General features: G+C 70.8%; 771 protein-coding genes, 1 tRNA gene, 3 rRNA genes, 16 pseudogenes and 1 riboswitch (2 of these 792 cut by a window edge). Of the genes and pseudogenes, 358 read left to right on the forward strand and 433 right to left on the reverse strand.

All coding sequences use genetic code 11. The features are described 5' to 3' along the window. Positions 1–258: the 5' end (the start) of an ABC transporter substrate-binding protein gene (locus tag OG866_RS08005; RefSeq protein WP_329332814.1), read on the reverse strand. The gene continues 726 nt to the left of window position 1, outside the view; the window shows 258 of its 984 coding nt (coding positions 1–258); it begins with the start codon at positions 256–258; its stop codon lies off the left edge, out of view. A gap of 119 nt (positions 259–377) precedes the next feature. After that, on the reverse strand, positions 378–518 hold the full coding sequence (locus OG866_RS08010; protein WP_329332816.1) for a hypothetical protein: 141 nt from the start codon (positions 516–518) through the stop codon (positions 378–380). Positions 519–650: 132 nt separating this feature from the next. Here OG866_RS08010 and OG866_RS08015 point away from each other — a divergent pair, with 132 nt between their 5' ends. The 4 genes from OG866_RS08015 (at position 651) to OG866_RS08030 (ending at position 4,333) form a co-directional block, all read left to right on the forward strand. Further along, positions 651–1,031, forward strand: coding sequence for a DUF2795 domain-containing protein (locus OG866_RS08015; RefSeq protein ID WP_329332818.1), 381 nt, complete (start codon positions 651–653; stop codon positions 1,029–1,031). Positions 1,032–1,098: 67 nt separating this feature from the next. After that, positions 1,099–1,572 (forward strand): CBS domain-containing protein, encoded by a 474-nt coding sequence (locus OG866_RS08020; protein ID WP_329332820.1) that lies wholly within the window; start codon positions 1,099–1,101, stop codon positions 1,570–1,572. Positions 1,573–1,694: 122 nt separating this feature from the next. Next, positions 1,695–2,237: a type 1 glutamine amidotransferase domain-containing protein gene (locus OG866_RS08025; RefSeq protein ID WP_329332822.1), complete on the forward strand. Its 543-nt coding sequence runs from the start codon at positions 1,695–1,697 to the stop codon at positions 2,235–2,237. Beyond that, positions 2,237–4,333 carry a catalase gene (locus OG866_RS08030; protein WP_329332824.1) on the forward strand — a complete coding sequence of 699 codons (2,097 nt, stop codon included), beginning with the start codon at positions 2,237–2,239 and terminating at the stop codon, positions 4,331–4,333. The genes OG866_RS08025 and OG866_RS08030 overlap by 1 nt, the downstream gene beginning before the upstream one ends. Before the next feature lie 24 nt (positions 4,334–4,357). Here OG866_RS08030 and OG866_RS08035 read toward each other — a convergent pair whose 3' ends face one another. Further along, a complete protein-coding gene (locus tag OG866_RS08035) occupies positions 4,358–4,636 on the reverse strand; it encodes a DUF6158 family protein (RefSeq protein WP_329332826.1) in 279 nt (92 codons plus the stop codon). 67 nt (positions 4,637–4,703) lie between these two features. On the opposite strand from OG866_RS08035, the gene OG866_RS08040 reads away from it, so the two are divergent. Next, positions 4,704–5,810, forward strand: coding sequence for a baeRF2 domain-containing protein (locus tag OG866_RS08040; protein WP_329332828.1), 1,107 nt, complete (start codon positions 4,704–4,706; stop codon positions 5,808–5,810). Positions 5,811–5,864: 54 nt separating this feature from the next. Here OG866_RS08040 and OG866_RS08045 read toward each other — a convergent pair whose 3' ends face one another. Beyond that, entirely contained in the window at positions 5,865–7,484 is a 1,620-nt protein-coding gene (locus OG866_RS08045; RefSeq protein ID WP_329332830.1) for an ABC-F family ATP-binding cassette domain-containing protein, read from the reverse strand. 73 nt (positions 7,485–7,557) lie between these two features. Continuing rightward, positions 7,558–8,223, reverse strand: coding sequence for a histidine phosphatase family protein (locus tag OG866_RS08050; protein ID WP_329332832.1), 666 nt, complete (start codon positions 8,221–8,223; stop codon positions 7,558–7,560). Positions 8,224–8,291: 68 nt separating this feature from the next. Between OG866_RS08050 and OG866_RS08055 the strand changes: the two genes are divergently transcribed. From OG866_RS08055 to OG866_RS08065, 3 genes are all read left to right on the forward strand, one after another. Further along, entirely contained in the window at positions 8,292–9,785 is a 1,494-nt protein-coding gene (locus tag OG866_RS08055; protein ID WP_329332833.1) for a bifunctional phosphatase PAP2/diacylglycerol kinase family protein, read from the forward strand. Between the two features lie 111 nt (positions 9,786–9,896). Then, positions 9,897–10,718, forward strand: a complete 822-nt coding sequence (locus tag OG866_RS08060) for a class I SAM-dependent methyltransferase (protein WP_329332834.1) — start codon at positions 9,897–9,899, stop codon at positions 10,716–10,718. Between the two features lie 42 nt (positions 10,719–10,760). Next, the gene (locus tag OG866_RS08065; RefSeq protein WP_329332836.1) at positions 10,761–10,931 is read left to right on the forward strand and encodes a hydrophobic protein; all 171 of its coding nucleotides are present in this window, start codon (positions 10,761–10,763) and stop codon (positions 10,929–10,931) included. Position 10,932: 1 nt separating this feature from the next. On the opposite strand, the gene OG866_RS08070 is transcribed toward OG866_RS08065, so the two are convergent. The 13 genes from OG866_RS08070 to OG866_RS08130 all read right to left on the reverse strand — a co-directional run bounded on the left by OG866_RS08070 (position 10,933) and on the right by OG866_RS08130 (position 21,038). Continuing rightward, positions 10,933–11,217 carry a gas vesicle protein K gene (locus OG866_RS08070; RefSeq protein ID WP_059195289.1) on the reverse strand — a complete coding sequence of 95 codons (285 nt, stop codon included), beginning with the start codon at positions 11,215–11,217 and terminating at the stop codon, positions 10,933–10,935. Beyond that, complete coding sequence (locus OG866_RS08075; protein ID WP_329332838.1) at positions 11,214–11,402, reverse strand: gas vesicle protein; 189 nt, start codon at positions 11,400–11,402, stop codon at positions 11,214–11,216. Before OG866_RS08075 ends, OG866_RS08070 begins: the two co-directional genes overlap by 4 nt. Further along, entirely contained in the window at positions 11,399–12,154 is a 756-nt protein-coding gene (locus OG866_RS08080; RefSeq protein ID WP_329332840.1) for a GvpL/GvpF family gas vesicle protein, read from the reverse strand. The genes OG866_RS08075 and OG866_RS08080 overlap by 4 nt, the downstream gene beginning before the upstream one ends. Beyond that, complete coding sequence (locus OG866_RS08085) at positions 12,154–12,483, reverse strand: gas vesicle protein (protein ID WP_329332842.1); 330 nt, start codon at positions 12,481–12,483, stop codon at positions 12,154–12,156. The genes OG866_RS08080 and OG866_RS08085 overlap by 1 nt, the downstream gene beginning before the upstream one ends. Then, a complete protein-coding gene (locus OG866_RS08090) occupies positions 12,480–13,586 on the reverse strand; it encodes an SRPBCC family protein (protein ID WP_329332844.1) in 1,107 nt (368 codons plus the stop codon). The genes OG866_RS08085 and OG866_RS08090 overlap by 4 nt, the downstream gene beginning before the upstream one ends. Further along, a complete protein-coding gene (locus tag OG866_RS08095) occupies positions 13,583–14,302 on the reverse strand; it encodes a DNA primase (RefSeq protein ID WP_329332846.1) in 720 nt (239 codons plus the stop codon). The genes OG866_RS08090 and OG866_RS08095 overlap by 4 nt, the downstream gene beginning before the upstream one ends. Next, positions 14,302–14,562: a gas vesicle protein GvpG gene (locus OG866_RS08100; protein WP_329332848.1), complete on the reverse strand. Its 261-nt coding sequence runs from the start codon at positions 14,560–14,562 to the stop codon at positions 14,302–14,304. The genes OG866_RS08095 and OG866_RS08100 overlap by 1 nt, the downstream gene beginning before the upstream one ends. A gap of 9 nt (positions 14,563–14,571) precedes the next feature. Next, entirely contained in the window at positions 14,572–15,342 is a 771-nt protein-coding gene (locus OG866_RS08105) for a GvpL/GvpF family gas vesicle protein (RefSeq protein WP_329332849.1), read from the reverse strand. Continuing rightward, positions 15,339–15,770 carry a gas vesicle structural protein GvpA gene (locus OG866_RS08110; protein WP_329332850.1) on the reverse strand — a complete coding sequence of 144 codons (432 nt, stop codon included), beginning with the start codon at positions 15,768–15,770 and terminating at the stop codon, positions 15,339–15,341. Before OG866_RS08110 ends, OG866_RS08105 begins: the two co-directional genes overlap by 4 nt. Before the next feature lie 52 nt (positions 15,771–15,822). Beyond that, positions 15,823–16,176 (reverse strand): gas vesicle protein GvpO, encoded by a 354-nt coding sequence (locus OG866_RS08115; protein WP_329332852.1) that lies wholly within the window; start codon positions 16,174–16,176, stop codon positions 15,823–15,825. Between the two features lie 106 nt (positions 16,177–16,282). Beyond that, a complete protein-coding gene (gene ligD, locus OG866_RS08120) occupies positions 16,283–17,206 on the reverse strand; it encodes a non-homologous end-joining DNA ligase (protein WP_329332854.1) in 924 nt (307 codons plus the stop codon). After that, positions 17,203–19,050, reverse strand: coding sequence for a transketolase (locus OG866_RS08125; protein WP_329332855.1), 1,848 nt, complete (start codon positions 19,048–19,050; stop codon positions 17,203–17,205). The genes ligD and OG866_RS08125 overlap by 4 nt, the downstream gene beginning before the upstream one ends. Further along, a complete protein-coding gene (locus OG866_RS08130; protein WP_329332856.1) occupies positions 19,047–21,038 on the reverse strand; it encodes an FAD-dependent oxidoreductase in 1,992 nt (663 codons plus the stop codon). Before OG866_RS08130 ends, OG866_RS08125 begins: the two co-directional genes overlap by 4 nt. Positions 21,039–21,177: 139 nt before the next feature. Between OG866_RS08130 and OG866_RS08135 the strand changes: the two genes are divergently transcribed. Both OG866_RS08135 and OG866_RS08140 read left to right on the forward strand, forming a co-directional pair. Next, a complete protein-coding gene (locus OG866_RS08135) occupies positions 21,178–22,137 on the forward strand; it encodes an LLM class F420-dependent oxidoreductase (protein ID WP_329332858.1) in 960 nt (319 codons plus the stop codon). Between the two features lie 2 nt (positions 22,138–22,139). Then, entirely contained in the window at positions 22,140–23,231 is a 1,092-nt protein-coding gene (locus OG866_RS08140; protein WP_329332860.1) for an enolase C-terminal domain-like protein, read from the forward strand. 40 nt (positions 23,232–23,271) lie between these two features. Here OG866_RS08140 and OG866_RS08145 read toward each other — a convergent pair whose 3' ends face one another. Both OG866_RS08145 and OG866_RS08150 read right to left on the reverse strand, forming a co-directional pair. After that, complete coding sequence (locus tag OG866_RS08145; protein WP_443063503.1) at positions 23,272–24,303, reverse strand: SDR family oxidoreductase; 1,032 nt, start codon at positions 24,301–24,303, stop codon at positions 23,272–23,274. Between the two features lie 6 nt (positions 24,304–24,309). After that, on the reverse strand, positions 24,310–24,849 hold the full coding sequence (locus OG866_RS08150; RefSeq protein WP_329332861.1) for a phage holin family protein: 540 nt from the start codon (positions 24,847–24,849) through the stop codon (positions 24,310–24,312). Positions 24,850–24,978: 129 nt separating this feature from the next. Between OG866_RS08150 and OG866_RS08155 the strand changes: the two genes are divergently transcribed. Continuing rightward, positions 24,979–25,326 carry a VOC family protein gene (locus OG866_RS08155; RefSeq protein ID WP_329332862.1) on the forward strand — a complete coding sequence of 116 codons (348 nt, stop codon included), beginning with the start codon at positions 24,979–24,981 and terminating at the stop codon, positions 25,324–25,326. Here OG866_RS08155 and OG866_RS08160 read toward each other — a convergent pair whose 3' ends face one another. The 9 genes from OG866_RS08160 to OG866_RS08200 all read right to left on the reverse strand — a co-directional run bounded on the left by OG866_RS08160 (position 25,327) and on the right by OG866_RS08200 (position 35,972). Continuing rightward, complete coding sequence (locus OG866_RS08160; protein WP_329332864.1) at positions 25,327–27,237, reverse strand: DUF5107 domain-containing protein; 1,911 nt, start codon at positions 27,235–27,237, stop codon at positions 25,327–25,329. It lies immediately after the preceding gene. A 40-nt stretch (positions 27,238–27,277) separates the two neighbouring features. After that, entirely contained in the window at positions 27,278–28,177 is a 900-nt protein-coding gene (locus tag OG866_RS08165; protein WP_329332866.1) for an arginase family protein, read from the reverse strand. Positions 28,178–28,185: 8 nt separating this feature from the next. Further along, on the reverse strand, positions 28,186–28,764 hold the full coding sequence (locus OG866_RS08170; protein WP_329332867.1) for a GNAT family N-acetyltransferase: 579 nt from the start codon (positions 28,762–28,764) through the stop codon (positions 28,186–28,188). A 19-nt stretch (positions 28,765–28,783) separates the two neighbouring features. Further along, the gene (locus OG866_RS08175) at positions 28,784–29,026 is read right to left on the reverse strand and encodes a LapA family protein (protein ID WP_329332869.1); all 243 of its coding nucleotides are present in this window, start codon (positions 29,024–29,026) and stop codon (positions 28,784–28,786) included. A gap of 69 nt (positions 29,027–29,095) precedes the next feature. Beyond that, entirely contained in the window at positions 29,096–30,895 is a 1,800-nt protein-coding gene (locus OG866_RS08180) for a CocE/NonD family hydrolase (protein WP_443063504.1), read from the reverse strand. A gap of 57 nt (positions 30,896–30,952) precedes the next feature. Next, entirely contained in the window at positions 30,953–31,876 is a 924-nt protein-coding gene (locus OG866_RS08185) for a S66 peptidase family protein (RefSeq protein ID WP_329332873.1), read from the reverse strand. After that, positions 31,873–33,837, reverse strand: a complete 1,965-nt coding sequence (locus OG866_RS08190) for a dipeptidyl-peptidase 5 (protein ID WP_329332875.1) — start codon at positions 33,835–33,837, stop codon at positions 31,873–31,875. The genes OG866_RS08185 and OG866_RS08190 overlap by 4 nt, the downstream gene beginning before the upstream one ends. A gap of 4 nt (positions 33,838–33,841) precedes the next feature. Next, complete coding sequence (locus OG866_RS08195) at positions 33,842–35,146, reverse strand: M20/M25/M40 family metallo-hydrolase (RefSeq protein WP_329332877.1); 1,305 nt, start codon at positions 35,144–35,146, stop codon at positions 33,842–33,844. Continuing rightward, the gene (locus tag OG866_RS08200) at positions 35,139–35,972 is read right to left on the reverse strand and encodes a M55 family metallopeptidase (RefSeq protein ID WP_329332879.1); all 834 of its coding nucleotides are present in this window, start codon (positions 35,970–35,972) and stop codon (positions 35,139–35,141) included. The genes OG866_RS08195 and OG866_RS08200 overlap by 8 nt, the downstream gene beginning before the upstream one ends. Before the next feature lie 144 nt (positions 35,973–36,116). Between OG866_RS08200 and lpdA the strand changes: the two genes are divergently transcribed. Beyond that, positions 36,117–37,529, forward strand: a complete 1,413-nt coding sequence (lpdA, locus tag OG866_RS08205; RefSeq protein ID WP_329343984.1) for a dihydrolipoyl dehydrogenase — start codon at positions 36,117–36,119, stop codon at positions 37,527–37,529. Between the two features lie 26 nt (positions 37,530–37,555). Here lpdA and OG866_RS08210 read toward each other — a convergent pair whose 3' ends face one another. From OG866_RS08210 to OG866_RS08225, 4 genes are all read right to left on the reverse strand, one after another. Further along, on the reverse strand, positions 37,556–38,281 hold the full coding sequence (locus OG866_RS08210) for a class I SAM-dependent methyltransferase (protein WP_329332881.1): 726 nt from the start codon (positions 38,279–38,281) through the stop codon (positions 37,556–37,558). Positions 38,282–38,436: 155 nt separating this feature from the next. Beyond that, positions 38,437–40,899 (reverse strand): ATP-binding SpoIIE family protein phosphatase, encoded by a 2,463-nt coding sequence (locus OG866_RS08215; RefSeq protein ID WP_329332883.1) that lies wholly within the window; start codon positions 40,897–40,899, stop codon positions 38,437–38,439. Between the two features lie 223 nt (positions 40,900–41,122). Beyond that, the gene (locus OG866_RS08220) at positions 41,123–43,513 is read right to left on the reverse strand and encodes an MFS transporter (RefSeq protein WP_329332885.1); all 2,391 of its coding nucleotides are present in this window, start codon (positions 43,511–43,513) and stop codon (positions 41,123–41,125) included. Between the two features lie 162 nt (positions 43,514–43,675). Further along, positions 43,676–44,119 carry an SRPBCC family protein gene (locus OG866_RS08225; RefSeq protein WP_329332887.1) on the reverse strand — a complete coding sequence of 148 codons (444 nt, stop codon included), beginning with the start codon at positions 44,117–44,119 and terminating at the stop codon, positions 43,676–43,678. A 135-nt stretch (positions 44,120–44,254) separates the two neighbouring features. Here OG866_RS08225 and OG866_RS08230 point away from each other — a divergent pair, with 135 nt between their 5' ends. Together OG866_RS08230 and OG866_RS08235 are read left to right on the forward strand one after the other, a co-directional pair. Next, positions 44,255–45,292: an Rv2578c family radical SAM protein gene (locus OG866_RS08230; protein ID WP_329332889.1), complete on the forward strand. Its 1,038-nt coding sequence runs from the start codon at positions 44,255–44,257 to the stop codon at positions 45,290–45,292. A 25-nt stretch (positions 45,293–45,317) separates the two neighbouring features. Further along, positions 45,318–45,992, forward strand: a complete 675-nt coding sequence (locus OG866_RS08235; RefSeq protein WP_329332891.1) for an HAD family hydrolase — start codon at positions 45,318–45,320, stop codon at positions 45,990–45,992. Between the two features lie 3 nt (positions 45,993–45,995). On the opposite strand, the gene OG866_RS08240 is transcribed toward OG866_RS08235, so the two are convergent. Next, complete coding sequence (locus tag OG866_RS08240) at positions 45,996–49,886, reverse strand: nSTAND1 domain-containing NTPase (RefSeq protein WP_329332892.1); 3,891 nt, start codon at positions 49,884–49,886, stop codon at positions 45,996–45,998. Between the two features lie 91 nt (positions 49,887–49,977). Here OG866_RS08240 and OG866_RS08245 point away from each other — a divergent pair, with 91 nt between their 5' ends. The 4 genes from OG866_RS08245 (at position 49,978) to OG866_RS08260 (ending at position 53,121) form a co-directional block, all read left to right on the forward strand. Continuing rightward, positions 49,978–50,445: an NUDIX hydrolase gene (locus OG866_RS08245; RefSeq protein WP_329332894.1), complete on the forward strand. Its 468-nt coding sequence runs from the start codon at positions 49,978–49,980 to the stop codon at positions 50,443–50,445. Positions 50,446–50,577: 132 nt separating this feature from the next. Then, entirely contained in the window at positions 50,578–52,149 is a 1,572-nt protein-coding gene (locus OG866_RS08250) for an alpha/beta hydrolase (protein ID WP_329332895.1), read from the forward strand. A gap of 55 nt (positions 52,150–52,204) precedes the next feature. After that, a complete protein-coding gene (locus tag OG866_RS08255; RefSeq protein WP_329332897.1) occupies positions 52,205–52,603 on the forward strand; it encodes a RidA family protein in 399 nt (132 codons plus the stop codon). 14 nt (positions 52,604–52,617) lie between these two features. Then, positions 52,618–53,121: a GNAT family N-acetyltransferase gene (locus tag OG866_RS08260; RefSeq protein ID WP_329343986.1), complete on the forward strand. Its 504-nt coding sequence runs from the start codon at positions 52,618–52,620 to the stop codon at positions 53,119–53,121. Here the strand turns inward: OG866_RS08260 and OG866_RS08265 are convergent. Then, positions 53,099–53,683 (reverse strand): adenylosuccinate lyase, encoded by a 585-nt coding sequence (locus OG866_RS08265; RefSeq protein ID WP_329332898.1) that lies wholly within the window; start codon positions 53,681–53,683, stop codon positions 53,099–53,101. The two genes, OG866_RS08260 and OG866_RS08265, sit on opposite strands and share 23 nt — an antisense overlap. Before the next feature lie 384 nt (positions 53,684–54,067). Between OG866_RS08265 and OG866_RS08270 the strand changes: the two genes are divergently transcribed. The 9 genes from OG866_RS08270 to pssA all read left to right on the forward strand — a co-directional run bounded on the left by OG866_RS08270 (position 54,068) and on the right by pssA (position 64,964). After that, on the forward strand, positions 54,068–55,873 hold the full coding sequence (locus OG866_RS08270) for a 3-hydroxyacyl-CoA dehydrogenase family protein (protein ID WP_329332900.1): 1,806 nt from the start codon (positions 54,068–54,070) through the stop codon (positions 55,871–55,873). A 136-nt stretch (positions 55,874–56,009) separates the two neighbouring features. Further along, on the forward strand, positions 56,010–56,819 hold the full coding sequence (locus OG866_RS08275; RefSeq protein ID WP_329332902.1) for a TetR family transcriptional regulator: 810 nt from the start codon (positions 56,010–56,012) through the stop codon (positions 56,817–56,819). 389 nt (positions 56,820–57,208) lie between these two features. Beyond that, entirely contained in the window at positions 57,209–58,552 is a 1,344-nt protein-coding gene (gene ccrA, locus OG866_RS08280; protein ID WP_329332903.1) for a crotonyl-CoA carboxylase/reductase, read from the forward strand. A gap of 17 nt (positions 58,553–58,569) precedes the next feature. Continuing rightward, entirely contained in the window at positions 58,570–60,618 is a 2,049-nt protein-coding gene (locus OG866_RS08285) for a protein meaA (protein ID WP_329332905.1), read from the forward strand. Then, entirely contained in the window at positions 60,615–61,574 is a 960-nt protein-coding gene (locus OG866_RS08290; protein WP_329332907.1) for an HpcH/HpaI aldolase/citrate lyase family protein, read from the forward strand. Before OG866_RS08285 ends, OG866_RS08290 begins: the two co-directional genes overlap by 4 nt. Positions 61,575–61,578: 4 nt before the next feature. Beyond that, the gene (locus OG866_RS08295; protein ID WP_329332909.1) at positions 61,579–62,085 is read left to right on the forward strand and encodes a MaoC family dehydratase; all 507 of its coding nucleotides are present in this window, start codon (positions 61,579–61,581) and stop codon (positions 62,083–62,085) included. 5 nt (positions 62,086–62,090) lie between these two features. Beyond that, positions 62,091–63,296: an acyl-CoA dehydrogenase family protein gene (locus OG866_RS08300; protein ID WP_329332911.1), complete on the forward strand. Its 1,206-nt coding sequence runs from the start codon at positions 62,091–62,093 to the stop codon at positions 63,294–63,296. 170 nt (positions 63,297–63,466) lie between these two features. After that, a complete protein-coding gene (locus OG866_RS08305) occupies positions 63,467–64,123 on the forward strand; it encodes a phosphatidylserine decarboxylase (RefSeq protein WP_329332912.1) in 657 nt (218 codons plus the stop codon). 22 nt (positions 64,124–64,145) lie between these two features. Beyond that, positions 64,146–64,964, forward strand: a complete 819-nt coding sequence (gene pssA, locus OG866_RS08310; protein ID WP_329332913.1) for a CDP-diacylglycerol--serine O-phosphatidyltransferase — start codon at positions 64,146–64,148, stop codon at positions 64,962–64,964. 66 nt (positions 64,965–65,030) lie between these two features. On the opposite strand, the gene OG866_RS08315 is transcribed toward pssA, so the two are convergent. The 6 genes from OG866_RS08315 to OG866_RS08340 are packed head-to-tail and all read right to left on the reverse strand — an operon-like array spanning position 65,031 to position 69,992. After that, positions 65,031–65,168, reverse strand: coding sequence for a hypothetical protein (locus OG866_RS08315; protein ID WP_329332914.1), 138 nt, complete (start codon positions 65,166–65,168; stop codon positions 65,031–65,033). 39 nt (positions 65,169–65,207) lie between these two features. Continuing rightward, on the reverse strand, positions 65,208–66,473 hold the full coding sequence (locus OG866_RS08320) for an ABC transporter substrate-binding protein (RefSeq protein WP_329332916.1): 1,266 nt from the start codon (positions 66,471–66,473) through the stop codon (positions 65,208–65,210). Then, a complete protein-coding gene (locus OG866_RS08325) occupies positions 66,470–67,549 on the reverse strand; it encodes a branched-chain amino acid ABC transporter permease (RefSeq protein ID WP_329332917.1) in 1,080 nt (359 codons plus the stop codon). The genes OG866_RS08320 and OG866_RS08325 overlap by 4 nt, the downstream gene beginning before the upstream one ends. Then, on the reverse strand, positions 67,542–68,432 hold the full coding sequence (locus OG866_RS08330) for a branched-chain amino acid ABC transporter permease (RefSeq protein ID WP_329332920.1): 891 nt from the start codon (positions 68,430–68,432) through the stop codon (positions 67,542–67,544). The genes OG866_RS08325 and OG866_RS08330 overlap by 8 nt, the downstream gene beginning before the upstream one ends. After that, a complete protein-coding gene (locus OG866_RS08335; RefSeq protein WP_329332923.1) occupies positions 68,429–69,193 on the reverse strand; it encodes an ABC transporter ATP-binding protein in 765 nt (254 codons plus the stop codon). Before OG866_RS08335 ends, OG866_RS08330 begins: the two co-directional genes overlap by 4 nt. A gap of 4 nt (positions 69,194–69,197) precedes the next feature. Continuing rightward, complete coding sequence (locus tag OG866_RS08340; protein WP_329332926.1) at positions 69,198–69,992, reverse strand: ABC transporter ATP-binding protein; 795 nt, start codon at positions 69,990–69,992, stop codon at positions 69,198–69,200. Between the two features lie 181 nt (positions 69,993–70,173). On the opposite strand from OG866_RS08340, the gene OG866_RS08345 reads away from it, so the two are divergent. Then, a complete protein-coding gene (locus OG866_RS08345; RefSeq protein ID WP_329332928.1) occupies positions 70,174–71,370 on the forward strand; it encodes a PucR family transcriptional regulator in 1,197 nt (398 codons plus the stop codon). Positions 71,371–71,431: 61 nt separating this feature from the next. Here the strand turns inward: OG866_RS08345 and OG866_RS08350 are convergent, their stop codons facing one another. After that, entirely contained in the window at positions 71,432–72,550 is a 1,119-nt protein-coding gene (locus OG866_RS08350; protein ID WP_329343988.1) for a glycerate kinase, read from the reverse strand. A gap of 191 nt (positions 72,551–72,741) precedes the next feature. Here OG866_RS08350 and OG866_RS08355 point away from each other — a divergent pair, with 191 nt between their 5' ends. From OG866_RS08355 to OG866_RS08375, 5 genes are all read left to right on the forward strand, one after another. Next, positions 72,742–73,812, forward strand: coding sequence for an ADP-ribosylglycohydrolase family protein (locus tag OG866_RS08355; RefSeq protein ID WP_329332930.1), 1,071 nt, complete (start codon positions 72,742–72,744; stop codon positions 73,810–73,812). Between the two features lie 28 nt (positions 73,813–73,840). Next, positions 73,841–74,335, forward strand: a complete 495-nt coding sequence (locus OG866_RS08360) for an NUDIX hydrolase (RefSeq protein ID WP_329332932.1) — start codon at positions 73,841–73,843, stop codon at positions 74,333–74,335. A gap of 199 nt (positions 74,336–74,534) precedes the next feature. Continuing rightward, positions 74,535–75,902, forward strand: a complete 1,368-nt coding sequence (locus OG866_RS08365) for a S8 family peptidase (RefSeq protein WP_329332935.1) — start codon at positions 74,535–74,537, stop codon at positions 75,900–75,902. Positions 75,903–75,909: 7 nt separating this feature from the next. Next, a complete protein-coding gene (locus OG866_RS08370) occupies positions 75,910–76,236 on the forward strand; it encodes a hypothetical protein (RefSeq protein ID WP_329332936.1) in 327 nt (108 codons plus the stop codon). Between the two features lie 46 nt (positions 76,237–76,282). Then, a complete protein-coding gene (locus tag OG866_RS08375; protein ID WP_329332937.1) occupies positions 76,283–77,008 on the forward strand; it encodes an SIR2 family NAD-dependent protein deacylase in 726 nt (241 codons plus the stop codon). A 7-nt stretch (positions 77,009–77,015) separates the two neighbouring features. Here the strand turns inward: OG866_RS08375 and OG866_RS08380 are convergent, their stop codons facing one another. From OG866_RS08380 to OG866_RS08390, 3 genes are read right to left on the reverse strand one after another with little or no spacing between them, the layout of a single operon-like run. Beyond that, positions 77,016–77,498: a methylated-DNA--[protein]-cysteine S-methyltransferase gene (locus tag OG866_RS08380; protein ID WP_329343990.1), complete on the reverse strand. Its 483-nt coding sequence runs from the start codon at positions 77,496–77,498 to the stop codon at positions 77,016–77,018. A 27-nt stretch (positions 77,499–77,525) separates the two neighbouring features. Beyond that, positions 77,526–79,010 carry an AlkA N-terminal domain-containing protein gene (locus tag OG866_RS08385; protein ID WP_329332938.1) on the reverse strand — a complete coding sequence of 495 codons (1,485 nt, stop codon included), beginning with the start codon at positions 79,008–79,010 and terminating at the stop codon, positions 77,526–77,528. A 49-nt stretch (positions 79,011–79,059) separates the two neighbouring features. After that, entirely contained in the window at positions 79,060–81,015 is a 1,956-nt protein-coding gene (locus tag OG866_RS08390) for a heavy metal translocating P-type ATPase (RefSeq protein ID WP_329332939.1), read from the reverse strand. A gap of 35 nt (positions 81,016–81,050) precedes the next feature. Between OG866_RS08390 and OG866_RS08395 the strand changes: the two genes are divergently transcribed. Both OG866_RS08395 and OG866_RS08400 read left to right on the forward strand, forming a co-directional pair. Continuing rightward, positions 81,051–81,407, forward strand: a complete 357-nt coding sequence (locus tag OG866_RS08395) for an ArsR/SmtB family transcription factor (RefSeq protein WP_329332940.1) — start codon at positions 81,051–81,053, stop codon at positions 81,405–81,407. Positions 81,408–81,432: 25 nt separating this feature from the next. Beyond that, positions 81,433–82,578 (forward strand): MFS transporter, encoded by a 1,146-nt coding sequence (locus tag OG866_RS08400; protein ID WP_329332942.1) that lies wholly within the window; start codon positions 81,433–81,435, stop codon positions 82,576–82,578. On the opposite strand, the gene OG866_RS08405 is transcribed toward OG866_RS08400, so the two are convergent. Both OG866_RS08405 and OG866_RS08410 read right to left on the reverse strand, forming a co-directional pair. Continuing rightward, on the reverse strand, positions 82,557–84,332 hold the full coding sequence (locus OG866_RS08405; protein ID WP_329332943.1) for a SpoIIE family protein phosphatase: 1,776 nt from the start codon (positions 84,330–84,332) through the stop codon (positions 82,557–82,559). The genes OG866_RS08400 and OG866_RS08405 overlap by 22 nt on opposite strands. A gap of 75 nt (positions 84,333–84,407) precedes the next feature. Continuing rightward, on the reverse strand, positions 84,408–84,563 hold the full coding sequence (locus tag OG866_RS08410) for a hypothetical protein (RefSeq protein WP_329332945.1): 156 nt from the start codon (positions 84,561–84,563) through the stop codon (positions 84,408–84,410). Positions 84,564–84,700: 137 nt separating this feature from the next. Here OG866_RS08410 and OG866_RS08415 point away from each other — a divergent pair, with 137 nt between their 5' ends. Continuing rightward, the gene (locus tag OG866_RS08415; protein ID WP_329332947.1) at positions 84,701–85,204 is read left to right on the forward strand and encodes a hypothetical protein; all 504 of its coding nucleotides are present in this window, start codon (positions 84,701–84,703) and stop codon (positions 85,202–85,204) included. Positions 85,205–85,447: 243 nt separating this feature from the next. Here OG866_RS08415 and OG866_RS08420 read toward each other — a convergent pair whose 3' ends face one another. From OG866_RS08420 to OG866_RS08450, 7 genes are all read right to left on the reverse strand, one after another. Continuing rightward, entirely contained in the window at positions 85,448–85,960 is a 513-nt protein-coding gene (locus tag OG866_RS08420) for an O-acetyl-ADP-ribose deacetylase (RefSeq protein ID WP_329332949.1), read from the reverse strand. Between the two features lie 345 nt (positions 85,961–86,305). After that, a complete protein-coding gene (locus OG866_RS08425) occupies positions 86,306–87,721 on the reverse strand; it encodes a phytoene desaturase family protein (protein WP_329332951.1) in 1,416 nt (471 codons plus the stop codon). Between the two features lie 275 nt (positions 87,722–87,996). Continuing rightward, entirely contained in the window at positions 87,997–88,842 is an 846-nt protein-coding gene (locus OG866_RS08430; RefSeq protein ID WP_329332953.1) for an inositol monophosphatase family protein, read from the reverse strand. Positions 88,843–88,936: 94 nt separating this feature from the next. Continuing rightward, positions 88,937–90,763, reverse strand: a complete 1,827-nt coding sequence (locus OG866_RS08435; RefSeq protein ID WP_329332955.1) for a gamma-glutamyltransferase family protein — start codon at positions 90,761–90,763, stop codon at positions 88,937–88,939. Between the two features lie 26 nt (positions 90,764–90,789). Next, positions 90,790–94,497: a DUF4062 domain-containing protein gene (locus OG866_RS08440; RefSeq protein ID WP_329343991.1), complete on the reverse strand. Its 3,708-nt coding sequence runs from the start codon at positions 94,495–94,497 to the stop codon at positions 90,790–90,792. 113 nt (positions 94,498–94,610) lie between these two features. Beyond that, the gene (locus tag OG866_RS08445; protein ID WP_329332957.1) at positions 94,611–95,273 is read right to left on the reverse strand and encodes a response regulator transcription factor; all 663 of its coding nucleotides are present in this window, start codon (positions 95,271–95,273) and stop codon (positions 94,611–94,613) included. Between the two features lie 52 nt (positions 95,274–95,325). Beyond that, positions 95,326–96,453, reverse strand: a complete 1,128-nt coding sequence (locus OG866_RS08450; protein ID WP_329343993.1) for a sensor histidine kinase — start codon at positions 96,451–96,453, stop codon at positions 95,326–95,328. A gap of 308 nt (positions 96,454–96,761) precedes the next feature. On the opposite strand from OG866_RS08450, the gene OG866_RS08455 reads away from it, so the two are divergent. Together OG866_RS08455 and OG866_RS08460 are read left to right on the forward strand one after the other, a co-directional pair. Beyond that, positions 96,762–97,769, forward strand: coding sequence for a carboxymuconolactone decarboxylase family protein (locus OG866_RS08455; RefSeq protein WP_329332959.1), 1,008 nt, complete (start codon positions 96,762–96,764; stop codon positions 97,767–97,769). Positions 97,770–98,036: 267 nt separating this feature from the next. Next, on the forward strand, positions 98,037–98,696 hold the full coding sequence (locus OG866_RS08460) for a hypothetical protein (RefSeq protein ID WP_329332961.1): 660 nt from the start codon (positions 98,037–98,039) through the stop codon (positions 98,694–98,696). Positions 98,697–98,724: 28 nt separating this feature from the next. Here OG866_RS08460 and OG866_RS08465 read toward each other — a convergent pair whose 3' ends face one another. From OG866_RS08465 to OG866_RS08505, 9 genes are all read right to left on the reverse strand, one after another. Next, the gene (locus OG866_RS08465) at positions 98,725–100,275 is read right to left on the reverse strand and encodes an NCS1 family nucleobase:cation symporter-1 (protein WP_329332963.1); all 1,551 of its coding nucleotides are present in this window, start codon (positions 100,273–100,275) and stop codon (positions 98,725–98,727) included. Positions 100,276–100,389: 114 nt separating this feature from the next. After that, positions 100,390–101,409 carry a TIGR03842 family LLM class F420-dependent oxidoreductase gene (locus tag OG866_RS08470; RefSeq protein WP_329332965.1) on the reverse strand — a complete coding sequence of 340 codons (1,020 nt, stop codon included), beginning with the start codon at positions 101,407–101,409 and terminating at the stop codon, positions 100,390–100,392. A gap of 11 nt (positions 101,410–101,420) precedes the next feature. Next, positions 101,421–102,824, reverse strand: coding sequence for a dihydropyrimidinase (hydA, locus tag OG866_RS08475; protein WP_329332967.1), 1,404 nt, complete (start codon positions 102,822–102,824; stop codon positions 101,421–101,423). A gap of 31 nt (positions 102,825–102,855) precedes the next feature. Next, entirely contained in the window at positions 102,856–103,698 is an 843-nt protein-coding gene (locus OG866_RS08480; protein ID WP_059195362.1) for a nitrilase-related carbon-nitrogen hydrolase, read from the reverse strand. Between the two features lie 155 nt (positions 103,699–103,853). Beyond that, positions 103,854–105,413: a PucR family transcriptional regulator gene (locus tag OG866_RS08485; protein ID WP_329332969.1), complete on the reverse strand. Its 1,560-nt coding sequence runs from the start codon at positions 105,411–105,413 to the stop codon at positions 103,854–103,856. Between the two features lie 32 nt (positions 105,414–105,445). After that, positions 105,446–106,729: an aspartate aminotransferase family protein gene (locus OG866_RS08490; protein ID WP_329332971.1), complete on the reverse strand. Its 1,284-nt coding sequence runs from the start codon at positions 106,727–106,729 to the stop codon at positions 105,446–105,448. Beyond that, a complete protein-coding gene (locus OG866_RS08495) occupies positions 106,726–107,568 on the reverse strand; it encodes a nitrilase-related carbon-nitrogen hydrolase (RefSeq protein WP_329332972.1) in 843 nt (280 codons plus the stop codon). The genes OG866_RS08490 and OG866_RS08495 overlap by 4 nt, the downstream gene beginning before the upstream one ends. A 170-nt stretch (positions 107,569–107,738) precedes the next feature. Continuing rightward, a complete protein-coding gene (locus OG866_RS08500; protein ID WP_329332974.1) occupies positions 107,739–109,289 on the reverse strand; it encodes a hypothetical protein in 1,551 nt (516 codons plus the stop codon). 132 nt (positions 109,290–109,421) lie between these two features. Beyond that, positions 109,422–109,673: a helix-turn-helix domain-containing protein gene (locus OG866_RS08505; protein WP_329332976.1), complete on the reverse strand. Its 252-nt coding sequence runs from the start codon at positions 109,671–109,673 to the stop codon at positions 109,422–109,424. Positions 109,674–109,705: 32 nt separating this feature from the next. On the opposite strand from OG866_RS08505, the gene map reads away from it, so the two are divergent. From map to OG866_RS08520, 3 genes are all read left to right on the forward strand, one after another. Then, complete coding sequence (gene map, locus OG866_RS08510; protein WP_329332978.1) at positions 109,706–110,479, forward strand: type I methionyl aminopeptidase; 774 nt, start codon at positions 109,706–109,708, stop codon at positions 110,477–110,479. A gap of 7 nt (positions 110,480–110,486) precedes the next feature. Beyond that, a complete protein-coding gene (locus OG866_RS08515) occupies positions 110,487–110,807 on the forward strand; it encodes a hypothetical protein (RefSeq protein ID WP_329332980.1) in 321 nt (106 codons plus the stop codon). A 134-nt stretch (positions 110,808–110,941) separates the two neighbouring features. Further along, positions 110,942–113,485 carry an ATP-dependent Clp protease ATP-binding subunit gene (locus OG866_RS08520; protein WP_329343995.1) on the forward strand — a complete coding sequence of 848 codons (2,544 nt, stop codon included), beginning with the start codon at positions 110,942–110,944 and terminating at the stop codon, positions 113,483–113,485. Here the strand turns inward: OG866_RS08520 and ggt are convergent. Further along, positions 113,480–115,267: a gamma-glutamyltransferase gene (gene ggt / locus OG866_RS08525; protein ID WP_329332982.1), complete on the reverse strand. Its 1,788-nt coding sequence runs from the start codon at positions 115,265–115,267 to the stop codon at positions 113,480–113,482. The two genes, OG866_RS08520 and ggt, sit on opposite strands and share 6 nt — an antisense overlap. A gap of 144 nt (positions 115,268–115,411) precedes the next feature. Here ggt and OG866_RS08530 point away from each other — a divergent pair, with 144 nt between their 5' ends. Both OG866_RS08530 and OG866_RS08535 read left to right on the forward strand, forming a co-directional pair. After that, positions 115,412–116,170: a hypothetical protein gene (locus OG866_RS08530; RefSeq protein ID WP_329332984.1), complete on the forward strand. Its 759-nt coding sequence runs from the start codon at positions 115,412–115,414 to the stop codon at positions 116,168–116,170. Between the two features lie 116 nt (positions 116,171–116,286). Next, positions 116,287–117,855, forward strand: coding sequence for an alpha/beta fold hydrolase (locus OG866_RS08535; RefSeq protein WP_329332986.1), 1,569 nt, complete (start codon positions 116,287–116,289; stop codon positions 117,853–117,855). A 167-nt stretch (positions 117,856–118,022) separates the two neighbouring features. Here OG866_RS08535 and OG866_RS08540 read toward each other — a convergent pair whose 3' ends face one another. Both OG866_RS08540 and OG866_RS08545 read right to left on the reverse strand, forming a co-directional pair. After that, the gene (locus tag OG866_RS08540) at positions 118,023–118,766 is read right to left on the reverse strand and encodes an amino acid ABC transporter ATP-binding protein (RefSeq protein WP_329332987.1); all 744 of its coding nucleotides are present in this window, start codon (positions 118,764–118,766) and stop codon (positions 118,023–118,025) included. Positions 118,767–118,898: 132 nt separating this feature from the next. Then, complete coding sequence (locus OG866_RS08545; RefSeq protein ID WP_329332989.1) at positions 118,899–119,306, reverse strand: DUF6278 family protein; 408 nt, start codon at positions 119,304–119,306, stop codon at positions 118,899–118,901. Positions 119,307–119,495: 189 nt separating this feature from the next. On the opposite strand from OG866_RS08545, the gene OG866_RS08550 reads away from it, so the two are divergent. Further along, a complete protein-coding gene (locus OG866_RS08550; RefSeq protein WP_329332991.1) occupies positions 119,496–121,241 on the forward strand; it encodes an SGNH/GDSL hydrolase family protein in 1,746 nt (581 codons plus the stop codon). A gap of 1 nt (position 121,242) precedes the next feature. Here OG866_RS08550 and OG866_RS08555 read toward each other — a convergent pair whose 3' ends face one another. From OG866_RS08555 to OG866_RS08570, 4 genes and pseudogenes are all read right to left on the reverse strand, one after another. After that, on the reverse strand, positions 121,243–122,025 hold the full coding sequence (locus OG866_RS08555) for an exodeoxyribonuclease III (protein WP_329332992.1): 783 nt from the start codon (positions 122,023–122,025) through the stop codon (positions 121,243–121,245). A gap of 30 nt (positions 122,026–122,055) precedes the next feature. Continuing rightward, entirely contained in the window at positions 122,056–122,691 is a 636-nt protein-coding gene (locus tag OG866_RS08560) for an MBL fold metallo-hydrolase (protein WP_329343996.1), read from the reverse strand. Positions 122,692–122,769: 78 nt separating this feature from the next. After that, the gene (gene pcaDC / locus OG866_RS08565) at positions 122,770–124,077 is read right to left on the reverse strand and encodes a bifunctional 3-oxoadipate enol-lactonase/4-carboxymuconolactone decarboxylase PcaDC (RefSeq protein WP_329332993.1); all 1,308 of its coding nucleotides are present in this window, start codon (positions 124,075–124,077) and stop codon (positions 122,770–122,772) included. Between the two features lie 316 nt (positions 124,078–124,393). Continuing rightward, positions 124,394–124,495, reverse strand: a pseudogene (locus OG866_RS08570) (PAQR family membrane homeostasis protein TrhA); the annotation flags it as partial. A gap of 238 nt (positions 124,496–124,733) precedes the next feature. Between OG866_RS08570 and OG866_RS08575 the strand changes: the two are divergent. Further along, on the forward strand, positions 124,734–125,294 hold the full coding sequence (locus OG866_RS08575) for a hypothetical protein (RefSeq protein WP_329332994.1): 561 nt from the start codon (positions 124,734–124,736) through the stop codon (positions 125,292–125,294). A gap of 199 nt (positions 125,295–125,493) precedes the next feature. Here OG866_RS08575 and OG866_RS08580 read toward each other — a convergent pair whose 3' ends face one another. Beyond that, the gene (locus OG866_RS08580) at positions 125,494–125,832 is read right to left on the reverse strand and encodes a MerR family transcriptional regulator (protein WP_329332995.1); all 339 of its coding nucleotides are present in this window, start codon (positions 125,830–125,832) and stop codon (positions 125,494–125,496) included. Positions 125,833–126,090: 258 nt separating this feature from the next. On the opposite strand from OG866_RS08580, the gene OG866_RS08585 reads away from it, so the two are divergent. Beyond that, positions 126,091–126,273 carry a hypothetical protein gene (locus OG866_RS08585; RefSeq protein ID WP_329332997.1) on the forward strand — a complete coding sequence of 61 codons (183 nt, stop codon included), beginning with the start codon at positions 126,091–126,093 and terminating at the stop codon, positions 126,271–126,273. Between the two features lie 312 nt (positions 126,274–126,585). Further along, complete coding sequence (locus OG866_RS08590) at positions 126,586–126,942, forward strand: hypothetical protein (protein ID WP_329332998.1); 357 nt, start codon at positions 126,586–126,588, stop codon at positions 126,940–126,942. 101 nt (positions 126,943–127,043) lie between these two features. Here the strand turns inward: OG866_RS08590 and OG866_RS08595 are convergent, their stop codons facing one another. From OG866_RS08595 to OG866_RS08610, 4 genes are all read right to left on the reverse strand, one after another. After that, complete coding sequence (locus OG866_RS08595; RefSeq protein ID WP_329332999.1) at positions 127,044–127,352, reverse strand: SCO5918 family protein; 309 nt, start codon at positions 127,350–127,352, stop codon at positions 127,044–127,046. 50 nt (positions 127,353–127,402) lie between these two features. After that, a complete protein-coding gene (locus tag OG866_RS08600; protein ID WP_329333001.1) occupies positions 127,403–127,807 on the reverse strand; it encodes a CBS domain-containing protein in 405 nt (134 codons plus the stop codon). A gap of 46 nt (positions 127,808–127,853) precedes the next feature. Next, positions 127,854–129,347 (reverse strand): DEAD/DEAH box helicase, encoded by a 1,494-nt coding sequence (locus tag OG866_RS08605; protein ID WP_329333003.1) that lies wholly within the window; start codon positions 129,345–129,347, stop codon positions 127,854–127,856. A gap of 341 nt (positions 129,348–129,688) precedes the next feature. Further along, positions 129,689–129,892, reverse strand: coding sequence for a cold-shock protein (locus OG866_RS08610; RefSeq protein ID WP_023586116.1), 204 nt, complete (start codon positions 129,890–129,892; stop codon positions 129,689–129,691). A gap of 535 nt (positions 129,893–130,427) precedes the next feature. Between OG866_RS08610 and OG866_RS08615 the strand changes: the two genes are divergently transcribed. Next, positions 130,428–132,113 (forward strand): ribonuclease J, encoded by a 1,686-nt coding sequence (locus OG866_RS08615; protein ID WP_329333005.1) that lies wholly within the window; start codon positions 130,428–130,430, stop codon positions 132,111–132,113. Here the strand turns inward: OG866_RS08615 and OG866_RS08620 are convergent. The 5 genes and pseudogenes from OG866_RS08620 to OG866_RS08635 all read right to left on the reverse strand — a co-directional run bounded on the left by OG866_RS08620 (position 132,100) and on the right by OG866_RS08635 (position 136,203). Further along, on the reverse strand, positions 132,100–132,342 hold the full coding sequence (locus OG866_RS08620; RefSeq protein ID WP_329333007.1) for a hypothetical protein: 243 nt from the start codon (positions 132,340–132,342) through the stop codon (positions 132,100–132,102). The genes OG866_RS08615 and OG866_RS08620 overlap by 14 nt on opposite strands. 63 nt (positions 132,343–132,405) lie before the next feature. Then, positions 132,406–132,654 (reverse strand): annotated as a pseudogene (locus OG866_RS45220) (DEAD/DEAH box helicase); the annotation flags it as partial. 88 nt (positions 132,655–132,742) lie between these two features. After that, on the reverse strand, positions 132,743–133,231 hold the full coding sequence (locus tag OG866_RS08625; RefSeq protein ID WP_329333009.1) for a GNAT family N-acetyltransferase: 489 nt from the start codon (positions 133,229–133,231) through the stop codon (positions 132,743–132,745). A 74-nt stretch (positions 133,232–133,305) separates the two neighbouring features. Further along, the gene (locus tag OG866_RS08630) at positions 133,306–134,337 is read right to left on the reverse strand and encodes a hypothetical protein (protein WP_329333010.1); all 1,032 of its coding nucleotides are present in this window, start codon (positions 134,335–134,337) and stop codon (positions 133,306–133,308) included. A 123-nt stretch (positions 134,338–134,460) separates the two neighbouring features. Next, positions 134,461–136,203 (reverse strand): SWIM zinc finger family protein, encoded by a 1,743-nt coding sequence (locus tag OG866_RS08635; RefSeq protein WP_443063505.1) that lies wholly within the window; start codon positions 136,201–136,203, stop codon positions 134,461–134,463. On the opposite strand from OG866_RS08635, the gene OG866_RS45225 reads away from it, so the two are divergent. After that, a complete protein-coding gene (locus tag OG866_RS45225) occupies positions 136,096–136,905 on the forward strand; it encodes a hypothetical protein (protein WP_443063686.1) in 810 nt (269 codons plus the stop codon). The two genes, OG866_RS08635 and OG866_RS45225, sit on opposite strands and share 108 nt — an antisense overlap. A 734-nt stretch (positions 136,906–137,639) precedes the next feature. Here OG866_RS45225 and OG866_RS08640 read toward each other — a convergent pair. From OG866_RS08640 to OG866_RS08655, 4 genes are all read right to left on the reverse strand, one after another. Continuing rightward, positions 137,640–140,468 carry a DEAD/DEAH box helicase gene (locus OG866_RS08640; RefSeq protein WP_329333012.1) on the reverse strand — a complete coding sequence of 943 codons (2,829 nt, stop codon included), beginning with the start codon at positions 140,466–140,468 and terminating at the stop codon, positions 137,640–137,642. A gap of 110 nt (positions 140,469–140,578) precedes the next feature. Beyond that, positions 140,579–141,163, reverse strand: a complete 585-nt coding sequence (locus OG866_RS08645) for a sugar kinase (protein ID WP_329333014.1) — start codon at positions 141,161–141,163, stop codon at positions 140,579–140,581. After that, positions 141,160–142,308, reverse strand: coding sequence for an ROK family glucokinase (locus OG866_RS08650; RefSeq protein ID WP_329333015.1), 1,149 nt, complete (start codon positions 142,306–142,308; stop codon positions 141,160–141,162). The genes OG866_RS08645 and OG866_RS08650 overlap by 4 nt, the downstream gene beginning before the upstream one ends. Before the next feature lie 150 nt (positions 142,309–142,458). Next, positions 142,459–143,196 (reverse strand): GntR family transcriptional regulator, encoded by a 738-nt coding sequence (locus tag OG866_RS08655; protein ID WP_329344000.1) that lies wholly within the window; start codon positions 143,194–143,196, stop codon positions 142,459–142,461. Positions 143,197–143,325: 129 nt separating this feature from the next. Between OG866_RS08655 and OG866_RS08660 the strand changes: the two genes are divergently transcribed. Next, positions 143,326–144,327, forward strand: coding sequence for a Gfo/Idh/MocA family protein (locus tag OG866_RS08660; RefSeq protein WP_329333016.1), 1,002 nt, complete (start codon positions 143,326–143,328; stop codon positions 144,325–144,327). Positions 144,328–144,380: 53 nt separating this feature from the next. On the opposite strand, the gene OG866_RS08665 is transcribed toward OG866_RS08660, so the two are convergent. The 3 genes from OG866_RS08665 to OG866_RS08675 all read right to left on the reverse strand — a co-directional run bounded on the left by OG866_RS08665 (position 144,381) and on the right by OG866_RS08675 (position 147,621). Then, complete coding sequence (locus tag OG866_RS08665; RefSeq protein ID WP_329333018.1) at positions 144,381–145,565, reverse strand: cytochrome P450 family protein; 1,185 nt, start codon at positions 145,563–145,565, stop codon at positions 144,381–144,383. 277 nt (positions 145,566–145,842) lie between these two features. Next, positions 145,843–146,523 carry a response regulator transcription factor gene (locus OG866_RS08670; protein ID WP_329333020.1) on the reverse strand — a complete coding sequence of 227 codons (681 nt, stop codon included), beginning with the start codon at positions 146,521–146,523 and terminating at the stop codon, positions 145,843–145,845. A gap of 45 nt (positions 146,524–146,568) precedes the next feature. Next, positions 146,569–147,621, reverse strand: a complete 1,053-nt coding sequence (locus OG866_RS08675) for a hypothetical protein (RefSeq protein WP_329333022.1) — start codon at positions 147,619–147,621, stop codon at positions 146,569–146,571. 170 nt (positions 147,622–147,791) lie between these two features. Between OG866_RS08675 and OG866_RS08680 the strand changes: the two genes are divergently transcribed. Next, positions 147,792–148,154 carry a caspase family protein gene (locus OG866_RS08680; RefSeq protein ID WP_329333024.1) on the forward strand — a complete coding sequence of 121 codons (363 nt, stop codon included), beginning with the start codon at positions 147,792–147,794 and terminating at the stop codon, positions 148,152–148,154. 552 nt (positions 148,155–148,706) lie between these two features. On the opposite strand, the gene OG866_RS08685 is transcribed toward OG866_RS08680, so the two are convergent. Continuing rightward, positions 148,707–149,966 (reverse strand): sensor histidine kinase, encoded by a 1,260-nt coding sequence (locus OG866_RS08685; protein ID WP_329333025.1) that lies wholly within the window; start codon positions 149,964–149,966, stop codon positions 148,707–148,709. A 170-nt stretch (positions 149,967–150,136) separates the two neighbouring features. On the opposite strand from OG866_RS08685, the gene OG866_RS08690 reads away from it, so the two are divergent. Then, positions 150,137–150,337, forward strand: coding sequence for a hypothetical protein (locus OG866_RS08690; RefSeq protein WP_329333027.1), 201 nt, complete (start codon positions 150,137–150,139; stop codon positions 150,335–150,337). Positions 150,338–150,412: 75 nt separating this feature from the next. Here the strand turns inward: OG866_RS08690 and OG866_RS08695 are convergent, their stop codons facing one another. From OG866_RS08695 to OG866_RS08710, 4 genes and pseudogenes are all read right to left on the reverse strand, one after another. Next, positions 150,413–150,799, reverse strand: a complete 387-nt coding sequence (locus tag OG866_RS08695; protein WP_329333029.1) for a ribonuclease domain-containing protein — start codon at positions 150,797–150,799, stop codon at positions 150,413–150,415. Between the two features lie 85 nt (positions 150,800–150,884). Next, positions 150,885–151,790 (reverse strand): DMT family transporter, encoded by a 906-nt coding sequence (locus OG866_RS08700; protein ID WP_329344002.1) that lies wholly within the window; start codon positions 151,788–151,790, stop codon positions 150,885–150,887. A gap of 91 nt (positions 151,791–151,881) precedes the next feature. Next, a complete protein-coding gene (locus tag OG866_RS08705; protein ID WP_329333031.1) occupies positions 151,882–152,508 on the reverse strand; it encodes a dihydrofolate reductase family protein in 627 nt (208 codons plus the stop codon). Positions 152,509–152,596: 88 nt separating this feature from the next. After that, a pseudogene (locus tag OG866_RS08710) lies at positions 152,597–153,412 on the reverse strand (AIM24 family protein). A 100-nt stretch (positions 153,413–153,512) separates the two neighbouring features. Here OG866_RS08710 and OG866_RS08715 point away from each other — a divergent pair. After that, entirely contained in the window at positions 153,513–154,259 is a 747-nt protein-coding gene (locus tag OG866_RS08715) for an SDR family oxidoreductase (RefSeq protein ID WP_329333033.1), read from the forward strand. A gap of 58 nt (positions 154,260–154,317) precedes the next feature. Here the strand turns inward: OG866_RS08715 and alc are convergent, their stop codons facing one another. Both alc and allB read right to left on the reverse strand, forming a co-directional pair. Further along, the gene (gene alc / locus OG866_RS08720) at positions 154,318–155,433 is read right to left on the reverse strand and encodes an allantoicase (RefSeq protein ID WP_329333035.1); all 1,116 of its coding nucleotides are present in this window, start codon (positions 155,431–155,433) and stop codon (positions 154,318–154,320) included. A gap of 48 nt (positions 155,434–155,481) precedes the next feature. Further along, complete coding sequence (gene allB / locus OG866_RS08725; protein WP_329333037.1) at positions 155,482–156,819, reverse strand: allantoinase AllB; 1,338 nt, start codon at positions 156,817–156,819, stop codon at positions 155,482–155,484. Between the two features lie 252 nt (positions 156,820–157,071). On the opposite strand from allB, the gene OG866_RS08730 reads away from it, so the two are divergent. Continuing rightward, positions 157,072–157,866: an IclR family transcriptional regulator gene (locus OG866_RS08730; RefSeq protein WP_329333038.1), complete on the forward strand. Its 795-nt coding sequence runs from the start codon at positions 157,072–157,074 to the stop codon at positions 157,864–157,866. Between the two features lie 288 nt (positions 157,867–158,154). Here OG866_RS08730 and OG866_RS08735 read toward each other — a convergent pair whose 3' ends face one another. Next, the gene (locus tag OG866_RS08735) at positions 158,155–158,469 is read right to left on the reverse strand and encodes a DUF5955 family protein (protein WP_329333039.1); all 315 of its coding nucleotides are present in this window, start codon (positions 158,467–158,469) and stop codon (positions 158,155–158,157) included. A 191-nt stretch (positions 158,470–158,660) separates the two neighbouring features. Between OG866_RS08735 and OG866_RS08740 the strand changes: the two genes are divergently transcribed. Together OG866_RS08740 and aceB are read left to right on the forward strand one after the other, a co-directional pair. Further along, a complete protein-coding gene (locus tag OG866_RS08740) occupies positions 158,661–159,260 on the forward strand; it encodes a nucleotidyltransferase family protein (RefSeq protein ID WP_329333041.1) in 600 nt (199 codons plus the stop codon). 187 nt (positions 159,261–159,447) lie between these two features. Beyond that, a complete protein-coding gene (gene aceB, locus OG866_RS08745) occupies positions 159,448–161,073 on the forward strand; it encodes a malate synthase A (RefSeq protein WP_329333044.1) in 1,626 nt (541 codons plus the stop codon). Position 161,074: 1 nt separating this feature from the next. On the opposite strand, the gene OG866_RS08750 is transcribed toward aceB, so the two are convergent. Genes OG866_RS08750 through OG866_RS08760 form a run of 3 tightly spaced genes read right to left on the reverse strand, consistent with a single transcriptional unit; the run spans position 161,075 to position 163,744 of the window. Next, complete coding sequence (locus tag OG866_RS08750) at positions 161,075–161,356, reverse strand: SelT/SelW/SelH family protein (protein WP_329333046.1); 282 nt, start codon at positions 161,354–161,356, stop codon at positions 161,075–161,077. Beyond that, positions 161,353–162,258: a HipA family kinase gene (locus OG866_RS08755; RefSeq protein ID WP_329333048.1), complete on the reverse strand. Its 906-nt coding sequence runs from the start codon at positions 162,256–162,258 to the stop codon at positions 161,353–161,355. The genes OG866_RS08750 and OG866_RS08755 overlap by 4 nt, the downstream gene beginning before the upstream one ends. 22 nt (positions 162,259–162,280) lie before the next feature. After that, positions 162,281–163,744: an IucA/IucC family protein gene (locus OG866_RS08760; protein ID WP_443063506.1), complete on the reverse strand. Its 1,464-nt coding sequence runs from the start codon at positions 163,742–163,744 to the stop codon at positions 162,281–162,283. 87 nt (positions 163,745–163,831) lie between these two features. Between OG866_RS08760 and OG866_RS08765 the strand changes: the two genes are divergently transcribed. From OG866_RS08765 to OG866_RS08775, 3 genes are read left to right on the forward strand one after another with little or no spacing between them, the layout of a single operon-like run. Beyond that, a complete protein-coding gene (locus OG866_RS08765; protein WP_329333051.1) occupies positions 163,832–165,328 on the forward strand; it encodes an IucA/IucC family protein in 1,497 nt (498 codons plus the stop codon). 25 nt (positions 165,329–165,353) lie between these two features. Beyond that, on the forward strand, positions 165,354–166,619 hold the full coding sequence (locus tag OG866_RS08770) for a VWA domain-containing protein (RefSeq protein ID WP_329333053.1): 1,266 nt from the start codon (positions 165,354–165,356) through the stop codon (positions 166,617–166,619). Further along, positions 166,619–167,428 carry a hypothetical protein gene (locus tag OG866_RS08775; RefSeq protein WP_329333054.1) on the forward strand — a complete coding sequence of 270 codons (810 nt, stop codon included), beginning with the start codon at positions 166,619–166,621 and terminating at the stop codon, positions 167,426–167,428. The genes OG866_RS08770 and OG866_RS08775 overlap by 1 nt, the downstream gene beginning before the upstream one ends. Before the next feature lie 94 nt (positions 167,429–167,522). Here OG866_RS08775 and OG866_RS08780 read toward each other — a convergent pair whose 3' ends face one another. Beyond that, positions 167,523–168,149 carry a winged helix-turn-helix transcriptional regulator gene (locus OG866_RS08780; protein ID WP_329333056.1) on the reverse strand — a complete coding sequence of 209 codons (627 nt, stop codon included), beginning with the start codon at positions 168,147–168,149 and terminating at the stop codon, positions 167,523–167,525. A gap of 87 nt (positions 168,150–168,236) precedes the next feature. Between OG866_RS08780 and OG866_RS08785 the strand changes: the two genes are divergently transcribed. From OG866_RS08785 to OG866_RS08805, 5 genes are all read left to right on the forward strand, one after another. Further along, complete coding sequence (locus OG866_RS08785) at positions 168,237–169,445, forward strand: pyridoxal phosphate-dependent aminotransferase (RefSeq protein ID WP_329333058.1); 1,209 nt, start codon at positions 168,237–168,239, stop codon at positions 169,443–169,445. 172 nt (positions 169,446–169,617) lie between these two features. Further along, positions 169,618–169,761: a hypothetical protein gene (locus tag OG866_RS08790; RefSeq protein WP_329333060.1), complete on the forward strand. Its 144-nt coding sequence runs from the start codon at positions 169,618–169,620 to the stop codon at positions 169,759–169,761. Between the two features lie 42 nt (positions 169,762–169,803). Further along, on the forward strand, positions 169,804–170,403 hold the full coding sequence (locus OG866_RS08795; protein WP_329333062.1) for a histidine phosphatase family protein: 600 nt from the start codon (positions 169,804–169,806) through the stop codon (positions 170,401–170,403). A 71-nt stretch (positions 170,404–170,474) separates the two neighbouring features. Then, positions 170,475–171,101: a hypothetical protein gene (locus OG866_RS08800; protein WP_329333064.1), complete on the forward strand. Its 627-nt coding sequence runs from the start codon at positions 170,475–170,477 to the stop codon at positions 171,099–171,101. A gap of 54 nt (positions 171,102–171,155) precedes the next feature. Continuing rightward, entirely contained in the window at positions 171,156–171,578 is a 423-nt protein-coding gene (locus OG866_RS08805) for an acyl-CoA thioesterase (RefSeq protein WP_329333066.1), read from the forward strand. 19 nt (positions 171,579–171,597) lie between these two features. On the opposite strand, the gene OG866_RS08810 is transcribed toward OG866_RS08805, so the two are convergent. Further along, positions 171,598–171,999 carry a winged helix-turn-helix transcriptional regulator gene (locus tag OG866_RS08810; protein ID WP_329333068.1) on the reverse strand — a complete coding sequence of 134 codons (402 nt, stop codon included), beginning with the start codon at positions 171,997–171,999 and terminating at the stop codon, positions 171,598–171,600. 82 nt (positions 172,000–172,081) lie between these two features. Between OG866_RS08810 and OG866_RS08815 the strand changes: the two genes are divergently transcribed. Further along, positions 172,082–173,524, forward strand: a complete 1,443-nt coding sequence (locus OG866_RS08815; RefSeq protein ID WP_329333070.1) for an MFS transporter — start codon at positions 172,082–172,084, stop codon at positions 173,522–173,524. Positions 173,525–173,597: 73 nt separating this feature from the next. Here OG866_RS08815 and OG866_RS08820 read toward each other — a convergent pair whose 3' ends face one another. Further along, positions 173,598–174,452, reverse strand: coding sequence for an NAD(P)H-binding protein (locus OG866_RS08820; protein ID WP_443063507.1), 855 nt, complete (start codon positions 174,450–174,452; stop codon positions 173,598–173,600). 96 nt (positions 174,453–174,548) lie between these two features. Between OG866_RS08820 and OG866_RS08825 the strand changes: the two genes are divergently transcribed. Both OG866_RS08825 and OG866_RS08830 read left to right on the forward strand, forming a co-directional pair. Further along, positions 174,549–175,355, forward strand: coding sequence for an AraC family transcriptional regulator (locus tag OG866_RS08825; protein WP_329333072.1), 807 nt, complete (start codon positions 174,549–174,551; stop codon positions 175,353–175,355). A gap of 84 nt (positions 175,356–175,439) precedes the next feature. Beyond that, positions 175,440–176,249, forward strand: a complete 810-nt coding sequence (locus tag OG866_RS08830) for a chitosanase (RefSeq protein ID WP_443063508.1) — start codon at positions 175,440–175,442, stop codon at positions 176,247–176,249. Here the strand turns inward: OG866_RS08830 and OG866_RS08835 are convergent. The 7 genes from OG866_RS08835 to OG866_RS08865 all read right to left on the reverse strand — a co-directional run bounded on the left by OG866_RS08835 (position 176,246) and on the right by OG866_RS08865 (position 181,961). Next, positions 176,246–177,631: a nucleobase:cation symporter-2 family protein gene (locus OG866_RS08835; RefSeq protein ID WP_329333074.1), complete on the reverse strand. Its 1,386-nt coding sequence runs from the start codon at positions 177,629–177,631 to the stop codon at positions 176,246–176,248. The genes OG866_RS08830 and OG866_RS08835 overlap by 4 nt on opposite strands. Before the next feature lie 251 nt (positions 177,632–177,882). Continuing rightward, the gene (locus tag OG866_RS08840) at positions 177,883–179,262 is read right to left on the reverse strand and encodes an 8-oxoguanine deaminase (protein ID WP_329333076.1); all 1,380 of its coding nucleotides are present in this window, start codon (positions 179,260–179,262) and stop codon (positions 177,883–177,885) included. Positions 179,263–179,385: 123 nt separating this feature from the next. Beyond that, complete coding sequence (pucL, locus tag OG866_RS08845; protein ID WP_329333078.1) at positions 179,386–180,309, reverse strand: factor-independent urate hydroxylase; 924 nt, start codon at positions 180,307–180,309, stop codon at positions 179,386–179,388. 5 nt (positions 180,310–180,314) lie between these two features. Next, a complete protein-coding gene (uraH, locus tag OG866_RS08850; protein ID WP_329333079.1) occupies positions 180,315–180,704 on the reverse strand; it encodes a hydroxyisourate hydrolase in 390 nt (129 codons plus the stop codon). 6 nt (positions 180,705–180,710) lie between these two features. Beyond that, positions 180,711–181,220 carry a 2-oxo-4-hydroxy-4-carboxy-5-ureidoimidazoline decarboxylase gene (gene uraD / locus OG866_RS08855; protein ID WP_329333080.1) on the reverse strand — a complete coding sequence of 170 codons (510 nt, stop codon included), beginning with the start codon at positions 181,218–181,220 and terminating at the stop codon, positions 180,711–180,713. A gap of 109 nt (positions 181,221–181,329) precedes the next feature. Further along, positions 181,330–181,698: a helix-turn-helix domain-containing protein gene (locus tag OG866_RS08860; RefSeq protein WP_329333082.1), complete on the reverse strand. Its 369-nt coding sequence runs from the start codon at positions 181,696–181,698 to the stop codon at positions 181,330–181,332. Beyond that, positions 181,695–181,961 (reverse strand): hypothetical protein, encoded by a 267-nt coding sequence (locus tag OG866_RS08865; protein ID WP_329333084.1) that lies wholly within the window; start codon positions 181,959–181,961, stop codon positions 181,695–181,697. Before OG866_RS08865 ends, OG866_RS08860 begins: the two co-directional genes overlap by 4 nt. A gap of 138 nt (positions 181,962–182,099) precedes the next feature. On the opposite strand from OG866_RS08865, the gene OG866_RS08870 reads away from it, so the two are divergent. The 4 genes from OG866_RS08870 (at position 182,100) to OG866_RS08885 (ending at position 186,033) form a co-directional block, all read left to right on the forward strand. Continuing rightward, positions 182,100–182,921 (forward strand): TIM barrel protein, encoded by an 822-nt coding sequence (locus tag OG866_RS08870; protein ID WP_329333086.1) that lies wholly within the window; start codon positions 182,100–182,102, stop codon positions 182,919–182,921. A gap of 28 nt (positions 182,922–182,949) precedes the next feature. After that, entirely contained in the window at positions 182,950–183,840 is an 891-nt protein-coding gene (locus tag OG866_RS08875) for a 2-hydroxy-3-oxopropionate reductase (protein WP_329333087.1), read from the forward strand. Between the two features lie 194 nt (positions 183,841–184,034). Further along, positions 184,035–185,492, forward strand: coding sequence for a catalase (locus OG866_RS08880; protein WP_329333089.1), 1,458 nt, complete (start codon positions 184,035–184,037; stop codon positions 185,490–185,492). Positions 185,493–185,796: 304 nt separating this feature from the next. After that, positions 185,797–186,033 carry a hypothetical protein gene (locus OG866_RS08885; protein ID WP_329333091.1) on the forward strand — a complete coding sequence of 79 codons (237 nt, stop codon included), beginning with the start codon at positions 185,797–185,799 and terminating at the stop codon, positions 186,031–186,033. A gap of 228 nt (positions 186,034–186,261) precedes the next feature. Here the strand turns inward: OG866_RS08885 and gcl are convergent, their stop codons facing one another. Continuing rightward, positions 186,262–188,049: a glyoxylate carboligase gene (gene gcl, locus OG866_RS08890; protein ID WP_329333093.1), complete on the reverse strand. Its 1,788-nt coding sequence runs from the start codon at positions 188,047–188,049 to the stop codon at positions 186,262–186,264. Positions 188,050–188,303: 254 nt separating this feature from the next. Between gcl and OG866_RS08895 the strand changes: the two genes are divergently transcribed. Further along, on the forward strand, positions 188,304–188,987 hold the full coding sequence (locus OG866_RS08895; RefSeq protein ID WP_329333095.1) for a hypothetical protein: 684 nt from the start codon (positions 188,304–188,306) through the stop codon (positions 188,985–188,987). 166 nt (positions 188,988–189,153) lie between these two features. Continuing rightward, positions 189,154–189,783: a GNAT family N-acetyltransferase gene (locus OG866_RS08900; protein WP_329333096.1), complete on the forward strand. Its 630-nt coding sequence runs from the start codon at positions 189,154–189,156 to the stop codon at positions 189,781–189,783. Here the strand turns inward: OG866_RS08900 and OG866_RS08905 are convergent. Both OG866_RS08905 and OG866_RS08910 read right to left on the reverse strand, forming a co-directional pair. Next, positions 189,780–191,363: an AMP-binding protein gene (locus tag OG866_RS08905; RefSeq protein WP_329333098.1), complete on the reverse strand. Its 1,584-nt coding sequence runs from the start codon at positions 191,361–191,363 to the stop codon at positions 189,780–189,782. The genes OG866_RS08900 and OG866_RS08905 overlap by 4 nt on opposite strands. Further along, positions 191,360–193,024: an AMP-binding protein gene (locus OG866_RS08910; RefSeq protein WP_329333100.1), complete on the reverse strand. Its 1,665-nt coding sequence runs from the start codon at positions 193,022–193,024 to the stop codon at positions 191,360–191,362. Before OG866_RS08910 ends, OG866_RS08905 begins: the two co-directional genes overlap by 4 nt. 114 nt (positions 193,025–193,138) lie before the next feature. Here OG866_RS08910 and OG866_RS08915 point away from each other — a divergent pair, with 114 nt between their 5' ends. The 3 genes from OG866_RS08915 to OG866_RS08925 all read left to right on the forward strand — a co-directional run bounded on the left by OG866_RS08915 (position 193,139) and on the right by OG866_RS08925 (position 197,917). Further along, entirely contained in the window at positions 193,139–193,951 is an 813-nt protein-coding gene (locus OG866_RS08915) for a helix-turn-helix transcriptional regulator (RefSeq protein WP_329333102.1), read from the forward strand. Positions 193,952–194,096: 145 nt separating this feature from the next. Then, complete coding sequence (locus tag OG866_RS08920) at positions 194,097–196,901, forward strand: ATP-binding protein (protein ID WP_329333104.1); 2,805 nt, start codon at positions 194,097–194,099, stop codon at positions 196,899–196,901. A gap of 224 nt (positions 196,902–197,125) precedes the next feature. Then, complete coding sequence (locus tag OG866_RS08925; protein ID WP_329333105.1) at positions 197,126–197,917, forward strand: S1 family peptidase; 792 nt, start codon at positions 197,126–197,128, stop codon at positions 197,915–197,917. 94 nt (positions 197,918–198,011) lie between these two features. On the opposite strand, the gene dmpI is transcribed toward OG866_RS08925, so the two are convergent. The 3 genes from dmpI to OG866_RS08940 form a co-directional block, all read right to left on the reverse strand. Further along, the gene (gene dmpI, locus OG866_RS08930; RefSeq protein WP_194083858.1) at positions 198,012–198,194 is read right to left on the reverse strand and encodes a 4-oxalocrotonate tautomerase DmpI; all 183 of its coding nucleotides are present in this window, start codon (positions 198,192–198,194) and stop codon (positions 198,012–198,014) included. 92 nt (positions 198,195–198,286) lie between these two features. Continuing rightward, positions 198,287–199,153, reverse strand: a complete 867-nt coding sequence (locus OG866_RS08935) for a LysR family transcriptional regulator (RefSeq protein ID WP_329333108.1) — start codon at positions 199,151–199,153, stop codon at positions 198,287–198,289. Positions 199,154–199,163: 10 nt separating this feature from the next. After that, entirely contained in the window at positions 199,164–200,294 is a 1,131-nt protein-coding gene (locus OG866_RS08940) for a winged helix DNA-binding domain-containing protein (RefSeq protein WP_329333110.1), read from the reverse strand. 145 nt (positions 200,295–200,439) lie between these two features. Between OG866_RS08940 and OG866_RS08945 the strand changes: the two genes are divergently transcribed. Continuing rightward, positions 200,440–201,603, forward strand: coding sequence for a magnesium and cobalt transport protein CorA (locus OG866_RS08945; RefSeq protein WP_329333111.1), 1,164 nt, complete (start codon positions 200,440–200,442; stop codon positions 201,601–201,603). Positions 201,604–201,662: 59 nt separating this feature from the next. On the opposite strand, the gene OG866_RS08950 is transcribed toward OG866_RS08945, so the two are convergent. Next, the gene (locus tag OG866_RS08950) at positions 201,663–202,403 is read right to left on the reverse strand and encodes a helix-turn-helix transcriptional regulator (RefSeq protein ID WP_329333113.1); all 741 of its coding nucleotides are present in this window, start codon (positions 202,401–202,403) and stop codon (positions 201,663–201,665) included. Positions 202,404–202,785: 382 nt separating this feature from the next. Between OG866_RS08950 and OG866_RS08955 the strand changes: the two genes are divergently transcribed. From OG866_RS08955 to OG866_RS08970, 4 genes are read left to right on the forward strand one after another with little or no spacing between them, the layout of a single operon-like run. Next, entirely contained in the window at positions 202,786–203,826 is a 1,041-nt protein-coding gene (locus tag OG866_RS08955; RefSeq protein ID WP_329333115.1) for a 3-oxoacyl-[acyl-carrier-protein] synthase III C-terminal domain-containing protein, read from the forward strand. A gap of 24 nt (positions 203,827–203,850) precedes the next feature. Next, positions 203,851–204,795: a hypothetical protein gene (locus OG866_RS08960; protein ID WP_329333116.1), complete on the forward strand. Its 945-nt coding sequence runs from the start codon at positions 203,851–203,853 to the stop codon at positions 204,793–204,795. Beyond that, complete coding sequence (locus tag OG866_RS08965; RefSeq protein WP_329333118.1) at positions 204,792–205,535, forward strand: hypothetical protein; 744 nt, start codon at positions 204,792–204,794, stop codon at positions 205,533–205,535. The genes OG866_RS08960 and OG866_RS08965 overlap by 4 nt, the downstream gene beginning before the upstream one ends. Further along, the gene (locus tag OG866_RS08970; RefSeq protein WP_329333120.1) at positions 205,532–206,710 is read left to right on the forward strand and encodes an acyl-CoA dehydrogenase family protein; all 1,179 of its coding nucleotides are present in this window, start codon (positions 205,532–205,534) and stop codon (positions 206,708–206,710) included. The genes OG866_RS08965 and OG866_RS08970 overlap by 4 nt, the downstream gene beginning before the upstream one ends. On the opposite strand, the gene OG866_RS08975 is transcribed toward OG866_RS08970, so the two are convergent. Genes OG866_RS08975 through OG866_RS09010 form a run of 8 tightly spaced genes read right to left on the reverse strand, consistent with a single transcriptional unit; the run spans position 206,702 to position 216,467 of the window. Continuing rightward, on the reverse strand, positions 206,702–207,736 hold the full coding sequence (locus OG866_RS08975) for an alcohol dehydrogenase catalytic domain-containing protein (protein ID WP_329333122.1): 1,035 nt from the start codon (positions 207,734–207,736) through the stop codon (positions 206,702–206,704). The two genes, OG866_RS08970 and OG866_RS08975, sit on opposite strands and share 9 nt — an antisense overlap. Further along, positions 207,733–209,565 (reverse strand): cellulase family glycosylhydrolase, encoded by a 1,833-nt coding sequence (locus tag OG866_RS08980; protein WP_329333124.1) that lies wholly within the window; start codon positions 209,563–209,565, stop codon positions 207,733–207,735. The genes OG866_RS08975 and OG866_RS08980 overlap by 4 nt, the downstream gene beginning before the upstream one ends. Before the next feature lie 5 nt (positions 209,566–209,570). Further along, the gene (locus OG866_RS08985; protein WP_329333125.1) at positions 209,571–210,761 is read right to left on the reverse strand and encodes a DegT/DnrJ/EryC1/StrS family aminotransferase; all 1,191 of its coding nucleotides are present in this window, start codon (positions 210,759–210,761) and stop codon (positions 209,571–209,573) included. Beyond that, on the reverse strand, positions 210,758–211,831 hold the full coding sequence (locus OG866_RS08990) for a glycosyltransferase family 4 protein (protein ID WP_329333127.1): 1,074 nt from the start codon (positions 211,829–211,831) through the stop codon (positions 210,758–210,760). The genes OG866_RS08985 and OG866_RS08990 overlap by 4 nt, the downstream gene beginning before the upstream one ends. Beyond that, positions 211,828–212,814 (reverse strand): NAD-dependent epimerase/dehydratase family protein, encoded by a 987-nt coding sequence (locus tag OG866_RS08995; RefSeq protein WP_329333129.1) that lies wholly within the window; start codon positions 212,812–212,814, stop codon positions 211,828–211,830. The genes OG866_RS08990 and OG866_RS08995 overlap by 4 nt, the downstream gene beginning before the upstream one ends. Beyond that, positions 212,807–214,138, reverse strand: coding sequence for a nucleotide sugar dehydrogenase (locus OG866_RS09000; protein WP_329333131.1), 1,332 nt, complete (start codon positions 214,136–214,138; stop codon positions 212,807–212,809). The genes OG866_RS08995 and OG866_RS09000 overlap by 8 nt, the downstream gene beginning before the upstream one ends. A gap of 2 nt (positions 214,139–214,140) precedes the next feature. Then, on the reverse strand, positions 214,141–215,709 hold the full coding sequence (locus tag OG866_RS09005) for a class I adenylate-forming enzyme family protein (protein ID WP_329333132.1): 1,569 nt from the start codon (positions 215,707–215,709) through the stop codon (positions 214,141–214,143). After that, complete coding sequence (locus OG866_RS09010) at positions 215,706–216,467, reverse strand: nucleotidyltransferase family protein (protein WP_329333135.1); 762 nt, start codon at positions 216,465–216,467, stop codon at positions 215,706–215,708. Before OG866_RS09010 ends, OG866_RS09005 begins: the two co-directional genes overlap by 4 nt. Before the next feature lie 209 nt (positions 216,468–216,676). Here OG866_RS09010 and OG866_RS09015 point away from each other — a divergent pair, with 209 nt between their 5' ends. Genes OG866_RS09015 through OG866_RS09030 form a run of 4 tightly spaced genes read left to right on the forward strand, consistent with a single transcriptional unit; the run spans position 216,677 to position 220,473 of the window. Next, complete coding sequence (locus OG866_RS09015) at positions 216,677–218,074, forward strand: hypothetical protein (protein WP_329333137.1); 1,398 nt, start codon at positions 216,677–216,679, stop codon at positions 218,072–218,074. Continuing rightward, positions 218,071–219,342, forward strand: a complete 1,272-nt coding sequence (gene lysA, locus OG866_RS09020; RefSeq protein ID WP_329333139.1) for a diaminopimelate decarboxylase — start codon at positions 218,071–218,073, stop codon at positions 219,340–219,342. The genes OG866_RS09015 and lysA overlap by 4 nt, the downstream gene beginning before the upstream one ends. Positions 219,343–219,363: 21 nt before the next feature. Next, positions 219,364–219,669 carry an acyl carrier protein gene (locus tag OG866_RS09025; RefSeq protein WP_329333140.1) on the forward strand — a complete coding sequence of 102 codons (306 nt, stop codon included), beginning with the start codon at positions 219,364–219,366 and terminating at the stop codon, positions 219,667–219,669. Positions 219,670–219,675: 6 nt separating this feature from the next. Further along, positions 219,676–220,473: a 4'-phosphopantetheinyl transferase family protein gene (locus OG866_RS09030; RefSeq protein WP_329333142.1), complete on the forward strand. Its 798-nt coding sequence runs from the start codon at positions 219,676–219,678 to the stop codon at positions 220,471–220,473. Here the strand turns inward: OG866_RS09030 and OG866_RS09035 are convergent. From OG866_RS09035 to OG866_RS09050, 4 genes are read right to left on the reverse strand one after another with little or no spacing between them, the layout of a single operon-like run. Beyond that, positions 220,411–221,871: an amidase family protein gene (locus OG866_RS09035; protein ID WP_329333144.1), complete on the reverse strand. Its 1,461-nt coding sequence runs from the start codon at positions 221,869–221,871 to the stop codon at positions 220,411–220,413. The two genes, OG866_RS09030 and OG866_RS09035, sit on opposite strands and share 63 nt — an antisense overlap. A gap of 8 nt (positions 221,872–221,879) precedes the next feature. Then, the gene (locus OG866_RS09040; RefSeq protein WP_329333146.1) at positions 221,880–222,149 is read right to left on the reverse strand and encodes a phosphopantetheine-binding protein; all 270 of its coding nucleotides are present in this window, start codon (positions 222,147–222,149) and stop codon (positions 221,880–221,882) included. Between the two features lie 59 nt (positions 222,150–222,208). Further along, complete coding sequence (locus OG866_RS09045; protein WP_329333148.1) at positions 222,209–223,582, reverse strand: condensation domain-containing protein; 1,374 nt, start codon at positions 223,580–223,582, stop codon at positions 222,209–222,211. Positions 223,583–223,601: 19 nt separating this feature from the next. Then, on the reverse strand, positions 223,602–224,504 hold the full coding sequence (locus OG866_RS09050; protein WP_329333150.1) for an SAM-dependent methyltransferase: 903 nt from the start codon (positions 224,502–224,504) through the stop codon (positions 223,602–223,604). A 75-nt stretch (positions 224,505–224,579) separates the two neighbouring features. On the opposite strand from OG866_RS09050, the gene OG866_RS09055 reads away from it, so the two are divergent. Both OG866_RS09055 and OG866_RS09060 read left to right on the forward strand, forming a co-directional pair. Continuing rightward, positions 224,580–226,421: an ABC transporter ATP-binding protein gene (locus OG866_RS09055; protein ID WP_329333152.1), complete on the forward strand. Its 1,842-nt coding sequence runs from the start codon at positions 224,580–224,582 to the stop codon at positions 226,419–226,421. Then, on the forward strand, positions 226,418–228,232 hold the full coding sequence (locus tag OG866_RS09060; RefSeq protein WP_329333153.1) for an ABC transporter ATP-binding protein: 1,815 nt from the start codon (positions 226,418–226,420) through the stop codon (positions 228,230–228,232). The genes OG866_RS09055 and OG866_RS09060 overlap by 4 nt, the downstream gene beginning before the upstream one ends. A gap of 11 nt (positions 228,233–228,243) precedes the next feature. Here OG866_RS09060 and OG866_RS09065 read toward each other — a convergent pair whose 3' ends face one another. Beyond that, the gene (locus tag OG866_RS09065) at positions 228,244–229,602 is read right to left on the reverse strand and encodes an MATE family efflux transporter (protein ID WP_329333155.1); all 1,359 of its coding nucleotides are present in this window, start codon (positions 229,600–229,602) and stop codon (positions 228,244–228,246) included. After that, positions 229,599–230,903, reverse strand: coding sequence for a condensation domain-containing protein (locus tag OG866_RS09070; RefSeq protein ID WP_329333157.1), 1,305 nt, complete (start codon positions 230,901–230,903; stop codon positions 229,599–229,601). The genes OG866_RS09065 and OG866_RS09070 overlap by 4 nt, the downstream gene beginning before the upstream one ends. Positions 230,904–231,175: 272 nt before the next feature. Here OG866_RS09070 and OG866_RS09075 point away from each other — a divergent pair, with 272 nt between their 5' ends. Continuing rightward, positions 231,176–232,762, forward strand: a complete 1,587-nt coding sequence (locus tag OG866_RS09075; protein ID WP_329333159.1) for an amino acid adenylation domain-containing protein — start codon at positions 231,176–231,178, stop codon at positions 232,760–232,762. Continuing rightward, positions 232,759–233,061 (forward strand): phosphopantetheine-binding protein, encoded by a 303-nt coding sequence (locus tag OG866_RS09080; protein ID WP_329333161.1) that lies wholly within the window; start codon positions 232,759–232,761, stop codon positions 233,059–233,061. Before OG866_RS09075 ends, OG866_RS09080 begins: the two co-directional genes overlap by 4 nt. Here OG866_RS09080 and OG866_RS09085 read toward each other — a convergent pair. Further along, positions 233,033–234,442, reverse strand: coding sequence for an aldehyde dehydrogenase family protein (locus OG866_RS09085; RefSeq protein ID WP_329333163.1), 1,410 nt, complete (start codon positions 234,440–234,442; stop codon positions 233,033–233,035). The genes OG866_RS09080 and OG866_RS09085 overlap by 29 nt on opposite strands. 169 nt (positions 234,443–234,611) lie before the next feature. On the opposite strand from OG866_RS09085, the gene OG866_RS09090 reads away from it, so the two are divergent. From OG866_RS09090 to OG866_RS09100, 3 genes are read left to right on the forward strand one after another with little or no spacing between them, the layout of a single operon-like run. Continuing rightward, positions 234,612–235,517: a hypothetical protein gene (locus OG866_RS09090; RefSeq protein ID WP_329333165.1), complete on the forward strand. Its 906-nt coding sequence runs from the start codon at positions 234,612–234,614 to the stop codon at positions 235,515–235,517. Positions 235,518–235,530: 13 nt separating this feature from the next. Continuing rightward, positions 235,531–235,758: an acyl carrier protein gene (locus OG866_RS09095; RefSeq protein ID WP_329333166.1), complete on the forward strand. Its 228-nt coding sequence runs from the start codon at positions 235,531–235,533 to the stop codon at positions 235,756–235,758. After that, positions 235,758–236,996 (forward strand): beta-ketoacyl-[acyl-carrier-protein] synthase family protein, encoded by a 1,239-nt coding sequence (locus OG866_RS09100; RefSeq protein WP_329333168.1) that lies wholly within the window; start codon positions 235,758–235,760, stop codon positions 236,994–236,996. The genes OG866_RS09095 and OG866_RS09100 overlap by 1 nt, the downstream gene beginning before the upstream one ends. A gap of 25 nt (positions 236,997–237,021) precedes the next feature. On the opposite strand, the gene OG866_RS09105 is transcribed toward OG866_RS09100, so the two are convergent. Together OG866_RS09105 and OG866_RS09110 are read right to left on the reverse strand one after the other, a co-directional pair. After that, entirely contained in the window at positions 237,022–238,050 is a 1,029-nt protein-coding gene (locus OG866_RS09105; RefSeq protein ID WP_329333170.1) for a hemolysin family protein, read from the reverse strand. Next, a complete protein-coding gene (locus tag OG866_RS09110; RefSeq protein WP_329333171.1) occupies positions 238,047–239,366 on the reverse strand; it encodes a hemolysin family protein in 1,320 nt (439 codons plus the stop codon). Before OG866_RS09110 ends, OG866_RS09105 begins: the two co-directional genes overlap by 4 nt. Before the next feature lie 229 nt (positions 239,367–239,595). On the opposite strand from OG866_RS09110, the gene OG866_RS09115 reads away from it, so the two are divergent. The 5 genes from OG866_RS09115 to meaB all read left to right on the forward strand — a co-directional run bounded on the left by OG866_RS09115 (position 239,596) and on the right by meaB (position 246,083). Further along, on the forward strand, positions 239,596–240,696 hold the full coding sequence (locus OG866_RS09115) for an acyltransferase family protein (RefSeq protein WP_329333173.1): 1,101 nt from the start codon (positions 239,596–239,598) through the stop codon (positions 240,694–240,696). 58 nt (positions 240,697–240,754) lie between these two features. Beyond that, positions 240,755–241,018, forward strand: coding sequence for a GlsB/YeaQ/YmgE family stress response membrane protein (locus OG866_RS09120; protein WP_329333174.1), 264 nt, complete (start codon positions 240,755–240,757; stop codon positions 241,016–241,018). 102 nt (positions 241,019–241,120) lie between these two features. Continuing rightward, complete coding sequence (locus tag OG866_RS09125) at positions 241,121–242,923, forward strand: methylmalonyl-CoA mutase family protein (protein WP_329333177.1); 1,803 nt, start codon at positions 241,121–241,123, stop codon at positions 242,921–242,923. After that, a complete protein-coding gene (gene scpA / locus OG866_RS09130; protein ID WP_329333178.1) occupies positions 242,920–245,094 on the forward strand; it encodes a methylmalonyl-CoA mutase in 2,175 nt (724 codons plus the stop codon). The genes OG866_RS09125 and scpA overlap by 4 nt, the downstream gene beginning before the upstream one ends. Continuing rightward, complete coding sequence (gene meaB, locus OG866_RS09135; protein WP_329333180.1) at positions 245,091–246,083, forward strand: methylmalonyl Co-A mutase-associated GTPase MeaB; 993 nt, start codon at positions 245,091–245,093, stop codon at positions 246,081–246,083. The genes scpA and meaB overlap by 4 nt, the downstream gene beginning before the upstream one ends. Before the next feature lie 167 nt (positions 246,084–246,250). Here meaB and OG866_RS09140 read toward each other — a convergent pair whose 3' ends face one another. Next, complete coding sequence (locus tag OG866_RS09140; protein ID WP_329333182.1) at positions 246,251–247,045, reverse strand: IclR family transcriptional regulator; 795 nt, start codon at positions 247,043–247,045, stop codon at positions 246,251–246,253. A gap of 54 nt (positions 247,046–247,099) precedes the next feature. On the opposite strand from OG866_RS09140, the gene OG866_RS09145 reads away from it, so the two are divergent. From OG866_RS09145 to OG866_RS09155, 3 genes are read left to right on the forward strand one after another with little or no spacing between them, the layout of a single operon-like run. Then, positions 247,100–247,870, forward strand: a complete 771-nt coding sequence (locus OG866_RS09145; RefSeq protein WP_329333184.1) for an SDR family oxidoreductase — start codon at positions 247,100–247,102, stop codon at positions 247,868–247,870. 17 nt (positions 247,871–247,887) lie between these two features. Beyond that, positions 247,888–248,916 carry an L-idonate 5-dehydrogenase gene (locus OG866_RS09150; RefSeq protein ID WP_329333186.1) on the forward strand — a complete coding sequence of 343 codons (1,029 nt, stop codon included), beginning with the start codon at positions 247,888–247,890 and terminating at the stop codon, positions 248,914–248,916. Between the two features lie 53 nt (positions 248,917–248,969). After that, positions 248,970–250,085 carry an FAD-dependent monooxygenase gene (locus OG866_RS09155; RefSeq protein ID WP_329333188.1) on the forward strand — a complete coding sequence of 372 codons (1,116 nt, stop codon included), beginning with the start codon at positions 248,970–248,972 and terminating at the stop codon, positions 250,083–250,085. Between the two features lie 13 nt (positions 250,086–250,098). On the opposite strand, the gene OG866_RS09160 is transcribed toward OG866_RS09155, so the two are convergent. Further along, positions 250,099–250,794 carry an alpha/beta fold hydrolase gene (locus OG866_RS09160; protein WP_329333190.1) on the reverse strand — a complete coding sequence of 232 codons (696 nt, stop codon included), beginning with the start codon at positions 250,792–250,794 and terminating at the stop codon, positions 250,099–250,101. A 133-nt stretch (positions 250,795–250,927) separates the two neighbouring features. Between OG866_RS09160 and OG866_RS09165 the strand changes: the two genes are divergently transcribed. Further along, entirely contained in the window at positions 250,928–251,158 is a 231-nt protein-coding gene (locus OG866_RS09165; RefSeq protein ID WP_329333193.1) for a hypothetical protein, read from the forward strand. A gap of 57 nt (positions 251,159–251,215) precedes the next feature. Here OG866_RS09165 and OG866_RS09170 read toward each other — a convergent pair whose 3' ends face one another. After that, positions 251,216–251,635, reverse strand: coding sequence for a (2Fe-2S) ferredoxin domain-containing protein (locus OG866_RS09170; RefSeq protein WP_329333195.1), 420 nt, complete (start codon positions 251,633–251,635; stop codon positions 251,216–251,218). A 161-nt stretch (positions 251,636–251,796) separates the two neighbouring features. Here OG866_RS09170 and OG866_RS09175 point away from each other — a divergent pair, with 161 nt between their 5' ends. From OG866_RS09175 to OG866_RS09185, 3 genes are all read left to right on the forward strand, one after another. Next, complete coding sequence (locus OG866_RS09175) at positions 251,797–253,296, forward strand: family 43 glycosylhydrolase (RefSeq protein WP_329333197.1); 1,500 nt, start codon at positions 251,797–251,799, stop codon at positions 253,294–253,296. A gap of 35 nt (positions 253,297–253,331) precedes the next feature. Next, positions 253,332–254,774, forward strand: a complete 1,443-nt coding sequence (locus tag OG866_RS09180) for a family 43 glycosylhydrolase (RefSeq protein ID WP_329333199.1) — start codon at positions 253,332–253,334, stop codon at positions 254,772–254,774. A gap of 76 nt (positions 254,775–254,850) precedes the next feature. Beyond that, positions 254,851–255,639, forward strand: coding sequence for a polysaccharide deacetylase family protein (locus OG866_RS09185; RefSeq protein WP_329333201.1), 789 nt, complete (start codon positions 254,851–254,853; stop codon positions 255,637–255,639). Between the two features lie 15 nt (positions 255,640–255,654). Here OG866_RS09185 and OG866_RS09190 read toward each other — a convergent pair. Together OG866_RS09190 and OG866_RS09195 are read right to left on the reverse strand one after the other, a co-directional pair. Next, positions 255,655–255,854: pseudogene (locus OG866_RS09190) on the reverse strand (cytochrome P450); the annotation flags it as partial. Positions 255,855–255,963: 109 nt separating this feature from the next. Next, entirely contained in the window at positions 255,964–256,977 is a 1,014-nt protein-coding gene (locus OG866_RS09195; protein WP_329333203.1) for a DUF2278 family protein, read from the reverse strand. Between the two features lie 185 nt (positions 256,978–257,162). Between OG866_RS09195 and OG866_RS09200 the strand changes: the two genes are divergently transcribed. Then, positions 257,163–257,603 carry an SRPBCC family protein gene (locus tag OG866_RS09200; protein WP_329333204.1) on the forward strand — a complete coding sequence of 147 codons (441 nt, stop codon included), beginning with the start codon at positions 257,163–257,165 and terminating at the stop codon, positions 257,601–257,603. A gap of 3 nt (positions 257,604–257,606) precedes the next feature. On the opposite strand, the gene OG866_RS09205 is transcribed toward OG866_RS09200, so the two are convergent. Then, the gene (locus tag OG866_RS09205) at positions 257,607–262,403 is read right to left on the reverse strand and encodes a DNA/RNA helicase domain-containing protein (RefSeq protein ID WP_329333206.1); all 4,797 of its coding nucleotides are present in this window, start codon (positions 262,401–262,403) and stop codon (positions 257,607–257,609) included. 118 nt (positions 262,404–262,521) lie between these two features. Here OG866_RS09205 and OG866_RS09210 point away from each other — a divergent pair, with 118 nt between their 5' ends. The 3 genes from OG866_RS09210 to OG866_RS09220 are packed head-to-tail and all read left to right on the forward strand — an operon-like array spanning position 262,522 to position 265,735. Continuing rightward, entirely contained in the window at positions 262,522–263,811 is a 1,290-nt protein-coding gene (locus OG866_RS09210) for a toll/interleukin-1 receptor domain-containing protein (protein ID WP_329333208.1), read from the forward strand. Then, on the forward strand, positions 263,808–264,764 hold the full coding sequence (locus OG866_RS09215; RefSeq protein ID WP_329333210.1) for an AAA family ATPase: 957 nt from the start codon (positions 263,808–263,810) through the stop codon (positions 264,762–264,764). The genes OG866_RS09210 and OG866_RS09215 overlap by 4 nt, the downstream gene beginning before the upstream one ends. A gap of 2 nt (positions 264,765–264,766) precedes the next feature. Next, positions 264,767–265,735, forward strand: coding sequence for a hypothetical protein (locus OG866_RS09220; RefSeq protein ID WP_329333213.1), 969 nt, complete (start codon positions 264,767–264,769; stop codon positions 265,733–265,735). A gap of 11 nt (positions 265,736–265,746) precedes the next feature. Here OG866_RS09220 and OG866_RS09225 read toward each other — a convergent pair whose 3' ends face one another. The 5 genes from OG866_RS09225 to OG866_RS09245 form a co-directional block, all read right to left on the reverse strand. After that, positions 265,747–266,904, reverse strand: a complete 1,158-nt coding sequence (locus tag OG866_RS09225; protein WP_329333214.1) for an XdhC/CoxI family protein — start codon at positions 266,902–266,904, stop codon at positions 265,747–265,749. A gap of 47 nt (positions 266,905–266,951) precedes the next feature. Next, positions 266,952–268,409, reverse strand: coding sequence for an NCS2 family permease (locus OG866_RS09230; RefSeq protein WP_329333215.1), 1,458 nt, complete (start codon positions 268,407–268,409; stop codon positions 266,952–266,954). A 228-nt stretch (positions 268,410–268,637) separates the two neighbouring features. Beyond that, on the reverse strand, positions 268,638–271,034 hold the full coding sequence (locus tag OG866_RS09235; protein WP_329333216.1) for a xanthine dehydrogenase family protein molybdopterin-binding subunit: 2,397 nt from the start codon (positions 271,032–271,034) through the stop codon (positions 268,638–268,640). Positions 271,035–271,036: 2 nt separating this feature from the next. Beyond that, positions 271,037–271,621, reverse strand: coding sequence for a (2Fe-2S)-binding protein (locus tag OG866_RS09240; RefSeq protein WP_329333217.1), 585 nt, complete (start codon positions 271,619–271,621; stop codon positions 271,037–271,039). After that, positions 271,621–272,511: an FAD binding domain-containing protein gene (locus OG866_RS09245; protein ID WP_329333218.1), complete on the reverse strand. Its 891-nt coding sequence runs from the start codon at positions 272,509–272,511 to the stop codon at positions 271,621–271,623. The genes OG866_RS09240 and OG866_RS09245 overlap by 1 nt, the downstream gene beginning before the upstream one ends. A gap of 367 nt (positions 272,512–272,878) precedes the next feature. Here OG866_RS09245 and OG866_RS09250 point away from each other — a divergent pair, with 367 nt between their 5' ends. Beyond that, entirely contained in the window at positions 272,879–274,552 is a 1,674-nt protein-coding gene (locus OG866_RS09250; RefSeq protein ID WP_329333219.1) for a PucR family transcriptional regulator, read from the forward strand. 127 nt (positions 274,553–274,679) lie between these two features. Beyond that, positions 274,680–275,465 (forward strand): hypothetical protein, encoded by a 786-nt coding sequence (locus OG866_RS09255; protein ID WP_329333221.1) that lies wholly within the window; start codon positions 274,680–274,682, stop codon positions 275,463–275,465. A 64-nt stretch (positions 275,466–275,529) separates the two neighbouring features. Here OG866_RS09255 and OG866_RS09260 read toward each other — a convergent pair whose 3' ends face one another. Next, on the reverse strand, positions 275,530–276,405 hold the full coding sequence (locus tag OG866_RS09260; RefSeq protein ID WP_329333223.1) for a GntR family transcriptional regulator: 876 nt from the start codon (positions 276,403–276,405) through the stop codon (positions 275,530–275,532). Between the two features lie 182 nt (positions 276,406–276,587). On the opposite strand from OG866_RS09260, the gene OG866_RS09265 reads away from it, so the two are divergent. Both OG866_RS09265 and OG866_RS09270 read left to right on the forward strand, forming a co-directional pair. Next, entirely contained in the window at positions 276,588–277,433 is an 846-nt protein-coding gene (locus OG866_RS09265) for a (2Fe-2S)-binding protein (RefSeq protein ID WP_329333224.1), read from the forward strand. Between the two features lie 314 nt (positions 277,434–277,747). After that, complete coding sequence (locus OG866_RS09270; RefSeq protein WP_329333226.1) at positions 277,748–278,791, forward strand: DUF2637 domain-containing protein; 1,044 nt, start codon at positions 277,748–277,750, stop codon at positions 278,789–278,791. 64 nt (positions 278,792–278,855) lie between these two features. Here OG866_RS09270 and OG866_RS09275 read toward each other — a convergent pair whose 3' ends face one another. Then, positions 278,856–279,338, reverse strand: coding sequence for an ATP-binding protein (locus OG866_RS09275; RefSeq protein ID WP_329333227.1), 483 nt, complete (start codon positions 279,336–279,338; stop codon positions 278,856–278,858). Positions 279,339–280,195: 857 nt separating this feature from the next. Beyond that, a complete protein-coding gene (locus tag OG866_RS09280; protein WP_329333228.1) occupies positions 280,196–280,810 on the reverse strand; it encodes a hypothetical protein in 615 nt (204 codons plus the stop codon). A gap of 238 nt (positions 280,811–281,048) precedes the next feature. Here OG866_RS09280 and OG866_RS09285 point away from each other — a divergent pair, with 238 nt between their 5' ends. Next, positions 281,049–282,356: a helix-turn-helix domain-containing protein gene (locus OG866_RS09285; protein ID WP_329333229.1), complete on the forward strand. Its 1,308-nt coding sequence runs from the start codon at positions 281,049–281,051 to the stop codon at positions 282,354–282,356. On the opposite strand, the gene OG866_RS09290 is transcribed toward OG866_RS09285, so the two are convergent. The 3 genes from OG866_RS09290 to OG866_RS09300 all read right to left on the reverse strand — a co-directional run bounded on the left by OG866_RS09290 (position 282,353) and on the right by OG866_RS09300 (position 289,701). Beyond that, entirely contained in the window at positions 282,353–284,095 is a 1,743-nt protein-coding gene (locus OG866_RS09290) for a pyruvate dehydrogenase (protein ID WP_329333231.1), read from the reverse strand. The genes OG866_RS09285 and OG866_RS09290 overlap by 4 nt on opposite strands. Before the next feature lie 27 nt (positions 284,096–284,122). After that, complete coding sequence (locus tag OG866_RS09295; protein WP_329333233.1) at positions 284,123–285,871, reverse strand: protein phosphatase 2C domain-containing protein; 1,749 nt, start codon at positions 285,869–285,871, stop codon at positions 284,123–284,125. Between the two features lie 152 nt (positions 285,872–286,023). After that, positions 286,024–289,701 (reverse strand): S8 family peptidase, encoded by a 3,678-nt coding sequence (locus tag OG866_RS09300; protein ID WP_329344007.1) that lies wholly within the window; start codon positions 289,699–289,701, stop codon positions 286,024–286,026. Between the two features lie 237 nt (positions 289,702–289,938). Between OG866_RS09300 and OG866_RS09305 the strand changes: the two genes are divergently transcribed. From OG866_RS09305 to OG866_RS09315, 3 genes are all read left to right on the forward strand, one after another. After that, positions 289,939–290,919, forward strand: a complete 981-nt coding sequence (locus OG866_RS09305) for a helix-turn-helix domain-containing protein (RefSeq protein ID WP_329333235.1) — start codon at positions 289,939–289,941, stop codon at positions 290,917–290,919. Positions 290,920–290,974: 55 nt separating this feature from the next. After that, positions 290,975–291,457, forward strand: coding sequence for a DUF456 domain-containing protein (locus OG866_RS09310; RefSeq protein ID WP_329333237.1), 483 nt, complete (start codon positions 290,975–290,977; stop codon positions 291,455–291,457). 119 nt (positions 291,458–291,576) lie between these two features. Continuing rightward, positions 291,577–291,957 carry a PPOX class F420-dependent oxidoreductase gene (locus OG866_RS09315; RefSeq protein ID WP_329333239.1) on the forward strand — a complete coding sequence of 127 codons (381 nt, stop codon included), beginning with the start codon at positions 291,577–291,579 and terminating at the stop codon, positions 291,955–291,957. Here OG866_RS09315 and OG866_RS09320 read toward each other — a convergent pair. The 7 genes from OG866_RS09320 to OG866_RS09350 form a co-directional block, all read right to left on the reverse strand. Beyond that, complete coding sequence (locus tag OG866_RS09320; protein ID WP_329333240.1) at positions 291,934–292,416, reverse strand: methylated-DNA--[protein]-cysteine S-methyltransferase; 483 nt, start codon at positions 292,414–292,416, stop codon at positions 291,934–291,936. The genes OG866_RS09315 and OG866_RS09320 overlap by 24 nt on opposite strands. After that, positions 292,413–293,765 (reverse strand): DNA-3-methyladenine glycosylase 2 family protein, encoded by a 1,353-nt coding sequence (locus OG866_RS09325; RefSeq protein ID WP_329344009.1) that lies wholly within the window; start codon positions 293,763–293,765, stop codon positions 292,413–292,415. Before OG866_RS09325 ends, OG866_RS09320 begins: the two co-directional genes overlap by 4 nt. Positions 293,766–293,915: 150 nt before the next feature. Next, on the reverse strand, positions 293,916–295,028 hold the full coding sequence (gene rsgA / locus OG866_RS09330; RefSeq protein ID WP_329333241.1) for a ribosome small subunit-dependent GTPase A: 1,113 nt from the start codon (positions 295,026–295,028) through the stop codon (positions 293,916–293,918). A gap of 225 nt (positions 295,029–295,253) precedes the next feature. Beyond that, complete coding sequence (locus tag OG866_RS09335; protein WP_329333242.1) at positions 295,254–296,738, reverse strand: cellulose binding domain-containing protein; 1,485 nt, start codon at positions 296,736–296,738, stop codon at positions 295,254–295,256. Positions 296,739–297,005: 267 nt separating this feature from the next. After that, positions 297,006–298,325, reverse strand: a complete 1,320-nt coding sequence (locus OG866_RS09340; protein WP_329333243.1) for a radical SAM protein — start codon at positions 298,323–298,325, stop codon at positions 297,006–297,008. 136 nt (positions 298,326–298,461) lie between these two features. Next, positions 298,462–298,905, reverse strand: coding sequence for a hypothetical protein (locus OG866_RS09345; protein ID WP_329333244.1), 444 nt, complete (start codon positions 298,903–298,905; stop codon positions 298,462–298,464). A gap of 139 nt (positions 298,906–299,044) precedes the next feature. Then, positions 299,045–300,052, reverse strand: coding sequence for a hydroxyacid dehydrogenase (locus OG866_RS09350; RefSeq protein ID WP_329333245.1), 1,008 nt, complete (start codon positions 300,050–300,052; stop codon positions 299,045–299,047). A gap of 105 nt (positions 300,053–300,157) precedes the next feature. Between OG866_RS09350 and OG866_RS09355 the strand changes: the two genes are divergently transcribed. From OG866_RS09355 to OG866_RS09395, 9 genes are all read left to right on the forward strand, one after another. Further along, entirely contained in the window at positions 300,158–301,402 is a 1,245-nt protein-coding gene (locus OG866_RS09355) for a D-arabinono-1,4-lactone oxidase (protein WP_329333247.1), read from the forward strand. A gap of 111 nt (positions 301,403–301,513) precedes the next feature. Beyond that, a complete protein-coding gene (locus OG866_RS09360) occupies positions 301,514–302,758 on the forward strand; it encodes an ROK family transcriptional regulator (RefSeq protein ID WP_329333248.1) in 1,245 nt (414 codons plus the stop codon). Positions 302,759–302,965: 207 nt separating this feature from the next. After that, on the forward strand, positions 302,966–304,228 hold the full coding sequence (locus OG866_RS09365; RefSeq protein WP_329333249.1) for an ABC transporter substrate-binding protein: 1,263 nt from the start codon (positions 302,966–302,968) through the stop codon (positions 304,226–304,228). Between the two features lie 20 nt (positions 304,229–304,248). Continuing rightward, a complete protein-coding gene (locus OG866_RS09370; RefSeq protein ID WP_329333250.1) occupies positions 304,249–305,214 on the forward strand; it encodes a carbohydrate ABC transporter permease in 966 nt (321 codons plus the stop codon). After that, a complete protein-coding gene (locus OG866_RS09375; protein WP_329333252.1) occupies positions 305,211–306,098 on the forward strand; it encodes a carbohydrate ABC transporter permease in 888 nt (295 codons plus the stop codon). The genes OG866_RS09370 and OG866_RS09375 overlap by 4 nt, the downstream gene beginning before the upstream one ends. 46 nt (positions 306,099–306,144) lie before the next feature. Next, positions 306,145–309,018 (forward strand): glycoside hydrolase family 2 TIM barrel-domain containing protein, encoded by a 2,874-nt coding sequence (locus tag OG866_RS09380; RefSeq protein WP_329344011.1) that lies wholly within the window; start codon positions 306,145–306,147, stop codon positions 309,016–309,018. Positions 309,019–309,155: 137 nt separating this feature from the next. After that, entirely contained in the window at positions 309,156–310,151 is a 996-nt protein-coding gene (locus OG866_RS09385; RefSeq protein ID WP_329333254.1) for an ABC transporter ATP-binding protein, read from the forward strand. After that, a complete protein-coding gene (locus OG866_RS09390) occupies positions 310,151–310,954 on the forward strand; it encodes an ABC transporter permease (RefSeq protein ID WP_329333255.1) in 804 nt (267 codons plus the stop codon). The genes OG866_RS09385 and OG866_RS09390 overlap by 1 nt, the downstream gene beginning before the upstream one ends. 23 nt (positions 310,955–310,977) lie before the next feature. Continuing rightward, entirely contained in the window at positions 310,978–311,760 is a 783-nt protein-coding gene (locus OG866_RS09395; protein ID WP_443063509.1) for an ABC transporter permease, read from the forward strand. 65 nt (positions 311,761–311,825) lie between these two features. Here the strand turns inward: OG866_RS09395 and OG866_RS09400 are convergent, their stop codons facing one another. Next, positions 311,826–313,850 carry a calcium-binding protein gene (locus OG866_RS09400; RefSeq protein ID WP_329333257.1) on the reverse strand — a complete coding sequence of 675 codons (2,025 nt, stop codon included), beginning with the start codon at positions 313,848–313,850 and terminating at the stop codon, positions 311,826–311,828. Between the two features lie 142 nt (positions 313,851–313,992). Between OG866_RS09400 and OG866_RS09405 the strand changes: the two genes are divergently transcribed. Both OG866_RS09405 and OG866_RS09410 read left to right on the forward strand, forming a co-directional pair. After that, complete coding sequence (locus OG866_RS09405) at positions 313,993–314,577, forward strand: hypothetical protein (protein ID WP_329333258.1); 585 nt, start codon at positions 313,993–313,995, stop codon at positions 314,575–314,577. A 32-nt stretch (positions 314,578–314,609) separates the two neighbouring features. After that, positions 314,610–315,677, forward strand: a complete 1,068-nt coding sequence (locus OG866_RS09410; RefSeq protein WP_329333259.1) for an endo-1,4-beta-xylanase — start codon at positions 314,610–314,612, stop codon at positions 315,675–315,677. Here the strand turns inward: OG866_RS09410 and OG866_RS09415 are convergent. The 4 genes and pseudogenes from OG866_RS09415 to OG866_RS09430 all read right to left on the reverse strand — a co-directional run bounded on the left by OG866_RS09415 (position 315,661) and on the right by OG866_RS09430 (position 319,232). Next, on the reverse strand, positions 315,661–316,569 hold the full coding sequence (locus OG866_RS09415; protein WP_329333260.1) for a helix-turn-helix domain-containing protein: 909 nt from the start codon (positions 316,567–316,569) through the stop codon (positions 315,661–315,663). The genes OG866_RS09410 and OG866_RS09415 overlap by 17 nt on opposite strands. A gap of 313 nt (positions 316,570–316,882) precedes the next feature. Next, positions 316,883–317,065 (reverse strand): annotated as a pseudogene (locus OG866_RS09420) (hydrolase); the annotation flags it as partial. Between the two features lie 272 nt (positions 317,066–317,337). Then, a complete protein-coding gene (locus OG866_RS09425; RefSeq protein WP_329333262.1) occupies positions 317,338–318,627 on the reverse strand; it encodes an MFS transporter in 1,290 nt (429 codons plus the stop codon). Then, on the reverse strand, positions 318,624–319,232 hold the full coding sequence (locus OG866_RS09430; protein ID WP_329333264.1) for an ArsR/SmtB family transcription factor: 609 nt from the start codon (positions 319,230–319,232) through the stop codon (positions 318,624–318,626). Before OG866_RS09430 ends, OG866_RS09425 begins: the two co-directional genes overlap by 4 nt. 116 nt (positions 319,233–319,348) lie before the next feature. Here OG866_RS09430 and OG866_RS09435 point away from each other — a divergent pair, with 116 nt between their 5' ends. The 3 genes from OG866_RS09435 (at position 319,349) to OG866_RS09445 (ending at position 322,977) form a co-directional block, all read left to right on the forward strand. After that, positions 319,349–320,668: a jacalin-like lectin gene (locus OG866_RS09435; protein WP_329333265.1), complete on the forward strand. Its 1,320-nt coding sequence runs from the start codon at positions 319,349–319,351 to the stop codon at positions 320,666–320,668. 82 nt (positions 320,669–320,750) lie between these two features. After that, a complete protein-coding gene (locus OG866_RS09440; RefSeq protein ID WP_329333266.1) occupies positions 320,751–322,292 on the forward strand; it encodes a hypothetical protein in 1,542 nt (513 codons plus the stop codon). A gap of 55 nt (positions 322,293–322,347) precedes the next feature. Further along, positions 322,348–322,977 (forward strand): TetR/AcrR family transcriptional regulator, encoded by a 630-nt coding sequence (locus OG866_RS09445; RefSeq protein WP_329333267.1) that lies wholly within the window; start codon positions 322,348–322,350, stop codon positions 322,975–322,977. On the opposite strand, the gene OG866_RS09450 is transcribed toward OG866_RS09445, so the two are convergent. Both OG866_RS09450 and OG866_RS09455 read right to left on the reverse strand, forming a co-directional pair. Further along, a complete protein-coding gene (locus OG866_RS09450; protein WP_329333268.1) occupies positions 322,921–323,688 on the reverse strand; it encodes an isocitrate lyase/PEP mutase family protein in 768 nt (255 codons plus the stop codon). The two genes, OG866_RS09445 and OG866_RS09450, sit on opposite strands and share 57 nt — an antisense overlap. Beyond that, positions 323,685–324,143 (reverse strand): hypothetical protein, encoded by a 459-nt coding sequence (locus OG866_RS09455; RefSeq protein WP_329333270.1) that lies wholly within the window; start codon positions 324,141–324,143, stop codon positions 323,685–323,687. The genes OG866_RS09450 and OG866_RS09455 overlap by 4 nt, the downstream gene beginning before the upstream one ends. 41 nt (positions 324,144–324,184) lie before the next feature. Between OG866_RS09455 and OG866_RS45230 the strand changes: the two are divergent. Beyond that, a pseudogene (locus OG866_RS45230) lies at positions 324,185–324,361 on the forward strand (acyl-CoA dehydrogenase family protein); the annotation flags it as partial. Between the two features lie 50 nt (positions 324,362–324,411). Here OG866_RS45230 and OG866_RS09460 read toward each other — a convergent pair. Continuing rightward, positions 324,412–324,570 (reverse strand): hypothetical protein, encoded by a 159-nt coding sequence (locus OG866_RS09460; RefSeq protein WP_329333272.1) that lies wholly within the window; start codon positions 324,568–324,570, stop codon positions 324,412–324,414. Beyond that, the gene (locus OG866_RS09465) at positions 324,548–324,916 is read right to left on the reverse strand and encodes a VOC family protein (protein WP_329333275.1); all 369 of its coding nucleotides are present in this window, start codon (positions 324,914–324,916) and stop codon (positions 324,548–324,550) included. Before OG866_RS09465 ends, OG866_RS09460 begins: the two co-directional genes overlap by 23 nt. 79 nt (positions 324,917–324,995) lie before the next feature. Between OG866_RS09465 and OG866_RS09470 the strand changes: the two genes are divergently transcribed. Further along, positions 324,996–326,387, forward strand: a complete 1,392-nt coding sequence (locus tag OG866_RS09470; RefSeq protein WP_329333276.1) for a hypothetical protein — start codon at positions 324,996–324,998, stop codon at positions 326,385–326,387. 91 nt (positions 326,388–326,478) lie between these two features. Here OG866_RS09470 and OG866_RS09475 read toward each other — a convergent pair whose 3' ends face one another. The 3 genes from OG866_RS09475 to OG866_RS09485 all read right to left on the reverse strand — a co-directional run bounded on the left by OG866_RS09475 (position 326,479) and on the right by OG866_RS09485 (position 331,386). Beyond that, positions 326,479–328,467 (reverse strand): PE-PGRS family protein, encoded by a 1,989-nt coding sequence (locus tag OG866_RS09475; protein WP_329333277.1) that lies wholly within the window; start codon positions 328,465–328,467, stop codon positions 326,479–326,481. 24 nt (positions 328,468–328,491) lie between these two features. After that, the gene (locus OG866_RS09480; RefSeq protein WP_329333279.1) at positions 328,492–330,183 is read right to left on the reverse strand and encodes a DUF2264 domain-containing protein; all 1,692 of its coding nucleotides are present in this window, start codon (positions 330,181–330,183) and stop codon (positions 328,492–328,494) included. A 156-nt stretch (positions 330,184–330,339) separates the two neighbouring features. Further along, positions 330,340–331,386: a rhamnogalacturonan acetylesterase gene (locus tag OG866_RS09485; RefSeq protein ID WP_329333281.1), complete on the reverse strand. Its 1,047-nt coding sequence runs from the start codon at positions 331,384–331,386 to the stop codon at positions 330,340–330,342. A 194-nt stretch (positions 331,387–331,580) separates the two neighbouring features. On the opposite strand from OG866_RS09485, the gene OG866_RS09490 reads away from it, so the two are divergent. Further along, the gene (locus tag OG866_RS09490) at positions 331,581–333,263 is read left to right on the forward strand and encodes a rhamnogalacturonan lyase B N-terminal domain-containing protein (protein ID WP_329333283.1); all 1,683 of its coding nucleotides are present in this window, start codon (positions 331,581–331,583) and stop codon (positions 333,261–333,263) included. Between the two features lie 7 nt (positions 333,264–333,270). On the opposite strand, the gene OG866_RS09495 is transcribed toward OG866_RS09490, so the two are convergent. Both OG866_RS09495 and OG866_RS09500 read right to left on the reverse strand, forming a co-directional pair. Next, entirely contained in the window at positions 333,271–334,683 is a 1,413-nt protein-coding gene (locus OG866_RS09495; protein WP_329333284.1) for an RICIN domain-containing protein, read from the reverse strand. After that, entirely contained in the window at positions 334,680–335,759 is a 1,080-nt protein-coding gene (locus tag OG866_RS09500; protein WP_329333285.1) for a glycoside hydrolase family 43 protein, read from the reverse strand. The genes OG866_RS09495 and OG866_RS09500 overlap by 4 nt, the downstream gene beginning before the upstream one ends. 216 nt (positions 335,760–335,975) lie before the next feature. Here OG866_RS09500 and OG866_RS09505 point away from each other — a divergent pair, with 216 nt between their 5' ends. The 4 genes and pseudogenes from OG866_RS09505 to OG866_RS09520 form a co-directional block, all read left to right on the forward strand. Continuing rightward, positions 335,976–338,072: an autotransporter gene (locus OG866_RS09505; protein ID WP_329333286.1), complete on the forward strand. Its 2,097-nt coding sequence runs from the start codon at positions 335,976–335,978 to the stop codon at positions 338,070–338,072. A gap of 748 nt (positions 338,073–338,820) precedes the next feature. Continuing rightward, positions 338,821–339,744, forward strand: coding sequence for a homocysteine S-methyltransferase (gene mmuM, locus OG866_RS09510; RefSeq protein ID WP_329333288.1), 924 nt, complete (start codon positions 338,821–338,823; stop codon positions 339,742–339,744). A gap of 84 nt (positions 339,745–339,828) precedes the next feature. Beyond that, positions 339,829–339,930, forward strand: a pseudogene (locus tag OG866_RS09515) (LacI family DNA-binding transcriptional regulator); the annotation flags it as partial. A 1-nt stretch (position 339,931) separates the two neighbouring features. After that, positions 339,932–340,960, forward strand: a pseudogene (locus tag OG866_RS09520) (glycoside hydrolase family 127 protein); the annotation flags it as partial. Here the strand turns inward: OG866_RS09520 and OG866_RS09525 are convergent. The 7 genes from OG866_RS09525 to OG866_RS09555 all read right to left on the reverse strand — a co-directional run bounded on the left by OG866_RS09525 (position 340,842) and on the right by OG866_RS09555 (position 352,260). Then, the gene (locus OG866_RS09525; protein ID WP_329333290.1) at positions 340,842–342,422 is read right to left on the reverse strand and encodes a carboxylesterase/lipase family protein; all 1,581 of its coding nucleotides are present in this window, start codon (positions 342,420–342,422) and stop codon (positions 340,842–340,844) included. The pseudogene OG866_RS09520 and the gene OG866_RS09525 overlap by 119 nt on opposite strands. Before the next feature lie 92 nt (positions 342,423–342,514). After that, on the reverse strand, positions 342,515–343,765 hold the full coding sequence (locus tag OG866_RS09530; protein WP_329333291.1) for an alginate lyase family protein: 1,251 nt from the start codon (positions 343,763–343,765) through the stop codon (positions 342,515–342,517). 38 nt (positions 343,766–343,803) lie between these two features. After that, positions 343,804–347,133 carry an alginate lyase family protein gene (locus OG866_RS09535; protein WP_443063510.1) on the reverse strand — a complete coding sequence of 1,110 codons (3,330 nt, stop codon included), beginning with the start codon at positions 347,131–347,133 and terminating at the stop codon, positions 343,804–343,806. 48 nt (positions 347,134–347,181) lie between these two features. Beyond that, on the reverse strand, positions 347,182–348,969 hold the full coding sequence (locus OG866_RS09540; protein WP_329333294.1) for a putative Ig domain-containing protein: 1,788 nt from the start codon (positions 348,967–348,969) through the stop codon (positions 347,182–347,184). A 44-nt stretch (positions 348,970–349,013) separates the two neighbouring features. Further along, complete coding sequence (locus OG866_RS09545) at positions 349,014–349,916, reverse strand: carbohydrate ABC transporter permease (protein ID WP_329333296.1); 903 nt, start codon at positions 349,914–349,916, stop codon at positions 349,014–349,016. Next, positions 349,913–350,905: a carbohydrate ABC transporter permease gene (locus OG866_RS09550; protein ID WP_329333298.1), complete on the reverse strand. Its 993-nt coding sequence runs from the start codon at positions 350,903–350,905 to the stop codon at positions 349,913–349,915. The genes OG866_RS09545 and OG866_RS09550 overlap by 4 nt, the downstream gene beginning before the upstream one ends. Further along, positions 350,902–352,260: an extracellular solute-binding protein gene (locus tag OG866_RS09555; RefSeq protein ID WP_329333300.1), complete on the reverse strand. Its 1,359-nt coding sequence runs from the start codon at positions 352,258–352,260 to the stop codon at positions 350,902–350,904. Before OG866_RS09555 ends, OG866_RS09550 begins: the two co-directional genes overlap by 4 nt. Positions 352,261–352,741: 481 nt before the next feature. On the opposite strand from OG866_RS09555, the gene OG866_RS09560 reads away from it, so the two are divergent. The 7 genes from OG866_RS09560 to OG866_RS09590 all read left to right on the forward strand — a co-directional run bounded on the left by OG866_RS09560 (position 352,742) and on the right by OG866_RS09590 (position 361,530). Beyond that, positions 352,742–353,755: a hydroxyacid dehydrogenase gene (locus tag OG866_RS09560; protein WP_329333302.1), complete on the forward strand. Its 1,014-nt coding sequence runs from the start codon at positions 352,742–352,744 to the stop codon at positions 353,753–353,755. Positions 353,756–354,075: 320 nt separating this feature from the next. Beyond that, positions 354,076–355,164, forward strand: coding sequence for a LacI family DNA-binding transcriptional regulator (locus OG866_RS09565; protein ID WP_329333304.1), 1,089 nt, complete (start codon positions 354,076–354,078; stop codon positions 355,162–355,164). A 382-nt stretch (positions 355,165–355,546) separates the two neighbouring features. Beyond that, the gene (locus tag OG866_RS09570) at positions 355,547–356,887 is read left to right on the forward strand and encodes an ABC transporter substrate-binding protein (RefSeq protein ID WP_329333306.1); all 1,341 of its coding nucleotides are present in this window, start codon (positions 355,547–355,549) and stop codon (positions 356,885–356,887) included. An 11-nt stretch (positions 356,888–356,898) separates the two neighbouring features. Next, on the forward strand, positions 356,899–357,783 hold the full coding sequence (locus tag OG866_RS09575) for a carbohydrate ABC transporter permease (protein WP_329333307.1): 885 nt from the start codon (positions 356,899–356,901) through the stop codon (positions 357,781–357,783). After that, the gene (locus tag OG866_RS09580; RefSeq protein ID WP_329333308.1) at positions 357,783–358,694 is read left to right on the forward strand and encodes a carbohydrate ABC transporter permease; all 912 of its coding nucleotides are present in this window, start codon (positions 357,783–357,785) and stop codon (positions 358,692–358,694) included. The genes OG866_RS09575 and OG866_RS09580 overlap by 1 nt, the downstream gene beginning before the upstream one ends. Next, the gene (locus OG866_RS09585) at positions 358,691–360,283 is read left to right on the forward strand and encodes a glycoside hydrolase family 43 protein (protein ID WP_329333310.1); all 1,593 of its coding nucleotides are present in this window, start codon (positions 358,691–358,693) and stop codon (positions 360,281–360,283) included. The genes OG866_RS09580 and OG866_RS09585 overlap by 4 nt, the downstream gene beginning before the upstream one ends. 179 nt (positions 360,284–360,462) lie before the next feature. Continuing rightward, positions 360,463–361,530 carry a LacI family DNA-binding transcriptional regulator gene (locus tag OG866_RS09590; RefSeq protein ID WP_329333311.1) on the forward strand — a complete coding sequence of 356 codons (1,068 nt, stop codon included), beginning with the start codon at positions 360,463–360,465 and terminating at the stop codon, positions 361,528–361,530. Here OG866_RS09590 and OG866_RS09595 read toward each other — a convergent pair. Next, the gene (locus OG866_RS09595) at positions 361,527–362,174 is read right to left on the reverse strand and encodes a ThuA domain-containing protein (RefSeq protein WP_329333312.1); all 648 of its coding nucleotides are present in this window, start codon (positions 362,172–362,174) and stop codon (positions 361,527–361,529) included. The two genes, OG866_RS09590 and OG866_RS09595, sit on opposite strands and share 4 nt — an antisense overlap. 117 nt (positions 362,175–362,291) lie before the next feature. Here OG866_RS09595 and OG866_RS09600 point away from each other — a divergent pair, with 117 nt between their 5' ends. After that, the gene (locus tag OG866_RS09600; RefSeq protein ID WP_329333313.1) at positions 362,292–362,924 is read left to right on the forward strand and encodes a VOC family protein; all 633 of its coding nucleotides are present in this window, start codon (positions 362,292–362,294) and stop codon (positions 362,922–362,924) included. A gap of 288 nt (positions 362,925–363,212) precedes the next feature. Here OG866_RS09600 and OG866_RS09605 read toward each other — a convergent pair whose 3' ends face one another. Beyond that, positions 363,213–363,794 carry an O-methyltransferase gene (locus OG866_RS09605; RefSeq protein WP_329333315.1) on the reverse strand — a complete coding sequence of 194 codons (582 nt, stop codon included), beginning with the start codon at positions 363,792–363,794 and terminating at the stop codon, positions 363,213–363,215. Between the two features lie 112 nt (positions 363,795–363,906). Here OG866_RS09605 and OG866_RS09610 point away from each other — a divergent pair, with 112 nt between their 5' ends. Then, on the forward strand, positions 363,907–364,311 hold the full coding sequence (locus OG866_RS09610; protein WP_329333317.1) for a VOC family protein: 405 nt from the start codon (positions 363,907–363,909) through the stop codon (positions 364,309–364,311). On the opposite strand, the gene OG866_RS09615 is transcribed toward OG866_RS09610, so the two are convergent. Together OG866_RS09615 and OG866_RS09620 are read right to left on the reverse strand one after the other, a co-directional pair. Continuing rightward, on the reverse strand, positions 364,294–364,980 hold the full coding sequence (locus tag OG866_RS09615) for a helix-turn-helix domain-containing protein (protein WP_329333320.1): 687 nt from the start codon (positions 364,978–364,980) through the stop codon (positions 364,294–364,296). The genes OG866_RS09610 and OG866_RS09615 overlap by 18 nt on opposite strands. A 141-nt stretch (positions 364,981–365,121) precedes the next feature. After that, positions 365,122–366,084, reverse strand: a pseudogene (locus tag OG866_RS09620) (AraC family transcriptional regulator); the annotation flags it as partial. Between the two features lie 81 nt (positions 366,085–366,165). Between OG866_RS09620 and OG866_RS09625 the strand changes: the two are divergent. Beyond that, positions 366,166–366,993, forward strand: coding sequence for an NmrA family NAD(P)-binding protein (locus OG866_RS09625; RefSeq protein WP_329333324.1), 828 nt, complete (start codon positions 366,166–366,168; stop codon positions 366,991–366,993). A 3-nt stretch (positions 366,994–366,996) separates the two neighbouring features. Here OG866_RS09625 and OG866_RS09630 read toward each other — a convergent pair whose 3' ends face one another. After that, positions 366,997–368,157 (reverse strand): YihY/virulence factor BrkB family protein, encoded by a 1,161-nt coding sequence (locus OG866_RS09630; protein WP_329333326.1) that lies wholly within the window; start codon positions 368,155–368,157, stop codon positions 366,997–366,999. Between the two features lie 270 nt (positions 368,158–368,427). On the opposite strand from OG866_RS09630, the gene OG866_RS09635 reads away from it, so the two are divergent. From OG866_RS09635 to OG866_RS09710, 16 genes are all read left to right on the forward strand, one after another. Beyond that, positions 368,428–369,738: an amino acid adenylation domain-containing protein gene (locus tag OG866_RS09635; protein ID WP_329333328.1), complete on the forward strand. Its 1,311-nt coding sequence runs from the start codon at positions 368,428–368,430 to the stop codon at positions 369,736–369,738. 94 nt (positions 369,739–369,832) lie between these two features. Then, the gene (locus OG866_RS09640; protein WP_329333330.1) at positions 369,833–371,467 is read left to right on the forward strand and encodes an acyl-CoA dehydrogenase family protein; all 1,635 of its coding nucleotides are present in this window, start codon (positions 369,833–369,835) and stop codon (positions 371,465–371,467) included. Between the two features lie 382 nt (positions 371,468–371,849). Beyond that, positions 371,850–373,136: a helix-turn-helix domain-containing protein gene (locus OG866_RS09645; RefSeq protein WP_329333332.1), complete on the forward strand. Its 1,287-nt coding sequence runs from the start codon at positions 371,850–371,852 to the stop codon at positions 373,134–373,136. Positions 373,137–373,320: 184 nt separating this feature from the next. Continuing rightward, the gene (locus OG866_RS09650; RefSeq protein WP_329344012.1) at positions 373,321–374,574 is read left to right on the forward strand and encodes a hypothetical protein; all 1,254 of its coding nucleotides are present in this window, start codon (positions 373,321–373,323) and stop codon (positions 374,572–374,574) included. Positions 374,575–374,591: 17 nt separating this feature from the next. Beyond that, on the forward strand, positions 374,592–375,164 hold the full coding sequence (locus tag OG866_RS09655; protein WP_329333333.1) for a GNAT family N-acetyltransferase: 573 nt from the start codon (positions 374,592–374,594) through the stop codon (positions 375,162–375,164). Positions 375,165–375,326: 162 nt separating this feature from the next. Then, positions 375,327–375,410, forward strand: a complete 84-nt coding sequence (locus OG866_RS09660; RefSeq protein WP_310591794.1) for a putative leader peptide — start codon at positions 375,327–375,329, stop codon at positions 375,408–375,410. A gap of 127 nt (positions 375,411–375,537) precedes the next feature. Beyond that, positions 375,538–377,235, forward strand: coding sequence for a nitrite/sulfite reductase (locus OG866_RS09665; protein WP_329333334.1), 1,698 nt, complete (start codon positions 375,538–375,540; stop codon positions 377,233–377,235). Positions 377,236–377,266: 31 nt separating this feature from the next. Further along, positions 377,267–377,446, forward strand: coding sequence for a hypothetical protein (locus OG866_RS09670; protein ID WP_314205404.1), 180 nt, complete (start codon positions 377,267–377,269; stop codon positions 377,444–377,446). Beyond that, positions 377,443–378,153, forward strand: coding sequence for a phosphoadenylyl-sulfate reductase (locus OG866_RS09675; protein ID WP_329333337.1), 711 nt, complete (start codon positions 377,443–377,445; stop codon positions 378,151–378,153). Before OG866_RS09670 ends, OG866_RS09675 begins: the two co-directional genes overlap by 4 nt. Beyond that, complete coding sequence (gene cysC, locus OG866_RS09680) at positions 378,150–378,713, forward strand: adenylyl-sulfate kinase (protein WP_329333339.1); 564 nt, start codon at positions 378,150–378,152, stop codon at positions 378,711–378,713. Before OG866_RS09675 ends, cysC (OG866_RS09680) begins: the two co-directional genes overlap by 4 nt. Then, positions 378,710–379,648 (forward strand): sulfate adenylyltransferase subunit CysD, encoded by a 939-nt coding sequence (cysD, locus tag OG866_RS09685; protein ID WP_329333341.1) that lies wholly within the window; start codon positions 378,710–378,712, stop codon positions 379,646–379,648. The genes cysC (OG866_RS09680) and cysD (OG866_RS09685) overlap by 4 nt, the downstream gene beginning before the upstream one ends. Positions 379,649–379,650: 2 nt before the next feature. Further along, on the forward strand, positions 379,651–380,985 hold the full coding sequence (locus tag OG866_RS09690) for a sulfate adenylyltransferase subunit 1 (protein ID WP_329333342.1): 1,335 nt from the start codon (positions 379,651–379,653) through the stop codon (positions 380,983–380,985). A 222-nt stretch (positions 380,986–381,207) separates the two neighbouring features. After that, positions 381,208–382,311, forward strand: coding sequence for an aliphatic sulfonate ABC transporter substrate-binding protein (locus OG866_RS09695; RefSeq protein WP_329333344.1), 1,104 nt, complete (start codon positions 381,208–381,210; stop codon positions 382,309–382,311). A gap of 35 nt (positions 382,312–382,346) precedes the next feature. After that, positions 382,347–383,132, forward strand: coding sequence for an ABC transporter ATP-binding protein (locus OG866_RS09700; RefSeq protein ID WP_329333346.1), 786 nt, complete (start codon positions 382,347–382,349; stop codon positions 383,130–383,132). After that, the gene (locus OG866_RS09705; RefSeq protein ID WP_329333348.1) at positions 383,119–384,039 is read left to right on the forward strand and encodes an ABC transporter permease; all 921 of its coding nucleotides are present in this window, start codon (positions 383,119–383,121) and stop codon (positions 384,037–384,039) included. Before OG866_RS09700 ends, OG866_RS09705 begins: the two co-directional genes overlap by 14 nt. 5 nt (positions 384,040–384,044) lie before the next feature. Beyond that, complete coding sequence (locus OG866_RS09710) at positions 384,045–384,785, forward strand: sirohydrochlorin chelatase (protein WP_329333350.1); 741 nt, start codon at positions 384,045–384,047, stop codon at positions 384,783–384,785. 54 nt (positions 384,786–384,839) lie between these two features. Here the strand turns inward: OG866_RS09710 and OG866_RS09715 are convergent, their stop codons facing one another. Next, positions 384,840–385,823: an ArsR family transcriptional regulator gene (locus OG866_RS09715; RefSeq protein ID WP_329333352.1), complete on the reverse strand. Its 984-nt coding sequence runs from the start codon at positions 385,821–385,823 to the stop codon at positions 384,840–384,842. 56 nt (positions 385,824–385,879) lie between these two features. Between OG866_RS09715 and OG866_RS09720 the strand changes: the two genes are divergently transcribed. Further along, on the forward strand, positions 385,880–387,157 hold the full coding sequence (locus OG866_RS09720) for an MFS transporter (RefSeq protein WP_329333354.1): 1,278 nt from the start codon (positions 385,880–385,882) through the stop codon (positions 387,155–387,157). Here OG866_RS09720 and OG866_RS09725 read toward each other — a convergent pair. The 3 genes from OG866_RS09725 to OG866_RS09735 form a co-directional block, all read right to left on the reverse strand. Further along, positions 387,154–387,771, reverse strand: coding sequence for a mycothiol-dependent nitroreductase Rv2466c family protein (locus OG866_RS09725; RefSeq protein WP_329333355.1), 618 nt, complete (start codon positions 387,769–387,771; stop codon positions 387,154–387,156). The genes OG866_RS09720 and OG866_RS09725 overlap by 4 nt on opposite strands. Before the next feature lie 55 nt (positions 387,772–387,826). Beyond that, positions 387,827–388,831 carry a ketopantoate reductase family protein gene (locus OG866_RS09730; protein ID WP_329333357.1) on the reverse strand — a complete coding sequence of 335 codons (1,005 nt, stop codon included), beginning with the start codon at positions 388,829–388,831 and terminating at the stop codon, positions 387,827–387,829. Between the two features lie 407 nt (positions 388,832–389,238). Further along, complete coding sequence (locus OG866_RS09735) at positions 389,239–389,790, reverse strand: DUF1697 domain-containing protein (RefSeq protein ID WP_329333359.1); 552 nt, start codon at positions 389,788–389,790, stop codon at positions 389,239–389,241. A gap of 199 nt (positions 389,791–389,989) precedes the next feature. Between OG866_RS09735 and OG866_RS09740 the strand changes: the two genes are divergently transcribed. Continuing rightward, positions 389,990–392,224, forward strand: a complete 2,235-nt coding sequence (locus OG866_RS09740; RefSeq protein ID WP_329333361.1) for an MMPL family transporter — start codon at positions 389,990–389,992, stop codon at positions 392,222–392,224. A gap of 30 nt (positions 392,225–392,254) precedes the next feature. Here OG866_RS09740 and OG866_RS09745 read toward each other — a convergent pair whose 3' ends face one another. The 5 genes from OG866_RS09745 to OG866_RS09765 all read right to left on the reverse strand — a co-directional run bounded on the left by OG866_RS09745 (position 392,255) and on the right by OG866_RS09765 (position 397,571). Beyond that, the gene (locus OG866_RS09745; RefSeq protein WP_329333363.1) at positions 392,255–393,142 is read right to left on the reverse strand and encodes a methyltransferase domain-containing protein; all 888 of its coding nucleotides are present in this window, start codon (positions 393,140–393,142) and stop codon (positions 392,255–392,257) included. Between the two features lie 47 nt (positions 393,143–393,189). Beyond that, positions 393,190–394,422, reverse strand: a complete 1,233-nt coding sequence (mgt, locus tag OG866_RS09750) for a macrolide-inactivating glycosyltransferase (RefSeq protein WP_443063511.1) — start codon at positions 394,420–394,422, stop codon at positions 393,190–393,192. Positions 394,423–394,525: 103 nt separating this feature from the next. Beyond that, positions 394,526–395,806, reverse strand: a complete 1,281-nt coding sequence (locus OG866_RS09755) for an ABC transporter substrate-binding protein (protein WP_329333365.1) — start codon at positions 395,804–395,806, stop codon at positions 394,526–394,528. Next, positions 395,806–396,639: a carbohydrate ABC transporter permease gene (locus OG866_RS09760; RefSeq protein ID WP_329333368.1), complete on the reverse strand. Its 834-nt coding sequence runs from the start codon at positions 396,637–396,639 to the stop codon at positions 395,806–395,808. Before OG866_RS09760 ends, OG866_RS09755 begins: the two co-directional genes overlap by 1 nt. Beyond that, positions 396,636–397,571, reverse strand: a complete 936-nt coding sequence (locus OG866_RS09765) for a carbohydrate ABC transporter permease (protein WP_329333370.1) — start codon at positions 397,569–397,571, stop codon at positions 396,636–396,638. The genes OG866_RS09760 and OG866_RS09765 overlap by 4 nt, the downstream gene beginning before the upstream one ends. A 203-nt stretch (positions 397,572–397,774) precedes the next feature. On the opposite strand from OG866_RS09765, the gene OG866_RS09770 reads away from it, so the two are divergent. Together OG866_RS09770 and OG866_RS09775 are read left to right on the forward strand one after the other, a co-directional pair. Continuing rightward, entirely contained in the window at positions 397,775–398,638 is an 864-nt protein-coding gene (locus OG866_RS09770; protein WP_329333372.1) for a phosphotransferase enzyme family protein, read from the forward strand. Between the two features lie 32 nt (positions 398,639–398,670). Continuing rightward, positions 398,671–399,882, forward strand: a complete 1,212-nt coding sequence (locus tag OG866_RS09775) for a toll/interleukin-1 receptor domain-containing protein (RefSeq protein ID WP_329333374.1) — start codon at positions 398,671–398,673, stop codon at positions 399,880–399,882. 22 nt (positions 399,883–399,904) lie between these two features. Here OG866_RS09775 and OG866_RS09780 read toward each other — a convergent pair whose 3' ends face one another. The 4 genes from OG866_RS09780 to OG866_RS09795 form a co-directional block, all read right to left on the reverse strand. After that, positions 399,905–400,633 carry a 3'-5' exonuclease gene (locus tag OG866_RS09780; protein ID WP_329333376.1) on the reverse strand — a complete coding sequence of 243 codons (729 nt, stop codon included), beginning with the start codon at positions 400,631–400,633 and terminating at the stop codon, positions 399,905–399,907. Positions 400,634–400,763: 130 nt separating this feature from the next. Continuing rightward, positions 400,764–402,005, reverse strand: coding sequence for an SAV2148 family HEPN domain-containing protein (locus tag OG866_RS09785; protein WP_329333379.1), 1,242 nt, complete (start codon positions 402,003–402,005; stop codon positions 400,764–400,766). A 103-nt stretch (positions 402,006–402,108) separates the two neighbouring features. Continuing rightward, the gene (locus tag OG866_RS09790) at positions 402,109–403,425 is read right to left on the reverse strand and encodes a copper amine oxidase (RefSeq protein ID WP_329333380.1); all 1,317 of its coding nucleotides are present in this window, start codon (positions 403,423–403,425) and stop codon (positions 402,109–402,111) included. 75 nt (positions 403,426–403,500) lie between these two features. Beyond that, a complete protein-coding gene (locus OG866_RS09795; RefSeq protein ID WP_329333382.1) occupies positions 403,501–404,313 on the reverse strand; it encodes a Tat pathway signal sequence domain protein in 813 nt (270 codons plus the stop codon). A 181-nt stretch (positions 404,314–404,494) separates the two neighbouring features. Here OG866_RS09795 and glgX point away from each other — a divergent pair, with 181 nt between their 5' ends. After that, positions 404,495–406,615 (forward strand): glycogen debranching protein GlgX, encoded by a 2,121-nt coding sequence (gene glgX / locus OG866_RS09800; RefSeq protein WP_329333384.1) that lies wholly within the window; start codon positions 404,495–404,497, stop codon positions 406,613–406,615. 222 nt (positions 406,616–406,837) lie between these two features. Here the strand turns inward: glgX and OG866_RS09805 are convergent. Next, positions 406,838–407,848: pseudogene (locus tag OG866_RS09805) on the reverse strand (MFS transporter); the annotation flags it as partial. Positions 407,849–407,929: 81 nt separating this feature from the next. Here OG866_RS09805 and treY point away from each other — a divergent pair. Continuing rightward, entirely contained in the window at positions 407,930–410,278 is a 2,349-nt protein-coding gene (gene treY / locus OG866_RS09810; protein ID WP_329333385.1) for a malto-oligosyltrehalose synthase, read from the forward strand. A gap of 379 nt (positions 410,279–410,657) precedes the next feature. Further along, a complete protein-coding gene (locus OG866_RS09815) occupies positions 410,658–411,908 on the forward strand; it encodes a M14 family zinc carboxypeptidase (protein ID WP_329333387.1) in 1,251 nt (416 codons plus the stop codon). Positions 411,909–411,940: 32 nt separating this feature from the next. On the opposite strand, the gene OG866_RS09820 is transcribed toward OG866_RS09815, so the two are convergent. From OG866_RS09820 to OG866_RS09830, 3 genes are all read right to left on the reverse strand, one after another. Further along, positions 411,941–412,360: an SSI family serine proteinase inhibitor gene (locus OG866_RS09820; protein ID WP_329333389.1), complete on the reverse strand. Its 420-nt coding sequence runs from the start codon at positions 412,358–412,360 to the stop codon at positions 411,941–411,943. Next, complete coding sequence (locus tag OG866_RS09825; RefSeq protein ID WP_329344014.1) at positions 412,357–413,715, reverse strand: M14 family zinc carboxypeptidase; 1,359 nt, start codon at positions 413,713–413,715, stop codon at positions 412,357–412,359. The genes OG866_RS09820 and OG866_RS09825 overlap by 4 nt, the downstream gene beginning before the upstream one ends. 179 nt (positions 413,716–413,894) lie before the next feature. Continuing rightward, positions 413,895–414,446: a DUF1707 and FHA domain-containing protein gene (locus tag OG866_RS09830; RefSeq protein WP_329333390.1), complete on the reverse strand. Its 552-nt coding sequence runs from the start codon at positions 414,444–414,446 to the stop codon at positions 413,895–413,897. A gap of 132 nt (positions 414,447–414,578) precedes the next feature. Between OG866_RS09830 and treZ the strand changes: the two genes are divergently transcribed. Next, positions 414,579–416,324 (forward strand): malto-oligosyltrehalose trehalohydrolase, encoded by a 1,746-nt coding sequence (gene treZ / locus OG866_RS09835; protein WP_329333392.1) that lies wholly within the window; start codon positions 414,579–414,581, stop codon positions 416,322–416,324. Between the two features lie 16 nt (positions 416,325–416,340). Here treZ and OG866_RS09840 read toward each other — a convergent pair whose 3' ends face one another. Beyond that, complete coding sequence (locus OG866_RS09840; RefSeq protein ID WP_329333393.1) at positions 416,341–417,279, reverse strand: aminoglycoside phosphotransferase family protein; 939 nt, start codon at positions 417,277–417,279, stop codon at positions 416,341–416,343. 43 nt (positions 417,280–417,322) lie between these two features. Then, on the reverse strand, positions 417,323–418,450 hold the full coding sequence (locus tag OG866_RS09845; protein WP_329333394.1) for an aminopeptidase P family protein: 1,128 nt from the start codon (positions 418,448–418,450) through the stop codon (positions 417,323–417,325). Between the two features lie 218 nt (positions 418,451–418,668). On the opposite strand from OG866_RS09845, the gene OG866_RS09850 reads away from it, so the two are divergent. After that, a complete protein-coding gene (locus tag OG866_RS09850; protein WP_329333396.1) occupies positions 418,669–419,412 on the forward strand; it encodes a metallophosphoesterase in 744 nt (247 codons plus the stop codon). Positions 419,413–419,437: 25 nt separating this feature from the next. Here OG866_RS09850 and OG866_RS09855 read toward each other — a convergent pair whose 3' ends face one another. Both OG866_RS09855 and OG866_RS09860 read right to left on the reverse strand, forming a co-directional pair. Then, positions 419,438–420,025, reverse strand: a complete 588-nt coding sequence (locus OG866_RS09855; RefSeq protein WP_329333398.1) for a PDZ domain-containing protein — start codon at positions 420,023–420,025, stop codon at positions 419,438–419,440. Between the two features lie 205 nt (positions 420,026–420,230). Further along, positions 420,231–421,091, reverse strand: a complete 861-nt coding sequence (locus OG866_RS09860) for a LysR family transcriptional regulator (protein ID WP_329333400.1) — start codon at positions 421,089–421,091, stop codon at positions 420,231–420,233. An 86-nt stretch (positions 421,092–421,177) separates the two neighbouring features. On the opposite strand from OG866_RS09860, the gene OG866_RS09865 reads away from it, so the two are divergent. Continuing rightward, positions 421,178–421,915, forward strand: coding sequence for a CTP synthase C-terminal region-related (seleno)protein (locus OG866_RS09865; RefSeq protein ID WP_329333402.1), 738 nt, complete (start codon positions 421,178–421,180; stop codon positions 421,913–421,915). Here OG866_RS09865 and phsA read toward each other — a convergent pair. Continuing rightward, positions 421,900–423,768: an O-aminophenol oxidase PhsA gene (gene phsA, locus OG866_RS09870; RefSeq protein ID WP_329333404.1), complete on the reverse strand. Its 1,869-nt coding sequence runs from the start codon at positions 423,766–423,768 to the stop codon at positions 421,900–421,902. The genes OG866_RS09865 and phsA overlap by 16 nt on opposite strands. A 164-nt stretch (positions 423,769–423,932) precedes the next feature. Here phsA and OG866_RS09875 point away from each other — a divergent pair, with 164 nt between their 5' ends. Continuing rightward, positions 423,933–425,405, forward strand: coding sequence for a hypothetical protein (locus OG866_RS09875; protein ID WP_329333405.1), 1,473 nt, complete (start codon positions 423,933–423,935; stop codon positions 425,403–425,405). On the opposite strand, the gene cyc2 is transcribed toward OG866_RS09875, so the two are convergent. From cyc2 to OG866_RS09900, 5 genes are all read right to left on the reverse strand, one after another. Then, positions 425,398–427,581, reverse strand: a complete 2,184-nt coding sequence (gene cyc2 / locus OG866_RS09880; RefSeq protein ID WP_329333406.1) for a germacradienol/geosmin synthase Cyc2 — start codon at positions 427,579–427,581, stop codon at positions 425,398–425,400. The two genes, OG866_RS09875 and cyc2, sit on opposite strands and share 8 nt — an antisense overlap. A gap of 170 nt (positions 427,582–427,751) precedes the next feature. Continuing rightward, positions 427,752–428,504, reverse strand: a complete 753-nt coding sequence (locus OG866_RS09885) for an ABC transporter ATP-binding protein (protein WP_329333407.1) — start codon at positions 428,502–428,504, stop codon at positions 427,752–427,754. Continuing rightward, positions 428,501–429,322, reverse strand: a complete 822-nt coding sequence (locus OG866_RS09890) for an ABC transporter permease (protein WP_329333409.1) — start codon at positions 429,320–429,322, stop codon at positions 428,501–428,503. Before OG866_RS09890 ends, OG866_RS09885 begins: the two co-directional genes overlap by 4 nt. Continuing rightward, on the reverse strand, positions 429,319–430,110 hold the full coding sequence (locus OG866_RS09895) for an ABC transporter permease (protein ID WP_329333411.1): 792 nt from the start codon (positions 430,108–430,110) through the stop codon (positions 429,319–429,321). The genes OG866_RS09890 and OG866_RS09895 overlap by 4 nt, the downstream gene beginning before the upstream one ends. 22 nt (positions 430,111–430,132) lie before the next feature. Next, positions 430,133–431,104 carry an ABC transporter substrate-binding protein gene (locus OG866_RS09900; protein ID WP_329333413.1) on the reverse strand — a complete coding sequence of 324 codons (972 nt, stop codon included), beginning with the start codon at positions 431,102–431,104 and terminating at the stop codon, positions 430,133–430,135. A 97-nt stretch (positions 431,105–431,201) separates the two neighbouring features. Between OG866_RS09900 and OG866_RS09905 the strand changes: the two genes are divergently transcribed. Beyond that, positions 431,202–432,470 carry a cytochrome P450 gene (locus OG866_RS09905; protein WP_329333415.1) on the forward strand — a complete coding sequence of 423 codons (1,269 nt, stop codon included), beginning with the start codon at positions 431,202–431,204 and terminating at the stop codon, positions 432,468–432,470. Between the two features lie 6 nt (positions 432,471–432,476). Here the strand turns inward: OG866_RS09905 and OG866_RS09910 are convergent, their stop codons facing one another. The 3 genes from OG866_RS09910 to OG866_RS09920 all read right to left on the reverse strand — a co-directional run bounded on the left by OG866_RS09910 (position 432,477) and on the right by OG866_RS09920 (position 436,410). Continuing rightward, entirely contained in the window at positions 432,477–433,646 is a 1,170-nt protein-coding gene (locus OG866_RS09910; protein WP_329333416.1) for a damage-control phosphatase ARMT1 family protein, read from the reverse strand. A gap of 22 nt (positions 433,647–433,668) precedes the next feature. Continuing rightward, positions 433,669–434,316, reverse strand: a complete 648-nt coding sequence (locus OG866_RS09915; protein ID WP_329333418.1) for a ScbR family autoregulator-binding transcription factor — start codon at positions 434,314–434,316, stop codon at positions 433,669–433,671. Positions 434,317–434,604: 288 nt separating this feature from the next. After that, on the reverse strand, positions 434,605–436,410 hold the full coding sequence (locus OG866_RS09920) for a S8 family peptidase (protein ID WP_329333420.1): 1,806 nt from the start codon (positions 436,408–436,410) through the stop codon (positions 434,605–434,607). Positions 436,411–436,781: 371 nt separating this feature from the next. On the opposite strand from OG866_RS09920, the gene OG866_RS09925 reads away from it, so the two are divergent. After that, positions 436,782–437,711 (forward strand): lytic polysaccharide monooxygenase, encoded by a 930-nt coding sequence (locus OG866_RS09925; RefSeq protein ID WP_329333422.1) that lies wholly within the window; start codon positions 436,782–436,784, stop codon positions 437,709–437,711. A 146-nt stretch (positions 437,712–437,857) separates the two neighbouring features. On the opposite strand, the gene OG866_RS09930 is transcribed toward OG866_RS09925, so the two are convergent. After that, entirely contained in the window at positions 437,858–438,511 is a 654-nt protein-coding gene (locus tag OG866_RS09930) for a Tat pathway signal sequence domain protein (protein ID WP_329333424.1), read from the reverse strand. A 709-nt stretch (positions 438,512–439,220) separates the two neighbouring features. Between OG866_RS09930 and OG866_RS09935 the strand changes: the two genes are divergently transcribed. The 3 genes from OG866_RS09935 (at position 439,221) to OG866_RS09945 (ending at position 442,568) form a co-directional block, all read left to right on the forward strand. Continuing rightward, a complete protein-coding gene (locus OG866_RS09935; RefSeq protein WP_329333426.1) occupies positions 439,221–439,892 on the forward strand; it encodes a DUF6230 family protein in 672 nt (223 codons plus the stop codon). Then, positions 439,892–440,374, forward strand: coding sequence for a DUF6114 domain-containing protein (locus tag OG866_RS09940; protein WP_329333428.1), 483 nt, complete (start codon positions 439,892–439,894; stop codon positions 440,372–440,374). Before OG866_RS09935 ends, OG866_RS09940 begins: the two co-directional genes overlap by 1 nt. 952 nt (positions 440,375–441,326) lie before the next feature. Further along, positions 441,327–442,568: a cytochrome P450 family protein gene (locus tag OG866_RS09945; protein WP_329333430.1), complete on the forward strand. Its 1,242-nt coding sequence runs from the start codon at positions 441,327–441,329 to the stop codon at positions 442,566–442,568. Positions 442,569–442,574: 6 nt separating this feature from the next. Here the strand turns inward: OG866_RS09945 and tatA are convergent, their stop codons facing one another. Then, positions 442,575–442,805, reverse strand: coding sequence for a Sec-independent protein translocase subunit TatA (gene tatA, locus OG866_RS09950; protein ID WP_329333432.1), 231 nt, complete (start codon positions 442,803–442,805; stop codon positions 442,575–442,577). Between the two features lie 158 nt (positions 442,806–442,963). Between tatA and OG866_RS09955 the strand changes: the two genes are divergently transcribed. From OG866_RS09955 to OG866_RS09985, 7 genes are all read left to right on the forward strand, one after another. After that, on the forward strand, positions 442,964–444,463 hold the full coding sequence (locus OG866_RS09955) for an LCP family protein (protein ID WP_329333434.1): 1,500 nt from the start codon (positions 442,964–442,966) through the stop codon (positions 444,461–444,463). A 224-nt stretch (positions 444,464–444,687) separates the two neighbouring features. Continuing rightward, positions 444,688–445,704 (forward strand): substrate-binding domain-containing protein, encoded by a 1,017-nt coding sequence (locus OG866_RS09960; protein WP_443063639.1) that lies wholly within the window; start codon positions 444,688–444,690, stop codon positions 445,702–445,704. 63 nt (positions 445,705–445,767) lie between these two features. Then, entirely contained in the window at positions 445,768–448,059 is a 2,292-nt protein-coding gene (locus tag OG866_RS09965; RefSeq protein ID WP_329333439.1) for a sensor histidine kinase, read from the forward strand. 11 nt (positions 448,060–448,070) lie between these two features. Beyond that, positions 448,071–448,493 (forward strand): roadblock/LC7 domain-containing protein, encoded by a 423-nt coding sequence (locus OG866_RS09970; RefSeq protein WP_329333441.1) that lies wholly within the window; start codon positions 448,071–448,073, stop codon positions 448,491–448,493. Position 448,494: 1 nt separating this feature from the next. Further along, a complete protein-coding gene (locus tag OG866_RS09975) occupies positions 448,495–448,857 on the forward strand; it encodes a DUF742 domain-containing protein (protein ID WP_329333443.1) in 363 nt (120 codons plus the stop codon). Then, positions 448,844–449,443, forward strand: coding sequence for a GTP-binding protein (locus OG866_RS09980; protein ID WP_329333444.1), 600 nt, complete (start codon positions 448,844–448,846; stop codon positions 449,441–449,443). The genes OG866_RS09975 and OG866_RS09980 overlap by 14 nt, the downstream gene beginning before the upstream one ends. A 116-nt stretch (positions 449,444–449,559) precedes the next feature. After that, on the forward strand, positions 449,560–450,975 hold the full coding sequence (locus OG866_RS09985; RefSeq protein ID WP_329333446.1) for a glycoside hydrolase family 43 protein: 1,416 nt from the start codon (positions 449,560–449,562) through the stop codon (positions 450,973–450,975). A gap of 98 nt (positions 450,976–451,073) precedes the next feature. Here OG866_RS09985 and OG866_RS09990 read toward each other — a convergent pair whose 3' ends face one another. Then, complete coding sequence (locus OG866_RS09990) at positions 451,074–452,039, reverse strand: ABC transporter substrate-binding protein (protein ID WP_329333448.1); 966 nt, start codon at positions 452,037–452,039, stop codon at positions 451,074–451,076. Between the two features lie 278 nt (positions 452,040–452,317). Here OG866_RS09990 and OG866_RS09995 point away from each other — a divergent pair, with 278 nt between their 5' ends. Genes OG866_RS09995 through OG866_RS10010 form a run of 4 tightly spaced genes read left to right on the forward strand, consistent with a single transcriptional unit; the run spans position 452,318 to position 456,193 of the window. Continuing rightward, on the forward strand, positions 452,318–454,696 hold the full coding sequence (locus tag OG866_RS09995) for a sensor histidine kinase (protein WP_329333450.1): 2,379 nt from the start codon (positions 452,318–452,320) through the stop codon (positions 454,694–454,696). Further along, complete coding sequence (locus OG866_RS10000; protein WP_329333452.1) at positions 454,693–455,142, forward strand: roadblock/LC7 domain-containing protein; 450 nt, start codon at positions 454,693–454,695, stop codon at positions 455,140–455,142. The genes OG866_RS09995 and OG866_RS10000 overlap by 4 nt, the downstream gene beginning before the upstream one ends. 21 nt (positions 455,143–455,163) lie before the next feature. Beyond that, positions 455,164–455,631, forward strand: a complete 468-nt coding sequence (locus OG866_RS10005) for a DUF742 domain-containing protein (protein WP_329333453.1) — start codon at positions 455,164–455,166, stop codon at positions 455,629–455,631. A 34-nt stretch (positions 455,632–455,665) separates the two neighbouring features. Beyond that, positions 455,666–456,193, forward strand: a complete 528-nt coding sequence (locus OG866_RS10010) for a GTP-binding protein (RefSeq protein WP_329344015.1) — start codon at positions 455,666–455,668, stop codon at positions 456,191–456,193. A gap of 6 nt (positions 456,194–456,199) precedes the next feature. On the opposite strand, the gene OG866_RS10015 is transcribed toward OG866_RS10010, so the two are convergent. Continuing rightward, entirely contained in the window at positions 456,200–457,072 is an 873-nt protein-coding gene (locus OG866_RS10015) for an RNA polymerase sigma-70 factor (RefSeq protein ID WP_329333455.1), read from the reverse strand. Between the two features lie 135 nt (positions 457,073–457,207). Between OG866_RS10015 and OG866_RS10020 the strand changes: the two genes are divergently transcribed. Then, positions 457,208–457,693, forward strand: a complete 486-nt coding sequence (locus tag OG866_RS10020) for a carboxymuconolactone decarboxylase family protein (RefSeq protein WP_329333457.1) — start codon at positions 457,208–457,210, stop codon at positions 457,691–457,693. Between the two features lie 18 nt (positions 457,694–457,711). On the opposite strand, the gene OG866_RS10025 is transcribed toward OG866_RS10020, so the two are convergent. From OG866_RS10025 to OG866_RS10035, 3 genes are read right to left on the reverse strand one after another with little or no spacing between them, the layout of a single operon-like run. Continuing rightward, positions 457,712–458,380 carry an ABC transporter permease gene (locus tag OG866_RS10025; protein ID WP_329333458.1) on the reverse strand — a complete coding sequence of 223 codons (669 nt, stop codon included), beginning with the start codon at positions 458,378–458,380 and terminating at the stop codon, positions 457,712–457,714. Continuing rightward, on the reverse strand, positions 458,377–459,078 hold the full coding sequence (locus tag OG866_RS10030; RefSeq protein ID WP_329333459.1) for an ABC transporter permease: 702 nt from the start codon (positions 459,076–459,078) through the stop codon (positions 458,377–458,379). Before OG866_RS10030 ends, OG866_RS10025 begins: the two co-directional genes overlap by 4 nt. Continuing rightward, a complete protein-coding gene (locus OG866_RS10035) occupies positions 459,075–460,184 on the reverse strand; it encodes an ABC transporter ATP-binding protein (RefSeq protein WP_329333461.1) in 1,110 nt (369 codons plus the stop codon). The genes OG866_RS10030 and OG866_RS10035 overlap by 4 nt, the downstream gene beginning before the upstream one ends. A gap of 205 nt (positions 460,185–460,389) precedes the next feature. Here OG866_RS10035 and OG866_RS10040 point away from each other — a divergent pair, with 205 nt between their 5' ends. The 3 genes from OG866_RS10040 (at position 460,390) to OG866_RS10050 (ending at position 466,907) form a co-directional block, all read left to right on the forward strand. Then, positions 460,390–462,447, forward strand: coding sequence for an ArnT family glycosyltransferase (locus tag OG866_RS10040; protein WP_329333462.1), 2,058 nt, complete (start codon positions 460,390–460,392; stop codon positions 462,445–462,447). 102 nt (positions 462,448–462,549) lie between these two features. Continuing rightward, positions 462,550–463,791 (forward strand): TIR-like protein FxsC, encoded by a 1,242-nt coding sequence (locus tag OG866_RS10045; RefSeq protein ID WP_329333464.1) that lies wholly within the window; start codon positions 462,550–462,552, stop codon positions 463,789–463,791. After that, positions 463,788–466,907, forward strand: a complete 3,120-nt coding sequence (locus tag OG866_RS10050; RefSeq protein ID WP_329333466.1) for a KGGVGR-motif variant AAA ATPase — start codon at positions 463,788–463,790, stop codon at positions 466,905–466,907. Before OG866_RS10045 ends, OG866_RS10050 begins: the two co-directional genes overlap by 4 nt. 5 nt (positions 466,908–466,912) lie before the next feature. On the opposite strand, the gene OG866_RS10055 is transcribed toward OG866_RS10050, so the two are convergent. Genes OG866_RS10055 through OG866_RS10065 form a run of 3 tightly spaced genes read right to left on the reverse strand, consistent with a single transcriptional unit; the run spans position 466,913 to position 469,715 of the window. After that, positions 466,913–467,650: an FAD:protein FMN transferase gene (locus tag OG866_RS10055; protein WP_329333468.1), complete on the reverse strand. Its 738-nt coding sequence runs from the start codon at positions 467,648–467,650 to the stop codon at positions 466,913–466,915. A gap of 3 nt (positions 467,651–467,653) precedes the next feature. Then, positions 467,654–468,364, reverse strand: coding sequence for an FMN-binding protein (locus OG866_RS10060; protein WP_329333470.1), 711 nt, complete (start codon positions 468,362–468,364; stop codon positions 467,654–467,656). A gap of 10 nt (positions 468,365–468,374) precedes the next feature. After that, the gene (locus OG866_RS10065; protein WP_329333472.1) at positions 468,375–469,715 is read right to left on the reverse strand and encodes a ferredoxin reductase family protein; all 1,341 of its coding nucleotides are present in this window, start codon (positions 469,713–469,715) and stop codon (positions 468,375–468,377) included. A gap of 174 nt (positions 469,716–469,889) precedes the next feature. On the opposite strand from OG866_RS10065, the gene OG866_RS10070 reads away from it, so the two are divergent. Next, positions 469,890–470,558, forward strand: a complete 669-nt coding sequence (locus tag OG866_RS10070) for a response regulator transcription factor (protein WP_329344016.1) — start codon at positions 469,890–469,892, stop codon at positions 470,556–470,558. Then, positions 470,555–472,009 (forward strand): sensor histidine kinase, encoded by a 1,455-nt coding sequence (locus tag OG866_RS10075; protein ID WP_329333474.1) that lies wholly within the window; start codon positions 470,555–470,557, stop codon positions 472,007–472,009. Before OG866_RS10070 ends, OG866_RS10075 begins: the two co-directional genes overlap by 4 nt. Positions 472,010–472,042: 33 nt before the next feature. Here OG866_RS10075 and OG866_RS10080 read toward each other — a convergent pair whose 3' ends face one another. From OG866_RS10080 to OG866_RS10100, 5 genes are all read right to left on the reverse strand, one after another. Then, positions 472,043–474,928 (reverse strand): SpoIIE family protein phosphatase, encoded by a 2,886-nt coding sequence (locus tag OG866_RS10080; RefSeq protein WP_329333476.1) that lies wholly within the window; start codon positions 474,926–474,928, stop codon positions 472,043–472,045. Between the two features lie 223 nt (positions 474,929–475,151). Then, a complete protein-coding gene (locus tag OG866_RS10085; protein ID WP_329333479.1) occupies positions 475,152–476,225 on the reverse strand; it encodes a LacI family DNA-binding transcriptional regulator in 1,074 nt (357 codons plus the stop codon). 114 nt (positions 476,226–476,339) lie between these two features. Then, a complete protein-coding gene (locus tag OG866_RS10090) occupies positions 476,340–478,652 on the reverse strand; it encodes a beta-galactosidase (RefSeq protein WP_329333481.1) in 2,313 nt (770 codons plus the stop codon). Continuing rightward, positions 478,652–480,415, reverse strand: coding sequence for a glycoside hydrolase family 35 protein (locus tag OG866_RS10095; RefSeq protein ID WP_329333483.1), 1,764 nt, complete (start codon positions 480,413–480,415; stop codon positions 478,652–478,654). Before OG866_RS10095 ends, OG866_RS10090 begins: the two co-directional genes overlap by 1 nt. A 13-nt stretch (positions 480,416–480,428) precedes the next feature. Further along, positions 480,429–481,625 (reverse strand): MFS transporter, encoded by a 1,197-nt coding sequence (locus OG866_RS10100; RefSeq protein ID WP_443063512.1) that lies wholly within the window; start codon positions 481,623–481,625, stop codon positions 480,429–480,431. A 97-nt stretch (positions 481,626–481,722) separates the two neighbouring features. Between OG866_RS10100 and OG866_RS10105 the strand changes: the two genes are divergently transcribed. After that, positions 481,723–484,779: a beta-N-acetylglucosaminidase domain-containing protein gene (locus OG866_RS10105; protein ID WP_329333486.1), complete on the forward strand. Its 3,057-nt coding sequence runs from the start codon at positions 481,723–481,725 to the stop codon at positions 484,777–484,779. Positions 484,780–484,857: 78 nt separating this feature from the next. On the opposite strand, the gene OG866_RS10110 is transcribed toward OG866_RS10105, so the two are convergent. Then, a complete protein-coding gene (locus tag OG866_RS10110; RefSeq protein WP_329333488.1) occupies positions 484,858–485,622 on the reverse strand; it encodes an SIS domain-containing protein in 765 nt (254 codons plus the stop codon). Between the two features lie 163 nt (positions 485,623–485,785). Here OG866_RS10110 and OG866_RS10115 point away from each other — a divergent pair, with 163 nt between their 5' ends. The 6 genes from OG866_RS10115 to OG866_RS10140 all read left to right on the forward strand — a co-directional run bounded on the left by OG866_RS10115 (position 485,786) and on the right by OG866_RS10140 (position 495,087). Then, positions 485,786–486,667 carry a MurR/RpiR family transcriptional regulator gene (locus OG866_RS10115; protein ID WP_329333491.1) on the forward strand — a complete coding sequence of 294 codons (882 nt, stop codon included), beginning with the start codon at positions 485,786–485,788 and terminating at the stop codon, positions 486,665–486,667. A 119-nt stretch (positions 486,668–486,786) separates the two neighbouring features. Further along, the gene (locus OG866_RS10120) at positions 486,787–491,001 is read left to right on the forward strand and encodes an NEW3 domain-containing protein (protein ID WP_329333493.1); all 4,215 of its coding nucleotides are present in this window, start codon (positions 486,787–486,789) and stop codon (positions 490,999–491,001) included. Beyond that, positions 490,998–491,708, forward strand: coding sequence for a peptidyl-prolyl cis-trans isomerase (locus tag OG866_RS10125; RefSeq protein ID WP_329333495.1), 711 nt, complete (start codon positions 490,998–491,000; stop codon positions 491,706–491,708). Before OG866_RS10120 ends, OG866_RS10125 begins: the two co-directional genes overlap by 4 nt. A 123-nt stretch (positions 491,709–491,831) precedes the next feature. After that, positions 491,832–493,208, forward strand: coding sequence for an extracellular solute-binding protein (locus OG866_RS10130; protein ID WP_329333496.1), 1,377 nt, complete (start codon positions 491,832–491,834; stop codon positions 493,206–493,208). Positions 493,209–493,210: 2 nt separating this feature from the next. Continuing rightward, positions 493,211–494,212: a carbohydrate ABC transporter permease gene (locus tag OG866_RS10135; RefSeq protein WP_443063513.1), complete on the forward strand. Its 1,002-nt coding sequence runs from the start codon at positions 493,211–493,213 to the stop codon at positions 494,210–494,212. Then, complete coding sequence (locus OG866_RS10140) at positions 494,209–495,087, forward strand: carbohydrate ABC transporter permease (protein ID WP_329333498.1); 879 nt, start codon at positions 494,209–494,211, stop codon at positions 495,085–495,087. The genes OG866_RS10135 and OG866_RS10140 overlap by 4 nt, the downstream gene beginning before the upstream one ends. Here OG866_RS10140 and OG866_RS10145 read toward each other — a convergent pair. Both OG866_RS10145 and OG866_RS10150 read right to left on the reverse strand, forming a co-directional pair. Then, positions 495,077–497,287: a glycoside hydrolase family 3 N-terminal domain-containing protein gene (locus tag OG866_RS10145; RefSeq protein ID WP_329333500.1), complete on the reverse strand. Its 2,211-nt coding sequence runs from the start codon at positions 497,285–497,287 to the stop codon at positions 495,077–495,079. The genes OG866_RS10140 and OG866_RS10145 overlap by 11 nt on opposite strands. After that, on the reverse strand, positions 497,284–498,288 hold the full coding sequence (locus OG866_RS10150) for an N-acetylglucosamine kinase (RefSeq protein WP_329333502.1): 1,005 nt from the start codon (positions 498,286–498,288) through the stop codon (positions 497,284–497,286). The genes OG866_RS10145 and OG866_RS10150 overlap by 4 nt, the downstream gene beginning before the upstream one ends. A 54-nt stretch (positions 498,289–498,342) precedes the next feature. On the opposite strand from OG866_RS10150, the gene OG866_RS10155 reads away from it, so the two are divergent. Next, positions 498,343–499,596 carry a glycoside hydrolase 5 family protein gene (locus tag OG866_RS10155; protein ID WP_329333504.1) on the forward strand — a complete coding sequence of 418 codons (1,254 nt, stop codon included), beginning with the start codon at positions 498,343–498,345 and terminating at the stop codon, positions 499,594–499,596. A gap of 4 nt (positions 499,597–499,600) precedes the next feature. On the opposite strand, the gene OG866_RS10160 is transcribed toward OG866_RS10155, so the two are convergent. Further along, on the reverse strand, positions 499,601–501,088 hold the full coding sequence (locus tag OG866_RS10160) for a glycoside hydrolase family 3 N-terminal domain-containing protein (protein ID WP_329333506.1): 1,488 nt from the start codon (positions 501,086–501,088) through the stop codon (positions 499,601–499,603). 221 nt (positions 501,089–501,309) lie between these two features. Here OG866_RS10160 and OG866_RS10165 point away from each other — a divergent pair, with 221 nt between their 5' ends. Next, on the forward strand, positions 501,310–502,293 hold the full coding sequence (locus OG866_RS10165; protein ID WP_329333507.1) for a lysylphosphatidylglycerol synthase transmembrane domain-containing protein: 984 nt from the start codon (positions 501,310–501,312) through the stop codon (positions 502,291–502,293). Positions 502,294–502,362: 69 nt separating this feature from the next. Here OG866_RS10165 and OG866_RS10170 read toward each other — a convergent pair whose 3' ends face one another. Further along, the gene (locus OG866_RS10170) at positions 502,363–503,607 is read right to left on the reverse strand and encodes a nitrate/nitrite transporter (RefSeq protein ID WP_329333510.1); all 1,245 of its coding nucleotides are present in this window, start codon (positions 503,605–503,607) and stop codon (positions 502,363–502,365) included. Positions 503,608–503,827: 220 nt separating this feature from the next. Here OG866_RS10170 and OG866_RS10175 point away from each other — a divergent pair, with 220 nt between their 5' ends. The 6 genes from OG866_RS10175 to OG866_RS10200 all read left to right on the forward strand — a co-directional run bounded on the left by OG866_RS10175 (position 503,828) and on the right by OG866_RS10200 (position 509,564). Beyond that, complete coding sequence (locus tag OG866_RS10175) at positions 503,828–504,991, forward strand: NAD(P)/FAD-dependent oxidoreductase (protein WP_329333511.1); 1,164 nt, start codon at positions 503,828–503,830, stop codon at positions 504,989–504,991. Then, a complete protein-coding gene (locus OG866_RS10180) occupies positions 504,988–505,287 on the forward strand; it encodes a (2Fe-2S)-binding protein (RefSeq protein WP_329333513.1) in 300 nt (99 codons plus the stop codon). The genes OG866_RS10175 and OG866_RS10180 overlap by 4 nt, the downstream gene beginning before the upstream one ends. After that, on the forward strand, positions 505,280–506,707 hold the full coding sequence (locus OG866_RS10185) for an NAD(P)/FAD-dependent oxidoreductase (protein WP_329333516.1): 1,428 nt from the start codon (positions 505,280–505,282) through the stop codon (positions 506,705–506,707). The genes OG866_RS10180 and OG866_RS10185 overlap by 8 nt, the downstream gene beginning before the upstream one ends. Positions 506,708–506,775: 68 nt before the next feature. Further along, positions 506,776–507,678, forward strand: a complete 903-nt coding sequence (locus OG866_RS10190) for a dihydrodipicolinate synthase family protein (protein ID WP_329333518.1) — start codon at positions 506,776–506,778, stop codon at positions 507,676–507,678. Positions 507,679–507,707: 29 nt separating this feature from the next. Then, a complete protein-coding gene (locus OG866_RS10195) occupies positions 507,708–508,709 on the forward strand; it encodes a proline racemase family protein (protein WP_329333520.1) in 1,002 nt (333 codons plus the stop codon). A gap of 111 nt (positions 508,710–508,820) precedes the next feature. Further along, complete coding sequence (locus tag OG866_RS10200) at positions 508,821–509,564, forward strand: GntR family transcriptional regulator (protein WP_329333522.1); 744 nt, start codon at positions 508,821–508,823, stop codon at positions 509,562–509,564. A gap of 77 nt (positions 509,565–509,641) precedes the next feature. Here OG866_RS10200 and OG866_RS10205 read toward each other — a convergent pair whose 3' ends face one another. The 5 genes from OG866_RS10205 to OG866_RS10225 all read right to left on the reverse strand — a co-directional run bounded on the left by OG866_RS10205 (position 509,642) and on the right by OG866_RS10225 (position 514,642). Continuing rightward, entirely contained in the window at positions 509,642–510,988 is a 1,347-nt protein-coding gene (locus OG866_RS10205; RefSeq protein ID WP_329344019.1) for an FAD-dependent oxidoreductase, read from the reverse strand. A 219-nt stretch (positions 510,989–511,207) separates the two neighbouring features. Then, positions 511,208–511,615: a peptide-methionine (R)-S-oxide reductase MsrB gene (gene msrB / locus OG866_RS10210; protein ID WP_329333523.1), complete on the reverse strand. Its 408-nt coding sequence runs from the start codon at positions 511,613–511,615 to the stop codon at positions 511,208–511,210. 13 nt (positions 511,616–511,628) lie between these two features. Beyond that, complete coding sequence (gene murC, locus OG866_RS10215; protein WP_329333525.1) at positions 511,629–513,020, reverse strand: UDP-N-acetylmuramate--L-alanine ligase; 1,392 nt, start codon at positions 513,018–513,020, stop codon at positions 511,629–511,631. A gap of 95 nt (positions 513,021–513,115) precedes the next feature. After that, positions 513,116–513,571 (reverse strand): indole-3-glycerol phosphate synthase, encoded by a 456-nt coding sequence (locus tag OG866_RS10220; RefSeq protein WP_329333526.1) that lies wholly within the window; start codon positions 513,569–513,571, stop codon positions 513,116–513,118. Positions 513,572–513,724: 153 nt separating this feature from the next. Next, positions 513,725–514,642 carry a pyrimidine reductase family protein gene (locus tag OG866_RS10225; protein WP_329333528.1) on the reverse strand — a complete coding sequence of 306 codons (918 nt, stop codon included), beginning with the start codon at positions 514,640–514,642 and terminating at the stop codon, positions 513,725–513,727. Between the two features lie 224 nt (positions 514,643–514,866). Here OG866_RS10225 and zapE point away from each other — a divergent pair, with 224 nt between their 5' ends. The 7 genes from zapE (at position 514,867) to OG866_RS10260 (ending at position 522,072) form a co-directional block, all read left to right on the forward strand. After that, entirely contained in the window at positions 514,867–515,982 is a 1,116-nt protein-coding gene (gene zapE, locus OG866_RS10230; RefSeq protein WP_329333530.1) for a cell division protein ZapE, read from the forward strand. Positions 515,983–516,489: 507 nt separating this feature from the next. Continuing rightward, complete coding sequence (locus OG866_RS10235; RefSeq protein ID WP_329333531.1) at positions 516,490–517,068, forward strand: carbonic anhydrase; 579 nt, start codon at positions 516,490–516,492, stop codon at positions 517,066–517,068. A gap of 5 nt (positions 517,069–517,073) precedes the next feature. After that, positions 517,074–518,531 (forward strand): SulP family inorganic anion transporter, encoded by a 1,458-nt coding sequence (locus OG866_RS10240; RefSeq protein ID WP_329333533.1) that lies wholly within the window; start codon positions 517,074–517,076, stop codon positions 518,529–518,531. 121 nt (positions 518,532–518,652) lie between these two features. Beyond that, positions 518,653–519,429: a slipin family protein gene (locus tag OG866_RS10245; RefSeq protein WP_329333535.1), complete on the forward strand. Its 777-nt coding sequence runs from the start codon at positions 518,653–518,655 to the stop codon at positions 519,427–519,429. A 91-nt stretch (positions 519,430–519,520) separates the two neighbouring features. After that, a complete protein-coding gene (locus tag OG866_RS10250) occupies positions 519,521–520,891 on the forward strand; it encodes a PhoX family protein (protein WP_329333537.1) in 1,371 nt (456 codons plus the stop codon). 149 nt (positions 520,892–521,040) lie between these two features. Next, positions 521,041–521,883 carry a polysaccharide deacetylase family protein gene (locus OG866_RS10255; RefSeq protein ID WP_329333539.1) on the forward strand — a complete coding sequence of 281 codons (843 nt, stop codon included), beginning with the start codon at positions 521,041–521,043 and terminating at the stop codon, positions 521,881–521,883. 9 nt (positions 521,884–521,892) lie between these two features. After that, positions 521,893–522,072 carry a hypothetical protein gene (locus OG866_RS10260; protein WP_329333541.1) on the forward strand — a complete coding sequence of 60 codons (180 nt, stop codon included), beginning with the start codon at positions 521,893–521,895 and terminating at the stop codon, positions 522,070–522,072. Here OG866_RS10260 and OG866_RS10265 read toward each other — a convergent pair. Together OG866_RS10265 and OG866_RS10270 are read right to left on the reverse strand one after the other, a co-directional pair. Beyond that, positions 522,064–522,735, reverse strand: a complete 672-nt coding sequence (locus OG866_RS10265; protein ID WP_329333543.1) for an ABC transporter — start codon at positions 522,733–522,735, stop codon at positions 522,064–522,066. The genes OG866_RS10260 and OG866_RS10265 overlap by 9 nt on opposite strands. Further along, entirely contained in the window at positions 522,732–523,601 is an 870-nt protein-coding gene (locus tag OG866_RS10270) for an ABC transporter ATP-binding protein (RefSeq protein WP_329333545.1), read from the reverse strand. Before OG866_RS10270 ends, OG866_RS10265 begins: the two co-directional genes overlap by 4 nt. Before the next feature lie 30 nt (positions 523,602–523,631). Between OG866_RS10270 and OG866_RS10275 the strand changes: the two genes are divergently transcribed. From OG866_RS10275 to OG866_RS10305, 7 genes are all read left to right on the forward strand, one after another. Then, a complete protein-coding gene (locus OG866_RS10275) occupies positions 523,632–524,327 on the forward strand; it encodes a peptidyl-tRNA hydrolase (RefSeq protein WP_329333547.1) in 696 nt (231 codons plus the stop codon). Next, positions 524,324–524,971, forward strand: a complete 648-nt coding sequence (locus OG866_RS10280; protein WP_329333549.1) for a TetR/AcrR family transcriptional regulator — start codon at positions 524,324–524,326, stop codon at positions 524,969–524,971. The genes OG866_RS10275 and OG866_RS10280 overlap by 4 nt, the downstream gene beginning before the upstream one ends. A 60-nt stretch (positions 524,972–525,031) precedes the next feature. Continuing rightward, complete coding sequence (locus tag OG866_RS10285) at positions 525,032–525,640, forward strand: TIGR03086 family metal-binding protein (protein ID WP_329333551.1); 609 nt, start codon at positions 525,032–525,034, stop codon at positions 525,638–525,640. Positions 525,641–525,772: 132 nt separating this feature from the next. Continuing rightward, positions 525,773–527,188, forward strand: a complete 1,416-nt coding sequence (locus tag OG866_RS10290) for a DUF692 domain-containing protein (protein WP_329333552.1) — start codon at positions 525,773–525,775, stop codon at positions 527,186–527,188. A 94-nt stretch (positions 527,189–527,282) separates the two neighbouring features. Next, positions 527,283–528,062 (forward strand): DUF4142 domain-containing protein, encoded by a 780-nt coding sequence (locus OG866_RS10295; RefSeq protein ID WP_329333553.1) that lies wholly within the window; start codon positions 527,283–527,285, stop codon positions 528,060–528,062. A 106-nt stretch (positions 528,063–528,168) separates the two neighbouring features. After that, positions 528,169–528,969: a TIGR04222 domain-containing membrane protein gene (locus OG866_RS10300; protein ID WP_329333554.1), complete on the forward strand. Its 801-nt coding sequence runs from the start codon at positions 528,169–528,171 to the stop codon at positions 528,967–528,969. Between the two features lie 98 nt (positions 528,970–529,067). Beyond that, positions 529,068–530,666, forward strand: a complete 1,599-nt coding sequence (locus OG866_RS10305) for an alpha/beta hydrolase (RefSeq protein WP_329333556.1) — start codon at positions 529,068–529,070, stop codon at positions 530,664–530,666. 96 nt (positions 530,667–530,762) lie between these two features. Here OG866_RS10305 and hemQ read toward each other — a convergent pair whose 3' ends face one another. Next, positions 530,763–531,494, reverse strand: coding sequence for a hydrogen peroxide-dependent heme synthase (hemQ, locus tag OG866_RS10310; protein ID WP_329333558.1), 732 nt, complete (start codon positions 531,492–531,494; stop codon positions 530,763–530,765). 5 nt (positions 531,495–531,499) lie between these two features. Next, entirely contained in the window at positions 531,500–532,951 is a 1,452-nt protein-coding gene (hemG, locus tag OG866_RS10315; RefSeq protein ID WP_329333560.1) for a protoporphyrinogen oxidase, read from the reverse strand. Between the two features lie 168 nt (positions 532,952–533,119). Between hemG and OG866_RS10320 the strand changes: the two genes are divergently transcribed. Continuing rightward, entirely contained in the window at positions 533,120–534,049 is a 930-nt protein-coding gene (locus tag OG866_RS10320; RefSeq protein ID WP_329333562.1) for a DUF4349 domain-containing protein, read from the forward strand. A 27-nt stretch (positions 534,050–534,076) separates the two neighbouring features. Next, complete coding sequence (locus OG866_RS10325; protein ID WP_329333564.1) at positions 534,077–535,465, forward strand: FAD-dependent oxidoreductase; 1,389 nt, start codon at positions 534,077–534,079, stop codon at positions 535,463–535,465. 68 nt (positions 535,466–535,533) lie between these two features. Here the strand turns inward: OG866_RS10325 and OG866_RS10330 are convergent, their stop codons facing one another. Next, complete coding sequence (locus OG866_RS10330; RefSeq protein WP_329333566.1) at positions 535,534–535,869, reverse strand: hypothetical protein; 336 nt, start codon at positions 535,867–535,869, stop codon at positions 535,534–535,536. A 92-nt stretch (positions 535,870–535,961) separates the two neighbouring features. Between OG866_RS10330 and OG866_RS10335 the strand changes: the two genes are divergently transcribed. Beyond that, entirely contained in the window at positions 535,962–536,780 is an 819-nt protein-coding gene (locus OG866_RS10335) for a rhomboid family intramembrane serine protease (protein WP_329333568.1), read from the forward strand. Position 536,781: 1 nt separating this feature from the next. On the opposite strand, the gene hemE is transcribed toward OG866_RS10335, so the two are convergent. After that, positions 536,782–537,837, reverse strand: a complete 1,056-nt coding sequence (gene hemE / locus OG866_RS10340) for a uroporphyrinogen decarboxylase (RefSeq protein WP_329333570.1) — start codon at positions 537,835–537,837, stop codon at positions 536,782–536,784. A gap of 171 nt (positions 537,838–538,008) precedes the next feature. Here hemE and OG866_RS10345 point away from each other — a divergent pair, with 171 nt between their 5' ends. From OG866_RS10345 to OG866_RS10355, 3 genes are all read left to right on the forward strand, one after another. Then, positions 538,009–538,635 (forward strand): DUF3000 domain-containing protein, encoded by a 627-nt coding sequence (locus OG866_RS10345; RefSeq protein WP_329344020.1) that lies wholly within the window; start codon positions 538,009–538,011, stop codon positions 538,633–538,635. Positions 538,636–538,874: 239 nt separating this feature from the next. After that, positions 538,875–539,537 carry a response regulator transcription factor gene (locus tag OG866_RS10350; RefSeq protein ID WP_059195623.1) on the forward strand — a complete coding sequence of 221 codons (663 nt, stop codon included), beginning with the start codon at positions 538,875–538,877 and terminating at the stop codon, positions 539,535–539,537. A gap of 144 nt (positions 539,538–539,681) precedes the next feature. Next, on the forward strand, positions 539,682–541,010 hold the full coding sequence (locus OG866_RS10355; RefSeq protein WP_329333574.1) for a ribonuclease D: 1,329 nt from the start codon (positions 539,682–539,684) through the stop codon (positions 541,008–541,010). A gap of 79 nt (positions 541,011–541,089) precedes the next feature. Here OG866_RS10355 and OG866_RS10360 read toward each other — a convergent pair whose 3' ends face one another. From OG866_RS10360 to OG866_RS10370, 3 genes are read right to left on the reverse strand one after another with little or no spacing between them, the layout of a single operon-like run. Continuing rightward, positions 541,090–541,935: a carbohydrate ABC transporter permease gene (locus OG866_RS10360; protein WP_329333577.1), complete on the reverse strand. Its 846-nt coding sequence runs from the start codon at positions 541,933–541,935 to the stop codon at positions 541,090–541,092. Beyond that, positions 541,932–542,879 (reverse strand): carbohydrate ABC transporter permease, encoded by a 948-nt coding sequence (locus tag OG866_RS10365; protein WP_329333579.1) that lies wholly within the window; start codon positions 542,877–542,879, stop codon positions 541,932–541,934. Before OG866_RS10365 ends, OG866_RS10360 begins: the two co-directional genes overlap by 4 nt. Further along, on the reverse strand, positions 542,879–544,192 hold the full coding sequence (locus OG866_RS10370) for an extracellular solute-binding protein (protein WP_443063514.1): 1,314 nt from the start codon (positions 544,190–544,192) through the stop codon (positions 542,879–542,881). Before OG866_RS10370 ends, OG866_RS10365 begins: the two co-directional genes overlap by 1 nt. Positions 544,193–544,377: 185 nt before the next feature. On the opposite strand from OG866_RS10370, the gene OG866_RS10375 reads away from it, so the two are divergent. The 4 genes from OG866_RS10375 to OG866_RS10390 all read left to right on the forward strand — a co-directional run bounded on the left by OG866_RS10375 (position 544,378) and on the right by OG866_RS10390 (position 551,352). After that, positions 544,378–546,747, forward strand: a complete 2,370-nt coding sequence (locus OG866_RS10375) for a glycoside hydrolase family 2 protein (RefSeq protein WP_329333583.1) — start codon at positions 544,378–544,380, stop codon at positions 546,745–546,747. Continuing rightward, positions 546,744–547,778: a LacI family DNA-binding transcriptional regulator gene (locus OG866_RS10380; protein ID WP_329333585.1), complete on the forward strand. Its 1,035-nt coding sequence runs from the start codon at positions 546,744–546,746 to the stop codon at positions 547,776–547,778. Before OG866_RS10375 ends, OG866_RS10380 begins: the two co-directional genes overlap by 4 nt. 221 nt (positions 547,779–547,999) lie before the next feature. Next, positions 548,000–549,226 (forward strand): thiolase family protein, encoded by a 1,227-nt coding sequence (locus OG866_RS10385; RefSeq protein WP_329333587.1) that lies wholly within the window; start codon positions 548,000–548,002, stop codon positions 549,224–549,226. Further along, the gene (locus OG866_RS10390) at positions 549,223–551,352 is read left to right on the forward strand and encodes a 3-hydroxyacyl-CoA dehydrogenase NAD-binding domain-containing protein (protein WP_329333588.1); all 2,130 of its coding nucleotides are present in this window, start codon (positions 549,223–549,225) and stop codon (positions 551,350–551,352) included. The genes OG866_RS10385 and OG866_RS10390 overlap by 4 nt, the downstream gene beginning before the upstream one ends. A 167-nt stretch (positions 551,353–551,519) precedes the next feature. Here OG866_RS10390 and OG866_RS10395 read toward each other — a convergent pair whose 3' ends face one another. Further along, positions 551,520–551,891: a hypothetical protein gene (locus OG866_RS10395; protein WP_329333589.1), complete on the reverse strand. Its 372-nt coding sequence runs from the start codon at positions 551,889–551,891 to the stop codon at positions 551,520–551,522. 51 nt (positions 551,892–551,942) lie between these two features. Continuing rightward, positions 551,943–552,962, reverse strand: a complete 1,020-nt coding sequence (locus OG866_RS10400) for a hypothetical protein (RefSeq protein WP_329333591.1) — start codon at positions 552,960–552,962, stop codon at positions 551,943–551,945. Between the two features lie 65 nt (positions 552,963–553,027). Between OG866_RS10400 and OG866_RS10405 the strand changes: the two genes are divergently transcribed. The 3 genes from OG866_RS10405 to OG866_RS10415 all read left to right on the forward strand — a co-directional run bounded on the left by OG866_RS10405 (position 553,028) and on the right by OG866_RS10415 (position 555,490). Further along, positions 553,028–553,924 (forward strand): NAD(P)-dependent oxidoreductase, encoded by an 897-nt coding sequence (locus tag OG866_RS10405; RefSeq protein ID WP_329333593.1) that lies wholly within the window; start codon positions 553,028–553,030, stop codon positions 553,922–553,924. 49 nt (positions 553,925–553,973) lie between these two features. Further along, positions 553,974–554,345, forward strand: a complete 372-nt coding sequence (locus OG866_RS10410) for an NTP pyrophosphohydrolase (RefSeq protein ID WP_329333595.1) — start codon at positions 553,974–553,976, stop codon at positions 554,343–554,345. Between the two features lie 245 nt (positions 554,346–554,590). Then, entirely contained in the window at positions 554,591–555,490 is a 900-nt protein-coding gene (locus OG866_RS10415; RefSeq protein ID WP_329333597.1) for an alpha/beta fold hydrolase, read from the forward strand. An 18-nt stretch (positions 555,491–555,508) separates the two neighbouring features. Here the strand turns inward: OG866_RS10415 and fxsT are convergent, their stop codons facing one another. The 15 genes from fxsT to ngcE all read right to left on the reverse strand — a co-directional run bounded on the left by fxsT (position 555,509) and on the right by ngcE (position 576,985). Then, on the reverse strand, positions 555,509–559,444 hold the full coding sequence (gene fxsT / locus OG866_RS10420; RefSeq protein WP_329333598.1) for an FxSxx-COOH system tetratricopeptide repeat protein: 3,936 nt from the start codon (positions 559,442–559,444) through the stop codon (positions 555,509–555,511). Continuing rightward, positions 559,441–560,703: an FxsC protein gene (gene fsxC, locus OG866_RS10425; RefSeq protein WP_329333600.1), complete on the reverse strand. Its 1,263-nt coding sequence runs from the start codon at positions 560,701–560,703 to the stop codon at positions 559,441–559,443. Before fsxC ends, fxsT begins: the two co-directional genes overlap by 4 nt. Continuing rightward, the gene (locus OG866_RS10430; protein WP_329333602.1) at positions 560,696–561,352 is read right to left on the reverse strand and encodes a TIR-like protein FxsC; all 657 of its coding nucleotides are present in this window, start codon (positions 561,350–561,352) and stop codon (positions 560,696–560,698) included. Before OG866_RS10430 ends, fsxC begins: the two co-directional genes overlap by 8 nt. After that, complete coding sequence (locus tag OG866_RS10435) at positions 561,345–562,202, reverse strand: aminoglycoside N(3)-acetyltransferase (protein ID WP_329333603.1); 858 nt, start codon at positions 562,200–562,202, stop codon at positions 561,345–561,347. The genes OG866_RS10430 and OG866_RS10435 overlap by 8 nt, the downstream gene beginning before the upstream one ends. Positions 562,203–562,208: 6 nt before the next feature. Continuing rightward, the gene (locus OG866_RS10440; protein ID WP_329333605.1) at positions 562,209–564,380 is read right to left on the reverse strand and encodes an FxsB family cyclophane-forming radical SAM/SPASM peptide maturase; all 2,172 of its coding nucleotides are present in this window, start codon (positions 564,378–564,380) and stop codon (positions 562,209–562,211) included. 22 nt (positions 564,381–564,402) lie between these two features. Further along, positions 564,403–564,594 carry a hypothetical protein gene (locus OG866_RS10445; protein WP_329333608.1) on the reverse strand — a complete coding sequence of 64 codons (192 nt, stop codon included), beginning with the start codon at positions 564,592–564,594 and terminating at the stop codon, positions 564,403–564,405. 264 nt (positions 564,595–564,858) lie between these two features. Further along, positions 564,859–566,388 (reverse strand): amino acid permease, encoded by a 1,530-nt coding sequence (locus tag OG866_RS10450; RefSeq protein WP_329333610.1) that lies wholly within the window; start codon positions 566,386–566,388, stop codon positions 564,859–564,861. Positions 566,389–566,526: 138 nt separating this feature from the next. Continuing rightward, positions 566,527–568,452, reverse strand: a complete 1,926-nt coding sequence (dxs, locus tag OG866_RS10455; protein WP_329333612.1) for a 1-deoxy-D-xylulose-5-phosphate synthase — start codon at positions 568,450–568,452, stop codon at positions 566,527–566,529. A gap of 180 nt (positions 568,453–568,632) precedes the next feature. Next, positions 568,633–569,955 (reverse strand): sugar ABC transporter permease, encoded by a 1,323-nt coding sequence (locus tag OG866_RS10460; RefSeq protein WP_329333614.1) that lies wholly within the window; start codon positions 569,953–569,955, stop codon positions 568,633–568,635. Beyond that, complete coding sequence (locus OG866_RS10465; protein WP_194080635.1) at positions 569,952–570,743, reverse strand: ATP-binding cassette domain-containing protein; 792 nt, start codon at positions 570,741–570,743, stop codon at positions 569,952–569,954. Before OG866_RS10465 ends, OG866_RS10460 begins: the two co-directional genes overlap by 4 nt. Positions 570,744–570,988: 245 nt before the next feature. Beyond that, a complete protein-coding gene (locus tag OG866_RS10470) occupies positions 570,989–572,080 on the reverse strand; it encodes a sugar ABC transporter substrate-binding protein (RefSeq protein WP_329344022.1) in 1,092 nt (363 codons plus the stop codon). 133 nt (positions 572,081–572,213) lie between these two features. After that, positions 572,214–573,413 carry an ROK family transcriptional regulator gene (locus OG866_RS10475; RefSeq protein ID WP_329344025.1) on the reverse strand — a complete coding sequence of 400 codons (1,200 nt, stop codon included), beginning with the start codon at positions 573,411–573,413 and terminating at the stop codon, positions 572,214–572,216. Positions 573,414–573,596: 183 nt separating this feature from the next. Continuing rightward, complete coding sequence (locus OG866_RS10480; protein ID WP_329333617.1) at positions 573,597–574,520, reverse strand: carbohydrate ABC transporter permease; 924 nt, start codon at positions 574,518–574,520, stop codon at positions 573,597–573,599. A gap of 17 nt (positions 574,521–574,537) precedes the next feature. After that, positions 574,538–575,473, reverse strand: a complete 936-nt coding sequence (locus OG866_RS10485) for a carbohydrate ABC transporter permease (RefSeq protein ID WP_329333619.1) — start codon at positions 575,471–575,473, stop codon at positions 574,538–574,540. A gap of 66 nt (positions 575,474–575,539) precedes the next feature. Continuing rightward, complete coding sequence (gene ngcE / locus OG866_RS10490) at positions 575,540–576,985, reverse strand: N-acetylglucosamine/diacetylchitobiose ABC transporter substrate-binding protein (protein ID WP_329333621.1); 1,446 nt, start codon at positions 576,983–576,985, stop codon at positions 575,540–575,542. Between the two features lie 367 nt (positions 576,986–577,352). On the opposite strand from ngcE, the gene OG866_RS10495 reads away from it, so the two are divergent. The 5 genes from OG866_RS10495 (at position 577,353) to OG866_RS10515 (ending at position 587,186) form a co-directional block, all read left to right on the forward strand. Next, the gene (locus tag OG866_RS10495) at positions 577,353–581,117 is read left to right on the forward strand and encodes a GH92 family glycosyl hydrolase (protein ID WP_329333622.1); all 3,765 of its coding nucleotides are present in this window, start codon (positions 577,353–577,355) and stop codon (positions 581,115–581,117) included. A gap of 22 nt (positions 581,118–581,139) precedes the next feature. Continuing rightward, on the forward strand, positions 581,140–583,077 hold the full coding sequence (locus OG866_RS10500) for an alpha-glucuronidase (RefSeq protein ID WP_329333624.1): 1,938 nt from the start codon (positions 581,140–581,142) through the stop codon (positions 583,075–583,077). An 89-nt stretch (positions 583,078–583,166) separates the two neighbouring features. Further along, the gene (locus OG866_RS10505) at positions 583,167–584,561 is read left to right on the forward strand and encodes a hypothetical protein (RefSeq protein ID WP_329333626.1); all 1,395 of its coding nucleotides are present in this window, start codon (positions 583,167–583,169) and stop codon (positions 584,559–584,561) included. A 61-nt stretch (positions 584,562–584,622) separates the two neighbouring features. After that, positions 584,623–585,858, forward strand: a complete 1,236-nt coding sequence (locus OG866_RS10510; protein ID WP_329333628.1) for a MoxR family ATPase — start codon at positions 584,623–584,625, stop codon at positions 585,856–585,858. Between the two features lie 122 nt (positions 585,859–585,980). After that, positions 585,981–587,186, forward strand: a complete 1,206-nt coding sequence (locus OG866_RS10515; protein WP_329344026.1) for a vWA domain-containing protein — start codon at positions 585,981–585,983, stop codon at positions 587,184–587,186. Here the strand turns inward: OG866_RS10515 and OG866_RS10520 are convergent. The 6 genes from OG866_RS10520 to OG866_RS10545 all read right to left on the reverse strand — a co-directional run bounded on the left by OG866_RS10520 (position 587,179) and on the right by OG866_RS10545 (position 594,989). Further along, on the reverse strand, positions 587,179–589,182 hold the full coding sequence (locus OG866_RS10520; RefSeq protein ID WP_329333629.1) for a beta-galactosidase: 2,004 nt from the start codon (positions 589,180–589,182) through the stop codon (positions 587,179–587,181). The two genes, OG866_RS10515 and OG866_RS10520, sit on opposite strands and share 8 nt — an antisense overlap. Further along, complete coding sequence (locus OG866_RS10525) at positions 589,179–589,859, reverse strand: hypothetical protein (RefSeq protein WP_329333630.1); 681 nt, start codon at positions 589,857–589,859, stop codon at positions 589,179–589,181. The genes OG866_RS10520 and OG866_RS10525 overlap by 4 nt, the downstream gene beginning before the upstream one ends. Before the next feature lie 79 nt (positions 589,860–589,938). Then, a complete protein-coding gene (locus OG866_RS10530) occupies positions 589,939–591,450 on the reverse strand; it encodes a GH39 family glycosyl hydrolase (RefSeq protein ID WP_329333631.1) in 1,512 nt (503 codons plus the stop codon). Further along, complete coding sequence (locus OG866_RS10535) at positions 591,447–593,102, reverse strand: ABC transporter substrate-binding protein (protein WP_329333632.1); 1,656 nt, start codon at positions 593,100–593,102, stop codon at positions 591,447–591,449. The genes OG866_RS10530 and OG866_RS10535 overlap by 4 nt, the downstream gene beginning before the upstream one ends. 37 nt (positions 593,103–593,139) lie before the next feature. Then, on the reverse strand, positions 593,140–594,012 hold the full coding sequence (locus OG866_RS10540; protein ID WP_329333633.1) for a carbohydrate ABC transporter permease: 873 nt from the start codon (positions 594,010–594,012) through the stop codon (positions 593,140–593,142). After that, positions 594,006–594,989, reverse strand: coding sequence for an ABC transporter permease (locus tag OG866_RS10545; protein WP_329333634.1), 984 nt, complete (start codon positions 594,987–594,989; stop codon positions 594,006–594,008). The genes OG866_RS10540 and OG866_RS10545 overlap by 7 nt, the downstream gene beginning before the upstream one ends. Positions 594,990–595,217: 228 nt before the next feature. On the opposite strand from OG866_RS10545, the gene OG866_RS10550 reads away from it, so the two are divergent. Further along, a complete protein-coding gene (locus OG866_RS10550) occupies positions 595,218–596,216 on the forward strand; it encodes an acetylxylan esterase (RefSeq protein WP_329333635.1) in 999 nt (332 codons plus the stop codon). Here the strand turns inward: OG866_RS10550 and OG866_RS10555 are convergent. The 3 genes from OG866_RS10555 to OG866_RS10565 form a co-directional block, all read right to left on the reverse strand. Further along, positions 596,197–599,442: a GH92 family glycosyl hydrolase gene (locus OG866_RS10555; protein WP_329344028.1), complete on the reverse strand. Its 3,246-nt coding sequence runs from the start codon at positions 599,440–599,442 to the stop codon at positions 596,197–596,199. The two genes, OG866_RS10550 and OG866_RS10555, sit on opposite strands and share 20 nt — an antisense overlap. 404 nt (positions 599,443–599,846) lie before the next feature. Further along, complete coding sequence (locus OG866_RS10560) at positions 599,847–600,359, reverse strand: hypothetical protein (RefSeq protein WP_329333637.1); 513 nt, start codon at positions 600,357–600,359, stop codon at positions 599,847–599,849. Positions 600,360–600,485: 126 nt separating this feature from the next. Beyond that, entirely contained in the window at positions 600,486–601,574 is a 1,089-nt protein-coding gene (locus OG866_RS10565) for a lytic polysaccharide monooxygenase auxiliary activity family 9 protein (protein ID WP_329333639.1), read from the reverse strand. A 269-nt stretch (positions 601,575–601,843) separates the two neighbouring features. Between OG866_RS10565 and OG866_RS10570 the strand changes: the two genes are divergently transcribed. Then, positions 601,844–602,458: a Uma2 family endonuclease gene (locus OG866_RS10570; protein ID WP_329333641.1), complete on the forward strand. Its 615-nt coding sequence runs from the start codon at positions 601,844–601,846 to the stop codon at positions 602,456–602,458. Between the two features lie 18 nt (positions 602,459–602,476). Here OG866_RS10570 and OG866_RS10575 read toward each other — a convergent pair whose 3' ends face one another. The 5 genes from OG866_RS10575 to acnA all read right to left on the reverse strand — a co-directional run bounded on the left by OG866_RS10575 (position 602,477) and on the right by acnA (position 609,035). Then, positions 602,477–603,067 (reverse strand): HD domain-containing protein, encoded by a 591-nt coding sequence (locus tag OG866_RS10575; RefSeq protein ID WP_329333642.1) that lies wholly within the window; start codon positions 603,065–603,067, stop codon positions 602,477–602,479. Between the two features lie 42 nt (positions 603,068–603,109). Further along, positions 603,110–603,484 carry a VOC family protein gene (locus OG866_RS10580; RefSeq protein ID WP_329333644.1) on the reverse strand — a complete coding sequence of 125 codons (375 nt, stop codon included), beginning with the start codon at positions 603,482–603,484 and terminating at the stop codon, positions 603,110–603,112. Positions 603,485–603,911: 427 nt separating this feature from the next. Next, positions 603,912–605,432, reverse strand: a complete 1,521-nt coding sequence (locus OG866_RS10585; protein ID WP_329333646.1) for a sensor histidine kinase — start codon at positions 605,430–605,432, stop codon at positions 603,912–603,914. Continuing rightward, the gene (locus OG866_RS10590) at positions 605,429–606,154 is read right to left on the reverse strand and encodes a response regulator transcription factor (RefSeq protein ID WP_329333648.1); all 726 of its coding nucleotides are present in this window, start codon (positions 606,152–606,154) and stop codon (positions 605,429–605,431) included. Before OG866_RS10590 ends, OG866_RS10585 begins: the two co-directional genes overlap by 4 nt. 151 nt (positions 606,155–606,305) lie before the next feature. Beyond that, positions 606,306–609,035 carry an aconitate hydratase AcnA gene (acnA, locus tag OG866_RS10595; protein WP_329333650.1) on the reverse strand — a complete coding sequence of 910 codons (2,730 nt, stop codon included), beginning with the start codon at positions 609,033–609,035 and terminating at the stop codon, positions 606,306–606,308. Positions 609,036–609,403: 368 nt separating this feature from the next. Between acnA and OG866_RS10600 the strand changes: the two genes are divergently transcribed. The 11 genes and pseudogenes from OG866_RS10600 to OG866_RS10650 form a co-directional block, all read left to right on the forward strand. Further along, positions 609,404–609,604, forward strand: a complete 201-nt coding sequence (locus OG866_RS10600) for a DUF4236 domain-containing protein (protein ID WP_329333652.1) — start codon at positions 609,404–609,406, stop codon at positions 609,602–609,604. Between the two features lie 73 nt (positions 609,605–609,677). Continuing rightward, entirely contained in the window at positions 609,678–611,207 is a 1,530-nt protein-coding gene (locus OG866_RS10605) for a helix-turn-helix domain-containing protein (protein WP_329333653.1), read from the forward strand. A gap of 177 nt (positions 611,208–611,384) precedes the next feature. After that, positions 611,385–613,133 (forward strand): CocE/NonD family hydrolase, encoded by a 1,749-nt coding sequence (locus OG866_RS10610; RefSeq protein WP_329333656.1) that lies wholly within the window; start codon positions 611,385–611,387, stop codon positions 613,131–613,133. After that, the gene (locus OG866_RS10615; protein ID WP_329333658.1) at positions 613,130–614,773 is read left to right on the forward strand and encodes an AMP-binding protein; all 1,644 of its coding nucleotides are present in this window, start codon (positions 613,130–613,132) and stop codon (positions 614,771–614,773) included. Before OG866_RS10610 ends, OG866_RS10615 begins: the two co-directional genes overlap by 4 nt. Further along, the gene (locus OG866_RS10620; RefSeq protein WP_329333660.1) at positions 614,770–615,558 is read left to right on the forward strand and encodes an enoyl-CoA hydratase/isomerase family protein; all 789 of its coding nucleotides are present in this window, start codon (positions 614,770–614,772) and stop codon (positions 615,556–615,558) included. Before OG866_RS10615 ends, OG866_RS10620 begins: the two co-directional genes overlap by 4 nt. Beyond that, a complete protein-coding gene (locus OG866_RS10625) occupies positions 615,555–616,313 on the forward strand; it encodes an SDR family oxidoreductase (protein ID WP_329333661.1) in 759 nt (252 codons plus the stop codon). Before OG866_RS10620 ends, OG866_RS10625 begins: the two co-directional genes overlap by 4 nt. 36 nt (positions 616,314–616,349) lie before the next feature. Then, positions 616,350–617,318, forward strand: a complete 969-nt coding sequence (locus OG866_RS10630; protein WP_329333662.1) for an NADPH:quinone oxidoreductase family protein — start codon at positions 616,350–616,352, stop codon at positions 617,316–617,318. Between the two features lie 147 nt (positions 617,319–617,465). Next, positions 617,466–618,155, forward strand: coding sequence for a TetR/AcrR family transcriptional regulator (locus OG866_RS10635; protein WP_329333663.1), 690 nt, complete (start codon positions 617,466–617,468; stop codon positions 618,153–618,155). A 222-nt stretch (positions 618,156–618,377) separates the two neighbouring features. Continuing rightward, positions 618,378–619,133, forward strand: a complete 756-nt coding sequence (locus OG866_RS10640) for an SDR family oxidoreductase (protein ID WP_329333665.1) — start codon at positions 618,378–618,380, stop codon at positions 619,131–619,133. Positions 619,134–619,175: 42 nt separating this feature from the next. After that, positions 619,176–619,871: a TetR/AcrR family transcriptional regulator gene (locus OG866_RS10645; RefSeq protein WP_329333666.1), complete on the forward strand. Its 696-nt coding sequence runs from the start codon at positions 619,176–619,178 to the stop codon at positions 619,869–619,871. 90 nt (positions 619,872–619,961) lie between these two features. After that, a pseudogene (locus tag OG866_RS10650) lies at positions 619,962–620,292 on the forward strand (XdhC family protein); the annotation flags it as partial. A 55-nt stretch (positions 620,293–620,347) separates the two neighbouring features. Here OG866_RS10650 and OG866_RS10655 read toward each other — a convergent pair. The 3 genes from OG866_RS10655 to OG866_RS10665 form a co-directional block, all read right to left on the reverse strand. Then, complete coding sequence (locus OG866_RS10655; RefSeq protein WP_329333668.1) at positions 620,348–621,376, reverse strand: alcohol dehydrogenase catalytic domain-containing protein; 1,029 nt, start codon at positions 621,374–621,376, stop codon at positions 620,348–620,350. 44 nt (positions 621,377–621,420) lie between these two features. Next, entirely contained in the window at positions 621,421–622,872 is a 1,452-nt protein-coding gene (locus OG866_RS10660; protein WP_329344030.1) for a carboxylesterase family protein, read from the reverse strand. Positions 622,873–623,184: 312 nt separating this feature from the next. Then, positions 623,185–624,027, reverse strand: a complete 843-nt coding sequence (locus OG866_RS10665; RefSeq protein ID WP_329333670.1) for a helix-turn-helix domain-containing protein — start codon at positions 624,025–624,027, stop codon at positions 623,185–623,187. 193 nt (positions 624,028–624,220) lie between these two features. Between OG866_RS10665 and OG866_RS10670 the strand changes: the two genes are divergently transcribed. From OG866_RS10670 to OG866_RS10680, 3 genes are all read left to right on the forward strand, one after another. Next, positions 624,221–624,616 carry an MmcQ/YjbR family DNA-binding protein gene (locus OG866_RS10670; protein WP_329333671.1) on the forward strand — a complete coding sequence of 132 codons (396 nt, stop codon included), beginning with the start codon at positions 624,221–624,223 and terminating at the stop codon, positions 624,614–624,616. Continuing rightward, complete coding sequence (locus OG866_RS10675; protein WP_329333673.1) at positions 624,613–624,981, forward strand: MmcQ/YjbR family DNA-binding protein; 369 nt, start codon at positions 624,613–624,615, stop codon at positions 624,979–624,981. The genes OG866_RS10670 and OG866_RS10675 overlap by 4 nt, the downstream gene beginning before the upstream one ends. 123 nt (positions 624,982–625,104) lie before the next feature. Then, complete coding sequence (locus tag OG866_RS10680) at positions 625,105–626,418, forward strand: replication-associated recombination protein A (protein ID WP_329333675.1); 1,314 nt, start codon at positions 625,105–625,107, stop codon at positions 626,416–626,418. Between the two features lie 11 nt (positions 626,419–626,429). Here OG866_RS10680 and OG866_RS10685 read toward each other — a convergent pair. Beyond that, a pseudogene (locus tag OG866_RS10685) lies at positions 626,430–626,705 on the reverse strand (TetR/AcrR family transcriptional regulator); the annotation flags it as partial. 131 nt (positions 626,706–626,836) lie between these two features. After that, the gene (locus OG866_RS10690; protein WP_329333676.1) at positions 626,837–629,035 is read right to left on the reverse strand and encodes an MMPL family transporter; all 2,199 of its coding nucleotides are present in this window, start codon (positions 629,033–629,035) and stop codon (positions 626,837–626,839) included. 99 nt (positions 629,036–629,134) lie between these two features. On the opposite strand from OG866_RS10690, the gene OG866_RS10695 reads away from it, so the two are divergent. Next, complete coding sequence (locus OG866_RS10695; protein WP_329333678.1) at positions 629,135–629,716, forward strand: TetR/AcrR family transcriptional regulator; 582 nt, start codon at positions 629,135–629,137, stop codon at positions 629,714–629,716. Positions 629,717–629,763: 47 nt separating this feature from the next. Here the strand turns inward: OG866_RS10695 and OG866_RS10700 are convergent. Further along, positions 629,764–629,908 (reverse strand): annotated as a pseudogene (locus OG866_RS10700) (FAD-binding protein); the annotation flags it as partial. Between the two features lie 448 nt (positions 629,909–630,356). Next, positions 630,357–630,785: a DUF6299 family protein gene (locus OG866_RS10705; RefSeq protein WP_329344032.1), complete on the reverse strand. Its 429-nt coding sequence runs from the start codon at positions 630,783–630,785 to the stop codon at positions 630,357–630,359. A 237-nt stretch (positions 630,786–631,022) separates the two neighbouring features. On the opposite strand from OG866_RS10705, the gene OG866_RS10710 reads away from it, so the two are divergent. Next, positions 631,023–631,205 carry a DUF5999 family protein gene (locus tag OG866_RS10710; RefSeq protein ID WP_329333682.1) on the forward strand — a complete coding sequence of 61 codons (183 nt, stop codon included), beginning with the start codon at positions 631,023–631,025 and terminating at the stop codon, positions 631,203–631,205. Between the two features lie 39 nt (positions 631,206–631,244). On the opposite strand, the gene OG866_RS10715 is transcribed toward OG866_RS10710, so the two are convergent. Beyond that, positions 631,245–631,643, reverse strand: a complete 399-nt coding sequence (locus OG866_RS10715; RefSeq protein ID WP_329333684.1) for a RidA family protein — start codon at positions 631,641–631,643, stop codon at positions 631,245–631,247. Continuing rightward, on the reverse strand, positions 631,640–632,782 hold the full coding sequence (locus OG866_RS10720) for an acyl-CoA dehydrogenase family protein (protein ID WP_329333686.1): 1,143 nt from the start codon (positions 632,780–632,782) through the stop codon (positions 631,640–631,642). Before OG866_RS10720 ends, OG866_RS10715 begins: the two co-directional genes overlap by 4 nt. Positions 632,783–632,919: 137 nt before the next feature. Between OG866_RS10720 and OG866_RS10725 the strand changes: the two genes are divergently transcribed. The 5 genes from OG866_RS10725 to OG866_RS10745 all read left to right on the forward strand — a co-directional run bounded on the left by OG866_RS10725 (position 632,920) and on the right by OG866_RS10745 (position 638,158). Further along, positions 632,920–634,512, forward strand: coding sequence for an AMP-binding protein (locus tag OG866_RS10725; protein ID WP_329333688.1), 1,593 nt, complete (start codon positions 632,920–632,922; stop codon positions 634,510–634,512). Positions 634,513–634,527: 15 nt separating this feature from the next. Continuing rightward, positions 634,528–635,340, forward strand: coding sequence for a PaaX family transcriptional regulator (locus OG866_RS10730; protein ID WP_329333690.1), 813 nt, complete (start codon positions 634,528–634,530; stop codon positions 635,338–635,340). A gap of 138 nt (positions 635,341–635,478) precedes the next feature. Next, positions 635,479–636,042, forward strand: coding sequence for an adenylyl-sulfate kinase (gene cysC, locus OG866_RS10735; RefSeq protein ID WP_329333691.1), 564 nt, complete (start codon positions 635,479–635,481; stop codon positions 636,040–636,042). Next, positions 636,039–636,941 carry a sulfate adenylyltransferase subunit CysD gene (gene cysD / locus OG866_RS10740; protein ID WP_329333693.1) on the forward strand — a complete coding sequence of 301 codons (903 nt, stop codon included), beginning with the start codon at positions 636,039–636,041 and terminating at the stop codon, positions 636,939–636,941. The genes cysC (OG866_RS10735) and cysD (OG866_RS10740) overlap by 4 nt, the downstream gene beginning before the upstream one ends. A gap of 2 nt (positions 636,942–636,943) precedes the next feature. Further along, positions 636,944–638,158, forward strand: coding sequence for a sulfate adenylyltransferase subunit 1 (locus OG866_RS10745; protein WP_329333695.1), 1,215 nt, complete (start codon positions 636,944–636,946; stop codon positions 638,156–638,158). 21 nt (positions 638,159–638,179) lie between these two features. Here the strand turns inward: OG866_RS10745 and OG866_RS10750 are convergent, their stop codons facing one another. Both OG866_RS10750 and OG866_RS10755 read right to left on the reverse strand, forming a co-directional pair. After that, positions 638,180–640,537, reverse strand: a complete 2,358-nt coding sequence (locus OG866_RS10750; RefSeq protein ID WP_329333697.1) for a bifunctional salicylyl-CoA 5-hydroxylase/oxidoreductase — start codon at positions 640,535–640,537, stop codon at positions 638,180–638,182. Continuing rightward, positions 640,522–641,349, reverse strand: a complete 828-nt coding sequence (locus OG866_RS10755; protein ID WP_329333699.1) for an enoyl-CoA hydratase family protein — start codon at positions 641,347–641,349, stop codon at positions 640,522–640,524. The genes OG866_RS10750 and OG866_RS10755 overlap by 16 nt, the downstream gene beginning before the upstream one ends. Positions 641,350–641,634: 285 nt before the next feature. Here OG866_RS10755 and OG866_RS10760 point away from each other — a divergent pair, with 285 nt between their 5' ends. After that, the gene (locus OG866_RS10760) at positions 641,635–642,087 is read left to right on the forward strand and encodes an ATP-binding protein (RefSeq protein ID WP_329333701.1); all 453 of its coding nucleotides are present in this window, start codon (positions 641,635–641,637) and stop codon (positions 642,085–642,087) included. A gap of 54 nt (positions 642,088–642,141) precedes the next feature. Then, a pseudogene (locus OG866_RS10765) lies at positions 642,142–642,285 on the forward strand (ATP-binding protein); the annotation flags it as partial. Between the two features lie 33 nt (positions 642,286–642,318). On the opposite strand, the gene argF reads toward OG866_RS10765, so the two are convergent. Both argF and OG866_RS10775 read right to left on the reverse strand, forming a co-directional pair. Then, positions 642,319–643,332, reverse strand: coding sequence for an ornithine carbamoyltransferase (argF, locus tag OG866_RS10770; protein WP_329333703.1), 1,014 nt, complete (start codon positions 643,330–643,332; stop codon positions 642,319–642,321). A gap of 97 nt (positions 643,333–643,429) precedes the next feature. After that, entirely contained in the window at positions 643,430–644,653 is a 1,224-nt protein-coding gene (locus OG866_RS10775) for an arginine deiminase (protein ID WP_329333705.1), read from the reverse strand. A 120-nt stretch (positions 644,654–644,773) separates the two neighbouring features. Here OG866_RS10775 and OG866_RS10780 point away from each other — a divergent pair, with 120 nt between their 5' ends. Both OG866_RS10780 and OG866_RS10785 read left to right on the forward strand, forming a co-directional pair. After that, positions 644,774–645,811 carry an SPFH domain-containing protein gene (locus OG866_RS10780; RefSeq protein ID WP_329333707.1) on the forward strand — a complete coding sequence of 346 codons (1,038 nt, stop codon included), beginning with the start codon at positions 644,774–644,776 and terminating at the stop codon, positions 645,809–645,811. After that, positions 645,808–646,698 (forward strand): hypothetical protein, encoded by an 891-nt coding sequence (locus OG866_RS10785; protein ID WP_329333709.1) that lies wholly within the window; start codon positions 645,808–645,810, stop codon positions 646,696–646,698. Before OG866_RS10780 ends, OG866_RS10785 begins: the two co-directional genes overlap by 4 nt. Before the next feature lie 26 nt (positions 646,699–646,724). Here the strand turns inward: OG866_RS10785 and OG866_RS10790 are convergent, their stop codons facing one another. Beyond that, positions 646,725–649,268 (reverse strand): polynucleotide kinase-phosphatase, encoded by a 2,544-nt coding sequence (locus OG866_RS10790; protein ID WP_329333712.1) that lies wholly within the window; start codon positions 649,266–649,268, stop codon positions 646,725–646,727. Then, the gene (locus tag OG866_RS10795) at positions 649,265–650,728 is read right to left on the reverse strand and encodes a 3' terminal RNA ribose 2'-O-methyltransferase Hen1 (protein ID WP_329333714.1); all 1,464 of its coding nucleotides are present in this window, start codon (positions 650,726–650,728) and stop codon (positions 649,265–649,267) included. Before OG866_RS10795 ends, OG866_RS10790 begins: the two co-directional genes overlap by 4 nt. 94 nt (positions 650,729–650,822) lie before the next feature. Between OG866_RS10795 and OG866_RS10800 the strand changes: the two genes are divergently transcribed. Beyond that, complete coding sequence (locus tag OG866_RS10800) at positions 650,823–651,623, forward strand: SAM-dependent methyltransferase (RefSeq protein WP_443063515.1); 801 nt, start codon at positions 650,823–650,825, stop codon at positions 651,621–651,623. Positions 651,624–651,674: 51 nt separating this feature from the next. Here the strand turns inward: OG866_RS10800 and OG866_RS10805 are convergent, their stop codons facing one another. Then, the gene (locus OG866_RS10805) at positions 651,675–652,598 is read right to left on the reverse strand and encodes an LLM class F420-dependent oxidoreductase (RefSeq protein WP_329333718.1); all 924 of its coding nucleotides are present in this window, start codon (positions 652,596–652,598) and stop codon (positions 651,675–651,677) included. A 237-nt stretch (positions 652,599–652,835) separates the two neighbouring features. Between OG866_RS10805 and OG866_RS10810 the strand changes: the two genes are divergently transcribed. Beyond that, positions 652,836–653,000, forward strand: coding sequence for a hypothetical protein (locus tag OG866_RS10810; RefSeq protein ID WP_329333720.1), 165 nt, complete (start codon positions 652,836–652,838; stop codon positions 652,998–653,000). Positions 653,001–653,019: 19 nt separating this feature from the next. On the opposite strand, the gene OG866_RS10815 is transcribed toward OG866_RS10810, so the two are convergent. From OG866_RS10815 to OG866_RS10830, 4 genes and pseudogenes are all read right to left on the reverse strand, one after another. Continuing rightward, entirely contained in the window at positions 653,020–653,490 is a 471-nt protein-coding gene (locus tag OG866_RS10815; protein ID WP_329333721.1) for a DUF6099 family protein, read from the reverse strand. A 186-nt stretch (positions 653,491–653,676) separates the two neighbouring features. Further along, positions 653,677–654,003 (reverse strand): nucleotide pyrophosphohydrolase, encoded by a 327-nt coding sequence (locus OG866_RS10820; RefSeq protein WP_329333723.1) that lies wholly within the window; start codon positions 654,001–654,003, stop codon positions 653,677–653,679. Beyond that, positions 654,000–655,231: pseudogene (locus tag OG866_RS10825) on the reverse strand (AAA family ATPase). Before OG866_RS10825 ends, OG866_RS10820 begins: the two are co-directional and overlap by 4 nt. A gap of 94 nt (positions 655,232–655,325) precedes the next feature. Continuing rightward, positions 655,326–655,718 carry a cell division protein SepF gene (locus tag OG866_RS10830; protein WP_329333724.1) on the reverse strand — a complete coding sequence of 131 codons (393 nt, stop codon included), beginning with the start codon at positions 655,716–655,718 and terminating at the stop codon, positions 655,326–655,328. A gap of 176 nt (positions 655,719–655,894) precedes the next feature. Here OG866_RS10830 and OG866_RS10835 point away from each other — a divergent pair, with 176 nt between their 5' ends. Continuing rightward, positions 655,895–659,965 (forward strand): molybdopterin-dependent oxidoreductase, encoded by a 4,071-nt coding sequence (locus tag OG866_RS10835; protein ID WP_443063516.1) that lies wholly within the window; start codon positions 655,895–655,897, stop codon positions 659,963–659,965. A gap of 96 nt (positions 659,966–660,061) precedes the next feature. Beyond that, positions 660,062–661,780, forward strand: a complete 1,719-nt coding sequence (locus OG866_RS10840) for a hypothetical protein (RefSeq protein WP_329344034.1) — start codon at positions 660,062–660,064, stop codon at positions 661,778–661,780. Here the strand turns inward: OG866_RS10840 and OG866_RS10845 are convergent. After that, the gene (locus OG866_RS10845; protein ID WP_329333728.1) at positions 661,761–662,276 is read right to left on the reverse strand and encodes a YceI family protein; all 516 of its coding nucleotides are present in this window, start codon (positions 662,274–662,276) and stop codon (positions 661,761–661,763) included. The genes OG866_RS10840 and OG866_RS10845 overlap by 20 nt on opposite strands. 99 nt (positions 662,277–662,375) lie before the next feature. Between OG866_RS10845 and OG866_RS10850 the strand changes: the two genes are divergently transcribed. The 6 genes from OG866_RS10850 (at position 662,376) to OG866_RS10875 (ending at position 670,997) form a co-directional block, all read left to right on the forward strand. Continuing rightward, positions 662,376–662,876, forward strand: coding sequence for a MarR family winged helix-turn-helix transcriptional regulator (locus OG866_RS10850; RefSeq protein WP_329333729.1), 501 nt, complete (start codon positions 662,376–662,378; stop codon positions 662,874–662,876). Between the two features lie 19 nt (positions 662,877–662,895). Then, positions 662,896–665,961 carry an FAD-binding and (Fe-S)-binding domain-containing protein gene (locus OG866_RS10855; protein ID WP_329333731.1) on the forward strand — a complete coding sequence of 1,022 codons (3,066 nt, stop codon included), beginning with the start codon at positions 662,896–662,898 and terminating at the stop codon, positions 665,959–665,961. Between the two features lie 117 nt (positions 665,962–666,078). Continuing rightward, positions 666,079–666,516 carry a Fur family transcriptional regulator gene (locus OG866_RS10860; RefSeq protein ID WP_329333732.1) on the forward strand — a complete coding sequence of 146 codons (438 nt, stop codon included), beginning with the start codon at positions 666,079–666,081 and terminating at the stop codon, positions 666,514–666,516. A 74-nt stretch (positions 666,517–666,590) separates the two neighbouring features. Next, positions 666,591–668,783, forward strand: a complete 2,193-nt coding sequence (gene katG, locus OG866_RS10865; protein ID WP_329333734.1) for a catalase/peroxidase HPI — start codon at positions 666,591–666,593, stop codon at positions 668,781–668,783. 107 nt (positions 668,784–668,890) lie between these two features. Beyond that, positions 668,891–669,346, forward strand: a complete 456-nt coding sequence (locus OG866_RS10870; protein WP_329333736.1) for a MarR family winged helix-turn-helix transcriptional regulator — start codon at positions 668,891–668,893, stop codon at positions 669,344–669,346. Between the two features lie 82 nt (positions 669,347–669,428). Next, the gene (locus tag OG866_RS10875) at positions 669,429–670,997 is read left to right on the forward strand and encodes an MFS transporter (RefSeq protein WP_329333737.1); all 1,569 of its coding nucleotides are present in this window, start codon (positions 669,429–669,431) and stop codon (positions 670,995–670,997) included. A 176-nt stretch (positions 670,998–671,173) separates the two neighbouring features. Here OG866_RS10875 and OG866_RS10880 read toward each other — a convergent pair whose 3' ends face one another. The 3 genes from OG866_RS10880 to OG866_RS10890 form a co-directional block, all read right to left on the reverse strand. Next, positions 671,174–672,133, reverse strand: a complete 960-nt coding sequence (locus tag OG866_RS10880; RefSeq protein WP_329333738.1) for a D-2-hydroxyacid dehydrogenase family protein — start codon at positions 672,131–672,133, stop codon at positions 671,174–671,176. A 43-nt stretch (positions 672,134–672,176) separates the two neighbouring features. Beyond that, complete coding sequence (locus OG866_RS10885; protein ID WP_329333739.1) at positions 672,177–673,994, reverse strand: TerD family protein; 1,818 nt, start codon at positions 673,992–673,994, stop codon at positions 672,177–672,179. Between the two features lie 155 nt (positions 673,995–674,149). After that, complete coding sequence (locus OG866_RS10890; protein ID WP_329333741.1) at positions 674,150–674,698, reverse strand: TerD family protein; 549 nt, start codon at positions 674,696–674,698, stop codon at positions 674,150–674,152. 126 nt (positions 674,699–674,824) lie between these two features. Between OG866_RS10890 and OG866_RS10895 the strand changes: the two genes are divergently transcribed. Together OG866_RS10895 and OG866_RS10900 are read left to right on the forward strand one after the other, a co-directional pair. Further along, positions 674,825–675,016, forward strand: a complete 192-nt coding sequence (locus OG866_RS10895; RefSeq protein ID WP_329333743.1) for a hypothetical protein — start codon at positions 674,825–674,827, stop codon at positions 675,014–675,016. Positions 675,017–675,409: 393 nt separating this feature from the next. After that, entirely contained in the window at positions 675,410–676,984 is a 1,575-nt protein-coding gene (locus OG866_RS10900; protein WP_329333744.1) for an ABC transporter substrate-binding protein, read from the forward strand. 131 nt (positions 676,985–677,115) lie between these two features. Here the strand turns inward: OG866_RS10900 and OG866_RS10905 are convergent, their stop codons facing one another. After that, complete coding sequence (locus tag OG866_RS10905) at positions 677,116–677,247, reverse strand: hypothetical protein (protein WP_329333746.1); 132 nt, start codon at positions 677,245–677,247, stop codon at positions 677,116–677,118. Between the two features lie 674 nt (positions 677,248–677,921). On the opposite strand from OG866_RS10905, the gene hisC reads away from it, so the two are divergent. Further along, positions 677,922–678,968 carry a histidinol-phosphate transaminase gene (gene hisC, locus OG866_RS10910; RefSeq protein WP_329333748.1) on the forward strand — a complete coding sequence of 349 codons (1,047 nt, stop codon included), beginning with the start codon at positions 677,922–677,924 and terminating at the stop codon, positions 678,966–678,968. Between the two features lie 5 nt (positions 678,969–678,973). Next, positions 678,974–680,722: an aldehyde dehydrogenase family protein gene (locus OG866_RS10915; protein WP_329333750.1), complete on the forward strand. Its 1,749-nt coding sequence runs from the start codon at positions 678,974–678,976 to the stop codon at positions 680,720–680,722. A 12-nt stretch (positions 680,723–680,734) separates the two neighbouring features. On the opposite strand, the gene OG866_RS10920 is transcribed toward OG866_RS10915, so the two are convergent. Then, positions 680,735–681,202 carry an Lrp/AsnC family transcriptional regulator gene (locus tag OG866_RS10920; RefSeq protein ID WP_329333752.1) on the reverse strand — a complete coding sequence of 156 codons (468 nt, stop codon included), beginning with the start codon at positions 681,200–681,202 and terminating at the stop codon, positions 680,735–680,737. Between the two features lie 153 nt (positions 681,203–681,355). On the opposite strand from OG866_RS10920, the gene pdhA reads away from it, so the two are divergent. From pdhA to paaE, 13 genes are all read left to right on the forward strand, one after another. Beyond that, positions 681,356–682,492 carry a pyruvate dehydrogenase (acetyl-transferring) E1 component subunit alpha gene (gene pdhA, locus OG866_RS10925; protein ID WP_329333754.1) on the forward strand — a complete coding sequence of 379 codons (1,137 nt, stop codon included), beginning with the start codon at positions 681,356–681,358 and terminating at the stop codon, positions 682,490–682,492. Between the two features lie 5 nt (positions 682,493–682,497). Continuing rightward, positions 682,498–683,517 (forward strand): alpha-ketoacid dehydrogenase subunit beta, encoded by a 1,020-nt coding sequence (locus tag OG866_RS10930; RefSeq protein WP_329333756.1) that lies wholly within the window; start codon positions 682,498–682,500, stop codon positions 683,515–683,517. Next, entirely contained in the window at positions 683,514–684,983 is a 1,470-nt protein-coding gene (locus tag OG866_RS10935; protein WP_329333758.1) for a dihydrolipoamide acetyltransferase family protein, read from the forward strand. Before OG866_RS10930 ends, OG866_RS10935 begins: the two co-directional genes overlap by 4 nt. A 78-nt stretch (positions 684,984–685,061) precedes the next feature. Continuing rightward, positions 685,062–686,774 (forward strand): phenylacetic acid degradation protein PaaN, encoded by a 1,713-nt coding sequence (paaN, locus tag OG866_RS10940; protein ID WP_329333760.1) that lies wholly within the window; start codon positions 685,062–685,064, stop codon positions 686,772–686,774. Further along, entirely contained in the window at positions 686,764–687,945 is a 1,182-nt protein-coding gene (locus OG866_RS10945; RefSeq protein WP_329333762.1) for a thiolase family protein, read from the forward strand. The genes paaN and OG866_RS10945 overlap by 11 nt, the downstream gene beginning before the upstream one ends. Further along, positions 687,942–688,703, forward strand: a complete 762-nt coding sequence (locus OG866_RS10950) for an enoyl-CoA hydratase/isomerase family protein (protein WP_329333764.1) — start codon at positions 687,942–687,944, stop codon at positions 688,701–688,703. The genes OG866_RS10945 and OG866_RS10950 overlap by 4 nt, the downstream gene beginning before the upstream one ends. Beyond that, positions 688,700–689,563 carry a 3-hydroxyacyl-CoA dehydrogenase family protein gene (locus tag OG866_RS10955; protein ID WP_329333766.1) on the forward strand — a complete coding sequence of 288 codons (864 nt, stop codon included), beginning with the start codon at positions 688,700–688,702 and terminating at the stop codon, positions 689,561–689,563. Before OG866_RS10950 ends, OG866_RS10955 begins: the two co-directional genes overlap by 4 nt. Beyond that, positions 689,557–690,387: an enoyl-CoA hydratase/isomerase family protein gene (locus OG866_RS10960; protein ID WP_329333767.1), complete on the forward strand. Its 831-nt coding sequence runs from the start codon at positions 689,557–689,559 to the stop codon at positions 690,385–690,387. The genes OG866_RS10955 and OG866_RS10960 overlap by 7 nt, the downstream gene beginning before the upstream one ends. Before the next feature lie 41 nt (positions 690,388–690,428). Beyond that, positions 690,429–691,403: a 1,2-phenylacetyl-CoA epoxidase subunit PaaA gene (gene paaA / locus OG866_RS10965; protein ID WP_329333769.1), complete on the forward strand. Its 975-nt coding sequence runs from the start codon at positions 690,429–690,431 to the stop codon at positions 691,401–691,403. Continuing rightward, positions 691,400–691,693, forward strand: coding sequence for a 1,2-phenylacetyl-CoA epoxidase subunit PaaB (paaB, locus tag OG866_RS10970; protein ID WP_329333771.1), 294 nt, complete (start codon positions 691,400–691,402; stop codon positions 691,691–691,693). Before paaA ends, paaB begins: the two co-directional genes overlap by 4 nt. A gap of 41 nt (positions 691,694–691,734) precedes the next feature. Next, entirely contained in the window at positions 691,735–692,601 is an 867-nt protein-coding gene (gene paaC / locus OG866_RS10975; RefSeq protein ID WP_329333773.1) for a 1,2-phenylacetyl-CoA epoxidase subunit PaaC, read from the forward strand. After that, positions 692,595–693,143: a 1,2-phenylacetyl-CoA epoxidase subunit PaaD gene (gene paaD / locus OG866_RS10980; RefSeq protein WP_329333774.1), complete on the forward strand. Its 549-nt coding sequence runs from the start codon at positions 692,595–692,597 to the stop codon at positions 693,141–693,143. The genes paaC and paaD overlap by 7 nt, the downstream gene beginning before the upstream one ends. After that, the gene (gene paaE / locus OG866_RS10985; protein WP_329333776.1) at positions 693,140–694,255 is read left to right on the forward strand and encodes a 1,2-phenylacetyl-CoA epoxidase subunit PaaE; all 1,116 of its coding nucleotides are present in this window, start codon (positions 693,140–693,142) and stop codon (positions 694,253–694,255) included. The genes paaD and paaE overlap by 4 nt, the downstream gene beginning before the upstream one ends. A gap of 183 nt (positions 694,256–694,438) precedes the next feature. On the opposite strand, the gene OG866_RS10990 is transcribed toward paaE, so the two are convergent. Together OG866_RS10990 and OG866_RS10995 are read right to left on the reverse strand one after the other, a co-directional pair. Continuing rightward, positions 694,439–695,767, reverse strand: coding sequence for a class I SAM-dependent RNA methyltransferase (locus OG866_RS10990; RefSeq protein WP_329333778.1), 1,329 nt, complete (start codon positions 695,765–695,767; stop codon positions 694,439–694,441). An 82-nt stretch (positions 695,768–695,849) separates the two neighbouring features. Further along, entirely contained in the window at positions 695,850–697,895 is a 2,046-nt protein-coding gene (locus OG866_RS10995) for an APC family permease (protein ID WP_329333780.1), read from the reverse strand. A 391-nt stretch (positions 697,896–698,286) separates the two neighbouring features. Here OG866_RS10995 and OG866_RS11000 point away from each other — a divergent pair, with 391 nt between their 5' ends. Beyond that, the gene (locus tag OG866_RS11000) at positions 698,287–698,958 is read left to right on the forward strand and encodes a potassium channel family protein (RefSeq protein WP_329333781.1); all 672 of its coding nucleotides are present in this window, start codon (positions 698,287–698,289) and stop codon (positions 698,956–698,958) included. After that, positions 698,958–699,632 carry a potassium channel family protein gene (locus OG866_RS11005; RefSeq protein ID WP_329333783.1) on the forward strand — a complete coding sequence of 225 codons (675 nt, stop codon included), beginning with the start codon at positions 698,958–698,960 and terminating at the stop codon, positions 699,630–699,632. Before OG866_RS11000 ends, OG866_RS11005 begins: the two co-directional genes overlap by 1 nt. A 63-nt stretch (positions 699,633–699,695) precedes the next feature. On the opposite strand, the gene OG866_RS11010 is transcribed toward OG866_RS11005, so the two are convergent. From OG866_RS11010 to OG866_RS11050, 9 genes are all read right to left on the reverse strand, one after another. Beyond that, positions 699,696–700,454, reverse strand: a complete 759-nt coding sequence (locus OG866_RS11010; protein ID WP_329333784.1) for a DUF3159 domain-containing protein — start codon at positions 700,452–700,454, stop codon at positions 699,696–699,698. A 3-nt stretch (positions 700,455–700,457) separates the two neighbouring features. After that, on the reverse strand, positions 700,458–700,856 hold the full coding sequence (locus OG866_RS11015; RefSeq protein WP_329333786.1) for an OB-fold nucleic acid binding domain-containing protein: 399 nt from the start codon (positions 700,854–700,856) through the stop codon (positions 700,458–700,460). A 45-nt stretch (positions 700,857–700,901) separates the two neighbouring features. Continuing rightward, positions 700,902–701,588, reverse strand: a complete 687-nt coding sequence (locus tag OG866_RS11020) for a response regulator (RefSeq protein ID WP_329333788.1) — start codon at positions 701,586–701,588, stop codon at positions 700,902–700,904. Next, the gene (locus OG866_RS11025) at positions 701,585–704,128 is read right to left on the reverse strand and encodes a sensor histidine kinase KdpD (RefSeq protein ID WP_329333789.1); all 2,544 of its coding nucleotides are present in this window, start codon (positions 704,126–704,128) and stop codon (positions 701,585–701,587) included. The genes OG866_RS11020 and OG866_RS11025 overlap by 4 nt, the downstream gene beginning before the upstream one ends. 149 nt (positions 704,129–704,277) lie before the next feature. After that, a complete protein-coding gene (locus OG866_RS11030; protein ID WP_329333791.1) occupies positions 704,278–704,970 on the reverse strand; it encodes an ABC transporter ATP-binding protein in 693 nt (230 codons plus the stop codon). A 65-nt stretch (positions 704,971–705,035) separates the two neighbouring features. Beyond that, the gene (locus tag OG866_RS11035; protein WP_329333793.1) at positions 705,036–706,208 is read right to left on the reverse strand and encodes an alginate lyase family protein; all 1,173 of its coding nucleotides are present in this window, start codon (positions 706,206–706,208) and stop codon (positions 705,036–705,038) included. A 171-nt stretch (positions 706,209–706,379) separates the two neighbouring features. Next, positions 706,380–707,147 carry a DUF3710 domain-containing protein gene (locus OG866_RS11040; protein ID WP_329333795.1) on the reverse strand — a complete coding sequence of 256 codons (768 nt, stop codon included), beginning with the start codon at positions 707,145–707,147 and terminating at the stop codon, positions 706,380–706,382. A gap of 1 nt (position 707,148) precedes the next feature. Further along, complete coding sequence (gene dut / locus OG866_RS11045) at positions 707,149–707,700, reverse strand: dUTP diphosphatase (protein WP_329333797.1); 552 nt, start codon at positions 707,698–707,700, stop codon at positions 707,149–707,151. After that, entirely contained in the window at positions 707,697–708,281 is a 585-nt protein-coding gene (locus OG866_RS11050; RefSeq protein WP_329333799.1) for a PaaI family thioesterase, read from the reverse strand. Before OG866_RS11050 ends, dut begins: the two co-directional genes overlap by 4 nt. A 58-nt stretch (positions 708,282–708,339) precedes the next feature. Between OG866_RS11050 and OG866_RS11055 the strand changes: the two genes are divergently transcribed. Beyond that, a complete protein-coding gene (locus OG866_RS11055; RefSeq protein WP_329333801.1) occupies positions 708,340–708,801 on the forward strand; it encodes a DUF3093 domain-containing protein in 462 nt (153 codons plus the stop codon). 65 nt (positions 708,802–708,866) lie between these two features. On the opposite strand, the gene OG866_RS11060 is transcribed toward OG866_RS11055, so the two are convergent. The 4 genes from OG866_RS11060 to OG866_RS11075 all read right to left on the reverse strand — a co-directional run bounded on the left by OG866_RS11060 (position 708,867) and on the right by OG866_RS11075 (position 712,437). Beyond that, positions 708,867–709,838 carry a hypothetical protein gene (locus OG866_RS11060; RefSeq protein WP_329333803.1) on the reverse strand — a complete coding sequence of 324 codons (972 nt, stop codon included), beginning with the start codon at positions 709,836–709,838 and terminating at the stop codon, positions 708,867–708,869. A 13-nt stretch (positions 709,839–709,851) separates the two neighbouring features. Continuing rightward, positions 709,852–710,148 carry a DUF4193 domain-containing protein gene (locus tag OG866_RS11065; RefSeq protein ID WP_005481602.1) on the reverse strand — a complete coding sequence of 99 codons (297 nt, stop codon included), beginning with the start codon at positions 710,146–710,148 and terminating at the stop codon, positions 709,852–709,854. A 393-nt stretch (positions 710,149–710,541) separates the two neighbouring features. Continuing rightward, on the reverse strand, positions 710,542–711,777 hold the full coding sequence (locus OG866_RS11070; RefSeq protein WP_329333805.1) for a sensor histidine kinase: 1,236 nt from the start codon (positions 711,775–711,777) through the stop codon (positions 710,542–710,544). 6 nt (positions 711,778–711,783) lie between these two features. Then, entirely contained in the window at positions 711,784–712,437 is a 654-nt protein-coding gene (locus OG866_RS11075) for a response regulator transcription factor (protein ID WP_329333807.1), read from the reverse strand. A 425-nt stretch (positions 712,438–712,862) separates the two neighbouring features. Here OG866_RS11075 and OG866_RS11080 point away from each other — a divergent pair, with 425 nt between their 5' ends. Further along, positions 712,863–713,027, forward strand: coding sequence for a hypothetical protein (locus OG866_RS11080; protein WP_165951272.1), 165 nt, complete (start codon positions 712,863–712,865; stop codon positions 713,025–713,027). 81 nt (positions 713,028–713,108) lie between these two features. Here the strand turns inward: OG866_RS11080 and OG866_RS11085 are convergent, their stop codons facing one another. Next, on the reverse strand, positions 713,109–713,927 hold the full coding sequence (locus OG866_RS11085; protein WP_329333808.1) for an inositol monophosphatase family protein: 819 nt from the start codon (positions 713,925–713,927) through the stop codon (positions 713,109–713,111). Between the two features lie 8 nt (positions 713,928–713,935). Next, complete coding sequence (locus OG866_RS11090; protein ID WP_329333810.1) at positions 713,936–715,063, reverse strand: ferrochelatase; 1,128 nt, start codon at positions 715,061–715,063, stop codon at positions 713,936–713,938. A 188-nt stretch (positions 715,064–715,251) separates the two neighbouring features. Between OG866_RS11090 and OG866_RS11095 the strand changes: the two genes are divergently transcribed. The 3 genes from OG866_RS11095 (at position 715,252) to sepH (ending at position 719,252) form a co-directional block, all read left to right on the forward strand. Next, on the forward strand, positions 715,252–716,493 hold the full coding sequence (locus OG866_RS11095; protein ID WP_329333812.1) for an MFS transporter: 1,242 nt from the start codon (positions 715,252–715,254) through the stop codon (positions 716,491–716,493). Next, on the forward strand, positions 716,453–717,772 hold the full coding sequence (locus tag OG866_RS11100; RefSeq protein WP_329333814.1) for a D-arabinono-1,4-lactone oxidase: 1,320 nt from the start codon (positions 716,453–716,455) through the stop codon (positions 717,770–717,772). Before OG866_RS11095 ends, OG866_RS11100 begins: the two co-directional genes overlap by 41 nt. Positions 717,773–718,205: 433 nt before the next feature. Further along, entirely contained in the window at positions 718,206–719,252 is a 1,047-nt protein-coding gene (gene sepH / locus OG866_RS11105; RefSeq protein ID WP_329333816.1) for a septation protein SepH, read from the forward strand. A 65-nt stretch (positions 719,253–719,317) separates the two neighbouring features. On the opposite strand, the gene OG866_RS11110 is transcribed toward sepH, so the two are convergent. Then, positions 719,318–720,169 carry a sulfurtransferase gene (locus OG866_RS11110; RefSeq protein ID WP_329333818.1) on the reverse strand — a complete coding sequence of 284 codons (852 nt, stop codon included), beginning with the start codon at positions 720,167–720,169 and terminating at the stop codon, positions 719,318–719,320. Positions 720,170–720,463: 294 nt separating this feature from the next. Between OG866_RS11110 and OG866_RS11115 the strand changes: the two genes are divergently transcribed. Beyond that, positions 720,464–721,240, forward strand: coding sequence for a VOC family protein (locus tag OG866_RS11115; RefSeq protein ID WP_329333820.1), 777 nt, complete (start codon positions 720,464–720,466; stop codon positions 721,238–721,240). 6 nt (positions 721,241–721,246) lie between these two features. On the opposite strand, the gene OG866_RS11120 is transcribed toward OG866_RS11115, so the two are convergent. From OG866_RS11120 to OG866_RS11135, 4 genes are all read right to left on the reverse strand, one after another. After that, complete coding sequence (locus OG866_RS11120) at positions 721,247–721,894, reverse strand: thymidine kinase (RefSeq protein ID WP_329333822.1); 648 nt, start codon at positions 721,892–721,894, stop codon at positions 721,247–721,249. A 62-nt stretch (positions 721,895–721,956) separates the two neighbouring features. After that, entirely contained in the window at positions 721,957–723,150 is a 1,194-nt protein-coding gene (locus OG866_RS11125) for an alkaline phosphatase family protein (RefSeq protein ID WP_329333824.1), read from the reverse strand. Beyond that, the gene (locus OG866_RS11130) at positions 723,150–723,737 is read right to left on the reverse strand and encodes a DUF5998 family protein (RefSeq protein WP_329333826.1); all 588 of its coding nucleotides are present in this window, start codon (positions 723,735–723,737) and stop codon (positions 723,150–723,152) included. The genes OG866_RS11125 and OG866_RS11130 overlap by 1 nt, the downstream gene beginning before the upstream one ends. A gap of 52 nt (positions 723,738–723,789) precedes the next feature. Further along, entirely contained in the window at positions 723,790–726,606 is a 2,817-nt protein-coding gene (locus tag OG866_RS11135) for a bifunctional acetate--CoA ligase family protein/GNAT family N-acetyltransferase (RefSeq protein ID WP_329333828.1), read from the reverse strand. Positions 726,607–726,804: 198 nt separating this feature from the next. Here OG866_RS11135 and OG866_RS11140 point away from each other — a divergent pair, with 198 nt between their 5' ends. Then, on the forward strand, positions 726,805–727,086 hold the full coding sequence (locus OG866_RS11140; RefSeq protein WP_059198592.1) for an HPr family phosphocarrier protein: 282 nt from the start codon (positions 726,805–726,807) through the stop codon (positions 727,084–727,086). Between the two features lie 136 nt (positions 727,087–727,222). On the opposite strand, the gene OG866_RS11145 is transcribed toward OG866_RS11140, so the two are convergent. The 4 genes from OG866_RS11145 to OG866_RS11160 form a co-directional block, all read right to left on the reverse strand. Next, complete coding sequence (locus OG866_RS11145; protein WP_329333832.1) at positions 727,223–727,918, reverse strand: GntR family transcriptional regulator; 696 nt, start codon at positions 727,916–727,918, stop codon at positions 727,223–727,225. A gap of 208 nt (positions 727,919–728,126) precedes the next feature. Further along, on the reverse strand, positions 728,127–728,891 hold the full coding sequence (locus OG866_RS11150; protein WP_329333834.1) for a M23 family metallopeptidase: 765 nt from the start codon (positions 728,889–728,891) through the stop codon (positions 728,127–728,129). Positions 728,892–728,903: 12 nt separating this feature from the next. Then, positions 728,904–729,066: riboswitch (cyclic di-AMP (ydaO/yuaA leader) on the reverse strand. A gap of 191 nt (positions 729,067–729,257) precedes the next feature. After that, the gene (locus OG866_RS11155) at positions 729,258–730,646 is read right to left on the reverse strand and encodes a M16 family metallopeptidase (RefSeq protein WP_329333835.1); all 1,389 of its coding nucleotides are present in this window, start codon (positions 730,644–730,646) and stop codon (positions 729,258–729,260) included. After that, complete coding sequence (locus OG866_RS11160) at positions 730,643–732,037, reverse strand: M16 family metallopeptidase (protein ID WP_329333836.1); 1,395 nt, start codon at positions 732,035–732,037, stop codon at positions 730,643–730,645. Before OG866_RS11160 ends, OG866_RS11155 begins: the two co-directional genes overlap by 4 nt. 317 nt (positions 732,038–732,354) lie before the next feature. On the opposite strand from OG866_RS11160, the gene OG866_RS11165 reads away from it, so the two are divergent. Then, positions 732,355–734,811: a DNA gyrase/topoisomerase IV subunit A gene (locus OG866_RS11165; RefSeq protein WP_329333838.1), complete on the forward strand. Its 2,457-nt coding sequence runs from the start codon at positions 732,355–732,357 to the stop codon at positions 734,809–734,811. Here the strand turns inward: OG866_RS11165 and OG866_RS11170 are convergent. Beyond that, the gene (locus OG866_RS11170) at positions 734,808–735,875 is read right to left on the reverse strand and encodes a CobW family GTP-binding protein (RefSeq protein WP_329333839.1); all 1,068 of its coding nucleotides are present in this window, start codon (positions 735,873–735,875) and stop codon (positions 734,808–734,810) included. The genes OG866_RS11165 and OG866_RS11170 overlap by 4 nt on opposite strands. A 373-nt stretch (positions 735,876–736,248) precedes the next feature. On the opposite strand from OG866_RS11170, the gene OG866_RS11175 reads away from it, so the two are divergent. Beyond that, on the forward strand, positions 736,249–736,746 hold the full coding sequence (locus OG866_RS11175) for a DUF6082 family protein (RefSeq protein WP_329333841.1): 498 nt from the start codon (positions 736,249–736,251) through the stop codon (positions 736,744–736,746). Between the two features lie 149 nt (positions 736,747–736,895). After that, entirely contained in the window at positions 736,896–737,132 is a 237-nt protein-coding gene (locus OG866_RS11180; protein ID WP_329333843.1) for a hypothetical protein, read from the forward strand. A gap of 168 nt (positions 737,133–737,300) precedes the next feature. Here OG866_RS11180 and OG866_RS11185 read toward each other — a convergent pair whose 3' ends face one another. Next, a complete protein-coding gene (locus OG866_RS11185; protein WP_329333844.1) occupies positions 737,301–738,476 on the reverse strand; it encodes a citrate synthase/methylcitrate synthase in 1,176 nt (391 codons plus the stop codon). Positions 738,477–738,574: 98 nt separating this feature from the next. Between OG866_RS11185 and OG866_RS11190 the strand changes: the two genes are divergently transcribed. From OG866_RS11190 to OG866_RS11205, 4 genes are all read left to right on the forward strand, one after another. Continuing rightward, a complete protein-coding gene (locus OG866_RS11190; RefSeq protein ID WP_329333846.1) occupies positions 738,575–739,834 on the forward strand; it encodes a citrate synthase in 1,260 nt (419 codons plus the stop codon). A 56-nt stretch (positions 739,835–739,890) separates the two neighbouring features. After that, positions 739,891–740,835: a sucrase ferredoxin gene (locus OG866_RS11195; protein WP_329333848.1), complete on the forward strand. Its 945-nt coding sequence runs from the start codon at positions 739,891–739,893 to the stop codon at positions 740,833–740,835. Between the two features lie 131 nt (positions 740,836–740,966). Next, positions 740,967–742,631 carry an ATP-binding protein gene (locus tag OG866_RS11200; RefSeq protein ID WP_443063517.1) on the forward strand — a complete coding sequence of 555 codons (1,665 nt, stop codon included), beginning with the start codon at positions 740,967–740,969 and terminating at the stop codon, positions 742,629–742,631. After that, complete coding sequence (locus OG866_RS11205; protein WP_329333851.1) at positions 742,631–743,311, forward strand: response regulator; 681 nt, start codon at positions 742,631–742,633, stop codon at positions 743,309–743,311. The genes OG866_RS11200 and OG866_RS11205 overlap by 1 nt, the downstream gene beginning before the upstream one ends. A 70-nt stretch (positions 743,312–743,381) precedes the next feature. On the opposite strand, the gene OG866_RS11210 is transcribed toward OG866_RS11205, so the two are convergent. From OG866_RS11210 to OG866_RS11220, 3 genes are all read right to left on the reverse strand, one after another. Continuing rightward, positions 743,382–744,437 carry an ABC transporter substrate-binding protein gene (locus OG866_RS11210; RefSeq protein WP_329333853.1) on the reverse strand — a complete coding sequence of 352 codons (1,056 nt, stop codon included), beginning with the start codon at positions 744,435–744,437 and terminating at the stop codon, positions 743,382–743,384. A 90-nt stretch (positions 744,438–744,527) separates the two neighbouring features. Continuing rightward, positions 744,528–745,394, reverse strand: a complete 867-nt coding sequence (locus OG866_RS11215; RefSeq protein WP_329333855.1) for an ABC transporter permease — start codon at positions 745,392–745,394, stop codon at positions 744,528–744,530. Beyond that, positions 745,384–746,199, reverse strand: a complete 816-nt coding sequence (locus OG866_RS11220) for an ABC transporter ATP-binding protein (protein WP_329333857.1) — start codon at positions 746,197–746,199, stop codon at positions 745,384–745,386. The genes OG866_RS11215 and OG866_RS11220 overlap by 11 nt, the downstream gene beginning before the upstream one ends. A 161-nt stretch (positions 746,200–746,360) precedes the next feature. Between OG866_RS11220 and OG866_RS11225 the strand changes: the two genes are divergently transcribed. Then, entirely contained in the window at positions 746,361–747,053 is a 693-nt protein-coding gene (locus tag OG866_RS11225; RefSeq protein ID WP_329333859.1) for a response regulator, read from the forward strand. A 132-nt stretch (positions 747,054–747,185) separates the two neighbouring features. On the opposite strand, the gene OG866_RS11230 is transcribed toward OG866_RS11225, so the two are convergent. The 6 genes from OG866_RS11230 to OG866_RS11255 form a co-directional block, all read right to left on the reverse strand. Beyond that, positions 747,186–748,778: a solute symporter family protein gene (locus OG866_RS11230; protein ID WP_329333861.1), complete on the reverse strand. Its 1,593-nt coding sequence runs from the start codon at positions 748,776–748,778 to the stop codon at positions 747,186–747,188. Then, complete coding sequence (locus tag OG866_RS11235; protein ID WP_329333862.1) at positions 748,775–749,332, reverse strand: DUF485 domain-containing protein; 558 nt, start codon at positions 749,330–749,332, stop codon at positions 748,775–748,777. Before OG866_RS11235 ends, OG866_RS11230 begins: the two co-directional genes overlap by 4 nt. A gap of 69 nt (positions 749,333–749,401) precedes the next feature. Next, positions 749,402–750,085, reverse strand: coding sequence for a response regulator transcription factor (locus OG866_RS11240; RefSeq protein WP_329333863.1), 684 nt, complete (start codon positions 750,083–750,085; stop codon positions 749,402–749,404). Continuing rightward, positions 750,082–751,233: a sensor histidine kinase gene (locus tag OG866_RS11245; RefSeq protein ID WP_329333865.1), complete on the reverse strand. Its 1,152-nt coding sequence runs from the start codon at positions 751,231–751,233 to the stop codon at positions 750,082–750,084. The genes OG866_RS11240 and OG866_RS11245 overlap by 4 nt, the downstream gene beginning before the upstream one ends. Then, a complete protein-coding gene (locus OG866_RS11250) occupies positions 751,230–751,760 on the reverse strand; it encodes a DUF1453 domain-containing protein (RefSeq protein ID WP_329333867.1) in 531 nt (176 codons plus the stop codon). Before OG866_RS11250 ends, OG866_RS11245 begins: the two co-directional genes overlap by 4 nt. A gap of 710 nt (positions 751,761–752,470) precedes the next feature. Further along, positions 752,471–754,594 carry a DNA gyrase/topoisomerase IV subunit B gene (locus OG866_RS11255; RefSeq protein WP_329333869.1) on the reverse strand — a complete coding sequence of 708 codons (2,124 nt, stop codon included), beginning with the start codon at positions 754,592–754,594 and terminating at the stop codon, positions 752,471–752,473. A 440-nt stretch (positions 754,595–755,034) separates the two neighbouring features. Here OG866_RS11255 and OG866_RS11260 point away from each other — a divergent pair, with 440 nt between their 5' ends. After that, complete coding sequence (locus OG866_RS11260; RefSeq protein ID WP_329333871.1) at positions 755,035–755,265, forward strand: DUF7455 domain-containing protein; 231 nt, start codon at positions 755,035–755,037, stop codon at positions 755,263–755,265. Positions 755,266–755,547: 282 nt separating this feature from the next. Here the strand turns inward: OG866_RS11260 and OG866_RS11265 are convergent, their stop codons facing one another. From OG866_RS11265 to OG866_RS11300, 8 genes are all read right to left on the reverse strand, one after another. Then, positions 755,548–756,408, reverse strand: a complete 861-nt coding sequence (locus OG866_RS11265) for a S1 family peptidase (protein ID WP_329333873.1) — start codon at positions 756,406–756,408, stop codon at positions 755,548–755,550. 168 nt (positions 756,409–756,576) lie between these two features. Further along, complete coding sequence (locus OG866_RS11270) at positions 756,577–758,112, reverse strand: RNA polymerase sigma factor (RefSeq protein WP_329333875.1); 1,536 nt, start codon at positions 758,110–758,112, stop codon at positions 756,577–756,579. 442 nt (positions 758,113–758,554) lie between these two features. Further along, complete coding sequence (locus OG866_RS11275) at positions 758,555–759,442, reverse strand: FadR/GntR family transcriptional regulator (RefSeq protein WP_329333877.1); 888 nt, start codon at positions 759,440–759,442, stop codon at positions 758,555–758,557. Positions 759,443–759,604: 162 nt separating this feature from the next. Then, entirely contained in the window at positions 759,605–761,749 is a 2,145-nt protein-coding gene (locus OG866_RS11280) for an ABC transporter ATP-binding protein (RefSeq protein WP_329333878.1), read from the reverse strand. Between the two features lie 161 nt (positions 761,750–761,910). After that, a complete protein-coding gene (locus OG866_RS11285) occupies positions 761,911–762,669 on the reverse strand; it encodes an NUDIX hydrolase (RefSeq protein WP_329333880.1) in 759 nt (252 codons plus the stop codon). Between the two features lie 128 nt (positions 762,670–762,797). After that, on the reverse strand, positions 762,798–764,714 hold the full coding sequence (locus OG866_RS11290) for a glycogen debranching N-terminal domain-containing protein (RefSeq protein ID WP_329344036.1): 1,917 nt from the start codon (positions 764,712–764,714) through the stop codon (positions 762,798–762,800). 958 nt (positions 764,715–765,672) lie between these two features. Continuing rightward, positions 765,673–767,514 carry a DUF4192 domain-containing protein gene (locus OG866_RS11295; protein ID WP_329333882.1) on the reverse strand — a complete coding sequence of 614 codons (1,842 nt, stop codon included), beginning with the start codon at positions 767,512–767,514 and terminating at the stop codon, positions 765,673–765,675. 138 nt (positions 767,515–767,652) lie between these two features. Further along, positions 767,653–769,812 carry a RecQ family ATP-dependent DNA helicase gene (locus OG866_RS11300; RefSeq protein WP_329344037.1) on the reverse strand — a complete coding sequence of 720 codons (2,160 nt, stop codon included), beginning with the start codon at positions 769,810–769,812 and terminating at the stop codon, positions 767,653–767,655. A 309-nt stretch (positions 769,813–770,121) separates the two neighbouring features. Here OG866_RS11300 and OG866_RS11305 point away from each other — a divergent pair, with 309 nt between their 5' ends. After that, complete coding sequence (locus OG866_RS11305) at positions 770,122–770,754, forward strand: hypothetical protein (protein ID WP_329333884.1); 633 nt, start codon at positions 770,122–770,124, stop codon at positions 770,752–770,754. 378 nt (positions 770,755–771,132) lie between these two features. Here OG866_RS11305 and OG866_RS11310 read toward each other — a convergent pair whose 3' ends face one another. The 3 genes from OG866_RS11310 to OG866_RS11320 form a co-directional block, all read right to left on the reverse strand. Next, positions 771,133–771,768, reverse strand: a complete 636-nt coding sequence (locus tag OG866_RS11310; RefSeq protein ID WP_329333885.1) for a hypothetical protein — start codon at positions 771,766–771,768, stop codon at positions 771,133–771,135. A 68-nt stretch (positions 771,769–771,836) separates the two neighbouring features. Continuing rightward, the gene (locus OG866_RS11315; protein ID WP_329333887.1) at positions 771,837–772,538 is read right to left on the reverse strand and encodes a ribonuclease HII; all 702 of its coding nucleotides are present in this window, start codon (positions 772,536–772,538) and stop codon (positions 771,837–771,839) included. A gap of 83 nt (positions 772,539–772,621) precedes the next feature. Next, positions 772,622–773,245, reverse strand: coding sequence for a TetR/AcrR family transcriptional regulator (locus OG866_RS11320; RefSeq protein WP_329333889.1), 624 nt, complete (start codon positions 773,243–773,245; stop codon positions 772,622–772,624). A 187-nt stretch (positions 773,246–773,432) separates the two neighbouring features. On the opposite strand from OG866_RS11320, the gene OG866_RS11325 reads away from it, so the two are divergent. Then, positions 773,433–774,980, forward strand: a complete 1,548-nt coding sequence (locus OG866_RS11325; RefSeq protein ID WP_329333892.1) for an MFS transporter — start codon at positions 773,433–773,435, stop codon at positions 774,978–774,980. Between the two features lie 367 nt (positions 774,981–775,347). Here the strand turns inward: OG866_RS11325 and OG866_RS11330 are convergent, their stop codons facing one another. The 3 genes from OG866_RS11330 to OG866_RS11340 all read right to left on the reverse strand — a co-directional run bounded on the left by OG866_RS11330 (position 775,348) and on the right by OG866_RS11340 (position 777,649). Next, a complete protein-coding gene (locus OG866_RS11330) occupies positions 775,348–776,253 on the reverse strand; it encodes an ADP-ribosylglycohydrolase family protein (RefSeq protein WP_329333894.1) in 906 nt (301 codons plus the stop codon). 12 nt (positions 776,254–776,265) lie between these two features. Continuing rightward, positions 776,266–776,925, reverse strand: a complete 660-nt coding sequence (locus tag OG866_RS11335; RefSeq protein WP_329333896.1) for a histidine phosphatase family protein — start codon at positions 776,923–776,925, stop codon at positions 776,266–776,268. Positions 776,926–777,043: 118 nt separating this feature from the next. Then, positions 777,044–777,649, reverse strand: a complete 606-nt coding sequence (locus OG866_RS11340; protein ID WP_329333898.1) for a YdbC family protein — start codon at positions 777,647–777,649, stop codon at positions 777,044–777,046. 148 nt (positions 777,650–777,797) lie between these two features. Between OG866_RS11340 and OG866_RS11345 the strand changes: the two genes are divergently transcribed. Continuing rightward, positions 777,798–778,331, forward strand: coding sequence for a TerD family protein (locus OG866_RS11345; RefSeq protein ID WP_329333900.1), 534 nt, complete (start codon positions 777,798–777,800; stop codon positions 778,329–778,331). 147 nt (positions 778,332–778,478) lie between these two features. Here the strand turns inward: OG866_RS11345 and OG866_RS11350 are convergent, their stop codons facing one another. Together OG866_RS11350 and nrdR are read right to left on the reverse strand one after the other, a co-directional pair. After that, positions 778,479–781,373, reverse strand: coding sequence for a vitamin B12-dependent ribonucleotide reductase (locus OG866_RS11350; protein ID WP_329333903.1), 2,895 nt, complete (start codon positions 781,371–781,373; stop codon positions 778,479–778,481). Between the two features lie 162 nt (positions 781,374–781,535). Continuing rightward, a complete protein-coding gene (nrdR, locus tag OG866_RS11355; protein WP_329333905.1) occupies positions 781,536–782,078 on the reverse strand; it encodes a transcriptional regulator NrdR in 543 nt (180 codons plus the stop codon). Between the two features lie 563 nt (positions 782,079–782,641). Between nrdR and lexA the strand changes: the two genes are divergently transcribed. Beyond that, the gene (gene lexA, locus OG866_RS11360) at positions 782,642–783,421 is read left to right on the forward strand and encodes a transcriptional repressor LexA (RefSeq protein ID WP_059198553.1); all 780 of its coding nucleotides are present in this window, start codon (positions 782,642–782,644) and stop codon (positions 783,419–783,421) included. Between the two features lie 151 nt (positions 783,422–783,572). On the opposite strand, the gene OG866_RS11365 is transcribed toward lexA, so the two are convergent. The 4 genes from OG866_RS11365 to OG866_RS11380 form a co-directional block, all read right to left on the reverse strand. Beyond that, entirely contained in the window at positions 783,573–785,546 is a 1,974-nt protein-coding gene (locus OG866_RS11365; RefSeq protein ID WP_329333907.1) for an ATP-dependent DNA helicase, read from the reverse strand. 387 nt (positions 785,547–785,933) lie between these two features. Continuing rightward, entirely contained in the window at positions 785,934–786,764 is an 831-nt protein-coding gene (locus OG866_RS11370; protein ID WP_329333909.1) for a GNAT family N-acetyltransferase, read from the reverse strand. 129 nt (positions 786,765–786,893) lie between these two features. After that, a complete protein-coding gene (locus OG866_RS11375; RefSeq protein ID WP_443063518.1) occupies positions 786,894–789,014 on the reverse strand; it encodes an IucA/IucC family protein in 2,121 nt (706 codons plus the stop codon). 252 nt (positions 789,015–789,266) lie between these two features. Continuing rightward, entirely contained in the window at positions 789,267–790,760 is a 1,494-nt protein-coding gene (locus OG866_RS11380) for an aminotransferase class III-fold pyridoxal phosphate-dependent enzyme (RefSeq protein WP_329333912.1), read from the reverse strand. A 509-nt stretch (positions 790,761–791,269) separates the two neighbouring features. Between OG866_RS11380 and OG866_RS11385 the strand changes: the two genes are divergently transcribed. After that, the gene (locus tag OG866_RS11385; RefSeq protein ID WP_329333914.1) at positions 791,270–791,608 is read left to right on the forward strand and encodes a hypothetical protein; all 339 of its coding nucleotides are present in this window, start codon (positions 791,270–791,272) and stop codon (positions 791,606–791,608) included. Positions 791,609–791,672: 64 nt separating this feature from the next. On the opposite strand, the gene OG866_RS11390 is transcribed toward OG866_RS11385, so the two are convergent. Both OG866_RS11390 and OG866_RS11395 read right to left on the reverse strand, forming a co-directional pair. Next, positions 791,673–792,014 carry a hypothetical protein gene (locus OG866_RS11390; protein WP_329344038.1) on the reverse strand — a complete coding sequence of 114 codons (342 nt, stop codon included), beginning with the start codon at positions 792,012–792,014 and terminating at the stop codon, positions 791,673–791,675. 799 nt (positions 792,015–792,813) lie between these two features. Beyond that, complete coding sequence (locus tag OG866_RS11395; protein WP_329333915.1) at positions 792,814–793,650, reverse strand: hypothetical protein; 837 nt, start codon at positions 793,648–793,650, stop codon at positions 792,814–792,816. A 200-nt stretch (positions 793,651–793,850) separates the two neighbouring features. Here OG866_RS11395 and OG866_RS11400 point away from each other — a divergent pair, with 200 nt between their 5' ends. Beyond that, the gene (locus OG866_RS11400) at positions 793,851–794,936 is read left to right on the forward strand and encodes a thiamine pyrophosphate-binding protein (RefSeq protein ID WP_329333916.1); all 1,086 of its coding nucleotides are present in this window, start codon (positions 793,851–793,853) and stop codon (positions 794,934–794,936) included. Between the two features lie 188 nt (positions 794,937–795,124). Here OG866_RS11400 and OG866_RS11405 read toward each other — a convergent pair whose 3' ends face one another. Beyond that, positions 795,125–796,048, reverse strand: coding sequence for a helix-turn-helix domain-containing protein (locus tag OG866_RS11405; protein ID WP_329333919.1), 924 nt, complete (start codon positions 796,046–796,048; stop codon positions 795,125–795,127). Positions 796,049–796,232: 184 nt separating this feature from the next. Between OG866_RS11405 and OG866_RS11410 the strand changes: the two genes are divergently transcribed. Then, on the forward strand, positions 796,233–797,015 hold the full coding sequence (locus OG866_RS11410; protein ID WP_329333921.1) for an MBL fold metallo-hydrolase: 783 nt from the start codon (positions 796,233–796,235) through the stop codon (positions 797,013–797,015). A 289-nt stretch (positions 797,016–797,304) separates the two neighbouring features. On the opposite strand, the gene OG866_RS11415 is transcribed toward OG866_RS11410, so the two are convergent. After that, positions 797,305–798,237, reverse strand: coding sequence for an NADP-dependent oxidoreductase (locus tag OG866_RS11415; protein ID WP_329344040.1), 933 nt, complete (start codon positions 798,235–798,237; stop codon positions 797,305–797,307). 153 nt (positions 798,238–798,390) lie between these two features. Between OG866_RS11415 and OG866_RS11420 the strand changes: the two genes are divergently transcribed. Then, on the forward strand, positions 798,391–799,338 hold the full coding sequence (locus tag OG866_RS11420; protein WP_329333923.1) for a GlxA family transcriptional regulator: 948 nt from the start codon (positions 798,391–798,393) through the stop codon (positions 799,336–799,338). Positions 799,339–799,512: 174 nt separating this feature from the next. Here the strand turns inward: OG866_RS11420 and OG866_RS11425 are convergent, their stop codons facing one another. Together OG866_RS11425 and OG866_RS11430 are read right to left on the reverse strand one after the other, a co-directional pair. Further along, on the reverse strand, positions 799,513–800,091 hold the full coding sequence (locus tag OG866_RS11425) for a TetR/AcrR family transcriptional regulator (protein WP_329333924.1): 579 nt from the start codon (positions 800,089–800,091) through the stop codon (positions 799,513–799,515). A 404-nt stretch (positions 800,092–800,495) separates the two neighbouring features. Further along, positions 800,496–800,846 carry a hypothetical protein gene (locus tag OG866_RS11430; RefSeq protein WP_329333926.1) on the reverse strand — a complete coding sequence of 117 codons (351 nt, stop codon included), beginning with the start codon at positions 800,844–800,846 and terminating at the stop codon, positions 800,496–800,498. Between the two features lie 167 nt (positions 800,847–801,013). Between OG866_RS11430 and OG866_RS11435 the strand changes: the two genes are divergently transcribed. After that, on the forward strand, positions 801,014–801,832 hold the full coding sequence (locus OG866_RS11435; protein ID WP_329333928.1) for an enoyl-CoA hydratase/isomerase family protein: 819 nt from the start codon (positions 801,014–801,016) through the stop codon (positions 801,830–801,832). 142 nt (positions 801,833–801,974) lie between these two features. On the opposite strand, the gene OG866_RS11440 is transcribed toward OG866_RS11435, so the two are convergent. The 9 genes from OG866_RS11440 to OG866_RS11480 form a co-directional block, all read right to left on the reverse strand. Next, positions 801,975–802,358, reverse strand: coding sequence for a hypothetical protein (locus OG866_RS11440; protein ID WP_329333930.1), 384 nt, complete (start codon positions 802,356–802,358; stop codon positions 801,975–801,977). Positions 802,359–803,164: 806 nt separating this feature from the next. Continuing rightward, positions 803,165–804,142, reverse strand: a complete 978-nt coding sequence (locus OG866_RS11445; RefSeq protein ID WP_329333932.1) for a hypothetical protein — start codon at positions 804,140–804,142, stop codon at positions 803,165–803,167. 165 nt (positions 804,143–804,307) lie between these two features. Continuing rightward, positions 804,308–804,448, reverse strand: a complete 141-nt coding sequence (locus tag OG866_RS11450; protein WP_329333934.1) for a hypothetical protein — start codon at positions 804,446–804,448, stop codon at positions 804,308–804,310. Continuing rightward, a complete protein-coding gene (locus OG866_RS11455; protein ID WP_329333936.1) occupies positions 804,445–805,356 on the reverse strand; it encodes an AMP-binding protein in 912 nt (303 codons plus the stop codon). Before OG866_RS11455 ends, OG866_RS11450 begins: the two co-directional genes overlap by 4 nt. A 249-nt stretch (positions 805,357–805,605) precedes the next feature. Further along, positions 805,606–806,616, reverse strand: a complete 1,011-nt coding sequence (locus OG866_RS11460) for an alpha/beta fold hydrolase (RefSeq protein ID WP_329333937.1) — start codon at positions 806,614–806,616, stop codon at positions 805,606–805,608. Between the two features lie 351 nt (positions 806,617–806,967). After that, entirely contained in the window at positions 806,968–807,618 is a 651-nt protein-coding gene (locus OG866_RS11465) for a response regulator transcription factor (protein ID WP_329344042.1), read from the reverse strand. 312 nt (positions 807,619–807,930) lie between these two features. Then, positions 807,931–809,109 (reverse strand): low temperature requirement protein A, encoded by a 1,179-nt coding sequence (locus OG866_RS11470; RefSeq protein WP_329333938.1) that lies wholly within the window; start codon positions 809,107–809,109, stop codon positions 807,931–807,933. Positions 809,110–809,170: 61 nt separating this feature from the next. Further along, positions 809,171–810,022, reverse strand: a complete 852-nt coding sequence (locus tag OG866_RS11475; RefSeq protein ID WP_329333940.1) for an alpha/beta fold hydrolase — start codon at positions 810,020–810,022, stop codon at positions 809,171–809,173. A 34-nt stretch (positions 810,023–810,056) separates the two neighbouring features. Continuing rightward, on the reverse strand, positions 810,057–810,875 hold the full coding sequence (locus OG866_RS11480) for an oxidoreductase (protein WP_329333942.1): 819 nt from the start codon (positions 810,873–810,875) through the stop codon (positions 810,057–810,059). 704 nt (positions 810,876–811,579) lie between these two features. On the opposite strand from OG866_RS11480, the gene OG866_RS11485 reads away from it, so the two are divergent. The 5 genes from OG866_RS11485 to OG866_RS11505 all read left to right on the forward strand — a co-directional run bounded on the left by OG866_RS11485 (position 811,580) and on the right by OG866_RS11505 (position 819,593). Further along, positions 811,580–811,984, forward strand: a complete 405-nt coding sequence (locus OG866_RS11485; RefSeq protein ID WP_329333944.1) for a hypothetical protein — start codon at positions 811,580–811,582, stop codon at positions 811,982–811,984. Next, the gene (locus OG866_RS11490; protein ID WP_329333946.1) at positions 811,957–814,668 is read left to right on the forward strand and encodes a hypothetical protein; all 2,712 of its coding nucleotides are present in this window, start codon (positions 811,957–811,959) and stop codon (positions 814,666–814,668) included. Before OG866_RS11485 ends, OG866_RS11490 begins: the two co-directional genes overlap by 28 nt. Before the next feature lie 596 nt (positions 814,669–815,264). Then, positions 815,265–815,825 (forward strand): hypothetical protein, encoded by a 561-nt coding sequence (locus tag OG866_RS11495; RefSeq protein ID WP_329333948.1) that lies wholly within the window; start codon positions 815,265–815,267, stop codon positions 815,823–815,825. Positions 815,826–816,987: 1,162 nt separating this feature from the next. Then, a complete protein-coding gene (locus OG866_RS11500; protein WP_329333949.1) occupies positions 816,988–818,211 on the forward strand; it encodes a trypsin-like serine peptidase in 1,224 nt (407 codons plus the stop codon). A gap of 179 nt (positions 818,212–818,390) precedes the next feature. Further along, the gene (locus tag OG866_RS11505; protein WP_329333950.1) at positions 818,391–819,593 is read left to right on the forward strand and encodes a trypsin-like serine peptidase; all 1,203 of its coding nucleotides are present in this window, start codon (positions 818,391–818,393) and stop codon (positions 819,591–819,593) included. Between the two features lie 81 nt (positions 819,594–819,674). On the opposite strand, the gene hflX is transcribed toward OG866_RS11505, so the two are convergent. Both hflX and OG866_RS11515 read right to left on the reverse strand, forming a co-directional pair. After that, on the reverse strand, positions 819,675–821,168 hold the full coding sequence (gene hflX, locus OG866_RS11510; RefSeq protein WP_329333952.1) for a GTPase HflX: 1,494 nt from the start codon (positions 821,166–821,168) through the stop codon (positions 819,675–819,677). A 168-nt stretch (positions 821,169–821,336) separates the two neighbouring features. After that, on the reverse strand, positions 821,337–822,806 hold the full coding sequence (locus tag OG866_RS11515; RefSeq protein WP_329333954.1) for a M1 family metallopeptidase: 1,470 nt from the start codon (positions 822,804–822,806) through the stop codon (positions 821,337–821,339). An 88-nt stretch (positions 822,807–822,894) separates the two neighbouring features. On the opposite strand from OG866_RS11515, the gene OG866_RS11520 reads away from it, so the two are divergent. Continuing rightward, complete coding sequence (locus OG866_RS11520; protein ID WP_329333955.1) at positions 822,895–823,392, forward strand: hypothetical protein; 498 nt, start codon at positions 822,895–822,897, stop codon at positions 823,390–823,392. Between the two features lie 32 nt (positions 823,393–823,424). Here the strand turns inward: OG866_RS11520 and OG866_RS11525 are convergent, their stop codons facing one another. The 4 genes from OG866_RS11525 to miaA all read right to left on the reverse strand — a co-directional run bounded on the left by OG866_RS11525 (position 823,425) and on the right by miaA (position 828,349). Beyond that, the gene (locus tag OG866_RS11525; RefSeq protein WP_329333957.1) at positions 823,425–825,551 is read right to left on the reverse strand and encodes a RelA/SpoT family protein; all 2,127 of its coding nucleotides are present in this window, start codon (positions 825,549–825,551) and stop codon (positions 823,425–823,427) included. A gap of 288 nt (positions 825,552–825,839) precedes the next feature. Continuing rightward, positions 825,840–826,709 (reverse strand): diaminopimelate epimerase, encoded by an 870-nt coding sequence (dapF, locus tag OG866_RS11530; RefSeq protein ID WP_329333958.1) that lies wholly within the window; start codon positions 826,707–826,709, stop codon positions 825,840–825,842. An 89-nt stretch (positions 826,710–826,798) separates the two neighbouring features. Beyond that, positions 826,799–827,302 carry a hypothetical protein gene (locus OG866_RS11535; RefSeq protein ID WP_329344044.1) on the reverse strand — a complete coding sequence of 168 codons (504 nt, stop codon included), beginning with the start codon at positions 827,300–827,302 and terminating at the stop codon, positions 826,799–826,801. A 108-nt stretch (positions 827,303–827,410) separates the two neighbouring features. After that, complete coding sequence (gene miaA / locus OG866_RS11540; protein WP_329333960.1) at positions 827,411–828,349, reverse strand: tRNA (adenosine(37)-N6)-dimethylallyltransferase MiaA; 939 nt, start codon at positions 828,347–828,349, stop codon at positions 827,411–827,413. Positions 828,350–828,531: 182 nt separating this feature from the next. On the opposite strand from miaA, the gene OG866_RS11545 reads away from it, so the two are divergent. Continuing rightward, positions 828,532–828,858 carry a hypothetical protein gene (locus tag OG866_RS11545; RefSeq protein ID WP_329333962.1) on the forward strand — a complete coding sequence of 109 codons (327 nt, stop codon included), beginning with the start codon at positions 828,532–828,534 and terminating at the stop codon, positions 828,856–828,858. A 25-nt stretch (positions 828,859–828,883) separates the two neighbouring features. Then, positions 828,884–829,150, forward strand: a complete 267-nt coding sequence (locus tag OG866_RS11550) for an antitoxin (RefSeq protein ID WP_329333964.1) — start codon at positions 828,884–828,886, stop codon at positions 829,148–829,150. A gap of 123 nt (positions 829,151–829,273) precedes the next feature. Here OG866_RS11550 and OG866_RS11555 read toward each other — a convergent pair whose 3' ends face one another. Continuing rightward, positions 829,274–829,987, reverse strand: a complete 714-nt coding sequence (locus OG866_RS11555; RefSeq protein WP_329333966.1) for a class III extradiol dioxygenase subunit B-like domain-containing protein — start codon at positions 829,985–829,987, stop codon at positions 829,274–829,276. 85 nt (positions 829,988–830,072) lie between these two features. Then, the gene (gene miaB / locus OG866_RS11560; RefSeq protein WP_329333968.1) at positions 830,073–831,599 is read right to left on the reverse strand and encodes a tRNA (N6-isopentenyl adenosine(37)-C2)-methylthiotransferase MiaB; all 1,527 of its coding nucleotides are present in this window, start codon (positions 831,597–831,599) and stop codon (positions 830,073–830,075) included. A gap of 100 nt (positions 831,600–831,699) precedes the next feature. On the opposite strand from miaB, the gene OG866_RS11565 reads away from it, so the two are divergent. Continuing rightward, the gene (locus OG866_RS11565) at positions 831,700–833,841 is read left to right on the forward strand and encodes a PI-PLC domain-containing protein (protein ID WP_329333970.1); all 2,142 of its coding nucleotides are present in this window, start codon (positions 831,700–831,702) and stop codon (positions 833,839–833,841) included. A 91-nt stretch (positions 833,842–833,932) separates the two neighbouring features. After that, a complete protein-coding gene (locus OG866_RS11570; protein WP_329333972.1) occupies positions 833,933–834,544 on the forward strand; it encodes a hypothetical protein in 612 nt (203 codons plus the stop codon). A 9-nt stretch (positions 834,545–834,553) separates the two neighbouring features. On the opposite strand, the gene OG866_RS11575 is transcribed toward OG866_RS11570, so the two are convergent. After that, positions 834,554–835,204, reverse strand: coding sequence for a response regulator transcription factor (locus OG866_RS11575; RefSeq protein WP_329333974.1), 651 nt, complete (start codon positions 835,202–835,204; stop codon positions 834,554–834,556). Further along, positions 835,201–836,139: a sensor histidine kinase gene (locus OG866_RS11580; RefSeq protein ID WP_329333976.1), complete on the reverse strand. Its 939-nt coding sequence runs from the start codon at positions 836,137–836,139 to the stop codon at positions 835,201–835,203. The genes OG866_RS11575 and OG866_RS11580 overlap by 4 nt, the downstream gene beginning before the upstream one ends. Positions 836,140–836,298: 159 nt before the next feature. On the opposite strand from OG866_RS11580, the gene OG866_RS11585 reads away from it, so the two are divergent. Together OG866_RS11585 and OG866_RS11590 are read left to right on the forward strand one after the other, a co-directional pair. After that, positions 836,299–836,784 carry a cation:proton antiporter regulatory subunit gene (locus tag OG866_RS11585; RefSeq protein ID WP_329333978.1) on the forward strand — a complete coding sequence of 162 codons (486 nt, stop codon included), beginning with the start codon at positions 836,299–836,301 and terminating at the stop codon, positions 836,782–836,784. Positions 836,785–836,792: 8 nt separating this feature from the next. After that, the gene (locus OG866_RS11590; protein ID WP_329344046.1) at positions 836,793–838,010 is read left to right on the forward strand and encodes a cation:proton antiporter; all 1,218 of its coding nucleotides are present in this window, start codon (positions 836,793–836,795) and stop codon (positions 838,008–838,010) included. A 199-nt stretch (positions 838,011–838,209) separates the two neighbouring features. Here OG866_RS11590 and OG866_RS11595 read toward each other — a convergent pair whose 3' ends face one another. Continuing rightward, positions 838,210–838,641, reverse strand: coding sequence for a MazG nucleotide pyrophosphohydrolase domain-containing protein (locus tag OG866_RS11595; RefSeq protein ID WP_329333980.1), 432 nt, complete (start codon positions 838,639–838,641; stop codon positions 838,210–838,212). A 186-nt stretch (positions 838,642–838,827) separates the two neighbouring features. Between OG866_RS11595 and OG866_RS11600 the strand changes: the two genes are divergently transcribed. After that, complete coding sequence (locus OG866_RS11600) at positions 838,828–839,817, forward strand: TAXI family TRAP transporter solute-binding subunit (protein WP_329333981.1); 990 nt, start codon at positions 838,828–838,830, stop codon at positions 839,815–839,817. 16 nt (positions 839,818–839,833) lie between these two features. Here OG866_RS11600 and OG866_RS11605 read toward each other — a convergent pair whose 3' ends face one another. Both OG866_RS11605 and OG866_RS11610 read right to left on the reverse strand, forming a co-directional pair. Further along, the gene (locus tag OG866_RS11605; RefSeq protein ID WP_329333983.1) at positions 839,834–841,210 is read right to left on the reverse strand and encodes a sensor histidine kinase; all 1,377 of its coding nucleotides are present in this window, start codon (positions 841,208–841,210) and stop codon (positions 839,834–839,836) included. Between the two features lie 9 nt (positions 841,211–841,219). Beyond that, entirely contained in the window at positions 841,220–841,906 is a 687-nt protein-coding gene (locus OG866_RS11610) for a response regulator transcription factor (protein ID WP_329333985.1), read from the reverse strand. A 286-nt stretch (positions 841,907–842,192) separates the two neighbouring features. Between OG866_RS11610 and OG866_RS11615 the strand changes: the two genes are divergently transcribed. The 8 genes from OG866_RS11615 (at position 842,193) to OG866_RS11650 (ending at position 848,622) form a co-directional block, all read left to right on the forward strand. Next, entirely contained in the window at positions 842,193–842,969 is a 777-nt protein-coding gene (locus OG866_RS11615) for an amino acid ABC transporter ATP-binding protein (RefSeq protein WP_329333987.1), read from the forward strand. A gap of 64 nt (positions 842,970–843,033) precedes the next feature. Then, complete coding sequence (locus OG866_RS11620; RefSeq protein ID WP_329333989.1) at positions 843,034–843,876, forward strand: glutamate ABC transporter substrate-binding protein; 843 nt, start codon at positions 843,034–843,036, stop codon at positions 843,874–843,876. Positions 843,877–843,975: 99 nt separating this feature from the next. After that, positions 843,976–844,650 (forward strand): amino acid ABC transporter permease, encoded by a 675-nt coding sequence (locus OG866_RS11625; RefSeq protein ID WP_329344048.1) that lies wholly within the window; start codon positions 843,976–843,978, stop codon positions 844,648–844,650. Beyond that, positions 844,647–845,549 (forward strand): amino acid ABC transporter permease, encoded by a 903-nt coding sequence (locus tag OG866_RS11630; RefSeq protein ID WP_329333991.1) that lies wholly within the window; start codon positions 844,647–844,649, stop codon positions 845,547–845,549. The genes OG866_RS11625 and OG866_RS11630 overlap by 4 nt, the downstream gene beginning before the upstream one ends. A 200-nt stretch (positions 845,550–845,749) precedes the next feature. Continuing rightward, positions 845,750–847,354, forward strand: a complete 1,605-nt coding sequence (locus OG866_RS11635) for an FAD-dependent monooxygenase (RefSeq protein WP_329333993.1) — start codon at positions 845,750–845,752, stop codon at positions 847,352–847,354. Between the two features lie 123 nt (positions 847,355–847,477). After that, positions 847,478–847,564, forward strand: a complete 87-nt coding sequence (locus OG866_RS11640; protein ID WP_313960178.1) for a putative leader peptide — start codon at positions 847,478–847,480, stop codon at positions 847,562–847,564. Positions 847,565–847,696: 132 nt separating this feature from the next. Then, complete coding sequence (locus OG866_RS11645; RefSeq protein ID WP_329344050.1) at positions 847,697–848,197, forward strand: cysteine dioxygenase; 501 nt, start codon at positions 847,697–847,699, stop codon at positions 848,195–848,197. After that, positions 848,194–848,622 carry a rhodanese-like domain-containing protein gene (locus tag OG866_RS11650; RefSeq protein ID WP_329333994.1) on the forward strand — a complete coding sequence of 143 codons (429 nt, stop codon included), beginning with the start codon at positions 848,194–848,196 and terminating at the stop codon, positions 848,620–848,622. Before OG866_RS11645 ends, OG866_RS11650 begins: the two co-directional genes overlap by 4 nt. A 63-nt stretch (positions 848,623–848,685) precedes the next feature. On the opposite strand, the gene OG866_RS11655 is transcribed toward OG866_RS11650, so the two are convergent. From OG866_RS11655 to OG866_RS11675, 5 genes are all read right to left on the reverse strand, one after another. Continuing rightward, a complete protein-coding gene (locus OG866_RS11655; RefSeq protein WP_329333996.1) occupies positions 848,686–849,669 on the reverse strand; it encodes a sugar ABC transporter substrate-binding protein in 984 nt (327 codons plus the stop codon). A gap of 539 nt (positions 849,670–850,208) precedes the next feature. Next, positions 850,209–851,120: a recombination regulator RecX gene (recX, locus tag OG866_RS11660; protein ID WP_329333998.1), complete on the reverse strand. Its 912-nt coding sequence runs from the start codon at positions 851,118–851,120 to the stop codon at positions 850,209–850,211. Positions 851,121–851,124: 4 nt separating this feature from the next. Beyond that, positions 851,125–852,252 (reverse strand): recombinase RecA, encoded by a 1,128-nt coding sequence (gene recA / locus OG866_RS11665; RefSeq protein WP_329333999.1) that lies wholly within the window; start codon positions 852,250–852,252, stop codon positions 851,125–851,127. 361 nt (positions 852,253–852,613) lie between these two features. After that, the gene (locus tag OG866_RS11670) at positions 852,614–853,867 is read right to left on the reverse strand and encodes an AI-2E family transporter (RefSeq protein ID WP_329334001.1); all 1,254 of its coding nucleotides are present in this window, start codon (positions 853,865–853,867) and stop codon (positions 852,614–852,616) included. A gap of 60 nt (positions 853,868–853,927) precedes the next feature. Further along, entirely contained in the window at positions 853,928–854,122 is a 195-nt protein-coding gene (locus OG866_RS11675; RefSeq protein ID WP_329334003.1) for a DUF3046 domain-containing protein, read from the reverse strand. 80 nt (positions 854,123–854,202) lie between these two features. On the opposite strand from OG866_RS11675, the gene OG866_RS11680 reads away from it, so the two are divergent. Continuing rightward, positions 854,203–855,147: a hypothetical protein gene (locus OG866_RS11680; RefSeq protein WP_329334004.1), complete on the forward strand. Its 945-nt coding sequence runs from the start codon at positions 854,203–854,205 to the stop codon at positions 855,145–855,147. A 4-nt stretch (positions 855,148–855,151) separates the two neighbouring features. Here the strand turns inward: OG866_RS11680 and OG866_RS11685 are convergent, their stop codons facing one another. From OG866_RS11685 to OG866_RS11695, 3 genes are read right to left on the reverse strand one after another with little or no spacing between them, the layout of a single operon-like run. Continuing rightward, positions 855,152–855,460, reverse strand: coding sequence for an AzlD domain-containing protein (locus OG866_RS11685; protein WP_329334005.1), 309 nt, complete (start codon positions 855,458–855,460; stop codon positions 855,152–855,154). Further along, positions 855,457–856,185, reverse strand: coding sequence for an AzlC family ABC transporter permease (locus OG866_RS11690; RefSeq protein ID WP_329334006.1), 729 nt, complete (start codon positions 856,183–856,185; stop codon positions 855,457–855,459). Before OG866_RS11690 ends, OG866_RS11685 begins: the two co-directional genes overlap by 4 nt. Beyond that, entirely contained in the window at positions 856,161–857,048 is an 888-nt protein-coding gene (locus OG866_RS11695) for an AraC family transcriptional regulator (protein WP_329334008.1), read from the reverse strand. The genes OG866_RS11690 and OG866_RS11695 overlap by 25 nt, the downstream gene beginning before the upstream one ends. 166 nt (positions 857,049–857,214) lie before the next feature. On the opposite strand from OG866_RS11695, the gene OG866_RS11700 reads away from it, so the two are divergent. The 3 genes from OG866_RS11700 (at position 857,215) to OG866_RS11710 (ending at position 863,869) form a co-directional block, all read left to right on the forward strand. Beyond that, entirely contained in the window at positions 857,215–862,083 is a 4,869-nt protein-coding gene (locus tag OG866_RS11700; protein ID WP_329334010.1) for an ATP-dependent helicase, read from the forward strand. Between the two features lie 155 nt (positions 862,084–862,238). Continuing rightward, positions 862,239–863,075 carry a DNA-formamidopyrimidine glycosylase family protein gene (locus OG866_RS11705; protein WP_329334011.1) on the forward strand — a complete coding sequence of 279 codons (837 nt, stop codon included), beginning with the start codon at positions 862,239–862,241 and terminating at the stop codon, positions 863,073–863,075. Between the two features lie 32 nt (positions 863,076–863,107). Next, the gene (locus OG866_RS11710; RefSeq protein ID WP_329334013.1) at positions 863,108–863,869 is read left to right on the forward strand and encodes an SDR family NAD(P)-dependent oxidoreductase; all 762 of its coding nucleotides are present in this window, start codon (positions 863,108–863,110) and stop codon (positions 863,867–863,869) included. Here the strand turns inward: OG866_RS11710 and OG866_RS11715 are convergent. The 10 genes from OG866_RS11715 to OG866_RS11760 form a co-directional block, all read right to left on the reverse strand. After that, positions 863,817–864,104, reverse strand: a complete 288-nt coding sequence (locus tag OG866_RS11715) for a hypothetical protein (protein ID WP_329334014.1) — start codon at positions 864,102–864,104, stop codon at positions 863,817–863,819. The two genes, OG866_RS11710 and OG866_RS11715, sit on opposite strands and share 53 nt — an antisense overlap. A gap of 133 nt (positions 864,105–864,237) precedes the next feature. Next, the gene (locus OG866_RS11720; RefSeq protein ID WP_329344052.1) at positions 864,238–864,708 is read right to left on the reverse strand and encodes a Dps family protein; all 471 of its coding nucleotides are present in this window, start codon (positions 864,706–864,708) and stop codon (positions 864,238–864,240) included. Between the two features lie 244 nt (positions 864,709–864,952). Next, positions 864,953–865,336 carry a helix-turn-helix domain-containing protein gene (locus OG866_RS11725; RefSeq protein WP_329334015.1) on the reverse strand — a complete coding sequence of 128 codons (384 nt, stop codon included), beginning with the start codon at positions 865,334–865,336 and terminating at the stop codon, positions 864,953–864,955. 109 nt (positions 865,337–865,445) lie between these two features. Further along, positions 865,446–865,982, reverse strand: coding sequence for a CinA family protein (locus tag OG866_RS11730; protein ID WP_329334017.1), 537 nt, complete (start codon positions 865,980–865,982; stop codon positions 865,446–865,448). Further along, positions 865,979–866,695, reverse strand: coding sequence for a CDP-diacylglycerol--glycerol-3-phosphate 3-phosphatidyltransferase (gene pgsA, locus OG866_RS11735; protein ID WP_329334019.1), 717 nt, complete (start codon positions 866,693–866,695; stop codon positions 865,979–865,981). The genes OG866_RS11730 and pgsA overlap by 4 nt, the downstream gene beginning before the upstream one ends. Beyond that, the gene (gene rimO, locus OG866_RS11740; protein WP_329334021.1) at positions 866,692–868,161 is read right to left on the reverse strand and encodes a 30S ribosomal protein S12 methylthiotransferase RimO; all 1,470 of its coding nucleotides are present in this window, start codon (positions 868,159–868,161) and stop codon (positions 866,692–866,694) included. Before rimO ends, pgsA begins: the two co-directional genes overlap by 4 nt. Before the next feature lie 85 nt (positions 868,162–868,246). After that, positions 868,247–869,083, reverse strand: coding sequence for a helix-turn-helix domain-containing protein (locus OG866_RS11745; RefSeq protein WP_329334023.1), 837 nt, complete (start codon positions 869,081–869,083; stop codon positions 868,247–868,249). A 280-nt stretch (positions 869,084–869,363) separates the two neighbouring features. Next, positions 869,364–872,078, reverse strand: coding sequence for a DNA translocase FtsK (locus tag OG866_RS11750; protein ID WP_329334025.1), 2,715 nt, complete (start codon positions 872,076–872,078; stop codon positions 869,364–869,366). 124 nt (positions 872,079–872,202) lie between these two features. Continuing rightward, positions 872,203–872,892: a response regulator gene (locus tag OG866_RS11755; protein ID WP_329334027.1), complete on the reverse strand. Its 690-nt coding sequence runs from the start codon at positions 872,890–872,892 to the stop codon at positions 872,203–872,205. A 404-nt stretch (positions 872,893–873,296) separates the two neighbouring features. After that, positions 873,297–878,759: a HAMP domain-containing protein gene (locus OG866_RS11760; RefSeq protein ID WP_329334028.1), complete on the reverse strand. Its 5,463-nt coding sequence runs from the start codon at positions 878,757–878,759 to the stop codon at positions 873,297–873,299. Between the two features lie 377 nt (positions 878,760–879,136). On the opposite strand from OG866_RS11760, the gene OG866_RS11765 reads away from it, so the two are divergent. Continuing rightward, positions 879,137–881,887, forward strand: coding sequence for a SpoIIE family protein phosphatase (locus tag OG866_RS11765; protein WP_329334030.1), 2,751 nt, complete (start codon positions 879,137–879,139; stop codon positions 881,885–881,887). A gap of 63 nt (positions 881,888–881,950) precedes the next feature. Here OG866_RS11765 and OG866_RS11770 read toward each other — a convergent pair. From OG866_RS11770 to thyX, 8 genes are all read right to left on the reverse strand, one after another. Further along, a tRNA-Thr gene (locus tag OG866_RS11770) sits at positions 881,951–882,026 on the reverse strand. Between the two features lie 76 nt (positions 882,027–882,102). Further along, positions 882,103–882,765: a DegT/DnrJ/EryC1/StrS family aminotransferase gene (locus OG866_RS11775; protein ID WP_329344054.1), complete on the reverse strand. Its 663-nt coding sequence runs from the start codon at positions 882,763–882,765 to the stop codon at positions 882,103–882,105. Positions 882,766–882,879: 114 nt separating this feature from the next. Further along, positions 882,880–882,996, reverse strand: a 5S ribosomal RNA gene (gene rrf / locus OG866_RS11780). A gap of 96 nt (positions 882,997–883,092) precedes the next feature. Then, positions 883,093–886,213 (reverse strand): 23S ribosomal RNA (locus tag OG866_RS11785). 301 nt (positions 886,214–886,514) lie between these two features. After that, a 16S ribosomal RNA gene (locus OG866_RS11790) occupies positions 886,515–888,040 on the reverse strand. The 16S, 23S and 5S rRNA genes sit together here, the layout of an rRNA operon. A gap of 515 nt (positions 888,041–888,555) precedes the next feature. After that, complete coding sequence (locus OG866_RS11795; RefSeq protein WP_329334032.1) at positions 888,556–890,241, reverse strand: ribonuclease J; 1,686 nt, start codon at positions 890,239–890,241, stop codon at positions 888,556–888,558. Positions 890,242–890,397: 156 nt separating this feature from the next. After that, positions 890,398–891,297 (reverse strand): 4-hydroxy-tetrahydrodipicolinate synthase, encoded by a 900-nt coding sequence (gene dapA, locus OG866_RS11800; protein WP_329334034.1) that lies wholly within the window; start codon positions 891,295–891,297, stop codon positions 890,398–890,400. 211 nt (positions 891,298–891,508) lie between these two features. After that, positions 891,509–892,249, reverse strand: coding sequence for an FAD-dependent thymidylate synthase (thyX, locus tag OG866_RS11805; RefSeq protein ID WP_329334035.1), 741 nt, complete (start codon positions 892,247–892,249; stop codon positions 891,509–891,511). Positions 892,250–892,448: 199 nt separating this feature from the next. Between thyX and OG866_RS11810 the strand changes: the two genes are divergently transcribed. Then, the gene (locus OG866_RS11810; protein ID WP_329334037.1) at positions 892,449–892,688 is read left to right on the forward strand and encodes a hypothetical protein; all 240 of its coding nucleotides are present in this window, start codon (positions 892,449–892,451) and stop codon (positions 892,686–892,688) included. A gap of 90 nt (positions 892,689–892,778) precedes the next feature. Further along, complete coding sequence (locus OG866_RS11815; RefSeq protein ID WP_329334038.1) at positions 892,779–893,333, forward strand: hypothetical protein; 555 nt, start codon at positions 892,779–892,781, stop codon at positions 893,331–893,333. Positions 893,334–893,407: 74 nt separating this feature from the next. Here the strand turns inward: OG866_RS11815 and OG866_RS11820 are convergent, their stop codons facing one another. The 5 genes from OG866_RS11820 to rpsO form a co-directional block, all read right to left on the reverse strand. Continuing rightward, positions 893,408–893,860 carry a hypothetical protein gene (locus OG866_RS11820; RefSeq protein ID WP_329334041.1) on the reverse strand — a complete coding sequence of 151 codons (453 nt, stop codon included), beginning with the start codon at positions 893,858–893,860 and terminating at the stop codon, positions 893,408–893,410. Positions 893,861–893,867: 7 nt separating this feature from the next. Beyond that, positions 893,868–894,620, reverse strand: coding sequence for a 4-hydroxy-tetrahydrodipicolinate reductase (dapB, locus tag OG866_RS11825; protein WP_329334043.1), 753 nt, complete (start codon positions 894,618–894,620; stop codon positions 893,868–893,870). A 26-nt stretch (positions 894,621–894,646) separates the two neighbouring features. Then, entirely contained in the window at positions 894,647–896,026 is a 1,380-nt protein-coding gene (locus tag OG866_RS11830; protein ID WP_329334045.1) for a M16 family metallopeptidase, read from the reverse strand. After that, the gene (locus OG866_RS11835; RefSeq protein WP_329334047.1) at positions 896,023–898,239 is read right to left on the reverse strand and encodes a polyribonucleotide nucleotidyltransferase; all 2,217 of its coding nucleotides are present in this window, start codon (positions 898,237–898,239) and stop codon (positions 896,023–896,025) included. Before OG866_RS11835 ends, OG866_RS11830 begins: the two co-directional genes overlap by 4 nt. 308 nt (positions 898,240–898,547) lie before the next feature. After that, a complete protein-coding gene (gene rpsO, locus OG866_RS11840) occupies positions 898,548–898,835 on the reverse strand; it encodes a 30S ribosomal protein S15 (protein WP_057579463.1) in 288 nt (95 codons plus the stop codon). 270 nt (positions 898,836–899,105) lie between these two features. Here rpsO and OG866_RS11845 point away from each other — a divergent pair, with 270 nt between their 5' ends. Then, the gene (locus OG866_RS11845) at positions 899,106–899,390 is read left to right on the forward strand and encodes a DUF397 domain-containing protein (RefSeq protein WP_329334050.1); all 285 of its coding nucleotides are present in this window, start codon (positions 899,106–899,108) and stop codon (positions 899,388–899,390) included. Positions 899,391–899,457: 67 nt separating this feature from the next. Here OG866_RS11845 and OG866_RS11850 read toward each other — a convergent pair whose 3' ends face one another. After that, positions 899,458–900,957 carry an outer membrane protein assembly factor BamB family protein gene (locus OG866_RS11850; RefSeq protein WP_329334052.1) on the reverse strand — a complete coding sequence of 500 codons (1,500 nt, stop codon included), beginning with the start codon at positions 900,955–900,957 and terminating at the stop codon, positions 899,458–899,460. Between the two features lie 462 nt (positions 900,958–901,419). Here OG866_RS11850 and OG866_RS11855 point away from each other — a divergent pair. Together OG866_RS11855 and OG866_RS11860 are read left to right on the forward strand one after the other, a co-directional pair. Beyond that, a pseudogene (locus OG866_RS11855) lies at positions 901,420–901,548 on the forward strand (SCO5717 family growth-regulating ATPase); the annotation flags it as partial. A 738-nt stretch (positions 901,549–902,286) separates the two neighbouring features. After that, positions 902,287–905,367 (forward strand): AAA family ATPase, encoded by a 3,081-nt coding sequence (locus OG866_RS11860; protein WP_329344057.1) that lies wholly within the window; start codon positions 902,287–902,289, stop codon positions 905,365–905,367. A gap of 102 nt (positions 905,368–905,469) precedes the next feature. On the opposite strand, the gene OG866_RS11865 is transcribed toward OG866_RS11860, so the two are convergent. From OG866_RS11865 to rimP, 9 genes are all read right to left on the reverse strand, one after another. Beyond that, positions 905,470–906,423 carry a bifunctional riboflavin kinase/FAD synthetase gene (locus tag OG866_RS11865; protein ID WP_329334054.1) on the reverse strand — a complete coding sequence of 318 codons (954 nt, stop codon included), beginning with the start codon at positions 906,421–906,423 and terminating at the stop codon, positions 905,470–905,472. Positions 906,424–906,547: 124 nt separating this feature from the next. Continuing rightward, positions 906,548–910,276, reverse strand: a complete 3,729-nt coding sequence (locus OG866_RS11870) for a trypsin-like peptidase domain-containing protein (RefSeq protein WP_329334056.1) — start codon at positions 910,274–910,276, stop codon at positions 906,548–906,550. A 311-nt stretch (positions 910,277–910,587) separates the two neighbouring features. Beyond that, a complete protein-coding gene (truB, locus tag OG866_RS11875; protein WP_329334058.1) occupies positions 910,588–911,493 on the reverse strand; it encodes a tRNA pseudouridine(55) synthase TruB in 906 nt (301 codons plus the stop codon). Beyond that, positions 911,490–911,936 (reverse strand): 30S ribosome-binding factor RbfA, encoded by a 447-nt coding sequence (rbfA, locus tag OG866_RS11880; RefSeq protein ID WP_329334059.1) that lies wholly within the window; start codon positions 911,934–911,936, stop codon positions 911,490–911,492. The genes truB and rbfA overlap by 4 nt, the downstream gene beginning before the upstream one ends. Before the next feature lie 38 nt (positions 911,937–911,974). Further along, entirely contained in the window at positions 911,975–912,268 is a 294-nt protein-coding gene (locus tag OG866_RS11885) for a DUF503 domain-containing protein (RefSeq protein WP_329334060.1), read from the reverse strand. Positions 912,269–912,403: 135 nt separating this feature from the next. Beyond that, positions 912,404–915,532 carry a translation initiation factor IF-2 gene (gene infB / locus OG866_RS11890; RefSeq protein WP_329334061.1) on the reverse strand — a complete coding sequence of 1,043 codons (3,129 nt, stop codon included), beginning with the start codon at positions 915,530–915,532 and terminating at the stop codon, positions 912,404–912,406. Positions 915,533–915,695: 163 nt separating this feature from the next. Beyond that, the gene (locus OG866_RS11895; protein WP_329334062.1) at positions 915,696–915,977 is read right to left on the reverse strand and encodes a YlxR family protein; all 282 of its coding nucleotides are present in this window, start codon (positions 915,975–915,977) and stop codon (positions 915,696–915,698) included. Between the two features lie 102 nt (positions 915,978–916,079). Then, positions 916,080–917,066: a transcription termination factor NusA gene (gene nusA / locus OG866_RS11900; RefSeq protein WP_329334064.1), complete on the reverse strand. Its 987-nt coding sequence runs from the start codon at positions 917,064–917,066 to the stop codon at positions 916,080–916,082. A gap of 2 nt (positions 917,067–917,068) precedes the next feature. Next, a complete protein-coding gene (gene rimP / locus OG866_RS11905; RefSeq protein ID WP_329334067.1) occupies positions 917,069–917,566 on the reverse strand; it encodes a ribosome maturation factor RimP in 498 nt (165 codons plus the stop codon). A gap of 216 nt (positions 917,567–917,782) precedes the next feature. Here rimP and OG866_RS11910 point away from each other — a divergent pair, with 216 nt between their 5' ends. The 3 genes from OG866_RS11910 to OG866_RS11920 are packed head-to-tail and all read left to right on the forward strand — an operon-like array spanning position 917,783 to position 919,749. After that, positions 917,783–918,334 (forward strand): hypothetical protein, encoded by a 552-nt coding sequence (locus OG866_RS11910; protein ID WP_329334068.1) that lies wholly within the window; start codon positions 917,783–917,785, stop codon positions 918,332–918,334. Next, a complete protein-coding gene (locus OG866_RS11915; protein WP_329334070.1) occupies positions 918,331–918,822 on the forward strand; it encodes a ferritin-like domain-containing protein in 492 nt (163 codons plus the stop codon). Before OG866_RS11910 ends, OG866_RS11915 begins: the two co-directional genes overlap by 4 nt. A 27-nt stretch (positions 918,823–918,849) precedes the next feature. Beyond that, on the forward strand, positions 918,850–919,749 hold the full coding sequence (locus tag OG866_RS11920) for an aminoglycoside phosphotransferase family protein (RefSeq protein WP_329334071.1): 900 nt from the start codon (positions 918,850–918,852) through the stop codon (positions 919,747–919,749). Positions 919,750–919,829: 80 nt separating this feature from the next. On the opposite strand, the gene OG866_RS11925 is transcribed toward OG866_RS11920, so the two are convergent. The 4 genes in view from OG866_RS11925 to OG866_RS11940 are tightly spaced (at most 1 nt apart) and all read right to left on the reverse strand, a layout consistent with a single transcriptional unit that may run on beyond the window. Further along, on the reverse strand, positions 919,830–920,039 hold the full coding sequence (locus OG866_RS11925) for a ferredoxin (protein ID WP_329334073.1): 210 nt from the start codon (positions 920,037–920,039) through the stop codon (positions 919,830–919,832). Position 920,040: 1 nt separating this feature from the next. Further along, positions 920,041–921,222, reverse strand: coding sequence for an NADH-ubiquinone oxidoreductase-F iron-sulfur binding region domain-containing protein (locus OG866_RS11930; RefSeq protein WP_329334075.1), 1,182 nt, complete (start codon positions 921,220–921,222; stop codon positions 920,041–920,043). Then, positions 921,219–921,755, reverse strand: coding sequence for a ferric reductase-like transmembrane domain-containing protein (locus tag OG866_RS11935; protein WP_329334076.1), 537 nt, complete (start codon positions 921,753–921,755; stop codon positions 921,219–921,221). Before OG866_RS11935 ends, OG866_RS11930 begins: the two co-directional genes overlap by 4 nt. Next, positions 921,752–922,746, reverse strand: partial view of an FAD:protein FMN transferase gene (locus OG866_RS11940; protein WP_329334078.1) — the 3' portion only. 16 nt of this gene lie beyond the right edge of the window; only the last 995 of its 1,011 coding nucleotides appear in the window; its start codon lies off the right edge, out of view; the stop codon is at positions 921,752–921,754. The genes OG866_RS11935 and OG866_RS11940 overlap by 4 nt, the downstream gene beginning before the upstream one ends.

The raw sequence follows: 922,746 nt of genomic DNA on the forward strand, positions 1-922,746 counted from the left end.
GGGGATGATCGCGGCGCCGCCCTGGGCGGTCACCATCTTCAGCTCGATGCCGCGGTCGGCGAAGAACCCCTTCTTCTGCCCGAGATACAGGGGGGCCACGTCGATGATCGGGATGATGCCCACCGTCACCTGCGTCGCCTTGCCCCCGCTCGCGGGCGATGCCGCGCCGCTGCCCGAGTCGGAGGAACCGCAGCCGGCGACGCCGGCGACGATCATCGCCGCTGCCGTGACCAGTCCGAGTGTGCGCCGCCGTTGCATGGGTCCCCCTGGAGACTCGGACGGTCGAACCACCAATGGTGCGCAGATTCTTGACGCCCGCAATCTACAGGCCCACCTTGGCCGTGTCAGTCCCCTGGACCGATGTGAACCGGCGGAGTTCAGCCTTTCCGTGGCTCGGTGAGCGGTACCAGCTCCGTCACCTCGCTCCGCTTCTCGGGCAGCAACAACTCCTCGTAACGGCCCAGCGCCAGCACCGCGCCGAGCATGAGGAGCGGGATGAGCACAGCGAGCATCGCCATGGCGGTTCCCTCCCCGGGATCGCGTGGGGGGCGTCCGCCGGGTCTCCCCGGATCCGGAAGGCAAACCCCCGTGTCGGCGGCCGGTCCCCGGGTACGCGGTGCCGTGCCCACCCCGAGGATCTGGAGAGAGCCATGCAGCGAGGCAGCGACCGGCTGAGCCGCCACCGCGACGACGAGATGAAGCACGAACTCCAGGGACTGCTCCGGTCCGGGCACCCCACCCGCACCGAGGAGTGGCACGACCCCGAGCCGACCGCCGACGACGACCCCCGCATCGCGGGCGGACCGGTGAGGCCGGGCGGCTCCGGGGCATCCCTGGACACGGTCCGTCACGAGCTGGCCCGGCATCTGACCCGCAGCGCGTTCCCCGCACCCCCACGCCACCTGGCCGGCACCCTGCGCCGCGCGTACGCGCCGGACACCCTGGTCGAGGCGGTGGAACAGCTCCCGCGCGAGCAGAGCTACGGAACCGTCCAGGAACTGGCCGAGGCGCTGGTACAGGAGCAGGAGTAGGGCATGACCGATCCGGTACGGAAGCAGGAGGAGCCATGACCGATCCGGTAAGGGAGCAGGAGTAGCCATGGCTGATCTGGTACGGGAGGTCATGACGCCGGGCGTGGTCGCGGTCCGCCCCGACGCCTCCCTCGTGGAGGCGGCGCAGCTGATGCGGGCGCAGGACATCGGCGATGTGGTGGTGGCCGACGGCCAGGAGGTCGTCGGGATGCTCACCGACCGTGACATCACCGTGCGGGCGGTCGCCGAGGGCGCCGATCCGCTGGCCACGAGCGCCGGCTCCGTGTGCAGTACGCATCCGGTGCTGGTCGCCCCGGACGACCCGGTGGCGGCTGCGGCGGCGCTGATGCGGGCCCATGCCGTACGCCGGCTGCCGGTCGTCGAGGACGGGCTGCCGGTCGGCATGGTGAGCCTGGGCGACCTGGCCGAGGCTCAGGACCCCGATTCGGTGCTGGCCGGCATCAGCCGTGCCGAGCCGGACAGCAGGCCGGGGCAGTCCGACGGGCCCGGCAGCGAGCCGCGCGGCCGGGGCGGCGTATGAGCCGCGACCGGGCCGCCCGGATCAGCGGGCGCGCGGCGCAACGGAACAAGAAGCGCGCGACGAGCGACGAGGCTCACCGGCGTGCCATGAAGTGCCCTTCCAGGAAAGGACGTTGAGGCATCATGCGCATCGCATTCCTGACCGCCCCCGAGGGCGTCGAGCAGATCGAGCTCACCGACCCGTGGAAGGCCGCCGTGGACGCGGGCCACGAACCCGTGCTGGTGTCGACCGAGCCAGGAAAGATCCAGGCGTTCGACCACCTCGACAAGGCGGACACTTTCCCCGTTCAGGAGGTCGTGGGCGAGACGTCCGCCGACTCCTTCGGCGGGCTGGTGCTGCCGGGCGGGGTCGCCAACCCGGACTTCCTGCGGACCGACGAGAAGGCGGTCGCCTTCGTACGGGACTTCTTCGACCAGGGAAGGCCGGTCGCGGCGATCTGCCACGCCCCGTGGACCCTGGTCGAGGCGGACGTGGTCCGCGGCCGGGTGCTGACCTCCTGGCCGAGTCTGCGCACCGACATCCGGAACGCGGGGGGCAGTTGGGTCGACGAGCAGGTCAAGGTCTGCGACCACGGCCCGAACAAGCTGGTCACCAGCCGTAAGCCGGACGACCTGAAGGCGTTCTGCGAGACCTTCCTGGACGTCTTCACGAGGGAGGCGGGCTGATGACGGACCGCAAGCAGCAGCAGCGCGACGGCTTCCGGGCGGACGACCCGACGGCCGGCCCGCTCACCACCGACCAGGGCGTGGAGGTCGACCACACGGACGACTCGCTCGCCGCCGGGGAGCGCGGCCCGACCCTGATGGAGGACTTCCACTTCCGGGAGAAGCTCACCCGCTTCGACCACGAGCGGATCCCGGAGCGGGTGGTGCACGCGCGCGGCGCGGGCGCGTACGGCTGGTTCGAACCGTACGAGTCCTGCGCGGAGTTCACCCGTGCGGCCTTCCTCCAGGACCCGGCCGTGCGGACGCCCGTCTTCGTACGGTTCTCGACCGTGCAGGGCCCGAGGGGCTCCGCGGACACCGTGCGGGACGTGCGCGGCTTCGCCACCAAGTTCTATACGTCCGAGGGCAATTACGACCTGGTCGGCAACAACTTCCCGGTCTTCTTCATCCAGGACGGCATCAAGTTCCCCGACTTCGTGCACGCGGTGAAGCCGGAGCCGCACAACGACATCCCCACGGGCGCGTCCGCGCACGACACCCTGTGGGACTTCGTGTCCCTCCAGCCGGAGACGCTGCACGCGATCATGTGGCTGATGTCGGACCGGGCGATCCCGCGCAGCTACCGCATGATGCAGGGCTTCGGCGTGCACACCTTCCGGTTCGTGAACGCGGAGGGGCGCGGCACGTTCGTGAAGTTCCACTGGACGCCGAAGCTCGGCGCGCACTCGCTGGTGTGGGACGAGGCGCAGGAGTGCCAGGGCCGCAACCCGGACTTCAACCGGGGTGACCTGTGGGACGCGATCGAGGCGGGCGAGTACCCGGAGTGGGAGCTGGGCGTCCAACTCGTGCCGGAGGACGACGAGTTCGCCTTCGACTTCGATCTGCTCGACGCCACGAAGCTGATTCCCGAGGAGCAGGTGCCGGTGCGGCCGATCGGCCGGATGGTGCTGGACCGCAATCCGGAGAATTTCTTCGCCGAGACCGAGCAGGTGGCCTTCCACACGGCCAACGTGGTCCCCGGCATCGACTTCACCAACGATCCGCTGCTCCAGGCCCGCAACTTCTCCTATCTGGACACCCAGTTGATCCGGCTCGGCGGTCCCAACTTCGCCCAGCTGCCGGTGAACCGGCCGGTGGCCCCGGTACGGACGAACCAGCGTGACGGATACGGGCAGAGCAGGATCCACAGCGGGACGAACTACTTCCCGAACTCCCTCGGCGGCGGCTGCCCGGCGCACGCGGGCGCCGACGGTCACGCGTACACGCACTACGCGGAACGTGTCGACGGTGCCAAGATCCGCCGCCGCAGCCCGAGTTTCCAGGACCACTACAGCCAGCCCGCCCTGTTCTGGCACAGCATGGCGCCCTGGGAGCGGCAGCACATCGTGGACGCCTTCCGCTTCGAGCTCGGCAAGGTCGACGCGATGAGCGTACGGGTCCGTACCGTCGAACAACTGGCCCATGTCGACGGCGAGTTGGCGGCAGCGGTGGCCCAGGGCATCGGAGTTCCGGAGCCGTCCCCGGCCGAGGCGGGCCCGAACAAGGCGCTCTCCCCCGCGCTGAGCCTGGAGTCGCTGCGCGGCGACGGCTCGATCCGCACCCGGCAGATCGCGGTCCTGGTGGCCGACGGGGTGGACGGCGAGCAGGTGACGTCGGTGAAGGAGGCGCTGACCGCCGAGGGCGCGATCGTCGAGGCGCTGGCACCGCGGGACGGCAAGGTCACCGGTGCCGACGGGGAGAGCTGCGCGGTCGACCGCGCGCTGCCGACCGTCGCCTCCGTGCTGTACGACGCGGTGCTGCTGCCCGGCGGTCCGGTGGGCACCCCGCCGACCGTCTCCGACCAGGACGCGATGCGCTTCGTGCGGGACGCCTACCGGCACGGCAAGCCGGTGGGGGCGCTCGGCTCGGGTGTCGGGGTGGTGACGGCTCTGGAGCCTGAGGGCGTACGGCTGTCCACCGAGTTCCATCAGGTGGTCGACGACCACGGCGTCGTCACGGACACCTCTCCGGGTCCGGCGAGCGAGGAGTTCCTGCGCGCCTTCGTCGCCGCCGTGGCGGCCCACCGCCACTGGGACCGGCCGCCGGCCCGACACTGATCCGGGCCACCACCGGTGACCAGGTCAGACGCGGGGCTGCTCCGTGGCCCCGTGTCCCCGCTCCCGGGCGCCTGCCCGGGTGCGGCCCGTGGCGACCGGGCGCTGGGGGTTGCGGCGCAGGTACTCGCCCTCCAGCGCGGCCATCCGGCCGTTGTGGGCGCGCAGCGCGCCGCTCGAGCCGTACAGCAGGGTGTCGTGGCGCGTGCGGTGGATGGTCTCCAGCTCTTTCATGAGCTGCTGGTCGTCCAGGCGGCTGGGGTCGACTCCGGTCATGGCGGTGTCCCACTCTTCGTGTTCGTTCATGGGGTTCGGGTACCCGCCCGGTGAGCACTACTGAGCACTGCTTCCGAGCGGAATCCGGGAGAGAACCATGGATCTCGCCTATCTGCACCCACTCTACGAACATCCGGGCCCCTGGGCCTCCGTATACGTCGACACGTCCCGGCACGCGGAGGACACCGCCCACGCGCTGCATCTGACGGCCACCGCGATGGCCCGCGAGCTGGCCGGGCAGGGCGCGGACGACGCCACCTGCCGGGCGGTGGAGAGCGCGATCGAGGATCTGCGCCACTCCCCCGACCGGTACGGCAGGGCCCTCTTCGCCCGGGCGGGCGCAGTGGTGCTGGATCCCGCGCTGACCCGGACCCCGCCGGGCGGCAGCCTGGCCCACTGGGCTCCGCTGCCGCGTACGACACCGCTGCTCGACCTGGCCGGGGAGAACCCGGTGTGTGTCGTCGCCTACGTCAACCGCAGGGGCGCCGACTTCGAGCTGCGCAGCGCGCTGGAGCGGCGGCCGGCCGGCGCCGTGGCGGGCCGGCAGTGGCCGGTGCACCGTACGAGCAGCGCCGACTGGTCCGAGCGGCACTTCCAGCTGAAGGTGGAGAACACCTGGGAGCACAACGCCGCGGAGATCGCCGACGCGCTCACCGTCTGCCAGGAGGAGACCGGCGCCGACCTGCTGGTTCTCGTCGGTGATCCGCGCGAGCGGCGTGAGGTGCACGAGCGGCTGCCGCAGCGGATCAAGGACCTGGTGGCGCAGACCGAGCACGGCACCGGCAGCCGGCTCCTGGACGACGACGTCGAGCAGGTCCGCACCGACCATGTACGACGGCGGGCCGAGGCCGAGCTGGAGCGCTTCCTCGCGGCCCGCACCCCGGACGACGAGGGCCGCGCCCGGGCCGTGGAGAGCCTTCCCGAGCTGCTGGAGGCGGCCCGTGAGCACCGCATCGCGGAGCTCCTGGTCCGCCCGGGAGGCCCCGATCTGCACCGCGACGTGTGGATCGGCGAGGACGCCGACCAGCTGGCCGTGCGCCGGACGGAGCTGACGATCCTCGGCGAGCAGAACTCGTGGGCGGCCCGCGCGGACGACGCCCTGATGCGGGCGGCGGTCACGACGGACGCCACGGCGCTCGCCCTCACCGAGCCGGGCGACGGGGTCCTGCCCGGCGGCCTGGGCGCACTGCTGCGCCGGCAGTGAACGGCCTGGGCCGGGCGCGCTGCGGCACCGACGTGAGTGCCTGCCCGCGCGGGATCAGCGCACCCGCTCCACCCGCCGCTCGTCCCACACCGGCTCCGGTGTCTCGCGGACCCTGCCGTCGCTGCCGAAGACCAGGTAGCGGTCGAAGGAGCGGGCGAACCAGCGGTCGTGGGTGACCGCGAGAACCGTGCCGTCGAAGGCCTCCAGGCCCTCCTGGAGGGCCTCGGCGGACTCCAGATCGAGGTTGTCCGTGGGCTCGTCCAGCAGCAGGGCCGTGACGCCCTGGAGCTCCAGCAGAAGGATCTGGAAGCGGGCCTGCTGGCCGCCGGAGAGGCGGTCGAACGTCTGCTCGGCCTGCTGGGTGAGCTCGTAGCGGCGCAGCCTCGACATCGCCGCGCCCCGGTCCTGGGAGTGCTCGGCCCACAGGATGTCGAGGAGGGTGCGGCCCATCAGCTCGGGGTGCGCGTGCGTCTGGGCGAAGTGCCCGGGCACGACCCGCGCCCCGAGCTTCCACGCGCCCGTGTGGGCCACGGTCTCGCCGGCCAGCAGCCGCAGGAAGTGCGACTTGCCGGAACCGTTGGAGCCGAGGACGGCGACCCGCTCGCCGTAGAAGACCTCCAGGTCGAAGGGTTTCATCAGCCCGGTCAGCTCAAGTCCCGCGCAGGTGACGGCCCGTACGCCGGTACGGCCGCCCTTGATCCGCATCCTGATGTCCTGCTCGCGCGGCGGCTCGGGCGGCGGTCCGGCCTCCTCGAACTTGCGCAGCCTGGTCTGGGCGGCCTGGTAGCGGGAGGACAACTCATGGCTGATGGAAGCCGCCTGACGGAGGTTCAGCACCAGCTTCTTCAGCTGGGCGTGCTTCTCGTCCCAGCGGCGGCGCAACTCCTCGAAGCGGGCGAAGCGTTCGCGCCGGGCCTCGTGGTAGGTGGCGAAGCCACCGCCGTGCACCCAGGCGTCGGCGCCCGCGGGCGACGGCTCGACCGACACGATCTTCTCGGCGGCGCGGGACAGCAGCTCCCGGTCGTGGGAGACGAAGAGGACCGTCTTGCGGGTCTCCCTCAGCCGCTCCTCCAGCCAGCGCTTGCCGGGCACGTCGAGGTAGTTGTCCGGCTCGTCGAGCAGGAGTACCTCGTCGGTGCCGCGGAGGAGCGCCTCCAGGACGAGCCGCTTCTGCTCGCCGCCGGAGAGGGTGCGCACCTCCCGGAACTGCGCCTTGTCGTAGGGGACGCCCAGCGCGGCCATGGTGCACATGTCCCACAGCGTCTCGGCCTCGTACCCGTGCGCCTCGGCCCAGTCGGAGAGGGCCTGCGCGTACTGCATCTGCGCGGCCTCGTCGTCGACGGTCATGATCGCGTGCTCGGCTCGGTCGACGGCCTTGGCGACTTCCTGGATCCGCGGCGAGGACACCGACACCAGCAGGTCCCGTACGGTCGTCTCGTCGCGTACGGAGCCCACGAACTGGCGCATCACGCCGAGGCCGCCGGTGACGGTGACGGTCCCGCCGTGCGGTTTCAGCTCGCCGGAGATCAGGCGGAGCAGGGTGGTCTTGCCGGCGCCGTTGGGCCCGACGAGGGCCATGGCGGCCCCTTCGCCCACCCGGAACGACACGTCGCCGAGCAACGCCCTCCCGTCAGGGAGGTAGTACTCGAGGTGTGCGGCTTCCAGATGTCCCATGAGGCCGCATTGTGCGGGTCGGGGCGTGCGCCGGGCAAACCGTTATCCGGCCTCGCCCAGGACCGCCGTCCGGCTATTCGACCTCGTCGAGGGGCCTGCCCGTGGGTCCGGCCTCGGTGCCGGGCCCGGTGGCCGCCACGACGGCGCCCGCCCACGACAGGGCCTTCCAGCCGTCGGAGGGGGAGCCCTCCAGGACGACCACGCCGGTGTTGTCCAGGGGGCGGGCGGCGGCGAAGCCGACGTCCACGTTGTCGGCGCGGGCCGAGGTCCACATGCGGATCGCGGCGCCGTGGCTGACCAGGGCGACGGTTCCGGCGCCGCTCGCGGCGGCCTCGGCGATCACGGCGTCGTACCGGGCGAGGGCCTCGGCGCCGCTCTCGCCGCCCGGCATGCGCCGCGCGACGTCCCCGGCCGACCAGGCGAAGATCGTCTCCATGTAGGTGTGACCGGCCCGCGAGTGGCCGTCCAGCATCTCCAGGTCTCCGGCGCCGATCTCCCGGATGCCGTCGCGGACGAGGACGTCGAGGCCGCGGGCGGTGGCCAGCGGGGCGGCGGTGAGCTGGGTACGGACGAGGGTGGAGGCGTAGAGGGCCTCGATGTCCTCGTCGGCGAGGGCCTCGGGCAGGGCCGCCGCCTGCCGTTCGCCGAGGGGGGTCAGTCCGGGTCCGGGTATCGCCGTGTCGAGCAGGAAGGCGACGTTGGACGGGGTCTGGCCGTGGCGGACGAGGAGCAGTCGCATGCGGTGAGCCTCCGTTGTGGTGACCGCCCCCGGACAAGAAACGGCCACTTCAGGGTACCCGGCACGGCATGACCCCTGACGTGGACCTCACCGCCCCGAAGCCCGGTCGGCACGCCGTGCGCGACGCGCTGCTGGCCCTCGACTGCCGGCTCTTCGAGTTCGCCGCCGACCGGAACTGGCCGCTGGCCGAACCGGTGCTGCCGCGGCTGAGCCGGAGCGCGAACCACGGTGTGCTGTGGTTCGCGGCGGCCGCCGCGATGGCGGCGAGCCGTACCCCGCGGGCCCGCCGGGCCGCCGCCCGCGGTCTCGCCTCGCTGAGCCTGGCCTCGCTGACGATCAACACCCTGGGCAAGCGGTCGGTACGGCGTCCGCGGCCCGTCCTCGACCCGGTGCCGCTGGTGCGGCAGCTGAAGCGGCAGCCCATCACCACGTCGTTCCCGTCCGGGCACTCCGCCTCGGCCGCCGCGTTCGCGACGGGCGTGGCCCTGGAGTCGCCGGCCTGGGGCGCGGCGGTGGGCCCCGTCGCCTGGTCGGTGGCGCTGTCCCGGGTCTACACCGGGGTGCACTTCCCGAGCGATGTGCTGGCGGGCGCCCTGCTGGGGGCGGGTGCCGCGTTCGCCGTACGGGGCATGGTGCCCACCCGGGCGCAGCTCGGCACACCGCCCCGGCCCCGCGCCGAGGTGCCGGCGCTGCCCCAGGGCGAGGGCCTGGTGGTCGTGGCGAACAGCGCCGCGGGGACCTCGGAGCGGGTGCGCGCGCTACAGAACGCACTGCCACGGACCGAGCTGATCGAGTGCCAACCGGCGGACATACGGACCGAGTTGGAGAAGGCGGCCACCCATGCGCGCGTGCTCGGCGTGTGCGGCGGCGACGGCACGGTGAACGCTGCCGCCGAGATCGCCCTGCGCCACGATCTGCCCCTCGCGGTGCTGCCCGGCGGCACCCTCAACCACTTCGCCTACGACCTGGGCGTGGAGGACGTCCGCGATGTGAGCCGGGCCGTCCAGCAGGGCGAGGCGGTACGGGTGGACGTGGGCCGCATCGAGTGCGGCGGGCCACGGGGCATCTTCCTCAACACGTGCAGTCTGGGCGTGTATCCGGAGCTGGTGCGGGTCCGGGACCACTGGTCGCGCCGGATCGGCGGCTGGCCGGCCGGGGTGCTCGCGGCGCTGCGGGTGCTGCGCACCGACGGGCATCCGCTGGAGGCCGAGTTCCGCGGCCGGGCCCGCCCGCTGTGGCTGCTGTTCGTCGGCAACGGCACCTACCACCGGGTGGGCCTGGCACCGGGCCGCCGGCTCGACCTCGCGGACGGACAGTTCGACGTACGGGTCGTGCACGGTGGCCGGCGTCCCGCGACCCGGCTGCTGGCCGCCGCCCTCGCCGGACCGCTGACCCGCTCCCCCGCCCACGCGGCCGTCCAGGTGGGCCGGCTGCGCCTTGCGGGCGTGGCTCCGGGCACGCTCCTCGCCTACGACGGTGAAGTCACCGAGGTGGCGGGCGAGGTGACGCTGGAGAAGCTGCCCGAGGCGCTCACGGTGTACCGCCCGCTGCCCGGGGCCTGATGAGCCGTCAGTCCATATAGTAAAACGTGGGTCTCATCATTCGACATGCGCGCGTACGGTGACGCATACCGAGGAAGCCTCGGGAGCAGGCCGGAACAGGGGAGTTCAGCCATGTCGAAACCGCAGGAGACCGCCGTCTACACGCACGGGCACCACGAGTCGGTGCTGCGCTCGCACACCTGGCGCACCGCCGCCAACTCCGCGGCGTATCTGCTCGGTTCGCTGAAGCCCCACATGAGGATCCTGGACATCGGCTGCGGTCCGGGCACGATCACCGCCGACCTGGCGGAGCTGGTCCCCGACGGCCAGGTCACCGGCGCCGACCACGCTTCCGGGATCCTGGACCAGGCCCGCGCCACGGCCGCCGGACGCGGCCTGACCAACGTGGACTTCGCGGTCGCCGACGTGCACGCCCTGGACTGGCCGGACGACACGTTCTGCGTGGTCCACGCCCACCAGGTGCTCCAGCACGTCGGGGACCCGGTGCAGGCGCTGCGCGAGATGCGTCGGGTGACCAGGCCGGGCGGGTTCATCGCGGTCCGTGACTCGGACTACGCGGCCATGACCTGGTATCCGGCGTCCCCGGGGATGGACGACTGGCAGGACCTGTACCAGCGGGTGGCCCGCGCCAACGGCGGTGAGCCGGACGCCGGGCGCCGGCTGAAGTCATGGGCGCTGCGGGCGGGTCTGACGGACATCACGGCGACCTCGGGCACCTGGACCTACGCGACCGCGGAGGAGCGGGCGTGGTGGAGCGGTCTGTGGGCCGACCGCACCGTGGCGTCGGCGTACGCGGACCGGGCCGTCGCCGGCGGCCACGCGACGCCGGAGCAGCTGCGGGCGATCGCGGACGCCTGGCGGGAGTGGGGCCGGCAGGAGGACGGTTGGTTCAGTGTGCTGCACGGAGAAATTCTGTGCCGAAAGGACGTCTGAATCTCCATTTCCGGGAAACCCGGAATACAGGAGGTTCACATTATGGTTGCCATCCTTCTGGTACTGCTTCTGGTACTGATTCTGTTCGGTGCCGGATTCGCGGTGAAGATTCTCTGGTGGATTGCGCTCGCGGTACTGGTTCTCTGGCTGCTGGGATTCCTGATGCGGGGCACAACCGCAGGCGGAGGCCGGGGTCGCTGGTACAGGTGGTGAGTTAGTCCCGGGGCAGCAACGGTCCCAGCGGCCCGAGGTCCAGATTCAGGTCCTCGGGCCGCAGTCCGTAGCGCTCACGCAGTTCGGTCATGCGCTCGTCCAGCAGCATCAGGGTGAGCCCGATGCGTTCCTCCTGCTCCTCGGTCAGACCGCCGTCGTCGAAGCGGCGCAGCGCCTGGCGTTCCATGAGCTGGCGCAGCAGCTCGACGACGGTCAGCACGAGTTTGACGAGGTCGCGTTCGACGGTGTCCGGTTCGAGGTCGAGCCGGTTGCGGGCACGGGTCACGTCAACTCTCCCCACGGTGCGGGAACGTTCTCGTTCACGGAGCTGATCAGGGCGTTGAGGTCGATGCGGACGAGGTCGACGTCCGCGATGCGCAGGGTGATGTCGCCCGTGATGACGACCCCGCCGGCCAATAGCCGGTCGAGGAGGTCCACCAGGGCGATCTCTCGGCGTTCGACGACGGTCAAGGTTTCTCCCCCGCAAAGGAATAGGCGGCCCATGGGCCGGTGAGTTCCACGCGGAAATCAGCTGTCTCGTCCTTCGTCCGGTCGACGAGTTCCACGAATTCCTCGGACCTGGACCGCGGCACCAGATAGGCGGCATTCAGTACGTTGCGGCCCGCCGTGCCGGAAAGGGTCGCGTTCTGCGGGGGATGCAGCCGGGAATCCTCGGCGACGGCGGAGAGGGTTTCGTGCAGTCGGTTCGCGAATTCCTCGGCCCGCTGCCACTGCTCCTCGTGCGCCCGCACCCCGGCCCGGCGCTGCCGCAGATAGTCGCGGCCCGTCGCCGCCTTGGCGGCCGGCGCTCCGGTGTCAGCGGACGGGGTGTCGGCGTACAGCTTGACGCCCCATTCGACGCGTCCCTCCAGTCGGTCGAGGGTGCGCCGGAAGTCGGCCTCCCTGGCCTGGAGCATCGTGCGGACGCCGCTGTCGTCGCGGAAGACGGTGGCGAGCCGGAGCGGCAGCGGGGTGGTGACGACGGTGAGGGCGTCGATCACGCCCTGGTGGGCCCGGGCCGTCGCGGTCAGCCAGTCCAGATCCTCCAGACGGGACCGGAGCGGCTCCTCCGCGAAGTCCCGCTCCGGCACATGGCTGACGACGGCGACGAGGCCGTGGTGGGCGAGCAGTCTGGGCGGGTCACCGGCCACGCCCGTCAACTGGGCCTGCAACGGGGTGCCGAAGGGGCGGCAGACGGCGTACACATACCGCAGTCCGGTCATCAGGCCTCCTTCTCCTCGGCCCGCCCGGGCTCGAGTTGCGCGATCCGCTCGCGCAACTCGGCGTTCTCCCGGGCGAGTTCCTTGCGGCGGGCGCCGGAGGACAACGCGGGGTCGTCCTCCCACCAGTCGATGCCCATCTCCTTCGCCTTGTCGACGGACGCCACGATGAGCCGCAGCTTGATGGTGAGGAGTTCGATGTCGAGCAGGTTGATCCGGATGTCGCCGGCGATGACGATGCCCTTGTCGAGCACCCGCTCCAGGATGTCGGCGAGGTTCGCGCCACCGCCGTCACGGCCGTAGGGCTCGGGCAGTCGGCCGGCGGTGGTCATCGACGGCTCCCGCCCTCGGCGTACTCGTACTCCTCGTCCTCCGCGGCTTCGGCCTCGTCATCGGCCTCGTCCTCGTAGCCGTCCTCCGGCTCTTCCTCCTCCGCTTCCTCCTCCTCGTACTCGTCCTCGGGCTCCTCCTTGCCTTCCTCCATCTCGGCGTCGGGGCCCTCCTCCTCAGCTTCCTCTTCCTCGCCCTCGTATGCCTCCTCGGGCTCCTGGTCCTCCTCCTCGGCCACCGCGTCCTCGTGGCTGCGGACGACCTCGCCGTCGCGGATCTCGCCGCGCCAGCCGTCCTCGGCCTCGCCCTTGATGGTGACGAAGCGGACGTAGTTCTTGAGGTCGAGGCGGGCCCGGCGGCCCTGGGCGCGCCAGATGTTGCCGGTCTTCTCGAACAGTCCCTTCGGGTAGTACTCGATCACCAGCAGGACGCGAGTCAGGCTGTCGGCGAGCTCGTGGAAGGAGATGACACCCTTCGTGGTGCCCTTGGCACCCTCCGACGTCCAGGCGATGCGGTCGTCGGGTATCTGCTCGGTGGTGTGCGCCTTCCAGCTGCGGTTGGACCAGAAGACCTTCAGCTGCCAGTCGGAGGTCGTGTCGTCGGCGCGGTTCGCGCTCTTCACACCCTTGGCGAAGGTGGAGAAGTCCTGGAACTGCGTCCACTGGTCGTAGGCCGTGCGCAGGGGGACGCCGACATCGACGTACTCCATGATCACGGTGGGCTTCTTGCCCGCCCCGCCCTTGCGCTTGCCCTTGCCGCCCCCCAGGTTCTTCAGTGCGCCCATGACGTTCTCCTTGGCGCGGGAGGCGCCCACCTCCAGGGCGGAGCGCAGCGGGCCCTTGCCTTCGGCCAGCTTGCGGCCGCCGTCCAGGGCGAGCTTGGTGAAGCCGGGGCTGTTGCCCTCGGCGATGTCGTTCAGTTTCACGGTGGTCTCGCCCAGCTTGCGCCCGGCGCCGATCAGCAGGCGCTGGGCCTGGGCGGCGAGGTACTCCTGCACCTCGGCCTTGAGCCGGTCGACGGCCTCGCTCTGGGCGACCCCGCCGAGCGGGCCCGCCTTCGTGGCGCCGCGCGCGGCGGAGGCCGCGGATCCGACGGTGTCGGTCATCGGTCACCGCCTCCCTTCGACACGCGCGAGCGGGCACCGCGGGCGGCGCCGCCCGCCGAGGTGGACTTCTTGGCCGCCGTCTTGCGCGCGGTTGTCTTCTTCGCCGCGGTCTTCTTCGCCGCGGTCTTCTTGGCGGGAGCCTTCTGGGCGCTCTTCTTCGCGGGCGCCGTCTTCTTCGCAGCCGACTTCTTCGCGGCCGTCTTCTTGGCCGCGGCCTTCTTCCCGGGCGGCCCGGACTCCTCCCGCTCGGCCTCGGGCTCGTCGTCGTTCCCGTCGTCGTCCCGGGCCTCGTCGTCGCCGTTCTCCTCGTCCCTGGCCTCGTCGTTCTCCCTGTCCTCGTCGTCGTACTCCTCGGACTCCTCGTCGCTGTCGAAGCCCAGGTCCGAGGTGTCCGGCACGACGCCCGCCAGCTGGTCGCGCACCTCGGCGGTGCGGCCGTGCAGCCGGCCCGCGAGGGCGTCGATCTGGCGCTCGACCATGGCACCGGAGGCCGCCTTGCCGACGCCGCGCAGGTCCTGCCGCAGCTGGTCGCCGATCTCCTTGAACTGCGGGTTGTTCCGCAGCTGCCCGGAGACCAGGTCGGCGATGGCCCGCGGGCTCAGCTGCATCCGCTTGCCCGCGACCAGGGTTCCGACGGCGACGGCCATCTTCAGCTTCTTGGTACGCCCGAGGACGTATCCGGCCCCTACGGCGAGGCCCAGTCCCACTCGGTTCATCAACTCGTCCAGTCGTCGGTTCCCGCGCCTGGGTTCAGGCCCGTCTCCAGCCGGTCGAGGAGCTCGTCCTCCTGCCGGTCGAACTCGTCCTCGTCGATCTCGCCCGCCTCCAGCCGCTCTTCCAGCCGGGCGAGTTCGGCCCGTACCGTGGCCGGGTCGTAGTAGATGCGCTCCGCCTCGCTCAGCACCTGTCTGACGACCCAGGCGCTGCCGCGCACGGGCGCGAACGGCAGCAGGAGCACCTCTCCGATGAGACCCACGTCCTCACCTCACTCCCCGGAACTCTCGGCGCCGGCCGTACTGCCGGCGGGCTCGGCGGGGCCGGGCTCGACGAAGCTGTACGGCGGCAGCGGACCGTTGACGCGCAGTTCGAGGTGGGGATGGCTCTTGCGCACCTGCTCGACCGAGGCGAGGAACGTCTCGGCCGCGTCGCGCTCCACCAGGAACGACACATTGGCGATCCAGCCGGTGGACTCGGGCCCGGCGCTGACCGCCGCGGCGCTCGTCTCCAGGCCCTGCTGCACCTCGGCGGCATCCTCGGCCTCGCGAGCCTTGACGGCGGCGACCACCATCTCGCCGAGCCGCAGCTTCTCCTCGTAACTGCCGCCGCCCGCCTGCCGGTTGGCCTCGGTCAGGGACCGCAGCTCGGGGTTCTCGGCCATCACGCGGTGCAGCACGGCCTCCTCGTCATGAGTGGCCTTGACGTTGTACTCGACCTTGCCGTCCAGCGCCCGCAGGCGTTCCCGGTAGTGCTCGGCCCGCTCGGCGAGCACGCCGGTGACGGTCTCGTCGTCGGGTGCCACACTGCCGAACCGCATGGGCAGCACACAGCCGCCCGCGCCGGCCTCGGCGAGCACGTTCTGGTGGGCGAGCAGGTCCTTGCGCTTGGGCCGCAGCCCCTCGGGCGCGTCGCTGACGACGGCCGCCAGGCCGCCCTCCTTCAGGATGCGCACGGGCCGCTGCGGGTCACCCACGCCGCCCATGTCCTCGGGCAGCGAGGGCCGGGAGCCGTCGATGATGCCGTACACATACGTGCTCACTCCTGCTCCTCCTTCCTGCGTGAGGCCGTCGACTTACGGGCGCGTGGCCGTTGCTGCGGTTCGCTCTCGCCCTCCTCGCGCGCCTGCTTGAAGGCGTCGGAGATGGTCTGTGCGGCGCCGGACAGTGCGCCCTTGGACTTGCCACGGGCGCCGGACTCGGTCATCTCGCCGACGAGGTCGGGGAGGCCGGGGTTCTTGCGCGGCCCGGCTTCGAGGTCGAGGCGGTTGCACGCCTCGGCGAAGCGCAGGTACGTGTCCACGCTGGCCACGACGACCCGGACGTCGATCTTGAGGATCTCGATACCGACCAGGGAGACCCGCACGAACGCGTCGATGACGAGACCCCTGTCGAGGACTAGTTCCAGAACGTCGTAGAGGCCACTCGAGCCACCTCCGCCGCCGCTCTGCTGTGCCGGGACAACGGTCATGCCGACCGCGCCTCCTTCTCTGCCGTTTCGGATTGAGGACCGGGACGGCGGCCTACCTGCCGCCCGGCCTGTGTGCGTCGGAGCGCCCGCGTTCGTAGCGGCGGACGCGCCGGTAGCCCGTGAGCTGCCCTTCCGGGTCGAGGTCGACCTGGTAGCTCGCCATCAGGCTCATCGTGTCGGGCACGCGGGCGAGTTCGAGGACCTCGATCTCCAGCGACCAGCCGTCCTCCGTCTGCTCGAAGGACGACACCGTCTCGGCGGCCATGCCGGTCAGCTCCGCGAGCTGGGTCCGCGCCTCGCGCAGCACCTGCATGGGGCTCGGCCGGTCGTCCGCCGTGTCGCTTTCCGCCCGCTTGGGGGATTGTTGTGAATTCTGGGTGTCTGATGTGTTTTTTGTGTTCGACATGGCCACCTCTCGCTCCGGGTGGCCTCCTGCCCGCGGACCAAACCTTTGAGGTGCGCGGATGTCGACCAAGGTGTGCGGATGTCGACGAGATCGCCCCGGGCGTACGTCAGCCACGCATCGCGTCGAGCCTGCGCCGGGCCGGTCCGAGGGCGCGGCCCCTGCCCAGCACGCCGGCCCAGGGATTGGTGCGGGCCTGGTCGACGGCGTCCTCGATGGTCCAGCGGCGGGCGTCGAGGCCCGGGTCGTCCAGCTGGGTCCAGGACAGCGGGGTGGCCACGGGGGCGCCGGGCCTGGCGCGGACCGTGTAGGGAGCGACCACGGTCTGGGCGTAGGCGTTGCGCTGGATGTCGAGGTAGAGGCGGTCGCCGCGGTCCTTCTTGCGGGCGGCCGTGGTGAACCGGTCGGGGTGCCCGGCGACGAGGAGGTCGGCGACGTCCCTCGCGAACGCGCGCACCTCGTCGAAGTCGTCGTGGCCGTCGACCGGGACGACGACGTGCAGTCCCCGCGAGCCGGTGGTCATCACCGCGGACGGCAGCTTCAGCTCGTCGAGCAGCTCCGCCAGCAGCCAGGCCGCCGTATGCACGGGGGCGAAGTCGTCGCCCGAGGGGTCGAGGTCGAAGACCATCCGGTCGGGCCGCGTCAGGCGTCCGACCCGGGACAGCCAGCGGTGCAGGGTCACACATGCCTGGTCGGCGAGGTGCAGGAGGGTGGCGGAGTCGTCGCACACGGTGTGGCGGACGGTGCCGCCCTCCTTGGGCACCTCGACGCGGGTGATCCAGTCCGGATAGCTCTCCGGGGTGTTCTTCTGCATGAACCGGGGGCCGTCGACACCGTCCGGGTGCCGTTCCAGCATCAGGGGGCGGCCGCGCAGGTGCGGCAGCATGAAGGGGGCGACGGCCCGGTAGTAGTCGGCGAGCTCGCCCTTGGTGTACTCCTTCGTCTCCCCGCTCCCCGGGAAGAGCACCTTGCCGGGCCGGTGCACCTCGACCGTGCGGCGTCCGGCCCGCACCTTCCGCACCTCGTCGGTCACCGCACGATCGCCTCTTCCACCAGCAGCTTTCCGGCCGCCGCGATGCCGGCGGCGTCGATACCGACGAGGTGGAGCTGCTCCTCGGGGGACGCCGAGCCGGGCATCGTCCGCACACCGAGACGCACGAGCCGCGGCACGGGCCGTCCGTCCAGGAACGCGTCCAGGACGGCGTCACCGAGGCCGCCCTCCTCGTGGTGGTCCTCGACCGTCATCAGACAGCCGGTCTCCTCGGCGGCCCGGCGCAGGGTGAGCCGGTCGACGGGCTTGACGGAGTACAGGTCGACGACCCGGATCCGGATGCCGTCCGCCGCGAGGGTGTCGGCGGCGGCCAGCGCCTCGTGCACGGTCACGCCCGCGGCGACGACCGTCAGCCGGTCCTGGTCCGAGGAGCGCAGCACCTTGCTGCCGCCGACCGGGAACTCCTCGTCGGAGTTGTAGATCACCGGGCTCTTCCCGCGCGAGGTGCGCAGATACCGGATGCCGTCGAGCCCGGCCATGGCCGCGACGAGCTGCGCGGTCTGGTTCGCGTCGCACGGGTACAGCACGGTCGAGCCGTGCACGGCCCGCATCATCGCCAGGTCCTCAAGGCCCATCTGCGAGGGCCCGTCCTGCCCGATGGCGACCCCGGCGTGCGACCCGACGAGGTTGATCCCGGCGCCGCTGATGGACGCCATGCGGACGAAGTCGTGGGCCCGGGTGAGGAAGGCGGCGAAGGTGGCGGCGTACGGCACGAAGCCGCGCGCGGCCAGTCCCACCGCGGCGGCGACCATCTGCTGTTCGGCGATGTAGCACTCGAAGTAGCGGTCGGGATGTTCCTTGGCGAAGAGCTCGGCGCGCGTGGAGTCACCGACCTCGCCGTCCAGCGCCACGACATCACCGCGGGCGGTGCCAAGGGCGGCGAGGGCGTGCCCGTAGGCGTCGCGCGTGGCGATCTCCTCCCCGAGGTCCCAGGTGGGCAGGTCGAGGTGTCCGGCGCGTACGGCGTGCAGCATGCGGGCGGCGGGCGGCTCGTGCACACGGACCCGCAGGTCGCGGGGGCCGCCGAGTTCGGCGATCGCCTCCTCGGCGTCGGGCAGCGGCTTGCCGTGGAGTCCCTCGCGGTCCTGGACGGCCTCGACGCCCTTGCCCTTGAGGGTGCGGGCGAGGATCACGGTGGGCTGTCCGGTGGTGGACAGGGCCTCGCCGTATGCCCGGTCGACGGCGTCCACGTCGTGGCCGTCCACCTCCACGGTGTGCCAGCCGAAGGCCTGGAAGCGGCGGGCGTAGGCGTCCAGGTCGTGGCCGTGCCGGGTGGGGCCGCGCTGGCCGAGCCGGTTGACGTCGACGATCGCGGTGAGGTTGTCGAGGTGTTCGTGGGCGGCGTGCTCGGCGGCCTCCCACACCGAGCCCTCGGCGAGTTCGCTGTCGCCGCACAGCACCCACACCCGGTATCCGGCGCGCTCCAGCCGCTTGCCGGCCAGCGCGATGCCGACGCCGACCGGCAGCCCCTGTCCGAGCGACCCGGTGGCGGTCTCCACCCACGGCAGCCGCCGCGGCGTGGGGTGTCCTTCCAGCCGGCTGCCCGACTCCCGGAAGGTGAGCAGCTCGTCGTCGTCGAGGGCGCCGACGGCCTTGTAGGCGGCGTACAGCAGCGGTGAGGCGTGTCCCTTGGAGAGGACGAAGCGGTCGTTGCCGGGGTGGGCGGGGCGGTCGAAGTCATAGCGGAGGTGATGGGCGAGGAGTACGGCCATCAGGTCGGCGGCGGACATCGACGACGTCGGATGCCCCGACCCCGCGGCATCGGCCGCGCGCACACTGTCGACGCGCAACTGCTGACCCAGGTCGGTGAGTTCGGCGGACTTCATGAGTCTCCTTCCGCGGGGGTTTCGGAACGACGGTCGGGCATGTCGGCGCGCTTGACCGGGCCGGGGGCCTCGGTGTGCGCGTCGCCGGCCCGGCTCTCGGCGGCTTCACCACCAGGCTGATTCGCGGCCGGCTCACCACCAGGCTGATTCGCGGCCGGCTCACCACCAGGCTGATTCGCGGCCGGCTCACCGCCAGGCTGATTCGCGGCCGGCTCGCCACCGGGCTGATTCGCGGCCGGCTCACCGCCAGGCTGGTTCTTGGCCGGCTCGCCACCGGGCTGGTTCTTGGCCGGTTCACCACCGGGCTGATTCGCGGCCGGCTCACCACCAGGCTGATTCGCAGCCGGCTCACCACCAGGCTGATTCCTGGCCGGCCCACCACCAGGCTGATTCCTGGCCGGCCCACCACCAGGCTGATTCCTGGCCGGCCCACCACCAGGCTGATTCCTGGCCGGCTCACCACCAGGCTGATTCCTGGCCGGCTCACCACCAGGCTGATTCCTGGCCGGCTCACCACCGGGCTGGTTCCTGGCCGGCTCGCCACCGGGCTGGTTCTGGGCGGGTTCACCGCCGGGCCGGGTCTTCTCCGGTTCGGCGGCGGCGCGGCCCTGTGCCGGTCCGCCGCCCGTCCGGCCCTTCATGGGCTCCGCTGCTGCGTTCACTGTCTCGCTCCTCTTCTCCGGTCCCCCCGGCACCCGCGCCAGCTCCGGCGACGCCGTGTCCAGCGGGACCGACCAGGAGCGGACGAGTCCCAACTGGACGGTCTGGCGCGGCAGTACGGAATCCAGCAGCCAGTCGGCGGCGACCCGGACCCGGTTGCCGGGCATCGCCGCGAGGTGGTAGCCGCGGGTGACGAGTCCCGCGAGCGGCCCGGGCAGGGGCACGCCCAGCGGATTGGCCGCGGCCTTCGCGCCACCCAGGTCGACGACGAAGCCCAGGTCGCGATGGCGATAGGCGCGCCGCGTGCCGATGCCGAGCGAGGCGGCGACATTGCGGGCCGCGACGTCCCCGTGCCGCCAGGCGTGCTGCGCGGTCATCGGCGTGAAGGAACCAGGTGTGTTCAGGTCGGGCACGGCGGCCGCGTCCCCGCACGCGAACACCTCGGGCCGACCCGGCACCTGGAGGTACGGATCCACGATCAGCCGCCCCCGCTCCAGGGGTTGCCCGACCCCTTCGACAAGCGGATCGGGCCGTACGCCGACGCACCACACCAGCGTCCGCGTGTCCACGAACTCCCCGTCGCTCAGCAGGACCCCGCCGTGCGTGGCCTCCTTCACGGAGGTGCCCGTCCGGACGTCGACGCCGCGCTCGCGCAGCACCCGGTCGGCGGTGCGGGAGAGCCGTTCGTCCATCTCGGGCAGGACCCGCGGCGCGATGTCCAGGAGTATCCAGCGCGGCCGTACGCCGTCGCGCGGCGGCTGCCTGCGGGCCTGGGCGTCGGTGTACATCTGCCCGTGCGCGGCGACCTCGGTACCGGTGTAGCCGGCGCCGACCACCACGAAGGTGCGGCGGGCGGCGCAGCTCTTCGGGTCGTCGGCCGCGGCGGCGAGCTCCATCTGCCGGGTGACGTGATCGCGCAGGTACAGCGCCTCGGGCAGCCCGCGGAATCCGTGCGCGTGCTCGGCGACGCCGGGGATCGGCAGCAGTTTGTTGACGCTGCCGACGGCGATGACCAGCCGGTCGTAGGGCAGGACGCCGCTGACGCCCTCGGGGTCCGTGTACCGCACGGCGCGTTCGTCGAGGTCGATCCCGTCGGCCTCGCCGAGCACCAGCCGGACCCGGGGCAGGGTGCCGGAGAGGGAGACGGTGACCCGGCGTGGTTCCAGGAGTCCGGCGGCGACCTGGGGCAGCAGGGGCAGGTACAGGAAGTAGTCGGTCGGGTTCAGCAGGGTGATCTCGGCCTGGTGCCGGGTGAGCCGGGACAGCGTGCGGGCCGTCCGGTACCCGGCGAAACCGGCGCCGACGATCACGATGCGGGGTCGACTCACAGCGCGCCTCCGGGGCTGTCGCGTACCTCGGGAGCCTTCCGCGTCCCCCTGGCCAGGGTGACCAAACGTGCGCCGGTTTCTGTCGTCGCCGCCGGGTACCCGGAGCGTGCCCTCGTACAGCTGTCGTTGGAGGTCCCCCATGCCCGAGTACGGCTACTTCCTGTCCTGCGAGGAGTTCGGTCCCGCGGATCTCGTCGAGCAGGCACGCATGGCCGAGCAGGCCGGTTTCCGCGCTCTGTGGATCTCCGACCACTACCACCCGTGGAACGACGCGCAGGGCCAGAGCCCGTTCGTCTGGTCGGTGCTCGGAGCGCTCTCGGAGGCGGTGTCGCTGCCGGTGGAGACGGCGGTGACCTGCCCGACCGTACGCACGCATCCCGCGGTGATCGCCCAGGCCGCGGCGACCACGGCGGTCATGACCGAGGGCCGTTTCCGGCTCGGCGTGGGCAGCGGCGAGGCCCTCAACGAGCACATCGTGGGCCATGTCTGGCCGCCGGCGAGCGTACGCCTGGAGATGCTGGAGGAGTCGATCCAGATCATGCGCCGGCTGTTCACCGGCGAGGAGGTCAGCCACCACGGCACCCACTACACGGTGGAGAACGCCCGCCTCTACACGGTCCCCGACGAGCCCGTGCCCATCGACATCTCGGGCTTCGGCCCGGCGGCGACCGCGCTGGCGGCCCGGGTGGGCGACGGCTACATCACGATGATGCCGGAGGAGTCGATGGTGGAGCAGTTCCGCAAGGGCGGCGGGGGCGCGAAGCTCGTGAGCGGCGGGACGAAGGTCTGCTACGGCACGGACCGCGACGAGGCGGTACGCACCGTGCACCGTCTGTGGGCCAACCAGTTCCTGCCGGGCGAGCTGGCCCAGGTGCTGCCCTCGCCGAGCCACTTCGAGCAGGCGCAGACGCTGGTCACCGAGGACATGGTGCGCGACAAGGCGGTGTGCGGCGACGACGTCGACGAGCATGTGGCGGCCCTGTCGGCCTTCGCCGACGCGGGCTTCGACCGGGTCTACGTCAACCAGATCGGCCCCGACCAGCGCGGCTTCTTCGACTTCTACCGTACGAAGGTGCTGCCGCAGCTCCAGCAGGACTGACGATGAGGCTGCATCGTCCGGCGGTCTCGGTCTACACCGTGCCGACCGACGCACCCGAGGCCGACGGCACGCTGAGCTGGGACTCGACCACGATCGTGATCACCGAGGTGACGGCGGGCGACGCGACGGGCACCGGCTGGACGTACGGCCCGCAGGCGGTCGGCGACTTCCTGCGCGAGCACCTCGCCCCGCTGGTCGAGGACCGCAGTGCGCTGGACATCCCAGCGACCCATGAGGTCATGTGCCGGTCGGTGCGCAACGCGGGCCGCCAGGGCATCGCCGCGTGCGCGATCTCGGCCCTCGACATCGCGCTGTGGGACCTGAAGGCCCGCCTCCTGGAACTCCCTCTCGCCCACCTCCTGGGCACCGTCCGCGAACGGGTCCCGGTGTACGGCAGCGGCGGCTTCACGACGTACGACGACCGGCACCTGGCGGCCCAGTTGGGCGGCTGGGTGCATGGGCAGCAGATCCCGCGCGTGAAGATCAAGATCGGCGAGAGCTGGGGCCGTTCGGTCCCCCGGGATCTCGCCCGCGTCCGCGCGGCCCGTCAGGTCATCGGCTCCCAGGCCGAGTTGTACGTCGACGCGAACGGCGCGTACACCCGTAAGCAGGCGGTCCGCGTCGGCGGAACGCTCGCCGAGCTGGGCGTGGGCTGGTTCGAGGAGCCGGTGTCCTCGGACGATCTGCCGGGTCTCAGGCTGGTCCGGGACGCGCTCGCGTGTGACGTGACGGCGGGCGAGTACGGCTACGACCTGCCCTACTTCGCCCGCATGATCTCCGCCGGCGCGGTCGACTGCCTCCAGATCGACGCGACCCGTTGCGGCGGCCTCACGGAGTTCCTCCGGGCGGCGTCCCTCGCCCAGGCCCACGGCCTGGACGTCTCCACCCACTGCGCCCCGCACGCCCACGCGGCGGCCGCCGCGTCCCTGCCCAACCTGCGCCACATGGAGTGGTTCCACGACCACGTCCGCATCGAGGACATGCTCTTCGACGGAGCCCTGGACCCGACGGGCGGCACGATCCGCCCCACGGCGGGCATCGGCCACGGCCTGACCCTACGGGCGGAGGACGCACGGGAGTTCAGGGTGGCGTGACGGTGAACTCAGCGACGCCGACGCCACCGTGACGACGTACTCACCGACGCCGACGCCACACGGACCGGGCCGTCAGTGCCCCCGCGCCCATCACGAGCGCGGCCCCCGCCCGCCCCCGGTTGCGCGAGAGCCACTCCTGCTTGCTGGCCGGCAGTGACTCCTCGTCGAACCGCCCGTGCGCCCCGAAGTCCTGTCCATGGGGCCCGTCGGCAGGGCTCCACAGGTTGCCCACCCCGCCCTGAGCCGAGCCGTCCTGCTGTGCCTCGAAGGCGTTGCGTGCCAGGTACCGGTCCAGCAGGCCCGGGGCCACCGCGTTGGCCAGCAGCGTCGCCACCGTCGAGCCCCCGACCCAGTACTCCCGCCGCCGCCCGTGGGACGCGGCGTGCACGATCGCTCGTGCCGCCACTTCCGGCTGGTACACCGGTGCGACGGGCCGGGCCCGTCCCGGCATCCGGCTCAACACCCAGTCGAACTGGGGGGTGTTGACGGCGGGGAGCTGCACCATCGTGGTACGGACGCCGCTGCCGGCGTGCAACAGCTCGCAGCGCAGCGACTCGTTGAACCCCTGGATGGCGTGCTTCGCCCCGCAGTACGCGGACTGCAACGGGATCCCGCGGTACGCGAGCGCCGAACCGACCTGCACCACCGTCCCCCGGTCGCGGGGCAGCATGTGCCGCAGCGCCGCCCGGGTGCCGAACACACAGCCCAGATACGTCACTTCGGTCACCCGCCGGAACTCGTCCGCGGTGACCTCGGTGAACGGGGCGAAGACCCCGGCGAAGGCGTTGTTGACCCAGACGTCCACGCCGCCGAACGTGTCGGCGACCTTCTGCGCCGCGTCGTCGACGGCCTTGGCGTCGGACATGTCGACGGGGACGACGAGCGCCTCACCGCCGGCCCGCTGCACCTCGTCCGCCGCCGCGGCGAGTCCTTCGCGGCCCCGGGCCAGCAGGGCGACCCGGTCGCCCCGGGCGGCGAAGGCCAGGGCCGTGGCCCGTCCCACGCCGCCGCTGGCGCCGGTCACCACCACGACCCTGCCGTGCCGGGAGAGCGCGCCCCAAGGCCGCACCACGCCGCATCACGCCCGGTGGTGCGGCTGCTCGGGGTCGATGTCGTCGGGCCGCGGTGCCGCGCCGGGTGCCCCGGCCGCCGGCGTACCCGCACCGGGTGCGCCGGTCGCCCCGCCGACGCCACCGGGCGCGACGGGCGGCATCGGCGGATACGGCATGCCGAGCCCGCTCGGCGGCGCGCCGGGGGCCGTACCGCCCACGACCCGGTCACGGCCCGTGGCGAGTTCGGCCTCATGCTCCGACGTGGGTCGGGCCGCTGACGGCCGGGCCATGCCTCGCAGCACGAACGCGACGACACCGAGGACGGCCGCGGTGATCAGCGCCGCGGACCAGTCGGGCAGGCCGAGGGCGAGGGCCAGCCCCAGCGTGAGGGCCAGGGCCGCGCCCGCGTACAGGGCGACCGCGCCGGACGCGGCGTACAGCATGGCCGTGCGGCGCTGCTTGCGAGTCTGTTCGCGCAGTTCGTCGCGCACGGTCTCGCGCGCCACCTGCGCCAGCTCGTCGACGAGATGCTTGTCCAGGTGTTCCAGATGATCCAAGCGGTCCATGGCCGCCGGGTACCCGCACACCCGTACGCATAACGCGACCCGCCCGGGCCGCCGGCTCCCCATGGCCGGGGCGAGGAGATCACGTGAAACGATCTCCTCGCCCCGGCCGCCCCAACTAGGCTCGTCCGCATGGACATTCTGGGAGCCACGCTGCGCGTCTGCGTCGACGACCTGGAGACCGCGGTCCCCTTCTACGAACGCCTGGCGGGCGGCACCGCCCTGCGCTTCGAGCGCGGCGGCGTCCAGGTCGCCGCCGTCGGCTGCTTCCTCCTGATGAGCGGCCCCGCGGCGGAACTGGACATCCTCCGCAAGGTCGCGGCCACCATCGCCGTCAAGGACGTCGACGAAGCCCACCGGGTCCTGACCGAGCTGGGCGCGCGCATCATCGCGGGCCCGGTCGGCACACCGGCGGGCCGCAACCTGATCGCGATGCATCCGGACGGGGCGGTGTACGAGTACGTGGACCGGGGCGCGTAGTCACCGCATGCGGAAGTCGTAGCGCGCCGGGATCGGCTCGTCGCTGATCCGTTCCCACAGGCGCCCCACCGCCTCCGCGCCCTCCCGCAGGTCCGCGACCTCGAACCCCTCGTCGTAGACGGCGCGCGCCTCGTCCCGCCGTCCCTCGGCGAGCAGCAGCCCGGCCTCGATCAGCCGGAACCGCCCGCGGGCCCGGGTCGCGGGGTGCAGCCGCTCCCACACGGCCCGCGCCGCAGCCGTGCGCCGCACCGCGAGCAGCGCCTCGATCGCCTCGCGCCCCAGCGCGGCCGTGGCGGCGGTCCACCGCTCCCCCGCGTCCCGCCGCTCCCGGCACAGGTCGTCGAAGGCCTCGGCGTACCGGTCGGCGGCCCGCTCATGGTCGCCGATCTCCCGGTCGGCGACCGCGAGACAGCGCAGCAAGGGCCAGACGGACGGGGCGAGTGCGAGGGCCCGCTCCCAACTGCGCACCGCCTGTGCCCGGTCCCCGGCGTGCCACTGGGCGATGCCGAGGTGGTACTCGGTGTGCGGGGTGGCGGGCGCGGTCTCCAGCATGTCCCGCCACTGCGGGGCGACCAGCGTCTCGCCGGGCGGCCGCACCCGTCGCGGCTCCGGCAGCGCGCCGACCCGCAGCAGCCGCGACCACGGCTCCTGCTCCTCGCCGAGGGTGGTCTCGTCGAAGGGGGTGCCGGGCAGCTTCCAGTCGGCGCGCAGCACTTCGAGCGCGCCCCAGCCGGAACCGCCGGCGAGGATCTCGCCGGGTTCGGTGTCGGCGCACGGCTTCCAGCGGGCGTACGCGGCCTCGACGTCGGCACGCGGCAGCACGGCCTCCAGCCGCGCCTCCACCTCGTCGACCACGGGCGTGCAGCTCAGCGGCCCGTACGCCTCCAGCCACGCCACCTCGCTCTCCCCGTCCAGCCGCACATGCTCCAACTGGGTACGGGCCAGCCCCGCCTGGATCTCGCAGTAGCCGCCGGTGCCGGGCTCGGTCAGCCACTCCTGCCAGCGCCGCCCGCCCCGCCCCGCGCCCCAGATGAACAGCTTGCGCCCGCGCAGCACGTCGGTGGACGTCTGCACCAGCCCGTTCCCGTCGTCGTCGAGGGCGGCGATCCAGCGGCGGCGCTCTTCGGGGAGTTCGTAGAAGTAGTCGGCGGCGTACGGGTGTTGTCGTATCTCCTCGTACGACGGGACGGGTACCCGGCGCAGCCGGCGTTCGTACCCGAAGTGCCACGCCTCCTCCGCGGGAGCGAGCACCCGGCGCTCTTCCGGCACCGCGATGTTGGACCACCAGTAGGTCGGCACCGGCCGCTCGTGCGGATTGCGGACGCGGACCCCGACGTACAGGAAGTCGGAGTCCTCCGGCAGCCAGAGGTCGACCTGGAAGGGCAGGTCGCGCAGCCGTTCCCACTCCCACAGCCGCAGCATCTCGCCGCCGTCGGGGGCGGCGACCCGGGCGGCGTGCAAGGGCGCGCAGGCGAGGGTGGTGTGGCCGGTGGCACCGATGTTCCACTCGATGCCACCGGAGAACCAGGCGCCGTTGAGGGCGAAGTCGGCGGGCTGGAACACCGGGTTGCGGTAAAGGAGTTCACGGCCGGTCGACTTGTGGACGAGGGAGGCGATCCGGCCGCCGAGACCGGGCAGCACGGTGGCCCGCAGCCGGTCGTTCTCGATGACGAGCGTGTCGATCGCGCGCGGCTCACGCGCCCGCTCGTAGCCGTCCCGGACGCGCACGGGCAGCAGGCTGCGCAGCGGCTCGTACCCGATCTGCCGGGCCATCTCCCGCGGCAGTCCGTCCCGGTCCTCGACCCGGTGCAGCTCGTCCAGGGGCCGCAGCGGAGGCAGCGGGTTGTCGGGCCCCAACTCCGCTGCGGGCAGCGTCAGTACGTCACGTCGGATCGTCGTCACGATCACCATGGAAGCCGCTCCCCCGGGAGCTGAACAGGGGCGCTACCGGTCAGGATTGGGCAAAGGCGGACACGACGATGTCGGCGAGGAGGGCGCCCGCCGTGCCGTCCGGGTCGAGATCGGGGTCGTAGATGGTGACGTTGAGGCCGACGCAGTGCGCGGAAGCCAGCAACGGCCGGAGCAGGGAGATGAGTTCGTCCGGCATCAGCCCCTCCGCGTCCGGACTGTCCACCGCCGGCATCACGGACGGATCGAGGACATCGGCGTCCAAGTGGACCCAGAACCCGTCCAGTTCGGGAATCCCGAAGGCCTCGACGGTGGCCCGCGCCAACGCCTGCGCACCCCACTCCCGGATGTCGCCGACGGTGACGACCGGGATCTTCAGGGCGGCGAGTTCGGCGCGGTCGTCCTCGAACGCGTCCCGGTTGCCGAAGAGCCGTACGTCCTCGTCCCGCAGATAAGGCCTGAGCCCCTCCAGGTTCGTGAGGTCGTCCTGTCCGCGCCCGGTGCCGAGGGCCACCTCCTCGCCGCCCGCCGCCCCGACGCGGTCGGAGTTGCCGGGGTGCCGGAAGTCGGCGGAGGCGTCCACCGCGACCAGCCCGTAGCGGCCCAGCCGGCGCAGCGCGAGGGAGGCACCGAGCTGGATCGAGCAGTCACCGCCGAGCACCACCGGGAACTCCCCGGCCCGCACATGCCGCTCGACCCGGTCGGCGAGCTTCACGGTGTAGGCCGCCAGAGCGGCCGCGTTGAACACCCCGTCACCCTCCTGCCAGTCACCCCGGTCGTAGCGCGGCGGCACCACCACACCGCCCTCCAGCGCGCCCAGCCTCTGTACGATCCGCTGCTCGCGCAGGGCCCCGGCAAGCTTGTAGCAGCCGGGGACGGCACCGGGGGCGGGCGGGCGCAGCCCGAGGTTGGAGGGGGCGTCCAGGACCACACGGGTACGCATCGGCGCCGTCACCCCGCTTTCCGGGTCATCTCGGTGGTGATGGCCCACCGCTCGTGGTCCCGCCAGGCCCCGTCGATGTAGAGCATGTGCGGCGAGTAGCCCTCAAGACGGAAGCCGCAGGAGCGGGCGAGGGCGATGGAGGCGGCGTTGGCGGGCTGCACGTTGATCTCCAGCCGGTGCAGCCGCATCCCGCCGAAGGCGTACCGCACGACGAGCCCGAGCCCCTCCCGCATCAGCCCGCGCCCGGCGGCATGGGCGAAGGCCCCGTACCCGAGCGCCCCGCTGAGGAAGGCGCCCTCGACGATGTTGTTGATGTTGATGTACCCGGCGATGGCCCCGTCGCCCTGCTCGTCGCCCTGCTCGCCGGCCTTCTCGCACACCAGGAACCCGACCTTGGTCGGGTCCTCGATCAGCCGCCGCGCGAAGGCCGCGAACCCGCTCGCGCTGTCCGGCGGGAACAGCCACGGCTGATGCAGCTCCTTGCTCTCCCGGGCCCGGGCCGTGAACTCGGCACCGTCCTCGTACGTGATGTGGCGTATCCCCACGCGAGGACCCTCGACAAGGAAACGGGATGAGGTGTGCGGCATCCCGTCACCCTACGACGGGCTAGCTTCGGCGCTTCATGAAATAGGCCCCGCACAGCGCCCCGATGACGCCCGTGGCCAGCAGGGCCGTCCACAGCGGCATGGTCACCTCGGGGATCAGCAGTCTGATCTTGGTCTGGCCGGTGTTCTCGAAGATGAAGATCAGGGCGAGGACGGCGAGCAGCAGGACGACGATCCTCGCGGGCGTCACCGCACTGCTCTTGCCGCCGGCGCCACTGCCGCTCGCGGAGGTCTTCGGGCTCATGCGACCAGGGTGGTCCCGGAGCCCGGCACACGCGCGCGGGGCGCCGCCCCTCGGGTGACCGGGGCGGGGCTAGCCGCCCACCACCGGCAGCTCCAGCGCCCCCGGCTGCCCCGGCCCGCTCACCACCGTCACCGGCTTGATCCCCCGGTTCCCGAAGTAGGCGTCGTCACTCGCCGCGACCACGAACCGCAGCCGGTGCCCCTTCTCGTACCGGTGGACGATCCCCGGCAGCGTCACGGTGAAGCTCCGGGTGACGTCCGGCACCCGGACCGGTGCGACCAGCCGGTGCACCAGCGTCTGGGTGCCGTCGGGCGCGACGTCGTAGAGCTTGGCGAACAGGACGAGCTTGTCGGCGGCGTTCCCGGAGTTCTGCGTCCGCTCGGCCTTGGGCGAGACGACCTTGAGCGTGGCCTTCGGCGCGCCCACGACGTCGGTGGTGCGGGCGAGCGGCTCGCTGGTCCAGCCGAGGTAGGTGCCCTGGGTGTCGTAGGGCGCCGGGTCGGGCAGTCCGACGATCCCGGCCAGCGAGCTCTCGGAGTGGCTGGTCGGGACGAGCCCGTTGGTGTACGTCCGGCTGCCGCGCGTCACCTTGCCGCGGTTGTCGACGAGCTTGCCGTCGCCGGACAGGTACAGCTTCTGGCTGAGCACGGGGAGGCTGCCGGCGGTGGCGTAGGTACCGTTCGGGTCGGTGATCCAGTCGCGGTAGTAGGCGAAGGCCGGGCCGGTGTCGGTGCCCTTCTGCTTGCGCAGATAGCGGTCGAACCAGGCGAGGACGCGCTTGCCGACGTAGCTGGACTCCAGGTTGCCCTGGCTCAGGTCGAGTTCACCGGCGGCCTGGCCCCCGCTGTGGCCCCAGGACTGCCAGATCATCTTGGTGGTCGTGCCCTGCGCCTTGAGTTTCTTGTACGTCGCGGTCGCCTCGTTGAGGTTGAAGAGGCTGTCGGCCTGGCCCTGGACGAGGAGCGTGGGCGCCGTCACGCGGTCGAGGTAGGTGACCGGGGAGACGCTGCGGGCGTAGGAGAGCAGGTCGGCGGTCTCGGCGGCGGGGTAGCTGTCGGAGTTGAGGGTGCGGACGGTGTCGCAGGCGTCGGTGACGAAGTGCAGACAGCCGAGGGAGTTGATGCGGGACGGGTCCAGGTTCACCGTGGTCAGGGGCTGGCTCTCGCCGATGAGGTAGAAGCCGTTGGTCCACTGCCACTTGAAGGCGCCGGGCACCTCGCGCGCGGCGTTGTTCGGGTCCAGGGCGTACGCCAGGTCGTTCCAGGTGATCATCGGCACGAGCGCGTCCACCCGGTGGTCGACGGCGGCCGTCGCCAGTTGGACGGCGCCGCCGTAGGAGCCGCCGATCATGCCGACGCGCGGGTCGCCCTTGCCGTCGAGGGTGACGAAGTCGGCCTTGGTGCCGTCGTCGGCGGCCCGTTTCCCGGCGAGGAAGTCGATGAGCCGGGAGGCGGCGCGGCCGTCGATGGCCGGGTCGTCGAGCGAGATCAGACAGCCGGAGTCGCCGAAGCCGAGGCCCGAGTAGACGAGTGAGACATAGCCGCGCTCCGCGAAGGCCTTGCCGATCATGTCGGTGGAGCCGTCGGACTTGCTGCCGCCGAAGCCGTTGGTGGCGAGCACGGCGGGCGCCCGGTCGACACCGGTGGGACGGTACAGATCGGCGTCGATCGTGCACGCGCGACCGCCCGTCTGGACGGTGAACTTCAGGGCGGTGACGGTGTATTGGCCTGTGGCGGGGGCGGCTGTGGCGAGTGTGGCACCGAGCAGGAGAGCGAGCGGAACGCTGTAGCCGAGCACACGACGGGACACGAGACCTCCACGCTGAGGACAACCCGACCTACCAACCGGTACGTACCGGCCGGTAGTCATGGTGTGACACGTGTCAGGCGCGGTCAATCACCGAGACGAGGGTTTCTTGACGGAGATTCAGTGGAGAGCGGGCTCCATCAGGGTCAACGTGCCGCTGTCCGCGTCGAGTTCGGCCGCCACTCCGAACGGGATCGTCAACGCCCCGTCACAGTGGCCGAACCCGAACTCCTCCACGACCGGCACGCCGAGCCCGCCGAGCCGGTCGACGAGCAGCGCCCGCACCCGCTCATAGGGGTCACAGTCCTGCCAGGACCCGAGCAGCACCCCCCGCACCCCGTCCAGCCAGCCCGCGCGCAGGAGTTGGGTGACATAGCGGTCGATGCGGTACGTCTCCTCCCCCACGTCCTCCAGACACAGCAGCCCGCCGCGCGCGGAGGGCCGGGCGTGCGGGGTGCCCAGGTCGGCGGCGAGCAGACAGAGACACCCGCCCAGCGTGACGCCCCGGGCCCGGCCGGACACCAGCGGTGTGCCGCCGGAGGCGATCGTGCGGACCGTCTCCGGGGCGAACAGGGTGGCCTTCAGATGGTCCTGGGCCCGGGCGTTCTTGATGAAGTCGACCCCGGCCGCCATCGGCCCGTACAGCGTGGCGAGGCCGAGCCGGGTGGCGAACGCCTCGTGCAGCACGGTGATGTCGCTGAAGCCGACGAACACCTTGGGCCCGGCCGCCCGCATGGCGTCCCAGTCGAGCAGGTCGATCATCCGCTGGACGCCGTAGCCGCCGCGGGCGCACAGCACCGCGTCCACGGCCGGGTCGCACCAGGCGGCCTGGAGGTCGGCGGCGCGGTCCGCGTCGGTGCCCGCGAGGTAGGTGAACTCGCCGTGCCGGTCCAGCACATGGGGTGCCACCACCGGGTCGAGGTCCCAGCCGCGCAGCACGTCGAGCCCGGCCTGCAACCGCTCCTCGGGCACCGGACCGCTGGGCGCGACGACGGCGACCCGAGCGCCGGGGGCGAGGCGGGACGGCCGGACGAGTTCTGTCACTTGCTGAGCTCCAGGGTCGGGATGCCGGGCGGGTTGAGCACGAAGACCTGTGCGTAGAGGGAGAGTTCAGCCTCCAGGGCCCTGATCATGGTGTCCGCGCGCCGGAAGCCGTGTCCCTCCCCCTCGAAGGCGAGGTAGGCGTGCGGCACCCGGCGCCCCTCCATCCGGGCCAGGAACCGCTCGCACTGGGCGGGCGGGCAGATCACGTCGTCCAGGCCCTGGAGCAGCAGGAAGGGCGCGGTGATCCGGTCGGCGTGCTCGGTGGGCGAGCGTTCCGCGTAGCGTGCGGGCGCCTCGGCGAGCGGTCCGACGAGCGTCTCCAGGTACTGCGACTCGAAGTCGTGGGTCTCCCCCTCGGCCCAGCCGGCCAGGTCGAGGATGGGGTAGACGATGGTGCCGCAGGCGTAGACGTCGGTCGCGGTGAGCGAGGCTGCCGCGGTCCAGCCGCCGGCGCTGCCGCCGCGGATCGCCAGCCGGTCCCGGTCGGCGGTGCCCTCGTCGGCGAGGGCGAGCGCGACGGCCGCGCAGTCCTCGACGTCGACGACGCCCCACTGCTCGCGCAGCCGGTTGCGGTACTCCCGGCCGTGCCCGGTCGAGCCGCCGTAGTTGACCTCGGCGACGCCGATGCCACGGGAGGTGAAGTAGGCGATGGACAGGTCGAGGACGAGGGGCGCCCTGCTGGTCGGACCGCCGTGCGCCCACACCACGTACGGCGGAAGCCGGTCGCCGGGGGCGACACAACCGGGGTGGTGGGGCGGGTAGATGTGGGCGTGGATCTCGCGTCCGGCGGGCCCGGTGAAGGTGCGGATCTGCGGCTCGGGGTAGTACGCGGGGTCCACGGAGTCGTCGTGGCAGGCGCCGATCACCCTCGCGCGGCCGGTGCGGGTGTCCAGCTCCACCACCTCGTGGGCGCTGCGCGGACTGGCCCCGACGGCGACCACCCGCTCGCCGTGCACCGCGAGGGTGGGCGCGAACTCGGTCCAGGGGCCCGCGGCGTCGACGACCTCGGCGGTCTCCGGGTCCAGTATCCCGAGCGCGGTGGCGCCCCGGCCGTGGACGACGGCGATCAGCCCGCTCTCCAGCGGCGCGAACCAGCGCTGCCCCAGTTTCCACAGCGGCCCGCCGAACTCCTCCTCCCGCGGGCACAGTGGCTGGCCGTCGCGGTAGAGGTTCCACCAGCCGGTGCGGTCGCTCGCGTACAGCAGGGCCCCGTCGTGGGACCAGTCGACCTGGGCGATGGATTCGTCGGGTCCGCCGGCGACCGTGCGGGCGGCTTGCAGGGTGCCGTCCTCCCGTGTCTGGGCCAGGATCAGCTCCGTGCCGTCCCAGGGCATCCGCGGATGGTCCCAGCCGAGCCAGGCCACGTGCCGCCCGTCGGGTGAGATCCGCGGTCCGGTGACGAACCGGTGCCGGGCGTCGGTCAGTTCCCGTACGGCGTCCCGGTCCTGGGCGGCCGAGCCGTCCAGCGGCACGGCGGCGAGGACTCGGCGGAGGTCGGTGGGCCCGTCGCCGGTGAACTCCTCCAGGACGCACCACACTTCGCCCCGGTCGGGGCGCAGCACCGGGTCCGCCCAGCGCAGTCCGCCGCCCACCGGGGAGACGGGGGTGAGCGGACGCGGGTCGCCGCCGGTCTCGTACCGGTACAGGCGCTGGTCGGCGAAGTTCACGAAGACGACGAGGGGTCGGCCGTCCTGAACGACACCGGCCCAGGGCTGACCGCCGTACTCGATGACCCGGCTGCGGACGTTCCACGGCGCCGGGAGCACCGACTCCTCGCCGCCGTCGGCGTGGCGTCGCACCAGCGTGCGTCGGCCGCCCTCGGTGGGCCGTGGCTCGGTCCACCACGCCTCGTCGCCGACGAAGCCCACCCACTCGGGGTGCCCGTCGTGCGCGGCGGCGAGGGCCGCGTCGATGGGCGAGGGCCACGATCCGAAGGGCAAGGTCTGCACGTCGTCCCCCATGTGCCTAGGCGGTGCGCAGGAACCGGTCGAGGACGCGGACGCCGAAGTGCAGCGCCTCGACCGGGACCCGCTCGTCCACGCCGTGGAAGAGAGCCTGGTAGTCGAAGCCCTCGGGGAGCTTCAGCGGCGCGAATCCGTAGCCGGTGATGCCGAGGCGCGAGAACTGCTTGGCGTCGGTGCCGCCGGACATGCAGTACGGCACCACATGTCCTTCCGGTGCGAACTCCTCGACGGCCGCCCGCATGAGGGCGTACGTGGGTGAGTCCAGCGGTGCCTGGAGCGCGACCTCGCGGTGGTGGAACTCCCACTCGACGTCCGGTCCGGTCAGTTGGTCGAGGGTCGTGCGGAACTCGTCCTCGCCGCCCGGCAGATACCGTCCGTCGACATACGCGACGGCCTCCCCGGGAATCACGTTGAGCTTGTAACCGGCGTCCAGCATGGTCGGGTTGGCGCTGTTGCGCACGGTCGGCTCGACCAGCTTGGCGGCCGGTCCCAGCTTGTCCAGCAGGGTGTCCACGTCGGTGAGGTCGGGCTCGATGCCGTACAGGACGGCGAGTTCGGTGAGGGCGGCCCGTACGGTCGGGGTGAGCCGCAGCGGCCACTCGTGCTCTCCGATGCGGGTGACCGCTGCGGCCAGCCGGGTGACCGCGTTCTCCCGGTTCACCTTGGAGCCGTGTCCGGCCCGGCCGCGCGCGGTGAGCTTCAGCCAGCCCGTGCCGCGCTCACCGGCCGCGATGGGGTAGATCTGGCGCCCGGCGCCGTCGTGGAAGGTGAACGCCCCCGACTCGCTGACGCCCTCGGTGCAGCCCTCGAACAGCCCGGGATGCCGGTCGGCGAGGAACCCGGAGCCGTCCTCGGCGCTGGCCTCCTCGTCGGCGGTGAACGCGATCACGACGTCCCGCCGGGGCCGTACGCCCGCACGGGCCCAGGACCGGACCACGGCGAGGATCATCGCGTCCATGTTCTTCATGTCGACGGCGCCCCGGCCCCACACCACCCCGTCGCGGATCTCCCCGGAGAACGGGTGCACGCTCCAGTCCCCGGCCTCGGCCGGCACCACGTCCAGATGACCGTGGACGAGCAGCGCGTCCGCCGACGGGTCGGTGCCCTCGATCCGGGCGACGACGTTCGTACGGCCCTTGGCGCGTTCCAGCAGCACCGGTTCCAGGCCCGCCCCGGCGAGCCGCTCCGCCGCGTACTCGGCGGCCGGGCGCTCCTGGCAGTCGCCTCCGCCCCGGTTGGTGGTGTCGATGCGGATCAGGTCGGACGTGAACGTCACGACCTCGTCCAGCGCCTGCCCGTCAGCCATACTGCTCCTCCACCGCGGCCGAGACGATCGTGGTGACCGCCTTGAAGGCACGAATTCCCTCGTACATGGTGGCGCTGGTGTACGCCACCTTCCGCTCGCCGATCCGCCCCACGCCCGGCACGACGGTCGCCGCCTGGGCCAGATGCTCGGCGTCGAACTCCAGCGCGATCGTGAACGGCCCCGCGTCGACCGGTTCATGACGCACCGCCAGGGCCGCCGCCTCCTTGGCCGCCGCGCGGATGTCGGCGGCGGTCCTGGCCGGCGTACGGCACACGGCGGCGTACCGCGACACATGGTCCTTGACCGCGACCTTCAGCGCCCCGGGCGCGTACCCGAGCGCGTCCTCGCAGGCCACGTCGTCACCGGTGACCAGGACCACGGGTACCCCGTACTCGGCGACCACGCGCGCGTTGAGCAGTCCTTCACTGGCCCGTTCGTCGTTCACCCACACACCGGTGATGGAGTTGGCGAGATAGGTGTGCGCGAGGACGCCCTCCATGCCGGCGCCCGCGTGGTAGCCGACGAAGGCGATGCCGTCCACGTCCCCGTGCTGCACGCCCTCGACCATGGACAGCGCCTTGTGCCGTCCGGTGAGCATCTCGGCGCGGTCGTCGAGGTGCTCCAGGAGCAGGTTGCGCATGGTCCAGTGCGCCTCGTTGATCAGCACCTCGTCGGCGCCGCCGTCGAAGAAGCCCAGCACGGCGGCGTTCACGTCCGAGGTGAACATCGCCCGGCACCGCTCCCACTGAGGTGTCCCCGGCAGCACGTCGGCCGGCCAGGTCACACCGGTGGCGCCCTCCATGTCGGCGCTGATGAGGATCTTCATGGTGCTTCACGTTACGCGCCGCCTGTGCCTCAGGTCACCGTCCACACCCGCCTGATCTCTGTGGCGGCGGACCGGGCGGGGACGCAGAATCGATCCCGGAACAGCAGTTGAACCAAGGCAGGACCGATGGAAGAGGGACGACCGATGGTCGAGCAGGACGAACACTACGACGTCGTGGTTCTCGGGGCGGGGCCCGGTGGTTATGTCGCCGCCGTCCGGGCCGCCCAGCTGGGCAAGCGGGTCGCGGTCGTCGAGGAGAAGTACTGGGGCGGCGTCTGTCTGAACGTGGGCTGCATCCCCACCAAGGCCCTGCTGCGCAACGCCGAGCTGGCGCACCTCTTCACCCATGAGGCGAAGACCTTCGGCATCAAGGTCGACGGCCAGGTCTCCTTCGACTACGGCGAGGCCTTCCGCCGCAGCCGCAAGGTCGCGGACGGCCGGGTCAAGGGCGTCCACTACCTGATGAAGAAGAACAAGATCACCGAGGTGGACGGCCGCGGCACTTTCCTCGACCCGCACACCCTCCAGGTCACCAACTACGAGGGCAACACGCGGACCATCGGCTTCGAGCACTGCATCATCGCCACCGGCGCCACCCCCAAGCTGCTGCCCGGCACCAAGCGCAGCGCGCGCGTGGTGACCTTCGAGGAGCAGATCCTGGCCGACGACCTCCCGCAGTCCATCGTCGTCGCGGGCGCCGGCGCCATCGGCATCGAGTTCGCCTACGTCCTGCACAACTACGGGGTGAAGGTCACGATCGTCGAGTTCCTCGACCGCATGGCACCTCTGGAGGACGCCGAGGTCTCCGCCGAGCTCGCCCGCCAGTACCGCAAGCTGGGCATCGACGTCCTCACCTCCACCCGCGTCGACGCCATCGACGAGTCCGGCCCCCAGGTGCGCGTCACCGTCACCGGCAAGGACGGCGCGCAGCAGGTCCTGGAGGCCGACAAGGTGCTCCAGGCCATCGGCTTCGCCCCGAACATCTCCGGCTACGGCCTGGAGAACACCGGCGTCGCCCTCACCGAGCGCGGCGCGATCGACGTCGACGGCCGCTGCCGCACCTCCGTGCCGCACCTGTACGCCATCGGTGACGTCACCGCCAAGCTGATGCTCGCGCACACCGCCGAGGCCATGGGCATCATCGCCGCCGAGACCCTCGCCGACGCGGAGACCATGGAGCTCGACTACGCCATGATCCCGCGGGCCACCTTCTGCCAGCCCCAGATCGCCAGCTTCGGCTACACCGAGGCCCAGGCCCGTGAACTGGGCTACGACGTCAAGGTCGCCAAGTTCCCGTTCACCGCGAACGGCAAATCCCACGGCCTCGGTGACACCACCGGCTTCGTCAAGCTCATCAGCGACGCCAAGTACGGCGAGCTGATCGGCGGCCATCTGATCGGCCCCGACGTCACCGAGTTGCTGCCCGAACTGACGCTGGCCCAGCAGTGGGACCTCACCGTCCACGAGGTCGCCCGCAATGTGCACGCGCATCCGACGCTGAGCGAGGCCGTCAAGGAGGCCGTGCACGGACTGGCCGGCCACATGATCAACATGTGAGCCGGCCGGCCCGTCAAGCGTCCTCGTCAGGCCGTCCGGCCCACCACCTGCCACGTCGAGGGCAGTTCGATCCGGGCTCCGTCGGCCGTGTACTCCGTTGTGGTGAGCGGCAGTTCGCCGCTCGCCAGGACGGTGAGGCCGGCCGCCCGCAGATACTCCGGGACCGCCGCGTCGGAGACCTCGCCGGGCGCGATGCCGTGGCGGAAGATCGGGGCCAGCTTGGGCGGCGGCCCCGAGGCGCTCTGGGCCAGGCCCATCAGCACCGGCTTGGCGGACTCGGAGAGCTCGACGAGGAAGGCCCGGCCGCGCTCGCCGAGGAGTGCGGCAAGGGCGTCGACGAAGGGCTGCCGGTCGTCGGGCTCGCACTGGTGCAGCACGCCCCGCACATAGACGTTGGCGTCGCCGAGTTCCGCGTGCAGCGACTCCGCCTCGCCCTTCTCGGCGGCGTCGAGCACCCGGTAGCCGGCCTGTCCCGCGGGGTCGGCGTGCCGGGCGTGCTCGACGGCGGCCTCGGACAGGTCGACGCCGAGGACATGCGGGAAGCGGTCGGCGAGGAAGCGGGTCTGGGTTCCGTTGCCGCAGCCCAGGTCGACCAGGGGCAGCCCGGGGTCGGTCAACTGGGGTTCGAACAGGGCGAGATGGAGGCCGACCGTGAGCGCGGGCTCCGCGTCCCAGAACACCGCCCCCGGTTCCTCGGGGGCTTCCCGCCAGAAGCCCTCCCAGGCCTCCCGGTACCGACTCGTCACGCTCATGCCCAACTCCCCAGGATGCGAAGGCGGCCCGCCGCGCCTGACGGGCCAGTACGGTTTATCGCGCCCTGGTCACGGCGACAAGCGCCGAGCGCATTCCTTCACCCCTCGTACGAGCTGTGTACGCCCCCGGGCGCCCCGCGCGCCCCGGAAGGTCGTCACCGTCGCGGCAACGTCAGTTCGAACCAGACGGTCTTGCCCGCGCTGGTCCGGCTCGTGCCCCACTCCCGTGCCAGGGTGCTGACGATCCGCAGCCCGCGCCCGAACTCGTCGCCGGGACCGGCGTTGAGCAGCGTCGGCAGCTCGTGGTCGTCGTCGTCCACCTCGCACAGCAGTGTCTCGCCGCGCACCAGACGCAGCACGAGGGGGCGGCTGTGCGAGTGCCGTACGGCGTTGGTGACGAGCTCGCTCACCATGAGTTCGGTGGTGTCGGCCAGCCGCCCGATTCCCCACTCGTGCAGTTGTTCCCGCACGGTGGCCCGCGCCCGGCGGACCTCGATCGGGTCGAGGGCGAGCCGCCACTCGGCGACGTCCTTCGGCTCGATGCCGTTGAGCCGGGCCATCAGGAGGGCGACGTCGTCCTTGCGGCCGCCGCGCGTGTTGAGGGCGCGGATGATGGTGTCGCAGGCGTCGTCCATCGACGCGGCCGGGTGGGCGGCGGACTCGCACAGCGTGGCCAGTCCCACGCCGATGTCCTCGCCGCGCACCTCGACCAGTCCGTCGGTGCACATCACGAGCCGGTCGCCGGGCCGCACCGGCACCCGTACCGCCTCGAAAGGCACTCCGCCGACGCCGATGGGCGCGCCCGTGGGCAGGTCGAGGAGCTCGCTGCGGCCGTCGTCGGCGTGCACGATCACCGGCGGGATGTGGCCCGCGTTGGCGATCTGCACCTCGCCGGCGATCGGGTCGTACACGGCGTACAGACAGGTCGCCAGGTAGGTGTCGCCGAGCCGCTGGGCGAGGTCGTCGAGGTTGCGCAGCAACTGGGCGGGCGGCAGGTCCATGGCGGCCATGGTCTGCACGGCCGTACGCAACTGGCCCATCATCGCGGCCGAGTTGAGGCCGTGCCCCATGACGTCGCCGACGACGAGGGCGGTCCGGGCACCCGGCAGCTTCACGGAGTCGAACCAGTCGCCGCCGACACGTCCGAGCAGGGTGCCGGGCAGATAGCGGGTGGCGATGTCGCAGCCCGCCATGCGCGGCGGGATGTGCGGCAGCATGCTGTCCTGGAGGGTCTCGGCCACGCTCTCCTGGTAGGTGTACATGCGGGCGTTGTCGAGCACGAGGCCCGCGCGGGCGGCGAGTTCGGCGCCGGTGACCCGGTCCATGTCGTTGAACTCGACGCGCTCCGGGTGCCGCAGCAGGATCATGAAGCCGAGGACCACATTGCGGGCCTTGAGGGGTACGACGAGCATGGAGCGGCCGGTGATCAGCGGCCGGATGTCGCGCTTCTCGAACTGCGAGGCGATCATGTGCCCCATCTGCTCGCTGATGCGCGGCACCAGGACGGGCTGGCCGCTGGTCATGCACTGGAAGAACGGCGTGTGCGCGGGGAACGGCATGGCCTCGCCGACCGGCACGACGTCGTCCCAGCGGCCGGGTTCGTCGGTGTGCTCCAGGGCGACCCGGTGCCACATGGTGGTGGTGTCCGGCACGCCCTCGGGGAACCCCTCGCCGGCGACGACCTGTTCCCGCAGATAGGTGCCGGCGACATCGGTGAAGCGGGGCACGACGGCGCGGCTGACCTCGACGATGGTGCGCGACAGGTCGAGGGATGTGCCGATGCGCCCGCTGACCTCGTTGAGGAACTCCAGGCGCTCGCGCACGGCCGCGTACTCGAGGTCCTCGCCGTCGTCCTCCTCGATGTCCCGCGGGAGGGCCGACCCGTCGGCCGCGGCGCGTGCGGCCCGCTCCCGGCGCGCCTTGCGCTCGGTGCGCCGCGGGACCCCCCAGTCGGGGGTGACGGGCACCCGGTCGTTCTGGCTGAACTCCAGGACGGGATAGCCCAGTTCCAGAATCTGGGCGACGATCCGGGCGCCTTCCTCGACGCTCATGCTGGGCAGGATCTCGGGGAGCCGGCGGGCCAGTTCCTCGGCGCCGGGGAAGTCGGTGTGCAGGGCGAAGGCCGGGGCGATGCGTTCGACGGCCATCAGGTCGTCGGGGTCGTCGGACTTCAGGGCGTCCGCGTCGGCGGCCAGCACCAGCAGCCGCTCGTCTCCGGGGCCGATCAGGGGGTACGCCCACCACAGCACGTCGACCCGGCCCTGCTCGGCGACCGTGAGCCGGGCGCGGCCAGCGGCCGGGTAGAAGAGCCTGCCGTCGAGGGAGGACTCCAGATCGGGTCCGAGCCCGTCGTAGTCGGCGTACGCCCCGTAGGGCACGGTGTCTTCCTCGTCGGGCAGGGCTCCGGAGACCGGCAGCAGGTCGACCGCGGGGCGGCCGAGCGCCTCCTCCTTGGCGGCGCCGAACAGCCGTCGGGCACCGCGGCTCCAGTGGGACACCAGGCCGCCGCGGTCCACCACGACCACGGCCAGCGGAATGCGACCGGCCGCGGCGGTCTCCACCGCTCCGATCCCAGCTCCGCGGCTGGGAGGCGTGTCCCTCTCACTGCCACGGTCCATGGCCCAGGCCCTCTCTCCCACGGCTCCGCAAAGATCTGTGCCGACCGTTCCACCGTACGGCTGCGGCAGGTGGTGATGTGCGGCAATACGGGAATTGCCCCCGGCGGACCGGACACCGCGCGCCCCCCGCGCGCCCGCCCCGGACGGAAAGCGCCGGTTGGGGGCGCCGTGGGGTTACTGACGGGTTATCAACCCTGGCGTCCGGCTTTGCCGCAGCCCCCGCTCAGTCCTCGTGCCCCAGTTGCAGATCCCGCTCCGTGCGGCCGCCGCCCGCCATCTGGAGGACGGTGGCGACCGGCGGATAGCCCGCGGCGATGACCGTGTACTCGCCGGAGGACAGGTCGACGAACCGGAACGTTCCGTCCGGGCCGGTGGTGAGGGTGTCCACGACGTTGCCCGCGGCGTCCAGCAGCGTCACGCGCGCGTCCTCGACGGGACGGCCGCCGCTCGCCCGTACCGTGCCGCGCAGCACGGCCCCGCCGGCGAGTTCGATGTCCTGCCGGGTCTCCCGGGCGGCCTGGACGGTGACGGGGAGCGCGGCCGGGCGGAAGGCGGGGGCGCTGGCGGCGAGGGTGTACTCGCCGGCGACGAGTTCGGTCATCACGTACCCGCCCTCGCGCCCGCTGCGGGTGCTGGCGACGACCTCGCCGTGCACATTGGTGAGGGTGACGGTGGCGTCCCGTACGGTCGTGCCGTCCGCGGTCACCACGCTCCCGGCGAGGCGCCCGGCGCCGCCGAGGACGACGTCGAGCTCGACGGGCCGCTCACCGACGGTCACGGAGACGGCCTGCGGCTGGTGCCCGCCCGCCGCGGCGATCAGGACGTACGCCCCCGAGCCCGGAGTCGACAGCGCGTACCGTCCGTCCTCGCCGCTCGCGCCCCGGCCGATCTGCTGCCCGGCGACGTCGATCAGCGTGAGCGCCGCGCGCGGGACGACGGTTCCGTCGGGGTGCTGCACCGTGCCGCACACGGGGATTCCGGCGGCGTACGACGAACGGGCGTGCGGGATCGGTGTGTTCAGGGGGGCGGGCTCGGTTTCGGCGGTGTGGTGGGACACCAGTGGTTTCTCCTTGAGGAAGAAGGCGATGAGCAGTCCGAGGACGAGGACCGGCACGAGATAGAGGAAGATCCGCGGCATGGCGTCGGCGTACGCACGGATGTACGCCTCGCGCAGCTGGGGCGGCAGCGCGTGGACGAGCTGCGGGGTGATGGACTCGGCGTCGGGCAGTCCCGCCGCCGGGGGCAGCCGCTTCGCCAGGGAGTCGGACAGCCGGTCGGCGAAGAGCGTGCCGAAGATCGCCGCTCCGACCGAACCGCCGATCTGCCGGAAGTAGTTGTTGGCGCTGGTCGCCGTGCCGAGGTCGGCGGGGCGCACGGAGTTCTGCACGGCGAGGACGAGGACCGGCATCACCATGCCGATGCCGGCGCCGAGGACGGCCATCCAGATGCTGTAGTGCAGCCGGGGCGTGTCGACCTCCAGCCGGGACAGCAGCCACATGCCGAGCACGGAGAGCGCGCCGCCGAGGACCGGCCAGAGCTTGTACCGGCCGGTGTGGCTGATCAGCTGCCCGGCGACGACGGAGGCGCCGACGATGCCGCCCATCATGGGCAGCATCAGCAGCCCCGACTCGGTGGCGCTCGCCCCGTCGACCATCTGAAGGAAGGTCGGCAGATAGCTCGCGGCCCCGAAGAGGGCGACACCGATCACCAGGCCGACCAGCGCGGTGACGTTGAAGACGGAGTCCCTGAACAGCCGCAGCGGGATGAGGGGTTCGGGCGCGAAGTGCTCGGCGACGAGGAAGAGCACGGTGGCCGCCGCCGCGCCCGCGGCGAGTCCCAGGATGACGCGGGAGTCCCAGGCGTACTCGGTGCCGCCCCAACTGGTCAGCAGCACCAGGCAGGTGGACGCCGCGGCGAGGAGCAGCGTCCCGAGGACGTCGAGCCGGGCCCTGGTCCGCCGCTTGGGCAGTTTGAGGACGACGGTGACGACGGCGAGGGTCACGAGGCCGAAGGGGATGTTGATGTAGAAGCACCACCGCCAGGAGAGGTGGTCGGTGAAATAGCCGCCCAACAGGGGCCCCGCGACGGAGGCGAGGCCGAACGCGGCGCCGATGAGGCCCATGAACCGGCCGCGCTCCCGGGGCGGCACGATGTCGGCGATGATCGCCTGCACACCGATCATGAGCCCGCCCGCGCCGACGCCCTGCACCGCGCGGAAGGCGATCAACTGGTCCATCGTCTGCGCCCGTCCGGCGAGCGCGGAGCCGATGACGAAGACGACGATCGCGAACTGGAAGACGCCCTTGCGGCCCAGGAGGTCGCCGAGCTTGCCGTAGACCGGCAGTCCGATCGTGGAGGTGAGCAGATAGGCGGTGATGGCCCAGGACATCTTGTCGAGGCCGTGCAGCTCGCCGACGATCTTGGGGAGCGCCGTGGCGACGATCATCTGCTCCAGCGCGGCGAGGAGCAGCGCGAGCATCAGCCCGACGAAGACCAACCGGACTTGGCGCGGGCCGAGTTCGGCGGCCGTGGCGGGATCGGGGGCGGCGGGCCGCGGGGATTCGGGGACCGGTTCGTCCCGGAGGTCCTCCTGCACCAGAGTGGTCCCGCCCACGTGTCCGCTCCCCTCGCCGCGCCCACACAATTGCTGCCTAAAGCGACAACTACGAGCAAGCGCGACGAGTTACGGCAGACCGGCACCCGGTCGGGAGATCCACTCGATCCGGTGAGCGCGTCAACGCCCTCCGGACACGGGGGACTTACCTGGACAGGCGACTTACTTCTCGACCTCGGTGGCCAGGTTGGCGAGCACCAGGTCGTAGATCCGGCCGAGGCCCTTGGGCGCGAAGGTCTTCTCGAAGAAGCCGCCGATGCCGCCGGCGCCGTTCCAGACGGTGGTCACGACGACGCGGGACTTGCCCTCGCCGGCCGGGGTGACCCGCCAGGTGGTGACCATGGAGGAGTTGCGGTCCTTCTCGACCAGCTCGCCGTCGGTGGGCTCGCTCACCTCCAGGAGGCAGTCGCGCACGCGCTTGCTGGTGGCCTGGAGCTTCCAGTGGACGAGGGTGCCCTCGCCGTCGCCGCCCTCGCGCACCTCGTACTCGCTGAAGTGCTCGGGCAGCAGCTTCTGCCGGGTGCCGCTGTAGTCGGCGAGGGCGTCGAACACCTTCTCCGCGTCCGCCGCGACGACCCGCTCGGTAGTGGCCTCGACCTGCGCCATTGGAATCCTCCAGGAACTGGAATTCGGGGGTGGGGCCAAGCCAACCACCCCGGTCCCCGGCCGCCCAAATCGGGGGTGGCACGATCAAGGGAACATGTGTTCTATTGTGGGGGCAGGCGCTACCGAGGAGGCCTCATGCGCTGGGAGAACCTCACAGAGTCCGATGAGCACGGCCGGGCCGACGCCGCCCTGTTCGGCGCGGACGCGGTCACGAGCCGGACCATCGACACGCCCGAGTTCGCCGGCATCACCTTCCACGAGATCAGGGCTCGATCGATCATCAACCGGGTACCCGCCGTCTCCCGAATGTCCTTCCAGTGGACGGTCAACCCGTACCGGGGTTGTTCACACGCGTGCGTCTACTGCTTCGCCCGCAAGACGCACAGCTATCTGGACCTCGACACCGGACTCGGCTTCGACTCGCAGATCGTGGTCAAGACGAACGCCCCGGAGCTGCTGCGCCGCCAGCTCGGCTCGCGCCGCTGGCAGGGCGAGCACATAGCGATGGGCACGAACGTCGACTGCTACCAGCGCGCGGAGGGCCGCTACCGGCTGATGCCGGGCATCATCGGCGCCCTCACCGAGCACGCGAACCCGTTCTCGATCCTGACCAAGGGCACGCTGATCCTGCGCGACCTCGACCTGCTGAAGCGGGCGCACGCGGTGACGGACGTCGGCATCTCCGTCTCGGTCGGCTTCACGGACCCGGACCTGTGGCGCACGGTGGAGCCGGGCACGCCCGCGCCGGACCGCCGCCTGGACGTCGTGCGCACCCTGTCCGAGCACGGCATCGGCTGCGGCGTCCTGATGGCACCCGTCATCCCCTTCCTGAGCGACGAACCGGCCCAACTCCGCGCCACCGTGCGGGCGATCGCGGCGGCCGGGGCGACCTCCGTGACCCCACTGGTGCTGCATCTGCGCCCCGGCGCCCGGGAGTGGTTCATGTCCTGGCTGGCCCAGCACCACCCCTACCTCGTGCGCCGCTACGAGCGCCTGTACGCCCACGGCTCCTACGCGCCGAAGTGGTACCAGCGCCGGATCACCCGCCAAGTGCACGAACTGGCCCGGGAGTACGGCATCGGCCCCGCGGACACGGGTATGCCCCGCCGGATCACGCCAGTCCCCGAGCCCGAGCCGGATGTCCAGGAGCCGACCCAGCTGACACTGATCTGACCCACCGGACGGGCAGAATGGGCCCGTGAACGATGCCCTGCGCGCGGTGGTGTTCGACTTCTCGGGAACCCTGTTCGGGCGGTTGCCGGGCCATGACTGGCTCTTCTCCCCGCAGGCCGCGCCGACCCCGGAGCTGCGGGCTCGCGTCGTCCACGCGCTGCGCCATCCGGCCGAGTTCGTCGACCGTATGACACCGGCACAACTCCGCGACTGGGCGGACCGCGACCTCTCCCCCGAGGCCAACCACCGCGCCTACGGCACCCTGTTCCGGCTGGCCGGCCTAGACGAGGCGGACTTCGCACGGATCTACGACCGCCTGGGATCAGCGGCGAACTGGCACGCGTACGAGGACACGCTCCCGGCGCTGGAACGGCTGGCCCTCGCGGGCGTGCGCGTCGGGGTGCTCAGCAACATCTCCTGGGACATCCGCGAGGCCTTCACCCGGCACGGCTCGGACCGGTACGTCGCGCAGTACGTCCTCTCGTACGAGGAGGGCCGCGCCAAGCCCGACCTGGAGCTCTTCCACGTGGCCGCCCGGCGGCTCGGCGTGGCCCCCGAGGAGTGCCTGATGGTGGGCGACGACCCGGTGTGCGACGGGGCGGCTCCCCGGGTCGGCATGGCGTTCGCGGAGGTGGCGACGGGGCCGGTGGGGGTGCGAGGGCCGGTGTTGCTGGAGGCGTTGGCGCGGTACGGGTGGTGAGGGTCAGCGGGAGCGGAGGCGGGCTTCGGTGATGAGGGGGGTGATGTCGCCCATGGGCCCGCATTGGGGGCGGGTCAGGGCGTCGGAGATGTCCCAGGAGGAGAACTCTCCGGTCTGCGTCCCGGTGAGGGCGACGCGCCAGCCATCCAGCCAGAACACTTGTCGCACCGCAGCGCCCGGGTGGTGCAGCACCGTCACCCGGCCTCCCGCTGTCACGTCCCACAACTGCGCGGTCTCATCCAGGGAACCCGACAGGAGCAGTGCTCCATCGGGCGACCAGGCAAGGGCGAGCACGTCTTGACGGTGGCCCACCAGGGGACGCCGTGCGACGAACCCGTCCTCTCCACGATCGAGCACGAGGACGGTGCCGTCCGTGCAGCCGACGGCGAGGGCCGTGCCCTCGGGGTGCCAGGCGAGGGCGGTGAAGACCTTGTCGCCTCGGTACTCGGCCACCGTGGCGTCGAGCGTGTTGACGGTGACGAGGTTGTCCTGTCCGGCAACGGCGAACTCCGCGCGTCGCGGGTGCCAGGCGACCGCGCTCAGGAAGCTCGCGTGCCGCGTCCATCCCGGCGGCGCCGGGCGGAGAGTGCCTTTGCGGTCGTAGACGCGCGGCAGCCACGTCCGGTCACGGGAGACCACGGCCAGCCACTCCCCGTCGGCGGACCAGCGGGCGTCGGTGACGGCGTCGTGGGCGTCAGTCAGTACGGCGGTCCTGTACAAGCGATTGGGCTGGCCCCAACCTTCCGGCGGCTCCCAGACCGACACACGGCTGCCGCCGCCTTCCACCACTGCGCAACGGGCCCCGTCCCCGGACCAGTCCACGGCATCCGGGTCGTCCAGGCCCTCGGCCTCGACCAGGCTCTTGCTTCGGCCGACGAGCCGTATGGCGTCACGGTTGTCCAACTCGATCTCGGGGCTGATCCGCCAGATCCGTACGGTGCCGTCGTCCGAAGCGCTGGCGAGCCGATCCCCCCGGTGCGACCAGGCCACGTCGCACACTCCTTGGGCATGTCCCTGAAAGACGTCCAGTTCCCTGCTGCCGCGCACGTACCACGTCCGCACCGTCGCGTCGGCTCCAGCGCTCGCCAGGCGGGTGCCGGAGGGAGACCAGGCCACCCTCCTGACCTGTTCCGTGTGTCCGTCGAGGCGGCGATCGGAGTACCCCCCGTGCGAGGGCGCCATGCCCACGTACACCTGGTTGTTCTGGTCTCCGGACGCCAGCTTGGAGCCGTCCACCGGGCTGAAGCGCACGGTCCTGACCGGCTTCCGCCGCATCGGGTCCCCCCAGTCCAGGTGTTCCACGCCCGCGTCCGGCGAGTGAACCTCGATCACCCCGTCCTCACGAGCCGTAGCCACCCGCCCGTCACCGGCGATGTCCGCATCCCACAACCGAACCGGACGCCCCTCCCCGTCCACGCTCACGCACGTCCTGACCGGCTCCCGCCCCCTCCCCCGCGCCTCCCACACCCGCGCCGTCCCGTCCGCGCACGCGACCAGCACGTACCGCCCGTCAGGAGAGAACCGCACCGACCACGGCCGGTCGTCGAGCGGCACCACCCGCAGCTCGTCGCCCCCGGGCCAGGACCACAGCCGCAGCGTCTCGTCCGTCGCGACGGACGCGATCAGTTCGCCGTCGGGAGACCAGTCCACGGAACGCACCCACCCCGGCCCGTCCCCGCGCGCTTCCCTGGCGTGCCGGAACGTCGCCCGCACCTGGCCGGTGTCGGCGTCGAGCACGCGTACGCCACCGTCCTTGGACGCCGTGACGAGCAGGGTGTCGTCCGGTGACCAGGCCACGCCCCACAGACCCGCCTCCTGAGCCCGGAAGCAGCGCAGTTGAGGGTGAGCCGCCATCGCGCGCCGCAGCAAGTGCCGCCAGCCGTCGAGGTCGGGCGCGTAGAGCAGCAGTCCCAGCAGCAGGTCACCCTGCGCCGAGCCATCCCCCGCCAACAAGCGCAAAACAGCGCGGGGATCGCTCTCGACCAGCAGTTCACCCCGTCTGACCTCGTCGTCCGCCGTGCGCTGAAGAGACTGCGCAACCAGGTCGAGCGCCGCGCCCGACAGGTGCAGGTCGGTCAGGGTGCCGTACAGCTCCGGCCACGCGGCGGCGAACGCGTCCTCCATGCGCCCGGACAGGACCGACACCAGGCGCATCAGCCGCGAGGCCGGTATGAGTTGGTCCGGCTGTCGCCCGTACCTGGCCCAGTCGACGGCCGTCTCCTCGATCTCCCGGCGTGCGCGCAGGGCGTCGTGGTCGCGTTCCAGGTTCTCGCGCAGGCGGGGCCAGTGCACGAAGAGGCTCTCGTGGGCGACTTCGAAGGCATCCTCGGTGAGGTGGTCCCAGCCGGCGTCACCGGGCCGCACGCGCTCCACCGGGTGCCGGACCGTGGTGAGCACCCGGCACTCCACGAACGGCCGCAGCAGCCGCAGTTCACGTTCGGGGAGGTCGCGCAGGGCGACGGGACGCCGGGTGTACTTGCCCGACTCGTCGACCGACACCAGGCGCCCCAGTGCTTTGAGGACCGCCCGCTCGGCGTCCCGTACGGTGCTGCGCTCCCCGTCGGTGAGGAAGTCCCGGGCGAGCCGGAACGCCTCCTCGGCCTGGTCCGTGAGCACTTTCTGCACGCGTCCCGAGGCCTCGTACTCACCGCGGGTGATCTCCCGGGGCGGGCGCTTCCCCTCCGGATTGACCTTCTGCCAGAGCTGCTGGAGCGCGAAGGCCAGCAGCGGCAGGGCCTCTCCGGCGGCGTCCTCCTGGATGAGCCCGAGGGCCTGGTCGTCGAGCCGCCAGCCCAGGGTGGCCAGGGGCGCGTTGACGATCCGGGGCAGTTCGCTGCGGGCGAGCGGTTTCACGAGGTGGTGGTCGCGCAGCAACGGTTCGAACGCCTCGAACCGCATCAGCGCGTCCAGGAAGTCGGCCCGCACGGTGTACACCAGCCAGGTGTTCCGGCGTACCGCCTCGGCCAGGGCGGCGACCAGGATCGCCGCGTCGGTGTCGGCCTCGGGCAGCAGCAGTTCCTCGGTCTGGTCGACGATGACGAGGAGGCGTGCGTCCGGCACGCGCGCGGTGATGCCGTCGAGGGTCTCGGCGAGGCCTTGGGGGCGTTCCCGTATCCGCTGGAGCACGAGCGGTCCGGTGTCGGTGTCGAGCCCGAGATCCCGGCGTATCTCGGCGATGGCGTGTGCGAGGGCGGCGAGGCCGCCGCGGGCGGGGGTCACCGGGCCGAGGACGATCCAGAAGGGGGCGCTTCCGTCGGAAGCGGCCGGGCGCTCGCGCAAGGCCGGTACCAGGCCCGCGCGCACCAGTGAGGACTTGCCCGCGCCGGAGGGCCCGATGACGGCCAGGGCGCCGTTGCGGCGGCGGCCCAGCAGCGGGCGGCTGAGTGCCTCGATGTCCTCGTCGCGGCCGAAGAAGACCCGGGCGTGCTCCTCCTGAAAGGGGTTCAGTCCCGGGAAGATGGCGGTCAGGGCGGCTCCGCGGGAGACGCCGCCCTCGTCGAGCCGCTTCAGGATCGAGCGTTCGGCGTCGGCCATGGACCGCGGGTCGCCCGGCTCGACGTTCAGCGCCTGAAGGGTGTCGATGAGGGCCCGGCCCGGGGCTCCGTCGACCCGGCACTCCACGACGGGCGCGGTGGGTTTGCGCTCGCGGAAGACGGAGACCTCCCAGACACACCACTCGGCGGCGGAGCCCTCCGTGGTGACGACCACGAGTGCCTCCGCGGCCAGCAGGTTGCGCCGCAGTTCGTCGCGCCAGGGGTAGGAGGCGGCGATGCCGTGGCCGGGCAGCGCGTAGGCGAAGCAGTCCTCGTACCCGGCCGTGCGCAGGGCCTCGACGAGGCGATGGGCCGTGTCGGCACCGTCGTCGGCGTGATAGCTGATGAAGACCCGGCCCATGACGCTCCCCCACGGCACACTCGGACTGGCGCATCATGCCCGGTGACGACCTGTCGGCAACCTCATTCCCCTGAACTGCCCAGGAGGCGGTGTGAAGCAGGACCACTTCGACGACCCCGACGCCCCGGCGGCCAACCGGCTGTGGCCGGTCGTCGGCGCCGTGGTGCGCGACGAGCCGGGCGATCTGCTGCTGATCGAACGGTCGGACGACGGGTACTGGGCGCTGCCGGGCGGCCTGGTCGACGTCGGTGAGTCGTTCACCCAGGCCGTGGTGCGGGAGGTGCGCGAGGAGACCGGCCTGGACATCGCCGTCACCGGGCTGGTGGGTCTGTACTCCGATCCCGGGCACGTCACCTCGTACGACGACGGAACGGTGAGCCAGGAGTGCTCGCTGGTCTTCCACGGAGTGGTCACCGGCGGCCGGTTGCGGACCAGCGAGGAGTCGCGCACGGTGCGTTTCGTCCCGCTGCGGGAGCTCGGCGCGCTGCGTATGCACGCGTCCACGCGGATGAGAATCACCCATGCTCTCGAACGGCGGGACGGTCCGTATCTCGGCTGAGGCCGCTCAGCCATTTCGGTGCCGAAACAGTGAATTACCCGATGAATCCGTTCCTCCGTGCGTCCTTTCCGGAACGATGCGGCGTGGACCGTGACATCCGCGGTCCGCCAACCTCCGTCCTGGGAGGACTCCATGAGAAAACGCGCAGCCGTGCTGTGCGGCGCCGCCGTCGTCATGGCCGGGAGCTTCACCGCCCTGCCCGCCGACGCGAGCACTCCGCGCACCGCGGACACCGCTGCGGCCGCGAAGCTCACCTGGAAGAGCTGCGGCACCACGAACTACCCGACGCTCCAGTGCGCGTCCCTCAAGGTCCCACTCGACCACGACGATCCGCACGGGCGGCAGATCACGCTCGCGCTGTCCCGCGTCCCGCACACCGCGAAGAAGTCCCAGGGCCCACTGCTGGTCAACCCCGGCGGCCCCGGCGGCAGCGGTCTGACGCTGGCCGGCTTCGTCGCCGGCTCACTGCCCAAGGCGGTCACGGCGCAGTACGACGTCATCGGCTTCGACCCGCGCGGGGTGGGCAAGAGCAAGCCGGCTCTCGACTGCGAGCCCGGCCACTTCGACCCCGTACGCCCCGACTCCGTACCGAGCACACCCGCGATCGAGAGGGCCAACCTCCAGCGGGCCAAGTCCTTCGCCGCCGCCTGCGGCAAGAAGCACGCCGATCTGCTGCCGTACATCAACACGGTCCAGGCCGTGCAAGACATGGACTCGATCCGTGCCGCCCTGGGCGCGAAGAAGATCAATTACTTCGGTTACTCGTACGGCACCTATCTGGGCGCGGTCTACGCCAAGCTCTTCCCGGAGCGCGTACGGCGCCTGGTCCTGGACTCGATCGTCGACCCGACCGGTGTCTGGTACGACGACAACCTCGGCCAGGACTACGCCTTCAACGACCGTCACCTCGCGTTCACGTCCTGGGTCGCCAAGTACGACGCGACGTACAAGCTCGGCACCGATCCGGCGAAGATCGAGGCCAAGTGGTACAAGATGCGGGCCCAGTTGGCGAAGAAGCCCGCGGGCGGGAAGGTCGGCGCCTCGGAGTTCGAGGACACCTTCATCCCGGGCGGCTACTACAACGGCTACTGGCCCTATCTGGCGGAGGCGTTCGCGGCGTACGTGAACGACAAGAACGCCGACCCGCTGGTCGAGGCGTACGAGAACTTCGCCGCCGTCGACGCCTCGGGCGACAACGGCTACAGCGTCTACACCTCGGTGCAGTGCCGTGACGCCGACTGGCCGCGCGACTGGAGCCAGTGGCGCGACGACAACTGGGCGGTGTACAAGAAGGCGCCGTTCATGACCTGGAACAACGCCTGGTACAACGCGCCGTGCGCGTTCTGGCCGACCGGCTCGCAGGAGCCGGTGGACATCGCCAACGGCGACCTGCCGCCGGTGCTGCTCTTCCAGGCGACGAACGACGCGGCCACCCCGTACGAGGGCGGCGTGATGGTCCACCGTCTGCTGCACGGCTCCAGCCTGGTGGTCGAGCAGGGCGGCGGGAACCACGGCATCACGCTGAGCGGGAACGCCTGCCTGGACAAGCATCTGGCGGCGTATCTGACGGACGGCACGGTGCCGCGCAGCGGCGGCGAGGTCGACGCGGTGTGCGACGCGCTGCCCGACCCCAAGCCGCTCGGCTCGACGTCGTCGGCGTCGCGCGGCTCGACGCTGCACGGCATGCTCGGCTTCCGCGGCTGAGAACGCCCCACCGCCCGTCGGGGGCGTTGTCAGACCGATGGTCCACCATGGACGCATGAGTGAGCTGACCAGGATTCCCGCCCCCGACGGGCTCGCGCCCGCCGCCCAGTACTCCCATGTCGTCCTGGGCACCGGCACGTTCGTCGCGATCTCCGGCCAGCTCGCCCTGGACGAGGACGGAAAGATCGTCGGCGAGGGCGACGCCGCCGCCCAGGCCCGCCAGGTCTTCGAGAACCTCCGCCGCTGTCTGGCCGCGGCGGGCGCGACCTTCGAGGACGTCGTCAAGCTGACGTACTTCGTCACGGACATGGCGCACATGCCGGCGATCCGGGCGGCCCGCGCCGCGCACCTGCCCGACGACCGGCTGCCGGCCGCGTCGGCGGTCCAGGTCGCCGCTCTGGTGCGGCCCGAGTTCCTGATGGAGGTCGAGGCGTTCGCGGTGATCGCCCCGTGATCGAGGTCCGGGAGATGAGGCTCGCCGACTGCGAGCGCGTCGCCGAGATCCGCGTCCGCGGCTGGCAGACCGCGTACCGGGGGCTGATGCCGCAGCCGTATCTGGACGCCCTGAGTGTGGCCGAGGACGCCGAGCGCCGTCGCGCGCGCCTGCGGCAGTCCGACCCCAGCGTGGTGAACCTCGTCGCCGAGCAGCACGGCGAACTGCTGGGCTGGGCCGCGCACGGTCCGTACCGGGACGGTGAAGTGCGCACGGCGGACGCCGAGTTGTACGCGATCTACGTCGACACCGGCCGGTTCGGCGGCGGCCTCGGCCACGCCCTGCTCCAGGAGTCGGTCCGCCGGTGCACGGCCGCCGGACACCCGCGCATACGCCTCTGGGTCCTCCGGGGCAACGCGCGCGCCCGTGCCTTCTACGAGCGGGCGGGGTTCCGCCCCGACGGCGCCGAGGAGCCGTTCGAGGTGGACGGGGTGCCAGTGCCCGAGGTGCGGTACGTCAAGGGCCTCGTCGCGGGCTAGGGATCCGCGCCAGCGCGTGCACCGCCGCCTCCGCGAGCGAGGGATGCGCGAGGGCCTGGTTCAGTACGGGTCTGGCCCGGGTGTCACCGAGGGTGCCGAGGCCCTCGACGCAGGCGAGCGCGACGCGCCGGTAGGGGTCGTGCGGGCGCAGTCGTCGCTCCAGGGTGGTGATGAGGGCCGGCACGGACTCGGGCGCGCGCAGTTCGGCGAGGAGCCTGACGGGGTGCAGGGCGTAGGCGACCCGCAGTTCGTTGGTGGCCAGGGCCGCCGCCGCGCGGGCGGTGCGGGGGTCGCCGAGGCGGGCCAGGGCGTGGGCGGCGGAGGCGCAGCGCTGCGGGTCGCGGTGGTTGAGCAGCAGGACGAGCGACTCGAAGGCCCGGGAGTCTCCGGCGAGCCCGAGGCGGAACGCGGCCAGCTCCCTGGCCCACAGCGGCTGACCGGGTTCGGTGAGCACGGCCGCCAGTTCGTCGAGGTCCTCGGCCTCCACCAGCCGCTCGTACGCCGCCGACGCCCCGGACTCCCGCCGTAAGCGCTCCGTGAGTGATCGCAACTCTTCGTCCATGCAAGGCAGCCTAGGCGGGGTGCCGGGGCGAGGGACGTACATCACAAAGACCGGGGGCTGGCGCGCTCGTTACCGGCGGGTTAAGCTCAATCGAGCGAGTTACCCACTCGCGGAACTCCTTGCGGTGGCCTGGTGACGCAGCCATCACAAGAGCAGTCGGTTCGGTACCTCAGGTACCTCAGTACGACGCGGCTTGGGACAGGGCCGGTCGGCTTCACCGTTCTCCGGGCGTGTGCACGCCCGCGACGACGGACATCGCACCACCGGGCGTGTGCGCTTGACAGCCCGGCAACACCCGCATCTGCATCTCTCCACGCACCCGGTGCGCCCTTCGGCGCACCGGGTCGCGCTCCCAGTCGTCACCCTCATTCCTGGAGTCCCGCGATGGCCGCTCCCCTGTCCGACACCCCTCTGTCCCCGATCCAGACCGTCGCCGTCGTCGGCCTCGGCACCATGGGCACCGGCATCGCCGAGGTCCTCGCCAAGGCCGGCCGCACGGTCATCGGCATCGACATCAGCGAGGCCGCGACCGCCCAGGCCGTCGCCGCCCTGGAGACCTCCACCGGCCGCGCCGTGACCCGCGGCCGGCTGACCGAGGAGCAGCGGACGGACATCCTCGCCCGGGTCCGCACCTCCACCGACCTGCGCACCGCGGCCGACGCGGACCTGGTCATCGAGGTGGTCCCGGAGTCGTACGAGATCAAGCACCAGATCTTCCGTGAACTCGACGGCATCGTGCGGCCGGAGACGATCCTGGCGACCGGCACCAACGCCCTGTCCGTCACCCGGCTCGCGGCCGACTCGGCCCGCCCGGAGCGCGTGCTGGGCCTGCACTTCTTCAACCCGGCGCCCGCGATGAAGCTGGTCGAGGTGGTCTCCTCGGTGCTGACCGCGCCGAGCGCGGTCACCGCGGTCACCGATCTCGCGCTGGACCTCGGCAAGGAGCCCGTCGCGGTCGGCGACCGGCCCGGATTCGTCGCCGACGGGCTGCTGTTCGGCTATCTCAACCAGGCCGCCGCGATGTACGAGGCGAAGTACGCCTCCCGCGAGGACATCGACGCCGCGATGCGGCTCGGCTGCGGACTGCCGATGGGCCCGCTGGCCCTGCTCGACCTGATCGGCATCGACACCGCGCGCACCGTCCTGGACGCCATGTACTCCGAGTCCCACGACCGGCTGCACGCGCCCGCCCCGATCCTCAAGCAGCTCAGCGAGGCGGGCCTGACGGGCCGTAAGTCGGGCCGCGGCTTCTACTCCTACGAGGCCCCGGGCAGCGCGACGGTCGTGCCGGACACCCTGACGCCGGCCGAGGGCGGCTCCCAGGTCCAGGGCCGCACGGTCCGCTCCGTCGGTGTCGCCGGCTCGGGCACCATGGCGTCCGGCATCGCCGAGGTCTTCGCCAAGGCCGGCTACCAGGTCGTCCTCGCCGCCCGCAGCGAGGAGAAGGCGCAGGCCGCCAAGGCCCGTATCGGCAAGTCTCTTTCGCGCTCTGTCGACAAGGGCCGGATGACCGCCGAGTCCGCCGCGCAGACCCTGGACCTGATCACCCCGGCGGGTTCCTACGACGCCTTCGCCGACGTCGATCTGGCGCTGGAGGCCGTCGCCGAGGACCTGGAGGTCAAGCAGCAGCTGTTCCAGACGCTGGACAAGGTCTGCAAGCCGGGCGCGGTCCTGGCCACCACCACCTCCTCGCTCCCGGTCGTCGCCTGCGCCCGTGCCACCTCGCGTCCGCAGGACGTGATCGGCATGCACTTCTTCAACCCGGCGCCCGCCATGAAGCTGGTCGAGGTCGTGCGGACGGTGCTGACCGCCGAGGACGTCCACGCCACGGTCCGCGAGGTCTGCGCCAAGATCCGCAAGCACGCGGTCGACTGCGGTGACCGGGCCGGCTTCATCGTGAACGCCCTGCTGTTCCCCTACCTCAACAACGCCATCAAGATGGTCGAGGAGCACTACGCCTCCCTCGACGACATCGACGCCGCGATGAAGCTGGGCGGCGGCTACCCGATGGGCCCCTTCGAGCTCCTTGACGTCGTCGGACTCGATGTCTCCCTGGCCATCGAGAAGGTCCTGCACCGCGAGTTCCGGGACCCGGGCCTGGCCCCGGCCCCGCTCCTGGAGCACCTGGTGGCCGCGGGCTGCCTCGGCCGCAAGACGGGCCGCGGCTTCCGCGAATATGCCCGCCGCTGACACGTCCGGCGACTGGTCCAGAGCGAACGAGGACTGGGGCGGGCTGCTCGACCCCCACGGAAACCCCCCGCCCGCGGTGGGCGGGGGCTCCCTGGGACATGAGCGCCAACCTGCGCACATGCAGTACGTTCGGGTCATGTCCCAGCCCGCCAGGTCCTCACGTACACCAGCTACGCCCGACGCGCCGGAAAGTGCCGCAGGCAGTCGCGCGGCCGCCCAGCGGCTCAAGATGCGCCGAGAACTGGCGGCCGCGGCGATGGAGCTGTTCTCCACCAAGGGGTACGAGGCGACCACCGTCGACGAGATCGCGGCCGCGGCCGGAGTCGCGCGCCGTACGTTCTTCCGCCACTTCCGCTCCAAGGAAGAGGCGATCTTCCCCGATCACGACGACACCCTGATCCGTGCCGAGGCCGTGCTCAACGCGGCTCCCCCGCACGAGCATCCGCTCGACACGGTGTGCAACGGCATCAAGGAAGTCATGCGGATGTACGCGGCCCGGCCGGAGATCTCGGTCGCCCGCTACAAGCTCACGCGCGAGGTGCCCACCCTGCGCGAGGCGGAGATCGCGTCGGTGGCCCGCTACGAGCGCCTGTTCACCCGCTATCTGCTCGGCCACTTCGACGAGCACGCGCACGACGACGACGCCAACGACGACCCGCTGCTCGCGGAGGTCGCCGCGTCCGCCGTGGTCACCGCCCACAACCATGTGCTGCGGCGCTGGCTCCGGGCCGGCGGCCAGGGCGACGTGGAGGCCCAGCTGGACCACGCCTTCGCGATCGTACGGAAGACGTTCGGGACGGGCATCGGCGCCGGGCGCACCGGCACGACCCAGCCGTCCGCCGCGACGGTCTCCACGCACGGCGAGGTCCTGGTGACGGTCGCCCGCACCGACGCCCCTCTCGACCAGGTGATGCGGACCATCGAAGAGGCGCTGAAGGACCGCTGAGCCCCTTCCCTCCGCTGTGATGACGGCCACCCTTCGGGGTGGCCGTTTTGGCATGTCAGAGGCCCTTTTCGAGCAGATTTCAAGGCGCGTTCGATCGATCATCGCTCATTTGTTACGTAAAGATTTCACCTGAGAGCAGTTGCTGGCACTCAGTGCCTTGCCAGGTGACACGCGGTGTCATACGTTGAAGGAGTCCGGGCGGCCGGCGTGCAGAGACCATGCGTACGCCGGCTGTCCCAGCAAGTCATCGACCTGCCCGCCCGGACGCCTGCGTCACAGGCAACCTCCGCGCCACAAAGCGCTGCCGCACCTCCATACCGCCGAACCGACGGCACCGACGTAACCCTCAGCGTCCCTCCCTCAGGACGCGTATCGCCGGAGGCAACACCGTGACCACGAAGGACATCCTGGACGCGATCCAGTCGCCGGACTCGACGCCGGCCGACTTCGCCGCCCTGCCGCTCCCCGAGTCGTACCGCGCGATCACCGTGCACAAGGACGAGACGGAGATGTTCGCGGGCCTGGAGACCCGCGACAAGGACCCGCGCAAGTCGATCCACCTCGACGACGTTCCCGTGCCCGAGCTCGGCCCGGGCGAGGCCCTGGTCGCCGTCATGGCATCGAGCGTCAACTACAACTCGGTGTGGACCTCGATCTTCGAGCCCCTGTCGACGTTCGGCTTCCTGGAGCGCTACGGCAAGCTCAGCGAGCTCACCAAGCGCCACGACCTGCCGTACCACATCATCGGCTCCGACCTCGCGGGCGTCGTCCTGCGCACCGGCCCCGGCGTCAACGCCTGGAAGCCCGGTGACGAGGTCGTCGCACACTGTCTGTCCGTCGAGATGGAGTCGTCCGACGGCCACAACGACACGATGCTCGACCCCGAGCAGCGCATCTGGGGCTTCGAGACCAACTTCGGCGGCCTCGCCGAGATCGCGCTCGTGAAGTCCAACCAGCTGATGCCCAAGCCGGGTCATCTGTCGTGGGAGGAGGCGGCGGCCCCGGGCCTCGTCAACTCCACCGCCTACCGCCAGCTGGTCTCCCGCAACGGCGCCGGTATGAAGCAGGGCGACAACGTCCTGATCTGGGGCGCGAGCGGCGGACTCGGCTCGTACGCCACGCAGTTCGCGCTGGCCGGCGGCGCCAACCCGATCTGTGTCGTCTCCAGCGACCAGAAGGCGGACATCTGCCGCTCGATGGGCGCCGAGGCGATCATCGACCGCAACGCCGAGGGCTACAAGTTCTGGAAGGACGAGCAGACCCAGGACCCGAAGGAGTGGAAGCGCTTCGGCAAGCGCATCCGCGAGCTCACCGGCGGCGAGGACATCGACATCGTCTTCGAGCACCCCGGCCGCGAGACCTTCGGCGCCTCGGTGTTCGTCACCCGCAAGGGCGGCACCATCACCACCTGCGCCTCCACCTCGGGCTACATGCACGAGTACGACAACCGCTACCTGTGGATGTCGCTGAAGCGGATCATCGGATCGCACTTCGCCAACTACCGCGAGGCCTGGGAGGCCAACCGGCTCATCGCGAAGGGCAAGATCCACCCGACGCTGTCGAAGACCTACTCCCTGGAGGAGACCGGTCAGGCCGCGTACGACGTGCACCGCAACCTCCACCAGGGCAAGGTCGGGGTGCTCTGCCTCGCCCCCGAGGAAGGCCTCGGCGTGCGCGACGAGGAGATGCGCGCCCAGCACATCGACGCCATCAACCGCTTCCGCAACATCTGAGACACCCGGGGTCATAGATGACTGAGCGTCAGCCCGCCGAAGGCACGCGGGAGAAGGACCGGCCGTGGCTCATGCGCACGTACGCCGGCCACTCCACGGCCGAGGCGTCCAACGAGCTGTACCGGCGCAACCTCGCCAAGGGCCAGACCGGCCTGTCGGTCGCGTTCGACCTTCCGACGCAGACCGGCTACGACTCCGACCACATCCTCGCCCGCGGCGAGGTCGGCCGGGTCGGTGTGCCGATCGCGCACCTCGGTGACATGCGCCGGCTGTTCCAGGACATCCCCCTGGAGCAGATGAACACCTCGATGACGATCAACGCCACCGCCATGTGGCTGCTGGCGCTCTACCAGGTCGTCGCCGAGGAGCAGGGCGCCGACATCACCAAGCTCCAGGGCACGACCCAGAACGACATCGTCAAGGAGTACCTGTCCCGGGGAACGCACGTCTTCCCGCCGGTGCCCTCGCTCCGGCTGACGACGGACATGATCTGCTACACGGTCAACCACATTCCCAAGTGGAACCCGATCAACATCTGTAGCTACCACCTCCAGGAAGCGGGAGCCACCCCCGTCCAGGAGATCGCGTACGCGATGTCGACGGCGATCGCGGTCCTGGACGCCGTCCGGGACTCCGGTCAGGTGCCGGCCGAGAAGTTCGGTGACGTGGTCGCCCGGATCTCCTTCTTCGTGAACGCCGGCGTCCGCTTCATCGAGGAGATGTGCAAGATGCGCGCCTTCGGCCGCATCTGGGACAAGGTCACCCGTGAGCGGTACGGCATCGAGAACGCCAAGCAGCGCCGCTTCCGGTACGGCGTCCAGGTCAACTCCCTCGGGCTGACCGAGGCGCAGCCGGAGAACAACGTCCAGCGGATCGTCCTGGAGATGCTGGCCGTGACCCTCTCCAAGGACGCACGCGCGCGTGCCGTGCAGCTGCCCGCCTGGAACGAGGCGCTGGGTCTCCCCCGGCCCTGGGACCAGCAGTGGTCGCTGCGTATCCAGCAGGTGCTGGCGCACGAGAGCGATCTGCTGGAGTACGAGGACATCTTCGAGGGCTCGCACGTCATCGAGGCGAAGGTCGAACAGCTCGTCGAGGAGTCCCTCGCCGAGATCGACCGGATCCAGGAGATGGGCGGCGCGATGGCCGCCGTCGAGTCCGGCTACCTCAAGTCGCAGCTGGTCTCCTCGCACGCCGAGCGCCGGGCCCGGATCGAGTCCGGCCAGGAGAAGATCATCGGCGTCAACATCTTCGAGACGACCGAGCCCAACCCGCTGACGGCCGACCTGGACACCGCGATCCAGACGGTCGACCCGGCGGTCGAGGCCCGGGTCATCGCCGGCCTCCAGCACTGGCGGGACACCCGCTACCAGCCGCCCTTCAACCACCCGCGTCCGTGCAAGGCGCTGGAGAAGCTGAAGGAGGCCGCGAAGGGCACCGGCAACCTCATGGAGGCCACCCTGGAGTGCGCCCGCGCCGGTGTCACGACCGGCGAGTGGTCCGGGGCGCTGCGCGAGGTGTTCGGCGAGTTCCGGGCGCCGACCGGGGTCTCGTCGGCGCCGGTCGCGGTGCCCGCGGAGGAGGGCTCGGCCATGGCGGACGTGCGCCGCAAGGTCGACCTGACGGCCAAGGACATGGGCGTCGGCAAACTCCGTTTCCTGGTCGGCAAGCCGGGCCTGGACGGGCACTCCAACGGTGCCGAGCAGATCGCGGTGCGTGCGCGTGACGCCGGCTTCGAGGTGGTCTACCAGGGCATCCGGCTCACCCCGGAGCAGATCGTGGACGCGGCCCTCGCCGAGGACGTGCACGCGGTCGGCCTGTCCATCCTGTCCGGCTCGCACGCCCAGCTCGTGCCGGACGTGCTGGAGCGGCTCCATGTGGCCGGTGCCACAGATATCCCGGTGATCGCCGGTGGCATCATCCCGAATGGAGACGCCGAGCAGCTCAGGGCCGCCGGAGTGGCTGCCGTCTTCACCCCGAAGGACTTCGACATCACCGGAATCATCGGCCGCATCGTCGACGAGATCCGGAAAGCGAACAAGCTCGACCCCCTGGAGGTCCCCGCATGACCGTCAACCGTCTGCGTCCCCGCCGCTCGTGTCTCGCGGTGCCGGGAAGCAACCCCCGCTTCCTGGAGAAGGCGCAGGGCCTCCCGGCGGACCAGGTCTTCCTGGACCTGGAGGACGCGTGCGCCCCGCTCGCCAAGCCCGAGGCGCGGCACACGATCGTCAAGTTCCTCAACGAGGGCGACTGGACCGGCAAGACGCGGGTCGTGCGGGTCAACGACTGGACGACCGAGTGGACGTACCGCGATGTCGTGACCGTCGTCGAGGGGGCCGGCCAGAACCTCGACTGCATCATGCTGCCGAAGGTGCAGACGGCCGAGCAGATCGTCGCGCTCGACCTGCTGCTGACGCAGATCGAGAAGACCATGGGCTTCGAGGTCGGCAAGATCGGCATCGAGGCGCAGATCGAGAACGCGCAGGGTCTGAACAACGTCAACGAGATCGCGACGGCGTCCCAGCGCGTCGAGACGATCATCTTCGGCCCGGCCGACTTCATGGCGTCGATCAACATGAAGTCGCTGGTCGTCGGTGAGCAGCCGCCCGGCTACCCGGCGGACGCCTACCACTACATCCTGATGAAGATCCTGATGGCCGCCCGCGCCAACAACCTCCAGGCGATCGACGGCCCCTACCTCCAGATCCGCAACGTCGACGGCTACCGCGAGGTCGCCCAGCGCGCCGCCGCGCTCGGCTTCGACGGCAAGTGGGTGCTCCACCCGGGGCAGGTCGAGGCGTCGAACGAGATCTTCTCGCCCTCCCAGGAGGACTACGACCACGCCGAGCTGATCCTGGACGCGTACGAGTACTTCACGTCCGAGGCGGGCGGCAAGAAGGGCTCGGCGATGATCGGCGACGAGATGATCGACGAGGCCAGCCGCAAGATGGCGCTGGTCATCTCCGGCAAGGGCCGGGCCGCCGGCATGCAGCGCACCAGCAAGTTCGAGATTCCGGAGGCGTAGGGCCATGCAGTTCGGGCGCACCTACGAGGAGTTCGAGGTCGGGGCGACGTACAAGCACTGGCCGGGAAAGACGGTCACGGAGTACGACGACCACCTGTTCTGTCTCCTCACCATGAACCACCACCCGCTCCACATGGACACCAACTATGCGGAGAAGACGACGGACTTCGGCAAGAACGTCGTCGTCGGGAACTACATCTACTCCCTGCTGCTCGGCATGTCCGTCCCGGACATCTCCGGCAAGGCGATCGCCAACCTGGAGATCGAGTCGCTGAAGCATGTGGCGCCGACCTTCCACGGCGACACGATCTACGGCCAGACGACCGTGCTGGACAAGTGGCCGTCGAAGTCGAAGAACGACCGCGGCATCGTCTACGTCGAGACCAAGGGCTACAAGCAGGACGGCACGATGGTCTGCGTGTTCCGCCGCAAGGTCATGGTGCCGACCGAGACGTACATCAAGGAGCGCGGCGGCGAGCAGCCCGGCCGCCCGGAACTTCAGGAGGGCTGAGCCCGATGGCACGCCTCGCCCAGACCGCCGGTCTGACGGACATCCAGCAGGAAATCCTCTCCACCGTCCGCGACTTCGTGGACAAGGAGATCATCCCGGTCGCGACCGAGCTGGAGCACCGCGACGAGTACCCGCAAGCGATCGTCGACGGGCTCAAGGAGTTGGGCCTCTTCGGGCTCATGATCCCGGAGGAGTACGGCGGTCTGGGCGAGTCGCTCCTGACGTACGCGCTGTGCGTCGAGGAGATCGCCCGTGGGTGGATGTCGGTGTCCGGCATCATCAACACCCACTTCATCGTGGCCTACATGCTCAAGCAGCACGGCACGCAGGAGCAGAAGGACCACTTCCTGCCGCGCATGGCGGCCGGTGACATCCGTGGCGCGTTCTCGATGTCGGAGCCGGCCCTGGGTTCCGATGTGTCGGCCATCACCTCCAAGGCGGTCAAGGACGGCGACGAGTACGTCCTCAACGGCCAGAAGATGTGGCTGACGAACGGCGGAACGTCAAGTCTGGTCGCCGTTCTCGTCCGAAGTGATGAAGGACACCCCGAGGGCACCGCGCCCCACAAGTCGATGACGACCTTCCTCGTCGAGAAGGAGCCCGGCTTCGGAGAGGTCCGCCCCGGCCTCACCATCCCCGGGAAGATCGACAAGATGGGGTACAAGGGCGTCGACACCACCGAGCTGATCATGGATGGCCTGCGGATTCCGGCCAACCGTGTGCTCGGCGGCGAGACCGGCCGAGGTTTTTACCAAATGATGGACGGCGTCGAGGTCGGCCGCGTCAACGTGGCGGCGCGTGGCTGCGGTGTCGCTCAGCGTGCCTTCGAGCTGGGCGTCTCGTATGCCCAGCAGCGTCACACTTTCGGCAAGCCGATCGCCCAGCACCAGGCGATCCAGTTCAAGCTGGCCGAGATGGCTACCAAGGTCGAGGCCGCGCATGCGATGATGGTCAACGCGGCACGCAAAAAGGACTCCGGGGAGCGAAACGACCTCGAAGCAGGGATGGCGAAGTACCTCGCCTCCGAATACTGCAAAGAGGTCGTCGAAGACGCCTTCCGGATCCACGGCGGTTACGGCTTCTCCAAGGAGTACGAGATCGAGCGCCTCTACCGAGAGGCACCGATGCTGCTCATCGGTGAAGGTACCGCCGAGATCCAGAAAATGATCATCGGTCGCAGGCTGCTCGAAGAGTATCGATTCCAGGGCTAGATGTCCGGATACGGGGTGTTTTCTTGGAGAAGAAGGTCACACCCCGTCAACACTCTTCGGCCGCCGACTCCGCTTCCTGGCTTGCCCAGTTGTGGTCACCGACCGGTACGATCCCCGGAAAGCCGCCGTCCCCCGTCACAGCGCGGCATCATCCGCTACGAAGGTCATCCATGCCCCACAGCCAAACCTCTGCACCTCGCGACAGCCTCGCCGGCGTACGCCTTGCGCGCGGAGCATCGCCGTGGCTTCTCCCGACCGTCGCCACCGCAGCCCTCAGCCTGGTGCGCGCGCGCAAGTCCGGCGCCGCCAAGGCCGTCGCCGTGCCCGCCACCGCGCTCGCGGCGGGCATGCTGTGGTTCTTCCGCGACCCCGAGCGCGAGATCGCCACGGGCCGGGTCATCTCGCCCGCCGACGGTGTGGTGCAGAGCATCATGCCGTGGAAGGACGGCCGCACCCGCGTCGCGATCTTCATGAGCCCGCTCAACGTCCACGTCAACCGCGCGCCCCTCTCGGGCACGGTGACGTCGGTCGAGCACATCCCGGGTGGGTTCGTTCCGGCGTTCAACAAGGAGAGCGAGAACAACGAGCGCGTAGTCTGGCATTTCGACACTGAACTCGGTGACATCGAGATGATCCAGATCGCCGGCGCGGTGGCCCGTCGCATCGTTCCCTACATCCCGCAGGGCACGAAGGTCGAGCAGGGTGAGCGCATCGGTCTGATCCGCTTCGGTTCGCGCGTCGACATCTACCTGCCCGAGGGCGTGGATGTCGCGGTCGAGGTCGGTCAGAAGACCGTGGCTGGGGTGACTCGCATTGACCGTGATTGATCCTGAGACACAGGCGGGTTGGGTGCCCGAGGCCGATGAGGTGGACGACGAGGAGGAGATGCCTCTTTCTCTCCGCCTCTCAATAGCGGACACCCTCACCCTCGGCAACGCCACGTGCGGCTTCATGGCGGTGTACTTCACCACCACCGGCATCCTGATCCCGCACCTCACCGGCAGCCAGGAATCCGGCATGGCCCGCCACAGCGCGGCCACCGCGGTCATCCTGATGCTCTGCGCGGCGGTCTTCGACCTGTTCGACGGCCTGGTGGCGCGCAAGCTGCGCTCCTCCCCGATGGGCGCGGAGCTGGACAACCTCTCGGACCTGATCAGCTTCGGTCTGGCGCCGGCGTACTTCGTCCTCGTGTACGGCATGGTCGCGGACGACGCGCATCAGCGGGTGGCGGCGGTCGGGGCGATCGTGGTGCTCCTGGCCGTCGTCCTGCGTCTCGCGCGCTTCTCGTGCGTGACGCCGCCGAACGGGATGTTCCAGGGCATGCCCTCGCCGTTCGGCGCGCTGACGGTGGTCTCGATCGTGCTCCTGGAGCTGCCCTTCGTGGCGACGCTCCTGGCGATCCTGGGCACCGCCTGGCTGATGGTGAGCCGGGTCGAGTACCCGAAGCCGCGGGGCCGTCTCGCGGTCGCGATGCTCGCCTGGATCGTCGCGGCGATGGGTCTGCTGGCCGGCTGGGCCTTCGACGCCCCGAGCGGCCAGCTGCTCCTCCAGACGGGCTGCGCACTCCAGCTGGTCATGGGCGCGGTCATCCCGCTGTTCGCCACGGCCCGCCGGGTGAACAACTTCCGCGACAACCGCCGCGAGGCCCGTGCGGCCCAGCTGCCGTAGCGCTCCGCCGTACAGCTCCCGAGGGGGCCCGAACCATTGCGGTTCGGGCCCCCTCGCGTTGTCGCCTCACGGCGAACGGCGTAGGACCGCGCCGCCGCGCGCGGTGACCGTCCCATCGACGCGGTTGGCGCCGAGCGCGCCGGGTTCGCCGCCCGCCATGCCGTACGCCGTTGTCCGGCGACGCCGGCCGTCGGGCGTCTTCACCCACACGGCCCGTCCGACAGGGTCCGGGCCCCCGTCGACTCAGCCCCCAGGCGTGTACGCCTCCGCAACCTCCGAAGCCTGCGCCTCCCGTACGACCTTCATGCCACCCGTGACGCTCTTGTCCGGCTGAAGGATCACGCTTTCCCGGGAGGACGGGGACTTGGGGTCGGTGAAGTCCTGGACGGGGCCGAAGCCTAGGTCGAAGGCGTTGATCGTGAGCAGGGCCCGGTCGACGCCCTCGCGGGTGAGGTCCTTGTTCTTGCAGGCCTTCTTCAGGGCCTCGCCGAAGGCGGACGCGGCGGTCCAGCCGGCGACGATGCCGTTGTCGAGGGCGTCCTTCGGGTAGGCGGCCCGGTAGTCGGCGACGAGCTTCTTCGCCTCCGGGGTGTCCGCGCCGATGGGGAGCGAGGGCGAGGCCACGTAGTAGTTCTTCATCAGGGCGGGGCCCGCCTGGGTGGCGAGGAGCTGGGGGGCGAAGGCGGAGTTGTTGCCGATGACCGGCACGTCGAAGCCGCCCGCGGCGGCGACGCCGACGAGCGAGGCGGCCTGGCGGGGACCGGCGCTGATGACGATCGCCTTGACGCCGGCCTGCTTGAGGGCGGCGACCTGGGCGGTCATGTCGTTGTCGGTCGGTTTGATCTTCTGCTCGACGATGGTCAGCCCGGCGTCCTTCGCCATGTACTTGGAGCCGACCAGGGCGCTCTCGCCGTAGTCGCCCTCGAAGTAGACATGGCCGATCTTGTCGCCCTTCTTGATCCCCTTCTCCTTGATCAGGAAGTCGACGGCGTTGATGGTCTCGATGTCGTACGTGGAGCCGATGACGCGGATGTACGGGCTGCCGAGCAGCGCCGCCGACCAGGCCTGCGGCAGCACCAGGCCCTTGTCCTGGCCGTCGACGCGCTGCTTGACGGCGGCGACGAACGGGGAGCCGATGAACTGTGCGAAGCCCAGCACCTTCGGCTCCAGCTCGGTGTAGCCGGAGACGGCCTTCTGCGGGTCGTAGCCGTGGTCGCGGATGGTGAGGGCCACCTTGTAGCCGCAGACGCCGCCGGCGGCGTTCAGCTGCTTCACGTACAGCTGCTGGGCCTGGGTGACGCTCTTGCCGAGGGTGGCGTAGACGCCGGTCATGTCGGTGAGGACGCCGAGGTTGATCGTCTTGCCGGAGATGCCTTCGCCGGTCTTGATCCCGCCGGCGGACTGCTTGTCCGCGTCGTCGTCCTTGGCCTTGGAGCTGCATCCGGCCAGCAGGAGCAGCGCGGCGAGGGCACCGGCGGCGGTCCTGGTGGCGTACGTCGTCGTGGTCATCGTTCCTCCGTGAGGGTTCTGGTGCGACGCCGGGCGGCCACGCCGACCAGGCCGCCGGGCAGGAACAGCACCACCAGCACGACGGCGGCGCCGTAGAGGTACCGGGCTGCCTCGCCCGGTGCGATCCCGCCCGTGCCCGGGGCGGAGACCAGGGGCAGCGCGTCGCTGTAGCGGGTCAGCAGCTGCGGGAGCAGGGTGACGAACACGGCCCCGGCGATCGCGCCGGAGACCGAGCCGAGCCCGCCGACGACGATCATGGCGAGGTATTCGAGGGACAGGGTGATGCCGAAGTAGTCCGGCACGGTCCGCTGGAAGACCAGGGCGAGGACGACGCCCGCCAGGCCCGCGTACATCGACGACAGCACGAAGACGGCGGCCCGGTGGCGGGCCACCGGCACCCCGATCACCCCGGCCGCGATGCGGTGGTCGCGCAGGGCGTTCATGGCCCGGCCCGGACGGCCGCGCAGGACACCCCGGGCGAAGAGCGCGCCGGCCAGCAGGGCGAGCAGACCGGCGTACCAGAGTTTCTCCGCCGACCCGAACGGCACGTCGGCGACGAGGAGTTCACGGTCGTCGAAGGTGAGGCCGAAGAGGTTCAGGGGCGGTACGTCACGGCCGTTGGCGCCGCCGGTCAGGTCGTGGGCGTTGAACATCACGTGCTGGCCGATGAAGACGAGGGCGAGGGTGGCGATGCCGAGGTAGGCGCCGCTGAGGCGGCCGGAGATGGGGCTGAACAGGCCGCCCGCGATCCCCGCGACCAGCACCGCGAGCACGGCCGCGAGCCAGGTCGGCAGGCCGAGACCGGTCAGCCCGTCGCCTCCGTCGGCGGCGAAGACGCAGTAGGCGTAGGCGCCGACGGCGAGGAAGAAGGCGTGGCCCATGGAGAGTTGGCCCGTGGCGCCGGTGAGGAGGTTGATGCCGATCGCGCCGATGGCGGCGGCCATGGCGAAGAGGCCGGCCTGGAGCCAGAAGCGGTCGAGGTAGAAGGGGAGGGCGAGGAGGAGGACGGTCGCGGCGGTCCACAGGTACGTCCGCACACCGAGGAGCCGGAGCGGTCTCACCAGGGCTTCAGACACGGGCGAGCTCCTTCGTGCCGAACAGCCCGGCGGGCCGGACGAGCAGGATCGCGACCATGACCAGGTATGGCGCGAGGTCGCCCAACCCCCGTCCCAGGAAGGTCAGATCGCTCTGGTAGCCGGTCGCCAGCGACTCCGTGACGCCGACGAGCAGCCCGCCGACCAGGGCGCCGGTCGTGGAGTCCAGGCCGCCGAGGATGGCCGCCGGGAACGCCTTCAGCGCGGTCAGCGACGTGGCCCGTTCCAGGCCCGGCGTCGGGAAGACGGTGAGGAACAGCGCCGCTACGGCGGCCAGGCCCCCGGCCACGGCCCACGCACCGAGCGACACCCGCCCCAGCCGTACGCCCATCAGCGCGGCCGTCTCCGCGCTCTCCGCCGCCGCACGCATCGCCACGCCCCACGAGGTGTACCGGAAGACCAGCAGGAACGCGGTGATGAGCAGCGCCGCGGCCACGAACGCGGCGATCCGGGTGTGGGCGAGGGAGATCGGCCCGACCTTGAGGACCGCGTCGCCCCAGGGGTCGCCGAGCGCCAGGACGTCCGTGCCGATACGGCGGGTCAGTTCGGTGGTGAGCAGGATGTCGACGCCGATGGTGACGATGGCGAGGACGCTGTGGTCGGAGCCCCGGTAGCGGCGCATGACCAGGAACTCCACGGCCGCCCCGACACACGCGGCGCCCGCGATCCCGACCAGCAGCGCGGGCCAGAAGCCGAGGTCGTCGTGGAGGGTGGCGGTGACATAACCGCCCGCCAACAGCAGGGACGCATGGGCGAAGTTGACGACCTCCGTGGCCCGGAAGATCACCACGAAACCGAGGGCGATCAGCGCGTACACCGACCCCAACGAGAGCCCGTTCAGCAGGATTTCGGCGAAGGTGCTCATGATCCGGCCCCCAGGTAGGCCTGTACGACGGCCGGGTCGTTCTGTACGTCGGCGGGGGCGCCGTCGGCGATCCGGCGCCCGAAGTCCAGTACGGTCACCGCGTCCGCGAGCCGCATCACCACCCCCATGTCGTGTTCCACCAGCACGATCGAGATGCCCAGGCCGTCGCGAACGCCCGCGATCACGGCGGCCGTTCGGCGGCGTTCGTCGGCGGTCATCCCGGCGACGGGTTCGTCCAGGAGCAGCAGGCGTGGCTCCATGCACAGCGCGCGGGCGAGTTCGGCGAGCTTCTGCCGCCCGTACGGCAGGGAGCCCGCGGGCCGTGACAGACAGTCGGCGATGCCGACGAACTCGGCGATCTCGCGGACGCGTTCACGGTGGACGCGTTCCTCGCGGGCGGCCGAGGGCAGGCGAAGTCCGGCCGCCACGAAGCCGGTTCGGGTCAGCCGGTGGCGGCCGAGGAGCAGGCTGTCCTCGACCGTGGCGCGGGGTGGCAGGGCGAGGTTCTGGAAGATGCGGGCGATCCCGAGACCGGCGATGCGGTGCGGAGGCATGCCGGTGAGTTCGTGGTCGCCGAAGCGGACGCTGCCCGAGGTGGCGCGGTAGACGCCGGACAGAACGTTGAAGCAGGTTGACTTTCCCGCCCCGTTGGGGCCGATGAGGGCGTGGACGGTGCCGGGGCGGACGGTGAAGGAGACGTCGTCGAGGGCGGTGAGGCCCGCGAAACGGACGGTCAGGCCGCGTACGTCGAGGGTGTCCATCGGCTCACCCCTTCCATCGGGTCAGCGTGCGTCGTACGACCTGGTCGGCGTCGGCCGCCGCGTCCTCGTCCACGACGCCCAGGTAGCGGCGGCGTACCTCGTCGGAGGCGGCCAGGTCGGCGGCCGGGCCCTCCAGGGTCACCTCGCCGACTTCGAGGACGTACGCGTGCGTGGCGAGGCGCAGGGCGAGGGCGGCGTTCTGCTCCACGAGAAGGACCGCGGTGCCCTGTTCGTTGATCTCGCGGACGGTGTCGGCGATCCGCTCGGCCATGAGCGGGGCGAGGCCCAGGGAGGGTTCGTCCAGGAGGAGGACCTTCGGGGCGGCCATCAGGGCGCGGGCGACGGCGAGCATCTGCTGTTCGCCGCCGGAGAGCAACCCGGCGCGCTGGTGGGCGCGTTGGGCCAGCACGGGGAAAAGTTCGTGGACGCGGGCCAGGGACCCGGCGCGGCCCGCCCGGGCGCCGCCGAGGGCGCCCGCGCGCAGATTGTCGGCGACCGTCATACGGGCGAACACCCGGCGCCCCTCGGGGACTTGGCTGACCCCGGCGGCGACCACCCGGTCCGGCGGAAGCCGGTCCAGCCGTCGGCCGCCCAGGCTCACGTCGCCCTCGGTGACCGCGCCGCCCTGGAACGACAGGGTGCGGCTGATGGCCCGGAGCAGCGTCGACTTGCCCGCGCCGTTGGAGCCGAGGACCGTCACCACGCTTGCCTCGGGCACCTCCAGGGACACCCGGCGCAGGGCGCGCACGGGGCCGTAACCGACCGACAGGTCCCGCACCACGAGTCCGGATCCGACCATGGACTTCCCTTCTGTCCTCACTCTGTGTGGCGCTCACCCCAGCACCGGTGCGAGCGTGCGTCCACGGCCCGCGGCAATGTCGCTGCGGGTGCCCAGCGGCCCGGCGCCCGGGTTGTGCGCGCGCACAACACCGCGTGTCAGGGGCCTGTGCGCGGGCCCGTCCCGATGGCATCCTCCGGTCATGGGTGGGCGAAGGCTGCGGACCGGGCACGACTGGAAGCTGCTCGCGGAGTCCTGCACGGCGCTGCTGGACCGGGTGCCCGAGCTGGTCGACGAGCACATACGGCAACTCACCGAGCACTCCCCCGTCTACGCGGGAGTCCTCGCACCCGACCTCCAGTGGCGGGAGGCGGAGGAGGCGATCCGGATCGGCATCGAGACCCTTTCGGCGCCTCGGGAGTCGCCCCGCCGCGACCTGGAGCACGCCGAGGGCCTGGGCCGGCACCGGGCGCAGCAGGGGCTGCCGCTGGACCTGCTGGTGCACGCCTACCGCAACGCCGGCTATCTGGTGTGGGACGCGCTGGTGGAGGGCGCCGCCGGGCGGGAACCGGAGCGGCTGGCGGCGCTGATGCGGTCGGCGACGGTGGTCTGGTCGGCGGTGGACGCGCAGACCCAGACGGCGTCGGAGGCGTACCGCGCGACCGAGGCGGAGCTGCGACGACGTACCGACGAGCAGTTGCAGGCGCTGCTCGACGCCCTGCTTGAGGGGCAGGCGACGCCGGGCCTCGCGGCGCGGGCGGCCGCGGGGCTGGATCTGCCGGAGCACGGCCCTTACGCGGTGGTGGTGCTGCGGGCGGTGCGGCGGGACGCGCACGGGCAGCCGTTACGGGGAGCCGGGTTCCGGTTCATCTGGCGGATGCGGGCGGACTGTGAGATCGGGGTCGTCGCGCTCACGCCCGGTCAGGGCCTGGACGGGGTGGCCCAGGCGCTGGACGGGCGGTGCTCGGGGCCCGGCGGGATCAGCCCGGTGGTGCCCGGCCTCGCCGAGTTGGGGCGGGCCCGGCGGCTGGCCGAGCTGGCGCTGCGGACCTGTCCGCCGGACGGTACCGCCGTCGTACGCCTTGATCAGCGCATGCCGACGGCGCTCGTGGTGAGTCAGCCGGAGCTGGCCGACCGGCTGGTGTCGGATGTGTTCGGCGGGCTGCTGGAGCTGGAGCCCGCCGACCGGGCCGTGCTGCTGGAGACCCTGGATGTGTGGCTGACCTGCGAGGGTTCGGCGGGCCGGGCCGCCGGGCGGCTGTACTGCCACCGCAACACGGTCTTCAATCGGCTGCGGCGCCTGGAACAGCTGACGTCACGGTCGCTGGCCCGGCCGCGGGACCTGATCGAGATGACGCTGGCGTTGGACGCGTACCGGTTGTCCGGGACCCGCCGATGAGCCTTCCGGCTCGGCTCAACGGGTGAGTCCGATGCGGCCCGGCCGGTGAGTCCGATGCGGCTCAGCTCAGGAAGTCCCGTGCGATCTGCTCCGCCACCCGCTCCAGGATCGGCCCGGCGTCGGCGATGCACTTCGCCACGTCCGGCTCGACCTCGGTGAGCGGGTACGCGCGCCGGATGCCGGCCCTGCCGAGCGCCTCCGGAGGCAGGGCGAGGCGCCCGCACACCGCGACGACCTCCTTGTTCGCGGCGCGGGCCGCGGCGGCGACGCCCGCGGGGGCCTTGCCGTGCAGGGTCTGCTCGTCGAGGGAGCCCTCGCCGGTGATGACCAGGGCCGCCTTCTCCAGCGCGGGTGCGAAGCCGAGGACGTCGAGCATGACCTCGATGCCGGCCCGGAACCGGGCGCCGATGAGGAGCGCGCCGTAGCCGATGCCGCCGGCCGCGCCCGCGCCCGGCGACGCGGCGTACTCGGCCGCCTTGGCGCCGACCGTGTCCTCCAGCACGCGCGCGTAGTGCGCGAGGGCGGCGTCCAGGGTCTCGACGTCGTCCGGGGAGGCGCCCTTCTGCGGGCCGTAGACCGCGGGTGCGCCCTTCGGGCCGGTGAGCGGGTTGTCGACGTCGCTGGCGAGGACCAGCTCCACGTCGGCGAAGCGCGGGTCGAGGCCCGACAGGTCGGCCGAGGCCAGTTCGGCGAGGCCGCCACCGCCCGGGGTGACCGGCTCGCCGTCCTTGTCGAGGAACCGGGCGCCGAGCGCGGTGAGCATGCCGGCGCCGCCGTCGGTGGTGGCGCTGCCGCCGACGCCGAAGACGATGGTGCGGGCGCCCGCGTCGAGGGCTGCCCGCAGCAGCTCGCCGGAGCCGTAGGTGGACGAGGTGAGGGGGGCGAAGACGCCCTTGGGGAGGCGCTGGAGACCGCTGGCCTCCGCCATCTCCACGACGGCGGTGTCGCCGCGCAGCGCGAAGGCGGCCGTGACCTCCTGGCCGAGGGGCCCGGCGACCTTGATCTCGTGCCGGTCGAAACCGGCCGCGACCGCCGCGTCCACGGTGCCGTCGCCGCCGTCGGCCACGGGCAGCGCGGCCACCTCGACGCCCGGCACGACCCGGCGCAGCCCGGCCGTCACCCGCTCGGCGACCTGCACGGCCGTCAGCGACCCCTTGAACTTGTCCGCGGCGATGAGCACCCCGTGGGCACCGTTGCCTACAGCGAAAGCCACCTTGCATTCCCCTTGCTCTCCGGGCCTCACGCATGTCAGGCCAGTCGCGCCGCTGCGACCATAACCGGAGGTGCCCCTCGCCGTCATGCCCCGCCCGGACCTTGAGAAGCCGCGGCGACCCCCCTGTGCGGGCCCCCGTAATCGGGTAAACCGGTCCTATGACCCCTGTGGGCAGTGAGCCAGAGCTCGCCGACCGCGTCCTCGGGGGCTGGCTGGGCCGGATCGCGGGCAACATGCTCGGCAAGCCGGTCGAGCAGGGCGACCTGTGGACGCGGGACCGGATCGACCGTTATCTGCGGCGGGCCGCCGCCCTGCCGCTGACCGACTATCTGCCGGAGCCGCCGAGCGAGAGCGACGGTTTCGAGCTGCGCCCCGAGTGGCGGAGCTGCGTGCGCGGCCGGATCCACGGCAGCTGTCGTGACGACGACGTGGACTACGCCATCCTCGGCCTGGACCTTCTGGAGACCCACGGCTTCGCCTTCAGCACCGAGCAGGTCGGTGATCTGTGGCTGCTGCGGCTGCCCTACCTCCAGACGTTCACCGCCGAGCGGGCCGCCTACCGCAATCTCGCCAACGGGCTGAAGCCGCCCCTGACAGCGACCTACGACAACCCGTACCAGGACTGGATCGGGGCGCTGATCCGCGCCGACATCTACGGCTGGACCTGCCCCGGCGCCCCACGCCGGGCGGCCTCGCTGGCCCGGCGGGACGCGGTGCTCTCGCACACCGGGAACGGGGTGTACGGGGCGATGTGGGCGGCGGCGCTGGTGTCGGCGGCGTTCACCGCGGCGACCGTGCGCCAGGCCCTGGACCAGGCGCTGGCCGTCGTACCGGCGAGCAGCCGGCTGGCCAGGACCGTGCGCCGGGTGATGTCCCTCCATGACACCCGGATGACCTGGGAGGACACGCTGACGACGGTGGCCGAGGAGACCGCCGGGCTCGGCTGGATCCACACCGTCCCGAACGCCGCGGTGCTCACCGCCGGGCTGCTGTACGGCGACGGCGACTTCACCCGGACCGTCACGCTGACGGTCCGGGGTGGTCTGGACACCGACTCCAACGGGGCCACGGCCGGCTCGGTGGCCGGGGTGCTGACCGGCGCGGAGGCGATTCCGGCGCAGTGGAAGGATCCGCTGGAGGACACGGTGCGCAGCGCGGTGTTCGGCTTCGACGGGGTACGGATCAGCGAGCTGGCGGAGCGGACGGTGCGGCTGATCGACGGTGAGTGATCGGGTCCGACGGCACTACCCTTCAGGGATGACCAGCGCTCAGGACTTCGCCACGTACCTCGCCGGCCTCCCCCGCATCATCGCCGGTGCCGCCGCCCTCTTCCGTGACAGCGACGGGCGGGTGCTGCTCGTCGAGCCCAACTACCGCGAGGGCTGGGCGCTTCCGGGCGGCACCATCGAGTCGGACGACGGCGAGACCCCCCGTCAGGGGGCGCGCCGCGAGACGCTGGAGGAGATCGGGCTCGACCGTGAACTCGGCCGGCTGCTCGCGGTGGACTGGGTGTACCGGCCGAGCATGCCGCCGCTGGTGGCCTACCTGTACGACGGCGGCGTCCTCGGCGAGGACGAGCTCAAGGCGATCCGGCTCCAGGAGGAGGAGTTGCTGTCGTGGCGGCTCGTGCCGCGCGAGGAGCTGGACGACTATCTGCTGGGCACCCTGGGGGGCCGGGTGCGGGCCGCGTTGGACGTTCTCGCGGAAGGCTCCGGGACAGCGGAGCTGGAGAACGGCCGACGGGTCTCCTGAACTCCCGCGGGATTCCTGACGCCTGTTGATTCAGGCGTCGGTTCCCGTCAATTCCCCCGTGAAATCCGGGCCTTGAAGCTACGCCCTTGCGCGTATGGACCCCCTGTATCCGCGCCAATAGCGTGCGAGTCCTCGCCTAGTGCGCAGGTACCGGTGGCGCGGGTATTCCCTGCCGCCGGATTCAATTACAGGGGGAACCATGCGGGTAATCGTTCAGATGCGCCCGGAACCCGATCTCGTCCAGGCGATCGTGGATCCGTCCGTCAGCACTCCGCCGGCCTCGGACGTCGCCGGCGCACTGCCCGGCCTCGCGCTGGACCCGGACTTCGTTCCGGTGCCGGTGCCGCAGCCCAAGCCGGTGTACGCCGACGGCGATCCGCTGTCGCTGGACCAGCCGCTCACCTTCTCGCTGGCACCCGAGGACGCGAGCGTCCTGGTGCGCGGCGAGATCCAGGACCGCGACGGCGCCGCGCGGCTGGCGATGCTGGGCGCCACGCGCCCCGACATCGTCGGGATCTCCGCCGACCCGGCCGTCGAGACAATGCCCACCTGCGGCAACACGCCCCCGGTCGGCGACTGGCACGACGTCCAGCGGTTCGTCACGGACGCGCTGAAGAGCGAGGGCCTTGACGGGACGGGCGTCCCGCTGGCGATCGTCGACACCGGCATCAACGTCGCGCACCTCGGCCAGATCCTCGGCTCGCCCGTCACGGTCGACGCGGCGCGCAGCTGGAAGCCGCCGGGGGTGGCCGGCACCTTCGGTCAGTTCCCGGTGAACCACGGCACGATGTGCGCGTTCGACTCGCTGATCGTGGCCCGCGAGGTGTCCCTCCTCGACATTCCCGTGCTGCTCTCGCAGCGGCAGGGCGCCACCGTGATGGAGGGCCTGCTCTCCGACGCGATCTCCGCGTACGCGCACCTGTGGGGGCTGCTGGAGCAGATGCCGCGCGAGCGGCGCCGGATGGTCATCAGCAACAGCTGGGGGTCGTTCAAGCCGACGTGGGACTTCCCGCCGGGGCACCCGGGCAACTACTCCGACAACCGGGCCCACCCGTTCAACCTCATCGTCGCCGCGCTGGAGGTGTCCGGCGCGGACATCCTGTTCGCCGCGGGCAACTGCGGTGTCGAGTGCCCCGACGGGCGCTGCGGCTTCCCGAGCCGGCCCATCAACGGGGCGAACTCGCACCCCAGCGTGCTGTCCGTGGCCGGGGTGGACACGCATGACGCCCGGGTCGGCTACTCGTCCCAGGGTCCGGGACGGCTCGCCGTGCGCAAGCCGGACATCGCCACGTACACGCACTTCAGCGGTTCGAAGGCGTTCGGCCAGAACAGCCCCGACTCGGGGACGTCGGCCGCCTGCCCGGTCGCGGCGGGTGTCGTCGCCGCGATACGCAGCAAGGTGTCGGTGAAGGACCTGTCGCCGTCCCGGATGCGTACGCTGATCCGCCGGTCCGCGCACGACGTGGGCGGTCACGGCTACGACTTCGACTACGGGTACGGCATCATCAACACCCCGTCGATCGTCGACGCGGTCCGCCGCCTCGGCAAGACCAACGCCCGTCTGTAGGAGACACATGGCTCCCGAGAGCCCCACCGTCCTCATCACCGTGACCCTGCCGCCGGGGTCGGCGCTGGAGGACGCCCGACGCCGTCTCGGCCTCACCGAGGACGAGGTCGACACGGCGTACGGCCTGGTCCCGGTGGACCCGGCGAACGGCACCTACGCACTGCTGGTGACCGCGGAGGCCGGCGCGCGGCTCCAGGGAGCACCCGAGGCGAGGGGGTCGTACCAGGGCCCCTTCGCCAACCCGAAGATCGAACCGTTCGGTCCGGTGCAGTCGAAGGACGACGGGGACGACGAGGGGGACGAGGACGGCGGGGGCGGCAAGGCCGACGGCTGACATAACCGTTGGCCCTCCCCGGCGCCGTCGATCTACCCTCGGCCGCATGAACAAGCCCCTCGTGGCCCTTCTCAGCGGCGCAGGAATTTCCACCGACTCCGGGATTCCGGACTATCGCGGCCCCAACGGTCTGTGGCGTCGGGATCCCGAGGCGGAAAAGCTCGTGACATACGACTACTACATGAACGATCCGGAGATCCGGCGGCGTTCATGGCTCATGCGGAAAGAGAACCAGGCGCTCACGGCACAGCCCAACGCCGCGCATTTCGCGGTGGCCGAGTTGGAGAAGTCCGGGGTGCCCGTGCGGGTGATCACACAGAATGTGGACGGGCTGCATCAGCTCGCCGGGATGCCGGCCCGCAAGGTGCTCGAACTGCACGGCACCGCACGGCAGGTGGTGTGCACGCAGTGTCATGCGCGCGGGCCAATGGAGGACGCGCTCGCGCGGATCGACGCCGGGGAGGACGACCCGGACTGTCCGGAGTGCGGCGGGATCCTGAAGTCCGCGACCGTGATGTTCGGCGAGCACCTCGACCCCGTGGTGCTCGGTGAGGCGGCCGCGATCACCAAGGCCTGCCAGGTGTTCGTCGCCGTCGGCAGCAGCCTCCAGGTACAGCCGGCCGCGGGCCTCGCCGGCGTCGCCGCCGACCACGGGGCCCGCCTGATCATCGTCAACGCCGAGCCGACCCCGTACGACGACCGCGCCGACGAGGTCATCCGAGAACCGATCGGCACCGCCCTGCCGGAACTGCTGCGCAGACTGCGGGACTAGTCACCGGTCAGAACAGCGCCGCCCCCTGCTCGAAGTCCAGCAGGCGCTGTTTGCGTTCCAGGCCGCCGCCGTAGCCGGTGAGGCTGCCGTCGGAGCCCACGACGCGGTGGCAGGGGACGATGATGCTGACCGGGTTCTTGCCGTTGGCCAGGCCGACCGCGCGGGAGGCGCCGGGGTTGCCGAGGGCTTCGGCGAGGTCGCCGTAGGAGCGGGTCTCGCCGTACGGGATGCGGAGGAGCTGTTCCCAGACGCTGCGCTGGAACGGGGTTCCGTGCAGGTTGAGTTCGAGGGTGAACTCCTTCAGCTCCGAGGCGAAATAGGCCTCCAGCTGGTCCACCACCTCGCCGAAGGGGCGGTCGTCGCGTGCGCCGAACGTCTCCTGGGCGGGGCGGTGGCGCTGGTCGGTCATGTAGAGGTTGCTCAGGGTGCCGTCCGTCGCGACCAGGGTCAGCGGGCCGTACGGGCTGTCGATCACGGTGTGTTGCTTCACAGCGGGAACAGAGGTCACGGAACGTCCTTATACCGGAAGGAAGTTGATCGGGTGGCTGTCGGTCGCCCACAGGTACTGGACCGCGTACGCCCGCCACGGCCGCCAGGCCGCCGCTCGCGCGGTCAGCGCCGCCGGGGTCGAGGGCAGGCCCAACTCCTGGGCGGCCTTGCGGATGCCGAGGTCGGTGGGGAGAAAGGCGTCGGGGTCGCCGAGGGCGCGCATCGCGATGACGTCGGCCGTCCAGGGGCCGAAGCCTGGCAGGGCGAGGAGACGGGCGCGGGTCTGCGTCCAGTCGCTCTCGACGCCCAGGTTCAGGGTTCCGTCCGCCAGTTGGCCCACCAGCCTGGTGAAGGTCGTGCGGCGGGTGCGGGGCATGGCGAGCGACTCGGGGTCCAGGGCCGCTAGTTGCTCCGGGGAGGGGAAGAGGTGGGTGAGGCCGCCCTCGGGGTCGTCCACCGGGTCGCCGTGGGCCGTCACCAGGCGGGCCGCGTGGGTGCGGGCGGCGGCGGTCGAGACCTGCTGGCCCAGGACCGCCCGGACCGCGAACTCCGCCTCGTCCACCGTGCGCGGCACCCGCCGCCCCGGCGCCTTGGCGACCAGCGGTGCCAGCACCGGGTCCGTGCGCAACTGGTCGTCGATCGCCACCGGATCGGCGTCCAGGTCGAGCATGCGGCGGCAGCGGCTGATGGCGACCGTCAGATCGCGCAGGTCGCTCAGGGTGAGGCGGCAGGCGATGTGGTCGGGGTTCGGGGTGAGCGCCACGATGCCGTGGCCGTACGGCAGTCGCAGTGTGCGGCGGTAGGCGCCGTCCCGCCACTCCTCCACCCCGGGCACGGCGGTCGCCGCGAGGTGGCCGAAGAGGTTGTCGGGGTTGAGGGGGGCGCGGAACGGCAGGCGGAGGGTGAGAACCCCGGGGGTCACCGCACCCACGTTCCTGCGCGGCACGCGCGACCGCAGCTCGCTCGGTGAGAGCGCGAAGACCTCGCGCACGGTGTCGTTGAAGGTGCGGATGGAGGAGAAGCCGGCGGCGAACGCGATCTCCGCCATCGGCAGGGCCGTGGTCTCGATCAACAGACGTGCCGTCTGGGCGCGTTGGGCGCGGGCCAGCGCGAGCGGGCCCGCGCCCAGTTCGGCGAGGAGCTGGCGTTCGACCTGCCGGGTGCTGTAGCCGAGCCGGACGGCCAGTCCCGGCACGCCCTCGCGGTCCACGACCCCGTCGGCGATCAGCCGCATCGCCCGGGCCACCAGGTCCGCGCGCTCGTTCCACTCGGGAGAGCCGGGGCTGGTGTCCGGACGGCACCGCTTGCAGGCCCGGAACCCGGCCTGCTGGCAGGCCGCCGCGCTCGCGTAGAACGTCATGTTCGCGGGCTTGGGCGGCACGGCCGGGCAACTGGGCCGGCAGTAGATCCGGGTCGTCAGGACCGCCGTGAAGAACCACCCGTCGAACCGGGCGTCCTTGGACTGGACGGCGCGCACGCAGCGCTCGGTGTCGGTGTGCATCCCCTTCTGCATACGCCCAGCATGGTGCAGCGGCGCAGGGTCGGCTGGCGGGAATCCGACATCAACGTCGCGCGGGCTGCGCCTGCCCGGATCGCCAGGCCGACTCCCGCAGCAGCCGCAGCCCGTTCAGGCCGACGAGGACGGTGGAGCCCTCGTGGCCCGCGACGCCGAGCGGCAGGGGCAGGTGTCCCACCAGGCCCCACACCACCAGGACGGTGATGAACGTCCCGGCGATGACGAGATTCTGCACGACCAGCGCGCGGGCGGCCTGGGACAGCCGTACGACCGCCGGTACGGCCGTCAGCTCGTCCCGCACCACGACGGCGTCGGCGGTCTCCAGCGCCAGGTCGGAGCCCACGCGGCCCATCGCGACCCCGGAGTGGGCGGCGGCGAGCGCGGGCGCGTCGTTGACGCCGTCCCCGACGAACAGCACCTTGCGGCCGGCGTCCTGCATCTCCCGTACGGCGTTCACCTTGCCCTCGGGGAGCAGGCCGGCACGGACGTCGGTGAGACCGGCGGCCTCGGCGACGCGGGCGGCGGCGCGGGCGTTGTCGCCGGTCAGGAGCGTGGGAGGAGTACCGGTCAGGGCGGTGAGGGCGGCGGTCGTGGCGGGGGCCGCGGGACGCAGGCGGTCGGTGAGGGTGAGGGTGCCGACGGGGACACCGTCACGGGTGACCTGGACGACGGTGGCGTCACTGTCGACGGACTCCGCCCGGCCGACGCTCACGGACCGCCCCTCGACGGTGGCGGAGACCCCCTGCCCCGGGACGGCGGTGAAGTCCTCGGCGCGTGCGATCCGCAGGTCCCTCGTCCGTGCCGCCGTCACGATCGCCCGGCCCAGCGGATGCTCACTGGGCAGTTCGGCCGCGGCGGCCAGCGCGAGCAGGGCGTCCGCATCGAGGCCGGAGTCCGGCGTCGGTCGTACCGCCGTCACCTCCGGCGCCCCCTCCGTCAGCGTCCCCGTCTTGTCGAGGGCCGCCACGTCGATCTCCCCCAACCGCTCCATCGCCACCGCCGACTTGACCAGCACTCCGTGCCGGCCGGCGTTGGCGATGGCGGACAGCAGGGGCGGCATCGTCGCGAGGACGACCGCGCACGGCGAGGCGACGATCATGAAGGTCATCGCGCGGAGCAGGGCACCGGTGAGGTCGGCGCCGAAGGCGAGCGGGACGGCGAAGACGGCGAGCGTGGCGGCCACGACCGCGACGGCGTACCGCTGCTCGATCCGCTCGATGAACAGCTGCGTCGGCGCCTTGGTGCGGGACGCCTCCTCGACCAGGGTCACGATGCGGGCGATGACGGAGTCGGCGGGGTCGCGCGCGACGCGGACGCGCAGCGCGCCGGTGCCGTTGAGGGTGCCGGCGAAGACCTCGTCGCCGGGGCGCTTGACCACGGGGAGGGGTTCACCGGTGATGGTCGCCTGGTCGGCCTCGCTGGCCCCGTCCAGGACGCGTCCGTCGGCGCCGATCCGCTCCCCCGGGCGGACCAACAGCACGTCGCCCACGGCGAGTTCGGCGGTCGGGACGACGGTCTCCGCGCCGGATTCGGACAGTCGGGTCGCGGTGGTGGGCGCGAGGTCGAGCAGGCCGCGCACGGAGTCGGCGGTGCGGGCGGTGGCCAGGGCCTCCAGGGCGCCGGAGGTGGCGAAGATGACGATCAGCAGCGCCCCGTCGAGGACCTGGCCGATGGCGGCGGCGCCGAGAGCCGCGACGATCATCAGCAGGTCGACGTCGAGCGTCTTCTCGCGCAGTGCCCGCAGCCCTTCGAGCGCGGGCTCCCAGCCGCCGGTGACATAGGCGATGGCGTACAGCGGCCCGTACGCCCAGGCGGGGGCGCCGGACAGGTCCAGGGCGAGGGCCACCAGGAACGCGGCCGTCGCGGCGAGCGCCCAGCGGGCCTCGGGGAGGGCGAGGACGCGGGTGCGGCGATGGGGCGCGGTGCGGGTGGGGGCAGGGGTGCGGGAGGGGGCAAGAGTCGCTGACACCCGGCCACCATACAGGAACACATGAAGACTCATTCATCTGTTCATGTACGGTGAGTAAGATACCCCGCATGGGTCATGGAGCCGTCACCAGCACCGCCGAGGAGCGCGTACGCCTCGACGCGGGCAATGTCGCGAAGGTCGCCACCACGCTCCAGGCCCTGTCGACGCCCTCCCGGCTGCTGATCCTGGCGCGGCTGCGCGAAGGACCGCTGCCCGCCACGGAGTTGGCGGCCGAGGTGGGGATGGAGCAGTCGGCGTGCTCGCACCAGCTGCGGCTGCTGCGCAACCTCGGTCTGGTGATCGGCGAGCGACGCGGCCGCTCGGTCGTCTACACGCTGCACGACCACCATGTCGCCGAACTCCTCGACCAGGCCGTCTACCACGTGGAGCACCTGCGGCTGGGCCTCAGTGACACCACCGACTGAGACGGCCGGGGCTCCTCGCCACCGCATGTGGCCGCTCTACGCGGCCGGTTTCACCACCGCCTTCGGCGCGCACGGCATCGCCGCGAACCTGGGCGCCGACACCGACGACGCCGTCACCTCCCTGCTCGTCCTGGGCGGGCTGCTGGCCCTGTACGACGGTGCCGAGGTTCTGCTGAAGCCGGTCTTCGGCACGATCGCCGACCGGATCGGGGCGCGGCCGGTGCTGCTGGGTGGGCTGGTGGCGTTCGCCGTGGCGTCCGCGCTGTACGCCCTCGCCGACAGCCCGGGGTGGCTGTGGGCCGCCCGGCTCGGTCAGGGCGCGGCCGCCTCCGCCTTCTCCCCCGCCGCGTCGGCGCTGGTGGCCCGGCTGAACCCGGCCGCCAAACACGGGCGGGCGTTCGGGAGTTACGGCTTCCACAAGTCCGTCGGCTACACGCTGGGCCCGCTGCTCGGCGGGGTGCTGGTGTGGGCGGGCGGGCTCCGCCTGCTGTTCACGGTGCTGGCGCTGCTGGGCGCGACGGTGGCGGTGTGGGCGCTGGTCGCCGTACCCGTCGTACCGCCGCTCCCCCGGGCCCGGCAGACGGTCCTCGACCTGGCGCGGCGGCTGGCCCTGCCCGCGTTCCTGGTGCCGACGGCCGCGCTGGCCGGGGCGACCGCCGCGCTGTCGGTGGGCGTCGGGTTCCTGCCGGTGTCGGGGGCGGTGGCCGGGTTGGGGACGGTGGCGACCGGGGCGGCGGTGTCGGTGCTGGCCGCGTGTGCGGCGGTCGTCCAGCCGCGGGCGGGGCGGGCGTTGGACGCGGGACGGATCACCGCTCGGGGCGGGCTGACCGTCGGGCTGCTGCTCGCGGCGGCGGGCCTGGCCTGCGCGACACTGCCGGGCCTCGCGGGCATTCTGCTCGCCGCCGCGCTCATCGGCGCGGGCACCGGTCTGATCACCCCGCTGGGCTTCGCCGCGCTCGCCTCGTCGACCCCGCGGGAACGGCTGGGGCAGACCATGGGCGCGGCCGAGCTGGGGCGTGAACTGGGCGACGCGGGCGGGCCGTTGCTGGTCGCGGGGGTGGCCGTGGCGGCGACGCTGACGTACGGGTACGCGGTGCTCGCGGTGCTGCTGGCCGCTCTGGGGCTGGGGCTGGGGCGGCGGGCGGCAGCTCAGCGGACCGGGACCTCCTGAACGCCCGCTCTCTGCACGTCGCGCGCCCGAGCCGCCAGCAGTGCGATGTCGTCGTGCACGGACCCCGTCGCCGCGTGCGCCAGGATGCCGTCGAGAATCTCGTCGAGGCCACCACCGGGCGGCAGGCGCAGGTCGGTCAGGCGCCTGAGGGACGTGTCGATGTCCTCGTCCCGGCGTTCCACCAGGCCGTCGGTGTAGAGGAGCAGGGTGCCGCCGGGCAGAGCGGGGCGGGTGACGGTCTCGTAGGCGCCCAGGCCCGTGCCGAGCGGGGGGCCCGCGGGGAGCGGGACCAGTTCCACCCGGCCCTCGGGGCTGATCCGCAGCGGGGGCAGATGGCCGGCGTTGGCGTAGCTGATGGTGTCGGTGGCCGGGTCGCCGAGGGCGAGCAGACAGGTGGCGACGCGGTCGAAGCCGGACGCCGCGATCATGCGGTCGGCGGCATAGAGCATCTCGTGGAGCGGCAGCCCTGAGGAGAAGGCGAGCGCTCTGAGCATGGACCGGTAGTGGCTCATCGCCACGGCGGCCTCCACACCGTGGCCCATCACATCGCCGATGACGAGCAGGTTCCGGCCCCGTGGGAGGGCCAGCGAGTCGTACCAGTCGCCGCCGACCACCGCGCTGTCGTCGGCGGGCAGATAGCGGGAGGCGGTCTCCAGGTCGGGATGCGGGAGGGTCGGCTCACTGAGCAGGGCCCGCTGGAGTTCCAGCGCCATCGTGTGCTCGCGGGCGTAGTGGCGGGCGCGTTCGAGGGCGCGGGAGGCGCGGCCGGCGAGTTCCTGGGCGACCACGCCGTCCTCCATGGTGAAGGCCGGCGAAGAGCCCGCCCGGACCATGGCGAGGACGCCCACGCTCCGGGAGTCGGTGGTCAGCGGCACGACCAGCCCGGAGTGGATGCCGGCGGCCCGGTACTCCACCAGCCGGTCGGCGTACGGCCCGCGCAGCCCCGGCGGCCGTCTGCCGGGCACGCTCGTCAGCAGCGGCCGGCCGCGTTCCAGGACGCGGCGCACAGGGGACGTGGGGCCGTGTTCGTTGACCTCGTCGAGGACGGGCGGGCGGCCGAGCCGCTCGGCCAGCTCCGGGCTTCTGCTGACGGCGGCGCGGCGCAGCCGGACGAAGCCGTGGGGCACGGGGTCGGCCGGGTCGTCCTCGGCCACCAGGTCGACGGAGGCCCCGTCCGCGAGGTCCAGCACCACGAAGTCGACGAGTTCCCGGCAGGTCGTCTCCAGGTCGAGCGTGGTGCCGATGCGCAGGGCGGCCGTGTGCAGCATGGCCATCCGGCCGTGAGCCCGCTCCAGCTCGGTGACGTAGCGGCGCGGCTCGGTGACCTCCACGGCGACGGCCACCAGGCCGACGACCTCACCCCGCGCGTCATGGCGCCGGTGGTAGGTGCAGTGCCACTCCCGGGGCGCGCGGCGGTCGCCGGTGCCCGTGCTGCCGGAGATGACGACGTCACGGGGGCGGCCGTCGCGCAGCACCGCCCACGGCACCTCGACGGGCCGCTCCGCGCCGGGCACGACCTCAGAGAGGGTGCGGCCCAGGTGCTCGCTCACCGGTACGCCGTTGATCCGGGCCATGTGAGGGTTGACGTACACGTAGCGCAGCCGGGTGTCGAGGACGGCGACGGCCGCCGACCCGCCCTCCACGACGTCCCGCAGCAACCGGTACTCCCGCCCCAGATCCGGGTCCGCGCCCGCCAGCAGCGCTTCGACGTCCGCGGACAGCAGGGTCCGCGGGAGCGGGGGGTCCGTCCCCAAGGGCACCTCCCGTTGTCCGGGACAGGGGGTTCCATGATCGGGCCGGTGCACACGGAGCGCATGTCGCGGGCCGCCTCACCGGAGGGATGTCCAGCCCTGGCGGTGGTGGACGACGCGGGTGTCGCCGGCGGTGAGGAGTTCGGCGAGGTACTCGACGAGGCTGCGGTGTACGGCTGCGCCCGCACCCTGACGGGCGAACGGACCGCCGGACCCGGATGGGCCTGCCTTCACGGCGAAACGGCCTGGTCAGGGTCGCCGCGCGGCGGGCGCGAGGGGAGATGTGGGCCACTTGATCGGTTTGCGGGGCACCTGCCCCGTTCTCACCGTGGGCGCAAGGACTGTAGTTCGAGCGCTTCGAAAGGATCTTCATGCGCGCCCTTGTCTCCCGCGGCCTTCTCGTGCCGCCCCTGGTCTGCGCCGCGCTGGTCTTCGGCCAGGCCGGCACCGCTGCCGCCGTCGGCGACGTGGGCCGGGATGTGCCGGGTCTGAGCGTCGCCGAGTCCGCCGCGCGGGCCGACGCCGAGACGGAAAGACTTCTGGATTCGCTGACAGCGGAGGGTACGAGGCTCGACCCGGCCGGGGCCACCTCGTACGCGGAGGAGCTCCGCGCCTGGAGCACCACCGTCCAGGAGCGTCTGCGGGCCGTGGAGGCCCCCGCGGACCGAGCGGTGTCGACCCAGGCCGCGGACCCCGTGGACGACCTCGTCGCCCAGGTCCAGTCCGCGGTCAGCGGCCTGCTCAGCTCGCTGACCTCGCTGGACCTCGGCGGAGTGCTGAGCACGGTGACGGGGCTTCTGTCACCGGTGCTCGACCTCGTCACGGGCCTGCTCGGCGGAGCGGTACCGACGCTGCCCGCCCCTCCGGCGGCGTGACCAGCCGCTGACCAGCTGGTCGGGCGGGTTGGTCCGGGCAGGCCGGGCGGTCCGGGCGGTCCGGGCGGTCCGGGCGGTCCGGGCGGTCCGGGCGGTCCGGGCAAGCTGAGCAGGCCGGGCAAGCCCGGTTGGTCCGGGCAGGCCGGGCGGGCCTCGCAGGCCGGTCGGGCCGGGCAGGCCCGGTTGGTCCGGGCAGGCCCGGTTGAGCCGAGCAGGCCGGGCGGTCGATCCGGACCGACCGGATCAGTCGTCGGTTCGCGCCGCGAACACCTCGTACGCCTGCTCGCCGAAGAGCACGAACCTGACCTCCGTCACCGAGGTCCGCGCGGCCCGCACCGTCTGTACGGCGATGCGGGCCGCGTCGTCCATCGGCCAGCCGTAGACGCCCGTGGAGATCGCCGGGAACGCGACCGTACGGGCGCCCAGTTCGTCGGCGACCTTCAGCGACTCCCGGTAGCAGGAGGCCAGCAGGTCGGAGCGGTCCTCGCTGCGGCTGAACACCGGGCCGACGGTGTGGATCACCCAGCGGGCGTCCAGCTCACCGGCCGTGGTGGCGACCGCCTGGCCGGTCGGCAGCCCCTTGCCGTACCGCGCGGCACGCAGCGCCCGGCACTCCTCCAGGATCGCCGGGCCGCCGCGCCGGTGGATGGCGCCGTCCACTCCTCCCCCGCCGAGGAGGGAGGAGTTCGCCGCGTTGACGATCGCGTCGACGCTCTCGCGCGTGATGTCGCCCTGGACGAGCGTGATCGTGGTCATGGGCCCACTCTGCCAGCCGGCCCGGCGTCTCGCGGGGCCTCACCAGGTCACGGGAAGCGCCCCCCAGCCCGGGACTGACCGACGCACTGGTGCAGGCCGTGCCCGAAGGCCAGCTGCCCGCTCGTGTCCCGACGCATGTCGAACCCGTCCGGGCCCCGTACACCGACGGGTCCCGGTCGGCCGCCTGAAGCGCCACGACCACACCCTCCCCCGCTCTGATCCGTACGCCGCCCAGCTCGACGTCCTCCGTCGCGCGAGGGGGGTGGACGACACCGAGAGCCGCGGCGGCGACCGGGGCGCCGGCCCGCAACGGAACGGTGTGCTTCCGCGTCCGCCGCATCGGGCTCACGCCTGCTGCTGCCGCAGCCGCCGCCAGACCGCCTTCGCCGCGTTGTGGCCGGACATGCCGTGCACACCGGGACCCGGCGGAGTGGCCGAGGAGCAGATGAAGACAGCCGGATGCGGGGTGCCGTACGGGGACAGGGAGAGCTTGGGGCGCAGCAGGATCTGGAGGCCGGTGACCGCGCCGGAGCCGATGTCGCCGCCGACGTAGTTGGCGTTGCGGGCGGCGAGTTCGGGCGGGCCGGCGGTGGCGCGGGCCAGCACGCGGTCGCGGAACCCCGGGGCGAAACGCTCCAGTTGGCGTTCGAGGGCATCGGTGAGGTCGCCGTCCCAGCCGCTGGGGACGTGGCCGTAGGCCCAGAACACCTGCTTGCCCTCGGGCGCCCGGGTCGGGTCGACCACACTCGGCTGCACGGTGATCATGAACGGCTTGTCGGGGGCCCGGCCCTCGCGGGACGCGGCCCGCAGGGCGGTGCCGATCTCCGCACTGCTCGCGCCGATCTGCACGGTCCCGGCGACACGGGCCTCCGGCGCGGTCCAGGGCACCGGGCCGTCGAGCGCGTAGTCGACCTTGAAGACGCCCGGGCCGTACCGGTAGCCGTCGTAGTAGCGGCCGAGGCCGGCGATCCGGGCCAGCGCGGTGGGCGAGGTGTCGAAGACGTACGCGCGCGCGGGCGGGAGGTCGTCGAGGCGCTTGACCTCGTAGTCCGTGTGGACGGCGCCGCCGAGGTCCTTGAGGTACGCGGCGAGCGCGTCGGAGATCGACTGGGAGCCGCCACGCGCGACGGGCCAGCCCCGGGCGTGCGCGGCGAGGGCGAAGACGAGGCCGATGGCGCCGGTGGCGAAGCCGGAGAGGGGTGCCATGACGTGGGCGACGAGGCCGGAGAACAGGGCCTTGGCCGGTTCGTCACGGAAGCGGCGCATCAGCCAGGTCGACGGCGGCAGCCCGACGAGCCCGAACCGGGCGAGGGTCACCGGGTCGCGGGGCAGGGCGGTCAGGGGCAGCGACATGAAGTCACGGGCCAGGGTGTCCCACTTGGGCAGGAACGGCTCGACCAGCCTGCGGTACGCCCCCGCGTCGCGTGCCCCGAACGAGGCGGCCGTCTCGGCGACCGACCGGGACAGCACGGCGGCGGTGCCGTCGGTGAAGGGATGGGCCATGGGCAGCTCGGGCTGGAGCCACTCCAGTCCGTACCGCTCCAGGGGCAGGGCGCGGAACGCCGGGGAGTTGATCCCCAGGGGGTGCGCCGCGCTGCACGGGTCGTGCCGGAAACCGGGGAGGGTGAGCTCCTCGGTGCGGGCTCCTCCGCCGACGGTGTCACGCGCCTCGAAAACGGCCACGGAGAAGCCGCGGCGCGCCAGCTCCACGGCAGCCGTCAGTCCGTTCGGCCCCGCACCCACCACGACCGCATCGAGCATCGACGGCACCTTCGGACCCCTTCGTCAGCCGATGGCCACTGGATCAGGATATGACGGGGCACTGACAGCGCCGGGCCGCGGGGGGAGGTCGACGGCCGCGGATGCCCACACGATCACCACCGGTCGACGGACGGGAGCCGGCCGCCGGTCCGTGACCTATGACCGATGACCGATGACCGACATCCGGCCAACGGCCAACGGCCACTGGTCGAATGTCCCCCGTCGTTGGCCGCTGGTCGACATCCGACCATGGGCCGCTGGTGCCCCGCTGGACTTCAGACGGTGCCGGCCAGCACCGCCGCTATGCGCCGCGCGGTCGCGGTGTCCCGGGCGGCGGTGAACGGCAGGGCGTTGCCGCCGGTGATGCGGAACGGCTCGCCGGAGCGGGTGAGGTGGGCGCCGCCCGCCTCCTCCACCAGGAGCAGACCCGCGGCGTGGTCCCAGGCGGCCTCCCAGGAGAAGGCGGTCGCGTCCAACTGTCCGCGGGCGACGGCCAGATACTCCAGTCCGGCCGAGCCGCAGGGACGCGGTGCGAGTCCGTCCGTCCACAGTCCGCGCAGGGCGCGCTTCTGCTCGTCCGTCGTGTAGTCCGGGTGGGAGGTGGCCACTTCGAGGTCGCGGCCGGGCTCGGGCGGCCCGGCGTACAGCCGCTCCCCGGCGAGGAAGGCGCCCTGGCCCCGTACCGCCGTGGCGAGTTGGTCGCGGGCGGCGGCGTATGTCCACGAGGCGCGCACGACGCCGCCCTGCGCCAGCGCGATCAGCGTGCAGAAGCCGGGGTCGCCGTGCACGAACTGCCGCGTCCCGTCGACGGGGTCGACGATCCACACCGGGGCGTCGCCCTGTATCGCCTCGTACGACGCCGGGTTGGCGTGCACCGCCTCCTCCCCGACCACCACTGATCCGGGCAGCAGCGCGCCCAGCGTCTCGGTCAGATACTGCTCGGCGAGCCGGTCGGCGTCGGTCACCAGGTCGTGCGGTCCGCTCTTCTCGTCGACCTCGTGGGCGGCGAGCCGGCGGAAGCGGGGCATGATCTCGGCCGCGGCGGCCTTGCGGACCGCCTCCTCCACGTCGGCCGAGTGGCGGGCGAGAAACTCCTCGATGGTTTCCGTGTCTTCGATCATGACCCCATGAGAGCACGCGCCACTGACAATCCCTACCCGGCGGGTGGATGCCGGGCGGAATCGGGATGAACTCGCGGAGGTGCGGCCCCGGGGCTCATCGGCCCACGGCGTACCCCTGCATCCCGCGCGGATTGGCGGCCGCCGACAGCACCCCGGTCCCCGGATCCCGGGCGACCGCGCACAGCCGCCCCTCGGACCAGGCATCACCGACGGTCACGTCATGCCCACGCTGCCGCAGCTCCTCCACCACGCCCGCGTCCATGCGCGCCTCGACCGTGACACTCCCCGGCCGCATCCCGCGCGGGTAGAAGGAGCCGGGAAAGCTGTCGTTGTGCCAGTTGGGAGCGTCGATGGCCCCTTGAAGATCAAGCCCGCCCCGCACCGCCGACCGCAGCGCGACGGCGAGGAAGAAGTGCAGCTGCCACTGATCCTGCTGATCGCCTCCAGGCGTACCGAAGGCCATCACAGGAACCCCGTCACGCAGCGCGACGGAGGGAGTGAGAGTGGTGCGAGGCCGCCGCCCCGGCGTGAGCGAGTTCGGGAGCCCCTCCTCCAGCCAGGTCATCTGGAGCCGGGTACCGAGCGGAAAGCCGAGCTCGGGCACGACGGGATTGGACTGGAGCCAGCCTCCACTGGGCGTGGCGGCGACCATGTTCCCCCACCGGTCGACGACGTCGAGATGACAGGTGTCGCCCCGAGTGGACCCATCGGCCCCGACGCCGGGCTCGCCCGGCACGGGTGACGTGGTCGGCTTCGCGACGGTCGGCTCGCCGACGCCCATGGGACCGACCCCGGGCTCGTCGGAGGCCACGACATACGCCTGCGCGCACAGTCGAGGAGCCCGCCCCCCAGGACTCCCGGGCCGCAGCTCGTATGACGCCTTCTCCCCCACGAGCCCCCGCCGCCCGGCGTTGTACCCGTCCGCCAGCAACTCCCCGAGCGGCACCTCATCGGCATCCCCGTACCAGGCCTCCCGATCGGCCATGGCGAGCTTGCACCCCTCGATGAGCAGATGCACGTACTCGGCGGACCCGTACACGGGCAGCTCGGCGGGCAACAGGGCCAGCTGCTGCAACAACACCGGTCCCTGACTCCAGGGCCCGGCCTTGCACAGCGTCCACCCGTTCCAGTCGTACGTCGCCGGCGCCTCGTAGGTGGCGGACCACTGGGCGAGATCGTCACCGGTGAGCGTCCCGGCATGCCGCTCCCCGCTGGTGTCCATGGTGGGCCGCTGCGCCTGCCGCACGAGCGCTTCGCCGATGAACCCGGTACGCCACACATCCCTCGCGGCCTCGATCTGCGCGCCCCGGTCCCCGGCGCCGTCGACCTCACCGAGGAGCCGCTTCCAGGTGGCGGCGAGAGCGGGGTTACGGAACAGCTCACCGACCCTCGGAGCCTTCCCACCCGGCAGATACACCTCCGCCGACGAGGTCCACTCCTTCTCGAACAACTCCCGCACGGTCTCGACGGTCGCCCCGACGTTCTCCACGGGCGCGTGCCCGTCTTCGGCGTACCCGATGGCGTACTTGAGCACGTCGGCGAGCGACTTGGTCCCGTAGTCCCGAAGCAGCACCATCCAGGCATCAAAGGCACCGGGAACGGCGGCGGCTAGGGGCCCGGTGCCGGGTACGAGGTCGAGCCCGAGCGACTTGTAATGCGCGACGGTGGCGCCGGCGGGAGCAACTCCCTGCCCGCACAACACGCGTACGTCCCCGTCAACGGGCGCCAACAGGATGGGCACCTCTCCCGCAGGCCCGTTGAGATGAGGCTCGACGACATGCAACACGAACGCCCCGGCCACGGCGGCGTCATAGGCGTTGCCACCGTCTTCCAGCACCGCCATCGCCGACTGCGAGGCCAGCCAGTGCGTGGAGGAGACCATTCCGAAGGTGCCCTGGAGGGTGGGGCGGGTGGTGAACACGGGGGTCCTCACTCAAGGGGAGTTGGTCAGCTCTGCGGTTCCGATGCTCTTCTGGCCGTACTGCTGTAACGGGCCAGCACCTTCAGGATTTTCGCAGCCAGCGACCTCAGCTCGGCGCTCGGGTCAGCGTTGGCCGCGTAGACGAACAGTCCGGCGGCACGCTCCAAGTAGGCGTCCTCGTCGTCGTCCGGCCAGTAGAGCCACTGAGCCGCATCATCGATATCATCGACAATCTCGTCTTCGCTCCGCTTGTCGTCCAACGAGAAGTAATCGGGATCCACACGGTAGCCGCCGCGATATACGCCGTAATATTCGAATGAGTCCTCGTTCAAAATATGAGCGAGGATCTTTCTCCTGGCACCCTCGTCCTCGACGGCGAATTGCTCCACCAGGAGCTTTCCCGACCAGGGAGAATCGCACACGGCAACGCGGAAGAGGATCTGCTGCCGTACCGAAGGATCATTTTCGCCGGAGAGGATTCGACGGGTCAGATCCTCTTGCTCCTGCGGCGGTGTCACATCGAAGAGCAGCATGAAAGCATGGGCACGGATTCGACCGTCCTCATCGTCGGCGACGCGCTCTTCCAGTACGGAGTCACGATTCCGAGTGTTTTTCGGTGTATTACTCCATGCGTTGATCAGTTCCACCCTGACATCGGCGTCGGGCTCCACGCGGAGACGCTGCTCGATCCATTCGAGCACGGCCGTGTCCCCGCCTGAAGCAGCCAGAGCCCTGACCATCCACCGCCGCACCCTGACGGCCAAGCCGACGTCCTCGATCTTGTCGAGCATCCAGGAAGCGGCCTCCGGGTCCGCGAGCAGGGAGGCGAACAGAGGAACGGCAAGCGCGTACGCGTCTCCAGGCCACGCGAACACCTCTTGCCAGGTGACGATCTCCCCGAGAATCCACTCCCTGGTGTCCGGGTCGTCCGACCAGCCGGCAGCGAGCGCTGCGAGAGCCGTCGCCACCGACTGCTTGACGTCGGTGCTGAGCCAGCGTGCTCGAAGGGTCGCGGCACAGTCGTCCCGTCCTCGCCATCCGTCGACCACGGCTCGCACGAAGGCATTTCGGACAGGGGCCGCGTCAATGTACGGATTCCGTACCCGTGCCTCCGCCCCGCAGAACGACAACAGAACGTTGAAAGCGCGCTCGTCCCCACCCCACCGCCGGGCCATATAGGAGACGAGGTCGATGATCACCGTGTACGCCGTCTCCGACTGCGCTCTGGCCCCGATCGCGTCCAGGATCTCCGGCGCGTGCGGCCAACTGCGGTCCAGCGCCTGCAAGGCGGACATCCGCACCCGGAATATCCGGTCGCTCCTGACCACGTCGGCCAGCGCCACCGCCACGTCCTGGCGCCCTGGCCACTCACGTTCGAGCGCCGCGATCGCGCCCCTGCGCACGGATTCCTGCGAATCGGTCAGGGACTCCAGAGCGAAGGCGCGACGCTCGTCCTTGGTACGCAAGGCCAGTTGAAGCTGGAAGCCGATCATCTTGCTGCGGATGGTTCTACCGACCGCGAGGCTGTCGATGACCTTGCGCGTCGTCTTCCGCAGGGTGACGGTCGAGGCCAGCACCGAGAAGGAACCGAGCGCGTCGTCGAGAAAGGCGTTGGCGGTGTGGGCGTCGGTCTGCTGTCGCGCCGTCGCACTGATCGCTTCCACGAGGTCGTGGACCAGTTGGCGGGACCACGCGTCATCGGTCGCCCCCACCTCGGCAAGGGCCCGTGCGGCGAAGCCCAGTTGCACCGGAAGCCCGGTCACCTCCTCGGCGCGCACATGCTCGATCACCTTGCGTACGGGGGAATCCTGCTCCTTCAGCATGGCGATCAACAGCAACAGCACCTCACGCCACTCACTCTTGCGCCAGTGCGCGCCGAAGAGTTCACGGGTGAGCCAGTCGTAGTCCGCCTCGCGACGGTTGAACTCCGCCTTGCAGTGCAGTGCCGCGAAGAACTCCATGAACGTGCGGTGGACGAAGCCGAAACGCTGCTCACCCACCTCCGCGATGACGTAGGTCCGCTCCCGGAGATGGTCCAGGATCTCGGAGGCCACCGCGCGCGCCTCACCTGGCGATTTGTGGTACTCGCTCTGTAGATAGGCGGCAATGATGCCGAGCAGCGGCTCCCGCGCGATGGCGTTCAGTTCACTCCCGACGCGCTGGTGTTCCAGCATGTACATGGAGACCTGCTGGAGCAGTTCCGCCTTCTGTTCCGCCACCATGGGGAAACCGAGCGGCAGTGACTCGTCCCGGGAGATCTTCTTGCGTTTGACCTCCCAGTCCTCCAACAGCACTTCGGTGCATCGCTTGTAGAGCTGGAGCCGCTTCTCCGGCAGGTCGTGGTGCTTGTAGATGACCGCCATCATGGTCAACAGGAGTGGGTTTCCCGCCAGTTCCAGCAGTCGGGGGCTCTCCGAGACGCGTCTGATCAGCCCTTGGGCGTCCCGCTCGTCCCCCTGCCAGGTGTAGTGCCTGTACCACTTGGGGACGAACTCCCGGACCTCCGGCATCCCGAAGCCGAGCACGGTGTAGTGGTGGAACTCGTCACGCTCGAGTTCCAGTGCCGAGTAGCCGGCGATACGGGACGTCACCACCAAACGGCATCCCGCGAAGGTGCGGGAGAACTGCCGGAACTCCTCGATCACTTGACTCTGGGTGTGCGGGTCGAACACCTCGTCCAGGCCGTCGAACATGACGACCACGCGGTCATGCTCGTTGAGCACCCCTCGCACATGCTCCGCGTCCACGTGCACGCCGTACCGGCGGCCGATGGTGGCGGCGATGTAGTCCACGAAGTTCGTCGCGGGATCGAGGACGTACTGCCGCAGTTCGATGAGGAAGGGAAGCGGGGCATGCCGGAGGTTGGCCGGCAACCGGTCCGGACCTCGTTCGGTGTCGCAGAGTTGCAGCAGGGCATCCAGCAGCAACGTGCTCTTGCCGCTTCCCGGCGCACCGAGGAAGACCTGCCGACGCTCACGTCCCAGCACGTCCCAGATCTGCTCGACAGGCGCGTCGCCCACTCCCGCGCCCACTCCGAGCGCGCCCTCGACGGCCTCGTCCGTCTCCGCCTCCTCAAGGCCGTCCCCCTGCGGGAACGTCACCTCGTACTCCGGCGAGCCGCCACGCACGGGCTGCGGTACGAACACGTCCGTGAGCGGGATTTCCGCGAACCGACGGTCCTGCTTCGCGCCGGCGATGACCGCCAGCTTCACCCAGCGGTGCGCCTCGAACATCGCGCGCCGATATGTCTCCCAGTCGGCGGACCCCTGGTGCCGTCCCTGTTGCCGCTCCCACCGGTGGATGGCCTCGCCGACCTTCTTGCTCAGGTCGACCTCGTCCATGAACTTGTCGCAGATCCTGTCGCGTTCCAACGTCGAGCGGAACTCGGCCAGCCTGCCCATGGCCTCGGGGCTGCGCTCGGCACGGTTCATGGGCCAAGGGGCCTCTTCGGACAACAGGAACAGCAACCTTGGTTTGTCCGAGGCGACGGCCCGCGCGTACTCGAGCTCGGTGATCGACCTGGTCTCGCCGTCGGGAACGAATCCGTAGCGCCAGGCAACCACGCAGATGTAGAGATCGCATGCGTCCACGTCGGCCAGGCACTTGTCGAGCGGACGTACGTCCTCGGCCCCGTAGTACTCCATGGCGACATCGGTGTGCTGCATCCGTCGGATGGTCTGGGACACCTGTCGGCGGGCTTCCTGGAGATCCTGGAAGGTCGAAGAGATGTACACGTTGGCCAAGGCGCCCCCTCGTTCGGCCCGGCCGGGCGCCCGCGCCAGCCGGGCATACATCGTCCCTGCCGCGCCACCGGACGGACAAGCCGTTCCGCCGGATCAAGCGGGGTTCAGTGCTGACGCGCAGTCACCAGCCCCGACTCGTACGCGAACACCACCAGTTGCGCCCGATCCCGCGCCCCCAACTTCGTCATCGCCCGGCTCACATGAGTCTTCGCCGTGAACGGGCTGATCACCATGTGCTCGGCGATCTCCTCGTTGCTGAGCCCGCGTGCGGCCAGTGCCGTGACCTCCAGTTCGCGGCGGGTGAGGCATTCCAGGCCGGGGGCGGTGGCGCGGTCGGGTGGGCGGGAGACGAACTCGCCGATGAGGGTGCGGGTGATGGACGGGGACAGCAGGGCTTCCCCCTTCGCCACCACCTCGATCGCCTGCAACAACTCCGCCGGTTCCGTGTCCTTGAGGAGGAAGCCGCTGGCCCCCGCCCGCAGCGCCTCGAAGACGTACTCGTCCACGCCGTAGTTGGTGAGGATCACGACCCGAACGGCCGCCAGCGACGGATCCGCCGCGATGCGGCGCGTCGCCTCGATGCCCGTCATCACCGGCATCTGTACGTCGATCAGCGCGATGTCCGGCACGTGCGTGCGGACCAGCTCCACGCCCCGCTCCCCGTCCGCCGCCTCCCCCACCACCTCGATGCCGTCCTCGGCGTCGAGCAGCGCCCGGAACCCGGCCCGCATCAGGGCCTGGTCGTCGACGAGGGCCACCCTGATCACGCGCTCACCTCCCACGGCAGCCCGGCAGACGGCGAGACACCGCGCACCTCCCTCACGCGGCCACCTCCACCGGCAGTTCAGCCCGCACGCGGAAGCCGCCCTCCGCGCGCGGGGCGGCGATCAGCGTGCCGCCCAGCGCCGTCACGCGTTCGTTCATGCCCCGCAGACCGATGCCGGGCGTGACGGGGCGCCTCGGGTCGGCGTTGCCGTCGTCCTCCACCGTGACCGTCACGCATCCCTCGCCGTACGCCAGCCGCACCCCCACCTTGGCCGGCCCCGCGTGTCGTGCCGCGTTCGTCAGGGCCTCCTGGACGATGCGGTAGACCGCCCGGTCGACCGTCGCCGCCAGCGGCTGTTCCTCGCCCGCCACCGTCAGCTCCACCGCGAGCCCCGCCGCCCGCGCCCGCTCCACCAGCAACGCCGGCGTGCCCGTGGGCTCGTCGGTGCGCAGTACCTCCAGCGTGGCCCGGAGTTCGCGCATGGCCTCACCGCTCGCCTCCTGGATGGCCAGCAGGGCGTCCGGCACCTCCTCGCCCCGTTTGCGGGCCAGGTGCACCGCCACGCCCGCCTGGAGCTTGACGATCGAGATGCTGTGGGTCAGGGAGTCGTGCAACTCCCTTGCTATACGCAGCCGTTCCTCGCCCGCCCGGCGCAACGCGACCTCCTCCCGGGTACGTTCCGCCTCCAGGGCGCGCTGTTCCGTCTGCCGGAGGTACGCCTGCCAGTTGCGGTCGGCGAGGCCGGTCACCACCGCGCACAGGAACCAGCCCATGAGCAGCGCGGCCTGCTCGACGATCTGCCGGGTCGTCGGGCCGGTCGCGAGATACGCCACCAGGAACACCCCGCCCGCCGCGGCCGCCCACGCGCGGTGCCCCACACGGGCCGCCACATGGCTCGCGGCGATGACGGGGAGAGCGGCCGGCGATCCCGGGTGGGCATGCAGGACGTACGCCGCACCGCTCGCCGTCGCCACGGCCAGCACCGCCCTGGGTGCCGTGCGGTACAGCGCCAGCACGGCCGACGCGACGGCGATCAGCGCGTAGTCGGCGACGGTCGTGTCCGTGTCGAAGGCCGCCGTGACCCCGACGAGAGCGCCGACGAGGACCGCGAGGACCACGTCGACGAGCCGCTCACGCGCGGCCACCCGCACACCCGCGCCCGACCCCGCCCCCGTCCCCATCCCCGTTGTCGCCCCTGCCCCCGCCCCCGAGGCCGTCCCGCCGACCGTCCCCACCCCCGCCCCCGTTGTCGCCCTCAACGCCGTCCCGTCGGCCGTCCCCGACGCCGTGCCTGCGGCCGTCCCGCCCTGGATCCCGCTCATGTCCGCACACTAGACCGCCGTACCGACCCCCGCGTCAGCCCTGTGGACAACTCCGCGGCTACTCCCGGCGTAGTAGTCCGGCACCCCCTCCCGCCCCGCCGGCGCAGGCCCAACTCCCTTCCGCCGTACGACGACCGAGGCCCCTCGCCCGGCGCACCCTGGCACCCATGTCCACTTCCTTCCGCTACACCGAGCCCCTGCCGCCCAAGGCGGCCACCGGACGCACCGCCGAGGTCTACCGGCAGCTGTCCCACGACTTCGGCATCGACGAGCCGCCCACCTTCGTGGTGCTCTCCGCCGCGCCGGAACTCCTCGCCGCCACCTGGGCGTTGATGCGCGAGTCCCTGATCGCCGGCCCCGGCGGCCGTACCGGCAAGGAACTCGCCGCACTCGGGGTGTCACTCGCCAACAAGTGCCCGTTCTGCGTGGACGCGCACACCGTGCTGCTGCACGCCACCGGCGACCACGCCCTGGCCGAGCGCGTCGCCCAAGGACACGAGCCGCGTGACGAGAAGGACGCGCGCGTGCTGGCCTGGGGCCGGCGCACCCGGGTGCCGGGCGCGGCCCTCGGCGACGGGCCGCTCCCCTTCCCGCGCGAGGACGCCCCGGGCTATCTCGGCACCGCGCTCGCCTTCCACTTCATCAACCGCGTCGTGTCCGCCCTGCTGACCGAGAAGATGCTGCCGTGCAACCTCCAGCGGTTCCGCGCGGTGCGCAGCATCGCGGGCCGTACCCTCGCGCGGGCCGTGCGCCGGGCCGCCGCGCCCGGTGAGAGCCTCACGCTGCTGGACCGTCCGGACGCCGGCGAGGCCCCCGCGTGGGCGGGCGGCACGGCCGTCGGTGACGCGTACGCGGCACTGCTCAGGGCGGCCATGGTGGGCGCCGACCTCCTCGACGCCGACGACCAGGACCTCGTGGAGGAGGTGTTGCAGGACTGGGACGGCGATCACCTCCCGCTCGGCCTCCCCGGCATCCCCGGCCGGGACGAGCAGCCGGGGGTACGGCTCGTGCTGCTGGCCGCGCTCGCGCCGTACCGCATCACGGACGAGGACGTGACCGCGTGGCGCGGCCCGCAGCACACCGACGGCGATCTGGTGCGACTCGTCTCCTACGGGGCGTTCCTCGCGGTCGACCGGATCGAATCGGCGTTCACCCGCGACCGAGTACAAACCTGAGGCGTCCACCCGCGACCCCGCGCGGACCTGACGGGAGGACGAACAGGGAGGACGAACAGGGAGGACATAACAGGGCACTCAACGCGTCAACCACGGGCCTCCGTCACCGCACATGCACGGAGCGAGTTGGCACTACCGCCCCACAGGGACTCGTGTGACACTGGCGTCCCGTCCACAGTGCGGACACCCTCCGCACCGACACCCCCGCGCCGTCCCCGTCCGCTGTGCGGACCACCTCCGCACCCATCCCCCACGAGAAGTGCGCCTGTGCGTTCCCTTCCCCTGTCGCTCGCCCTGACCGCGCGTCTGTCCCCGGTCGTCGTGCTCGCCGCCGCGGGCTGGACCCTGTCGTCCGGCCCCGCTCCGACCGTCGACCACGAGTCCGCGTCGAAGGGCGGCGGTGGCACCAAGTCCGCGTCGGCGCCCTCGACCGCGGCGGCCTCGAAGACGTACGCCTCCTCCCCCGCGCCCTGCGGCAGCGTCACCGTGAAGAACATCAAGTCGCTGGTTCCGGGCGCCAAGACGGCCGGCAAGGAGATTCCGTCCACGGACACGAAGCTCCGCCGCACCTGCTCCTGGAACGCGCTCAAGGGCTACGACTACCGCTGGCTCGACGTGTCCTTCGAGATCACGGACTCGGACGAATCAGCGCAGAAGACGTACAAGGAGCGCATCGGGGAGAAGAGCGGCGGAGGGGATGTTCCGGGCCTCGGGGACCAGGGCTACTCCGTCGTGAACCTCACCACGGAGGACAAGCAGCAGACGCGCGAGGGCACGGTGATCGTCCAGGCGTCCAACGCGCTGGTGGTCGTCACGTACAACGGCAGCGACTTCGAGTCGAAGAAGGCGCCCGACACCGACGTCATCAACAAGGGCGCCATCAAGGCCGCCAAGGACGCGGTGGCAGCGCTGGAGGGCGGCCGGTAATACCGGCCGCCCTCCAGCCGCATGACCGTCACACGCTCTCCTGCTCCCTCCCCAACGGCAGCATCAGCGCGACGTACAGCACCAGCGACGTTCCCAGGCCCACGGCCCAGCCGTAGTCCGCGAGAGGCTTGAGGAACGGGATCAGTCCGTCCGTCGGGAAGGGTCCCGTCTTGGACCCGTCGGCGCCGACGCCCGAGTACGAGCCGCCGACCGCGAGCAACCCGCCGACGACGAAGGCGAGGATCGCCCGCCAGTTCCAGCCGTTGGAGTACCAGTAGCGGCCACCGGGCGTGTAGAGGTCGGCCAGGTGCAGAACCGTACGGCGCACGATCCAGTAGTCGGCGATGAGGATGCCCGCGACCGTGCCGAGCAGACCGCCGACCACGCCGAGCCAGGTGAAGATGTAGAACTCGGGCGTCGAGATCAGCTTCCACGGGAAGATCAGGATGCCGACGACGCCCGTGATCAGCGCGCCCGTACGGAAGTTGATGAGCTTCGGGGCGAGGTTCGCGAGGTCGTACGCCGGTGAGACGACGTTCGCCGCGATGTTCACCGAGATGGTCGCGACCAGCACGATGATCAGCGCGAAGAGCAGCCCGAAGGTGTTGTCCGCCTTGGCGGCGAGGGTGACCGGGTCCCAGATCGCCTCGCCGTAGACGACCTCGGAACCGGAGGTGACCAGCACCGCGAGGACCGCGAAGAGCGTCATGGTCGTAGGCAGCCCAAGAGCCTGTCCCCAGGTCTGCGCCTTCTGGCTGGCGCCGAAGCGGGTGAAGTCGGGGATGTTCAGCGACAGGGTCGCCCAGAAGCCGATCATGCCCATCAGCGACGGGAAGAAGACCGGCCAGAAGTCAGGACCCCAGCCCAGCTTCGAGGGCTGGTCGAGCAGCGCGCCGAAACCGTCCGCCTTGACCGCGATCCACACCAGCAGCACGAGCGCGCCGACGATGACGAAGGGCGCGGCCCAGTTCTCGAAGTGCCGCAGGAAGTCCATGCCGCGGTAGATGATCGCGATCTGAAGCGCCCAGAAGAGCAGGAAGCACAGCCACAGCGGCCATGGGTTCCCGGCGATCTTCCCCGCGTTCTCCCAGTGCCCGCCGGTGAGTTTGGAGCCGAGGGCGAAGATTCCGCTGCCGCCGATCCAGGTCTGGATGCCGAACCAGCCACAGGCCACGGCCGCCCGGATCAGCGCCGGGATGTTGGCGCCGCGCAGTCCGAAGGAGGCGCGGGCCAGCACCGGGAAGGGGATGCCGTACTTGGGTCCGGCGTGCCCGGTCGCCAGCATCGGCAGCAGCACGATGATGTTGGCCAGGGCGATGGTGAAGACGGCCTGCTTCCAGTCCATCCCGAGCGCGACCAGGCCGGAGGCCAGGGTCCAGCTGGGAATGCAGTGGGCCATGGAGATCCACAGGGCCGCGAAGTTGTACGTCGTCCACTTGCGTTCGGAGACCGGTACGGGACGCAGGTCGTCGTTGGCGAAGGGACTGTCGGCGGGAAAGGCCTCGGGGCTGAGTTCGATGCGGCCGCCTGTGTCGGCGGACTGCGATATCGGCGACCCCGTGGGGACTGTGTCGGTCATGGGCAGGCCAATCAGTGAGCGGGACGGGAAAGGCCGTGCGGGGGCCTTGGGCCCTCCCTCCCCGGGACGGCGGGAAGGGAGGAGACAAGGTGTGGGGGGTCTCAGTGGTGCTGATCAGGCGTTGAGTGCGGGGATGACCTGCGCGCCGTACGCGTCGATGGTCGACTCCTGCGCGTCGTGCATGTCGTAGACGGCGAACTGGTCGACGCCCAGCTCGCGCAGGGCGTTGAGCTTCTCGATGTGCTTCTCGACGGGGCCGATGAGGCAGAACCGGTCGACGATCTCGTCCGGCACGAACGCGGTGTCCGGGTTGTCGGCCCGCCCGTGATGCGAATAGTCGTACCCCTCACGGGCCTTGATGTAGTCCGTGAGTTCGTCCGGTACGGCGGCCGAGTGCTCGCCGTACTTCGACACCAGGTCGGCCACGTGGTTGCCGACCATCCCGCCGAACCAGCGGCACTGTTCGCGCGCGTGGGCGAGCGCCTCGGGCGAGTCGTCCTCGGTGACGTAGGCGGGGGCGGCGACGCAGATCTTCACCTCGGAGGGGTCACGGCCGGCCGCGACCGCCGCGTCCTTCACCGCCTTGACCATGTACTCGGTCAGATACAGGTCGGCGAGCTGGAGGATGAACCCGTCGGCCTCCTCCCCCGTCATCTTCAGCGCCTTCGGGCCGTACGCCGCCATCCATACGGGGAGTTCGGCGTCCTCCTTGATCCAGGGGAACCTGATGACCGTGCCGCCGAGGTCGGCCTCCTGGCCGGAGCCGAGGGCGCGGATGACCTTCATCGCCTCGCTGATGCGGGCCAGCGTGTTCGGGGTGCGGCCCGCGACGCGCATCGCGGAGTCGCCGCGGCCGATGCCGCAGACGGTGCGGTTGCCGAACATGTCGTTGAGGGTGGCGAAGGTGGAGGCGGTGACCTCCCAGGTGCGGGTGCCCGGGTTGGTGACCATGGGACCGACCGTCAACTTCGTGGTGTTGGCGAGGATCTGACTGTAGATCACGAACGGTTCCTGCCACAGCACCGCGGAGTCGAAGGTCCAGCCGTAGGTGAAGCCGTTGCGCTCGGCGCGCTTCATCAGGCTGACGACCTTCGAGGCCGGCGGGTCGGTCTGCAGGACAAGTCCGAAGTCCATGGGCGCCACTCCTAGTTGAGGTACTGACAGGTGGAACGGGGGGTGTAGACGCCGTGCCCTGCGTGCCCGGTGTACTCCCGCTCGGTGATGACGAGTTCGCCGCGTGAGAGAACCGTCTCGACCCGGCCGGTGAGGCGCTTTCCTTCGTACGCCGAGTAGTCGACGTTCATGTGGTGCGTCTCGGCGGAGACGATCTGCTCGGCGTGCGGGTCGTAGATGACGACGTCGGCGTCGGCGCCGGGGGCGATGGTGCCCTTCTTCGGGTACATGCCGAACATCCGGGCCGGGGTGGCGCAGGCGATCTCGATCCAGCGGCGGCGGGTGATGTGCCCGTCGACGACGGCCTGGTGGAGCAGGTCCATGCGGTTCTCGACGCCGGGGAGACCGTTGGGGATCTTCGAGAAGTCGCCGCGGCCGAGTTCCTTCTGGCCGACGAAGCAGAAGGGGCAGTGGTCGGTGGAGACGACCTGGAGGTCGTTGGTCCTGAGGCCCTGCCAGAGCTTGGCCTGGTGCTCGCGCGGCCGGAGCGGTGTGCTGCACACGTACTTCGAGCCCTCGAAGTCCGGCTCGGCGAGATTGTCGGTCGACAGGAACAGGTACTGCGGGCAGGTCTCGCCGAAGACGTTGAGCCCCTCGTCGCGTGCCCGGGCCAGCTCGGCCACCGCCTCCATGGCCGAGACGTGCACGACGTACAGGGGCGCGCCGGCGACCTGTGCGAGCTTGATGGCGCGGTGGGTGGCCTCGGCCTCCAGCAGGGCCTTGCGCACCTCGCCGTGGTACCGGGGGTCGGTCTCGCCGCGGGCCAGCGCCTGCTCCACGAGGACGTCGATCGCGATGCCGTTCTCGGCGTGCATCATGATCAGGCCGCCGTTCTCGGCGGAGCGCTGCATGGCGCGCAGGATCTGGCCGTCGTCGGAGTAGAAGACGCCCGGGTAGGCCATGAACTGCTTGAAACTCGTCACCCCCTCCTCGACCAGCAGGTCCATCTCCTTGAGCGTCTCCTGGTTCACATCGGAGACGATCATGTGGAAGGCGTAGTCGATCGCGCAGTTGCCCTCCGCCTTCGCGTGCCAGGCGTCCAGGCCCTCGCGCAGGGAGTGGCCGACGCTCTGCACGGCGAAGTCGACGATCGTGGTCGTACCGCCCCAGGCGGCGGCCCGGGTGCCGGTCTCGAAGGTGTCGGAGGCGAAGGTGCCGCCGAAGGGCAGCTCCATGTGGGTGTGGGCGTCGACGCCACCGGGGATGACGTACTTCCCGGTGGCGTCGAGGGTCCGCTCGCCGGTGAACGCTTCGGCTGCGGACGTGCCCGAGGCGGCGAGGGCGGCGATGCGGCCGTCCTCGATCAGCACGTCGGCGTGGATCTCGTCGGACGCCGTGATGACGAGACCACCGCGGATGACGGTACGGCTGCTCATGGTCCCTCTCCTGCCGGGGTGGTGGGTTGGGTCAGGGTGCGGTCAGCGGCGGGTAGGCGTCCGGACGGCGGTCGCGGTAGAACTGCCAGCGGTCGCGGACCTCCCGCAGCTTGGCCAGGTCCAGGTCGCGGACGACGAGTTCGGTCTCCTTGTCGGAGGCGACCTCGCCCACGAACTGGGCCTCCGGGTCGACGAAGTAGGTCGTCCCGTAGAAGTCGTTGTCGCCCAGCTCCTCGACACCCACCCGGTTGATGGCGCCGACGAAGTACTCGTTGGCGACGGCGGCGGCCGGCTGCTCCAACTGCCAGAGGTAGGCGGAGAGTCCGCGCGAGGTGGCCGACGGGTTGAAGACGATCTCGGCACCCGCGAGGCCCAACGCCCGCCAGCCCTCCGGGAAGTGGCGGTCGTAGCAGATGTAGACGCCGATCTTCCCGACCTTGGTGTCGAAGATCGGCCAGCCGAGATTGCCGGGGCGGAAGTAGAACTTCTCCCAGAATCCAGGGACTTGGGGGATGTGGTGCTTGCGGTACTTGCCGAGGTAGGAGCCGTCGGCGTCGATCACGGCAGCCGTGTTGTAGAGGACGCCGGGCTGCTCCTCCTCGTACATCGGCAGGATCAGGACGATCCCCAACTCCTTGGCCAGCGCCTGGAATCGCTTGACGATCGGGCCGTCCGGGATCTGCTCGGCGTACTCGTAGAACGCCTTGTCCTGGACCTGGCAGAAGTACGGTCCGTAGAACAGCTCCTGGAAGCACAGGACCTGAGCACCCTGCGCGGCCGCGTCGCGGGCCGCCTGCTCGTGTACCTGGATCATCGATTCCTTGTCGCCCGTCCACGCGGTCTGGAAGAGGGCGGCACGGATCACTCTGCTCATCGGGACCTCCGGTCACTCGGTGTGCGAGCAATCTAGGAAGTCCGAAAGCGGGCTTTGAGTTGCAGCGTGTCACGTCTGCGGGCGTGCGGCGTGTCACGGTGTCACCCTTGCGCGATCCCATGTTTCACCGCCGTTTTCCCAGGTCATGGCATGTTTCAGCTCTGTTGCGCGTCATGCGCGAGGAGCGCGATGTGCACCGAGGCGGCCTGCTCGAAATCATCGAGGTCGACGCCGAGGCGGGTCTGTATCGCTTCGAGACGCCGGTACAGCGCGGGGCGCGAGACATGGTGGAGCTGGGCCGTGCGGGACTTGTTGCGGCCGGTGGCGAGATAGGTCCGCAGGACGGCGAGCAGCCCCTCCCCGACGCCCGATCCCGTGCCCGAGTCGCACAGCAGCCCGTCCAACTCCCGTTCCGCGAAGGACTGCACATGCGGGTCGTCCCGCAACAGCCGTATCAGCCCGCGCAGATGGACGTCCTTGAGCCGTACGACAGCCGGGAGGTCGAGTACCCCGGAGGCGACGGCGTCCGCCACATGCCGGGCCTCGCGCATCCCGGCGGGGACGTCGTCCCAGGATGTACGGGGGTCGGCCGCGGCCACGACCGTCTCCGTCAGCCGGGCCGCGAAGTTCGCCGTCAGGACCGCGGCGTCCTGGTCCCGGGCCAGGCTCAGCAGTACGGCGGTGACCCCGTCGGCGAGTTCGGCGACAAGGCCGGGCAACCCCAACAGGCGCAGCACCCGGTCGAGTTCGGCCGGATCACCGTCCCGTACGACCAGTGGCACGAACGTCCGCCGGTTGACGGGCAGCCCGGCGGCCCGCGCCCGCGGCAGCAGCTGCCGAGCCGGTACGACCCCGCTGACGAGGTCGGTGAGCAGGCTCTGCGCGGACTGCTCCTCCCAGGTGTGGGCCGAGGTGCCGCCGAGCATGCGGTGCAGGACGAGGGCCTCGGCGGCCCGGTCGGCCAGCAGCCGTCCGCTCGCGGTGTCCCCGCGGTAGCCGCAGAGCAGGATCTGCCCCCAGCGTTCCCCACGCCCGCCCAGTTCGGCGCGGATCCAGCCGTCGCCCTCGGTGCCGCCGGCCTGCCGGGAGATGCGCTCCCAGTCGCGCAGCACGTCGTCCACGGCCGGCCGCTCCCCCGCGGTGGCGAGGACGCGGTGGGCGAGGTTGGTGACGACGACCGGGCAGGCGCTGTGCTGGGCGACCTCGTCGAGCAGTCGCTGGAGCGGAGCGCCCGCGGTGATGAGGCCGGTGAGGGAGGTGCGGACGGCCTCGGAGAGGCTCACCGCCGCGAACTTCCGCCGGACCAGCCGGGACTGCACCTCCTCGGTCAACTCCGCGAAGGGGAAGGGCCGGTGGAGGACGACCATGGGCAGCCCGCACCGCTCGGCGGCCCGGCGCATCACGTCCGGCGGGGCCGGGAAGGCACGGCCGAGACCGAGGACCACGGCGGCGGCCTCGGCCCGGTGCAGCGACTGGATGTACTCGGCCTGCGCGCCCTCGTCCCCGGCCAGCAGCACCCCGGTGGTGAGGACCATCTCGCCGCCGGTGAGCATGACGCCGACGTCGGCGGCCTCGGCGACATGCACCCAGCGCACGGCCCGGTCGAGCTGGGCCGCGCCGGCCACCACCTCGGGCTCCCCGGCGAGCACCCGTTCCAGGGTGAGGACCTGGCGGACGGACAGGGCCGGTTCCAGATGGTCCAAGGCGGTGGTCATGGCGCGTGTTCCCTTGCTCTTCAAGCGTGTTGCTACTGGATGCTCCTCAGAGCCTTGTCGAGGATCGCGGCGCCCTCCTCGGCCTCCGCGACGGTGAGGGACAGCGGCGGGGCGACCCGCAGCGCGCTGGTGTTGTGGCCGCCGCCCTTGCCGATCAGCAGCCCGCCCGCGCGGCACGCCTCCAGCACGGCGCCCGCCGCGTCCGGGGCGGCCTGGTCGGTGCCGGGTTTGACCAGCTCGACGCCGAGCATCAGCCCGCGGCCTCGGACCTCGCGTACGCCGGGCACCTGGGCGGCGACGGCCCGGAGCCGTTCGACGAGGAGTCCGCCGACGCGCCGCGCGTTGCCCTGGAGGTCGTGTTCCAGCAGGTACGACAGGTTCGCGAGCCCCGCCGCCATGGTGATCTGGGTGCCGCCGAAGGTCGAGATGCTGTTGGCGTCCAGGCAGTTCATGATCTCGGCGCGGGCGACGACACCGCCGATGGACATGCCGTTGCCGATGCCCTTGGCGAAGGTGAGGAGGTCGGGCGGGCCGTTCTGCCCGTGTGCCTGCCAGCCCCAGAAGTTGTCGCCGGTGCGGCCCCAGCCGGTCTGGACCTCGTCGGCGATCCACAGGATGCCGTGCTCGCTGAGCACCTCGCGGAAGGCGGCGTACAGCCCGTCCGGCGGGGAGGTGAAGCCGCCGACGCCCTGGATCGGTTCGGCGATCAGCGCGGCGGGCGGCCGGGTGTGGCCGAGGAGATCCTTCAGGTCCTCGACGCAGGCCGCGATGAAGTCGTCGTCGCTCAAGGACGCGTAGGGGCCGCGGGTGCGGACGCCGCCATGGACGTACAGCGTCTGGAGCGGGGAGAGCGAGGTCGGGGACCAGCCGCGGTTGCCGGTGATGCCGACGGCGCTGAAGGAACGGCCGTGGTAGCTGTTGCGCATCGCGAGGATCGTGTTGCTGCGGCGGTACGTCGTCGCGAGCAGCAGGGCGGTGTCGTTGGCCTCGGTGCCGGAGGTGGTGAAGAAGACACGGGCGTCCGGGATGCCGGACAACTGGGCGATGCGCTCGGCGAGTTCGACCATGGGCCGGTTGAGGTAGAGCGTGGACGAGTGGATGATCCTCCCGGCCTGTTCGCTCACCGCCTTCGTCACCTCGGGCAGCGCATGCGCCGTCATCGTGGTGAGGATGCCGCCGAAGAAGTCCAGGTACTTGTTGCCCGCGGCGTCCCAGACGTACCGGCCCTCGCCGTGCGTGATCTCCAGCGGGTCGTCGTAGTAGAGGGCGAGCCAGTCGGGGAGGACGGAACGATGGCGTGCGAAGAGGTCGTTCACGGCTGCACCAGTCCCTCGTAGGCGTCGGGCCTGCGGTCCCGGTAGAAGGCCCACTGCTGCCGTACCTCTTCGATGAGGTCGAAGTCGAGGTCGCGGACGACGAGTTCCTCGGTCTTGTCACTGGCCGTGTCCCCGACGAACTGACCACGCGGGTCGACGAAGTACGACGTCCCGTAGAAGTCGTTGTCGCCGTACTCCTCGACGCCGACACGGTTGATCGCGGCGACGAAGTACTCGTTGGCGACGGCGGCGGCCGGCTGCTCAAGGCGCCAGAGGTGGCTGGAGAGGCCCCGGTGGGTGGCGGAGGGGTTGTAGACGAGCTGGGCGCCGTTGAGCCCGAGTTGGCGCCAGCCCTCCGGGAAGTGGCGGTCGTAGCAGATGTATACGCCGACCTTTCCCACGGCCGTGTCGAAGACGGGCCAGCCCACGTTGCCCGGCTTGAAGTAGTACTTCTCCCAGAAGCCCTTCACCTGCGGGATGTGGTGCTTGCGGTACTTGCCGAGGAAGGTGCCGTCGGCGTCGATCACGGCGGCGGTGTTGTAGTAGAAGCCGGACTGCTCCACCTCGAAGACGGGCACGACGATCACCATGCCGGTCTCGCGGGCGAGCTCCTGCATACGCCGCACGGTCGGCCCGTCGGGCACCGGCTCGGCCCACCGGTAGTGCTCCGGTTCCTGGACCTGGCAGAAATAGGGGGCGTTGAACACTTCCTGGAAGCCGATGATCCTCGCACCCTGGCGGGCCGCCTCGCGGGCGTGCTCCTCGTGCTTCGCCACCATGGACTCGGTGTCGCCGGTCCAGGTGGCCTGGACCAGTGCGGCACGAACGACGTTGGCCATGAGCTGCTCCTTCGACGGGACCTCAGAGCCTCTACGCCCGTAGATGAAGGCCGTAGAGGGTCGAAAGTAAGCCTCTCCAGCAGCCTTGCCAAGACCATCGTCGTTAACCCGCTGAGTCGATCACGTTTCACACTCACGTGGGTGAGCGGACGCGGGTCGGGCGGGCGCGCTCAGGTGGTGAAACCGGCGACGCGGAGCGCGTGCACGAGGTCCCAGTGGCGTTCCTCCGAGACCCCCTGGGCGGCCGCCAGCAGCAGCGGTACGAGGGTCTGCGGGCCGGGGGCGGCGCTCCGTGCGGCCTCTTCCGGGGTGCGGACGCGAACATACGCGTCGAGCAGCGCGCGCACCTCACGGCGGCGCCCTTCGCGGACGAGCCCGAGCACGGCCTCGCCGACCTCCTCGGCGGGCCGCACGACGCCCTGCCGCAGCACCTGCTCCCCGTCCGCACCACGCCCCGCCTCCACGAGCGCGTCCGCCGCGGCGACGAGCCGCTCCGCGGGCAGCGAGGCCGCTTCCCACAGCAGGGTCGCCCAGTCGGCGCCGAGCCCGGCGCGTTGCAGCTCGGCGGCGAGCAGCGGGAACCGGGCGGCGGGCCAGTACGCGGCGTCGACCAGCAGGGCGTGCGCCTCTCCGCTCCGCCCCTCCCCCCGCAGCCGTACGAGCTGCTCGACGGCCTGCGCCACCTCCCGCCGGGCCCCGCCGTCCAGCGGCTCGGCCTGCGCCCGCGCCGGCTCCACCGGTTCGGCGGCCCCGGCGAACCGGGCCCCTCGCGGGGTACGGCGACCGGTGGCGGCCGGGGTGGGCAGCGTCGGCACGGCGGCGGGAGGTACGACGACGGGTGCGGCGTCCTCCTCGACGATGCCGGCGAAGCGGGCGCTGCCTCGGCGCCGTTTGCGCTGCTTGGGGGTGGGGGCGGGGGTGCTTACGGGGCCCTCACCGCGGCCACCGGCCTCGGGCTCCTCGGGCCTTCCGGTGCCTCGAAGGTCATCGGGGCGTGCCGGGGAATCCTGGAGAGCGGACGGGGCGGCAGCGTCGACCTGGCCGGGGTCGGGCGTCCGGTCGCGATGCTGCCAGAGCTGACGGTCGGCGGAACCCTGGGCTCCGGCCGCGACACCACCGCCCCACCCCGTCCCACTCTCCTCCCCGACGGGGAAAACCCCACCGGCCGCCATCTGTCCGCCCCGCCGGATCGCCTGGGCCTGGCCGCCGGCCGAGCGGCGGTCCAAGTCGGCCATGCGGGCGCGGAGTTCGGCGCAGCGTGCGGTCGCGCGTTCGTGGTCGTCGCGGGCCCAGGCGAGGTCGAGGCGGATCGCGTCGGCGGCGTCGCGGGTGGTGGCGGTGGCGAGCAAATGACCCAGTTCCGCCTGGCGTTCGGCGGCGTATCGCTGCTCGCGGAGCATGACGTCGAGACGGTCGCCGAGGGCGTCACGGGCGCCCGGCCGGGCGTCGTACGCGGCGAGGGCCTCGGCGTGCAGGGCGCGGGCCCGCTCCACTTCGGGGGTGGCGACGGCGGGACCGTACTCGGTGGCGAGGTCCTGGAGGAGCGCCTCCACCACGTCCCAGGGCGGCACTTCACGCCCCTCGAGACAGGCCTGCATGCCCTCGGGGTCGCGCTGCCAGAACACCGCGCACCAGCCGCCGCTCTGATCCAGGCGAGCCAGCAGGCCGTCCAGGTGGTACACGAACTCCCGTATCTGCACCGGGAGTTGATCCACTGCCATCGCTCAACTCCCGCCAGACCGGAGCACTCCGGTCCGTAAGACAACACGAGCCGTGTTACGAACGCGCTACGGGGAGTTTTCGGACCGGCCGCAGAGTCCGCCGCACCTGCCGGAACGCGCCGTGCGGCAAGGTCACACGGGCGCGAGCGCGCACCTCTCCACGATCTCGTCCATCGACAGGCCGAGCGCCCGCGCCAGGGCCGCCACGGTGAAGAACGCCGGCGTGGGGGCCCGGCCGGTCTCGATCTTCCGCAGGGTCTCGGCCGACAGGCCCGCGCTCGCCGCGACGTCGGCCATGCTGCGGCCGCCGCGCGCCGCACGCAGCAGCCGGCCGAGCCGTTCGCCGCGTTCACGTTCTTCCGGGGTCAGTGGGGTGCGCACCATGCCCCCATACTAATACCGGTATAGTAATTGGAATGGTGGAGCTGAAGACAGACACATCGATCAACGCCATGTACGAGGCCGGCCAGGTCGTCGGGCGCGCTCTCACGGCCGTGCGCAAGGCCGCCGACGTGGGGGTTTCCCTGCTGGAGCTGGACGAGGTGGCGCATGAGGTGCTCCGGGAGGCGGGCGCGACCTCGCCCTTCCTCGGCTACCGGCCCTCCTTCGCGCCGACCCCGTTCCCGGCCGTCCTGTGCGCCTCGGTGAACGACGCGATCGTGCACGGCGTCCCGACCCGCTACCGGCTGCGCGACGGCGACCTCGTCTCGATGGACTTCGGCGCCGAACTCGGCGGCTGGGTCGGCGACTCGGCGATCAGCTTCACGGTCGGTACACCGCGCGAGGCGGACCTGCGTCTGGTCGAGGCGGCGGAGCGGGCCCTGGACGCCGGTATCGCGGCGGCCGTCGTCGGCAACCGCATCGGCGACATCGCGCACGCGATCGGCACGGTGTGCCGGTCGGCCGGTTACGGCATCCCGGACGGCTTCGGCGGGCACGGCATCGGCCGCCGTATGCACGAGGACCCGGGGGTCCCGAACGAGGGCCGCCCCGGCCGTGGCATGAAGCTGCGTCACGGCATGGTCCTGGCGATCGAGCCCATGGTGATCGGCGGCGGCACCGACGGCTACCACGCCGACGCCGACGGCTGGACGCTGCGCACGAACGACGGTTCGCGCGCGGCCCACGCCGAGCACACGGTGGCGATCACGGACACGGGCCCCCGCGTCCTCACCGCACGCACCGACTGACGTCGGTATGCGCGTCGGCTCGGGCGCCCCCGCCGACGCCGACCGGATCGCGACCCCGCACACGGCGAGCCGGCACAGGAGCAGCGGGAGAAGGGGCGGGCGCGGTCCCCGTCCGGACCGCGTGGGGACCGGCCCCGGCCGCCGCCTCCTGCGCGCCGGCCTCACCCGGGCGGCCACCCCGTGCCCTGGCCGGGGCGTCGTCCTGAAGGTGCTGCGGGGCAACGATCGTGCGATCGTGTTCTACGAGCGTGAAGGCGGCCTGCGCACGGCCGAGCGCCCGCTGCGGCGGGCCCCCGACCTCGTGGTGGGCGAGGTCGAGTACACCTGACCCGCCGCGCGGGTGGGTCGCCTGGCGAAGGAGTGGTCACAGGTGTAACGGGCCGCGGCCCGGGTTACCCGACTCCGGCACGTCGATCAGCGAGGGCGTCCCGGGCCCCGCAGGGACGCCGGATGGGAACGGCCATGACCAGCGGCTTCAGCGGACCGGAGGGCTACGACCCGTTCGGTGAGTTCCTCGCCCGTTTCTTCGGCGGGCCCCGCCCCGGCCCCCGGCAGATCAACATCGGCCAGCTCCTGAGCCAGCCCGCCCGGGAGTTGGTCCGGGGTGCCGCCCAGTACGCCGCCGAGCACGGCAGCCGGGATCTGGACACCCAGCATCTGCTGCGGGCGGCGCTCTCCGCCGAGCCGACCCGGAGTCTGCTGAGCCGGGCCGGCGCGGACCCCGACGAGCTGGCGACGGAGATCGACGAGCGGTCGGGCCCGGTGCTGCACCCGCCCGGTGAGGTCCCGCCGCCGACCTCGCTCTCCCTGACCCCGGCCGCCAAGCGCGCCCTGCTGGACGCGCACGACCTGGCCCGGTCCCGCGGCGCCGGTTACATCGGCCCCGAGCATGTCCTCAGCGCGCTGGCCGCCAACCCCGACTCGGCGGCGGGCCACATCCTCAACTCGGCCCACTTCGCGCCGACCGGCCTGCCGCCCGAGGCCGCCCCCGACGCCGGTACGGCCCGCACCGACGCGCCGCGCGACACCGGCACCCCGACCCTCGACAAGTACAGCCGCGATCTCACCGACCTGGCCCGCCGGGGCGGTATCGACCCGGTCATCGGGCGGGACGAGGAGATCGAGCAGACCATCGAGGTGCTGTCCCGGCGCGGGAAGAACAACCCGGTCCTCATCGGTGACGCGGGGGTCGGCAAGACCGCCATCGTGGAGGGCCTCGCCCAGCGGATCGCCGACGGTGACGTGCCGGACGTACTCACCGGGCGGCGGGTCGTCGCCCTCGATCTGACCGGCGTGGTCGCGGGCACCCGTTACCGGGGCGACTTCGAGGAGCGGCTCAACTCCATCGTCTCCGAGATCCGGGCCCACTCCGACCAGTTGATCGTCTTCATCGACGAACTGCACACCGTGGTCGGCGCGGGCGGGGGCGGCGAGGCCGCCTCCATGGACGCCGGCAACATCCTCAAGCCCGCCTTGGCGCGGGGCGAGTTGCACATCGTCGGCGCGACCACGCTGGAGGAGTTCCGGCGGATCGAGAAGGACGCGGCACTGGCCCGCCGCTTCCAGCCCATCCTGGTGCCCGAACCCTCCGTCGCGGACGCGCTGGAGATCCTGCGCGGGCTGCGCGACCGCTACGAGGCCCACCACCAGGTCCGCTACACCGACGAGGCGTTGACGGCGGCCGTCGAGCTGTCCGACCGTTACCTCCCCGACCGCCGGCTGCCCGACAAGGCGATCGACCTGATCGACCAGGCGGGCGCACGGGTACGGCTGCGGGCGCGCACCAAGGGCACGGACGTACGCGCTCTGGAGCGCGAGGTGGAGCAGCTCGTCCGGGACAAGGACCAGGCCGTCGCCGACGAGCAGTACGAGCAGGCCATGCAACTGCGCGACCGGATCACGGAGTTGAAGCAGCGGATCGCCGAGGCGTCCGGCGACGACACGGCCGACGAGGGCCAGCACCTGGAGGTGACGGCGGAGGCGATCGCCGAAGTGGTGTCCCGCCAGACGGGCATCCCGGTCGCCAGCCTCACCCAGGAGGAGAAGGACAGGCTGCTCGGCCTGGAGGAGCACCTGCACCAGCGGGTCGTGGGCCAGCAGGAGGCGGTCCGGGTCGTCGCCGACGCGGTACTGCGCTCCCGGGCCGGACTCGCCAGCCCCGACCGTCCGATCGGCAGCTTCCTGTTCCTCGGCCCGACCGGCGTCGGCAAGACCGAACTGGCCCGCGCCCTCGCCGAGGCCCTGTTCGGCAGCGAGGAACGCATGGTCCGCCTCGACATGAGCGAGTACCAGGAACGTCACACGGTCAGCCGCCTGATCGGCGCCCCGCCCGGATATGTCGGCCACGAGGAGGCGGGCCAGCTGACGGAGGTCGTCCGCAGGCACCCGTACTCCCTGCTCCTCCTCGACGAGGTGGAGAAGGCGCACCCGGACGTCTTCAACATCCTGCTCCAGGTCCTCGACGACGGACGGCTCACCGACTCCCAGGGCCGCACCGTCGACTTCACCAACACGGTCGTGGTGATGACCAGCAACCTCGGCTCCGAGGCGATCACCCGCCGCGGCGCCGGCATCGGCTTCGGCGCGGGCGGTGCGGAGGCCGACGAGGAGGCACGCCGGGAACAGATCCTGCGCCCGCTGCGCGAGCACTTCCGCCCCGAGTTCCTCAACCGCATCGACGAGATCGTCGTCTTCCGCCAGCTCACGGAGGAACAGCTCCGCCAGATCACCAACCTCCTCCTGGACCGCACCCGCCGCATGCTGCACGTCCAGGGCATCACGGTCACCTTCACGGAACCGGCCGTCGACTGGCTCTCCCGCCGCGGCTACCAGCCGGAGTACGGCGCCCGCCCGCTGCGCCGCACGATCCAGCGGGAGGTCGACAACCAGTTGTCGAGGCTGCTGCTGGACGGCCGGGTGAAGGAGGGCGGCAAGGTCACGGTGGACGTGCAGGGCGAGCAGCTCGCGTTCCGCACGGAGGACGAGCTGCCCGCCGCCGAGCTATGACGCCGGACGCACCACCATCGCCGAGCCACCGCCTCGCCGTACCTTCTCGGCGGCCGCCAGCCACCTGCCGTCCGGCAGCCGCTGCACGCCGGTCGCGGCACCGATCTCGGCATTGAGCCGGAAGCCGTGCCCGAGGGCCTCCAGCCTGGTCCTCAAGTCGCTGTTGTAGAGGGCTGGTTCGAGCTCGGTGGTGGTCTGGTTCCGCTGACTCGCCCGGGGCGCCGCGATGGCGTCGACCAGCGGCATCCGCTGGTCCAGGAACTGCGTCAGCGTCTGGAGCACGGTCGTGATGATCGTCGCCCCACCCGGTGAACCCAGCGCCACCACGGGCTTGTTGTGCTTGTCCAGCACGATCGTCGGCGAGATCGACGACCGCGGTCGCTTCCCCGGGCCCGGCAGGTTCGGGTCGTGCACAGCCGGGTTGGCGGGAGCGAAGGAGAAGTCCGTCAGCTCGTTGTTGAGGATGAACCCACGCCCCGGCACCGTGATCCCGCTGCCGCCGGTCTGCTCGATGGTGAGGGTGTAGGAGACGACGTTCCCCCACTTGTCGGCGACCGTGAGATGCGTCGTGTTCTCACCTTCGTACGTCGTCGGCGCCGCCGTCCCCGTCGACCCGGGGCTGTTCGGGTCGCCGGGCGCGACCGGGCTCGTGAGCACCGCGTCGTCCTTGATGAGCGCGGCCCGCTCATCGGCGTACCGCTGCGAGAGCAGCCCCTTCGTCGGTACGTCCTCGAAGGCGGGGTCGCCGACCCAGCGCCCGCGGTCCGCGAACGCGATCCGGCTCGCCTCGATGTAGCGGTGCAGGTACTGCACCTCGCTCGCCTTGGAGAGGTCGGTGTTCTCCAGGATGTTGAGGGCCTCGCCGACCGTGGTGCCGCCGGAGGAGGAGGGGGCGATGGAGTAGACGCCGAGGCCGCGGTAGGAGGTCCTGGTCGGCTTCTGGAGCTTGGCCTCGTACACGGCGAGGTCCTTCTCCGAGAGGTCGCCGGGGCGGGCGTTCCAGCCCGAAGCGGGGTCGACGGGAGGCTTGTTGACGGTGTCGAGGATGTCGTCGCCGAGGTCGCCGTGGTAGATGGCGCCGACGCCCTTCTTTGCCAACTCGGCGTAGGTGCGGGCGAGATCGGGGTTCTTGAAGGTGGAGCCGACGACCGGGAGGGCGCCGTTCGGCAGGAACAGCTTCGCCGTGTCCGGGAAGTAGCGGAAGCGGGTCTCGTTGAGGGCGGTCTGCGCACGGAAGGTGTCGTCGACGGTGAAGCCGTCGCGGGCGATCCTCTCGGCCGGCTTGAGAACCGTACCGAGTCCTCTGCTGCCCCATTCGTCGAGGGCGGTCGCCCAGGTGGCCGGGGTGCCGGGGGTGCCGACGCTCAGGCCGCTGGTCACCGCGTCGGCGAACGCGAGGGGCTGGCCGTTCTCCACGAAGAGATCGGAGCCGGCGGTGAGCGGGGCGGTCTCACGGCCGTCGATGGTGTGCACGGTACGGGACTTGGCGTCGTAGTAGACGAAGTAGCCGCCCCCGCCGATGCCGGAGGAGTAGGGCTCGGTGACACCGAGGGCTGCGGCCGTGGCGACGGCGGCGTCGACGGCGTTGCCGCCCTTCCTCAGCACCTCGATACCGGCCGCGGAGGCGTCCGCGTCGACGCTCGCCACGGCGCCGCCGTAGCCGACGGCGACGGGCACTTTCGGGGGTGTGGTCGTGGCCGTCGGCGGGGCCGCGGCCCCTACTGACACCACGGCGGCCGAGACCGCGAGCACCGACAGTTTCCGCGCGACAGGGCGACGCATGCGCACCTCCAGGCCAGGACCGTCCGCGCAGCGTAACCACAACACCGGGGGCTCGACAGCCCCATTCAGGGCAGCTGACATGAGATCGCCACACATCGAACACGGGTACGTACCAGCCATCCGGGCCCGCTAGCATGCGCGCCCATGAATGACGACGTGCGCAACATCGTCCTGGGCGTGCTGGCCGCCGGCATCAGTGCCACGCTCGGCTGGCTGGCCCGCACCTATCTGTGGAAGCGCAGACTCCGGCGCAAGCAGGCCTTCTTCGGGCTGCCCGACAACTCGGAGTCGGTGCTCGTCGTCAACCGGGACGCGGCCAGCCCCGACCTCGCGGTGCACCGCTACGACGTCTTCGCGCTCCTCGAACTCTCCGCGCTCATCAAGGACTGCGGCGCGCACGCCGATGTGATCACCCAGGACGCGGCGCGCCAGGGATTCGGGGAGCGGACGGAGTTCTGCGTGGGCGGGCCCGGGTCCAACCGCCGCATGGCGGCCCATATGCACGCCATGCTGCCCGGGGTCCGGGTCAACCTCGATCCGGAGCCGGGGCCCGACCGGCTGGCCTTCCAGATCGGCAGCGAGCGCTACCGGATGGAGAAGGGGCAGAGCGAACATGTGCTGCTGGCCCGGCTCACGGCCGGGCAGCCGGGCCAGAGCCGGCCGGTGTTCCTGTTCTGCGGCCAGACCGCCATCACCAACCAGGCCGCCACCCGCTATCTGGCCCGCAACCACGAGCGTCTGGCCCGCAGGCACGGGAACAACTCGTTCGTGCTGCTGCTGAAGGTGGTCAACTCACAGGCGTACGGCCCCGATGTCGCCGAGCTGGTCGCGGACGTGACCCGGGCGGCACAGGCGCCGCTGCCGACCCCTCCGGCTCCCCGCAACTCGCACCGCGCCTCCTGAATTCATTCACATGCCAACAATCGTTACTGCCACGTAACTTACCGACGGGTTACCTCGGGTAAACGGCCGAGGTTACCGTCTGGTCACTTTGCACTGACACGAGTGAGGAGTGACCCGTGGGACACCATCGCAAGGCCCTGCGCACGACCGCCGTGGGCGCCGTCTCCGCGACACTGATCGCCGGTAGCGCCCTCGGGTTCGCCCCGGCCGCCCAGGCCTCGACCGGCGGCGTACGGTTCGTCGACATCGCCGGTGACGGCGGCACCGTCCTCAAGGCGAACGTCATCACGCCGGCCGACGCGGACGGTTCGCGGCGCTATCCGCTGATCGTGTTCCCCACGAGCTGGGGCCTGCCCCAGGTCGAGTATCTCGCCCAGGCGCAGAAACTCGCGAACTCCGGCTACATCGTGGTCAGTTACAACGTGCGCGGCTTCTGGCAGTCGGGCGGACAGATAGAAGTGGCGGGCCCGCCCGACATAGCCGACGCCTCGAAGGTCATCGACTGGGCGCTCGCCAACACCCCCTCCGACGCGGCGCACATCGGCATGGGCGGCGTCTCCTACGGCGCCGGCATCAGCCTGCTCGCCGCCGCGCACGACAAGCGCGTCAAGGCGGTCGCCGCGCTCAGCGGCTGGGCCGATCTGATCGACTCGATCTACTCGGGCCGCACCCAACACGTCCAGGCGGCCGGGCTGCTGGACGGCGCGAGTGTCGTCACGGGCCGGCAGAGCGCCGAACTCCGGGAGATCTTCGACAACTTCTACGCCTCCAACCTGTCCAAGGAACAGGACATGCTCAACTGGGGGAAGAAACGTTCGGCCGCCACATATGTGGATCAGCTGAACAAGAACGGCGCGGCGGTCATGATGGCCAACGCCTGGGGCGACTCGGTCTTCCCGCCCAACCAGTACGCGGACTTCTACGAGCAGCTGACCGGCCCCAAGAGACTGGAGTTCCGCCCCGGCGACCACGCGACCGCCGAGCTGACGGGCCTGTTCGGGCTGCCCAACGACGTGTGGACCGACACCGAGCGCTGGTTCGACCGCTACCTCAAGGGCTCGGCGAACGGCATCGACAAAGAGCTGCCGGTCCAGCTCAAGACCCGTTCCACCGGCGGCTACGAGGGATACCCCGACTGGAAGTCGGTCGGCGCGACGACGAGGAAGCTCGCCCTGTCCGGCACGACCACGATCCACACGAACGTCGACTCCGGGGCCGACGGCGGAGTCGTCTTCCTCTCCAGCATCCTCGACCAGGTCGCCCAGCTCCCCCCGGTCGCCTCGATCCCCCTGCTCCCCCGGCGCTGGGCGGCCGTGTGGCAGTCGGAGAAGTACACGACGGCCCAACAGGTGCGCGGCACGGCCGAGTTGCACACGACGGTCACCCCGACGAAGGAGAGCGGCACCCTCGTCGCCTACCTCTACGACGTGGGGCCGCTCGGCCTCGGCAAGCTGGTCTCCCACGCGCCGTACACCTTCCACGGGCGGACGCCCGGCACGCCGTTCGGCCTCGACCTGGAGCTGTACTCCACGGCCTACGACGTCCCGGCGGGTCACCGTCTGGCGCTGGTCGTCGACACGGTCGACCCGCTCTACATCGAGCACAACCCGTCCGGCGCGCAGCTGACCTTCTCCTCGCCGGCGACCGACCCGTCGTACGTGTCGATCCCGCTGCGCGAGCAGTGATCTCCGGCCTACGCGCCGGGCGGGTATGGCTCTGGTGAGCTGCCACCCCCTACGGTCTCGGGGCCGTGGGGGGACCGGGGGGACCGCCCCCGGCTGGCAGCGAGACCGCCGTCATCAGCGATGAACGGCATATCGTAGTCGAGGTGCGAGGCGCGGCACTCCCCTGGTCAGTGCTTGAGGATCTTGGAGAGGAAGTCCTTGGCGCGGTCGCTCTCGGGGTGGGTGAAGAAGGCGTCGGGGGCACGGTCCTCGATGATGCGGCCGTCGGACATGAAGACGACGCGGTTGGCGGAGGCGCGGGCGAAGCCCATCTCATGGGTGACCACGACCATGGTCATGCCGTCGTGGGCGAGTTGCCGCATGACCTCCAGGACCTCGTTGATCATCTCCGGGTCGAGGGCCGAGGTCGGCTCGTCGAAGAGCAGGGCCTTCGGTTCCATGGCGAGGGCGCGGGCGATGGCCACGCGCTGCTGCTGGCCGCCGGAGAGCTGCGCCGGGTACTTGTCCGCCTGGTCGGCGAGGCCCACACGGTCCAGGAGTTGGCGCGAGCGCTTGTCGGCCTCGTCCTTCTTCCGTCTGCGGACCTTGACCTGGGCCAGCGAGATGTTCTGCAGGACCGTCTTGTGGGCGAAGAGGTTGAAGGACTGGAAGACCATGCCGACCTCGGCGCGGAGCTTGGCCAGGGCCTTGCCCTCCTCCGGCAGCGGCTGTCCCTCCAGCTGGATCTCGCCGGAGTGGATGGTCTCCAGCCGGTTGATCGTCCTGCACAGTGTCGACTTCCCCGACCCCGACGGGCCGATGACCACGACCACCTCCCCCTTGCCGACGGTGAGGTTGATGTCCTGTAGGACATGCAGCTCCCCGTAGTACTTGTTGACGTCACGCAGCTCGATCAACGGATCGACGGCCATGCCCAGCCCTACCCACTCTCAGCTGTGTCGCGATTGCCGAAAACTATCCAGGCGAGGCGGGCGCGAGTGCACGACACGCACTTTTCGGGCATTAGCCGTATTTACGCCCCGTTTATGTGCCCGCCGCATGCCCTACGCCTCCGCCACCTCGGCGTACAGCTGGGAGAGTTCGGGCACTCCGCTCGCCGCCCACTCATGACCGTCGGCGACGACGTCGAACTCCCGGCCGGAGGCGAGGCGGATCACGGGCTGACCGTCGGCGCGGATCCCCCACACGGCGCCCGGTACGGTCCGCACGATCACCGTCCCGAGATACAGCCCGGCGTCGTTGCCGAGCCACTCCAGCACCTCGGCGTCGTCCCGCCAGCGCGGCACCAGCTGATCGAGGGCCTCCAACGAGTCGGCACTGTCGTCGAGTTGGACTCCGGACCGGGCCGCCTGGCGGCGCAGCAGCTCGCACTCGGCGAGGAGTCCCGCGATGCCCTCGGCGTCGTGCGCCCCGGGTTCCTTGCGCCGGTTGCCCAGAAAAGGGATCTTCATATGCCCAGCGTGTCATTCGCACCCTCGTACGCACCACAGGCGCGCGGGCAGTCGATTCCGGGCGAGTTCACGCCGAGTTCGCGCATGGCGCGTTGACGGGTCACCCGGACCTCCTTAACTTCACCGTGCGTCACACGTCTCGTCCTGACCGGTCGTGAACGGGGGAACCAGGTGCGCCGAGGTGTCCGCATGTCCGTGCTCGCGCTCGCCCTGTCCACGGCGCTGACGCCGGCCGCTCCCGTAGAGGCCGCGCCGGTCCGGAGAGCCACGGAACCCCTGCCGCTGGAACGGCTCTTCGACAACACGGCGGTCAGTGACGACGCCCGCCCCGGTGAGGCGGACTTCGACGGCGCGGGCGCCTCCCTGTCGGCGCGGGACCTCACGGCGGCGGGCTGGACACCGGGCCGCACCCTGACCGTGCAGGGGGCACGGCTGACGTGGCCCCGCCGCGAGCCGGGCGAGCCGGACAACGTACGGGCCGCCGGGCAGTCGGTGCGCGTGACCGGCCACGGGGACGCGCTCGCCTTCCTGACCACGGCCACGGAGGGCACCGAGGTCACAGGCGCGGGGACGGTGTCGTACACGGACGGCACGGCCTCCTCGTACCGTCTGACCGCCCCCGACTGGCGGACCGGGCCGCTCGCCACCGAGGCCGTGGCGCTGCCGCACCTGAACTCGCCGGACGGTCAACTCGCCGAGAAGGCACGGCTGTACGTCGTGACCGTGCCGCTGGTGCGCGGTCGCCGGGTCGCGTCGGTGCGACTGCCCAACTCGCCGGGCCTGCATGTGTTCGCGGTGTCCGTGCGGGCCACCACGCCTGGCTGGACGGGGAGTTGGGCCGCCGCGACGGCCGGGTATCCGCAGGTGGGGCCGTGGAGCGACCGGACGCTGCGGCTCGTCGTGCACACCTCGGTGGGCGGGCCCCGGGTGCGGCTGCGGTTCGACAACACCTTCGCGGCGGCGCCGGTGCGGATCGGGAGCGTCACGGTGGCGGTCCAGGCGGCGGGCGCGGCGGCGCGCGACGTGCCGGTGGCGGTGGCCTTCCGGGGTGCAACGGGGGTCGAGGTGGCCGCCGGGGCGCAGGTGTTCAGCGATCCGCTCGACTTCGACGTGCCGGCGGACAGCAGTCTGCTGGTGAGCTTCCATCTGCCGGGAACGGTGACGGCGGCGCCGGTGCACCGGCTCGCGCGGCAGCGGTCGTACGTCAGCGAGGCGGGCGACCACACGTCGGACGTCCCGGCGACGGCGTACACCGCCGTTCTGACCAACTGGCCGCTGCTGACCGGGGTGGACGTCGGCGGCGGACCCGGATCGGTGGTGCTGCTCGGGGACTCGATCACCGACGGCGAGAAGTCCACGGCCGACGCCGACCGGCGCTGGCCGGACGTGCTCGCCGACCGACTGCTCGCCCAGGACGAGGTCCCGCACTACGGCGTGCTCAACCAGGGCATCTCCGCCAACCGCGTGGTCACCGACCGCTATCCCGGCGAGGGCGTCTCCACCGACACCGGCGGGGTGAGCGCCCTGCACCGCTTCGACCGGGACGTCCTCGCCCAGACCTCGGCCCGTACGGCGGTCGTCTTCCAGGGCGTCAACGACGTGCGGTGGGGCGCCACCGCCGGCGAGGTGATCGCCGGGCTGCGCGAGATCGCCGGCCGGGGGCATGAGCGGGGGCTGCGGATGCTGGCGGCGACGATCCTGCCCTGCGAGGGCGAGGCGCGCTGCACGGCCGCCGTCGACGCCGAGCGGGTCCGGGTCAACGCCTGGATCCGGGACGCCCGCGCGTTCGACGGCGTGCTTGATTTCGACGAGGTCGTACGCGACCCGGTCCACCCGGCGCGGATGCTGGCCGCCTACGACAGCGGGGACCATCTGCATCCGGGGGACGCGGGGCTGGCCGCCCTCGCGGGGGCGGTGGACCTGAAGCTGCTGTGACCTACGGGACGTCCAGGTCCACGACCACCGGCGCGTGGTCCGAGGCGCCCTTGCCCTTGCGCTCCTCGCGGTCCACGTAGGCGTCGGTGACGGCCTTGGCGAACGGCTCGTTGCCGTACACCAGGTCGATGCGCATGCCACGGTTCTTGGGGAAGCAGAGCTGGCGGTAGTCCCAGTACGTGAAGGGATGGTCGTACTTCAGGGGCCGCGGGACCACGTCCGACAGGCCGGCCTCGCGGAGGGCGGCGAGGGCCGCGCGCTCGGCCGGGGTGACATGGGTGAGGCCCTCGAAGGCGGCCACGTCGTAGACGTCGTCGTCCGTCGGCGCCACGTTGTAGTCGCCCAGGATCGCGAACGGCCTGCTGCCCGCCGCGTCACCGGCGACGGCCGCCTTGAGGGCCTCGAACCACTGGAGCTTGTAGGCGTAGTGCGGGTGGTCCACCTCGCGGCCGTTCGGCACGTACACCGACCAGACGCGGACGCCGCCGCAGGTCGCGGAGATCGCGCGGGGTTCGGGGGCGCCGTCGTAACCGGGGTCGCCGGGCAGGCCCTTGACGACGTCCTCCAGACCGACGCGGGAGATCACCGCCACGCCGTTCCACCTGCCGGTCGCGTGGACCGCCGCCTCGTAGCCCGCCTCGCGCAGCTGGTCGAACGGGAACTGCTCCTCGGCCAGCTTGGCCTCCTGGAGGCAGAGCACGTCCGTGCCGCTGCTCTCCAGCCAGGCCAGGAGCCTCGGCAGGCGGGCGGTGATCGAGTTCACGTTCCAGGTCGCGATGCGCATGCCTGACAACCTACCGGGCCCCACTGACACTCACAGAGACGCGCTCTCCCCGGGCGCCAGGCGCAGGTGCTCCGCGCCGCCGAGCGCACCGATCTGGTTGTCGTAGATCGGGCGGGCGAGGTCGGTGAGCAGGGCGTCATGGATGTCGTACGCCCGTTGCGGCTTGAGCTCACGGACGTAGTCGATCACCTCGGAGATCTTGCTCCAGGGCGCCATGACCGGCAGCATCAGCGTCTCCACCGCCTGGTCGGGGACGGTCAGGGCGTCGCCCGGGTGGAAGACACGGCCGCCGTCGATCAGGTAGCCGACGTTGGTGATGCGCGGGATGTCCGGGTGGATCACGGCGTGCAGCTCGCCGTGGACCTGGACGTCGAAGCCCGCGGCGGTGAACGTGTCACCCTGACCGACGGTGTGCACGCGGCCCGGGAAGGCGGCGGAGATCTTCTCGGCGACGGACCCCAGGGTCCAGATCTCGGTCGCCGGGTCGGCCTCCATGGCCGCGCGCAGCCGCTCCTCGCTGAAGTGGTCGGGGTGCTCGTGCGTGACGAGGATCGCCTCCGCGCCGAGCGCGGCGTCCTCCTCGCTGAACATGCCCGGGTCGAGGACGAGCGTGCGCCCGTCCTTCTCCAGGCGGACGCAGGCGTGCGACTTCTTCGTGAGCTTCATGGTCATGGCACCATCCTGCCCCCTGGAAGGGCGGCCGGGGCGGCTCAGCCTGGTGCTTCCACTGCCCGGCTGACACGCTCACTCCTCCGGCGTCGTCTCCTCGCGGATGACCTGCTGGGCCACCTTGAAGGCGCTGTTCGCCGCCGGTACACCGCAGTAGACGGCCGCCTGGAGCAGCACCTCCCTGATCTCGGCCGGGGTGAGGCCGTTGCGCAGGGCGGCCCGGACATGGAAGCCGAGCTCCTCCAGGTGGCCGCCCGCGACCAGCGCGGTGAGGGTGACACAGCTGCGGGAGCGGCGGTCGAGGCCGGGGCGGTCCCAGATCTCGCCCCAGGCGTAGCGGGTGATGAACTCCTGGAAGTCGCCGGAGAAGTCGTCGGCCTGCGCCAGCGCCCGGTTCACGTGCGCGTCGCCGAGCACCTCGCGGCGCACCTTGAGCCCGGCGTCGTACGGGTCGGGCCGGCCGCCCGTGACCAGGGGTGCCGGAGCGGCCGGGGCGATCTCGGCGATCGGCACGACCTGCGGCGGCGGCCCCGCGGCGGCCAGGACCGGCTTCACGGGGGCCGCGGGGATCGCCGTCTGGCCGGTCGTCGAGTCGTAGGCGGGCTGCCAGGCGGTGGAGAAGTGCCGGACCAGGAGGTCGGTGACGGCGGCGGGCTGTTCCACCGGTACGAGGTGCGAGGCGCCCGGTACGACGGCCAGGCGCGCGTCCGGGATCCCGGCGACCAGCGTGCGGGCCTCCGCGGGGCCGGTGACCTGGTCGTCGGAGCCGACGAGGACGAGGGTCGGCGCCCCGACACGGCCGAGGTCGGCCCGTACATCGAACGCGGCCAGGGCCTCGCAGGCCGCGATGTAGCAGCCGGGGTCGGTGGTGCGGACCATCTGCACGGCCCAGTCGGTGATCGCGGGCTGCGCGGCGGCGAACCCGCCGGTGAACCAGCGGTCGGGGGACGACCGGGCGATGGGGTCGAGCCCGTTGGTCCGCACGATCACGCCCCGCTGCCGGAACTCGTCCGGCGTCCCGAACCGGGGCGACGTCGCGATCAGCGCGAGGGACGCGATCCGCTCCGGGTGACGCAGCGCCAGCTCCATGCCGATCGCGCCGCCGAGCGCACAGCCCGCGTAGCCGAAGCGCTGCACACCGAGGCCGTCGAGGGTGGCGAGCAGCCGGGCGGTGATGTCGCCGACCGAGCCCGCGGGGTAGGCGGGTGCGCCGCCGTGGCCCGGCAGGTCGAACCGGAAGATGCGCCACTGCTTGGCCAGCTCGGGCACCTGCCGGTCCCACATGTGCCAGGTCGTGCCTAGGGACGGTCCCAGGATCAGCACGGGCGCCTGTTCTGGCCCGTCAAAGCGATATTGCAGGGTGTTCGTCGCACTCTCACTCACGTCCTGCACGCTCTCACATCTCACGACAGCCCCTATGAGCGGGGCGCTGGCTGTAGCTGTCTTACCAGGTGGAAGACCTCCCGGGCCGCGTCCTTAGGGACGGGGTGCTTGGCCGAGTGCCCGGCGCGGGCTGGGCGCGTGTGACCGGCGCGCCCGGAGGGGAACCCTGAGCACCAGCGAGCGGCAAGGAGTCACCGTGACCGTTTGCGGGCCCGACGGGACGGCGGGCCGGCCCATCGGACGCCGGAGAGCGGGGACGGCCGGGGCAGCGCGATGACCTTGGCGGGGACGCCGCGCGCATGCTCAAGGAGCATCTCGCCTCGCCCAACGGCCCCCAGGTTCCGCGGTGGTAGATGGCGCTCGTCGCGAACAGCAGCCAGGCGGTGACCGCGTACACGGCGCATGCCGGCACCCCTTGTCTTCACGGCGCCCTTCACGCGCTGCGACGACGTGACCGTATTCGACTTCAGCGGCGTCGCGGGCCACAGTTTCTCGTCCTGGCCCGGGCGTCTCCGGGCGGGGCTGGTTCGCCACCACGCGAACTCCTGCACGCTACCGCCAATTGGGCCTGCCGAAACCGAGTAGAACGGCTGGTCATGGGAACGATCAGGGCTTCCGAACGGGCATCTCCGCTCGCCTACCCGCAAGGATCGCCGATGCTTCCTGAGGTCCGCCCCCACGTATCCGCTGCCCTGGCCCACCAGTTGGAACATCAGCTGGCTCTGGCTTGGCGTCTCGAAGCCGGCCATCTCGATGTGGAGGGAGTCGCCGGCATCGCAGTCGTCGCGGCTGCCCACTCCGATGGCTATGCGGCCACCGGCCATCTCCTCGGGCTGCTGGCCTCGCTGCCCGCCCCCACCGAGGCAGGCGAACGCTTCTGGTCGGACCTGTGGAGGTCTTCGGGCACCGCGTACCTGCTCCCCGTCAACATCAAGGCCCTGGTGCTGCGTGCTCTGGAAGGAGAGGGAAGCGCCCTGGCCCGACAGATCCTCTCGGCCTTCGATGAGATGACCCCTCCCCAGCGCGTCGCGGCCGGGGAGGTGATCGGTCAAGTCCTCGCCGAGTCCGACCATTTGCCTGACCTCAAGACACAGGTCATCGGAGAGTTGTGGCTCCGAGATCTCGAACTCACCGCCTGGCGCGTTCTGCACGCAGACCGCAGATGGGACGATCCGGCCGGACGGCAGGCTTTCGTCGACGCCTGGACGGGCGCCTGACCGGCCCTGGGTGACGTCGAACGTCACGGTCCGGCCCTCCCGGAGCTCGCGGAGTTGATCGCGGAGTAGTGCGCGAAGACATCCGGGCCACCGCTGCACAGACGCCTCACGCCCACACACCGCGTCACCAGAGGAAAAGATCACGCCGCACACCGGGGCCGTGCGTGCGGTGCCCGTCGAGGCTGACGGGACGCTCGTCTCAAGCCGCTGCCGTCGGCTTCGCTGATTCGGCGGCGCGCCGGTATTCGGCGTTGATGCGCTGGGCTTCCGCGAGCTGGTCTTCGAGGATGACAATCCGGCAGGCGGCCTCGATGGGGGTGCCCCGGTCGACGAGTTCGCGAGCCCGGGCGGCGATGCGCAACTGGTAGCGGGAGTAGCGGCGGTGGCCGCCCGCGGAGCGGAGGGGGGTGATGAGGCGGGCCTCGCCGATGGCGCGGAGGAAGCCCTGTGTGGTGCCGAGCATCTCGGCGGCCCGGCCCATGGTGTAGGCGGGGTAATCGTCGTCGTCGAGACGGCCGAACGTGTCGTCTGCTGTCATTGCACCTCTCTGCGGAACGCGCGGAGGGGCCCTGGCACCGTACTGGCACCAGGGCCCCGAAGGAACTACTACACCATCTGCCGGCCCTGATACTGCACCGGCCCTGTGTGTCCGCGGACCCGACCGAGACGCTGTCGGGGACGCGGGGATCGCGGTTGCTTGACCGGAGACCACCTCACTATCGATGTCCTGCGGTACCCGGGTCCAAGACTTCCACCCGGGCGATCCTGATGGCGCTCGGCCCCTCCGTTCTCCCTCTTGATCAACTACTCACTCGAACTGCTGGTGGCCTCGAACAGCGCCACTCTTCTGCTCATGGCGGCCCCTGATCACTGCGGGCCACCCGGTCCGGTCGTCAGTCCCGTCGCCGTCCTGCAACCGCTCTGGCTTCGGAACTCCACCACCGCACCGTCCTGCGAACTGCAACTGCTGTACCACTGACCGGCAGTTCATGTCTGCCAGGTCTCGCTCGATCTCGACTACGAGAGAAACCTTAACTACACCGAAGGCCAATGTCTACTCTGGCCACTATAGATTTTCGCGCGCTCGAAGGCGAAGTAATTCGCCTCGACAGCGTGACGTCGCCGACCGCTCCGCGGCTACCGTCGGCGGGCACCGGCGTTGGGCAGGCACGGGCAGGGCGGGGACGGCCCAGAGACCGGGGGCTTCGGCCGGACCATGGTCAACCGCCTCGCCCAGACCACTACGGTCACCCGCCGGGCCTCGGGCCGGTCGGTGAATATAATCTGCGTCGTGTCGAAGCCTGACGAACTGCTGGTAGACCTCACCGCTCTGGTGGAGTCCGGCCAAAGCAATCAGATGTCCCTGACCGTGGTCACCGGTGGTGCTGTCATCACCGGTCGGCTGGCTCCGGAAGCAGTGTGGCGACAGAGGGTCTCGGAGGTACTGACGGATTCCGCCCACGTGGGCGAGTTCGCCGCTGTCTTCAACACCCCCGCGACGAACGGGCCGCCTACCCATCTGCACTTCCATGTCGCCCGGATCTTGCAGGGCGCTATGGGGATCCCGGAGACGGGCGGGATGTACCGGGTTGCCATCGAGGACGTCAGCGCCTGGACCGTGGGCGACTTCAGCTATTCCGACCACTGAGCGACGGCGAGGGGAACCCGCCGCACGCAGTGTGGGCCCGACCGGCGTACCGGTCGGGCCCACACTGCTGGTCAGATGTCGGCTTGTGCCTGTCTACCGGGTCAGACCGTGACGGGCGTGCCGAGCATCGCGGAGGCGTGCTGCATCGGGCTGAGAATGTCCAGGGGCGCTGTCTTCGGCAGGACGCGGCAGGTGAAGCCGAGCTGAGTCATGGCCCGGAGGACTTCGGCGGCGCTGAAGTCGCGGCGGTCCTGGCGGGTGACGACTTGGCCGACCTGCTTGACGGGGTAGTGGCGGCGGCCGATGATCACCGATTCTCCGGTGACCGGTTCGGGCTTGATGCCCTTCATCGATTCCAGCACTCCGCCCTTGGTGAGCTCGAAGGGGAAGCGGGCGATGACGCAGCGCATGTGGCCTCACAGGGAGAAGGGAAGAACGGTCCGACCAGGGGTGAGGCGGTTCAGCGGGAGAGGGCGAGGATGCCCGGGGTGCTGCCTTGCCCGCCTGCGAGCCGCAGGGCACCGAGCCGTCGGGAGCGCATCGCGCGCTCGGCTTCGCCCCTCGTGGTCACGGGGAAGGCGAACGGTGCGTGGTCGCCGAGGATGTCGCGCAGACGGACGCGGTCCGTGTGAACGCCGCTGTCGCGGACGGCGGTGAGGTCGGTTCGGGTCACCAGGCCGATGCGCTGGTCGTCCTGGTCGCAGACGACCAGTCGGCCCGTGCGTGCGGCGGCCATGACGGCCAGCGCCACCTCGACGCTCATGTCGTCACAGACCTGCGGTCCGGCCGCGTCCATGACCTCCTCCGCCGTCATGTCCATCGGGTCGGCGTCCGCCGGGCGGGGCTGTGTCTGAACCAGCGTCAAAAGGTGTCTCCTGGAGAGATGGGCCGGTTTCACGGTCACGAAGGTCCTAGGCCACCGCGCCGAGGACGGACTGGCGTACGGGGGTACACCGGGTGGCTGAGGAGGGGCGGCGCCGGCCTCGGGAGGAGGCGCTGCGCTTGGGGCGTTCGGCCACCGGGGCGGTGATGACGACCGGGGTGCCGGACGGGGTCTGGGCGCCGGTGATCTGCCTCAGGGCCTCGTCGCCCGAGCGGATCTGGGTGGTCGTCGGCCGGATTCCGGCGTCCGCCATGAGGCGGACCATGCCTCGGCGCTGGTTCGGTGTGACGAGGGTGACGACCCTGCCGGACTCGCCGGCGCGGGCGGTACGGCCGCCGCGGTGGAGGTAGTCCTTGTGGTCGGTCGGCGGATCGACGTTGACGACCAGGTCGAGGTTGTCGACGTGGATGCCGCGCGCCGCGACGTTGGTTGCCACCAGCACGGTGACGTGCCCCGTCTTGAACTGCGCCAGTGTGCGAGTGCGTTGCGGCTGCGACTTGCCGCCGTGCAGCGCCGCGGCGCGTACCCCGCAGTTGAGCAGGTCCTGGGTCAGCCGGTCGACGGCGTGCTTGGTGTCCAGGAACATGATCACGCGGCCGTCGCGGGCAGCGATCTCGGTCGTGGCGGCGTGCTTGTCGGCGCCGTGGACGTGCAGGACGTGGTGCTCCATCGTTGTGACCGCACCGGCCGACGGGTCGACCGAATGCACGACGGGGTCGGTCAGATAGCGGCGCACCAGCAGGTCGACGTTACGGTCCAAGGTGGCGGAGAAGAGCATGCGCTGCCCCTCCGGCTGCACCTGGTCGAGCAGCGAGGTGACCTGCGGCATGAAACCCATGTCAGCCATCTGGTCGGCCTCGTCCAGCACGGTGATGCCCACGTGGTTCAGCCTGCACTCGCCGCGGTCGATGAGGTCCTTGAGCCGTCCGGGCGTCGCGACGACGACCTCGGCCCCGCCGCGCAGTGCGCCGGCCTGCCGGCCGATCGACATCCCACCGACCACCGTGGCCAGCCGCAGCCTGACGGAGCGGGCGTACGGTGCGAGCGCGTCGGTCACCTGCTGCGCCAGCTCACGCGTCGGTACGAGAATCAACCCGAGCGGCTGGCGGGGCTCGGCACGCCGTCCAGCGGTGCGGGCGAGCAGGGCGAGGCCGAAGGCGAGGGTCTTGCCGGAACCGGTGCGCCCGCGGCCCAGTACGTCACGGCCCGCCAGGGAGTTCGGCAGCGTCGCTCCCTGGATGGGGAACGGTACGGTCACACCCTGCCTGCCGAGTTCGGCCAGGAGCTGTTCGGGCATGCCGAGCTCGGCGAACGCCTCGACGGCGGGCAGCGCGGGGGTGATCGTCCTGGGCAGCGCGAACTCGCCCTGCGCCGCGGCGGGCCGGCGGCCGTAACCGCCGGAACGGACAGGAGCGCCCGAACGGCGCGGTGCCGGTGAGCTGAAGCGACTGCCGCCCTTTCCGGCGTCGGCACGGCGGTCGCGGGAGCGGGCGGGGCGGTCGTTCGTGTACGTGCGGTTCATGCGGAACCTTCCTCGATGTGGCACATATCAAGGAATTCCCGCTGAATGAACGGCATGGAGAATTACAGGTATGGACCGGTGGAAATAGAAAGCAGATCTGGCTGGAGGAAACATCGGGCACAGATGCTGAAATGAGTGACGCGATGGGGACCTTGAGATCCGGGCGCCAGCTGCGATGCAACGCTTCAGAATGCGTCTGCGCCCTGAGGGAGGAACCGCTTGTGACGGTACTGCGGATTCCTCCGGGTCGCCCCGCGGGCGAAAGCCGCTGCGGGATACGCGTGCAGCTGGGGCCCGCACCCCGAGGGATGCGGGCCCCAGCTACGGATTGCGCGTGAGCGTCAGGCCGGAACGATGTTCTCGGCCGTCGGGCCCTTCTGGCCCTGCGCGATGTCGAAGGTGACCTTCTGGCCCTCGAGCAGCTCACGGAAGCCCTGCGCGGCGATGTTCGAGTAGTGGGCGAACACGTCAGCGCCGCCACCGTCCTGCTCGATGAAGCCGAAGCCCTTTTCCGCGTTGAACCACTTCACGGTACCAGCAGCCATGTCATATCTCCTTTGGGGCAGTGCGTCGGCGTCCGCACTGCGCGGACGCCGTGTCGCCGCGATGATTACCCCGCCCGGAAATGACCGGAAATACAAAAGTGCTCCCGACCGGCAGAAGCCTGGCGGGGGCACTTGGAGTTTTGGGAACCACAACTGCAACTGAGATGAACAGTAGCACGCCGGAACGGTCCGTGCACGTTGGATAATACCGCTCTGCTCTTCGCGACAAAAACTCCCGCTGCACGGCCGACCAAAAACTGATCCCGCGGGAACAGATATTGATTCACTCGGCGCTCAACGTCTCAGGAAGGGTGGTCGATCGGCACGCCGCGCGACGGCCGGGAAAGAGCCACTGCGCCATGGAAACGCAGCTGCGCCTCGCCTCGTGTCGCCTCGTGGCAGGGCCGCTGTCCCCCGGTCGCGGACGTGATCCGATCGTGCCGGGGCACCCGCTGCGGGTGCCCCGCTCCGCCGGGAAAGGGAGATCGCACAGGCAATGGATCACCCCGTCCCGCTCTCCGGGTACCGTCAGGGCATGAGTCATCCGCATCCCGAGCTGAAAGCCGCCCCGCCCCTTCCCGAAGGAGGGCTGCGGGTCATCGCCCTGGGCGGCCTGGGTGAGATCGGCCGCAACATGACCGTCTTCGAGCACGCGGGCAAGCTGCTCATCGTCGACTGCGGCGTGCTGTTCCCCGAGGAGACCCAGCCCGGCGTGGACGTGATCCTGCCGGACTTCACCTCGATCCGGGACCGGCTGGACGACATCGTGGCCGTCGTACTCACCCACGGCCACGAAGACCACATCGGCGGCGTGCCGTACCTGCTGCGCGAGCGGTCCGACATTCCCGTCGTCGGCTCCAAGCTGACGCTGGCGTTCCTGGAGGCCAAGCTCAAGGAACACGGCATCCGGCCGCGCACGGTGCGCGTGCGGGAGGGCGACCGGCGTGGCTTCGGGCCCTTCGACTGCGAGTTCGTGGCGGTCAACCACTCCATCCCCGACAGCCTCGCGGTCGCGATCCGCACCCGGGCCGGGATGGTGCTGCACACCGGCGACTTCAAGATGGACCAGTTCCCTCTCGACGACCGCATCACCGACCTGCGCGCCTTCGCGCGCCTCGGCGAGGAGGGCGTGGACCTGTTCCTCACCGACTCCACCAACGCCGAAGTACCCGGCTTCACCACCTCGGAGCGAGAGCTGAACCCGGCGATCGAGCAGGTGATGCGCACCGCGCCGCGCCGGGTCATCGTCTCCAGCTTCGCCAGCCACGTGCACCGCATCCAGCAGGTCCTGGACGCCGCCCACCAGCACGGCCGCAAGGTCGCCTTCGTCGGCCGGTCGATGGTCCGCAACATGGGCATCGCCCGCGACCTGGGCTATCTGAAGGTCCCCTCCGGTCTGGTCGTGAACACGAAGGAGCTGGAAAAGCTCCCGGACCACAAGATCACCCTGGTCTGCACCGGCTCCCAGGGCGAACCGATGGCCGCACTGTCACGGATGGCCAACCGCGACCACCTGATCCGCATCGGCAAGGGCGACACCGTCCTGCTCGCCAGCTCCCTCATCCCCGGCAACGAGAACGCCATCTACCGGGTGATCAACGGACTCACCCGGTGGGGCGCCCACGTGGTCCACAAGGGCAACGCCAAGGTGCACGTCTCCGGGCACGCCAGCGCCGGCGAACTCGTCTACTGCTACAACATCGTCAAACCCCGCAATGTCATGCCCGTGCACGGCGAATGGCGCCACCTGCGGGCCAACGCCGACCTCGCCATCCGCACCGGCGTCGACCCCGAACGCGTCGTCATCGCCGAAGACGGCGTCGTCGTCGACCTGGTCGACGGACGCGCGTCCATCACCGGCAAGGTCCCCGCCGGCAACGTCTACGTGGACGGCATGGAAGTCGGCGGCGCCACCGAAGCGTCCCTCAAGGACCGCCTCACCCTTGCCGCCGAAGGCGTGGTCACGGTGGTGGCGATCGTCGACGCGGACACCGGCGCCCTCACCGAGGCCCCCGACTTCCTGGCCCGGGGCTTCGTCCACGACGACGCCACCTTCGAACCGGTCATCCCCGTCATCGAGAAGACCCTGGCCACCGCAGCCGAGGAAGGCGTCGGGGACGCGCGCCAACTCGAACAACTCCTCGCCCGCGCCGTGGCGAACTGGGCCTTCCGCACCCACCGCCGCCGGCCCCTCGTCATCCCCGTCATCATCGACGCCTGAGCCACGGCCCGGCAGCACGGTCGCCGTTCCGGTCGCGGTCCCGCGAACATCGAGGTCGGGCCCGCCCGGACCGGACGATGGCGAAGCCGCCGGGCTCGACGAGGCGGATCGCCTCGCCGTGGTCGGCCGGCAGGTCCGCGAGGGAGTCGGTGCGGAGGGCGACCTCGCGGCTGAAGCCGCGGGAGGACCGGGTGACATGGCGGCGGTGCACCCCGCCCAGATGGTGCACCAGATCGGACAGCGTCCACTCGGGGCAGGTCGGGTCCGTGCACGCGTTGCGGGCGGGGCCTCAGGGAGCGTTGGTGTTCTTGGGTCGGGGACGCCGGGCCCGCCGTCGAGCGGGATCCCGGAGCGAGCCTTGGCGGCGGTGATCCGGTTCGGCTCCGCCTCGCCCGAGCACACCTTGGTGACGGTCGGCTCGAGGCCGGCCCCGGCCCGCCAGTACGAGCGTGACCACGCTGCCGGACCCACCGGCGCGGGCGGTGCGGCCCGCCCGGTACACATAGTCCCTGGCATCGGTGGGCGGGTCGACAGAGGAGACGGCACGCACGGAGTGCGCGGCGCACAGCGGCTCCTGCAAGCCGGCCACCATGCGGCGAAGCCGGTGCCCCGCCAACCGGCACGCAGCGTCATCCCGAAGTAATGCGAAACTCGAATTCGGGACGGTCCCACGGCACGGCGGGCGGGTTCGCGAACGCGGTCCCGGTCCGCACCGCACCGACGCGGTGGTAGAAGTCCTCGGCGGGAACGTGCGACACGACCTTGAGACGATCGATCCCGGCAGCACGGGCCTCGGACTGCATGTGCGCCACAAGCAGCCGTCCAATACCCCGCCCTTGCACATCGTCGGCGACGAACAGCAGGTCGAGCTCCGGCGGAGCAAGGACGAGCGAGTAGAACCCGAGGACCCGGCCTCCCTGCTCGTCGGCGCCGACGGCCACAAAGACGCGGTGGGCCTCGATGTAATCAGGACCGACCCGGTAGCCCGCGACTGCGGATGCGTACCTGCCCTCATAGGCGCCTGAGCCACGCACGAGCCGCGTGAGCCGTTTGGCATCCCGCGCGACCGCCCTCCGTATCGTGACCGGCTGGCTGATCGGGGAAGTGCGTGACCTCATCGGGAGAGTATTTCGCACCGGAAAGTACCTTCGTGCGGCGGGTCCGCCGCTCGCGCAGGCGCCCGCAGCTCGCTCTACTGGAGACTGGGCACCGGGGCGGGGGCCTGGCCGCGGACGGTCACGCCGAAGCGGGTCCGCATGCGGCGCAGTTCCCACAGGGCGACGGCGGTCACCGAGAGCGGGCCGCCCAGCAGGGAGCAGAGCTGAACGGCGGGCGGGCCCTGCTCCGGCATCCCGCTGTCGATCACGTTGAAGAGCGCGAGCACCCACACCAGGGCCATCGTCACCACGGGCGGCAGCATCGGATGGACGTGGGCGGTGTTGAAGGCGCTGCGCGCGGAGTAGAGCGACGCCAGGAAGAAGAACGGCAGGCCCCAGGCGAGCGCGGCCAGGCCCACGAGCCCGACCGCGAACCCCTGCCAGCCGTGCAGGTCGGTCTTGGCCAGCTGGGCGACTCCGAAGAGGACTCCGCCGAGAACGGCCACGGTCAGCATGTACCAGCCGACCGCCTTCAGCGGGGCGCGGAGCCGGGAGCGCAGATGTGGCCGCAGGTGCGGGGGCGCGTAGTAGATGAAGCCGAGGATGACCAGCGGACCGCCGACGATCAGCAGGACCGGGGCGATGATCGCGTTGGCGACGCCACCGGCCGCCGCGTCCTGCCAGCCGTCCTTCTCCGTGCCGTAGACGAGGAACAGGACGACGGTGGCGACGACGCCGATGATCGTGCGGACCACCTGGACGCGGTCCACGGTGCGGTCCTCGATCCGGCCGTCGCCTTCCGCCACGAAGAGCCGGGTGGCGACGCGGTGCGCGGAGCGGATGACGGCGGCGGTGAGGTAGGGCAGGGAGAGGAACCACAGCCGGCTGCGACGGCGCGGCACTCGGCCGGGCGTCGGGGCGGGGGGCACGTAGGGGTACGGGTTCTGCGGCGGGTACGGGTGAGGCGGCGCCGGTGGTCCGTAGGGGCCGCCCTGGGGCGGGAGCCCGTAGGGGTTGTTCGTCGGCGGGCCGGGCGGTGGGCCCCAGCCCTGGCCGCCGTTCGGGTTGCCGCCGGGGTGTCCTGCTTGTCCCGGGCCCGTGCCGGGGCCCCATCCGCCCGTTGCCATCTCTGCTCCCCCGAGGTGTTCCGCTGTCAGTTCGCTGTGTCGCGCGGCGACATCGCGGCAGTGTAGTGGCTGAAGTGCCTGCTGCCGTCACATGGTTTGTGGCGTGATGGTGCGGAAAAGAGGTCAACTCTCCGCCGAGGCGCCCAGACCCGTCAGTGCTCCGACCGGGTCGAGGTCGGGCGTGCCGCGGGGCCACCAGTCGTCGGCGCCGGGATCGGACTCGTACGCGTACCACAACCCGTCGCGGCCGAGGCGGAGTTGGACATGGCCGCGGGGGTGGGTGAGGTGGTTGCGCCAGGGGCGGAAGGCCGGGAGGTCGGCGGCGAGGAGGAGCGGGCGGGCCCGGTCGAAGCGGCCGGCCGGCGGGTCCCAGGGTTCCTCCAGTACGGCGAGTCCCTCGTACCCGCCCTGCCGCCAGGCGGCGACCGCTCGGGCCAGGTCGGAGGGGGTGCGGTCGGCGGCGGAGGCGAGCGAGGCGTACAGCGAGCGGGTGGTGGCGGTGAGTCCGGAGCCGGGGCGGGCCGCGGCGAGCCGTACCGCGTCCTGCCACAGGGTCAGTTCCGCGACGGGGTCACGGCCGGTGCCGAGCAGGGCGTGGGCGCGGGCGGCGGCGTCGGTCGCCAGCTGGTCCAGCGCGAAGGGGTCGGGGCCACCCGGGGCCGCCGGGTAGACCGGAGGCTGCTCGGGGTGCGGAGGCACGGGCAACGGGGCCGGGAGCTGCGGGAGTCGGCGGGGCGCGAGGGCTTCGGTGGCGCGTACGCCGGACAGCGGCGCCGGTCCCTTCTCCTGGGCGGCGCGGGCCGCGCGGGCGGCGCTCAGCCGGGAGAGGGTGTCGAGCAGCTCGCGCTCGCCCCGGCCGCGCAGCAGGAGCAGTACGAAGGGGTCGGCGTCGAGGAGGCGGGCGGTCTGGTAGCAGAGGGCGGCGGCGTGCTTGCAGGGGTGACCGCGGTCCGGGCAGCTGCAATGCGGGTCGAGCTCACCGGGCCCGGGGAGCAGCCGCACCCCGCCCTCGGCGAGCGAATGCGGCATCTCCTTGTCGAGCAGCGCGGCGATGTGGCCCGGGCGCTCGGCGGCGGCGTCCAGGAACCATCCCCACTCCGCGTCGTCGAGTGTCCGCAGCCGCACCTGGACGCGGTAGGGGCGAGGACGGCTCCCCTGCACATAGGCGAGAACGAGGCCGGGCGTCACGGTGATGGCGTCGACGTTCCCCTGCTCGGCGTACCCCCGCCCGCGCGCCAGCCGCTTCGCGTCCAGCGCCCCCTCCTCCAACGCCGTGACCCACGCATTGCCCCACCAGGTCTCGGCGAAGCCGTGCTCCCCGTCCGAGGCGCGGGGGCCGAACGCCGCGAAGGTACGGCGAAGTTCACCGTCCCTGCCCGGGGCGGCCATGGAGCGGGGGTGGCGGGGAGTCGGGGCGGACGAGTCGGAGGGGGTGAGGGAGGAGCGGGGGTCGCTGTGGCCGCGGGGCGGAGTATGGGTGGCGGACGTCAGTGGAGTGGGGGTGTGTGCCACGGCCGGGTTCGGGGGGGCTGTGGGGGCGGGTGCCCACGTCGAGGCGTCACCGTGGTTGACACTCGGACCAGCCGAATCTCCGTGGGCCGCCTGGGCGTTGGCGTCGCCGGGCTCGGTCGGATCGTCCCCGTCGTCGGGCATACGGAAGGCGTCGCCGATCAGCGTCCGGAGGTCACGCGCGCGCGGGCCGCCACCTCGCCCGCCGGGCGGGGAGCTGGGTGCGAGGGGGGTCGCCCGCTGCGACGGGTGCCGCCGGCTCGGAGCAGCGTCACCCACGCCCTCCGCCCGGCCGGCACGCCGCGCTTCCGCCCTGGCAGCCCGCAACGCCTCACGCGCACGGTCGGCGGGCCGCACGGGCCTGTCCTCGCCGACGGCGCCCTCAACCACCTCCACCACACCTGCGGAGCCCTCTCCCCCGCCGGACCCGCTGCGGGGCGCCGCGGTCTGGGCACCCCCTCCTGCGGGCACGCCCTGCGCCTCCGCCTGCCCGAGGGCGCCCCCACCGGAGGCAGCCTGACTCTCCACCTGCCCAGCGCGCGTCACACCGGAGACACCCTGAGACTCCGGCCGGTCGACGGCCCCCGCAGCGGCGGTGTCCTCGGGCGCCGACTGATCGGCGGCTCCTACGCCGGAAGCACCCTGAGACTCCGGCCGGTCGACGGCTCCCGCAGCGGCGGTGTCCTCGGGCCCCGACTGATCGGCGGCTCCTACGCCGGAAGCACCCTGAGGCTCCCGCCGATCGACGGCTCCCGCGGCGGCGGTGTCCTCGGGCGCCGGCTGGTCCACGGTTCCTGCGCCGGAAGCACCCTCGGCCCCGGACCCGCCCGCCACTCCCACGCCGAAAGCACCCTCGGCCCCGGACCCGCCCGCCACTCCCACGCCGAAAGCACCCTCGGCCCCGGACCCGCCCGCCACTCCCACGCCGGAAGCACCCTCAGGACCCGCCTGCCCGGTACTCCCCATGCCAGAGGCGCCCTGAGACGCCCACCGATCGACCGTTCCCGCGCCGGCAGCGCCTTCAGACCCCGGCTGGTCCGCGGTTCCTGCGTCGGCTGAGCCGCCGGACTCCTGGTGTCTCGGCACGCCCGCGTCAAGCGGGCGTTCAGGATCCGGCTGCTTCAGGGCGCCTGGGCGGGGTGTGCCCCGTCGATGCGCCGGGTCCCCAACTGCCTTGTCCAGGGCGTCAGCAGTCTTCAGACGGCCCGTGGCTTCCTTGCCTTCTGTCCGGTCCCCAGGCTCCTTGCCCAGGCCGCCATCCGCCCCTGGCCGGCCCTCAACTCCCTTACCCAGGGCGCCCCTGTGTTCTGCCCGGCCCCCAACTCCCTCGGCCACGGCACCCTCCGCGGCAGCCGTACCGGCCTCCTCCGGCAGGCTGCCATGGCCACCCGCTCCCCCGCCCCGCCGCTCCGACATCGCACGCCGCAGCGCCGCTCGGGCGACATCGCCAGGCCGAGCCTCCGACTGCGCCCCCGCACCCTCAGCCGAAGGCCCTGCCGGTACCCCTACCCCTGCTCCTGCCCCTGCTTCCGCTGTGTCCTCGATGTCCGTTGTCTCTTCGGGCGCTCGCCCGGCGCTCGCCGACTCCCCCTCCGCCGACTCGCCACCCCCGACCGCATCCCGCACCGGAACGTCCTGCTCCGTCCCCGCCCCACCGGCCGCCGAGCCGGAGCTTCGTCGCGGGACCGTGCCGCCGCCCTCGCGTTCCGCCGTCTCCTCCTCCGCGGCTCTCCGCTGTCGAGCCTCGCGCGCCTCCCGCAGGGCGCGGCGGGCCTCGTCGGCCGGGCGCGCGGTCATGGCGTCCTCCGCAGGGAGACGAGGTCGGTCAGTTCACGGTCCGTCAGTTCCGTCAGGGCCGATTCCCCGGAGCCCAGGATCGCGTCGGCGAGAGCCCGCTTCGCTTCGAGCATCTCGGCGATGCGGTCCTCCACCGTGCCCTCGGTGATGAGGCGGTGGACCTGGACCGGCTGGGTCTGGCCGATGCGGTAGGCGCGGTCGGTGGCCTGTTCCTCGACGGCCGGGTTCCACCAGCGGTCGAAGTGGACGACATGGCCCGCGCGGGTGAGGTTCAGGCCGGTGCCCGCCGCCTTGAGGGAAAGGACGAGGACCGGTGTCGCGCCGGCCTGGAAGCGGTCCACCATGCGTTCGCGTTCCGGCACCGGTGTGCCTCCGTGCAGCAGGTCCACCGGGACCGCGCGGGCGCTGAGGTGGGCGGTGATCAGACGGGCCATGCCTACGTACTGGGTGAAGACGAGCGCCGAGCCGTCCTCCGCCAGGACGGTGTCCAACAGCTCGTCCAGCAGGGCGAGTTTGCCGGAGCGGAGTGCCAGCCGTTCGGCGCCACCGGCCTCCTCCTTCAAATACAGCGCCGGGTGGTCGCAGATCTGCTTCAGCGCGCCCAGCAGCTTCAGCACCAGTCCCCTGCGGGCGATGCCGTTCGCCGTCTCGATGACATGGAGCGACTCGCGTACCACCGCCTCGTAGAGGGAGGCCTGTTCGCGGGTGAGCGGGACCGGGTGGTCCGTCTCCGTCTTGGGGGGCAGTTCGGGGACGATGCCGGGGTCGGACTTCTTGCGGCGCAGGAGGAAGGGGCGGACCAGACGGGCCAGCCGTTCCACCGCCTCCGCGTCCTCGCCGTTCTCGACTGCGCGCGCGTGGCGGGCGCGGAAGGATTTGAGCGGGCCGAGGAGCCCTGGTGTCGTCCAGTCGAGGAGGGCCCAGAGTTCGGAGAGGTTGTTCTCCACGGGCGTGCCGGTGAGGGCCACGCGCGCGGGCGACGGGATGGTGCGCAGGGCCTTCGCCGTCGCAGAGTAGGGGTTCTTGACGTGTTGGGCCTCGTCCGCGACGACCATGCCCCAGTGCTGCTCGGCCAGCCGCGCGGCCGTCGACCGCATGGTGCCGTAGGTGGTCAGGACGAAGCCGCCGTCGAGGTCGTCGAGGGTACGGTCGGGGCCGTGGAAGCGGCGGACGGGGACACCCGGCGCGAAACGGGCGATCTCCCGCTGCCAGTTGCCGAGGAGCGAGGCCGGGCAGACCACGAGGGTGGGTTCGGTGCGGGCGCGTCGCAGGTGCAGCGCGATCACCGTGATCGTCTTGCCGAGGCCCATGTCGTCGGCGAGGCAGCCGCCGAGGCCGAGCGTGGTCATGAGGTCCAGCCAGGCCAGGCCCCGGAGTTGGTAGTCGCGCAGAGTGGCGTGCAGGCCCGCCGGAGGCTCCGCGGGCCGGATCCCCGCCGTCAGCCGGTCGCGCAGCGCGGCGAGCGCGCCGACCGGCACCGCCTCGACCGTTTCCCCGTCGACCTCCGTAGTGCCGGTGAGGGCGACGGAGAGCGCGTCGACCGGGTCGAGCAGGCCCAGTTCGCGCTTGCGGGCCTTGCGGACGAGCGCCGGGTCGACCAGCACCCACTGGTCGCGCAGCCGGACGACGGGCCGGTGGGCCTCGGCGAGCGTGTCCATCTCGGCCTCGGTGAGCGGGTCGCCGCCGAGCGCCAACTGCCAGCGGAACTGGAGGAGTTCCTCGCTCTCGAAGAAGCCGGTCCCGTCGGTCGCCGAACCCGGGGCGGGCCGGACCACGGCGGCGGCGCTGAGGTCGTGCGCCAGGTCCCGGGGCCAGTGCACGGCGACCCCGGCCGCCGCGAGCCGGGTCGCGGCGACGCCGAGCAGATCCCCCAACTCGTGCTGGGACAGGGCCAGTACGTCGGGGACGTCCTGCTCGGCGAGCCGGTCCAGGGGCGGCCAGACCCGGGCCGCGCGCCGCACGGCGAGGGCGGCGTCGACGCGCGCGCGGGGCCCGAAGACGGCGTCGGCCTCGCCCGCCCACAGGGCCGCCGCGTCGGCGACGAGGGTGGGGTCGGCGAGGCTGTGCACCTGGACGATGGCGGCACCGGCGCTGCGGACCTCGTCGCCGGCGTCGAACAGTTCGTAGGCCGACAGGTCGAGGCGGAGCGAGATCCGTACGCCCGCGTCCATGCCGGCGGCGACCTCCGCCGCCCAGTCGTACGCACCGGGCAGATACTGCGGGCGGCGGTCGGCGAAGGGCCTGCCGGAGGCGAAGGGGGCGGCCGGGGTGCGCGGGAGGGTGTCCGCGACGGCGTCCAGGAAGGCGCGCATCAGCGCTTCCGGCTCGGGCAGCCGCAGCGGGCCCGGGCCGGGCAGTGGGACGGCATGGCCTTCGTACGGCAGGGCGGCGGCGATGGCGCGCAGGTGCGCGATGTCGTCCGGGTCGAGGGGGCCGGCCCGCCAGGCGTCATGGCCGGTCACGGTCAGGCCGGGCAGCAGCCGGCCCCGCGCGGTGAGCCGCAGCGCGTGCAGCGCGGCGGCGCCCCAGCAGGCGGTGGCGGGATGGGCTGCCGGGTCGCGCCGGGCGCGCACCAGGAGGGGCAGGGCCTCGGCGAGGGGGACGGTGAGCGCGGGGGCCGTACGACGACGGACACCGGCGCCGTGTCGTCGTACGACAGTGAGGTCCGTGAGACCGTCGGCACCGTCGGGCAGGGGGCCGTCCTCGGGGTCCCAGAAGGCCATCCGGCCCTCGCGCGGGAGCGGGGCGGGGAGGAAGACGGCGGCGAGGCGGGCGGAGAGCGGCTGCGTCGCCCCGTCGGCCACCGCCGTGACCGTGTCACTCATACGTCCTGCCACCTCCCCACCCGTGTGTCGGATCAGACGTCTACGACTCTACGGGCGGGGTCTGACAATCGGCTCCGGCGACGGGCTGCGCCCCCTCTGCGGGCCCGCGGCTACGGCACCGTGCGGGAGACGACGTACACCATCGGGTTGGCCGGGTCGGCGGTGTTCACGACGATGTCCTGGGTCGGCGCCGGGTTCTTCTGTTTGTGGACCAGGCCCGCCCAGGGGCCGGGGCCGGTGAAGGACCAGCCGGTGATCTTCTGGTCACGGGCGCTGATGGTGATGTCGCCCTGCTTCAGGTCGTCGCGGCCGACGCCGACGCCCGCGAGGAAGGTGTCCAGGCCCGCGTTGGAGGTGCGGAACTGGACGTAGAGGCGGCTGGTCTTCCAGTTGTTGGTCTCGTAGTACGCGATCCTGTCCGCGGGGTGCGGGACCGGCACCTGGTACAGCCGGCGCTGGACCTTCGACGGGTACCCGGCGGTGAGGCCGGTCGCCGAGTACTTCGCCTCCTTGTCCTTGCCGCTGTTGCGGCTCTGGTTGGCGGAGATCACCAGATAGCCGGCCGGGACGCCGATGAGCAGCACGATGATGAGCAGCGTGAGCGCACGGCGGCGGTTGCGGTGGCGGCGGTCCTCGGTCGGCCGGGGCGGCTCGTCCGGGGAGTGGGCCGCCTGGCGTGGCAGCGAAGCCGTCACAGGGACTCCCGGGTCGTGCGGCGGGCCTCCGTGTACCGCGCGTAGCGCTCGTACCGCTCGACGCGGCGCCGGTTGGCGCGCCGGAAGCGGCGGGCGACCAGCCGCGCCAAGTCCGCCGCGCCGACCATGCCGGCCTCGGGGCCGAGCTGGGCTCGGACTATGCGCGCCTCGGGGCGGTAGCCGCGCCCGGTGAGCTGGCGCTTGAAGGCGTCCCGCGCGGGGCCGATCAGCAGCTCGTCGGCGGCCGAGACACCGCCGCCGATCACGAAGCAGGAGGGGTCCAGGGCGGCCGCCAGGTTGGCGATGCCGACGCCGAGCCACTGGCCGATGTCCTGGAGCAGCTCGATGCACATCGCGTCGCCCTCGCGGGCCAGCTCCGTGATCATCGGGCCGGAGATGTCGCCGATCTGGCCCTTGACGTGCTCGATGATGCCGTACGCCACCGGCGAGTCGGCGGCGGCCAGTTCCTTGGCCTCGCGCACCAGCGCGTTGCCGGAGCTGTACTGCTCCCAGCAGCCGCGGTTGCCGCACGGGCAGCGGTGGCCGCCGGGAACGACCTGCATATGACCGAACTCGCCGGCGACGCCGTACTTGCCGCGCTTGACCTGGCCGTCCTCCAGGATCGCGCCGCCGATGCCGGTGCCCAGCGTGATCATGACGAGGTGGTCCTCGTCCCGGCCCGCGCCGAAGCGCCACTCGGCCCAGGCCGCGGCGTTGGCGTCGTTGTCGACCAGGACGGGCACGGCGAGGCGGTCCGCGAGGCGGTCGCGCAGCGGTTCGTTGCGCCAGGACAGGTGCGGGGCGAACAGGACGCGGTTGCGGTCGGCGTCGACCCAGCCGGCCGCGCCGATGCCGACCGCGTGCACGTCGTGCCGGTCGGAGAGGTCCAGGACCAGCTCGCAGATGGTGTCCTCGACGACCTTCGGGCTCTTGGACTTGTCCGGGGTCTCGGTCCGGAGCTTCTCCAGGATGTTGCCGTCGGCGTCGACGACTCCCGCCATCACCTTGGTGCCCCCGATGTCGATGCCCACGGTGGGCACACGGGGTGCGGTCAGGTGTGAGCGGCGCTCGCGGGTGCCGACCGTACGCAGGGCCGGGGCGCGGCGGGAGCCGATCGGGGCGCTGAAGTTGCCGTAGGTGCTCATCGGCCTCGATTCTGCCTCACCGTCGGTAGGGGTGCCGTACGGGGAAACATAGACGAGGTTCAGGTCGGCCACTTTGTCCGGACATTGCGACCAAGTCGACCCGGCTCAAGCGGGCCTGTGGCGCCGGGTGAGGCTCTCCCCGGCGCACCCCTAGGGGCGCACGAGCAGCTGGAACTCGAAGGAGTAGCGGGTCGGCCGGTACGTGTGCGTGCCGAACTCGACGGCGCGGCCGGTGTCGTCGAAGGTCACACGCTGCATGGTGAGCAGCGGGGCGCCCGTCTCCTCGGCGAGCCGCTCGGCCTCGGCGGGGGTGGCGGCGCGGGCGCCGATGGACTGGCGGGCGCTGTGCAGGGTGATCCCCGCGGAGCGCATCAGCCGGTACAGGCCGGTGGCCTCCAGCTGGGCGGTGTCCAGGTCGAGCAGGCCGGGCGGGATGAAGTTGCACAGGTATGCCATCGGCTCGCCGTGTGCCAGGCGCAGCCGCTCGATGCGGTGCACGTCGCCGTCCTCGGCCACCCCGAGGGCGGCCGCGACCTCGGCGGAGGCGGGGACGAGGGTGTTGACGACGACCTTGGTCGCCGGGCGCTGTCCGGCGGTCTCCAGGTCGTCGTAGAGGCTGCTGAGCTCCAGCGGGCGCTTGACCTGGCTGTGCACGACCTGCGTGCCGACCCCGCGGCGGCGTACGAGCAGGCCCTTGTCGACGAGCGACTGGATGGCCTGGCGGACGGTCGGCCGGGACAGGCCGAGGCGCGCGGCGAGCTCGATCTCGTTGCCGAGCAGGCTGCCGGGGGTGAGCGCTCCGTGCTCGATCGCGGCTTCCAGCTGCTGGGACAGCTGGAAGTACAACGGCACCGGGCTGCTGCGGTCCACGCTGAGGTCGAGTGTCACGGTCGGGTCCACATCTGGTTTCGGCACGGGCCGAGCGTAGCCGCGTGGCCGGTTGACGGGAAGTTGTGTAGTCCGATTGTCCGGACATATGCATTGACAGCGGGGGGTCCGCGACCACATTTTGTTCACATGCGCATCGGGGTCATCGGTACCGGCCGGATCGGCACCATTCACGCGAGGACGCTCAGTCGTCATCGCGACGTCGGGTCCTTGATCCTCACGGACGCGGACGGCACACGGGCACAGGAGCTGGCCCACCGCTTAGGCGAGACGGCCGCCCCCGGGGTCGACGAGATCTTCCAGTGGGGCGTGGACGCGGTGGTGATCACCACGGCGACGTCGGCGCACGCCGAACTGATCGGTCGGGCAGCGCGCTCGGGGCTCCCGGTCTTCTGCGAGAAGCCGATAGCCCTCGACCTGCCCGGCACGCTGCACGCCATCGACGAGGTCGAGACGGCCGGGACGGTCCTCCAGATGGGCTTCCAGCGCCGCTTCGACACGGGCTACGCCGGCGCACGCGACGCGGTGCGATCGGGACGGCTCGGGCGGCTGCACACCGTGCGGGCGCTCACCTCCGACCAGGAGCCGCCGCCGGCCGCCTGGCTGCCGCTGTCCGGCGGGCTGTACCGGGACACCCTGATCCACGACTTCGACATGCTGCGCTGGGTGACCGGGCGGGAGGTGGCGGACGTGTACGCGGCCGGATCGGACGCGGGGCCCGCGATGTTCCGCGCGGCGGGCGATGTCGACACGGCCGCGGCCGTCCTCACCCTCGACGACGGCACGCTCGCCACGGCGACGGCGACCCGGCTGAACGGGGCGGGCTACGACGTCCGCATGGAGCTGGCCGGGGAGCTCGACCAGATCGTGGTCGGCCTCGACGACCGCACCCCGATCGCCTCCACCGAGCCGACGGGCCCCCCGGCCGCCGACAAGCCGTGGGAGGGATTCCTGGAGCGGTTCGGACCGGCCTACGAGGCCGAACTCAACGCGTTCGTCGAGGTGGTACGAGGTGAGCGCGCCAACCCCTGCGACGGGCGCGAGGCGTTGCAGGCGCTACGGATCGCCGAGGCGTGCGAGCTGTCACGGCGGGAGCGGCGGCCGGTGCGGCTGGGAGAGGTACTGGGCTGACGGCGCGGCCGGTGCGGCTGGGAGAGGTACCGGGCTGACGGGGGCGCCCCGAGTCACCAGCGGACCGGCAGGCTCCGCATCCCCCGCATCAGCATCCCCGGCAGCCACTCGCCGGTGGGGCCGTCGAGGGCGAGGTCCGGTGCTCGCTCCAGCAGCGTCCGGATCGCCGTACGGGCCTCCAGGCGGGCCAGGGGTGCGCCCAGGCAGTAGTGGATGCCGTGGCCGAAGGCGAGGTGGCCCCGGGTGTCGCGGCGGATGTCGAAGCGGTCGGGGGCGGGGTAGCGCGCTCCGTCGCGGTCGGCGGCGGTGAGGCCGACCATCACCGCGTCGCCCCGCTCAATCCGCGCCCCGCCGATCTCCAGAGGCTCGGCGGCGAACCGGAACGTGGCGTTCTCCACCGGCCCCTCCCAGCGGAGCGTCTCCTCGATCGCGCCGTCGAGCAGGCTCAAGTCGGAGCGTAGCGCGGTGAGTTGGTCCGGGTGGGTGAGCAGGGCGTGCACCCCGCTGGTGATGAGGTTGACCGTGGTCTCATGGCCCGCGATCAGCAGGATGAAGGCCATGCCCCGCAGTTCCTCCGGGGAGAGGCGGTCGCCGTCCTCGGCGGTGGTGCGGATGAGGTCGCCGAGCAGGTCGCCGTCGGGGCCGGCGGACGTCTTGGCCGCGATGAGCTCGGTGAGGTACTCGGCGAGCCGGACGAACGCGTCGTACTCGCTCTCGGCGCTGGTGGGGGCGACGGCCTCGCTGGTGATCTTCCGGAATTCCGTGCGGTCCATCTCGGGGACGCCGAGGAGTTCGCAGATGACGGTGAGGGGCAGCGGGTGGGCGAGGGAGTCCACGAGGTCGGCGCGGCCCCGCGCGAGCATCTCGTCCAGCAGGTCGTCGGTGATCTCCTGGATTCTGGGCCGCAGTTCCTCCACGCGGCGCATGGTGAAGGCGCGGGAGACCAGGGAGCGCAGCCGGGTGTGCTGGGGCGGGTCGGCGACCAGGAGGTACTTGCCGATCAGCTCCTCGTCGAGGAACGTCACGCCGATCTTGCGACCGTCCTTGGACAGGCGCGGGTCGGCGAGGGCCGCGCGTGCCTCCTCGTACCCCACGATCAGCCAGGTCTCGTGGTGGGCGTCGGGTGCCGGCAGCCGGACCCGGTGCACCGGTCCACGGGCGCGCAGTCGCGCGTACACCGGATGCGGGTCCGTGCGGAACGCCGCGCCGTACTCCCCCAGGTCGATCACTTCGGTCATCTCGATCCCCTCCCCGTTGCCCCCTCAACGCTCGGCAGCGCCCGCGAGTGCCCGCCAGTGCCTGTCCGGCGGATCAGGTCGCAGGGCAGCCGCGGTGCTTGATGTGGTGCCGGGGAGCGGGGTGATGGGGCCCCTCCCGCTCGAGCGAAGCCGAGAGTGGGGGAGCGTCGAGCTGCAAGGCGGAGGAGGACGGCGATGCGGAGCATCGGCAACCGACGACAACGCGGCAGATCGGCGTGCCAAACCCCGCGTCTGCGGCATGATCCGCCGGACAGGCCTAGTGCCCGTCCTCCCCCGTTTCCTCCAGAAGTCCCGCGTCGTAGGCGAGGAGGGCGATCTGTACGCGGTTGTTGAGGTCGAGCTTGGCGAGGACGCGGGAGACATGGGTCTTGACGGTGGCGACGCTCATGAAGAGCTCCGCGGCGATCTCGGCGTTGGACAGGCCCCGGCCGACGGCCACCGCCACCTCGCGCTCGCGGTCGTTGAGGGCGGCGATGCGCTCCCGCGCGCGCGTGCGACGCGTGTCGGCGGCGGCGCCCGCCGCGTGCCGCATCAACTGCCGGGTGACGGTGGGCGACAGGACGGGGTCGCCGGCCGCGACCCGGCGCACCGCGTCGACGATCTCGGCGGGCGGCGTGTCCTTCAGGACGAACCCGGCGGCGCCCGCGCGCAGGGCGCGCAGCACCTGGTCGTCGGCGTGGAAGGTGGTCAGGAGCACGACCTGCGGGGCGTCGGGGCGGGCGCGCAGCCGCTCGGTGGCGGTCAGGCCGTCCATGGCAGGCATCCGGATGTCCATGAGGACGACGTCCGGACGGGTGCGGTCGACGAGCGCCTCGACATCGCTTCCGTCGGCGGCCTCCCCGACGATCTCGATGCCGTCGGCACCACCGATCATCAGGGACAGGCCGGCCCGCACCAGCGGATCGTCGTCGACGAGGAGCAGTCTGATCGCGGTCATGGGGCTTACGTAATCACGGTTTCGAGGGGCGTACTTGTCATGTCGTCAGCCGCGCAGCCGCACTCCGTGCCGGGTCTGCAACCGGTGGACCTCCCACCAGGCCACCGCGCACACCGAGGCCGGGCCGCCGACGAACGCCAGGACCGAGACGAGGGGTGGTCCGGGCGGCCGTCCGCCCGCGACCAGGCTGATGATCGCGAACTCCCACACCAGGACGCCGGTGAGCAGGGCGGGCAGTGCCGCGTGCACCCCGGCGGAGTTGAAACCGCTGCGCACGGCGGGGCCGGTGGCGAACCCCAGGAAGAACAGCAGCCAGTACAGGGGCACCATGAGCACGGCGGCGAGCCAGGGCACGTCGTCGCTCAGCGCGAAGATGCCCGTGATCAGGGGAATCGCCGTCACCGCGCCGACGTACCACAGGGCGGCCTTGCCCGCGGCGCGCATCCGCTGCCCCATGTGCGGCCTGGCGTGCGGCGGCGCCCAGCGGTAGAGCACGGCGATCACCACAGGGGCACTGAGGAGCAGCAGCGGCGGGGTGACCACGAGCCGCATCAGGTACTGCTGCTGCACCTCGCCGAAGTCCTCCGGCTTGCCGTAGGCGATGAGCAGGGCGAGGGTCATGGCGGCGGCGCTCAGGGCTCGCGCCTTCTGAAGGCGTGTCACCTGCGGGTCGTGGTAGAGGCGGTGGGCGCGCGGTGGGAAGAGGCGGTGCGCCCGGACGCGGGCCGAGCGGGCGAACACGTACCCCGCCATCAGGAAGGGCACCACGAACCAGGTGCACGGCAACAGCAGGAACAGCCAGACACAGCCGTGCATCCGCTGCCGTCCGGCGCGCAACAGGTCCCGCAGGGGCGGCCATTCGGCGCCGCGCAGACCGCCCAGCAGGCCTCCCTGCGGGACGTACGGGCGCGGCTGCGGGACGTACGGCGGGTAGGGGTTGGGGTACGGATACGGCTGGGGCGGGACGTAGGGCCCGGTGTTCGGGGGTGGTGGAGGCGGGCTGTAAGGACCGGGGTTCGGCGGTGGCGGCTGGTACGGGTTCGTCGGTGGTGGCTGATACGGCGGCTGGTACGGATTGTTGGGTCCCCCGAAGCTCACGCTGCTGTTCCTTCCGGCGTTAGCGGTGCCGCGGCCGCGCGAGGCCGGCCGATCGGTAGGCTCCAGTCAACTCGCCTCACGCCGCCGGGTCATGGGGTTGCGCGGATCCCACCGGCACGCGCCCCGTGAACGCCCCGTATGCGCCCTGTCATTGCTGGCAAGATCGCCGTATGCGCACCGTGTACGCCCTGTTCGTGGGCATCGACGACTATCCGGGACGCCATCGGCTGCGGGGCTGTGTCAACGACGTGCGAGAAGCGGAGAGTTGGCTGCGGCGGCAAACCCGGACGCTGACACCTGTGGTCAAGACCCTGCACGACGGGGAGGCCTCCAGGGCGGCCGTGCCGGCGGCCGTGGAGCGGCATCCCGGGCAGTGCGGGCCGGACGACACCGCGCTGTTCTGGTTCAGCGGGCACGGCAGCGAGTACCGCACCGACGATCCACGCGAGGCGACCGGCTGGGCGCAGGCGCTGGTGTGCCAGGACAGTCTGGGGCCGGGCGGCCAGCCGATGCTCCAGGACAGCGAGCTCTGATCGGGCGACATTCGCGCCAGGCCGGACTCCATCTCTGCGATCCGCAGGGCGAGTTCGGCCTCGTCCTCACGTCGGGTGGCTTGGTGGGAGCGGTACCCGGCCAGTGGTACGGCCATGGCCAGGCTCTGCTGTTCGTGGGGAGCGCCGAAAGGCTCGTCGACAGGGCATCACCAGGGCGTGGTCAGGGCGGAGTCGAGGCGGGTCCAGGGGCGCGTGGGGCAAGGTCGGTGAGGGGCGGAGACGGGGCGGGGTGAAGCGGGGTGTCAGCCGCGGCAGCGGGCGGCGGACACCCCGCCCCACCGCGTCAACCGCAACAGCCGGTGGCGAGCACACCGCCCCCACCCCCACTCCGAGGCACTTACGCCCGCACCCCGAAACCGCCCCCAGCACACGCGCCACCCCCCAGGCACCCCCGCCGATGCCCCCTCACGCCACGGCAGCCAGCTCCGCACCGGAAAACCCCCGCCCACTCGCGCCCCACTCCCCAGGCACCCCCAGCCGACGCCCCCCAACTCACGCGCCGCCCTCCAGGCCCCCAGCCAACGCCACCCCTCACCCCCAGGGCAGCCAGGCCCGTACCCCGAAGCCCCCGTCCTCCTCCGGTCCGTGTTCCAGTCGGCCCCCGGCCAGGGTCGCCCGCTCGGTCAGGCCGATCAGCCCCTGCCCTGAGCCGGGTACGGGCGTCACCTCGCCCTCGGGTGCCGGGTTGCGGACCGTGACGGTGAGGCCCTCGCCCGGTGTGCCCTCGACGGAGACGGCGACCTCGGCGCCGGGGGCGTGTTTGCGGGCGTTGGTGAGGCCCTCCTGGGCGATGCGGTAGGCGGTGCGGCCGACGGAGGCGGGGACGGTGGCGGGGTCGCTGACGCGAAGGTCGAGGGTGACCTTCATGCCGGCTTCGCGGGACTCGGCGACCAGCGCGTCCAGGGCGGCGAGCGTGGGCTGCGGGCGGCCCGTGTCGTCGTGGTCGCCCGCCCGCAGGACGCCGATGATTTCGCGCAGGTCCTGGAGGGCCTCGTGGGCGCTCTCCCGGATGACGCCGGCCGCCCGGGCGACCTCCTCCTGGGGTGCGTCGGGCCGGAACTCCAGCGCTCCGGCGTGGACGCTGAGCAGGGTGAGCCGGTGGGCGAGGACGTCGTGCATCTCGCGGGCGATGGCCTCGCGGGCCAGCCGCTGGGCCTGCTCGGCGCGGAGCCGGGCCTCGTTCTCGGCGCGCCGGGCGCGGTCCCTGAGGCTCAGCATGAGCTGCCGTTTGGAGCGGACGACCAGGCCGCAGGCGATGACCACGGCGGTCATCAGCACGATGATGACCACCGCGGCGAGGTAGGGCAGATCCGGGTCGGGGCGCAGCCAGAAGTAGAACGGGATGAGTGCCATGTTGGCGCCGCCCACCCAGGCCACGTACCGGAAGGGCCGGTGCACGGCGAGCGTGAACAGGGCGATCATGCAGGCGCCGCCCGCGGTGTCGGAGGCGACCCCCACGGGGACCGTCGCCACGGCGAGCCCCAGCGGCCAGCGGCGGCGCAGCCAGACCGCGCCGCAGGCGACCGCGCCGATCAGCTGGTCGACGTGGGCGAGGCTGTCCGCTACATGGGGGTTGTCGGCGACGGACTCCGCGCCGACCAGGCCGATGATCACGGCCACCGCGAAGCAGCTGAAGTCGACGAGCCAGTCGCGCGCGGTGCGCCGGGGCCGCCGCCCGGAGCGGTCGGCGTCGGGGTCGAGTTCGTTCAGGACCGCCGAGGGCAGCAGCCAGCGCCGGCCCGCGAAGAACTGGGGTACCGCCGTCTGCTTGTCACCGCTCACGGTCGACAAATTTACGCACGGAAGCCCGGCGTCACCTCCGCGCGGACGGGATCGGCTACCAAAGTCGCGGTGCCGGCGACTTTCGGCGCTTCGGCCCCGCCGGGACCGGGAACTTCCGTCGGACAGGCCTCGCCCCGCGGCCGATGACTGTGGGGGGACCGCGGGGCGAGGGTCGTGCCATGAAGCAATTGCTGGAGCTGTTCGGATTTCTCGCCCTGGTGCAGGGCGTGGCCGGCCTGGTGCACGAGTTCACCGACTGGCACTGGGGACTCGTGCAGAAGGTCGGCTTCCTCGACGGCTACGAGCTGTACGCGAGCGTCGCACTTCTCGTGCTGGCGATCGCGCTGTTCGCCGCCGCGGAGAGCCGGAGGTCCGGCTGAACGCGGACCGGGCCTCCGGCCTGCCGCACTGTTCCTCGACGCCTCGGTGGGGGTTTCGACCTTCGAACCAGCAGCTCAGCAGCCGTAGTTGATCAGGTCGAACGTGGCGTAGTGGTCCGCGGTGTAGTAGTCCTCCCGGTTCTCCTCGCCCGTCACGACGCGGCGCGCGCCGCGCGTGGACGAGCCGGGCGTCTTGACCGTGTACTCGTGGTAGTACCCGGTCGACTGGCTGGGCAGGACGCCTTCCCGGTTCTGGAAGACGCTCCCGTCCTGCGAGTACGGGAAGGGCCCGCCGGACTCGATCAGCTCCAGCGTGTCGTACGCCTGCGAGGGCAGGTCGCTGTAGCAGATGCTGCCGACCGCGGCGGCCGCCGGGGTGGCGGTGACGGCGCCTCCGACAAGGAGGGCGGACAGGACAGCCGCCGCGGCGCCGATGCGGGTGATTCGTGGGGGGAATCTCATGCCTTCATGATGACGCGCGTAGACAGTGGCATGTCAATGACAACTCCGGAGATTTTCCCGTCAAGTCCGATGAGTTTTCCGGGAGTTAACTTGCGGCCCTGCGCCCCCACGCGGTCCCCACAAGCACCAGCGCACCGCCCGCCAGACCGAGCGCGCCGAGCCGTTCCCCGCCGAGCGCGATGCCCGCGAGGGCGGCCCACAGGGGCTCGGTGCCAAGCAGCAGGCTGACCCGGGACGGGGAGGTGCGGCGGACGGCCCACATCTGCACGAAGAACGCGAACAGCGTGCAGCACACGGACAGGAACAGCAGCCCGGCCCACTCCCGTGCCCCGAAGTCCGCGGCGGTCTCCCACGGCGTGGTCTCGGCGCCGGTGGACAGCAGTGCGAACACCGCGACGGCGGCGCCGAGTTGGACGGTGGTCAGGGACAGTGCGTCGGCGTCCCGCACCGCCTTGATCCGGGACATGGCGAGGACGTGGACGGTACGGGCCAGGGCAGCCAGCAGCATGAGCAGGTCGCCGAGGGAGGGCCGGGTGAAGCCGCCGCCCTGCGTGAGCAGGACGACGCCGAGCACGGAGAGGGCGGCGGCGCCGAGGAAGGCCCTCGGGGGGCGCCTGCGGGTCACGGCGGCCTCGCCGAACGGCGTGAAGATCATGGTCAGGCTGATGATGAGGCCGGCGTTGGTGGCCGAGGTGTGGACGACGCCGTACGTCTCCAGCAGGAAGATCCCGCTGAGGATCAGCCCGAGCACCCCGGCCCCGCGCCACTGGGCGCCGCTCAGGGCGCGCAGCGCGCGCCATCCTGCGGTGACCAGGACCGGCAGCACGATCGCGAAGCGCAGCACCAGGACCGCGAGCACGGTGCGCGCGGTGGTGATGTCCTTGGCGGCGAGATAGCTCGCGCCCCACACGAGGGCCACGAGCAGGACGGGCAGGTCGGTCAGCCAGGTGCGGCGGGGTGCGAGGGCGCCCGGTACGGCGATCGAGGACATCGGTGCGGCTCTCCCGGTCTCCATCAGGGGTGTGGAGACGACGGTGGCTCGCACGTGGAGCGATCACCGTACCCGTGCGGCTGACCTGGGGCTAGGCGTTTTCCGGGAGGTCGAAGGAGCCGTATTCCGGGCGTCCCGCCTTGTCGTACGTCTGGATGGAGACGCCCTTGGAGGTGATGAGGCCGCCGCGGTGCTCGAAGGCGGTCGGCAGGCTGCCCTCGGCGAAGAGGCGGCGGCCGGCGCCCAGCACGACCGGGACGGTGATCATGTGGAAGGTGTCGATCAGATCGAGGTTCAGCAGGGACTGTACGAGGGCTCCGCTGCCGTGGATCTGGAGCTCGCCGTCGGTGCGCTCCTTGAGGGCGGTGACCTCCTTGGCGAGGTCGCCGCCGATCACGCTGGTGTTGTTCCACTCGGGGTCGGTCAGGGTGGACGAGGGGACGTACTTGGGCAGGGCGTTGAGCTGCGCGGCGATGAGGTTGTCGGGGTCGGTCACCTTCGGCCAGTACGCGGCGAAGATGTCGTACGTACGGCGGCCCAGGAGGAACGCGCCGACCCGGCCGAAGACCTCGGTGACGAAGCGGCCGAAGTCCTCGTCGTCGTACGGGGCGGTCCAGCCGCCCTGCTCGAAGCCGCCCCTGGGGTCCTCCTCGGGGCCGCCGGGGGCCTGGTAGACGCCGTCGAGGCTGACGAAGATCTGGGAGACGAGCTTGCCCATGACGGGTGCCTTCTCTCGGGAGTGGGGTCTGTTGTCATCACCTCAGACCCCACCGGCGCCCGCAACTCATCGGCGCCCGCGCCGCCGGTCAGCCGGCGTGCGTGGAGAACAGGCCTCCCGTCGGGCCCTGCTTGTCGCCGCCCTGCGCCTTCTTCAGGGCGTTGGCGAGGCTCTCGATGGTCAGGGACTGGAGGATGACGCGTCCGTTGCCCTCCAGGGTGGCCAGCGAGAGGCCCTCGCCGCCGAAGACGGCGTTCATCAGGCCCTGCCGGTTGAGGCCGCCGACGCGTTGGACGCCGTACTGGATGCCGTCCTCGAAGGCGACGACGCAGCCGGTGTCGACCTCGATGCGGCCGCCGAAGTCGGCCGGGTTGAGGTCGATGAAGTTGCCGGCCCCGGCGATGATCACGGTGCCGCGGCCGGTGAACTTCTCCAGGACGAAGCCCTCGCCGCCGCTGCGGCCGGTCCTGCCGCCCTGGAAGGCGATGCCGAAGTCGACGGTGGACTCGGCGGCGACGAACGCGTCCTTCTCCGCGAACCACGCGCGCGTGCCGTCGAGCTCCAGGGCGCGCATCTCGCCGGGCAGGACGCCCGCGAAGCCGACGGTGCCCTCGCCGCCGGTCGAGGTGAAGTACTGGAACGCCAGGGACTCGCCCGCGAGGGCGCGCTAGCCGACCTGCATGGCGGTGCCCATGGCCTGGCGGAGCATGCCGCCCATGCCTCCGGCGCCGCCCTGCGGCTGCTGTCCGCCCGCGTTCGACGGGCCGCCGAGGCGGGTCTCCATGGTCACGTTCGTGGTCTTGAACAGGAACTTCCCGGCCTCGCAGTACACGGTCTGACCGGGCTGGAGGCTGACGACCGCCATCTGCATGGCGTTGCCGACGATGTCTTGCTGAAGGGTCACGTGGGGAGAACGCGGGAGGCGGAGGGAAGAGTTCCGGGACGGTGACATCGGTGTCCGTTCGCCGCCAGCACGCGCGGGTGCGCGCCGCTGAGATGGAGGCATGACAACGACTTACGGAACTCTGTACGGCAAGGTCGCACTCGTCACCGGCGGCAGCCGCGGCATCGGTGCGGCGACGGTCCTGCGGCTCGCGCGGGAGGGCGCGGACGTGGCGCTGACCTACGCGCACGACAAGGAGGCGGCGGCGGACGTCGTAGAGGCCGTCGAGGCGCTGGGGCGACGTGCGGTGGCGCTGCGGGCGGACTCCGCGGACCCGGCGGAGGCGGCGGGGGCCGTGGAGCGTGCGGCGGCGGCGCTGGGCGGCCTGGACGTGCTGGTGAACAACGTGGGCGTGGGGGTGCTGGGCCCGCTGGAGGGTCTGTCGCTCACGGAGGTGGACCGGGTGCTGGCGGTGAACGTGCGCGGGGTGTTCCTGGCCTCACAGGCCGCCGCCGCACGGATGGCGGCCGGTGGGCGGATCATCACGATCGGTACGTGCATGACCCAGCGGGTGCCCGGGCCCGGTGGCACGCTCTACGCGATGAGCAAGGCGGCGCTGGTCGGGCTGACGAAGGCGCTGGCCAGGGAGCTGGGCGGGCGGGGGATCACGGCGAACATCGTGCACCCCGGCCCGACGGACACCGACATGAATCCGGCCGACGGACCGTATGCGGCGGGGCAGGCCGCGATGACGGCGCTCGGACGGTTCGGGACGGCGGAGGAGGTGGCGGCGACGGTCGGGTATCTGGCGGGGGCCGCCTATGTGACGGGGGCCGAGTTCGCGGTGGACGGGGGACACGCGGCGTGAAACACGCGTGGGGCGCACCGGTGCTGTCGATCCGGTGCGCCCCACACGCGCGTACGTGTCAGCCGCCGAGCTCCTGGTGCCGCGCCGCCAGAGCCGCCGCTCCGGCCTCCGTCAGGGAACCGAACAGCCGCAGTCGGGAGATGCCGCCGTCCGGGAAGATGTCCACGCGCGCGTGGGTACCGACGGCCGGGGTCGGCAGCACGAAGCGGTGGTTGGTGTCGGGCTGGAGACGGGTGCGCGGGAGGATCTCCCGCCAGTCACCGGTCTCGCCGTCCTTCACCGACACCGACGCCCAGCCCGCGCTGTTGCCCTTCAGATACGCGGTGTCGATCTCGATCGCGCGGATCTGGGACTGGGCCACCAGCCGGTAGCGGATCCAGTCGTTGCCCTGGTCGCGACGGCGGCGCGTCTCCCAGCCGTCGTCCATCTTGCGCGAGCGGCCCGGCTGGATGGTGTTGGAGGCCGGGGAGTAGAAGAGGTTGGAGGCGTCCTCGGCCCGGCCGCCGTTCTCCAGCGCGACCACGTCGAAGGTGCCGAGGACCGACAGCCACCGCGGGTCCGGTACGACCTCGCCGTACACGCGCAGGCGCGCGATGCCGCCGTCGGGGTGCTGGTTGACGCGCAGGTGCGTGAAGCGCTGCTCCACGGAGATCTCGAAGCCGTTGGCGGCGTGGCCGCCCACCGGCGTGCGCGGGACCAGCGTCGTCCACTTCACGTCGTCGCCGAGGAGTTCCTCGGGGGACGGGGAGCCCGCCACCGACGTGCCCTCGACCGAGACCGCCTGCGGGTAGTTGCCGCGGAAGTGGGCCGTGTCGACGACGATCCCGCGGATCACGCCGGGCGCGCCGAGGCGGACCAGGGCCCAGTCGTGGTCCTCGGCGGTCGGCCACGGGTGGTCGGCGGACGCGCCACGGCGGCGGCGGGTCTCCCAGCCGTCCATGATCTTGCCCTTGTGCCCGAAGTGCTCGGGGTCGAACTCGGCGCGCTCGGGCAGGAGCAGGTTCTCGCGCTGGGCGAAGAACTCGTCGTTGGCGGCGATGACTCCGGCGCCGAGCTGCCGGGCGGCGAGGTCGGCGTACTGGGTGAAGGGGAAGTCGGCGGTGCGGTAGTCGGCGTACGGGTCACCGCCGCCGTAGGGGTTCGCGTCGCCGGTGAAGCTCGGAATCGCCGTCACGAAGAATGCCTTTCTGAAGGTCGGCCGCTGCGGGTGCGGTGGTGAAGGTCAGGGGGTGCGCGTGAGGAGTCGGCCCTTCGGGTCCGTGAACTCGCCGTCCGTGACGATGCGTTGGCCGCGCAGCCAGGTCGACTTCACGACGCCGTACAGGGTCTTGCCCGCGTACGCCGTCACACGGTTGCGGTGCTGGAGCTCGGCCGGGTCGACGGTGAAGGTCTCGTCGGGGGCGAGGATCGCGAAGTCGGCGTCGCGGCCGGTCTCGATGGCGCCCTTCTGGTCGAGGCCGACCAGCTGCGAGGTGCGGGTGGACATCCAGCGGACGACGTCTTCGAGGGAGTGGCCGCGCCTGCGGGCCTCCGTCCAGACCGCCGCGAGGCTCAGCTGGAGGCCGGAGATGCCGCCCCACGCGGTCGCGAAGTCGTCCGTCTTGAGGTCGGCCGTGGACGGCGAGTGGTCGGTGACCACGCAGTCGATGGTGCCGTCGGCCAGCGCCTGCCACAGCAGGTCCTGGTTGGCGGACTCGCGGATGGGCGGGCAGCACTTGAACTCGCTGGCGCCGTCCGGGACTTCCTCGGCGGTGAGCGTGAGGTAGTGCGGGCAGGTCTCGACCGTGATGCGGACGCCCTCGGCCTTGGCGGCGGCGATCAGCGGCAGCGCGTCGGACGACGAGAGGTGCAGGACGTGCACGCGCGCGTCCAACCGCTTCGCCTGGGTGATGAGTTGGGCGATCGCGGTGTCTTCTGCGTCCCGGGGGCGGGAGGCCAGGAAGTCTGCGTACTTGGGGCCGCCCTGCTGCGGGGCCGCCTCCAGGTGGTGCGGGTCCTCGGCGTGCACGATGAGAAGCCCGCCGAAGGAGGCGATCTCGGCCAGGGACTGGGCGAGTTGGTCCTGTCCGAGGTGCGGGAACTCGTCCACGCCGGACGGGGACAGGAACGCCTTGAAGCCGAAGACGCCGGACTCGTGCAGGGGACGCAGGTCCTTGACGTTGTCGGGCAGGGCGCCGCCCCAGAAGCCGACGTCGATGTGGGCCTTGTCGACGGCGACGTCCTTCTTGGTACGGAGGTTGTCGACCGTGGTGGTCGGCGGGAGGGAGTTGAGGGGCATGTCGACGAGGGTCGTGATGCCGCCGGCCGCCGCCGCGCGCGTGGCGGTCCAGAAGCCCTCCCACTCGGTGCGGCCGGGGTCGTTGACGTGCACATGGGTGTCGACCAGGCCGGGCAGGACGACGTGGTCGCCGACGTCCTCAAGGCGGGCGCCGGACGGTACTTCGACGTCGTACGGCAGTACGGCCGTGATCTTGCCGGCGGCGACCGCGACCGAGGCGGCGCGCGTTCCTTCCGGAGTGATGACGCGCGTCGAGCGCAGCACCAGTTCAGCGTCGGACACCCGAACCCCTCTCTGACACCGGTTTACTTCCGCGTAACGGAATTCAACTTTCTGTTGAAGGAGTCTTCACTCCCGTTCTCGCGCCGTCAAGGGCACACTTCGCTACAGCGGCCCTTGCGCCCACACTCTGGACGTTTCCATAAAGCGGAATTAGAATTCCGACAGGCAGAACGTAGCTACGCACAACCGGGGAGTCAACCGACCGCCGGGTAGGCTTCTGCCCTTCCTGCCAGGTCCCGAAAGGAACGCGCCGTGCCGACGTCCAGCGCCAGCACCACCGACTCCGCCAAGTCCGCCGGTGGCGGGGTCCAGTCCCTTGAGCGCGCCTTCGATCTGCTGGAGCGGATGGCGGACGCGGGCGGTGAGGTCGGCCTCAGCGAGCTGTCCGCGACCAGCGGCCTGCCGCTGCCCACCATCCACCGCCTGATGCGCACCCTCGTGGCCTGCGGATACGTCCGCCAGCAGACCAACCGCCGGTATGCGCTGGGCCCGCGTCTGATCCGCCTCGGCGAGTCCGCGTCCCGGCTGCTCGGCACCTGGGCCCGCCCCTACCTCGCCCGCCTGGTCGAGGAGACCGGCGAGACGGCGAACATGGCCCTGCTCGACGGCGACGAGATCGTCTATGTCGCCCAGGTGCCGTCCAAGCACTCGATGCGCATGTTCACCGAGGTCGGCCGCCGCGTCCTGCCGCACTCGACGGGCGTGGGCAAGGCGCTGCTCGCGAACACCCCGGACCACGAGGTGCGCGCGCTGCTCGCCCGTACCGGCATGCCGGCCGCGACGGAGAAGACGATCACCACGCCGGACGGCTTCCTCGCGGCCCTGGCCGATGTACGGCAGCTCGGTTACGCGGTCGACGACAACGAGCAGGAGATCGGCGTCCGCTGCCTCGCGGTGTCGGTGCCCAACTCGCCGACCGCCGCGGCCATTTCGATCTCCGGCCCGGCGGGCCGCGTCACCGAGTCGGCGACGGACAAGATCGTGCCGGTGCTCCAGCAGGTGGCGACGGAACTCTCGGAGGCGCTGGCCAGCCAGACCCCGGCGTGACGTCCGCCGAGGACCGGCTCGCTCTCGCCGAGTACGGGCTGCCGGACGACGTCGTCATGACGCCGTCGTTCCAGACCGACTCCGAGCTGACGCTCGTAGCAAACCTGGCGGTGCCGCGGAAGCGTGAACTGGCTGGTGCGGACGACCGGTTCTACGACCTGGGGTCGCGGGGCGGCCACGATCTGACGCCGAGGATGGGGGCGGTACGCGGCGACGGCCGGGTCATGGCCGTGCGCTCGGCGCCGCTCACCGCGGCGGACGGGGTTGCTGGACCCCGGGGGGCACCGTTCAGCCCCGGCCCGGCTCCCCGAACAGGTCCACCGCGTGCCGTACGTCCGACAGCCCCCGCGACAGTGCGCTGACCGACCCGATCGCCCCCGCGATCAGCAGCAGTGAGCGGCGCAGCCGTGGAATCTCCGGCGCCCCGTCGACCGTCATCGCGGCCAGCGCGGCGAGCTCGTCCTCGGCGATGACGCGGTCGGGGAACTCGGCCGGGTGCGCGGCGAGTTCGCGGCGCAGCCGGGACACCGCGGTCCGCAGTTCCGCCACCCTCGGATCCTCGTCGCTGCCGGTCACTGGCCTCTGTCCCAAGCTCCGCAACACAGCTCTCCCCCCAGCGCACTCCGTTGTGCGCCGCACCTCGTGATTCCGCCCGAAACAGCCCCGTGGCGCTGGTCGGGCACCGGGGGACGCGGGTCAGTAAACGCCACCCCGGCCGCGCCGCGCCACTGCGCGGACCGAAATTCAGCCCTTCGCAACCGGCCACTCGCCCCGACGTCGGGTATGCAGGACGCATGACGGACAAGGAAGACCAGGTCGCCGGAGTTCTCCTCGCCGCGGGCGGCGGGCGGCGACTCGGCGGGCGGCCCAAGGCCCTTCTGGATCATCGTGGCAGGCCACTGGTGGAGCACGCGGTGAGCGTCCTGCGCACGGCCGGCTGCACGCGCGTCCACGTGGTCCTCGGGGCCGCCGCCGACGTCGTACGACAGAAGGCCGAACTCGACGGGTGTGTGCTCGTCGAGAACCCGGAGTGGGCCGACGGCATGGGCTCCTCGCTTCGAGCCGGTCTTGAGTCGCTCTCCGGTACGGACGCGCGGGCGGCGCTGGTGTCGCTCGTGGACCAGCCCGGTATCGGGGCGGCGGCGTTCGCGCGCGTGCGCGGTGCCTACAGGTCCCCCGACTCCCTGGTCGCCGCCGCCTACGACGGCGTACGCGGGCATCCCGTGCTGTTCGGGTCGGCGCACTGGGCGGGGATCGCCGCGACTGCCACCGGGGACCGAGGGGCACGCGCGTATCTGAAGGAGCACGCGGCACAGCTGGAGCTCATCGAGTGCGGTGACATCGCCCGGCCCTATGACATCGACACCGTCGAGGATCTGCACCACCTTGAGTGAACGGGGTGGCACCGAGCGCCACCTTCCCTCGACTCAGAGAATCTCGACATCAACAAACCATTGAACTTCCACGATGAGGAAACTAGTATCCACTGATCAGAAGCGCCCTACGGCTCCGGGGGCGTTCCTCGCCGTACCCGGTTCGACTGGCACCCGGTGCCACGCTCGCTGAAGGAAGTGACAGCTCATGTCCGCACCAGCGCCGTCCCCGCTGGCCATCGTCGACGCCGAGCCCCTGCCGCGGCAGGAGGAGGTCCTCACCGACGCGGCCCTCGCCTTCGTGGCCGAGCTGCACCGCCGGTTCACGCCCCGGCGTGCGGAACTCCTCGCCCGCCGCGCCGAGCGCCGCGCCGAGATCGCCCGCACCTCCACGCTCGACTTCCTCCCGGAGACGGCCGCGATCCGCGCCGACGACTCCTGGAGGGTCGCCCCCTCCCCCGCCGCCCTGAACGACCGCCGCGTCGAGATCACCGGCCCCACCGACCGCAAGATGACCATCAACGCCCTCAACTCGGGCGCCAAGGTCTGGCTCGCGGACTTCGAGGACGCCTCGGCGCCGACCTGGGAGAACGTCGTCCTCGGCCAGGTCAACCTCGCCGACGCGTACACCCGGAACATCGACTTCACCGACGAGAAGACCGGCAAGTCGTACGCCCTGCGCCCGAACGAGGAGCTGGCGACGGTCGTCATGCGCCCGCGCGGCTGGCACCTCGACGAGCGCCACCTCGTCGACGCCGACGGCAACGCCGTGCCCGGCGCCTTCGTCGACTTCGGGCTGTACTTCTTCCACAACGCCCAGCGTCTGCTCGACCTCGGCAAGGGCCCGTACTTCTACCTCCCGAAGACCGAGTCGCACCTCGAAGCCCGGCTGTGGAACGACGTGTTCGTCTTCGCGCAGGACTACGTCGGCATCCCGCAGGGCACCGTCCGCGCCACCGTCCTGATCGAGACGATCACGGCGGCGTACGAGATGGAGGAGATTCTCTACGAACTCCGCGACCACGCCTCGGGACTGAACGCCGGCCGCTGGGACTACCTGTTCTCCATCGTCAAGAACTTCCGTGACGGCGGCGCCAAGTTCGTCCTCCCGGACCGCAACCTGGTGACGATGACGGCCCCGTTCATGCGGGCCTACACCGAACTCCTCGTCCGCACCTGCCACAAGCGCGGTGCGCACGCGATCGGCGGCATGGCGGCGTTCATCCCGTCCCGCCGGGACGCCGAGGTCAACAAGGTCGCCTTCGAGAAGGTCCGCGCCGACAAGGACCGCGAGGCCGGCGACGGCTTCGACGGCTCCTGGGTCGCCCACCCCGACCTGGTCCCGATCGCCCTGGAGTCCTTCGACAAGGTCCTCGGCGACAAGCCGAACCAGAAGGACCGGCTGCGCGAGGACGTCCACGTCGAGGCCGCCGACCTGATCGCGATCGACTCGCTGGACGCCAAGCCGACGTACAACGGACTGGTCAACGCCGTCCAGGTGGGCATCCGTTACATCGAGGCCTGGCTGCGCGGGCTCGGCGCGGTCGCCATCTTCAACCTGATGGAGGACGCGGCCACCGCCGAGATCTCCCGCTCACAGATCTGGCAGTGGATCAACGCCGGTGTCGAGTTCGAGAACGGCGAGAAGGCCACCCCGGAGCTGGCCCGCAAGGTCGCCGCCGAGGAACTCACCAACATCCGCGCCGAGTTGGGCGAGGAGGCGTTCGCGGCCGGCCACTGGCAGCAGGCCCACGACCTGCTGCTCGAAGTGTCGCTGGACGACAACTACGCGGACTTCCTGACGCTGCCCGCGTACGAGCAGCTCAGGGGCTGACCTACTCCGGCACCGCGTTGTCCGAGTGGCCCAGGGACTTTCCCGGGGCCACTCGGTCGCGTACGGCCCGCTTGACGGCCGTGGGCTCCGGGAAGCCCTGTTCGCGCCGGTCCCAGACCACCTCGTCGTCGACCCGCACCACGAACACGCCGCCCTTGCCGGGCTTCAGCGCCAGCTCGGTCAGCTCCGCCTCGAAGGTCGTGAGAAGCTCCTGCGCCAGCCAGGACGCCCGCGGCAGCCAGCGGCACTGGGTGCAGTACTCGATCTCGACACGGCCACTCATCCGAGGTGCACCGACCAATCCTGTTCGGCGGCCGGCTTGCCGTGCAGGTCGGGGACCCGCTTCAGCCAGTTCGGCCGGCCCTGCTGTGTCTTCGCCGCGCGGAGGGCCTCCTCGGCGGCGAGTTCCTCCCGGGTGGGGAAGTCCGTGGGCAGCCAGTCCGCCGACGCCTGCACGCGCGCGTGGAGGTACGCCACGTACGCCTCGCGTGCCTCGTCGGGGGTGGCGTGGTCCGTGAGCCAGGCGTCGGGAACGGCCGCGGTGACCTCGCGCAGCAGGTCGAGCGTCACCTTGGGGGCCAGTTCCGTGTCGGCGGCCCGGACGTCGGGGGCGGAGTGGCCGAGGGCGTGGTGCCGGAAGTCGTAGCGCTTGGCGGGGTCGGAGCCGTCCCAGCGGTGGTGGAAGACGAGCGCGGCACCGTGGTCGATCAGCCACAGCCGCGGCGGAGCGACACCGAGCGTGGGCCACACCATGAGGTTCGAGCTGTGCACCGTGCGGTCCACGTTGACGGTCAGCGCGTCGAGCCAGACGATCCGGCCCGCCTCCAGCGGGTCGACCGGGAACGCCTGGGCGACCTCCGGGGTGAAGTCCCGGGCGCCCGGCAGATAGTCCATGCCGAGGTTGAGGCCCGCGCTGGCGCCGTGCAGCTCCCGCACCTCCTGGTGGGGCTCGCTGTCGGCGATCGCCGGGTCGAAGTGGACCAGGACCAGCTCGGGGAAGCGCAGCCCGAGCGCGCGGGCCAGCTCACCGACGATCACCTCGGCGACCAGCGCCTTGCGGCCCTGCGCGGAGCCGGTGAACTTCACGACGTACGTCCCCAGGTCGTCGGCCTCGACGACCCCGGGCACGGAGCCGCCGGACCGCAGCGGGGTCACATATCGAACAGCAGTCACTTCGCGCAGCACACCCGCCAGGGTATGCCAGCGCTCACGGTGCCAGTGGGTTGGGCAGCGGCAGGTAGCGGGCGTCCGCGCCGTCCGCCTCCGTCCAGCGCAGCAGCAGGTTGGTCTTGCCGGGGAGGGTGGGCGAGGCGAGCAGGGCCGCGGCCTCGGGCAGATCGTGCCGGGCGAACTCGCGGCGTACGGCGGGCCAGGGGTCGAGGCCGGGACGCCGCTCGGCGAGGGCCGCGGCGACCTCCGTCAGATGGTTCACGACCAGGCAGTACACCAGCCGCTCCCACCCGGCCGCCCGCTCCACGTCCGTCAGCAGCTTCACGCCCTCGGCGTCCCGGAACAGGGCCTGCACGGGCATCCCGTCGGCGTCCACGGCGACCAGGGTGTTCTGCAAATGCGCTTCGAGTACGACGCCGTGGTCGGCGAAGGCCGCGAGGGCGGGCGGCACGACGGCGCGCAGATACGCCTCCCACCAGGCCGTACCGCCGGACGGGGCGCCCTCGAAGCCCTCCACCAGCCCGGCGGCGAGCAGCGGGGTCGTGCCGGGGCGGAGGCGGCCGTGGAAGCCGTCGCGGACGAGGACGGCGAGTTCCTCGAAGGCGAAGTCGGCGGTGCGGTAGCCGCGGTCCGAGAGCCAGGCGGCGGGGCCGTCGGCGAGCGCCTTCACGGCCGCCCGGTCGGTCCGCCGGAGTCTGAGCAGGTCGTGGCGCCACAGACGGCGGATGTCGTTGGTGATGCGCACGTCCAGGCTGAACTTCAGGAACAGGTCGCGCTCGGGGACGTACAGGGTGCGGATCGCCGCCGTGGGCCAGGCGTCGAAGCCGGTCGTGCCGAGCCGGATCAGCCGGCCGTCGGCGAAGGCGTCCGTGAGGTCCACCAGGTCGAGCTGCCAGGGGTGGGCGGGCAGCAGACGGTAGCCGGGCGGCGCCTCGCCCAGGGAGTCGAGGGCCGCGGTGTCGCCCTCCTCGACCACCGTGTCCTCGCGCACGCCGAGCAGGGTCAGCGGGAAGCGGGCGTGGGCCTCGGGCGCGTAGGGCAGCCAGCGGGCGACCGGGCCGCCGCCGCGGGCCTTGGGGGCGGGGTGGTACGGGTGGCCGGTGAGCAGGGACTGCTCGGAGCGCAGATACGGGTCCGTGGGCGGCGTCGCACGCGCGCGTGCCGTCAGGATCGCCGCGACCGCGTCCCGGCTGTCGATCATCTCGGCGGGGAGGTCGTGAGGGGACAGACCGGTGTGGAGGGTCAGCTCCTCGGCGACGAGCTTGACGAGTTCGGTGTGGCCGATGCGGCGCCAGGGGCCGCCGTCGGTCACCTCGGGTTCCCCTGGCCGCCGCGCACCGCGCACCCGCAGCAGCCGTCCGCTCGGCAGCCGGTGCACGCGCACCTCGCCGGAGCCCGGGAGCGCCTCCGCGACCTCGCGCAGCAGGCAGTTGAGCAGCGGCGCGGCAGCATAGGTGTCGGCGTCGGCGTCGGCCGGGGAGATGAGGTCCACGCGTTTCACTCGTTCTCTACGTGCGGGCGGAGACGATCAGTATCTCTGTCGCCGGCTTCCCGCCGTGCCACCTATTCGTACCCGAGGAGCCCACCCGTGCACCGTTCCCCCACCGCCGAGGCCGAGGTCGCCGAGGAGCTGGCCGAGGCGCGCCCCGACCTGGTGTCGCGGTACGCGGCCGAGCTGCCGGGCGCCCGAGCCGCCGTACTGACCCGGCTGTGGCGGGCGCTGGCGTACGAGCCGCTGCCCTGGATCACCGGCCGGGAGGGCCTCGCCCCGCGTCTGAAGGACGGACGGCGGCTCGACGGCCCGCCGGCCGACCCGTACGCGACCGCCGCGTACGTCACCGCCGTACGGCTCGACGGCAGGGCGTACGACGATCCCGCCCGGCTCATGACCGATCTCGGGGTGCCGCACGGCAGCGGCCTGGCGGCCGAACTCGGCCACAGCGTGGCGTCGTTGGCGCTGTCACGGGCCGGGCAGCCGACGCTCCGCCCGAAAGAGTGGCCCGTGGCCGACTGGGAGTGGGAGCAGCGGGTGGTGGACGGGCATCCGTTCCACCCCAACTGCCGTTCCCGGCCCGGCTTCTCGGTGGTGGAGCAGCTGGCGTACGGACCCGAGCACCGGCCCCTCGTCGGGCTGCGGACGGTCCCGGTCCCGGCGGCCGAGTGTCTGGTGTCGGGCGGGTGGCCGGACGGGATGCGGGACGGCGGACGGCTGTTGATCCCGGTGCATCCCTGGCAGGCGGCCCATGTGCTGAAGCGGGCGGGCGACGAGGGTCCGGCCGCGCATCCGCTGATGTCCCTGCGCACGCTGGCCCTGACCGGCGAAGGCCCCCATGTGAAGACCGCGTTGAGCGCCCGGCTGACCTCGTCGGTGCGGGACATCTCGGTGTACTCGATCGGCATGTCGGCGGCCCTGTCGGCCTTCGCGGAGTCGCTGGCGGCCCGCACGGACGGTCTGCTGCACTTCACCCGCACGCTGGGCGCGGTCACCGCCGACTCCCCCGACCTGGCCGCCGTGCTGCGCGAGTCCCCGCGGGTGTACGCCGGGAGCGGCGAGCGGGTCGTGCCGGTGGCCGCCCTCGCCACCACCGACCTGCCGTCGAACGCGGCCTGGCTCGCGGAGTTCACCCGGCTGGCACTGACCGTCGGGCTGCGGCTGCTGGACCTCGGGGTGGCGTTGGAGGCGCACGGCCAGAACCTCCTCGTCGTGCTCTCCGCGACGGGCGCGCCCCTGCGGCTCGTCTACCGCGACCTCGCCGACATCCGCGTCAGCCCGGCCCGGCTGGCCCGGCACGGCATCCCCGTACCGGAGTTGAGCGGCCGGGTCGTCACCGATGACGAAACGGCCCTGCGGCGCAAGCTGTTCGGGGCGCTGGTGGCGGGAGCGCTGGCGGGGACGGCGGGGTCGGGGGCGGCGTTGCGGGGGGCGCTGGACGCCGTCGTAGCGGATCTTCCGCGCACCCCGGATCTCGGGGCGCTCCTCGAAGGCCCGCTGCCCACCAAGGCGTTGACGCTGATGCGGCTGTCGCCGGGGACGCCCGGGGACCAGTGGGCCGAGCTGCCGAACCCGGCTCGTTTTGGAGGGTGAGACCTCCGGTCAATAGGATCCGCCGATGATCACAAGACAACGGCTGGCGGCAGGAGTGTGCGCCCTGCTCGCCGCCTTGACGGCCGGGATCGTCGTCCCGGTCGCGGCGGTCGCCGGTGAACCCACGGGCGGGACCGCGCCCCAGGTCGACCTCGTCCTCGACGTGAGCGGCTCCATGCGGACGGCGGACATCGACGGCGGCACCCGGATGGCGGCGGCGAAGCAGGCCTTCAACGAGGTGCTGGACGCGACCCCGGAGGAGGTCCAGCTCGGCATCCGGACCCTCGGCGCCAACTACCCCGGCGACAACCAGAAGACGGGCTGCAAGGACACCGCGCAGCTCTATCCGGTCAGCACGCTGGACCGCACCGAGGCCAAGACGCAGGTGGCGACCCTCTCGCCCACCGGCTGGACGCCGATCGGCCCGGCGCTGCTGAAGGCCGCCGACGACTTCACCGACAGCGCCTCCTCCAAGCGGATCGTGCTGATCAGCGACGGCGAGGACACCTGCGCCCCGCTCGACCCGTGCGAGGTGGCCCGGGAGATCGCGGCCAAGGGCATCGGCCTGACCATCGACACGCTCGGCCTGGTCCCGAACACCAAGATGCGGCAGCAGCTGAGCTGCATCGCCGAGGCGACCGGCGGTACGTACACCTCGGTGGAGCACACCGAGGAACTCTCCGACAAGGTCAACCAGTTGGTGGACCGTGCGGCCGACCCGGTGGTGACGCCGGTGGCCACCGAGGGTGCCGCGCAGTGCGCGAAGGCGCCCACGCTGAAGCCGGGTCTGTTCACCGACCGCGAGGAGCTCGGGCGGCAGCGCTGGTACCGGGTGGACGTCGAGCCCGGCCAGGAACTGCGCGCCTCGGTGAGCGTGGCGGCCGACCGGGCCGTCAACCCCTCCTACGGGGTGCTGCTGCGGGCGGTCACCGTGCACGGCCGCGAGATCGTACGCGGCGAGGCCTCGGGCAACGGCCGTACGGACGTGGTCTCGACGGGGCTGCGCTACCCGAAGGCGGACAGCGACGAGGACGATCCGGCCGCCGAGACCGTGTGTCTCCAGGTCACCAACTCCTTCTCGGTGGCCTCCGGTGTGAAGACCACGCCGGGTCTGCCGCTGGAGCTGACGGTGGACGTCGTGGACGCGCCGTCGGCGTCGAGCGATGTCGCCTCGTTCGGTCTGGGGCGCGGCTGGTGGCTGCTGGGCGCGCTGATCCTCACCGGCTTCCTCGCCGGTCTCGTCTGGGGCTGGCTCTCGCGCTGGCGCCTCGCGGTCTGGAGGACCAACTGATGCGGTTCACACGAGTGTTGGGTGCGGCGCTGCTGACGCTGGGGCTCTCCGTGGCACCGGCGGCGGCCGACTCCTCGCCGTCCCCGTCGGCCTCTTCGGACGGGGACGCTCCCACGTCGGCCGGTACGTCGTTCCGTACGGCGACCGAGTTCGAGCAGGGGCAGCGGGCCACCGCGAGCGGCTCCACCGGTGACTTCCTGTACTGGTCGTTCCCGGCGGACGCCGGACAGCGCCCCACCGTCGAGGCGACGGTGAAGCTGCCCGGGACGCATGCCGCGCAGACCTGGCAGGTCGACGTGTACGACGGTCTGCGGCGCCGCCAGGCCTGCCAGTACGGCGCGCAGAGCCGCACCGCGGCGGCCGGCGCGACGTCCGTGGAGCTGGCGTGCGTGCTGCGCACGGTCCGCGCCTGGTCGGAGCCGTGGGCCAACGACCCGCTGCCCGGCACGTACTACGTCCGGCTGACGGGAGTCGACCTCGCGACCGCCGACCTCGGCCAGCCGGTCGAGGCCTCGGTCGAGGTGAACTCCAAGGACATCGGCGGCGCGGCGGCGGTGGACGGCTCGCTGGCGAAGCCGTTGGTGCCGGGCATCTCGATGAAGACGGAGACCGACGCCTCCGAGGAGGATTCGTCGGCCTCGGCCGTGCTGTCCAGCATCGAGCCGGAGGACGGCTGGGCCGGCGGCTGGTGGTCCGACCGCTGGGTGTGGACCGCGGTGGGCGGCGTGCTGGCCGCGCTCGCGGGTGTCGGCGGGTACACGCTGACGCGCGGGACGGGTCGCCCGGGGCGGGTGCCGCCGGGCGCCTGACGTCTCTTCAGAAGGCCTAGCGCTGAAGCCCCTACAGAAGGCTCACCGCTGACGCCGCTCCAGAAGGCCCACCGCCGGTGGGCCTTCTGTCGTTTCACACCTCTCGCAGCGCCTTCGCCAACGTCCCGTCGCCGCCCACCTCGATACGGCCGTCCCGCACCGCGTCCGCGACACTCAGCTCCCCCCGCCCGATGGCCGTACAGGTGTCGACGTCCATGGAGAGCCGGGCGTCGGGCTCGCCGGGTGCGCGCCCGTGGCCGTGGACCGGTCCGTCCTCGGCGCCGACGTAGAGGTGGAAGTCCCCCTCGTCCAGCCGGACTTCGACGAGCCCCTCCCCCTCCAGCGCGCGCAGCAGCGGCAGCGCGAACCAGTGGGCCCGTAGGGCGTCGGTGGGCCGCCGCTCCCCCAGCTCCGCCTCGCCCCACGCGCCGAGCGCCTGGATGACGGGCAGCAACTCGCGCCCCCGGCGGGTGAGTTCGTAGACGTTGGCGGCGCCGGGCGGGGGCAGTCTGCGCCGGGTCGCGAGGCCGTCCCGCTCCATGTCCTTCAGCCGGGAGGCGAGTACGTCCGTACTGACGCCCGGCAGGTCCGCGTGCAGGTCCGTGTAGCGGCGCGGGCCGGCGAGCAGCTCACGGACGATCAGCAGGGTCCAGCGGTCACCGACGGTGTCCAGCGCACGGGCGGCGGAGCAGTACTGGTCGTAGCTTCGGCGAGATGGCATGCGTCGCAGTGTAGACAAGTCATTGGACTTTCCAAGCCGCCACTTGGTAAAACCAAGCAACACACGAAACCGGAGAGGCAGCAGAGCATGGAGTTCCGGCAGTCCAGCAAGCTCAGCGACGTCTGTTACGAGATCCGCGGCCCCGTCATCGAGCACGCCAACGCGCTTGAGGAGGCAGGCCACAGCGTGCTGCGCCTGAACACCGGCAACCCGGCGCTCTTCGGTTTCGAGGCGCCGGAGGAGATCGTCCAGGACATGATCCGGATGCTCCCGCAGGCCCACGGCTACACGGACTCCAAGGGCATCCTCTCCGCCCGCCGCGCCGTCGCCCAGCGGTACCAGACGCTCGGCCTTGAGGTCGACGTCGACGACGTCTTCCTCGGCAACGGTGTCTCCGAGCTGATCTCGATGGCCGTACAGGCGCTGGTCGAGGACGGCGACGAGATCCTCATCCCCGCCCCGGACTTCCCGCTGTGGACGGCGGTGACCACGCTGGCCGGCGGCAAGGCCGTGCACTACATCTGCGACGAACAGGCCGACTGGAACCCGGACCTGGCCGACATGGAGTCGAAGATCACGGACCGCACCAAGGCCGTCGTGATCATCAACCCGAACAACCCCACCGGCGCCGTCTACTCCAAGGAGATCGTCGAGGGCATCCTCGACCTCGCCCGCCGGCACGGCCTGATGGTCCTCGCCGACGAGATCTACGACCAGATCCTGTACGACGACGCCGTCCACCACTCGGCCGCCGCGCTCGCGCCCGATCTGGTCGTCCTGACGTTCTGCGGCCTGTCGAAGACGTACCGGGTGGCCGGCTTCCGCTCGGGCTGGCTGGTCGTCACGGGCCCGAAGCAGCACGCCAAGGACTATCTGGAGGGCCTGACCATGCTGGCCTCCATGCGGCTGTGCGCCAACGCCCCCGCCCAGTACGCCATCCAGGCCGCGCTCGGCGGCCGCCAGTCCATCCGCGACCTCACCCTGCCGGGCGGCAGGCTGCACGAACAGCGCAACGTGGCCTGGGAGAAGCTCAACGAGATCCCCGGCGTCTCGTGTGTGAAGCCGAAGGGTTCGCTGTACGCGTTCCCGCGCCTCGACCCCAAGGTCTACAAGATCCACGACGACGAGAAGTTCGTCCTGGACCTGCTCCTGCGCGAGAAGATCCAGGTCGTCCAGGGCACCGGCTTCAACTGGCCCGCCCCCGACCACTTCCGCATCCTCACCCTCCCCTACGCGGACGACCTGGAGGCAGCGATCGGCCGAATCGGCCGGTTCCTGAGCGGGTACCGGCAGTAGGGAACGCCCCCCACGCCCCAAGTGGTCTTCTACTGGCCCGAGTTCGCGGACCAGGCAAGGGCCGGCTCACGCCGCGGGAGCTGCTTGAGCCCCGGTGGGGGGTCGTCGGCGGCTTCGGCTACGAGGAGTCGGCTGACAACCAGCGGATCGCGGCCGGGCGGCAGCCGACCCGGTGCGCTTCGGCAGCGCGCCCGCCGCCCACGAGGGACTGCTCGGCTCCCGCGACCCCGGGGAGCAGGGTGGCGTACTCCTGCACGCGGCGCCGGAGAGCGGCCGTCTGGCGCAGTCCGGACTGCGGGGGGTCGGGGTGGCGTGACACGGTGGCGTGAGGCAGGGGATGGCGTGGCAGGAGGACGGCGTGGGTGACCTGTTTCTCGTCCGGCACGGTGAGACCGAGTGGTCGCGTTCCGGGCGGCACACCGGATCCACGGACGTCCCGCTGACCGAGCACGGGCGTGAGGAGGCGCGGCGGCTGGTGCCGCTGATCCGTTCGCACCGGATCGGGGCCGCGTTCGTCAGCCCGCTGCAACGCGCGCGGGAGACGGCCGAGCTGATCGGCGTGACGGACGCCCGGGTCGACGTCGACCTGCGGGAGTGGGACTACGGCGGCTACGAGGGGATCACCACCGTCGAGATCCAGCGCACCCGGCCCGGCTGGTTCCTGTTCACCGACGGGGTCGCGCCCGGCCCGCCGGACCACCCCGGGGAGACCCCGGAGCAGGTGGGCGAGCGGGCCGACCGAGTCCTGGCCAAGGCCGACGCGGCCCTCGCCAACACCGAGGGCGTGGTGCTGCTGGTCGCTCACGGGCACTTCCTGCGGGTGCTGACGGCCCGGCGGCTGGGGCTGCCGGCGGCGCAGGGGGCGCTGTTCCAGCTGGCCACGGGGACGGTGTGCCGACTGGGGACCGAGCACGGCCGGCCGGTGATCTCCGGGTGGAATGTCAGACCCCCGGCTTAGCCTTCGAATGAGGTGACCGTCAAACCGACGGACACCCGTTCGCCAGGCATGTCCACGGGGAGGAGCACGCCATGACCCGTCCGCCCACCGCCGCACAGCGCCGCGTCATCGACGCCGCCGACCCCGTCACCGGGCGGCTGAAAGGCCCGGACACGCAGCTCGCGTCCCTGGTCAGACACGGTCTGGCGTTCCGGCATCCGCGGCCTCCACACGACCACTTCCTCACCCCGGCCGGGCATCGTCTGCGGGAGGCCGAGCCGGTGCCGCCCGCACCGGAGACGCCCTCGGTGTCCGGTGTCTTCGCCGCCCGCATCGGCGGCGAGGAGGATCCGCCCGCCGCGGGCCCGGCCCGGGTTCGGGAGGTGCACAGTGCGTGGGAGGGGCTCATGGAGCTGCGCCGGATGACGAACCCGGACGGGGCCACGGACCGGCCGTGCGGCTGGGAGCGCGCGCATCTGGTGCAGGCCGCCGCGCTCGCCCTGGAGGCGGCCGGGCACACTCCCGCGCAGGCCGATACCGAGGGCGGCTATCGGGTGCGCGCGACCCCGCAGCCCGACGCGGTCGCCGTGCGCGCACCGGACGCCGCCGCGCTCACGGCCTGCGCGGCCACGCTCCAGAGGGCGGGCTGGCAGGTCGGCGAGTACACCGAGCCACGCACCCGGGCCCGCTATCTGCTGGCCTCGCCGAGACGCGTGTAACGGCCACATGCCAGGATCGGTCCATCAACTTCCGTGGTACGAGAGGGGATTGAGATGACCGAGCCGTTCGCCGTTCCGGTGACAGTCCGCGGGTACGAGACGGATGTCCAGGGCCATCTGAACCAGAGCGTCTACATCAACTACGCGGAGCACGCCCGCTGGTCGCTGCTGCGGGCCGCCGGGATCACCCAGGCCGGACTCATCGGCAGCGGCGTGGGGCCGGTGGCGCTGGAGACCACGATCCGTTACCGGCGGGAGCTGCTGGCGGGCGACGAGGTGGAGGTGAGCTGCGGCTTCGAGTGGGGCGAGGGGAAGACCTTCCGCATAGCGCAGACCATCCGCAAGAAGGACGGCACCGTGGCGGCCGAGATCACGGCCGTGGGCGGGCTGATGGACCTCGCCGAGCGCAGGCTGGTCGCGGAGCCGCGGAAGTACTTCAAGGAACTGGCGGCGGATCCGGCGCTGTTCGGCCTGTGAGCCGCCCGCGAGGAGCCGGCTACACGTCGACCAGCTCCGGCCGGTGCTCGGTGTCGTAGGCCGCGCGCGACTCCGCGATGTAGACCCTGTTGCGCTCGGCCCAGTCGGTCAGGCGTTGCAGGGTCTCGTGCAACTCCCTGGCCGCCCGCGTCAGTTCGTACTCGACCTTGGGCGGGACCGTCGGATGGACCGTGCGCGTCACCAGGCCGTCGCGCTCCAGGTTGCGCAGGGTCAGGGTCAGCATCCGGCGGCTGATGCCCTCGATGCCGCGCTCCAACTCGGTGAAGCGGATGGGCCCCTGAGCGGCGGCGACCAGGATCTGGACGCTCCATTTCCCGGAGACCCTGTCAAGAACTTCCCGCACCGGGCACGCGTGCGCGTTCACTGCCTCGACGGTTACACCGGTGTTCCTCTGTGACATCGAACTGCCTCCTTACGTCTCGCCTCATGGTCACTGACGATGCACCCAGTTACAAGTCGTGCACCTAAGGAGAGCGAAGCTCATGTCGACCACGATCGAGTCACCGGCGAAGGCGAAGCCTGGGACACCGCCCCGAACGTACTCCCGCTGGGCGTCCCTGGTCGTCCTGTGCGCGGGGACGTTGATGACGATCCTGGACGGCAACATCGTCACGGTCGCCATGCCGGCCGTCCAGAGCGACCTCGGCTTCTCGGCGACGGGCCTGGCCTGGGTGGTCAACGCCTATCTCATCCCCTTCGGCGGGCTGCTCCTGCTCGCCGGCCGGCTCGGCGATCTGGTGGGCCGCAAGCGGATGTTCACGGCGGGGCTCGCCGTGTTCACCGCGGCCTCCGTGCTGTGCGGGCTTGCGACCGGCCAGGGCGTGCTGATCGCGGCGCGTGCCCTCCAGGGCGTGGGCGGGGCGATGACCTCGGCGGTCGTGCTCGGCATGCTGGTGGCGCTCTTCCCCGAGCCGCGCGAACAGGCCCGTGCCATCGCGGTGTTCAGCGCGGTCGGCGCGGCGGGCGGGGCGCTCGGCACGTTTCTCGGCGGGGCGCTGACCGAGGCGTTGAACTGGCACTGGATCTTCCTGATCAACCTGCCGATCGGGATCGTGGCATGGCTCGCCGCCGTACGGGTGCTGGAGACGGACACCGGGGACGGACTCGGCAAGGGCGCCGACTACCCCGGCTCGGCCCTGGTCACCGGCGCCCTGATGCTCACGGTCTACGTCATCGTCGGCGCCGGCGACCGCGACCTGACCCGCACCCTCCTCCTCGCGGCGCTCGCTCTCGCGCTCTTCACGGCGTTCACCCTCCGCCAGGCGCGGACCGCCCGCCCGCTGCTGCGGCTGCGCCTGTTCCGCTCCCGGCTGCTGAGCGGCGCGAACGCCGTGCAGATCCTGATGATCGGGACGATGTACGGCTTCCAGTTCATCGGCGCGCTCTATCTCCAACGCGTCCTCGGTTACGGCGAGTTGCTGACCGGCACCGCGTTCCTGCCGGCGCCGATCGCGATCGGGCTGCTGATGCTCGGCCTCTCGGCCCGCACGATCGGCCGCTTCGGCGCCTACCGGGTGCTGCTCGCCGGGCTCGTCCTCATCGTCGCCGGGATGGCCCTGCTGGGCCGCGCCCCGGCCGACGGCTCCTACGTCACCGACGTACTCCCGCCGCTGCTGCTGCTCTCCGCCGGGTTCGCGGCGGTGATGCCCGCGCTGACCGGGCTGGCCATGTCGGGGGCGCGGGAGGAGGACGCGGGACTGGCGTCCGGGCTGTTCAACACCACGCAGGTGGTGGGAGGTTCACTCGGGCTCGCGGCGCTGTCGGTCCTGGCGGCGAGCCGGACCGAGGGGCTGCTCGACGGCGGCGGTACGACCCTGGTGGCGGCCACCGCCGAGGGGTACCAGCTGGCGTTCCGGGTGGGCGCCGGGATCGCGCTCACCGCGCTGGCCCTGGCGGCGGTCGTCCTGCGACCCCGGACCAGGTGAGACGGCGGCGGGACTCGGACAGCGCAGGGCGCCGAGCCGGACCGCACTCGGCGCCCGCGCCCGCCGCCGTGCGTCACACCTCGACGAACACCTGCCCGTGGTCCTCGGCCCACTCCCGGTAGGACCGCGCGGGCCGCCCCAACGCCTCCCGCACATCGTCCGTGACGGTGGAGTTGCCGCCCCGGCGGGCCAGGTCCAGACCGCCGAGCACCCCGTCCACCGCCTGCTCGCTCAACCCGGAGGCGGCCAGTTGCTCCCGCGTCTGTTCCGTGGACGGAGTGACGGTCGCGACCGGGCGGCCGATCACCTCGGCGAGCACCGCGGCCTGGTCGGGGACGCTGATCGCCTCGGGCCCGGTCAAGGTGTACGTCCGCCCCGCGTGCCCGCTGCCGGTCAGAGCCGCCACCGCCGCCTCGGCCACGTCGCGCGGGTCGACGACGCCCTGCCGCCCCTCCCCCGTCAGGTTCGGCACGGGCTGCCCCGCCCGCAGTGCCTGCGCCCAGCCGAGGGTGTTCGAGGCGAAGGACGAGGGCCGCAGGATCGTCCACTCCACCTCGCTCGCCCGCAGGGCCTGTTCACCGGGCAGGTGCCAGGTGCCGAACCGGCCGAACCCGGGCTCACCGGTGCCGATGGAGGAGAGCTTCACGATCCGCCGCACGCCCGCGGCCCGCGTCAGCCCGACCAGCCGCGCGTCCCGCCCGCCGTCCTCCGGCCCGAGCACCCCCACGAGGAACGCGGCGTCGGCCCCCGCCAGCGCCGCCTCCAGAGAGGCCTGGTCGAGGAAGTCCCCGCGCACCACCTCCACCCCGTCGGGCACCACCGCCCGCCCGGGGTCACGGGTCAGGGCCCGTACCTTCTCGCCCCGCGCCGTGAGCTGTCGTACGACTTCGCTTCCGATGGTGCCCGTGGCACCCGTCACCAGGATCATGGCCTCCACGCTGGCGGACGCACCGGCGGCGACTCTTGGAAATTCCGGCACGATCGACCACCCCGCCCGGCCGCACCGCCCGCTTACCGTGGAGGCGTGACGACCACGACCGGCGAGCCCACCCCGCCCGTGCCCGACGCCCTGCGCCCCTGGATCGCCGGCATCAGCACGGTGACGGGCGGTGAGTCGGTCGCACACGTGCCCGACACGGCGACCAAGCTGGTCCTGCGCGTCGAGGAGGACGGCCGGCGGGACGCGCTGGTCGTCGGCCCGCGGACCCGCGCCTCGTACCACCGGGCCGAGGGGGAACGCCTCTCGTCCTGCCTACAGCTGCACCTGACGCCGGGGACGACGCGTCCGCTGCTGGGCGTGGCGGCGGCCGACCTCGTCGGCCGGGTCGTACCCCTGCGTGAGCTGCCCGCCCCCGCGGCGCGACAACTGGCGTACGGGATAGGCGATGCGGACATGGACGACGTGCTCGCCCGGCTGGTCTCCGTGCTGCCACCGTCGCCGTCCCCTCAGGCCCGGAGCCGACTGCTGCGGGCCGCCGTGGAGGCGCTGTCGATCGGGTCCGGGCGGGTGGCGGGGCAGGTGAAGGACGTGGCCCGGGAACTCGCCGTCAGCGAACGGCAGTTGCGGAACCTCTTCGCCGAGGGTGTCGGTCTCTCCCCCAAGCACTACGCCCGCATCGACCGGGTCCGCGCGGTGCTGGCGCAGGCCCCGACCGCGAGGTGGGCCGATCTCGCCGCCACCACCGGCTACTACGACCAGGCGCACATGACGACCGACTTCCGCACCCTGATGGGCGTCCCGCCGCGCTCCTTCTTCACCGGCCGCCTCCCCGAGGCCCGCCCCTGCCAGGCCTTCGACCGGCCCCGAACGCGGTACGCGAACTCACAGTGACCTGCTAACGGCACCTCACGGCTTTCCCAAGTTGGCGCGCGACGCTCGACTGCCCTTCACAGCGCCTGCCTTGGAGATGAAGACGTGCCCCTGTTGTCCCGGAAAGCCGCTCGCCGCACCCTGCTCGCCGCCTTCGGCACGGCCGTGCTGAGCACCCAGTGGCCGTCCGCCGAGGCCGCGGCCACCACCGGGCTCGACGCCCCGGAGAAGAAGGACATCGCCATGCGGCTGGTGTCGAGCGCGGAGAACTCCTCGCTGGACTGGAAGGCGCAGTACGGGTACATCGAGGACATCGGGGACGGCCGCGGGTACACGGCCGGGATCATCGGCTTCTGCTCGGGGACGAGCGACATGCTCGCGCTGGTCGCGCTGTACACGGAACGGGATGCCGACAATCCGCTCACCGGCTATCTGCCCGCCCTGCGCGCGGTCGACGGCACCGATTCCCACGAGGGCCTCGACCCGGGCTTCCCCACCGCCTGGCGCAGGGCGGCGAAGACGGCCGCGTTCCGCGCGGCCCAGCGCGACGAGCGGGACCGCGTCTACTTCGACCCGGCCGTGGCGCGCGCCAAGAAGGACGGTCTCGGCACACTCGGCCAGTTCGTCTACTACGACGCGATGGTGATGCACGGCCCCGGCACCGACGCCGTCAGCTTCGGCGGCATCCGCAGACGGGCCCTGAAGCACGCCGACACCCCGGCCGCCGGCGGCGACGAGACGACGTATCTGCACGCCTACCTCGACGCGCGGGTGTGGGCGATGCGGCAGGAGGCCGCCCACAGTGACGTGAGCCGGGTCGAGACCGCCCAACGGGTGTTCCTGAAGAAGGGCAATCTCGACCTGGACACGCCGCTCAAGTGGAAGGTGTACGGGGACAGTTACACCCTCGGCTAATGCGCCGCGGCGATCTCCTCGCCCGCCTCCATCGGGTGCGTCACATCCTGTGCGTCGCGCTGCCTGCCCAGGTGGTTGAAGACCAGATTGAGCGCCACCGCGGCCACACAGCCCGTGGAGATCCCCGAGTCGAGCACGATCTTCGCCGTCTCGGGGAAGGCGTGGTAGAACTCCGGCGCGGTGATCGGGATGATCCCGACGGCCAGCGAGACGGCGACGATCAGGACGTTGTTGTCCTTGTCCAGGCCGGCCCGGACCAGGGTCTGGATGCCGCTGGCCGCGACCGACCCGAACAGGACGACGCCCGCGCCGCCGAGCACCGGGCGCGGTACGACCGCGATGAGCGAGGCGGCCATCGGGCACAGGCCCATCAGGACCAGGAAGGCGCCGCCGGTCGCGACGACGTACCGGCTGCGGATCCGTGTCATGGCGACCAGGCCGATGTTCTGGGCGAAGGCGCTGCACATGAAGCCGTTGAAGAACGGGCTGAGCGCGGAGCCGAGGGTGTCGGCGCGCAGGCCCGCCGCGATGGTCCGCTCGTCGGCCGGGCGGTCGACGATCTCGCCCAACGCCAGCATGTCCGCGGTCGATTCGGTCATCGAGACCACCATCACCACGCACATGGACACGATCGCGGCGACCTGGAACTGCGGGGCGCCGAAGTGGAACGGCGTCGGGAAGCCGATCACGTCCGCGTCCCCGACCGGGCTGAAGTCGGTGACGCCGAAGGGGATCGCGAGGAGGGTGCCGAGCACCAGGCCGAGCAGCACGGCGATCTGCTTGACGAATCCGCTGGTGAAGCGGCGCAGCAGCAGCACGATCACGAGCGTGGCGCCCGCCAGGCCCAGATAGGTGGTCGAACCGTAGTCGTCCGCCGCGGGGTTGGGGCCCTGCGCCCAGCCGAAGGCCACCGGCAGCAGGGACACGCCGATGAGCGTGATGACCGTTCCGGTGACGACGGGCGGGAAGAAGCGCACCGCCTTGCTGAAGAAGGGGGCGGCCAGGAAGCCGAGAAGACCGGCGACGATGACCGCGCCGAAGATGATCGGCAGGGCGTCGGACTTGTCGTCGGTGGAGGCGACGACCGCGGTCATCGGGGCCACGCCCGCGAAGGTGACGCCGTTGACGAAGGGAAGCCGGGCGCCGATCTTCCAGACGCCGAGCGTCTGGAGGAAGGTGGCGAGGCCCGCGGTGAACAGACAGGCGCCGGTCAGGAAGGTGAGTTCGGTGCCGGAGAGGCCGACGGCCGCCCCGACTATCAGGGGCGGGGCGACGACCCCCGCGTACATGGCGGCCACGTGTTGCAGGCCCGTGGTGGCCATTTTGACTGCGGGGAGTTTTTCGTCGACGGGGTGTATGTCGTCGGCTCGTTGGGCGGTCACGGCGGTTCCTCCGGGTCAGCTAACACGTCGGCTCTGACGTGGGTTTCTTGGAGGTGGTGCGCGGTCGTGCGGGACCGGAGGACGGGGAGGGGCGAGGAGACCGTTCCGGGGCGCACACGTGTGGCATACGCCCCGGAGACGGCCGCCATGAACCCCGCTCGGGTTCACGGCTACCGGCCGGGAGCCGTCCCTCCTGGCCGGAGTCAGATGCCGTACGTCAGTACTTCAACCTCAGTACCGCGGTACGGGGTTCAGTGCCCGGCGATCTTCGCCAGCCGCTGTGCCTGCTCGCGCGTGGAGCGGGCGATCGCGTCCTCGTCGGCGTGCAGCAGGCGGTTGTCCTCGACGATCTGGCGGCCGTTGACGAAGGACGCCGTGACCGGGGCCGCGGCACCGAAGACCAGCGCGGTCACCGGGTCGGCGATGGAGGCGTGGGCGAGCGTGTCCAGCTTCCACAGCACCAGGTCGGCGAGCTTGCCGGCCTCCAGGGAGCCGATCTCGGCGCCGCGGCCGAGGACCTGGGCGCCACCGTAGGTGCCGAGGCGCAGTGCCTGGCGGGCGTTCAGGGCGGCCTCGCGGTGGGCGCCGAGCCGGTTGATGAGGAGGGCGTTGCGCAGTTCGGTGTGGAGTTCGCCGGACTCGTTGGAGGCGGTGCCGTCCACGCCGAGGCCGACCGGGACGCCGGCCTTCAGCATGTCCGGGACCCGTGCGATACCGGCGGCGAGGCGGGCGTTCGACGAAGGACAGTGGGCGACACCCGTCTTGGTGCGGGCGAACGCGGCGATGTCGGAGTCGTTCATGTGGACGCAGTGCGCCATCCACACGTCCTCGCCGAGCCAGCCGGTGGACTCGAAGTAGTCGGTGGGGCCCATGCCGAACAGTTCCTTGCAGAACTGCTCCTCCTCGACGGTCTCCGAGCCGTGGGTGTGCAGCCGCACGCCGAGCCGGCGGGCCAACTCGGCGCCCTCCCGCAGGAGTTCGGTGGAGACGGAGAAGGGCGAGCAGGGGGCGACGGCCACCTGGGTCATGGCGTCGAAGGAGGAGTCGTGGTGCTCCTTGACGGTCGCCTCGGTCGCGGCGAGGGCGCCTTCGAGAGTCTCGACGGCGAAGTCCGGGGGCAGGCCGCCGTCCTTCTCGCTGCGGTCCATGGAGCCGCGGGCGAGGGTGAAGCGGACGCCCATCTCGCGGGCGGCGCGGATGATCGAGCCGGACAGGTCGCCGGAGCCCTGCGGGAAGACGTAGTGGTGGTCCATCGCGGTGGTGACACCGCCGCGGGCCATCATGGCCAGCGAGCCCTGCGCGGCCGAGTAGGTCATCTGCTCGTCGATGCGCGCCCAGGTCGGGTACAGCGCGACGAGCCAGTTGAAGAGGTTGTGGTCGGTGGCCAGACCCCGGGTGATCCACTGGTAGAAGTGGTGGTGGGTGTTGACCAGGCCGGGGGTCACGAGATGGCCGGTGGCGTCGATACGGCGTACGACGTTCTCCAGGCCCTCGGGAGCCCTGCCCGCGCCGAGCGACTCGATGCGGTTGCCGGCGATGACGACGTGGCCGCTCGCGTACTCCGTGTCGTGGGCGTCGACCGTCGCGATCGAACAGTTCTCGATGACGATGCGCTGGGCTGCTGCTGCCATGGTTTCGTCCTTTGCGCTTCGGTGGAGAGGGCACGGCAGGACCCGGAAGATTTGAGTGCCGCGGCCGGTTCGGATATCTCAGGAGACCTCACCGGCCGCGGGTGCCGCAAAAACGTGCAGTTGTTACAGGTTGGTGAGGTCCACCGGGATCTTCGGCTCGCAGCCGTCCCGCAGGATCGTCGCCTCGATCAGGCCGTAGGGCCGGTCCGCGGCGAAGTAGACCTCGTTGTCGTTCTTGAGCCCGAACGGCTCCAGGTCGACCAGGAAGTGGTGCTTGTTCGGGAGGGAGAAGCGGACCTCGTCGATCTCGCTGCGGTTGTTGATGATCCGCGAACCCATCTGGTAGAGGGTCTGCTGGAGCGAGAGCGAGTAGGTCTCGGCGAAGGCCTGGAGCATGTGCTTCTTCGTCTGCTCGTAGGACTTCTCCCAGTTGGGCATCCGCTGCTCGTCGTCGGTCCAGTTGAACCGCCAGCGGGCCGAGACCTGGGTGGCCAGGATGCGGTCGTACGCCTCCTGGAGCGTCGTGTACTTGTCCTTGACGTAGCCCCAGAACTCGGAGTTGGTCGAGTTCATCACGACGAGGTCCTTGAGGCCGGAGACGACCTCCCACTTCTCACCGTCGTAGGTGATCTGGGTGACCCGGGTCTCCTGGCCCTTGCGCACGAACGAGTGCTTGACCTCGTCCGCGCCGATGAACCGGGAGTTCGCGTCGGAGGCGGCGATGCGCTCCCACGCGTACTCCTCGATCCGGATCCGGGCGACCTTGATCGGCTCCTGCGAGGTCACGAAGTGCCGGGCGAGGTGGATGCCGAACTGCTCGGCCGACTCGATGCCGTGCTCCTTGGCGAACGCGTACACCGTGTTCTTGGTGGTGTCGGTCGGCAGGACGTTGGCGTTGGAGCCGGAGTAGTGGACCTCGTCCATGTCGCCGCTCAGCGCGACGGACACGTTCAGGTCCTTGATGTGGTGGGTGGCGCCGTCCCGCGTGATCTTTACGACTCGGTTCTCGGCCTTGCCGTACTGGTTCTGTCCCAGGATCGTGGGCATGTCTGCTAGCTCCCTCGGTAAACGGAGTAGCCGAACGGGTTGAGCAGCAGCGGTACGTGGTAGTGCTCGCCGGGCTTGACGGCGAAGGTGATCGCTACCTCTGGAAAAAACGCACCGCTGTCCCGATTCGCGGGGGCGTCCTGCTGCGCATCGGCTTGCTTCTTCTCGAAGTACGGTTCGACGGCGAAGTCGAGCCGTACGTGTGTGGTGCCCTCCGGCAGGGCCGGCAGGTCCTTGCACCGCCCGTCCGCGTCGGTCGCGCTGCCGCCGAGCGCCTGCCAGTCCGCACCCGGACCCGGGCGGGCGGACAGCTGGACGGCGACTGCCTCGGCGGGGCGGCCGATGCTGGTGTCCAGGATGTGGGTGGACACCGAGGCGGTGGTGCTGGTGCTCATGCTGCGTCAGTCCTCTTCGACGAGTCGGGCGAGCCGGATACGGTTGATCTTGCCCAGCTCGGTGCGGACGATCTCGCGCTCCTGCTCCGGCGCGTTCCCGATCCGCTCCTTGACCGCGTCGCGCATCTGCTCGCCGGTCCGGCCGGTGGCGCAGATGAGGAAGACATGGCCGAACTTCTCCTGGTAGGCGAGGTTCAGCTCCAGCATCTCCGCCTTGAGCTCCTCCGTCGCGCCGGCCATGCCGCGCTGTTCGCGGGCGGAGGTCGGGTCGCCGGGCTCGGGGCGGCCGATGGGCGGGTGTCCGGCCATCGCCTCGGCGAGGTCCTCGGCGGTCAGCTCGGCCGTCGCGGCGTCGCTGACGGCGTAGAGGTCGTCGCTGGTGGAATAGGGGCGGGCGGCGAGCAGCCGCCGCGCCCATGCCGTGGAGGCACACACCTCGTGGAGGGCGGCGAAGGCCGCGTGCTCCTCCAGGGCGTTGAACCGGGTCAGGCCCGGCGGCGTGGAAGTCGAAGTCACGGGAGCCTCCGTGGCCATGTTGCTGAACGGGCTGCCGATAGCTAACGCCCTTCGAAACACCACGTCAACACTTTGTTGAAAACTCGGGGTTACAAACCCCCGCCGGGACTTACAAGCCCTTGTCGCGGTTCAGGTAGTTGTAGACCGTGAAGCGGCTGACCCCGAGCGCGCTCGCCACGGTCTCCACGCCGTGCCGTACGGAGAAGGCGCCACGCGCCTCCAGTATCCGCACCACCTCCTGCTTGGCCTTCCGGTCCAGGTCGGCCAGCGGCTTGCCCTTCTTGCGCTCCATGGCGGCCAGGATGTGATCGAGGGAGTCCGCGAGCTGCGGCAGGCGTACGGCGACCACGTCGGCGCCCTCCCAGGCCAGCACGACGTCGTCGGGGCCGGCCTCGTCGGGCGGGACCAGCTCCCCGCCCATGGCGTCGACCAGCGGCTTCACCGCCGTGATGAAGGGTTCGTCCCCCGTGCCGGTCACTTCCCGCCCTCCCCGACCACGTTCTCCCCGATCACATTGACCTGGAGCGAGACCCGGGTGGCGCCGGCCGCCAGGGACCTGCGCAGCAGCGCGTCGACAGCGGTGAGCACGGCGTCGGCCCCGCCCTCCACGGTGTTGCCGAAGGGGCCGACATCCACCGCGTCCAGCTCGGCGCTCTCGACGACCTCACGGGCCGCGACCGCGTGCGCGGGCGCCTCGTCCAGATCGAAGGGCTCGGTCGTGAACTCCACTCTCAATCGCACGCGCTCAACCTAACGCGCGGCGTCGACTTCCGCCGAGCCCTCTTGACAAGCGACGAGACCCGACGGCAATCTTCCATTAAGCAGAAACGAACTTCCGCAATACGGAATCACTCGACACGGAAGGGAGCGCAGCGGCCCATGGGATTCGCAGACCAGCGCTTCAACGTCAACCTGTCGATCCTCTTCACGGAACTCCCGCTCCTGGAGCGCCCCGCGGCCGCCGCCGCGGCGGGCTTCACCGCGGTCGAGCTGTGGTGGCCCTGGGTCGACTCCCCCACCCCCGAGCAGTCCGAGCTCGACGCCCTGAAGAAGGCGATCGAGGACGCGGGCGTCCAGCTCACGGGCCTGAACTTCTACGCCGGCCGGCTGCCCGGCCCGGACCGCGGCGCCCTGTCGATCCCGGGCGAGGAGTCGGAGCGGTTCCGCGCCAACATCGACGTGGCCGCGGACTTCGCCCGGTCGCTCGGCTGCAAGGCGCTCAACGCCCTGTACGGCAACCGCGTCGACGGCGTGGACCCGGCCGCGCAGGACGCGCTCGCGCTGGAGAACCTGGTCCTCGCGGCCCGCGCGGCCGACCGGATCGGCGCGATCCTGCTGATCGAGACGCTGAACAAGCCCGAGTCGCCGCTGTACCCGCTGGTGTCGGCGCCGGCCGGGATCGGGATCGTCGACAAGGTCAACGAGGCGACGGGACTCGGCAACGCCAAGTTCCTCATGGACCTGTACCACCTGTCCATGAACGGCGAGGACCTGCCGGCGGTGATCGAGGAGTACGGCGCGAAGACCGGCCATGTGCAGATCGCCGACAACCCGGGCCGTGGCGCCCCCGGTACGGGCTCGCTGCCCCTCGAAGACCTCCTCGACCAGCTGAAGAAGGCGGGTTACGACGGCTGGGTCGGCCTCGAGTACAAGCCGGGCGACCGCCCGAGCGCCGAGGCCTTCGACTGGCTGTCCCGCTGACCCCCTTTACGTGAAAGGCACCCCCATCATGAGCAACCTCCCCAAGATCGCGTGGATAGGCCTCGGCATCATGGGCTCCCCCATGTCCGAGAACCTGATCAAGGCGGGTTACGACGTCACCGGCTTCACGCTGGAGCAGGACAAGCTGGACCGGCTGACCGCCGCCGGCGGCACGGCCGCCGCCTCGATCGCCGAGGCCGTCAAGGACGCCGACGTGGTCGTCACGATGGTGCCGGCCTCCCCGCACGTCGAGGCCATCGCCTACGGCCCCGACGGCATCCTGGAGAACGCGAAGTCCGGCGCCCTGCTGATCGACATGTCCTCGATCACCCCGCAGACCTCCGTCGACCTCGCGAAGGCCGCCAAGGACAAGGGTATCCGCGTCCTGGACGCCCCGGTGTCCGGCGGCGAGGCCGGCGCCATCGAGGCCGTGCTGTCGATCATGGTCGGCGGTGAGCAGGCCGACTTCGACACCGCCAAGCCGATCCTGGAGGCGCTCGGCAAGACCATCGTGCTGTGCGGTCCGCACGGCTCGGGGCAGACCGTGAAGGCCGCCAACCAGCTGATCGTCGCCGTGAACATCCAGGCGTGCGCCGAGGCCGTGGTCTTCCTGGAGAAGTCCGGCGTGGACCTGAAGGCCGCGCTCGACGTCCTCAACGGCGGCCTCGCGGGCTCGACCGTGCTGACGCGCAAGAAGGACAACTTCCTGAACCGCGACTTCAAGCCGGGCTTCCGTATCGACCTGCACCACAAGGACATGGGCATCGTCACCGACGCCGCCCGCAACGTCGGCGCGGCCCTGCCCGTCGGCGCCGTGGTCGCCCAGCTGGTCGCGTCGCTGCGCACCCAGGGCGACGGCGGCCTGGACCACTCCGCACTGCTGCGGGCCGTGGAGCGCCTCTCCGGCGCCCAGGTCTGACGAAGACCCCGGGCGGCGCCGCCGCTGACACCTGTCCTGTCGCGCCCAAGCGGCGGCGCCGCCCGGCATCAACTTCACCGAGATGCCGAGCATATTCAACAAAGTGTTGACGTCCAGATCGCCCCAAACCTAGGCTCCACAAAGCGGAAGTTCCTTTCCGAAGCCTCCGCTGACTCTCGTACGGAAGGTCCCCGATGTCGAAGCGCGTGCTGACGACCGAGTCCGGCGCCCCGGTCGCCGACAACCAGAATTCCGCCTCCGCCGGTGTCGGCGGTCCGCTCCTCCTCCAGGACCAGCACCTGCTGGAGAAGCTCGCCCGCTTCAACCGCGAGCGCATCCCGGAGCGCGTGGTGCACGCCCGCGGCAGCGGCGCGTACGGCTACTTCGAGGTGACCGACGACGTCACCGGGTTCACGTACGCCGACTTCCTGAGCAGCGTCGGCAAGCGCACCGAGGTCTTCCTGCGCTTCTCCACCGTGGCGGACTCGCTCGGCGGTGCGGACGCGGTACGTGACCCGCGGGGCTTCGCCGTGAAGTTCTACACCGAGGAGGGCAACTACGACCTCGTCGGCAACAACACCCCGGTGTTCTTCATCAAGGACCCGATCAAGTTCCCCGACTTCATCCACTCGCAGAAGCGCGACCCGTTCACGGGCCGTCAGGAGGCGGACAACGTCTGGGACTTCTGGGCGCACTCCCCCGAGGCCACGCACCAGATCACCTGGCTGATGGGCGACCGCGGCATCCCGGCGTCGTACCGCCACATGAACGGCTACGGCTCGCACACCTACCAGTGGACGAACGCCGAGGGCGAGGCCTTCTTCGTCAAGTACCACTTCAAGACCAACCAGGGTGTCCGCTCCCTGTCCGCCGAACAGGGCGCCGAGCTCGCGGGCAAGGACCCGAACTCGCACCAGACGGACCTGCTCCAGGCCATCGAGCGCGGAGTGAACCCGTCCTGGACGCTCTACGTGCAGGTCATGCCGGCGGCCGAGGCGGCGGACTACCGCTTCAACCCGTTCGACCTCACCAAGGTGTGGCCGCACAAGGACTACCCGCTCCAGCGCGTGGGCCGGCTGGTCCTCGACCGCAACCCGGACAACGTGTTCGCCGAGGTCGAGCAGGCCGCGTTCTCGCCGAACAACTTCGTGCCGGGCATCGGCCCCTCGCCGGACAAGATGCTCCAGGGCCGGCTGTTCGCCTACGCGGACGCGCACCGCTACCGCCTGGGCGTCAACCACACCCTGCTCGCGGTGAACGCCCCCAGGGCGACGACCGCGCACAACTACGGGCGTGACGGCCTCATGGCGTCCAACTCCCAGGGCCGCGCGGCGAAGAACTACGAGCCGAACTCCTACGACGGCCCGGCGGAGACCGGCCGCCCGCTCGCCGCCCCGCTGGCGGTCAGCGGCTGGACGGGCACGCACGAGGCCCCGCAGCACACCAAGGACGACGACTTCTTCCAGGCCGGTGAGCTGTACCGGCTGATGTCGGAGGACGAGAAGTCGCGCCTGGTCGCGAACATCGCCGGCGGCCTGTCCCAGGTCTCCCGCGACGACGTGATCGAGAAGAACCTGGCCCACTTCCACGCCGCCGACCCGGAGTACGGCAAGCGCGTGGAGGAGGCGGTCCGCGCCCTGCGCGAGGACTGACCTTCCCGGGACATGAGCTCCCTGTTCGTGCCCGAAACGCCGAACGACCCGGATGAGGGGTGGTCCCTCGGTACGGGGCACGGACAGGGTGATGGACCGCGGCGGCGTGCGAGCCAGTGCGGTGGTGAAGGACCGGAGATCCTCTTCTCGACCTGAGGGAAGGGCGTTTCGGGCTCCGTCGCTGCCGCCGCGGTCCCAGCAGTACGGCAAGACCCGAAGAGCACCGGATACGGACGGTCCCGTATCCGGTGCTCTTCTCCGTGTCCGGGGTGCGGACAGGGCTTCCGGGCGGGAGGCTGAGGTCATGGCACACGCACCGCACCATCCGCACGTCGTGGTGCACTCGCCGGGCCTGGACGGCTCCCGGCGCGTCACCGCGGACGACCACAACCTCGGCGTCGCCTCCCACCTGGACGATGTCGTGGAGCTGCTGCGCCTCGCGGATCTCGACCGGATCGAGGTCGAGGACGAGGACATCGTGGAGTGGCAGGGCGGCGGCCCGGACGACTGGCCGGGACTGTCCGAACACCATCAGCCGTGAGCCCGTCTACGCCCGGCGGCGTAGACGGGCTACGGAACCCTCAAATCAACCTCTGAACCCGCCCCCGGAGGCTTCAACCGCCCCCGGGGACGGGCACATTGTGGTCACGCGATGCCCGCCGGCACGGGGGCGGCGGGCACCGCGCCCCTGTTTTTGTGCGCTGCGCGCAACAAAAACAGGGCGGCCCATCCCCTCCGGATGGGCCGCCCCTCTGGTCGCCGCGGTGCGTCAGGCCTTCAGCGTCCTGATCGCCGTCGGGGCGTGCCCCGGCTCCGTCGCGAGCTCCTCGAACTCGGTGACGTCGCTGATGTCGGCGGTCTTGCTCATCGCGATGTTGGTGACCCGCTCCAGGATCGCCTCGACGACGACCGGCACCCGGTACTCGGCGGCCAGCTTCTTGGCCTCCTCGAAGGCCGGCAGCAGCTGGTCGGGCTCGGTGACGCGGATGGCCTTGCAGCCGAGGCCCTCGACGACCTTGAGGTGGTCGACGCCGTAGACGCCCAGCTCCGGGGAGTTGATGTTCTCGAACTCCAGGTTGACCTGGAAGTTGATGTCGAGACCGATCTGCGCCTGCCGGATCAGGCCCAGGTAGGCGTTGTTGACCAGGACATGGACGTACGGGATCTTGTGCTGCGCGCCGACGGCCAGCTCCTCCAGCATGAACTGGAAGTCGTAGTCGCCGGAGAGGGCGACGACGGGCGTCTCCGGGTCGGCCGTGGCGACACCCAGCGCGGCCGGGATGGTCCAGCCGAGCGGGCCGGCCTGACCGCAGTTGATCCAGTGCCGCGGCTTGTACACGTGCAGCATCTGCGCGCCCGCGATCTGCGAGAGGCCGATCGTGGTGACGTACCGGGTCTCGGGGCCGAAGGCCTTGTTCATCTCCTCGTAGACGCGCTGCGGCTTCATGGGCACGTTGTCGAAGTGCGTACGGCGCTGGAGGGTGGCCTTGCGCTCCAGGTGGGAGGCGACCCAGGCGGAGCGGTCGGGCAGCTTGCCCGCGGCCTTCAGCTCGCGCGCGATCTCGACGAAGAGCTCCAGGGCGGCCCTGGCGTCGGAGGCGATGCCGTAGTCCGGGGCGAAGATCCTGCCGATCTGGGTGGGCTCGATGTCGACGTGGACGAACTTGCGCTCGCCGCGGTAGACATCGAGCTTGTAGCCGGTGTGCCGGTTGGCCCAGCGGTTGCCGATGCCGAGGACGAAGTCCGACTCCAGGAACGTGGCGTTGCCGTAGCGGTGCGAGGTCTGGACGCCGACCATACCGGCGTTCAGCTCGTGGTCGTCCGGGATGGTGCCCCAGCCCATCAGGGTGGGGATGACCGGGGTGTCGGTGAGTTCCGCGAACTCGACGAGCAGGTCGGAGGCGTCCGCGTTGATGATGCCGCCGCCGGCGACGATCAGCGGGCGCTCGGACTCCAGCAGGAACCGGATCGCCTTCTCGGCCTGGGCGCGGGTCGCGACCGGCTTGTAGACGGGCAGCGGCTCGTAGGTCTCCGGGTCGAACTCGATCTCGGTGAGCTGGACGTCGATCGGCAGGTCGATGAGGACGGGGCCGGGACGGCCGGAGCGCATCAGATGGAAGGCCTGCTGGAAGACGCCGGGGACCTGGGCGGCCTCCAGGACGGTGGTCGCGGCCTTGGTGACCGGTTTGGCGATCGAGGCGATGTCGACGGCCTGGAAGTCCTCGGTGTGCAGTTTGGCGACCGGCGCCTGGCCGGTGATGCACAGGATCGGGATCGAGTCGGCGATCGCCGAATACAGGCCGGTGATCATGTCGGTACCGGCCGGGCCCGAGGTGCCGATGCAGACGCCGATGTTGCCCGGCCGGGTGCGGGTGTAGCCCTCGGCCATGTGGGAGGCGCCCTCGACATGCCGGGCGAGCGTGTGGTCGATGCCGCCGCCCTCCTTGAGGGCGCGGTAGAAGGGGTTGATCGCCGCGCCGGGCACACCGAACGCGTTGGTGACGCCCTCGCGCTTGAGGATCTCAACTGCCGCGCGGGCAGCGGTCATACGTGCCATCGAGTACTCCCTGCTTCGGCTGCCGGATTCGCACTCCCGTCGCGCCCCGCGGTGAGCACTTCCGTACTGGCTCCGTCTGAGGTCTCCGTCGTGCGCAATCTCAAAGCTCGAAATTCCACATTACGGAAACTAACTTCTACTATCTGGAATCAATGTAAGTGGAGGGGTGAAGGGCGTCAAGAGAGGGACAAGCGGGGGTTCGCTGGAGGACGATGGGAGCGCTGTCCCGACCTGGGGTCGTTCTGGAGTGGGCCATGTCCGAGAACGTGTCGGTGCGCTGCCCGGTCTGCCGGCGCGAGCACTTCTATGCGGCACCGTCCTATCCGTGTGCCTGCGGGGCGCCGGTGACACCGCCGCTGGACCGGCGGGCGCGGGCGACGACGGTCACCCACCGCTCCTGGGAGGACGACTGGGTGACGGTCCTCTGCGCGCGCTGCGGGCGCACGGGCGAGTGGCCGCACCCCGAGGTGGGCTGCCCGTGCGGAGCGGTCCTGCGCGTTCCGGTCACCCCGGAGGCGGTCGGCATCACCACGACCCGGCGCGTCGAGCAGACCCGCCGCCGCGCCTTCCAGCCGGTCACGATCCGCACGGCGCGCGACGCGGTGACGGCCGCGGCGCTGTATCTGCGCTGGCTCGGCTACCAGGACATCCGTCGCGCCGACCAACGCCCCCCGAACGGCATCGGCCTCGCCGCCCGAGGCCTCCTGGCCCAGGTCGACCCCACCGTCCGCCCGGCCTCACTCCGAGACGTCGAATGCCTGTGGCTCACAGCCATGACAGAGTCCGCGGACTGCGTCTACTTCTCCCTGGCGGGCTACGCCACCGAAGCCCGCGTGGTGGCCGACTCCCTGGGGGTGCCACTGTTCGTCCTCGACCTGACGGGCACACCGCAGCCGGTGAACGGCCTGGCGGACGAACTGGATTCCACCGGAGCGTAGGCTTCCGGCGGTGGGGTGGGGTGGGGTGGGGGCGGCGGGTGGGTCGATGCTCAGCGACTGGTGGCGCTCGGGTAATCGCCGGGCCCGGCCGGGGGTGCGTCAGCGGCGGTGCGTGCCGTGCGGCAGGGCCGACGCCGGTAATGGTGGGCCCCAAGGAGGCGGGCCGATGAGGCTGGGGCTCGGTCGATCTCGGGGCGCCCGCTGTCGTTGGAGGCGTGGCACTCGCGGTGGTCCCCGCCGCGGCCGTCGGAAAGCCGGTGCGGTCGGCCCCGGAGCCCGCCATACTCGCCCGATGCGTATCCGCCCCGCCACCCCCGACGAACTCCCCGCGCTCCAGGACATCGAGCGGGCCGCCTGTGCCCCCTTCCGTACCGTCGGCATGGCGGCGATCGCCGAGGACGAGCCGTTCGGGGTGGACGTCCTGGAGGGGTACCGCCGGGCGGGGCGGGCCTGGGTCGCGGCCGACGGGGAGGATCGACCCGTCGCCTACCTGATCTGCGAGCCCGTCGACGGCGCCCTGCACATCGAGCAGGTCTCGGTCCACCCGGACTTCGCCCGTCGCCGCATCGGCGAGTCCCTCCTCGCTCGCGCCGCCGACCGCGCCCGCGAAGAGGGCCTCACCGCCCTCACCCTGACCACCTTCACCGAGGTGCCCTGGAACGCCCCGTACTACGAGCGCCTCGGCTTCCGCGTCCTGGACGCGACCGAACTCACGCCGGGCCTGCGAAAGATCCGCGCCCACGAGGCGGACCTCGGCCTCGACCGGTGGCCCCGGGTCTGTATGCGCCGCGACTAACCCGCCGCGTACGTCTCCCGCAGCTCCACCTTGCGCACCTTCCCCGACACCGTCATCGGGAACGACTGAAGTACCTGGAGCCGGCTCGGCACCTTGTAGTGGGCCAGCCGTCCCTCGCAGAAGGCGCGCACCTCGTCCAGGGTCGGCGGGTCGGCCGGGTCGCGGGGGATGACGCAGGCGAGGACCTCCTCGCCGTAGCGCTCGTGGGGCACGCCGACGACCTGGACGTCCGCGATCTTCGGGTGGGCGTAGAGGAACTCCTCGATCTCGCGCGGGTAGATGTTCTCGCCGCCCCGGATGATCATGTCCTTGATGCGGCCGACGATCTCGACGTAGCCGTCCTCGCGCATCACGGCCAGGTCGCCGGTGTGCATCCAGCGGCCCGCGTCGATCGACTCGGCGGTCTTCTCGGGCTCGTTCCAGTAGCCGAGCATCACGCTGTAGCCGCGGGTGCACAACTCCCCCGCCTCACCCCGGGGTTGACTGACGCCGGTCACCGGGTCGACGACCTTGACCTCGATGTGGGGCAGGACGCGGCCGACCGTTGCGGTGCGGTGTTCCAGGTCGTCGTCCCGCCGCGTCTGGAGCGACACCGGGGACGTCTCCGTCATGCCGTAGCAGATGGAGACCTCCGCCATGTGCATCTCGGCGACCACCCGCTTCATCACCTCCACCGGACACGGCGAGCCCGCCATGATGCCGGTGCGCAGGGAGGAGAGGTCGTACTCCGCGAAGTCGGGGAGGTTCAACTCCGCGATGAACATGGTCGGTACGCCGTAGAGGGAGGTGCAGCGCTCCCGCTGGACGGCCTCCAGGGTGGCCTTCGGGTCGAAGGACGGGGCCGGGATCACCATGCAGGCGCCGTGCGAGGTGGCCGCCAGGTTGCCCATCACCATGCCGAAGCAGTGGTAGAAGGGGACGGGGACACAGATCCGGTCCTGTTCGGTGTACGCGATCAACTCGCCCACGAAGTAACCGTTGTTGAGAATGTTGTGGTGGGAGAGCGTGGCCCCTTTCGGGAAGCCCGTCGTGCCCGAGGTGTACTGGATGTTGATCGGGTCGTCGCAGGACAGCTCCGGGTACGCCGCCGGAGTCGCGCGGGCGAGGAGCCTGCCCCAGCTCGGGTCACCGATGAACACGGTCTCGCGCAACTGCGGGCAGCTGCCCCGCACTTGGTCGACCATCGCCCGGTAGTCGCTCGTCTTGTGGCTGAGGGACGCGAACAGCACCGAGATCCCGGCCTGCTTGAGCACGTACTCGACCTCGTGGGTGCGGTACGCCGGATTGATGTTCACCATGATCGCGCCGATGCGGGCGGTGGCGTACTGGACGAGCACCCACTCGGGGCAGTTGACCGCCCAGATGCCCACCCGGTCACCCTTGGCGACCCCGCTCGCCATCAGCGCGTACGCCAACTCCTCGACATCGGCGGCGAATTGACCGTAGGTCCAGCGCCGTCCGGACGGCACGTCGACCAATGCCTCGCGGTCCGGCCAGTTCGCCACCGCCCGGTCCAGGTTCGCGCCGATCGTGTCCCCGAGCAGTGAAGTCCCGCTCGTCCCATGGGTGTAGGAGCTCATCGGAAGTCCTCCTCGCGGTACTCGGCGGCCGAGCCGGCGGCCGTGGCCTCGCGCAGCTCGATGCGGCGGATCTTGCCGGAGACGGTCTTGGGCAGAGGCGCGAACTCCAGGCGGCGGATGCGCTTGTACGGTGCCAGGACGCCCCGCGAGTGCTCGAAGAGGACCTTCGCGGTGTCCGGTCCCGGCTCCCAGCCCTCCGCCAGCACCACGTACGCCTTCGGCACCGCGAGCCGCAGCTCGTCCGGCGCGGGCACGACGGCCGCCTCGGCGACCGCCTCGTGCTCCAGCAGCGCGCTCTCCAGCTCGAAGGGGCTGATCTTGTAGTCGCTCGCCTTGAAGACGTCGTCGCCGCGCCCGATGTAGGTGAGGTATCCGTCCGCGTCCCGCGACGCGACGTCCCCGGTGCGGTAGTAGCCGCCGGCCATCGCCTCCGCCGTACGGTCCGCGTCGCCGTGGTAGCCGGTCATCAGGCCGACCGGGCGGGCCGACAGGTCGAGTGCGATCTCGCCCTCCCGCGCGCCGGGCGCCCCCGTCACCGGGTCGAGCAGCTCCACCCGGTAGCCGGGGCTGGGCCGTCCCATCGAGCCGGTCTTCAGGGGCTGGCCGGGGCTGTTGGAGACCTGCACCGCCGTCTCCGTCTGGCCGAAACCGTCCCGGATCGTCACCCCCCACGCCCGCCGCACCTGCTCGATGACCTCGGGGTTCAGCGGCTCCCCGGCCGCCACCACCTCCCTCGGCGGGGTCCGCAGCTGGGTGAGGTCGGCCTGGATGAGCATGCGCCACACGGTGGGCGGCGCGCAGAAGGTGGTGACCCCCGCGCGGTCCATCTCCGCCATCAGACGGGCCGCGTCGAAGCGCGTGTAGTTGTGGATGAAGACGGTCGCTTCCGCGTTCCAGGGCGCGAACAGGTTCGACCAGGCGTGCTTGGCCCAGCCGGGCGAGGAGATGTTCAGATGCACGTCGCCGGGCTTGAGGCCGATCCAGTACATGGTGGCCAGGTGCCCGACCGGGTACGAGGTGTGGGTGTGCTCGACGAGCTTGGGGCGGGCGGTGGTGCCCGAGGTGAAGTAGAGCATCAGCGGGTCGTCGGCCCCGGTCGGGCCGTCCGCGGTGAAGTCGGGCGAGGCGGCGTAGGCGTCCTCGTAGCGCCGCCAGCCCTCGGGGGCGCCGCCGACCGCGATCCGGGTGTAGTCGCCGGGCACGTCGTCGAACTTGCCGGTGTCCTCCGACCGTACGAGCACCTGCCGCACCCGGCCGCGCTCGACGCGGTCGCGCAGGTCGGCGGGGCCGAGCAGCGGGGTGGCCGGGATGACGACGGCACGCAGCTTCATCGCGGCGAGGGCGGTCTCCCACAGCTCGGTCTGGTTGCCGAGCATCACCAGGACGCGGTCCTCGGCGCGCACTCCCTGGGCGCGCAGCCAGTTCGCGACCCGGTCGGAGCGCTCGGACAGCTCGGCGAAGGACAGCCTGACCTCGGCGCCGTCCTCCTCGACGATGTGCAGGGCGGTCCGGTCGTTGCCTTCGGCGATGACGTCGAACCAGTCGAGCGCCCAGTTGAAGCGCTCGGGCCGGGGCCAGGTGAAACCCTCGTAGGCCGTCGCGTAGTCCTCGCGGTGGGCGAGCAGGAAGTCCCGCGCTCCGCGGAACGACTCCGTCGTCATCTGTCCTCCTCAGGGCCGGACCATTGCCGGGCGGCTCTCTGTCATCGTTTACTCCGTGATGCAGGTCTCACTACCCCCGAACGGGGGTGTGCGCCGCGGCGAAAGGACGAACGGGTGACCACGGAGGCGGCGGAGATCCGCAACGCGCTGGTGCGGCTGCGGCGGACGACCGGGCTGCCGGTCGCCTTCGGCGGGCTCGTGGAGGCCGGCCGCCCGCAGATGCGGATCAGCGAACTGAGCGGCACCTCGACACTCGCGCTGCGCGCCCTGGCGGTGACCTCGGGCAGCGGCCTCGGCGGCAGGGCGGTCGCCCTCGCCCGCCCGTGCGCGGTGACGGACTACTCCGCCTCCCGGCAGATCAGCCACGAGTACGACGCCCCGGTCGCCACCGAGGGCCTGCGCTCGATCGTGGCGGTGCCCGTCGTCGTACGGCGCCGGGTGCGCGGTGTGCTGTACGGCGCGCTGCGCACCGTACAGCCGCTGGGTGACCGGGTGCTGGGCGCGGCGATGGAGGCCGCGCGGGACGTGGAGCAGGCGCTGGTGGTGCGCGAGGAGGCGAGGGAACTGGTGGCGTCGGCCGAGCCGGCCGGGGTGGACCCCGTGTCGCGGGAACAGGTCCGGGAGGCGCACGCGGCGCTGCGGGCGCTGGCGCCGCGGATCACCGACCCGGCGCTGCGGGCCGAGCTCCTCGACGCGTGCGGGCTGCTCACCCCGCGGCAGCCACCAGTCCGGACGGCCCTCGCCCCGCGTGAGCTGGACGTCCTGGCCTGTGTGGCCGAGGGGGCGACGAACGCGGCTGCCGCCGAACGGCTGGGGCTGCGTGCGGAGACGGTCAAGGGATATCTGCGCTCGGCCATGCGCAGGCTGGGCGCGCACACCCGCGGGGAGGCGGTGGCGGCGGCGCGCCGGGCAGGGCTGCTGCCCTAGAACATCACCCAACCATTCATTCGGCTGTGCTTTGAATTTCCTCATGCTGTGAGGTTGTTATGTGCCTCACCACGTCTCCCCTCCGGATTTCAAAGAATCGTTGCCTAGAATTTGGCCCGGACACGACACGAGGGGAGCGGCGACCGTGCAACGGGACTTCCAGGAGCCTGCGAGATGCCGCCCTGACCTGGTCATCGGCCGGGAGGAGGTGTTCGCCCAGGCCCGGGAGCAGCTTGCCCGGGGCGGCAGCGTGCTGCTGCACGGCCCCGCCGGAATAGGAAAGTCCACCGTCCTGCGGGCATTGGCCGCGGATAACGGCGGCTCGGCCCGCACCGTGTTGCGCTGCTCGGCGACCGAGTCCGAATCCCATCTCCCCTTCCTCGCCCTCGCCGACCTGCTCGGTCTGGTCCTCGACGAGGTGTCCGGGAAGCTGCCCGCCGCGCAGCGCACCGCGCTGGAGTCGGCGCTCACCGGCCGCGGCGAGTCCACTCTCCAGCGCGACGGCCTCGCCCTGCGGCTGGCGGTGCTGTCGGCGCTGCGCGCGCTCGCCGCCGAGGGCCCGGTGCTGATCGTCGCCGACGACGTGCAGTGGCTGGACTCCGCCAGCGCCGAACTCCTCGGCTTCGCCGCCCGCCGCCTAGGCGACACCCCGGTACGGATGCTGTGCGCGGTACGGACCGAGGGCCAGGAGTACGACCGTCACCTACGCGCGTCACCTCCCGACACCCTCGCCCTGCGCGTCAACCCGCTCTCCCGCACACAGGTCTCCGAACTCCTCGGCCACCGCGGCTACACCGGCCTGCCCCGCTCCACGGTCCGGGACATCCACCGCACCAGCGGCGGCAACCCGCTCTTCGCCCTGGAACTCGGCCGCGCCCTCAGCGAGAACCCCACCCCGCCCCGCCCCGGCGAGCCGCTCCCGGTGCCCACCTCGCTGCGCACCCTCGTGCTGAACCGCCTGGAGATGCTCTCCGACGAGGCCCGCCGCACCCTCCTCGTGGCCAGCGCCGGCGCCCGCCCCACCCCCGCCCTGCTGCGCGCGGCCGGCCGGGAGAACGCCGAGGCGGAGACCGCCCAGGCCGCCGCCCTCGGCCTGCTGGCCACCGAGCCCGAGGGCCCCGCCGTACGGTTCGCGCATCCGCTGATCTCGGCGGCGCTGTACGCGGAGGCTCCCGCGCACGAGAGACGGGCCGCGCACGCCGCGCTGTCGAAGGCCGCCTCCGACCCCATCGAGCGGGCCCGGCACCTCGCCCTGGCCACCACCGGCACCGACCCGGACACCGCCGACAGCCTCGCCGAGGCGGCCTCCCTCGCCCGGGACCGCGGCGCCCCCTCGGTCGCCGCCTCCCTCGGACTGCTCGCCGCCCGGCACACCCCCGCCGAGGGCGACCCCGACGCGCGGCGTCTCCAGGCCGCCGAGGACGCCATCACCGCCGGTGAGCTGGACCTCGCCCGGGACATCGCCCGGGACGTGCTGACCCGGGCGACCGTGCCCGCGGACCGGGTGCGGGCCTGGATCATCGTGATCGACACCGCGGGCCACGCCATGACGGAGGTCGACTCGGTCTTCCCGCAGGCCCTGGCCGACGCGGGCGACGACCCCCAGCTGCTCGCCCTGATCCACTACCAGCTGACCTGGCGCGCCGTCCTGGTGGACGGCGACTTCGACCAGGCCCGGGAGGAGGCGGCCCACTCGGCGGCGCTCGCCGCCCGGGCCGGCGACCGCTACAACGAGCTGATGGCGCTGGCCTTCCAGGCTCAGATCGAGACCCTGATGGGCCATCCGAACGCCCCCGCGACCATCAAGCGCGCCCTGAAGGAACCCCAGGACCCGCGGGTGTCGTGCCATCACAACGGCGCCGGCTACTCCCGGTTCCGCTGGCTGATCATGAGCGACCAGCTGGCCGAGGCCCGCGCGACGGTCACCGCACTGCTGCGCGAGGTCCAGCGCACCGGGGCCGTCGAGAGCGAGGTGCACTTCCTGCGCGGGGTGGCCGAGACCGAGCTGCGCTCCGGGCACTGCGGCCGGGCCCTCGACCTCGCCCGGGAGAGCCTGATGATGGCCCGGGACACCGGCATCGGCGAGGTCGCCTCCGCGGTCCTCACCTCGCTCGGCGAGGCCTCGGGCGGCGATGTGGAGCGAGCCCTGGAGCTGGCCAGGGAAGCGGTCGACCACGCCGAGGAGGACGGCGACCAGATGTACGTCTCCCGCGCGCTGACCGCCCTCGGCTACGCCCAGCTGGTCGCCGGGGACGCCGAGGGAACCGTCCGCTCGCTGCGCCGGGTGCGCGAGCTGGAGCAGGGGCTCGGCATCACCGACCCGGCCCGGGGCCGCTGGCAGGGCGATCTCGCCGAGGCGCTCGTCAGGACCGGCGAGCTGCGCGAGGCCAAGGACGTCATCGACGTCACCCGGGAACAGGCGCTGCGGCTCGGCCGGGAGAGTGTGCTCGCGGTGCTGGACCGCGCCGAGGGCCTGCTGCGCGCCGCACGCGGTGAACACGAGGCCGCCCTCGCCCAGTTGACGTCGGTGCAGGACCGGCTCGCCAAACTCGGGTACGGCCTGGAGGAGGCCCGCACCGCCTTCGCGCTGGCCCAGCTGCGCACCCGGCGCCCGGGTCCGACGTCGTACGACGAGGCGGCCCGCCTCTTCCGGCGCTGCCGGGCGCTGCCCTGGCTGCGGCAGGTCGACGCGGCGACGGTCGTACCGGCGGCCGAACCGGAACCGCCGGCCGCGCCCGCGCCGGCGGCCGACGCCCTCGAAGGGCTCGCGGCGATGGAGCGTCAGGTCGCCGCGCTCGTCATGGAGGGCGCGACCAACCGGGAGATCGCCGCGCGGCTGTTCATCAGCGTCAAGACGGTCGAGGCGACCCTGACCCGGGTCTACCGCAAGCTGGGGATCCGCTCGCGGGTGGACATCGTCCGACTGGCGGCGGGGCGCCGTACGAAGTGAGACAGCGCGGGCTTTACTGACCCGCGTGGTGTTTGGCTGCGGCCGACCGAGGGTTTTCCCTGCCCAACTCCCCTAGGGGGTTCCCTCATTGGGAAGGGGAACTCCCCGGTTCTAGGTTATGAACGTGCCGCTCGCCCGGGCATACGGGGGTCGGTCCCGCGACCCCCGTGCTCACCCCCCACACCCGCGCGTCCCCCCACCGGCAACCCCCACTGAGGAGACTCATGTTCGGGCTCAACCGCGCCAAGAGAACCGCGGCCGTCGTGGCGGCCACCGCTGCGGCCGCAGCGACCGCACTGCTCGGCGCCCCCTCCGCCGTAGCCGCTCCCCAGCCCATCGTCGGCGGTTCCACGACCACGACGACCTCGTACCCGTTCATGATGCAGATCACGGACTCGTCCCAGAACCAGTTCTGCGGCGGCACCCTGGTCTCCTCGACCAAGGTGGTGACGGCGGCTCACTGCATGGTCGGCGAGACCACGAGCAGCGTCCGTGTCGTCGGTGGCCGGACCTACCTCAACGGCACCAACGGTACGGTCAGCCGGGTCAGCAAGATCTGGATCAACCCCAGCTACACGGACGCCACCAACGGCGACGACGTGGCCGTCCTGACCCTCTCGACGGCGATGTCGTACACCCCGGCGTCGTACGTCTCCTCGTCCCAGACCAGCGTGTACGCGGCCGGCACCACCGCCCGCATCCTCGGCTGGGGCACCACCTCGGAGAACGGCAGCTCCTCCAACCAGCTGCGGACCGCGACCGTCCCGATCGTGTCCGACACCAGCTGTGCGAGCTCCTACGGTTCGGACTTCGTCAAGTCCGACATGGTTTGCGCCGGATACACCTCCGGCGGCACAGACACCTGCCAGGGCGACAGCGGCGGTCCCCTGCTCATCGGGGGCGTCCTGGCAGGGATCACTTCTTGGGGCGAGGGCTGCGCGGAGGCCGGTTACCCGGGTGTCTACACCCGGCTGACCACCTTCTCCAGCCTGGTGACCGCACAGGTCAACTCGTAGGTCCCAGAAGTTCTCCTGAGCACCCCTCAGGTGAAGTACCAGGGGGCGTTGCGGGCCTCCACGAGCGGCCCGCAGCGCCCCCTATCCATGCGCCCTACCTGTCGGCGGTGAGCTTCCCCGCCGCGCCCCAGCTGTCCGTGGGCACCTCGTGGATCCAGACCTGGACGGTCTCGGCGGGGATCTTGTACGCGTCCACGAACGCGTCGGTGATCCGCTTGACGAGGTCCCGCTTGAGCTCGGTGTCGCGCGGACCCTGCTGGACGGTGACGATCGGCATGACTGGACTCCCTTGAGCGGTGTGCCTGTTCGGTGACTCCAGTCCATCGCCTCCGGCGTCCGTGACCAAGGGGCAGCCCGCGACCGCAGCGATCAGTTCTCGTGATCGCCGCAGGCCAGGAGCAGTTCCTCCAGATACGGCGGGGGCGTCGACGCCCGCACGGCCAGTCCTGTCGACAGGGCGAGCCCGGGCGCGCGGAACGGTACGAAGGCCACCCTCGGGGTGTGCAGCACGCGCGCGTGGGACGCGTAGACGACCGTCCACAGCGGGCGGGTGCCGATGGTGGCGAGGGTGTCCTGGAGGGAGCCGTTCACCGGTCCGGGCGGCGGCTCGAACCCGGCCTCGTGGCAGGCGCCGACGACGAGGTCGACGAGGGCGGGGTTGGTGCGCCGCTCGGTGAGGGCGAGTGGCAGCCCGGCGAGTTCCTCGACGCCGATCTCGGGGCGGGCGGCGAGCGGATGCCCTGCGGGGAGCGCGGCCACCAGCGGATCGGCCCACAACGGCACCACCTTGACGCCCGGCACGGGCTCGACGGCCCGTACGAACGCGGCGTCCAACTGCCCGCCCGCGACCCTCGCGAGCCGCTCGGCGGCGGGCAGGGACACCAGCTCGACCGGCACGTCCGGTGCCCGGCGGGCGAACGCGGCGAGCACCCGGTCCAGATGCTCACCGAGCCCGGTGCTGGTACCGATCCGGAGGCCGGGCGGCGGTGCGACGGCCGCCCGCGCCCGCTCGGCGGCGGCCAGTACGGCCCGCGCCTCGGGCAGCAGCCGCTCCCCGGCCGCCGTCAGCCGCACCCGCCGGGGCGAACGGTCGAACAGGTCGGCCCCCAGCTCCCGCTCCAGCCGCTGGATCTGCTGACTGACCGCCGACTGCACGATGTGCAGCCGCTCGGCGGCCCGCCCGAAGTGCAGTTCCTCGGCGACGGTCACGAAGTAGGCGAGCTGGCGCAGTTCCATGGGGTGGACTCTAGGACGGGCGTACGACGGTCCCGAACCGGATGTCGTACGAGGTCCCGGGGTGCATGGTGGCGAGCATGCGCGCCCCCTCCTGGGTGACCTCGTCCCGCTGGGCCTTGGTCAGCTTGCCGTAGGGCTCGATGACGAGGGCGTGGGTGTCGGGGGCGTGGGTGTCGGGGGCGTTCCCCTCCAGCTTCCACACGCCCGCGAGGAAGCCGTCGACGAGGAAGGTGGCGTACGCCGTGTTCCCCACCCAGCTGCGGCCCCAGTACGCGGCCGGGATCACCCGGGTGCGGTCGGCGTGGGAGAGGAGGAGGTTGTCGAACTCCGGGAGGAAGCGGGGCGGGGCCGGGGTGTCGGCGGCGGGGCGCGGGGCGTCGGGGAGGTCGAAGAGTTCGGCGCCGTGCTCGTCGCGGAAGGTCAGGAGCTGCGGGCGCAGGCGCTCGAAGGCTTCGCGCAGGCGGGTCAGGCCGGCCCAGGTCTGCATGTCCTTGACGGAGGCGGGGCCGAAGGCGGCGAGGTAGCGCAGGACGGTGGCGTCGGGCGCGGGGGCGGGTTCGGTGGGGCGGCCGAGCCAGTGCTCGGCCGTCGTGAGGGCCACCTGGCCGCTCTGTCCCCACAGTCCGCGCGGGGTGACCTGGACGAGAGGGAGCCGGCAGCGGGCGGCGATCGCCAGGGACTGCGGATCGGCGTCGGGCCACTGTTCGAGCAGCGCCTCGCGCAACTGCTTCATGGTGCGCGGCTCGGTCTCGACGAGGTCGCGGGCGAGGGCGGCGAGCCGGTCCAGGTCGACGCCGGCGAGTCCCTTGCGGAAGATGGTGAGTTCGCGGTCGCGGGCGGCCTGGACGAGCGGGCGCAGGGTGAGGGCGTCGGCGGCGGTGTGGGTGTGGATGGTCGAGCGCATGGTGACGATCCGGACGACCTCGCGGTCCGCCATGAGGCCGGACAGCTCCTCGGGGGCGAAGCCGTCCAGGCGGGCGGCGAGCGCGTAGTAGGGCGGTTTGACGTTCTGCGCCTGGAGGCCGAGCAGATGCTCCACCGCCGCCTTCGCCGTCAGCGGCGAACGGCCGAGCAGCAGCTGCCGGTCGAGGGTCGCTCGGTTGAGGGCGCGGGGGTCGAGCACGGGGGCCGTCTTCGTCATACCGCGCACGCTAACGGTCGTTGCGGACACCCTCTGTCCGCAACGCACATCGCTGCCCGCGCCGCCCGGACCCCGCGGTCGCCGTGCCGCGTATATCCTGCTCGCTGATCACGCAGCCGGTGACTCGACCCGAGAGGCAGCCGTGATGTCCGAGCGACGCGCCCGTCCGACCGCGAGGGGCCGAGGGAAGTCCGCCTGGCTCCGCGCCCTGGCCCCGGCCACCACTCCCCCTCCGTCGGAGAAGCTACCCGCCGACCGGTCCGACCCGGCGGCCCCCGAGGCGGAACCGCCGAGCATCGTCCAGGCTGCCCTGTACCGCGACGGCGTCCGGGTCGCCGCCCCGGCGACCCTCGCCGAGACGTTCCGTGAGCTGCGCGAGCAGCGGTCCGGCATGGCGTGGATCGGGCTCGCCCGTCCGACCGAGGCGGAACTCCTCTCCCTGGCGGCCGAGTTCGATCTGCATCCGCTCGCGGTCGAGGACGCGATGGAGGCCCATCAGCGGCCCAAGCTCGAACGCTACGGCGAGACCCTCTTCGTCGTCCTGCGGGCCGCCCGCTATCTGGACGCCCCGGAGGAGGTCGACTTCGGTGAGCTGCACGTCTTCGTGGGCCCCGACTTCGTGATCACGGTCCGGCACGGCGCGGCCCCCGACCTCTCGGCGGTCCGCAGCCGCATGGAGGCCTCGCCCGACCTGCTGAAGCTCGGCCCGGAGGCGGTGCTGTACGCGATCCTGGACGCGGTGGTCGACGGCTATGTCCCGGTCGTGGCCGGCGTCCAGAACGACATCGACGAGATCGAGACGGAGGTCTTCCGGGGCGACCCGGAGGTCTCCCGCCGGATCTACGAACTCTCCCGCGAGATGGTCGAGTTCCAGCGCGCCACCCGTCCCCTGGTCGGCATGCTGCACGGCCTGATGGCCGGCTTCTCCAAGTACGGCACCGACGACGAACTCCAGCGCTACCTCCGGGACGTCGCCGACCACGTCACCCACACCAGCGAACGCGTCGACGGCTTCCGCCAGGCCCTCACCGAGATCCTCACCGTGAACGCGACGCTGGTCACCCAGCAGCAGAACGCCGAGATGCGGGCGTTGGCGGAGGCGGGGTTCGAACAGAACGAGGAGATCAAGAAGATCTCCTCGTGGGCCGCCATCCTCTTCGCGCCCACCCTCGTCGGCACCATCTACGGAATGAACTTCGATCACATGCCGGAGTTGCACTGGGGGGCCGGATATCCCTTTGCGATCGGCCTGATGGCCGTCGTGTGCACCAGTCTGTACGTCATTTTCAAACGGCGGGACTGGCTCTGAGAATCGCCCGGGCGGCGCGGCGGCCGGTCTCCCCGCCGCCCGTGTCCGACTCTCGGGTCTCAGGCGCCGTCGGCGCCCACCAGTCCGGCGTTGATCGCGATGACCACAGCGGTCGTCCGGTTGGGGGCGCCCAGTTTCAGCAGGACGGCCCCCACCAGCCGCTTCGCACCATGGGTGGAGATCTTGAGGGCGCGGGCGATCTGCTTGTTGCTGAGTCCGTCGGCAAGCAGGGCGAGCGTCTCACTCTCCCGTTCGGTGAGCACGATGTGCTGCTTCTCGACACGGCTCGCCCTCGGGCGGCCCCCGGACAGTAACTGTCTGGCGAGGGACGCCGGCATCGGCATCTCACCGGCCGCGATCCGCCGGAACGTCTCCGCTAGCGACTGGGCGGAGAGGTCGGACAGCGCGAGGAAGCCGTCTGTGGGCAGGTCGTTGTAGCGGCTGATGTCCGCGTGCCGGATCTCGTCCCCGATGACGAGAATCCTGGGCAGTTCCTCCCGGTCCTCCCTGGACAGCTCGCTCCACTCCCCGAAGAGCGGCCACTGGTCGAACGCCACCACGACAATGCGGGAGCCCGCACTTGACGGGCGCGGGGGCCAGAACGTCGAGGTCAGCCGGTCCAGCAGCACCTCACGGGGCGTTGTCGGCCCGATGAATCTGGCGCAGTCGATCTGCTGGATGGTCGCTTCGAGCCCTCTGGACAGGACTTCGTTGCCCACGCACAGTGCGACGTCGACAAGGACATTGTCGGCAGGGACGCCGCACTCCTCCTCGAACATCACGAGACTCTGTTCCCACATGACGCCTCCTCCATCCCGTACAAGAGTCGTCCCCCCGCTGCTGAATCGATTCACCAGGCGACGTCACGGCACGGTGCCCAGCAATCCGGCACACGAACCCCTATGCGACACCCCCGTCGGCACCCCACCCGGCTCAGGGTTGGCGAAAAACCGCACATAACCCCGTCGAAGCGCTTCGACAAGTCTGGCTATGGCCCTCTGTAGTGTCAAGCGGATATACCCGTCGGTGCACATGGAAAAGATATAGGGAGAATGTCCAGTTTTATCATTCTTCCTCCACCGCCCCTGCATTCCAATTCCTTCGACTTTCGTCGATGCGCTTCGATATTTCGAAACTTTCGCTTTATGCTCCGCCCTGGCATACCCGAACGGGGGACTCTAGGTGCGCCCCTGTGCGGCTTGCCTGCCGCCGCACCTCGCTCCGACCCTGAGAGTTCAGGCCGGGTCGCACGCCGGAAGCGAGCCGCTGCACGATGCGGAGGAACAGGTGACCTCGCTCGAAGCCGTTTCGAGCTTCATTCCGTCGGATCGCGTACCCGTGTCCGAGTGCCTCGGCGCACAGGGAGTCAACGCGGCACGGATCAAGGTCTACGAGCACTACTTCGGCTTCCGTGACATCCGGATGGACCAGGGGCGAGGACCCGCCGAGCTGCTGCTGGCCGCCACCGCCGGCCTCGCGGAACTGCGCGGACGGGAACAGGACGTCCGCTATGTGGTCCACGCCCGGACCATGCCCCTGGTCGCGCCCTACCCCCGCAGTCCGGTGCGCGAGGTGAGCCGGGCGCTGGGGCTGGACCACGCCAACACGTTCTGCCTTTCCCAGCACGCCTGCGCCTCGGCGTTGCTCGCCGTGGAACTGATGGGGCGGACGCTGACCGCCGAGGGCGACGAGGACGGCCTCGCACTGGTACTCGCCGGCGAGAAGGCCTTCACCTCCTCCGCCCAGGTCATCACCGACACCGGAGTGATGGGAGAGGGTGCCGTCGCCGTGCTGGTGCGCGCGGGCGGTGCGCGCAACCGGCTGCTCGGGTACGCCACCCACACACTGGGCGAGTTCCACGGCGGTCCGTGGATGACGGCCGAGCGGGCCGCGGAGTTCCAGGAGGTTTATCCCCAGGCTCTCGCCGAGGTGATGAGGAATGCCGTGAAGGCGGCCGGCCTGGACCTCGACGACATCACTCTGATACTTCCGCACAATGTCAACAGGATGTCCTGGGCAAAGGTGCTGAAGAACTTGGCCGTCCGGGGGACGGAAAGACTTTTCCTGGAGAATCTGGCCGTTATGGGCCATTGTTTCGGGGCGGATGCGTTCATCAATTACCAGACAGCCGAGGAAATGGGGCGCCTGAAGCCGGGCGACCACTATCTGATGACAGCGGTGGGTCTGGGTGCAACCTTTTCCGCCATGGTGTTCCGGCGCTGACCGGGCAGACGACGAATCAGGCAGATGGTCACTTACACAGCGACAGGCCACGCGGAACCGCACCAGGCGAACGGGCCCACCGGTTCCCTTCCCCTTCAGGTCCCTCTCGCGTTCATCGACCACCATGAGTCGACGGGGGCCGAAGGCTCCCGCGGGTACATAGGCGACCTCAGTACGTACCACTCCGATCTGCTGACGTACTACTCCGATCTGATGGCCGCCGCCGGGCAGTCGTACGCGCCCGAGCGTTTCGCGGCACCCCGAGTCACCCACACCGACCTGTTGGAGGCCCTGCTGGCCCGCGCCGGGTCCCGGGCCGACCACTTCGATGTGGCGGTCCTCGCCAGTGCCGCGCCCGACTCCGAACCGGGGTTCCCCGGCGGGTACCTCAGCCAGGCGGTGCCCGGCGCCGGACTGGTGTTCGCCGTGTCCGACCAGGGCGTCAGTGCTCCCTTCACCGCGCTGCGCCTGATCGCCCGCACGATGCCCGAGGGTGGGGACGGCCGGGCCCTGTTGTTCCTGCTGGACCAGAGCTCCGTGCTGCACGACGGGCCGGTCCGGCCGCAGCTGAGAGTGGAGTACGACGCCGCGTCCGTGCTCGTGCTGGACCGGTCCGGGGGCCTCGGGCGGATCCGGCTCGACAGCGCCGTGACCATCGCCCCGGAGAACGTCGCGGAGCATCTGGAGAGCCGGTTGCGCACCGTACCGGCATCGGGGGCGCCGCCGGCCCTCCTCGGCGGGTACGCGCTGGACGGCCTGCTGCCCGACGCGCCCGGCCGCGACATCGAGTGCGCCGCCCCGGGCCGTCCCGCCTCCGGCCTGTGGCGGTTGCTGGGGACGCGGCTGCCGCAGTGGCTGCCGACCGGGCGGCAGGTCGTACTCGCCGACTACGACGAGGAGTCGGCCCGCCTCGACACCTGTGTGATCGACATACCGGCCCGCTCCTGTCAGGGAGGACCCTCCGCATGACCTCGTCCCTGGTTCCGCCGCAGGCGTCCGCCGCCGGGTCTCCCGCGCTGGTCCACGATCTCGCGCGCCGCCGGGAGCTCGGTCCCGCGCTGGCGGCATGGCACGACGTGCCCGGCCCCGGGACTCTGGTCTGCGGACCGCGCGGGCACGTGCTGGCACCCGAGCACACCCTGCGCGACGCCACCCGGGTCCGGTGGGCCGCAGGCTGGTCCGACCGTGCGTCGCTGACCGAGACGGAGTGCACCCCGGTGGCCGTCGCCGGAGCCGGTGTCCATGCCCTTCGGCTCACGGGGCCCATGCCCGAGGAACCACCGGGGGCGTCCGCCCGGGAGGATCACGCCGCCGTGGCGGAGGGACTGCTGTGGCTCCGGCTCGGCCTGTCCAGGGCCTTGCTGGACAGCTGCCTGACCTACCTGGAGGGCCGTACCACCGGCGGAGTCCCGCTGCTGCGCCAGCAGTTGGTGCGGGGCGCCGTCGCGGACGGGCTGATGGAGCAGCTGGAGATCGAGAGCGCCCTGCTGGCATGGGCACCGGAACCCGGCTGCCGGGAAACGGCCGAGGCCGCCCTGCACGACCAGCTCACCAGGGCCGACCGGGGCCTGGTGCGGCTGCTCGGAGCCGGCGGTTTCACCTGCGACGAGGCGGGGCGTACGGCGTACGTCTCGGAACTGCTCGCCGACGCCTACAGCGGCGCGACGGCGGAGCCCTTGGCGGCGGAACGGGGAGGAGACAGCGCATGACGGAACTCGACGACCGGCTCGCACTGCTCGCGGGCCAGGCCCATGAGTGGGCCGCCGAACTGCGTACGCACGCTCTGGAGGTCGACGCCGATCCCTCGGCCGTCCAGCGGCTGACGCACCTCGACACACTGCGGTGGGCCGGGTCCCTGCAAGTACCGCCCGAGTACAACCCGCACCCCCTCGTCATCCGCGGTCACCGCTTCCATGTGATGAGCGCGCTCGAACGCGTCGTCTTCGTGGAGGAGGGGGCATGGGGCGACGCCGGTCTGACACTGGGCGCGCCCGGCGCCCCGATGGCGGGAGTCCTGGTGAACACCCTGGGCTCCGCCGAGCAGAAGGAGTGGTTCTTCAGCCGGGTGCTGGAGCGGCCGACGTGGACGTTCTTCGCGCTCACCGAACCCGGCCACGGGTCCGACCCGGGGCGGATGGAGACCACGGTCACCGGAGCGTCGCAGGAGGGTCCGATGACGCTGACCGGCGCCAAACGGTTCGTGGGCAACGCCGCCCGCGGCGACATCGGGGTGGTCTTCGCCCGCACGGGTCCCGGTCCGCTCGGTCTGGCCGCGGTCCTCGCGGAATCGGGCACGGCCGGCTTCCGGGCCGAGCCCATCGAGACGACCGGTCTGCGTGGCGCGCAGCTGGGGGCCATCACGCTGGACTCCGTGGAGATCCCCGCGGACCGGATGCTCGGGCGGCATCTCAAGCCGGTGCAGCGGGGGATGCGCGGCTGGCTGCGCACCTTCAACGTCGTACGGCCCACGGTGGCCGCCATCGGGCTGGGCCTGTCGCGTGCCGCGGTGGAGTACGTCCGTACGCACCGGCGCTCGTTGCGCGCGACGGAACGCGATCGGCTGGACGCCATGGAGCGGCGGATCCGGGCCGTGCGCGCGCTGACCCACCGGGCGGCCGCCGCCGTGGACCACGACCCCGACCAGGGGCACCTCGCGTCCGCGGCGAAGGTGAGCTCGGGGCGGATGGCCGAGGAGGTGACGCTCGCGGCCCGTGAGTTCTTCCCCGCCGGAGCACGCCTCGACCACCCGCTGCTGGACAAGCTGATCAGGGATGCCCGGGGGCTGGAGTTCATGGAGGGCACCCGCGACATCCAGCGGCTCAACCTCTTCAACGCCATGTCCCGTGGCGCCTTCGGCCCGACCGGGGCCGCGGTGTCACGGTGACAGGACGACCTTGAGGGCGGCTCGCCCGTCGAAGAGCGCGTAGGCCTCGGCCGCCCGGGACAGCGGCAGCCGGTGCGTCACGACGGCCGACGGGTCGAGCAGCCCCTGCGTGATCAGGGGCAGCACGTCCTCGCGCAGGGCGATCGGGTCGCCGACCGTGAACCGGAGCGTGAGTTCACGGCCGAATGCGAGCCCGGTCGGGAAGGGCATGGCGGCGGAGTGGTGCGCTCCGGCGGCCACGACGGTGGACCGGGGGCCCGCCGCCTCCACGGCGGCGCGCAGTGCCGCGTCGGTGCCCACGGCCTCGATCACCGCCGCGGCTCCCCGCGTCCCGGCGGCTTCCCGCAGCACCGTGCCCAACTCCCCGGGCACGACGGCCTGGAGACCCAGGGACTCGGCGGCCGTCCGGCGCTCGGGAGCCGGGTCGCACACGATCACCCGGCCGGCCCCGGCGATCGCCGCGCAGCAGCCCGCCAGCAGGCCGACCGGCCCGGCTCCCACCACCCCCACCGTGTCGCCGGGTGTGAGCGCCGCCGCCCGCACCGCCGTGTACGCCGTCGTGAGCACGTCCGAGACGAACAGCGCCTGCTCGTCGGAGACGCCCTCCGGCACGCTTCTGAGCACGACATCGGCGAACGGCACCCGGACGTACTCCGCCTGGCCGCCGGACAACGGCTTGCCGACGACGTCCGCGTAGCCGAAGAGGGTCGCCTCGGGGCACTGGTAGTGCCAGCCGCGGGCGCACAGCGCGCACCGTCCGCAGGCGACCACATCGGAGGCGAACACCCGCTCCCCCACCGTCACATGGGCGTCGGGTCCGGCCTCCACGACCACCCCCGCGAACTCATGGCCGAGTACCGTGCCCGGTGCGAAGTCGGGCAACTCGCCCCGGAAAGGGTGCAGATCGGTCCCGCAGATCCCGGACCTGGTGACGCGGACGACGGCGTCGCGGCGCTCCTCGACCCGAGGCTCGGGAACGTTCGAGACGACGATGTCGCCCGGGCCCTGATAGACGACGGCCTTCATCGCGGCGCTCCTTCAGCTTCCCCTGGTGCGATCACTGTCCACTCCTTGGCCGCCAGCTCGGTCAACCGCCCCGGCTCGTCGCCGTGTTCGAGCCGTACCGGGTGCCGGCCGTGGTTGATCAGTACGGTCCGGGGGCCGCCCCGGCCCGTCCCGCTGACGATCTCGACGTCCGGCGGGAGGCCGTCGAGGAGCGGTGCCACGCCTGCCCTACGGGCGAGCCGCCGGTGGAACTCCTCCCACGGGGCGCCGGTCAGGGCGCCGGGGCGAGCGCTCTGCTGCTCCGTCGGCGCGTTGCTGAACAGCACCTTTCCGGCACCGACCCGGTGTTCCAGCAGGGCCGGGGAGTTGTCGGGATAGGTCGCGAGAACGCGGGCCGTGGTGGCCCGCAGCGTCGTGGGCCGTACCGTCGCCGTGGTCCAGTCGAGCGGCCAGGTCCCGCCGTCCCAGCGCAGTTCGGACTTGCCGACCGGGTCGAGCTCGTAGTCGACGAGTTCGGCGCCGACGAACTCCGGCCCGGGGAAGGCGTGCAGATGGTCGCCGAGCGAGAGGTAGACGGTGCCGCCGCGGTCCGCGAACGCCGTGAGGCGCTCGATGTCGGTCAGGGTGAGACGGGTCGGTGCGGGACAGACCAGATAGGCCCGCTCCGGCGGTTCCCCGGTGACCAGGTCGAAGTCCAGGTGTGCCCGCTTCAGCATGAGGTACGCCTGGAAGGTCGCGGGTACGCTGCCCGGCCCGTCCAGGTAGGAGTGTCCCCGGCCGCGGACCCGTTCGGGCAGGTACAGAAGGGTGGACGCGGGGGCTCGGCGCAGAGCGAGATCGTCGGCGGCCCGGACGACCTTCCGCAAGGTGTGCATCGCGGGCTTCGGAGTGCCGTCGAGGTGGTGCAGGCCGGCGTGGCGCTCCTGCGGTCGCTCCCGGTAGGGCTCGTCGCGCGAGGCCAGGTCCTGCCAGCACCAGACCAGGGCTCCGGCGGCTCCGCCCGCCAGGAGTGATGCCGCGGTCGCGCCCAGGTACGCGGCCGCTGTCCGCTCGTCCACTCCGTAGCTGCCGAGTTCGTCGACCATCGCCGTGCCGTGGGCCGACGCGAACCGGGCGAGGAAGGGCACCAGGTTCGTCGCCTCGTACGACATCGTCGACGGTATCGGTACGGGGGCCCAGGGCGGGAAGCCGTGCACGCCCACGAGGTCGAGCGCCGCGCCGTTGTCGCTGCCATAGGGTTCCGGGCCGAAGACACCGGAGGCGTCGTCGGCCTGTGTCACGAGGGTGCCGGGAGCCTCCTGGCGGATGGCGTCGGCGAGGCGGCGCTGCCAGACGGCGACGTCGTCGCGGCTCAGCCTCCGGGCCTCGGCCATGTCGATGTTCCACAGTTCGTCGCCGAGATCGAGGGCGAGGACGTTGTCGTGGGGACGCACGACACGGGCCACGGCACGGACGTACATCTCCTCGGCCCGCAGGAGTTCGGGGTCCCGCCACGGGCTGCGGTCGGCGCGCCAGGGCACCTCCAGCAGTTGCCCGTTCATCCAGATGGTCAGCAGCGACAGGACGCAGGCCAGGCCCGCCTCGTCGGCGGCCGCGACGGCCCACTCGAGTCGGGACAGCGCCTCCTCGTCGACGTCATCGGGGCGCGGCATGAAGTCACGCCAGAACAGGAAGAGCCGTACGGTGTTCAGACCGTCGGCCGCCATCCGGCGGAAGTCCTCCTTGACGACCTGCGGATTCCACTCCGACCACAGCCGGCAACCCGCCTGCGAGGGGTGGTAGTTCACGCCCAGCGCGGTGAACGGGGCCCCGTCCCGCAGGACGCGTCCTTGGTGCACGGTGAAGGCCACGGGGGTCAGCTCCGCTCCGCGGCGGGTGCCAGGGCCGCCGCCAGTTCCTCGGTCACCAGGTCCGCGTCCGTGTCGGACATGCGGCTGTGCAGCGGCAGGGTGAGCAGCCGTTTGGCCACGCTCTCCGTGACCGGCAGGTGTTCCCGGGGGGAGGCGTCGCGCCGCAGGCCGTCGGGATCGTCCCGGTAGTAGGAGAGCAGGTGGCTGGGCGGGTAGTGCACCGACGTCTGCACCCCGCGGTCCAACAGCGCGCCGCGCACCGCGGACCGGTCGCTGCCGGGCGGCAGCAGCACGGTCATGAGGTGGTGGGCCAAGTCCTCGGTGCGATCCGCGAAGGGCACGGTGACTCCGGGCAGAGCGGCGAGCCCTTCGCGGTACCGCCGCACGAGCCGGCCGCGGTGGGCACGGTCGGCCGCGAGACGGGACAGCTGGGCCTGTCCCAGCGCCGACGAGATCTCGGTGGGCCGGTAGTTGAGGCCCACGCCGAGCACGTCGTAGGGGGTGGTCCCGGGCTTCGTACCGTCCGAGGGGGTGGCTTCGACGCAGTGCGACCGCAGGCGGCGCACCCGGTCGAGCAGGGCGGGGTCGCGAGCGGTGACCATGCCGCCCTCGCCCGTGGTCATGTTCTTCGTGGCGTGGAAGCTGAAGCAGCCGATGTCCCCGAAGGTGCCGAGCATCCGCCCGTCCAGCGGGACGAGCGGCGCGTGCGCCACGTCCTCGACGACCGCGATGCCCGCGGCGCGCGCGATCCGCGTCGTGCGGCGGACCTGGGCCGGGTGGCCGCCGTAGTGCATCACCACGACGGCCTTGGTGCGCTCGCCGATGAGCCGCTCGACCTCCTCGGGCGCGAGGGTGAGGTCGGTCGGCGACCGTACGTCGGCGAAGACGGGCACACCTCCGTGCAGGGCGACGACCGCCGCGGACGCGACGAAGCTGAGCGACGGGACGATCACCTCGTCGCCCGCGCGCAGGCCCAGGGCGAGCATCGCGAGGTGGAGCGCGGCCGTGCCGCTGCTCACGGCGACGCATCCGGGTGCCCCGAGCCGCCGGCCGAACTCGTCCTCGAACTCCCGGGTGACCTCGCCCGCGGTGAGCCATCGGGAGTCGAGTACGTCCCTGACGGCCTCGATCTCCCGCCGGCCCACGGTGTTGTCCGCGAGCGCGACCCGGACCCGGCCCGAAACCGTATCCGTCATCGGGTTCCTCTCTTCATGTCGATCGCCCCGTCCCCGGCCGGCAGCCCCGCCTCCACGGCGGCTGCCACGGCATCCCAGGTCATGCCCCGGCGCACCCGGCCCCGGCCCGCGTCGCCGAGCGCCGTCCGTCTCGCGTCGTCGGTCAGCAGGCCCAGCAGGGCGTCGGCCACGTCGGCGGGGCGTACCGGGGTGACGAGGGCGTCGACTCCGTCGTGGACGACTTCGTGCACGCCGGGGAAGTCGCCGGTCACCACGGCCTTGCCGCACGCCCATGCCTCGGCGAAGACCAGCGGGAAGACGTCGGCGCTGCTCGGCAGACAGACGATGTCGCAGGCTGCCAGGGCGTCGTGCTTGGTCTGTTCGTCCAGCAGCCCCACGTCGCGCACCCGTGCGTCGGGGTGGGTACGGATCGCTTCGGCGACCGGGGCCTCGGTGTCGGGTCCGGCGAACAGGAACACGGTGTCCGGAGCCGTACGCCACACCAGGGGTGCGGCGTCCAGCAGGACACCGCACCCTTTGGTCCGGGTCTTGCGGCCGAGGAAGAGGACGACGCGGCCGCCCAGTCGGTGGCGCTGCCGGAAGGCCGCCGGCCTCGGGTCTCCCACGAGATCGGGGGCCTGTGGAAGGGGACGTATCCGCTCGGGGGCCGCTCCGAAGGAGCGGACCGCGTCCGCCTCCGCCGCCGTGAGGGTGTAGAGGGCCCGCGCCGCGCGACAGGCGCTGCGGCCCAGTCCGAGGTCGGGCCAGAGCCGCGGTTCGGAGGCCGGGGTGAGGACAAAGGGCGCCTCCCACTTGTCGGCGAGCCGCAACGCCGTCGCCACCTGCTCCGGTCGCGCCAGGTCGTAGGCGTGGACCACGTCCGGGCGCTCCCCCGCCCGGATCACCTCGTCCTCGGTGCGGAACAGGCGATACTCCCGGTGCAGGGTTTCTTCCGGGGCCTCGGCGTCGGTGAGTACCCGCACCTGGTGCCCGCGCAGGCGCAGTGCCTCGGTGGTGCGCCATCCCATCCGTTCCGCACCCGATGTGCCGCCCTTGCCGTATCCGCCGAACACCACGAGGAAGCGGCTCACCGCGAGGCCTCGGGGGACGGGGTGGCGAGGGGGACTCCGTACCAGTCGAGCATCGCCCGGAGCCCCGAGTCCAGGGCCATCGGCCGCCAGTCCGGCAACAGCCGGCGCAGGGTGGTGAGGTCGGGCAGTCGCCGCGCCGGTGAGTTCTCCGGCGCGTCCCGGACATCGAGTTCCGGAGGTGCCCCGGCCAGCGCCAGCAGACGCCGGGCGAGCTCGGTCATCGCCAGCTCCTCCTGGTCGTTGCCGATGTTCACCACGAGCGGCGCGTCCGTGGGCAGCCGCATGAGCCGGACCGTGGCGTCCACCGCGTCGTCCACGTAGCAGAAGGCCCGGGTCTGGTCGCCGCCGTAGACGGTGAAGGGGTGGACCCCCTTGACGACGCGCTCGATGAACTGGGGGATCACATGGGCGTTGCCCATGCGCGGGCCGTAGATGTTGTAGTACCGCCCGATGCGCACCCGTGTGCTGCTCGCGCGCTGGAGCAGCATCAGTTCGGCCACGGCCTTGCTGAGCGCGTACGAGGAGCGGGCGGAGTGCGGCCGGGTGAGGACGAACGGCGCGTTCTCCGGGGTCGGCAGAGGTGCGGCGCCCAGTTGGGCGGCACCGTCCGCGAACTCGCTCGTGGAGCTGAGGAACACGGCTCCGGGGCCTGTCCTGTCACACCAGTCGAGCAGATGTGTTGCGGCCAGGATGTTGGTCCGCAGGACGTGACCGGGATCCCGGGTGACCTGCTGCACCCCGACCGCCGCGGCCAGGTGGTACACCGCGTCGAAGTCCCCCGGCAGCAGCCCGTCCGGGATCTGCCGGGTGAGGTCGTGGCGGACGACCTCGACCTCGGCCTCGATGTCGCGCAGCGCGTCGTCCCTGCGTCCTCGGGAGAAGTCGTCGACCAGAGTGATCCGCGCGCCCTCGGCGAGCAGTCGGCGCGTCAGATGCAGCCCGATGAAGCCCGCACCTCCGGTGATCAGGACGCGCTCAGCCACGGCCCAGCCTCAGGTAGGTGAGGCCGGCGAGGTCCGCCAGCTCGTTCTGGAGGAGCCCCCACATGTCGAAGACCACCGGGTCGGGGCGCATCTGCTCCAGGAGGTTCTCCGCTCGCAGTGTTCCGTAGTCCGGGTGGTCGGTCAGCACGATCACCGCGTCGGCGTCCCGCAGCCCTTCCGTCAGGTTCACGGGCCGGAACCCGATCTCCGCGATCCGGTCACGGCCGACCGTGAAGTCGTGGCCCGCCAGCGTGCCCACCCGTGGGCCCAGTTCCTGGGCGAGCTGGACGGCCGCCGATCCGCGGGTGTCGTCCGTCGCGGGCCGGCCCTTGTACGCGATGCCGCACACCAGCACCTTGGTGTCGGCCGAGTCCTTGCCGGCTGCGGCGAGCGCCTTGGTGACCCGGTCGACGAGCCGGCCGGGCAGGCTCTCGTTGACGGCCCGGGCGGCGGCGACCATGGGCATCTGATGGCCGGTCTCGTGACCGCTGTGCATCAGCAGGTACGGGTCCTTGACCAGGCAGCTGCCGCCGACGAACCCGGGCCGGCTCAGGTCGGGCCGGGGGTAGCGGAGGTTGGCGGAGGCGATGAGTTCGTCCGCGTCGAGTCCGAGCCGTTCCGCGAGGAGCGCCACCTCGTTGCCGAAGCCGTAGATGAGGTCGGTGTGCGCGTTGCAGATCAGCTTGATCATCTCTGCGGCCTCGAGGGACGACACCACCACCTGGTCCGTGGCGCAGGTCGCCATGAGCCGCCCGGCGCTGAGCACCGACCGCTCGTCGAGTCCCCCGACGATCTGCGGCAGCGAGCGCAGTTCCTCCATGGCCCGGCCCTGGATGGTGCGCTCCGGGCAGAAGGCGAGAAGCGGTTCGCGGACCCGCTTGCGCAGCAGCGGCAGGACGGTGTTGCGGCAGGTGCCGACGGGCACGGTGCTGCGGACGACGACGAGCGTGCGGTCGGTGACGCGGTCGGCGACCTCCGTGACCGCCGCGACGAGGTGCCGCAGGTCGGGCCGCTGGTTGTCCGCGTGTACGGCGGTGCCCACACAGACGACGACGGCGTCCGGGGCCGCGTCGGGCAGGTGCTCCTCGACGGTGAGCGCTCCCGGGGGCAGTGCGCGCAGTTGCTCGGGCAGGCCCGGCTCGTGGAACCGGGGTGTGCCGGCTCGCACCGCGGCCCGTACGCCCGGGTCGGTGTCCACGCCCACCACCCGATGCCCGCCGGCCGCGAGCGACACGGCGAGGGGCAGGCCTATGTACCCGAGCCCGATCACCGCCACATAGCCGGTGGTGTCCGCGGGTTTCACCGTTGTTCTCGCCTGAGTCACTGTCAGTCCTCGACTTCGCTGATCGGAACATGCGGATGTGCGATGGGTTCATGGCCCGGCGGTGGCGCGGCGGGTGCCGTGCTCCGAGTGGCCAGGACACTCGCCCGCAGAGTCGGCAGATCGACCTTGCCCAGCGCCGTTCTCGGCAGCCGCGGCAGCAGATGCAGCCGGTGCGGTACCTCGTACGGCAGCAGCCGGGATCTGAGGTACGTGTGCAGCGCCGCCGTGGGCGCTCTGCCGGGCGTGCCCCGTGGTGCGAGCACGACGGCCGCGTGGACGGCCTCCTCCCCGCCGGCGTCCTCGGCGCCGAAGACGTGCACCTCGCGCACGGCGTCGTGGCCGGCGACGATCCGCTCGACGCGCCGGGGGTTCACCTTGCGTCCGCCGACGTTGATGAAGGTGTCCTTCCTGGCCAGCAGGGTGAACCTGCCGGAGCTGTCGACGCGGGCCACGTCACCCGTGTCGTACCAGGCGTCGGCGGGACGCGGCAGTGCGCCCGTGGGGCCGAGCCGGCCGGTGAACATCGTGGAGGTGCGCACGTGCAGCACTCCGCTGTCAGGCTCGGGCGACAGCCGTTCGTCGTGCTCCAGGCGCCACTCGACTCCCGGTGCCACGGCCCCCACCGAGTCCGGGGGTCCCGCGTCGGGGCCGCGCTGGCAGGCGATCAGACCCGTTTCGGTGCTCCCGTACACCTGGTGGACCGTCAGGCCCAGGTCCTTCGTGGCCAGTTGCCGGGTCTCTTCCGGCAGCGGTCCTCCCGAGGAGAGGGCGACGCGGACGGCCGCGACCGCCGCTCGCTCCGGGCGGGAGGAGGCGAGCAGCCGGTAGAAGAGCGGGCTGCCCAGGAGTACGGTCGCGCCGGCGCCGAGCGCGTCGTGACAGGCGCTGAGGGAGAACTTCGGCAGCAGCATCAGTTCGGCCCGCGCCATGATCGCGGCCGCCATGCCCCCGACCATGCCGAAGGAGTGCGCGAGCGGCAGGGGGAGGAACACCCGGTCGGCGGAGGTGTATTCGTGGATGTCGCGGTAGAGCGCGCCGCCGCGTCCGACGGTGGCCAGGGTCTGACGCACCGCCGTGGGCTCGCCGGTGGACCCCGAGGTCAGCTGGTGGACCGCCGGATCCTCGCGGGGCTCCGCCCAGGGGCCGCCGCCGTGTGCGGGGCCGGTGAGCAGCCGCTCGTACGTGAGTGCCGGACGCGGGGCGGACGGCAGGCCGTCGGGGACCTGCCGGGTGATCAGCCCGGACACCGGGACGCGGTACAGCACCGAGTGGGGATCGGTCAGTTGGGAGGTCTCGGGCTCCGTGCACAGGACGTCGACTCCGGCCAGGGCCAGGCCGAGGAGCACGGCGACGCCGTCCGTGCTGTTCTCCAGGGCCACCACCACGGGCCCCTGTCCGGCGGGCAGTCGGCCGGCGTTGTGGGCGACGGTCCGCACGCGGGACAGGAGTTGGGACCATGTCGTCGTGAGCCAGTCGGCCCCGGTGTGCTCACGGACGGCCACGGTGTCACCGAACTGCCGCGCGTGGTCGCGCAGCTGCCCGAGGAGCGACCGCTCCGGCGGAGCCGTCACCGGGGTGCGCCGTGCAGCGCGGTGCCGCGGTCCACGCCGGCGGTCGCCGACCGTGGGCCGAGGTAGTGGGAGGGGGACGCCAGGAAGGCCTTCTTGGCGTCCTCGTAGTTCTCCGGGGTTCCGATGTCGTACCAGGAATCCTCGAACTCATGCGCCCTCACCGGCTGTTCCTCGTCGATGAGCGCGGTGATCAGATCCGGCATGTCCATCGCCTGTCCCTCGGGGATGAACTTCCGTACGGCGGGATCGGCCACGTGGATGCCCGTCGAGACGTCGACGGTCAGCACCGGTTTCTCCCGGATCCCCAGGACGTCGCCGCCATCGGCCAGGTCCAGTACACCGAGTTGCAGCGGTATCTCCCGTTTCCGGCAGGCGACGGTCAGCACACCGCCCCCCTCCTGGTGGCGGCGGTAGAGGTCGGCGAAGTCGAGCGAGGTGAGGACATCGCAGTTCAGGACGACCGCCGGGGTCTCCCAGTCCGCCACGTCCAACAGCGGAGCCGCGGTGCCCAGCGGAGTCTCGTCCCAGGTGTAGTCGATGCTCAGGCCGTACCGCCGCCCCTCCGAGAAGCGCTCCTGGATCATCTCGCCCAGATGATGGAGGCACAGGGTCACCCGGGTGGCACCCGCGGTGCGCAGTTGACGGACGATGATCTCCAGAATCGAGTGGTCACCGAACTCCACGAGTGCCTTGGGACGATGGGCCGCATAGGGACGCAGACGACTGCCCTTTCCACCGGCAAGCACGATCGCGTGCATGATTCTCCCCGTTCTCGGAGCGCTGGCTCCAGGAAATTTCCCCCGTCCGCTCCCCGCAGGCAAACTGCCACCGTCCGCGCCATCGCCCTGGCTGAACTGCTATACCCGAAGCGGCCGATTGCTCTCTCCCGCCGACACCTCGTAGTTTTCCGTGCCAGACCGTCGAGGCGTCACGACGATTGTTTCCTTCGCGATCGGATACCGATTTCATGCGGGAAGAACAGCCCGGCTTCATCACGCGGCTCAAATCGGCCCTGTGTCTCGCCCCTGGAACGCCGCTCGTCTTTCTCGGGAATTTCGAGGTGGAAACCCGCTGGGGCCGGGACGTGATCGGGCTCCCGGTGTTCTCGCGCGCCGCCGCCGGCGCCATGGTCAACCGGATGGACGAGTTCGCCCTGCTGCTGGCGGGCCCCGACGACCTGGTCGTGCTCAAGGAGCCGCCCGACCCGGGCTATCTGGCCCAGCTGTCGGAGCTGGGCCTGCGGTTGCCCCGTGTCCTCGTACCGGAGCAGACCGACCCGGCGCGGACGGTCACGGAGGACGCCCTGCACGCACCCGCCCTGGTCGAGGAGCTGTCCCGGCTGGCCGGCTCCGGGGCCGCGCTGCTGCCGCACGGGGTGTCCGAGGCCGAGGAGGCGCTCGCCGTGGCCTCAGGACTGCCGTTGGCGGCGCCGCCCGCCGCCGTCTGCGAGGCCGTCAACAGCAAGGTGTACAGCCGCCGCCTCACGGAACGTCTGGACCTGCGACGACCGCGCGGCTGGGCCTGCGACTCGCTCGCCGACTGGTCGACAGCGCTCGGGCATGCCCGTGAACTGCTGCGCGAGGGCCGGACGATCGGGGTCAAGGACGCCTTCGGCGTCTCCGGCAAGGGCATCGTCCAGGTCGAGGACGAGCGGCGGCTGAACGCCCTGGACCGGATGGTCACCACCAGGGCACGGCGGGCGGGCACCGAGCGCATCGGGCTGGTGGTCGAGGAATGGGTGGCCAAATCCGCCGACCTCAACTACCAGTTCACGCTCGGCCGGGACGGAAGCCTCCACTTCGACTTCGTGAAGGAGGCCGTCACCGAGCGCGGGGTGCACAAGGGACATCGCATCCCGGCACGGCTCAACGCCGAGCAGCACTCGGAGCTCGTCTCGACCGCCCGGCTGCTGGGCCGGCAGCTGTCCGACGACGGCTACTTCGGTGTGGTGGGGGTGGACGCCATGGTCGACCCCGACGGCGGGCTGTACCCGGTGGTCGAGATCAACGCCCGCAACAACATGTCGACCTACCAGTTGCCCCTCCAGGAGGAGTTCGTGGCGGCCGGCCGCAGCGCGCTGGCCCGGCACTACACGCTGCACCTGGGGGGCGAGCTGGACTTCGCGACGGTCCGTCACGCGCTCGGGGAGCGACTGTTCAGCCGCGGGAGCGGCTCGGGGCTGCTGGTGAACAACTTCGCCACCGTCAACGCCGCACGCGCCACTCGGGAAGAGGGCGGAACGACCGAGGGCCGGCTCTACGGTCTGGTCGTCGGCGAGGACTTCGACGCCGTCTCCCGCATCGACGCCGAGGTGGAACGGGAGCTGGCCTCATACGCCACACATTCGGAAGGGGCGCGGCCTTGACCGCTGACCACCGCATACAAGGCATCTCGACGGCCGAGCTGGCCGCACAGCACGGAACGCCGCTGTACGTCTACGACGCCGACCTGTTGCGCGACCAGTACCGAACCCTGCGGGAGGTGCTCCACCCCGCGGTGGAGATCTTCTACTCCCTCAAGGCCAACCCGAACGTCGCGATCTGCGCGGAGCTGAGGAAGCTGGGCAGCGGGGCCGAGGTCTCGTCCCTGGTGGAACTGGCCACCGCCCGGCGGGCCGGCGTGGACGACGCGCGGATCATCTTCCTGGGGCCCGGGAAGAGCCGCGAGGAGCTGGCCGAGGCGCTGTCGGAGGACGGCTGCACCGTGGTCTGCGAGTCGTTCGGCGAACTCGATCTCTGCGAGGAGCTGGCCCGCGAACACGCCCTGTCCCCCCGGGTGATGCTCCGGGTGAACCCGGCGTTCGAGGTGCGCGGTGCGGGCCTGTCCATGGGCGGCAAGCCGCGGCAGTTCGGCATGGACGAGGAGCAGCTCCTCGCGGTGGACGAGCCGGCCGCCCGCTGGCCGAGTCTGCGGATCGTCGGCGTCCACGCCTATATGGGGACGCGCATCCTCAGCGAGGACACCGTCGTCAGGAACACCGAGGGCATCCTCGAACTCGCGGAGCGGATCTCGTCCCGCCTCGGTTTCCCGCTCGACGTCGTCGACATCGGTGGCGGCCTGGGCGTCGCCTACTTCGACAACGAGAGCGACCTGGACCCCAAGAGTCTGACCCAGCGGCTGAACCCTGTCGTCGAGACCTTCCACGCCAGACGGCCCGGGACCCGCGTCATCATGGAACTCGGCCGCTATCTGACCGCCCCGGCCGGCACCTACGTCATGCGCGTGCGGTACACGAAGACGTCCCGCGGCGAGCGGTTCGCGATCACGGACGGCGGCACGCACCACCACATGGCCGCCGTCGGTATCGGTTCGTTCGTCAAACGGAACTTCCCCGCCACGGCCCTCGGCCGTTCCGCGGACACCGAGACCGAGCCGTGGAACGTCTGCGGCCCGCTGTGCACACCGGGCGACACCCTGCTGAAAAAGGCGTCGTTGCCCGATCTGCGCCCAGGGGACCTCATCGCGATCGAGCGCTCGGGAGCATACGGCCCGTCCGCGTCCCCCGTGTTCTTCCTCAGCCACGGCCATCCGGCCGAGGTCCTGGTCGCCGATGGCCGGGCGCACCTCGTGCGGCGCCGGGACACCCTGGACGACCTGCTGGGGAAGCAGGTTCCTGTCGATCCCGAGAGCTGAGGAAAGGACACCGAGGACATCGTGGAGCAGTCAACCGGCGAACAGCTGTCCCCCGCGCGGGAGGAGACTCTTGAGGAGTTCCGCCGCGGAGTGGTGAAGGCCCTGGAGAACACACTGAAGAAGGAGCTCCCGAACGCCACCTGGGAGACCAGGCTCTTCGACGATCTGAGCCTGGACTCCACGGCGGTCCTGGAGGTGCTCATGGAGTTGGAGGAGCAGTTCGGGATCGTCTTCGACCCGGACGACCTCGAACTGGAGCATCTGTCGACCGTGCGAGCGCTGGCCGAGTTCGTCCGCGACGCGCAGGATGCGCCGGTGGACGGCTGACGACGCGTGACGATCACCCGCCGGGACGCTCCGCACGGGGCGCGCCCGGCCCTCACGCCGGACGACATCCATGTCTGGACCGTGGGGCTGGGCGCCTCGCGTGAAGCGCTCCCGGGTCTCGCCGGCGGGCTCGACGAGACGGAGCGCGCCCGGCTCGCCCGGCTCACCAGTGCGACGGACCGGCGCCGCTTCACCGTGGCGCATGCCGCCCTGCGGGCCGTCCTGTCGCGCTATGTGCCCACGGAGCCACGGGAGTTGCGCTTCGAGATCGGGCGCTGGGGGCGACCGGAGATCGCGGGGGACCACCGCCACGTCCGGTTCAGCCTCACCCACTGCGAGGACCTCGCCCTGGTCGCCGTCGCCGTCGGACGCGGGGTCGGGGTGGACGTGGAGCGGGCCCGCCCGGCGCTCGCGGCGGTGGCCGCCCGGTTCTTCCCCGCCGGGGACGCCGCGCATGTGGCGTCCGTCGCCGGGCACCGCCGGGCCCAGGCCGGCGCCCGTCTGCTGACGCGCAAGGAGGCCTGTGCCAAGGCGGTGGGGGAACGGCTGCTCCCGTTCGGGCTGGCCCTGCCCGTCTTCAGCCCCGGCGACCGCACGGTGGTCGCCCACCCGGTCGGGGGCCGGCCCGCCCACTGGTACGTGCGGGATCTGTCGGCCCCGCCGGGTTTCGCGGCCGCCGTGGCCCGCCCGGGCGCGCGTCCCCCTCGTCTGTGGTTCTTCCGCTGGGGTGGGCCGGAAGGCTCACCCGACGGCGGGCCGGACCGGATCGGGGCGGCCCAGCCCGGGCAGCAGCCCGCTCAGTGACCGGGCGACGGCCAGCGTCGTGCGGTCCTCCAGATACGGACCGCAGACCGCGACACCGATGGGCACCCCGCGAGAGTCACGGCTCACCGGTACGACGGTCGTGGGCAGATGGCAGATGCCGGTCAGCGAGGTCCAGACCAACTGGTCCCAGTACGGCCGCTCGACTCCGTCGACCGTGATGCGCCTTTGGTGGTAGGGCCGGTCGTCGTGTTCCGGGGCGAGGTTCGGTACGACCGGCAGGAGTATCGCGTCGTACCGTGTGAAGAACTGCTGCCACTTGATCCGCATCCGCTCGCGACGCACATGGGCGTCCATCCAGGTCCGGTAGCTCTGGGCGACGAATTCCGCTCCCAGCTCCGCCCCCACGGGCTGCGAACCGGCGGTGACGCGCTCGATCCGCTCGCGTGAGTAGTGCAGCATCCCCACCTCGGCCAGCAGGTGGCGGGCGGTCCGGTCGGCGGCCTGGAGGGTGATTCCGGCGGGTCTGGCGTGCTCCACCGGTGTCCCGGCCGCGGTCAGCGCTTCGGCCGCGCGACGCAGTGCGCCGCGTACCTCGTGGTCGACCGGGCAGTACGGGTCGTCGTCCCACAGCGCCACCCGGCGCGGCACCCGGGCCGACGGCAGCTGGAGCCGCCAGGCGACCCGGTCCGGCGCGGCGGGCGCCGTGATCACGTCGAGGAGGAGTTCCAGGTCGTCCACGTCTCTCGCGAAGGGGCCCGCCACCGCCATGTCCGGCCGGGTGGGCTGGTAGGGCGGGATGTGACCGGCCAGCGGAACGACTCCGTGGCTGGGGCGGTGTCCGAACACTCCGCAGTGGGACGCCGGTACGCGGATCGACCCCGCGATGTCCGAGCCGAGTTCGACGGGTGTGAAGCCCGCGGCCACAGCCCCGGCGGAGCCCCCGGACGAACCGCCTGTCGTGACCTCGGGGTTCCAGGGATTGCGGGACACCCCGAACACGCTGTTGGCCGACTGGAGGTCGGCGCAGTTCTCGGCGAGGTTCGTCTTGCCGAAGACGACCGCCCCGGCGTGTCTGAGCCGGGACACCGCGTCGGCGTCCGCCGTGGGGACATGGGAGGCCAGGTCCGCGGTGCCCGCGGTGGTGCGCAGTCCCCGGGTCGCGAAGCTGTCCTTCACGGTCATCGGTATGCCGTGCAGCGGGCCGCGCGACTCACCGCGCACCGTCGCCTCGTCCGCTCGGGCCGCATCGTCCGCGGCACGTTCGTCGAGGGTCACCACCAGCCCCAGAGCGGGGTTGTGGGTGTCGATACGCCGACGCAGCACGTCGAGGTACTCGCGGGCGGAGATCTCTCGGGCGGCGATGGCGCGGGCCGCCCGGCGTACGGACCACCAGGCCGCGTGGTCGTCGGAGCCCGCGCCTGTCGTCGGAGTCGTCATCGCCCGCGTCAGCGCCGATGGCGCTCGATGACCGCGGCGAGCGCCTGCGGGGTGGCGTCGTCGAAGATCGCCACGAGGAGTGCCGAGCCGAGCACGTTCTCCTCGCCCCCCTGCGCCGGCCGGTACCGGTCGGTGAGCCGGGTGATCAGCTCGACCGCCCGCAGGGAGTCGCCGCCGCTGATGAAGAAGTCGTCGGTGACGGCCACGGGTTCGCCCGCGAGGATGTCCGTCATCTCGCCGGCCACGGTCGCTGCGATGTCATTCGTTTCGACAAGCAAGGCCATTCCGTTCTCGCGTGGGTGAACTGGGTGGGGTGAACAGGTGCGGCCGGGCGCCGTCAGTCCTCCTCGACCGCTTCGACGACCGTCCGTTCGAAGTCGCGCAGCAGACCGGTCACCTGCTCGACGCGGTAGCGCGTGGAGTCCGCGATGAGGCTCATGGAGGCGTAGTCGCCCAGGCCCCAGACGGCGAACATGGCCTCGGCCGGGCGGCTTTCATGGCCTTCGAGCTGCCAGATCTTCGTATTCCGGGCCTGTTCGCGCAGGGGAACCGTCTCGCGCAGGGCTGCCGCGCGCCGTTTCGCCGTCTCCGTGCTCTCCCCGTCGAGGAGTCTGGCGCCGTCCGCGATGCGGAGGCTGACGGACCAGCCGAAGTCGGCGGACCGGCCGTTGGCCTTGGTGCTCTCCGCGATGGCGTCTCGCTGCTCGCGCGGGTCGAAGTACCCGTACTTGTAGGCGGCGAGGCTGACTTTCGCGGCCTGGTGGACGAGGTCGCGGAAGCCGCCGTCGCCGATCTTCAGACACAGCGGCGAGTCCTGGAAGACGTTGGCGACCATGCCGCGCATCTTGGGATGGAAACGGTTGGAGGAGGCGAGGGTCACCGCGCCGGTGTCGTGGCCGTCGAGGCGGGCCCGCACCAGGCACACGGTGGCCAGCAGGACCATCTCCTCGGTGACTCCGTAGCGCTGCGCCAGAATGCGGGTTCCGTTACTGATCGCCGTCGAGTCGCAGGCGACCTCGAAGAAGCGTGGTGTGAGCGGTTGGTGTCCGTGGCTTCCGGCAGCGGGACGGAGCGGAGCCTGTTCCAGCTGACGGCGCTGATAGGCGCCGGCCGCCCGGGCGTGCCGACGGCCCCGTTCGCTGTCCTGGAAGTCGAGCAGGTCCCGGGTCTGCCAGAGGTCCGGCAGCGGGACGTCCGGGTCCTGCGCGAGACGGCGCAGTTCCTCACCGAGGACGGCGGAGCCGATGCCGTCGACCGACATGTGCTGGATCCAGGCCACCAGGGCGTGCGCCTTGCCGTGTCGTACGAGCACGGCGAACCGGACCGGGGTGTCGGCGCGGCCCAGCGGACGCCGGCCGAGCACGTCCAGGGCGTCGCTCATGGCCTCTTCCAGCTGCTGCCTGCCGTCCGCCGCCGTCTCGACGAGGAGCACCTCGCACCGGACCGTGTCCCGGATCTCCTGCTCCGCCTCCCCGGCCTCCCCCGCCTCTCCCGTCGCGACCGGGTAGACGGTGCGCAGCGTGTCGTGGCGCAGGACGGCGGCCCGTACGGCATCCAGTGCGGCGTCGAGTGCCACGGGCCGGTCCAGGACGAGCCGGAGCGGTACGTTCAGCCGCGGCGCGGTGAACATGCGCTCGCCGAGGATCTCGTAGAGCCAGCGCTGTGACCAGGTGAGGCCGCAGCGGTACGCGCGGCCTCCTTCGACGGCCACGTTCATCTGTCGTTGTGGTTCAGTCACGTTCGGCTGCCACCAGATGGCTGCGCGGCAGGTCCGGCAGGTCGGGCACCGAGGCGTTCCGGGGCCACCTGCCGTAATTGGCGTCAGGGCGCCCCGCCTCGGTGACGACGAGAGGACGCCAGCCGGCCTCCGCCACGAAGGATCCCGGGTCGTCCGTGGCGGACTGCCAGGGGCTGCCGGCGCGTTCGAGCTTGTCCAGCCATTCCCGCATGTACGGGAAGCGGTAGATCCCGGTACCGATCAGGTCGACCGCGAGGCGGCTCCCCGGGGCCGACAACCCGGCCGCCACGTCGAGGGTGCGGCGGGCCAGGGACTCGGGCAGATAGAAGAGCACGCCCTCCGCGAACCACGCCGTCCGCGCCGACGGGTCGAAACCGGCGTCCAGAAGCTTCGCGCCCCAGTCGTCGCCGAGCTCGGTCCCCACGGCACGGCGTCCGCACCGCGGTTCGGCCCCGGCCTCGGCGAGAACCTTGTCCTTGTAGGTCAGCACCGGCTGCTGGTCGACTTCGAAGACGCGGGTGTCCTCGGGCCAGGAGAGCCGGAAGGAACGGGTGTCGAGACCGGCTCCGATGCCCACGATCTGCCGGACGCCGTCCGCCGTGCTCCGCGCCAGGAAGTCGTCGAACCATCGCGTGCGTATGGGAAGAAAGGGATTGCCCTCGTCCGATGCGCGTGCGGTGTGGAAATACTTGAGCAGCTGTTCCCCGTCTTCTCCGGCGAGCAACTCGGAGAGCGGATCGTCGAATAGCCGATCAGGTCTCCTGCTTTCCCTGGCGCGCGCCGCAGCGGTCCACCGAGCTGTCTGCGCAACACCCTCCAAAGTACCTTTGGAAATCCCATTCTTGGTCATGTTCAGGGAGCTTAGTGGAATCCCCGGAAAGCGGAACATAGCCATAGGAGTATGGCCGTTGAGGCGCCTCGATTGCGGTTTCTTGACATTCTCCGAAGAATCACTCGACGATGATGCGCCATGAGGGATCGACGACTGTTACTCGGCACCTTGCGTGCCGCTCCGCGGACCGTGGTGTCGGCGCTGGTGTGCCTGCGGCTGCTCGCCGGCGCGTTACCCGCCGCCGTGGCCTACACGGTCGCGGCCCTGGTCGACCGGATCGACGCCGCCCCGGCGGCGGATGCGCTGCGGGTCGCCGCCGCTCCCCTCACCGTCTTCGGCGCGGCACTGCTGCTGGGCCACGCCGCCGACTGCGCCATCGCTCCCCTGGAGTTCGTCACGAAGGGGTGGATCGACGGGGCGCACCGCGCCGAGGTGGCGCGGATCACCGCGAGCAGCCGCACGATCGGGGTGCTCGAACAGCCCCGCGCCCAGCAGTTGATACGCAATGCGCGCGCCGATCCCCGGTCGTGGACCGAGCGGACACCGGGGGACGGGGCGGTCGACCAGATCAAGCTGGTCTCCGTGCTGTTCGGGGTGGCGGCCGCCTGCGCGGTGCTCGTGCCGCACGGCTGGTGGCTCGCTCCGCTGCTGGCGGTGCCCGCCCTGCTGAATGCCGCCGTGCGCAGCCGACGGCAGGAGGCCTTCACCAGGTTCTGGGTCTCCCAGGCGGACCACGGGCTGCACGCACGCGTCTGGGAGGAGGCCACCGTCTCCGCCGGTGAGGCGAAGGACATACGGGTCTTCGGCCTCGGCGAGTGGGTGGTCCAGCGCATCTCGCTGCACGTCCGGGCCATGTTCGAGCCGGTCTGGGCGGCTCAGGCGAAGTACGCGCGTCGGCAGTGGCTGCCGTTGCTGCTCGTCGCCGTGCCCCTGACCGTGGCGTACCTCACGGTCACCCGGCAGACTCTGCGGGGCGAAACGGGAGCCGGTGCGCTGACGGCCGTACTCACCGCCGGCTGGGCGGTGTTCGAGGCGGCGAAGACGATCGATCCGCGCAACACCCATGGGGCGATCGAGGCCCTCAAGGCCCGTGAGGAACTACGGGAGTTGCTGGCCGCCGACGACGGGAGCCCCGGGGTCTCAGCGGCGGACCGCGCGCCGTCGGTCCGCCCGACGGCCCCGCCCCTGGTCCGTTTCGAGCAGGTGTCCTTCCGTTATCCGGGCACGGACCGTGCGGTCCTGGACTCGGTGGACCTGGAGATCCGGCCGGGCGAACTGCTGGCGGTGGTGGGACTCAACGGCGCCGGCAAGTCGACGCTCATCAAACTGCTCTGCGGCCTGTACGACCCGTCGGGGGGCCGTATCACCGCCGACGGCCGGGACATCGCCGCACTCGGTGTCCGGGAGTGGCGCGGCCAGGTCGCCGCGGTCTTCCAGGACTTCATCCGTTACCAGCTGAGCGCGGCCGACAACGTGGCACTGGACCGGGCGTCGGTGCCGCGCGACGAGCGGGCGCTGGCGGCCGCCGCGCGGGACGCCGGCCTCGCTCCTGTCGTGGAACGACTGCCGGACGGCTGGGACACCCCGCTCTCCCGCACGCTCACCGGAGGCGTGGACCTTTCCGGCGGCCAGTGGCAGCAGGTCGCCCTGGCCCGCGCCCTGTACGCGGTGCGGACCGGCGCCCGGGTGCTCGTCCTCGACGAGCCCACCGCGCACCTGGACGTACGGACCGAGTTCGACTTCTTCCGCAGGATCAGCGAACTGCGCGGGGATTTCAGCACCGTGCTCATCTCGCACCGGCTTGCCACGGTCAGGCAGGCGGACCGGATCGTCCTCCTCGCCGACGGCCGCGTCGCCGAGTCCGGCAGCCACGAGCAACTGCTGCGGCGCGGTGGGGCGTATGCGGACATGTTCAAGATCCAGGCCGACCGGTTCCGCCGCGGGTACGAGGACCGGTTCGAGGAGGGAGACGTACGGTGAGGCGTCATCTGAGCTTGTGGGCGGAACTGCTGGCACTGTCCTGGCGGCGGATACCGGGCCTGACGAGTGTGATGTTCGCCCTGTCCACGCTCCTGGTGGTCAGCGTCGCCACCCTCGCCCTCATCCTGAAGACGGTGGTCGACGCCGCCCAGAGCGGGCGGACCGGCGTCGCCCTCATGGCCGCGGCCGGTGCGGCGGCCGCGTACGCCGTCATGGCGGTGCTGCGTGAGGTCACCGACAGTCTCGCCATCCTCGCCGTCGAGCGCGTGGGGCTCACCGATCTCCATGAGCGGATCCACCGTGACATCGCCACGCTGGAGGGGACCGAGCATCTGGAGCGCACCGACTTCCTCGACCGGGTCACCGTGGTGCGGGGCTCCGCGTGGGGGCTGATGGCAGCCATGTGGACGACGCTCGCGGTGGTCTTCGCGGTGTTGCAGCTGGGGGTCTCACTCGTGCTGCTGGGTTCGGTCAGTCCCTGGATGTTGCTGCTGACCGGCTTCGCGGCCGCTCCCCTGTGGTGCGACCAGCGAGGTCAGCGGGCCGTGGCCGCGGCCGAGACCGGTACGGCCGAACAGTTCCGGCTCCAGCGGCACTTGTTCGACCTGTGCGTGGCGGCCGATCACGGCAAGGAGACCCGGGTGCTGGGCGCGGGGCCCGAGCTCGCCCGCCGTCAGGCCGCTGCCTGGCAGGAGGTGCTGCGCGGCAGGGCGCGGGCCCAGGCGGTGGCGACCGGGTGGCGGATGTGCGGGTGGACGCTGTTCACCGCCGGGTTCGTGGCCGCCCTCGTACTCGTCGTGCGGCTGCGCACCGAAGGGCGAACGACCCCCGGTGACCTGGTGCTCGCCGTCACGGTGACCACCACGCTGCGCCAGTCGCTGCAACTGACGGTCTCGCATGCCGCGCAGGCTTTCGAGGCCCGCAAACTCGTCGAGCCCTACCTGTGGCTGCGCGACTACGTGGCGCGCCATCGCCGGGAGCCGGACGGCCCGCCGCCGGTGCCGGTGCCGCGGCGGCTGACCTCCGGCATCGAGCTGGACGGCGTGTCCTACACCTATCCGGGCACGGACCGCAGGGCCCTGGACGACGTCAGCGTGCGCCTGCCGGCCGGGACCGTGGTGGCGGTCGTCGGCGAGTACGGCTCGGGGAAGACCACTCTGGTCAAGCTGCTCGCCAGGTTCCACCGGCCGACGGAGGGGGCGATACGGGTGGACGGCATCGACCTGGGACGGCTGTCCGCGGACGAGTGGAGAGGGCGCTCCAGCGCCGCGTTCCAGGACTTCGGCCGTTTCCGTACGCGCTTCTTCGAGACCGTGGGCATCGGTGACCTGCCGTATGTCGAGGACCGCCGAAGGATCGGGGAGGCCGTCCGTGCCGCGGAGGCACAGCAGTTGGTGGCCCGGTTGCCGCAGGGGATGGAGACCCAGCTGGGCCGCATGCTGAACGGTGCCGAACTCTCCGAGGGACAGTGGCAGAAGGCCGCGCTCGCCCGTGCGGTGATGCGTCGCGAGCCGCTGATGTTCGTCCTCGACGAACCCACGGCCTCACTCGACGCGCCCAGCGAGGAGGAGATCTTCCAGCGGCACATCGCCCACGCCCGCGCGACGGCCCGGCGCACCGGCGCGGTCACGGTGATCGTCTCCCATCGTTTCTCCACCGTCAGCGAGGCGGACCTGACGCTCGTCATGGACAAGGGACGGCTGGTCGAATCCGGCAGCCATGACGAACTGCTGGCCGCCGAAGGGCGCTACGCCGAGCTGTACAACCTCCAGGCCACCGCCTACACGGCGGCCGATGACAGCCGTCCGTGACACCTCAAGGGTCAGGGAGCCGAGGCGGCCCGGCGTACCCGGGCGGCGTAGCGGACGGCGACGACCACGACGCTCACGCCGAGGAAGTTGCAGACGGCGACGGTGTCGTAGAGGTCCTGGGGGGCTCCGCCCGCCTCGACCGCGAGCTTGCCCGCGACGACGATCAGCGTGAAATACACCGTGTTGAGCGCGATGGCGAGGTATCCGCCGCCGATCTGTTCCATGAGCGTGAGCGCGGTGAGCACGGGCCCCTGCACGGCGTAGGTCAGTGCCACGGTGCCCAGGTACCGGGACGCCTCGACGCCGATGTCCGGACTTCCCGTGATCCACTCGGCGACCGGTTCCCTGATCAGCCAGGTGAGGCCGCCCAGGACGACGTAGAGCCCGGCGGACATCCACAGTCCGGTGCGCACCACGGGTTCCAGGGTGTCCAGACTGCCGGCCCCGCGCCGTTGGTTGATGACGACGGCGGTCGCGGCTCCCAGGGCGAGGCCCGGCAGCATGACGAGGTTCTGTAGGGCGGAGGCGACCGAGTACCCGGCGACGACCTCCGGCCCGAATCCGCTCAGGGCCCAGAGCATGGCCGCCCCGTAGCCGGCGACGAGCAGCATCGTGGCGGTGACGGGGAGACCGACCCCGGTCAGCAGGCTCCGCACCTGGGGGTTCCAGGTGCGCAGGGCGTGCGGATGCCAGAGCTCGGTCCTGCGCACAAGGGCCAGCCCGAGGACGAGGCCGATCAGCCCCGCCGAGGCGGCGCCGACGGGGACGCTCCACATGCCGAGGCCGGTCCCCAGGCCGAGGCCGGCGACGCAGGAGATACGGACGACGGCCACCGTCAGGGTGATCGCGGTGGCCGACCTGATGCGGCCGTAGCCACGCAGCGACGAGGCGCACAGGAGCGAGGCGATGACGAGCAGTTCCGCGGCGAGGGTCCAGCGCAGGAACGCCACGAAACTGCCCCGGACCGGGCCGGGCACGCCGAAGAGGTCCGCCAGCTCGGGGGCGCTCACCGCCAGCGCGAGGATCACCACTCCGCCGGCCGCCGCCCACACCCGTGCCATTCCCGCGGCGACGGCCATGACGTCCTGCGGCCGGTTGCGCCCGCGGCTGATCGACGCCGCCACCTGGTTGCTGATGACGAATCCGGCGGTGACCGCGATGAGGGCACCGCCGACGGGCTGGTACAGCGATCTGACGTAGAGCGCGTCCCCCTCCATGCGCCCCATGAGAGCGACGACGCCCAGCAGCACCAGGAAGTCGACGACCTCGACCAGCGCCATGGGTCCCGCGAGGCGCCCGATGGCCGTCCACTCCGGGGGGCTCGACTCCCCCGGCCCCTGCTTGGACTCCTCGTGGGTGGCCTCGCTCACGGCGTCACCGCCCCGGTGACCGTGCGCTCCACTTCCCAGAGGCAGGACTCGATCTCGCTGATCGGGTAGTAGAGGGTGTCCGCGTACATGGCGATGCGGTCGGGTGCGAAGAAGTCGACGAACCGCAGGCGCTCCATGTCGGTGTCGGTCTTCCGCGTCCACACGAACGCACGCGTGGTGCCGCCGAGTTCGGCCCGTTCGTGGTCGTGCCACAGCGGCTCGATGGCGTTGAAGGTGGTGTGCACGTCCAGCGGACCCTTTCGCCGGCGAGCGGCCCCTGCTGTCAACTCCCGTGCCGCGGTGGGGTCGTACATGCCGAAGCGGTACGAGTTCAGCGCCGCCACGTGCGTCCTGCGGACCACTTCGTCGAAGGTTCCGCGGAGGTCCACGGCCACCAGGACGCGCTGGGGAAGGTTCATGACGGAGTCCTTGAGTTCCGCGGTGTGCCGATTGCTGCACATGGTGCCGACGGCATAGCGGTCGCGGCCCGCCCGTCGGCCGAGCACCACCGTGACGGCGGCCAGCAGCACCGAGTAGACGCTGGTTCCCGTCCGGCGTGCGATGACGGGGGCGGCCTCGGCCACCGCGTCGGACATGAGCATGCCCTGCCAGAAGCGGGGTTGTTCGGGCACGAGCGCGGGACGGTCGAAGAGGGGGAACTCCTCGAGTTGGCGTTGCCAGTGGTCGAGGGCTCGTCGAGCGCGCCGCTCCCCCTCCGAAGACCGCTCATGGGCGGCCTGGTCGAGCGGCTGACGGCAGGTGAGGTCGATGTCTGGCGCGTCCTGACCTCCGTCGAGCAGGCTCGTCAGGTGCCGCCTGAGGAGCCGTGCGCCCGAGGCATCGGTGGCCAGGTGGGAGACGGTCAGGACGAGCCAGCGAGGCCGCCCCGCGACGCAGAGCACTCCCGCCCGGATCGGCCACTCGTGAGCGTGGTCGAACCCGGCGCCTTGCAGGATCCGGCGTGCCTCCGCGGCGTCGGGCGGCCGCTCCCCGTCTGCTTCGACGATGTCGAGCGGAAGGACACCGTCCCCGGCGACACTCTGTTCCGGGAGCCCGGTGCCCGCGGGACACAGGGTCGTCCGCAGCGATTCGTGCGCCGCCAGCAGTCGCGCCAGAGCCGTGGTGACATCGGCGCGGTCCACGGGTTCGCTGAGCGGAAAGCTCATGACGAGGTTGTGCTGGTCCTCAAGTGCCAGACCCCTGATGGAATTCCAGATGTAGGCCTGTCCGTAGGTGAGCGGCCCCGTGCGCTCGCGGCAGCCGGACACCGTGATCGGCAGCTGTTCACTCCGGACGGTCAAGGAAGACCTCGCTGACGCTCTCCCACACGTCGTCCGTGTGGCGGCTCGATCTGAGCGGCCCCGACCGTACCGGGAGATTTCCGCCCCGATCAACGGAGCATTGTGGCTATGCCGACCGGGTCAGGGCGATGGCGCGGTCTTACGCGGTTGTCCCTGCGGCTCCGGACCCAGCACGTTGTTCCTTGCGCCGGCTCAGAGGCGAGCGGCGGTGCAGAGGAGACGAACGGGGGAGCGCCGGCATGCCGCAGCGGGGACGAGGAATCCATCAACTCGTGGGGGAACGCGCCCGTACGACGCCATCGGCCGCGGCGGTCACCGACGGGGACGGGACGACGTACACGTACGCGGAGCTGGACCTGCTGAGCGCGCGGCTCGCGCGGACCCTGCTGGCCCACGGGATCGCCCCCGACGACCGGGTCTGTCTGCTGCTGCCGAAGTCCGCGGTGGCCGTCTCGGCGATGCTGGCCGTGCTCAGGTGCGGTGCCGTGTACGTGCCGCTCGACCCGAGGAGTCCCACCGCCAGACTGCGCACCGTGCTGCGCCGCTGCGCACCCCGGTGGATCATCGCCGATCCCGTGTACGCCGCCGTGCTGGAGGAGTGCCGGGACCCGGACGGATCGGGCGGTCCGAGGGTGCTGTGGTCGAGGGCCGCCGACGAGCAGGGTCGCAGGCCCGGGGACGTGCCGTGGGAGGAGGCCGCGGGTGCCGATGACGGCCCGTGTCCCGAGCTGTCGGCGCCGAGCGGACTGGCGTACATCATGTTCACCTCCGGCTCCACCGGTGTCCCCAAAGGGGTGCCCATCACGCACGACAGCGTCGCGCACTTCGCCCGATGGCTCGCCGGACACTTCGACATCGGCGCCGGCGACCGGTTGTCCGGGCATCCCGCGTTCCATTTCGACCTGTCCGTGCTGGACGTGTACACGGCGCTGACCAGCGGGGCCGAACTCCGGCTCGTCCCGGACTCCGCGACCTTCATGCCGGAACGCCTGGCCGGCTTCATCCGGGACGCACGGCTCACGCAGTGGTGCTCGGTGCCCTCCGTGCTGGTGGCGATGCGCGCCCGGGACGTCGTCGGTCAGGACGACTTCCCCGAGCTGCGCCGGGTCATGTGGTGCGGAGACGAACTGCCCGCCGACACCCTCGGATACTGGATGCGGCGGCTGCCGCATGTGCGGTTCACCAACCTCTACGGTCCCACCGAGGCGACGGTGGCCAGCGCGTTCCACACCGTCACCGCCGTGCCGGACGACCGGGAGCAGATTCCGATCGGCAGGGCGATCCCGGGTGAGGGGCTGGCCGTCTTCACCTCTGAGGGGCGGTTGGCCGAGGCGGGAGTCACGGGTGACTTGTGCATCAGCGGCGCCGGCCTCACTCCCGGGTACTGGCGGGATCCGGACGGCACGGCCCGGTCGTTCTTCGAGTTCCCGGCCGGCTCCGGTACCCGGTGGTACCGCACGGGTGACCTCGCCCGCACCGACTCCTCAGGCCTCTTGTCCTTCCGGGGCCGCCAGGACCGGCAGATCAAGTCCCTCGGGTACCGGATCGAACTGGACGAGGTGGCGCTCGCCGTGAACTCGCTGGCGGGGGTCGACCAGGCCGCCGTCGTCGCCGTACCCACCCCGGGTTTCGAGGGCCGCCAGATCTGCGCCGCCTGTACGACGGACTCGGGCACCGAGCGGGACCCGGCCCTGCTGCGCGCGGAGCTGCTGCGGATCCTTCCCGCCTACATGGTGCCGACGCGCTGGCTGTGGCTGCCCCGGATCCCGGTGAACGCCAACGGGAAGACCGACCATCGCGCGCTGGAACGCCGGTTCGCGGCGTCCGAGATGACCACCGACGCGAGGAGCACGCTGTGAGTGAATCTGCCCTGTGGGACGAGCGGTTCGAGCAACTGCTCCGTTCCGGACTGCCGCTGCTGCCGCACGGCGCCACGATCCCCGCGGACCGCCCGCTCATCGATCTGGGCCTGGACTCGGTGGGTGTCGTGGCGCTCGTCACGGGGATCGAGGACACCTATGACGTGACGTTCGGGGACGAGATCCTGGACGTGGAACTGTTCTCCTCCGCCCTCTACCTCTGGCAGACGCTGCGGCGCCTGGCGGGTGACCGAACCGGTCCCGGTGATGTCAGCCCGTCACCGTGTGGAGCACCTTGATGCGGGTGTACTCCAGCAGGCCCCAGTACCCGTACTCGACACCGACGCCGGAGCTGCGGAAGCCTCCGAAGGGCACGTCGTGCCGCAGATCGCCGTGGGTGTTGATCCACACCGTTCCGCAGTCCAGGCCGGCCGCCACCTGCCGTGCCCGCTCCTCGTCGCCCCACACCGATCCGCCCAGCCCGAACTCGCTGGAGTTGGCTCGCAGCACGGCTTCGGCGGGCTCCCTGTACGACAGAACCGGCAGCACCGGCCCGAACTGCTCCACCAGCTCCAGCCGGGTGCCGGACGGCAGGTCGGTGACGACCGTGGGCGGGTAGAAGTGACCGGGTCGATCGAGCGGTGCGCCACCGGTGACGACCCGGGCCCCGCCCTGCCGTGCCTCGGTGACCAGGTCGTGCACCCGCTCCCGTTGGGACCGTGAGGCGAGCGGGCCGAGGTCGGTTGCCGGGTCCGTGCCGTCGCCGGTCCGGGTCGCCCGCGCCAGTGCGCCGAACGCCTCGGCGAGTTCGTGCTGCCGGGCGTGGTCGACGTAGACCCGTTTCACGGCGGCGCAGAACTGGCCGCTGTTGTCCATCGCCTTCTGGAAGATCTGACCGGCCACCACGTCGAGGTCGGCGTCCGGCAGCACGATGCAGGCGTCGTTTCCGCCGAGTTCGAGCACCAGGTGCTTGAAGTCCGCCGCGGCGGCTCCGGCGATGGCGCGGCCCGTCTCGACCGACCCGGTGAACGACACGAGGCGTGTCGCGGGATGACCGCTCAGCGCGGCGCCCAGCCGGGCACCCCCCACGACCACCTGGAGCACCCCGGAAGGCAGTACCCCGGACAGCAGCTCGACCATCCGTACGGTGGACAGTGGGGTGATCTCGGAGGGTTTGACCACCACCGTGTTCCCCGCCATGAGGGCGGGTGCGATCTTCGCGACCGAGAGGATGAGGGGAAAGTTCGACGGAGCGATCGCGGCCACGATTCCGTGGGGCACGCGCCGTGCCGTCACGGACCGTTCCGCCGTGTCGACCAACTTCTCGTCGGGAAGCGCGAGTTCAGCGGTGTGGCGGAACCAGTCGGCGGCCAGTCGTGCCTCCGTCAGCGCGCTCCGCAGCGGCTTTCCCTGTTCCCTGGTGAGTGTTTCGGCAAGCTCCTGGCTGTGTGCGGACAGCACCTCGGCGCACTCCAGCAGGCACGCCCGTCGCCGTTCCCACGGCCACCCGGACCAGGGCAGGTACGCGTCGGAGGCGGCGGCCAGCACCCGGTCGAGGTCGGCGGTGGAGCAGGCGGCGACCGAGGCGAACACCCTGCCCGTCGCCGGGTTCTCCACCGGCAGTTCACCCGGCTCCGCCGTGGTGGACGACCGCCCGGTGCCGCTCAGGACGTCAGCCATGCGTCTCCCTTTTCCCGATGTCTGCGATTCCCCGGCCTTTCGACGCCTCAGTGTGCCTCCCATGCGACGGGGCATCACCCTCCTCTTGCGACTATGCCTGTTCCGCCAGGTTCAGGGTGCGCCCAGGAGTATCTGGCGCCGTGCGGTGCGCCGGCGCACCCTTCGGACGGTGAAGGCTGTCTTCGATGAGGAAATAGCGCGGACCATAGGGTGTCTCGACCGAGTGCCGGCCAGATATCGGCGCTTCTCGGAGCATTCCGACAAGGCGCTGCGTTTCCACCGGATTCCCGAGTCGGTCCTGGAGCGCCTGCTGGACGGAGGAATGCCGCATGCGAAGAGCGCCGGCGCGATCATGTTCGATGTCAACGATCTGAAGACCGTCGTCCTGCGGCTCGGCATCGCCTCACCCCAGCACACGGCGCTCAAGGCCATGGCGGACGCCCTGAAGCGGGCGGCGCGGCAGAAGGAGACGCGTTGCACGGTCAACATCCTCGGCCGGTGCGTCGGTCCGACCCATGACGGACCGTGCGCGTACGGTCTCTCCGGCCGGGTCCGTGAGAGCCCGTACGTCCAGGAGTTGCGGGAACTGGCGCCGCAGCACTTCGAGGCGACCGTCCGGCTGCCGGCCGGCGACCCGTTCCACTTCGACCTCTCACCGGCCGGACGCCGGCTCGTCACGGAGGTCCTCAGTTTCGAGTTCCACCACATCCCCGACGCGCTGACCCGTGACCTGACTTTTCTCGCGGACGCCGGAATCAGTGACTGCCGCCTGGCGACGCACTTTTTGTACACCCGTGGAAAAGAATTGGGTCTTGACATCAGGAAGGCCGCTGGAATCTTCCTTTCCCGCCCTTTTTCCAATACGCACTGCTGGATCGAGTTCAAGGCGTCCGGGGAATGGCGCCCGGCCGATCCGTTCTTCCTCACCGCGCTCAGCCGCTGGGGAATTCTGGACCCGGCGGAATGGCCCGTGCACCGCTCCCCCGAGGGGGCCTACTGGAAACTGAGCACGGAGTTGGAAAGCTATGTCACGCATCAGGGCGTGGGGCAGCTTCCCTCTTTTCTGACCAGGTAGAAGGAGATGCGACATGGGGACCGTGTACGACTGGCTGGCCGCTTCGCTCGTGGAGCGATTGAAGGTCGATCCGGATCTCATCAGACCCGGGGAGTTGTTCCGCGACATCGGTCTGGATTCGCTGTCCCAGTTGGAGGTCCTCATCTGGGCGAGCGACGCGTACGACGTGGACCTGGATCCGAACGACCTGCCGGACACCGTCGGCGGGTTGGCCGAGAAGATCGAGGAGCTGCGCAGCTGATGCCGGCCTCGTATGCGTCCGGAGTCTCCGTCACGGGCATGGGTGTGATCAGCTCGGCCGGCGTCGGCCTGACGGACAACTGGAAAACCCTGTGCGAAGGGCGGTCCCGGGCCGCCGCCGACCCGCTCCTCGGGAACGCACCGTCCAGCATGTCGTGCCGCGTTCCGCCGTTCGACGAACGGGCCCTGCTCCCTGACGACGTGGTGTGGCGTACGGATCGCTTCATCCATCTCGCCCTCGTGGCGGCTCGGGAAGCCGTGGCGGACGCGGCGATCGACCGCGACGGCTGGGATCCGGCGCGCATCGCCGTGGTGATGGGTGTGGTCACATCCAGTACGGAGCACTTCGCCACGCACTACGCGGCCCTCGCCGCGGGCCGGGAACGCCGCATCTCCCCGCTCTCCATGCCGCGCAGTCTGCCGAACATGGCCGCCGCCGAGATCTCCCGGGATTTCGGGACCCACGGCCCCACCTTCTGCGTCTCCACCGCCTGCGCCTCGGGCTCCACCGCCATCTCGACAGCCGCCCTGCTGCTCGGCGCGGGACTGGCCGATGTGGTGATCGCGGGAGGTGCCGAGGCCGCCTCGGACCGTATGGTCCACGCGATGTTCGCGCAGATGCGCACGCTCTCCCAGCGCGGTGAGGACCCGGCGGCCGCGTCCCGCCCGTTCGACCGGGACCGTGACGGCTTCGTCCTGGGCGAGGGGGCCGCAGTGATGGTCCTGGAGCGCACGGAGGACGCCCGTCGGCGCGGGGCGAGAGTCCGTGCCCGTCTCACCGGACACGGGAGTTCCAGCGACGCCCATCACAGTACGGGCCCGCATCCCGACGGTGTCGGCGCGGAACTCGCGATCCGCAACGCCCTCGACATGGCGGGCAACGGCACTGCCGACATCGACCACATCAACGCTCACGGCACATCGACCAGGGCGAACGACCTCATGGAAGGCAGGGTCCTGGACCGTCTTTTCCCCCAGGCGCCGCCGGTGACCGCGAACAAGGGGGTGATCGGCCACTGTCTCGGAGCCGGCGGCGCGATCGAGGCCGTCTTCACCGTGCTCTCCCTGGAGCATCAGCTCATCCCGCCGACCGCCAACCACCTGGGGCAGGACCCCGGCCTTTCCCTCGACATGGTGACCGGATCACCGCGGACCGCCTCCCTGGAGCGGGCCCTCAGTACGTCCTTCGGTTTCGGCGGACAGAACTGTGCCCTGTTGTTCGAGAGGAACGCTCCGTAGCGCAGCCGAGAAAGGCGGATCACTCCTACGACGGCACGGCGGCCGGAGCCGGCCCGACCAGCTCGGTCAGTACGTCCTCCATCGTCACGAACCCGAGGACGGCCCCCTTCTCCCCGGTCACGGCGGCCAGATGGCTGCCGTCGGCGCGCAGGGCGGTGAGGGTGTCGTCCAGCGGGGTGTCGATGCGGACCCGGGTGACCGGGTGCAGGGCGGTGCGCGGGAAGGGACGGTCGCGGTCGGCGTTGCCGAGGGTGTCCTTGATGTGCAGGTAGCCGAGGAGGGTGCCCTGCGGGCCGGTGACCGGGAAGCGGGAGTAGCCCGCCTCGGCGGCCACCCGCTCCAGCCGGGCCGGGGTGACCGAGGCGTCGACGGTGCGCATCCGCTGAACCGGGACGAGGATCTCGCCGACCGGGCGGGTGCCCAGCTCCAGGGCGTCCCGCAGCCGTTCGCCGTCGGCCGGCGAGAGCAGTCCGGCCTCGCTCGCGTCGAGGACCATCCGGGCCAGCTGGTCGTCGGTGAAGACGGACTCCACCTCGTCCTTCGGTTCGACCCGCAGCAGCTTCAGCAGGGTGTTGGCGAAGGCGTTGATGCCGAACACGACCGGCCGCAGCAGCCGGGTGAGCGCCACCAGCGGCGGGCCGAGCACCAGCGCGGTCGCCACGGGGGCCGCCAGCGCGATGTTCTTCGGGACCATCTCGCCGATCAGCATGTGCAGATAGGTCGCCAGCGCCAGCGCGATCACGAACGCGATCGGGTGCACCAGGCCGTGCGGGATGTGGGCCGCCTCGAAGCCGGGCTCCAGCAGCTGGGCGATGGCGGGTTCGGCGACCGCGCCGAGCACCAGGGAGGAGACGGTGATGCCGAGCTGGGCGGTCGCCATCATCGCGGAGAGGTGCTCCAGGCCCCACAGGGTCATCCGGGCCCGCTTGTCGCCCTCCTTCGCGCGCGGCTCGATCTGGCTGCGGCGCACGGAGATCAGGGCGAACTCGCCGCCCACGAAGAACGCGTTGGTCAGCAGCGTCAGGGCGCCGATGAGAAGTTGCAGGACGGTCATCGGGACTCCTCCACCACCTGGACCGGCACCTGGACCGGTGCGGTGATGCGGACACGGTCGGCGCGATGGTGCTCGACGTCGAGGACGTCGAGCTCCCAGCCGTCGAGCGCGACGACGTCGCCCTTGACGGGGATACGGGCCAGTCGGGTGGCGACAAGGCCGGCGACGGTCTCGTACGGGCCGTCGGGCGCGGCGAGTCCTATCCCCTCCAGCTCGTCGAGCCGGACGGAGCCTTCCGCCTCCCAGGCGCCGGCGCCGACGGGCTGGAGGTCCGGCGCCTCGACGGGGTCGTGCTCGTCACGGACCTCGCCGACGACCTCCTCGACGATGTCCTCCACCGTCGCGACGCCCGCCGTACCGCCGTACTCGTCGATGACCACGGCCATGGTGCGGGTCGCGCGCAGCCGCTCGAGCAGCCGGTCCGCGGGCAGGCTGTCCGGCACCAGCAGGGGCTCGGTGGCCAGTTCGGTGACCGGGGTGACAGCCCGCTTCTCCGGCTCCAGGGCCAGCACGTCACGGATGTGGACGGTGCCGATCACCTCGTCGAGGCTGTCGCGGTAGACCGGGAAGCGGGACAGGCCGGTGGCGTACGTCAGGTTGGCCGCGTCGGCGGCCGTGGCGTGTGCCTCCAGGGCCTGGACGTCGACGCGCGGGGTCATCACGTTCTGCGCGGTCAGCTCGCCCAGGTGCAGGGTGCGCACGAACAGTTCGGCGGAGTCCGCCTCCAGGGCGCCCTCGGCCGCCGAGTGCTGGGCGAGCGCGACGAGTTCCTCGGGGCTGCGGGCGGAGGCCAGCTCCTCGGCGGGCTCCAGGCCGAGACGTCGTACGACCCGGTTCGCGGTGTTGTTGAGATGGCCGATGAACGGGCCGAACGCGGCCGTGAAGCCGCGCTGCGGTCCGGCCACCACCTTCGCGACCGCCAGCGGCCGGGAGATCGCCCAGTTCTTCGGCACCAGCTCGCCGATCACCATCAGCACGACCGTGGACAGCGCCACGCCCAGGACGGTCGCCACCGTCGGGGCGGCCCCGCCCAGACCGGCGGCCTCCAGCGGGCCCCGCAGCAGCGCGGCCAGCGACGGCTCGGCGAGCATGCCGATCACCAGCGAGGTGACGGTGATGCCGAGCTGGGCGCCGGAGAGCTGGACCGTCAGCCGGCGTACGGCCTTCAGGGCGCCCTCGGCTCCGCGCTCGCCGGCCTCGGCGGCGCGCTCCAGCTCACCGCGCTCGACGGTGGTCAGGGAGAACTCGGCCGCGACGAACACGGCGCAGGCCAGTGTGAGCAGGAGGGCCAGCAGGAGCAGCAGGACCTCGGTCACCGCGCCACCCCCGGTCCCTCGAACGGGCGGGAGTCGGCGCGGTCGGTACTGGGAGGCTCACCCATCGCGGGCTCTTGTCTCCTTCTCGGGTCGGTGGATCGGGATCGTCTGCGCACCCCCATGGTAAAGGACACGCAAAGCACGCTGGTCAAGTGCACAACGCTCGGGACTTCCCCGTTGTTCCGCCGATGGGTGGTTTACCTCGCCCGGTCTCGGCAAGGCGGACAGGATGCCGCGCTCTGCCACCACAGCCGTAACTCCGGTAAGACCCGTCACCCGCCCCACCGGTTCCCCAGGTTCCACAGCGGCGAGAGCGACGGCCGAGCGGCCGCGACAGCGGGACGCGTTCTTCGACAACGCCAAGTACCTGGCGATCGTGCTGGTGGCGATGGGGCACGCCTGGGAGCCACTGCGCTCCGACAGCCGCGCGGTCACCGCGCTCTACATGGTCGTCTACGCCTTCCACATGCCCGCGTTCATCGTGATCTCCGGCTACTTCTCGCGGAACTTCGACGCGAGCCCGGCGAAGATCAGGCGGCTCGTCACGGGGGTCGTGGTCCCCTATGTCGTCTTCGAGACGGCGTACACCTACTTCACCCGCTGGTCCGACGGCGAACCCGACCGTGCGGTCAGTCTGCTGGACCCGCTGTATCTGACCTGGTTCCTGGCTGCGCTGTTCATCTGGCGGCTGACCACACCGATCTGGCGGGCGGTGCGGTGGCCGATGCCGATCGCGCTCGCCGTCGCGGCGCTGGCCACGCTCACGCCGTCCATCGGCAAGGACCTCGACCTCCAGCGCACGCTTCAGTTCCTGCCGTACTTCGTGCTCGGTCTGTGTCTGCGGCCCGCGCACTTCAGTCTGGTCCGGCAGTGGCGGGTGCGGATCGCGGCGGTGCCGGTCATGGCGGCCACGCTCGTGTTCGCGTACTGGGCGGCGCCGCGCATGGACTACGCCTGGTTCTTCCACAAGGACGCCGCCGAGGACTTCGCCGTGCCCGACTGGTACGGACCCCTCATGACCCTGACCCTGTTCGGCTGTTCGCTGGTCCTGGTCGCCTGCTTCCTCTCCTGGGTGCCGGGGCGCCGGATGTGGTTCACCGCGCTGGGCGCGGGCACGCTCTACGGCTATCTGCTGCACGGGTTCGTCATCCAGGCCGCCAACCACTGGCACTGGTCCCACGTCGAGTGGTTCCATCAGCCGCTCGGCAAGGTCACCGTCTCCGTCGTCGCCGCCGCGGTGGTGACGGTGTTGTGCACGGCGCCGGTGCGGCGGGTGTTCCAGCGTGTGATGGAGCCGCGGATGAACTGGGCCTTCCGCAGGGAGGCCTGAGGTCGGCTCGAACGGGCACTCGTATTGTCACCAACGACTGAGGGGTGGCAGACCGCTCATGGAGATTTCCGGCGTCATCAGCGCCATCGTCATCGGCATCGTGATCGGTGTCCTCGGCCGGCTCGTCGTCCCCGGTCGGCAGCGCATCGGCATTCTGTGGACGATCGTGATCGGCATCGTCGCCGCGTTCATCGGAACCGGCATCGCCGCCGGCCTGGACGTGGCCGACACCAAGGGTGTCGACTGGGTCGAGTGGCTCATCCAGATCGCCCTCGCCGCCCTTGGCGTGGTCGCGATCAGCAAGGTCAAACTGCGTCGATGAGGGGTGCCGGCCGGCCCGTGCGCCAGGTCACATTCCGAGCGAGAACAAGGTCACAGGCCTGCACTCTGCTGGAACTTCAGTGATCTGCCCTAGCATCCGAGCATGACGGTCCTGCCTGACGACGGGCTCGCGCTGGCCGCCGAGTTCCCTGACGCGACACACGAACAATGGCGACACCTCGTAGCCGGGGTGCTGCGCAAGTCGGGCAAGGAGGTCTCGGACGGTGCGGCGGAGGATGCTCTGGCCACCGTGCTCGAGGACGGGCTCGGCGCCCGCCCCCTGTACACCGCGCGCGACGCCGCACCCGACCCCGGCCTCCCCGGCTTCGCCCCGTTCGTCCGTGGCGGCCGGGCCGCGGGCAACACCGCCGGCGGCTGGGACGTGCGCCAGCGGCACGCGGCGGCCGACGGCCAGGCGGTCCTGACCGACCTGGAGAACGGCGTCACCTCGGTGTGGCTGCCGCTCGGCGAGGGCAGCGGCATCCAGGTGTCCGAGCTGGGCCGGGTGCTCGACGGCGTCTACCTCGACCTCGCCCCCGTCGTCCTCGACGCGGGCGCCGAGACCGAGGCCGCCGCACAGGGGCTGCTGAAGCTGTACGAGGAGCGCGGCGTCGCCCCCGACGCGGCCCGCGGCAACCTGGGCGCCGACCCGCTGGGCTTCGAGGCGCGCACCGGGCGGTCGTACGACATCGCACCGGTGCTGAAGCTCGCCCAGCGCTACCCCGGACTGCGCGCCCTGACCGTGGACGCGCTGCCGTACCACGAGGCCGGCGGTTCGGCCGCGCAGGAGCTGGGTGCCTCACTGGCGACCGGCGTCGCGTATCTGCGCACGCTCACCGAGGCCGGACTGAGTGCCGAACAGGCCTGCGCCCAGCTGGAGTTCCGCTACGCGGCGACCGCCGACCAGTTCCTGACCATCGCCAAGCTACGCGCGGCGCGCCGGCTGTGGGCGCGGGTGGCCGAGGTGTGCGGGGTGCCGAAGGCGGGCGCCCAGGTGCAGCACGCGGTGACCTCGCCGGTGATGATGACGCGCCGCGACCCGTGGGTGAACATGCTGCGGGCCACGATCGCCACGCTGGCCGCCGGTGCCGGTGGCGCCGACGCCGTGACCGTGCTCCCCTTCGACCAGGAGCTCGGGCTGCCGGACGCGTTCGCCCGTCGTATCGCCCGCAACACCTCCACGATCCTCATCGAGGAGTCCCATCTGTCCCGGGTGATCGACCCGGCGGGCGGCTCCTGGTACGTGGAGCGGCTGACCGACGAACTCGCCCACGCGGGCTGGGAGTTCTTCCGGACGATCGAGCGGGACGGCGGCCAGGCGGCCGTCCTGCGCTCGGGCCGGCTGCGCACCGACCTCGCGACGACCTGGGCGGAACGCTCGAAGAAGCTCGCCAAGCGACGCGAACCCATCACCGGGGTCAGCGAGTTCCCGCACCTGGCCGAGAAGCCGGTGGTCCGCGAGCCCGCGCCCGAGCCGCTGACCGGCGGGCTGCCCCGGGTGCGCCGCGACGAGGCCTACGAGGAACTCCGCGCTCGCTCCGACGCCCACCTGTCCGCCACCGGCGCCCGCCCCCGCGTCTACCTCGCCGCCCTCGGCCCGGCCGCCGCGCACACCGCGCGGCTGACCTTCGCCGCCAACCTCTTCCAGGCGGGCGGCATCGAGGCCGTCACCGAGGGCACGTTCGCGCAGAGCGGTGCCACCGAGGTCTGCCTGTGCTCCAGTGACGCGCTGTACGCGGAGCAGGCCGAGGCCACGGCCCAGGAGCTGCGCGCGGCGGGTGCCACGCACATCTCCCTCGCCGGCCGACCGGCGGAGTACGCGGGTGTGGACTCCTACGTCTTCGCCGGCTGTGACGCCGTCTCCGTACTGACCGACGCTCTCGACCGCTTGGGGGTCTCCCGATGACCGTCCCCGACTTCTCCGGGATCGATCTCGGAACCCCGGACGCCACCGGCACCGCCGACGACTGGCAGGCGGCCGTCAAGAAGGCCGGTGACGGCGACGACCTGCTCTGGGAGACCCCGGAGGGCATCCCGGTCAAGCCGCTCTACACCGGACAGGACCTGGAGGGCCTGGACTTCCTGGACACGCGTCCGGGTGTGGCGCCGTATCTGCGCGGCCCGTACCCGACGATGTACGTCAACCAGCCCTGGACGATCCGCCAGTACGCGGGTTTCTCCACGGCCGAGGAGTCCAACGCCTTCTACCGCCGCAATCTCGCGGCCGGCCAGAAGGGTCTGTCGATCGCCTTCGACCTGCCCACCCACCGCGGTTACGACAGCGACCACCCGCGCGTGACGGGTGACGTCGGCATGGCGGGCGTGGCCATCGACTCCATCTACGACATGCGGCAGTTGTTCGACGGCATCCCGCTGGACAAGATGACCGTGTCGATGACGATGAACGGCGCCGTACTGCCGGTGCTCGCGCTCTACATCGTCGCCGCGGAGGAACAGGGCGTACCGCCCGAGAAGTTGGCCGGGACCATCCAGAACGACATCCTCAAGGAGTTCATGGTCCGCAACACCTACATCTATCCGCCGTCGCCGTCGATGCGGATCATCTCCGACATCTTCGCGTACACCTCGCAGCGGATGCCGCGCTACAACTCCATCTCCATCTCCGGCTATCACATCCAGGAGGCCGGTGCGACGGCCGACCTGGAGCTGGCGTACACCCTCGCCGACGGGGTCGAGTACATCCGCGCGGGACGTGAAGCGGGCCTGGACGTCGACGCGTTCGCGCCCCGGCTGTCGTTCTTCTGGGCGATCGGCATGAACTTCTTCATGGAGGTCGCCAAGCTGCGCGCGGCACGCCTGCTGTGGGCGAAGCTGGTGAAGCAGTTCGACCCGAAGAACACCAAGTCCCTTTCCCTGCGCACCCATTCGCAGACCTCGGGCTGGTCGCTGACCGCGCAGGACGTCTTCAACAACGTGACGCGCACCTGCGTGGAGGCGATGGCGGCGACGCAGGGCCACACCCAGTCGCTGCACACCAACGCCCTCGACGAGGCGCTCGCGCTGCCCACCGACTTCTCCGCGCGCATCGCCCGCAACACCCAGCTGCTGCTCCAGCAGGAGTCGGGCACGACCCGGGTCATCGACCCGTGGGGCGGCAGCGCGTATGTGGAGAAGCTGACGTACGACCTCGCGCGCAAGGCCTGGCAGCACATCCAGGAGGTCGAGGCGGCGGGCGGCATGGCCAAGGCCATCGACGCCGGTATCCCGAAGCTGCGCATCGAGGAGGCCGCGGCCCGCACCCAGGCCCGCATCGACTCCGGCCGGCAGCCGGTGATCGGCGTGAACAAGTACCGGGTGGCGAGCGACGAGGCGATCGACGTCCTCAAGGTCGACAACTCCTCCGTGCGCACCCAGCAGATCGAGAAGCTGCGCCGGCTGCGCGCCGAGCGTGACGAGCGGGCCTGCCAGGACGCTCTCGACGCGCTGACCCGGGCGGCGGGCGGCGAGGGCAACCTGCTGGAGCTGGCTGTGCACGCGGCCCGCGCCAAGGCGACCGTCGGCGAGATCTCGGATGCCCTGGAGAAGGTGTACGGCCGGCACGCGAGCCAGATCCGTACGATCTCCGGCGTGTACCGCAACGAAGCAGGGGAGTCCCCGTCCGTGGACCGCACCCGCGCCCTGGTCGACGCCTTCGAGGAGGCGGAGGGCCGGCGCCCGCGCATCCTGGTCGCCAAGATGGGCCAGGACGGCCATGACCGCGGCCAGAAGGTCATCGCCACCGCCTTCGCCGACCTCGGCTTCGACGTCGACGTCGGCCCGCTGTTCCAGACCCCGGCCGAGGTGGCCCGGCAGGCCGTCGAGGCGGACGTGCACATCGTCGGGGTGTCGTCGCTGGCGGCCGGTCACCTCACCCTCGTCCCGGCGCTCAAGGAGCAGCTGGCCGAGGAGGGGCGCGAGGACATCATGATCGTGGTCGGCGGGGTGATCCCGCCGCAGGATGTGCCGACCCTGCTGGAGATGGGCGCCGCGGCCGTGTTCCCGCCCGGGACGGTGATCCCGGACGCCGCCCACGACCTGGTGGAGCGGCTGTCGTCCGACCTCGGGCACGACCTGTGATCGATGTCGACGCGTATGTGAAGGGCGTGCTCGACGGGAAGCGGGCGATCATCGCGCGCGCCATCACGCTCGTCGAGTCCACCCGGCCCCAACACCGGGTGCTGGCACAGGAGTTGCTCACCGAGCTGCTCCCGCACAGCGGCCGGTCGCGGCGGATCGGGATCAGCGGGGTGCCCGGCGTCGGCAAGTCCACCTTCATCGACGCCTTCGGCACCCTGCTGACCTCGCTGGGGTACCGGGTCGCGGTCCTCGCGGTGGACCCGTCCTCCACCCGGACCGGCGGCTCGATCCTCGGCGACAAGACCCGCATGGAGCGCCTGGCCGTCGACCCGGCCGCCTTCGTGCGCCCCTCGCCCACCGCCGGCACGCTGGGCGGCGTGGCCAAGGCGACCCGTGAGTCGATCGTGGTGATGGAGGCCGCGGGCTACGACGTGATCCTGGTGGAGACCGTCGGCGTCGGCCAGTCCGAGACCACGGTCGCCAACATGGTCGACACCTTCCTGCTGCTGACCCTGGCCCGCACCGGCGACCAGCTCCAGGGCATCAAGAAGGGCGTCCTGGAGCTGGCCGACGTGATCGCCGTCAACAAGGCGGACGGCCCGCACGAACGCGACGCGCAAACGGCCGCACGTGAGCTGGCCGGCGCGCTGCGCCTCATGCACGGCAAGGACGCCTTCTGGGCGCCGCCGGTGCTCAGTTGCAGCGCCCGCGAGTCGACCGGCCTGGACACCGTCTGGGAGCGGATCGAACAGCACCGCACCCTGCTGGACTCCACCGGCCGCCTCACCGCCAAGCGCCGCGACCAGCAGATCGACTGGACCTGGAGCATGGTCCGCGACGAGCTCCTGGACCGGCTGACCGCCGACCCGGAGGTGCGCGCCCTCGCTCCCGGCCTCGAACAACAGGTCAGGGCAGGCGAGTTGACGGCGACACTGGCCGCCGAGCGCATCCTGAAGGCCTTCGGGAACGGCCCGGCCGCCGAGGACTGAGGGCCCGCTCCCGTGGCCGGCGCCCGCACCGGCGCCGTCGCGGAACCTCACCGGCGCCGTCGTGGGACCTGCGCCGGTCCGCGCAACGCGCGGGCGCGCGCTTCTTCTTCCGGCTGGTGAATCCGGAACGGACTGACGGGCCGGCCACGGTCCGTTGGGAGGCCAGGTCACCGCGCCGGCAGGCGTACCCCGAGTTCGTCGGCCGCCGAGCGCAGCACCGGCACCATCGCGATCATGTCGTCCATGCTGCGGCGGAAGGCCGGGGCGGCCGTGGAGAGGGCGGCGAAGACCGTGCCGTCGGGGCGCAGGACGGGGACGGCGACGGCGCGAAGGCCCGCGTGGTGTTCCTCGTCGGCCGTGGCGTAACCGCGTCCCGCGGCGCGGGCGACCTCCTCGCGCAGGACATCGCGATCGGTGATGCTCCGGGGGCCGTGCGGGGTGAGTTCGACGCGGTCGAGGAGGTCCTCGCGGACGTCGTCGGGCGCGAAGGCCATGAGGACCTTGCCCATGGAGGTGCAGTGCAGCGGGCCGTGACGGCCGGGGTCGCTGCGGACGCCGACCGGCAGGGGGCCGTCCACGTAGTGCACGTACAGATGGCGGGTGCCGTCGAGGACGGACATGAGGGTGGCTTCCTCGGTCTGCCGCGTCACCCGCTGCATCACGGGCAGTGCGGTGCCGGCGAATCCGTAGACCTGGCCCGCCCGCTGGCCGAGCTGGAACAGCCGGAGCCCCGGCTTGTAGCGCTTGCCCGCGGCCTCGAACTCCACCAGGCCCTCCCGGCACAGGGAGTTGACCAGCCGGTGCGCGGTGCTGACGGCGACGCCGCTGGCCCGGGACAGCTCGGAGAGCGTGATGCCGTGCGGATGCTCGCCGACCAGGACGAGCAGCCGGATCGCCCGGCCCACGACATCGGCGGGCACAGCGGAGGGCAGGGCGTCCGGCGCCTCACTGGTGGCACTCATACTCCGCAGATTACCATTGAGTGGATAAGTTTTCCACTGAATGGAAAAACAGCGATGAGTCATCCTCTCTTCGACGTCACCGGCAAGGTGGCCCTGGTCACCGGTTCCAGCCGTGGGATCGGCCGGGCCCTGGCCACGGGCCTGCTGGAGGCGGGCTGCACGGTCGTCCTGAACGGCCGTGACGCCGTGGCCCTGGAGGCCGCCCGCAAGGAGCTGGCCGGGTCGTTCGGCGACCGCGTCCGGACCGAGGCCTTCGACGTCACCGACTCCGCCGCGGTCGCGGACGCCGTCGCCCGCGTCGAGGACCGCGCCGGACCGATCGACATCCTGGTGAACAACACCGGCGCCCAACGCCGCGCCCCGTTCCTCGACTTCACCGACGAGGACTGGCACGGCCTGCTGGACACCAACCTCACCAGCGCCTTCCTCGTCGGCCGCGAGGTCGCCCGGCGCATGGTGCCGCGCGGCCACGGCAAGATCGTCAACATCTGCTCGCTCCAGAGCGAGGCGGTCCGCCCCGGTATCGCGCCGTACTCCGCCACCAAGGGCGGCCTGAAGATGCTCACCAAGGGCATGTGCGCCGACCTCGGCCCGCACGGCATCCAGGTCAACGGCATCGGCCCCGGCTACTTCGACACCGAGCTGACCTCCGCCCTGGTCGCCGACGAGGAGTTCAGCGCCTGGGTCCGCGGCCGGACCCCGGCCGGCCGCTGGGGCAAGGTCGAGGACCTCGTCGGCGCCCTGCTCTTCCTCTCCTCCCCCGCCTCCGACTTCGTCAACGGACAGCTCGTGTACGTCGACGGCGGCATGCTCTCCGTCCTGTAACCCCCGAAGGAGCACTCATGCACGCCTGTGTCGTCCACGGAGCCGGTGATCTCCGGGTCGAGGAACGGCCGTACGACGGTCCCGGCGCCGGTGAGATCGCGGTCACCGTCGCCCTCGGCGGGATCTGCGGCAGCGACCTGCACTACTACCACCAGGGCCGGGTGGGGGACTTCGCCCTGCGCGAGCCCATGGTGCTGGGCCACGAGGTGGTCGGCCATGTCGCCGCCCTCGGTCCCGGCACCGACGGCCCGGCGCCCGGCACGCCCGTCGCGGTCCACCCGGCCACACCCTGCGGCAGCTGCGCCGAGTGCACCGGCGGCCGGCGCAACATCTGCGCCCGCACCCGCTACCTCGGCAGCGCCGCCCATTCCCCGCACGTCCAGGGCGGGTTCGCCCAGACCATCACCGTGCCCGCCGAGCAGATCCGGGCGCTGCCGCCGGGCCTGGCCCTGCGGCGGGCCGTCCTCGCCGAGCCGCTGTCGGTGGCGCTGCACGCCGTCAACCGGGCGGGCGAGGTGCGCGGCAGGCGGGTCCTCGTGACCGGCGCCGGGCCGATCGGCTGTCTGGTCGTGGCCGCGCTGCGGCGACGGGGCGCCGCCGAAGTGGTCGTCAGCGACCTGTTCGACGAGCCGCTGCGCCTCGCGACCGCCGTGGGCGCCACGGCGACGGCTCGGGCGGACCGGCCCGAAGACCCGGCCTGGGCGGGCGACTTCGACCTCGCGATCGAGGCGTCCGGTGCCCCGGCGGGGCTGCGGACCTGCGTGGAGCGCGTCCACCGCGGCGGCACGGTCGTCCTGCTCGGGCTGCTCCCGCCTGGCGAGATCGGCCTGTTGGGCAATGTCGCGGTCACCCGCGAACTCGAACTGCGGGGCGCCTTCCGCTTCGACACCGAGTTCGACGAGGCGCTCGCCCTGCTGGCCGAGGGCCTGCCCGTGGACCCGGTCGTGACGCACACCTTCCCGCTGGCCGAGTCCGTCACCGCGTTCGCCACCGCGCAGGACCGGACGGTCGCCTCCAAGGTGCTGCTCGACCTGTCGGGGGCCTGACCGTCCGAAGAGCCGCTCACTGTCGAGCAGTTGGGGCGGGTACGTTCGCTCACATGCGCATACGGACGATGGTCATAGGCGGCGGAATCGGCGGTACGGCGACGGCGTTGGCCCTGCACAAGGCGGGCGCCGACGTCGTCGTGCACGAGGCGCATCCCGACTCGGCAGAAGACCTGGGCGCGTTCCTCACCCTGGCGAGCAACGGCATGCGGGCGCTGGCCCAGTTGGACGCCGGTGCCGCCGTCCGCGCGGTCGGGTTCCCGCTGCGGTCGATGCGGGTGCTCGACGCGACGGGCGCGGAGGTGGGACGGGGGCCGCTGGGCGAGGCCGACGATCCGCTGCTGCGGTTTAGGTGCGTGCGCCGCGGCGACCTCAACGCGGCGCTCCAGACGGAGGCGGCGCGCCGGGGCATCGACGTGCGGCACGGGGTGCGGCTGACCTCCGTCGAGGAGGGCCCCGACGGTGTCACCGCCCGCTTCTCGGACGGCGGCAGCACGACGGCCGACCTGCTCGTCGGCGCCGACGGCCTCCACTCCACCGTCCGGGAGGCGATCGCCCCGGGCGTGCGTCCGCGCTACGCCGGGCAGCGCGTCTTCTACGGCTATACCGGCGCCGCCCGCCCGTCCGGCGCCGCCGAGCAGATCACGATGGTGCGCGGCGGCCGGGCCGCGTTCGGGTACGCGGTGTCGCCCGACGGGGAGACGTACTGGTTCGCGCGCGTGGCGGACGTACCGCCGAAGGTGCCCGGCGGCTGGCGGGAGCCGCTCGTGGAGCTGCTGCGCGCGGACACCGGCCCGGCCGCGGACATCGTCGCGGCCACCCACGACGACGTCCTCGTCACCGACGCCGCCGAGATCCCCGTCGGCACCCCGTGGCGCTCCGCCCGGACGCTGCTCGTCGGCGACGCGGCCCACGCGGCGTCCCCCGCGACCGGCCAGGGGGCGTCGATGGCGCTGGAGGACGCGGTCGTGCTCGCCAAGTCCCTGCGGGACACCCCGGATCTCGACGTCGCGCTCGCCCGCTACGAGGCGCTCCGCCGCCCGCGTGTGGAACACAACATCGCGGTCAGCGGCGCCCTCTCCCGCGGCGACCGCCCCACCGGGGCGCCCCGCCCCGGCGAGGACGACCTCGTACAACTGCTGGACTGGAACAGTGAGTTGGCGGCCTGAGCCATGGTGTCGATCAGATCCAGCCGTCCAGGGACTTCATGAACCCCTCGAAGTCGTCCCGGTGGATGGTGTGGCCCGCCCCGGCGACCGTACGCACCTCGAAGCCGCTCGCCCGCAGCCGCGTCACGTCCTCCGCCCCCACGAGGAAGCTGGGCTCGGCGAGTTGGACCAGGGAGGGCACGGCCGGGCGGTCGGGGACGAAGCCGGTGAGCGGGCGGCCGTCGAGGAAGTACGAGGTGTCCGCGTCCCAGTCGGCCAGCGTGGCCACCTCGACGTCCACGTCCTCGGGGGCCCAGCGCGGGTTCGACCGGGCTATGTGCTCCCGTGTGACGTTCTTGCCGGACGCGAAGGTCTCGGGGTCCAGGGGCTGTTCGGGGTCGGGTGAGGACCAGGCCGGATCGGAGTAGACGGCGCGCAGCGGGCGCAGCCGCTCCACCGCGAGGGAGAGGGCGAGTCCGCCGAGGGAGTGGCCGATGATCACGTCGGCGGACGGCGGCAGGGTGTCCACGAGGTCGTCGGCGAAGTCCCGCGGGGTGTACTCGCCGCGCGGCGAACGGCCGTGGCCGCGCAGGTCGACCGCGAGCACCCGGTAGCCCCGTTCCGCGAGGGCCGGTCCGACGCGGCGCCAGGTGCGGGAGTCGGACATGATGCCGTGGACGAGCAGGGCCGTCCGGTCGCCGGTGCCCCATTCACGGGTGTGGAGTTGCACGGAATGCCTTTCGCTCCGGTGAGTGTGCCGCAGTCAGTGTGCGGCCTCACCCGGACGGCCCTCCCTGCGGGCAGGCCGAGCGGGGGCTTCTTAGCGTGGCGGGTATGTTCCGGCCGCCGGTACCGAGGTGACCATGCGCAAGTCCTCCGACCCTCCGCCCGCCTCCTCGCCCTCCGCTCAACCGCCGCTGTGCAAGGGACAGTTCGCCGGTTCCGACGAAGGGCGGACGTGCACCGCGCGGGCCCGTTTCGAGATCGGCCGGTATGTCGACTTCCCGCTGCCAGTGTGCCCGGAACATCTCGGGCCGTCCCTGCTGCGGGCGCGCAACGTGCTGTGGCCGCCGGAGATCAGACTGATCGGCTGACCGTCCGCAGCGCCATGGCCAGAGGCCGGCGAGCACACCGGCCCGAGCGTCGCGCGCTCAGCGGCGGGCGCGGCGGAGTTCCGGGCGGGGCGGGTCGATGAACTGGAGGGTGAGGGTGGCCGGGGGTTCGGCCAGGCCGGGGCCGCCGGCCGCCACCCAGTCCAGTACGTCGTCCGTGCAGGCGTCGTCGCCGGACCAGCCGATCCAGGTCGCCCGGCCGCCCCGGCGCCGCCCCTCGCCGGAGGGCTGTACGACGAGGACGTTCGCCTGGTCGCAGGGGCCGAGACAGTCGGTCGTACGGACCGCGAGCCGGCCGCCGGACTCCGCGGCGGCGGCCCGCAACCGGTCGAGCTGCCACTGATGGTCGACACCGGGGTGCTTGCGCGCGTCGCCGCAGCAGCACCCCCGGCAGAGCACGAGGGTGCACGGCCTGGCACCGGCGGCCCCGAACACGGCCCGGCTTCTCGGCACGCTCACGCCATCCCCTCCCGGTGACCCATCGACTTCCAAGATCGTACGTACTTGTACGGCGCACCCAGACCGCGGCCGACCAAACCGTTGACGGAGACATGCCTCATCCCTATCTTCTGATCGGAATCACGAACTACGTTCGAAATTACGGACAGGGACGGTCTCGTATGCCTCGGACTCACCTCGGCAGGCACCGCGGAGCGCTGCTCGCCTGTGTGCTCGGCCTGCTCCTCGCGCTCGTGGCGGCGACCCCGCCGGCACAGGCCGCGGAGGGCCGCCCGTACACCAATCCGCTCAAGTCCTACAAGGGCGCCGACCCCTGGCTGGAGTACTACGACGGCAACTACTACCTGATCACCACGACGTTCACCGGCATCCTCGGCATCCGGAAGTCGCCGACGCTGGCGGGCCTCGCCACCGCGCCCAACGTGCAGGTGTGGTCGGACACCACGTCGACCCGCAACACCAACATCTGGGCGCCGGAGATGCACTTCTTCGACGGGCACTGGTACGTCTACTACTCCGCCGGACAGAGCGGGGTGGCCTGCTGCGACTCGCAGCGCACGCATGTCCTGGAGAGCGCCGGGACCGACCCGATGGGCCCGTACACCTACAAGAACACGCTCACCGGGTCCAACCTCAGCCCGAACGGCTGGCTGATCGACGCGAGCGTGCTGGAGCACGGCGGCAGCCTCTACCTCGTCGGCAGCGGCTTCGTCAACGGCAGTGCACAGAGCCTGGTCATCGCGCCGATGAGCAATCCGTACACGCTGGCCGGCGGTACCTTCACCGTCATCTCCAGCCCGACGGCGAGTTGGGAGACCTCCGGCTCCCCCGTCAACGAAGGCCCCGAGCCGCTCTATCACAACGGCCGCACGTTCCTGACCTTCTCGGCGAGCTCCTGTCAGACGGCCGACTACAAGCTCGGCATGCTGGAGCTGACCGGCTCCGATCCGCTCAAGGCGGCCTCCTGGACGAAGAGTCCGTCGCCCGTGTTCCAGCGCAGTGACGCCAACGGCGTGTACGCGCCCGGCCACAACGGCTTCTTCTCCTCGCCCGACGGCACCGAGAACTGGATCGTCTACCACGCCAACTCGTCCTCCTCCGGCGGCTGCGGCAACGGACGGACCACCCGTGCCCAGAAGTTCACCTGGAACGCCGACGGCACCCCAAACTTCGGCACCCCCGTCGCCCTCGGCACCTCCCTGCCCGGCCCCTCCGGCGAGAGTGCGGCGACCCCGACGTCGTACACCCTCGTCAACCGCAACAGCGGCAAGTGCCTGGACGTGAACGGCGGCAACACCGCCGACGGCACCAACATCTTCCAGTGGACCTGCAACGGCGGGACCAACCAGAAGTGGAGGATCGAGGACCTCGGCGACGACACCAACCGGCTGGTGAACGTGGCGACCGGCAAGGTGGCCGACATCGCGGACTGCTCCGCCTCGGACGGCGCCGACATCCGCCAGTGGTCCTGGCTCAACAACAAGTGCCAGCGCTTCCGTCTGGTGTTCACCGCCACCGGCGACTACGTCCGGATCGTCAACGAGTCCACCGGCAAGGTCGCCGACGTCGCCGACTGCGGCACCACGAACGGCTCCGACGTACGGCAGTGGACCTGGCTGAACAACAACTGCCAGCAGTGGCGCCTCGTTCCGACGACCTGACCCTCCCCCTCTGCTCGCGCATCTGGAGAACTCCCTTGAGACGCAACGCCGTTCGTCTGCTACTGGCTCTGCTGGTGGCACTCACCGCATGCCTGGGCACCGCCCCGGCCCAGGCCGCCGTACCCGACTCCCCCGCCGTGACCTACACCAACCCGATCGCCGAGAAGCGGGCCGACCCGCACATCTTCAAACACACCGACGGCTACTACTACTTCACCGCGACCGTCCCCGAGTACGACCGCATCGTGCTGCGCCGGGCCACCACCATCCAGGGCCTCAACACGGCCTCGGAGGTGACCATCTGGACCAAGCACAGCAGCGGTGCGATGGGCGCGCACATCTGGGCGCCGGAGATCCACTACATCGACGGCAAGTGGTACGTGTACTTCGCCGCCGGCTCGACCAGTGACGTGTGGGCGATCCGCATGTACGTCCTGGAGGGCACCGGCGCCAACCCGCTGACCGCGACCTGGACCGAGAAGGGCCAGATCACCACCACGTGGGAGAGCTTCTCGCTGGACGCGACGACGTTCGTCGTGAACGGTGTGCGGTATCTGGCGTGGGCGCAGCGCAACCCGTCGGAGAACAACAACACCAGCCTGTTCCTGGCGAAGATGGCCAACCCCTGGACGATCAGCGGGACTCCGGTCGAGCTGTCGCAGCCGACACTGTCGTGGGAGACGGTCGGCTACAAGGTCAACGAGGGGCCGGCCGTGATCCAGCACGGCGGCAAGGTCTTCATGACGTACTCGGCCTCGGCCACCGACGCCAACTACTGCCTGGGGATGCTGACCGCGTCGGCGACGGCCGACCTGACCAACGCGGCGTCCTGGACGAAGAGTTCGACGCCGGTGTTCCAGACCAACGCCGCGACCTCGCAGTACGGGCCGGGCCACAACTCCTTCACCACCTCCGAGGACGGCAAGTCGGACATCCTCGTCTACCACGACCGCAGCTACAAGGACATCAGCGGCGACCCGCTGAACGACCCCAACCGCCGCACCCGGGTGCAGAAGGTCTACTGGAAGGCGGACGGCACCCCGGACTTCGGCATCCCGGTCGCCGACGGTGTCACCCCGAAGCGCTTCTCCTCGTACAACTTCGCGGACCGGTTCATCCGCCACTGGGAGTACCGGGCGAAGATCGAGGCGAACGTCTCGCCGCTCGCCGACTCTCAGTTCCGGGTGGTCACCGGCCTCGCGGGCACCGGCACGGTCTCGCTGGAGTCGGCGAACCTCCCCGGCTACTACCTGCGGCACAAGAACTTCGAGGTGTGGCTGGAGAAGAACGACGGCACGTCCGGCTTCGCCTCCGACGCGAGCTTCTACCAGCGGTCCGGGCTGGCCGACTCGGCGGGGGTCTCGTACGAGTCGTACAACTACGCGGGCCGGTACATACGGCACTACAACTACCTGCTGTATGTGCAGACGCCCGCCACGGCGACGGACCGGGGGGATGCCACGTTCTACGCGCAATAGCCGGTCCGGAAGCCGCTTGAAGGCATGATCAAACAGACTATAAACCGCGTGTATAATCGCTGTGTATAGTCTGGACATGCCATCTCTGACCAACCAGATGCACAAAACGGGGACCAGGTTCCGAGCGGCGCTGATGTCGGCGGCGGCAGCGTGTCTCGCGCTGTCGCTGACCGGCTGCGCGAAGGTCGACACGACCGCGCCCAGCGCCGCCCGGGCCGAGGCCGCGCCGGCCACCGCGCAGGCCCGGTTCGGAACCGTCGACTGCCGTCACACCAAGTGCATCGCGCTCACCTTCGACGCCGGACCGAGCGAGCACTCCGCGCAGCTCCTCGACATCCTCAAGGAGAAACAGGTCCCGGCGACCTTCTTCCTCCTCGGCAAGCGGCACATCGAGAAGTACCCGGAGCTCGTCAAGCGCATGGCGGACGAGGGCCACGAGGTGGCCAGCCACACCTGGGACCACAAGATCCTGACCCGGCTGAAGCCGGACGGGATACGCGAGGAGCTGGAGCGCCCGAACCGGGAGATAGAGCGCCTCACCGGGAAGCGTCCCACCCTCATGCGCCCGCCACAGGGCCGTACGGACACCGACGTCCACGACATCTGCAAGGAACTGGGCATGTCGGAGGTGCTGTGGACGGTCACCGCCAAGGACTACACGACGACCGACTCGGCGCTGATCCAGGAACGGGTCCTCGCGCAGGCGTCCCGCGACGGGATCATCCTGCTGCACGACCTCTACGACGGGACGGTGCCGGCCGTGCCCGGCATCATCGACGCGCTCAAGGCGCGCGGGTATGTGTTCGTGACCGTGCCGCAGTTGCTGGCACCGGGGAAGGCGGAGCCGGGGAAGGTGTACCGCTGACCCGGCTGACGCCGGTCACCAGGCGAGGTGAGGGCGGTACGGCGAGCGATGGATCATCGTCGGCCGCATCTCGACGGCTGCACCCTCCGCAAGCCGCAGCCGGCGGCACCGAATGCCACGAACACCGCTGCCCCGGCCGGAAGTTCCGTCCCCGCCAGGGTGACGGGCCGGGTGGTGACCCTTCGGAACCCCTGTAGCGCGCTGTCGTAACGGGTCGACGAGTTCGGCGACGCGCTGAGCGACGTACGGCACCGGTCAGGCGTCCAGTTCCGCGAGATGGGTCAGCCCGTCGTCGCGCCGTGCCCGCTCGTGGAGCGGAAGGGCTCAGAAGACGACGGACCAGCCCTCCCGGGCGGCCTGTTCCTTGGTGTAGGAGACGCCGTGGACCTTCAGCGTCCGGGCGTCGAAGAGAGTGATCTCCCCGCCATGGTTGCCGAGTTGGGCCCCGTCTCCGGCGAGCGGTACGGCGAGACAGGCACCGGCGGCGAGCGTCCCGGCGGGCACCGCGGACTTCTGCCCCAGACGGTCGCCGATGCGCCAGCCGGTGAGGTCGACGGGGTCGGGCGAGGCGTTGAGCAGCGTGACCGTCTCCGCCTCGGGCGCCGGGCCGGGCGGGTTGACCAGCGCGGCGACGATGCGCACGGGGACGGTGTCCGGAGCGGGCAGGTCACCGTCGACATCGTCCAGGGCGTGCCCGGTGACATCGTCGGTGTGCCAGGCCTGGCTCTGGAAGGCGAGGAAGATCCCCACCCACCGCTCCTGGCCCGGGAAGTGAATCAGCATCCCCCCGTCCTGCCACACCCCGTCGTCACCGCGGAAGCGGCGGCTGTTGCCCTGGTTCATGTGGAGGTCGTGGATCCCGTTGCCCGGCAGAAAGCCGAACACCTTGTCCTTGACGCCGGGTTCGGGACCGAAGCGCTCGCCGAAGAGATACAGCCGGGCGTCGGGATCGGCGACGGCCCGTCGTACCCAGTGGTCGAGGATGTCGGCGAGGTCGTTGCCGTCGCCGGGGAGGTCCGGGGGCAGGGTGCGCATCGTCGCCGGGTCGAAGAGGTTGCCGCGCACGAAGTCGAGGTTGGGCCCGCCGGGCCCGGGCGGCAGTGTGTTCCACCCGCCGGCCAGCCCCGCCAGCCGGGCGGTGACCGGGTGCCGGAAGTCCTCGTCGACGAGGTAGAGCAGCTCGGAGGGCCGCTCCTGGGACAGCACGTTGACGGCGGCGCGGTAGTGGACGCCCTGGTCGTCGGTGAGATGGACCTGATAGTGCGGGGTGTCGACGGCGCCCTCGCGGCGGGTGTCGACGGCCCGGGTGATCAGTACGCCGTAGGCCTTCAGTGGCATGGCGATCAACTCCCCCTGTCGATGGGCGGAATGCCCATCAGTGAGGGAAATCGTAGAGCGCGCGTGCGGTGCGGGGAGGCGCGATCCGCCCGGCGTACGCCCGTCGGCCGACAGGTGTCTGCACCAACTCTGTGAGCCGGCTATGAATATGCCGCTGAGCTGCCCGGACTCCCTAAGATCGTTACGTGGTCACCTTCTTCCTCGAACGCACGGCCCCCCTGCCGCGGGCCGAAACCTGGCGCCGCCTGACGGAGTGGCCCCGCCACGGTGAGGTCGTCCCACTGACCCGCGTGAAGGTCGAGACGGCCGGCCCTACCGGCGTGGGCACGGTGTTCGTGGCCCGGACCGGCGTGGGGCCGGTGGCCTTCGACGACCGCATGGAGGTCACGGTGTGGCACCCACCGACGGATTCCGACCCCGGGTTGTGCCGGCTGGAGAAGCGGGGGCGGGTCGTCACCGGGTGGGCGGAGATCGAGGTGGGGCCGGGACCGGGGGGACGGAGCCGGGTGGTGTGGCGGGAGGAGCTGGGGTTTTGGTTTCTGCCGGGGGTGGTGGATCCAGTGACGCGGAGGGTGGCTCGGTATGTGTTCGGGCGGGCGGTCAATCGGTTGTTGAGGATGGGGTGAGGGTCATCGGTGGTCGGAGACACGGCCCGGTACGAGTCGCCGTAGAGCCTCCTGAGTCTCCGGGTCGGTGGAGAAGAGGACGACGCCTGTTCTGCTGCGGGTGAGGAGGACGCGGTAGGCGTTTCTGATCACCGGGTCGGCGCTCTCGTCGCTCATCGGGATCGCCCGGAGGCGGGGGTCGGCGTTCGCCTCCCGCACAGTGATCCACCGCCCGTCGCGGTAGAGCAGGTCCGGCCCCAGGATCACTCCGCACCAGTCGTACTCGTAGCCCTGGACGGTCTGCGGGGTGCCGATCCGGTCGAGACGCGCCGTGGGGTGCGTCGGCTTCTGCCAGAGACGGTGCCACTCCCCCACGCGTACACCTGAACCCTCGGCCCCGGCCGATGTCCAGCACGCTCCCGCCGCCAGCCGTACCGTGGAGCCCTCCTCCTGGCGCGCTTTCAGGAAGGTCTCCATCTCTTCCGGACCGTCGGCCGTGAGTACGACATGACGGTCGTCCGGGATCCAGGGTGCGGCGTCCTCTTCGGGGGCGAGCAGCTTCGAGACCCAGAGCGGGTAGACGCCGCTTCCGCCGAAGCGCAGGGGATCGTCGAGGGTCAGGACATCGACGGGCAGGCCACGCTCCTGCGCGGTGGCGAGGATCACGTCGGCGCTCGCTTCTCCTTCGGGCCGCAGGGTGGCGCCCTCGTCCAGGAGGAAGACGCACACGTCCGCGGAGTCGAGCAGTTCGCCGATCCGCCGGTCCGGGGACCATGGAGTGCCCCAGGTGTTCAACGCGGACCGCCCGATCTGCCCGCAGTCGAATACCAGCAGGTCGAATTCATGACGCCCGGACGGCCCGCTCGTCACGCCGCCGGGGATGCCGTCGGCGGGCTCGCCCGCTCGGCCGGTCTCACGTCGGACGACCTCGTCGACCGCGTGCCCCACGCTCTCCCCGAAGGGGGTCCAGCCGGTGACGTAGACCGCTGTGGCCCCGAGCTGCCGCACCTCCAGGAATAGCCTCACCGCCGCTGCCGTCTTTCCCGTACCCGCTGCCCCTCTCACCAGCAGGACCCGCTTCTCCCGCCGACTCACCGCGGCCATGGCCAGGCCCACCACGAGTGTCTGCGCACGCAGCGGGTGGAAGGGCAGGGGCGACTCGTGGTTTCCGAGGGCGGTCAGCACTCCTGGCAAGGGGACGTGCGCGCCCGCCAGCAGCAGGTCCGCCGCGTCCGTCCCGGAACCGGCGGCGATACGGTTGCGCAGCCAGTCCGTGAACAGTGCCCGGTCGTCGGCGAGGAAGAGCCGATCGGAGCCTGCCGTGCTCCGGCCGGTCGTGTTGTACAGAAAGGCCGCCACGTCGACCGTCCGGGAGCGACGCCTCAACGGCGCGTTCGTGTCGTACAGGTGGGCCCTGCGGGCACGCGCGCGCTCCAAGGGATTGACTCCGTTGCCGTGGTCGCCGAACCGGACGAGACGAGGTTCGTCAGGGTCCACGCCCAGCACCGGCCAGGGTCTCAACTCGACGCACACGTAGGCGGGTTCGCCGGTCGCGGGGTCCCAGCCCGCCAGCGTGACGTCCGCCGGTCCGTCGGCCGGCCCGCCGAGTTCGCCCAGCAACACCGTGACCGCTTCGAGGCCGGCATCGAGCAGGACCGCCGCCAGCGCGGCGAAGTCACCGCGCAACTCGTCCAGCCTGCTGGGGTCGGCCGACGTTCGCGGATGTTTGCGGACTTCCGCCTGCCACACGTCCGTCGCGACCTCGGAGACGGTCGCGGCCAGCGCTCCGGCGGACGTACGCAGGAGGAACGAGCCGTTGCGCGGATGCCGCTGCCGAAGTGCTCCCGGCTCCGGTTCACCCGGCTCTGCCGCCCCATCGAGCGCACCGGCACCGTCCGCCTCCGCCCCGGCCGCCGGCCCCACCTCGTAGACGTCCCCCCGCGGCGTCCGCAGCCGAACCGGCCCGCCCCCCACAGGAACGGACCGGGTCTCCCCGGGCGGAACCGTCACCGTGCGCGGGACGGCCCCGTCGCTCAGCACTTCGACGACCCGGGGATACGTGTCCGGCACGACAATCGCCGTGTCCTGGGAGGTGGCCCGTTCGGCGCCCAGCGTCAGCGAGAAGCCGGACCGGGACACCGTCAGCAGGGCGTCACCGACCGCGTCCCCGATGACGGCCACGTCGTCGGCGGTCACCCCGGGCGGGGCCGGCCGGTGCTCCAGGGCGACGTCGGGCACCCGATACACGGCGGCCGTCACCAGCTGCCAGGCTGCCGTGCTCGCGCGTACCGACTCGGGCAGCCGGGGCCAGGCACCGGCCAGCCAGTCGGCGATGCCCTCACGGTGTTCCTCGACGAGCGCGCGGAGCGCGGGGAGCAGCAGGGCGTCGACGGTCGCCGAACCGTCCTCGACGGTCAGCCCTCCGCTCACATCGAGCCAATTGAGCCGCTCCTCGACGCGCAGCGCGGGTGAGATGTGGACGTGGACCTGCTCCAGGACGTTGCCGAGCTGCCAGAGGGGGTCGTCCGGGGCGCTTGCCGCGAGCAGTTCCGCCAGTTCGGCCCGCAGGGCCGGCAACAGCTCCGTGCGAAGCGCCATCGCTTGTGGTGTCTGGGCCGCCGTCCAGGGGCTGAACCAGAGGTCCGCCTCGTCGCCCGCGTCCAGGAGGGGGAACACGCGCAGGCGGACGGCCCGGATCAGCTCCGGTTCGATGCGGGTCGCGACGCTGAGGGCCACGGCCAGCCGACGGGCGCCGGGCGGGGGTTCGGGAAGGCCGGCGGGTATCGCCAGGAGGGCGGGCCGGCGGGGCGGTGGTGCAAAGCGGCGGGCGAGCGCTTCGGCTTCCGGGCCCGGGATCCGCTCAAGCAGTTCCAGGAAGGCGTCGGTCTCGTCCTGAGGGACCTGGGCCGGGTGCGGGAGCACTTCGAGGACCGTCGCGCCGAGCAGGGCGAACGCGGCTGTCTCGGTGGCGGTTCGGGGTGGGAGGTGGCCGGCGACGCGGTCCCTCACGGCTTGGGCCACACGCGGTTCGAGTTCGGGCGCCTCGGCGAGCCCGGCCGCGACCAGCAGATGGATGCGCACGGCGTCGGACCGCTCCGGTGCCGCATCTCCGCGTTCGAGGGCGAGTTGGAGCAGCATCGAGCGTTCGCGGGGCCTCGCCAGCCCTACGGCGCAGAGGAAGATGTCCCGCCAGCGGTCGTCGTGGGCGTGCTCGGCCAGCAGCCCGAAGTCACCGTTCTCGACCAGCGAGTAGGCCGTCAGATAGTCCATGAACGGGCGGTGGACGAAGTCGATGTCTCCGTCGGGCAGCGACCGCAGCACGCCCGAGCGGTTGAGGAGAAAGGCCAGCGCCTCCTCCGGAGTGGGCACCTGGGTCAACCGTGCTCTGCTGTCGTCGATCACCAGGCATGCCCGGTTGTACGACACCGCGTTCTGCCAGTTGCGGACCATCCAGTACGCGAGGTCGCCGAGCAGCCTCACCTGCACTGCCTGCGTAAGCGTCCCTCGGACGTCCAGGGCGACACCCCGCTCGGCGTCCCTCCTGCCGAGCATCATCTCCAGAAGGCCGGCGTACAGGGCGGCACGTGTCCCCGGCAGCTGTCCGTCACGCTCGTCGTGAACCGCGCACAGGACCGCGCACATCAAGGGAGTGGTGGCGATCTCCGCCAGGTCGGCCCGCTCCCGCAGCAGCGACAGCAGTGCTTCCGCCCGTGCGGCGGCCACCGCACTCCCGTAACGCGCCCGGTACCAGCGCCGTACGGCGCGTCGCACGTCCGCAGCCGAGAAGGGGAGGAGCTGCACATCAACGAAATGGAGGTCGCCGAGCCAGCTCTCGCCGACGGCCTTGGTGCGGCAGCTGACGACCCATCGGTTCAGTGGGTAGGCGGCGCACAGCTCTCCCACCCAATGGCGCACATGGGCACGTTCGGCTTCCGGGAGTTCGTCCACGCCGTCGACGAGGAGAAGGCCGCGTCCCTGTGCCAGGACCCGCCGCGCCCAGGCCGGGGGCGCGGACAGCGGACAGCCCCCGGTCGACAGGAGGCCCGACGGCCCCGGCAGGAGGCCTTCTCGGATCAAGCCGCGTACCGGCAGGAAGAACGGTACGAGGGCGGGCTGGTCGTACGGTTGCGACCCGAGGTCTGCTGCGGCCCGTACCGCGAGCCACTGCAAGGCCGTCGTCTTGCCCGCCCCCGCCGTGCCGCGCAGCACGAGCCGGGGGTTCTCGAGAGAGACCTCCTCGAACGACCGCGGCTGCGCGTCGAAGTCCGAAGCGCGGCGGATCACGACCGGCGGCACATAGGTCGGGGCGAGCTCGGTCACGGGGCCGACGCCGGAGGGCGCACCGAAGAGGCGTGTGCTGCCGTACTTCGCTGTGACGTACTCCCGGTACCTGCGTTCGAACTCGATGTCGCTCGTATCGGGGGTCCGTACGAAGTCGAGCACCAGACGGCAGACGGCCGTCACCAGGCGCCGCGCCTCCTGTTGCTGCCGCGCCGACAGTCCTTGGCGCTGAATCTCGTCCAACAGCCGTTCGGCCAGGCGGACATGTGTCGCATCCCAGTTCCGGAGGTCCGCCGGCGCCCAGCGGACCAGCAGCCGTACCGCCCCGCGCACCACTTTGAGGACGTCGGACAACTCCTCCTCGGACAGGTCGACGACAGCGGCGTACCCGACCGTTCGCCGTACCACCGCCGGCACGAACTCTGCGATGACAGGCTCCAGTTCAGCCCTGTCGGCAGACGTCGGCTCGTGCCCGAACAGCTGCCCGAGCATGGGCAGCACGGCCTCGGACAACCCGGGTTCGACGAAATCCCCCTCCACAGTGCCGAGTATCTCCGACTCCTTTGCCCCCGACCACGCCCCTCCGTCAGAATCGGCCTGTGAACACGCTCGGGGGAAGCACACTGATACGCCGTCACATGGGCGCCACGGAAGTGCAATGCCCATGATCAACGTGTTCGTCAGCCACAGCTTCGGAGGCGATCCGCTGGCCGAGCGGATCACCCTGCGTGTCTTCGAAGGGCTCAGGACCGCGGCGCGGAACTACGACGTGAAGCTGGACAAGGTCCGGCTGCGGCCCGGCAGCGAGTGGTATCCGCAACTGATGTCATGGATAGCGGAGTGCGACGTCGCCGTGGTCTTTCTGAACGCGGCCGCCCTGGAGTCCACTTGGGTGCGTCGCGAGGTCAACATCCTGATGTGGCGGCGATCCCTGTGTCCGTCGCTGCGGGTCCTGCCGGTACTGATCGGTGAGGTGACGGCCGAACAGCTGCGGCAGAGCGGCTTCGAAGAACTTCTGCCCCTGCAGTACGACAAGGTCCCTTACAGCGCGGCCGACCGCTCGTACGCGGACCGGCTCGTCGAGGAGGTGCTCGGCCAGTTCGCCGAGCTGCCCGACGTACGGCACGAGACCGACCACATGCGGTGCTGGATCGAGGACGTGGCGAGACTGCTGAACACGATCCACGACCAGAGGGCTCTGACGGCCACCGGCCGCGCCCTCGGCATCAGGGAAGAAGACCTGCCTCAGATAGCGGCGTTCGCGGGTGGCGCCGAGTTCCTCGCGCACCACATGCTCGCCGCGGCGACGGTCGCGGGGCTCCGGGACGCCGTCCACGAGATCGCGCGGAGCATGAGCGGCAGCCCGCTGACGGACCTCATCGCTCTTCTCACACCCACCTGGATCGATGCGGCGGCGGCCCGTCGGCTGCTCCCTCCGAAGGGGCTCGCGTCGAAACGCCTCGTGGCTCTCAACGCCCGGGAGACCGAGACCGCAGGACAGTACGTGGACCGTGCCATGTGCCGGCGGATCAAGTTCTACCGGTACCAGACCGCGGGCGGCATCCCAGTGGGCGAGGACGCGCTCGACGACTTCGTGACGCAATGCGTCGAGGCCGTGCGCCGAGTGCTCTACCTCTCCGCCAGAAAGAAGCCCCAGGACTTCCGTCCGCGCAAGGACTATCTGCACTGTCTCATCCTCGACGTCCACGAGGTCCGGCCCCGGCTCGTCGAGCGGATCGTGGCCCGTGTGCACGACCTGTTCCCCTGGCTGGTCATCGTGTTGCTCGCCGACGCGTCCGATCCGGCCCGTACACGACTGTCGCCCCGGCTGGCGGATCTCGTGATCCTGCCGGCGCTCGCCGAGGAGGACGAGGATCTCGGGTACCAGCTCACCCAGGAACTCATGGACCTGCCCAATCGCCGCCACGGCCAGGAGGTAAGCGCATGACCGGTGAAGGCCTCCCTCAGCCCGTCACGCCCCACTGGGACGCTCCGGACCGCCACGACGGCCGCGTCTACCTCATGCACCAGCGGATCAAGCTGGCCGTCGACGTCGCCCTGGCCACCGGCCGACCACTGCTGCTGCGCGGGGAACCGGGTTCGGGCAAGTCGTCGCTCGCCGCGCACATCGCCTTCACCAGGCGGTGGCGGTACTACGAGCAGGTGGTCACCTCGCGGACCCAGGGCCGGGACCTGCTGTGGACGTACGACCATGTGCGCCGCCTCGGTGACGCGCAGATCCGCCGTCCGGGAACCGAACTCGACGACGCGGCGTACGTGACACCGGGCCCGTTGTGGTGGGCGTTCAACCCGCTCTCAGCGGGCGGCGACCGGGAGACCAAGCGCGTCGACCCCCGGGAGGAGGTCAACCGGGGGCGCGAGCAGCACAGCGCCGTCGTCCTCATCGACGAGATCGACAAGGCCGACCCCGACATGCCCAACAGCCTGCTCGTGCCGCTCGGTTCACATCGGTTCACAGTGCAGGAGACAGGCGAGGAAGTCGGCAAACACGTCCCGTCCGAGGGCGAGGAGCCCGGTCGTCACTTGGTGATCATCACGACCAACGAGGAAAGGGAGCTGCCCCAGGCCTTCCTGCGCCGCTGTGTCGTCCTCATGCTTGAGGAACCGGACCAAACCCGTCTGGTGAAGATCGCCGAGAAGCACTTCCAGACCGCCGTCGGCGCCTTCACCGCCGCCGACCGGGCACTCGCCGAGGAACTCGCCGACGCGCTGGTGGAGACGCGGACGTATGCCAAGCAGCAGGGACTGCGGCCGCCCAGCACCGCGGAGTTCCTCGACGCGCTGCGTGCCTGCAAGGAGTTGATGATCGACACCGAGCACCCCGACTGGGGCGAGCTGAAGAAGCTCACCCTGCTCAAACCGCAGCAGCCGGAAGCCTGACCATGACGTCGTCGGGCATCTGGCTGGGTGATGTGGCCCGTGCCATGGCCGCCCTGGGGGGCGGGGACCCGGAGACCGTGCGGGCCGTGCGCGAGTTGCTCGGTGTCGAGACGAGCGCCGACGCCGAGGCCGTACGTCCTCTCCCGGTACCGGACGGCGACCCACTACCCCAAGTTCCGGACGCCGCACCCGAGTTCCGTGCCCCCACCGCCGCTCCGGGACCGGCACTGCCGCCACCGGCTCCCGCCAAGGTCTCCGTCCCCGCACCCGGTGACGGACCGACGCTGCTCACCCCCCTGGTGCGGGCGGGCCGACCGCGCGTCGCCTGGACCACGCCCGCCCTGGCCACCGCCTCGCGCACCGGGCGTCCACCGGTGCGCGAGCCGCTGCTCGCGCCCAAGTCGACGTCCGCCATCATCCAGGCCGCCGTCTCCCGCCGGGAGCCCGACGGCGAAGTGGACATCCACCGCGCGGTGGGAAGGCTGGCCAAGGGGCTGCCCTTGAGTACGCTGCCACGTCGCCCGGCCCCGACGCTGCGGTTCGGCGTCCAGGTGCTGGTCGACCGGGGAACCGGCATGCAGCCGTTCCACCGGGATCAGGACGAGTTGATCGCGCACATCCGCAAGACGGTCGGCCAGGACACCACCGACATCCTCCATTTCGAGGATTCTCCCGGCAACGGGGCCGGTCCGGCGGACCGTTGGCCGTGGCAACCGTACGATCCGCCCGCCTCCGGCACCCGGGTCCTCGTTCTCACCGACTTGGGCCTCGGCGGCCCTCCCCGCCATCGGCGAGCGGGGCAGGCCGACTGGGAACGCTTCCTCGACCGGCTCGGCCGAGCAGGCTGTACGCCCGTCGTCTTCCTCCCCTACCCCCGCCACCGCTGGCCCTCCTGGGCCACCGACCGCGTTCGCATGGTCCCCTGGGACCGCAGGACCACGGTCGGCTGGGTCCGTATGCACGACGGCTGAAACAGCGGCTCTCAGGCCACCGACCCGATCCGCCCCGCCGGCGCGGACAGCGACGTCACGTCATGGTGGATCGGCGTGTGCGCCCCCGTGAGCGAGACCCCGCTCCCCCCACGCCTGTTGGCGACAATCTCCGCCCCGATCGACAACGCCGTCTCCTCCGGCGTACGTGCCCCGAGGTCCAGCCCGATCGGCGACCTCAGGCGCGCCAGCTCCAGCTCGGTCACGCCGACTTCGCGCAGGCGCTCGTTCCGGTCCAGGTGGGTCCGGCGGGAGCCCATCGCGCCCACGTACGCCACCGGAAGCCGCAACGCCAGCCGCAGCAGCGGTATGTCGAACTTCGCGTCGTGGGTCAGGACGCACAGGACCGTACGGGCGTCGACCTCCGTCCGCTCCAGGTACTTGTGCGGCCACTCCACCACGATCTCGTCCGCCTCGGGGAAGCGGGCCTTCGTGGCGAAGACGGGCCGGGCGTCGCACACCGTGACGTGGTAGCCGAGGAACTTGCCCACCCGCACCAGCGCCGACGCGAAGTCGATCGCACCGAAGACGATCATCCGGGGGGCCGGGACCGAGGACTCCACCAACACAGAGAGCGGTGCTCCGCAACGCGAGCCCTGCTCTCCGATCTCCAGGGTGCCCGTGCGGCCGGCGTCCAGGAACGCGCCCGCTTCCGCCGCGACCGTGCGGTCCAGTTCGGGGTGGGCGCCGAAGCCGCCGTCGTAGGCGCCGTCGGGGCGGACCAGCAGCGCCCGGCCCATCAGCTCCGCCGGGCCCGAGACCACCCGAGCCACCGCCGCCGCCTCGCCCGTCGCCGCGGCGGCGAGGCCCGCGGTGATCACCTCGCGGACCGGGTCTCCCACCCGTACCGGCGTCACCAGGATGTCGATGATGCCGCCGCAGGTCAGGCCTACCGCGAAGGCGTCGTCGTCGCTGTAGCCGAAGCGTTCCAGGACCGTCTCGCCGTCCTGCAACGCCTGTTGGCACAGCTCGTACACCGCGCCCTCCACACAGCCGCCGGAGACCGAGCCGATCGCCGTGCCGTCGGCGTCGACCGCGAGGGCGGCGCCGGGCTGGCGAGGGGCGCTGCCGCCGACCGCCACCACGGTGGCCACGGCGAAGTCGCGTCCCTGCTCGACCCACCGGTGCAGCTCTTCGGCGATGTCCAGCATCTCTCGGTCTCCTAACGGAAGTTGTGTGCAGCGACTACAGCAGGGCGCTAGTGCACGCCCATCCAGCTCTCAAGGGGATTGAGGGCGAAATAGACGAAGAAGATCACTGTCAGGGCCCACATGAACGCCCCGATCTCCCGCGCCTTGCCCTGGGCGACCTTGATGGCGACGTACGAGATGACACCCGCGGCGACGCCCGCCGTGATCGAGTACGTGAACGGCATGATGACGACGGTCAGGAAGACCGGGATCGCCGTCGCGCGGTCCGCCCAGTCCACGTGCCGGGCGTTCATCATCATCATGGCGCCGATCACGACCAGGGCCGCCGCCGCCACCTCGCCCGGCACTATCGCCGTCAGCGGGGTGAAGAAGAGGCACGCCGCGAAGAACAGGCCCGTCACCACCGACGACAGACCCGTGCGGGCGCCCTCGCCGACACCCGTCGCCGACTCCACGAACACCGTCTGGCCGGACGCTCCGGCCACGCCGCCGATCGCGCCGCCCGCACCGTCGATGAAGAGGGCCTTCGAGAGGCCCGGCATGCGGCCCTGCTCGTCGGCCAGCTTGGCCTCCGTGCCGACGCCGATGATCGTCGCCATCGCGTCGAAGAAGCCCGCCAGGACCAGAGTGAAGACGATCATGCCGACCGTCATCGCTCCCACCTCGCCCCAGCCGCCGAACTCGACGTCGCCGAAGATCGAGAAGTCCGGCATCGAGACCGCGCTGCCGTGGAGTTCGGGGGCGCCGCTCGCCCACTGCCCGGGGTCGATCACGTCGAGGGCGTTGAGGATCACCGCCAGGACCGTGCCGCCGACGATGCCGATCAGGATCGCGCCGGGGACGCCGCGGGCCTGGAGCATGAAGATGGCGAGCAGGGTGGCGGCGAAGAGCAGGACCGGCCAGCCCGCGAGTTCACCCGTGGGACCCAGGGTCACCGGGGTCGCCTTGCCCTGATGGACGAAGCCGGCCTTGTAGAAGCCGATCAGGGCGACGAACAGGCCGATGCCCATGGTGATCGCGTGCTTGAGGGCCAGCGGGATGGCGTTCATGATCATCTCGCGCAGGCCGGTGACGACCAGCAGCATGATGATGACGCCGTACATCACGCACATGCCCATGGCCTGCGGCCAGGTCATCTGCGGGGCGACCTGTGAGGACAGGACGCCGGAGACGGAGAGGCCGGCGGCGAGGGCGAGCGGCACCTTGCCGAAGAAGCCCATCAGCAGTGTGGTGAAGGCCGCCGCGAACGCGGTCGCGGTGATGAGGGCATTCTGGCCGAGGGTGTCCCCCGCCGCGTCCTTGCCGGACAGGATCAGGGGGTTGAGCAGGAGGATGTACGCCATCGCCATGAAGGTCGTGACGCCGCCGCGCACCTCGCGCGCGACCGTGGATCCTCTCCTGGATATGTGAAAGTACCGGTCGAGCCAGGACCGTCCGGCCGGGACGCGGGTGCCTTCTCCCGCGTCGTCGGCAACGGTCTCCGGCTCCAGTGACTGCTGGGTCATGTGGGCCTACTCCCAAGGTTCACAGGGGCCCCCGTCAACCGCCTGTGCGGCTGCGGGATTTGGGAAGGTGCTTCGGCCGCACGACCCGGGGGACGGCCCGAGACGAACGAACAGATGTGGTACAGGGACATGCTCAAGTACCGCGAGCGGTGCGGGACTTGGTGCTCCGGGCGGCGCGATGGAGGTTGTGACGTTCCCTGCGCCGCCCGGAGAGCTTCAACTGGGCGGTTACGCCGTGCCCGTGAGGTGTTCGGGCCTGACCGGCGTCCTGTTGAGTTCCAGCCCGGTCGCGTTCCGGATCGCCGCGAGGACGGCCGGGGTGGACGACAGGGTGGGGGCCTCGCCGATGCCACGGAGCCCGTACGGGGCGTGGTCGTCGGCGAGTTCGAGCACATCGACGGGGATGGTCGGCGTGTCGAGGATGGTGGGGATCAGGTAGTCCGTGAAGGAGGGGTTCCTGACCTTGGCCGTCTTGGGGTCGACGATGATCTCTTCCATCACCGCGACACCGAGGCCCTGGGTGGTGCCGCCCTGGATCTGGCCGATGACGGACAGCGGGTTGAGCGCCTTGCCGACGTCCTGGGCGCAGGCCAGCTCGATGACCTTGACCAGGCCGAGTTCGGTGTCCACCTCGACGACCGCGCGGTGCGCGGCGAAGGAGTACTGGACGTGGCCGAAGCCCTGGCCGGTCCGGAGGTCGAAGGCCTCGGTCGGGCGGTGCCGCCACTCGGCCTCCACCTCGACGCTCTCGCCCTCCAGCACCTCGGCCAGGTCCGCGAGGACCTCGCCGCCGTCGGTGACGACCTTGCCGCCCTCCAGGAGGAGTTCGGCGGTGGCCCACGCCGGGTGGTACGAGCCGAACTTGCGGCGGCCGAGCTCCAGGACCTTCTCGCGGACCAGCTCGCAGGAGTTCTTGACCGCGCCGCCGGTGACGTACGTCTGCCGGGAGGCCGAGGTCGAACCGGCGCTGCCCACCTGTGTGTCGGCCGGGTGGATGGTCACCTGCGTGACGCCCAGCTCGGTGCGGGCGATCTGCGCGTGGACGGTGACGCCGCCCTGGCCGACCTCTGCCATCGCCGTGTGGACGGTGGCCACCGGCTCGCCGCCGACGACCTCCATACGGACCTTGGCGGTGGAGTAGTCGTCGAAGCCCTCGGAGAAGCCGACATTCTTGATGCCGACCGCGTAGCCGACACCGCGGACGACACCCTCGCCGTGCGTGGTGTTGGACAGACCGCCGGGCAGCTGTCGTACGTCGGCCTCCTCGCCGGCCGCGAGCCACTGCTGCTCCGGCGGGAGCGGCATCGCCTTGACGCGGCGCAGGAGTTCGGCGACCGGGGCCGGCGAGTCGACCGGCTGGCCGGTCGGCATGATCGTGCCCTGCTCCATCGCGTTGAGCTGACGGAAGGCGACCCGGTCCATGCCCACCTGGTCGGCGAGCTTGTCCATCTGCGCCTCGTAGGCGAAGCACGCCTGCACCGCGCCGAAGCCGCGCATGGCGCCGCAGGGCGGGTTGTTGGTGTAGAGGGCGATGGCCTCGATGTCGACGTCGTCGACCACGTACGGGCCGATCGAGAGGGAGGAGGCGTTGCCGACGACCGCGGGGGACGCGGAGGCGTACGCGCCGCCGTCCAGGACGATCCGGCACTTGACGTGCGTGAGCTTGCCGTCCTTGGTCGCGCCGTGCTCGTAGTAGAGCTTCGCCGGGTGGCGGTGCACGTGGCCGAAGAAGGACTCGAAGCGGTTGTAGACGATCTTGACCGGCTTGCCGGTGCGCAGCGCCAGCAGACAGGCGTGGATCTGCATCGAGATGTCCTCGCGGCCGCCGAAGGCACCGCCGACGCCGGACAGCGTCATACGGACCTTGCTCTCGGGCAGTCCGAGGACCGGGGCGATCTGCTTGAGGTCGCTGTGCAGCCACTGGGTGGCGATGTAGAGGTGGACGCCGCCGTCCTCGTCCGGCACCGCGAGACCCGACTCGGGACCGAGGAAGGCCTGGTCCTGCATGCCGAAGGTGTACTCGCCCTTGACGACGAAGTCGGCGCGCCGGGCGGCCTCTTCGGCGTCGCCGCGGATGATCGGCTGACGGTGCACGATGTTGGGGTGCGGGACATGACCGATGTGGTGGTCATCGCGGCCCTCGTGGACCAGGATCGCGTCCGGCGCCGTCGCGGAGGCCTCGTCGGTGATGACGGGCAGCTCGCGGTAGTCGACCTTGATCTTGGCGGCCGCGCGGCGCGCGGTCTCCGGGTGGTCGGCGGCGACGATCGCGACCGGCTCGCCGTGGTGGCGTACCTTGCCGTGCGCGAGGACCGGGGTGTCCTGGATCTCCAGGCCGTAGTTCTTCACGTCCGTGGGCAGGTCGTCGTACGTCATGACGGCGTAGACGCCCGGCAGGGCGAGGGCCTCGCTGGTGTCGATGGACACGATCTCGGCGTGCGCGACCGTGGAGCGCAGGATCTGGCCCCAGAGCATGTCCTCGTGCCACATGTCGGACGAGTACGCGAACTCGCCGGTGACCTTGAGGGTGCCGTCCGGGCGGAGCGTGGACTCGCCGATGCCGCCCTTGGTCTGCGAACCCTGGGTGATCTTGGTGGGCGCGCCGCTGGTGGGTTTCGTGGGCATGGTCAGACCGCCTCTCCCTGCCGGGCGGCCGCGAGGCGGACCGCGTCCATGATCTTCTCGTAGCCGGTGCAGCGGCACAGGTTGCCCGACAGCGCCTCGCGGATGTCCGCGTCGGTGGGGTTCGGGTTGCGCTCCAGCATCTCGTCGGCGGCGACCAGCAGACCCGGGGTGCAGAAGCCGCACTGGACGGCGCCGGCGTCGATGAACGCCTGCTGGATCGGGGAGAGTTCGGTGCCCTCGCCGGTCTGCGAGTCCTGGCCCTTGGCCGCCCACTGCTGGGCGTCCTGCATGGACGTACCGCAGGCACCGCTCGCACAACCGCCGTGCTCGGCGCGCTGCTTGGCGAAGTCCGCGAGGCCCTCGACCGTGACGACGTCACGGCCCTCGACCTGACCGGCCGCGACCAGACACGAACAGACCGGCACACCGTCCAGGCGGACCGTGCAGGAACCGCACTCGCCCTGCTCGCAGGCGTTCTTGGAGCCGGGCAGGCCCATGCGCTCACGCAGGACGTAGAGCAGGCTCTCGCCCTCCCAGACGTCGTCGGCCTCCTGCGGACGGCCGTTGACCGTGAAATTGACGCGCATTACGCGACTCCCTCCGTGCGAGCGGCGGTGCCGCGGTACGACTCCCAGGTCCAGGTCAGCGTGCGGCGGGCCATGATGCCGACCGCGTGGCGGCGGTAGCTCGCCGTGCCCCGGACGTCGTCGATCGGGTTGCAGGCGGCGGAGCACAGGTCCGCGAACTGCTTGGCGACCGACGGGGTGATGATCTTTCCGTTGTCCCAGAAGCCGCCCTCTTCGAGCGCGGCGTTCAGGAACTCCTCCGCGGCCTTCGCCCGGACCGGGGTGGGGGCCGCCGAACCGATGCCGGTGCGGACCGTGCGGGTCTCGGGGTGCAGGGCCAGACCGAAGGCGCAGACCGCGATGACCATCGCGTTGCGGGTGCCGACCTTGGAGTACTGCTGCGGGCCGTCGGCCTTCTTGATGTGGACCGCGCGGATCAGCTCGTCGGGCGCGAGCGCGTTGCGCTTGACTCCGGTGTAGAAGTCGTCGATCGGGATCAGGCGCGAGCCGCGCACCGACTCGACCTCGACCTCGGCGCCGGCCGCGAGGAGCGCGGGGTGGGCGTCGCCGGCCGGGGAGGCGGTGCCGAGGTTGCCGCCGACGCCGCCGCGGTTGCGGATCTGCGGGGAGGCGACCGTGTGCGAGGCCAGGGCGAGGCCCGGCAGCTCGGCACGGAGGTTCTCCATGATGCCGGTGTACGGGACGGAGGCGCCGAGCCGCACCGAGTCCTGGCCGACCTCCCACTCGGTGAGGTCGGTGACCCGGTTCAGGTCGAGCAGGTACTCGGGCCGCCGGTGGTCGAAGTTGATCTCGACCATCACATCGGTGCCGCCCGCAATGGGCACAGCGGTGGGGTGCTCAGCCTTGGCGGCGAGCGCCTCCTCCCAGCTGGCGGGGCGAAGGAAGTCCATGACCGGCTCTCTTCTGCGTCTCGTGGGTGGTACGGATCGAGCCAGATCGTGTGCGGCGGGCCCGGCTCGTTCATGAGTTGTTCACGCGGAGTGGGGCCAGTACACAGCGACGTGCTCCGACGGGGTCAGTCACGGAAACTCTGAAGGAGTTGGCTGGTCGGGGCGGGCATCTTGTAGATTCGTATGAACGGAGGGCCTCAGTAACCTCCATGTTTTCCTGTGGAAACGCGCGACACACTGGGCGTGACCTGGGACACAGCCCGAGGGGCGGTGCGCGGAGCACACCGGCCCCACCGGACAGGCGCCTCCCGCACAGGGGCCTCACTGTTCATCGTAGATTTCGAGACAAAGATCGGCGGCGACGAGAATGCGGCTGCGCGCACTGCTGGACACCGACGCGCTGGGCCTGCGGCTGCTCGGCGGCGAGGACGAGCTGGACCGCACCGTACGCGGTGTGATGACCACGGACCTGCGGGATCCGAGCCGCTATCTGTCGGGCGGCGAGCTGGTGCTCACGGGGCTGGCGTGGCGAAGGGACGCCGCCGACTCCGACGCGTTCGTGCGGATCCTGGTGCAGGCCGGGGTGGCGGCGCTGGCGGCGGGCGAGGCGGAGCTCGGCGATGTGCCGGACGACCTGGTGCAGGCCTGTACGCGCAACCGGCTGCCGCTGTTCGCGGTGCACGAGTCGGTGGCGTTCGCGACGATCACCGAGCATGTCGTACGGCAGGTCAGCGGCGAGCGGGCCGGTGACCTGGCGGCCGTGGTGGACCGGCACCGCCGGATGATGACCTCGGGCCCGGCGGGCGGCGGCCCGGACGTCGTCCTGGACCTGCTCGGCTCCGACCTGGATCTGCGGGCCTGGGTGCTGTCGCCGACCGGGCGGCTGATCGCGGGCTCCAAGACCACGGGCCCGGCGCTGCCCGCCGACATCTGCGCGAAGCTCGCGGCGGAGCATCTCGCGGCCGCCCGCACAGGCCGGCGCGGCCCGCACCGGCTGACGCTCGGCTCGACGACGTACTCGCTGTTCCCGGTCCGCAGCAGCGGACGCTCCCCGCAGGCCTCGCGGGACGTGCGCGAGACGGTGCTGTCGGACTGGCTGCTGGCCGTCGAGGCGGACGCCGGGGACTGGCCGGAGGAGCGGCTCGACCTGCTCCAGGGCGTCACCCAGCTGATCGCGGTCGAGCGGGACCGCAGGGACGCCGCCCGCACGGTGCGGCGGCGGCTCGCCCAGGAGATCCTGGAGCTGGTCCAGACGGGCGCGGCGCCCGCCGAGATCGCCGCGCGTCTGCGCGTCGCCGCGCCGGTCCTGCTGCCCGGTCTGGGGGCGGCACCGCACTGGCAGGTCGTCGTGGCCCGCGTCGAGTGGGACGGCGGGGACATCGAGGGCGGTGTGGTCGCCCAGTCGCTGCTGGAGGAGATCCTGGTGGACCCGCTGGCCGGCGGCACCGAGCCGTCCGACCGGATCGCGGTCGCCCACACCGGCGACGAGGCCATCGCGCTGGTCCCGCTGCCCGCGATGTCGACCGAGCACGACGGCTCCGAGACGGGCATCCTCGCCGACGTCCTGCTGGAGTCCGTACGGGACCCGCTCGCCGCCGGGCTCGACGACGACGGCCGGGTCACGCTGGGCGTCAGCGCGGCCGTGCACTCGGCGGAGGGGCTGCGCGGCGCGCTGGAGGAGGCCCGGCACGCCCGCCGGGTGGCGGCGGCCCGGCCCGGCCGGGTGTGCGCGGCGGGCCACCAGGAGCTGGCCTCGCACGTCCTGCTGCTGCCCTTCGTCCCGGACGACGTCCGCCGGGCGTTCACGGCCCGTCTTCTGGACCCCCTGCGGGACTACGACCGTCGGCACCGCGCGGAGCTGATCCCGACCCTGGAGGCGTTCCTCGACTGCGACGGCTCCTGGACCCGCTGCGCGACCCGGCTCCACCTGCACGTCAACACACTGCGCTACCGGGTGGGGCGAATCGAGCAGTTGACGAGTCGTGACCTTTCCCGGCTGGAGGACAAGCTGGATTTCTTCCTGGCGTTGAGGATGAGCTGACATCCGGCGCCGCCGGGGATCCCACGACTTTGTGAAATCCTTCACCCACCCTCTTGGCCGGGCCCCGGAATTCGTGCTGAGATGCGGCCACCACTCAACAGCTCAATGGTGTGCCGGGGAGGGCGAGGTGGCGTATACCGCCATGTCTGGTAACGGAACGACCCCTGACGATCCACTCCAGACCGCGGTATGGCGGCTGCGCTCACGCGCCTGCTGGGCCGACGCGGCAGCCCTGCTCCAGCCGGTGGGCGCGGACGCGGCGTTGCAGCGGGCCGCGCTGCTGGTCGAACGGTGTCTCTACACCGAGCAGGGCTGGGAGGAGGCCGAGGACGCGCTGCGCACGGCCGAGGCGCTGGCCCACACCGACGACGAGCGGGGCGCCGCCGCTTGTGAAAGAGGGCAACTTGCGTACGCGGCCACGCTGCACCAGGTCCGCGACCGGGCCGACGAGGCGCGGGCCGCGCTCGGGCGGGCGGCGGCGCTGATCGCTCCGGGGGCGCCGGGGCGGGCCCTGCTGGACTTCCGGCGCGGGCTCCTCGCCGAGAACCTCACCCGCTCGCCGCAGGCCGCGCGGGCGGCGTACCGGCGGGCGCACGCGGGAGCGGTGGCCCACGCCGATCCCCTTCTGCTGTCCTTCACTTGGCGCCATCTCGCCGGACTCGCCCTGCGGGACGGGGAGTTGGCGGAGGCGCGGCACGGCTTCAGCGAATCGCTGCGGATCCGGGAGGAGTTGGGCTACCTGGTCGGCACCGCTCCGGCGCTGGCCTCGCTGGCCGACGCGGAGGTGGAGCCGGAGGCGTCCCGCCTCCGGGAGGAGGCACGGCGGCTGTTCCGCCTGCTGGGCGGCGTACCGACGTGGCTGTCACGCCAGTTGGCACCACTGCCACCGGCAGCGGGGGCGGCAACGGCCTGAGCGGTGCGGGCGGGATGCGCCACTCGGCTCAGCCCGCCACCCGCGAAGTGCTCCCCCGCTCGACTCAGCCCACCCCCGTGAAGTGCTCCCCCACCAGCGCTCGCACCACGTCGGGAATTCCGGCGATCAACGCGTCCAGCAGGGCGGTGTGTTCCGCCGCGTCCGCGACCAGTTCGGCTCGGCCGCGTGCGGCCGGGCCGCCGGTCAGGGGCCACTGGGCGCGGCGGTGGAGGTCGTCGGCGATCTGGACCAGCTGTTCGTTGCCGGCGAGGGCGAGGACCGCGCGGTGGAAGGCGCGGTCCGACTCGGCGTACGTCGCCCGGCAGCCGGTCGACGCGGCCCGCACCGTGGCCTCGGCGACCGGTCGCAGTTCCGCCCAGCGCTCGGCCGGCACCGTACGCGCCAGCCGCAGTACGACCGGCACCTCGATCAGGGCGCGGACCTCGGCCAGTTCCGCCAGCTCCCGGGCGCCCCGCTCGACGACCCTGAAGCCGCGGTTGGGGACGACCTCGACGGCGCCCTCCAGCGCGAGCTGCTGCATGGCCTCACGGACGGGCGTCGCGGAGACGCCGAAGCGCTCGCCGAGGACGGGCGCCGAGTAGACCTCGCCGGGGATCAGCTCGCCGGTCACCAGCGCGGTGCGCAGGGCGTCGACGATCTGTCCGCGCACGGAGGCCCGCTGGACGAGGGGCCGGGCGCGGTGTTCGGCGGACACGGAGGGCGGCGACACCGGCGGCTGCTCTGCGGGGACCACGGAGGACGGCGTCGGCAAGGGGTGCTCGGCGGGCGGGCGCCCGCCCCGGGCCTTCGGTACGGCGTCGGCGGCGCGGGTGCGTTCGACCTGGGGCTCCGGCAGCGCGCCGTGGGCACGCGCCTGCGACGGCACCCGTACCGGCCCGGTGATCTCCGTCCCGGTGGAGCCCTGTGTGCCCTGCTTCACAAGGAGCCTCCTCCGGACGTGTCGGTACTTGGGGTCATTACGACGGGTTGCTACTCACCCGTCAAGCACCTTAGGCGCAGAAGCCGATGGTTCAAAGCGTGATGATCTTGGGTAAGGTTAGCCTTACCTTTAGAACGTCTGTGCAACGCGGTCGCACAACTGTCCTGGATTGGTGGCCCCACATGCCCGCTCCCGGCTCGGCCCTCACAGACGCCTACAACCGTCTGACCGAGGTCTTTCCGGGCATGACGGTGCGCGAGCTGGGGCCGGCGGAGCCGGCACCCCGGGGCGGGGGATGGGTCGGAGCCCACGCGCTCGCGGCGGGCGGGGACGGCCTCGACGCCTTCCTGGTGTGGGACGACGCACAGGTCCGGCGCGATCACGGACGCCCCGGCCGGCCGGACGTCATCGCGAGCTTCGGACTGCACCGGTACGCCTGGCCCGCGTGTCTGCTGATCACCCTGCCCTGGTTCCTGCACCGCCGGGTGCCGCGCTTCCCCGTGACGCGGGTGTCGTACGACCGGACCCGGGGCCCGATGGACTTCGCCGTACGGGCCGGCGCCTTCGCCTGTCTGCCGGGTGATCCGGCCGCGGCGCTGCCCGGTGCCCGGGTGATCCCGGACGAGGAGGCGCTGCGTGCCGAGGTGCGGGACGCCGTCGCCGAGCACATGGAGCCGCTGCTCGCCGGGTTCGGACCGCGGATGCGGCGACGCGGGCGGGCCCTGTGGGGCATGGTGACCGACGAGGTGGTCGAGGGACTCTGGTACGTCGCCGGACTGCTCGGCGAGCACGAGCGGCGGCGGGCGGAGCGCGAGCTGGAGCTGCTCCTGCCGGGCACGACCAAGCCGTACGTCGGCTCGGCGGCCTTCCGTGAGCTGAGCGGACCGGCCGGCGAGCCGCTGCCCACCCGGGACCGGATCAGCTGCTGCATGTACTACACCCTCGAACCGCAGGACACGTGCGCCACCTGCCCGCGCACCTGCGACGCCGACCGGGTCGTCAAACTGCTGGCGGCGGCAGCCAGTTGAGGGACCCCGCGGAACGGTCGCATCCACCGGTCCCGTAAGATCATCCGTGAACAGGACTCCCGTACGACTCCCGGCCGGTTACAGGGGATTCACAATTTCCTCACCTGCCGCAGGAACTTTCCGTGGAACCACCCGTACGGGTAGTCTTATTCGAACTCAACTCCCGCCCCTCACGCGGCAGTTCGAGCAGAACGCCGCCCTGGGCAATCCCTTGCACCTCCTTGGCGGCCTCTTGCCCCGAAACCCCCTGAGGGCCGGTGGGATTGGGCCACTATGGCGGGCGTTACGCCCTATCCCAATGCAAGGGACCCCAGATGAGACTGACCGACATATCGCTGAACTGGCTGCTTCCGGGCGCCGTACTGCTCCTGGGCATGTTGGCGGCGATGGCGGTGCTGGCGCGGAGCAAGCGGTCCAGCGGGGAGCACGCTAAGGACGACTCGTGGGAGCGCAGCGAGGAGCGCCGCAGGCGCAAGGAAGCCATATACGGCACCGCCTCCTATGTCCTCCTCTTCTGCTGTGCGGCGGTCGCCGCCGCCCTCTCCTTCCATGGCCTGGTCGGCTTCGGCCAGCAGAACCTGAACCTGTCCGGCGGCTGGGAGTACCTGGTCCCCTTCGGCCTGGACGGCGCGGCGATGTTCTGCTCGGTGCTCGCGGTGCGTGAGGCCAGCCACGGTGACGCGGCGCTCGGCTCCCGGATACTGGTGTGGACGTTCGCGGGTGCCGCGGCCTGGTTCAACTGGGTGCACGCGCCCAGGGGCCTGGGCCACGACGGCGCGCCGCAGTTCTTCTCCGGCATGTCCCTTTCCGCGGCCGTCCTGTTCGACCGCGCGCTGAAGCAGACCCGCCGGGCGGCGCTGCGCGAGCAGGGCCTGGTGCCCCGTCCGCTGCCGCAGATCCGCGTGGTCCGCTGGCTGCGGGCGCCGCGTGAGACGTACAAGGCCTGGTCGCTCATGCTCCTGGAGAACGTGCGCAGCCTCGATGAGGCGGTCGACGAGGTCCGCGAGGACCAGCGCCAGAAGGAGACGAACCGGCTGCGCCGCCGCGAGGCGGACCGTCTGGAGCGGGCCCAGCTCAAGGCCATCAGCCGGGGGCACCGCGGATTCATCGGCCGCGGCGGCGGCCGGCAGGTCGAGACCCAGGCCCTGGAGCGGGGCGGCGACCGAGCCACCGCGGAGCCTGCCATATCTACGACGCCGGAACAGCTGCCCGTGCGCTCGCGTCCGTCCCTTCAGCCGGTCCGTCAAGGCACTGAGCCGATCACCGTCGACCTCACCGCGGAGGACGACACCATGGCCCTGCCGCGGCTCGACTCCCTGGAGCGCAAGCTCAAGGACCTTGAGCAGCAGTTCGGTTAAGGCCTTCGGGAACCACGCGAGGGGGGTACGGCCGGGTGGCCGTACCCCCCTCGCGTCGTGTCGGTCACGCGGCGCCCGCGTCGAGTTCGAACCACACCGCCTTCCCCACCCCGTGCGCCCGTACGCCCCACGCGTCGGCGAGGGACTGGACGAGGAACAGGCCCCGGCCGTGCGTACCGTCGTCGGCGTTCGGTACGCGCAGTCTGGGCCTGCGAGCCACGAAGTCCCGTACCTCCACCCGTAGTCCACGGGGTCCGACGGTGGCCGTCAGGACCGCGTCGTGGTCGGTGTGGACGAGTGCGTTGGTGACGAGTTCACTCGTGAGCAGCTCCGCTATCTCCGATCGTCCGGGCCTCCCCCATGGCCCCAGCAACTCGCGCAGTGCGCGGCGTACTTCAGGTACCGCCCGCAGATCCGCCCGCCCGAGTCTGCGCCGTAGCGATACGGCCGGCGCCGGTTCTCCGACGCTCACGGCCCTGTCCTCCACCGTCTCCACCGAGAAGGCCCCGATCGCCGTGGGACCGCCTCCTCGTGCCTGCCTCTTCATGACCCCCGCCCGCGTGCCGATGTCGGTTCCCCTCCTGCTCGAACACGTTCACGGGGATCCATGCCCCCGTCGTTCACGCCGCAGTCATGTCGAATCGTCAACGACCAGGTGTTCGGCCACGGTTCACGGCTTCGACACCCACCGCTCAGCACCCGCTGCACCGCCTTTCGATCCGGCTTCGAGGGGCCGTGCGGCACGTCCGGACCGCGGTGGCGACGGGGCCGGGGCGGGTGCCGGGAGGGGCCGTGCACGGGGGCCGGCGCGGGGCGGGCGTGCCGGTGGTTCCCCCGGTTGGCATGTGCCGCGCGGGCCGCGGGCCGGGGCGAGGGCCTGCGCGGGCGGCGGGTGGCGGGGAAAGGGCTGGTCGACGGGGCCGTTCCGGTTGGCGCCGGCACAGAGTCCGGTGCCTGCCGCGGGACGGACGGGACACCGGGGCCGGCCCGGGTTCCCGGTACGGACATCGTTCTACGACACGGTAGGCGTCCGGCTCGACGACGTACCGTGCGGAACCGGCGCCCGACGGTGAGCGCGGCCGGGGCCGTGCATCCGGCCTTGGTCGCGGCCGGCCGACCCGGCGGTCCGGCGGGGCTTCGGGCCTACGCACGCGGGAGACACCCTGACCGGCGGGCCTCGGACGAACTGCCCATGCGCGTCTGCCCGGGCGGCCGTACCCGGCCGGGGACACGCACCCGCGGACAGAACCCGTCAGGCCGCTCCGGCTGCTGTTTTACCCGGCGTTGAAACTGGCCTGAATTCGCCCGCCCCGCACCGGGCTTGCCGCGGAGGCCGCCCTCCCGACCCCCGTGGCGAGAGGGCGGCTCCGCTTCTTTCGGTTGGCCTCGGTGAAGCGGTCGGCCTCAGTAGAGCTTGTCGACGGCCTTGGTCGTCGTCTTGCGGAACGCCTTCACCGGTGCGTCGGCGAAGTCGCCCAGCTGTGCCCACTCCACGACGGTGACGGTTCCGCCGTCCCGGCCGACGGAGAGCAGATGGATGTCGGAGGAGCCCCAGGAGCCCTCGATGTGCAGACCGTGCACGCGGGCGCCCTCCTCGACCGGCAGCGCGCCGTAGTTCCGGTGTGTGGCCTCGATCTCCGGGTCGGCCTGCTCCAACTGCGTGGCGCAGGTCCTGATGTCCTTGTTCAGGCGGGTGGCGAGGGCCTTGGCCTTGCCGTTGTCGCCGACGACGATCGTCAGTTGCAGGGCACCGGTGTCGAGGTCGGTGCGGAAGGCGCGGTACCGGGAGTCGTAGCCGGGCAGCGTCTCCCGGAGGCAGGACAACAGGTTGTCCGGGACGCCGTCGGTGACCTTGCCGGCCGTCCAGGAGGACGAGGGGTGCGGCGGCAGCTCGGACGCCGCCAGGAACTTCGGAGCGGGCTTCGGAGCGGCGTCCGCGGGTGAGGCGAGCGTCGCGCCGAGGGCGAGTCCGGTGGCGGCGACGGCGAGGAGCGCGCCGGCTCGGGTGCGCATGGGCATGGGTGTCCCCCGTGTACGAGTGAGTGCGAGAAGCATGTGGACATGCGTGCGAGTAAGTAGCGTGTCGCTCCGGGGTGGTTGGTCGGTCCGTCCCGCTCGGTGCGACACCAAGAGCATCAGCGGTCACAGGCGTCCGGCGCAACAGCTGACGGCCGTTGTGTGCCGGTGGAACCATCCCAGGCCATGTGACGTGCAGGTATGTGAGTGCCTGGGACAAGCGACGGGGGGCGGGACAACGGTGTCGGAACAGGAGGACGCAGCCTCGGTGGCGGCGTTCGCGGCGCTGCTCACGCGGCTGAAGGAACGCACGGACCGCAGCTACGGGCAGTTGGCCCGCCGGCTGGCCATGAACACCTCGACGCTGCACCGCTACTGCGCCGGGGAGACGGTCCCGCTGGACTTCGCCCCCGTGGAGCGGTTCGCGGCGCTGTGCGGGGCGACGCCGGAGGAACGGCACGAACTCCACCGGCGCTGGCTGCTCGCGGTGGCGGCACGGCAGCGAACGCGTCCGCAGGAGCCCACGCCGACGCCGACGGCGCCCCCGGTCGAACCGGCCGTCGAGGCGAACGAGGCCGATCCGGTCACCGTCGTCCGGGCCCCCGAGCCGCCCCGCCCCTGGTACCGCCGACGGCGGGTCCTCGTGGCGTCGGCCGTGGCGGTCGCGCTGATCGCCACGCTCGGCAGTCTGTCCGCCCTGTCGGACGACCGCTCCTCCGCGGCCGACTCCGTGCGCCCCACCGATCCGGCCCTGTCCACCTCGGCCGCCCCCGCGTCACCCGGCCCCACCTCGTCCAGGAAGAAGCCGAGTGCGTCCGCCTCCCCGAGCCGGGGGACCCCGTCGCCGTCCGGCTCCGGCACGGGCCGGCCGCGTCCCGGCACGTCCGCCAAGGGCGGCGGCAGCCCCACCGGCGGCGCCGCCCCGGGGGCCGCGGTGCCGCTGTCCTGGACCGTCAACTCCCATGTCTGGAACGCGGGCTGCGGCCATCACTACGTCATCGACAAGCCGTCGGCGCAGGTGCCACCGCCGCCGGTCGCGCAGGACGCCGCGACCTGGGCGGCGGCACAGGGCGCGCTGCACGGCGGCGAGACGATGGTGCAGGTCTCCGTGCAGGGGCGGAGTTCCACGGCCGTGGTCCTGGAGGCGCTCCGCGTGCGGGTGGTCGGACGTTCGGCCCCGGCCCAGGGCAACTCGTACGCCATGGACAACGGCTGCGGCGGCGCGCTCACGCCGCGACAGTTCTCCGTCGACCTCGACGCGGACCGGCCGATCGCCCGCTCGGAGGCCGGCAACGACGGCGAGAACGAGATCCCGGCGATCCGGATGCCCTACCGCGTCTCCGCCGAGGACCCCGAGATCCTGCTGGTCACCGCGCGGACCGTCACCTGCGACTGCGGCTGGTACCTCGAACTGGACTGGTCCTCCCAGGGCCGCACCGGCACCGCCCGCATCGACGACCACGGCACCCCGTTCCGCACGACGGGCTACAAGAAGCTGCCGCAGTACTCGTACGACTACTCGAACCGGAAGTGGGTCTCGGAAGACTAGGGCCGGGGCACGTTGCGCAGGTTGGAGCGGGCCATCTGGAGCATGCGGCCCACGCCGCCGTCGAGCACGATCTTCGAGGCGGAGAGGGCGAAGCCGGTGACCATCTCGGTGCTGACCTTCGGTGGGATGGAGAGGGCGTTGGGGTCGGTGACGACGTCGACGAGGGCCGGGCCCTTGTGTTTGAAGGCGTCCTTCAACGCCCCGGCGAGCTGCTTGGGCTTCTCGACGCGGACACCGTAGGCACCGCAGGCGCGGGCGACGGCGGCGAAGTCGGGGTTCGTGTTCGTGGTGCCGTACGACGGGAGTCCGGCGACCAGCATCTCCAACTCGACCATGGACAGGGAGGAGTTGTTGAAGAGTACGACCTTCACGGGAAGGTCGTACTGCACCAGGGTCAGGAAGTCGCCCATCAGCATGGAGAACCCGCCGTCGCCGGACATCGACACGACCTGGCGCTTGCGGTCGGTGAACTGGGCGCCGATCGCCATCGGCAGCGCGTTGGCCATGGAGCCGTGCGAGAAGGAGCCGATGATGCGGCGGCGGCCGTTCGGTGAGATGTAGCGGGCGGCCCAGACATTGCACATGCCGGTGTCGACCGTGAACACGGCGTCGTCGTCGGCGAGTTCATCGAGGACGGAGGCCACGTACTCGGGGTGGATCGGGACGTGCTTCTCGACCTTGCGGGTGTAGGCCTTGACCACGCCTTCCAGAGCGTCGGCGTGCTTCTTGAGCATCTTGTCGAGGAAGCGTCGGTTCTGCTTCTCCTTCACCCGCGGGGTCAGACACCGCAGGGTCTCCTTCACATCGCCCCACACCGCGAGGTCGAGCTTGGAGCGGCGGCCCAGGTGCTCGGGGCGGACATCGACCTGGGCGATCTTGACGTCGTCGGGCAGGAACGCGTTGTACGGGAAGTCGGTGCCGAGCAGGATCAGCAGATCGCACTCGTGGGTGGCCTCGTAGGCGGCGCCGTAGCCGAGCAGACCGCTCATGCCGACGTCGTACGGATTGTCGTACTGGATCCACTCCTTGCCCCGCAGGGCGTGTCCCACCGGGGACTTGATCTTCCCGGCGAACTCCATGACCTCGGCGTGCGCGCCGGCCGTGCCGCTGCCGCAGAAGAGGGTGACCCGGCCGGCCTTGTCGATCATCTCGACGAGCTTGTCGATCTCGGTGTCGCCGGGACGGACCGTGGGCCGGGTGGTGACGAGAGCCGTCTCCAGCGGCTTGTCCGGGGCGGGGTCGTCGGCGATGTCACCCGGGAGGGACACCACGCTGACGCCGCTGCGGCCGACCGCGTGCTGGATCGCCGTCTGCAACAGCCTCGGCATCTGCTTCGGGCTGGAGATCAGCTCGCTGTAGTGGCTGCACTCACGGAACAGCTGGTCGGGGTGGGTCTCCTGGAAGTAGCCCAGGCCGATCTCGCTGGACGGGATCTGGGACGCGAGGGCGAGGACGGGCGCCATGGAGCGGTGGGCGTCGTAGAGACCGTTGATGAGGTGCAGGTTCCCCGGGCCGCAGGAACCGGCACAGGCGGTGAGTCGGCCGGTGATCTGGGCCTCGGCGCCCGCGGCGAAGGCGGCGGTCTCCTCGTGCCGAACGTGCACCCAGTCGATGCCCGCGTTGCGGCGCACGGCGTCGACGACCGGGTTCAGGCTGTCGCCGACGACGCCGTAGAGGCGCTTCACACCGGCGCGGACGAGGATGTCTACGAACTGTTCGGCGACGTTCTGCTTGGCCATGAGTCCATGTATCCACACCCCCCGCGGTTACGCCTCCCACACGGCGGCGGCCGTACGGTCGTCGGCGTAGCCCTTCACCCGGACCTGGGTGTCGGCGAGGAACGCGGCGAGGCCCGGCGGGGTGGGTCCTGCCCAGCGTCCCGTGAGGTACTCGCACAGCTCCGGCTCACCGCGCAGGGGCTCCGCGAGGCCGCCGCTGCACATCAGCAGCGTGTCACCCGGGCGGGCTACCGAGGCGCGGAAGCGGAACGGTTCACGGGGTGGCTCGGGGGCGGGCTCGTAGGGGCTCGGCGGGGTGGGGATGCCGAGGTCCATGGTGAGGCGGTCGCCCTCGGGGGTCTCGGAGGGCAGCGAGCCGAAGCCGATCACCGGTTCGCCGGTCACGTCCACGACGCGCGGTTCGATGTCCTGCCACTCGCCGTCCCTCAGCCGGAACAGGCCACCCGCGCCCACGCCGAAGAAGACACGGGTACGGCAGTCGGTGTCGGCGGGCAGGAGCAGACAGCGCAGGGTCGCGGAGTACTCCTCCGGGTCGATGCCCTGCTCGGCGGCGCTGGCGCGGAGTTTGCCGAGGCTGCGGTCGGTGAGCCGGTGCAGCCCTGATTTGAGGTCGCCGCGGCGGGCGGCCCTGAGGTCCTCCGCGAGACGGGCGTGACTGCGGCCGACCGCACGGCCGATCCAGTGGCAGGCCTCGGCGGCGGCTCGGTGGGCGCCGGGGGTGGCGCGGGCGCCGGTCGCCATCGCGACGAGGACCAGAGCGTGGTCGCCGGTGCCGAAGCGGGCGGTGAGGAGGGAGTCACGGCGGGGTTCGCCGCGGAAGCGGGCGGAGTCGCCGCGGACGGAGGCGGCGCGGAGGGTGCAGGAGCCGTAGTGGGCACCGTCGAGGACGGTGTCGGCGACGAGGTCGTCCAGGTCGTCGGGGTCCGCGGGTGGGAGGGCGGTGGGTTCGGCTTCGTAGGTGGGCGGGCCTGAGCCCAGGTAGGTGACGGGGGGTGGGGGGAGGGTGGGGAGGTCCAGGCGGGTTGCGGTGCGGACGGGGGTTTCGGTGGGCGGGGCTCCTGGGTCGTCCGGCGTCGGTGCCGGGGGGTGGGTCTCGCTCGCCCGCGCCGGCGGGGTGCCGCCGCGCCCACCCGTGCCGCCCTGCGGCACGACTGCCCGCAACGGCGGCGGCGCTTGGGGTGACGGCGGCGCTTGCGGCGGCGCCTGCGATTGCTGCGGCGCTTGCGGTGGCAGTGGCGGTGGCGATTGCGGCGGCGCCTCCGGTGACAGTGGCGACGGCGGCGGCGATTGCTGCGGCGGCGGTGGCGATTGCGGCGGCGCTGGCGAAGACGGCGGCGTCTCCGGTGACAGTGGCGATGGCTGCGGCGCTGGCGAAGACGGCGGCGCTTGCGGTGGCAGTGGCGACGGCCCCGGCGATTGCGGCGGCGGCGGTGGCGATCCGGGGTCGGCTGCCGGGGTGGGCTCCGCCCCGACAGCGCGACTGTCCGTGGGCTGTGGTTCCGCCCCGACAGCGCGACTGTCCGTGGGCTGCGGCTCCGCCCCGGCAGCGCGACTGTCCGTGGGCTGTGGCTCCGCCCCGGCGGCGCGGCTGCCTGTGGGCTGCGCGGGGATGTCGGGTCCCTCCGCGTCCCCGTTCACCGTGCCCGCCGCCGACTCGAATCTGTCGTCCAGCGAGTCGGGGGCCGACGTGGGCCCCGCGTCCGGTGTCTTGTCGTCGTACAGCTGTGCCCACCAGTCGTCCTCGTGGCCGGTGGGCCTTCCCCCCTGATGGCTCATGCCCCTAATTGTCCACCGCTCGGGCCGGATGAAAACGGGGCAACCGGAAAATCAGCAGGTCGTGCGAAACAAGGTCGCCGGGCGGTCCCACCCCCCACGGGAGAACCGCCCGGCGACGTCCGGGTGACCTGCGCCCTTGACCCCCTGACGCGCTAGCGCACGTCGTAGGCCCGGGTCACGATCTGGGCGACCGAGTTGCCGTTGGCGTCGGTCAGGTCGGCCCTGAGTGTGACCTGCTTGCCTGTCGCGGAGCTGTGGTCGACCAGCGCCGACCACACGCCGTCCCGCCGCTCGGTCCGCGCCTGCGTCCAGGTCTCGCCGCCGTCGTAGGAGTAGGCGAGCTTCACCGCGGTCAACACGCCCGGGTGGTAGCCGGCGTGGCCGGTCGCCGTGAGGGTGATGCGCTGCCCGTCCTTCGCGGGGAGCGTCTTGAGGCCGTCCTCGGGAAGGGCGTAGTGCGGGAACAGGAGCGGGATGCCCTGAGAAGCGGCGCTCTCGTCGAGTGCCGAGCGGAAGGACCACGTGGTGGTCGTCTGCGTCGTCCTGTTCCAGACGCGGGCCGGCTGGCCGAACTTGGCCGTGTTCAGGGTGAGTTCGTACGACGACTCCCCCTCCGGCACCGTGAACACCCCGAACGGGTAAGGGCTGTCGCCGATGGTCTCGCCGTTCCGCTTGAGCGACATGCCGCCCAGGTCACCGAAGCTGCCCTGGACGCCCACGTGTTGGCCATCGCCGTAGAACGCGGGGGCGACGCCGATGAGGTTGCCCTGGCGTTCCGCGGCCAGCGCCTCGCCGCCGGTGTCGTCGACGGGGCCGGTCGGCGCGAGGACACCGCCGTACCACTCCTCCTGACGACGCTCGCCCTTCTCGTACGTCCGCACCGGGTCGATCATGAACTCACCCCACGGGAAGCTGCTGGACAGCTGGTGCCCCCAGCCGGTCGTGCCTGGGGTGAGGTACTCGGTGCGGGTGAAGGGCGCGGGGACGGTCTCGATGTCGCCGAAGAAGCCGGACAGCCCGTTCGGGCGGGTCATCGTCTGGAGGTCGATGTGGTCGGTGGCACCGCCCGACATCGACTTGTACGTCGCCCTCGTCGCCGCCAAGTCCTTGTCACGGGCGCGGTAGACGCGCTCGCTCCGGATCTGTCCCGTCTCCGGGTGGGCGAGGTTGTAGAGGTACGGGCTCCTCGCCGTGGCCGTCCAGCGCAGGGTCGCGTCGCTCCCGGCCGCGAGGAGCGCCTGTGCCTCCTCCGTCGGGATGCCGAGGATCGGCAGCGTCCCGCCGGTGAAACCGGCCGACGGGTACCAGCGGCCCGGTGCCTCGCGGTAGCCGAGGACGGCGACCGCGCCGGCCGCCTTCGCGCGGTTGGCGATCTGATACGCGTTGCCGCTGTCCGGCAGCCTGACGAGTGCGATGCTGCCCTTCGCGCCCGAAAGCTCTTCCTCCGTACCGGACTTGGCGTCGTAGAGCGGTGCCCGGCCCTTGCCGTCGAGGTTGACGGAGCTGCTGGAGGCGGTCACCGGGTGGAGCTTCAGCCCGCCCACGACGGCGAGTTCGGTGATCTGCGGGGCCGCCGCGCGCCAGAAGCTGTCGAACTCGAAGGTGCCGTCGGTGGCCTTGCCGCTGACGGAGGCGTAGTAGCCGCGCAGGGAACGGCCGCCCGCCGCGGTGCCGCCGTGCAGCCAGGTGTCGTCCCACGAGCGGGCGAAACCGAGCGTGGCGCCCCGGAGTTCGGTCGGCTGGTCCGTCCGGACGCTGAGGCGGTGGGCCTTGCGGGCATCCAGGACGACCGTGGTGTCCCCGCGGATCTCCAGCTGCGGACGGGCCAGGTAGGAGAGGGAGTTGTAGAGCGTGCCCTCGGTCTCGGGGGTGGTGATGAAGCTGGAGATGAAGTAGCCGCCGGGGCGGATCGCGTACGTCTGGTCGCCGGCGCCGTCGTTGAACCGGCGTTCGCCGGTGGCGTCGTCGGTGCCGATGACGTCGACGGAGGAGGCGCCGGTGGCGGGGTTGCCGAGGCGGTCGATGAGCTTGACGCGCAGGGTGACGGTCTCGGGCTGGACGTAGAGGGAGAAGGGGGTGGAGACGGTGACGCCGTCGGCCTTCGCGAGAACGCGGCCGGTGATGTCGCCGTACTGGGCGCGCCTGAGCGTGGCCGTCGGGTCGATGCGCAGCGGGACCTCGACCGTCTTTCCGGCGGGGACGGTGACCGACGCGGCGCCCAGGTGGGCCACGGGTGAGCGGACGGTGGAGCCGTCGTTGCCGGTGACCCCCGCCACCGACAGCTTCAACTCCACCGCCCTGTCTGTGGTGTTGGTGTACGGCACGGAGACCGTCGCGCGGTCGGTCGCGTCCTGCGGCCAGTTGTAGGTGCCGGCCTGGACGGCGGGCGCGCCGAGGACCGTCTGGTCGACGGCCGCCTTGACGTCGAGGCGGCCGCCGCCGGTCTCCCGCACGTCGCCGGGGATGCCGGCGTCGGCCGAGGAGACCAGGGCCGCCTTGATCCGGGCGGCGCTCCAGTCGGGGTGGGCCTGCTTGACGAGGGCGGCGGCGCCCGCGACATGCGGGGTCGCCATCGACGTACCGCTCATGGACTGGTAGGCGTACACACCCCGCCCGCCCGCGTTGGCAGCGGAGATGGCGACGCCCGGGGCGGTGATCTCGGGCTTGAGGGAGTGGGAGCCGTACGCCGGGCCGCGGCTGGAGAAGTTCGCCGTGGAGTCGTCGCGGTCGACGGCGCCGACGGTGAGGACGCTCGGGGCACAACCGGGCGAGGAGACCGTGTTGTTGCCGGGGCCGGAGTTGCCGGCCGCGATGACGAAGAGGGTGTTCGTGCTGGAGCGGGCCAGTTCCTCGGTGGCCTGGGCCATGGGGTCGGTGCAGTCGGTCCGCTCCGGGTTGCCGAGGCTCATGGAGACCACGTCGGCGCCCTGGTCGACGGCCCACTGCATACCGGCGATGATCCACGAAGTCTCGCCGTAGCCGCCGTCGTTGAGGACCTTGCCGTTGAGGAGTTCGGCGCCGGGGGCCACGCCCTTCTTCCTGCCGTCGCTCGCGGCGCCCGTGCCGCCGACGGTGGAGGTGGTGTGGGTGCCGTGGCCCTGGTGGTCGTCGGCGTCGGCGGAGTCGGTGAAGTTCTTCGCCGCGCTGATCCGGCCCTTCAGGTCGGGGTGGTCGGCGTCGGCCCCGGTGTCCAGGACGGCGACCTTGGTGCCCTTGCCGTCGTAGCCGGCGGCCCAGGCCTCCGGGGCGTGGACCTGCCTGGTCGACCGGTCGAGGGTGGCCGACACCTTGGCGTCCAGCCACAGCTTCTTGAGCGAACCCTGGTTGACGTCGTCCCAGAAGGCGTCGGCCTTCTCCTTGTCCGCGTCCAGCGCCACCCCGTCGATCGAAGCGAGCACACGGTCGCGGGCGGCGCCGCGCGGGGTCTTCGGGACGCTGCGGGCGGTGACGGCGCGGTCGTACGTCGCGATCAGCGGCAGCGTGTCGGTGTGGGCGTCGTCGTAGCCCTGCCGGACCAGGCCGGTGACGTTGAACAGCTCCTCGTCCACGCGTCCGGCGGCCAGCGCCTCGGTCGCGCCCTCGGGGTAGACGTACAGGTCGTCGCCGTCCTGGCGGGTCTGGGTGAAGGGGGTCGTGCCGTCCTCGCCGGGCAGGGCGAGCGCCCCGTCCTCGGTGACGAGGACCCGGTCGCCGGTGACGAGGGTGACGACGGCGCCGGAGCCGGGGGTGGCCCGGCTGCCGGTCAGTGTGCTCGACGGGCCCGGGTCCCCGGCCGCGTGCGTGGGCGCGGCGGTCGTGACGGCCAGCACGACGGCGGTCGCCGCCCCCATGGCCGTACGGCGTATCGCTCTCGCCAAGATCGCTCTCCTGCCGTGTCGCCGCATGCCCGCGTACGCGAAACGCGCAGGCCGAAGAGGCCCAAGTCGGGCATTGCGGACGGTGGTTGATGCTGCGGTGGCGCCACGATGGCAGAGGGGCGGGTGGTGCGGCGATGATGTGCCGAGGCGGGTTTGCGCCGTGGCCGGTTCCCGCCACGGCGCCCTTGAGGCCGCTCGGGAGGGGCGTTGATGCTGGGTGTGCTGGGGCTGGACGAGACACACGAGTCGGCGTACCGGGCGCTGGTGTCCGTGGGCGCGGCCGACGTGCCCGATCTCGCGCGGCGGCTGACGCTCGCGGAGCACGACACCGAGCGGGCCCTGCGCCGCCTGGAACGGCACGGACTCGCGGCCCAGTCCTCCGCCCGGCCCGGCCGCTGGGTCGCCGCTCCCCCGGGCGTGGCGCTGGGCGCGCTGCTCACCCAGCAGCGGCACGAGCTGGACAAGGCGGAGCTTGCGGCGGCGCTGCTCGCGGAGGAGTACCGGGCGGCGGCGGCCGAACCGGCCGTGCACGATCTGGTCGAGGTGGTGATCGGCGCGGGGGCGGTGGCGCAGAGGTTCCTCCAGTTGCAGCTGGCGGCGACCGAGGAGGTGTGCGCCCTGGTCACCGGCGACCCGGCCGTGGTCTCCGGCGGGGACAACGACGCCGAGGAGCAGGCGGCCGGGCGCGGGGTGCGCTACCGGGTGGTCGTCGAGCGGTCGGTCCTGGATCTGCCGGACGGCATCGGCGAGCTGTCCGCAGCGCTGGGCCGGGACGAGGAGGTACGGGTGGTGGACCGGGTGCCGACGAAGCTGGTGGTCGCCGACCGCTGCCAGGCCCTTGTACCGCTGACCTCGCACTCGGCGGAACCGGCCGCGCTGGTGGTGCACGCGAGCGGGCTGCTGGAGCTGCTGTCGGGACTGTTCGAGTCGGTGTGGCGGGAGGCGCTGCCGCTGCGCCTGGGCGCCGCCGGGGTGACGGAGGAGGAGGCCGACGCCCCCGACGGGACGGACCTGGAGGTGCTGTCCCTCCTGCTCGCCGGGATGACCGACGCGAGCGTGGCCAAACAGCTGGACCTGGGGCTGCGGACCGTGCAGCGCCGGGTGAAGCGGCTGATGGAACTGGCGGGGGTGACGACCCGGCTACAGCTGGGCTGGCATGCGTACGAGAGGGGCTGGGTGGCCCGGAAGTGAGCTGAGGGCACCTCCCTGACCTGCGGCGTCTCCCGTTGTCCGGCACCCTGGACAGATGGGAGTGTGGGACCTCGTGCTGGTCGGCCTGGTTCTGCTGCTCGGCCTGTGCGGAGTACTGGTGCCCGGGGTGCCGGGGTCGTGGCTGGTGTGGGCCGCGGTCCTGTGGTGGGCGCTGAAGGATCCCCGGCCGCTCGCCTGGGGCGTGCTGCTGGGGGCCACCGTCGTGCTGTTCCTGTCCCAGGTGGTGCGCTGGACGCTGCCCCCGCGCCGGCTGCGCACGAGCGGCGCGACCCCCCGGATGGCGGTGTACGCCGGGGTGGGCGCGTTGCTCGGCTTCGTCCTGGTCCCGGTCGTGGGCGCGATCCCCGGCTTCATGGGCGGCATCTACCTGTACGAACGGCTCCGCCTCGGCCGCCACAAAGAGGCGCGGGCGGCGCTGCGCACGGTGATGCGGCAGGGCGGTTCCAGCGTGCTGGCGGAGCTGTTCACCTGCCTGCTGATCGCGGGCGCGTGGCTGGGGGCGGTGATCTGGGGCTGAGGGGCGGACTCGGGTGCCCGGCCTCATCGACTGGGGTCGCGCCTAGGGCCGCGGCCCTAGGTCGCGTCTGGGCCGAGGAACCGATGCGCCGCGCGGGATCGGCGTGTTTGGCTGGCGGCATGACCGAATTCAGCGAGGCCGAGCGGGCGTATCTGAAGTCGCAGCGGCTGGGGCGGCTCGCCACCGTCGATCCCCAGGGGCAGCCGCAGGCGAACCCGGTCGGCTTCTTCCCGCAGGACGACGGCACGATCCTGATCGGCGGCTACCAGATGGGCCGCAGCAAGAAGTGGCGCAACCTCCAGCGGAACCCGAAGGTCGCCCTCGTCGTGGACGACATCGTGAGCCTGCGCCCCTGGAAGGTGCGCGGGGTCGACATCCGCGGCGAGGCCGAACTCCTGGTCGGCCGACATGAGTTGGGTCCGCATTTCAGCGAGGAGGTGATCCGGGTCCATCCGCGGCGGATCCACAGCTGGGGTCTAGAGGACGCCCTCGACGGTTAGCAGCGCGGTCTTGCACTCCAGCCCGCCGGCGTAACCCGTCATCGACCCGTTCGCGCCGATCACCCGATGGCAGGGCCGGACAATGAGCAGCGGGTTGGCGCCGACCGCCCCGCCGACGGCCCGTACGGCGGCCCTTGAGGCCCCGGCACGGGCCGCGATCTCGCCGTAGGTGACCGTCGCACCGTAAGGAACGTCGTCGAGGGCGGCCCAGACCCGCTCCCGGAACTCGGTGCCCTGGGCGTGGAACTCCAGCCGGAACTCCTTGAGTTCCCCGGCGAAGTAGGCGGCGAGCTGCTCCTCGGCGTCCCGGAAGGGCCCGGGGTCGCGCCGCCAACTCTCCTGCACGACCCGTCCGTTCTTCTGCCCGGGAACGGACAGGGAGGTCAGCGCGCCGCCCGGGTCGGCGGTGAGGAGGAGCGGACCGACGGGGCTTTCGAAGGTCGTCCAGCGGATGGTCATCGGGACTCCAACTCCCCTGCGGTGCGCAGGTGTTGCAGGGCGTACGAGCGCCAGGGGCGCCAGCTGTCGGGGAGGTCGAGGCCGGCCGGGGCCACGTCCGGGTCGCCCAGGGCGCGGGTGCGGATGACGGCGACCGTACGGGCGTCGATGCCGGGCAGGGCGAGCAGCGCGGCCTGCGCGTCCTCGCGGTCGGCGCCCGGGTCGAGGCGCAGGGCGCCGTCGGCGAGGGCGGCGGCGAGGGTCGCGACGGGGCCGTCGGCCTGGGCGAGGGCGGCGGCCTCCGGGAAGAGATGGGTGAGGCTGCCGCAGGGGGCGTCGAGGGCCTTGCCGTACCGGCGTACGAGCCGCTCGGCCTCCTCCGTCCCCACGAGCGCCCGCACCGCGAGCTCCTCGGGATCGGCCGTCCCGGGTGACCGCAGCCCGGGCCGGGCGGCGACGAGCGGGGCGAGCCTCGGATCGGCGCCGAGCCGCTCGTCGACGGCGTAGGGATCGGCGTCGAGGTCGAGGAGCCGCCGCAGCCGGCCGACGGCGGTGGTCAGATCGCGCAGGTCGGTGAGGTGCAGCCGGGCGTCGAGCCAGCCCCGGGGCCGCTCGTCGACGGCGACGATCCCGGTGCCGTACGGCAGCCGGAGGGTCCGCCGGTAGATCCGCCTCCCGGGAGTCCCGCTGACCTCCTCGACACCGGGCACGGCCTCGGCGGCCAGCACGTCGAAGACGGCGGAGGACTGGTAGACGCCCCGGTAGGCGAGCCGCAGGGGAACGCCGGCCGCCGGGGTGGCCGTGCGCCGCGATCCGGGGGCGGCGGCCCGCAGCTCGCTCGGGGTGGAGGCGTACACGGTCCGGATCGTGTCGTTGAACTGCCGCACACTGGCGAATCCGGCGGCGAACGCGATCTGGGTGACCGGCAGCTCGGTGGTCTGGAGCAGGACCCGTGCGGTGTGCGAGCGCTGGGCCCGGGCGAGGGCGACGGGCCCGGCGCCGAGCTCGGCGGTGAGCTGCCGCTGGACCTGCCGGGCGCTGTACCCCAGCCGCCCGGCGAGCCCCGCGACGCCCTCCCGGTCGACGACTCCGTCGCCGATCAGCCGCATCGCCCGCCCCACCACGTCGGCCCGCACGTTCCACTCCGCCGACCCCGGCACCGCGTCCGGCCGGCACCGCCGACAGGCCCGGAAGCCCGAGCCCTGAGCGGCGGCGGCGGTCGCGAAGAACCGCACGTTCCGCCGCCTCGGGGTGACGGCCGGGCAGCTGGGCCGGCAGTAGATGCCGGTGGTGGAGACGGCGAAGAAGAACTCCCCGTCGAACCGCCCGTCCCGGCTCCGCACAGCTTCGTACCTGGTGTCTTCGTCCATCACACGGTCCAGTGTGCGTCCTGGACGAAACGGAGGCTGGCGGATTTCGGACACGGCGCTGGAGACGCCCCCAGGGGCGCGGGGAACTGCGCGGTCAACCACAGCCCACCCGCACCCGCCGCTCAGCACATCCCGGCACCCCCTTGGGCGCTACGCCCACCGCCCCCGCTTCACCTCCATCGCGGCCTTCCCCTCGGCCCCCCGCTTCTTCCACTCCCGCCGAAGCTCCGCACGGACCCGCGCATCGGTCTTGGCGACGATCCGCTGGTTCTCCCGCATCAGCTTTCGATAGCTGTCCAGCCGCCGCTCCCCCAGCTCACCGGAGTCGATCGCGGCCAGCACCGCGCACCCCGGCTCACTCTCGTGCGCACAGTCATGGAACCGGCACGCACCGGCGAGCTCCTCGATCTCGGAGAACACCTGCCCGACCCCGATCTCGGCGTCGAAGAGCCCGACGCCCCGAAGCCCGGGCGTGTCGATGAGGACACCCCCGCCCGGCAGCGCGAGCAGGTTGCGGGTGGTGGTCGTGTGCCGCCCCTTCCCGTCGACGTCACGAGCCGCCTGGACGGTCATGACCTCGGTCCCGACCAGCGCGTTCGCGAGGGTCGACTTGCCGGCGCCGGACTGCCCGAGCAGTACGGACGTACCGCCGGAGGCGACCGCCGCGAGGACGTCGAGCCCGTCCCCGTCGAGCGCGCTGACGGTCAGCACCGGCACGCCCGGCGCCGTCGCCTCCACGTCCTCGACGAGATGCGCGAGCGTCACGGCGTCCGGGACGAGGTCGGCCTTGGTGAGGACGACGACGGGCTGCGCCCCACTCTCCCAGGCGAGGGCGAGGAACCGCTCGATGCGGCCGAGGTCGAGTTCGACGGCCAGCGACACGGCGACGATGGCGTGGTCGACGTTGGCGGCGAGGATCTGCCCCTCGGACCGCTTGGAGGAGGTGGAGCGCACGAAGGCGGTACGGCGCGGCAGATACGTCCGTACGTAACGCGGGTTGCCGCCGGGTTCGACGGCGACCCAGTCGCCGGTGCACACGACCCGCATCGGGTCGTGCGGGGTGACGAAGGCGGTGTCGGCGCGCAGCGTCCCGTCGGCGGTGATGACGTCGCACTGCCCGCGGTCGACACGGACGACCCGCCCGGCGAGCAGTCCTTCGGTCTCGTAGGGGGCGAACGCGTCCGCCCATGCGTCGTCCCAGCCGTAGGGGGCGAGCGCGGAGAAAACAGGGGAGGTGGAGCGGGACGAGCTGGAGGAAGTCAAGGGTGACCCTTCACAGGGCGGCCCCGGCAAGGAAGTTGAGTGAGGTCAGCCGGCGGCCACGGAGGTGGACGTGATGATCTGGATGCGGGTGGCGCTCATCGCAATGACAGCCATCGGTCGACACCTCCTTGGAAAAACTCACTCGGCCAGCCCGTCCGGCTGGAACGTCCACACCGTATCCGGGACCCCCGCGGGCCCGTCAACCGAATTAATCAGGCGCGTCCATCAGGACTTGGTGCAGGGCCGCCCGTTCAGCGTGACGTCGTACCCCGGCGCGTTCGTCCCCTGCCAGGAGGCGAGGAAGCCGAAGGCGAGGCTGTCGCCCGCCGCGACGGTCTTGTTGTAGTCGGCGGCGGTGGCGGAGACGCGGGAGCCGCTCTGGCTGAAGTTCGCGTCCCACATCTGGCCGACCTTCTGGCCGTCCTTGAAGGTCCAGGCGACCCGCCAGTCGTCGAGGGCCTGGCCGGTGGTGACGGTGATGGTGGCCTGGAAGCCGTCGGGCCACTGGTTGACGAGGGTGTACGCGTAGGTGCAGGCGGCCGGTCCGGTCGGGGCGGGGGCCGGTTTGCCGTCGTCGTGGGCGGCGGAGGACGTGGTGCCCTGGGGTTCGGGGTCGGGGTTCTCCCGGGTGGGCGAGCCCTGGGTGTCGCTCGCGGTGGGGGTCGGCGAGCCCGACGGGCTCGTGGTGGCGGAGGGCGGCGTGGTGCCGGGGTCGGCCGCGACCGGCTGGCGGTCGGCGGAGTCGCCGGGGCTCGCGGAGCCGTCGTCCATGCCGCCGTTGCCGAACGGCATCATCGAGACGCCGAGCGCCAGCAGCGACACCAGTACGGCGGTGACGAGGAGGCCGTTGCGCACCACGCGCGCCTTGTGCGCGCCCGGGTTCGGCGGCCCGGCGTCGGCCGACTCCGGGCGTCCGGCGCCCAGCCGCACCTCGGCGGCCCGGCGGCGGCGCTCCAGATAGGCGAGGCCGCCCCAGCCGATCACCCCGCCCGCGAGCGCCGCGGGCAGCCCGCCTCCGTGCAGCCGCAGACAGGCCGCGGCCTCCGCGCACTGGACGCAGGTGGCGAGGTGACGGGAGAGGTCCTCGGGGGTGCCGGCGCCGGAGGAGCGGGTGACCGCGTCGAGGAGGCGGGCGTAGCTGCGGCACTGCGCCGCCATCGGGGTGTCGAGGTGGTTGCGGTGGCTGCGGTCCCTGAACAGGCCGCGCACCTGGGCGAGTTCCTCGGACACGTTGGCCGGGTCGAGGCCGAGCCGACGGGCCACCACGGGCAGCGGCAGCGCCTCCACCTCGGCCAGCCAGAGCAGGTCCGCGTCGTGTTCCTGCATGTCGCGCAGGCCGCGCAGGGCGAGCGGGCGCTGCAACGGCGGGCCGGTGTAGCGTTCGGCCTTGTCCGAGTTGAGCCACAGCCGCAGATCGGGGTCGAGTTTGTGGCCCTGGCCGTCGGACTCCCAGCCGGCCGCGGTGGTCCGTACGGCGGTCAGCAGCAGCGGGATCACGGGCAGCCGGGGCGCTCGCCGGCCGGCGCCGCGGCCCGGGCCGGTGTCGGCGGACCTGGCCTCGCGCATGCCGAGCGCGAAGGCCTCCGCGGCCAGCTGGTTCGCCGCGGCGGACCCGGACGTGCACAGGTCGGCATAGGAGAGGACCGCGTCCCAGCACTCCGAGAACAGCGCGGCCTCGGTGGCGTCTTGGGGGGTCGGCAGGTCGGGCATCGGTCTCCTGCATCCAGAGCGAGGTCAACTCACCTTATTGGCAACGGAGTTGTGGGGAACCTCGCGACAGTGCACGAGCTTTTCACGGGCTCCACACAACTGACAAGCGGGCTATTCATATCTGGTTACCGGGAGTTGGAGGGCGCCCACGCCGCGTTGCCCTTGTTGTGCCTGTTGCGCCTGTTCCTTCTGGTGTCGCTTCTGGATACATACGCAGAGAAGGCCCGGACGTCTCGATCCGGGCCTTCTCGATGTCTCTGGAGCCGATTACGCCTCGACGGGCTCCTGCGCCGGCAGACTGTCCATGAAGGAGCTCACGGAGAAGACCGCGCGGCCGGCGCCGGGCTCGCCGTAGCCGGGGGGCGAGGAGAGGCCGAACTCCTCCATCGTCTGGCGATAGGCCTGGAGCAGCCGGATGTGGTACTCCAGCGGCGCACCCTGCGGGTTGGCCTTGCCGAGGGGGGTCGTCGGCTCGGGGCACCAGGTGGTGAAGCGGGGCGTGATGCCCTGCGACATGAAGAAGCGCAGGCCCTCCGTGGTCGACGCGATCGCCTCGTCGACCGTCTTGAAGCCGAAGGGCTCGGCCATCTCCACACCGGCGACGAAGTTGGGGATCACGTTGCGCGCGCCGAAGATCTCCGCCGAGTCGAGGATGCGCTTGTGCCACTCGTCGCGGCCGACGTAGCGCTCCTTGCCCGGGCAGTACATCTTGAACAGGTACTCGTCCCACACCTCGTAATTGGGGTGGTAGATCTGCACGCCGTAGTCCTTGAACCGCTGCACGTCGTCCCTGGGCAGCGCCTGGGCGACGACCTTGCCGATCCAGCGGCCCGGGAAGCGCTCCTCGATGGCCTTGGCGTAGTGGCCGTAGAAGTCGGCCTCGTCGCGCCCGGAGACGGTCTTGGTGATCGCGCCGCCGGTGAGGGTGTAGGCGGTGGACGCCTTCTGGGTGTCGTACCGGTCGATGATCTCCAGGGCTTCGAGGACCTCCTCGACGTCCTTCACGCCCGTGTACGGCCGGCCCGCCGCCTTGTGCTGGCGCCAGTTGTGGTTGATGTCGCAGTACTGGCACTCCTCCTTGGCGCCGAAGTACTGGCACACCCGGAAGACCGTGAGATAGATGAGGTAGCCCCACTGGATGGTCGGGGCGACCTCCATCACGGACTTCCCGTTGGCGAGCTTGTGCTTGTAGTACTCCGGCATCGGGGGCACGCCGACGTCGGCGATCCGCTTGCCGTCGAGGTAGAGGCCGAGCACGCCCTCGTCGTCGGCGGCGACGCGGTACGGCGAGGCCGGGTTCACCCGCACGGAGACGACGGTGCGGCGCAGGTCGTACGGCCCGCCGGTGAGGATGATCTCCTCCGGCGGGCGGCGCAGCGCGGCCTCGCCGAGTTCGGGGAGGGTGCCGTGGTCGAAGGAGAAGATGAAGTACGACTTCGGCTTGACCTCACCGCCCTCGTTGTCGCTGAGGGCGGAAGGGTCGAAGGCCACCCCGCCCCGGAGCAGATCCTCCTTGAAGACGGCCTCCCGCGGTACATGCGGGAACCTCTCCATCAGATCTTCGACCAGCGCGGTACGGCTGCCCATCCGTCATCTCCTCCCGGGTCAGGCGTTCAACTCCTCACGGTATGCCCCCGCCCGCCCGTCACGCGTACCGGGTCCCCTCGCGCCGAGCGATATGTTCTGATACGGGGGTTTCGGCGGCCGACACGGGGCCGGTCTCCTAGTCGATCGGCACCTCGACGGCCCACCTGGTGCCGCTGAACGGGGGCTGGACGCCGGGCGCGAGGCCCACCGTTCCGTCCTGGGTGTGACCGTCGAGGAACCTGTTGCCCTCGATGTCTCCCAGGCACTTGATGGTGGTGATGTTGTCGCTGCTCTTGGTGGCCTTCCACCTGGTGCCCGTGAACGGCGCGCTGGTGTCGGGCGCGAGGCCCACGGTTCCGTCCTGGGTGTGACCGTCGAGGAACCTGTTGCCCTCCACGTCTCCCAGGCAGCGGAAGACGAACTCGTCCTGTGTTCCCTGGATCTTCCGCATGTCCCACCGGGTGCCGCTGAAGGGGGCCCCGGTGTTGGGCGCGAGGCCCACGGTTCCGTCCTGCGTGTGTCCGTCGAGGAAACGGTTGCCCGGAAGCTCCCCTCGACACCTGAGAAAGACAGTGGTCATAGCAGGCTTCCTTCTCGTTCAGCGGGCGAAGTGCTCGGCACGTCCCCCGCATGCCCCGCCCACCGGTCTTCCCCCTCCGTCCAGCCTGCGCCTGTCGGCAACGGGTCGCCACTTGCGCCACTCAAGCCACTTGCACGACTCAGGCCTCGTGCTCCAACGCCGCCCACTCCACCGGATACGCCGCCCCCTCACCCCGCCCCAGCCGCGCCGCCTCCTGAGCCACCGTCGCGCCCAGGCGGGCCAGCTCGTTGCCCTGGGAGCCGGCGAGGTGCGGGGTGACGAACGCGTTGGGGAGGTCGTAGAGCGGGGAGTCGGCGGGGAGCGGCTCGGGGTCGGTGACGTCGAGGATCGCGTGGAGGCGGCCGGTGCGCAGTTCGGCGATCAGCGCGTCGTGGTCGACGAGGCCGCCGCGCGCGGTGTTGATCAGGGTGGCCCCGTCGGGCATCAGGGCCAGCTCGCGGCGGCCGACGAGGTGATGCGTCTCCGGGGTCTCGGGGGCGTGGATCGTGACGATGTCCGAGGTGCGCAGGAGGTCGTCCAGCTCCAGCAGGGGTACGCCCAGTTCGGCCGCCCGGGCCGCGTCGACGTACGGGTCGGCGAGGGCGGGACGCAGCTCGAAGGGGCGCAGCAGTTCCAGGACCCGGCGGCCGATGCGGGAGGCGCCGATGACGCCGACGCGGCGGCCCAGGTTGCCGATGCCGGGGACGACTCCCCAGCCGGGGTGGGCGCGGGTGCCGCGCAGGCGTTCCCGGGCGGTGAGGAGATCCTTCCCGGCGAGGAGGATCATGGCGAGGGTGTACTCGGCGACCGGCAACGCGTTGGCGACGGCCGCCGAGGAGACGGTGAGGCCGCGCCGCCAGACCTCGGGGGTCGCGAAGCCCTTCACCGAGCCCGCCGAGTGCAGGACGGCCCGGAGTTCGGGGGCCGCGTCCAGGACGGCCGCGTCCAGGCGGGGGCAGCCCCAGCCGGTGACGAGGATCTCGGTGCGGGCCAGCACCCGCCGGACGCCGGGGTCGGTGAAGTCCTCGGCGATCAGCTCCGCGTCGATGTCCACCGACTCCCGCAGCCGCGCCAGCACGTCGGGCGGGAAGACGAGCGGGAGGTTGGCGGCGGTCATGGCGAACAGGGCCTGGGGGCGCTCGGACAACGAAGGGCCTTCCCGCTGGGCGTCTTGGATAGCAAACGGTTTCCAACGTAGGCGGCGGCGAATGAGAGGGTCAATGCACACGCACTCATGTGGAGGACGGCAGGTATGACGGAGACGGTCACCAACTGGGCGGGCAACATCACCTACACCGCGAAGGAGCTGCACCGGCCGTACTCGCTCGACGCGCTCGCGGCACTGGTGGCCGGGAGCGGGCGGGTGCGGGTGCTGGGCAGCGGGCACTCCTTCAACGAGATCGCCGAGCCGGGCGCCGAGGGGGTGCTGCTGTCGATCGCCGGGTTCCCGCCGGTGATCGACGTGGACTCGGCGGCGCGGACCGTGCGGGTGGGAGGCGGCGTGCGGTACGCGGAACTGGCCCGCATCGTCTACGCGCACGGGCTCGCGCTGCCCAACATGGCGTCCCTGCCGCACATTTCGGTCGCCGGGTCGGTCGCGACCGGGACGCACGGCTCGGGTGTGGGCAACGGTCCGCTGGCGAGCGCGGTGCGTGAGGTGGAGCTGGTCGTGGCCGACGGGTCGACGGTCACGATCGGTCGGGGCGACGCTCGGTTCGCCGGTGCGGTGACCTCGCTGGGCGCGCTCGGGGTCGTGACCGCGCTCACCCTGGACCTGGAGCCGTCGTACGACGTCGAGCAGCATCTGTTCACCGAACTCCCGTTGGAGAACCTGGATTTCGAGACGGTGATGGCGGCGGCGTACAGCGTCAGCCTCTTCACCGACTGGCGCGAGCCCGGCTTCCGGCAGGTGTGGCTCAAGCGGCGCACGGACCAGCCGCTCGCCGCCTTCCCCTGGGCCGCGCCCGCCACCGAGAAGCTGCACCCGGTGCCGGGGATGCCCGCGGTCAACTGCACCGAGCAGTTCGGGGTGCCGGGCCCCTGGCACGAGCGACTGCCGCACTTCCGGGCCGAGTTCACCCCGAGCAGCGGGGCGGAGCTCCAGTCGGAGTACCTGCTGCCGCGCCGGTACGCCGTCGAGGCGCTGCGCGCGGTGGACGGTGTCCGGGAGACGGTCGCCGGGGTGCTCCAGACCTGTGAGGTGCGCACGGTCGCCGCCGACGAGCAGTGGCTGAGCCCGGCGTACGGGCGGGACACCGTGGCCCTGCACTTCACCTGGATCGAGGACACCGCCGCCGTCCTGCCCGTCGCACGGCGGCTGGAGGAGGCGCTCGACGGATTCGAGGCGCGACCGCACTGGGGGAAGGTGTTCACCACGCCGGGCGCGGCCCTGCGCGAGCGCTATCCGCGGCTCGACGACTTCCGGGCGCTTGCGCGCGACCTCGATCCGAGCGGTAAATTCGCCAATGGCTTCGTGCGGGACGTACTCGCCGACTGACTTTATAAAGCCCCTTTCCTAACCCCTTGTCGAAAGCCCTCGACGGTCATAGCCTTGCGGCGCGCCGGAGCCGTCGTCGTCCCGGCACGAGCCGAAAGGACAGGCCGCCCGGTGAAGCGCACCTCACGTGACATCCGCACCGCGAACCGCTACGAGGTACTGCGCCAGATCATCGCCGAGTCGCCCACCTCCCGGCAGGAGCTGGCGGCCGCCACCGGGCTCAGCCTCGCCACGGTCGCCACGCTCGTCGGTGAGCTGCTGGACCTCCGCATGATCACGGAGGTCGGGTTCGAGGACTCGGCGGGCGGCCGCCCCCGGGGTCTCGTCGCGGTCAACGCGTCGGGGGGCGCGTTGATCGGCGTCGACATCGCGGAGACATACGTCCATGTCGAGCTGTTCGACCTCGGGCTGAACGTGCTGGCCCGGGCCGAGGAGGACGTCCGGCCGAGCGAGAGCCGGCCCGAGCAGGTGGTCGGGCATGTGGCCGCGGTCGTCGGCTCGGTGGTCGCGCAGGCCGGGATCGAGGGGGCGCGGGTCCTGGGTGTCGGGGTGAGCGTGCCGGGCCAGGTGGACCGGGCCACCGGCATCTCGGAGTACGCGCCCAACTGGGACTGGCACGACGTGCCCTTGCTCGACCTGCTGACCGAGCACATCGCCTACCCCCTCTATCTGGACAACCCGCTGCGCGCCTCGGCGGTGGCCGAGCTGTGGTTCGGGGCGGCGCGTGGGCGCGGGGACGCCGTGGTGATCAACCTCGGGACCGGTGTGGGCTCCGGGCTGATCCTCGGCGGCGGACTGCACCGGGGCGTCAGCAACAGCGCCGGCGAGTGGGGCCACACGACGATCGTGCTGGACGGCCGGCTGTGCCGCTGCGGCAAGAACGGGTGCGTGGAGGCGTATGTCGGCGCGTCCGGGATCATGCTGACCCTGCGCGAGTCCAGCGCCGGCAGTGCGCTGCTGCACCCGGAGGACCAGACGGCGACGATCGCCGCGCTGGCCCGGGGGCTGGCCGAGCGGGACCCGGTGGCGGTCAAGGTGGTCCGCGACACGGTCCGTTATCTCGGCGCCGGCATCGCCGACCTGGTCAATCTGTTCAACCCCGAGGTGGTCGTGCTCAGCAGCTGGGTCGCGGCCGCCCTGGGCGAGCCCCTGGTCGCGGAGGTGCGCGAGGCCGTCGCCCGGCACGCGCTGCCGCGGCCGAACGCCGCCACCGAGATCGTCCTCTCCCCGATCCCCACCGACCCGGTGTGCCTGGGCGCGGCGACGTTCGCGCTCGAAGGGGCACTTCAGTCGGTCGGGCAGAGGCAGCCCAAACGCTCCGCTCCGGCGCGAGCCAAAGCACAGCACCGACAGTAACTCCGCACCCCGGAAAGGGGACCGCGGGCCGCCGGGACGGCGGTCCGCACCCAGTGACGTCCGGTATCCCGAACGTCACGCAACGCTTCGAACAGGCTTCGTCCAACCCCTTGCCGAAGCCTTAGCCGAAGGTTAACGTCCCGCACCGCAACTCCTTTTGAGCCATTGGCGCTGAGCCGCAGCCGTACTCGAGACAAGGACGTCAGCATGTCGGCATTGAGCAACAACAACTGGTCCCGCCGGTCCCTCTTCCGGGCCGCGGCGGGCATGGCCGCCGCCGGCACGCTGGCGGCCTGCGGCAGCAACAACGGCCGTAGCGGCGGGGGTTCGGGCGACAGCCTCACGCAGTACTTCCACGCGTACGGCGAGGCGGGCACCGAGCAGGCCATCAAGCGCTACGCCAAGGCCTACAAGGACGCCAACGTCACGACCCAGTGGATCACCGGCAGCAACTTCGAGAACAAGCTGTTCCCGGCCCTGCTCACCAAGAACGCGCCCGACGTCTTCGAGTTCCACCCGCAGCTTCAGCTGGTGACGAGCGGCCAGGTCGCCGACCTGTCCGACATCATCAATCCGGTCAAGGACGACTTCAACCCGGCCGACATCGCCTCCCACACGGTCGACGGGAAGATATACGGCGTCCGGATGATCGACGACCCGCAGTTCTTCTACTACCGCCCCTCGCTGTTCGAGAAGGCCAAGGTCGAGGTCCCCCAGACGCTGGAGGAGCTGATCGAGGCCGTCAACAAGCTGACGACCGACAAGGTCAAGGGCGCCTTCCTCGGCAACGACATCACGCCCGTCCAGAACCCGCTGATCTGGTCGGCCGGCGCGGACACCCTGAACGCCAAGAACGAGATCGCCTATCACACGGACGCGGTGGCGGAGGGCCTCGGCCAGCTGCGCAAGCTGTTCACCAGCGGCAACCTGCTGCTCGACGCCCCCGCCGACTGGTGGGACCCGTCCGCCTTCACGCAGGGCCTGACCGCGATCCAGTGGTGCGGCATGTGGGCCATGCCGGTCATCCAGAAGGCGCTCGGCGACGACGTCGGCATCTTCCCGTTCCCGAAGGTCGGCTCCGCCGGCAAGTTCTCGGTCACCAACGGCGGCTGGTCGATGTTCGTCAACGCCAAGGGCGACAACGTCGACGCGGCCAAGGAGTACGTCAAGTGGCTGTGGATCGACCAGAAGGAGTACCAGGAGGACTGGGCGCTCTCCTACGGCTTCCACATCCCGCCGCGCACCTCCATCGCGCAGTCGGCCTCCAAGCTCAAGTCGGGTCTGCCGGCCGAGGGCGTCAAGCTCTTCAGCGAGTACGGCCACTTCGACAACATCGGCTGGACGCAGGCCATGATCGCCTCGGTGAACGACGTGATCGCCAACTCGGTGCGCAAGGGCGGCAGTCCGGAGGCCGCGCTGGACGCCTGTGACAAGAAGGTCAACGCCGAGCTCAAGAAGCTCTTCGGATAGACCGGCGGACGGACCCCGACATGTCGACCACCACCGAGATCGACCTCGCGAACCCCGCCCCGGCCAAGCCTGAGAAGGCGCGGCCGCGGCGGGGCCTGCGGGCCAACGCCACACTCAACTTCTGGCTCTTCACCAGTCCCTTCCTCATCGGCCTGATCGTCTTCGTGTTCGTGCCGATGGGCTGGAGCATCTACCTCAGCTTCTTCGAGGCCCGCTTCACCGTCTCGCCGAGCAGCTTCATCGGCTTCGACAACTACCGGGCGATCCTCGACAACCCCGACTTCACCGGGGCCCTGGTCACCTTCACCGTCTTCGCCGCGTTCATCGTGCCCACCACCTGGGCACTCTCGCTGGGCCTGGCGCTGCTGGTGCACCGCATCCGGTTCATGAAGGCGTTCTTCCGGTCGGTGTTCTTCCTGCCGACCGCCGTGTCCTACGTGGCCGCCGCGCTGATCTGGAAGATGTCCATCTTCAACGGCGTCCGCTTCGGTATGGCGAACACCGTCATCGGCTGGTTCGGCTTCGAGAACGTCGCCTGGCTCGCCAACCCCGACCCGCCCTGGTACTGGCTGGTCATCGTGACGCTGCGGCTGTGGTTGCAGGCCGGCTTCTACATGATCCTGTTCCTGGCCGCGCTTCAGAACATCCCGGCCGAGCTGTACGAGGCCGCGGCCATCGACGGCGCCAAGCCCGGCTGGCAGACCTTCCGCTACATCACGCTGCCCCAGCTGCGCGCCACCTCCACCGCGGTGATCCTGCTGCTGCTGATCGCCGCCTACCAGGCCTTCGACGAGTTCTGGAACCTGCTGAGCAAGGCGACCTGGGGCCAGCCGCCGCTCGTCGAGCTGTACAAGACGGCACTGGGCGAGAACCAGGACTACGGCCAGGGCAGCGCGGGCGCGGTCATCCTGACCCTGCTCATCCTGGTCATCACACTGTTCCAGGGCAAGATCATGGGCTTCGGAAGGGGTGAGGAGGCCAAGTGACCACCACCGCACCTGACATCACGAAGACTCCCGCGAAGAACGCGAAGAAGAAGCGCGGCGGAGGGGTCCTCGGCAACACCGGCCTCTACATCGCCACCGGCGTCGCCGCCCTGCTCTTCCTGATCCCCTTCTATCTGATCGTCCGCAACGCGCTGATGACGGACCCGGAGATCACCGGCGAGAACTGGAAGTGGTTCCCCACCGACATCCAGTGGGGCAACCTCACCGAGCCGTTCAAGGACGAGACCGTCGACTTCAGCCGCGCGCTGTGGAACTCGTGGGTCGTCGCGATCCTGCACACCAGCGGCATCCTGCTGATCTGCTCGCTGGCGGGCTACGGTCTGGCCCGGATCCCGTACAAGCACGCCAACAAGGTCTTCTACGGCGTCCTGGTCACCCTGATGATCCCGACCGCCGTGACCTTCGTGCCCAGCTTCGTGCTGGTCTCGTCACTCGGCTGGGTGGACACCTACCGCGGTCTGATCATCCCGGGCCTGTTCAGTGGTTTCACCTGCTTCCTCTTCCGGCAGTACTTCCTGGGGTTCCCCAAGGAGCTGGAGGAGGCGGCGCGCGTGGACGGACTCTCGTACTGGGGGGCGTACTGGCGGGTCGTCGTGCCCAACTCGCTGAACTTCTTCGCGGCGATGGCCACGATCACGTTCATCAGCGGCTGGAACTCCTTCCTGTGGCCCCTGGTCATCGGCCAGGACCCCAGCGCCTGGACCATCCAGGTCGCGCTGTCCGCGTACATGACCAACCAGACCGTGAACTACCACCTGATCTTCATGTCCACGGCCATCTCCATCCTGCCCCTGGTCCTGGTGTTCCTCTTCCTCCAGCGCTGGCTGGTGCAGGGAATCGCGCAGACCGGCATCAAGGGCTGACGCCCCCGACACCCCCGTCACCCCGCTATACATGACCTGGAGACCGATGTCCTTCCGCACCATCGACGTCGACTACGTAGAGGACGTATCACCCGGCAGCGGGGCCCTCCCGCCCCGCGCCTGGTACGCGTCCTCGGACGCCACGTCCCTTTCCCTGAACGGCAGCTGGCGGCTGAGGGTGTCGCCGACCGCCGACGCCGAGGACGACTCGTTCGCCGAGGACGGTTACGACGCCGGGGACTGGGCCGAGGTCACGGTCCCCGGGCACTGGGCCCTCCAGGGCGACGGGGCCTTCGGGAAGCCCATCTACACCAACCACCTGTATCCCTTCCCGGTGGACCCGCCGCATGTGCCGACGGAGAACCCGACCGGCGACCACCTGCGGTACTTCGATCTGCCGCAGGAGTGGCCCGCCCTTGACGAGGGCGGTGCCGTCCTGCGCTTCGACGGCGTCGAGTCCTGCGCCCGGGTCTGGCTCAACGGCACGGACATCGGCGAGTTCAAGGGCTCGCGCCTCGCGCACGAGTTCGCGGTCGGACATCTGCTGAAGCCCCGCGGGAACGTCCTCGCGGTCCGCGTCCACCAGTGGTCGGCCGGCTCCTACCTGGAGGACCAGGACCAGTGGTGGCTGCCCGGCATCTTCCGGGACGTCACCCTGCTGCACCGCCCGGCCGGCGGCGTCCTCGACTTCTTCGTGCACGCCGACTACGACCACCGCACCGGCGAGGGCACCCTGCGCGTCGACTCCGACGTCGACGGGCGGGTGCTCGTGCCCGCCCTGGACATCGATGTCGCGACCGGAGAGCCGGTGACGGTGCACGTCGAGCCGTGGAGCGCCGAGACGCCGAGGCTGTACGACGGTGAGCTGGTCACCGAGGGCGAGCGGGTGCCCCTGCGGATCGGCTTCCGCACGGTCGTCCTGGAGGACGGCCTCATCAAGGTCAACGGGCAGGCGATCCTCTTCAAGGGCGTCAACCGGCACGAGTGGCACCCGGAGACGGGCCGCGCCCTCGACCTCGCGACCATGCGCGAGGACGTGCTGCTGATGAAGCGGCACAACCTCAACGCGGTCCGCACCTCGCACTACCCGCCGCACCCGGCCTTCCTGGACCTGTGCGACGAGTACGGCCTGTGGGTCATCGACGAGTGCGACCTGGAGACCCACGGTTTCACCGAGCAGGACTGGCGGGACAACCCCGTCGACGACGACCGCTGGACCCCCGCCCTCCTGGACCGCGCCGCCCGCATGGTCGAGCGCGACAAGAACCACCCCTCGATCGTGTTCTGGTCGCTGGGCAACGAGGCCGGCACCGGACGCGGCCTCACCGCCATGGCCGAGTGGATCCACGGCCGGGACACCTCGCGTCTCGTGCACTACGAGGGCGACTGGAACTGCCGTGACACGGACGTCTATTCACGGATGTACGCCGACCACGCCGAGGTCGAGTCGATCGGCAAGGAGCTGGACGGCGGCACCCTCAAGCGGCGGCGACTCCCCTTCATCCAGTGCGAGTACGGGCACGCCATGGGCAACGGCCCGGGCGGCATCGCCGACTACCAGGAGCTGTTCGAGAAGTACGACCGGATCCAGGGCGGCTTCATCTGGGAGTGGATCGACCACGGCATCACCCACGCCGAGCTGGGCTACGCCTACGGCGGCGACTTCGGTGAGGAGCTGCACGACGGCAACTTCGTCTGCGACGGCCTGATCTTCCCCGACCGCACCCCTTCCCCCGGGCTCGCCGAGTACAAGAAGGTCATCGAGCCGGTCCGCATCGAGGGCGACGGCGCCGACGGCACCGTACGGGTGACGAACAAGTACGACTTCGCCGATCTGTCGGCGCTCGCCTTCACCTGGTCGTACGAGGTCGAGGGCGAGACGGTGGAGTCCGGCTCACTGTCGGTGCCCGCGCTGAGGCCGGGCGAGTCCGCCGAGGTGAAGCTGCCGGAGCCGCCCGCTCACACCGGCTCCTCGGAGACCGGGTGGACCGTGCGGGCGACGCTCGCCGCCGACACGGCGTGGGGCGAGCGCGGGCACGAGGTGGCGTGGGGTCAGTTCCCGGGCGCCGCACGGGCGTTGCCGTCCGTGGCCGCCACCGACGGGCCCGTGCGCGACGGGCGGCGGATCACGCTCGGTCCGGCCGCCTTCGACGCCCGCACCGGCGCGCTGCGGTCGATCGGCGGGGTGTCCGTCGAGGGGCTGCGGCTTGATGTGTGGCGGGCGCCCACGGACAACGACGAGGGCACCGAGTGGAAGTCGGGCATCCAGTACTCGTCGCTGTGGCGGACGCTGGGCCTGCACCGGATGCAGCACCGCCTCGACGCGGTCGAGCTCACCGACGACGCGCTGACGGTGCGGACCCGGGTGGCCCCGGCCGCCCGTGAGGTGGGCCTGGCCACCGTGTACCGGTGGACCTGTGACGGCAGCCGGCTGAAGCTGACGGTATCGGTGGCGCCCGAGGGCGACTGGCAGGTGCCGCTGCCGCGCCTCGGTGTCCGGCTCGGGCTCGCCGAGGCCGACGCGGTGACGTGGTTCGGCGGCGGACCCGGCGAGGCGTACCCCGACACCCGGGCGGCGTCGAGGGTCGGCCGGTGGACATCGACCGTGGACGGCCTCCAGACGCCGTACCTGCGTCCGCAGGAGAACGGCGCCCGGGGCGACGTCCGTTGGGCGGAGCTCGGCGGCCTGCGGATCGAGGGCGACCCGGAGTTCGCGTTCAGCGCCCGCCGCTGGACGAACGAGCAGCTGGAGGCGGCCTCGCACCTGACCGACCTCAAGGCCGGGGACACCGTGTGGGTCAACCTCGACCACGGTCAGCAGGGCGTCGGTACGCAGTCGTGCGGTCCCGGCCCGCTGCCGCGGTATCAACTGACTGCCGCGCCCGCGGAGTTCTCGTTCGTGTTCTCGACCACCCAGTGAGACCGGCGAGTAAGAAGGTCATTAATCGATTGACTGATTGATCGACTTTCCGACACCGTCGGAGTGTAGTCCGCGGCCGATCGGCGCTTCTGCCGGTCGGCCGCAACTTCGTTGTGCCCCAGAGGAGTTGATGCCACTTGGATGCCAGCATCGAGGTCCGCGGGCTGTCCCGCACCTTCCACACCGCCGTCCGCCGCCCGGGCTTCACGGGAGCGGTCCGTTCCCTGGTCAACCCGGAGCGGGTCGCCAAGCACGCCGTCACCGACATCAGCTTCGACGTCGCCCCCGGCGAACTCCTGGCCCTGCTCGGCCCGAACGGCGCCGGCAAGTCCACCACCATCAAGATGCTCACCGGCATCCTCACCCCCACGTCCGGCCGGGCCCGGGTCGCGGGCGTGGTCCCGTACGAGGAACGGGAGCGCAACGCCCGTAACATCGGCGCGGTGTTCGGGCAGCGCACCCAGCTGTGGTGGGACCTTCCGGTGCGCGAGTCGTTCGCGATCCTGCGGGACATCTACGACGTGCCGAAGGCCGAACACGCCGCCCGGCTCAAGGAGTTCGACGAACTTCTCGATCTGTCCTCCTTCTGGGACACCCGGGTGCGCCACCTCTCCCTGGGCCAGCGGGTACGCAGCGATCTGGCCGCCGCCCTGCTGCACGATCCGCCGGTCGTCTTCCTCGACGAGCCCACCATCGGCATGGACGTGGTCGTGAAGGAGCAGGTGCGGGAGTTCCTGCGCCACCAGGTGACCGAGCGCGGCCGTACGGTCCTGCTCACCACCCATGACATGACCGAGGTCGAGCGGCTGGCCGAGCGGGTCGTCCTGGTCAACCACGGGCGGCTCGTCCTCGACGGCACCCTCGACGAGATCCGCCGCAGGTTCGGCTCGACCTGGCAGGTGCGGGCGACGCTCGCCGACGCGCACACCGACGTCCGGGCGCTGCCGGGCATCGAGGTGCTGCGGCACCACGGCCCCGAGGTGGTCTTCGGGCCCTCGGGCCCCGACTCCCCGACCGTGCACCAGGCGTTGAAGGCGGTCATCGAGCGGTACGAGGTGACGGGCGTCGCCATCGACGAGGCCGACCTCGAGGACGTGATGCGGGCCGCGTACATCGACGCCGAGGTGGCCTGATGGCCGTGCTCCACGCCTGGCGCGCCGCCCGCGTCACCCCGCTCGGCGAGCTGCACACCCCGCCCCGGATGACCGCCGTCCTGCTCCGCCTCACCGTGCAGGTGGTGCTGGTGGCATCGCTGTGGCACGGCCTGTACGCGAACACCGGCACCACCGCCGGGATCAGCCGCGACCAGGCGGTGACGTATGCCGTGCTGGCCGTACTCGCCTCCCGTATGCGGGAGTTGGACCAGTTCGCGGGCCGGGACACCGTGCTCCAGCACATGCACTTCGGCACGATCGTCTACTGGTACCTGCGCCCGTTGCCGCCGCAGCGCTACCACGCCCTGCGCGCGTGCGGCGAGAAGCTGTACGGGTTCGCCTGGGCGCTGGCCGGATACGTGGTGTGTCTCGCGGCGGGGGTGGTCGATCCGCCCAGGTCGGCGGCGACGGCCGGGGTGTTCGTGCTCAGCCTGCTGCTCGGCCAGCTGGTGCTGTACTACGTCCTGCTCGTTCTCGACCAGCTGTGTTTCTGGACGGTCCGCAACAACGCGGCGATGCTGATCCTGATCTTCGCGCAGAACCTGCTGTCCGGGGTGTACGCGCCCCTGTGGTTCTTCCCCGACTGGTTCGTGACGCTGAGCGCGTTCCTGCCCTTCCAGGCGACGCTCAACGTGCCGCTGTCGCTGTACATCGGCCGTATCCCCCTGGCGGACGCGGGCTTCCAACTCGCCGTGCAGGCCGCGTGGGTGGTGGCGCTGCATCTGTTCACCCGGTTCCTGTGGCGGCGAGCCGCCCTGCGCGTCATGTCCCAGGGAGGCTGAGGACGGTGCATTCCCTACGGATCATGTGGCGGATCACGCTGCTCAACTTCCGTGCCCAGCTGGAGTACCGCACCGAGTTCCTGCTGATGGTCGCGATCGGCGCGATCTGGCAGGTGTCGGTGATCGTGTTCGCGACCGTGCTGCTGGCCCGGTTCACCGGGATGGGCGGCTGGGACAGCTCGGAGGTCCTGCTGATCCCGGCGACCCGGATGCTGGCGCACGGCCTGTTCGTCCTCTTCCTGGGCCGGATCCACGGCGCCGGACGGCAGATCCAGGAAGGCAGGATCGACACCTATCTGCTGCGCCCGATGCCGGTGCACCGCCAGCTCCAGCTGGCCTTCTTCCCCACCAACGCGATCGGCGACCTGACGGTGGCGGTGGGCCTGATGATCGGCGCCCTCAGCCGCAGCGAGCTGGACTGGACGCCGGGCCGGATCGGCTATCTGATCGCCGCGGTCATCGGCGGCCTGTTCCTGGAGGCCGCCCTCTTCACGGCGGTGGCGAGCGCGTCGCTGCGTTTCCCGGCCGCCGACTACTGGAGCTACTGGCTGGAGGAGCTCCTCGGCACGTTCGGCAGCTATCCGCTCAACGTCCTCCCCCAGGCGGTGGGCGGCTTCCTGACGTACGGTCTGCCGCTCGCGTTCGTCGCGTACTTCCCGGTCGCCGTTCTGACCGGCCACGGCCATGACACCGGCGCCCCTTACTGGCTGGCGGCGGCGTCCCCGTTGCTGGGGGTGCTGGCGTATCTGGGGGCGCGGTGGCTGTGGCGGTGGAGCCTCAGGCACTACTCCGGGGTCAACGGCTGATGTCGGGGCCGGGCGGCCACCGCGAGGCGGCCGCCCGGCCAGGGGCGTGGTGATCCCTGAGCTCCCTAGGGACAGCTGAGGCGGGTGTCGCCGGTGTCCGTCGTGCAGGTGTCGGTGCCGTAGCCGCCGTTGGCGGTGTCGTTGCCGGAGACGCTGTCGACGGTGTTGAGGCGGTCGTTGCCGTAGTTGCCGATCAGGTTGTCGTTGCCGGGGCCGCCGTTGAGGGTGTCGTCGTTGAAGCCGCCGTCCACCCGGTCGTTGCCGAAGTTGCCGTACGCGGTGTCGGTGCCGTAGCTCGCGTTGATGGTGTCGTCGCCGCCGAGGCCGCAGATCACGTCGGTGCCGTAGGTCCCGGTGATCGTGTCGTTGCCGCTGGTGCCGATGCGGGTGCAGCCGCGGGCGTTGTTGACGGTGGTGGTCACCGTGGCGGTGTTGTTCGCGATCGCCGGGTCGGTCTGGGTCGCGGTGACCATGGCCTTCTCGGTGAGCGTGCCGGTGGCCCGGGGCTCGGCGACGACGGTCACGGTGGCCTTGGCGCCCGGGGCGAGGGTGCCGAGGGCGCAGGAGACGGCGGTCGTGCAGGTGCCCTGGGAGGGCGTGGCCGAGATGACGGTGTCGGCGGGGCCGGTGAGGGTGTCGGTGAGAGTCACGCCGGTGGCGCTGGTGGTGGTGCTGGTGTTGGTGACGGTCACGGTGTAGGTGGCGCGGTCACCGATGCTCACCGTGGTGGTGCCGGTCTTGGTGACCGACAGGTCGACGCCGGGCGGGGGCGGGGTGGCGGTGCCGCCGAGATAGCGGGCGAGGGCGCCGGCGTCGCCCCAGTTGCCGTACGCGACGATCTTGCCGTCGGGCTGGAGGGCGACGGCGTGGGCCTCGTCGAAGTAGCCGAAGCCCATGTCGGTGGTGGTCTTCCCGCCGGTGCCGAAGCCGGTGTCCAGGGCGCCGCCGGTGGTGTAGCGGGCGAGCGCGAAGTCGGCGTTGGCCTGGCCGACGGCGACGATCCTGCCGTCGCTCTGGAGGGCGAGGTCGAAGGCGCCGTCCGCGCCGCCGTTGAAGTCGGTGGTCACGATGCCGTCGGTGTCGAAGGCCGGATCGAGGCCGCCGCCCGCGGTGTAGCGGACGAGGGCGAAGTCGTAGGCGCTGTACCCGGCGGCGACGATCTTGCCGTCGGGCTGTACGGCCACGCCGCGGGCGGAGTCGTCGCCGGCGAAGCCGGACGCGGAGCTGAGGACGGTCGTGACCGTGCCGCCGGTGCCGAACGTGCCGTCGAGGGTGCCGTTGCTGTTGTAGCGGGCCAGCGCGAAGTCGTTGGGGCCCGAGGGTCCGCCCGTGTCGCCGGCCACGACGATCCTGCCGTCGGACTGGAGCGCGAGGTCGTAGCCGGAGCCGCCGCCCGGGAAGGGCGTGAGGACGGATCCGCCGGTGCCGAACGTGGTGTCCGGGCTGCCGTCGCTGTTGTACCGGACGACCGCGAACCGGAGGTCGCCCGTCCCCGCGGCGCCCTGTCCGGCGGCGACGATCTTGCCGTCGGGCTGGACGGCGATCGCCCGGGCGACGCCCCCGTTGCCGGGGAGGCCGAAGTCGGTGACGACCCGGCCGCCGGTGCCGAACGTGGTGTCGAGGGCGCCTGCTGCGGTGTAGCGGGCGACCGTGAACGAGCAGCAGCCGCCCTCCGACAGGCCGGACTCCCCCGCCACCACGATCTTGCCGTCGGGCTGGAGCGCGACGCCGTGCGCCCGGTCCTCACCGCCGGCGAAGTCGGTGAGCGTGGTGCCGCCGTCGCCGAAGGCCGTGTCGAGGCTGCCGTCGGCCTTGTGCCGCATCAGGGAGAAGTCGGTGGACAGGTACTCGGCCTGGCGGCTGGAGCCGACGGTGATGATCCCGCCGTCGGGCTGGAGGGCGAGGTCCTGCCCCTCCGCCCAGTAGCCGGAGTCGGCGGGGACCCGGCCGCCGGTGCCGAACGTGGTGTCCAGGTCACCGGGTGCGGCGAGAGCGCTGCCGGGCAGGGCCACGACGAGCGCGAGCGCCGCGGCGCCCCGCAGGAGCGCCGTGCGCAGAGATCCCCGTAGGGAGGAGACAAGGGTGGACATGCGCCCAGCTTCCGGACGTCCGTACGACATGGTGGTGTGGCTGGCCGGTGCCTGGTCCCACTGGGCCGCACACTTCCACTCCCCGGGGTGACCGGACCGACAATCGTCCCGCGCGGCACGGGGCGGCATAAGGTCGGGCTCGATGAGCGAACGACGGGAACGGGAACGGGCCTACGCCGCCGAGGGGGTCGTGTGGTCGCGGCTGGCCGGGCTGCTGCCGGGCGCCGAGGACGTGGCCGAGATCCAGGGGTGCTGGGACATCGGTGAGCAGGAGGCCGGTCTGTTCCGGCTGGTGGACCGGCTGTTCGAACTGGGGCTGTCCGTGGACGACCGGACGCGGGCCGAACTCGCGGTGATGGCCCAGCAGTGGGGGGTGTGGGACCAACTGGCCACGGACATCGTCGATCTGCCCGGATTCGAGCGGAAGCTGCGGGTGGTCGAGGGCCTGGAGCCGGTCGACCGGGCCGGCGGGCTGGCTCTGGTGCCGTGGATGAGATGCGAGCCGTGCGGTCGCATCCTCGCCCTGGAGCACCGGCACGAGTCGTGGGGCGCCCTGTCGTTCTCGCCGGTGTCGTACGTCGTGTCCGTCCCGGACGGCTCGGGCACCCAGATCGTGCTCGACGCCGAGGGAACCGGCGCGGTGTGGCGGGCGCTCGACAGGCTGACGGAATCCTGCCGGGAGGCGGCGAAGATCGACGGCAACCTGTGGGGAGTCGGCGGCGACTGAAGAGGGACCCACCCGCAGCCCCAGGAGCAGCCGTGCACCGTCGCCGACGACGTCTCTTCCGTCCCCTCCCGCTCGCGACCGCGGCCGCCCTGGTCGCCGTCGCGGCCGTCGCCGTCCCCCAGCTCACCCCCGGCGCCTCGGCCGCGACCACTCTGCGCGGTTACGCCGACGGGCGCGGCGTGCGGATCGGCGCGGCCGTCGGGGACACCCCGCTCACCTCGGACTCGTCGTATGTCTCCGTCCTGGACCGGGAGTTCAACTCGGTGACGGCGGAGAACGCGATGAAGTGGGACGCGCTGGAGCCGAGCCGGGGCACCTACAACTGGGCCGCGGCGGACCGGCTGGTCAACCACGCCGTCGCGCACGACCAGGGGGTACGGGGGCACACGCTCGTCTGGTACTCACAGTTGCCGTCCTGGCTGAAGAACGGGAACTTCTCCGCGTCCCAGCTGAACACGCTGCTGAAGAAGCACATCGACACGACCGTCGGCCGCTACCGGGGCAAGGTCTACGCGTGGGACGTGGTCAACGAGGCGTTCAACGAGGACGGTTCGATGCGCGGTTCGCTGTGGCAGACCGAGCTGGGCACCGGTTACATCGCCAACGCCCTGAGGTGGGCCCACGCGGCCGATCCCGCCGCCAAGCTGTACATCAACGACTACAACATCGAGGCGGACAACGCCAAGAGCGACGCCCTGTACGCGCTCGCCAGGCAACTCCTCGCCCAGGGCGTGCCGTTGCACGGCATCGGCTTCCAGTCGCACTTCGTGGTGGGCCAGGTACCGGCGTCGATGAAGGCCAACCTCAAGCGGTTCTCCGACCTCGGTCTGGAGGTCTCCGTCACCGAGCTCGACATCCGCGTCCCGCTGCCCGCCTCCGCCGCCGAACTCGCCCGGCAGTCCGCCGACTACAAGCTGGCGAGCGAGAACTGCCTCGGGGTGAAGCGCTGCGCGGGCGTGACCGTGTGGGGCGTCAGCGACACGTACTCGTGGGTGCCGGGGACGTTCGCCGGATACGGGGCGGCCCTCCCGTACACCGAACATTACGCGGCGAAGCCCGCCTACACCGGGCTGTCGAACGGGGTCAATCCGAAGGCCTGAGCCGGCGCCGCAGGTCGCGCGCGGTCAGCCCGTACTGCTCCTTGAGCCCACGCCCGATGTGGCGCGGGTCGTGGATGCCCCAGCGGGCGGCCACCGAGGCGATGGTGCGGCCGTCGTGGGCGGGGTCCCGCAGATCGCGGTGGATGCGGGCGAGCCGTTCATGGCGGAGCCAGGCCCAGAAGGGGATGCCGGCGCGCTGGAACAGCCGGTGCAGCTGGCGGTCGGAGATGCCGTGGGCGGCGGCGACCGAGGCGACGCACAGGGCGGGATCAGAAATGTTGGCCAGGGCGTAGACCCGGATGCGGTCGACGAGTTCGGTGGCGGTGTCCATGCGGCCCGGGGCGCGTTCGGTGAACGCCGCGATCAGCAGGGACACCAGCGCGTCCGCCATGTAGGCGTCGGCGGGTCCCGTCAGTTCGTGGAGATGGCGGCCGAGGCCGTCCAGGAACGCGGCGAGGACCGCCTGGGCGCCGGTGTCCGCGGACAGTCGGCGGGCCGCCTGCCGGACGACGGTGTCGGCGTGGCGGCCCAGTTCCCCGCGGGGAATGCCGACCGCCAGCACGTCACAGCCGTCGACGACCTCGAGCCGGTAGGGCCGGCTCATGTCGAACACCACGAAGTCGCCGCTCTCCGCGCGGCTCTGGTGGCCGCCCTGGTCCGCGAGCGCGGGCCGGGACCGGTGCAGCGTCAGCTTGAGCAGCTCCGGGTCGGTGGAGGTGATCGCCCGCGCCGTGCGGGTGACGAGGTGTCCGGAGCCGCGGACCCGCGCCAGCGCGAGACGCCCCAGCACCGCCGCGTCGATGGACGCCTGGAAGGCGCCCGCTCCGGGCGCGGTCACGGCGAGCGGCGCGAGGACCGTGGAGGCCGCGAGTTGCAGCTCCCCGACACCCACCCCATGAGCGTGGACCACCCCTGACGCCCCGTCACCCACCCCGCGGCCCGCCAACTCGCCACCGCCCGCCCCGCGGCCCGGTAACTCGCCCTCACCCGCCCCGCGGCCGGATAACTTGCCGCCACCCACCCCGCGGCCCGATGACGCAGGCTCGCCGAGCCGGCGTTCCGGTAACGCACCTTCGCCGACTCCACCGTCCTGTAACGCACCCTCGCTCACGAATCCGTCCCCCTCACCGGCCGGGCGCCGTCACCCCTGCGTCTGCCCTGACGTAACGAGGAACCACCCCTTCCGGCAGCCGGCGGACCACCGGTCAGTCGTACAGCGCCGAGCGGACGAAGGCGGCGAGCGCGTCGTCGACGGCATGGGGCTGGGGCCGGCCCGAGGAGTCGAGCCTGTTCCACCGCTGCAAGTTCACCGCGACCGTCATCCGGCGGCGGCCGGCGGCCCGGATCATGGCCGTCGTGCCGCCGCCCCAGACCGTGCCGCCGTGGCCCACGTCGCCCGTGACGTCCGCCCGTTCGGAACGGACCGCCGTGCGGTGTTCGAAGAACTCCTCGCCATCCAGCTCGCGCATGTCGAGTCCTCGATCCGCCCGAGCGGCCCCGGCCCGGCCGCCGGGTGACTTCGTCGGCGATCGGCGACGCCCCGGGCGGGATTCGGTGACTCGTCCGGTCGTCCGGTGTCTACCGTGGTTCCACGGGGGAGCAACGCCGACCGGGACCTTCACCACAGTTCCGGTCGGCTGCCCCGAACAGCCGGCCGGGGTCACGCGGGTACGGGTTCCGGCAGGTGCTCCGGCTCCAGTGAGCGGATGCCCGGTATCGGCGAAGGCAACAGCCACAGCAGCGCCAGCATCCCGCCGACGGCCGCCACGACGAAGGTCGGCCGGAGTCCGACGCCGGTGGCGAGGGCCCCTCCGGTGAGGGCGCCGAGGGGGCGGACCCCGTAGTTGACGGTGCTGTAGGCGCCGGTGACGAGGCTGCGGACGCCGTCCGGGACGACCGCGGTCATCAGCGAGTTGAGGTTGACGTCGAAGAGCATGACGCCGAGGCCGATGAGGAACTGGGCCACGCCCAGCACCCCGGCCCGCGCCCAGGTCGGGCCGTCGGCGACGACCGTGAGGGCGAAGGGCGCCGGGAACAGGACCGTCCCGACGGCGACGGCACGGCCGAGGCCGATCCGCCGGGACACCCAGGGGGCGACCAGCGCACCGACGAGCGAGCCGGTCGCGCCGATGCCGAGGGTCAACCCGATGACGCCGGGCGGGAGTTGGAGCTCCCGGTCGGCGAACAGCACGACCATGCCGCTGCCGGTGAGGAAGGTGAAGAAGTTGATGGTCGTCGTACAGCCGAGGCTCGCCCGCAGCACCGGATGACGCAGGACGAACACCAGCCCCTCCCGGGCACCGTGCCACACCCCCTGCCGGTCCCGGCGTTCCGGCACCGGCTCGGTCACCCGCACCGGGCGCAGCAGCAGCGCCGACGCCAGGAACGACACCGCGTCCACGGCGACCGCGACGGGCGCGGTGAGCGCCTGCACGATCCCGCCGCCCAGCGCGGGCCCCGCGATGAAGGACGCCGAACGGGCCGCGCTGAACTTGCTGTTGGCGTCGACGTACGACGACCGCGGCACGAGCAGGGCGAACAGCGGTGTGAACGCGCAGTCGGCGAGCACACCCGCGACGCCGCACAGCAGGACGGCGGCGTAGAGGTGTGCCGTCGTCAGCGTGCCCCACAGGTAGACAGCCGGCAGGGTCAGCAGCACGACCGCCCGGAACAGGTCACACCCGATGATCAGCCGCCGCTTCCCCGGCCGGCCGTCGACCCACGCCCCCAGCAGCACCCCGAGCAGGTTCGGCGCCCAGGCCAGCGCGGTCAGCCAGGCGACCTGCCCGGCGGAGGCGTCCAGCACCGTGACCGCGATCAGCGGCACGGCCACCTCGGAGACCCGGTCGCCCACCTGCGAGATCGCGCTGCTGCTCCAGGTGAGCAGGAAGGGCCGGTCACGCCAGAGGGACTGCCGGTCACGCCATCGGGACCACCGGCGGGGGGTCACTCGCCCTCGCCCGCCTCCGGCAGGGCGTACCGCAGCAGTCGTACGCCCCGGGTGCCCGGCGGGCGGTCCGCCGCGTCCCGGGTGACATAGGGCGCGAGTACGGCCTCCACGGCGTCCTCGATCACGGCGAGTTCCTCGGCGGACACCACGACCCGGGTGTTGGCCAGCCGGGCGACGCGACGCCACGCGGGCTCGAGGTCGGGCTCGGTCTCGGCTGCCCAGCGCTCGATCTGCTCCGCGCCCCGGGCGAACATCTCCATGCCCAGCGCCCGCGCCGCCGAGACCCCGTCCTCGTCGTCGGGCATCTCGAAGCGGAACCCGCGGGCCACCGCCGCCCACCGCCGCTCCCGCCGGTCGGCGCTCCCCTCGGCGTCCCGCACCAGCCCGAAGCCGGCGAGGTGGCGCAGGTGCCAGCTGGTCACGGAGGGGGTCGCGCCGACGTGCGGGGACAACTGCGTGGCGGTGGCGGGCCCGTGGCGCTGGAGCCGCTCCAGGACGGCCAGCCGTACGGGATGCGCGAGCGCCCGCATGGCCTTCGGGTCGGTGATCTCGATGTCGCCGAGTCGGTTGCCGGACGTGCCGTGAGGACGATCGTCGGAAGCCATGACGTGAGAGTCTCCTCTCACAAAGTATGAGAGTCAACTCTCACGTCACCTATGAATGTTGAACAGTTTTCTCAACTACTCTTTTTAATCCCTTCCGTTGACATGAACATGGGCCCATGAGACGACTCCTCGGCACCCTCGCAGCCGCCGCCCTGGCCCTCACCGGTCTCGCCGCCACCGGGTCGACGCCCGCCGCGGCGGCCACCACCGGCACCTTCAACGTGCTGACGTACAACGTCGCCGGGCTCCCCGAGGGCCTGAGTTCGGGCCACCCGGAGACCAATACCCCGTTGATCTCACCGCGGTTGGCGCCGTACGACATCGTCAACGTCCAGGAGGACTTCAACTACCACGCGGCCCTGTACGCCGGCGACAACCACCCGTACCGCACCGCGACCAGCGGCGGCGTGCCCTTCGGGGACGGTCTCAACACCCTCTCGGACCACGCCTTCGACGACTTCGAGCGGGTGAAGTGGAACGACTGCACCGGCACCAACTGCCTGACCCCGAAGGGCTTCTCGCTGGCGCGGGTGCGACTCGCCGAGGGCGTCTTCGTGGACCTGTACAACGTCCACACCAACGCGGACGACACCGACGACGCGCTCGCCGCCCGGCGGGCCAACATCGAGCAGCTCTCCGACTTCATCCAGGCGAACTCCGCGGGCAACGCCGTGATCGTCATGGGTGACACGAACACCCGGTACACGCGCTCCGGCGACAACATCCGCACGCTGGCCGACGAGAACGGACTCACGGACGCGTGGGTGCAGCTGGTGAAGGGCGGGGTGCGGCCGACGCAGGGCGCGGACGCGCTGCTGTGCCCGACGACGGCACCCACCAACGGCTGCGAGGTCGTGGACAAGGTCCTGTACCGGGGCAGCAAGCTCTTCTCGCTGACGGCCACCCGCTACAACGACGAGTGGGCGGCGTTCCTCGACTCCTCGGGCGGCAACCTCTCCGACCACTTCCCGCACACGGTCGACTTCTCCTACACCCTCAACTCGTCCCTGAAGGCGAGTGACTTCTTCGGCGGTCCGCACGGCACGGCCTTCAACGACGCCGACGACCTCCCGTCCGCCGTCTCCCCGCGCACCCTCACCCTGCGCGGCGGCACCCGCCTGGACGCGCTCTCGCTGACCCACGACGGCGGTACGACGCTCACCCACGGCGGTACGGGCGGCACGGCGACCTCGCTGACCCTGGCGTCCGGCGAGCACCTCACGTCCGTGAAGCTGACCGAGGGACAGAAGGACGGCCGGACCAGGATCTTCTCGGCGGCGTTCACGACGGACAAGGGCCGCTCCCTGGCGTCCGGTACGGCCACCTCGGACACGAAGACCTTCACGGCACCCTCGGGTTGGCAGATCGCCGGCTTCACGGGCCGCGCGGGCGACGAGATCGACAAGCTGGGCGTGGTGTACACGCCGATCGGCTGACGGTCGCGGCACCGCCCGAGTTGATGTTCCCGGGGTCCGGCCTGTACCTAAGGAGTGATCAGGACACGCTGGAGGGGGACCGGTGACACCGGAGGCTCTTGGACCGTTCAACCGCCGGGTTCGCCTGGTCGTCGAGGTCCGCGACGACCAGGACGAACGGGAGCTGGCCGAGGGCCTGTTCAGGGCCCAGGGATGGGGGGTGCGGCCGGTCCGGGACGGTGACGCGGTCACCCCCGACGACGGGTACGCGGCGTTCGTCGTCGAGATACCCGTGCACGGCTCGCGCTGGACGGCCCGCGGGGCCGCCGTCGAGCGGCTGACCTCGCTCGCGGACCGGCGGAAGGTCGACGTGTGGGTGCGGGAGACCAAGCTGGTCCCGCTCAAGTCGGCGACTCCGCACACGACTTACCACGTCCATCACAAGGTGCCCGAGGGCGCGGGCCCGGTCCTGCGCCGGCTCGCCGAGCAGTGGATCGCCGTGGGCGGCTGGGACGTACGGCACACGCTGCATCTGCGCGGGGAGCAGACCGAGGACCAACGCGAGCGGGCGCTGGCCGAGTTGGAGGCGCGCAACATCGGCGGCCGGCCGTTCGACCGCGAGCTGCACGACGTCCGGGTGGCGATGGGGCCCGCGGGCGGCGACGGTTCGGCGGATCCGCGACGGCAGGCGATCACGACCGCGGCGATGATCGCCGTCATCCTGCTCTGCCTGGCCTGCGGCTTCACGCTCGGCGCCGTCACCAGCCCGTGGCGCTGGACGGCCCTCCTGCCTCCCGCCGGGCTCGCCTGGCCGGTAGGCGCCTGGCTGACCTCCAACGCGCCCCGGCCGTGGCCGGTCAGGCTGGGCTTCGGTGTCGTGTTCATCGGGGCGCTGACCTGCGCCGGATACTTCTGGGCGGGCTCCCAGGAGACAAGCCTGTCCCAGCAGTTCGCCTGGCTCCTCGTCACCCTGGGCATCGGTTTCGTCGCCTTCGGCCTCTGGTACGCGCTCAGCGCCTCGTGGTTCAGCCGCAACGTGCAGTGGTTCCTGCCGGTGCTGGCCGCGCCGCTGCCGTTCGTCATCCCATGGGTCGGGGCGTTCCTGCACGCGGTCTACCTGGAGGACATGTTCGGCATCCCGGCGGACGCCGTGCACGTCGGCTTCTACTGGCAGTACGCCGTCGCGCTGAAGCCGCTGGGGGTGGCGGTGGTGTGCGTCCTCACCGCGCTCGCGGTGGGCGGCTGGGCGCGGCACTTCAACGTGGCCGCGTCCGTCGGCGGCTTCTTCCGTCTGATGCTGGTGCTGGCCGGGCTCGTCGCGGTGCTGACGACGGTGACCCTCTCCCTGGACGCGACCGAGAAGGCCGCAGACCGGGCGATGGACGCGGCAGCCGAGGGCCGCCGTCCCCCCGCCTACTACGGCCTCCAGGGCGACCTGGTCTGCGTCCGCCCCCTCTCCGGCCGGATCCCGGTCATCAACGGCCCCCTCCCCACGACCCGCCCCCTGATCTCCTTCCAGCCGAACGGCGACACGCTCTGGCTCTGGGACCCCTCCCGCTCCCGCGGCGAGGACACCACCCGGCACGCACTGCGCGTGCGAGCGGAGGACGTGTCCCTGAGCGCGGCACACGGCACACACTGCTGACGCCTTTATGCACTAGCATGAAACCTAGACACCCTAGGTTATCGGAGACAGCCCCATGGCCCGCGCAGGAATCACCGCCGAACGGCTCACCGAGGCCGCCGCGGATCTCGCCGACGAGGTCGGGTTCGACAAGGTCACCGTGTCCGCGCTGGCCCGGCACTTCGGCGTCAAGGACGCGAGTCTGTACTCGCACGTCAAGAACCTCCAGGAGCTGCGCACCCGCGTCGCGCTGCTCGCCGGCGCGGAGATGATCGACCGGATCGCCGTGGCCGTGGCGGGCCGGGCCGGCAAGGACGCGCTGGCCGCGTTCGCCGGCGCCTATCGGGAGTACGCCCTGGAGCGGCCCGGCCGCTACGCCGCCACCCAGATCCGTATCGACCAGGCACTCATCGCCGACTCCCCCGGCTTCCACCGCACCGCCGAGATCACCTACGGCATGCTCCGCGCCTACGGCCTGGAGGAACCCGACCTCACCGACGCCGTCCGCCTGCTGCGCAGCACCTTCCACGGCTACTGCGCCCTGGAGTCCACGGGAGGCTTCGGCGCCTCCCGTGACGTACAGAAGTCCTGGGACCGCGCGATCGACGCCCTGCACGTCCTGCTGGAGAACTGGCCCCGTGAGGAGCGTTCAGGGTCGTCCGAGGGCCGCGATCTCGTCGTACGAGGGGGCAGCGCCCCGCGGTGAACGGCCTTCCGCGATCTCCGTGACCGTCTCCAGCATCGCCCCCAACGCCCGCCGGTACAGCAGCGAGCCGAGGCTGACGCGGCGGACGCCGAGGTCGGCCAGGTGGTGGACGGTGGGGCCGGTGGGCGCGTACAGGATGTTGAGGGGGGCGTCGAGCCGGTCGACGAGGGCGCCGATGGCCGCCGGGTCACTGAGGCCCGGCACGAACACGCCGTCGGCGCCCGCCTGTTGGTAGGCGTCGAGACGGCGGAGGGTGTCCTCACCATCGCGTTCGCCTTCGCCTTCGCCGAGCCAGTACGTGTCCGTGCGGGCGTTCACGAAGAGGTCCGGTGCCGCCGACTTGACCGCGGCGATCTTCGCGGCGTGCAGGTCGGCCGGACCGAGTCCGTCCTCCAGGTTGATACCGACGGCACCGACCGCCGCCAACTCCCGTGCGAACTCCCCCACTTCGTCCGGGTCGTCACTGAAGCCGCCCTCCGCGTCCACCGACAGCAGGAAGGGCGCGGAGCCCAGCGTCAGCGCCAGCCGCAGGGTCTCGTCCCGGGTCGCCGCCGCCCCGTCGGGCAGCCCGGCCGCCGCCGCGACACCGAGACTCGTGGTGCCGACGGCCGGGAAACCCCGGGCTGCGAGTGCCGCGGCCGAGGCGTGGTCCCAGGCGTTGGGCAGCAGGAGGGGGGTGTCGCCGTGGTGGAGGGCGGCGAAGGCGGTCACGACAGCTCACCCACCGCGTCGGCGTAGTACGTCGATCCCTTGAGGTGACGGGCGAGTTCACGGAAGCTCCAGCCCTCGCCGGGAGAGGCGTCGAGCTGGTCGTCGGAGAGTGCCTCCAGACGGTTGGCCCAGATCCGGGCGAGCCGGGTGAGCCGGCTGCGGGCCTCGTCGAGGTCCTTCTGGGTGAAGGGCGCGAGGTCCGCCTCGGTGGTCACGGCGGACGCGTGCCAGTGATCCGCCTGCGGCGCCTCGCCCGCCAACCGCGCCTCCAGCTCGGCCAGATGATCGACCAGGTGATCGGCGACGCGCCGGATCGCCTTGTGCGGGGTGTAGACCCGGTCGTCGATCTCGAAGGGCTTGCCGTCCCAGCGGGTCCAGGTCGCGGCCAGGGCGAGAACGTGATCGACCATGCCGGTGACGGCCGGGGCCGGGTTTTCGTGCGGGTGCTCGGTCATGGACGGCACGCTAGAGCCGTAACCGTTCGGTGCCCGCCGAAGTGTCGTCGGCGGGCGCATGGGGGATTGGTCGACGGGACCCGGAGAGTCGCCGACGGGCGGCCGCCGCGGGCCTGTACGGCCTCGCGTTCCCGGCCGACGTCGGTGGCGCCGGGCTGGCGCACCTCGCGACCGCCACCGCGGCCGCGATCGAGGAGCTGGCCTACTTCTCCAGCAGCGTCGCGGCCGTCTTCGACGTCCACTGCATCCTCGCCGGTAACGCCCTCAATCAGAGGTCGTCGCATACCTGCCGGGGGAATCCGTCGGTGCGCTCGTCGCCGTTGGCGATCGCCGCGGCGTGCGGGGCGACGGCCTTCTCGGCGAGCGCCCGTACGCGCCGCGGTGCGCCACTCCCGCTGCTCGCGCTACTCCCCTCGCTCCCCCGCACTGCGCTCCACACAGAACTCGTTCCCCTCCGGATCGGCCATCACGACCCACCCGGTGCCGTCCGGCCGGCGCTGGTCGGAGAAGACGGTCGCGCCGAGGGCGAGGAGGCGTTCGACCTCCTCGTCGCGGGTGCGGTCCTGGGGCTGGAGGTCGAGGTGGATGCGGTTCTTGACCGCCTTGGTGTCGGGGACGGTCACGAAGAGCACGCCCGCGGCCTCGATCAGGGCCATGGGGTCGCCGGGCTGGTCCTCCTCGTGCAGGGGCTGGTCGAGGACCTGGGACCAGAACGTCGCGAGAGCGTAGGCGTCGGCGCAGTCGATCGTCACATGGCGGATCAAGGAGGTCATGTGAGCGATCTTTGTGCACTGCTGTGAAATGAGGCAACCAAAGTGGCAACCTTCCTGCCCTCGGCGGCCACATGAAGGCATGACATCGGCTCAACTCCCCACCTCCCACCGCCGCGTCCGTGGCGCCCGCAAGCCCCTGATCGCGGGGCTCGCCGCCACCGCCGCCCTTGTCGGGGCCTGGTACGCGACGGCGGGGGCCAGCACCACCGCCGCGTCCGGTCTCACCGTGTCCGCCACCTCGGTGACCCTGCCGGCCAAGTTCCCGTACGTGTCCGCCGGTTACAACAACTCCCGCGAATGGACGCGCACGGCGACGGCGGCCGCCCCGAACGGCACTCTGCGGGTGGCCTGGCCCGCCTCGGACGGCGTCCATGTCACGCCGCTGACCGCCGCCGGCAAGCGCTCGGGTGCCGACACGATCGTCAAGGGTGCCAAGGAGGTCGGCGGGCTGGTCGCGCACAACGACGGCTTCGCGCTGCTCACCCGGGTCTTTGACACCAACAAGTGGAAGGAGACGGCGGCCGCGATCGTCCGCTACACCAACGGCGAGAAGACCTTCCAGACCAAGCTCACCGGCACCGCCACCAACGACACCTCGCCGACGCTGGACGGCCAGTTGGTCTGGAACGGCACCAAGTACGGCGCGTACTTCGTGGTGCACGGCGCGGGCGGGTTCGCCGACGGGCACTTCGGCGACAAGATGCAGTACGTCACCGCGAAGGGCAAGAAGGCGAGCGGCGGCTGGAGTTGGGGGTGCAGCCACAACGAGGGCATCGCCCTGCACGCCGAGACCTCCGGCGCGTTCACCTCGCTCTGCTTCGACGACTGGCGCTCCGGTCTGTTCGTGTCGACCGGCATCGGCGCCCCCGACACGGCCCCGGTGGTGCAGCGCGAGCAGTGCTGGGCGGGCTACTGCGGCGGTACGTTCGCCGGTCGTACCGGTGATCTCGTGAAGTCCGCCTCCGGCCGCTACGCCACCGCCTTCGCCTCCCGCGGCGCCGCGTCGGCCAAGAAGAACCCCGACGACTCCAGCGGGCGCGGCTGGACGGTCACCCCGAAGACCAGTACCCACCAGGTCGCCGTCGCGTTCCTCAAGAACCGCAGCACCCCCGCCGCGACCAAGGCGATCCGCCTGTCCACCACCACGGGCACCGAACACGTCAACGTCCGTCTCGCCCCGTACGGCAAGGACAAGCTCCTGCTCTCCTGGGAGTCGCTGAAGGACGCCAAGTGCAAGGACGGCACATGCACCGGCACCTTCGCGGGCACGCATCTGCGGCTCATCGACTGGAACGGCGCCTTCCAGAGCGCGGACAAGGTGATCGCGACCCGGATCACCGGTGACATAGCGGTCGCCACGAACGGCACCCTGACCTGGGCCTCCGTCCCCGTCACCCCGTCGTACGCGACCGCCCTCACCGGTGCGTCGCCGACCACGAAGACCCTGAAGATCACCCAGCTGACCCCCTGACGCCTCAGGTCAGCCCTGTACCACCACCTCCCCTGTCCTGCGCGACGCGGACGGGGGAGGTGGGCCAGGCCCGCACCCGGGTGTCACTCCCTCAGTGGGCCGCCGTCTCGCCGTCCACCACCGCGTCGACCATCCGCCGCACGACGTGGACCGGCAGCCCCGGGTTCCGTGCCGCCGTCTCCACCCCACCCCCGCGCAACAGTCCGGCCAGCAGCCGGGCCGGCATCCTCGGGTGCAGTGCCGCGGCCTGACGTACGTGGTCGTACGGGTCCTCCAGCAACCGCGCCGCGGCGGTCGCCGACAGCCGTGGGTCGGTCGCGGCGCGGTACCGCACCTCCTCACTGACGTCCCGGCTGAGCCGATCGACCAGTTCGGGTGCCGACTCGGGGTCGTCCAGGGCGAGTTGACGCATCCGCGGGTTCGGGTCGTCGGCGTACCGGACGAGGTCGTGGCGGGGGAAGTTCGGGTGGCCGCGGGGGCGGTCGGGGGTGGTGAGGCTGCCGTCCCACCACTGCCACACCCGCAGCAGCATGTCGGCGGGCGCGTCGTCGCAGGACTCGGCGAGGAAGAGCTGGACGATCCGGTCCTCGTCCTGGGCGAGGCGTTCGACGACGTCCGGGGGCAGGCGCCGGGCCCTGGCCACGCATCGGCGCACCAGGAAGTGGGAGGAGGCGGCCAGGCGGCGCATGGCGTCCTCGTCCGTGTGCAGGGCCTTGACCCAGTCCAGCTCGAAGTAGCGGGTGACCGGGTCGAGTTCGACCGGGATGGCGGCCCGCTGCTCCTCGGTGAGGTCGGGCCGCGTGGACACCCGGAAACGGACCCCGTCGTCGGGGTCCTCGGCGAGGAGGGCGACCAGGTCCGGGTCCAGGCGCGGGTTGGCGGCGAGCGCCCAGCGCTGCGACCGTTCCCCGTGGCGAACCAGGTGCTCGGCGAGGTCGCGTTCCAGGAAGCAGGTCTCCAGCGCCAGCACGTCGGCGCCCTCGACGTCCTCGGCGTCGAAGACCGACCGGGGCATCGGGTGGTCCTGGTGGTACAGCACGCGCACTCTGGCCCGCACGATGGCGTGCGGGTCGGTGAGGAGCGCCTCCCGGCCCGCCGCGTCGAGATGGGGCCAGGCGGTCCGGCAGGCCACGGCACGCACCCCGTCGTCCGGATCGGCGGCCAGCGCGACGGCCACGGAGGCGGGCAGCCCCTTGAGGCGAGCGGCTTCGGACCGCACCCGCGCGGACGGATCCTTGGCGAGGACCCGGCAGGCGTCCTCGGCGACGAGGGCCTGGTATTCCCCCGCCGTCATGGCAAGAAGCCACCGCTGTCGCTCGTCCCGCTCGGCGAGAATCACCCGGCCCCACTGCTCGGGGGTGATGCCCGGCTGGGCGCCGGCCGCCCTGAACCGGACCTCCCACTCAGGGTCGGTCAGCAGCGCGTCCACGACCTCGGTCGGCATGACGCCGTACAGGGCGTAGGAGGGCCGTTTCAGCAGCAGCGGCCGCAGCTCGGCGGGCGTGGCCGGGTTGAGCGAGAGCCCGCTCGCCCAGGAATCCAGCACCCCCTCCGGGCACTTGGGCCCCTGGAACAACGTCTCCCAGGCAGCCGCCCGCTCCTCCGGGGTCTCCCGCCCCGCCACCCGGGCGGCCTCCTCCCGCCGCTCCCGGACCCGGTCGACGGCGACGAGCCGCACCGCCTGCTCCTCGGTCGTGGCCCCCACCAGGGCGTCCCCGTCCAGCGCCATGGTGATGAACTCCGGCTGCCCGGGCCGTTCGCCGAGCACACCGGCGAGGTCCCACTCGTCGCGCAGCCGCACCCTCACCCAGCCGTCGGTGAGCCTGCCGGGGAAGTCGACCAGGAACACCCCGTCCGCGCCGAGGATCCCGGTCTCGGACGCCAACCGATGCCACTCGGCGTTGAGTTGACCGACGAGGTCAGGGCGGTCCGAGGCGACGGCCACCGTCGGCTCGGCCTCCCGCCCCGCCACATACCGCCAGGCGAACGGAAACGGCAGCACCTCCTCGACCCGCCGCTCCCCGACGGCTTCGAGCCCGGCCCGTTCCAGCATTTCTACGAGTTCGTCTCCCCCACGCATGATCCCCATACTGCCCGAGCCGGCTCAGCGCACGACGGCGACCGCCACCCCGGTGCCGTCCACCCGCGCCTCGATCTCCCGCCCGTCGCTCCGACGCACGTGCACCACCCCGGAGTTGTCGATCCACACGGTCACCGCATCCTCCAGGGGCACGGTCTCCGCCTCGCCGCTGAGCCGGGCCACGGCGACGAACAGGGTGTCCCCGTCCCCGGTCGCACCGGACAGCTCGGGGTCCAACCCGGCAACAGGCAGGATCTGAGCCCGCACCCCCTCGCCACCGGCCCAGCCCGTGACCCGCACCGGTGTCCCCGGTTCCGCCCCCGCCACCAGATGGGCCCGCACCTCCACGGCCCCGTCCGCGAGCACCAGGCTCGTCACCCGCGCACCCCCGCCCGCCAGATGCCGTGAGGCCACCCAGCCGTCCCCCACACCCAGCGGCTCGATCGAGGTACGGCTCGGATCGCCCCCGACGATCACGCTGTTGTCGTACGAGAGTGAAGGCGCCGTCACCGTGGAGTAGGCGAGGCGTGTGTAGTACGGGTCGTAGCGGACGTCCTCGCTGCCGTGGTTGTGGAGCCGGACGAGCCCGTCCGAACGCGTGGCCTGGATGAGCCAGTTGGGGGCACTGATCGGCCGCACCACGTCCGCACGCTCCGCGGGGCCGGGTTCCTCGACGGCCGTCCACACCTCGTGCTCCGGCGGCAGGAGCAGCCCGAGGAAGGCTTTGCTGGCCCAGTACGGGGAGGCCGGGCCGGAGTACCCCTGGAGCACGGCCTCATCAGGCCCGTGCCAGCCCAGCGTCAACAGCCCTTCGGAGTTCACCGCACCCCGGTCCAGGAAGTACTTCAGCGCCCCCGAGGCGAGCCGCCGCGTCTCCCCCGGCGCCAGCGGCGTACGACCGGTCAGGGCACCGAGCCACAGCGGGGCGGTGGTCGCGAAGCGGTAGGTGAGGGAGCGGCCCTGGTGCAGGGGGGCGCCGTCGCCGCCGAAGAGGTGGGCGTAGTCGGCGAGATGGGCTTCGAGACGGTCGCCGTACAGGCTCAGCAGCCGGCTGTCGTCGGCCAGCCAGGCGTGCAGCACCGGGTAGAGGTGCATCGCCCAGCCGTTGTAGTAGTCGTACTTGCGGCCGTCGCCGTCGGTGTACCAGCCGCCGCCGACGTACCACTCCTCGATGCGTTCCAGACCGCGGTCGATCGCCTTGCCGGACGCCTCGGTCTCGTACCCGATCTCCTTCAGGAAGCCGCCGACGGTGACGGGGAACAGCTCCCAGTTGCAGGGCCATGCCTCGGCACTGAGCGCGTCACCGAGCCAGGCGCTCGCCCGCTGCCGCACCCCGTCGTCCAGCCGGTCCCACAACAGCGGCCGGGTCAGCCGCAGAGCGAGAGCGATCGACGCGGCCTCAACGAGCGGCTGACTACGGTCCTCAATACGCGGCCACACCCCAAAGACCCCGGCCGCCAACCCGTCGGCGTACCGCTCAAGCGCGGTCTCATCACGCCGGAAGGCGGCCAGCAGCAACGTCCGGGCATACCCTTCCAGCCCATCGGAAAGCCGCCCGGACCAGCTCGTGTGCGTACCCGGGAACTGGTAGAGAGCCCCACCTTCGACGGCGTACGACTCGGTGGCGGCGAGCAGCGCATCGGCAGCGGCTTCCCAGTGGGCGCGGGTGTAGCCGGTGAACGGGCTCAGGATGCGGTCTTCGGAGGGAAGGTGCATGGTCTCTCTTTCAAACGTGCCGAGGTACAACCCACCCAGGGGCGCGGGGAACTGCGCGCTCAGCCCCCACCGGCCCGCAGCCAGAACAACGACCCCACCCCACAAACGCGCCGCAGGCCTGAGGCGCCCCGGTTCCGGTCGGGGCGCCCCAGGGGCTCATTCCGCCCGCACCCGGCCTTCCGGCACCAGATGCTGGGCAAGCAGTTCGTCGCGGACGAGCCCGGCGTACACCGTGGCCCCATGCACGGATGTGTGCGTGTTGTCGCGCTTCTCGTTGTAGAGGTACAGCGCCTTGGACCCCTCCGTACCGAGGGACTCCACGAGCGCCTTGGTCCTCGCGGTCAGGTCGATCAGCGGGACGCCGTTGTCTGCCGCGACCGAGCGGATGACGGCGGGGTGGTCGACGCCGAGGCCGTTGACCAGGAGTGCGGTGTTGTTGTTCAGGGTGCCGTCGGAGTTGAACCAGCGTCGCACGATCGGCGTCACGAGGACAGGCTCCCCGCCCTTTTCGCGGATCCCGGCGACCAGAGTCTCCAGGTTCGCCCGGTACGTCGCCTCGTCGGTCGTCTTGTCGTTGTGGGCGAGCTGGACCAGGACGAGGTCGCCGGGGCGGATCAGCGGCTGGACGGTGCCCCAGAGCTGGGCGCTCGCGAGGTAGCTGACCGTGCTCTCGCCGGAGTCGGCGTAGTTGGCGACGGAGACGCCCTTGCGCAGGTACTGGGGCAGCTGCTGGCCCCAGCCGGAGTAGGGGTCGCCGGGCTGGTCGCAGACCGTGGAGTCGCCGACCAGGAAGATCTGGCGGGCATGGCGGGCCGGGGTGACCTTGATGTCGGCGAGCGCGGGGGCGGTGCCGCCGATGACGAGGTCGAGGCCGGGGGTGCCGTCCACGCCGGTGGGCTCGCCCTCGGGGGTGCGGACGTTCACGGTGAAGCTGCGGGCGACCCGTTCACCGGCGGGCGCGGCGGTCTCCGGCAGCAGGGAGCGCCGGGTCTCGCCGCTGATCGCGGTGGCGGACTCGGTGTCGCCGCCGAGGAGGACCTTCACGTCGTACGTGCCCGCCGGGACGTCGAAGTGACAGGCGCCGGCGGCGCAGTTCTCGATGCCGAGCGGTGCCCGCCCTCCGTGCGCTTGGGCGGCCGGTACGGCGGTCAGTCCGGCGCCCAGGGTGAGCGCCGCCAGCACGGCGAGGTTGAAACGTCTCATTCGCTGCTCCTCCGACACATGGCAAGACCTGGCGGCTGGACCGTACCGCCATCGGCAAGCGCTTTCTAGACCTCGGGTCGATTTCACAAGATTGCCAACCTCCTGCAAGCGAAAGCCCTTTCGCGAAATCGATTCAACTGTCACTCTGCGAGACACCCGCACTCCCCCACATGTCTCTCGAAGGAGGCACCCCCATGTCCGGAGCCGCATCCAGCAGAGCGCTCGGCCGCCGTACCTTCGTGCTCGGCAGCGCCGCCGCGGCCGGTTCCGCCGCGCTCGCCGGGCCGCTCGCCCAGTCGGCGTCCGCCGCTGCCTTCGGCTACACCGACGACGGCTCGAACTACGTCGTCGACACCGGCGCCAGCCTCGTCTTCAAGGTCAGCAAGACCAACGGCGACCTGACCTCGCTGGTCTACAAGGGCACCGAGTACCAGGGCTACGGCGGCAAGAACTCGCACATCGAGTCGGGCCTCGGCACCTCGACCGTCACGATCAAGCAGTCCGGGACGACGATCCTGATCTCGGTCGCCCACGGCACGCTCAGGCACTACTACGCGGCCCGCAGCGGCGAGAACAACGTCTACCTGTGGACCAACCGCGCCGACACCTCGGTGGCGTCGACCCGCTTCATCCTGCGTGTCAAGGCGGGCCTGTTCCTCAACGACGAGCCCGATTCCTACACTTACGCGCCCACCACCATCGAGGCCTCGGACGTCTTCGCGAAGTCCGACGGCCAGACCCGCTCGAAGCACTACTCGAAGCTGCGGGTGATGGACTACAACTACATCGGCTGGAAGACGGGCAGCGTCGGCCTGTGGATCGTCCGCTCCAACCACGAGAAGGCCTCCGGCGGCCCCTTCTACCGCTCCCTCCTGCGCCACCAGAGCGCGGACGGCGGCGGTCTGTACGAGATCCTGCACTACGCCCAGAACCAGACCGAGGACGAGCGCTTCGGCCTCCAGGGCCCCTACGTCATCGCCCTCACCGACGGCGGCGCCCCCTCCTCCTCGCTCTACCCGGGCACCCTGACCACCTCGTGGGCGGACTCGCTCGGCATCTCCGGGTACGTGGCCTCGGGCGGTCGGGGCCGGGTCGCGGGCGTCGGGATCACCGGCCGCGACACGGCGTACGCGTACACGGTCGGGCTCGCCAACTCAGCCGCCCAGTACTGGGGTTCGGCCCGCTCCTCGGACGGCTACTTCTCGATCGGCGGAGTGCTGCCGGGGACGTACACGCTCACCGTCTTCAAGGGCGAACTCGCCGTGTACACCACCTCGGTGACGGTGACCGCGGGCGGCACGACCACCCTCAACTCCCTCGCGATCCCGTCCTCGAACGACCCGAGCAACGCGAGCGCGATCTGGCGCATCAACGACTGGAACGGCACGCCCAGCGGCTTCAAGAACGCCGACCTGATGACGTACGCCCACCCGTCCGACGTCCGGGCCTCGGCCTGGACCGGCAACGTGGTCATCGGCAGCGGCACCGAGACCTCGGCCTTCCCCTGCTACCTCTGGAAGGACGTCAACAGCGGTCTGCTGGTGTACTTCAAGCTGACCGCGGCCCAGGCCGCCGCCGCGCACACCCTGCGCATCGGCGTGACGACGGCCTACGCCAACGGACGGCCGCAGGTCGTCGTCAACGACACCTGGACGTCGGCGATCCCCTCCCCGCCCACCCAGCCGAGCACCCGGTCACTGACCAACGGCTCCTACCGGGGCAACAACTACACGTTCACCTACAGCGTTCCGGCGAGCGCCTGGCTCACGGACACCAGCCAGTACAACATCCTGAAGATCAACGTGGTGAGCGGTTCGGGGACAACGGCCTATCTCAGCGCCGGCACGTCGATCGACGCGATCGACCTGCTGGCCTGATCCGACGTCAGGTTCCGCGCGTCCACTGCTGATTGGTCGCTCCGTTGCAGGTGTAGGTGATGATCGCGGCGGAGTTGGCGGTGGACGCGCCGTTCACGTCGAGGCACTCGCCGGTGGCGCGGGCCTTGATGCTGACGTAGGAGCCCGAGGTGACCACCGACCACTGCTGGCTGGTCGTACCGGAGTTGCAGTTCTCCTGGGTGACGTTGGTGGAGTTCTCCTGGAGACACAGGGAGCTGCCGCGGCCGACCAGCTGGTAGTAACCGGTGCCCAGGTCCTTGAACCACCACTTCTGGTTGCCGCCGCTGTTGCAGGTGTACTGGTTGACGGCGACGCCCTGCCACAGCGACTGGCTGGGCACGTCCGCGCACTTGGAACTGTGGCGGGCGATCAGCGTGTTGTACGTGGCGCTCGTCCCGCTGACCGTGCCGGCCGCCGTGTCCACCCTGACCTCGGGGTACCAGGACATGGACATCGTGGTGGAGCTCGGGAAGGTCAGCGGCAGCCACACGTACCGGGAGTCGTTGACGGTCCCGCCGAAGGAGTTGCCCCAGCGGTCGCCCATGTAGAGGTACGAGGTGCCGGAGCTCCCGGTGACCGGAAGGACGTACGCGGTCTGGGAGTTGTACGTCGTGGAGTCGCCGACGTTCGCCATCGAGGACCACGGTCCGGCGAGGGAGGTGGCGGTGGCGTACTGCTGCTGGTTGGCGTTCCAGCCGGTGGCGGCCGAGGTCAGCATGAAGTACACGCCGCCCCGCTTGAACAGCGCCGGGGCCTCGCGGTGGCCACCCGGCCAGGGGTTGGCGACCAGGCTGTCGATGCCGGTGTAGGAGGCGTTGAGCTTGTAGATGTGCAGGTCGTAGTTCTCGTTGGCGGCCGAGACCATGTAGCCGGTGCCGTCGGTGTCGACGTACGTCGTGATGTCCCGGGACATGTGCTGGCCGAGCGGGCGGAAGCTGCCCTGGTAGGTGTAGCTGCCGTCGACGGTGTCGGAGACGGCGACGGCCGCGCGGGCCTCGCTGTAGTCGGTGCCGTTCTCCTTGTGCATCCACATCACGAACTTGCCGGTGGACGCGTTGTACATGACCTTGGGCCGCTCGATGTAGGCGGTGCCCAGCTCGGCGGCGGAGGACTGGGTCAGGACGTGGTTCCTGAACTCCCAGTTCTTGAGGTCCGTGGAGCGGTAGGCGTCCACGTACCGGAAGGTGTTGTCGGCGTTGCGGTCCTCGCCGAACCAGTAGTAGTACGAGCCGACCTTGATGACGCCGCCGCCGTGGGCGTGCAGGGCGTTGCCCGAAGTGTCCGTGAACTGGACGCCGTTGGGGATGCTGAGGGCCGCCGCCTGGGCGGGGCCCGCGGTGACGAGGGCGCCGGCGAGCGCCAGGCAGAGGGCGAGCAGTACCGCGTACGCACGTCTCATGACGCGACCTCCATGTCCGTGACGGTGGTGTCCGCCACCGGGATGCCGAAATCGGGGGTGCCGTCCGCATGCCAGCCGAGCCGCTGGATGCGGGTGTGCCGGTTGGGGTCGTTCAGCGGGTCGCCGACGATGTCCTTGTACTGGCGTGCGTGGTAGACGAGGACGTCACTGCGGCCGTCCTCCGCGACGGTGAAGCAGTTGTGGCCCGGGCCGTACTGCCGGGTGGTGTCGTTGGTGGTGAAGACCGGCGTCGGCGACTTGGACCAGTTCGCGGGGTCCATGAGGTCGGCGTCCGCGTCGACGGTCAGCAGGCCCATGCAGTAGTTGAAGTCGGTGGCGCCGGCCGAGTACGACATGAAGAGCCGGCCGTTGCGGGCGATGACGGACGGGCCCTCGTTGACCTTGTAGCCGATGCACTCCCAGTCGTACTCAGGTGTGGACAGCCGCACTTGAGGACCCGTCAGCGTCCACGGGTTCGCCATCTTCGAGAGCCACAGGGCGGTGTTGTTGCCCATGTCGGGCTCGTGCTGGGCCCAGGCGAGGTAGCGGGTGCCGCGGTGGGTGAAGGTGGTGGCGTCGAGGGAGAAGGTCTCCCAGGCGGTCCTGATCTGGCCGCGCTCGGTCCAAGTGCCCGTGAACGGGTCGTGGTTGGCGTTCTCCAGGACCCATATCCGGATGTCCCAGACGCTCTCGGCGGGCGCGGAGGCGAAGTAGATGTACCACTTGCCGCCGATGCGGTGGATCTCCGGCGCCCAGATGTGCGCGCCCATGGGGCCGGTGGCGTGCTTGGTCCAGATGATCGACTCGGCGGCGCTCGCGAGGCCGTTCAGGGTGCGGGAGCGGCGCAGGATGATCCGGTCGTACTCGGGGGCGGTGGCCGTGAAGTAGTAGGTGCCGTCGGAGTGCCGGTGGATGTGCGGGTCGGCGCGGTTGCGGACGAGCGGGTTCACGAGCGGTGCGGCCTTCTTCGGGGCGGGGGCGGCTGCGGCGACGGTGGGGGTCGCGGCCAGGGCGCCCGCGGCCAGCGCGCCCTTCAGCAGCAGTCGTCGGTCGGGGACGGGGGGAACGCGGCTCATACGGGCTGCCTCTCGGGTGGGGGTGTCCTGAGAGTGATGTTCGATATTGAGAACATCTGTTGTTTTTGCGAACAGCCGAAAGGTACGGCGGGCAACAGGGGAGGTCAACGGGTTGGACGCGATAAGAGAAGGCGCTTTCTGCGAGCGCTTTCTCCTCGCCCGCTCCTGGGCCGATTTTTTTGTTATCGCCCGCCGCCCCGCCGCGTCTCCTCTTCCGTGCGCAGCCATACCCACAAGACAGCAGCGGCCGCCGGCGCCCTCGCGGCGGTCGCCGCCCTCCTCGCCACCGCTCCCCCGGCCCTGGCCGCAGGCGCCCGGGACGTCACCGCCGACGTGCTCGCGGGCCGGGACGTCACGCTCAGCGGCGACACCGTCGTCACCGTGCCGTCCGGGACGACGACGTACGACGGGGTGTTCCGCGGCGAGGGCACGCTGACCGTGCGCGGCAGCGGGACGTTGATCCTGACCAAGGACAGCGACTTCACGCTCCCGAAGGCACGGCAGCGGCAGAAGGTGTCGGTCCAGGGCGGCAACCACCCCTACGTCACCACCGCCACCCCCGACCCGCCCGCGATCACGGTCGAGCGCGGCGCCACCCTCCAGTACGGGGACGGCGGCTCGACCGGGGTCATCGGGCACTACCCGTACAACACCCCGGCCTTCCGCCTCAACCAGGACAACATCCGGGTCGACGGCACCCTGCGTCTCTCACTCAAGAACGTCGGCTACAACCTGGGCACCATCAGCGGCTCCGGCCTGATCACCCAGCCGCGCTTCCTGTGGGCCACCTGGGACGTGACGTCCGGCCCGTTCTCCGGGGTCATCGACAACGGCACACAGGCGAACGCCGGACGGCCGGAGTACGCGACCTCGCTCCCGGGGATGCGCAAGGTCCTCAACCAGGGCACCTGGACCGTGGACACCCCGCTCGGCCAGACGGTGACCATGGGCATGGACTTCTACCAGCGCGAGTACGGCAGCGACATCAACATCCAGTCCCGGCCCGGCAGCAAGGTGATCCTCAGGGGCCAGTACAGCTGGTCGGACCAGGGCGGCGACACCGACCCCTCGCTCAGCGACCCGGCCCTGAACTGGACGCCCGCCCGCAAGAACGTCAACAAGCGCGGCACCAACATCAAGGGCGCGAACGTCCAGTGGGGCGACGGCACGACACACCGGATCTTCATGCCGGGCACGGCGGAGACCGTCTACATCAACCTCCTCGCCGCCCGCTCCCGCTCCCTCCTCACCTTCGACTACAACGGCCCGGTGACCCTGGGCGCGCCCATCGGTGGCGGCAAGTTCCACGACACGCTGGCGGCGCCCGGCGCCGGGGACATCGTCATCGCGGGGACGCGCGGCAACGACGTCACCTTCGCGGCCGTCCAGTACTACGACGGCTCGACGACCGTCGAGAAGGGGGCGGTGCTGCGCCTGGGCAGCGGCAAGTCCGGCGGCGACGGCGGGCTGTACACCAAGGGCGGCCTCTACAAGGTCGTCGACAACGGCTCGCTGGTCCTGAACAACGTGCGCAAGCCCCTGACCCTGCCCCGGATCAGCGGCAGCGGCTCCCTCACCCAGGCGGGCGCCGCGACGACGACACTGACCGGGAGCGCGGTGACGTACACCGGGACGACGACCGTCAAGAAGGGCACGCTCGCCCTGCGGAACGGGGCAACTCTCCGCAACAGCAAGGCGATCCGGCTCTCGTCGGCGGGCGCGCGCCTCGACGCCGGTACGGCGGGACTGCGGGTGGCGACCTCGCTGAGCGGCAAGGGCACGGTGAAGGGGGCGGTGACGAACGACGGTGTGGTGAAGGGCGGCCTCACGGTCTCCGGCGCTTACACGCAGAGCGCGAAGGGCGAACTCGTCCTGGGTACCAAGCCGTTGAAGGTGACCGGCGCGGTCCGGCTGGCCGGTGACCTCGACCTCGCCGCGGCCGGGTCCGACCCCGCGAAGAAGATCACCGTGCTCGACCACAAGGGGGCCGCGAAGACCAAGGGCGCCTTCACGGGCCTGAAGGAGGGCACGAAGATCAAGCTCGCCGACACCACCTACCGGATCACCTACAAGGGCGGCGACGGCAACGACGTCGTCCTCACGGCCGCCACCCCGAAGGCGACCAAGTCCCCGACAACTGACGAGGGTTCGACCGCCGCAGCCGACGTGACCCGCACCGCGGGCGCCGCACAGGACGACAGTCTCGGCTGGTGGCCGTACGCCCTCGCCCTCGGCCTCCTCGGCGGCCTCGCGGTCCCGGCGGCCAGACACCGACGCGGACGCCGAGGGGGCGGCCGGCACGCCGCGCACTGAGAGGCGGGGCAACGGCCGCCAGGCGTCTCCGGAAACCCCGGCCGCGGCGCCGGCACCCGCGCGCCCGGGCAGCCGCTCGGGAGGCGGACCATGTCCCCGCACAGCCCCTCGGGGAAGCGGTCCGGGACGAGCCGCCGACGCCAGGCCTCGTCGTCGAGGAGCTCCTCGACGAGCGCGTCGCCGGTGACGTACTGGCGGAGGAAGCGGTGCGGCACCTCGGGTACGTCGGCTGCGTGCGGGATTCCTGGCGCGGCGCTCGGCATGCACGACACGGGTGTCACCATCCACTCCCCAAGGCCAAACCCCCAGAGGCCCGGGGAACTGCACGCCCAGCCACCCCCACCACCCGCACCCCACGGGCGTCACCCTCCACTCCCCCAGGCCAAACCCCCAAAGGCGCGAGGAACTGCACGCCCAGCCACCCCCACCACCCGCACCCCACAGGCGTCACCCTCCACTCCCCCAGGCCAAACCCCCAAAGGCGCGGGAAACTGCACGCCCAGCCACCCCCACCACCCGCACCCCACAGGCGTCACCCTCCACTCCCCAAGGGCCAAACCCCCAAAGGCGCGGGAAACTGCACGCCCAGCCACCCCCACCACCCGCACCCCACGGGCGTCACCCTCCACTCCCCAAGGGCCAAACCCCCAGGGGCGCGGGGAACTGCGCGCCCAGCCACCCCACCACCCGCACCCGGCCCCCGACATCACGAGGCACCCCCCTGGCCGCAACGACTACTGTCGACCCCATGACCAGCACCTCCACCCTCGCCCAGGCGCTAGCCACCCGCACCGTCGTCCTGGACGGCGGCATGTCCAACCAGCTCGAGTCCGCCGGACACGACCTGAGCGACGAGCTGTGGTCGGCCCGTCTCCTCGCCGAGCGCCCCGAGGCGATCACCGAGGCTCACCTCGCCTATTTCGAGGCGGGTGCGGACGTCGCGATCACCTCCAGCTACCAGGCCACCTTCGAAGGCTTCGAAAAGCGCGGCATCAGCCCCGACCGCGCCACCGAGCTGCTGTCCCTCAGCGTGGAGCTGGCCCGCGAGGCGGCCCGGCAGGCGCAGGCGAAGGGCGTCACCCGCCCGCTGTACGTCGCCGCCTCCGTCGGCCCCTACGGGGCGATGCTCGCGGACGGTTCCGAGTACCGCGGCCGCTACGGGCTGAGCGTGGCCGAGCTGGAGGCCTTCCACCGCCCCCGCCTGGAGGTGCTCGCCGCGGCCGGACCTGACGTGCTGGCCCTCGAAACCGTGCCGGACGCCGACGAGGCGGAGGCGCTGCTGCGGGCGCTGCGCAGACTGGAGACGCCCGCCTGGCTGTCGTACTCGATCGCGGGCGAGCGCACCCGGGCCGGCCAGCCCCTGGAGGACGCCTTCGCCCTGGCCGCCGACGCGGACGAGGTGATCGCGGTCGGGGTGAACTGCTGCGCGCCTCAGGACGTGGACGCGGCGGTCGAGATCGCGGCCCGGGTGACCGGGAAGCCGGTCGTGGTCTACCCGAACAGCGGCGAGGCCTGGGACGCCGAGGCCCGTGCCTGGAACGGCCGCTCCAGCTTCGCGCCGGATCAGGTGCTGGCCTGGGAGGGCTCCGGGGCGCGGCTGATCGGCGGCTGCTGCCGGGTGGGGCCGGCGGCGATCGCGTCCATCGCGGGCACGCTGTCGCCGGACGCGTAGTCCACACAGGTCCTTTCCAAGGCCCTCCCCCTCCCCCTCCTCCCCACCCGTACCAGGAAGAGCGAGGACACCAGCCGGAGCACGATCCGGGACGTGGCGGCCCGTGCGGGGGTGTCCGCGTCGACCGTGTCGCGGGTGCTCGGCGGGGTCTGCCCGGTGAGCGCGACGACCCGGACGCGCGTGCTAGGACCACATACCGGTGCGCGAGGCCACGTCCGTCGCCGGGCACGCCGTACGGCAGCTGTATCTGCCGGCGGCCGTGACGGACCTGGCCATCGAGAACGGCGACGATGAACTGCGGGCGGTGGCCGAGCGGTTGTGGGACGCCATGGTCTCGGCGAAGACGTATCTGACGGGCGGGCTCGGGGCCCGGCACGAGGGCGAGGCGTTCGGGGAGCCGTACGAACTGCCGCCGGACCGCGCCTACGCCAAGACCTGTGCGGCGATCGCGTCGATCCAGTGGTCGTGGCGGATGGCGCTGCTGACCGGCGACGCGAAGTACTCCGACCTCGTGGAGCGCACCCTCTGCAACGGTTTCCTGGCCGGTGCCGGTCTCGACGGCGACAGCTGGCTGTACGTCAACCCGCTCCAGGTCCGGGAGGAGTACGAGGGCGGCTTCGAGCCGGACAAGACGGCCCGCCGCACCCCGTGGTTCCGCTGCACCTGCTGCCCGCCGAACGTCATGCGGCTGCTGGCCTCACTGCCCCACTACATGGCCGGCGGGGATGCCGAGGGGCTTCAGCTGCACCAGTACGCGACGGGGGTGTGCGAGGCCGGCGGCGGCCGGGTCCGGGTGGAGACCGCCTATCCGTGGCAGGGGCGGATCACGGTCACCGTCGAGGAGGCGCCCGCCGAAACCCACCCGGGCTGGCTGCGGCTGCGCCGCCGCTGGTCCCCCGGCGACACCCTCACCCTCGACCTGGCGTGGGAGACCCGGCTGACCCGTCCCGACCCCTACGTGGACGCCGTACGGGGCTGTGCGGCCATCGAGCGCGGACCGCTGGTGCACTGTCTGAAGGCCGTTGACCAGCCGCCCGGCCTCCGCTTCGAGGACCTCACCCTCCCGCACGGCACCCGCGTCACCGGGGTCACGGTGGTCACGGCCGACGGACGGACCCGGGGAGCCGAAGACGTCGTACCACTGACCGCAGTTCCGTACTACGCGTGGGCCAACCGGCGGCCGGGAGCGATGCGGGTGTGGATTCCTCGGGAGTGACGTCGGCGGCCCACAGGGCCAGCTCGGCGTCGAGCGGGCCGTGCGCGGTGTGCGGCTCGCCGTCCCCGAAGATCCGCACCGGGTGCGTGGCGTCCCACGCCGGCCACCCAGGGTTCCCGTCCACCGCGAACCGCACCCACGCCCCGTGCATGGCGTCGCTCAGCTCCTGCGGAGCGCCGTCGCCCGCCAGCTTCGCCGACTCGGGGCTCTCCCCGGTGTCGAAGACGAAGCCGAGCTCCAGGGCGTGGCAGGAGCCGAGGTCGGGGAGGCCCGAGGGCCAGGCGAACTCGTAGACGTACGACGTGCCGGGGCGGGCGTCGGCCAGACGGTGCAGCGGCAGGCGCAGCAGGTGGTCGGTGACCATCTGGCCGACGATCTCGGCGGTCCCGGCGTCCGGGTGCAGGGCGCGGTAGCCGCGCGGCACCTCGTGACCGGCGTGGCAGCGGGCCATGGCGCCGGCCAGGGCGACCGCGCCGAGGCGGTCGACGCGTTCCAGCAGACCGCCGGGGACCAGCCAGAGCCGGTACTCGTCCCGGGTCCAGCCGGTCATCAGCTCGACGTCACGGGCCGCGTCGCCCTCGACCAGGGCGTCCAGGGGGTCGCGCGGGACGAGGTCGCCGTCGACGACGATGCCGAAGGCGGGCCCGCCGAGCACCGGGCTGCTGAGCCTGCCCACCTCGGCCTGGGTGCGCAGCAGCAGCTCACGGTCGACCTCGGCGAAGGCCGCGGCGGTGGCGGGGATCTTCAGCCGGGTCGCCATCCGGCGCACCATGCGCCGCACCTTGTCCCGGTCGGACGCCTCGGGCGGCCCGCTCTGCAGCACGGCGCGCCGGACCAGGCCCTGGGCCTGCGGCGCGGCGAGCAGGGCGCCGGTGCTGATCGCGCCGGCCGACTGGCCGGCCAGGGTGATGCGGTCGGGGTCGCCGCCGAAGGCCTCGATCGACCGGTGCACCCACTGGAGGGCGGCGAGCTGGTCGCGCAGGCCCGCGTTGGCGGGGGCGTCCGGGAAGAGGCCGTAGCCCTCGACGCCCAGCCGGTAGTTGGCGGAGACGAACACGACGCCGTCCCGGGCGAAGGCATGCCCGTCGTAGACCGGTACGGCCGAGGATCCCCTGGTCAGGGCGCCGCCGTGCAGCCACACCAGAACCGGGAGCCGGGCCCCGCGGCCCGGCTCCGGTGTCCATACGTTGAGGTTGAGACAGTCGTCGCCGGGCACGACCGGGTCGGACAGGTACTGCGCGAAGGCCTCGGAGTACGGCGGTTTCGGCGCCGTCGGCCCGAAGGCGACGGCGTCCCGCACCCCGTCCCAGGGCTCGGGCGGCAGGGGCGGCCGGAACCGGCGGGGGCCGAAGGGCGGAGCCCCGTAGGGGATGCCCCGGAACACCGCCACACCCCGCTCGTACCGGCCGCGGACGGCCCCGTAGTCCGTCCTGACCACGGGGTTCGCCTGGTCTGCCGTCATGCGCCCACCAGCCCTTCGCCGCGCTCGTGCACCAGTAATACAAGAGCATCACAGCCTCTGCTCGTATTCCGGTGCACAAGCGCTGACCTGAGCTATTTGGCGTACATCAGGGTGCCGAAGCCGAGCTGGTCGAAGCCTCCGCTGGTGGTGCCGTAGTCACCGCCGCCGCCCTCGGGGGCGACGAGGTCGTAGTACATCTGCGAGATGTACTTGTCGTCCAGGGACAGGCGACGGTTGTAGTGGAAGTGGAGTTGTGCCCAGACGGGACGGATCTGGCCGCGGCTGCCGGAGCCGATCACGGTCTGCGACTGCTGGGAGCAGTTCGTGCCGCTGCCCCAGGTGTAGGTGGTGTAGGGGACGTCGCTGCCCAGGTTGTACTTCGCCACGTACTGGGCGGCCTTCATGAAGCGCCGGCTGTCGTAGGAGTAGAGGTCGTCGCCCTGGTTCCAGGCCATCTCGCAGAGGGCGCCCATCTGGCCCATGCCCATGACGGCGTGCCCCTGGTCGCGGCCGGACTCCTGCCACTGGCCGAGCGCGTAGCCGTCGGAGTCGGTGTACAGATACGGCACCGCGTGGGCGATCGAGCCGTTTCCGGCACCGGACTTGAAGTAGGTGACGGCCTGGTCGTACTTGACGGAGTCCTCGTTGAGGATGCCGATGGCCATGACGGAGGCCATGTTGCACAGGTCCCAGTTGGCCCAGTAGTTGGTGATGCAGGCCCCGTTGTGCTGGGTGAGGAACTGGTTGTTGAGCGGGTAGAAGACCGTGGCCAGCATCTCCTGGGCGGCGGCGAGGTCGAATCCGCTGTAGCCGCGCATGAGTTCGCAGGCGTTGGCGAACTGCCAGCCGTAGATTCCGGCGGCGAGGAACCGGTCCGCGTTGCCGGTGACCGTGGTGAGCGTCCGCGACCAGGCGTTGAGGATGTTCGCCGCGCAGACGGCGTTCGCCTCGGTGCCGCCCACCTTCCAGCGCAGGGCGTTCTGGTAGGCGGCGGCGATGTCGTTGTAGAGGAGGGTGTAGTTCTCGCCGGTGCCGCCGCGGACGACGGTGGCGGTGGCCCGGTTCGTCCAGGTGGACCGGGAGTGGGAGTTGGCGGTCAGCCGGTTCCAGCCGGACAGCCAGGGGTCCGTGCCCGCGGCGACCCTGACCTTGGCCCGGTTGATGTCCCCGGCGTTGTGCAGCATGCCGGGGTGGGTCCAGGTCGACGGGGCGGCGTCCGCGGTGCCGATCGCGGCCGTGCCCGCGATGGCGAGTCCGGCGGCGAGACCGCCGGCGGTCCTGAGCAGACCGCGGCGGCTCAACTCGCTTTCGTGGAGGAGATGGTGGGGGGAGGTGCGGCTCATGCGGCTCATGAGAGCGGGTCTCCAATCCGTGGGGGGATCTAGAACGAGGTGACGATCACCTCTTCGAACTGTGTGGTGCAGCGGACCAGCGGGCTGCGGGAGCAGACCACGAGGCCCACGTGGAAGGGGGCGTCACCGAAGCCAGGGATCTCGCCGGCGGCGAGGTCCGTCCAGGTGGCGCCGTCATCGGTGGACACTGCTGCGGCGAAGGCGGTCCCGGTGCGCTTCAGCCGCAGCAGCAGGGGCAGTTGGATCGTGGCCGTGCCGGAGAAGGCGGAGGCTCCGGCGACGGTCCTGCGCAGCATCAGCTGTGCGGTGGTGCCGCCGCTGACGATCGCCCCGGCCGCCTGGTCGAACGGCGACAGGGACTTGGCCATCAGCAGTCCGACCCGGTCGGCGGTGGCGCCGCCGCGGGAGACGAGCCGGGCGGTGACCTCGCAGTCGCCGGTGACGGGCCTCCGTACGAACTGGCCGGTCATGCCTTGGTTGTTGACGGTGAGGTCGGTGCCCGCGCCTCGCACGGTGAAGGTCCCCAAGGCGTGTGAGGTGCTGCCGGGGGTCACGACCGCCGCCACACCGAGGGTGCCGAAGGTGCGGTCGTCGAGGACCGGGTCGCCCAGGTCGCCGTAGGTCCAGGGGGCGGGCGGGGGTGTGCCGACGGTCAGGGCGAGGGTGCCGGTGCCGACGCCCGAGGCGTTGCCGGCGGTGGTGGTGACCGTGAACTCGCCCGTCTCCGTGGGGGTTCCGTGGATCAGGCCGGTGCGCTTGTCCAGGCGCAGGCCGTCCGGGAGGCCGTCGGCGGTGAACCGTACGGGATCGTGCGAGCCGCGCAGGAGGTGTCGGAAGGCGTCCCCCTTGTTGGCGAAGGCGGTGTCGGCTGAGGTGAGTTGAGGGACGGACGGGGTGGGCATCGACGCGGCGGCGGACTCCGACAGGGGGCCGCGGCCCGCGCTGTTGGTCTTCGCGACGACGTAGTGGTACGTCGTCCCCGGGGTGCCGGTGGCGTCCGTGTGGCGCAGGCGGGCACCGAAGCCGACCGGGGCGACACAGGTGGCGATCGTCTCGAAGGGGCCGTCGGCCGCGGTGGCGCGGAGCACCTTGTAGCGGGCCGAGAGATCCGGGTCGGTCCAGGTCAGCAGGACGGCGTCGGCACCGGTGGCGGCCCGCAGATCGGCGGCGGTACGCCCGGGGCGGGGCGCGGACCACACCTCTCCAGCCGTCCGGGAGACGACGGTGACGTGGTCGAAGGCGCCGGTGCCGGTCTCGGCGTACTCCGCGTCGACGCCGAGACAGGAGGTGAGGGCGAGGCCCGCGTACGCGGTGCGGCCCAACTCGACCTCGGTGGAACCGACGTCGGTCCAGCGGATGCCGTCCGGGGAGATCGACCCGGTGCAGCTGCGGCCCTTGCGGGTCACCCGCACCCAGTAGGGGGCCCGCAGCCGGTAGCCGTCGCCCGCGCCCTCGACGTACGGCGCCTCCAGGGGGGTCGCCGACTCGGGCAGGGTGCCAAGGCTGGAGATCGGGAAGGACGCGTTGACGGTGAGGGCGTCCTGCTGGGAGGGCGGCACGGGGGTGCTGCCGGTCGCCGAGATCGGCGCTCCCGCCCGGGGCCGTACGCTCCACACCCCGCTCCAGGTGTGCAGCGGCAGCCCCTGGATGAGCATCGAGGCGTGCGCGGCGCCCGCGTCGAGGGAGGCGCGCAGGGTGACGCCGATCTTGGAGTACTGGGAGCTGAGCGGGAACACGACCCGCGCGGTGACCGTGCCGTCCCCCGGCAGCGGGAGGTGGGCGAGCCGGTAGGTGTCGGCGGTGCCGGACGCCTCCAGCAGGAACCGTTCGCCGTCGAAGGCGGCGGCGCCGGGGATCCTCACCTCGCCGACGTCCCGCGTGGACCAGGGCTCGGGCAGTCCGGCGGAAGCCGCGGTGAGAGGCGAATCGGGGCTGGCACCCTGGGAGTTGGCGGCGATGACGGTGTAGTAGTAGACCCGTCCGCCGTGCGCGTCGTCGTCCTTGTAGGTCGTCCCCTCGACGGCCGCCGCGATCTCCTCGTACGGTCCTTCGGGGCGGCTCGCCCGGCGAACGCTGTACGCCGTCGCCCACGCGGACGGCAGCCAGGAGACGGTGACGCTCTTGCCGTCGCCCAGCGCCGTGACGCCCGCCGGTGCCGTCGGCACGGTCGGGGACGGGGCCTCGGTGCCCGCGTAGGCGAAGGTCCCGAAGCTCGGCAGGTCGTCGTTGCTGCCCTCGACGACGCGGGCGCCACCCGTGCCGCGGAAGACGGCCGCCTCGGTGTACGGGGCGTCCAGGCCGCGGACGCCGGCGTAGTGGGCGTAGTACATATCGTAGATCGGCGGCAGCGTGCCGCGGACCTTGTCGGAGACGGTCGTCTTGATGTACTTGCCGGTGCGGTCGAGGTCGGGGGTGAAGGGGATATCGCCGCCGAGGTTGTACCGCGCGGCGTACTCGGCGTTGGCGAGGAGGCGATGGCCGGCGAAGCCCCACAGGTCGACGCCCTGGTTCCAGGCGACCTGGGCGGCGTCGCCCATCAGGCCGACGGCGAGCTGCTCGTGGCCCTGGTCGCGGCCGGACTCCTGCCCCTGCCCCGCGTCGGTGACGACCCGGTTGCGGACACTGCCGTTGCCTGCACCGGCCGCGACGAACCGCAGGGCGTCCTCGAAGAGGGTGGGTTCCTCGCAGAACACACCGATGGCCAGGATGGACTGAATGGACGTCAGATCCCAGTTGCCGTTGGCGTAGAGCATGTAGCCGGAGATCGCCGGATACCAGACGTCGAGGAAGGACGCCTCGCAGCGCGCGATGTCCGCCGCGCTCCAGCCGTCGTAGCCGGTGTGGCGCAGCAGTTCGGCCGCGTTGACGAACTTGAAGGCCTGAAGTCCCGCGCCGAGCGGGCCGTCGGCGCCGGTGACCATGGTCAGGGAGGCCGACCAGGCGTTGAGGATGTCCCGGGCCTTGTCCGCGTTGGCCCGGTTTCCGGTGACGGCCCACATGAGGGCGTTCTGGTAGGCGGCGGCCGAGTCGGCGACGGCCTGGTTCTGGAAGTTGGTGGGACCACGGCCCCAGGAGGTGATCTGGCCGGTGTTCTGGACCGTGTACGTCGACTTCGAGCGGGCGTGCGCGGAGAACACCAGGTAGCCGTCGTGGATCGGGGTTTCCTGGGCGGCGATCGCGGCCTTCATCCGGGCGAGGTCGGCGGCGCTGTGCAGCAGTCCGGGGTGGGTGAAGGCGCGGGACGTGAGGTCGGTGTCCTGGGCCCAGGCCGCCGCGGCGGAGGCGGACAGCAGTCCGCCGCCGGCCGCGGCCACGAGGCCCGCCGCACCGAGGAAGTTCCGTCGGCTGAGAGGAAGCACGGGTGACTCCATGGTTCTACGGGTACTGGGGGTGCCGGCGGTGCCGGGTCACGCGTGCTCGACGGTGAACGTGACGGTCTGCGTGGCGGTGCCCACGCTGTTGGTCGCGGAGACGGTGGCGGAGCAACTGCCCACGTTGTCCTGGGCCTTGCCGGAGATCAGACCGGTGGCCGTGTCGATCGACAGGCCCTTCGGCAGCCCCTCCGCGGCGAAGGAGGTGGGCAGGTTGTCGGCCGTGATCAGGTAGGTGAAGACCTGGTTCTTGGTCGCGGTGGCCTTCTCGGGGCTGGTGATCGCGGGCTTGTCGGTGGAGGTGGCCTCGTTGGAGTTCAGGAACCGGGTGTTCACCACGTGCTCGTTGGCGTACGCCGGCATCATGTCCTCGAACCGGTACCAGCCCGGCTTCTTCATCCCGTTGGCGATGGCCTTGCCGTTGATGACCAGGTTCTGGAAGGTCACGTTCTTGATCGCGTGGTCCGCGTCGTAGCCGACCATGATCGACGGGTTGGCGTGGGTGCCGTTGTACGACAGGTTCTTGATGAACACCCCGTCGATACCGCGGCCGATCGAGGTGTTGTACTTGGTGTTGTACATGACCCGCATGTTGATCAGCTGGCCCCAGCGGAAGTCCTCCACCCGGATGTCCTGGAAGCGGGCGTTCCTGAGCAGGTTGCTGTCGCCGGGGTTGAGGGCGATGCAGCCCTGGTAGTCCATCTGCGGTTCACGGTGGTCGAGGATGTCGATGTTGCTGAAGACCAGGTTCTCGATGGTCTCGGGGGCGTCGGTGTTGCCGTGCGTGCCGACGTTGACCGGGTGGGCGACGTCCGCCCAGAGGGTGGAGTTGCGGACGGTGATGTTGCGGACGTCGCCGTAGTAGTCCCAGCGGTGGGTGTAGATCGCGATGCAGTCGTCGGAGTTGCGCATCCACACGCCGTCGATGAGGACGTCCTCGCTGGAGAAGATGTCGATGCCGTCGCCCCACTGCCCGGCGCTGTAGGAGTGCAGGTCGCGGATGGTGACCTGCTTCGACTGGCCGACCGTGACCGAGTAACCGCTGCTCGGGTTGAGGACGAGGATGCCGTCGATCTCGATGTTCTTCGAGTACTCCACCAGCACACCGCTGGGCGAGTTGTAGAGCACGCCGCGCCCGATCAGCCGCGAGTTCTCCGCGTTGACGAACTCCACCCGGGAGGTCAGCACCGCGCCTCCGGCCAGGTAGACCGTCTTGCCGCTGGGCACCTTCAGCACGTTGTCCGTGGTGGTGTGCAGACCGGGGCCGAAGTAGATGACGTCGGGGTCGTCCGCGTCGGGGACATGCGTCTCGATCGGGTTGGCGTGCAGCTGGAGGTTGTCGAAGATCTCGCCGTTGATCTCGATGGAGAGGTTGCGCGGCGCGGTGAGGGTGAAGGTCACCGTGTCGCCGGACACCGTGTACTGGGTGTCGTACGACAGTGGGCGCACCTTCGCCGAGGCGATGGTGCCCTTGGACGAGGTGACCGCGACCTCGACGGTGCCCTTGAAGTCGAAGGTGGCGACGGAGGAGTTGTAGACCGGGCCGCTGCCGGTGTCCGCGTTGATCCACTTCGCGCGGGCGCGGTAGACCGGGATCGTCTGCCAGTCGCCGCCCGCCGTACGGGCCTTGACGCTGAAGCCGGCGTTGGTCGGGACCCCGCTCGGGATGGGATACGTCACGATCTTGTCGGCGGAGGCGGGCGTCGCCTCGTCCGCTCTCGCCGTGCCGGCCGTGGCGCCGATCAGGGAGTACGCGGCGGCGGTGGCGCCGGCGGCCTGGAGGACGGTGCGTCGGGACAGACCGGTGCTCTGGGTGTCGTTCATGGAGAAGTTCCTTCAGTAAGCGGGGAGATGAGGGATACGGAAGGTCACTTGAGGCCGCTGGTGGACATGCCGGAGACGAAGCCGCGCTGGGCGACGAGGAAGATCAGCAGGATCGGCACGACGTACATCACCGAGGCGGCGGCCTGGAGTTCGGGCACGGGCGTGCCGCCCTCGTTGACATAGGCGGTCATCACGGCGACGGCGAGCGTGGTGCGGTCGGTCGACAGCAGCAGCTGCGGCGCGATGTAGTCGCCCCAGGTCCAGGTGAAGGCGATGATGAAGCTCGCGGAGAGCACGGGCCACGACTGCGGCAGGAAGATCCGCCAGAAGATCGAGGTGTAGCCGCAGCCGTCGACGATGGCCGCCTCCTCCAGTTCGCGCGGCATGCCCGCGAAGAACTGCCGGAAGAGGAAGACCAGATACGGTGCCGCGGACAGTCCCCACAGCACCCACGGCCAGTAGGTGTCGACCATGCCGAGCTTGGCGAAGATCAGGTAGGTGGGCAGCAGGGTGACCATCTGAGGCAGCATCATCGAGCCGAGCAGCACCCCGAACAGCACCTTCTTGCCGGGCGCGTCGAGGCGGGCGAAGCCGAAGCCGACCCAGGCGGAGCTGAGGGTGACGAGGGTGGCGTAGAGGAGGGCGATGACCAGGGAGTTGCGGGCGTAGCCGAGGAAGTCGATCTGGTCGAAGGCGTCGGCGAAGTTGTGCCACTGGAACGCGTCGGGGAGCCAGTGCACCGGTGAGGCCGCCAACTCCCCCTGTGTCTTCAGGCCGGAGAGGATCAGCCAGCCGAACGGGCCGAGGAACAGCCCGGTGACGGAGACCAGGACCGTGTAGAGGGCCAGGCGCTTGGCCCGCACCCGGACCCGCGCACCGGACGGGGTGGACGCGGCCGAAGGGGAGGACGTGGACTCGGACGTGGGCGGCAGGGTGGTGGCGGTCACTTCTTCTTCGCCTCCGGGTCGACGGTGTAGAACACGGCGCCGGACGTGAACTTGAAGATGAGTCCGGTCACGACGAGGATCAGGACGAAGAGCACCCACAGCAGCGCGGAGGCGTAGCCGTAGCGGCCGAGCGCGAAGTACTGCGCGAACACATGCATCATGTAGAGGTAGTTGGACTGCGGGACCGTGGTGATGCCGCTCGTGTCACCCAGCGGCGCCAGCAGCAGCGGCATGATGGTCTGCACCGAGGCGATCATCCCGGTCACCGTCTGGAACAGCAGGACCGGCGACAGCAGCGGCACGGTGACGCTGCGGAAGGTCCGCCAGGAACTCGCCCCGTCGATCCGGGCCGCCTCGTGGAGTTCCCTGGGTACGTCCTGGAGCCCGGCGAGCGAGATGATCATGACGTTTCCGGCGGCCCACAGCACCGTCATCAGCAGCACGTACCGGGCGTACGGGTCGGCGAGCCAGGGCACGGCGTCGGTGCCGAAGAAGGTCAACACCCCGTTGGAGGCACCGGAGTTCTGGTCGAAGAGCAGCTTGAAGGCGAGACCCGCGCCGACCGGCGGCACCACGGCGGGCAGATAGAGCAGCGTGCGGAACAGCCCGCGCGCCTTGAGGGGCCGGTTGACCAGGACGGCGAGACCGAGGCCCGCGAGGATCGACAGCGGCACCGACGTCACCGCGAACAGCCCGGCGCGGCCCAGCGAGTCCCAGGTGACCGGATCGTTCAGCAGCTCGCGGTAGTTGCCGAGTCCGACGTACTTCCAGTTGGGCGAGATGCCGTCGAACGTGGTGAAGCTCAGCCACAGCGCGTACGCCATCGGCGTCACGGTCAGCAGCAGGAAGCCGATGATCCAGGGCGAGGTGAACAGATAGAACGCGCGGTGCCGGCGCGTCGTCATGGAGGTGCGGGGGCGGGCGCCAGTGGCACGAGCACGTCCGGCCGCGGGCCGGTCCGTACGGGAGGGGAGTTGGTCGACCGTCATCCCACCTGCTCCTTACCGCGCTTGAGCTGCTCGTTGATGGCCGAGTTCAGGCGCCCGGCGAGGGTGTCGACGGACATCTGGCCGTTCATCGCGGCGGGGGCGATCTGGTTGAAGAGGGCGTCGATCGCGTCCGCCCGGGAGAAGGGGGTGAACGAGACCACCGAGAAATGCTTCAGCTCCTCCTCCTGCGCCCTCAACACACGTTTCTGATAGGACTCCTGAGCGGGCATCAGGGGACGCAGAGACTTCAGCGTCGGGATGCCCCAGCCGCCGGAGGCGCGCGCCTTGGCCGGTTCCTCGCCGAAGAACCACTCGAAGACACGCCAGGCGGCGTCCTTGTTCTTCGCGCCGCGCGGCATCCACAGACCGGTGCCGCCCTGGCAGGCGCTGATCCGCCGGCCGCCCGCGAAGAGCGGGGCGGGCGCCAGCCGGGACACCTGCGCCAGCTTCTTGTCGGGGTAGATCATGCCGCCCATCCAGTAGCCGGAGTTCGACATGGCCATCCGGCCGGCCTGGTAGGTGGGACCGTCCCAGCCGTTGGGGTCGGGCTGGATGAGGCTCGGCCCCACCTTGGTCTTGGCGTACTCCACGTACCAGGTCAGAGCCTTGCGGGCCTCGGGGGTGGTGAAGTCGACCCGGGAGAAGTCGTCGTTGAAGAGGCTGCCGCCGGCGGACGCGGTCATGGTCGCCAGGAGCGTGGCCCGGGTCAGGCCGTTGAAACTGCCACCGAACACGGTGGTCTGGCCGCTCTTGCGCTGCACGAGGCGTCTGGCGTCGTCCAGCCACTCCTCGTACGTGACCGGCTCGGTCTCCGACGGGTAGTCGACACCGCCCTTGTCGAGGGCCGCGGTGTTGTACCAGTACATGGAGTCCTGCGAGAAGTCCTTCGCCATGCCGTAGCGCGGGCCCTTGCCCTGGGTACGGCCGTCGTACCGCCACAGGTCGTTGACGGGGTCGAGGTCGTCGAGCTTGAGGACACTGCTGCGGGCGAAGTACGGGTCCAGGTTCTCGGCCACGTCGCGCGCCGCGAAGAACGGCAGGTCCACGGCGCCCACACCGCGCACCAGGTCCGGTGGGTTGCCGCTGGTCAGCATCGCGATCAGCTTGGTGATGTCGTACTTCACCAGGACGATCCTGATACCGAGGGCCTTCTTCGCCAGCTGGAGCTGCTCCGGGAGGATGTCGCCGGAGTTGACCATCACCGTGACGGTCTCCCCCGCGCCGCTGACACCGCTCGACACCTGCATCGCGCAGCCGCTCAACGCCGCCGCACCGGCCATGGCACCGCCCGCCGACAGGGCGAGGAAGCGGCGACGATCCAACGGAACACCGGCCCGGGTGGCATCGGTGTGCATGAACTACCCACTCTCTTCTTCGAGGGGACGAGGAGGTGCGCACGCTCCGGGGAGGGGTGAGGCGCGGCGTGCGAAGTTTCGGCAACCGGTTTCTATGGCGGTGCTGGGAGCTTCGACCCGGACGCACGGCACGTCAAGGGGCATGACGAACTTTCGAAAACAGTGAGGGCGGGGGGCGAGGCGGGCCGGCGGGCCTACGATCCGAGACGGCCGAGGCAACCGGTTGTCGTGGCGCTGACGGGCACGGGCTTCCCCACCAGGGGTTTCTTCGACAGAGGCCGACAGGAGCGGGAAGGCACGGAAACCGACTTCGACGGGGCGCGGTGTCTGAGGGTGCATCGAGGGCGACTGACGCTCCAGGTCAGCGCGGATCAAGTCAGGGACCAGCGACTCCACCCCAACGATTGACCACCGCTTCTCGGCAGATCTACGGTAGAAGGCGCTTTCTGAAACTGTTTCCACTCAGCGTGTCAGGAGACTCATGCCCAGCCCCCAGCTGCCGCGGGCCGTGTTCGCGATGGATCCGGTACACCTCCCCCTGCTGTTCCCCCCGCCGCTCATGCACCGGCTCCACCGGGCCGCCGACCTCGACCCCGCCCTCGTCGTCCAGGACTTCACCGACCCGGTGGCCGTCGACGCGCTGGCCCGGGCCGAGGTCCTTATCACCGGCTGGGGCTGCCCGCCCCTCGACGCCGACGTCCTCGCCGCCGCCCCCCGGCTGCGCACCGTCCTGCACGCCGCCGGCTCCGTGCGCTCACTCGTCGGCGACGCCGTATGGGAACGCGGGATCACCGTTTCCAGCGCCGTCACCGGCAACGCCCTCCCCGTCGCCGAGTACACCCTCGCGATGATCCTGCTCGCCGGGAAGGACACCTTCACCCACCGCGAGCGGTTCAGAACCACCCACGCGTACCCGACCCCGACCGAGACCGCCCACACCGGGAACGTGGGTCGCCGGATCGGAGTCATCGGGGCCTCCCGGGTGGGGCGGCGACTGCTGGAGTTGCTACGGCCGTTCGACTTCACGGTGCTGCTGCACGACCCGTATGTCAGCGCCGGGGACGCCGCGGCGCTCGGCGCTCAACTCGTGTCGCTGGAAGACCTGTTGAGGCACAGCGACATCGTGAGCCTGCACGCGCCGGACATTCCGGAGACATATCGGATGCTGGACGGGGAGCGGCTGGCGCTGATCCGGGACGGCGGGGTGCTCATCAACACCTCCCGGGGGGCGCTGGTGGATCCGGACGCGCTGGCGGACGAGCTGGTCTCGGGGCGGCTGCACGCGGTGCTCGACGTGACCGAACCCGAGCCACTGCCTGCGGGGTCGCCGCTGTACCGGCTGCCGAACGTCTTCCTCACCCCGCACATCGCCGGGTCGCTCGGGAACGAACTGGAGCGGCTCGGGCGGATCGTGGTGGAGGAGCTGGAGCGGCTGGGGGCGGGGGTGGCGGTGGCGCATGAGGTGCGGCGGGCGGATCTGGCTCGGGTGGCTTGAACGGAGGGCAGGGGCGGGGCGTGGGCGGGGGCGCCTGGCCAGGCACAACGCTCATGTCACGGCGTTTGCCGGTTTTACCCCACAGCCGGCGTGCTGAATATCTGGCCCTTTCGCCTACGGGGCGCTTTCTGCCGGTGGCCCGCAGACAGGGGACGTGGGTGGGCCCGTGCCGCGAGTCCGGGGGGGGGCCGTGCCGTGGGTTTTTGGGGCCTGGCACACCGTTGGGAAACAAGTGGAAACCATGGGATACGGTTTTCCGTACCGGTGCTCGACAGGGGCCGGCCAGGCAGGCTTTACGGGAACGACGAAGGAGCCGCAGGGTGAGTCAGCGCAAGGCGTCCGGGGACGCCGGACGGGCCACCATCCGTGACGTCGCGGAGCGCGCGGGTGTTTCCGTGGCCAGCGTGTCGCGTGTGCTGTCGGGCAACTATCCGGTGTCGGAGGATCTGCGGCGCCGGGTGATGAAGGTGGTCCAGGACCTGGACTACGTCACCAACGCTCATGCGCGGTCCCTGGCGGGCGGGGGCACCCCGACCGTGGCGATCCTCATCAACAACATCACCGGTGCCGCCTTCGCCCATGTGGCCAAGGGAGTTGAGGGCGCCGCCACGTTGCGGGGCTGGCTGTCGCTGGTGGGGACCACCGGGGACGATCCCGAGCGGGAGCTCGCGCTGGTCAACCTCATGCGCCAGCAGGGGGTGGCGGCTGTGGTGCTGCTCGGTGGCGCTTATGACTACGACGAGTACCAGCTGCGGATGGCCCGGTTCGCCCGGTCGCTGGACGCGGCCGGGTCGCATCTGGTGCTGGTGGGGCGGCCTCCGCTGGAGGGGGACGTCCCGGCCACCACGGTCGACTACGACAACGAGGGTGGCGCCTATGCCATGGCCAGCCATCTGTTGTCCGCCGGGCACCGGAGGGTGCTCGTGCTGCCGGGACATGCCGAACTGACCACCGCTCAGGGGCGGTTGGAGGGTGCGCGGCGGGCGTTCGAGGCGTACGGGGTCGAGTTCGATCCGGGGCTCGTTCGGCATGGGCCGTACGACTACGAGCACGGGTACGAGGCCGTCGAGACCGCGCTGCACGAGACGCCGGACTTCACCGCCGTTCTCGCGGGCACGGACGTGGTCGCCGCCGGCGCCATGCAGGCGTTGCGTGCTGCGGGGCTGCGGGTGCCGGAGGACGTGTCGATCGTGGGGTACGACGACATTCCGCTGGCCTCCCAGCTGACCCCTCAACTCACCACCGTGCATGTGCCGTACGAGGAGATGGGGCGGGTCGCGCTGCGGGCCGTCGCCGATCGGCGGGAGGGTGGTTCGGGGCGCCGCAAGGGCAGCGACGGCGATCATCTGGTGCTGGGCACCCATGTCGTCGTACGGAACTCGGTTCGGCCGCCCTCGCCTCGCACCTGACAGAGGTGACAGAAGAAGCATTCGTTTCGTAAGCGTTTTCTCAAGGTTTTTTCGTGGCAGGGTCAGGCCGTCCCAAGGGGCGGCCTGATGTCGTTCAGCGACCTAGCCTCACTGTCTGACCTGGTCGTTTGGCCGTCCCAGGCGCTCCGAGGTCACCTTGGGTCCGGCTAACGCAACAGACAGACCGGCGTAACAAATTTCCGCGCACCTCTTGCTATGGACAGACGCCTCGTCCTACCGTCCCAGCAACCGCTTACTACATCTTCCGCTTGGCCGACCCCCCGCAACCGCGAGCCGACGGATTTCCGGCCGCCGTTCCCGGCCCGCACCGAGCCGCCGTCCTCGTTCCGAGACGCCCTACTTTCCGAAGGAACACGGTCAGATGAACTTCACCAGCCCCCGGAGAAGGTTCGCCCACGTCGCTGTCGCGGGTGTCGCCCTGACAGGTCTGCTCGCCGCGTGTGGCGGGTCGGACTCCGGAGACGACGGGTCCTCAGGGGCGTCGGGTCCGGTCACCCTCCCCTTCTGGGGATGGGCCAACGGCCAGGACGCGGTCGTCAAGGCGTTCAACGCCTCGCACAAGGACATCAAGCTCAAGTACACGAAGGTCACCGACCAGCTGACCATGCAGAAGCAGCTGACGAACGCGGTGAAGGCCGGGAACGCGCCGTGCCTGGTGCAGAACACCGCCGAGTACGTGACCAGCTGGGTCTCGCAGGACGCGCTCGCGGACATCTCGCAGTACGTCGACTCCGAGAAGGGGAAGTTCAACGCCGGGGCCTGGGCCAGTGCGCAGGTGCAGGGCAAGTCGTACGGGGTGCCGACCAGCTCCGCGCCGAACTTCACGGTCTACCGGACCGACGTCTTCGACAAGTACGGGCTGAAGGCACCGACGACATGGGACGAGTTCATCGCCGCGGGCAAGGTGCTCAAGAAGCACGGCGTGAAGATCACCAACTATGCGGGGGAAGACCCCAGCACGCTTGAGGTGCTGGCCATGCAGGCCGGTGCGCACTGGTACGCCATCGACGGGAACTCCTGGAAGGTGGACTTCCAGGACGCGGGGACGCTGAAGGCCGCGAAGGTCATTCAGGAGATCATCGACAACGATCTGAACTCCAAGCTGTCGTTCGCGGACTACGCCGCCGTGCAGCGCAACTACGACAACGGCGGTACCGCCACTCGGCAGATCTCCACCTGGCAGCAGGCGGGCATGGTGCAGAACTTCACCAAGTCCTTCGGGAAGTGGGCGCTCGCGCCGTGGCCGACGTTCGCCGGTGAGGCCGCCAAGACGCCCGCCGGCACCAATCTGACCGGCAGCGTGACGCTGGTGACCAAGAGTTGCGAGAACCAGAAGCAGGCCGCCGAGGCCGCGCTGTGGATGTCCACCGATCCCGGTGCCGTGAAGACCATGGCCAGTCCTGAAACCGGTAACGGGGTGTTCCCGGCGCTCAAGGACAGTGACTCCTATGTCGCCGAGGCGACCTCCGAGAAACTGCTCGGGAAGAACTACGACGCCGCGCAGACCGTCGTGAAGGACAGCCTCTCCACCATCACCACCGACTGGACCTTCGGGCCGAACTGGACCGCCATGTTCACGGAGATGCAGGCCGGCTGGGCCAAGGTGGTCAGCAAGGAGCAGACGGTGACCGACCTCCTCGCCCACATGCAGGAGTGGACGGTCAAGGACCTGAAGTCCCGCGGTATCAGCGTCAAGGGCTGAGGCACCGATCCATGATTCGCTCACAGCGCTGGAAGGGTGCCGCGTTCACGGTGCCCTTCCAGCTCGGCTTCGTGTTTCTGTATCTGCTCCCCATCGGGTACGCCGTCTATCAGTCGCTCTATCACGAGCAGCAGTCGGGGCTGGGGCTCGGCGGCGCCACCGAGAAGTTCGTCGGTCTCGACAACTACAAGGAGGGGCTGACCGATTCGGCGTTCATGGGGTCCGTGCTGCGGGTGGTGCTCTTCGCCTGCGTGCAGATTCCCGTGATGCTGCTCATCAGCCTGGTGCTGGCACTGCTCCTGGACGCGGTCACCGCCAAGGTCGCCGGCCGGTTCCGGATTCTGCTGCTGGTGCCGTACATGATCCCGGGTGTGGTCGCCGCGCTCGTGTGGATCAACCTGTACAGCCCGGACGTCGGTCCGTTGACGCCGCTCGGTGACTTCTTCGGGTTCCACTGGAACTTCTTCTCGCCGTCCATGGTGTGGCCGTCCATCGGCAACCTGCTGACCTGGCACGGCATCGGCTACAACATGGTGATCATCTACTCCGCGCTGCAAGGCGTGCCGCGTGAGCTCTTCGAGGCGGCGCGGCTGGACGGCGCCTCGGAGTGGCGGATCGCGCGCAGTATCAAGGTGCCGTTCGTGCGGGGCGCGTTGGTGCTGACCGGCATGCTGTCGATCATCCAGATGCTACAGATCTTCAACGAGCCGGCGCTGTTCCGGAACATCACTCCGCAGACCGTCGACGACAGCTTCACCCCGATCATGATCATCTACAACCAGGCGTTCAACGCCGGCAATTACCACTACGCCGCGACCCTGTCGGTGCTGCTCGCACTGATCCTCGGTGTCGGCTCCTTCCTCTTCTACCGGCTCACTTCGAGGGAGGTCGACTGATGACCATGACCGAAGAGCGCGCTGCGACGACCGGCAAGGTGCGCCGGCTCAACCGGCCCGATCCCGCCGCTCGTTCACGGGGCGGGCAGCGGTTCCTGCTGGTCGGGCTGGCGCTCGCGAGCATGTACAGCCTGTTCCCGGTGTGGTGGCTGATCGTCGCCTCGACCAAGGACCGTACCGGGCTCTATCAGAGCAACGGGCTGTGGTTCTCGGATGGTTGGCATCTGTGGGACAACCTGCGTCAGCTGTTCACGTACAACGACGGCATCTTCCTGCGCTGGACCGCCAACTCCCTTCTGTACGCGGGGGTCGGCTCGCTGGGCGGGACGCTGCTGGCGCTGGCGACGGGGTACGGGCTGGCCCGGTTCCAGTTCCCGGGCCGGAATCTGGTGTTCGCGTGCGTGGTCGGGTCGTTCCTGATCCCGATCGCGCTGCTCACGCTGCCGCTGTATCTGCTGTTCTCGGAGATCGGGCTGGTCGACACGCCCTGGGCGATGCTCATCCCCTGTCTGATCAATCCGTTCAGCGTCTATCTGGCGAAGGTCTACACCGAGGCGACCATCCCGTACGAGCTGCTGGAGGCGGCCCGGATCGACGGCGCCGGCGAGCTGCGGATCTTCTTCAGCATCGTGCTGCGGATGATGACGACCGGCGGGGCGACCGTGTTCCTGCTGGCCTTCGTCAACACCTGGAACGCCTTCTTCCTGCCGCTGACCGTGCTGCGCGGCGAGGAGAACTGGACCCTGAACCTGGGCCTGTACAACTGGTCCGGCAAACGCCTGGAGTCCGGCGTCGACCTGACGAGTCTGGTGCTGACCGGCGCGCTGCTGTCCATCGTGCCGATGGCGATCATGATGGTCGCGATGCGCCGCTACTGGCGGTCCGGCGTGACCCTGGGGGCCCTGAAGTGACCGTGCTGCGCAACCCGGTCATCCGGGGGTTCGCCCCCGATCCCTCGCTGGTACGAGTCGGTGACTGGCACTACGTGGCGACCAGTTCCTTCGAGTGGTTCCCGACCTTGCCGATCCACCGTTCCCGCGATCTCGCGCACTGGGAGTACGCCGGGCACGTCCGGGGCGCGGTCCCGGGCGGCTCGCTCGCCGGGGTGCCCGACTCCGGTGGCGTCTGGGCGCCCTCGCTGAGCTGGGACGGCGAGCGGTTCTGGGTCGTGTACTCGGTGGTGCGTTCGGTCGGGACGCCGTACTTCGATCTGGACACCTATGTGAGTACGGCGCCGGCGGCGGACGGGCCCTGGACCGCTCCCCGCCGGGTCGCGAGCCATGGCTTCGACCCGGCGCTCTTCCATGGCGAGGACGGCCGGCTGTGGCTGCTGAACATGCAGAGCGACCATCGGCCGGGCGGGCGGCGGTTCGCCGGGATCGTGCTGACCGAGCTGGACCGCGAGACGCTGGTCCCGGTGGGTGAGACGCGGCTGCTGCTCCAGCACGAGCGGCTCGTGGAGGGGCCGAAGCTGCTGAAGCGCGGGGACTGGTACTACCTCGTCCTCGCGGAGGGCGGCACCGGTTTCGAGCACGGGGTGCTCGTCGCCCGCAGCCGCGCCCTGACCGGGCCGTACGAACTCGACGGCCGGCCCCTGCTGACGACGCGCGACGACCCGGCCGTGCCGCTACAGAAGGCCGGGCACGCCGAGCTGGTGGAGACGCCGGACGGCGAGTGGTTCCTCAGTCATCTGGCGGCGCGTCCGCTGCGCACGCCCGCCGGACCGCGCTGCCCGCTGGGGCGGGAGACGGCCGTCCAGGCGGTCGTATGGGACGAGGACGGATGGCCCAGGCTGCGGCACGGCGGGCATCATCCGGCGGTCGAGGTCGACGTACCGACAAAAGAACATGTCGTCCAAGGCGAGCCTGTCGAAGGGAGCTTGGGCTGGCCGTGGAGTGCTCTGCGCGAGGCCGTCGACCCGTCGTGGGCGGACGCCGAGGCCCGGCCGGGGTGGATCCGGCTGCGTGGGCGGCACGGTCCGGAGTCCCGTTGGGCGCACAGTCTGCTCGGCCGGCGGATCACCGAGCACCGCGCGGAGGCCGAGGTCACCGTCGAGGCCCGGCCGCGCAGCTTCACCGAGGCGGCGGGGCTGGTCCTCTGGTACAACACCGAGGCCTACCTGGCGCTGGACCTGACCTGGGCCGAGCCCGAGGGTGAGGGGCAGCGTGGGCAGCAGTGGCGAGGGGCGGGGCGTACGGTGCTCAGCCTCGTGGAGCGGGACGAGGACGGCATCCGGCAGGTGGCCCTGGCCGAGGTCGACGCCGACCGGCCCATCACGCTGGGGGTGAGCGTCGAGGACGGGGCCGCGCGCTTCTGGTACGTCACGGAGACGGAGCGGACACGGATCGGACCGCCGCTCGACTTCACCAAGCTCTCCGACGACCACGGATCGAGACTGCGCTTCACCGGCGCGATGGCCGGCATCCATGCGGTGGACCTGGTGCACGGGGCGTTCACGGCCGACTTCGGCGGGTTCCGGCTCAGCTGCCACGGACAGTAAGCGCGTTCGGTCTTTCGAAAGTCACGGATCACACAGGGATGCCGGCACTGGCCAACTCTGACCTCAGCCCGACCTCTTTCGGACTCCGCGGGGTCAACTTAGGGTAGGAAGCGCTTACTGTTTTCCGCGCTGGTCGAAACTTTCCAGGGCCCTCGGGCGGGCCGGAGAGGTGGTTCCCGATGGTCCGTACGGGAGGTACGAGCGTGGCGGCCGGGCCGACCCTCGCGGTCGTGGCCCGGGAGGCGGGGGTGTCCGTGCCCACCGCCTCCAAGGTCGTCAACGGTCGTGAGGACGTCGCGCCCGAGACACGGCGCCGGGTCACGGAGGCCCTGGACCGGCTGGGATACGTCCGCCGGCCCCGGTTCGACGCGGCGAAGCCGCCGGGCCTGGTCGACCTCGTCGTGCACTCGCTGGAGACCTCCTGGTCGGGTGCGGTGCTGCACGGGGTGGAGGAGGCGGCCCACGACGCGGGTCTTGAGGTGGTCGTCTCGGCGGGGCTCACCCGCAGCCGGGGCGACCGCCCGGAGCGGGGCTGGCTGGACAAGCTCATCGCCCGTGGCTCCTCGGGGGTGTTGTTCAACCTGGCGGAGCTGACACCGTCGCAGTACGCGTGGCTGGAGCAGCACCGCATCCCGTTCGTGATGATCGACCCGGTGCTCGAACCGCCGCCGGGCGTGGTGTCGGTGGGTGCGGCGAACTGGCAGGGCGGGGTGACCGCGACCGAGCATCTGCTGGCGCTCGGCCATGAGCGGATCGCGATCGTCGCCGGACACCGGCGCAGGATGTGCAGCACCGCCCGGATGGCCGGCTACCGCTCGGCACTCGCCACCGCCGGGGTCCGCCAGCGCCCCGAGTATGTGCGGTACGCCGGTTTCGACGAGGCCGAGGCCCGCCACCGCATGCTGGAGCTCCTCGACCTGCCGGAGCCGCCGACGGCCGTCTTCGTCTGCTCGGACCGGATGGCGCTCGGGGTCTACGAGGCGCTCGCCGCCCGGGGTCTGCGGGTGCCGGACGACATGAGCGTCGTCGGCTTCGACGACCTCCCCGAGTCCCGCTGGCTCGCCCCGGCCCTGACCACGATCCGCCAGCCCCTGTCGGAGATGTCGGCGACGGCCCTGCGGCTCCTGGTCCGCATGATGGACGGCAAACGCCCCGAGGGCACGCGCACGGAGCTGTCGACGCGCCTGGTGGAACGCACGAGCACGGGGCGCCCGCGCGACCAGGGGAACGCGGGGAGCGGCGGCTAGTCGAGCCCGGCCGCCCAGGTGATGCCGCCCAGCAGATGGGCGCGGAAGTCCGGGTCCTCGTAGGCCTCGGGGGCGTGGCCGAGGGCCGTGTAGAAGACCCGGCCCGCGCCCTGCTCGCGGCACCACACCAGCGGGTGGTCGGCGCCCATGCCGCCGCCGTCGTACGAGGACTCGTCGGCGGACGCCAACACCCGTACCGCGTCACGCGGGTTGGTGCGGAAGTCGTACCACTCGTCGGTGAACTCCCAGACGGCGGGCAGCTGCCGGGTGGCGGGGTGGGTACGGTCCTCGATCAGCACCTTGCCGGGCTGGTGGGCGGGGTGACGGTCGAACCGGGCGCCCAGCATCTCGCCGTAGTAGGGCCAGTCGTACTCGGTGCAGGCCGCCGCGTGGATGCCGACGAAGCCGCCGCCCGACTCCAGATAGGCGGCGAGGCGCGCGCGGCCGGGGGCGGTGAGGACCTCGCCGCTGGTGGAGAGGAAGACGACGGCGGCGTACCCGTCCAGGGGCGTTTCCAGGGCGGCGGGGTCCTCGGTCGCGTCCACCGCGAAGTCGCCGAGGGCGCGTACGGCGGCGATGCCGGCCGGGATGGAGTCGTGCCGGTAGTCGGTGGTGCGGGTGTAGAGGAGGAGCCGGGGAGCCATGTGATCAAGCCTAGGTGAGGGTGGGGCGGTGTCCCAGGGCGCCAGGAGCTGCGAAATTTTCGGGGTGACCGCACAGGTGTTCCCCTGCTCGCGCGGCGTTGCGTAGCCTCGGCGGGGATGAACACAATTCCTGCACGACTGGACCACCTGGTTCTGGCGACCCCCGATCTCATGGCGACGGTCGCCGACTTCACCCGGCGCACCGGGGTGGCCCCGGCGCCCGGCGGGGTGCATGTCGGGCTCGGTACCCGCAACTTCCTGGTGGCGCTCGGCGGTTCGGGCTATCTGGAGATCATCGGCCCCGATCCCGAGCAGCCGGCGCCCGAGGGGCCGCGCCCCTTCAGCGTGGACGCGCTGAGCGTGCCGCGCACGGTGACCTGGGCGATCAGCCCGCCCGACCTGGACGCGGCGGTGGCGACCGCCCGGACCCGGGGCTATGACCCCGGCGACATCCACCCCATGAGCCGCCGTACCCCTGACGGCACCCTGCTGGAGTGGCGGCTGACGGACGGCGACACCCAACACCCCTCCGGCCTGGTGCCGTTCCTCATCGACTGGGGCACCGCACGCCACCCGTCCGCCTCCGGCCTGCCCGCCACTCCCCTGCTCGCGCTCTCGGCGACGGCCCCCGACCCCGACGAGATCCGCCACCTGCTCGCGGCCCTCGACACCGAACTCCCGGTCACCGAGGGCCCGTTGGGGCTGACCTTCACGGTGGACACGCCACGGGGCCCGGTCACCTTCACCTGACCGGGGCCGGTCACCTTCACCTGACCGGGCCGCCCGGTCGGTCGGCCTCACACGACCGCACGCACCGCCATCAACAGCCCGCTCGCCCAGTCCAGCCGCACGGTACGGAACTCCTCGCGTGCCTCCAGATCGGCCAACAGCCGTACGACGGAGGCCGCGTGACCCTCGGGCCAGCCGGGCTGCGGGTCGAGGTCGTCGATCAGATAGGTGCCGCCGGGGGCGACGGGTCACCTTCACCCGACCGCGGCCGATCACCTTCACCTGACCGGGCCGCCCGGTCGGTCGGCCTCACACGACCGCACGCACCGCCATCAACAGCCCGCTCGCCCAGTCCAGCCGCACGGTACGGAACTCCTCGCGTGCCTCCAGATCGGCCAACAGCCGTACCACGGAGGCCGCGTGACCCTCGGGCCAGCCGGGCTGCGGGTCGAGGTCGTCGATCAGATAGGTGCCGCCGGGGGCGACGAGTTCCAGAGCCCGGTCCAGGTGGGTGAACTTGCCCGGCCAGGTGTCCGCGAAGACGAGGTCGAAGGGCGCGCCGTCGTAGCCCTCCAGCCATGTCCCGCCGTCGCCGCCGACGAAGGTGACACGCGGATCGTCCCCCAACTCGGCCTGGGCGACGGCCTGGTACCCGGCGTCGAGTTCGACGCTGACCAGCCGGGCGTCCGGGTCCATCCCGCTCAGCAGCCAGGCGGTGCCCTCCCCCACCCCGGTGCCGAGTTCGAGGATGCGGCCACCGGGGCGGCTCGCCGCGAGCACGGCGAGGAGGCTTCCCGTGCGCTCCTCGCAGGACATGGTGAAGCCCGCGTCACGGGCGCGGGCGCGGAGGGCGGCCAGGGCGGCGGGCAGGTGGCGGGGAGTGTCGTCCATCGGCCCATGATGGGAGGGGTACGGGGGCGCGGGCAACGAAGATTTGCGGCTCCCCCGAGCGGTGTCCGATTCCTTCAAGACCACGGGCGCAGGACCTGCCTACGGTGGCCGCATGACTCCACGATTCGACGCCATCGGCCTCGTAGTCTCCGACATGGCCGCCTCGGTCGCCTTCTACCGCAGGCTCGGTCTCACCTTCCCCGAGAACGCGGCGGACGAGCCGCATGTAGAGGCCCAACTCCCGGGCGGTCTGCGCCTGTTGCTGGACACCGAGGCGACCGTCCGCTCCTTCCACGCGGACTGGCGGCCACCGACCGGGGGCGGCAGCCGCACCGGCCTCGCCCTGCGCTGCGACAGCCCCGCCGAGGTGGACACGGTGTACGCGGAGATGGTCGACGCCGGTCACCATGGCGAGCTCAAGCCCTGGGACGCCTTCTGGGGCCAGCGGTACGCGACCCTGCACGACCCGGACGGCAACGGCGTCGACCTGTTCGCCCCGCTACCGACGGCCCAGTAGCTCACCGAGCGGCAGCCCCGCCAACTCCCTTACGTCCCGGGCGAGATGGGCCTGATCGGCGTACCCGGCACAGGCCGCCGTCTCTGCGTACGGCATCCCGCGCCGAGCGAGCCGCAGCGCCCGCTGGAGCCGCAGCACCCGGCCCAGCGTCTTGGGCCCGTACCCGAACGCACCGAGGCACCGCCGGTGCAGTTGGCGGGCGCCGAGCTCCAGCCGGTCGGCGGTGGCGGCGACGGTGCGCCCCGCGTCGAGGGCGTCCACGACCTCCCCGAGCAAGGGATCGGGGGCGCCGGCATCGGCCGCGAGACCGAGCGCCACCTCTTCGAGCCCGCGCGCAGGATCGGCGGCGGCGTTCACGCGTGCGGTGAGCCGGCGGACCCGGCCGGCGGACCAGAGATCGGCAAGTTCGACCCGCCGGTCAAGCACTTCGCGGGCGGGGACCCCGAGGAACGTGGGCGCGGTGCCGGGAAAGAACCGAATACCGGCCCAACCACTCCGCTCACCCCCGGTGACGAACGCGCGCGTATCGGGCCCGGCAACAAGCAACCGCCCGTCGTGCCAGAGCAGATCCATGCACCCGTCGGGAAGGACACGGCCGGGCTGGAACAGGGGCGGGGTGCTGGTCCACACAACGGACCCGGGAAGCCGCCCAGCTCTCTCCGCGTACATACGAACAAGGCTACGGGTCACCCCCTAGGGGCGCGGGGCTGTGTCGATCCGCGGCTCCGCCGCGTGGGCGCGACCAGCCCCCACACACCCGCACCCGCACCCGCACCCGCACCCGCACCCGCCAGCGACCCCTACACCCCCCCTCCCCCGATGCTCCTGAGGACTCACCCCGTACACCCTCTTGAACGCACTCGACAGGGCGAACGCACTCCCGTACCCCACCTCCCGGGCGATCGCCTCCAACGTCGCGTCCCCCTCCCGCAGCCGGTCCGCCGCGAGCGCCAGCCGCCACCCCGTCAGATATGTCATCGGCGGCTCCCCCACCAGCTCGGTGAACCGTCGCCCCAGCGCCGCCCGGGAAACCCCCGCCTTCGCCGCGAGCGACGCCACCGTCCACGGATGTGCGGGATCGTCCTGGACGAGCCGCAGCACCCGGCCCACCACCGGGTCGGCGAGCGCCCGGTACCAGCCGGGTGCCTCCCCCTCGGGGCGGGCGAACCAGGCGCGCAGGGCGGCGATGACGAGCAGGTCGAGGAGGCGGTCGAGGACCACTTCCTGTCCGGGTTCGTCGCGGACGATCTCCTCCATGAGGAGCGGCGTGAGCGGGCAGTCCCACACCTCGGGGGTGAGCGTCAGCAGTGGCGGCAGCGCGTCCAGCAGGCGCCCGCTGACCTCGCCCTGCCACAGATATGTGCCGATCAGCATCACGGCCGACCCGTCGACCCGGTCGCCCCACGTCCGTACGCCGAGGTCCATGACGCCGTTGAGGGAGCGCCCGTCGGGGTAGCGGCACTCCCCGCCCGGCAGTATCAGTGCCTGCGGCTCGGTGCCAGGGTCGTCGGCGCAGGTGTAGGGGTCGGGGCCGCGGGCGATGGCGAGGTCGCCGGCGCGCAGTCGTACGCTCCCCCAGCCTTCGGCCGGGACTCCCATCTCGCTTCGCTCGCCCGCGTCCGGCATGATCCATGCCTCGCCGCGGACCATGAGCATGACGGTGAGCGGGGCGCGGTCCTCGACGCGCACGCTCCAGGGCGGATCGAAGCACGCCCGGATCATGAAGGCGCCCCGCGCGCGGGGCCCTTCGAGAAGGCCTGCGAGAGCGTCCATGGCGTCAGCGTAGACGCCCGCGCATGGGAATGAGCCGTTCAGCGATGGGGTCTTGGGGTGCGTGGGCGTTGACTCGGGGGCATGACGGAGAACACGCAGCGGAACATGACGGTGGTGGTGACCGGCGCCTCGGGTCGTACGGGCAGCCGGGTGGCGGAGTCGGTGCGGGCGGCCGGGTTCGAGGTGCGGGCCGCGTCCCGGGCGCGGGGCTTCGACTGGGAGGACCCGACGACCTGGGCGGAAACCCTGCGGGACGCGGACGCCGCGTACCTCGTGTACCCCTCCGACGTGGGCGCCCCGGCGGCGACCGAGGGGGTGGGGGCGCTCGCCCGGGAGGCCGTGGGGCTCGGGGTGCGGCGGCTGGTGCTGCTGTCCGCGCGGGGTGAGGAGCAGGCGCGGGCGACCGAGGAGGCGCTCAAGACGTCGGGGGCGGACTGGACCCTCGTACAGGCGTCGTGGTTCTCGCAGAACTTCAGCGAGGGTCCGCTGGTGGAGGAGGTGCGGCACGGCGGGCTGACGTTCCCGGCGGGTGAGGTGCGGGAGCCGTTCATCGATGTGCGGGACATCGCGGACGTGGTGGCGGCGGTGCTGTCGTCCGGGGAGCGGTACACGGGGCGGACCGTGGAGGTGACCGGGCCGCGGTTGCTGTCGTTCCGGGAGGCGGTCGGGGAGATCTCCGAGGCGACCGGGAAGAAGCTGACGTACACGCCGGTTCCCCCGCGCGCCTACGGGGAGGCGCTCACCAGGTTCGGGGTGCCCGCGGAGGAGGCGGAGTTCCTGGTGGAGGTGTTCGAGGGGCTGCTCGACGGGCGGAACGCGCGGGTGACGGACGGCGTACGTCAGGTGCTGGGACGGGAGCCCCGGGACTTCGCGGAGTTCGTCCGCGAGTCCACGGCGGCCTGGACGTAGCGGCTAGGAGCCGTCGTTCGACTTGTGCGGGGGATGCGGGCTCTTCACATGGGTGCGCAGTCTCGACGTCACGTCCTCCGGCGGGAGGAAGCGCGACCAGCGCTCCGGGAACTCGGACGGCATGTCCGGGTCGTCCGGGTCGTCGGGGTCGTCGGGGGCGATCTCCCGGTGGGCGGCGGCGCGGGCGACGTACTCGGCGACCTGCGCCTCCCGGATCCGCTCGTTCGCGGCGCGGGCCGCGGCCGTGGCGGCGGCCGGCCAGACGCGGTCGATGGCGGCGTTGACGGCGGCGCCGACGAGGACGGCGAAGGCGGAGACGCCGATCCAGAGCATGACCGCGACGGCGGCGGCGAGCGAGCCGTAGATCGAGGCGCCCTCGATGGTGTTGGTGAGGTAGATGCGCAGCAGGAAGCTGCCCAGCACCCACATGGCGAGGGCGACGAGGGAGCCGGGGACGTCCTCGATCCAGGGGGACCGGACGGGGACCGAGACGTGGTAGAGCGTGGTCAGGAAGGCGATGGACAGCACGATCACCACGGGCCAGTACAGGACCTGGACGACCGTCTCCGACCACGGCACGATCCGGACGACGGCGTCGGGGCCCGCGACCATCAGGGGCAGTGCGATCGAGCCGATGACCAGGGCGGCGAGGAAGAGCAGGAACGCCACCACGCGGGTCTTGACGATGCCGCGGACGCCGTCGAGGCCGTACATGACGGTGATGGTGTCGATGAAGACGTTCACCGCGCGGGAGCCGGACCACAGGGCGAAGAGGAAGCCTATGGAGATGACGTCGGGGCGGCCGCCCTTCATGACGTCGTCGAGGATCGGCTGGGCGATCTGCCGGACGCCCTTGTCGGACAGGATGGTGCGGGAGGCCTCCAGGAGGTTGGCCTCCAGGCTGCTGATGGAGTCGGTGCCGGTCCAGTCGTCGACGTAGCCGAGCAGGCCGATCATGCTGAGCAGCAGCGGCGGCACGGACAGGAGGGTGAAGAAGGCGGCCTCGGCGGCGAGGCCGAGGATGCGGTACTCCATGCAGGAATTGACGGTGTCCTTGAGCAGCAGCCAGGCGGTCCTGCGCTTGGAGACGTTCCGGTAGAGGGCACGCGCCCGGTGGAGACGGCCGGAGGGGGGCCGCTGGGGGGATTCACTTGCTGGCTGCACGACCTAAAGGTATCCGCCGTACGAGGCGGCACTCATCCCCCACGGGGCCGCGCCCGGGACGATTCGGGCCATTTTGCTGTCATGTCCGCGATGGCCGATTGATTCGGTCACACATGTGAACAGCCTGTTCGGGAATTCGGCGGCGCCCGGAAATCGCCAATGCCCGAAATTGCCTTGAATGAGTCATGAATCCCCGGAATCGTTCGGGATCGCATACGTTGCCTGGGCCAGCCTCCCCCCCCTGCCCACCCGAAGTGGAGAGGTGAGGCCATGAGCACGATCCCCAGCGGGACCCGCGACCCCGGGCCCGGCACCGCGGAGTACGAGGTGCCGGCCGCCCCGGTCCGGCACAGCCGGCGGTCCGAGGCCCAACTCCGACACCGGCCGGCCGAGTTGGCGGGCCCGTACCGGGAGCTGCCCGACCGGCGGGTGCACGAGCTGTTCGAGGAGCGGGCGGCCCGGCACCCGGATGCCGTGGCCGTGGTCTCGGCGGACGGGCAGCGGACGTACGGCGAGATCAACTCCCGGGCCAACCGCATCGGGCGGGCGCTGCTGGCCCACGGGCTGCGGCCCGAGGGGGTGGTCGCCGTGCTCCTGGATCGGAACCTCGACTGGCCGGCCGCTGTCCTCGGCATCCTCAAGGCGGGCGGGGCGTGTCTGCCGATCGGGCCGCATCTTCCGGTGGGGCAGGTGCGGATGATGCTCAACCGCGCGGACTACAGCCTCCTCCTCGGCCCGGACTCCGTGGCCGCCGCCTACGCCGAGGACCACGCGGACACCGACCTGGGCGTCCCGGTGGCCGCCGGCCGGCCGGCCGCCCTTCACTTCACGTCCGGCTCCAGCGGCGAGTCCAAGGGCACGGTGGGTGAGCACGCCGGCTTCGCCAACCACGTCCTCGCCAAGGTCGACGACCTGGGCCTCGGCGCCGCCGACGTGGTCGCGCAGACCGCGCCCCCGTGCCGCGCCGGCTCCCTCTGGCAGCTGATGTCCCCCCTCCTGGCGGGTGGACAGACGCTGCTGGTCGGACCGGAGACGGTCCGGGACGTGCCGCGGTTCGTGGACACGATCGAGCACGGGCGGGTCTCCGTGATGCAGGTGAGTCCGTCGTATCTGGAGTCGATGCTCACCGAGTTGGCGCGGCGCCCCCGTGAACTCCCGCACCTGCGCCGGGTGATGGTGAGCGGCGAGCCCCTGCGGACGGACCTGGTACGGCGCTGGTTCGCGGCCCTGCCGTCCGTCCCGTTGGTCAACTCCTTCGGCCTGCCGGAGACTTCGGGCGACACCCATCACGAGATCCTGTACGACGTACCGGCCGGCCACTGGGTACCGCTCGGGCGGCCGATCGCCAACGTACGGGTGTACGTCGTCGACGAGCGGCTGGCGCCCGTGCCGCTCGGCGCTCCGGGCGAGCTCGTGTTCTCGGGCGTCTGTGTGGGCCGCGGCTATGTCAACGACCCCGAGCGGACGCGAGCGGCGTTCACCGAGGACCCGTACCGGCCGGGCGAGCGGCTGTACCGCGGCGGCGACCGGGGACGCCGGCTGCCCGACGGGAAGCTGGAACTCCTCGGGACTGCGCGATGACCCGGCCGCCCGGGGTCCCGGCCGGCCGCACGGCCTGGGAGGAACCGCCCTGACACCGCTCTCCACGCGCCCGGGGCTGTATTAAGTTCGCACCATGGCAGGCAGCACGCACAAGGTGACCAACCAGCCCCCGCCCTTGACCGGCCACGACGTCTTCACCACGGACAGAGCCCTGGTCGCGGCCGTGGAACGGCATGTGACACCGGAGTGCCGCGACGAGGTCGTGGACGAACTCGCGGCCCTCGGGCGCACCTCCGGCTCCGCCCAGGTCCAGGAATGGGGCGTGCAGGCGAACGAGAACCCGCCCCGTCTCAGGACCCACGACCGCTACGGCCACCGCGCCGACGAGGTCGACTTCCACCCCGCCTGGCACCGCCTCCTCGGCAAGGGCGTCTCCGCCGGCCTCACCGCCGCCTGGAACCGCCCGGCCGGCCATGTGCGCCGCGCGGCCGCGTTCCTGGTGTGGACGCAGGTCGACGCAGGCAACCTCTGCCCGCTGTCGATGACGCACGCGGCCGTACCCGCCCTCCGCACGGAGCCCGCATTGGCGCAGGAGTGGGAACCCCGGCTCACGTCGATGATCTACGACCGTGAACCGCGCCCCGCGCACCGGAAGGCCGGCGCCCTGTTCGGGATGGCCATGACGGAGAAGCAGGGCGGCAGCGACGTACGGGCGAACACGACGTCCGCGACGCCGCTCGCGGACGAGGGAGCGTACGCGCTGACCGGGCACAAGTGGTTCTGCTCGGCGCCCATGTCCGACGGCTTCCTGGTCCTGGCCCAGGCCCCGGAGGGCCTCACGTGCTTCCTCCTCCCCCGCGTCCTGGAGGACGGCACCCGCAACACGTTCCGCATCCAGCGGCTCAAGGACAAGCTGGGCAACCGCTCCAACGCCTCGGCGGAGGTGGAGTTCGACGGGACGTGGGCACGCCGGGTCGGCGAGGAGGGGCGCGGGGTACGGACCATCATCGAGATGGTCACGGCGACCCGGCTCGACTGTGTCCTCGGTTCGGCGGGCCTGATGCGGCAGGCGGTGGCCCAGGCGATCCACCACTGCACGCACCGGGAGGCGTTCGGCGGAAAGCTGGTCGACAAGCCACTGATGCGCGCTGTGCTGGCCGACCTCGCGGTGGAGTCGGAGGCGGCGACCACGCTCGCGCTCCGGCTGGCCGCCGCCTACGACGACGGTGGTGAACAGGAGCGGGCGTTCCTGCGGATCGCGGTCCCGGCCGCCAAGTACTGGGTGACGAAACGCTGCGCCCCGCTGGTCGTGGAGGCCGCCGAGTGCCTGGGCGGCAACGGCTACGTGGAGGACTCAGGCCTGCCCCGCCTGGTCCGCGAGTCCCCGCTGAACTCCATCTGGGAGGGCGCGGGCAACGTCCAGGCCCTGGACGTCCTGCGCGCCCTGCAACGCGAGCCGATGGCCTTCAACGCCTACCTCCAGGAGGTGGGCAAGGCCCGAGGTGCCGACCACCGCCTGGACGCGGCGATCAAGAACCTGCTGACGGACCTGGCGGACCTGGACGGCATCGAGGCGAGGGCGAGGCGCCTGACGGAGAGGCTGGCCCTGGTACTCCAGGGCTCCCTGTTGGTCCGTTTCGCACCACCGGAGGTGGCGGACGCGTTCTGCGCTTCCAGGCTGGGCCAGGACGCCGGCGCAACCTTCGGAACCTTGCCGTCGACACTGGACCTGACGTCAGTGGTGAACCGGGCCCGGCCTCTCAACTGACCCAGGGCCGACGTACCCGGGGGCGCGGGGAACTGCGCGACCGGCCACAACGAGACCCGCGCACGCCGACGCACCTCAAGAGGCACCCCAGATGGCGAAAAGCCGCCGGACGGCAGGGGTGGTGCTGCGCCGACACGGCACCACCCCGCCTTGGCCCGTTCGAGGCCGCGAACGCCGCTCGGGACGGCGTCGCTCAAGTTTCAACCAGCCACGCCCGGGTCCACCAGGGTTGCAGGGGGTTGCAACTTGCTGCTGTCTGTGGCCGGACTGTGTCCCTCCGCGAGGGACGGACGGCACCATGAGACGAACAGTCAGGACGGACACCGGCCCATGGCCGAAAGCCGACGGAAACCGGTTGTCCACAGCCCCTCCGGGAGGACCAGTGGCGCTCTCTCCGACGGACGTCGCCCAACTGGCCGCCGTGGACACGGCGCGTGCGGCGCGGGTGCTGAGCGACGTCCGCTCCGCCACGCTCTCCGGCCGGCGGGCGCCGGTCGCCCCGCGGCCGGTGATCGAGCAGTCGTGGGACCGGATGCTGCGCGGCGGTGTCGATCCCGACCACGACTTCCGTACGGGGCTGCTGCCCCGCGAGGAGGTGCAGCGGCGCCGGGAGTCCTCGGAGCTGAGGCATGTCCTGCCGGTGCTGCGCGAGGGGCTGCTGTCGGTCGCGGACATCGCCCACCACATCATGGTGGTCGCCGACGAGGACGGCCGGGTGCTGTGGCGGGAGGGCAGCTCGCCGGTGCTGCGCAAGGCCGACGGGACCGGGTTCGAACTGGGGGCCGACTGGCGGGAGGGCGTGATCGGCACCAACGGCATCGGCACCCCGGTGGTGGCGCGGCGGCCGGTGCAGGTCTTCGCCTCGGAGCACTTCGTCCGCTCGCAGACCTCCTGGACCTGTACCGGGGCGCCGATCATCGACCCGCGGGACGGCCGGCTGATCGGCGTGGTGGACGTGAGCGGTCCGCTGGAGACGATGCATCCGGCGACGCTCTCCTGGGTCGACTCGGTGGCCAAACTGGCCGAGGCCCGGCTGCGCGAACTGCACCAGTCCACGCTGGAGCAGCTGCGCGCGACGGCGGCGCCGGTGCTGGCGCGGCTCGGCGGGCGGGCGGTGGCGGTGGACCGGGACGGCTGGACGGCGGCGGTGACCGGGATGCCGTACCAGAGCCGGGTCGGGCTGCCCAAGTCGCTGTCGGCGGGGCAGCGGTGGCTGCCGGCGCTGGGGCTGTGCACGGTGGAGCCGCTGGCGGGGGGCTGGTTGATCCGGGCGGCGGAGCCGGGGCCGCGGGGTGCGACGCGGATCGTGCTGGATCTGTCGCAGCCGCGCCGCTGGTCGATGACGGTGTCCGGGGGTGCCGGCACCTGGAGTCACGAACTGAGCCCGCGGCATGCCGAGTTGCTGTACCTGCTGGCCCTGCACCGCAGCGGGCGCAGCGCGGCGGAGCTGGCCGACGACCTGTTCGGCGATCTGGGCCGCACGGTGACGGTGCGGGCCGAGATGTCGCGGGTACGGCGCTATCTCGGGGGGTTTCTGGAGCATCGGCCGTATCGTTTCTGCGAGGACGCGGAGGTCGAGGTGCTGCTCCCCGACGACCCGCGCGACCTGCTGCCGCACTCCACGGCCCCGGCAGTGGCCGGGAAACGACTGTCCCGCCAGGCACCTTGAGGCCCCCCGGACCCACGAAATCGCCCGCCGGAACACCCAAGAAGCGGCATCTTCCGCATATTTGCAGGGTCTTCGTCCCCGGCACGCCCGGACTGCCGTAGCATCCCTCTACGGGCCACCCCACCTGCTCCTTGGTCAACGCACGGATCACCAGGTGCAGTTGGCCCGCCTCGGGAGGTACGAGATGATGCAGCGCGGCAGACACCGCAGGCGGAAGCGGGGCAAAGCGCTGCGCGCGTTCCTGGCCGGAACCGCCCTCGCGCTCACCGCCGCGGCCACCATGATCAGCGCCTCACAGGCCACCGTCGCGGCAGATCCCGGGGCCCTGAAGCCGCTGGCCACCGCCGCCGAGACCGACGCGCTGCGGCTGCACGAGCAGCTGGAACCGCGGTCCACCCTCGACACGCTCGCCGCCGCGATGGGCAAGCCGGAGGGCGTGAGCGCCGTCCTCGCCGACGCCGACCACTCCCTGCGCGGCTCGGCCGACTGCACGGCGGCCGAGCGCAGGGCGCTGCCCGTCGAACCGGCGGCCACCCGCGCCTACTGCTGGGACGCCGCCGACACCCGCTCCTGGCGCCCCGGCGCGGTCACCACCTCGGGCGACGCCGACGACGACGGCCTGTGGGGGCAGAACCGGGTGATCCTCTCCGCCTGGAGCCAGGGCGCCCATGATCTGGCCCGGGTCGCGTTCATCGACGCGAACGACCTCGACCGCCTCACCTACTCCTGGGTGCTGCTCGCCGTCCCGGTCGACGAGGGCCGCGACTACCGCGCGCTCGACTCCCAGGTCTCCGGCATGGTCTGGTACCAGGACAAGCTGCTGGTCACCGCCGCCGACGGGCTGTACGTGTACGACATGAACCGCGTCCAGCGCGCCACCACGGACGCCCCCGCGGTCGGCCGTGTGAACGGCGGCTGGGCGGCGCACGGCAACCGTTGGGTGCTGCCCGCCGTCGGCATCTACCGCGCCGGCACCACGCACCCCGACTATCTCTCCCTCGACCGCAGCACCTCCCCCGACAGCCTGGTCGCGAGCAACTGGGTGTCCAAGGACAGCGACCGGAACGTACGGCTGTGGCGCTACGACCTCAGCGCGTCCTCCGACCGCGCCGGGCTGCTCACCACCGACGCGGCCGGGTTCACGCCCGTGGACGAGGCGTACGAGACCCGGGCACCCGGCACCGGGGCCGTCCTCTCGTACCGCTCCGAGTGGTATCTGGGCCGCACCACCCAGGACCAGGACGGCCGCGGCACGCTGTGGCGGCAGAACGCGACCGGCGCCCACGCCACCCGCTGCGGCACCGACGAGACGAACCGCTGCTGGAGCGGCCAGGCGGAGTCCCTGTCGTACTGGGAGGCGACCGGCGAGGTCTGGTCCCAGTCGGGACAGACGCTGTTTTCGCTCCCACTGAACACGATCGACAGATCCCTGACCTAGATGGTTGCCTGGGGGGCATGCCCAACATCCCCGTGACCACCTGGTCCCTCGAGCAGACCGCCCCGACCGACCTCCTCCCGGCCGCCGCGCCGGAGGGCGACGTGCGGATCGTCCGCTCCGAGGTCCCCTCCCCCGAGTTCAGCCGTTTCCTCTACGCCTCCGTCGGCGGCGACATCCGCTGGATCGACCGGCTCGGCTGGACGTACGCCCAGTGGGAGGAGCACCTGAACCGGCCGGGCGTGGAGACATGGGTGGCGTACGACCGGGGCACACCCGCGGGGTACGTGGAGCTGGAGCCGCAGGACGACGGGGTCGTGGAGATCGTCTACTTCGGACTGATCCCGGGCTTCCGCGGCCGGCGCATCGGCGGCTGGCTGCTGTCGTACGGCGCCGCGCGCGCCTGGGACCTCGCGGACCGCTGGCCGGGGCTGACGGACACCAAGCGGGTGTGGCTGCACACGTGCAGCCTGGACGGCGAACACGCGATGACGAACTACCAACGCCGGGGCTTCACCCTCTTCGACACCAAGGTCGAGGAGCAGCCGGAGGTGGCCGCGACCGGCCCCTGGACGGGGGCGCACCCCGCCTGACCTCGGACGTCCGGCCTCGGGCATAGCGCGGCCGACCTGCGCCGACAAGACCTCCCGCGACGCATGTGATCGACGCCACCCTTGTCTCGGCCTTCGAGACAAGGGTGTCCGCATGATGGACGAAGCTGGACTGTGTCCAGATCGCCGTGACACGCTTCCGTCATGTCTGGAACTGGAATTGCCTTGGTGAGTCGGCGGCACGTCGACCTCGGCCGCATGTCCAGCGCCATCTGTCCGGCGCGCTAGCGAGCCGCAGCCGCCCGACATCTTTTGACTCCCCGCTTTCCCCTGCGCAAAGACGCGCACGTCTACCCATGCGCCCGCGCGCGCAGGTCAGAGCCGCTTTCCGCCTGTCCCGAAGGACGTAACAACCATGGCCGCCACCCCGCAGAACCCTGCTGCCGCGACTCCCCGCCGCAAGGTGAGCCGTCACCGCGGTGAGGGTCAGTGGGCCGCGGGGCACCACACCCCGCTGAACGGCAACGAGCAGTTCAAGAAGGACGACGACGGTCTCAATGTGCGGACACGCATTGAGACGATCTACTCCAAGCGCGGGTTCGACTCGATCGACCCCAACGATCTGCGTGGACGCATGCGCTGGTGGGGCCTCTACACCCAGCGCAAGCCCGGGATCGACGGCGGCAAGACCGCGATCCTGGAGCCCGAGGAGCTGGACGACAAGTACTTCATGCTGCGCGTCCGTATCGACGGCGGCCGACTCAGCACGCAGCAGCTGCGCGTGATCGGTGAGATCTCGCAGGAGTTCGCGCGGGGCAGCGCGGACATCACCGACCGGCAGAACATCCAGCTGCACTGGATCCGCATCGAGGACGTCCCGGAGATCTGGAACCGCCTGGAGGCGGTCGGTCTGTCGACGACCGAGGCCTGCGGTGACTGCCCCCGTGTCGTCATCGGCTCGCCGGTCGCCGGTATCGCCGAGGACGAGATCATCGACGGCACCTGGGCGATCGACGAGATCCACGAGCGCTACATCGGCAGCCACGAGTTCTCCAACCTGCCGCGCAAGTTCAAGACGGCGATCTCCGGCTCCCCGCTGCTGGACGTGGTCCACGAGATCAACGACATCGCCTTCGTCGGTGTCGAGCACCCCGAGCACGGCCCCGGCTTCGACCTCTGGGTCGGCGGCGGCCTCTCCACCAACCCCAAGCTCGGCGTCCGGCTCGGCGCGTGGGTGCCGTTGGAGGAGGTCCCGGAGGTGTGGGCCGGTGTGGCCGGCATCTTCCGCGACTGGGGCTACCGCCGGCTGCGCACCCGCGCCCGGCTGAAGTTCCTCGTCGCCGACTGGGGCCCGGAGAAGTTCCGCCAGGTCCTGGAGGACGACTACCTCAAGCGCAAGCTGGTCGACGGTCCGGCGCCCGCCGAGCCCTCGGGCCGCTGGCGTGACCACGTCGGTGTGCACAGGCAGAACGACGGCCGCTACTACGTCGGTTTCGCGCCGCGCGTCGGCCGGGTCGACGGCGCCACCCTCACGAAGATCGCCGAGGTCGCCGAGGCCCACGGTTCGGGCCGGGTGCGGACCACCGTCGAGCAGAAGATGATCATCCTCGATGTCGAGGAGGCGCAGGTCGAGGCGCTGGTCGAGGCGCTCGGGGCGCTGGATCTGACGGCCAAGCCGTCCCCGTTCCGGCGCGGCACCATGGCCTGCACCGGCATCGAGTACTGCAAGCTCGCCATCGTCGAGACCAAGGCGCGCGGCTCCCAGCTGATCGACGAGCTGGAGCGCCGGATCCCGGACTTCGACGAGCCGCTCACCATCAACCTCAACGGCTGCCCCAACGCCTGCGCCCGTATCCAGGTGGCGGACATCGGTCTCAAGGGCCAGCTGGTCCTCAACGACCAGGGCGAGCAGGTCGAGGGCTACCAGGTGCACCTCGGCGGCGCGCTGGGCCTGGAGGCCGGTTTCGGCCGCAAGGTCCGTGGCCTGAAGGTCACCTCCGAGGAGCTGCCCGACTACGTCGAGCGGGTCCTGAAGCGGTTCCAGGCCGAGCGCGAGGAGGGCGAGCGCTTCGCCGCCTGGGCCACGCGCGCCTCGGAGGAGGCACTGTCGTGAGCGTCAGCGAACGGCAGCGAAAGGAGGGGCCATGAGCGAGCGGGCCGCCCCCTTCTACTGCCCCTACTGCGGCGACGAGGACCTGCGTCCGAGCGAGCAGGGTCACGGCGCGTGGGAATGCGCGGCGTGCAACCGCGCATTCCAGTTGAAGTTCCTCGGGCTGCTCGCCCGGGGCCTTCAGCACAACGACGCAGGGGGAGAAGAGATATGACCGCAGTTCAGGACGAACGCACGACCGACGACCTCAAGGCCCTCGCCGAGCAGGCGGGCCGTGACCTGGAGGACGCCTCCGCCCTGGAGATCCTCCAGTGGGCGGTCGACACCTTCGGCAAGCGCTTCTGCGTGACCTCCTCGATGGAGGACGCGGTCGTCGCCCATCTCGCGTCCCGCGCGATGAAGGGCGTGGACGTCGTGTTCCTCGACACCGGCTACCACTTCGAGGAGACGATCGGCACCCGGGACGCGGTCGAGGCCGTGATGGACGTCAACGTCATCACGCTGTCACCGACGCGGACGGTCGCCGAGCAGGACGCTGAGTTCGGCCCGAAGCTGCACGACCGCGACCCCGACCTGTGCTGCAAGATGCGCAAGGTCGAGCCGCTGGAGCGGGGCCTGACGAACTACCTGGCCTGGGCGACCGGCCTGCGCCGCGACGAGTCCCCGACCCGGGCGAACACCCCGGTCGTCGGCTGGGACGAGAAGCGGCGAAAGGTCAAGATCTCCCCGATCGCCCGCTGGACCCAGGACGACGTGGACGCGTACGTCGCCGAGCACGGCGTCCTCACCAACCCGCTGCTGATGGACGGTTACGCCTCCGTCGGCTGCGCCCCCTGCACCCGCCGGGTGCTGGAGGGCGAGGACGCGCGCGCCGGCCGCTGGGCGGGCCGCGGCAAGACCGAATGCGGGCTGCACGAATGACCACCACCGACAAGGAGTTGCACGTGACGACCGGAGCCACCGTCTGGCTCACGGGTCTGCCGAGTGCCGGCAAGACCACCATCGCGTACGAGCTGGCCGGCCGGCTGCGCGAGGAGGGCCACCTCGTCGAGGTGCTCGACGGCGACGAGATCCGCGAGTTCATCTCCGCGGGCCTCGGCTTCAGCCGCGAGGACCGGCACACCAACGTGCAGCGCATCGGCTTCCTCGCCGAGTTGCTCGCCCGCAACGGCGTCAAGGCACTCGTCCCGGTGATCGCGCCGTACGCGGACAGCCGTGAGGCGGTGCGCAAGCGCCACCAGGAGGGCGGCGCCGCGTATGTCGAGGTGCATGTGGCGACTCCGGTCGAGGTGTGCTCCGTACGCGATGTGAAGGGTCTGTACGCCAAGCAGGCCGCGGGCGAGCTGACCGGGCTGACCGGGGTCGACGACCCGTACGAGGCGCCCGAGTCGCCCGATCTGCGCATCGAGTCGCAGAACCAGACCGTCCAGGAGTCCGCGGCCGCGGTACACGCGCTGCTCACCGAGAGGGGACTGGCATGACGACGACCGTCGCGGCGGTGACGGAGGGCACGCAAGCTCCGTACGCCCTCTCGCACTTGGACTCGCTGGAGTCCGAGGCCGTGCACATCTTCCGTGAGGTGGCGGGTGAGTTCGAGCGGCCGGTGATTCTCTTCTCCGGCGGCAAGGACTCCATCGTCATGCTGCATCTGGCGCTGAAGGCGTTCGCCCCGGCGGCGGTCCCCTTCACGCTGCTGCACGTGGACACCGGGCACAACTTCCCCGAGGTCCTTGAGTACCGGGACCGTACGGTCGCCGAGCACGGGCTGCGGCTGCATGTCGCGTCCGTACAGGACTACATCGACCGCGGTGTGCTCAAGGAGCGTCCGGACGGGACCCGTAACCCGCTCCAGACCCTGCCGCTGACGGAGAAGATCCAGGCGGAGAAGTTCGACGCGGTCTTCGGCGGTGGCCGGCGCGACGAGGAGAAGGCCCGGGCCAAGGAGCGGGTGTTCTCGCTGCGGGACGAGTTCTCGCAGTGGGACCCGCGCCGCCAGCGGCCCGAGCTGTGGAACCTCTACAACGGACGGCACGCTCCCGGCGAGCACGTCCGCGTGTTCCCGCTCAGCAACTGGACCGAGCTGGACGTGTGGCAGTACATCGCCCGCGAGGGCATCGAGCTGCCGGAGATCTACTTCGCGCACGAGCGTGAGGTGTTCCAGCGGGCCGGCATGTGGCTGACGGCCGGCGAGTGGGGCGGCCCGAAGGAGAGCGAGACCGTCGAGAAGCGCCTCGTGCGCTACCGCACCGTCGGCGACATGTCCTGCACCGGTGCCGTGGACTCCGACGCCGTGACGCTGGAGCAGGTCATCACGGAGATCGCCGCGTCCCGGCTCACCGAGCGCGGCGCGACCCGCGCCGACGACAAGATGTCCGAGGCCGCGATGGAAGACCGCAAGCGCGAGGGGTACTTCTAAGCATGAGCACGACTACTTCCGAGGCGCTCTCGGAGACGACCCTGCTGCGGTTCGCGACCGCGGGCTCCGTCGACGACGGCAAGTCCACCCTCGTCGGCCGACTGCTGCACGACTCCAAGTCGGTCCTCACCGACCAGCTGGAGGCCGTGGAGCGTGCCTCCGCGTCACGCGGCCAGGAAGGCCCGGACCTCGCACTCCTCACGGACGGCCTGCGCGCCGAGCGCGAGCAGGGCATCACCATCGACGTGGCCTACCGCTACTTCGCCACCGCCAAGCGCCGGTTCATCCTCGCGGACACCCCGGGGCACGTGCAGTACACCCGCAACATGGTGACGGGTGCCTCCACAGCCGAGCTGACGGTGATCCTCATCGACGCCCGCAACGGCGTCGTCGAGCAGACCCGGCGCCACGCCGCCCTCGCGGCGCTGCTGCGCGTGCCGCACGTGGTGCTCGCGGTCAACAAGATGGACCTCGTCGACTACAAGGAGTCCGTGTTCGCCGCGATCGCCGAGGAGTTCACGGCGTACGCGCTCGAACTGGGCGTCCCGGAGGTCACCGCGATCCCGATCTCGGCGCTCGCCGGTGACAACGTCGTGGAGCCGTCCGCCAATATGGACTGGTACGGCGGCCCGACCGTCCTCGAACACCTGGAGACGGTCCCGGTCACCCACGACCTGAGCCACTGCCACGCGCGCCTGCCCGTGCAGTTCGTGATCCGCCCGCAGACCGCCGAGCACCCCGACTACCGGGGATACGCCGGTCAGATCGCCGCCGGTTCCTTCCGCGTCGGTGAGGCGGTCACCGTGCTCCCCTCGGGCCACGCCTCCAAGATCGCCGCCATCGACCTGCTCGGCGAGCCCGTCGACATCGCCTGGACCACCCAGTCGGTGACCGTCCTGCTGGAGGACGACATCGACATCTCGCGCGGCGACCTGATCGTGCCCAGCAAGGACGCGCCGCCGACCACCCAGGACATCGAGGCGACCGTCTGCCACGTCGCCGATGCCCCGCTGACCGTCGGCCACCGGGTGCTGCTCAAGCACGGCACCCGCACGGTCAAGGCGATCGTCAAGGACATCCCCTCCCGTCTCACGCTCGACGACCTGTCCCTGCACCCGCACCCGGGACAGCTCGTCGCCAACGACATCGGCCGCGTGAAGATCCGCACCGCGGAGCCGCTGCCGGTGGACTCCTACGCCGACTCCCGTCGCACCGGCTCGTTCATCCTGATCGACCCGAACGACGGCACCACGCTCACCGCGGGCATGGTCGGCGAGTCGTTCGCGTCCCCCGAGCCCGTCAAGGACGCGGCCGAGGACGACGGGTGGGACTTCTGACATGACCTTCCCCGACTACTTCTCGACGTTCGCGAAGGAGGGCGGCCGCGTAGGCAGCGGTGCGCTCGGCAGCGGGCAGGGCGGAGTGGCGCGATGTGTGCGCTGACGTACGCGCACCGCTTGCGCGCCCTCACCCCCCACCGCCGTAAACGCAGACCTGCCGACCTCCCGGCCACGACCTGAGAGACCGTGACCGCCGGGCCTCCGAGAGGAACACCTCCCGTGCCTGCTCCATCTGCTCTTCGCCGCACCTTCGCGGTCATAGCCGCGCTGCCGCTGCTCACCCTCGCCGCCTGCGGCTACGGCTCCGAGGCCAACGACGAAGGCACCGCCAAGGTCGCCGCCGGAGCGAAGAAGATCGACGGACTGGACTCCGTCAAGATCGGCTACTTCGGCAACCTCACCCACGCCACCGCGCTGGTCGCCAACCAGAAGGGCTTCTTCCAGAAGGAGCTCGGTGCCACGAAGGCCTCGTACGCGACCTTCAACGCCGGTCCGTCCGAGATCGAGGCGCTCAACTCCGGCTCCATCGACATCGGCTGGATCGGCCCGTCCCCGGCGATCAACGGCTACACCAAGTCCAAGGGCACCAACCTGCGCATCATCGGCGGTTCGGCGTCCGGCGGCGTGAAGCTCGTCGTCAACCCCAAGAAGATCAAGTCCCTGAAGGACGTCAAGGGCAAGAAGATCGCCACCCCGCAGCTCGGCAACACCCAGGACGTGGCGTTCCTCAACTGGATCTCGGAGCAGGGCTGGAAGGTCGACGCCGAGAGCGGCGCGGGTGACGTGTCGGTCGTCCGCACCGACAACAAGGTGACCCCGGACGCCTACAAGTCCGGCTCCATCGACGGCGCCTGGGTGCCGGAGCCGACCGCGTCGAAGCTGGTCGCCGAAGGCGGCAAGGTACTGCTCGACGAGGCCGACCTGTGGCCCGACAAGAAGTTCGTGATCACGAACATCATCGTGTCGCAGAAGTTCCTCAAGGAGCACCCGAAGGCCGTCGAGGCGGTCCTGAAGGCCTCGGTCGAGTCCAACAAGTGGATCAACGCGAACCCGGACGAGGCCAAGGCCGCGGCGAACAAGCAGCTGGAGGCCGACTCGGGCAAGGCGCTCCCTGCGGACGTCCTGGATCCGGCGTGGAAGTCCATCCAGTTCACCAACGACCCGCTGGCCGCCACCCTCAACACCGAGGCCAAGCACGCGGTCAAGGCCGGTCTGCTGGAGGACCCGCTGCTGGACGGCATCTATGACCTGACGCTCCTGAACAAGGTCCTGAAGGCCGACGGCGAGAGCACGGTCGACGACGCCGGACTCGGCGTCAAGTAAGCCCTGATCCCGAGAGTCTCCAGGAGGTGACGACCATGGCCACCGCGGTTGCCAAGGCCGAGCAGGCCGAGTCAGTCGAGTACGCCGCCCGCATCGAGCACGTCTCGAAGTCCTTCGGCGGGCCCGCCGGGCAGCAGCTCGTCCTCGACGACATCACCCTCGATGTCGCGCCGGGCGAGTTCGTCACCCTCCTGGGGGCCTCGGGCTGTGGCAAGTCCACGCTGCTCAACCTGGTCGCGGGTCTCGACGACCCGAGCGCCGGCAGCATCAAGACCGACGGGCGCCCCGCTCTGATGTTCCAGGAGCACGCCCTGTTCCCGTGGCTGACCGCGGGCAAGAACATCGAACTCGCCCTGAAGCTCGGCGGAGTCGCGAAGAACGACCGGCGCGACCGCGCCGAGGAACTGCTCGAACTGGTCCGGCTGAAGGGCTCGTACGGCAAGCGGGTGCACGAGCTGTCCGGCGGTATGCGCCAGCGTGTGGCGCTCGCCCGGGCGCTGGCCCAGGAGAGCCGGCTGCTACTCATGGACGAGCCGTTCGCGGCGCTCGACGCGATCACACGTGACGTCCTGCACGACGAACTGACCAGGATCTGGGCGGAGACGGGACTGTCCGTCCTGTTCGTCACACACAACGTGCGCGAGGCGGTGCGGCTGGCCGAGCGGGTCGTCCTGCTGTCGTCGCGGCCGGGCCGGATCGCGCGCGAGTGGACGGTGGACATCCCGCAGCCGCGCCGTATCGAGGACGCCCCCGTGGCCGAACTGTCCCTTGAGATCACCGAAGAACTGCGTGGGGAGATCCGCCGCCATGGCCAGCAGTGACACCAGGTCGGGCCTGACCGACACACGCCAGGCGCGGGCCGACGGCAACCACCAGATCGCCGGCCTGGAGGCCGGCCTGGACGCGCTGGAGATCGTCGCCACCGCGCGGACGCCGTTCACGGTGACCGCCCGCACCAAGATCCTCCCGCCGCTCGTCGCGACCGCCGTGGTGCTGGTGATCTGGCAGGCGCTGATCACCTTCGACATCGTCACCGACCCGACCAAGCTGCCCTCCCCCGGCGACGTGGCGACCGAGTTCAAGGACGCCTGGCTGGAGGGCAAGCTCCTCGGCTACATCTGGACCAGCGTCGAGCGCGGTCTGCTCGGCTTCCTGCTGGCCCTGGCGATCGGCACCCCGCTGGGGCTGATCGTGGCCCGGGTGAAGTTCGTCCGCGCGGCCATCGGCCCGGTCCTGTCGGGTCTCCAGTCGCTGCCGTCGGTGGCGTGGGTGCCGCCGGCCGTGCTGTGGCTGGGCCTGAACAACTCGATGATGTACGCGGTGATCCTGCTCGGCGCGGTCCCGTCCATCGCCAACGGTCTCGTCTCCGGCATCGACCAGGTGCCGCCGCTGTTCCTGCGGGCGGGCCGCACGATGGGCGCGACCGGCTGGCGGGGTGCCCTGCACATCGTGCTGCCGGCCGCGCTGCCCGGCTATCTCGCCGGTCTGAAGCAGGGCTGGGCGTTCTCCTGGCGCTCCCTGATGGCGGCGGAGATCATCGCCTCCTCGCCCGACCTGGGCATCGGTCTCGGCGCGCTCCTGGAGAACGGCCGCAACGCCAGCTCCATGCCGATGATCTTCGAGGCGATCTTCCTGATCCTGTTCGTCGGCATCGCCGTCGACCTGCTGGTCTTCAGCCCGCTGGAGCGGCGGGTGCTGCGCAGCCGCGGCCTGCTGGTGAAGGGGTAAGTCCTTTGCTGAGGAAGCCTGTTCTTCTCGTCATCGCCCACGGCAGCCGCGATCCGCGGCACGCCGCGACGGTGCACGCCCTCGTCCGCCGGGTGCGCTCGCTGCGCCCGGACGTACGGGTGGAGACGGGCTTCCTCGACTTCAACATCCCGTCCGTGCAGGGGGTGTTGGAGTCGTTGGCCGCGGAGGGCGTACGTGACGTGGTGGCCCTGCCGCTGCTCCTGACCCGCGCGTTCCACGCCAAGGCGGACATCCCGGCGGTCCTGCGGGACGCGCCGCCGCAGCTGCGGATCCGGCAGGCCGAGGTGCTCGGCCCGTCACCGCTGCTGCTGTCCGCACTCGAACGGCGGCTGTACGAGGCCGGGTTGACGCCCGCCGACAAGTCCTCGACCGGGGTCGTACTGGCCTCGGCGGGGTCCACGGACCCGGAGGCGATCGCAGTGATCGCAGAAATCGCGCGGGAGTGGCGGCACACCGGTTGGTGCGCCGTGCGGCCTGCGTTCGCCTCCGCCGCACTGCCCCGCACGGAGAACGCGGTGCGGGAGCTGAGGGCGTTGGGGTGTTCCCGGGTGGCCGTCGCGCCGTATGTCCTCGCGCCGGGGTTTCTGCCGGACCGGATTGCGCGGGGCGCGGCGGAGGCGGATGTGCTGGGGGACGTGCTCGGGGCTTCGGCTGAGGTGGCCCGGGTTTTGTTGGAGCGGTACGACGAAGCGCGGGTGCCTTTGCCGGCGGTCGTGGGCGCGTAGTCGTCCGTGAGGCGGTGGGGGCTGGTCGCGCGGTTCCCCTCGCCCCTTGGGTCTCTAACGGCAGAGTTCGTTTCCGAGTGCCGTCCGTCCGTACCTCACGACCCTTCCGTTGCGCGTCTTGCTGAGCAGTCCCGCGTCGTAGAGCACCGCCAGGTGCTGGCTCACCGCGCCCGGCGTCACGTTCAGGCGGTGGGCCAGTTCTGTTGTCGAGGCGGGTTCTGCCAGGAGCAGCAGGAGTCTGGCTCTGGGGCGGCCCAGGAGGCGGACCAGGGCGTCGCCGGTGACCGGGGGTGGTTCCTCCGAGAGGGTGGCCCTGCCGCGGGCCGGATAGATGATCGTGGGCGGCCGGGTGGGGTCGATCAGCGGCTGGGCGCCACGGGCGAACAGCGAGGGCAGCAGGACCAGTCCGCGGCCGGCGATGCTCATGTCGGTCCACGGCGCCTGGAGCATGAAGTCGTCGGTGGACAGGCGCAGATGGCCGTCCACCCAGCTGAGCCGCCGGTCGAGCCCCGCGAACATCGCACCGGCGCCCTGCTCGGCGAGCACCCGCGCCTGATGGGCGAGGTCGGCCGCCATGATGCTCTGCACGCGCGGCCACCAGTCCGGGGCCAGACAGACGTGCCAGTAGGCGTCGAGGGCCTCGACGATCCGCTGGAGGAACGCGGCGGGCTCGGCCAGGCCCCGGGCGACGACGGGTGGCAGCGCGTCCCGCGTGCGGTAGGCGGCCCGGAAGTCGGCGTCGAGGAGGTCCGGCGGGGTGGCGCCGAGCCGCACCAGTTCCTCGGTGAAGACGGGACGGGCCCGTTCGGGACGAGGCGTCAGACAGTCCGGCACCCACAGCCAGGGGGTGGTCAGCGCGCTGAGCAGCTCGTGGTCGAGGGCCTCCAGACGGGGGCGGATGCGCCGCAGCCACGGCCGGTGATGGGGGTGGCGGGCCGGGTCGTGCAGACAGCGCAGCGAGAACACGGCCTCCTGGAGTGGGGAGTACGCGAAGGAGGTGGTGGCCAGGTCGCCGACGTCGAAGCGGAACTCGATCATTGAGTGCCACGCTAAATCATTGTCGGCGCGGCACCGCCGCCGGGTGAGATGTCCGCATGACCACGACACCCGTCACCACGCCTGTCGATCCCGGGCTGCGCCCCTCCCGGCTCCCCACCGACCCCACCCTGCGCCGCGCCACCCTGCTGACCGCCGCGAACTCCCTGGGCAACGGTCTCTACTTCCCGCTCGGCGTCCTGTACTTCACCCGCATCGTCGGCCTCGACGCGACCTCGGTCGGCCTCGGTATGACGGGCGCGGGGCTGGTCGGCGTGGCGGCCGGGGTACCGGCGGGCCGGGCCGCCGACCGGTGGGGCGCCCGGCGCGTGGGCGCGCTGCTGTGGGCCGGGACGGGCGTGGCGACGGCGGCGTACGTGTTCGTGCACTCCTACGTCGGTTTCCTCGTCGCGGTGGTCTGTGCGACCGGGCTCCAGATGGCGAGCCGGGGGGTACAGGGCGCGATCTACGCCGATGTGCTGCCGGCCGCGACGCGGGTGGAGGCGCGGGCGTATCTGCGGATGGTCACCAACGTCTTCATGGGGGTGGGCGGCCTCTTCGGTGCGATCGCCCTCCAACTCGACACGCGGGGCGCGTATGTGACGGTCATTCTGGTCAACGCGGTGTCGTTCGCGGGCCCCGCGCTGCTGCTCCCCCGGCTGCCGCTCGCGCCCCACGCCCTGGAACGCGGGGCGCCCGAGGCCGGCGCCCCGGCGGCCGACCGCTGGCGTGCGGTGCGTGATCTGCCGTTCCTCGCGGTGACCGTGCTGAACGCGATCCTCGTCGTGCAGTACACGCTGTCGGAGGTCGGCCTGCCGCTGTGGATCGTGGAGCGCACGGAGGCGCCGCGCTGGACGGCGGCCCTGCTGATGATCCTCAACTGTGTGCTGGTGGCGCTGCTCCAGGTGCGGGTGGCCCGGCGCGCCTCCCAAGTGCCCAGCGCGGTAAGGGCGATGGGCTGGTCGGGGCTGCTCCTCGCGGCGGCCTGCGCGGTGTACGCCGTGTCGGCGGGCCTGTCGCCGGTGTGGGCGGTGCTGGCGCTGGCGGTCGGCGCGATCGTGCAGGTCTTCTCGGAGGTGCTGTCGGCCGCGGGCGGCTGGACCCTCGGCTACGAACTCGCCGACGCCCGCGCCCACGGCGTGTACCAGGGCGTGTTCGGCGCGGGCATGTCGGCCGGCATGATGGCGGGCCCCGCCCTGGTCACGGTCACCGCGATCCAGCACGGCACGGCGGGCTGGGCGGTCCTCGGCGTGGTGTTCGCCGGCGCGGGCCTCGCGGTGAGCCCGGCGGTGCGCTGGGCTCTGCGGAACGGGGAGTGGCGGGGGGACAAGGTCTAGTCGAAGCTCAGTCCGCCGGTGCGGGTGCGCTTCAGCTCGAAGAAGTCCGGGTCGGTGGCCAACACCCGGAAACTGTCGAAGAGTTGCGCCGCCCTCGCTCCTCGCGGGATGGCCCGCAGCACCGGCCCGAACCACACTGTCCCGTCGACATGGATCGTGGGCGTGCCCACATAGCCGCCCGAGTCGGGTTCGGCGCCGGACGTGTGACTGCGGCGGACGGCCTCGTCGTACGACGTGTCGTGCGCGGCGGCGGCGAGGTCCGCCGGGAGGCCGAGTTCCGCCAGGGACTCGGCGATCACCGCGTCGAAGTCCTCGGCCTTCCGTTCGTGGATACGACTGCCGAAGGCGGTGTAGAGGTCACGCAGGACCTTCTCGCCGTGCGCCTCGGCCGCGGCCACGGCGACGCGCACCGGGCCGATGGACTTGTCGACCAACTCCCGGTACCACTGCGGCAGTTCGTTTCCTGCATTGTGCAGGTACAGGCTCATCGCGTGGAAGCGGAGGTCGAGCGGGCGGTGCCGTTCGACCTCCAGCAGCCAGCGGGAGGTGATCCAGGCGAAGGGGCAGGCGGGGTCGAACCAGAAGTCGACGCGGGTGGGTTCTGCGGTGGTCATGACGTCGACGGTAATCCCTCATTGGCCCAGCATTGTGGTCCAATCAGGCACTGATTCAATGGTCCATTCCGGTCAACCGCACCAGCTCCCCCACCGCCATCGACCCCGGGGCCCTGCGCTCCCGTGCGAAGGCGTTGGCCAGGCGCTGCAAGAGGTCGTTGAGCGGGGTCGGTACGCCGTGCAGCCTGCCCAGCAGTGCGATCTCCCCGTTGAGGTAGTCGGCCTCGATGGTGCCGGTGCCGCGGTTCAGGGACTGCCAGGAGGAGCCGCCGCCGCGCGGGGTGCCGTGCAGAGGGGCGAGGAAGACCTTGTCGCCGCGTACGGCCCGCTGCTCCTCGGCGCCCGTGTACGGGATGCCGGCGGCGGCGAGGACGGCGGCGCCCTCGGCCTTCAGCCGTTCGAAGAGCGCCACGGCCTCCTCGCTCTCCATCGGCCCCGTCACGGCCTCCAGCGCGTTGCCGAGGTTGGCGAGCAGCTTGGCGTACTGCCAGCGGGTCACGTCCGGTACGACCGGTGCCTCGAAGCGGGACTTCTCCAGGTCGGCGGCGATCAGCCGGGCGGTCTCGTCGGTGCCGTACGGGTAGCGGCCGAGATGGAGGATGCCGGTGAGCGGGGCGCCTGCGGCGCTGACGACGCCGGGTTCGACGAGCGTGCAGGGCAGCCACACGCACACGCCGTACACGGTGCGGAACGTGCGCAGGGCCAGTCGCTGGCTCTCCACGCCGTTCTGCGCACAGACCAGCGGCAGCCGCTCGGCCGCCGTGCCCCCGCCCGCGACCGGCGCCGGTCCCCAGGTCCGCAGCGCTGTCACGCTGTCCTGGGTCTTGACCGCGAGGACGAGGACGTCGTCGGCGCGCAGCTCGCCGAGCTCGGCCGGGTCCTCGACGACGGGCAGCCGATGGACGAACTCGCCGTCGGGAACGCGGAGTCGAAGCCCGTGCTCGCGCAGCGCCGCCCGGTGCGTGCCCCGTGCGACGAGGACGACCTCGCTCCCCGCCTCCGCGAGCCGCCCGCCGACGACGCCTCCGACCGCCCCTGCCCCGATGATGATGTAGCGCATGGACCGAGCCTCGCACAGTTGACCTTGCCCCTGGGCAAAGGACGAGGGTCGCCGGCATGGTGGACCATCTGCGGCACGAGGACGCCGAGGCGCGGTACGTCACCGAGATCCTGCGCGATCGCCGGGCGGCGCCGCTCACCGAGTACCGGCTGCCGGACGGGAGTTGGCGGCTGGTCGACCCACAGGTACTGCATCCTTCGTACAAGGTGCCGTTCGATCCGCTGGACGTGCCGCGGGACCGGTTCCTGGTGGCGGCGGACGTCTGGCGGGCCTGCCGGGAGGGGCGGACAACGCGAGTCTCACCGCCGGGGACCTGGCCCGCACGGACGCGCCGGCGCGGGACGGCGGGCCGGTGTCCGTGCCGGACACGATCATCTCGTACACCACCTGCACCGGCGTACGGCAGATCACTCCGCGGCGGTCATCTCCACCAGCTTGACCACGGTGTTCCAGTTCCGGCTCGTGGCGATCAGTCCCTTGTTCACGCGCGGCTTGGCGAGCTGTTCGGCGAGCTTGGAGCGGCCCAGGCCGTCGGGGACGTACAGGTACAGGGCACGGTCGCCGAGGCGGAACTCCTCGGGGAGGAAGGCGGGTTGGTCGATGGCGGCGAAGCGGTCCGCGTCGACGGCGGCGGAGAAGTAGGTGACGTGCAGCTGCTTGCCCTCCAGTTCGGCGGCCGGGAAGGGGCAGTCGTCGACGATCGCGGCGAGGTAGGCGTGGTCGCGGACGATGACGTCGACCGCGAAGCCGAAGTGTTTCTCGATCGCGGCGGTGAGCTCGGCCGCGAGGGTTTCCTCGTCGCCGTGGTCAGTGGTGAACACCGCCTGGCCGCTCTGGAGGTAGGTGCGCACCCCTGAGTGGCCGAGCCCCTCCATCAGGGTCCGCAGTTCGGCCATCGGGACCTTCTTGGCACCGCCCACGTTGATCCCGCGCAGCAGCGCCGCATACGTCGTCGTCATGCGCTCACCATAGGACGACAGCGTGTTGTTGTAGGGGGCACACTCCTCCCCAGTGCGGAGACGGTCCTGGTCCGCGAGGACTAGTCGCTCACCCGCACTTCACCGGGCAGCACGACGTGACGGGTTTATCCGGCCCATACCTTCGAAACGAAAGGTGGCGGCAGGGGGCCGCGACCGCAGTCAAGGGGGCAAGCCCGTCATGGCGAACGGAGAAACAAGGGTGCGGGGCCTGGCGGCCCGGGCCGGCGGCTGGAGTGCCCGGCACCGCTGGGCCGCGGTCGGCATCTGGGTGCTGTTCGTGGTCCTGGCCATGGGACTCGGTTCGGCGGCGGGCCGGGTCGACGTCGACGAGAGCGAGGGCCTGAAGGGGGAGACCCATACCGCCGCGCGGATCGTCAAGGACGCCGGCATCGAGGAGCCCGCCGGTGAGACGGTCCTGGTACAGGCGAAGGACGGCCGGCTCAAGGCGACGGACGCGCAGTTCCGCGCCGCGGTCAACGCCGTCGTCCAGGCGGTCGACGCCACCGGCAAGGTCACGGACGTCACCTCGCCGTACGACACGGACACCGTCTCCAAGGACGGCCGCAGCGCGCTGGTGCAGTTCGACATGAAGGGCGACGCGGAGACGGCCGGTGAGCGGGTCGAGCCCGTGCTGGACGCCGTGGCGAAGGTCCAGAAGGACCATGCGGACCTGCGGATCGAGGAGATCGGCGGCGCCAGCATGCAGAAGACGTTCGACGACGCGTTCGGCGACGACTTCCAGAAGGCCGAGTACTCGGCCGTGCCCGTGGCCCTCGGCATCCTGCTGATCGCGTTCGGCGCGCTGGTCGCGGCGCTGCTGCCGGTGGCCCTGGCGCTCACCGCGATCATGGCGACGATGGGCCTGATGGGCGTCATCAGCCATGTCATGCCGATGGGCGATGTCGCCAACTCCGTGATGCTGCTGGTCGGTCTGGCCGTCGGCGTCGACTACTGCCTGTTCTATCTGCGCCGGGAGCGCGAGGAGCGCGAGGCCGGCAGGGACGCCCAGACCGCGCTGCGGATCGCCGCCGCCACCAGTGGCCGCGCGATCATCGTCTCCGGTGTCACGGTGTGTGTGGCGATGGCGGGCATGCTGTTCACCGGGATCGCCGACTTCGAGGCGATGGGCCTGGCGTCGCTGATCGTCGTGGCCGTCGCCATGATCGGCTCCATCACCGTGCTGCCCGCGCTGCTCTCCCTGCTGGGCGAGCGGGTCGAGAAGGGCCGTATCCCGTTCCTGCGGCGCCGCAAGCGCAACGGCAACGGTGAGAGCCGGCTCTGGACGGCCATCCTGGGCGCGGTGCTGAAGAAGCCGATGGTCTCCGTCGTCGTGGCGGCCGGTGCGCTGCTCGCGATCGCGGCGCCGGCGGTCGGCATGAAGACCCAGAACCTCACGCTGGACCAGGAGTTCGGCGACTCGCTGCCCATCGTGCAGACCTACGACCGCGTCAACACGGCCTTCCCCGGCGGCTCCGAGCCGGCCGAGGTGATCGTCAAGGCGGACAACATCGACTCCGCGGAGGTGCAGAACGCGCTCGCCGACTTCAAGGAGCAGGCGGTCGCCTCGGGTGCCTCACGCGGCCCGGTCGAGATCAAGCTGCACCAGAAGCAGAACCTCGCCTTCGTGTACGTCCCGCTGGTCGGCGGCTCCGACCTCGACAAGGCGGGCGCGAGCCTGGAGAAGCTGCGCGACGAGGTGCGGCCCGCGACGCTCGGCAAGGTCGACGGCCTTGAGGCGCCGATCAGCGGTCAGGTCGCCGGTTCGAAGGACTTCAACGACCAGCTGACCGGCGCGGTCGTCCCGGTCTTCGCCTTCGTCGTGGTCTTCGCCTTCCTGCTGATGCTGCTCTCCTTCCGCTCGCTGACGATCGCGATCACCTCGATCGTGCTGAACCTGCTGTCGGTGGGGGCGGCGTACGGCATCCTCGTCGCCGTCTTCCAGCACGGCTGGGGCGCGTCCCTGGTCGGCGCGGAGGGCGTCGGCGCGATCATCTCCTGGCTGCCGCTGTTCCTCTTCGTGATCCTGTTCGGCCTGTCGATGGACTACCACGTGTTCGTGGTCTCGCGGATCCGTGAGGCGCGGCTGAAGGGCCGTACGACCAAGGACGCGATCCAGCACGGTGTGGTCACCACGGCCGGTGTCGTCACCAGCGCCGCGGTCATCATGGTCGCCGTGTTCGCGATCTTCGGGACGCTGTCGATGCAGTCCATGAAGCAGATGGGCGTGGGCCTGGCGACGGCGGTGCTCGTCGACGCGACGATCATCCGGGGTGTGCTGCTCCCGGCGGTCATGGCGCTGCTCGGTGAGCGCAACTGGTATCTGCCGAAGTGGCTGAACCGCCTGCCCGACCTCACGCACGACGAGGCGGCGGAGGTCGTGGCCCACGAGGTGGAGGAACCTGCCCGGGTGTAACCGCTCACGGCACGGCGCAGGGCCCGTTGGTCACCGGGGAGCCAACGGGCCCTGCGTGTTGTGCGGTCGCCGAGGCCGGTAGGCGGTGGCCAGCACGGAGACGGTGACCCGTTCGGGCAGGAGGCCGTCATCGTTCAGCGCCGCCGCGCTCATGTGGCGTGCGCTCGGCGTCATCGCCACCAGGTCCAGCACATCCGCCCTGGTCAAGGTCGCCGGATACTCCACCTGTTCGGTGACGGTGGCCTCGAAGAAGGGCGCGAGCGCCCGGTGCAGGCGCTGTTCCTTGGCCGGGTCGACCGTGACCATCCCGGGGAGTCGGCGGCGCAGCTCGGCCAGGTGCCGCCCGGTGGGCCGGACCACGATCAGCCGGCCGGTCGGGCGCAGCACGCGGTGGAACTCGGCCGGGTTGCGCGGGGCGAACACGTCCAGCACGACATCCGCCACCCCGTCGTCGAGCGGGAAGGGCCGGAAGACGTCCCAGGCGACGGCGGCGGCTCGGTCATGGGCACGGGCGGCCGAGCGCAGCGCACGCACCGAGGAGTCCAGCCCCAGACCACGGGCGCCGGGCAACCGGTCGAGTACGCCGGCCAGGTAGTAGCCCGTGCCACACCCCACATCCACCACCGTGGCCCGCTCGGGCACGGCGCCCACCGCGAGGCGGGCCCCGGCCTCACGAATCGGCGCGTAGGCACCGGTGGCCAGGAACCGGTCCCTGGCCCGGACCATGTCCGCGTCGTCACCGCTGGTGGCCCGAGCGCCCGTCAGCAGGCCGGCGTAGCCGTGACGGGCGATGTCGAAGGCGTGCCCCACCGGGCACCGGAGCGCGCCGCGGTCGAGATGCAGGTGCCCCACCCGGCAGGTCGGACAGCGCAACAGGTCGACACAGCCTCCGAGGGCAGGGGACAACGACACGCTCACTGGGCACTCCTGGCGGGGTTGGGGGGCATAAACCGAACGGCCCCTGATCACGCCTCCCGGCGTGCGGTGTTCCGTCGCGTCGGCCGGGGCGTGGGCAGTTCCCTCTCGATGAGGTCCGCCGCTCGTCGGGTGCCGCCTTCCTGGGCCATCTCGGCCTGGAGGGCCTTCAGCCGGCGGGCGGTCTCGGGGTCGTCGACAAGGGCGAGGGCGGTGGCCCGCAGGGTCTCGGCGGTGGCCTCCTCCATGGGGACGTGCCGGGCGACGCCGAGGCCCTGGAGCATGTCCGCGTTGCCGAACTGGTCCACGGCCTGCGGTACGGCGATCATCGGCGTGCCCGTGGCCAGCCCCTCCTGGCTGCCGCCGGCGCCGGCGTGGGTGACGAACAGGTCGGCCTGGTGCAGCACCGCCAACTGCGGTACCCACGACCGCACTTCGACACCGGCCGGGATGTCCCCCAGCTCGGCCGGGTCCACGTTCTCGCCGATCTGGAGCACCAGATGCCAGCCCGGCAGCTCGCCGAAGGCCCGTACGCACTCCCGGTAGAAGCCGGGCTGCTTGGTGAAGGTCGACCCGAGCGACACGAGGACGACCTTCTCCGCACCGGCGGGCCGCTGCCACTGCCCTTCGGCGCCGCGGTCGCCCTGGCAGGCGCCGACGAAGGAGTACACCTTCTCGTCGACCCGGTCGGCGTTGGGCTGTAGCGCCCTGGGGATCAGGACGATCGACCGGGCGGGCCGGCCGGCGAAGTCATCGGGGTGCAGGGTGATCCCGTTCTCCTCCAGCCAGCCCCGGAAGCGGGCGTAGTACGCCTGCCCCCGCTCGGTCTTCCTCGGCTCCGCCCACATCGGCTCGGCGATCTCCTCCTCGTAGCCCTCCCAGGCCACGAGGTTGGGTGAGAGCGAGACCGCCGGGACGCGCCAGCGATGGGCGAGGACCCGGGCCGGGTAGGAGGTGATGTCGTGCAGGACGAGATCCGGTTCGTCCCCCTCGTACGCCTCGATCAGCTGGGGCAGCGCTTGGATCGCGTCGGCGAGGAAGGGTTCGACGTTGTCGAGCAGGGTGCTGCCCCATGCCTCCGGGTCGGCGCCGGGCCCGGGCAGGGTGGAGTTCCAGAGCTTGGGCTCGGCGCCGGTCGCGGCGACCTTCTCCGCGAACACCGGCGGGATCGCGTACGTCACCCGGTGACCACGTGCGACGAGCTCGCGGATGACTTCCAGGCTCGGGTTCACATGGCCGTGGGCGGCGACGGAGAACATGGCGATGTGTGCGGGAGTGGTCATGCCGTCGAGGCTAGACGAGACGATACGTCTCGTACAACTTATTGAGAGTGCCTCGCTTCAGCCGTCGGGGCTCGCTCGCTTCAGCCGCTGAGGCTCCCTCTCTTCAGCGCTGGTAGCGGGCCAGGACCAGGTTGCCGTCCTTCTCCAGGCGTGCGCGCAGTTCGTCGAGGCCGATCGCCCCGCTGTAGTACTCCTGGAACGCCGGGGTCGCGACCTTGTCCTTCCACTCGGGGTAGCCGCGCACGGACTGGGCGGGCGCCGAGCGGAGGTGGGCGGCGAGGGCGGTGCCGGTGGCCCAGCCGTTCTCGGTGGTGTGCAGGGCGGGGGCCTTCAGCGCCTGCGTGCCGGTGGGCAGCATCCAGTCGCCGAGCGCGAGGCGCACCATGTTCTTCGGCTGGAGCAGGTAGTCGATGAACTCGACGGCCTCCTTCTTGTGGGGGCTGTCCTCGGCGACGGACAGCGTCTGCGGGCTGACGCCCTGGCTGAGCCCGTCGGCACCGGCCGGGGCGGGCAGCACCTGCCAGTCGAAGCCCTTCGGGGCCTGCTGCACGATCTGCTGGCGGTAGGAGAAGCCGAGCGGCACCATCGCGTACTTGCCGCCGAAGAAGCCGGGCAGGGTGTCGGAGCCGCTGCTGCCCAGGGTGGTGGGCGAGGCGCTGTGGTCGGTGTTCGCCTGGTCGTGGACGGTGCGCGGGACGACCTCGTCGCCCTTCTCGAAGCGGATGGTCACCTTGCCGTCGGCGCTCCGGTGGAAGAGCTGTCCGCCCGCGGACAGGGACAGGTTGAGCGTGGCCGAGACGGGCTCCTTGAGGGGCCAGGCGATGCCGTACGTCCCGTCGCCGCCGAGTTCCCCGGTGATCCGCCGGAATTCGGTCCAGCTCCAGGGCTTGTCGGGCGTCGGAATGCGCACTCCCGACTCCTTCAGCCACGTGGCGTTGGCGATGAGGACCCTCGGCTCCTGGAGGAAGGGCACGCCGTAGATGCCGTCCCCGAAGGTCGCCGTCTCCCAACTGCGCTGCGGGATGTCCGACTTGAGCCGCGCGGGCAGCAGGTCGGTCAGGTCGGCGAGATAGCCGCCGTAGGCGAAGTCCGCGAGGTCGTCGGAGGCGTCGTGGATGATGTCGGGCGCCTCGCCGCCCTCGAAGGAGGTGAGGAGCTGGTCGTGGACGCTGTCCCAACTGCCCTGGACGTATTCGACCTTGACGTCCGGGTGGGTCGCGTTCCACTCCTTCACCAGCTGCTGGTTGGCGGCGACGGACTCCTCCTGCCAGGCCAGGGACTGGAAGCGGAGGGTGACAGAGCCGTCGTTCTTCCCGCTGTCACTGCCGGTGCAGCCCGTGAGGAGCAGGGCCAGCACCAGCCCGATGAGCCATTTCGTCCGCATCAGCTCTTCACCGCCCCGGCCAGCATGCCGCTCGTGATCCGCCGTTGGATGAGGGCGAAGACGACCAGTGAGGGCAGCGTCGCGAGGAACGCCGCCGCGGCCAGCGGTCCCAGGTCGGCGACGCCCTCCGCGCCGATGAAGTGGGTGAGGACGACCGGCAGTGTCTGTTTCTCCGGGGTCTTCAGCAGGACCAGCGCGAAGAAGAACTCGTTCCACGCGGTGATGAACGCGAACAGCGCCGTCGCCACGATCCCCGGCGCCAGCAGCGGCGCGGTCACCGACACCAGCGTCCGCAGCCGCCCGGCACCGTCGACGGCCGCCGCCTCCTCCAACTCCTCGGGCACCGCCCGCACATAGCCGACCAGCATCCACAGCGCGAACGGCAGCGCCCACACCACGTACACCAGCACCAGCCCGAACAGCGAGTTGATCAGCCGCAGGTTCTTCAGCACCAGGAACAGCGGGATGATCACCAGCACCAGCGGGAACGCCTGGCTGACCACCACCCATCCCGTCGCCGCCCGCGCGAGCAGGGTGCGGCGCCGGGCCATCACATACGCGAGCGGTGTCGCGATCAGTACGGCGATCACGGCGGCGCCGAGCGCGGCCAGCAGGGAGTTGCCCGCGGCGCGCAGGAGCGGCTGTTCGTCGAAGGCCTGCCGGAAGTTGTCGAGGGTGGGGTCCCGTGGGATCCAGGTGGGGTGCAGACTGCCCAGTTCCCGGGGCGACTTGAACGCGATGGAGATCAGCCACAGGAACGGGAAGGCGAGGAAGACGAGATACGCGAGCAGGGCGACGTACTGTCCGACGCGGCCCGTGGTGCTGGTCCTCATGCCTCGTCACCTCCCCTCAGCCGGCCGACGAGGAAGACGGCGAGCAGCACCGAGATCACGGCGACCATCACACAGCCCATGGCCGCCGCGTAGCCGAACTGGCCGTAACGGAAGGCCTCTTCGTAGGCGAAGAGCATCGGCAGGCGGGTACGGCCGCCGGGTCCGCCGCTGGTCAGGACGTAGACCAGGGCGAAGGAGTTGAAGTTCCAGATGAAGTTGAGCGCGGTGATCGACAGGGCGACCGGCCGCAGGGCGGGCCAGGTGACCGTCAGGAAGCGGCGCCAGGCGCCCGCGCCGTCCATCGCCGCCGCCTCGTGCAGTTCGCGCGGGGTGTTCTGGAGGCCGGCGAGCAGGGCGACCGTGGTCTGCGGCATCCCGGCCCACACGCCGACGACGATGACGGCGGGCAGGGCGGTGGACAGCCCCGCGAGCCAGTCTCGGCCGTCACCGAGGCCGAGGTCGCGCAGGGTCTCGTTGAGGACGCCCGCGTCGGGGTTGTAGACGAGCCGCCACATGACACCGACGACGACCTCGGGCATGGCCCACGGGATGATCGCCAGGGCGCGGGCCAGCCAGCGCAGTCTGAGGTCCTGGTTGAGCAGCAGGGCGAGGCCGAGCCCCAGCAGGAACTGCGGCACGGTCACCCCGACGGCCCACACCAGGCCGATCCGGAACGACTCCCAGAACAGCGTGTCGTGCAGCAGGTCCTGGAAGTTGAGGCCGCCGATCCACTGGGTGGACCGGGTGCGCCCCGACTGGGCGTCGGTGAACGCCAGGAGGATGCCGTAGAGCAGCGGTCCGACGCTCAGCACGAGGATCGGGATCAGCGCGGGCAGCACCAGGAACCAGGCGCCGCGGTCCACTGCCCTGCGGCCCCCGTCGGCGCGTGGCGCACCCCGCGTCGACCGCTTCGTCGCGGTCAGCGATGTCACGTGATCGGCTCCTCACCACGGCTCGGGACACTCCGGACCGGCGGGCCCCGGTCATGGTCGTGAAGGGGGTATGCGCCGTCAAGGCATCGCGCACACCGTCCGACCTGTACGAATGCGAGACTGGGCGCCGGATGGCGGGAACTCGACGCCCTGTGCGCGCTGTGCGCACGCGCGGCGGCAGGAACGGGACACGGAGGCGGACGATGGACGAGGCACGGGCGCGGGAGGTACTGGCCGAGGCGGGGGTGCTCCCCGGGGCGGCCGGGGAGGCGCGGCTGCTCGCGCTCGGTGAGAACGCCGTGTTCGCCGCCGGTGACCTGGTCGTCAAGGTGGGCCGGGACGCCGAACTCCTGGACCGGGCGCGCCGGGAGCTGGACATCGCGCTGTGGCTCGCCGAGGCCGAGGTGCCCGCGGTGCGGGCCGCCGAGCCCAAGCCGCTGCTCGTCGCGGGGCACCCGGTGACGGTGTGGCACCGGATGCCCGATGCCGTACGGCCCGCAGAGCCCCGGGATTTGGCCGAACTGCTACGGGTGGTCCACGCGCTGCCCCTCCCCTCCTTCGAGCTGCCGCCCCGCGAGCTGCTGGGCGGTGTGGAACGCTGGCTGCGGCTGGCCGGCGAGGCGATCGACCCCGCGGACGCGGCGTATCTGCGCGAGCGCCGCGACGGCTTCGCTGCGGCCGCCGCAGCGCTCACCCCGCACCTTCCCCGCGGCCCCATCCACGGAGACGCCCTCCCCCGCAATGTGCACGTGGGCCCGGGCGGCCCGGTCCTGGTCGACCTGGAGACCTTCTCCGCGGACCTGCGTGAACACGACCTGGTGGTGATGGCGCTGTCGCACGACCGGTACGGACTGCCGACGCCGGCCTACGACAACTTCACCCGGGCGTACGGCTGGGACGTCCGGGAGTGGGAGGGTTGCTCGGTACTCCGGGGCGCCCGGGAGACGGCAAGCTGCGCCTGGGTGGCCCAGCACGCACCGAGCAATCCACAGGCGCTGGCGGAGTTCGAGCGACGGGTGAAGTCCTTGCGGGACGGGGATGAGACGGTGCGGTGGTATCCGTTCTGAGAGGGTGACCGGTGGCCGACTTCTTATGCCCCATGCGCGGCGCGGGCCCACGCGTCTTCGTCTCATACAGCTACGCCGACCAGACCGCCGCACAGCAGGTCGCGGATCACCTCGCTGACTGCGGCATGCAGGTCCGCAAGGAGGATGAGTCCAGCCTCCTCGGGCAGCCCCTGGAGGAGGTACTGCCCGCCCGTATCGCCGACTGCGAGGTCTTCGTCCAGTTGGTGACCAGGACGTCCGCCGTATCGGCCTGGGTGCGGAGGGAATTCGAGTGGGCGACCAGGGCACGGGCGAAGCGGCCGGTCGTCCTGCCTCTCGTCTTCGGCGACACCGTGCCACCGGATCAGGTCTCCGCGTGGGGCTATCTTCCGGTGCGTGATCCTCTCGATCCCTCCACCCTTTCGGTGATCCGGAAGACGGCCATGCAGGCCGTGGCGACGCTACAGGTGAACCCGCTCGCGCCCTACGAGTTGGAGCAGAGTCCCGTACGGGTGGTTGCTACGGGCGAGCCACTGTCGCGGCGACTTCTGATCGATCCCGAGAACGTGATCCTGGGTGCCGCCGAGGCGACCGTGCACTACGCGGCCGGAACGGATGCGGAATATCGCGACCAGATGATGGCGCAGCAGCAGCGCACGGTGGGACGTCTGGCCGAGAGCATCGCCAAGCACGATGTCTTCCTGCCGCTTTTCATCGACCGGGCACGCCCTCTCGTCCAGCAGCACTGGAGCCCCGAAGACGCTCTCGAGCATCTTGTCGAGATCGTGCAGCGGCTCTTCCGGCTCACTCTGGGATCGGAACTGCTGAAACTCACACGTGACTGGCGTACGGCCGTGAGCCCCGCGCTGGGTGACGGGGCGTCGGCGTGTGCCGAAGCCGGCGAGATGGCAGACCGGCTGCAAGCCACCGCTCCGGGAATCCACGAACGTGGATTCAGACTGTGGGCACTGCGTTCGACGACCGCATCAACGTGGCTCGAACTCGGTTTTGACGCCCCCGGATCGAAGGACAGCACGGTCGCGCTGTTCCCGGCCGACAGATTCAGCGACTCCTCCAAGCAGTTGCTGCGCTACGGACTGGCCACTCCGCAGGTGGAGATCGGGGAGACGGACTGGCTGCTGTACGGCCTTCCGCAATTGGCGGCACGGATCGTATGGAACACTCGCACGCCCGACGAGATCGTCGCCTCGGTGGAGTACGCGGGCTGGAGCCTGGCCGACTACCGCAACGTCGGTCACCACTGACAGAGCGGCGCCGCCCAGGGCGTCAGACCGTCTCGTCGGCCGCCGTCAGCTCGCGCAGGGGCCAGGTGCCGTCCACCACCGCGTCCGTCTCGCCCTTGCCGCGCAGGAACTTCTGGAAGTCCGCCGCCCAGTCCGCGTACCACTCGATCTGGCGGCGGTGCAGTTCCGCCGGGCCGAGGGCCGCGATCTTGGGGTGGCGGTCGGCTATCGCGCCGGCGAGGCGGGCCGCGGCGAGGGCGTCGGCCGAGGCGTCGTGGGCGGAGTCGAGCGGGACTCCGTACTCCCCGCAGACCGCTTCGAGGTTGCGCTTGCCGCGGCGGTAGCGGTCGACGGCGCGGTCGATGGTGTACGGGTCGACGACCGGGGCCGGGTCGAGGCCGCCCAGGCGGTCCCGGAGGGAGGGGAGGTCGTGGCGGTGGAGTTCCGCGGAGAGCAGGGTCAGGTCGAAGGCCGCGTTGTAGGCGACGACCGGGACGCCCGTCTTCCAGTACGACACCAGTACGTCCGCGATGGCGTCGGCGACCTGGTCGGCCGGCCTGCCCTCGGCGGTCGCGCGTTCGTTGCTGATCCCGTGGACCGCGACCGCGTCCGCCGGGATCTCCACGCCCGGGTCCGCGAGCCACTCGCGGTGTCCCATGACCTGCCCGGCCCTCACCTCGATCACGGCTCCCGTGACGATGCGCGCCTCGCGCGGATCGGTGCCGGTCGTCTCCAGGTCGAAGCCGATCAGCAGCTCCCGGTGCCAGCCCATGGGCGGTCCCCCTTCTTGGTGGTGCTTTCCCCCAGTGGTCTCCACGATCCCATGCGCCACTGACAATCAGAGGACCGCGTTCCGCTTGGCGCCCCGCCGGCGACTTTCTTCACCGCCCCGCCGGGGACTTTCACGACACCGGTCGCGAATCCACCCAAGCCGTCTCGAACTCCTCGCGATACGTCGGGAAGAGACCGCTCTCGTCCATTTCGCCCGGCTTGACGACCTTGTTCCCGTGGCGCAGCACCAGCACCGGCGCCTCCATGCCTCGCGAGCGCCGCAGATAGGACTGCACGACGGCGATCCCGTCCGTGCCGTCGCCGTCCACGAGGTAGGCGGCGTGGCGCGGGGTCTCGTCGTAGACCTGGATCTCGAAGGCGCCCGGGTCGCGGAGCTTGGACCGCACCCGGCGCATGTGCAGGATGTTCATCTCGACGGCCCGGCTCAACTCGCCCCGCCTCATACCGAGTTCCCGCTCGCGCCGCTTGACCGCGCTGGAGGCGGGGTTGAGGAAGAGCAGCCGCACCCGGCAGCCCGCCTCGGCGAGCCGGACCAGGCGCCGGCCGGAGAAGTTCTGGACGAGGAGGTTGAGGCCGATGCCGACCGCGTCGAGGCGGCGGGCGCCGCCGAAGATGTCCTCGGCGGGGAACTGCCGCAGCAGCCGCACCCGGTCGGGGTGCACGGCGACCACGTCCGCGTACCGGTCGCCGACGAGGTCCTCGACCGCGTCCACCGGCAGCCGGCGCGCGGAGGGCACGTCACCGCCCGCGCCGAGTATCTCAAGCAGCCGCGCCGAGGCCCGTTCGGCCTGGCCGAGGACGGCCTCGGACAGGGCCCGGTTGCGGGAGACGACGTTGCGGGTCACTTCCAGTTCGTCCAGGGCGAGTTCGACGTCCCGGCGCTCGTCGAAGTAGGGCTCGAAGCACGGCCAGTGCTGCACCATCAGCTCGCGCAGCTGCGGCAGGGTGAGGAAGCTGAGGACGTTGTCGTCGGCCGGGTCGAGCAAGTAGCCCTTGCGGCGGCTGACTTCACGTACGGCGACCGCGCGCTGCACCCATTCCTGGCCGGCCGGTCCGGCGGCGGCCACGACCCAGTCGTCGCCGTGGACGGGTTCGTAGATGGGACGCAGAACAGCGGCCACGACCGCGCGCAACCGCTGTTCGACGAGGTTCAGCCAGATGTAGGCCCGGCCGGCTCGCTGGGCGCGCGTACGCACCTCGCGCCAGGCGTCGGCGTCCCAGTCCAGCTCCGGCCCGATGGAACCGGCGGCGTCCATGGGCCGGGCCAGCGACACCGTGCCGGGCGGGACGTCTGCGGAGTTCCCCTCGTGACCCTCGTCACCAGGGGGCAACTCCAGCCCTCCCGAGCCCACCCGCGCACCGCCTTCCGCTCCCCCGAGCTCTCCCCGTCCCAACGATCAAGGAAGGGTACTCCGGGACCGGTCGGCGGTGCAGCCGGATGGACAGGGTCGTTTCTCAACTACCGCCCAAGTAGTTGCCGTTCTGCCCGGCGAGCTCCGCCGGAGTGAGCGGATTCATAGCGGTGACGTCACGCGGGGCGATCGAGAAGCCCTGCCAGTGGACCGGCATCGGCTGCTGGTCCTCGTCCCGGGCGATGTGGTGGAAGCCGACGTTGACCCAGGCCACGGGGTGCGTGAGGGTCTGGCCGTTGACCCACTTGTCGACCGACTTGGGGTGAGCGCTGTCGCAGCGCGGGTTGTTGCTGGAGAACAGTTCGCACTTGTTGTACTGGGTGAAGTAGATGTCGTGCTTGGTGTAACTGCGGCCCGGGTAGCGGGTGGTGGGGCCGGGGACGAACTCGTACGAGCGCGCGTGGTTGTCCTTGTTCTTGCCGGTCGCACTGACCACCCGCCACCAGCGGTACGTCTTGGCGTCGCCCGCGAGTTCCTTGGTGACCTTGGTGCGGGTGGTCTTGGTGGTCGGGGTGTCCGCGCCGCGCGGGGTGACCGTCGAGTCGTACTGCTCGACCCGGTTCTTGGTGGAGCCGTCGAGGGCGAAGTCCAGGCGCCAGAAGACGTTGTGGCTGTGGCTGGTGGCCTTGTCCTTGGCGGCGCCCTTGCCGATGGGCCAGCCCTTGCCGTCACCCGCGTCGTAGTCGAACGGCGAGAGGGTGCCGGTCGCGCCGACGTTCATGTTGATGGTGCCGTCGTCCTGGAAGCGCCACTCGGTCATGTACTCGTACCAGCCGACCTGGTTGACCGTGTAGACGAGGAGGTCCTTGCCCTGGGCCTGGAAGACCTTGTTCGCGGTGTCGCCCTGCATACGGTAGGCGTGGCCGCGGGAGCGGGTGGTGGTGCACAGACCCTTGACGTTGGGGTTCTGCTCCGGGTAGGGGTCCGGGATCTTGACGGTCTTGATGGTGCCGCCCGGGCACTCGGCGGGCGCCAGGTTCATCAGGTCCTTGGCGAAGTCCTGGCCCGTCAGGTCGTCGTACTCGTTGCCGCCGTCGTCGTAGGGGACGTGGATCTGGCCGAGGCGGGCGCTGTTGAGGACCTTGATCGGAGCGGCCTCTCCCTTGGGCTGGTAGGAGATGTCGTCCAGGACGAGGCCGGCCTTGCTGTCGTAGCGCCAGCACATCCGCCAGGTGGTGCCGCTGGAGAGCTTCTGCTCGATGCGGAAGGCGGCGCTACAGTCGGGCGCCGCCGCGGCGGCGCTCTGCGGCTGGGCGGTGGCCGGTCCGGCCCCGGTCGTCAGACCGGCGGCCAGCGCGGCGACGGCGAGGCCGAGGGCCGCCGTCCGGCCGCGGGCAGGGCTGATTCTGGTGACGCGCATGAAGAAGTGACTCCCTTGCAGGAGGTGCGAGTTCGAAAACTGGACGGAGTTGGGCTCAGCAGCCGAGTGGTCAGCTCAGCGCTTGAGCTCGCCCACCTTGTGGGCGCTCAGGTCGATCACCAGGGACGTGGTGTCGATCCACGGCCCGTTCTTGACCTTCGTGAACAGCCGCACGCAGCGGTGCTCGCCGCACTGGTCGAGTACGGCGGACTGAGCGCCGGGCGTGGCCCGGTAGACGCCACCGCTCAGCCGCAGCTGGTCCGCAGAGGTGAGCTCCTTGCCCATGGCGTCCTTGTAGTCGGCCTTGAGGCCGGCCCCGAGCGGGTCGGCGATCAGCAGGGCCGCCGCCTCACTGCTCTCGGCGCGGCTCAGCGGCGGCTGGACGCCCTGCTGCTCGGCGGAGTCCACGACCTTGCCGGTGTCCAGGTCGACGGTCTTGGTGACGAGGGTGTCGTCCCGGTAGTCGTAGTACGACACGTCGGCGCGCCGGGACGTGTCCGTGCCGCCGGCCTCCTGTTCGGCGAGGTCGACGGTCAGCTGCTGCGGACCGCGCTCACCCGCCGCGTTCTCGCTCGCGGCGAACGTCTGCCGGTTCACGGCGAGTTTCTGGGCCCGCGCGATCTCGTCGTCGGTCAGCGGGTCGCCGCCCTTGCCCTTGTCCCCTTCGTCCGGGGCCGCCTGGACGACGCCCGGCGCGACGGGCGCGCCCTGCTCGTCCTGCCCCAGCTGCTGGGCTGCGGCCGCTGTGCCGTCGCCCTTGGTCCCGCCCGTTTCGTCGGCACCCGCCGTCCCCGGCAGCGTGATGCCGACCATCACGGCGGTCGAGGCCACCGCAATGGCCGCACCGGCCACCACCTTGCCCAGGTGGCGGCGCACTATCTCGCGCACATCTTCCCCCTACTCCCCCTTCGATCCCGGGAGTACGTGTTTGCCCCACACTTTTCGGCATACCTCGTATGCACTGGTCGATCGGTAAGAGGGACGTAAGTCATAGGAGGTTCCATCACTTTCGGGGAGACTCGTGGTCAAGGAGCCCCGGCGGCGGCGACGAGCTGAAAGAGTCGTGTCCATGCAGGTCTGGCCTGGAGAGGCATATCCACTCGGTGCCACGTACGACGGCGCCGGCACGAACTTCGCGGTCTTCACCGAGGCCGCGAACCGAGTTGAGCTGTGTCTGCTGCACGACGACGGCTCGGAGACGGCGGTGGAACTGCGCGAGTCCGACGCGTTCGTACGGCACGCGTATCTGCCCGGCGTGATGCCGGGACAGCGTTATGGATTCCGGGTGCACGGGCCGTACGCCCCGGAGCGCGGACTGCGCTGCAACTCGGCGAAGCTGCTGCTCGATCCGTACGCGCGCGCGATCAGCGGTTCGATCCAGTGGGGCGAGGAGGTCTACGGCTACCACTTCGACGCGCCCGAGAAACGCAATGACCTGGACTCCGCCCCGCACACCATGAGCTCGGTCGTGGTCAACCCGTACTTCGACTGGGGCGACGACCGCCGTCCGCGCACCGACTACCACCACACGGTGATCTACGAGGCCCATGTGAAGGGCCTCACCATGCGCCACCCGGGTCTGCCCGAGGAGCTGCGCGGCACCTACGCCGCCCTCGCGCATCCGGCGATCCTGGAGCATCTGACGGAGCTGGGCGTGACGGCGCTGGAGCTGATGCCGGTCCATCAGTTCGTCAACGACCACCGGCTGGTCGACATGGGGCTGAACAACTACTGGGGCTACAACACGATCGGTTTCTTCGCCCCGCACAACGCGTACGCCTCCTGGGGCGACCGCGGCCAGCAGGTCCTGGAGTTCAAGTCGGCGGTCCGGGCACTGCACGAGGCCGGGATCGAGGTCATTCTCGACGTGGTCTACAACCACACCGCCGAGGGCAACCACCTGGGTCCGACGCTGTCCTTCCGGGGCCTGGACAACCCGTCGTACTACCGCCTCACCGACGATCCCCGCTACTACATGGACACCACGGGCACCGGCAACTCCCTGCTGATGCGCTCCCCGCACGTCCTCCAGCTGATCATGGACTCGCTCAGGTACTGGGTCACCGAGATGCATGTCGACGGCTTCCGCTTCGACCTCGCGGCGACCCTGGCCCGGCAGTTCCACGAGGTGGACCGGCTGTCGTCGTTCTTCGACCTGGTGCAGCAGGACCCGGTGGTCTCCCAGGTGAAGCTGATCGCCGAGCCGTGGGACGTCGGCGAGGGCGGCTACCAGGTGGGCAACTTCCCGCCGTTGTGGACCGAGTGGAACGGCAAGTACCGGGATACCGTGCGCGACCTGTGGCGCGGTGAGCGGCGCGCGGTCGCGGAGTTCGCGTCCCGGCTGACCGGCTCCTCGGATCTCTACCAGGACGACGGCCGGCGCCCGCTCGCCTCCATCAACTTCGTGACCTGTCACGACGGTTTCACGCTGCACGACCTCGTCGCGTACAACGACAAGCACAACATGGCCAACGGCGAGGAGAACCGGGACGGCGAGAGCCACAACCGGTCCTGGAACTGCGGGGCCGAGGGCGCCACCGACGACCCGCACGTCCTGGAGCTGCGCGCCCGCCAGATGCGCAACTTCGTGGCGACGCTGATGCTGTCCCAGGGCGTGCCGATGCTCAGTCACGGCGACGAGTTCGCCCGCACCCAGCGCGGCAACAACAACGCCTACTGCCAGGACAGCGAGCTGGCGTGGGTGGACTGGCCGGAGGAGGGCGGCGAGGTCTTCGGCGATCTGCTGGCCTTCACGCGCGCGATGGTGTGGCTGCGCCGGGACCATCCGGTCTTCCGCAGGCGGCGCTTCTTCCACGGCCGGCCCGTGGAGGGGACCCACGACGAGCTGTCGGACATCGCCTGGTTCACCCATGAGGGCGAGGAGATGACCCAGCGGGACTGGGACCGGGCCAAGGCGTCGGCCATCTCGGTGTTCCTCAACGGCAACGCGATCTCCGAGCCCGGCCCGCGCGGGGAGCGCATCGGCGACGACTCGTTCCTGCTGATGTTCAACGCCTCGCACAAGACGCTGGACTTCGTGGTGCCGGTCAACCACGGCCGCCAGTGGCAGGTCGTGGTCGACACCGCCCGCGCGGACGGCATCCCACCCGAGGCGGGCCCGAAGGTACGGGCCGGGGACCGGCTGACGCTGGTGGACCGGAGCATGACGGTGTTGCAGCGGCCGGTCTAACGACGGCTGGTGGGTGCGCGCGTGGCGGGTGCCCTCGCCGTCGTACGGCGTCGGCCGCGCCGTCAGTGCGGTCGCGCAGGCGAGTGCGGCCGCCAGGCTCGCCGTACCGAAGGCCGCGACGGGGCCGTACGTCTCGGCGAGGCGGCCGGTGCCGGCCAGCGCGAGGGCCTGGCCGGCGACGAGGGCGCTGGTCGCGGACGCCATCGACTCGGCGAGCCGTGGGGGCGGCACCGCGCGCTCGGTGAGCCCGAACACCGTGATGAGGTGCGGGGCGTAGGCGACGCCGAGGACGGTGACGGCCGCGTACAGGGCGCCCAGGCCGTCGGTCCACAGGAGCGGCAGGGAGAGCGCGAAGGCGGCCGCGGTGGCCGCCCGCCAGCGCGTCCCGAGCCCCACGCGCGCGGGGACGGCCGCCATGGACAGGCCCGCGACGGCGCTCATCACTCCCATGGCGGCGTAGACGAGCCCCGCCTGGTCGGGCTGCCCGAGCCGCTCGGTGAGCGCGGTGATGCCGGCCTGGCAGGCGCCGAACATGGCGCCCTGGAGGGCGAGGGCGGCGCGGAGGGCGTGCACGGAACGGGGCATGCGGGGGCGGGCGGTGCGGCCGGTGTGCGGCTTCGCGGCGCGGCCCGTCGCCGTCGGGTGCAGGGCGAAGGCGCTGCCGCATCCGGCGACCAGTACGGCGGCTCCGGCGAGGGCGTAGGCGGGGTGGGCCAGGACCGCGGCGACGCCGACCAGGGCCGGGCCGAGGACGAAGGAGATCTCGTCGAGGGTGCTCTCGAAGGAGAGGGCGGTCGACACGGTGCTGTCGGGGGCGTGCGCGCGGCGGGCCAGAGCCACCAGGCGGGCGCGGCCGAGCGGGCCGATCAGCGGTACGGTCGCGCCGGTCGCCGCGCCGAGGAGGGCGAGGGCGGGCACAGGCAGCCGGGTGAGCGCGCCGGCCACGAGGGCGACCAGGGCGAGCGCGTTGCCGAGGGAGAAGGCGAGGACGACCGTGCGCTGGCCGTGCCGGTCGGCGAGCCGGCCGACCAGCGGGCCGCAGGCCACCTGGCCGAGTGCGAGCGCGCCGCCGGTCAGCCCGGCGGCGGTCAGGGAGCCGCTGGTGCGGGCGACGAGCAGGACGCTGCCGAACTGGACGGTGGCCGTGGGCAGTCGGGCCAGGAAGGACACCACCGGCAGCAGGGGCCCGGTCAGGCCGATGACCTCGCGGTAGGTGCGTCCCATGGTCGTCATCGCTCGAAACTAGCCACGCGTGCGTGGGGACGTGCAGGGGCCGATGACACGAAAGGCGGTGGGGCGGGTACGTAGGTTTGCATGACATCTGCGCGACCCGACCCGGCGGTGCCGACGGCCACCTACCGGCTTCAGCTACAGCCCGAGTTCCCCTTCGACGCCGCCGCGGCGGCCGTACCGTACCTCGCCTCGCTCGGCGTCTCGCACCTGCACCTGTCCCCCGTACTGGAGGCCGTCCCGGGCTCCCCGCACGGCTACGACGTCGTCGACCACGCGCGCGTGCGCGGCGAACTTGGCGGCGAGGAGGGACTGCGCGCGCTCGCGCGGACCGCGCGGGAGCATGGTCTGGGGCTGGTGGTGGACATCGTGCCGAACCACATGGCCATGGCGCCGCGCCACAACCGGGCCCTGTGGGAGGTGCTGCGGGAGGGCCCCAAGTCCCCGTACGCGCGCTGGTTCGACATCGACTGGGAGGCGCAGGGCGGTCAGGTGCTGCTGCCGGTCCTCGGCGGGCCGCTGGGCGCGCAGCTGGAGCAGCTGGTCGTCGAGGGCGACGTCCTGCGCTACTACGACCATGTCTTCCCGCTCCGCGAGGGCACGCGGGACCTGCCGCTGCCGCAGCTGCTCGACGCGCAGTGGTATCGCCTGGCCTGGTGGCGGCTGGCCCGTACTGAGCTCAACTACCGGCGTTTCTTCAGCATCTCGGAGCTGATCGGGGTGCGGGTGGAGGAGCCGGAGGTGTTCGAGGCGACCCACGCCAAGATCCTCCAGCTGCTGCACGAGGGGGTGGTCGACGGGCTGCGGATCGACCATCCCGACGGTCTCGCCGACCCGGACGCGTACCTGCTGCGGCTGCACGAGGCGACCGGCGGGCGCTGGACGGTCGTGGAGAAGATCCTCGCGGACGGCGAGCCGTTGCCGGCCGCCTGGCCCGTCGCGGGGACCACCGGCTATGACGCGCTGCGGCACGTGGACGGGGTGTTCACGGACCCGGCGGGGTTCGGGGAACTCCTCGGCCAGTACCGGCGGTTCGCGGCGCCGCAGACCGATCGGGGCGGGCACTGGGAGGCGACGGTGCGGCGGGCTGCGTACAAGGTGCTCACGCACGAGCTGGCCGCCGAGACCGAGCGGCTCACGCGGGTGGCGGTCCGGCTGTGCGCCACCTCCCCGGAGCCCGCGCTGCGCGACCGTGCGCCCTGGGCGCTGCGTACCGCGCTCCAGGAGCTGCTGGTGCGGCTGGAGGTCTACCGTCCGTACGCCTCGGTCGACGCCGCGTCCGTCGTGACCGAGGAGGCCGCCGAGGAGGCCCGGCAGGCGTTCGTGGTCCCGGAGGAGGCGGGCGCGGTGGACGTCGTACGGGATCTGGTGCTCGGGCGGGTGGGAGAGGGGCCGGAGCACACGGAGTTCCGGGCCCGGTTCGCGCAGACGTCGTCGGCGCTGCGCGCCAAGTCCGTGGAGGACACGGCGTTCTACCGCTATGTGCCGCTGCTGTCGGCGACCGAGGTGGGCGGGAACCCCGGCGCTCCCGCGGTGTCCCCGGAGGAGTTCCACGCCTACTGCGCGCGCGTGCAGCGGGACTGGCCGGCGACCGGGACCGTGGTGTCCACCCATGACACCAAGCGCAGCGCGGACGTGCGGGCCGCGCTGGCGGTGCTCACGGAGTGTCCGGAGCGCTGGGCCGACGTCCTGGCCGAGGTGACCCGTACCGGTGAAGGCGTCCCGGACGCCCAGCTGGCGTGGGCGGCCTGGCAGACGGTGTTCGGGCTGGGGCCGGCGAGCGTGGAGCGGGTGCGGGGGGCGCTGCTGAAGCATGTGCGCGAGGCCGGGCTCTACACCAGCTGGACCGAGCAGGAACCGCCCTACGAGGAGGCGGTGGCGGCCTTCGTGGCGGCGGGACCGTGCGGGGCGCCGGGCGAGCGGGTGGCGGCCTTCCGCGACGCCCTGGAGCCGTCGGTGCGGGCGAACGTGCTCGGCACGGCGCTGGTCCAGCTGACGATGCCGGGGGTGCCCGACGTCTACCAGGGCACGGAGGCCGAGTACCGGGCGCTGGTCGACCCGGACAACCGTCGGCCCGTTGCGTTCCCGCCGGAAGAGCCCGGTGAGAAGGGGGCGTTGACCGCGGCGGCCCTGCGGCTGCGCGCCCGGCGGCCGGCCGTCTTCGGTGAATCGGCGACGTACGCGCCACTGGCCGCCGAGGGTGTGGCGGCGGCCCACTGTCTGGCGTTCGCCCGCTCCAAGGAGGTCGTCACCGCGGTCACCCGGCTGTCGCTGCGGCTGGCGGAGGCGGGCGGCTGGGGCGAGACCCGGTTGCCGCTGCCGCCCGGGCGGTGGGCCGATGTGCTCGCTCCGGAGCGGGAGTTCACGGGGCACGCACGCGTGGCGGAGCTCTTCGAGGGGCTGCCGGTGGCTCTGTTGGAGAGGGTCGGCTGAGAGCGGCAGGGCGTGCGCGCTTTCAGCGTGCGCCCTGGTCTCGTCCCGGCGACCGGCTCGCGCCCGCGCGTGCTCCCGGGGCCTGTTCCGGACGACCGGCGCGTGGTGACGATCGGCAGCACACGGCTCACGCCCGGGTCGGCGGCGTCCGTACCGGTGCGCGACGACGCGGTACGCGCGCGTATACGCGCGTCGTGTCGAGCGCCGGGGCCCGCGACCCCGCTCCACCGGGATCCGGGGCTCCCGTCGGCACTCACGGGCCTTCCTGTCGGCGCTCAATGCATCTGGGCGCCCCCAGGAGCCTCCCCCGGTGCGTCCTTGACAGTCCACGGAGACCGTGGGGTACTGCGGATTGCGAAGCCGGGCGGATGTTTCGGGGGTGAGTCTCCTGCCGGAGCTGCGCTACCCCACAGAGACCGAAGTCGTCGCGTCGGCACGGGCGTTGACCGCTCATCGGCCCGCCCTGTGCACCCTGCGGCAGGTCGGCCGGTCACGGGCGGGCAGGCCCCTGCTGCTGCTGTCCGTGGGCCGGGCGGAACGTGCCGTGCTCGTCGTCGCCGGCGCCCACGCCAACGAACCCACCGGCGGCGCCACCCTTCTCGACGTCGCCGAACGGGTCATCCGGGAGCGGGAGTTGCGGGCGGACACGTCCTGGCATTTCCTGCTGTGCGCGGACCCCGACGGAGCCAGCCTGCATGTGACGCCGGCGCCGCGCAGTCTGTTCGACTACCACCGCGGCTTCTTCCGGCCCGCGGGGCAGGAGCAGCCGGAGTGGTCGCCCGCGGTGCTGCCGCCCGACCGGCTGCCGCCCGAGACGCGTGCGCTGACCGGGGTCATCGACGAGCTGCGCCCCTACCTCCAGGTGACGCTGCACGGCACCGACCTGGGCGGCAGCTGGGTGCAGCTGACCAAGGACATACCGGGGCTCGCCGAGCCGTTCGCGAAGTCCGCGGCGGAGCTCAACATCCCGGTGGAGACAGGCGCGTCGGACGCCGCGGGCTGGCCCGCGTCCGGGCCCGGCGTGCATGTGATGCCCTCGCCGGGTGCCGGGGCGGCGTACCCGAGCATGCCGGACGACGCCCGCAACAGCACCTGGTACCACGCTCATCGGTACGGCGGTCTGACGGCGATCGTCGAGGTGCCGATGTGGGCGAGCGACTTGGTCGACGACCCGGTGCCGCATCCGGCTCCGGCGGTGGCGCTGCGCCGGCTGGCGGGGCGGCTGTTGCAGGACACGCTCCAGGTGGAGCGGGTGCTGGCCGACGCGCTGCCCCGGCTGCCCGGCGTCGACGGACCGCTGCTGCGGGCCGCGAAGTGGGGGCTGGAGCTGGTGCCGGGACTGGCCGCGGACTGGATGCACACGGCTCCGGCCGACAACACGCGCGCGTACGTGGGCAGTGTGGACGCGTTCGCTCGGCGGCTGCCACTGCGGGCGGCGTCGATGCTGCTGCGGGTGCTGACGGAGCACGACGACCGTGCGGCGCCGCGGCTGGAGCGGCTCGTGGCGATGTGGAGCGAGGCCTTCGCGGAGCGGTTCCGGGCCCGCTGGGTGCCGTTGGAGCACCAGATCGAGCACCAGTCCCGCACGGTGGTGGCGGCGGCGCGGCACGCGCGCGACCGGGCCGCGTGAGCGCCGCCCGCCGCGTCACCTCGCGCGCGGGGTCAGCTGTCGAGGGCGAACACCGATCCCGTGCGCCCTGCCATCACACATCCGTTGGAGAAGGTCTCGGTGTACTCGACGGGCCGTCCGTTCCACTCCCCACGCGCGTGTGCGGTCACCGGGGCGTAGATCATCGAGCAGTAGCCGTCCTTCGGCGGGAGGGCCGCGATGTCGCCGTCGACCGCCGCCAGGTCCGCGCAGGCCTCGGCGGCGTGTCCGTGCCCCTGGGGCGGGTCGCACAGCAGGAGGGTGCCGCGGGTGTCGCTGGAGCGGGCGTCGCCCTTGGTGACCGTGAGGTAGAGCCAGTCGCCGGCGCGGGTGTCCCGCGCGGTCGCCTGGGCGGGGGCCGTGCCGGTGACGAGGAGGGCGGCCGCGGCGAGCAGAGCGCCCCGGGCCGCCTTCGATGCAGTGCAGTTCTTCATTCCAGATGCATCGGCACGGCCGTCTGGGAACCCCACCCCGACTCACCCGAACGAGAGCCCACGCGCGCGTGCCGCCCGGCCGCCAGTTCGAACGCGGCCTGCACCACGCGCGCCTGGTACTCCACCTGACGGGCGACGGGGATCCAGCGCGCCCCACAGCCGTCGAGGTAGTCGGCGCACCACATGTCGATGAGCCGGTCCAGTTCGGGCAGGACGCCGGCCGGGTCGGTGCCCGCGGCCGTGACGAGCTGGTGCAGCAGTCCCGCCGTGCGCAGTGCGAGGCGCCGGCCGGAGATGCGCAGGGTGGCCAGATGGGCGGTGCTCAGCGGCGGCAGCGGGTGGCCGCCGTCGGCGCCGGCGACATCGGGGTCCCAGGCGTCCGCGAGACCGGGGCAGACCAGTAAATAGTCGTCCACCGGGGCGAGCAGCCGTTCCGCGTCCGGTACGGCGGCGATGTGCGGGCGGATGCGGGCGAGGAGGCGCTCCAGGAGCCCGGTGTCGTGCCGCAGCGTACGGCTGACGAGGCGCAGGACGGCGTCGACGTCGACGGGCGGGGTGCCGTCCTCGACGGCGGTCACGCCCCACATGGGGGCCTCGACGACCGCGGTCACGGTGCCGTGCCGGTAGGGGTGGAACCAGGTGGACTCGACGGCTGCCTCGGTGATGGCCGCGGCCAGGTCGCCGCGGCGCGGGGGCGGGATGCGGTAGACGGCGGGGCCGAGACCGGGCCAGTACAGGGTGTCGTACGGGCCGAGTTCGCGCGGGATGCCGAGGCGGCCCGCGATGCGGGCGACGCGCCCGGCGAGGCCGGGCAGGTCGTGGGTGAGCTCGACGAAGCCGCCGCCGACGTCGACGCCGTGCAGGGAGCACTGGAGGAAGGGCCGCAGCTCGTCCTGGAGGTCGAGCAGGGCGCGGGTCTCGGGCAGGGTGACCGCGGCGGCGCCGTCGGGCAGCCACTCGGGCTGTTCCAGGAAGCCGGGCCTGAAGAAGTGCCGGAAGTAGCGGCCGAGGGTGTACGGGCCGTGCAGCCAGCGCTCGTTGCGGCGCAGTCCGTCGGGGTCGAGGCAGAGGAGCAGGTTCCAGGTGGCGTCGGCTGCCTCGGTGAGCGTGGGGTCGGCGAGGGCGCTCTCGGCCAGGTGCAGGACGGTGGCGCCGCCCACGGGTTCGTTGGCGTGCGGGCCCGCGACGACGAGGGCCTGCCGGGCGCCGTGGCCCACGGAGAGCAGCCACAGGGGTGTGCCCGCGCGGGAGGTGCCGACGGGGCGGAGCCTGGCGTCGCGTGGATGGCGGGCGACGAGTGCGACGGCACGGGCGCCGAGTTCGTCGACGGACGGGTAGCGGAGGAGGGGCGTCAGGGCACACCTCCACGATGTGGTGCCGTCGGTTCACCTGATGTGCATGGTGGACGTACAGTCAGTCACGACTTATGAGGTACGTCAACACCGCGGCAGGCAAAGGGAATTGAGCGTTCTACAGCGAGCAAATCCCAGGCCAGAGCTAAGGTTCGCCTCAATCGGCACCGTCGGGATGCGGCTCAGTCCGCGGCGAGCCGGAACCACATCCGCCCGAAGCCGACCTGGTCGCCCTCGCGGACGACGGCCGCCCCGATGACGCGCCGTCCGTTCACCGTCGTGCCGTTGGTGGAGCCGAGGTCGCGCAGCACCCACATGCCGCCCTGGCGGCTCAGTTCGGCGTGCACGCGCGAGACCGTCTCGTGGCTCAGGCGGAGGCCGTTGGCGGGGTCGCGGCCGATGCGCAGCGGGTGACCGCCCACGGGGTGGGGCAGCAGCAGCTTGGGCAGCCGCTCGGCCTGCCAGGCGCGGCGCAGTCGCTGGGTGAAGCCGGAGACCGCCTCGACGGAGCCGAAGACCACACGGGAGAGGCGGCTCTCCGAGGGCAGGTCCGCGGTGAGCGCGGCGAGCTCGTCCGAGCGGCGGGCGGAGAGCGCGAGTTCCATCCGCCGGATGAAGGTGTCGTGCGACAGCCGTCCCATGGCGACGCCGTCGCGGAGCACCTTCAGCGCCTTGTCGCGCTCCGCGTCGGAGAGCCGCGCGGGGTACGTGTTGAACTCGAAGGACGACGTCACGCTCGTGATTGTCGGGCAGTGGACGCCGGGTGTCCAGAAAACGCGGGATCGGCCGCCACGCGCGCGAACTGATCGCGTTTGAAGCACCATGGACGGGCTACATCACGGTGAGCAGACGAAGGGGAACCGTCCGTGCAGTTCGAGGTGTGGGCACCGCAGGCAGACCGTGTGACGCTCCAGTGCGACGGCGCCACGCGCGCGTTGGAGCGCGATCCCGAACGCGCGGGGTGGTGGCGCGGCGAGGCCGAGGCGGCGGACGGCAGTCGCTACGGCTTCGCGCTCGACGACGGCCCCGTGCTGCCGGACCCGCGCTCGCGGCGCCAGCCGAACGGCCCGGACGGGCTGAGCGCGGTCGTCGACCATGGGCGTCACGTGTGGCGTACGGAGTGGGCGGGGCGCCCCCTGCCGGGCGCGGTCCTGTACGAGCTGCACGTGGGCACGTACACCCGCGAGGGCACCCTGGACGCGGCTGCGGACCGTCTTGAGCACCTGGTGGAACTGGGCGTCACCCATGTCGAGTTGATGCCGCTGTGCCCCTTCCCCGGGCGGCACGGCTGGGGTTACGAGGGCGTGTCGCTGTGGGCCGTGCACGAGCCGTACGGCGGCCCCGAGGCGCTGAAGCGGTTCGTGGACCGGGCGCACGAACTCGGGCTCGGCGTCGTCCTGGACGTCGTGCACAACCACCTGGGCCCGTCCGGCAATTACCTGCCCGCGTTCGGCCCGTACTTCACCGACACCCACCACACGCCGTGGGGTTCCGCGGTGAACCTGGACGCGCCGGGTTCCGACGAGGTGCGCGCGTATCTGACGGGCAGTGCGCTGGCGTGGCTGCGGGACTACCGGCTGGACGGGCTGCGCCTGGACGCGGTGCACGCGCTGGCGGACACGCGCGCGTGTCACTTCCTGGAGGAGCTGTCGACGGCGGTGGACGCCCTCGCCGCCGACCTGGGCCGGCCGCTCTTCCTGATCGCCGAGTCCGATCTGAACGACCCACGGCTGGTCACGTCCCGCGCGGAGGGCGGCCTCGGGCTGCACGCCCAGTGGAACGACGACTTCCATCACTGTCTGCACACCGCGCTGACCGGCGAGTCCCAGGGCTACTACGCCGACTTCGGCAAGGCACCCCTCGCGGCGCTGGCCAAGACACTGGCCGACGGGTACTTCCACGACGGCACCTACTCCAGCTTCCGCGGGCGGCACCACGGACGCCCGCTGGACCGCAACCGCGTGGCCGCGCACCGGCTGCTCGGCTACAGCCAGACCCACGACCAGGTCGGCAACCGCGCCCAGGGCGACCGGCTTTCGGCCTCCCTCTCCCCCGGCCTGCTGGCCTGCGCCGCCGCCCTGACGCTCACCGCGCCCTTCACGCCGATGCTGTTCATGGGCGAGGAGTGGGCGGCGGGGACGCCCTGGCAGTTCTTCACCGACCACACCGACCCGGAGCTCGCCGAGGCCGTACGGCGGGGCAGGCGGCGGGAGTTCGCGGCGCACGGCTGGGCCGAGGAGGACGTGCCCGACCCGCAGGACCCGGCGACCCGCGAGCGCTCCTGCCTGGACTGGTCCGAGCCGCAGGACGAGCCCCACGCGCGCGTGCTCGCCTGGTACCGCCTGCTCATCGCGTTGCGCCACGAACAGCCCGACCTCACCGACCCGGACCTGGCCGACACCAAGGTGGCCTACGACGAGCGGCGGCGCTGGCTGGCCTTCCGGCGCGGTGACGTACGGGTGGCGGTGAATCTGGCCAAGGAGACCGCCGCGATCCCTCTGGGGCCCCGTCAGGCGCGTGTGCTGGCGGCGTGGGAGCCGGTGGCGGCGCCTGGGGCGGACGGCGTGCTGGAGGTGCCCGGGGAGTCGTGCGTGGTGCTGCTCCAGGAGTGAGCATCCCCGAGCGCCCTCAGAGATCCTCCCCCTCGCCCTCCCGCAGCTCCGTCACCCGTTCCAGCAGGATCGCCTCCCAGGCGTGGCTGAGCCGGAGGCGCAGTTCGGGCAGTGGGGTGGCGTCGCGGCCCTGGAGGCGGGTGGCGAGGCCGACGACCGCGTCGCAGCGGGCGAGCCACAGGCCGCGCAGGCAGGGTCGGGCGCCGTAGCCCGCGAGGGTGGCGGCGCGCACGGCGGCGGGCGCACCGACGGTGAGCGCGAGCCCGGCGATGTCCTCCGCGGGGTCACCGAGCACCGCGTCGGCCCAGCCGAGCACGCCACGCACCCTGCCGTCGGCGCTGACGACGAGGTGGTCGCCGGTGAGGCCGTGGTGGACGAGGACGGCGGTGCCGGGCTGCGCGGCGAGCTGCACGGCGGCCGGCTGGGTCAGCTGATGGAGGCGCACGGGGTCGAACTCGTCGGCGGCGGCGAGGAGTTCGGCGGCGCGTTCGGCACCGCGGCGCAGCGCCTCCAGGGAGCGCGGGGCGATGCGTGGCACGCCCAGGGTCTCGGCCTGCCGGGCGGGCACCTCGCGCAGCCCGGTGAGCAACGCGGCCAGGTCGGCCTCGCCGACGGCGGACACGTCGTGCTCGCGCGCGGAGCCGCCGGGCAGCTTGCTGTCGAGCGTGTACGTCAGGCCCGGCGCCCACTCGCCGTGGGCGATCCCGGTCGGGACGGAGACCGGGACATGGGCGCGGACCAGGTCACGCAGGCGCAGTTCGCGGCGCTGGCGCACGGTGGCCTCGCGGTCGGGGGCCAGGCGCAGCACATGCCGGTCGCCGACCCACCAGGTGGCGGGCTCGGCGCTCTCGGTGACCGGCCGGACGTCCGGCCCGGCCGTGTCGGAGGCGTCCTTGAGGAGGGAACGGACCAGCCGGCGGACGGTGTCCGCGGTGGGTGTCGGTGCCTGGGTCATGGTCGCGCCGTTGTCACTCGGGGTCGGGGCTCCTGAACACTGCTCAGTCCACTATGACCATCTCGCGGCTGGTGTCGTTGAGGCGACGGCCGCCGTCCTCGGTGACCGTGACGATGTCCTCGATGCGGACGCCGAAGCGGCCGGGCAGATAGACGCCGGGTTCCACGGAGAAGCACATGCCGGGCACGAGGGGCTGCTCCTCGCCCTCGATCATGTACGGCGGTTCGTGCGTGGTGACGCCGATGCCGTGGCCGGTGCGGTGGATGAAGTACTCGCCGTAGCCGGCGTCGGTGATGACCTTGCGGGCGGCCCGGTCGACCTCCTGGCAGGCGACCCCGGGGCGCACGGCTCGGAAGCCCGCCTCCTGGGCCTCGCGGACGAGGTCGTGCACACGCCGCTCCTCGTCGGTGGGCTCGCCCACGTGGACGGTGCGGGAGGTGTCGGAGCCGTAGCCGTCCTTGAGGCCGCCGAAGTCGAGGACGACCATGTCGCCGCGTTCGATGACGCGGTCGCCGACCTCGTGGTGCGGGTTGGCGCCGTTGGGGCCCGAGGCGACGATGGTGAAGTCGACCTGGGAGTGCCCGAACCGGCGCAGCAGGTCGGCGAGGTCGGCGCCGACCTCGGACTCGCGGCGACCGCCGAAGGGAACCTTCCGGATCTCCTCGAACGTTGCGTCGGCAGCCGCGCCCGCGGCTGCCAGGAGCTCCAGTTCGGCCGCGTCCTTGACGGCCCGGAGCATCGGCAGGGCGTCGGTGAGGGCGGCGTAGGAGGTGTTCGGCAGGGTCTTCTGGAGACCGAGCAGGTGCATCGCCCAGGCGTTGTCGCTGATGCCGAACCGGCCGCCGGAGTCGAGAAGGGTCGCCGTGGCGGCGTAGGGGTCCTTGCCGTCGGTCCAGTCGCGCAGGGTCAGCGCGGGCGCGCCCACGGCGTGGGCGGCGTCGGGGGCCTCCAGGGTGGGGACGACGAGGACGGGGTCCTGGCCGGGGGCGAGGACCAGCAGGGTGAGCCGTTCGGTGATCGCGGTGGGGGCGTAGCCGGTGAGCCAGACCAGGTCGGGCCCTGGGGCCACGAGCAGTCCGGCGAGTCCGGCGTCGGCGGCGGCCCGGGCGGCGCGCTCCATGCGGGCCCGGTAGTCGTCGGCGGTGAAGGGCGCGGGCGTGCTCCCGGTCATCCGGGCCTCCCTGGGCTGACAGAGGGACAACAGGTACTACGGGCAGCATCCTGCCCGGTCGGCGGGGGCGGCGCGAGCCGGTTCACGGGGCCCGCCGCACCGCGGCTCCGCAGCGACCAGACCTTTTCCCTCACTTAATGGTTATGGATTGCTCAAGCATTAGAGCTAATGCTTGAATCGCCGTACACCATTAAGGCCATCAGGGGAGGCGTACGACCGTGCTCGTACTCGCGCACATCAGCGATCCGCATCTGGACGGAAGCGAACGGGCCACCACGCGCGCGAGGCGGGTGCGCGACCACTTGTGGGGGCTTCCGGGGCGGGTGGACGCGCTGCTGGTGACCGGCGACATCGCGGACCACGGCGCGGAGGCGGAGTACGAGGAGGCCGCGCGCCTGCTGAGCGACGCGCCGTTCCCCGTGCTGACCTGCCCGGGCAACCACGACTGCCGCGCCCCGTACCGCAAGGCGCTGCTCGGGCTGCCGGCGGCCGACGGGCCGGTCAACAGCGTGCGCGTCTTCGACGACGCGGCGGTGCTGATGTGCGACTCCAGCATTCCGGGCAGCGACGAAGGCGCCCTGGACGAGGAGACGTACGACTGGATCGAGGCGACGCTCGACGGGCTCGGCGGGAACCGGCGTGCGCTGCTCGCCTTCCATCACCCGCCGGTGGCGCTGCATCACCCGTTGCCGGACGCCTACCAGTTGCGGGACGCCGACCGGCTGGCCGCGCTGCTCGACCGCCGCCCCGAGATCGCGGGCCTGATCACGGGGCACGCCCACACCCCGGCGGCGAGCGTCTTCGCCGGGCGGCCGCTGGTCGTCGGGCCGGGGGTGACCTGGACGCTGCGGCTGCCGTGGGAGGGCGAACAGGTGGCCGACCGGGACGCGCCCGTGGGGCTGGCGTTCCACGTCCTGGACGACGCGGGGCGGCTCACGAGCCACTTCCGGGTGGTGACGTGACGATGCCGGGTGCGACGGCAGGCCGTCATGTGACGATGCCCGGTACGGCCGTCAACTGCTGGTATCCGCCGCTCTGATGACGGACCGTCAAGATGACCGCCTTGCCGGGGCGGGCGGAGGCGACGGCGCGCGCGAGGTCGGCCGCCGAGTCGACCCGCGCCTTGCCGACCTGTAGGAGCACATCGCCCCGGACCAGGCCCGCCGTGTAGCCGGGCCCCGGCACATGGACGCCGACGAGCAGTGCGCCCACCTTCTCCGCGTCCACCGCCTCCACACCGAGCGTCGCGGCGATCCGAGTCGATACGGACGGGCTGGGCGTCAGGGACGGCGAGGGGGCCGGGCGAGCGGGGGCCGCCGGGCCGGGCCGGGCCGAGCCGCCCAGCTCCCGCTGCATCTGCGCGAGTTTGCTCATGCCGATCACCGTGGCCCCCACGGTGCCGAGGCCGACGCCGGACAGGACCAGTACCGTGCCGACGAACAGCGCGAGGAGCACGGTGCGCAGCCGTCGGCCGCGCCTGCGGGCGGCGTGCGGGCGCCGGGCGGGGCCCGGCCTGGAGCCGCCGCCGGGCTCCTGGCCGGGCATCGGCTTGGGGCGCAACGCGGTCTGTTCCATGGCTCGCCTCCGGCGGACGCGGGTCGCCTCCGGCGGATACGGAGCGGTCCCGGCTGGTGCTCTACCCGTCACACCGGCGCCCGACGTGCCACGAACGAGTGAGACTGACCGGCGGTCAACAGAGGGAAGCCATAGGCGTCGTGGTCCTTCGCGGTGCGGGTTCGCTCATCCCGTCAGCAGGTCCCTCACCCCGTCAGTACGTCCCTCATCCCGTCAGGATGTCCACCAGCCTCGCCGCCGCGCCGCGCGGTGCCCCCGTGTGCACCAGTTCCGTCCGGTGCACGACCCGGGGTGCGGTGAGCGGGACGGCGGTCGCGTTCGGGACGCCGGTGGCGACCGAGCGGGGCAGCAGCGTCAGGCCACGGCCCGCCGCGGCGAGGGAGGTGAGGGTGTGGAGGTCGGTGCCGTCGTAGCGCAGGGCGGTGCGGAAGCCCTGGCCACCGTTGGCCGCGCGGAGGTGGGCCAGCGGCAGTCCGGCGTCGGGGGCGTCCAGCCAGCGGGCGTCGGCCAGATCACCGAGGCGCAGCCCGGGGCGCCGGGCCAGCGGATGGCCGGCGGGCAGCAGTACGCACACGGGCTCCTCGCCCGCGCCGCGTGTGGTCAGCGGTGCGACGTCGGGCAGCCGCAGCGGGTCGCTGGGGGCGGCGAGGCCGTCGACCAGACCGAGGTCGGCGGTGCCGGTCGCGACGGCCACGGCGATGGCGTCGCGGGCCAGCACCCGCAAGGTCACCCCGGCGGCCGGAAGCGCCGCGAGGACCCGGGCGGCGAGCGCGGTCGGCGCGGCGGCGAGCGTGAGTCCGTGTTCCGGCGCGGACGCCATGCGGACGACGTCCGCGCGCGCCGCGTCCAGCCGCAGCAGCAGCGGGCCCGCGTGCTCCAGGAGCCGCTCGCCGGCCGCCGTGGGCGCGACGGGGCGGCGGGTCAGCAGCGGTGCGCCGAGGTCCAGTTCGAGGGCCTGGATGTGCTGGGACACCGCGGACTGGGTGTAGCCCAGCTCGCGCGCGGCCTCGGAGAAGGAGGCCAGCCGGGCGACGGTGACGTACGTGCGCAGGAGGTGCGGGTCCATACCGACAGCGTCTCATCAGCATCGCTTATCGAGCATGCAGAAATCATCGTTGGACGCGATCCAGCGGGCGCGCCCAGGATGAGGGCATGACGAACGCAGCAGAGCGCACCGCGCGGATCGCCCTGGTCGGCGACCGCTCCCCCGACGTCGCCTCCCACGCCCGCATCCCGCTCCTCCTCGACGCCCTCGCCGAACGCGACCGGCTCGTCCTGGACGCCTACTGGATCCCCTCCGAGGAGGCCGCGGCCGAGGACGCCGTGTCCGGCTTCGACGCGGTGTGGGTGCTGCCGGGCAGCCCCTACCGCAGCGAGGAGGGGGTGCTCGCGGCGATCCGCACCGCGCGCGTGACGGGCATTCCGTTCCTGGGCACATGCGGCGGGTTCCAGCACGCGCTCCTGGAGTACGCCCGCGACGTGTGCGGCCTCGCGCGCGTGGCGCACGCCGAGAACGACCCCGACGCCGACGACTTCCTCATCGAGCCGCTGGCGTGTTCGCTGGTCGGCCACGAGGGCGTGGTCACGATCGAGCCGGGCTCGCTCGCCCAGTCCGTGATCGGTTCGGAGCGCACGGTCGAGCGCTACTTCTGCGCGTACGGCCCCTCCCGCCATCTCGACACCCTGCGCGCGCACGGTCTGCGCTTCTCCGGGTACGACGAGGACGGCCACGTCCGTATCGTCGAGCTGCCGGAGCATCCGTTCTTCCTGGCCTCGCTGTTCCAGCCCGAGCTGTCCGGCGACGGCTCGCGCCCGCACCCGATGGTCCGGGCGCTGGCGCGGGCCGCCGTGGCACAGGCGGCGCGGCGGGAGCCTCAGCCCGCCGGGTGACCTCCGTGGTGGCCGCCGCCGTGGTCGAACTTCAGCGCCTCGGCGGGCATCACCACGAAGGGCCGCATCATGCCCATGTCCTCGTGCTCCAGGAAGTGGCAGTGGTACATGAACCGGCCGTACGCGCCGTCGAACTTCCCCATGATGCGCAGCATCTGGCCGCCGGGCACCCGGTAGACGTCCTTGTACCCGAGCTCGTTGGGCGCGAGCGGGACGGTGACGTCCGGGTTGAACGCGATCGGTGTGCGGGTCCCGCCGACCGCCTGGTCGAAGCCGCTCACGACGTACGGGTCGCGTCCGAGCGCCTGGAAGTCGGCCAGGTGGATGTGCATCGGGTGGGTGATCGGCGCGAGGTTGAGGAAGCTCCACTGTTCGTGGCTGCCCTCGGCGATGGTGAAGCCCAGGCCGTCGTTGAAGGTCCGTGCCGTGCGCCGGTAGGTCCTGGTGGTGCCGTCGGGACCGGTCACCTGGATGATCCCCTCCGCCGGGAACACGATGCCGCTCGGGTCCTCGACCTCGGCCATCTCCCAGATCTCGGGGTGCCCGCCGGCGCCCTTGGTGCCGGGCGGGGTGAGCACGATCAGCCGGTGGCCGTGCGCCACGTCGTGGGTGATCCTGCGGAAGGACCCGGAGAGCACCTCGGGCAGTTCGAAGGTGTCGTCGTCGCACCCCTCGCGGACGCGGAACTCCATGACCGCCGGGTAGCGCACGCCGCCCACCGGGTCGGGCACGCCCGCGGGCTGTCCAGGACCCTTGTTGACCAGGCGGAGCCTGCGGCCCGCGAGGCCGCGGAAGTCGACCAGCAGGTCGAAGCGTTCGGCCGGGGCGGCGGTCAGGGTGGGCAGCGCGCCGTCGAAGTCGATCGCCACCGGGCGTGGCAGCAGGCCGCCGTCGCTGCCGATCTGGTGCACGATGCCGGACACCGGTTGGTCGTCCTCGTCGAGGAGGACCAGTTCGTAGATCCGCGCGTTGGACGCGTTCACCAGGCGGAAGCGGTACCAGCCGTCCTCCACGTCGGCGTACGGCCAGATGCGGCCGTTGACGGTGGTGTACGGGCCCGCGAAGGGCAGGGTCACCGGCTTGCCCGTCTCCGGGTTCGCGGGGTCCACCACGATCGTCTTGTGCAGCAGCCGTCCGTTGAGCCGGCCGTCCTCGTCGGTGTCGAGGTTGCGGTCGGCGAGGAGCAGCGGGATCTCCCGCTCCCCGTAAGGGAGATGGAGCGCTTCCTCCTCCTCGTCGCGGACGAGGTAGGTGCCGTAGAGGCCCGCCATCACGTTCCACCGGGTGATGTTCATGGCGTGGTCGTGGTACCACCACTGGACCGCCTGGTGGTCGTTCGGGTACTCGGAGAGCTGGGCGTCGCCGGAGCCGACCGCGTTGTCCGCCCAGCCGTCGTTGCCGCCGCCCGTCTGCGCTCCGTGCAGATGGGTCACCGACCAGGCGGGCAGCGCGGCCACGTCCTCGTTGGGCTTGACGCCGCCCCGGCCCGGTTCGGTGGTGGCGGGCGGGACGCCGGGCGGCCGGGCCGGCACCTCCACCGCGGTGACCGGGTACTCGCTGCCTTTGGGAATGCGGTTGGTCCAGGCGATGCGGATGCGCTGCCCGCGCCGCACCTCGATGGTCGGACCGGGCACCAGTCCCTCGTAACCCCACATCAGCGTCGGCGGCAGCTGCGGGTGCATCCGCACCCAGGTCGGGTGCAGGACGATCTCCGTCTCGCGCAGTACGTTGCCCGAGTCCGGGCGCAGGACCGGCGGGACGGGTAACGACGCCACGTACGGCGTCAGTTCACCCGGGGCCGGCGTCCGCTCCTTCGGGTCCCCTTCGGTGATCCTCTCGATGATCTCGGTCAAGGCCGAACACCCCCGTGCGTTCTGTCGTCTGTTCCCCTCACCTCACAAGACCCCGGGTTCATCGGCGAAGTTGCCTGAACGCCTGGCTCCGTGCGAAAACTTTCGGGAAACATAATCGGAATCATCAAATCCTGTTGTCGGCGGCGGCTGTTACGTTCTGCGGCATGAACGATCACGCCCTGCGGCTCCTCCTCCAGGACGCCCGCCTCGCCGAACTCGCCGCGTACCCCTTCGACTTCGACGTCGAGCGGGCCGGGTACGGCCATGTGGAGCCGGTCCGCCTCGCCTCGGGCGGCCCGCTGCGGATCGTCGCGGGCGACGCCGGGGGCGGTACGTACTTCGTGTGCGAGGACGGCTCGGTGCTGTACGCCGACTCCGAGGGCTCGGCCGGGATCGTCGGCGCCAGTGTCGACGAGGCGCTGGAGATCATGATCGGCCTGGCGGACGAGGAGGACTACGCGGACGCGGACGACGAGGAGGACGTCAGTCTGGAGCGGGCGCGGACCGAGTTGCGCACCGCGCTGGGCTTCCCGGAGCGCCCCCGCGCTGAGCTGGAGGCCCTGCTGGACGCCGCGCTGGCCCGCACCGAACCCGACTTCCTGCTGCTCAACGCGGAGGAGGGCCGCGCCTATGACCTCATCGGCCCGCCCCCGCCGCCGCTCTGGGAGCCCGTCCTCGCCGCCGGCCGCGCCGATCTGGCCGCGCTGCGGGCGACGGACCGCGCGGTGTGGGACGCGGTGGCCGAGGATCCCGTACGACGCCGACTCGCGCTGCGGGCCGCACAGTTCGACCGCGCGGAGGGCGACCTCGGCCTGCTGAGGCATCTGCTGCGGCATGAGGCGGGGTCGTCGATGACGGACGAACTCCGGCTCGCCGCCGTGCTGGTGGGGCTGTACGGCGGTGCCGAGGACCTGCCGCTGCTGGACAAGGTGCGGCGGACGGACTTCGACACGGCGTGCGGACTGAGCGAGCTTCCCGGCCCCGACGCCGACCCGGCCGAACTGCCCCGGTGGGCCCGGGAGATGGACGACCTGCTGTTCGGCACGGACCCCGCCGACGAGCCGCTGTACACCTGGACCGACCTGGCCGTGGACCAGGGCATGACGCACCACGCCCGGTGCGCGCTGATCCGCCGGTTCGACGCGATCGAGCTGGACCAGGGCCTGCTGCGCCGCCCCGACGACCCCACCCGCCTCGACACCGCCGAACTGTCCTCCTTGGTCGACGACTTCGAGCGGATCGGTGAGCCGGGCCAGGCGCTGCGCGTCCAGCGCCTGCACACGGCGCTCCAGGAGACGGCGTGCGACCGGGTCTCGGCCCGGCTGACCCAGGCCCGCCTGGAGCGGGAGGCGGGGCTGCTCCCCTCGGCCGACCGCACGCTGGCCGCGCTCCGGGACACCCTGGCGAAACCGGGCGACGACTCGCTGGGCTTCTGGCGGGGCACAAGTCTTGGCCGGTACCTCGCCGAGGAGCACTTCGAGCTCACCCTCGCCCTGGCCGACGCCGGCTCCGCCGAGGAGGCCCGCGCGGTGCTGGGCGCCGCCGAGGCGATACGCGGCGAGCTCTCGGAGTCCGCCGCGCGGGGCGTCCGGGAGCTCGCCGAGCGGGCCGCCGGACGGGTGCGCGGGCTCAGCTGACCAGGGGCAGCGACAGGGGTAGCGGCGGCTGCGGTGCCGGGGACCGGTCCGGGAGGAAACCGTGGGCGCGCCGGGCCAGGAAGTCGGGCTTGTAGCGGTCGACCGTCCGATGCCAGTGCAGGATGCCCGCCATCCAGTGCTGGAGATCGACGACGTAGTTCCGCATCACCTCGCGCGCCTCCTCCGACAGCTTGAAGTCGTCGTACACGACCGGTAATTCGTGGGCGGCGACATGCTGGAACTGCCGCATGCGTTGGGTGGTGAGGTCGTGGACGACCTTGAGGGCGGCCGGGTAGTCGATGCCGAAGAAGTTCTGCACGACGAGGATCGCGTTGTGGATCTCGCCCTCGTACTCGATCTCCTTCTGGTACGAGAAGATGTCGTTGAGCAGGCACGCGTAGTCGATGGCGGCGTTCTCCAGCGAGCGGACGGGACCGCTGCGCTGGACCTCCGGCGGAACGGCGGGGCCGTGGCCGTTCCGGCACAGGTTCAGGGTGAGGTCGGAGCCGAAGGTGGCGCGGCGCATCTCCAGGTAGTCGACCGGGTCGGGGATGCGGTTCTGGATCTGGTTGGAGAGCTCCCAGACCCAGCTCTCGGTCATCACGTTCACGGCGTCCTTCAGCGTGCGCCGCGCGTCGGGGGTCATCCCTGCCGTGGTGCGGGCCCACAGGTCGACGAGGCCGCGCTCCAGGCCGTTGACCGGGGCGGGGATCTGCTCGCCGTCGACGGGCATGCAGTCCGCCAGGCGCCGGGTGGCGGTCCGGGCGCCGGCCAGGTCGCGGCGGTGGCCGAAGACGAGCGGGTAGTAGTCGTCGGCGTACGTCCCCCAGGCCAGCCACCGCGCGCTGAGGTCGAGGTCCTCGGGTGTCGCGTCCGGGTCGAGGCCCGCCGAGCAGAGCGCGAGGTCGGCGGCGACGAGCCGGTCCTCGTCCCAGACGCCCTCCTGGAGCATGCCCATGCGGTGCATCCACGCGGTGAGGCGGGGGCGGGCGGCGTCCAGATGGGGGCTCAGCTCGACCTGGAAGGGCATGTGGAAGTCGGGCAGCAGGGACGGGCCGACCTTCTGGTACGGCACGTGCGTGTACGCGCGCAGGCGTTCCGCGCCGGCCGAGGCGAGCAGGGCGCCGACGTCGGCGGCGGAGGTGCCGGGGCCGGTGAGGCCGTGCCAGGGCGAGGTGGAGCGGGCGCCCTCGTTCATGTAGCGGCTGGAGCGCAGATGCCATTCGTGGCCGCCGGACTGCCAGTCCTGAAGTCCCTTGGCGTAGGCGGCGACCGCGGCGGTCTCGGGCGCGGTGAGGCCCTTCTCCAGGGCGAGTGCGGGCACTTCGGTCAGGGCGGTGTGCTCGAACTGGTGGAGGCGGGAGGTCAGGACGTCGTTGACGGTGTCGGCGGCCTCCTGTGTCGTACAGCCGAAGAAGGTCTCCAGGACCAGCACGCCGTTGCTGTTCTCGCCCTCGTCCTCGACCTCGCGCTGGTAGGAGAACAGGTCGTTGCGCAGGTGCACCGCGTCGGAGAACGTCTCCATGAGGACCCTCAGCGGCCTCGACTCCGCGACGGGCGCGGGGACTTCGGCGGTCGCGTACTCCACGAGCCCCGCCGACCAGGGGGCGCCGCCCACCTTGCGGCGCATCTCGATGTACTCGACGGGGTTGGCGACCCGGCCCTCGTCGATGTTGGACAGCTCCCACAGCGACTCGTTGAGCAGGTGCTCGGTGGCCACCGCGAAGCGGCTCCGCCAGTCCGCCGACATGGCGGGCACGGTCCGCGTCCACAGGTCGGCGAGCCCCGCCTCGACCGGGTTGCGCGGCTCGGGCACCGGGGTCTGGGGGTCCATCGGCATGAACAGCGGCAGCCGGTCCAGGTGCGCCTTGCCGGCGGCGCGGTCCGGGGTGCGTTTGAACATGTCCAGGAAGTGGTCGTCGAAGAAGAAGACCCACACGTACCAGTCGGTGATCAGGGAGAGGGCGGGGCCGTCGCAGTCGGGGTGGGTGTAGGCGCAGAGCAGTCCGTAGTCGTGCGCGTCGAGGTCGGACTGCTCCCAGATCCCGGACCCTTCCAGCATGCCCATCTCGCGCGCCCACGCCGTCGAGTGGGCACGGGCCTCGTCGAGGTGCGGGTTCAGCCGAGCGGGATACGGCATGTAGAAGTGCGGGAGTTCGAAGGGCTGCTGCGTCATGGCCCGGGCTCTACCCATGCCCTTCGGGGGACATCCGCGGCGCGGCACATGATCACACCATCGCGTGAATCCGGGCTGAACTGGGCGAACTCGGCCGGGACTTGTGGAGACTGACGGGACCTGTGGAGACCACGGACCGTCCACCCCGACAAAAGCTGCGGAGACCCGGGTCAGCCGCCCCGCACCGCCCGGCCCACCTCCGCCCGTAGCGCCACGAACTCCGGCAGCCCGCGGGTGGCGATCTGTTCCCGCTTGCCCGGGAGTTGGACCGGCAGGTCGAGGACGATGCGGGAGCCGGGGCCCGGGGACAGGACGACGACGCGGTCGCCGACGTAGACGCTCTCGTCGATGTCGTGGGTGACGAACACGATGGTCGTGCCGTCGGTGCGGTGGACCTCCAGGAGGAGGTCCTCCAGGTCCTCGCGGGTCTGGGCGTCCAGGGAGCCGAAGGGTTCGTCCATGAGCAGCAGCTGGGGGCGGCAGACCAGGGCGCGGGCGATGGCGACGCGCTGCTGCATACCGCCGGAGAGCTGCCAGGGGTGGCGGCGGGCGGTGCCGTCGAGGCCGACGCGGTCCAGGATGCGCTCGGCCTCCGTACGGCGCTCGGCGCGGCCGAGGCCCTGGCGGCGCAGCGGGAGGGCGACGTTGTCGCGGACCGTGAGCCAGGGGTAGAGGGAGCGGCCGTAGTCCTGGAAGACGACCGCGAGGCGGTCGGGGACGCCGGTGACGGGGGTGTCGTCGAGGGTGACCTCGCCCTCGCGGGCGGGCAGCAGTCCGGCGACGGTCCGCAGGAGGGTGGACTTGCCGCAGCCGGACGGGCCGACCACGCACAGGAGTTGGCCGTCGGGAACGGTGAGGGTGAGGTCGTGGAGGACCGGGTGGTCGCCGTAGTACTGGCCGACCGCGTCGAGGTGGAGCGTCATACGGTCGCCCTTCCCTTGCCGACGAGGCGCTTCTCGACCGCCAGCAGACCGGTGTTGAGCAGATGTCCGAGGGTGCCGAGCAGAACGAGGGCCGCCCAGACGGTCAGCAGGTCGGAGCGGGTCTGGGCGTCGGTGAGGGTGAAGCCGATGCCGTTGGCGGTGCCCGGCAGCAGTTCGGAGAACACCATGAGGACGAGGGAGAGGGAAAGGCTCAGCCGCAGGCCCGCGAAGATGCGGGGCAGGGCGGACGGGAGGATCAGCAACAGGAGTCTCTCGACGGGACCCAGGCGGAGCACGGCGGCCACGTCGAGGCGCAGTGGGTCGGTGGCTCGGGCGCCCTCCGCGGTGTTGATCAGCACCGGCCAGACGGCGCTGAACACGATCGACGCGATCTGCATGGGCGTACCGAAGTCGAGGACCACGACGAACACCGGGACCAGGGCGGGCGGCGGGACGGCCCGCGCGAACTGTAGGACGGGGTTGCAGACGGCGTACGCGCGCCGCGAGCGGCCGACGGCGACGCCGAGCGCGATCCCGGCGACGGCGGCGAGCGCGAACCCCGCGGCCATCCGCCCGAGGCTCGGCAGGATGTCGGCGACGGCGGCCCGGGTGAGGAACATGGTCCGGACGGGTCCCGAGAACCACAGGTCGTACATGTGGCGTGCGATGCGTACGGGTGGCGGGAAGTAGACGCTCCTGTGCGCGCGGGCGGCTGTCTCCCAGACGGCCACGGCCAGGGCGAGGACGACCCAGCGGAGGAGGGCGTGCCGGAGGCCGGCGGGGAGGCGTGCCCCCGGCCGCTTCCCCTGGCCGCTCACCTGCCCACCCCGGCCTCTTGCTCCTGCTCCCCCGCCGTCCACGGGAACAGCAGCCGCTCGCCCCGGACCAGCACCCCGTTGATGACCAGCCCCAGCACCCCCGCCCACACCACTCCCGCGAGGACGTCCCGGGTGCCGTCCGTGGCCAGGCCCGACTGGGCGATGAAGATGCCGAGACCCTCGCCGAAGCCGGAGAGGATCTCGGTGGCGACGGCCAGGATGAGGGCGACGGCGGCGGAGATGCGGATGCCTGCGGCGATGAAGGGGGCGGTGTGGGGCAGTTCGACGCGGAGCAGGACCGACAGACGGCCGAAGCCGAAGGCGCGGAGGGTGTCCTTGGCGAGGGGGTCGGTCTCGCCGAGGCCGTAGACGGTGTTGAAGAGGATCGGCCACACGGACGCGTAGGTGACGAGCGCGACCTTCGTCTCCGTGCCCGAGCCGAGCAGCAGGGAGACCAGCGGGATCAGCGCCACGGACGGAAGGGGCCGCAGGAACTCCACGACGGCGCGAGCGGCGGCGTCGACGACCGGGACGCTGCCCAGCAGCAGGCCGAGCGGAACGGCGAGGACGACGGCCAGCAGGAGACCGAGCGCCCAGGCGAGCAGGGTGGCGCCGACTCCGTCGAGGAACGCGCTGTCGCCCGCCAACTCCACCGCGCGGGCCAGGACTTCGGAGGCCGGGGGGAGGTAGCTGCGACGGACGATCCCGGCCCGGCTCACCGCCTCACACACCCCGAAGGCGAGCAGCACGCCGAGCGCCCCGAGCCCCAGCTCCTGCCGCCGCCTCACCGCACGCCTCCCGGGACCTCTCTCACTTCACCAGCAGCGTCGCCGGATCTATCGGCTTGTCCAGCATCCCCTGTTTCTTCATCAGGTCGGTGAGCCGGGCGAGTTGGGTGGCGTCCATGGTCGGCGGGAAGACCGGCAGGTCGATCTTCTTCGCCTGCCGCGCGGTCACCTTGGTGTAGGTCGGCAGGATGTCCCGTACGGCGTCCGGGTCCGCGGCGGCGATCGCGACGGCGCCCCTGATGGCCCGCTGGAAGGCGGCGAGCGCCTTGGCGTGCCCGGTCGCGTAGCGTTCCGTCGTGAGGTAGCCGCTGAGCGGGATGGACTGCACCGGCGCGGACGCCCCGTCGACCAGTACCCGCGCCCCCAACTCGTCCTGGATGGCGCTGTCGAAGGGCTCGACCGCGTGCACGGCGTCGACCTGCCCCTTGTCGAGGGCGGCACCCATCTGCGGGAACGGGATCTGCCGGTAGACGGGCTTGCCTGCGCCCTGTTCCGCGACGATCTCGTTGAAGGTCAGCGACTGGACGTTGTTGAGGACGTTGACGGCAAGTTCGCGGCCCGTGAGGTCGGCCACGGACTTGATGTCCGAGTCCTTGGGGACCAGCACGTCCATCATGTGCGGCGCGGCCCGGATCGCCTCGGCGACGATGCGGAGGTCGAGGGTGCCCTTCTCCTGGGCCTGGAAGTAGGTGACGTAGTTGGCGCTCGCCACCATGTCGATCTGCCCCTTGGAGAGCGCGGGGAGCGCCTGGAGGCTCTGCTGGATCTGCTGGATGCGGACGTCCAGCCCTTCCTTCTCGAACAGGCCGCGGTCCTGGGCGATGTAGAGCATGGCGCAGTCGACCAGGGGCAGCGCGGCCACGGTGACCTTCGTCCGGCCGCCGTCCGCCGCGCCTGAGTCATCGTCGTCGCCGCAGGCCGTCAGCGTCAGCGCGAGAGCCACCGCCAGCGCCGCCGCCGTTCCTCTTCCCGCACACCACCGACGTAACGCCATGGCCGCATGATGACCCTCCGCTTGGCATGATCACTACATACATGCCAGCCGAATCGACGTTCTTGGAAAAACACGAGACGTCGGTCACCGTGGTCACATGACCCCTACGGCGCCCATGGCCCCGCCGGTCCCCGATGTGTTCGATCCTCGCCGGTACGCGGCCGGAGTGCCGTACGACGACTACCGCGTCCTGCGCGACCACCATCCGGTGGCCCGGCAGGAGGAGCCCGAGGTGCTGGGCTGGCCCGCCGGTCCCGGGTTCTGGGCGGTGACCCGGCACGCGGACGTGGTGCGCGTGCTCAGGGACGCGGCGACCTACTCGTCGCATCTCGGCGCGACCCAGATCCGCGATCCCGACCCGGCCGATCTGCCGTTCATCCGGCGCATGATGCTCAATCAGGATCCGCCCGGACACGGGAGGTTGAGACGGCTGGTCAGCCGGGCGTTCACCCCGGGACGTATCGCCCGCTTCACCGAGGCCGTCGAGGAGCGGGCCCGCACACTGTTCGCCGACGCCCTGGCGACGGCCCGCGCCGCGGACGGCACCGTCGACCTGGTCACCGCGGTCACCGACGACTACGCCCTGCTCAACCTGGCCGACCTGCTCGGTGTCCCGGAGCGGGACCGCGGCCTGCTGCTGCACTGGACGCGGCGGGTCATCGGCTACCAGGACCCCGACGAGGCCGGCACCCCGGCGCTGGACGAGGCGGGCAAGCCGGTCGACCCACGCTCCCCCGCGATGCTCCAGGACATGTTCGCGTACGCCCGCCAACTGGCCGCGCACAAGCGCCGCCACCCCGCCGACGACGTCATGACCAGCCTGGCCCACGACCCCGAACTCGCCGACGCGGAACTGGAGATGTTCTTCTTCCTGCTCACCGTCGCGGGCAACGACACCGTGCGCAGCGCTGCCCCGGGCGGACTGCTGGCACTGGCGGAGCACCCGCGGTCGTACGAGCGACTTCGCACCGGCGGCGTCGAACTCACCGCCGCCGTCAACGAGTTGCTGCGGTGGCACCCGCCGGTCCTCACCTTCCGCCGGACCGCCGTGCGCGACACCGAGCTGGCGGGGCGGCGGATCGGGGCCGGGGACAAGGTGGTCGTCTTCCACGCCTCCGCCAACCGGGACGAGCGGGTCTTCGACGCCCCGGACCGGCTGGATCTGTCCCGTGCGCCGAACCCGCACGTGTCCTTCGGCGACGGCCCGCACATCTGCCTGGGCGCTCACTTCGCCCGGCTTCAGCTGCGGGCGCTGTACGCGGAGGCGTTGCGCGCGCTGCCGGTGCTGCGGCCGGCGGGACCGGCCCGGCGGCTGGTGTCGAACTTCATCAACGGGCTCAAGTCGCTTCCGGCACAGGTTGTTTGAGAGCCTTCACCGCTGCCGCACCTGGATGAGCGCGTGTGTCCCCCCGGTGCGCCAGCGCTGTCCCTCCGCCGCCACCAGGGCGGCCTCCGTGGCGGGCGTGAGGCCCGTGATCACGTCGGACTTCAGGGTGCGCAGCGCCGCCACCGGGCCGGGGAAGTAAGCGGTGACATCGGCGAAGGGGGTGGTCGGCGGCCAGCGCCGGTCGCCCACCAGACGACGGTAGTTGAGGTCCCCCTTGAGGACGGTCAGCGTGCCGTCGGCGAGTTCGGCGCGCAGGTCGTCGGGCATGTCCTCGTACGGCAGCGGGGCGCAGGAGAAGGGGTGGGCGCGGACGGTGAGGCGGCCGTCGGCCATCGCCGACCACAGCGTGTGTCCGTGGTCGGCGGCGGCGCCCTGGGAGCGGGTCAGTCGGCGCAGGGCGTCGACCACGTCGGCGGTCGTGGCGTCGGAGACGTAGTACGGGTACGGCTTGACGTGCAGGACGGCCCGGCGGATCCGGCCGTGGGTGAGGAGATGGGCGATCAGGAGCAGGTCGGGGACGAGTTCACGGCCCGCGTTGTCGGCGACGAGGCACAGGGTGTCCGCGCCGTCGAGGAGCGACCGGAGTGCGGCGCTGTCGTCGGCGACCAGGCCGGGGACGGCGGCGCGGGCCTCGGCGTGCTCGTCCGACAGCCGGAAGCCGAGGTCGGCACGGTTGCCCCACAGGGAGCCGTGCAGCAGGGCCGCGGCCTGTTCGTCGGCCGGCCGGTCCGCGAGGTCGTCGAGGGCGGCCAGTTCCTCGTCGGTCTCCGGGGCGTCGAGTTCGGCGAGCTTGAAGGGGCGGAAGGGGTCCACGCCCTGCCAGGGGCCGGGGCCGAAGTAGCCGACCGCGTCGAGGAGTCGGCGGTAGAACCAGCTCTCGGACCAGAGCCAGGGGAGGTCGAACCAGGACCGCCCGATGTACTCGTCCGCTCCCCAGGCCGCCCAGCGGTCACGGTCCGGCGCGTCGGCGGGCAGCGGCTCGATGACACCCTTGGTGCAGTTCTCCACCAGGGCGTCGAGGGCGCGGTGCTGGTCCGGGCCGTAGGGGAAGGCCTCGCGCACCTGCCGCACGATCGCGGGGTGCCGTTCGGCGAGCACGCTGTACGGGAACGAGCCGGGTTCGTCGCTGTGGAGCACGGGCGGGGTGTGGGGCATGCGCGCCACCGTACCGCCCGGGTCAGGGGATTCTGATCTCCCGCTCCAGCTGGGTGGCGAGGCTCAGATAGCGGGCGCGGCGGGGTACCGGCACCAGGCCGCGGATCAGGATGTGCCACATCTCGGCCAGCCGGCGCGGCTGTCGGGTGACGGGTTCCAGGGAGCGGCCCACGACACGGGTGCCGACGAGGGAACAGACAAGGGAGTGAGCTGCGGCTTCGACATCGATGTCCGGGTGGAGGTCGGCGTCCGTGACCGCGCCGAAGAGTTTGCCGGTGGTGATGTCCAGCCATTCCTCGAAGGGATGGGACAGCGGCGGCGGCACTGGGAGACCCTCGGTGGCAAGGCGGAGGCCGGCCCTGGGGACGGGGCCCTCGACGGCGAGCCGGGCGATCCCGAACGTGGTGCGGATCAGGGCCTCCAGATGGGAGAGGCCGCGGTCGTCCATGTCGGCGGCCAGCCGGCGCAGGGTTCTGGACTGGAGTTCCATGATGGCGTGCGCGAGATCCTGCTTCGCCGCGAAGTGGAAGTAGAGGGCGCCCTTGGTGACTTGGGCGTGATCGACGATGTCACTCAGGCTGGTCGACTCGTAACCGTGCCGGTCGAACAGGTCCGCGGCGGCCGCGATGATCGCCGCTCGGGTCTGCTCGGCGCGTAACTGCCTAGCCATCGATGGGACTCTCCTGGGGGCGAGAGAGCAGGACCCGAAAAGAACAGGCCATGCCGTTTGTTTCTTACTCCCCGTACACGATATCTCACGGTGCGACGGCTATCCGAGGGCACCCCAACTCCCTTCAGTCTTCAGACCTCCCACAACTTATTCACCACTCGCGTGTAAGGCGCAATGGGTCTTGAAGAAAACCGGTCGCTCAGTACAGAAATGTGCAACAAAAAAGCGGGCCGACCGGTGCTCCATCCGCACCGGTCGGCCCGCTTGTCCAACGGGATCAGCTATGACTCAGAAAGTCAGCTTCCAGCTGTTGAGCGTGCCCGTGTCCTGCGCCGCGGTGTCCTGGACGCGCAGCTTCCAGGTGCCGTTGGCCGTCTCGCTCGAAGCGTCCACGGTGTAGGTGGTGTTGACGTTGTCCGCGGAGTCCGAGGAGCTGGCGGACTTCAGGGTGTAGACCGTGCCGTCCGGGGCGACGAGGCTGATCACCAGGTCACCGCGGTAGGTGTGGGTGATGTCGACGGCGACCTTGAGGGCCGAAGGGGCGTTGCCGGTACGGCCGCTGACCGCGATGGAGGACTCGATCGCCGAGCTGTTGTCCGGGATGGCGACCGCGGAGGTGCTGGAGTACGTCGTCCCCGTCGTCGTACCGCCACCGCTGACGGCGGCCACGGTCTTCGCGGCGTCCGCGAGACCGGCGCCGCAGCCGCCCGAGCAAGCGCCGGGCAGGGCACGGGCGTTGGCCTTGATGGCCGACTCGATCTGGGCCGGGGTCAGCGAGGAGTTGGCCGACTTCAGCAGCGCGACGAGGCCCGCGATGTGCGGGGTGGCCATGCTGGTGCCCTGGTAGTAGGCGTAGTTCTCGGTCGACGCCGTCTTGGTGCCGGAGTTCAGCGTGGACAGGATGCCGTTGGCGGTGCCGGTGCTGGTCTGGCCGCCGGGGGCCGAGATATCCACCAGGGAGCCGTAGTTGGAGTACGAGGCCTTGGCGCCGGTGCGGTTGGTGGCGGCCACGGATATGACGTTGTTGCAGTTGCCCGGCGAGTGGTTCGCGACGTTGTCGTTGTCGTTGCCCGCGGCGACGGCGATCGTGGTGCCGCGGTTCACGGCGGCGGTGATGGCGCTCTGGGTCGCGCTGGTGCAGGCACCGTCGCCGCCCAGGCTCATGTTGATGACCTTGGCGACGTTGGTGTTGGCGGGCACGCCGGAGACGGTGCCGCCGGACGCCCAGGTGATGGCGTCGATGATGTCGGAGTCGTAGCCGCCGCACTTGCCGAGCACGCGCAGCGGGGAGATCTTCGCGCCGTAGGCGATGCCCGCGATGCCCTTGCTGTTGTTGGTGACCGCGGCGATGGTGCCGGCCACGTGGGTGCCGTGCCAGGAGGAGTTGGACGCCGGGATACCGGAACCGCACTCGTTGGCGGCGTAGTAGTCGCCCGGGTCCGCCGGGTTGCTGTCGCGGCCGTCGCCGTCCACCGAGACGGCGGTGTCGGAGATGAAGTCGTAGCCGCCGACGATGTTCGCGGCGAGGTCGGTGTGGGCGACATAGCCGGTGTCGATGACGGCGACGGTCACGCCGGAGCCGGTCGCGGTGGACCAGGCGCCGGGGACGTTCATGCCGGCCGTGGCCTCGAACAGGTCCCACTGCTTGGCGTACTCGGTGTCGTTCGGGTCGGCCTGCGGCTTGTTCAGGCGGTCCGGTACGACGTAGGCGACCTGCGGGTCGGCCTTGTACTCGGCGACGACATCGGCGACGTCCGCACGGGAGGCGTCGGCGCCCAGGTCGACGAGGGCGGCACCGGTGCCGAGGCGGCGCTGGAAGTCGACGTCCTCACCGGCCCCCTTGCCCTTGGCGACGGCGTCCGCCTCGGCGGCCGAGTTCGACTTCGCCTCGGTCGCGCCGGACTTGTAGCCGACGATGAGCCGCTCGGCGGTGACGCCGGGGGCGGCCTCGGTCTGCGCGGCGGGCACGGCGGCTGCCTTAGGGGCGGCGGCTTCCTGGGCCGTGGCCACCGTGGCGGTGGCCGCCGTGAACAGCGCGGCCGAGACCGCGGCGACGGAGACCATCTTCCGTCGGAGGGAGGGCGAAGTACGCAAGGGCTTTGCCTTTCGTGGCCGTACTCCGGGCAGCGCGGAGCAGCGGTGGGTTCGCTTCGTCGGTGAAGCGGCGGGGGGTGGGTCGAAAAGCGGCGCGAGACCGGCCGAGCGCCAGCGACCAGGGAGGGGGTTACCTGTGGGTCAGCTGTGGCCTGAACGATAGGCAAAGGGAAGGTCATGTGAATACAGGGGAAACCCTCGATCCGGCCGGAAACCCACCCTCGCTGTCCGGGAGTTGGGGGGCCGATGCACCCTTTTACGGCTGATGTCCCCCGCCTTTGCGGCCGATGTCCGGCGGTGAACGCGCCGGGCCCGGTTTCCGTACTGCACGGGAGCAAACCGTTCCCGCGCCGGCCGAGGAGACGTTCCGGATGTCCCGGATGACCGCATACCGCACCGCCGCCCTGGCGGTCGTAGCACCGCTCCTGACCACCGTCTGGGCGGCCGCCCCGGCACAGGCGCACGGCGCGCCGACCGATCCGGTGAGCCGGGTGTACGCCTGCTCACCCGAGGGTGGCGACCGGGCGCGGTCCGCGGCCTGCCGGGCGGCCGTCGCCGCCAATGGCACGCCCTTCACCGCCTGGGACAACCTGCGGATCGCGAACGTGAACGGACGCGACCGCCAGACCGTCCGCGACGGCGAGCTGTGCAGCGGCGGTCTGCCCGCCTACAAGGGCCTCGACCTGGCCCGCGCCGACTGGCCGTCGACGCATCTGACGCCGGGCGCGACGCTGACGATGAAGTACGCCTCGACGATCCCCCACACGGGAAGCTTCAAGCTCTATCTCACCAAGCCCGGCTACGACCCGACGAAGCCGCTCACCTGGTCCGACCTTCCCGAGCAGCCGTTCGCCACGGTCAAGGACCCGGCGCTGACGGACGGCGCGTACCGCATCCGCGCGACGCTCCCCTCGGACCGTACGGGCCGCCATGTCCTGTACACGATCTGGCAGAACACCAGCACGCCGGACACCTACTACTCCTGCTCGGACGTGGTGTTCCCGGCGGCGAAGGGCAAGGCCGAGCAGACCGCCGAGCCGACATCCCCGCCCTCGTCCTCACCTCCGGCCTCGGCTTCCGTTTCGGCCTCGGCCTCGGGCGCCGCGAAGGCCCGTACAGCCCCGAGCACGACGCCGAGCGCCGAGCCCCGTACGACGGCCCCGCGCACCGACACCACGCCGGTGGCGGCCACCGACACCACCGGCTCGGGCCCCTCGGCCCCTCTGGTGGCGGGCGGCGCCGCCGCGGTGCTGGTCCTCACCGGGGGTGCCGCTCTGGCGCTGCGCCTGCGGCGGAGGTGAGCGGAATCTCGGGGCCGGCGGGAGGCACGTACGCCGACGACCGGCAGGAACACACCGGTCGTCGGCGAACTCAGGCGGCCTCAGGCGGCCTCAGGCGGCCTCTGGCGGCTTCAAGCGGCCTCAGGCGAACTCGGCCTGTGGTCGCGTCAGTTGGTGTAGACCGCCGCGCCGTCGGAGGTGGCGACCGGGGCGTACTTCGCGGTCCAGTAGCCGCTGCTCGGGCAGAGCGAGGAGCCGGAGCTCCTGGTGAACTGCTGGTTGGTGAACTGGATGCTGTTGTCGGCGTTGGCGGCCGTGCCCGCGAGGCTGCCGTTCGTCGCCTGGTAGACACAGGTGACGCTGCCCAGCAGGGTCTTGAGCACGACGGTGGTCTGGATGGCCCCGGCGCTCCCCGGGGTCACGGCGACGGTGCCGTCGGAGGCCACGGTGGTGGTGTACGCCAGGTTGTTGACCGTGACGCTGGTGACACCGGTGACGCCCACGTTGTTCGAGGTGCAGTTGCTGAAGGTGTGCCCGGTGAGCGTCTCGGAGGCGGTGCCGGGAGCGGACGGGTTGCTGTCGACCGTCGCGTTGAACTGCGAGGTGGTGCAGGTGATGCCCGTGGTGCCGGTCGCGCTCGAGTAGAGGGTCGCGGTGGTGCCGCCGGCCAGGGACGCGGAGACCGCGGTGCCGGTGGCGACGGCGTCGCCGCCCGCGGAACCGGTGGTGAGGACGTTGTCGGCGGCCGACGCGGGGCTGACGGCAGACAGGGCGAAGCCGGCGACGGCGGCGGTGAGGGTGAGCAGGGAACGCGTACGCATGCGGGATGCCTCTTTCCGAGGTGAGGGGGGTTGAGGGGGGTAGGGGGCCCCGGGGGTCCCGGTGGGGGGCGGGGAGTGAGGGGTGGAGGTGAGGGGGTGGGGGGTGAAGGGGGTGAGGGTGGACGCGGCGCGGTGTCCGTCGGCGCCGGTCCGTGACGCCTTCTCCGTACGTCACGGACCGACGACGGCAGCCGTCCGGGCACCGGCCGGGGATCGTGGGGTGATCCCCGGCCGGGCCGGGCGGGAAGCGGCGACCCGGCACGGACCAGGGGGGAAGTGACCGTGCGGGTGCCAGAGGGGAGGAGACGGGCACAGATGTGCCCGGTGACGGACAGGACGTCCGGGAGGCGCGGGCAGTGCCGCGCAGCGGATCCGGCGCCACGGATCCGGGTCGAGCCAGGGCAAGTTGTAGACCTGATGGTCAGTCAACGTCAAGGCACCGAAAGGCAGTTGACGCACAGTCAAATAGCTTTGCCGGGTCCCGGCCCAGGCTTGACCCACAGGCAGGGCACAACCGACACCCTTTTTTCACAACTCCCTTGACCCTTAAATGTAACCACCGGTAACTTCCTCGGCGGCTACTGCGGAGTACGAGAAAGCCCTTGCGTCCGCCGGGAGTTGCGAGGAGTCGCACGCCGCATGCGCTGTCCGCGCCAGGACAACGTGCCATTTGATGCCAGACCGCACTGTCTATGCCCTGGGAGCACACATGGCCTCGTCTTCGGACGCCACTTCGGCCGCCGACAACACAACGGAGAACCCGGAAAGCGGTTCCTCGCCGGACCCCGCCAGACGCGGGCGGGTCCGGGCACGCCGGGCCGCCGTGATGGCCGTGCCGGCCACGCTGGTCGCCGCCACGCTGGCGGTGCTGACCGCGGAGGGCGCGCTGGGCGTGCAGTTCGCGATCTCCGGCATGCCGTTCACGGTCACCGCGAAGGAGCTGAACGGCACCGGCTTCGAGCAGTTCGGCGGCCTCGACAACATGGCGGACAACAGCCCGAACGCGGGTGACACCGGGGGCCAGGTGCTGGTGGTCACCTCCGCGATCAAGAACGCGACGCTGGACAGCCTCTGCCAGAGCGTCGACCTCGGCGGGACCAACCTGCTCATCAAGGCGGGCAGCGGGTCGCAGAAAGTGTCGGCGACCAACCTCACCACCGACTCCACCGAGCTGACAGGCGACGCCGACTTCAACAACATCGAGATCGGCAACGACGCCAGCACACTCACCAAGGCCGGGGTCAAGGGTCCGATCGGTGTCTTCAGCCAGCAGGCCGACACCGTGCACATCGCGAACCTGCGGCAGACCAACTACGCGACCACGGCCGCGGTGTTCAAGCTGCCGGGGCTCAAGCTCAGCTTCAGCGACTCGGGTTGCTGATGTCGGACACGAACACCCCGCGTCGGGGAGTGCGGTCGGCCTTCCGTGAGTGGCGGGCCGACCGTCCGTTCTGGGGCGGGCTGCTGCTCACGCTGGGCGGGGCGGAGATCCTGCTCACCGAGAAGGCGTCGCTCAAGGTCGTCCTGCACATCGGGATGCAGGGCCTGGCCGGCTATCTCCTGCCGGGACTGATGGTGATCCTGGGGCTGCTGATCCTGTTCAACCCCACCCAGCGGCTCTTCTACTCGATCACCGGCGTCCTGCTCGCCCTGGGCACCTGGCTGACCTCGAACCTCGGCGGCTTCTTCATCGGCCTCCTCCTCGGCGTCGTGGGCAGTTGCCTGGCCTTCGGCTGGCTCCCGGACCAGGAACCGAGAATCAGCCGCAGAAAGCGCCGCAGGGCGGCTCGCGCCGCGAAGACGGCAGCGGCGGGCCTGGGCCCGGTCGCCACGATGGGCCCGGAGGCCGGGAAACCGGCGTGACGGCGGAGGTCGGCAGCCGGCCGACGTCCGGTGAGCCTTCCGGCAGACCCCCGGCGGGCCTGCCTGCCGGTGAGCCTCGGGCAGACCCTGGTGAGCCTACCGGCGAGCCTCCGACCGACCTCTGATGGGCCTGCCGGTGAGCCTCCCGCCGACCTCAGGTGAACCTTCCGGCAAACCTCCGGTGAGCCGTCGGCCGACCTCCTCTGGGTGAGCCTTGCGGCCGACCCTCCAGCAGACCTCCGGCGGGCCTCGACCAGACCACCTCAGGTGAGCTGCCGGTGAGCCGCCGGCCGCCCCTCTGGGTGAGCCTTCCGGCCGACCTTCCGGCAGACCTCCAGTGGGCCTGCCGGTGAGCCTCCCGCCGACCTCAGGTGAACCTTGCGGCCGACCTTCCGGCAAACCTCCGGTGAGCCGTCGGCCGACCTCTGGGTGAGCCTTCCGGCCGACCCTCCAGCAGACCCCCGGTGGGCCTTGACCAGACCTCAGGTGAGCTGCCGGTGAGCCGCCGGCCGCCCATCTGGGTGAGCCTTCCGGCCGACCTCCCGGCAGACCTCCAGTGGGCCTGCCAGCGAGCCTCGGCCCAGACCCTGGTGAGCCTCCCACCGACCCCAGATGAGCCTCCCGGCAGATCTCCGGTGGGCCTGCCGTTGAGCCTCCGGCCGGCCTGCTGGTGAGCCCTGAGGCGGGGATCGCGCGAACCGGCCCAGTAGGCGGGACCGCGCGAGTCGGCCCCGTCGCGGGTAGCAGGTGGGGGCCGCCGCCCGCCTCGGCCCTCCTCCTTCCCCCTCTCCTTCTCCCCCCTCTTCCCCCACACCCCCCACCACCCCCCCACCACCACCCCCACCCACCCGTTTCCGGCCAGAGCCCCCGTGCGCTCTCGCGCGGCCCGGGTTCGGGCACCTAGCGTGAGCGTGTTGTGTTGCCCGGGAGGCCGTGGGACAGGGGGAGTTCGATGGAGTTCAAGGATCCGGTAGTGATCGATCCGACCGGGCGGGACATCCACGGTGAAGCCGCGCGGATCAGGGAGCGTGGTCCCGTCGCGCCCGTCGAGTTGCCGCACGGCGTCCCCGCCTGGGCGGTCAGCAGCCCCGCGCTGCTGCGGCGGCTGCTCGCCGATCCGAGGGTGTCGAAGGATGCCCGGCGGCACTGGCCGCGCTGGATCGAGGGTGAGGTCTCCCCGGACTGGCCGCTGTTCACCTGGGTCGCCGTGCAGAACATGTTCACGGCCTACGGCGACGACCACAAACGGCTGCGCGGCCTCGTGGCGAAGGCGTTCACCGCACGCCGCACCGCCGCGATGCGACCCCGCGTGGAGGCCATCACCGGGGCGCTGCTGGACCGTGTCGCCGAGGCCGGCGCAGACGGCCAAGTCGTCGATCTGCGGGAGGAGTTCTGCTATCCGCTGCCCATCCAGGTCATCGGTGAGCTGCTCGGACTCCCGGAGGAACAGGGGCCGGAGCTACGGGCCGTCGTGGACGGCGTCTTCCACACCTCGGCCGATCCCGCGGAAGTCGCCGACACCTACGCCCGTTTCTACGCGGCCATGCATCAACTCGTCGCCACGAAGCGGGCGTCGCCCGGCGACGATCTCACCTCCGCGCTGATCGGCGCCCACGAGGACGACGGCTCCCACCTCAGCGAGCAGGAGCTGCTCGACACGCTCGTGCTGATGATCAGCGCCGGTCACGAGACCACCGTCAACCTGCTCGACAACGCGGTCCACGCCCTGCTGACCCACCCCGACCAGCTCGCCCTGGTCCGCGCCGGGCAGGCCTCCTGGGACGACGTGATCGAGGAGACCCTGCGCGTCGAGGCACCGGTGGCGAGCCTGCCGCTGCGCTATGCCGTGACGGACCTGGAGCTGGGTGAGCTGGGCGGTCCCGAGGGCGCCGTGATCCACGCGGGCGAGGCGATCCTCGCGGCGTACGCAGCCGCCGGACGCGACCCGGAGCACCACGGGGCCGACGCGGACGTCTTCGACGTCACCCGGCCCGGCATGGACCATCTCGCCTTCGGATACGGCGCCCATCACTGCCTGGGCGCCCCGCTGGGACGGCTGGAGGCCCGCGTCGCGCTGCCCGCGCTCTTCGACCGCTTCCCGGGACTCGCGCTCGCCGCGGCGCCGGGAGATCTGGAGCCCGTGGACTCGTTCATCTCCCACGGGCACGTCTCCCTGCCGGTCCGCCTGGGCTGACCCGTCTCAGCCCGCGGCGGCGGGCGGCTCCACAGGTGCCGTCGTCGGCGGCGGTGTCTGCCGTACCGGCTCCGGCACCGCCGGGTCGTCCTTCATCGCCTGCGCCTCGCTCTTGAGGATGCGCATGGACCTGCCGAGCGCCCGCGCGGTGTCGGGCAGCTTCTTCGAGCCGAACAGCACGATCACGACGATCGCCACTATCAGCAGGTGCCAGGGTTCCAGTCCGTTACGGAGCACAGCCCCGCCCTCCCTCTCGCCAGGGTTCTCAACTCGCTCTTACGTCGGTCGCGCACACTTGCCGCGGCGACCGCCCGTCGGATGACGGTTGCTGTCGTGCGCAACTGTACAACCGGGACTTAGGCGACAAATCCCAGCAATTTGCAAAAAGGGCGCGGATGACGATCACCAGTGCAGGGAGGCCGGCACCGCCGCGGCACCGGCAGGAGCGGCCGGGCGGGCGTCGCCGGGCGGGACGCCGCCGGGGGCACCGGATACGTGTCGCGCTGGTCGTCTGCCTCTCGGTACTGGTCCTCGCGACCGCGGGCGCGGGCTGGCTGTATCTGAAGCTGGACGGAAACATCAGCACCTTCGACTCGGGTGGCGTCTCCGACGACCGGCCCCGGGCGGGCTCCTCGAAGGGCGAGAACGTCCTGCTCATCGGCTCCGACGCGCGCACCGACGGCAACGCGGCGCTCGGCGGCGGGAACAAGGACGACATAGGACGCTCGGACACCACGCTCCTGCTGCACGTCTACGCCGACCACCGGCACGCGCTCGCGGTCTCCATCCCCCGCGACACCCTGGTCACGATCCCGCCCTGCAAGCTGCCCGACGGCAGCTGGACGAAGACGCTGACCGCGACCATGTTCAACGCGGCCTACTCGGTGGGCGAGACCGCCAAGGGCAATCCGGCCTGCACCCAGAACACCGTCGAGCACCTCACCGGTCTGCGCGTGGACCACACGGTCGTAGTCGACTTCAAGGGCTTCGCCCGGCTCACCGAGGTGGTGGGCGGGGTGAAGGTGTGTCTGCCGCAGGACGTCTACGAGAACGACCTCAACCCGCACCGGACCACCCCGGGCAAGCTGCTGTTCAGGAAGGGGGTGCAGACCGTCGCCGGGCAGCGGGCCCTGGACTACGTCCGCATCCGGCACGGCATCGGCGACGGCTCCGACATCGGCCGCATCAAGCGTCAACAGGCCTTCGTGGCCAGCCTGTTGAAGGAGGTGAAGAGCAAGGGCCTCACCCCGTCCCACCTCCTGCCGCTGGCCGACGCGGCCACGAAGTCCCTCACCGTCGACACCGGACTGGGCTCCGCCGACAAGCTCATCTCCTTCGCGATGTCGCTGAAGGATGTAGACCTGCACAACACCAAGTTCGTCACCCTCCCTTGGCGGTACGACGGTTCACGCGTCGCGATCGTCGAGCCGGACGCCGACGCCCTGTGGGCGGCCCTGAAGGCCGACCGCACGATGGACGGCAAGAGCGCCACGGGCAAGCGGAAGACACCCACGGCCTCCCCCACCCCCGTGTCCGGCACCGGCATCGACGTCGGCGTCTACAACGGCACCGCGGTCACCGGTCTCGCCGCCCGTGCCGCCGCCACGCTCACCTCCGACGGCTTCAGGGTCACCGGCACGGCGACCGCGAGCAGCCAGGACCACACCACGACCCTCGTCGAGTACGGCCCCGGCGAGGAGTCCGGGGCCCGCACGGTCGCCGCGGCCTTCCCGGGCGCCACGCTGGAGTCCGTCACGGGCGCCGGGATCAGCGTCGTACTGGGGCAGTCGTACGCGAGCACACCCACCGCGTCCCCGACGGCCGTTCCCCGCACGGTCGCGGACGGCGCGCGGTCGGCCGACGAGAACCCGTGCGCGAACCTGACCTACGGCTGAGAACGCCACCGGCCACCACCACCAGCCACTACCACCGGTCGTCACCGACCATCACGATGCGGCACCGAGAAGTCACTACAAGCGGCTGATCACTTGACTACCGGCGGTCACACACGGTTGGCTCCGGACCAGTGAAAGTTCAACAGGTCGATGCACACCCGCGTTTCGGCCTCGCTTTCGCGTTCCACCTGCTCGGCCGCACAGTGAGGTGCCGCACCCTCATGATCACCACTCCCCCACCTCAGGCCTCCTCCGGATCCGCCGTGTCCGTGCGCGTCGCCCTCGCGACCGCGGGCGTCCTCCTGCTGCTCACCGGCTGTTCCGGCTCCTCAGCCCCGGGGGACGCGCGGCTCGACACGGGGGCCGGCGCGGCGAAGGCGTCGATGAAGGTCGCGCTGATCACCCATGGCGGGGAGGGCGACGCCTTCTGGGAGCTGGTGCGCAAGGGGGCGCAGGACGCCGCCGCGAAGGACGGGGTCGAGCTGACGTACGCGAACGACTCCGACCCGGTCCGGCAGGCGCAGTTGGTGCGGGACGCGATCGAGGACCGGGTCGACGGGATCGCGGTGACGCTGGCCAAGCCGAACGCGATGAAGGCGCCGGTCGCCGAGGCCAGAGCGGCGGGCATTCCCGTCGTCGGGCTCAACTCCGGTATCGACGCCTGGAAGGCGCAGGGGCTGCTCCAGTACTTCGGCCAGGACGAGAGCGTCGCGGGCGCCGCCGTCGGGGACCGGCTCGACGGGCTCAAGGCCAAGCACGCGCTGTGTGTCATCCACGAGCGGGGCAATGTCGCCCTGGAGGCACGCTGTGCCGGGCTGAAGAAGACGTTCGGCGGCGAGACCGAGAACCTGTACGTGGAGGGCACCGACACCAAGGCCGTGGACGCCGTCCTGACGGCCCGGCTGCGACAGGACCCCGGCATCGACGAAGTCGTCACGATGGGCGCCCAGTTCGCGCTGGACGCGGTCGACTCGGTGAAGTCGGCGGGCAGCCGGGCCCGGGTCGCCACGTTCGACCTCAGCAAGGAGCTGACCCGGGCCGTACAACGCGGTGACGTGCAGTTCGCGGTCGATCAGCAGCCCTATCTCCAGGGCTATCTCGCGGTCGACTCGCTGTGGCTCTACCGGACCAACGGCAATGTCAGCGGCGGCGGGGTGGCACCCGTACTGACCGGCCCCGCCTTCGTGACCCGGAGCAATGTCGCGGCCGTGGCCGGGTTCGCCGCCGCCGGAACCCGCTGAGCGCCCCCCGCCTCCGCTCGAACTCCCCACCTCCCCCTCCCTGCTGATCGCCCAAGGACGACCATGTCTGAACGGACAGGCCCCCGGCGCCGGCGCCGTCTCGGCTCCATACGTCTCTCCCTGATCCTGCTGGCGCTGGTGCCCAGCGTCACCCTCGCCGCCATGTGGGGTGTGACGACGACCCAGATGTTCTCCGAGGGACTCACGCTGCGCTCGCAGACGGAGCTGAGCCGGTCGACCGGTGCGATGGGCACCGAGGCCACCCTGGCCCTCCAGGGCGAACGCGCCCTGTCCGCGGCCTGGCTGGCGAGGGTGCCCGGTTCGCGGGCGGCCCTGGAACGGCAGCGCGCCGAGACGGACCGGGCGGTCGCGAAGCTGGTCGGCCGGTCGGCGGAGATCCAGCGGGCGCCCGACCGGGTCGCGGAGCGGCTGTACTCGGTGGTCGCCTCGCTGGGCAGCCTGGAGTACTACCGCGACCAGGTGGACGACCCCGCCGACATCCCCGCCGAGCAGGTGCTCGACCAGTACACCTCGATCGTCGACGGCCAGATCCACGCATTCCAGGAGCTCTCCCAGGTCGACGACGGCGACCTCACCTCGCAGGCCGGCCCCCTCGTCGCCCTCGAACACGCGGCGGAGCTGACCTCCCAGGAGGACGCGCAGCTCACCCTGGCCTGGCCGGACGGCCATCTGGACGAGAAGACCTGGCCGAAGTTCGTGCAGCTGGTCAACGCCCGCCGCTGGCTGGTCGAGGACCAGATCGTGCCCGCGCTGACCGGCGAGGCGAAGGCGGAGACCGAGCGGATCCTGGCGAGCAAGGAGTGGCAGACCCTGCTCTCCGTCGAGGACCAGGTGCTCGCCGCCCGCCCCACCGACGGCACCGGCCGGGTCGCGCTGCCCGACGCGCGCAAGCGGTGGACGGCCGCGATGGACAAGGTGTCCGCCCGCTACTCGGTCCTCATCCAGCAGCAGACCTCGGGCCTGCTCACCCGCAGCGCCGACGAGGCCGACGACCTGCTGCTGACCGCCGCCTCGCTCAGCGCCGGCGGCCTGGTCGCGCTGCTGGTGTGCGTGGGCATGTCCTGGCGGATCACCCGTTCCCTGTCCCGGCGGCTGCGCGGTCTCAGGGTCGCGACCCTCAGCCTCGCCCACGAGCGGCTGCCCGACGTGGTCGCCCGCCTCGACCGGGGCGAGAAGGTCGACGTGGACCGGGCCGCGCCCGAGCTGGACTACGGCGCCGACGAACTCGGCGCGGTGGCAAGGGCGTTCAACACCGCGCAGCGGACGGCCGTGGAGACCGCCGTGGAACTCGCCGACACCCGGCGCGGGTTCCAGAAGGTCATCCTCGGCATCGCACGGCAGAGCCAGAACCTGGTCAACCTCCAGCTGAGCCGCCTCGACACCCTCGAACGCCAGCACCAGGACCCCGACATCCTCGCCGGTCTGTACGAACTCGACTCCACGGCCAGCCAGTTGCGGCGGTACGAGGAGAATCTCGTCATCATCAGCGGCGGCCGGCCCCGGCGCAGCTGGACCGAGCCCGTCGCACTGATCGACATCCTGCGCAGCGCGGTCGGGGAGGTCGCCGAGTACCAGCGGGTGGAGGTGCACACCGACGAGGAGCTGTCGCTGGCGCCGCCCGCCGTCGCCGACGTGATCCATCTGCTGGCCGAACTCATCGAGAACGCCACGCTGTACTCCCCGGCGCCGAGTCCGGTCGGGGTGCGGGCGGCGGTCGTCGCCAAGGGTCTGGCCGTCGAGATCGAGGACCGCGGCCTCGGTCTGTCGGAGGAGGACTACGCCTCGTTCAACGCCCAGTTGGCCGAGGCCCCCAAGTTCGACGTGGTGGCCCTCGCCGACGACCTGAGGCTCGGCATGTTCGTGATCGCCCAGCTCGCCGACCGGCACGGCATCACGGTGACGCTGCGCCCGTCACCGTACGGCGGGACGACGGCGATCGTGCTGATCCCGCACGAGGTGCTGGTGCGGGAGGAGGACGAGGGTGGTGTCGTGGCGGCGGAACCCGACCGTGCGGCGGAGGCCCCCGAGCCCCCCTCCGAGCCCTCCCGAACTGCCGCGCCCTCACCCGCTCCCTCGCCCGCGCCCGCGCCCGCGCCCGCGCCCGTCGCAGCCTCCGGGTCCGCCGCCCCCGCCCCCCTCCCCCGGCGGGTCCCGCAGACCAGTCTGGCCGTGGAGCTGCGCGAGGAGGCGACGCGCGTCGTCGACGACGACCCCGACGGCTTCACCGCGGAGCACGCCGCTTCCTCGCTCGCCGGGTTCCAGCGCGGCACCCTCCAGGCCCGGGACGCGGTCGACTCCGCCCCCGCCCCCACTCCCCACACCGATCGCTCATGAAGGACATCGCCATGACACGCCCCACCCCCGCCACGCACACCGCGCTGGACCAGTTGCTGACCGGACTCGTAGACCGGGTCGCGGACGTGACCCAGGCCGTGGTGCTCTCCGAGGACGGGCTGGTGGTCAGCAAGTCCACCGGGTTCCTGCGCGACGACGCCGAGCGGCTGGCGGCGACCGCGTCCGGGCTGATGAGCCTCAGCAAGGGCGTCAGCATGGACTTCCGGGGCGGCCCGGTACGGCAGGCTCTCATCGAGATGGCCAACAGCTTCCTGATCCTGACCTCGGCCGGGCCCGGCGCCCATCTCGTGGTGCTGACCGGGCCGAACGCCGACGTCGGCGTGGTGGCGTACCAGATGAACATGCTGGTGAAGAAGATCGGCGAGCACCTCAGCGCGGCACCGCGGACCGGCCTCGGGCCGACCGGCGAGTGAGGTGAGCGAAAGCGACGCGGCGGCGGGCCGGCTGGTCCGGCCCTTCGCGCTGACCGGCGGACGGACCCGGCCCAGCCGCGCCTGCTTCACCCTCATCGCCATGGTGACGGCGGTGGACCCGCCGCCGGAGCGAGCGCCCCGGCCGCAGCCCGAACAGGCGCGCATCCTGCGCCGGTGCCCCCGCCCGGTCGCGGTCGCGGAGCTGGCGGCGCTGCTCGACCTGCCGGTGAGCGTGGTCGTCATCATGCTCTGCGATCTGCTGGAGGCGGGCCTGATCACCGTCCATCCGCCGACCCCCGTCTCACCCCGCACCCTGGACCTGGACCTGTTGCAGAAAGTGAGGGACGGCCTTGGCCGGCTCTGAAGCGCATGGCGCCGAGACCCCCGTGGCGCCGGACGCCGTCAAGATCCTGATCGCCGGGGGGTTCGGCGTCGGCAAGACCACGATGGTCGGGTCGGTGAGCGAGATCGTGCCGCTGCGCACGGAGGAGCCGCTGACGGTGGCCGGGCTCGGGATCGACGATCTCGTCGGCATCGAGCGGAAGAAGGCCACCACCGTGGCCCTGGACTTCGGCCGGATCACCGTCAACGACCGGCTGGTGCTGTATCTGTTCGGCACCCCGGGGCAGCAGCGGTTCTGGTTCATGTGGAACGACCTGGCCGTGGGCGCGCTCGGCGCGGTGGTCCTGATCGACGTGCGGCGGCCGGAGTCGAGCTTCGCCGCCGTCGACTTCTTCGAGCGCCGCGGGATCCCGTTCGTGGTGGGCGTCAACGGCTTCGACGGCCACCATCCGTACCCGCCCGAGGAGATCCGGGACGCCCTCGCCCTGCCGGTGGGGGTGCCGGTGCTGCTGTGCGACGCGCGGGAGCGGGAGTCGTCGCGGGATGTGCTGATCGCCCTGCTCGATCTGCTGATCGCATCGGCCGCCCGGGGCACAGCTTCCTCATAGGCCGTCGGCGGAAATCCGCCATCCGTGCCGGAATGATTGACGGGTCACTCCCGTCCCTCTACTTTCCATTCGCCTCATCGAACCAAGTTCGATATTTCGACCATCTGGAGAGCTCCATGCCCGCAGAGCCGCCCCCCGCTCCCCTCCCCTCCAGCCCCCACCTCTCCCGTCGCCGCCTCCTCGGCATGGCGGCAGCCGCGCCGCTCGCCGCGACCGGTGCGCTGGCGCTCGGCGCCGGGACCGCGCACGCCGCCGACTCGGCGTACGTCATGGGGTACTTCACCGAGTCCCCGGACATGCTGGCCGCCAACTACGGCCTGCACCTGGCCGTCAGCACCGACGGTCTGCAATGGACCCCGCTCAACCAGAACGCCCCCGTCGCCACCCCGACCGCCGGCTCCAAGGGACTGCGCGACCCCTTCATCCTGCGCAAGCAGGACGGCACCTTCGTCGTCCTCGCCACCGACCTGTACGGCACCGACTGGACGTACGTCAGCCAGTACATCCACGTCTGGGACTCCACCGACCTGCGCAGCTTCACCGGCTACCGGCGGATCAAGCTGCACGACATGAACACCCACAGCTGGGCGCCGGAGGCGTTCTGGGACGCGGGGCGGGGGCAGTACGCGGTCATCTACTCGGCCGTCAACTCCAGTGGCCACAACGTCATCATGGTGAACTACACCAGCGACTTCGTGACCGCGGGCAGCCCCCAGGTCTTCTTCGACCCCGGCTACGACGTCATCGACGGCGACATGGCGGTCGGCGTGGGCGGCTACAACTACCTGTACTTCAAGAAGAACTCCACGCTGGTGGGCGCCCGTTCGACCTCACTGAACCCGGGCAGCTTCACCGAGTTCAGCACGGCGGTCTCGCACGGCGGCACCGAGGCGCCGACGCTGGTCAAGTCCCTGACGTCCAGCTCGACTTGGTACCTCTGGGGCGACACCTGGTCCCCGAACGGCGTCTTCTACGCCTGGCAGACCAGCAGTCTGGCCGCCGGCACCTGGACCGCCCTCGACCAGAAGCTCTACACCCAGCCGCTCAACTCCAAGCACCTGACGATCCACCCGATCACCTCGACCGAGTACTCCAACCTGGTCGCCAAGTGGGGCACGCCGGCCTGGAACCGGCTCAAGTCCTACAACCACCCGGACCGTTACGTCCGGCACTCCAACTACGTCGGCCGGATCGACGCGTACGCCTTCGACCCGTACCCGGACTCCCAGTGGAAGCTGGTGCCGGGCCTCGCCGACTCGTCCGGGGTGTCCTTCCAGTCGGTGAACTACCCGAGCCGGTATCTGCGCCACTACAACTACGCGTTGCAGCTGGACGCCAACGACGGCACGTCCACGTTCGCCGGCGACGCGACGTTCTACCGGACCGCGGGCCTCGCCAACTCCTCCTGGTCGTCGTTCCGTTCGTACAACAACCCGACCCGCTACCTCCGGCACTCCAACTACCTGCTGCGCATCGACCCGATCTCCACCAGCACCGACCAGCAGGACGCGACGTTCTACGTCGGCTACTGAGCATCCCCCCACGGCATCCCCCCACAGCAACGGTCCGGCCGCTGACGCGAAGTGCGCGTCAGCGGCCGGGTGTCGATCGGTGCGTGTCGATCGGTGCGTCAGGAGGCCAGTCCGGCCGTCTTCAGCCAGGCCTTCGCGACGTCCAGCGGGTCCTTGTTGTCCAGCTGGACCTGGGAGTCCAGGTCGAGGAGCGTCTTGGTGTCCAGCTTCGCCGAGACCGCGTTGAGCGCGTCCACGCCCTCCTGGGAGAGCCCGCTCTTGTAGACCAGCGGGGTCACGTTAGCGAACCCGAAGAGGTTCTCCGGGTCCTGGAGGGCCACGAACTTCTCCTTGGTGATGTTCGGGTCCGTGGTGAAGATGTCCGCTGCCTGCACGGTGTTCTTCTTGAGCGCCGCCACGGTCAGCGGGCCGCCCGCGTCGAGCGCCTTGAAGGACTTGAACTTCAGGCCGTACACCGACTCCAGGCCCTTGAGGCCCTGCTGCCGGGTCTGGAACTCGGGCGAGCCGCCGATCACCAGGTCCGGGGCGGCGTCCTTGAGGTCCGCGAGGGTGGACTCGCCGGTGAGGCTGTACTTCTTGGCGGTCTCCGCGTTGATGCTGACGGAGTCCTTGTCCTCGGCGGGCGACGACTCCAGCAGCGTCAGCTTGCTGTCGAGCTTGGTCTTGACGGTCGCGTTGACCCCGTCGGCCGACTTCTGCTCCGCCTTGGCGTCCAGGTACGCCAGCAGCGAGCCGTTGTACTCGGGCAGGACCGTGATGGAGCCGTTCTTCAGCAGCCCGTAGGTCACCTCCCGGGAGCCGACGTTGGGCTTGTAGGTGACCTTGATGCCCTTGGCCTTCAGGGCCTCGCCGTAGATGTCGGCGAGCAGGATGCTCTCGGCGAAGTTGTTGGAGCCGACGACGACGGTGTCGCCGCTCGCCGCCTTGCCGGTGTCCTCGGCCAGAGGGTCTGAACCGTCGTCGGAGCCACATCCGGCCAGCAGGGCCGCCGAGGCGGCGAGCGCGATGGCCATCGCGCCGGGATGCTTCCGGAGGGACCTGCTGCGTGGGGCGTTGGAAGTCACGATTGCCGTTCCGGGCTGTGTGGGCTGATGGGCACAGGCAGTTGGTGCGGGACAAATACGTGTACTGATCCAATCCAGCCAGTTCTTGATCAGTCAAGAGCAGCCTGGTCACCAATTGGCGTCGATGCATTGCCCGTTGTGAACACCGAGTAAATCAATCCGCAAGGCGGCACGCCCGGCTTGTAATGGATTCTTGACTTACGGTTACATGATCCACATCCCCAAGAGGCGATAGTCTCCGCCCGGAAGCGATCAGAATCGGACATGAAGGAGGCCTGTTGTCCATACGGGATGCCGCCGACCGCTGGACGTTCAGGCGCAAGCTCAACCTCCTCGTCGGTGTGCCGCTGACCGTGGTCGCGATCCTGCTCGCCTACCTGATCAGCGACCAGGTCGGCCGGTCCTCCGAAGCGGCGGACGCCGCCCGGCTCGTCCGCGACAGCACCGAGGTCGCGACCCTGGTGGACCGCCTGGAGGCCGAGCACCAACAGGCCATCCTGCTCTCGGTGCGGCACGAGTCCACCAATGACGGCGGCACGCCCTCGCAGGACGCCTACCGCGACGCCCAGCTCGCGGTGGACCAGCAGGTCGAGAAGGTCGGCAGAACCTTCGGCGGCCGGCTGCCGGCCGAAGAGGCCCAGGCACTCAAGGAGATCAACGGCCTGGAGAGCCTGCGCGACACCGTCGAGCAGGCCTATCTGCCCGCCGACAACATCGACCCGGCCTACACCAGCGCCGCCAAGGGTGTCATCGACGGCCTCGGCCTGGACCGCAACTCCGCGCTCTCGGCCACCTTCACCGGCAACCTCCTCGACTCGCTGCTGCGCGCCGACGCCGCCCACAGCGCCTTCGAGACCGGCGTCTTCTCCGCGACCACCGGCGACTCCAACGCGCTGATCGAGTTCATCGGCGCCGTCGGCTCCCACGACGAGTACACCCACCAGACCGACCGCTTCGCCCGGTTCGCCACCGAGGAGCAGACCGAGCAGCTCGCGGGGATCGCGCACAACAGCGCCCAGGGCGTCATCGACCGGCAGTACGCCGAGCTCCAGATCGACCCGAGCTCCTTGCAGGCCGACTCGCCCGCCGCGGTGCGCGAGGCCTTCCAGAAGGCGCTCGACTCCTACCCGTCGTACCGCAAGCAGGCGAGCATCCGGCTCGGCATCACCGCGAGCCTCATCGACCAGATCGCCGACCGCGCCGACCGCGCCTCCGACGAGGCCCTGCGCAACGCGGTCCTGCTGCTGGGCCTCGCGCTGCTCGGGTTCGTGCTGTGGTTCGCCTTCTCGGTGGCCGTACGGCGCTCCGTGGTCCGCCCGGTGCAGGCGCTGACCGGCGCCGCCCAGCAGGTCGCCCACGTCGCCGAGCGCGAGCTGGCCCGGGTGGCGGACGACGACACCGAGGACGACGCGCCGCCGCGCCTCGGTGCGATACCGGTCACCGCGCGCGACGAGATCGGCGAGCTCGCCGAGGCCTTCAACCATGTGCAGACCACCGCGGTCGCCCTGCTTCAGCGCCAGGTGCTCAGCCGCCGCAACGTCGCCGAGATGTTCGGCAACGTCGGCCGCCGGGTCAGCAACCTGACCTCCCGGCAGCTGGCGCTGATCGACGCCGTGGAGCGCGGCGAGACCGACCCCGAGCTGCTCGAACGCCTCTACAGCATCGACCACATCGCGGTCCGCCTGCGCCGCAACGCCGACAGCCTGATGCTGCTCGCCGGCATCCGCGAGACCGGCCTCGGCTCGGGGCCGGCCGCGCTCACCAACGTCGTACGGGCCGCGCTGGGGCAGATCGAGGGCTTCCGGCGGGTGCAGTTGCAGGCCCGCAGCGAGGTCCTGGTCGAGCCGGACGTCATCGGCGACCTGACCCTGATGGTGGCCGAACTCGTCGAGAACGCGGTGTCGTTCTCGCCCGAGGGCAGCCCGGTCGAGGTGACCGTGCAGAACGCGGCCGACGGCGCGGTGATCGTGGTCGCCGACCACGGCCTGGGCATGAGCGCCGACCGGCTCGCCGAGGAGAACACCCGTCTGGTGCGCCGCGAACGCCTCGACCTCGTGCCGACGAAGGTGCTCGGTCTGTTCGTGGTCGGCACGCTGGCCCGGCGCTGGGAGATCTCCGTCGCCCTGACCCGCACCGCGGGCGGCGGTGTCACCGCCGAGGTGACCCTGCCGTCGTCGCTGCTGCTGCCGGCGGCCGTCGTGGAGGCTCCGACGCCGACGACACCGGCCGCCGAGCACACCGACGCCGGTCCGCGGCCCGCGGCCGACGACCCCACGGGGCCGCTGCCCCGCCGGATCCCCCGCCGGGAGGCCACCGAGCAGGCCGTCCTCATCCCCAAGGCCCGCAGCGGCGAACCGATCGCCGCGCAGACCCCCGACTCGCCCGACTCCCCCGACTCCCCCGGCACCTCCCGTCCCCTGCGCCGCCGCGTCCGCGGTGCCACCCTCCACGCCACCACCACCGGCCCGGCCGCCCAGCCGGTCGTACGCCAGGAGGCCCGTCCCGCCGACGCGGAGGCCGTCCGCTCCGCCCTCGACGAGTTCGAGGCGGCCGTGGAACGCGCCCACCGCGACACCAGCGACGACACGGGATCCACCCCCTACCCGACCCCCCGCAAGCAAGACCAGAACCACCTCCCGGAAGGAGCGGAGCAGTGAGTGAGCCGACCCCGGCCGAACTGCAGGCCGCCGCAGCCGACTTCACCTGGCTGTTGAATCGTTTCGCCACCGAGACCGCGGGTGTCGTCGACGCCATCGCCGTCTCCTCGGACGGGCTGCTCATCGCGGTCTCCCAACTGCGTGAGCACGCCGACTCCGAGCGCCTCGCCGCGATCGTCTCCGGCATCACCAGCCTGGCGGCGGGTGCCTCCGGCAACTACGGTCTCGGCGGCCTCAACAAGGTCATCATCGACCTGGAGGGCGGCCATGTCCTGGTCTCCGCGATCGGCAGCGGCGCCGTCCTCGGCGTGGTCACCGACAAGGAGGCCAAGCTCGGCAACATCGCCTACGAGATGACGGTGTTCGCCAACCGGGCGGGGACCGCGCTCAGCCCTCAGCTGGTGCTCGCGCTGAAGAACAGCGTCGGCTCCCCGTCGGCCCTGTAGCCCCGGACGGACGGACACCCCATGGCGGACGGCTCACCAGCCCCGGGCACCCCGGCCGCGGGCTCCCCGGCCCCGGGCTCCCCGGCCCCGGGCGACCCGGTCGGTCCCGCCCCCGCCGTGCGGCCGTTCCTGGTCACCGCGGGCCGGGTGGCCGCCGGTCCGACCGGGCGGGCGATGCCCGTCGAGACCCAGGTGGTGGCCACCGTCGAAGGGCTCGGCGCGCTCGACGGGCTCTCCTTCGAGCAGCACGACATCGTCGCCGCCTGCCGCCGGCCGCAGTCCATCGCGGAACTCGCGGCCCGGCTGCGGCTGCATCTCAACGTGGTCCGGGTCCTCGCCGAGGACCTGCGCGAAGAGGGGCGGCTGACGGTGCACGTGCCCGACTCCGACGCCACGCACGACGCTTCCGTCCTGCGCAGACTGATCGATGGCCTGCGCGCCATCCCCGACTCCGGGAAGGTACTCCGTGACAACGGCGACAACGGCTGAACCGGTCGGCGTACGACCGCCGCTGCCGGTCAAGATGGTGATCGCGGGCGGCTTCGGCGTCGGCAAGACCACCGCCGTCGGCTCGATCTCCGAGATCGAGCCGCTGACCACCGAGGCCGCCATCACCGAGGTCGCGGCGGGGGTGGACGATCTCTCGCTCACCCCGCACAAGACCACGACCACGGTCGCGATGGACTTCGGCTGCATCACCATCGACCCGACCCTGAAGCTGTATCTGTTCGGTACTCCCGGGCAGGAGCGGTTCGGGTTCATGTGGGACGACATCGTCGAGGGCGCGGTCGGCGGTCTGGTCATCGTCGACACCCGCCGCCTGGACGACTGCTACGCCGCCGTCGACTACTTCGAGCACAGGCGGATCCCGTTCGCGGTCGCCGCCAACGCCTTCGACGGAAAGGTCGAGCACACCCTCGACGAGGTCCGCTGGGCGCTCGACGTCGCCGACCATGTGCCCGTCGTCGTCTTCGACGCGCGGGAGACCGGCTCGGTGCGGGACGCGCTGCTCGTCGTACTGGAACTGGCGCTGGCCCGCAGCGAGGGCTGAGCGGGCTCAGCGGCTCACCGTCGTCTCCCGGTCCAGGCGGGACAGCTTCTCGGGGTTGCGCACGGCGTAGAGGCCGGTGATCAGGCCGTCGTCGACACGCACCGCCAGAACGCTGTGGAGGGCGCCGTCCTGGCGGAGGGTGAGCGCGGGGTAGCCGTTGATCCGGGTCGGCGCGAGCGACAGCAGGCCCTTGACCCGGCCCAGTACCTCGGCCACCCGCTCGGCACCGACGATGGGTGCCGGCGCGGCCTGGACAACTCCGCCGCCGTCGGCGAGCAGGACGACGTCCGGCGCGATCAGGTCGAGGAGCCCTTGGAGGTCGCCCGTCTCGACGGCCCCGCGGAACGCGTCCAGGACGCCCCGGGTCTCGGCCGGGGAGACGACCTCGCGGGGCCGGCGGGCGGCGACGCGGGCGCGGGCCCGGTGCGCGATCTGCCGGACGGCGGCGGGGTTCTTCTCGACGGCCTCGGCGATGTCGTCGTATCCCAGGTCGAACACCTCGCGCAGGACGAACACCGCCCGCTCGGTCGGTGTCAGGGTCTCCAGGACCAGCAGCATCGCCATCGAGACGCTGTCGGCCAGCTCGACGTCCTCGGCGACATCGGGCGCGGTGAGCAGGGGTTCGGGCAGCCAGGGGCCGACGTAGGTCTCCTTGCGGCGGCGCAGGGTGCGCAGCCGGGTCAGGGCCTGGCGGGTGGTCGTACGGACCAGGTAGGCGCGCGGCTCACGGACCGCCGTGTGGTCCACGTCCGCCCAGCGCAGCCACGTCTCCTGGAGGACGTCCTCGGCGTCGGCGGCGGAGCCGAGCATCTCGTAGGCGACGGTGAAGAGCAGGTTCCGATGGGCGACGAAGGCATCGGTGGCGTCCTGGGTGTCCATACGCACAAGACGCCGCTCTCGGCGCACCTGTGACATCCGCTGCCAGTGGCCTGCGTCACAACTCTCCGCTGTCACAAGGTCCGTGCGGCCGGCATCTCGTGGTCGTCAAACGCATCCGACCGTGAGGACGACGTCATGGAACCCCGCTTCAACCTGTTCGACAGCCCGACCGCCGCGAAGATCGCCAAGCGCTTCTACAACGTCTCCCTGGCCCTGGAGGAGTCCACGCTGCCCAAGAGCCTGCGGGAGCTGGTGGAACTGCGGGTCGGCCAGATCAACGGCTGCGGCTTCTGCGTGGACATCCACATGAAGGAGGCGGCCGCGGCGGGCGAGAGCGTGCTGCGCCTCGGTCTCGTCTCCGCCTGGCGGCACAGCACCGTGTTCACGGAGGCCGAACGGGCCGCGCTGGCGCTCGCCGAGGAGGGCACGCGGCTGGCCGACTCGGCCCAGGGCGTCACGGACGAGACCTGGGCCGAGGTGCGCGAGCACTTCGACGACGACGAGGTGGGCGCGCTGGTCTGCGTCATCTCCCTGATCAACGCGGCCACCCGGATGAACGTGATCGTGCACAAGCAGGGCGGGGACTACGAGCCCGGAATGTTCACGTCCTTGTCGAACTGACCGACGGCGGCGCGGCGTTCAGCCGCTGCGCCGCACCCCCGCCGACACCGCGAACCGGCCGACCGCCCAGAACAGGGCGAGCGTGGCCAGCGCCATCCCGGCGACAAGCGTTGCGCCGCCCACGACCTTCTCGTAGTCGCGCTGGTAGAGCCCGTCGATGATGAACCGCCCGAGCCCACCGAGACCGACGTACGCGGCGATCGTGGCCGTCGAGACGATCTGGATGGCCCCCGACCGGATCCCGCTGAGCACCAGCGGGAGCGCGGCGGGCAGTTCGACCTGGAACAGCACCCCGGCCTCGCTCATACCCATGCCCCGCGCCGCGTCCACCGGCGAGGGATCGACGGAGCGCATCGCCTCGTACGTCGTGACGAGGATGGGCGGCACGGCGAGGACGACGAGCGGCACCATGACGTTCACCAGCCCGAACCCGTACAGCAGGGTCAGCAGCACCAGCAGACCGAAGGTGGGCAGCGCCCGCCACGCGGTGGCGACGAGGGACAGGGCGTTGCCGCCGCGGCCGTAGTGGCCGGTGACCAGCCCGACCGGCAGACCGATCAGGACGGCGAGGCCCAGCGCCTCCAGGGTGTAGCCGAGGTGTTCGGCGAGGCGGGTGGGGATGCCGTCGTAGCCGTGCCAGTGCGCGCCGTCGCTGAAGAACGCGTCGATGAAGTGGAACAAGTTCACCAGACTTCCTTCGTCATCGTCCTCGAACTCGTCTTCGTCTTCGCACGCGTCACCCGGCGCGGCATCCATGGCGTCAGCACCAGTCGTACGACGACCAGGGCGCCGTCGGCGAGGAGTGCGAGCAGCGCCATGCTGAGCACGGCGTTCACGGCGAGCTCGGGCCGGTTGTAGATGTTGGCGTCGTTGATGAGATTGCCGAGGGCGCCCTGGTTGCCGATGATGCTGCCGATGCTGACCAGGCTGATGCTGGACACGGTGGCGACCCGAAGCCCCGCGATGATGGCGGGCACCGCGATCGGCAACTGAACCTGGACGTAACGGCGTACGGGTCCCAGGCCCATGGCGGTCGCGGCGGCGAGGGTCTCCTGCGGGACCGAGCGGACTCCGTCGACGATCGCCGGGACCAGCACGACGAGGCTGTAGACGGTGAGCGGGATCATCACGGTCAGCTCGGTCTGGCCGGTGTAGTCGATGAGCAGGACGAAGAAGGCCAGCGAGGGGATGGCGTAGAGGATGGTGGTCACCCACAGCACCGGCGGGTACAACCAGCGGAAGCGCACGCAGAGTTGGGCGAGCGGGAGCGAGATCAGCAGCCCGGCGAGCACGGGCAGGAGGGCCTCGCGCAGATGCAGGCCGACCAGGCCCAGCCAGCTGTGCTGGAGGTCGCTGGGGATGTCGAAGAGGCGGTCCCAGTTCATCCGGTGACCTTCGCGTCCGTTCGGCCCTCGGCGTGGGCGCCCCTGATCGCCCGGGCGATCGTCTGCTGGGACACCACGCCGGTCACCTTGCCGTCCGCGTCCACGGCCACGGCCCATCCGGTGGGCGAGAGCACCGCGCAGTCCAGCGCGGCCCGCAGCGAGTCGCTGCCGGCGACGAACGGGCGTCCGTAGGACAGCAGTTGGCCGTCCGCGGCAGCGAGGTCCTTCGGCCTGGTCCAGCCGAGCGGCCTGCCCTCGGCGTCCGTCACCAGGAGGAACTCGGCGCCGGTGTCCGCCCCCTCGGTGCCGCCGCCCGCGGTGACGACGGGTGCCATGGTCAGTTCCAGCTCTGTGGACGGGAAGAAGGAGAGCCGCCGGACGCCCCGGTCCGCGCCCAGGAAGTCCTCCACGAACTCGTCCGCCGGGTGCGACAGCAGCTCCGCGGGCGGTGCGAACTGGGCGAGCTTGCCGCCGGTGCGCAGCACGGCGACCATCGTGCCGAGCTTGACGGCCTCGTCGATGTCGTGGGTGACGAAGACGATGGTCTTGCCCAACTCACCCTGGATCCGCAGGAGTTCGTCCTGAAGCCCCTTGCGCACCACGGGGTCGACGGCGGAGAACGGCTCGTCCATGAGGAGGACGGGCGGGTCGGCGGCGAGCGCCCGGGCGACGCCGACGCGCTGCTGCTGACCGCCGGAGAGTTGGTACGGGTACCGCTTGGCGAGCGAGCCGTCGAGCCCGACCCGGTCCATGAGCTCCCGGGCGCGCTCGCGGGCCTTGTCCTTCTTCCAGCCGAGCAGCCGGGGCACGGTCGCGATGTTGTCGATGATGGTGCGGTGCTGGAAGAGGCCGGCGTTCTGGATGACGTACCCCATGGACCGGCGCAGGGTGTTGACCGGCTGCTGCCGGCTGTCCTGGCCGTCGATGAGGATCGTGCCCTCGCTGGGCTCGATCATCCGGTTGATCATGCGCAGGGTGGTGGTCTTGCCGCAGCCCGAGGGTCCGACGAGGACGGTGATGGCGCGGTCGGGTATCTCCAACGAGAGCCGGTCGACCGCCACCGTGCCGTCCGGGTACCGCTTGGTGACTGAATCTATCCGTATCAAAACGCCGAATACCCTTCGGGTCTGGCAGGAGTTGCCCGCTTTCGGCCCCGTCGGGACCGGCCGTTCCGGTGAGTCTAGACCCGTCGTGTTTCGGACCTGCGAAGACGCCGTGCTCGCTGTGCGTGATCTGTGAGTCCGCTGATTCTCACCCTTCCCTCAGGACCGGCTCAGCGTTCCCCCAGAGACGGCCCGGATCGTCACCGCCATGACGACCCTCGCCCCACCGTCGGCCCGAGAGCGCGGACACCGCGCCGCTCCCCCGGCCCGCAGCGACCGCCTGCGCCGTGTGTTCACCGGCGCGCCCGACGACCCCCGCTGGGCCCGCCCCGCCCTCTGGGCGGTCCTGGTCCTGGCGACGGCCCTGTACGCCTGGAACCTGTCCTCCGTCACCGGCAACTCCTTCTACGACGCGGCCGTCTACTCCGGCACGAAGAGCTGGAAGGCGTTCTTCTTCGGGGCGTTGGACGCGGGCAGTTTCATCACGGTGGACAAACCCCCGTTCGCGCTGTGGGTGATGGGCCTGTCGGCTCGCGTACTCGGTTACGGCACCTGGCAGTTGGCGCTGCCGATGGTGGCCGTGGGGGTGGGCTCGGTGGCGCTGCTGTACCGCATGGTCAAGCGGGACTTCGGCGTGGTGGCGGCGACGATCGCCGCGCTGGCGCTCACCCTGACCCCCATCACGGTGGCCATCAACCGCGACACCAACCCCGACCCGATCCTCGTCTTCCTGATGCTCCTGGGCGCGGCGGCCCTGCTGAAGGCCGTGCGCACGGGCCGGCTGATGCCGCTGGTCTGGTCCGGTGTGGCGATCGGGTTCGCGTTCAACACGAAGATGATGCAGGCGTACGTGGTGCTGCCGGCGTTCTTCCTGGTGTACCTGTGGGCGGCGCGCGGCTCGCTCGGCCGGCGTATCCGCAACCTGGCGGTCGGCACGGTGGCGTTGGTGGTGTCGAGCGCGTGGTGGATGGTCGTCGTGGACCTCATCCCGGCCTCCTCCCGCCCCTACATCGGCGGCTCGACCGACAACACGGTGTGGGACCTGGTCATCGGCTACAACGGCTTCGGCCGGATCTTCGGGGCGAGTTCGTCGGTGGGCTCGCAGGGCAACGGGGCGAGCTTCGGCGGCGAGGCGGGCCTGTACCGGCTGTTCAACAGCATCATGGGCGGCCAGATCTCATGGCTGATCCCGTTCGCGCTGGTGGCGCTGGTGGCCGGCCTGGTACTGCGCGGCCGGGCCCCGCGCACGGACGCCAGGCGGGCGGCGCTGCTGCTGTGGGGCGGCTGGTTCGTCCTCCACTACGTGACCTTCGCACTGGCCGAGGGCACCTTCCACCCGTACTACGTCACGGCGATGGCACCGGGCATCGCGGCGCTGGCCGGGATCGGGAGCGTGATGCTCTACCGGGCGTTCGTTGAGGGTTCGGCGGCGAAGTGGGGCTGGGTGCTGCCGGGGGCGATCGCGGTCAGCGCGGTCTGGGCGGTCGTCCTGCTCCAGCGGGTGTCGGGCTCCGGGACGCTGTACACGGTGGCGGAGGTCGTCGCCGGGGTCTCGGGTGCGGCGGCGGTGTTGGGCCTGCTCCTTGGCCGCTTCATGAGGCGGCAGCGGTTGATGGGCTTCGCGGCGCTGGCCGCGGTCGTCGCCCTGCTGGCGGGTCCCGCCGCGTACTCGGTGTCGGCGGCGACGACCGCGAGCGCGAACGGCACGAATCCGACGGCGGGTCCGAACACGGGCGGTGGGATGGGTGGCGGGGGCGGTATGGGTGGCGACGGCGGTGAACGGCCGAGCGGAGAGGCTCCGACCGGTACGACCGGCTCCGACGGCCAGCCTCCGTCGGGCAGCGCCTCGTCGTCCTCCTCCTCGTCCACCGAGTCCGATGCGCAGGGCGAGCGGAGTGGCAACGCCGGTGGCGGCATGGGCGGCGGAGGCACCCAGGTCTCGTCGGCGATGATCACGTACCTGAAGAAGAACCAGGACGGAGCGACGTGGCTGGTCGCGGTCGCCACCGACCAGACGGCGTCCTCGATCATCCTGGAGTCCGGCCAGCCGGTCATCTCCATGGGCGGCTGGTCCGGCAGCGACGACGCGATGACTCTCGCGAAGCTGAAGAGCCTGGTGAAGGCCGGCAAGCTCCACTACATCGTGATCAGCGACAGCGGCCAGGGTTCGTCGAACTCCGAGATCTCGACGTGGGTGAAGAAGAACGGGACGGCGGTGTCGGACTACAGCGGGCTGTATCGGCTGGACGCTTCGGACGTCGGCTGACTTGCCTCGCACACCGAGGGCGGGCTGCGATTCGCAGCCCGCCCTCGGTGTTTTCCAGTAGTGTCACGCCACCGGACGGGCATCGACGGCAAGTGAGGTCAGGTGCGGTTCTTCTTCAGCTACGCGCGTGCCGATCTAGTGGACCCGTTCCTCGACCGCTTCTACGAGGATCTGTGCCTCGATGTGTCCACCAAGGGCGGCGTGCCTCTCGACTCGGTGGGTTTCATCGACCGGGAGCAGCCGAGCGGGGGGCCGTGGGCCGGCATGCTGAGTGAGGCCCTTGCGCAGTGCGAGGTCTTCGTGCCGGTCTACTCACCGCACTACTTCATCAGCGAGGTGAGCGGCAAGGAGTGGTCCGCCTTCGCCGCCCGCGTGGCAGCGCACGAACAGGCGACCGGCGTCCGCACGAAGAGCATCGTTCCGGTGTGGTGGCTGCCCTCTCGTGCCGAACTTCCGCCCGTGGCCGGTGGTTTGCATGACCCCCGGGACGCGTTCGGCGCGGACTACAAGAAGTACGGGCTCAGGACCCTGGTCCGGCGACCCAAGTACAAGGACCAGTATCTCGAATTCCGCGATCGCTACACCGACATGATCCTCAAGGCGGCGGAGACGCCCCCGGCGCCGCACCAGGTCCCCGACCTCCTCGCCCTGCCCAACGCGTTCGCCATGGCCGAGCGACCTGCCCCGGCTGCCGGGCAGATCCCCGCCGCGCGCGCCGGAGGAGGCGCCAGAAAGGTGGTGTTCGTCGTGGCGGTCGGCCGACGGGACGACATGCTGAATGTCGAGCATGCCGAACTCGACCTGTACGGCGAGGAGTTGGTGGACTGGCGGCCGTATCATCCGGCCTTCTCCGGCAGCATCGTCGTACGGGCCCAGGGCGTGGCCTTCACCCGGGACATGGAATCTCAGGTACTGCCCGCCGACGACTCCCTGTTCACACTCCTCGAAGGACCCGCGGAACGCAGCTGTCTGGTCGTGCTCATCGTCGATTCCCGGGCGGTCGAACTGAACGCGTACCAGGAGCTGTTCGCCAGACTGGACCGGACCCGGTCCCGCAACTCGATCGTGCTGGTGCCCTCGGACCTGGACGAGCTGAGCAAGGGGCCGCGGGGCAGTGACCTCTACAACCGGCTCTATGCCAGTCTGGGCAACTGGATGGACGCGGGGGGCGGCGCCTTCCGCGGCGACATGCCGTCGATGCAGGACTTCGAGCGGGTCCTCGGCCAGGTGCTCATCGAGATCCAGGGGCGCATCATGCGCATGGCCGACGTCGTACGCCGCGTCAACGAGACCGGGCCGCAGTTCCGTCCGGTCCTCACCGGACCGGGAGGCCTGGGACGTTGAGGGCCGGGGCATCGAGGGCGCGGATCATCACGTTCTACTCCTACAAGGGCGGCACCGGGCGCACCATGGCCCTGGCCAACGCCGCCTGGATCCTGGCTTCACGGGGCAAGCGGGTCCTGATCGTGGACTGGGACCTCGAAGCGCCGGGTCTGCACCGCTACTTCCATCCGTTCCTCCCGGACAAGGAGCTGCTCTCCTCACCCGGAGTCATGGACCTGGTGTGGGAGTTCGCGACGGCCGCAACGGACCCGGCCACCCCGGACGAGCCCGACTGGCACGAAACACTCGCCGAGATCGAGCCGTACGCCTTGTCCGTGGAGCACGACTTCCCCGAGCGAGGGGCCATCGATCTGATCCCGGCGGGCCGCCAGGACCATCTGTACTCGTCGCTCGTCACCACCTTCGACTGGAACAACTTCTACGAACGCCTCGGCGGCGGCGGCTTCATCGAGGCCCTCAAGCGCACCATGCGGGAGCACTACGACTTCATCCTGATCGACAGCCGCACGGGCCTCAGTGACACCGCGGGCATCTGTACCGTCCAGTTCCCCGACATCCTGGTCAACTGTTTCACCCTGAGCAACCAGGCGATCGACGGCGCGGAGGCCGTTGCCGCGTCGGTGGACCGGCAGCGCGCGGGCGATCAGCTGCGCATGTTCCCGGTGCCGATGCGGGTCGAGAACGGCGAGGCCGACCGACTGGAGCACGGCCGCCGTTATGCGCAGTCGACGTTCGGCCGCTATCTGAGCCATGTCGACGACCCCGAGCGCTACTGGGGTGACGTCGAGGTGCCCTACCGCCCCATCTACGCGTACGAGGAGGTCCTCGCGGCCGTCAGGGACCAGCCGGGGCACCCCGGCAGCCTGCTGGCGGCCTCGGAGCGCCTCGTCTCGTATCTCACGGACGGGGATGTCCCCGAGAGCGAGCCGCTGGAGGAGTCCGTACGACAGGATCTCCTGCGCCAGTTCACCCGCAACATGCCCCTGGAGCCGGCGGCGCTGACGGGGCTGAGGTACTCCGATGAACGCGGCAAACGGGTGTTCATCACCTACGCCTTCGACTCCCCCGCCCACTTTGAGGCCGTACGGGAACTGTGGTACCTCCTGCGCGACCGAGGCATCGACGCCCGGCTGGATCTGCCGCCCGGCCAGCGTCAGGAGGACTGGCCGCAGTGGCAGCGGGAGCAACTCCTGAGAGCGGAGCTGGTGTTGCCCGTAGCGTCGGCCGAGTACGGTCGTCTGCCGGACGACGAGGTCATCCAGCTCCGGGACGTGTACTACACGTATCCGGCCCGCTTCCTGCCCGTCGTCCTGCCGAACGGCTCGACCGACGGCCTGCCCGGGTTCCTGGTGCCGTCGACCCGTAAGGCGCAGGTCACCGGAGTGACGGCGGAGGGCGTGGCACCCGTGGCCGAGCTGATCAGCAGGCGCGCGCCTGCCGAGGCGGCCACACAGCATGATCTGGGCGACTCGGGGCGGGGCTGGGACCCGCTGTTCCTCGAATCGGAATTCGCCGAGGCGAGGGACATGCTGGCCGAGGAGGTGTACTGGCAACTGAACGAGGAACTGAACCTCCGCAGGGCCGACGGCCCCGATCTCCTCCCGCTCCGCTGGACCCTCAGCCGCAGGCTGGTGTCCAGGGCCGACCCCGGACGCATGGCCATGGCCTCCGGCGATCTTTTGACCGATCCCGGCGGCCTCTTCGCGTCCGTGCCGAACGGGCGCCTCGTGCTGCTCGGGGCGGCGGGATCGGGCAAGACGACAGCCGCGTACCGGCTCGCACTCGCCCTGCTGGTGATGAGAAGGAAGAACCACCACCTCCCGGTACCGGTCATGCTGCCGATGGCTTCATGGGACCCCAATGTCCTGACACTCACCGACTGGATCGTCGACTGTCTGCGGCGCGATCACCCGGGGCTCCTCCGCACGCTCGAACGAGATGGCTTGGAACGCCTGGTGGCGGGGGGCGGGGTCCTGCCGTTCCTGGACGGGCTCGACGAACTGCCCCGCAATAGCCACACCATGGCGATCAAAGCTCTGAACCGCTCCATGGCAGGCACCTATGTCCTGACCTCACGCACCGCCGCGTACGAGTCCGCCGTCCGTCAGATCGGCCTCCGACTGGGACAGGCCACGGTCGTGGAACTCGAACCGCTGGAGGCAGACGACGCGCTCCGCTACCTCTCGCAAGGCCTTCTGGAGGGCGACGGCCGGTGGGGGCCGGTCTTCAGCTCTCTCCGTACTCAGTCTTCCCGCCCCCTGGCACAGGTCCTGAAGACACCCTTCATGCTCCAGCTGGCAGCGGAGGTCTATCGGGAGCCTTCGACCGATCCCGCGGAGCTCCTGGTGTTCCCGGACTCCGGACAGATCGAGACGCACCTGCTCGACGCCCTCATCTCCACCGCCTACCGCGGCGACCATCCTTTCGACGCCCCACCGGAGAAGGGACGGCGTTGGCTGTCGTACCTCGCGGCGCATATGGACCGTCTGGGGACGGTCGACTTCGCCTGGTGGGAACTACACCGAGCGCTCAGCCCCTGGGGCATGAGACTGCTGCTCTGGTACGCGAGTCTGCTGTTCGCGATCCCCCTCGTGGCGCTGGACTACTTCGCTCGCGGCGGGATCCACATCGATGTCATCGCAACCCTCTGTCTGACCACCGTCCTGATGCTCAGTGCCCCGCAGTCGCCGTTGCCGGGCAGCGTTTTTTTCGCGCCGTCCCGACTTGCTCCGAAGTCGGCCAGTCCGCGGGCAAGCCTGCGGTCGGATCGGCGGAGGGCGCTGTTCGCTCTGCTCGGGGCCGGAACGAGCGGCACCGCCATCTCGCTCGCCTTGTCACTGGCAACCTCGTTCTCGCTCATCTCAAGCGTGGTCGTCCCCCTGTTCCTGACCCTCCTGCTGGGGACGACTTTCGTGTTGCACAGCAGCGCGGCGGCAAGATACGCCGTGACCGTCTACTGGCTGGCGGCCTGCCGACGAACGCCCTTGAGACTGATGAGGTTTCTCGAAGACGCTCATGTACGCGGAGTGCTACGACGCAGCGGAGCCGTCTACCGATTCCCCCACGTACGCCTTCAACGGGAACTGGCCAAGGAAGCCGGCCAACCCAACCCCTGAAGCCACTACGCGCCCCTCTCTGCCCCCGCCGTCGGAAACCCCGCCGTCCGCACCACCTTCCGCTCCGCGTCCACCGCGAACACCTCGACGCCCGGCAGAGAGGCCGCCCAGTCGACGCCCTCCGCCCCCATCGCGAACGCCGCCGTAGCCACCGCGTCCGCCTCCGTCAGGGAGGCGGCGACGACCGTCAGGCTCAGCAACCCCGTCGCCGGACGCCCGGTGCGCCCGTCGATGATGTGGTCCCCCCGCTCGTAGCGCGCGGACGTCGCCACCGCCCCGTCCGTCAGCGACAGCACCGTGCACAGCTTGTCGGCGTGTTCGGGGTGCCGTACGCCCACGCGCCACGGCCCGCCAGCGGCGACCACGTCGCCACCGGCGTTGAGGACGAAGCGGCGCGCGCCCGCCGATGCGAGCAGCTCCGCCGCACGCTGCACCGACCAGCCCTTGACCACCGCACAGGGGTCGAGGTCCCGGCCCGGCAGACGGACATCGAACGCGCCGCCCGTCGCCGTCCGGTAGTGCTCGCACAGGTCGAGGACCAGACGGAGGTCGTCGCTCACGTCCGGCTCCGCCAGCTCGCCTCGGCCCAGCCGGGACACCTCGCTGTCCGGCTTGAACGGGCTGAAGCGGGCGTCGACCTCGCGCAGCCAGGCGAAGACGGCGTCGCCGGCCTGCTCGAAGTCGCCCTCGTCGTCGACGCGCAGCGACACCGGGAAGCCCATGACGTGCTCGACCCTGTGCATGAATCAGCCCTTCGCGTCGATCGCGGCCTGGAGGGACTCCTTGTAGGCCTCGCTCGTGATCGTCGCACCGGACACCGTGTCGATGTCCGCGCTCTGCGCCTCCAGCGTCTCGGCCACCAGCTTCGGCACCGCCGCCGTGGTCTGCGGATGGTTCGGCTGCTGGAGCATCTTCACGGCGGTGATCTTCTCGCCCTCGAAGGTCACCTGGACCTGGACGGGGCCCTTCTCCGTGTTCAGCGCGGAGCCGTCGATCGTCTGGAAGGCGGAAGCTTCAGAGGCCGTGGGGGACGGGGACGCTGCCGACGCCGACTTCGCGTTCTTGTCGATCGCCGCCTGCAACGACTCCTTGTACGCCTCGCTCGTGATCGTCGCCCCGGACACCGTGTCGATGTCCGCGCTCTGCGCCTCCAGCGTCTGCGCGACCAGCTTCGGCACCGCGGCCGTGGTCTGCGGATGGTTCGGCTGCTGGAGCAGTTTGACGGCCGTGATCTTCTCGCCGGCGAAGGTCACCTGGACCTCCACCGGGCCCTTCTCGGTGTTCACGGTCGTGCCCTTGACGACCGTGCCCGACGAGGAGCCTCCGGAGGACGAGGACGACGCGGAGGGGGTCGGGGCCGCCTCCGTCGTCGTACCGCCGCCCAGGGACGGTTCGTAGCGCCAGACCGGGACCAGGCCCGCGATGCTGAGGACGACTACAGGTATGGCTCGCTTCACGATCTCTTCCTCATCCCGCCAGGCTGAAGCGCTCGAAATGGGTCTGCGCCTTGGGCACGTTCAGCTCGCGCAGACTGCGCAGCACCGCGTTCATCATGGGCGGCGGCCCGCACAGGAAGACGTCGCGGTCGGCGATGTCCGGGACCAGGCGCAGCAGCTCGCTCGGCGCCAGCTTGTCGGGGGTCACCGGGCCGCTCACCAGGTACAGCTCGGCCCCCTTGGCGGCCGCCAGCTCGCGCAGCTCGTCGTAGAGGACCGCGTCGCGGTCGTTCGCGACGCGGTAGATGACGACCGCGTGGCCGTGCAGCTCCTCCAGCAGCGCGCGGATGGGGGTGACGCCGACGCCGCCGGCGATCAGGACCGACTCCGGGCGGGTGCGGTGCAGCGCGGTGAAGGCGCCGTAGGGGCCCTCGGCGAAGACCCGGGTGCCGGGCTTGAGGTGGCGCAGGGCGGCGCTGCCGGCGCCGGCGGCCTTCGCGGTGAGGCGGAGGGTGCGGCCGTCGGGGGCGGCCGACAGGGAGAAGGGGTTCGCCTGCCACCAGCGGTCCTTGGTCAGGAACCGCCAGAGGAAGAACTGGCCGGCGCGAGCGGGCAGTTTGTCCAGGTCACGGCCGGTGATGTAGATCGAGACGACGGTGTCGGACTCGGGGACGACCGCCTCGACCCGGAACTGGTGGCGCAGGTTCCGCCACAGCGGCAGCACCGCGCGGCCCAGGACGACCGCGCCGAGGGCGACGGTCCACACGCCGTACCAGTAGGTCCTCGCGACGGAGGACGAGGTGAACGTCGTACCGGCCGCGATCTGGTGGGTGATGGCGAGCACCACGGCCACGTATGTGTAGAAGTGGATGAAGTGCCACGTCTCGTACGCGAGCCGGCGCCGGGCCCAGCGGCCCGAGACCGCGCCGACGACGATGATGATCCCCAGCGCGACGATCGCCCGGAGCACGCCCTCGGTGGTCTCGGCGAGGTCGACGACCGTGCCGATCGGGCCCATGGCGGTGCCCTCGGCGTAGCCGAAGGCGATGAAGACGGCGTGCGCGAGGAGCGTCCACAGGATGCTGAAGCCGGTCCAGCGGTGCCAGGACGTGAGCCGGTCCATGCCGATCCGGCGGTCGAGCCAGGGCAGCCGGGCCACCAGCAGCAGCTGGAAGGCCATGAAGAGGGCGCCGTAGAGGCCGAAGAGGCGGCCGAGCACGATCAGCGCGTTGGAGGCGAAGCCGGCTTGGGCGAAGAAGACGGCCACCACGGCCACGTTCGCGGCGATCAGGCCGTACAGGCCCGTGCGGGCCACCACTTTGGGCCGTATCGCCGTGGGGGGCGCGGTGGGCGGTTTGACGGTCGTCGTCACGGAACGGAGCTCCTTGATCGGGGCCTGGGACTCGAGCTTCGCTTGAGCGACCTGTCGATCAGCTGTCGTACAACTTTCAAGTGGTTATCGATGTGGCCTCGGGGAGGATACGGCTCTGGTCTGTGGGGCCGCGTGCCGCACTATGAACGGGTGGAAAAAGTACGCCTCCTCGTCGTGGACGACGACCCGCCGATCGCCGACCTCGTGGCGACGGTCGCCCGCTACGAGGGCTGGGAGGCGGTCACCGCGAACTCCGGCGAGGAGGCGCTGAGCCGTGCCGCGGAGTTCCACCCGGACATCGTGGTGCTCGACCTGATGCTGCCCGACCTCGACGGGTTCGGGGTCCTGGACCGGCTGCGCCGCTCGGGCACGATGGTGCCGGTGGTGTTCCTCACCGCCCGGGACGCGGTCGCCGACCGGGTCGCGGGGCTGACCCGGGGCGGGGACGACTACCTGGTCAAGCCGTTCGCGGTGGAGGAGCTGATGGCCCGGCTGCGGACGGTGCTGCGGCGCGCCGCGGGCCCCGGCTTCCAGCGCTCGGTGCTGCGGGTCGCGGATCTGACGATGGACGAGGACACCCGCGAGGTGCGGCGCGGCGGAAAGCTGCTCACGCTCACCCCGACCGAGTACGAGGTGCTGCGCTACCTCATGCGCAAGTCGCCGACCGTGCTGACCAAGGCGCAGATCCTCGACCATGTGTGGGAGTACGGCTTCGGGGGCCGCTCGAACGTCGTCGAGCTGGTCGTCAGCCGGCTGCGCCGCAAGCTGGACGAGACCGGTGACGATCCGCTGATCCAGACCGTACGGGGCTTCGGGTACGTCATCCGGCAGGCCGCGGAGTGATCGGGCGGCTGCGCTCGGCGTACCGGCGGATGCGGCTCGGGACCCGGCTCGCGCTGGGTCTCGGCGCGCTGGCCCTGGTCGTGTTCGGTGTCGTGGGCACGGTCCTGACGACGTACATGCGCGACTACCTGTCGAACCAGCTGAACGAACAGCTGTCGATCGCCCAGGTCGCCCAGTCCAAGAGCATCGCGGAGTCCGGCAGTCTCGCGGGCAAGAAGTACTGGCGCTGGTACTACGCGGTGTACGACGTGAAGGACGGGGCCCCGGTGCTGCGCACGCCCGAGGACCCGACCGACCTGCCGAAGGACGTCGACGAGTTCACGGCGGTCGCCGAGGTCAAGACCACCGCCGCCGGCGGCAGGGACGTGACCCGCACCGAGCATCTGGCGGGCGCGGGCGAGTACCGGCTGCGCGCCTGCGAGGTCGAACCCGGGGTGATCCTGGTCAGCGCGGCGCCCATGGACGACATCGACGACACCGTGGGCCAGCTGATCACGGTCCAGGTCATCGCCTTCGGCCTTGCCCTGCTGGCCCTCGTGTTGTTCGGCCGGAAGGTGCTGCGGCGCGGACTGAAGCCGCTGAGCGACATGGCGTCCACCGCCCACGGCATCGCCTCGCACGATCTGACCGAGTCGGCGGCCCGGCTGCCGCTGCGCGCCGACCGCAAGGGCGGTGGCCCGGAGGTCGAGGAGCTGCGCACCGCGTTCAACTCGATGCTGGAGCACATCGACCGCTCGCTCGCGGTGCGTTCGGAGGCCGAGCAGCGGCTCCGCCGGTTCGTCGCCGACGCCTCGCACGAACTGCGCACGCCGTTGATGTCGGTACGGGGCTACGCGGACCTCTTCCAGTACGCCGCCGCCAACGCCCCCGAGGAACGGGACAAGCACCTGGCCCGGCTGCGGGCCGAGGCGGCCCGCATGGGTGTCCTCCTCGACGACCTGCTGCTGCTCGCGCGTCTGGACGCGGCGGAGGTGGAGACCCCGCTGCGGCCGGCCGACACGGATCTGGTGACGCTGGTCCACGACGCGGCGGACGCGTTCCGCGCGGCCCACCCGGACCGGCCGCTGACGGTGGCGGACGGCCCGGAGTCGGTGGCGCTACGGGTGGACCCGCACCGCATCCGCCAGGTCCTGGACAACCTCCTCACCAACGCGGCCATCCACACCCCGGCCGCGACCCCGGTGTGCCTGACGGTGTCCGAGGCCGGCGGGCAGGCGCGGGTCGAGGTCATGGACGCGGGTCCGGGCATCCCGCCCGCCGACCGCGAGCGCGTCTTCGACCGCTTCTACCGTGTCGACAAGGCCCGCAGCCGGGACCGCGGCGGCAGCGGCCTGGGCCTGGCCGTGGCCCGCTCACTGGTACGGGCGCACGGCGGCACCGTGGAGGTCAGCAGCGAACCGGGCAGGACCGTCTTCACGGTGACACTGCCGCGGGGCGGGGCGGGCCGGTGACCCTGACGCTGTGCGGGGCGACGGCGAAATGAGTCACCGCCGTCTCGGCAACGGCATCTCCGTCCAGATGGTCTTGCCCTCCGGGGTGTAGCGGGTCCCCCAGCGTTCGGTGAGCTGGGCGACCAGGAAGAGGCCGCGACCGCCCTCGTCCTCGTTCCTCGCGCGCCGCAGTCGGGGGGAGGTGCTGCTGCCGTCGAAGACCTCGCAGATCAGGGCGCGGTCGCGGAGCAGGCGGAGTTGGACCGGGCCGGTCGCGTGGCGGATGGCGTTGGTGACCAGTTCGCTGGCGACGAGTTCGGCGGTGAAGGAGAGGTCCTCCAGGCCCCAGGCGGCGAGTTGCTCCGTGACGGCGGCGCGGTAGCGGGAGACGGCCGACGGGTCGCTGGGCACGTCCCACTGGGCGACCCGGTCGGAGTCCAGGGCGTGGGTGCGGGCGACCAGCAGGGCCACGTCGTCGCTGGGCCGGGCCGGCAACAGCGCGTCCAGGACCGCCTCGCAGGTCTCCTCCGGCGGGCGCCCGGCGCGGCCGAGGACGGTGCGGAGCTGCTCCAGGCCGGTGTCGATGTCACGGTGCCGGTCCTCGACCAATCCGTCGGTGTAGAGGACGAGTTGGCTGCCCTCGGCCAGCTCCAGCTCGACCGTCTCGAAGGGCATCCCGCCGAGTCCGAGGGGCGGCGCGGACGGCAGGTCGACGAAGGTCACCGTGCCGTCGGGGGCGACGACCGCGGGCAGCGGGTGCCCGGCGCGGGTGAGGGTGCAGCGCCGGGACACCGGGTCGTAGACGGCGTACAGACAGGTCGCGCCGACGATCCCGGAGTCGGGGCTGTTCTCCGCCGCCCAGCCCTCGCCGCGGTCGAGCCGGCCGACGAGGTCGTCGAGGTGGGTGAGGAGGTCGTCGGGCGGCAGGTCGAGGGAGCAGAAGTTGTGGACGGCGGTGCGCAGCCGCCCCATGGTCGCGGCGGCGTGCAGCCCGTGTCCGACGACGTCCCCGACGACCAGCGCGACGCGGGCCCCGGACAGCGGGATGACGTCGAACCAGTCGCCGCCGACCCCGGCCTGCGCGGGCAGATAGCGGCAGGCGACCTCGACGGCGCTCTGCTCGGAGCGCCCGCGTGGCAGCAGGCTCCGCTGGAGGGCGAGCGCGGTGTTGTGCTCGCGGGTGTAGCGGCGGGCGTTGTCGATGCAGATGGCGGCCCGGCCGGCGAGTTCCTGGGCGAGGGCGAGGTCGTCGTCCTCGAAGGGCGCGGTCTGGTCGGCGCGGTGGAAGCCGACGACGCCGAGCGTGGCGCCGCGGGCCCGCAGCGGCACGGTGATCAGCGAGTGCACGCCGGCCCCGAGGATCCGCTCACCGCGCGCCGGGTCCTGGGCGAACCACCCGCTGCCCGCGACCGGCACGGCCTCCAGCATGGACTGCCGGGCGTCCAGACTCCGGGCCTGCGGGGTCGCCGCGGCGTACCGCACGGTGTCCCCTACGGCATGCAGATGCGATTCCTCGTGTACGGCGCCCAGGGCGACCCGCCGCAGCGGGGTGTCCGCGCCGAGCGGCCCCGGCTCCTCGCCCCGCAGCACCGCGTCCGGCAGATCGACGGCGACGAAGTCGGCGAACCGCAGGACGGTGACCTCGGTGAGTTCTTCGGCGGTGCGGGTGACGTCGAGGGTGGTGCCGATCCGCACCCCGGCGTCATGCAGCAACTCAAGCCGCCGCCGCGCCAACACGGCGAGCCGCCCGACGCCGGGTTCGCCGACGAGGAGGAGACGGGCGTCGGCGCGTGGTTCGGCGAGCGAAGGCGCCGGACCGGCTGACGGGGCCGCAGCGCCGGTCGCCCGCACGCCGTCCCCGCCCGGCGGCCGTACGACCGTACGCAGCGTGCCGCCGCGCGGAGCGGCCTGTGCCGGTGCGGATGCCTGGGCCGGCGTCGGCGAGGGGGCCGGCGTCGGCATGGGTGCGACCGCGACCGGTAGCGCCTGCACGGACACCGGCCGGGTGGTGACGGTGACCTGGCGCAGCCGGGGGCTGCCGAGGATGCGGGCCTCGACGACGACGCCCGTCTCGCCCGCCGCGCCCTGAACCTGACGGCGCAGCAGGGTGGCGGTACGGCCGCCGGACAGGGTGACCTCTTCGAGGGTGCGGTGCGGCGAGGCGAGGAGTTCCTCGGCCTTCTCGCGCAGCACGGCCCGGTCGACGCGGCCCAGTTCGTCGCCGTCGGTGTCGGTGCCCCACGCGGGCTGCCGCCACTGCGTCGAGGGCCCGGCCGCCCGCCGGTACGCGGCGAGCAGCGCCCGTTCGCGTTCGGTGGCCTGGTCCAGCAGCCGGGCCTCGATGGCGTGCGCGGCCTCGCGGACCAGCCGCAGCATGGCCGGGTCGCCCTCGTCGCGCAGACAGGTCAGGTCGAGGACGGCCTCGATGCGTCCGCTGAGCGGGTTGCGGACGGGAGCGCCGGCGCAGGCGAAGGGCTGGAGGCAGTCGGCGAAGTGCTCCCGGCCGACGACGTAGACGGGGCCGCGTTCGGCGAGGGCGGTGCCGACGCCGTTGGTGCCGACGACCTGTTCGGAGGCGTCGAACCCAGGGGCGAACCGCACTTCGTCGAGCCGGTCGCACAGCCGCCGCCCGCCGCCGAGCCGCTGGATCATCCGGCCCAGTCCGTCACACAAGGCGATGGTCGTGCCGGCGTCGGTGAGCGAGACGGCCAGGTCGGCGAGGACCGGGTCGGCGGCGTGCAGGAAGGCGTCGTCGAGGGTGAGGTCGGGGGCGTAGGGCACCAGCAGCCGGTCCGGTTCGAGCCCCGCGGAGCGGCACCGCTTCCAGGAGTCCAGGACCGAGTCCCGGACGTCCGCGTCGACCCGCGCACCGGCCAGGAACCGTTCGTGGGCGTCGACGAGCCCACCGATGTCGTCCCAGGAGACGGACAACAGAATCACTTCCCTCACCCGGAGGTGGGCCAGGTGGCGTGCCTCCGTTCGGCTCGCCCCCGGCGGAGTCCTCCCAGCCATTTCACGGTAGCCCTTTTGTGACGCCGATCACAACAAAGTCCTGAGACGCCCCGGGGGTATCTTCCGCCCCCGCGTGCGGCACCTCACACCCGCGTTCGACCGAGACCCTTTTCCCACCCTCGAACGGGTGGTCGCCGTGACGGACCGACCGTCAGCCGCGCCCCGGCCGCCCGGTGCTGCGCCGCACGACGAGCTCGACGGGGATCATCGACTCGCCCCCTGTGTCGGCCTCGGCCCGCCCGTCGATCCGGTCGAGCAGCAGCCGCAGCAGCCGGGTCCCGATCTCGGCGAAGTCCGTCCGCACGGTGGTCAGCGGGGGCAGGAAGTGGGCGGCCTCGGGGATGTCGTCGTAGCCGACGACGCTGATGTCGTCGGGGACCCGGCGGCCCGCCTCATGGAGGGCGTGCAGCAGCCCGAGGGCCATCTGGTCGTTGGAGGCGAACACGGCGGTGACATCCGTGCGCCGGGCCAGCTCCCGGCCCAGTTCGTACCCGGAGCCGGCGCTCCAGTCGCCGGGGAGCGGCGGGGGGATCTCGGCGCCGGCCGCCTTGAGGGTGTCCTGCCAGCTGGCCACCCGCTGGTCGGCGGAGGTCCAGCCGGCCGGCCCCGCGATGTGCCACACGGTGGCGTGCCCGAGGGTCAGCAGATGCTCGGTGGCCTTGTGGGCGCCGCCCCGGGAGTCGGCGGTGGCGAGCGGGGTGCCGCCCCTGATCTCGTTCTCCATGACCACCAGCGGGGTGCCGAGCCGGGTGTCGGCGAGCGCCTGCCCCACCTGGTACTGCGGGGCGATGGCGATCACCCCGTCGGCGCCCTCGGCGGACAGCCGCTGCACGGCCTCGGCGACGGTGGCGTGGTCGGCGGTGTCGTCGAGGGCGATGGAGCTGAGCAGATAACCGGCGTCCTGGGCGGCGGTGTTGATGGCGGTGAGGATGCTGGCGGGCCCGTAGCGGGCGGCGTCGAAGGAGATCACCCCGACCATCCGGGTCCGCCCGCTGGCCAGCGACCGGGCACTGGCACTGGGCCGGTACCCGAGCACCCGCATCGCCTCCCGCACCGCCTCCCGGGTCTCGTCCCGCACCGCGGGATGATCATTGAGCACCCGGGAAACGGTCTGCTTCGACACCCCGGCCATCCGGGCCACGTCATCCATGACGGGCCGGGCCCCCGCGAAGTTACGTCGACTGCGGCCCTTGGGCGCGGGAGAGTCGGCGGAACGAGGGCTCATCGGAGTACTTCCTCTGGAGAGGGCCGGGGGAGCCCTCAGCATACGGCCGTACAACGCCGCTCCAGGGGCGCGGGGAACTGCGCGACCAGCCACATCGCACCCGCACCCGCCACCTCACCCCACAGCCCAACGGCGAATGGTCACGAGTTCCACCCGCTCGATGAACGCCGCACTCCGACCCCCCTCCGCCACATACACACCACCGTCCCCCCCAACCCCCGGCAGGATCCGCACCCGCAGCTCCCCCACCGGCACCCGATCCAGCCCGATGTCCCACACCCGCCCGGAAAAGAACTGGTCAGCGACAAGGACGTCCCCCACATACGCCCGCCCCACATCCCCGGCCCAGTGAATCCGCAACAAGGTCCCGCTCGGCACCTCGTCCGGCAGCGACACGACATACTCGGCCGCCACCGTCTCGAACCACTTGTCCTCCGGTGCACTCGCCCGCCCCATGACGCCGGTCACCGGCTCAGGCGCGGGCCCGGCGGCCCTGACAAGACGGACGGACGCCTCCCCGGCCGCACGCCGCTCTCCCAGCACGAACCGCGTGAACACCCCGTCCCGCACCCCACCGGACTTCGGCGAAGGAAACACGGCGTACGACGGCCGCTCGACGGCACTGTGCACCCGCATCTCGTCCTGGTCGAAGACGACCCCGCCGTCGGCCAGCACCAGCCGCTCGGCGCCCCACAGCACACCCCGGTAGGCGGTACGGGCCGTAGCAGCGTCCAGCACCAGCAGCCCCACCCGCTCTCCACCCACGGTCTGCGCCTCGACGAGTGCGTCCGTCCCGGCCCGCACCCCGGTGACCAGCACCCGCCCGTCCCCGTGCGAGACCTCCCCGGACGGAGCCGAGACGGAAGCCGCGCCACTCAGGGCAAGTTCAGGAGCGATACCGTCAACGGCGGCCAGCACCAGCACGGTTCGGCCGTCGTCCTCCACCGTGCAGACCGGCTGAGCCGTCGCCCACTCCACCCGCACCCCGCCCACGTCAAGGCGCAGCGGCCAGCAGAACGAGGCACCGGACGGCACGGTCACCGGCACGGACGGGAAGCTCAACTCCCCCTCCTCAAAGGCAACACTGAACGACGTCCCCGGATGGTCCGGCAACGGCTCGTGCGGCTGGTGGTTGTTGACGAACAGGAACCCCGACGAACCATCCCCGCGCACCGCCCACCGCAAGGTCTCCCGGTCGTCCTGCCCCCGCGGCCGCTCGGCCGGCAGCACGCTCGCCATCGGCGCGATCAGCCGCCCGAAGTCCGCCAACATCAGGTGCTGGAGCCGGAGTTCGTCGTACACCGGCCGGTACTGCCCGTACTCGCCGAGCGGGGCCTGGAAGTCGTACGTCAGCACGGGCAGGTCATTGGGATAGCCCGTGGCGTGGGACTCCTGAAGGGTCGTCAGCTCGCCCAGCGGGTTCGTGCCGCCGTGGAACATGTAGTAGCCCTGCCACACCGAACCGCACCCGATCTTGGTGAGCCCGAGCGCGGCGACGTCGGCGGCGTCCACCCGCGGGCGCCGGTGGTAGGAGCCCGCCATGCCGCCGCCCAACTCGCAGGTGGCCCAGGGGAATCGGTCCGCGAAGGCGTCCGGGGCGCTGCCGCGGACGGCGGTCACCGGCCGCAGGTCCGCACCGATGCCCTCGTCGTCGCGCTGGTGGGTGAAGAAGAAGTGCTTGCGGCAGGTGTCGGGCCAGCCGCCGTCGGCCTCGGTCCAGAAGGTCTCGGTGTAACCGCCGTACAGGGGCAGCAGTTCGTCGGGCGGGAGCTGGACGCCGCCCCAGGCGGTCGACGTCCACAGGGGGGCGCTGAGGCCCGCCTCCTGGGCCATGCGTTTCAGGGTGAGCAGATGGCCGGGCTGGTCGTAGAGCTCGTTCTCGATCTGGATCGCCACGATCGGGCCGCCGTGGGCGCGGTCGAGGCCGCGGAGTTGTTCGGCGATCGCCGCGTACCAGGGGCGTACGGCGTCCAGGTAGGCCGGGTCGTCGGTGCGTGGGACGCAGTCGCGGGCCAGGACCCAGTCGGGCAGGCCGCCGTTGCGGACCTCGGCGTGCACCCAGGGCCCGATCCTCGGGATGAAGTCCAGGCCGTGGCGGGCGCAGAGTTCGGCGAAGCGGCGCAGGTCGCGGTCGCCGTCGAAGCGGATACGGCCCTCGGTCTCCTCGTGGTGGATCCAGATGAGGTAACTGGCGACGACCGTCACGCCGGCCGCCTTCATCTTCAGCAGTTCCTCCTCCCACTCGGCGGCCGGGTAGCGGGTGTAGTGGAACTCGCCGGAGACCGGGAACCAGGGGTGGCCGCCGCGGGTGAGATAGCGGCTGGTGACCTCGATCGGGTCGGGTACGCCGGGTGCGTCGGTGAAGGGCAGATGGCCGGTGAGCGGGGGTGCGGGCGCCGCGGGGACGCGCAGGCGGTGGTGGGGCATCAGGGGTTCACCGGTCCAAGGTCGGGGGTGTCGGTCAGCTGGGCGCGGGTGGCGGTGGTGGCGTGCAGTTCGAGCAGGATCAGCTCGTTGCCGCCGGCGCGCAGGACCGGGCCGGGGACGTACAAGGTGTGCTGGGGGCCGCGGTTCCAGTAGCGGCCGAGGTGGAAGCCGTTGATCCAGGCCTGGCCCTTGGTCCAGCCGGGCAGGGACAGGAAGGTGTCGGCGGGGTCGGTGACCTCGAAGGTGCCCCGGTGGAAGGCCGGTTCGAAGGCGGTGGCCGCGTCGGACGGCGCGAACGGCACGGCGGCGAGGTCGTCGAGGGCCAGCGGGTGGCAGTCCCAGCCGTGCAGGGCGGCGCCGTTGAGGGTGACGGGGCCGAGCAGTCCCTTGGGGGTGCCGATGCGGGGGCCGTAGTTGACGCCGCCCATGTTCTCGACGAGCACCTCCAGGGTGGCACCGGTGCGGGGCACACGGACCGCGAGGGTCTCGTCGTGGCGTTCGCGTTCGAGGACGCCGACGGGTGCGCCGTCCACGAAGACCTGGGCGCGGTCGCCGACGCCGCCCGCGAAGTGCAGCAGGCCGGGACCGGCCGTGGGAAGGACGGCACGGTAGAGGGCGTAGCCGGAGGCGAGGCCGAGTTCGTCCATCATCGCCGGGGACTCGGTGCGCAGGGGCGCGGCGAGGGTGGCGGCGTGCGGGAGCAGCGGGGCGCGCTGGTCCAACTCGACGGTGAGCGGGGCGAGTTTGACGGACGGCGCCGGGACCGGCTCGTCCGGTACGGGGACATGGCGGGCGATGACCTCGCGGAAGGCGTGGTACTTGGGGCCGGGGTCGCCGGACTCGGTGAGCGGGGCGTCGTAGTCGTAGGACGTGACGGTGGGCTCGTAGGTGTGGTGGTGGTTGGCGCCGTTGTGGAAGCCGAAGTTGGTGCCGCCGTGGAACATGTAGATGTTGACGGAGGCGCCCGCGGACAGCAGCCGGTCCAGGTCGGCGGCGGCGTCGGCGGCGCTGCGGGTGTGGTGCGGGCCGCCCCAGTGGTCGAACCAGCCGACCCAGAACTCCGCGCACATCAGGGGGCCTTCGGGCCGGTGGGTGCGCAGCTCCGCGAGGGCGGAGTCGATCTTGCCGCCGAAGGTGCCGGTGGTGAGGACGCCGGGCAGGCTGCCGGCGGTGAGGTGTTCCTGGTTGACCTGGTCGCAGGTGAAGAGGAGTTCCTCGACGCCCCGGTCCCGGAAGCCCTGTTCGAGGTGCTTGAGGTAGGCGGTGTCGTCGCCGTAGGCGCCGTACTCGTTCTCCACCTGGACGGCGATGACGGCGCCGCCGTTCGCGGCCATGTGCGGGAGCAGCGGGGGCAGCAGCTGGTCGAGGTAGCGGTCGATGGCGGCGGTGAAGCGGGGGTCGGAGCTGCGCAGCGCGATGTCGGTGTCCGAGGTGAGCCAGCCGGGCAGGCCGCCGCCGTCCCACTCGGCGCAGATGAACGGGCCGGGCCGGAGCAGGACGTTGAGGCCCTCCTCGCGGGCGAGGGCCAGATAGCGGGGCAGATCGAGGATGCCGTCGAGGACCAACTCGCCCTCGGGGTCCGGCTGGTGGGCGTTCCACGGAACGTACGTCTCCACCGTGTTCAGGCCCATCAGGCGGGCCTTGCGCAGCCGGTCGGCCCACTGGTCGGGGTGGACGCGGAAGTAGTGCATGGCGCCGGAGACGATGCGGAACGGCTCGCCGTGCAGCAGGAATCCGTCGGACGTGGTGGTGAGTGCGGACATGCGGGGCTTCCCTTCAGTGCGCGGAGGTTCGGGTACTGCGGATGAGCCAGAGGGTCGCGGCCAGGCACAGCGCCGAGACACCCCCGAGAAGCAGCGGTACGGCCTCGACGCCGGACCACTCGATGGCCTTGCCGAGCGCCGGTCCGGCCACCACTCCGCCGGCCATGGAGGCGGCGATGACCAGAGCACCGGCACGCCGGGCGCGCGGGGCGGCCCGATGCAGCCAGGGCAGGCCGGTGGGGAAGATCGGCGCGATGAAGAGACCGACACCGGCATAGGCGTAAGGCGCCAACTCACTTACGGATGCAAGGATCAGACAGACCGTCATCCCGGCGCAGGAGACGGTGATGATGGCCTGGGGCGAGTAGCGCAGGGCGATCGGGGCGACCAGGAACCGGCCCACGGTCATCATCAGCCAGTACACGGAGGTGGCGGTGGCGGCGACCCCGGCGCCGTAGCCGACGGTCTCCAGATGGGTGGGCTCCCAGCCGCCGACGCCCGCCTCGATACCGACGTGCAGGACGTAGAGGGCGACGAACACGCCGAGCACGGAGGCGAGGCTCCGGCCGAGGGCGCCGCCGGAGTCGTACGCCCCCTCGGACGGCTGCGGCGCCCGGTCCCGTACGCCCTTCAGGCACCACAGCAGGGGCAGGTTGGCCAGCGCGAAGCCGGCGAACACCGCCGGGTAGTGCTCGGCGCCGACCGTGCCGATGAGGGCCGGGCCGAGGATCGCGCCGATGCCGAAGTGGGCGTTGAGGATGTTCAGCATGGCGGTGGAGCGGTGGCCGAAGCCGATGGCGAACAGCTGGTTGAGGCCGTAGTCGATGCCGCCGAAGCCGAGCCCGGCGAGCAGGGCGGCGGCGAGGGCGACGGGCCAGTTCGGCGCGAGGGCGAAGAGTGCGGCGCCGGCCGCCATGAGGAGGTACGCGCCGCCGAGGATCCGCCGGTTGCCGATCCGCCCGTAGAGCCGGTCGCACAGCAGCACCCCGCCCACCCCACCGACGAAGTGCGCGCTCAGCCCGAGCCCCGCACCGGACGGGGACAGCCCGAACTCCGCGCGCAACGCGGGGATCGCCGGGCCGTACAGCGCCTGCAACGCCCCGATGAGGACGAAGCCGACACAGGAGGCGACGACGGCGGCCGGGCTGAACACGGGGGCTTGGACAACGCGGGTCTCTCTCAGCACGACAGGAAATGTTACCGGTAACATTCCGCCCGTCAAGATTGCGGACGACCCCACCATTGAATGATGCAATCAACATTCATAGACTCACTCGGTGGATGAATTCACCTTTCGTAGACGCTCGATGAGATCAGCGAGGGTGGCCGCCGTGCTGCTGATGGCCGCCGGTCTCACCACCACTCCGTCCCTGACCGCCACCGCGTCCGCCGCCCCGCCCCAGCCCGTGGTGTGGCCACAGCCTCAGACCATGCAGACCGGACCCGGCCGGTTCACGGTCCCCGACCGGGTCGTGGAGGTCGTCGGCCCGGACACGGACCCCGCGGCCCGCAAGGTCGTCGACTCCGCCCTGCGCGCCGCCGGCGCCGACCACATCGTGCCGGTCGGCGAACCGCCCACGTCGGCCGCCTTCACGGTCTACCTGGACGGCCCCGGCACCACCGAGGCCCTGAAACACCTGGGCGCCCGCTCCCCGAACGGCCTCCCCTCCGGCGGCTACACCCTCGCCTCCGGCCGCACCCACGGCCGCACTCTCCTCGCCCTGGCCGGCTCCGACGCCACGGGCACCTTCTACGCGGCCCAGACCCTGCGCCAACTCCTCGCCGGGCAGGGCAAGTTGCCGCAGGTCGTGATTCGCGACTGGCCCACCGCCGCCCTGCGCGGCGTCATCGAGGGCTTCTACGGCACCCCGTGGACCCACGCCGAGCGCCTCCGCCAACTCGACTTCTACGGCCGCACCAAGCAGAACGTGTACGTCTACTCCCCCAAGGACGACCCGTATCTGCGCGCCCAGTGGCGCGACGAATACCCGGCGGCTGAACTCGCCCAGCTGAAGGAACTGGTCGACCGCGCCGCCGCCAACCACGTCCGCTTCACCTACGCCCTCTCCCCCGGCCTGTCGGTCTGCTACTCCTCCGCCGCCGACATCAGCGCCCTCACCCGCAAGTTCGACTCGCTGTACGCCATCGGGGTGCGCTCCTTCGCGGTCCCGCTGGACGACATCAGCTACACCAAGTGGAACTGCCCCGAGGACGAGGCGAAGTTCGGCACAGGCGGCGACGCGGCAGGCACAGCCCAGGCCCACCTTCTCAACACCGCGTGGGACAGCTTCTCGGCCGGCCATCCAGGCCTTGAGCCCCTGGAGATGGTCCCCACCGAGTACTCCGACCTCGCCGACTCCCCCTACAAGACGGCCCTGCGCGAGAAGCTCGACCCGTCCGTGGTCGTGGAGTGGACCGGCGCAGGCGTGATCGCGCCGACCATCACCACCGCCCAAGTCACCGAGGCCCGCGAGGTGTTCGGCCACCCGATCCTGATCTGGGACAACTATCCGGTCAACGATTACGTGACCAGCCGTCTCCTCCTCGGCCCCTACACCGGCCGCGAACCGGGCGTGGCGAGCACAGCCACCGGCGTGACCGCCAATCCGATGGTCCAGGGCGAGGCGAGCAAGCTGGCCCTGTTCACGTCGGCGGCGTATCTGTGGAATCCGGAGTCCTACGACCCCCGGGCAGCCTTCCTCGCCTCGGTACAGGATCTGGCGGGCCCCGGCGGTGCGGCGAAATGGCTGCGGATCTTCGCCGAGAACAACTACTCCTCCCTGTTGGACGCGACCGAGTCCCCCACCCTGAGCAGGCTCATCGCCGCGTTCCGTAAGGCGTACGACGAGGACAGCGGTCTCGACCGGGCCGCCGCCGCGCTCCGCGCATACTTCACCGACATGGCGGCAACCCCAGCGCAACTGCGCGTCCGCCTCGCCAACCCCGGTTTCCTGACCGAGACTTCGGCCTGGCTGGACAAGCTGGGCAGGTACGGCACGGCGGGGCAGACCGCGGTTGATCTGCTGCTGGCCCACAAGGCGGGCGACAGCGACGCGGTGTCGACGTACTGGAATCAACTGCGCGCCCAGCGAAAGGAGTTGGACGCGATACCGGAGCAGGTCTCGCCGAGCGTGATGGATCAGTTCCTCTACATCACGATGCTGGAGAACGCGCCCGACCCCGGTGTGGACGCCGCCTTCTCCCCCGCCTCCCTCTCCCTGAAGCCGGGCGCCTCCGAGACGGTCACGCTGCGGTTCTCGGACACGTCCGCGAAGACGGTGAGCTGGAAGCTCGACGTCCCGGACGGCGTCACCGCGTCTCCGACCGAGGGCACGGCGACGGTCCCGGCCTGGGGCAGCACCTCGGCGACTGTCACCCTGACCGGAGTGAGCGAGGGCGTGCACTCGGTGGTCGTGTCGGGGACGGGCATACTCGACCGGGCCATCCCGGTCCAGGTCACCGACGGTGAGGGCTCACTCAGGGCGCTGACCGCCAACTTCAGTGGCGCGTCGGTCAGTTCGATCGACCTGGACTCCGGTACGACGAAGAACATCGCCGTCGGCGCCAACCCGGGTGAGGTCGTGGTCAGCACGGACGGACGGACCGCCTATGCCGCCAACCAGGGTTCCAACACCGTCAGCGTGATCGACGTGGCGAGCGGCACCGTCACCGCCACGGTCGCCGTGGGGCGGATCCCCGCCGGGCTGGCGCTGACGCCGGACGGCCGGACGCTGTGGGTCGCCAACTACACGGACGGCACGGTGCAGCCGGTGAACACCGGCACGCTCACGGCGGGGTCGCCTGTCGCGGTGGGCGACGGTCCGGAGAACATGGCGATCACACCGGACGGCGGGACCCTGTACGTGGCCAACATCCACGACAACACGGTCAGCCCGGTGAATCTCGCCACCAAGAAGGCCGGCACCGCGATTCCGGTCGGCCCTCGGCCCTTCAACGTGGTCGCCGCGCCGGACGGGAGAAGGGTGTACGTGTCCAACTCGGGCGGCTCGACGGTGACTCCGATCGACACGGCGACCAACGACACCGAGCCGACCCTCCTCGTCACCGGCCAGGCGTACGGGCTCGGTCTGTCGCCGGACGGCCGAACGCTGTGGGTGAGCCCCAGCACCGGGGACTACGTCACGCCGGTGGACACGGTGACGGGCGCGCCGGGGGCGAAGGTGACGGTGGGGAGGTCGGCGTTCGACGTCGGCCTGGACTGGAGCGGCGACACGGCGTACGTGACGACGGCCGACGGCAACGCGGTGGTGCCGGTCGACACCGGAACAGGCGACACCGGTGCACCCTTCACCACCGGCGCCTATCCGCTTGCGGTTGCCCTGACGCCAGTGCCGGTGAAGTGACGCCGGGGCAATTCCTTTAGGGGCGCGGGGAACTGCGCGACCAGCCCCCACCAACTCGCGGACAATCCACGACGCCCCCTAACTGGCGGTACGCCGAACCCGCCCGGCGTACCGCTTCTCCAACTCCAGGTTCCCCTCAAAGCCACCCGGCACATTGGCGGACACATACACCGGCGGCCGCTCCCCCGCAGCCAGCATCAACGCAGACGCCTCCGCCACCGCCATCTGCACCAGCATCACCCCGGTCAGCGTCGACAACGCGCACACCGCACCCCCGCCCGGCAACTCCAACAACGCATCCCCGCGCGGCGCCGCGTTGTCGAGGACCACGTCCGCGAGGTCGACCAGCTTCTTACCGCTCGCGTGACCGGCCGGGACCGCGTGGGTGTGGGTGAGGGAGGTGATCGCCAGGATCTTGTGGCCCCGCTCCTTGGCGTGGAGGGCCATCTCGACGATGACGTTGTTGACGCCGGAGTTGGAGACGATGACGAAGAGGTCCTCGGGGCGGGGCGCCGCGAGGTCGTAGAGGCGGGCGGCGACACCGGGGCTGCGCTCCAGGAGGGGGTCGTCGAGGACGCCGGGGGCGTCACCGCCGAAAAGGACGAGGTCGGCGATCTGGATACGGTTGGTGGGGACCAACCCGCCCGCCCGGCCCGCGACTTCGAGGACCATGGCCTGGGAGTGGCCGGTGCCGAAGGCCTGGATCACGCCGTCCGAGCGGACGCAGTCGGCGATCAGCCGCGCGGCCCGCGCCACGTCGGCACGGCCGGACTCGGTGATCTGCTGGAGGACGGCAAGGCTCTGCTGGGCGAAGCCCTGGGCGCTGACGGACTCGACGGACACGTGACACTCACTCCCCACTGATGGATTGAACCACCCTATACATCTCCATCGGTGAATCAATAAATCATGGAACGGTGGCCCCGTTCAATGGCCGTTCAGTGGCCCCCTGATCCGGTCCTGGTATTCAAGGTGGGGTTCAGGCGGTGGCTGGTACCTTCTCCCCATGCCCCCGACGGACGTCACCACACTGATCCGCACCGAGCTGCCCCGGCTGGCCGGTTCCCTGCGCAAGGTCGGCGAGCTGATCCTGGAGGATCCGGCCGCCGTGACCCACTGTTCGGCCGCCGAGCTGGGACGCCGCACCGGCACCTCCCAGGCCACCGTGACCCGCTTCTGCCGGGCCATCGGGCTCGACTCCTACCAGCATCTGCTGATCGAACTGGCCCAGGAGCGCGGCCGGGGCCAGGCCTCGGACTGGGGCACCGCCGAGATCGGCCCGGACATCTCCCCCGACGACTCGCTGGAGCGGGTCGTGCAGGTCGTGGGCAACGCGGACCTGCGCGCGGTGCAGCAGACCATCGACCGGATCGACCTCGACGCGATCGAGCGCGCCGCGCAGGCGGTGGCGCGCGCCCGGCGCATCGACGTGTACGGGGTCGGCGGCAGCGGGGCCGTGGCGCAGGAGACGGAGACGCGGCTGTTCCGGATCGGCTGCGCGGTGCGCGGCTGGACCGAGGTGCACGGGGCCACCACCTCCGCCGCGCTGCTCACCCCGGCGGACGTGGCCGTCGGCATCTCGCACTCCGGGGCGACCCGGGAGACGGTCGAGCCGTTCGAGCTGGCCAAGGAGCGGGGCGCGACGACCGTGGCGATCACGTCGGACCCGCGCTCGTCACTCGCCAAGTCCGCCGACATCCGGCTGATCTCGTCCGCCTCGGAGACCAACTTCCTCACCGGCATCGGCGGCCGGCACTCGGTCCTGGTACTGCTGGACTGCCTCTACGTCCGGGTCGCCCAGCTCTCCTACCAGCGGGCGAGCACCTCGCTGGCGCTGACCGACCACATCATTCCGCAGCACGCGGTGAAGGGGCGGCGGGGCCGCTGACCCCGTCGAACCAAGCCGGTTTTGCATGGATGAACCACCAGAGATAACTGAAGATGGTTGTTTGAATCATCCTCGCGATGCCAGGATGGGGCTCCGCCGAGCATCCTCGTAGGAGACCCATGCGCGTCACCTCTGTCGAGCCGACCGAGCTTTTCGTCGGCACCGCCGAGCAGCCGTACCAGGTGGTGGTCGCCGAGATCGAGCACGTCCCGGGCCGCCAGGTCCGCCTCACGGCCGAGGGCCCGGGCGTGCGGGGTGTCGGGGAGATCCTGGCCACCGTCGGCGAGGACGGCACCGCACGCGCCGAGATACCCGTGACCGGCGACGGCGAGCACGTCACGGTGACCGCGACCGACGGCACGGACATCGCCCGGCGCACCGCCCCCTTCACCGCCGCCGAACCCGGCTGGACCATGTTCATGGTCAGCCACTTCCACTACGACCCCGTCTGGTGGAACACCCAGGCCGCCTACACCGAGACCTGGGACGTCGCCGACGACCCGGCCTCGACCGGTCTTCCGGCCCGTACCTTCGACTCGCGCGGCCAGTCGGGCATGAGCCTGGTGCGGGCGCACTGCGATCTCGCCCGGCGCGACCCGGCGTACACCTTCGTGCTCGCGGAGGTCGACTACCTCAAGCCGTACTGGGACTCCTTCCCCGAGGAGCGCGCCTTCCTGCGTGAGCTGATCCGCACCGGCCGCGTCGAGATCATGGGCGGCACCTACAACGAGCCGAACACCAATCTCACCGGCGCCGAGGCGACCGTACGCAACGCGCTGTACGGCGACGGATACCAGCGCGGGATCATGGGGTCGTCCCCCGAGACCGCCTGGCAGTTGGACGCGTTCGGGCACGATCCGCAGTTCCCGGGGCTGATGGCGGACGCCGGGATCACGTCGAGCTCGTGGGCGCGCGGGCCGTTCCACCAGTGGGGTCCGACCCTCTCCGTCTTCGGCGAGGAGCCGCGCGATCCCCGACGCATGCAGTTCCCGGCGGAGTTCGACTGGATCGCCCCCTCGGGGCGCGGGATCCTCACCGCCTACATGGTCAACCACTACGGCGCTGGTTGGGCCATCGACAACGCTCCCACCCTGCCGGAAGCAGAACAGGCCGCCTTCAAGCTGTTCCGGGGTCTGAAGAAGGTCGCGCTCACGCGCAATGTGCTGCTTCCGGTGGGTGGGGACTACGCGCCGCCGTGCCGGTGGGTGATGGGCATCCACCGGGACTGGAACGAGCGGTACGTCTGGCCGCGGTTCGTCAGCGCGATCCCGCGCGACTTCTTCGCCGCGGTGCGGGCCGAGTTGGAGACGGAGGGGCGCAGGGCCTCGCCGCAGACCCGGGACATGAACCCGGTCTACACCGGCAAGGACGTCTCCTACATCGACACCAAGCAGGCCCAGCGGTACGGCGAGACGCTCCTCGCCGACGCGGAGGCCTGGGCCACCCTCGCCTCCCTCGTCGCCGGGCACCCCTACCCGGACGCGGCGCTGGACAAGGCGTGGCGGCAGCTGATCTACGGTGCCCATCACGACGCGATCACCGGCTCCGAGTCGGACCAGGTGTACATCGACCTGCTCACCGGCTGGCGGGAGTTGTACGACCTGGCGCGGGCGGTGCACGCCGACGCGACGGACGCGTTGGCCCGGCGGGTCGCTCAACTCCCGGGTTCCGCCGCCGACTTGGTGGTCTTCAACGCGGCCACCCGCGAGCGCCGGGACGTACTCGCCGTCCCCGACCCCGGGTTGGTCCCGCTCGACGACACCGGTCTGCCGCTGCCCGCCGTGCGGGAGGAGGACGGCGAACTCCGGGTCGTCGTACCGGAGGTGCCGGGCCTCGGCCTCAAAGCCCTGCCGCTCGCCGAGGGTTCGGTGGCCGGGTGGGCGCCCGGGGAGGGGACGACGATCCGCAACGAGTTCTACGAGGTGACCGTCGACCCATCGCGCGGCGGCGGCGTCAGCAGTCTGCGCCAGGACGGCCGCGAGCTGCTGCGCCCCGGTGACCTCGGTAACGAACTCGTCGTCCAGGAGGAGTACTCCAGGCATCCGCGCTTCGGCGAGGGCCCCTGGCACCTCACCCCGACCGGCGTCACCGCCGCGCGGAGCAGGGACGTCACGGCTGACATCGATGTCGAGCACTCGGCGGCGGGACAGCGCATCACCGTCCGCGCCGACCTCGGCCTCTTCCGCTACACCCAGCAACTGACCCTGTGGAAGGGCGTCGACCGGCTCGACGTCTCCACCACCGTCGACGGCTACGACGGCGCCGACCGGCTGATCCGGGTGCGCTGGCCGTCCGACGTGCGCGGCGGGCTGCCGGTGCACGAGGTGGCAGACGCGGTGATCGGGCGCGGGTTCGGGTTCGTGGAGGTCGACAGCGAACAGTTCCCGTGGACGCTCGACAACCCGGCCAACACCTGGTTCGGCCTGGGCTCGACCGCGAGGGTTGCCGTGCACGACGACTCGGGCAGGCTGCTCGGTCAACGGTCGGTGGGCGTGGCGGAGTTGGTGTACGTCGACTGGGACGCGGCCGGCGAGCTGGGCGCGCCCCTCGCGGCGGCCCTCGTGCGCGCCGGGGTGACCGCGACCTCGACCATCGCCGGCGGTCCCCGCTACGGCGACCTGGAGGTCGACTCCAACCTCCCCGACCTCCGCATCGCCGTCGGTGGCCCCGACCACAACTCGGTGGTCGCCGAGGCCCTCGCCATGGACCCGGCCGCCGGACGTGAACTCCGGCGCCAGCTCGCCGAGTCGGGGGTGGCGGCCGTATGGGTCGCGCCGCGTGCCTCGCTGCGCGAGGAATGGATACCGGGCGCCGATCTGCGGGACCTGGAACGGCTGCCGCTGCTGGTGGTCGCGGACACCGGGGACGGCGCCAAGGCGGTCGACGCGCTGATCGCCGACCTCGACGACTTCACGGTGACGGCCACGGCGGCGGGCGGCGGCGAGGCCCTTCCGCCGGGCGACGCCTGGGACGGCCGAAGCTTCGCCGTGCTCAACCGGGGCACGCCCGGATGCGTCGTCACCACCTCCGGCGACCTCTACATGTCCCTCATGCGCTCCTGCACCGGCTGGCCCTCCGGCATCTGGGTCGACCCGCCCCGGCGCACGACCCCCGACGGCTCGGGGTTCCAGCTCCAACGCTGGTCCCACACCTTCGAGTACGCCGTCGTGGCGGGCGAGGGCGACTGGCGCGACGGCGAACTCCCGGCCCGGGGGCATGAGTTCAACCACCCCCTGACCGCGCGTCTGCGCACTGCCGCCGAGGCCCCCGTACTGCCCCGCAGGGGCGCGCTGCTGGAACTGGAGCCCGCGGGCGAGGTCCTCCTCGACGCCCTCAAGCCGGCCGGTTCACCGCTCGCCCGGGGCAGCGTGCAGCGGGCGGACCCCGGACGCGGGATCGTGATCCGGATGCACGAGGTGAACGGACGGGAGGTGCGGGCACGCGTGCGCGGGCCCCTCGGCTGGACCGAGGGCGCCCGGACCGACGTACTGGAGACACCCGGGGAACCGCTGGCGCCGGACGCGAACGGCGTCCTGGACGTCGCCCTCAACGGCTTCGAAGTGGCGACGGTCCTGGCCACGCCCACCGAAGCGGCACCCGCGTCACCGGATCAGGGCATCGCCGCCCACGAGCCCGCCCAGCCGATCCACACCCGCTACTGGCTCCACAACTCAGGTCCCGCGCCGCGCGGCAACATGCCGGTGACCGTGTACGCCTCCCCCACCGCCCTCACCGTCTCCGGGCCCGTCACGGCAACGGTCCGCATCGCCTCGGAACTCACCGACGCCCCCGTGTCGGGCACGGTGACCTTCGAGGTCCCGCCCGGCTGGCTGGCCGAACCCGCGGAACTCCCGTACGCGCTGGGCCCCGGCGGCTTCTCCCTCGCCGAGGTCACGGTGACCCCGCCCCCGGACGCCGAGCCCGGCAGACACCGGCTCGCGGCCCGGCTGACGTATGGCGGGCAGACGTACGAGGACGTCGTGGCCCTGGATGTGCCGGGCGGGCCTCCGGCGGGGCCGACGCTGGTGTGTGACTTGGGAGTTGAGCGGGTTTCCGTGAGGCGGGGCGAGCGCGTCCTCGTACCGGTGAGACTGCGCAACACCACGCTCGGCGCGATCAGCGGCCAGCTGTGGGCGGTGTCTTCGTGGGGCACCTGGGCGGGGGTCCGACCCGGCCTCCAGGGGTTCACCGTGGCGGCGGGGCAGGAGCTGGAGTGCGTGATCGAGGTGGACGGCTCGGCGGTGCCACCGGGTTCGTACTGGCTGATGGCAAAGGTCGGATGGGACGGCTGTGTCGCCTATACGGAGGCGGTGGAGCTGGAGGTGACGCGGTGACGGAGCATGATGCCGCTGTAGTACATGGCGAGCCGATCCCAGAGGCACGCATAGAGGCCTTCCTGAAAAGCGCCGGCTGGGCCACGTCCGTAAGGGGCGCGGGGCTGTATCAATGTGCGGCTCCGCCGCGGGGCGCGACCGGCCACGACGAAGTCGCACACACCCACCGGCACACCGCGGCACCTCCCTCCGACCGCCGAGCCCGCGACGAAAGACAACGCCGCCGCTGGGCCACCCAGGTGGTCGTCACCGACGAACTCGCCCGCAGGGCCTGCGCCGCCCGAGGCCTCGAACCCCCACCCGAGGCCTCACCAACCCTCGTCGCCGAGTCCGACGTGGCCGACCTGGGCAGCATCGTCGCCACGGCCCTCGCTCACTCCCCCGCCGCCCGCACCCTCCTGGCCGAGCTGGAGCGCGAGCAACCCGTCCCCGAGGAGGCGGCCTGGGAGTACTACACCCGCAACCGGGACCGCTACCTCACCCCGGACGCCCTCAGGCGCGGTGTGAACCCCTTCCACGGGGCCACGGACGCGGACTTCGTACCGTACGAGCGCGCCCGCGACGGCATCACCGCGGAGCTGCGCCGCGCCGCAGGCCAACGCGCCTTCTTCGACTGGCTCGACCGGGCCCGGGCCAAAGTGACGTACGCGCCGGGACACGAGCACCCGGGCGACCCGTCCCACCCCGATCACGAGCACCGGCACTGAGCCGGCCTCGAGAACGGCATCCAAACGCAACACGGCAAACCATTGACCTCCGATGAATTCTGGTCCACCTTTTCATCAATCAGAGTCCAAGTTGGTGATTTGAACCAGCCGAGAGGACAGTTCATGCGTGCGAAGAGACTGACCGGATCCCTTGCCTGTCTCGCGGTCCTGACGCTGACGGCCGCCGGGTGCGGCCTGTCGGGCGGGGGTTCCGGGGACGGGGACGCCACGGCGGGCGGTTGCAAGGTCGACAAGGGCAACGTCGGGTCGGGGAAGCTGACCGGGGACGTCAAGGGCACGATCACCTTCCAGACCACCAACTTGAAGAAAGACTTCGGGGACTTCTTCAACGGAGTGATCGCCGACTTCGAGAAGGCCCACGCCGACACCAAGGTCAAGTGGATCGACGACCCCGGCGACAACACCTTCACCAGCCGCACGGTCGCCGACGCCCAGGCCTGCACGCTGGCGGACGTCATCAACGTCAACGCGCCGACGGCGACGGCCCTCACCAAGGCCGGCTACCTGCTCGACGTCGGCACCAAGGACCCGGACGCGTCCAAGCCCTTCGTCCCGTCGTTCTGGAAGTCCGGCACCTTCAAGAACGCCGACGGCAAGGCCATCCACACCACGCTGCCCTGGTACACCGGCGGCGTCGTCCTGACGTACAACAAGGACCTGCTGGAGAAGGCCGGCGTCGACCCGGCGAAGCCGCCGACCACGCTGTTCGGGCTGTTCGCCGACTACGAGAAGGTCGCCAAGGCGGGCGACGGCAAGTTCTACGCCACCATGGCCAACCCGATCTGGCGCATCCCGTCCGACTTCGACCAGATGGGCATCAAGGTCCTGTCCAGCGACGGCAAGTCCGCCGTGTTCGGGGACGATCCGCGCACCACCCAGTGGGTCGCGTGGATGGCGAAGCTGTACAAGGCGGGCGCGATGCCGAAGGACTCGCTGTCCTCCAGCAACGACCCGTCCACGCTCTACAGCCAGGGCAAGGTGGCCTACGGTTCGACGAACCCGAGCTTCGTGCGGTTCGTGAAGCAGAACAGCCCGTCGGTGTACGACAAGACGGCCGTCGGCCAGCAGCCCTACGACGCGCTCGGCCGTGCCTCCGCCGGCGCCCCGCAGTACATATCGGTCGCCGCGACCAGCAAGAACGCGCCCACGGCACTGTCGTTCGCGGAGTTCCTCACCAACGCCGAGAACCAGACGGCCTGGTGCAAGGACCCGGCCGTGGTGATCTTCCCGACCACCACCGAGTCGCTCAACGACCCGTTCTTCCAGAACGTCACCGGCAGCGACCCGTTCTCCCAGGCCCGCAAGCTCGTCGCCGACCAGCTCAAGACGGCCAGCACCAACCAGACCAACCTCTCCCCGGCCGTGCAGAACGCGATCGTGTCGCAGGTGCAGCTGGCCATGCAGGGCAAGAAGAGCGCGGCCGACGCCGTCAAGGACGCCCAGGAGAAGGCCAACGAGCTGCTGAAGCAGGCGGGTTGACGGTGACGGTTCAGATCACGAAGCCGGTTCCGGTGCCCGGTACAAAGCCATCTGTGCCGGGCCCGGCCCCCTCCCGCCTCCGGGCGTTGCTGCCCGGCCCGGCCGCCGGGGCCAACGGGGCGGCGATGTACCGGCGTTGGTGGCTGCCCTGGCTGTGGACGGCACCCGCGATCGGGTGCGCGGTGGTCTTCGGGGTCTTCCCGTTCCTCAACACCGTGCTGCTGTCGTTCACGGACGCCAAGCCGCTGGGCGGCGCCGCGAGCTTCGTCGGACTCGACAACTACACACGGATGCTGGACGACTCCGACTTCTGGCTGGCGACCCGCAACAGCGTCCTGTACGCCGTCATCGTCGTCCCGCTGATGGTACTGCTGCCGCTGCTGCTCGCCGTGCTGGTGGAGAAGAACCTCCCCGGCATCGGCTTCTTCCGCTCCGCCTTCTACACGCCGGTGCTCGCCTCCAGCGTGGTCGTGGGCCTGAGCTGGCAGTGGCTGCTGGCGGACGACGGGCTGGTGAACACCTGGCTCGAGAAAGCCCACTTGATCAGGTCGGCCATCCCGTTCCTGTCCGACTCCTGGCTGATCCTGCTGTCCGCCATGGGCCTGACCCTGTGGAAGGGCCTCGGCTGGTACATGGTCTTCTACCTGGCCGCCCTCGGCAACGTGCCCAAGGAACTGCACGAGGCGGCCCAGATGGACGGCGCCGGCGCGGTCCGCCGCTTCTGGCACATCACGATCCCCGGTGTACGCCAGGCCATGATGCTCGTCGGCACCCTCACCGGCATCGGCTCGCTCCGCGTCTTCACCGAGATCTACATGCTCGGCAGCTCCACCGGAGGCCCCGGCGGCGCCGACCGCACCCTGCCGTTCTACATCCGGGACGTCGGCCTGGACCCCATCACGGGCAACGCCGGTTACGGCTCGGCCGTCAGCGTGGCCCTGTTCGCGCTGACGCTGGGGCTCACCCTGCTGGCGCAGCGCCTGACGAAGGAGGACGAGTCGTGACGACGGCCGTGGAGAAGCGCCGCCGGCTGCTGCCCCGCTGGGGCGACTACGGCAGACCGCGCGAACTCGTCGTCCGCTACCTGCTGTTGTTCCTCGTCCTCGGCCTCACGGTCGGCCCGCTGGTCTGGCAGCTGCTGGCCTCCCTGAAGAGCACGAGCGAGGACGTCTTCGGCGCGGACGCCACCCTGCTCCCGCACCACCCGACCCTGCGCGCCTACCGCACGGTCTTCGACCAGGTGCCGGTGTGGTCGTACATCAGGAACAGCCTGATCGTGGTCGCCCTGTCGATCACCAGTCAGCTGGTCTTCTCCACCACGGCCGGCTACATGCTCTCCAAGCCCGGCTGGAAGGGCCGCAAGGCGGTCTGGGTGGTCCTCATCGCCTCGATGATGTTCCCCTTCGAGTCGATCATGGTGTCGCTGTTCCTGAGCATCCGCGACCTGGGCCTGGTCGACAGCCTGGCGGGCGTGTGGCTGCCCGGTTTCGTGGGCGCCATCAACGTCCTCCTCATGCGCGGCGCGTTCCTCGCGGTCCCGCGCGAGATCGAGGACTCGGCGATGCTCGACGGCGCCAACGAATGGCAGCGCTTCCGCCACCTCTATCTGCCCTCCGCCTGGGGCGCGATCATGGTGGTCGTCATCAACACCTTCATCAGCGCCTGGGACGACTTCCTGTGGCCACTGATCGTGCTGCGCTCGGAAGGCAACATGACGCTGACACTGGGCCTTTCACGACTCCAGTCGTCGTCGTTCGGCTACGACCAGCGGATGGTGATGGCCGGTTCGGTGATCTCCGTGATCCCGGTGCTGGTGCTGTTCGTGATCACGCAGCGGTGGTTCTACAAGGGTGTCTCGTCGGGAGCCGTCAAGATCTGAGGTCGACTCGGACGGGCACGGCGGTGAGCGCCGCCCGCGCCGACTCGGCGACGCGGACCTCGACCAGGCCGGTCAGTTCACCGTCGAGCGTCAGCGTGACCGTACGACGCTCACCCGCCTCCAGGCCGACACCCTCGAACGCACACAGTTCGAGGGTGCGCGGCCAGGTGGCGGCGATCAGGCGCCGCAGATAGACCTGAACGACCGAACGCCCGTACCGCTCCCCGGTGTTGGTGACGTCCAGGGTGACGGTACGGCCGGACACACTCGGCACCCCGTACGCGAAGCTCGTGTACGACAGCCCGTGCCCGAAGGAGTACCGCGGCTCGGCGTCGACGTCCACGTAGCCGCCGTACTCGGTGTCCTTGTGGTTGTAGTAGACGGGGAGTTGGGCCGCCGAGCGCGGGACGGAGACAGGGAGCCGGCCGCCGGGTTCCGCGAGTCCGAGGAGCACCTCGGCGATCGCCTCGCCGCCCCAGGGGCCCGGATACCAGGCGGTGAGGAGCGCGCCGGCCGTGTCGGGTACGACATGCGGGCGGCCCTGGACCAGCACGACCGCCGTGGGGGTGCCCGTCGCGACGACGGCGTCCAGCAGCGCGTACTGAGCAGCACCCAGCCGCAGCTCCGCGAGGTCGACGCCCTCGCCGCAGGTCATCTCCGAAACGGCGTTCAGGGCCGCCCCGTTGGCGGCGAAGTCGGTCTCCGGTGTACGGGCGCTGCTGCCGCCCAGCACGAGCACGGCCAGGTCGGAGGCGGCGGCCGCGGCGACCGCCTCGGGGATGCCGGAGCGGTCGTCGCCGGTGAGGGCGCAGCCACGGGCGTGCCGGATGTCGACGCCGGGCGGGGCGAGGCGGTGCAGGGCGTCGAGGACGCTGCTTCCGGTGCCGGGGCGTTGGGGGGCGGTGTAGTCACCCGACTGGTGGGCTGTGGTGGCCGACTGGGGGCCGAGGACCGCGATACGGGAGACGTGGGTGCCGACGGGGAGGGTGCCGTCGTTGGCCAGGAGGGTGACGGCGGCGCGGGCGAGGTGGGCGCTGAGGGTCCTGCCGCCGGTGGGCGGCGGGGGCGTCGGCCGCTGCCGATCGAACAGTCCCAGGCGGAACTTGAGGCGCAGGACGCGGGCGACGGCGGCATCGAGGGTCGCTTCCTTGACCAGCCCCCGCTCCACGGCCTCCTCCAGATGCGTGAACCCCTCGTCCCAAAGGCTGAGATCCACACCGGAGTTGAGCGCGAGCGCACCCGCGGAGACCTTGTCGCCGGTGATGCGGGCGAGCCGGTCGACGGCCAGTCCGTCCGCCATGACCAGCCCCTCGAACCCCCACTTCGCCCGGAGGAGTTCGGTGAGCAGGGCGTGGTTGCCGGAGCAGGGCATGCCGTCGACCTCGTTGTAGGCGGCCATGACCGCGGCCGCTCCGGCACGGACGCCTGCGCGGGCGGCGGGGAGGTGGATCTCGTGGAGTTCACGGAGCCCGAGTTCGGACTCGGCGGAGTTGCGACCGCCGACGGTGGCGCCCTGTCCGGCGAAGTGCTTGAGGACGACGGGGGCCTTGTCCGGAGCGAAGAGTCCGCCTTCGCCCTGTCCCTTCCCCTGCATCCCGTGCACCAGCGCCTCTGTCAGGCGGGCGGCCAGGTAGGGGTCCTCGCCGAAGCACTCCTCGGTACGGCCCCAGCGGGGGTCACGGGCGATGTCCAGAGCGGAGACGAGGGCGACATGGCCGCCACGGGCGCGCAGTTCGGCGGCGGCGTGGGCGGCGGCGCGCTCGTACAGCGCCGGGTCCCAGGTGGCGCCGACGGCCAGGTTGACGGGGAGGACCGTGCCGTCCAGGGCCATGAGGCCGTGCGGGACCTCCTCGACGAACAGCGCGGGAATGCCGAGGCGGCTGCTCTCGACGACGTGGCGCTGGACGAGGTCGGCGAGGGCGGCGGCGTCCTCGGCGCCGGGTCCGTTGCCGTGGTCGACGCCGGACCAGGCGTCGGCGCGCTGGAGGCCGTACAGGGCGCCGAGGCCCGCGAAGCGGTCGGTCTCGGCGCGGAGGGCGTCGGTGAGTTCGAAGCGGCCGTCGGGGGTGCGGCGGTAGGCGTCCCAGCCGTACATGCGCTGGTTGAGCTGGCCGACCTTCTCGCGCGGGGTCATGCGGGCGAGAAGGTCGTGGACACGGGCGTCGAGGGGGGCGGCGGGGTCGCGGTACGTGGTGGTCACAGGTGATGTCCGTGGTCGAGCCGGGCGAGGGCCACGGCTCCCTGGCAGCCGTCCGGGACCCAGTCGAGGGTGGGTACGAGGGTGTTCAGGCGGGAGGTCAGGGGGCCGGCGGGGCCGAGGAGACCGCCGGTGGCGACGATCCGTTCGTCCGGTTGGGGTTTCAACGCCCGTACAGCGTCGGCGAGATGGGCCGCGGCCTCGTCGAGGATCGTCAGCGCGACGACGTCCTTCTCCCGTGCCGCCTCGGCCACCAGCGGGGCGAACCGGGCCAGCCGGATGGGGGGTTCGGCCATGACGGCGGGCAGGAGGTGCATGCGGTAGGCCTCGCGCTCTTCCCGGCTCCAGGCGTCGTACGGCAGACACGCACCCGGCAGCCCCAGCGCCCGCCCGACGCTGTGCGCGAGCAGCGTCGCCGGGCCCCGGCCGTCCGCCATGCGCAACGCGGCCCGTACCGCGCCGCGTCCGATCCAGAAGCCGCTGCCCTCGTCGCCGAGGAGCCAGCCGTCGCCGTCGACGGTGGTCGTGGCGCGGCGGCCGGTGACCCGCATCGCGACCGCGCCGGTGCCGCCGACCAGGGCGAGGCCGTCGGCGGGGGTGCCGGGGGCGGAGGCGAAGGCCGCCTCGATGTCGCTCCAGATGCCGAGGTGCCCGGCCGGGATGCCGAGGCGGTCCAGTGCGGCGGTGAGGGCGGTGCGGGCGCGGACGGAACCGGGGTCGTCGGGTGAGGCGGAGGTGGCGCCCGCGAAGCCTCCGGCGACCGCGACGACCCTGTCGCGCGCGGACGCGGGCACAGCGGCGGCGAGCGCCTCGGCGAGGTGCTCGACGAGCCGCGCCGGCGGCACGGTCAGGGCGTTGCCCGGCCCGCCCGCGCCCTCGCCCAGCACGCGCCCGCCCTCGGCGCCGGGGGCACGTGCGGGGGCGAGCAGCGCGCGGGTACGGGTGCCGCCGGCGTCGAGGCCGACGACCAGCTCCTCGTCCCGCACCGGTCCCTGCTCCCGCACCGATTCCCCTTTCGATTCCTGGTTCAAATCATTACCCATCGACGACTATGGTGATTGATACATTCGCGCAGGACAAGGCCCCGGCCCGAGGAGGATCCCATCCGTACGCTCCGCTTCGGCGTCAACTACACGCCCCGCCACGGCTGGTTCCACGCGTGGTACGACTTCGATCCGGGCCGCGCCCGCGAGGACCTGGCACAGATAGCCAGCCTCGGGCTCGACCACGTCCGGGTCTTCCATCTGTGGCCGCTGCTCCAGCCCAACCGCACCCACATCCGCACCTCGGCCGTCGACCAGCTCGTACGCCTCGTCGACCTGGCCGGCGAGGCCGGGCTCGACGTCCTGGTGGACGGCGTGCAGGGCCATCTGTCGAGCTTCGACTTCTACCCGGAGTGGACCCGCAGCTGGCACCACCGCAACGTCTTCACCGACCCGGACGCCATCACGGCCCAGGCGGACCTGCTGCGCACCCTCGGCCGCGCCCTCACCGGCCGCCCCCACCTCATCGGCCTCCAGCTCGGCAACGAGCTGAACAACCTGGTCGAGCACAACCCGGTGACAGCGGCCGAGGTCAACCACTACCTGGACACGCTCCTGGCCGCCGCCCGCGACGGACTCGGCCCGCACGGACTGGTCACCCACTCCGCCTACGACGCCGCCTGGTACGGCGACGACCACCCCTTCACCCCCGAGGCCTCGGCCCGCAAGGGCGATCTGACCACCGTCCACCCCTGGGTGTTCTCCGGCGACTGCGCCCGCCGCTACGGGCCGCGCTCCCCTCAGGTGCACCATCTCGCCGAGTACGGAACGGAGTTGGCGAAGGCGTACGCCACCGATCCGGCCCGCCCGGTGTGGGTCCAGGAGACGGGCGCGCCCGAACCGCACATCCCGGCGTCCGACGCCCCGGAGTTCGCGCGGGCGACCGTGCGCAACGCGGCCGAGTGCGCGGGGCTGTGGGGCGTGACCTGGTGGTGCTCCCACGACGTGGACCGCTCGCTCGCGGACTTCCCCGAACTCGAGTACACGCTGGGCCTGTTCGACGCGGCTGGCCGCCCGAAGCCGATCGCCGAGGCCCTCGCGGAGGCCGTCACCGAGCCCCACACCGCCCAACCCCGTGACACCGCCCTGGTGTTGGACTGCACGCCGGGGACCCGGTCGGTGTCCGGGCCGGGTGGGGAGTACTTCGAGGCGTGGATGCGGATGCGGGCGGAGGACGGGGTGCGTCCGGCGGTGGTACTGGCCGAACGAGCCGAGGACGAGGGGTATTTGGCCGCGCGGGGCATCAAGGAAGTCGTACGACTGTCCTGATCGGTCAGGAGCCGGTGAGCGCCTCCGCGACCGCCCTCAGGTTCACCCGTCCCCGGCCGTACGAGCAGAGGTCGCCGCCCTCCGGCAGCCCGGTGTCGATGCGGATCGCGTCGGGGCGCCGGGCCAGGAGGGCGTCGCGGAGCCGGGCCTGCCAGGGGTGCAGGCCGGCGTCGCAGGTGGCGAGGACGAGGGGCCGGTCGCCGCTCAGGATGCCGTCCACCAGGGCGGCGGGGTCGGCCGGTTCGCCGGTGACGGCCGTACCGGCGGCCGTGGGGTCGAGGGCGAGGACCGGGGTCAACAGGTCCTCGCCGCCCCAGTTGAGAGCGGGGTGCGGCGGCGGGAACAGGTCGACGACATGGGCGCCGCGGACCGCGGACGGCACATCCCGGCCGCTCACGCAGCGCCGTACGGCGCGGCGTGCGGCGTCCAGGCCCGCCTCCGCGTCCCAGGCGGCGACCGCACCCGCCGGGGTGGCGTACCGCTCGGCGAGCCGCCGCACCCGTTCCGCCGCCTCCCGCACCCGGTCCTCGGGCAGCACCCCGGAGCCCAGCGCGTCGAGGACCGCGTCCCGGCACGCGAGCGTCACCTCCAGATCCGGTACGGCGACGATGACCTGGTCCGCTCCGGCGGCGAGCGCGATCCGCGCCCCGGCCGCCTCGCCGTACTGATCGGCGATCGCCTTCATCTCCAACGCGTCGCTGACCAGGACGCCGTCGAAGCCGAGGTCGTGCCGGAGCAGGTCGCCGAGGATGCGGCGGCTGAGGGTGGCGGGGCGGTTGGCGTCCAGGGCGGGGTAGACGACGTGCGCGCTCATCAGCATCGGCACGCCCGCGGCGACGGCGGCGCGGAACGGTTCGAGGTCGACGAGGAGTTCGTCGTACGGCCGCGGGTCGACGGCCATGCCGTGGTGGCTGTCGGTCTCGGTGCCGCCGTGGCCGGGGAAGTGCTTGGCGCAGGAGGCGATGCCGCGCCCCTCGGTGGCGGTGATCCAGGCGCGCAGATGACGGCCGGCGGCCTCGGGGCCGGCGCCGAAGGAGCGGGTGCGCACGATCGGGTTGTCCGGCCGGTGCTGGAGGTCGGCGACGGGGGCGTACGAGGCGGTGATGCCGAGGGTGGCCAGATGACCGGCGAGGGCGTCGGCGCAGCGGGCGGTGAGGTTGGGGTCGTCGGCGACACCGAGGGCGTAGGAGCCGGGGACCTCGGGCGCGCCCGCCGCCACCAGGTGTCCGATGCCGCCGCCCTCGTTGTCGATGGCGACCAGCAGATCCGGCCGGATCGCCCGCAGCGCGTCGGTGAGCTCACGGACCTGCTCGGCGTCGCGCACGTTGCGGGTGAACAGGATGACCCCGCCGAGACCCCGGTCGATCAGCCGTTTGAGGGTGTCGGGGAAGGTCGTGGTGCCGTCGAACCCGGCGACGAGACAGCGGTGGGCCGCCTCGTCCAGGTCGGACGGGAGGAGGGGGCCTTCGGGCGTGTGCGCTGCGTGGGTCACCTTCGCGATTCTTCTGGTTGGTTCAGCCGGAAGTCAACATGGGTATGGATTGTTTGATTCATCCCCGGTCATTCGGCTCTCGGACACCCGGGGGTCACGCGGTCGGGGCACGTTTCGCTCGTCCCCGTACCGCACCTGTGTGTCTCCGTACTCCGCTCCACCCCCGCTCCCCTCCCCCGCCCGTTCCCCCGCGGGCGCGACGCGGAAGGACGACGTGTGCCGTGACCCTGCTCCCGCTCGAAGAGCTGCCCCGCCCGCTGCCCACCGCCGCCCCCAGACCCGTTCCCGCCCGCCTCCTGCGAACTGCGCTCAGCCTGCTGCCACTGCTGCTGATCGCCGCGTGGGCCGCTGTCGACTGGCGTTCCCTGTCCGACGGCACCGCCCGGCTGGCCTCGGCCGACCCCTGGTGGCTGCTGGCCGGGGTCGCCTTCACCCTCCTCACCTGGGTGTCCGCCGCCTGTGTACGGCAGGGCGCCCTGCCGGAGCGGCTGCCGCCCGGGCTGCTGCTGGCGTCCCAGTTCGCCGCCGGCGCCGCCAACCACGTCCTCCCGGCGAGCATCGGCGCCCACGCGGTCACCCTGCGCTTTCTGCAACGCCAGGGCGTCCCGCTGCCCCGCGCGACCGCTTCGCTCGCCCTGTACTCGCTGGTCAGACCGGTGGCCAAGACCCTGGTGCTCATCGCCTTCGTCGTCCTGTCCCCGGGTCTGCTGCGGCTGGGCGACCTGGTCCCCGACCGGCGAACGCTGCTGGTGCCGGTGGCGGCCGTGGGTCTCGTACTGCTCGCGGCAGGCACGCTGCTGGTCTTCGTCCGTCCGGTGCGCGGTCTCGTCCGCACCGCCCTGACCGACGTACGGCAGCTGCACACCCGCCCGTCCCGGGCCCTCGCCCTGTGGGGCGGCGCGGCGGCGGCCCCGCTGCTCCAGGCCGGGGTGATCTTCTCGGTCGGCGCGGCGCTCGGCCTGCCCCTGTCCTGGACGCAGGTGGCCTTCGCCTTCCTCGCGGCGAGCACGGCGGTCGGTGCGGTGCCCGCGCCGGGCGGCATCGGGCCGGTGGACGCGGCGCTGGTGTTCGCGCTGGTGGGGTTCGGCGCGCCCACGGGGCTGGCGACGGCGACGGTCGTGGGCTACCGGGTGCTGACGGTGTGGGCGCCCTTGCTGCCGGGGGCGCTGGTGTTGTCGGCGTTGGTGCAGCGGAAGGTGTTGTAGGCGAGGTCACACGGTGCGGTGCGGTGCGTGCGGCCGGTGGGGTACGACGGCTGATCGACCGCCGTCGCCTCACGCCACCCGCTCCTTCTCCCGCCCGGCGTCCCGCATCCGCCCGTACGCGTACACGCACCCGGCGAGCGCCAGGTCGGACAGCAGCATGAACCCGATCGAGTAGGAGTCCTTGGCGCTGTAGACGGCGCCCATGACCAGCGGCGGCACGAATCCGCCCAGGCCGCCGACCGCGCCGACGATGCCGGTCACGCTGCCGACCTGCGGTTGCGGGGTGACCCGGGCGACCAGGGCGAACACCGCGCCGCTGGTCGCGCCGAGAGCGGCGGCCATCACCAGCAGGCAGATCGTGGCGGTCGGCACCAGTTTCGGGTCGAAGGCCTGGACGACGGCGAGGAGGGCCACCACGCCCAGGGAGACGGACGTGACGACGGCCGGGTGGATCCGGTCCGAGAGCCAGCCGCCGATGGGCCGGAACACCACCGCGACCAGGGCGAACCCGGCGGCCCTGGTGCCCGCGTCGGTGGCGTCGAGGTCGTACCAGGTCTTGAGGTAGGTCGGCAGATAGACGCCGAACGCGACGATGCCGCCGAACCCGATGGCGTACAGGGCGGACAGCTCCCAGGTCACCCGGAGCCGGCCGGCCTGGCGGAGCCGGGTGGTGAGCGGGGTGCTGGGGACGGGGCGCCCGGGCCGGTCGTTGATGAACAGATAGGCCAGGACCGCGTACACGGCGAGGGCGATGGCGAGCACGAGGAAGGGCAGGTTCTCGCTGTGCTTGTACATCCGGGGCGTGAAGTACCCGGACAGCGCGACACCGCCCATGCCCATGCCGAAGATGCCGAGGGCCGCGCCCCGCTGCTTGGGCGGGAACCACGAGTTGACCAGCGGGACGCCGATGGCGAAGGTGGTGCCGCCGAGGCCGAGGACGAAGCCCACCAGTACCAGCGCCAGATAGGACGTGTGGGCCGGGATGAGCAGCAGCACCGGAATGATCGTCAGTGCGCTGACCAGCGGGAACATCAGCCGGGCGCCGTAGCGGTCGGTGAGCGCGCCGACCGGGACGCGGCCCAGCGAGCCGACCAGCACGGGAACGGCGACCAGCTCCGACTGCGCGAAGGACGACATGTGCAGGTCGTCGTCGAACTGGCTGGCCAGCGGTGCGATCAGGTTCCAGGCCCAGAAGGTGAGCGTGAACCCGAGCGTGGCCACGACCAGGTTCCGCCAGGCCGCGGCGGAGGGCCGCTCACCGTCGCCCGGGTCGGGGGCCACCTTTTCCTTGCCGGCCGTCGACACACTGCCCATGAACTCGCTCCCGGACTCCGCACACGGATATTCACGGATGTTCGCCGAGGGCTCCGGGCGCTCAGGATCAGCGGAGCCGACGCCTCTCCATGAGGTCATGGGGTCGGCGGACCGGCAACTCAGGCACCGGCGACCGGGTGCGGGGTGTGCTTGTTCTTGTTTTGTCGGTCGTCGCGCGCGGGGTATTCCTCGACACGGCGCTATGTGACATATTACTGCTGTGAGCATGCGACTGACCTGCGATGTCGTGGTCGTCGGGGCAGGGATGGTGGGCGCGGCCTGTGCCCTGTACGCGTCCCGGGCGGGCCTGGACGTCACGGTGGTCGACCGTGGCCCGGTGGCCGGCGGGACGACCGGGGCCGGGGAGGGCAATCTGCTGGTCTCCGACAAGGAGCCGGGCCCCGAGCTCGAACTCGCCCTGCTGTCAGGCCGGTTGTGGGCCGAGCTGGCGGCCGGGGCGGGGCTCGGGGCGGCGTTCGAGTACGAGCCCAAGGGCGGCCTCGTCGTCGCCTCCACCCCCGAAGGGCTCGCCGCACTGGAGGAGTTCGCGGCCGGACAGCGGGCCGCCGGGGTGGACGCGCTGAGCGTGCCCGCAGACCAACTCCACTCCTACGAACCGTACTTGGCCCCCGCCATGGCCGGCGGCGTGTACTACCCCCAGGACGCCCAGGTCATGCCCACCCTGGCCGCCGCCCATCTCGTACGGGCCTCGGGCGCCCGTCTGTTGACCGGCCGGACGGTGACCGAGGTGCTGCGCGGCGCCGACGGTGCCGTACGCGGTGTCCGTACCGACCACGGCGACCTGCACGCCCCGGCCGTCGTCAGCGCGGCCGGCACCTGGGGCGGCGAACTGGCCGCGCTCGCGGGCGTCCACCTCCCCGTCCTCCCCCGGCGCGGCTTCGTACTGGTCACCGAGCCGCTGCCGCGCAGGGTGCGGCACAAGGTGTACGCCGCCGACTATGTGGCCGACGTGGCCAGCGACTCGGCCGCGTTGCAGACCTCACCGGTGGTGGAGGGCACGGCCGCGGGTCCGGTCCTGATCGGCGCGAGCCGGGAGCGGGTCGGCTTCGACCGGTCCTTCTCGCTGCCCGCCGTACGGGCCTTGGCGGCGGGCGCGACGAGGCTGTTCCCGTTCCTGGCGGACGTCCGGGCGATGCGCACCTACCTGGGCTTCCGCCCGTACATGCCCGATCACCTGCCCGCGATCGGCCCCGACCCCCGGGTCCCCGGCCTCTTCCACGCCTGCGGGCACGAGGGCGCGGGCATCGGACTCGCCACCGGTACCGGGCAGTTGATCGCGCAGGCGTTGACCGCGAAGACACCCGACCTGGATCTGACGCCGTTCCGTCCCGACCGTTTTCCCCGCGCCGAGGAGGCGTCGTGAATCCGCTGGAGCTCACGCGGGCCCGCCCCGGCCCCGCGTTCACGATCACGCTCGACGGGCGCGAAGTCGAGGCGCTGCCCGGCCAGACGGTCGCCGCCGCACTGTGGGCGGCCGGGGTCACCTCCTGGCGTACCACCCGGGGAGAGGGGCGACCGCGAGGCGTGTTCTGCGGGATCGGGGTCTGCTTCGACTGCCTGGTCACCGTCAACGACCGCCCCAATCAACGGGCTTGCCTGGTCGCGCTGCGGCCGGGCGACACCGTCCGCACGCAGGAGGGGACCGGTCACGATGGCTGACGCGGGCCGAGAGACTTCACAGCGACCGCATCTGGCCGTGATCGGCGCCGGTCCCGCGGGCCTCACCGCCGCGCTGACCGCCGCCCGGCACGGTGTGCGGGTCACCCTCGTCGACGCGGCGCCCGAGGCGGGCGGCCAGTTCTACCGGCAGCCCGCGCGCGAACTCGGGGCCCGGCACCCCGAGGCGCTGCATCACCAGTGGCGCACCTGGGAGCGGCTGCGCGAGGGACTGCGCGGGCAGGAACAGGCGGGCTCGCTACGGCACTTGCCGGAGCATCATGTCTGGCTGGTGGAGCGGCGCACCGACGGCTTCTCCGTGCACGCCCTGCTCGGTCCGGAGCAGGAACGGCCCGCCGAGGTACGGGCGGACGCCGTCCTCCTCGCCACCGGCGGCTACGAGAAGGTGCTGCCCTTCCCCGGCTGGACGCTCCCCGGAGTCGTCACGGCGGGCGGCGCGCAGGCCATGCTCAAAGGCACCCTCGCCGTGCCCGGACACACCGCCGTCGTCGCCGGGACCGGACCGCTGCTCCTGCCCGTCGCGACCGGGCTCGCGGCGGCGGGCGTCCGGGTGGCGGCGCTGGTGGAGTCCGCCGATCCCGGAGGATTCGTACGGCGGTCCCGCGCACTGTCCGCCCAGCCCGCCAAGCTGGCCGAGGCCGCCGAGTACGCGGCCCGATTGCTGCGGCACCGGGTGCGCACCCTGGTCCATCACACCGTGGTCGAGGCGCACGGCACCGGCCGGCTGGAGGCGGTCACGGTCGCCGCCCTCGACGGGGACGGGCGGGTCAGGCCCGGCACCGGGCGCCGTATCGCCTGCGACACGCTCGCCGTCGGCCACGGCATGGTGCCGCACACCGATCTCGCCCAGGGCCTGGGCTGCCGGATCGACGGGGTCGCGGTGCACGTGGACGACGAGCAGCGCACGGACGTGCCGGGCGTGTGGGCTGCGGGCGAGGCCACCGGGATCGGCGGCGCGACGCTGTCCCTCGCCGAGGGCCACATCGCCGGACGCTCGGCCGCGGCCCGCCTGACCGGGGCGGTACCGGACCCGCGCGACTGGGCGGGGGCCGCCCGGGCCCGTGCGGCGCTGCGGAGGTTCTTCGCCGCGCTGGACGACGTGTACGCGCCGCCCGCCCACTGGGCCGAGCAGGTCGGCGACGACACGGTGGTGTGCCGCTGCGAGGAGGTCACCGGCGGGGCGATCCGTGAGGCCGTCGCGGGGCTGGGGGCCGGGGATCTACGGACGGTGAAGCTGCTGACGCGGGCCGGGATGGGCTGGTGCCAGGGGCGGATGTGCGAGTCCGGGGTCGCGGGGGTCGCCGGCTGCCCGGACACGCCCGCCCGCCGGCTGCTCGCCCGGCCGGTACCGCTCGGCGTGCTCGCGCGGGCCGGGGAGACGGACGCCCCGCACGGCACATAGAACCCCTCATCGATCTCAACATCCAGTGCTATGTCACACACCATCTCGACCCGTACGGAGGAACCCCGATGACCACCACCCCCCAGTCGCCCCGCCCCTGGCGCGGCGTCCTCGTCGCCACCGCGCTCCCCCTCCACGACGACCTGTCCGTCGACTACGACACCTACGCCGCCCACTGCGCCTGGCTGGTCGAGAACGGCTGTGACGGCGTCGTACCGAACGGCTCGCTCGGCGAGTACCAGGTGCTCACCCCCGAGGAGCGGGCCAGGGTCGTCGAGACGGCCGTGGCCGCCATCGGGGGCGAGCGGGTGATGCCCGGTGTCGCCGCCTACGGCTCGACGGAGGCCCGCCGCTGGGCCGAGCAGGCGCGCGACGCCGGCTGCGCCTCGGTGATGCTGCTGCCGCCCAACGCCTACCGCGCCGACGAGCGTTCGGTGCTCGCGCACTACGCCGAGGTCGCGAAGGCGGGCGTGCCGGTGGTGGCGTACAACAACCCCATCGACACCAAGGTCGACCTGGTGCCCGAACTCCTCGCCGAACTCCACGCCGAGGGGTACATCCACGCGGTGAAGGAGTTCTCCGGCGATGTGCGCCGCGCCTACCGGATCGCCGAACTCGCCCCGGAACTGGACCTGTTGATCGGAGCCGACGACGTCCTGCTGGAGCTGGCGATCGCGGGCGCCAAGGGCTGGGTGGCCGGCTACCCGAACGCGCTGCCGCGCGCGACCGTCGAGCTGTACCGGGCGGCCGTCGCCGGTGATCTCGGCACCGCCAAGAAGCTGTACGAGCAGCTGCACCCGTTGCTGCGCTGGGACTCGAAGGTCGAGTTCGTGCAGGCCATCAAGTTGTCCATGGACATCGTCGGTCGGCCCGGTGGCGCCTGCCGTCCGCCGCGACAGCCCCTGCTGCCGGAGCAGGAGGCCGCGGTCCGCGACGCCACCGAGAAGGCCGTCGCCGCTGGACTCGCGTAACCCCCGCGTCTCACTGAGGAGTTCGGACCATGCGCAGCAAACTCGTCCTGCACGCCGTCGACTCGCACACCGAGGGCATGCCCACCCGGGTGATCACCGGCGGCATCGGCACCATCCCCGGCGCGACGATGAACGAGCGGCGGCTGTACTTCCGTGAACACCGCGACGACATCAAGCAGTTGCTGATGAACGAGCCGCGCGGACACTCAGCGATGAGCGGCGCGATCCTCCAGCCGCCGACCCGCCCCGACTGCGACTGGGGTGTGGTCTACATCGAGGTCTCCGGATACCTCCCCATGTGCGGGCACGGCACGATCGGTGTGGCGACGGTGCTCGTGGAGACCGGCATGGTCGAGGTCGTCGAGCCGGTCACCACCATCCGGCTCGACACCCCGGCGGGTCTCGTCGTCGCCGAGGTCGAGGTGGCCAACGGGGCGGCGAAGTCGGTCACCTTGCAGAACGTGCCGTCCTTCTCCGTCGCCCTCGACCGCAAGGCCACGCTCTCCGACGGGCGGACGGTGACCTACGACCTGGCGTACGGCGGAAACTTCTACGCCATCCTGCCGCTGGACCAGTTCGGACTGCCCTTCGACCGTGCCCGCAAGGACGACATCCTCGCCGCCGGGCTGTCGCTCATGGAGGCGATCAACGCCGAGGAGGAGCCCGTCCACCCCGAGGACCCGTCCATCCGCGGCTGCCATCACGTCCATCTGATCGCGCCGGGTGCCACCGCCCGCCACTCCCGGCACGCGATGGCCATCCACCCCGGCTGGTTCGACCGCTCCCCCTGCGGCACCGGCACCAGTGCCCGCATGGCCCAGCTGCACGCGCGCGGTGAACTCCCGCTGCACACCGAGTTCGTGAACGAGTCCTTCATCGGGACGAGCTTCACCGGCCGTCTCCTCGGCACCACCGAGGTCGCCGGCCGCCCGGCCGTCCTGCCCAGCTTCACCGGCCGCGCGTGGATCACGGGCACGGCCCAGTACCTGCTCGACCCGAGCGATCCGTTCCCGGCCGGGTTCGTCCTCTAGAGCACCACTCCCCTGGCCGCGTAGATACTGGTGGCGCGTGACATTGCACCCGCTCTACGGGGCTGCCACCGCCGCGCGACGTACCCCAGCCCGCACGAGGAGACCCCGACCATGCCCACCGCCCGGCCCAGCAGCTCCCCCGCATCGGCAACCGCAACGGCATCCGCATCCGCCCCCGCCCTGCCCTCGCTCGGCGGCAAGCGGAGCAGCTACCGCGAGCGGGTCGCCGACGCCCTGCGGGCCGCGCTGATCGCCGGTGAGCTGCTGCCCGGCGCGGTGTACTCCGCGCCGGCCCTCGCCGCCCGCTTCGGCGTCTCGGCGACCCCGGTGCGCGAGGCCATGCTGGACCTGGCCAAGGAGGGCCTGGTCGACACCGTCCCCAACAAGGGGTTCCGGGTCACCGAGGTGTCCGAGCAGCAGCTCGACGAGTACACCCACATCCGCGCCCTCGTCGAGATCCCCACGGTGGTGGAGCTGGCCGCCACCGCCGCGCCGGTCTCCCTGGAGGCGCTGCGCCCGGCCGCCCGCGAGATCGTCCAGGCCGCCGCGGCCGGCGACCTCGTCGCCTACGTCGAGGCGGACACCCGCTTCCATCTCGGCCTGCTCGCCCTGGCCGGCAACGCCCACCTCGTCGAGGTCGTCGGCGACCTGCGCAAGCGATCCCGCCTCTACGGCCTGACCGCCCTCGTCGAGGCGGGCCGCCTGCTGGCCTCCGCCGAGGAGCACCTGGAACTCCTCGACGCGCTCATCGCCCGCGACGACAAGGCCGTGCGCGAGGTCATGACCCGCCACATCGGCCACGTCCGGGGCCTGTGGGCGGCGCGTCGGCCGGGCGGACCGCACGAGACCGTCTGACGATCGCCGCCTCCCTCCCCTGGCGGCCCTACTCCCGTTCCGAGGCGACCGTCGTCGACCGACGACGCACCGACGGTCTACGGCATCTCCGGGGCCGCCGGAGCATCCGCCGGGGTCGGGGCGGGCCGCTGGAAAAGAACGGCGCGGGCCACAGGCGGGGCGAACAGGGCGGTGACGGGCGCGGCGAGGTGGAGCACGGCGCGGAACGCGTCCCCCACGACCGGGTCGCCCGGCGACCTCTCCTGGACCCGGCGCAGATACCAGTCGGTGACGCCGTCGGTGGGCCGGCCGCCGAGCGCGTTACCGACCGCGCCCGGCATCTTGCGGTCGGCCCCGGCGGAGATGTCCCAGGCCAACCGGGACGCCCCGAGCAGCGCCCGCTGCACGCGCCGTGTCGTGGGCGTCCGGCGCCGGTCGGCCAGCGCGTCGCGCAGGGCTACGGCGCTCATCGCGGCGACGGCCATGCCCTGCCCGTAGATCGGGTTGAAGGTGCACAGGGCGTCGCCGGTGGCGAGGAACCCGGCGGGGTGGCCGGGCAGGTCGTAGCGGCGTCGGATGTTGGCGGTGCGCCGGTAGCCGAAGGCCGGGGAGAGCGGCTCGGCGTCCTCCAGCCAGCGGTCCAGGAGCGGATGCGCCAGCCGCTTGGTGTACGCCGTGAACTCGTCGTCGTCCGTGGGCGGTTCGTCGCCGCGCAGACCGGAGACGATCACCAGATGGGTGCCGTCCTCCAGCGGCAGCGCGCCTCCGCCGTGGAGCTGTTCGGTACCGGGATAGACGTAGTAGCCGACGGTGTCGCCGTCGAGGACGCCCGCCTTGCCGCGGTAGACGCGGGAGGCGTAGGCGAGGCCGGTGTCGATGGTCTCCTCGTACGGGCGCGTGGCGCCGATCCCGGCGAGCCACCGCGCGGCCTTGGTGCCGCCGCCTGAGGCGTCGACGACCAGGTCGGCCGCCACGGTCCGGGGTTCGGCGCGGGCCTCACCGGAACGCTCCCGCACCAGCACCCCGCGCACCCGAGAGGCGTCACCGACCAGCCCGACAGCCTCGGCCCCCTCCACCACGCTGATCGCCGGATTGGCGAGAACCCGCCGCCGTACCAGCGCTTCGAGCTGAGCGCGGGAGCCGGTGTAGATGTGCACGGACGCGGCCAGCCGGCGGAACCAGCGGCCGCTCTGCCACAGCACCATGTCCGACGGCATGCCCACCAGGGGCGCCCCCGCCTCCCGCAACTCCGCGAGAAAGCCCGGCAGCAGCGACTCCATGGCGGTCTGCCCGCCCTGGAGCAGCACATGCGGATGCCGTCCCTGCGGTACGCCGGGACGTGCCGCGCCGTCGTCCGGGAACCGGTCCCGCTCGACGACGGTCACCCGGTCGACATGCCCGGCGAGGACATGCGCCGCGAGCAGCCCCGCGAGGCTCCCACCCACAACGACCGCATGCCGCCCACCCAACCCGCCACCCGCGCCCCGACGGCCCGTCTCCCCGGCAGAGTTCACCGCTGCGCTCCCCTGGTCGCCCATGTCTGGAAAGACACAAGTATCCCGTCCCGAACGGCGGGCCGGCCGAGTTCCGGTCAGGCAGGGCCGCCGTCGGAGGACAGGGTGCGCTCGGGTGCGACGAGGACGGTGCCCGGGGCTGGGCGGGGATCAGCCCTCGTCCGCAGTCAGCCGCAACGAGATGCTGTTGATGCAGTACCGCTGATCGGTCGGCGTCCCATACCCCTCGCCCTCGAACACATGCCCGAGATGCGAGCCGCATCGCGCACACCGCACCTCCGTCCGCACCATCCCGTGCGACCGGTCCTCGATCAGTTCGACCGCGTCGGTGTCCTTCGGGTCGTAGAAGGAGGGCCAGCCGCAGTGGGACTCGAACTTCGTGGTGGAGGTGAAGAGTTCGGCGCCGCAGGCGCGGCAGGAGTAGACACCCTGCGTCTTGGTGTCGGTGTACTCGCCGGTGAAGGCGGGCTCCGTGCCGGCCTGGCGCAGGACGGCGTACTCGGCCGGAGTCAGCTCCGTGCGCCACTGCTCTTCCGGCTTTTCGACGTCGTACGACATGAAACTCAGCCCCTCACTTCGACAGGCGGTCCAGGATCTGCGGGCCGAGGTCCGTCACGTCACCCGCGCCCATGGTGAGAACGAGATCACCCGGCTTCGCCATTCCCGCGACGACCGAGGGGACGTCCGCCTTGTCGTGCACCGGCGTCACGTCCGCGTCCGCCGCGCGGGCCGCCTTGATGATCAGCTCGCTGGTGATGCCCGGGATCGGGTCCTCGCGGGCCGGGTAGATGTCCAGGACCAGCGAGGCGTCCGCGAGGGACAGGGACTGGCCCATCTCCTTGCCCAGCTCCTGGGTGCGGGAGAAGAGGTGGGGCTGGAACACGACCAGGATGCGCGCGTCGCCCGCCGCCGACCGCATCGCCTCAAGGTCCGCCGTCATCTCGGTCGGGTGGTGGGCGTAGGAGTCGATGACCTGGACGCCCGCCGCCTCGCCCTTCAGCTGGAGGCGGCGCTTGACGCCGGTGTACGCCGCGAGCGCGGGCGCGAGGTCCGTGGCCGGGATGCCGAGCGCCACGCCCGCCGCGAGGGCGGCGACCGCGTTGTGCGCGTAGTGGCGGCCGGGGACAGAGACCGTGAAGACCAGTTCACGGCCGTCCAGGACGACCGTGACCTCGCTCTTCAGGCCCTGCGGTACGACCGCCAGGACCCGTACGTCGGCGTCCTCCGCCTCGCCGTACGTCACCGTCCTCACCGAGCCCGCCAGGCGCCGGGTCAGCTCCCGCGCGCCCTCGTGGTCGGCGTTGATCACCAGCGTGCCGCCGGGGACGATCTTCCCGGCGAAGGTCTCGAAGGACTCGTAGATCTCGTCCATCGACGCGTAGTTCGCGTGGTGGTCGAGCTCCACGTTGAGGACGATCGCGACCTCGGGGTCGTACTTGTGGAAGCTGCGGTCCGATTCATCCGCCTCGGCGACGAAGATCTCGCCCTCGCCGTGCAGCGCGTTCGAGCCGGGGGCGTCGAGGTCGCCGCCGATGGCGTACGACGGGTTCAGGCCCAGCTCGGTCAGGGAGACCGCCAGCATCGACGTCGTGGTCGTCTTGCCGTGCGTGCCCGCGACCGCGATCGGGCGCAGGCCCTCCATCAGGGCCGCGAGGGCGTCCGAACGGTGCACCACCGGGATGCCCAGCTGGGCCGCGCGGGCCAGCTCGGGGTTGTCCTGGCGGATCGCCGACGACACGACCACACAGCTCGCGTCGTCGGCGAGGTGCTCCGCCGCGTGCCCGATGTGCACGGTCGCGCCCAGGGCCCGCAGCGCCTCGGCGGTCGCGGACTCCTTGGCGTCGCTGCCCGCCACCTTCGCCCCGCGCTGCGCGAGGATCTTCGCGATCCCCGACATCCCGGCGCCGCCGATGCCGATGAAGTGCGGTCGGTCCATGGCGGTGGGAAGGGTGCCGGGTGCCACGTGATGTCTCCCTGTGCGTACAGATACGGCGGACGTTCAGGCGCCCCAGCCTATCCACTGCCTCGCGATGCCCTACGCGGCACAGTGGACGGCGCTCACGCCTTGCTGTGCGAGAACAGCTTCAGCACCGGCACCCCCACCTTGTGCCGCGCCCGCGACGCCCAGTCCCGGTGGAAGAACTCCTCCACGTAGTGCGGATCGGTCAGCACGATCACCTCGTCGGCCTTGATCTCGTCCACCACGACCTTCAGCGCGTCCAGCGGGTGGTCCTCGATCAACCGCCCCTCCGCCGGGCTCCCGGAGCCCCGCAGCGCCTGGAGGGAGACCTCCAGCGCCCGCTCCCCGAAGTCCTTCGCCGCGGCGCCTTCGGGAACCTCCCGTTCCCGCGCCGCCTCGTCCAGTTCGCCCAGCGCCACGTCATCGATGGCCCTCAGCAGCCGGTCGGCCTGATCGCCTCGCGGCTGGAGAAGCACGTGGAAGGAGACCTGCTCGTCCCCGTGCAAGGTGGTGACGAACTCCACGTCGGCGGAGGTCAGGGCCTTCTCGATCATCAAAACGCTTGTGAACACCGCGCGCGCCCCTTCTGCGGAAACCATCCTGCCCCGCGATCTCACGGGGACTGCGAGATTCAGTGTGCCCGCCGGAAGCTAAACGGAACGGTTGATTCCGCCGTTTTCGGGACCAGCGGTACCACTGATCGATTTTCAAGTCCGCTGGTAGCGGCCGAAGAGAAACCCCTCCTCCTCCAGTAGGGACACCAGTGCGAACCGTTGCGGAACCGCGACGGAAGGACCGCCCGCGATCCGCTGGGCGTCGCCCACGGTGAGCATCGGGGCGACGGTCAGACAGAGCTCGTCCAGTACCCCGGCGGCCACGAACTGTCCCAAGAGGCGTGGACCGCCCTCGGTCAGCAGCCGGGTGAAGCCGAGGTCGGCCAGCGCCTGCACGGCCCGGTCGGGCTCCACCCCCATCCCGTCACCGGCGATGACCACCCGGGCACCGGCCTTCTCGGCGGCGGCCTTCCGGTCGGGCGCGGCGGCCGCGCCGGTCAGGATCAGGGTGGGGACGAGAGGGGAGGTGAAGAGCGGAAGCGAGAAGTCGAGGTCGAGGCTCGCGCTGACGATCGCGATCGCCGGTGCCGCCGCCTGCCCGGCCGCCTCCCTGGCCTCCGCGAACTCCGCACGCGCGCGTGCGGGCCGGTATCCCTCCTGGCGTACCGTTTCCGCACCTACGACGACCACGTCGGCCAGCCCCCGCAGGGTGCCGAAGATCCGCATGTCGGCAGCGGTGGAGATGGGCTGTGACTTCCCGTCGTGCTGGGCGGCCCCGTCGAGCGTGGACACCATGTTGCCGCGCAGCCAGGGCACCCGGGGGCCCGTGGCGGGGGCGGCGACGGAGTCGGGGTAGGCATAGGCGGCGGCCAGCTGCGCGAGGCTCCACTCACCGCCGACGGGCTCGCCGCCCGGAGCGGCCTCACCACCGGCCCCCGCCTCAGAAACCCCAGAAGCCCCCGGAGCCCCAGAAGCCCCAGAAGTATCGGCACCCCCCGCCCCCACCTCCCCGGCCCCACCGCCGGAGGCCGTCGTCGCTGTCTGGTCGGTCACAGGGAACAGGCGTCGCATGTCGTGCAGTCTGGCACGCGGCCGGGGCCTGTCCGAGGGACCGGACCGGCAGGTCGCCGGGTCCGGTGCGCCCACCTGCGGCGTTGCCGTCGAGCCCCGGCGCTCCGCGTCGGCTCCCTCCTCCGCCCCGCCCCCGGACGCACCGGACCCCGCCGGTCGGCATCAAGGAGCACCGCGGGCCCGGACCGGCCTGGTCCGCCGGACAGGCCCTAGCATGGGGAACCGTGTCGTCCTCCACCACCGCCTCCGGGATCAGCCCGATAGCAGACGCGGCCCCCGTGTCCCTGTGCGCCCGCGAGCCGCACGTCCCCGCCGACCGTCTGGTCGCCGAGATGGTGCCGCCGCCGCGCTTCGACTCGGTCCGCTTCAGCACGTACCTGCCGGACCCGAACCAGCCCAGCCAGTTCGAGGCCGTCAAGGTGCTCGAGGGCTTCGCGGGCGGGCTCGGCGGGGCGCACGCCGTCACCGGCGGCAAGCGCGGCTTCTTCGGATTCGGCAAGGGCAAGGACAAGGCGAAGGCCAAGACACCCGCCGGCCCGCGCGGCGTCTACCTCGACGGCGGCTACGGCGTCGGCAAGACCCACCTCCTGGCCTCCCTGTGGCACGCCACCCCGGCGGAGCCCTCCCTCAAGGCCTTCGGCACGTTCGTCGAGCTGACCAATCTCGTGGGCGCCCTCGGTTTCCCGCAGACGGTCCAGACGCTCTCGAACCACCGACTGCTCTGCATCGACGAGTTCGAGCTGGACGACCCGGGCGACACCGTCCTGATCTCCTCCCTCCTCGCCCGGCTGGTCGAGGCGGGTGTCGCCCTCGCCGCCACCTCCAACACCCTGCCCGGCAAGCTCGGCGAGGGCCGCTTCGCGGCGGTCGACTTCCTGCGCGAGATCCAGGGCCTGAGCTCCCACTTCCGCACCCTGCGCATCGACGGCGAGGACTACCGCCACCGCGGCCTGCCCGAGGCACCGGCGCCCTTCTCGGAAGAGCAGGTCACGAAGACGGCGTACGCCACGCCGGGCGCCGCGCTCGACGACTTCCCACAGCTCCTCGACCACCTCGCCCGGGTCCACCCCAGCCGTTACGGCGCGTTGACCGATGGCCTGAAGGCGGTGTGTCTGACCGATGTGCAGCCGGTCCCGGACCAGTCCACCGCGCTGCGGCTCGTCGTCCTCGCGGACCGGCTCTACGACCGTGAGGTCCCGGTCCTGGCCTCCGGGCTGCCGTTCGACAAGCTGTTCAGCGAGGACATGCTCAAGGGCGGTTACCGCAAGAAGTACTTCCGGGCGATCTCCCGGCTCACCGCGCTGGCCCGCGACGGCAAGCGGCTCGTCGAGTCCGCCTAGCCTCGCGAAACCCCCCAGGTCAAGGGCCAGTTCGCGCCACGCCACCCGCGCTTTTCAGGCTCTCTTCAGCTCGAAACGCTAAGTTAACCCTGCAAACAACTTTGCAGGGTTACCGTGTTTCTTGACCAGCCATTGACCAAGGCTTGGTCTGCGCGTGAGCTATGAACCGTCGGAAGGGGGGCGCATGTTTCGAGGCACGAGAGCACCGACCGTGCTTCCGCCTCGCACCACCGCCCAGGTCACCCCTCCGCCGTTCACTCCCACGGATCCGTTCGCAACCGCGCACACGATCCGTGATGCTCAACCCAAAGCCCATCCCGAAGCTCGGCCCGAATCTCATCGCGGGTCGAGAGCCTAGGCGGCCCGTTCCCGGCGACCTTTCAGAGCTTCCGCTCACCCGTCGCCGCGCAACCAGGAACCGGCCGCCCTGCCCCACACCCGGAACAAACCCCCACATCTGTCATGTACGTCCGACGCGCCGCCGTGCGCGCCAGGAGGAGTCACCACATGCAGCCCCTCATCGACAACGCCCGCCTGTTCGGACAGCGCCCTGAGGAGTTCGCCAAGCTCGCAGAAGGCCAATCCCCGCAGGTCCTGTTCATCACCTGCTCCGACTCCAGGGTCGTGCCGGCCCTGATCACGGGCGCCCGTCCCGGCGAGCTCTTCGAGCTGCGCACCGCGGGCAACATCGTTCCCCCGTACGCCTCCGAGCACCCCACCAGCGAGGCGGCCACCATCGAGTACGCCGTCGAGGTCCTCGGCGTCAGCGACATCGTGGTCTGCGGCCACTCGCACTGCGGCGCCGTCGGCGCCCTGGTGCGCGGCGACGACCTCGACGCCGTACCCGCCGTACGCGACTGGCTCACCCGCGCCGAGCCGCGCCCGGCGGGTGCGGCCGAGGACCCCGCGGTCGCCGAGGGCGTGCAGAGCCATGTCCTGGCCCAGGTCCTGCGACTGCGCTCCTACCCGTGCATCGAGCAGAAGCTGACGTCCCGTCAACTCACCCTGCGGGCCTGGTACTACGAGGTTCACACCGGCGCCGTCCGTGAACACCGCGCGGACACCGACGCGTTCGAGGCACTGTGACCGGCATGATGACCAAATACCCTCACCTGCGGCGTGACTTCACCGCCTCCCTGGTCGTCTTCCTGGTCGCGCTGCCGCTGTGCGTGGGCGTGGCCGTCGCCTCCGGTGTCCCGGCCGAGATCGGCCTGGTCACCGGCATCGTGGGCGGCATCGCCACCGGTCTCATGCGCGGCAGCAGCCTTCAGGTCTCCGGCCCCGCGGCCGGTCTGACCGTGCTGGTCTTCGAGGCGGTGCAGGAGTTCGGACTGCCCGTCCTCGGCGTGATCGTGCTGGCCACCGGTGTCCTCCAGATCCTCATGGGCACCCTGAAGCTGGGCCGTTGGTTCCGGGCCATCTCGGTCTCCGTCGTCGAGGGCATGCTGGCCGGCATCGGGCTCGTCCTGATCGCCGGGCAGCTGTACGCGATGGCGGACGCCAAGGCGCCCGCCTCGGGCGTGGGCAAGATAGCCGGGCTGCCCGGCGCGCTCGTGGACGCCGTCGGGAACACCGCGGCGCTGGCCTCGCTCGGCCTCGGCGCCGGCACCGTCGCCGTCCTGGTGCTGTGGAAGCGGATGCCGGCGGCGGTGCGTACCGTGCCCGGCCCGCTCGCCGCGGTCGGTCTGGCCACGCTGGCGGCCCTGGCGTTCTCGATGCCGGTGGCCACCGTCGAGGTGCAGGGGCTGCTGGGGTCCATCCAGCCGCCGTCCTTCAGCGCCTTCGGCGAACTGGCGAACATCGGCGTCCTCGCCACGATCCTCGCGTTCACCCTCATCGCGTCCGCCGAGTCGCTGTTCAGCGCGGCGGCCGTGGACCGGCTGCACAGCGGGCCGCGCACCGAGTACGACAAGGAGCTCGTCGCGCAGGGCGCGGGCAACGCGCTGTGCGGTGTGCTCGGCGCGCTGCCGATGACCGCGGTGATCGTGCGCAGCGCGGCCAACGTGCAGGCGGGCGCCCGCACGAAGGCGTCCCGCGTGATGCACGGCGTATGGCTGCTGCTGTTCGCGGCGCTGCTGCCGGGCGTTCTCGCCTACATCCCGATCCCGGCGCTGGCGGGCATCCTCGTCTACTCCGGCGCCAAGCTGATCCCCGTACGGGAGATCGTGTCGCTGTGGCGCGAGCATCGCGGTGAGGCACTGATCCTCATGGTCACGGCCGTGTCGATCGTCGCGGTCAGCATGTTCGAGGGCGTGCTCATCGGTCTCGCCCTGGCGGTCGCCAAGACCGCCTGGGAGGCCTCGCACCTGAAGTTGGAGGTGGTGGACAAGGGCGCGGGCCCGGTCCAGGCGTATCTGTCGGGCAACGCGACCTTCCTGCGGCTGCCGAAGATCCTCGACAGCCTGGAGGCGCTGCCCCAGGACCGCCCGGTGGAGCTGGACCTCTCCGGTCTGCACCACCTCGACCACGCCTGCCGCACCGCCCTGGAGAACTGGGCAGAGCGGCACAGCGCGGTCGGCACCGAGCCGGTGCGGGTGACCGCGCCCTAGCGTGAACCCCGGGTGACCGCGCCCTGGCGTGAACCCCGGTGCCTGGTCCGTAGCCTCGGGCCAGGCACCGGGCATATCGTTGCAGGAGCAGACAAAAGCCCTCCGGAAGAGGGGGTGGATCATGCTCCAGGAGCTGCTCACCTTGGCCGCGGCGGCCGGTGCCGCCGGGGTGGTCTACGTCGCTGCCGGGGCCCGGGTCGTCAAGCAGTACGAGCGCGGGGTGGTCTTCCGGCTCGGGCGGCTGCTGAGCGAGGTACGGGATCCCGGGTTCGCGATGGTGGTCCCGATGGTGGATCGGATGCACAAGGTCAACATGCAGATCGTCACGCTGCCGGTCCCCGCCCAGGAGGGCATCACCCGGGACAACGTGACGGTGCGCGTGGACGCGGTCGTCTACTTCCGGGTGATCGACGCGGCGAGCGCGCTGGTGAAGGTCGAGGACTACAGGTTCGCGGTCTCCCAGATGGCGCAGACCTCACTGAGGTCGATCATCGGCAAGAGCGAGCTGGACGATCTGCTGTCCAACCGCGAGAAGCTCAACGAGGGCCTGGAACTGATGATCGACAGTCCGGCCGTCGGCTGGGGTGTGCAGGTCGACCGGGTCGAGATCAAGGACGTGTCGCTGCCGGACGCGATGAAGCGTTCCATGGCACGGCAGGCGGAGGCGGACCGCGAGCGCCGCGCCCGCATCATCAACGCCGACGCCGAGCTCCAGGCGTCGAGGAAGCTCGCCGAGGCCGCCAAGGAGATGTCCGAGCAGCCCGCCGCACTCCAGCTGCGGCTGCTCCAGACGGTGGTGGCGGTGGCCGCGGAGAAGAACTCCACCCTTGTCCTGCCCTTCCCGGTGGAGCTGCTGCGCTTCCTGGAGAGGGCGCAGCAGGGGCCGGCCGACAAGTGACACGTGCTACGCGCGTGGTTCCCGCGGCCGGACCCAGGTGATAGACACAGCGGCGTCACATCCTGTCCGCCAGCAGGAAGGTTGCTGCTCGATGTCCGCAACACGACGTCAGATCCTTGCCCGCTCCGGTGCCTTGGGGGCGGGCATCGCCTTCACCGGCGCCCTCTCCGAGCTCTTCGCCGGCACCGCCGCCGCGAGCCAGAACCTCGGCCACACGGGCTACGGTCCGCTCGTCCCCGATCCGGACGGCCTGCTCGATCTGCCGGAAGGTTTCCGCTACCGGGTCCTCTCCCGCGAGGGCGACCAGCTCCGTTCCGGCGAGGGGAAGGTCCCCTCCAACCACGACGGCATGTCGGCCTTCTCCGGCAGACACGGCCGTACCCACCTGGTCCGCAACCACGAGAACCGGGTCACCGCGGCCCTCGCGGTCCCGACGATCGACGGTCTCACCTACGACCCGATGGGCAAGGGCGGCTGTACGGCGCTGACACTCGACGCCCATGGCGACGTCCTGTCGGAGCGCGTCGCCATCGCCGGTACGGCCGTCAACTGCGCGGGCGGGCCCACCCCTTGGGGCACCTGGCTGACCTGCGAGGAGACCGAGGACAGGGCCGGCACCAACGGCTACACCAAGGACCACGGCTTCATCTTCGAGGTCGACGGCGCCGACCCGCGCCGCTCGGGCGCGGTCCCGCTGACCGCGATGGGCCGCTTCCAGCACGAGGCGATCGCCGTCGACCCCAAGCGCGGCATCGTCTACGAGACCGAGGACGCCTTCCTCAAGCCCTTCGGCCTCTTCTACCGCTTCCTCCCGGAGAAGCCGCTGGGCGGCCTCGGTTCCCTGCGCGCGGGCGGCCGGCTCCAGGCGATGCGTGTGCCCGGCGTACCCGACCTGTCCTCCATCCAGGAGACGGGCGCCTGCTTCGAGGGCATCGAGTGGGTCGACGTACCGGACCCGCTGGCCGCCCAGACCCCCGTCCGCCTCCAGGACTTCGGCCCGAAGGGCATCACGCACGCGCAGAAGCTGGAGGGCTGCTACTGGGGCGGCCGGTGCGTGTACTTCGTCTCCTCCTTCGCGCACAGCGCGGAGGGCTCGGCGGCCGACCACTACGGGCAGATCTGGCGGTACGACCCCTCGGCCCGCCGTCTCACCCTGGTGATCGTGTTCGGCCCGGACACCGACGTCCAGCTGCCCGGCGAGTCCCCGGACAACATCTGCCTCGCCCCCAGCGGCGGGCTCATGGTCTGCGAGGACGGCAACGGCGCCCAGCATGTGTTCGGCGTGACGCGCCGCGGCGAGGTGTATGCGATGGCCCGCAACGCCCAGAACATCGGAACGCCGCAAGCGCCCGAGTGGGGCGAGTTCGCGGGGGTCACCTTCTCCCCGGACGGCGAGACGATGTTCGTCAACTGCTACACGCCGGGGACCACGTTCGCCGTGCGGGGACCCTGGCGGAGGTAGGGCGACGGTTCGCCGGGCGTCCGGGGAAGCGGTCCTCCGCGTTCCCCGGACGCTCCGGCCGCCGCCAGTGGGCGCCTGATCGGGGCATCGGCGGGGCCCTTTGTGCAGCGGTCCGATAATCGCCCGATTCACCCCGTTATGTTCGTACGGTGATCATTCGAGTACGACAAGTCGCCGCCGTCTGCGCACTCGGCGCCGCCCTCACCGCCTGCGCCACCACCCCCGAGCCGCCCCGCACCAGGGCCGCCCGTCCGGCCCCCTCCGCCGCCCCCTCACGGCCCCCGACCCTCGCCCCCGGCCCCTCCGGTCTCACCCCCGTCTTCAAGCACGGCCCCCGCACCCCGGACAAGGCCGTCGCCCTCACCTTCGACGCCGACATGACCGCCGACCAGGGGGCGCGGGCGGCGGCGGGCGAGCACTTCGACAACCCGTCGCTGATCGCCGCGCTGCGGACGCTGAAGGTGCCGGCGACCGTGTTCATGACCGGCCGATGGGCCGAGGAGTACCCGGCCGAGGCCCGCTCGATCGGGCGGGACCCCCTCTTCGAGGTCGCGAACCACTCGTACAGCCACTACGCCTTCACCGGCGACTGCTACGGCCTGCCGCGCGTGTCCGAGGACCGGATGCGCTCCGACGTCGAGCGCGCCTACACCGCCTTCCGCGAGGTCGGGGTGCCGGACGCGATGCCGTACTTCCGCTTCCCCGGCGGCTGCTACGACCGCACGGCCCTCAAGGCGCTCACCCCCGCAGGAGTCACCGCCGTGCAGTGGGACGTGGTGAGCGGGGACGCCTTCGCGACCGACGCCGACGCCGTGGCCCGGCAGGTCCTCGACGGCGTGCGGCCGGGTTCCGTCGTCGTCATGCACTGCACGCGCAGCGCGGCGCCGACGACCGAGCGGGCGGTGCGGCGGATCGTGCCGGAGCTGCGGGCCCAGGGGTACCGGTTCGTGAAGGTGTCCGAGCTGATCGGGGCGAAGGGCGGACCGTCCTAGGCTGGAGGCATGAGCGAGGACTACTGCACGATCCGCGAGGTCCCGAAGCCGCCGCTCGCGGAGGGGCCGCCGTACGCCGAGTGCGTGCTGTGCCGGAAGCCGACGGAGTACCCGGAGTCGTACAAGGGGATCACGCTGTGCCCCGTGTGTGAGTGGCAGGAGGCACAGCGGACCGCCTGTTCAGGGTGACCGGCGGGAGGCCCGCACGCAGGCGACGGCCAGCGCCACGGCCGTGACCGCGGCCGCCGCCATGAGGGGCAGCAGCGGCAGCGGGACCGTCCCCTTCTGCGAGCCCGTGACCAGACCGCTGACCGCCGCCTGGGCCGGGGAGCCGGTCACCACGACCGACAGCAGGGCCGCGAGCAGCATCGTCGGCACCGCCCGGCCCGGCGAGCGCAGCAGCGGCCAGGCGGTCAGCGCCCCGACGGCCGTGCCGAGCAGGGCGCAGGCCAGCACCGCGAGCAGCCCGGACCCACCGGCCGGGAACCTCGGCACCCGGATCTGATGGTCGGAACTGACCGGATCACTGATCAGCGTCACGAGCACGGTGGCGACCGTACCGACCGCCGCCGCGGCACCCAACGCCACGAGCAGCGAGGCGAGATGCGCGCGGGCGGGCCCGACCGCGGCGGCGACACACGCCCGGGCGGCGGGCGGCTCGCCGGAGACACAGATCCGCACCAGCCAGGCGGCGACCGGCAGCAGCGCGGCGGCGGCATAGCCCAGCGAGTCGAGGATCGGCTGCCCGCTCTGCACACCGACGCCGAGGAACACGGCGTACAGGATGAACGGCGGCAGCCAGCGCTGCGAGCGCACGAGCAGGGCGGTCTGATAGCGGAGCAGCGCGGTCATCGGCCGCCTTCCTGGGTCGCGTGGCGCACGCTCACCACATGCCATGGCGGGCGGGCCGTCAGCAGGGTGCGCAGCAGCACGTCCGAGTGGGACGCGGGGACGGTGAGCCGGTAGGCGCCGGGTTCCGTCTCCGCGGCGGCGACCGTCGTGCGGTACGCCTCCTCGGGCAGCCGTCCGCCGGCCGGGCCCTGGACCTCGACGACGACCTGCGGGCCGGTGGGCGGTGCGGTGGCCGCCGTACGGGCCGTACGGGCTTCCAGAGCACCTTCCCGTACGACGTACGCGGCGTCGGCCGCCTCCGCCAGGCGCCGCGGGTCGTGGTCGACGAACACCACCGCTCCCCCGGCCGCAGTGCGCTCGGCGACGGCCCGCTCCAGCTCGGCCCGGGCGCCGGTGTCGAGGCCGGTCCACGCCTCGTCCAGGACGAGCAGCTCCGGTTCGGCGAGCAGGGCCTGCGCCACGGCGACCTTCTGGCTGCTGCCCTTGGAGAGCTGGGCCATGGGGGTGCGGGCGTGGGCGGCGGCGCCGAAGCGGTCCAGCCAGTCGCCTGCGGCGCGCTTGGCGGACGGTTCGGCCAGGCCGTGGATCTTGCCGAGGTGGGTGAGATAGCCGTGCGGGGTGAAGGGGAGGGCGGCGGGGAAGCGTTCGGGGACGTAGGCGGTGCGGGGTCGGCCCCTGACCTTGCCCTCGGAGGGGGTGTCGAGGCGGGCGAGGAGGCGCAGGAGGGTCGATTTGCCGGTGCCGTTCTCTCCTTCCACGCGGGTCAGGGTGCCCGGGGCGAGGGTGAGGTGGATGCCCCGTAAGACCCAGGGGCCGCGCAGGCCGTAGCGGCGGCCCACGTTGTCCAGCTGCAGAGCGCGTTCCATGGGCAAATGATGTCCCCTTAGGGTGGCCGGGTGAACGCCAGTCCTTTCCAGTCAGAAGTCAATGTGCGCGACCAGGCTCCTCAGTTCGTGCTGCCTCTGGTCGTACGCATCGAGCGTGCCGCTCCTCCCGCCCGTACCGATGCCCTGGAGACCGCCGCGCGGGCCGTTCTCCTCATCCTCAGTGATGAGCGGGCCCTCGGGGACGGGGAGTGGGCTGAGGTCATGCGGGACTGGCAGGACGCCCGGATTCGGAAGGTCGTGCGGCGGGCGCGTGGGGCGGAGTGGCGGAAGGCCGAGGCGCTGCCCGGGATCACCGCCACGGGAAAGTCGGCCGAGGTGCGGGTGTTTCCGCCGGTGCCGCTCGACGGGTGGCCGAAGGAGCTGGCCAAGCTTCAGGTGTCCGGGACCGATCTCGACGACCCGGAGACCCCGGTGGACGCCGATCCGGGGGCGCCGGTGCTGTGGCTGAGCCCGGATCTGGACATGTCGGCCGGCAAGGCGATGGCGCAGGCCGGGCACGGGGCCCAACTCGCCTGGTGGGAACTGTCGGACGAGCAGCGCGACGCCTGGCGCGAGGCCGGGTTCCCGCTGGCCGTGCGGACCGCGCCGCCCGAGCGGTGGCGTGAACTGACGTCCAGCGGGCTGCCGTTGGTGCGGGACGCGGGGTTCACGGAGATCGCGCCCGGTTCCTGCACCGTCGTCGCCGACCATCCGGCGCTGCGGTGACCCGGCTCGACGGTCGGGTCGAACGGGGCAACCGCACCCGGGAGTCGGTGCTGCGCCGTACCGTCGAGATCGCTTCCGTCGAGGGCCTTGAAGCACTGTCGGTGGGGCGGCTCGCGACGGAGCTGGGGTTGAGCAAGAGCGGGGTGTTCGCGCTGTTCGGCTCCAAGCAGGAGCTGCAACTGGCGACCGTACGAGAGGCCTCGCGGGTGTTCGTCGGCGAGGTCGTGGAGCCCGCCGCGGCGGTTCCGGCGGGGATCGGGCGGCTGTGGCGGCTGTGTGAGGCGTGGCTGGACTATTCGGAACGGCGGGTCTTTCCCGGCGGCTGCTTCTTCTACGGCGTGCTCGCGGAGTTCGACGCCCGGGAAGGCGCCGTGCACGATGCGCTCGTCGAGACCCAGCGCTACTGGACCGGGCATGTCGAGGAGCGGATCGCGGAGGCGCGGACGGCCGGTGAGCTGCGGGCGGACACGGATGCCGGGCAGCTGGCCTTCGAGTTGATCGCCCTGATGGAGTCGGCGAACGCCCTGTCCGTGCTGCACGGGGAGACGGCCGTCTATCGCCGGGCCCGGGTGGGGATCGCGGCGCGGTTGCGGGCGGTGGCGGTGGACGGGGAGTCGGTTCCGCGGGGGTTCGGCGAAAACTAATAGCACGACCGTTCGCTTACTTTTAGGGTGAGGGTCTGCCCCGATCGCCGAGGAGTGCGCATGGACGTCGTGAGGCTCGACCGGATCGCCGTGGAGGAAGCCGTGCGGGTGGTGGGACTCGCGCGGGACGAGGACGAGGCCGGCGCCGGGGACTGGGAGCGGGACAGCCCTTGTGCCGGGTGGTCGTTGCGACGGCTCGTGGCGCACATGGCCGCGCAGCATCGCGGGTTCGCGGCGGCGGCGCGGGGCGTGGGCGGTGAACCGGCGCACTGGAGGGAGCCGGAGGACCTGGGCGCGCCCGCCGAGGTGCATCGGGCAGCCGCGGCGGATGTGCTCGACGCCTTCGCCGAACCGGGCGTCGAGGGGCGGGAGTTCACGCTCCCGGAGCTCGGGCTGACCGTTCCGGGGCGGCCGGCGATCGGCTTCCACCTCGTGGACTACGTCGTGCACGCCTGGGACGTGGCCGCCACCCTCGGCGTACGTCTGGAACTGCCGGACGACGTCCTCGCCGCGGCCCTGGCCGTGGCCCGGCGTGTTCCGGCGGACCCGGGCAGCCGTGGGGACGGGTTCGCGTTCGCGCCCGCGTCGCTGGTACCGGAGGGGGCCGGGGCCCTGGAGGAGACACTGCGGCTGCTGGGGCGGAAGCCCGAACCTCAAATGTTGCTCTGAAGACGCCCCGGAGGTGATTCGGCTCCCGGCGCCGGGGCCATACCCCCGTCACACAGGAACAGCGGGGCGTCGAAGGAGACGACACGGCGAGCACGTGAGCAAGCCACTCGACGGGGAAACGGGGACGGGGACATGGAGCGACTGGGCACGGGGATCGGCTGGCGGCCGGAGATCGCGGACGCCGTGGAGCGCATGCCGGGCATCGACTGGGTCGAGGTCGTGGCCGAGAACACGTGCCCCGGCCATCTGCCCGAATCGCTGCGGCGGCTGCGGGAGCGCGGGGTGACCGTGGTCCCGCACGGCGTCTCGCTCGGCCTCGGCGGCGCCGACCGCCCCGACGAGGGGCGACTGACGGCCCTCGCCGAGCGCGCCGAGGCGCTGGGCTCGCCCCTGGTCACCGAGCACATCGCGTTCGTGCGGGCGGGCGGCCCCCTGACGGCCTCCCCGCGCCTGGAGGCCGGCCATCTGCTGCCCGTGCCGCGCACCCGTGACGCCCTCGACGTGCTCTGCGAGAACATCCGCGTCGCCCAGGCCGCGCTGCCCGTGCCGCTCGCCGTCGAGAACATCGCCGCGCTGATCTCCTGGCCGGGCGAGGAGCTGACCGAGGGGCAGTTCCTGTACGAGCTGGCCGACCGCACCGGCGTACGGCTGCTCATCGACGTCGCCAACCTCCACACCAACCACGTCAATCGCGGCGAGGACCCGGCCGAGGCCCTCACCGACCTCCCGCTGGAGGCGATCGCCTACGTCCATGTCGCGGGCGGCTTCGAGCGGGACGGCGTCTGGCACGACAGCCACGCCCACCCGGTCCCGCGCCCGGTCCTCGACATCCTGACCGACCTGGCCTCCCGGGTGACCCCGCCGGGGGTCCTGCTGGAGCGCGACGAGAACTTCCCCGAACCGGCCGAGCTGGAGGGGGAGTTGACGGCGATCCGGGGGGCGCTGGAGAAGGGACGGGAGCAGAGCCAGGGCGAGGGGCAGGGCCAGGGGCAGGGGCATGCTCCGGTCACGGAAGCCACCCGCGCCGCCACACCCGCTCCCGCCTCCGACCCCGCCGCCACACCCGCTCCCGCCTCCGACCCCGCCCCCACTCCCACTCCAACTCCCGCTCCCGCTCCCGCTCCCGCTCCCGCTCCCGCCCGTCAGCGTCTCGCCCTCGCGCAGACCGCGCTGCTGTCCGCCCTCGTCGCCGGGACGCCCGTGCCCGAGGGGTTCGACCGGGTGCGGCTCGGGGTGCAGGCGCGGGCCCTCGCCGGGAAGCGGGCGGATGCCGTGGCGAAGGTCGCGCCCGAGCTGCCGGGGATCCTGGGCGCGGGGTACCGGACCGCGTTCCTCGGGTACGCCCACGGGCACCCGATGACCGGCGGGTACCGCAGGGACGCGCTGGACTTCGCCGGGTATCTGCTGGCGGCGGGGGCGGTCCGGGACGAGCGGACACTGGGTGAGCTGCGGGAGTGGTGGCTGGAGCGGTCGGGGTCACGGCCCCGCTCGCACCGGCCGGGCGTGCGCCTCGCGCGGGCGACGCGGCGGGTGCTGCTGCGCCGCTGAGCGGGCGGTCGGCAGTGGGGCGCGGACCGCGCAGTAACATGCCAACTGCGCACCCGAAACGCACTGGCGTGCGGTGCCGCAAGCAGGAGGCACCATGCGACCCCGACCCCCCGTCCAAGGCCGAGGCATCTTCAGTGGCACCGGGCTCATCATCACCGGCCTGGCGGCGACCCTGGCGGCCCTGGTGTTCCCGGTCTGGTCGTACGCCGACCGGTCCGGCACCGGGGTCGACGTACTGAACGCCCAGACCGTGTCGACGAGGTACGGTCCGCTGTCGGCGCTCGACCGGGAGTTCGTCACCAAGGTCCGCCTCGCCGGGCTGTGGGAGCTGCCCGCCGGGCAGCAGGCCCTCCAGAAGGGCACGACGCAGGCCGTCCGCACGGCGGGCCAGCATCTGGTCGAGGGGCACACGTTCCTGGACGAGCGGGTGCGCGAGGTCGCCTCACAGCTCGGCCTCGAACTCCCCAACGAGCCCAACGACCAGCAGAAGCAGTGGCTGGCCACCCTGAGTTCGGCCCAAGGCACGGAGTACGACCGCCAGTTCGCCAACATCCTGCGCCTCGCGCACGGCAGGGTCTTCTCGGTCGTCGCCCAGGTGCGGGCCACCACCCGCAACTCCCTGGTCCGCGCCCTCGCCGACGACGCGAACACCACCGTCCTCGACCACATCAAGATCCTGGAGGCCACCGGGTACGTCGACTGGGACGCCCTGGCCCAGGACATGGCCTCCGGCAACACTCCCCCGATCACCCGCACCCCCGGCCCGCCCGGTCCGACGACCGACCCGAGCCCGGCCGTCCCGGTGACCCCGTCGGCGTCCCCGACGTACACGCTGCCGCCCCCGGCCAGCAGTCCGCCGCCGGACAACCAGTGATCGAGCCCTGAGCGGCCCCAAAAGGAACATCACGTACCGGCAACGCTCCGTCCGGATTGTGAACAAGGCATGGCGCCCTCACGACCGATTCGCATAGAACAGCGTCATGTTCTGGGTCCTTCTCCTCCTGCTGGCCTGGGCCGCCGCCGGTACCGCGTGTACCCGGCTGTGCCTGGCCGCCGTACGTGCTGCGGCCGTGGACACGGAAGAAGTGGCCGCGGGCCGTGGGCACGATCTGACGCTGTACGAGGCGGCGTTCCTGTCCGGCGGTCCCCGACGGGTCGCCGACCTCACCATGGTCTCGATGGCGCGCCAGCGCCGACTGCTCCTCGCGCACACCGGCTGGGCGACCGTCGTCGACCCGCGCGGCCGGGACGAGATCGAACGCTCCGTCATCGGGGCCATAGGTCCGGAGGGTCAGTCCCGCATCACCCCGGCGCGGGACGCCGCGGCCGGCGCGGCCCCGGTGCGCGGCCTCGCCGACCGTCTCGTCCGCGCGGGTCTCGCCGTGCCGGACGGGGCCCGTACGACGGTGGCGGCGGCGGTCCGCCAGGTGCAGTTCGCCGCGCTCGTGGTCCTCGCGCTGGGCGCGACCGCGCTGTTGACGCCCGCCCCGTCGGAGATGCCGCGCCAGCTCATCGCCCTGTGGTTCGCGCTGCCGCTCGCCCTCACGCTGAGCTGCCTGGCCATCGCCCGGGTCGAGGTCCACCCGTACTCGCGCTGGGCCTCCCCCGCCGGCCAGCGCCTGCTCGGCGCCCTGGCCCGCCGTACCGGAGGCGGTGACGACCGCACCTACCTCACCTCGGTCGCCGTACGGGGTATCCGCGCGGTCGGTGAACCGGACCTGCGCGCGGCCTTCGCCGAGCGCGAGCAGCACTGGCGCGACGGGCACACCAGGGGCGCATAGGGGGCATTGGCGCCGACACCGGCCGGACGGTGCTTGCCTTCACCAACAACCGAACGAAACATCCCTTTTGTTGCTGCCGTGCACCGAAGGGATACGCCATGAGAGCCCCCGCCCTCTACTCGGCCGCCGGGACCTTGATCCTGACCACACTCGCGGCCGCCCCGGCCGGCAGCACCTCGCCCGGAGTCCCGGGCGGCCTGCCGGGCGCGGTCGAGCTGCGGGGCACCGCGACGGCCGCCGCACGGGCCCAGGCGGCCGGGATCGCCTTCGGCAGGTGTCCCGACGCGGAGGACCTGCCGGCCGCGATGCGGTGCGGCACGGTGACCGTCCCGCTCGACTACGCGCACCCCGACGGCAAACAGATCAAACTCACCGTCAGCCGGGTCCGGGCCACCCACAAGGACCCCCACAACAGCAAGCACAAGGTCCCCGGGCAGGGTTCCCTGGTCTACAACCCGGGCGGACCCGGCGCCTCCGGCATGTACTTCCCGCTCATCGGCTACCTGCCCGAGTGGAAGCCGCTCGCGGCGGCGTACGACCTCGTCGGCTACGCCCCGCGCGGCGTCGGCCGCTCCGCGCCGCTGTCCTGCGAGGACCCCAAGCACTTCCTCAAGGCGCCCTCACCGGCGCCGGTGCACCCCTCGGAGTCGTACAAGCGGGAGCGCATCGCCGAGGCGAAGGCGTACGCGCGCGGCTGCGCCAAGCGGGCGGGCAGCGCGCTGCGGCACTACACCTCGCTCAACAACGCCCGTGACCTGGACGTCCTGCGCGCCGCGCTCGGCGAGGACCGGCTGACGTTCATGGGGGCGTCGTACGGCACCTACTTCGGGGCGCTGTACGCGACGCTGTTCCCCTCGCATGTGCGGCGGATGGTGTTCGACGCGGCGGTGAACCCGGACCCGGAGCAGATCTGGTACCGCAACAACCTCGACCAGTCGGCCGCGTTCGAGGGCCGCTGGGCGGACTTCCGCGAGTGGGTCGCCAAGCACGACAAGGTGTACGGGCTCGGTGACACGGCCGAGAAGGTGCAGCGCAGCTACGACAAGGCGGCGGCGCAGCTGGCGGCGGAACCGGCCGGCGGGAAGGTCGGGCCCGGGCAGTTGCAGGGGGCGTTCCTGACCGCCGGGTACTACGACGACTTCTGGCCGCACCGGGCGCAGGCGCTGTCCGCCTATCTCAAGGGCGATCCCAAGCCACTGATCCAGCAGGCGGGGCCGCATCCGGAGGCGGCGAAGGAGGCCGAGAACTCCAGCGCGGTGTACACGGCCGTCGAGTGCAACGACGCGGCCTGGCCCACGGAGTGGGCGGTGTGGGACCGGGACAACACACGGCTGGCGCGGGTGGCGCCGTTCGAGACATGGGACAACGTGTGGATGAACCTGCCGTGCGCGTACTGGCAGGCGCCGCGTCAGCAGGTCGTCGATGTGCGGACGGGGCCTGGGGAGTTGCCGCCCGTCCTGATTCTGGCCGCTGAGCGGGATGCTGCCGCGCCTTATCAGGGGGCGTTGGAGATGCATCGGCGGTTGTCGGGGTCGGTGCTGGTGACCGAGCGGGATGCCGGGACGCACGGGATCGGGGGTGGGCCGAATCGGTGCGTGAACGGGTATCTGGACGCGTATTTGTTGGAGGGGCGGCTTCCGGTGCGGCGCGCTGCGTGTGCGCCGCATCCGGAGCCGAAACCGCGGGCTGCCAAGTAAGGCCTTCGGGATGCTGCGGGCCGGTTGTGGCTGGTCGCGCCCGCGCGGCGGTAGCCGCAGATTGATACAGCCCCGCGCCCCTACAAGCAAAAAGCCTCAGGCCAGGCCTGCCACCAGTTCCGCGACCGACTTCCTGCGGCCCGTGTAGAACGGGACCTCTTCGCGGACGTGCATGCGGGCCTCCGAGGCGCGCAGGTGGCGCATGAGGTCGACGATGCGGTAGAGCTCGTCGGCCTCGAAGGCCAGGAGCCACTCGTAGTCGCCGAGGGAGAAGGAGGCGACCGTGTTGGCGCGGACGTCCGGGTAGCCGCGGGCCATCTTGCCGTGGTCGGCGAGCATGCGGCGGCGGTCCTCGTCGGGCAGGAGGTACCAGTCGTAGGACCGCACGAAGGGGTAGACGCTGACGTAGTTGCGGGGCGTCTCGTCGGCGAGGAACGCCGGGATGTGCGAGCGGTTGAACTCGGCGGGGCGGTGCAGCGCCATGTTCGACCAGACCGGCTCCAGCGCGCGGCCCAGCCTGGTGCGGCGGAAGAGGTTGTACGCCTCCTGGAGCTGGTCGGCGGTCTCGGCGTGCCACCAGATCATGAGGTCGGCGTCGGCGCGCAGTCCGGACACGTCGTAGGTGCCGCGGATCGTGACGTCCTTGGCGGCGAGCTGGTCGAACAGCTCCTGGACCTCGTCGGCGTAGCCCGCGCGGTCCTCGGGGAGGACGTCCTTCAGTTTGAAGACGGACCAGAGCGTGTATCGGATGACCTCGTTGAGGTCCTTGGCCAGCTTGCCCTTGTTCGGGATCCGGCCGGCCTCGGGGGTGGTGGCATCGTTGGTCATGGTCCTTATTCTCCTGCTCCTCCGTGCAGACTCTGCACCGGGTGGGCGGTGAGCTCCTGCACACCGCGCTCGTCTCCGTGGATCTCGTCGACCGCCGCGTACGCGCTCGCGACGCAGGCCGGGATGCCGACTCCGTCGTACTGGGCACCGCAGACGGCCAGGCCCGGGAGCTTCGCGAGGTGCTCGCGGACGCGGGCCACGCGCGCGTGGTGGCCGACGGGGTACTGGGGCAGACCGTCGGTCCAGCGGGTGACGCGGGTTTCGAGGGGGCTCGCGTCGAGGCCGGTGGCCTCGCGCAGATCGTGGCGGGAGACGTCGACGAGGTCTGCGTCGTCGCGGTCCAGGATCGCCGTCTCGCCGTAGCGGCCGACCGAGGTGCGCAGGACCACGACGTCCGGGTTCTCGTCGGCGATCCAGCCCCACTTCTGGGAGGCGAACGTGGCCGCCTTGATCGTGCGGCCGTCGACGGGCGGGACGAGGAAGCCGCTGCCCGCCGGGAGATCGGTGTCCGCGCGGCGGTAGGCGAGGGTGACCAGGGCCATGGAGGCGTACTCGACGGCGGCCAGTTCGGCGGCGGCCTCGGGGGCTTCCGGCCGCAGCAGGCGGGCGGCGGCGGGGGCGGGTACGGCGACGACCACGGAATCGGCGTGCAGGACGCGGTCCCCGGCCGCGACCCGCCAGCCCTCCGCGCCCTCGCGCCGCAGTTCGGTCACGGGCGCGCCGGTGATGATCTCGCCGCCTCGCGCGCGGACCGAGTCGGCGACGGCGAGCGGGAGGCTGCCGACGCCGCCCGCGAGGCCCATGAAGACCGGGCCGGTCTGCTGGTTGGCCGCCGCCTTGGCCTGGATCTCGCGGACCGCCTCCGTCAGGGAGGTGTGGGTCCGCGCGGCCTGGAAGAGCTGCGGGACCGCCGAGCGCATCGACAGGCGGTAGGCGTCGCCCGCGTACACGCCGCCGAGCAGGGGCTCGATCAGCCGGTCGACGACCTCGCGGCCGAGCCGCGCGGCGACGTACTCACCGACCGCCACGTCGTCGCCGACCTCGGTGCGCGGCAGGTCGGCGTCGCGCTCGATGCGGGCCAGGCCCTCGTCGGAGAGGACGCCTTCGAGAGCGGACGCGGTGCCGGGGACGCCCATGACATGGCCCTTGGGCATCGGGCGCAGGGCGCCGCGGGTCCAGATCGAGGCGGTGGCGGTGACGGGGGGCTGAAGGCGGTCGGTCAGGCCCACCTCGCGGGCCAGGGCGACGGCCTCCGGTCTGCGCGCCAGCATCGACTCCGCGCCGAGGTCCACCCGCGCGCCGGCGATCTCGCCGGGCAGCAGCTTGCCGCCGACGCGGCCGGACGCCTCCAGCACGGTCACCCGCGCCCCGCGCCCCAGCAGCCGGTGAGCCGCGGCCAGTCCCGCGATCCCGGCCCCGATGACGACGACGTGCCCCGTCGTACCTGATCCGCTCATGGCTCCACCTTCTCAGACGCCACCGACAGTGACGCCAGGGACCTTTGTCCCTTCGTACGTCCCTTCCGAGTCCCGACCGTGACCCCTTCGGAACCGCCCCGCCCCAACGTTGCGGGGCGCCCGCGCGTCGAAGGAGCGTCAGTCGTCACGACCCTCGGGGGCACGCCCATGCGCACACAACGTTCCGTACGACCCGTCCAGGCCCTGGCGGGCATCCTGCTGGCCGCCGCACTGGCTCTGTCCGGCTGCTCCGGCTCCGGATCCTCCGACAGCGGCTCCGGCAGCGACAGCGCCGCGCTGTCGGACGGGAAGGAGGCCGGCCCGGGCGGCGCCGCCGACAGCGGCGGCAGGCAGGCGAGCACCGCTCCCAAGCTCCCCACCAGCCACATCATCCGTACCGCCGAACTCACCGTGCAGGTCAAGGACGTACCGAAGGCGCTGGAGGCGGCCCGCACCACCACCGAGAACGCCGGCGGCTACATCGGCAAGGAGTCCACCTCCCGCGACGAGGAGGGCGCGGAGGAGACGCGGGTGACGCTGCGGGTGCCCGTCGACGCGTACGAGGAGGTGCTGACCGAGCTGGAGGGCTCGGGCAGGCTCATCGAGCGCACCGCGAAGGCGCAGGACGTCACCGACCAGGTCGTCGACGTGGAGAGCCGCATCACGTCGCAGCGCGCGAGCGTGGCCCGCATCCGCGAGCTGATGGACCGGGCCACCAAGCTGAGCGACGTCGTGACCCTGGAGGGCGAACTGAGCAGCCGTCAGGCCGACCTGGAAGCACTGCTCGCCCGGCAGGCCTCCCTGAAGGACCGCACGAGCCTGGCCACCATCACCCTGTCCCTGTCCGAGAAGCCGGCCGTGAAGGCCGCCGAGGACGACGATCCGGGGATCGTGGACGCGCTGGCGGGCGGCTGGGACGCGTTCGTGACGATGCTGCGCTGGATCGTGGTGGCGCTGGCGGCTGTCCTGCCGTTCGCCGCGGTCCTGGCCCTGCTCGTGCTGGCGTGGCTGCGCCTGCTCCGGCCCCGGCGCTCGCGCCGCCCGGTCCCGGAGCCCCTCCCGGTGACCGTCGAGGAGCGGGGCGGCGGGCAGCACTGAAATGCCCGCCCCACGTAGCGTGTTCGCATGAACATGAACGCTGCGAGGGAACGACTGGTCGTGATCGGCGGCGACGCCGCGGGGATGTCCGCGGCGTCGCAGGCCCGCCGGCTGAAGGGGCCCGAGGAACTGGAGATCGTGGCGTTCGAGCGGGGCCACTTCACGTCCTACTCGGCCTGCGGCATCCCGTACTGGGTGGGCGGTGACGTCGAGGAGCGGGACGAACTGATCGCCCGCACGCCCGAGGAGCACCGGGCCCGTGACATCGACCTGCGCATGCGCACGGAGGTCACGGAGATCGACGTCGAAGGGCGGCGGGTACGCGCGCGTGACCTCGATTCCGGGGCGGAGTCCTGGACGTCGTACGACAAACTCGTGATCGCGACCGGCGCCCGCCCCGTCCGCCCGGACATGCCGGGCGTCGACGCGCCGGGCGTCCACGGGGTGCAGACCCTCGACGACGGGCAGGCGCTGATCGACACGCTGGCACGCACGCGTGGGCGGCGGGCGGTGGTGGTCGGCGCGGGGTACATCGGCGTCGAGATGGCCGAGGCGCTCATCAACCGCGGCTACGAGGTGACGGTCGTCAACCGCGGCAGCGAGCCCATGTCGACGCTCGACCCGGACATGGGGCGGCTGGTGCACGAGGCGTTGGAGGGCCTGGGCATCACCATGGTCGACGACGCCGTGGTCACCAAGGTCCTGACCGGCGAGGACGGGCGGGTGCGGGCGGTGGCCACGGAGGACGCCGAGTACCCGGCGGACGTCGTGGTGCTGGGTATCGGGGTGCGCCCGGAGACCTCGCTGGCCAAGGCGGCGGGGTTGCCCGTGGGCCGTCATGACGGGCTGCTGACCGATCTCGGCATGCGGGTGCGCGGGCACGAGAACATCTGGGCGGGCGGCGACTGCGTGGAGGTCCTCGACCTGGTCTCCGGCCAGGAACGCCACATCGCGCTCGGCACCCACGCCAACAAGCACGGCCAGGTCATCGGCGCCAATGTCGGCGGCGGTTACGCGACCTTCCCGGGTGTGGTCGGTACGGCGGTCAGCAAGGTCTGCGACCTGGAGATCGCACGCACGGGACTGCGCGAGAAGGACGCGCACAGGGTGGGCCTGCGGTTCGTGTCCGTCACCATCGAGTCGACGTCCCGCGCGGGCTACTACCCCGGCGCCTCCCCCATGACGGTCAAGATGCTCGCCGAGCGCCGCACAGGGCGGCTGCTCGGCGTGCAGATCGTCGGGAGGGAGGGCGCCGGGAAGCGCGTGGACATCGCGGCGGTGGCGCTGACGGCCGGGATGACGGTGGAGCAGATGACGGCCCTGGACCTGGGCTACGCACCGCCGTTCAGCCCGGTGTGGGACCCGGTGCTGGTGGCCGCCCGCAAGGCTGCAAAGGCGGTAGGTCAGCCGACCTAGAGGTGCGGGGAACTGCGCGACCAGCCCCGACGAGCCCGCACTCGCCGTGTTGCAGCACCCGATGACGGCTAGGCGGTTGTCCCGTTGATCCGCTCGATCGCCTGCCGTGCCTGCTCCGCCGGAGGCCTGGGCAGCGATGACACGGACGCGCTCGCGGGGACGGCGGCCGGCATGGCGGCGGGCTGCTCGCCCGCGGGCTTGGCGTGGGCGGCGGAGGCCCGGGACGACCGCAGCCGGTGGCTCACCGCCTCGTCCAGCGTCACCGGCCGCTGCATCTGCGAGGCCAGCCGCCCCGCCTCCTGGCCCAGTCGGGCGACGTCCTCCCAGGGCAGTCGCAGCACGACGGCGAGCTCGGCCTCACCGTCGGGCAGCGCGTGGATGGGAGGAGTAACTCGGTCGTTCATCGCCTGTTCCTCACGTCGGTTGAGAACACATACGCACGCGCGCGTGCGGCTGTTCACCGGTTCACGCCCCGTATTGCGGGCACATTTCCCTTGTGGTCATCCCCGTCCATGACGTGAACCCGGTGCGCCGCACCCCTGTGGTGACGTACGCGCTCATCGCCGCGAACGTGCTGGTCTTCCTGTACACGCCCGGCCTCGCCGGCTCCGTGGCGGGCGACAGCAGCCTGTCCCAGCTGTGTCATCTACAGGCGTTCCTGGACCACTACTCGGCCGTGCCGCAGGAGCTGATCCACCATCAGCTGCCGCGGCTGGTCCCCACCGGTGAGGTGGGTCCGGGCGGCCGGGGCTGTGTGGTCGGCCCGCCGACCTACGACAAGTCCCCCGCGCTGTCCGTGTTCTCCGCGATGTTCCTGCACGGCGGCTGGCTGCATCTGCTGGGCAACATGCTGTTCCTGCTGATCTTCGGCAACAACGTCGAGGACCGCATGGGCCATGTGCGCTTCGCGCTGTTCTACGTCGTCTGCGGCTACGCGGCGTCGTACGGCTTCGCGCTCCTCAACGACGACTCCGGCGACCCGCTGATCGGCGCGTCCGGGGCCATCGCGGGGGTGCTGGGCGCCTATCTGGTGCTGTATCCGAAGGCCAGGGTGTGGGTCCTGGTCCCGTTCCTGGTCTTCCTGCCGCTCAGACTGCCGGCCTGGCTGGTGCTGGGGTTCTGGTTCGTGCTCCAGGCCTTCTACTCGTCCGGCGAGGGTGTCTCCGACGCGGGCACGGTGGCGTACGCGGCGCATGTCGTGGGCTTCCTCGTCGGCATGCTGCTGGCCTGGCCGCTCAAGGCGGGCACGACCCCGCCGCCGGAACCGCGCGGCCTGCTGTTCGGCAGGAGGGCGCGGCCCCGGCACACCTGGTAGGTCAGCGGGCGGTCCGCGTGTGGACGTACTCCACGAGCCGGGTCAGCGCGTCCGGGTCGGTGGAGGGCATGACGCCGTGGCCGAGGTTGAAGACGTGGCCCTCCAGGTCCTTCGCCGTCTCCAGCACCTCGCGGGTCTTGGCCTCGACGGCCTCGGTGCCGGCGAACAGGACGGTCGGGTCGAGGTTGCCCTGGAGCGCCTTGCCGGGGCCGACGCGGCGGGCGGCCTCGTCGAGCGACACCCGGTAGTCGACGCCGACGACATCCGCGCCGGCCTCGCCCATGAGGCCCAGCAACTCGCCGGTGCCGACGCCGAAGTGGATGCGCGGGACGCCGTATCCGGCGACGGCGTCGAGCACCTTGGCGGAGGCGGCCATCACCGAGCGGCGGTAGTCGACGGGGGCGAGCGCGCCGGCCCAGGAGTCGAAGAGCTGGACGGCGGAGGCGCCGGCCTCGATCTGTACCTTCAGGAACGCGGCCGTGATGTCGGCGAGGCGGTCCAGCAGGTCGGCCCAGAGCTCCGGGTCGCCGTACATCATCGCCTTGGCGTTCTCGTACGTGCGCGACGGACCGCCCTCGACGAGGTAACTCGCGAGGGTGAAAGGCGCGCCGGCGAAACCGATGAGCGGGGTGGCGCCGAGTTCGGCGGTCAGCAGGCCGATGGCCTCGGTGACGTAGGAGACGTCCCCGGGGGTGAGGTCGCGCAGCTGGGCCAGGTCGGCGCGGGTGCGGATCGGCTTCTCGACGACCGGGCCGACGCCGGGCTTGATGTCGAGGTCGATGCCGATGGCCTTGAGCGGGACGACGATGTCGCTGAAGTAGATCGCCGCGTCCACGTGGTGCCGGCGCACCGGCTGGAGGGTGATCTCGGTGACCAGCTCGGGCCGCATGCAGGACTCGAGCATGGGGACGCCCTCGCGGACCTTGCGGTACTCCGGCAGTGAGCGCCCGGCCTGCCGCATGAACCACACCGGGGTGTGCGGCACGGGCTCGCGCCGGCAGGCCTTGAGGAAGGCGGAGTCGTACGTGGCGGACGGCGGCGTCTGATTAGCACTCACGTCGGCAAGTCTCGCACGGCGTCCCGAGTGCCAGGTGCCCGGCGTCGGTGTCGCGTCGCCGGTGACCTGGCGCCCGTTGTCCGGGTGTCTAGGGCGGCACCGGGCCCCGCTTCCCTTTAATCTTCCGGCATGGCTGCGGCTCAAGGACGACTGTCGGACGGCACTGGCGGAATGGACGACGCGAAGGAGGGGGACCGGGATACGAGCAGCGACGCTCCGTTGCCCTTCCGGGCCGCCGTCGACGCGCTGAGGGCCACGCGGCTCAGGCCGCAGATCGAGGTGGAGCCGACGCGCGCCCCGCAGCGGCTGGCGCCGTTCGCGTACGCGCTGGAGGCGACGGTCGTCGACGGCGACCAGGACCTGGCCGACGGCCGGCTGGTGCTGCTGCACGACCCGGACGGGCATGACGCCTGGCGGGGTTCGTTCCGGCTGGTGACGCTGGTGCGCGCGGAGCTGGAGGCGGAGATGGCGGCCGATCCGCTGCTGCCCGACGTGTGCTGGTCGTGGCTGACCGGTGCGCTCCAGGCCCGTGGTCTGGCGTGCGGGGAGCCCAGCGGCACGGTCACCCGGGCCAGCTCCCACTACTTCGGCGGTCTCGCCGAGCGTCCGTCGGCCTCGCAGATCGAGATCCGTGCCTCCTGGACGCCTCGCGAGGGGCTGGGCGGGGCGCCGGACACGGCAGGTCATCTGGCGGCCTGGTGCGATCTGCTGGCGCAGGTCGCGGGGCTGCCGCCGGCCGGTCCTGGCGACGCGTCCGTGGTGACGCTGCCGCAGCGGCGCGGTCCGCAGTCACGCTGACGTCACCCTCGGGGTCACCTTTTCGGGCGCGGGAATTTTGTCGTCACTTTGTCGATACGGCCACTTTCAGTCGAGAGTGATACCTCGAACGAACTGAATCGTTCACCGAACGATCGACCACACGTCCGAATTGCACTAATTGTTACTCACTAGATCGTGATCATTTCCTAAAGGACTCGTGGTTCGGTGCCGAAGACGTCTGTGACCTTCCAAGTCGTCCCCGCACCCCAGGAGGCCTGGTGTCCGTTCTCCTCGAGCAGCCCGCAAGCCTGGTCGCCTACCGCCCGAACAAGCCCACCGCGATGGTGGTCGTGGCCGACCCGCGCGTCCGCTCCACCGTCACCCGCCACTTGTGGGCGCTCGGTGTACGCGACGTCATCGAGGCCTCGTCCGTCGCGGAGGCTCGTCCCCGCATCGGCAACCCCCGCGACATCTGCGTCGCCGACGTCCACCTGCCCGACGGCTCCGGCCTGACCCTTCTGTCGGAGACCCGAGCGGCAGGCTGGCCCAACGGCCTCGCCCTCTCCGCCGCCGACGACATCGGCGCCGTTCGCAACGCCCTCGCGGGCGGAGTGAAGGGCTACGTCGTCACCGGCACCCGCACCAACGTCGGGCTCCCCACCCGACCGGGCGCCGCCCCCATCGGCTCCCGCGCCGCCGGAATGCACCGTCGCCCCCCGGGTGCCCCGAGCCACCCGGGCGGCTACCGCGAACTGTCCGGCCGTGAGGTCGAGGTACTGCGGCTGGTGGCGGAGGGCCAGTCGAACAAGGCCATCGGCGTCTCGATGGGCCTGTCCGCACTGACCGTCAAGAGCCACCTCGCCCGTATCGCCCGCAAGCTCGGCACGGGCGACCGTGCCGGAATGGTGGCGGTGGCACTGCGCACCGGCATCATCCACTGAGATTCCCGCCGAGGGTTCCCCGCCCTCATCGTTCACGGACGTGAACCAGACCTTTCGCGGTACTGACTGGTTTACGACCCTCAGGCGCCCGTCGACGGAACGTTCCGTCGGCGGGCGCTGTCCATACACAGATACCCTTGACAGGTGACCGACGCCCAAGACACCGCAGCAGACAGCTCACTGCGAACCACCGGAGGCGCCCCTCCGGACGACGGCGGATCTTCTGTTACGGGGGCGCCGAACCCTGAACCGGGACCCGAAGCCGGTCCCGAACCCGGTCCTGAGCCGATTCCGCTCCTGGAACCGCGCGAGGGCATCCCGCCGGTCGTCGCCGACGAGACCGCGCTCGCCGAGGTCATCGCCGCGTTCGCCGCCGGGACCGGCCCCGTCGCCGTCGACGCCGAACGCGCGTCCGGCTACCGCTACGGACAGCGCGCCTACCTCGTCCAGCTGCGCCGCGAAGGCGCCGGGACCGCGCTGATCGACCCCGTGGGCTGCCCCGATCTGTCAGGACTCGGCGAGGCCCTCTCCGGTGTGGAGTGGGTGCTGCACGCCGCCACCCAGGACCTCCCCTGCCTCCGCGAGATAGGTATGGTGCCGACCTCGCTGTTCGACACCGAGCTGGCCGGACGGCTCGCCGGGTTCCCCCGGGTCGGGCTCGGCGCGATGGTCGAGGGCGTCCTGGGCTTCGTACTGGAAAAGGGCCACTCCGCCGTCGACTGGTCGACCCGGCCGCTGCCCGAGCCGTGGCTGCGCTACGCCGCGCTGGACGTGGAACTCCTGGTCGATCTGCGGGACGCCCTGGAGAAGGAGCTGGACCGGCAGGGGAAGCTGGAGTGGGCGCGGCAGGAGTTCGACGCGATCGCGGCGGCGCCGCCCGCCGAGCCGCGCAAGGATCCCTGGCGGCGGACGTCCGGGATGCACAAGGTGCGGCGGCGTCGGCAGCTGGCCGTCGTACGGGAGCTGTGGCAGACGCGGGACCGGATCGCGCAGCGGCGGGACGTGTCGCCGGGCAAGGTGCTGTCCGACGCGGCGATCGTGGAGGCCGCGCTGTCCCTGCCGACCTCCGTGCAGGTGCTGGCCGGGCTCAACGGGTTCGGGCAGCGGATGGGGCGACGGCAGCTGGAGCAGTGGCAGGCGGCCGTGGATCGGGCCAAGGCGCTGCCCGAGGCGCAGTTGCCTGCGCCTGGGCAGCCGGTGACGGGGCCGCCGCCGCCGCGCGCGTGGGCCGACAAGGATCCGGCGGCCGCGGCTCGCTTGTCGGCGGCTCGGGCGGGCGTGTCCGCCTTGGCCGAGCGGCTCAATATGCCTCAGGAGAACCTGATCACTCCGGATACCGTTCGGCGGGTCTGCTGGGAGCCGCCGAAGGTGGTGGACCTGGGGTCCGTCGGGGATGCGTTGGGCGGGCACGGGGCTCGGCCGTGGCAGGTTGAGCTTGTGGCGCCGGTTCTGGTGAGTGCGTTGTCCGCCTAGACGCCGTAGGGGAACTGTTGCGTTGCGAGTGACGGTTCGTTGTGGCTTGTCGCGCAGTTCCCCGCGCCCCTGAAAGCCTCTATCTGGTCGCGCCCCTCGTGAAGCCGTTGTAGATGTAGCGCTGTAGCGCCAGGAAGACGATCAACGTGGGCAGGATGACGACTATCGCTCCTGCCGAGATCGTCTCCCAGTGGGCGCCGTACGGGCCCTTGAAGCGGAACAGGGACGTCGAGATCACGCCAAGATCCTGGGACGGCATGTAGAGGAACGGGATGTAGAAGTCGTTGTAGACGGTGATCCCCTTCACGATCACGACCGTGGCGATGGCCGGTTTCAGGAGGGGGAAGATGATCTTTCGGTAGATCGTGAAGGCGTTGGCGCCGTCCAGGCGGGCGGACTCGTCCAGGGAGACCGGGATCGAGCGCACGAACTGCAAGAAGATGTAGATCGAGACGATGTCGGTGCCCATGTAGAGGGCGATGGGCGCCCAGAGCGTGTCGAACATGCCGAAGCCGTTGACGATCTGGAAGGTCGCGACCTGGGTCGTGACGCCGGGGACCAGGGCCGCCAGCAGGAACAGCGCCACGACCAGTTTCTTGAAGCGGAACGTGAAGCGGTCGATCGCGTACGCCGTCATCGAACCGATCAGGACCGTGCCGGCGATGGCGAACACCAGGATGAAGGCCGTGTGGCCGAAGGCCGAGAGCATCCGGCCGTCCTGGAACGCGGTCACGTAGTTGTGGAAGTTCAACGGGTCGTCGGGGAAGGTCAGAGCCCCGCTGCCGCCCGTCATCTCCTTGTCCGTCTTCAGGGACGTCAGGAAGACCACGCCCAGCGGGAGCAGGACGATGATCGTTGCCAGGATCAGCGAGGTGTAGACGCCGGTGCGGGCCAGGGCTCGGCGGGTCGTACCTCGGCTGGTCATACGAGGTCCACCTTGTCGTCGGGGACGAGCCTGCGCTGGAGCCAGGTCACCAGCAGGATGATCAGCAGCAGGACCAGGGCGGCGGCCGAGGCCAGGCCCGTCTTGTTGAACTGGAAGGCCAGCTTCACCGTCTGGATCACGAAGGTCTCCGTGCCGGTCGCGCCGCCCGTCATGATGTACGGGATCTCGAAGGCGGACAGCGAGCCCGAGACCGAGAGGATGACGGTCAGGGTCAGGACCGGCTTGATGCCCGGCGCGATGATGTGGCGGAACTGGTGCCAGCGGTTCGCCCCGTCCAGCTCGGACGCCTCGTACAACTCCCCGGGGATCGACTGGATCGCGCCGAGGAACAGGACGAAGTTCAGGCCCAGATAGCGCCAGATGGAGACCGCGGCCAGCGAGGAGTTGGCGGAGAACGGGGTGCCCAGCCAGGCGTGGTCGGAGTGGTAGCCGAACAGCGCGAGGACCGAGTCGAGGGTGCCGCCGTCCTGGAAGAAGTAGAGGAAGACGAAGCCGATCGCCACCCCGTTGATCAGGTACGGGAAGAAGAGCACGCCCTTGAAGAAGTTCCGGAAGCGGACGTTGAAGCTCAGGACCGTCGCGAAGTACAGGGCCGCGACGATCTGGATCGCCGAGGCGACCAGGTAGTAGCCGCTGACGAAGAAGACCTCGAACAGCTCGGAGCGGGTGAACAGTTCGGTGTAGTTCTCCAGCCCCGTGTAGTGCAGCTCGGGGCTCACACCGTCCCAGTCGGTGAAGCTGTACGCGATCATGTTGACGATCGGCGCGTAGGTGAAGGTGATCAGGAGGGCGAGCGGGGCGATCAGGAAGATCCAGGGGGTCAGACGGCGCCAGACGCGGGCCCGGCGGGGGGCCGGAGCCGGTACCGGGGTGTCCCGTGCCGGCTCCTTCGTGACGGACACCCTCGCGGTGGTGTCCGTCATCAGGACCCCATGTTCTTCTGGGTCTCGGTCCATTTCTGGCCCAGGCTCTTCAGATAGTCGTCGAGCGTGCCCTTCTTCGCGCCGCGCGCCAGGTCGACCAACTCCTGCCGGTAGTCCGGGGTGTTGATGCCGACCTCGGACTCGGTGTCGATCGCCTTGACCTCGGCGCCCTTGCTGTCGTCCAGCTCGATGAGCTTGACGCCCTGCTCCTCGTACGGCTTCAGGACGGTCGGCATGGGCGCGTCCTTGAGCGGCGAGATGGCCAGGTTGTCGTCGGCGTAGCCGGACTTGTCGGTGAACCAGTCGAGCCAGGCGCGGGCGGCTTCCTTGTGCTCGGAGTGGACGTTGATGCCCTGGTTGTAGTCCGGGCCCACGGTGGCGCAGAACTTGCCGTCGGTCTGGGCCGGGAAGGGCATGAAGCCGATGTCGTCCGGGTTCACACCGGCCTTCTTCGCGGCGTCCTGGAACTGGATGATCGCCCAGGTGCCCAGCCACTGCGTGGCGATCTGCCCCTTGGCCAACTGCCCCTTGGACGCTTCCCAGTTGGAGGTGGTCGGGTCCTTCTCGACGAGGCCCTCGTGGACGATGTCGTACAGGAGCGTGTCGCCCACGCGCAGGTCGGAGCCCTCGGCCCAGGGGTTGCCCTCGGCGATCTTGGTGGTGGCCTGGGGATCGCAGTGGACCGTGCCGTTGACGAAGGTCCAGGAGGTCAGGGTCCAGCCGGCCGCGAAGTTGGTGTAGTACGGAGTCGCGTCGGTCTTGGACTTGATGGCCTTGAGGGCGGTCACGAACTCGTCCGGGGTGGTGGGCCAGTCGGTGACGCCGGCCTCCTGCCAGACCCGCTTGTTGTAGACGAAGCCCGGCATCACGCCGTCGGCGGTCTGGCCGTAGACCTTGCCGTCGACCGCGGTGTAGTCGGTGAACCGGTACTTCTTGCTGCGCTCCGCGACCGTGCCGAGCGAGGCGAAGAACTTGGGGTAGTCGCTCTTCTTGATCACCCCGGGGATCATCAGGACGTCGCCGTAGTTCTCCGTGTTCATCCGGATCTTGACCTCGGCCTCGTAGTTCGTGAGGGCCTCGAACTTGACCTTGACCTTCGGGTAGATCTTGTTGAACTCGGCGGCGTACTTGTCCATCGTGCCGTCCTGCACCAGGTCGGTGCGCACGGTGAGGACCTTGATGGTGCCGGTGACCTTGGCGGGGTCGTCGGGCGCCTTGGCGTCGGCGCCTTTCGAGGTGCCTCCGGTACCGGTGCAGCCGGCGGCCAGGACGGCGGATCCCACGGCCAGGGCCAGGATGTGACGGCGGTTCATGTGCATCAGCTCCGTTCTCGGGCGTTCACGGGACGGACGAGCACGTGCGTGTGGCGCTGCATGGTCTTGCGGTTGGCTGGTTCGGTACTCTGACAACGTTTTCTTAACCGGTAAAGTCCGTATCTCGCCAACGATGCCAAAAAGTGTTCCCAGTACTGGACTTGATCGGTTTAGGGAGTGCGTACATGCTTCAGGCCACACCGCTCACCGAGGGATGGATCCTGCGGACCTTCGACGGCACGGCGGACGCGCTCCCCGCCTCCGTGCCGGGCTGCGTCCACACCGATCTGCTGGCGGCCGGGGTGATCCCGGACCCCTTTCTCGGGCGGAACGAGGCTGAAGTGGCGTGGGTGGGGCGGCGGGACTGGACCTATGAGACCGACCTGCGCGCCGGATCGGGCCACGAGCAGACCGACCTCGTCTTCGAGGGGCTCGACACGGTCGCCGAAGTCCTCCTGGACGGGCGGCTGTTGGGCCGCACCAGGAACATGCACCGCTCCTACCGCTTCGACGTGACCGGCCTGTCGGGGCGGCTGTCGGTGCGGTTCCTGTCGGCGTACGCCGAGGCCGAGGCGGTGCGCGGCAAGCTCGGTGAGCGGCCCGCCGCCTATGACGAACCCTTCCAGTACGTCCGCAAGATGGCCTGCTCCTTCGGCTGGGACTGGGGGCCGACCCTGGTGACGGCCGGGATGTGGCGGCCGGTGCGCCTCGAGCAGTGGTCGACGGCCCGGATCTCCCGGGTGCGACCGCTGGTGACGGTCGAACAGGGTCTGGGTGTCGTGGAGTTGGCGGTCGATGTCGAGCGGACCCGGGTCGAGGCTCCGCTGACCGTCGAGGCGACGGTCGCCGGGGAGCGGGTGCGCGCCTCGGTCGACGGCACACGGGGGGTCGTACGGCTCGAAGTGCCCTCCCCGCGGCTGTGGTGGCCTCGCGGCTACGGCGAACAGCCGCTGTATGACGTGGAGTTGACGCTGCTGCACGGCAACTCGCCGTTGGACGTGTGGCGGCGGCGCATCGGGTTCCGCAGTGTCGAGCTGGACCGGTCGGCGGACGAGCACGGCACCGGGTTCACGTTCGTCGTGAACGGGGAGCGGCTCTTCGCGCGCGGTGTCAACTGGATCCCGGACGACGTCTTCCCGTCCCGGATCACCCGCGCGCGGTACCGGGAGCGGCTCGGGCAGGCCGCCGACGCGGGCGTGGACCTCGTGCGGATCTGGGGCGGCGGCATCTACGAGAGCGCCGACTTCTACGACGCCTGCGACGAATTGGGGCTGCTGGTCTGGCAGGACTTTCCGTTCGCGTGCGCGGCCTATCCGGAGGAACAGCCGCTGCGGGGCGAGGTGGAGGCCGAGGCGCGGGAGAACGTCGTACGGCTGATGCCGCATCCCTCGCTCGTGCTGTGGAACGGCAACAACGAGAACCTGTGGGGGTTCCGGGACTGGCAGTGGGAGGAGCGGCTGGCCGGGGAGTCGTGGGGCGAGGGGTACTACCTGGGCGTACTGCCGCGTGTGGTGGCCGAGTTGGATCCCACGCGGCCTTATACGGCGGGCAGCCCCTGGTCCGGTTCGTGGGATCACCATCCGAACGATCCGGCGCACGGGACGCACCACTCGTGGGAGGTGTGGAACCGGGAGGACTACGCGGAGTACCGGCGTGAAGTGCCCCGGTTCATGGCCGAGTTCGGCTGGCAGGCGCCGCCCGCCTACGCGACGCTGCGACGGGCGCTTCCTGGGGAGGAACTGGCGGCGGACTCCCCCGGGATGCTGCACCACCAGAAGGCGGAGGACGGGAACGGAAAGCTGCGGCGGGGGCTTGAGCGCCATTTCGATTGTCCCGAAGGGGACTTCGACCGGTGGCACTACCTCACCCAGGTCAACCAGGCGCGGGCCGTGGCCACCGGGATCGAGCACTGGCGGTCGAACTGGCCGGTGTGTGCGGGCACGGTCGTCTGGCAGCTCAACGACTGCTGGCCGGTGACGAGTTGGGCCGCGATCGACGGGGACGGGCGGGAGAAGCCGCTCTACCACGAGCTGCGGCGGCTCTACGCCGATCGGCTGCTGACGGTCCAGGGCCGGGTGCTGGCCGTGGTCAACCAGGCGGCGGAGGCGTGGGCGGGGGCGGTGTGGCTGCGGCGGATGTCCGTGGCGGGGGCGCTGATCGGCGAGGCGGAGGTGGAGTTCGCCGCCGGGGCGCGGGCGGTGGCGCGGGTCGACGTACCGGAGGAGCTGGTGCCTGGCGGGCCCAAGGAGTTCCTCGTCGCGGACGCGGAGGGGTTGCGGGCGGTTCACTTCCCTGTCGCTGATCGCGACATCCCTTATCCGAGGCCCGAGTTCGAGGTGTCCGTCACGTCGGAGGGCTCGGTGACGGTCGCGGCTCGTAGTCTCGTACGGGATCTGCTGCTGCAAGCCGACCGACTCGACCCGGACGCGCGGGCCGACCGCGGGCTCGTGACGCTGCTGCCCGGCGAACGGGTGACCATCGGGGTCAGCGGCTGGAAGACTCCCGACGCGGACGCCGCCCGCTCCGCCCTGTACTGCATGGAGCCCTCACGATGACAGCCCAGCCGGCCGCCCGCGTCACCATCAAGGACGTCGCCGCGCGCGCCGGGGTGTCCAAGGGTGCCGTGTCACTCGCCTTCAACCACAAGCCGGGGCTGTCGGAGGCGACCCGGGACCGGATCTTCCGGGCCGCGCGGGAGCTGGGCTGGGCACCGAACCTCACCGCGCGCACCCTCGCCGGGTCACGGGTGGATGTGGTGGGCCTCGCCATCTGCCGGCCGGCGCGGCTGCTGGGGCTGGAGCCTTTCTACATGGAGTTCATCTCCGGGGTGGAGAGCGTGCTGACCGAGCACTCGTGCTCGCTGCTGCTGCGGCTCGTGCGGAACGTGGAGGAAGAGGTCGGGCTACAGGAGACCTGGTGGCGGGGGCGGCAGATCGGCGGAGCGATCCTCGTCGACTTCCGGCCCGACGATCCCCGGGTGGCGGCGGCCGAGCGGCTCGGGATGCCGGTGGTCGCCGTAGGGCATCCCTCGCTCACGGGGGGACTGACGTCCGTGTGGACCGATGACGCGACGGCTGTCACGGAGGCGGTGCGGTATCTCGCGGCGCTCGGGCATCGGCGGATCGCGCGGGTGGGCGGGGCGGCGGCGCTCGGGCACACGGCGGCGCGGGGCACCGCGTTCGCTGAGGCGGCGAGGGTGTTGGAGTTGGCCGGAGCGTGGCAGGTGACCACGGACTACTCCGGGGAGGCCGGGGCTCGGGCGACCCGGTCGCTGCTGACGGCTGCGGCGGCTGATCGGCCCACGGCGATCGTGTACGACAACGACATCATGGCGGTGGCGGGGCTTTCGGTGGCCGCGGAGATGGGGTTGCGGGTGCCGGACGAGGTGTCGTTGCTGGCGTGGGACGACTCCCAGTTGTGTCGGCTGACGCATCCGACCTTGTCCGCGATGAGTCATGACGTGCATGGGTTCGGGGTCGAAGCGGCTCGGACCTTGTTCGGGGTGATCATGGGGGAAGGGCCTGGGTCGCATCCCGTGCCTACTCCGGTGCTGACTCCTCGGGGGTCCACCGCGCCGCCTCGGTGACGGTTGTACGGGGACCGCGGGTCGCCTTGGGTTGCTCGCGCAGTTCCCCGCGCCCCTTGAGGGGCGCTCCCCCTACCCCCTCCAGCAATGTGACCTTCGCCGCTCCCGCCTCCAGGACTGTGCAGCTACGTTACCCATAAGTAGCATGGGGCTGAGCGCGCGCTCAGTGGTTGTGCTTGGGCCGTGCAGCAGTGCCATCCCGCATCTGGAGGAGAGCCATCGTGCCTCGTACCGTCAGGGACGTCGTCTTCGTCGACGGCGTCCGCACCCCGTTCGGCAAGGCGGGCCCGAAGGGCATCTACCACGAGACCCGCGCCGACGACCTGGTCGTGAAGGCGATCCGGGAGCTGCTGCGCCGCAACCCGGGTCTGGACCCGAAGAAGATCGACGAGGTCGCCATCGCCGCGACCACGCAGATCGGTGACCAGGGTCTGACCATCGGCCGTACCGCGGGCATCCTCGCCGGTCTGCCGCAGTCCGTTCCCGGCTACTCCATCGACCGCATGTGCGCCGGCGCGCTGACCGCCGTCACCTCGGTCGCCGGTTCGGTCGCCTTCGGGGCGTACGACATCGCCATCGCCGGCGGTGTCGAGCACATGGGCCGCCACCCCATGGGTGAGGGCGTGGACCCGAACCCGCGGTTCGTGAGCGAGAAGCTCGTCGACGAGTCGGCGCTGTTCATGGGCATGACCGCCGAGAACCTGCACGACCGCTACCCGACGATCACCAAGCAGCGCGCCGACGAGTACGCCGTGCGTTCGCAGGAGAAGGCCGCCAAGGCGTACGCCAACGGCAAGATCCAGCAGGACCTGGTGCCGATCTCGGTGCGCCGCACCACCCCGGAGGCCGGTGAGACCGGCTGGGGTCTGGTCACCGCCGACGAGCCGATGCGCCCGGGCACCACCATCGAGAACCTGACCGGTCTGAAGACGCCGTTCCGCGTCCACGGCCGGGTCACCGCCGGTAACGCGGCCGGTCTGAACGACGGCGCCACCGCCTCCCTCATCGCCTCCGAGGACTTCGCCCGGGAGAACAACCTCCCGGTGAAGATGCGCCTCGTCTCCTACTCCTTCGCGGGTGTGGAGCCGGAGGTCATGGGCTACGGCCCGATCCCGGCCACCGAGAAGGCGCTCGCCCAGGCGGGGCTGTCCATCGACGACATCGGCCTGTTCGAGATCAACGAGGCCTTCGCCGTCCAGGTCCTGGCCTTCCTTGAGCACTACGGCATCGCCGACGACGACGCGCGCGTCAACCAGTACGGCGGCGCCATCGCCTTCGGTCACCCGCTGGCCTCCTCGGGCGTGCGTCTGATGACGCAGCTCGCCCGTCAGTTCGAGGAGCAGCCGGAGGTCCGCTACGGCCTGACCACCATGTGCGTCGGCTTCGGCATGGGCGCGACGGTCATCTGGGAGAACCCGCACCACAAGGACGCCGGAGGCGACAAGTGAGCACCACCGCTGAGCTTCTGAAGGGCGCGGCCGAGCTGTTCCCCGACGAGGTCGTGACGTCCGCGCACGTACGCCACCTCGACCTGCCGTTCGGTGCCGGGCGCTTCGCGCTCATCACCCTCGACAACGGCTTCGACCACACCAAGCCGACCACCTTCGGCCCGCAGTCGCTGGCGAACCTGGACGCCGCCATCGACCAGGTCGAGGCGGAGGCCGCGGCCGGCGACATCGTCGGCGTCGGCATCACCGGCAAGCCGTTCATCTTCGCGGTCGGCGCCGACCTCAAGGGTGTCGAGCTCCTCAAGGAGCACAAGGACGCGCTCGCCATCGGCAAGGGCGGCCACGAGGTCTTCAAGCGCCTCGCCGGTATCGCGGTCCCGACCTTCGCGTACTACAACGGTGCCGCGATGGGCGGTGGCGTCGAGGTCGGTCTGCACTGCGAGTACCGGACCGTTTCGAAGGCGCTCCCGGCGTTCTCGCTCCCCGAGGTCTTCCTGGGCCTGGTCCCGGGCTGGGGCGGCTGCACGATCCTGCCGAACCTGATCGGTGCCGACAAGGCCGTCTCGGTGATCATCGAGAACAGCCTGAACCAGAACAAGCAGCTCAAGGGCCAGCAGGTCTTCGACCTGGGCATCGCCGACGCTCTCTTCGAGGGCGCGGACTTCCTGGAGCAGTCGCTGATCTGGACGGCGAACGTCCTCAAGGGTGACGTCAAGGTCGAGCGTCCGGTCATCGACCGCGGCGAGGCCTGGGACCAGGCCGTCGCGCGCGGCCGGTTCATCGCCGACTCCAAGGTGCACGGTGCGGCCCCGGCCGCCTACCGCGCCCTGGACATCATCGCCGCCGCCAAGAACGGCGACCTCCAGCAGGGCTACGACGCCGAGGATGTCGCCCTCGCCGACCTGATCATGGGTGGCGAACTGCGCTCCGGCATCTACGCCTTCAACCTGGTGCAGAAGCGCGGCAAGCGTCCCGCCGGTGCGCCGGACAAGTCGCTGGCCCGCCCGGTCACCAAGGTCGGTGTCGTCGGCGCCGGTCTGATGGCCTCCCAGCTCGCGCTGCTCTTCCTGCGCCGCCTGGAGGTCCCGGTCGTCCTCACGGACATCGACCAGGAGCGCGTCGACAAGGGTGTGGGCTATGTCCACGCCGAGATCGAGAAGCTGCTCGGCAAGGGCCGTATCAACCAGGACAAGGCCAACCGCCTCAAGGCCCTGGTCACCGGTGTGCTGGACAAGGCCGAGGGCTTCTCCGACGCCGACTTCATCATCGAGGCCGTCTTCGAGGAGATCGGCGTCAAGCAGACGGTGTTCGCGGAGGTCGAGGCGGTCGCCCCGGCGCACGCGATCCTCGCGACGAACACGTCCTCGCTGTCGGTGACCGAGATGGCGTCGAAGCTCAAGAACCCCGAGCGGGTCGTGGGCTTCCACTTCTTCAACCCGGTCGCGATCCTGCCGCTCCTGGAGATCGTGCGCGGCGAGCAGACCGACGACGCCTCGCTGGCGACCGCCTTCGCGGTGGCCAAGAAGCTGAAGAAGACCGCGGTGCTGGTGAAGGACGCCCCGGCGTTCGTCGTGAACCGCATCCTCACCCGCTTCATGGGCGAGATCCAGAACGTCATCGACGAGGGCACGCCGGTCGAGGTCGCGGAGAAGGCGGTCGAGCCGCTGGGTCTGCCGATGTCGCCGCTGGTGCTCCTTGAGCTGGTCGGCCCCGCGATCGGTCTGCATGTCTCGGAGACCCTCAACCGGGCCTTCCCGGACCGCTTCACCGTCTCCCCGAACCTCGCGGCCGTCGTCAAGGCCGGCAAGCGCGGCTTCTACGTCTACGACTCCGGCAAGCCGGAGCTGGACCCCGAGGTCGCCGCGCTCCTCAAGCAGGGCGATGTCGTCCTGACCGAGGAGCAGGTGCGGGACCGGGTCCTCGACGCCGTCGCCCAGGAGATCGGGCTCATGCTCGACGAGGGTGTCGTCGCCGAGGCGCAGGACATCGACCTCTGCCTGATCACGGGCGCGGGCTGGCCCTTCCACCTGGGCGGCATCACGCCGTACCTGGACCGCGAGGGTGTCTCCGAGCGCGTGAACGGCAAGAAGTTCCTGGCGCCGGGCGTGGCGAGCGTCCCGGCGTAACCGCTCCGCTGTGAACGGCGGTGCCCCGCAGGCCGGTTGGCTTGCGGGGCACCGGTGTTTTCGGGGGTGGGCCCGCTGACCGGGTCGTTTCAGCGGGCGGGGCCTGTGGATTGCCTCAGCGGGCCTGCCCTCGGGATTGCCTCAGCGCGCGGGCCCTCGGGATTTCCTCAGCGGGCGTCCTCGACATGTACGACCTGGAGGTCCGTGCCGTCGCGGTGGCGCTTGCTGCGGCCGTGGAGGCCGACGGTGAGGTTCGAGGCGTCGGCGGGCTCGTCGGAGCCGACGTAGGTGACGACGTCCGGGTGATGGCCGGTGACCAGCCAGCCGGTACCGTCCTTGAGCGCCTGAGTACCGAAGTCACCGGCGGGGCCACCGGCGCGCACCGGGCCGTACTGCCGGAGGATCTCCAGGGCCAGCCCGGCGAGTTCGCCGTCGGGCTCCTTGAGCATCACGCACGTGCCGTTCTCGAACAGCACCCAGGAGACCCCGGACGGCTCCAGGATGCGCTGCCAGACCTCGACGAGGTGTTCGGTGTCCATGCGGTCATGTTGACGCAGCCGCACTCGAACGGTCGCGTCAATTACGCCGGTTCAGCACTCCCGCCAGGCCTCCAGCGCGAGCCCCGGTTCGTCCTTGCGCCGGGTGAGCAGGAGTTGGCCGGTCGAGGGGGACAACGTTGCCGCCACGACCCGCCCGTCCTCGTCGGTCGCGAGTGACACCCGGGCGTCCGCCGGGAGTTGAGGTCCCGACTCCGTCCACCACGCCCCCGCGGCCTCCTGTTCCGTCGGGTACGCGGCGAAGGCGACCCGGCCGCTCGACGAACGCTGGGCGAACAACGTGCAGTCGTGGCCGTCGAGTTCGCAGCGGACCGCGGAGACCGGGCCGGGGCCGGACGAGGCGAGGAGGGCGACGGGTTTGCCTCCCGCGCGCCAGGCGCACAGATCGCCGGCGTCGTCGGTGTAGAACAGGGTGGTGCGGTCGGCAGAGGTGGCCAGGGCGTGGAGGGTGCCCGGGCGTACGGGAGTCTCGACCGCCTCCTCCAGGACCGGCTGGGCGCCGGGATCCCGCTGGCGCCAGTGCAGGAGGCCGTCGGGGACGGCCGCGTACAGCTCGACACAGCCCGACTCGCCGGTCACCGCCGCCAAGTCCTCGTGTACGTCACTGCCCTTGAGGTCCCGCCACGGCTCCCAGCCGCCCTTCTCCTTCTGCGCGACCATGCTCACGCCGCCGCTCCTGTTGCGGACGAAGACATGGGCACGCCCCTGGGCATCGACGGCGACGGCCGGGGTGCCGGTGCGGTCGCCGGTCTTGTCGGGGTGGCCGATCGGGGCCCAGTCGAGGGCGGCGAGCCGGGGGCGGAAGTGCGTGGAGTGCACGAGCCCGGCCTCGCCGGGTTTGGTGGGCCGCCAGGAGACCAGATGGGCGTAGCGGTCGGCGCCCTGACCGAGCGCGATCCCCGGGCGGAGCTTCTGGTCGCCGCCCACCTTGCGCGGGGCCGCTTCCCAGGGGCCGTCGGGCCCCTGCTCGGCCCGGCAGAGGACGTCCTCACCGGACGGCAGATAGACACTGAGCCGGCCGTCACGGCCGCGGAGGAGCCAGTCGCCGTTCACCGGTTCACTCTATGCGGCGTCTTTCGAGGCCCGTTCGGTCGCCCCCCGCGTCTACCGTGGACGGTATGACCGACAAGCTCACCGTCACCGTCCTGGGCACCGGCATCATGGGCGCCGCCATGGCCCGCAACATCGCCGGCGCCGGGCACACCGTCCGCGCCTGGAACCGTACCCGTGCCAAGGCCGAGCCCCTCACCGCCGACGGCATCCGGGTCACCGACTCCCCCGCCGAGGCGGTGGAGGACACCGACGTCGTCCTGACCATGCTGTACGACGGTCCCGCCGCCCTGGGGGTGATGGAGGAGGCGCTGCCGGCGCTGCGGCCGGGCGTGGTGTGGGCGCAGTCGACGACGGCCGGCCTGGAGGGGCTCGCCGAACTCGCCGCCTTCGCCGCGGCGCACGGCCTGGTCTTCTACGACGCCCCGGTACTCGGCACCCGGCAGCCCGCGGAGGCCGGTCAGCTCACCGTGCTGGCGGGCGGCCCCGAGGCCCACCGCTACTCCATTGCCCCCGTCTTCGACGCGGTGGGGGCGCGCACGGTGTGGACCGGGGAAGCGGGCAGCGCGACCCGGCTGAAGCTGGTCGCCAACAGCTGGGTGCTGGCCGCGACCGCGGCGGCCGGGGAGGTGCTGGCGCTGTCCGAGGCGCTCGGCGTGGACCCGCGGGACTTCTTCGCCCTGATCGAGGGTGGTCCGCTGGACATGGGCTATCTGCGCGCCAAGGCGGGGCTGGTGCTCGACGGCAAGCTGTCCCCCGCCCAGTTCGCTGTCGAGACCGCCGCGAAGGACGCCCGCCTGATCGTGCAGGCGGGCGAGGAGAACGGCGTACGTCTGGACGTGGCCGCGGCGAGCGCGGCGCGGCTGGAACGGGCCGCGGCGCAGGGGCATGGGGACGAGGACATGGCTGCGGCGTACTACGCGAGTTTCGAGGCGGAGGAGAGGGAGGAGAGGGACGGGGGCTGACGCCGGAGTGCGTGAGGCCCGGAACCCCGGGAGCTGACACCCTGAGCTCATGAACGCCGTAGCCCCCCTTCTCGTAATAGTCGATGCCGCCAACGTCGTCGGGTCGGTGCCCGACGGCTGGTGGCGTGACCGGCGCGGGGCCGCGGAGCGGCTGCGGGACCGGTTGGCGGCGGACGGCTTGCCGGGGCACGAGGGTCCCGTGGAGCTCGTCCTCGTCGTGGAGGGCGCGGCCCGGGGCGTGGAGTCCGTGCCGGAGGTCAGGGTCGAGGCGGCGAGAGGGAGCGGGGACGATCGGATGGTGGAGCTGGTGGCCGGGGCGGTCGGGCGTGATGTCCTGGTCATCACGGCGGATCGGGAACTGCGCCGGCGGGTGACGGAGCTGGGCGCGGACGTCGCGGGGCCGCGGACGGTGCGTGGCTAGAAGGCGTCTGGAGGCAGCCTGGAGACCGGAGCGCAATGACCCGCTTGTCCCGATATAGGGGCCGTCCAACCTCGGCCGAATCAGCAAAATAGGCATAAGCTAGCCGGGTTCGGTCATGATTTCGACATTCTGGTCACTTTCCAGTGACGGAATGACGCCGACGCGAGACGCTGGCTCGGTGGTGCCCGTCGTTCTGATCTGAGAGGATTCCGGCACCCTTGACGGCCGGTGGACGGGAGGCAGGAGTGGCGCGTGCCGCTCACAGCAGAGACGGGCGCGAGCTCGTTTTCGATACGTGGGGTGATCCTCAAGGGCATCCCGTCTTTCTGCTGCACGGAACTCCCGGCAGTCATCAGGGGCCACGCCCGCGGTCGATGGTGCTCTATCAGCTCGGCATCCATCTGATCGCCTATGACCGTCCCGGGTACGGCGGTTCGACCCGCAAACTGGGCCGCACGGTGGTCGACGCCGCCGAGGACGTCGAGGACATCGCCGACGAACTCGGACTCGACGAGTTCTCCGTCGTCGGCCGGTCCGGCGGCGGTCCGCACGCGCTCGCCTGCGCCGCGAAGCTGCCGAAGCGGGTGCAGGGCGCGGCCGTGCTGGTGAGTCTCGCCCCGTGGGACGCGGAAGGGCTGGACTGGTTCGAGGGGATGACGGACTCCAACGTCCGCGAGTACCGCAACGCCCGCGAGAACCAGCAGGTGTTGCAGAGCACCCTCGTGCAGAACGCGGACGCCATGCGGGACAACCCGATGGCCGTACTGAACGACCTCGACGACGAGATGCCCGAGGTGGACCGGCAGATCGTGGCCGACGCCGGCATCCGCCGGATGCTGCACAAGAACTTCGAGGCCGCGATCGCGAATACCGCGTACGGCTGGATCGACGACGCCCTCGCCTTCAGCAGGGGCTGGGGCTTCGATCCGAACGAGATCACCGTGCCCACCCTGCTCTGGCACGGCGAGAAGGACGTGTTCTCCCCCGTCGAGCACTTCAACTGGCTCGCTCGCAGGATCAAGGACGCCACCGTGGTGCTCCAGCCCTCGGCGGCGCACTTCGCGGCCGTCCCGGTGCTGCCCCAGGTGCTCGGCTGGCTGCGGGACCAGACGGAGGCCGACGCCGCCGCGACCACGACGGCGTGACCTGCGGTCCCGCCTCCGTCAGATCGGGTGCGGGTCGAGCTCCAGTCCCACCCGCCGGCCGTTGCGGAGCCTGACCACCTTCGAGTGCTTCGCGCCGAGCTTGGCGCCTAGCACGTCCAGGGAGTCCCGGGCCAGCTGCTCGGCCTCGGCCGTGCGGCCGATCTCCTTCAGCAGGACCGAGAGATTGCCCCGGCAGGTGAGGGCGGTCGGATGGTCGGAGCCGAGCCGGTCGCACAACTCCCGGTACGCCTGGCGGTAGTTGCGCTCTGCCTGCGTCGCCTCACCGAGGGCCGCCTCCGCGTTCGCCAGGTTCATCTGGCAGTTCATGCTGAACGGGTGTTCCGGGCCGAGGGTGGTCCGCAGCGCGGACCGGGCCTGCTCGCACACCTCGCGGGCCTCGGCGAACCTGTCCGTCGACAGGAGGTTGATGCCGTGGTTGACCGCGCACGCCAGCGTGTTCGGATGGCTCTCCCCGAGCGCGGTGCGGAACCGCTCCAGCAGGTCGGCGGTCTCCTCGCAAGCCTCCTCGTGGCGCTCGGCGGCCGCGAGATGACCGGCGTGGCCGAGCCGCACCACCAGCGTCTCCGGCGAGTCCTCGCCCAGCCGCCGACGGCAGATGTCCAGCACCTGCCGGCTGATGTCCATGGCCTCGTCCAGCCGGTCGAGCCGACGCAGAGTGATGGCGAGGGCCTTGGCCGCCTCCAGCGCGGGCGGCTGCTCCGGGCCGAGCTCCACGGCCGTCTCGTAGACACCGCGCAGCGTCGCCTCCGAGGCCTCGTACTCACCGCACGAGCGCTGGTCGCGGCCGAGGTTGATCTGGGAGAACAGGGTGTAGGGGTGACTTGGTCCCAGGGTCAGCGCGCGCTGCTCGCAGTTCTCCTTGTCGACGCTCTGAGCCTCGTAACAGTCGCCGGCCATCCTCATCGACACGGCCAGGTTGTTCGCCGCGAACAGGGTCCGGGCGTGGTCCTCGCCGAGGAGGTCGACGGACCGTTCGTAGGTCTCCCGGTCGATCTCCAGGGCTCTGCCGACCTGTCCGACGGCCCGCAGGTCCGCGGTCAGGCCACCCGCCGTCATCAGCGCGTGGTCGTCGTCGTCCCCCAGGGCCTCGCGCTGCCGCTCGTACACGTCCTGGTCGATCTCCAGCGCTCTGCTGTACCAGCCCTGGAAACGCAGCACGTTGGCCATCTCGAAGCGCAGATGCAGGGTCCAGCGGTCGTTGGGTCCCGCCTCCTTCTGCCAGATGACCAGCAGCTCCTCGGCGAGCGACATGGCCTCCGCGTACTCGCCGCGGGCCCGCAGATACCGCAGCCACTCCGTCATCAGCTTGCGGATCCGGTCGTCCAGCGAGTATCTGGTCCACGGGGTCTTCAGGTGGGGCCAGATGGTGTTGTACCGCTCCCAGTTCTCCGGCCGTTCCACGTCGCCCTCGGAGGGGCGGGCGCCGGAGAGCACATTGCGGACGGCGCGCAGGGCCGCCTCCTGCTCGTCGGTGGACATCGACGAACGCACCGCGGCCTGCACGAGTCGGTGCACCTGGAGGCTCTTGGTCTTGCGGTCGACCTTGGCCAGGGAGTAGCGGTGCAGCTGCTGGATGGCCCGGGAGACCAGGGCCGTGCCACCGCTGTTCGGGTGGACCTCGCGCAGGGCCTCGCCCATCTCCTTGCCGTGCACCAGGTCGAAGGAGATCGGGTCGGCCCCGAAGTGGGCGCACAGCTCCAACAGCCGCCGGGCGACCGGTGAGTTGAGTTGCTGGATGGAGATGTTCCAGGTCGCGCCGACCTGGGGCGGGTACGCCGGGGCGTCGGAGACGGGCTCCAGCGTCGCCAGCTGCGTTTCCAGCAGCTCCAGGTAGTCGGAGGCGTCCTGGCCCGTCTCGTTGAGCCAGGCGGCGGCGTGGTCGACGGCGAGCGGCAGGTCGCCGAGGGCGTCCGCGACCCGGTCGGCGTCCTCCGTGCTGATGGCGGAGACCCGGCGCAGCAGGTGTTCGACGCTCTCGTTACGGTCGAACACGTCGACCTCGACCCGCTCTCCGACCTGGGACCAGCCCTCGTTGCGGGTGGTGATCAGGACGTGGCCGGTGGGGCTGTTGACCAGCAGCCGCTCGATGGACTCCGGGGTGGTGGCGTTGTCGAAGACCAGCAGCCACCGGTCGTACTGGGTGCCGCGGCGCAGCGCGTCCCGGACCCCTTCGGCCGTGGCGGTGATGCTGTCCCGCTCCTCCACGCCCAGGTGCGGGGCGAGTTCGGAGTACTGGCGCAGGGCGAGGTCGCCGAACTCCGCCTCGATCCACCAGACGACGTCGTAGTTGCCCCGGTACCGGTGCGCGTACTCGGTCGCCAGCTGGGTCTTGCCGACGCCGCCCATGCCGTGCAGCAGCGTGGCGGTGCCGGTGTCCGTGAGCCGCTCCCGCAGGTCCTCCAGCAGTTCGGAGCGTCCGGTGAAGGCCGCGTTGCGTCCGGGCACGGACCACACGGGAGGCTCCGCGCCGGGGAAGCGGGGCCCGCCGGTCCCGGCGTCCGCGGGATGTTCGCCCTGGACCGGCTGGGCGTCCAGGGCCCGCAGGAGGGCGCTCTTGGCCTGGCTCTCGTTCATGCCGCTCAGATGGACGGGCATCCGGTCCGAGAAGGGGTGGGCCAGCCGTGCGTCACTGACCCGTACCGGAACGAGGGTGCGGCGCGAGCCCATCGGGTCGGCGGCGGCCACGGCCTCCCAGACCGCCCTGGCCTCCGGGGACTTCTGGTAGTCGGCGGAGAGCACGGCCACGGTGCGGGCGGCGCCGCGCACCTTGCTGTCGGTGTCGTCACGCAGCGGGACGCCGGCCGCGGAGCCGTCCTCGGAGCGGGCGTCGGCCACGGTGAAGCCGGCCTCGCCGAGGACCCGTCCGATCCACTCGGCCCACATCCGGTCCTGGTGGACATAGCTGAGGAACACATGGGTGGGGTCCGGTGGCCTGCGACGGACGACGGCCTTGAGGTAGTTCTGGCGTTCCTCGTCGGTCATCGGGACGAGGGACCTCACCTCACCCTCGGTGATGAACGACGTCAGCCGTTCACAGGCGGCGAGCAGCGAGGCGGGGGTCTCCGGCTCGTCGCGGAAGGTCGCCAGCATCTCCTCGTACGCGTAGGGGGACTTGAACGGCACTTCCACGCTGCCCCAGTAGCTGCGCGGATCGATGTTGCGGGTGCGGACCAGCAACTGGTCGAAGGAGAGCCGGACCTTGGCGCGCGCCGCCTCCAGCCGGTCCGCCTCGGAGTCCACGACCCGCATGGGCACCGGCAGGATGCGGATGCGCCGCTGGCCCCTGGTGTCCTGCACCCGGCGGGCGACGGCCGCCGCGCCCTCGATGCTCTGGTCGTTGTGGGTGAAGCAGTTCACCAGCACATCGGGGAAGTGCAGGGTGCAGATGTCGGAGATGTCGCTGAGGCCGGTGCGGCTGTCGACGAGGACGTAGTCGTAGCCCTGCCGGAACTGGTCGCACAGGGCGTCCAGGAACTGGCCGCCGTACTGCTCGTCGTAGAAGCGGTTCCAGTTGAACTGGGAGAAGATCGAGGAGTAGTTGCGGTCCTGGCGGCCCGCGGAGATGTAGTCCAGCCGGCCGTCGCCGCGGAAGTTCCACTGCAACGGGTTCACCGCCCGGCCGATGTCGGCCTGTTCGACGATCCAGTCGGTCTTGATCTTGGTGTCGTGCAGGTGGTCGACCTTGAGCACGTAGTCGTTGATGAGTTCCAGCACTCCGGGGAGGTCCCGTAGGGCGCTGGGCTCCAGGAACGGGTGGAGGAAGCGGTCGAGGCCGGGTGCTTCCAGGTCCCAGTCGACCACCAGGACCCGACGGCCCTGGGAGGCCATGATCCAGGCGGTGTTGGCCAGCGCCATGGTGCGCCCGCTGCCGCCCTTGTAGCTGTAGAACGTGACGATCTTGCCGCCGTCGGGGCGGGGGTGCACGCCGGTCACGGTTGGGCCTCCTGGTCACCCTGCGAATCGGCCGACGCCGAGGGGCTGGTCGAGGATCGTAGCGGACGGTTGAGATACTGCTGGGCCGCGCTGTCGGCCAGTTCGACGAACCGGGAGTTGAACGCCTCGGAGTGGTCGAGACCGGTACCGGCGACCGCCCAGCGCTGGATGGCCCGGCCGCGGCTGAGCCTGCGGGGCAGCGCCGACTCGAGCAGCTCACCGAGCCGCTCGCGGGCCCGCAGGGTCTGCGGATCATCGGCGAACGCGGTCAGCACCGTCACCCACGGCAGGTCCAGTGCGTCGAAGTTCCGCAGCCGCTCCACGGCACCGCGGTCGTGCAGGATCCAGGGGTCGATGATGAGGACCCAGGGGCTGTCGGCGTCGCTCCGGCCGAGGAAGACGGCCTCGGCCTCGTCGTAGGTGCGGATCTCGGGGGCGAAGCCGAGATTGCGGGCGAGTTCGGCGGTGCGTTCGACCAGCGGAATGCTCAGGCCGTCACTGAAAGGCTGCCAGTCCCGGGGCTCATGACCGTACTTGGTGTCGCTGCGGCCCGGTGGCAGGTGGTTCATGTCCGGGGCGAGCACGGCGATGCCCAGCCGATGCCAGGAGGCGGTGGCGAACGCGTCCGGCACGTTGAGATCGGCGAACTCGGCCTCGCCAGGGGCGGGTTCGGGTGTTCGATGGGCGGCCTGGACGATGCACTGGGCGATCCTGCGGACGCACTGGTCGTAGTAGTCCGAGCCCCCGGGGTACTGCCGCAGGCCGTACAGACCACCCTCGGTGTAGCGGCGCAGCGCCTCGGCCTCGACCTGCATCGGTGCCACCGGTCGGCCGGGCTCCGGCAGGTCCAGGTCGACGGGGAGCGGGAGCGCGGTGGTGGGGACGGGTGCCCACAACACCGGGATGCTGGTGCCGCGGCGGGAGCGGGTCTCGAAGGCAGTCCACTGGCGGCCGCAGTATCCGTCGGTGAAGTAGCGGGGGGTGATCAGCGGTACGAAGCAGTGGCTGCGCTGGAGGGCCCGGGCCATGTCGGGGCCGCCACGGTCGGTGGCGTCGAGATAGCCGAGGGAGGAGGGCACGAGGGAACCGCTCAGCCCCGCGACCGCCCTGATCAGATCGGAGTGGAACTCCTCCACGTCCTTGTCCGGCTCAAGGTCCTCGGCCTCCGCGTCACCGCTTGTCACGGGCGCGGGGGCATAACTCACAAAGAAGTAGAACGCCTTGCTGCGCACGCGACGTGCGGAACGGCCGTCATGCATCGTGTTCCTCCCCAGCCGAGCCGTTCATGGAGTCGAAGAGGTCGTCGAAGAGGCCAGGGTCGCAGGGTTCCAGACGGGCCATGACCGCCACGCGGGCTATTGTCTGCGCCAGTTGGAAGGCGATCCCGTTGGCGGTCGTGTGCCGTCCGAGGCTGTACAGGCCGAGCAGCCCCAACCGCTGGTAGTCGGCGTGGAAGTCCCGGTGGGTGTACTGCACCTCGGAGTAGGGCGGGGGGATCTCGTCGGGTCGCAGCGGAGCCCACAGCACGGGGACGATGGCGTCGCGGATGAACGTCCCCCGGTCACGCTGGAGTTGCTGTCTGCGTTCGAAGCACTCCCATTCCAGGGCGCACCACTTGCTGCTGAACAACCGTGGGGACAGGGCCGGTACGAGGACCTGGCAGCGGGCGAGCCGGTCCTTCAGCACGTCCTTCCACGCGGAGCCGACCGGGATCTCCTTGTCGAGGTAGACCGCGTCGATCCCCGCGCGCAGGTCGGTGAGCTCCCTCAGATGTCTGGACAGTCTGCCGCGGAAGCGCACCAGCAGCTCGTCCGGCGGCTCGTGGCTCTCCGGTGACTCGGGGTTGCGGCCATAGCTCAGGAAGCCGTAGGGCTCCTGGACCATGGCGCGGGGCTGGTGATCAGGCACGGTCGGCCTCCGCGGGGAGGTTCCCGGACCGGGTGTGGCCCTCGGACCGGGTATGGCCCTCGGACCGGGTGCGGTTCTCGGCCAGCCAGTCCCTGGCCGCGTCCACCGCCCACCGCAGCGGAAACAGCCTGCTGTCCGCGGTGCCGATCCGCCCGCGGGCGATCGGGGCGTCCGTGGAGGTCTCCAGGCACCGGCCGAGCGTGCCGAAGTCGCTGTCGTCCAGGTCGACGTCGACGTAGCACCGCCAGCGCGGGCCGTCGTCCGTCAGCACCCGGCAGTCGTAGCGCCGGCGGGGCGGACGGGGTCGGCGGTACTCGGCGAGATGGAAGGCCGAGCAGGTCTCGTAGCCGACGCCCAGCAGCAGGACGTACGCCTCCTCCTCGTACAGCCTGCCCAGCGGGGAGCGCTCGCCGAGCAGACAGTCCAGGGCGTGGCCGCTCGTGATCCGGGCGGACCCGGGTCCGAGCGCGGCGAAGGACGCCTGCGGGTGTGTGCTGCGCATGGCTCCCGGAGTGACCCGCACCTGCTCCGCCAGCCGTCCCATGCCCTGCGAGGGCGTAGAAGCCGCGCAGAAGGGCTCCATGTGTTCACGGTAGGACAGAAGTTGATGTCGCGTCAGGTCTCGCGTCATGTGGAGATAAGCCCGTGATGTCAGCGAATTTCCCTCGGTGAACGTGGGCACCACCAGCGTGCCTTCGGGGCCGAGCGTGTCGAGGAGGGCGCGCAGTACCGTCCGGCCGCCGCCGCGCACCGGCCCGACGGACCGCAAGGAGGCGTGCAGCAGCAGCGTCATGCCCTTCTCGACGCCGAGTTCACGGAGTTCGGCACTGAGCAGTGAGGCAGTTCTCATCCGCCGTCAGCCGCGCAGCCTGTCGGCCATCCGGCGGCCGGCCGCGGTGAGGCCGTCGTGCGGGATCGCCCGGGCCGGGAGGCGGTCCAGGTACGCGGACCGCAGCCCCTCCTTGGTCTCGTCGTCGCCGGCGAGGTCGAAGAGGTCCGCCAGGGCGTTGAACTTCATCTGCTGCACTCCCTCCACGATGAGGCCGGCCAGCGCCACGGCGGTGTCCGGCAGCGCCACTCCCAGGGCGCCGAAGGCGTGCGGGTCGGCGGCGACCTGCCCGTGGGGGCCGGTGCTCCGTAACGGGGTGCACGCGGTGAACAGGGCGCGCACTCCGGGGCCCCGGCCCGCGTTGCGGGCGCGCAGGTGCACGGCGGCCTCGGTGAACTGACGGAGCCAGCGCGTGTGTTCGGCCTCGTCGAGCGCGGGTGCGGGGGTGGGAGAGGCGGGCAGGGGGTCACCGCCCAGGCCGCCGGAGAATCCGTCGCGGTAGCGGTCGGTGTCTTCCACGAGGACGCTGAACTCCCGTGTGGCCAGGCGTCGTACGGCGCGCCAGGCGAAGCCGGAGTCGGCCGCGTCGGTGAGGGGGCGGGGCGGTTCGTCCGGGCGGGCGGCGACCAGGAGGCCACCGGCACGCGCGAGCAGGGCGACCGGTCCGTGGCCTGCCGGAAAGGCCAGGTGTCCGATCCCCGGCAGGTGGGCCTGGTCGGCCTCCTCCGGCAGGTCGACGCTCAGTTCGATGCCGGTTTTGAGCGCCGCCGCCAGCGCGATCTCGCCGAGCCGCTGCCGTACGGCGGCCGCCGGCAGCCGCCCTTCGATGCCGCGCACCGCCCAGGTGCCGAGATACGGGTGGCGTACGGTCCGCGCGGTCTGCCCGGGCCACTGCCGGTCGAGGTGGGCCAGGGCGCTCGCCTCTGGGCCGGGGTAGCGGGCGCACAGGGCGGTGAGGAGCATCCGGCGGACGCTGGCCTCGGCGTCGGTGAGGGCGCGCAGGGCGGCGGTGTCGCCGTCGCCCGCCGCGAGGGAGTCGAAGCCGTGGGCGGTCAGCGTGTGCGTCCGGCGCGCCGGACGGGGGCGGGGGGCACGCAGCACATGGCCGATCAGCCGGAAGAGGTCCTCGCAGTAGACGGAGGGGTTGTCGAAGCCGTTGGCGGCGCGGTGGCGGTGACCGTACAGTCCGCCTCCGCAGATCCGGACCACGGAGCACTCCCGGCACTGGCGGCTCAGCGTCTCCGCTCCCCCGCCCTGGGCCAGGAAGCCGGGGTGTGCGGCGGCCTCGTCGAAGGAGTTCCGCAGCACATGGAACCCGGTGGCGGGCGCTCCGGGCCCCGCGGTCTTGAGCCAGTCGGCCTGTTCGATCTCGCCGTCGGTCTCGACGACGACCAGGTCCGGGCTGCCGAGCCCGAGCGCCTCGGTGAAGGACTCCCGACCGTCCCGGCCGGCCTCGATCGAGTCGAAGAGGCGGACCGGGAAGGGCCTGCCGTCGGCAGTCCAGCGGTCATGGACGGTGATCAGCCAGCGGGCGTGGGCGGCGGGGCGGGCGGGGTCCGCCGGCGGTGGCCGGTCCCAGGTGGCGTGCGGAAGCAGGAAGTCCACCCGCGGCGGATCGAGCGCGGCGAGGGCCTCGTACACGGCGACCGGGTCGTTCTGTACGTCGATGGTGCACAGCAGCCCGGCGAAGGCGCCGCGGTGCTCGGGCGAGCCGAGGAGGCGTACGGCCCTGACGACGGCGTCGTAGGACCCGGCGCCGTTCGCCCGCTTGCGGTGGCGGTCGTTGGAGGCGCGGTCGCCGTCGAGGGAGATGCCGGTGCTGATCCGCTCGCGGACCAGCATGCGGCATGTCGCCTCGTCCAGGAGCAGGCCGTTGGTCTGCATGCGCAGGTCCAGGTCGCACACGCCGTCCAGTGCGGCGCGCAGGTCCTGTGCCGTGCGGGCCAGTCGGTCGGGTCCGGCGAGCAGGGGTTCGCCGCCGTGCAGGATGACGTGCACGCGCGGGAGTTCGGGGTGGGCCCTGGCGTGTTCGGCGATGCGTGACACCATCGCCGCCGCCACCTCGTCCGGGACGACCTGCGGCCGGCGCCGCCAGCTCTGGTCGGCGTGGCGGTAGACGTAGCAGTGATCGCAGGCCAGGTCGCATCTGCTGTGCATCTTCAGGACGAACTGGCGGAATGCTCTTGTCCCTGCGGTCATCGGCCCTTGGCGTCCGTGACGGTCAGATGCTGGAGTTGAAACCGGAGTCGGACTGCCCGCCGGACGGCAGCAGCCTGTTCAGCAGGTGCCGGTCGATCTCACCGGAGTCGTCCAGGGCTACGTCGCCCCAGTCGGGGACCTCCGTGGCCAGCGGCGGGGTCACCGCTCCTAACTCGTCCAGAAGTGCGCCGGACGCCTCTCCGCCGTTCGTCATTGCGGTCTCCTTCGCCGGTCCGCGCATCGCGCCGGTCGGATCGTCACCGAGTGGAATTCGCACTGAGCAGTCGCGAGGTGGCTCGTCGTCACCACTCCCCCATCATCGTGGCCGCTTCCGGTCGGACACAAGGGCGGTAAAGGTACCTTACGAGCCAGCTTCTCCAAGGCAAGAGTCAATTCCGGTCAGCATGAGGCAGGTTGCGAACATGACGCGGCCCCGTACGGGGCGCCGGGGCGCTTCGCACGGGGCCGGGACGGGCGGTTACTCCGCGCTGCCGTTCGGCGGTTTCGGCTTCACCACCTGCCCCACCGGCGTCTCCTTCCCCTTCGCCAGCCGGCTGTGCGAGCGGCCGTACAGGAAGTACACGACGAAGCCGAGGACCATCCAGATCGCGAACCGCAGCCACGTCTCCGTCGGCAGATTCAGCATCAGCCACAGGGAGGCGAGGACGGAGAGGATGGGGAGGACCGGGACCCACGGGGTGCGGAAGGAGCGGTGCAGGTCGGGGCGGGTGCGGCGGAGGATGATGACGCCGATCGCGACGACCACGAACGCGAACAGGGTGCCGATGTTGACCAGTTCGGCGAGTTCGCTGAGCGGGGTGAAGCCGGCGACGATCGCGATGATCACGCCGAGCAGGATGGTCGGGCGGTGCGGTGTCTTGAACCGGGGGTGGACCTGGGAGAAGAAGCGGGGCAGCAGACCGTCGCGGCTCATGGCGAAGAAGACGCGGGTCTGGCCGAGGAGGAGGATCATGCAGACCGTCGTCAGGCCCACCGCCGCGCCGAAGCTGATGAAGCCCGCGTACCAGGGGTGTCCGATGGCCTTGAAGGCGTCGGCGAGCGGGGCGGTCACGGACAGCTCGGTGTAGTGCTGCATACCGGTCACGACGATCGACACGGCCACGTACAGGGTGGTGCAGATGATCAGCGAGCCGAGGATGCCTCTGGGCATGTCCCGCTGCGGGTTCTTCGTCTCCTCGGCCGCCGTCGCCACGACGTCGAAGCCGATGAAGGCGAAGAACACCACGGACGCCGCCGTGAAGATGCCCATGACGCCGAAGTTGGAGGGCGCCCAGCCGAACATCAGCTGGATGAGGGGCGCCTGGAGGTCACCGCCCGCATCCACCGGCTGGGACTTGGGGATGAACGGGTCGTAGTTGTCGCCCTTGATGAAGAAGGCGCCCGCGATGATGACGACGAGGACCACCGTCACCTTGATGGCCACGACGATCGACGTCACGCGCGCGGACAGCTTCGTGCCCAGGACCAGGATGCCGGTCAACACGAGGACGAGCGCCGCCGCGAGGATGTCGAAGCCGAAGCCGTCGGCGCCGTCCCGGCCGCTGAGCGCCTCCGGCAGATGCCAGCCCGCGTTGTCGAGGAGCGAGGCGATGTAGCCGGACCAGCCGACGGCGACCACCGCCGTGCCGAGCGCGAACTCCAGGACCAGGTCCCAGCCGATGATCCAGGCGGGCAGTTCGCCGAGGGAGGCGTAACTGAAGGTGTAGGCCGAGCCGGCCACCGGGACGGTGGAGGCGAACTCGGCGTAGCAGAGCGCGGCCAGCGCGCAGACGACGCCGGCGACGACGAAGGCCAGGGCGACCGCCGGTCCCGCGTTGTTCTTGGCGACCGTGCCGGTCAGGACGAAGATGCCGGTGCCGATGATGACACCGACGCCGAAGACGGTCAGATCCAGCGCGGAGAGGGATTTCTTCAGCGCGTGCTCTGGTTCCTCGGTGTCGAGAATGGACTGCTCGACTCTCTTCGTCCGGAAGAGTGTGCTGCTCACGGGCGTACCTCCCACGCTGTGTCGTCCTCGACATGATCGAGAGGGGGCGTACTGCGTATGCCCCGGCGCGTGGGGATTCACGCAAATGGGCCGGTCCTACCACCCTTCGCGGTGGTACGACCGGCCCATTCAGGCGTGTCAGTCGCGTGCGGGCTCCGGCTCCTCGGCCGCCGCCGCGCTGCTGTACCTGCCGTCCAGCTTCGAGACCAGGCCGGTGACCTGCCGGGCGATGTCCGGCGCGGTCAGCCCGATCTCCGCCATCACCTCGGCGCGCGAGGCGTGGTCGAGGAAGCGGGGCGGGATGCCGAAGTCGCGCAGGGGTACGTCGACGCCGGCGTCGCGCAGGGCCTGGGCGATCGCGGAGCCGACGCCGCCGACGCGGGAGTTGTCCTCGACGGTGACGACCACGCGGTGCCGCTCGGCCAGCGGGGCCATCGCCTCGTCCACCGGCTTGACCCAGCGCGGGTCGACGACGGTGGTGGTGATGCCCTGCTTGTCGAGGAGCGAGGCGATCTCCAGGCACATGGGGGCGAGGGCGCCCACGGAGACCAGGAGCACGTCCGGGGTGTCCGTGCCGGGCTCGCGCAGTACGTCCATGCCGCCGACGCGTCCCACGGCGGGGACGGCGGGGCCCACGGCGCCCTTCGAGAACCGTACGACCGTCGGCGCGTCGTCGACCTGGACGGCCTCGCGGAGCTGCGCGCGGACCTGGTCGGCGTCGCGCGGGGCGGCGAGTCTGAGGCCCGGGACGACCTGGAGGATCGACATGTCCCACATGCCGTTGTGGGAGGCGCCGTCGGTGCCGGTGACACCGGCGCGGTCGAGCACGAAGGTCACGCCGCACTTGTGCAGGGCGACGTCCATGAGGACCTGGTCGAAGGCGCGGTTGAGGAACGTGGCGTAGACGGCGAAGACCGGGTGCAGTCCGCCGGTGGCCAGGCCCGCGGCCGACACCGCGCCGTGCTGCTCGGCGATACCGACGTCGTAGATCCGGTCCGGGAAGGTGTCGGCGAACTTCTTCAGGCCGACCGGCTGGAGCATCGCGGCCGTGATGGCGACGATGTCCTGGCGCTCCTTGCCGAGCCGCACCATCTCGTCGCCGAAGACGGAGGTCCAGTCGGCGCCCGAGGCCTTGACCGGCAGGCCGGTGTCGGGGTGGATGGGGCCGATGCCGTGGAAGCGGTCGGCCTCGTCCTGGAGGGCGGGCTGGTAGCCGCGGCCCTTCTCGGTGAGGACGTGGACGATCACCGGGCCGCCGAAGCGCTTGGCGCGGGCGAGCGCGGACTCCATGGCCTCGATGTCGTGGCCGTCGATGGGGCCGACGTACTTCAGGCCGAGGTCCTCGAACATGCCCTGCGGGGCGATGAAGTCCTTGAGGCCCTTCTTGGCGCCGTGGAGGGTCTCGTAGAGCGGCTTGCCGACGACCGGGGTGCGCTCCAGGAGGTCCTTGCCGCGGGCCAGGAAGCGCTCGTAGCCGTCGGTGGTGCGCAGGGTCGCGAGGTGGTTGGCGAGGCCGCCGATGGTCGGCGCGTAGGAGCGCTCGTTGTCGTTGACGACGATGACCAGCGGGCGGTCCTTGGCGTCGGCGATGTTGTTCAGCGCCTCCCAGGCCATACCGCCGGTGAGGGCGCCGTCACCGATCACGGCGACCACGTGGTCGTCACGTTTCTGGATCTGGTTGGCCTTCGCGAGGCCGTCGGCCCAGCCGAGGACCGTGGACGCGTGGCTGTTCTCGATGACGTCGTGCTCGGACTCCGCCTGCGAGGGGTAGCCGGACAGGCCGCCCTTCATCTTCAGCCTGGAGAAGTCCTGGCGGCCGGTGAGCAGCTTGTGGACGTAGGACTGGTGTCCGGTGTCCCAGAGCACCTTGTCCTTCGGTGAGTCGAAGACACGGTGCAGGGCGATGGTGAGCTCGACCACGCCGAGGTTCGGGCCGAGGTGGCCGCCGGTCTTGGAGACGGCGTCGACGAGGAAGGTCCGGATCTCCTCTGCCAGCTGGTCCAGCTGCTCCAGGCTGAGCCGGTCCAGATCGCGCGGTCCCCTGATGCGGGTCAGCAGCGGCACCCGTGCCTCCTTGCAGTAGAGCTGTTGCCGGGCTTGTCGAGTCTAATGTTCCGCCTTTGCGGACGGCGCCCGGGAGGTGCGTCATACATCACGCGATCGGCTGTACCCACGATCCATCGTTCGTACGACATGAGAACGGCCCGGCGCTGTGTTTCCAGCGCCGGGCCGTTCTCGGGCGAGCTAGCCGCGTCCCGCTGCCTTCTGGGACTTACGCGAGACCGAGTCGATGACCACGGCGCCGAGGAGGACGCCACCGGTGATCATGTACTGGATCGACGTGTTCATGTTCAGCAGGTCGAGGCCGGTCTGGATGGACTGGATGACCAGCATGCCCAGCAGGGCCGACCACACGTTGCCGCGACCGCCGAACAGCGACGTACCACCGATGACGGCCGCCGCGATGGCGAGCATCAGCGTGTTGCCGCCACCGGCGTTCAGCGTCGCCGACGCCGTCTGACCGGCGAAGAACATACCGCCGATCGCCGCGAAGCCACCGGAGATCGCGAAGACGCTGATCCGGACCATCGGCACGTTGATGCCCGCACGACGGGCCGCCTCGATGCCGCCGCCGACCGCGAAGACCTTGCGGCCGTACGTCGTACGACGCAGCACGAAGTCCACGATCACCAGCGAGGCGAGGAAGATCACCAGCGCGTTGGAGACACCGGCGGAGTTGTTCAGCACGACCGCGGCGGCGAAGGCCGCGACCGCGAGCGCCCCGACGCGGATCAGGATCTCGCTGGTCGCCCGGAAGGGCACACCCGCGGCCTTGCGGCGGCGCTGGTCCATCAGGGAGCCGATCAGCATGGACGCGACGGCGAGGCCGGCCAGGAGGTAGGCGCCGACGATGGCCTGGTCCATGAAGAACGAGCTCTGGCCGAGCAGCTGGATCGGGCCGCTGTCGGACGGGATGTTGATCGTGCCGCTGTCGCCGAGCAGCCACAGCATCAGACCGTTCCAGCCGAGGAAGCCGGCCAGCGTCACGACGAACGCCGGAACGCCGATCTTGGCGAAGAACCAGCCGTGCAGGGCGCCGATGGCGACACCGGTCACGACGGCCAGGATCAGGGCGAGCCACTGGCCCATGCCGTGGTTGACCACGAACACCGCGAAGATCGTGGACGCCAGACCGCTGACCGAGCCGACCGACAGGTCGATCTCACCGAGCAGCAGCACGAACACCAGGCCGATGGAGAGCATGCCGGTGGCGGCCATGAAGTAGCTGATGTTGGACAGGTTGTCCGCGCTCAGGAACAGGTCGTTCTTCAGCTGGAAGATCGTCCAGATGACGATCAGGCCGACCACGACCGGCAGCGAGCCCAGCTCGCCGCCCTTGACCTTGCGCTTGAACTCGGTCAGGTAGCCCTTGAGACCCTCTTCACGGATCAGCAGGCGCGGGTCGACGACCGTGACCGGGGCGGCCGTGGGGTCGTCGGCGGGGGCCACGGTGGACTGGTCCGCCACGACTCCGTCCGTCTTCTCTACCTTCGACGTGTCGCTCACTTTGCCGCCTCCGTGCTGCGACGCCCCGCACGACGGGTCACGGCGTTGTCCGTGGCACCCGTGATGGCGGCGATGATCTCTTCGTGGGTGGTGTCCTTCACGGAGAAGGAACCGTTGTTCTTACCCAGGCGCAGCACGGCGACGGTGTCGGCGACAGCCTTCACGTCGGCCATGTTGTGGCTGATGAGGATGACGCCGAGGTTGCGCTCGCGCAGCCGCTCGACGAGGTCGAGGACCTGCGCGGTCTGCTCGACGCCGAGGGCGGCGGTGGGCTCGTCCAGGATGACGACCTTGGGGTCACCGATCAGGGCGCGCGCGATGGCGACGACCTGACGCTGACCACCGGAGAGGCTCGCGATCGGGATGCGGACGCTCGGGATGCGGATGGAGAGCGTCGACAGCAGCTCGCGGGCCTTCTGCTCCATCGTGACCTCGTCGATGACGCCGCGGTGCAGCAGCTCGCGTCCGAGGTAGAGGTTGCCGACGACATCGAGGTTGTCGCACAGCGCGAGGTCCTGGTAGACCGTCGCGACGCCGAGTCCCTGGGCGTCGTGCGGCTTGTTGATGCTGACCGGCTTGCCGTCCCACTCGATGACGCCCTCATCGATGGGGTGGACACCGGCGATCGTCTTGACCAGCGTGGACTTTCCTGCGCCGTTGTCGCCGACCAGGGCGACCACTTCTCCGGCGTGGACCTCCAACTCGACGTCGGTGAGTGCCTGCACCGCACCGAATCGCTTGGAGACTCCGCGCAACGCCAGCACGGGCGTAGCGGACACGTGAACCATCTCCTTCGCCGCCTGACCGGCGGGGATGCCGCGCTTGGGGTAGGCGCGGAGAGTTGTGCTCGAAGCACGATTTACCAGATGAACTTGCGCGCAGCCCGGCCGAGTTGGCAACGGGCGCGTACGCGATGCTTCCGTCCGGCGCCCGCCCCGCAGCGGGGTATGTGGGCGGGGCGGGCGCCGGAGGGGCTTTGAGTACCTGCCGACGGGGCGTGCCGTGGCTCAGGCACGCCCCCGAAGGCGGGTGGTTACTGGAGGCCGGCCTTCTTGCACGCGGCGGCGTAGGCCGAGGTGCAGATCTGGTCGACGGTGTACAGCTTGTCCTTGATCACCGTGTCCTTGATGTTGTCGACGGTGACGGAGACCGGGGTCAGCAGCTGCGACGGGACCTTGTTGCCGGAGCCGTTGGTCATGGTCGTGGTGGCGAGGTCGTCGATGCTCTTGCCCTCGACCAGGTTGACCGCGAGCTGGGCGGCGGCGTCGGCCTCCGGCTTGAAGGCCTTGTAGACCGTGCTGGACTGGGTGCCGGCGACGATGCGCTGGATACCGGCGAGCTCGGCGTCCTGGCCCGTCAGCGGGATACCGGAGATGCCGGAGCCCTTGAGGGTGTTGGCGATACCGCCGGCCATGCCGTCGTTGGCGGCGTAGACGCCCGCGATGTTCTTGGCGCCCAGCTGGGTGATGGCCGCCTTCATCTTCTGCGCGGCGACCGAGTCCTTCCAGAGGCCGGACTGCTCGTAGGCGATCTTGACCTTGCCGTCGAGGACGCTGTGGGCGCCCTTCTTGAACAGCGCGGCGTTCGGGTCGGCGTCGTCACCGTTGATCATGACGACGTTGGCCTTGGGGGTCGCCTTGGAGCCGAGCGAGTCGAGCAGGGCCTGGCCCTGGAGCTGGCCGACCTTCTCGTTGTCGAAGGAGACGTACGCGGAGACCGGGCCCTGGGCCAGACGGTCGTACGCGATGACCTTGACGCCCTTCTTGACCGCGGCCTCGATCGAGGACTTGATGGCGGCCGAGTCCTGGGCGGAGACCGCGATGACCTTGACGCCCTTGGTCACCATGGTGCTGACCTGCTGGGCCTGCTTGGCGGCGTCGGCTCCGGCGTTGGCGTAGGAGACGGTGCAGTCGTCGCACAGCTCCTTGACCTTGGCCTCGAACAGCGGCTTGTCGAACTGCTCGTAGCGCGTGGTGACGCTGTCGGGCAGGAGCAGACCGATCGACTTGTTGCCCGAGCCGGCGCTGCTGCCGCTGTCGGAGTCGTTGTCGTCGCCGGCCTTGCCGCACGCGGCGGCCGTGAGGGCGAGGGCCGAGACCAGAACGGGTACAGCCGCACGACGCATAAGCGTGTTCACTTCAGAAACCTCCCTGACGAGGCCGCGTCGTTGCGGCCGAGGTGGCTGGAAGTCAACTCGGCCACACGTGCGACGTCAAGAAGTAAATACTTAACGGGTTGGCAACGGCGGGTTTCGTTCTCTAAGTGAAGGCAGGAGCCGCTGCGTGCAGCGTGCCGTCCAAAAGGGTCGAATCGCCCATCTCGCTGAGTGCGAGAGCAAGCGCTCCGAGCACCTCCGCACGGCCTCCAAGTGCCCCGGGGAGAACGGTGAGTTGACGTGCCGCGCTGGGAATGGCGTAGCGGCTGACGGACTCCCTTATGGGCCCGAGGACCAGCTCGCCGGCCTCCGCGAGATCACCGCCGAGGACCACCCTGCTCGGGTTCAGGAGATTGCAGAGATTGGCGACTCCACTGCCGATGTGTCGGCCGACGTCGGCGATCACCCGACGGCAGCCAGGATCTCCGTCCCTGGCCAGCCGCACGACGCCTTCCATCGTCAGGTCCGTGCCGTGACTGGACTGGAGGAGCGGCAGCACATAGCGCGCGGCCGCGAAGGTCTCCAGGCAGCCGCGGTTTCCACAGCGGCAGACCGGGCCGGATTCATCAAGAGTAATATGCCCGATTTCTCCCGCTGTGCCACCCGGGCCCCGGTAGATCTTGCCGTCGATGACCAGACCGGCGCCGACACCGCTGGCGACCTTGATGTACGCCAGGTCCCTGACGCCCCTGCCGCTGCCCCAGACCATCTCGCCGAGGGCACCCAGGTTGGCGTCGTTGTCGACGTGCACAGGGACGCCCAGACGGCCGCGCAGCTCCTCCGCGGGCTTGGTGCCGATCCAGCCCGGCAGGATCGCCGAGGAGCCCAGGGAGCCGGATTCCACGTCGATCGGGCCCGGGACGCCGAGGCCCACTCCGGCGATCTTCGAGCGGTCGACGCCGGTTGCCGCGATCAGGCGGTTGACCAGCTCTTCCGCCCGGTCGAAGCCCTGTGTGGAGGAGGCGTCCACGTCCAGTGGCTCGGACTCCTCGGCCAGCACCTGGTGGGCCAGATTGCCGACCGCCACCCTCAGGTGCGTATGGCCGAAGTCGACACCGATCACGATGCCGGCGTCGCCGCTGAGCGAGACGCTGCGGGCCCGCCTGCCGCCCGCGGACGTGGGCGTGACCTCGACGGTCCCGCCGTCCTTCAGCTCCCGGACGATGTTGGAGACGGTGGCCGCGGACAGACCCGTGGTCCGTGCGATCTCCGCCTGGGTGAGCGACCCGGCCAGCCGGACGGCCCGGACGACCCGTTCCAGGTTGGCTCGGTGCAGCGACGACTGCGACCCCGGAGTCTCCACGACGACCTCCTGCGCGCGGGACCGCATCGACGAGGCCCCGTTCATGTCCAACTAGTGAACTCTAAGCTGAGCCGTTCGGGTCGCCTCCCGTCAAGAGGTTGAACAGTATCCGGGACTCCGCGCACGCCTCGGCGCACCGTCACCTGGGGCGGGGACGGTGCGCTCACGGGCGCTCTCGGAGCGCTACTTCAAGGTCGCGGACGTAAGGCCCGCCTGCACCTGGCGCTGGAAGGACAGATAGACGACCAGCATCGGGATCATCGCGATGGTCACGCCCGCGAAGAGCACCGGAAGGTCGGAGGCGTACCCCTGTTGCTGCTGGAGCTGGATGAGCCCCTGGGTGAGGACGTAGCGCTCGGGATCGTCACCGCTCTGCGGCTGCATGAGGACCGTCGGCAGGATGAACTGGTTCCACTGGCCGAGGGTGTTGAAGATGCCGACGCTGACCAGTCCGGGCTTCGCCATCGGCAGCATCACCTGGAAGAAGGTGCGGCTGTGCGAGGCCCCGTCGAGGATCGCCGCCTCGAAGACCGCCGTGGGCAGGGTCCGGAAGAAGGCGTGCATGAAGAAGACGGTGAACGGCATCGAGTAGGCGACGTACACCAGGATCAGCCCCTGGTAGGTGTTCAGCATGTCCAGCCGTTTGACCATGAAGAACAGCGGGACCAGGGCCAGGAACACCGGGAACATCGCGCCGGCCACGAAGAAGTAGTACAGGAAACGGTTGCCCCAGAACTCGTAGCGGGCCAGCACGTACGCCGCCATCGAGCCGAACAGCATCGTCAGCGGCACGGAGAAGACCAGCACGATGACGGTGTTCAGGAAGTAGTCGCCGATGCCCTTGTCCCAGGCCCGGCCGAAGACGTCCAGCGACCAGTTCTGCGGCCAGCCGAACGCCGAGCCGCCGATCTGGCCGTCGGTCTTGAAGGAGCTCAGGACCAGCCAGAGCAGAGGCAGGATGATCAGCAGGGCCCACAGGGCGAGGAAGCCGTGCGAGAAGACGTTCAGCACGACGCCTTCGCTGCGGTCGTCGCCGGGGCGGACCGGGGTCTTGGCCACGGGGCGCCGCACGGGGGCGTCCGCGGTCTCCTTGATGGGGGCGCTCATCGTCGTATCTCTCCCGCTCAGAACTCGACGCGGTCGCGGCGGGTGGCACGCAGCATGACCACGGACAGGACCAGGGTGAGCAGCAGCATGACGACGCCCATCGCGCAGGCGTATCCGCTCTTGCCGAAGTACTGGAAGTTGCGCATCATCACGGTCGACATCACGTCGCTCTTGTGATCGGGACCGCCGCCGTAGGCGCCCATGTTCTGGGTCATCGAGGAGACGAGGACGAACATGTCCATCGCGACGATGCCCAGGTACACCCAGGCGGTCTGCACGCTCTCCCAGAGCAGCGGCAGGGTGATGCGGAAGAAGGACTGGTTGCGGCCGGCGCCGTCGATCAGGGCTGCCTCGTAGATGTCCCTGGGGATGGACTGCATCGCGGCCGAGAACAGCACCAGATAGAAGCCGACGCCGTGCCAGACGACGGCGATCATCAGCATCCACAGCACCAGGTTCGGCTCGTTCAGCCATTCCATCGGATTCTGGGCGTCGACCAGTCCGAGTTTGATCAGGAAGCCGTTGAGGAGACCGCCGCCGTCACTGCGGTACACCGCGTTGAAGAGGACGGCCACGATCGCCAGTGACAGTACCTGCGGAAAGAAGTAGACGATTTTGTAGAACGCCGATCCGGCGACGCCCGAGACCCCGCCGGCCCGGCTGCGTCCGCCCGCGTTCAGCATGAACGCGAAGAACAGGGCGAGCAGGATCGTGATGGCCGGGATGAAGATCAGGAACAGGATGTTGTGCCAGATGGCCTGTATGAAGACGTCGTCGTCGAAGAGCGCCTTGTAGTTGTCCAGGCCGACGAACTTGAAGGTCTGCGACTGTCCCTTCCAGTCGGTCAGCGAATAGCCGAACGTCTGGATGTACGGCCAGATCACGAAGATCAGATAGAGCGCCACGGGAACGAACAGAAATCCCGCGACGAACCTGTACTGCCCTTTGCGCATTGGCGTTTCCTGCCCCTGGTGTCCTCCCCCGGGCCGGAGCGGTTCCGGCCCGGGAAACGGCGTCGGTCAGTCCCGGTGGTTCTTCTTGGAGTTCGGGTCCTTGGCCTGCTTGTCGACCGCGGCCTGGGCGCGCTTCAGCCATTCCTTGGGCTGGATGCGCTTGGCCATCAGCTCGTTGGACGCGGCCTCGATGGCCGCCCCCATCTCGCTGTACCAGTCGACGTACAGGTAGCGGAAGGTGTTGTCACCCGCCGCCTTGGACGCCTCCACCGTGGACTGGGTCCCCGGGCGCAGCTGGACGCCGCTGTCCACACCGTCCTTGAGGATGGTCAGCGAGTTCGCCTCCTTGGCGAACTGCGTGGACCACTCCTTGGAGAGCATGCGCCGCATGAACTCCTTGGCCCCGGCGAGGTTCTTCGCCTTCACCGGGATGATGAAGGGCTCGCCGGCGCCGGCCCGGATCGCCTCGAAGGGCAGCTTGCTGTCGGGCAGCAGCGGCATCGGCAGGAACTTCATGTCGAAGTCCGCCGGCGTCGTCTTGAGCTGCTCGTTCTCCAGCCAGGAGCCGCTGGTGATGAACGCGGCCTTGTACTGGTTCCAGCGGGTCTGCGACTCGGTGTGGGTCAGGCCGTTGGTGCCGGGCATCAACAGGCCCTTCTCCACGACCTCGTAGATCGCCTCGACGCCCGCCTGGGCCGCGTCGGAGCCGACGAACGCCTTGGGGTCGAGGTTGTCGATCGCCTTCATGGCGTCCAGGCCGCCGGTCTTGGCGATCAGGTCCATGATGGCGACGTTGATGTAGTACGGGTACTTGCCCTGGTGGGCCAGGCCCCCGATGCCCTGCTTCTTGGCGTCCGTGCAGACGGCGACGAAGTCGTCCCAGGTCTTGGGCTCCTCCCAGCCCTTCTCCTTGAAGAGCTTGCCCGAGTACCACAGGCCCCAGACCGTGTAGATGTAGTTGAGGGCGACGACCTTGCCCTCGAAGGTGCCCGGGTCGAGGGTGCCGGTGATGAGGGTGTCGCGGACCTTCTTGGAGGGGTCGTCGACCGACGGGGCGTCCAGCACCTCGGCGAGATCGAGGAGCTGGCCGTTCTTGTTGAGGACGTCGACCTTGATCTGCTGGGCGCCGGAGTCGTCCACGATGTCCGGCGGGTTGCCCGCGTTGAAGCGGGGCTGGAGCTTGCCGGTGATCTCCTGCGTGCCGGTGTGGGTGGAGGTGATGCCGAGCTTCTTCTGGAAGTCGGCCTCCCACACCTTCGCGTAGTTGTCGCCGTAGCCGCCCTTGAAGATGACGACGTCGAGCTTGCTGCCCTTCTCGGCGCCGAAGGGGTTCTCCTTGGTCGTCTTGCCCTTGGGGGTGTCGTTGCCGGAGTCGTCGTCCCCGCCACCACTGGCACACGCGGACAGAAAACTCATCGTGGGTACGGTGATCAGACCGAGTGCGGCGGACCGCTTGATCACATCACGGCGGCCGACGGAGCCTTTGTCGTTCTCGGCGGAAGTGGATCCCATGCTCAAGTCCTCGCCTTCTCCAGGACTCAGGCGGTGAACCGGATCCTCGCCGGCACCGCGATCGGGTCACGCTGGGTCGTGCAGGAAGTGCGAACGTGCGGTTGAACGGATCGGTGAATCGCCGACAGGTATAGTCCACTTCCCGCCAGCGGAGCAAGATCGAATGCAAGGTTGGCCATGGGTCTTTTCCGAGTTGAGACCTCCCGGAAATATGTGCGGCCTGTGTACCGGCGGACGGAAATATGCCCGCCATTACGCCCGAATGCCACACCCAACACCCTTGACATCACTGTGCACTTGGGCCCCTACTGATCCTTGCGCATCGAAGCTGACAACGTTGTCCGCGATGGCAGGGAGGCACTGCTGCATGTGGCTCAGGACTCGGCACAGACATGGTCCGGCGGTCGTCCTGACGGCCGCCTTCGCATGGGTGGTGGCCTCCCAGGGGGCCGCGGTCGCCCTGCCGGAGGCGCCCGCCGCCGACCGGGAGTTCACGTCCTCCTTCGAGACGGACGACCCCGCACCCGACTGGCTGAGCACCCCCGAGCGCGCCTCGGGCGTCGACGGCGGCTACAGCAGCGGCATCCCCGGCAATGTCACCGACCATGTCACGGACGTCCGCGCGAGCGCCGAGAACACGGCCGGCGGCGAGGTGAAGGAGAACCTCGCGGACGGCGAGGCCGGCACCAAGTGGCTGGCCTTCGCGACCTCCGGCTGGGCCGAGTTCGACCTGGACAAGCCCTACCGAATCGCCACATATGCCCTCACCTCGGCCAATGACCACGCCGAACGCGACCCCAAGGACTGGACGCTCCAGGGCTCGGCCGACGGCAAGGACTGGAAGACCCTCGACACCCGCTCCGGCGAGACGTTCACCGAACGGTTCCGGACAAAGTCGTACGACATCGCGGAGCCGGCCGACTACCAGCACTTCCGTCTCGACGTGACCGCCAACAACGGCGCCGAGGGCATCCTCCAGCTCGCCGACCTACAGCTCTCCACGGGCGGCGGCGGTGGCCCGGTCCCCGCGGACATGCTGACGCTGGTCGACCGCGGGCCGAGCGGCTCGCCGACCGCCAAGGCGCGCGCCGGGTTCACCGGCGAGCGGGCACTGCGGTACGCCGGACGGCACACGGCGGACGGGCGGGCGTACTCGTACAACAAGGTCTACGACGTGGATCTCGCCGTCGGCCGGAACACACGGCTGTCCTACCGCGTCTTCCCGGCGATGGCGGACGGCGACCGGGACTACGACGCCACGAACGTGGCGGTCGACCTGGCCTTCACCGACGGCACCTATCTGAGCGGCCTCGGGGCGCGGGACCAGCACGGGTTCGGGCTGTCGCCGCGGGCCCAGGGGGCCGCGAAGGTGCTGTACGTCAACCAGTGGAACAGCGTGGCCTCGCGGATCGGCACCGTGGCGGCCGGGAAGACGGTCGACCGGATCCTGGTGGCGTACGACTCCCCGCGCGGCCCGGCGCGATTCCGTGGCTGGCTCGACGATCTGCGCATCGAGACCGTGGCGCCGGAGAAGCCGAGGGCGCATCTGTCGGACTACGCGCTGACGACCCGCGGCACCCAGTCCAGCGGTGGCTTCTCGCGCGGCAACAACTTCCCGGCGACGGCCGTGCCCCATGGCTTCAACTTCTGGACGCCGGTCACCAACGCGGGCTCGCTGAGCTGGCTGTACGACTACGCGCGGGGCAACAACGACGACAACCTGCCGACGATCCAGGCGTTCAGCGCGAGCCATGAGCCGAGCCCCTGGATGGGCGACCGGCAGACCTTCCAGGTGATGCCGTCGGCGGCCTCCGACGTCCCGGACACCGGTCGTGAGGCGCGGGAGCTGGCCTTCCGGCACGAGAACGAGACCGCGCGGCCCTCCTACTACGGGGTCAGGTTCGAGAACGGCGTGAAGGCGGAGATGGCGCCGACCGACCACGCGGCGATGCTCCGCTTCAGCTACCCGGGCGACGACGCGAGCGTCCTCTTCGACAACGTCACCGATCAGGCGGGGCTGACTCTCGACAAGGCGGCAGGGGTCGTCACCGGCTACTCGGACGTGAAGTCCGGGCTGTCGACCGGCGCGACGCGGCTCTTCGTCTACGGCGTCTTCGACCAGCCGGTGACGGACGGCGGCTCGGAGGGGGTGAAGGGATATCTGCGCTTCGACGCCCCGACCGTCACCCTGCGGCTCGCCACCTCGCTGATCAGCCTGGACCAAGCGAAGGACAACCTGCGGCAGGAGATCCCGGACGGCACCGGCTTCGACACCGTACGGAACCGCGCCCAGCGCCAGTGGGACCGGCTGCTCGGCAAGGTTGAGGTCGAGGGCGCGACACCGGACCAGCTGACGACCCTGTACTCCAGCCTGTACCGGCTGTATCTGTACCCCAACTCCGGTTTCGAGAAGGTGGGTTCTCAGTACAAGTACGCGTCCCCCTTCTCCCCCATGCCCGGACCCGACACCCCGACGCACACCGGCGCGAAGATCGTCGACGGCAAGGTGTACGTCAACAACGGCTTCTGGGACACCTATCGGACCACCTGGCCGGCGTACTCATTGCTGACGCCAAGTCAGGCGGGCGAGCTGGTCGACGGGTTCGTGCAGCAGTACAAGGACGGCGGCTGGACCTCGCGCTGGTCCTCCCCCGGCTACGCCGACCTGATGACCGGCACCTCCTCGGACGTCGCGTTCGCCGACGCCTATGTCAAGGGCGTCGACTTCGACGCCGGGGCGGCGTACGACGCGGCCGTGAAGAACGCGACGGTCGTACCGCCGATGTCGGGCGTGGGCCGCAAGGGCATGGAGACCTCCCCCTTCCTCGGCTACACGAGCACCGAGACCCACGAGGGCCTGTCCTGGGCGCTGGAGGGCTACCTCAACGACTACGGCATCGCGCGGATGGGGCGGGCGCTGTACGAGCGGACGGGTGAGAAACGGTACGCGGAGGAGTCCGAGTACTTCCTCAACCGGGCCCGGGAGTACGTGAACCTGTTCGACGCGAAGGCGGGCTTCTTCCAGGGGCGGAACCTGGCCGGTGACTGGCGGGTGGAGTCCTCGACGTACGACCCGCGGGTCTGGGGGTACGACTACACCGAGACCAACGGCTGGGGGTACGCGTTCACCGCCCCGCAGGATTCGCGCGGCCTCGCCAACCTGTACGGCGGACGGGCCGGCCTCGCGGAGAAGCTCGACACCTACTTCGCCACGCCGGAGACCGCCTCCCCCGACCTGGTCGGCTCCTACGGCGGGGTCATCCACGAGATGACCGAGGCACGGGACGTGCGGATGGGCATGTACGGGCACTCCAACCAGGTCGCCCACCATGTGAACTACATGTACGACGCGGCCGGTCAGCCGTGGAAGACCCAGCGGGGCGTCCGCGAGGTGCTGTCCCGGCTGTACGTCGGCAGCGACATCGGGCAGGGCTACCACGGCGACGAGGACAACGGCGAGCAGTCGGCCTGGTACCTGTTCTCCGCACTGGGCTTCTATCCGCTGGTCATGGGGAGCGGCGAGTACGCCGTCGGCTCACCCCTGTTCACCAAGGCGACCGTCCATCTGGAGAACGGCGAGGACCTGGTCGTCCGGGCGCCGAAGAACAGTTCCCGCAATGTGTACGTCCAAGGGCTCAAGGTCAACGGGCGTTCCTGGAACTCGACTTCACTCCCCCACTCGCTGCTCGCGAAGGGCGCGGTGCTGGACTTCGACATGGGTCCGCGGCCGTCGGCCTGGGGCAAGGATTCGGCACCCACGTCGATCACTCGGGACGACGAGGTGCCGACGCCACGGGCGGACGTGCTGAAGGGGGACGGGACGCTGTTCGACGACACCTCGGCGACGGAGGCGCCCGTGGCCTCGGTGGACCTTCCGGTGCCGGGGCCGGTCAAGGGCGTTCAGTACACGGTGACTTCGGGCGGGGACCACACGAAGGCGCCGACCGGCTGGACGCTCCAGGGCTCGGCCGACGGGACCACTTGGCAGACCCTCGACCGGCGCTCCGGGGAGTCCTTCGCCTGGGACCGGCAGACACGGGCGTTCACCGTGGGGTCTCCGGGTACGTACGGGAGGTACCGCCTGGTGATCGACGGCGAGGCGGTGGTCTCGGAACTCGAACTGCTCGGCTGAGCAGGGGTGATGGAGGGGTCTCATGCGAGGTGTCGATCCGGCCTGGCTGGCGGACGAGGTGTTCCGGCCGATCGGCACCCGGCGGACACTGATCCGCGGCTCGGGTCCCCTGGTGGACACGGTGTACGGGGAGGTGGCGGCGGCCTGCGCACGGTACGGGGGCGATGTCACGCGTGAACCCGAGGCGTACGACCTCCTGTTGGAGCTCGACGGCACCGGCGACTCCGAGGGGTTCACCTACGAGCGCGGTGCCGGACGCACCACCGTCACCGCGTCCGGCGCGCGCGGGCTGCTGTACGGCTTCTTCCATGTCGTCCGGCTCGGGGAGGACGCGTTCCTCCCCGAGCCGACGCGGGAGACGCATGAGCCGGCTGTGGGACGGCGCATGCTGGACCACTGGGACAACGTGGCCGTGCACCCGGTCATGGGCCAGGTGGAACGGGGTTACGCGGGCGGCTCGCTGTTCTGGGAGGACGGGCGGGCGCGCGGGGATCTGGAGCGGGTGGCGGCGTACGCCAGGCTGCTGGCGTCCTGCGGGATCAACGCGATCGCCCTGAACAACGTCAACGTGCACACGGAAGAGGCCCGGCTGCTGACCGACCGGATCGGTGAAGTCGCCGAACTGGCGGGGGTGTTCAGGGCCTACGGCGTCCGGACGCATCTGTCCGTCACCTTCGCGGCGCCGGTGGTGCTCGGCGGACTGTCCACGGCCGACCCGCTCGACCCGGCCGTGCGGGCATGGTGGGCGGCGGCGACCGCGCGGGTCTACGAGGCGATACCGGACTTCGGCGGCTATGTGGTGAAGGCCGACTCGGAGGGGCAGCCCGGCCCGTTCGCGTACGGCCGCAGTCACGCCGACGGGGCGAACCTGCTGGCCGCCGCGCTGGAGCCGTACGGCGGCACGGTCCACTGGCGGGCCTTCGTCTACAACCACCACCAGGACTGGCGGGACCGTACGACCGACCGGGCGCGTGCCGCGTACGACCACTTCACGCCGCTGGACGGGGAGTTCGCGGCGAACGCCGTGCTCCAGGTGAAGCACGGGCCGATGGACTTCCAGGTACGGGAACCGGTCTCGCCGCTGATCGGCGCGATGCCGGGGACCCGGCTCGCGGTGGAGCTCCAGGCCACGCAGGAGTACACCGGGCAGCAGCGGCATGTGTGCTGGCTCGGGCCGATGTGGAGCGAGGTGCTGCGCTTCGGGCAGGAAGAGGGGCTGACCGTGGGCGAGTTGGCGCGCGGCGGGCTCGTCGCCGTGTCGAACGTCGGCGACGACCCCTTCTGGACCGGGCATCCGCTCGCCCAGGCCAACCTCTACACCTTCGGGCGGCTGGCCTGGCGGCCGGACGCGGACGCGCCGGAGATCCTCGACGAGTGGATCCGGCTCACCTTCGGGACCGCTCCGGCGGCGGGGGTGCGCGCGGTGCTGGCGGGGTCGTGGCGGACGTACGAGAAGTACACCGCGCCGCTCGGGGTCGGTTTCATGGTGCAGCCGGGGCATCACTACGGGCCGAGCGTGGACGGGTACGAGTACAGCCCGTGGGGGACCTATCACTTCGCCGACCGGGACGGGGTGGGCGTGGACCGCAGTGTGGCGTCCGGTACCGGGTTCGCGGGGCAGTACGGCAAGCGGTGGGCCGAGGTGTACGAGACGGTCGCGTCCTGTCCCGACGAGCTGCTGCTGTTCTTCCATCATGTGCCGTACGGGCAGGAGTTGAAGAGCGGCAAGACCGTGATCCAGCACATCTACGACACGCACTTCGAGGGCGTGGACGAGGTGGCGCAGGCGCGGCGGGTGTGGGACTCGCTGGCCGGGCTCGTCGATCCGGTGCGGCATGCGCGGGTGGCCGAGTTGTTCGAGGAGCAGCTGCGCGGTGCAGGTGAGTGGCGGGACCAGATCAACAGCTACTTCTTCCGGAAGTCGGGGGTCCCGGACGAGCGCGGGCGGATTATTCACTGACAGATCGTGTCCGGGGTGCTTATGATGCCGCCGATGAAGAACTTCTCCTCGTTTGGATTGGGGGACTCGTTCGCTACAGGTGAGTGCTGATGGCAGCCCACCTCGCGAACGGGATTCCGACCCGCCTGTTGATGTGGCAGCGCGTACGTGAGTACGCCGTGCCACTGTCCATGATCGAGACCTCGACGGCACGGCGTACCGCCGGTGACTGGGCGGGCGCCTGCGCCGCCGCCCGGGTCGACGTCGATCTCGATCTGCGCGCCGTACGTGATCGTCACGGCACTGAAGTCACTGCCCGGCTCCGGGCTGATCTGCGCCGGCTGGCGCCGGATCTGCTGCGCTGGCACATGCCCAGGATCGCCCCCGACGGGCGGCTCCGGCCGGGCATGACGCTCTCCCTGGCCCGTTACCGGGGTGACGCTCCGCTGCATCTGGTGGTGCGGACGCCGCCGGCCTGGGCGGACGCCGGGCAGCGGATGGCGCTCGCGCTGTGGGAGGAGTCCGGGGACAGCGACCCCGGGCACCATCCGCACCCGCACCCCGACCGGCGTTTCCGGCTCGATCTGCATCGGCACCTGTGGGACGTGGAGCGCAGTGGCGAGCTCGCCCGGCGCTGCGCCGACGACCCCGACTCGTCGTGGGCCAGGGCGCGTTGGGCCGCCGAGGCGGAGGTGATGTTCCGGGCCGACGGCCGGTCCCGGGGCGCCTTCACCGTGCGGCTCGATGCGCGCAGTCGTGCCGTGCTGGAACTCGTGGCGCCCGACGACAGTCACGCGCCGACGTTCCGGCCGGTGCGGGAGGAGCCGCCACCGCAGGAGGTCGCGGCGCTTCCGGTGCTGCCGGAGGCGGCGGCCCGGGTGCTTGTGGACCTGGAGCTGCTGCGGGCCGGGCTGGTCTCGGTCGAGGGGCTGCATCCGCTGGTCGGCGCCGCGTTGACGGCCCACGGCTCGGCGTCGCCGGCGACGGCACGTCCGGTCGCCGAAGTACGCGATCCGCACCGCGTGGAGTGCCGGGGCGAGGTCCATCGGATCGCGCTGCGGGACGGGGTGCTGACGGCGATCGACCACGAACCCGCCCAACTGCGCCGCGAGGACCTGCTGGTGGCGCTCGGCGGGCCACCGCTGCCCTGTCTGCGCGCGATCGACGCCGTGCACCGCAATCCGGAGGAGCTGCCCGCGGTCCGGGAGCGGCTCCGGCACGGTGACGTCGTCGGGGCGCTGACCGTGGTCGAGGGGCTGCTCGGCCCCGGTGCCGTGCTGCGGGACGGGCCGCTCCGGGAGGAGCTGGAGTCGGCCGCGGCCCGCCGCCTCGACCACGGCCTCTACCGGTCGGGCCTGGTCCCCGAGCACCCCGCCGCCGGTGCGGTGGGGAGTCCGGCGCGGCCCGAGGCGGGTCACCGCCCGCGGCTCGACCGCCGGACGCCTCATGAGATGCGCCGCAAACGGAACGGTCGGGCCCGCCCGCGCACCGGTCTGACCGTCTGACCCCGACTTCCCCTTTCCGGGCTCCCGTTCGGGACCCCCTCACACCCCTCAGGTGATGCCCATGACGTCCCATGCCCTGCTGCCCACGAACCCCCAGCTCGCCCTCGCCGACGACCTCCTGACGCTGCTCCGGACCACCGACACCGAGCCCCGCCCCGACGACCAGCTCGAAGCGCTCACCCTGGCCGTCGCGGCGGACCTGCCCGTGCTGCTGTGGGGCGAGCCGGGCATCGGCAAGACCGCGGCGCTGACGCAGCTCGCCGACTCGCTCGACCTGCCGCTGACGACCGTGATCGCCAGCGTCCACGAGCCGACCGACTTCTCCGGACTGCCCATCGTGGGCGAGGACCCCGCGGTGCAGGGGGTGCCGATGGCACCGCCGCAGTGGGCCGTCGAGCTGGTACGCGCCGGGCGGGGACTGCTCTTCCTCGACGAACTCTCCACCGCCACCCCGGCCGTGCAGGCCGCACTGCTGCGGGTCGTGCTGGAGCGCAGGGTCGGCGCGCTCCAACTGCCGCCGGGGGTAAGGATCGTGGCCGCCGCCAACCCGCGGGCGTCGGCGGCGGACGGGTGGGAGCTGAGCCCGCCGCTGGCCAACCGGTTCGTGCACCTGTACTGGGTGCACGACCGGGACGTGGTGGTGCGGGGGCTCGGCGGGGTGTGGCCCCGGGCCGAGCTGCCCCGGCTGGAGCCCGAGCGGCTGGCGGATGCGGTGGCGTTCGCCCGGCGCGCGGTCTGCGGCTTCCTGCACGCCCGGCCGACGCTGATCCACCGGCTGCCGAGCACGGAGACGCGGCGCGGCGGAGCCTGGCCCTCCCCGCGCAGCTGGGAGACGGCCCTGACGCTGCTCGCCTTCGCCACGGCGGCCTCCGTCTCCCAGGAGGTGCTGGCGCTCCTCGTGCGGGGCGCGGTGGGCGACGGGCCGGGCCTGGAACTGCTCGCCCATCTCGACCGGATGGACCTCCCGGACCCGGAGTCGCTGCTGGCCGACCCGCCCACCGCCGAGCTGCCGGAGCGCGGCGATCTGCGGCAGGCGGCGCTGGAGGCGGTGGTCGCGGCTGTCGGGGCACGGCCGGAACGGGACCGGTGGGAGGCGGGCTGGGCGGTGCTGGTGCGGGCGATGGAGACCGGAGCCCCGGATCTGCTGGTCGCCCCGGCCAAGGCGCTGGCCGCGCTGCGGCGCGACGACTGGGAGGTTCCGGCGACGGTGGAACGGCTGGCCAAGGTCGTCGGCATCGCCGCCCGGGCGGAACGGTCGGTGGAGCGGGCGGCGGCCGGGATCGGGGTGAGCCGATGACAAGGTCCGCGCCGCGCCCCGTACCGCGCCCCATGCCCCCGTCTCCCCCACCGCGCCCGGTGCGGGCCGCGCTGCCGCAACCGCCCAGCAGCCCGGACGCGGATGGCCAACTCCCCCTGGACATGGAGAAGTTGCTGGCCGCCCGGCTGCACGCCGTCAAGGTCCGCCCGTATCTCGCCGTGGCCCTCTTCGCGCTGCACATCGTCGAGGACCGGTCGGTGCCGACGATGGCGGTCGACGCGCACTGGCGCTGCTATGTCTCACCCGCCTTCGTGGCGCGCATGCCGGTGGAGGAGCTGGCGGGTGTCTGGGTGCACGAGGTGTCCCATCTCCTTAGGGACCACCACGGACGGGGCGAGCGCTATGCGCGGGAGAACGAGGAGTACGGCCCCGGGGAGCGGCTGCGGCGGAACATCGCGGCCGACTTCGAGATCAACGACGACATCTACGGTGACGGTCTGCCCCGGCCCACCGGGGCCGTTCTGCCCTCTCTGCTGGGGCTGAGCGACGGCCGGCTGATGGAGGAGTACCTGCGGACGTCGTCCATGTCCGGGCTCGCCGCCGACCTGGCCTGGGTGGACTGCGGCAGCGGCGCCGACGGACAGGCGCGGCCCTGGGAGCTGGGCGCCGAGGGGGCGAACGGGCTGACCCGGCAGCAGCGGGACGCGGTGCGCTTCCGGGTCGCCGAGGGGATCAAGGGCAAGCCGGGTGACACCCCGGACGGCTGGCGGCGCTGGGCGGACGAGACGTTCCATCCGCCGCAGCCGTGGCGGCAGTTGCTGGGCGCGGCGATCCGCGCGGCGGCCGGTGCGCCAGGGGTGGGCGAGAACCACACCTACCGGCGTCCCTCCCGGCGCTCGGCCGCCGTTCCCGGGGTGCTGCTGCCGAGTCTGCGCCGGACCCCGCCCCGGGTGTGCGTGGTGATCGACACCTCCGGGTCGGTGAGCGACGCCGAGCTGGGCAGTGCGCTGCTGGAGGTGGCGGCGATCGCGCGGGCCGTGGGCGGGCGGCGCGATCTGGTGTCGGTGATCTCCTGCGACGCGGCGGCGGGGCTCGCCGCCCCGCTCTGCCGCGCCGAGGACATCGAACTGATCGGCGGTGGCGGAACGGACCTGCGTTCCGGCTTCGCCCGGGCGCTGCGCTCCCGGCCTCGCCCGGACGTGGTCGTCGCCCTCACGGACGGCCAGACGCCCTGGCCGTCGGAGCCGCCGCCCTGCCGGACCGTCGTCGGGCTCTTCCCGCGTCCCACCCGTAACGGGAAGGAACGCGATCCGGACTACGTCCCCGACACGCCGCCGTCGTGGGCCCGTGTCGTCACCATCAACTGAGCGGACGCAGTACGGCGACGCCGAGCGGGTCGAGGGACAGGGGTTCGCCCTGCTCGATCCGCTTTCCGGTGAGGAGGTCGGTGGCGGTGGTGAGGGCGGTCAAGTGGGCCGGTTCCGGGGCGTGGTTGAGGACGAAGAGGAGGCGGGTGCCGTCGGGGGCGACGCGGGTGGCGGTCTCGACGGCGGGGTGGTCGGCGTACGGGCCGAGCAGGTCGTGGCGGGCGAGGATGCGGCGGATCACCTGGTCTACGCCGGGCTGGTCGAGGGCGGTGGCGACGTACCAGCCCTCGCCTTTCCCGAAGGCGTTGCGGGTCACCGCCGGGGTGCCCGCGTAGAAGTCGCTGCCGTACGTGGCGACCGGCTCGGCGCCGCGCGGCTGGACGATCTCGAAGACCAGGCGGGCCTCGGTCCCCAACTCCGGTATCGGCTGGGTCACTTCCGGTGGCCGGGCGTCCCACTCGTCGACGCGGACGCCCATGAGCGGGGCGAGCGGGCCGGGGACGTCGGCGAGGAAGGCCCGGTCGTGTGCGTCGGCGCGGCCGGAGAGGAAGGTCGTCAGGACGGTGCCGCCGCGTGCGGCGACGGCTTCGAGGCGGCCGGCGAGGTCGCCCTTGACCAGGTGGAGGACGGGGGCGAGGACCACGTCGTACGCGGTGAGGTCGGCGCTCTGCGGTACGACGTCCACGTCGGCGCCGGCCTCGCGGGCGGCCCGGTAGTAGGCGTGCACGACCTCCTGGTACTTCACCAGCCGGGAGGGGCCGTCGGAGATCTCCAGGGCCCACCAGCTGTCCCAGTCGAAGAGGAGGGCGGTGCGGGCGGGGGTGCGGGCGCCCAGGGTCGCGTCGCCGAGGAGATGCAACTCCCGCCCCAGGTCGGCCACTTCGCGGAAGACGCGGGTGTCGTCGCGTCCGGCGTGGCCGATGACCGCCCCGTGGTACTTCTCGCAGGCCCCGCGGGAGGCGCGCAGCTGGAAGTAGAGGGCGGCGTCGGCGCCGTGGGCGAGGGCCTGGAAGGTGGCGAGGCGAAGCTCCCCCGGCCTGCGCAGGGGGTTCACGTCCCGGCAGGCCGTGGTCGACGGGGTCTGTTCCATCACCCAGAAGGGGGCGCCGTCCTTGAGGCCGCGCATCAGGTCGTGGGCCAGGGCGGGCCAGGTCGGCGGGGCGTCGAGGGGCGGGTAGCTGTCCCAGGACGCGAAGTCGAGGTGGGGTGCCCAGCGGTGGTAGTCGAGGGGGCGAAACATGCCCATGAAGTTGGTGGTGACGGGGGTCTCGGGGTCGTGGCTGCGGATCGCCTCCTTCTCGGCGAGGAAGCAGCCGAGCAGCGCGTCGGTGGTGAAGCGGAAGTAGTCGAGGGTGATGCCCTGGAAGGCGGTGTGGTCGGGGCCCCGCCAGTGCTCGGTGAGGGCGCTCGGCGGCTCGCTCTCGGCCCAGTCGGTGTAGCGGTGGGACCAGAAGGTCGTCCACCAGGCGTCGTTGAGGGCGTCGAGGGTGCCGTACTGGTCGCGGAGCCAGTTGCGGAAGGCGTCCGCGCACAGCCCGCAGTAACAGACGCCGCCGTACTCGTTGTTGATGTGCCAGGCGAGCAACGCCGGGTGGTCGGCGTAGCGTTCGGCGAGGTGTCCGGACATCGCGGTGGAGAGCCTGCGGTACGCCGGTGAGCTGGGGCAGAAGTTGTGCCGCTGGCCGTAGCGGTGCCGGCGGCCCTCGAAGTCGGTGCGGTTGACCTCGGGGTACTTCCTGGCGAGCCAGGGCGGGAGGGCGGCGGTGCCGGTGGCCAGGCAGACCTGGCGGCCCTCGGCGGCGGCACGGTCGAGGATACGGTCGAGGACCGTGAAGTCGTAGGTCTCCTCGGCGGGTTGGGTGAGGGACCAGGAGAAGACGCCGACGGTGAGGGTGTCGATGCCGGCCTGGCCGAAGAGGCGGTGGTCCTCGTCCCAGACGTCCTGCGGCCACTGTTCGGGGTTGTAGTCGCCGCCGTACGGAATCCTGCCGGTCATGCGGTGAAGTCCCTCTCGGTCTCGGCGATCACCGCACGGCTGCCGTGCAACAGGGACAGCAGCAGCGGGGCTGCCAGCAGGGCGGGCAGGGCCTCGGTCAGCAGGGCGGTCCCCGCGGCGGTCAGGACGAGCAGCGAGGCGGCCGCGAGGGTGGCACGGCCGTGCCGGAACAGGAAGTACGCGGCGAGCCGGGCGGTGTCGCGGGTGCGGAAGCTGAACAGGGAGGTCAGGACGAGTGCGTGGGCGCCCCACAGGAGGGAGCCGAGGCCGACCGCCCCGAGCAGTACCGCCCACCAGCCGGGCAGCCCGGTTGCGGAGAAGTGGGTGAGCGTGAAGGCGATGACCGTGAGCCAGGCCAGCAGCGGCGCCCACAGCCGCAGCGCCGGAAGCGCGTTGAGACGCCAGCCGCGCCGGTAGGCGCGGGCCGGGTGGAGGTCGGTGAGGTCGCGGTCGCGGTGGTGGAGGGCGTAGAGGGCGGCGGAGGCGGCGGGGCCGAGCGGGAGGAGGCATACGGCGGCCAGAGGGAGGTTCGACGGGTCGGCGCCCAGCAGGAGGAGGCCGGCGAGACCCGGGCTCGCGGCGGCCAGCAGGAGGGCGCCGACCGTGAGGAGGGTGTGGATGAGGGCGACGGCGCGGGAGAGGGAACCGCCGCCGAAGGAGACGGCGGGTGCGCTCATCGTGGGTCCCTTCGTGGGTCCCGTCCTGGATCCCTGCGCGGTTCCCTGCGTGGATCCCTTCCTGGATCCCTTCGTGGGGTCATCGTGGCTCCCTGCCGAGCAGTCGGCGTTCGTCCGTCCAGGGCGGTGCCTCCTCCACGACCCCGCTGACCTCGACGAGTGTCACCTCATGGCGGCTCAGCGTCAGATCCAGCTCCACCCGGCCGTCCGCCACCGGCAGCCGCAGATGCCGTCGCGCGGGTTCGGCCGCCTCATGGAGTACGCCGAGCTGGGCCGGCCGGGGTGAGCGGGGGCTGCCCATCCGCTGCCAGGCCGTGCGGGCGTTGCCGTACTCCTCGTCCACACTGGACCGTCGTACGAACGCCTCCCCCGCGGCCTCCAGCGGCACGGACAGGCGCACCCGGTGCTGGGACGGCCCCGGCGTCTCCCCGCTCGCGTCGACCGGCGCCCAAGCGAGGACGGTGACCCGGCCATCGGGGTGCCGGGTGACCAGGTGGTCGTCGCCGCGCCCCAGCAGCTGCTCCCCCATCCGCGCCATGAACGCGTACAGGTGGTACGTCGGCTTCTTCACCTGTCGGTGGGTGAGCAGTCCGAAGCCGCCGTGGAAGAGGGCGGTCGGCGGACCGGCCTCCTCGAACATGTCGCTGAAGGTCCAGTAGGAGAAGGAGTCGACGTGGTCGCCGCCGTGCGCGAGGACGGGTGCGAGGTAGGCGGCGTTGAAGGCGGTGTCGTGGACGGGGTTGTCGGGGCAGTAGGAGGAGTTGAACTCCGTGATGTGGACAGGGAGTTCGGCCAGCGCGGTGCCCTTCAGGAGGTCCCGAGGGGTGGCGAACTGGTCGAGGAGGTGCTGGGCCGGTTCCAGCGTCTGGTAGGAGCCGAAGGGCACGTGCTGGGCCGGGCCCGAGGTGTAGGCGTGCTTCGACACGAAGTCGACGGGCACGTCACGGCGTGCGACGAACTCGGCGAACCGGCCCAGCCATTCGTCCGAGCCGGGCGAGATCGCCGGGCCGCCGACCTGGAGGGAGGCATCCACCTCCTTCACCGCGGACGCCGTCACCTCGTACAGCTTGTGATACTCCTGTTCGTCCGCGTTCTCCCAGAAGTCCGCCAGGTTGGGCTCGTTCCACACCTCGATGGGCCAGGTGCGCACCTCGTCCAGGCCGTAGCGGTCGACGAGGTGGGCGACGGTCGCGCGGACCAGGTCCGCCCACTCCTGGTACGACCGGGGCGGGGTGACATGGCCCCGCCACCAGAAGACCGTCTGCTTCCCGGACGCCAACTCCTCGGGCATGAAGCCGAGTTCGACGAAGGGCCGGATACCGAGGTCGAGGTAGGCGTCGACGATCTGGTCGAGGTAGGTGAAGGAGTGGTGGACGCGCCGGGTGCCCTCCCATTCGTACGGGCGGTGGACCGCCATGCCGTCGCTCAGCAGGCCGTGCCCTCGGATGTACCGGAAGCCGATGTCGTCCTGGAGGAGCTTCAGGGAGTCCTGGTAGTCGCGGCGCAGGGCGAGTTCGATACGGCCGGTGCCGACACAGTGGCGCCAGGCCTCGGAGAGCCGTCCGATCGGCTCGGCGGGGACGCGGATCACCCGTTCTCCTTCTTGAACCGGTCGTACGCCTTGTTGTGCAGGTCGAGGAGCTGCTGCATGTTCTTCGCCTTCAACTCGGTGATGTAGTCGTCCCATTCGGACATCGGGCGCTTGCCGAGGACGAACTTGAGGGTGTTCTGGATGGCGTGGTCCTTGAGGGGCGTGTCGAGGAGCGTCGCCTGTTCCTGCTCCACGGACTGGAGGGGGTGGGCGGGGTCGATGGGCGTCTGTTCGCGCTGGGACATCGCGTCCTGGAACTTCTTCTCGTCCGGGCTGAAGTTGGAGGAGACCAGCTCCCAGCTGCCGCCGTAGGTGAAGACACCGTTGAAGAAGCCGAAGTCCTTCTGGAGGTCCTTCGGGGCGTCCGGGTCGGAGCCCATCAGGGTGATGCCGGGCTCCAGCTTGTAGGCGCCGCCGGACTCGGTGTAAGTGACGCCCTTGACTCCCCATTTGCACAGTTTCTGGCCCTCGTCCGAGTACCAGAGCCAGTCCACGAACTGCATCATCGCGACGAAGCTGTCACTCTTGAGCGCCTTGCTGGAGACCATGATCCCGTTCTCCAGCCGGACCCCGCCGAGGACGATCGGCCCGGCCGGTCCGAGCGGCACCGGGACCATCTCGATCTTCGCGCCCCTGACCTGATTCTCCAGGTTGTAGCGGTAGTTCTGGACCAGCTCCTGCGGGTTGGCGCTGATGACGTACGACTTCTCGGCCAGCAGCTTCTGTATCGCCTGGTCGTCCTGCTGGGTGAAGCTCTCCGGGTCGAGCAGCTTCTCGGCGACGATCTTTCTCAAGTACTCGATCATCGCCCGGTAGTTGTCCTGGGCGGCGGTGAACACGAACTTCTGGGACGTGGTGTCGAAGCTGATGTTGTCGTACGTCCAGCCCGCCTTCACCCCGTAGGCCTGGCCGAGGTAGCTGAACAACGCCCCGCAGGGGAACGGGGTGTTGATGCTCCAGCGGTCGGTCCACGGGTACTTGTCGGGGTACTCGGACCTGAGCGCCTTCAGGACGGTGTACACCTCGTCCCAGCTGGTGGGCAGGGTCAGGCCGAGCTTGTCGAGGACGTCCGTGCGGAAGGAGAGGGAGTAGCCGGCCTTGGGCTTCTCGTGCAGGCCGGGCAGCAGGTAGTACTTGCCGTCGGACTGGCGTATGGAGTCGAGCTCGGGTTCGAGCTTCCACCGCTTCACCTTGTCCCGGTAGTTGGGCATCAGGTGCACGTACTCGCTGACCGGGAGGATCGCCCCCGAGGAGACGAAGGCGACCTCGCCCGGGTGGTACGTCTTGGGGATCAGGAAGGGGGCGTCGCCCGCGCCGATGAGGACGCTGCGCTTCTTCTCGTAGTCGGCGAGCGGGATGTCGACGGGCTTCAGGGTGATGCCGGTGCGCTTGGTGACCTCCTTCCAGAACAGCCAGCTGCTCTTGTAGGGGTAGACCGGGTTGTTGTTGTGCAGCATCGAGAAGGACAGCGGCTTGGCGGCCTTGAACTGCTGTCCGGCGCGGTACTCCTTCATCGCGCCGTTCTGCTTCTTGGAGAGGTCCTTGCCGTCGCCGCCGTCGTCGCCGCTGCCGCAGCCGGTGAGGGTGGCGAGACCGATGAAGCCGGCGGCGGCCAGGATCTGACGCCGCGACAGCTCTCCTGCGTTCTTCACGGGAACTCCCTTGTTCCGTAAGCCGATGGGTGGGCTGTCAGCCCTTGACCGCGCCGAGCATCACGCCCGAGACGAAGTAGCGCTGGACGAACGGGTACACGCAGAGGATCGGCAGCGAGGTGAGCACGATGGTCACCGCCTGGATGTTCGCGCCGACCTGGCTGAGCTGCTCGGTGCCGGCGCCCGCGTTGGAGCCGCCGGTGGCGCCCAGGATCATGTTCCGCAGATAGACGGTGACCGGCATCAGGTCCGAGCTGTCCATGTAGAGGAACGCGCTGAACCAGGAGTTCCAGAAGGACACCGAGTAGAAGAGGACCATCGTCGCGACGACCGCCTTGGACAGCGGCAGCACGATCCTGAGCAGGGTGCCGTAGGTGCTCAGCCCGTCGATCTGCGCGGCCTCCTCCAGCTCGACCGGCAGACTCTCGAAGAAGGCCTTCATCACCAGCAGGTTGAAGACGCTGATCGCGTTGGGCAGGGCGATCGCCCACACGCTGTTCTTCAGGCCGAGGGTGGTGATCAGCACGTAGTTGGGGATCAGACCGCCGGTGAAGAACATGGTGAACACCGCGATACCGATGAGCGCGGTACGGCCCTTGAGGTGCCTCTTCGACAGGACGTACGCGTAACAGGTCGTCAGGATCATGGCGACGGCGGTGGAGACGACCGTGTAGAACACGGTGTTGCCGTAGTTGCGCCAGAACATCGAGTCCTGGAACACGATCTTGTACGTGGTGAGGTTGAACCCCTTGGGCCACAGCGTCACGTCACCGGCGCGGATCTGGCGCTCCCCGCTGAAGGACCGGGCGATGATGTTGACGAAGGGGTAGAGGGTCACGACCACGACGAGGCTGAGGATCACCCCGTTGACGCCCTGGAACACCCGGTAGGAACGGCTCGGCTTCACCACAGGCTGGTCCCCACTGTGCGGCGCGAGAGCTGGTTGGCGGACGTGATCAGGACCAGGCCGATGACCGCCTCGAACAGGCCGATGGCGGCGGCGTAGCTGAAGCTGTTGGACTCGACGCCGGTCCGGTAGACGTACGTGGAGATCACGTCGGAGGTCTGGTAGGTCAGCGGGTTGTAGAGCAGCAGGACCTTCTCGAAGCCGACCGCCATGAACGTGCCGATGTTGAGGATCAGCAGCGTGACCATGGTGGGGCGGATGCCGGGCAGGGTGACGTGCCAGGTCTGCCGCCAGCGGCCGGCGCCGTCGATGCGGGCGGCCTCGTACAGGTCCTCGTCGATGGTGGTGAGCGCGGCGAGGTAGAGGATCGTGCCCCAGCCGGCGGTCTGCCAGATCTCGGAGCCGACGTAGATCGTGCGGAACCACTCGGGTTCCTGGATGAACCGGATCTCGTCGTGGCCGAGCCAGCCCAGGACGTGGTTGACCGGGCCGTCGGTGGCCAGGATCTGCATGGTGATGCCCGCGACGATCACGATCGACAGGAAGTGCGGCAGATACGACACCGACTGCACGAACCGCTTCAGGGCCCGTCTGCGCACCTCGTTCAGCAGCAGGGCCAGCACGATCGGGATCGGGAAGCAGAAGACGAGGGTCAGTCCGCCGAGCCACAGCGTGTTCCGGAAGACCTGCCAGAAGGTCGGGTCGCTGAGGAACATCTCGACATAGCGCAGTCCGACCCACTGCTCGCCGAACATCGAGCCGCCCGGTTCGAAGCGCCGGAAGGCGATCACATTGCCGAGCATCGGCAGATAGCGGAAGACCACGAAGAACAGCAGCGGCAGCAGTGCCAGCGAGTACAGCTGCCAGTCGCGGCGCAGCGCCCGCCGCCAGGTGACGCGGACGGAGGGCTTCGGCGGTGGAGCGGGTGCGGGTGGGTCCTGGACGCCGGGCGGAGAGGCCGACTTGGTGGACGTGCTCATGCTCGGTCCTCTCAGGAGGGGCGGAGCTGAACCGAAAGTTTCGAGGTCTTACCGGTAACTTCGCGGCAACTTAAGGGCAGTCAGAAAGCGCTGTCAATGGGTGTAGCAGCGGCCTTTTGAGGTGTGGGTGGAGAGTTGAAGTCGCTTGCGCCCGGGGTAGAACGGGGATGCCAGACGCAGTGAACTCCGCAAGTTTCCCTCTGTCGTCCGACTCCTGCGAGGTGCCCCGTGCCCGCGTTCGACCTGCCGCTGACGGAACTCGTGCACCACCGTCCGCTGCCCGAAGAGCCCGCCGACTTCGACGAGTTCTGGCGCGCCACCCTCAAGGACGCCGCCCAGACGGACCCGTTGGTGAGCGTGCGTCCGGTGGAGACCGGGCTACGGCTGACGGAGACCTGGGACGTGACCTTCCGGGGCTTCGCGGGCGACCCGGTACGCGCCTGGTTCTCCCGCCCCGCCGGGGTGTCGCGACCGCTCCCCGCGGTCGTCGAGTACGCGGGCTACGGCCGTGGCCGCGGCCTCCCGCACGAGCGCCTGACCTGGGTGAACGCCGGTTATGCCGTGCTGCTCATGGACAACCGCGGCCAGGGCGACCAGTACGGCTGCGGCGGCGACACCCCCGACCCGCACGCCCAGGCGCCCGGCGGCCCCGGCCCCATGACCCGCGGTCTGCTCGACCCCCGTGACTATCACTACCGCCGCCTCATCACCGACGCCGTCCGCGCGGTCACCGCGGTCCGCGCCCTCCCCGGCGTAGACGGCTCCCGCACGGTCGCGGCCGGCAACAGCCAGGGCGGCGGCCTCGCCCTGGCTGTTGCCGGACTCGTCCCCGACCTGGCCGCGGCCCTGGTCACCGCCCCGCTCCTGTGCGGCGTCCGCCGCGCCCTCGACCTCACCGACGCCCACCCCTACGGCGAGATCGGCACCTACCTCTCCGTGCACCGGGGCGCGGCGGAGGCCGCCTACCGCACCCTGTCCTACGTCGAGGGCATCTCCTTCGCCCGCCGCGCCCACGCCCCCGCCCACTTCGGCGTCGGCCTGCGCGACACCGTCTGCCCGCCGAGCGGCGCGTACGCCGCCTTCAACCGCTACGCCGAACTGTCCGGCACCGCCCCGCGCACGGAGATCCACGCCTACCCGTACAACGGTCACGAGGGCGGCGACGCGGTCCAGGTGCGCCGCCAACTCGACTGGCTGGCCGGACTGTTCAGCGGGTCGCCAGCGTGAACAGACGCAGGTCCGGGTTGCGGGGCAGCCGCACACCCACGATGCCCTTCCCCTCCGGCGCACTGAACGGCTCGGTGGCGAACACGTACGTGGCGACCGGATCCCGGCCCCCGCCCGCGATGTTCCGGTACGCGGTCCTCGCGACGACCTCATTGCCGTACTGGACGCTGCCGCCGCCCCCGCCGAGCGTCCAGTCGGTGAAGGAGAGGTCCAGGGTGCCGGTGCTACCGTCCGTGTAGGTCACGGTCGCGCGGTCCTGTCGCCCCCCGTTGACCGCACTGCCGACGAAGGCCAACTGACGTACGGGTTCGGCGAGTTCAATCGTCTGCCCTGCTGCGGAGGCGTTGTCCGGCCGCCCGTCCGGCGAGGCGGGCCAGCTGAAGGCGAGCCCGCCCCGCACCTCCCCGTCACCGCCCGGGCTCAGCCCCGCCGCGGCAAGGGCCTGCCGTGAGTAGCTCCAGCCGCCTCCGTCGAAGTCGGCCTCGTCATGCTCGCCGGCGTCGTCCGAGATCCCGACGGAGTCATAGGCGGCGAGGAGGCTGCCGTGCGCGGCGACGGTGAGGAACACGGGCTGCTCGTACGAGTCCACGCTGATCCTCACGTCGTAGAAGCCCTGGGTGGCACCGTCGCCGGCCCTCAGGGTGATCTCTCCGGCCCCCTCAACAACACGTCCCTCCACGGGGGTTGCCGTGATGCCGTCCGGGGTCTCGACACGGAAGCGGACCTCGGGACCCGCCCCGCCGCTCAGCGCGAGCGCGCGGACGCCGACCTTCACGCTGCCGCCCGGGGCGAGCGTCGCGGCGGTGGGGCCGATGCCGACCTGGTACGGCTGCTCGCCGGCCCGGAAGGACGGCGGGGCGGCGTCGGCGGCGGCACCCCACGCGGGGTCGGGCGTGCCGGAGAGCTTGTAGCTGAGGCTGCCACCGTCCCGCACGAAGGAGGCGGGCAGCCAAGGCCGGTCACCGGCCCGCCCGTCGACCCGCAGGGAGCGGATGTACGGCGTGTCCGCGGCCGCACCCTCCGCGTTGATGGAGATGTCGTTGCCGCCCGGCCTGCTGATCTCGATGCGCGGGAACAGCGGTGAGGCGAGGACGAGTTCGGCCCGGGAGGGAACCTGCGGATACATGCCGAGCGCGGCGAAGACGTACCAGGAGGACATCGCCCCGAGGTCGTCGTTGCCCGGGATGCCACCCGGCCGGGTCGACCACAGCTGCCGCAGGGCGGCCCGGACGGTCTCCTGCGTCTTGTAGGGGGCGCCCGCGTAGTCGTACAGATAAGGCACGTTGATCGACGGCTCGTTGTCCAGCTCGGACTTCTCGCCGCCGCTCCCGGTGAAGGCCCAACTCCCGTCACTCTTGTGGAAGAAGGAGTCGAGCCGCTCAAGGGCCTTGTCCTTCCCGCCCATCGCGGCGAAGAGGCCGGCCGGATTGTGCGGGACCATCCAGGTGTACTGCGCCGCCGTCCCCTCCACGAAGCCGTTGCCGGTGGCCGGGGTGAACCCGGTGACCCAACTGCCGTCTGCCTTGCGGTTGGCGATGTGGCCGCCGATCGGATCGGCGGCGATGTCGAAGTTGTTCTGCCACCACTGCGCGCGCCGGGTGAAGTCGGCGGCGATGCCCTTCTCCCCCGCCGCCGAGGCGAGCCGCGAGAGGGCGAAGTCGGCGCCTGACATCTCCAGCGTCTCGGCGGCACCGCCCCAGGCGTGGGAGACGGACGGCATGTAGTGATGCTTCAAGTACAGGTCCAGCGACGGCCGTTGACCGACCGAGAGGACGGGCCGCCCGGCGGCGGACAGGTCCTTCGCGGTCGGTACGGTCGCCGCCCGGACCAGCGAGCGCAGCGCCCCGGGCAGGTCGAAGTCGGTGCCGCCGAAGGCGTGGATGCCGGCCAGGGCGACGGCCGAGGGGTCGCCGTTCATGACGTGCGTCCCGCTCGCCCCGTGCAGCCAGCGGTCCCAGATCCCGCCGTTCTGCTCGGCGAGTTCGTACAGCGACTGGGCGATGTCCGAGCCGGTGCGCGGCTGGAGGAGCGTGAGCAACTGGACCTGGTCGCGGTAGACGTCCCAGCCGGAGAAGGTGCCGTACTGGGCCCGCCGACCGGTCCTGTGCACCTCGCCGTCAGGGCCGCGGTACCTGCCGTCGGCGTCGCTGATGACGTTCGGGTGGAGGAGGCAGTGGTACAACGCCGTGTAGAAGGTGGTGCGTTCGGCGTCCGTGCCGCCGCCCACCCGGATGGCGGAGAGGTCGTCGCGCCAGGCGCCGCGCGCCGCCTCCCGCACCTCGTCGAAGGTGCGGTACGGCGGGTTCTCCGCCGCCAGGTTCGCCTCGGCGCCGGCCCGGCTGACGTACGAGATGCCGACCTTGACGTTCACCGGCCCGGCTCCCGGCGCGAACTCCACGTATCCGCCGGCGCCCTTGCCGGTCACCGGCCGCCCCCTGTCGGCGAAGCCGCCGGTGCCGCCGCTCGCCCGCAGGGACCCGGGGTCGAGCCGGTCGTCCTGCCAGGTACCGGTGGCCTGGAAGGCGCGGTCGAAGCGGGCGGTGAAGTGCAGGGTGTAGTAGGCGCGTCGGCCCTCGGGGTCGAGGTGGCCGCAGAAGTTGCCGGAGGTGACGGAGCCGGAGACGGTACGGGAGCCGGGGTCGATCTCGACCGTCGAATCGGTGGAGCCGACCTCGGAGTTGGCGGTACGGATCAGCAACGAGGCGGGCCGGTCGGCCGGGTAGGTGAAGCGGGCCGAGCCGGTGCGGGTGGTGGCCGCGAGGTCTGCGGTGACGCCGGACGCGAGGGCGACCTTGTAGTGGCCGGGCTCGGCGGTCTCGTCGGCGTGCCGGAAGTCGGCGGCGTACACCGTGTCCCCGGTGTCGCTCGCGGGCGAGGAGGTGACCTGTCCGGCGTACGGGAAGAAGGGAATGTCGCCGCTGCCGCCTGCACACCCCGTGCCGGACATGTGGGTGAGGCTGAAGCCCCGGATGCGGGGGGCGTCGTAGTGGTAGCCGCCGGGAGCCGCCGCGAGGGTGGCGTCGCCCCGGGTGTTCTCGGGACTCCAGGAGAGCATGCCGAACGGGGTGACCGCGCCGGGAAAGACATTGCCGCCGTTCCTGGTGCCGATCAGGGGATCCACGTAGGGGGTGGGGTCGTCGACGAGATCGGGGGGTGCGGGGGGCGCGGCGGGCGCGAGGCCGGCACCGGCGAACACCAGGGCCAGGGCCAGAGCGGCGGCGAGCATCAGGGACTTCACACGCGCCAGCCGTACCACGGGCTGTCCCGGACACGTGTCCGGCGGCACCGAGGAGCCACTCGGACGGGTCAACCCAACTCGCTTGACGTCGCGGTTCATTGACGAGGTAGAGTGAGGTTTAGACCACTCGACAACGTTGTCCGACCCACACGCTGTCGCCGTCTTCAGCCACTCCACACCCGGGCAGGGACTCCCCCTCACCTGCCCGGCTCGCGGACCCGGTGGGGGTGTCCACCGGGTCCGCCCTGGAGCAACGCCAGGCTGATGCCGGACGCCCGGAGTTCCTCTGGGCTCAAGGCCCTCACCCCTGTGCGGCGACGACCTCCGCGACCACCCGCTCCGCCCGCTCCACCGGCACGCCGATCCGCCCCCCTCTGCATCGCACCCGCGCGTCAGCGGCGGCGCCTGCGTGACAGTGGCTCTCTCGGGTCGGGGAGCGGCTCCTCCCGGCCGCCTGCCAGGCGGCGGCGCCACCACAGGTCGCTCTGCCACTGGCCTTCGGCGGCGAAGGGGTCGGGGAGGGTGCGGCGCAGGTACGTGGCGTCCAAGTCGGCTACCAGGCGCGCGAGTTCGGCGCGTGGACGGGGCGGCAGCCGGGCCAGGGTCTCGTCCAGTACGTCGCGGGCGTGCCGGACGTCGTCGAAGGAGCAGCCGCGGCACGCACACTCCGCGTCCTGCGGATAGCGGGGGCGCCGGCCCTCGGGTTGCAGGAACTGCCGATAGCGTCGGAGGGCTCGGTCGGTGGCGCCAAGGTAGACGTGATAGTCGTCCGGGAGCCCTTCAACGCGGGCTATGGCCAGGCTGGTTCGGGCGGAGAGGCCCTGGATGCGGGCCGGGGGAAGATCCCATCGGGCAGCGCGAGGGAGTCGAGCGGCGCGCAGCGCGCCGGGGCGCCTACGCGGCATCGTCCTTTCGGGACGCGGCCAGGAAGGTGTTGCGGGTCAGGAGCGTCATGCACGTCATCATGTCATCGCCGACGGGCCCGGTGAACGGCGTTTCGTCGTCCACCGGGCCCGCCCATCAGCCGGGTGTCAACCGACCCGGCAGGGCAACGTGGTCGCCGTATCACCGCCGGAGCCGGTCACGACGTACCCGAACGTCGCGCTCTGTCCTGGGCTCAACGACCCGTTCCAGTCGGCGTTGTGGACCATCACGTTCTGGCCGGTGTAGGTCGCGTTGCCGTTCCATAGGCTGTCGACCTTCTGGCCGCTCGGGAGGGTCCAGTCGACCATCCAGCCGAGCATCGGGACGTCGCCGGAGTTGGTGACGGTCACCTCGGACTGGTAGCCGCCGGACCAACTGCCGGTCGTCTTGCGGGTGGCGCTGCACGTGCCGGGGACCGGGTCGGTCGGGTTGCCCGGGTCGTGGATGCCGGTCACCTCGCCGTTGCCGCCGTCGAAGACGACGTCGGAGCAGGAGTAGAAGGTCTCCGAGCTGTCCGAGCGCTGCCAGACCATGTAAATGATGTGGCGGCCCGACTTGTTCGCCGGAAGCTGCCCGGTCCAGGAGTAGTTGGCCTCGACCGTGCCCGGGGAACCGTTGAGCGGCGGGTGGTCGACGGAGAGGAAGGGCCGGTCCTCCATGTCGTTCCAGGTGAGGGTCTTGGTCGGGTCGAAGCCGTCCTTGGTGACGTAGACGTAGAACCAACCCGGGTGCGCGGCCCAGGCGTTGTAGGAGAAGTCGACGGTCGCGCCCGAGGTGAGGTGGGTCAACGGCCAGTCGCTGCGGGCGGCGTTGAAGCCGGTGAAGTTGGTGTTGCCGCCGCTGCACAGCTCGCCGTCCGGGACGAAGCCGCGGGTGCGGCCCGCGCCGTCCGAGCGGAGCACCGAGAACCAGTTGTAGAACGGCGTGGTGCCGCTGACCGCCTGGGCGTTCTTGCAGGCCGGGTTGACCGGCTTGATCTCGCCGGTGTCGGTCAGACCGTCCTGCCAGCACAGGAAGGTGCGGCTGGCGGGCTTCATCGGGGTGCCGTGGGCCTCCGCCGGTCCGCCGGTCGTCATGACCAGGGCGACGGCGGGGACGGTGGCGAGCAGGGAGACCAGGACGAGGAAGAGGGCTCTGGTGCGGGTGGCGAGCGCTAATCGGCGACCTGGGGACGCCGCTGATTTTGTCAGGATCATGACAGTCCAGTCCGTTCCTTGAGGTACGGGCCGTGCGGATGCGTGTGCGGATGAGCGGGGTGGGGTGGCTCCCTTCGGGCAGGTTCCGGTCCACCCGCATGGGAGCGCTCCCACCCCGCCTGTGGCGGAAGGTAGCGCGAACGGGGGCGGGTGTAAACGGTTGGCGCGCGAGGGTTGGCCGCCAACGGCGCGCCATGGCCTCGTCAGTTCGGGTGGCGGTACCGTCGTACGTACGATCACGCCGCGCATCGGCGTCCACACTGGCGTCCATGGGAGCAGTGATGACGACACCCCAGCGGGGACAGGCCACCGAGGACACCTGGATGTTCCCGCCGACCGACGGCTGGACCTTCGACCAGGTCAAAGACTTGGAGCTGCCCTTCGACTGGGAACTCGTGGACGGACGGATCGTAGTTCGAGGACAGACCAAGTTCTGGCACAACCAGGTACGGGACGGCGTGCTTGGCGCCTTGAGGACCGCGCACACCGAGCCGTACAAGGTCGTGGCCGAGCAGTGCGTGATGGTCGACGCCCAGAACACGCCCAAGCCCGATGTGATCGTCTTCGACCCCCGAGAGCTGGACTTCTTCGAGCTCGAATGTGTCCCGGTGGGAAAGGTCGCCCTCGTCGTGGAGGTCGTCTCTCCCGGCTCCCGCCAGGACGACCGCGTACGCAAACCCGCGCTCTTCGCCACCCACAAGGTCCCGTACTACTGGCGCGTGGAACTGGACCGCGATCAGAAGCTCGCGGTCCACGAGTACTGGCTCAACGCGGACACCCTCACGTACTTCCCCGCGCCGTCGCACCCCGTGCACCACGACAAGCTCGTCACTGAACTTCCGTTCCCCGTCGAGATCGACCTCGACGGGCTCCTCGGCTTCTGATCCGCGTGGGCGACCCGCTCACACCGGATACGCCCCCTGAAAGGCGAGCCGCTCCTCCGCCCCCTCCCCCACGTCCGTCAGCAGGTCGTCGAGGTCGAGGAACTCCTCCCACGCCGTCCGTCCGCTCGCCTCGGCCAGCGCGCCGACCACCAGGTCCTCCAGCTCCGGTACCCGTTTGTTCTTCCATGCCTTGTCGGCCAGGCTGACCAGCAGATCCTCGATGGTCACGGCCGGCGCGGTCCAGCTCGCGTGGGTGGCGGCGAACCGGGCCAGATGCGGGGCGACGCCGTGGGCCAGCAGCAGTTCCCGCCCGGCCGCCTCGTGCGCCGAACCGGGGCCGGACAGTTCGGCGGTGTGCACGGACTTGCCTATGTCGTGCGTGGCCGCGCCGAACAGCACGGCCTCGCGGTCCAGCGGGAGTTGAGGGTGCTGTCGCGCCAGCCACTCCACGAGCCCGTACGCCACGTCGTGCACCGCCCTCAGGTGCGCGGCCAGCCGGGGCGGCGCGTCCAGCGCGCGCAGGAGCTCCGCCGCCCGGTCCGGCAGCGGGCGCAGGGGTGGGTCGCCGGGGTCGTGCAGGGCGCGGTGGAGGGGGTCGCGGGAGGTCACGCGGAAAGGGTACGGCTATGGCGGGGGCCGCCAGCTCCGGTCTCAGGGCCAGGTGTTGGCGTGTGCCGCGAAGGTCTCGGGGTCGCTGTGCACCGGGATCACGCAGACCAGGTGTCCGCCGGGTGCGCGCAGCACATGGCACTCCAGCCACTGGGACACCTCGACCGCGCCGAGGGACAACAGACGGGCGGTCTCGGCCGCTACGTCGTCCGTCTCGATGTCGATGTGGAGCCGCGGCGCGTCATCGACGGCCTGAACCGCGGTGACCAGACCCGGCAGAGCGCCGTGCAGGACCGTGAACTGCGGTTCGGCGACATCCTGTTGTGCCGGGACACCGAGCGCGGCGGACCAGAAGGCGGAGGCGGCCTCGGGCTCGGGGGTGTCGATGATGGCGGCGTAGACGCGGCTGCGATGCATGAGCGGCACGGTAGCCGAGGTAACCGGGTCGGCGATCTCAACGGCCGGGTGGATGCCCGGGGTTCCGCGCCGCACACCGCCTACCGGCGCCAACTCCCTGCCCCCGTCAAGCCCGGGGCTCCCCACGCCACGCAGCCCTCCCGCCCCACCGAGGCCAACTCCCCTCCCTGCCAAGCCAACCCCCTGGCCCTCCGAAGCCGACCAGCCGCACCAAGCCCACTCCCCGACCCACCGAGCCGACCACCCAACCCGTCGAGGCCGACTCCCCGCCCCGCCCCCAAGCCGACCACCCAACCCGCCAGACTGCCCCCACCCATCAAGCCCACCACCCAACCCCGACCCGCCGAGGCCCCCCCGGCGCCGTCACCCCGGAGTTCCCCGTCCCCCTCCCCTCCCCGCCCCCGCGCCACCACCAGCGCCCGCTCCCTCACACCACCTGCCCCGCCCGTGCCCCCTCCCCCGAGCGCGTCGCCGGTGTCGGTGTCGGTGTCGGTGTCGGGGCTTCCTGTGTCAGGGGCAGTCGTACCGTGAACTCTGTTCGTCCCGGCATGCTCTCCACGTCGATGCGGCCGGCGTGCGCTGTTGTGATCGCCGCGACGATGGCGAGGCCCAGGCCCGAGCCTCCGGATCTGGGGTCCACGCGGGTGCGGGAGGCGTCGGCGCGGGTGAAGCGTTCGAAGACCGTCGGGAGGAGGGCGGGCGGGATGCCGGGGCCGTTGTCGTGGATGCGTACCAGGCAGTGGGCGGCCCTCGTCTCCACGACCGCGACGACCCTCGTGCCCGGGGGCGTGTGCACGCGCGCGTTGGCCAGCAGGTTGGCCACCACCTGGTGCAGGCGGGCCTCGTCGCCGATGACCAACGGGGCCGCGTCGAGGCGGAGTTCGAGCTGCCAGTCATGGCTGTCCCCGGCGGCCCGCGCGTCCCACACCGCCTCGGCGACCAGCGCGGCGACATCGACCTCGGTGGAGTGCAGCGGGCGGCCCTCGTCGAGCCGGGCCAGCAGGAGCAGGTCCTCGACGAGGCCGGTCATGCGCGCCGACTCGGCCGAGACACGGCGCCAGGCCGTGCCCGGTTCGATGCGGTCGGTGCCGCGGTTCATGAGTTCCGCGTAGCCCGCGATCGAGGCGAGCGGGGTGCGGAGTTCATGGCTGGCGTCGGACAGGAAGCGGCGCATCCGTTCCTCCGTGCGCTGGCGTTCCGTGAGCGACGACTCCACGTGGTCGATCATGCGGTTCAGCGCCGCGCCGACCTGACCGGCCTCGCTGTCGGGGTCGGTGTCGCGTTCGGGGACACGGGTCAGCCCGCCCACCTCGCCACTGCCGAGCGGGGCGCGGGAGACCTCGACGGCGGTGCCGGCGACCCGGCCGAGGGGTCGCAGCTGGCGTCGGATGACGACCGCGCACACACAGCCGGCGGCGGTGAGCCCGACGCCCGCGATGGCCACCTCGGCGATGAGCATGCCGCGGATCATCCGCTGCACGTCGTCCATCGGGATGCCTACGAGGACCCGTACGCCGTCCTTGTCGACCGCGGTGATCCGGTACGTGCCGAGCCCGGGGAGGGTCCGGGTGTGCATCGATCCGTCGGCCTCGATGCCCGCGAGGGCGGCGCGCTGGTCGGCGGTGAGCTGCTGGGTCGTGTACGCGCGGGCCACGACCGCGGCGCTGAGGATGTCGCCGTCGTCGTCGAGCCTGGCGGCGATCATGCCGGTCGGGTGGCCCTGTTCGTGCAGGAAGCCGAGGTCGGCCTGGAGTTGGGGCTGCAACGCGGCACCGCCCAGACAGCGCGCGACGGAGTTCTCGACGTGGTCGTCCAAGTTGCCGTACAGATAGGCACGTTGGACGAACACGGTGGTGAGTGCCATGGCCGCGCAGACGGCGACCAGGGCGAGAGAGATGAACAGGAGCAGGCGCGAGCGCATCGAGCGCAGTCGCCGTCGGGCGGTCATCTCCCGTCCTCCACCGGCCGGATGGCATAGCCGAGACCGCGCACGGTGTGGATCATCGGCGCCCGGCCGCGGTCGATCTTGCGGCGCAGGCTGGAGATGTAGACCTCGACGAGATTGCCGCCGCCGTCGAAGGAGGTGCTCCAGACGTGGTCGACGATCTGTGCCTTGCTCAGTACCTGGCGCGGGTGGTCCATCATCAGGCTGAGCAGGTCGAACTCCTTGGCGGTGAGCTGGATGAGGTGGCCCGCGCGGTGCACCTCGCGGGTCTCCTCGGTGAGGACCAGGTCGCCGAGGACGCGTACGGATTCGTCGGACCGCGCGTGTTCGGCTCCCGCCCGGCGCAGCAGCCCGCGCAGCCGCAGCACGACCTCCTCCAGGGAGAAGGGCTTGGTGACGTAGTCGTCGGCGCCGGCGCCGAGTCCGTCGAGCCGGTGTTCCAGGGCGTCGCGCGCGGTGAGCATGAGGACGGGCAGCTTCGGGTTCTCGTACCGCAGGCGCCGCAGGACCTGGAGGCCGTCGAGGTCGGGCAGCATCCCGTCGAGGACGACGGCGTGCGGGGCGCAGCCGCGGGCGACCTTCAGCGCGCTCTGGCCGTCCAGCGCCGGATAGGCCCGCCAGCCCGCCTCCTCGACGGCCACGGAGAGCACGTCGGTGAGCGCGGGCTCGTCGTCGACGATGAGCACGCGGACGCGGCCGTTTCGGTAGCGAGCACTGCCAGTCATGTCCCGATCGTGTCCCGGTCCGCTGAGGGAATCCTGTGTTCCACCTGAGGATGCGTGATGACCTGGGATTTCCGCGGGCGGAGACGCTTCGGGTACGGGGAAGGGCCATGCCCCCGTCACCGGGAACACGGCCCTCACAAGCCCCTGGGGACTAGCCGCGGATCAGGCTGCGCAGCACGTACTGCATGATGCCGCCGTTGCGGTAGTAGTCGGCCTCACCGGGGGTGTCGATGCGGACGACCGCGTCGAACTCGACGCCCGTGTCGGTGGTGACCTTGACCGTGCTCGGGGTGGTGCCGTCGTTCAGCTCGGTCACGCCGGTGATGGAGAAGGTCTCCTCGCCGGTCAGGCCGAGCGTGTCGGCGGACTGGCCGGCCGGGAACTGCAACGGGAGGACGCCCATGCCGATGAGGTTCGAGCGGTGGATGCGCTCGTACGACTCGGTGATGACGGCCTTGACGCCGAGGAGCGCGGTGCCCTTGGCGGCCCAGTCGCGGGACGAGCCGGAGCCGTACTCCTTGCCGCCCAGGATGACCAGCGGGGTGCCGGCGGCCTGGTAGTTCTGCGAGGCGTCGTAGATGAATGACACCGGGGCGTCGGCCTGGGTGAAGTCGCGGGTGTAGCCGCCCTCGGTGCCCGGCGCGATCTGGTTGCGCAGGCGGATGTTGGCGAACGTACCGCGGATCATGACCTCGTGGTTGCCTCGGCGGGAGCCGTAGGAGTTGAAGTCACGACGCTCCACACCGTGCTCGGTGAGGTACTTGCCGGCCGGGGTGTCGGCCTTGATGGCGCCGGCGGGCGAGATGTGGTCGGTGGTGACCGAGTCGCCGAGCTTGGCCAGGACGCGGGCGCCCGTGATGTCGGAGACCGGGGTGGTCTCCATCTTCATGCCGTCGAAGTACGGGGGCTTGCGGACGTACGTCGACTCGGCGTCCCACTCGAAGGTGTCGCCGGTCGGGATCGACAGGGCCTGCCACTGGGCGTCGCCCGCGAAGACGTCCTGGTAGGACTTGGAGAACATGTCCTCGCCGATGGCGTTGGCGACGACGTCGTTGACCTCGGCCTCGGACGGCCAGATGTCGGCCAGGTAGACCGGCTTGCCGTCCTGGTCGACGCCGAGGGCGTCCTTGGTGATGTCCACCTTCATGGAGCCCGCGAGGGCGTACGCGACGACCAGCGGCGGGGAGGCCAGGTAGTTCATCTTGACGTCGGGGTTGATCCGGCCCTCGAAGTTGCGGTTGCCCGAGAGGACCGAGGTCACGGCCAGGTCATGGTCGTTGACGGCCTTGGAGACCTCCTCCGGCAGCGGGCCGGAGTTGCCGATGCAGGTGGTGCAGCCGTAGCCGACGAGGTTGAAGCCGACCTTGTCCAGGTACGGGGTCAGACCGGCCTTGTCGAAGTAGTCGGTGACGACCTTCGAACCCGGGGCGAGGGTGGTCTTGACCCACGGCTTGCGGGTGAGGCCCTTCTCCACGGCCTTCTTCGCGACGAGCGCGGCGGCGACCATGACGTACGGGTTCGAGGTGTTGGTGCAGGAGGTGATGGCCGCGACCGTCACCGCACCGTGGTCGATCTCGTAGGTCGAGCCGTCGGGGGCCTGGACGGTGACCGGGTTGGACGGGACGCCGTTGGTGGTGGCCGGGGCGTCGGAGGCCGGGAAGGACTCCTTGCCCGCCTCGTCGGCGGTGTCCACGTAGTTGCGGACGTCCTGCTTGAACTGCTCGGCGGCGTTGGCGAGAACGATCCGGTCCTGCGGACGCTTCGGGCCGGCGATGGACGGGACGACCGTGGAGAGGTCCAGCTCCAGCTTCTCGGAGAAGTCGGGCTCGGCGGCCGGGTCCAGCCAGAGGCCCTGCTCCTTGGCGTACGCCTCGACGAGCGCGACCTGCTGGGCGTCACGGCCGGTCAGGCGCAGGTAGTTCAGGGTCTCGTCGTCGATCGGGAAGATCGCGGCGGTGGAACCGAACTCCGGCGACATGTTGCCGATGGTGGCGCGGTTGGCCAGCGAGGTGGCGGCGACGCCCTCGCCGTAGAACTCGACGAACTTGCCGACGACGCCGTGCTTGCGCAGCATCTCGGTGATGGTGAGGACGAGGTCCGTGGCGGTGGTGCCCGGGGTCAGCTCACCGGTCAGCTTGAAGCCGACGACGCGCGGGATGAGCATCGAGACCGGCTGGCCGAGCATCGCGGCCTCGGCCTCGATGCCGCCGACGCCCCAGCCAAGCACACCGAGGCCGTTGACCATGGTGGTGTGCGAGTCGGTGCCGACGAGGGTGTCGGGGTACGCCTGCCCGTTGCGGGTCATGACGGTGCGGGCCAGGTGCTCGATGTTGACCTGGTGGACGATGCCGGTGCCCGGGGGGACGACCTTGAAGTCGTCGAAGGCGGTCTGGCCCCAGCGCAGGAACTGGTAGCGCTCCTTGTTGCGGCCGTACTCCAGGTCGACGTTCTGCTTGAAGGCGTCGTTGGTGCCGAACTTGTCGGCGATGACGGAGTGGTCGATGACCATCTCGGCCGGGGAGAGCGGGTTGACCTTGGCCGGGTCGCCGCCGAGGGCCTTGACGGCCTCACGCATGGTGGCGAGGTCGACGACACAGGGCACGCCGGTGAAGTCCTGCATGATCACGCGGGCGGGCGTGAACTGGATCTCCTGGGACGGCTGGGCCTGGGAGTCCCAGTTGCCGAGGGCACGGATGTGGTCGGCGGTGATGTTCGCGCCGTCCTCGGTGCGCAGGAGGTTCTCCAGCAGCACCTTCAGGCTGTACGGAAGGCGAGCCGAGCCTTCCACCTTGTCCAGCCGGAAGATCTCGTACGACGCGTCGCCCACGTTCAGCGTGGCACGGGCGTCGAAGCTGTTCGCCGACACGACAGTCTCCTTCATTGATGTGCGCGTACTCACCGCGATCCTGCCGCCACGCCATCTTGGCCAATCCGCTAAGGTAAGGCTAAGTTAGGTAACCCTTACTGCCGAAGAGGCAATACGGGCGGCTGCGGTGCGCCTGGGCAGATATCTCGATGTCGAGATAACTCTAGTACACGGGGGCTGGATGGTCATGCCCCGCCTCCGTTTGTGACGTCCCACACGGCCAGGGTCACCCGGCGATTATCAGACGGAACGGGACCATCGGCGCGGGAAGCGGCCGAGCCCCCTCGGCGCCGGTCATCCACGAAGCGTGCGTCGCGTCGGCCATCAGTACGCCAAGTCGGGGTAACCGACAGGTACGTTCCGCGACTCCGACGGGAGGCAAGATGCCCCTCACGTTCCGCAAGAGTTTCCGGATCCTTCCCGGCGTACGGCTGAACATCAACCGGCGCTCCTGGTCCATCACCACCGGTGGCGGCAGCCACGGACCGAAGCACACCCACAGCAGCACCGGACGTCGTACGACATCGGTGGATTTGCCCGGACCCTTCGGCTGGCGCCGCACCCGTAATGCCAGGCGGCATTGACGCACCATCAGGTCCGTCACCCGAACGGCCCCCACGGAATGCGCCATCTCATATCTGAGATAGCCTCAACCCCATGGCAGACGATTACCTCGTACGCATCGGCAAGCTCATCCGTGACGCCCGGCAACACCGTGGCTGGACACAGTCGCAACTCGCGGAGGCTCTCGGCACCAGCCAGAGCGCCGTGAACCGCATCGAGCGGGGCAACCAGAACATCAGCCTTGAGATGATCGCTCGAATCGGTGAAGCCCTGGAGAGCGAGATCGTCTCTCTGGGCTACGCGGGCCCGATGCATCTGCGAGTCGTCGGCGGGCGCCGGCTCTCCGGCGCCATCGACGTCAAGACCAGCAAGAACGCGTGCGTGGCCCTGCTGTGCGCCTCACTGCTCAACAAGGGGCGCACGGTGCTGCGCCGGGTCGCCCGCATCGAGGAGGTCTACCGCCTTCTGGAGGTGCTCAACTCCATCGGCGTACGCACCCGCTGGATCAACGAGGGCGTCGACCTGGAGATCGTGCCGCCGGCCGCGCTGGACATGGACGCGATCGACGCGGACGCGGCCCGCCGCACCCGCTCGATCATCATGTTCCTCGGCCCGCTGCTGCACCGCATGGACGGCTTCAAACTGCCGTACGCCGGCGGCTGCGACCTCGGTACGAGGACCATCGAGCCGCACATGATCGCGCTGCGCCGGTTCGGCCTGGACATCGCGGCGACCGAGGGCCTCTACCACGCACGGGTGGACCGCTCGATCTCCCCCGACCGCCCGATCGTCCTGACCGAGCGCGGCGACACGGTGACCGAGAACGCGCTCCTGGCCGCCGCCCGGCACGACGGCGTGACCCTCATCCGCAACGCGTCCTCCAACTACATGGTCCAGGACCTCTGTTTCTTCCTGGAGGCGCTCGGCGTCAAGGTGGAGGGCATCGGCACCACGACCCTCACCGTGCACGGGGTGCCGACCATCGACGTCGACGTCGACTACTCCCCCTCCGAGGACCCGGTCGAGGCGATGAGCCTGCTGGCCGCCGCGGTGGTCACGGAGTCGGAGCTGACGGTCCGCCGGGTGCCCATCGAGTTCCTGGAGATCGAGCTGGCGGTCCTGGAGGAGATGGGCCTCGACCACGACCGCACGCCGGAGTACTTCGCCGACAACGGCCGCACCCGCCTGGTGGACCTCACCGTCCGCCCGAGCAAGCTCGAAGCCCCGATCGACAAGATCCACCCGATGCCGTTCCCGGGCCTCAACATCGACAACGTCCCGTTCTTCGCGGCCATCGCGGCCTCCGCGCAGGGCCAGACGCTGATCCACGACTGGGTCTACGACAACCGCGCGATCTACCTCACGGACCTCAACCGCCTCGGCGGCCGGCTCCAACTCCTCGACCCGCACCGGGTACTGGTCGAGGGCCCGACCCGCTGGCGCGCCGCCGAGATGATGTGCCCGCCGGCGCTGCGCCCCGCGGTGGTCGTCCTGCTGGCGATGATGGCGGCGGAGGGCACGTCGGTGCTGCGCAACGTCTACGTCATCAACCGCGGTTACGAGGACCTCGCCGAGCGCCTCAACACCATCGGAGCGCAGATCGAGATCTTCCGGGACATCTGACAAACCTCCCAAGAAGCGCCGTCGCACCCCGCTTGACCTGCACTGATGCAGGTCAGGAAGGGGTGCGGCGGCGTTTCTGCGCCCTGCCCCTTCTTTGGTAATTGACAGGGTACGAACGTACCTCTTAACGTACCCAAAGATGACGGGGCAACGCCGCCAGCTCAACGAGGAGCGCCGATGCAGCACGTTTACGACATAGACGTCCGGATTCCGATGCGTGACCGTGTGGCCCTGGCGGCCAACGTGTGGCATCCGGCGGAGGGGCAGGCTCCGACGCTGCTCGTGCGCCTGCCGTACGGCAAGGACGCGGGCCTCGCCACCGCGGGCGGGGTCATGCCCGACCTCCTGGCTTTGCTGGAGGCCGGTTACGCGCTGGTGGTGCAGGACTGCCGGGGCACCCACCGCTCGGAAGGCGAGTTCGTTCCGCATATGGCCGACCGGGCCGACGGCGAGGACACCGTCGCCTGGATCACTGACCAGCCGTGGTCGGACGGCACGGTGGGCATGTACGGGCCGTCCTACCTCGGCATGGTTCAGTGGGAAACCGCCGTGACCGGCGCCCCCGGCCTCAAGGCGATCGCGCCGGCCTTCACCTCGATCGACAACTACGAGGCGCCCTGGTACGGCCCGGGCGGCGCGCTCTCACTGAGCCTGGTCACGCTGTGGAACGCCATGATGTACGCGGCCGACGCCCAGCGGTCCCTGGCGGCCGGCGAGGGCTCCGTGGACCAGCTGCAACAGCTCGGCCAGGCGCTGCTGTCCGCCGAGGCCCTCAACGAGGTGCTGCCGACGGCCGAGGTCCCGGTCCTGGCGGCGTACGGGAAGTGGTGGGACGACTGGATGGCCCACCCCGCCCACGACGAGTACTGGGACGCCATGGAGCTCACGCCCGAGCTCAAGAACGTCACCGCCCCGGCGCTCAACATCGGCGGCTGGTACGACCTGTACATCGGGCAGACCGTGCGCACCTACACCACCGCCCGCCAGCAGGCAGGCAGTGCGCAGGCACGTGACGGCCAGCGGCTGATCATCGGCCCGTGGGACCACGCCTCCTCGACCGGCGTCTATCCCGACCGCTCCTTCGGCCCGCTGGCCAGTGCGCAGATGATGGGCATGACCGGCCTGCATGTGAAGTTCTTCGACCGCTGGCTGCGGGGCGACACCAGTGCTCTGGACGACGTGGCACCCGTGAAGATCTTCGTGATGGGCATCGACCAGTGGCGCGACGAGCAGGAGTGGCCGCTGCCCGACACGCGGTGGACCGACTACCACCTCACCAGCGCCGGCCACGCCAACACAGCGGACGGCGACGGCGCGTTGACGACCGAGCCGCCGACCAGCGTCGAGCACGACACCTACCTCTACGACCCACGCCGCCCGGTCCCCACGGCCGGCGGGGCGTCCATGCCGGTGACGCTGGAACTCTGCGGCCCGGTCGACCAGCGGACCGTCGCCGCCCGCGAGGACGTCCTGTGTTTCGCCAGCCCGGTGCTGGAGGAGGCTGTCGAGGTCACCGGTCCGGTCAGCCTGACCCTGTTCGTGTCCTCGTCGGCGGTGGACACCGACTTCACCGCCAAGCTCGTCGACGTCTTCCCCGACGGCAAGGCCATCAACCTGTGCGACGGGATCCTGCGCGCCCGCTACCGGGGCGGTCTCGCCACGGAAGAACTCATGGACCCCGGCACGGTCTACGAGATCACCATCGACATGACCGCCACGTCCAACGTGTTCCTGCCCGGTCACCGCATCCGCGTGGACGTCTCCAGCAGCAACTTCCCCCGCTACGACCGCAACACCAACACCGGCGGCGTCATCGCCCGGGAGACCGAGGAGCAGATGATTCCCGCGGTCAACCACATCCACCACGGACCGAACCACCCCAGCCGTCTGGTCCTGCCGATCATCGACCGCAAGGACCAGCGATGAGCGCCGCCGACCGGGTCGCCGAACTGACCGCGACGTTCGCGGGTCCCTCCCTCGACGTGGCCTGGCTGCTGTGCGACCGACACCCCGCCGACCGTGTGGCATTCACTGTTGTCGACGGCACTGGTGGAGCTTCCACGCTCACCTACGGCGAGCTCGCCGCGGACTCGCACCGCTACGCCCAGGCGCTGCAAGGGCTCGGTGTCGGTTCGGGTGACCGAGTGGCGACCCTGATGGGCAAGGGCACCGATCTGGTCACCGTCGTCCTGGCGATCTGGCGGCTGGGTGCGGTCCACGTCCCGCTGTTCACCGCGTTCGCGCCGCAGGCCATCGCCCTGCGCCTGGAAGGCTCGGGTGCGCACGTGGTGGTCGTCGACCCGGACCAGCGTCACAAACTCGACCCGGGCCCGGACATGCCGGACGATCCTCAGCGCCGTGTCGTGGTCACCGGAACCGGCACGTCGGGCGGTGACGTGTCGCTGGCCGACCTCGTCGCGGCCGCGTCGCCGGAACCGGTGCCCGCCGTCACCACCACCGGGGACGGGCCGCTGGTGCACATGTTCACCTCCGGCACCACCGGCAAGCCCAAGGGCGTCATCCACCCCGTCTCCTACATCGCCGGATGGCAGGTCTACCTGGAGTACGGCCTGGGTGTCACCCGGGACAGTAGCTACTGGTGCGCGGCCGACCCCGGCTGGGCCTACGGGCTGTACGCGGCCATCGTCGCCCCGATGGCCGCCGGCATCCCCAGCCTCCTGCTGTCCGGCGGGTTCTCGGCCGAGACGACCTGGCGCACCCTCGTCGACCACCAGGTCACCGACTTCACCGCCGCCCCCACCGTCTACCGGGGGCTGCGCTCCTCGACGGCGCCGGTACCGCAAGGGCTGCGGCTGCAACGGGCGTCCAGCGCGGGCGAGCCCCTGACTCCTGAGGTCAACGAGTGGGCCGGCGCCGCGCTGGGCCTGGCCGTGCACGACCACTTCGGCCAGACCGAGGTCGGCATGCCCCTGGCCAACCCCCACCATCGCGACCTCGCCCGCCCTCTCAAGCCCGGATCGATGGGCCGACCGCTGCCCGGCTGGAGCCTCACCGTCCTGGCCAACGACAAGGACGAGCCCGCCGGACCAGACGTGCTCGGCCGGGTCGCGATCGACGTCGCAGCGAGCCCGCTGATGACCTTCCGCGACTACCAGATCCCAGGCCAGAGCGACGCCAAGTTCACCGCCGGCGGCCGCTATTACCTCACCGGCGACGCCGGGCGCCTCGACGCCGACGGCGACTTCTTCTTCTCCTCCCGCGACGACGACGTCATCATCATGGCCGGCTACCGGATCGGGCCGTTCGAGATCGAGAGCGTCCTCGCCCAGCACCCCGCGGTCGCCGAGTGCAGCGTCATCGGCGCACCCGACGCCGTCCGCGGCGAGGTCATCGAGGCGTACGTCGTCCTGCGCGACGGCAACGAAGCCTCACCGGAACTGGCCGCCGAACTCCAGCAGTTGGTCAAGACCCGCTACGCCGCCCACGCCTACCCGCGCACGATCCACTTCATCGACACCCTGCCCAAGACCCCCAGCGGCAAGACCCAGCGCTACCTGCTGCGCAGCCGCCGACGCACCGAACTCGCCACCCGAGAGACACAGTGACCGACACCGACCCCCTCCTCGTCGAGCAACGCGGCCCCGTCAGGTGGCTGCGGCTCAACCGACCCGAGCGGCGCAACGCCCTCGACATCACCCTCGTCGAGGCCCTGGACAAGCAGATCACCAGCGCCGAGGCCGACCCCGGCACCGCGGTCATCGCCGTGGCGGGCAACGGGCCGAGCTTCTGCGCCGGCGGGGACTTCCACCAGTTCCTGAAGCTGCACGAGCGCGGTCAGAACCCGGTCGACTTCCTGGCCGACGTGTCCGCCTGCTTCAGCCGTATCGCGGCCAGCCCGAAACCCTGGGTCGCCGTCCTGCACGGCCACGCCGTCGCCGGCGGCCTCGAACTCGCGCTGGCCTGCGATGTCGTCGTCGCCGCCGACACCACCCTCATCGGCGACGGCCACCTACAGCGGCGGCTGGTACCGGCCGGCGGGTCAAGCGTCCGCCTCCCCGGCGCGGTCGGACGCGGACTGTCCCGCTGGCTCCTGCTCACCGGCGAACTGCTGCCCGCCACCGAGTTCGAGCACACCGGCTGGATCCGGGCGATCGTGCCCGAGACCGACCTCGACGCCACCGCCACCCGCGTCTGCCGTCAACTGGCCGACCGCCACAGCCCCGCCCAGCAACGTCTCAAGACGCTGCTGCACCGCATCGACGGCATCGCCCCCGAGCCTGCCCTGCGCGAGGAACTGGCCACCTTCGCCGACAACTGGCAGGCCAGCTCGGTGGCCGACGCCCTACGGGACTTCCTCGCCCCCCGAACCACGAAAGCAGACACTCCGTGAACCGCTACCCAGGACGCGTCGTCGCCATCACCGGCGCCGCACAAGGTCTCGGCCTCGCCATGGCGACCCGGTTCGCCGCCGAGGGCGCCACCGTCGCGCTGGCCGACGTCAACGAACAGGCCCTCACCGAAGCCGCCGGGACCATCACCGACGCCCATGACGCCACTCTCCGCACCGACGTCGTGGACGTGACCGACTCCGCCCAGGTCAACGACTGGATCACCGGCGTCACCGCCGATCTCGGCCGCCTCGACGTGCTCGTCAACAACGCCGGCATCATCCGCGACAACCGCGTCGAGGACATCACCGACGACGACTGGCACGCGGTCATCGGCGTCAGCCTCACCGGCGGCTTCCACTGCGCCCGCGCCGCCTTCGGCCCCATGAAACGCCAGGGCTACGGACGTATCGTCAGCTTCTCCTCCATGTCCTGGCGCGGGAACTTCGGCCAGACCAACTACGTGGCCGCCAAGGCCGGCATCGTCGGCATGACCCGCACCCTCGCACTCGAAGGCGCCCGCCACGGCATCACCGCCAACGCCATCGCCCCCGGCCTCATCGAGACTCCGATGCTCGCCTCCATGAACGGCCCGGCACGGGAGAAGCTCACGAACAAGGTCCCGATGCGCCACACCGGCAAGCCCGAGGACATCGCGGAAGCCGCGGCCTTCCTCGCCAGCGAAGCCGCCGGCTACATCACCGGCATCGTCCTCGACGTGGACGGCGGCATCTCCATCGGATCCTCCATCCGCTGACCGTCGGTCGATGGTCCCTGGGACTTGGAGGTACTGATGCAGGGTGCGCTCGTCACCGCGTTCGAGGGTCCTGATGCCCTGGTCATAGGAGAGCTTCCGGAGCCGGAGGCCCAAGAGGGTCAGGTCCTCATCGACGTCGAATGGGCCGGCGTGGTCTTCCCGGACGTCCTACAGACTCGCGGGGAGTACCAGACACGTCCCGAACTGCCGTTCGTCCCCGGCTGGGAGTTGTCCGGAACGGTCCGCACGGACGCTGCCGGATTCCGTGCCGGTGACCGCGTGGCAGCCCTGCCGGTCACCGGTGGCTTCGCCCAGACGGCCGCTGTCGACGCATCGATGGTCTTTCCTCTCCCGGACAACATCGACACCCGCCGTGGTGCGGCCCTGCCGCTGAACTACCTGACCGCGCATTTCGCGCTCGCCCACCGGGGTGCTCTCCGCCCCGGCGAGGTCGTCCTCGTCCACGGAGCCGCGGGCGGAGTGGGGAGCGCGGCCTGCCAGCTGGCCGCGGCACACGGCGCGCGCGTCATCGCGGTCGTATCCACCAAGGAGAAGGCCGATCTGGCCAGGTCCGTAGGGGCACATGAGGTCGTAGGTGTCGGCGGCTTCCTTGAGGAGGTCAAGGCCCTCACCGACGGCCGGGGCGTCGACCTCGTGGTCGACCCGGTCGGCGGGGATCGCTTCCCGGACTCGCTTCGCGCGCTGCGGCACGGAGGAGGGCGGCTCCTCGTCCTGGGCTTCGCGGGCCGGGGCATTCCCACGGTCAAGGTGAATCGTCTGCTGCTGACCAACACCTCCGTGCTCGGAGTGGGGATGGACGAGTACTGGCGGCAGGATCCGGGCGCCGCTCGTGCCTATTGGCGCGAACTGTGGCCCTTGCTGCGGTCGGGCCGGCTGGACCCGCCGATCTCGTCCGTCTTCCCCCTGGAACAGGCGTCGGCCGCGCTGAAGCACCTGGACCAGCGAAGGGGCCTCGGCCGCACCCTGCTTCGGATCGGCGCCTGACGACGCCCCCTTGTCCGAGCGTCGCTCACGGGGAACTCCCCATGGGTACGTTAAGAGGTACGCTGGTACCCATGAGCAAGGGCCGATCTTCCGGCCCGGATGACCACTCGCCGCTTCGGGCGGAGATCCTCATGGGAGACTGCTGCGGTGACGGCCCAAACTGACTCGCGTGACCGACGCCCGCGCCGAACGGCCCGCAGACGGGTCGTCGACACTGGTCGGCGGGAGGAACTGCTGCGCCAGGCCGAGGCGATCATCCTGGCCGAGGGCTTCACCGCGGTGACCATGGACGAGCTGGCCCAACGGCTCGAGTGCTCCAAGGCGACGCTGTACAGCCTCGCCTCCACCAAGGAACAGCTGGTGCTTGCGGTCACCCGCGCCTTCTTCCGGGATGCGACAGCCCAGATCGAACAGGCCGTCCAGGCCGAGCCCAACCCCCGGCAGCGCATCCGCGTGTACCTCACCGGCGTCGGCACGGCCATGCGCCGGCACTCCCACGCCTTCTACGACGACATGGTCGGCTACGAACCGACCGCACAGATCTACCGCAAGAACTCCGCCGCCGCGGCGCACCGAGTCCACGAGCTGATCGAGGAGGGCGTCCAGGCCGGCGTTTTCCGCGCGCTCAACGGGCACTTCGCCGCCCAGGTCGTGGCAGTCACCATCGACGCGGTCCAGTCGGGAGTCCTCCTGGAGAGGACCGGCCTGACCGCCGGCGACGCCTTCTCCGAGCTCGGCGACCTCCTGCTGAACGGGCTCAGCTCAGGGCAGGACACAGTCGAGCCCGGTGCCGCGGCTGTCAGCTCGCCCGAGGACCAGGTCTCGGCACCCAGGTAGAGGCCAACGGAGGGGTCACACCTCCCGGATCCCTGCCAGGGCGCGCCCTCACACGCACAACGACGTCCATTGTCATGGCGTCCGATCCGATGCAGCCCAGTCACGCGTTGATCAGCCGCCAAGAAAGGTAAGTGGATCGACTTGCCTCTCGGGTGGCGGGTGGGTTACGTTTCCAGAGGTGAGTCCATCGACTTACCTCACCTCTCGGCAAGGAACAGGCACATGAATCGTCTTGCGGGCAAGCGCGCCCTCATCACCGGCGGCACGAGCGGGATCGGTCTGGAGACCGCGAAGCGATTCGTCGCGGAAGGGGCTCAGGTGCTGGTCACGGGGGTCACCCCGGCCAGCATCGAGAAGGCGCGGCAGATCCTCGGGGACGAGGTGCCGGTGGTGCAGGCCGATGCGCGCGATCTCGATGCGCAGCGTGACCTGGCGGAGCGGGTGCGTCAGCATTTCGGCGGGCTGGACGTGGCGTTCCTGAACGCCGGCGTCTCGGACTGGCGGCCCTTCGAGGACCACACGGAGGACAGCTACGACCGGCTCTTCGACATCAACGTCAAGAGCGTCTTCTTCCTCACCCAGGCCCTGGTGCCCCTGCTCACCAACCCGTCCTCGGTCATTCTCAACGCGTCCAACAGCGCGCACGGCGGCTACGCGCACTCGAACGCCTACGCCGCGACCAAGGCGGCCGTCGGCTCCCTGATGCGGTCGTGGAACGCGGACCTGCTCACCTCGCACGGCATCCGGTTCAACGCGATCAGCCCCGGCCCGGTGGACACCCCGCTGTACCGCAAGCTGGGCATCGAGGACCCCGAGCAGCAGGCGGCGGTTCTGGAGGCGATCAGCTCCGGCATCCCGCTGGGTCGTATGGGCAAGCCCGAGGAGATCACGGAGGCCGTCGTGTACCTGGCTTCCGATGCCTCCGCCTTCACGGTCGGCCAGGACCTTATCCTGGACGGCGGCCAGACCATCTTCTGACAGGTGAGGGTGCGGCCGAGAGACGGGAAGAGGGGCGTGGCCATGACGGCGGTGGACCGTGACCGAGCGGCAACCGGTGACGACGCGTGCCAGGCCGGGTATCACGCGCAGATCAAGGCGGAGAACCGCGCCCGCATCATCCGCGCCGCCCGTGACCTCTTCCTCGCCCGGGGATACGACAAGACCTCTCTGGCCCAGATCGCCAGGGAGGCCCATGTCTCCACCGGCACCCTGTTCAAGCGCTACCCCTCCAAGGCTGCGTTGTTCGCAGCCGTCACCTCCGAGCAGTGGCAGCTGGATGTGCAGTACGTCGAACCGCCCCCGCCCGGCGATCCCGGATACGGCCTGACCCACATCGGCCGCGACTACGCCTGCCTGGTCTCGCGGCCCGGTACGGCGGCGCTGTGCCGCCTCGTCATCACCGAACTTCCGCAGATGCCGGAACTCGCCGAGATCGTCGGCACCGGCTTCGCCATCGATCGCGGACCGTTCTTCGACCGGCTCCGCAACTACCTGGAGGCCGAGGAGGAGGCCGGCACCCTCGCCTTCCCTTCGACCGACGGACAGGTACAGCCGGCATCCGCGGTGGCCGAACAGTTCCTCGGCATGATCTGCGGTCAGCTCCTGTGGCCCCAACTCGTACGGACCGACTTCGTCCCGCCCGTCGACCCCGTCGACAGCACGGTCGTGGACGAAGCCGTCGCCCTCATGCTCACCCGCTATCGCGCCGGATCCTGACACCCGCACTGCGAGTTCACGCTCCCTGTACCACCGACGTCGCGGCCGGTGCCGCGACCACCGACAGGTGATCGCCGAAACCTCCAGCGCGTACCGCGGCCGCGCATGCTCGTGTTCGGCGCCATCGACTTCGCCACAGCGCTGGTACGCGTCGGCAAGTTCCTCGGCTACCACGGCACCGGGCGCGATGGGGTCCCGCCGCACCCACGAGGACCGCGACCGCAGACTTCGCGAGACCGGCCTCACCGAAGCCGAACTGGCACGCCTCCACTCACCCATCGGCCTCGACCTCGGCGCCCGCACCCCCGAGGAGACCGCCCTGTCCATCGCCGCCGAGATCGTCGCGGCTCGGCAGGGTGGAACGGGTCTGCCGCTGAGCGGTTCGCACACACCGATCCACCGTGACACGGTACGGCGGTGAAGGCCCACGACCGGGTCGGCGGCTTCCAGGCCTTGTCGCGTCCCGCGGTCAGTTCTCAGTCGTTCAGGACGACGACGTGCTTGCCCGGCGTGGTGCCGGATTCGAGGTCGGCCTGGGCGTCCCGGACCTGTTCCAGGCCGTGGTACGCCTTGGCGACCGGGACATTGAGGCGTCCTTCGGCGATGGCCTGGAGCTGGTGGGCCAGGACGTCGGCCGGGAGGTCGGCGGCCTGACCGTCGTAGGAGGTCAGGCGTACTCCGCCCGGGATCATGAACGGGCTGAAGTCGGGGATCGTCCACTGGCCCGCGAGGGCTCCGGTGAAGCAGACCGTGCCGTGCCGGCGGACGGTGCGCAGGGTGTCGGGGAGGGCCGAGCAGCCCACCAGTTCCAGGGCGGCGTCGACGCCGTCCGGGAACAGCTCGCGTACCTGGTCGGCGAGGGTGCCGTTGTCGACGAGGGGGTGATCGACGCCCGCCGCCCGTAGTTCCCCGGACCGGTCCAGGCTGCGGGTGGTGGAGATGACGGTGGCGCCGAGGTCCTTCGCGATCGCCGCCGCGCTCAGCCCGACGGTGGAGGTGCCACCGCGGATGAGCAGCGTCTGCCCGGCTTTGAGGTCCAGGCCGCGGGTCAGGGATCCGTAGGCGGTCTGGAACATCTCCGGCAGCGCACCGACCACGTCCCACGGCAGGGTGGTCTCGAAGGGGATGACCTGCCCGGCGGGGACGGTGACGTACTGGGCGTACGCGCCGTCGTACGAGCGGCCCATGCCGCCCATCATGGTGGCCACCTGCTGGCCCGGCCGCAGCCCGCTGTCCTCGTCGGCGTCATCGACGATCCCGACGCCCTCGATGCCGGGCACCCGCGGGTAGGTGACCTCGGAGTCCGACTCGCCTTTGCGGGTGGTGACTTCGGACTCGTTGACGCCGAACGCCTTCACCGTGATCCGCACCCAGCCGGGTTTGCGGACCGGCACCGGGACGTCCTTGATCTCCAGTGCGTCCAGGCCGCCGGGCCGGGTGACGACGACGGCCCTCATCGTCGCCGGTGCGGCGTCACCGCCGGTTGCTGCTGTCGGTTGGCTCATGCCGAGTTCCTCACTCTGTTCGCCCCCTTGGTGTGCTGTTCCCGTCAGGGGCGGTCGATGCCTTCCCACAGGTCGAGGGCGGCCTGGTAGTGGGCGGTGCCCTCGAAGGGAGAATTGCCGACGGTTTCCGAGGTGGGCTTGTCCGTGACGGCGGGCCACAGGCAGGTGTGCTCGCCGGTGGCGAAGTCGAGGACGATGTCGCGGATCCGCGCGTCACGCTCGGCCTGCTCGGCGCTGCGGCCCGGCTGTTCCTGGCCGACCAGGGCGTACATCTCGGTGCCGTGCACGGCGGGCGCGCCCTCGGCGGGGCCGATCACCAGGAGGTGGGCGTTGCCGCCGGCGGCGGCGTGGGCCAGGGCGCCGCGGGCGGCGGGGATCGCGAAGAGGTAGTCCGCCATGACCGCGGCACGGACCTCGGCCGGGGTACGGCCGTCCCGGTCGTAGGCGTCGACGATCTTCTGCGCACGGGAGCGGGAGATACGCCACCCCGCGACCTCGTCGACAACGCGGTCGACGGTGCCCGGGTCGAACCGGTCCAGGTCGTTCGCCACCCACCAGCCCATGTCGTCACTGGCCATGCTCAGCAGGATGTCGACATCCCGGTGCGCGCCCGAGGCGAGGACGTCCATGGGGTGGGCGTGCACCACCGCGCCGGGCTGCCCGATGTCCAGGACGACACCGGTGGCCTTGTTGTCCACCCCGCCGCGGACTCCGAGGTCCGTCGGGAGGACCTTGCGCAGGGCGTCCCGCAGGGAGAGCGGGTCGAGGTCGAGCAGCTTCTCCGGGTTGTCCGCGACGCCGAGTTCGGTGACGAACCGGTGCGCGAGCTCCTCGGCCCACCAGGCCGGGACGGAGCGGGCGGGCCCGCCGGAGAACCCGGCCAGCCTCCGGTACAGGCCGTCGGCGGAGGAGGCGCCGAGCAGCCCGAAGGTGGAGTAGGCGCCGCCGCTGTGGCCGTAGACGGTGACGTTGTCGGGGTCTCCGCCGAAGTGGGCGATGTTCCGCCGGATCCAGGTGAGCGCGGCGATGATGTCCTGGAGGAAGAGGTTGCTGGCCTCGGCGAGCTTCCCGCCGTACTGCGAGAGCGAGAGCGGGCCCAGGGCGCCGAGCCGGTAGTTGAGGGACACGCCCACCACGCGCCCCGTCGCGGCGAGAGGGGCGGCGTTCGAGGTGATCTGCGTGTTCGCGCCGTACTCGAATCCGCCGCCGTGGATGTACACGGTCACCGGCAGCGCTTTGCCGGCCGGCTGCTCGGGGGCCCACACGTTCAGGTTCAGGCAGTCCTCGCCCATCCCGCTGTCCGCCTCCAGCCAGTCACCGCTGTCGGGCTGGATCGAGACCACGCCCTTGCGGTCGTAGGGGAGGCCTGGATCGAAGTCCGCGACCACGGGGCGGCGGTACCGCTCGGCCGTGGCGTACGGGATCCCCCACCAGGACCGCACCCCGGGTGCGGTCGGGGCCTTGGGAGTGGAGGCAGTCATGACGTGTCCTTCCAGCGCGGTCCGGATGCTTCGCGCAGTGCTTTGGTTGCTGACTTCTGGTTGCTGGTTGCTCGCGGTGACGTCTCCCCATCGTTGCCCGGGATCCGACGAAACGCCTGGCGGGCAGCGGTCACCTGGTGGTCAGCAGGTGACACTTCCGGAAGCCGGCCGAGCAGGCACCGCGTGGCGCGGCGGCTCCGGCGAGCCGCCGTCGAGGTCGGGCCTCAGTGGTGCGGCAAACGGCTTACGGGCCGGACTCGGTGGGCCGGGCTGGAGGGCAGAGGGACGTGCGCGGTCAGGGGCGCTCGGGCCGCCGCCGTGCTCCGCTCACGGCTGGGGCGTGGCCTCGCCGGCCGCGAAGGCGGCCGGGGTGAGGCCAGTGCGTTCGCGGAAGAAGCGGCCGAAGTTCGCGGGGTCGCTGAAACCGAGGTGGACGGCCACGGCCCGCGCGTCCCACCCGGCACCTCCCAGCAGGCGCCGGGCTTCGAGGAGGCGCCGCTCGTCGATGAGTTCACGCACCCCCTTGCCGGTGGCGTCCCGGGCGGCACGGCTCAGGGTGCGGACCGAGCAGCCGAGCAGTTCGGCGTAGTCCGCGGCTTGATGCAGCTCACGGAAGTGCAGTTCCAGGGCGTCCAGGAAGCGCCCGTACCTGTCGGCGCGGCCCGTGCCGGCGGTGACGGCCGTCTCGGCCGTGACGGCGGGGGCGATGCCCGGGGAGTTGGCCAGGCGCAGCAGCAGCGATTCGAGCAGGCTGCGGCGCAGGGCGTGATGGATGTCGAGGGGGCGGCGTCCCAGTGCGCGGTGTTCGTCCAGGAGCTGGAGTGCCGTCTGGTGGAGCCAGGCGGTGTCGTCGGGGTGGGGGCTCAGTACGGCCGGGGCCTCGTGCGCGGTGAGCGGGGCCAGGAGGCGGGCGATGTCGGGCCGCAGCACATCCGGTTCGAACAGGATGAACGGGCCGCGGGCGGTGCCGGGCGGGTGCCAGCACTGCGCGTGCCCGGGACGCACCCACAGCCACTGGCCGGGGGTGACGGTCCGGGTGACGTGGTCGACGTCGTGGCGCAGCTCGCCCTCGGTGACCGCGATGAGGTAGTGGAAGGTGGCCCGGGCGGGGCGGGGCGGGTTCCACGGCCAGTCGTCGTGCTGGGCGAAGAAGCCCTCGACGGTACTCACCTCAAGGCCGTAGGGGGTACCGACGGGGGGCTGGAAACCGTACAGCGGAACCGCAGTCGGTCCCGCCTGCCCGCTCGGCCCGGGCTGTCGCTTGTCGACCATCACGTGTCCGCAGCCTACCGTCCTCTTTGTCGGCTTCGGGGGAAGGATGGGATGTGCCGTCACGACCACCCCCTGAGGAGCGCCACCGCCCATGAACGGACTGGCCCTGCACAAGACCGCCGCCGACTGCGCGGAAGAACTCCCCGGAACTCAGCTGGTGCATCCCTTCGGCCCCGACTGGGAGGTCTTCAAGGTGCGCGGCAAGGTGTTCATGCTGATGACCGAGGTCCCGGGGCGTCCCGTCGTGATCCTCAAGGCGGAGCCCGGCGAGGCGCACGCCCTGCGGGAGCAGTACAGCCACATCACCCCCGGCTACCACATGAACAAGAAGCACTGGATCACCCTGGAGAGCGGAGAAGGCGTCGAGCAGGAGCTCGTCAGGGAGCTCGTCACCGACTCCTACCGGCTCGTCGTCGCCCGCCTGCCCAGGGCCGAGCGGCCCGTCGACCCGCACACCTACGGCACCGGCACACGGGAAACCCGATGAGCGCGGCCGGCGACCGGCTCCAGGACACCGCCCGCCGGGCGGCTCTCGCCCTCCCCGACGTCAGCCACGGATACCCCTTCACCCCGGGACTCGACGTGTACAAGGTCGCGGGCAAGGTGTTCCTCATCGTCACCGACGACCCGGACGAACAGATCATCACGGTCAAGTGCGAACCCGAACACGCCCGCGCGTACGTGCACGACCATGCCTCGATCACACCGGGCCGCTACCTCGACAAACGCCACTGGATCTCCCTCGGGGCAGGTCCCGGCATCACCGAGCGGCTGGTCACCGACGCGGTCGAGGACTCCTACGACCTGGCCGTCGAGCGACTGCCGCGACGCGACCGCCCCCGGGCTCGATGAGCACCGCGAACTTCCCCGCGAGCGGCTGAGCCGACGCCTGTCAGTGCCGCGTGCAAGGCTCGTCATGTCCGCACACGTCCGCCCTCCGCCCCCGCACCCGCCCGCCCGCGATCCGAGAGACCGATGGAACCGACCGAAGCGACCCTGCCGCTCTTCGGCGAGGAGCCCGCCCGGCCCCTCGCCGACCGCCTGCGCCCCACCCGGCTGGAAGACGTCGTCGGACAGGACCACCTCCTGGCCCCGGACGCCCCGCTGGGCCGCATGGTCGCCCAGCAGCGCCTCAGCTCCGCCGTCCTGTGGGGCCCGCCCGGAGTCGGCAAGACGACCATCGCGCGACTCCTCGCGGACGCCGGCGACCTGGCCTTCGAACCGGTGTCGGCCACCTTCTCCGGCGTGGCCGAGCTGCGCAAGGTGTTCGCCGCCGCACGAAGCCGACGCGGCATCGGCCAGGGCACCCTGCTGTTCGTGGACGAGATCCACCGCTTCAACCGCGCCCAGCAGGACAGTTTCCTGCCCTACGTCGAGGACGGCACCGTCACCCTGATCGGCGCCACCACGGAGAACCCGAGCTTCGAACTCAACGGCGCCCTCCTCTCCCGCACCCAGGTCCTCGTCCTCAAACGCCTGGACGAAGCCGCGCTGTCCACGCTCCTCGACCGCGCCGAACAGCTCACCGGCCACCACCTGCCCCTGGACGACGACGCCCGCCGCGCCCTGATCGCCATGGCGGACGGCGACGGCCGCTACCTCCTCAACATGGCCGAACAGCTCCAGGACCTCCCGGACGCCGGGACCCCCCTGGACACCGCCGGGCTCGCCCATCACATCCAGCAGCGCGCCCCGCTGTACGACAAGGCGCAGGAGGGTCACTACAACCTGATCTCCGCCCTCCACAAGTCGATGCGCGGCTCCGATGCGGACGCGGCCCTGTACTGGCTCGCCCGCATGCTGGACGGCGGCGAGGACCCGCTGTTCGTGGCCCGCCGCCTGGTCCGCTTCGCGAACGAGGACATCGGCATGGCCGACCCGCACGCCGTCCAGCAGGCGCTCGCCGCCTGGGACGTGTACGAGCGGCTCGGCTCCCCCGAGGGCGAGTTGGCGATCGCCCAGGCCGTCGTCTACCTCGCCACCGCCCCCAAGTCCATCGCCGTCTACCGCGGCCTCAACGCCGCCCGGCGATCCGCCCGGCAGACCGGCTCACTCATGCCACCCGCCCACATCCTCAACGCCCCGACCCGGCTGATGAAGAACCTCGGCTACGGCAAGGACTACCAGTACGACCCGGACACGGCCGACGGCTTCTCCGGCGCCGACTACTTCCCCGACGACATGGACCGCGAGACGTACTACCAGCCCACCCGCAACGGCTACGAGTCCCAGATCACCGAACGCCTACGCCACTGGTCCGCTCTGCGTGCCCGCAGGCAACGCGACTGACCGGCCGACGCAACCTCTTCCAGCAGGGCTACGGTCATGGCCTCCGGGGCGGCGCTCAGGATGGCGGGCGGCAGATGGGCGTGGAAGACACCGTCCCGCTCCCCCCGCTCCACGATGACCGTGACCTCGACGCGGGCGGGTTCGAGGAGGGCCGCGACCCGCTCCGTACCGAGGTTCCGCAGGGCGAGGAGCATCCGGTAGCGGTCACCCACCGGCCAGATCGCCAACGAGAAGTGCGCGAGCGCCCCTTCGGCCGGCCTCGCTCCGGCCGCCACGGCCGCCCGCAAGAACCTGCCTCGCCCGGACCCACCCGGCGCGAACCTGCCCCGCGCAGACCCACCCTGCCCCGGCCCACCTCGCACGGACCCCCTTTGGCACGTGCCCCCTCCCCGCGCCCGGCCCTTCGCCGGGCCGGGTCTCAGCGGGCCGCCACCTCGTGCTCGGCCTGCTGCTCCGTCTCGGAGGCCACCCGCCCGGGCAGCTTCGCCCCCTCGATGTCGACGTCCGGGGTGACGCGGTCCAGCCAGGCCGGCAACCCCCAGGCGCGGCGGCCGAGGAGGGCCATGACCGCCGGTACGAGGGTCATGCGGACCACGAACGCGTCGACGAACACACCGAAGGCCAGGGCGAAGCCGATGGACTTGATGATCGGGTCGTGGTTGAAGACGAACCCGCCGAAGACCGCGACCATGATGAGCGCGGCGGCGCTGACGACCCGCCCGCTGCGGGCGAACCCCTGGGTGACGGCCTCGGCGGCGTCGCCCGTGTGCTCGTAGTGCTCGCGCATCCGGCTGACGAGGAACACCTCGTAGTCCATGGCCAGTCCGAACAGGACGCCGATGAGCAGCACCGGAAGGAAGCTGGTGACCGGGCCCGCGGAGGGGATGTCGAGGACGCCGTTCAGGTGGCCGTTCTGGAAGACCCAGACCGTGGCGCCGAGCGAGGCGGCGACGGACAGCAGGAAGCCGAGGGCCGCCTTGACCGGGACGAGCAGGGACCGGAAGGCGATGGTGAGCAGGATCAGGGCCAGGATCACGATGATCGCGATGAACAGCGGCAGCGCGTCGGACAGTTTCCCGGCCACGTCGATCGCCGCGGCGGTCTGTCCGGCGATGTAGAGGGTGCCGCCCGCCTTCTCGACGCTGGTCGCGTTGGCCCGCAGCCGGTGCACGAGGTCGGTGGTGGCCTGGGCGTCGGGGCCGGTCTTCGGGATGACGGCGAGGACGGCGAGGGTGGAGTCGGCGTTGGCGACCGGCGCGGCGGCGACGGCCACGCCGCGGTCGCCCGCGAGGGCGGTCCGCAGGTCGGTCACGGTCGCCGTACGGTCGGCGGCGGGGACGCCGTCGAGGTCGACCACGGCGGTCAGGGTGGCGTTGAAGCCGGGGCCGAAGCCGTCCGTCAGCAGGTCGTAGCTCTTGTGCTGGGTGCTGTCGACCGGCTGTGAGGCGTTGCTGGGCAGGCCGAGCCGCAGGTCGCGGGCCGGGAGGGCCAGCGCGAGCAGCCCGATGACACCGGCGAGGAGGACGAGCAGGGGCTTGCGGGTCACCGCCCGCGCCCAGGCCAACCCCCAGGCGCCGGGCGCGCGTTCGGTCGTACGGCTGTTTCGGCCGCGTGGGCGCAGCCGCTCTCCGAAGAAGCCCAGGGCGGCCGGTACGAGGGTGACGGCGATCAGCACCGCGACCGCGACGGTGGCCGCGGCGGCCAGGCCCATCACGGTCAGGAAGGGGATGCCGGTGACCGCGAGCGCGGCGAGCGCGATGATGACGGTCGCCCCGGCGAAGACGACCGCGCTTCCGGCGGTGGCGACCGCGCGGGCGATCGAGTCCTCCACGTCCTGTTCGGGGTCGGCGAGTTGCTCGCGGTGGCGGGAGATGATGAAGAGGGCGTAGTCGATGCCCACGGCCAGCCCGATCATCAGGGCGAGCACGGTGGCGGTGGAGGTCATCTCGACGTACCGGCTGACGAACTCGACGCCCAGGACGCCGATCGCGACGCCGACGAGGGCGGTGAGCAGCGGCAGTCCGGCGGCCACGAGGGAGCCGAGGGCGAGGGCCAGGACGGCGAAGGCGACGACCACGCCGACGATCTCGGCGGGTCCGCCGACCTCGGTCTTGGGCTCCATCGCGGAGCCGCCGAACTCGACCTCCAGACCGGCGTCGCGGGCCTGGTCCATCGCCTTCGAGAGGGCGTCCTTGGCCTCCTGCGAGACGTCACTGGCCTGCTGTCCGAAGCGGACGTCCGCGTAGCCGATCCGCTGGTCCGCCGAGACCGTCCGGGACGCGAGCGGGTCGGAGACGTCCACGACGCCGGAGACCTGCGCGGCCTTCTTGAGGCTCGCCTCCAGGGCCGCCGAGGTCTTCGGCCCGGTGAGCTTCTCGCCCTCGGGCGCCGCGAGGACGACCCGCGCGACGCCGCCCGCCGCCTCCGGGAACTTCTCCTTGAGCAGGTCCTGTGCCTGCTGCGACTCGATCCCCGGCACCGAGAACTCGGTCGTCACCTTGCCGTGCAGTGTGATCCCGAGGCCGCCGACGACGGCGAGCAGCAGCAGCCAGACCGCGACGACCCGGCCGCGTCGGCGTACCGCCCAGCGCGCCCAGTTGTACAGGCGTGACGCCATGTTCTTGCTTCCTCTCGCTCGCTTCACACCGCCTTCGTTACACCGTACGGCATTTTTGCAGTTGACTGTAAAATCGCCGTCGCTGGTAAAGTGCCGGTCATGAAGAGCGAGGGTCTGCGGGAACGTTCCAAGGCGCGGCGCAGAGAAGCGATCCTCCGGGCGGCGTACGAACTGTTCGCCGACCACGGCTTCGAGGCGACGACGATCGCCGACATCGCGGCGGCGGCGGAGGTCTCCCCGCGTACCGTCACGCTCTACTTCCCGTCGAAGCTGGAACTGGCGACCTCCCACTTCGACGCCGCCGCGGACCGGCTGGCGACCGCGTTGCGCGAACGGCCGGACGGGCAGACGACCGTGGACGCGCTGGAGCGGTGGCTGCGCGCCGAGGCCGCCGACCCCGACCCCCTCGAAGACCTCCATGACCGGATGCTCGACCTGAACCCGCAGCTCAGGGCCGTCACCAACCTCCGCCTCACCGAGGTCATCCAGGAGGGCGCCCGTATCCTCGCCGAGGAACGCGGCGACGACCCGGACGACGTCGGCCCCCGGATGGCGGCGGCAGCGGCGGCGGCCGTCGTCAGCGAGGTCTGCCACCACGCCCAGGAGGCCGAGATCGACCGGGCGATGGCCTTCCTGCGCGCGGGACTCGCGACGCTCGACGCCGAGCCCGGACGCGGTTGACGGAGCGGGACCCGGCCGGGCCGCCACCTGATCACCATTGACGTACCGGCTGCCGCCGCCTTCCCCGCCTGCCGCCCCGAGAAGAGACACCCGCCGAGGAAGGTGCCCTCCAGGGAGCGGTTAGCCGTGGACTCCGCCGCCGCCGAAGCCGGCGACCTCCCCGGCCGCGTACAGGCCCGGTATGGGGTTGCCCGCCGGAGGGGGAGTTGGCTCGGCGGGGCTGCGCCCCAACGCCGCCGGTCTGCACCACTGTCCGGCCGCCGACCCGGCGGACCCGGCCGCGCCGCCCGCCCCGCGCGCGGCGACCGCGGTGGTCGAGGGGCGTCTGGCCGGGCTGTGCGTCAGGGAGTTGGGCATCGGGCGGCACCAGGGCCGGGAGGGGCTGTACGACCTCACCGACTTCGCCGACCTCGCCGCCGAGATCGCCCTGGCCGAACAGCCGCTCCTCGGCGCCCTGGTGAGCCGGCGGATGCCGGCGGGCCTCGACGCGGCGGACGGCTTCCACCGTCAGCTCGCGCTGACCGCGCTGACGTATCTGGACAGCGGCGGCCCTGTTCACCCACCCCAACACCGGGCCGGGCTCCAGCGGCTCACCGCCGGGTCGCTCACCGACCTGCCGCCGCTACCACCTGGCTGGAGGTCAGCCCCCGGGCGTCAACGTGACGTCCTGCTGCTGCGCCGCGTGGAACCGGGGCAGCGGCAGCCCGCCCCGCGGGTCCAGCTCCATCACGGTCGCCTCGACGTGCGCCGCCCCGGGCTTCAGGGCGCCGGCGTCGACCTTGCCGGTGTTCTCCCAGCGGTGCTCGGCACCGTCGCACACGGCACGGGTGCCGCCGATGCCGTGGCGGACGGACGGCGACCGCTGTCCCACGGAGGAACTCACGAAGGCCGGGCCGGTGTTGCCGAGGCAGCGGTAGGTGCCGGAGAGGGTGACGGTGCCGTCCTCGGCGAGGGTGCCGGTCGGGTCGACGGTCACGCTCTCGAAGGGGTCGGCCGCGACGGCGGTGGCGACGGGGGCGGCGGCCAGCAGGAGCAGCGTGGCGGCGGCGAGGGCGGGGCGCAGGAACATGACGGTCTCCCGGGTGGGGTGGAGTACGGGACTCCACTGGTACCGGTCGGGCGCGTCGAGGGGCGTGATCGTCACTCCTTCGGTGGCGAGTCCGCAGCGGTCTTCGTGGGTCGGTCCGGGTGTTGTCCGCGTGTTGTCACGGTTGGCGTCCGGCTGTTCCGATGAGTTCGCGGCAGGAGCATGGTCTGTCCATAGGGACGGCCCGTACGGATCGTCCTCCCGATGTGGAGGTGCGTCATGTGTTCTCGTCAGCCTTCGTGCTCTGCCTCCGACGCCCACGTTGTTGCTGCGCATCCTGAGCAGGGGTGGAGCTTGCTGTGTGACGGGTCGATCGTGTTTGACGACTCGGGTGAGTTGCTGGCGGACGGGCGTGTCGTTGCGCCTCATCGGGTGGCGGCTGAGCTGGCTATTGCGGCTTGAGCGCCGGTGGGGGCTGAGCGCGCAGTTCCCCGCGCCCCTTTAGGGCGTTACAGCGAAGCCGTCTAGTTCTACCAACGCCTGCTCGTCCCAGAGCCGGACCACCTCCACCACCGCCATCGCCGGGTAGTCCCTCCCGGCCAACTTCCGCCAAATACGGCCGAGTTCCGGTGCCCTCTCCCGGTACTCGGCGACATCCGTGACGTAGACCGTGACCCGGGCCAGGTCGGCAGGGGTGCCGCCCGCTGCTCGCAGAGCCGAGAACAGGTTGGTGAGAGCCAGCTCGAACTGCTCGGGGAGCGTCTCCCCCACCACGTTCCCCTCCGCGTCCAGCGCCGTCTGCCCCGCCAGGAACACCATCCGCGACCCCGTCGCCACCACCGCGTGCGAGAAGCCGGTCGCCGGAGACAGCTCGGGCGGGTTGATGCGCTCGGTGCTCACTGGGACGCCTCCCTCGCCGAGTGGAGCTCCTTGTACAACTCCTTCGCGATGATGCCCCGTTGCACCTCGCTCGCCCCCTCGTAGATCCGTGGCGCCCGCACCTCCCGGTACAGGTGCTCCAGCAGATGCCCGCGCCGCAGTGCCCGCGCGCCGTGCAGCTGGACGGCCTTGTCGACGACATGCTGCGCGGTCTCGGTGGCGAGCAGTTTCGCCATCGCCGCGCGCTTGGGGACGTCCGGGGCGCCCTCGTCGTACGCCGTCGCCGCCGCGTACACCATGAGGCGGGCCGCGTCGGTGCGCAGGGCGAGTTCGGCGACCTCGTGGGCGACCGACTGGAGGTCCTTCAACTTGCCGCCGAACGCGTCCCGTTGGGCGGTGTGGGCGAGGGTCGCGTCCAGGGCCGCCTGGGCCATGCCCACCGCGAACGCGCCGACGCTGGGCCGGAAGAGGTTCAGCGTGCCCATGGCGACCCGAAAGCCCCGGTCCACCTCGCCGAGCACGTCGTCCGCGGTGACGGGTACGGCGTCGAAGGCGAGGGTGCCGATGGGGTGCGGGGAGAGCATGTCGAGGGCGGCGCCGGTGAGGCCCGGGCGGTCGGCGGGGACCAGGAAGGCGGTCACGCCGCGGGCGCCCGCCGAGCCGCCGGTCCGGGCGAAGACGGTGTAGAAGTCGGCCTCGGGGGCGTTGGAGATCCAGCACTTCTCACCGGTGAGGCGCCAGCGGTCGGGGCCGTCGGGCTCGGCGGACAGGGCGAGCGCCGCCGCGTCCGACCCGGCGCCCGGCTCGCTGAGCGCGAACGCCGCCACCACGCTCCCCTCGCTCACCCGTGGCAGCCAGCGGGCCCGCTGGGCCGGGGTGCCGTGCGCGTGGACCGGGTGGGCGCCGAGGCCTTGCAGGGCGAGGGCCGTCTCCGCCTCGGTGCACGCGTAGGCGAGGGACTCCCGCATCAGGCACAGGTCGAGGGCGCCGCAGCGGAACAGGCGCTCCAGCAGACCGAGGCGGCCGAGTGCGGCGACCAGGGGGCGGTTGACGTGCCCCGGCTCGCCCTTCTCGGCGAGCGGGCGCAGCCGTTCCGCCGCCGTCGCCCGCAGCTCCGCACACCAGGCGGTCTGTACCGGATCGAGCGAGAATGCGGGCATTGCCGGTCCCCTCTCTCCACTGGACCTCTCGACGATATCGCGTCCCATTGACTGTCGTCACCAACGCGATACGCTCCTTCAGCGAGCCCACCCACGACGCCCACAAGGCAGGCCACCAGGCAAGGGGGCGAACCGCCATGAACGTCTCGGCGCACGTCGACACCTTCGCGCGCGACCATCTCCCGCCCCCCGACCAGTGGCCCGAGCTTCTGTTCGAACTCCCCGAGCTGCGGTACCCCGATCGGCTGAACTGTGCCGCCGAGCTGCTGACCGGCCCTCCCGACGACCACCCGGTGTTCCACACCCCGTCCGGCGACAGCTGGACGTACGGCACCCTGCGCGCCCGCGTCGACCGCCTCGCCCATCTGCTCACCGGCGACCTCGGCGTCGTACCCGGCAACCGCGTCCTCCTGCGGGGCCCCACCACACCGTGGCTCGCGGCCTGCTGGCTGGCCGTGCTGAAGGCGGGGGCGGTCGCCGTGACGGTCCTGGCGCAGCAGCGGCCGCACGAGCTGGCCACGATGTGCGAGATCGCGCGGATCAGCCACGCCCTGTGCGACATCCGCGCCGTGGACGACCTCGCCAAGGCCGAGATACCGGGGCTGCGGATCACGACCTACGGCGGTGACGCCCCCGACGACCTGCTGCACCGTACGGCGCCGGACGCCCCGTACCCGGCCGTGGCGACCGCGGCCGACGACGTGGCGCTGATCGCCTTCACCTCCGGCACCACCGGCCGCCCCAAGGGGTGCATGCACTTCCACCGGGACGTGCTCGCGATAGCCGACACCTTCTCGAAGCATGTGCTGCGACCCCACGCGGACGACGTCTTCACCGGCAGTCCCCCGCTCGGATTCACCTTCGGGCTCGGCGGCCTGGTCGTCTTCCCGATGCGGGCGGGCGCGAGCGCCCTCCTCCTCGAACAGGCCGGTCCCAGACAGCTGTTGCCCGCGATCGCCGAGCACCGGGTGTCGGTGCTGTTCACCGCGCCGACGGCGTACCGCGCGATGCTCGACGAGCTGGACGCCTACGACACCTCCTCGCTGCGCCGCTGTGTCTCCGCCGGCGAGAACCTGCCCGCCGCCACCTGGCAGGCGTGGCACGAGCGGACCGGGCTGCGGATCATCAACGGCATCGGCGCGACCGAGCTGCTGCACATCTTCGTCTCCGCCGCCGACGAGCGGATCCGGCCGGGGACGACCGGGGTGCCGGTACCCGGCTGGCACGCGCGCGTGGTCGACGAGGAGGGCCGGGACCGGCCCGACGGGGAGCCGGGGCTGCTCGCCGTGCGGGGGCCGGTCGGGTGCCGCTATCTCGCCGATCCGCGGCAGGCCGAGTACGTCCGCTTCGGCTGGAACATCACCGGTGACACCTACGTCCGCGAGAGCGACGGCTACTTCCGGTACGTGGCCCGCGCGGACGACATGATCATCTCGGCCGGGTACAACATCGCGGGCCCGGAGGTCGAGGACGCGCTGCTGCGGCACCCGGACGTGGTGGAGGCCGCGGTCGTCGGGCGGTCCGACGAGGCGCGCGGGCAGATCGTGGTGGCGTACGCCGTCGTCAAGGAGGGCGCCGAGCGGGATGCCGAGGCGCTGCGGGCGTATCTGAAGTCGGAGCTGGCGCCGTACAAGTGTCCGCGCGAGATCGTCTTCCTGGACGCGCTGCCGCGCACCGCGACCGGCAAACTCCAGCGGTTCAGACTGCGTACCGAGGGTGACCAGCAGTGATACCGACGACCTAAGATGATCAACGTGTCCGACCAGCATGCACCACGGTCTCTCATCGTCACGCTCTACGGCGCCTACGGCCGCTTCGTGCCCGGCCCGGTACCGGTCGCCGAGCTGATCCGGCTGCTCGCCGCGGTCGGCGTGGACGCGCCCTCCGTCAGATCCTCCGTGTCCCGGCTCAAACGCCGCGGACTGCTCGTGCCGGCCCGTACCGCACAGGGCGCGGCGGGGTACGAACTCTCCCCCGACGCCCGTCAGTTGCTGGAGGACGGCGACCGGCGCATCTACGCCGTCGCGCCGCCCGAGGACGAGGGCTGGGTGCTCGCCGTGTTCTCCGTCCCGGAGTCGGAGCGGCAGAAGCGGCACGTGCTGCGCTCGCGGCTGGCCGGGCTGGGATTCGGGACCGCGGCACCGGGTGTGTGGCTCGCGCCCGCACGGCTGTACGAGGAGGCCCGGCACACCCTGGAGCGGCTGCGCCTCGATCCGTACGTCGACTTCTTCCGCGGCGACCACCTCGGCTTCGCCGCCACCGCCGACGCGGTCGCCCGCTGGTGGGACCTGGCGGCCATCGCCAAGGAGCACGAGGCGTTCCTCGACCGCCACGCGCGCGTGCTGGACGCCTGGGAGGCCCGCGAGGACACCCCGCCCGAGGAGGCCTACCGGGACTATCTCCTCGCCCTGGACTCCTGGCGCCACCTGCCCTACACCGACCCCGGCCTGCCCGCCCGGCTGCTCCCCGAGGACTGGCCGGGCAGCCGCTCGGCGGCGGTGTTCCGGGGACTCCACGCGCGATTGCGGGACGCCGGGGCGGCGTTCGTCGGCGTGTGATGCCCTGGCCGCTCCCGTGTGACCTCACACACAACACAGGTCGCTAAGGGAACCCTCAGGTTCCTCTGTCCCTCTTCTCAAGTTTCTTACCTACCGTCCCTCGGGTCGTCTATAGGTAAGTGAAGAGGACTGTTGCGCATGACCACCACGGCAAGGGCCTGTCGTCCGGCTCAGGGAGCCACCGTCTGGCTCACGGGGCTGCCGAGCGCGGGCAAGACCACGATCGCCCGGCACCTCGGTGAGCGGCTGAGGGCCGAGGGACATCGCGTGGAGGTCCTCGACGGCGACGAGATACGCCGCTTCCTCTCCGCGGGCCTCGGCTTCTCCCGCGAGGACCGCAACACCAACGTGCAGCGCATCGGCCTGGTCTCCGAGGTCCTGGCCCGCAACGGCGTCCTGTCCGTGGTCCCGGTCATCGCGCCCTACGCCGACAGTCGCGAGGCGGTCCGCAAACGGCACGAGGCGAGCGGCACGCCGTACATCGAGGTGCATGTCGCCACTCCGGTCGAGGTGTGCAGCGAGCGGGACGTGAAGGGCCTGTACGCCAGACAGGCCGCGGGCGAGCTGTCGGGGCTGACCGGCATCGACGACCCCTACGAGACGCCGGTTAACGCGGCGCTGGTCCTGGAGACCCAGTCGCAGACCCCGCAGCAGTCGGCCGACGCGGTGTACGCCGTACTGGCGGAGCGGGGGCTCGTGTGAGCGGCTTCAGCCTGTCCCATCTGGACGCCCTCGAATCGGAGGCCGTGCACATCTTCCGTGAGGTGGCGGGCGAGTTCGAGCGGCCGGTGATCCTCTTCTCCGGCGGCAAGGACTCCATCGTCATGCTGCATCTGGCGCTGAAGGCGTTCGCCCCGGCGGCGGTCCCCTTCACGCTGCTGCACGTGGACACCGGGCACAACTTCCCCGAGGTCCTTGAGTACCGCGACCGGACCGTGGGCCGGCACGGTCTGCGCCTCCATGTGGCCTCCGTACAGGACTACATCGACCGCGGTGTGCTGCGCGAACGTCCCGACGGGACCCGTAACCCGCTCCAGACCCTGCCGCTGACGGAGAAGATCCAGGCGGAGAAGTTCGACGCGGTCTTCGGCGGTGGCCGCCGGGACGAGGAGAAGGCCCGGGCCAAGGAACGCGTCTTCTCGCTGCGCGACGAGTTCTCGCAGTGGGACCCGCGACGGCAGCGCCCCGAGCTGTGGAACCTCTACAACGGACGGCACGCTCCCGGCGAACACGTCCGCGTGTTCCCGCTGTCCAACTGGACCGAGCTGGACGTCTGGCAGTACATCGCCCGGGAGCAGATCGAACTCCCTGAGATCTACTACGCCCACCAGCGTGAGGTCTTCCGGCGCGGCGGGATGTGGCTGACCGCCGGTGAGTGGGGCGGACCCAAGGCCGACGAGACCGTCGAGAAGCGGCAGGTCCGCTATCGCACGGTCGGCGACATGTCCTGCACCGGCGCGGTGGACTCCGACGCCGACACCATCGAGAAGGTGATCGCCGAGATCGCCGCGTCCCGGCTCACCGAGCGCGGCGCGACCCGCGCCGACGACAAGATGTCCGAGGCCGCGATGGAAGACCGCAAGCGCGAAGGGTATTTCTAGACATGACCGTCAACACGACCGTTGACACGCTTCGGTTCGCCACCGCCGGTTCCGTCGACGACGGCAAGTCCACCCTCGTCGGCCGACTGCTGCACGACTCCAAGTCGGTCCTCACCGACCAGCTGGAGGCCGTGGAACGCGCCTCCGCGTCACGCGGCCAGGAAGGCCCCGACCTCGCACTCCTCACGGACGGCCTGCGCGCCGAGCGCGAGCAGGGCATCACCATCGACGTGGCCTACCGCTACTTCGCCACCGCCAAGCGCCGGTTCATCCTCGCCGACACCCCCGGCCATGTGCAGTACACCCGCAACATGGTCACCGGCGCCTCCACCGCCGAACTGACGATCATCCTGGTCGACGCCCGCAACGGCGTGGTCGAGCAGACCCTCCGCCACGCGGCCATCGCCGCACTGCTGCGCGTCCCGCACGTGGTCCTCGCCGTCAACAAGATGGACCTGGTCGGATACGAGGAGAAGGACTTCCAGCGGATCGTCGAGGACTTCGCCGGTCACGCCGCCGAGTTGGGGCTGCCCTCCTTCACACCGGTCCCGGTCTCCGCGCTCGTCGGTGACAACGTGGTGGACCGTTCGACACACATGGACTGGTACGAGGGTCCGGCGCTCCTGGAGTTCCTGGAGAACGTGTCCGTCGGCGTCGAGGCCACGGACGCGCCCGCCCGCTTCCCCGTCCAGTACGTCATCTGGGACGGCGAAGTCCGCCACTACGCGGGCCAGTTGGCGTCGGGCGCGCTGCGCGTCGGCGACCGGGTCACCGTCCACCCGTCCGGCGAGACCTCCGAGATCGCCGGCATCGATGTGCTCGGCGTCCCGGCGGAGGTGGCGTACGCGCCGCAGTCCGTCGGGGTGCGCCTCGCCGACCAGCGGGACGTGTCGCGCGGCGACATGATCACGGTCGGGGTCGATGTGCCGACGCTCACCCGGGACGTCCGGGCGGCCGTCTGCCATCTGGCCGACCGTCCGCTGCGGGTCGGCGACCGCGTCCTGGTCCGGCACACCACGCGGACCGTCAAGGCGATCGTCCAGGACCTGGGCGAGGCAGCCGAGTTGAACGCGAACGACCTGGGCCGCGTGGTGCTGCGCACCGCCGAGCCGCTGGCCCTGGACGACTACGCGGTCTCCCGGCGCACCGGCGCGTTCATCCTGGTCGACCCGGCGGACGGGGCGACACTGACGGCCGGAATGGTCGAGCTTTCCTGATCCCCCTTCACGGGAACGCCCTTAAGTCCCCAGCGTCAGCCGGGGCTTGGGGGCGTCCGTGCGTCCGGTCTGCGGGCGCCGGCTGCCCGCCCGGTACGGGGCCGGCCAGACGACGCCAGGTCCGTCGTATCCCTGCTCGGCGGCGGCGTGCAGGGTCCAGTGCGGGTCGTAGAGGTGAGGGCGGGCCAGGGCGCACAGGTCGGTGCGCCCGGCCAGGATCAGGGAGTTGACGTCGTCCCAGGAGGAGATCGCGCCGACCGCGATCACCGGGATGCCGGTCTCGTGGCGGATGCGGTCCGCGAAGGGCGTCTGGTACGACCGCCCGAACTCCGGCCGCTCCTCGGCCACGACCTGGCCGGTCGACACGTCGATCGCGTCGGCGCCGTGCGCGGCGAAGGCGCGGGCGATCTCGACGGCGTCCTCGGCCGAGGTGCCGCCGTCGGCCCAGTCGGTGGCGGAGATCCGGACGGTCATGGGCCGTTCCTCCGGCCAGACGCCCCTGATGGCGTCGAAGACCTCCAGGGGGAAGCGGAGGCGCTCGGCGAGCGTGCCGCCGTAGGCGTCGGTGCGCCGGTTGGTGAGCGGGGAGAGGAAGCCCGAGAGCAAGTATCCGTGCGCGCAGTGGAGTTCGAGGAGGTCGAAGCCGGCGCGGGCGGCCCGCCAGGCGGCGGCCGTGAACTGCTCACGGATGTCGGTGAGTTGGGCGCGACTGAGCTGGCGCGGGGTCTGGTTGCCGGGCTTGTACGGGAGCGGGGACGCGGCCACGAGGGGCCAGTTGCCGTCGGGCAGCGGCTCGTCCATGCCCTCCCACATCAGCTGGGTCGAGCCCTTGCGGCCGGCGTGGCCCAGCTGCACGCCGATCGCGGTGCCGGGCGCCTGGGAGTGCACGAAGTCGGTGATCCGCTTCCACGCCTCGGCCTGCTTGCCGTTGTAGAGGCCGGTGCAGCCGGGGGTGATCCGTCCCTCCTCGCTCACGCACACCATCTCGGTCATCACCAGCGCCGCCCCGCCGAGCGCCCGCGCGCCCAGGTGGACGAGGTGGAAGTCGCCGGGGAGACCGTCGGTGGCGGAGTACATGTCCATGGGCGACACCACGACCCGGTTGCGCAGGGTCAGTCCGCGCAGCCGGAAGGGGGTGAACATCGGGGGCGTACCGGGCGGGCAGCCGAACTCGCGCTCCACCGCGCCGGTGAAGTGGGCGTCCCGCAGGCGCAGGTTGTCGTGGGTGACGCGGCGGCTGCGGGTGAGGAGGTTGAACGCGAACTGGTGGGGCGGCTGGTCGAGATAGCGGCCGAGGTTCTCGAACCACTCCAGGCTGGCGCGGGCCGCACGCTGGGTGGAGGCCACGACGGGTTTGCGTTCGTCCTCGTATGCCTGGAGTGCCGTGGGCAGGTCCGGTTGCTCCTCCAGACAGGCGGCGAGGGCGAGGGCGTCCTCGACGGCGAGCTTGGTGCCGGAGCCGATGGAGAAGTGGGCGGTGTGGGCGGCGTCGCCGAGCAGCACGGTGGTGCCGTGGGACCAGTGCTCGTTGACGACCGTGCGGAAGGTGGTCCAGGCCGAGTTGTTGGAGCGCAGGGGCCGGCCGCCGAGTGCGTCCGTGAAGATCTTGGCGCAGCGGTCGAGGGACTCCTGGGGGTCGAGCTCCGCGAAGCCGGCCGCCTGCCACACCTCTTCGCGCATCTCGACGATCACGGTGGAGGCGTCGGACGCGTAGGGGTAGCCGTGCAGTTGCATCACGCCGTGTTCGGTCTCGGCGATCTCGAAGCGGAAGGCGTCGAAGGCGAAGTCGGCGGCGAGCCAGATGTAGCGGCAGCGGTGGGTGGTGAGGTGAGGGCGGAAGGCTTGCCGGTACGTCTCGCGGGTGGTGCTGTTGACTCCGTCGGCGGCGATGACGAGGTCGTGTGTGTCGGCGAGGTCGGGTGGGGCCTCGGTGCGGAAGCGGAGGTCGACGCCCAGGTCGCGGCAGCGGGCGTGGAGGATCTCCAGGAGGCGTTTGCGGCCCAGGGCTGCGAACCCGTGTCCTCCGGAGGTGTGGCGGGTTCCTCGGTGGACGATGTCGATGTCGTCCCAGCGGATGAAGTCCTGTTGGAGGGCCTCGTAGACCACGGGGTCGGCGTGTTCTATGCCGCCGAGGGTTTCGTCGGAGAGGACCACTCCGAAGCCGAAGGTGTCGTCGGGGGCGTTGCGTTCCCAGACGGTGACTTCGCGGGCCGGGTCGAGGCGTTTGAGCAGGGCGGCGGAGTAAAGGCCACCGGGGCCGCCGCCGATGATCGCGATTCGTGGGGGGTGGCTGAGCGAGGAGGGCGACCGCAGACCGTCTGTGGCTGGTCGCGCAGTTCCCCGCGCCCCTGAGGGGGTCACCGTTACCGTCCCTGCCATTTTGGAGGGCGCTTTTCCTTGAAGGCCTTGTGGAACTCCGCGTAGTCCTCGCCGTTCATCAGCAGCGCCTGGGTTGACGCGTCCAGTTCCACCGACGCCGCCAGGGGCATGTCCAGCTCCGCTGTGAGCAGGGCCTTTGTCTGGGCGTAGGCCAGGGCGGGGCCGTCTGCCAGGCGGCGGGCCAGGGACTGGGCTGCCTCGTCCACCGCGCCCTCGTCCGTGAGCTCGCTGATCAGGCCGATGCGTTCCGCTTCCGGGGCCCTCACCGGCTCGCCCAGCATCAGCAGGCGGGTCGCGTGGCCGAGGCCGACCACCCGCGGGAGCAGGTACGCCGCGCCCATGTCGCCGCCGGACAGGCCCACCCGCGTGAACAGGAAGGCGAACCGGGCCGTGGGGTCGGCCACCCGGAAGTCCGCGGCGAGGGCGAGGACCGCCCCCGCCCCGGCCGCCACGCCGTGCACCGCTGCGATCACCGGGAACGGGCACTCCCGTACGGCCCGCACGACCTGCCCCGTCATCCGGTTGAAGTCGAGCAGCTCGGCCGTGTCCATCGACAGGGTCGCGCCGATGATCTCGTCGACGTCACCGCCGGAGCAGAAGCCGCGCCCCTCACCGGCCAGGACGAGGGCCCGTACCGAGCGCTCCCGGGAGAGCTCGGCGAGGAGGTCGCGCAGGTCGGCGTAGGCGCCGAAGGTGAGCGCGTTGAGTTTGTCGGGGCGGGCGAGTGTGACGGTGGCGACGCCCGCGGTGAGGTCCACCCGTAGATGCTCCCAATGAGCGGTTCGGGCGGCGGAGCCGGTGAAGGGACTCATGCGTGCGGCCTCCCCAGGTGAGGTGCGCTCTGTCCTTCGAAGTTATCACTCATCTTTGACTGTCGTCACGAGTGCGCAATAGAGCGATCCGCTCTGACCTGAACACGTCCCGTCCGTCACGAGTCGTCGACAGCGCCGTAACGGCGGGAGCAGCCGTGCGAGGCGGGGCGTTGTCGGGGGTAAGCCGCCCGGTAGCGGGGTCGAAGGTCCCGCACGGTGCCCGTCGGACGCCTCTGCCGGGCGGCGCCGTACCATTCATAAGGTTGAAAGCAGGACAGCCTGCTCATGAACGGAACCGCCTTGCAAGAACGCCCCTCAGCCTCCGCCTCCTGGCGCATCGCGCTGCCGCACTCCGCCGCTGCGGTGCCCGTGGCGCGTGCCCTGGTGCGGACGGCGCTCGCCGATCTGGAGCACGGGGCCGACTGTGACACCGCTGAACTGCTGACGGCCGAGCTGGTCGCGAACGCCGTCGAGCACACCGCCGGGGACTCCCCGATAGAGCTGGTCGTGGAGCTGCTGCCGAGCGGCTGCCAGGTGGAGGTGCACGACCCGGACCCGGCGCCGCCGGGTGATCTCACCCGCCCGCGCGGCGGGGAGCCCGACCCCTGGCAGGAGCACGGGCGTGGCCTGCTGCTGATCCGCGCCCTCAGCTCATCCTGCGGGCACCGCCCCACCGAGTCCGGCAAGGCAGTGTGGTTCAGGCTGCCGGTGGTCCCGCCGCAGTGGCGTCCGGCGTGACGCGCGCGGCCTGACCGCAGGCACAGGGCCCGTTCAGGCCAGCGTCGCCACGGGGAGCCCGACCCCTGGCAGGAGCACGGGCGTGGCCTGCTGCTGATCCGCGCCCTCAGCTCGTCCTGCGGGCACCGCCCCACCGAGTCCGGCAAGGCGGTGTGGTTCAGGCTGCCGGTGGTCCCGCCGCAGTGGCGTCCGGCGTGACGCGCGCGGCCTGACCGCAGGCACAGGGCCCGTTCAGGCCAGCGTCGCCACCAGGATCGCCTTGATGGTGTGCAGCCGGTTCTCCGCCTCGTCGAAGACGACCGAGTGCGCGGACTCGAACACCTCGTCGGTCACCTCGAGAGAGTCCAGGCCATGGCTGTCGAAGATGTCCTGCCCGACCTTGGTGCCCAGGTCGTGGAAGGCCGGCAGGCAGTGCAGGAACTTCACGTCCGGGTTGCCGGTGGCGCGCAGCACGTCCATCGTGACGGCGTACGGCTTCAGCGCGGCGATCCGGTCGTCCCAGACCGTCTTGGGCTCGCCCATGGAGACCCAGACGTCGGTGGCGACGAAATCGGCGCCGCGCACGCCCTCCTCGACGGACTCGGTGAGCGTGATGGCCGCCCCGCTGTCCACGGCGAGCTGACGCGCCCGCTCCACGACGTCCTGGTCGGGCCAGTAGGACTTCGGGGCGACGATCCGGACGTCCATGCCGAGCAGGGCGCCGGTGATCAGGTAGGAGTTGCCCATGTTGAAGCGGGCGTCGCCGAGGTAGGCGAAGACGAAACCGTCGTTGACCAGGTCCTTGCCGCTGTGCTCGGTCATCGTCAGCACGTCGGCGAGCATCTGGGTGGGGTGCCAGTCGTCGGTGAGACCGTTGTAGACGGGGACACCGGCGTACGCGGCCAGCTCCTCGACCTTCCGCTGGCTGTCCCCGCGGTACTCGATGCCGTCGAACATCCGGCCGAGCACACGCGCGGTGTCCCGTACGGACTCCTTGTGGCCGATCTGCGAGCCCGAGGGGTCGAGGTAGGTCGTGGAGGCGCCCTGGTCGGCGGCGGCGACCTCGAACGCGCAGCGGGTGCGCGTCGAGGTCTTCTCGAAGATCAGCGCGATGTTCTTGCCCTGGAGGTACCGCGTCTCGGTCCCGGCCTTCTTCGCGGCCTTCAGCTCCGCGGCCAGCTCGACCAGCCCGAGGAACTCCTCCTGGGTGAAGTCGAGCTCCTTGAGGAAGTGACGCCCGGCGAGGGCAGTGGGGACGATCGCCATGGGGCGCTCCAGAGATACGGGGGGACACGAACTCCTGGAAGTCTATACGACGCCCAGCATTTATATACAGCTCCTTGTGTGACTATACGGCTGACCGTTATACGGCCGACCGTTCGACCGGACAGCTCATACAGCGCGGCCCACCCCTCCCCCGCCCCAGCTCGCTGCCCGGGATCTCGATGACCTCGATGCCCTGCTTGCGGAGGTGGGTGTTGGTGGTGGCGTTGCGTTCATAGGCGACGACCACGCCCGGTTCGACGGCCAGCACGTTGCAGCCGTCGTCCCACTGCTCCCGCTCGGCCGCGTGCACGTCCTGTGTGGCGGTCAGCACCCGGATCTCGTTCAGCCCGAGCGCGGCGGCGATCGCGCGGTGCATGTGCTCCGGCGGATGGTCGGTGACCTTCAACTCCTTGTCGCCGACGCCCGGTTCGATGGTGTACGAGCGGAGCATGCCGAGCCCGGCGTACTGGGTGAAGGTGTCGCCGTCGACCATGGTCATCACGGTGTCGAGATGCATGAAGGCACGCCGCTTGGGCATGTCGAGGGCCACGATCGTCTGCGCCGAACCGGCCGCGAACAGCTTGTGCGCGAGCATCTCGACGGCCTGCGGGGTGGTGCGCTCGCTCATGCCGATGAGGACGGCGCCGTTGCCGATGACCAGGACGTCCCCGCCCTCGATGGTGGAGGGGTAGTCGGCCTGGCCCTCGCTCCAGATGCGGAACGTCTCGTCGCGGAAGAGCGGGTGGTGCCGGTAGATCGCCTCGAAGTGGACCGTCTCGCGCTGCCGGGCCGGCCAGCGCATGGCGTTGACGGAGACACCGTCATAGATCCAGGCGGAGGTGTCACGGGTGAAGAGGTGGTTGGGCAGGGGGGCGAGCAGGAAGTCGTCCAGGTCCATGACATGGAAGCGGACGGAGACCGGCTCCTCGTGCGCGTCGAGGAACTCCCGCTTGGTCATGCCGCCGACCAGCGCCTCGGCCAGCTCGGGCGCGGGGAGGGTCTCGAAGGCGGCGCGGAGATGGTCGGTGGCGAGGACGCCGTACTCCTTCTCGTCGAAGACCCGGTCCAGGACGAGCGTGCGGGCCGCCGGGGTCGCCAGGGCCTCGATGAGCAGGTCGCCGAACAGGTGGACGGTGACGCCCCGGTCGCGGAGCACGTCCGCGAACCCGTCGTGCTCGGCGCGCGCCCGGCGCACCCAGAGCACGTCGTCGAAGAGGAGGGCGTCCTTGTTGCTGGGGGTGAGCCTTTTGAGCTCGAGATCCGGCCGGTGCAGGATGACGCGGCGCAGCCGCCCGGCCTCGGAGTCGACATGGAATCCCATGCCTCCATCCTGACCACCGGCGACCGTATTCACCCCCCGCTTGACCACTTCCCTTTCTCGTCTTCTTGACGATAAACACGACCCCGGTTTATCGTCGTCCAGACGACAAGGGGGGCTCTCGTGGCCGACATCACCCGGCGCCTGGGCTGGCGCCATCTCCGTGGCGCACCGACCGCGCACATCCGGCACCACCGCGGCGGAAAGCTGCTGCACGACGGGCCCGGACTGAGCTTCTGGTTCCGTGCGCTGACCGCCGCGCTCTCCGAAGTGCCGGTCGACGACCGGGAGTTGGCGATGACCTTCCACGCCCGTACGTCCGACTTCCAGGACGTGACGGTGCAGGCGACAGTGACCTACCGGATCAGCGACCCGGCCCTCGCCGCCGGCCGCCTGGACTTCTCGGTCGACCCGGACACGGGCGCCTGGCGCGGCACCCCGTTGGAACAGCTCGGCACCCTGCTGACGGAGACGGCACAGCAGCACGCGCTGGACGTCCTCGCCCGTACGTCGCTGTCGGCGGCGCTGGTGGACGGGGTGACGGCGGTACGGGAGCGGGTCGCGGCGGGCCTGGCCGCCGAGCCACGGCTGCCTGCCACCGGCATCGAGGTGGTGGCGGTGCGCGTGGTGGCCCTGCGCCCCGAGCCGGAGGTGGAGCGGGCCCTGCGCACCCCCGCCCGTGAGCAGATCCAGCAGGAGGCCGACCGGGCGACGTACGAACGGCGGGCGGTGGCGGTCGAGCGGGAACGGACGATCGCCGAGAACGAACTGGCCAGCCAGATCGAACTCGCCCGGCGTGAGGAGCAGTTGGTCGAGCAGCGCGGCACGAACGCCCGCCGCGAGGCCGAGGAACACGCGGCGGCGGACGCGGTACGGGCCGGGGCGGAGGCGGCCCGCTCGGTGAAGCTCGCGGAGGCGGAGGCCGCGCGGTCGGTGAAGCTGGCCCACGCCGAGGCCGAGGGCGCGCGTGCGGTGGGCGAGGCGAAGGCTCAGGCGCAGGCTGCGTGGCTCCAGGTGCACACCGACGTGGACGTGGCGGTCCTGCACGCGCTCACCGGGACCCGGCTGGCGGAGAACCTGCCGAGGATCGACAGCGTCACCCTCTCCCCCGACGTCCTCACCGGCCTGCTGGCCAAACTGAGCACACGGGACCCCGCGTGAGCCTCGCCCCGAGGGTCGTGCTGGTCCACCGCACCACGGAGTACGAGGAGTTGGTGGCCCACCACGGCACCCACGGCCAGGCCGCGTTCTTCCTCTCCTCCCGCGGCCGGGACATCGAGGAACTGGCGGACCGCCACCGCCGGACCCGCGCCGCGTTGGCGGAGGTGACGGCGGCGATCCCGCTGACCTGGCGGCAGAGCCGGGTGGAGCGGCGGGATCTGGACCGTTTCCTGTTCGCGCCGGAGGACGTCGTGGTCGTGGTCGGCCAGGACGGCCTGGTCGCCAACGTCGCCAAGTACCTCGCCGGGCAGCCGGTGCTGGGCGTGGACACCGACCCCGGCCGCAACCCCGGTGTGCTGGTACGGCACCGGCCGTCGGAGGCGGCCCGGCTGCTGCCGGTCGCGGACCGGGAGGTCGACGAGCTGACGATGGTGGAGGCCGTGGCCGACGACACCCAGCGGCTGCTCGCCCTCAACGAGATCTATCTGGGCGCCCCCGGTCACCAGACCGCCCGCTACCGCCTGGGCCTCGACGACGACGGGGGTGTCGTCGAGGCCCAGGCCTCCTCCGGGGTGCTGGTGGGCACCGGGACGGGCGCGACCGGCTGGCTGCGGTCGGTGTGGCGGGAGCGGGGCGCGGAGCAGCGACTCCCGGGACCCACGGAGGAACGCCTGCTGTGGTTCGTACGCGAGGCATGGCCCTCGCCCGCCACCGGTACGTCCCTGGTGGCGGGCGAGCTGACGGCCTCCGCCCGCCTCCGGCTCACGGTCGAGTCCGAGCGGCTGATCGCGTTCGGGGACGGGATGGAGGGCGACGCGCTGGAGCTGACGTGGGGGCAGTCGGTACGGGTGGGGGTGTGCCGGGAGCGGCTGCGGCTGGTGGGGTGACCGGGCCCCCGAGGGGCCCGGTCACGTCACAGGCGCGGGTCCACCGGCTCCGACTCCAGGGCCAGCACCCCGAAGACCGCCTCGTGCACCCGCCACAGCGGCTCGCCCTCGGCCAGCCGGTCGAGCGCCTCCAGACCGAGCGCGTACTCGCGGATCGCGAGCGAGCGCTTGTGGTTCAGGAAGCGTCCCCGCAGACGGGCGAGGTTCTCCGGCCGCGTGTACTCCGGGCCGTAGATGATCCGCAGGTACTCACGGCCCCGGCACTTGATGCCGGGCTGCACCAGCCGCCCCTCGCCGCTGCGCACCACCGCGCCCAGCGGCTTGACGACCATGCCCTCGCCGCCGCGGCCGGTCATCTCCAGCCACCAGTCGACGCCCGCCCGGACCGACTCGAGGTCGGCCGTGTCTACGTACAGGCGTCGGGTGGTCTGGAGCAGGCCCGTGCCGTCGTGCTCCACCAGCCGGTCGAGGAGGGCGAGTTGCTCGTCGTGCGGCAGGCCCGTCAGGCTGCGGCCCTGGACCGCCAGGATCTGGAACGGCGCCAGGCGGACGCCTTCCAGGCCGTCCGTGGTCCAGCAGTAGCGGCGGTACGCCTCCGTGAACGCGGCCGCGTCCGAGGCCCTCGCGCGCTGCCGGTCAAGGAGTTCACCGACCTCGACGCCCCGCGCCGCCGCCCCTTCCAGCGCGGCCAGCGCACCCGGGAACACCGCCCCGGACGCGGCGCCGACCGCGGCGTACTGCGAGCGCAGCAGCCCCGACGCCTTCAGCGACCACGGCATCAGCTCGGCGTCCAACAGCAGCCAGTCGGTGTCGAGTTCGGCCCACAGCCCGGCCTCGTCGAGCGCCGCGCGCACCCGCCCGAGGATCTCCTCCGTCACCGACTCGTCGTCGAAGAACGGACGGCCGGTGCGGGTGTACAGCGAGCCCGTCGGGCCGTCCACGCCGAAGCGCTTGCGTGCCGCCTCCGCGTCCCGGCACACCAGCGCCACCGCCCGCGACCCCATGTGCTTCTCCTCGCACACGACGCGCGCGACCCCGTCCGCCGCGTACTGCGCGAACGCCTCGGCCGGGTGCTCCAGGTAACCGTCGGCCCGCGAGGTCGCCGTCGGGGCCATGGTCGGCGGGAGGTACGGGAGCAGCCGCGGGTCCACCGCGAACCGGCTCATGACCTCCAGGGCCGCCGCCGCGTTCTCCTCGCGGATCGCGACCCGTCCCTGGTGCCGGGTCTCCACGACCCGCCGTCCGTGCACGTCCGCCAGGTCCAGCGGCCGCCCGTCGTGCCCGCCGGGCGCCTCCGACTTCAGCGGCTTCGTCGGCTCGTACCAGACCCGCTCCGCCGGTACGTCGACCAGCTCGCGCTCCGGCCAGCGCAGCGCGGTGAGCTTGCCGCCGAAGACGGCGCCGGTGTCCAGGCAGATGGTGTTGTTGAGCCAGGTGGCCTCCGGGACCGGGGTGTGGCCGTAGACCACCGCGGCCCGGCCCCGGTAGTCCTCCGCCCACGGGTAGCGCACCGGCAGCCCGAACTCGTCGGTCTCGCCGGTGGTGTCGCCGTAGAGGGCGTGCGAGCGGACCCGGCCGGAGGTGCGGCCGTGGTACTTCTCCGGCAGACCGGCGTGGCAGACCACCAGCCGGCCGCCGTCGAGGACGTAGTGGCTGACGAGGCCGTCGATGAACTCCCGTACCTCGGCCCGGAACTCGTCCGACTCGGTCTCCATCTGGCCGATGGTCTCGGCGAGGCCGTGGGTGTGCTGGACGTTGCGGCCCTTCAGGTAACGCCCGTACTTGTTCTCGTGGTTGCCGGGCACGCACAGGGCGTTGCCCGACTTCACCATCGACATCACACGGCGCAGCACACCCGGGCTGTCCGGGCCGCGGTCGACGAGGTCACCGACGAAGACCGCGGTACGGCCCTGCGGGTGCACACCGTCGGCATAGCCCAACTTGCCGAGCAGCGACTCCAGTTCGCCGGCGCAGCCGTGGATGTCGCCGACGATGTCGAAGGGGCCGGTGAGGTGGGTCAGGTCGTTGAACCGCTTCTCGGTGACGACGCCGGCGTGCTCGACCTCCTCGACACCGCGCAGGACGTGCACCTTGCGGAAGCCCTCGCGCTCCAAGTGACGCAGGGAGCGCCGGAGTTCGCGGATGTGCCGCTTGATGACCCGCACCGGCATGTCCGCCCGGTCGGTGCGGCCCGCGTTGCGCTCGGCGCACACCTCCTCCGGCACGTCCAGCACGATGGCGATGGGCAGCACGTCGTGCTGCTTGGCCAGGGCGATCAGCTGCTTCCGGGCGTCCGACTGCACGCTGGTGGCGTCCACGACCGTACGGCGACCGGCGGCGAGCCGCTTGCCGGCGATGTAGTGGAGCACGTCGAAGGCGTCCTTCGTCGCGCTCTGGTCGTTCTCGTCGTCGGAGACCAGACCCCGGCAGAAGTCGGAGGAGATCACCTCGGTGGGCTTGAAGTTCCTGCGGGCGAAGGTCGACTTGCCGGAGCCGGAGGCGCCGACGAGGACGACGAGGGAGAGGTCGGTGACGGGCAGGACCCGTCCCTGGGTCTGGGTCTCGGTCATGCGGCCTTCGCCTCCTTCTCCTTGCGTACGGTGAACACAGCCATCTGGGTGGGCGGACCCACCTCGGGGTCGTCCGGGCCCACCGGCACGAACTCCACCTCGTACCCGTGCCGTTCGGCCACCGCCGCGGCCCACGCCCGGAACTCCTCCCGCGTCCACTCGAAGCGGTGGTCGCCGTGCCGGACATGGCCGGCCGGGAGGGACTCCCAGCGGACGTTGTACTCGACGTTCGGGGTCGTCACCAGGACGGTCCGCGGGCGCGCGGCGCCGAACACCGCGTACTCCAGGGCGGGCAGCCGGGGCAGGTCGAGGTGCTCGATGACCTCGCTGAGCACGGCGGCGTCGTACCCCTTGAGCCGCTTGTCGGTGTAGGCCAGGGAGCCCTGGACGAGCCTGACGCGCGAGGCCTGCCGCTCCCCCATGCGGTCCAGCTTCAGCCGCCGGGACGCGATGGTGAGCGCGCGCACCGACACATCGACGCCCACGATCTCGGTGAACCGCGGGTCCTTGAGCAGCGCCTGCACCAACTGCCCCTGTCCGCACCCGAGGTCGAGCACGCGCGCGGCCCCGGACGCCTGGAGCGCGGTGATGATCGCGTCCCGCCGCTGCACGGCGAGCGGCGTCGGCTTCGTCTCCTCCTCGGTCTCGGCCTCGACGGCGTTGTCGATCTCCTCGACCTCGCTGTCGTCGGCCTCGGCGAGGCGCACCAGTTCCAGCCGCTCCATGGCCTGCCGGGTCAGCGACCAGCGGCGCGAGAGATAGCGGCTGGTGATGAGCTTCTGCTCCGGGTGCTCGGACAGCCAGCCCTCACCGGCGCGCAGCAGCTTGTCGACCTCGTCCTCGGAGACCCAGTAGTGCTTGGCGTCGTCGAGGACCGGGAGGAGGACGTACAGATGCCGCAGCGCCTGCGCGAGGGTCAGCGCACTGGACTCCAGTTCGAGCCGCACGTACCGCGAGTCGCCCCACTCGGGGAACTGCGCGTCCAGCGCGACGGGTTCGACGGTGACCGCCCAGCCGAGCGGTTCGAAGAGCTGTCGTACGAGCCCCGGACCGCCCCTGGCCGGCAGCGCGGGCACCTCGACGCGCAGCGGCAGCGGCTGCGCGGCCCGCTCGGGACGGGCGTTGCACACCCCGCGCATGGCGCTGGAGAAGACACCGCTGAGCGCCACGGCGAGCAGCGAAGAGGCCGCGTAGGGACGGTCGTTGACGTACTGCGCGAGCGCCGCGTCGGGGGCGCCGCCGCGGCCCTTGCTCTTGCCCTTCCGGACCAGCGCCACCGCGTCGACCTCCAGCAGCAGGGCCGCCGTGCAGCGTTCGGGCCGCGCCTCGGGGTAGAGGACATGGGCCCTGCCGTAGGAGGTGGAGAACGCCTGCGCCTTCCCGGGATGCTTGTGGAGCAGGTAGCCGAGGTCGGTGGCGGGGCGTCCCAGGGTGCCGGTGGTGGTGATCGAAAGGAACACGGGCGGGCCTCAAGTAGGGTCTGAACTGCTGATATGCACACCGTACAGACCGGACATCGGCAACACTCGGGAATTATTCGCCTGGAGGCCCCACGTGACGGACACCGGATCGGGCGCTCACCCCATGGACACGAGCAAGCCCCACTCGGCGCGTATGTACGACTACTTCCTCGGCGGCAAGGACAACTACCCCGTCGACGTGGCCGCGGCCGAGCAGGTGACCTCCCTCTTCCCCGCCGTCAGCGCGATGGCGCGGACCAACCGCGCGTTCATGCACCGCGCTTCCCGGCTGCTCGCCGAGCGGGGTGTCCGCCAGTTCCTCGACATCGGCACCGGCATCCCGACCCGGCCGAACCTCCACCAGATCGTCCAGGGGATCGCCCCCGAGGCCCGGGTGGTGTACGCGGACAACGACCCGATCGTCCTGCGCCACGCCGAGGCGCTGCTGCACAGCACGCCGGAGGGGCGGACGGCGTACGTCCAGGGCGATGTGAGGGAGCCGGGGAAGATCATCGCCGCCGCGCGGGAGACGCTGGACTTCACCCAGCCGATCGCGCTGTCGCTGGTGGCGCTGCTGCACCTGGTGGGGGACGAGGACACACCGGGCATGATCGTGCGCCGGCTGCTGCGACCGCTGCCGCCCGGGAGTTATGTGACGCTCTCCCACGCGACCGGCGACTTCGATCCGGAGACCTGGGAGCGGGTGGTGGAGGTGTACCGCAAGGGCGGCACCGCGGCCCAGGTGCGCTCCCGCGCGGAGTTCTCCGCCTTCTTCAAGGGCCTCGAACTGCTCGACCCCGGCGTGGTACTGGCCGCCGAGTGGCATCCCGAGCTCGGGGAACGGCAGGGCGGTACGGAGATTCCGCTGTATGTGGGGATCGGCCGCAAGCCGTGACGTGGGGCCGTCCGGTGGGTGACCTGGTCCACCGGAGGGCCCCACGACAACTCAGCCCAGCTGGGACTGCACCTGCGAGGAGATGAGCTCCAGGTGCTCCAGGTCGTCGAGGTCGAGGACCTGGAGATAGAGGCGCTGCGAGCCGACCTCCTGGTACCGGCCGATCTTGTCGACGACCTCGCTCGGGGAGCCCGCCAGGCCGTTGGCCTTCAGCTCGGGCACCTCGCGGCCGATCGCGGCGGCGCGGCGGGCGACCTCCTGGTCGTCCTTGCCGACGCAGACGACGAGGGCGTTGGAGTAGACGAGGCTGTCGGCCCCGCGGCCCGCTTCCTCGACGGCGGCGCGGACGCGGCCGAACTGGCGCTCGCTGTCCTCGACGGAGGCGAACGGCATGTTGAACTCGTCGGCGTACTGCGCGGCGAGGCGGGGGGTGCGGGTCGGGCCGTGGCCGCCGACGAGGACCGGGATCTTCGCCTGGGCGGGCTTGGGCAGGGCCGGGGAGCCGGTCAGGTCGTAGTACGTGCCGTGGAAGTCGAAGGTGTCGCCGAGCCCGGTCTCCCACAGGCCGGTGACGATGGCCAGCTGCTCCTCCAGGCGGCCGAACTTCTCCTTCGGGAAGGGGATGCCGTACGCCTGGTGCTCCTCCTCGAACCAGCCCGCGCCGAGGCCGAGTTCGACCCGGCCGCCGGACATCTGGTCGACCTGCGCGACCTGGATGGCGAGGACGCCGGGGAGCCGGAAGGTGCCGGCGGTCATCAGGGTGCCGAGGCGGATGCGCTTCGTCTCGCGGGCGATTCCGGCGAGGGTGATCCAGGCGTCGGTGGGGCCGGGAAGGCCGTCACCCGAGCCCATCTTCAGGTAGTGATCGCTGCGGAAGAAGGCGTCGAAGCCGAGATCCTCGGTGGCCTTGGCAACGGAGAGAAGGGTGTCGTAGGTCGCCCCCTGCTGGGGCTCGGTGAAAATGCGAAGATCCATACCTCCATCCTGCACGCTCCGGCCCCGGTCAACCCCACTGGTCCCGTCGGCCCCACGCCGCCCCGGTCGGGTGAAAATCCGTCAACGCGGCACACGGGCGCTGCCCGGGCCAGTGACCCGGCGGAGGTGATGATCGTTGCTGGGGCGGAGCCGGACCGACCGGCGCCCGCGCCGGCCGGTCAGCGCCGGGCGTCAAGGTGTCGGCCTCCCGTGGGGGCCTGGGCCGAGGAGGCCGTCATGTCCGAAGAATCCGTCCCACAGCAAGGTGGCGAGGCCGGCCGACCGAAGGGCTTGCTCCAGCAGATGGAGGAGCTGATGGCGGCCCTCAACGCGGACCTGTCCGCCCTGGACGCAGACCTCCAGTCGGCGGGACGGGGGGCGAAGGACACCGAGGCCAAGTAAGGCCCCGCCCCAACTCCCCTCACCCCGCCTCCCGTTCCGGTATCACCGGATCGCTCTCCGCCAGCTTGCGCAGCATGTCGCGGACGCGGTCCCTGGATTCGTCCGCCGCGTCGATGGCCTCCATGCACTGCCAGTAGGTGCCCTCGTCGTCCGCCGCGCAGGCGAGGCCCACCAGGGCGATGCCCACCTCGCCGAGGAGGCCGCCGAGGTAGAGGAGGGCCTGGCGGGCGTCGCCGAGTTCGGTGAGCTGGGCGGCGCGCAGGTCGGCGGTGTCGAGGTGGGGGCGGTCCAGGACTCCGCAGCCCCGGCCCGCCAGCTCCGTCAACCCCAGTGCCTCGCCCCGCAGTTGGGGCGGTCCGTAGACCGCGAGTCTGCTTCCTATGGCCTGCGCCAGCGCTTGGGCCTGCCAGACCTCGGTCATGATCTGCGGCGTGTCGCCGCTCCCCGCGAGGGCCCGCCTGCTCGTCACGATGAGCCGCACCGCGTCCATGGCTGCCCCCGTTCACCCGAACTCCGTTGTCCACTACCCAGAGTGAGGGTCCACGGGACGAAAAGCCAGAGGAAGGCGGAAATCTGCGGACAACGAATCGATTTCAGACCGGATTTCGACTGCGGAGAGTGAAAACGGATCGTACGGCTCCCCGGACTCCCACGGCTCCTCGCGGTCAAGGGAGTTCTACGGCGCCGGAAACCTCCGCTCATTGCGGTCGATCTTCGCGTCCAGCGCCGCCAGCGGGTCGATCCCCAGCACCTCGCACAGCTGGAGCAGATACGCGAGCACATCGGCGACCTCGTCCGTGACCCGGTGCGCGGAATCGGCGTCGTCCATGACCCGTGCCGACTCCTCCGGCGTCAACCACTGGAAGATCTCCACCAGTTCGGAGGCCTCCACACTGAGCGCGGCGACCAGGTTCTTGGGGGTGTGGTACGGCTGCCAGTTCCGGGCTGCCGCGAACTCGGCCAACCTGCGCTGAAGCCCCGCCACATCGAGATGCTCTGTCACGGCTCCAGGTGTACCACCGTGATCCCGTCCGTCCCCGCGGCCCAGGACGCGTCGGTGGTCGTACCGAGCAACCGGATGTGCCCCGGTCGCACATCAGGGCCGCGAGCCGCAGCAGTTCGCCGCGTTGGCGCGGGTCCAGTCGGCGGTCGATGTCGTCGGCGAGGACCGTCAGCGCCTGCATCGCCGCCGGCACCTCACCGGCCGGGTCGACCTCCAGCACCCCGGGCCCGGTGAACAGCACGAGGGCGAGCGCGATGTACCGCAGCTCGCCGTCGCCCAGCCGCCCGAGCGCCGTACGCGGACCGGCACCGCGGTCGAGCACCGCCCGGACCGTCCCGTCCCCGAGGGGCTCGGCCAGCACGTCCGTCACCGGCCCCGCACACCCGGCGCGCACGGCCGTGACGAACTGCGCGTGCCGTCGGCCGCATTCCGCGCGGGTCCGCCCCAGCACGTCGGCGAGGTTGTCGCAGCCACCGAGCAGCCGCCCGGAGCCGACGGGGACGGGCAGCCGCATCCGGTCGGGGCGCGGATCGCAGGCGAACACCGACCGCAGGGCGACCACCATCTGTTCGGCGGCGGCGAGCACCCGGCGCTGTCCGTCGGTCTTGCCCGCCACGCGTAACGGGAGCAGCGCGGTACCGAGCCGGTCGTCCGGCAGCGGAGCACGGGTCACCGGCGTGGCCCCGGCGGTGTGCCAGGCGGCCTGCACGGCGCGACGCGAGGGGTCGCGCAGCGCCGTCTCCAGCAGGACGAGGCCGCCGGACGTCAGCCGCTCCCCCACGATCCGCAGGTCGGGCTCGGCCTGTACGGCGACGTCGAGCCGGATCGGACCCTCGGGTCCGTCGGCCGTGCAGCCGATCCGGAAGCCGCGCCGCCGCTGGGCATCGGGCCGGGCGCGCTCCGGCACGCACGCGTGCGGATCGACGAACACCTCCCCGAGTTCGGCGCCGCCCCCGAGCCGGGCCAGTGCTTCGTACGCCCGCAGCGCGCTCGTCTTGCCGCAGCCGCTGGGCCCGGAGAACAGGGTGAGCGGCCCGAGCGGGAACCCGGCGCCCCGGTGGGAGGCGAACGCGGACAGCCGCAGCTCGGTGAGGTGGGGGCGGCGGGAGCGGTGGTCACCGGGTGCGGGAAGCACCGAAGAGGTCTCCGCGGCCCGGGGCCGCCCTTGCGACGGCACCACGGGCTCGGCAGAGACTGCCGACGTCGACAACGCTGAGGACACAGCCATATCCGGACCGTAGGACTCCGCCACCGGCCGAACCGTTCCTCCGGGGCAGCCTTCCTACGATCGAGCGACACCGCACCTCAACGGCCCGGCGGCGTCACCCGCTGTGTGTCCCCGCGGCCCCCTCCATCAACCCGCTCACCTCGGTCCCGGGCGGCGTCAGCAGGAACACATTGCGGTCGACCCGGTGCATCCCGCTGTTCAGCCCGAAGACCACGCCCGTGCTGAAGTCGAGGACGCGCTTGGCGACGTCGCCCTCCGCGCCGGTCAGATCGAGCAGCACCGGTATGCCCGCCATCAGCGTCTCGGCGACCTCGCGGGCGTCCCCGAACACATTGACGCGGAGGACGACGAACCGGCGGCGCCGCTCCGTGACCGCCTCCGGCATCGCCCGATGGCCCACCGAGGACGGCCAGGCGTCCCGGCCACGCAAAGGAACGACCTGGGCGAGCCCTTCCCACTGTTCATCGGTGACGTCGTGGCTGTTCACCGGCTCCCCCCGAAATCGCTCGCCTTCATTGCCTGCACCAGCCAATTCTTACGCCAAGTCACCCGTTCGGCCCAACAGCGACACGGACCGCCACCGTCACACCCCCTCACATCGGGCCGTCGAGCGCTGTGTGGCCGACGTAACTCCTCATGATCAAGCCATGTGACATCGACGTAATGGGCGATTCGTACGCTCTCGACCAGGAGCCGGCCGTCAGGAAAGAGCAGCGTGTGACCCCCACCACCCCCACGTCCCAGGTGCGCTCGGTCTGCTCCTACTGCGGGGTGGGCTGCGGGATCGTGCTGGACATCGGGAGGGGGCCGGACGGCCGCCGTACCGTCCTGAAGGCCGGCGGCGACAAGGCGCACCCGGCGAACGCGGGGCGGCTGTGCACCAAGGGCGCGACCACGGCCGAGATGCTCGCCGCACCCGGCCGGCTGACCACCGCGCTGGTCAGGGACGACCGGGGCGAGGAGCCCGTGCCCGCCCCGATGGCGGACGCGATCTCCGAGACGGCTCGCAGGCTCCGCCGGATCATCGACACGTACGGGCCGGACGCGCTCGCCTTCTACGTCTCCGGGCAGATGAGCCTGGAGGCCCAGTACCTGGCGAACAAGCTCGCCAAGGGGTTCGTACGGACGAACCAGATCGAGTCGAACTCCCGGCTGTGCATGGCGAGCGCCGGGGCCGGTTACAAGCTGTCGCTGGGCGCCGACGGGCCGCCGGGATCGTACGAGGACTTCGAGAAGGCCGATGCCTTCTTCGTCATCGGCTCGAACATGGCCGACTGCCACCCGATCCTCTTCCTGCGGATGATGGAGCGGGTCAAGGCGGGCGCCAAGCTGATCGTCGTCGATCCGAGGCGTACCGCGACGGCCGCGAAGGCGGACCTGTTCCTCCAGATCAAGCCCGGTACCGATCTCGCCCTCCTCAACGGCCTGCTCCACCTCCTCCTCGCCGACGGCCGCACCGACCCCGACTTCATCGCCGCGCACACCGAGGGCTGGGAGGCGATGCCCGAGTTCCTCGCCGACTACACGCCGGCGGCCGTCGCGGGGCTCACGGGGCTGGCCGAGGAGGACCTGCGCACGGCAGCGCGGCTGATCGGCGAGGCCGGTGAGTGGATGAGCCTGTGGACCATGGGCCTCAACCAGTCCACGCACGGCACCTGGAACACCAACGCCCTGGTCAACCTGCACCTCGCGACCGGCGCCATCTGCCGCCCCGGCTCCGGCCCCTTCTCCCTCACCGGCCAGCCGAACGCCATGGGCGGCCGGGAGATGGGCTACATGGGCCCGGGCCTGCCCGGCCAGCGGTCCGTCCTCGTCGACGCCGAGCGCGCGTTCATCGAGGACCTCTGGGAGCTGCCGCCCGGCACCGTCCGCAAGGACGGCGTCGGCAAGGGCACGATCGAGATGTTCCAGAAGATGGCCGACGGCGAGATCAAGGCCTGCTGGATCATCTGCACCAACCCGGTCGCCTCGGTCGCCAACCGCCGTACCGTCATCGAGGGCCTGGAAGCCGCCGAGTTCGTCGTCGCCCAGGACGTGTTCACCGACACGGAGACCAACGCGTACGCCGACGTCGTCCTGCCCGGCGCGATGTGGACCGAGGGCGAGGGCGTCTTCGTCAACAGCGAGCGCAACCTCACCCTGACCGCCCCTGTCGCCGACCCGCCGGGCGAGGCGATGGCGGACTGGCGGATCATCGCGGCCGTCGCCCGCGAGATGGGGTACGAGACGGGCTTCTCGTACGACAGCGCCGAGGAGGTCTTCGAGGAGATCCGCCGCGCCTGGAACCCCGTCACGGGCTGGGATCTGCGCGGGGTGACCTACGAGCGGCTGCGCTCCACTCCCGTGCAGTGGCCGGCCGCCGCCGAGGACGGTCCCGCCCGCAACCCGATCCGGTACGTCGAGGGCGGCACCCTGCGCTTCCCGACGCCGACCGGCCGGGCCGTCTTCCACCCCCGGCCGCATCTGCCGGCCGCCGAGCTGCCGGACGACGACTTCCCCTTCGTGCTGAACACCGGGCGGGTGCAGCACCAGTGGCACACGCTGACCAAGACCGGGAAGGTCGCCAAGCTCAACAAGCTGAACCCCGGGCCGTTCGTGGAGCTGCACCCCGAGGACGCGCGGGCGCTCGGGATCGGTGACGGCGACGGGGTGGAGGTGGCCTCGCGGCGCGGCCGGGCGGTGCTGCCGGCGGTGGTCACCGACCGGGTACGGCCGGGGTGCGTGTTCGCGCCGTTCCACTGGAACGACCTGTTCGGCGAGTATCTGAGCGTCAACGCCGTGACCAGCGACGCCGTCGACCCGATCTCCTTCCAGCCCGAGTTCAAGGTGTGTGCGGTGTCGCTGGCGAAGGTCCACGAGCCGAAGGTCGCGGTCCCTTCGGAGGTCATCGTCCCGACCTCCGTCACCCCGGGCGCCGACCCCTTCGGCCTCGCGACCGCCCCGCCGCCCGTCCTCAGCGCGCAGGAGCGGCTCTACCTCACCGGCTTCCTCGCGGGCATCGACTCGGGCGCGCCCGGCGTCCCGGTGCTGCCGCCGAACGCGCCCTTCAGCCCGGAGCACGCGCTGTGGGTGAACGGTGTCCTCGCCGGCATGTACTCGCGTTCCGCGGCGGCGCCGCAGGAGCGCCCCGGCCGCGAGATCGTCGTGCTGTGGGCCTCCCAGACGGGCAACGCGGAGGACTTCGCCGGCGCGGTCGCCGACCGCCTGTCCGAGAGCGGGCATCGCGCGAGCCTGCTCGGCATGGACGACACCGACCCCGGCACCCTCCCGAAGGGCGCCGACCTGCTGCTGGTCACCAGCACCTTCGGCGACGGCGACGCCCCCGACAACGGGTCCGGCTTCTGGGAGCTGCTGGCCGCCGAGCAGGCCCCGCGCCTGGACGGGGTCCGGTACTCGGTGCTGGCGTTCGGCGACTCGTCGTACGACGACTTCTGCGGCCACGGCCGCCGGCTGGACGCCCGCCTCGACGAGCTGGGCGCGGTCCGGCTCGCCCCGCGCACGGACTGCGAACCGGACTACGAGCCGACCGCGGACGCCTGGCTGGACCAGGTGCTGTCCGCGCTGGGCGACACCGAGACACCACGCCAGGCGCCACAGAAACCGAAGGCACGCGCCCCCAGGCCCGCCCCCATCACCGCCCGGCTCGTCGGCAACCGGCTGCTGAGCCGGCCCGGCGCGGGCAAGGAGGTGCGCCGGTTCACCTTCGACACGAGCGGCACTCCCCTGACCTATGAGGCGGGCGACGCGCTCGGCGTCCGCCCGGTCAACTCCCCGTCCCTGGTGGCGGAGTGGCTGGCGGCGACCGGCGTGGACGGCTCGACGGCCGTGTCCGTGGCGGGAGTCGACGAGGTCCCCTTCGCCGAGGCCCTGCACCGCCACCTCGACATCACCCGCATCACCCCCGACTTCCTCCGCTTCGTCGCCGAACACACCCGCGACGACCGGGAGTTGCGCCGACTGCTGCGTCCTGACAACAAGGACGGCCTGGCAAAGTGGAGTTGGGGACGCCAGGCGGTCGACGTCCTCGCCGAACACCCGGTCCGGGCGGGCGCGGCCGACTGGGCGACCGTGCTCAAGAAGCTGCAACCCCGCCTGTACTCCATATCGTCGAGCCCGCTGGCCGACCCGCACCGGGTCTCTCTCACGGTCTCCGTGGTCCGGTACGAGAACCTGCACGGCAGGCCGCGCGGCGGGGTCTGCTCGCCGTTCCTCGCGGACGCGGACACCGGCACCGAGGTGCCGGTCTTCGTGCAGTCCTCCCCGCACTTCCGCCCGCCCGCCGACGCGACCACACCCATGATCATGGTGGGCCCCGGCACCGGAGTCGCCCCGTTCGTGGGCTTCCTCCAGGAGCGGCGCGCACTCGGCCACCGGGCGCCGAACTGGCTGTTCTTCGGCGAGCAGCACCAGGCCAGCGACTTCTACTACGAGGAGGAGCTGACCGAGCTCCTCGCCGAGGGCACCCTCGCCCGTCTCGACACCGCCTTCTCCCGCGACCAGCGGCAGAAGGTCTACGTCCAGGACCGGATGCGCGAACACGGCCCCGAGCTGTGGCGCTGGCTCCAGGACGGCGCCCACTTCTACGTCTGCGGCGACGCCTCCCGCATGGCGAAGGACGTGGACCGGGCCCTCAGGGACATCGCGGTCACGCACGGCGGTCTGACGGAGGACGAGGCGACGGCGTACGTGAAGCAGCTGGCGACGGCGAAGCGATATGTACGGGATGTGTACTGACCATACTTTTTTACCGGTCTCACACCGGACTCTTCACCTCCGTCACCGCCCCGCTCACCGGGCCCGATTACGGTCCGTGCCGTGCACTTGGCAGACATGACGCCGGTGGCACCCGGCCGGCGGACGCAGCCGGCGGTGTCCGCCGCCCCGGAACGCCCCGCCTCGGAACCTCCCGCGCAGTGGCACCGGGTCCTCACCCTCCTCGCCGACATCAGCCTCTTCATCGGCACGCGCGCGGTGTGGACGCGGGCGGCGGCGCACCGGCCGGCGGTGGCCGCGGTCATCTCCCTCTGTTACGTCTCGATCCTGGCGTGCGGGGTGCTGGCCCTGACGGTCCGCCGCCGCCGCTCCCTGGCCCGCCTCGACCTGCTGATCCTGCTGACGGCCGTGACGCTGACGGTGTGCGCCTGGGTGCTGCTCCACCAGGGCAGCGACGAGGCCCAGCTGACGACCCAGGCGGCGAAGGAGCTGGCCGCGGGCCATCCGATGTACGGCAGGCCATGGCCCTGGCTGTTCGGCCGGACCGTGGCCCTCACCCCCACGGTCACCGGCACCTACGACCTCACCTACGGCTATCCCCCACTGGCCCCGCTGCTGACCGCGCCCCTCCTCTGGCTGGGCCACGGGGCCGCCCCGGCGACGGCGGTGAGCACGGCCGCGCTGATCGTCGGCGCCATCGCCCTGTGGCGGATGCTGCCCGCCCCCTGGCGCCCGACGGCGACCATGGTCTTCCTCGGCTTCGGCATCCTGCCCCAGTACGCCCGGCTCGGTTACCCGGCGATCGTGGGCCTGGCCCTGCTGGTCCCCGTGGTCGTCGGCTGGCCGCGCATCGGAAGGGGCGGCCGCCTGGGTGCGCCCGGCATGGCACGTGCCGCCTGCCTCGGCGCGGCCTGCGCCGCACAGCAACTCCCGTGGTTCCTGGCCCCGTTCCTCCTGGCCGGCCTCTACGCCGTACGCCGAGGCGAACTGGGCGCCCGTCCGGCGGCCCTGCTCGTGCTCCGGTTCACCGGGGTCGCGGCCACCGTATGGCTGCTGATCAACACGTACTTCGTCGTGAGCGAACCGACGGCCTGGCTGGACGGCATCGCCCTGCCGCTCACCCAGGGGGCGGTGCTGCACGGCCAGGGCCTGGTGGACGTGTCCCTGTACCTCACGAACGGCAGCGACCGGCTCGACTGGTACTCCCACGCGAGCCTGCTGCTGGCGGCGGGCCTGTTCCTGGTCTTCGTGCTCTTCGTACGCCGGCTCGGCCCCGCGGCGACGGTCCTGCCCTGGTGCGCCTTCTTCCTGGCGACCCGCTCGCAGGACGGCTACTACCTGATGATGACGCCGCTGTGGCTGGCGACGGCGGTCACGGCACCGGCGTCGGAGTTCGCGGGCGCGTGGCAGCCACGCCTGGGCACCCACCGCACCCGGGTCGCCGTAGCCGCGCTGGCCCTGGTCCCGGCCCTCCTGGCGGCCACCCTCGCCGCAACGGGCGAACCGCCCCTCCACCTGCACGTCACGGCACTGCACCGCTCCCGTCCGGTCACGGCGTCCCGGCTCGCCCTCACGGTCACGAACACCTCCGGCACCACGCTCACGCCCCACTTCATGCTGACCGCGGGCCAGGGCATGAGCCGGTACTGGCGGATCGTGCGCGGCCCGAAGTCCCTCCCGGCCCACACCACGGCGAGCTACGAGCTCGGGCCGCCCGCCGAGCCGTACGGCGGGCGGTACGTCATCCCCAGGGCCGGCGCGCACCTGCGGCTGCGGGTCTTCACGGCCGCACCCCAGACCCTGTCGACCACCTACGTCAGGCTGCCGTCCGGGTGAACCGCAGTGTGGCGGTGACCGTGGTGAGGCCGCGGATCATGCCCAGCTGGTTCCAGCCCATGCCGAACTGCGCGCGGTCCACGGAGAACTCGGTGTCCAGGGTGACCGAGTCGGCGTCCGCGCCGACGAGCCGGGCGGTGAAGGACTGCGGACGGCTGATGCCGCGCACGGTCAGCTGACCGATCACATGAACCTTCTCCCCGTCGCGCAGCTCGGCGCTGCGCACCGCGAAGGTGATCTCGGGGTGGTTGTCGGCGTCGAAGAAGTCGGCGGACCTCAGGTGCGTGTCCCGCTTGGCGTTCTTGGTGTCCAGGGAGGCCACGTCCAGGGTCAGGGTGCCCACGGCCGACCCGTCGGTCCGTACCTCGCCCTGACCGTTGACGGCGCCGAAGGTGCCCTTCACGGTGACCAGGTTCCACATCGTCCTGTGTTTGATCCCCACGGTCGTGGCGGCGGTGTCGAGCTGCCAGGTCCCGGTTTCGACGGCGACGGTCATGGTTCTCACTCCTGCGAGGCTGTAGTCCAAATTTGGATGATGCGATACGACCCACCGTAGCCTCTAATCCAAATTTGAACAACAGATACACTGGAACCCATGGCCGCCGACTCCCACCACCCCGACCACTCCGACTGCCCCGCGTCCGCGAGTGACGGGCTGCTCCCCGCGGAACTGCACGCCTGGATGCTGATGCTGGCCGCGACCGGGGCCGTCGAGCAGGAGCTGCGCTCCGTGGTCAAGGAGCGGCTGGACGTCTCCCACGACGAGTTCCTGATCCTGTGCCTGCTGGCCGGACACTCCGGCGAGGCGCTGCGCATGACCCGCGTCGCCGAACTCCTCGGCCGCCCCAAGACTCGCCTCACCTACCAGATCGCCTGCCTCCAGCACGCGGGCCTGATCACCCGCCAGTCCGTCTGCGGCGACAAACGAGGCGTAGAGGTGGCCCTCACCGAAAAGGCCCGAGGCCTGCTCAAAGACGCCTCCGCAACCCTCGCCGAGACGGTCACTGAGGGCCTGTCCCGCGTCATGGGCCCGGCCCAGTGCGAGGCGCTGCGCGCGCTGATACCGGAGGCGACGACGGAGCCCGTCGACCCGTAAATCTGGGTACCCGGCGTCCATGCCCACCCTGGAATCAGCCCTCCGTCACCGCGTGGACGGCGAGGTCCGCTTCGATGCCGGGTCCCGTGCCGCCTACTCCACCGATGCCTCCAACTTCCGGCAGACCCCGATCGGCGTGGTCGTGCCGCGTACCCCCGAGGCCGCGGCCGAGGCCGTGGCGGTCGCCCGGGAGTACGACGCCCCCGTGCTGTCCCGGGGTGGCGGTACCAGCCTCGCCGGTCAGTGCACCAACACCGCGGTGGTGATCGACTGGTCGAAGTACTGCGGTCGTCTCGAATCCGTGGACGCCGACGCCCGTACCTGCGTCGTCCAGCCCGGCATCGTCCTGGACGACCTCAACCGCCGGCTCGCCCCCACCGGGCTCAGGTTCGGCCCGGAACCGGCCACGCACGCCAACTGCACGCTCGGCGGCATGATCGGCAACAACTCCTGCGGCGCCACCGCCCAGGCGTACGGCAAGGTCGTGGACAACATCGCGCGCCTGGAGGTGCTCCTCTACGACGGCACCCGGTTCTGGTGCGGCCCCACCAGTGACGAGGAGTACGCCGCGATCGAACGGCAGGGCGACCTGCGCGCCACCCTCTACCGCCATCTGCGCGCCCTCCGTGACACCCACGCCGACGAGATCCGCCACCGCTTCCCGGACATCCCCCGCCGGGTCTCCGGCTACAACCTCGACTCCCTCCTGCCCGAGCACGGCTTCGACGTCGCCGGCCTGCTCGTCGGCAGCGAGTCGACGCTGGTGACCGTCCTGCGCGCCGAACTGAAGCTGGTGCCGGTGGTGAAGGAGCAGACGCTGGTCGTCCTCGGCTTCCCGGACATCGACACGGCCGCCGACGCCGTACCCGCGATCCTGCCGTACGAGCCGATCGCGCTCGAAGGCGTCGACTCACGGCTGATCCGGGACGAGCGGATCAAGCGTCTCAATCCGAAGGCGCGCGCCCAACTCCCCGAGGGAAACGCCTATTTGATGGTGCAGTTCGGCGGTGACACCGTCGAGGAGTCCGATGAGCACGCGCACCGGATGCTGGACGCACTGCACGAGTCCGAGCACGATGCCACGGTCGCCTTCCTCGACGACCCGTCCCACGAGGCGGAGTTGTGGCAGGTCCGCGAGGCCGGCCTCGGCGCCACCGCGCACATCCCGGGCCGGCCCGACACCTTCGAGGGCTGGGAGGACTCGGCGGTACCGCCCGAGCGGCTCGGCGACTATCTGCGCCGACTGCGGCACCTGTACGACGAGTTCGGGTATCTCAGCGACACCGGGCCCAGCCTGTACGGCCACTTCGGTCAGGGGTGCGTGCACACCCGGATCCCCTTCGACCTGTACTCGGCCGACGGGGTCGCCGCGTACCGGCGGTTCATGGAGCGGGCGGCCGATCTGGTCGCCGAGTTCGGCGGCTCGTTCTCCGGTGAGCACGGCGACGGGCAGAGCCGGGGCGAGCTGCTGCCGCGAATGTTCGGGGAGCAACTGGTCGCCGCGTTCGAGGAGTTGAAGGGTGCCTTCGACCCGCTCAACCGGATGAACCCCGGGAAGGTCGTGACGCCGTACCGCCTCGACGAGAACCTCAGGCTCGGCGGTGACTGGGCCCCGTACGCCCCGAAGGACCTGCATTTCCAGTTCCCGGACGACGGCGGCTCCTTCGCCGATGCCGCCAACCGCTGTGTGGGCGTGGGCAAATGCCGGCAGCTGACCAGCGAGGGGTCGGTGATGTGCCCGTCGTACCAGGTCACCCGGGAGGAGGAGCACTCCACGCGGGGCCGGGCGCGGCTGCTGTTCGAGATGCTCGACGGTCATGGCGACAGCGCGATCCAGGACGGTTGGCGGTCACGGGCGGTGCACGACGCGCTCGATCTGTGTCTGGCCTGCAAGGGCTGCAAGAGCGACTGTCCGGCCGACGTCGACATGGCGACGTACAAGGCGGAGTTCCTCTCCCATCACTACGAGGGCCGCTGGTGGCGCAGGCCCCGCGCGCACCTGTCGATGGGCTGGCTGCCGCTGGTGGCGCAGGCCGTGGGCCGCTCCCGGCTCGGCCCGGCCGTGAACGCGCTCACCCACACCCCGGTCCTGTCGAGGGCGGCCGTGGCCGCCGCCGGGGTGGAGAACCGGGAGATTCCGCTGTTCGCCGGGGAGACGCTGCAACAGTGGTTCGCCCGCCATGAGCCGTACGGCGACGGTTCGCGCGGCAGTGTCCTGCTGTGGCCGGACACCTTCACCAACCACTTCCATCCGCACGTCGGCCGGGCCGCCGTGGCCCTGCTGGAGCACGCGGGCTGGCGGGTGGAGCTGCCGACCGAGCCGCTGTGCTGCGGGCTGACCTGGATCTCCACCGGGCAACTGGGCGTCGCCGAGCGGGTGTTGGGCCGTACCGTACGACGTCTCGCGCCGCATGTGCGGGACGACGGGCTGGTGGTCACGCTGGAGCCGAGCTGCTCGGCGGTGTTCCGCTCCGACGCGGGCGACCTGTTCCCCGGCGACCGGGACGTACGACGGCTGCGCGACCGGACGGTGACGCTCGCGGAGCTGCTCACCGAGCACTCCCCCGGCTATGTACCCCCACAGGTCCCGGAGCGGTCCGCGCGCGCCCTGGCCCAGGTGCACTGCCATCAGCACGCGGTCCTCGGCTGGGACGCCGACGCCGCGCTGCTGCGGCGGGCCGGTGTCGACGCCGAGCGCCTGGACTCCGGGTGCTGCGGGCTGGCCGGGAACTTCGGCTTCGAGCCGGGCCATCTGGACGTGAGCGAGGCCTGCGCGGAGCGCGTCCTGCTGCCGAGGCTGCGGGAGGCCGCGCCGGAGACGGTGGTCCTGGCCGACGGTTTCAGCTGCCGTACCCAGATCGCCGAGTTCGACAGCGGCGGCCATGAGGCGGTCCATCTGGCGGAGCTGCTGGCGGTGGGGCTGCCGGACGGCAGCGCTCCGGGCAGCGCGTACGGGGTGGCCCCGGGCGTCCGCCCGGCGCCTCCGGGACGGCGGGCCCAGGCGCTCGCGCTGGCGGGGAGCGGGGCGGCGGCGGGTGCCGCGATCGGGGCGGCGATCGGGGCGGCGCGGCTGCTACGACGGTGATCCCGCGCGCCCCCTCCCCGGATCCCCGGGGGTTCTCTTCCGGTCAAGATGCGCGTCACCAAACTGGGAGGATTCCTTTTCTTGAACTATTCGTGTTTAGCGCGGTAGGTTGTCCGCATGACCGCACCCCGGACCCCGACCCCCGCCGATGAGCTGCGCGGTGCCGGCCTGCGGGTGACAGCCGCCCGGGTCGCCCTGCTGGAGACCGTCCGCGCCGGGGACCACCTCGGCGTCGAGATGATCGCCGAGGGTGTGCGCGACCGGGTCGGTCACATATCGCTCCAGGCCGTGTACGACGCCCTCCACGCGCTGACCACGGCCGGGCTGGTGCGCCGTATCGAGCCGCCGGGCAGCCCCGCCCGCTTCGAAGGCCGTGTCGGCGACAACCACCACCACCTGGTGTGCCGGTCGTGCGGCGTCGTCGTCGACGTCGACTGCGCGGTCGGTCATGCCCCCTGTCTGACCGCAGCGGACGACCGCGGCTTCACCGTCGACGAGGCCGAGGTCATCTACTGGGGCCTGTGCCCCGCCTGCTCGTCCACCAGCAGTTCCTGAGCCCCACCAGCACCACCAGCACCACCAGCAGTTCCTGCGCTTCAACGATCCGCCCCGTCCGGAAGGATTCCCCCATGTCCGAGAGCAACGCCGCCCCCGAGGGCAAGTGCCCCGTGGCGCACGACCGCGCCCTGCACCCCACCCAGGGTGGCGGCAACCGCCAGTGGTGGCCGGAGCGACTGAACCTGAAGATCCTCGCCAAGAACCCCGCCGTGGCGAACCCGCTCGGTGAGGAGTTCGACTACGCGGCCGCGTTCCAGGCCCTGGACCTGGCGGCCGTGAAACAGGACATCGCCGAGGTACTGACGGACTCCAAGGACTGGTGGCCGGCCGACTTCGGGCACTACGGCCCCTTCATGATCCGGATGGCCTGGCACAGCGCCGGCACCTACCGCATCAGCGACGGCCGCGGCGGCGCCGGCGCCGGCCAGCAGCGCTTCGCCCCGCTGAACAGCTGGCCGGACAACGGCAACCTGGACAAGGCCCGCCGACTCCTGTGGCCGGTGAAGAAGAAGTACGGCCAGAGCCTGTCCTGGGCCGACCTGATGATCCTCGCCGGCAACGTGGCCCTTGAGTCCATGGGCTTCGAGACCTTCGGCTTCGGCGGCGGCCGCGAGGACGTCTGGGAGTCGGAGGAGGACGTCTACTGGGGTCCCGAGAAGGTCTGGCTCGACGACCAGCGCTACACGGGCGACCGTGAGCTGGAGAGCCCGCTCGGCGCGGTCCAGATGGGTCTGATCTACGTCAACCCCGAGGGCCCCAACGGCAACCCGGACCCGATCGCCGCGGCCCGCGACATCCGTGAGACCTTCCGCCGGATGGCGATGAACGACGAGGAGACCGTCGCCCTCATCGCCGGTGGCCACACCTTCGGCAAGACCCACGGCGCCGGCCCGGCCGACAACGTCGGCGCCGACCCCGAGGCCGCCCCGATCGAGGCGCAGGGCCTCGGCTGGGCCAGCACCTACGGCTCCGGCAAGGGCGGCGACGCGATCACCTCCGGCCTGGAGGTCACCTGGACCGCCACGCCGACCCAGTGGAGCAACGGGTTCTTCAAGAACCTCTTCGAGTACGAGTACGAGCTGTCGGCGAGCCCGGCCGGCGCCCACCAGTGGGTCGCCAAGAACGCCGAGGCGATCATCCCCGACGCCCACGACGCGTCGAAGAAGAAGCTCCCGACGATGCTCACCACCGACCTGTCGCTGCGCTTCGACCCGGTCTACGAGCAGATCTCGCGTCGCTTCTACGAGAACCCCGACCAGTTCGCGGACGCCTTCGCCCGCGCCTGGTACAAGCTGACCCACCGTGACATGGGCCCGAAGTCGCTGTACCTCGGCTCCGAGGTCCCGGCGGAGACCCTGCTGTGGCAGGACCCGCTGCCGGAGGCCGAGGGCGAGGCCATCGACGCCGCCGACGTCGCGGCGCTCAAGGCCAAGCTGCTCGAGTCCGGCCTGTCGGTCGCGCAGCTGGTGTCCACCGCGTGGGCGTCGGCCTCGACGTACCGCAACAGCGACAAGCGCGGCGGTGCCAACGGCGCCCGTATCCGCCTCCAGCCGCAGGCCGGCTGGGAGGTCAACGAGCCCGACCAGCTGGCCCAGGTGCTGCGCGTCCTCGAAGGGATCCAGGCCGGGTTCAACACCGGCGCCAAGAAGGTCTCGATCGCCGACCTGATCGTCCTCGGTGGTGCCGCCGGTGTCGAGAAGGCCGCCAAGGACGCCGGTCACGACATCGAGGTGCCCTTCACCCCGGGTCGTGTGGACGCCACGGAGGAGCACACGGACGCGGAGTCCTTCGCCGCGCTGGAGCCCACCGCCGACGGCTTCCGCAACTACCTCGGCAAGGGCAACCGGCTGCCGGCCGAGTTCCTGCTGCTCGACAAGGCGAACCTGCTGGGCCTGAGCGCCCCCGAGCTGACCGTCCTCGTCGGCGGTCTGCGCGTCCTGGGCGCCAACTACCAGAACACCGCGCACGGCGTCCTCACGAAGACCCCGGGCAAGCTGACGAACGACTTCTTCGTCAACCTGCTCGACCTGGGCCAGACCTGGACCGCCGTCTCCGAGGACCAGACGGTCTTCGAGTCCCGCGACGACGCCACCGGCGAGGTCAAGTGGACCGGCACCCGTGCCGACCTGGTCTTCGGCTCGAACTCCGAGCTGCGGGCGCTGGCCGAGGTGTACGCGGGCGACGACGCGAAGGAGAAGTTCGTGAAGGACTTCGTCGCGGCATGGGTCAAGGTCTCGAACGCGGACCGCTTCGACCTGGTCTGATCGCTTGATCCGTTGATGTGGGGCGGCCCGTACGGGTCGCCCCACACGCATGCCCGGGCCGATCACCTATGTTGACATAGGTATTACGGGATACTTATCCTTCCCCCATGCGCCAGGACATCGACCACGTGGCCGCAGGCCTCGCGGCGTGCCTGCCCGCCCTCTACCGCGCCCTGGACCGCCAGGTCGGCCAGGACTTCCCGCACCCCAAGCCGCCCGAGGCCCAGCTGGCCCTGCTGCGCCATGTCGAGGCACACGAGGGCGTGACCGTGCGCGAGACCGCGGACGCCCTGCTGATGAAGCCGAACAACGTGAGCGCGCTGGTCACACAGATGACCGAGCTGGGACTGCTGGAACGCCGGCCGGACCCCGCCGACAAGCGGGTCGCGCATCTGCATCTCACCCCGACCTCCCGGCAACGTCTCGCCGAGGTCAACCAGCTCAAGGGCGCCCATCTCGCGCGCGCCCTGCGCGCCCTCACCGACGGCGAACTGGACGCCCTCGGCTCGGCGTTGGGAGCACTCGAGTCGCTCAGCGGACACCTCCACACCCACGCCCGCTGATCACTCACGCCCTCACCGGACCCTCGGCGGTCCGGTGCGCGCACGTGTTCTCCCCTACGCCTCACGAAGGACCGGCACAGCCATGCCCTCCGCCACCCTGACCACCCCTACGGACGCCACCGCGACACCCCGCGGCCCGCGCGCCAACCCCTGGCTGACCCTTGTGGCCGTCGCCTTCGGCCTCTTCATGGTCGGCCTCGACGGCTCGGTCGTCTCGATCGCCAACCCGGAGATCGGCCGGGACCTCCACGCCTCCACCGCCGACCTCCAGTGGGTCACCAACGCCTATCTGCTCGCCCTCGCCGCCGCCCTGATCCTCGGCGGCAAGCTCGGCGACCGCTTCGGCCGCCGTACCTTCTATCTGATCGGCGTCGCGGGCTTCACCGCCGCGTCCGTCGCCATCGGCCTGTCCGGCTCGATCACCGGCGTCATCGTCTTCCGCGCGGTGCAGGGCTTCTTCGGCGCACTGCTGATGCCGAACACCCTGGGCATGCTGCGCGCGGTGTTCCCGCCGAAGAAGTTCGGGATGGCGGTCGGCATCTGGGCGATGGTCTCGTCGGTGTCGACGGCCCTCGGCCCCATAGTCGGCGGCCTGTTGGTGCAGCACGTCAACTGGGAGTCCGTCTTCTACATCAACGCCCCGATCGGCGTCGTGGCGATCGTCTTCAGCGCGGCAGTCCTGCCGCAGAGCAGGAACACGGCCGCGGCGGAAGAGAAGTTCGACATCGCCGGTGTCGCTCTCCTCGCGCTCGGCCTGCTCGCCGTCGTCCTCGGAGTGGTCAAGGGCGAGACGTGGGGCTGGACTTCGGGCGGCACGCTGGGCGCGATCACGGCGGGCGTACTGATCCTGGTGCTCTTCGGCCGGTACGAGACCCGGGTGGCTTCCCCGCTCCTGCCGATGCGCCTGTTCCGCAACCCGGCGCTGACGATCGGCACGGTCATCACCGCGCTGAACTTCTTCGTGCTGCTCGGCGTGATCTTCTTTGTCATGCTGTACCTGCAGAACGTGCGCGGCTTCTCCCCCGTCGAGGCCGGTGTCCGCACCCTGCCGCTGAGCCTGGCCTCGGTCGTGGCCTCCCCGCTGGGCGCCGCGCTCACGGACCGCTTCGGCCCGCGCCTGACGATGCCGCTCGGCATGGCGCTCCAGGCCATCGCCTGCTTCACCATGCTGAGTTGGAGCGCGGACTCCTCGTACACCACCATGTGGCCGCCGTTCATCGCCCTCGGTCTGGGCGTCGGCATGGTGATGGCGTCCTCCTCCGACGCGATCGTCGGCAACGCGCCGGTGAAGGACGGCGGAGTGGCGGGCGGTCTCCAGGCCACCGCGCTCCAGATCGGCGGCGCGCTCGGTACGTCCGTGCTGGTCTCCCTCATCACGAGCCGCGTCGGCGCCACCCTCACCGACGAGTTGATTTCCGCCGGCGTCCCCGCCGGGACGTCGACCGCGCTGGCCGAGGCGAAGGACGCGGTGGCCATGGGTGCCGCCCCCGTCTCCGCGGAGATGCCGGAGCGGCTGAGGTCGGCGGTCGTCGAGGGCAGCCACCAGGCCTTCATGAACGGCGTACACACGGCGGTGCTGGTCGCGGGGGCGCTGTGCGTACTGGGGGCGGTGGTGGCGGCGACGGGGGTACGTCGGGCGCCCGGACGCTAGGGCCTTCCGGCGGATCAGGTCGCAGGGAAGCAGCGGTGTCGCATCGACGCTGGTGAGCGGGGGCTGGTGCGTCGGAATGCAAGGCGGAGGAGGGCGGCGACGCGGTGGGGGTCCCCCCGCTCGAGCGCAGTCGAGAGTGGGGGTCCGCCGGACAGGCCCTATCTAGGCCGTGCCTTTCAGGTCAGCGTGCGCACAGGGCTGCCGTCGAGGTAGGCGGCGATGTCCTCGACCGCTTCCCGGTAGTACGTGCGGTAGTTGTGCTCGGTGACATAGCCGAGGTGCGGGGTGGCCAGCACGTTCGGCAGGGTGCGCAGGGGGTCGTCGGCGGGCAGGGGCTCGGTGTCGAAGACGTCGAGACCGGCGCCGGCGATCCAGCCCTCGCGCAGGGCACGCAGCAGCGCCTCCTGGTCGACGATGGCGGCGCGGGAGGTGTTGACCAGGAAGGCGTGCGGGCGCATGGCGCGCAGTTCCGGCTCGCCGAGCAGCCCGCGGGTGCGGTCGGACAGCACGAGGTGGACCGAGACGAAGTCGCTGCGGCGCAGCAAGTCCTCCTTGCTGTCGGCGAGTTGGACCCCCTCTTCCGCCGCCCGCTCGGCGGTGAGGTGCTGACTCCACGCCAGGACCTCCATGCCGAAGGCGGCGGCGACCCTGGCCACCCGCGTACCGATCTTCCCGAGGCCGAGCAGGCCCAGGGTGCGACCGTGCAGGTCCTGCCCGACGGTGGACTGCCACGGCCCGCCCTCGCGCATCGCCCGGCTCTCGACGGTGACCTGCCGGGCGAGGCCGAGCAGCAGCGCCCAGGTCAGCTCGACGGGCGGGGTGGAGCTGCTGGCCGTACCGCACACGGTCACCCCCTGGGCTGCCGCCGCGGCGAGGTCGATGGAGGCGTTGCGCATCCCCCTGGTCACCAGGAGCCGCAGCCGGGGCAGCCGACTCAGCAGATCGGCGTCGAAGGGCGTGCGCTCTCGCATGGCCACGACGATCTCGCAGTCGGCCAGTTCGGCGGCCAGCTTGTCCCGGTCGGCGATGTGTTCACGGAACGCACGCACCTCGACCCGGCCCTCGAGGCCACTCCAGTCCGCCAGGGCCAGGGCGGCGCCCTGGTAGTCGTCCAGCACAGCGCAGTAAACGGTCATACGGGCATTCTGCCTGTCCGCTGTGGCAGGCCGCCCTTGGAGGTCACTCGGCGACATCGACGCCGTAACCGCGAGCGAGGTCGGCCAGTCCATGGTCGTACCCCTGCCCGACGGCACGCAGCCGCCATCCGTCGCCCCTGCGGTAGAGCTCGGCGAGGATCAGGGTGCGCTCGGTGGTGGCGGCGTCGAGGGTGGCCCGGGCGGCCGGGGCCGCGCCGACCCCGCGGGTGACGGTGATCTCGACGGCCCCGACGTCGGCGAAGGTCGCGGCACCGTCGATCGCGGCGGCGACGACGACCCGGTGGACTTCCAGGGGCAGCCGCTCCGGATCGACGGTGACGGCCTGCTCGGTCGGACCGTCCGTGGCGAGCCGTACGGTGCCGTCCGGGTGCTCGGGGGCACCGTAGAAGACGAAGTCCTCGTCCCCCGCCACCTGTTCCCGCGCATCGACCGCGAAGGCGACGACATCCACGTCGCACACGGTCTGCTGACGCCAGGTGGCGGCCACCGTCCAGGCCGTGCCGGTGTCGGAGAGGTCGAGGACGGCACCGCGGACCAGTATCGCCGCCGTGTCCGACACTTCCCCGGCCGTGCCCGGCGCCGCAGCCGGGGCGGGCGCGAGAAGCCAGTCGGCGTCGTGCACCCGCAGACCGAGGGTGGCGATGCGCCCCATCCGTCGGTCCGCTTCCCCGCCGGGGAGTACGACGACGTCGGTCACGCTCGCCGACAGGTTCACCGCGGCCGAGGCACCGAGAGCGACGGCACGCGCCCGTGCTTCCGCGGCCGCGTCGTGGGTGCCGCCCAGGACGAGAACCCGGCGGCCGCCGAGCGACGGGGCGGCGGTGCGCTGGGTCGGAAGGCCAGGTACCGGCACGGGTTCGGCCGCAGGTCGTACGGCCTTCGCCTCAGTGGGCGTTCCCTCGGCACGCCGCTGCCGGGCCACGCCCTTGGCCTGCCCGGGCCGCACGTTCTCCAGCAACCGCAGATACGTCGCCTCGTCCACCGACCCGACCCCCGCCTCCGCGGCACGACGCAGCTTCCCGGACCCGGCGCCGGGGTCGTTGGTGACGACGACGCTGGTCTGGCCGCTGACCGAGGTCATCACATTCAGCCCGGCCGCCACCGAACGGGCGACGAGTTCCTCACGGGCGATCCGCGTGTCCCCTGTGATCGCGACCTTCATGCCCTGCACCAGCACCCCGCCCGGCTCCAGCCGCCCCGGATTGCGGTACGCACAGGGCGTCTTGGGCACGTACGGCTTGTAGTCCTGGCGAGGCGGACACTCCAGCAGCGGCAGGGACAACCCCAGCCGCTCGGCCGCGCCCAGCGAGCCGCGCAGGATGCCGGAGAGCACGCGTACGTCGTCCCGCGCGTCGTGGGCCTTCTCCTGCCGCACCCCGTAGTGCGCGGCGAGCGTGCCCAGCTTGAGGTCGGGCGTCGCGGGCCCGACGAGACGGTTGAGGGCCAGCGTGCACAACCGCCTGCTGACCGGCACCCAGGACCGAACATGGGCGAACTCGTGGGCCAGGAAGTCGTAGTCGAACTGCGCGTTGTGCGCGACCAGGACCCGACCGCTGAGCAGGGCCCCCACCTGAGGCGCGATCTCCTCGAAGGTGGGCGCACCGGCGAGACGCTCGGAAGTGAGACCGTGGATGTGCACAGGGCCGGGGTCGCAGCCCGGGTCGAGGAGGGTGGCGTACTCCCCCGTCTGCCGCCCCTGCGGGTCCAGCGTGACGATGGCGAGGGACAGCACCCGGTCCCGGCCGGGCCGCAGCCCCGAGGTCTCCACGTCCACGAGCGCCCAGTCGTGGAAGTACTCGGACTGGGTAGGCCACTTGAGCTCGGACGACAACAGGACCATAGGGCGCTTTCCCTCCCCCGGTGCGGCGAGCGGAGAGCCACTGCTCAGACCCTCTCGACCCGTCGGCGACGATCAACCAGGTGGGATTTTCGCACGCGAGGTGCGTGATACGTGAAGCCCCCGTGAAGGTCCCCGTGAAGACCCCCGCCCACAACTCACTGCCGCGTGCTGCCCATTTCGGCGGCGAAGAGCACGGGATCGCTGTCGTACCCCCGCACCATCCCGCGGAACCGCCACGCCCCGGACGCATCCCTGGTGAACTCCGCGACGGTCGCGGCGGTGGCGTCTGCGACACCCGCGAAGTCGTCCGCCAGCAACGGCCGGTACCCGTCGAGGACGACCACGCCGGCGTTGGCTATCTCCCCGAACGTACGAGGCCCGGTGTCCTGATGAATGGCCACCCCGACCACCACCCGCTCATAGGCGGACGACACCCGGTCGAACTCCAGCACCATCGCCTCGACGAACCCGTACCCCATACCGGTCTCGCTGTGCCGCGTCATGTTGATCGTGCCGTCCGGCGACCGGCTCTCGTAGTGCACGACATACACCGGCCGCCCGTGGGGATCGTCGACCGAGTAGGTCGCGGCGATGATGTCGAGATGCCGAGGCGGCTCCCCGTACGGGCTCGGATCCCATCGAAGCTTCACTTCGACCTTGCCCAGCCCGTCCCCGACCCCACTCACCCTGCCACTCCCCCTCATGCCGGGGCTAGACGCCCCCGTAACGTGAAGTATGCGTCGTGGCCAGCACTTTGATGCCTCGTCAACGGTCCCAGAATTCGGTCAAGATTTCTCCGGCCGGGTGCAAGCCGTTCCTCATGTCCCCATATGCCAGCGGGACTCGGCCGGCCCCAGCGCCACGTCCACGATCATGTCCTCCTGGCCGCCGACGAGCCTCTCGCGGTCGACGCGTACCGGGCGGTCCTGAAGCGGACGCGGGTGATGGTCCTGCGGGCCCGGCGTTCCAGCGGTCCGCGCAGCACCGACTCGCGGACGTCGGCGGGCGCGTGGGCCTGCTGACGTCCGCCCGTCTTGGCCACGTAGACCACTTCGGTGCCTTCGTGGATGCCGAGGTGGACCAGTTCGTGCGTGCGCTCGTACAGACACGGCGAGTGCCTTTGTCCGCCTCTCCGAGAGCCTCGTGCGTCATACGCGCGCCCATGCCGATCGATGCCCCGACCAGAGGCTGCGTGGTGACAGGCCATGCCCCTGGGACTGTGCGAGTCGGCGATCACGGAGACGTCACAAGGATGACCGAGAAGGCGCTTCGTCGGCCGTATCCCGGCGGACACACCGGGACGGCAGCGTCGGCACAGCACATTCCGGCAACAAGGCGCTTTCGGGGTGGATCAGGTCGGGGCGGCACCCCGTACGTTCTGCCGAACTTCGGAGGGCGGATCGAGGAGTGTGCGCGTGTTCAACCAGAACCGAGTCCTGCGAGGAGTGGCTGCTGTCGTGTCCATATCACTGGTGGCAGGATGCGGCGTATTCTCCAGCAGCGCAGAGGCCGGCGGACCCATAGTCGTCGGGACGACCAGCGCCCCCAGCACCCTCGATCCCGCCGGGTCCTGGGACGGCTCCTGGGAACTGTTCCGGAACATCTACCAGACGCTGCTCGCCTACCCCGACGGCGCCACCACCCCCCAGCCCGACGCCGCCAAGAGCTGCGCCTTCACGGACTCAGGCAACCGCACCTACCACTGTGAACTGCGCTCCGGCCTGAAGTTCACCGATGGCGACACACTCGACGCACGGGCCGTCAAGTACTCCGTCGACCGGATCCGGACCATCAACGCGCCCAGTGGCCCGGCCGGACTGCTCGGCAGCCTCGACCAGGTGCAGGTGATCAATGACCGCGAGGTGGTCTTCCACCTCAACAAGGCCGACGCCACCTTTCCGTTCGTGCTCGCCACCCCGGCCATGTCGATCGTCGACCCCGAGGACTACCCCGCCAAGTCGCTGCGCAGGGACGAGTCGGCACAGGGCTCCGGGCCGTACGCGCTCAAGTCCTACGACGACGGCGAGAAGGCCGAACTCGTCCGCAACAACGACTACCAGGGCTTCGCCGACCGGCAGAACGACGCGGTGACCCTCCGCTACTTCCATGATTCAGCCACGATGGTCGAAGCCCTGCGGTCCGGGGCGATCGATGTCACCTACCGTGGCATTGCCGCGTCCGACATCGTTGCCCTGCAGTCGTACAACTCCTCCGACCTGCAACTGATCGATGGCTCCGGTATCGACATCAACTATCTGGTGTTCAACCCCAAGGACCCATGGGCCAGGATTCCGGCCGTACGCAAGGCCGTTGCCCAGGTCGTAGACCGCCCGGCCATCGCCTTCCGGGTCTACCGGGGCACCGTCGACCCGCTCTACTCCATGGTCCCGGCCGGGCTGACCGGCCACACCCCCGGCTATTTCGACACCTATGGCGACCCCAGTACCTCCAAGGCCCGCAAGATCCTTGCTGCCGCCGGCATCACCCAGCGGGTTCCGCTCACTGTCTGGTACACCACGGACCGCTACGGCTCGGGGACCACGAAGGAGTTCCAGGAGCTCAAGCGGCAACTGGACGGCTCGGGCCTGTTCACCATCACCCTCAAGGGCCGGCCGTGGAAGGAGTTCGTCTCCGGTTACCAGAAGGGTGAGTACCCGGTGTTCGGGCGCGGCTGGTTCCCCGACTTCCCCGACCCCGACTGCTTCATCACCCCCTTCGTCGGTGACCACAACGCCCTCGGCACGCCTTATCCGTCACCCGTGATCACCGGCAAACTGCTGCCGGACTCCCGCAGCGAGAGCGACCGCGGCGAGGTCGTCGAGGACTTCGAGAGGGCCCAGCAGATCCTCGTCGACGACGCCCGCCTGATCCCGCTCTGGCAGGGGCGGCAGTACATCGCGGCCAGCGACGACATCTCCGGCGGCGAAGAGGCGCTCGACCCCTCGACGATCATGAAGATGTGGGAGCTGCACCGCAAGACCAGTTGGTGAATCGGCCGTCCGGCGCTGCTCGTCGGTACACACGCCACGAGCAGGCCCGGTGTGCAGTACGCCGGATCCGTTCTTGAGGCAGCAGGCCCGGCCGTCCTCGCGGTCCGGGCGACCGTTTCGGGCGGCGACTGTCACCGGTACGGCCGCCGGTCGGCGCCGTCCTCGGTGATGGCCGCGTGGGCACCGAGGATCTGGCGGTGGCCGTCGACGTTGACGCGGACCTCGATCAGCGCGTGCCCGACGAGGGTGCGGCACCGTCCCACGTGGCAAGGAGGCCGGCGGGGAAGCCGACGGTACGGGTCCTTCTTCCGTCGACGGACAGCCCATAGCGCAGCACGGATGACATCTCCGTCCCTGTCGTCGTCGCGGTGAGGGTCCAGAACTCGACCCGCATCGGCGCCGGTTCGCACAACGGCCGGGCATCGCCCTCACGCCGTGCCCCTGTCACGACCGCCGCGTCCTGGGAGGGCGACCCGCTCCCGTCGGTCGCCTCGTGGAAGGTCACCACGGACCGCAGCCCGCAACCAGCAGCGCGAGAGCCATCGCGCACCCTGTCCAAGCCCCGGGGCTCAGCCGGCGGCGGGTCCTGTCCGTGTTCGCCCTCGATCGGATCGTGCGGCCCGCGGGCATCTCGTGGCCCGGGCGGCGAGCGGTCTGTCCGGACCCCGCCCACGGCGGGGTCGTTCGACCGGCCGCTGTGTCCGTGCCGTGACCGGGAAGGCGCTCCGATGGCCGATGCGTGGCGTGCCGTGCGTCTCGTACCGCGTGCTCCGGAGGGCCTCGCGGGAGACGGTCTGCCGATCCGGTGGGCCGGCCCTGGCGATCCGTCGCCGAATTCGCCAAAGGGTTGAGCGCTTGTCGTCTCCTCTTCACGATGTGCCTGTCAAGTGCCCGACGGCAGGACCTCGGGCCCCAGCGCTGCAGAAGCGAGTCCAGCATGGTGCGTGTCCGTGCGTCTTTGTCTCAACTGCCCGCCTACGTCCCGGGCCGCAAACTGCCCGGAGCCATCGTTCTGGCCAGCAACGAATCGCCCCACGGACTGCTGCCCGGGGTGGCCGGCACGCTCGCGGAGGCGGCGGGCGGAGTGTCGCGGTATCCCGACCTGGATGCCACCGACCTGGTCCAGGCCCTGGCCGCGCACCACGAAGTCGATCCGGAGCGGATCGCGGTGGGCGCAGGCTCCTCCGAGGTCTGCGGACAGTTGCTGCACACGGTCGTCAGCCCCGCCGACGAGGTCGTCTTCGGCTGGCGCTCCTTCGAGGCGTACCCGATCCTCACCGCGGTCGCGGGCGGAACAGCGGTGAAGGTGCCCCTGCGTGAACACACTCTCGACCTCGACGCCATGGCCAAGGCGATCACCGACCGGACCCGGCTGGTGTTCGTGTGCAACCCCAACAACCCCACCTCCACCGCGCTCGGAGAGCGGGAGCTGCTCGACTTCGCCGACCGGGTGCCACGGGACGTGCTGATCGTCGTCGACGAGGCGTACCGGGAGTACGCCGATCCCTCCCTGGTCCCCGACGCCCTCGCCCTCCTCGGCGACCGGCCGAACGTGGTGGTGCTGCGGACCTTCTCGAAGGCGTACGGCCTGGCGGGGCTGCGCGTCGGCTACTGCATCGCACAGCCCGGTCTCGTCTCCCAGGTGCGCAAGACCCAGGTGCCGTTCAGTGTCAGCGCCCTCGCCCAGCGGGCAGCCGTCCTCGCCCTTGGCGAAGGCGCGGAGGTCGCCCGGCGGGCCGCGCTCACGGTCGCCGAACGGGACCGTGTCACCCGGCGGTTGCGTGAGCTGGGCCACGATGTCCCCGACTCCCACTCCAACTTCGTCTGGCTGCCGCTCGCCGACGACAGCGCGGACTTCGCCGCGCACTGCCTCGACGGGAGGGTCGTGGTCCGCCCGTTCCTCGGTGAGGGCGTCCGGGTGACGATCGGTCTGCCGGAGGAGAACGACGCCCTGCTCGCACTCGCCACGGCGTGGAGAGGCTGAAGGCGATGCGCCCCAGCGCGTACGAACGGCATCGCGAGCTGCTCCAGAGCGTCGCTCGGGGCCTCGCCGCCGGTGAGCGCCGCCGTCCCTTCACCGAGGCGACCGGCCAGGACGCGGCCGAGGCGGGGATGAGATCGACACGCACCGCCGGGAAGGTGTTCGACTCCCTGCTGGGGAAGCCCTTCGAACTGGGCCAGCCCGGCGAAGTCGGCCGCGTGGGCACCGAGTCCTCGCCGTACTTCGGCGATCTGGGTATCGCCTACCCACGCTGTGACCCGTCGGAGCTGGTCGCGGCGGCTGCGCGGGCCGCGGCAGGCTGGCGGGCCGCGGGGCCGTACCAGCGCGCGGGACTCGCCGTGGAGATCCTGCGTCGGCTGAACACCCGCAGTCACGAGCTGGCCCTTGCGGTACACCACACCACCGGCCAGCCGCTGTCGGCCGCGCTGCGCGCCGCCGGGCCGCGCGCCCAGGACCGCGCGCTGGAAGCCGTGGCCCAGGCGTTCACCGAGTCGGAGCGTGTCCCGGCCGACCTGCGGTGGGAGAGCGCCGTACGGGGCGGGCGGCCGCTGGCGATGCAGGGCGGCTGCGCCCTGGTGCCCCGCGGGGTGTCGCTGCTCGTGGGCTGTCCGGACTTCCCGCTGTGGAACGGGTATCCAGGCCTGTTCGCCAGCCTGGTGACCGGCAACCCCGTCATCGTCGCCCCGCATCCGCGCTCGGTGCTCCCGTTGGCGATCACGGTGCGGGTCGCCCGGCAGGTGCTCGCGGAAGCCGGTCATCTCCCGGATGTCGTGACCCTGGCGGTGGCGGAACCGGAGCGGAGGGTGCACCAGCGGCTGGCCACGGACCCGGAGGTGCGCATCGTCGACTTCACCGGCTCCGCGCGATTCGCCGACTGGCTGGAAGTGCACGCCCGTCAGGCCGTCGTGTTCGCCGACCGGAGCGGGCTGAACACCATGGTCGTGGACTCGACCGAGGACTACCGGGGCCTGGTGCGGGGCCTCGCCCTCGCCATGTGCCTGTGCAACGGCACGGTGCGCACCACGCCGCAGAACATCCTGGTGCCCGAGCGGGGCTTCGGTACCGACGAGGGCCACAAGACCCTCCGGGATCTCGGGGCCGACCTCGGCGAGGCCGTGGACCGTCTGCTCGGGCATCCCACACGCGTGGCTCGGGTGCTGGGCGCGATCACCTGCGACGAGGTGCGCGGCGCCCTCGCCGGGGCCTCGCGGCACGGCCCGGTCCTGCACGCCTCCGCTCCCGTGCCCCACCCGGATCATCCGCACGCCGATGTGCGCAGCCCGCTGCTCGTGCGGCTGCGGGCCTCGGACGAACGCGTCTACACACGCGAATGGCCCGGACCGGTCTCCTTCCTGGTGGGGACCGAATCGACCTCGCACAGTCTGGCGCTCCTGCGGCGTGCGGCGGCGCGGCACGGCGCGCTCCACGCGTCGGTGCACTCCACCGATCCGCTGGTGCTGGCGGCCGCCGAGACGGCGGCGCTGGGCGCCGGGGCTCATCTGACGGTGAACCTCGCCGACCTGCCGGCCGACCCTTCCTCGGCCCTCGCCGACCCGCCGGGCAGCGCCGCCCATTTCGTCACCGGACGGTTCCGTGTCGTGCGTTCCCGGTGGCCGGTACCGCAGGCCGCTGCCCGGCCGGCCCAGGCGGCGGAACAGCCGGCTGCCCGCGTGCCGGAGCCCGCCTCGGTCGCCGTCCCGGACTCCGGCCCGGCCGCCGAACTGATCGACGTGTGAGCGGGCCGGTCCTCACGCGGTCCAGACGGCGCCGCGCCCACGTACCTCGTCGAAGACCAGCCAGGTGCGGGTCGAGCGCACTCCCGGCACCGCCTGGATGCTCTCCAGCACGACCTGGCGCAGGACCATGTTGTCCGGTGCGCGCACCAGCACCAGCACATCGAAGTCGCCTGTGACGAGCGCGACATGCTCTACGTACGGGATCTCGCGCAGAGCGCGGGAGATGTCACGCCAGGCGTTCTGGTCGATGCTCATCGTGACGTAGGCGCTGGTACCGAGGCCGGCCCGCTGTGCGTTCAGCTGTGCCGTGAAGCCCGTGATGACGTCCTCGGCCACCAGTCTGCCGATGCGCGTGTAGGCGTTGGCCCGGGAGATGTGGACCTGCTCGGCGAGCGCACGGACCGAGATCCGGCCGTCGCCGAGGAGCCTGCTGAGGATCTGACGGTCGATGTCGTCGAGCGGGACGGCACTTTGTCCCACCACCGAGCCTGCCGGTGCGTTTTCCTCAGACACATTGTTCTCCCGATTCGCTCAATTCGGCAGTTCATCGCCAGTTCGGCCGAGCTATTGAACACATATTCCGTGGTCGCGACCATTCTCCTGTCAAGTGTCCAGAGAAAGTGAGTGCCCTCCATGTCTGTGAAGAGCCTCCGCCAGACGGTCCAGGGCCTCCTGCCGTCACTGACGCCCGTGCGATTCGTGGCCGAGGACGGCACGCCGGTCGCCAGGCAGCCGGCCGACTACGCCGAGCCCTCGCTGGAGGTCCTGCGCGAGGCCTTCCGGCAGATGGTCCTGGGACGCCGGTTCGACACCCAGGCGACCGCGCTCACCAAGCAGGGCCGGCTCGCGGTCTACCCGTCCAGCCGGGGCCAGGAGGCCTGCCAGATCGGCGCCGTGCTCGCACTGCGCCCGGACGACTGGCTGTTCCCCACCTACCGCGACTCGGTGGCCCTGGTGTCCCGCGGCATCGACCCGATCGAGGTGCTGACGCTGCTGCGCGGCGACTGGCATTGCGGTTACGACCCCGCCGCCACCCGTGTCGCCCCGCAGTGCACCCCGCTGGCCACACAGGTGCTGCACGCGACCGGTATGGCCGAGTCCCTGCGCCGCGCGGGCCACGACGGCGTGGCGATGGCCCTCGTCGGCGACGGTGCCACCAGTGAGGGCGACTTCCACGAGGCGCTGAACTTCGCGGCCGTCTTCCGCGCGCCGGTCGTCTTCTTCGTCCAGAACAACAAGTACGCGATCTCCGTACCGCTGGCCCGGCAGACCGCGGCGCCCGCGCTCGCGTACAAGGGCATCGGCTACGGCGTGCGCTCCGAGCAGGTCGACGGCAACGACCTGGTCGCCGTGCTGGCGGTGCTGACCACGGCCGTCGAGCACGCGCGCGCCGGAGGTGGTCCCGTCCTGGTCGAGGCGCACACCTACCGCATGGACGCGCACACCAACGCCGACGACGCCACCCGCTACCGGGAGGACGACGAGGTCGAACAGTGGCGGGGTGCCGACCCGGTCGACCGGCTTGAGGCGTTCCTGCGCTCGCGGAACGCGCTCACCGACGAGGACGTGGCTGCGCTGCGGGAGGAGGCCGAGGACCTGGCCGCGCGGGTGCGCGCGGGCATGAACGCGGACCCCGAGCTGGACCCACTGGAGCTGTTCGCCCACGTCTACGCCGAGCCGACGCCTCAACTGCTCGAACAGCGGGCGCAGTTGGCGGCCGAGCTGGCGGAGGCCGACGCCGCCCCCGCACCGCACGAGCAGGAGGACTGAACACGATGGCCAAGGTCACGATGGCGCAGGCGCTGAACACCGCCCTGCGCGACGCTCTGCGCGAGGACGAGCGGGTGCTCGTCTTCGGCGAGGACGTCGGTCCGCTCGGCGGGGTGTTCCGCATCACCGACGGGCTGACGCGCGACTTCGGAGAGCAGCGCTGCTTCGACACCCCGCTGGCCGAGGCCGGCATCGTCGGTCTGGCGGTCGGCATGGCGATGGGCGGGTTCCGGCCCGTGGTGGAGATGCAGTTCGACGCCTTCGCGTACCCGGCGTTCGAGCAGGTCGCCTCCCACGTCGCCAAGTTCCGCAACCGCACCCGCGGGCGGATCGGCCTGCCGATGGTCATCCGCATCCCGTACGCGGGCGGGATCGGCGGAGTGGAGCACCACTGCGACTCCAGTGAGGCCTACTACGCGCACACCCCGGGACTGAAGGTCGTCACCCCGGCAACGGCCGAGGACGCGTACTGGCTGCTGCGCGACGCGGTGGCCGACCCCGACCCCGTGATCTTCCTGGAGCCGAAGAAGCTGTACTGGTCACGTGAGGAGGCCGACCTGGAGGCGCGGGAGGCACCGCCGTTCGGCCGGGCGGCGATCCGCAGGGCAGGGCGCGACGCCACGCTGATCGCCTACGGACCGTCGGTCCCGGTGGCCCTGGCGGCGGCCGAGGCTGCCGCCGAGGACGGGATCGACCTGGAAGTCGTGGACCTGCGGACCCTGGTGCCCTTCGACGACGAGACCGTCACGGAGTCGGTCCGCAGGACCGGGCGGTGCGTGGTCGTGCAGGAGGCCCAGGGCTTCGCGGGAGTCGGCGCGGAGATCGCCGCGCGGGTCCAGGAGCGCTGTTTCCACTCCCTGGCCGCGCCCGTGCTGCGGGTCTCCGGCTTCGACATCCCCTATCCGCCGCCGAAGCTGGAGTATGCGCACCTGCCCGGCGTCGACCGGATCCGCGACGCCGTCGACCGGCTGCAGTTCGGCGACGAGCCGGACACCCGCCACCTCGTGAAGGGAGCGGTCGCATGACCACCGCAACACTGCACGAGCAGCTGTTCCGGCTGCCCGACCTCGGCGAGGGACTGACCGAGGCGGAGATCATCGACTGGAAGGTCGCCGTCGGCGACACGGTGACGATCGACCAGATAGTGGTCGAGGTGGAGACCGCCAAGGCCGCGGTCGAGGTGCCGGTCCCGTACGCCGGCACCGTGCTGCGGCTGCACGCCGAGGCGGGCACGGCGCTGGGGGTGGGCGAACCGTTGATCACGGTGGGGTCGGGTGTCCCCGCCGGGGCCGACGGCACCGGCGGACGTCCGGGTGAGGATGCCGCCGAGCGCTACCGCGAGGAGGAGCAGGCCGGCTCCGGGAACGTGCTGATCGGCTACGGCACCGGCCACGAACCTGCGCCGCGCCGTCGCCGACGACGAGGCGCCCCGACCGCCACGGCTTCCGCGACTTCCGCGACTTCCGCGATCGATTCGACGGCCGCGGCAGGCCCGGCGGCCGTGGTTGTGCCGGCGGCCGACTCGGCGTTCGCGGCCGACTCGACGTCCACGGCCGGTCCCACGCCCACGGCAGGCCCAGCGACGGCGGCAGGCCCAGCGGCCGCAGTTGTGCCGCACGCCCCCCGGGCCATCTCGCCCCTCGTGCGGAGAATGGCCCGGGAACACGGAATCGATCTCACCGCGCTGGCGCCTTCCGGTCCCGCCGGAGTGGTCCTTCGACGCGATGTGGAGCAGGCCGTCGCCCAGGGCACGCGCCCCCCGGCGGAGCCCGCCCCCAGTGTGGAGCCCGTCTCCAACGGTCCCGTGCGTATCCCGCTGCGCGGTGTCCGCCGGGCCGTGGCGGACAAGCTCTCGCGCAGCCGGACCGAGATCCCCGACGCCACCACCTGGGTCGACGTGGACGCCACCGGACTGCTCCAGGCCAAGAAGGCACTGGAGGCCGCCGAACCGGGCCGTCGCGTCGGACTGCTCGCACTGCTGGCCCGGATCTGCGTCGCCGGTCTGCGCCGCTACCCCGAGTTGAACTCGGCAGTCGACACCGAACGGCGGGAGATCCTGCGCTTCGAGGAGGTGCACCTCGGCTTCGCCGCCCAGACCGACCGCGGGCTGGTCGTCCCCGTCGTACGCGACGCCCATCGGCTGACGACCGTACAACTGGCCGCCGAACTCGCCCGGTTGACCGAACTGGCCCGGACCGGAAGCCTGCCGCCCGACAGGCTGACCGGCGGGACCTTCACCCTCAACAATTACGGGGTGTTCGGTGTCGACGGCTCGACGCCCATCATCAACCACCCCGAGGCGGCGCTCCTCGGTGTGGGCCGCATCGTCGACAAACCCTGGGTGGTCGACGGCGCGCTCGCCGTGCGCAAGGTCACGCAGCTCTCGTTCAGCTTCGACCACCGGGTCTGCGACGGCGGTGTGGCCGGCGGCTTCCTCCGCTTCGTGGCCGACTGCGTGGAGCGCCCGGCGACCCTGCTCGCCGACGTCTGATCCCACGCGTCTTCTCTTGTTCTCTCCGCCTGGGCACACCGCACTCATCCACCTACCGAACGTTCGGCCTGGAGCCTCATGTCCACCACCGATCAGCATCCCGACTTCTTCGCCCGCCACGCGGCCCTGCTCCACAAGGCCGCGGAACGTACCGCCGACCGCGGCTACTGGACGCCCCACCCGGAGACACCGAGCACCTCCGCCTACGGAGCCGACGCGGCCGCACAGGGCGAGGCCGCCTTCCGCGACCTCCTCGACGGCCGCTTCCCGCTCGACGGACACCCCACCACCGGCACCGTGCCCGCCGCGGAGGTGTCGCCCTACGGCTTTCCCCTCGGCGTCAGCTACCCCCAGCTGGTGCCCGAGTTGGCCGTGGCCACCGCCAAGGCGGCGGCCACGGCCTGGCGTGCCGCGAGCCCCGACACCAGGGCCGGCGTCGCCGCCGAGATCCTGGCCCGGCTCAACGCGGCCAGTTTCGAGATCGCGCACGCCGTCCAGCACACCACCGGTCAGCCCTTCGTGATGGCGTTCCAGGCCGGCGGACCGCACGCCCAGGACCGCGGGCTGGAAGCGGTCGCGTACGCCTGGGAGGCACAGCGGCGCCATCCGGCCACCGCGCGCTGGACGAAGCCCCGGCGCCGGGGCGGACCGCTGGTCATGGACAAGACGTACACGCCGGTCGGCCGGGGTGTCGCGGTGCTCGTCGCCTGCAACACCTTCCCCACCTGGAACGGCTATCCGGGGCTCTTCGCGAGCCTGGTCACCGGTAACCCTGTCGTCGTCAAGCCGCACCGAGGGGCCGTGCTGCCGCTGGCGATCACCGTGCGGATCGCGCGTGAGGTGCTGGCGGAGGCGGGTTTCGACCCGGATGTCGTCCTGCTGGCCGCCTCGCGTCCCGAGGAGCGCATCGCCACCGACCTGGCCACCCATCCCGACGTGCGGATCGTGGACTTCACCGGTTCCAGCGAGTTCGGCGACTGGCTGGAGGCCAACGCCCGCCAGGCCGTCGTACACACCGAGAAGGCGGGGCTGAACACCGTCGTCGTGGACTCCGCGGACGACTACGCGGGGCTGCTGCGCAACCTGGCGTTCTCGCTGGCGCTCTACAGCGGCCAGATGTGCACCACGCCGCAGAACATCCTGGTGCCCCGCGACGGTTTCCCCACCGACCAAGGGCCGCGTACGGCCGACGAGTTCGCCGCCGATCTGGGCTCCGCGCTGGACGACCTGCTCGGCGATCCGGCCCGCGCCGCCGCCACCCTCGGCGCGATCGTGAACGGCGGAGTCCTCGCGCGGCTGGAGGAGGCGGCAGCCCTGGGCCGTACCGCCCATCCGTCGCGGACCGTGGAGCACCCGGACCACCCGGACGCCGTCGTGCGCACCCCGCTGGTGGCCCTGCTCGACGCCGAGGCCGACGAGAAGACATACACGAGCGAGTGGTTCGGGCCGGTCTCCTTCGTCATCGCCACCGACGACACCGCGCACTCCCTGCGCGTCCTGCACGACACCGTACGGCGCCACGGCGCGCTCACCGCCTGCGTGTACGCGACGGACGAGGGCGTGCTGGCGGCGACGCGTGCGACGGCCCTGGAAGCCGGGGTGCATCTCTCGGAGAACCTGACCGGGGACGTGTTCCCCAACCAGTCCGCCGCCTTCAGCGACTTCCACGGCACCTCGGCCAACCCGGCCGCCAACGCGACCCTGACCGACCCGGCGTTCGTCCACAGCCGGTTCTCGGTCCTCCAGTCCCGCCGTCACGCCACCACGGAGGAGCAGGCCCATGTCCGATGAGGTCTATCTGGTCGACGGGGCCCGCACCCCGCAGGGCCGCTACCGCGGGGCTCTGGCCTCCGTACGCCCCGACGACCTGGCCGCCCTCGTCGTCGGCGAGGCGGTGCGGCGCTCCGGCATCCCGGCCGAGGCCGTCGACGAGGTGATCCTCGGCGCCGCTAACCAGGCCGGCGAGGACAACCGCAACGTGGCCCGGATGGCCGCCCTGCTCGCAGGTCTGCCGCACACCGTGCCCGGATACACCGTCAACCGGCTGTGCGCCTCCGGGCTGACGGCCGTGGCGTCCGCGGCCCAGACGATACGAGCGGGCGAGGCCGACATCGTCGTGGCGGGCGGAGCGGAGTCGATGACCCGCGGTCCCTGGGTGATGGCCAAGCCGGGCACGCCCTGGGCCCGGCCCACCGAGGTGCACGACACCCCCCTCGGCTGGCGGTTCACCAACCCGCGTTTCCCTGCCGAGACCACCGTGTCGATGGGTGAGACCGCCGAGGAGGTCGCCGCCCTGGACGGCATCACCCGCCTGGAGGCCGACGCCTTCGCGCTGCGCAGCCACCGGCGGGCCGTGGCCGCCCAGCAGGCGGGCCGGTTCGACCGGGAGATCGTCCCGGTGCCGGTGAAGGACGGCGAGGTCACCCAGGACGAGGGGCCCCGGCCGGCCACCACGCTGGAGAAGCTGGGCGCGCTGCGCACCTCCTTCCGCAGCGACGGGATCGTCACCGCGGGCAACTCCTCCCCGCTGTCCGACGGGGCGGCCGCCCTGGTGGTGGCGAGCGCGGCGGCGGTCGAACGGTACGGGTTGACTCCCCGCGCCCGTGTCGTCACCGCCGCCTCGGCCGGGGTCGAGCCCCGCCTCATGGGGCTGGGCCCCGTGCCGGCCACCACGAAGGCGCTGGACCGGGTGGGCTGGAACGCCGACGACCTCGACGCGGTCGAGCTGAACGAGGCGTTCTCCTCCCAGTCGCTCGCGGTGATCCGCAGGCTGAAGCTCGACGAGGACCGGGTCAACGCCGACGGCGGAGCCATCGCGCTGGGCCACCCGCTGGGCTGCTCCGGCGCCCGCATCGTGCTCACCCTGCTCGGCCGGTTGGAACGCGAGGACGGCCGCCGGGGCCTGGCGAGCATGTGCGTGGGCGTCGGGATGGGTGTGTCGATGCTGGTGGAGCGCGTATGAGCACGACCGTCGACACCGCGTACGACACCCTGCTCGTCGAGCGGCGCGCGGACCGCGTCGTCGTGACCCTGCACCGCCCCGAGTCCCGCAATGCCATCAACGGCCGCATGATCGCCGAACTGCACGGTGTGTGCGAGGAGTTGGAACGCGACCCCAAGCTGCTGCTGCTCACCGGGCACGGCGGGGTGTTCGCCGGGGGCGCCGACATCGCCGAACTGCGCGAACGCGGGCGGGAGGAGGCGCTGCAAGGCATCAACAGCCGTCTGTTCGAGCGGGTCCGCAGACTGCCCATGCCCACCGTGGCCGCTGTACCCGGCTGGGCACTGGGCGGCGGCGCCGAGCTGGCGTACGCCTGCGACATCCGGATCGCCGGGCCGGACGCGGTCTTCGGCAACCCCGAGCCGGGGCTGGGCATCCTCGCCGCCGCCGGCGCGTGCCGGCGGCTGCCGGAACTGGTCGGCGAGTCGGTGGCCAAACAGGTTCTGCTCGCCGGTCGCACGCTCGACGCCCGGGCCGCGCTCGCCTGCGGCCTGGTCATGGACGTCGTACCGGCGGACCGGCTGATCGTCGAGGCCCATGCCCTGCTGGACCGCATGGCCCGCTCCTCGGCGCTCGCCCTGCGGCTCACCAAGCTCGTCACGGACGCCCCGGGGGTCCATCCCGTGGCCGACGACCTTGCTCAGGCCGTGCTCTTCGAGAGCCCGGACAAGGAGGAGCGCATGACGCGCTTCCTGGAGAAGAAGGGAGGCCGGGCATGATCCCGGCATCAGCACCGCCCGCCGTCGTGGGGGTGATCGGCGGCGGCCGCATGGGCGCCGCGATCGCCCAGTCGTTCGCGGCCGCCGGGTCACGCGTGGTCGTCGTGGAGCGCGACGGGGCCGCAGCGGCCGCCGCTGTGGACCGGATCGTCAAGGGACTTCACCAGGCGACCGAGCGGGGGACGCTCGCAGGACCGCCGGACCTTGACGTGCCGGACCGGGTCACCGTCGTCTCCTCGGTCGGAGAACTGCCCCACGACGCGGACCTGGTCGTCGAGGCCGTCCATGAAGACGCCTCGCTCAAGGTCGGGTTGCTGACCGCTGCCGAGGATGTCGTCCGCGACGGGTGCGTGCTGGCCAGCAACACGAGTTCCCTGTCCATCACCGAACTCGCGGCGGCCGTGAGGCTTCCCGGGCGGTTCCTGGGGATGCACTTCTTCAATCCGGTGCCTGTGTCCGCCCTCGTGGAACTGGTCCTGGCCCCCGACACCACCGCGTCGACCCGGGCCGCGGCGGTCCGCTGGACGCACGCGCTCGGCAAACAGGATGTCGTCGTCAAGGACTCCCCCGGGTTCGCCAGCAGCCGACTCGGCCTCGCCCTCGGTCTTGAGGCGATCCGCATGGTGGAGGAAGGGGTCGCCGACCCGGAGGCCGTCGACAAGGCCATGCATCTGGGCTACCGGCACCCGATGGGGCCGCTGCGCCTGACCGACGTGGTGGGACTCGACGTACGGCTCGCCATCGCCGAACACCTGCACAAGACGCTCGGGGATCGGTTCGCCCCGCCCCGGCTCCTGCGCGAGAAGGTCACCCGCGGAGAACTGGGCCGCAAGACCGGTCAGGGGTTCTACCGATGGTGAACCACGACGGCACGACCGCGCAGGCGGACCGCGTGTACGGGGTGACGTACGAGGTCACCGACGGCGTCGCGGTCCTCGAACTGAGCGGCTCCGGCAGCGGCAACCCGCTCGACGCGCACCTGCGCGGCTCGCTCCTCCAGGCCGCGCGCCGCCTGACGACGGACACCGCACGCGGTGTCCGGGCGGCCCTGCTCACCGCCCGCGGCAAGCACTTCTCGGTCGGACAGGACCTCCGCGAGCATGCCCGACTGCTCGAAACGGCGCCGGCGAAGGCCTTCGCGAACCTGCCCACCCATTTCAACCCGCTGGTGACGGAACTGAGCGCGCTGCGGGTGCCGCTCGTCGTGGCCGTCGAGGGCGCCTGCGTGGGTGCGGGCCTCGGCATCGCACTCTGCGGCGACGTGCGCGTGGCCGCGGAGAGCGCCCGGTTCGCGACCGCCTTCGGCAACCTCGCGCTGGCCTCCGACTCCGGAGTCGCCCGCGCCCTGGTACGCCAGCTCGGCCCGTCCCGGACCAGCGGGCTCATGCTGCTCGGCGACCGGTTCTCCGCACGGGAGGCCGCGGAGTGGGGACTGGTGCACCGCGTGGTGCCGGACGGCTCCGCCGCGGCCGCAGGACTGGCCCTCGCCCGTCGCCTCGCCGACGGCCCCACCGCCGGGTACCGGGAGACCAAGGCACTGCTGCGGTCGGCGGGGACCTCGACACTGCCGGCCACGCTGGAGCGCGAGGCGGTCGTCCAACGCCGGCTCGGCGCCACCGACGACCACCACGAGGCCGTCACCGCCTTCCTGGAGCGCCGCGCTCCCCTCTTCCGCGGTCACTGACCCCTCCCGCCCGCCACCGACCACGACAGGACATCACCATCATGAGCAACCCCACCGCAGCGCCCCCGGGGGCAGACGACCCCGAGGCCGCCTTCGAGAGCACCATCGCCCGGGACCAGCGCATCGAACCCCGCGACTGGATGCCCGACTCCTACCGGGCCACGCTCGTCCGGCAGATCGCCCAGCACGCCCACTCCGAGATCATCGGCATGCAGCCGGAGGGCGAGTGGATCACCCGGGCGCCCTCGTTGCGCCGCAAGGCGATCCTCTTCGCCAAGGTGCAGGACGAGGCGGGGCACGGGCTGTACCTCTACTCGGCGGCCGAGACGCTCGGCGCCGACCGCACGGAGCTGACGGAGCGGCTGGTCGACGGCCGCCAGAAGTACTCCTCGATCTTCAACTACCCCACCCGCACCTTCGCCGACGTCGGGGTGATCGGCTGGTTCGTGGACGGGGCCGCCATCTGCAACCAGGTCCCGCTGTGCCGCACCTCGTACGGCCCCTACGGCCGTGCCATGGTCCGCATCTGCAAGGAGGAGTCCTTCCACCAGCGACAGGGCTACGAACTGCTGCTGACCATGATGCGCGGCACCGACGAACAGCGTGCCATAGCGCAGGACGCCGTCGACCGCTGGTGGTGGCCGTCCCTGATGATGTTCGGCCCGCCCGACGACGACTCCCCCAACTCGGCGCGGTCCATGGCCTGGGGGATCAAGCGGCACTCCAACGACGCCCTGCGGCAGCGCTTCGTCGACATGACCGTCCCGCAGGCCCGGAAACTGGGTGTCACGCTGCCCGACCCGGACCTGCGCTGGAACGAGCAGCGCGGTCACCACGACTTCTCCGCCCCGGACTGGGACGAGCTGAAGCGGGTCGTCTCCGGCGACGGACCGTGCAACACCGAGCGCGTCGCCCGTCGCAGGGCCGCGCACGAGGAGGGTGCCTGGGTACGGCGGGCCGCCGCGGCGCACGCCGCCAGGCGGGCCGACCGGCAGCGGGAAGGAGCGGCGGCATGACCTCCGAGAAGCAGGCATGGCCGTTGTACGAGGTGTTCGTACGCGGCAAGCGCGGGCTCAACCACGTCCACGTCGGCTCCCTGCGCGCCGCCGACGACGAGATGGCCCTCCTGCACGCCCGCGACCTGTACACCCGGCGCAACGAAGGCGTCAGCATCTGGGCGGTGCGCTCGGACACCATCGCCGCCACCGCGCCCGACGAGAAGGACCCCTTCTTCGCACCGAGCGGCGACAAGGTCTACCGGCACCCCACCTTCTACGCCATCCCCGACGACGTGCCCCACATCTAGTGCCGCGTCCGGCAACACCCAGGAACATCTAGGAGCAGCACATGACCGACGAGGATCTGTACGTCGACGGCGACAGCGCGCGGTGGGCGTTCGGCACCGGTTTCACCGACCCCCTGCACGGCGTCGACCAGGCCGTGCCCGACGGTGTCGACGCGGGTGATCTGGCTGCCTGCTGCCTGGCCCTGGGCGACGATGCCCTGGTCTCCGCCCAGCGGCTGGCCGAGTGGTGCACCCGCGCCCCGGAGCTGGAGGAGGAGCTGGCGCTGGCCAACATCGGCCTGGACCTGCTGGGCCAGGCCCGCCTGCTGTACGCGAGAGCCGGCCGGGCCGACGGCACCGGCCGGGACGAGGACGCGTACGCCTACTTCCGCGACCCGGCGGACTTCCGCAACGTACGGCTCGCCGAACTGCCGGGCGGCGACTTCGCGTTCACGATCGTCCGCCTGCTGGTGCTGTCGGCCTGGAGACTGGCCCTGTGCGAGGCACTGACCGCCGCGCCCGACTCGGTGCTGGCCGCCATCGCCGCGAAGAGCGTCAAGGAGCTGGCCTATCACCTGCGCTACGCCGTGGACTGGACCCTCCGACTCGGTGACGGCACCGTGGAGTCCCGCACCCGCATGGCAACTGCCGTGGAGGGCATCGCCCCCTGCCTGGACGAGTTGTGGGCGGACCACGCCGCGGCGCGGCTCGGCGTCGATCCCGCCGCCGTCGCCGACCGGACCCGGCTCGAACTGTCCGCCGTGCTGGCGGAGGCCGGTCTGAACCGATCCGGGATCGTAGCCTCGCGCGACCCGTCGGCGGCCGCTCTTGCGGGCTCCGGCCGCGACGGAGACCACACCCGGCACCTGGCACCTCTCCTGGCGGAACTGCAGAGCATCGCCCGTGCCCACCCGGACGCGTCGTGGTGACGGCGTCGCCCGAGCACGCCGGGCACCGCGGGGAACGGGCGGAACACGCACGACGGGTGGCCGCCGGGGTCCCCGACCCCGAACTGCCGATGCTGACGCTGGCCGACCTCGGGGTGCTGCGCGCCGTCGAGGTCGGGCCGGACGGAACCGTGGTCGCGCGGATCACCCCGACGTACGCGGGCTGCCCCGCCGTGGCCGAGATGCGTGCCGAGGTCGCGTCCCGGCTGCGCGCCGCCGGCTTTCCCGACGTGCGGGTGGTCACGGTGCTCGACCCGCCGTGGACCACCGACCGGATCAGCGAGGAGGGCCGGCGCAAGCTGGCGGAGCACGGCATCGCACCGCCCGGCTCACGGAATGCGCCGCACCCGGCACCGGGCCGTACCTGGCTCACCCTGACCCGCGCCCCGGCCGCCGTGCCCTGCCCGCGCTGTGCCTCGGCCGACACCGAGGAGATCTCGCACTTCGCCGCCACCCCCTGCACGGCGCTTCGGCGCTGCCGCGCCTGTCTGGAGCCCTTCCCGCACGTCAAGGACCTGCCATGACCCTCCCCGCACCTTCTGTGCCCCTGCCGTCCCGGCGCCGTCCGGTGTTCCACGCCCTGCGTGTGGCCGACGTAGAGCCGCTGTGCGCCGACGCCGCGGCGCTCACCCTGGAGATCCCCGACCGCCTCGCCGACGAGTTCGCCTTCCGTCCCGGTCAGAGTCTCACCGTGCGCCGCGAGATCGATGGCCGCGACGAGCGGCGCTCCTACTCCATCTGCTCACCGGCCGGTACGGCACCGCGTATCGGCGTCCGAGTCGTACCGGGCGGGCTGTTCTCCTCCTGGCTCGTGCACGGCGTACGGCCCGGGGACGTCCTGCACGTCATGGCACCGGCCGGAGCGTTCAGCCCCGATCTCGGCGACGGCGGCCACCTCGGTCACCATGTGCTCGTCGCCGCCGGGTCGGGTATCACGCCGATGCTGTCGATCGCCGCATCCGTCCTGGCCGCGGACGAGACCTCACGCATCACGCTCCTGTACGGCAATCGCCGCTCCGGCTCCGTGATGTTCGCCGACGAGCTCGCCGACCTGAAGGACCGGTACCCGGCCCGCTTCCAGCTCGCCCACGTCCTGTCCCGCGAGCCGCGGGAGGCCGACCTGCTCTCCGGCCGTCTCGACACCGAACGGCTCACCGCGCTGCTCGACGCGCTCGTCGAGGTCCGCGAGGTCGACCACTGGTGGCTGTGCGGCCCGCACGGCATGGTCCGCGACGCCCGCACGCTCCTCGCCGGGCTCGGCGTCCCGGCCGGCCGCGTCCACCAGGAACTGTTCCACGCGGACGAGGAACCGCCCGCGACACCCACCGCCGACCACGACGACGCCACCGACCGCGGCCCGACGAGCGAGGTCACCGTGGTCCTCGACGGCAGGGCCACCACGTTCTCGGCCCCGCGTCATCGCACCGTCCTCGACGGCGCCCAACAGACCCGCCCCGATCTGCCGTTCGCGTGCAAGGGGGGCGTCTGCGGAACCTGCCGCGCACTCGTCACCCACGGCCGGGCCGACATGCGCCGCAACTACGCGCTCGAACCGGAGGAGGTCTCCGCGGGTTACGTCCTCACCTGCCAGACCTTCGCCGCCTCCGACACCCTCACGATCGACTTCGACAGTTGAGGCATGTCGCGAACATCATCTCGGCCGACGGCAACGTGCTGGCGGACATCGGCGCCCGTGGTTCGTGCCGCAGACGTCCGACAGCGCTGCCAGGGCGCACAGCTCACGGGACGTCGGGCGGTTTCATCTGTTCCCACACCACGAAGCAGGTCGAGCCGACCAACCAAATCGAAGAATGGCAGGTCAACGGCTCTTTTCGGCAGGCTCCAGAATCGCCACGCACTCCACATGATGAGTCATCGGAAACAGGTCGAACACCCGCAGCATCCGCACCCGATACCCCCCGTCCCGGAAGTACCCGAGATCCCGAGCCAACGCCGCCGGATCGCACGCCACATACGCGATCCGCCGCGCCCCCAGCCCCGCCAGATGCTCCACCGTCTTCCGCCCGGCCCCCGCCCGCGGCGGATCCAGGACGATCAGGTCGACCTCTGTGATCCCGGTGCGCGGCAGGACCGACTCCACCTTGCCCTGTTCGATGCGGACGCGGTCGAAGTCGGCGAGGTTGTGCCGGGCGTCCTCGACGGCCCGCTTGCCGGACTCGATGCCGAGGACCGCGCCCTTGTCGCCGAGGCGGTCGGCGAGCGCGCCCGCGAAGAGGCCGACCCCGCAGTACAGGTCGAGCGCCATGTCGCCCTTGCGCGGCAGCAGCCCCTGCATGACCGCCTTCACCAGCGTGTCGGCCGCCATCGGGTGGACCTGCCAGAAGCCGCCGCTGCCCACGCGGTGAGTACGCCCGTCGGCCCGCTCGCGCACGAACGCGCGGCCGTGGACGCGGTGGATGCCGCCGTCCTTCTCGTCGACGCGCATGACGGAGACGGGCTTGTCGAGTTCCACAAGGGGGAGGCGGGCGCCCGGCCGGGGCTCCAGGATGACCATGCGGTCCTGCGAACCCGTCGCCGCGATCGCGTCCACCGACGCCATCCCGGACCAGTCCCGCGCCTCGATGCCCAGCTCGCTGACGCCCGGCGCCGCGATCATGCAGTGGTCGATCGGCTCGACCTCGTGCGAGCGGTGCCGGCGCAGACCGGCATTGCCGTCCGCGTCCACCGCGTACTGCACGCGCGTCCGCCACGCGGGCACCTCACCGGCCGGCAGCTTGTCCCCCTCGGCCGGCATCACCGTGCCGTCCCAGCCGACCTCCTCCGGCGTGAGCCCGGCGAGGCGCTGCAACTGCTCGGCGACGACCTCGCCCTTGAGCCGCCGCTGCGCACCCGGCTTGGCGTGCTGCCAGTCGCAGCCGCCGCAGCGGCCGGGACCGGCGAAGGGACAGGGCGCCTCGATACGGTCCTTGGACGCGTCCAGGATCTCCACGGCGTCCGCCCGCAGGAACCGCGCCCCCTCCTCGCCCTCGGTCACCCGCGCCACGACCCGCTCGCCGGGCAGCGTGTGCCGGACGAAGAGGACCTGGCCGTCGGCGGTCCGGGCGATGCAGTGCCCGCCATGGGCCACCGGGCCGACCTCGACCTCGAAGTCCACCCCTACCAGCGATTTCTTCGGTTCTGCCTGCATGGCGGGGTGACTCCACAACGTCAAGGGAAAGGGGCCGGGCATCGTCCGGGGGCAAACGCCTCCCGGACAACAGCCCACCAGTCTACGTCTGCGAGGACGTCTCCTTCGCCCGCTCGTGCGGACCACGCCGCACCGCACCCGGCGCGTTCCACTCCTGCCGCTTGCGGGCCCGGTTCTTCGCGGCCTCGGAGGACTGCAACTGGTAGGGCACCGAGGTGACCATGACGCCCGGCGTGAACAGCAGCCGGCCCTTCAGCCGCAGCGCGCTCTGGTTGTGCAGCAGGTGCTCGTACCAGTGGCCGACCACGTACTCGGGGATGATCACGGACACCGCGTCGCGCGGCGACTCCTTGCGCAGGCTCTTCACGTACTCGATGACCGGCCGGGTGATCTCGCGGTACGGAGAGTCGAGGACCTTCAGCGGTACGTCGATCCCGCGCCGCTCCCACTCCTCGCGCAGCGCCTTGGTCTCGGCCGGGTCGACGTTGACGCTGAGCGCCTCCAGGGTGTCCGAGCGCAGCAGCTTGGCGTACGCCAGGGCCCTGAGCGTCGGCCGGTGGATCTTGGAGATCAGCACCACGGAATGCACCCGGGACGGGCGGACGCTGTCGTCGCTCGGCCCCTCGGGGGCCGCGATCTCGTCGGCGACGCGGTCGTAGTGCTTACGGATGGCCGACATCGTCGCGTAGAAGATCACCATGCCGAGCAGCGCGACCCAGGCGCCGTGCGTGAACTTGGTGACGAGGACGACCACCAGCACCAGGCCGGTGAAGAAGGCGCCGAAGGCGTTGATCGCCCGCGAGCGGACCATGTGGCTGCGCTTCGCGGCGTCCTTCTCGGCGGCCAGATGGCGGTTCCAGTGCCGGACCATGCCGGTCTGGCTGAGTGTGAAGGAGACGAACACACCGACGATGTACAGCTGGATCAGCCGGGTGGAGTCGGCGCCGTAGATCCAGACCAGCAGGCCGGCCGCGCCCGCCAGGAGCACGATGCCGTTGGAGAAGGCGAGGCGGTCGCCGCGCGTGTGCAGCTGGCGCGGGAGGTAGCGGTCCTGGGCGAGGATCGAGCCGAGCAGCGGGAAGCCGTTGTAGGCCGTGTTGGCGGCCAGGAACAGCACCAGCGCGGTGGCGGCGGCCAGCACGATGAACAGGAAGCTGCCCTTGCCGAAGACGGCCTCCGCGACCTGCGAGATCACCGGGTTCTGGACGTAGTCGGAGCCGATCGCGACGCCGTCCTTCAGCAGGTCCTCGGCCGGGTTCTCGGCCATGCGGACCTTGGTCGTCATGGCCAGCGCGATGATGCCGCAGAACATCGTCACGGCCAGCAGGCCCATCGCCGCCAGCGTGGTCGCCGCGTTCTTGGACTTCGGCTTGCGGAACGCCGGAACACCGTTGGAGATGGCCTCGACACCGGTCAGCGCGGCACAGCCGGAGGAGAAGGCCCGCAGGAGGAGGAAGACGAGGGCGAAACCGGCCAGGCCCTGGTGCTCGGCCTTGATCTCGTAGCCGGCCGTCGGCGCCCGCATGGTCTCGTCGAGGACCAGCCCGCGGAACGCGCCCCACGCGATCATGATGAAGACGCCCGCGACGAAGACGTACGTCGGGATCGCGAACAGCGAGCCGGACTCCCTCACGCCCCGCAGGTTCATCAGCGTGAGCAGCACGATCACCGCGATCGCGCAGAGCACCTTGTGCTCGACGACGAACGGGACGGCGGAGCCGAGGTTCTCGATGCCGGAGGCGATGGACACGGCGACGGTGAGGACGTAGTCGACGAGCAGGGCGCTGGCGACGGTGAGCCCGGCCCGCGGGCCGAGGTTGGTGTTGGCCACCTCGTAGTCGCCACCGCCGCTCGGATACGCGTGCACGTTCTGGCGGTAGGAGGCGACCACCGTGAACATCAGCACGACGACCGCTACGGCGATCCAGGGGCTGAAGTGGTACGCCGACACGCCCGCGATGGACAGGACCAGCAGCACCTCGCCGGGCGCGTACGCCACGGAGGAGAGGGGGTCGGAGGCGAAGACGGGGAGGGCGATGCGCTTCGGCAGGAGCGTTTCCCCGAGCCGGTCACTGCGCAGTGCGCGCCCGATCAGGATCCGTTTGGGCACGTCGGTCAGTTTGGACACAACAGAGAAGCCTAAGCGTTCGAACGGGTGCGCAACCACCCGCCACCCCACATCGGCCCCGATCTGCCCTCCGAGTGAAATCGGCCAATCGCCCGGCAACGGATTCCGCACGCGTTCGCGTCCTCATGCCTATATGACAAGACCCCCCGCCCGCACCGCCCCCGGAGGTCCCATGCACGCCAGCGCAGAGCTGATCGGCGCCGCCGCCGCTCTCCTCGGCCTCGGAATCCTGACTCTTGTGAGCCTGCGCAGCATCAGCCGCCGCTGATCGCCCCGGGCTCTGCACAGGGGTGCCCCGCACGGACCGCGCGTGTGTAGCTTGGTGGCCGGTCTGAGACCCTGTTAAGGCCAAGTCAACGACTCTTGACACTTGTCATTCGGAAGGACGGTCGTGCACATCGTCATCATGGGCTGCGGGCGAGTGGGTTCCGCTCTCGCCCAGACCCTGGAGCAACAGGGGCACACGGTCGCCGTGATCGACCAGGACCCCACCGCCTTCCGTCGACTGGGCTCGGGATTCGGCGGCCGCCGGGTCACCGGCGTCGGCTTCGACCAGGACACCCTGCGCGAGGCCGGCATCGAGGAGGCGGGCGCGTTCGCCGCCGTCTCCAGCGGTGACAACTCGAACATCATCGCGGCCCGGGTGGCCCGCGAGATGTTCGGCATCGAGAACGTCGCGGCCCGTATCTACGACCCGCGCCGCGCCGAGGTCTACCAGCGCCTGGGCATCCCGACGGTCGCCACGGTCCGCTGGACCGCCGACCAGATGCTCCGCCGGCTGCTCCCCTCGGGCGCCGAGCCGCTGTGGCGCGACCCCACCGGCGGCGTCCAGCTCGCCGAGGTGCACGCCTCCGCCGCCTGGGTCGGCCACAAGATCAGCAGGCTTCAGGAGGAGACGGGCGTCCGCGTGGCGTTCCTGACCCGCCTCGGCGAGGCGATCCTGCCCAGCTCGCAGACGGTGCTGCAAGAGGGCGACCTGGTGCACGTGATGATGCGCACCGACGAGGTCGACAAGGTCGAGGCGTCCTTCGCCAAGGGTCCCGAAGAGGAGGGCGGTCACTGATGAGGGTCGCCATTGCCGGTGCCGGCGCGGTCGGCCGCTCGATCGCGGGCGAGCTGCTGGAGAACGGCCACGAGGTCCTTCTCATCGACAAGGCGCCGACCGCCATCTCGGTCGAGCGCGTGCCCCAGGCGGAGTGGCTGCTGGCCGACGCCTGCGAGATCACCTCCCTGGACGAGGCCGCGCTCCAGCGCTGCAACGTCGTGATCGCCGCGACGGGCGACGACAAGGTGAACCTGGTCGTCTCGCTCCTGGCCAAGACGGAGTACGGCGTCCCGCGTGTCGTCGCCCGGGTGAACAACCCGAAGAACGAGTGGATCTTCAACGAGTCCTGGGGCGTCGACGTCGCCGTCTCGACGCCCCGCCTGATGTCGGCCCTGGTCGAGGAGGCGGTCTCGGTCGGTGACCTGGTCCGCCTCCTCCGCTTCAGCCACGGCGACGCGAACCTGGTCGAGCTGACCCTGCCGGAGGAGTCGGCCCTGGCCGGCACGCAGGTGGGCGACGTGGAATGGCCGGAGGACACGTCCCTGGTCACGATCATCCGCGGCACCCGCGTCCTGACGCCGACCCGCGAGGACTCCCTGGAGGCGGGCGACGAACTCCTGTTCGTGGCCGCCCAGGCCCGCGAGGAACAGCTGGAGGACCTGCTGTCGGTGCGTCGCGAGGACGCCTCCTAGGCGGTACGACGACGAAGGGGCGCCCTGAACTCTCAGGGCGCCCCTTCGTCGTCGTACCGAGAACTACGCCTCGCGCCGGTGCCGCGCCCCGGTCGACTCGCCGTGCTCGGCGGCCGGGGCGGCCTTGCGCTCCTCCTCCGCCTTCTCGGCGGCTTCCATCTCCGCGAAGACGTCGATCGGCGCCGGTGCCTTCGCCAGGAAGACCCACGTCAGCCATACGGCGAGCAGGAACGGCGGGATCTTCAGCGCGACCAGCACCCAGCCCAGCTGAGCCGTGTTGGCCCACCAGTACAGCGGGAAGAGGATCGCGCACTTGGCCAGCAGGATCGCGCCCCAGGCGTAACTCGCCTTGGCGTACGCCTTCTTGCGGCCGGGGTTGCGGGTGCGCCAGGAGAGGTTCTCCTTGAACACCGGCCCGAGGATGAGGCCGATCAGCGGGACGCCGCACAGCGTCGTGATGATGTACGCGAGCCCCAGCCCGAGTGTGTACAGCATGCCCGGCAGATAGAAGTCCTTGGCGTTGCCGGTCATCATCGCGAAGACCACACCGAAGGCCACGCCGAAGACGCCACTGAAGGCGTGCTTGACGGTGTCCCGCATCACCAGCCGGACCACGACCAGGACCAGCGACACCGCGAGCGCGGCGATCGCGGACATGTGCAGGTCCTTGTTGATCGTGTAGATCGTGACGAAGAGCAGGCCGGGCAGCACCGTCTCGACCATGCCCCGCAGGCCTCCGAAGGCCTCGAACAGCGCGGCCTCGGTCACCGCCCGGGCGTCGTGCTGATCGGTCTCTTCGGTCGGCTTGTCGAGCGACGTCACCGGCTACTCCCTACCCAGGGGTCTCAGTTCGTACTTCGGGTTGAACAGCACCCGGCGGCCCCGGCTCATCGAGATCCGGCCCGATGCGATCAGCTTGCGCCCCGGCTCGATCCCCACGATGGAGCGCCGGCCGAGCCACACCACGTCCAGCGCGGCGGAACCGTCGAACAGCTCGGCCTCCAGCGCCGGGACACCGGCTCTGGGACGCAGCGTGACCGTGCGCAAGGTACCAGTAACCGTCACGATCTGTCGGTCGTGGCAGTCACCGATGCGGACACAGCCGGCGGTCTCGGTATCCTCCCGCAGCTCCTCCGACTCCAGGTCCTCCTGGGACGAGGAAAGCCGGTCGAGCATGCGCCGGAACCGGCCCACCGGCTTCTCGGAACGCGGAACAGCACTCATATGTGAAGCGTACCGGGGTGCGCTGACACCTTCGTACCCGCGGTGCTAGCCCTCGAACCGGTAGCCCATACCGGGCTCGGTGACGAAGTGCTTGGGGTGCGAGGGGTCCGCCTCCAGCTTCCGCCGCAGTTGCGCCATGTAGACACGCAGATAGTTGGTCTCCGTCCCGTACGACGGCCCCCACACCTCCTGGAGCAGCTGCTTCTGGCTGACCAGACGGCCGGTGTTGCGCACCAGCACCTCCAGCAGATGCCACTCTGTGGGGGTCAGGCGTACGTCCTTGCCACCCCGGTTGACCTTCTTCGCGGCGAGGTCGACGGTGAACTCCGCGGTCTCCACGGTGGTCACGTCGCCCTCCCCCGGGCCGACCGGCTCCGCCCGGCGCACGGCGGCCCGCAGCCGGGCCAGCAGCTCGTCCATGCCGAAGGGCTTGGTGACGTAGTCGTCGGCGCCCGCGTCCAGGGCCTCGACCTTCTCGTCGGAGGAGTGCCGGGCGGACAGCACCAGGATCGGCACCCGGGTCCAGCCGCGCAGTCCGCGGATCACCTCGACGCCGTCCATGTCGGGCAGGCCCAGGTCGAGGACGACCACGTCGGGGTGGCGGGCGGCGGCGAGCCGGAGGGCGGTGGCGCCGTCGTGGGCCGCGTCGACCTCGTACTTGCGCGCCCTGAGGTTGATCACGAGGGCACGCACGATCTGCGGCTCGTCCTCGATCACGAGCACCCGGGTCATGTGATCTGCCTTTCGGGTTGTACGACCATGAGGGATTCACGGCCCGCTTCCGCCGCCCTGAGCGTCAGCACCATGGTGAGGCCGCCGCCCGGCGTGTCCTCGGCGTCGAGGGTGCCGCCCATGGCCTCGGCGAAGCCGCGGGCGACGGCGAGGCCGAGTCCGACACCGGCCCCGCGCGGGGCGTCGCCGTAGCGCTGGAAGGGCGCGAAGATGCGCTCCTTGGCCTCGTCGGGGACGCCGGGGCCCCGGTCGACCACCCGGACCTCGACGCGGTCGGCGATGGCGCTGGCGGACACCAGCACCGGCTCGTCCTGACGGCTGTACTTGACGGCGTTCTCCACCAGGTTGGCCACCGACCGCTCCAGCAGCCCGGCGTCCACGGCGACCATGGGCAGCGTCTCCGGGATGTCCAGCTCCACGCTGTCCTCGGGCACCCCGCCGAGCGCCATCGGCACCACCTCGTCGAGGTCGATCTCCCGGATCAGCGGCGTGACCGTGCCGGTCTGGAGCCTGGACATGTCCAGCAGGTTGCCCACCAGGTGATCGAGCCGGTCGGCGCCCTCCTCGATGCCCTCCAGCAGCTCGGCCCGGTCCTCCTCGGACCACGCCACGTCGTCGGAGCGCAGGGACGACACCGCGGCCTTGATCCCGGCCAGCGGGGTGCGCAGATCGTGGCTCACGGCGGCCAGCAGGGCGGTGCGGATCCGGTTTCCCTCGGCCAGCGTGCGGGCCTGGTCGGCCTCCTCCCGCAAGCGCCGCCGGTCCAGCGCGACCGCGGCCTGCGCGGCGAACGCGGCGAGCACCCGGCGGTCCTCGGCGGGCAGCACCCGGCCGGTCAGCGCGAGGGCCATGTGGTCCCCGACGGGCATGTCGACGTCGGCTTCCTCCGGACGCGCCACGGGGCGGCCGAGTCCGGCACGGCCCGCGCAGGTCCATGGCTCGACGTCGCTCGCCCGTTCCAGCAGGGCCGCCGACTCCATCCCGAAGGTCTCCCGGACCCGCTCCAGGAGCTCCTCCAGGCTGGTCTCGCCGCGCAGCACGTTCCCGGCGAGGAAGGAGAGGATCTCCGACTCGGCCCGCAGCCGGGCCGCCTGATGGGTGCGCCGGGCGGCCAGGTCGACGACCGAGGCCACCGAGACACCGACCCCGACGAAGATCACGATGGCGACGATGTTCTTCGGGTCGGCGATGGTCCAGTGGTGCAGGGGCGGTGTGTAGAAGTAGTTCAGCAGCAGGGAGCCGACCGCGGCCGAGGCCAGCGCGGGCAGCAGTCCGCCGAGCAGCGCGGCGGCCACCGTCAGCGTCAGGAACAGCAGCATGTCGTTGGCGAGGCCGAGGTGGACGGTGTTGAGCAGCACGGCCAGGACGGCGGGGCCGGCCACGCCGACCGCCCAGCCCCAGATGATCCGCGCCCTGCCGAGCCGTGCGCCACGGGCGACCGGCAGTCCCCGGCCCTTGGCGACCTCGTCGTGGGTGACGATGTGGACGTCGAGGTCGGGCCCTGACTCCCGGGCGACCGTCGCGCCGACGCCGGGTCCGAAGACGTACTGCCAGGTCTTGCGGCGCGAGGACCCGAGCACGATCTGGGTGGCGTTGACGCCCCGGGCGAAGTCGAGCAGCGCCGCGGGTATGTCGTCGCCGATCACATGGTGGAAGGTGCCGCCGAGGTCCTCGACGAGGGTCCGCTGCACCGCGAGTTCCTTGGGCGAGGCCGAGGTCAGGCCGTCACTGCGGGCTATGTAGAGGGCGAGCACCTCGCCGCCCGCGCCCTTCTCGGCGAGCCGCGCGGCCCGGCGGATCAGGGTCCGTCCCTCGGGTCCGCCGGTCAGCCCGACGACGATCCGCTCGCGCGAGCCCCAGATCTTCGAGACCCGGTGGTCGCTGCGGTACTGCTTGAGGTACTCGTCGACCCGGTCCGCCACCCACAGCAGCGCGAGTTCCCGCAGGGCCGTGAGGTTGCCGGGCCGGAAGTAGTTCGACAGGGCCGCGTCGACCTTGTCCGGCCGGTAGATGTTGCCGTGCGCCATCCGGCGGCGCAGCGCCTGCGGCGACATGTCGACCAGCTCGATCTGGTCGGCCCGCCGCACCACCTCGTCGGGCACGGTCTCCCGCTGTCGTACGCCGGTGATGGACTCCACGACGTCGCCCAGGGACTCCAGGTGCTGGATGTTGACCGTCGACACGACGTCGATCCCGGCCGTGAGCAGCTCCTCCACGTCCTGCCAGCGTTTGGCGTTGCGGGAGCCCGGGATGTTGGTGTGGGCGAGTTCGTCCACCAGGGCGACGGCGGGGGCGCGCCGCAGCACCGCGTCGACGTCCATCTCCTGGAAGACGGTCCCGCGGTACTCCAGTTCCCGGGGGGCGATCCGCTCCAGGCCGTGGAGCATCACCTCGGTACGCGGCCGGCCGTGGTGCTCGACGTGGGCCACGGCGCAGTCGGTACCGCGCTCGACGCGCCGGTGCGCCTCGGAGAGCATCGCGTACGTCTTGCCGACGCCCGGTGCCGCACCGAGGTAGATCCGAAGCCTGCCGCGTCCCATGGGTCCCATTGTCTTCCGGTCACTGCTGCCTACGCAGCGTCGACCTTACGGCCAGCAATTGCGGCAAAAGGGGTCGAGGGCCCCTCGGAGGCCCGTCTTTGACGCAACCCTGACGGCACACACGGCACACACGGCACGCATGCGCCGGCTCAGGCCTCGACGATCTCCCCGTCTCCCAGCTCCAGGACCCGGTCGGCCAGATCCAGCAGGGTCGCGTCGTGCGTGGCGACGAGGGCGGTGACGTTCTCGCTGCGTACGACGGCGCGCAGCAGCTCCATCACGGCGTGCCCGGTCTCCGCGTCGAGCTGGCCCGTGGGCTCGTCGGCGATGAGCAGTGAGGGGCTGTTGGCGAGGGCGCGGGCGATGGCGACGCGCTGCTGCTGGCCGCCGGAGAGTTCGGTCGGCCGCTGGGCGGCGTGGTCGGCGAGGCCGACCAGGGACAGCAGCAGCTCGACGCGCTCCTCACGCGCGCGTGCGTCGGCCCGGCGCAGCCGCAGGGGGACGCCGACGTTCTCGGCGGCGGTGAGGATCGGGATGAGCCCGAAGGACTGGAAGACGAACCCGACGTGATCGCGGCGCAGGGCGAGCAGCCCGTCCTCGTCCAGTTCGGCGAGGTCGCGCCCGCCGACCTCGACCCGCCCCTCGTCCGGTGCGTCGAGCCCGCCGACGATGTTGAGGAGGGTGGTCTTCCCGGACCCCGACCGCCCCTTGAGGGCGACGAGTTCCCCGCGCGGCACCGCCAGCGAGACCCCGCGAAGGGCGTGGACGACGCCGGCGCCACGGCCGTAGGACTTGTGGACGTTCTCGACCCGGACCATGGTCTCGGTGACCACCTGGCTCATGTGCCCTCCCCCGTGAAGACCGGGCGCCAGTATCCCCACCGGGCGCCCGGCTGTTCAACGGTCGGTCAGCTCGGATTGTCCCCGTGGGTGAGGGTCTCCCAGGCCACGAAGAGGTTGTTGGAACCGGCCGGGCGGTTCCGCTCGGTCAGGGTCTGGGTGTTGGTCATGGCGATGCCCAGGCGGTTGTGCAGGGCGTTGTAGCCCACCTCGGTGACCGGTCCGAGCCCGAGCTTCAGCGATCCGCCGCACAGCCAGCTGGGCACGGCGGTCCCCAGCTCGTACTTCGCCTGGAACCCGAGCGCCTGCCGCAGCCTCTCGCCGACGTCGGTGCCGTACAGGTCCTGCCCCTGGATGCGGCTGGTCTCGGCGATGTGGGAGATGGCCGAGACGCCGTAGCCGGTGTGTGTGAGGTCGCGGCAGGTCTCCTGGGTGAGGCCGGTGACGAAGGTGGACTGCCCCTGCCAGTACGCGACGATCTTCGCCGTGGTGTCGAGGTTCTGGCTCGGCACGGTCTTCGGCACGGAGCCGTCGGTGGCGAGGTACACGTAGGCGGCCGTGCGCGTGCGGAACTTCGCCATGGCCTTGTCGTACGACGTCTTGTCCTCCAGGAAGACGGAGATGCCGACGGCGGCCTCCATCATCGACAGTTCCCAATTGCCGTTGGAGTTGGAGCCGTTGATGATCTCGGGGAGGTAGACGGTGCGGAGCATGGTCGCGAAGCGCCCGGAGCCCGCCCAGCCGCCGGTGTACGTGTACTTGATGATCTCGGCGGCCTTGGGCCAGGAGGAGCCGGCCCAGCCGGTCTGCAGGGGCGCGTTGCTGTTGGTGTGGTCCGTGAGGGTCGCGGACCAGGCGTCCATGAGCTGGATGGCCTTCTTGGCGTACCGGTCGTCGCGGGTGAGGTACCAGGCGAGGGCGTCGGTGTACGCGGCGATCGCGTCCTCGCGCTCGTCGGTGCAGCCGTAGTTGGGGTTGGAGTAGGAGCCGCATTCGACGACCGCGCGGGGCTTGGGCGTGCGGTTCAGATCGGCGTACTTGCTCGCCAGCAGCTGGTCGAAGGCGCCCTTCCAGGGCTGGGCGCCGGCGTTGACCTTGGTGCGGGCGAAGTCCAACTGGCTTTGGGAGACGGTGACTCCGGGGTGGGCGAAGGCGGTGGGGGCGGCCGGGGCGGCGGTGGGCCAGGCCAGGGCGCCGGCGACGAGGGCGGCCACGGCCGTGAGGAGAGCGGTTCTGCGCATAGGTGGGGGGCCTTCCGTTCTCGTATATGAACGTGAAGCGCCTTTGTGAACAGACGCGTTGGGCCGAGACGGTAGGTACAGACCAATGCGCCGTCAAGGGTCCGCGCAGGACCTCCGTGCATGACAAAGGGCCGCACCCCGCGACGGGGTACGGCCCTTGATGCCTTCTGCCTACCGGACCTCGGTGATCTCCGGGCCGCGCTGGAGCTGGCCCATGCCGCCGGAGAAGCGGGAGCCCTCCTGGTCCTGCTGCTGAACGCCCTCGGGGACCATCTGCGCGTCGTTCGGCAGCTTGAGGACGATCGGGTCGCGGGGCGCCATGGGGCCCTCGCCGCGGACCACGACCGTGTCCCGGAAGATCTGCTCCAGCAGACCGGCCGCCTGCGGCTGCACCGCGCCCTGCCCCGAGATCACACCGCGCAGGAACCAGCGCGGACCGTCCACCCCGACGAACCGCACGACCTGGAAACCGCCCGTGCCGTCCGGCAGCTGCACCGGCACCTGGGCCCGCAGCTCCCAGCCCAGCGGGCCCTCGACCTCGTCGACGATGCCGCCCTGCTGGGTGATGCCGGTCGCGATCTCCTCGCGCACCTCGCCCCAGATGCCCTCACGCTTGGGAGCGGCGAAGGCCTGCAACTGGACGGCGCTGTCGCGCAGCACCACGGTCGCCGCGACGATCGCGTCACCCGCGACCTCGACCCGCAGCTCCATGCCGTCGACGCCGGGCACGAAGATGCCGCCCAGGTCCACCCGGCCCTCGCCCGGTTCGCTCACCTCGGAGTCGTCCCAGGGCCCGTCGGGCCGCGGCTCGGGCTCGAGCCTCACCCGCTCGCGCTCGCCGTCTTCGTCGTCCGCCTCAGTGTCGACACTGTCGACGACCTGCTCGGCCTCGCCGGCCGCGCCCTCGGCGGCATCCTTCTTCTTGCGACGTCCGAACACGTCACTGTCCTTCCCGGTCGGATACGACCGACGCGTATCGATTCCCACCCGTTGCGCCGCCGACGGCGGCCTGACCGCTTGTGCTGTTCGTACCGGCCACCGCGGCATGGCCTCCGGTGGACCCGAAGCCCCCTTCGGCCCGCACCGAGTCGGGCAGCTCCGCGACCTCCTGGAAGCTGACCCGCTCGACCTGCTGGACGACCAGTTGGGCGATCCGGTCGAAGCGCTCGAACCGCACCGCCTCGCGCGGGTCGAGATTCACCACGATCACCTTGATCTCCCCACGGTACCCGGCATCAACCGTCCCCGGGGCATTCACGAGAGCGACACCGCAGCGGGCGGCGAGACCGGATCGCGGGTGCACGAAGGCCGCGTACCCCTCCGGCAGCGCGACAGACACCCCGGTGGGCAGCACGGCCCGCTCACCCGGCTTCAGCTCACAGCTCTCGGTGGTGCGCAGATCGGCTCCCGCGTCACCGGGGTGCGCGTACGACGGAAGCGGTACGTCGGGGTCGACGCGCCGGATCAGCACGCTCACGGGTTCACGGGTCACGGGTTCACCTCGAAGGCACGGGCACGCCGGAGCTGGTCCGGGTCGTCCATGGCGGCCCGGATCTCCTCGGGGCGGCCGTTGTCGATGAAGTGGTCGACCTTCACCTCGACGAAGAGCGCGTCCGCGCGGACGGCGACGGGCCCCTCGGGGCCTCCGATCCGCCCGGTCGCGGTCGAGTAGATCTTGCGCCCGGCGACGGCCGTGACCTGGGCCTCCAGATACAGCACCGTGCCCACGGGAACGGGTCGCGCGAAGTCGGTCTCCAGGCGTCCCGTCACCGCGATCGTGCGCAGCAGCCAGTTCAGGGAGCCGAGCGTCTCGTCGAGGGCGGTCGCCAGCACACCGCCGTGCGCGAGGCCGGGAGCGCCCTGGTGGGCGGGGCGCACGGTGAACTCGGCGGTGACCGAGACGCCTTCGCCCGCGCGGGCCGCCAGATGCAGGCCGTGGGCCTGCCCGTCACCGCAGCCGAAGCACTCGCCGTAGTGCGCGCCCAGGAGCTCGCCGGGCGCGGGCGCGTCGGGATGACGCACCGGCGGCGCGGCGTCGGCCGGAGGCTGAAGAGCTGCGGAAGTACCACTCACAGCCGCAGACCTTACCCGCGCGTCGGCCGTGTGCTCACACCGTGCCAAGCTTGGATTCATGCAGCTCTCCGCGACCCCGTACGAAGAACGTCTCACCGCCCCCCGTTCCTGGTGGCTGATCTCGTTCCTGGTGGGGGTCTCCTTCGCCCTCATCCTGCTGCCGTTCGGCACCCTGCCGCTGCTCGGCGGCCTGGTCGGCGGCACCGCTGCGGCCGCGGTCGTCGCCAGCTCCTACGGCTCGCAGCGCATCCGGATCGTGGGCGACTCGCTGATCGCCGGAGAGGCGAAGATCCCGGTCACGGCGCTGGGCGAGACGGAGATCCTGGACGCCGAGGAGGCGCGCGCCTGGCGCACGTACAAGGCCGACACCCGCGCTTTCCTGCTGCTGCGCGCCTACATCCCCACCGCGCTGCGCGTGATGGTCACCGACCCCGAGGACCCGACGCCGTACCTGTACCTGTCGACGCGCGAGCCGGAGCGGCTGGCGGAGGCGATCCGGCAGGCGCGCGAAGCCGCGTAGAACATTCGCGCCAGTAGTCACCCGCCGTCGCGGCCACGGGAACCTCCGGGAATCACACGGAACTCTTACCGGCCGCGTGGGCCCTCGCCGTGCCCGCGCCCGAGTTCCTTCGCGACGTCCCCCACCGTCAGGGGATCCGCCGGTGCCTCCAGCCGCGGAAGCTCGGGCAGCGCGTCCCAGGGCACCTGGATCTTCCGCAGGTCAGCGCGGATACGGCCCGCGAGCCTTCTGGTGTCCCGGCGGTTCATGACCGCGCCCACGGCGGCGCCGACCATGAACGGCATCAGGTTCGGCAGGTCCCGGACCATGCGCTTCATGATCTGCTGGCGCAGCCGCTGTTTCATCGGGCCGCTGATGGCGGAGTTGATGCTCGACGGCTTGGTCACGTCGATGCCGCGCTCACCCGACCAGGAGTTCAGGTACGCGGTGCTGCGGTCCTTGAGATTGCCCGGCGGCCGCACGCCGTAGACCTCGTGGAGCTCGGCGATCAGCTTGAGCTCGATCGCCGCGACCCCGGTGATCTCCGCGGCCAGCTCCGTGGGCATCGCGGGCGGTACGGGCAGCATCGCCGCCGCACCGACACCGGCACCGACCGTCGCGGTGGCCGCCGCGGCGCCCGCCACGAGCTTGTCGGCGAGCTGCTCGGGCCCGAGTCCGGGGAACTGCCTGCGCAGCGCCTGGAGGTCGCGTACGGGGATTCTGGGGGCGTTGTCGATGATCCGGTCGGCGAGGTACGCCAGGCCTGCCCTGGCGCGGCTGCCGCCCTTGCGGACGCCTTCCCCGACCTTGTCCCGGATCACCGCGACCCGTCGCTTGGCGACGGGCGCGGGATACCGCTCCGCGGGGGCCGGGAGGTCACCCCGGCCGGCCGCGGGTTCGAGCGAGGCCGATCCCGTACGGGAGGTTCCTGGATCGGAAGCTCCCGTACCGGATGAGCCCCGCTCGTCGTCACGCGCGCCGTGAGGGCCGTCGGACGGCCCTTGGTCCGCTCCCGGCAGGTGGGAGCGGCGCTTCCAGGGAGGGGTCGAGCCAGTCACGGCCGACCCGTCCTCAGTCGCAGTCGCGGCAGATCGGCTGACCGTTCTTCTCGCGGGCCAGCTGGCTGCGGTGGTGCACCAGGAAGCAGCTCATGCATGTGAACTCGTCCTGCTGCTTGGGCAGCACCCGGACGGCCAGCTCCTCGTTCGAGAGGTCCGCGCCGGGCAGCTCCAGGCCTTCGGCGGCCTCGAACTCGTCGACGTCCACTGCGGAAGTCGACTTGTCGTTCCTCCTGGCCTTCAGCTCTTCAAGGCTGTCCGAGTCGACGTCGTCGTCGGTCTTGCGTGGGGTGTCGTAATCCGTTGCCATGTCGCTCTCCCCCTCTGGGTGTCTGCGGTGTCTCCAGCGCACGTAACGCGTGAGAGGCCGGACTTGTGCCCGACCCGAGGCGGAGATTTTGCCTCACATCAAGGTCTGTTACTCAATCGACACCCAACCGGACTCCTCTTGAGTGATCGGCTGGGATGGCGATGGGGACCGTACACGGTCCGAATGCCGCACTTCAAAGGCGTCTCACCGTGTACTTCCCGTGATCAAGGCCCCCGAAAACCCGGACTTTCCCGGCTTTCCGACCGCCTTCTTGATCACTGTCAGTAGATGGCCAGAAATTCGCCCTTGTGATCGATCACACACGGGACGGCTCGACGAGTGCCCAGAAAATTCCGCGCAAAGCGAACATCCCCGTGTGTCGGCGACATGGTCTCAGATCGGAAGGGTGACCCGCATCACGAGCCCTCCTCCCTCGCGCGGCTGTGCGTAGATGTGCCCGCCGTGCGCCCGGGCGACCGAGCGGACGATGGACAGACCGAGCCCGACGCCCTTGTCACTGCCGGTCCGGTCGGCCCCTCTGAGCCGCTTGAACGGCTCGAAGAGATTGTCGATCTCGTACGCCGGCACGACCGGCCCCGTGTTCGACACGACCAGCAGCGCCTGACCGTGCTGCACCTCGGTGGTGACCTCGACCCAGCCGTCCTCCGCCACGTTGTACCGCACGGCGTTCTGGACGAGGTTCAGCGCGATCCGCTCCAGCAGCACTCCGTTGCCCTGGACGACCGCGGGCTTCTGCTCCCCGCGGATCGTCACGCCCTTGGCCTGCGCCTCCGCGTGCACCTGGTCGACGGCCTGCTCGGCCACCTCGGCGAGGTCCACGGGCTTGCGCTCGACGATCTGGTTGTCGCTGCGGGCGAGCAGCAGCAGCCCCTCCACGAGCTGCTCACTGCGCTCGTTGGTGGCCAGCAGCGTCTTGCCGAGCTGCTGGAGCTCCATGGGCGCGCCCGGGTCGGAGAGGTGCACCTCGAGCAGCGTGCGGTTGATGGCGAGGGGGGTGCGGAGTTCGTGCGAGGCGTTGCCGACAAAGCGCTGCTGGGCCGTGAAGGCTCTCTGGAGCCGCTCCAGCATGTCGTCGAAGGTGTCGGCCAGTTCCTTCAGCTCGTCGTCCGGGCCGTCCAGCTCGATCCGCCGCGACAGGTCCGAGCCCGCCACCGCGCGGGCGGTACGGGTGATCCGGCCCAACGGGGACAGGACCCGGCCGGCCATGGCGTAGCCGAAGGCGAAGGCGATGATCGCGAGGCCGAGGAGGGCGAGGAGGGAGCGGCTGAGGAGGTTGTCGAGGGCGTGCTGACGTTGTTCGTTGACGCAGTCGTTCATCGCCCTGTTGAACACGTCGGGCGAGGCCTGGGTCGGCAGGTCGCAGACCGAGCTGGTGACCTTGCCCTCGGTGATCTTGAAAGGCAGCAGGCTGCCGACGTTGAGCGCCTGTGCGGCGAGGAGATAGATGATCGACAGCAGCAGGATGCCCGCGATCAGGAACATCCCGCCGTACAGCAGGGTCAGCCTTATGCGGATGGTGGGACGCAGCCAGGGGAACGGAGGCTCCGGCCTGCGGGGGTCCCAGGTGGGTTTCGGAGGCGCCTCGGGCGGCGCGGGAGCGGCGGCCATGGCGGATCAGATCCGGTAGCCGGAACCGGGCACGGTGACAATGACCGGAGGCTCGCCCAACTTCCGGCGCAGGGTCATGACCGTCACGCGCACGACGTTCGTGAACGGGTCCGTGTTCTCGTCCCAGGCCTTCTCCAGGAGCTGCTCGGCGGAGACGACCGTGCCCTCGGAGCGCATCAGCACCTCCAGGACCGCGAACTCCTTGGGCGCGAGCTGGACTTCCTTGCCGTCGCGGAAGACCTCGCGGCGGTTCGGGTCGAGCTTGATGCCGGCGCGCTCCAGGACCGGCGGCAGCGGCATGCTGGTGCGCCGGCCGAGGGCACGCACACGTGCGGTGAGCTCACTGAACGCGAACGGCTTGGGCAGATAGTCGTCGGCGCCGATCTCCAGGCCCTCGACCCGGTCGCTGACGTCGCCGGACGCGGTGAGCATCAGCACGCGCGTGGGCATGCCGAGCTCGACGATCTTGCGACAGACGTCGTCTCCGTGGACGAGGGGGAGGTCACGGTCGAGGACGACCACGTCGTAGTCGTTGACGCCGATGCGTTCCAGGGCGGCCGCACCGTCGTACACGACGTCGACGGCCATGGCCTCCCGGCGCAGTCCGGTGGCCACCGCATCGGCGAGCAGCTGCTCGTCCTCGACGACGAGTACGCGCACGTCGCTTGTCCTTCCTGTGTCCACCCGTGTCCACTCGCGTAGCGCTTTACGGGCACACGGGCAGGGGTGTCAGTGAGTGTGTTGACCTCCATCCTGCCCTTTTCGGCCATAAGTCGGCTGTAAGGCGGGTGAGCACCGTCTGAACGACAGGTATGAAGCCCGGGAATGCGAGATTTTCTCCTTCGGTTGAGGTTTCCGTGGAAGGGAGCGGGGGGAGGACGGCTTTACACCCCGCGATCACGCTCTGCATGTGCCGCAGCACCATGCGGTACACCGCAATCCGCTTTCCGCAGAGTGGGCGTGGGTGTCCGGCGCCGTCGCCGCCCGGCAGGGCAGCGCTGGGCATCTGCAAGAGACGTGATCGCCCCTTCCGAACGGCACACCCCCGTGCCACCGACCCACGACCCAGGACGAGGGGGCGCAGCATGGACGCATTCACCGCAGGACTTCTGCAGCGCATAAGGACGACCGAGTCCGACCTGACGCGGGCTCGCGACGAGGGCGACGACTTCCTCGTCGAGGTGGAACAGGCCGAGCTCGACGACCTGCGCCGCCTGGCTTACGAGCACGGTGTGGAGGTCGGCGCGTAGCGTCTGATCGATACCTCGGTACGACAGGGGCCCCGGTGAATCCAGCACCGGGGCCCTTGTCGTGCGTGGCGTCGGAGGACGTCAGTCGTGCCAGGCGCCGAAGTCCTCCAGGAGGCGCTGGAGGGGCTCGAAGACGCCCGGGGTGGCAGCGATCGCCAGCTGGTGTGCGGGGCGCTCTCCGGGGCGTCCACCGGTCAGGGCGCCCGCTTCCCGGGCGATCAGGTCGCCCGCGGCCAGGTCCCAAGGGTGGAGGCCGCGTTCGTAGTAGCCGTCCAGGCGTCCTGCCGCCACGTCGCAGAGGTCCACCGCGGCCGACCCGCTGCGGCGGATGTCACGGAGCAGCGGGATCAGCCGCTGGGCCACCTCGGCCTGGTGGGTGCGGACCTCCAGGACGTAGTTGAAGCCCGTCGAGACCAGGGCCTGGGCGAGAGGCGGGGCGGGACGGCAGCCGAGCGCGCGGCCGCCGGACCAGGTGGGGCCCGTCGCCCAGGCGCCCTCGCCCCGCACCGCGTGGTACGTCTCGCCCCGCATGGGGGCGGCCACCACGCCGACGACCGTCTCTCCGTCGTGCTCGGCGGCGATGGAGACCGCCCAAGTGGGCAGTCCGTAGAGGTAGTTGACCGTGCCGTCGAGGGGGTCGATCACCCATCGGACGCCGGTCGTGCCCTCGTTGGACGCGCCCTCCTCGCCCAGGAAGCCGTCGTCCGGGCGGTGCGAGGAGATCAGGTCCGTGATCAGCTTCTCCGCCGCGATGTCCATCTCCGTGACCACGTCGATGGGGCTCGACTTGGTCCGGGCGACCTCCAGGTCGGCCGGGCGGCCGTCCCGGAGGAGTTCGCCGGCGCGGCGGGCCGCCTCCTGGGCGAGCTTGAGCAGTTCGGTGTGGAAGGGGTCGGTCACCGGGGTCCTCACGCGTAGGGGCTGTCGGCGCCCGCGGCGGCCGGGCGGGGGGCTCGGGCGGGGCAGCAGCCCACCGGGCAGAGGTTGTGGCTCGCGCCGAGCGCGCCCAGCGCGCACGGGGTGACCTCCTGGCCGCGTTCCGTCGCCGCCCGCTCCAGGACCAGGTCGCGGACGGCCGCCGCGAAGCGCGGGTCGGCGCCGACCGTGGCCGAGCGCCGCATCGGCAGGCCCAGCTCCTCCGCCTTCGCCTTGGCTTCCGTGTCGAGGTCGTAGAGGACCTCCATGTGGTCGGAGACGAAGCCGATGGGGGCGATCACGACCGCCGGAACGCCGGACGCGTGGCGCTCCTCCAGGTGGTCGCAGATGTCCGGCTCCAGCCACGGAATGTGCGGGGCTCCGGAGCGGGACTGGTAGACGAGCTGCCAGGGGTGGTCCACGCCGGTGCGCTCGCGGACCGCGTCGGCGATCAGCCGCGCGACCTCCAGGTGCTGCTTCACGTACGCACCACCCTCACCGTGCTCCTCCACCGGGCCCGAGGTGTCCGCCGAGGCGTTCGGGACGGAGTGGGTCGAGAAGGCGATGTGGGCGCCGTCGCGGACCTCTTCGGGGAGGTCGGCGAGGGAGGCGAGCACGCCCTCGATCATGGGCTCAAGGAAGCCCTCGTGGTTGAAGTAGTGGCGGAGCTTGTCGACCTTCGGCAGCTCCAGGCCTTCGGCCTCCAGGGCCGCGAGGGAGTCGGCGAGGTTCTCGCGGTACTGGCGGCAGCCCGAGTACGACGCGTAGGCGCTGGTGGCGAGGACCAGGACGCGGCGGCGGCCGTCGGCGACCATCTCGCGCAGGGTGTCCGTCAGATACGGGGCCCAGTTGCGGTTGCCCCAGTAGATCGGCAGGTCCAGGCCGTGGTCGGCGAAGTCCTTGCGCAGGGCGTCGAGCAGGGCGCGGTTCTGGTCGTTGATCGGGCTGACGCCGCCGAACAGGAAGTAGTGCTGCCCGACTTCCTTGAGGCGTTCCTTGGGGATGCCTCGCCCGCGCGTCACGTTCTCCAGGAACGGGACCACGTCGTCCGGGCCCTCGGGGCCGCCGAACGAGAGCAGGAGCAGGGCGTCGTAGGGGGTGGCATCGCGCGCGTCTGGCATGGGTCGATCCTGTCATCCGGTACTGACAGCCGGGAAACGGTGTGGTGACGGACGGGGTTCCCGGGCCGTCCGCGCGGGTGCGTTAGGGTCGCCTTACTCGTAAGCTGTATCAGCTGCGTTCGCGCCTTACTGGGCTGCTGAACGCCGACATCGCTGAGCCGCTTCACTTCCCTTGACCGGAGACCCCCGTGCCGAGCCCCTACCGCGCCCTGTTCGCCGCCCCCGGCTCCAAGGGCTTCTCCGCCGCGGGGTTCCTCGGCCGGATGCCGCTGTCGATGATGGGCATCGGCGTGGTGACCATGGTGTCCCAGCTGACGGGGCGTTACGGCCTCGCCGGGGCGCTGTCGGCCACCATGGCGCTGGCCGCGGCGGTGGCGGGGCCGCAGGTGTCGCGGCTCGTCGACCAGCACGGGCAGCGGCGGGTGCTGCGTCCGGCGACGCTCATCGCGCTCGTCGCGGCGGCCGGGCTGCTGTTCGCGGCGCACTACAGGTGGGCCGACTGGACGCTGTACGTGTTCAGCGCGGGGATCGGCTGTGTGCCGAGCATCGGCGCCATGATCCGCGCGCGGTGGGCCGCCCTGTACCGGGACACCCCGCAACTGCACACGGCGTACTCCTTCGAGTCGGTCGTCGACGAGGTGTGCTTCATCTTCGGGCCGATCATCTCCATCGGGCTGTCCACGGCCTGGTTCCCCGAGGCCGGGCCGCTGCTGGCCGCCTGCTTCCTCGCGGTCGGTGTCTTCTGGCTGACCTCGCAGCGGGCCACCGAGCCCGCGCCGCACCCGCGCGAGCGCGACGGACGGGGCGGCAGCGCCCTGCGCTCCCCCGGCCTCCAGGTGCTGGTGGCCACCTTCGTGGCGACCGGGGCGATCTTCGGGGCGGTGGACGTGGTCACCGTGGCGTTCGCCGACGAACAGGGGCACAAGGGGGCCGCGAGCGTGGTGCTCGCCCTGTATGCGGCGGGATCGTGCGTGGCGGGCCTGGTGTTCGGGCTGCTGCACTTCAAGGGAGCCCCGGAACCTCGCTGGCTGCTGGGCGTATGCGCGATGGCCGTGAGTATGATCCCCCTCCTACTGGTCGGAAACTTGCCGTTTCTGGCCGTGGCGCTGTTCGTGGCGGGCCTGTCCATCGCACCGACGATGATCACGACGATGTCCCTCATCGAGCAGCACGTACCACGCGCGCAACTGACCGAGGGCATGACCTGGATCAGCACTGGGCTCGCGGTCGGGGTCGCGCTCGGCTCCTCCGCGGCCGGCTGGGTCATCGACGCGGCCGGGGCGCAGGCCGGGTACGGGGTTCCGGCGGTGTCCGGAGCCGTCGCGGTCGCGGTCGGTTTCCTGGGGTATCGCCGGCTCAAGCGGCCGGTTCCGCGTCGGGGAGGCACCGTTGAGCACCACAGTGAGCGGGAAGAACGGCACGTGGCGTAACTGGGGCGGCAATGTCGCCGCCCGTCCCGCGCGGGAGGTCACTCCGGCCTCCGTGGAGGAGCTGGCGGATGCCGTCCGGAAGGCCGCCGAGGACGGGCTGAAGGTCAAGCCCGTCGGCACCGGGCACTCCTTCACGTCCATCGCGGCGACCGACGGTGTCTTGATCCGCCCTCAACTGTTGAGCGGCATACGCAACATCGACCGGGACGCCATGACCGTCACGGTCGGGGCGGGCACCCAGCTCAAGAGGCTCAACCTCGCTCTCGCGCGCGAGGGGCTCTCGCTCCGGAACATGGGCGACATCATGGAGCAGACCGTCTCCGGCGCCACCAGCACCGGTACGCACGGCACCGGGCGGGAGTCGGGGTCGATCGCCGCCCAGATCAAGGGGCTTGAGCTGGTCACCGCCGACGGGACGGTGCTCACCTGCTCCGAGAAGGAGAACCCCGAGGTCTTCGCGGCGGCCCGGATCGGACTGGGCGCGCTGGGCATCGTCACCGCCATCACGTTCGCGGTGGAGCCGGTCTTCCTGCTCACCGCGCGCGAGGAGCCGATGCCGTTCGACAGGGTGCTCGCCGACTTCGACGAGCTGTGGGCCGAGAACGAGCACTTCGAGTTCTACTGGTTCCCGCACACCGGCAGCACCAACACCAAGCGCAACAACCGCAGCGCGGGCCCGGAGAAGCCGGTGCCGCAGCTCCAGGGCTGGATCGAGGACGAGTTCCTCTCCAACGGCGTCTTCCAGGTGGCCCAGTGGGTCGGCCGCGCGGCGCCCGGCACGATCCCCACGATCGCCCGGATCTCCAGCAAGGCCCTGTCCGCGCGGACCTACACCGACATCCCGTACAAGGTCTTCACATCGCCGCGCCGGGTGCGGTTCGTGGAGATGGAGTACGCCGTCCCGCGCGAGGCCGCGGTGACGGTCCTGCGTGAACTGCGCACCATGGTCGACCGTTCCGGGATGAAGGTCAGCTTCCCCGTCGAGGTCCGCACCGCGCCCGCCGACGACATCACGCTGTCCACGGCGTCGGGGCGCGACAGCGCCTACATCGCCGTCCACATGGTCAAGGGCACGCCGTACCAGGCGTACTTCACCGCCGCCGAGCGCATCTTCACCGCGCACGAGGGGCGCCCGCACTGGGGCAAGGTGCACACGCGCGACGCCGAGTACTTCTCCGGCGTCTACCCGCGCTTCGGCGAGTTCACTGCGTTGCGGGATCGGCTTGATCCTGATCGCCGGTTCCAGAACGACTACTTGCGGCGGGTGCTGGGCTCGTAGTCGCCGACTCGGAAGCGGCGCACACGCCATCTCTTTGGTTCCGTTTCTGGTGATTCCGTGAAGTACGCCACGTTCAAGATCCGCAAATCCTTGCCAGGGACGGCCAAGTCCCATCCCCCGCAGGAAGTTGAGCGGCGCGCCAATCCACGCACGTGGTCCGAATGGAGTACTGTTGCGAGCCCTGGGTCCGGTCTCCCGCCTGGGCGTCCGTGGCCTTCAAGGACCGCCGGGAGGGGGCTAGTTGCACAGGGTGACGGAGTTGGTCACTTAGCGTTGCGAATAGGTAACCGTGCCATAACGGCGGCTCAGGGCCCGTGCCCGACACGCCGGGCAACTCGGCAAGGTTGTGGCAGGCTGCACCCGGGCAGGCCACACTCGACTAGCGGAAGCAGCGACGCACGTGACGTCGGCAGGCACCACCCGGGAGGTCCCCATGCCCGAACTGCGTGTCGTGGCCGTCTCGAATGACGGCACACGGCTGGTGCTGAAGGCTGCGGACAGCACGGAGTACACGCTTCCGATTGACGAGCGTCTGCGCGCCGCCGTACGCGGCGACCGTCCCCGCCTCGGCCAGATCGAGATCGAGGTGGAGAGTCATCTCCGCCCCCGCGACATTCAGGCACGTATACGCGCCGGTGCGACGGCCGAAGAGGTCGCGCAGATGGCCGGCATCCCCGTCGACCGGGTCCGTCGCTTCGAGGGCCCCGTGCTCGCGGAGCGCGCGTTCATGGCCGAGCGGGCTCGCAAGACCCCCGTCCGCCGGCCCGGCGAGAACGCCGGACCGCAACTCGGCGAGGCCGTCCAGGAGCGACTGCTGCTGCGCGGCGCCGACAAAGACACCGTCCAGTGGGACTCCTGGCGCCGCGACGACGGCACCTGGGAGGTCCTGCTGGTCTATCTGGTCGCGGGCGAACCGCACTCGGCGAGCTGGACGTACGACCCGCCCCGGCGGCTCGTCCAGGCCGTCGACGACGAGGCGCGCTCGCTGATCGGCGAGTCCGACGACCTCGCGGCCTCGCCGGAGCCCAGCTTTCCCTTCGTACCGCGCATCGCCCGGCTGCCCCGTGACCGGCCGCTGGACCGTTCCCTCGACCGGGAGCGCCTCGGCCTGCCCGCGCCGCCGCCCGATCCGGTCGAGGAGGAGAGCGCGAGCGAACGCGACTCGCTGACAAGCCTGTTGGAGGCGGTGCCCAGCTTCCGGGGCGACCTCGTGGTCCCGGAGCGCCCGTCGGAGACCCCCGCTCCGGAGGAGGAGCCCGCCGACGAACCCGCGGCGGAGGAACCTCCGGCGCCCGCCGCCTCGGCCGGTTCCGCCTACGCGGACGTCCTCATGCCCCGCTCGGTCGGCGCCCACCGCGACCGTCTCGTCGGTGCCACCGACCGCCAGGCCGAGGCGGACGGCGTCCGCCCGGGCCGCCGGGCGGCGGTCCCGAGCTGGGACGAGATCGTGTTCGGGACACGACGGAAGAAACAGGACTAGTCGGTCGTACGACGTCCATGAGGGCCCGCCCCAGGTGGCGCGGGCCCTCATGCCGCTGCCTACGTCTACTGCGGGTCCGGCCCCACGGCGACCGGCCGCGACGGGTCCGAGGACCACTCCGACCAGGACCCCACGTACAGCGCAGCGGGGATGCCCGCGACCGCCAGCGCCAGCACCTCGTGCGCACCGGAGACGCCGGAACCGCAGTACACGCCGACGGGGGTGTCGTCCGAGACGCCGAGGGCCTTGAAGCGGGCGTGCAGCTCCTCGGCGGGCAGGAAGCGTCCGTCCCCGGCGACGTTCTCGTTGGTGGGCGCGGACACGGCGCCCGGGATGTGCCCGCCGACCCGGTCGATGGGCTCCACCTCGCCCCGGTACCGCTCCCCCGCGCGGGCGTCGAACAGCACTCCGGAGCGGGCCAGAGCCGCGGCCCCGTCGGCGTCGAGGAGTTCCACCGCGCCCGGCGCCGGCACGAAGTCACCCTCCGGCGGGGTCGGCGCGGACGTCGCCAGGGGCCCCTCCCAGGACGGCAACCCGCCGTCGAGGACCCGCACGTCCGGGTGACCCGTCCAGCGCAGCATCCACCACGCGCGGGCGGCCGCCCAGCCCTGTCCGCCGTCGTAGACGATCACCGGCGTCCCGGCCGAGACGCCCGCCCGGCGCATCACGGCGCCGAAGTCGGCGACGTCGGGCAGCGGGTGCCGGCCGCGCGCGCCGGGGGTCGCGGCGAGCTCCCGGTCCAGGTCAACGAAGACCGCGCCCGGAATGTGCCCGGCCGCGTACGCGGCGTGACCGTCGAAAGGCGGCTCTCCGGCCGCCTTGGCCATGCTCAGCTGCCAGCGGACGTCGAGCAGCACGGGCGGGTTCGGGCCGGCCAGGTCGCTCGCGAGTTCGGATGCGGAGATGATGGCGTTCATGGCCACCATCCTTACGTACGGGGTGGCCGCATCGTCCATGTCCGGCTACTCTGCTCCGCCGGGCAGGCCCGATCACGAGGCGTACGGGATCGGGCACATGCTGTACAGCCGATCGACATCCGTCAGCAAGCGCGCAGAAACGGGCGGGGAACCGCGCACCGGGCATTCTGCGGGAAGGGTACGGAGCGGCGGCGCGCCCGGGCGCGCGGCACCACGGGTGGTGCGAGCATCGGCACGGGGTTCCGGAGCACGGCGGCGACACGGCCGCCGCAAGGGGTCGAGGAGAGAGTGACGATGACCGAGGCACATGGGTCGGCCGGCCCGAACGGCACGCCCTGCTGGGTGAGTCTGATGGTGCACGGGCTGACCCCGACCCAGGAGTTCTACGCCGAGCTGTTCGGCTGGGAATTCCAACCCGGCCCGCAGCAGCTGGGCCCGTACGTTCGCGCCCTGCTGGACGGCCAGGAAGTCGCCGGCATCGGCCAGCTCCCGCCCGACCGTCACCTCCCCGTCGCCTGGACGCCCTACCTCGCCTCGGACGATGTGGACCTGACGGCGGAGACGGTGCGGCTGTGCGGCGGCACGGTGGGCGTGGGGCCGCTGGACGCGGGAGACGCCGGACGGCTGGCGATCGGCTCCGATCCCTCCGGTGCGGTGTTCGGCGTGTGGCAGGCGGGAGCGCACCGCGGCACCGGCATCGCGGGGGTCGCGGGCACCCCGGCCTGGCACGAGTTGCTGACCTTCGAGACGGCGAGCGTCACCAAGTTCTACGAAACGGTCTTCGGCTACGACGAGGAGCCGGTCGTCTCCGCCGACGTCGACTACGTCACCCTCCGCCTCGCCGACCACCCGGTCGCCGGCATCCACGGCGTCGGCAACTCCCTCCCCCGCGACCGGGGCCCCCACTGGATGACGTACTTCCAGGTGGCCGACGCGGACGACACCCTGAACCTCCTCACCGCCCTGGGCGGCCACATCCTCAAACGCCCCCACGAAACCCCGCACGGCCGCGTGGCCACGGTCTCCGACCCGGAGGGGGCACGCTTCTCGGTGGTGGAGGCGGCGCGGTGAGGCTCCTCAGACCGAGTTGACCGGCAGCACGTCCGGGGACAACGCCGCCGCTCTTGCCGTCGCCGCTGTCATCCGGCGGCGGTGGTGGCGACGGCACAGGACCTCGTAGCCGATGGCTTCTGCCTGGTTGACGTCACCCACCACGACCTGAGCGCCTTCCACCACCATCTCGCCCCCTATCGTGCGGGCGTTGTGGGTGGCTCGGGCGCCGCACCAGCAGAGGGCCTCGACCTGGAGGACCTCGACGCGGTCGGCGAGTTCCACGAGGCGTTGGGAGCCCGGGAAGAGCTTGGAGCGGAAGTCCGTGGTGATGCCGAAGGCGTAGACGTCCAGGCCCAGGTCGTCGACCACGCGGGCGAGTTGGTCGATCTGTCCCGGCGCCAGGAACTGGGCCTCGTCGGCGATGACGTAGTCCGCGCGGCCGCCCTGCGAGAGGTGGTCGACGAGGTAGGCGTACAGGTCCTGGCCGTCCTCGACCTCCACCGCGTCCGTGACCAGACCGAGGCGGGAGGAGAGCTTGCCCTCGCCCGCGCGGTCGTCCCGCGTGAAGATCATGCCCTGGAGGCCGCGGGCCGAGCGGTTGTGCTCGATCTGGAGAGCCAGGGTCGACTTCCCGCAGTCCATCGTTCCGGAGAAGAACACCAGCTCGGGCATGGGAAGTCGAGGACCTTTCGGCAGGGGTGGGTGCTAGGCGGAGCCAAGCGGGTCTGGGGGTTTCAGGAGCGTACTTCGAGCAGCGGGACCAGCTGCTCGGCAGGGGTCATCGAACCGTGGTTGCCGACCATCGCCGACTCCTTCGGCTCCCGCTCGGACGCGATGATCAGGACGTCGTCCCGCGCGGCCGCGACCACGTCACCGAGACGCGCGTACACACGGTCGTCGATGTGCGGGCCGAACCAGCCCGCCGCGATGGCCTCATCGCGCGAGGCGACCCAGAACTGCTCGCCGAGCACCTCGCGCCAGCAGGTCAGGACGTCGTTCGCGGCGCCGGGGACGGCGTAGACGTGGCGGGCGCGGCCCTCGCCGCCGAGCAGGGCGACCCCGGCCCGCAGCTCCCAGTCCTCGTCGAAGTCGATGCGGTGCTGCTCGTCGAAGGGGATGTCGACCATGCCGTGGTCGGCGGTGACGTAGAGCGCGCTGTTCGGCGGGAGTTGTTCCGCCAGCCGCTGGACCAGGCGGTCCACGTGCATGAGCTGGCCGCGCCAGGTGTCGGAGTCGACGCCGAAGCGGTGGCCCGCGCCGTCGAGTTCGGCGTAGTACGTGTAGACCAGCGCGCGGTCGGCGGCGGCCAGTTGCTCGGCCGCGAGGTCCATACGGTCCTCGCCGGACAGGCGGCCGAGGAACTTGCCGCCGCTCAACGCCACCTTGGTCAGCGGTGTGTTCTCGAACGTGGGCGACGACACCTGGGCGGCGTGCACCCCCGCGTCGTGGGCCAGTTGGAAGATCGTGGGGTACGGCTGCCACGCGCGCGGCTGCGTCCACGGCTGCCAGCGCAGCTGGTTCATCAGCTCGCCGGTGTCCGGGTTGCGCACGGTGTAGCCGGGCAGTCCGTGCGCGCCCGGCGGCAGTCCGGTGCCGACGGAGGCGAGGGAGGTCGCGGTCGTCGCCGGGTAGCCGGCGGTCAGCGGACGGCCGGTGCCGCCGCGGGAGCTGTCGAGGAGCGCGGCCATGAACGGCGCGTCCTCGGGGTGCGCCCGCAGCTGCTCCCAGCCGAGGCCGTCGATCAGGAACACGCAGTTCCGGTCGGCGGGGGCCAGCTCCGTGATCGTCGCGGTCGTCCCGGGCACGCCCATGCCCGCGGCCAGCGTGGGCAGGAGGTCGGCGAGGGAGCCACTGCCGTACTGGGGCAGGGGCGCGGAGTCTACGGCCAGCGGTTCCGGGTGCGGGTCCCAGGCGGTGGGCTGCGCCATCAGCGGGTGATGTCCGCGGTCGCCTCGGAGAGGGACTGCGCGAAGGCGAGGGCCTGGCGCACCGTCTCCGGGCCGTCCCCGGCCTCGCTGACGCGCAGGCTGAGGTCGTCCGCCGTCGAGTTGCCCGTGTAGCCGTGGTCCGCCTCGCAGTTGGGGTCGCCGCAGGCGGCGGGCTCCAGGTCGATGCGGGAGACGGCGCCCCAGCCGATGGTCAGGACGACCTCGCGGGGCAGGGTGCCCGGCTGGTACTGCTCCGGGTTGGCGACCACGCGGCTGAGCACGACCGACGAGATCCGGCCGAGCTTGACCGACTCGGTGGAGGTGGTCGCGTACGGCGTCGGGGACGTGGTGTCGGCGGCCTGCTCGTCGGTGTGGCTGACGATGAAGCGCTGCTCGGTGAGGACGAGCACGGTCACGTGCCGTCGCACCTCGTTCTGGTCGAACGTCGTCTCTTGATGGACCAGGTACGACCGGATGGGCTCGCCGCCCACGGCGGCCTCCACCGCCTCGGCCACGAGGGCCGGGTAGTAGCCGCTGCGCTCGATCGCCGCGCGCAGCCCCTGGGTCGTCGTACTGGTCTTGGCCATGACGTCCATCCTACGGGGGTGCACTGACTGCGAGGCACCGCTCACGAAGGTCTCAGTACGCCGGCAGCGTCCGTGGGCCCAGGTCGTCGCGGGCGGGCGGAGGTGCCAGCCGGACGGACGCGCCGAGGACGCTCAGGCCGTGCGGGGCGACAACGACGGGCTCCAGGGTGACCGCGACGACCTCGGGGTGATCGTCCACGAGACGGGACACCCGCAGCAGCAGTTCCTCCAGGGCGGCCGTGTCGACCGGTGCCGAGCCGCGCCAGCCGAACAGGAGCGGTGCCGTCCGGATGGACCGCACCAGGGTGGCCGCCTCCCGGTCGGTGACCGGGATCAGCCGGTGCGCGGTGTCGCCGAGCAGCTGGGAGGCGGCTCCGGCGAGCCCGAAGGAGAGCACCGCGCCGGCCGCCGGGTCGATGACGGCCCGTACGACGGTGTCCACGCCGCGCGGGGCCATCCCCTGCACGACCGGCCGCAGCTCCTCGGGCGCGCCGAACAGCTCGGTCAACTCGGCGTACGCGCGCCGCAGTTGTTCCTCGTCGGCGAGGTCGAGCCGGACGCCGCCCAGGTCGGCGCGGTGGCGCAGGTGGGGGGCGGTGGCCTTGAGGGCGACGGGGTAGCCAAGGGTGCGGGCGGCGGCGGCCGCGTCGTCGGGGGTGGGCGCGGCGAGGGCGCGGTGGACGGGGATGCCGTACTTGCCGAGGAGGTCGCAGGTCTCGTCGGCGCCGAGCGTGAGGCCCTGCCCGCGCGCGAGGAGGCCGTCGATGAGCCGGGCGGCGCCCTTCTCGTCGATGGCCGCGTCGATGGACTCCGGCACCTTGCCGGGGTCGGCCGCCTCGCGCCGCCACTGCGCGTACTTCACGGCTTCGCCGAGAGCGCGGACCGCGCGTTCGGCGGCGGGGTAGGCGGGGATGAGGCGGGAGCCGGTCCGGGGCGTCTTCTCGGGGTCCTTGGCGGCGAGGCGGTCCAGGGCGCGGAAGGGGTGGGAGGCGCTCGGCGTCGCGGCCTGCGGTGCCGTGCTGGTCGCGGCCGACAGGGCCTCGGCCAGTCCGCCCAGCTCCACGTGGACGACGAGGACGGGCTTGCCGGGTACCCGCTCGGCCGCCGACCGCAGCGCCTCCGCGAGCGCGGCATCGCCTGCGGCGCCCTCCCCGACCGCCGGTATCGCGGTCACGACGACCGCGTCGCACGTGTCGTCCGCGAGCGCGCGCGAGAGCGCGGCGTGGAAGTCCTGCGCCGAGGCGGCCGTCGTCAGGTCCAGCGGGGGCAGCGGCTTGAGCCCCTCGGAGAGGCAGGCGTCGTAGGTGAGGAGTCCGAGCGACTCGGAGTTGCCGAGGATCGCCACGCGCGGGCCGCGCGGCAGGGGCTGACGGGCGAGGAGCAGACCGGTGTCGACCAGCTCGGTGATGGTGTTCACGCGGATGACGCCGGCCTGCCGCAGCAGCGCGGACACGGTCGCGTGCGGCAGCCGCGTGGCCCGTACGGCGTGCCCCTGAGGGGCGGAGCCGGCGCCCTGGACCACGACCAACGGCTTCGCCGCCGCCGTACGGCGGGCGAGGCGGGTGAACTTGCGGGGGTTGCCGATGGACTCCAGGTACATGAGGACGACGTCGGTGTCCGGGTCGTCGTACCAGTACTGGAGGACGTCGTTGCCGGAGACGTCCGCGCGGTTGCCGGAGGAGACGAAGGTGGAGACGCCGGTGACCCCCGTGACGCCGCCGCCGCGTCGGTGCAGCCGGGAGAGCAGGGCGATGCCGATGGCGCCGGACTGGGCGAACATCCCGATGCGGCCGGGGCGCGGGGTCTCGTTGGCGAGGGAGGCGTTGAGCCGGACGTCCGGGGAGGTGTTGATGACGCCGAAGGCGTTGGGGCCGATGATCCGCATGCCGAACGCGCGTGCGTGCCGGACGAGTTCGCGCTGGCGCTCGCGTCCCTCGGGGCCGCTCTCCGCGTACCCGGCGGAGATCACGACGAGGCCCTGCACGCCGTGTTCGCCGCACTCGGTGACGACCTCGGGGACGTGTTCGGCGGGCACGGCGACGACCGCGAGGTCGACGGGGCCCTCGATGTCGCGCACGGAGCGGTGCGCCGGGATCCCGTCGAGCTCCTTGTCGGTGAAGGCCTTGTTCACGGCGTACAGGCGGCCGGTGAAGCCGGCCTCCCGGATGTTGTCGAGGATGCTGCGGCCCACCCCGCCGGGGGTGCGGCCGACACCGACCACCGCGACCGAGCCGGGCTTGAGCAGCCGCTCCACGGACCGCCCCTCCGCGCGCTGTTCGCGCGCGTACTGCACGGCCATCGAGCGGTCGGTGGGTTCGAGGTCGAACTCCAGGCGTACGACGCCGTCCTCGAAGCTGCGCTTCTGGGTGTACCCGGCGTCCATGAACACCTTGATCATCTTGGTGTTGGCGGGCAGCACCTCGGCGGCGAAGCGGCGGATGCCGCGCTCGCGGGCGACGGCACCGATGTGTTCGAGGAGGGCGGAGGCGACACCGCGTCCCTGGTGGGCGTCCTGGACCAGGAAGGCGACCTCGGCCTCGTCGGAGGGAGCGGTCGCGGGCATTCCGTCGGCGCCGATGCGGTCGTAGCGTACGGTGGCGATGAACTCGCCGCCGACCGTGGCGGCGAGCCCCACCCGGTCCACAAAGTCGTGGTGCGTGAAGCGGTGGACGTCCTTTGCGGACAGGCGCGGGTAGGGCGCGAAGAAGCGGTAGTACTTCGACTCGTCCGAGACCTGCTCGTAGAAGCTGACCAGGCGCTCGGCGTCATCAACGGTGATGGGGCGGATGCGCGCGGTGCCGCCGTCGCGCAGCACCACGTCGGCCTCCCAGTGGGAGGGGTACTCGTGCCGGTCCGACGAGGTCTGCATGGGCCCCAGAGTACGGCTCGCGTACGACAACGGCGCGAGGCAGTCTGTGGAGAGCGCAAGAGGATCGCAAGAGGACGGAAGTCGGACCGAGGCCGCGGTCCGACGACTCACCCCGGACGGGACGAAGGTCCGCTCCGGAGGTACTTCACGTGTGGGAAACTGGTCTAGACAACCCTGAACACCGAAGGGCAGCATCACATGGCTGAGCGCCGCGTCAACGTCGGCTGGGCCGAGGGCCTCCACGCCCGCCCCGCTTCCATCTTCGTCCGGGCCACCACGGCCTCCGGTATCCCCGTGACGATCGCCAAGGCCGACGGCAACCCCGTCAACGCGGCCTCCATGCTGGCGGTCCTGGGCCTGGGCGCCCAGGGCGGCGAGGAGATCGTCCTCGCGTCGGACGCCGAGGGTGCGGACGCCGCCCTCGACCGTCTGGCGAAGCTGGTCTCCGAGGGGCTCGAGGAGCTTCCCGAGACCGTCTGATTTATCGGGGCCGACTGAATCACGGCACCACTGAAGGGCTCGTCCGAGTTTATCGGGCGGGCCCTTTGCATTTCCCTCGGACGGGCAGCAGAAATAATCCCCGCGAATTACTTCCTCTTTGTATACGGCCCTCGTGTTAATGCCGCAGGCTCGTCATGTTTACGGGATGTTGCGAGTTCCTCACACGATCGGGCCGATCTCCCGCGGCGCGGAATCGGAGCCGGTGCACGGCGGTCGAGCGCTCGGTGTGCAGCGCGGTGACCGCACGCGCGCGTTCCCCGTCGCCGCGTGCCACGGCGTCGACGATCGCGCCGTGCTCGGCCCAGGACTCGGCGGGGTTGGCGGGCGCGTCCACCGTGTACATCCAGGAGATCTTGTGGCGCAGCTGGGTCAGCATCGAGGTCAGCGCGGGGCTGCCGGAGGCCTGCGCGAGCGTCTCGTGGAACCAGCCGCCCAGGGAGCGCAGATCCTCGCTGTTGCCCCGCCTGGCCCGCTCCTGCCCCAGCCTGACCAGGCCGCGCAGGACCTTGAGGTGCGCCTCGGTGCGGCGCTGGGCGGCCCGGGAGGCGCCCAGCGGCTCCAGGAGCATCCGCATCTCCAGCAGGTCGGCGGCCTCCTGCTCGGTCGGTTCGGCGACGCACGCGCCCGCGTGCCGCCGCGTCACCACGAAGCCCTCGGCCTCCAGCGTGCGCAGGGCCTCCCGGACGGGGACACGGGAGACGCCGTAGCGGCGGGCGAGGAGTTCCTCGGTGAGGCGGCTGCCGCGCTCGTGGACACCGGAGACGATGTCGTCCCTGATCGCGGTGCATACCGAGTGCGCCGGAATACGCATGACCGACCTCCGTCTTAATCCCCGTGAAACGTCGATGATTGACGTGTGTTCAGTGACTCTATTGCAAAGAGCGGGAATTTCCGATGGCGGACCGGAATCCATGGATATTTTTTGGACAGCCGGGTACCGAAAACGGCGAAACCCCGGCTCGGGTGAGCCGGGGTTCCGGGAGATCCTGCGATCCGTCGTCAGACGTTCACACCGCGTGTCAGACGTTCACACCGTGCGAGCGCAGGTAGGCGACGGGGTCGATGTCCGAGCCGTACTCGGCGGTCGTCCTGGCCTCGAAGTGCAGGTGCGGGCCGGTGACGTTGCCGGTCGCGCCGGACAGGCCGATCTGCTGGCCCGGGGTGACCGTCTGGCCGACCGAGACACCGATGGACGACAGATGGCCGTACTGGGTGTACGTGCCGTCGTTCATCTTGATCACGATGTTGTTGCCGTACGACCCGCCCCAGCCGGCCTCGACGACGGTGCCGGAGCCGACCGCGTGGACGGAGGTGCCGCTGGCGGCGTGGAAGTCGACCCCGGTGTGGCTGCCGGAGGACCAGACGGCGCCGCCGGCCTTGTAGCCGGTGGAGATGTACGAGCCAGAGATCGGGGCGACGTAGGAGCTGAGGCGCTTGCGCTCGGCGGCGGCGCGGGCGGCGCGCTCCTTGGCCTCGCGCTCCTTCTTGGCCTTGGCGGCGGCCTTCTTGCGCGCCAGCTCCTCGGCCTTCTGCTGAGCGGCCTCCTCGGCGGCCTGCTGCTGGGCCTCGGCCTGGGCGTCGATCTGGTCGGCGACCGAGTCGCCGATGGTGACGACCGGGATGAGGCCGGTCTGCTCGGCCGCGGGCTCCGCGGCGAGGGCCGGGGCGGCGAGGGTGCCGATGACGCCGGTGGTGGTGAGAGCCGCGATCCCCGCCGCACGGGCGGTGGTGCGCTTCATCCGGCTCGGGGCACGGTGCTTCCCGGTGGCGCGCGTGAACGCCATGTAGTGGCTGATCCTTTCCTTCCCTCTCGCCTACCGGGTTAGCTGACGGGTTCGGAGCAGGAAGGTCTCCTACGGACCCCCTCGCTGACGCGCGGGCATCCGATTCACCCCAGGGACTGCATGGGTCCCCGGCTCCCCTGGCTCGCGCCGTACGGGGACTCGGCGATGACTGTCCGGTGCCGCGGATGCGGCGCACTGCGTGACGAACAGCCCGGACGACGCTAAGGGGGGCCACTTTCAATCCCCAAACGGATCAGGAAGTTTGTAGCGCATCCCACAGGGCAAACGGGCAACCAACCTTCAATTCGGACATCAAAGGGCCCTGGTGACGCATCAGTCGCCAGGGCCCCTTCACGCGCGCGTGCTCTACTCGGCCGACACCACGGTCACTTCACCGATGCCGAGGGCCTCCACGGGCTCCTTGATGGCCGCCGCGTCGCCGACCAGGATCGTCACCAGACGGTCCACCGGGAAGGCGTTGACGGCCGCCGCGGTGGCCTCGACCGTGCCGGTCGCGGCGAGCTGCCGGTACAGCGTGGCCTGGTAGTCGTCGGGCAGGTACTGCTCGACCTGGTCCGCCAGCGTGCTCGCCACGGCCGCCGCGGTCTCGTACTTGAGCGGTGCCACACCGACGAGGTTCTGCACGGCGACGTCACGCTCGGCGTCGGTGAGCCCCTCCGCGGCGAGGGTGCGCAGCACCGTCCACAGGTCGTCGAGGGCGGGGCCGGTGTTCGGGGTGTCGACGGAGCCGCTGATGGCCAGCATCGCGGCACCGGTGCCGTCCGGGGCGGACCTGAGGACCTGCCCGAACGCGCGCACGCCGTAGGTGTAGCCCTTCTCCTCGCGCAGGACGCGGTCCAGGCGGGAGGTGAGGGTGCCGCCGAGGCAGTAGGTGCCGAGCACCTGCGCGGGCCACACGCGGTCGTGCCGGTCGGCGCCGATACGGCCGATCAGCAGCTGCGTCTGGACGGCGCCGGGGCGGTCCACGATGACGACCCGGCCGGTGTCGTCGGCGGTGATGGCCGGTACCGGGCGCGGCTCGGCCGCGGAGCCGGTCCACGAGCCGAGGGTGTCGCCGAGCAGCGCGTCCAGGTCGACGTCCGTGAGGTCGCCGACGACCACGACGGTGCCGGTGGCGGGGCGGACATGCTTCTCGTAGAAGGCGCGTACGGCCGCCGAGTCGATGTTCTGGACGGTCTCCTCGGTGCCCTGGCGGGGGCGGGACATGCGCAGGTCCGCCGGGAACAGCGTCCGGGAGAGCTCCTTGGCGGCCCGGCGCGAGGGGTTGGCCAGCTCGTGCGGAATCTCGTCGAGGCGGTTGGTGACCAGGCGCTCGACCTCGTCGTCCGCGAACGCGGGCGCCCTGAGGGCGTCGGCGAGCAGCCCGAGCGCCTTGGGCAGCCGGGAGACCGGGACTTCGAGGCTCAGGCGGACGCCGGGGTGGTCGGCGTGCGCGTCGAGGGTGGCGCCGCAGCGCTCCAGCTCGGCGGCGAACTCCTCGGCGGAGTGCTTGTCGGTGCCCTCGGAGAAGGCGCGCGCCATGATCGTGGCGACGCCGTCCAGGCCCGCCGGTTCGGCGTCCAGGGGGGCGTCGAGAAGGACCTCGACGGCGACGACCTGCTGGCCGGGGCGGTGGCAGCGCAGCACGGTGAGGCCGTTGTGGAGCGTCCCGCGCGTGGGGGCCGGGAACGCCCAGGGCTTGGCCTCGCCCGCCTGGGGCTGGGGCTGGAACTCCATCGTGGCGAGCTCGGTCACTTGGCCGCCTCCTCGTTCTTGTCACCGGCTTCGACGGTGGCTTCGGCCTCGGGGTCCTCGGGCGGGTCCGCGTCCTCGGCGGTCTCCCCGGAGACGGGTTCGTAGACGAGCACCGCGCGGTTGTCGGGGCGCAGGCGGGCCTTGGCGACCTCCTGGACCTCCGCCGCGGTCACCTCCAGGACGCGGTTGACCGCGGTGAGGGCGAGCTGCGGGTCGCCGAACAGGACTGCGTAGCGGCACAGTTCGTCGGCGCGGCCCGCGACGGTGCCGAGCCGGTCCAGCCACTCGCGCTCCAACTGGGCCTGGGCGCGCTCCATTTCCTCGTCCGTGGGGCCCTCCGCGGCGAACCGGGCGAGCTCCTCGTCGATGGCGGTCTCGATGACCGGCACCTCGACGTCACCGGACGTCTTCACGTCCAGCCAGCCCAGGGAGGGCGCTCCGGCCAGCCGCAGCAGACCGAAGCCGGCCGCGACGGCCGTACGGTCGCGGCGGACGAGCCGGTTGTAGAGGCGGGAGGACTCGCCGCCGCCGAGGACGGTGAGGGCCAGGTCGGCCGCGTCGGCCTCGCGCGTGCCGTCGTGCGGCAGCCGGTAGGCGGCCATCAACGCGCGCGCGGGGACCTCCTCCTCGACGACCTCGCGCAGCTGCTCGCCGATGACCTCGGGCAGCGAGCCGTCGCGCGGGGCGGGCTTGCCGTCGTGGGACGCGATCGAGCCGAAGTACTTCTCGACCCAGGCGAGCGTCTGCTCGGGGTCGATGTCGCCGACGATGGACAGCACCGCGTTGTTCGGCGCGTAGTACGTCCGGAAGAACGCGCGGGCGTCCTCCAGGGTGGCCGCGTCCAGGTCGGCCATCGAGCCGATCGGGGTGTGGTGGTAGGGGTGGCCCTCCGGGTAGGCGAGGGCGGTGAGCTTCTCGAACGCCGTGCCGTAGGGGACGTTGTCGTAGCGCTGGCGGCGCTCGTTCTTCACCACGTCCCGCTGGTTCTCCATCGACTCGTCGTCGAGGGCGGCGAGCAGCGAGCCCATGCGGTCGGCCTCCAGCCAGAGCGCGAGCTCCAGCTGGTGGGCGGGCATGGTCTCGAAGTAGTTGGTGCGCTCGAAGCTGGTGGTGCCGTTGAGCGAGCCGCCGGCGCCCTGGACGAGCTCGAAGTGGCCGTTGCCCTTGACCTGGCCGGAGCCCTGGAACATCAGATGCTCGAAGAGGTGAGCCAGTCCGGTACGCCCCTTGACCTCGTGGCGCGAGCCGACGTCGTACCAGAGGCACACCGCCGCGACCGGGGTCAGGTGGTCCTCGGAGAGCACCACGCGCAGCCCGTTGGCCAGGCGGTGCTCGGTCGCTGTCAGGCCCCCGGTGCCTGCCTGGTCTGTGGCCGTGTGACCCATGGGCATGTACGTCCCTTCGATCGCGGTGCGGTTGCCGTAACCGCGTTTTTCTGCCGGTCCTGCCACTGTATGCAAGCGTGCGGACCACCGGTGAAGTTCCCGGTGGTCGTACGCCGACAGCGAGATCCCGTAGCCTGCGGACGGGCCGCCGTGCGGCGCGGGTGAACTTCCGGCGGGAGAGCTGACGTCGGGTCGTCGTCCGCGTTGTCAGTGCCGGGGTCCACAATGGTCCGCGTCAGATCCCGTTCACGCTTGAGCAAGAGTGAGCCGAAGGGGCGCGAGCGACCCATAGGCGAGCGACCAGAAAAGAGGAGCCGGCAGCGATGGCCCGCCGCAGCACGAAGACCCCGCCGCCCGACGACTCGTACGAGGAGAAGATCCTCGACATCGACGTCGTCGACGAGATGCAGGGCTCCTTCCTCGAGTACGCGTACTCGGTCATCTACTCCCGAGCCCTGCCGGACGCCCGCGACGGCCTCAAGCCGGTGCACCGGCGCATCGTCTACCAGATGAACGAGATGGGGCTGCGCCCCGACCGCGGCTATGTGAAGTGCGCGCGCGTGGTCGGCGAGGTGATGGGTAAGTTGCACCCGCACGGCGACTCGTCGATCTACGACGCCCTGGTGCGCATGGCCCAGCCTTTCTCGATGCGGGTGCCGCTGGTCGACGGCCACGGCAACTTCGGCTCGCTGGGCAACGACGACCCGCCGGCCGCCATGCGGTACACCGAGTGCCGGCAGGCGCAGGCGACGAGCCTGATGACCGAGTCGATCGACGAGGACACGGTCGACTTCGCGCCGAACTACGACGGCCAGGAGCAGGAGCCGGTGGCCCTGCCCGCCGCGTTCCCGAACCTGCTGGTGAACGGCTCGTCCGGCATCGCGGTCGGCATGGCCACGAACATGCCGCCGCACAACCTCTCCGAGGTCATCGCCGCCGCCCGCCATCTGATCCGCTACCCGAACGCGGATCTGGACACCCTGATGAAGTACGTCCCGGGCCCCGACCTGCCCACGGGCGGCCGGATCGTCGGTCTGGCCGGCATCCGGGACGCGTACGAGACGGGCCGCGGCACCTTCAAGATCCGCGCCACGGTGTCGGTGGAGACGGTGACGGCCCGCCGCAAGGGCCTGGTCATCACCGAGCTGCCCTTCGCGGTCGGCCCGGAGAAGGTCATCGCCAAGATCAAGGACATGGTCGGCTCGAAGAAGATCCAGGGCATCGCCGACGTCAAGGACCTCACCGACCGAGCGCACGGCCTGCGTCTGGTCATCGAGATCAAGAACGGCTTCGTGCCCGAGGCGGTCCTGGAGCAGCTCTACAAGCTGACGCCGATGGAGGAGTCCTTCGGCATCAACAACGTCGCGCTGGTCGACGGCCAGCCGCTGACGCTGGGGCTGAAGGAGCTCCTGGAGGTCTACCTCGACCACCGCTTCGAGGTCGTCCGCCGCCGCAGCGAGTTCCGCCGCACCAAGCGCCGCGACCGGCTTCACCTGGTCGAGGGCCTGCTGACGGCCCTGATCGACATCGACGAGGTCATCCGCCTCATCCGGCAGAGCGAGAACTCCGCGCAGGCGAAGCAGCGCCTCATGGAGCGCTTCTCCCTGTCGGAGATCCAGACGCAGTACATCCTGGACACCCCGCTGCGCCGTCTCACCAAGTTCGACCGCATCGAGCTGGAGGCGGAGAAGGAGCGGCTCAACACGGAGATCGAGCAGCTGACCGCGATCCTCGACTCGGACGCGGAGCTGCGCAAGCTGGTCTCCACCGAACTGGCCGCGGTGGCCAAGCAGTTCGGCACCGACCGGCGTACGGTCCTGCTGGAGTCGGCGGGCGCCCCCGCGTCCGCCGTGCCGCTCCAGGTGGCGGACGACCCGTGCCGGGTGCTGCTGTCCTCGACGGGCCTGCTGGCGCGTACGGCCAACGGCGAGCCCTTCCCGGCGGACGCCGACGCCAAGCGCGTCAAGCACGACGTGATCATCTCGGCGGTCCCGGCGACCGCGCGCGGCGAGATCGGCGCGGTGACCTCGGAGGGCCGCCTGCTGCGGATCAACGTCGTGGACCTGCCACAACTGCCGGAGACGGCGTCGGCCCCGAACCTCTCCGGCGGAGCCCCCCTGTCGGAGTTCGTCTCCCTGACCGACGGCGAGACGGTGGTCTGCCTGATCACCCTCGACGAGTCGTCGCCGGGCCTGGCTCTCGGCACGGAACAGGGCGTCGTGAAGCGTGTCGTCCCCGACTACCCCTCGAACAAGGAGGAGTTGGAGGTCATCACGCTCAAGGACGGCGACCGGATCGTCGGCGCGGTCGAGCTGCGCACGGGCGACGAGGACCTGGTCTTCGTCACGGACGACGCGCAGCTGCTGCGCTACCAGGCCGCACAGGTCCGCCCCCAGGGCCGCCCCGCCGGCGGCATGGCGGGCATCAAGCTCACGGACGGCGCGAAGGTCATCTCCTTCACGGCGGTGGACCCGGCGGCCGACGCGGTGGTCTTCACGGTCGCGGGCTCGCGCGGCACGCTGGACGACTCCGTCCAGACGACGGCCAAGCTGACCCCGTTCGACCAGTACCCGCGCAAGGGCCGTGCCACCGGTGGCGTCCGCTGCCAGCGCTTCCTGAAGGGCGAGGACTGTCTGTCCTTCGCCTGGGCGGGCGCCGTACCGGCGAAGGCGGCCCAGAAGAACGGCACACCGGCCGACCTCCCGGAGATGGACCCGCGCCGCGACGGTTCGGGCGTGTCGCTGGCGAAGACGGTGTCGGTGGTGGCGGGACCGGTCTAGATCCCGGGTTCCTGAAGGTCGTCTTCGGGACCCTGTACGTAGCGCAGGACGCCCCACATACCGTGCTCGTCGGCGGTGTGCGGGGCGTCGCTCTTGCACGCCTCCAGTTCCTTGCCGAGCGCGGGGGCGTCGATGCTGGAGCCGATGAGGACGAGCTGGGTGAGGCGCTCGTCGGCGGCGGGCCAGGGCTCGGGATAGAACCGCAGGAACCGCCCGACGGCGTGCACGGCATACCGGTTGAGGATGTCGTACGGCCCGAAGTCGACGTACCCCTTGATCCGGTACAGCCCCTCGGACCGCCCGTCGAGGAACTGCATCAACCGGCGCGGATCGAGCGGCACTTCGGAGACGAAGGAGAGGCTGTCGTAGGCGGTGTGCAGATGCCCGGTGTGGTCCTCGGTCTCGTGCCCGTGGTGGAGGTCGTCGAAGGACAGCTGCCCGACGCGCTCCTCGCTGGGCCGGCAGTCGAAGAGGAACTCGGGGTCGATACGGCCGTAGGTGGCGGGTACGACGGCAGCGCGGTCGGTGAGGTCGCGGACCAGCCCGAGGACACGGTCGCCGTCGGCGGCGCGGTCGAGCTTGTTGACGACGACGAGGTCGGCGAGGGCGAGATGCCGGTCGATCTCGGGGTGCCGGGCGCGGGTGTCGTCGAACTCGGCGGCGTCGACGACCTCGACGAGTCCGCCGTACACGATGCCCGGATGCTCGCTGGCGAGCAGCATGCGCACGAGTTCCTGAGGCTCGGCGAGACCGCTGGCCTCGATGACGACGACGTCGATGCCGGTGTCGGGGCGGGCGAGGCGTTCGAGGTAGACGTCCAGCTCACTGGCGTCCACGGCACAGCACAGGCAGCCGTTGCCCAGCGACACGGTCGAGTCGCCGAGGGCGCCGGCGACGGCCATGGCGTCGATCTCGATGGCACCGAAGTCGTTGACGATCGCGCCGATGCGGCTGCCGCCGCTGCGGTGGAGGAGGTGGTTGAGAAGGGTGGTCTTGCCGGAACCCAGGAATCCGGCGAGGACGACGACCGGGATCTGCCGCTGACCGGGGCTCGGCTGACGCAACGTACGACCCTCTTTCACGCTGGTGCGCGCACCGGATCGCGGTTCCGGCGCACGTACGAGGTTGGAATGCCGAACCAGGATACGAGCCGGAAGAATCACCGCGAAGTGAACGATTGTTAGCAGCACTTGCGGGGCAGACGTTGGGCATGGCGCCGGTTCGTGCGACCCTCACTTCCCTCCGTGCGCCTCCTCTCCGCCTCCCCCGCCGATCAGAGCCGCTCGGCACCCTGGGAGACGGCAAGCGCCGCCCTCCGCTCGCCGGTCCCTCTGTCGACCCGCACCGACGACCGGCGGACGGCCGCCTGATCCGGGGGTTGACATGGCCACAGTTAGGCACTTCGCGGGGAGGCTGAGGTCCGCCACGTTTGCGCTCGTGGCTGCCACCGCCACAGCGACGATGGCAGTGCGTCAACGGCGCCTGGCCGAGACACGGCTGCACGAGAGGCAACTGGAACTCGACGCATTGCAGGTTCGACGCAACGGCTACGCACATCAGCAGCGCATGCACTGGGAACTGTTGTCCAGGGCGATCGACGATCCCACTCTCTTCGCGGTGATCGACACCTACGACAAGAGCATCCCGGCGGCGAAGCGTCGCCAGTTCCTCTACGCCAACGCGTGGTACGCCTACCTGTTCCATCTGTTCCGAGCCGAGGTCCTGGACCAGGAGGAACTCTACATAGCCATGCGCGAGTTGCTCCAGAATCCGTTGTTCCGCGAGTACTGGGAAGCGTCGAAGGCCCAGCGGGCGAACCTGAAGCAGTCGTCGGACGAGGCGAGTGTCGGGCGCATGATCGACGGGCTGGTACGGGACCTCGACGAGGCGGACACGGAAGAGTGGTGGGTGGTGGGTACCCCTCCGTCCGAGTGATCCTCGCTCGCCCGCATCGCCTCAGGCCGCACCGTCACACCTACAACACGAGTCAGCGACTTTTGACGGCGTGACCGCGCAGCCCTCACCAACCGAAGTACGGTTCTGCCCAGCACTGTGCCCATACACATGCGAAGGACCGATACCCTTTGAAAATCCTGCGCCGCATCGGTGTGCCTCCAAGCGCCCGAGGCTCCAACACGGGCGCCAGCTGCCCGGACGTGTTCGAGCTGAGCGACGGCAACTTCGCCGTCATCGGAACCGAAGCCACCGAGGCGCTTGAGCGTGAACTCCCCGCCGATGCCTCCCGCGCCGCCTACGAGCGCATCGTCATCGTGAGCCGGGAGACCCTGATCCGCGCCAAAGCGGACATCCCCGACGTCTGAAGCACAGGCACGCGTCCAGACCGGACTCGTCACCTGTAAGAGCCCTGCCCGGCCGCACGCAACCACGAAGCATCCCGGGCACCCACCGGCGAGCAGCCCGTCACCCCGTCCCTGCTCGATCTCCACCGATGAGGCCTGGCGCCAGAACGGCACCAGGCCGCACGCGTATCAGGCGGCTCTTTCTGCGCTGGGCACCGCCACCGGCGCCCCCGGCCCCACATACCGCGCCACCGGCCGAATGATCTTCGAGTCCTCCGCCTGCTCCAGGATGTTGGCGCTCCATCCCACCACCCGCCCCGCCGCGAACGTCGGCGTGAACATCTCTCGGGGCAGGCCGCAGAGTTCCATGACCACGCCCGCGTAGAACTCGACGTTGGTGTGGAGTTCGCGGCCGGGCTTCAGTTCCGCGAGGATCGCCTCCACCCGGCGTTCGACCTCGACGGCGAAGGCGACGCGGGGGCCGCCGAAACCTTCCGCGATCTGACGGAGCATGCGCGAGCGCGGGTCTTCGGTTCGGTAGATCGCGTGGCCGAAACCCATGATTCGCTCCCCCGCAAGCACGCGTGCGCGGATCCAGGGGTCGATACGGTCCGGTGTGCCGATGGCATCGAGGGTGTCCAGCGCCCGGCTGGGCGCCCCGCCGTGCAAGGGCCCCGACAGCGCTCCTACGGCGCCGATCAGACAGGCGGCGACATCCGCCCCCGTCGAGGTGATGACACGGGCCGCGAAGGTTGATGCATTGAAGCCGTGATCAATGGTTGAGATCAAGTATTGCTCGATCGCCCTCGCCTGTCGCGGCTCCGGCTCCGAACCCGTCAGCATGTAGAGGTAGTTGGCCGCGTACGACAGGTCCTCGCGCGGCTCGACCGGTTCCAGCCCCTGCCCCAGCCTGTGCAGGGCCGTGAGCAGCGTCGGCACGGCCGCCGTCGCCACGATCGTGTCCCGGCGCCGCCGGTCCGCGTCGATGTCGTACACCGGCCGGAAGCCCTTCGCCGCTCCCAGCAGCGACAACGCCGTACGCATCCCGGCCAGCGGACCGGAGGCCGCACCTGCCGCCGCGATGGCCGGCAGCGCGGCACGGACGCCCTCCGGCAACCGGCGCAGCGCCGCGGTCTCGGCGGTGAAGGCGGCGCTCCGGGCGGCGTCCGGCAGTTCGCCGTGGACCAGGAGATGCCAGACGTCCTCGAAGCTGCGGGTCTGCGCGAGCTCGACGGCCGAGTACTGGCGGTAGTGGTAGAAGCCCTCGATCCCTCGGACGTCACCGATCTCGGTGTCGGTGACGACGACGCCCGCGAGTCCTCGCGGCACGTCGACAAGGGTGGCTGCGGCCCTGTTGACGGACATGTTTCCTCCCTGGACTTGATTCGACTGTCCGTGATTGACTCATTCACTGTCAATATTGATTGGATCAATATGTAGTCCATACGGATACGGTGAGGCCCATGCGCGATCACGAACCCGCCCCCACCCCTCACGGCGACCGGCGGCTGAGCACCAAAGAGGCGGCCGAACTGCTGGGCGTGAAGCCCGAGACCGTGTACGCCTATGTGAGCCGGGGGCAGCTCAGCAGCCGACGCTTGCCGGGCGGCCGCGGCAGCACCTTCGACGCCCGAGAGGTGGAGACCCTCGCCCGGCGCAACAAGCGCGAGGGCGGCGGGAGTTCAGGCTCCGGCGGGGAACTGGCGGTACGGACCCGCATCACGCTCATCGACGCGGACAGGTACTACTTCCGAGGTGTGGACGCGACCCAGTTGGCCGCACGCCACTCCTACGAGGAGATCGCCGAGTGGCTCTGGACCGGGCGGATGCAGCCCGGCATGGCGTTCACCGCGCCCGACGCCTCCGTCGCGGTCGCCCGCCGTGCCGTCGACGCCCTGCCCGAACACGCCTCGCCCACCGACCGGTTGCGGGTCGCGGCCATCGCCGCCGCGGCCTCGGACCCGCTGCGCTTCGACCTGTCCGAGGACGCCGTCCTGGGCACCGCGCGCGTCCTCATCCCCACCCTCGTCGCCGCCCTGCCTCCGGTGCGGGCCGGCCACCGCGACGAGGGCTCGCTGGCCCGGCGCCTGTGGGCGCGCCTCAGCGGGCGCGCCGCCGACGAGGCGTCCCTGCGCGTCCTGGACACCGCTCTGGGGCTGCTCGTCGACCACGACCTGGCCGCCTCCACGCTCGCGGTGCGTGTTGCGGCCTCGGCCCGGGCGCACGCCTACGCGGCCGTCTCCGCCGGGCTCGGCGTGCTGGAGGGCCCGCTGCACGGTGCGGCCAGCGGCCTCGCCCACCGGCTGCTGAACGACGTACTGGAACAGGGCGACGCCGGCCCCGTGATCGCGGACGAACTACGGGCCGGGCGCCGTATCCCCGGGCTCGGCCACCGGCTCTACCGCGGCGAGGACCCACGCGCGCGTGCCCTGTTCGAGCTTCTGGAGGAGATCCCCCGCGCCGAGCCCGCCCTCCTCGCGGCCCGCGACGTCGTGGCCACCACGGCCCGCCACACCCCGCTGCACGCCAACGTCGACCTGGCGCTCGCGGTCCTCACCTCCTCCGCCGGGATGCCCGCCACCGCCGGAGAGACGATCTTCGCCGTCGCCCGGACGGCGGGCTGGATCGCCCACGCCCTGGAGGAGTACGGGGAACGCCCACTGCGCATGCGGCCGAGCGGGCTCTATATCGGCGCCAAGCCCCCTCAGCCGCTCCCCGAGTAGCGCACCAGCGCGCGGCCGGAAGCCGCCGTCGGGCAAGTCAGGTTAGGCTCACCTCTGTGAGTACGTGTTCAACCGTCTCCCGGGACCTCGACGAGCCCATCGCGGGCACCGCGGCCACCGCCAGGACCTGGCTGCTCCTGGAACAGCCCGGCCCCTGGGGCGCCCACGCGCTCACGTCGAGCCATCTGGACCCCGTGCTGGGCCGCGCCCTGGAGCGGGCGGCCAAGGGCACAGGCGTCCGCGTCGCCCTCATCCGCCGCCCCGGACGGCACGCGGACTGCCACACCCCCTCCGCGCGCCGGGTGTACGTGTCCCACACCGCCCCCGGAAACGTCTGGCTGCGCAGCGCCACGATCCACGATCCACGGCGCCTGCTCGACCTGGACCTCGCCGCGCTCGGCACCGGCGACCACCGCAGCTTCGACGCGGCGCTGGACGGGCGGGCCCACACCGGCGCCCCGCTCGCCCTCGTCTGCACCAACGGCAAGCGCGACCGCTGCTGCGCCCTCCTGGGGCGGCCGCTCGCGGCCGAGTTGTCCGCCTCCGGGGTCGAGGGCGTCTGGGAGGTCACCCATCTGGGTGGACATCGCTTCTCGCCGACGATGCTCGTGCTGCCGTACGGCTACGCGTACGGCCGGGTCGGGGCCCCCGCCGTCAAGGAGATCCTCCACAGCGCCCAGGACGGCCGGATCGTTCTGGAGGGGTGCCGCGGGAGCTCGGCCTGGGAGCGGCCCGGGCAGGCGGCCGAGCTGGCCGTGCGTGCGGCGGCGGACGAGTACGGGGCGGACGCTCTGATCGTCGTACGGACGGAGGGCGCGGCACCCCGGTGGGAGGTGACCGTCGCGCACGTGGACGGCCGCCACTGGCGGGTCGTGGTGGCCCAGGGCGCGTCCCTGCCGCCCCGCGCGGAGAGCTGCGGGACGTCGGTGCTCGGTTCGCCCGCGCGGATGGACGTGACGGCGGTGCGGGAGTTGACGCCGTCCTCGGCCCTGGCGAGCTGAACAAGCCGAACAAGGTGGTCAAGGGCCTCGTCCACCGATCAAGTGGGTCATCCGCTGATCAAGTGGGTTGATCAAGAGATCCACGCCACACCCCTGCGGCAGCCCGTACCCCTCCGCGTACCGTCATGGGTATGAGCCGCCCCACTCCCCCCGTACGACGCCTCCGCCTCGGGCTGCCGCGGCGGATGTTCTCGCAGGTGCTGCTGATGCAGCTCGCGATCGCCGCGGGAGTCACGGTGCTCGCGACCGGGCTGTTCCTCGCACCGCTCAGCAACCAGCTGGACGACCAGGCGATGCGACGCGCCCTCGCCATCGCCCAGACGACCGCGCAGCAGCCGCAGATCGCCAGGGATCTGCAGACCACGCCCTACTCGGTCGACGGGCCGGTGCAGAAGGAGGCGGAGCGGATCCGCAAGGCCACCCAGGCCGAGTACGTCGTGATCATGAACAACCAGGGCATCCGCTGGTCCCACACCGACCCGAAGGAGATCGGCGGAAAGGTCTCGACCGACCCCGCGCGGGCGCTCGCGGGCGAGGAGGTCATGGAGATCGACGAGGGCACCCTGGGCCGCTCGGCCCGCGGCAAGGTGCCCCTGCGCGACAGCGACGGAACCATCATCGGGGCGGTCTCGGTCGGCATCGCGTACGACAGCGTCCGGGCCCGGCTGATCCACGCCATCCCGGGACTGCTCGCCTACGCCGGCGGCGCCCTGGCCGTCGGTGCGCTCGCCGCCTGGCTGATCTCCCGGCGGGTCCAGCGGCAGACCCGGGACCTGGCCTTCTCCGACATCTCGGCGCTGCTCGCGGAGCGCGAGGCGATGCTGCACGGCATCAGGGAGGGCGTCGTCGCCCTGGACCGGGCCGGCCGGGTCCGCCTCCTCAACGACGAGGCGCAGCGGCTGCTGAGCATCGGCGACGAGGCCGTGGGCCGCTCCCCCGACGAGGCGCTCGGCGAGGGCCGCACGGCCGACGTGCTGGCCGGGCGCGTGACCGGCACCGACCTGCTCACCGTCCGCGGCCAGCGGGTCCTGATCGCCAACCGCATGCCCACGGACGACGGCGGCGCCGTCGCGACCCTGCGCGACCGTACGGAGCTGGAGCAGCTGGGCCGCGAACTCGACTCCACGCGCGGACTGATCGACGCCCTGCGCGCCCAGGACCACGAGCACGCCAACCGCATGCACACGCTGCTCGGACTGCTCGAACTGGAGATGTTCGACGACGCCGTGGAGTTCGTCGGAGAGGTGGTCGGCGACCACCGTGCCACCGCGGAGCAGGTCACCGAGAAGATCAAGGATCCGCTGCTCGCCGCCCTGCTGGTCGGCAAGGCGACCGTCGCCGCGGAGCGCGGGGTCGCGCTGTGGATCTCGGACCGGACCTGGCTCCCCGACCGGCTGATCGACCCCCGGGGGATCGTCACGGTCGTCGGCAATCTGGTCGACAACGCGCTGGACGCCGTAGGGGGAAAGCCGCACGCGCGCGTGGAGGTCGAATTGCGTGCGGAGGGACGTACCGCCGTCCTCAGGGTGCGGGACACGGGGCCCGGCATTCCGGCGGAGCATCGTGAACTGGTCTTCACCGAGGGGTGGTCCACGAAGCAGCCGCCCGCGCACGGAAAGCGTGGCATCGGGCTCTCCCTGGTGCGCCGCCTGGCCGAACGGCAGGGTGGCAGCGCCGGCGTGACCGAGGCCGACGGAGGGGGCGCGGAGTTCACCGTCGTCCTGCCCGAGGCGCTGGCCGGTGACGACCTAGAACCGGCACTGACTGTTCCCGCCGCCCCCGAGGAGGAGTCGTGATGATCGAGGTTCTGGTCGTGGACGACGACACGCGGGTCGCGCGGGTCAACGCCGCCTACGTCGAGAAGGTGCCGGGCTTCCATGTGGCGGGCGAGGCCCACAACGCGGCCGAGGCGCTGCGTCAGGTGGAGCTGCTGCCCCGCGTCGACCTGGTCCTCATGGACCACTACCTGCCCGACGAGACGGGCCTTTCGGTCGTTCAGGAGATGCGTCGCCGGGGCCACCAGACCGACGTGATCATGGTGACGGCCGCGCGGGACGTCACGACCGTGCAGGCCGCGATGCGGCACGGCGCGCTTCAGTACCTGGTCAAGCCGTTCGCCTTCGCGGGTCTGCGCGCCAAGCTGGAGGCGTACGCCGAGCTGCGCCGCACGCTCGACGGCGGCGGCGAGGCCGAACAGGCCGAGGTGGACCGTATCTTCGGCGCCCTGTCCGCGCCGTCGGAGCCCGATCTGCCCAAGGGGCACTCCCCCACGACCGCGGAGCTCGTACGGCAGTCCCTGATGAACGCGGAGGGGCCGCTGTCGGCCCAGGAGATCGCCGACCGGACAGGGGTGAGCCGGCAGACCGCCCAGCGCTATCTGAAGCTTCTGGAGCGCACCGGACGGGCCCGGCTCACGCTCAAGTACGGCGACGCGGGCCGCCCGGAACACCGTTACGTGTGGGCGACCCGCGCCTGAGGGCACGGCCCGTGGGGGCGGGGGAAGGAACCGTGCCCTCCCCTCTATACGGATGCCGTCGTCATAGGCGTCAGTCCGTCACCTTGTCCACGAACTCGGTCGTGTACGTCTTGTCGAGATCGACGTCGGCCTTCTGGACGGCGGGGTTGAACGCCTTGAGCACCTTCTCGACGGTCTCGGGGCCGTTCTTCGGCATCACCCCGTCGTCCGTGAACATCGGCAAGGTGCTCTCAATGGCCGACGCGTAGAGGATGTTGTTGCCCTGGGAGTAGTCGGCGGGCATCTTCTCGGCGATCTCCAGGGCACTGTGTGTGGACATCCACTTGAGCGTCTTGACGAATGCATTGACCATCTTCTGGACGGTGTCCTTGTGTCCATTCACCCAGTCCGTCTGCATGTACAGACTTGACGAGGGATACGGACCGCCGAGCGCCGCCTGGGACCCCGCGGGCGTGCGCATGTCGAGGAGGACCTTGCCCGCCTTCTTGTCCAGGATCGTCGCGACGGTCGGGTCGGTCGTCATGCCGCCGTCGATCGCTCCCTGCTGGAGCGCCGAGATGAAGGTCGGTCCGGCGCCGACGGCGACCGGCGTGAACTCGCTGACCTTCACGCCGTTCTTGACGGCGAGGTACTTGGTGAGGAAGTCGGTCGACGAGCCGAGACCCGTGATGCCGAGCTTCTTCCCCTTGAAGTCCTTGGGCGAGGTGATGTCGTCCGCCTGCTTCGTGGACACGATCTCCACCTCACCGGGCGCGTGCGAGAACTGCACCACGGACTCGACGTGCTTGCCCTTCACCTGAAGGTCGAGCGTGTGGTCGTAGAAGCCGACGGCGCCCTGGACCTGGCCGGAGACGAGCGCGGTCTCGGCCTGGACACCGGCGGGTTCGCTGAGCAGCTCCACGTCGAGGCCCTCGGCGTCGAAGTAGCCGAGCCGCTGGGTGAGCATCGCGGGCAGGTAGATGACCTTGTCGAGGCCGCCGACCATGATCTTGACCTTCGTCCCCTTGCCGTCGCCCTTGCTGCCGGAGGAGGCGGTACTGGCCGCGTCATTGGCGCAGGCGGTGAGCGAGGAGAGGGCGAGCAGGCCGGCGGCGGCCAGGGCGGAGTATCTGGCGGTCTTGCGCATGGGGTTCACGTCCTTGTGAAGGGGAGGAGGCGGAGGGAGGAGAAGAAAGGAGGGGAGGGGAGAGGCGGGAGAGGCGGGGATGCGCTCGGGTCAGCTGTCCGAACCCGTCGGCTTCCAGCGGAAGATGCGGCGCTCCGCGAAGGTGAGCAGCCCTTCGGCGACGAGCGCGACGACGGCGAGGATGACCATCGCGGCGTACACACCGGCCGCGTTGAAGGTGCCCTGCGACTGCGCGACAAGCAGGCCGATGCCCTTCGTCGCGCCGATGTACTCGCCGACGATCGCGCCGATGAGGGCGAAGCCGAAGCTGACGTGGAGGCTCGTGAAGATCCACGAGGTCGCGGACGGGATGACCACCTGAAGCGTCACCCGGCGGTCGCTCGCCCCGAGGATGCGGGCGTTGGCGACCAGGTTGCGGTCGACCTCACGGGCGCCCTGGAAGGCGTTGAAGAACACCGGGAAGAAGACGAGCACGACCGCGGACGCGACCTTGGAGGCGGGCCCGAGGCCGAACCAGATCACGAAGATGGGTGCGAGGACGATTCTGGGTATGGAGTTGAGCACCTTGATGTATGGACCAAGGACATCGGCGAGAAAGGTGATCCGTCCCAGAGCGATACCGAACACCACACCGGCGGCCACGCCGAAGACCCAGCCGAGCAGCGCCTCGTGGAGCGTGTACCAGATCTGTTCGCCCAAGGATCCGAGCGCGGTCCCGTGCGTCACCCAGGTCCAGATCTGGTCCCAGATCTTGGTGGGCATCGAGAAGTTGAACGGATCGATGACCTCGGCGCGGGCGAGGATCTCCCACAGGCCGAGCACCAGTACCAGGAGCAGCGCCCGGCAGGCCGCGACGACGATCTTGCGTCTACGGGCGGCACGCGCGCGTGAATGAGCGCGGTCCGGTGGGGTCTTGGCCGTGTCGACGACCGGTGTGCTGATGACCTCAGGCGACATGGGCGGCACCTCTCTCGCGCGTGATGCGGACCTCTTCGCCGAGGGACTCCCAGATCTCGCGGTAGATCTCGATGAACCGCGGTTCCAGGCGCACCGACTCGACCTTGCGCGGGCGGGGCAGGTCAATGTCGAAGACGTGTTTGACGGTGGCCGGGCCGGCCGTCATCACGACGACCCGGTCGGCCAGCGCGATGGACTCCTCCAGGTCGTGGGTGACGAACACGACGGAGGCGCCGGAGCCCTCCCACAGCTCCAGCAGCTCGTCCGACATCAGGGCCCGGGTCTGCACGTCGAGCGCCGAGAACGGCTCGTCCATCAGCAGGATCTCGGGGTCGTTGACGAAGGTCGCGGCGAGCGCGACACGCTTGCGCTGTCCGCCGGACAACTGGTGCGGATAGCGGTCCTCGAAGGCCGAGAGCCCGACCCGGGCCAGCCACTCACGCGCCTTCGCCTTCGCCTCCGTCTTCGGCACACCACGAAAACGCGGGCCCGCCATGACATTGGACAGGACCGTGCGCCAGGGGAAGGTGGCGTCCTGCTGGAAGACGAACCCGACCTTGTCCCCCACGCCGCGAACCGGCTCTCCGGCGACCACGACCTCGCCATCGGAGGGCTCTTCGAGGCCGCTGACCAGGGTCAACGTGGTCGACTTTCCGCAACCGGTGGGCCCGACGACGGCCACGAACTCCCCACGCCGGACCGTGAGATCAAGTCCCCGGACCGCCGTGTGCAGGGCCCCTGACGGGGTCCTGAACGTCTTGCTCGCGCCCCGCAGCTCGATGGCGGGGCTGGTGTCTGCGCTCATGGCCGGGGACGGTAGGCGCGACCCGGGTGACGGCAGCAGCCTTCTGAGCGCATGCCGTTCTTTTGCCTGCAACAGCCTGTTGTGCTCGTTTTGCTCGCGCTACAACAACGGAGCCGAAGCACGGGCGCACCGCTCGCCCGGCCGCCACGGAGAGAGGCCCGATGATTGACGTCCTGGTCGTGGACGACGACTTCCGTGTCGCCGAGATCAACGCCAAGTACGTGGGAAAGGTTCCCGGTTTCCGGGTCGCCGCCCGCGCCCACACCGCCGCGCAGGCCCTGGCGACCGTTCAGCGCGGCACCATCGACCTGGTCCTGCTCGACCACTACCTGCCCGACCAGACAGGCCTCGACCTCGTCCACCGCATGCGGGAGCAGGGCCACGGCACCGACGTCATCATGATCACCGCCGCCGGCGACGTCACGACCATCCAGACCGCGATGCGCCTCGGCGCCCTGCACTATCTGGTCAAGCCGTTCACCTTCGCCGCGCTGCGCTCCCGCCTCGACTCCTACGCCGCCCTGCGCCGCACCGTCGACCGCGTCGGCGGCCGCGGCATCGCCGGCCAGGAACAGGTCGACCGCATGTTCGGCGCGCTGCGCACCACCCCCGCGCCACCGTCACCGGGCCTGCCGAGCGGCCACTCGGAACCGACGACCGACCTCATCTGCCGCGTCCTGCACCACGCCGACCACCCTCTGTCGGCCCACGAGGTCGCCGCCGAGACCGGCCTGAGCCGCTCCACCGCCCAGCGCTACCTCCGCCACCTGGAACAGGCGGGCCGCCTCCGCCTCTCCCTCAAATACGGCGACACGGGCCGCCCCGAACACCGCTACGCGTGGGTGGCGCCCTAACGGCAGGGCTGCGGCAGGGCTGCGGCTGCGGCAGTCGTACGACGATGAAGGCGCCGTACGACGAAGCAGGCATTGCCGACGAAGGCGCTGTACGCCGGTGCAAGCGCTGTACGCCGGTGAAGGCGCCGCCTCCTACGCGGCCCCCGCCCCCGTCAGCGACCGCACCTCGGTCTCCGCGTGCTTGGCCTCGTCGGCCACCTCCGCCGAGGTGACCGTGCCGAGCCAGCCGGCGACGAAGCCCAGCGGGATCGAGACGAGCCCGGGGTTCTGGAGCGGGAAGTACTGGAAGTCGACGCCCGGGAACAGTGATTCGGGGCTGCCCGACACCACGGGCGACAGCAGCACGAGCACCATGGCCGGGATGAGCCCGCCGTACACCGCCCACACCGCCCCGCGCGTGGTGAAGCCGCGCCAGAACAGCGAGTAGAGCAGCACCGGCAGATTGGCGGACGCGGCGACAGCGAAGGCGAGGCCCACCAGGAAGGCCACGTTGAGATCCCGGGCCAGCAGACCCAGGGCGATCGCGACCACGCCGATACCGACGGCAGCGACACGTGCCACGGCGACCTCACTGCGGGGCTTGCTGTCTCGCCGCCGCAGGGACACGTACAGGTCGTGGGCCACGGACGCGGAGGAGGCCAGGGTGATGCCGGCGACCACGGCCAGGATCGTGGCGAAGGCTACGGCGGCGACGATCGCGAACAGAACCGTTCCGCCGGTCGAGTCGGCGCCGCCGCCCAGGTCGAGGGCCAGCAGCGGAACGGCCGTGTTCCCGGCCGCGTTGGATCCCCGCACCGCCTCCGGCCCCACGATCGCGGCCGCCCCGAACCCGAGGACAATCGTCATCAGATAGAAGCCACCGATGAGCCCGATCGACCAGACCACGGAACGGCGCGCCGCCCGTGCCGTCGGCACGGTGTAGAAGCGCGACAGGATGTGCGGCAGCCCCGCGGTGCCCAGGACCAGCGCCAGCCCCAGGCTGATGAAGTCGAAGCGCGCGGTCCAGTCCCCGCCGTACTTCAGCCCGGGCGCCAGGAACTTCTCGCCGTGTCCACTGCGTTCGGCCGCGCTGAGCAGCAGTTGGTCGAAGTCTCCGTGAAAGCGCACCAGGACGAGCACGGTCAGGGCGATGGTGCCGCCGAGAAGCATGACGGCCTTCACGATCTGAATCCACGTGGTGGCCCGCATCCCTCCCAACGACACATAGATCACCATCAGCGCACCGACCCCGATGACGGTCCAGGTCTGCGCCGCCTCACCGGTGCCTCCGAGCAGCAGCGCCACCAGGCTCCCCGCACCCACCATCTGCGCCACCAGATACAGAACGGACACGGTGACCGAGGAGGTTCCCGCCGCGATCCGCACCGGCCGCTCATTCATCCGCGCGGCCACCACGTCGGCCAGCGTGAACCGTCCGCAGTTACGCACCAGTTCGGCGACGAGGAACAGCACGACCAGCCATGCCACCAGGAATCCCACCGAGTACAGCATCCCGTCGTACCCGAAGAGCGCGATGAGCCCGGAGATCCCCAGGAACGACGCCGCCGACATGTAGTCGCCCGCGATGGCAAAACCATTCTCCATCGGCGAGAACAACCGCCCACCCGCGTAGAACTCCTCCGCCGAACCATGGCGGTTACGGCTCACCCACGTCGTGATCGCCAGGGTGACCGCGACGAACGCGCTGAACAGCAGCAATGCCAGCGTCTGATGATCACCCGTCACGACACACCACCCCGGATCCCGCGCGTCAGCTCCTGGGTGTCCCAGCGCAGCTCCAACGCCGCCCGATCCCTACGCAGCCGCGCATGCCGGGCGTACGCCCAGGTCAGCAGAAAGGTGGTGAGGAACTGGCCCAGTCCCGCGACCATCGCCACGTTCACCGCGCCCGCCACCGGCCGGGCCATCAGCCCTGGCGCGGTCGTCGCGGTCACGACGTACCCCACGTACCAGCCGAAGAACCCGATGAACGCCGGCACGACAAACCGTCGGTACCGACTGCGCACCTCCTGGAACGCCGCGCTGCGCTGCACCTGGAGATACACCTCCGCAGCCGCGTCCTCGCGCTCCGTACGCCCGGTCTCGGCGACGGACCGCGGGACCGCCGCGCCGACGTCGCTCAACTCCCCCCAACCTGACGCGAGTGCGTCGTACCAGGGGTCGTCGTACCTCACGGCTGTGGGCGTCTCGGAGAGAGCCGGGTCGAACCCGTCGTGGCTTTCGGTCGCACTTTCGGGATCACCCCCGCCGCCGCGGGGACGACCGTTGCTTGACTGCATGCCCCAGGATGGACAGAACGGGAAGATCCCCGACTCTTCTTCCCCTCACGCTTCACCCCATCAGGTGATTCAACCCGCGGGAGGCCGCACAAGTCCCTTCGCATAGGCGTAACGCACCGCCTGTGCCCGGTCCTTGAGACCGGTCTTGGAGAACATGTTGTTGATGTGGGTCTTCACGGTCGCCGTGGAGACATGCAGCCTGCGGGCGATCTCCTGGTTGCTGAGGCCCTCGGCGATCAGAAGCAGCACCTCCGTCTCCCGCCCGGTGAGCCCGTCCGGGGGCTCCGCGGGCTCGGCCGCCCGGGGTTCGGGTTCCGACAGCCGCTCCAGGAGACGCCGTTGGATGCTTGGCGACAGGCCCGCGTCCCCGGACAGCACACTGTGCACCGCCCGCACGATCTCGTCGCCGCCCGCGTCCTTGGTGAGATAGCCGCGCGCTCCCGCCTTCAGGGCCGGGAACAGCGACTCGTCGTCCCCGAACGTCGTGAGCACCACCACCTGCGTCCCGGGGTGCTCGGTGCGGATCCGCCGGGTCGCCTCCACGCCGTCGCAGCGGGGCATGCGCAGGTCCATCAGCACCGCGTCCGGTGCGAGTTCGGCGACGAGCCGCACCGCCTCGTCCCCGTCTCCGGCGGCTCCGACGACCTCGACCCCCGGCAGCAGCCCGAGCAGCATCACGATGCCCTCCCGGACGACGGTCTGATCGTCCGCGACCACCACCCGAGCGACCTTGCCGCCGAGCTCCTCCGTCATACGGGCACCTTCAGCGTCACCGCGAATCCCTCCTCCTCCGGCCCTGCGTCCAGCGATCCGCCGAGCAGCTCGGCACGCTCCCGCATGCCCAGCAGACCGTACCCGGCTCCCGCGGCGGTGAGTTCGCCCGGCGAGCCTCCCGAGTCCCGTACGTCAAGGGTCACTTGATGCTGCCCGTAGTCCAGCCGGAGCCGCACCTTGGCGCCCGGCGCGTGTTTGCGGACGTTGGTCAGAGCCTCCTGCGCGACCCTCCGCACCGCCTGCGAGGCCTCGGCCGGCAGCGCTCTGCGCTCACCCGTAATGGTGACCTCGGCCTCCACGGTCGTGCCCACGAGCTGGGCGAGAAAGTCCTCCAACGGGGTCAGCTCACCGCGCAGGGCCGAGAGTGCCTGTCTCGTCTCGGTGAGACCGTCTCGCGCCATCCCCCGCGCCGCCACGACCCGTTCGAGGATCTGGTCCCGGTCCGCCCCCCTCTCGATCAGCAGCCGGGCGGCCTCCAAGTGCACGAGCTGTGCCGAGAGGCTGTGAGCCAGCACGTCATGGATCTCCCGGGCGATACGGGCCCGCTCGGCGAGCGCCGCCGACTCCGCCTCGGCCGCCCGCGCGGCCCGCTCCTGGGCTAGCAGCCGCTGGGCATTGCCCCGGGCTTCGGCGTCGAGGCGCAGCGTGTACCCGGCGAGAGCCAGCCCCAGGCAGGTGACCACGGTCGTCAGCACATCGTCGTCGTTGAGGGCCCCGTAGGCACCGAGCGCCACCGCCGTGACCGGCACGGCGGCGGTCAGAGGCAGCCGTTCCAGTGCGGCGACAGCGGACGCGCACCAGATGACGAGGGCCGGCACCGACAGCCCGGACACCTGGGCCACGATCGCGACGCCCTGGAGGAGACCCCATGACAGCAGCGAGAGCCAGAGCCGATGCTGGAGCGTGGCGCGGTAGAAGGCCCAGGCCAACAAGGCGGCCACGGCGAACCCCCCGGCACCCGCGGCGATTCTCCAGCCGTGGGAGGAACTGCTTGTCAGGGCACCCCACAACAGCAGGGAGAGGAGCAGCAGCCTCACCGCCCAGGCGAGCAGGCGTCGGGGCCTTGAGATTCCCTCACGCCCCAGCGCCTCCCGGGACGGCCAGCGTGTCCAGGCGTTCTCCTTCACACACGCTCCTTCCAGGCGCGCCGGGGCATGTCGTCACCGTACGCCGCGCCTCGGACGGGAGCCGTGCGGGACGACGAGGACTGAGCACGCCAGGCGAGGATTCCCGAGCGGACAAGCAGCGTGGCAGCCAGGGCGAGGAGCAGAGCGGACGATTCCTGGTGGATGCCGAGCGCGGCGCCGAAGGCGTAGAGACCGACGCGCAGGGCTATGCCGATGAGCCAGACCAGCCCGCTCGCCTTGGTGCTCTTGCTCCACACTGCACCGTCAGGCTCCGTCCATATGCGTGAGGTCCAGGCCCAGGCCGCTCCGATGGTGAGACCGATGAGGAGCTCGACCGTGAGCAGGGCGACCGATGCGGTGTGGTGGTGGGCATCTATGAGGCCGGGTTCCCTCAGCGCGACGAAGCCGAGCACGACCGGCAGCAGCCACCAGCGCCGTTCCGTGTCGATCCGCTGCGCGCGGAACTGGCGTGCGACCACCACGACGACAACGGCCGCGATCAGGAATCCGTCGACCAGCCCGGACATCAGAGCCTCCGTGAGCGAAGAGGGACGCTGCCGACAGCGAGCGCTGCCGACGCCTTCGACGCTACGGAAATTCGCTGGTCAGGGGATCGGAGCAGGGGTGGATCGTGGGTGGACGCACCAGCCCGTTCGGGCTCCACCCACGGGTGGAGAGCCTGGAGGAACGGCTGGTTCGAGCAGGCCTCGCAGTGGAGCGATCCCCTGGGCGCGCCAAAGAGCTGGACCGACGCGGGGCCTGCCCGGGGGAACCAGCACCGCGCCTACCTGGGAGGGCGGGGCCCAGGGCCTTGGTATCAGGCGAGCGGTCGAGCCTCAGGCCAGGGGTTGAGCACGGGTGGGGCAATTGAGCATGGGCGGGGCAATTGAGCACCGGGCCAGGGGCCAGTGCCCGCCTCAGGTCCGAGCCCGGCTCGGATCCAAGCCCAGCCCAGATCCAAGGCACGCACAGGTCCAAGCCAAGCCCAGCACCCACCCGGGCCCAGCACCTATCCACGCCCAGGACCAAACCGAGCCCGGAACCAGGCCATGCCCACAGCCAACCCGGGCCTGGCCCAGAACCAAGCCGCGCAACCCGGGCCTGGCCCAGAACCAAGCCGCGCCCGCAACCAACCCGGGCCCGGCTCGCAACCCGGGCCTGGCCCAGAACCAAGCCGCGCCCGCAACCAACCCGGGCCCGGCCCAGAACCCACACCCCGTCCCAGCCAAGCGCAGCGCTACGCGTCGATACGCGACCGATCCAGCGTCGCAGCCGAGCTGGAGATGAACTCCTTGCGCGGCGCCACATCGTTGCCCATCAGCAGGTCGAAGACCTGCTCAGCGGCCTCCAGGTCGGAGAGGTTCACCCGGCGCAGAGTGCGGTGGCGCGGGTCCATGGTCGTCTCCGCCAGCTGGTCGGCGTCCATCTCGCCGAGACCCTTGTAGCGCTGGATGGAGTCCTTGTACCGGACGCCCTTGCTCTGGAACTCCATGAGCTTGTCGCGCAGCTCACGGTCCGAGTACGTGTAGACGTACTTGTCCTGTCCCTTCTTGGGCTGGACCAACTCGATGCGGTGCAACGGCGGCACCGCCGCGAAGACACGCCCCGCCTCGATCATCGGCCGCATGTAGCGCTGGAACAGCGTCAGCAGCAGCGTCCGGATGTGGGAGCCGTCCACGTCGGCGTCGGTCATCATGATGATCTTGCCGTAGCGGGCCGCGTCGATGTCGAAGGTCCGGCCCGACCCTGCTCCTATGACCTGGATGATCGCGCCGCACTCGGCGTTCTTGAGCATGTCGGTCACGGACGACTTCTGGACATTGAGGATCTTGCCGCGGATCGGCAGCAGCGCCTGGAACTCGGAGTTCCGGGCCAGCTTCGCCGTACCGAGCGCGGAGTCTCCCTCGACGATGAACAGCTCGCTGCGGTCGACGTCGTCACTGCGGCAGTCGGCCAGCTTGGCGGGCAGCGACGAGGACTCCAGGGCCGTCTTCCGGCGCTGGGCGTCCTTGTGCTGACGGGCCGCGATGCGCGTCCGAGCGGCGGCGACGACCTTCTCCATGACGACCCGGGCCTGCGCCGCGGCGTCCCGCTTGGTGGAGGTCAGGAACGCCTTGAGTTCCTTGGAGACCACGGTGTTCACGATGCGCCGGGCCGCGGACGTACCGAGGACTTCCTTGGTCTGGCCTTCGAACTGCGGCTCGGCCAGGCGGACCGTCACGACCGCCGTGAGGCCTTCCAGGGCGTCGTCCTTGGCGATGTCGTCCTCGGCGACACGCAGCAGCTTCTTTGCGCGCAGCACCTCGAGCATGGTGCTCGTCACCGCGGTCTCGAAGCCCGCGACATGGGTGCCGCCCTTGGGCGTGGCGATGATGTTCACGAACGACTTCAGGGTCGTGTCGTATCCCGTGCCCCAGCGCAGCGCGACGTCGACGTCGAGCACCCGGGTGACCTGGGTCGGCGTCATCTGGCCGTGCTCGTCGAGGACGGGGACGGTCTCCCTGAACGTGCCCTGGCCGGAGAAGCGGAGGATGTCGCAGACCGGCTTGTCGGTGGCCAGGTACTCGCAGAACTCGCTGATACCGCCGTCGAAGCGGAAGGACTCCTCGCCCTTGCTGCCGCCCTGGCCGAGACCGAACTCGTCGCGTACGACGATGGTGAGGCCCGGGACGAGGAACGCGGTCTGGCGGGCGCGCTGGTGGAGGTTCTCCAGGGAGAGCTTGGCGTCCTTGAGGAAGATCTGCCGGTCGGCCCAGTACCGCACGCGTGTGCCGGTGCGGGTCTTGGGGATCTTCTTGGCCTTGCGCAGACCACTCGTGGCGTCGAACTTCGCGTCCGCCCCGGCGCCGGCGAAGGCGCCGGGGACACCGCGCCGGAAGCTGACCGCGTGGGTGTGCCCACTGCGGTCGACCTCGACGTCCAGTCGCGCGGACAGGGCGTTCACCACGGAGGCGCCCACGCCGTGCAGACCGCCGGAGGCCGCATAGGAGCCGCCTCCGAACTTGCCGCCGGCGTGCAGCTTGGTCATGACGACCTCGACGCCGGACAGGCCGGTCTTGGGTTCGACGTCGACCGGGATGCCCCGGCCGTTGTCCCTGACCTCCACCGACCCGTCGTCGTGGAGGATGACCTCGATGTGGTCGCAGTAGCCCCCGAGGGCCTCGTCCACGGAGTTGTCGATGATTTCCCACAGGCAGTGCATCAGGCCACGACTGTCAGTCGAGCCGATGTACATGCCCGGGCGCTTACGCACGGCCTCGAGCCCCTCAAGGACGAGCAGGTGCCGCGCGGTGTAGTTGGAACCGTCCCGGTCTGCTCCTGCCAGCAGCGCTGTGGACGGCACGGACGTCTCGGCGGTCACGCGGTTCGCTCCTCGCTGAATTTCAGGTGTGGCCCTAGTGGGTAAAGGCGCGGCTTCAGCCGCCGCCAAGAGGGTACCGAGGCCTGGTAGAGCCGTTGTAACGCCACCCTCGTCTGAACTCACACTAGTCCAGAGTCGCATGCATGTTCGATCCCTCGTTGGAGTGAAGTACATATCACGTTCCCTTCGGGGCATGAACCATTTAGGCTCCGGGCACGTCCTCATGAACAACCGGCAACCCAGCCGGGAGGACAGACATCGACAAACAGCGCGAACCCGTAAGACACATAGACACGCAATACGGCACATTCGCCGCCAACCGGCAGCAGACGGCCGGCCTCGAAAGATTTTTTCGAGGAGAAGCCCCGAGCGGGAACGTTTTAGGGCTGGTTGGATGTTGACCCTGGTACGACAGCTCGTCGAGCTAGAGAAGAGGCGACGTGACTACTGTTCTGACCCCTGCGAGCCCGTTGACGGCCGCCGATCGCTGCGACCGCTGCGGCGCCCAGGCATACCTGCGCGTCGTCTTGCTCAGCGGCGGTGAACTGCTCTTCTGCGCCCACCACGGTCGCAAGTTCGAGCCGGAACTCAAGAAGATCGCCGCTGAGATACAGGACGAGACGGAGCGGCTGACGACCGCTCCGGTAACGGGTCCCGAAGAAGAGCGCTGATACCTCGCACCCACGACGAGCCAGCATCGGCATCAGGCCGACATGCGGACGGCCGCCCCTGAAACCTAGGGCGGCCGTCCGTGCTCATACCGACGATCGCTGCCGGAGTCCCCACAGGTTCCGAGCAGCCATCGATCTCAAAACCTCACAAGGCCCGACCCGTCGGCCCTCATAAGCTCCACCGGACAGGCACTCTCAGGGCTCCAACCTGCCGCCGCGCCCATGGCGCCCGGGAAGCCGGGTGGGACCACTGAACCTGCCAGGCAACCGCTCTCGGCCCCGTCAGGGCCCCGGGTGCGCTTCGCCGGCCCTGCCGACGCCCCACCCGAGCGTCCGTACGATGTCGGACACCCGCGTGTACACCCCAGGGCTGCCCGGCAGCCCGCAGCCGCTCCCCCAGGACACCAGCCCGACGAGTCTGCCCTGCGCGACCAGCGGCCCCCCGCTGTCGCCCTGACAGGCGTCGCGACCGCCCTGCTCCTCGCCGGCGCACAGCATCGAGTCGGCGCGATAGGTGCCGTCCGCGTTCCCCGGGTAGGCCTGCTGGCAGAGGCCGTCGGAGAGGACGTGCAGGCGCGCGGCCCGCAGGCTGTGCGCGTAATCGCCGCTGCCCGAGATATCACCCCACCCGTACACCGTCGCGTCCGTGCCCGGTTCGTACGCCGTGTCGCCGTCGGCCGCCATTGTGATGACGGAGTCACGCGGCAGCGGCTTGGCGAGGCTGAGCACCGCGAAGTCCCCGGCGTTGGTGGCGGGGTCGTAGCCCGGGTTCACCCACGTGGCACGTACGCGGATCTCCTGGCCCTGATCCGAGAGCAGATCGGTACGCCCCGTGATGGCCTTGAGGTCGCGCACCTGGTTCGGCGGGGCCCCCAGGACGTCCTCGCCCATGCAGTGGGCCGCGGTGAGCACCGTGGTCCGGCCGACGGCCACGCCGCCGCAGAACTGCCCTGCGCGCGTACCCCCGAACCGGTCACGGCTGGACAGCGCCACGGTCCACGGGCCGTCCGAGATGTCGACGGGGAAACCGCCCACGACGATGCTGTCGGCGGCCACAGGGGCCGCTGACGCCAGCGGTATGGCACCCGCCACGGCCGCCAGGACCAGCGACCGGTTCAGCGCCCGGGAAAAGGGACGACGCATGCGCGTTCCTCACTCTGGGGTGGACTTGGGAAACCCAGAGTGATTCACCACGCCGCCGCGCGCACCCGCGCGCCCGACGCCACGGCCGGCCCCCACCCGCTCCCGCCCAGCACGAAGGCCCGGCTTCCTCGCGGGGAAACCGGGCCTTCGACGTCGTACGACCGCGTCCTAGTCGAGGTAGTCGCGCAGCACCTGCGAGCGCGACGGGTGGCGCAGCTTCGACATGGTCTTGGACTCGATCTGGCGGATGCGCTCACGCGTCACGCCGTACACCTTGCCGATCTCGTCGAGGGTCTTCGGCTGACCGTCGGTGAGACCGAAGCGCATCGAGACGACGCCCGCCTCGCGCTCGGACAGGGTGTCGAGGACGGAGTGCAGCTGCTCCTGGAGGAGCGTGAAGCTGACCGCGTCGGCCGGGACGACGGCCTCGGAGTCCTCGATGAGGTCACCGAACTCGCTGTCGCCGTCCTCGCCCAGGGGGGTGTGCAGGGAGATGGGCTCGCGGCCGTACTTCTGGACCTCGATGACCTTCTCGGGGGTCATGTCGAGTTCCTTGGCCAGCTCCTCCGGGGTGGGCTCGCGGCCCAGGTCCTGGAGCATCTGGCGCTGCACGCGCGCGAGCTTGTTGATGACCTCGACCATGTGCACCGGGATACGGATGGTGCGGGCCTGGTCGGCCATGGCGCGGGTGATCGCCTGACGGATCCACCAGGTGGCGTACGTGGAGAACTTGTAGCCCTTGGTGTAGTCGAACTTCTCGACCGCGCGGATCAGACCGAGGTTGCCCTCCTGGATGAGGTCCAGGAAGAGCATGCCGCGGCCGGTGTAGCGCTTGGCCAGGGAGACCACCAGACGGAGGTTGGCCTCCAGGAGGTGGTTCTTGGCGCGGCGGCCGTCCTCGGCGATGATCTCCAGCTCGCGCTTGAGCTTGGGGGCGAGCTTGTCGGCGTTGGCCAGCTTGTCCTCGGCGAACAGACCGGCCTCGATGCGCTTGGCGAGCTCGACCTCCTGCTCGGCGTTGAGCAGCGGGACCTTGCCGATCTGCTTCAGGTAGTCCTTGACGGGGTCGGCGGTGGCACCGGCCACGGCCACCTGCTGGGCAGGCGCGTCGTCCTCGTCGTCGTCGGAGAGGACGAAGCCCTTGCTCTCGCCGCCCTCCTCTTCCTCTTCACCGGGCTTGATGTCCTCAAGGACCTCGTCCTCGACGACCTCGGCATCGTCCTTGCCGCCGGCGGTCTTCTTCGCCGCCGTCTTCTTGGCGACGGTCTTCTTCGCGACGGCCTTCTTGGCGGTCGTCGCCTTCTTGGCGGCGGCCTTCTTCACGGGCGCCTCGTCCTCGGCGGAGGCTTCGGCTACGGGCGCCGCGGGGGTGGCGGTGGCGGTGGCCTTCTTGGTGGTCACCGTCTTCGCCGCGACCGTCTTGGTGGCGGTGCGCTTGGCCGGACTCTTCGCTGCGACGCTCTTTCGGGTGCGCTTGGGCTCCGCGGCACTGACCATCAGCGTCACACCCTCTTCCTCGAGGATCTGGTTGAGGCTGCGCAGTACGTTCTTCCACTGAGTGGCCGGAATCTGGTCAGCTTCGAAGGCCCGACGCACGTCGTCGCCGGCGATCTGCCCCTCAGCCTTTCCCCGCTCAATCAGAGCCATGACAGAGACGGACTCGGCGATCTCCGGCGGGAGCGTACGGGATGTGCTGGCCGACACGAACAACCTCTCGGAACGTTGGAAAACGGCTTCCGGCCCCGTCCGGGATGGACAGGAACCGACCACCGGCCGTGGAGATGGGCCGACGGTGCGGGCGGGGGCCGGGAAGATGCACAGCGCCATTCATGGCGTCCGTATTCCCTCCGCGGCTGTCACCTCTTAGGTCATCGCGTTGTTTCCACGAGCGTTACGCCCAATCTGCGTGGCCCGAGTCACACCCCGTAAGCGCTCAAAAACGGTCAGACACGGGCAGAAGAGGTCACCTGCGGGCGCCGGGAGGAAAAAACATCTTGCGAACCAGCTCGCGAACCACCTAGCCCGCGCCGTCGGACCCCGCAGGATTCCGAAGGATCCTGCGGGGTCCGACGGGAGGCGGCCCTTCGGCCGAACGGTGCCCAGGAGGGGGGAGGCACCCTCCGGCCGTGCCGCCTGCGGTGCGTGGTCAGTGCTCGCGCGGCGCCGGCACCACGCGCTCCACCTCCGGGTGGACGGTCAGCAACTGGCGCATCGCCGTCTCGGCCGCCGTGCCGTCGCCGGCGGCGAGGGCGTCGGCGATCCTGCCGTGCTGCGCCAGCGAGGCCTCATTCGGCCGCTCACACCCGATGACCGGGCCGCCGGACACCTGGAGCGCGGCCGACACGATCCCGGAGAGGTGCTCCAGCATCCGGTTGCCGGCGAGCTGGATGAGCAGGGAGTGGAACTCGGCATCCGCGCGGGAGAACGTCAGCGCGTCGCCCTGCGCCATGGCGTGCCCCATGATCTCCACCATGTCGGTGAGCCGCTGCTGCACATCCTCGCGCCCATGACCGGCGGCGAGGCGCGCGGCGAGCGGCTCGATCGTCCAGCGCAGCTCGCTCAGCTCGCGACGCTGGTCGTCGCGCTGCGGCCCGAAGGCGCGCCATTCGATGATGTCCGGGTCGAGGAGGTTCCAGTCGCTGACGGGGCGCACGCGCGTGCCGACGTTCGGCCGGGCGCTGACCAGGCCCTTGGCCTCCAGGACACGGAGGGACTCGCGGACGACGGTGCGGGAGACCTCAAAACGCTGGCCGATCTCCTCGGGCACCAGGGGCCGGTCGGCGCCCAGGTCGCCGGAGACGATCATCTGGCCCAGCTGCTGGACGAGTTGGCCGTGCAGTCCGCGTCCACGGCTGCCCGCGGTCCGTCGGCCCACGCGGCCCAGCTCGGGTTCCGCGGTGTCCCAGGCGGAGGTCCCGATGCGGTCTGCGGCGGGCGCATCCGTGTAGGGGTAGCGGTCGAGTTCGCCCGGGCCGGCGAGACCGGAGTCTGCGGAGCGGGCGGCGGTCATCATGGTGTGCGCAAGGGTACTCACGGATCCTTTGTCGGCGCCGTCCCCAACTCCCTTGAGGTCTTTGGTGAAAAGCACACGAAAGGGTGATCGCTCACCCCGTCGCAATTGACGCCTTATCGGAAAGAAATGTGCTTTCCGTGGGGAGTTGTGCACAGAGCGGGACCGGAAGGTCGCGGACGGTCGTCATCGGACCCTGCTGCGCAGGCCCGTGAGCAGATATGCGCAGAGCAGAGCCATCAACGACAACGTCAGCGCCCCACCAACCGGTTGGGCGATCACACGCGCCACGGCGGACAGATAGCGCTCTCCGCCGAAGGGCCATTGCAGCAGAAACGTCTCGCGAAGCCGCAGCGGAAATCCCGCGGCCGTCCGCACAGCCGGTCCTTCCAAGGCTTTTTGTACGAGGGGTACGACGACGACGGGTACGGCGACCACGGCGGCCAGCCCGGCCGTGGTGGACCGGAAGATGCCCGCGGCCAGCACGCCCGCCCAAGCACAGCCCACGACGAGCCCCATCCAACTCGCGCTCAGTGAAAGCCACTCGCTGGGAACTCGCGCGAGCTCCCGTCCGTACACGAGATAGAGCACTTCGGCGTCGCAGCCCACCGTGAGAAAAGCCAGCAGCAGCGCGGTGGCGGCGGAGACGACGAGCTTGGCCGTGAGCAGCCCCAGCCGCCGGGGCACGGTGCCGCGGTCCGCCGCCAGGGCGGGGTGGCGGAACTCGTCCCCGAAGGCGAACGCCCCGAGCAGTCCCGCGCCGAGCGCCGCGGGCGGCAGCGGCAATTCCTGCGGCCACGCGGCCAGCAGACGGTACTGCGGGGTGTGGCCGATGCGGGCGAGCAGTACGGCGGTGAGGGCGGACACGACGAGCACGGCGGCCCCGGTGAGAAACCCGGTACCGACCCCCGCGGCACGGCGCAGCTCGTACCGCAGTGGGCGCAGGGGGCTGGGGGCGGGGCGGACCGAGATGGGGGGTGGAAGTTCGGACAGGGCGTCGAGCGTGGTGACCGTCGAGGGGCGGGAGCCCCGGGCGGGGGTGGACGTCGCCTCGGACGTGGCGGGATGTGAGGCGTCTTGGGCGGAATGCGCTGACGGTGGGTCCGGCAGCGGCCGCGATCGTGACGGTGACTCCGACCGCGGTACGTCATCGGATCCCTGGCGTGGGCCGGCTGCCGTCAGTTCACGGGCGGGGCTGCTGGAGCCGTGGGGGATGTCGGCTTCGTCTGGTGGGGTGATGTCGGCCAGGGGCGCTGAAGGGATGCCGGCCTTCTCCGCTGGGCCCGCTTCTCTCGGCACGGTGGTGGCGAGCAGGTCGGCTGACGGTGTGCCGGTCTGCTCCGAAGCATCTGACTCACCGGGCACGGTGGTCGTACCTGATCCGGCAGACGCGTCGCCGCACGTCAGCGGGGTCTCGGCATCGAGGCCATCGCCCCTCGGAGCCGTTCCCGCGCCGGGGCCCATGTCGCCGATCTCGTCCGCGAGTTGGTGGACGAGGACGCCGTGACGGAAGGCGGCCTCACCGACGTCGGCGCAGGTGCTGCCGTACACGGAGAGACGGTTGCCGCCCTCGCGGACGACCTCGACGGAACGGTGTCTGGTGCGGGCTTCCTTAGCGAGGAGGGCCGCGAGGCGGGTGGCGTGCGGGGTCCGGACGGCGACGCGGGGCCGCAGCCGGGTGCGGGCGAATTCATCGGCCTCCTGGTCGGCGACGAGTCTGCCTTCGTCGAGCGTGACGACCCGGTCGGCAGTGCGGGCGGCCTCCTTGGGGTCGGCGGTGGTGATCAGCACCGTGCCACCCTGGCCCGCGTGGGCGCGCAGCATGCCGTACAGCCAGCGGCTCTCACGGGCGGAGAGTCCGTCGGCGGCGTCGTCCAGGACGAGCGTGTGCGGGTCGGACAGGAGGGCGCAGGCCAGGCCGAGGCGTCGGTCCATGCCGCGCGACAGGGTGCCGAGGCGTTCCTCACGCAGGCTGACGAGCCCGACGACCTCCAGGACCTCGTCGGCCCGCCGCACCGGAACCCCCGCGGCGGCGCACAGCATGCGCAGATGCCCGCGGACGGTGCGGGAGGGATGGCCCGGTACGTCGCCGAGGAGCACGCCGACCTCGCGTGACGGGTGCGCGATCCGGTGCAGGGGGCGGCCTCTGAAGTAGGTGACACCACGGCCCTGTTGGAGTTCGAGCATGAGTCTGAGCGCCGTCGTCTTGCCCGCCCCCGGCGCGCCGAGCAGCGCGGTCACGCGGCCTGCCCGGGCTTCGAAGGAGACGTCGTCGACGGCGGGCGGAAGCTCCTTGCGGGGGTTGCTGGTCAGTCCGAAGGCCTGGATCACCCGAAGCAAGATAGCGCGCTATGTCCGTTTTTTCGGTCATCGCACGGCCCGCTCCGCAGGCGGTAGTCAGGCCGCTCGTACCGGTGTTCGCCGCCGTGTCGCCCCTGTCGCCATCGCCAGGTGCCCCAGCTCCCGCCGCGGCGACGGAGGTTGGGCCGACCTCACACTTCGGGGCGCAGCATCGGCGGGTTGAGCAGCGTGGCGCCACCGGCCCGGAAGAGCTGGGCGGGGCGGCCACCTTGGCGCGTGGTCGTCCCACCGGTGGGCACGAGGAAGCCCGGCGTACCGGTCACCTTGCGGTGGAAATTGCGTGGGTCCAGGGCCACCCCCCACACCGCTTCGTAGACCCGGCGCAGCTCTCCCACGGTGAACTCGGTGGGGCAGAACGCCGTGGCCAGTGACGAGTACTCGATCTTGGAGCGGGCTCGCTCCACACCGTCGGACAGGATCTGCGCGTGGTCGAAGGCGAGCGGAGCCACCGGTTCGCCGTCGCGCCCGTACCCGCTCTGCTGGAGCAGTTCCTCGACCGGCGCCCAGCGTGCGTTGCTGGCGTCGCCGCCCGCCCGGGGTGCGGGCAGGTCGGGGGCGAGCGCGAGGTGCGCGACACTGACGACCCGCATGCGAGGGTCCCGCTTGGGGTCACCGTAGGTCGCGAGCTGCTCCAGGTGAGCGCCGTTGTCCTGCGCCGGGGCCGCCGGCTCATGGGCGCGCAGCCCGGTCTCCTCGGCGAGTTCACGGGCCGCCGCCTGCGACAGGTCCTCGTCGGCCCGCACGAAACCGCCGGGAAGCGCCCAGCGCCCCTGGAAGGGCGGTTCGCCCCTGCGCACCGCCAGCGCGCACAGAGCATGGCGGCGCACGGTCAGCACGACCAGATCCACGGTGACGGCGAAGGGCGGAAACGCTGACGGGTCGTAGGGCATGCGGCGATCATAGTCGTCTGCCTGACGATAAACACTCCCTTCGTCGGCCGCATCGGTGGCTGATCCACTTCGGTCCGGGACCCGCCCACCGCCCGCGGCGGCTCGGCCCGGCAGCGCGTCGTATGAGGTCACGCTCCCAATTGCAGTCCGTCGGCCGCCTCCTCGACCATGGCCAGACCGAGCCGGCCGACCCGCACGGAGAACGGGCCGCCCGCGATCCGCAGCCCGGTCAGGACGATCTCGCCCAGCGGCGCACCGCGTAGGGGACGCAGTGTGACCGTCCCGGCGGGGGCGTCGGGTCGGATCCCCGCCAGCGTGGTCAGCAGCAGCACCCCGGCGGCCGCGGCAGTGGCCGCGGGCCGACACGCAGCCGGGTGTGGGACAGGAGCGCTTCCGTCCGTGCGTTGCTCCCCCGCGAACATCTCGGGCAGCCGGTGGCCGAACGTCTCGGCCGCCGCCAGCACGCCCCGGAGAAGCGACGTCGCCTCCTTCTCGTACCCGGCAGCGGCCAGACCCGCGACGGCAACCGCCGTCTCGTGCGTTCTGACGGCACCCCCACGGTGACCGAAGGGGTTGTAACCCACCTCCTTCGCACCCAGCCCTCGCAGCCCCCAGCCCGAGTCCATGGCGGGGCCGCCGAGCAGCCGGGCGAGTTGTTCGGTCTGCACCTTGTCGAGCAGCCCGGGAGCCAGTTCGCCCGCGCCCAACAGACCGGTGTCGAGGAGGTGGACGGCCGCCGCGCCCAGGTGCGGGACGGGCCGACCGTCCGGGGCACGGGCCACCACGGGTCGGCCGCCCCCCAGGTCGTCGATCCAGAAGTCGTCCCGGAAGGCGGCCCGCATCTGTTGCGCCCATTGCTTCAGCCCGGCGCCGCCCGGTCTGCCGCAGCTGTCGAGCAGGTCGGCGCCGAGCAGGGCCGCGCGATGGGCATGGGCCTGTGTCTCCACGCGCAGTGGGCCCCCGGGCTGCGGGTCGCACAGATAGGGGGCGTCGCCGACTGTGGTCCGCAGCCAGGTCAGGCAGCTCTCGGCGGTGGGAAGGAGCTCCTCCGTCTCGGCGTCGGGTAGTCCCCAGCGACGGGCTTCGGCGAGCAGCACCGGGAAGAGCAGGGTGGCTTCCGTGCCGGTGCAACTCGGAGGCAGGTGTGGGCCCGCGTCGCGTCTGGGACCGGGGATCATGCCGGATTGTGGTCCAGGGACCTGGAGTTGGGTGCGGGCGAGGGTGCGCAGGGTGCCCGCGGCGAGGCGGGTGCCGAGGGACAGGGTCATGCGGGCCGCGGTAAGCGCGTCGACCGGGGCAAGACCGCAGCGCCAGGGCGCGCCGGCGGCCAGGTGGATGTCGGTGGGGTGGGCGGGGTCGCGCAGGAGCAGGGCCTGGAGGTCCTCGATGCTCGTCCGCAGCAGGTGCTGCGCCCTGGGGTCGTCGCCCATCGCCCGGGCGGGAGCGAGAGGGCTTGTCGCCGCCCGGCCCACGGCCCGGACGGGTCCCGCACCGTCCGGACGCACGCGCAGCTCCACGCTCGCGCTGCCGCCCGGCGGCAGGACGAACTCCCAGCGCAGCAGCCCTGCCGAGGCCAGCGCGTCGGCGGGCGGCGGGTCGGCCGTGACCGACGCGTTCCCTGTAGGGGACGCCCAGCGCAGGCCGGAGTCGTGGACGCTGGCGGGCAGTTCCGGTGCCGGGGCGCCGCCCGCAATGGCCCCCAGGTCGGCCAGATCGGTACCGAGAGCAACCTCGACCGGCAGCCTCAGTGGCCGAACCGCCGCGCTGTACAAGGTGATCCGCTCCGTACCGTCCGCGTACCGGATGCGTTCGACGACCACGTCCGGGTCCGGGCCCACATGCGATGAGGTTCGGACGGTGCCCAGGAAGCGGGCACTGTCTGCCGCGGTCATCCGCGCCTGGACCGCGAGCGGTTCACGCCCTGCCACCCGGAGCAGACAGCGGGAGAGCACACGCCGGCCCGCCCGGTAGAACCCCTCCAGACCTTGACCGGTCAGCTGCCCTTGTTCCGTGGAGATGGCGAGGCCGGGGAGAGCGACACAGATGAAGGTGGTGTGGGTAGGCGGGAGGTCGGCGGGACGGCGGGGCGGTGGAAGCCGGCCGCCCTGAGCGGGTGAAGCCGGGGGGCGGCCTGCCTTCCCGACGGCGTGCGGTGATGTCGAGGCATGAGGCGTGGGCCGGACTGTCGTCGGCCGGCTCGAGGAACGCGGCCGGTCTGCCGCTGCGACGGAGGGCGGCCCGTCGACCTCGATCGCGTCCGGCACCCCTAAGTCCAGCGCGAGATGACCTCTCGTCCGGCTGAGACGTTCCGCTGGATCGGCCTCCCAGGAAGGGGGCGAGGCCGGGGATCCGGGAGAGCTGCTCCGCTCACCTGGATCGTCGCGCCGTCCGGCGCTGTTCGCCAATGAGGGCAGGTCGAGGCGCTCCGAGGGCAAGGCGGCGGAGCGGTTGTCGTCGGCGGTGGAGTGCGGAGTCGGCTGATTCATGGGCGGCTTCTTCTGCGCTCGGTGCGCCTCGGGCGGGTACGACGTCGGCGGGGCGGGGCTCTGGACCGTGGCGGGACTGTGAACGGAGGCACGACGGCAGGCCCGTCCAGCCGCTCCGCCACTCAGGTGAACGGAGCGGAGCTCCCCGGGGTCACGCCTCTGCCCGCCCGAGCCGACCGGATGGCGGCGGGGCCGTGCCCATGCGGGCCTATGGGTGTCACACCCGACCCACGCACCCCACGCACCCCGGGTGGATCCGCGGATGACGGATGCGACCCACGCCACCCATGCCGCTGAGGCCACCGACACCGCCCGAGCTGGCCACGCCAGTGGAATCGCCCGAGCCGACCAAGCCACGGAAAACGCCGGAGCCCACCAAACCAGCCGAGCTGCGAACCAGCCCAGGCCGACCGACCCGCCCGGGGCAATCCAAAGCCCCCTACCTGCCCGCCCCATCAAGGCGCCCCCGTCCAAGCCGTCCAAGCCGTCGAGTCGGCCCTGTCCGCCCTGCGTGCCGTCATGTGGTCCCGGTATCCCCGGTATCCCCCACGTCCCCGGCTCGGGCACCGCCCTCGCGCACCCCCGGGCCGCTGCCGTCGACGCCCTTGCGCGTGCGCCCCGTGCGCGCGGCGCCAGGACGCGTGCCTCCCGCCACAGAGGCGCGAGGACGTGGCGCACTCGCCCCCGGCCCGCGCCCCTCCCTCTTCCCGGAACGGGCGCCGCTCGCAGCCGCATCGACGGACCGCGTCCGGCGTCGTCGGCCGGAACCCGTCGCCGGTGCCGGAGACGGCACGGACTCGGCGGACTCGCCGTGTCCTGCGGCCCCACCGCTCCTGGTGGACTCGCCACAGCCTGTGGAGTCGCCATGCCGCGCCGCCGCACCGGGCGTTACGGCTTCATCGCATCCCGCCGCATCGGCGTCCGCGTCGCCTTCGAGGCTTCCCGACACCGGCCAACCCCACTCCCCACCGGCCACAGAGTCACCGGCTTCCGGAGCTTCCGGCCGCCCCCTGTCTCCACGTTCCGCCCGCAGACAGCGCCGGATCGACTCCGGGTCCAGACCCTCGTTGCAGGCTTGATGGAGCAGGCGTGCGAAGAGGTAGTCGGGGTCCGCGCCCAGCGCCATGGCCAGGGCTTCCCTGGCCTCCAGTTGGTCGCCGGTCGACCAGGCGACCCAGCCGGCGAGGGTGAGAGGCGCCGCGGCATGTTCGCCGTACGGCCCGACGCAGCGACGTGCCAGGGCGCGCCAGAGTCGCAGGGCCGGCCCTGCCACGTCCCCTTCCATCCACTCGGCCGCGCGGTCGCGGGTCGTACGGTCCTGGAGGCCGAGGATCAGGGAGGCGGCTTCGTCGTGCCCCAGCAGTTGATCGTCACGGAGATCCGCGGTGAGAATGCCGGACACCGCTGGAGCCTGCGCGAAGCGCCGCATGACCAGCTCGGCCAGTTCCAGGGTCTCGGCGGCCACACCGCTGCGACCGGCCCCGTCGAGGATCCTCGGGACGATCGCCATCCCCGCCGTGTCCAGGGCGATCTCCTGGGCCAGCACGGCAGCGTTCTCCCAGGGCATCAGCCTGGCCCGCAACTCCCTGAGAGTGCCACGCACTTGGAGACCGGCGTAGGTGGCCGCGGCCGCCAGGACCGAGGTGCCCGGCAGGCCCATCGACTGTCCCTCGGGCGGACAGCACGCCTCGCTGACGCAGCAGTACGACCAGAAGCGACCGTCGGAGATGCACAACGCCTCGATCACCGGCACGTCGCGGGAGCCGCACTCGATCCGCAGTTGCTGAGCGAGGGGTCGCAGCCGTTCCATCACCTGTCGTCCGGATTCGCCCTGCCCGGGTTCCTGGCAGAGGTAGGCGACCATCTGGTCGGGACGGGCTCCCCTGCGCTCACTGCCGGTAACCAGCCCATGGGCCAACTGCCGGGCCACGGCGGGCCAGTCGTCGGAGCTCGCGGGGATGCCGAGCCTGGCCCGGCCCCCGAAGCGGCCTCGTCCGTCCTTGTCGCGGAGGGCCACCAGGACGATGCTGTCCTCCGGCCGGTAACCGAGCAGATAGGGCAGTGCGTCGGCCAGTTCGGCCGGGGTGCGCAGTGTCACCTGGTCGTCGCCATGGCCGTCGTACTCGATGGAGTCGACGCGTGCCGCCTGTCCCGGGCGCTCGTCACGCGCGCCGAGAGTTGCCCGTGCGCCGCTTCCCTCCGCCGCACCCCTTCGCTCCGCCTCGCCCCTTCCCTCTGCCTTGCCGCTTCCCTGTGCCTCGCCGCTTTCGAAAGCTGTGAGGCTTTCCTCAGCAGATGCCGCACTTTCGGCAGATCCAGAGCTTTCGGGGGATCCAGTCGTTTCGCCGTGATTCGTCATGCCCTGACGATCTCGCGAATCGCGAAGTCCCGCTTCGGCCTGTGGATAACTCCGGCCGCGGACACGTCAATTCGGTTCCCGCCACGCCGCTGCCCCACGCCGCCCCGCCACGCGCCGCCCCGCCACGCGCTGTGCCGCTCAGCCCGCCGCCGCAAGCACCAGAGGAAGCACCTGCTCGCTTCCCGCCCGCAGCAGCAGACGCGCGGCGACGGCCAGTGTCCAACCGGAGTCGGTGTAGTCGTCCACGAGCAGGACGGGGCCGGGAGTGCGAGCCAGCGCTTCGGCGAGCTCGTCGGAGACGCCGAAGCTGCCGGACAGAGCCCTGAGCCGCTGGGCGGAGTTGCTGCGCCGCGCCGCGTGCGCGCCGCCGGGGCCCGTGTACGTCAAGGTGCCCAGCAGCGGGAGACGACCGATACCCGCGATGCCCTCGGCGAGGGAACCCACGAGCCGGGGACGGGCCAAAGACGGCACGGCGACGACGCCCACCGGCCGGGCTGCGGCATCCGGCGTGTTAGACGCCCAGCCACCGGGCGAGCGCGCCCAGTCGGCGAGGACCGACACCGCGGCCCGCAGCACGTCGTCGGGGACCGGACCGTCGGGAGCGCCCTCGGCCAGCAGGGGGCGCAGCCGGTTGCCCCAGCCGATGTCGGAGAGCCTCCCCAGCGCGCGCCCGGTGGAGCACTGCTCCTTGGCCGGGATACGGCCCTTGAGATCGATCCCCAGCGCGGGCATTCCGGTCGGCCACATCCTGCGTGGTTCGACCTCGACGCCCGGGCGGTCAAGTTCCTTCGTCGCCGCGGTCAGCGTTTCCGCCGAGACGGAGGTGTCGGCCCAGGGACCCGCGCAGTTGTCACAACGGCCGCACGGGGCCGCTCCCTCGTCGTCGAGCTGGCGGCGCAGGAACTCCATCCGGCATCCGGTCGTGCTCACGTAGTCGCGCATGGCCTGCTGTTCGGCCGCGCGCTGCCGTGCCACCCAGGCGTACCGCTCGGCGTCGTAGACCCAGGGCTCGCCGGTGGCGATCCAGCCGCCCTTGACCCGTTTGACGGCCCCGTCCACGTCGAGGACCTTGAGCATGGTCTCCAGGCGGGTGCGCCGGAGGTCCACGACTGCCTCCAGGGCGGGCACGGACAACGGCCGGCCCGCGTCGGCCAGTGCCGCGAGGGTCTGGCGGACCTGATCCTCGGGCGGGAAGGCGGTGTCCGCGAAGTAGCGCCAGATGGCCTCGTCCTCCTTGCCCGGCAGCAGCAGCACATCCGCGTGTGCCACGCCCCGTCCCGCGCGGCCGACCTGCTGGTAATAGGCGATGGGCGAGGACGGTGAGCCAAGATGGATGACGAAGCCCAGGTCAGGCTTGTCGAAGCCCATGCCGAGGGCCGAGGTCGCGACCAGTGCCTTGACCCGGTTGGCGAGCAGGTCGGTCTCGGCCTGGAGACGGTCGGCGTTCTCCGTGCGCCCCGTGTAGGAGGCGACCTGGTGGCCGCGCTGCCGCAGATGGGCGGTGGCCTCCTCGGCGGCGGCGACCGTCAGCGTGTAGATGATTCCGGAGCCCAGCAGCTCGTCCAGATGCTCGGCGAGCCAGGCCAGGCGGTGTGCGGCGTCCGGCAGTTGGACGACGCCGAGGCGCAGGCTCTCGCGCTCCAGCGGGCCGCGCAGCACCAGCGCCTCTCCGGCACCGGTGCCGAGCTGCTCGGCCACGTCCGCGGTGACGCGCGCGTTGGCGGTCGCCGTGGTCGCCAGGACCGGAACTCCGGGAGCGAGCTCGGTGAGCATCGCCCGCAGGCGTCGGTAGTCAGGCCGGAAGTCGTGCCCCCAGTCGGAGATGCAGTGCGCCTCGTCGACCACCAGCAGGCCGGTCGTGGCCGCCAGCTTGGGCAGCAACTGGTCGCGGAAGTCCACCGAGTTGAGGCGTTCCGGACTGACCAGGAGCACATCGGTCTCGCCCCGCTCCACCTCCTCGTGGATGGTGTCCCACTCCTCGGGGTTGGCCGAGTTGATGGTGCGCGCCCGGATACCGGCCCGCGCCGCCGACTCGACCTGGTTGCGCATCAGGGCCAGGAGCGGAGAGACGATCACGGTCGGACCGGCTCCCCGGCGGCGCAGCAGCGCGGTGGCTACGAAGTACACCGCGGACTTGCCCCAGCCGGTGCGCTGCACGACCAGCGCGCGTCGGCGGTCCTCGACCAGCGCCGACACCGCCTGCCACTGGTCCTCGCGCAATCGCGCGGATCCCTCAGGGGCCCCGACCAGCTCGGCGAGGACGGCATCGGCTTCGGCACGCAGCTCCAGGTTGGCCATGTCTCCATGCAACCCCATGGCACTGACAATCGGCCACTTCACACCGCGTGACACCAGGCATCCCGTCCGTCAGGCACGCGCGCTTGTCTGGCGTCGCGCAGTGAAACAGCGGGTAGGGATATAAACCACACACCGCCAGATACCGGTCGGTGGCCCCAATTGCTCGTTGCCGCATCCAAGTTCGACAGGAAGAATTGAACTCCGCTCCCCGCACGGCTCGTCCGTGGTCCGGTAGGGCTCTGCTGCGGTGTGCGCTCCCCCGAATCCGACCCCCGCCCGCAGTGTGGGCGCGTAGCCGAAGGGAGGACCGTGACCTTCGGATTCGCTCCGTCCTCGGCGGCATCCACGTCGACGTCTGCCGACCTGTCCGCCGCATCCAACCCGCTGACCCGTCTGCTCGAACCCGCGGAGTGGGCCGCAGCCGGGATTCCCCTGCTGCGCAATCCCCGCGAGGTCGTCAGCGGACTGCACTCCCGGCACCGTCCGACGACCGCGACGGCGATCGTGGCCGTCCTCGATCCGGACGAACGGCTGAGTGCGAGCGCGTCGTTCACCCGCCGCCCGGCACCGGCCGACGGGTGGATGTTCCGCAACGCGCTGCTCTCACAGCTGCGCCGGGTCATCCCGCACGACCTGCGCCGCCGCACACCGGTACGCACGGCGGTGCTGCTGTACTGCCGTGACGGCGACGCGCGTTGGACGGAGGAGGACGGCGCGTGGATGTGGGGACTGCGCGACGCCTGCACGCTGCACGGGCTGCGCTGCGGCGCCTACATCACGCTGACCCGTGACGGCTGGCAGGTCCTCGGTGAGGGTCGCGGCGGACGCCGCCCCAACTCCACGTCGGCACCAGAGCCCTTCGCCCTGTCGGAGGCCCCGCCCCCGCTGCCCCGCACCGGCGGTGCGGCGTCAGAGGTGTTGCGCCGCGCGGCGGCCCGCTGAGACTCCGGGGGGGTGCCTCAAGGCGCCTTCCGGGACATCGGCCGGGCCGAGCCGGGCTCCGGGACACCGGCCGGGCCGGGCCGATCCTGCTTCGGAAGCCCCCCCCCCGCGTCCGCCACACGACGAAGTCGTACGGCATGAGCGATGGGCTCGCGCTCGCCGAGCAGCCATCAGACCACCGTGTTCACGGCGGCGGCCGACGGCGAGACTCCCCTGGCCTCCGGCCCATCACCAGAGGGCAGGCCGGAGCGCACTCGGGCGAGGGCACGCGCACGGATCACCCCAGGCGTCCGCGCACGACAAGCCCCCCACCGTGCTGGAGCCGCCGCGACGGCTCCTTCGTCACCCCGGTGTCCCCCCGGACGTACCGGAACGGGCTCAGACGCCCGTGCCCAGCACCGCGTTGATCTGCTGCGGGTCGCCGCAGACGATCAGCAGAGCGCCGGCCCGGCTGTGGGCCAGGGGCAGAACGGTGGCGGCGACCGCGTCGGAACCGCCGTTGACGGCGACCACGACGACCGGGCGCGCGGCGGCACGGCCCGCGGCGTCGGCATGCAGGTAGAAGACGTCGTCACCCGCGTCGTGCTGAGCCCAGTAGGAGGCTTCGCCGAAGGACAGCTCGTGGGCGGCCCACGGATGCGGCTCGCCGGTGGTGACCACCAGCACGTCACCGGGGGCACGGCCCGACTCCAGGAGCAGATCAACAGCTTCCTCGGCGGCGTCGAGCGCGCCGTCGGCGGAGGCCGGGATCAGCTGGAGCTGCGGGGTCGCCGGAACCGGGGCGGCGGCGTGGGGCGCCGGGCCCGAAGGTCCCGGCTTGGCGGCCACGTCGTGCGGTGCGCGCTGCACCGGAGGCGTGGGCCGGAGGGGGCCGGGACGGCCGGGACGCGGGTGCGCCGCGGGCCTGGGGCCGGGTACGGGACGGGGGGTCGGCGCGGTGCGGCCAGTGGCCGAAGTGGCGCGGGGACCCTGGGCACTCTCGTGAATCTGAGGCTCCTCGGGAAGGAGAGGCATGAGCTGACTTTTATCAAACATTGGTGCGGCTCGCGTAGGCGGGTGGCACATAAGTGCGAGCGGAACAGTCAGAAGTCGAAGCCGAGCTGGCCCTCGATCTCCGGAACGCGTCCGTCCGCCCAGCTGCGGACCTTCTTGAGGTGCCGCCACTGGGGCAGCGCATCAAGATACGCCCACGACAGCCGGTGGTGCGGGGTGGGTCCCCGCTCCTCCAGCGCGGCCTTGTGCACGGGTGACGGATACCCGGCATTGGCCGCGAAACCGAAGTCTGCATGGTCGATACCCAGTTCGGCCATCATTTTGTCGCGGTGGACCTTGGCGATCACCGAGGCAGCCGCGACCGCCACGCACGACTGGTCGCCCTTGATCACCGTACGGACCCTCCACGGCACCCCGAGATAGTCGTGCTTGCCGTCGAGGATCACCGCCTCGGGACGCACCGGCAGGGCCTCTAGGGCGCGGACCGCCGCCAGCCGCAGGGCAGCGGTCATGCCCAGTTCGTCGATCTCCTCCGGGGAGGCGTGCCCCAGGGCGTACGACGTCACCCACTTCCGGAGCTCCACGTCCAGCACGGCGCGTCGTTTGACGGTGAGCAGCTTGGAGTCGGTGAGGCCTTCGGGGGGTCGGCGCAGTCCGGTGACCGCCGCGCAGACGGTGACGGGGCCGGCCCACGCACCGCGCCCCACCTCGTCGACACCGGCAATGACCTTCGCTCCGGTCGTGGCGCGGAGGGAGCGCTCGACGGTGTGTGTGGGTGGTTCGTACGGCATGGCGTCCTTAGCGTACGCCGCCTGGATCACCCGGCGACACCCCGGCTTCCCGAGTGGTGTCACGGCCGGGTCGAAACCCCTCCTCAGTCGCCGCTCGGCCGCAGCAGGGGGACCATGAACTGGTCGATCATCTCCTGTAGCTCCTGATCGCTCCATTCGCTTCCGCTCATCTTGGAGCGGTACATCATCATGGCCGGCATGGCATCGAAGACATAACTGTTCGCGGCATCGCCACGGACCTCTCCCCGCTCGATTCCACGGGTGATGACCTCGCCGAGCAGCCTGAGCGTCGGCTCCACGACCCCTCCGAAGATCACGCCATGGAAGCGCTCCGCCTGCGTGTCATCGCATTCGTGAATCACTGCGCGAAGGGCGAAGCCCGGGCGTGAGTACATCGCGTCGCGCGCCTGTCGGCAGAGCGCGAGGAGGTCCTCGCGCAGCCCGCCCAGGTCGGGTGCCTCGTCGATCAGCGGCAGCCCTGCCTTGAGCGCGTCCGCGACGAGATCCTCCTTGGAGGGCCACCGCCGGTACACCGCCGCCTTGCCGGTCTGCGCGCCCGCGGCGACGCCCTCCATCGTGAGGCCCTTCCAGCCGACGGTACTCAGCTGATCCAGTGCGGCGTCGAGGATCGCGCGTTCGAGTACGGCGCCGCGCCGACGGAGGGAGGACGCCTGAGCGGGGGCGGCCGTCCAGCGCGAGGTAACCATCTGAGTTTCTCCAGCGAGCAAGGGGAGTGGGGGTTTTGGGGAGAGCGGAAAGACGCGGGGCGACATCGGGGGAAAACGCCACACGACCACAATCTAAGTGAACGCTTGCGTTCACTATGGAGGACTCACTACCGTGGACGCGCCAGTGAACGCGAGCGTTCACTAACGCACTTGTGGGGGACCCATAGTGACAACCTCTCAGTTGATCAAGGATCAGAAGCCAGGTGCGGCCCGCCGGGAAGGACGTCCCGGCCTCGCGCTCACCGTCATCGCAGCCTGCCAACTCATGGTGGTACTCGACGCGACGATTGTGAACATCGCACTCCCGCACATTCAAGACGCTCTGAAGTTCAGCACCACCGACCTCACCTGGGTCGTCAGCAGTTACACACTCACCTTCGGCGGACTGCTGCTCCTGGGCGGCCGCGCCGGCGACATCCTCGGCCGGCGGCGGGTGTTCACCGCCGGCATCCTGCTGTTCACCCTGGCCTCGCTGCTCGGCGGACTCGCCCAGGAACCCTGGCAGTTGCTCGCGGCGCGTGTGCTTCAGGGCGTGGGAGGCGCGATCGCGTCGCCCACCTCGCTGGCCCTCATCACCACCACCTTCCCCGAAGGCCCGGAACGGAACCGGGCCTTCGGAGTCTTCGCCGCGGTCTCGGCGGGCGGTGGCGCCATCGGCCTGCTCGCGGGCGGCATGCTCACCGAATGGCTGGACTGGCGGTGGGTGCTCTTCGTCAATGTGCCGATCGGTGTCCTGATCGCCGTCCTCACCCCGCTGTACATCAGCGAGTCCGAACGGCACACCGGCCGCTTCGACATCGCGGGGGCGCTGACCTCGACGGCGGGCATGGCCTCCCTCGTCTACGGCTTCATCCGCGCGGCGGACGAGGGCTGGCGGGACAGCCTGACGATCGGGTCCTTCGCCGCCGCGGTCGTCCTGCTGCTGTCCTTCGCGTTCATCGAGACCCGCGCGAAGGAGCCGATCACCCCGCTGAGGATGTTCGCCGACCGCAACCGCTCCGGCACGTACGTGATCATGCTGAGTCTGGCCGCCGCGATGTTCGGCATGTTCTTCTACATCGTGCTGTTCGTGCAGAACGTGCTGGACTACACCCCGATCGAGGCGGGCCTCGCCTTCCTGCCCGTGACGGTCGTGATCGCCCTCGGCGCGGGGTTGTCGCAGCGGTTCCTGCCGGTGCTCGGCCCCAAGCCGTTCATGCTCGCGGGCTCGGCTCTCGCCGTGCTCGGCCTGTTCTGGCAGACCCTGCTCAACTCCGACAGTTCGTACGTCGGCGGTATCCTCGGTCCGATGCTGGTCTTCGGCTTCGGCATGGGCCTGAACTTCGTCACGCTGACGATCACGGCGGTCTCCGGTGTCGCCCAGCACGAGGCGGGCGCGGCGTCCGGACTGCTGAACGCCACTCAGCAGGTGGGCGGGTCGCTCGGCCTGTCCATCCTGACCACTGTGTTCGGCTCGGCCAGCAAGGACGAGGCGGAGAAGCAGCTGCCGCAGTTCATGGCCGACGGCACGGCGGAACAGAAGGCGGAGTTCGCCAAGACGCATCAGTTGCCCGCGCCGTGGGGGCACGAGGTGCTTGCCCAGGGCATCTCCACCGGATTCGTCGCGGCGGCCTCGATGGCGGTACTCGCCCTGGTCACCGCCTGGCTGGTCATCCGGGTCCGCAAGAGCGACCTGGAGGCGCTCGCGGGCACGGCGGGCCCCGGCCTCGGCTGACCGGAGCAGGCTCGCACAGCGCGGTGGATGGCCGGACGTGAATCTCGCCCCTGGGACGGAAGGCGAGGACGCCGGTCCGGTCATCCACGCAGCGAGGGCCGACAGGCCCAGCAGAACCCACATCCAGTACATGCCACCCCCTCCGTCCCTCGCACGTCATCTGGCCGCGCCGACCGCGGTTCCCCATGGATCACACAGCGGATACCACGACAACGCTTGGATGATTACGCAGAGTTCCCATCGGGCACGGAGAGTTTTCGCATGCGGGAGGTGATCACACAGCTGACCACACAGCCCACTGGTGCTAAGGACCGGCAGCTGGCCCTGGTGCTGGGTGCCGGCAGCCGCGACGGCGCGGGGCGCCGGTTCAGCCGGCCGCCGTCAGCCACTCCGGCAGCGCCTCGGTCCGTCTCGCCCACTCGGCAGGAGGCGCTCCCGCCTTTCCAGAGGCGATGACCCCGCCCACGATGGCGCAGGTCGTGTCGACATCGCCGCCCACCTGGGCGGTCGACCAGAACGCCTCCTCGTAGTCGCCGAGGGACCGGGCGGCCGACCAGATCGCGAACGGCACCGTGTCATGAGCCGTCGTACGCCGTCCGCAGCCCAGCACGGCCGCGACGGTGCTCGTGTCGCCGTAGTCGAGCATGTCCCTGGCCCGGCGCAGGCCCGCTCCGACGGCGCTCTTCGGGACGAGCGCGATGACACCGTCCAGGAGTTCCTCGGCGCTGGGCGGGCCGCCGGGAGCCGCGACCAGCGAGGCCGCCGCGGCGACCGCCATGGCCCCGACCACGGCCTCGCGGTGCTGGTGCGTGGGGTAGGCGGAGATCTCCGCCTGGTGCGTCGCCTGCTCCGGGTCGTCCGCGTACCAGGCACCGAGCGGGGCGATCCGCATCGCTGCGCCGTTGCCCCAGGACCCCTGCCCGTTGAACAGTCCGGCGGCGAGTTCGCGCCAGTCGCCGCCCTCGCGGACCAGCCGCAGCAGGCGGTTGACCGCGGGACCGTAGCCGCGGTCGAAGTCGTGATGGTGGGCGAAGGACTGGGACAGCGCGTCCTGGTCGATGCGGTGGTGGGCGGCCAGGACGGCCACCACGGAGCACGCCATCTCGGTGTCGTCCGTCCACTGCCAGGGCTCGGACGGCAGCTCGCGGCGCTTGAGCAGCGGGTAGTTCACCGGCACGAAGAACTGCGAACCGAGCGCGTCCCCCACCGCGAGTCCGCGCAGGCTGGACAGGGCGCGGTCCAGGCGCCCGTCGGGAGAGGAGTCAGCGGTCATCGCTCTGCCACTCTATCCGGTGATCCCGTACGGTTCCGGATCTCGCCAGCGGTCGAAGGGCCGGTCAAGGGCGTACCGGCCGTCGTCACCGAGAACGAGCATCCGCATCTCCGCGTTCCCGGGATTCGACAGCGACTCGAATTCCGCGACGCTCCAGTGGAACCAGCGCATGCAGAACAGCCGCATGGCGAGCCCATGCGTCACCAGCAGCACGTTGGGTGGGTGGTCGGGCGCCTCGAAACTGCGGAACAGGCTCTCCAGGAAGCCGCCGACCCGGTCGTAGACATCGGCACCGGACTCGCCCTGGGCGAAGCGGTAGAAGAAGTGGCCGTACGCGTCCCGGTAGGCCTTCTGCAGCCGTACGTCGTCGCGGTCCTGCCAGTTCCCCCAGTCCTGCTCGCGCAGCCGGGGCTCCTCGCGCACGCGTACCTGCTCGGGGTCGAGATGGAAGGCGCGGAAGGTCTCGTGGGTACGGCGGTACGGCGACACGTACACGCTGACGCGCTCGCGGCCGAATACCTCCCGCAGCCGTTTACCCGTCTCCTCCGCCTGCTGCCAACCCTGCTCGGTCAGCGCCAGCGCGTGGTCCGGCTCGCGCTCGTACACGGTGTCATCAACATTGCCCGTTGACTCGCCGTGCCGGACAAGGACGATGCGCCGTGGTCGTGCCATGCCAAAACCCTAGATCGGGTGACGGCCCATCGAGCACCCGTACGGCCTCCATACGGCGTAGGTCACACATTTTCTGCACCACAGGCCTCACAAAGCGCACCTGTACCGGGTCCGGATGTCAAACCGTCCAGGTCGGCTCGAGCGCCACGATGTCCCCCGTGAGAGCGGCCACGTCCGCCTCGATCTGGGCCCGCAGGGCAAGTCGCTCGACCCGTTCCGTGCGGTACTTGCCGTGCTCGGCGGCCGACTGCCACATCGACAGGACGAGGAACTCATGACCCGGCGCCTCGCCGAACAGACCGCGGATCATCCCGGGCGAGCCGGCCATCGCCGGGTTCCAGACCTTCTCCTGCATCAGCGTGAAGTGCTCGGCGCGGTCCTCGTGGACCCGGCAGTGCGCGACCCGTACCAGGTCGGCGTCGGTGAAACGCGGCTCGAAACCGGTCTTCACGTCGAAGCGATAGTCGAACAGTCTGACCTGCGCGTCCTTGAACGTGCCCGACTGCGCGGACGCCAGACGATCATGGGAACGGGCCATGAAGGAGTCGTAGAACGAACGGCTCTCCCAGAAGGAGAAGATGTGCGCCACTCCGGTCCGCCCCCGGCTCCAGCCTCCGCCCTGTCCCCGAAACCCCGGCTCACCGAGTAGCCCCGCCCACTTTCGCTGCCCCCGCTCGAAGCCGCGGCGGTCCACCACGGTGCAGCGAATCCACTTGACCAGCACCGCGCCATCGTAAGGCCACGCAGCGTGGCGTCGGTCACGCTCCGGCAGAGATCTCTTCCCCGGAGGATGCCGCGCGCGTGGCAGGATGGACAACCGGCCCTGACCTCATGGCAGTTCGGGCCGTGGAACACGGGGAAGGGGAAGCCTGGTGAACGGCCTCAACAAGGGGATCCGCAAGGTCGAAGTCGCGCTGAAGTGGGACCCGAGTCCCGTGAGCGAAGCGCCCACCGATCTCGACATCGTGGCCGCGCCCTACCTGGCGAGCGATCCGTACGGCGATCCCAGCTACGTGGTGCACTTCGACAGCCGCTCCCCCGACGGCACCATGTACCTCAACCGGGACAGCAAGGACGGCAAGGGCTTCGGCTGGGACGAGGTCATGACGCTGGAACTCGACCGGCTCGACAGCCGCTACGCGCGCGTGGTCGTCGGTATCGTCATCCAACAGCGCTCCGCGGAGCGCACGTTCGTCGGCGTGACCAACCCGGCACTGCGCATACGTGAGGGTTACACGGTCCTGACCGAGGACGACTTCGGCACGGTCCTCGGGTCCACGGCGGCGACCGTCGCGGAGTTCGTCCGGGACGGCGCCGGCACCTGGGAGTTCCGTCCCGGCATCCACGGCTTCGAGGACGACCCGGCGGAGTTCACCCGCGTCATGGGGACGGCACACCAGCCCTGACCGGGCGAGCGGCGCTACGGCGAGCCGCTCGTCCGCTGACGTGCGCTCGGTTCCGTCGATCAAGCCTGGCAACGCGGCGCGAGGGCAAGCAGGAGGCGGTGGAGCCGGAACCGGCCCCACCGCCTCACAGATCACTCACACGCGCGGTCAGCTGCAACCGCTGGTCGAACCGCAGCCCTCGCAGATGTAGCAGGAACCCGCCCGCTGCATCTTCGTACCGCAGGAGAAGCAGAGCGGGGCGTCGGCCTGGATGCCCAGCTGCATCTCCACCAGCTCGGCGCTGGTGTGGGCCTGCTTCGGAGCGGGCTTGGCCGCCTCGACCTCGACCTTCGGGGTGACGACGGCCTTGAGCTCCTGGGCGCGCGGCGCCGACTGGGCCAGCCCCTCGACGTCGACCTCGTCGTCGGACGGCTCGTACGAACCGGTCTCCAGGTGGCGCTGACGCTCGTCCGCGGAGTGGATACCGAGCGCGGAACGCGTCTCGAAGGGCAGGAAGTCGAGCGCCAGACGACGGAAGATGTAGTCGACGATCGACTGCGCCATACGGACATCGGGGTCGTCCGTCATACCCGCCGGCTCGAAGCGCATGTTGGTGAACTTCGAGACGTACGTCTCCAGCGGCACGCCGTACTGGAGGCCGACGGAGACCGCGATGGAGAAGGCATCCATCATGCCCGCGAGGGTGGAGCCCTGCTTGGACATCTTCAGGAAGACCTCGCCGAGACCGTCGTCCGGGTAGGAGTTGGCGGTCATGTAGCCCTCGGCGCCGCCGACCGTGAAGGAGGTCGTGATGCCGGGACGGCCCTTGGGCAGGCGCTTGCGGACCGGGCGGTACTCGACGACCTTCTCGACGGCCTTGCGGATCTCGGCCTCGGCCTTCTCGGTGACCTCGGTCTTCTCCTTCTCCTTGGTCTTCGCGGAGAGGGGCTGACCGACCTTGCAGTTGTCGCGGTAGATGGCGAGCGCCTTGACGCCCATCTTCCACGCCTCGAAGTAGACCTCTTCGACGTCCTCGACGGTCGCCGTCTCCGGCAGGTTGACCGTCTTGGAGAGCGCGCCGGAGATCCAGGGCTGGATCGCGGCCATCATGCGGACGTGGCCCATCGCGGAGATGGAGCGCTCGCCCATGGCGCAGTCGAAGACCTCGTAGTGCTCGTGCTTGAGGCCAGGGGCGTCGATCACATTGCCGTTCTCGGCGATGTGGGCGACGATCGCCTCGATCTGCTCCTCCTGGTAGCCCAGGCGGCGCAGGGCCTGCGGGACGGTGCCGTTGACGATCTGCATCGAGCCGCCGCCGACCAGCTTCTTGAACTTGACCAGCGCGAGGTCGGGCTCAAGGCCAGTGGTGTCGCAGGACATCGCGAGTCCGATGGTGCCGGTCGGGGCGATGACCGACGCCTGGGCGTTACGGAAACCGTTCTTCTCACCGAGACGCAGCACGTCCTGCCAGGCCTCCGTGGCGGCGGCCCAGATCGGCGTGTCCAGGTCGTCCATGCGGACGGCCTTGGTGTTCTCGTCCGCGTGCTGCTTCATGACCCGCAGATGCGGCTGCGCGTTACGGGCGTAGCCGTCGTACGGGCCGACGACCGAGGCGAGTTCGGCGGAACGCTTGTACGACGTGCCGGTCATCAGGGAGGTGATGGCGCCGGCGAGGGCGCGACCGCCGTCCGAGTCGTACGCGTGGCCGGTCGCCATCAGCAGGGCGCCGAGGTTGGCGTAGCCGATGCCGAGCTGGCGGAACGCGCGCGTGTTCTCACCGATCTTCTGCGTCGGGAAGTCCGCGAAGCAGATGGAGATGTCCATCGCGGTGATGACGAGCTCGACGACCTGGGCGAAGCGCTCGACCTCGAAGGACTGACGGCCCTTGCCGTCGTCCTTGAGGAACTTCATCAGGTTCAGCGAGGCGAGGTTGCAGGACGTGTTGTCCAGGTGCATGTACTCGCTGCACGGGTTCGAGCCGTTGATACGGCCGGACTCCGGGCACGTGTGCCAGTGGTTGATGGTGTCGTCGTACTGGATGCCCGGGTCGGCGCACGCCCACGCGGCCTCGGCCATCTTGCGGAACAGCGCCTTGGCGTCGACCTCTTCGATGACCTCGCCGGTCATACGGGAGGTCAGGCCGAACTTGCCGCCCGTCTCGACGGCCTTCATGAACGTGTCGTTCACGCGGACCGAGTTGTTGGCGTTCTGGTACTGGACGGACGTGATGTCGTCGCCGCCCAGGTCCATGTCGAAGCCCGCGTCACGCAGGGCGCGGATCTTCTCCTCTTCCTTCACCTTGGTCTCGATGAAGTCCTCGATGTCGGGGTGGTCGACGTCGAGGATGACCATCTTGGCCGCGCGGCGGGTGGCGCCACCGGACTTGATGGTGCCCGCGGAGGCGTCGGCGCCGCGCATGAAGGAGACGGGACCCGAGGCGTTGCCGCCGGAGGACAGCAGTTCCTTGGAGGAGCGGATGCGGGAGAGGTTCAGGCCGGCACCGGAGCCGCCCTTGAAGATCATGCCCTCTTCCTTGTACCAGTCGAGGATCGACTCCATGGAGTCGTCGACGGCCAGGATGAAGCAGGCGGACACCTGCTGCGGCTGGGGCGTACCGACGTTGAACCAGACGGGGCTGTTGAAGCTGAAGATCTGATGCAGGAGGGCGTACGCCAGCTCGTGCTCGAAGATCTCGGCGTCAGCGGGCGAGGCGAAGTACTTGTAGTCCTCGCCGGCCTTCCGGTACGTCTTCACGATGCGGTCGATCAGCTGCTTGAGGCCGGTCTCGCGCTGCGGGGTGCCGACGGCACCGCGGAAGTACTTGCTGGTGACGATGTTGACCGCGTTCACCGACCAGAAGTCGGGGAACTCGACGCCACGCTGCTCGAAGTTGACCGAGCCGTCGCGCCAGTTGGTCATGACGACGTCACGACGCTCCCACTGGACCTCGTCGTACGGGTGCACGCCGGGGGTGGTGTGGATGCGCTCGATACGCAGCCCCTTGGTGGCCTTGGCGCCCTTGGCTCGGGAACCTCGTGCCGGACCGCTCGCCGTCTCTGTCATGCCGCCTCCCTGTACGGGCGAAAACGCCCTGAAGTGCCCCGATGTTCCCGTGGCACGGTGTTCTGTCTTGGTATTGCGGGCACCCACTCGCTACCGCCCGCAACAGGTCCTCATCGCCGCCGTGCGGCCGCCCCGGTGTCTCCGACCGGACCGGGCCGCAGATCAGTCGGCGGCACCCGCGGGCTCGGGGACCTGAACGGTCTCTCCCGCCCCGCGGTCGTCTTCCTGGCTCCCCACGTCCGCGTCCACGTCGGGACGCCCCGTCGCCTCCCTCAGTTCCGCGATCGCGGCCTCGAAGTCGTCGAGCGAGTCGAACGCCCGGTAGACGGAGGCGAATCGCAGATAGGCGACCAGATCGAGCTCCTGCAACGGACCGAGTATGGCCAGCCCCACGTCATGGGTGGTCAGCTCGGCGCTTCCGGTGGCCCGCACCGCCTCCTCGACCCGCTGGCCGAGTTGGGCGAGTGCGTCCTCGGTGACTGGCCGCCCCTGGCATGCCTTGCGCACACCATTGATGACCTTGGTACGGCTGAAAGGCTCGGTGACTCCGGACCTCTTGACCACCATGAGCGAACACGTCTCCACGGTCGTGAAACGACGGGAGCAGTCCGGACACTGGCGGCGCCTGCGGATCGACGTGCCGTCGTCGGTCGTACGACTGTCGACGACGCGGCTGTCGGGGTGCCGGCAGAAGGGGCAGTGCATGAACTCCCAACCCTCCTCACAGCAGACTCAATAGCCTCGCTGAGCCCCATGGGCCCCTCGAAGCAGCCCCAAGCATAGGCGATCTCAGAGGCTCCGAAGACCCGGGGGACCACAACTTCTGGGCTGCTGTAGCAATCCAAGCACTAGATGTAGGGATCGTCACCGCAAACACGCCGTACACGCGTGTCGCACCCGTATTGGCATGTGCCGCATGACAGCGCCGCCACGCGGGACATGACCGTGCCCAGGCGTACCGCTGCGGCGCATGCGGAGATACCGTGGTCGCCACACGGAGAGCGCGTGGGACTCCCGCGTAGATGAGGGCCGGATCCCGGCTGACGGGACGCTGGATGGCAGACTGGGTCAGCAGCCCGCGAGGTCGTCACCCGGCGGTGAACAGTACAACAACGGGCCCTTTTGTCCGCCAGGCGCCGCGTTAGCCATACACCCAGACACATGATCACGTCAGGTGAAACAGACTTTTTCACTCGAACGTGTGTTTGGCGCAACCTTTCGAAAGCAACTACCGTTGTCCAGCAGGGAGACCATCGAGAGGGGCCGACGTGACCACCACCGCAGACAGCGCCACCATCACTGCCCAGGACCGCTCCCAGGGCCGACTCGAGCCGGTGCATGCGATGAATGAAGCCGTGAATCCCGAGGGGCACAAGCGCTCCCTACCGGGCCGACCTCCAGGCATCCGGGCCGACAGCTCTGGGCTCACCGATCGGCAGCGCCGGGTGATCGAGGTCATCAGGGACTCCGTGCAGCGGCGCGGCTACCCGCCGTCCATGCGGGAGATCGGACAGGCGGTCGGCCTCTCCAGCACGTCCTCCGTCGCACACCAGCTCATGGCACTGGAACGCAAGGGCTTCCTGCGCCGCGACCCGCACCGCCCGCGCGCGTACGAGGTCCGCGGCTCCGACCAGGCCGCCTCCGTGCAGCCCACGGACACCGCGGGCAAGCCCGCCGCGTCGTACGTCCCGCTCGTCGGCCGTATCGCCGCCGGTGGCCCGATCCTCGCGGAGGAGTCCGTCGAGGACGTCTTCCCGCTCCCCCGCCAGCTCGTGGGCGACGGTGAGCTGTTCGTCCTCAAGGTGGTCGGCGACTCGATGATCGAGGCCGCGATCTGCGACGGCGACTGGGTCACCGTCCGCCGCCAGCCGGTCGCCGAGAACGGCGACATCGTCGCCGCCATGCTCGACGGCGAGGCCACCGTCAAGCGCTTCAAGCGCGAGGACGGCCACGTCTGGCTCCTCCCGCACAACGCCGCGTACGAGCCGATCCCCGGCGATGACGCGACGATCCTCGGCAAGGTGGTGGCGGTGCTGCGCCGCGTGTGACGGTGCGGCGGGCGGACCCCACCGAGGTCCGCCCTCTGACCGGGCCCCGGGACCCCTGCGCCGGTTCCGGGGCCCAGTGCTGTGCGGGTGCCCGCGGACGCCCTGGGTGTGGGGTGGCCTGGCCGGTGACGGTCAGGCCACCCCACACCCTTCACTCCTCCGACTGCTTCGCCACCGCGTCGATCGCGGCCAGTGACTTGCGGACCTGGTTGCGGTCCGTCGTGAACCAGAAGTCCGGCAGGGATGCCTTCAGATAGCCCCCGTACCGCGCGGTTGCGAGCCGCTGATCCAGTACGGCCACCACACCACGGTCCCCCGATGCCCGTACGAGACGGCCGGCACCCTGAGCCATGAGCAGCGCCGCGTGTGTGGCGGCGACCGCCATGAAGCCGTTGCCGCCGGCGTCCTCCACCGCCTTCTGGCGGGCGCTCATCAGCGGGTCGTCGGGGCGCGGGAACGGGATCTTGTCCATGACGACCAGCTGACAGCTGGGGCCGGGGACATCCACGCCCTGCCAGAGCGAGAGCGTGCCGAAGAGGCACGTCTTGGGGTCGGCCGCGAAGTTCTTGATCAGCTCACCGAGGGTCTCCTCGCCCTGGAGAAGGATCGGGAACTCGGGGATACGGGAGCGCAGTTCCTCGGCGGCGAGCTGCGCGGCCCGCATCGAGGAGAACAGACCCAGAGTGCGGCCACCGGCTGCCTGGATCAGCTCGGTCAGTTCGTCCAGCATGTCCGCGCGGTCGCCGTCCCGCGCGGGGCGCGCGAGGTGCTTGGCGATGTACAGGATGCCCTGCTTCGGATAGTCGAAGGGCGAGCCGACGTCGACGCCCTTCCACTGCGGGATGTCATCTCCCTCGGTGCCCTCCGGGGCGAGGCCCAGGGATGCGCCGACTCCGTTGAAGTCACCGCCCAGCTTCAGGGTCGCCGAGGTCAGAACCACGGAACGGTCCGCGAAGAGCTTCTCCCGAAGCAGGCCCGACACGGACATGGGAGCCACCCGCAGGGACGCCCCGAAACGGTCATGGCGCTCATACCAGACGACGTCCCACTCGGAGCCGTTCGTGATCCGCTCCGCCACGTCGTGCACGGTCTCCACCGAGGCCAGCGCCTGCTTGCGGACGGCGTCCTCGTCCTGGACGGATTTGTCGCGGGTGGCACCGATCGCGGAGATGACGGTCCGGGCCGCGTCACGCAACGCCATGAGGGCGTACGCGAGATCCTCCGGGATCTCCTCCAGGCGGCCCGGAAGGGCGAGCTCCATCAGCCGCTCGAAGCCCTCGGCGGCGGTCTGGAGCTGGTCGGCGGCCTTCTCGTTGACGAGCTTCGCCGCCCGCCGCACCGCCCGGTTGACCTGTCCGGGCGTGAGCTCACCGGTGGCGACTCCGGTGACTCGGGACACCAGCTCGTGCGCCTCGTCGACGATCAGCACCTCGTGCTGCGGGAGGACCGGGGCGCCCTCGATGGCGTCGATGGCGAGCAGCGCGTGGTTGGTGACGACGACCTCGGCGAGCTTGGCGCGCTCGCGGGCGTTCTCGGCGAAGCACTCGGCACCGTAGGCGCACTTCGTGGCCCCCAGGCACTCTCGCGAGGAGACCGACACCTGGGCCCAGGCCCGGTCGGAGACACCGGGAGTCAGGTTGTCCCGGTCGCCGGTCTCCGTCTCGTCCGACCACTCACGCAGCCGCAGCAGGTCCTGACCCAGCTTGCTGGTGGGGGCGGCCGCCTCGAACTGGTCGAAGAGGCCCTCCTCCTCGTCCTGCGGCACGCCCTCGTGCAGGCGGTGCAGACACAGATAGTTCGATCTGCCCTTGAGCATCGCGAACTCCGGACGACGGCGCAGCAGGGGATGCAACGAGTCCACCGTGCGCGGCAGGTCCCGCTCCACCAGCTGGCGCTGGAGGGCCAGGGTGGCGGTCGCGACGACGACTCTCTCCCCGTGCGCGAGCGCGGGCACGAGATAGCCCAGCGACTTTCCGGTGCCGGTGCCGGCCTGGACCAGCAGATGGGAACCGTCGTCGATCGCCTCGGCGACGGCTTCGGCCATGGTCACCTGACCGGGGCGCTCCGTGCCGCCGACGGCAGTGACGGCAGCATGCAGGAGTTCAGGGAGTGAGGGCTTCGTCATAGCGCGACAACCCTACGGCCCCGCACTGACAAACGAGTGGTCACGGGGGAGCCGAGGGGTTGGATCAAGACCCGACGACTTCGATACGGCGATCGGATGAGGTCGCTCAGGGGCGGCGGAGGTCGGGATCGGTCGGTTGCGGTCAACACCGGACGGCCGTGTCGGCCTATGCCTGGTTTCGGCGAAATCCACTCGGCTGGAAATGAGTGTGGCGGGAGTGGGAACCAGTTCGGCGCGAGCGGTGTACCAAAAGTGACGACGATGTGACGCGACGTGACATGACATGAGGTGACACGACATGAGCCGCTGCGACGTGGTTGGCGTGGGACGTGATGCGGCGCTGGATGACGCGCGGCATGAGCTGGCACGGCCTGGCATGGCATCGCGTCACATCAGATCGCGCAGGGACCGGTCGCGGATCATGAGGGCTGCCCGCTTGTCCGGCAGATCGATCTCGGCGGAGAACCGGAATCCGGCGCTCAGAAAGGCGGAGACGGAGGGGGCGTTGCGAACGTCGGGTTCGGCGATGACACGCGCACAGGCGGGCCGCTTGTCGAGCGCGAGGTCGGCGACGCTTCTGAGCAACGCGCTGCCGAGCCCTCGCCCACGGTCGGCGGCGGCGCCGATGAGGAGGTGGATTCCGGTGTCATGGGGTCGGGCGGGATAGTGGCGGGCCACGGGATCGAGATCGGCCCGGTAGATCTCCCAGTAGCTCATCGGCACGCCGTCCAGCACTCCGAGACAGGGCACGCACCGCCCGTCTCCGGCCAGTTGGGCCCGCACATGATCCTCGGTCCGGTTCTGGGGTCCGTCCAGTTCCCAGTACTCCGCGACAGCGGGGGCGTTCATCCAGCCGCCGATGAGCGGAAGATCCCGCTCGGGACGCACGGGTACGAGGTGGAACAGACCCACAGGTGTGGCCACCGGCCCCCAGTCGGCGACTGTGTCCAGGAGGTCGTCGCGGGCTGAGCCGTCCACGCCGACAGCCTGAGCCGGGTTGCCCGCGCCGGCCTGAGTCCTGCTCGCTACGCCGCTTTGCTGCGCAGCGGCGCCGACGGTCTCGTTGGCGATGAGCGCGAGGAATTCGTCAGGCAGGCGGAGGTCAAGGGTGTCCTCGCAATCCGTGCCCGGCACCTCGGCAGGACCACGGGCTGTACAGGCGTCGGCATCGGTAGCGGTAGCGGTAGCGGCGTTGGCGCTCGCGTCGGTGGGAGGCACGGCGACGCTCCTCTCAGGAGACGGGTCGGGGCATGTTCCTCGGGACTGAACGGACAGAAATGACACGACTGACAGGACTGACAGGACTGACAGGTACGGCCTGAGTGGCCAGGTGGCCGGTATGAGCAATCAGCTGTGAAGGGGGTTGGCGATGGTGACGTAGACGGACTGGGTGTCGACGGGGCCGACGAGTTCGTCGAGGCCGTGCAGCCCGGTCAGCAGGTTGGCCTTGCAGCGCAGGACGGGTGAGTCCAGCAGACGGGCCGGCAGCGAGGTACGCAGACGAGCGGGTCCGGAGGCGATGTCGCCCAGGAAGCGGCGGAAGGCGGCGAGCAACAGCCCTTCGTCGGCCAGGCGTTGGGAGCCGAAGGCACCGATGAGTCCGAGCACGTTGTTGATGGCGAGGTAGTACGCGAAGCGTTCGTCGGTGACCTCGTCGGACACGAACGTGTCGCTGTGCTCGCCGATGCCGGGAAGGCGAGCGTCCAGGTCCGCACGGCGGGATTCGCGGAAGTAGTAGCCCTGGTTGTCCCGGTAGCGGCCGCCGACGGGCCAGCCGTCACCGTCCAGCAGGACCAGCGTGTTCTGCTGATGCGCCTCCAGGGCGATGCCCGCCTCCGCGTCGAACCACAGCACCGGTCGGACCACCTGCTCCAGATAGCGCAGGAACCACTCGGCAGCGACGGCGCCCAGGGGACGACCGGTCCGGTCGGCGAGGAGAGTGACGACCTCGGTCAGCCGGGACCGCATGGCCGGCTGGTCCCCGGCTGGCCAGCCGGCGCCGGTAGGCCGCGGGGAGGGCTTGGGTGCGACGAGTCCGGCGATGCAGGAAACGTCGTCCGCGGCGGTGAACGGGTTGTGCCGGATCATCACGTCGAGCCCTGGCACGGCCTTGCCGTCCGGCCCGTCGACGGCCAGCCAGGCCGGGTCGCGGACGATGTCGAAGCCGGGGTGCGCGGCCTGCCACTGCTTGGCCAGTCCGCTGCGCAGCAGGCGGTGGACCTCGACACCGCGGTGGAGTTCTTTGCGGAGGTTCTGACGACAGGAGTTGGTGATGCGCAGGCCGAGCGACAGTTTGAGCATGGCGGGCGCGCCGGACCGGTGGACGGTGCGTACGGAGGAGGTGGGGTGCCAAGGGGCGCCGTGCGCTCCGAGGTCGCGGAGCAGGTCGGCGTCGAAGAGAGCCGCGGTCGCGGGGTCGTGCCGGACCTCTCGCAACTGCCAAGGGTGCAGGGGCAGGGCCGCGTGCTCTTCGGGGAGCGGGAGTTCGGTTCCGGCGAGGCGTGTGGTGAGTTGAGCCGCGGGAATGAGCCGTCCGCGCTCGGTCCAGGCCGAGTCGGTGGCGAGGAGGGAGGGAGCGACAGCGATCCAGTGCAAGGGGAAGGAGCCGTGCAACTCGGGTGAGTACAGCCGCGCTTCGGTCTCGGTCAGGCCCTCACGGCTCTTCGGTGTGGGGTGCAGTGGATGGCCGAGCACAAGAGCCTGTTCGGCGGCGAGGAACAGGTCGGGCTCGTCCGAAGGCCGCTCCCTGCGCTCACGGATGAAGGTGGCGGTGTGGCGTACGGAGTCGGCGACGCGGGCGACGAGGTCGGTGCCGTCTGTGGCGGTGGCAGTGGTGGTGCGGGGCGCCTGAGAGACAACCTCGGTCGAGGCGGGGGCCGAGGGTGTGGCGTCGGGATCCTCGGACCCGTCGGGAGTGCTGTCCCTTGAGGGCTCTCTGGCCAGGAGTGCCGCGAGGGTGACGGCGTCGAGGGGCGGGGACTGTTCAGGGGCGTCGGCCAGATACGCGGCGCCGAAGCGGTGCCAGCCGGTCGGAGACCAGTAGTGGACGGCGGCCAGCAGGGCGGTGCCGCTGGCGGGAAGCGGGATACGGAGGGTTTCGTCAACGGGGGCGAGGAGGCTGCCGGCTTCGCGTACCCAGCAGCGGAGTAGGTTCTCGACGGCTGCGGACCTGGCGGCGGTGTGCGGGTCGGGATGCTCCAGAGGGTCGACGGTGGCCTCGCGCAGCCACTCGGCGTTCGGGCGGGAGGCCAAGGGACTTTGTTCCCTCTCCCTTTCCCGCTGCCCGTCTCGATCCCTCCCCCGCCCTTGCTCCGGAACCCGCTCTCGCGAACGGCCACCGAAGTCCCCCGTCGGTCCGGAACCCGGCTCCGACTCGTACTCGGACTCGGACTGCCGGGGAGGTTCCATCGTGCCGTGGGTTGATGACGGCGTGCGGCCGGGGGTCTCGGGGGTCGGGGTGGTGTTCAAGGCTGTTCCTTGTGAGCGGGTCAAGAAGGGGTGCGGAGAAGGAGGTGAGTGCGGCGATCTGTGATGCGGGGGCGTTTCGGGTTCTTGGAGGTTCGGGTTCTTGGAGGTTCGGGTTCGTGCGGGGGGGGTGGCATGTCATTCGGAAGCAGCAGTTGCTCGGCATCTGCTGGTGGGGCCGCTAGCGAGCCCACGCTGCGGGCAGGAGGGCAGACGGCGCGAGGGTGGGCGCTGTGGTGCCTCCGTCCGCTGGGCTCAACCCGCGCGTGCGGCGTACTGCGGTTGCTGTTTCTCGCCGTGCGCGGCGTGATCGCGGGCTGCCGCCTCCACCGCGTCGGACAGGCGGTCGAGCACCGCCTCCGCCTGCTCGTCGCTGATGGTCAGGGGCGGAAGGAGGCGGATGACATTCGCCCTAGGACCGCCGAGGTCGACGATCAGGCCGCGTCGCAGGCACTCCCGTTGGACAGCGGCGGCAAGTTCGGGAGCGGCGGAGGAAGGAGCAACGGTCGGGGAGGGCGCCTCGGCGAAACGGTCCGCAGTCACTCCCAGATCGCCCCCGAGCGGCGAGCAAGTTACCGCAACCTCGCCTCCGCCCCCACCCGCCCCGCCACTCACAGCCGCCCCACCCTCGAACTCCGGGTGCACCAGCTCCACCCCCAGCATCAGCCCCCGCCCGCGTACATCCCCGACGCAGTCGAACTGCCCTTGCAGGGAGCGGAGATGAGCAAGCATTCGGGCGCCCAGGATCGAGGCCCGTTCCGCGAGACGGTGTCGGCGGACGTGGGCGAGGGTGGCCGTTCCTGCGGCCATGGCCAGTTGGTTGCCGCGGAACGCACTTGCGGGGGCGGCGGGTTCGGCGATGTCGAGGTCGTCTCGGTAGACCACGACGGAGAGAGGCAGGCTGCCGCCGATGGCCTTGGACAGCACCATCACGTCGGGAGTGATCCCGCTGTGCTCCACGGCCCAGAAAGCGCCGGTGCGGCCCACTCCTGTCTCTGTCTCGTCGACGATGAGCGGGATGGACCGGTCGGCAGTGAGCTGTCGCAGGCGCCGCAACCAGGCGTCCGGCGCCGGGACCACACCCCCCTCACCCTGGACGACCTCAACGATCATCCCGGCGACACCCCCCGCACCCGGCGCGGTGAAGGCCCCGTTGGACACACCATCACGGGCGCCCTCAAAAGCCACACCATCGACACCATCCAGACCGCCCACGCCATCCGGACCACCCACGCCACCCACGCCACAACAAGCGTCCCCGAAAGCCTCCTCGCCCAGCCCCTCGCCCATCCCCTGCCAGGCATCCGCAAACGCAAGCACCCCGGTCCGCCCCGTTGCCTCCCGTACAAGCCCGAGCGCCGCTTCCACCGCGTCCGTGCCGCCCGGGCCGCAGAACTGCACGCGCGCGTGGTCGGCCAGACCGGGCGGCAGGCTACGGAACAGCTCGGCGAGGAAGGCATCCTCGACAGGGGTCGCGAGGCCCAGGGCGTGCAGGGGCGCACCGGAGTCGAGGACCTCGCGGATCGCCTCCAGCACCACGGGGTGGTTGTGACCGAGGGCCAGAGTCCCGGCACCGGAGAGGCAGTCCAGGTAGCGGCGCCCGTCCGCCCCCTCGACGGTCAGCCCACGGGCCCGCACGGGCACGATCGGCAAGGCACGCGCGTAGGTGCGGGCCGCTGTCGGCTCCCTTGTCGACTGGCGTCGCGGGTTCCCCTCGGACGCACATCCGCCGTACGAAGCCTCGGCCACGTCTGTCCGCCCTCCCGCTGTCGTCCGACGCCCCAGCCGAGCCGAACTCCCGCCAAGGGCACGGGGGACCGCACCCGGACAGCAGGCCCCCCACCGCTACCAACCCCGGATGCCGCACCGGGTTACGGGTTGCCTCAAGATCCTTGCCGTGACGGAACCGTTGCCGGTCCCACACATGCCCAGGCCCAGTGCACTTTGACATCCAATGACGACATCAGCCAGGTTCCGCCAATAATGGTCCACCCATGCGATTGCGTTCCACGGTCGCCAGCAGCGCGTCAGGGGGATGGAACGTGCAGCTCAAAGCAGCTGCCGGGCAGGTGGGTCAGGCGCCTTCCAAGAGGACGGTTCGTGAGCCTTTGAATGGTTCTGTCGTCGCCTGATGGTGTAGTACGGGTGAAATTCGGTGGTCCGCAGCTTCTGGTCATTGGGGGCGCAGATGGGCCATGAGCACGGCGCCGACCGGTTTTGCCCCCAGCAGGGCCGTGCGGATTGGTAACGTGCCGGGCATGACCGAGAGTTCGGGTGCCGATGTCGAGGGGTTGCTCGGTGAGGAGATCGTCGCTCTCGCCGCCAGTACGTTCGTAGTGGTGTTCGCAGGCGTCGGGCTGGGACGTGAGCAGGCCCGGAACCGGGTGGACAAAGAGCTGTACCGCCGGTTCGGAAAGCCTCGTGGAGGCGACGCCCACCATGCCTACCAGGCGGTCATCCTGCAGATCGTCCTGCTCTGGGAACGGGCGGGGGTCGCGGCACGGGCTGTTGCTTCAGGCCAGCTGGTTCTGCTCCCGGGCGGCGCTCGCCTGCTCAATGCCACCGACGCGGCCCGCGAACTGCGCACCTTGCTCTGAGCGGGCGGTTCGTGCGGCGATGTCCGCTTCTGGCTGAGGTGGGAGCATGGCCGCTGTCTGTCGGCTATTGCTTCCTGGCGAAGTTGCCAGTGCCGGCCTCGGTGAGAATCCCGAGTTTGACCAGGCGCTTCAGCTTGGCGCGGGTGCCTTCGACGTTCTTCGGCAGCAGTACATGGCCGAGGGCTTCGCAGACGTCCTTGGCCCGTAGCGGTGCGGTCGCGTGGTTGAAGGCGTCGAGGATGCGGGGGTAGTCCGGGTGCTCGGGCAGGTCCGGCGCGACGGCCGGGAGCCGGTCGGCGAGGCCAGTGACGATCTTGCGGGTGATCGCGAGGTGCTCCAGGTGCGTCTCGGCCTCCCGTAACCGGGTCTGCAGGTCGTTGATCTGTGCGCGGAGGCCGTTGGCCAGGGGGGCCGGATGTTCACGTTGCCGCCGCCTGTGCCTGGCGCCAGGTGGGGGCGGCGCCCCCGCCGATACGACCGGCAAGGATGTGGCGAAAAGGGCTCGATGAAGCCGTGCGCCTCGGGCGGTGGGCGGTTGAGGCGGCCCAAGGGGACAATCCCGATCTGGCATTGTGTCGGTCCAACCTCGGGCTCACGCTGCATACCCGCTACGAACGCCTGGGAGTTGCTCAGAATCTGACAGAATCCGTGCACCTGTGCCGCATGGCCGTCGATGCCGCAGCTTCCGGAGACCCCAGCCTGCCTGTGTACATGACCAATCTCGGTGTCGCCTTGCATGCTGCCGCCGATGCGGGCCGCGACGCGGAGGCGGACACTGCTCTGGCCTCGTACCGGGACGCGGTGCAACGGTTACGGCCCCACCATTGACGCCGTGGCCGGCAGCCTGCCGAGCCTCGGCGACATCCTGCGGACACGTTTCATCCGGCACGGAGATTTTGATGACCTCCGGCAGGCGATCGAGGTCGGCCGGGAGGCGGTGCGGTCGGCAGCAGACCATCCGCGCCGCGCAGCCCACCTGTCCAACCTTCCGAGACGTCCGCCAAAGCAGAGTGGTCTGGCTTGTCCGGGATGACGACGGAAGTCCGGCTCCCCTCTTCGCGGGCGGCACGCGAAGCCTTCCCTCCTGGTCTACCTCGGCCCGCGCCCAGAGGGCAGCGAAGATCTGGGGGCATGGGCTACGCGTTGCGTCCATGCCCTTGGCCATTCGGTCCCACGGCTCTTGAGTGAACCCTCGGCCTGCCGGTTCAGGGGCGGGGTGGGGTTCCCAGGAACCGGTGGAGGGAGGTCGTCATGCTGGTGACGAATGTGTCGCGGGTCGGGTCATCGAGGTGGTCCAGGGACAGGTAGGGGTTGAGGTCCTCCAACTCGACCAGGAGCAGGTCACCCTCCTGGGTACGGCAGGCGTCCACGCGCTGGATGCCGTGATCGAGGGTGTTCCAGTCGATGAAGCGGCGCGCGAAGTCGAGGTCGGCTTCGGTGGGCTGGAAGGGCTCAAGGACCCAGCGCCGTTCGGGGTCGGGGGCGTGCAGGGCGTACTGGAAGGCATCGTCGACGTAGTAGAACGACACCTCGTAGCGAAAGTCGATGCGGGGCTGGACGAGGATGTCGCCGTAGGTGAGGTCAGCCAGCTGCTCCTGAGGCACGAAGCTGAGGCCGATGGAGTCCGCCCCCGCCTTCGGCTTGACCACGTACTGGTCGGCCGCGGGCAGGCGGCCGAGGTCCTGGGGCCGGTCGATGGTGGGGATGACCGGGTATCCGGCCGCGGTCAGGTCCAGCAGGTATTGCTTGCCGGCCATGTCGGCCCGGCCGGACAGCGGGTTGTAGACCCGGGTGCCGCGCGCTGCGGCCTGGTCGCGGAAGGCGTCGTATTCCTTCTGGTAGTGCAGCACGGGGCCGCTGTTGCGGACCACGACCGCGTCAAAGGCGTCCATCAGAGCCGCAGCGTCCAGCGGATGGCACAAAGCGACGTCGAAGTCGTTCCGCAGCCGCGACGACAGGAAGATGTCCTCGTCGCAGTAGCGCCGCCCCCGGGCCTCGTAGGCGAGATCGGTCACGAACAGAACGCTGGGGCGGTCGGACACGGGGTAGCTCCTGGGTCGGTGGCCACCAACCTACCCAAACCGCCGGGCACCCCCAGCACCGGACGGTCCTGCCTATAGCCAATCACTCTCAGTAGCCGACACACCCACGGTGGAGACCTTCGGCGGCATCAGGCAGCGTCGAAGACGATGCCTGCCTCACGCGGGGCCATGTCCGTCAGCAGGCTCTGAATCGTCTTGTGGTGGAGTCCGAAGCTGAACAAGGTCCCAGGGCGACGGCGAGTCCGCCCCCGGACCGGGCAATTGCGTCAGGACTAGGTCGGTCCGTACTGATCGTCGGTGAGGGCGCACGCGGTGCGCAGGCCCAGGTGGCCGCGCTCGCGGAACGGCTCAACGCCCCCGTGCTCACCACCTTCCGCGCCAAGGGTCTGGTGCCCGACACACCCCCTGGGCGCGGGCGTCCTGGGCCGTTCCGGTACCCCCGTCGCCTCCTGGCTGATGACCGAAGCCGACCTACTGCCCTGCTCGTCGTCGGCGCCTCGTTCTCCAATCACACCGGCATCGCCCCGTACAAGCCGATCATCCAGATCGACGACTCCCCGGAGGCGATCGGACGGTTCACCCGCGTCGACATCGGCCTCCTCGGTGACGCCACCGTCACCCTCACCGCGCTCCTCGATCGGTTCGGCCCGCTCGGCCCCGAGGTGAAGGCCGTCGACCAGCGCCACGACACGGCCGCCCGCTGGGGCATCTGGCGGCCCGAGAAGGCACGCCGGGCCGCCGACGACCGCGGCCAAGGACTGTCCTCGGCCGCCGTGTTCGCCGCCCTGACCCGGCACTGCCCCACCGAGGCCGTGATGACCGTGGACGTCGGCGACCACGCCTACTCCTTCGGCCGCTACTTCGAAAGCGCCGGCCAGCCCGTTCTGATGTCCGGCTACCTCGGCTCCATCGGCTTCGGCTACCCCGCCGCCATGGGCGCCTGGGCCGCCGACCCCAACCGGCCCGTCGTCGCGGTCACCGGCGACGGCGGATTCGGCCAATACCTCGCCGAACTGACCACCGCCGTCAAACACGGCATGCCCATCAAGCACGTCCTGCTCGACAACGGCTCCCTCGGCAAAATCAGCAAGGAACAGCTCGCCGGACACCTCCCCGTGTGGCAGACCTCCCTGGTCAACCCCAACTTCGCCGACTTCGCCCGCTCCTGCGGCGCCACCGGGCTCACCGCCCGCCCCCCGGACGAACTCGACCATGCCATGCGCGAACTCTTCGCCACCGACGGCCCCGCCCTCCTCCACCTGCACACCGACCCCACGCTGGTATGACCTCTGAACCCCGTGATCTGCTGATCACGGAGCTGACATGTTCGCCCTTCCCGCAAACGACGGCTTCCAGGTCAGGGCTCAGGCCGTTACCTTCCACGGCCTGGCCGAAGGCAAGGAGCGTCTCCCGCTCATCCTCGGCGCCCCGGCGACAGACGAATGCCTGCCGGGCGGGCACAGTGCAAGGACCCCTAAGCCGGCGGCGACGAGCGTTGGGAGGAGCGGAAGGCGAGGGGGGTGCGGCCGGTGTGGCGTTGGAAGAACTTGCCGAAGTGGGTGGCGCTGGTGAAGCCGAGGTGGGCTGCGATGGTGGCGGCGGGTTCGGTTCCGTGGGCGAGGAGACGCTTGGCCTCCAGGGCGAGGCGCTGGTCGAGGTAGTCCTTGGCGCTCAGGCCCGCCGCGGTCTGGGTGGCGCGGGTGAGGGTGCGGGTGGAGTAGCCGAGTTCGCGGGCGTAGTCGTCGATGCGGTGGGTGCGGGAGAAGTCCCGTTCGACGGCGTCGCGAAAGCGCAGGAAGGGCTCGGGGGCGGATTCCGCGCCCTGGCCGTGCTGCTGCAGGTGGGCCAGACGCAGGAGTACGACGTCGAGCAGGCGGTGCAGCAGCGCGGTGTGCACCGGCGGCGGATGGCGGTCCGACTGGGCGAATTCCGCGGCCAGTTGCTCGGCCGCGGCCGCCAGAGCGGGGGCCTCCGAAGGATCGGGGCTACACAAGGGCATCGGGGCGGTGGTGGCGCCGAGGCCGGCCAGTTCGGCGGTCTCAGGGGCCACGAAGTCCTCCTGGAAGAGGATCATGATGGCCTCGGCCTGGTCGGGGTTCTGCCACTGGTGCACCTGGCCGGGCCGGATCCACAGCCAGGAGTCGGGCGGCAGTACGTACCCGGTGAAGTCGACGCGGTGGCGCAGGGTGCCGGAGGTGACCAGCAGCAGGGCGTGGAAGTCCTGCCGGTGCGGGGTGGCGATGTGCCAGGGCCAGTCACGGGTGCGGTCGCGGAAGTCGGCCAGGGCCATCACCTCCAGGCCCGCCGGGGTTCCGGCCGGAGGCTGGAAGACCACCTTCGGCAGTCCCGTCTCCCGCCGACCAGGCTTCTGCCGCGCTTGTCGCCTGTGGACCACCACGAGACCGCAGCGTACCTCGCCGGTCGTCGGGTTCCGTCGCAGTATGGAGTCGTTCCAGGGGCGGCAAGCCGAAGGCGCGCGGAAGTCAGCCGTTGTCCGTTGCGGTCGATGGTCGGTCGTGAGCCGGCCACCCACCATCCGCCCCTTTCGCCATCTCCTCACCCACGTCGACAGGAGCACAGCCATGCACGGAACCCTCACGGTCATCGACAAGGGACCGGTCCGTATTCACAGCTACAGCGCGCCCGAGGACGGTCTGGACGTCAACACCCAGCTGATCGAGACGCCGTCGCGGATCATCGCCGTCGACGCGCAGTTCGTCCTCGCCTACGCCGACGAGGTCGTCGCCTATGCCAGGAGCCTCGGCAAGCCGCTCGACCGCCTTGTCGTCAGCCATGCGCACCCCGACCACTACCAGGGCGCGGCCCGCTTCGGCGTTCCCGTGCACGCGCTGGCGGAGACCACCGCGGAGATCGTCGCCACGGGCGCCAAGACCGACCTGCCCACCGGCGCCCCGATCCCACTCGCCGACATGACCCCGACCGTGGAGATCACCCCGGGCACCGAGGTCATCGACGGCATCCCCTTCGAGTTCGAGAAGGTCACCGGCGGCGAGATCCACACCACCCTCGTGATCAAGCTGCCCGAGCAGGGGGTCCTGGTCGCCCAGGACGTCGTCTACAACCGCACCCACCTGTGGTTCCTGGACAAGGACTTCGACGGCTGGCAGGCCAACATCGACCGCTTCGCCGCCCAGCCCGAGTACGACACCATCCTGCCCGGCCACGGCGAGCCGACCACCCCGGCCATCTGGGCCGAGCTCACGGAGTACGTCAACGCCGGCCGCGAACTGCTCGGCGACGACGGCGACGCCTACAAGAAGGCCATCACCGAGCGCTACCCCACCTACCAGGGCGCCGCCCTCATCGACGTCTCCAACGCCTACATGTTCGGCCCCAAGAGCTGACACGTCTCCCGGCCCGCGACGCCCCGGCCCGCGCCGGCCGGCGGCGCCACCGGCGAGGCTCCCTTCGACGCCACGCACCTCCGGCCGGCCGACAGGAAACGGACGGCCGCGGTGTCACCTCAGGACCAGGCCAGGCGCGTGGTCGCGGCCATGGCCTCGTCCAGTCGCGGCAATCGCGCCGTCGACCATCTCTCGCCCGAACGGCACCACACCCGCTCCAGTTCCACGACGACCACGTCACCATGCCTCTGAGGGGATCAACGCCTGTGCCGGAGACGACGTCACCGGGTCAGCGGACGGTGAGGACGATCTTGCCCGTCGTACGTCCCGTCTCACCCAGCGCGTGTGCCTCGGCGGCCCGGGCGAGCGGGAACGTGGCCTCGATGTGGGCCCGGAGCCTGCCCGAGCCGGCCAGGTCTGCGATGGCGCGCATGCCCGCGTGGTCGGCCTCCACGAGCAGCACCTCGAGCCGCACACCGAGTTCCGCGGCCTTCTCGGCCTCCTCCGGCGTGCCACCGCCGAGGAGCGACACCAGGGTTCCGCCCTTGCGCAGTACGTCCAGAGAGCGGGTACGGGTTTCGCCCGCGAGGGGGTCGAGGACCACGTCCACGTCGCTGACGGCCTCGGTGAAGTCGACGCTCCGGTAGTCGATCACCTCGTCGGCGCCCAGCTCACGCAGGAACGCGTGCTTGCCCGCGCTCGCCGTGCCGATGACGTACGCGCCACGGGCCTTGGCGATCTGTACGGCGAGATGGCCGACCCCGCCCGCGGCCGCGTGGACCAGGACGCGCTGTCCCGGGCGGACGTCGGCGGTGTCGACGAGAGCCTGCCAGGCGGTGAGGGCGGCGAGCGGGAGGGCGCCCGCCTGGATGTGGTCGACGGAGGCGGGCTTGGGCACGAAACACCGGGTGGGGGCGGTGACGTACTCGGCGTGGGAGCCCGCGCCGTGCGGGTAGGGCAGCATGCCGAAGACCTCGTCGCCCGGCTTGAACAGGGTGACGCCGAAGCCGACCGCCTCGACAACTCCGGACACGTCCCAGCCGAGGACGAACGGCGGCTCGCCGACGAACGCGCCACCGGCCCGGTGTTTCCAGTCGGTGGGGTTGACACCTGCCGCGTGGACGGCGACAAGGATCTCGCTCACGCCGGGCGCCGGGCGCGGAACTTCGATCTCCTTCACTACTTCGGGGCCGCCGTGGACGTCCTGGCCCATCGCGCGCATCGAGGCATTCGCATCAGTCATAGGTCAAGGCTGCGGCAGCGACTACCACCCCGCAATGGCAAGATTGCCAGTATTCGATAGGATCTGGCCATGGGGCATGAGGAGATTCATCGGCGTCATCCTGTTCAGCTTCTGGGGCACCGCCCTCATCGCGTGGTCGTGCTGGCACTCGAAGGCGTCTACCCCTTCGAACTCGGCATCCCGAACCGGGTCTTCGCCTACGCCGACGGACGGTACGACGTGCGAACCTGCACCGTCGACGGGCGCCCGGTACGCACCAGCGCCGACTTCACGGTGACCGTCGAGCACGGCCCCGAGGCGCTGGAGAGCGCCGACACAGTGGTCATCCCACCGTTCGACCACACCATCGTCTCGGACCGGCTGACGGAACCACTGGCGGCCGCGGTCGCCCGGATCCGGCCGGGCACGCGGATCGTGTCCATCTGCACCGGCGCCTTCCTGCTCGCGGCCGCCGGGCTGCTCGACGGACGGCCCGCGACCACCCACTGGGTGCTGGCCGACGCCTTCCGCCGGCTCTTCCCGAAAGTCGCGCTGGACGCAGAGGTGCTGTTCGTGGACGACGGCGACATCCTCACCTCGGCCGGGGCCGCGTCCGGCCTGGACGTCTGCCTCCATGTCGTACGCAAGGACCACGGCAGCGCGCTCGCCAACCGCGTGGCGCGGCGCTGCGTCGTACCGCCGTGGCGGGAGGGCGGCCAGGCGCAGTACATCGAGCAGCCCGTCCCCGACCCGTCCTCGGCGGGAACGGCGGCGACCCGGCAGTGGGCCCTGGAGCACCTGGACGAGCCGCTGACGCTCGCGGACCTGGCCGGACACGCGCGGATGAGCGCACGGACCTTCGCGCGCCGCTTCCAGGAGGAGACCGGCACCAGCCCCGGACGCTGGTTCATTCAGCAACGGGTCCACCGGGCACGGCAGTTGCTCGAGTCCAGCGATCTGTCCGTGGACCAGATCGCCGGCGAGGTGGGCTTCGCGACGGGAGCCTCGCTGCGGCAGCATCTGCACGCGGCGATCGGGGTGTCCCCGCTGGCCTACCGGCGTACGTTCCGTACGGCGCCGACGGGCCTGGGCCCCCTATGAGCCAGGCCCCCTAACGAGTCCGCTGAAGGGGCACGTCGATGAGGCGCGTTCCGGGAATTCTCGCGGGCAGGGACCCTCATGGTGGGGTGAGTCCACCGTGTGGACCCAACGTGGCCGGGCGGCAAGGGCGTTGGTGTTGTCGGCGACCGACGGCGGGCTGGACGTGGGCGAGGCTCAGTCGTGCGGTCCGGCGCCGTGCAGGAGTGTGTCGATGACGAGGGTGGCCAGGGCGTCCGGGTCCTGGCCGTCCGGGTCCTGGGCGGCGTCGGGCCGGTTGATGGCCTCGCTGAGGAGGCCGATGTACACCTGCCGCGTCCACTTGAGGTCCGCGTCCGGGGCGATCAGTCCCTCGCTCTGCGCTCTGCCGAGGAGGCGGAGGGTGCGGGCATTGATGTCGTCCCAGAGGGCGGCTGCGGTTTCGGTGTGGGGTGTGGCGTGGCTGAGGGTGTACGGCCATGAGGTCTTGACCTTCAGGACGTTGGCGGTCACCCGGTGGAGGGCGACGAGGGCGGGGGCGGCGTCGGGCCGGGCGTCCTCGATGGCGTCGATGAGCTGCTGCTTCGCGGAGACGGCCAGCGCCTCCAGGAGTGCCTGCCGGTTGGCGAACCGCCGGTGCACGGTGATACGTGTCAGTCCCGCCGCCTCGGCGATCTGCTCCGTGGAGGCGCCGGCGTCCTCGGCCAGTACCCGCTCGGCCGCCTCCAGAATCGCGCGCACACTGCGCTCGGCATCTGCCCGCAGTGCTCGGCCCATGTCTGTCTCCTGTCGCGTCGTCGGTTCCTGACTTCTCGTAGAGGATACGCGAAAGCTACGAATCCCCCATTAACAGATTCTTACTTGTTTCCGTTTTCACATTAATTGATACAGAGGTGAAACTGATCAGGGATCATGTCGGTCCTGGGATCGAGAGCTCAAGACCTGCGAGAGCGGCCTGGTTCGTCCTGGCAGATGACCCGGTCGGGCGGCCAGGAGGACTCGTGACGACACAGCCGATACCTAGCTTCGAGGCATGTCGATCATGCGGGAGTTCCTTCGCCGGACCCGGCTTACCGGTGCCGCCGCTCCCAGCTCCCCCACACTCGCGCAGGCCATGACCGCCGGTCTGGGCCTTGAACGTGCCGACGCCGTGGTGGAGCTGGGGCCCGGCACCGGCGCGATCACCGGTGCGTTACCGCGGCGGCCGGCTCCGTGGGCGCCGCCGTCGAGGTGGTCCACGGCTGCGCCGAGGAGCTGGCGACGATCGTCCCGCACCCGGTCGATGTCATCGTGTCCGGGCTGCCGTGGATCGTCATGCCGCAGGGGCGGCAACACCGGATCCCCGACGCGGCGGCCGAGGCACTCAACGCGAGCGGCCGGTTCAGCACCTTCGCGTACGTCCACGCGACGTGGACACCGCACGCCCGACGGTTCGCCGCCGAGCTGACCGCACGCTTCTCCACCGTCGAGCGCAGCCGGGTGGTGTGGCCGAACGTCTTGCCGGCGTACATCCACCGCGCCGCCATACCCATTCACAAGAGGTCACCGGCGACAGCCTCCGGAGACACCTTGACGATGCCCCCTTTACCGCCGACAGCGATACCGGCCGCGCCTACGGCTCGCCAAGGCGAAGGAATCCCCCCGCGAATTTATCCATATCAGCACTTCAGTACGGGAACACACTATGACTCAGCACAGCATGTTCAGCATCGAGACCGTGGCGCCGAAGATCCGCAAGGTCACCTTCTCAAATCCTCCCGTGAACGTCGTCGGCGCGGACACCGTCACTCAACTGGTCGACGTCGTCGATGAGCTGAGCCGGGACGAGCAGGCTCAGGTCGTCATTTTCGACAGCGGTATCCCCGGGTACTTCTTCAACCATGCCGATCTCGGCCAGGTGCCCGACCTTCTGGCGCTGAACAGCGCTGACGGGACTCCGACGTGGGTCGACCTGGTCACGAGCCTGACCAGTGCCCCGTTCGTCAGCATCGCCTCCATCCGCGGGCGCACGCGGGGCGGCGGGGACGAGATCACCCTGGCCTTCGACCTGCGCTACGCCAGCCGCGAGGAAGCGTTCTTCTGCCAGCCCGAGGTCGCGATCGGTATCGTCCCCGGCGGTGGCGGCAGCGACCGTCTGGCCCGGCTGCTCGGGCGGGACCGCGCGCTCGAAGCGATCCTCACCAGCCAGGACTTCAACGCCGATACGGCCGAGCGGTACGGATGGGTGACCCGCGCTCTGCCCGACGCCGAACTCGACGACTTCGTGAGCGGCGTGGCAGCGCGCATCGCCTCCTTCGACAAGCAGTCCGTCCTGGCCGCCAAGGCGCAGATCAACCGGTCGACTCTGCCGCCGGTGGCCGATCTGCGAGCGTCCTGGGCGGAGTTCGCGGAATCGGTCAACTGGCCGGGATTCCAGGCGCGCATCCCGCAGCTTGGAAAGGCCATCGCTGAAATCGGGCTTGAGGAGATCGAGCGAAACCTGGGCCATTACGCCAGCCTCATCAACGAACAGGCATAAGCGCGTCCCACGGTGCGGGCCCTGCTGGTGCTGACGAACCGGGAAGTCGCCCGCTGATGGATGATCTTTTCGCTGGACTACTTCCTCGGACCTGCCCGAGCCTCCCGACGCCTACGCACACCAGGCCATCAGACGTGCACTTTCACGATGCACCGTGCGCAACTGTGTCAGGCGTTGTTAGGAGCCGTGCCACAGCGCAGGAATAGACATAGTTGGCTTTCATTCCCATTCCCCCGCTCCATGTGAATTTTCCCCACTGGCCGTGATGGATCCAGACGCATTCCGGATCAAAGCTGTAATCGACCTGCACGGTCGCGTAGATGGGGCGGTGACAGTCGTTCAGAACATACGCCCGCCAGGCGTGACTGACCGGGGAGTAGTGCTCGCTGGTGATGGCAGCACAGTTGAGCCGCGTCTCCGCCGTGGAACTCGGGCCGGGAGGCGGCGAGGACTCAGCCGCAGCAGGGCAGGCCCCGATAAACGACAGCGCCAGGCTGATAGCTAGCACGGATGCCGAAACCCGCATGATCACCTTCCTTCGTCCGTGCCCGACACCTCGCCAGGTAGTGGGGATACTGCCCCGGGGACCGCAGCCAATTGCTACTCAAGCGGGTGAATCTGTTGAATGTGCGTCGCTTCGCGCCGTTACTGACCGGTGCAGGCTTGCGGGATGTACGGCTCCGCCTGGCTCTCGAATGCGCGACGTCGACCGGCCCCGTCGAGCCCCCCTGCCGGCAGGGGGCGATGCGCGGGCGCCATACCCAGCGTCCATCATGACCAGGACCTCCGGCGCCCACCTGCCACTCGCCAGCGGGACTGGTGGGCGGTGTGGAGACGACCATGCATGTCCATCGGATCAGTACGCGTAAGCAGCGGCCGACGCGTCCGCACCGGGATAGTCGTAGGCCCGGACGGAGCACGAGTTGCGTACCCAGCCGGTATCGACATGGACACGGCCGTGGGAGGCAATGCAGCGGGACCAGTTCGTTGGGCAATTCCAGCTCTTCGCACTCGACTCGGCCCCCGTCCGTACGTCCGCTCGATACTGGAATTGGCACCCGTCATCATCTCCGGCGAAGGCGGGTGCTGCTGCGGTAGGCCCGGCTAGCGCACCGGCTACCAAAATCACCGCCGACAGCGCAGTGCTTGTCCGCTTGCGGGCAAATAAATTCGCCATGGAGCATCCTCAAAGTTCGCAGTGTCAGATTTGAACTCGTACTCACGACTGCCAACTATCCGTGCTGATTCCCCACCACTGCAGCAGTACGGTCCTCCGTTCACCCGGAGGAGGTATCCAGTAGGCGGGAGCGCCTCCATCGAACCGAGCATGCATCACGCCTGGCGGTCGGGGTTCATGAAGTGCTCCTGAGCCTGAGCACTGGGCACCATGACCTTCAGGTAGGGGTCCCAGTACCAGGACCGTTCGGAAGCCGTCCAGGACTCGAACGAGTGCCCCTTGTAGTCGATCGTCTCGCTGCCCGTTTCCCCGTCACATTCCCAGTCCAGGTGCAGCCGCCAGGTTGTTTCATAACCTTCACTCAGGTTCAGCACCTGCAACATCTTCTTCTCGCCCTTGCTCACCTTGAGGGATCGCCGACGCAGTTCTGGGAGAGGCTTAAAGTCCATCGCGGTTGGCTTGCATACGACTCGAGCGCCTGGGGCGAGAGGAACCCCGAGGTCCAAGGCGAAGTAGTCGTCCGTGGGGCCTGATCCCTTGCCATAGGTGGGGAGCAGGCACGGCACACCAGAAGGGCGACGCTTCTGTGAGGCGACCTCTGCCCAAAGGTTGCTGATCAACACGTCCTTATCCGAGCCCGCTGTCACGGCGAGTCCGATGACCATGGGGCTGGGAAAGGAACCGATCGAGATGAGGGCAGTGGACTCACTCTGCGGCGGATCGTGGCGGGAAGCCTTGAGGAGGGCCGCCGTTGCCTTCGGCAAGGACTTCTCTCCCTCGGGCAGCTTCCAAGGGCTCGGCCAGAGCGTGATGTCTGGAACGGCGACTTCAATCAGAGGATTTGGCTCTTCTTTAGCCATGGTCTTGTCTTTCAGGAAGCTCATGGAGCTGTGGAAGCCGTCGGTCAGGAGATCGACGCATGCCGTGGCCAGACCGGCGCCAAGTGTTCCGAGGAAAGCGGCGGTCACGAATCGGCGCCGAGCAATTCGGGAGCGTTCTTCATCTGACAGGCCGCGAGAGGAAGATTGTTGAGGCGGCGTGGTCGGCGACGTTGTGGTACTCCCAGCCCTGGCCGCAGGAACGTTGTCGGGCCTTGCCTCGGTGGTTGCGCGTGCGCCATCGCGATCGTTCATGTGCTGATAACGCCTCCAGTGAAAGCGGAGTACCGTGACGAACTGGCGCGTAGGTGCACAGGGGGCGGGCGATGGGCGCAAGTAAGCACGGTGCATCGTGAAGAGTGCACGTCTGATGGGGGTCCCTGAGCACGCTGTCGAGTTGCCGGGGCTGGTGCCGGCGGGTCAGTCCGATAGGACCTCTTCGGGGATGGCCTGTTCTGGCTGGGGCGACTGTGGCGGCGGGAACATGTGATCTTCTAGCGCGGCCAGCGCGGACACCATGAGGAACAGCATCACCGGGATGAGAAGGGCTATCAGGATCACGATGCCTCCCCCGCAGAGCAGTGATCACAGCTGTTGCCTGGCAGCCTGGTCACGCTCACCGTGCCGCCGAACGGGGTACGCCGCACACCAGAGCGAGGCTGGCGTAGGCCGATTGGGTGACTACCACGACGTTGGCATGTAGCAGCTGCACCGAGATGCCGCATTCGGGTGAACATGTTTACCTGAAAGAGGAGGAGATCACTGATCGGCGAACCCGTACCGTCGAGAAATCGAGGCACGAAGGAGCAGGTCGAATGCGTCGTCGCCTTACGAAAACTGCGCTGTCCGGAGCGGCGCATCTTGGGATCGGTTGAGACCTCGTCACGGTACCTGGCCGAAACACGGGTCAGAGCCGCGTAGTAACGGCTGCGGTGCGTGACCAGCCTGGGTGTCCCGGTGGTTCCGCCGGTGTAGAGCAGTGTCGCGGCATGGCGGCCGTCGGCTGCCTCGTGCGGCACGAGGTCGGTATGGTCCGGGGCCACAGCAAGGAAGTCCGTCGCCAGTGCCGACCGGCTGAGACCGAAGACGTGGGGGACATCGACCCGTCCAGTGATCTGCCGGGCCCGTTCCTCGAGGCCGGGATCGAAGAAGAGGGCCTTGACCTGGGCGCGTTGGACGAACGCCGCCAGCTCGCTGTTGCCGGGCTCGGGCGGTACGAAGACCAGCCGGCAGCCCGCGAAATGCACGGCCAGCATCAGCAGGAGAGCTTCGGGCGAGTTCTCCACGAAGAGGGCGACCCCGTCGCCGTTCCCCAACCGGGTGTCTCTCAGGACTGCGACGTACCGGAGAACCATTCTCAGAGCCTCCGTGCCGCTGATCCGCCGCGTCCCGGAGACGATCGCGTCTCGACTGCCGGTCGCCTTCAGCCGGGCCAGCACGTTGACGGTGTAGTTCTCGATGGAATTCATTGCCCTGTTCTGTCGCGAGAGGACGAGAAGAGACGGCTGGTCCGGCCGGCCAAGGTGTCACGGCATGTTCCGCGTTGACAGCGCCGAGACCGGCACCGGCACCTCGCCTCGGATCCGGTCGGAGCCCGGCAACGCTCCGCCGTGTGGCCGTACCCCGCCGGGCTCCGTGCCAGGCGGGGTACGGCCCGGTCGGCGGTCACCGTGCCCGTCGGCGTGGGCGTTGGCGACCGTCTCGCGGCGGATGTGCTGTCAGCGGTCGAGGAAGGTGTTCACCTCGGTGCCGAACTTGACGGCGTACTGGTAGAGGAAGCCGTGGCCGGCGTCCGGGTAGATGTGCAGCTGGGCGTTGGGGAGGTACTTGGCCAGCAGGTGGGAGTTCTCGGCGGGCATCAGGATGTCGCTCTCGCCGTCGGCGACCAGGACCGGCTGGAAGAGGGACTTCAGGCGGACCATCTTGGACTTGTCGGTGATGCCCCATTCGGACCACGCGGTGAGCTGGTGGTCGCGGGTGGCGAGGCTTGTGGGGGCGTCGGGGTCGGTGGTGCGCTGCCCGAGGCGTTGCAGGAATTGTGTGCCCGCGGCCTGGCTGGTGGGGGTGTTCTTGAAGAACAGGAAGAGGTAGTCCTCGGGGCCGGGATTGTCCTTCAGGCTGTGCTGCAGGATGTTGGGGTCGGAAGCGCGCTGGTTCACTCCGCCCTGGGGGCCGGTGGCGGCCAGGACGACGCGGCGGACCTGCCAGGGGCGGCGCAGGGCGACCTCCTGGGCGACCTCGCCGCCGAGGGAGAAGCCGAGCAGGTCGTAGCGGGGCAGCTTGAGGGCGTCGATGAAGTCGATGGCGTCCAGGGCCATCTGCTGGTTCGTGCTGGGGGTGGTGCCGGTGGAGCCGCCGACGCCGACGTTGTCCACGAGGATGACCTCGCGCTTGGCGGCGATGGTGTCGATGAGCTTGGGGTCCCAGCTGTCGAGGTTGCCGCGGAAGTGCTGGAGGAAGACCAGGGGCACGCTGCCCGCGCTGGGGTGGCCGAAGCGGCGGTACTGGTAGGTGACGCCGTTGGCGGCCTTGACGCGCAAGTTGGGGGCGGTGCTGGCGCTTACCGCGTTCTGCGTCTGGGTGACCGCGTGCCCCGTGCCGCTGGAGCTGCTGCTCACGGCGTTGGCCATGCTCGGTGCCGTGGCGGCGACGGCCGCGACGACCGACATGGTGACCAGCGCCATCGCGGTGCGCCGGGAGATACGGGTACGTCGGTTGGTTGAGGACATGCGATTTCCTTGAGTCGGGCCGGAGGTCTTCCCCGGCGCGTTGAACTGGCCGTGCGCTGCGCGTACGGGTGTCTGCGGGGCGCACGGATCGTGAAGCTGTTTCTGACCCGGCGACCTCGTCAAGCCGGGCCCGTCGCCGTAGGGTCTGAAGGCCCCGATGGATCCTGTGAGCGGTCGCAGGGCGCACCGGAGGTCATGGTCTGCGCGGGGAGCTGGGAGCGACGACGCCGGTGAGCCGGGGGCGGCGCAGGAACTCCCGCATGATCGACATGCCCAGAAACTAGGGAGCGGCTGTGTCGTCGGGCGTCATCCCGGGCGCCCGGCAGGGTCATCCGCCAGGCCGACACCGAGTCATCCGCCGGGGCGGACCAGTCCGCTCTCGTAGGCCAGGACGACGGCCTGGATCCGGTCGCGGATGTGCAGTTTGGCGAGGATGCGGGCCACGTGGGTCTTGACCGTGGTCTCGCCGAGGAACAACTTCCCGGCGATCTCCGCGTTGTTCAGCCCGCGACCGACCAAACCCAGCACCTCACGCTCACGGTCGGTCAGTACATCGAGGCGTGCATCGGCAACCGGAGCGACGACGCCCGTGACATACCGGTCGATCAGCCGCCGCGTCACCGACGGGGACACCATCGTGTCGCCGCGCAGCACGCCACGTACCGCGACGAGCATCTCGGCGGCCGGAGCGTCCTTGACGAGGAAGCCACTCGCTCCCGCACGGAGCGCCGCGTAGGCGTACTCGTCGCGGTCGCAGGCGGTGAGGACAAGCACCCGCGTCTCGGGCAGTGCGGCACGCACTTTGGCGGTGGCCGAGATGCCGTCCAGGCGCGGCAGCCGCGCCTCCATGAGGACGAGGTCCGGACGCAGCGTGAGTGCCTGGGCCACGGCCGTCTCGCCGTCCCCGGCCTCGCCGACGACCGTCAGGTCCGTCTGGCTCCCCACCACCATGCGCAATCCGGCCCGCATCAACTCCTGGGCGTCGCAGATCAGTACGCCGATCTCCGCCGTGGTGCCCCCGCCCTCCGAGCGTGCGCCGGTCAGCCCGTGCCCGGACGGCGTCTGGTCGGCGTTGCGTGCACCGGTGTGGACGGCGGCGCCACGGCTGAACGGCTCAACAGCGAGTGCCCAGCCAAGGTCCCGGTCTGTTCCGCTGACGAGGACGGTACTGGCGGACATGCCCATGAAATCCTCCTGGCGAACGGGGTAACGCGGTCAACGGGGTCCGGGTGAATGAGAAGTCGCACGCTGATCTCACCGAAAGGCTTGTCGATGCTCTGTGCCCACGGGTGGGCCGGCCACAGGCGCGGTAGGTCAGATGTTCCTGTCAGCGACCTGGGGGCCTGATGGGATCGGCCTCGCACGCGCGTCACCGGCCGGACGGCGTGCTTCGAACACGGCCAGTGCGACGACGATCGCGGCGGCGACGACCGCCGCCAGGTACGCCGGGGCCATGGGCGTGACCGTGCCTGCGACGATCAGAGCGAACAGCGCGAGCAGCCGTGACGAGAGCAGGTCGTCGAACAGGGTTGCCCCGTGCCACACCTGTGGGACGAGGTAGAGGGCCGGCCCGCCGAAGAGCAGCAGGTTGGTGACGATGCCTGCGTGGTCGACGGGGTGGACGATGACACGTTCGTCGGCCACGGCGGCGGCGATCAACCCGGCGACCGTGGCCATGAGGCTGATGACGCCGGTGCGCCCGGCGCGCATGGGGTCCTCGGTCCGCTGGAAATGGCGCACGACGCGCTCGGAACGGCTGAAGTACAGCCAGAACAGCGCGACCGTGCCGGTGAGCGCGACACTGCCGGTGAGCAGGGTCATCGGCTCGTACGGTGCCGCCGTGAGCGCCGTGCCGGTGGTCATGACCGTCTCACCCAACGCGATGATCACGAACAGGCGGCCGCGTTCCAGCAGGTGCCCGCCGGCGAAGGTGACCTGCCGGGACTCCAGCCTGCGGCCGGGCAGCGGGTGCGCCGTCCACGTGCCCGCCAACTCGATCAGCAGCGCCGCGGCCCACCACGCCAGCCGCGCGCCGCCGGTGACCGCCGCGCCGGTCAGCCACAGGGGTGCGGCCGCCACGAACCAGACCAGAACACGGCGGAAGTGCTCCTGGTTGACCGCATCGAGGCCGACGGTCAGCAGCCATACCGTCCGGCCGATGTGGATCAGCAGGAAGGTGGCGGCGAAGAGCCACCCGGCGTCGCTGAAGGCTCGCGGGATCGCGGCGTTCATGAACAGCCCGGCGAGCATGACCGCCAGCAGCATCCGGCGGGTCCGCGGGTCCTCGGCCGGGACGAGGGTGACCGCCCAGGTGGTGTACGCCCACGCCGCGTAGACGGCGAGGTAGAGCACGAGGGTCTGGGCGGCGCCGGTCCACGTCGGGTGGGCCAGCAGCTGATGCGACAACTGGCCGATCGCGAAGACGTAGACCAGGTCGAAGAACAGTTCCAGCGGCGTGACCTCCCGGCGCGCCGGATCGCTGGTCGACTCCACGATGGGTCTCCTCGTTCGGGGAGGCGTTCCGACTCCCGTGTTGTCGGGCTTCGTTGAGTGGTCAGTCGGCGAGGAAGGCCGTCACCTGGGCGGCGAAGTCCTTCGCGTGCTGGAAGAGGAAGGCGTGGCCGGCGTCGCTGTAGGCGACGAGGGTGGCGTCGGTGAGGTGCTGGACGGCGGTGTAGGAGGCCAGGGGGGTGATCATCGCGTCCTGCATGCCGGTGGCGTAGAGAACGGGCTGGTCGATGCTCGCCAGGTCCGCCCGCACCTGCTCGAAGGGGATCGCCGCATCCTTCGCGATCGCGGTGATCTGGCCCATGGCCGCCACCTCGGATACGTCGGGAAGCCCCGTGGCCAGCCGGGTGGCCACCCTGGCGAGGTGCGCGTGCCCGGCGGCGCGCCCGGTGTCCGTCTCGGGGAAGAACAGGTAGACCCAGTCGTCCCCGGTGAGCTCGGGCTTGGTCATGGTGGCCCGTATCTTGGGGTTCGGGTCGGGTGCGCCGGGCACTGTTCCGCCGGGGTTGGCGGCCGCGACGACCAGCTTGCGGACCAGGCCGGGCCGGGTGCGGGCGATGTGCTGGGCGACGGTGCCGCCCAGCGTCCAGCCGAGCAGGTCGACCTGCGTCAGGCCGAGGGCTTCGATGAACTCGACGGCGCCGTCGGCGAGTCCCTCGACGGAGTCGGCCGGGGTACCGGTGGTGTAGCCGGTGCCGAGGTAGTCGAACACGATCACGTCGTGGTCAGCGGCCAGGTGGTCGAGCAGCTCCGGGTCCCACCAGTCGAGGGTGCCCCGGACCCGGTTCAGCAGGACCAGCGGGGTGCCGCCGCGCGGGCCGAGGCGCCGGTAGGTGAAAGTCGCGGAGGGGCCCTCGACGGTGCGGTTCTCGGCCGCGTCTGCCAGGTAGTCGCTCATGACGAACTTCGCTTTCCGTTGCGGGGATTGGGCGTCAGGCGGCGGGCAGACGATTGAGCTTGCGCAGCTGCTGGTCGAACACGCGGGACGGGACCATACGGCGCATCGTGCGAACGCGGCCGGTGAGGGCGCCAGCGGTGTAGCGCAGCTTGGGCTTGGCATCGGTGGCCGCCGCGACGATCTCCTTGGCGACGACGGAGGGGTCGTCGCCGTCCTTGACCGCCTGGGCCATGTACTCCTCGAAGACGTGCCGCTGGGGTGCGTAGACGTCCAGGGGCTGGTCGGGGCGGACGCTGGCCGCGTCGAAGGCGGTGTTGGTCCAGGCCGGTTCGACGAGCAGGACCCGCACCCCGTACTCGCGGACCTCGTGGTCGACGGACTCGGAGTAGCCCTCGACGGCGTGCTTGGAAGCGGCGTAGACGGCCATGTAGGGCTGCGGCATGAAGCCGACGATGGACGAGATGTTGATGACGCGTCCGCTGCGCGCCGCGCGCATGTGGGGCAGGACGGCGTTCGTCATGCGGATGACGCCGAAGACGTTGATGTCGAACAGACCCTGCGCCTGCGCGGCGGAGCTCTCCTCGGCGGCGCCCGCCGAGCCGATGCCGGCGTTGTTGACCAGGACGTCGATACGCCCGAACTTCTCGATCACCTCACCGACCGCCGCGGTCACCGAGGCGTCGCTTGTGACGTCGAGGTCGAGGAAGGTCACGCCCGTGAGCGGGGTGACGTGCACGGTGTCGCGGCTGGTGCCGACCACCTCGTAGCCCGCCGCCACCAGCGCGAGGGCGGCCGCTTTTCCGATACCGGAGGACGCACCCGTCACGAGGGCTACCGGCTGTGTTGTCGCCATCTTGGACTCCTGATTCGAGCATCGGGACGACTCCCCGATCGGTTTCATCAATGTATCAGCTTTAAAGTAAAGAGCAACACAAGAGCATCAATTAATGATGAATCCGTAGCGCCCATGCATCCTTTACGGAGAGCGAGGCGGGAGGCGTCCAAGTGGGTCCTCGCCGGGTCGACGGGGCTGCCCTGCAGCCGTACACCGGCGGTGAACATCCGCAGCGTCGAGCAGGACGCGGCAGGCTAACGGCCGTGCGAGCAGCCGATCAGGGTCGTCCGGGCCACACCAAGAGCACGAGGACGGTCCAGGCGGGCTGTGTCGGTGTTGCGGTGCACGCCGAGTGGCAGCGGACGCCGTGTCGACATCCAGGAGACCGCGAGCGTCCGTAGCAGTGTTCGATCGCGGTCGGCGTCCAGTGGAGGTGGGAGCAGCATTTCGGCCGGCGTACCGGGCACTGCCACACTCGCGGCGGCGCACACGCGGGTGAACGGCCGCTCGAGGCCGGCGAAGCCGGCTCCAGGAGCGGCGATACAAAAGCGACTGCGGCAGGTGTCGCAGACGACCTTGCGTCATCCTTCTGTTCGGGCATCGCGGGTGCGCATGCGGCAGGGTGCGCCGCAGTACTCACAGACGTGGTCTGCAACTGCCTCATGTCAGTGGGGTACTGGACACTGGTTGTGCGTGCGGCTGTGAGACCCAGGGGGAACGACGTGAGTAACGATGCCGTCCAGCTCGAGAAGCGTATCCGCTTCGCTTTGAGCACCCTCGGCGAGAGCAACAGCCACCACGAGTTCGAGGCCCTGTGCCTGGGCCTGGCCCGCCGTCGGATCGCCAGCAATCTGCTGCCCGCGACCGGCCCCGTCAGCAGTGGCGGGGACCAGGGCCGGGACGCCGAAAGCCACTGGAGCAACATTCCCCGGGAGCTGCCCGGCACGTCCCTGTTCGCGTCGCTGGCCTCCACCCAGCGGGTGGTGATGGCCTGCACCATCCAGGCCGCCGACATCCCCGGCAAGATCCGAAGAGACCTGGCATCGATCTGCGGGCAGGGCACCCCCGTTGACCGCGTCATCTACTTCACGGTGACTGCGTGCCCACCAGGAAGCGGCACGACCTGATCGACGAAGCCACCCGGGCGCACCAGGTCGAACTGGAGATCTGGGACGCGGCCGCCCTCGCCCTCCACCTCGCCGACTACGACCTGTTCTACCTCGCCGTCCAGTACCTCCACCTGCCCTCCGACCTCACACCACCGCGCCCGGACGGAGCCGGTGAACTTCCCGACTGGTATGTCGAAGCCCGCCGGCGATGGCAGGCCAACGACGAGCCAGCCCGCACCCTGGGCGACCTCGTGGACCTGCGGGGCCCGCTGCGCCACGCCACCTTCCACGAGGAGGCCCGGGCCGATCTGCCGGAATGGATCGGCCACACACGTGCCCTGCTGACCGCCGCAGCGGGAGAGCACACCGCCCTGCGGGCCCGCTACGAGATTGTCGTGGCCACCCTGCGCGGTCTTGGCGACATGCGCCCCACGGACCAATTGGCCCGCGACTTCTTCGACACGGTCACCGTCAACGACACCCTCACCGACCCCGGAATTCTCGAGGACGCCGTTGTGCTCCTCGGATACGGATTCGGGGCGTTGGTGCGCCGCCTCACCGCGCTGACCGTAGAGGACCTGTGCAGCTGGCAGCACCTGCTGGCAGACAAGATCGACCGCCTGCTGGCTGCAGAGCCGCCCCCCAACGCCATGGCCCATCTCCTGGCCATGCGGGCTCGCCTGGCCCTGCATGCCGACATGACGACCGCTGACCTCGAATCCGTGCCCGAGGACCTGCCGACCGTCGCAGAGGTCACCGCATCGGTCCGCGAAGCGGTAGAAGCCGGCGAGCCAATCCCTGCCTTGCACTCGGAGCCGCCGCTCACGGACCTCGACACCGGCATGCGTATCCTTCTCCGGCTGGGCCACCACCTGGACAACGCGCCGCTGTTCCCCATCGAGCACACTGCCGACCTCTTCGACTACCTCACCCCTCTACTGGTGGGCCACCCCCTGTACCGGGAGGTCCGTGACCTACTCGATCAGGCCACCGACCGGGTAACTGGCCAGAGTGCACGCGGCGAACGCGCACAGTCACGGGGCCACGCTTTGATCAAGAGCGGCCGCATCCCGCAAGCGCTCCAGGAGATCCACGAAGCCAAGGCCAACTGGCTGCGGGGCGACACCCTCGAGGGCGGCCTGATCATGCTGCTGCTGTGCGCGCGCCTCTACAGCGAACTCGGCCTGCCCATCGCTGCCAAGCAGTACGCGCTCGCAGCAGCCACCGCCGCGAAGTCCTCACTCGCCCTGGAGCTCAACCGCTTCGTCCCCCGCGGGATCATCCTCGCCGCCCAGTACGACCGCCAAGCCGGAAACTGGATCACCGCCACCCGCCTGTTCTGCATCGGCCTCATGGCGCAGAACGCCTACTGCGACGAGCCGTACCACAACGAACGCTATCCCTATGTCTGGGACATGATGGGCAATCAGGCGCTCACCCTGCGCGTAGCCGACGCGGTGAGACCCGGCGTCGTCCCCCTGCTCCGCACGATCACCGCCCCGGCGGGCATCGACACCATCATCGACGAGATGCTCGCCACGACCGCCGACGTCCCCACGGCATCCGGAGAGGCGTACGCCGAGGAGGCCGATGCACACGGTGTGGGACGGCCCTTCAGTGACGCCGGTCCCACACGCTGCTACGCCTGGAACGCGCTCGGCGTCGACTGGGAGATCACCTGCCCGAACGACCGGCTCTCGGTGCTGGCCGCGGAACGCTACACGGCAGCACTTCAGGTGTTCCTCGGTGAACTCGCCGTAGCAGACCCGCTGTTCCTGCCCGGACGCCTGAGCGTCGAGATTCGCGCAGACGCCACCCTGCCCCACGACCTACCCGCTGTCTGCGACCAGAGCACCGACCGTGACACCAACCGATGGAGGCTGCGCCTGCCCACAACCGCCCCCGCAGACCTGGAAACAGAACCGTCCCGCCTGCTCACTGCCCTGGTCAAGGTGGTGCTCTCGCAGTCGCTTCTCTCCGACGAGGCATTCATGAACCTCGTCGAGCAGGCGCTCGCCGACGGCCTCTGGCACAAGCTCTTCGTCGGCCGCCCCTACGACGAACTGGCCGACTTCCTGAGAGCCGACGACTACAAGACGATGGCCGTGCTCGCCGACCCAGCCGTCGGAGCAAGTACGCCGCGCAGCCCGGCGAAATCGGCTGCTCTGCCGGCCCGGACCGGGCCCGGACCCGGCTACGAGCACGAGACAGCCCTCAACACCGTCCGCAACCGCTATGCAAACCTGCTCCCCATCGTCCGCTACACCCTTCCCCGCCTGGCCGCAGACCCTGGCTTCCGATGTATGGCCATGCGGTTGAGGCGCGAAGGGTGGCGCGACTGGCACCTGCTGACCGCCATCGCCAACGCGATCGGAAACCATCGCGCCCACGAGCAGGGCCTGCGCCCCTCCCCGGGCGATTCCCCAGAACACCTGGCTCGCATCCTCGCCGCCATGCAGGCCCCCGAGCGGCCCGACGACCCACCTGTTCCCGCAGAGGCATTCACCGAACATGCCCTGCGCTCGCACCTCTCCGTGGCTGCGGTGAGCACCGCGCACGGCTTCGGCCTCTCCATCCGCCCCGGTCCGCTCGACTCTCAGGCACTGCTGTCGGTGCTTGGTGAGCGGTACGGCTACTGGACGGACGACATCGAGCACACGGACCCGTTCGGCTGGTCGATCGCGCAGGACGACACGATCTGACCGGCCAGTGCGTGGGCGCAGGGATCACCTTGAGACGCTGGTGCTGTTGTTCTCCAAAGCCTAGGGGCAGGAAGCCTCGAACGGTGCTTCATGAGGCGATACCGCACGTCATCGACAGGGTTCGGAGGCCGTTCCCTTCGGACGCTCGGTCGCATGCCCCTGGGCCAGCCGTTAAGAGCTCGTGACAAGATCATGAGGGCGCCTTCAGCAGCCGCCTCCAGCAGATGAGGCGGCAGGCCAACGAGCGACAGAGGTGGTGGAGTTGAGCCGTTGCTCCCAGCGGACAGTATGGTGCTTGAACTGGTGGAACAGGTCGAAGGTCTGCTCCGCTACATAGCGGAGCTTGCCCAGACACTTGATGGTCGGGGAGCCCTTGCGCGAGATCACCGGAGACCGGACGAAGCTCAGCGGCGTCTCTCTTACGGTCAGCGATGAGGAGGCCGATGACGAACGATCCGCAACGCCGGGGGCGAGTGCGCCTGGCGCAGCGCAGGCCGTCGCCTCACCGCGTCCGCCCACGAAGGGGATCCGTTCGGGGTGGACTGCGACGCTTACGGCGGTTGCCGTGGACCACGATCGGGACGGGCATTGGGGCAGTGGCCGCGATCGGCGGCCTCATCTTCACCGGCGTGGCTACCTACTACGCAGCCGTCGTCTCCAGGCAGCAGCTGGACCAGGTCAAGGAGGACCGAGAGCAGGAAAGCCGCGAGCAGGCGTCCCGCATCACCCTGTGGGCAGACCCTTACGGCAAGGAAGGCGGAGGACTGCACATCGCAAACCGGTCACCTGACGCCGCTACAGGCGCAAGTGTTGTCGTCGCGGGTAAGCGCCCGCCGAAGCCGCCATCGCATGAAGTTGCGGTTTACGTCATTGAGGGCCTGACGCTCCCGCCGTGCTCCGAACTTGCCCTGAAGGCAACGGACATCAAGACCACCCAAAGGGAAGGACACCAGTACTCCCTTGCTGACGAAGGGATGTTCGTGGACTCCCTGCTGTTCACTGACGCCTCTGGCCAGCAGTGGAGGCGAACACGCGATCAGCTTGAAAAGATGACGCCGGCGGTGACGGTCTCTGCGGGAGGTCTCGGAAGGACTGTCGACAAGGTGCTCCCGAAGTTCAAGGTGACAGCCCTCGACGGCGACTGCGCATACAGGTGAGCTGCCAAACTTCGCTACAGCCGAAGGGCATTGCTGCGATCATCGGCCTGTTCCCGGTGTAGCTGAGCGAAGCCAGGAAAGCGTGGTCAAAGCAGCTCGGCGCCCCAGGCCCCGTCTCATGCTGCGGCCAGCCTCTACATAGCCGCCGGGGTATCTCCGCCGATGTGGAGCCAACCACACGATGGCGTCTGCGATGTAGCGAGGGTTCGGGGCACCTCCGCGGACACGGGCAGGAGTCAGCCTTTAACAGACCGAAACTGGACCGGCCGCATGACCCCTTCCGACGCGGCGGTGGTTCGGAGGGATACGACGTCTTCAGCACGGTCATCCTGTGGCCTGTCGTTGTGCAGGGTGCAGGTTCAAGACTCACCCTCTACCGCCAGGACAAGCCCGTTTACCACGGCTTCCCCGATTACCGAAACCGGGGAAGCCACGCACCATTGGAAATCCACCGCCACTCCCTGACCGCCCCACAGAAAGGACATCCCCAAGCCCCGAACCAGAACTTCAGCCCCCGGCGCCCGCGACCACCCCACGCGGCTTGGCCTTCTTGCCCTCCACCGCACCGTGCTGGACCGCGGTGCCACCAGCGTGCTGCCACACGTACGCCCCCAGGACGGCCCACCGCAATGAGCGGAGGAGCCGCCCCGTCGCACAGGTCGCAGTTCCCGAAGGCTCGCGCGGCTACCGAGCTTGCACACCAGGCCGCACCGACGGTCCTTCTTCCGCCCAAGCCATGCCCCCGCTAGTCGACTACCCGCCACCATCCCCGATCACTCGAACGCCCCCGAACAGTCAGGGACTCAGAGGCTGATGTCAACGCAGGAGCTGACATCAGTCGTTGACAGCAACGGGGGCTGACACCCCCCGACGGGACCGGACACAGCAGGACGTCAAATCACCAGCTCTCTGGACGAATGACCAGGCCAGCAAGCCCGTAGCGAAACCGTTGCCGTTCCGTGGGAAGTCCCCCACAGCGAGCGCATAGTGTGTGATGCCGTTCCAACAGGCCGTGGGAACACCCGAGAGCAACGCGGGATCAGCGCGGGACAAACGCGGGATCAGACGCCGGATCAGACGCAACCGGCGTGCGATCACGCCGCGTTCGACGTGGGCTCATGGCCGCCGCACCTAGTTCGTTCACCTCAGGGGGAGTCAGATCATGCGATCCACAAGGCCGTCGTTCACCGTCCGCAGGGAAAGGGGCGCGCGCCGCAGAACCTCCCCCGTGCTGGCCGCCGTGGCCCTGGCGTCGGCGCTCGCGCTCACCGCCACCGCGTGCGAGTCGGGCGACGACCAGGCCGGTGGCGGCGCCTCGGCCTCGGCTTCCTCGGACGGGAAGATCACGATCCCGGACGACATCAAGGACCGGCTCAAGGAGCACGGGATCGATGTCGACAAGTGGAAGGACGGCGCCTGGAAGGACTGGAGCAAGGACGACTGGCTCCGCGAGGCCCAGGACTTCGTCAACCCGATCATCGAGGGTCTGTGGGACCCGGACCGGATGCGGGGCGCCGAGGACCCCGAGCAGGGCAAGGGTGTCGACGACAGCGACATCTCCGGGGACCAGGGCGTGACCGACCCGGAACCGGCGCCGGTGGACGCGAAGGCCGTGCCGGCTACGTACCACGACAGCGTTCCCGAAGCGGGCAAGGTGTTCTTCGACTCCCCCGAAGGCACGATGGTCTGCTCGGCGACGGTCGTGCAGGACCCGGCCCACCCCGGCAAGTCCAACATGGTGTGGACGGCGGGCCATTGTGTGCACGCCGGCAAGAAGGGCGGCTGGTACCGCAACATCGCGTTCGTGCCGTCGTACAACAACGACGCCCTGTCGACAGCGGAGTTGGAGAAGGCATCCCGCGAGGAGGTCGCTCCGTACGGTGTCTGGTGGGGTGACTGGGCGCAGACCTCGGACCAGTGGATCGAGCAGGGCGGTGCGACGGGCGGCGACGGTGCCTCGTACGACTTCGCGGTCATCCATGTGACGCCGGAGAAGGGTGGCTCGGGCAAGTCCCTGGAGGAGATCGTCGGTTCGGCGCTGCCGGTGGACTTCAAGGCCCCGGCGGCTGCGAAGATCCAGAGCATGACGGCGACGGGGTATCCGGCGGCGGCGCCGTTCGACGGCGAGACGATGTACCAGTGCCAGGACAAGCCGGGACGGCTGTCGCTCAACGCTTCGGACCCGACGATGTACCGCGTCGGCTGCACCATGACGGGCGGTTCGTCGGGTGGCGGCTGGGTCGCGACCGGTTCCGACGGCAAGCCGGCGCTGGTGTCCAACACCTCCATCGGCCCGGTGACGGCGGGCTGGCTGGCCGGACCGCGACTCGGTGACGTGGCCAAGGGTGTGTACGACTCGGTCAGCGAGAAGTTCGCCGGCCAGTGAGGCGATCGGCGGTCGGGGCGGGCCCAAGAAATCTTCACCGCCCCGCCGCCGTTCGCCCTCAACTGCACGGGCATAGTGGGGTGTCGCGCCCGAGGACGTCTGTCCCGGCAGCCACTCCTCACCATGACGCGCGCATGACATAGCAGCACTACAACAGTTTCCACGGGGGTCAACGCACCATGCGTTCCACACGTACGTCCCGTACGTCTTCCAGGCGGCACCGCACCATGCTCGCCGCCACCGGTCTGGTCGCCGCCCTGGCGCTGACCGCAACTGCCTGCAACGGCTCGGACGAGGCCAGCGACAAGCCCGGGGCCACCACCTCCCAGGCGGCCGACAGCGGCAACGACAAGATCCAGATCCCGGCCGACATCGCCGACAAGCTCAAGAAGCACGGCATCGACGTCGATGACTGGAAGGACGGCGGCTGGAAGAACTGGGACAAGGACAAGTGGCTCAGTGAGGCCAAGGACTTCGTCAACCCGGTCATCGACGGTCTGTGGAAGCCGGAGCGGATGAAGTCCGCCAAGGAGGCCAACAAGACGTACTCGACGAAGGACGCGGCGGCCGACACGGGCGTCACCGACCCGGACCCGCTGCCCGTCGAGGCGTCCGCGGAGAAGACGCCGTACCACGAGAACGCGGCCCCGGTCGGCAAGATCTTCTTCGACACCCCCGAGGGCCATGCCGTCTGTTCGGGCACGGTCGTCAAGGACGTGAACCACCCGGGCAAGTCCAACCTCGTGTGGACGGCGGGCCACTGCGTGCACGCGGGCAACGGCGGCGGCTGGTACCGCAACATCATGTTCGTCCCGGCCTACAACGACTACGGCAAGTCCGAGGCACAGCTGACCAACTCCAACCCCGTGGAGATCGCCCCGTACGGCCAGTGGTGGGCCGACTGGGCCTCCACGTCGAACGAGTGGATCGCGGGCGGCTCGGAGACCGGCGGCGACGGGGCGGCGTACGACTACTCGGTGCTGCATGTGAAGCCGGAGTCCGGCGCCAAGTCCCTTGAGGAGACGGTCGGCGCCGCGCTGGACATCGACTTCTCCGCCCCGTCCGCGACCGAGGTCGCCAAGATGGGCGCCTGGGGCTACCCGCAGGCGGCGCCCTACAACGGACTGAAGATGTTCAAGTGCATCGACCAGCCGGGCCGCCTCTCGCTCAGCACGACGCTGCCGACGATGTACCGCATCGGCTGCTCCATGACCGGCGGTTCGTCCGGCGGCGGCTGGTTCCGGGTGGTGGACGGTGAGACCAAGCTGGTCTCGAACACGTCGATCGGCCCGGCCGACAACACCTGGCTGGCGGGCCCGCAGCTGGGCAGGACCGCCGAGGCGATCTACCAGAACATGAGCAAGACCTACGGCGGTAAGTAGGACGTACGGCGGTCAGTGACGCCGGTACGCGCGGGAAGGCCCGCCCCTCGCATCGAGGGGCGGGCCTTCCCGTAGGGGCTGTTATGCCGCCGGTGCCGGAACGTACGGCGCGAGATCCGCCGCCAGTTCCTCGTGCACCCGCACCTTGAGCAGGGTGCCCTCCGGGGTGTGCTCCTCGGAGATCACCTCGCCCTCGTCGTGGGCGCGGGCGACGAGCTTGCCGAGTGTGTACGGCACCAGTGCCTCGACCTCGACCGAGGGCCGCGGCAGCTCGTTGTCGATGAGGGCGAGCAGTTCCTTGATGCCCTGGCCGGTGCGGGCCGAGACCGCGATGGAACGCTTCTCGATCCGCATCAGCCGCTGAAGCGTCAGCGGGTCCGCCGCGTCGGCCTTGTTGATCACCACGATCTCGGGCACGCGCGTGGCGCCCACGTCCGTGATCACCTCGCGTACGGCGGCCAGCTGCTCCTCCGGGTTCGGGTGCGAGCCGTCCACCACGTGAAGGATCAGGTCGGACTCGCCGACCTCCTCCATGGTGGAGCGGAACGCCTCGACCAGGTGGTGCGGCAGATGCCGTACGAAGCCGACGGTGTCCGCCAGCGTGTACAGGCGTCCGCTGGGCGTCTCGGCCCGCCGGACGGTCGGGTCCAGGGTCGCGAACAGGGCGTTCTCGACCAGGACACCGGCACCGGTCAGACGGTTGAGCAGCGAGGACTTTCCGGCGTTGGTGTAGCCCGCGATGGCGACGGACGGCACCTTGTTGCGCTTGCGCTCCTGGCGCTTGATCTCGCGGCCGGTCTTCATCTCCGCGATCTCCCGGCGCATCTTCGCCATCTTCTCGCGGATCCGGCGCCGGTCCGTCTCGATCTTGGTCTCACCGGGACCACGGGTGGCGAGGCCGCCGCCCTTGCCGCCGCCCATCTGACGGGACAGCGACTGACCCCAGCCGCGGAGCCTCGGCAGCATGTACTGCATCTGCGCGAGCGCGACCTGCGCCTTGCCCTCTCGGGACTTGGCGTGCTGGGCGAAGATGTCGAGGATCAGGGCCGTACGGTCGATGACCTTGACCTTGACGACGTCTTCGAGATGGATGAGCTGGCCGGGGCTGAGCTCACCGTCGCAGATGACGGTGTCCGCGCCTGTCTCGAGGACGATGTCCCGCAGCTCGGTGGCCTTGCCGGAGCCGATGTAGGTGGCCGCGTCGGGCTTGTCGCGGCGCTGGATGACGCCGTCGAGCACCAGTGCGCCCGCGGTCTCCGCGAGGGCGGCGAGCTCCGCGAGGGAGTTGTCCGCGTCCTGCGCGGTCCCCGTGGTCCAGACGCCGACGAGCACGACCCGCTCCAGGCGGAGCTGTCGGTACTCGACCTCGGTGACGTCCTCGAGCTCGGTGGAGAGGCCCGCCACGCGGCGCAGAGCCGCGCGCTCGGAGCGGTCGAACTGGTCGCCGTCCCGATCTCCGTCGATCTCGTGGCTCCAGGCGACGTCCTCTTCCATCAGGGCATCGGCCCGAAGACCGTCGGGGTATGTGTGCGCGAAGCGCTGCGTGTCCTGGGAAGGGGATGAAGAGGAGGTCATTGGGTCCTTACGTCGTTGGGGATGCCGATTCGGCGGTGGTGACTGCGTCATCCGTCACAACGCACGAGTACCCCGGGAGATTCCCGTGTCCCGTGCCGCGCCGACCGGAAGATGGTCGCACGGGACGAGGCGTCTCGTCATTGCCTTATTCGACCGGTGCGACATCGATTACTTGCCCGGTGCGACGGACTTCCACTCGGGGTGCCCCGGCATCGGCGGGGTCTTCTCGCCGTACAGCCACTCCTGGAAGAAGCCGCCGAGATCGCGTCCGGACAGTCCCGAGGCCAGGCGCACGAAATCGTCCGTCGTCGCCGTGCCGTCGGCGTGCCGGCTCACCCAGACCCGTTCCAGACGCTCGAAGGTCTCGCGGCCGATCTCCTGGCGCAGCGCGTAGAGGGCGAGCGCGGCGCCGTCGTAGACGTTGGGCCGGAAGATGCTGATCTTCTGGCCGGGGTCGGGGGCCTTGGGTGCGGCGGGCGGGCCGCCGGCCGCGCGCCAGCGGTCGGAGGCGCCGTACGCCGCCTTCATCCGGGCTTCCATGGACTTGCCGGCCTTCTCCTCGGCGTACAGGGCCTCGTACCAGGTGGCGTGCCCCTCATTGAGCCACAGGTCGGACCAGGCGGCCGGGGCGACGCTGTCGCCGAACCACTGGTGGGCCAGCTCATGCACCATGATCGACTCGACGTACCACTTGGGGTACGCGGGCTCGGTGAAGAGCTCTCTCTCGAAGAGAGAGAGCGTCTGCGTCTCGAGTTCGAAGCCGGTGTCGGCGTCGGCCATGAGCAGGCCGTACGTCTCGAAGGGGTAGCGGCCAACCTTGCTCTCCATCCAGGAGATCTGGTCCGGGGTCTTCTCCAGCCAGGGCTCGAGCGCCTCGCGGTGCTTGGTGGGCACGACGTCACGCAGCGGCAGCCCGTGCGGGCCGGTGCGGTGCAGCACCGTGGAGCGCCCGATGGAGACCTGGGCGAGTTCGGTGGCCATGGGGTGCTGCGTGCGGTACGTCCAGGTGGTCGCCCCGGCGGCCCGGTCCACGCCGGTCGGCAGGCCGTTGGCGACGGCGGTGTAGCCGTCGGGCGCGGTGATCCGGATGGTGAACATCGCCTTGTCGGAGGGGTGGTCGTTGCAGGGGAAGACCAGGTGGGCGGCGTCGGCCTGGTTGGCCATGGCAAGCCCGTCCTTGGTCCGCACCCAGCCGCCGTCGCGGTCGTCGGAGGACACGGGATCGCTGGTGTGCTTCACGGTGATCCGCATCCAGCTGCCGCTGGGCAGCTCTTCCTCGGGCGTGACCACCAGGTCCTCGTCGGCACCGGCGAACGTGGCGGGCTTCCCGTCGACCTCCACCGACTCGACCTTGCCGTGCGCGAAGTCGAGGTTGACGCGGTCGAGGGAGGTGGTCGTCCAGGCGTCGATGGTCGTGACGGCCTGGAGCGGCTCAGTGTTGGAGCCGGGATAGGTGAAGGAGAGGTCGTACGACGCCACGTCGTATCCGGGGTTGCCGAGGTGCGGGAAGAGGCGGTCGCCGACCCCCAGCGGGGCGGCGGGGGCGCTCGCGGCGACAAGGCAGACGGAGACCGCGGAGGCGAGCAGGGCGGCCGCCTTCAGCCGGCGGGGCGTCCTGGCGTGGGGGGTGAGCAGCATGCACCACCGCTACCAGCGCGCGCGTGCCGTGTGGCGACGACTCGCGTCCGGCCCACCCGAACGAGTAACGGCCTGGTTGGATGCGGACATGGACGCGCATGCGGAGTCGGGGCTGGAGAAGGGCGTCTGGAGTGACGCGGACTTCGAGCGGATGGGGTGGCACGACGTCACGATCCACGCGCTCTCCGTGGAGCGGACGGACGCGGTGCTGCCCCGCCTGCTGTTCGACCTGGACTATGTCGTCCGCTGGGTCCATCCCACCCCGCCGGAGACGTATTTCAGCTTCTGGGTGGCTCCCGCGACGCTCGTCTTCGAAGACGTCTGGGACCTCGAAGGGGATCTCGACTTCTCGGGCCAGTCCCTGGACATGGAGATCGACGCCTTGCACCGGCTGCCGCCGAAGGACGACAGGCCCGTGGGGAGCGAGGTGCCGCTCTGGCACATCGAGGGCCACGCGTTCGACCTCAGGTTCCGCGCCACCGGCTTCCGCCAGTTCATCCGGCAGCCGCCTCGGCTCGGGCGCCGTCGGGTCCTGGGGTACGCCGAACGCGGTGGCGCCTCCTTCGCGGAGATGCCCTTCATGTGACCTACCGGGCCCACCGGCGCATCCGCGGGGCCTCAGGCGCTCGTCGTCTGCGCCCTGCCCACGTCGTACACCCCGGGAACGTTGCGCATGGCCCGCATGAGCGCGGGCAGCAGGGCCGCGTCCGGCAGCTCGACCGTGTAGCTGTGGCGGACCCGCTGCTGGCTGGGGGGTTCGACGGTCGCCGAGACGATCTCGGCGCCTTCGAGGGCCATGGCCTCGGTGAGGTCGGCGAGCAGATGGGGGCGGCCGAACGATTCAGCGAACAGCGTGACCCGGCACCCGGCGGTCTCGCCCCAGCGCACTCCGACCTCCGTGCGCCCCGCCTGCGTCATGCGCGCCACCGCCGCACACTCGACCCGGTGCACGGTGACCACTCCCCCGCGCACGGCGAAGCCGGTGATGTCGTCGGGCGGTACGGGTGTGCAGCAGCCGGCCAGCCGGGCGGTCGCGCCCGGCTGGTCGACCAGGACCTCGGCGCCACCGGGGCGCAGGGCCGGACCGTCGGCGACCTGGGCCTCGGCGGCCGCGCGCGGCGCGACTTCACGCTCCGCGGTCTCGTCGGCCTCCCGCGGCTGCTCGTGCGAGGGATGCGTCGCGATCCACCGCTGGATGGCGATCCGCGCGGCCGGTGTGTGCGCGTGCTCCAGCCACTCCCTGGAGGGCTCGGAGGCCGGGTCCTGCCCCATGAGGAGCTGGACGGTGTCGCCGTCCCGCAGAACGGTGCTCAGGGTCGCCAGCCGGCCGTTGACGCGGGCGCCGATGCAGGCGTGCGCGTCCTCGCCGTACTGCGCGTACGCGGCGTCCACGCAGGTCGCGCCGTCGGGCAGGCCCAGGGTGCCGCCGTCGGGGCGGAAGACGGTGATCTCGCGGTCCTGGGCGAGGTCCTCGCGCAGCGTCGACCAGAACGTGTCGGGGTCGGGCGCGGCCTCCTGCCAGTCGAGGAGCCGGGAGAGCCAGCCGGGCCGGGTCGGGTCCTCGCGCTCGCCGTCGACGGGCTCCTCCGAAGGAGGAGCGTAGGGATTGCCGAGCGCGATGACGCCGGCCTCGGCGACCTTGTGCATCTGGTGGGTGCGGATGAGGACTTCGGCCACCTGCCCGTCGGGGCGGGCGACGGCGGTGTGCAGGGACTGGTACAGGTTGAACTTCGGTACGGCGATGAAGTCCTTGAACTCCGAGACGACGGGCGTCAGACAGGTGTGCAGTTCGCCGAGTACGCCGTAACAGTCCGCGTCCTCGTTGACGAGTACGAGCAGCCGGCCGAAGTCGGCGCCGCGCAACTGGCCGCGCTTGCGGGCGGCGCGGTGCACCGAGACGAAGTGCCGCGGTCGGATGACGACTTCGGCCTGGATGTCGGCGTCGCGCAACACCGCGCGTACCTCGTCGGCGACCTCGGCGAGCGGGTCGTCCGCGCGGGAGGCGTTGTCGACGATCAACTCCCGCGTGTGCTCGTACTCCTCGGGGTGCAGGATCGCGAAGACCAGGTCTTCCAGTTCGGTCTTGAGGGCCTGCACACCGAGCCGTTCGGCGAGCGGGATGAGGACGTCGCGGGTGACCTTGGCGATGCGTGCCTGCTTCTCCGGGCGCATGACGCCGAGGGTGCGCATGTTGTGCAGCCGGTCGGCGAGTTTGATCGACATCACGCGGACGTCGCTGCCGGTGGCTTTCAGCATCTTGCGGAAGGTCTCCGGTTCGGCGGCGGCGCCGTAGTCGACCTTCTCCAACTTCGTGACGCCGTCGACGAGATAGCGCACCTCGGCGCCGAACTCCTCGCCGACCTGATCGAGCGTGACGTCGGTGTCCTCGACGGTGTCGTGGAGCAGCGAGGCGGTCAAGGTCGTGGTCTCGGCGCCGAGTTCGGCGAGGATCAGGGTGACCGCGAGCGGGTGCGTGATGTACGGCTCGCCGCTCTTGCGCATCTGGCCGCGGTGCGAGGACTCGGCCAGCACCCAGGCGCGGCGCAGAGGTTCGAGGTCGGCGTCGGGGTGGTGGGCGCGGTGGGCCTCGGCGACATGGCCGATGGCGTCGGGCAGCCGGTCGCGGGCGGCCGGGCCGAGCAGGGCGGCGCGGCCCAGGCGGCGCAGGTCGATCCGCGCCCGCCAGCGCGCCGCGGGCCCCGTTACCGGACCTGGGGTCGCGGGGTTCGTGGCCTCCGCACTCATGGGCACCTCCGGCTGCATTGACCGGCGGACGGGGTGCCCCAGGGCGGACACGGCACAGGGGATGGCATCAATCCCCCGTCCGGGCCGGTGCTTGATGCTACCGAGCCCATCACGCGCGGCTGACCGCCTCTCGTCGAGCGTGAAACGGATCACCCATTCGAGCGACGGTTTTCAGGTTTACGGTTTCGCGCCACCCGACCTGCGGTTCTCCGTCGTTTTGTAGCACCGGGGCCGGGTGGGGCCGCGGATCCCAGCGTTCCAAGCCGTCGGAACCCGCGTTTCACTCGATCAACGCGCCGCGCTTTCCAGCCATTCCCGGTCGATCTCGCCCTCGGCGACGATCACGGCAGGGCCGGTCATCTCGATCTCTCCGTCGGGCCGCTCGGTGATCACGAGGGTGCCGCCGGGCACGTCGACGGTGTACGTCGCCGGGGTTCCGGTCACGGCCGGGTCGACGCCGTCCCGGCGGGCGGTGGCCACGGCGACGGCGCACGCGCCCGTGCCGCACGAGCGGGTCTCGCCGGAGCCGCGCTCGTGCACACGCAGGGCCACGTGTCGCGGACCGCGGTCGACGACGAACTCCACGTTGACCCCGTCCGGGTAGGCGGAGGCGGGGCTGAAGGGCGGCGCTTCGTACAGGTTGCCCGCGTGGGCGAGGTCCTCCACGAAGGCCACGGCGTGCGGGTTGCCCATGTTCACGTTGCGCGCGGGCCAGCTGCGCTCGCCCACGCTCACCTGGACGTCCCCTTCGGGAAGACGGGCGCTGCCCATGCCGACGGTGACGTCACCGTCCTTGGCGAGGTGCACGGTCTTCACGCCGCCGCGCGTGGCCACGGCCAGGTCGCCCTCGGTCACATGCCCCGCATGCTGGAGGTAGCGGGCGAAGACGCGGACGCCGTTGCCGCACATCTCGGCGATCGAGCCGTCGCCGTTGCGGTAGTCCATGAACCACTCCGCCTCGGCCGCCATGCCCTTGGCCTCGGGGTGCGCGGCGGATCGCACGACATGGAGCAGTCCGTCACCGCCGATGCCGGCCCGGCGGTCGCACAGGGCGGCGACGGTGGCCGGGGACAGGTCGATGGCGTTCTCGGGGTCCGGCACGATCACGAAGTCGTTCTCGGTGCCGTGGCCCTTGAGGAAGGCGATCCGCGTGCTCATGGTTCGATCCTACGTGCCGGCCGGTGGGGGCCGGTCGCGCCCGAGCGGCGGGGCCGCCCGGGGGAACAGCCCGCGCCCCGAAAGCCTCGTCAGCGCAGCCGCGCCACGCGGAGCACGGCCAGTGCGACCACCGCGGCCACGAGCACGACGTACAACAGCACCACGCGCCAGTCCGCCCGCCGACCGGAACCCCGCTGCGGCAGCCCCGGCCAGGTGTAACCGACCCGGCGGGCGGCCATCATGCCCCAGCCCGCCGCGCACGAGCAGATCAGCAGCCCCAGCATGGCGATCACGGCCCCGCTGTCGCCGAAGTCGAAGGCGAGCGGGAAGGCGAACATCAGGGAGCCGAGCGCGGCCAGGGAGACGATGGGGGCGAGCTGCCAGATGCGCATCCGGCGCTGGGGACGCAGCTCGACCTCGACCTCGGGGCCGTCGGCGAACATCTCCTCGGGCTCGGGGCCGTCGGCGATCACACCGCCCTGTGTCTCGTCGGGCCCGTCGGGGCTCAGACTGTCGCCGTCCTGCTCCGGTTCACCGTCGTCTGCGGTGCGGGGCTCGGTGCTTCGTGCGGTGTCGCGAGGGCCGGCCTCCATCGCCACGCGCCCTCCCAACTCGGACTCCACTTGGTCGATCGAAGCTCGATGATGGCACGGCGCCGACGGGCCCGATGACGGCCTGAGCGTCCCGATGCCAGGACGTGATCAGGCTGTGACCGGTCGTTCGACCAACGCCAGTGCGAGCTCCGGAAGTTCTGTGAGATCCGCCGCAGCCCCACTGAGCCAGTGCACCCGTGGGTCGCGCCTGAACCATGAATCCTGACGGCGCGCGAAGCGCTTGGTGGCACGTACGGTCTCGGCCCGCGCCTCCTCCTGCGTGCACTCCCCGGAGAGCGCCGCGAGCACCTGCTGGTACCCGAGCGCGCGCGACGCCGTGCGCCCCTCGCGCAGCCCCTGCGCCTCCAGGACTGCCACCTCGTCCACCAGTCCGGCGTCCCACATCCGGTCGACGCGGCGCGCGATGCGTTCGTCGAGCTCGGGGCGCGCCACGTCGACGCCGATCTGGACGGTGTCGTAGACCGAGTCGTGGCCGGGGAGGTTGGCGGTGAAGGGCCGGCCGGTGATCTCGATGACCTCCAGGGCGCGGACGATACGGCGGCCGTTGCTGGGCAGGATCGCCTGCGCGGCCTCGGGGTCGGCGGCGGCCAGACGGGCGTGCAGGGCGCCGGAGCCGCGGAGCGTGAGCTCGTCCTCCAGGCGGGCCCTGACCTCGGGGTCGGTGCCGGGGAACTCGAGGTTGTCGACGGCGCCACGGACGTAGAGGCCGGAGCCGCCGACCAGGATCGGCCAGCGTCCGTCGGCGAGCAGGGCATCGATCCGCTCGCGGGCGAGGCGCTGGTACTCGGCGACGGACGCCGTGACGGTCACGTCCCAGATGTCGAGGAGGTGGTGCGGGACGCCGCCGCGCTCCTCGGGCGTCAGTTTGGCGGTGCCGATGTCCATCCCTCGATAGAGCTGCATGGAGTCGGCGTTGACGACCTCGCCGCCGAGACGCTGGGCCAGGAAGACGCCCAGATCGGACTTTCCGGCCGCGGTCGGTCCGACGACGGCGATGACTCGGGGGGCGGGGGGTGCGCTGCTCACCGCCCCAGTCTCGCAAACGTCGCGGCGTGGCCTCGAACGAGTTACGTGACGGCACGGGCCGGGGGTCGTTGCCTGTTGCGAGGTTTTCGCCGCCGGTTCGCGGAGGCGGCACCCCGGCCGACGCAAATGGGCGCACCGGGCAACGCGGGATTTCGCCCGCACGAGTACCGTATGGAGCGTATATGGGTGTTTTCGCACGACTTCTCCGGAGGTCGAAGGCTGCGGAGGAGACGTCAACGGTCGAGGCGGCGGCCGCCACACTGACGGCCGACCCCGAGACGGAAGAGGCGGCCGAGACGGCGGCGGCGAAGGAGTCGGCCGAGGCGCAGACCGAGGCCGGGGCCGGGACCGAGGAAGCGGCCGCGTCGACGGAGACGGCGACGGAGCCCGGCGAGGCCGGTGCCGCCGAGAGCGTCGAGGGTGTCGACATCCCCCAGCAGCAGTCCGCCGAGCGGCAGTCCGCACAAGAGGCGGCCGACAGTGAGGCCGGCGAGAGCGCCCGCACGTAACTGCCCCCGCGCGGGAAGGTGAACGATGGGTCTCCTGGACAATTTGAAGGCCAAGCTCAACCCGGCCAAGGACAAGGTCTCCGGTCTCGCACAGCAGCACGGCGACAAGATCCAGCACGGTCTCGACAAGGCCGCGAAGGTCGTCGACGAGAAGACCAAGGGCAAGTACAGCGACAAGATCCAGACGGGCACGGGCAAGGCCAAGGACGCCATGGACCGACTCGCGCACAAGGACGACGGCGGCACGGGCGGCACGACCACGCCCCCGTCCTCACCGCCGCCCGCTTCCTGAACGGCAGCCACACACCGCTGGACCGGCGATCGCCGCGACGGCACATCGACGGACGGCCGCGGAGCACACGCTCCCGGCCGTCCGCCGTTTCATGAGCGGGTACGCCCTGAGACGCGCGGCGCGTCAGGACCAGGCCGCGACCACGTACCCCACGCCGTACGGCGCGTCCTCGTACAGCAGCTCCCCGCCGAGCCCCGCCCCCTCGGCCGCGCCCGCGAGGACCTGCCAGGGGGCCCGCCCTGACGCCTTGAGCTCGTACGCCAGCTCGGTGTCCAGCGCTTCCAGGGCCGCCACGTCCGCCGCGCCCAGCGCCCGCGCGACCTCCGCGTCGAAGGGCGCCGCGCGCTCGTCCAGGTAGCCGGGTGCCTTGAGGGTGCGGCAGGCGCTGGCGTCGCCCATCACCAGCAGCGCCACGCGCTCGGCCCGCGCGGCGATGTCCCTTCCGACTTCAATACACCGCTCGGCCGCGAGTGGTTCCCCCACACCGAGTCCCTCGATCGGGGCGTACGACCACGCGGTCCTCTCCAGCAGCCATGCGGCCACTGCGAGCGAGGGCGGCAGCGTGCCCGGGGCCGGGGCACCGGTGTCCCGGCCCAGCCGTACGTCGACGTCCACGCCGAAGCCCCGGAACGAACCCCGCGCGCCCTCCGCGTGCACGCCCCGGCCGCTGGGCTCGGCGGGCCCGACCACCACGAGCCGGTCCGGCCGGGCGGCGGCGAGCACACCGAGCGCGTCCGTGCAGGCGGCACGCGCGGCATCCAGCTCGGGCGCGGCGCCCGCGGCGACCTCGGGCACGAGGAGGGGCGGACAGGGACAGACAGCGGCGGCGACAAGCATGATCGGCAGCGTAACGCCGTCCGGCACCCGCGCGTCACTCCGCGATGAGCACGTCCGTGGGACCGGCGCCGGGCTCCGCCGTCCCTCAGTGCGCCGCGCACCCTCCCGTAGCCGCCGGCAGCGGCTCCGGTACGCCGATCTTCGGGAGGCCCAGCAGCACGCCCGTCGGCTTGGCCGCCTCGGCGGCGTTGCGCTTCTCCCAGGCGTCCCCCGCGCGCGTGCGGCGCACGTTCAGGACGTCGCCCTCGGCGAGGAGGTGGTGCGGGGCGGCGTAGGTGATCTCGACCGTCACGACGTCACCGGGGCGGACTTCCTCGTCCGGCTTGGTGAAGTGGACCAGGCGGTTGTCGGGGGCGCGGCCGGAGAGGCGGTGGGTGGTGCCGTCCTTGCGGCCCTCGCCCTCGGCGACCATCAGCTCCAGCGTGCGGCCGACCTGCTTCTTGTTCTCGTCCCAGGAGATCTCCTCCTGGAGGGCGACGAGACGCTCGTAGCGCGCCTGGACGACCTCCTTGGGGATCTGGCCCTCCATGGTCGCGGCCGGGGTCCCGGGGCGCTTGGAGTACTGGAAGGTGAAGGCGTTGGTGAAGCGCGCCTCGCGGACCGTGTGCAGGGTCTGCTCGAAGTCCTCCTCGGTCTCGCCGGGGAAGCCCACGATGATGTCGGTCGAGATCGCGGCGTCCGGCATCGCGGCACGCACCTTCTCGATGATCCCGAGGAAACGCTCCTGCCGGTACGAGCGGCGCATCGCCTTCAGGACCGTGTCCGAGCCGGACTGGAGCGGCATGTGCAGCTGCGGCATCACGTTCGGGGTCTCCGCCATCGCCGCGATCACGTCGTCGGTGAAGTCGCGCGGGTGCGGGGAGGTGAAGCGGACCCGCTCCAGGCCCTCGATCTTCCCGCAGGCCCGCAGCAGCTTGCTGAAGGCCTCGCGGTCGCCGATGTCGGAGCCGTATGCGTTGACGTTCTGGCCGAGCAGGGTGATCTCGGAGACGCCCTCGCCGACCAGGGCCTCGATCTCGGCGAGGATGTCGCCGGTGCGGCGGTCCTTCTCCTTGCCGCGCAGCGCCGGGACGATGCAGAAGGTGCAGGTGTTGTTGCAGCCGACGGAGATCGACACCCAGGCCGCGTACGCGCTCTCGCGGCGGGTCGGCAGGGTCGACGGGAACGCCTCCAGGCTCTCGGCGATCTCGACCTGCGCCTCCTCCTGCACGCGCGCGCGTTCCAGCAGCACCGGCAGCTTGCCGATGTTGTGCGTGCCGAAGACGACGTCCACCCAGGGCGCCTTCTGCACGATGGTGTCGCGGTCCTTCTGCGCGAGACAACCGCCGACGGCGATCTGCATGCCGGGGCGCTTGGTCTTCATCGGCGCGAGGTGGCCGAGGTTGCCGTACAGCTTGTTGTCGGCGTTCTCACGGACCGCGCAGGTGTTGAAGACGACCACGTCGGCGTCGCCGTTGGAGCCCTCGGGGGCACGGACGTAACCGGCGTCCTCCAGCAGTCCGGACAATCGCTCGGAGTCGTGGACGTTCATCTGGCACCCGTAGGTACGGACTTCGTAGGTCTTGGGCACTGAGACGTCCACTGCCGGGCTCCGGTCGCTGCTGATGGTCATCCCTCAAGAGTAGGCGGTCCCGGGAACGCCTCGTGCAGCCCTGCGGGGGCCCGGGGTGCGGCATCCGCGGGGCGAGATCACCATGAGGAGCAGGTGGCCCATGGAACCCGTGACCCCGCGCAGGGTGCTGCGCGTCCTCGCCTTCGCCACGGCCGTGCTCTGCACGCTGATCGTCGCCGTGGCGGCCACCGCGCGTGCCACGGTCGTGTCGGAGGGGTTCTACCAGTCGGTGCTGGACGAGGAGTCCGCGTACGACCGGCTTTACGACCAGGTCCTGGTCGATCCGAAGGCCGCGGCCGTGGCCCGGAACCTGCTGGCCGGGCTGCCGGTGCCGGAGGCCGTGGTGACCTCCAACATCAAGCTGGTGCTGCCTCCGGAGACGGTCCGGGAGCTCACGCACGAGCAGATCGGCAACGTCGTCGGATACCTCCGCGGCGACCGGGACCCCCTCGACCTGTCCGTCGATCTGCGCCCGGTGCTGGACAACATCAACGACCTGGCGCAGATCTACTCCGGCGATCTCGTCGCCTCCGTGCAGAACCGGACCGAGCCAGACTTCGACGCGTTCTCGGCGGACCTGTCGACGACCCTGGAGGACGTCCTCGCCGGACGCGCCCCCGCCTCGCTGCCCGCCCTCCCCCTCACTGAGGAACAGGCCGCCAAGGCCGCCGAGCACGTCCTCGCCGCCCTGCCCGAGGAGCGGCGCGAGGCGTTGCGGGCGGATGTCGAAGTGGCCCTGGGCGACGGGGACATCGGCACCGTGCTCGCCACGGTGGCACCCGCGCTGGTGTCCGAGCGCACCCATGCCTCGGTCGCCCGGCTGCGGACGCTCGCCGGGGGCGACGACTGGAACCTCGACCGGTCCCTCGACCTGACGGGCCTGCACCGGATCCATCCCTACACGGCGGTCGGGCTCGGGATCGTGGAGGCCGTCGCCGCCGCGCTGCTGGTCATCGCCCTGGTGGCGCTGTGGCTCACCGGGTCCCCCGCGCCCGGCCGCAGACCGATGCTGCTGGGCTGGGCGCTGGCCTCCGGTGGCCTGCTCACCGCGCTGTTCGTCGTCCTCGTACGCCTCCTCGGCGGTGGCCGGCTCGTCGATCCGTCGACCGACCGGCCGAGCGGTCTCACCCGCCTCCTCGACGACCTCCAGGACACGGCCCTCGACGACATGACGGTCGCCGCCCTGGGCAGCGCGCTGGTCCCGCTGGTGGCGGGGGCCCTGCTCGCCGGATTCGGGTGGGCGGTGCAGGTACGGCCCCGGCCGCGGACGGCGACCGCGTACGTCCGTCCGCTGGCGACCGGCGCGAGCGCCCTCGCTCTCGCCGGTCTCGTGCTGGTGCCGCTCGCCGCGCCCTCCGCGCCCCGCCGGTGCGAAGGCAGCGTGCGGTTGTGCGACCGGCCGTACGACGAGGTGGCCTTTCTGACCTCGCACAACGCCATGTCGACCACCCTCGACCGGTTCATCGGTCCGCTCCAGGACCCGGCCATCACCACACAGCTGGACGACGGCGTGCGCGGCCTCCAGATCGACACCTACCGCTGGGAGCGGCCCGACGAGATCACCGCGCGGCTGAACGACTCCGACTTCTCGGCCGAGCAGCGGACGCTGATCGCCAACGTCGTCAACCGGGTCAACCCGCCCCGGGAGGGGCTGTGGCTGTGTCATGCCGTGTGCCGGGCCGGGGCGATCGAACTGGTGCCGGAGCTGCGCGAGATCGGTGACTGGATGCGCGACCATCCGACCGAGGTGCTGACCCTGATCGTGCAGGACGCGATCTCGGGCGAGGAGACCGCGGAGGCGTTCGCGCGGGCCGGGCTGACCGACCTCGTCTTCACGCCGGACGAGGATCCGGCGGCGAGCTGGCCGACGCTGGGCGAGATGATCGACAGCGGCCGGCGGCTGGTCGTCTTCGCCGAGCAGGCCGACGGCCCGGCCGCGTGGTACCGCAACTTCTACCGCTACGGCATGGAGACACCGTTCTCCTTCCAGCGCCCCGACCAGATGAGCTGTGTGCCCCATCGGGGCGGCACCGGCAAACGTCTGTTCCTGCTCAACCACTTCATCACCGCGGGCGGCGGCAGCCGGCTGGACGCGGGCGAGGTCAACGCCCGTGACTTCGTCCTCGACCGGGTCGACCAGTGCGAGCGGGCGCGGGGCCGGCCGGTGAACTTCGTCGCCGTCGACTACACGACGATCGGGGACGCGCGCGGGGCCGTGGACGCGCTCAACGCCAACCGGTAGCGCGAGCCATTAGGGCCTGCCGAAGTGGCCGGGCCGTCCGGTCGCCCGCAGGATGGGAACGAATCGTGACAACTGCCGCCGAGAGGACCTCATGTCACATCCCACCCAACGGCGTCGGACCGCGACCGCCATCGCCGGAGTCGTCCTGGCGGCGCTGAGCGCGGCGTCGCTCGTCTCGTGCAGTTCGGACAGCGACGACGGCTCCACGTCCAGCGCTTCCGCGGTCGACACGGCGTCCTTCTCCGGGTCCGCCCCGTCCGCCCTCGACTCCGTCAAGGAGTCCGTCAAGGAGTCGGTCTCGGCGGCGGCCTCCTCCGCCTCCGCGCGGGCCTCCGCACGGGCCTCGGAATGGCTGGCCTCGGTGGACGCGGAGACCGAACGCGCCAACGAGGCGGCCAAGGACGCGCTCAAGGACGTCGACGGCAAGGGCAACGCCACCGCCGACGTGTCCCTCACCGGGAAGCCCCGCTCCGAGACCGCCGGTCTGCTCGCCCTGGTCGTGAACATCACCAACAGCACGGACAAGACCGCTTCCTATGCCGTCCAGGTCGAGTTCCGCGACCCCGACGGCAAGGTCGTCCAGACCCGGTACGTCGGCGCGGAGGACCTCAAGCCGGGCGGCAAGGCCCAGCCGCTCGCCATCAGCACCGCGCCGGACGAGCCGCAGTTGACGGCCGTGGTCGCGAAGGCACAGCGCTACTGACCCTCCGGGTCAGGGTTCGATCAGCCCCGCGCGGATCGCGTACCGGGTCAGCTCCAGCCGGTCCCGCATGCCGAGCTTGGCCAGCAGGTTCGCGCGGTGCCGCTCGACCGTCTTCGTGCTGATGAACAGCAGCTCGCCGATCTCCTTCGACGTGTGCCCCTCGGCGACGAGCTTGAGGATCTCCTCCTCGCGCTCGGTGACGGCCCGCGCGGGCAGCGCGTCGCCCCGGTGCAGACGGTCCAGATACGACCGTACAAGAGCGCGTTCCGCGCCCGGGTAGACGAACGGCTCGTCGCGCACGGCACTCCGGCAGGCCGCGACCAGGTCCCGGTCCGCGACGGACTTGAGCACATAACCGCTGGCCCCGGCCTTGAGCGCCTCGAAGAAGTACTGCTCGTTGTCGTACATGGTGAGGATCAGGATCCGCAGGTCGGGCAGCCTCCGCGACAGCTCCCGGGCCGCCTGGAGCCCGGTCATCCGGGGCATGGCGATGTCGAGGACGGCCAGATCCACGTCACGCGCGCGTGCCAGCTCGACGGCCTCGGCCCCGTCCCCGGCCTCCGCCACGACCGTCAGATCCTCCTCGCCGTCGAGGATCAGCCGCACGCCCCGCCGTACGAGGGTGTGGTCGTCGGCGAGCAGCACCCGAACGGGGGTCATCGGTTCCCCCGGACGAGCAGTCGTACGTCCGTTCCCCCACCCGGCGCCCCCGCCAGACTCAGCTCCGCCCCGATCAGCAGCGCCCGCTCCCGCATCCCCCGTAGCCCGGCCCCTTCGGTGGCGTCTCCCAGCCCCTTGCCGTTGTCCCGTACGAGGAGTTCGACAGCGTCCCCGACCGGCTGGAGCCGGAGCTCGGCGCGGTCGGCTGCGGAGTGCCGGGCGGTGTTGGTGAGGCCCTCCTGGGCCACCCGGTAGAGCACGAGTTCGGACTCCTCGGTCAGGGGCGGCAGTCCGCCGGGGACGTGGTGACGCACCGTCAGGCCGTGCACGCTGAACTCACCGGCCAGCGAGCGCAGGGCGCTGGCCAGGCCGAGTTCCTCCAGCACACCGGGGCGCAGGCGGCGGGCGATGCGGCGGATCTCGTCGAGGCCCGCGCGGGTGGCCTCCTGGGCCTGGCCGACCTCCTCGCGCAGCTCCTCCGGAGCCCGGTCGGCGACGCGTTTGAGCTGGAGGAGGACGGCGGTCAGGGTCTGGCCGACCTCGTCGTGCAGCTCGCGCGCGATGCGATGGCGTTCGCGCTCCTGCGCGGACAGGGCCCGGCCGGCTCCGGCGGCGCGCTCGGCCTCCAGCCGGTCGAGCATCGTGTTGTACGTCGTGATGAGCTCGGTCGCCTCCGCGGGACCGGCGACGGTCGCGCGGGCCCCGGGCCGCAGCAGGTCGGCGGCGGCCATGGCGCCGCCCAGCCGCTTCAGCGGGGCGAGGCCGATGCGCAGGACCAGCGCGTTGGCGGCCAGCAGCAGGGCGAGGCCGACGACCACGACCACCGCCTCGGCCGCGGTCACAGGGGTCGACACGGTGACCGGGCCCAGCAGCAGCGCGGCGGCCACGATCAGGCCGGCGGCGTTGAGCGAGAAGATCCGCCAGAACAGCGACACGTTCCTGTTCCCGCCCCTCTCCGCTGATGTCGGCCATACCAGCTTCGGCCTGTCTCCCCGCTCGCGTATATCCGTGACGCCACCCATGTCGCCACCGTACGGGGCGATGGCAGCATGCCAATCCGGCACCCGCGATCACCGACCGTGAGGGGAAGAAACGTGTCTGCACCGCGCCTGAGGGCGACGCCGCTGCCGGGAATCGGGGTCCAGTACGACCTCGTGACCCGGGAACACCGCCATCTGTCCGTGGTGGCGCACCGCGACGGCGCCCGGACGGTGAGCGTGTACCAGGCCGACGACCCGGACTCCTGCGCCCAGTCGCTGCGGCTGACCGGCGCGGAGGCGGGCTCGCTGATCGACGCGCTCATGCCCTCCCACCACAGCGCGAGCCTGCTCTACACCACCGACCTGGGCCTGGTCGCCGAGCGCATCGAGGTCGCGGCGGCCTCGCACTGGAACGGGCGGCTGCTCGGCGAGACGCGGATGCGCACCGACACGGGCGCGTCGATCGTCGCCGTGCTGCGGCGGGCCGAGGCGATCCCGTCCCCGGCGCCGGACTTCCGGCTGGCGGGCGGGGACACGGTCATCGTCGTCGGCACCCGTGAGGGCGTCGACGCCGCCGCCGCGATACTCGGGCGGGAGTGAGTGAACAGGTGCACTCCGCGGTCCTGTTGATCGAGTTCGGTTCCATCATCCTCGGCCTCGGCCTGCTAGGCCGGTTCGCCGCCCGCTTCCAACTCTCCCCCATCCCCCTGTACTTGCTGGCCGGGCTGGCCTTCGGCGAGGGCGGACTGCTGCCGCTCGGCGCGAGCGAGGAGTTCGTCGCGACCGGCGCCGAGATCGGCGTCATCCTGCTCCTGCTGATGCTCGGCCTGGAGTACTCGGCCGGCGACCTGGTCACGAACCTCAAGGCGCACTACCCGTCGGGGCTGGTCGACGCGGCCCTGAACGCCCTGCCGGGAGCGGCGGCCGCCCTGCTGCTGGGCTGGGGCCCGGTGGCCGCCGTCGTGCTGGCGGGCGTCACCTGGATCTCGTCGTCCGGCGTCATCGCGAAGGTCCTCGGCGACCTGGGACGGGTCGGCAACCGCGAAACCCCGGTGATCCTCAGTGTGCTGGTCCTGGAGGACCTGGCGATGGCGGTCTACCTGCCGATCGTCACCGCGCTGGTGGCGGGCGCCGGGCTGCTCGCCGGGAGCCTGACGCTGGCCATCGCGCTGGGAGCGGCGGGCCTGGTGCTGTTCGTGGCGGTCCGCTACGGCCGGCTGATCTCGCGGTTCGTGTCGAGCGACGACCCCGAGAAGCTGCTCCTGGTGGTGCTGGGGCTGACGATCCTGGTGGCGGGCGTCGCCCAGCAGCTCCAGGTGTCGGCGGCCGTCGGTGCCTTCCTGGTCGGCATCGCGCTGTCCGGCGAGGTGGCCGAGGGGGCGCACACCCTGCTCAGCCCGTTGCGGGACCTGTTCGCCGCGGTCTTCTTCGTCTTCTTCGGCCTGCACACGGACCCGGCGAGCATTCCGCCGGTCCTTCTTCCCGCCCTCGCGCTGGCCCTGGTCACCGCCGCGACGAAGATCGCCACCGGCTACTGGGCGGCCCGGCGGGCCGGCATCTCCGAGAAGGGCCGCTGGCGGGCCGGCGGGGCGCTGGTGGCCCGCGGCGAGTTCTCCATCGTCATCGCGGGCCTCGCGGTCGGCGCCGGCATCGAACCGTCCCTGGGCCCGCTCGCCACGGCGTACGTCCTGATCCTGGTCGTCCTCGGGCCCCTCACCGCGCGCTACACGGAACCACTGGCGTCGCGGTGGTCCGGGCGTCTGCGTGAGCGCCGGCACACCCGCGAGGACGAGCCCGCGGTGAAGGAGGCGTCGGTGGTGGACTGAGGGGCGACGGGGAAAGAGGCGAGGAGCCGAGCGCGGGGGGCGGCACGAGCCGCACCGGGCAGCACCGGCCGGCCCAGGCGGCGCGAGCCGGGGCAGGCGGCGCGAGCCGGACCACACGGCGCAAGCCCGACCACACGGCGCAAGCCCGACCACACGGCGCAAGCCCGACCACACGGCGCAAGCCCGACCAGGCTGGTGGTCAGGCCAGTCCCTCCGACCCCACCCCGGCGATCCCCTCCGGCGCCCACCCCTGACGCCGCAGCACCTCGGCCACGTCCGGCGCCTCGTAGTGGTCCCCCTTGAGGACCTTGCCGTCGGCCCGGCGGGCCACGCGTCCGTCGGGCCCCAGCTTGGTCATGTTGGAGCGGTGGATCTCGGCGATGACCGCGTCGAGGTCGATGCCGTGCACCAGGGCGGTGCCGTACGCGACGTAGACGACGTCGGCGAGTTCGTGCGCCAGCCGGTCCAGGGGGCCCGCCACGGACACCTCCGCCACCTCCGCGGCCTCCTCGGCGAGCAACTCGCCCCGGTGGGCGGCCAGCCCCGGCGACACCGCGGTCGGCGTACTGCGGGCGTCGAGCCCCATGGCCAGGTGGAACGCACGGACGAGGTCGGCGGGCGAAGAACTCATGCGACGACCCTAGCGGCCACCACTGACACCGTCGGGCGCCCGCGTCACACCCTGCCGTCCCGCTTCCCGAGCCGGTCCCACCGCGCCTGTCTGTGACTCCCCTGTCCTGCTCCTTACGCCCCTCCCGGCACCCCCTGTGACCCTCGCCCTGGCCAGCACCGCGTCCGGCCTGGCAGGATCGCGCGCATGTCCAGCATGTTCCCCCGCATCAGCAGGAGCCGGGCGCTTCAGGGCGCGGCCGCCGGTTTCGTCGCCTTCGGGCTGCTGCTGTGGTGGCTGCTCCCGCTGGGCGAGGAGCCTCCGGGCGGCACGATCAGGTTCAGCACGGGCTCGCGCGGCGGCGTCTACGCGGAGTACGGCAACCAGCTCAGCGACGCATTCGCCAAGGACATGCCCGATCTGAAGGTGGAGCTCCAGACCAGCGCCGGCTCCCAGGACAACGTCGCGCGCGTGGCGTCCGGCGAGGCCGACTTCGCCATCGCGGCGGCCGACGCGGTGGAGACGTACGCGCTCGACCACCCGACCGAGGCCGGCAGACTGCGCGGTGTCGCGCGTCTGTACGACGACTATGTGCAGCTGATCGTCCCGCAGGGCTCGGACATCCGGTCGGTCGCCGACCTGGAGGGCAAGCGGGTGGCCGTGGGGCTGCCCAAGTCGGGGGTTCGGCTGATCGCCGACCGGGTGCTGGAGGCGGCCGGCATCGACCCGGACAAGGACATCACGGCGCTGCCGTACGGCATCAACGACGCCTCGCAGCTCGGCCGTACGTTCGACGCGTTCTTCTGGTCCGGCGGGCTGCCGACCAGCGGGCTGAAGACGCTCGCGGAGAACGAGTCCTTCAAGTTCGTGCCGATCGACAGCAGCCTGATCACCAAGCTGCACACCCAGGGCGCGGCCATGCGCTACTACCGCCCCACCAACATCCCGGAGTCGACCTACGACGTCCAGGAGGGGTACTCGGTCCCGACGATCGCGGTCTCCAACCTGCTGATCACCCGCAAGGACCTGGACCCCCGGCTCACCGAGTGGCTGACCCGTACCGTCCTGCGCAGCCGGGACAAGATCGGCGCCGAGGTGCACTCGGCCCAGCTGGTCGACCTGCGTACGGCGATCTACACCTCCCCGCTCCAGCTCCACGAGGGCGCGCGAAACTACTACCGCTCGGTCAAGCCGTAGTAACCCGGCCCGGCCCTCAGGCGACGCTGCGCGGCACCGTCACCGTCACCTTCAGGCCGTGCGGTTCATGGTGCTCGTACGAGATCGCGCCCCCGCCCGCGGCCAGCAGCGCGCGGGAGATGGACAGGCCGAGGCCGGAGCCCTTGATGTTCTGATGGCGGCCACTGCGCCAGAAACGGTCGCCGACGCGCGCGAGTTCCTCGTCCGTGAGGCCGGGGCCCAGGTCGGTGACCACGACGGTGGCGGTCTCGCCGTTGGAGGAGACCGCCACCTCGACGCACTCGTCCTCGGGCGTGAACTTCACGGCGTTGTCGATGACCGCGTCCAGCGCGCTGGACAGGGTGACCGGGTCGGCCCAGGCGGTGGTCGGCGGACAGTCGCCGAGCAGTCGTACGCCCTTCGCCTCGGCGGTCGGCGCCCAGGCCGCGACGCGTTCGGCGGTCAGCGCGCCGATGTCGGTGATGCGCAGGTCCGCGTCGGTGTGCTCGGCCAGGGCCAGGTCGAGCAGGTCGTCCAGGACCTGTGCGAGGCGCTTGCCCTCCATCTGGACCGAGGCGATCTCCTTGTTGCCCTCCGGGAGTTCGAAGGCGAGCAGTTCGATGCGCAGCAGCAACGCGGCGAGCGGGTTGCGCAGTTGGTGGGAGGCGTCGGCGACGAAGGCGCGCTGTTGCTCCAGGACGTCCTCGACGTTGTCCGCCATCTCGTTGAACGAATGGGCCAGGCGCCGGAGTTCCGGCGGTCCGCCGGCGGCGGCGACCCGGGACTTCAGGCTGCCGCTGGCGATCGCGTGCGTGGTGGCGTCCAGGACGCGTACGGGCCGCAGCACCCAGCCGGTGAGCCGCAGCGCGGCACCGACGGCCAGCAGCATCGCGGCCATCAGACCCGCGCCGATCACCAGCCAGTTGTGCAGGATCCGCGAACGCATCTCCCCGGTCGGCGAGTCGGTGACGACGACCGCGACGACGTCACCGTCCCGGATGACCGGGGAGGCGACGACGAGCCGGGTGCGCTCCCAGGGCCAGACCTGGTGCGGGTTCTGGCTGCGCCGGCTGAGCCGCGCCTCCTCGAACGCCTCGCGCACCTCGCCCGTCTCGGGGAGGAACCAGGTCGTCGGCGCGTTGGCCATGGGTACATCAGTGCGGTAGAAGACTCCGACACGGATGTCGTAGACCTCGTAGTAGCTCTCGAGTTCGCTCTCCAGCGTGTCCTGGCGTTCGTCGTCGGGACCGGTCACGTATTGGGCGAGGGCCGCGAAGTGCGCGGTGTCGTCGATCCGGTCGACGACCACTTTCTGCTGCTGGGCCGAGGCCATGCCGATGCCGAGCGGAATGCCCAGCGCCAGCAGCATGGCCGCCATCAGGACGATGAGCAGCGGGAGGAGTCGTGTGCGCACCCGGGCCCGCTACGAGGACGGGGCGACGAGTCGGTAGCCGACGCCGCGTACGGTCTCGATGAGGGCCGGCATGCGCAACTTGGCGCGCAGGGAGGCGACATGGACCTCCAGGGTGCGCCCGGTCCCCTCCCAGCTGGTGCGCCACACCTCGCTGATGATCTGCTCCCGGCGGAAGACGACACCGGGGCGCTGGGCCAGCAGGGCGAGCAGGTCGAACTCCTTGCGGGTCAGCTGGACGACGGAACCGTCCACGCTGACCTGACGGGTCGGCAGTTCGATGTGGACCGACCCGAGGACCAGCGCGGTGTCGGCGCCGCCCGGGGCGTCCTCGTGTGTGGTGCGGCGGCTGACGGCGTGGATCCGGGCCAGCAGTTCTCCGGTGTCGTACGGCTTCACCACGTAGTCGTCGGCCCCGAGGTTGAGGCCGTGGATGCGGGAGCGGACGTCGGAGCGGGCGGTGACCATGATCACCGGGGTGCTGGTGCGCTTGCGGATCTTGCCGCAGACCTCGTAACCGTCCTGGTCAGGCAGCCCCAGGTCGAGCAGGACGACGCCGAAGCCGTCGCTTTCCGGGACGAGGGCCTGGAGAGCTTCCTCCCCGCTTCGGGCGTGCGTCACGTCGAACCCGTGGCGGGCCAGGACCGCGGACAGGGCGGCGGCGACGTGATTGTCGTCCTCGACGAGGAGCAGTCTCATCCGGCCCTCCTTCGCTTCATCAGCCGTACGATCGAGATGTACGAAAACGCGTGCACGCGCGCGCGTGCACGTTGCAGTCACGCTGATGGAAGAGGACGGCGTCAAGTGGGTTCCGGTTGCGGACCGCTTCCGTTACCCGGCCGATATGCGGCCTGCTCACAACTGCTACGACACGTGTCCGATTGCTATCGGATCGTGATGCTCAGATTCCCCTCAAAGGTAATGACGCAGGTCGCGTGGGGTCACTACTGTCCTCCGAAACCGAGGAGGACGGAGCCCTAGAGCGATGACCGAAGTATCGGTGGCCAAGGAAGACGTGGCCGCAACCGGCGAACTGGTCGTCCTGAAGAGCGTCAACAAGCACTTCGGCGCGTTGCATGTTCTCCAGGACATCGATCTGACGATCGCCCGCGGCGAGGTCGTCGTCGTCATCGGACCCTCCGGGTCCGGTAAGTCGACCCTGTGTCGCACCATCAACCGCCTGGAGACGATCGACTCCGGCACCATCGCCATCGACGGCAAGCCCCTGCCCGCGGAGGGCAAGGAGCTGGCGCGGCTGCGGGCCGACGTCGGGATGGTCTTCCAGTCCTTCAACCTCTTCGCGCACAAGACCGTGCTCGAGAACGTGATGCTCGGCCAGATCAAGGTCCGCAAGGCGGACAAGAAGTCGGCCGAGGAGAAGGCCCGGTCCCTGCTCGACCGGGTCGGTGTGGGCAGCCAGGCCGACAAGTACCCCGCACAGCTCTCCGGTGGCCAGCAGCAGCGTGTCGCCATCGCCCGGGCGCTGGCCATGGACCCCAAGGTCATGCTCTTCGACGAGCCCACGTCGGCGCTCGACCCGGAGATGATCAACGAGGTCCTCGAAGTCATGCAGCAGCTCGCCCGGGACGGCATGACCATGATCGTCGTCACCCACGAGATGGGGTTCGCCCGTTCGGCGGCGAACCGAGTGGTCTTCATGGCGGACGGCCGCATCGTCGAGGAAGCTGTGCCCGACCAGTTCTTCAGCGCTCCGCGCAGCGACCGCGCCAAGGACTTCCTGTCCAAGATCCTGCACCACTGACAGCGCGTCAGACCCGCGTCACCGCCTCGACGGCCCGCATCTCATCACACAAAGGATGTTCACCATGAAGCTCCGCAAGGCCACCGCGGCGGCCGCCGCAGCGCTCGTCCTCTCGCTGACCGCGACCGCCTGCGGCGGCGACGACAAGGACGACAGCGGCTCCGGTTCCGGCGGCGGCGACAAGATCAAGGTCGGCATCAAGTTCGACCAGCCCGGTCTCGGCCTCAAGCAGCCCGACGGCTCCTTCTCCGGCTTCGACGTGGACGTGGCGACGTACGTGGCCAAGCAGCTCGGCTACGACGCCGACAAGATCGAGTTCGTCGAGACCAAGAGCGCCGACCGTGAGAACGCGCTGGCCCGTGGCGACGTGAAGTTCATCGCCGCGACCTACTCGATCAACGACGAGCGCAAGCAGAAGGTCGACTTCGCCGGCCCGTACCTGCTGGCCCACCAGGACCTGCTGGTCAAGACGGACTCGGACATCTCCAAGGGCACCGACCTCAACGGCAAGAACCTGTGCTCGGTGACCGGTTCGACCTCGGCGCAGAACGTCCACGACACCATCGCCCCGAAGGCCAACCTCAAGGAGTACAGCGGCTACTCCGAGTGCATCGCGGCCCTCCAGAGCGGCACCGTCGACGCCGTCACCACCGACGACTCGATCCTCGCGGGCTTTGCCGCCCAGTCCCAGTACAAGGGCAAGTTCAAGCTCGCCGGCCTCAAGCTGAGCAACGAGAACTACGGCATCGGTGTGAAGAAGGGCGACACCGCGACCGTCGACAAGATCAACAAGGCCCTCGAGAAGATGGTCAGCGACGGCAGCTGGGACAAGGCCGTCAAGGACAACTTCGGCCCCGCGAACTACCAGAACGAGCCCGCCCCGAAGATCGGCGTGATCGTCAAGTAACAGCGCAACGGTCCCTCGGCGTGCCGCCGTCCACCGCGATGTCGGCGGCGGCGCGCCGTGCCGTCCACGTACGCCACCCACCCGGAAGCGCGGGACATCGTGTTCGACTTCATCTCCGACTATGACAACCCGACCCTGCTCGGCGCCTTCTGGATGACGGTGAAGCTCACCTTCTTCTCCGGCATCGGCTCCCTGGTCTGGGGCACCCTGCTGGCCGCGATGCGGGTCAGCCCGGTCCCGCTCATGCGGGGCTTCGGCACGGCCTACGTGAACATCGTCCGGAACATCCCCCTGACCGTCATCATCCTGTTCTGCTCGCTGGGTCTCGCGGACATCTTCCACGTGACGATGGGTGCCTCGGACTTCAAGGTCCAGGGCTTCCGGCTGGCGATCCTCGGCTTCACCGCCTACACCGCGGCCTTCGTCTGCGAGGCAGTGCGCTCCGGCATCAACACGGTGCCGATGGGCCAGGCCGAGGCGGCCCGCGCGATCGGCCTGAACTTCACCCAGACCCTGCGGCTCATCGTGCTGCCGCAGGCCTTCCGCGCGGTGATCGGCCCGCTGGCCAACGTGCTGATCGCACTGACGAAGAACACCACCGTGGCCGCCGCGATCGGCGTCGCCGAGGCCGCGTACCTGATGAAGCAAATGATCGAGAACGAGGCTGCGACGCTGCTCATCGGCGCGATCTTCGCCTTCGGTTTCGTGGTACTGACCCTGCCCACCGGCCTCATCCTCGGCTGGCTGAGCAAGCGACTGGCGGTGAAGCGATGAGCTCGGTCCTGTACGACACTCCGGGCCCCCGCGCCAAGCGGCGCAATGTGATCCTCTCGGTGGTCTTCGTCGTCCTGCTCCTGCTCCTGGCGTGGTGGGTCTGGACGGCACTGGACGACAAGGGCCAGCTGGAGTGGTCCCTGTGGAAGCCGTTCACCCAGTCGGATACATGGACGACCTACCTCCTGCCGGGCCTCGGCGAGACCCTCAAGGCGGCGGCGCTCGCCATGGTGATCGCCCTCCCGCTGGGCGCGGTCTTCGGCATCGCCCGCCTGTCCGACCACCGCTGGGTGCGGGGCGTGGCCGGCACGGTGGTCGAGTTCTTCCGCGCCATCCCGGTCCTGCTGCTGATGCTGTTCGCCAACGAGGTCTACGCCCGCTCGACGGACGTCGGCACCGAGAACCGGCCGCTGTACGCGGTCGTCACCGGCCTCGTGCTGTACAACGCCGCGGTCCTCGCCGAGGTCGTCCGGGCCGGCATCCTCGCGCTGCCCAAGGGACAGACGGAGGCGGCCCAGGCGGTCGGCCTGCGCAAGGGCCAGACGATGAGGCTGATCCTGCTCCCGCAGGCCGTCACCGCGATGCTCCCGGCCATCGTCAGCCAGCTCGTCGTCATCGTGAAGGACACCGCGCTCGGCGGCGTCATGATCGGCTTCACCGAGCTGCTCAGCGAGCGCGCGACCCTGGCGGCGAACTACGCCAACGTCATCCAGAGCTTCGTCATCGTGGCGATCATCTACATCGTCGTGAACTTCATCCTGACCAGCTTCGCGAGCTGGCTGGAGAAGCGGCTGCGGCGGAGCAAGAAGAGCACCGGTGCGGTGCTCGGCGTGGACGACATCGACGACATCAACGCCGGTGAGGTCGGCGGCGGCTTCGCGACCGGGGCGTCCGCCTGACGTTGCGTCAACAAGGTGACTGACGTTCCGTCAAGTGACAGGGACGACACGGAGGGCAGTGGCTTGATCGCCACTGCCCTCCGTCACTTGACGCAAGCACCGGCAATGGGTTGCATACGTTCTGTGATCGTGCACCCTGCTCCAACCCTCTGTTCACCCACGTCCCCCGGGACGCCGCCGCGGGCAGGGGGCGCCTCGCCGTGGACCCGGTGATCATCGTCGGAGCGGGGCCCGTCGGGCTCACGCTCGCCCTGGCTCTGGCCCGCCAGGACGTACCGTCCGTCGTCCTCGACGAGGGCCCCGGCAAGGACGAACCCCGCCCCGCCCGCACGGTCGTGCTGCGCGAGGACACCGCCGCCCTGATGGAGCGGCTGACCGGCGTCGCGCTCGACGGAGTGGGCTGCCACTGGGCCGGATGGCGGTCGTTGCGCCGCAAGCAGGTGATGCGCGAGGTCTCCTTCGAGGACGCCTCGGAGCCCGGTCCGCTGCACATCGCCCAGCACGTCCTGACCGGCCTGCTCCGCGAGGCCGCCGCCCATGAATCGCTCGTCAAGATCGCCGTCGACAGCCGTCTCGACACCGTCGAGCAGGAGAAGTCCGGCGTCACCGCACACACGCGCGGCCCCAAGGGCACGTGGTGGCGCGGCAGTTACCTGGTCGGCTGCGACGGCCCCCGCTCCACGGTCCGCAAACTCCAGGACATCCGCTTCCCCGGCCGTACGGCGGTGGAGCGACACGCCGTCGCCGCGCTGCGCACGGAACTTCCGTGGGAGGGCGAGGCGTTGCTCCATCGGATGCCGCCGTGGCGGATGTCCGGACCTTCGGCCGGGGAGGTCACCGGACGCCCGTTGCCGGACGGGGTGTGGCGCCTGGACTGGCTGCTCCCGCCGGGCAAGGACCTGGTCACGCCCGAACTGCTGGTGTCCCGCGTCCGGGAGACCCTCGCGGGCTGGACAGGGGGCCCCACACCGCCGTACGACCTCCTCGACACCGGTGTGCACACCGTCCACCACCGACTCGCGCGCCGCTGGCGGGTCGGCCGGGTGTTCCTCGCCGGGGACGCGGCGCATCTGCTCGGCGCGCTCGGTACCCAGGGGTTGGACGAGGGGCTCAGGGACGCCGACAACCTCGCCTGGAAGCTGACCCTCGCCTGGCACCACGGTCCGCACGAGGCGCTGCTCGACAGCTACCAGGCCGAGCGGCGTGGCGTCGTCGCCGCCCGGCTGCGCGCCGCCGACCAGGCCCTGCCGCTGCTGCGCGGCGGTGGCGGACTGCGCGCCTACGTCCCGGGCTCGGCCCGAGGTCACGACGCGCTGCTCGCCGACGGCCACCTGGGGCGCGGCGCGCTCGGTGCGCCGGGGGCGTACACCGGCTCGCCGCTGGCGCCCCGGCACCTGGAGGCCGAGGTCGCGGTCGACACGGCTCCGGGGGCGCCGGTCGCCGATGTACGGGTCACGGCCGAGGACGGCTCGTTCGTACGACTCCGGGACCGGCTCGGTCGCGGGACGCTGCTCGTCGTACTCATCGCGCCGGGCACGGGCGTGTGGGAGCGCAAGCACTGGGTGACCGCCGGGGTCATGCCCCGGCTGGCCGCCGCCGTCACCGCACTGCCGCACACCGCCGAGCTGCTGGTCGCCGAGAGCTATCCGGGGGCAGCGGCGCACAGCGTCCTGCTGGTGCGTCCCGACGGCCACCTCGTGACCGCGCTGAGCGGAGTCCGTCCCGCCGACCTGTACGCGGCGGCGGAGGCGACGCTGGGCGGGCCGACGAGGGCGGAGGCGGAGGCCGGAGCGGGGTCGCGCTGAGGTGGGGGTGCCGCTCCCCGGTGGGGGCGTCGCTCCCGGGTGGGGACGGCATTCGCACGGGCGTACGTTCCACATAGTGACGGTGAGTTGACCGTTCTGCACCGTCATGCTGTACTCCGCACCATGACCGACACCTGTGTGCGCCTGTGGCGGAGGGTCCATATGGACCTCGTCCGCTATGCGGGCTGCGTGTGTCGTCCGTCCTGCTGATTCGCACCCCTCTCCTCCCGCGCGTGCCGTGCCCGTGATGCCGTCGCGCGCGTTCCGCGAACGCTTTTCAGGACGGTGTCCGTGTCTCTCTCCCCCTCCCCCTCTTCCGTCTCCACGCCCGTGTCTGCCGCCATGCCGGCGGCTCCGACGCAGGCGGACCTTCTCGACTTCGTACGGCGTACGGCCGCCGACGCCGAGCTGATCGCCTCACTGCCGCTCGACCCCGAGGGCCGCACCTGGGTGCGCCTGGAGGGGCCCGGCGGGAGTGAGGCCTGGCTGATCGGCTGGCCGCCCGGCACGGGCACCGGCTGGCACGACCACGCCGAGTCCGTCGGGGCTTTCGTCGCGGCCTCCGGCGAGCTCAAGGAGAACGCGCTGGCCGCCCGCCTGCCCGCGGACGGCTGGAAGACCCTGGAACTCACCGAGGGCGTCGACCGGGAACGGCGACTGCCGGCCGGCAAGGGGCGCTCCTTCGGACAGCACCACGTCCACGAGGTGCTCAACGAGTCCCCGGACGAGCACGCGATCTCGGTCCACGCCTACTACCCGCCCCTGCCGCAGATCCGCCGCTACAGCCGGACGGGGCAGATCCTGCGTCTGGAGCAGGTGGAGCGCCCGGAGGACTGGCAGTGAGCGGAGCGGACGAACGGCAGAGCGCGCAGTCGGCCCAACAGCCCGTCGGTATCGACGAGTTGCTGGAGCGGGTGCGCGAGCGCTACGACCGGATCGAGCCCCAGGAGGCGTACGACGCCGCCCAGCGCGGCGAGGCGCTGCTGGTGGACATCCGCTACGCCGCCCTGCGCGACCGGGACGGGGTGATCCCCGGCGCCCTCGTCGTCGAGCGCAACGAACTGGAGTGGCGCCTCGATCCGCGCGGCAGCCATCGCGCCCCCGAGGCCACGAGCCACGATCTGCGGGTCGTGGTGATCTGCAACGAGGGCTACGCCTCCAGCCTGGCGGCCGCCTCCCTGCACCAACTGGGGTTGCACCGGGCCACGGACCTGGTGGGCGGGTTCCAGGCGTGGCGGGCATCGGGGCTGCCGGTCACGTCGGCGTAGGCGTGGCGGTGGCGTCGCCAGGGTGTCCCGGTCGGTGTCCGGGGCTCAGTCGACGTCGGGGTCTCAGTCGGCGTCGGGATCGGGGTTGCAGTAGAGCGGGGCCGTGTCTGCGGTGCCCTTGGTCACCAGACGGACCCGGGTGGTGACGACCTTGTCCACATCGCCCTCGGCACGGAGCAGCGCGAGGGCGTTGGTCACCGCCAACTCACCGGTGTCGGCCGCCGAGTTGGCGACCGTGGCCGCGAAACGTCCGTCCTTCAGCGCGGCCAGCCCCTCGTCGGTGCCGTTGACGGTCACGATCTTCACGGCCTTCGCGCCGGCCGCGTCGAAGGCCTCACGGACGGCGAAGGCCATCTCCTCACTGGCGACGAACACGTAGTCGAGGTCGGGATGGGCCTCGAGCATGCCCGCGGCGACCGTCCGCGCCTTGGCCGGGCTGAACATGCCGGGCTTGTTGGCCACCACCGTGGCGTTGGCCGGCAGGGCGCCCTTGAAGCCGCCGACGAGCAGGTCGGAGGCCGCGCCTGGCGCACCGGCGACGACACCGACGTTCACCTTCTGCCCGGCGGCGTCCTTCTCGATCCAGCCCGCGTCGAGGGCGCCCACCTGCTTCAGGTCGACGACGACGGCCCCGAGGATGTCGGTGGTGTCGTCGGTGACGACCGAGGTGAGGAAGATGGGGACGCCGGCCTTCTTGGCCTTGGCGATGTCCTTCTGGAGGGCGTCGACGTCGACGGTCTGCACGATGAGCGCGTCCACGTGCCTGGCGATCATGTCCTGGATGTTGGCCAGCTCGGTCGCGGCGTCCTGCCGGGACTCGGCGGTGTGGATCCGGGCGCTGTTGTTGAGCGCCGTGTCCACGACGGCCGCCTCGAGACACTCATGGAACCGGGTGGACCCTCCATTGACGAACCCCAGAGTGACGGGTCCGTCGACCGTCGGTGCCGCATCCGCCGCGAGAAGCCCGCATCCACTCAGCACCAGGCAGCCGCAGCTCCCGAGGACCGACGCGACCAACGCTCTGTGGGAGCGGGCGGATCTGGACATGGCGGGGCCGCCTTTCAGGACGTGCTGTGCTGAGGCACGGTGCGGGGGAACGCGGCGGTCGAGCTGTCCGGACGCGGCTCACCAACCGTCAGCGGTGAGCCGACGGCACGATGGGGTCCACGGCCTCAGACGCCGAGCGACGGTGGCCGACGGTACCGGCGGACGGGGGAGGCTCACCCTCCACGGGACGCAAGGTAAGGGTGCGCCACCCGACATCCCCCTCGCAGGAGGGACCTGGGCGACGTGGACCTGCGTGACATGGGCCTGCGTGACGTGGGCCTGCCCTACGCCCCCGCCCACCCCGACTGCCCCCGCCCGCCCCCGGCCAAGGCTCACGGACCCCAGCCCGGTCCGTCCTCAGCCAAGTCGCCCGGGCCGCCGGGCCGCAACCCTCCCCGCCCCTCAGTCAAGGCGCACGAACCGCACCTCTCCCCGGCGCCCTCGACGGACTCGCGTCTCCCCCATGCCACGCCACCTTCCCCCCTGCCCCCGCCCCCCTCGGGCCCGCATCTCGGGCCCCGCATCTCACGCAGCCCGCCTCAGAACCCCTCCCCCTCGAAGAGTTCCGCCTCCTCGCCCTCCTCCGCGAGCGCCTGCCGCACCACCCGCAGGGCCATGCCCTCGGAGTAGCCCTTGCGAGCGAGCATCCCCGCGAGGCGGCGCAGGCGCTTGTCCCGGTCGAGGCCACGGGTGGAACGCAGCTTGCGGTCGACGAGCTCACGCGCGGTCGCTTCCTCCTGCTCGGAGTCGAGCTGGGAGACGGCCGCCTCGATGAGCGTGGAGTCCACGCCCTTGGTCCGCAGTTCCTGGGCGAGCGCGCGCCGGGCGAGCCCCCGGCCGTGGTGCCGGGACTCCACCCAGGCGTCGGCGAACGCGCTGTCGTTGATCAGCCCGACCTCCTCGAACCGCGACAGCACCTCCTCCGCCGCCTCGTCGGGAATCCCCTTCTTGCTCAGGGCGTCCGCGAGTTGCTTGCGTGTGCGCGGGGTCCCGGTGAGCAGGCGCAGACAGATCCCCCGTGCCCGCTCCACCGGGTCCCCTGAAGACTCCCCCTTCTCGGCCCTCGACGAGGAGGGGACGTCTCCGTCCTCACCGGACGGCTCTCCATCCGACTCGCCGTGCGGTTCCCCGAAGCCGCGCCGACGGCGCCCACGTCCCCCACGTGAGCCCCCTTCGCCGCGCGCTCGTCGGCCGCCCCGGCGCGAGCCGTCGCCGCCCGAGTCGGCTCCGTAGGCGGTGCCGCCCTCCGGCCACTCCCCCTCGGTCGGCGCCCCCTCGTACAGCGCGCCGTCGCCCGGCGCGCCGCCGCCGTACTCCCCGTCCATGCCGTACGACGCCCTGCCATGCCCCCCGTGACTGCCCTGGGCCGCCTCGGCGCCACCGGCGCCCCTCCCCGGCTCGCGCGGAGCGTCCGGGTAGGCGTACTCGGCCCAGTCGGTTCGCCGAGTCACCGCATCAGCTCTTGGCTGCCGCGGCCTTGGTCTTGGCCGTCTTGGCCGCCGCCGGTGCGGGGACCGTCTTCGCGGCGTCGTCCGCGGGGGCGGCGACCGCAGCGTCCGCGCCCGGCTCGGCGGTGGGCTCCTCGGGACGAACGCCGACGCCCAGCTTCTCCTTGATCTTCTTCTCGATCTCGTTGGCCAGGTCGGGGTTGTCCTTCAGGAAGTTGCGCGCGTTCTCCTTGCCCTGGCCGAGCTGGTCGCCCTCGTACGTGTACCAGGCGCCGGCCTTGCGGACGAAGCCGTTCTCCACGCCCATGTCGATCAGGCCGCCCTCGCGGCTGATGCCCTGGCCGTAGAGGATGTCGAACTCGGCCTGCTTGAAGGGCGGCGCGACCTTGTTCTTGACGACCTTGACGCGGGTGCGGTTGCCGACCGCGTCCGTGCCGTCCTTCAGGGTTTCGATGCGGCGGATGTCCATGCGCACCGAGGCGTAGAACTTCAGCGCCCGGCCACCGGTCGTGGTCTCCGGGGAGCCGAACATCACGCCGATCTTCTCGCGGAGCTGGTTGATGAAGATCGCGGTGGTCTTGGACTGGTTGAGCGCGCTGGTGATCTTCCGCAGCGCCTGGCTCATCAGACGGGCCTGCAGACCGACGTGGCTGTCGCCCATCTCGCCCTCGATCTCCGCGCGCGGGACGAGCGCGGCGACGGAGTCGATGACGATCAGGTCGAGGGCACCGGAGCGGACCAGCATGTCCACGATCTCCAGGGCCTGCTCGCCGTTGTCCGGCTGGGACAGGATCAGGTTGTCGATGTCGACGCCGAGCTTCTTCGCGTACTCGGGGTCGAGGGCGTGCTCCGCGTCGATGAAGGCGACCTGGCCGCCCGCCTTCTGCGCGTTCGCCACCGCGTGCAGCGTCAGGGTCGTCTTGCCGGAGGACTCCGGGCCGTACACCTCCACCACGCGGCCTCGCGGGATGCCGCCGACGCCGAGCGCGACGTCGAGTGCGGTCGACCCGGTGGGGATGACCTCGATGGGCTCGTTCGGCCGCTCGCCCATGCGCATGACTGCGCCCTTGCCGAATTGCCGTTCAATCTGTGCGAGCGCGGCGTCGAGCGCCTTCTCGCGGTCGGTTCCTGCCATGGGTTCCACCCGGTTTGCTTGAGTCGATCGCTTCACGTGAAAGACGCTAACGCCTGCCACTGACAATGGGCCCCGACGCCCGTCCGGCCTGTGGATAACTCGGGCACTTTCCTACCCAAATCATCCCGAAGTACCCACCGCGAGCCCCTCTTGAGTCGTGCCGGAGCTCCCATAAGAATGGATGTTCGATTTTGGTGTCAAGCGCACCACGCGGCACTGCCGAGCCCGTGTCTCCGGTTCCCGCGAAGGGCTGACAGAGGGATGAAACGGGCACCGGGCTCCGCATGCCGGATCACGTCGGACATGGTCGCGGCGTCGGGCGCCGGATGCGGTACGCCAGGCCGGCGGATCCCCACGCCCCCTAGGAACCGGTCCCGTCCCCGGGCTCCCGCTCCCCCGACCGCCGCCCCCAGAGATCACGCGCGCGCCTGAACAGCCCCTCCGACACCCGGCGCCGGTGGCCGTGCACCCGGGGGTCGTCCGTGACGTCGTACCGCTTCACGTACGCCCCCAGGAACGCCTGGAGCGTGGCGACCGCCGGGATGGCGATCAGCGCGCCGACGGCCCCGAGGAGGGCGGTGCCGGCGATGACCGAGCCGAAGGCCACGGCCGGGTGGACGTCGACGGTCTTCGAGGTCAGCTTCGGCTGGAGCACATAGTTCTCGAACTGCTGGTAGACCACGACGAAGATCAGCACCCACAGCGCGTACCAGGGATCGACCGTGAACGCGATCAGCATGGGCAGAGCGCCCGCGAGATACGTGCCGATCGTCGGGATGAACTGCGAGACCAGGCCCACCCACACGGCGAGCACGGGCGCGTTGGGCACTGCCAGCGCCTGGAGCAGGATGTAGTGGGCGACGCCGGAGATCAGCGCCATCACACCGCGCGAGTACAGATAGCCGCCGGTCTTGTCGACCGCGATCTCCCAGGCGCGCAGCACCTCGGCCTGCTTGGCGGGCGGTAGGACGGAGCAGAGCGCGCGGCGCAGTCGCGGGCCGTCCGCGGCGAAGTAGAACGAGAACAGAGTGATCGTCAGCAGCTGGAAGAGTCCCCCAATGACCTGGGCGGACAGGTCCAGGACACCGGTGGCGCTGTTCTGCACGTAGTTGCGCAGCCAGTCGGACTTGAGCAGCCCCTCCTGGACGTCGATCCGCTTCAGATCGGTGTGGAAATGCGTGTTGATCCAGCTGATGACGGAGTCGATGTAGTCGGGGAAGTCCTCGACGATCTTGATGATCTGCCCCGCGAGCATCGACCCGAGCAGGGTGATGAACCCGGCGGACACGATCATCACGGCGAGGAAGACGAGGAAGGTGCCGACCCCCCGGCGTATCCCGCGCGAGGCCATCCAGCTCACCGCGGGCTCGATGGCCAGCGCCAGGAAGAACGCGATGAGGATGTTGATCAGCAGCCCGGTGAGCTGGTGGAAGGCCCATGTGCTCAGCTGGAAGGCGGCGTAGAGGCCGAGCGTGAGCACCACGGCACGCGGCAGCCAGCGCGGCATGCGCGCGTCCGCCCCGGCACCGCCGTCGGCCGGAGGCCGGGCGGGCGGTGTCGTGCCGAACGGGGAGGCGTGCTGGGGGAACTCGTCGGTCTCGTCAGTGGGTGCCACGGTGCAAGTTTCGCCTACGCCGCTGACAATGCGCTGCCCCCCTGCGATCTTCGTGACCGGTCAGCGCTTCTCTTGTGGCACGTTCATGACCCCGCACACCACGCGCCACACGTCCTTGGCGTCCCAGCCCGCGTCGAGGGCCTCGTACACCGTGCGCCCGCCGAGCTCCGTCATGACGTGGTCGCGCGCGAAGGTGTCGTCGTACCCGGGACCGAAATGGTCCGCCATCCGCTGCCAGAAGACCGTCAACCGCATGACCCCAGTATCCCGCCCCTGAGAGTGGGCCTCGGCCGGGACCGCTTGCCGAGACCGCTTTCCGTCCTACGGTCTGACGCATGGCCGAAACAGGAGCTTCCCCACTCCCCCCGACGCCCCCGGCGCACTCCCCGCTCTTCCGCGCCGAGCACTTCGTCTGGCTCACCGCGCGCGTGCTGGAACAACGCCTCTTCGCCCACCACTTCCTGAACGGCGACGCCGACCCGGTGGAGACCGCGCTGGACGCGTACCGCAACGAGGACGGCGGTTACGGCCACGCCCTGGAGCCCGATCTGCGCGGCCCGGTCAGCCAGCCCCTGCACGCCGGGCACGCTCTCCGCGTCCTGGACGCCATCGGACGCTGCGGCGGCCAGCGGGTGGAACGTGTGTGCCGCTATCTGACGTCGGTCTCCACCGCGGACGGCGCCCTGCCGGCGATCCACCCCAGCCAGCGCGGCTACCCCACGGCTCCCTTCATCCCGATCGTGGACGACCCGCCCAGCGAACTCCTCGCCACCGGCCCGGTCGTCGGCCTGCTGCACCGCAACGAGGTGTGGCACGCCTGGCTGTTCCGCGCCACGGACTTCTGCTGGCACGCGGTCGAGTCCCTGCGGCAGTCGCATCCGTACGAGGTCCAGGCGGCCGTGGCCTTCCTGGACTCCGCTCCCGACCGCCCGCGCGCGGAGGCGGCCGCGGACCGGCTGGGCCGCCTGGTGCGCGAGACCCGCCTCGCGGTCCTGGAGCCGGAGCGCCTCGACACCCACCCGGTCTCTCCCGGCTACGCCCCGGGCGAGCACCACTTCCCGCACGACTACGCCAGGACGCCGTACTCGCTCGCGCGCGCGTGGTTCACGGACGAGGAGATGGAGCGCTCCCTGGACTTCCTGGCGGCCGCCCAACAGGAGGACGGCGGCTGGCCCGTCCGCTGGCGCCAATGGGCGCCAGGCTCCGCTCTGGAAGCCCGCCCGGTGGTCACGATCGAGGCACTGCGCACCCTCAGGGCGTACGGCCGCTCGATCGGCTAGGCGCTCACCCGCCCATGGCCCGCACGCCGGCCGTCACCACCACGGCCGCCGCGACGACGAGCAGGAACGGCGCACGCAGCACAAGCGCCACCGCCGCCGCGGCCACCCCCGCGAGCCTGGCGTCCAGGACCAGCTCACGCCCGTCGGCGAAGGTCTGCTGGGCCGTGAGAGCGGCCAGCAAGGCAACCGGCAGCAGCGCGGCCAGCCGCTTCACCAGCGGCCGCTCCAGAGCACCCGCGGGAACAAGCAGCCCGACCAGCTTGACGACGTAACAGCCCACGGCCGTGACACCGATCGCGATCCAGACGTTCATCGCTCCCCCCGCCGACCCTGCCGACGGCCCTCGGCCCACAACACCACGGGAGCCGCGAGAGCGGCCGCCAGCACCGGCACCCCGGCGGGCAGCACGGGCAGCAGCCCGAGCCCCAGCAGCACGGCGAGCCCGGCGACGGCACGCTCGGTGCCGCTCTTCAGCATCGGCGCGAGCAATGCCAGGAAAACAGCGGGCCCGGCGGCATCAAGCCCCCAGGCATCGGTGTCCCCGATGGCCTCGGCCCCCAGCGCGCCCAGCAAAGTAGTGAGATTCCACAGCACATAGAGACTCAGCCCCGTGACCGCGAACCCGATCCGCACGCTCCGCCGCCCCCGCTGAGCCAAGGCGACAGCCGCCGTCTCGTCGATGACCCACTGAGCGGCAAACGGCCGCACCGCGCGCGGCAGAGCCAGCAACTGCGACAGACGAAGCCCGTAGAAGGCGTTGCGCACACCGAGGAAGAACGCCCCCGCGGCCGCGGTCAGCGGATTGCCCCCGGCGGCCAGCGCCCCCACAAGGGCGAACTGAGAGGCCCCGGTGAACACCAGAAGGCTGAGCGCACACGTCTGCATCACCGTGAGCCCACTGCCCGCCGAGGTCACCCCGAAGGCGAACCCGGACAGTCCCACGGCGACCCCGACTCCGAGGGCGTCCCGTACGACGGCGGCGTCCGCCTTCCGCCCGCCACCGGCGGGTATGTCTACGAAAGCTGTCTGTTCTCCCACACGTCGGACGCTAGACGAGGCCCCGTCCGGACGTCTTGTACGTTCTTGCGCTCACGCTGGTACGCCCCGGGCGGCACCCCGACGATCCGAGCGAAATGCCGATTCAGATGCGGCTGATCACTGAACCCCACGGCGACGGCGGCCTCCCCCGGCGACGTACCACCGTCCAGCAACAGCCGGGCCCGCCGCACGCGCGCGTCGGTGAGCCAGGCGTGCGGCGGCATCCCGTACACATCCCGAAAGGCCCGCAACAACGCGAACGACCCGACCCCGAGCTCGTGGGCCAAGCCCTCCAGGCTCGGCGGCTCGACCATCCGCTCCTCCAGCAGGGCACGCGCGCGAACAGCCACCCGAGCCCCCGCCGACCGCACCTCCCGCCGCGGCAGGACCCCACCGTTGAGCCGCAGCAACCGGGTCACGGCAACCCGGAGCAAGGTATCGGCGGCCAGCGCATTGCCCTCATCAGCGGCCCGCAACACCTGGTGCACGAGCCCGACGGCGTACGGATCATCGAGTACGGGATCGACGAACCCAGGGGTCCCCCGAATCGAAGTGGTCTCGGCGGCAATCCCGGCCACCACCTCCACGGACGGATACACGGCCCCGTACCGCCACCCCTCCGGCACCCCCGCCCGCCCGGTGTGCGGCGTCTCGGGATTGACCAGCGCAAGCGCCCCGGCCCCCGCGTACCGATCAGCGCCCCGATAGTGAAAGACCTCGACCCCGTCCGCGATGGCGGCGATCACGAAGCTCTCATGCGTGTGCCGCACAAAGTTCTTCCGCACATACCGCGCCCGCAGCAGATCGACCCCAGGCAACTCGGCATACCGCCAGTGCCGCGCCCGCTCACCCGAACCTGCCATACGCCCCATTCTCCGCCACCCACGGATCCGCACCCCCGCGGACCCGCAGCGCGCGACGGCGGCAAGGGGACGTGTCGGGGGGCCCACGCGAACCTCATGCAGCCGCACAGCCGCAGCGAACCCCAGCTCAGCGGCCATTGTCAGTCCCCGGGTGCAGGATGGACGCATGGTCAGCTCCACACGCCGAGCCCTCGACGGCTTCTCCCCCGCGACCCGCGGCTGGTTCACGGGCGCCTTCGACGCGCCCACCGCGGCTCAGGCAGGCGCTTGGACCGCCATCAAAGAGGGCTCGGACGTCCTGGTCGTCGCCCCCACCGGCTCCGGCAAAACCCTCGCCGCCTTCCTGGCCGCCCTGGACGACCTGGCCTCCACACCCCCACCCGCCGACCCCAGGAAACGCTGCCGGGTCCTGTACGTCTCCCCCCTCAAGGCCCTCGCGGTGGACGTGGAACGCAACCTCCGCAGCCCCCTCACCGGCATCCGCCAGGAATCCGTACGCCTGGGCCTGCCCGAGCCCGAGGTGAAGGTCGGCATCCGCTCCGGAGACACCCCGGCGGCCGAGCGCCGCGCGCTGTCCACGCGCCCCCCGGACATCCTGATCACCACCCCGGAATCTCTGTTCCTGATGCTGACGTCGGCCACGCGCGACGCGCTGACCGGCATCGACACCGTCATCCTCGACGAGGTCCACGCGGTGGCCGGCACCAAGCGAGGCGCCCACCTCGCCCTCTCCCTGGAGCGCCTGGACGAGCTCCTGGCGAAGCCGGCCCGCCGCATCGGCCTCTCCGCGACCGTCCGCCCCGTCGACGAGATCGCCCGCTACCTCTCCCCCCAGCGCAAGGTGGAGATCGTCCAGCCGAAATCAGGCAAGGAGTTCGACCTCTCCGTGGTCGTCCCCGTCGAGGACCTGGGCGAACTGGGCGGCTCCCCCGTGGCCGACGGCTCCGAGGGAGCGGAACGCCCCTCGATCTGGCCCCACGTCGAGGAGCGCATCACCGACCTCGTCCAGGCCCACCGCTCCACGATCGTCTTCGCCAACTCCCGCCGCCTCGCGGAACGCCTCTGCAACCGCCTCAACGAGATCGCGTACGAACGCGCGACCGGCGAGCCGCTGGCCGATCACCACGCCCCCGCCGAGCTGATGGGCGGCTCAGGAGCAGCCCAGGGCGCACCCCCGGTCATCGCCCGAGCTCACCACGGCTCGGTCTCCAAGGAACAACGGGCCCTGGTCGAAGAAGATCTCAAGGCAGGCCGCCTCCCCGCGGTGGTCGCGACCTCCAGCCTCGAACTCGGCATCGACATGGGCGCGGTGGACCTGGTGGTCCAGGTCGAATCACCCCCCTCCGTGGCCTCCGGCCTGCAACGCGTGGGCCGCGCGGGCCACCAGGTCGGCGCGGTCTCCACCGGCGTGGTCTTCCCGAAGTACCGCGGCGACCTGGTCCAGGCCGCGGTCGTCACCGAACGGATGCGCACGGGCTCCATCGAGTCCCTCAAGGTCCCCGCCAACCCCCTGGACGTCCTGGCCCAGCAACTGGTCGCCATGACGGCGCTGGACACCTGGCAGCTCGACGACCTGCTCGCCACGGTCCGCCGGGCGGCACCCTTCGCCTCGCTCCCCGAATCGGCGTTCACCGCGGTCCTCGACATGCTCGCGGGCCGCTATCCCTCCGACGCCTTCGCGGAACTCCGCCCCCGCGTCGTCTGGGACCGGGTCGCCGGAACCATCACCGGCCGCCCCGGCGCCCAGCGCCTCGCGGTCACCTCCGGCGGCACGATCCCGGACCGCGGCCTCTTCGGCGTCTTCCTCGCCGGCGCCGACCCCAAGAAGGGCGGTGGAAGGGTCGGCGAGCTGGACGAGGAGATGGTCTACGAGTCGCGCGTGGGTGACGTCTTCACACTCGGCACCAGCTCCTGGCGGATCGAGGACATCACCCGCGACCGTGTCCTGGTCTCCCCGGCCCCCGGCGTCCCGGGCCGGCTGCCGTTCTGGAAGGGCGACCAGCTGGGCCGGCCGCTCGAACTCGGCCGCGCGGTCGGCGCGTTCCTCCGGGAAGTCGGCTCGATGCCCAAGGAGAAGTCCCGCCCACGCCTGCTCGCGGCGGGCCTGGACACCTGGGCGGCCGACAACGTCCTCACCTACCTCGACGAACAACGCGAGGCCTGCGGCCACATCCCGGACGATCGCACCATCGTCGTGGAGCGCTTCCGTGACGAACTCGGCGACTGGCGCGTCGTCGTCCACTCCCCCTTCGGCGCCCAGGTGCACGCCCCCTGGGCCCTCGCCCTGGGCGCCAAGCTCTCCGAGCGCTACGGCATGGACGCCCAGGTGATGCACGCGGACGACGGCATCGTCCTGCGCCTCCCCGACGCCGACCTGATGGGCCTTGACCTGCTGGACCAGGAACCGATGAAGCTCGGCACGGAGTACGACGCCGACCAGGCCCCGGTGGGCGCGGCGGACGTGGTCTTCGACAAGGGCGAGGTCGACCAGATCGTCACCGACCAGGTCGGCGGCTCGGCACTGTTCGCCTCCCGGTTCCGCGAATGCGCCGCTCGAGCCCTACTGCTCCCCCGGCGCAACCCCGGCAAGCGCACCCCGCTGTGGCAGCAGCGCCAGCGCGCCTCGCAACTCCTTGAGGTGGCCAGCGAGTTCGGTTCGTTCCCGATCGTCCTGGAGGCGGTCCGCGAGTGCCTCCAGGACGTCTTCGACGTCCCCGGCCTGGTCGAGCTGATGGGCGACCTGGAGTCCCGCAAGGTCCGCCTCGTCGAGGTCACCACCGCCGAGCCCTCCCCCTTCGCCCGCTCGCTCCTCTTCGGTTATGTCGCCCAGTTCCTGTACGAGGGAGACTCCCCGCTCGCCGAGCGCCGTGCCGCGGCCCTGTCCCTCGACTCCCGTCTGCTGGCGGAGCTGCTCGGCCAGGCGGAGCTGCGCGAGCTGCTCGACGCCGAGGTCCTGGCGGAGCTGGAGCGGGAACTTCAGTGGCTCACCGAGGACCGCCGCGCGAAGGACGCGGAGAGCGTCGCGGACCTCCTCCGCCTCCTCGGCCCGCTCACGGACGCGGAGTTGACGGAACGAGGCGCGGAACCGCAGTGGGCGCAGGACCTCGCCAAGGCCCGCCGCGCCATCCGGGTCCGCATCTCCGGCACCGACCACTGGGCGGCGATCGAGGACGCGGGCCGGCTGCGCGACGCACTGGGCACCGCACTGCCGGTCGGCGTCCCCGAGGCCTTCACCGAGCCGGTCAAGGACCCGCTGGGCGACCTCCTCGCGCGCTACGCCCGCACCCACGGCCCGTTCACCTCGGCGACCGCGGCGGCCCGCTTCGGTCTGGGCGTGGCGGTCACGGAGGGCGCGTTGCAGCGCCTCGCCGCGAACGGCCGTGTCGTACAAGGGGAGTTCCATCCGGCGGGCATCGGCCAGGAGTGGTGCGACGCGGCCGTGCTCCGCCGCCTCCGCCGCCGCTCCCTGGCCGCCCTGCGCCATGAACTCGAACCGGTGCCGCCGCCCGCGCTCGCGCAGTTCCTCCCCCAGTGGCAGCACATCGGCAAGGGCCACGGCCTGCGCGGCATCGACGGCCTGGTGCGTGCCATAGAGCAGTTGCAGGGCGCGTCGGTCCCCGCCTCCGCCCTGGAGAAGCTGGTCCTGCCCTCCCGCGTGGCGAACTACACCCCGGCGATGCTCGACGAACTCACCTCCGCCGGCGAGGTGGTGTGGGCCGGGGCCGGTTCCCTGCCCGGCAAGGACGGCTGGGTGTCCCTCTACGTCGCGGACGCGGCCCCCCTCCTCCTGCCGCCCCCGCATCCCCTGGAGCTGACGGCTCTCCACGACTCCGTCCTCACCGCCCTCTCCGGCGGCTACGGCCTGTTCTTCCGCCAGATCGCCGACCAGGTCCGCGCGACCACCCACCCCGACGCCACCGACCCCCAGCTCGCCGACGCCGTCTGGGACCTGGCCTGGTCCGGCCGCCTCACCAACGACACCCTCACGCCCATGCGCTCCCTGCTGGGCTCGGGCCGCACGGCCGGCTCGACGGCCCACCGCGCCAAGCGCACGATGCCGCGCGGCCGTTATGGCTCCCTCACCGCCGCCGCCCGCCCGGCGTCCCGCACCGGCCCGCCCACCGTCGCCGGCCGCTGGTCCCTGCTGCCCGACCGCGAGCCCGACGCCACCGTGCGCGCCCACGCCCTCGCCCGCACCCTCCTCGACCGGCACGGCGTGGTGACCCGGGGCGCGGTCGCCGCGGAGGGCGTCGAGGGCGGCTTCTCGGCGACGTACCGCATCCTGTCCGCGTTCGAGGAGACCGGCCAGGCCCGCCGCGGCTATGTGGTGGAGGGCCTCGGCGCCGCCCAGTTCGCGATGGACGGCGCGGTGGACCGCCTCCGCGCGGCGGCGAACGCCCGCGAACGCGGCCAGGGCGACGCCGCCGCCCCGGCGACCGACGACTTCACCGCGTACGCCGACTTCAGCACTCCAGACGCCGGCACCGACTTCTGGCAGACCAACGGAGACCAGGCCCCCCTGGGCCTCGACGACACGTACGACCCTCTACCCCCGGCCCAGGCCCCCACCTCAGGCGACCACTACGTCTCCCCCCGCGACCACCGCGCCCCCGCACCGCACCGCCGCGACCGCCCCTCCCCCGACACCCGAGCCGTCGTCCTGGCCGCCGCCGACCCGGCGAACGCCTACGGCGCCGCCCTGCCCTGGCCCGAGCCCCCCACCGGCGCCGGGCACAAGGCCGGCCGCAAGGCGGGCTCCCTGGTGGTCCTGGTCGACGGTGAGCTGACGCTCTACATGGAGCGCGGCGGCAAGACCCTCCTGGCCTGGCCCGAGGACCCGAACACCAAACCCACCGAGGACCCCCGCCTCCAGATGGCAGCCGACGCCCTGGCGGCAGCCGCCCGCGCGGGATCCCTGGGTACGGTCACGGTAGAACGCGTCAACGGCGCCTCAGCCCTGACCTCACCCCTCGGCACCCTCCTGGAATCAGCAGGCTTCATCGCCACCCCACGAGGCCTTCGGCTAAGGGCCTGACACACCCCACCGACCCTTCTGCGCCGACGGCAGCCCACACCCACCCAGGGGCGCGGGGAACTGCCCGACAAGCCACCCACACGCCGCACCCGCCACACCACAGCAGCCCCCCGCCCACTGGGCGCCGGCCTCCCACCCCATGCCACCCTTGACCCATGCCCGAAGGAGACACCGTCTGGCAGACAGCGACCCGCCTCCACACCGCCCTCGCCGGCCAGCCACTCACCCGCAGCGACCTGCGCGTCCCCAAGTTCGCCACGGCCGACCTCACCGGCCGCACCGTCCTGGACGTCACCCCGCGCGGCAAGCACCTCCTGACCCGCATCGAGGGCGGCCTGACCCTCCACTCGCACCTCAAGATGGACGGCTCCTGGAAGGTGTACGCCAACGGCCGACGCTGGACCGGCGGCCCCGCCCACCAGATCCGCGCGATCCTCGGCAACGCCGACCGGACGGCCGTCGGCTACCGCCTCCCCGTCCTGGAACTCCTCCGCACCAGCGACGAGGAACGCGTCGTAGGCCACCTCGGCCCCGACCTCCTGGGCCCGGACTGGAACCCCGACCGCGTCCTCGCCAACCTCCTGAGCGACCCCGCCCGCCCCCTCGGCGAGGCCCTCCTCGACCAGCGCAACCTCGCCGGAATCGGCAATGTCTACAAGAGCGAGCTCTGCTTCCTCCTGGGCGTGACCCCCTGGCTCCCCGTCGGCGCGCTCCCCGCCGACCGCGCCGCCAAGCTCCCCGCGCTGGCCAAGAAGCTCCTGGAGGCCAACCGCGACCGCCCGGTCCGCACCACCACGGGCCGCCACGGCCAGGACCTCTTCGTCTACGGCCGCGCCCGCATCCCCTGCCTGCGCTGCCACACCCCCGTCCGGCTGGCCAACCAGGGCGACGGCTCCCGCGAACGCCCCACCTACTGGTGCCCGACGTGCCAGAGGGGACCCGCCCCGGGGACCACCCCGCACCCCGCAACCCCACACCGTACGACTAATTGACGACCCGTCAGAAACCCTCGTACCGTCCCCTCATGACCGTCAGCGCGTACGACCTGACCGGACGCACCGCCTTCGTCACCGGCGCCGCCGGCGGTATCGGCCGCGCCTGTGCGGTCCTGCTCGCCGAAGCGGGCGCCACCGTGCACTGCGCCGACCGCGACCCGCAGGGCCTGCACGAGACGGCGACCCTCATCAAGGACGCGGGCGGCACCGCCCACACCCACCACCTCGACGTGACGGACCGCAACCGGCTCCGCGAGGCCATCGCCTCCTGCGAGCACCTGGACGTGCTGGCCGCGATCGCCGGGATCATGCACAGCAGCCCCGTCCTGGAGACCGCGGACGCGGATCTCGACCGCGTCCTGAACGTCAACTTCAAGGGCGTGCTGTACGCCTCCCAGGAGGCGGCCCGCCTGATGATCGCCCGGCAGACCCGGGGCAGCATCGTCACCATGGCCTCGGGCGCCGTCGACACCGGCGGTCCCGGCCTGCTCGCCTACGGCGCGGCCAAGGCGGCCGTCGTGCAGCTGACGAAGACCCTGGCGACCGAGGTCGGCCGGCACGGCATCCGGGTCAACGCCGTCGCCCCGGGCTGGATCCGTACGCCGATGACCGACCGCCACGGTGAGGCCCAGGAGCGGACCGAGGCCCTGATGGCCCGCATGTCACCGCTGGGCCGGGTAGGCCGATCCCACGAGGTGGCTCACGCCGTGCTGTACCTGGCGTCCGACGCCGCGTCCTTCACGACGGGCCAGATCCTGCGCCCGAACGGCGGCGTGGCGATGCCGTGGTGACGGTGTTCCCGGGCGCCGACGTCGTCGTACCCCGCCAGCGCCCCACGGCCAGCGCCCCGGCCGCCCGCGCCCTCGGCACACAGTGCACCGGCAGCAGGCTCAGCCCCCACCCTCCGGCCGCGACGGCACCCTCCAGCACCCCCGCACCGGGGGCCAGCGCCAGTCGCAGCACAGCCCACCACCACAGCGCCCCCAGCGTGAGAGCCGCCCCCCACCGCACTATCGGACGGACCACGACCCCACCTCCAGCCCGCAGAACCCGAAGCCCTCAGGGCACCCGGCAAGACCACGGAAACCGACGCTAGGCCCGGGCCCCGACCGCCGACAGGGCGCACCAAGGGCACACCGAGGCACCATTGGCCCCCGCTTCACCCGTTCTCGGCCTGGAACATCCAGTGATGCTTCTCCAGATCCGCCGTGATCCCGATGAAGAGGTCCTGGCTGACGGGGTCGGCGTCACCGGTGGCCGCCACCCGCTCCCGCATCCGCCCGATCACCGCGCCCAGCGCGTCCACCAGCGTCCCCACCGCGTCCGCGTCCTTCACCCATCCCTCGGACACCGCGCCGATGCCGCTGCCCGCCGCCACGGTCGCCGCACGCCCGTCCGGCGGGACGCCCAGCGCGGAGGCCCGCTCGGCGACGGTGTCGGAGTGGGTGCGCGCGATGTCCACGACCTCGTCGAGTTGCAGATGCACGGACCGGAACCGCGGCCCGACCACGTTCCAGTGGATCTGCTTCGCCACGAGGGCGAGGTCCACCAGATCGACGAGCGCCCCTTGCAGAGCCTCGGCCACGGTCTTCAGGTCCGTGTCGGACAACGGGCTCTTCACGACGTACATGCGCATGCTCCGATTCCTGTGCACAGCCCCGAGCCCAGCGGTTCCACGATGCGGTTCCACAACGCTTTTCACGATGCGGTTCCACAACGCTGTTCCACGATGCACGAAAGCCCCGGCCGACGCCTCTCCAGATGTTCCGGAGAGACCCGGCCGGGGCCTCGCGCACTTCGCAGAGTGCTTTGCACTTCTCAGCGCATCGTCAGCCCGTCCTCGAGCGGAACCCGAGGGCGTACGCGCGTGGCGCTCAGGCGGCGACGACGTCCACTGCCTCGGCGGGCGCCTTGATGGTCACCCGTTCCGGTGGCACACCGGTCACCGAGACGGCACCCAGCATCGGACGACGTACCGGCGTGGGCACGGTCTCGCTGGGGGTGGCCGCAGCGGACTGGGCCAGCTCGGCGAGGGCGAGCTCGTCGCTCACTTCCCGCATCAGTTCGGACATCCGTACGTCCAGCGCGTCGCAGATGGCGGAGAGCAGCTCGGAGGAAGCCTCCTTCTGCCCCCGCTCCACCTCGGAGAGATAGCCGAGTGAAACTCGGGCGGACGAGGAGACTTCGCGCAGAGTACGGCCCTGGCGTTGGCGCTGCCGACGCAGCACGTCACCCAGCAGGCGACGGAGCAGAATCATCGGTGGCTCCCTCCTCGGACCGCGTAGCCGCATCCTTCACGCCCCACCGTACCGCCTTGCGCCGCGGCCGTGCGGGGAGCGATGTCGTGTTCACTCAGGGCTGCAAACATCAAAACCCCCCGTTCCGTTCCGTATCCTGTGCCCGCTCATTCCCGGTCTGTTCGCCCGCAAGCTCCTGAAGGAGCAGTGCGAGTACGCTCCGTACACTCTCCATACGAATTTCCGCGCGGTCGCCGTTCAACCGCAGCGACGCCACTTTCCCGCCATCGGAGAGCTCCGAGGCCGGGCCGTCGACCGCCACGTAGACCGTCCCGACGGGCTTTCCGTCCTGTTCTTCCGGTCCTGCGACGCCCGTGGTCGCAATGCCCCAGTCAGCGCCGAGCACCTTGCGTACGCCGGCCGCCATCTGGGCCGCGACCTGCGGGTCCACCGCGCCGCGCGCCGCCAGCAGGGCGGCGTCGACACCGAGCACTTCGTGCTTCAGTTCGGTGGCGTAGGCCGTCACCGAACCGCGGAAGGCCTGCGAGGCCCCGGGAGCCGCTGTGATTTCCGCCGCAACCAATCCACCGGTGAGCGACTCGGCGACCGCGAGGGTCTCGCCCTTCACCGCCAGTAGTCGCACCACTTCAGTGGCCGGGGAACTCACGCTTCCGTCTCCTCCAACGCCGCTTCGCGCTCGGCGATTCCCTGCCTGCGCAGCACAATGGCTTGTCTCACATAGTCGAGGCCGGTCGCCACGGTCAGGACGACCGCCACGGCCATCACCCAGAACCTCGCAGTGGCCAGCCACCCCGTCAGCGCCAGGATGTACATCCCGACCGCGATGCCCTGGGCGAGGGTCTTGAGCTTGCCGCCGCGGCTCGCCGGGATGACGCCGTACCGGATGACGATGAAACGCAGCAGCGTGATCCCGAGTTCCCGGCCGAGAATGACCGCGGTCACCCACCACGGCAGATCGCCGAGGCCGGACAGACAGATCAGCGCCGCCCCCATGATCGCCTTGTCGGCGATGGGGTCGGCGATCTTCCCGAAGTCGGTGACGAGGTTGTAGGTGCGCGCCAGATGACCGTCGAAGAGGTCGGTGATCATGGCGATCGAGAAGGCGGCCCAGGCGAACGAGCGCCACGCGGGGTCGTGTCCGCCGTCGGCCAGCATCAGCGCGACGAAGCCCGGCACCAGCAGCAGCCGGATCATCGTCAGGATGTTGGCGATGTTCCAGAGGCTGGCCTGGTCGACGGCCGCGGCCGCGATCTTCCCGCCGCGCGCGGACTTGCCACCGTTGTCGGCACCGGCCGCACCCATCTGGGCAGTGCCCGCCTTGGAGGGGCCGCCCGCGGCGGATGCCGGTACTCCGGTCATCTGCCCGCCTCCTCACTACACGCGAGTGAGCCCGTCACCGGCTCGGCCACCAGATCGACACCCTCGGTACCGACCACCTTCGCCTCGACGATACGGCCGACACTCAGCTCCTCGCCGCTCGTGAGCAGCACCTGGCCGTCCGTCTCCGGCGCCTGGTGCGCACCGCGCCCGTACACGCCCTCGTCGTCCACGGACTCCACCAGCACGTGCACGGTCTCGCCCACGCGCTCCTCGGCCCGCTGCGAGACCAGCTCCTCGGCGAGCCGGGAGACACGTGCCAGCCGCTCGGCGACGACGTCCTCGTCCAGCTTGTTCTCGTACGTGGCCGCTTCGGTGCCCTCCTCGTCGGAGTAGCCGAAGACGCCGATCGCGTCCAGCCTCGCACCATTGAGGAACCGCTCCAGCTCGGCCAGATCGGCCTCGCTCTCACCGGGGAAGCCGACGATGAAGTTGGAGCGCACACCCGCCTGCGGGGCCTTGCTCCGGATGGTGTCGAGCAGCTCCAGGAAGCGGTCGGTGTCACCGAAGCGGCGCATGGAGCGCAGCACGTCGGGCGCGGAGTGCTGGAAGGACAGGTCGAAGTAGGGCACGACCTTGGGCGTGGACGTCAGCACGTCGATGAGGCCGGGCCGCATCTCGGCGGGCTGGAGGTAGCTGACGCGCACCCGCTCGATGCCGTCGACCTCGGCGAGCTCGGGCAGCAGGGACTCCAGCAGACGGATGTCGCCCAGGTCCTTGCCGTAGGAGGTGTTGTTCTCGGAGACCAGCATGATCTCCTTGACGCCCTGCTCGCCCAGCCAGCGCGCCTCGTTCAGCACGTCCGAGGGCCGCCGGGAGATGAACGAGCCGCGGAAGGACGGGATGGCGCAGAACGTGCAGCGCCGGTCGCAGCCGGAGGCAAGCTTCACCGAGGCGACCGGGGAGCCGTCCAGACGGCGGCGCAGGGGCGCGCGCGGGCCGGAGGACGGAGCGAGCCCCTCCGGGAGGTCCACGGGGCCGTGCCCGGGCAGCGCCACCTCGGCCGCCGACTCCTGGCGCTCGGCCGGGCTGATCGGCAGCAGCTTGCGGCGGTCGCGCGGGGTGTGCGAGGCGTGGATGCCGCCGTTCAGGATGGTCTGGAGGCGGTCGGAGATGTCGGCGTAGTCGTCGAAGCCGAGCACGCCGTCGGCTTCGGGGAGGGCCTCGGCGAGGTCCTTTCCGTACCGCTCGGCCATGCAGCCCACCGCCACGACGGCCTGGGTTCTGCCATGTCCCTTGAGGTCGTTGGCCTCCAGGAGGGCGTCGACGGAGTCCTTCTTGGCGGCGTCGACGAAGCCGCAGGTGTTGACGACGGCGACATCCGCGTCCGCGGCGTCCTTCACGAGGTCCCAGCCGTCCGCCTCCAAGCGGCCTGCGAGCTCCTCCGAGTCCACCTCGTTACGGGCGCAGCCAAGAGTGACGAGTGCGACGGTACGGCGTTCAGGCATGGGCTCAAGACTACTTTGTCCCACCGACAACAAACGTCGACGGGGTTGGTGAAGATCACCAACCCCGTCGAGCACGCGCCGAGCCTCAGCCGACCTGCGGGTCGCCCTTGGTGTACGTCAGGCGCTCCACGGCGCCGGGCGCCCAGTCGTCGTCGATCTTCTTGCCGTTCACATACAGCTGGATCGCCCCGGCGTCACCGAGGACGAGGTTGATCTTCTCGCTGTCCTGGAAGGTCTTCGACTCGCCCTGCTGAAGCAGACCGTCGAAGAGCAGCCGGCCGTTGTGGTCCTTGGCGGAGATCCAGCTCTTGCCGTCAGGGGCGCTCACCCGGACGGTCACCTTGTCCTGCGGAGCCGCCGCGATGGCGCTGTCGGACGGGTCCGGCTTCGGCGACTCGGGCTTCTCGCTCTTCGGAGTGGGCGTGGCGGACTTGCCGGCCGTGGGCGTGGAGCCGTCGGCGACCTGTGCCTTGCCGCCCTCGTCGTCGCCCTTGAACGCGGTGAACCCGACGAATCCGATCACGGCGACGATCGCGGCGACCATGGCCGCGGTCCAGTTGGGCCCGCGACGCTCGGGACGGATGCGTTCCGCCTCGAACAGCGGGGCCGCCGGGGTCGGCGCGGGACGGCCGCCGTGGTCGGCGTCGTACTGGGCGAGGAGGGGGGCCGGGTCGAGGCGTACGGCCTTGGCCAGGGTCCGGATGTGGCCTCGGGCGTAGACGTCACCGCCGCAGGGGGTGAAGTCGTCCGCTTCGATGGCATGCACGATGGCGATACGGACCCGGGTGGCGTTGCTGACGTCGTCGACGGTCAGCCCGGCCGCGATACGTGCCTGCTGGAGGGCACGGCCGACGGAGATTCGGGCTTCCTCGCGGTCGTCTTCGAACGGACGCTCGTCTTCAGGGGAGTTGCCGATGGACACGGGGGCGCCTTTCGAGCGTTTAAGCCACCTGTGCTGAGGGTTCAGTCTAGGGGGGGTGCGAAAGGGTGGGGCAACCGGGCGGTGGGACTTTGTACGCCATCGGTATGGCCGGACACGCCGATGGTGGGGCAGCAGCTTTTCGCTTCCCTCAACTTGACGTACGCCGAAGGGAAACGGTTGCTCAATGATCCCTTACGGGTGAGTCACGATCGAACACCCATCAGTGGCCCACCCGTCCGCAAGATGACCCTTGCGCCCCGTTTCCGGAGGTGACGTCCTCCTAAGCCTCCCCGCGGATCACCGCGAGCACGCCATCCAGCTCATCAGCCTTCACAAGAACGTCACGTGCCTTGGATCCCTCGCTCGGCCCGACGATCCCGCGCGACTCCATCAGGTCCATCAGACGACCCGCCTTGGCGAACCCGACGCGCAGCTTGCGCTGGAGCATGGACGTCGAGCCGAACTGCGTGGAGACGACCAGCTCGGCCGCCTGGCACAGCAGGTCCAGGTCGTCGCCGATCTCCTCGTCGATCTCCTTCTTCTGCTTGGTGCCCACGGTGACGTCGTCCCGGAAGACCGGCGCCATCTGGTCCTTGCAGTGCTGGACGACGGCCGCGACCTCGTCCTCGGTGACGAAGGCGCCCTGCATACGGGTGGGCTTGTTCGCCCCCATCGGCAGAAACAGCCCGTCGCCCTTGCCGATCAGCTTCTCGGCACCGGGCTGGTCGAGGATGACCCGGGAGTCGGCCAGGGACGAGGTGGCGAAGGCGAGCCGCGAGGGCACGTTGGCCTTGATCAGACCGGTGACGACGTCGACCGACGGCCGCTGCGTGGCGAGCACCAGGTGGATGCCGGCCGCGCGCGCGAGCTGCGTGATGCGCACGATCGAGTCCTCGACGTCACGCGGCGCGACCATCATCAGGTCGGCGAGCTCGTCGACGATCACCAGCAGATACGGGTACGTCTTGAGTTCCCGCTCGCTGCCCTCGGGCGTCTTGAGCTTGCCGTCGCGGATCGCCTGGTTGAAGTCGTCGATGTGCCGGTACCCGAACGCCGCCAGGTCGTCGTAGCGCAGGTCCATTTCCCGTACGACCCACTGGAGCGCCTCGGCGGCCCGCTTCGGGTTGGTGATGATCGGCGTGATCAGGTGCGGAATGCCCTCGTACGCCGTCAGCTCGACGCGCTTGGGGTCCACCAGGACCATCCGCACGTCCTCCGGGGTCGCGCGGACCATGATGGAAGTGATCAAGCAGTTAATGCACGACGACTTACCGGAACCGGTGGCTCCGGCGACGAGCACGTGCGGCATCTTCGCGAGGTTGGCCATCACATAGCCGCCCTCGACGTCCTTGCCGAGCGCTACCAGCATCGGGTGGTCGTCCTCCGCAGCGGCGGCCAGTCGCAGCACGTCACCGAGGTTGACCATCTCCCGGTCGGTGTTCGGGATCTCGATACCGACCGCGGACTTGCCGGGGATCGGCGAGATGATCCGTACGTCGGGACTGGCGACGGCGTACGCGATGTTCTTGGTCAGCGCGGTGATCCGCTCCACCTTCACGGCGGGGCCGAGTTCGACCTCGTAGCGCGTGACCGTCGGCCCGCGCGTGAAGCCGGTGACGGCCGCGTCGACCTTGAACTCCATGAAGACGTTCTGGAGCGAGGCGACGACCGCGTCGTTGGCGGCGCTGCGCGTCTTGCCGGGTCCGCCGCGCTCCAGGAGGTCGAGCGAGGGCAGCGAGTAGGTGATGTCGCCCGACAGCTGGAGCTGCTCGGCGCGCGGCGGCAGCTCGCTCGGGGCCTCGGGTGCCGGCTTGGTGAGGTCGGCGACCTCGACCTTCAGCTTCTCCTGCCTGGGCCGCGCAGCCGGCACGGGCTTGGAGGCCGGGACCGGCGTCGGGGTGGTCTCCTCCCGGTCCCCCACGCTCACCCCCTGGGTGAGGTCGGCGACGATCGGCGACGGCGGCATCCCGTGCAGCACGGCGCCGTCGAGCGCGGCTGCGGCGGCCGCGGCGACGTCCACGGCGTCCATCTGCCGGTCCATGTCGGGCTGCGGCACGGCGGAGCGCCTGGGGCGCCCACGACGCCGCGAGAGGGCCTCCTGCTCGGCGCCCTCGGGGTCGTACGTCTCGGGCGTCTGAGCGCGCTTGCGCGCGCGTGCGGGCAACGCCTCACGCCACTGCTCGTCGTAGCGCTCGTCGTCGGAGAACTCGTCGAACTCGTCCGCCCCCGGATCGTGCAGCACCCCCAGCCGCACCCCGAGCTCCCGCAGCCGCCGCGGGATGGCGTTGACCGGCGTGGCCGTGACGACGAGCAGCCCGAAGACGGTGAGCAGCACGAGCAGCGGTACGGCGAGGACCTCGCCCATGGCGTACGTCAGCGGAGTCGCCGCACCCCAGCCGATGAGCCCGCCGGCGTCCCTTATGGCCTGCATGCCGTCGCTGCGGGCGGGCGCGCCGCACGCGATGTGGACCTGCCCGAGCACTCCGATGACGAGCGCCGAGAGGCCGATGACGATCCGGCCGTTGGCCTCGGGCTTCTCGGGGTGCCGGATGAACCGTGCGGCGATGACCGCGAGCAGTATCGGCACGAGCAGGTCGAGGCGCCCGAAGGCGCCGGTCACGATGATCTCCACGAGGTCGCCGACCGGACCGCGCAGGTTCGACCAGGTGCCGGCCGCGCAGATCAGCGCGAGGCCGAGCAGCAGCAGCGCGACGCCGTCCTTGCGGTGCGCCGGGTCGAGGTTCTTGGCACCGTTCCCTATGCCGCGGAACACCGCGCCCACGGCGTGCGCCAGGCCCAGCCAGACGGCGCGTACCAGCCTGTAGATGCCGCCGGTCGGGTTCGGCGCCGGCTTCGGAGGCGGCGCGGCCTTCTTCGCCGCGGCCTTCTTGGCGGGCGCCTTCTTCGCAGGAGCCTTCTTCGCGGCGGCCTTCTTCGCCGGAGCCGCCGCCTTCTTCGCGGGCTGCTTCTTGGCAGCGGAGGGACGTGAGGCCATAGGTGTGAGGTTACCGGTGGAGACGACAAGGGACACGCGTGCCCACTGCTTCACCCGTTCGTGTCGCCCTTGCGGGGACTGGAAACTGACGTGTGCTCACGCACAACTGGGCCGCGCCCGGGCATCAGTTCTGGGAGGGCACCGCCGACGTGCTTCCGGCGCCCGGTTCGAGGGCGTCCAGCGCCCGCCGCAAACCGGTGAGTTTGCGTTCGAGATGCGCCGCCGTGGCGACCGCCGCCGCGTCCGCCGACTCGTCGTCGAGCTGCTTGGACAGCGCCTCGGCCTGCTCCTCGACCGCCGCGAGCCGCGCCGACAGCTCGGCGAGCAGCCCCGCCGGCTCCTTCGCCTCGCCGGCCGCCGGTGCCTTGCCGCCGGTGCCACCCTCCAACTGGAGCCGCAGCAGCGCCGCCTGCTCCCGCAGCTGGCAGTTCTTCATGTAGAGCTCGACGAAAACGGAGACCTTCGCGCGCAACACCCACGGGTCGAACGGCTTGGAGATGTAGTCGACCGCGCCGGCCGCGTACCCACGGAACGTGTGGTGCGGGCCGTGGTTGATCGCGGTGAGGAAGATGATCGGGATGTCCCGGGTGCGCTCCCGCCGCTTGATGTGCGCGGCGGTCTCGAAGCCGTCCATGCCCGGCATCTGGACGTCCAGCAGAATGACCGCGAAATCGTCAGTGAGCAGCGCTTTGAGCGCTTCCTCCCCGCTCGATGCCCGCACCAGTGTCTGATCGAGCGCGGAGAGGATGGCCTCCAGCGCCAGCAGATTCTCCGGCCGGTCATCGACCAGGAGGATCTTGGCCTTCTGCACCATGGCCCGCCCTCCTCGCCCCGGATGTGCACCGGGCGCCGCCCCTGGGGACGACTCCCTTTCGCCGCCCAACCTTGTGCCGGTCATGGTAGCCGCACCCCGCCCGTCGCCACACCCTGTCACCGCGATGTCACTGTGCACGTAGCAGAAACGCAAGCGGAGACCAGAAGGTTCCCCGAATCCCGTACTTCTACACGGCTGCGAGCACACTGAGTCAGCAACTCCGCGTGAACACAGAAGGTTCCCGCAGCATCCACGCGAAGCCTGCCCCGTCCGGTCACGCGACCCTCACGCCGTACCGTCACGCACCCCTCACGATTCCCGCACCGGTTCCCCGCCACGGCGACCCGCCCGCTTCCCGCGCGGGTCCGGTGACGCGGCCCCGCACGCTCCGCGCACCGGTCCCGTCACGCGCCCCGCATCCACTGCTCCATGACCGTGAGCAGATGATCGGGATCGACCGGCTTGGTGACGTAGTCGGAGGCGCCCGACTCGATCGCCTTCTCCCGGTCGCCCTTCATCGCCTTCGCGGTCAGCGCGATGATCGGCAGGCCCGCGAACTGCGGCATCCTGCGGATCGCCGTCGTCGTCGCGTACCCGTCCATCTCCGGCATCATGATGTCCATCAGCACGACCGTCACGTCGTCGTGCTGCTCCAGGACCTCGATGCCCTCGCGGCCGTTCTCGGCGTACAGCACGGACAGCCCGTGCTGCTCCAGGACGCTGGTCAGCGCGAAGACGTTACGGATGTCGTCGTCGACGATGAGCACCTTCTCGCCGCCGAACCGGATCCCGGGCCGCGCCTCCGTGACCGGGTTCTGCTCCGTCGCCGACCACCGCTCCTGAGGCGGCTGTTCGGCCTCCGGCAGGGCCCGGCGGCGGCGCCGGAACAGGGCCGCGGCACCGTTCTGCGTCTCCTGGTACGACCGCACCTCGGCCGGTGTCTCGACCTCCACCTCGGACAGCCCGTTGTTCTCCGAGGCGAGCAGCTCACCGGCCTCCAGGGCGGGCATGGGCTGCTGATAGCCCTGCGGCGGCAGTTCGCTCGGGTGCAGCGGCAAATAGAGCGTGAAGGTCGACCCGCGCCCCGGCTCGCTCTGGGCGTGGATCTCACCGCCCAGCAGCTGGGCGATCTCCCGCGAGATGGACAGCCCGAGGCCCGTACCGCCGTACTTGCGGCTGGTGGTGCCGTCGGCCTGCTTGAACGCCTCGAAGATCACCCGCATCTTGCTGGCCGCGATCCCGATCCCGGTGTCGGTGACGGAGAACGCGATCAGATCGGCGTCCGGGTCCCGCAGCGAACCGGTCTCCAGGAGCTGCTCGCGGATCTGCACCGGCACGTCCGCGTTGGCCGGCCGGATCACCAGCTCCACCGCTCCGGAGTCGGTGAACTTCACCGCGTTGGAGAGCAGGTTGCGCAGCACCTGGAGCAGCCGCTGCTCGTCGGTGTGCAGCGTGGCGGGCAGCTCGGGCGAGACCCGTACGGACAGGTCCAGGCCCTTCTCCGCGGTCAGCGGCCGGAAGGTGGCCTCCACGTAGTCGACGAGCTGGACGAGCGCGATGCGCGTCGGGGAGACGTCCATCTTGCCCGCCTCGACCTTCGACAGGTCGAGGATGTCGTTGATGAGCTGGAGCAGGTCGGAGCCGGCCCCGTGGATGGTCTCGGCGAACTCGACCTGCTTGGGGGTGAGGTTGGCGTCCGCGTTGTCGGCGAGCAGCTTGGCCAGGATCAGCAGCGAGTTGAGCGGCGTCCGCAGCTCGTGCGACATATTGGCGAGGAACTCGCTCTTGTAGCGCATCGACACGGCGAGTTGCTCGGCGCGCTCCTCCAGGACCTGCCGCGCCTCCTCGATCTCGGTGTTCTTCACCTCGATGTCGCGGTTCTGCCGGGCCAGCAGCTCGGCCTTCTCCTCCAGTTCGGCGTTGGACGCCTGGAGGGCCTTCTGCCGGTTCTCCAACTCGGCCGAGCGCTCCCTGAGTTGCTCGGTCAGCTCCTGCGACTGCTTCAGCAGCACCTCGGTCTTGGTGTTGACGGAGATGGTGTTGACGCTGGTCGCGATCATCTCGGCGATCTGGTTGAGGAAGTCCTTCTGGATCTGCGTAAAGGGAGTGAAGGAGGCCAGCTCGATGACGCCGAGCACCTGGCCCTCGAACAGCACGGGAAGGACGATCACTTGCGCCGGAGGCGCCTCGCCGAGCCCGGAGGAGATCTTCAGATACCCGCTGGGCGCGTTCTCCACGAGGATCGTCCGCTTCTCCTGCGCGGCCGTCCCGATGAGCGCCTCACCCGGCCGGAACGACGTCGGCATGGAGCCCATCGAGTAGCCGTACGACCCGAGCATGCGCAGTTCGTACGAGTCCTCCTGGCCGGCGCTGACGTCCTTGCCGTCGACGAGAGGCATCGCCAGGAAGAACGCGCCGTGTTGCGCGGACACCACCGGCGTCAGCTCGCTCATGATCAGCGAGGCCACGTCCGCGAGATCGCGGCGGCCCTGCATCAGCGCGGAGATACGGGCCAGGTTGCCCTTGAGCCAGTCCTGCTCCTTGTTGGCGATCGTGGTGTCGCGCAGGTTGGCGATCATCTTGTTGATGTAGTCCTGGAGTTCCTGGATCTCCCCGGACGCGTCCACGTCGATCTTCAGGTTCAGGTCACCACGGGTCACCGCGGTCGCCACGCGCGCGATGGCACGCACCTGCCGGGTCAGGTTCCCGGCCATCTCGTTCACGGACTCGGTGAGGTCCCGCCAGGTGCCGTCCACGTCACGCACGCGTGCCTGGCCGCCGAGCTGCCCCTCCGTGCCCACCTCGCGGGCGACCCGGGTGACCTCCTCGGCGAAGGAGGACAGCTGGTCGACCATCGTGTTGATGGTCGTCTTCAGCTCCAGGATCTCGCCGCGCGCGTCGATGTCGATCTTCTTCGTCAGGTCACCCTTGGCGATGGCCGTGGTCACCATGGCGATGTTCCGCACCTGACCGGTCAGGTTGGACGCCATCTGGTTCACCGACTCGGTGAGGTCCTTCCACGTACCCGCCACACCCGGCACCCGCGCCTGTCCGCCGAGGATGCCGTCCGTACCCACCTCGCGGGCCACCTTGGTGACCTGGTCGGCGAACGAACTCAGCGTCTTCACCATGGTGTTGAAGGTGTCGGCGAGCTGCGCGACCTCACCGCGCGCCTCGATCGTCACCGTCCGCGTCAGGTCGCCGTTGGCGACCGCGGACGCGACCTGGGAGATGTTCCGCACCTGCATGGTCAGGTTGTTGGCCATGAGGTTCACGTTGTCGCTGAGGTCCTTCCAGATGCCGACAACGCCCGGCACATGGGCCTGCCCGCCCAGGATGCCCTCGGTGCCCACCTCACGGGCCACCCGGGTCACCTGCTCGGCGAAGGACGACAGCTGGTCCACCATCGTGTTGACCGTGCTGACCAGCTCGAGGATCTCGCCCTTGGCGTCGACGGTGATCTTCTTCGACAGGTCACCCTTGGCGACCGCGGTCGTGACCTCGGCGATGTTGCGGACCTGGATGGTCAGGTTGTTCGCCATGAAGTTCACGGACTGCGTGAGGTCCTTCCAGGTGCCGGAGACCCCCTGCACCTCGGCCTGACCACCGAGGATGCCCTCGGTACCCACCTCGCGGGCCACACGGGTGACCTCTTCGGCGAACGACGACAGCTGGTCGACCATCGTGTTCAGGGTGTTCTTCAGCTCCAGGATCTCGCCGCGCGCGTCCACGGTGATCTTCTGGGACAGGTCACCCCGGGCCACCGCGGTCGCGACCTGCGCGATGTTGCGCACCTGACCGGTCAGGTTGGACGCCATGCCGTTCACGGAGTCGGTGAGGTCGCGCCACACACCCGCGACGCCGGGCACCTGAGCCTGACCGCCCAGCCGCCCCTCAGTCCCCACCTCGCGGGCCACCCGGGTCACCTGGTCCGCGAAGGCGGAGAGCTGGTCGACCATCGTGTTGATGGTGTTCTTCAGCTCCAGGATCTCGCCGCGCGCGTCGACGTCGATCTTCTGGGACAGGTCACCCCGGGCCACCGCGGTCGTCACCTGGGCGATCTGCCGCACCTGCGAGGTGAGGTTGCCACCCATGAAGTTGACGGAGTCGGTGAGCTCCTTCCACGTACCGGAAACCCCCGGTACGACGGCCTGACCGCCCAGCCGGCCCTCGGTGCCCACGTCCCGGGCCATCCGCGTCACCTGGTCCGCGAACGCCGACAGCTGGTCCACCATCGTGTTCACGGTGTTCTTCAGCTGAAGCATCTCGCCGGACACATCGACGGTGACCTTCTGCGACAGGTCACCGTTGGCCACCGCCGTCGTCACCTGCGCGATGTTCCTCACCTGTCCGGTGAGGTTCCGGAACGCCGTGTTGACGGAGTCGGTGAGGTCCTTCCAGGTACCGGCCGCGCCCGACACCTGCGCCTGTCCGCCCAGCTCACCCTCGACACCGACCTCGCGCGCCACACGCGTGACCTCGGCACCGAACGCCGACAGCTGGTCCACCATCCCGTTGACGGTGTTCTTCAGCTCCAGCATCTCGCCGGCCACGTCGACGGTGACCTTCTGCGACAGGTCACCGTTGGCCACCGCCGTCGTCACCTGCGCGATGTCCCGCACCTGAATGGTCAGGTTCCGGAAGACGGTGTTGACCGAGTCCGTGAGGTCCTTCCACGTGCCCGCCGCACCCGGCACGTTCGCCTGCCCACCGAGCTGCCCCTCGGCACCGACCTCGTTGGCCACGCGCGTGACCTCGTCCGCGAAGATCCGCAGCGTCTCGGTCATCTGGTTGATCGTGTCCGCGAGCTGGGCGACCTCGCCCCGCGCCGACACGGTCACCTTCTGCGACAGATCACCACTGGCGACCGCGGTCGTCACCTGAGCGATCCCGCGCACCTGAGCCGTCAGATTGCCGGCCATCAGGTTCACCGAATCGGTGAGGTCCTTCCACACACCCGCCACACCGGGCACCTGCGCCTGCCCGCCCAGCTCGCCCTCGACGCCCACCTCGCGCGCGACGCGGGTCACCTCGGAGGAGAAGGACGACAGCTGGTCCACCATCGTGTTGACGGTGTTCTTCAGTTCGAGCATCTCTCCGGCCACGTGAACCGTGACCTTCCGGGACAGATCACCCTTGGCCACAGCCGTGGTCACCAGCGCGATGTCCCGCACCTGGGCCGTCAGCCGGTACGCCATGGTGTTGACCGAATCCGTCAGGTCCTTCCACGAACCCGACATCCCGCGCACCTTGGCCTGCCCGCCCAGCTTGCCCTCGGTGCCCACCTCGCTGGCCACACGCGTGACCTCGTCGGTGAACGTCGAGAGCTGGTCGACCAGATTGTTGACGGTCCGCCCGACCTTCAGGAACTCACCGCGCAGCGGATGCCCGCTCCCGTCCGGCGCCTGCGTCCGCAGCTCCATGCGCGGCGACAGATCACCCTCCGCGACCGCGGAGAGCACCCGCCCGACCTCAGAAACAGGTCGTACGAGATCGTCGACCAGGGCGTTGGAGGCGTCGATGGCGGTCAGCCATGAACCCTCACAGGCGCCGATTTCCAGCCGTTCCGTGAGCTTTCCCTCACGCCCGACCATCCGCCGGACCCGGGACAACTCACCGGTCAGATGCAGATTCCGGTCGGCGACCTCGTTATAGACCGCCGCGATCTCGGACATCACGCCATCGCCCGAGACGGTGAGCCGCTTACGGAAGTTCCCGTCCCGCATCGACACCAGAGCCGCCAGCAGTCGGTTCAGGGCAGCCGTGTCCACCGCGGTGGTGCCGCCGCGTGGTTTGCGCTGGTTGTTCAGGGACTGTCCGCCTTTCGCGCGCGTCTTAGTGCCCCGCGTCGCTGCGCCAGACTCCACTGTGTCCCTCCCGCAGGGGTCGACCGTTACTGCTGAGCTCCGGTACTAGTGCTCGGCGTACCAGTTAATGCTGTGCGTCGGTGCCGGATATACCAGGCCGCATCACGGGCTGCTGCCCGCTGTGGACAGAAGACACCCGGCCTGCCCGGACCTTCACAAGAAGCTTGCCCAGTGTTTCACCCTGGCTGAACCCGGCCATAACAGTTCGGCAGCTTCGCACACGGTCCGCACACCCTCCGGACGGAAACACTGGTGACCGGCATCCGCATGGACGGGGAAGGTAAGTAACCTTGCATGCGGCTGTCCAGCCGCGCCGGTCCGTCCGGCCTGGGCGGTGGCACGAGCACGAGCGGGCATCGGAGGGGCGGCCGCACAACATGACCACCGGACTGATCCCCGGGGGACCTCCCCCGGACCGCCGGCCGACGGACGGCCTGCCGCAACAGCGGCACGAGCCGGTCGGCCACGGAGCCCTGCACGCCGACAACCGGACGAGGAGTTCAGTGATCACCGCGCGCGCGGCCGCCAGCTTCGAGCCCGTCGGGCGATCGGTCGCGAGCGCCCGCTCCTTCGTCCGCGACACACTCCAGGGCTGGGGCTTCGCCGACATCGTCGACGACGCGGTGGTGCTCACCAGCGAACTGGTGACGAACGCCGTGGTCCACGCGGGCACCTCCGCGGACGTCCTGTGCCTACGCAGCGACGACGGCGTACGCATCGAGGTCGCCGACCACTATCCGGAACGCGAGATCCCGCTCCAGGGCCACCCCGCCACCATGGGCAGCCCCGACCGCGAGGGCGGCCGCGGCCTCCAGCTGTGCGCGGCCCTGGCCAGCCGCTGGGGCGTGGACTACACACCCACGCACAAGCAGGTCTGGTTCCGGCTCGACCTCCCCGAACGCTCGGTGGGCACCCGCGCCGCCGGCCCGTCCCTCCCCGCGGACCTCCTGCCGCTGGCCGACGGCCGCGTCCGCGTGGCCGTCATCCAGATCGACCGTACGTCGGCCATCTCGGCCTGGAACGAGGACGCCGAGGAACTCTTCGGCTACCCGGCCGAACAGGTCACCGGCAAGCCCCTGACCGACCTCGCCGCCTGGCCGCACACCCCGGGCACCAGCACCGGCATCGCCGAGGCCCTCCAGCTCTCGCGCTGGGAAGGCAGTTACGGCATCCGCGCCGCCAGCGGCCGCGTCACGCCCGTGTACGCCTCCCATCTCCGCGTCCGCGACACCGGCGGCGAGCCCTCCACGGTCTGCCTCCTCGTCCGCGACCACGAACGCGCGGTCCTCCAGACCCCGTTGCGCATCCCGGCCTCCGACAGCTCCTCCGGCGGTGACGGCCAGAGCACCGACCCCTTCGAGGTCTTCATCGGCTCCCCGGCCCCGGACGACCTCGACGGCCTCCTCCAGCGCACGGTGGAACGCGCCCGCGACATGCTCGACGCCGACTCGGCCTTTCTGCTCCTCGCGACCGACGACGAGACGGAGTTGGAGGTCCGCGCCTCCACCGGCCTGCCGTCCGCCCGCCAGCGCTTCGCGCGCGTGCCCGTCGAAGCCGGCCCCGGCCGCTACGGCTCGGCCCGCATGCCGGCCGTCCATGACGACCTGTCGGCCGTCCCGGGCGCGGTCCCCCTGCTGAGCGGCACGGGCATGCGCTCGGTCGTCACGGTCCCGCTGAAGGTCGAGGGCCGCCTCACCGGCTCCCTCGGCGTCGCCGCCGAAGCCCCCGCCAGATACTCCAACGAAGAGGCCCTCCGCCTCCAATTCGCCGCGGACCGCATCGCGTTGGCGGTGGAATCGGCCCGCCTGGGCGAACTGGAACGCCTGCGCCGAGGCTCCCTGAGCTTCCTGGTCGAGGCCTCCGACCTCCTGGCAGGCACCCTGGACCGCGACCAGACCCTGGCGCTGATGGCCCAGATGACGGTCCCCACCCTCGCCACCTGGTGCGCGGTCTACACGATCGCCGACCAGGCCTCGGAGCCGTACCTGTCGTACGTCCTGCACGAGGACGAGGAACTCATCGACGGCATCAAGTCGTTGCTGTCGAAGATCTCCCCGCCCGACCCTGTCCCCACCCCGGGCGCCCGCGTCTGGTCGGCCCCCGCCGAGGCGGCCCACCAGGCGGCCCTGCGCACCTCCATGCGCAGCCTGGGCCTGGGCGAGCCCATCGGCCGCATCAGCTCGGGCATCGGCCCCACCCTGGCCACGGCATCTGCGGTGGGTGGCGAAACAGTGGTCCTCCCGCTGGTCGCCCGCAACCGCGTCATCGGCATGCTGACCCTCGGCAAGCCCACCGACGAACACTTCCGCCAGGAAATCCTGGAACTGGCCGAGGACTTGAGCCGCCGGGCCGCCCTGGCCCTCGACAACGCCCGCCTCTACTCCGAGCGCACGGCCATCAGCCAGTCCCTCCAGCGCAGCCTCCTGCCCCCTGAGCAGCCCGCGATCGAGGGCATCGAGGTCGAGGTCATCTACCGCGCGGCCGGCGAGGGCAACGAGGTCGGCGGTGACTTCTACGACGTCTTCCCCATCCGCGACGGCGTCTACGGCTTCGCCATCGGCGACGTCTGCGGTACGGGCCCGCACGCGGCGGCGGTGACGGGCCTGGCCCGGCATGCCCTGCGCCTGCTCGCCAGGGAGGGCCTCAGCGGCCCGGCGGTCCTGGAGCGCCTCAACTCCGCGATCCTCGACGAGGGCGCCCGCAGCCGCTTCCTGACCCTCCTGTACGGCGAGATGCGTCCCCAGGACGACGGCAGCGCGGAAATGAAGGTCGTCTGCGCCGGCCACCCTCTCCCGCTCCGCCTCCGCCAGGACGGCACGGTCGAACCGGCCGCGGAACCCCAGCCCCTCCTGGGCGTCATCGAGGACCTGGAGCTGTACGAGCAGTCGGTCACCCTTGACCCCGGTGACGTCCTCCTCTGCGTCACGGACGGCGTCACCGAACGCCGCGAGGGCACCCGCATGCTGGGCGACGACGGCCTCGCCGACGTGCTCACCACCTGCACGGGCCTGACGGCCGGCGCGGTCGCGGCCCGCGTCATGCGCGCGGTGGAGCGTTTCGCCTCGGACGCCCCGTCCGACGACATGGCGATCCTGGCGATGCGAGTCCCTGGCCTCCACAACGACTGAGCGCCCGGAGAACACGGGGATATGCGAAAGGCCCCCGCCCATAAGGGCGGAGGCCTTTTCTGCTGGAGCCCCCTAACGGAATCGAACCGTTGACCTTCTCCTTACCATGGAGACGCTCTGCCGACTGAGCTAAGGGGGCCTGTCGCTTTTCCGAGGTTTCCCTCGCGGCGACGGAATAGATCATACCCCGAACAGACCCGTGCTCCCAACCTCGCTCAGAAAGCGGCCTGAAGCAGCCCGCCCAGCGCATTACAGGCACCCACGACCCGCTGCATGTCCCGCTTGGTGAGCGCGGCATCGACGGGCAACGCCAGCGTCTCGTCAGCGGCCAACTCGGTCTCCCGCAGTGCCACACACCGCCGGAACTCGGGCAGCCTGTGCACCGGTGTCTTCACCGGCACCCGGCACTCAACTCCCCGACCGCGCAAGGCGCGAGCAAAGGCGTCCCGATCGGGCCGCCCGTTCCCGGGCACGCGCACGACGTACTGCTGATAGGTGTGCCCGTCCCCACCATCAGGGGTCCACACCCCCTTCAACTTCCCGTCCAGATAGGCGGCCCGCTCCCGCCGCTGGGCAACCTCGTCGTACGGCGCCTCGGACTCCCCCTGCTCCAGCACGAGCAGCCCATGCCGCTGCCCCACACCGTGCAGCCCCGCTATGTCGGCCCGCCGCCCAAACCGGTGCACGACAACCACAGCCGCCGTCCGATGAGTTACGGCCGCCTCGACGGCGGTCACATCGAGGCAGTACGTGGCTGGATCTATGTCGGCGAACACCGGCAGCGCACCGGTCAGCACGACCGCCTCGGCCACTTCGACGTTCCCGAAGGCCGGTACGACGACCTCGTCACCGACTCCGACGCCGGCGGCCCTGAGCATTGCAGCAGTACCCATGCTTCGGATGCTGCTTGCGCAACGTGAACTTCAAGTGACGCAGAACAAAAAAGGGTTGGACCCCGAACCGAAGTTCAGGATCCAACCCTTTGAAGAATTGTTCGGCGGCGTCCTACTCTCCCACAGGGTCCCCCCTGCAGTACCATCGGCGCTGTAAGGCTTAGCTTCCGGGTTCGGAATGTAACCGGGCGTTTCCCTCACGCTATGACCACCGAAACACTATGAAACTGTCAAACATGCCGCACCACACCCGTGACCATGGGCATGGGGCCGTTCGTGGTTTCAGAACCAACACAGTGGACGCGAGCAACTGAGGACAAGCCCTCGGCCTATTAGTACCGGTCACCTCCACCCATTACTGGGCTTCCAGATCCGGCCTATCAACCCAGTCGTCTACTGGGAGCCTTACCCCATCAAGTGGGTGGGAATACTCATCTCGAAGCAGGCTTCCCGCTTAGATGCTTTCAGCGGTTATCCCTCCCGAACGTAGCCAACCAGCCATGCCCTTGGCAGAACAACTGGCACACCAGAGGTTCGTCCGTCCCGGTCCTCTCGTACTAGGGACAGCCCTTCTCAATATTCCTGCGCGCGCAGCGGATAGGGACCGAACTGTCTCACGACGTTCTAAACCCAGCTCGCGTACCGCTTTAATGGGCGAACAGCCCAACCCTTGGGACCGACTCCAGCCCCAGGATGCGACGAGCCGACATCGAGGTGCCAAACCATCCCGTCGATATGGACTCTTGGGGAAGATCAGCCTGTTATCCCCGGGGTACCTTTTATCCGTTGAGCGACGGCGCTTCCACAAGCCACCGCCGGATCACTAGTCCCGACTTTCGTCCCTGCTCGACCCGTCGGTCTCACAGTCAAGCTCCCTTGTGCACTTACACTCAACACCTGATTGCCAACCAGGCTGAGGGAACCTTTGGGCGCCTCCGTTACTCTTTAGGAGGCAACCGCCCCAGTTAAACTACCCATCAGACACTGTCCCTGATCCGGATCACGGACCCAGGTTAGACATCCAGCACGACCAGACTGGTATTTCAACGACGACTCCACAACCACTGGCGTGGCCGCTTCAAAGTCTCCCAGCTATCCTACACAAGCCGAACCGAACACCAATATCAAACTGTAGTAAAGGTCCCGGGGTCTTTCCGTCCTGCTGCGCGAAACGAGCATCTTTACTCGTAGTGCAATTTCACCGGGCCTATGGTTGAGACAGTCGAGAAGTCGTTACGCCATTCGTGCAGGTCGGAACTTACCCGACAAGGAATTTCGCTACCTTAGGATGGTTATAGTTACCACCGCCGTTTACTGGCGCTTAAGTTCTCAGCTTCGCACGCCCGAAAGCGCACTAACCGGTCCCCTTAACGTTCCAGCACCGGGCAGGCGTCAGTCCGTATACATCGCCTTACGGCTTCGCACGGACCTGTGTTTTTAGTAAACAGTCGCTTCTCGCTGGTCTCTGCGGCCACCCCCAGCTCGGAGAGCAAGTCCCCTCACCAGTGATGGCCCCCCTTCTCCCGAAGTTACGGGGGCATTTTGCCGAGTTCCTTAACCATAGTTCACCCGAACGCCTCGGTATTCTCTACCTGACCACCTGAGTCGGTTTAGGGTACGGGCCGCCATGAAACTCGCTAGAGGCTTTTCTCGACAGCATAGGATCATCCACTTCACCACAATCGGCTCGGCATCAGGTCTCAGCCTTAATGAGCGGCGGATTTGCCTACCACTCGGCCTACACCCTTACCCCGGGACAACCACCGCCCGGGATGGACTACCTTCCTGCGTCACCCCATCACTCACCTACTACCACCTTGGTTCGGCGGCTCCACCACTTTCCTTTCCCCGAAGGGTCCGGAACGGCTTCACGGCCTTAGCATTAATGGGTTCGATGTTTGACGCTTCACAGCGGGTACCGGAATATCAACCGGTTATCCATCGACTACGCCTGTCGGCCTCGCCTTAGGTCCCGACTTACCCTGGGCAGATCAGCTTGACCCAGGAACCCTTAGTCAATCGGCGCACACGTTTCTCACGTGTGTATCGCTACTCATGCCTGCATTCTCACTCGTGAACCGTCCACCACTAGCTTCCGCTGCGGCTTCACCCGGCACACGACGCTCCCCTACCCATCCATACAGGCGTTGGCCCTATTGTATGAATGACACGACTTCGGCGGTACGCTTGAGCCCCGCTACATTGTCGGCGCGGAATCACTAGACCAGTGAGCTATTACGCACTCTTTCAAGGGTGGCTGCTTCTAAGCCAACCTCCTGGTTGTCTGTGCGACTCCACATCCTTTCCCACTTAGCGTACGCTTAGGGGCCTTAGTCGATGCTCTGGGCTGTTTCCCTCTCGACCATGGAGCTTATCCCCCACAGTCTCACTGCCGCGCTCTCACTTACCGGCATTCGGAGTTTGGCTAAGGTCAGTAACCCGGTAGGGCCCATCGCCTATCCAGTGCTCTACCTCCGGCAAGAAACACACGACGCTGCACCTAAATGCATTTCGGGGAGAACCAGCTATCACGGAGTTTGATTGGCCTTTCACCCCTAACCACAGGTCATCCCCCAGGTTTTCAACCCTGGTGGGTTCGGTCCTCCACGAAGTCTTACCTCCGCTTCAACCTGCCCATGGCTAGATCACTCCGCTTCGGGTCTTGAGCGCGCTACTCTATCGCCCTATTCGGACTCGCTTTCGCTACGGCTTCCCCACACGGGTTAACCTCGCAACACACCGCAAACTCGCAGGCTCATTCTTCAAAAGGCACGCAGTCACGAGATATGTGCAAGCACATATCCGACGCTCCCACGGCTTGTAGGCACACGGTTTCAGGTACTATTTCACTCCGCTCCCGCGGTACTTTTCACCATTCCCTCACGGTACTATCCGCTATCGGTCACCAGGGAATATTTAGGCTTAGCGGGTGGTCCCGCCAGATTCACACGGGATTTCTCGGGCCCCGTGCTACTTGGGTGTCTCTCAAACGAGCCGTACAGATTTCGACTACGGGGGTCTTACCCTCTACGCCGGACCTTTCGCATGTCCTTCGCCTATCCATACGGTTTCTGACTCGTCTCACAGCCGGCAGACTGTGAAAGAGAGATCCCACAACCCCGTATACGCAACCCCTGCCGGGTCTCACACGCATACGGTTTGGCCTCATCCGGTTTCGCTCGCCACTACTCCCGGAATCACGGTTGTTTTCTCTTCCTGCGGGTACTGAGATGTTTCACTTCCCCGCGTTCCCTCCACATACCCTATGTGTTCAGGTATGGGTGACAGCCCATGACGACTGCCGGGTTTCCCCATTCGGAAACCCCCGGATCAAAGCCTGGTTGACGACTCCCCGGGGACTATCGTGGCCTCCCACGTCCTTCATCGGTTCCTGGTGCCAAGGCATCCACCGTGCGCCCTTAAAAACTTGGCCACAGATGCTCGCGTCCACTGTGCAGTTCTCAAACAACGACCAGCCACCCGTCACACACCGCTCACGCGATGCTTCACCGGGGCCGGCATCGAGGGGGTTCATTCCCTCAGACACCCAACAGCGTGCCCGACACCCTCGCCACTCATGATCAGCTTTCCACGCTCCGAAGAGCAGTACTGGCAGCCCGAGATGACTGAAAGTGCCGAATAATCAACGTTCCACCCATGAGCAACCAGTGCGAGACATTCGCTCGCATGCTGGCCTCTGGACAACCTTGCGGCTGCCTAGAAGTGCTCCTTAGAAAGGAGGTGATCCAGCCGCACCTTCCGGTACGGCTACCTTGTTACGACTTCGTCCCAATCGCTGGTCCCACCTTCGACAGCTCCCTCCCACAAGGGGTTGGGCCACCGGCTTCGGGTGTTACCGACTTTCGTGACGTGACGGGCGGTGTGTACAAGGCCCGGGAACGTATTCACCGCAGCAATGCTGATCTGCGATTACTAGCAACTCCGACTTCATGGGGTCGAGTTGCAGACCCCAATCCGAACTGAGACAGGCTTTTTGAGATTCGCTCCACCTCACGGTTTCGCAGCTCATTGTACCTGCCATTGTAGCACGTGTGCAGCCCAAGACATAAGGGGCATGATGACTTGACGTCGTCCCCACCTTCCTCCGAGTTGACCCCGGCGGTCTCCTGTGAGTCCCCATCACCCCGAAGGGCATGCTGGCAACACAGGACAAGGGTTGCGCTCGTTGCGGGACTTAACCCAACATCTCACGACACGAGCTGACGACAGCCATGCACCACCTGTACACCGACCACAAGGGGGGCACTATCTCTAATGCTTTCCGGTGTATGTCAAGCCTTGGTAAGGTTCTTCGCGTTGCGTCGAATTAAGCCACATGCTCCGCTGCTTGTGCGGGCCCCCGTCAATTCCTTTGAGTTTTAGCCTTGCGGCCGTACTCCCCAGGCGGGGAACTTAATGCGTTAGCTGCGGCACCGACGACGTGGAATGTCGCCAACACCTAGTTCCCACCGTTTACGGCGTGGACTACCAGGGTATCTAATCCTGTTCGCTCCCCACGCTTTCGCTCCTCAGCGTCAGTAATGGCCCAGAGATCCGCCTTCGCCACCGGTGTTCCTCCTGATATCTGCGCATTTCACCGCTACACCAGGAATTCCGATCTCCCCTACCACACTCTAGCTAGCCCGTATCGAATGCAGACCCGGGGTTAAGCCCCGGGCTTTCACACCCGACGTGACAAGCCGCCTACGAGCTCTTTACGCCCAATAATTCCGGACAACGCTTGCGCCCTACGTATTACCGCGGCTGCTGGCACGTAGTTAGCCGGCGCTTCTTCTGCAGGTACCGTCACTTTCGCTTCTTCCCTGCTGAAAGAGGTTTACAACCCGAAGGCCGTCATCCCTCACGCGGCGTCGCTGCATCAGGCTTTCGCCCATTGTGCAATATTCCCCACTGCTGCCTCCCGTAGGAGTCTGGGCCGTGTCTCAGTCCCAGTGTGGCCGGTCGCCCTCTCAGGCCGGCTACCCGTCGTCGCCTTGGTGAGCCATTACCTCACCAACAAGCTGATAGGCCGCGGGCTCATCCTTCACCGCCGGAGCTTTCAACCACCACAGATGCCTGCGGTAGTGGTATCCGGTATTAGACCCCGTTTCCAGGGCTTGTCCCAGAGTGAAGGGCAGATTGCCCACGTGTTACTCACCCGTTCGCCACTAATCCCCACCGAAGTGGTTCATCGTTCGACTTGCATGTGTTAAGCACGCCGCCAGCGTTCGTCCTGAGCCAGGATCAAACTCTCCGTGAATGTTTACCGGTAATCCGGTTCGCATACACGAGAGCGGAACCACCGGAGGAATAATCCGGTGGTTCACAGCGTCCTCGCTGTATGTTTCTTCAAAGGAACCTCGCCCCAACCGAAACCGGTCGGAGACGGGGTATCAACTAAATCTGGCGTTGATTTTTGGCACGCTGTTGAGTTCTCAAGGAACGGACGCTTCCTTTGTACTCACCCGAGAGACTCTCTCAGGCTTTCCTCCGGGCTTTTTCCCTTCGGTCTTGCGTTTCCGACTCTATCAGACCGTTTCCGGTTCCGATTTCCTCGGTGCTTTCCAGGTTTCCGCTTTCGCGTTTCCCTTTCCGGCGGCTCCGACTTTATCAGAGATTCTGAGTCGGAATTCCCACCGCTTCGGGGAGTGGTTCCGGCGCACGAGGTGGCCGGGTTCCCGTTGAGGTGGAGCCGTAAACGTACTGGAGCGGGGCGCCTCGATGCAAATCGAGGCGCCCCGCTCCTGGTTCACGCGTACGAGGGCTGACGGGACGTCAGACCTCTACCACCACCGGGAGGATCATCGGCCTGCGGCGATACGTGTCGGAGACCCACTTGCCGAGGGTCCGCCGCACCAGCTGCTGGAGCTGATGGGGCTCGACGACGCCGTCCTGGGCGGAGCGCTCGAGGACCTCCTTGACCTTCGGGATGACGTCGGCGAACGCCGAGTCCTCGATACCCGAGCCACGGGCGTGGATATGCGGGCCACCCGTGATCTTGCCGCTCGATGAGTCGATGACCACGAAGACCGAGATGATGCCCTCGTCGCCGAGGATCTTGCGGTCCTTCAGGGCCGGCTCACCCACATCGCCGACCGAGAGGCCGTCGACGTACACATAGCCCGCCTGGACCTTGCCGGAGATCTTGGCCTTGCCCGCGACGAGGTCGACGACGACGCCGTCCTCGGCGATGACGATCCGGTCGTGCGGGACGCCGGTCATGGCGCCCAGCTCGGCGTTGGCCCGCAGATGGCGCCATTCGCCGTGGACCGGCATCAGGTTCTTCGGGCGGCAGATGTTGTAGAAGTACAGCAGCTCGCCGGCCGAGGCATGGCCCGAGACGTGGACCTTGGCGTTGCCCTTGTGGACGACGTTGGCGCCCCAGCGGGTCAGGCCGTTGATCACGCGGTAGACCGCGTTCTCGTTGCCCGGGATCAGGGACGACGCCAGGATCACCGTGTCGCCGGAGACGATGCGGATCTGGTGGTCCCGGTTGGCCATGCGGGACAGGGCCGCCATCGGCTCACCCTGCGAACCCGTACAGACCAGGACGACCTCGCGGTCGGGAAGGTCGTCGAGCGTCTTGACGTCGACCACCAGGCCCGGCGGGACCTTCAGATAGCCCAGGTCCCTCGCGATGCCCATGTTGCGGACCATCGAGCGGCCGACGAAGGCGACCCTGCGGCCGTACTCGTTGGCCGCGTCCAGGATCTGCTGGATGCGGTGGATGTGGCTGGCGAAGCTGGCCACGATGATCCGCTTGCGGGCGTTCCCGAAGACCTGGTGCAGGACGTTGGAGATGTCCCGCTCGGGCGGGACGAAGCCCGGTACCTCGGCGTTCGTCGAGTCGGAGAGAAGGAGGTCGATGCCTTCCTCGCTCAGACGTGCGAACGCGTGGAGGTCCGTCAGACGGTTGTCCAGCGGAAGCTGGTCCATCTTGAAGTCGCCGGTGTGGACCACCATGCCGGCAGGGGTGCGGATGGCGACCGCCAGGGCGTCCGGGATGGAGTGGTTGACCGCGACGAACTCACAGTCGAAGGGGCCGATGCGTTCGCGGTTCCCCTCCACCACCTCAAGGGTGTACGGACGGATGCGGTGCTCCTGGAGCTTCGCCTCGATCAGCGCGAGGGTCAGCTTGGAGCCGATCAGCGGGATGTCCGGCTTCTCGCGGAGCAGGAACGGGACGGCACCGATGTGGTCCTCGTGGCCGTGCGTGAGCACGATGCCCTCGATGTCGTCGAGGCGGTCCCTGATGGACGAGAAGTCCGGCAGGATCAGGTCGATTCCGGGCTGCTCCTCCTCGGGGAAGAGCACGCCGCAGTCGACGATCAGCAGACGGCCGCCGTACTCGAAGACCGTCATGTTTCGGCCGATCTCACCGAGACCGCCGAGCGGGGTGACGCGCAGGCCGCCTTCGGGAAGCGGCGGGGGCGGGCCGAGTTCAGGATGCGGATGACTCAAAAGACTCTCCTCACCACGCACGCCACGTACCGGTAGGGCACGTGGCGCGCATGACGTTCGTGCGTGTAGCAGTTGTCGTTGTGGATTGCGGGCACCGGTGGCCCGCTTATTCAGTTGTGAAGTCTGTTGCGCGCCGGGGGCGCGCGAAGTCTGATGTCAGAGCTGTACCCCGCCGGCAGCAAGATCGATCTTGAGCTGCTCGATCTCTTCAGGAGTGAGTTCGACCATCGGTGCGCGCAGCGGTCCGGCGGGCAGACCCTGGAGGGCGAGCGCGGCCTTCGTCGTCATGACGCCCTGGGTGCGGAACATGCCGGTGTAGACGGGGAGCAGCTTCTGGTGGATCTCCGTGGCCTTCTGTACGTCGCCCGAGACGAAGGCGTCCACGAGGGCGCGCAGGTCCGGCGTGACCACATGGCCGACGACCGAGACGAAGCCGACCGCGCCCACGGAGAGCAGGGGCAGGTTCAGCATGTCGTCGCCGGAGTACCAGGCGAGGCCGGAGCGGGCGATGGCCCAGCTGGCGCGGCCGAGGTCGCCCTTGGCGTCCTTGTTGGCGACGATGCGCGGGTGCTCGGCGAGCCGGACCAGTGTCTCGGTGTTGATCGGGACGCCGCTGCGGCCGGGGATGTCGTAGAGCATGACCGGCAGCTCGGTGGCGTCGGCGATGGCCTTGAAGTGCCGGTACAGGCCCTCCTGCGGGGGCTTGTTGTAGTACGGCGTGACCACCAGGAGGCCGTGCGCGCCGGTCTGTTCGGCGGCCTTGGCGAGCTCCAGGCTGTGGTGGGTGTCGTTGGTGCCGACGCCCGCGACGACGTGGACACGGTCGCCGACCGCCTCCAGTACCGCTCGTACGAGGTCCGTTTTCTCCGCGTCGCTGGTGGTGGGCGACTCACCGGTGGTGCCGTTGATGATCAGGCCGTCGTTGCCTGCGTCCACCAGGTGGGTAGCGAGCCGCTGCGCGCCGTCGAGGTCGAGTGCGCCGTCCGCCGTGAAGGGCGTGACCATGGCGGTGAGGACCCTCCCGAAGGGGGTCTGCGGAGTGGAGGTCGGAGCCATGGGTAACACGCTACTCGCTGCTCAAGACGTGGTCTGCCCTCGGGGGGCGCGAAAAGTCATGACAAAGATGGAGCCCGGCACTGCCTGCTCGGGGGTTCAAGCAGTGCCGGGTCCGTTTGATCAGGCTAGATGAACTTCTCCAAATGCCGCAATACGGACACCTCGCACGGCTGATCCGTACATCTGTCCCTGATCGGGGAACGCGGGTGCGTTACGGGGCCACACGGCCGTTCGCATTGAAGGCGGCGTACGTGAGCGGCATGAGCTTGGCCCACTCGGCCTCCATCTTCTCGCCGACCATCTCGATCTCCCGCTGCGGGAAGGACGGAACCTTCGCCAGTTCGTGCTGGGTGCGCAGGCCGAGGAAGTGCATCAGCGAGCGGGCGTTGCAGGTGGCGTACATAGAGGAGAAGAGACCGACGGGGAGAACCGCGCGGGCGACCTCGCGGGCGACGCCGGCGGCGAGCATCTCCTGGTAGGCCTCGTACGCCTGACGGTAGGAGTCCTCCATCGTGCGGGACACCAGCTGCTGCTGGGCCTCGGTGCCCTCGACGAAGACGTACTTGCCGGGGCGGCCCTCCTGGACGAGCTTGCGGTCCGCGCCGGGGACGTAGAAGACCGGTTCGAGCTCCCGGTAGCGGCCCGACTCCTCGTTGTACGACCAGCCCACGCGGTGCCGCATGAACTCGCGGAAGACGAAGATGGGGGCGCTGATGAAGAAGGTCATCGAGTTGTGCTCGAACGGGCTGCCGTGCCGGTCGCGCATCAGGTAGTTGATGAGGCCCTTGGACCGCTCGGGGTCCTTCTTCAGCTCGTCCAGGGACTGCTCGCCCGCGGTGGAGACACGGGCGGCCCACAGCACGTCGGAGTCGGCCGCGCTGTGCTTCACCAGCTCGACACTGACATCGCTGCGGAAGCTGGGCTTGAGGTCGTCGACGGGGGTGTCGGTCACGGCTCGCAGGGTCCTTCCATCACTTCGCTCGAACGGCGCCCACTCTACGGCCCGGCACTGACATCGGGGCGTTCGGTACCGGGACGCGACATCTTCGGTGAAGTTCTGTGAATTCGGGGCATCAGGGCACCTTTTCGGGCACTCGTGCGTCTGTATCAACAACAGCCACTCGTTCGACCTTGAGAGGAGTGTCTCCCCGATGTTCCGTCGGCGTGAGCCCGTCCCGTTCGCCTTCGTCGCCGAGGCCGACAGGTTCCGCAGCAATGTCGCTCCCCCGCCCCCGGAGAAGTCCTCCGCAACTGAGATAGCCGGGCGTTGGCTCCTGGGCGTCACCATCATTGCCGCGCTGGTGGGGTCCCTGGTGCTCGGGATGCCGGCGCTGACCCTCGATCACTCCGCCACGGACACCCAGCAGTCACAGGCGTCCCAGGGACACTGACTCATCCGGGCCCCCCAAGGTGGCTCGCGACGGCAGCGGCGGATAGCCTCACCGGGCACAGCCCACGCAGGCACTGAGTGAGGACAAGCCGTGCCCCTGCCCTTCCTGACGGCCGACCGCGCCTTCGAGACAGCCGACGACATCGCGCTGCCCTTCGACGACCGCGACCACTGGCGGCGCCCCTACCGCCCCGGCCCCTGGCGGGTGGGCTCGGCGGCGCTTCTGCTGCTGCTCGCGTCGTACGTGCTGTTCGCGGCGGTCATCATCGCCCTCACCGGCTCCGCCTCAGAAGGCGGTGTGGTGTTCGGTGGCGCGCTGGCCATCATCGCCGTCGCGCTGCGGCTGCTGCGCATGGGCGTGTGGGTGAGCGCCCGCGGGGTGCGGCATGTGGGCTTCTTCCTGACACGTACGGCGCGCTGGGAGAAGGTCGTCGCGGTGCGGACGGTGCAGCAGCCGGTGCGCTGGCTGGGGCTGCCGCGCACGGTACAGGGGCAGGCCCTGACCCTCGTACTCACCGACCGTGCGGCCGAGGACGCTTCGCCGCTGCTGAGCACGCACGGTGCGGACTTCCTGGGCCGGCCCGACGCGTTCGACCGGGCCGCGGACTCGGTGGAGGCCTGGGGCGCGGAGTACCAGCGGGGCTGACCTGCCCAGTGACCTCACGAGTGACATCGAAAGGGGCCGGCCGCCGTGAAGGCGGCCGGCCCCTTTCGTGTCATTCAGGCCTGGACGGGCTTGCCGTCGTGCAGGGCGATCGCCCGTTGCATCGCCTTGCGGGCACGCGGGGTGTCACGGGCGTCGTGGTAGGCGACGGCGAGGCGGAACCAGCTGCGCCAGTCGTGCGGCGCGTCCTCCGTCGCGGCCTTGCGCCTGGCGAAGACCTCGTCGGCCGAGTCGCGGTCGATACGGCCGCTGGGCAGCCGCCTCAACTCGTCGACCGGCAGGCCGCCCTCGGCCTCCAGTTCGGCGGCGAGCCGGTTGGCCTTGCGGACGAACTCGGTGTTCTTCCACAGGAACCACAGGCCGATGACCGGCAGGATCAGCACCGCCACGCCGAAGGTGACGGTGATGAGGGTGCCGGACTGGATGAGCATGACGCCGCGGCTGCCGACCAGGACGAAGTAGAAGACCAGGACGGCGGCCGTTATGGCGTAGGACAGCTTGGCGCGCATGGTGTCGTCAGCCCAGGTCCAGGAAGTTTTCCAGGCCGAAGGTCAGGCCCGGGGTCGTGACCACCTTGCGGGCGCCCAGCAGGATGCCCGGCATGAAGCTGCTGTGGTGGAGCGAGTCATGGCGGATCGTCAGGGTCTCGCCCTCGCCGCCCAGCAGGACCTCCTGGTGGGCCAGCAGGCCGCGGAGGCGGACGGAGTGGACGGGGACGCCGTCGACGTCGGCGCCGCGCGCGCCGTCCAGGGCCGTCTCCGTGGCGTCCGGTGCCGGGGCCGTGCCCGCCGCGGCGCGGGCCGAGGCGATGAGCTGGGCCGTGCGGGTCGCCGTACCGCTCGGGGCGTCGACCTTCTTCGGGTGGTGGAGCTCGACGACCTCCACCGACTCGAAGTAGGGGGCCGCGATCTGCGCGAACTTCATGTTCAGGACGGCGCCGATGGAGAAGTTGGGCGCGATGAGGACGCCCGTCTCCGGGGAGGCGGCCAGCCAGCCGTTCAGCTGCGCGAGGCGCTCGTCGGTCCAGCCCGTCGTACCGACGACGGCGTGGATGCCGTGGCCGACGCAGTACTCGAGGTTGTCCATCACCGAGGCCGGCGTGGTCAGTTCGACGGCGACCTGGGCGCCCGTCTCGGCCAGGGTCTCCAGCTTGTCGCCCCGGCTCAGGGCGGCGACCAGCTCCATGTCCTCGGCGGCCTCGACGGCCCTGACCGCCTCGGAGCCGATCCGGCCCTTGGCACCGAGGACCGCCACGCGCAGCTTGCTCATCTTCTTGGTTTCCTTCGGGAGGGTGCTTACGCGACCGCTTCGTGCAGTCGGGACGCCTGCTTGTCCTTCAGCGGGCCGATGACCGACAGCGAGGGCCGCTGTCCCAGGATCTCGCGGGCGACCGCGCGGACGTCGTCCGGGGTGACCGACGCTATCCGGGTCAGCATGTCGTCGACGGACATCTGCTCGCCCCAGCACAGCTCGCTCTTGCCGATGCGGTTCATCAGCGCACCGGTGTCCTCCAGACCGAGGACGGTGGAGCCGCGGAGCTGGCCGACGGCGCGGGCGATCTCGTCGTCCGTCAGGCCGTGCTCGGCGACGTGGTCGAGTTCGTCGCGGCAGATCTTCAGCACGTCGTGGACCTGCGAGGGCCGGCAGCCGGCGTAGACGCCGAAGAGGCCGCAGTCGGCGAAGCCCGAGGTGTACGAGTACACGCTGTAGGCCAGGCCGCGCTTCTCGCGGACCTCCTGGAACAGGCGGGAGGACATGCCGCCGCCCAGGGCCGTGTTCAGCACGCCCAGCGCCCAGCGGCGCTCGTCGGTACGGGCCAGGCCCGGCATACCCAGGACGACATGGGCCTGCTCGGTCTTGCGGCCGAGGAGTTCGACGCGGCCCGAGGTGCGGATCGTACGGCGGCCGTCGCGCGGGGCGATGGGGGCCGCCTCGGCGTTCTTGAAGGCGCCCGCCTTCTCGAAGGCCGCGCGGACCTGTCGTACGACCTTGTTGTGGTCGATGTTGCCCGCGGCGGCCACGACCAGGTGGGTCGGGTCGTAGTGCTTCTTGTAGAAGCGGCGGATGCGGTCGGCGGTGAGGGCGTTGACCGTGTCGACCGTGCCGAGGACCGGGCGGCCGAGAGGGTTGTCGCCGAACATGGTGTGCGCGAACAGGTCGTGCACGCAGTCGCCCGGGTCGTCCTCGGTCATGGCGATCTCTTCGAGGATCGCGCCCCGCTCGACGTTGACGTCCTCTTCCAGGATCAGCGAGCCCGTGAGCATGTCGCAGACGACGTCGATGGCGAGCGGCAGGTCGGTGTCGAGCACGCGTGCGTAGTAGCACGTGTACTCCTTCGCCGTGAACGCGTTCATCTCGCCGCCGACCGCGTCGAGCGCCGAGGAGATGTCCAGGGCGGAGCGCCGCGTCGTGCCCTTGAAGAGCAGGTGCTCCAGGTAGTGCGTGGCACCGTTCAGGGACGGCGTCTCGTCGCGGGAGCCGACGTGGGCCCAGATGCCGAAGGTCGCGGAGCGGACCGAGGGCAGCGTCTCGGTGACGATGCGCAGGCCGCCCGGGAGGGTGGTCTTGCGGACCGTGCCGATGCCGTTGGTGCCCTTGATGAGCGTTTGGGTACGGGCGACGGCCCGCGCCTCCGAGGAGGTGCGGGCCGTCGCCGTGGAGCTGCTCGACGTCACTTGTCGGTGTCGTCCTTCGTGTCGTCGCCCTCTTCGCCCTCGATCACGGGGATGAGGGAGAGCTTGCCGCGGGAGTCGATCTCGGCGATCTCGACCTGGACCTTGGCGCCCACGCCGAGCACGTCCTCGACGTTCTCCACGCGCTTGCCACCGGCGAGCTTGCGGATCTGCGAGATGTGCAGCAGACCGTCCTTGCCCGGGAGCAGCGACACGAACGCACCGAAGGTGGTGGTCTTGACGACCGTACCCAGGTAGCGCTCGCCGACCTCCGGCATGGTCGGGTTGGCGATCGAGTTGATCGTGGTGCGGGCGGCCTCGGCGGAGGGGCCGTCGACAGCACCGATGTAGATGGTGCCGTCGTCCTCGATCGTGATGTCGGCGCCGGTGTCCTCCTGGATCTGGTTGATCATCTTGCCCTTGGGGCCGATGACCTCACCGATCTTGTCCACGGGGATCTTGACGGTGATGATCCGCGGGGCGTTGGGGGACATCTCGTCCGGCGTGTCGATCGCTTCCATCATCACGTCGAGGATGTGGAGGCGGGCGTCACGGGCCTGCTTCAGAGCGGCGGCCAGGACGGAGGCCGGGATGCCGTCCAGCTTGGTGTCGAGCTGGAGGGCGGTCACGAACTCCTTGGTACCGGCGACCTTGAAGTCCATGTCGCCGAAGGCGTCCTCCGCACCGAGGATGTCGGTGAGGGTGACGTAGTGCGTCTCGCCCTCGATCTCCTGGGAGATCAGACCCATGGCGATACCGGCGACGGGGGCCTTGAGCGGCACACCGGCGTTCAGCAGCGACATGGTGGAGGCGCAGACCGAGCCCATGGACGTCGAGCCGTTGGAGCTCAGCGCCTCGGAGACCTGGCGGATCGCGTAGGGGAACTCCTCGCGGGTCGGCAGGACCGGGACCAGGGCGCGCTCGGCGAGGGCGCCGTGGCCGATCTCGCGGCGCTTCGGGGAGCCGACGCGGCCGGTCTCGCCGGTGGAGTACGGCGGGAAGTTGTAGTTGTGCATGTAGCGCTTGCGGGTCACCGGGGAGAGGGTGTCCAGCTGCTGCTCCATGCGGAGCATGTTGAGGGTGGTGACGCCCAGGATCTGGGTCTCGCCACGCTCGAACACCGCGGAGCCGTGCACGCGCGGGATGGCCTCCACCTCGGCGGCGAGCGTACGGATGTCCGTGACGCCACGGCCGTCGATGCGCTTCTTCTCCTTGATCACGCGCTCGCGGACGAGCTGCTTGGTCAGGGAGCGGTACGCGGCGGAGATCTCCTTCTCGCGGCCCTCGAACTCCGGCAGGAGCTTCTCGGCGGCGAGCGCCTTGACGCGGTCCAGCTCGGCCTCGCGCTCCTGCTTGCCGGCGATGGTCAGCGCGGAGGCGAGCTCCGGGCGGACGGCGGCGGAGAGCGCCTCCAGGATGTCGTCCTGGTAGTCGAGGAAGATCGGGAACTCGCCGGTCGGCTTGGCGGCCTTGGAGGCGAGGTCGGCCTGGGCCTTGCAGAGGACCTTGATGAAGGGCTTCGCGGCTTCCAGACCGGCGGCGACGACCTCCTCGGTCGGGGCCTCGGCGCCGCCCTTGACCAGCTGGATGGTCTTCTCGGTGGCCTCGGCCTCGACCATCATGATCGCGACGTCGCCGTCCTCCAGGGTGCGGCCCGCGACGACCATGTCGAAGACGGCGTCCTCGAGCTCGGTGTGCGTCGGGAACGCGACCCACTGGCCGTTGATCAGCGCGACGCGGACGCCGCCGATCGGGCCGGAGAAGGGCAGACCGGCCAGCTGCGTGGACGCGGAGGCGGCGTTGATCGCCACGACGTCGTACAGGTGGTCGGGGTTGAGCGCCATGATCGTGGCGACGACCTGGATCTCGTTGCGCAGGCCCTTCTTGAAGGACGGGCGCAGCGGGCGGTCGATCAGGCGGCAGGTGAGGATGGCGTCCTCGGAGGGGCGGCCCTCGCGGCGGAAGAAGCTGCCGGGGATCTTGCCGGCGGCGTACATCCGCTCCTCGACGTCCACCGTGAGGGGGAAGAAGTCGAGCTGGTCCTTGGGGTTCTTGGAGGCGGTGGTGGCCGACAGCACCATGGTGTCGTCGTCCAGGTACGCCACGGCGGAGCCGGCGGCCTGCTTGGCCAGGCGGCCCGTCTCGAAGCGGATGGTGCGGGTGCCGAAGGTGCCGTTGTCGATGACGGCCTCGGCGTAGTGGGTCTCGTTCTCCACTAGCGGTTTCTCCGTTACTTTCGTCTGCGTTCGTCTTTTGTCCCATCCACCCGTGTGGTGGGGGGACGTGGGGCGGAGAAGCGCGCCGTCTGGTGCGGGCCGGTCTTCGATCGAAGCACCCGGGTTCACAATCCCCGGGGGCCACTACCGAGGACCGGCGGCGGCGAGGTGCGCTCCTCCTCGTGATACTGCGTGGTGTTGCGTCGTGCTACCACACTACAAAGCGCGTGTGACACTCCGCACGTTGCCATACATACGCAAAGGGAGCGGCCCCCGATCGCTTCGGGAACCGCCCCCTTCACGGCGTCTTACTTGGCGCCCGCCGCACCACGGCGGATGCCGAGGCGGTCGACCAGCGCACGGAAGCGCTGGATGTCCTTCTTCGCCAGGTACTGGAGAAGGCGGCGACGCTGACCCACCAGGATCAGCAGACCACGACGGGAGTGGTGGTCGTGCTTGTGGGTCTTGAGGTGCTCGGTCAGGTCCGAGATCCGGCGCGACAGCATGGCGACCTGGACCTCGGGGGAGCCGGTGTCGCCCTCCTTCTGACCGAACTCGCTGATGAGCTGCTTCTTCGTAGCGGCGTCGAGCGGCACGCGTACTCCTCGTAGTCTTTGAAATGGCCACCGAGTGCCCCCGGTCTTTGTCTCGGGGGAGCTTCCGTTACTCGGGAGGCGGGGATCCGCTGGGCGCGGCCTCCAGGGTCCTGCGAGGGACTCCGGGGGTGCGTACACAAACGGCCGTCATTCAGGTTACCAGGCCCAGGTGGGCACCTTCGCCGCGGTTTCCGAACCACCCCGGTGGGGCGGAGGGGGCTACTAGGGTGAGCTCGGATCGTAGGCACGTCGGGAAGGGGTCGCCGGGACATGGCGGAGACGGCAGAGGAGATCAAGGCGCGCAAGGAGCGGGAGCGGGACGAGCTCTACTCCCTCGACATCTCCGGCGTCGAGTGGCACTGCGCGCCGGGTACGGAGGAGCACGAGGAGCGGGTGGAGATCGCCTACCTGCCCGAGGGTGCCGTGGCCATGCGGTCCTCGCTCGACCCGGACACCGTGCTGCGCTACACGGAGGCGGAGTGGACGGCCTTCGTGCTCGGCGCGCGGGACGGGGAGTTCGATTTGCAGCCGGCGCCGGAGGAGTCCGCGCAGTGACAGCGGAGTGAGTGGAAAGGGGCGGCACGCGCGCGTGCCGCCCCTTTCGTCGTCGTACAGGCGTCTCTCAGTGCTTCAGTCCCGCGCTCCCGATCGCCACGGCCATCAGCACCGGGTCGGTGGGGTACTTGTCGTCGTGGACCAGTTCCCGCTTGCCGAAGAAGGCGCGGCCCTGCTGGTAGAGGATGTCGGACTGTTCCGGGTCGCTGAGCTCGGAGTCGTCGTCCTCGGGGAGCGTGAAGAGCAGGAGCGGGGTCTCCCGGTCCGTGCGCGGGTTCCAGCGGACCACGGCCGCCGGGGCCACGGCGCCCGCGCCGGGGCGGTAGATCAGCAGGTCGTCGCCGCTCATCCGGAGGGGGTAGACCTTCTGGAGCTCACGGCCCTCGAACTTGCCCGCGGTCTTGCCCGTCCCGAGGTCGAACGCCACGATCCAGTCGGAGGGCTCGCCGTTGGCGATGTTCTCCTCGCTCAGGATGTACGCCTGGGTCCGGCCCACGACGATGCCGTCGCAGTTCTCGTACTCGCCGAACAAGGACAGCCCGAAGTAGCGCTCGCCGCACTTCGCGTCGTAGCCGTCGAGGGGAATGGTGGTGCGGTACTTGCCCCGGTCGTCGAGGGTGATCACGTCGGTGACCGTGCTGTCGCCCGCTGCGACGGCGAGGACCGGCGGGTCGGAGGAGGGCAGGTAGACGGTCTGGATACCGCTGGAGACGCGGTACGTCCACACGGGCTTGCCGGTGCGCGGGTCGACCTTCTGCACCTGGAACCTGACGTCGGGCACGGAGCCGCAGCTGAGCAGGGACAGCAGCTGGCGGCCGCCGACGAAGGCCTTGTCCTGGCACTCGTCGCCGAGCGTGCTGTTCCACAGCTTCGCGCCGGTCTTCATGTCGTACGCCACCGAGCCCTGCCCCCAGGCGACGGCGACGACGCCCTTGGTCAGGGTGAGGTTGGTGTTGGTGACGAAGGCGGAGTTCGCGGCCGGCATCTGCTTCTGCCACAGCTTCTTGCCGGTGTTCAGGTCGACGAACACCACCTGGTCGCAGACGCCGTCCTTCTCCGAGCCCTTGGGCTGCGGGGGCTGGATGACGACGGCGGTACGGCCGTCCGCGGTGATGTGCCGGCTGGTGGCGCAGAGGTGGCCGTCCAGCTTGAGGGTCCAGGCCTTCTCATCGGCGTCGAGGGCGATGTTGTAGCCCTCCAGGCGGTCGGCGACGCCCTTGACCATGACCTTGTCGGTGGCCCAGGTGCCGGGCGCGTAGCGGGGGCTGGCGTCGTTGGTCTTGGCGAGGTTCTCCTCGTCGTGCTCGATCATCAGCTGCCCCTCGGGCGAGCCGGGGACCTTCTCGGTCGTCTCCCTGACCTCGTCGGGGCTCTGCGCGACCGGCCCTTTGGCGTCGACGGGAGCGGCGTCGTCGCCGGAGGCGAGGAACCAGCCGCCGCCGGCCAGCATGAGGAGGGCCACGACGACCGCCGTCGCGCCCAGCAGCTTCGTCCGGCGGCGCTTGCGCGCGGTGTCCGCCGCGAGTGCGGATTGGGTGTAGATCGAGGGAGGCGGGCCGAAGCTCACGCGGAAGCGCCCTTTCTGTTCGTGACCTGAGAAGGGCCCACTATGCCCGTCAGCCGGCCGCGGTCCGGGAGCGGGGTGGATCACCGATCCGGCCAACGGCCGTGCGGGGCAAGGAGCTTCGGGAGGGGGCACGCTCGCCCGACGTCACCTTCCGTTTATGTTCGGGGTATTCACGGACATCGCCCCTTTTCCTCACTGATGTGAAAGCTGTGTACGGCACTTCTGGGCAGGTTGTGACGCAGCGGACGGTCGCTCGGGGGTGGACGGGCCTGCCGGGGCGGGGCTTGTGGTGATTAGGCTGGTACCGGGCGCGACGCCAGAACCCGTGGACCGGGCGTCGGCGTCTGAGGGGGAGAGTCCGGTGGATCGGACGACCTCGAACGACTTCGGACGACGAGAAGACGACAAGAACAGGTCGCCCCTAGCACGGTATGAGGGTGCTCGACCACACCAGGAGGAATTGTGAGCAGCGATCGGGACGGGATCCGCGGGGGCTGGGCCACACCCGGCGATGACCAGCCCGACGCGGAGTCCGCCAGCGAGATGACGGGCGAGTTCACCATCGACTACGCACCGCCTGCCTGGTACACGCAGAACGCGTCGGGGGGATCCAACGACGGGGGGGATTCGGGCGGTTCGGGTAGTTCGGGTAGTGCTGGGGATTCTGCCGGTTCGGGGGCTTCGGGTGCTTCTTCGGGTGCGGGGGCTTCTTCGGGTACGGCGGGGTCGGCGGCCGGGGGTGCGCCTGTCGGCGTTCCGTCTCCGACCAACTGGTCCGCTTCCTCGCTGCCGGGGTTGACTCCGCCGGCCCACTCGCGTCCCCAGGGGGCGTCTTCGGGACCGGCTTCCGTCCCGGCTCCGGTGCCCAGCTCTCCGTTCACGCCGCCGGCGTCAGGTCCGGCGACGGGTCCGGCGGCGGGTCCGGGAGCGCCTTTCACTCCCCCGGCGCCGCCCTCTTCCGGGCCTGGGGCTCCGTTCACGCCGCCCGCGCCGCCGGCCTCGGGGCCGGGTGCGCCGTTCACACCGCCCGCGCCAGCTCCCGGTACGCCCTTCACGCCGCCCGCGCCGCCCAACGCCGGGCCGGTGGCGGTGCCGCGGCTTCCGGTGGGGAGTGGCTTCGAGCCGCAGCCTTCGCAGACTTCACAGCCGCCGCAGGACGAGGCCCGGGGTGAGGCTCCTGCCGCGGACCCCGCCTCGCCTACGGCCGTACCGAACATTCCGGGGACGCAGGGGCCGTGGGGCACTCCGGCTTCGGCTCCCGCCTCGTCTCCGACGAGTTTCAGCTTGCCTGCGCCCGCAGCGGCGCCTGCGCCTGAGGTGCCCTCTGTCATGCCGGATGTCGAAGAGCCGGAGGAGTCCGGGAGCGGCGACCTGGAGAGTGGCGCCACGATGCGGTTCTCCGCTGTCGCCCTGAAGCGTGAGATCGCGGAGCGCGCCGCGGCGGTCGAGGAGACCGACGGGGAGGACGACGTCGAGGCCGAGGACACCGAGGTGGCCGCGGAGAGTGACGCGGATGCCGACGGTTCGGTCGGCGAGGGCGACGACACCGACGAGGACAACGGTCTCGACGCGGACTCCTTCAACGACGTTCCGCTGTCCGAGGACGCCGACGACGAAGATGCCGAGGACGCCGAAGACACCGAAGACCTTGAGGCCGCCGCGCCTTCGGTGACCGAAGCGGAGGGTGCTGCGGCAGACGAGGAGTTGACGGACGCGGACCTGCCGGAGGCGCAGTCGACCGATGCCGATGCCGATGCCGATGCCGACGCCGACGCCGACGCCGACTCGACGGTGGACCCGGAGCTCGCCGAAGTAGAGCCCGTGGACGCGGAGTCGACGGACGCGGAGCCGGTGGACGCCGTGACCGCTGACGTGGAGCCCGCGGACGCGGACCTCGCCGACTCGGCACCCACGGACGCCGTACCGGCCGACGCAGTGGCTGACGCGGAACCCGCGGACACCGCACCGTCCGACACCACCGAGGAAGCCGCGCCCCAGGACCTCACACCTCAGGACAGCGCACCCGAAGACGCCGTCCCGCAGGACGCGCCCCCCGCCGACGCACCCCCGGCCGACGCGCCCCCCGCCTGGACTCCCGCACCGGCGCCGCAGCCCGGGATGCCGCCGCTGCCGCCGTCGTACCAGCCCGCCGCGCCCGCACCCGCGACGCAGTGGCCCGCGCAGCCGCAGCCGCAGCCCCAGCCCGCGCCTCCGCAGCCGATCCCGGCAGCACCCGCGCAGCCGCAGCCTGCGGTCGCTCAGGACCAGCCGTCCGTGCCGCAGCAGCAGCCTCAGCAGCCGCCCTTCCAGCCGCAGGCACCGCAGCCCGCACCCGCCGCCTGGACCCCGCAGGCCACGCAGCCGCCCGCCGGCCCGGCCCCGGCAGCCCCGGCCCCGCAGGGCGCGTACGGCTTCCCGCAGCCCGGCGCCCCGACTCCGATGCCCAACGCCCAGAGCGGTTACGGCTTCCCACAGCCCGGCGCCCCCGCGCCCAACGCGCAGCCCTCCCCCGGCCAGCAGGCCGGCTACGGCTTCCCCCACCCCGGCGCCCCCGCCACCCCACAAGGCCAGCCGGGCGTACCTCAGACACCCCCGCAGGGCCAGCCGGGCGTCCCCCAGCCTCACCCGCAGGCCGACGCTCAGCCACCGGCCCCCCAGGCACCCGCCCCCGGACCCCAGGCCACGCAGCCCCCCACTCCCCCGGCCCCCCAGAGCGGCTACGGCTTCCCCCACCCCGGCGGAGCCCCCGCCCCCGACCCGCAGAGCGGCTACGGCTTCCCGCAGCCCGGCGCCCCGGCCACCACCCCCAACGCCCAGGCCGGCTACGGCTTCCCGCACCCCGGCGCCCCCGCCACCCCGAACGCCCAGCCCTCCCCCGACCAGCAGGGCGGCTACGGCTTCCCCCAACACCCCGCCCAGCAGAGCCAGCCGGGCCACCCGGGCCAGCCGGGCGTACCCCAGCCGCACCCGCAAGCCGACGCACAGCCCCCGGCCTCAGCCCAGGCACCTTCAGCCCAGGCGCCTTCAGCCCAGCCACCGCACGCCCAAGTCCCCGCCCCCCAGGCGCCGCAGGCCCCGGCCGCGCCCCCCGTCGACCCCCGCACCGGCACCGCCTGGCCGCAGCCGATGCAGCACGATCAGCGGCAGATGACCAACCCCGGTGCCGCGCCCCTCGGTTACACCGCTGCCGTGGAGCTGTCCTCCGACCGGCTGCTCAACAACAAGAGGCAGAAGGCGAAGAGCAGCCGTCCGGCCGCCCAGCCCTCCCGCTTCAAGATCGGCGGCAAGAAGGAAGAGGCCGAGCGGCAGCGGAAGTTGGAGTTGATCCGGACGCCGGTGCTGTCCTGCTACCGGATCGCCGTCATCAGCCTGAAGGGCGGCGTCGGCAAGACCACGACCACCACCGCCCTCGGGTCCACCCTCGCCACCGAGCGGCAGGACAAGATCCTCGCCATCGACGCCAACCCGGACGCCGGTACGCTCGGCCGCCGCGTCCGGCGCGAGACCGGGGCCACCATCCGTGACCTCGTCCAGGCGATCCCGTACCTCAACTCGTACATGGACATCCGGCGGTTCACCTCCCAGGCGCCGTCCGGGCTGGAGATCATCGCCAACGACGTCGACCCGGCCGTGTCCACGACCTTCAACGACGAGGACTACCGGCGCGCCATCGACGTGCTGGGCAAGCAGTACCCGGTGATCCTGACGGACTCCGGTACCGGTCTGCTCTACTCCGCGATGCGCGGCGTGCTCGACCTCGCCGACCAGCTGATCATCATCTCCACCCCGTCCGTCGACGGTGCGAGCAGCGCCAGCACGACCTTGGACTGGCTGTCCGCGCACGGGTACGCGGATCTCGTGTCGCGTTCCCTCACCGTCATCTCCGGTGTCCGCGAGACCGGCAAGATGATCAAGGTGGAGGACATCGTCAGCCACTTCGAGACGCGCTGCCGTGGCGTGGTCGTCGTGCCCTTCGACGAGCATCTCGCCGCCGGTGCCGAGGTGGACCTCGACATGATGCGGCCGAAGGTCCGGGAGTCGTACTTCAACCTCGCGGCGATGGTCGCCGAGGACTTCGTACGCCACCAGCAGATGCACGGCCTGTGGACCAGCGACGGCAACCCTCCCCCGGTGGCGGCCCCGCCGATGCCTGGCCAGCAGTACGCTCCGGGACAGCCGGTGCCCGGCCAGCCCGCGCCCGGTCAGCCGTACCCGCCGCAGGGCTACCCCCAGCCCGGCCAGCCGTACGCCCCGCAGCCGGGTCAGCCGTACCCGCCGCAGCAGCCGTATCCCCAGCAGGGTCAGCAGGGTCAGCCGGCGCAGCAGCCGTATCCGCAGCCGGGACACCCCCAGCAGCACCAGGCTCCGCAGCCCGGGCAGCCCTACCCGCCCGCGCCTCCGCAGCAGTAGCGCGTACGACCGAAGGGCGGCCGGTGCCCATCAGCACCGGCCGCCCTTCGGCGTCGTAAAGGAAGCAGGAAGTAGGAAGTAGGAAGCAACGCCAGCGGAAAACTACGGCTGCTCGGCCGCCGCGATCAGCTCGCGGCACCGCTTGACGTCCTCCGCGATCTGCTCCAGCAGGGCCTCCAGCGACTCGAACTTCGCCTGGCCGCGGACGAAGGCCAGGAAGTCGACGGCCACGTGCAGGCCGTAGAGGTCGAGGCCCACGCGGTCGATGGCGTACGCCTCCACCGTGCGCTCGGTGCCGTCGAACTGCGGGTTGGTGCCGACGGAGATCGCGGCAGGCATCGCCTCGCCCTGGACGTGCAGCCAGCCGGCGTACACGCCGTCGGCGGGGATGGCGGTGTGCGGGAGGGTCTCGACGTTGGCCGTCGGGAAGCCCATCTCGCGGCCTCGCTGGGCGCCTCGGACGACCACGCCCTCCACCCGGTGCGGGCGGCCCAGGATCTCGCCGGCGCCCTCCAGGTCGCCCTCGGCGATCAGGCGGCGGGTGAGGGTGGACGAGAACGGCTCGCCGCCGCCCGCGTCCCCGCAGACGAACAGGTCGACGACCTCGACCTCGAAGTCGTACACCTTGCCCTGCTCGGCGAGGAACTCCACGTTCCCCGCGGCCTTGTGGCCGAAGCGGAAGTTGGGGCCCTCGACGACCGCCTTGGCGTGCAGCTTGTCGACCAGGACCTTGACGACGAACTCGGCCGGCGAGAGCTTCGAGAACTCCGTGGTGAAGGGGAGGATCAGGACCGCGTCCACGCCCAGGTCCGCCATGAGTTCGGCGCGGCGGTGGTGCGGGGCCAGCAGCGGCGGGTGGCTGCCGGGGCGGACGACCTCGCTTGGGTGCGGGTCGAAGGTGACGACGACCGCGGGAACTCCCAGCTCACGGGCGCGATCCACGGCATGCCGGATGATCAGCTGGTGTCCGCGGTGGACTCCGTCGTAGGAGCCGATGGTGACGACGCTGCGCCCCCAGTCCTGGGGGATGTCCTCCAAGCCACGCCAGCGCTGCACTGTGACCGCTCCTCGTCGAACCTGTGTCCGTATGTACGGCTTACCTCTTACGCAGGTCTAAGGGTGCCATGCCGCGTCCGTCCGGCCCGCATCGGCATGGACGCTGTGACTCGACCCACGTGGGTCAGGCGGGCACCCTGACCCCTGCCAGGTTCTCGATCATGCGGCGGGTGCTGGGACCGACGACGGCCGCCCACGGCTGCGGGGTGTCGGTCAGCCAGCCCGCCACGCGCGCGGCGAAGCCGGGGGCCCGACGGGCCAGATCGACGAGGGCGCGGTCGAAACGAGCAGCTCCCTCCGGGGTACGGACGAGGAGGAGACCGATGCGATGGACAAGGTCACGGAAGCCGTCCCCGTCCCCGTCTCCGTCGTCGTCTCCGTTTCCGTAGCCGTCTCCGTTTCCGTAGCCGTAGCCGTCTCCGCCTTCTTCGTCGGCATGGCGGGATGCCTCGCGCAGGAGCGTGTCCAGTACGGCCGGCGCCCGCTCGTGGTCCAGCAGGTGTGCGAGCAGTTCCCGACGCAGGGGGCGCGAGGCCGGGGCTCCGGGGGTGGCCAGTACGGCGGCCAGCGCCGACCGGACCTCCTCAGGGCCGCCCTCCAGCAACCCTGTGACCAGCGGGAACAGCACGGCCCGCGTGCCCGGCCCCTGGTCGAGGCGGCGGTCGACGTACGTGGCCACGTCCGCCGCGGTCTCCGGGCGCTGCTCCACTGCCTCCCGCACGAGGGCGGCGATCCGGCGGGCCGGCGTGGGCAGGGTGACGTCGGCGAGGGTGCGCAGCGCCTCTCCGGCGCCGGGACGGCGCAGCCGGGCCCGGAAGGCGTCGAGCACCGGCTCCGGGTGGGTGGTGAGGGCGGCGACGAGGGCGCTCGGCGGGAAGCGCGGGTCGCCGGCCGCGAAGTGGCCCAGGGCCTGCGGGAGATGACGGGCACGCGTGCGTGGATCGCGGACGAGGAGTGCGAGCGCGCCGCCGTGCAGGGTGCAGTCGGCGGGGCGGGCCAGGAGGGTGAGGGCGGCGTAGCGGAGCAGTTCGCGGTCGGCCTCGGTGGTCACGTGCGGGGCGGCGCGCAGGCCGTACGCCACCGCCGCGACCCGTCGGTCGGGCCGCTCGTCGTGCGCCCACCGGTCCACCGCCCGGCACACCGCCGACGGCTCGTCCTCCGCGAGCACCGCCAGCAGTTCGTCGGCCCTCCGGTGGGCGCTGTCGACCAGCACCTCCGTCAGATCGTCCAGGGCCAGACGCCGGTGGGTGTGCAACAACGCCTGTGCCGCCTTCGCGACGGTCGCGTGCGGGGTCGCGGGCAACGGGCGCTCGTCGTCGAACCAGCGGGTGAGATGCGGCTGTACGGCGGTGGGGGCGTCGGCGAGCAGCCGCGAGGCCGCGTCCAGGAAGCGGGGGGCGGTGTCCTGCGCGGGGCCGTCGGCGAGGACGAGCCGGCGGAGCAGGTCGAAGAGGGTCACCGGGGGGAGGGCGAGGGCCAGCCAGAAGGTGGGCGGGAAGTGCGTGGAGGCGGGCCGCCCGTCCGTGTGGGGGGTTTCCGTCTCCGTGTCGTCGCCCCCGCGCTCCCGGCCGCGCCAGTCGACGACCCGGTCCGCCAGGAGCCGCAACACCCCCGTGTACGGGGTCGCGTCGGGCACCCGGAGCAGAGACTCGGTGAGCAGCCGGGCCGCCCACCAGGAGTGCGGGTCGGCGTCCAGCGCCTGGATCAGCTCCTCCAGCCGGAGGGCGAGGCCCGGGGTGCCCTGCTGTCGGGCGAGGAGGAGCAGGGCCTGGACGACCGGGCCGATGCGGTGGTGCGGGACGGGGAGCGGGTGGTGGTCGGTCGGGTGGGTACGGCGGCGGTGGACGAGGGCGCGCAGTGCCTCGTCCAGGTCGAGGTGGACGCCCTGGATCCAGTCGGCGAGTTCCTCGTGGGGGAAGCGGTAGCCGCTGCCGGCGGGGACGAGGAGGCCTTCGGTGAGGACGGCGGAGGCCCAGCCGGTGCCGCCGCCGAGTCCGGCCGGGGCGGGACCCCACGGGAACACCGCCTCGAACGACTCCCGGTCCAGTTCGCCCTGGCCGGGGCCGAGGCTGCGGCGGGCGGCCTCGTGCACCTGGCCGGAGACCTTGGCCGCGAGTCGGCGTACGGCGGTGCCGCGCAGGCCGTTCTCGGCGGCCAGGCGCACGGCGATGCGCAGGCACATCAGGTCGAGGTAGGCCGAGAAGACGTCGTCGCGGTCCACGCGCGCGTGCGGGGCGTCGGCGCCGGGGAGGGCGGTGCGGACCTCGGCGAGGAGACGGAGGGTGAGGGGGTGGCGGGCGTCGGGGGTGCGCAGGGTGCCGTCGGGGATGCGGTAGCGCGCGCGTGCCGTGCGGGCCTCGGCGTCCTGAAGGTCGCTCAGACGGACGCAGGGGGTCTCGCCCCCGCCCGTACCTTCATCCGGAGGCTCGCTCAGCCCTTCGACGCCCCCGTGCCCAGCACTCCCGTACAGCATCTCCTCCGGAAACTCCGCCCCCGCCGCCTCCCAGTACTCCGCCCGGCACGCCACCACCAACCGTGCGCCCGACTCCCGTAGCCACCGTGCGGTGCCGGCGGTCCACTCGGGGAGGCGGTGGGCCAGGACGGGCGGCATCTCCTCGGGGCCGTCGAGGAGCAGGAGCAGGGGGCGGCCCGCGGCCCGGGACAGCCGGGCGAGCCGGGTGGGGTTGAGGTCGCCCAGGTCGGTGACGTGCGCGGAGCGGGAGGCGGCGACGATCCGCGCCGCGCGGGTCAGCGCCCGGCTCGCGGCGTCCGCCACCGACGTGTCCTCGTCCCTCAGGTCGGCGCCGCGCAGCCAGAGGGTCGGCGCGGGGCGGGCGCCCCGGTCACGGCGGGCGGCGAGGGAGGCCAGTTCCGTCGTACGACCGCTGCCGGGCGGCCCGACGAGCGCGAGGACGGCGGCGTCGCCCTCGGCGAAGGCTTCGAACTCCGCCGCCGTGGCCGCCCGTTGGACGGGTTCCACCGCGCCGGGGCCGGGTGGGCCGACGGGGTCGGCCGCCGCCCCGCCGACGTATCCGGCCAGTGTGCCGGGCGGCCCGTCCTGGCCCACCGAGGTGGCCGTCAGTTCCAGGACGCCCGCCAGGTTGAGGTCGGTGCCGTACGCCGGGACGGTCGCCGCGTTCTCGGCGAGAAGGGCGGCGAGGGGGCCGTCCGGGGGTGGGAACAGGGGTACCGCGAAGCCCACCTCGCGCCGGCCGCTGTGCAGCGCGGTGCCCAGTACACCGACCACCGCACCGGTCGCGGCGTCCAGCACGGGTCCCCCGGCCGCCCCACCGCCGAGCCGCAGCGCGTCCTGGCCTGCCGTGCCGATCGCCAACTCCAGTACGCCGTCCAGGAGATGGAAGCGATCTGTCGCCGTGTACGTCACGGAGGCCGTCCCGAGCACCCGTGCCTCGCGCCAGCGGCCGGCGGCGATCCGCACATAGGCGCCGGTCTCCACCCCGTCCCGCCCACCGACCGGCAGCGGGTCGACGCCCAGGCCCTCGGTGCGCACGAGCGCCAGGTTCAGCTCGGGCAGGGCGGTCACCGCGTCGGCGGTCACCACGCAGTGACGGTCCTCGGCTGCGTAGAGCAGCAGCCTCGGCAGTCCGTCGACGGTCTCATGACTGGTGATCACCGTGCCGTGGTGGTCGGCGACGAAGCCCGTACCGCGCGGGCGTCCGGCGAGGTCGTGCACACGGACGAGCGCGTGCACGGGACCGCGGTCCGCCTCTGCGTCACGGGTGGCGTCCGAACTCGAGTCGTATGCCTGGTCCTGGCCGAAGGGCGGACCAGGCGTGCCGCTCGGGGTCGGACGTGAGCGGGCGCCTGCGGTCCGCGAGCCCCGTCCCGCCATGGTCGAACCTCCCCGCCGTGCCCCTGCCCGTGCCGCGGGACTGCCTCTCGGCCAGCCGGATCCGTCTGGTCCGTGGGACAGGCCCGTCTTCGACGGTAGGCACCGGCTGATCGGCGGGACAGATCGCGCGGTGAACGCGCCCCCTTCCGCTCCCCCGGTTCACTCCGAGCGCCTGCCCGGACGGGTGAATGGGCGGGGTCGGTTGGATACACCCTAGGGGTGGGGGAACCGAGGGGGGACCGTGGAGCGGCGGAGTACTCCGTGACCGCCGCTCCACGGGTGGAGCGCATCTCAGCCCCGAGCGGGGCCGCTCAGCCGAAGACGGCGAGGCTCTTGGCCTTGCCCTTCTGTTCCTCGACGAGGGCGAGGAACCGGCCCTCGGGGTCGAAGACGGCGACCGCGCCGCGGCCCGCGTACTCGTCGGGCATCTCCAGGCGTACGCCGTTCAGCAGCAGCCGGGCCCGCTTGGCGTCCACGTTCCAGCGTGGGAACGCGGCCGTGGCGGCCTCGGCGATCGGCATGACCGCCAGCTCCTGCTGGAGCTGGTCCAGGGTCTTGGCCGCGTCCAGCTTGTACGGGCCGACGCGGGTGCGGCGCAGCGCGGTGAGGTGGCCGCCCACGCCCAGGTCCGCGCCCAGGTCACGGGCCAGCGCCCGGATATAGGTGCCGGACGAGCAGACCACCGACACCACCAGGTCCATCACCGGTGTGCCGTTCTCGGCGACGGCGTCGCGGACGTCGTAGACCGCGAAGGACGAGATCCTGACCGGCCGGGCGGGGATCTCGAACTCCTCGCCCTCGCGCGCCCGCTTGTAGGAGCGCACGCCGTCGATCTTGATGGCGCTGACCTTGGACGGCACCTGCATGATGTCGCCGCTCAGCTTGGCGATCCCGGCGTCGACGGCCTCGCGGGTGACCTTCGAGGCGTCGGTCGACCCCGTGATCTCGCCCTCTGCGTCGTCGGTCAGGGTCGTCTGGCCGAGCCGGATCGTGCCCAGGTACTCCTTCTCCGTGAGGGCGAGATGCCCCAGGAGCTTCGTCGCCTTCTCGACACCGAGGACGAGCACGCCCGTCGCCATGGGGTCGAGGGTGCCGGCGTGGCCGACGCGGCGGGTCCTGGCGATCCCGCGCATCTTGGCGACCACGTCGTGCGAAGTGAAGCCCGACGGCTTGTCGACGATGACAAGGCCGTCGGGCGTGGTGCTCTTCCGGTTCATTCGGAGGTGTCGTCCTCGTCCTCGTCCGGCTTGCGGTACGGGTCGGCCTCACCGGCGTAGGTGGCGCCGGCCGAGACCTCGCGCACCTTCTCGTCGGACTGGCGGGCCTTGTCGAGGAGGTCCTCGATGGTCTTGGCGTTGTCCGGCAGGGCGTCGGCCACGAAGGTGAGCGTCGGGGTGAACTTCACGCCCGCCGCCGCGCCGACCGCGGAGCGGAGCACGCCCTTGGCGCTCTCCAGTCCGGCCGCCGCCGCCGCCCGCTCCTCGTCGTCCCCGTACACCGTGTAGAAGACGGTCGCCTCCCGGAGGTCGCCCGTGACCCTGGTGTCCGTGATGGTGACGTGGGTGCCGAGCCGCGGGTCCTTGATCCCGCGTTGCAGCTTCTGGGCCACCACCTCCCGGATGAGGTCCGCCAGCCTCTTCGCCCGCGCGTTGTCGGCCACTGGTCCGTCTCCTTAAGTACTTATCTCTTGCTTCTGCTTCAGTCTTCGTCGCTGTGGAGCCTGCGTCGAACCGAGAGCAGTTCCACCTCGGGCCGCCCGGCGACCAGCCGCTCGCAGCGGTCCAGTACCTCGCTGAGGTGGCCCGTGTCCCCCGAGACCACCGCGAGCCCGATCTCGGCCCGGCGATGGAGGTCCTGATTGCCCGTCTCCGCCGCACTCACCGCGTACTTGCGCTGGAGTTCGGCCACGATCGGACGGACGAGTGAGCGTTTCTCCTTCAGCGAGTGAACGTCGCCGAGGAGCAGATCGAAGGACAGAGTCCCCACGTACATATGTGTCCGGATGCCCGCCGGTTCGGGGTACGGGCGCCGCTCTTGGACGCCGATACGGGAACCGTACACGCAACGGCCGGGGCCGATCGACGGATATTACGTCCGCCGATCGGCCCCGATCGCGTGCTACGACAATCAGCCGCGCGGCTTCTCGCGCATCTCGTACGTCGCGATGACGTCGTCGATCTTGATGTCGTTGAAGTTGCCGAGGTTGATACCGCCCTCGAACCCTTCGCGGAGCTCGGTGACGTCGTCCTTGAAGCGACGCAGACCGGAGATGTTGAGGTTCTCCGCGATGACCTTGCCGTCGCGGACGAGTCGAGCCTTCGTGTTGCGCTTGACCTCGCCCGAGCGGACCAGGACACCGGCGATGTTGCCCAGCTTGGACGACTTGAAGACCTCGCGGATCTCCGCCGTGCCGAGCTCGACCTCCTCGTACTCCGGCTTGAGCATGCCCTTGAGGGCCGCCTCGATCTCCTCGATGGCCTGGTAGATCACCGAGTAGTACCGGACGTCGACGCCCTCGCGCTCCGCCATCTGCGCCGCGCGGCCCGCAGCGCGGACGTTGAAGCCGATGACGATGGCGTCGGAGCCGGTCGCCAGGTTGATGTCCGACTCGGTGACCGCACCCACACCGCGGTGCAGGATGCGGATGTCGACCTCGTCGCCGACGTCGAGCTGGAGCAGCGAGGACTCGAGAGCCTCCACCGAACCGGACGCGTCGCCCTTGATGATGAGGTTGAGTTCCTGCACCAGACCGGCCTTGAGGGCCTCGTCCAGGTTCTCCAGGGAGAACCGGACACCCCGGCGGGCGAAGTTGGCGTTGCGCTCACGCGCCGCGCGCTTCTCGGCGATCTGACGGGCCGTGCGGTCCTCGTCGACGACGAGGAAGTTGTCGCCGGCGCCCGGGACGTTGGTGAGACCGAGGACGAGGACCGGGGTCGAGGGACCCGCCTCTTCCACGTTCTCGCCCTTGTCGTCGAGCATCGCGCGGACACGGCCGTACGCGTCGCCGACCACCATGGTGTCGCCGACCCGCAGGGTGCCTCGCTGGACCAGGACGGTCGCGACGGCGCCGCGGCCACGGTCCAGGTGGGACTCGATCGCGATGCCCTGCGCGTCCTGCTCCGGGTTGGCCCGCAGGTCGAGCGAGGCGTCCGCGGTGAGGACCACGGCCTCCAGCAGGCTCTCGATGTTGAGGCCCTGCTTGGCGGAGATGTCGACGAACATGGTGTCGCCGCCGTACTCCTCGGCCACCAGGCCGTACTCGGTCAGCTGACCGCGCACCTTGGTCGGGTCCGCGCCCTCGACGTCGATCTTGTTGACCGCGACGACGATCGGGACGTCGGCCGCCTTGGCGTGGTTGAGCGCCTCGACCGTCTGCGGCATGACGCCGTCGTTGGCCGCGACGACCAGGATCGCGATGTCGGTCGACTTCGCACCACGGGCACGCATGGCGGTGAACGCCTCGTGACCCGGGGTGTCGATGAAGGTGATCTTGCGCTCTTCGTCGTTGACCGAGGTCGTGACCTGGTAGGCACCGATGTGCTGGGTGATGCCACCGGCCTCGCCCGCGACGACGTTCGTCTTGCGGATGGTGTCGAGCAGGCGGGTCTTACCGTGGTCGACGTGACCCATGACGGTCACGACCGGCGGACGCGCGACGAGGAACTCCTCGCCACCCTCGTCCTCGCCGAACTCGATGTCGAAGGACTCGAGCAGCTCGCGGTCCTCCTCCTCCGGGCTGACGATCTCGACGACGTAGTTCATCTCGCCGGCGAGCAGCTGGAGGGTCTCGTCGGAGACGGACTGCGTGGCAGTGACCATCTCGCCGAGGTTCATCATCACGGCGACGAGCGACGCCGGGTTGGCGCCGATCTTCTCGGCGAAGTCGGTGAGGGACGCACCGCGCGACAGGCGGACGGACTGTCCGTTGCCGCGAGGCAGCATCACGCCGCCGACCGACGGGGCCTGCATGGCCTCGTACTCCTGGCGCCTCTGCCGCTTCGACTTGCGACCACGACGCGCCGGACCGCCGGGACGGCCGAACGCACCCTGCGTGCCACCACGGCCACCGGGACCACCCGGACGACCGCCGAAGCCGGGACGGCCACCGCCGCCGGGACCACCGGGACCGCCGGGACGACCGGCGAAGCCGCCGCCACCGCCACCGCCGGGACCGCCGGGACGACCGGCGAAGCCACCGCCACCGCCACCGGGACGACCGGCGAAGCCGCCGCCGCCACCGGGACGACCGCCGCCACCGGCACCGCCGGGACGACCGCCACCACCGGGACCACGGCCACCGGGGCCACCGCCGCCGGGACGCGGGCCGGCAGCAGGACGCTGCGGCATCATGCCGGGGTTGGGACGCGGGCCGCCGGGGCCGCCGCCGGGACGGGGACCGCCCTGCGGACGGGGCATGCCGCCCGGGCTCGGACGAGCGCCACCCGGGGACTGCGGACGGGGACCGCCCGCCGCGCCCTGGGGACGGGGACCGCCCTGACCCTGACCCTGCGGACGCGGGGCGCGCTCGGGACGCTCACCGGGGGCACCGGGGCCACCGGGTCGCGGGGCACCGCCGGGACGGGGCGCCTGCGGGCGCGCCATGCCGGTGGAGCCACCAGAGGTGAAGGGGTTGTTGCCCGGACGGGGACCGGCCGGACGGGCACCGGGACGCGGGGCCTGGCCACCCGGACGCGGAGCGCCGGGACGGTCGCCACGGTCACCACGGCCCTGGCCGCCCTGGCCGGGACCGCCGGCGGGACGCTGGGCACCCGGACGCGGAGCCTGCTGGCCGGCCGGACGCGGGGCGCCCGGACGCGGGGCGGAGCCCTGCGCGGGAGCCGGCGCGGCGGGAGCCGACGGGGGCGCCGTGAACTCGGGCGTGGTCGGGGCCGGAGACGCCGGCGCCGGGCGCGGCGCGGGCTTCGGGCCCGGACGGGGGCCGGGAGCCGTCGGTGCGGCGGGAGCCGCGGGCGTCTCGGCGGCGGCCGGCTTGGGAGCCGGCGGGCGCGGGGCGGCCGGACGGGCAGCCTGCGCCGGAGAGGGGGCGCCCGGCTTGGCCGGGGCAGCCTTGCGCGGGGCGGGCTTGCCGCCCCCGTTGCCCTGCTGGAGGGCGTCCGTCAACTTACGGACGACGGGCGCTTCGATGGTCGAAGACGCCGAACGGACGAATTCACCGAGTTCCTGGAGCTTGGCCATGACGACCTTGCTCTCAACTCCGAACTCCTTGGCGAGTTCGTATACCCGGACCTTAGCCACTTCGCTCCTTTTAGGTCCGGGTTGCGTCCGGACCGTCGCTACTTCATGGGCGTACTCATCGCGTGCTCATCGAGTGCTCATCGCAATCTCGACCTACTTCCAACTCGCGGGGTACCAGGGCCGCACGGGGGTTCCGTACGACGCTCCTTGCGGTGTTGCCTGCTCAGCAACTGTCTGTCTGCTCGACGTACTGGCGCAACGCCTTTACGTCGAGCGCTCCCGGGGCGCGAAGCGCCCGCATGAACGCCCGGCGGCGTACCGCCTGGTCGAGACAGACCAGGGCGGGGTGCACATAGGCGCCCCGGCCGGGCAGCGTACCGCTTGGATCGGGGACGCATGCGTCCTTGATCGCCACGGTACGCAGCAGATCGGTCTTGGCCGCTCGCTGCCTGCACCCCACACAGGTGCGTTCAGGGCATGCGCGGGCGTGCGTCCGGCCAGACACTGCTAAGTCTACCTCCCCGTACCGACCTCACCCCTTTGGGGCAGGAATCGAACGGTTGTTGTCGTGATCTAAGCCAAGCTCGGCTTGGATCTATTCCCCGGCTTATTCCCCGGGCTGCTCGGTGTCGGGCCGGATGTCGATGCGCCAGCCGGTCAGACGGGCCGCGAGGCGGGCGTTCTGCCCTTCCTTGCCGATCGCCAGGGACAGCTGGTAGTCCGGCACGGTCACGCGCGCGGAGCGGGCCGCGAGGTCCACGACCTCCACCTTGGAGACACGGGCCGGGGAGAGCGCGTTCGCCACCATCTCGGCCGGGTCGTCCGACCAGTCGACGATGTCGATCTTCTCGCCGTTCAGCTCGCCCATGACGTTGCGCACCCGGCCGCCCATGGGGCCGATGCAGGCGCCCTTGGCGTTCAGTCCGGAACGGGTGGACCGCACCGCGATCTTCGTACGGTGACCGGCCTCACGCGCGATGGCGGCGATCTCCACCGAACCGTCGGCGATCTCCGGCACCTCAAGGGCGAACAGCTTCTTCACCAGATTGGGATGCGTGCGCGAGAGGGTGACGGACGGACCGCGCACGCCCTTCGCCACCCGGACGACGTACGACCGCAGCCGCATGCCGTGCTGGTAGCTCTCACCGGGCACCTGCTCCTGCACCGGCAGCATGGCCTCCATCTTGCCGATGTCCACGAGCACGTTCTTCGGGTCGCGGCCCTGCTGCACCACACCGGTGACGATGTCGCCCTCACGCCCGGCGTACTCGCCGAGCGTCGCGTCGTCCTCGGCGTCGCGCAGCCGCTGCAAGATGACCTGCTTGGCGGTGGTGGCGGCGATACGGCCGAAGTCCGACGGGGTGTCGTCGAACTCGCGGGGCTCCTGGCCCTCTTCGAGCTCCTCGGGGTCTTCCTTCGCCCACACGACCACATGGCCGGATTCCCGGTCGAGGCGCACGCGCGCGTGGCGGTGGCTTCCCTCGGTGCGGTGGTAGGCGATGAGGAGGGCCGACTCGATCGCCTCGACCAACAGGTCGAAGGAGATCTCCTTCTCCCGTACCAAGCCCCGCAGGGCACTCATGTCGATGTCCACGGCTACGCCTCCTCTTCCTTCTTGTCCTTGCGGTTGAACTCGACCTGGACGCGCGCCTTGTCGATCTCGGCGAAGCCGAGCCTGCGGCCGGTGGCCTTGCGGCCCTTCACTCCGGGCACCTCGACGTCCAGGCCGTCGTCGTCGACCGTGAGGATCCGGGCCACCAGTTCCCCGCCCTCGGCCAGTTGGAACTTCACCAGCCGGCCGACGGCACGGGTGTAGTGCCGGTGCTCGATGAGGAGGCGCTCCGCGCCCGGGGTGCCGACCTCGAGGGTGTACTCGCCCTCGCCCATCGCGTCCGTCTCGTCGAGCTTCGCCGAGAGCGCGCGGCTCACATCGGCGATGGCGTCCAGATCGGCGCCCTGGTCGGAGTCGACGACGACACGAAGTACACGCTTTCGTCCGACGGAGTCCACTTCGATCTCTTCGAGATCCAGTCCCTGAGAGGTGACGAGCGGTTCCAGGAGCTCTCGCAGCCTCTCGCTCTGGGTGGTGCTCATCCGGGTGACTCCTCGGCCGCGTGTGCTGTTGTGGGAAGGTCGCGTGTCTGGTCAAAGGGTATCCGGTCCGAAGGACTGTTGCCGTCCATCGTGCGCCCCGCGGGGCCCGCGGACGGTGCCGATGAGTGGTTGCGGACCGGCGCGCGGGTACCGTGATCACCGGCGGGGCCGCCCTTCCCGCCCGTGTGTTCGTACGAGCCCCCGAGGACGTCTGCCGTGCCGTACCCCCCGCCGCCGCGCACCCCCTCGGGGCCGCGCAGAAGAACCCTCCTCGCCTCGGCCGCCGGAGCCGCCCTGCTGGTGGGCTGCTCCTCCGGATCCGGTGACTCCGACTCCGAGGAGAGCACCGGAGGCAGCCCCTCGGTCGCCGAGCGGGCACGCACGCGTGCGGCGCGGGACAGCAGGGGGATCGTCGAGCGGTACGACGCCGTCCTCGCCGCCCATCCGACGCTCACGGACCGCCTGGCACCGCTGCGGGCGGAGGCCGTACGGCATGTGGAGGCGTTCGGCGGAACCGGGACGGCGGGCGCGGCAGCGTCTCCCACGGTGTCCGCGTCGGCGAGCGGTTCGGCGGCGCCGTCGCCGGCCGTCGCCGTGCCGGTGAACGAGAAGGACGCCCTGGTCGAGCTCGCCACCGCGGAGCGGGTGCTCGCGGACGCGCGGGCGAAGGCGCTGGGCGACATGCCGGGCGAGCTGGCCCGGCTGCTGGCCTCGGTGGCCGCGGCCGGGGCGGCGCACGCGTATCTGCTGACGGAGGGGGCCAAGTGAGCGACGAGACCAAGAAGCGGGCACTGACCGCGCTCCAGGCGGCCCTGGCGGCCGAGCACGCCGCCGTGTACGGCTACGGCGTCGTCGGCGGCCGGATCCGCGAGGGCCGGCGCACCGAGGCCCGGTCCGCCTACGACGCCCATCGCGCCCGGCGTGACGTGCTGGTGCGGGAGGTGCGGGACCTGGGCGGGACGCCGGTCGCGGCGGCGGCCGGGTACGCGCTGCCGTTCCCGGTGCCGGACTCGGAGGCGGCCGTACGGCTGGCCGCCGAACTGGAGGACCGGGTCGCCGGGGTGTATTCCGACCTTGTGCGGGCAGCCGTGGGCGAGCGGCGCATGCTGGCCACGGAGGCGCTGCGGGAGGCGGCGGTGCGGGCGGTGCGCTGGCGCGGGGAGAGCGTAGCCTTCCCTGGTCTCGCCGAGCGGGCGGCGACGGTCACGGCCTCGGCTTCAGCCACGACCACGGCCGCGCCGACTCCTACGGCGTAACGCGTACGGGAAGGGAAGAACTCGGGTATGGCTTTCGAACCGCCGCAGCGTCTGGTGAGGGCGCTCGGTGAGACGGCACCTGACGGTGACGACTGGTTGGAGAAGCTGCCCGAGGCGGCTCAACAGGCCGTCGCGCTACGCGAGTTGAGCGTGGAGCGGGTGCAGGTGCCGGGCGGTCGCAGCAGCCTGGTGGTCCTGGTCCGGCGCGCCGACGGCACGCCCGCCGTGCTGAAGCTGGCCCCGCCGCGGTTCCGGCCGGAGGCGGAGCGGACGGCGCTGGCGCACTGGGACGGGCTGGGTGCCGTACAGCTGCTGGAGCCCTTCGCGGGGGAGGGCGTGCTGCTGCTGGAGCGGTTGCATCCCGATGTGTCGGTGCGCTCGTTGCCCGAGGCGAAGGCGTTGCTGGAGGCGGCCGGTACCCTGCGGCGGCTCTGGGTCGAACCGCCTGCCGGGCACGCGTTCGAGACGGTGGCCGAGCGGACGGGGCGGCAGGCGGAGGCGATGCGGGCGACCGCGTCGGGCTTGGCCGAGGTCGGTCCGCTGGTCGACGCGGCTCTTGCCGCTCGTGCGGAGTTGCTGGCCTCGCCGCCTGAGGAGCGGTTGCTGCACGGGACGTTTCGGCAGAGCAAGGTGCTGGCCGGGGAGCGGATGCCGTGGCTGGCGGTGGGACCGGATCCGGTGGTGGGTGAGTGCGCGTTCGATCTCGCGCGGTTGGTGCGGGATCGGGTGGAGGATCTGATCGCCTCGCCGTCGGGGGCTTCGATCACCCGGCGGCGGGTCAAGCGGCTCGCGGAGTCGTTGGATGTGGATCAGGAGCGGTTGCGGAGGTGGACGCTGTTCCGGGCGGTGGAGTCCGGGGTGCGGGCGCGGCGGGTCGGGCGGGCTCGGGATGCTGAGTTGTTGCTGGAATTCGCTGGGTGGCTTTAGGGGTTGTGGGCCTGGTGCGGGTGGGTGGGGGCTCGTCGCGCCCGCGCGGCGGAGCCGCACATCGATACGGCCCCGCGCCCCTAGGGACGCCGGGCAGCCCTTAGTTTCAGAGCCAGCGCCGGGCAGTCTGTGGCTGCTCTGCGGGCCCGTTTGAGGGTGCGGGTGGGGAGTGGTTTGTCGTCCACCAGGGGGTAGCCCCACTCGTCCAAGGTGATGTGTTCCGGCAGGAGTTCCGCGCACAGGCCGTGCGCCTTGCAACTCGTCCAGTCGACCTCGATGTGCTGGTCCATGTCAGTGGTCCTCCGTGCAGAAGCCCCTTGCGTGGGCGTCGAGTTCGAGGGCGAAGGTCGTCAGGGCACTGCGGGCCAGGCGGACGGTCCCGTCGGGGTGATGGCAGGCACCTCGGCCCTCGGCCAGGCCCGCCCAACGCGCGAGGTCGGTGCGGGTGGTGCCCTGGGGGCCCGGGGTGGCGAGGGCCGTGAAGGCGGCCGAGATGCGGGGCAGGCCGTTGCGGCAGGGGCCGCACTGGCCGGCCGACTGCGCCGCGAGGTAGCGCAGGATTCCGGCCGTCTCCCGCAAGCCGCAGCGGTCGGCCGGGAGTCCGATCAGGATGCCGGCGCCCATGGTCGTCGCGTCCAGCGTCCGGGACACCGCTTCCGTCGCCGGGATCCAGGTGCCGTGATAGCCGCCGAGCAGCACCGCTGAGATGCCGTTCAAGGGCAGGAGCCGGTGCAAGGGGGTGCCGAACGGGGCTTCCGCCACATGGGGTTCGCCTCCCGGGGGGTGGATCGTGCAGAGCGCGCTGCCGGGCTGGGCCGCGGTGCCCGCCGTGCGGAACCAGTCGGCGCCGAAGCGGGCGATCAGGGCCAGGTGGGCGAGGGTCTCCACGTTCTGGACGAGGGTCGGGGCACGGTGGACGCCCTGTTCGCGGATCGGGCGGTTCGTGTACGTCGGGAGCGCGGCGCCCCCGCCGACGTACCGGGCGAGCGCCGAGGACTGGCCGGAGAGGAAGCGCTTGGGGAGGCGTACGACCTTGACGGGGACGGGGTCGCGGCGGTGGGTCAGGGCCGATTCGAGGTCGCCGGCGCCTTCCTCGACGGCGAGGTGGGCCTCCCGCGCGCCCGTCGCCGCGGCGGCCACCTGGATGCCGTCCAGGACGAGGTGGGGCGACCGGCGCAGCAGGGTCTTGTCCTTGCGGCTGGCGGGTTCGCCCTCGGCGCCGTTGGCGATGACGACCGGGGTACGTCCGGTGCGGCGGCCTGCGGTGGCGACCGAGAGGAGCTTGCGGTGGACGGGGAAAGCGGCGCCGCCCCGGCCGGTGAGGCCCGATGCGGCGACCAGACGGAGGAGGTCGTCCGCGGCGGCCGGCGGGAGGGGGCCGTAGCGGTCCTCGTGCGTCCGCAGGTCCGCCGGGGCGCCGCCGGGGGCCAGCAGGCGCGGGGACATGTGGAGGTCGGGGAAGGTCGCGGTCACGGATGGGCTCCTTCACGAGTGCGGATGCGGGTGCCTGCGGCGGCCAGGACCGTGGCTGCGCAGACGATCGTCAGCCATGTCATCCAGTCGGTGCCGGTGTCCGTGCCGATTCCTGCGCCGTGGATCAGGGCGAACGGCCAGGAGGCGTACGCCAGCCAGTGCGTGGCGCGCCAGGCGCGGTGGCCCATGCGGTGGCGGAGGAGGCTGGTGAGGACGACCGCCAGCATGAGGTCGAAGGCGACGGTGCCCAGGCCCAGCCACAGCGGTTGGTAGTCGGAGACGAAGGGGACCAGGACGTCCACGAACGTGATGTTGACGTAGCTGTCGACGATCGCCGTGGTGATGTGCAGGGCCAGGAAGGCGGTGGCCGAGAGGGAGAGGGTGCGGTGGAGACGGATGGTGCCGAAGCGGGGGAGGCCGGGGAGGCGGGTGCGTAGTCGGACGGCTATGCCGAGCAGGACGACGACGGTGAAGAGGATGAGGCAGACGGCACCTGTGGCTCGGTTGGCGTACCAGAGGGTTTCGGAGGTCATGCGGCTGCCGGCCGGTGGGAGCTGGTCGCGCAGTTCCCCGCGCCCCTTGGGTTCGTCGGCCAGCCCGGGGTTGTGATGACCAGGCCCTCTTGGCTTACCAGGCGGGCCGGTAGGGCCATCCTCGTCAGCCAGCGCTCCGCCCCCGCGCCCTTCACCAACGCGGCTGTGCTCGCCGCGTTCGCTTCGGCGCAGCTGCCTGCTGCCACGGAGACCGTGCGCCACGGGGTGCGGACCGGGAGGCCGGTGCGGGGGTCGACTATGTGGTGGAGGTTCTGGTCGCCGCGGCGCCAGCGGCGGGCGGAGGTGCCGGAGGTGGCGAGGCCGCCGCCGTGCAGGCCCACACAGTCGTACGAGCCGTGGGCGGGCGTCTCGTCGACCGGGCCCGTGATGTCCTGGACGCGGATCTGCCAGCCGCCCGCCGGGGGTTCGCCCGCCACGGCCGTGTCGCCGCCGAGGGCCACGAGGACACCGCAGCCCGCCGCTTCGGCCAGCAGGGTCGCGGCCCGGTCGGCGGCCCACGCCTTGGCCGTGGCGCCCAGGTCGAGGCGGACGCCGGGCGGCACGGTGACCGTGCCGGTCGCGCGGTCGAGGTGGACGGTGCGCCAGCCCGGGGTGCGCTGGACGGTGAGGCGGACCGGGCGGTCGTCCTCCTGGACGAGGGTGAAGTCGCGGTCGTAGCCGAGGGCGTCCATCGCCGAGCCGACCGTCGGGTCCACGGCGCCGTCGGTCGCCTCGGCCGCGTGCAGGGCGACCGACAGGGCCTCCGCGAGAAGCGGGCTGACCTGGACGGGGCGGCCCGCCGTGGTGTCGAGGGCGGCGAGTTCCGAGTCCTGGCGGAAGCGGGAGCAGGCCGCGTCGACCTCGGCGAGGTGGCGGGCGAGGAGCAGGTTGCAGGAGTCCAGCAGGGCCGGGTCGGTGACGACGAGGCGGACACCGGTGCCGAGGGCACGCCAGTCGGCGGCGGCCGTGGTGCGTTGCGTGGGGCGGTGCT

It is taken from the genome of Streptomyces sp. NBC_00663 (assembly GCF_036226885.1).
Lineage (GTDB): Bacteria > Actinomycetota > Actinomycetes > Streptomycetales > Streptomycetaceae > Streptomyces.

Excerpts from the sequence above, each read along its gene's own strand:
- OG866_RS09770 (WP_329333372.1), top strand. The coding sequence starts at position 397,775 with ATGGACGAGGCACGGGCGCGGGAGGTACTGGCCGAGGCGGGGGTGCTC.
- OG866_RS09085 (WP_329333163.1), bottom strand. The coding sequence starts at position 234,442 with ATGGCTGACGTCCTGAGCGGCACCGGGCGGTCGTCCACCACGGCGGAG.
- OG866_RS08880 (WP_329333089.1), top strand. The coding sequence starts at position 184,035 with ATGTCGAAGCGCGTGCTGACGACCGAGTCCGGCGCCCCGGTCGCCGAC.
- OG866_RS11140 (WP_059198592.1), top strand. The coding sequence starts at position 726,805 with ATGGCTGAGCGCCGCGTCAACGTCGGCTGGGCCGAGGGCCTCCACGCC.
- OG866_RS08965 (WP_329333118.1), top strand. The coding sequence starts at position 204,792 with ATGACCTCGTCCCTGGTTCCGCCGCAGGCGTCCGCCGCCGGGTCTCCC.
- OG866_RS10195 (WP_329333520.1), top strand. The coding sequence starts at position 507,708 with ATGCGCAGCAAACTCGTCCTGCACGCCGTCGACTCGCACACCGAGGGC.
- OG866_RS11575 (WP_329333974.1), bottom strand. The coding sequence starts at position 835,204 with ATGACCCCCGTTCGGGTGCTGCTCGCCGACGACCACACCCTCGTACGG.
- OG866_RS09855 (WP_329333398.1), bottom strand. The coding sequence starts at position 420,025 with ATGGAACAGACCGCGTTGCGCCCCAAGCCGATGCCCGGCCAGGAGCCC.
- OG866_RS08905 (WP_329333098.1), bottom strand. The coding sequence starts at position 191,363 with ATGAGCTCCTACACCCATGGGACGAGCGGGACTTCACTGCTCGGGGAC.
- OG866_RS09395 (WP_443063509.1), top strand. The coding sequence starts at position 310,978 with ATGTGGCGGATCACGCTGCTCAACTTCCGTGCCCAGCTGGAGTACCGC.
- OG866_RS09635 (WP_329333328.1), top strand. The coding sequence starts at position 368,428 with ATGAGCACGATCCCCAGCGGGACCCGCGACCCCGGGCCCGGCACCGCG.
- OG866_RS11475 (WP_329333940.1), bottom strand. The coding sequence starts at position 810,022 with ATGAGCGACTACCTGGCAGACGCGGCCGAGAACCGCACCGTCGAGGGC.
- OG866_RS10860 (WP_329333732.1), top strand. The coding sequence starts at position 666,079 with ATGACCGCACCCCGGACCCCGACCCCCGCCGATGAGCTGCGCGGTGCC.
- OG866_RS09945 (WP_329333430.1), top strand. The coding sequence starts at position 441,327 with ATGGAGTTCAAGGATCCGGTAGTGATCGATCCGACCGGGCGGGACATC.
- OG866_RS08900 (WP_329333096.1), top strand. The coding sequence starts at position 189,154 with ATGAGGCTGGGGCTCGGTCGATCTCGGGGCGCCCGCTGTCGTTGGAGG.
- OG866_RS10885 (WP_329333739.1), bottom strand. The coding sequence starts at position 673,994 with ATGGTCCTGTTGTCGTCCGAGCTCAAGTGGCCTACCCAGTCCGAGTAC.
- OG866_RS09050 (WP_329333150.1), bottom strand. The coding sequence starts at position 224,504 with ATGGCTATGTTCCGCTTTCCGGGGATTCCACTAAGCTCCCTGAACATG.
- OG866_RS09480 (WP_329333279.1), bottom strand. The coding sequence starts at position 330,183 with ATGCACCTTCCCTCCGAAGACCGCATCCTGAGCCCGTTCACCGGCTAC.
- OG866_RS09315 (WP_329333239.1), top strand. The coding sequence starts at position 291,577 with ATGACCGAATTCAGCGAGGCCGAGCGGGCGTATCTGAAGTCGCAGCGG.
- OG866_RS10370 (WP_443063514.1), bottom strand. The coding sequence starts at position 544,192 with ATGAACCGCCGTCACATCCTGGCCCTGGCCGTGGGATCCGCCGTCCTG.
- OG866_RS08495 (WP_329332972.1), bottom strand. The coding sequence starts at position 107,568 with ATGGCCAACGTCGTTCGTGCCGCACTGGTCCAGGCCACCTGGACCGGC.
- OG866_RS09955 (WP_329333434.1), top strand. The coding sequence starts at position 442,964 with ATGACGATCACCAGTGCAGGGAGGCCGGCACCGCCGCGGCACCGGCAG.
- OG866_RS09940 (WP_329333428.1), top strand. The coding sequence starts at position 439,892 with ATGTCGGACACGAACACCCCGCGTCGGGGAGTGCGGTCGGCCTTCCGT.
- OG866_RS11545 (WP_329333962.1), top strand. The coding sequence starts at position 828,532 with ATGGGTGTTTTCGCACGACTTCTCCGGAGGTCGAAGGCTGCGGAGGAG.
- OG866_RS09370 (WP_329333250.1), top strand. The coding sequence starts at position 304,249 with ATGTCGACCACCACCGAGATCGACCTCGCGAACCCCGCCCCGGCCAAG.
- cyc2 (WP_329333406.1), bottom strand. The coding sequence starts at position 427,581 with ATGACGCAGCAGCCCTTCGAACTCCCGCACTTCTACATGCCGTATCCC.
- OG866_RS08255 (WP_329332897.1), top strand. The coding sequence starts at position 52,205 with ATGAGTGAGCTGACCAGGATTCCCGCCCCCGACGGGCTCGCGCCCGCC.
- OG866_RS10570 (WP_329333641.1), top strand. The coding sequence starts at position 601,844 with ATGGGAGCAGTGATGACGACACCCCAGCGGGGACAGGCCACCGAGGAC.
- OG866_RS11030 (WP_329333791.1), bottom strand. The coding sequence starts at position 704,970 with ATGAGCCAGGTGGTCACCGAGACCATGGTCCGGGTCGAGAACGTCCAC.
- OG866_RS09145 (WP_329333184.1), top strand. The coding sequence starts at position 247,100 with ATGAGTCATCCTCTCTTCGACGTCACCGGCAAGGTGGCCCTGGTCACC.
- OG866_RS11620 (WP_329333989.1), top strand. The coding sequence starts at position 843,034 with ATGAAGCTCCGCAAGGCCACCGCGGCGGCCGCCGCAGCGCTCGTCCTC.
- OG866_RS08640 (WP_329333012.1), bottom strand. The coding sequence starts at position 140,468 with ATGAGTGACACGGTCACGGCGGTGGCCGACGGGGCGACGCAGCCGCTC.
- OG866_RS08815 (WP_329333070.1), top strand. The coding sequence starts at position 172,082 with ATGTCGACCACGATCGAGTCACCGGCGAAGGCGAAGCCTGGGACACCG.
- OG866_RS10085 (WP_329333479.1), bottom strand. The coding sequence starts at position 476,225 with ATGAGCCCTCGTTCCGCCGACTCTCCCGCGCCCAAGGGCCGCAGTCGA.
- OG866_RS09490 (WP_329333283.1), top strand. The coding sequence starts at position 331,581 with ATGTCCGGAGCCGCATCCAGCAGAGCGCTCGGCCGCCGTACCTTCGTG.
- OG866_RS10225 (WP_329333528.1), bottom strand. The coding sequence starts at position 514,642 with ATGCGACGCCTGTTCCCTGTGACCGACCAGACAGCGACGACGGCCTCC.
- OG866_RS11920 (WP_329334071.1), top strand. The coding sequence starts at position 918,850 with ATGGCTTTCGAACCGCCGCAGCGTCTGGTGAGGGCGCTCGGTGAGACG.
- OG866_RS10855 (WP_329333731.1), top strand. The coding sequence starts at position 662,896 with ATGCCCACCCTGGAATCAGCCCTCCGTCACCGCGTGGACGGCGAGGTC.
- OG866_RS08470 (WP_329332965.1), bottom strand. The coding sequence starts at position 101,409 with ATGGACTTCGGACTTGTCCTGCAGACCGACCCGCCGGCCTCGAAGGTC.
- OG866_RS10090 (WP_329333481.1), bottom strand. The coding sequence starts at position 478,652 with ATGCCCCACCACCGCCTGCGCGTCCCCGCGGCGCCCGCACCCCCGCTC.
- dmpI (WP_194083858.1), bottom strand. The coding sequence starts at position 198,194 with ATGCCGATCGTCACCGTCCAGCAGGGTCCGCGCGACACCGAGCTCAAG.
- OG866_RS08650 (WP_329333015.1), bottom strand. The coding sequence starts at position 142,308 with ATGAGCACCTACGGCAACTTCAGCGCCCCGATCGGCTCCCGCCGCGCC.
- OG866_RS08805 (WP_329333066.1), top strand. The coding sequence starts at position 171,156 with ATGACCGAGCCGTTCGCCGTTCCGGTGACAGTCCGCGGGTACGAGACG.
- OG866_RS11725 (WP_329334015.1), bottom strand. The coding sequence starts at position 865,336 with ATGATTCTGCTCCGTCGCCTGCTGGGTGACGTGCTGCGTCGGCAGCGC.
- lpdA (WP_329343984.1), top strand. The coding sequence starts at position 36,117 with ATGGTCGAGCAGGACGAACACTACGACGTCGTGGTTCTCGGGGCGGGG.
- OG866_RS11335 (WP_329333896.1), bottom strand. The coding sequence starts at position 776,925 with ATGGCACGACCACGGCGCATCGTCCTTGTCCGGCACGGCGAGTCAACG.
- OG866_RS10775 (WP_329333705.1), bottom strand. The coding sequence starts at position 644,653 with ATGGGATTCCATGTCGACTCCGAGGCCGGGCGGCTGCGCCGCGTCATC.
- OG866_RS11630 (WP_329333991.1), top strand. The coding sequence starts at position 844,647 with ATGAGCTCGGTCCTGTACGACACTCCGGGCCCCCGCGCCAAGCGGCGC.
- OG866_RS11240 (WP_329333863.1), bottom strand. The coding sequence starts at position 750,085 with ATGACGGAGGAGCTCGGCGGCAAGGTCGCTCGGGTGGTGGTCGCGGAC.
- OG866_RS08375 (WP_329332937.1), top strand. The coding sequence starts at position 76,283 with ATGAACAAGCCCCTCGTGGCCCTTCTCAGCGGCGCAGGAATTTCCACC.
- OG866_RS10645 (WP_329333666.1), top strand. The coding sequence starts at position 619,176 with ATGACGGCGGTGGACCGTGACCGAGCGGCAACCGGTGACGACGCGTGC.
- OG866_RS08265 (WP_329332898.1), bottom strand. The coding sequence starts at position 53,683 with ATGGACGAAGAGTTGCGATCACTCACGGAGCGCTTACGGCGGGAGTCC.
- OG866_RS08015 (WP_329332818.1), top strand. The coding sequence starts at position 651 with ATGCAGCGAGGCAGCGACCGGCTGAGCCGCCACCGCGACGACGAGATG.
- paaE (WP_329333776.1), top strand. The coding sequence starts at position 693,140 with ATGACCCTCCCCGCACCTTCTGTGCCCCTGCCGTCCCGGCGCCGTCCG.
- OG866_RS09555 (WP_329333300.1), bottom strand. The coding sequence starts at position 352,260 with ATGCACACCGATGCCACCCGGGCCGGTGTTCCGTTGGATCGTCGCCGC.
- OG866_RS10010 (WP_329344015.1), top strand. The coding sequence starts at position 455,666 with ATGGTGATCGCGGGCGGCTTCGGCGTCGGCAAGACCACCGCCGTCGGC.
- OG866_RS08030 (WP_329332824.1), top strand. The coding sequence starts at position 2,237 with ATGACGGACCGCAAGCAGCAGCAGCGCGACGGCTTCCGGGCGGACGAC.
- OG866_RS08630 (WP_329333010.1), bottom strand. The coding sequence starts at position 134,337 with ATGGCAACGGGCGGATGGGGCCCCGGCACGGGCCCGGGACAAGCAGGA.
- OG866_RS09625 (WP_329333324.1), top strand. The coding sequence starts at position 366,166 with ATGACGGAGAACACGCAGCGGAACATGACGGTGGTGGTGACCGGCGCC.
- paaN (WP_329333760.1), top strand. The coding sequence starts at position 685,062 with ATGTCCACCACCGATCAGCATCCCGACTTCTTCGCCCGCCACGCGGCC.
- OG866_RS10375 (WP_329333583.1), top strand. The coding sequence starts at position 544,378 with ATGCTTCAGGCCACACCGCTCACCGAGGGATGGATCCTGCGGACCTTC.
- OG866_RS10945 (WP_329333762.1), top strand. The coding sequence starts at position 686,764 with ATGTCCGATGAGGTCTATCTGGTCGACGGGGCCCGCACCCCGCAGGGC.
- OG866_RS08500 (WP_329332974.1), bottom strand. The coding sequence starts at position 109,289 with ATGGCAGTGGATCAACTCCCGGTGCAGATACGGGAGTTCGTGTACCAC.
- miaB (WP_329333968.1), bottom strand. The coding sequence starts at position 831,599 with ATGACCATCAGCAGCGACCGGAGCCCGGCAGTGGACGTCTCAGTGCCC.
- OG866_RS09225 (WP_329333214.1), bottom strand. The coding sequence starts at position 266,904 with ATGCTGGACATCGCCGAAGAGCTGCACCGGTGGGTCGAGCAGGGACGC.
- OG866_RS10760 (WP_329333701.1), top strand. The coding sequence starts at position 641,635 with ATGAACGGAACCGCCTTGCAAGAACGCCCCTCAGCCTCCGCCTCCTGG.
- OG866_RS11090 (WP_329333810.1), bottom strand. The coding sequence starts at position 715,063 with ATGCCAGACGCGCGCGATGCCACCCCCTACGACGCCCTGCTCCTGCTC.
- OG866_RS09435 (WP_329333265.1), top strand. The coding sequence starts at position 319,349 with ATGAGACGACTCCTCGGCACCCTCGCAGCCGCCGCCCTGGCCCTCACC.
- cysD (WP_329333341.1), top strand. The coding sequence starts at position 378,710 with ATGACGACGACCGTCGCGGCGGTGACGGAGGGCACGCAAGCTCCGTAC.
- msrB (WP_329333523.1), bottom strand. The coding sequence starts at position 511,615 with ATGTCGTACGACGTCGAAAAGCCGGAAGAGCAGTGGCGCACGGAGCTG.
- argF (WP_329333703.1), bottom strand. The coding sequence starts at position 643,332 with ATGGCGATCGTCCCCACTGCCCTCGCCGGGCGTCACTTCCTCAAGGAG.
- OG866_RS11820 (WP_329334041.1), bottom strand. The coding sequence starts at position 893,860 with ATGCGCGCCAAGCTGTCCTACGCCATAACGGCCGCCGTCCTGGTCTTC.
- OG866_RS09140 (WP_329333182.1), bottom strand. The coding sequence starts at position 247,045 with ATGAGTGCCACCAGTGAGGCGCCGGACGCCCTGCCCTCCGCTGTGCCC.
- uraH (WP_329333079.1), bottom strand. The coding sequence starts at position 180,704 with ATGAGCACCAGCACCACCGCCTCGGTGTCCACCCACATCCTGGACACC.
- OG866_RS08985 (WP_329333125.1), bottom strand. The coding sequence starts at position 210,761 with ATGACGGATACGGTTTCGGGCCGGGTCCGGGTCGCGCTCGCGGACAAC.
- OG866_RS08175 (WP_329332869.1), bottom strand. The coding sequence starts at position 29,026 with ATGAGCCCGAAGACCTCCGCGAGCGGCAGTGGCGCCGGCGGCAAGAGC.
- OG866_RS10630 (WP_329333662.1), top strand. The coding sequence starts at position 616,350 with ATGCAGGGTGCGCTCGTCACCGCGTTCGAGGGTCCTGATGCCCTGGTC.
- OG866_RS10990 (WP_329333778.1), bottom strand. The coding sequence starts at position 695,767 with ATGCAGGCAGAACCGAAGAAATCGCTGGTAGGGGTGGACTTCGAGGTC.
- OG866_RS11285 (WP_329333880.1), bottom strand. The coding sequence starts at position 762,669 with ATGCCCTACGACCCGTCAGCGTTTCCGCCCTTCGCCGTCACCGTGGAT.
- OG866_RS09590 (WP_329333311.1), top strand. The coding sequence starts at position 360,463 with ATGGTCCGTACGGGAGGTACGAGCGTGGCGGCCGGGCCGACCCTCGCG.
- OG866_RS10955 (WP_329333766.1), top strand. The coding sequence starts at position 688,700 with ATGATCCCGGCATCAGCACCGCCCGCCGTCGTGGGGGTGATCGGCGGC.
- OG866_RS09670 (WP_314205404.1), top strand. The coding sequence starts at position 377,267 with ATGAGCGAGCGGGCCGCCCCCTTCTACTGCCCCTACTGCGGCGACGAG.
- OG866_RS11015 (WP_329333786.1), bottom strand. The coding sequence starts at position 700,856 with ATGAGTGCTGTTCCGCGTTCCGAGAAGCCGGTGGGCCGGTTCCGGCGC.
- OG866_RS08370 (WP_329332936.1), top strand. The coding sequence starts at position 75,910 with ATGGCTCCCGAGAGCCCCACCGTCCTCATCACCGTGACCCTGCCGCCG.
- OG866_RS10270 (WP_329333545.1), bottom strand. The coding sequence starts at position 523,601 with ATGGAACGCGCTCTGCAGCTGGACAACGTGGGCCGCCGCTACGGCCTG.
- OG866_RS08960 (WP_329333116.1), top strand. The coding sequence starts at position 203,851 with ATGGTCACTTACACAGCGACAGGCCACGCGGAACCGCACCAGGCGAAC.
- OG866_RS08935 (WP_329333108.1), bottom strand. The coding sequence starts at position 199,153 with ATGGAACTGCGCCAGCTCGCCTACTTCGTGACCGTCGCCGAGGAACTG.
- OG866_RS10695 (WP_329333678.1), top strand. The coding sequence starts at position 629,135 with ATGAAGAGCGAGGGTCTGCGGGAACGTTCCAAGGCGCGGCGCAGAGAA.
- OG866_RS10755 (WP_329333699.1), bottom strand. The coding sequence starts at position 641,349 with ATGAGTCCCTTCACCGGCTCCGCCGCCCGAACCGCTCATTGGGAGCAT.
- OG866_RS08885 (WP_329333091.1), top strand. The coding sequence starts at position 185,797 with ATGGCACACGCACCGCACCATCCGCACGTCGTGGTGCACTCGCCGGGC.
- OG866_RS10120 (WP_329333493.1), top strand. The coding sequence starts at position 486,787 with ATGCGCGTCACCTCTGTCGAGCCGACCGAGCTTTTCGTCGGCACCGCC.
- OG866_RS09970 (WP_329333441.1), top strand. The coding sequence starts at position 448,071 with ATGACACGCCCCACCCCCGCCACGCACACCGCGCTGGACCAGTTGCTG.
- OG866_RS11615 (WP_329333987.1), top strand. The coding sequence starts at position 842,193 with ATGACCGAAGTATCGGTGGCCAAGGAAGACGTGGCCGCAACCGGCGAA.
- OG866_RS10245 (WP_329333535.1), top strand. The coding sequence starts at position 518,653 with ATGCTCCAGGAGCTGCTCACCTTGGCCGCGGCGGCCGGTGCCGCCGGG.
- OG866_RS08540 (WP_329332987.1), bottom strand. The coding sequence starts at position 118,766 with ATGGCCGTCGATCCGTTGATCGAGCTGCGTGACGTCAACAAGTACTAC.
- OG866_RS08740 (WP_329333041.1), top strand. The coding sequence starts at position 158,661 with ATGACGGACAAGGAAGACCAGGTCGCCGGAGTTCTCCTCGCCGCGGGC.
- OG866_RS10365 (WP_329333579.1), bottom strand. The coding sequence starts at position 542,879 with ATGACGGACACCACCGCGAGGGTGTCCGTCACGAAGGAGCCGGCACGG.
- OG866_RS10405 (WP_329333593.1), top strand. The coding sequence starts at position 553,028 with ATGACCGACAAGCTCACCGTCACCGTCCTGGGCACCGGCATCATGGGC.
- OG866_RS10655 (WP_329333668.1), bottom strand. The coding sequence starts at position 621,376 with ATGAGCCAACCGACAGCAGCAACCGGCGGTGACGCCGCACCGGCGACG.
- OG866_RS11525 (WP_329333957.1), bottom strand. The coding sequence starts at position 825,551 with ATGAGTGCGGAGGCCACGAACCCCGCGACCCCAGGTCCGGTAACGGGG.
- OG866_RS11935 (WP_329334076.1), bottom strand. The coding sequence starts at position 921,755 with ATGACCTCCGAAACCCTCTGGTACGCCAACCGAGCCACAGGTGCCGTC.
- OG866_RS08300 (WP_329332911.1), top strand. The coding sequence starts at position 62,091 with ATGGCACGCCTCGCCCAGACCGCCGGTCTGACGGACATCCAGCAGGAA.
- OG866_RS09265 (WP_329333224.1), top strand. The coding sequence starts at position 276,588 with ATGCCCGCTCCCGGCTCGGCCCTCACAGACGCCTACAACCGTCTGACC.
- OG866_RS08480 (WP_059195362.1), bottom strand. The coding sequence starts at position 103,698 with ATGAGCAGAGTGATCCGTGCCGCCCTCTTCCAGACCGCGTGGACGGGC.
- OG866_RS11110 (WP_329333818.1), bottom strand. The coding sequence starts at position 720,169 with ATGAACGCCATCATCTCCGCATCCGAACTCGCGAGCGACCTGGCCGGC.
- OG866_RS11315 (WP_329333887.1), bottom strand. The coding sequence starts at position 772,538 with ATGCCGTACGAACCACCCACACACACCGTCGAGCGCTCCCTCCGCGCC.
- OG866_RS08970 (WP_329333120.1), top strand. The coding sequence starts at position 205,532 with ATGACGGAACTCGACGACCGGCTCGCACTGCTCGCGGGCCAGGCCCAT.
- OG866_RS08340 (WP_329332926.1), bottom strand. The coding sequence starts at position 69,992 with ATGGTCGGATCCGGACTCGTGGTGCGGGACCTGTCGGTCGGTTACGGC.
- OG866_RS08750 (WP_329333046.1), bottom strand. The coding sequence starts at position 161,356 with ATGAGTGGCCGTGTCGAGATCGAGTACTGCACCCAGTGCCGCTGGCTG.
- OG866_RS11070 (WP_329333805.1), bottom strand. The coding sequence starts at position 711,777 with ATGGCCGCCGCTCCCGCGCCGCCCGAGGCGCCTCCGAAACCCACCTGG.
- OG866_RS10565 (WP_329333639.1), bottom strand. The coding sequence starts at position 601,574 with ATGATCCTGACAAAATCAGCGGCGTCCCCAGGTCGCCGATTAGCGCTC.
- OG866_RS11225 (WP_329333859.1), top strand. The coding sequence starts at position 746,361 with ATGATTGACGTCCTGGTCGTGGACGACGACTTCCGTGTCGCCGAGATC.
- OG866_RS09725 (WP_329333355.1), bottom strand. The coding sequence starts at position 387,771 with ATGACCACCGCAGAACCCACCCGCGTCGACTTCTGGTTCGACCCCGCC.
- OG866_RS09095 (WP_329333166.1), top strand. The coding sequence starts at position 235,531 with ATGGGGACCGTGTACGACTGGCTGGCCGCTTCGCTCGTGGAGCGATTG.
- OG866_RS09035 (WP_329333144.1), bottom strand. The coding sequence starts at position 221,871 with ATGACGACTCCGACGACAGGCGCGGGCTCCGACGACCACGCGGCCTGG.
- OG866_RS08395 (WP_329332940.1), top strand. The coding sequence starts at position 81,051 with ATGGGTCATGGAGCCGTCACCAGCACCGCCGAGGAGCGCGTACGCCTC.
- OG866_RS08450 (WP_329343993.1), bottom strand. The coding sequence starts at position 96,453 with ATGGGGACGGGGGCGGGGTCGGGCGCGGGTGTGCGGGTGGCCGCGCGT.
- OG866_RS09530 (WP_329333291.1), bottom strand. The coding sequence starts at position 343,765 with ATGAGCCGCACCTCCCCCCACCATCTCCTCCACGAAAGCGAGTTGAGC.
- OG866_RS10325 (WP_329333564.1), top strand. The coding sequence starts at position 534,077 with ATGAACATGAACGCTGCGAGGGAACGACTGGTCGTGATCGGCGGCGAC.
- rimO (WP_329334021.1), bottom strand. The coding sequence starts at position 868,161 with ATGCCTGAACGCCGTACCGTCGCACTCGTCACTCTTGGCTGCGCCCGT.
- glgX (WP_329333384.1), top strand. The coding sequence starts at position 404,495 with ATGCAGGTCTGGCCTGGAGAGGCATATCCACTCGGTGCCACGTACGAC.
- OG866_RS11685 (WP_329334005.1), bottom strand. The coding sequence starts at position 855,460 with ATGAACGTCTGGATCGCGATCGGTGTCACGGCCGTGGGCTGTTACGTC.
- OG866_RS09575 (WP_329333307.1), top strand. The coding sequence starts at position 356,899 with ATGATTCGCTCACAGCGCTGGAAGGGTGCCGCGTTCACGGTGCCCTTC.
- OG866_RS10835 (WP_443063516.1), top strand. The coding sequence starts at position 655,895 with ATGGGCGATTCGTACGCTCTCGACCAGGAGCCGGCCGTCAGGAAAGAG.
- OG866_RS09820 (WP_329333389.1), bottom strand. The coding sequence starts at position 412,360 with ATGAAGAACTGCACTGCATCGAAGGCGGCCCGGGGCGCTCTGCTCGCC.
- OG866_RS11505 (WP_329333950.1), top strand. The coding sequence starts at position 818,391 with ATGCGTTCCACACGTACGTCCCGTACGTCTTCCAGGCGGCACCGCACC.
- OG866_RS08250 (WP_329332895.1), top strand. The coding sequence starts at position 50,578 with ATGAGAAAACGCGCAGCCGTGCTGTGCGGCGCCGCCGTCGTCATGGCC.
- OG866_RS08320 (WP_329332916.1), bottom strand. The coding sequence starts at position 66,473 with ATGACCACGACGACGTACGCCACCAGGACCGCCGCCGGTGCCCTCGCC.
- OG866_RS09985 (WP_329333446.1), top strand. The coding sequence starts at position 449,560 with ATGCCCGCAGAGCCGCCCCCCGCTCCCCTCCCCTCCAGCCCCCACCTC.
- OG866_RS08140 (WP_329332860.1), top strand. The coding sequence starts at position 22,140 with ATGAGGCTGCATCGTCCGGCGGTCTCGGTCTACACCGTGCCGACCGAC.
- OG866_RS08230 (WP_329332889.1), top strand. The coding sequence starts at position 44,255 with ATGCGCTGGGAGAACCTCACAGAGTCCGATGAGCACGGCCGGGCCGAC.
- OG866_RS08665 (WP_329333018.1), bottom strand. The coding sequence starts at position 145,565 with ATGACCGAAGTGATCGACCTGGGGGAGTACGGCGCGGCGTTCCGCACG.
- OG866_RS10250 (WP_329333537.1), top strand. The coding sequence starts at position 519,521 with ATGTCCGCAACACGACGTCAGATCCTTGCCCGCTCCGGTGCCTTGGGG.
- OG866_RS09365 (WP_329333249.1), top strand. The coding sequence starts at position 302,966 with ATGTCGGCATTGAGCAACAACAACTGGTCCCGCCGGTCCCTCTTCCGG.
- OG866_RS10480 (WP_329333617.1), bottom strand. The coding sequence starts at position 574,520 with ATGAGCGCCCCCATCAAGGAGACCGCGGACGCCCCCGTGCGGCGCCCC.
- OG866_RS09310 (WP_329333237.1), top strand. The coding sequence starts at position 290,975 with ATGGGAGTGTGGGACCTCGTGCTGGTCGGCCTGGTTCTGCTGCTCGGC.
- OG866_RS08610 (WP_023586116.1), bottom strand. The coding sequence starts at position 129,892 with ATGGCTGCTGGTACCGTGAAGTGGTTCAACGCGGAAAAGGGCTTCGGC.
- OG866_RS08275 (WP_329332902.1), top strand. The coding sequence starts at position 56,010 with ATGTCCCAGCCCGCCAGGTCCTCACGTACACCAGCTACGCCCGACGCG.
- OG866_RS08215 (WP_329332883.1), bottom strand. The coding sequence starts at position 40,899 with ATGGACCGTGGCAGTGAGAGGGACACGCCTCCCAGCCGCGGAGCTGGG.
- OG866_RS09595 (WP_329333312.1), bottom strand. The coding sequence starts at position 362,174 with ATGGCTCCCCGGCTCCTCCTCTACACCCGCACCACCGACTACCGGCAC.
- OG866_RS11320 (WP_329333889.1), bottom strand. The coding sequence starts at position 773,245 with ATGGTTACCTCGCGCTGGACGGCCGCCCCCGCTCAGGCGTCCTCCCTC.
- OG866_RS11565 (WP_329333970.1), top strand. The coding sequence starts at position 831,700 with ATGGAACCCGTGACCCCGCGCAGGGTGCTGCGCGTCCTCGCCTTCGCC.
- OG866_RS11210 (WP_329333853.1), bottom strand. The coding sequence starts at position 744,437 with ATGCGCAAGACCGCCAGATACTCCGCCCTGGCCGCCGCCGGCCTGCTC.
- OG866_RS08335 (WP_329332923.1), bottom strand. The coding sequence starts at position 69,193 with ATGGACACCCTCGACGTACGCGGCCTGACCGTCCGTTTCGCGGGCCTC.
- OG866_RS11235 (WP_329333862.1), bottom strand. The coding sequence starts at position 749,332 with ATGCAGTCAAGCAACGGTCGTCCCCGCGGCGGCGGGGGTGATCCCGAA.
- OG866_RS08155 (WP_329332862.1), top strand. The coding sequence starts at position 24,979 with ATGGACATTCTGGGAGCCACGCTGCGCGTCTGCGTCGACGACCTGGAG.
- OG866_RS11350 (WP_329333903.1), bottom strand. The coding sequence starts at position 781,373 with ATGACAGAGACGGCGAGCGGTCCGGCACGAGGTTCCCGAGCCAAGGGC.
- OG866_RS08010 (WP_329332816.1), bottom strand. The coding sequence starts at position 518 with ATGGCGATGCTCGCTGTGCTCATCCCGCTCCTCATGCTCGGCGCGGTG.
- OG866_RS09660 (WP_310591794.1), top strand. The coding sequence starts at position 375,327 with ATGTCTGGAACTGGAATTGCCTTGGTGAGTCGGCGGCACGTCGACCTC.
- OG866_RS11535 (WP_329344044.1), bottom strand. The coding sequence starts at position 827,302 with ATGGAGGCCGGCCCTCGCGACACCGCACGAAGCACCGAGCCCCGCACC.
- OG866_RS08165 (WP_329332866.1), bottom strand. The coding sequence starts at position 28,177 with ATGCGTACCCGTGTGGTCCTGGACGCCCCCTCCAACCTCGGGCTGCGC.
- OG866_RS08550 (WP_329332991.1), top strand. The coding sequence starts at position 119,496 with ATGTCCGTGCTCGCGCTCGCCCTGTCCACGGCGCTGACGCCGGCCGCT.
- OG866_RS09115 (WP_329333173.1), top strand. The coding sequence starts at position 239,596 with ATGCCGCGCTCTGCCACCACAGCCGTAACTCCGGTAAGACCCGTCACC.
- OG866_RS08945 (WP_329333111.1), top strand. The coding sequence starts at position 200,440 with ATGTCCGAGCGACGCGCCCGTCCGACCGCGAGGGGCCGAGGGAAGTCC.
- OG866_RS08595 (WP_329332999.1), bottom strand. The coding sequence starts at position 127,352 with ATGCGCTGCGTCATCGCCCGCTTCCCCTTCGAGCTCACCAAGGGCGGA.
- OG866_RS08660 (WP_329333016.1), top strand. The coding sequence starts at position 143,326 with ATGCGCATCGGGGTCATCGGTACCGGCCGGATCGGCACCATTCACGCG.
- OG866_RS10470 (WP_329344022.1), bottom strand. The coding sequence starts at position 572,080 with ATGCGTCGTGCGGCTGTACCCGTTCTGGTCTCGGCCCTCGCCCTCACG.
- recA (WP_329333999.1), bottom strand. The coding sequence starts at position 852,252 with ATGGCAGGAACCGACCGCGAGAAGGCGCTCGACGCCGCGCTCGCACAG.
- OG866_RS09485 (WP_329333281.1), bottom strand. The coding sequence starts at position 331,386 with ATGAGACGTTTCAACCTCGCCGTGCTGGCGGCGCTCACCCTGGGCGCC.
- OG866_RS10235 (WP_329333531.1), top strand. The coding sequence starts at position 516,490 with ATGCAGCCCCTCATCGACAACGCCCGCCTGTTCGGACAGCGCCCTGAG.
- cysC (WP_329333691.1), top strand. The coding sequence starts at position 635,479 with ATGACCACCACGGCAAGGGCCTGTCGTCCGGCTCAGGGAGCCACCGTC.
- OG866_RS08680 (WP_329333024.1), top strand. The coding sequence starts at position 147,792 with ATGCGCACCGTGTACGCCCTGTTCGTGGGCATCGACGACTATCCGGGA.
- OG866_RS11300 (WP_329344037.1), bottom strand. The coding sequence starts at position 769,812 with ATGGCCAACCTGGAGCTGCGTGCCGAAGCCGATGCCGTCCTCGCCGAG.
- OG866_RS11190 (WP_329333846.1), top strand. The coding sequence starts at position 738,575 with ATGCGCGATCACGAACCCGCCCCCACCCCTCACGGCGACCGGCGGCTG.
- OG866_RS09100 (WP_329333168.1), top strand. The coding sequence starts at position 235,758 with ATGCCGGCCTCGTATGCGTCCGGAGTCTCCGTCACGGGCATGGGTGTG.
- OG866_RS09320 (WP_329333240.1), bottom strand. The coding sequence starts at position 292,416 with ATGACCATCCGCTGGACGACCTTCGAAAGCCCCGTCGGTCCGCTCCTC.
- OG866_RS09700 (WP_329333346.1), top strand. The coding sequence starts at position 382,347 with ATGGCCACCGCGGTTGCCAAGGCCGAGCAGGCCGAGTCAGTCGAGTAC.
- OG866_RS09185 (WP_329333201.1), top strand. The coding sequence starts at position 254,851 with ATGCCATCTCTGACCAACCAGATGCACAAAACGGGGACCAGGTTCCGA.
- OG866_RS09475 (WP_329333277.1), bottom strand. The coding sequence starts at position 328,467 with ATGCGTGGGGGAGACGAACTCGTAGAAATGCTGGAACGGGCCGGGCTC.
- OG866_RS11215 (WP_329333855.1), bottom strand. The coding sequence starts at position 745,394 with ATGTCGCCTGAGGTCATCAGCACACCGGTCGTCGACACGGCCAAGACC.
- OG866_RS08295 (WP_329332909.1), top strand. The coding sequence starts at position 61,579 with ATGCAGTTCGGGCGCACCTACGAGGAGTTCGAGGTCGGGGCGACGTAC.
- OG866_RS09455 (WP_329333270.1), bottom strand. The coding sequence starts at position 324,143 with ATGACCGAGCACCCGCACGAAAACCCGGCCCCGGCCGTCACCGGCATG.
- OG866_RS09290 (WP_329333231.1), bottom strand. The coding sequence starts at position 284,095 with ATGGCCAAGCAGAACGTCGCCGAACAGTTCGTAGACATCCTCGTCCGC.
- OG866_RS11765 (WP_329334030.1), top strand. The coding sequence starts at position 879,137 with ATGACCACCGGACTGATCCCCGGGGGACCTCCCCCGGACCGCCGGCCG.
- OG866_RS10580 (WP_329333644.1), bottom strand. The coding sequence starts at position 603,484 with ATGCATCGCAGCCGCGTCTACGCCGCCATCATCGACACCCCCGAGCCC.
- OG866_RS11710 (WP_329334013.1), top strand. The coding sequence starts at position 863,108 with ATGACCGTCAGCGCGTACGACCTGACCGGACGCACCGCCTTCGTCACC.
- OG866_RS09195 (WP_329333203.1), bottom strand. The coding sequence starts at position 256,977 with ATGCCACTGAAGGCCTACGGCGTACTGATCACCCGGGCCGTCGACACC.
- OG866_RS10870 (WP_329333736.1), top strand. The coding sequence starts at position 668,891 with ATGCGCCAGGACATCGACCACGTGGCCGCAGGCCTCGCGGCGTGCCTG.
- OG866_RS11810 (WP_329334037.1), top strand. The coding sequence starts at position 892,449 with ATGTTCCGTCGGCGTGAGCCCGTCCCGTTCGCCTTCGTCGCCGAGGCC.
- OG866_RS10240 (WP_329333533.1), top strand. The coding sequence starts at position 517,074 with ATGATGACCAAATACCCTCACCTGCGGCGTGACTTCACCGCCTCCCTG.
- OG866_RS08520 (WP_329343995.1), top strand. The coding sequence starts at position 110,942 with ATGACCAGCGGCTTCAGCGGACCGGAGGGCTACGACCCGTTCGGTGAG.
- OG866_RS10290 (WP_329333552.1), top strand. The coding sequence starts at position 525,773 with ATGGAGCGACTGGGCACGGGGATCGGCTGGCGGCCGGAGATCGCGGAC.
- OG866_RS08530 (WP_329332984.1), top strand. The coding sequence starts at position 115,412 with ATGAATGACGACGTGCGCAACATCGTCCTGGGCGTGCTGGCCGCCGGC.
- OG866_RS10610 (WP_329333656.1), top strand. The coding sequence starts at position 611,385 with ATGCAGCACGTTTACGACATAGACGTCCGGATTCCGATGCGTGACCGT.
- OG866_RS10880 (WP_329333738.1), bottom strand. The coding sequence starts at position 672,133 with ATGACCGTTTACTGCGCTGTGCTGGACGACTACCAGGGCGCCGCCCTG.
- OG866_RS10935 (WP_329333758.1), top strand. The coding sequence starts at position 683,514 with ATGACCACCGCAACACTGCACGAGCAGCTGTTCCGGCTGCCCGACCTC.
- OG866_RS10485 (WP_329333619.1), bottom strand. The coding sequence starts at position 575,473 with ATGCGCAAAGGGCAGTACAGGTTCGTCGCGGGATTTCTGTTCGTTCCC.
- OG866_RS09250 (WP_329333219.1), top strand. The coding sequence starts at position 272,879 with ATGCGGCTGCGCGCACTGCTGGACACCGACGCGCTGGGCCTGCGGCTG.
- OG866_RS11655 (WP_329333996.1), bottom strand. The coding sequence starts at position 849,669 with ATGTCCAGATCCGCCCGCTCCCACAGAGCGTTGGTCGCGTCGGTCCTC.
- OG866_RS09275 (WP_329333227.1), bottom strand. The coding sequence starts at position 279,338 with ATGAAGAGGCAGGCACGAGGAGGCGGTCCCACGGCGATCGGGGCCTTC.
- OG866_RS11500 (WP_329333949.1), top strand. The coding sequence starts at position 816,988 with ATGCGATCCACAAGGCCGTCGTTCACCGTCCGCAGGGAAAGGGGCGCG.
- OG866_RS10790 (WP_329333712.1), bottom strand. The coding sequence starts at position 649,268 with ATGACCGAGACCCAGACCCAGGGACGGGTCCTGCCCGTCACCGACCTC.
- OG866_RS09175 (WP_329333197.1), top strand. The coding sequence starts at position 251,797 with ATGCCTCGGACTCACCTCGGCAGGCACCGCGGAGCGCTGCTCGCCTGT.
- OG866_RS09210 (WP_329333208.1), top strand. The coding sequence starts at position 262,522 with ATGCCCATGATCAACGTGTTCGTCAGCCACAGCTTCGGAGGCGATCCG.
- OG866_RS10170 (WP_329333510.1), bottom strand. The coding sequence starts at position 503,607 with ATGGGCAGTGTGTCGACGGCCGGCAAGGAAAAGGTGGCCCCCGACCCG.
- dapA (WP_329334034.1), bottom strand. The coding sequence starts at position 891,297 with ATGGCTCCGACCTCCACTCCGCAGACCCCCTTCGGGAGGGTCCTCACC.
- OG866_RS11385 (WP_329333914.1), top strand. The coding sequence starts at position 791,270 with ATGACCGAGAGTTCGGGTGCCGATGTCGAGGGGTTGCTCGGTGAGGAG.
- OG866_RS09865 (WP_329333402.1), top strand. The coding sequence starts at position 421,178 with ATGACGAACGCAGCAGAGCGCACCGCGCGGATCGCCCTGGTCGGCGAC.
- OG866_RS08605 (WP_329333003.1), bottom strand. The coding sequence starts at position 129,347 with ATGAACCGCACGTACACGAACGACCGCCCCGCCCGCTCCCGCGACCGC.
- OG866_RS09840 (WP_329333393.1), bottom strand. The coding sequence starts at position 417,279 with ATGACCCAGGCACCGACACCCACCGCGGACACCGTCCGCCGGCTGGTC.
- OG866_RS11135 (WP_329333828.1), bottom strand. The coding sequence starts at position 726,606 with ATGCAGACCTCGTCGGACCGGCACGAGTACCCCTCCCACTGGGAGGCC.
- OG866_RS09215 (WP_329333210.1), top strand. The coding sequence starts at position 263,808 with ATGACCGGTGAAGGCCTCCCTCAGCCCGTCACGCCCCACTGGGACGCT.
- OG866_RS10725 (WP_329333688.1), top strand. The coding sequence starts at position 632,920 with ATGAACGTCTCGGCGCACGTCGACACCTTCGCGCGCGACCATCTCCCG.
- cysC (WP_329333339.1), top strand. The coding sequence starts at position 378,150 with ATGACCACCACCGACAAGGAGTTGCACGTGACGACCGGAGCCACCGTC.
- OG866_RS09665 (WP_329333334.1), top strand. The coding sequence starts at position 375,538 with ATGGCCGCCACCCCGCAGAACCCTGCTGCCGCGACTCCCCGCCGCAAG.
- scpA (WP_329333178.1), top strand. The coding sequence starts at position 242,920 with ATGACCGTCCCCGACTTCTCCGGGATCGATCTCGGAACCCCGGACGCC.
- OG866_RS11150 (WP_329333834.1), bottom strand. The coding sequence starts at position 728,891 with ATGGCGTTCACGCGCGCCACCGGGAAGCACCGTGCCCCGAGCCGGATG.
- OG866_RS11310 (WP_329333885.1), bottom strand. The coding sequence starts at position 771,768 with ATGCCTCTCCTTCCCGAGGAGCCTCAGATTCACGAGAGTGCCCAGGGT.
- OG866_RS11425 (WP_329333924.1), bottom strand. The coding sequence starts at position 800,091 with ATGGGCCGAGCACTGCGGGCAGATGCCGAGCGCAGTGTGCGCGCGATT.
- OG866_RS08575 (WP_329332994.1), top strand. The coding sequence starts at position 124,734 with ATGCTTCCTGAGGTCCGCCCCCACGTATCCGCTGCCCTGGCCCACCAG.
- OG866_RS09935 (WP_329333426.1), top strand. The coding sequence starts at position 439,221 with ATGGCCTCGTCTTCGGACGCCACTTCGGCCGCCGACAACACAACGGAG.
- OG866_RS10545 (WP_329333634.1), bottom strand. The coding sequence starts at position 594,989 with ATGAGCACGTCCACCAAGTCGGCCTCTCCGCCCGGCGTCCAGGACCCA.
- OG866_RS08820 (WP_443063507.1), bottom strand. The coding sequence starts at position 174,452 with ATGATCCTGGTGACGGGTGCCACGGGCACCATCGGAAGCGAAGTCGTA.
- OG866_RS09445 (WP_329333267.1), top strand. The coding sequence starts at position 322,348 with ATGGCCCGCGCAGGAATCACCGCCGAACGGCTCACCGAGGCCGCCGCG.
- OG866_RS09240 (WP_329333217.1), bottom strand. The coding sequence starts at position 271,621 with ATGCGCGTCAATTTCACGGTCAACGGCCGTCCGCAGGAGGCCGACGAC.
- OG866_RS09470 (WP_329333276.1), top strand. The coding sequence starts at position 324,996 with ATGACATCGGCTCAACTCCCCACCTCCCACCGCCGCGTCCGTGGCGCC.
- OG866_RS11295 (WP_329333882.1), bottom strand. The coding sequence starts at position 767,514 with ATGACGAATCACGGCGAAACGACTGGATCCCCCGAAAGCTCTGGATCT.
- OG866_RS08285 (WP_329332905.1), top strand. The coding sequence starts at position 58,570 with ATGACTGAGCGTCAGCCCGCCGAAGGCACGCGGGAGAAGGACCGGCCG.
- OG866_RS09270 (WP_329333226.1), top strand. The coding sequence starts at position 277,748 with ATGAGACTGACCGACATATCGCTGAACTGGCTGCTTCCGGGCGCCGTA.
- OG866_RS08785 (WP_329333058.1), top strand. The coding sequence starts at position 168,237 with ATGGAGTTCCGGCAGTCCAGCAAGCTCAGCGACGTCTGTTACGAGATC.
- OG866_RS08180 (WP_443063504.1), bottom strand. The coding sequence starts at position 30,895 with ATGACTACCGGCCGGTACGTACCGGTTGGTAGGTCGGGTTGTCCTCAG.
- OG866_RS08365 (WP_329332935.1), top strand. The coding sequence starts at position 74,535 with ATGCGGGTAATCGTTCAGATGCGCCCGGAACCCGATCTCGTCCAGGCG.
- OG866_RS09340 (WP_329333243.1), bottom strand. The coding sequence starts at position 298,325 with ATGGGCAGCCGTACCGCGCTGGTCGAAGATCTGATGGAGAGGTTCCCG.
- OG866_RS11080 (WP_165951272.1), top strand. The coding sequence starts at position 712,863 with ATGGACGCATTCACCGCAGGACTTCTGCAGCGCATAAGGACGACCGAG.
- OG866_RS10345 (WP_329344020.1), top strand. The coding sequence starts at position 538,009 with ATGGACGACGCGAAGGAGGGGGACCGGGATACGAGCAGCGACGCTCCG.
- hemG (WP_329333560.1), bottom strand. The coding sequence starts at position 532,951 with ATGAGCGGATCAGGTACGACGGGGCACGTCGTCGTCATCGGGGCCGGG.
- hydA (WP_329332967.1), bottom strand. The coding sequence starts at position 102,824 with ATGAGCAGCCGTACCGTCATCCGCGGTGGTCTCGTCATCACGGCGTCC.
- OG866_RS10295 (WP_329333553.1), top strand. The coding sequence starts at position 527,283 with ATGCGACCCCGACCCCCCGTCCAAGGCCGAGGCATCTTCAGTGGCACC.
- OG866_RS08895 (WP_329333095.1), top strand. The coding sequence starts at position 188,304 with ATGTCCGAGAACGTGTCGGTGCGCTGCCCGGTCTGCCGGCGCGAGCAC.
- OG866_RS11200 (WP_443063517.1), top strand. The coding sequence starts at position 740,967 with ATGAGCCGCCCCACTCCCCCCGTACGACGCCTCCGCCTCGGGCTGCCG.
- OG866_RS11220 (WP_329333857.1), bottom strand. The coding sequence starts at position 746,199 with ATGAGCGCAGACACCAGCCCCGCCATCGAGCTGCGGGGCGCGAGCAAG.
- OG866_RS11145 (WP_329333832.1), bottom strand. The coding sequence starts at position 727,918 with ATGCGTATTCCGGCGCACTCGGTATGCACCGCGATCAGGGACGACATC.
- OG866_RS11005 (WP_329333783.1), top strand. The coding sequence starts at position 698,958 with ATGAGGGTCGCCATTGCCGGTGCCGGCGCGGTCGGCCGCTCGATCGCG.
- OG866_RS10915 (WP_329333750.1), top strand. The coding sequence starts at position 678,974 with ATGCGCCCCAGCGCGTACGAACGGCATCGCGAGCTGCTCCAGAGCGTC.
- OG866_RS08020 (WP_329332820.1), top strand. The coding sequence starts at position 1,099 with ATGGCTGATCTGGTACGGGAGGTCATGACGCCGGGCGTGGTCGCGGTC.
- OG866_RS09345 (WP_329333244.1), bottom strand. The coding sequence starts at position 298,905 with ATGACCACTGTCTTTCTCAGGTGTCGAGGGGAGCTTCCGGGCAACCGT.
- OG866_RS11555 (WP_329333966.1), bottom strand. The coding sequence starts at position 829,987 with ATGCTTGTCGCCGCCGCTGTCTGTCCCTGTCCGCCCCTCCTCGTGCCC.
- OG866_RS11515 (WP_329333954.1), bottom strand. The coding sequence starts at position 822,806 with ATGCTGCTCACCCCCCACGCCAGGACGCCCCGCCGGCTGAAGGCGGCC.
- OG866_RS11435 (WP_329333928.1), top strand. The coding sequence starts at position 801,014 with ATGTTCAGCATCGAGACCGTGGCGCCGAAGATCCGCAAGGTCACCTTC.
- OG866_RS11675 (WP_329334003.1), bottom strand. The coding sequence starts at position 854,122 with ATGCGGTTGACGGTCTTCTGGCAGCGGATGGCGGACCATTTCGGTCCC.
- OG866_RS10850 (WP_329333729.1), top strand. The coding sequence starts at position 662,376 with ATGGCCGCCGACTCCCACCACCCCGACCACTCCGACTGCCCCGCGTCC.
- OG866_RS10095 (WP_329333483.1), bottom strand. The coding sequence starts at position 480,415 with ATGTCCGCACTCACCACCACGTCCGACGGATTCCTGCTGCACGGCGAG.
- OG866_RS08810 (WP_329333068.1), bottom strand. The coding sequence starts at position 171,999 with ATGTCACAGAGGAACACCGGTGTAACCGTCGAGGCAGTGAACGCGCAC.
- OG866_RS09400 (WP_329333257.1), bottom strand. The coding sequence starts at position 313,850 with ATGTCCACCCTTGTCTCCTCCCTACGGGGATCTCTGCGCACGGCGCTC.
- OG866_RS11160 (WP_329333836.1), bottom strand. The coding sequence starts at position 732,037 with ATGCCCATGGGTCACACGGCCACAGACCAGGCAGGCACCGGGGGCCTG.
- OG866_RS09755 (WP_329333365.1), bottom strand. The coding sequence starts at position 395,806 with ATGCGGACGAAATGGCTCATCGGGCTGGTGCTGGCCCTGCTCCTCACG.
- aceB (WP_329333044.1), top strand. The coding sequence starts at position 159,448 with ATGTCCGCACCAGCGCCGTCCCCGCTGGCCATCGTCGACGCCGAGCCC.
- OG866_RS10055 (WP_329333468.1), bottom strand. The coding sequence starts at position 467,650 with ATGCACAGGGTCGAGCACGTCATGGGCTTCCCGGTGTCGCTGCGCGTC.
- OG866_RS08360 (WP_329332932.1), top strand. The coding sequence starts at position 73,841 with ATGACCAGCGCTCAGGACTTCGCCACGTACCTCGCCGGCCTCCCCCGC.
- OG866_RS09675 (WP_329333337.1), top strand. The coding sequence starts at position 377,443 with ATGACCGCAGTTCAGGACGAACGCACGACCGACGACCTCAAGGCCCTC.
- OG866_RS08455 (WP_329332959.1), top strand. The coding sequence starts at position 96,762 with ATGTCCACTTCCTTCCGCTACACCGAGCCCCTGCCGCCCAAGGCGGCC.
- OG866_RS09015 (WP_329333137.1), top strand. The coding sequence starts at position 216,677 with ATGCGGGAAGAACAGCCCGGCTTCATCACGCGGCTCAAATCGGCCCTG.
- hisC (WP_329333748.1), top strand. The coding sequence starts at position 677,922 with ATGGTGCGTGTCCGTGCGTCTTTGTCTCAACTGCCCGCCTACGTCCCG.
- OG866_RS08085 (WP_329332842.1), bottom strand. The coding sequence starts at position 12,483 with ATGACCACCGCCGGCCGACTGCCCGAGCCCTACGGCCGTGACGGCGGT.
- OG866_RS08060 (WP_329332834.1), top strand. The coding sequence starts at position 9,897 with ATGTCGAAACCGCAGGAGACCGCCGTCTACACGCACGGGCACCACGAG.
- OG866_RS08040 (WP_329332828.1), top strand. The coding sequence starts at position 4,704 with ATGGATCTCGCCTATCTGCACCCACTCTACGAACATCCGGGCCCCTGG.
- OG866_RS10710 (WP_329333682.1), top strand. The coding sequence starts at position 631,023 with ATGTGTTCTCGTCAGCCTTCGTGCTCTGCCTCCGACGCCCACGTTGTT.
- OG866_RS10810 (WP_329333720.1), top strand. The coding sequence starts at position 652,836 with ATGTCCGAAGAATCCGTCCCACAGCAAGGTGGCGAGGCCGGCCGACCG.
- pdhA (WP_329333754.1), top strand. The coding sequence starts at position 681,356 with ATGTCTGTGAAGAGCCTCCGCCAGACGGTCCAGGGCCTCCTGCCGTCA.
- OG866_RS10805 (WP_329333718.1), bottom strand. The coding sequence starts at position 652,598 with ATGGATCTTCGCATTTTCACCGAGCCCCAGCAGGGGGCGACCTACGAC.
- OG866_RS09655 (WP_329333333.1), top strand. The coding sequence starts at position 374,592 with ATGCCCAACATCCCCGTGACCACCTGGTCCCTCGAGCAGACCGCCCCG.
- OG866_RS09500 (WP_329333285.1), bottom strand. The coding sequence starts at position 335,759 with ATGAGCCGCGTTCCCCCCGTCCCCGACCGACGACTGCTGCTGAAGGGC.
- OG866_RS09605 (WP_329333315.1), bottom strand. The coding sequence starts at position 363,794 with ATGGACGACACTCCCCGCCACCTGCCCGCCGCCCTGGCCGCCCTCCGC.
- OG866_RS11430 (WP_329333926.1), bottom strand. The coding sequence starts at position 800,846 with ATGGGTATGGCGGCGCGGTGGATGTACGCCGGCAAGACGTTCGGCCAC.
- OG866_RS10930 (WP_329333756.1), top strand. The coding sequence starts at position 682,498 with ATGGCCAAGGTCACGATGGCGCAGGCGCTGAACACCGCCCTGCGCGAC.
- OG866_RS09355 (WP_329333247.1), top strand. The coding sequence starts at position 300,158 with ATGACGGAGACGGTCACCAACTGGGCGGGCAACATCACCTACACCGCG.
- OG866_RS10895 (WP_329333743.1), top strand. The coding sequence starts at position 674,825 with ATGCCAGCGGGACTCGGCCGGCCCCAGCGCCACGTCCACGATCATGTC.
- OG866_RS09885 (WP_329333407.1), bottom strand. The coding sequence starts at position 428,504 with ATGACGCTCCACCTCGACGCGGTCGGCCAGTACTACGGCGACCACCCG.
- OG866_RS11600 (WP_329333981.1), top strand. The coding sequence starts at position 838,828 with ATGTCCAGCATGTTCCCCCGCATCAGCAGGAGCCGGGCGCTTCAGGGC.
- OG866_RS08025 (WP_329332822.1), top strand. The coding sequence starts at position 1,695 with ATGCGCATCGCATTCCTGACCGCCCCCGAGGGCGTCGAGCAGATCGAG.
- OG866_RS08670 (WP_329333020.1), bottom strand. The coding sequence starts at position 146,523 with ATGACCGCGATCAGACTGCTCCTCGTCGACGACGATCCGCTGGTGCGG.
- OG866_RS10875 (WP_329333737.1), top strand. The coding sequence starts at position 669,429 with ATGCCCTCCGCCACCCTGACCACCCCTACGGACGCCACCGCGACACCC.
- acnA (WP_329333650.1), bottom strand. The coding sequence starts at position 609,035 with ATGAAGGAGACTGTCGTGTCGGCGAACAGCTTCGACGCCCGTGCCACG.
- OG866_RS10360 (WP_329333577.1), bottom strand. The coding sequence starts at position 541,935 with ATGACCAGCCGAGGTACGACCCGCCGAGCCCTGGCCCGCACCGGCGTC.
- OG866_RS08770 (WP_329333053.1), top strand. The coding sequence starts at position 165,354 with ATGATCACAAGACAACGGCTGGCGGCAGGAGTGTGCGCCCTGCTCGCC.
- OG866_RS09560 (WP_329333302.1), top strand. The coding sequence starts at position 352,742 with ATGCCCAGCCCCCAGCTGCCGCGGGCCGTGTTCGCGATGGATCCGGTA.
- OG866_RS08240 (WP_329332892.1), bottom strand. The coding sequence starts at position 49,886 with ATGGGCCGGGTCTTCATCAGCTATCACGCCGACGACGGTGCCGACACG.
- hflX (WP_329333952.1), bottom strand. The coding sequence starts at position 821,168 with ATGACCTCCTCTTCATCCCCTTCCCAGGACACGCAGCGCTTCGCGCAC.
- OG866_RS09155 (WP_329333188.1), top strand. The coding sequence starts at position 248,970 with ATGCGCATACGGACGATGGTCATAGGCGGCGGAATCGGCGGTACGGCG.
- OG866_RS10600 (WP_329333652.1), top strand. The coding sequence starts at position 609,404 with ATGCCCCTCACGTTCCGCAAGAGTTTCCGGATCCTTCCCGGCGTACGG.
- OG866_RS08925 (WP_329333105.1), top strand. The coding sequence starts at position 197,126 with ATGTTCGGGCTCAACCGCGCCAAGAGAACCGCGGCCGTCGTGGCGGCC.
- OG866_RS08780 (WP_329333056.1), bottom strand. The coding sequence starts at position 168,149 with ATGCCATCTCGCCGAAGCTACGACCAGTACTGCTCCGCCGCCCGTGCG.
- OG866_RS09405 (WP_329333258.1), top strand. The coding sequence starts at position 313,993 with ATGAGCGAACGACGGGAACGGGAACGGGCCTACGCCGCCGAGGGGGTC.
- OG866_RS08385 (WP_329332938.1), bottom strand. The coding sequence starts at position 79,010 with ATGCAGAAGGGGATGCACACCGACACCGAGCGCTGCGTGCGCGCCGTC.
- OG866_RS08465 (WP_329332963.1), bottom strand. The coding sequence starts at position 100,275 with ATGACCGACACAGTCCCCACGGGGTCGCCGATATCGCAGTCCGCCGAC.
- OG866_RS11055 (WP_329333801.1), top strand. The coding sequence starts at position 708,340 with ATGCAGCTCTCCGCGACCCCGTACGAAGAACGTCTCACCGCCCCCCGT.
- OG866_RS09965 (WP_329333439.1), top strand. The coding sequence starts at position 445,768 with ATGTCTGAACGGACAGGCCCCCGGCGCCGGCGCCGTCTCGGCTCCATA.
- OG866_RS09525 (WP_329333290.1), bottom strand. The coding sequence starts at position 342,422 with ATGACGGCAGACCAGGCGAACCCCGTGGTCAGGACGGACTACGGGGCC.
- OG866_RS09280 (WP_329333228.1), bottom strand. The coding sequence starts at position 280,810 with ATGCCCATGCGCACCCGAGCCGGCGCGCTCCTCGCCGTCGCCGCCACC.
- OG866_RS09580 (WP_329333308.1), top strand. The coding sequence starts at position 357,783 with ATGACCATGACCGAAGAGCGCGCTGCGACGACCGGCAAGGTGCGCCGG.
- OG866_RS08305 (WP_329332912.1), top strand. The coding sequence starts at position 63,467 with ATGCCCCACAGCCAAACCTCTGCACCTCGCGACAGCCTCGCCGGCGTA.
- mgt (WP_443063511.1), bottom strand. The coding sequence starts at position 394,422 with ATGACCACTCCCGCACACATCGCCATGTTCTCCGTCGCCGCCCACGGC.
- OG866_RS09120 (WP_329333174.1), top strand. The coding sequence starts at position 240,755 with ATGGAGATTTCCGGCGTCATCAGCGCCATCGTCATCGGCATCGTGATC.
- OG866_RS09640 (WP_329333330.1), top strand. The coding sequence starts at position 369,833 with ATGGCAGGCAGCACGCACAAGGTGACCAACCAGCCCCCGCCCTTGACC.
- OG866_RS10105 (WP_329333486.1), top strand. The coding sequence starts at position 481,723 with ATGAGATCAGCGAGGGTGGCCGCCGTGCTGCTGATGGCCGCCGGTCTC.
- OG866_RS09495 (WP_329333284.1), bottom strand. The coding sequence starts at position 334,683 with ATGAGACGTGCGTACGCGGTACTGCTCGCCCTCTGCCTGGCGCTCGCC.
- OG866_RS10510 (WP_329333628.1), top strand. The coding sequence starts at position 584,623 with ATGACGTCCCATGCCCTGCTGCCCACGAACCCCCAGCTCGCCCTCGCC.
- truB (WP_329334058.1), bottom strand. The coding sequence starts at position 911,493 with ATGAACCGGAAGAGCACCACGCCCGACGGCCTTGTCATCGTCGACAAG.
- OG866_RS08555 (WP_329332992.1), bottom strand. The coding sequence starts at position 122,025 with ATGCGCATCGCGACCTGGAACGTGAACTCGATCACCGCCCGCCTGCCG.
- OG866_RS10750 (WP_329333697.1), bottom strand. The coding sequence starts at position 640,537 with ATGGCAGGGACGGTAACGGTGACCCCCTCAGGGGCGCGGGGAACTGCG.
- OG866_RS10520 (WP_329333629.1), bottom strand. The coding sequence starts at position 589,182 with ATGACCGGCAGGATTCCGTACGGCGGCGACTACAACCCCGAACAGTGG.
- OG866_RS11330 (WP_329333894.1), bottom strand. The coding sequence starts at position 776,253 with ATGACCGCTGACTCCTCTCCCGACGGGCGCCTGGACCGCGCCCTGTCC.
- OG866_RS11570 (WP_329333972.1), top strand. The coding sequence starts at position 833,933 with ATGTCACATCCCACCCAACGGCGTCGGACCGCGACCGCCATCGCCGGA.
- paaA (WP_329333769.1), top strand. The coding sequence starts at position 690,429 with ATGAGCAACCCCACCGCAGCGCCCCCGGGGGCAGACGACCCCGAGGCC.
- OG866_RS11115 (WP_329333820.1), top strand. The coding sequence starts at position 720,464 with ATGACCGAGGCACATGGGTCGGCCGGCCCGAACGGCACGCCCTGCTGG.
- OG866_RS09790 (WP_329333380.1), bottom strand. The coding sequence starts at position 403,425 with ATGCGCGTCACCAGAATCAGCCCTGCCCGCGGCCGGACGGCGGCCCTC.
- OG866_RS10185 (WP_329333516.1), top strand. The coding sequence starts at position 505,280 with ATGGCTGACGCGGGCCGAGAGACTTCACAGCGACCGCATCTGGCCGTG.
- OG866_RS09465 (WP_329333275.1), bottom strand. The coding sequence starts at position 324,916 with ATGACCTCCTTGATCCGCCATGTGACGATCGACTGCGCCGACGCCTAC.
- OG866_RS11925 (WP_329334073.1), bottom strand. The coding sequence starts at position 920,039 with ATGGACCAGCACATCGAGGTCGACTGGACGAGTTGCAAGGCGCACGGC.
- pgsA (WP_329334019.1), bottom strand. The coding sequence starts at position 866,695 with ATGACCGGAGTACCGGCATCCGCCGCGGGCGGCCCCTCCAAGGCGGGC.
- OG866_RS08870 (WP_329333086.1), top strand. The coding sequence starts at position 182,100 with ATGGGATTCGCAGACCAGCGCTTCAACGTCAACCTGTCGATCCTCTTC.
- OG866_RS10380 (WP_329333585.1), top strand. The coding sequence starts at position 546,744 with ATGACAGCCCAGCCGGCCGCCCGCGTCACCATCAAGGACGTCGCCGCG.
- OG866_RS09230 (WP_329333215.1), bottom strand. The coding sequence starts at position 268,409 with ATGACCCAGCAGTCACTGGAGCCGGAGACCGTTGCCGACGACGCGGGA.
- OG866_RS10200 (WP_329333522.1), top strand. The coding sequence starts at position 508,821 with ATGCCCACCGCCCGGCCCAGCAGCTCCCCCGCATCGGCAACCGCAACG.
- OG866_RS10640 (WP_329333665.1), top strand. The coding sequence starts at position 618,378 with ATGAATCGTCTTGCGGGCAAGCGCGCCCTCATCACCGGCGGCACGAGC.
- OG866_RS09650 (WP_329344012.1), top strand. The coding sequence starts at position 373,321 with ATGATGCAGCGCGGCAGACACCGCAGGCGGAAGCGGGGCAAAGCGCTG.
- OG866_RS08200 (WP_329332879.1), bottom strand. The coding sequence starts at position 35,972 with ATGAAGATCCTCATCAGCGCCGACATGGAGGGCGCCACCGGTGTGACC.
- OG866_RS08270 (WP_329332900.1), top strand. The coding sequence starts at position 54,068 with ATGGCCGCTCCCCTGTCCGACACCCCTCTGTCCCCGATCCAGACCGTC.
- OG866_RS09610 (WP_329333317.1), top strand. The coding sequence starts at position 363,907 with ATGACTCCACGATTCGACGCCATCGGCCTCGTAGTCTCCGACATGGCC.
- OG866_RS10720 (WP_329333686.1), bottom strand. The coding sequence starts at position 632,782 with ATGCCCGCATTCTCGCTCGATCCGGTACAGACCGCCTGGTGTGCGGAG.
- OG866_RS09775 (WP_329333374.1), top strand. The coding sequence starts at position 398,671 with ATGCGCGGCGCGGGCCCACGCGTCTTCGTCTCATACAGCTACGCCGAC.
- OG866_RS08515 (WP_329332980.1), top strand. The coding sequence starts at position 110,487 with ATGCGCGTCGGCTCGGGCGCCCCCGCCGACGCCGACCGGATCGCGACC.
- OG866_RS08190 (WP_329332875.1), bottom strand. The coding sequence starts at position 33,837 with ATGGGGGACGACGTGCAGACCTTGCCCTTCGGATCGTGGCCCTCGCCC.
- OG866_RS09220 (WP_329333213.1), top strand. The coding sequence starts at position 264,767 with ATGACGTCGTCGGGCATCTGGCTGGGTGATGTGGCCCGTGCCATGGCC.
- gcl (WP_329333093.1), bottom strand. The coding sequence starts at position 188,049 with ATGGCACGTATGACCGCTGCCCGCGCGGCAGTTGAGATCCTCAAGCGC.
- OG866_RS11445 (WP_329333932.1), bottom strand. The coding sequence starts at position 804,142 with ATGAACGATCGCGATGGCGCACGCGCAACCACCGAGGCAAGGCCCGAC.
- OG866_RS08390 (WP_329332939.1), bottom strand. The coding sequence starts at position 81,015 with ATGAGTCTTCATGTGTTCCTGTATGGTGGCCGGGTGTCAGCGACTCTT.
- OG866_RS10115 (WP_329333491.1), top strand. The coding sequence starts at position 485,786 with ATGCCCCCGACGGACGTCACCACACTGATCCGCACCGAGCTGCCCCGG.
- OG866_RS08560 (WP_329343996.1), bottom strand. The coding sequence starts at position 122,691 with ATGAAGCTCACGAAGAAGTCGCACGCCTGCGTCCGCCTGGAGAAGGAC.
- OG866_RS11020 (WP_329333788.1), bottom strand. The coding sequence starts at position 701,588 with ATGACCCGGGTGCTCGTGATCGAGGACGAGCCGCAGATCGTGCGTGCC.
- OG866_RS09165 (WP_329333193.1), top strand. The coding sequence starts at position 250,928 with ATGCGCAAGTCCTCCGACCCTCCGCCCGCCTCCTCGCCCTCCGCTCAA.
- OG866_RS09150 (WP_329333186.1), top strand. The coding sequence starts at position 247,888 with ATGCACGCCTGTGTCGTCCACGGAGCCGGTGATCTCCGGGTCGAGGAA.
- OG866_RS08065 (WP_329332836.1), top strand. The coding sequence starts at position 10,761 with ATGGTTGCCATCCTTCTGGTACTGCTTCTGGTACTGATTCTGTTCGGT.
- OG866_RS08055 (WP_329332833.1), top strand. The coding sequence starts at position 8,292 with ATGACCCCTGACGTGGACCTCACCGCCCCGAAGCCCGGTCGGCACGCC.
- OG866_RS08615 (WP_329333005.1), top strand. The coding sequence starts at position 130,428 with ATGAGTCATCCGCATCCCGAGCTGAAAGCCGCCCCGCCCCTTCCCGAA.
- OG866_RS09540 (WP_329333294.1), bottom strand. The coding sequence starts at position 348,969 with ATGAACGACACCCAGAGCACCGGTCTGTCCCGACGCACCGTCCTCCAG.
- OG866_RS10040 (WP_329333462.1), top strand. The coding sequence starts at position 460,390 with ATGACGACCCTCGCCCCACCGTCGGCCCGAGAGCGCGGACACCGCGCC.
- OG866_RS11035 (WP_329333793.1), bottom strand. The coding sequence starts at position 706,208 with ATGCGCAGAACCGCTCTCCTCACGGCCGTGGCCGCCCTCGTCGCCGGC.
- OG866_RS10260 (WP_329333541.1), top strand. The coding sequence starts at position 521,893 with ATGAGCGAGGACTACTGCACGATCCGCGAGGTCCCGAAGCCGCCGCTC.
- OG866_RS11720 (WP_329344052.1), bottom strand. The coding sequence starts at position 864,708 with ATGTACGTCGTGAAGAGCCCGTTGTCCGACACGGACCTGAAGACCGTG.
- OG866_RS10300 (WP_329333554.1), top strand. The coding sequence starts at position 528,169 with ATGTTCTGGGTCCTTCTCCTCCTGCTGGCCTGGGCCGCCGCCGGTACC.
- OG866_RS09550 (WP_329333298.1), bottom strand. The coding sequence starts at position 350,905 with ATGACGGTCGACCAACTCCCCTCCCGTACGGACCGGCCCGCGGCCGGA.
- OG866_RS09235 (WP_329333216.1), bottom strand. The coding sequence starts at position 271,034 with ATGCCCACGAAACCCACCAGCGGCGCGCCCACCAAGATCACCCAGGGT.
- OG866_RS09925 (WP_329333422.1), top strand. The coding sequence starts at position 436,782 with ATGTCCCGGATGACCGCATACCGCACCGCCGCCCTGGCGGTCGTAGCA.
- OG866_RS11125 (WP_329333824.1), bottom strand. The coding sequence starts at position 723,150 with ATGGCGCAGCCCACCGCCTGGGACCCGCACCCGGAACCGCTGGCCGTA.
- OG866_RS09875 (WP_329333405.1), top strand. The coding sequence starts at position 423,933 with ATGAACGATCACGCCCTGCGGCTCCTCCTCCAGGACGCCCGCCTCGCC.
- OG866_RS08705 (WP_329333031.1), bottom strand. The coding sequence starts at position 152,508 with ATGGGCAAGCTCGTCTCCCAGATCTTCGTCAGCCTCGACGGCGTCTAC.
- OG866_RS09105 (WP_329333170.1), bottom strand. The coding sequence starts at position 238,050 with ATGACCGTCCTGCAACTTCTCATCGGCGCCCTGACGCTGCTGACCAAC.
- ngcE (WP_329333621.1), bottom strand. The coding sequence starts at position 576,985 with ATGGGATCCACTTCCGCCGAGAACGACAAAGGCTCCGTCGGCCGCCGT.
- paaC (WP_329333773.1), top strand. The coding sequence starts at position 691,735 with ATGACCGACGAGGATCTGTACGTCGACGGCGACAGCGCGCGGTGGGCG.
- OG866_RS08415 (WP_329332947.1), top strand. The coding sequence starts at position 84,701 with ATGCGCGCCCTTGTCTCCCGCGGCCTTCTCGTGCCGCCCCTGGTCTGC.
- OG866_RS08035 (WP_329332826.1), bottom strand. The coding sequence starts at position 4,636 with ATGAACGAACACGAAGAGTGGGACACCGCCATGACCGGAGTCGACCCC.
- OG866_RS09295 (WP_329333233.1), bottom strand. The coding sequence starts at position 285,871 with ATGAGCCATCAGGGGGGAAGGCCCACCGGCCACGAGGACGACTGGTGG.
- OG866_RS09900 (WP_329333413.1), bottom strand. The coding sequence starts at position 431,104 with ATGGCGTTACGTCGGTGGTGTGCGGGAAGAGGAACGGCGGCGGCGCTG.
- OG866_RS09910 (WP_329333416.1), bottom strand. The coding sequence starts at position 433,646 with ATGCCCCACACCCCGCCCGTGCTCCACAGCGACGAACCCGGCTCGTTC.
- OG866_RS11065 (WP_005481602.1), bottom strand. The coding sequence starts at position 710,148 with ATGGCAACGGATTACGACACCCCACGCAAGACCGACGACGACGTCGAC.
- OG866_RS09720 (WP_329333354.1), top strand. The coding sequence starts at position 385,880 with ATGACCACGACACCCGTCACCACGCCTGTCGATCCCGGGCTGCGCCCC.
- OG866_RS11695 (WP_329334008.1), bottom strand. The coding sequence starts at position 857,048 with ATGGCAGGTTCGGGTGAGCGGGCGCGGCACTGGCGGTATGCCGAGTTG.
- OG866_RS11165 (WP_329333838.1), top strand. The coding sequence starts at position 732,355 with ATGGCCCGCCGCAGCACGAAGACCCCGCCGCCCGACGACTCGTACGAG.
- OG866_RS11885 (WP_329334060.1), bottom strand. The coding sequence starts at position 912,268 with ATGTACGTGGGGACTCTGTCCTTCGATCTGCTCCTCGGCGACGTTCAC.
- OG866_RS11415 (WP_329344040.1), bottom strand. The coding sequence starts at position 798,237 with ATGCGCGCGATGGGCCAGGACGTCCACGGCGGCCCCGAAGTAGTGAAG.
- OG866_RS10330 (WP_329333566.1), bottom strand. The coding sequence starts at position 535,869 with ATGAACGACCGAGTTACTCCTCCCATCCACGCGCTGCCCGACGGTGAG.
- OG866_RS10015 (WP_329333455.1), bottom strand. The coding sequence starts at position 457,072 with ATGGACACCCAGGACGCCACCGATGCCTTCGTCGCCCATCGGAACCTG.
- OG866_RS11755 (WP_329334027.1), bottom strand. The coding sequence starts at position 872,892 with ATGGTGCAGAAGGCCAAGATCCTCCTGGTCGATGACCGGCCGGAGAAT.
- OG866_RS11750 (WP_329334025.1), bottom strand. The coding sequence starts at position 872,078 with ATGGCCTCACGTCCCTCCGCTGCCAAGAAGCAGCCCGCGAAGAAGGCG.
- OG866_RS08420 (WP_329332949.1), bottom strand. The coding sequence starts at position 85,960 with ATGACCACGATCACGCTCGTCCAGGGCGACATCACGCGCGAGAGCGTC.
- OG866_RS09705 (WP_329333348.1), top strand. The coding sequence starts at position 383,119 with ATGGCCAGCAGTGACACCAGGTCGGGCCTGACCGACACACGCCAGGCG.
- OG866_RS09715 (WP_329333352.1), bottom strand. The coding sequence starts at position 385,823 with ATGATCGAGTTCCGCTTCGACGTCGGCGACCTGGCCACCACCTCCTTC.
- OG866_RS08950 (WP_329333113.1), bottom strand. The coding sequence starts at position 202,403 with ATGTGGGAACAGAGTCTCGTGATGTTCGAGGAGGAGTGCGGCGTCCCT.
- OG866_RS09125 (WP_329333177.1), top strand. The coding sequence starts at position 241,121 with ATGACGGTCCTGCCTGACGACGGGCTCGCGCTGGCCGCCGAGTTCCCT.
- OG866_RS08545 (WP_329332989.1), bottom strand. The coding sequence starts at position 119,306 with ATGAAGATCCCTTTTCTGGGCAACCGGCGCAAGGAACCCGGGGCGCAC.
- OG866_RS10585 (WP_329333646.1), bottom strand. The coding sequence starts at position 605,432 with ATGACCGCCCGACGGCGACTGCGCTCGATGCGCTCGCGCCTGCTCCTG.
- OG866_RS11265 (WP_329333873.1), bottom strand. The coding sequence starts at position 756,408 with ATGCGTCGTCCCTTTTCCCGGGCGCTGAACCGGTCGCTGGTCCTGGCG.
- OG866_RS08080 (WP_329332840.1), bottom strand. The coding sequence starts at position 12,154 with ATGACCGGACTGCGGTATGTGTACGCCGTCTGCCGCCCCTTCGGCACC.
- OG866_RS10525 (WP_329333630.1), bottom strand. The coding sequence starts at position 589,859 with ATGAGCGCACCCGCCGTCTCCTTCGGCGGCGGTTCCCTCTCCCGCGCC.
- OG866_RS08095 (WP_329332846.1), bottom strand. The coding sequence starts at position 14,302 with ATGAACCGAGTGGGACTGGGCCTCGCCGTAGGGGCCGGATACGTCCTC.
- OG866_RS10730 (WP_329333690.1), top strand. The coding sequence starts at position 634,528 with ATGATCAACGTGTCCGACCAGCATGCACCACGGTCTCTCATCGTCACG.
- OG866_RS10445 (WP_329333608.1), bottom strand. The coding sequence starts at position 564,594 with ATGACGAACGGCGGAGAGGCGTCCGGCGCACTTCTGGACGAGTTAGGA.
- fsxC (WP_329333600.1), bottom strand. The coding sequence starts at position 560,703 with ATGCATGACGGCCGTTCCGCACGTCGCGTGCGCAGCAAGGCGTTCTAC.
- hemQ (WP_329333558.1), bottom strand. The coding sequence starts at position 531,494 with ATGACCAACGATGCCACCACCCCCGAGGCCGGCCGGATCCCGAACAAG.
- OG866_RS08485 (WP_329332969.1), bottom strand. The coding sequence starts at position 105,413 with ATGACCACCGCCTTGGACCATCTGGAACCGGCCCTGTCCGTCCGCCAG.
- OG866_RS09735 (WP_329333359.1), bottom strand. The coding sequence starts at position 389,790 with ATGACGACGACGTATGCGGCGCTGCTGCGCGGGATCAACGTGGGCGGT.
- OG866_RS09860 (WP_329333400.1), bottom strand. The coding sequence starts at position 421,091 with ATGGACCCGCACCTCCTGCGCACGTACGTCACCGTCGCCCGGCTGGCC.
- OG866_RS11640 (WP_313960178.1), top strand. The coding sequence starts at position 847,478 with ATGACCGACACCTGTGTGCGCCTGTGGCGGAGGGTCCATATGGACCTC.
- OG866_RS08260 (WP_329343986.1), top strand. The coding sequence starts at position 52,618 with ATGAGGCTCGCCGACTGCGAGCGCGTCGCCGAGATCCGCGTCCGCGGC.
- OG866_RS08430 (WP_329332953.1), bottom strand. The coding sequence starts at position 88,842 with ATGATCGAAGACACGGAAACCATCGAGGAGTTTCTCGCCCGCCACTCG.
- OG866_RS08940 (WP_329333110.1), bottom strand. The coding sequence starts at position 200,294 with ATGACGAAGACGGCCCCCGTGCTCGACCCCCGCGCCCTCAACCGAGCG.
- OG866_RS11595 (WP_329333980.1), bottom strand. The coding sequence starts at position 838,641 with ATGAGTTCTTCGCCCGCCGACCTCGTCCGTGCGTTCCACCTGGCCATG.
- OG866_RS08505 (WP_329332976.1), bottom strand. The coding sequence starts at position 109,673 with ATGGTGCGCACCCCACTGACCCCGGAAGAACGTGAACGCGGCGAACGG.
- OG866_RS08135 (WP_329332858.1), top strand. The coding sequence starts at position 21,178 with ATGCCCGAGTACGGCTACTTCCTGTCCTGCGAGGAGTTCGGTCCCGCG.
- OG866_RS09845 (WP_329333394.1), bottom strand. The coding sequence starts at position 418,450 with ATGACCGGGAGCACGCCCGCGCCCTTCACCGCCGACGACTACCGGGCC.
- OG866_RS08050 (WP_329332832.1), bottom strand. The coding sequence starts at position 8,223 with ATGCGACTGCTCCTCGTCCGCCACGGCCAGACCCCGTCCAACGTCGCC.
- OG866_RS10305 (WP_329333556.1), top strand. The coding sequence starts at position 529,068 with ATGAGAGCCCCCGCCCTCTACTCGGCCGCCGGGACCTTGATCCTGACC.
- OG866_RS11700 (WP_329334010.1), top strand. The coding sequence starts at position 857,215 with ATGGTCAGCTCCACACGCCGAGCCCTCGACGGCTTCTCCCCCGCGACC.
- OG866_RS10840 (WP_329344034.1), top strand. The coding sequence starts at position 660,062 with ATGACGCCGGTGGCACCCGGCCGGCGGACGCAGCCGGCGGTGTCCGCC.
- OG866_RS10605 (WP_329333653.1), top strand. The coding sequence starts at position 609,678 with ATGGCAGACGATTACCTCGTACGCATCGGCAAGCTCATCCGTGACGCC.
- OG866_RS09760 (WP_329333368.1), bottom strand. The coding sequence starts at position 396,639 with ATGAGGACCAGCACCACGGGCCGCGTCGGACAGTACGTCGCCCTGCTC.
- OG866_RS08800 (WP_329333064.1), top strand. The coding sequence starts at position 170,475 with ATGACCCGTCCGCCCACCGCCGCACAGCGCCGCGTCATCGACGCCGCC.
- OG866_RS09690 (WP_329333342.1), top strand. The coding sequence starts at position 379,651 with ATGAGCACGACTACTTCCGAGGCGCTCTCGGAGACGACCCTGCTGCGG.
- OG866_RS08715 (WP_329333033.1), top strand. The coding sequence starts at position 153,513 with ATGACAACGACTTACGGAACTCTGTACGGCAAGGTCGCACTCGTCACC.
- OG866_RS10465 (WP_194080635.1), bottom strand. The coding sequence starts at position 570,743 with ATGGTTCACGTGTCCGCTACGCCCGTGCTGGCGTTGCGCGGAGTCTCC.
- OG866_RS09430 (WP_329333264.1), bottom strand. The coding sequence starts at position 319,232 with ATGGCTTCCGACGATCGTCCTCACGGCACGTCCGGCAACCGACTCGGC.
- OG866_RS10100 (WP_443063512.1), bottom strand. The coding sequence starts at position 481,625 with ATGTTACCGGTAACATTTCCTGTCGTGCTGAGAGAGACCCGCGTTGTC.
- OG866_RS10030 (WP_329333459.1), bottom strand. The coding sequence starts at position 459,078 with ATGAACTGGGACCGCCTCTTCGACATCCCCAGCGACCTCCAGCACAGC.
- OG866_RS10680 (WP_329333675.1), top strand. The coding sequence starts at position 625,105 with ATGGAACCGACCGAAGCGACCCTGCCGCTCTTCGGCGAGGAGCCCGCC.
- OG866_RS10615 (WP_329333658.1), top strand. The coding sequence starts at position 613,130 with ATGAGCGCCGCCGACCGGGTCGCCGAACTGACCGCGACGTTCGCGGGT.
- OG866_RS09245 (WP_329333218.1), bottom strand. The coding sequence starts at position 272,511 with ATGGACTTCCTTCGCCCCGCCAGCTGGGAGGAGGCGCTCGCCGCCAAG.
- OG866_RS08195 (WP_329332877.1), bottom strand. The coding sequence starts at position 35,146 with ATGGCTGACGGGCAGGCGCTGGACGAGGTCGTGACGTTCACGTCCGAC.
- OG866_RS10435 (WP_329333603.1), bottom strand. The coding sequence starts at position 562,202 with ATGAGAACTGCCTCACTGCTCAGTGCCGAACTCCGTGAACTCGGCGTC.
- OG866_RS08125 (WP_329332855.1), bottom strand. The coding sequence starts at position 19,050 with ATGAAGTCCGCCGAACTCACCGACCTGGGTCAGCAGTTGCGCGTCGAC.
- OG866_RS08400 (WP_329332942.1), top strand. The coding sequence starts at position 81,433 with ATGTGGCCGCTCTACGCGGCCGGTTTCACCACCGCCTTCGGCGCGCAC.
- OG866_RS10960 (WP_329333767.1), top strand. The coding sequence starts at position 689,557 with ATGGTGAACCACGACGGCACGACCGCGCAGGCGGACCGCGTGTACGGG.
- OG866_RS10130 (WP_329333496.1), top strand. The coding sequence starts at position 491,832 with ATGCGTGCGAAGAGACTGACCGGATCCCTTGCCTGTCTCGCGGTCCTG.
- OG866_RS11520 (WP_329333955.1), top strand. The coding sequence starts at position 822,895 with ATGGACGCGCATGCGGAGTCGGGGCTGGAGAAGGGCGTCTGGAGTGAC.
- OG866_RS11480 (WP_329333942.1), bottom strand. The coding sequence starts at position 810,875 with ATGGCGACAACACAGCCGGTAGCCCTCGTGACGGGTGCGTCCTCCGGT.
- OG866_RS10745 (WP_329333695.1), top strand. The coding sequence starts at position 636,944 with ATGACCGTCAACACGACCGTTGACACGCTTCGGTTCGCCACCGCCGGT.
- OG866_RS08170 (WP_329332867.1), bottom strand. The coding sequence starts at position 28,764 with ATGCCGCACACCTCATCCCGTTTCCTTGTCGAGGGTCCTCGCGTGGGG.
- OG866_RS09055 (WP_329333152.1), top strand. The coding sequence starts at position 224,580 with ATGAGGGATCGACGACTGTTACTCGGCACCTTGCGTGCCGCTCCGCGG.
- treY (WP_329333385.1), top strand. The coding sequence starts at position 407,930 with ATGACATCTGCGCGACCCGACCCGGCGGTGCCGACGGCCACCTACCGG.
- OG866_RS11860 (WP_329344057.1), top strand. The coding sequence starts at position 902,287 with ATGCCGGATGTCGAAGAGCCGGAGGAGTCCGGGAGCGGCGACCTGGAG.
- OG866_RS08700 (WP_329344002.1), bottom strand. The coding sequence starts at position 151,790 with ATGTCCTCGATCGCCGTACCGGGCGCCCTCGCACCCCGCCGCACCTGG.
- OG866_RS10020 (WP_329333457.1), top strand. The coding sequence starts at position 457,208 with ATGGAACCCCGCTTCAACCTGTTCGACAGCCCGACCGCCGCGAAGATC.
- OG866_RS11645 (WP_329344050.1), top strand. The coding sequence starts at position 847,697 with ATGCCGGCGGCTCCGACGCAGGCGGACCTTCTCGACTTCGTACGGCGT.
- OG866_RS10320 (WP_329333562.1), top strand. The coding sequence starts at position 533,120 with ATGCGCACACAACGTTCCGTACGACCCGTCCAGGCCCTGGCGGGCATC.
- OG866_RS09740 (WP_329333361.1), top strand. The coding sequence starts at position 389,990 with ATGGCGAACGGAGAAACAAGGGTGCGGGGCCTGGCGGCCCGGGCCGGC.
- OG866_RS08330 (WP_329332920.1), bottom strand. The coding sequence starts at position 68,432 with ATGAGCACCTTCGCCGAAATCCTGCTGAACGGGCTCTCGTTGGGGTCG.
- OG866_RS10505 (WP_329333626.1), top strand. The coding sequence starts at position 583,167 with ATGGCAGCCCACCTCGCGAACGGGATTCCGACCCGCCTGTTGATGTGG.
- OG866_RS08210 (WP_329332881.1), bottom strand. The coding sequence starts at position 38,281 with ATGAGCGTGACGAGTCGGTACCGGGAGGCCTGGGAGGGCTTCTGGCGG.
- dapB (WP_329334043.1), bottom strand. The coding sequence starts at position 894,620 with ATGAGCAAGCTGCGCGTGGCGGTCCTCGGTGCCAAGGGCCGGATCGGC.
- OG866_RS10675 (WP_329333673.1), top strand. The coding sequence starts at position 624,613 with ATGAGCGCGGCCGGCGACCGGCTCCAGGACACCGCCCGCCGGGCGGCT.
- OG866_RS10190 (WP_329333518.1), top strand. The coding sequence starts at position 506,776 with ATGACCACCACCCCCCAGTCGCCCCGCCCCTGGCGCGGCGTCCTCGTC.
- OG866_RS10220 (WP_329333526.1), bottom strand. The coding sequence starts at position 513,571 with ATGATCGAGAAGGCCCTGACCTCCGCCGACGTGGAGTTCGTCACCACC.
- OG866_RS08090 (WP_329332844.1), bottom strand. The coding sequence starts at position 13,586 with ATGACCGACACCGTCGGATCCGCGGCCTCCGCCGCGCGCGGCGCCACG.
- OG866_RS08875 (WP_329333087.1), top strand. The coding sequence starts at position 182,950 with ATGAGCAACCTCCCCAAGATCGCGTGGATAGGCCTCGGCATCATGGGC.
- OG866_RS10690 (WP_329333676.1), bottom strand. The coding sequence starts at position 629,035 with ATGGCGTCACGCCTGTACAACTGGGCGCGCTGGGCGGTACGCCGACGC.
- OG866_RS11680 (WP_329334004.1), top strand. The coding sequence starts at position 854,203 with ATGGCCGAAACAGGAGCTTCCCCACTCCCCCCGACGCCCCCGGCGCAC.
- OG866_RS09780 (WP_329333376.1), bottom strand. The coding sequence starts at position 400,633 with ATGGGCTGGCACCGGGAGCTGCTGATCGGCTTCGACCTGGAGACGACC.
- OG866_RS11775 (WP_329344054.1), bottom strand. The coding sequence starts at position 882,765 with ATGCTCAGGGCCGCCGGCGTCGGAGTCGGTGACGAGGTCGTCGTACCG.
- OG866_RS11120 (WP_329333822.1), bottom strand. The coding sequence starts at position 721,894 with ATGCCCGAGCTGGTGTTCTTCTCCGGAACGATGGACTGCGGGAAGTCG.
- OG866_RS08115 (WP_329332852.1), bottom strand. The coding sequence starts at position 16,176 with ATGTCGAACACAAAAAACACATCAGACACCCAGAATTCACAACAATCC.
- OG866_RS08580 (WP_329332995.1), bottom strand. The coding sequence starts at position 125,832 with ATGACAGCAGACGACACGTTCGGCCGTCTCGACGACGACGATTACCCC.
- OG866_RS11410 (WP_329333921.1), top strand. The coding sequence starts at position 796,233 with ATGCACGGAACCCTCACGGTCATCGACAAGGGACCGGTCCGTATTCAC.
- OG866_RS11870 (WP_329334056.1), bottom strand. The coding sequence starts at position 910,276 with ATGGCGGGACGGGGCTCGCGGACCGCAGGCGCCCGCTCACGTCCGACC.
- OG866_RS08695 (WP_329333029.1), bottom strand. The coding sequence starts at position 150,799 with ATGAGATTCCCCCCACGAATCACCCGCATCGGCGCCGCGGCGGCTGTC.
- OG866_RS10440 (WP_329333605.1), bottom strand. The coding sequence starts at position 564,380 with ATGACCGCAGGGACAAGAGCATTCCGCCAGTTCGTCCTGAAGATGCAC.
- OG866_RS08225 (WP_329332887.1), bottom strand. The coding sequence starts at position 44,119 with ATGGCGCAGGTCGAGGCCACTACCGAGCGGGTCGTCGCGGCGGACGCG.
- OG866_RS10495 (WP_329333622.1), top strand. The coding sequence starts at position 577,353 with ATGTGGCTCAGGACTCGGCACAGACATGGTCCGGCGGTCGTCCTGACG.
- OG866_RS11185 (WP_329333844.1), bottom strand. The coding sequence starts at position 738,476 with ATGTCCGTCAACAGGGCCGCAGCCACCCTTGTCGACGTGCCGCGAGGA.
- nrdR (WP_329333905.1), bottom strand. The coding sequence starts at position 782,078 with ATGCACTGCCCCTTCTGCCGGCACCCCGACAGCCGCGTCGTCGACAGT.
- OG866_RS09615 (WP_329333320.1), bottom strand. The coding sequence starts at position 364,980 with ATGTACGCGGAGAGAGCTGGGCGGCTTCCCGGGTCCGTTGTGTGGACC.
- OG866_RS10500 (WP_329333624.1), top strand. The coding sequence starts at position 581,140 with ATGCGAGGTGTCGATCCGGCCTGGCTGGCGGACGAGGTGTTCCGGCCG.
- OG866_RS10590 (WP_329333648.1), bottom strand. The coding sequence starts at position 606,154 with ATGACTGGCAGTGCTCGCTACCGAAACGGCCGCGTCCGCGTGCTCATC.
- map (WP_329332978.1), top strand. The coding sequence starts at position 109,706 with ATGGTGGAGCTGAAGACAGACACATCGATCAACGCCATGTACGAGGCC.
- OG866_RS10845 (WP_329333728.1), bottom strand. The coding sequence starts at position 662,276 with ATGACCGTCGCCGTCGAAACCGGGACCTGGCAGCTCGACACCGCCGCC.
- OG866_RS08355 (WP_329332930.1), top strand. The coding sequence starts at position 72,742 with ATGACCCCTGTGGGCAGTGAGCCAGAGCTCGCCGACCGCGTCCTCGGG.
- OG866_RS08425 (WP_329332951.1), bottom strand. The coding sequence starts at position 87,721 with ATGCTCGATGCGGTCGTGGTGGGTGCGGGGCCGAACGGACTGACGGCT.
- OG866_RS11205 (WP_329333851.1), top strand. The coding sequence starts at position 742,631 with ATGATCGAGGTTCTGGTCGTGGACGACGACACGCGGGTCGCGCGGGTC.
- OG866_RS09010 (WP_329333135.1), bottom strand. The coding sequence starts at position 216,467 with ATGCACGCGATCGTGCTTGCCGGTGGAAAGGGCAGTCGTCTGCGTCCC.
- OG866_RS09335 (WP_329333242.1), bottom strand. The coding sequence starts at position 296,738 with ATGCCCGACCTGCCGACCCCCCAAGACGCCACCGAGGCCGCGCTGTTC.
- OG866_RS08290 (WP_329332907.1), top strand. The coding sequence starts at position 60,615 with ATGACCGTCAACCGTCTGCGTCCCCGCCGCTCGTGTCTCGCGGTGCCG.
- OG866_RS11250 (WP_329333867.1), bottom strand. The coding sequence starts at position 751,760 with ATGTCCGGGCTGGTCGACGGATTCCTGATCGCGGCCGTTGTCGTCGTG.
- ggt (WP_329332982.1), bottom strand. The coding sequence starts at position 115,267 with ATGCGTCGCCCTGTCGCGCGGAAACTGTCGGTGCTCGCGGTCTCGGCC.
- OG866_RS11025 (WP_329333789.1), bottom strand. The coding sequence starts at position 704,128 with ATGGGACGCGGCAGGCTTCGGATCTACCTCGGTGCGGCACCGGGCGTC.
- OG866_RS10950 (WP_329333764.1), top strand. The coding sequence starts at position 687,942 with ATGAGCACGACCGTCGACACCGCGTACGACACCCTGCTCGTCGAGCGG.
- OG866_RS10005 (WP_329333453.1), top strand. The coding sequence starts at position 455,164 with ATGGCGGACGGCTCACCAGCCCCGGGCACCCCGGCCGCGGGCTCCCCG.
- OG866_RS10560 (WP_329333637.1), bottom strand. The coding sequence starts at position 600,359 with ATGCCGCGTAGGCGCCCCGGCGCGCTGCGCGCCGCTCGACTCCCTCGC.
- OG866_RS09730 (WP_329333357.1), bottom strand. The coding sequence starts at position 388,831 with ATGCGCTACATCATCATCGGGGCAGGGGCGGTCGGAGGCGTCGTCGGC.
- OG866_RS11440 (WP_329333930.1), bottom strand. The coding sequence starts at position 802,358 with ATGCGGGTTTCGGCATCCGTGCTAGCTATCAGCCTGGCGCTGTCGTTT.
- OG866_RS09305 (WP_329333235.1), top strand. The coding sequence starts at position 289,939 with ATGCTGGGTGTGCTGGGGCTGGACGAGACACACGAGTCGGCGTACCGG.
- OG866_RS11610 (WP_329333985.1), bottom strand. The coding sequence starts at position 841,906 with ATGAGACTGCTCCTCGTCGAGGACGACAATCACGTCGCCGCCGCCCTG.
- OG866_RS09915 (WP_329333418.1), bottom strand. The coding sequence starts at position 434,316 with ATGGCTAGGCAGTTACGCGCCGAGCAGACCCGAGCGGCGATCATCGCG.
- OG866_RS09570 (WP_329333306.1), top strand. The coding sequence starts at position 355,547 with ATGAACTTCACCAGCCCCCGGAGAAGGTTCGCCCACGTCGCTGTCGCG.
- sepH (WP_329333816.1), top strand. The coding sequence starts at position 718,206 with ATGCCCGAACTGCGTGTCGTGGCCGTCTCGAATGACGGCACACGGCTG.
- OG866_RS11845 (WP_329334050.1), top strand. The coding sequence starts at position 899,106 with ATGGCGGAGACGGCAGAGGAGATCAAGGCGCGCAAGGAGCGGGAGCGG.
- OG866_RS08910 (WP_329333100.1), bottom strand. The coding sequence starts at position 193,024 with ATGACGACGGAGTCGTTCCGCGGAGCGCGGGACTTCCTGCTCGCCCAC.
- OG866_RS09325 (WP_329344009.1), bottom strand. The coding sequence starts at position 293,765 with ATGGACGAAGACACCAGGTACGAAGCTGTGCGGAGCCGGGACGGGCGG.
- OG866_RS10555 (WP_329344028.1), bottom strand. The coding sequence starts at position 599,442 with ATGCTCGCCGCCGCTCTGGCCCTGGCCCTGGTGTTCGCCGGTGCCGGC.
- OG866_RS08045 (WP_329332830.1), bottom strand. The coding sequence starts at position 7,484 with ATGGGACATCTGGAAGCCGCACACCTCGAGTACTACCTCCCTGACGGG.
- OG866_RS11550 (WP_329333964.1), top strand. The coding sequence starts at position 828,884 with ATGGGTCTCCTGGACAATTTGAAGGCCAAGCTCAACCCGGCCAAGGAC.
- OG866_RS10670 (WP_329333671.1), top strand. The coding sequence starts at position 624,221 with ATGAACGGACTGGCCCTGCACAAGACCGCCGCCGACTGCGCGGAAGAA.
- OG866_RS08160 (WP_329332864.1), bottom strand. The coding sequence starts at position 27,237 with ATGGTGATCGTGACGACGATCCGACGTGACGTACTGACGCTGCCCGCA.
- dapF (WP_329333958.1), bottom strand. The coding sequence starts at position 826,709 with ATGAGCACGCGGATCGCCTTCCTCAAGGGCCACGGCACCGAGAACGAC.
- OG866_RS11365 (WP_329333907.1), bottom strand. The coding sequence starts at position 785,546 with ATGACGAAGCCCTCACTCCCTGAACTCCTGCATGCTGCCGTCACTGCC.
- OG866_RS10515 (WP_329344026.1), top strand. The coding sequence starts at position 585,981 with ATGGAGAAGTTGCTGGCCGCCCGGCTGCACGCCGTCAAGGTCCGCCCG.
- OG866_RS08345 (WP_329332928.1), top strand. The coding sequence starts at position 70,174 with ATGGGTGGGCGAAGGCTGCGGACCGGGCACGACTGGAAGCTGCTCGCG.
- OG866_RS11455 (WP_329333936.1), bottom strand. The coding sequence starts at position 805,356 with ATGAATTCCATCGAGAACTACACCGTCAACGTGCTGGCCCGGCTGAAG.
- OG866_RS11460 (WP_329333937.1), bottom strand. The coding sequence starts at position 806,616 with ATGTCCTCAACCAACCGACGTACCCGTATCTCCCGGCGCACCGCGATG.
- OG866_RS10265 (WP_329333543.1), bottom strand. The coding sequence starts at position 522,735 with ATGACCGCGCTGCTCCGCTATCAGACCGCCCTGCTCGTGCGCTCGCAG.
- OG866_RS10410 (WP_329333595.1), top strand. The coding sequence starts at position 553,974 with ATGAACGCCGTAGCCCCCCTTCTCGTAATAGTCGATGCCGCCAACGTC.
- OG866_RS09300 (WP_329344007.1), bottom strand. The coding sequence starts at position 289,701 with ATGGGGGCGGCGACCGCCGTCGTGCTGGCCGTCACGACCGCCGCGCCC.
- OG866_RS09600 (WP_329333313.1), top strand. The coding sequence starts at position 362,292 with ATGAACACAATTCCTGCACGACTGGACCACCTGGTTCTGGCGACCCCC.
- OG866_RS10815 (WP_329333721.1), bottom strand. The coding sequence starts at position 653,490 with ATGGACGCGGTGCGGCTCATCGTGACGAGCAGGCGGGCCCTCGCGGGG.
- paaB (WP_329333771.1), top strand. The coding sequence starts at position 691,400 with ATGACCTCCGAGAAGCAGGCATGGCCGTTGTACGAGGTGTTCGTACGC.
- OG866_RS09905 (WP_329333415.1), top strand. The coding sequence starts at position 431,202 with ATGACCCCTACGGCGCCCATGGCCCCGCCGGTCCCCGATGTGTTCGAT.
- OG866_RS10705 (WP_329344032.1), bottom strand. The coding sequence starts at position 630,785 with ATGTTCCTGCGCCCCGCCCTCGCCGCCGCCACGCTGCTCCTGCTGGCC.
- OG866_RS11130 (WP_329333826.1), bottom strand. The coding sequence starts at position 723,737 with ATGGCCAAGACCAGTACGACGACCCAGGGGCTGCGCGCGGCGATCGAG.
- OG866_RS09380 (WP_329344011.1), top strand. The coding sequence starts at position 306,145 with ATGTCCTTCCGCACCATCGACGTCGACTACGTAGAGGACGTATCACCC.
- OG866_RS08840 (WP_329333076.1), bottom strand. The coding sequence starts at position 179,262 with ATGGCAGCAGCAGCCCAGCGCATCGTCATCGAGAACTGTTCGATCGCG.
- OG866_RS08975 (WP_329333122.1), bottom strand. The coding sequence starts at position 207,736 with ATGAAGGCCGTCGTCTATCAGGGCCCGGGCGACATCGTCGTCTCGAAC.
- mmuM (WP_329333288.1), top strand. The coding sequence starts at position 338,821 with ATGACCAGCACCTCCACCCTCGCCCAGGCGCTAGCCACCCGCACCGTC.
- OG866_RS11705 (WP_329334011.1), top strand. The coding sequence starts at position 862,239 with ATGCCCGAAGGAGACACCGTCTGGCAGACAGCGACCCGCCTCCACACC.
- OG866_RS08110 (WP_329332850.1), bottom strand. The coding sequence starts at position 15,770 with ATGACCGTTGTCCCGGCACAGCAGAGCGGCGGCGGAGGTGGCTCGAGT.
- OG866_RS09390 (WP_329333255.1), top strand. The coding sequence starts at position 310,151 with ATGGCCGTGCTCCACGCCTGGCGCGCCGCCCGCGTCACCCCGCTCGGC.
- OG866_RS10890 (WP_329333741.1), bottom strand. The coding sequence starts at position 674,698 with ATGAGGGGGAGTGGCAGGGTGAGTGGGGTCGGGGACGGGCTGGGCAAG.
- katG (WP_329333734.1), top strand. The coding sequence starts at position 666,591 with ATGTCCGAGAGCAACGCCGCCCCCGAGGGCAAGTGCCCCGTGGCGCAC.
- OG866_RS08775 (WP_329333054.1), top strand. The coding sequence starts at position 166,619 with ATGCGGTTCACACGAGTGTTGGGTGCGGCGCTGCTGACGCTGGGGCTC.
- OG866_RS10285 (WP_329333551.1), top strand. The coding sequence starts at position 525,032 with ATGGACGTCGTGAGGCTCGACCGGATCGCCGTGGAGGAAGCCGTGCGG.
- OG866_RS09930 (WP_329333424.1), bottom strand. The coding sequence starts at position 438,511 with ATGCGTACGCGTTCCCTGCTCACCCTCACCGCCGCCGTCGCCGGCTTC.
- OG866_RS08150 (WP_329332861.1), bottom strand. The coding sequence starts at position 24,849 with ATGGACCGCTTGGATCATCTGGAACACCTGGACAAGCATCTCGTCGAC.
- OG866_RS08690 (WP_329333027.1), top strand. The coding sequence starts at position 150,137 with ATGAAGCAATTGCTGGAGCTGTTCGGATTTCTCGCCCTGGTGCAGGGC.
- OG866_RS10395 (WP_329333589.1), bottom strand. The coding sequence starts at position 551,891 with ATGGACACCGAACACCTCGTCGAGGTCTGGCAGCGCATCCTGGAGCCG.
- OG866_RS08625 (WP_329333009.1), bottom strand. The coding sequence starts at position 133,231 with ATGAGGTCACGCACTTCCCCGATCAGCCAGCCGGTCACGATACGGAGG.
- pucL (WP_329333078.1), bottom strand. The coding sequence starts at position 180,309 with ATGCCCACGATCCTGGGACAGAACCAGTACGGCAAGGCCGAGAACCGA.
- rimP (WP_329334067.1), bottom strand. The coding sequence starts at position 917,566 with ATGAGCACCACCCAGAGCGAGAGGCTGCGAGAGCTCCTGGAACCGCTC.